Genomic DNA, 769,490 nt, shown 5'->3' on the forward strand with positions numbered 1-769,490 from the left:
CCCGGGGGGGCGCGCCCGGGGGGGGGCCCCCCCCCGGCGCCCCCCCCCCCCCGCCCCCCCCGGGGGGGGCCCCCCCCCCCGCGGGGGGGGCCGGCCCGGGCCCCCCGGCCGCCCGCCCCCGGCCCGGCCCCACCGCCCCAGTGCGGTGCGCACGCGGTGCGGGACGGGCGCCGCGGGGCCTCAGCGGGCGGCGACCGCCACGGCCAGCACCGCCCGCACCTGATGCACGATGTCCGCCCGGTTGCGCAGGAACTCCGGATCGCTGACCGTTCCGGTCGCCGGGTCGGTGTTCCCCGCTCCGAACGCCAGGACCGGCGTGTGCAGGTGCCCCACCGGCAGCCCCGCCGGGCCGAAGCGGTCCCGCAGCAGGGTCGCCCGGTAGGCGATCTCGTTGGACAGGTAGTTGCCGCCGCCCCCGGCCCGTGCACTGGACCCGGGCGTCGGCCCGTCCGCCCGGTCCACCGGGGCCGTGCCCCCCGCCGGAACCTCCGTCACGGAGGTGTTGTCCCGCACCGGGAACCGCCCGGTCTCCGCCGCGACGATCGCCGCGTACGGCAGGGTGCTCGACGTCCACTCCGGCCCCGCCGCCCCGGCGACCGGCACCTTCCCGGTACGCCCCACGTTCTCGTTGTCGGGGAACCCGCCGCGCCACGCCCCGTTGGTCCGCTCCACGTCGAACCGGCCGGGGCGGCCCTGGCTGACCGTCGTCAGGAGGTCCACCCGCCCGAGGTGGGGACGCAGCGCCCGCTCCACCTCCCCGTCCGCGAAGTCCTGCCAGCGCACCGGGAACACGGCCGCCTCCACCCGGGCCGGACCCCGTTCCGTCTGGATCACCGTGCCGTCCAGGGCGAGCGCCGCGGCTCCCGAGGGATTGCTGATCCGCACGTCGCGGTCGAGCGTGAACGGGTCGAACCCGGTGACCAGGACGCGCAACGGCCGCTCCCGCCCGCCCTCCCCGCGCCGGTCGTCGGGCCGGTCGTCGGAGTCGGAGCGGTCGGCGAACCGGATCGAGTCCTGGCCCCGGGACACCGTCTCCAACAGGTCCAGCAGCCGGGCCCGCCGATCGGCGGTCAGCCCGGCAGCCGGCTCCCAGGTGCGCAGTTCCCGCACCATCGCGAGCCGGGCCCAGTACAGCGGGCGGTCGTCGTCCCGGCTCAGGTCCCCGCCCGACGGCCCCCGGCCCTGCACCCGGTCCACGGCCCGCTCCCACAACCGCGCCCCGTGCCGCGCGACGACCCGTTGCGCCTCCCGGCACCCGTCCGCCCCGTCCAACGCCCGGGCGAACGAGGGTGCCACCGCGTCGAACCCGGAGCGCCGCAGCACCTCCCGGGGCACCGCCCGGTCGAGCCGCTGCTCCTCCGCCGTCGGAAGGGACACGGGCGCGGCACCGGGTCCGGCAGCGCCGCCGGTGCTGTTCTCCGCAGCCGGGGCGGGAGCCGCGGTGAGGCCGAGCAGCAGTGCGGTGGCGACCGTGAGCACGCGGGTGCGTATCGGTGCCGAAGCGTCCATGGGGAACCTCCGTTGCCTGTGGGGTGGACGCAGTATCCCGGGAGAGGAGTCGCCCGCGCCAGGGGCGATCCGCCCACCCCACCGGTGCCCCTGCCCTAGCGGGCCGTCACCGCCCGGTACGCGATCTCCGCCAACTCGGACTGACCGTCCTTGCTGGGGTGGAACCAGTCCCACTCGCTCAACTGCTCGTCCCCGAAGCGGTACGAGAACACCGCCCCGTCGTCGTACCGGCACCGCAGGTCCTTCGCGCAGACCTCCTTGAGCACCCGGTTGTACTCCACGACCCGCTGCTGCACGGCCGCCCGCCGGGCCACCGCCTTCGCGTCGACGGCGTCCGAGTCCTTCAACATCGACGGGCAGATCCCCAGCTTCCACACCTGCTTGCCCATGGGGTTGCTCCGGCCGGTGGACCACAACCGCTTCAGGTCCGGCACGCTCGCCACGAACACCTGCGACTTGGGCGACTGGCGCCGCAGTCCGCGCAGCGCCTGCGAGAAGTCCGCCCGGAAGTCCGCCACCGGAGTCATCGACCGCACCGACGAGCGGCACGCGTCGTTCGCCCCCGCCAGCACCGTCACCAGTTCGGGCCGGTGCGCCGCAGCCTGGTGCATCTGCTCCGGCAGATCGACCATCCGGGCGCCGGTCTTCGCGTAGTTCCAGCTCCGCTCGGCCGCCTTCGCCGGTCCCAGCAGCCGCACCGCGAGGCTGCGCACGTCCGCATCGGAACCGGTCGCCCACGAGGCTTCCGGACAGTCCGACAGCACCGAGCACGCGTCGAACGCACGGGTGATCGAGTCGCCGACCGCGGCCAACGACTGCGGACTGCGGTCCCACGCCGGCTTCTGCCGCTTCTGCTCGCCCCGTTGCGAGGCGTTCGACGGCCCGGGTTCGTTCCCGCCGATCGCGTCGCACCCGCTCATCCCCACCGCCCCCACCAGTACGGCCGCGGTGGTGGCCACGACGGTCCGCGACCGCCGACCGGCGGGTTGTGAACGGTGACTGCGCCTGCGCATTCCGGCTCCCCTCTGTCGCCTTCCACGACGTCCTGGCGGGCCCGGAGGTTGAGTCCGGGCGGAAACTAGGGCCTGGCGGAAACACCGTGACGACCCGTGACCGGGAGCGGGCGGGGCGTTCCTGCCGGGCGTCCCCGTGGGTGAAAGCGCGGGGCTCGTGGCCATGGGGACCGACAGTACGTCACACTCCCCGCCCCGCCGCACGGTAGCCTCGGCCCCGTGGTGCCCGTGACCGCCGTCCGGCGGTGACGGGGCGGGTCGGACCCGCCCCGTGGCGCCGCACGACGCGGTATCCGGTAAATTACACCACGTCACATCTGTCTGCTTTTCATGGTTTTCCATCGAATCTGAGGAAGAATCGCTCGGCACAGGAGCGGGACCGCCGGACCACGGCGACCCCTCGCCCCACCCTGGAGGTCCCGGTGACGACACGTGGAGTCCTGTACGTGCACTCCGCACCGCGCGCGCTGTGCCCGCACGTCGAATGGGCGGTCGCGGGCGTACTCGGAACGCGCGTCAACCTCGACTGGATCAGGCAGCCCGCGGCACCGGGGACGTGGCGCACCGAGTTCTCCTGGAAGGGCGGAGCGGGCACCGCCTCCCAGCTCGCCTCCGCCCTGCGCGGCTGGGACCTGATCCGCTTCGAGGTCACCGCCGAGCCCTGTGCCACCGCCGAGGGCGAACGGTACAGCTCCACCCCCGACCTCGGGATCTTCCACGCGGTCACCGGCATCCACGGCGACATCCTCATCCCCGAGGACCGGCTGCGCGCCGCCCTCGCCCGCTCCCAGCGCGACGGGACCAGCCTGGAGGCCGAGATCGCCAAGCTCCTCGGCAAGCCCTGGGACGACGAACTGGAGCCCTTCCGCTACGCCGGCGAGGGCGCCCCCGTCCGCTGGCTCCACCAGGTCGTCTGACACCGAACGGCGTGAGGGGCCCCACCGAACGGTGGGGCCCCTCACTCTGTTCACGGGCGGGACGCCTCCGGGAACCCCCGTGGACGTCCCGGGCGAACCGCCGGACTACTGGACCGAGCGGAACGCGAGGACCACGTTGTGTCCGCCGAAGCCGAACGAGTCGTTCAGCGCGGCGATCGTGCCCGCGGGCAGCGCCCGCGCCTCACCACGGACCACGTCCGCGTCGACCTCGGGGTCCAGGTTGTCGAGGTTGATCGTCGGCGGGGCGATCCGGTGGTACAGCGCCAGGATCGACGCCACCGTCTCCACACCGCCCGCGCCGCCCAGCAGATGGCCCGTCATCGACTTCGTCGCCGAGATCGCCATGTGGTCGACGTCGTCGCCGTACACCTTGCGCAACGCCTTCACCTCCGCCACGTCACCCTGCGGCGTCGACGTCGCGTGCGCGTTCACGTGCACGATCTCCGCCGGCTTCAGGTCCGTTGCGTCCATCAGATTGTGCAGCGCCTGGGCGATGCCCTTGCCCGAGGGCTCCGGCTGGGTGATGTGGTGCGCGTCCGCCGAGATGCCCTGACCGATGGCCTCCGCGTAGATCCGGGCGCCCCGGGCCTTCGCGTGCTCCGCCGACTCCAGGACGATCACGCCCGCGCCCTCGCCCATCACGAAGCCGTTGCGGGCCTCGTCGTAGGGGCGCGAGGCCCCCGCGGGGTCGTCGTTGTTCTTCGACATCGCCATCATGTTGCCGAACGCCACGATCGGCAGCGGATGGATCGCCGCCTCCGTGCCGCCCGCCACCACGACGTCCGCACGACCCGTACGGATCATCTCGATGGCGTAGCCGATGGCCTCCGCGCCCGAAGCGCACGCCGACACCGGAGTGTGCACCCCGGCCCGGGCGCCCATTTCGATCCCCACGTTCGCCGAGGGGGAGTTCGGCATCAGCATCGGCACCGTGTGCGGAGACACCCGGCGCACGCCCTTCTCCTTCAGTACGTCGTACTGGTCGAGAAGGGTCGTCACCCCGCCGATGCCCGACGCGATCACCGCGCCCAGCCGGTCCGGGTCCACCGAGGCGTCCTCACCGGCCCGCGCGGTGAACCCGGCGTCCCGCCACGCCTCCTGGGCCGCGACCAGCGCGAACTGCGCCGAACGGTCCAGCTTGCGGGCCTGGGGGCGGGGAAGCACCTCACCGGGCTCCACGGCCACCCGAGCGGCGATCCGGACCGGCAGGTCCGTCGCCCACTCCTCTTCGAGCAGCCGGACACCGGAACGGCCGTTCACCAGGCCGTCCCAGGTCGAGGCCACGTCGCCACCCAGCGGTGTGGTTGCGCCGATACCGGTGACGACCACGGTGCGATTGGTCGAGCTCACAGGAATTCTTTCTCCACGGTTACGAGGGATTCAGCGGCGCCACCGCCGGGTGGCGGCAGGCATACCGGGCCTGCGATCAGCCCTGGTGCTTCAGGATGTACTCGGTCGCGTCACCGACCGTCTTGAGGTTCTTGACGTCCTCGTCCGGGATCTTCACGTCGAACCGCTCCTCGGCGGCGACGACGACCTCGACCATGGACAGCGAGTCGACGTCGAGGTCGTCGGTGAAGGACTTGTCCAGCTGGACGTCCTCGGTGGGGATGCCGGCGATCTCGTTCACGATCTCGGCGAGACCAGCGACGATCTCTTCCTGAGTGGCGGCCATGTTGGCGCTCCTTCTTGTCACTAACAGAGGTGGGTCAGCCTCCGGACGGACCCGAAGATCCGGCACGGATGCCTAGGGGAGAGTAACGACCGTGGCGGCGTACACGAGACCCGCCCCGAATCCGATGACGAGCGCGGTGTCACCGCTCTTCGCCTCACCGGTCGCCAGGAGCCGCTCCATCGCGAGCGGAATCGAGGCTGCCGATGTGTTGCCGGTGGTCTCCACATCGCGGGCGACCGTCACGTGCTCCGGCAGTTTGAGGGTCTTCACCATCGAATCGATGATCCGCATGTTGGCCTGGTGCGGAATGAAGACGTCCAGGTCGTCCGCGGTGATCCCGGCGGCGTCCAGCGCCTGCTGGGCCACCTTCGCCATCTCGAACACGGCCCAGCGGAACACCGCTTGGCCCTCCTGCGTGATCGCGGGAAACTTCTCGACCGTGCCGTCACGGTAGTCCGTCCACGGCACCGTCTGCTTGATGGTCTCCGACTTGTCGCCCTCGGAGCCCCACACGGTCGGGCCGATCGCCGGTTCCTTCGACGGGCCCACGACCACCGCGCCCGCCCCGTCACCGAACAGGAACGCCGTCGCCCGGTCCGACAGGTCCGTCAGATCGCTCAGCCGCTCCACGCCGATCACCAGGACGTACTCGGCGCTGCCGTCGACGACCATGCCGCGGGCCAGCGTCAGCCCGTAGCCGAAGCCCGCGCAACCCGCCGAGATGTCGAACGCCGCGGCCTTGTGCGTACCGAGCCGGTCCGCGATCTCGGTGGCCACCGCCGGCGTCTGCTTGAAGTGCGACACCGTCGACACCACGACCGCGCCGATCTGCCCCGGAGTGATCCCCGCGTTCGCGATGGCCTTCCCCGAAGCCTCCAGGGACATCGCCGACACGGTCTCCTGGTCGTTGGCCCAGTGCCGGGTGGCGATCCCGGACCGCGAACGGATCCACTCGTCGGACGAGTCGATCGTCTCCAGGATCACTTCGTTCGGCACGATCCGCGTCGGACGGTAGCCGCCGACCCCGAGGATGCGCGCGTACGCGGCGCCCCTACCGGTCTTGATCTTCGCCATGCTCTCCGGACTCTCCTTGTCAGGCTCGGGCTCAGGCCGTCTGCCCGGCGTGCTCGGCGATCAGCGCACGAGCGGCGTCGAGATCGTCGGGGGTCTTCAGCGCCAGCGTCGGCACACCCGGCAGGGCCCGCTTCGCGAGTCCCGTCAGCGTCCCACCGGGGCACACCTCCACCAGCGCGGTCACGCCGCGCTCCTTGAACGTCTCCATGCACAGGTCCCAGCGCACCGGATTCGCGACCTGACCGACGAGCCGGTCCAGCACCTCGGCGCCCGACTCCACCACCCGGCCGTCCCGGTTCGACACGTACGCCACCGCGGGGTCCGCGGGCGCCAGCTCCCGGGCGGCCTCGCCCAGGACGTCCACCGCCGGGGCCATGTGCCGGGTGTGGAACGCGCCCGCCACCTTCAGCGGCACCACGCGACGCACCCCCTCCGGCTTGTCCTCGGCCAGCGCGGCGAGTTCCTCGGTCGTGCCGGCCGCGACGATCTGACCGGCCCCGTTCACGTTCGCCGGGGTCAGCCCCAGCCGCTCCAGGTGCGGCACCACGATCTCCGGGTCACCGCCGAGCAGCGCCGCCATCCCGGTGTCCGTCACCGCGGCGGCCTGGGCCATCGCCAGCCCGCGGACCCGCACCAGCCGCAGCGCGGCCACCGGGTCCAGCACGCCCGCGAACACGGCGGCGGTGATCTCGCCGACGCTGTGACCGGCGACGACGTCCGCCGTCACCCCCGGCAGGGCCGACGGGACCGGAGCGTCGGAGCCCGTGTCGAAGCCGTCACCGCTGGGGAGCGACGCCAAGGCGTCAGGGCCCGCGAGGGCCGCCGCCGACAGGATTCCGGCAGCCACCAGCAGCGGCTGCGCGACCGCCGTGTCACGGATCGCGTCCGCGTCGGCCTGCGTACCGTAGTGCAGCAGGTCGAGATCGATGGCCTTCGACCAGGCGGCCACCCGATCGGTGGCACCGGGCAGGTCGAGCCAGGGGGTCAGGAAGCCGGGCGTCTGCGCGCCTTGGCCGGGAGCGACGAGTACGAGCACACTCACACTCTCTCTTGTAGAGGGTGGAACCCGCCCGTGGGGACAGGGACGAAGAACCGAGGGGGGAATTGTAGGCCCCCAACAAGACCGGCTAAGTCGGGACATCCCCATCGGCGAGGCGTCCGAGGATCAGGGCGATTCGCAGAGTGAACGCCGACCGCACGTCAGAGGGTGACCAACCGGTGACGTCAGTCACACGTCGGAGCCGGTAGCGCACGGTGTTCGGGTGCACGAACAGCATCCGAGCCGCACCCTCCAGACTGCTCGCCTGTTCCAGATAGACACTCAGCGTTTCGAGCAACGCCGAGCCGGCCTCCTCCAACGGTCTGTAGATCTCCTCCACCAGCTGATCACGCGCTGACGGGTCCGACGCGATGGCGCGCTCCGGGAGCAGGTCGTCGGCCAGCACCGGACGCGGCGCGTCCTGCCACGCCCCGCACGCCTTCAGCCCCGCCGCTGCCGCCTGCGCGGACCGGGTGGCCGCCAGCAGGTCCGGCACGATCGGCCCCGCCACCACGGGACCCGCCGCGAACGGTCCGATCAGCGACTTCGCCACCTGCAACGGGTTGTCGCTACCGCCCGCGATCACCACCAGCCGGTCCCCGAGCACCCCCGTCAGCACCTGGAGCTTCGCGTGGCGCGCCGCCCGACGGATGGCCTCCACCGTCAGCTCGCTGTCCCCGTCCGGTGCCGTCCCCAGCACCACGCACACGTGGTCCGGGGCGTTCCAGCCCAGCGCCGCGGCCCGGCTCACCGCGCCCTCGTCGGCCTCGCCCGACAGCACCGCGTTCACCACCAGCGACTCCAGCCGGGCGTCCCACGCGCCCCGGGCCTCCGCCGCCTGGGCGTAGACCTGTGCCGTCGCGAAGGCGATCTCCCGTGCGTAGACGAGCAGCGCCTCGCGCAGCACCGACTCGTCGCCGGGCGCCGCGACCTCGTCGATCGCGGACTCCATCACTTCGATCGTCGTCCGCACCATCTCCACGGTCTGGCGCAGGGTGATCGCCCGTGTGAGTTCGCGCGGGGCCGTGCCGAACACGTCCGTCGAGATCGCCTGCGGCGCGTCGGGGTGACGGAACCACTCCGTGAACGCCGCGATGCCGGCCTGGGCGACCAGGCCGATCCAGGAACGGTTCTCCGGGGGCATCGCCCGGTACCAGGACAGCGTCTCGTCCATCCGGGCGATGGCCTGCGCGGCGAGGCTGCCGGAGGACTGTTCCAGACGTCGGAGGGTGCCCGCATGGGGGTGGGCCCGGGTGCGGCCCCGCGGGCGCCCGGCCGAGGAACTGTCCTCGGTGGGGCTGCGGCGGGCGGGGTGCTCGGCGGCGTCGGGCCAGTCGGGGTCCTCGGCGGGTCCGAGGTTCCCCGGGGCGCCGTTCCCCGGGAGGCTGTTCCCCGAGGCGCCGTTCCCCGGGGCGGCGTGGGCAAGTCCGCCGTGATCGGGGCCGTCGTGCGCAGCTCCGCCGCGGGTGGGGCCGGACGCTCCGGGCTCCGGTGTGCGTGGTCCACTCCGGCTCGCCCCGCGCGGCGAACCGGAGGCGGAATCGCGCGATGCGCCGGGGGCTGCGGGGTCGGTCTTACCGACTTCGGGTTCGGACACGGGGACAAGACTGCCTTATCAGGACGGCCGAACGTATCGCCGGGGCCGAGCAGCCGACCGAGCAGCCGATCGACCGGCCGACCCGACGGCACACCTGACGGGCGGCGGGGCGGCGGGGCGGGCCGCGGCGTGCACGTCGTGGCGCGGGCCCGGCCTTCCGGTGCCCCGCCGCGCACGGCCCCGGGTCCGTGGTCGTGCGCACCCCGCGGCCCGCACCCGTCCGTGCGTCGAGCCGCCCGGCCGTTCGGCCAGCGGTCTTCAGGGACCGCGAGCCCGCCGACCGGACGAAGGGCCCCACCCCCGCAGCGTCGCCCCGGCCGGGGCGACTACCGTGTGGAGTGTGATCAACGTGCGCCGCGCCGCTGAGCGCTATCCCGGAGGCGACCCCGCGGCGGGCATCGAGTCCCGGCACGCGTTCTCCTTCGGGCCCCACTACGACCCGGACAACCTCCGCTTCGGTGCGGTCATCGCCTGCAACGAGGAACGGCTCGCCCCCGGCGCCGGCTTCGACGAGCACCCCCACAGCCACACCGAGATCATCACCTGGGTCGTCGAGGGCGAACTGACCCACAGTGACTCCGAGGGCCACGCCTCCCTCGTCCGCGCCGGCGACGTCCAGCACCTCAGCTCCGCCAGCGGCGTGCGCCACGTCGAACGCAACGACGGTACGGACCCGCTGGTCTTCGTCCAGATGTGGCTCGCCCCCCTCACCCCGGCCGGCGAACCCCGCTACGAGATCGTCCGCGGCATCGCCGACTCCACCCCGTACGCGGTGCCCGAGGCCGCCGCCACGCTCCATGTGCGCCGCCTCGCCCCGGCCGAGCGCACGGTGGTTCCCGATGCCGCATACGTGTACGTCCACGTGGTCCGCGGTGAACTCCGGCTGTCGTCCTCCGCCGCCGAGGGGACCGCATCCGACGGTCGTCCCGGAGCCCCGGCGTCCGGCGAACTCCTCGGGCCCGGTGACGCGGCCCGGCTCACCGAGTCCGAGGGCCTGGAGCTCAGAGCGGTCACCCCCGCTGACGTCCTCGTCTGGGAGATGGCCCGCCCCTGACCCCTCGCCCGTCCCTGACCCCGGGCCGTCACCCCCGCTGTGGGCGCGGACCGGGAAGGGGGCGCTGCGGTTCGATCAGAGCTCGGCGAGCACCGCATCGGTCAGCTTGGGCCACACCTCCACGGCCCACGGTCCGAACGCCCGGTTCGTGAGCGCGACGCAGGCCGCCCCGGTGCCCCGGCCGTCCGCCCATCGCGCATCCGGGTCCACCCACAGGAACGTGCCCGCCTGTCCGAAGTGCCCGAACGTCCGCGGTGACGACGCACTACCCGTCCAATGCGGTGACTTGGCGTCCCGGACCTCGAACCCGAGCCCCCAGTCGTTCGGGTTCTGGTGCCCGTACCCCGGCAGCACCCCCTTGGTCCCCGGGTACTGCACGGTCATCGCCTCCGCCACCGTTCGCGGATCGAGCAGCCTGGGCGCCTGCACCTCCGCCGCGAACCGCACCAGGTCGTCGACCGTCGACACCCCGTCCTTCGCCGCCGAGCCGTCACCCCCCAACGTCGTGTCCACCATCCCCAACGGCTCCAGTACCGCCTGCCGTAGGTACTCCCCGAACGGCATCTCGGCTGCCTTCGCCACGTGATCGGCCAGCACCTCGAAGCCGGCGTTCGAGTAGAGCCGCCGTACCCCGGGCTCCGCCACCACCTTGTGCTCGTCGAACGCCAGCCCACTGGTGTGGGCGAGCAGGTGCCGCACCGTGGCGCCGGCCGGCCCTGCGGGCTCGTCCAGCTCCACCGCACCTTCCTCGTACGCCACGAGGACCGCGTACGCCGTCAACGGCTTGGTCACCGAGGCCAGCGCGAACCGGTGTCCGGTGGCGCCGAAGGCTCCCGCCAACGTGCCGTTCGACCGCACCACGGCTCCAGCGGCAGCCGGCACCGGCCACCCTTCCATCAACCCAAGGCTCTGCATCCTTCGAGCCTATCCACCCCGTGGACCACCCCTCTCGGCTGCCCTCGCCGGCCCTTCTCCCGACCCCCGCGGGCTCCCGTGCGCCCTCCCGTTCCGTCCGGTGCTTGCTTGGAGTGCACTCCAAGGTCCTAGCGTTGAGGGCATGACGGTGACGGACACGGTGACCCAGACCTCTCTCGCCCCCACGCCCGGGTGGATCGACTCGGACGGTTCCTCCGGCTCTTCCGGTCCCCTGGACGGCAAGGGCCCCGTCCGTTCCGCGAGTGCCGGCCTCGCGGGCGCCGCGGGAACGGACACGGCCGACCTGAACGGTGCGACGGATTCGATCGCCCCGACCACGGATGCAGGGCGCTCCTGCACGGCTGACCCCGCCCCGCACCCCCGCCCTGCCGGGCAGGACCTCTACACCATCAGCGAGGTCGCCGCCTTCACCGGCCTCTCCGCCCACACCCTGCGCTGGTACGAGCGGATCGGCCTGATGCCGCACATCGACCGCTCCCACGCCGGCCAACGTCGCTACCGCAACCAGGATCTGGACTGGCTCGACCTGGTCGGCAAGCTCCGCCTCACCGGCATGCCGGTCGCCGACATGGTCCGCTTCTCCGAACTCGTCCGCGGCGGGGACGAGACCTTCCCCGAGCGTCGACTGCTCCTGGAAGCCACCCGCCGTGAGGTCCTGGCCCGCATCGCCGAACTCCACGGCACCCTCGCCGTCCTCAATCACAAGATCGACTACTACGCCTCCGCTTCTTCCGCTTCCCCCACCTCCTCCGTCTCCGAAGGGACCTCCTCCCGATGACTCCCCTCACCACCACCCGCCTCGGCACCCACGGCCCCGCGGTCGGCGCCCAAGGGCTCGGCTGCATGGGCATGAGCTTCGCCTACGGGCCCACCGACGCCCAGGAAGCCCGGGCCACCCTGGAACGTGCCCTGGAACTCGGCGTCACCTTCTACGACACCGCGGACGTCTACGGCGACGGGGACAACGAACGCTTCCTCGCCCCCTTCCTCAAGGCCCACCGCGACGACATCTTCGTCGCCACGAAGTTCGCCCTGTCGATCAACCCCGACGACCCGACCGGGCGGCACGTCAACAACGACCCCTCCTACATTCGTGCCGCCGTCGATGCGAGCCTCCAGCGTCTCGGCACCGACTCCATCGACCTCTACTACATGCACCGCCGCAACCCGGCCGTCCCGATCGAGGAATCAGTCGGGACCATGGCCGAACTCGTCCAGGCCGGCAAGGTCAAACACCTCGGACTCAGCGAGGTCACCGGCTCGGAACTGAGGGCGGCCCACGCCGTCCACCCGATAGCCGCCCTACAGTCCGAGTGGTCCCTGTTCAGCAGGGACATCGAACAGGGCGTCGTCCCCACCGCCGCGGACCTCGGTGTCGCCCTCGTGCCCTACTCGCCCCTGGGCCGCGGTTTCCTCACGGGTTCCTTCGCGAACGCCGACAGCGACCTCAGCGCTCAGGACTTCCGCCGTCTGCAACCTCGCTTCACCGGGGCCAACGCCACCGCCAACGCCGGCCTCCTGGAGCCGATTCGCGCTGTCGCCGACGCCCATGACGTCACACCCGCACAGATCGCCCTCGCCTGGGTCCACCAGCGGGCCGATGTCCACGGCCTGCCCGTGATCCCCATTCCCGGCACCCGCTCCCGCCATCGGGTCGAGGAGAACACCGCCGCGACCCGCGTCACGCTCACCGCCGAGGAACTGTCCCTCCTGGAACCCATCGCCGCACAGGTCTCGGGCGACCGCTACGCCGACATGTCCTTCACCTCGGCCAACCGCGCGTAGCCGTTCCGCGCCTCGGTCCCGACCGCTGGAGGGCCGCGCTGCTCCGGGCTTGGCCCGGTCGGGCGTCAGACCCATCGCAGAGCGAGGACCACATCCCTGCGGGGAACGGCCCCGTCGGCGCTCCTCTGCCGGACCCACCCGCTCCGTGTCCGGTCATCAGAAGGCGTTCCGTCCGACCAGAGCTCTGCTCACGGTGCGTCGCTGTCCGCCGGAGGGCGCCCGGTGACCGTGCCGCTGCCCGTGGCGATCTCCGCGAACGCCCGCAGGGACTCCGTGTTCGGAGCGAAGTAGCCCGTGTGCCCCTTCACCTGCCCGGTGGGAACGCGCAGTGCTCCGAACGCGGGGTCAACGGGATCCCTGCCGTGGCCGAGCCCGAGGAACTCGACGTTCGGCACCCTCCTGATCCAGTCACTGTCGTCTCTCGCGGCCCAGACCCGAGCACGGGTCCGCAGGTCGGCCACGTCATCGGCCCGCAGTCCGGGCGAACCCAACACCACCAACTCCGAGGCGGCCAGTCCCGAAGCGGCCAGCCCGCACACCACCGAGCCGTAGCTGTGACAGAAGACGACGGGTCTCGGAGCGCCGTCCACGGTGGGGAGTGCGGTCACGAAGCGGTTCAGCCGGGGAGCTCCCGCGGCCGCGAGCCGTGCGGTGGCCGCGTCCGGGCCGAGACCCGTCGGGGTGGTGTAGCCGACCCAGGCGATCACCGCGATGTCGTCCCCCGCAGCCCGGCGCAGCGACCGCGCCATCCCCGAGGGTGTGCTGTACGCGTCACGGCTCCGGTCGAACGTACTCAGGTCGTTGTCGGAGCCCGGCACGATCACGGAGACGTGGCGGGCCCTGCCGAGGTCTCCGTGGACCTCCGCCACTTGTCCGCGTCCGCGCGGGTCGAATGCCAGGATCTGCCGCCCCGGAGTGAGCAGAGCGGAGTACCGGGCCGCGAGTTCCCTCGCCTGCGCTCTGCCGGCTGGTGGGACAGCCGGGTTCACGGACCGCACCCGCTGTTCCGAGCGCCCGAGGCGCAGAGCACGGGCGTTCGCCTCGTACCGCAGGGAGACCGGCGCACCGTCGAGGTTCCCCACCACGCCGGGGTGTCGTCTTGCCAGGGCTCTGGCCTTGGCCTCGCTGAGCGCAGCGAAGAACTCCCTCGCTGCGGAGGGCGGGTCCCTGACCGGGTCGGGCAGTGGCACGCCGAACACCCGGTCGGCCCGCCACGCGGTGATGCCCGGAGGCGGCCCCGTCCGGGGCGTCTCTCCCTTCTCCAGGGTCCACCCCACCGTGCCCGCCACGGCCGTGAGGACGAGCAGGGTCGCCACCAGGACCCGCCACCCACGCTCCTGGCGCAGCGCCCGCACCTGGCGCGAGGTGCGGACAGGCCGACCCGCACCAGGCTTCCCCCGTTGCATCGGAATCGCGTGTGCGATCGACCAACTCCTGTGACGTGTAGGAGACTTGACGCTCATGTCCGTTGTCCCTTCGTCCGACTGCCTGACGAGGGGAAAGGTACGAAGGGGAGAAGGGGCCACACATCACACTGCGGTGCCAAGCCTTGCCTCATACCGGGGTATGAGGCCGCCGTACCCCGGTGCGGCGCGACAGCAGGTGAGAGCGAGCTGGGCCCACTGTTGCACCGCGCTCATGTGCCGTACTACGACTCTCCGGGCGTGACGAGCCCGGACTCGTAGGCGAAGACCACGGCCTGTGCCCTGTCCCGCAGGTTCAGCTTGGCCAGCACCCGGCCGATGTGGGTCTTGACCGTTTGTTCGGCGAGCACGAGACGTCCCGCGATCTCCTGGTTGGACAGCCCCCGCGCGATCAGACCCAGCACCTCGGTCTCGCGCGGGGTCAAACCGTTCAGTGCGAGCGAGCGCTCCCTGCGGGAACTGGTCTTCCGCTCCGCGAACTCGGCGATCAACTTGCGTGTCACCGAGGGGGCGAGCAGGGCGTCGCCGCCTGCCACGATCCGCACGGCGGAGATGAGGTCGGCGGGCGGTGCGTCCTTGAGGAGGAAGCCCGAGGCCCCGGCGCGCAGTGCCTCGAAGATGTAGTCGTCCGCGTCGAAGGTCGTGAGCATGAGCACTTTGGGTCGGTGCACCACGCCGGGAGGCGGGTCCAGCAGGGCGCGGGTGGCCGTCAGACCGTCCATCTCGGGCATGCGGACGTCCATGAGGACGAGGTCCGGGTGGGCGGTGCGGCTGAGGGTGACGCCGTCCTTGCCGTTCGGGGCCTCGCCCACGACGTCGATGTCGCTCTGCGCTGCCAGGAGTGCGGCGAACCCCGCCCTGACCATGGCCTGGTCGTCGACGATGATCACGCGGATGGCCATGTGCTGCGGTGCTCCTCGGGGTTGGCAGTGGAGGTCGGCGAAGGCTCTGGCGGCGGGGCAGTGGTGCCGCGGGGCTCGGCGACGGGCAGACGAGCGGCCACGCGGAAGCCCCCGTCCGGCAGGGGGCCGACGTCGAGCGTGCCGCCCACCAACCTGACGCGTTCCGCCATGCCCGTGAGCCCGTGCCCGGTCGAGCCGAGCTCCAACGGTACGGCTCGCCGGGGTGCGGGTCGGTTCACGACGACGACGGTCAGATGGTCGCCGTCAGTGGAAATGAGCACTTCGGTGCGTGCCCCGGGCGCGTGCCGCACGACGTTGGCCAGAGCTTCCTGCACGATGCGGTACGCGGACAGCTCGACGACCGGGGAGAGCCGCGTCAGGAACTTGACGAGGGTGATCTCAGGCAGCGACAACACGACCGGAACGCCCGCCCGCACGGTCGCGTCGGCCAACTGCCGCAGTCGGTCGAGGCCGGGTTGAGGAACTCGCTCACCCGCCGCGTCCTCGCTGCGCAGAACGGACAGGAGCCGTCGCATTTCGCCCAGGGACTCGCGCGCTCCCGCCGCGATCGACTCGAACTCCCGCACCGTTTCCGGGGAAAGATCCGACAATCGGTACGCAGCGGAGTCGGCCTGCACGGTGATCACCGACATGTGGTGGGCGACCACATCGTGCAACTCGCGGGCGATCCGGGCCCGTTCCTCCAGAAGGGTGCGGTGAGAACGCTCCGCCTCGTTGATGGTCTCCTGCTCCGCGAGTCTGTGCTGCGCTTCCCGACGTTCCTTCACCAGGGCCCCGAGGAGCAGGACCCCGCCACTGAGGGCGATCGTCACGGCGCTCGTGCTGTGGCTGCCGGGGGAGTTGTACTCGGTGAGCACCGCTGTCGCGACGAGGGTCGCCAGCCAGACGGCGCCGAGCGTGCGTCGACCCTCCCGCTGGGACAGTGCGACGCAGAGGGCGAGGTAGCCGATGATGATCGTGGGCGTCCAGGGCGCCGGTCTGGACCCGGTCGAGCCGATCGCCGCCACCGCACCGGTCACGTCCGCGACCGCGATGATCCCCCAGGCACGCAGGGGCCGGGTCACGGCGAGGAGGAGGGGACCGGCCTGTGCCACCGCGAGGAGGGTGGCGAGCCCGATGCCGATGGCGTAGTGGTTCGTGAGGAGGTGGGCGGTGACCGGCAGCAGGATCGCCACCAGGGCGAGCGCGACGAGATGGGGTAACCGTCGGACCCAAGCGCGGGGCGAGTCCGCCAGTAGCGCTCGGGGGCGCTTCGGGGGAGCGGTGAGCAGGGAACCGGCGTGGCGCAGCCGGTCCATGACGAGGACGAACGACCGCTGCCCCGGTGTGGGCCCCGGCCCGTGTTCGGAGGGTTCGGGGGAGGTGGGTGTGGTGCTCATGTCCCGCTCAGCGTAGGAAAGGGTGGACGACCGTGCCGTCATACCGAGGGGCTGGAACCCCTCTCATACCGAGGTATGAGAGGGGGGAGAGGGCCAGCAGCGCGGTCAGAGCTCGGCGAGCAACTCGGCCTTCTTGGAGAGGAATTCCTCGTCGGTGATGAGACCGGCCTGGTGCAGTTCGCCGAGATGCCGGATGCGGTCGGCGATGTCAGCGGGGTCCCTGCGGCCCGACGGGGAGGGCTGGGCGGACGCCGACGCCACCGGTCCCGCCGAGCGCACGGCGGCCAGGACCGACGCGGCGAACGGCAAGGACTCGTGAACGGGTCCGTACCCGAGGCCGAACACGACCGCGGCGGGGTCCTGGTCGGCCTGCCCGGTCGGCCCGGGTTCGTCGCGGCGCAGCAGTCGTAGGTGGCCTTCGAAGAGCTCGGGGGAACGCCACTCGACGCCACTGAGGTCGGCCACCGGGAACTTCTGGTCGCCGGCCTTCCACTTGGTCGAGGAAGCGCCCGTCCACGACCAGCGGTACGAGACGGCCGTTCCGTCGAAGGCCGCCTTGCCGTCGTACGCCTTGAACGTGAGGGGTGGTGCGGGAGGGGCCACCAGGTAGCGGCCGGCGGGACGGACGGGACTGTCGCGTGAGATGAGCGGGCGCAGTTCGTCGGCGTAGTACTCGGCGAGCGTCGCACGCTCCACCGGGAGCACCAGTCGGTAGGGGTCGGAGGCCTCCTTCAATTGCCCGGCGGCCGCGTCCATCAGCGGGTCGGCCCCGGGGCGGGGCACGGCGTGCAGGACGACGGTGCCGCGTCTCCCCGGGGTCAACGTGACCGCGGTGATCGCCTCGTGGGGGACACGGCGCTCGACGAGTGCCTGGAAGAGTTTGGGCGTGCGTATCCCCCGTTCGAAGCGGATGTGCACGGAGTCGGACGCGAACTCCCAAGCGGCGTGAAATCCGGCCAGTACATCACCCATGCGGGTCATCGTATGCGGCACGGACGCCTCCGTCCCGCCTGCGACGAGCCGCAGTTGTCCCGTTCTCTACGCGCGTCAGACCTTCGCGGCCGAGGGCAGTCCACTTCTGCAACTGTCATCCCGATCGGCACAGCGCAGCCCCAGGAAGGCGCCCACGCCGATCTCCGCGAAGTTGCTCAGGCTCTCGGTTCCGGGTTCGAAGTAGCCCGTGTGACCGTCCGCGCCGCTCGCGGACAACAGCCTCGCCCCGAACGCCCGGGAGAAGGGGTCGGCGCCGTGTCCGATGCCGCCCAGTTCGAGGTGGGGCACGTCTTCGATCCAGTCGTCACCGTCGCGCGTGGCCCAGATCCGGGCGCGGGTGTCGAGGTGGGACGCCCGGTCGGCGCGCATTCCCGGGCTGCCGGCGACGGCGATGTCCGTCACGCGGGAGGGCAGGGCGGGCGCGGCGACGCCGCACAGCACGGAACCGTAGCTGTGGCAGTAGAGGGCGACTTCCGCCCTGCCGGGGAGCCCGCGCACCATAGCGTTGAGCCGGATCGCACCGCTCCTGGCCCGTATTGCCGTGGCCGCCTCGACGCCGAGCCCTTCGGGGGCGGTGTAGTCGGCCCAGGCGATCACGGCGGTGCGGGTCCCGGGCGCTGCGGCGCGTTCCGCTTCGTACAGGGCTCGGGCCATGCCCAGGGGCGTCGAGTGCGCCCGGTCGGGCCGTTCGAAGGTCATCAGGCTGGTGTCGACGCCCGGGACGATGACGGAGACGCGCTGTGCGTGGGCGAGGTCGCCGAGGACTTCCGCGATCCGCCCGGGGCCGGTCGGGTCGAAGGCGAGTACGCGGCGGTCGGGGTGCATGAAGGCCGCGTAGCGGTGCATCCGGCGTTCCGCCTGACGCTGGCCCTCGGGCGAGAGGCGGTCGTCGCGCACGCGCCGGGATTCCGCTTCCCGGGCGACGTCCAGGGCGGTGCGGTTGGCCCGGTAGCGCAGGGTGAGCGGGGCACCGTTCATGTTGCCGACCACGAGCGGGTGGCGGTCGGCCAACCGTTCGCGCTGGTCGTTGGTGAGCGAGGCGAAGAACCGGGCGAGCTGCCGCGGGGGCGTCCGGGGGTCGGGCAGTTCCCGCCCCTGGACGTGTCCGTCCTCCCAGGCAGCCAGCGCGGCCTTGAGCGGTGCGTCACCGTCGCGTCGGCTGCCGTGCGCCGTCCAGCCGGTGGTCGCCAGCATGATGAAGACGACGCCCAGGGCGACCAGGGCGCGCCAGACGTCGAGTTGGGGGGATGCATCGGAGGAAGTCACTGCGGGACACCCTAGGAGACGCTCACACCCCCCTGGGCGATGCGTGACGCAGATCACGTTTCCCCGAGCGGAATGCCGTTACGGGGTGGTGCCGTGAAGAGCGTGGATCGCCTCCCTGGCCTTGGGCGTGGGTCTCCACGTGCGGAGATCGTACGGTTCTACGGTCGTGGGGTCTGCACTCGCGTGTCGGACGCGGACTCCAGTTGACACCGTCGAGGGGCCCGTGGGCGGGACGGTGCGCTACTCGGCGTGTGCGCCGTGCCGGTCCGCCGTGGGCGCGGGAGCCGCCACGTCCGGGTAGCGCTCGGTGAGATTCCGCAGGGGAGATGTTGGTGTCCTGGCCCGCGACCCAGGAGCCGGCCCGTGATGCGCACGCCGCCGCACGCCGCGACCGCTACCCACGGACGGCAGTGGTCCTGCCCGTCGAGACCCTCGCGCGCGACGATCAGCCGTGCGATCTCCTCCTCCGTCTCGCCGAAGCGGCGTCAGCGTCTCGTCATGCGCGGGTGGCGATCCGATCATCGGCCCGAGGGGTTCGACCGCGTGGTCGCGGTTGCCCGGCGGATGCCGCACCGGCGGCTCCGGACGGCTCCGTGGCCGCTGTGACGATCACCGAGGAACGGGTCCCGCCTGCCTCATCGCCCCGGGTGCCGGGTTCGTTGCGGGCTTCGCGGCGCGGTTGACTGAGCCGGGCCAACGCGGATTGTGGCTGCGGCGCGGTCGACGTCCGGCCTCGATGGACATCCAACGTCCCACCCGTGAAGGCGTGTTCGGCCCCACGCCGGCGCGGCCGAACGCGAGGTTCCGGCCTTCGGAAAACGGCCACCAACATCTGGGACGCCCCAACAGTTCCCGAGCGGTGGGGATTTCGCCTGTCCGGGTGGCACATGCCCGGAGGGCTTCCTTCCGCTCCCCGCGACCGGCGATGGTTGCACCAAGTGATCAGTCCAACACGGGGGATGAACCACATGCGCTCCACCCTGCTCAGGTCCACCACCCTCGCGGTCGCCACGGTGGCCGTGCTCCTCGGCCCCGCTCACGCGGGCACCGCCAATGTGCCGACCGTCCGTCCCGCGAGCCCGCCGGACCGCGTGGCGACCCAGCAACGGGCCGTTCCGAGCACCCAGCCCCGAACCGCCGCAGCGACCACCGCCACGACGCTCGGCCGCTGCGGACCGGGCGAGCTGTGTCTGTGGGCGAAGAACGACTTCAAGGGCACCCGGCTCACCTACGAACTGTCCGAGATCGACATCGAGAGTTGCGTCGCGCTGCCGGCGGGGAGCAGCGCGCAGGCTCTCGCCAATCGGCTCGGACGTCCCGTCACCACCTACCAGTCCGCCGAGTGTGAAGAGATCGGAGAGTTCGACACCTACCCCGGGAACGGCACCTGGACCCCGCAGTCACCTCACCGCATCCGAGCGTTCAAGGTGTGGGAGAACTGACGGTCGGGACCGCCGGCCATCGGTACGGACGCCCGGACTCCCTACGGTCCCTGATCCCGCCCCGGACCGTAGGGCGACCGAGCTACGCCCCCCCCGTCTGGCTTCTCGTGGGCACAGGGGCACAGGGGCACAGGGGCACAGAGGCACAGGAGGCAAGGAGGGGCCCGCCCACTGGCCCGGCCTGACCCCCGCGAAAGAGCGCTAGGCGTCGCCCCCGGCCGCACCCGGGTCCGCGGCAGTCACGTCCAGCAGCTGGTACCGGTCGATCGCCTGCTTGAGGACTGGCCGGTCCACTTTGCCCTCCCGTGCCAGTTCGGTGAGCACGGCCACCACGATCGACTGCGCGTCGATGTGGAAGTAGCGCCGCGCCGCGCCCCGGGTGTCCGCGAAGCCGAATCCATCGGCTCCCAACGACTGATAGGTACCCGGCACCCAGCGCGCGATCTGGTCGGGAACGGATCGCATCCAGTCGGACACCGCGACGAACGGACCTTCGGCGCCCGACAGCTTCCGCGTCACGTACGGCACCAACTGCTCCTCCTGTGGGTGCAGCAGATTGTGCCGCTCCACCTCGACCGCTTCCCGGCGGAGTTCGTTCCAGGAGGTCGCCGACCACACATCGGCCTTGACGTCCCACTCCTCGGCCAGGATCCCCTGGGCCTCCAACGCCCAGGGCACGGCGACGCCTGACGCCATGATCTGGGCCGGGAGCGAGCCGCGGTCACCCGCCCTCAGCCGGTACACGCCCCGCAGGATGCCCTCGACATCGACGTCCTCCGGCTCGGCCGGGTGCTGGATCGGCTCGTTGTAGACGGTGAGGTAGTAGAAGACGTCCTCACCGGGCGAACCGTCCTCGGTCTCGCCGTACATCCTGCGCAGCCCGTCCCGCACGATGTGGGCGATCTCGTACGCGTAGGCCGGGTCGTAGGCCACGCAACCCGGGTTGGTGGAGGCGAGCAACTGCGAGTGACCGTCGGCGTGTTGGAGGCCCTCGCCGGTCAGCGTCGTGCGCCCGGCGGTGGCCCCCAGGACGAACCCGCGTGCCAACTGGTCGGCCATCTGCCAGAACTGGTCACCGGTGCGCTGGAAACCGAACATCGAGTAGAAGACGTACACCGGGATGAGCGGTTCGCCATGCGTGGCGTAGGCCGAACCCGCGGCGATGAGCGAGGCCGTGCAACCCGCTTCGGAGATACCGTCATGCAGCATCTGCCCCGTGGGCGACTCCTTGTACGCGAGGAGCAGGTCCCTGTCCACCGACTCGTACTGCTGACCGAGCGGATTGTAGATCTTGGCGCTCGGGAAGAAGGAGTCCATACCGAACGTGCGGTACTCGTCCGGAGCGATCAGAACGAACCGCCTCCCGATCTCCTTGTCCCGCATCAGGTCCTTGAGCAGCCGCACGAAGGCCATCGTGGTGGCGATCGACTGCTGACCGGACCCCTTCTTGCCGCTCGCGTAGGCCTTGTCGTCGGGCAGTACCAGGGGCTTCGCCCGCACCACCCGCGACGGCACGTATCCACCGAGTGCCGTGCGGCGGTCGTGCATGTACTGGATCTCTTCCGAGTCGCGGCCCGGGTGGTAGTAGGGCGGCAGACCGTCGTCGAGTTGCCGGTCGCTGATCGGCAGGTGCAGCCGGTCGCGGAATCCCTTCAGGTCGTCGACCGTGAGCTTCTTCATCTGGTGGGTCGCGTTGCGGCCCTCGAAATTGGGGCCCAGCGTCCATCCCTTGACCGTCTGCGCCAGGATCACCGTGGGCTGACCCTTGTGGGCCTTCGCCGCGGAGAAGGCGGCGAAGATCTTCCGGTGGTCGTGGCCGCCCCGGCCCAGGTGCAGGATCTGGTCGTCGGTCATGCTCGCGACCATCGCGCGCAGTCGGTGGTCGTCGCCGAAGAAGTGGTCCCGGATGTACGCCCCCGTCTCCGTGGCGTACGTCTGGAACTGCCCGTCGGGGGTGGTGTTCAACCGGTTCACCAGGATGCCGTCCCGGTCCTGGGCCAGCAGCGGGTCCCACGAGCGGTCCCAGACCAGTTTCACGACGTTCCAGCCGGCTCCCCGGAACTGGGACTCCAACTCCTGGATGATCTTGCCGTTGCCCCGGACCGGACCGTCCAGCCGCTGGAGGTTGCAGTTGATCACGAAGGTCAGGTTGTCCAGCCCCTCGCGAGCGGCGATGGACAACTGGCCCAGCGACTCCGGCTCGTCCATCTCGCCGTCACCGAGGAAGGCCCACACGTGCGAGGAGGAGGTGTCCGCGATGCCCCGGGCCTCCACGTACCTGTTCATGCGGGCCTGGAAGATCGCGCCGAGCGGGCCCAGCCCCATCGAGACCGTCGGGAACTCCCAGAAGTCCGGCATCAGCCGCGGGTGCGGATAGCTGGGCAGCCCGTCGGGGGCCTTCGACCGCTCCTGACGGAACGCATCGAGCTGGCGTTCGGAAAGTCGATCGAGGAGGAACGCCCGTGCGTAGATCCCCGGCGAAGCGTGGCCCTGGAAGAAGATCTGGTCGCCGCCGTCGCCCTCGTCCTTGCCCCGGAAGAAGTGGTTGAAGCCCACGTCGTAGAGGGAGGCGGACGAAGCGAAGGTGGCGATGTGCCCGCCGACACCGATCCCCGGGCGCTGGGCGCGCGACACCATCACCGCGGCGTTCCAGCGCGTGGCGTTGAGGACCCTGCGCTCGATCTCCTCGTTGCCCGGGAAGAACGGCTCGTCCTTGGTGGCGATGGTGTTGACGTAGTCCGTGCTGCGCATCTCGGGCACAGCCACGCGCTTCTCGCGTGCCCGTTCGATGAGGCGGAGCATCAGGTAGCGGGCCCGTTCGCGCCCCCGCTCGTCGATGGCGGCGTCGAGCGAGTCGAGCCACTCCTGGGTCTCTTCGGGATCGAAATCGGGGACCTGACTCGGAAGGCCGCCAATGATGATCGGGTTGCGATCGAATCCGGAAGCCACGCTGTTCCTTCGCTGTCCGGTGGCACGGTCGTGGGACTTGCCACTTCTGGTGGGTGCGCCGTCTCCCATCGTGTACCTCGGGGTGGGAAACGTCATTCGTACCGAGAGGTAACCGGAATCCTGACTCGGCAAATGGGGCATGCTCTTCCAAAACGTAACGATACGCCCACTGTGTGTCAGTCGATCCGGGCCGTTCGTCGGTGCCGTGTCCGTTCGGCCCTCGTGTGCCCGTATGGTTTGTCCGTGACGGACGGGCTGCGGGTGGTCGACCTCTGCCCGTTCCCTGACCCCCCGCTTCTGGAGCTTCGCCGCGCCCCTTGGTGCTTCTCGGGAATTCTTCGAGGCTCCACCTACCCGGACTCCGGTTCGCGAAGCGGGCGAATAGGGCACACTGTCGTGGTGTGTGTCACTGATTGCCGCGATTTCGTATCGGAAGTTGCGGTGACACGGTCGGGAACGTCACCGTTTCGGCGGTCTCGACGGCCGGGTACTTGCGCGATCCGCCCCGCCCGTGTGGACTACGGCCAACGCCCCGCGCTGGCGCGAGGCCATCAGGACAACATCCGAACATGATCAGGAGGCAAACGGTGAGCGCGACCGCGGACCACGCGGAGGAGCGGACGAACCCTGCCGCCAGGCTGGGGTTCCAGCCCGGGCAGGTGGTCCAGGAGATCGGCTACGACGACGATGTCGATCAGGAACTCCGCGAGGCCATTGAGGAGACCATCGGCAGCGACCTCGTCGACGAGGAGTACGACGATGTCGCCGATGTCGTAGTGCTGTGGTTCCGCGAGGACGACGGCGATCTGACGGACGCGCTGGTCGATGCCATTGGGCTGATCGACGACGGCGGCCAGGTCTGGCTGCTGACGCCCAAGACCGGCCGGGACAGCTACGTCGAACCGAGCGACATCAACGAGTCCGCGCAGACCGCGGGTCTTTCCCAGACCAAGAGCATCAGCGTGGCCAAGGACTGGACAGGGAGCCGCCTGGTCACGCCGAAGGCCGCAGCAAAGAAGCGCTGACACTGCGTTCCCGTGGGGGATCAACGCCCCACGGGAGCCCTACGCACTCCAGCGTGTGTCCCCGTCGACCCGGTCGGCGGGGACTTCGTCGCTCCCGAGGTGCTTCCGGGTCACTCCTGGGTCACTCCCGGGTCACTCACGGAGCGTGCCCGGCGGGGCTCTGCGCGTCCCCGAGAGCGCGTCGAGGCTGTTCCGAGCCCGCCCCTGTGGGGCAACACAGGAATCCCGGTCCCGCGGGCCGCGCCGCGGCATCCACGTACCCGGCCCCGTACCCGGTTGCTTCCCCCCTGAGCCCCACGGACCCTGCGGCCCCCAAGCCCGCGGACCGCGTAGTGCGCGCACTTCTCCCGGGCTCCCGCAGCCTCGGCGGCCCGGGGTCGGCCCGGCCCCGGCCCCTGCCGGCTCGCAGGAGGGACGCCGCCCCCGTTCCGACGCGGTCTCCCCTGCCACAGACCTGAGCCTTCGCGCTGCGTAGGGTGGTGACCACCACCCGAACAGCCCCGCGAAGGGAATGCGTGACCATGGCGATTGAGGTCGGTACCAAGGCCCCGGACTTCGAGCTCAGGAACCAGCACGGCGAGACCGTGCGCCTGTCCGACTTCCGCGGTGAGAAGAACGTCGTCCTGCTCTTCTACCCGTTCGCCTTCACCGGTGTGTGCACGGGCGAGCTGTGCGCGCTGCGCGACGAACTGCCGAAGTTCGTCAACGAGGACGTCCAGCTGCTCGCGGTCTCCAACGACTCCCCGTTCAGCCTGCGCGTCTTCGCCGAGCAGGAGGGCCTCGAGTACCCCCTGCTGTCCGACTTCTGGCCGCACGGTGAAGCCTCGCGCGCGTACGGCGTGTTCGACGAGGGCAAGGGTTGCGCGGTCCGCGGCACCTTCGTCATCGACAAGGAGGGCGTCGTGCGCTGGACGATCGTGAACGGCCTGCCGGACGCCCGGGACCTGAACGACTACGTGAAGGCCCTCGACACCCTGTGATTCTTCGGGACCAACCCCTGCGGAGCACGGGAACCCGTCACTAGGATCGAAACGTTGATCCGATACCAGAGCACGACGGGGCTCCCCGCCCCTAGACACCATTGGGAGGACTTGTGGGAGTCAGCCTCAGCAAGGGCGGCAACGTATCGCTGACCAAGGAGGCGCCCGGCCTCACCGCGGTCGTGATCGGGCTGGGCTGGGACGTCCGCACCACCACGGGTACGGACTTCGACCTGGACGCCAGCGCCATCCTGACCAACACGGAGGGCAAGGTCACCAGCGACCAGAACTTCGTCTTCTTCAACAACCTGAAGAGTCAGGACGGCTCGGTCGAGCACACCGGTGACAACCTCACCGGTGAGGGCGAAGGCGACGACGAGCAGATCAAGGTGAACCTGGTCGCAGTCCCCGCGGACGTGGCCCGGGTCGTCTTCCCGGTCTCCATCTACGACGCCGAGAGCCGCCAGCAGTCCTTCGGACAGGTCCGCAACGCGTTCATCCGGGTGGTGAACCAGGCGAACAACCAGGAGATCGCCCGTTACGACCTCTCCGAGGACGCCTCCACCGAGACCGCGATGGTCTTCGGCGAGCTGTACCGCAACGGCGCGGAGTGGAAGTTCCGTGCCATCGGCCAGGGCTACGCCTCGGGCCTGCGCGGCATCGCGCAGGACTTCGGCGTCAACGTCTGAGTCGGAGCACGACCGTCCGGTGCGACGCCTGCGCGGCGTCGCACCGGGTCGGGCAGGACAACAGCCCCCGGTCGGGGGCCCGGGGGGAACACGGCACGGCCGTGTGTCTGTCCGTCCCCGGGATGGCGCTGCATCACCTCGGGGAGGACGACGAACATGGGTGTCACGCTTGCCAAGGGGGGCAATGTCTCCCTATCCAAGGCCGCACCGAACCTCACACAGATCCTGGTCGGCCTCGGGTGGGACGCACGTTCCACCACGGGAGCCCCGTTCGATCTCGATGCCAGCGCGCTGCTGTGCAATGCGGGCCGCATCCTCGGCGACGAGTGGTTCGTCTTCTACAACAACCTGGCCAGCCCGGACGGCTCCGTGACGCACACCGGAGACAACCTCACGGGTGAGGGCGACGGTGACGACGAGTCCCTGGTGATCGACCTCTCCCTGGTCCCGGTGGCTTGCGAGAAGATCGTCTTTCCGGTCTCCATCCACGAGGCGGACGCCCGGGGGCAGACGTTCGGCCAGGTCAACAACGCATTCATCCGTGTCGTGAATCAGGCGGACGGTCAGGAACTCGCCCGCTACGACCTCTCGGAGGACGCCTCCACCGAAACGGCGATGATCTTCGGCGAGGTCTACCGTTACGGCAGTGAATGGAAGTTCCGTGCGGTGGGACAGGGGTACGCATCGGGTTTGAGGGGCATCGCTCTAGACTTCGGGGTCAGTGTTTCGTGAAGCTGGGCCCGGTGCGGGGGTGACCTCCTGCCGGACTCCTACCGGGGGACCCCCGTGACAGGAATGGGTAGCCAGTGATTCTCAAAACCTTCGGTTGGTCGTTCGCGGTCACCGCGCTCGGTCTGGTCGCGGCCTTGCTGTACGGGGGATGGGTCGGCTTCGGAGTCGTCGCCATACTCTCCATCCTGGAGATCTCGCTGTCCTTCGACAACGCGGTGGTCAACGCCGGAATCCTGAAGAAGATGAACGCCTTCTGGCAGCGCATCTTCCTCACCATCGGCATCCTGATCGCCGTCTTCGGTATGCGACTGGTCTTCCCGGTGGTGATCGTGGCCGTCAGTGCGGGGCTCGGCCCGATCGAGGCGGTCGATCTCGCGCTCACCGAGAAGGACCGTTACGAGGAACTCGTCACTGACGCCCATGCCTCCATCGCCGCCTTCGGTGGCATGTTCCTGCTCATGATCTTCCTCGACTTCGTCTTCGAGGAGCGGGACATCAAGTGGCTGCGCTGGATCGAGCGCCCGCTCGCCAGGCTCGGCAAGGTCGAGATGCTGTCGGTCTGCCTCGCCCTGATCGTGCTCCTGGTCAGCGCGGTCGCCCTCGCCCCGCAGGCCCACCAGCACGGCGGCACCCATGCCGACAAGACGGAGACGGTGCTGCTCTCCGGCATCGCCGGACTCATCACCTACCTCGTCGTCGGTGGTCTCTCCGGGTTCTTCGAGGGCAGGCTCGAAGAGCAGGAGGAGCGCGAACACGAGGCCGAGGAGACCGCCAAGCGCAGCGGCAAGCCCGTGGTGCTGATGGCGGGCAAGGCCGCGTTCTTCATGTTCCTGTACCTGGAGGTGCTGGACGCCTCCTTCTCCTTCGACGGGGTGATCAGCGCCTTCGCGATCACCAACGACATCGTGCTCATGGCGCTCGGCCTCGGTATCGGCGCGATGTACGTCCGTTCCCTCACGGTCTACCTGGTCCGTGAGGGCACCCTCGACGACTACGTCTACTTGGAGCACGGCGCGCACTACGCGATCGGCGCACTCGCCGCGATCCTGTTGATCACCATTCGGTACGAGGTCAACGAGGTCATCACCGGGCTCGTGGGCGTGGTCCTGATCGGCTGGTCGTTCTGGTCGTCGGTCCGTCGCAACCGTGCCCTCGCAGCGGCCGGCGGCGGGACCGAGAACTCGGACGGCAAGCCGAAGATCACCTCCAAGGCATGAGCACCGGCTGATGTGACCGGTTCGAGGGTGTGACCGGGCTCGCCACGAGGAACGCTCTCAGCGGGGCGGCCGTGGGACATGGTTCCCACGGCCGCCCCGCTCCGTACGCAAGGAAGCCCGGGCCGACACCGCCGGGCCCGGGGATATCAGGGCATTGGGGGGCTGCATGTCCTTCTGGGACAGTCTGTGGCGCGGGCGCTCGGCGGACTTCGAGTCCGGGAGCTCGGCGACCAACTCCATCGAACTCACCAAGCGGAACCCGTCGGTCTCGCTCACCAAGCAGGGGGCGGCCACCGGGAACCTGCGCGTCAACCTGTCCTGGCGGATGCGCACCTCCGACATAGGGGGCCCGGACCGTGGCGGGCTGCTGAGCAACCCGTTCAGGATGTTCAAACCCGACGCCGTCCAGGCCCACACCCAGAGCATGGTCAACGTCGACCTCGACCTCGGGTGCCTGTACGAGCTGGCGGACGGCTCCAAGGGCGTGGTCCAACCACTGGGCGGCTTCTTCGGGGACCTCAACGGCTCCCCGTACGTGAAACTGAGCGGTGACGACCGATTCGGCTCCGGCACCGGCGAGACGATCTTCATCAACCTCGACCAGCGCGAAGCGATCAAGCGGCTCCTGATCTTCGTCTACATCTACGACCAGACGCCCGCCTTCGACCGCACCCACGCCATCGTCACCCTCTACCCGAGCAGCGGCCCCCGCATCGAGATCAGCCTCGACGAGCGCGCCCCGCAGGCCCGCTCCTGTGCGGTGTTCTCGTTGGAGAACGTCAAGGACCAGCTGATCGTCCGGCGGGAGGTGAAGTTCGTGTACGGCTTCCAGGCGGAACTCGACCGGCTGTACGGCTGGGGGCTCCAATGGGGCCGCGGGTACAAGTCCAAGGCTGACCGCTGAGCCCACGCCCCCGGGCCGCACGCGTCCACCGGGGAGAGGGGGCCGAGGGCCCGGTCGTCACCGGGTCAGCGGGGCTGGAACTGCGGACCCTGGGGCGGCAGCCGGAAACCCGGGTCCGGCACCGCGGAGACCGGCTGCGGATAGCCGTAGGAGGGCTGCTGTACGCCGCCGGGCTGCCCCGACACGGGGTGCGGGTACCCGTACGCGGGCTGGGCCGCCGGGCGGCCCTCCGGCAGCGGGGGGTAGCCGTACGCGGGCTGGGTGACCGGCTCCTGCGGGGCGGGCGGGGGCACGGACGACTGGGGGGACGTCGGCAGCGGCTGCTCCGGCGCGCCGCCGTTCTCCGGGGTCGACTCGTCCACGGAGATCCCGAAGTCCGTCGCCAGTCCGACCAGACCGTTCGAATAGCCGTCGCCCACGGCCCGGAACTTCCACCCGTCGCCGCGTCGGTACAGCTCACCGCAGATCAGAGCCGTTTCGGCACCCGTCTCGGGCGTGATGTCGAAGTACGCGAGCGGTTCGTCGTCCGCGGCGCCGGCGTCGTGCACCTGGATGCGCAGGGACCGCACCCGGTGGAAGGGCACGTCGTCCGCCGACGCCACCAGGAGGACCCGGTCGACCTCGCTCGGCAGACCCCTGAGATCCGTCTGGATCGTGTCGGCGAGCCCCTCCGGCACCCGCTTCTTCCCGAGCCGCCACACCTTGCCCGAAGGGTGTCGGGGCTGGTTGTAGAAGACGAAGTCCTCGTCGGACCGGACTCGGCCGTCGGGTCCGAGGAGCAGCGCGGAGACGTCGACGTCCGGGACGTCCTGCCCGGTGGCCCACCGCAGCACGGCACGGACCGCCGCGGCTTCGAGCGGGACGTTCGACCCCTTCAGCATCGCGTGCGTCATGCGGCCATCCTGCCCTCCCGGTCGCCGCCAGGACAATGCGGGTGCCGTGCTGCACGGTGAGGTCAAGGAGCGCGACCATCGGGGCGACATGCTTCGCTTACCAGGATTTCATGGGGCATGGGAACCCTTGACACACGTTCCTACGTACTATTACCGGCCACATCGTGTCGGAACACTCCGGCAACACGGGGAGACTCATGCGTCATTTCGGGCACATAGCCCCACAGGTGCGTCAGCGCCTCTTCCACCGGGAGCCGTGCGACTTCACCGCCGACTCTCCCGCCCGTGTGCTCGCGGTTGCGCTGGGAGCCACCCTGTACAGCCCTGCCATCAGGCCCACGCTCGCGGACGACATCCGCAAACAGGCAGGTCGAGGCGTGATCTCGATGGTGATCTGTCTGGAGGACTCGATCGAGGACTCCGAGGTTCCCCAAGCCGAGGAGAACGTCGTCCGCCAATTCGTCGAGTTGGCCACCCGGCCGGTCGGTGACCTGCCCCTGCTGTTCATGCGCGTCCGCACCCCGGAACAGATACCCGACCTCGTACGGCGGCTGGGTTCCTCGGCGGCGCTCCTGTCCGGATTCGTACTGCCGAAGTTCACCGAGGAACGCGGCGTCCCGTTCCTGGAAGCACTCGCGGACACGGAGGCCGCCCACGGTCGTCGACTGTTCGCGATGCCGGTCCTGGAGTCCCCGGAACTGCTGCACCTGGAGTCCCGCCGCGAGACGCTGGACGGCATCGCCCGGACCGTCGACAAGTACCGGGACCGCGTGCTCGCCCTGCGCCTGGGCGTCACCGACTTCTGCTCCGCGTACGGTCTGCGCAGGCCCCCCGACATGACCGCCTACGACGTGCAGATCGTGGCGTCCGTGATCGCGGACGTCGTGAACCTCCTCGGGCGGTCCGACGGTACCGGCTTCACCGTGACCGGCCCCGTCTGGGAGTACTTCCGGCGCCAGGAGCGGATGTTCAAGCCCCAACTGCGCCGCAGCCCCTTCCTCGCCGGTAGCGCCGACGAACTGCGCCAGGAACTCATCGACCACGATCTCGACGGACTGCTGCGCGAGATCGAACTCGACCGCGTCAACGGGCTCCTGGGCAAGACCTGCATCCATCCGTCGCACGTGCTCCCGGTCCACGCTCTGTCCGTGGTCAGCCACGAGGAGTACAGCGACGCGCGGGACATCCTGAGGCCCGACCGCGAAGGCGGCGGAGTGATGCGCTCCGCCTACACCAACAAGATGAACGAGGTGAAGCCGCACCGCGCATGGGCCGAGCGGACCCTCCAGCGCGCCGAGGTCTTCGGCGTCGCACGTGAGGACGTCGGTTTCGTGGAGCTGCTCGCCGCCGGGCTCACCGGCTGATCGTAAGGAAGCGTGGACGACGTGGTGTGGACGGGGACGTGGGTCGCCGATCGGCTCGGGATCGAACTGGTGGGGGCCGCCCCGGACGGGGGCGCCCCCGACGTTCCCGACGGACCGGAGGCCACCGCCGACGGTGCCCGGACCGGTAGGGCCGAGAGGACCGACCGGACCGGTAGGACCGGTGCCGGAGCGGGGCAGAGCATGCAGGACGGCCGGGGGAGCGGGCGGGGCGCGCCGGTCACCCTCCACCCCGGTACGACCGCGGACACGCCCGCGACCGGGGACACCGGCGCGCCCCCGGACGGGCTCGACGGCGGGCCAGCGCTCCGCGACCTGCTGGGACTCGCGCTGCGCCGCAACCCCAAGCGGGCCCACCTGCTCGTGTCCAACGTGCTGGGCAAACACGTTCCCCAGTCGCCGGCGATCGTCCACCGGTACGGGTACGACCTGGGCCGAAGGGTCCGTGACCTCCTCGGCGAGGACCTCGCCCGCCGGGCCGTGGTCCTCGGCTACGCCGAGACCGCCACGGGGCTCGGACACTGCGTCGCCGACGGCATCGGCGTCGCCCCCTACCTGCACTCCACCCGGCGCCCCGTGCCCGGCGTCGCGGAAGCCGCGGGGTTCGAGGAAGCGCACTCCCACGCCACCAGCCACCTGCTGCTCCCGGCGGATCCCGACCTCCTCACGGGCGACGGACCCCTGGTCCTGGTGGACGACGAGTTCTCCACGGGCAACACCGTCCTCAACACCGTGCGCGCCCTCCACGCCCGCTACCCCCGCCAGCGGTACGTCATCGTCGCCCTGGTCGACATGCGCTCCCCCGGGGACCGCGGGCGGCTCGACGCGTTCGCCGGGGAGATCGGCGCGCGGGTCGACCTCGTGGCCGCGGCCTCGGGCACCGTTCGGCTGCCCGACGGGGTCCTGGAGAAGGGCCGTGCCCTCGTCGCCCAGTACGAGACCGCGCCCGGAACCGGACATCCCGGAACCGAACGCCACCGGCACCCCGATCCGGCGGAGGCGGCCGTGCCGCCCGCGTCCGTGGCCCGGGCCGAACTGCGCTGGCCCGCAGGAGTGCCCGACGGCGGTCGCCACGGCTTCACCCCCGAACACCGAGCCCGGCTGGAGGCCGCCCTTCCCGGCCTGGCCGAGGACTTGGCCACCCACCTCCCGCGTGGGAACGGCGCTCCAACGGCGAACGGCGACCCGGTCGACCGGCCCCGGGTCCTCGTGCTCGGCTTCGAAGAGCTGATGTACGCCCCGTTGCGGCTCGCCACCGCGCTGGAGGAACTCGGCTTCGCCGACGTCCGCTACTCCACCACCACGCGTTCGCCCGTGCTCCCCGTCGACGACCCCGGCTACGCGATACGCAGCAGTCTCGTCTTCCCCGCCCACGACGACCCGGGCGACGGTCCCGGCGACCGCTACGCCTACAACGTGGCCGGCGCCGGCTTCGACGCCGTCGTCCTCGTGGTCGACTCGGTGGCGGACACCCCCGCGCTGCACGCCCCCGAGGGCCTGCTCGCCCTCCTCACGCGTCACACCTCCCGGGTCGTCCTCGCCGTCGTACCGTCCTGTGTTCCGCACTCCGCGGCCCCCACTTCCGAAAGGCCCTCCTTGCTCCCCGAGCCCCTGCGCGGCCCCGCCTTCTCCTCATACGCCCCCGAAGACGTCGGCTGGCTGCTCCAGGACCTGTCCTCCGTGACGCTGGAGGCCCCCACCGAGGAACGCGAGGAAGCGATCCAGCAAGGAGGGGCCCACTACGCGGAGTCCCTACCGGTGGAGTACCAGCCGAGCCCGCAGTACCAGCAGCTCTTCCACAGCGCCCTCGACGTCTCGGCCCGCCGGATCGCCCAGGCCGTGGGCACCGTCACGGACCTGGTCCTCGCCGAGCGTTCGCCCCGCCCCGTGCTGGTCTCCCTCGCGCGTGCCGGAACCCCCGTCGGCATCCTCATGCGCCGGTGGGCCCTGCACCGCTACGGCATCGATCTGCCGCACTACTCCGTGTCCATCGTGCGGGGCCGGGGAATCGACGCGAACGCCCTGCGCTGGCTCGCGACCCACCACGACCCCACCGATGTCGTCTTCGTGGACGGCTGGACGGGCAAGGGGGCCATCACCCGCGAACTCGCCCAGGCGCTCAAGGAGTTCCAGGAGGCCACCGGAGTCCACGGCTTCCACCCCGAGATCGCCGTTCTGGCCGACCCCGGTGCCTGCGTGCGCACTTACGGCACCCGCGAGGACTTCCTGATCCCCTCGGCCTGCCTCAACTCCACGGTCTCCGGGCTGGTGTCCCGTACCGTCCTGCGCGCCGACCTCGTGGGACCGGACGACTACCACGGGGCCAAGTACTACCGCGAGTTGGCCGGTGCGGACGTCTCCCATGACTTCCTCCACCAGATCGCCACCCACTTCCCCGAGGTCGTCGACACCGTCGACGTCCAGGTGAAGGAGATGCTCACCGCCGACCGGGCACCCACCTGGGAAGGGTGGGCCGCCGTCGAACGGATCAGTGAGGAGTACGGCATCCACGACGTCAACCTCGTCAAGCCCGGGGTGGGGGAGACCACGCGGGTCCTTCTACGTCGCGTTCCCTGGAAGGTCCTCGCCCGGCAGGGCGCCGGCGCGGACCTGGAACACGTGCGCCTCCTCGCCGAACAGCGAGGCGTCCCCGTCGAGGAGGTCCACGACCTGCCCTACAGCTGCGTCGGGCTCATCCACCCGCACTACACCCGTGGCGCGACCGGCTCCGACGGCAAGGCGGTGACCTCGCTGTGAGCACCGCACCCGACCGCTCGACCACCGATGCCGACCGACGCCCGGTCCTCGTCGCCAGCGACCTGGACCGCACCCTCATCTACTCGGCCGCGGCGCTCGGCCTGCGCATGCCCGACGCCGAAGCACCCCGTCTGCTGTGCGTCGAGGTCTACGAGGGCAAGCCGCTGTCCTACCTGACCGAGACCGCCGCCGCGCTCCTGGTGGAACTGGCCCGCACCACCCACTTCGTGCCCACCACGACCCGCACCCTCGCGCAGTACCGCCGCATCCACCTGCCCGGCCCCGATGCCCGCTACGCGATCTGCGCCAACGGGGGTCAGATCCTCGTGGACGGACGCCCCGACCCGCAGTGGCAGCGGTACGTCCTCGGCAGGGTCACCGCGGAGTGCGCCCCGCTCGACGAGATCCGTGCCCATCTGCGGGACACCGCCGACCCCGCCTGGCTCCTGAAGGAGCGCGTCGCGGACGAGTTCTTCGCGTACCTGGTCGTGGAACGGGCGCTCCTGCCCACACAGTGGGTCAAGGAACTGGCCGCATGGGCCGAGGACCGCGGCTGGACGGTCTCCCTGCAGGGCCGCAAGATCTATGTCGTGCCGAAGCCGCTCACCAAGAGCGCGGCGGTACGGGAGGTGGCCCGGCGCACCGGGGCCACCCGCATCCTCGCGGCAGGGGACTCGCTGCTCGACGCCGACCTGTTGCTCGCCGCCGACCTGGCCTGGCGGCCGGGCCACGGCGAACTAGCCGACGAGAACTGGCAGGCCCCCCACCTCACAGCTCTTCCGCAGAGGGGGGTCGTTGCCGGCGAGCAGATCCTGACGAGCTTGACCCGCGCCGCTGCCCCGGACCGGGCTTGAACATCCGCACCACGATGAAGGCGACCACCGCGAGAACGGCGAGGACCAGGACGACCTTCGAGTAGGCCGACACGTAGCCCGTGACCTCCGTCCAGTTCTCGCCCAGGAGGTACCCGGCGAGGACGAAGATGGTGTTCCAGATCGCGCTACCGAGCGTCGTCAGGCCCAGGAAGATGGGCAGCGACATCCTCTCGATACCCGCGGGTATGGAGATCAGGCTGCGGAAGATCGGGATCATCCGTCCGAAGAACACGGCCTTCGTTCCGTGACGGTTGAACCACGCCTCCGTCTTCTCGATGTCCGCGACCTTCACCAGCGGAAGCTTGGCCGCTATCGCGATCATGCGGTCGCGGCCGAGCACCGCTCCGATGCCGTACAGGGCGAGTGCGCCCACGACCGAACCCGCCGTGGTCCACAACAGGGCCGCTATGAGGTTCATCTGCCCCGTGCTCGCCGCGAACCCTGCGAGCGGCAGGATCACTTCGCTGGGCAGGGGAGGGAACAGGTTCTCCAGCGCAATGGCCAGCCCGGCGCCCGGAGCCCCGAGCTCGTCCATCAGGCTGTTGATCCATTGCGGAGCGCTGCTTTCGATCATGACTCCACCGTAGAAAATGCGAGCTGAATGCACACTGAAGCCGACCACAAGCTTTTGGTGGTGCGTGCCACAGTCAAGAAGTGCGGTTTTCCGCAATGTGCGGGTGTCTTGCGGCTGGCTACTGTGAGCGACGTGAACACAGCCGTACGCGGCGGGCTCAAGCTCGTCACAGGACTTGCACTCGGCGCTTGCACGGCAGTCGTCGAGTTGGTCTTCGTCGTGCTCGCCGGACTCATCCTCCTGCCATTGCGCGCCTGGCCCCGGGGCCACCACACCGTGCTACGACCTGTGCACAGGATAGGGCGGCGGTTCGTTGCGTGGGAACGCGCGAGACTCGCGGCGTACCAGCGGACCCGGCTGCCTCCACTGTACGGGGCGCCGGACGGCGATGATCGCGCACTGCGCTACATCGCCGCCCGCTGGCCCCTCGGGCTCCTCGGTGGTGCGGTACTGGGCTGTCTGGTACTCGGCCTCGGGTACGGGGTGTTCCTGATCTTCGGTTGGATCGTGATGGAGGTGAGACACCCCGACGACGTGATGCTCAGTGTCATCGGTGGGCTCCTGTTGCTCTTCCTGGCGGTCCAGGGCGTGCTCGGGGTCACCATGCTCGAACGCAGACTCATCACGCACCTCCTCGGACCCAGCCCGGAGGAGGCACTGCGCCGCCGCATCGACGAACTCTTCGCCAGCCGGGCCGGGGTGGTCGATGCCGTGCACGACGAACGCCGCCGCATCGAACGTGATCTCCACGACGGAGTGCAGCAACGCCTCGTCGCCTTAGGGATGTTGCTGGGACGGGCGCGGCGCGGCGATGACCCCGACCGCACCAGCGTGCTGCTCCGCCAGGCGCACGAGGAGAGTCACCGTGCTCTGGTGGACCTACGGGAGGTCGCCTGGCGGGTGTACCCCGCGGCGCTGGACGAGGCGGGCCTGGAAGCGGCGCTGAGCACGGTCGTGGACCGCTCGGAGATACCGGTGCTCCTCGGCTACCACGTCATGCGTCCGCCGCCCAAGGCGGTCGCGGCGGTCGCGTACTTCGTGGTCGCGGAAGCCGTCACGAACACGGTCAAGCACGCGAAAGCGACCAAGATAGTGGTCATGATCGGGGAGGAGAAGGGCGACCGGCTGTACGTCACGATCGAGGACGACGGCCAGGGGGGCGCGGTGCCCGAGGGCGGAGGGCTGACCGGGTTGGCCCGAAGGGTCGCAGCGCTGGACGGGACGTTCGAGGTGCGGAGTCCACCCGGCGGGCCCACCAAGATCACCGTGGAGCTGCCGTGCGTCTGATGCTCGCGGAGGACTCGACGTTGCTGAGGGAGGGGCTGATCAGGCTCCTGGCGGACGAGGGGCACGAGGTCCTGGCCGCAGTGGGGGACGCCGAGGCCCTCCTGGAGGCGATCGCCAAGGAACGCCCGGACGTGGTCGTCGCTGATGTGCGGATGCCTCCGTCCCACACCGACGAAGGGCTTCGCGCTGCCCTGGAGATCCGTGAACGCTGGCCGACGGTGGGGGTGCTCGTACTGTCCCAGTACATCGAGAAGCGCTACGCCAGGGAACTGCTGTCCGGGCAGGCGGGAGGAGTGGGCTACCTCCTGAAGGACCGGGTGGTGCAAGTGGACGAGTTCCTCGATGCTTTGGCACGGGTGGCGAGGGGAGAGGCGGCCTTCGACCCGGAGGTGGTGCGTCAGCTCCTGGGCGGTAGCTCCCACGGCGATCAACTCGTCCGGCTGACCGCGCGGGAGCGGGAAGTCCTGGCGGAGATGGCGCAGGGCCACGGGAACGCCGCCATCGCCGGTCGTCTGCACATCTCGCAGAGCGCCGTCGAGAAACACATCAACGCGATCTTCGAGAAGTTGGAGCTCTCCGGGGGGTCGGGGTACTCGCGCCGGGTGCTCGCGGTGCTCCGCTACCTGGGGACATGAGCCGGGTGCGCCGTGCCCGGAGGCACGGCGCTACGCCGGGTCAGCCGCAGCGGCCCCCTCCGCAGCAGCCGCCGCCACCGCCCGAGGACGGAGGGGGCGACGGGGCGGCGGAGGTTCCGGCGACGGCGACGGTCGACAGGAGCTTCACCGTGTCGTCGTGGCCCGCCGGACAGTCGGCGGGTGCGGAGGATTCGGCCATGGGGCGACTGACTTCGAAGGTGTCGCCGCAGGTCCGGCAGCGGTACTCGTAGCGAGGCATGGAAACAGGTTAACGGCCGTGTCCAGGCCGCTCAGGCGGTGCGCGAGTGACACCTGACAGCGGGCTTCAGGGGCCGACGGCACAGGGATGGGGAGCGGAGGGAGGGGGAGAGGTTAGGTACTGGTGCCGCGGTCTTCGCGGATGCGGGACACCACCGCGGCCACCTGCTGGCGCACGGCCTCGGTCTCGGTCAGGAAGTGCCAGTAGTCGGGGTGGCGCCCCTGGAGGGTCTGGACGGCCCGTTCCAGCCGGGCAACGGACTCGTCCAGGGGGCGCGCGTGGCGAGGATCCGGGGTGTGGCGGCCAGCCATGGCGAGGCGCTGGGCATCGCGGATGGCGAAGCGGGTGCGCTCGATCTCGTCTTCGGGGCTCTTGGAGACGGCGTTCAACCGCTGGAGGCGGTTGCCCGCCGCGGAGACTGCTTCGTCCGTGGCGTTGAGCAGGGCGCGGACGGTGGAGAGAAGGGAGGTGGCATCGGGCCAGCGTTGTGCGTCACGCGCGGTCTGGGCCTCGGTGAGCTTGTCCTCGGCCCGGCGGACGTCGGCTGCGGCTTGGCCCGGCACGTGCTGGAGGTCCTGCCAGCAGGCGATGGTGAAGCGGCGGCGCAACTCGCTGAGTACCGGCTCCACCTGTTCGGCACGGGTGGTGAGGGCCTCGGCACGGGTGCGCAGGGAGACCAGTCGGCGGTCGATCTCGGCAGCACGCTCGGGGAGTCGTTCGGCGGCCACGCGCACCGCTTCGGCGTCGCGGGTGACCCGCTCGGCGCGGTGGAGGGTTTCCGGGACGCCGTGGCGTCCCGCTCCCTGGTTGAGCTTGGTCAACTCGGGAGCGAGCGCTGCGAGGCGGGCGGCGAGGTCGTCCGCCTTCAGCCCGGAGCCACGTGTGGTGTCGAGGGCGGTCGTGGCGGTCAGGAGCGCCTGCCGGGCCCGTTCGACGGCGGGTGCCAGACGGGCGAGCTGCGTCTCGGCCTTGTCGAGGAGGGGGCCGAGACCCTGGGCGAAGCGGTCCAGTTCTTCCTTGACCTTGGTGAGGGCGTCCTTGGCCTGGGTCAGTTCGGTGCGGGCCCGGGCCGCGGTGGTCGCCTCCAGATCGTCGCGGTCGAGGTCATGGGCGTCGACGGCGGCGATGTACTGGTGGCTGACGTCGTCGATGCGTCCGCTCAGGGCGGCGAAGTCGGCAACGGCACGCCGGGCGGCCGGCGAATCGTCGACCGCGGTGATGGTCTCTATGGAGATCCGCAGGTCGCGCTGGGCGGTGTCCAGTTCGTAGAACGCGGCGGCTGCGGCGTCCTTGGCGGCCTGGGCCTGGGCTCGCTGGCCCTCGGCGCGCCCGCCGAACCAGCGACGGGTGCCGCCGCCGTTGAAGGCACCGGGGAGGGCCACGGCCGCCACGGCGAACAGGGCGACGGGCAAGGTGAGGGGGAGTAGGCGGCGTGCGAGGGCGTTCCGAGCGGGGGCGTCGCTACGGCTGTCACGGGTCCGCGGGGCGACCGTGGCCCGAGCGGATGCGGCCGGTGCGCTCGGTGTGGCCGGTGCGGAGACGTGGGCCAGTGCCCCGGCTGCTGTTGCCGGTCGGTGTCCGTCCGTGCTGACCGTGCTGCCTGAGTCGCCCGGACCGGCTGAACCGACCGGATTGACCGGACTGCCCGGGCCGGCCGAGCCGTCTGGGGTGCCCGGGGAGTCCGGGGTGTCCGAAGGATGGGGGATGTAGAACGCTTGTGGTGTTGTCGGTGTGTACGGCTGTCTGGGTGTCGCCGTCACTTACCTCTCCCGTGCTGTGGTCCGCCGTGCCCGGTGCCATTGTCCCACCTGGTACGGACGAACACACGGGGCGTTCAGTTCACGTTCCGCACCGTGACGCTTCCGTTGTCGCTGTGGGCGGAGACGGAGCGGTGGCTGCGGTCGTCACGGGGGACGGACACCTTCACGCTCCCGTCATCGCTCTTCGCGGACACCTTGTACCCGGTCGCGTCGCCTTCACGGCCGGGAAGGGTGACGGAGACGGAGCCGTCGTTGCTGCGCGCGGCGACCCGGTCCGGGACGGAGGCCAGAGCCAGCCGTAGCGACCCGTTCTCGGTATGGGCCGCTACCTCGCGGGAATGCAGATCGCTCGCGCGGATGCTGCCGTCGCCGCTACGGAGGGTGAGGGGGCCACTGACGTCCTCGACCTTCACGGAGCCGTCGTCGGTGCTGATGTCCACGGGGGTCCGGAAGCCGGAGGCCCGCACCGGGCCGTCGTCGTTCTTCACGACGAGGGTCACCCCGCGGGGGACTTCGATGCGGTGCTTGACCCCACAGGTGGCGATGAAGCCGGAGCAGTCGCGACGCAGGACGAGACGGTCGTCCTCCATCCGCCAGTTGAACGTCGACTTGGAGCCGATCAGCTTCCGGGCCTTGATCCAGCGGGTCACCTCGACCTCGTCACCGTCGCCGGGTACGAGTTCGAGGCTGGAGTCGTCGGAATCGACGGTGAGCGTCTTGCCGGACAGCGCGAAGGAGCGTCGGTCGGGGGAGGAGTCGTCCTCCGGGTCACTCGCGCAACCGCTGGCGGCGAGGGCGAGGACGGTGACTCCCGTGGCGGCGAGCAGCGCCGTGCGACGTCGACGCGGGCGCCGGCGGGTGATGCGTGCGGTCATGGATATCCCCCTGGGACGAACGATCCGTAGCGGCACTCCCCGGTACCGCTGTGTGGCTCCGGTACCCGGAAGCGGTGCGCAAGTGCCTTGCGGGTCGGCGGGTCAGCGGGCCTCGCGGGCCGCCGCCGGAGCGTGATTCGACGATAGGGAGGAACGGTCCGCATGGGCATCGGGGTCCCTACCGGATCCGGGGTGGGGATAACCCCCGGCCGCTGCGGGAAATGGGTTTGTGGGGCCCGGCAGGAAGCAAGGTAGGCTGTCGACTCATCCCGGGCGCGTAGCTCAGTGGTAGAGCGCTGCCCTTACAAGGCAGATGTCGGCGGTTCGAAACCGTCCGCGCCCACCGGAATCGGTCGTGTTGGTGTGATCCCCGGCCGATCTGATCCTGTGTGATGTTCGGAACGGTCCCTGGAGAGTGCGTGGCTCCGGGGGCCGTTTTTCGTGTGCACGGAAGCCCGGACAGCGAGCGGCATGGCCGGGCTCGGCGGGCGGACGGGCGCGATGGGTGGGTCCGGTGCGCGCGGGTCCTGGTGCTGCCCTGCCGCCGCTCTAGGGCGGTGGGCCGGGCGGGGCGCCGTGGGCGTGCTTCAGGGCGGCTCGGGCGTTGACCTGGTCGGGGGCGGTGACCTCGGCCCAGTAACGGTGACAGGTGACGAAGACGGCGAGTTCGCGCTCTCGCTCGCGGAGTTTCTCCACCTGAGCCTGTTCGTCGGGGGTCCAGCCGGGGGAGGCGGGGCGTTCGACCCTGCGCCAGCTGGTCTCGTCACTGAAGCCGTCGAGGGGTTCCACCGACCAGGGGAGGCGTTTGAGCAGGTCGATGAGCTCCGCACGTACTTGGTGCAGTTCCTCCTGGCCGGCCAGGAGGTCGCTCGGGAAGTCATAGGTGGCAGCCACCCGGGAATAGTACGCCTGTTCGAATTTGTCGAGCGAGTCGTGGAGGCCCCCGGATACGGGGGTGGCGGGGGTGCGCCGTCATGCCGGTGCGGGCTTGGAGCCGTCGGGCCCGTGGAGGGACACTGGGGGCATGTGCCGCAGCATCAAGACGCTCCGTCCGCCCGTCATCCCCGAAGAGGCCACCGAGGACGAGATCCGGGCCGCCGCGCTGCAATACGTGCGGAAGGTCTCCGGCTTCAGGGCCCCGGCCGCCCACAATCGTGAGGTGTTCGACGCCGCCGTGGAGGCGGTGGCCGCGGCCACCGCGGAACTGTTGGCCGGGCTTGAGGTCAGGGGCCGGTCCGCGGGCGCGGCTCACGTTTCGGCCGCGGCCTCCTGAGGCCCTGCCCCCTTCTCCTGAGGTCCGCCCCTCCCGCTGGGGCCCGCCCCTTCCGCTGGTGCCCGGCCGGGCCCGTGCAGCCGCTTCTCGCCCGCAGTTGCCAGGCGGCCCGGGGACGCACTGCCTCGCCCCACCCCGACCGGAGGTCATCTCAGTGTTACCTGCACGGGTACTTTCCGGTGCCGCGTTGGCCGTGGTGATGCTCGCCCTGTCCGGCTGCTCTTCCGTCTGGGGCTGCACCGACACGACGGCGAAGCGCGGTGAGGCCGATGTCAGGGTGCAGGTCGAGGACACGTCCGGGCAGCCTCTCGGCGTCACCGCCGAGGTCGTCGACTGGCGCTTGGAGCCCCACCCGCAGGTGCCCTCTGAAGGTGACCAGGTCCATTTCAACTACCGTTTCGACGGTGCCGACGAGGCGTCCGGCCCCGCAGTGGACGCCTGCGCGGTCGATGGGAAGCGCGTGGCGTTGGGGTGCCAGACGATCCATTCGTCCGCGACGTGGCGCCAACCGGACGGTGCCCTCACGGGCGACGGCTGGTTCGCCGTCGAGCACCCTGAGCGGGTTGCCGGAATGCTGTTGATCCCCAATGACCAGTCCTACGGCGGACGAACCTGCGATCAGGACGCCAAGGACGGTGGCGGTACGCATCCTCCGGAACCAGCCAGCAAGGGGGACCGGCTGTAGGCGGCCGGGGCGGTTGAGGTCGCGGCACGGCTCTGCCGGCGCCCCGGAGCGCGTGCTGTTCGGTGGCCACGTTCCTCTGCGCGACCGGCGCCCCCCCGCTCCCACCCTCCACGAGCAGGCCGACGGAACGGCCGGCTCACGAGCAACTGCACGCTCCCGGGAGCGGTGTCGACGGGTGAGCCGGCCGTGGCCGCCGGATCCGGGTGTCGGAGGGAGGAGGGTTTCAGCCGGTGGTGCTCGCGACGGGGCGTCGCATCAGGTACGCCGCTGCGGCTCCTGCCCCGAAGAGCGCCAGCAGGGACACCCCGGCCGCCAGCCAGGTCGCGCCCAGCCACTGCGCCCCCACGTAGCCGAGCCCCACGCTGTAGCCGGCCCAGGCAATGCCCGCGAGTGCGGACCAGGGCAGGAAGTCGCGGTTGCGGCGCTGTGCGGCGCCGGCGCCCAGTGAGACGAGCGAACGGCCCGCCGGCGCGAACCGGGCGATCACCACCAGGGGCCCGCCGCCCCGTGCGAGCGCCGAGCCGAGCCGCGCCTGTGCGGAGGTGAGCCGACGGGAGCGGGCGATGGCCCGGTCGAACCGCGCACCACCTCGTCGGGCCAGCCGGTACGCGCAGAAGTCGCCGAGGACCGACGCGGTCGCGGCGCACAGGATCAGTGCCAGGATGTCCGGCACGTCGTGCGGGACCTGGCCGGTGGCCGCCCCGGTCCCCGCCGCGGCGGCCGTGGCCGCCGTGATCACGAGGACGCCGCTGGGCAGTATCGGTAGGAACACATCAAAAATGACGGAAATCGCCACAATGGCGTAGATCCATGGGCTCCCGGTCAATGGGCCCATACTCTCCAGCACCGAATCTCCCCCGGTCGGCATCGCGATGCCGCGATGTCGCGTGGTGCGGCAGGGGCGGCGCTTGGTGACAGCCATACAGCGTACGCGGAGGTTCGTTCCTGTGATCCACCGGGGGCTCAAATGTTCTCCACGCGGTGTTCACCCTCGGTGGGCGCAAAGATGGCTTGATGGTGCTCTTGAGGTAGGTGCGGGCGTGAGGTAGCGGGGCTCGTGCGGCGGTCGTCGCGCGGGCGGGGGACGGGCGGGCCCGCGCGGCGGTGGGGCTGGGGGGTGCCGCGCGGGCTCGAAGGTGCTGCACGAGGCGGTCCGGACCGGGGCTGGGTCCCTGTCCGGCTCCGCCGCCCCCGCACCTCCCGCCTCCCGGCGCCCGGGTCGGGGCGTCCGACCCGGGTGGTGCCGGGCTGGGCGGGGGTGAGGGGACGTCGTGCTGGGTGTCAGGTCGGGCTCGGGGCTCGGCCTCGGCTACCGGTGCCCCGACTGCCGGAGTCTCCCGGCGAACGGTGCGCGGGCTGCGGCTCGTGGCCGGTGGCCCGCGGCGTGCAGGGTCTGACCTCCGGGGTGCAGGTCAGGCGGAGGCCGCCGCGGTTTCCTGTCGGGACTGCTTCCCCTCCTCGTTCTGCGACCGCGAGGAGAGCAGTCGGTCGAGACCGAAGGCCCCCGAGCCGGTGAACACCAGCAGCAGGAACGCCCAGCAGAACATCGCCGAGGCTTCGCCGCTGTTCTGGAGCGGCCACAGGGCTTCCGGCTGGTGCACCTTGAAGTAGGCGTACGCCATGGAGCCGGAGGAGATGAACGCAGCGGCGCGGGTGCCCAGGCCGATCATGACCAGGCCGCCGCCGACGAGTTGGATGACCGCGGCGTACCAACCTGGCCAGGTGCCGGCCGAGACGGTGCCGCCGCCGTGCGCGCCGCCGAGGACGCCGAAGAGGGACGCGGCGCCGTGGCAGGCGAAGAGCAGGCCGACGACTATGCGGAACAGGCCGAGAGCGTAGGGCTGGGCGTTGTTGAGACGTCCAGTCATGGGGGGACTCCTTCGGTGTGGTGGGGACGTAACCGAGTGAAGCCACAGGTTAGGTTGACCTAATGAGTGCTTGCAAGTTCAACATTTGGCCATATGTAGTCCCTGTGCGGTCCCTGTGCGAACCCTGAGCGGCGCTGCCCGGACCGGTCGGATCCGGCTCATCCGCGGGTGGTGCGCCCGGTGTCGGCCGGCGCTCCCGCCGCCGGGGTGAGCACCGTCTCCAGCACCTCTTCCAGTCGGGCTCCGCCGTCCGCTTCCGGCCGTGCCCGGTCGAGTCGGAGCCGCGACTCCCGGCCGCGCAGGGTCAGGGTCATCAACTGGTTGCCGAACCACGGTCCGCCGCGCTTGGCCCATCTCAGCCCGCGCGCGCCGGTCTGTCCGTGACCCGCCAGGATCCGGCCGAGTGCGGTGGCGAACCGGCTCCAGCCGAAGCGGAAGGCCCAGGCGAGGTGCGTGGGGAAGGAGTTGTGGACGGGGGAGCAGGTCAGCTGGAGCACGCGGGCCGCGGGGTCGGTGCCCGGGGGCCACTCGGTCGGTTCGGCGAGGTACGCGTGGTGGACGTCGCCGGACAGGACGTACACCGCCGCGGGTGCTGACGGGCCCGAGCCCGCCTCGGCGATCAGCGAGGTCAGTCGGGCGAAGGACTCCGGGAAGGCCGCCCAGTGTTCGAGGTCGGCCCGCCGGCGCAGCTGCTCGCCGAAGCGTGCCCAACGCGCGCCCCGGTCGCCCCGGCACAGGGCCGCGTCCCACGCCTCGCCGTCGTGGACCAGTGGCGGCAGCAGCCAGGGCAGGGAGGTGCCGATCAGGAGGTGGTCGTAACTCCCGGGGGCGTCGAGGGCCTGGTCCCGCAGCCAGCGTGCCTCGTCCGGGTCGAGCATCGCGCGCCGGTCCTCGTCCAGTACGCGGGCCGCGCGGGTGTCGACCATCAGCAGCCGGACGCGTCCGAAGTCGCGGCGGTAGCTCCAGCGCACCCCGGCCGGTTCGGCGTCGGCCTGGGCGGCGAAGGCCCGTAGCGTGTCCGTGCCGTCGGGGGCCGAACGCACCCGGGCGAAGAGTTCGTCGTCGGCGAGCTCGTCCGGGGACAGGTTGCCGAGGTGTTGGTACACCCAGTACGACATCAGGCCGCTGAGGATCCGCTCGCCCCACCAGGGGGTGGATCTGATCTCGGCGAGCCAGGCGGCGCTGGTGTTCCAGTCGTCGATCACGTCGTGGTCGTCGAAGACCATGCAGGACGGGACGGTGGACAGCAGCCAGCGGACCGCGGGGTCGAGCCACGACTCGTAGTAGAGCCGGGTGTACTCCTCGTAGTCCGCCACCTGGGCGCCCGGGGGTTCGCTGAGGTCGCGACGGGTGGCGAGCCAGCGGCGGGTCGCGGGGGACACCTCGTCGGCGTACACCTGGTCGCCCAACAGCAGGAGGACGTCGGGGCGGTGCCGGTCGTCGCCGGGGTCGCGGGCCAGTCGGGCGGCCAGTGCGTCCAGTGCGTCCGGACCGATCGGGTCCGGTTCCCCGGGGGGTTGCGCGGCCCAGCGACAGGAGCCGAAGGTGATCCGCACCAGACTGCTCGGGTCGCCGGTGCCGTCGGTCGTGGGGGTCGCAGGGGTCTTGATCACCGAGGCCGGGAACCGCGTGGCCGCCGGGGGCGTGGAGGGCGGTGCGGGCCACACCCGGATGCCGTCGAGCAGCACCTCGTACTCCGTGGCGGTGCCGGGGGTCAGGCCCCGGACCGTGACCAGTGCGTAGTGGTGTCCCGCGACCTGGAAGGTCGGGGTCACGCCGGCCGAACCGTCCGCGCAGCGCACCTCGGCGGTGCACGGACGGCCCGTCTCGATCCACACGGTCGCCGACGAGTCGTCGACGTACCTCAGCAGCGGTCCCAGGCGTAGCACCGTGATGGTGATCACTCTCCTCCGTCGCCCCGTACGGTACGGAACGCCGGGGGAGGGTCGGCCGGTTCCCGTTGGCGCGGCCGTGGCCGTCGTCCTGCGGGTCCCCCGCTTGGAGCTGTGAGGGGTGTTCTCCCCAGGTGGGGGAGGGGGTCAGCAGGAGTTGAGGATGCCCTGGAGCGCGGCCTTCTCGGCGGTGTCGACGTCGAGGGCGTAGTGCTTCTTCACCTGCACCCACATCCGCGCGTACACGCAGTGGTACGACGCGCTGGGCGGCAGCCACTCGGCCGGGTCCTTGTCGCCCTTGGCCTGGTTGACGTTGTCGGTGACTGCGATCAGTTGCGGGCGGACGAGGTCGTTGGCGAAGCCCTGGCGGGCGCTGTTGGTCCAACCGTCGGCGCCGGAGCGCCACGCCTCGGACAGCGGGACCACATGGTCGATGTCGAGGTCGGAGGCGACGGTCCAGGTGGCGTCGTCGTACTCGGAGAACCAGGTGCCGGACACGGCCGCGCAACTGGCGTTCTGCACCACGTCCGTGCCGTCGCGTTCGAGGACGACCTCACGGGCGTTACAGGTGCCGGAGACGGTGCTCCAGTGGGGGAACTTGCTCCTGCTGTAGCCGGCCGAGGAGCCTTCGGGGGCCTCGTTGAGCTGGGCGAGGTAGACGCGGGCGGTGGCCGCGTTCACCGGGGTGGGCGGCTTGGCCTGGGCGGGCGGGCCGGTGAGGGCGGCGATGGCGGACAGTCCGGTCGTCAGTGCCGCGACGGCGCCGAACCGGCGGGTGCGGCGGCGGTCACCGGCCGCGGACGAGGTGGCGGACGGGGTGGCGGACGGGGTCTCGGTGGGGGACTGGCGCGTGTGGCCACGGGACATGGGGGCTCCCTGATCGTCATGGGGTGGCGGCGCCCGGCGGGCGCGGCCGTGGGTGGCGTCCGGGGGTTGCCGGAAAGCGATTGCCAGACAACAGGGTTGCGGCATGATCACGTCACATCAAGAGGAATAACGGAGGATCATGTTCCGTATGGAGGTGAAGAGTTGTGAATCCTCCCGGAACGGGCGGGGGTTCCGTGCTCCGTCGTGCGCCGTCCCGCGGCGGGGTGCGCGGGTGGTCCGCGGCCGTGCGAGGGCGCGCCCCCGGGTGCGTCGGACGGGTCGCAGCGGTGCTGCCCGGGCTGTGTGGGCCGCGTGGGGCGACCGCGCCCCGGGCGGGTCGGGCGTGCGGCGGCCCGCTGTCCGGCGGTTCCGGATGCGCGCGGATCTCCGGGTCGGTCGGGGGTCGGTCGGGGTGCGGGGTCGGCGTGCCCGGTGACGAAGGTCCCGGGGTCGGGCCCGCCGCTCTCGCGTACCATGGGGTCAGCAGAAGGGGAGTAGCTCTTCGCCGGACCGTCGACATACTGCTCAGCTCGTCTGAGCCGGCGCCCGGAGGCGGGGCCCGTACACCGGGTCCGGCCAGCGAGACCTTCGGCCAGCAGTGCTCACGCGCACATCCGTGCGCGTGTGGGGCGCTGCCGTGCCGAGGGCGTCGTCCGCAGTGACTCTCGGTGGGGCAGCCCGACCGATTGAGGAACCTTGATCAGCATCAGTGTGGTGGCGCTCGTCTTCGGCGTCGTCTTCCTGGCCGAGCTGCCGGACAAGACCGCGCTCGCGGGACTGGTCCTGGGCACGCGGTACCGGGCCTCGTACGTGTTCGCCGGGGTCGCGGCGGCCTTCGCCGTCCACGTCGCGCTCGCCGTCGCCGCGGGGAGCGTGCTCACCCTGCTCCCGGAACGGTTGCTCAGCGCCATCACGGGCGTCCTGTTCCTCGGCGGAGCGGCCGTGCTCGCGTTCAAGAAGAGCGACGGGGACGAGGAGATCCGCCAGCCCGAGGACCAGAGCTTCTGGAAGGTCTCCGGCGCCGGATTCATGCTCATCCTGGTCGCCGAGTTCGGTGACCTCACGCAGATCATGACCGCGAACCTGGCCGCCCGCTACGACGACCCGCTCTCCGTCGGACTCGGCGCCGTACTGGCGCTGTGGGCCGTGGCCGGGCTGGGGATCGTGGGCGGCAAGGCGCTGATGAAGCGGGTGCCGCTGGCGCTCATCACCCGGATCGCCGCGCTGCTGATGCTGGGCCTCGGTGTCTGGAGCCTGTACGAGGCGGTGGCGGGCTGATGGTGGCATTCACGCCGTTTGTTTTGTACCGTGTTTGAACAAAGTGGTTCCGCTCGCCTTCCCTGACCAGCGGGCGGGGCCACCTTGATCCGCTGCGCCGCCCGTGCGCCCGCCCGGCCCCGCCGGCGGCCCGGGCGGGCGTCGTCCGGGCGGTTGCCGTCCGGACCGGCCGGTTGCCGTGCGCGGGCCCGCGCCCCGCGGGGACCGGCCCTCCCGTCCACCGGGTGCACCTCCCTGAGGGCGCCCGGGGCTCACCGGGCCCCGCCCGCGCCGGTCCCACCCTGGCACGCGGGGTCCCGACCGTTCCGTGCGCCAGCGCGTTCCGTGGCGCCCGCCCTCACCCTGGAGCATGCCGATGACGGCCACACCGACGCCGGACACCGCCGTTCTGACCACCCGTGCCCTCCTCCTGGACATGGACGGCACCCTCGTGAACTCCGACGCCGTGGTCGAGCGCTGCTGGCGGCGTTGGGCCGTCCGGTACGGACTCGACCCCGATGCGGTGATGTCGGTCGTGCACGGTCGTCAGGGGTACGCCTCCATGGCCCTGCTGCTGCCCGACCGGCCCATGTCCGAGAACTACGCGGAGAACGCCCGCATGCTCGCCGAGGAGACCGCTGACCTGGACGGGGTCGTCCCGGTGCCGGGCGCCCCCGCCTTCCTCGCCGCGCTGGCCGCGCTGGCGGCGCCGTACGCGCTCGTGACCTCCGCGACCCGGGAGCTGGCGGCCGCCCGGATGGGGGCGACGGGGCTCGCCCTGCCCCGGGTCAGGGTGACCGCGGAGGACGTGGGGGCGAGCAAGCCCGATCCCGAGGGGTTCCTGAAGGGGGCGGCGGAGCTCGGGGTGCCGGCCGCCGAGTGCGTGGTCTTCGAGGACTCCGCGGCCGGGATCGCCGCGGGGCTGGCCGCGGGCATGCGCGTGGTCGGAGTGGGGCCGCGGGCGGCGGAGCACGGGGCCACCGTCCAGGTCGACGACCTCACCCGGGTCCGGGTGGACCCGGCCGCGGACGGGGCGCTCCGACTCACCCTGAACTGACGGCACTCACGCACTCTTACCTTCACGCATTCACGCATTCACGCACTCGTGCACGGACGGCCTGACCCGCTCACGGCCCGGTGAGCTGACGACCTGACGGCCCGATGACCTGACGGCGCTGTCAGGTCGTCGGGCCGTCAGTCGTCGTTGCCGCCGCTCCGGCCGCCCTCGCCGCCGCGTCCGTCGCCCCCGCCGGAGGTCTCGGACTCCAGGACGCCCCGGGTCAACGGGCCGTACGTGCCGCGCTCCTCGGAGATGCCCCGGGCGATCTGGTAACGGGTGAGGGCCTGCTCCACCTCGGAGTTGAAGACGCCGTCCCGCGAACCGGTGTAGAGACGCATCTGCCACAGCCGCTGCTGGAGGTCCTGCACCGCCGCGCCCCGGTCCCCCGCGCGCAGGGTGCCGTCGGAGCGCGGCGGTGTCGATTCGGCGGGGCGGGAGGCGGAGGTGGACGGAGCGGCGGAACCGGAGGCGGTGGCCTTCTCGCTCGGGCTCTTGGACGGGCTCGTCGTGGCCCCGGGCGCGGCCGGTTCGGTCGAGGCGGACGAACTCGCCGAGGGGGTCGTCGAGGGTGCCCGGCTCGTCGCCCTGTTCGACGGGGTCGATCCCGCCGAAGGCTTCCCGGTGGGCGCCGTGTTCGGTGCCGAGGAGCCCGGGATGGTGGTGTCGATGTCCGGCAGGGCCTTGTCGTGCTGGGGCTTGTCGTAGCTGAAGACCCCGCCGGCGACCATGCCGAGGCCGGCCGCGGCGACCGCCACCGTCGAAGCGGCGATGAGCGCGAGGCGGCGCCGGCGGGCCCGGGGGTCGGGCTCCGGGGGCTCGTGCCGGTCGCGCGGTCCCGGACGGTGCCGCCCGGGGCTGCCCGGGCCGTCGGTGGCGAGGGTCGGCCGCGGGCCGACCTCCGACTCGCCGCGGACACCGTGCGGGAAGCGCATGGTGGGGTGCTCCGGCACGCCGTGGCCGGGTCCCGGGAACTGACCGGGGGCCGGGTCAGGGGCGGACGCGGGGGCGTGGGGGGCCTGGAAGCCCGCCGCCGGTTGTTCGACCGTCCACCCGACCTCGCCGTCCGCCGGGTGCGGCTGGGGCTGCGGCTGCGCCTGCCCGTACGCCTGCCCGTGTCCCTGCCCCTGCCCCTGTACCTGCCCGTGTCCCGGCGGGGGCGGCTGTCCGTGCGCGGGTGCCTGCCCCGGCCCGTACCCCTGTCCCGGCGGGGGCGTCTGCCCCGGTACGGGTGGCTGCGGGGCCTGCGCCGGGGGTCCGGCCGCGTCGTCGTGGGGCGGCATGGGGCCGGGGAGCGCGTCCGACGGTCCCGCGGCGGGATGTCCGCCCCGCCCCGCCTCGGTGCCCCGCCCCGCGTCCCCTCCCGTGCCCGGCGTCGGGGAGGCCCCGGCCGTGGGCCCCGAGGGCGCGCCGTCGGCGCCCGCCGCCATCCGGGGCAGGGGCTGGGTGGGCGAGTCGGGCGGCGGCGGCCCCGGTCGGGGCGGAGGGCCGGGCGGGGCGCCGGGCCCGAAGGCGCCCGTGGGGGAGTCCGACTGCCCCTGAGCCAGGTAAGGGCGCACCTGGAGACGGGCGAACTGCCCGGTGTGGTCGCTGAGTTCGGTGTGCTGTTGCGGGTCCGCGGGCTGCGGCGGGCGGGTCGGGTCCGGTGGCCCGGACGGGTGGGTCGGATCGGTGCCCTGCCCGGCTCCCCGTGCCGTCGCACCGGTACGTGCCGCGCACCCGCAACCGTCGGGCGCTTGCGCACCCTGCGGCACCCCGCACCGTGGACATGTCTGTCGGTTCACCGTCTGGGTCCCCTCCCCTTGGTTGAAGGCGATTATGCAGACAACCGGGCGGCCCCGCAGGCACCGCGCCCCCCGCTCCCGACAGGCCGGACCCGGGTCCACGCACCACGATGGGAGGTGCGCAGAGCGCAGACCCGTTCAGGAGGTGTGCATGACACGTGGTGAACAGGGGCGGGACGGAACCCTTCCGCAGCGGGGTCGGGCCGCCGGTGAGGACGGGCTCGGCGGCTCGGTCATGGTCTCGATCGGAGCGCTGCTCCTCGGCATGCTGCTGGCCGCGCTCGACCAGACCATCGTGTCCACGGCGCTCCCCACGATCGTCAGCGACCTCGGCGGCCTCGACCACCTCTCGTGGGTCGTCACCGCCTACCTCCTGGCGTCGACCGCGGCGACCCCGCTGTGGGGGAAGCTCGGCGACCAGTACGGCCGCAAGAGGCTCTTCCAGACCGCCGTCGTGATCTTCCTGGTGGGCTCGGCGCTGTGCGGGGCCGCCCAGAGCATGCCGCAGCTCATCGGCTTCCGCGCGCTCCAGGGGCTGGGCGGCGGCGGACTGATGGTGCTGTCCATGGCGATCGTCGGGGACCTCGTCCCGCCCCGGGAGCGCGGTCGGTACCAGGGGCTGTTCGGCGCGGTGTTCGGCACCACGAGCGTGCTCGGACCGCTGTTGGGCGGGGTGCTCACCGAACAGCTGAGCTGGCGGTGGGTGTTCTACGTCAACCTGCCGATCGGTGCGGTCGCCCTGGTCGTGATCGCCTCCGCGCTGCGCATCCCGCATCGGGACGCCCGGCACACCATCGACTACCTCGGCACCTTCCTGATCGCCTCGGTCGCGGCCTGTCTGGTGCTGGTCGCCTCCCTCGGCGGCACCACCTGGGCCTGGGGCTCGGCGCGGACCATCGGACTGACGGTGCTCGGGGTGCTGCTGGCCGGGGCGTTCGTCCTGGTGGAACGTCGGGCCGCGGAACCCGTGCTGCCGTTGAAGCTGTTCCGGATCCGGACGTTCACGCTCGCGGCGCTGATCAGCTTCGTCGTCGGCTTCGCGATGTTCGGGGCGATGACGTACCTGCCGACGTTCCTCCAGATCGTCCGGGGCGTGTCGCCGACCATGTCGGGCGTGCACATGCTGCCGATGGTCATCGGGTTGCTGCTCGCCTCCACCGGGTCCGGACAGATCGTGAGCCGCACCGGCCGCTGGAAGGTCTTCCCCGTCGCGGGCACCGGGATCACCGCCCTGGGCCTCCTGCTGCTGCACCGCCTCGGCCCGGACACCAGCACGGCCGTGACGAGTGCGTACTTCTTCGTGTTCGGGCTGGGCCTCGGGCTGGTGATGCAGGTCCTGGTGCTGATCGTGCAGAACGCGGTCGCGTACGAGGACCTGGGCGTCGCCACGTCCGGGGCGACCTTCTTCCGGTCCATCGGGGCGTCCTTCGGCGTGGCCGTCTTCGGGTCCGTCTTCGCGGGGCGCCTCACCGACAAGTTGACCTCCGCGCTGGGCGGGCAGGCGCTGCCGCCCGGGGTGGACGCGGCCTCGCTCGCGGCCGATCCCCGGGGACTCGACCGGCTGTCGCCCGCCGTGCGGCCCGCCGTGCTCGACGCCTTCGCCTCGGCGATCACCGACGTGTTCCTGTACGCGGTGCCGGTGGCCCTCTTCGGCTTCGTCCTCGCCTGGTTCCTCCACGAGGACCGGCTGCGCGGCTCGGTGACCGTTCCCGACGGCACCGAGACACTGGCCAGCAACCCCGTGCAGCGCTCCTCGCACGACGAGTGCGCCCGGGCGCTGTCCGTCCTCGGCACCCGCGAGGGGCGACGGCGGATCTACGAGACCATCACCCGCCGGGCCGGGTACGACCTGCTCCCCGCGAGCAGTTGGCTGCTGCTGCGGATGCGCCGGCACGGGGTCGTGGAGCCGTCGATCCTCGCGGAGGGCGGCAACGTGCCCTTCGAGGTGGTCGCCGCGGCGGCCCGGCAGGTGGAGGAGCGGGGGCTCGGCGCACGGGAGGGGCTGGGGCTGACGTTGACCCGGCGGGGCCGCCGCGCCGCCGACGCGTTGGCCGCCGCGCGGGAGGAATCCCTCGCCGAACTGCTCGGGGACTGGTGGGGACCGGACCGGCCGGCCGACCTCACCGCCCTCGTCCGGACCCTGAGCGCGGAGTTGTGCGGGTCCCACGCGGAGCGCCCCACGGGCCCGCCCCGACCCGGCGCGGTCGCGGACCCCGCGCCGGGCGGCGGCCCGCCGCCCGGCACCGGCACCGGCGTGTCCGACACCGGCCCGCCGCCCGACCCGTCCGCCGGGCCGCCGACCACTCCGCCGACCGGGCCGACGCCGTGAGACGCCCGCCGGGGGGAGGGCCGGGCGACCGGTAGCATGGGGGGTCGTCATCACGTCCCCACGGGGGGAAGCCGGTGCGAATCCGGCGCTGACCCGCAACCGTGAGCCGCCCGACCGGGCGCCAGCCGGAGCACCCCGTACGTCGACGTGACCGGCTCACGCCACCGGGAACCGGTGACGGGCACCGTCGAGGAACACGGGGCCGGAGCCGCCCGGAGCCGCCCCAGCGACGCGTGCCCGTGCGCCCGACCCGCAGCGAAAGGGCACACGCCGACCATGAACATCCGCCGCATCGCCGCGGTCCTCGCCGCCACCGCGGTGCTCGGCACGGTGACCGCCCCCGTCGCCCTCGCCGACCGGGCCGCGGGCACCCCCTCGCCGTCCCCGTCCGCCAAGCTCCCGACCGGCCTGTACGGCACCACCGACCCCACCTACGACGGCGTCTGGCGGCAGTCCCTGGCGATGCTCGCCCAGGACACCGCGGAGGTCGCCCCCGCCGCCGCTGCCGTCGACTGGCTCACCGGCCAGCAGTGCGCGAACGGCGCCTTCGCCGCGTACCGGGCCGCTCCGGACGCCCCGTGCGACGCCAAGACGCCGGTCGACACCAACAGCACCGCCGCCGCCGTCCAGGCACTCGCCGCCCTCGGCGGGCAGGACGACGCGACGGGGGACGCCGTGGACTGGTTGAAGTCCGTCCAGAACGCGGACGGCGGCTGGGGCTACCTGCCCGGGGCGCCCAGCGACACCAACTCCACCGGCCTGGTCGTCGGCGCCCTCACCGCCACCGGTGCCCGCCCCGCACAGGTCCGCTCCGCGGAGGGCACCACCCCGCACGACGCGCTCCTCGCCCTGACCGTGCCCTGCACGGCCGGCGGCGGCGGCGCCTTCGCGTACCAGCCGGACAAGAAGGGCGCACTGGTCGCCAACGACGACGCCACCGCCGCCGGAGTGCTCGGCGGCCTGGACCGCACCCTCGCCCCGACCGCCGCACCCGATGCCGCCCCGCGCGACTGCGCCAAGCCCCGCACCGCAGCGGAGGCCGCCCGCGGCGGCGCCGCCCACCTCGCCGGGGTGCTCAAGGCCGACGGACACCTCAAGAGCAGCCTGCCCGGCGCCGACGACCAGCCCGACCACGGCAACACCGCGGACGCCGTGGTCGCCCTGGCCGCCGCCGGACTCGGCGACCGGGCCGCCCCCGCGGTCACCTGGCTGGAACGCAACTCCGTCGCCTGGGCGAAGCAGACCGGCCCCGCGGCCTGGGCCCAACTGGTGCTCGCCGCCCACGCCACCGGCGCCGACCCGCGCGACTTCGGCGGCACCGACCTGGTCGCCGGGCTGAACGCCACCGGCCCCGAGCCGAGCGCCGCGCGTGACGGGGCCGCGGGCAAGGACGGCGACGACGGTCCCGCCGCGGTGTGGATCATCGGCCCCGCACTCCTGCTCGGGGCGGGCATCGGCTTCCTGGTCAGCCGCCGGAAGCGGCAGCAGTGACCCCCGCACCCCCGGCCCCCGCACCTGGCGCACCCGCCCGCGCCCCCGGCCGGGTGGTGGCCGTGCTGACGGCGCTGCTCACCACCCTCGCCGTGGCCCTGCTCACCGCCGCCCCCGCGCAGGCCGCCGGATACCGCTACTGGTCCTTCTGGGACCTCACCGACGGCTCCTGGACGTACGCCACCCAGGGACCGGCGCTCGCCCGCCCCGCCGACGGGGACGTCCAGGGCTTCCGCTTCTCGGTGAGCGAGGACTCCGGCGACGCGGCGAAGCCCCGCGGCCCCCGTGACTTCGCCGGGATCTGCGGCGCGACCGCCCCGCGCGACGGCACCAAGCGGGTCGCGCTCGTCATCGACCCCGGCACCCCGGCCGACGCCCCCGGCGGCGAGACCCCGCCGGCGACCCGCACCGCGTGCGCACGGGTCGGCACCGACGCGACCAGCGCCGAGGCCCTGGCCGCCGTCGCCAAGCCGCTGCGCTACGACAGCAACGCACTGCTCTGCGCCATCGACGGCTACCCCCGCACCGGCTGCGGCGAACAGGTCTCCGCCGACCGGGCGACGACACCCGAGCGGCCCGCCGCGGACGGAGCGGGCGAAGACGGCGAGGGCGACGCGGGCGGCGGGCCGTCCGCCGGGATCTACGTCGGGGCCGCCGCCGTCGCGGCCCTGGGCGTCGCCGCCGTCTGGCGCTCCCGCCGCCGGGGCTGACGCATGTCCGAGCGCCCGTCCCCCTCCCGGTCGGCCACCGTGCCGCGGGCGACCCGCCCCGCGGCGCCGTCCGCGGACCGGTCCGGCGCGCTGCACCCGGGTGCCTGGTGGGTGTGGGCCCTGGGCCTCGGGGTCGCGGCGTCCCGCACCACCAACCCCCTGCTGCTGGGGCTGCTCGTCGCGGTCGCCGGATACGTCGTGGCGGCCCGCCGCACCGAAGCGCCGTGGGCGCGGTCGTACGGCGCGTTCGTGAAGATCGCGCTCGCGGTCCTCGGCGTCCGGCTGGTGTTCGCCGTGCTGCTCGGCTCGCCGATCCCCGGGACGCACGTCCTGGTCACCCTGCCGGAACTGCCGCTGCCCGCGTGGGCCGAGGGCGTACGGATCGGCGGGCGGGTCACCCTCGAAGGACTGGTCTTCGCCCTCTACGACGGGCTGAAGCTCGCCGCCCTCCTCATCTGCGTGGGCGCCGCGAACGCCCTGGCCAACCCGTCCCGGCTGCTGAAGTCGCTGCCGGGCGCACTGTACGAGGCCGGCGTCGCCGTCGTCGTCGCGATGACCTTCGCCCCGAACCTGATCGCCGACGTACGGAGGCTGCGGGCCGCCCGGCGACTGCGGGGCCGCCCGGACCGCGGCCCGCGCGGGCTGCTCCAGGTCGCACTGCCGGTCCTGGAGGGCGCGTTGGAACGGTCCGTCGCCCTCGCCGCCGCGATGGACGCGCGCGGCTACGGGCGCACCGCCTCCGTCCCGGCCCCGGTGCGCCGCTTGACCGCCGCGCTCACCCTGGGCGGGCTGCTCGGGGTGTGCGCCGGAACGTACGGACTGCTCGGCGCGGACGGCGCCGGGTACGCGCTGCCGCTGCTGCTCCTCGGGCTGTGCGCCGCGCTCGGCGGACTGTGGCTCGGCGGCCGTCGTTCGGTGCGCACCCGCTACCGCCCGGACGGGTGGGGCCCGCGGGCCTGGCTGGTCGCCGGGTCGGGGGTGGCCGCGGCCGCGGTGCTGATCGGCTGGGGGACGTTCGGCGGGGCCGCCGCCGAGGTGCTGCGGCCCGGGGTGGTGCCGCTGACGGCTCCCGAACTGCCGCTGTGGCCGGCCGCGGCGATCCTGCTCGGGCTGCTGCCCGCCTTCGTCGCACCGGCGCCGCCGCGGCGCACGCAACGCCCACGCCCCACGGGGTCGCCGGGGGCACAGGAGGAGGCGAAGGGTTCGTGATCCGTTTCGAGAACGTGTCCGTGCGGTACGACGGGGCCGGGCGGGACGCGCTCGCGGGCGCCGACTTCGCGGTGCCGGAAGGCGAACTCGTCCTGCTCGTCGGACCGTCCGGGGCGGGCAAGTCCACCCTGCTCGGCGCCGTCAGCGGACTCGTGCCGCACTTCACGGGCGGCACCCTGCGCGGCCGGGTCACCGTGGCGGGCCGCGACACCCGCACCCACAAGCCGCGCGAACTCGCCGACGTCGTCGGCACCGTCGGTCAGGACCCGCTCGCGCACTTCGTGACCGACACCGTCGAGGACGAACTCGCCTACGGCATGGAGTCCTTGGGCATCGCCCCGGACGTGATGCGCCGCCGGGTCGAGGAGACCCTCGACCTGCTGGGCCTCGCCGAGCTGCGGGACCGGCCGATCGCCACCCTGTCCGGCGGCCAGCGCCAGCGGGTGGCCATCGGCTCGGTCCTCACCCCGCACCCCCGGGTCCTGGTCCTCGACGAGCCGACCTCGGCGCTCGACCCGGCCGCCGCCGAGGAGGTGCTCGCCGTCCTCCAGCGGCTGGTGCACGACCTCGGGACCACCGTCCTGATGGCCGAGCACCGACTCGAACGCGTGGTGCAGTACGCGGACCAGGTGCTGTTGCTGCCCGGCCCCGGCTCCGCCCCCGACGCCCGCCCGGTGCTGGGCCCGCCGGCCGAGGTCATGGCCCACTCACCCGTCCACCCGCCGGTCGTCGCCCTCGGGCGGCTCGCCGGCTGGTCACCGCTGCCGCTGAGCGTCCGGGACGCACGGCGCCGGGCGGCGCCGCTGCGGGACCGGCTCGCCGACGCGCCCCCGCCCGCACCGCCCGCGGCTCCGGTGGCCGCCGCGCCCGTCGCCGAGGTCGTGGGACTCCGCGTGCGACGGGGCCCGGTCGAGGCGCTGCGCGGGGTCCACCTCACCCTCGGGGCGGGGGAGACCGTCGCCCTGATGGGCCGCAACGGCGCCGGGAAGTCCACCCTGCTGTCGGCGCTCGTCGGCATGGTGGAGCCCACCCGGGGCACCGTCCGGGTCGGGGGCGCCGCACCGCACCGCACCCGACCGCGCGACCTGGTCCGCCGGGTGGGACTCGTTCCCCAGGAACCCCGTGACCTGCTGTACGCCGACACGGTGGCCGCGGAGTGCGCCGCCGCCGACGGGGACGCCCAGGCCCCGCCCGGCACCTGTCGGGCGCTGGTGTCCGAGCTGCTGCCCTCGATCACCGACGACACCCATCCGCGCGACCTCTCCGAAGGACAGCGGCTCGCCCTCGCGCTCGCCGTCGTCCTGGCCGCGCGTCCGCCGCTGCTGCTCCTCGACGAACCCACCCGGGGCCTCGACTACGCGGCCAAGGCCCGGCTGGTCGGGGTGTTGCGGGGGCTCGCCGCCGACGGCCACACCATCGTGCTGGCCACCCATGACGTGGAACTGGCCGCGGAACTCGCGCACCGGGTGCTGATCCTCGCGGAGGGCGAGGTCGTCGCGGACGGCCCCGCCGCCGAGGTGGTCCTCGCCTCCCCGTCCTTCGCCCCGCAGGTCGCCAAGGTCCTGGGGAGCGGGCCGTGGCTGACCGTGGCCCAGGTGCGGGAGGCCCTGCGGTGAACCGTCCGGACGGTACGACCAGGGCGGTGCGGTTGGGGCCCCGGTCCGCCGCGGCGCTGCTGCTGGTCGGCGCGGTCGGGGTGGCCGGCTTCGGCTGGCCGTTCCTGGCGGCTCCCGCCTCCTCGGTGAACGCCCACGCCCAGGACGCGCCCTGGCTCTTCGCCGCGCTGCTGGTGCTGCTGATCGGGGTGGTCGCGGCGACGATCTCCGAGTCCGGGCTGGGCGCGAAGGCGGTGGCGATGCTCGGCGTGCTGGCCGCGACGGGCGCCGCGCTGCGCCCCCTCGGCGCGGGGACCGCAGGGCTGGAGCCCATGTTCTTCCTGATGGTGCTGAGCGGGCGGGTGCTCGGGCCCGGCTTCGGCTTCGTGCTGGGCTCGGTCACGATGTTCGCCTCGGCGCTGCTGACCGGCGGAGTCGGCCCGTGGCTGCCGTTCCAGATGCTGGCCATGGGCTGGTTCACCCTGGGTGCCGGACTGCTGCCCGGGTCCGAGCGGCTGCGCGGTGCGGGGGAGCGGCTGCTGCTGGCCGGGTACGGCTTCCTCGCGGCGTTCGCCTACGGCACGGTGATGAACCTCGCCGGCTGGCCGTTCATGGGAGAGCTGACCTCGTCCGTCGCCTTCCGGCCGGGGGACCCGGTCCCGGAGAACCTCGTCCGGTTCCTCGCCTACTGTCTGGCCACCTCGCTGGGCTGGGACCTCGGACGGGCGGTGCTCACCGCCGTGCTCACGCTGGCGCTGGGCGGCACGGTCCTGAAGGCGCTGCGGCGCGCGACCCGGCGGGCGGCCTTCGACGCCCGCCCCGCGTTCGACGCCCGCCCCGCGTCCACGGACGGGTCCGCGTCCACCGAAGGGCCCGCGTCCACGGACGGGCCCGCGGTCGCCGGAGGGCCCGCGCGCGACCCGGTTCCTGCGACGCCGGTCACATCCACCGGCCCCACCGCGTGCGGCCCCGACCGCGGTCCGTGAGCGGAACGGGGGGCGACCGGTGAGGCGTGCCACAGGGCTTCGGCCCTCCACTAGGCGGGGTCGTAGCCGGATCGCCTTGACGTGTTCGCGTCGTCAGGGGGTCTGACCTGCGGTTTGAGAGCCACGTCACAACAGGGGTCGGTCCGGCACATGCGACTCCCACTAGTAAAAGGGGTGATTGCGGGACGTTCCCGAACCTGTTTCTCTGGACCGAGTCGCAAGGCGCCACGAGCCCACCCGGGCCGCGGCGCCCTCGCATTCCTCACCCCGGCACAGCCGTGGGGACGGAACGCGGGTGACCGTCCTCGTCCCCGGCCGAAAGGTCCACTGTGTCTGTCTCGTTCGCCTCCTCCGCTTCCCTGCTCCGCCGTGTCGCGTCCCCGAAGAAGGCCCTGACCGGTGTCGCCGTCGCCGCCGCCACGACCGGAATGCTGCTCGCCGCGGCCCCGGCCCAGGCCGCCACCGCGCCGCAGGCGGCCCCGGTGACCGCCAAGGCGGCCCAGGCGACGTCGGCCAAGGCGATCGCGAAGAAGCTGATCGCGGACGACACGCAGTACGCCGCCTTCGAGAAGATCGTCACCCGTGAGTCCAACTGGGACGTCACGGCGCAGAACTCCTCCTCCGGCGCCTACGGCCTGGTCCAGGCGCTGCCCGGCTCCAAGATGTCGACCCACGGCTCGGACTGGCGCACCAACGCCGAGACCCAGATCAAGTGGGGCATCGACTACATGGAGGACCGCTACGGCAGCCCCGTCGGCGCCTGGAACTTCTGGAAGGCCAACGCCTGGTACTGAGCGGCCCCCGCTCGACCTCCGCACGACCCCCCACCGGGGCAACAGAACGGCGACACCCGACCGGGTGCCGCCGTTCCGTCGTTCCCGCTGCCGTTCCTGCTGCGCCCCCGGGTCAGCGACCCCGGTACGCGTCGTGGACGGTCACCGTCGAGACGTTGCCGTCCCGGTCGACGAGCCGGGCCCGCAGCGAGACGTCCCGGCCCGCCGCCGGGTTCCGCACGCTCACCTTCCCGTCCCGTACCTCCTGCTCGTCCCAGCTGGCGCCCCCGTCGTACGAGGCGTGCACGGTGAGGGAGCGCACCGCGGTGCCCGCGGCCGTGCCCTCCACCCGGACCGGGAACACCTGGACGCGGCCCGCGGGGACCGTCCCGTCGGGTGCCACCCGGGGGTCGAACCACGCCACCGACGCGGGCAGCCGCGTCTCGCCGGCCGGCCCGGCGGCCGAACGGAAGGTCCAGCTCGCCTCCACCCGGGACGCGTTCGTGGCGACCGTCGCGGCCCGGGTCACCGAGGTGCTCAGCCGGTACTCGGCCTCGTCCGCGGGCACCCGGAACGACTTCCAGCCGAACAGGGCGTCGTCGTTCTCCCCGACGAGCACGTCCCCCCGGTGCAGGGTCGTCCGCACCGAGGTGAGGTCGGACGAGCCCAGGTTCCGTCGGGCGTCCGAGAACAGCGGCACCGCACCGTAGATCTCGTTCCCCGCGCGGTACAGCCCGAAGCCGTCGCCCAGCCGGGGGCCGAGCACCCCGGTGTTGAACGCCTTGCGGTAGGTGCGCCCGGGGCGGTAGGTCTCCGGCGCGGGCAGGCTCTGCCAGACCTCGGAGACCGGCCCCCACTCGCCCACGGCGCCGCTGTACTGCATGTACTCCATGTCCCAGGCGACACCGGGCAGTGCGGAGACGTGCACCTCGCGTCCGCCCGGCACCCGCTGGGGGACGCGGGCGGTGGGAGCCTTGGTGCCCCCTTCCACCAGGGGCCACATGAACAGCGCGCCCTCCTTGCCGGGGACCGAGGAGCCGATCCTGGCCCGCACCGTCGCCAGCTCGGAGTGCCGGTACCGCTTCGCGTAGCCGGTGGTGAAGGCGTTCGGCCGGATGAGGTGCACGGTGTTGTACTCCTCACCGCGCCCGTTCACCCACTGCCCGCCCCACTGCTGGGTGAGCCATCCGTCGGGCACCCGCTCGCCCAGGTGCGCGGTGCGCAGGGCGGTGTAGGAAGGCAGTGCCCACACGAAGTTCCGGGTGTGCTCCCCGGAGCTCACCTTGAAGGTGGGACTCGCGCTCACCGGTGCGGCCCCGGCGTCGGGAACGGTGATGTCGACCGGGCGGGCGGTACGCGCGTCCACCGTGACCCGGGTGTCCTTGGCGAGCCGCAGTCGGGGCTGTACGAGGAGGTCCGCCCCCTTCGAGGCGTCGTTCAGATCGACGTACACCGGATTGACGAGGGCGTAGTCACCGGCCGGGACCCGGAGCCGGACGGTTCCCGAGGGGTCGTGCGGCTGCTCGTACAGCCCCTTGGCGAGCCCGGTGAGCCCGTTCAGGGAGGTGGCGTGCTCCGCGGTCGGCAGGCCGTCGCGCCCGAGGGTCTCGATCGTCAGGTCGTACGACTCGACCTCGCGGTGCACCGTGGCGACGCTCCGCACGGTCTGCCCGCCCCCGGTGGCGACGACCTCGGCGGTGTACTGCCCGTCGACGTCGCCGCCGAGCCGGGTGTCCGCGGTCAGCCCGACCGAGGCGCTACCGCCCGCCGGCACCGTGACGCGGGGCGACCCGAGCGCGAAGAAGCCCTGCGGAGCGGGCCGCCCCTGCTGGTCCTCGCCCGTCACGCTCAGGTCCAGGACGACGTCCCGGGACCCGGTGTTGCGATAGGTGACCTCCTTGGTGCGCGGAACGTCGTCGTGGTGCGGCCACTGGGCCGTCCCGAGGCCCAGGGAGACCGGGTCGGTGAAGACGGTCTGCGCCAGTGCCCGGTCGACCTGGAGCCGACCCGTGCCCTGGACGAGGGTCGGATCGCCGGTGTCCTTCGCGGAGGCGATCAGGGCGCCCTTCAATTCCCGCTGGGTCCAGTTCCGGTGACGCTGCTTCAGTAGGGCCGCCGCGCCCGCGACGTGCGGCGCCGCCATGGACGTGCCGCTCATGGCGGTGTACCCGCTCGGGTCCGCCCCGCCGTCCGTCAGGGAACTGGCCGCGGCCTTGATGTCGACGCCCGGCGCGGTGAGTTCCGGCTTGACGAGGTCGGTGCCGACGCCGGGGCCACTGCCGGAGAAGTCCGCGACCTTGTCGGCGGCGTCGACCGCACCCACCGCCAGTGCCTCCTCGGCGGTGGCCGGCGAACCCAGCCAACCGCGGCCCGCGTTCCCGGCCGCGACGGCGAACAGCACGCCCTTGGTCCGCGCCAGTGTGTTGACCTGGACTTCCATCACGTCCAGTTCGGGGGTGTCGTCGGCGCTCAGGCTCAGGTTCACGATGTCCGCGCCCTGCGCCGCGGCCCAGTCCGCGCCGGCGGCGACCCAGGACAGCAGGCCGCTCCCGCCGTCGTTCAGCACCTTGCCGTTGAGCACCGAAGCACCGGGCGCCACCCCCTTGTGGGTGCCGCCGGACCGGGCTCCGCTGCCCGCCGCCGTCGACGCCACATGGGTGCCGTGGCCGTGGTGGTCCTTGGCGTCGGCCGCGTCCGTGAGGTTCTGCTCGGCGACCACCCGCCCCGCGAGGTCAGGATGGGTGGCGTCCACTCCGGTGTCCAGCACGGCGATCTTCACCCCGGTGCCGTCGTACCCGGACTGCCAGGCGGCGGGCGCCCCGACCCGGGGGACGCTCTTGTCCAGGCTCGCCTTGGTGACCGTGTCCAGCCAGACCCGGTCGACGCCCGGCGCGGCGGCCCGGCCACCGGAACCCCGGGGGTCGGTGAGGGCGTTCCACAGCTCCGCCGCGCCGTCCCGGGAGACGGTCAGGGCGTCGGCCCCCAGGGTGGCCAGGCTCCGGGCGAGCCGGCTGCCGTCGGCGCCCCGCACCTGCGAGCGGGCGGCGTCCCGGGAGCGGGCCCCGTCCCCGTAGCGGACGATCACCTTGAGCCCGCTGCCGTGCAGGGTGCGGTAGGCCGCCTTCGCGCGTTCGGTGACGTCGAACAGTCGCCGGTCGAGCCTGCCGCTGTCGATCAGCCGACGCGCATCGGCTGGGATGACGTACGTGTGGCCGTCCCGTTCGTGGCTCTCGAAGGCGATGCGCTCACGGCCCTCGCCCCGCTCCACCGAGACGAGCGCGCCCTTCTCGTCCACCACGGCCCGGTCACCGGTGAGCAGCGGGACGGTCCGCAGCGGCCCGGTGCCCGGCTTCTTCGTTCCGGTCGTCGAGCGGTCCGGCGGTTCGGCGCCGGGCAGCGCCGACACCGGGGCGGTCAGCCCCGCCGTCAGACCCGCGACGGTCGCCAGCGCGGCCACGAGGGTTCGCGCTCTGGTGCGCTGAATCTGCATGTCTCCCCCCAGAGGGACAGAGTCGGAGAGGCAGATTCGACCAGCCGTCCGCCCGCTCCGGCCGCGCCTTCGACGCACCCGGCGCGATCGCGCCAGCCGAGCGGCGGGTTCCCCCCGAGGAGCAGGGAGGTGACTCCCGTCACCTTGCGGAGTCAGGGGCCGTCACCCCTGGTGGACCCTGCGGCCGGCCACCGCCCGGAGCGGGGCGGGCCGCCCGCCGCCCGCCCCGCTCCGGACGGGTCGCCAAGTCAGTCGTGCGGACGCCCCGTCCGTCGAGGGGCGGGCGCACGGCAGCCGTGGGTCCGCTGGATGCCGCGCCCCGGACCGCGCCCCGGACCGGGCCCCGTCGGCGGGCCGGAATCCAGGGGCAGTGAACGTTTCCCCGGCGCGGCGCGTCTAGGCTGACGTACTCGTCTGTCCGCCGCCCTCCGGGCCCAGCAGAAACGGTCATCGTGGTTCCCGAGCCGCCAGCCCTCACTACGCCCCGTACGGACTCGGCGCCGGAGCTCCCGTCACAGCAGGCGCGTGCCGGAGCCCTCCGGTCACGGACGCTGGCACCTCCCGGAGTCCCCGCGGCCCGCCCGGTCCCGGGGGAGGAGGGCACCGGACCCGGAGCCGCGGGCGGCGCACCGCACCGCCTGGTGGCCTTCGCCTGCCGCTACCGGGTACCGCTGCTCGTCACGGTCCCCACGCTGCCGCTGTACGCGCTGTGGTGGGCGTTCCTCGCGACCGGCGCCGGTGACCTCGCCGCGCAGGTGGCGTGGACGCGGTTCGCCACCGAGAACCCGGGCTCGCCGTACAACCTCTTCTGGTACGGCGGCATGCACGTGCCGAACTACAGCCTGCTGTCCCCGTACCTCATGGCGGCCGTCGGCGTGCCGGCGGTGACCGTCGCCTCCGGCATCGTCTCCACCTGGTTCGCGGCCCTGCTCGTCGAGCGCACCGGAGTCCGTCGCCCCCTGGCTCCCGCGGCCCTCCTGTCGATCGCCCTGTGGTGCGACGTCGCCTCCGGCCGCACCACCTTCGCGCTCGGCCTCGCCTTCGGGTTCGCCGCCCTGGTCGTCCTGACCGGCCCCCGCCCCGCACTGGTCCGGGCCGCGGTGCTGGCGCTGCTGTCCACCATGGCCAGCCCGGTGTCCGGGCTGTTCCTCGTCGTCGCCGGCGGTGCGTGGTTCCTGGTGCGGCGCTGGGGCCCGGCCCTGGTCCTGCTGCTGCCCCCGGCGGCGGTCGTCGGCCTGACCACCCTGCTCTTCCCGTTCAAGGGCGAACAGCCGATGTCCGCGGGCCGCATCCTGGAGCCCGCCGGGTTCGCGCTGGCAGTGGCCGTCGCCGCGCCGAAGAGCTGGCGCGTCGTCCGGCTGGGCGCCCTCATCTACGCCGTCGGCGTCGTCCTCAGCCACCTCATCTCCTCGCCGATCGGCACCAACGTGGAGCGCCTGGCCCTGCTGGCGGCGCCCGCGGTGCTGCTCGCCGCGCTGCTGGTGCCCGAGGCGGACCGGCTGCGCAGGGCCGTGCTCGCGGTGGCGCTGGTGCTGTCCTCGGTGTGGCTGACCCACAAGACCGTGGACGACCTGATCGTGTCCACCAAGGTGCCGGCCTGGGCGCAGAACACCGAGGACGTCATCGCCGAGCTGGAACGGCTCGGCGCGGACCGGACGCGGATCGAGGTCGTGCCCGCCCGCAACCACCGCGAGGCCAGCGCCTTCGCCCCGCACATGAACCTCGCCCGGGGCTGGAACCGGCAGCTCGACGTCGAGCGCGGCCGGCTCTTCTACGACGGCTCGTTCTCCGAGACCACGTACCGCGACTGGCTCGACCGGTGGGCCGTCGGGTTCGTGGTGCTGCACGACGGGAAGCCGGACGGTCCCGCGCAGGCCGAGGCCGCACTGGTCCGCTCGGAGCCCGAGTGGCTGGAACCGGTGTGGCGCGACGCGCACTGGCGCGTCTACCGGGTGCGGGACGCCGTGCCGCTGGCCTCCGCGCCGGGCACCGTCCTGGACTCCAGCAGCACGGACGTCACCGTCCGGATGGGCAGCGCCGGGTCCTCCACGGTGCGGATCGCCCACTCGCCGTGGCTGCGGGTCGACGGCGCCTGTCTGGAGCCGCACGGCGAGTACACCCGCCTCGTCGCCCCCGAGGCCGGCACGTACCGCATCGAGTCGTCCTGGGGGGCCCGCCCGAGCGGCGGGGCCTGCCCCTGACCGTCGGGCGGGGACCCCGGGGGGGGGGGGGGGGGGGCCCCCCCCCCCCCCCCCCCCCCCCCCCCCCCCCCCCCCCCCCCCCCCCCCCCCGCCCCCCCCCCCCCCCCCCCCGGCCCCCCCCCCCCCCCCCCCGGCCCCCCCCCCCCACGGCCGGTGGACGTCCGGCCGTGCGCACGGGCCGTCAGACGCCGTAGGGGGCGGGCCCGCCCGGCTGGGGCGCCGGGGCGTGCTCCTCGGCGGGCCGGGCCCCGGAGGAGTCCTCGCCCATGAGGTCGCGGGCCATCATCGTCGCGCCTGCCACCGCGCCGGGCATGAGGAACACGGCGACGAAGGGCACCAGGAAGGCGAGGGCGAGGGGGGTGCCGAAGCCCCAGACCATCGATCGGCGGGCGCGCAGCAGCCGCAGCCGGGTGCGCACGTCGACGCCGCGGCGCTGGAGGGCGACGGCGGTGAGCTCCTCGGTGAGGAAGAAGCCGGTGACCATGAAGCCGACCGCGGGGACGAGGGTCTGGCCGACGAACGGGATGAAGCCGAGGGCGAAGAGCAGCACGCCCCAGAGGGTGGCGCGGACGACGACGCGCAGGCTGTCCCGCGCGGAGATCCACAGGTCCTTCCAGAGCGGCAGCCCGGACTCGGGGGCGCTGCCGTCGGGCGAGAGGTCGCGGTCGACCCGTTCGGACAGCTCCTCGTAGAAGGGCTGTCCGACGAGCAGGGTCACGGCGGTGAAGGTGACGACGGCGAGCAGCAGCGCCAGGGCGAACAGCAGGACCGTCAGGAAGCCGCGGAACAGGCCGAGCCACGGGGAGGACCAGTCGTCGGCGAACGGGGTGGCCCACCCCACGAAGTCGCTGCCCCACACGGCGAGGCAGATCAGCGCCCCCAGGTAGAGGACGAGGGTGACGAGTCCCGGGACCAGCCCGCGCCCGAACGCCTTGCCGTGGGCAGCGACCCAGCGCTGCCCGTTCATCAGATACTTGAAACCCGCCCCTAGATCACGCATGCCGGAACGATACCCGGGGCACGGCCGACCGCCCCTCCCCGTGACGTGCTGTGACGATCATGTTGATGTGTCACGGACGGAGGGCACGGCCGGCCCGGCGGTCCGCTAGTCGAGGGTGACGATCATCTTGCCGGTGCTGTCGCCGCGCAGCACGCCGAGGAACGCGTCGAAGGCGTGCTCGATGCCCTTGACCACGGTCTCGCGGTAGCGCAGTTCACCGGAGCGCAACCAGCCGCCGACGTCCTGGACGAACTGCGGCTGGAGGTCGTAGTGGTCGCCGACCAGGAAGCCCTGGATGCGACCGCGGGTCTGGATGAGCCGGGGCAGGTTGCGGGGGCCGGGCGGGAGTTCGGTGTCGTTGTAGACCGAGATCATCCCGCAGACGGCGATGCGGCCGTCCCGGTTGAGGCTGCCGATGGCCGCTTCGAGGTGATCGCCGCCGACGTTGTCGAAGTAGACGTCGATGCCGTCGGGCGCCGCGGCCTCCAGGAGTTCGCGGACCGAGCCGCTGCGGTAGTTGAACGCGGCGTCGAAGCCGTACTCCTCGGTGAGGAGGCGGACCTTCTCGTCCGAGCCGGCGGAGCCGATGACCCGGGCGGCGCCCTTGAGCCGGGCGATCTGTCCGGCCTGGGAGCCGACGGCGCCGGCCGCGCCGGAGACGAACACGGTGTCGCCCTCCTTGAGCTCGGCGACCCGCAGCAGCCCGGCGTAGGCGGTGAGGCCGGTCATGCCGAGGACACCGAGGTAGGCGCTGAGCGGTGCGAGGTCCGGGTCGACCTTGACGGCGGCCCGGGCGTTCACCACGGCGTACTCGCGCCAGCCGAGGAAGTGCAGGACGTGGTCCCCGACGGCGACGCCCTCGTCGTTCGAGGCGATGACCTCGCCGACCGCGGCGCCCTCCATCGGACGGTCCAGTTCGAAGGCGTCGATGTACGTCCGTCCGGCGTTCATCCGACCGCGCATGTACGGGTCCACGGAGAGGTGGCGGTTGTGCACCAGCACCTGGCCGGGGCCCGGCTCGGGGGTCGCCTCCTCCCGCAGGGCGACGTCGGTCGGCTGCGGCCAGCCGTGGGGCCTGCGCACCAGGTGCCAGGCGCGGGACGTGGCGGGTACCGGGTGGGGCGCTGCGCCGGAGGTGGGGGACATGGGGTCGACTCTCCTCGCTGGGTGACCGGGCGGGCTGTACGGACCGGTCCGGCACCGACGTCACGCCGAGGCACCGAACCGGCACGTCACACCGTGAAAGATAACCGTTGGGGTGCTGACCGCCCCGGTCCGACGGGCAGGTGGCCCAGAACCGGTCAGGCGAGGGACTCGACCGCGCGGGCGAGGCTCTGGGCACCGTGGCCCTCGGTGACCTGCCGGTCGAAGAGGGGCAGCAGCGGGGCGATCAGATCGGTGGACAGGCCCTGGGCCTCGGTGGCGGCGAGGATGTTGCGCAGGCCCGTGGCGTTCATCTCCAGGCTGGACGTCTGCGTGCCGTACTCGCCCGCGTCGATCTCCTTGGCGAACTGGGGCAGGGCGTCGGCGGCGGCCTTCAACCAGGTCACCAGGTGTTCCGTCAGTGCCGCGGCCGGGATGCCCTCGGAGCGGGTGAGGGCGACGGCCTGGAAGAAGCCGGCGAACATGCCGTACATCCCGCTGAGCAGGGCCACGTCGTGGACGGCTGCGAGCGCCGGGTCCGCGCCGACGTGGGTGCCGGGGCCGAGCAGGTCCAGCGCGGCCCGGTGCGGGCCGTACGCCTCCTCGGGTCCGCTGTAGAGGATGAACGCCTCGTCGGTGCCGATGGTCTGCGGCACCGCGTACACGGCGCCGCTGAGGTAGCGGGCCCCCTGGGCGCCTGCCCAGGCGGCGAGTTCGCGGGCCGGGCCGGGGGTGCTGGTGGTCAGGTTCACCACGGTCCGGTCGGCGAGCTCGGCGGCGGCCGGGGCGAGCAGGTCGCGGGCGGTGTCGTGGTCGAGCACGGTGACGACGACCAGTTCGCTCGCCGCGACGGCCTCGGCGGGGCTCGCCGCGCGGGCCGCGCCCCGGGCCACGAGGGCGTCGGCGCGGGACGGGGTGCGGTTCCAGACGGTGGTGGGGTGGCCCGCGGCGAGGAAGGCTTCGGCGACGGCTCGTCCGAGGTTGCCGAGGCCGAGGACGGTGACGGACTGGCGGGGGGCGGCGGTGGCGGTCATGGGTTCCTCCGTGGTGTGGCGGCGGTGCGGTGTGCTCCGGCTGTGGCACTACCTTCGCCGGGGGCGCTGACGGTTCGCTGCCGGTCCGCTGTCGGTTCCACGTGGGTTCGGGTGCGCTGTCCTGCGCGGGTGCGTGGTGGTTGCTCGCGCAGTTCCCCGCGCCCCTGAGGTGCGCCCACCTCCCGTGCGTCGTCCAGCCTGGGTGCGCGGTGCGACTTGCGCAGTTCCCCGCGCCCCTGACGGGGCCCGATCCCGTGCGGGTGCGCTGGTCCCTGCGGCGGCGTCGGGAGTGCCCGTGACCCCTTCGGTACGTACACCTGGCGGTGCGCGGGCCGGGCCGGGTGCGCGGGGCGTTTCGCGCAGTTCCCCGCGCCCCTATCGGGGCCCGATCCCGTGCGGGTGCGCTGGTCCCTGCGGGTGCTTCGGGGTTGCTCGCGCCGTTCCCCGCGCCCCTGACGGGGCCCGATCCGGGGCGGGGCGTTGGCGGCGGGGAGGAGCCTCCTGCCAGGGGCGCGGGGAACTGCGCGAGGCCTCAGCGCAGCAGAGCCAGATCGGGCCCGTCAGGGGCGCGGGGAACTGCGCGGGTCGCACCGCGTACCCAGGCTGGACGATGTACGGGAGGTGGGCGCACCGGTCGGGGGGTCCTCGGGAGCCGACTGCGCCAAGCGGGCGGCGAGTTCGCGGACGTGGACGACGAGCTCGGGCGGCCCGTGCACGGTGAAGGGCACCCCGAGCAGCCCCACCCACAGGGCGAGTTCATCGAGCGAGTGGGACCCACAGGTGAGCGAACTGGTCCGCGCGTCGAGCGCGTGGACCGCCGCCGTCGTCGCGGGCATCCGCTCGGCGACCTCCTGGGCGGGCGCGTACACGGTGAGGCGGGCCCGGTACCGGTAGGGCGCGCTGGTGACGGCCCGCGAGGTGTACGCGGCGAGGTCGTCGGCGGGCGCCTCCCGCGGGACGAAGCGCGGACCGTGCGGCGGGCGGAGCTCCATCCGGTCGAGCCGGAAGGTGCGCCAGTCGGCGCGTTCGGTGTCGTAGGCGATCAGGTACCAGCGGCGGCCGGTCGACACCAGGCGGTGGGGTTCCACCAGGCGTCTGCTCGCGCTGCCGTCGTGCGCACGGTACGCGAACCGCAGGTGCTCGTGGTCGCGGCAGGCCGCCGCGATCGCGGACAGCGTGTCGGGGTCGACCGCGGGGCCACCGGCCGGCATCGGGACCGTCATGGCGCGCAGCGCGTGGACGCGGTGCCGTAGCCGTGGCGGCAGCACCCGTTCCAGCTTGGTCAGGGCCCGCAGCGCACTCTCCTCGATCCCGGTGACGCTGCTGCCCGCGGCGTTGCCCAGGCCCACCGCGACGGCCACCGCCTCCTCCTCGTCCAGCAGCAGCGGCGGCACGTCCGATCCGGCGCCGAGGCGGTACCCGGCCACCCCGGCGACGGCGTGCACGGTGTAGCCCAGCGCACGGAGCCGGTCGACGTCCCGGCGCACGGTGCGGTCGCTGACGTCCAGCCGTTCGGCCAGTTCGGAGCCTGGCCACGAACGGTGGGTCTGGAGCAGGGACAGCAGTTTCAACAGACGGGCGGAGGTCGGAAGCATGGGGTGATCCTGTCGGACGGCTAGGACCGTTCCTGACCTAGGTGGCCCCTAACGTCAGGGACATGGACGACGACTTCACCCTCCGCCCCTTCCGCATCGAGATCCCCCAGGCCGCGCTGGACGACCTGCGCGACCGTCTGCTCCGCACCCGCTGGCCGAGCGAGACCGAGGGGCAGGGCTGGGAGCGCGGCGTCCCGGTCGGGTACCTCAAGGAGTTGGCCGCCCACTGGGCCGACGGGTACGACTGGCGGGCGTGGGAGTCGCGGCTGAACGCCCACCCCCAGTTCATCACCGAGATCGACGGGCAGGACGTCCACTTCCTGCACGTCCGCTCCGAGAACGCCGATGCCCTGCCGCTGGTCCTCACCCACGGCTGGCCCGGCTCGGTGGTGGAGTTCCTGGACCTGATCGAGCCGCTGGCCCGGGACTTCCACCTGGTCATCCCGTCGATCCCCGGCTTCGGCTTCTCCGGCCCGACCCGGGAGGCCGGCTGGAACAGCCGGCGCATCGCCCGCGCCTGGGCGGAACTCATGCGCCGGCTCGGCTACGAGCGGTACGGCGCCCAGGGCGGCGACTTCGGCGGTGGCATCTCCCGTGCCCTGGGGCTGATCGCGCCGCAGAACGTGGTCGCCGTGCACGTCAACGGCGGCACGACCTATCCCAGTGCCACGGAGGACGACGTCACGCTGACCGAGCGCGAGCGGGCCCGGGTGCGGCGCATGAACGCGTTCATGGCGGAGGCGGGCGGGTACCTCGCCATCCAGTCCACCCGGCCGCAGACCCTCGCCTACGGGCTCACCGACTCGCCCGTCGGTCAACTCTCCTGGATCGTCGACAAGATCCGCGACATGACGGACCTGGCGAAGGAACTCCCCCACGAGGCCGTCGACCGCGATCTGTTGCTGACCGACGTCACGCTCTACTGGCTGACCGGCACGGCGGGTTCCTCGGCCGCGCTCTACTACGAGGACGCGCAGGTGTGGAGCGAGCCGGAGGTGTCGTCCGTGCCGACGGCGGTGGCGCTGTTCACCGTCCAGGACATCGCGCTGCGCCGGGACGAGGAGAAGGCCAACAACGTGGTGCGCTGGTCGGACTTCGAGCGCGGCGGCCACTTCGCCGCGATGGAGGCGCCCGACCTGCTGGTCGACGACGTGCGGGCGTTCTTCGCCGACTACCGCTGACCGCCCTGCGGGCGACGACGGCCGGTTGACGCCAGGCCCTAAGCTGGCCCGATGCATTTCGGAGTGCTCGGTCCGCTGGTGGTGTGGACGGCGGACGGGGTGCCGGTGGCGGTGCCCGGCGCGAAGGCCCGTACGTTGCTGGCGCGGCTGTTGGTCGATCCGGGGCGCCCCGTCTCCACGGACCGGCTGGTGGACGACCTGTGGGGCCCCGACTCCCCGCCCGAACATCCGCGCAACGCGCTCCAGGGCCAAGTGTCCCGGCTGCGTGCGGCGTTGGAGCGGGTCGAAGCGGGGGGCCGGGAGTTGCTGGTGGGTGACGCCGCCGGGTACCGGCTGCGCATCGACCCGGTGGTGGTGGACGCGGTGCGGTTCGCCGAACTGGTGCGACGGGGCCGGTCGGCGGGCGGCGCCGAGGAGCGGGTGGCGGCCTTGTCCCAGGCGCTGGGACTGTGGCGGGGCGATGCGTTCGCGGGCTACGCCGACCTGACCTTCGCCCGGGCCGCCGCCCACCGGTTGGAGGAGGACCGGCTCAGCGCGTTGGAGGACCGGCTCGCCGCCCGGGCCGAGTTGGGCGACCACCGGGGCATCATCGGGGAGGCGGAGGAACTCGTCGCCGCGCACCCGCTGCGCGAACGCCTGCGGGCGATCCAGCTCCGTGCGCTGTACGGGGCGGGCCGGCAGAGCGATGCGCTCGCCGGGTACGAGAGTCTGCGCCGCACGCTGGACGAGGAGTTGGGGCTGTCACCGGGCGCGGAGCTCAAGGCGCTGCACGGGGCGATCCTGCGGCACGACCCGACGCTGACCGCTGCGCCGCCGGACGCCGGGCCGCCGGGCGGTGCGCCCGCCGCGGCGCCGGGCGCCGAGCAGCCGGACACGGAGCGGTCGGACGCTGGAGGGTCGGACCCGGGGCGGTCGGGTACGGGGCCGTCAGGCGCGGGGCCGTCGGGCGCGCGGGTGGGCACGGTGCGCGGGAACCTGCCCGCGCCGATCGCGGCGCTGGTGGGGCGGGCCGGGGACGCCACCGAGGTGCGGCAGTGGCTCGCGCACTCGCGGCTGGTGACGCTGACCGGGCCGGGCGGGGTCGGCAAGACCCGGCTGGCCGTCGAGGTGGCGCGCGGGGTCGGTGACGCCTTCCCGGACGGGGTGTGGCTCGCCGAACTCCAGGGCGTCGCACCCCCCTCGGGCCCGGACGTGTCCGCAGCGGTGACCGCCGTCGCCGAGGCCCTGCTGACGGTGCTGCGGATACCGGAGACCTCGGACGCGGGACCGCCCCGGCCGGCCCTCGACCGACTCGGCCGCGCCCTGCGCGAGCGACGGCTGCTGCTCGTCCTCGACAACTGCGAACACCTGGTGGAGGCCGCCGCCGAGGTGGTCGCACGACTGCTGTCCGGGGCGCCCGACCTGTCCGTGCTGGCCACCAGCCAGGAGCCGCTGGGGGCGGTGGGCGAGTCGGTGCGGCCGGTGGCACCGCTGGCGGCGGTGGACGCCGAGGCGCTGTTCCTGGCCCGCGCCGCCGTCCCGCCCGGTTTCGCCGGCGACCCGGAGAACGCCCGTGCCGTCAGCGCCCTGTGCGCACGCCTCGACGGTCTGCCGCTGGCCCTGGAGTTGGCGGCCTCCCGGGTGCGCAGCCTCGGTGTGCACGGACTGTTGGCGCGGCTGGACGACCGGTTCGCGCTGCTGTCCGGCGGGCCGCGCACGGCACCCGAGCGCCAGCGCACCCTGCGGGCGGTGATCGACTGGAGCTGGGACCTGCTCTCCCCCGACGAACGGACCGTCCTGCGCCGGCTGTCCGTGGCGGCCGGGGGCTGCACGGTGGAGGCCGCCGAGGAGGTCTGCGCGGGCGACGGGATCGCCAGCGGGGACGTCCTGGACCTGTTGGCGCGGCTGGTGGACCGCTCGCTCGTGGTGCTGACGGACCACGCCGACGGGCCCGTGTACCGGCTGTTGGAGTCGGTGCGGGCGTACGGCGCCGAGCGGTTGGCGGCGGCGGGCGAGGTCGATGCGGTGCGGGAGCGGCACGGCCACCACTACGCGCGGCTCGCCCGGCGGGCCGCTCCCCTGCTGCGCGGGCCCGAGCAGCAGCGCTGGCTGGAACGGCTGGACGGGGCGGGCGCCGATCTGCGGCTGGCGGTGGACCAGGCGGTGCGCGTCGGCGCCTGGGACCGGGCGTTGCGGACGGTGAACGCCCTGGTCTGGCCCGAGGTGTTGCGGGGCCGGCCGGCGAGGGCGCGCCGGGCGGTGGACGGGGTGCTGTCGGTGGTGCCCGAGGAGGCGCCGTACGCGCGGGAGCGGGCGCGGGCGGTGGTGTGGCGCACCGGGTTGGCGTTGATGGCGGCGGTCCCGGGGGACGACGCTGCCGACGCAGTGGGCGCCGGGGGGATCGGTGCGGCGCTGGCCCCGTACCGGCAGGGTGCGGTGGACGACCCCGCGGGGTACGCCAGCGCCCTGTGGTTCCTGGGGTCCGCGCAGATGGGGGCCGGGGACGTCGACACGGGCGAGGAGTTGGTGGACCGGGCGTTGGAGGGGTTCGCCGCCCTGGCCGACGACTGGGGGACGGCGGCGGCGCTGAGCGTGCGGACCCGGCATGCGATGGCGCGCGGGGACCTCGACGCGGTGCGGCGGGACGGGGAGCGCAGTGCCCGGCTGTTCCGGGCGGTCGGTGATCCGTGGGGTTTGCTCCAGACGGTGTTCCCGTTGGCGGCGCTGGCGTCGATCAACGGGGAGTACGGGGTCGCGACCCGCTTGCAGCGGGAGGGGTTGGAGATCGCCGAGCGGCTCGGCCTGTCGGGGGAGGCCGCCAAGCGGCACACCGGGTTGGGGCGGTTGGCGCTGCTGGCGGGTGACCACCGGGAGGCGCGGGTGCACCACGAGCGGGCGCTGCGGCTGGCCCGGGAGGGGGGCTTGCGGTCGGGGGAGGCGGACGCCCGGCTCGGGCTGGGCCTCGGGGCGCGGCGGGCGGGGGCCCTGGACGAGGCGGCGGAGCACTTCGGGGCGTTGCTGTCCTGGTTCCGGGAGGTGGACTACGGGCCGGGGGTGGCGCTGGTCCTCGCCGAGCTGGGGTTCGTGGCGCAGGCGCGCGGCGATGCCCGGGCCGCGGGGGCGCTGCACCGGGAGGGGCTGGGGGTGGCCCGGGGGCTGGGGGACGCGCGGGCGGTCGCGCTCGCCCTGGAGGGTTTGGCCGGGGCGGGGTTGGTCGGCGGGGAGGGCGAGCGGGCCGCGGTGTTGTTGGGGGCGGCGGCCGCGGCGCGGGACTCCGTGGGGGCGCCGTTGCCGCCTGCCGAGCGGGGTGATGTGGACCGGATCGCGGCGGGCGCGCGGGCGGCGCTGGGCGGTGCGGTCTTCGATCTCGCCTTCGCCCGCGGGGCCGCCCTCCCGGCGGACGGGCCGTGGCCGCTGTCCGGGTGACGGCCGGGCCGGCGTCCGGGGACGGCCGGGCCGCGGAGCGTCAGGGGGCGTTGCCCAGGTCGCCGCGCAACCGCTGGGCCCGTAGGACGAGTTCGAGTTCGAACCGGCGGTCGGGGTCGTCCACGGCGTCGCCCCACAGCTCCCGGATCTGTCGGAGGCGGTACCGCACGGTCTGCGGGTGCACGCCCAGCCGGACCGCGACCTCGGGGGCCCCGCCCCGGGTCTCCAGCCAGGCGAGCAGGGTCTCCGCGAGGCGCCGTCCGTGGGTGCGTCCGCAGTCGGCGAGCGGGGCGAGCGCCCGCCGGGCGAGGTCGTCGATGAGTTCCTCGGGCTGGAGCAGGACGAGTGCCTGGGTGTGTTCGGTGCAGTGCAGCACGTCGCCGGCCGGCAGCAGCCCTCGTTCCATCAGCCGGACGGCGGCCTCGGCCCAGCGGAGGGACTTGGCCGCGTCGACCAGCGGCACCGGTGGTCCGATCGCCCCCGACCAGCCGGTCATGGCGCGGCGCAGCAGTTCGGGTCGGCCCGCCGCGTCCGGGTCGGGCACGACCATCCGGGGCCGTTCGGCCTCCATGTCGAGCAGGACGCCCTGTCCGACGGCGGGCGCCACCGCTTCCCTGGCGGGTCGCAGCAGCACTCCGGCGGCGACGTGCGTGGGGAGCGGCCAGCCGATCCGGGCGGCGCGTTCGGCGAGGGTCGCGGCGAACTCCGGTGGGCCGTAGGGGCCGTGGGCGCCCTCGGGGCCGGCCGTGGGGTGGGTGGCGCGTTCGGCGAGGAGGAGTTCCATCAGTTTGCGTTGCAGCCGGAGCCGTTCCCCGGCCTGTCGGGCGGCGGCTTCGGCGTAGCCGCGTACGGACGCCTCGACCAGTCCGTCCAGGTACTCGTACCCCGCGTCGGCGAGTTCGTACATGGCGGGCGGGGGGATGTCGACGCGTTGGCCGATCTCGGTGAGGCGACGCCAGGCCAGGCGCACCCCGAGTCGGTAGATGGCCTGGAGCGAGTCGAGGCTCCGGCCGCCGAGCCCCTCGCCGCGGCCGAAGTCCTGGAAGACCTCGGGGTGCACGCGCGGGGCCCCCTCGGCGGTCTCCAGGTGCTGGATGAAGACCTCGATGGCCCGGCGGATGCCGACGAGCGACTTGGGCTCGCCGGAGTCGTCGAGGATGACGGGCAGGTGCGGGTAGTCGCGGCGGATCTTGCCCAGGATCTCCTCCGCGAGGACGGGCACCTCGGCCATGGCGAGCGCGGCGAACTGCCGGACCTGGCTGCGGGGCACGTCGTGCCAGGCGGAGAAGGGCCCGGCAGCGGGCGGCACCGGGCGCCCGGGCCCGGTGGGCGCGCCGGGGCGGCCGGCCACGGTGGAGGTGCCGGGCGGGCTCGGGGAGCCCCGGCGGGTCGGGGGAGCGGGGGGAACGGCCACGTCAGCGCTCCTGCTGGGCCGTCTCGTAGGTCACGAGCGGGGTGTTGGGCTGCTCGGGGGTGGCGTCGAGCAGCGCCACGATGCCGAGGGCGGCGCCCCCGGCGAGTGCGGCGGCGGTCACGACGGTGAGCGTGGCGGCGAGCAGTCTGGGCATTGCTGGGTCCAGCCTCTCCGGTCGAAAGGTCGTCCCCACCCTGGAAGGTCCACACGATCCGCGTACGGGCCGCCGGGTGCGCACGGCCCGATGGCCGCGGCGTCCCGTGACGGCGTGTGCCGGCCCCGACCGGCTGGGCTCAGTGTCAACAATGCATTGACACCTAGTCAAGGGTGCGCCTACGGTTCCCGGCCCATGGCGCGCCCTCGATTTCCCCGCCGCGCGCTCACTCTCCGTCACCGGGTGACGGGGCCCTTCCGCTCGGCCCCGTCGCCCTCGAAGCACCCTTTTCGCCCTACTTCGCCGGTTTGATTCGGCGCGCGACCTCCCCGTTCCCGTCCTCGGGTCGAGCCCTCTCGATCCCTCCTGCGATCCCTTGGAGCGCCCGGATGCGACGTACCGCCTCCCCCGTTTCGCTCGTCCTGCTGGGCTCAGGCACCTTCCTGCTGGTGCTGGCCGCCCTTCTCGCCTGGTACGTGGAACCACGTGCCCAACGCACCCCGATCGACACCGATGTGACCACCGTCTTCACCGGTCGGGGCAGCTACTTCGACACCCTGAAGGTGAAGACCGTCAAGGACGAGCCGATCACCGTGACCCGCCAGGTCCGCGGTGACGTCGCCGACAGCGAAGCCAGCGGGCGGGCGATCTGGGACGTGTCCACGAGCGTGGACACGAAGGCTTCGCTGCCCGCCGCCGATCCGCGCGACGCGCTCCAGTGGACCCGGGAACGCTGGGTGACCGACCGCACGACCAACCGTCCCGTCCACTGCTGCGACGAGAGTCCCGTGTTCGAGGGCGAGGCGTACCTGAAGTTCCCGTTCGGGGTGGAGAAGCGCCCGTACCGCTGGTGGGACAGCACGCTCGGCGCGACGGTGGAGCTGGCCTACCGGGGCACCAAGCGGGTCCAGGGACACGAGGGCTACCGGTTCACGGCCCGGGTCGAGGCGGTGAAGACGGGCACCCGACAGGTGCCGGGACGGCTGGTCGGCAAGCCGGGGACGCCCCAGGTGATGGCCGAGGAGTGGTACGCCAACCACGGCATCGAACTCGTCGCCGACCGGCGCACGGGCCGCATCCTGTTCGCGGCGATCGGCCCGCGCAAGACCCTGCGGGTGCCCGGCGGGGACACCGACGAGGTGGTGCTGCTGGACAGCGAGCGCATCGCGTTCACCGAGCGCACCCAGAAGAAGCAGGTCGAACTGGCGTCGGCGGACAACCGCAAGCTGGTCCTGGTGGGGCTGACGGGTCCGCTGGTGGCCGGGGTGCTGGGCTTGTCCCTGGGGGCGGCGGGAGTGCTGCTCCTGGTGCGGGGAGGCCGACGGGACCCCGCCCCCGAATTGTCAGCTACATGACGGGATACACCGGGTAACGGGTGGTGAATTTGTCATCCCGGTGAGTAGCCGCGGCGATCCGCCGGGCGAAAACTGTCCATCCCACCCAACACCATCCGCGCACCGCTCCACACATCCGAGCACGTCCCCGCCCCGAACGGGGGCTGCTCGACCGTTCCCGAACCGTCCCGTGACACCGGCGTGACCCGCCGCAGCACCCGTCGCGTCCACGCGACGCCCACGACGCACCACCCCGTGACGCCTTCGCACCAGCCGGGCGCCTTCGCACCGTCCGCACGTCCTCGCACCACCGGCAAGCACCCACGACCCGACCGCCCCGAGCGGCACCGGGCCGTCCCGCCCCGGAGGCGGCTCCCCGCGACACCGCCCGCCCCCGGGACCCGCCGGGACCGCGCCGTTCCGTCCCCCGACGCGGTCCCGGCTCGCCGGACCACCCGCACCCGCGCTCGTGCCACCCGCGCCGCGTGCCCGCCCACGACCGCCGGTCCGCACCGGAACGTTCCCCGTACACCGACCGTCCCCACGGTTCCGCACCCCGAGACGAGTTGGAGCGCCCATGCCCCAGCACGTGCCCGCCCCGCCGCGCACGGCCGCCCCGCGGTCCGGCCAGCGGCCGGCGGCGCCGCCCGCACCGCCCGCACCGCCCCGCCGCATCGTGTTCCTCACCCGCCGCGACCTCGGCAATCCGGCCGCCGGCGGGTCCGAGCTGCTCGTCGACCAGTTGGCCGCCGGCCTCACCCGACTCGGCCACCAGGTGACCCTGGTGTGCGGCGGGCCCGCCGCCCACCGCGACTACCGGGTCGTTTCGGCGGGCGGCGACCTCGGCCACTACCTGCGCGCCCGCCGGGCCGTGAGCCGTCGGGTCGGCGACTGCGACCTGCTGGTCGAGGTGTGCAACGGCATGCCGTACCTCGCCCCGCTCTGGCACCGGGGCCCGACCCTGTGCCTGGTCAACCACGTGCACACCGATCTGTGGGACATGCGCTTCGGCGGCGGTCCGCTGGCGCCCGCCGGGCGGCTCGGCCGCGGCTTGGAACACTGGGCGCTGCGCGAGGGCCAGCGCCGCAATCTGATGGTCGCCGTCTCCGACTCCACCGCGGGCGCCCTGGTGGACATCGGGGTGGCCCGGGAGCGGATCCGGGTCGTGCACAACGGGGTCGAGCCGCCCGCCCCCCAACTCCCGCGCTCCACCACGCCGTTGTTCCTGGCCATGGGGCGACTCGTCGAGTACAAGCGGATCGATCTGCTGCTGAGGTTGTGGGAACGGGTCCGGCCGGTGACCGGCGGACGGCTCCTGATCGTCGGGGACGGCCCCGAACGCGAGCGGCTGGCCCGGCTCGCCGGGCCCGGGGTCGAGTTCACCGGGCACGTCAGCGAGGCGGAGAAGCACCGACTGCTCTGCGCCGCCTGGCTGTTGCTGCACCCCTCGGCCGTCGAGGGGTGGGGGCTGGTGGTCACCGAGGCCGCCGTGCGCTCCACGCCGACCGTCGGCTTCGACGTGCCGGGGCTGCGGGACTCCGTCGAGGACGGCGTGACCGGCGTACTGGCCCGGGGCGAGAGCGCGTTGGCCGCGGCCTGGTGCGCGCTGGCGCTCAGCGAACAGCGCCGCAGTGCGCTCGGCGCCGCCGCCCGCGACCGGGCCGCCGGCTACACCTGGGGGGCCACCGTACGGGCGTTCCGCGAGGTGGCGGTGGAGGCGGTGACCGGACGGCCCCCCGTCGACCCGGCGGCCCCGTCCGGGCGTCCGGCCTCGTCCTGGGGCGTGCCGCTGCAACGGACCGCCCGGACGGGCGACGCCGACTCCCCGCTGTCCGGGCAGAGGTGAGGGCCGGTGCGCGCAGCAGGTGACGGGGTCCGCCGCCCCGGACCGGACCCGTCGGTGGCCGTCGCAGGACCGCGCCGACCGCCGAAGGACCCCTCCGTGCGCCGGTCGGTCGCCCTCTTCCGCGCCTTCCTCCGCGAGCAGCAGGACCCCGAGGCGTGTTACACGCTGCTGGCCCGGGACGCCGCCGACCAGGTCGAGGCGTACGGCGGACCGCTCGCCGGGCGGACCGTGGTCGACGTCGGGGGCGGCGGCGGGTACTTCACCGCGGAGTTCCGGCGCCGCGGTGCGCGCGCCGCGCTGTTCGAGCCCGACCCGCGGGAACTCGGCGCGCACCCGCCGGCCGGAGCGGTCGTCGCCGACGGCTATCTGCTGCCCCTCGCGGACGGCACCGCCGACGTGTGCTTCTCCTCCAACGTCCTCGAACACGTCGACGACCCCCAGACCTTCCTGTCCGAGCTGGTCCGGGTCACCCGCCCCGGCGGGCTGATCTACGTCTCGTTCACCAACTGGCTGTCCCCGTGGGGCGGTCACGAGTGGGCGCCCTGGCACTACCTGGGCGCCCACCGGGCCCGGGCGCGCCACGAACGGCGCACCGGCCGCCCGGCCAAGCACACGCTCGGCGTGAACCTCTTCGCCGTCCACATCGGTCCGACGCTGCGCCAGGTGAGGGCGCGGACCGACGTCACCGTGGTGTCCGCCCGGTCCCGCTACTGGCCGTTCCTGGCCTCCGCGGTGACCCGGGTCCCGGGCCTGCGCGAATTCGCCACCTGGAACCTCCTCCTCATCCTCAGGCGGTGCCCATGACCACGACGGCCCCAGCGGCCCAGGCTCCCCCTCCGGTCGCCGACCGCGGGCCCGGAGCGACCGACGGCCCCTTCGAGGGGCCCCGCTCGCGCCGGTGGCTCGCGGGCTTCTGGGCGGCGGTGTTCGTCCTCTTCCTGGCCGCGGCACCGGGCCGGATGACCTTCGAGACGAAGCTCGGCGTCGCGGTCGACCCCTGGCAGTTCATCGCGGACCTCGGCCAACTCTGGAACGACCGGGGCGGCTTCGGCACCCTCGCCGACCAGTACATCGGCTACGCGTTCCCGATGCTCCCCTACTACGGCCTCGCCGACCTGGTGCAGCTGCCGGTGTGGATCGCCGAACGCCTGTGGCTGTCGATCGTGGTGACGGCGGCGTTCTGGGGTGCGCTGCGGCTCGCCGAACGGCTGCGCGTCGGCAACCGCGCGACCCGGCTGCTCGGCGCCGCGGTCTACGCGCTGTGGCCGACCTACACCATCGTGGTGGGCTCCACCTCGGCCGCCGCACTGCCCGGCGCCCTGCTGCCCTGGGTGCTGCTGCCGCTGCTCGACGAGCGCTACGCCGCCCGGGTCGCCGCCCTGCGCTCCGCGCTGCTCGTGGTGTGCATGGGCGGGGTCAACGCGGCCTCCACCCTGGCCTCGCTGCTGCCGGTCGCGCTGTACCTGCTGACCCGGCCGCGCGGGCCCCGGCAGCGGGCGCTGCTCCTGTGGTGGGTGCCCGGGGTGCTCCTGGCGACCCTGTGGTGGGTGGTGCCGCTGCTGCTGCTCGGCGTCTACGGCGAGGACTTCCTGCCGTACGTGGAGACCGCCGCGGTCACCACCGACACGATGGCCGCGACGGAGGCGCTGCGCGGCGCGGGCAACTGGGTCGCGTACCTGAACTTCGGCGAGCCGTGGCTGCCGGGCGGCTGGAGCGTCGCCGCCTCGGTGCCGGTGGTCCTCGCCTCGGCGGTGGCCGCCGCGCTGGGGCTGGCCGGCCTGGCCCGACGCGACCTGCCGGAGCGCCGCTGGCTGACGCTGACCGTGCTGACGGTCGCACTGCTGACGCTCGCCGGGTACGGCGGCAAGGCGGGCGCCCCGTTCGCCGGCGGGGTGCAGGACCTGTTGGACGGGGCGCTGGCCCCGTTCCGCAACATCTACAAGTTCCAGACCGGGCTGGCGCTCGCCCTGGTGATCGGGCTGATCCACCTGGTGGCCGTCGCGGTGCGCGAGGACGGCGCCCGGCCGGTGCGGGGCCGCCGCTGGGCGCCCGCGCTCGCCGCGGTCGTCATCGTGCCGGGGCTGGCCCTGCCGTACGCGAACGGTTCGGTGCTCCAGCCCGGCTCGTTCGAGAAGCTGCCCACGTACTGGGAGACCACGGCGAAGTGGCTGAAGGAGAACTCCCCCGACAGCCGGGCGCTGGTGGTGCCCGCCACCGCGCACGGCGTCTACACCTGGGGCTCCCCCATCGACCAGCCGCTGGACGTGCTCGCCGAGTCCCGGTGGGCGCAGCGCGACTACGTGCCGTTCGGCACGGCGGGCAACCGGCGGGCGATGGACGCCGTGGAACAGGCGCTGCTCACCGGCGGCGAGGTGCCGGGGCTCGGTGACTTCCTCAGCCGGGCGGGCCTGCACTACGTGGTGGTCCGCAACGACCTCGACCCGGACCAACTGGGCTACGTGCCCACGCCGATGGTCAAGCGCACCCTGGAGCAGTCCGGCTTCGAACGGGTCACCGGCTTCGGTCCGGTGATGACCGGCGGCCGGATCGCCGACGACACCCCGCTGGACGTGGAGGGGCTGTTCCCGCGGCAGCGCGCCGTGGAGGTCTACCAGCCGGCGGTCCACGTCCGGCGCCCCGGGCAGGCCGCGATCTATCCGGCGGCGGACACCGCGGTCGTCTCGGGCGGCCCGGAGACGCTGTTGCCGCTGTCCGGCGAACCGTCGCTGCGCAACCGTCCGACGGTGCTGACCGGCGACCGGCACCCCGGGGTCGAGGAGCCCGCGTTCCAGGTGCTCGGGGACGGGATGCGGCGCGCCGACACCCGGTTCGGCCTGGTGAACACCAACACCTCGTACACGTACACGGAGCGGGAGCGCAATCACTCGGGGAGCGTGCAGGACCCCGGGGACGCGCCGCACCAGATCCTCCCGAAGCGGGGCACCGAGCACCAGACGGTCGCCGAACTGCGGGGCGCCCGGGAGGTGACGGCGTCCTCCAGCGGCAACTGGCTGTTCCACCTGCCGCAGTACGACCCCGTGCACGCCTTCGACGGGAACCCGGACACGGCGTGGACCGTGGGCACCCCCGGGGACGCGTCCGGCGAGTGGATCCGGATCGCCTTCGACGCGCCCAAGGAGATGCCGTCCTCGTTGACGGTGACCCCGCTGCCGCAGAACGGGACGCGGGCCGCACCGATCCGGGTGCGGGTGGAGACCGAGCGGGGCAGCGAGACCAGTGCGCTCGACCCGAACGGTCGCCCGCAGGACGTCGCGTCCCCGCACGGGGAGACCGACTGGCTGCGCATCACCGTCCTGGAGTCCGAGGCCGGCCGGCCGGGGCTGACCGGCGCCGGGTTCGCGGAGATCGAGGTGCCCGACGTGCGGGTGACGCGGATGCTGCGGCTGCCCACCGATGCGCAGGACACCCCGGCGGCGGCCGAGAAGGTGGTGCTGCACCGGCTGACCGACCCGGCGGGACTCTCCCCGGCCGGCGCGGAGTCGGGACTGCACCGGACCTTCAGCACCTCCGGGAGCGGCGAGCACGGCGTGACGATGCGCGCGGTGCCGGTGCCGGGCGCGGCCCTGGACCGGCTGCGCTACCGGGCCGGCAGCGGCAGCAACCCCGACCGGGTCGTGGCCACCGCCGACTCCACGGCCAAGCTGGGCGCCCAGGTGTCCCCGCGCAACCTCACCGACGGGGACGTCACCACCGCCTGGGTCGCCGGGAACGAGCCGGTGGTCCGGCTGAGCTGGGGCCGCAAGCAGTCGGTGGACCGGCTGGTCCTGACCGCGGCGGGCGGGCTGTCCGCCCGTCCCACCCAGGTCCAGATCAGCTCGCCGGACGGTGCGACCGTCGCGAACGTCGACGACAACGGCTGGGTCCGCTTCGATCCGATCACCACCGACCGGATGGACATCACCATCACCCGGACCGCGGACGTGACCCTGCACAACCCGGTCGCCAATGCCGACCTGCAACTCCCGGCGGGGCTCGCGGAGATCACCCTCCCGACGCTGGGCGGCACCCCGTACCGCACCGCGCGGTCGCCCGGGGACACCACGTTCACGCTGAAGTGCGGTGAGGGCCCGGCGGTCGCGATCGACGGGATCATGCACGCGACCCGGGTCACCGGCACCGTGCGGGACCTGGAGGAACGGCGGCCCGTCAAGGTGACGCTGTGCCAGCGGGGCAAGGCCGACCCGGAGCTGACCCTCGGCGCCGGGTCCCACACCGTGCAAGCGGGCGACGAGGGGCCGCTTGCCCTCACCTCGGTGACGCTGACCCGCGGCGAGGTCCGGCCCACCACCACCTCGCGGGACCTGACGATCGACGACTGGCTCGGCGACCGCCGCAAGGTGACCGTCGGCTCCGGCGCCGTCTCGTACCTGACGACGTACGAGAACATCAACGACGGCTGGAAGGCCACCCTCAACGGCAAGGAGCTGAACCCGGTCCGGCTGGACGGTTGGCAGCAGGGCTTCGAGGTACCGGCGGGCGAGGGCGGCGAGGTCACCCTGACCTACGAGCCCGCGCGGACCTACGAGATCGGGCTGGTCCTCAGCGGTGCGGCCCTGCTGGCGCTGATCGGACTGGTGCTGTGGCGGCGCCGGGAGGCCGCTCCGCACGGCCCGTCGGGCGCCCCCGGCGAACCGGGCCTGCTGTTGGGCACGGTGGCGCTGACCCTGGTGGCCGTCGTGGTCGCCGGGTGGCTCGCCCTGCTCGTCCCGCTGCTCGCGGTGGTGGCGCTGCGCCGCCACGCGCTGTTGGTGCCGATCGCGTTCCTGTCGATGACGGCCGCGGGGCTGGTGGCCGCCACCGGCGCCGGTGCACCCCCGGTCGCCGGGGAGGGCGCGTACGGGTACCTCGCGCAAGTCCTGGCGCTGATCGCCCTGTTCGCCGCGCTGGTGACGGCCGACGGACGCGGCGGACGGTCCATCGGGCTGCGGCGCCACCGGGCGGTGCCCGGTACCCCGGCGGAGGCCGCCGTTCCGTCCACGGCTCCCCCGGCGCCGGCCACCGGGGCAGAAACCACCGGCCCGCCCGCCAGCACGGGAGGTGACGGCACATGACCGCCGGGGCCGGCCCGGTGGACCCGGCCCGGGTGCCCTTCTCCCACGTGGACGAGGTGTCCCGGCACTGCCTGCGGGACGCCGAGCCCGAGACCGTCCACATCGAGGTGCACCTACCGGGGCGACCCGACCCGCAGCGGCTGCGGCGGGCGTTCGACCAGGCGCTGCGGTGCCACCCCCGGGCCCTGGTCCGGGAGGCGCCCGGCCCCTGGTACCGACGGCACTACACCTGGCGGTCGACCGACGGGCCCGAGGTCGACGTGGTGACCTTCCCGGAGCCGGAGCCCGATGCGCTGGCGCGGGCCCGCGCCCGCGCTCTGGCGGCGGCTCCCCCGCTGACGGCGTCGCCGCCGCTGCGGGTGGAGGCCGTCGCCGACCCGGACCGGCCCGGCGGCACGGTGCTGTTCCTCACCGTCCACCACACGGCCCTGGACGGCCCGGCGGCCCTGCGCGTCCTCGCGACCGCCGCGGAACGGTACGGCGACGTGCCCGTCGCCGTACCGCCGGCGCCCCCGACCCGGCCCGCCGCCGGGTCGGGGGCCGCCGTGCCGGGTCCCCCGCCGTGGGCGCGGCCGGCCCGGGTGGCGCCCGGCACCCCGACGCGCCCCGCCGGGCCGGGCACCGGCAACGGGCTGCTGGTGCTGGACCTCCCGGTGCCGGACCGTCCGGCCGGGGCCCCGTACACGGTCAACGACCAACTGTTGGTGGCGACCGCGTCGACCGTCGCGCAGTGGAACCGGCTCCGGGGGCGTGCGCCGCGCCCGGTCCGGATCACCGTGCCGGTGGACGACCGCCCGCGCGGCCCCGAGATGCCCCTCGGCAACGGCACCCGGCTGGTCGACGTGCCGTTCACCGTCGCCGATCTGCACCCCGGCGCCGGTGGCGCCGACGGCTGGCCCCCCGCGGCGACGGCCGCGCTGCTGCTGCGGACCGCGGAGCGCACCCGGGCGCTGAAGGCGGCGCACCGCCCCCCGCTGGGTCGGGGCGCCACCCTGCTGACCGCGCCGGTGCTGCCGGTGACCTGGCGGGCCGTCCTCGCCCGGGGCGCCCAACGGGCCCTCGCCCCCTGGACCGCCACCACCCTGCTGAGCAACATCGGTCGGGTGCCGTACCCGCTGGACTTCGGGGACGCGGGCCGCTCCGAGGCCCTGTGGATCTCCGCCCCGGCCCGGCTACCGCGCGGTCTGACGGTCACCACCGCCTCCACGGCCGGCCGGCTCCACGTCAGCCTGCGCTGGTCGACCGCGCTGCTCGGCGAGGCGGACGGCGCACGACTGCGCGAACTGTTCGAACGGCAGCTGGACGCGACCCGGTTGCCGGCCGCGCAGGGGAACACCACGGGAGGCCCCCGATGAGCGCACCACTGACCCCGCCCGTGACCCCTCCCGCACCGGCCCCCGCGGCACGCGGGCTGCGGGACTTCTACGAGGACCCGTCCGTCCCCGTGGCCTCCGGGGACGCCCGCAGCGTACGGCAGGCCCGGATGCTCGCCGCCGCCCTCGGCCCGGCCGCCGACCGGCCGGCCGTGGTGCTGGACGTGGGCTGCGGCGACGGCAGCGCCGCCCGGGCCGCCGGCCCCCTGCTGGCCGGGCACCGGGTCATCGGCGTCGACTGGTCGCACCACGCGCTGCGCCGCGCCCGGCACCACCTGACGGACGTGGTCCGCGGCGAACTCGCCGACGGACGCCTCCCGTTGCGGTCGGGCTGCGCCGACGCCGTGCTGTTCAGCGAGGTCATCGAGCACCTGGTCGACCCGGACGCGGCCCTGGACGAACTGCGTCGGGTGCTGCGGCCCGGCGGACACCTGATGCTGTCCACCCCGAACCTGGCCGCCTGGTACAACCGGGGGCTGCTGCTGGCCGGGGTGCAACCGGTGTTCTCCGAGGTCAGCCTGCGCGGCATCCACGGCCGCCCGGGCCGGGAGGTCATCGGACACCTACGGCTGTACACGGCCCGTGCGCTGCGGGAGTTCGTCGCGGCGTCCGGCTTCGAGGTCGTCCGGCTCGCCGGGGCGCCCTTCCACGGGGTGCCGCGCCCGCTGCGCCCCCTCGACCGGCTGGCCTGCGCCGCGCCCTCCCTCTCCTCGATCCTGCTGCTGCACGCGCGGCGGGCGTAGCCGTGGGAGGGCCGACGGGGTGGGGGGTGGCCGCGGCGCTGCTGGCGAACGTGCTCTACAGCACCGGGTTCGTCCTGGAGAAGCGGGCGCTGGCCCGGATGCCCCAGGTGAGCGTGCGTCGACCCGTCCGGCTGCTGGGTCAGGTGGTGCGCAGCCCGCTGTGGCTCGGCGGCTCGCTGGCGCTGGCCGCCGGGTTCGGGGCGCAACTCGTGGTCTACCGCACGCTGCCGATCGCCGCCGCGCAGGGCGTCTTCGTCGCCGGTCTGGTGCTGCTTCTGCTGCTGTCCTCGCGGCTGCTCGGCGAGACGACCACCGCTCGGGAGCGGTACGCGATCGGGGCGGTGCTGGTGGCGCTGCTGCTGGTGGTGCTGTCGCTGCCGCCCGACGCCGACCGCGACGGCTCGGTGGGCGACGGGGCGCCGACCGCGACGGTGCTGTGGATCTGCCTCCCGACGCTCGCCGCCGGCCTCGCCCTGTACGCGGGCGCCGAGCGACGGACGCGCCGCGGCCACCGACCGCGCTCGACGGGCGTCGGGTACGGGGTGGCCGTCGGCCTGTTGTACGGGGTCAGCTCGCTCGCCATCAAGGGGCTGTCGGGCCGACTGCCGCAGTCGTCGCAGCCGTTCGACCGCCCGGGCGCCACGCTCACCGCGGTGTTCGGCTCCCCGTACCCGTATCTGCTGCTGTGCACCGGGGTGTTCGGACTGCTGATGTCGCAGGCCGCGTTGCAACGCTGCCGGGCCTCGCTGCTCGTGCCCGTGTGCACCACGGTGACCTGTGTGTACACGGCCGTACTGGGCACCCTCGCGTTCGGCGAGGCGCTGCCCGAGGACCCGGTCCGGCTGGTGCTGCGGATCGCCGGGACCCTGCTCGCCGTGTCGGTGCTGCTGGCCCTGCCGCAGCACGAGCCCCCGCCCGCGTCCCCGGCCCGTCCGGGGACCGGGACCACCCCACCAGCCGGTGCCGAGGTGCCCGGCCGCGAAGGAGCCGACCGCCCGTGAACCCTGACGACCCGCTGCTCGACCTCCTGGTCTGCCCGCTGGACAAGGGGCCGCTGCACCTGGTGCCCGCGTCCCGGGGCGAGCCGCCGACCGGGTGCGGGCTGTACAACCCGCGGCTGCGGCTGCTGTACCCGGTGCTCGACGGGGTGCCCCGGCTGTTGCCCTCCTCCGGGGCGGCGGTGTCGCCGGCCGCGCACGAACGGCTGGTGGCCGCCGTGGACACCGGCTGAACGGACGTGCGCCCCGCCGGGGGGCACGGGACCGGTGGCGGTGCGGCACGATGGGGACGTGCCCCGTCCCACACCGCCGCCCGCCGCACCGCTGGGTCCGCTGGACTTCCAGCTCGTCCTGCTGCGCAGACTCGCCGACCACCAGCCGGACCTGGTGGCGGACGCCCGGCGCGCGCTGGGCGCGTCGGTCGGGGACCAGCGGGAGGCCAACCGCCGCTGGCAGGCGCTGCTCCGCTCGCCCCGTGCGCGCGGGGCGGTCAGCCGCTACCGGTCGGTGCTCGGCCCGCCCGAGGCCCGGGTGCCCCGGCGGGTCGGGGAGCTGACCTGCGAGGCGCTGCTGTGGCCCGTCCCGCTCTGGCCGGACCTGCGGTTCGAGGTGCTCACCGGGCCGGGCGGCGCCGTCTGGAACGAGTGGCTGGTCCGGGCGCCCGGGGCGACGGTGCCCGTGCTGCGCACCGTGGACGACCTGGCGCCCTGGTCCTGCACGGTGGACGAGGTGGCCCGGGCGTTCGCCCCGGCCCGCCCCCTCCAGGGCTCCGCGCCCGCCCGCTGGGGCCTCGCCTTCACCGCACCGGACGCCACGGGGGACCGGCGCCCCCACACGGCGGAGTTCACCTGGGGGCTACTGGACCGGGTCGGTCCCGGCGGCCCGGGAGCGCCCTGAGGGGCGGTGCGGTGGACCCTCCCCCTGCAGGAGGGTCCACCATGACGGCGTGCGCAACCACCACCTGACCATCGGGCGCTTCGCCCGCCTGTGCAGACTGAGCGTCAAACAGCTGCGGCACTACGACGAGACGGGGCTGTTGGCCCCGGTCCGGGTGGACGCCGCCACCGGCTACCGCTACTACGCCCCCGAGCAGGCGCGGGCCGCCCTGACCATCGCCCTGCTGCGGGAGATGGACCTGCCGCTGGCCGTGATCGCCGAGGCGCTGTCCGCCGACGCCGGCGCCCGGGGCCGGGCCCTGCGGGCCGAACGGGACCGGCTGGCCGAGCGGATCGACCGCGACCGGGCGCGGTGGGAGCTGCTGGGACGACTGGCCGACGACGGCCTGCCCGGCTACGAGGTGCGGCTGGTCCGGGAGCCCCCGCGGCGGCTGCTCGTGGCCCGCGCGGTCGGCGCACCGGCCGAGGTGGGGACGTTGGCCGGGGCGTGCGTGGGCCGGGTCCTCACCGCGCTCGGTGCGGCGGGGGTCCGGTGGGAGCCGCCGCTGTGGGGGCTGTACCCGCTCGACCTGACGGAACGGACCCGGATCGCCGTGGGGGCACTGACCGCGGGGTCCGTGGACGTCGCGGGTCTCGAAGCCGTGGCCCTGCCGGGCGGGCCGGCGGCCCAGACCGTACACATCGGGCCCTACGCACACCTCTCCCTCGCGTACCACGCCCTGTTCGCGGCCGTCCACGAACGGGGGCTGCGTCCGAGGCCCCCGGTGCGCGAGGTGTACCTCGTCGGACCGGGAGAGGCGCCCCGGGAGGAACTGATGACCCGGCTGATCGTCCCCGTCGACCCCATCGAGCCCGCCGAGCCCGCCGCACGACAAGGACCCCACACATCCGACCAGCAGGCACGGCACGGGACGAACGGCGAGGAGCGCACGACGTGACCACGGTGGAGAACATCGACGCCCGCGGGGCGCAGCACTGCGAGACGACGGCACTCGGCGTGCTGCTGCGGCACGCGGGGCTCGATCTGTCCGAACCCATGCTGTTCGGGCTCGGCGCGGGGCTGTCCTTCGTCTACTGGGACGCCAAGGCCCTGCCGTTCCCGTTCCTGGGAGGTCGGGTCAAACCGTTCGAGCTCACCAGGAACCTGGCCGCCCGACTGGGCCTGGACCTGGTGGTCGAGGAAACCACCTCCGCGCGCAAGGCGTGGCGGAACGTCACCGAACAGCTCGACGCGGGGCGGCCCGTCGGCCTCCAGCTCGACAGCTACCACCTCGACTACTTCCGGCACCGGGTGCACTTCGGCGGCCATGTGGTGGCCGTATACGGCTACGACGAGCAGCGCGCCCAACTGGTGGACACCGACCAGCAGGGCGGGGCCGTGTCCACCCCGCTGACCGGCCTGGCCCTGGCGCGCGCCGCACGCGGGCCGATGACCGCCAGGAACCGGTCCTTCACCCTGACCGTGCCGGACGGTGCGCCCGCGCCGGACGGTCGGATCGTCCCCGCGATCCGGGCCTGCGCCGGGGCCTTCCTGAACCCGCCCATCGCCAACCTGGGCCACCGGGGCATCGAGAAGGCCGCCCTCCGGGTGCCGAAGTGGTGGGCGCGCACCGACGATCCGCGGCGGGACCTGACGCAGGCCGCCCGGCTGATGGAGAGGGCCGGCACGGGCGGCGCCCTGTTCCGCAACCTGTACCGCGACTTCCTCGCCGAGTGCGCACGGTCCGTCGACAGCGCCCGGCTGCGCACCGGTCAGGCCCTCTACGCCGAGGCCGCGGCCGGGTGGACGGAGGTGGCCGAACTGATCGCCGCGGCGGGCGAGTCGGGCGACGGGATGCGGCTCGCCCGGGCCGGGGCGGTCCTGCACGACCTCGCCCGGTTGGAGCGGGAGGCCATGGAGGCGTTGAGCCGGCTCTAGCCGGTACGGCGCGGGGGCCGGACCGGGTGGACTTGCCGCCCGGCCGGTGCGGGTCGGACGATGCCCTGGTGAACCACTCCTCGCAGTTCAGCGCCGTTCCTGACCACGGCCACCAGCACCATCCGGAGCCCGGTCCTGCCGCCCCCGGTCAGTGGCCGGAGCTGGAGGCCGCACTCGCCGTCGTCAATCGCGACCTGACGGCGACCCTGCCGGGTCAGGAAGCCCTGGTCCTGATGGTCGACCCGCCCTGGCCGCCCCCGCAGCCGGGTGGAGGGGACCGGGGGCAGGTCTACGTGGCGATGCCCGACGGCCGTTGGCACGGCAACGCGGTGAACGAGGACGATCCGGAGGAGGGCGACCCGCCGGGGCCGGACGACGCGGCGGCGGTCCTGACTGCGGTCGCGGACGCGGCCCAGTCGACCGTCATGGAGTTGCGGTGGCAGGTCTGGCCGATCTGTCCGGAACACGGGATCGGCATGCATCCGCGTCCCGCGGGCACCACGGACGACTGGTACCCGGGCGCAACGGACGCGGAGGGCGGCCCGCCGGTGTGGTGGTGCCGTGGCGGCCGGGGCACCGACTGCCACGACGTCTCCCCGGTGGGCGAGCTGGCCGCCACCCTGTCGGGACGGGAACGTCGCGCACTGCGGCGCAGCGAACGCAGACGAGGCGGCCGTCGATAGCCGCGGAGGTGCTCAGGCCACCGGGCCGGCCGCCGCGAGGAGCACCGCGGCCAGTTCGGTGAACGACTCGGGGTGGTGCTCCAGGAAGAGGAAGGGCTCGATGAGTTCGAGTTCCATCAGCCGGGGCGCCCCGTCGTCCCCGTCGACCACGTCCACCCGGGCGTACAGCAGCTCGTCGGCGAACGGCACCGCCGCCAGTGCCCCTTCGGCGAGGGCGCGTTCCTCCTGCGTGGCCCGTCGGACGCGTACCTCGGGGTGCGGATCGCGCGCCGCGTCGTGGGCGGTGCCCTCGGTCAGCACGGCGCCCTTGCGGACGGCGTGCAGGAACCGTCCGCCGGCGAACACCAGCGCCCGTTCCCCCGTGGTCTCGATGCCCCGTAGGTACGGCTGCACCATCGCGGTGAGCCCTTTCGCGTGCAGCAGGGCCAGGTGTTCCCGGGCCCGTTCCGCATCGGCGGGGGTGCCCTCGTAGCGGGCCGCGAGCCGGGCACCGGCGCCCTGGGACGGCTTGATGACGTAGGGGGTGCCGTCGGTCGGCGGACCCCCGTCCGTGCCGGGCGGCAGATAGCGGGTCGGCACCGTGGGGACACCCGCCCGTGCCAGGTCACCGAGGTACCGCTTGTCGCTGTTCCAGCGCACGACCGGCTCCGGATTGGCGAGTCGGGTGAGGCGGGCGCAGCGCGCCGCCCACTCCAGGAACTCCGGTACGCGTTGGGCGTAGTCCCAGGTGGAGCGGATCACCGCGAGGTCGAAGGCGGCCCAGTCGACGTCCGGGTCGTCCCAGGCCACTGCGGTGGCCCGGGCTCCGGCGGCCGTCAGCGCGGACAGCAGGCCCGGCAGCTCGGGGTCGGCGGGCAGCCCGGGCCGGGGGCGGTAGGTGACCAGGGCGATCCGGCGGGCACGGGGCACGCGGTGACTCCTCGGGGCGGAACGGACACGGGAGCGCAGGCTAACCCGGTGCACATCCCACGCACCACGCGTCCCCTCCGGGCACGGCCCCTCGACGACCGTCCGGGTCAGTGCTCGCCGAGGAACTCCGCCACCTGGCGTCGGACGGCCACCGGGGCGGCCGACCAGGCCGGAGCACGCGTCAACGCGCGCAACGTGACCTCCTTCACCTCCCGCGGGGCGTCCCTGCGCAGCCCGAGGTGCATCCACAGGCGGTCCAGTTCGTCGGGCAGGGACCAGTGGGCACCCGGGAAGGCCCCGGGCGCACCGGCCGGTGCCGGCGCCACGACGTGGACCTCGTCGGCGGTGGCGGCCGGCTCGATCTCGACCAGGGTCAGACCGAGACGGTCGACGGCGTCCCGGAACCGCGCCCGGTGGTCCTCGACGGTTCCGGTGCAGGGCCGTTGACCCCCGTGGAACAGGGTGAGCACCCAGCCGGAGGTGCCGACGCGGGAGAGGTCCAGGACGAGGGGCGTGCCTTCCGCGTCCGTGAAGGCGCGGTGCGCGGTGCTCGCGCTCGCCCCGGGCCCCTCGGTGCGCGGTGTCGGTTCGAGTCGGAGGCCGTCGAGCAGCCGTTCCAGGCGATCGGGAGCCAACTCGCCGTGGGCGAGCGCGCGGAGCGCGGGCCGGAGCATGACGGGGACCCTTCGGTCGGTCGTGCGGAGGTGGAGGCGGGAACCGCAGGCCAGCTCCGGGCCCGGTCCGCGCACCACGGGATTGACCTTCCCCTTCGGGCAGCCCCCAGGATCGGCAGCACCGAGGGAACGCACCGGAACGAGGGAGCACGCCGATGGACCGTCCCGACGGGGACAGCGCCGCACCCGAGGCGGCACACGAACCCACCCTGACGATCGGCGAGTTCGCACGTCGGACCCGGCTTTCGGCGAAGGCGCTGCGGCTCTACGACGGGTTGGGGCTGCTGCGTCCGGCGCGGGTGGCACCCGGGTCCCGGTACCGGATGTACGCGCCGGCCCAGGTGGAGCGGGCCCGACTGGTGGCGTGGCTGCGCCGGTTGGGCATGCCGCTGGCCCGGATCCGGGAGGTCGCACCGCTGGATCCTCCCGATGTGGCGCGGGCGGTGCGGGAGTTCTGGGCCGAGGTGGAGACACGGACCGCGGCCCGTCGCGATCTGGCGGCGTTCCTGGTGGACCAATTGACACGGACCGAAGGGGAGACCATGAGCACGAGCACCCTGGAACTGCGGTACGCGGCCGTCACCGATCGGGGCCTGGTGCGCCCGGCGAACCAGGACGCGGCCCACGCGGGGGCCCGGGTCCTGGCCGTCGCGGACGGCTACGGGCCGGGCGGCGCACCGGCGAGCGCCGCCGCCGTCGGGGCGCTGCGGCACCTCGACGCCCGGGCCCTGGCACCCGGCGACGTCCTCAACGCCCTGGCGGACGCGGTGGCGGAGGCGACCCGCGCGGTGCGGGAGGTGGCGGGCTCCACCGATGCGCCGGAGGCCACCGGCACCACCCTCACCGTCCTGCTGTGGACGGGGTCGCGGCTCGCCCTCGTCCACATCGGCGACAGCCGCGCCCACGTCCTGCGCGACGGCGAGCTGTTCCTGATCACCGAGGACCACACGGCCGTGGCGGAGCTGGTCGAGCAGGGCCGGATCACCCCGGCGGAGGCGGAGAGCCACCCCCAGCGGGCACTGCTGCTACGGGCGCTGCCCGGCGCGCCGGACGCCCCGGCGGTGCCGGACCTGCGCACGCACGACACCCGTCCCGGGGACCGCTACCTGGTCTGCTCGGACGGCCTGACCGCGCTGCTCGCACCGGAGCGGATCCGGGAACTGCTGGCGGCGGCGGCCGATCCGCAGCAGGCGGTGCACGCCCTGGTGGCCGCGGCGCACGCGGCGGGGGCGCCCGACAACATCGGTTGCGCCGTGGCCGATGTGGTGGTCGGGGCCGCGCACCCGGGCTGAGGGGGCAAGCTGGGGCGGGAGTCATCACCCGCGGGGCGCCCGCCCCGGCCATCCGGACGAGGAGTACGACTGTGACCGATCTGTTCCCGCCCCTGGCGGACCCGGGCCGTGCGGCGCGGCCCGCGCTGGCCTTCGGCGAACGCCGTCTGACGTACGGGGAACTCGGCGGTGCGGCGCGGCGGCTCGGGGAGCGGATCGCCGGCGTCGAACGGGTGGCGGTCTGGGCGACGCCCAGCGCCGAGACCGCGGTCGGTGTGGTGGGCGCGCTGCTCGCCGGGGTGCCCGCGGTGCCGTTGAACCCCCGTTCCGGGGAGAGCGAACTGGCGCACATCGTGGCGGACAGCGCCCCGCGGCGGGTGCTGGTGGCCCCGGGCACCGAACTCCCCGGGGCGCTGCGGGGCGTGGAACGGGTGGAGGTGGACGTCGAGCCGTGGGGGGAGCCGGCGGCACCGGAGCGGCCCGCCGCGGGGGGTCACCCCGACCCGGAGGCACCGGCCCTGGTCGTCTACACCTCGGGGACGACGGGCGCGCCGAAGGGTGCGGTGGTCCCGCGGCGGGCGCTCGCCACGACGCTGGACGCGTTGGCCGAGGCGTGGGCGTGGACGGGGGACGACGTCCTGGTGCACGGGCTGCCGCTGTTCCACGTGCACGGGCTGGTGCTGGGCGTGCTGGGGCCGCTGCGGCTCGGCGGGGAGGTGCGTCATCTGGGCCGGTTCACCCCCGAGGGGGTGGCCCGGGAGCTGGGCGCCGGGGCGAACGTGCTGTTCGGGGTGCCGACGATGTACCACCGACTGGCCGAGGCGCTGCCGGACGATCCGGAGTTGGTGCGGGCGCTGGCCGGGGCGCGGCTGCTGGTGTCGGGGTCGGCGGCGCTGCCGGTGCGGGACCACGAGCGGATCGCGGCGGCCACCGGGCGCCGGGTGGTGGAGCGGTACGGGATGACCGAGACGCTGATGAACACGGCGGTGCGGGTGGACGGCGAGCCGCGGGCCGGGACGGTGGGGCCGCCGCTCGGGGGCGTCGAACTGCGGCTGGTGGACGAGTCGGGCGCGCCGCTGGTGGAGCACGGCCCCGAGTGCGTCGGGGAGATCCAGGTGCGCGGGGCGAACCTGTTCAGCGGGTATCTGAACCGGCCGGACGCGACGGCCGCCGCGTTCGCCGACGGGGGGTGGTTCCGTACGGGGGACATGGCGGTCCTGGAGCCCGACGGCTACGTACGGATCGTGGGCCGCAAGGCGACCGACCTGATCAAGAGCGGCGGCTACAAGATCGGTGCCGGGGAGATCGAGAACGCGTTGCTGGAGCACCCGGGGGTGCGGGAGGTGGCGGTGACGGGCGAGCCGGACGCTGACCTCGGGGAGCGGATCGTCGCCTGGGTGGTGGCCGCCGATCCCGAAGCGCCGCCCTCGGCGGCCGCGTTGGCGGACCACGTGGCCGCGCTCCTCGCCCCGCACAAGCGTCCCCGCACGGTGCGGTACCTGGCGGTGCTGCCGCGCAACGACCTGGGGAAGGTCATGAAGCGGTCCCTGCCGCAGGATGGTTGAGCGCGCCCCGTCCCGAACGGGCGATCCGAACACTGACGCAGGTGTTCCCGCGAACAGGTGATCGTCGCTCAGGAGATTGCCGAGGGCACCGACGACCGGCGATGCTTACGGAGTGCGCACGACGGGATGCATACCGTCACTTCACTTCACGAGCGGGTCCCCCGACCCGTACCGAGCAAGGAGAAACCGTCCCATGAACTTCCTCACCGACGTCCTCGCCGGCCTCGTCCACTTCATCGGCTGGCTGGTCTGACGCTCCGGCGACGTGAACGCGGCGCCGTCTCTCCCGGTCCCACGGGGAGGCGGCGCCGCCGTGCGTTCGTCCGGTTCCGCTGACAGCGGCCCGCAGGTCATGAAGAATGCGGACCACAGCACCGGAACAGCACGGACAGGGCGACGCGCGCACCACGGGGGATGTGTGGACGAGCTGGTGGAGTTCAGGACCGACGACGGCACGACGGTGGTGGTCTCGGCGCCGCGGGAGACGGCCGGGTCCCGCCCGGTGTCACGGGGCGGCAGCGGCCCCACGCAGGCGGCCCGCACCTTCGAGGCCTCCCTGGACGGGGCGCGGGCGGCGGCCGAGTCGGCGCTACGGGTGTTCCGCGACGGCACGCTGCGACCGGACTCCGTCGAGATCGAGTTCGGGGTGCGGCTCACCGCCGAGACCGGTGCCGTGATCGTGAAGGGCGCCGCGGAAGGTCATCTGCTGGTGCGGCTGACCTGGTCGCCCGAGCGCCGTCCGGCGGGCACCGCGGACACCCCCGGTGCCGTGCCGGAGCCGACGCCCGCGGCATGACGGTGAACGCACCGCGCCCGCACCGCCCTTCGCCCACCGAAGAGCTCCTTCCGAAGGGCCCGGCGGGCACCGGTGCCGGTGCCGCTTGGCACGCCCGGGTGGACTGCGGCCGGGAGGTCGGCGCCGGCTTCCTGGTCTCCACCCGTGAGGTGCTGACCTGCGCCCATGTCGTACGGGACGCTCGGCACTCCCCGGTGGAGGTAACGTTCCCGCACGCCAGCGGGCTGGGCCCGGTCGCCGCACGGATCGTCATGGACGGCGGTTGGGCCGGCGGCGATCTGGACCCGGGCGATCTGGCGGTCCTGGAACTGGCCCACGAAGTCCCCCTGACACCGGTCGAGTTCGCCACGCCGGACGAGGGGTACGGGGAGCCGCCGCCACGGCTGCTCCTCCACGGTTTCCCCGACCGGTACGACGAGGGCACCGTCGCCGAGTACCGCATCACCGCCGCCGGTCGACTGCGCGACGAATGGGTGCAGTTGGAGGCGTGGACGGGCCACGGCCAGCCGGTCGCCCCCGGGTTCAGCGGGGCCGCCGTCGTCCTCGCCGCGACGGGCCGGGCGGTCGGCATGGTGACCTCGGCGACCGGGGAGCGCGGCGCCCGGATGCTGCCCGCCGCGGTGCTCGCCCGCTATGCGCCGCGACTCGCCGAGTTGGTGCCCACGCCCGGCTTCGGGCCGGCGGCCAAGGCGACCCTGCGGGGACTGCTGGCGGACGTGGTGCGCACCGGAGCGCCGTGCGTACCGGACCAGCTCTACGCCGAGGCGGTCGATCCGGTGACCGGGCCGCCGTTGCCGCCCGGCGGGTTCCGTTCCCTGTGGGACGTGCTGTGGTACCTGCTGTTCGAGGTGGCGGACCCGGCAGCCCCCGGCCGCTTCGCCCGCCGCCTCGCCGACCTCGTGGACGACCAGGACCTGCGGTTCGCCCTGCACCGGTGGGCCGGCACGGCACCCCGGGGCGCCGCTCCCGCCGCCCCCGCCGACCCCTCAGCGCCCGACTGGTCGCCGATCGTGGTGGAACTCGAACGCAGCGGCGCCGGCGGCGGACAGTACCTCGCCGAGGTGTCGGCCTACCGGGACGGACACCGTCGACTGGTGGGCTCCCGGACCCTCGCCAAACGCGAACTGTCCCGCTACGTCGCCGAGCGCGTCGACGCGGCGTTCCGCGAACTCCCGCACGGCGCGCCGGTGTTGATCGCTTTCGTCCTGCCGCGCCGGTCCCTGAACGAACCCGTCGCCCAGTGGCCGCGCGGCGCGGACGACCCGAGTCCGCTGGGCTGTCTGTACCCGCTGGTCGTGATGGACCGGGACCGGCGCCGACAGGGCTCCCTCCAACACGCGTTGCGCCGCAAGTGGCACCAGCTCGACGGACGGGCCGGCACCGAACTGGTGCGGGTGGAGTGCGGCAGCACCGAGGACCAGGGCCGGCTCACCGTCCGGCTGTTCGACGACGGGCACGTCATGGCGTTCACCGCACCGCCCAAGTCCCCCCGGATGCGCCAGCTGTTCACGGCCGGGCTGAACGGTTCGGTGCCGGTGATGTTGTGGCCGCGCACCGGGTGCGACGGCCGGCACGACGCCGACGGGCCGTGCACGGGCGGCACGTTCCTCGACGAGCTGCGGGCGTACCTGGCCGGGCTCCCCCCGAGCGAGATCCCGCTCCGGGTACGCGCCCTGCGCAAGGACGTCTACCTCTCCGACGACCTCGCCGGGCACTGGGCGCGGGACCTGACCCTGCTGTGGGAGGACCCGCGCTGCTTCCCCGAGCCCTCCGGCCACGCCGCCTCCCCCGTCCGCTGACCCGCACCCGCCCTTCCCTACCCGCCGAGGAGCCCGGTTCATGTCCCAGTGGCCCGTCTACACCGGTGCGTCAGCGCCGCACGACCACGTCGACGCGCTGCCCGACCCACCGCCGTGGCGCGCCTTCGACGGCGGGCCCCCGCTGGAGCCCCCCGCCGACACCGACGGCGACGGCGGGGCCGTCTCCCCGGACCGGGTCCACCGGGCCCGCACCTACCAGGCCACCGAGGAGAGCGTGGACCTCGTCAACGCCGCGCTGTACCTGCGGCGGCCGTTGCTGGTCACCGGCCCGCCCGGCAGCGGCAAGTCCTCGCTCGCCTACGCCGTCGCCCGGGAACTGCGGCTCGGCCCGGTGCTGCGCTGGAACATCACCAGTCGGTCCACCCTCCAGGACGGCCTCTACCAGTACGACCCGCTGGCCCGGCTGTACGCGGTCCGGGCGGCGGCGGTGCGCGCGACGCACGCGGCGGACCCCGTGGGCGCGGCGGCCGACGGGGCGCAGCCCGTGCCCGCCGACGGTGACGGCGGCGGCGATGACGGGGTGGAGGACCATCTGCGGCTGGGCCCGCTCGGCACCGCCCTGCTCCCCTACCGGCGCCCCCGGGCGCTGCTCATCGACGAGATCGACAAGAGCGACCTGGACCTGCCCAACGACCTGCTCAACGTGTTGGAGGAGGGCCAGTACCGGATTCCGGAGCTGGTCCGGGCGGCCCGGCACACCCCGCGCGCCGAGGTGATGGTCGACGGCGGGCGGGACCGGGTGAGCGTGGAGGACGGCACGGTCCGCTGCCGGTCGTTCCCGTTCGTGGTGCTGACCAGCAACGGCGAGCGGGAGTTCCCGCCCGCCTTCCTCCGCCGCTGCGTCTCGCTGCGGCTGCGCCGACCCGACGGCGACCGGCTCGAACGGATCGTCAGCGCGCACCTCGGCGCCCCCGACGACTACGCCCGCGGTCTCATCGCCACCTTCCTGGACCGGTCGGACGCCGGCGAACTCGCCACGGACCACCTGCTGAACGCCATCTACCTGACCGGCGCCGCGGGGCTGACGGGTCCCTCCCGCGATGCGCTCGCCGCGCGGCTGATGCCGTACCTGGAGGGGGGCCCGGAGGCCGGGGACGGTGATGGGTTCTGACCGCGCCGGGCCCGCCGGGGCTCCCGCCGTTGCCGCCGGCGGCCCGGTGGCCCGGCTCGCCGCCGTCCTCACCGCGGCCGGGAGCGGCACCGCGCCCACCGCCACCGAGCTGGCCGAACTGCTGTGGCTCGCCCACCACGCCCGTGCGCAGGGGACCCCGCCCGAGCCGGCCCCCGTGACGCCCGCCCGCCCCCGTACGCCCCTGCACCTGCCGGAACCGGACCGGCCCCCCGCGGACGCCCCGCCGGAGCCCGCCGACCGGACCCCCGACCCGGCGCCCCCGCTCCCCGGCCCGTGGCCCGCCCCCGCCGCCCCGGTCGTCCGGACGCCGCTGCGGGCCGCCGCCCCGCCGATGCTGCCCCGCCCGCTGGCGCTCCAGCGGGCCCTGAGACCGCTGGGCCGACGGGTGGACGCGCCACGGGGCCACGCCCTGGACGAGGGCGCGACCGCGGACCTGACCGCGCGGCTGGCCCCGCTCACCGACACCCCGTGGTGGTGGCTGCCGGTGCTGCGGCCCACCCGGGAACGCTGGCTGCGGCTGCACCTGGTGCACGACGCCGGCCCCACGATGCCCGTGTGGCGGCCCCTGGTCCGGGAACTGCGCACCGCGCTGGCCCGCTCGGGAGTGTTCCGGACGGTGGAGGCGTACCGGTTGGGCGCCGACGGCCGGGTCGGCGGGCCGGGCGGCGCACCGGTACCGCTCCCCGCGGACGGCCGCACGGTGACGCTGCTGGTCAGCGACTGCACGGGCCCCCCGTGGTGGGCCGGCGCGGCGGGCGCCCGCTGGTACGGGACCTTGTGGCGCTGGACGCGGCGGATGCCCGTCGCGGTGCTCCAACCGCTGCCGGAACGGCTGTGGCGGTCCACCGCGCTGTCCCCGGCGGCGGGCCTGCTGTCGGCGCCGAGGCCCGCCGCGCCGAACGCCGCGCTCGCGTTCACCCCCTACGACGGGACCACCGACGCTCCGGACCCGACGGCGCCGCCGACGACCCTGTTGCCCGTCCTGGAGGCCGCTCCCCGCTGGCTGGCCCACTGGTCGGCCCTGATCGCCGACCCGGGCGGCGGCCGGGTGCCCGGCGCCGCGGCCCGGGTGACGTACCGCGCCCGGCCGGACGCCCCCGGCGGACCCGCCCGGGATGACACGGCCGCGCTGCCGCCGGACGAACTGGTGGCCCGGTTCCGCGCCACGGCGTCGCCGGAGGCGTTCCGGCTCGCCGGCCACCTCACCCTGGGCACCCCGCGGCTGCCGGTGATGCGGCTCGTGCACGCCGCGCTGGAGCCCGACCCGCGCCCCCAGCACCTCGCCGAGGTCATCCTGAGCGGCATGCTCACCGGGGGCGGGCCGCCCGAGGAGTACGCGTTCCGGCCCGGGGTGCGGGAGGTCCTGCTCCGGTCGCTGCCCCGCTCCTCCCGGGTGCGGACCCGGGCCCTGCTGGCGCGGGTGGGCGCGCTGATCGACGAGCGCGCCGGCACCACGGCGGGGGCGTTCGGCGCGGAGGCCCTGGTGTCCGGCGGAGCCGGTACGGAGCCCGGGGCCGCCCCCCGCGAGGACCCCATCGCCACGGTGGCCCCGGAGACCCTGCGGTACGCGAGCCGGCCGCCCGCCGAAGCCGAGCCGGCACCCGGCCTGTTCCGCGGGGGCGAGGTCCTCGACGACCGCTACCGGCTGACCCGTCCCCTCCAGCCGGGCGCCTCGCTGTGGCTGGCCCACGATCAGCAGGACGAGTGGGAGGTGGTGGTCCAGCCCTGTGTGATGCCCCGGGGCCACGCGGTCACGGACTTCACCCGCGCCGCCCGTACGCTCCGGGAGCTCCAGCACCCGTGCATCGTCCGGGTCCTCGACTTCGGCGTCCACGGCAGTACCAGGTACCTCGTGATGGAGCACCTGGACGGCATCCCGCTGGGTGCGCTGGCCGCACCCAGCGGGTTCCTGCTGCCGTCCCGGCTGACCACCTCGGTGGCCCGGGGGCTCGCCGACGCCCTGACCGCGCTGGGCGAACACGGCCTCAGCCACGGGGCGATCGGGATGTACAGCGTCATGGTGATGCCGAACGGCACGCCCAAGCTGACGTCGTTCGCACTGGTCACCGAAGCGACCGCCGAGCGGCGGGCCGACGACCTGCGCCGGTTCGCGGCCCTGCTCGCCCTCCTCATGTCGCCCGACGGCGGCCCGGAGCCCCAGGCCGACTTCCTCACCCGGCTGCCGACCTCGGTACGCACCACCATGGCCGGTGCCATCGCGGCCCTGCGCGAGGGGCAGGGCGCCGAAAGCCAAGCGGTGCTCGCCTGGTTGAGCAACCTCGAACCCCGCCGCCTCACCCCGCACTCGGAACAATCGGTGCGCTACACCCTGCTGGGGAGCCCGGAGGTGAGGCGGGCGAGCACCGGTCCCTGGTTCGACCCCACCGAGTCCCCCGGGCACCCCCTCGACCTCACCGAACCCGAGCACTGGGCGATGCTGTGCATGCTGCTGCTCCGGCACGGCTGCCGGAGCAGCCACGACGAACTCGCCGCGGGGCTGTGGCGGGCCGGGCAACAGCCCCCGAACCCCCGGGGCGTCCTCGCCGGACACGCCACCGCCCTCCGCCAGGTCCTCGGCCCCGGCCGGCTCGCCGCGCTACCCGACGGGTACGCCCTGCACACCAGCACCGACTGGGCCGACGTGCACGACCTCGAACGGCTTGCGCAGGAGGCCGAGCGGCTGTGGGACGGCGGCGACGCCGACCGGGCCAACGGGGTGGTCCGCACCGCATTGACCCTGTGGAACGGGACTCCGCTGGCGGGAGTGCAGGGGCCGGCAGCCGACCTGGCCCGGGCCCGACTGACGAGCCTGTGGCTGCGGCTCCTGAAGATCCGCGCCGAGTCCGACATGCTCCAGGGCCGGGCCGCGGTCGCGGCGGACGACCTCGCCCGGGAGCTGACGGCGCACCCGCAGCACCAGGACGTCCTCCTCCGACTACGTCTGAGCGCCCTGAACCTCGCGGGCCGGACCGGCGAGGCACACGAGGCGTACCGGGCCGTGCTCGACGCCGAGCGCCACGGGACCCGGGACGCCGACCCGCAGGAGCAGCCACCGCATTAGCAGCAACCGCGCCGCCGCCCCGCACCCGGCGCGCCCCGAGCCGCCACGACCACCCGTCCGGCGGACCCCCGCCCGGCCCATCCCGTCGTGCGGCGGCCCCCGCCGCGCCCGCACGATCGAGGGGATGACCGCCGCGCGGCCCCGCCGGCCGGTCCGTGCACTCGGGAGGAACGCCGATGAACACCCAAGCCAGTCTGGACCAGTTGCGCCGGTGCCACATCGCGGTGGACCTGGGCGCCGCCCGGACCCGGGTGTTCGTGAAGGGCGTGGGGCTGGCGGTCGACCAGCCGAGCGTGGCCGCCGTCAACACCCGCACCGGCTCGCTGATCGCGGTCGGGGAGTTCGCGGAGCGGATGACGGGCCGCACCCCGGGCTACATCCGGGTGGTGCGGCCGGTCTCGGGCGGTTCCGTCGTCGACATCGAGATGGCGCAGCGGATGCTGCGGCACCTGATCGGCGAGAAGCTGCGCCGGGCGCTGCGCCGCAAACCGTGGCTGCGCGCCGCCGCCTGCACCCCGCACGAGGCCGATCCGCTGGCCCGCCGCGCCGCGGTGGAGACCCTGGTCGGGCTCGGGGCCCGCCGGGTCGAGCTGGTGGACACGCTGATCGCCGCCGCGGTGGGCTGCGGGCTGCCGGTGGAACGGGCCGAGGCAACGATGATCCTGGTGTGCGGGGCGGCCACCACCCAGGTCTCCGTGCTGTCCCTCGGGTCGATCGTCACGGCGGAACGCATGTCGGTCGGCGGGGACGCCATCGACCACGCGATCGTGCAGCACCTGCGGCACCGTCACGAGCTGATGCTGCCCTCCCAGTCGGTGCGCCCGCTGCAACTCGCCCTGTCCGGCAACGGCCTCACCCCGGACGGCCCGACCTCCACCGAGATCCACGGCCGGGACGTGGCCACCGGGCTGGCCCGCTCGGTGCGGGTGGACACGGCGGCGGTGCGGGACGCCATCCACACCCCGTTGACCGCGGTGCTCGACGGGATCGGCAAGGTGCTGCGCGACTGCCCGCCCGATCTGGTCGCCGACCTCGCGGACCGGGGCATCATGCTGGTCGGCGGCAGTGCGCTGCTCCCCGGCCTCGACCAGATGCTGCGGGACGCCACGGGCATGCCGGTGACGATCGCCGACCGGCCCGACGTGTGCGCGATCCTCGGTCTCGGGGCGATGCTGGAGGGCCGCGTCCAGCCGATGGTGCTCGATCCGTTGGCCGGCTGAGTCCCCGGCCGGCCGCAACGGTTGGCATCCTGGAGCGGTGAGCGAAGACGACCGTACGGCGGCGGACGCACCACGTCTGCCGCCGCTCCTCGATGCGGTGCTGGAGGTCGGCACCGACCTGGACCTGCGGGCCACCCTCCAGCACCTGGTGACGCGCGCCGCCGAACTGACCGGTGCCCGCTACGGTGCGCTGGGCGTGCTGGACCCGGCCGGCGGCCCCGGGCGGCCCCGGCTCAGCGAGTTGTACACCACGGGGCTGCCCGCGGGGACGCGGGACCGGGTGGGGCGGCTGCCCGACGGGCACACCGGGTTGATCGGCACGTTGATCGACGACCCCCGGCCGCTGCACATCGCCGATCTGACCGCGGACCCGCGGGCGCACGGGCTGCCGCCGGGCCATCCGCCGATGCGGTCGTTCCTCGGGGCGCCCGTGCCCGTCGGGGACGCGGTGTTCGGGAACCTGTACCTGACGGAGAAGGCGGGCGGCGCCTTCACCGACGAGGACGCCCACCTGCTGCGGGTGTTGGCGGCGCAGGCGGGCATCGCGATCGGCAACGCCCGGCTGTACGAGTCGGCCCGGCAGCGGGAGCGCTGGATCGAGGGGGCGGCGGCGGTGACGACGGCGCTCCTCTCGGGCGGCACGGCCCACGCCCTGGAGACGGTCGCGGAGCGGGCCCGGGTGCTCGCGGACGCGGCGGCCGGGGTGGTCCTGCAACAGGCCCCCGGGGGCGGTCTTGAGGCCGCGGCCGTGGCCGGGCCGCCGGGGTTCGTGGGGCGCACCGACGCGGGGAGCCTGTGGGGTGCCGTGGTCCCGCCGGACAGCCCGGTCCTGGGGCGGCTGCTGGCCGGGGAGCCGGTGTACGTGGCCGACGCGGCGAGCGATCCGCGGACCGCGTCCCCGGCGACCGCGCGTTTCGGGCCCGTGATGATGCTGCCGCTCACCTCCCGGGGGCGGCTCATCGGCACCCTGGCCCTGCCGCGGCACCGGGGCGCCCGCCCGTACACCCCGGTGGAGCGGTCGATGGCGTCCCGGTTCGCGGCGCACGCGGCCCTGGCCCTCGTCCTCGCGGACGCGCAAGCGCGTCGGGAACGCCTCGCCGTGTACGAGGACCGGGACCGGATCGCCCGCGATCTGCACGACCTGGTCGTGCAGCGGCTGTTCGCCACGGGGCTGATGGTGGAGTCCACGCGGCGCCGGGCCGAGCGCACCGACGGGTCCGCCCCGGCGGCCGGGGAGGTGCGGGAGGAGTTGGCGCGGGCGGTGGACGAACTCGACGCGACCGTCCAGGAGGTGCGCACCGCGATCATCGCCCTCCAGCAGCCCCCGACCGACGCGCCCACCACCCTGCGGGGCCGGGTGCTGCGGGAGACGGCGGGTGCCGCGGCGGTCGCCGGGTTCCCGCCGTCGGTGCGGTTCGTGGGCGCCGTCGACGCACGGGTCGGCGATCCGGTGGCGGGGCGCCTCGTGGCGGCGTTGCGTCGCGCGCTGGGTGCCGCGGCCCGCCGGGCGGGGGTGAGTCGGATAGCGGTCACGGTTGACGCGGCGGCGTGTCTGGCGGACGGACGACCGGGGGTGCGGTTGACGGTCCAGGACGACGCCCCGGCGGCCGAGAACGGCACCGGAACCGGTGGTACCGCTCTGACCTGGCACTCCCCGCTCTGATCCGGCGGGCCGGGAGCGGCGGGGGACGCACAGTGAATGAGGGAGTAATGAGGGGTCTCTCATTGCCCTCGACAAGAGGTGGGCTGTCCGGTTTTCTGTCCGTGTCGGCGTGGCCGAAGACGGCGCACACGCCCTGACGGGGAAGCAGGAACCTGACTCCATGGCACGACAGGCACGGGCGATCCAGACGCGCGAGTCCATTCTGCTGGCGGCGGCGGCCGTCTTCGACGAACGCGGGTACAGCTCAGCGACGATCACCGAGATCCTCCAGCGGGCCGGGGTCACCAAGGGCGCGCTGTACTTCCACTTCGCGTCGAAGGAGGAACTGGCCCTCGGGGTGGTCGCGGCCCAACTCGACCTCGGCGAACTGCCACCGCAGCGCACCAAGCTCCAGGAGCTGGTGGACCACGGGCTGCTGTTCGCGCATCGGCTGCTGCACGATCCGCTGACCCGGGCCAGCATGGGGCTCGCGATGGACCAGCGGCGGGACGCCGTGGAGCCCGCGCCACCCCGGGGGACCCCGTACCAGGCGTGGATCGACCGGATCGACCAGGTGCTGAAGGACGCCGAGGCGCGGGGCGAGTTGCTGCCCCATGTGGTGCCCGGTGACACGGCCGAGCTGATGGCCGGGGCCTTCACCGGCATCCAGGGCATGTCGCACGTGTTGTGCGAACGGGCGGACCTGACCCGGCGGGTCATCGTGCTGCTCCAGCACATCCTGCCGAGCATCGCCGTGCCCGCGGTGCTGCCGACGCTCGATCTGGCTCCGGACCGGGCGGAACGGCTGCTCTCCGCCCGCCACGACATCCGCCCGGAGATCGAGGAGCCGGGGGGCGCCCCGGGGGTTCCCGCCCCCCGCCGCACGGTGGCCGTGGCGGCCCGCTGAAGCGTCCCGTACGGCGGGCTCAGCGTCGTACGGCGAGGGCCTGCTGGTCGGTCAGGTCGAAGGCCCGGCGGGCCTCCTCCACCTTGGCCAGGTTCTCCTCGGACCAGGTCGTGAGCGTGGCGAACACCGGGGCGAGGCCGCGCCCGAGGTCGGTGATCTCGTACTCGACCCGGGGCGGCACCTCCGCGTGGTAGGTCCGCGTCACCAGCCCGTCGCGCTCCAACTGCCGTAGCCGTTGGGTCAGTACCTTCGGCGTGATGCCGGTGACGGTGCGCTGCAACTCCACGAAGCGCTGGCGGCCGAACTGGTGGAGCGCCCACAGGATCGGGGTCGTCCAGCGGCTGAAGAGGATGTCGACGACCGGGGAGATCGCGCAGGGTCCCCCGGTGACGGTCTCGGTCTCCGTGTCGATCTCGATCGTCATGCTGTCCTCCTGGTGAGTCACTTTCCTCTAGGTACCCACTATCCCCGAACTGTTAGCTTCGTGTCGTCCCAACGGGCAGGTCGAACAACGGACTTCAGGAGCTGATCATGATCGTCATCACCGGTGCCACGGGAAACGTCGGACGCCCCCTCGTAGCCGCGCTCGCCGAGGCGGGCGAGCGGGTCACCGCCGTCTCCCGACGCCCCGCTCCCGATGCGGGTCCGACGGGGGTCCGCACCGTCGCCGCGGACCTCGGCGACGCGGCGAGCCTGCGGCCGGCGCTGGAGGGCGCCGACGCCCTGTTCCTGATGGTGCCGCCGGACGTCCTCGGCGGCGGGGGCGGTCCCGACGAGATCGTGAAGACGGCCGTGAGCAGCGGCGTCCGCAAGGTCGTCGTCCTGTCCTCGCAGATCAACGGGACCCGGCCGCAGGCGGGTTCGCACCGGGCGCTGCGGGTGTGGGAGGAGGCCGTGCAGGGTTCGGGGCTCGACTGGACGGTGCTGCGGCCGGGGAGCTTCGCCTCCAACGCCCTGGGGTGGGCGGACTCGGTACGTGCCGAGCGCACGGTCTACGCCCCGTTCGGCGAGGTGGCCCTGCCGGTGGTGGACCCGGCCGACCTCGCGGAGGTCGCGGCCGTGGTGCTGCGCGAGGAGGGGCACGCGGGCCGCGTCCACGAGTTGACGGGTCCGGTGGCGGTGAGCCCCCGGGAGCAGGCCGCGGCGCTCGGCGCGGCGCTGGGGGTTCCCCTCACCTTCGTGGAGCTGACGCGGGCGCAGGCCCGGGCGCGGATGGTGGAGTTCCTGCCGGAGGCGGTGGCCGACGGGACCCTCGACATCCTCGGGGCGCCGTTGGCCGCGGAGCAGCGGGTGAGTCCTGCGGTGGAGGCGTTGTTGGGGCGGGCGCCGCGGTCCTTCCGTGCGTGGGCGGACCGCGCGGCCGCGGCCTTCCGCTGAGACGGTGCCCTGCGCGCCTTTGGGTACGTCTGCCTGGGCGTGCGCGGTCCCCTGCGGGTGCGTGGCGCTTGCCCGCGCAGTTCCCCGCGCCCCTCTAGGTGCGTCCCGGCTGGGGTGCGTCGTCCAGCCGAGCTGCGTCCCGCGTTCGCGCAGTTCCCCGCGCCCCTTTTCGGTGCGCCCTGGCGGGGGTGCGCTGTGCTTGTGCGGGTGTGTGGTGGTTGCTCGCGCCGTTCCCCGCGCCCCTTTGGGGCGCTCCGTGCCGCGCACCCCGAGCGGGGCGTACGGGATCAGGGGCGCGGGGAACTGCGCAACACCACAGCGCACCCCGCCGGACAACGCAGCCCAGCGTGAGCGCACCTCAGGGGCGCGGGGAACGGCGCGGACGACCACAGCGCACCCCGCTGGACAACGCAGCCCAGCCGGGAAGACGCACCCGCAGGACCGTGCCGCTCAGTCGACCTCGGCGACCGCCTCCGCGAACTGCGCCGCGTAGAGCCGAGCGTAAGCACCCCCGGTGAGCAGGAGTTCCTCGTGCGTGCCCTGCTCGACGATGGCCCCGTTCTCCATCACCAGGATGGTGTCCGCGTCCCGGATGGTGGAGAGCCGGTGGGCGATGACGAAGGACGTGCGGTCCCGCGCGAGCCGCGCCATCGCCTTCTGGATCAGGACCTCCGTACGAGTGTCCACGGAACTCGTCGCCTCGTCGAGGACGAGGATCACCGGCTCGGACAGGAACGCCCGGGCGATGGTGATGAGCTGCTTCTCCCCCGCGCTGACCCCGGCGCCCTCGTCGTCGAGCACGGTGTCGTACCCGTCGGGCAGGGTGCGGATGAACCGGTCTGCGTGCGCGGCCTTCGCTGCTTCCTCGATCTCCTCCCGGGACACCTCGCGGGAGGCCCCGTAGGCGATGTTGTCGGCGATCGTGCCGCCGAACAGCCAGGTGTCCTGGAGGACCATCCCGATCCCGGAGCGCAGTTCGTCGCGGGACATGCCGGCGATGTCGACCCCGTCGACGGTGATCCGTCCGCCGGTGACCTCGTAGAACCGCATCAGCAGGTTGACGAGGGTGGTCTTGCCGGCGCCGGTGGGACCGACGATGGCGACCGTGTGACCGGGCTCGACGGCCAGCGACAGGTCCTCGATGAGCGGCTTGTCGTCCTGGTAGCGGAAGGACACGTGCTCCAGGGCGACCCGGCCGGTGCGCTCCACGGGCCGTGCCGGCCGCTCGGGGTCGGGTTCCTGTTCGGGGGCGTCGAGCAGTTCGAAGACCCGCTCGGCGGAGGCGACCCCGGACTGCACCAGGTTCGCCATGGAGGCGACCTGGGTGAGCGGCATGGAGAACTGCCGCGAGTACTGGACGAACGCCTGGACGTCACCGATGGACAGCGAGCCGGAGGCGACCCGCAGTCCGCCGACGACGGCGACGAGCACGTAGTTCAGGTTCGACACGAAGAACAGCAGGGGCTGCATCAGACCGCTGGTGAACTGGGCCCGGAACCCGGCCTCGTACAGCGCGTCGTTCTCCTCGGCGAACCGGCGCGCGGACTCCTCCTGCCGGCCGAAGACCTTCACCAGCGCGTGACCGGTGTACATCTCCTCGACATGGGCGCTGAGGGCGCCGGTGGAGCGCCACTGGCGGACGAACTGCGGCTGGGACCGCTTGCCGACCCGGGTGGCGATCACGAACGACAGCGGCACGGTGACCAGGGCGACCAGGGCGAGCAGCGGCGAGATCAGGAACATCATGATCAGCACGCCGATGATCGTCAGCAGTGAGTTGACGAGTTGCCCGAGGCTCTGTTGCAGGGTCTGGCCGATGTTGTCGAGGTCGTTGGTGGCCCGGCTCAGCACCTCGCCGCGCTGCCGCTTGTCGAAGTACGACAGGGGCAGTCGGGACAGCTTCGCCTGGACGTCCCGGCGCATCCGGCCCACCGTGCGGTTGACGGCCCGGTTGCCGAGCCGGGTGGCGACCAGCATCAGCAGGCCGCCGATGACGAAGGTGCCCAGCGCGAAGCCGAGGACCGCGCCGACGGCCCCGAAGTCGATGCCCTCGCCGGGGGTGAAGTCCACCCCGGTCAGCATGTCGGCGACACCGCCCTCACCGCGGTCCCGCAGTCCTGCGATCGCCTCCTCCTTGCTCTGTCCGGCGGGCATCTGCTGGCCGACGACCCCGGCGAAGACCAGGTCGGTCGCGATGCCGAGGATCTTGGGGCCGAGCACCGACACGCCGACGCTGAGCAGGGCGCAGCCGATCATCACGTACATCGTGATGCGGTCGGGCCGGAACTGGCTCAGCAGGCGGGTGCCCGAGCCCTTGAAGTCCATGGAGCGATGGTCGGGTCCGGCCCCGGCCATCATCCGTCCCGCGGGCCCCGCCATCAGGCCGCCTCCGCTTCCGTGAGCTGGGAGAGCACGATCTCCCGGTAGGTCTCGTTGTCCCGCATGAGGTCCGTGTGCCGTCCGGCGCCGACCACGTGGCCCTCGTCGAGGACGAGGATGCGGTCGGCGTCGCGGATGGTGGCCACCCGCTGGGCGACGATGACGACGGTGGCCTCCGCGGTCTCCTCGGCCAGGGCGGCCCGCAGCGCGGCGTCCGTGGCGTAGTCGAGGGCGGAGAACGAGTCGTCGAAGAGGTAGATCTCCGGCCGTTGGACGAGGGTGCGGGCGATCGCCAGCCGCTGGCGTTGGCCGCCGGAGACGTTGGTGCCGCCCTGGGAGATCGGCGCGTTCAGTCCGCCCTCCAGGTGGGTCTCCACGAAGTCGCGGGCCTGGGCGACCTCCAGCGCGTGCCACAGCTCCTCGTCGGTGGCGTCGGGGTTGCCGTACCGCAGGTTGGTGGCGACGGTGCCGGCGAACAGGTACGGCTTCTGCGGCACCAGCCCGACGGTGCGGGCGAGCAGCTTCGGGTCGATGTCGCGGACGTCGACCCCGTCGACCAGCACGGCGCCCTCGGTGACGTCGAAGAGGCGGGGCACGAGCCCCAGGAGGGTGGTCTTGCCGCTGCCGGTGGAGCCGATGACGGCGGTGGTCTCGCCGGGGCGGGCCACCAGGTCGACGGCCTTGAGCACGGGTTCCTCGGCGCCCGGGTAGCGGAACCCGGCGCCGCGCAGCTCCAGATGCCCGTGGGAGCGCAGTTCCCGTACGGCGGCGGCCGGCGGCACCACGCTGGACTCGGTGCCGAGGACTTCTTGGATGCGCTCGGCGCACACCTCGGCGCGCGGCACCATCATGAACATGAAGGTGGCCATCATCACCGACATCACTATCTGCATCAGATAGGCGAGGAACGCGGTCAGCGAGCCGATCTCCATCGCGCCGCTCTCGATGCGGTGCGCCCCGAACCAGACGACGGCGACCGAGGAGACGTTCACGACGGTCATCACGATGGGGAACATCAGCGCGAGGAGCCGCCCGGTTCCCAGCGACATCTCGGTCAGTTCGTCGTTGGCGCCGCGGAAGCGCTCCTGTTCGTAGCCGTCGCGGACGAACGCGCGGATCACCCGGTTGCCGGTGATCTGCTCGCGCAGCAGCCGGTTCACGGTGTCCAGGCGCACCTGCATGGACCGGAACAGGGGCCGCAGCTTGCGGACGATCACGGTGACGCTGATGCCGAGCACCGGCACCACGGCGATCAGCACCGTCGACAGCGGGACGTCCTGGCCGAGGGCCATCACGATCCCGCCGACGCACATGATGGGCGCGGAGACCATCAGGGTGAACGCCATCAGCACGAGCATCTGGACCTGCTGGACGTCGTTCGTGGTGCGGGTGATCAGCGAGGGCGCACCGAAGTGGCCGACCTCGCGGGTGGAGAACGACTGGACCCGGTCGAACACGGCGCCCCGCACGTCCCGACCGAGCGCGGCGGCAGTGCGCGCCCCGAGGTAGACGGCCCCGATGTTGCAGACCACCTGCACCAGCGTGACGGCGATCATCAGTCCGCCGAAGCCCATGATGAAGCCGGTGTCGCCCCGGACCACCCCACGGTCGATGATGTCGGCGTTCATCGTGGGCAGGTACAGGGTCGCGCAGGTCTGGAGGAACTGGAGCGCCACCAGGACGGCGACGGGTTTTCGATACGGACCCAGATGGGTCCTCAGCAGTCGTATGAGCACGTGCGGGTCTCGCTCACTGGGGTTCTGGGGGCGGACCGACCGGCCGGCCGGCCGCTCGGGGGCACCTTCGGCACACCACCCCCCATCGTCCACCGTGCCCCGCCCGTTACCCCAGCGGATTAACCCAACAGCGGGCCAAGAACCGCCCGGGTGCCCCGCCGGCGCCCCGCCCGTGCTCGCTGGAACGGGCCGGGACCCACCGGGACCCGTGGGTGATCAGCCGGCGAACGCGCCCGGGTGGGTCTGCTCCCGCACGACCGCGTACTGCTGCCGCACGGCCTGCCCCACGGCCAGTTCCTCGCCCGGGTCGTGGACCTGGCCGGTCGCGCCGGGCCAGGTGGGCGGCGTGCGGGGGTCGAGCGTCCCGCGGGAGACGCCCAGCGCCCACGCGGCCTGCCGCGCCGCGCCGAGCGCCGCGTACTCGGCGGGCTGCGGGACGACGATCTGCGCGCCGAGCAGCGAGGGCGCGGAGGCCTGGACTGCGGGGAGGTCGGCGGCGGCGCCCAGCAGGAACACCCGGCGCACCTCCACCCCGCGTCCGCGCAGCACGTCGAGGGCGTCGGCGAGTCCGCAGAGCATGCCCTCGACGGCGGCCCGCGCCAGGTGCTCGGGCTTCATCGCCTCGCGCCGCAGCCCGGCGAGGGTTCCGGCGGTGTGCGGCAGGTGCGGGGTGCGCTCGCCCTCCAGATAGGGCAGGAGGACCAGGCCGTGCGCACCGGGCGTGGACTTCAGGGCGAGTGCGGACAGGGCGTCGAGGTCGGGCAGGCCGAGCATCTCGGCGGTGCCGCGCAGGGTGCGCACGGCGTTGAGGGTGTGCACGACCGGCAGGTGCATGCCCGTCGCGTCGGCGAGGGAGGTGATCATGCCGCTGGGGTCGGCGAGGGCCTCGCGGTGGACCGCCATCACGGAGCCGGAGGCGCCCAGCGAGACGACGGCGTCCCCCAGGCCGATGCCGAGGCCGAACGCGGCGGCCATGGTGCCGCCGGTGCCGGCGGAGATCAGCAGTCCCTCCGGAGTGGTCCCCGCGGCCTCGGCGGGCCCCAGTACGTCGGGCAGCGCCGCCTGCCGGCCGAGCGCCATTTCCATCAGGTCGGGCCGGTAGCCGCCGGTCGCCGCCGACCAGTAGCCGGTGCCGGAGGCGCCGCCCCGGTCGGTGGTGCGGCGCAGCGGGCGGCCGAGGAGCTGCCACACCAGCCAGTCGTGGGCCTGGAGGACCAGGGCGACGCGCTGGGCGGCTTCGGGTTCGTTCGCGGCGAGCCAACGGAGCTTGGCGACGGGGTTCGCCGCCTGCGGCACGCAGCCCACGGCCTGGGCCCACGCCTCGCGCCCGCCGAGCGCCTCGACCAGGTCGGCGGCGGCGATCTGGGCCCGGCGGTCGCCGCCCACCAGGGCGGGACGGATCGTCGCGCCCTGCTGGTCGAGCGGGACGAGGGCGTTCTGCTGGGCGGACACGCCGATCGCCTCGACGCCTTCGAGGACCCCGCCGGCCGCGGCCTCCCCGAGGGAGAGCAGCCAGACCTGTGGGTCGACGTCACTGGGTCGCCCGCCCTCCCCGCTCCCCCCGGGCGTCCCCTCCAGGGGATGCGGGGCGTACCCCTGCCTGATCACGGCACCCGTGTCCGTGTCACAGACCACGATGCGCGTGGAGTCGGGCGTGCTGTCCAGACCGGCGACTATCCCCATGCGGGAATTCTGCACCACGTTCGGGTGTGTGCCGTACCACAGCCCGGTACGAGCCGGGCACCCTCAGGTGTTGCTGGTGCCCCAGTCGTCGTTCTGCGCACCCTTGCCGCGCTCGCGCAGCGTCCGGACGCGTTCGGTGACGGAGTCCGGCACCCGGTCCCCGACCCGCTCGGTCACCGAGTGCAGGGCCTTGCCCGCCACCTCGCGACCCTGCTGCGCGGCGGTCTCCGCGGCGTTGCGGACCGCGGGGTTCTCCGCGAACTGTCGGACCGACTTCTTCAGCTGCTCGTACCGCTCCCGTCCAGCCCTGGTTCCCAGGACGTAGCCGAGGGCCAGCCCGGCGACGAATGTGAGCCGGTAGCGCATGGAGCCACCCTTCCCTTGCATCTCGGTGTGGAGCGCGGGAGTACCGATTGGCGGAGCACCCCCCTGCTTGCGCTAATGTATGTGTCGCAGCGAACGAGCGCTTCCTGGCGAATACCCGGACAGGCGCGTTCGATGCGAACGAGGCAATCCCCTGTAGCTCAATTGGCAGAGCAGCCGGCTGTTAACCGGCAGGTTACTGGTTCGAGTCCAGTCGGGGGAGCTCGATCCTCCGTAGCTCAATTGGCAGAGCAGCCGGCTGTTAACCGGCAGGTTACTGGTTCGAGTCCAGTCGGGGGAGCAGCCGAGAAGGACCCCCATCGGGGTCCTTTTTCATGTCCGGTGGAACCGTACGGGGACGCCGGAGGTCTCCATGGTCAGCGGAGCCGACCGTGCGGAGCAGGAGATCGTATGAGCGGCTATGCTGCGGCAGACGGCGCGTACACCTGTGCGCGACGCGCCGTAAGGGGGCGGTAGCTCAGCCGGTTAGAGCAGCGGACTCATAATCCGTCGGCCGTGGGTTCGAGTCCCACCCGCCCCACCGCAGAGTTCCTGTGCAGGAACGATTCGACGTGGGGTGCAGCGCCGGAGGAAGCCCGGTCGCCCGGACCCCCGCGAGGCCCCCACCGGCCCGCCGCGGGTCCGTGACACCAGTGATCGAGTGAGGCAGCCCCGCCCGGACCGACCCGGGCGGGGCTCTTCCGTGCGCCTGCGACGGGGGCGCGGGCGGACGGGGCTGAGGGGTCTCGACGGGCGTCGGACGCGTCCTTCAACTGGTGAACGAACACGAGCTGTTCGAGACGGTCGAGGCAGGGTTCGCAGGCGTGCACCCTCACGCGCGGGTCCGCGTCCGGCAGTCGCACGGGCACGGCACCGGCCTACTCCGGAGGTTCGGGTAGAGCGACGCCTGCCCGCCGCGCGGTCGGTGCGTGGCGGACGCCCACACCCGGCACTCGTGCACCTCCGAGCCGAAGATGCGGGCCCTGAAGCACGGTGCGCACGGCACCGCCGCCGGGATGCAGCGCCGGGTCGCTGTGGAGCCAGGTCCTCGTCTCCATTCCGGAGACTGCGCGCCGCTGGCATCGCCGTCGAGACGCGGTCAGCGCGCATGCGTCGGGAGCTGGCGACCCTGGAACGAGCGATGAAGCCGTGGCACGATGCCCGATCGGCCGGGACCCTGGCGAGGCCCTGGCGTCGGTGACGGAGGGGAACTGAGCATGGCGGAGAATCCCGTGCCGCTGAGTGACGGTGAGATCGAAGCGGCGTTGCGCGAGGTCCCCGGATGGCACCGCGAAGGCGACACGATCACCCGCGCGTACGACATTCGCTATCACGGTGGCGTTGCCATGATCGTTCATGTGGCCGATGTCGAGCGGCTGATCAGCCACCACGCGGACATCGATCTGCGCTGGGGGCACCTGCGCTTCCGGATCACGACCCATGATGCGGGACACCGCCTGACATCCGCTGACTTCGACCTCGCGGCCCGCATCGACGCCATCGCACAGGCACACGGTGCGGAGCCGCAGAGGACGTCTTCGGGCGCCTGAGCGCGGAAGACCGTGTGCAGTACGCGCACACCTTCACGACGACCGCCGGACGCCCCGAACTGCCCGCCGGCAGGGAGTTCGCAGCGCTACTGCGGTCCTGAGACGATCGGGTTGCGCAGGGTGCCCACCCCGGCAACGGTCACCGCCATCTCGTCGCCGGGCAGGACCGGGCCGACCCCCGCCGGGGTCCCGGTCGGGTGTCCCGTCCGGGCAACCAGATCACACCCCGCCTACAGCCTGCGAGTGAACGACTGCCCGCTGCACGGGAGTTCACAGGTGTCAGCGACTAGCACATCCGCCGTACGCCAAGGACATATTCGGTGAAGGTTTGAACCAAACCGCTCCGGGCTGGGTATAGCTCATAGGCGCGGGCCCTCCCCCACTGGCCCGCCCTGCCCAGGAGGTGGCTGTCCCCCATGAAGAACAGTGTCCGAAACACGGTGTTGTGCGCGGCCCTGGTGACCCTCGGTCTGGAGGTGGTGGCCGTGCACCTCCTGCTCGACCTCCCCTTGTTGGGGCTCCTGTTGGCCGACACCGTCATCGTGCTGGTCGCCGCGGTGTGGCTGTGGTCGGCCCGGGACCTGGGTCGGACCCCGCCGGCCGACCCCCGGTTCAGCGAGAGCCGATGTCAGCTCAGGGCGCTGCGCCACCAGCAGGAGCGCGAACGGTACTCCCACAGCGGCGGGCAACCGTCGCACCTGCGCTGAGGTGCGCCTGACCTCCGTCACTCGGGCGGAGGTCTGGGCGCAATCGCGTCGGGGAGCGTTCGTTTTTGGCCGTCGGACCGCGCTCCCCGTGGAATCCGTGCCCACAGCAGCCATGATCTTCGGAGCATTCGTCCCTGGTCACCGGCTGAAGGCGAGAGAACCCCGATGCCCACCGCACGCGTCAGTTCGGCCGTGATGACCCACCCGGTCCGCCGGGCCCAGGCGGAGGAGATGGTCGCCCGGCTGGGGCTGGGTTCGCTCGCCCTGGACCCCGATCCGGACGGGCCGCCGTCCGCCCTGCGCACCGCGCTGCTCGCCTGGTCCCGGGTGAGCGAGGGCGCCACCCACCAGTTCATGATCCAGGACGACGTGGCGGCTCCGGACGACATGATCGACCTGGTCGCCCACTGCGCCGACCGCTTCCCCGACGACGCCCTCGCCTTCTACACCAACTGGCACGCGCGCAACGGCGGGTTGACCCGGCTGGCCGCCCTCGCGGGCGCGGGCTGGGTGCGTGCGGTGCCGGAGGAGTTCACGCCGACGCTGGCGATCAGCCTCCCGGTGGCCGTGGCGGCGGAGTTCCGGCGGTTCGCGGAGCAGAGCGCCGACCGTCATGACGACGAGGTGATGACGGCCTTCCTCCGGCAGGGCGGTCGGCGCAGCGCCCTGCTCGCGGTGCCCACCGTCACCGAGCACACCGGCACCAGCAGCATCAACGGCCATGCCGCCCAGGGGGTGCGCCTCGCGGTGTGTCCCGCCTCCGTGGACGACGCCCGCCCGCAGTTGTACGAGGGGTGGGTGCTGGAGGAGTTGAGCTGGGTGCCGTACATGCGGTACGGCGAGGGGTACGTCCGGCTGGTCGGGCAGGAGGACGTGGTGCCGGTCCGCACCCACTACACCTGGCGGGAGGCGCTGGGGATGGCGGGGTTGATGACCGAGGACGCGGTGCAGGACCTGGTGCGGGAGCGCCGGCCCAAGGAGGAGGCGGCGGCCGTGGGGAGGGCCTTCGGGGACTCCTTCGCGGACGAGCTGTGGATCCACTGTCTGATGCTGGGCCGGCAGGCCGAGGAGGCCGCCCGGCGCCACGCCCCGCAGGGCGCGGTCCGGGGCGGCACCCCGGCCGCCGAGCGGCTGCGGCAGGCGGCGGTGTCGACGGTCGGCCCCGCGGGGCTCTCCCCCGAGCGGCGTCCCGAGGTGACCGAGGCGCACGCGGAACTGCTCACCGCGTACGCCTGGAGCGCCGTCAGGTGCGGGGAGGTCCTGTTGGATCGGACGAGCTGAGGTCGTAGGTGATCCAGACGGCGGGCTCCCAGTAGGAGGCCCGGTCCTGCTCGCGGTCGACCCGGAGGGTGCTCAGCCCCTCCGGGAAGACGTAGTCACCGCTCTCCGGGAACTCCATGCCGGTCCAGGACTCCCAGTCGGCGACGGTGCCGCTGATCATCGAGGACTCCTCCATGGAGGCGGTGATGGTGCCGCCGAGCCGCACCTGGGTGCGGATCCACGGGTCGAAGGGCTCCCCGTCGGCCCGGGTCCACGAGGCGTACCGCTCGGTGGGGACGAGCGGGTAGCGGTGCTTCCAGATCGGGCGCACCGGCACGATCAGGGAGGGCAGGCCGTCGGCGCGGGCCATCGTGATCATCTGCTGGAGCAGCACCTTGGACAGGCTCTTGCCCTGGTGTGCGGGGGCGACCTCGACGCCGAGGGCGCACAGGGCGGTGGGCTTGGTGCCCGCGTCGTGGGCGGCGAAGGCGTCCCGGATCGAGGCGTCGAGCCCGGTGCCCAGGTCCTCGGGGGTGCCGTCCCACAGTCGGGGCAGCGAGCGGCCGGCGCCGAGGATGGCGTCCGTCTCCTCGTCGTACAGCACGAACTGGTGGTCGCCGAAGTCGTCGAAGAGGCGGTTCCAGTACCCCTCGCCGATGTCTCCGTGCAGATTGTATTCGGGAATTACTCCTGCGAATTCTTCCGTGATGCGGTCCCAGAGTTCTGGGCGTTCGGTGTACAGGACGACTCTCACGACGTTCCCTTTCCTTTGCTTACTTCGCGTCCTTGACGACGTCCCAGACGACCACGATGGGAATTCCGTCCCAGGCTGCTCGTGCGGCGTCCGCGATGTAGTCCTCGTAGCCGCCGGGGGAAAGACTCCCGTTGAAGGCCGGTTCGTAGCAGGCGCGGACGGTGAGGCCGGCCGCGGTGAACGCCTCGATGTACTGGCCCGGCAGGTGCACGTGGTTGCGGACGAAGGCGAGTTCGTCGTCGCCGTGGACGAAGAGGCACTGCCCCTGGAGGGTGATGACGAAGGGGTGGAGGTCGGTGACGATCACCCGGCCGCCGGGGCGGACCACCCGGGCGAGCTCGGCGACGGCGGGGCCGAGCGCGGGCTGGTGGGTGAGGGCCAGGGTGGAGACGGCGAGGTCCACGCTGGCGTCCTCCAGCGGCAGCTGTTCCAACCGGCCGAGACGGAAGTCGACGTCCGGCGTCTTGGCCCGGGCCTGCTCCAGCATCTGGGGTGACTGGTCGACGCCGATGGTGCGGTAGCCGCGTTCGGCCAGTGCGACCGTGGTGCGGCCGGTGCCGCAGGCGGCGTCCAGGGCGGTGCCGACCGGTCCCTCGTCCAGGAGCCGGTGGACGATCGGCTCCTCGACCTGGAGGAAGGAGCTGGGGAGGGAGTCGTAGCGCTTCGCCCAGGACGCGTACCCGGTCGATTCGTCCAGTTCGCTCACCGGGGCGCCGGCGCCGGGCATCCCCTCGTCGCCGCCGGCGGCGAACTTCCTGATCTCCGCCACCCGGGCTTCGAGGAAGGCGTCGTCGGCATCGATGGCGGAGCGCAGCAGGGCCAGCCCCTCGATCCCCAGGACCAACTCTCGCACACGCAATTCTTTTGCCATTCTTTTCCTTTCCGCACAGCACGCCGTCCTTTTGATCCGCGTTACCCGGACGCCGGTTCGTGCATTCTCTGCAAGATCAACATGGCCGAAACGGGATCGAGGAAGGCTGATCCCGTCCGCTGGTTTGTTGTAGCTGGAAAGAACTCCTAACATCGAGCGTCTTCGCCGCTGGAGAACGGCGGTTGCGGCCGATGGGGAGGGGTCGAATGATCGAGGGGTACGTGGACCGGGAGAGCGTCACGTCGGGCGGGGTCCTCGGCTTACACGTCTCGACCGACGCGAAGGAGTTCCGGGTCCGCTTCTACCGGTTGGGCAGCGAGCTGACCCACCTCGGGGAGTCGGAGTCGTACCAGGGGGTGTTCCAGGCTCCGCCGCCGCACCCGGACGGGATCGAGGGTCATGCCTCGCCGGCCGTCGACTGGGAGTTGCCGCGCTACGCGTTCCGGGTGCCCCCGCAGTGGCCGCCGGGGATCTACCTCGCGCACCTGGTGGAGGGGGACGAGCGGCAGGCAGGTGAGGTGCCGCTGTTGGGTGACGGGGACATCGAGGGGTTCGCCCGGGAGTTCTTCGTGGTGCGGCCCCGCGAGCCGGGACGGTACGGCCGCATCCTGTACAAGAAGTCGACCTTCACCCGGCACGCGTACAACCGCTCGGACGGCGAGGGCGTGGCGCGGGCCTCCAGCCTCTACGACAGCCCGGTCTACCGGGAGGGGGACGCGGACGAGCCGCGCGGGCACAAGCTGAGCATGCACCGGCCGGGCGGGGTCATCGACCTGGCCCACTGGGACGCCCCCTTCATCGCCTGGCTGGAACGGTGCGGCTACGCGGTGGAGTACTGCACCGACCTCGACCTCCACGAGGACCCCGAACTGCTCGCCCCCTACGACCTGTTGTTGAGCGTCGGGCACGACGAGTACTGGAGCGCGTCGATGCGCGACCACGTGGACACGCACGTGGCCGCGGGCGGGAACGTGGCGTTCCTCAGCGCCAACACCTGCTGGTGGCGGGTGCACCTCACGGACGGGAACACCGCCTTCGTCTCGGACACCGACCACCACGTCGGGGAGGTCTACCCGCATCTGCCCGCCACCGACCTGTGGTGGGCCGGGCCGCCGGACGGGGTGGGCCGGCCGGAGAACGCCCTCACCGGGGTGAGTTTCCGCAACGGCGGCATGTGGCCCGGCGACTGGCCGGGTGACCGGCCGCTGGAGGGGTTCACCCTGCAGCACGCGGACCACTGGGTCTTCGAGGGCACCGGGTTGCGGGACGGCAGCGACGGCCGGCCCGCCGACCGGTTGGGCGGGGGCACCGCGCTGATCGGGTACGAGTGCGACGGCGCCGCCTTCACCTATGACGAGCGGGGGGTGGCGCGGGCGAGCGGGGTGGACGGCACTCCGGAGTCCTTCCTCATCCTGGGCATCTATCTGTTGGACCCCGTGAACGAGGACCTGCACCGCTTCAAGTGGGGGCACTGGAACTGCCCGGAGCGGGAGCCGGCGATCACCAGCCCCCGGGCCGCGACCATGGGCCTGTACACGACGGACGGCGGCACGGTCTTCGCCGCCGGCACCGTGGACTGGCCCGTGGTCTGCGGCCGGGAGCTGGACGCGGGCGTGGTGCGGGTGACCCGCAACGTGCTCGACCGGCTCTCGCACCGCGCTACAACAACTCGGGCAGGGAGTGCAGGGACGTGATCCGGTGGGCCCGGTCGGGCAGCGGCGGGGCCACCCCGTCGACGGCCCGGTCGGGCCGCCACAGGTGCACCGCACGGATGCCCGCGGCCAGCGGCCCCACCACGTCGGCCGCCCACATGTCCCCCACGAACAGGGCCTCTTCGGGGGTGACGCCGCAGGCGTCGAGTGCGGCCCGGTAGATCCCGGGGTGCGGTTTGCGCACCCCGACCCGGGCCGAGGTGACGCCGGCGTCCACCAGGTCGGTCAGCCCGGTCGAGGCCACCGCCCGGTCGAGGTCCCAGTACCAGTTGGAGCAGAGCCCGACCCGCAGGCCGCGCCCGCGCAGGTGCGCGAGCACGGCCGTCACATCGGGGAAGAGCTCCAGCGCCAGGCTCTTGGTGGCCCGGTCCAGCTCCACCGCCAGCGGGCCGGCCTCCGCGGCGGGCACCCCGCACTCCAGGGCGCGCCGCCGCAGCCGGTCCACCTCCCAGGCCCGATAGGTCGCTTCGTCCACCGAGTGGGTGCTGTGGTCCTCGCCGTCGGCGGGGCCGACCGACCACTGGTCGCCCCAGCGCTCGACGTACTCCCCGAGGCCGCGGCGCTCGAACACCGAGGCGTGGCTGGGCGGCATCGGCGGCACCAGCCGGACCAGGGTGCCGTAGAAGTCGAAGATCACGGCCTTGACGGCGGGCGACCCACCGGGTCGCGGGGCGGTGGTCACGGGATCAGTACCGCCCGTGCCGGCGGGGGAAGTAGTCCTGGCAGTCGCCCTCGCGCTCGATGTCCACGGTGGCACAGTGCAGTCCGCCGCCGAAGGGGCCGACCGCGCGGAACGGCACCGGGACGATCTCGAAGCCGTACGAGGCCAGCTGCTCGGAGAGGGCGACCTCCTTCTCCTCGATGCAGAGGGTGTTCTCGTCCAGGTTGAGCATGTTCCCGGCGAGCCACGGGCTGCAGAAGGACAGCTTCGGCGGGTGGTCCCAACTCGCGGGCTGCACCGCCTCGATGATCTCCCAGTCGTTGAGCCGGTAGAACTCCATCAGCTCGGGGTCGGCGAGCCGCTCCCCGCAGTGCAGCACCAGCCCGGGGCGCAGCGGGACCCAGGTGGCGTCGATGTGCAGGGGGTGGGTGTTGGTGGAGGTCACCGCGTGCACCCGGTGGTCGGGGAAGTGGCGCTTGAGCCAGTCGAAACCGCTGCGGTTGGTGACGAAGGAGAGCTGGACGAAGAGGTCCTTGCCGAAGCGGGCGATGTCGGCCGCGTCGAACAGCGGCTCCTCCTCCGTCAGCACCAGGTCGTAGTCACGGACCTTGGCGAGCTGCACCTCGGTGGGCAGGTCGTGGTACGTGTCCCAGAAGTCGGTGCGGTAACTGGCTTCGGTCAGCCGGGGCTTGGGGGCGGCCTCCCACCGCATCCGGGCGTCGGACTTGAAGAGGTCCTGGAGGATCGGCCGGTAGCAGAGGTACTCGAACCAGCGGCTGCGGTACGACATGGTGGCTTCGAGGACCTCGTTGCCGACCGTCAGCAGCAGGTCGCGCGGCGGCATGCAGCCCGACATGGTCTCCTGCTCCCAATCGGGCGTGGAGACCTTCTGGTTGAAGTCCAGCGGGGTGGGGCGATCCACCCGTATCCCCCGCCGGCGCAGCAGGTCGGCGAAGGAGTCCAACTGCTCGTTGGCCTCGGCCATCATGTCGGCCGGCATCGTGCCGTAGGTGCCGAGGGGGAAGCCGTCCTCGGGGAAGTCTCTGGCCACGGCCGGTTCCGGTGCCTGGACCACCGCGGCGTCGGCCCGGCCGACGATCACGTGGCGCAGCGGATCCCAGCCGTTCCAGGAGTTGACCCGGGTGGGTCGCAGGTCCGAATCGCCGACCGTCGTGTCGGGCTTAGTCACGGGTAACACCTCTCGATAGGGCAACGCCGGGGACACCAGGAGAAAAATGTGTCAGACGTTGCGCCACCGTCAAGGGTGCCCAAGAGGCACATCCTAGTGTTTTGCGTCAATTAACGGCTGGCCATCGGACGGTACGGCTGCTTCTCGGCCACTGCTTCCCCGTGCGAGCCGGGGGCAATCCAAAACAACAACGTTCCATAATCCACGTCTCATCCTGGCCAAAAAGCGCCCCACCGGTAGTTTGCCGGTGTGCGCTGGGTAGATAGCAGCCCGGTTCAACCAGTCCTTGAAAGGCGGAGAATCATGCCCCTACGCTTACCCCGCTTCACCTCGACTCTCGGGACCGTCGCCGTGATCGCCTCGTTGGCCGGGTGTAGCTCGGACGATTCCGCCGGAGGCGGCGGCGACCCCGACTCCCTGACCGTCTGGCTGACCATCGACGCTAGGGAGAGCTGGCCCGATCTGGTTGCCTCCACGAACAAACGATTCGCGGAGCAGTACCCGGACACCAAAGTCAAGGTGCAGTACCAGCAGTGGCCGAGCAAGAACCAGAAGATTGACGCCGCCCTCGCCGGGCGGGTAGTACCAGATGTAGTGGAGATGGGCAATAGCGAGACCACCAACTACATCATCAACGGTGCCTTCTCCCCTCTGGAGAAGAAGGATTTCGAGCATTCGGAAGACTGGCTTCCGGCGCTGGCCGACGCCTGTGAACACAAAGGGAAGACATACTGTGTGCCCTACTACGCGGGGGCCAAGGTAGGGATCTACCGGACGGATATCCTGAAGAAGGTGGGCGTCACCGAAGCTCCCACCACCTATCCCGAACTCCTCTCGGTCCTCGACAAGGTGAAGGCCGAGTTCGGCACCAAGGACAAGAACTTCTCCGCCTTCTATATGCCGGGCCGCTACCCGCACGCCGCCATGGCCTGGGTCAAGGACGCCGGGGGCGAGATGGCCGTCGAGGAGAACGGCCGCTGGCGCGGTGCGCTCTCCTCCCCCGAGTCGCGCCGGGGGCTGACCACGTGGAAGAAGCTGATCGACGACTACTACGTCGGTGACCGCTCCAAGGACAACGGCGACGAACCGGGTGTGGTGGGCCAGGGCAAGGTCGCCATGTTCTACGGCAACACCTGGGAGGCCACGGCCGCCACGGACCCGCGCAGCGGCGGCAACACCGCGCTGCGCGGCAAGTTCGCCACCTTCGCCTTCCCGGGCCCCTCCGGCGAGTTGCTGCCGCCCTACCTCGGCGGTTCCCTGCTGGCGGTGCCCGCCAAGTCCGGCAAGCAGGAGCTCGCCCGGGACTGGATCAAGCTCTTCACCGACCACAAGTCGCAGCAGCAGCTGATCAAGGCCCAGACCCTGCCGAACAACAGCGTCCAGCTGCGGGACGTGCCCGCCGACGGACCCAACGGCCCCTCCGCGCGCTCCGCCGAACGCGGTTGGGTGACCCCGTTGGCGCCCGGCTGGGTGGCGGTGGAGAAGTCCAACATCCTGCCGGCGATGCTCCAGGACATCGCCACCGGGAAGAAGTCGGTGCAGCAGGCCACCGAGGACGCCGACCGCGAGATCGACACCCTGATCAACGAGAACTGACGTCCCCCCACCGCCCCCTCGGACCCCACCCCGCTCCGTCCCCCGCCAGACCTCACCCCACTCACCCCCCGTCGGACCTCACCCCACTCCACCACCCCACTTCCCCTGACTCTCCACCCCCCCCCGCATCCCCACCCCCCACCCCACCCACTTCGACGTGTTCACCCCACCCCCACCCCACCCATCGCGTCGGTCGTGCGTGCGCAGGGCGCACCGCGGGCGATGATTCGAGGAGCCTCCGCATGGTGACCACAGACCCACCGGACTCCGTCGCCGTCTCCCCGCCCGTCCCCCCGGCACCCGCCGGGGGGACGGCCCGGCGGGCCCGGCCGCCGCTGAGTCGGCTGATCCCGTACGTCCTGATCGCCCCGACGGTGCTGGCGCTCGTCGCCGTCCTCGGCTACCCCCTGATCGAGCTGGTGCTGCTGTCCTTCCAGGACATGACCCGTCGGGAACTGTTCGCCGGCACCGAACCGCCCTGGGCGGGGCTGCGGCAGTACCGCACCATCGCCACCGACGGGTTCTTCTGGACGGTCGTCGGGCGCACCGCGCTCTTCACCACCGTCGCCACCGTCCTGACCATGGCCCTGGCCATGGGGGTGGCGCTGTTGGGCCGCCGCGTCTCCTCCTGGGTGCGGTTGCTCATGGCCGGGGTGCTGGTCGCCGTGTGGGCGATGCCGGTCATGGTGGCGGCGGCGGTCTTCCGCTGGTTGGTGGACGCCGACTACGGCGTCATGAACTGGCTGCTCGGGCTGGTGCCCGGGCTCGACTTCAGCAAGCACAACTGGTTCGAGAACCCCTGGCAGGGCTTCACCGTGGTGGTCGCCGTGGTCGTCTGGGGTTCGCTGCCCTTCGCCGCGATCACCCTCCAGGCCGCCCTGACCCAGGTCCCGCCGGAGCTGGAGGAGGCCGCCACCGTCGACGGCGCCACCCGGCCCCAGGTCCTCCGGCACATCATCTTCCCCGTGATCAAGCCGGCGTTCGTGGTGGTGACCACGCTCAACGCGATCTGGAACTTCGGGGTGTTCAACCAGATCTGGCTGATGCGCACGGGCCAGCCGGAGAAGGAGTACTACCTGCTCGGTGTGTACTCGTTCATCGAGTCGTTCGCCGTGAACCGCTACAGCACCGGAGCGGCCATCGCGGTCGTCACCGTCCTGCTGCTGCTCGTCGGGGCAGTGGTATACGTCCGTCAGCTCGTCAGGATGGGAGAGGCCGAATGACCACCGCTTCCGCTCCGCCCCGCGGTGCGCGGCGGCGCCGCTCGCTCCGGGCCAACACCCTCGGCCTGCTGTTCTGCACGGTGATGGCGTTCCCCCTGTACTGGATGCTCCTCACCGCGATCCGGCCCTCGTCCGAGATCCGCAGCAATCCGCCGCAGTTCTGGACCGCGGAGCCGACCCTCGACAACTTCCGCCGGGCCATGGCCTCGGAGACCTTCTGGTCGAGCGTGCGGGCGAGCGCACTGGTCGGGGTGGGGACCGTGGTGGTCTCGCTGCTGATCGGGGTGGCGGCGGCCTACGCGGTGGCCCGGTTCTCCTTCTTCGGGCGCCGGGCGTTCGTGGTGGTGATCCTGTCCGTGCAGATGATCCCGTTGGCCGGTCTGATCATCCCGCTCTACCTGCTGCTCAGTGACGCCGGGCTGACCGACAGCCTGGTCGGCGTGGTCCTCACCTACCTGGTGTTCATGCTGCCGTTCACCGTCTGGTTGTTGCGCGGCTTCGTCGCCGGGATCCCCGTGGAGTTGGAGGAGGCGGCCATGGTCGACGGCTGCACCCGGGCCGGGGCCTTCCGCCGGGTGACGCTGCCGTTGCTGGCGCCCGGGCTGGTGGCCACGTCCATCTACGCCCTGGTGCAGGCGTGGAACGAGTACGTCCTGGCCTACGTACTGCTGTCCAGCACCGACAAACAGACCGTCTCCATCTGGCTCGTCTCCTTCCAGACGAGCTTCGGCACCGACTACGGCGCGCTGATGGCGGGAGCCACGCTCACCGCCCTGCCCGTCGTGGTCTTCTTCATGATCGTGCAACGCCGGGTGGCGGCCGGCCTCACCGTGGGAGCCGTCAAGGGATGACCACGTGCGACCAGCACCCTCCGGCGGGGTCGTGTGCGACCCTCCGCACCGGATCGACCCGCGGCGCCCGACGCAGTGCGCCGCGCAGCGGACACGACCTACGCACCAGCAGGGGAAAGCCCGGACCACGACCGGGCTCCGGGGACGGTTCCCCCCTCCCCGGGGAAAGACCGAGGGCATGGTGCCGGCGGCGCCTGCCCTCTTGACCAGCAGGAGAACTCTGTGACGTTCGACCGTCTTGACCTGGTGTCCAAGCTCTACCAGCCGTCCGGCTGGCCACGCGTGCTGGAGGCCGCCGCGGGGAAGTCCACCACCGCGCCCCTGGTGGTGGACCTCGACCCGACGACCTTCTGCGATCTGGCCTGCCCCGAGTGCATCAGCGGCAAGTTGCTCAACCAGGGACGGTTCACCCCCGAGCGCCTCGCCGAACTGGCGCAGGAACTCATCGACATGTCCGTCCGCGGAGTGGTCCTCATCGGCGGCGGCGAACCACTGGCGCACCGGGGCACCCGTCAGGTGCTGCGGATGCTCGGTGAGGCGGGCATAGCCATCGGCGTGGTCACCAACGGCACGATGATCAAGCAGAATCTGGAGGAGTTGGCCGAGTACGCCGCCTGGGTCCGGGTCTCGATGGACGCCGGCACCATGGAGACGTACGGGAAGTTCCGGCCCGACCGCAAGGGCCGCAGCGTCTTCGACAAGGTCGTCGGGAACATGCGGCTGCTGGCCGAGGTGAAGAAGGGCGCCCTGGGCTACTCCTTCTTGGTGATGACCCGTCAGGAAGCGGACGGCACGATCGTCAGCAACCACCACGAGGTCCTGGAAGCCGCCGGACTCGCCCATGACATCGGCTGCGACTACTTCGAGACCAAGGCGATGTTCGACGACGGACACCATGTGATCCAGGTGGCCGACGACCTCCTGAAATCCGTCGACGACCAACTCGACGAGGCCGAACGGCGCTGGGCGGACGACTCCTTCCAGATCATCAACTCGTCCACCCTGACCTCGTTGCGCAACCGGGTGGGCGCGGTCCAGCCCAAGGACTACCACCGCTGCCAGGTGGCGGAGCTCCGCACCCTGATCACCCCGTCCGGGGTCTACGTCTGCTCGTACCACCGGGGCAACTCCCAGGCGAAGATCGGGGACGCGGTCACCGAGCGGCTGCCCGACATCTGGGAGAACGCGGACCGGGGGATCATCGACCCCACCCGGGACTGCCGCTTCCACTGCGCACGTCACCGCTCCAACCTCGAACTGGAGAAGATCGCGGTCGAAGCGGTGACGCCGGAGGGTCCTGACTACGACCCCTTCATCTAGGGCAGCGGGCTCGCAGCGGGCTCCGGACCCGCGGCCCGGGTGGCGATCACCCGGGCCGCGGGGTACCGCTCCCCGAGCGCCCCGCGCACGGCGGACGCGATCTTGTCGGCGTCGGCGGTGCGGCACACCCCCACCAGGGAGCCGCCGCCGCCGGCGCCGCTGAGCTTCAACCGCAGCCCCGCGGAGCCGAGGGCCAGCTCCCGCAGCTCCTCCAGGACGGGGGTGGACATCCGCTGGTGGTCGCGCATGGTGACGTGGGCGCGGTCCATGGCCCCGGCGAGACCGTCCAGGTCCCGGGCCCCGATCGCCGACCACGCCTGGGCCGCCGCCTCGTCGGCCTCCTTGCGGTACAGCGCCAACGCAGGGTCACCGGTGGCCAGTTGTTCGCGCACCACCCGGATGTGGTCACCGGTGTCCTTGCGGGTCGCCGAGTCCAGCACCAGCACGGTCCAGTCCTCGGGGAAGACGGCACGGTCCCGGATCGCGGGCAGCCCGGTGGTGCGGCCCTCCAACAGCAGCGCACCGCCCTCGATGACCGCCAGGTGGTCCATGCCGCCCCCGTTGAAGCGGGCGAACTCGAAGGCGTACGCCCACTGGGCGAGCGTGGCGTCCGGGACGCCCGGTGCCGGGACGCACAGTCGGGTGTACGCCCGCAGCAGCGCCACGATCAGGGCGGTGGACGAGGACAGCCCGCTCGCGGAGGGCGCCGCGCTGTGCACCCGTACGGCGGGCGGCCGGGGGGCGAGGCCGGGGAGCCGCTCGCGCAGGTACGCCCACACCTCCTCGGGCCAGCCCTCGGCGGGCGGCGCGGGCGGGCCGGGGACCGTCTCCACGACGGTGGTCAACTCCAGGGCGAGGCTGACGGACCGGCCGCCGAGCCAGTCCAGGTCCTCACCGGCCAGACAGGCCCGGCAGGGCACTTCGGCGCGTGCCACGCGCTCGGTGGTCACCGGCTACGGAACCTTCCCAGGGGCGTCACGGGGGTCACGCCGCCTTCTCCGCCAGCCAACCGGGCAGGGCCTCGGGCGTGGCGTTCAACCAGTTCACGTACCGCTCCACGCCGTCCGCGACGGAGATGCCGGGGCGCCAGCGCATCAGCTCGTACAGCCGCTCGGTGTCGGCGTAGCCCCCGAGGGGGTCGTCGGCGGGCCGGGGGGTGGTGATGAAACGGGAGCCCGGGAAGTGCGGGGCGATCAGCTCGCCCACGTCGCGCACCGAAGTCGGCTTGCCGCTGCCGACGTTGACGGTCGCCCCGACGACGCCGTCCTCCACCAGGGCGAGCGCGGTGGCGGTGGCGATGTCGTCCACGTGGACCAGGTCGCGGACCTGGACACCGCCGCCGTTGAGCCGCATCGGCAGCCCGAGCCGGGCGTGCATCGCCAGCCAGGCGACCATCCACGAGTGGCTACCCGGCTTCGGCACCTGGGGGTCGCCGTAGACGGAGAAGTAGCGCAGCACCGAGAAGTCGATCCCGGCGGCGCCGAGCAGCAACCGGGTCTGGTGCTCGGCCCACAGCTTGGAGTTGGCGTAGACGGACAGCGGGTGCAGCGGCTGGTCCTCGTGGAAGGTCTGCGGCCCGTCCGAAGCGGCGGTGCCGTTGCCGTACACGGCGGCCGACGAGATCAGCACCAGCCTGCGCACCCGCGCCGCCACCGCCTCCTCCAGGACGACCTCGGTGCCCTCGATGTTGGCCTTGAAGGCGATGTCGGGTCTGCGGGTGCACGCGGCCACATCGGCGTAGGCGGCGGCGTGGACGACGAGTTCGGCGCCGTCCATCGCCTTCCGGACCAACGCCCGGTCCCGTATGTCGCCCACCACCAGGCGGGTCGCGTGCCGTTCGGCACCGAACAGTGCGTGGACGGAATCCGGATAGGCGTCCATGCGGTCGAGGACGGTCACTTCCGCCCCGACCCCGCGCAGCAGGGCGGTCAGTCGGCTGCCCACCAGGCCCGCGCCTCCGGTCACCACGACTCGGGAGCCCCGCAGCTTTTCCAGTCGCGAGGACCGGAAGTCACCTGAGTCAATGGCTTCGCCATCGGTCTTCTCAGTCATACGGACTCCTTTAACGGTGATACGTATGGATGCAGCGCAGACAGCATGAACGATCATCGTTGGCCGTAACCAGGGGGCCTTTTCGGCGCTTGGGCGGCCATGGAAGACCCTTGCGTAATTTCCGAAATTCGCCAGTGCCTCCGGACGGGACGTGTGCAGCGGGACGACCGGGAGATTCGGTCGCGCCGCGGGATTCGACCGTCCGTCGGGCACCAGGAACACCAGAAACACGGAGGACCCGTGACGCGCTACCGCATCAGCGGCTCGGTGATGACCCACCCCAAGCGGCTGGCCGCCGCCGGGGCGTTGGCCCGCTCGGCGCCCCCCGGAGCGCTGCACGTGGTGACGGACCCCGATCCGGACGGCGAACCGTCGGCCCTGCGCACCGCGCTGGTGGCCTGGTCGTCCGTCGCGGAGGGGGCCACGCACCACCTCGTGCTCCAGGACGACCTGATCCTGTCCGAGGCGTTCTTCGAACGGGTCCAACAGGCGGTGGAACAGCGGCCCGATGCGGCACTCGCCCTGTTCGCGCTCTGGGACTCGCGCAACGGGGCGGCGGTCCGGCTCGCCGCGATGGCCGGGGCCCGCTGGGTGCGCGCGGTCAACGAGTACTTCCCCTGCCTGGCCGTGGTGCTGCCCCGCGCGGTGGCCGCCGACTACGTGCGGTACGGCACCTCGCGGTTGGGGGCCTGGCCCGACGACATCCTGCTGCGGCAGTTCCTGCGCAGCCGCGGGGTGCCCGCCTACGTGGCGGCGCCCAGCCTCGTCGAGCACGACGACCGGGGCAGCATTTCCGGCAACGCCTTCCGCGGCCCGCGGCGCTCGGTGTGCTTCCTGCCCGATGACCGCGGGGGCGACGAAAGCATTTCCCTGGACCGACCGCGGGTGGTCCCCTTCTTCAAGAACGGGACCGCCCAGTGCGCGGTGCGGGTGACCGGCCCGGGCCCGGAAAGATGGCTGCACCTGGAATGCAAGGACTATCTCTCCGGGCTCGGCGTGAACGTGAACAGATATAAATCAGCCAATGTCGAGTTGACTGAAGCACCGGACCCGGAAGCCGCTCGGGAAACCTGGCTGACCGCATTCACCATGGGATTCGCCCATCGCGCGGAGGGACGGGGCGACGTCCTTTCCCGGACAGCGGCCTGTGCCGAGGCGCTGGCCACCATCGGCCCCGGCGGGGTCAGTGCCCGCCAGAGCGAGGAGCGGATCGCCGCACTGCGCGCGGGCCTGGCCGAGGTCGCCACCGCCGGGGTCGCCGCGGGGCTGGACGCCGGCCGCACGGCGGGGGCCCGTCCGCTGCGCTCCGGACGGCGGGTCGCCGTGCTCGGGGCGGCCAGCCCGCTGGGCGAGCACGTGGTGCACGGACTCACCGCCCGCGGACACCGGGTGACCCTCGGCTCCCCCGCCGACACCGCGGGCACCCGGTCGGGTCGGGACGCACTCGTCGACCTGCGCCCCCTGCGGCAGACCGCGGACAGCGGGGACGCCGGGGTCCTCGTCCGGAGCGCCGACGGCCCCGCGGTCACCCTGCGGACCGGCGACCTGTACGGTCCGGGCTGCTCGCCCCGCACCCCGATCGGCCGGATGGTGTGGAACGCGCTGCGCAGCCACCCGGTCGTCCTCACCGACCCGCCCGGTCGGCCGTTGCGCCCGCTGCACACCTACGATCTGGTCGGCGCACTGTGCCGGGTGTTGGACGACCCCCCGGCGGTCGAGGTGCTGGAACTCCCCGAGGAGACGCCGGTGTCGCCGGGCGCCATGGCGGAGGCGGTCCTGAGCGCGGTGCGTCCGGTCGGCGTCGAAACGGTCACCGCCCCACCGCGCACGGCCCCCGTACCGGACGTCCGGGGTTCCGGCGCCCCCCGGCTCCAGGGGTGGAAGCCGACCGTGGACCTCCACCACGGGCTGCACACCTACATGCAGTGGCTGGCGTACGAAGGGCTCGCCCTCAGCGACACCTGACCGGCCACTCTTGTGACGGAGCGTCAACCACGCGGTGGAGACGTGTGGTTGACGCTCCCCGCAGATGCGGGACGGGTCGCGCTACTCGGGCTGGGTCACCGTCAGGGACCACCGGACGTCCTGCGTCGAGGCGTCGACGCCCACCGTGAAGGAGCCCACCACGACGCCCGGGTCCAAGGTCGCCGTGCCCACACCCGCACTGCCCACGGGACAGTCCACCGGGAACGCGGCCACTTGCACCTGGCGCACGTGCATCGTCACTGCCACGTCGCCGCCGCCCTCACAGGCCACGGTGAGCACGGTCGGTAACCGCGTCGACGCCCCGCCGGACACCACTCCCCCGTCCCCGAACCACTCGTTGACCCACACCAGACCGTCCGGCCCGGGGTGGGGCAGCAGCCACCCGGTCGCTCCGGCGGCGGGTGCCGTTGCCGCTCCCGCCACCCCGAACACGGCCAACGCGGTCGTCGTCACCAGCTTGCTCAAGCCCATCGCTCTTCCGCTCCTCCCGTTGCGTCCCCACACGGATCGCGCGGCGTGACCACGCACCGCCACGCGCACGCGAACATGCGTACCCGTCGCACGGGTCGGAAACCGCGGCCGAGCCCGCTGCGGGCTGCTCGGCGGAACGTTCGAGCCAGGGTGTCGCCGCCGGCGTCAGGAAGCTGCCGGGCCGCCCCGTTGCCAGGACCAGGCGGCGATGCCCACGCGGTTGCGCGCCCCGATCTTGCCCTGGATGTTGGCGATGTGGGTCTTGGCGGTGCCCGCGGAGATGAACAGCCGGGCACCGATCTCGGCGTTGGTCAGCCCCTCGGCCACCAGGTGCGCGATCTCCTCCTCACGGGCGGTGAGGGCGGAGGGCGACGGACCTTCCGCCGGCTGCGCGTCCTGCGCTTCCCGGAGCAGTCGGACGGTCAGTTGGGGGCTGATCAGCACGTCCCCCGCCATGGCCGCCCGTACGCCCTCGATGAGCAGCCCGGGCCCCGACCGCTTCAGCAGGAAGCCGCAGGCACCCTCGCGCAGGGCGGTGCGGACGTAGTCATCGTGGTCGAAGGTGGTGACGACGAGGACCCGCACCGGGTCCGCGACGCCGGGTCCGGCGAGGCGGCGGGTGACCTCCAGACCGTCCAGGCCCGGCATGCGGATGTCGGCGATCACCAGGTCGGGGCGGAGCTCCCGGGCCAGGGTCACGGCGGCGAGCCCGTCCGCCGCTTCTCCCACCACGGTCATGTCCGGCTGGGAGCCCAGGATCAGCCGGAAGCCGCTGCGCACGTCGTCCTGGTCGTCGGCGAGGAGGATGCGGGTGCTCACGTGGTGCCCTTCGGGTGATGCGTACGGTCCGTGTGGTCCATGTGCGGCGGTCGGTCCGCGTCGTGCGGACGGTCCGCGTCGTGCGGGCGGTCGGGGCGGTCGGGGCGGTCCGTGGTGGGGAGTTCGGCGGTCAGTCGCCAGCCGCCGCCGGTGAGCGGGCCGGCCGTGAGGGTGCCGCCGAGGGCCGTCGCGTGCTCGGTCAGGGCGGTCAGTCCGAGGCCGCCGCCGCCCCGGGACCGGGGAAGGGAGCGGCCCGGGGACGGGCGGCGCGGGCGGTCGTTGACCACCTGGAGCCGTACCGCCGCGGGGGTGCGGCTGAACCGGACGTCCACCCGGGAGGCGTCGGGCGCGTGCCGACGCACGTTCGTCAGCGCCTCGACCACGATCCGGTGGGCCGCGGCGCCCGCTTCCCGGGAGAGAGCCGCCACCACGTCCGGTTCGCACCGCAGCTGTACGTCGATGCCCTGCGCCTGCCCGAACCGGTCGACCAGAGAGGGGAGTTGATCGAGGCCGGGCGGCGGCTCGGCGGGTGCGGGGGCGTCCTCCCCGTGCAACATCGCCACCGTGCGGTCCATCGCGGCCAGCGCACTGAGTCCCGCCCGTTCGATGCGCTCCAACGCGAGGACCGCCTGACCGGGGTCGTTCGTCGCCACGAAGCGGGCCGCCTGGGCCTGGACGACGATGCCGCTGACGTCGTGCGCCACGAAGTCGTGCAGGTCCCGGGAGAGCAGCAGCCGTTGGGCGCGCCGGGCCTCGGCGACCGCGTCCCGGTGGCGCCGCGCGGCCCGGCGCGGGACGAGCCCGGTGGCGATCGCCCCCAGGGCGGGCAGCAGCCAGAACACCGCCGCGCCGGTGCGCTCCAGCACTCCGCCGTCGACCAGCGGCACGGGCCACGCGGCCACCGCGAGCGCGGCGCCCGGCAGGGCGGTCCCGGCCGCGCGCCGGGGCGACCACCGGGCCACCGCCGCGATCAGCACCAGCAACAGCCCCGACTCCGCGAGGCTCCAGGCCGCGCGGGTGGTGCCCGGGCTGACGCCGGTGGCGGGAACGCCGAAGGTCGACAGGAGCGAGAGCGCGGCGCAGAGCGCGGTGGGCCCGGCCAGCCGGGTGGGCACGGTACGGGTCCCCAGGGCGTGGACCACCGCCCCGACCAGCAGGGCGGCGGCCGCCAGCGCGGGCACCGCCACCAGCAGGTGCACGGCCGCCGCTCCCGTCATGCCCGTCAACTCCCCCACCGTCCGACGAAGATCACCAGCCTACGGCTGCGGTCGGCCGCCCGGGCTCCCCCGATCGGCAGAGACCGGGCGGCGCGGGCCGGAGCCCCTGTGCCGATCGGCGGATGGGCGGCGACGCGGTCCGCCGGCCAGGCTGTTCCCCGTAGCCACCCGGCCGGACCACCGAGCCGCATCCCCAAGGGAGTCGTCCATGCGCAGCACCGAACTCCGCACGCCCGGCGCGATCGGCGCCGCCACCGCGCTCCTCGTCGTCCTCGCGACCGCCGCCACGTCCACCGCGGCGGCACCGACCGGCCCGGACGCGCAGCCGGCCGCCGCCGCGCGGCCCCTGACGGAGGGCACGGGTGCGAGCACCGCGGCGCGGGAGTCCGCGGACCCGGCCCGCGCCGGAGGATCCGCGGCCCGTGCTGCGCGGTCCCCGCGCGCCGCGAAGTCCCCGGCCCGCGTCGAGGGGTCGGCCCGCATCCACTACGCGTACTCCCCCAAGGACACCATCCGCTTCCGGGTGCACGCCGAGGCCGCGCCCTTCACCCGGCCGCTGCCCGTGCCACGGGGCGAGCGGGGGTTGCCCACGGACGCCCGGGGGACGGTGCGGATCTCCCACCGGATCGCCTCGACGGGCTTCACCGCGTGGTCCGTGGCGGACGTGGACTGCCTGGTCACCGGTGGCCGCACGGCGACGCTCACCGCGGTCGTCCGCGAGTCGAACACGGAGGAGCGGGGCACGCGGTTCGGCATCAGCGTGCAGCAGGGCCGGGACGGGGAGCCCGACCGGCTCGGTTTCGGCTGGGGCGTGGCGAACGTCGGCGCCGAGGGCACGGGGACGTGCATGGCGCCGGCTCCCTTCGCGCCCGTGGTGCGCGGCGGCTACCGCGTCACCCACGCCGACCTGCCCCCGATGCCCGCGGCCCCGGCCCCCGCGTCCACCCCACGACCGGAGGCCCGGCGCGGCTGAGCCAGGGCCCGGGACTCGCCTGGCGCGGCACGCACCGGGCTGGACCGGGCCGTCCGGTTCGCTTCGCTGCGTTGCGTTTCGGGGCGACCGGACAGCAGCGATTCATTTATTGCACTTGCTTCGCCTATTGCGGATACTGGAATCATCGGTAGCGACGAAGGTGAAAGGTCCCCTCCGCCCCACACACGAGGAGCCGATCATGACCATGGCAGACACTCGCCCAGTCCAGCTCCCCCCGGAAAGAACGGGCGAGGCGAACGTCGCGCTGGAGCGTGTGCGCGGCTACCTCACGGAGCACAAGGACCTCGCACTGGTCCGGGTGACGGTCGAGGACGGGAGCGCAGAGCCCTTGTCGCTCCCCCGGGAAGCGGTGGAGCTGCTGGCCACCCTTCTCGCCCACCTCGGGGCCGGTCGCGGCGTCTCCATCGTTCCGCAGCACGCCGAGCTCACCACCCAGCAGGCCGCCGACCTGCTGAACGTCTCCCGTCCCTTCCTCATCGGCCTCCTCAAGGCCGGCGAGATCGAGTACCGCACGGTGGGGACGCACCGGCGCATCCTGGCCGCCTCCCTGCTCGACTACAAGCGTCAGGACGACGCCAACCGGCGCGCCGCAGCGGACGAGCTGACCCAGCTGGACGAGGAAGCGGGGCTCCTCTGAGCCATGGCTTTCGTCGCCCTCTACGATGCCAACGTGCTGTACCCGAGCACCCTTCGGGATCTGCTCATCCGCGTCGCCCAGGCAGGTCTCGTCCAGGCCAAGTGGTCGGACGCGATCCTGGACGAAGTGTTTCGCAACCTCACGGCCAAGCGCCTCGACTTACGCCCCGATCGACTCGACCGCACCAGGCACCTCATGGTCAGAGCGGTCCGTGACTGTCTGGTCAAGGGGTACGAGCCGCTGATCAACGCCGTCCAGTTACCCGACCCCGATGATCGCCACGTGCTCGCCGCCGCGATTCGCGCCAAGGCCCAGGTGATCGTCACCTTCAACCTGAAGGACTTCCCGGCCGACCGGCTCACCCCGTGGGACGTGGAGGCCGTCCACCCGGACGCGTTCATCGCCGCGCAGATCGACCTGGACTCCCGCGTCGTCTACTCCCAGGTGGAGCAGATGGCCCGGGGCCGCAAGCGCCCTCCCGCCACGACCTCCGACATCCTCGACCGCCTGGAGCGTGACGGACTCGTCGCGTCAGCGGCAGCCCTGCGCAGCATGTGAACCATCGGGTGGGCCCCGCCACGACCAACGACCGATAGATGTACATCGCCTTTCGGCCAACCCGAGTGACCGGACGGTTTGCGGGGCGGAGGTATTACGGGTGAAAGGTGGGTGAAATCTTGGGCAACTCGCTGGCGCGGGAGTGAGGTTCGGCCGTAATGCGGGGAACCGCGCCCGCCTTCCGTGCAGGTGCGGCAGAGTCGGTGATCCACGCGGGGCCGCCCGAACGGGAACGACGGGCCGCCCCGGTCCTGTCCCCCACCAGGAGGCCCGATGTCCCCCCGTTCGCGCCTGTCCCGCCCGTTGCGCCTCACGCTGACCGTCGGGCTTCCGCTGGCCCTCGTCGGCGGGGTCGCCTTCACCGCGACCGCCGACGTGGTGTCCGACGACGGGGCGGAGGTCCGCGGCGCCCCCGAAGTCGTGGGGTCCGCCGTGTTGGACAGGATTCCGCTCGCGGAGTTCAGCAACGGTCTGATCCCCGGCTCGGTCGACAACGACCGCGGTGTCCCCCTGGGCATCGGCAGCGACCTGTACCCGGCGGACCGCCCCGGCGAGTTCTGGGCGCTCACCGACCGGGGCCCCAACGGGCAGATCACCGTGGACGGGAAGAAGCGCCGGACCTTCGCCGTACCGGAGTTCAACCCGGCGATCGTCCGGGTGAAGGTCGAGGGCGAACGGGTGCGGGTGCTCGGGGCGGTGCCGATCACCACCCGCTCCGGGAAGGCGGTGACCGGGCTGCCCAACCAACTGTCGCGCGACGAGGCCCCGTTCACGTACGACGCCAAGACGCCGCTGGAGGTGAACCCGAACGGGCTGGACACCGAGGGCCTGGTGCGGGCCGCCGACGGCTCGTTCTGGGTGGTCGACGAGTACAGCCCCTCACTGGTGCACGTCTCGGCGCAGGGCAAGGTGCTCAAGCGCTACGTGCCCGAGGGGTTGAAGCTGCGGGGCGCCGACTACCCCGTGGTCGAGGCGCTGCCGTCGATCCTGCTGAACCGCAAGCAGAACCGGGGTTTCGAGGCGCTGACCGTGCTGCCCGGGGGCGATCTGGTGATCGCCGTGCAGAGCCCGCTGCTGGTGCCCGACAAGGCGTCCGGCGAGGCGTCCCGCAATCTGCGGCTGCTGCGGTTCTCGCCGGAGGAGGGCGAGGTGACGGGCGAGTACGCGTACCGGCTGGACCCCGTGAACGAGGTGGACCCGGCGGAGACGGACCCCTCGGAGCTGAAGGTGTCCGCCCTGGTCGCGACGGGCCCGCGCACCGTCCTGGTGCAGGAGCGCACGGACCGCACGGCGCGGCTGCACCGGGTGACGTTGCCGCGCGGCGAGGGCATCCTCGGTAGCCGCTGGGACGACCTGGAGACCTCCCCGAGTTACGAGCAGACCGCGGACCTGGCGGGCGCGGGGGTGCAGGTCCTCGCCAAGGAGTTGGTGGTGGACCTCGGAAAGATCCCGGGCGTGCCGGGCAAGGTCGAGGGCGCCGCCCTGGTGGGCCGCGACACCCTCGCGCTCATCAACGACAACGACTTCGGCATGTCGGACGGTCCCGACGCCTTCGACGAGAACGGTCGACTCCGGGAGAGCGGACTGAAGACCAAGATCACCCACGTCAAGTTGCCGGCGCCGCTGAAGCGCTGAGCACCGGTGCGGCGCCCCGCCTCCCCGTCGAGAGGTGGCGGGGCGCCGTGGTGAGCGGGGCGGGGACGCGGCGGGGCGTCTCAGTCCAGGTAGCCGCGGAGTTGGTCGGCGAAGGCGTGGTCGCGGAGCTTGTTGAGGGTCTTGGACTCGATCTGCCGGATGCGTTCGCGGGTGACGCCGAAGAGCCGGCCGATCTCCTCCAGGGTGCGCGGGCGGCCGTCGGCGAGGCCGTAGCGGAGTTGGACGACCTTGCGTTCGCGTTCCCCGAGGGTGGACAGCACGGCGTCGAGGTGTTCGCGCAGCAGCAGGAAGGCCGCGGACTCGACGGGGGACGCGGCGTCGCCGTCCTCGATGAGGTCGCCGAGCGCGACGTCGTCCTCCTCGCCGACCGGGGCGTGCAGCGAGACGGGTTCCTGGGCCAGCCGCAGCACCTCGCTGATCCGCTCCGGCGACAGGTCGAGTTGGGCGCCGACCTCCCCGGCGGTCGGCTCGTACCCGTACTCCTGGAGCATGCGGCGTTGGACGCGGACCACCCGGTTGATGAGTTCGACGACGTGGACCGGGACCCGGATGGTGCGGGCCTGGTCGGCGAGGGCGCGGGACATGGCCTGGCGGATCCACCAGGTGGCGTACGTGGAGAACTTGTAGCCGCGGGCGTAGTCGAACTTCTCGACGGCCCGGATCAGTCCGAGGTTGCCCTCCTGGACGAGGTCCAGCATGGTCAGGCCGCGGCCGACGTAACGCTTGGCGACGGAGACCACGAGCCGGAGGTTCGCCTCGATGAGGCGCCGTTTGGCGATCCGGCCCAGGACGACGAGCCGGTCGAGTTCGCCGGCGAGCCGCGAGTCGAGGTCGTGGGCGGTGTGCAGTTTCTCCTCGGCAAAGAGTCCGGCTTCGACGCGGCGGGCGAGTTCGACCTCGTCGGCGGCGGTCAGCAGGGGGATGCGGCCGATCTCCCGCAGGTACTGGCGGAACAGGTCGGAGGAGGTGCCGCTCGGAGCGTGCGGACCGGCCGCCGGCGCGGGGTCGGGCCGGGCGGCCCGTTCGCTCGGGGCGGTGGGTCCGGGCGGGTCATCCCGGTCGGTGGTGGCCGGGCGACAGCCGGCGGGCGCGGTCGCTTCGGGGTGCTGCGGTGCGGTGCTCTGCGCGGGCACGGGGGGCACGGGGGGCACGGGGGGCACGGGGGGCAGCGCTGGCAGGGTCCGGGCCGCGGGGGCGCGGGTGTCGGGGGGCGACTGGGCGAGGGTCTGGGTCTGGGTCTGCACGGCGGCGACCTCCAGGGGGTTCGCTGCTGAGGCGAGCGACAGGGGGAACGACGGGACCGACGGGACCGGTCGCGCCGCTCCCGCCCCGTACGCGTATGAGCGGAACCGCGGGGGTGAAGGGTCCGTCAGGGACGGACCGGCCGCGCTCCGGGGACTCAGGCACCGACCCCAGTGTGCTGTACGACACATCCCCGCCACGAGGGGCGTGCGGGGTATTTTTTGCGCCCGGTGCGTGACCGCGTGCTCACGGGTGCCGATGCGTGCGGGCCGGCGGACGGTGGCCCGCCCGGTCCGGGGTCGGCGCCCCCGGGGCGGGGCTCAGAGTGCGCCCGCGCCGTGTTGCTGGAGGGACTGGTCGTACTGCTGGAGGACCCAGAGTTCGTTCTGCACGGCGGCCAGGTGGGCCGGGTCACCGCCCGCGCCGAGGCGGGCCAGGGTGGACTGGATGTCCCGGACGCGGCGCTCCACGGCACGCCGGCGGACGGCGACGAGCTGTTCGCCGGCGTAGACCTCGTCGACGGTGCGGCGCATGATCGCCTCGACGGCCAGCTCGGTGACCATGGCGCGGACCCGGTCGTCGGGGGCGGCCTCACGGACCCGGACGAGGTACGCCTGGGAGTCCTGGACGCCCCGTTCGGCGCCGCCGGCCTCCATGACGGCCTCCCGGACGGCGGCGTAGGGCTCGGCGGTGAACTCGTCCGCGCCGTACGCGTCGAAGGCCGGTGAGACGAGTTCGGGGCGCTGGAGGGCGAGCTTCAGCAGTTCGCGTTCGGTGGCGTGGACCGCGTTGCGCAGGTTGAGGGCGGGGCCCTGGGGGCGACGGGGGGCGCTGTTCTCGTGGGCGGCGGCCGTCCGGGTCCGGTCCGGCGCGGGGCCCTGACCGCCGCGGTCGCGGGCCCAGCGGGCGATCTGCGCGACGCGCTTGACGACGAACTGGGTGTCGAGGATGCCGACGAGGCCCGCGAGCTGCACGGCGACCTCGTGCTGGGAGGCGCTGTTCTTGATCCGGGCGACCACCGGGGCGGCCTCGTCCAGGGCGGCGGCGCGGCCGGCGGGGGTGTCGAGGTCGTAGCGGGAGACGATCTGCCGCAGGGCGAACTCGAACAGCGGGGTGCGGGGCTGCACCAGGTCGGCGACCGCCTGGTCGCCCCCGGCCAGCCGCAGGTCACAGGGGTCCATCCCGTCGGGGGCGACGGCGATGTACGTCTCGGCGGCGAACTTCTGGTCGTCCTCGAAGGCGCGCAGCGCGGCCTTCTGGCCGGCCGCGTCCCCGTCGAAGGTGAAGATCACCCGGGCGGAGCCGTTGTCCATCAGCAGACGGCGCAGGATCTTGATGTGGTCGCCGCCGAACGCGGTGCCGCAGGTGGCGATGGCGGTGGTGACCCCGGCGAGGTGGCAGGCCATGACGTCGGTGTAGCCCTCGACGACGACGGCCCGGCTCGCCTTCGCGATGTCCTTCTTGGCGAGGTCGATGCCGTACAGGACCTGGGACTTCTTGTAGATCGCCGTTTCGGGGGTGTTCAGGTACTTGGGGCCGTTGTCGTCGTCGCGGAGCTTGCGGGCGCCGAAGCCCACCACTTCGCCGGAGATGTCCCGGATGGGCCACATGAGGCGGCCGCGGAACCGGTCGATGGGCCCCCGGCGGCCCTCCTGGGACAGGCCGGACAGCAGGAGTTCCTTGTCGCTGAAGCCCTTGCCGCGGAGGAAGCGGGTGAGGTGGTCCCAGCCGGCGGGGCTGTAGCCGACGCCGAAGTGCTCGGCGGCGGACTGGTCGAACCCGCGGGAGGCGAGGAACTTGCGGCCGATCTCCGCCTCGGCGTTGGCGTCCAGCTGTTCGGCGTAGAAGGTGGCGGCGATCTTGTGGGCCTCCACCAGCCGGATGCGCTCGCCGCGCTGGTTGCTGGGGTTGTAGCCGCCCTCCTCGTAGCGCAGGGTGATGCCCGCGCTCCCGGCGAGGCGCTCGACGGCCTCCGAGAAGGAGAGGTGGTCGACCTTCATCACGAACGTGATGGTGTCGCCGCCCTCTTGGCAGCCGAAGCAGTGGAAGAGGCCCTTGGACGGGCTGACCTGGAACGACGGCGACTTCTCGTCGTGGAAGGGGCACAGGCCCTTCAGGTTCCCGCCGCCGGCGCTGCGCAGCTGGAGGTACTCGGACACCACGGCGTCGATCGGGACCGCGTCCCGTACCGCCTTCACGTCCTCGTCATTGATCCTGCCGGCCACGCCGCGATTCTACGGGGGAGCACCGACACTCCCGTGCCGCGCGGTGGTGCCGGGGCGTCCGTGGAGGACTCCGGCCCCGGCCCCACCGCGCGTCGGGGATCAGCCCGCGTCCACCGGGACCAGCGATTCCAGGGGGACGGCCGGGTCGGCGAGGGCGTTCGGGTCGACCCGGACACCGGACCGGATCAGCGCCTGCACCGGTGCGGTGACGTCCCACACATTGACGTTCATGCCCGCGAGCACCTTGCCGTCGGCCAGCCAGAAGGCGATGAACTCGCGCTTCCCGGCGTCCCCGCGGATCAGCACCTGGTCGTAGGTGCCGGGCGGCGCCCAGCCGGAGTACTCCAGGCCCACGTCGTACTGGTCGGAGTAGAAGTACGGCAGCCGGTCGTACGTGACGTCCCGGCCGAGCATCGCGCGGGCCGCCGCCGGGCCGCCGTTCAGGGCGTTCGCCCAGTGTTCGACCCTGATCCGGCGGTCGAACAGCGGATGGTGCACGGAGGCGATGTCGCCGGCCGCGTGGATGTCCGGGTCGGAGGTGCGCAGGGCCAGGTCCACGGCGATGCCGCCGCCCTGGGACCGGTCCACCAGTTCCAGGCCCGCGGCCTGGGCGAGTGCGGTGCGCGGGGCCGCGCCGATCGCGGCGAGCACGTCGTGCGCCGGGTGCTCCTCGCCGTCGTCGGTCCGCACGGCCAGGACCAGGCCGTCCTCCCCGACGATCTCGGTGAGGCTCGCGCCGAAGTGGAACCGCACCCCGTGCTCGCTGTGCAGGTCGGTGAAGAGCTGACCCAGCTCCGGACCGAGCACGCCGTGCAGCGGGGTCGGCCCCCGGTGCACCACCGTGACCTCCGCCCCGTAGGAGCGGGCCGCGGCGGCGACCTCCAGGCCGATCCACCCGGCGCCCGCGATCACCAGGTGGCCGTTCTCCCGGCCGAGGTTCGTCAGCACCTGGCGCAGCCGCTCGCTGTGCGCGAGCCGGCGCAGGTGGTGGACGCCGACGAGCTGGGTCCCGGGAACGTCGAGCCGGCGCGGCTCCGCGCCCGTGGCCAGCAGCAGCTTGTCGTACGCGATGGCCGTGCCGTCGCCGAGCCGCACCGTCCGGGTGGCCCGGTCGATGAGGTCCACGGTCTGCCCGAGGTGCAGCTCGACGTCGTGCTGCGCGTACCAGGCCGGTTCGTGGACGAAGACGCTGTCCCGTTCCGCCTTGCCGAGCAGATAGCCCTTGGAGAGCGGCGGGCGTTCGTAGGGGTGGTCGCGTTCGTCGCCGATCAGGATGACCCGGCCCGAAAAGCCCTCCTCGCGCAGGGTCTCGGCGGCTTTGGCGCCGGTGAGCCCTCCACCGATGATGACGAACGTCTGATCCTCGTCGACCACGTGATGCCTCCTCGTGAGCTATCCGCCAGGGTGAGCGTCCCGCACCGGGCGGGATGCGGGAAGAGGGGGTGACCCGATCAGGCCAGTGCTCGTCACGCGCCGTGGCGGTACCGGGGATTCCGCCCGCCGTCCCTCCTCAGGTGCGTGCCCCGGGAGCCCGGCGTTCAGTCCCCCGGGCGCGCGGACCCCACCGGTCAGTGGGCCGCCCGGGCGCCGACCGGCCCCGCGTACGCCGATCACCGGCCGACGGCGGGCGACCGGGTGCGGCTGCGGTCAGTGACCGCCGGGGCCGGTCAACCGGGCGTGCAGGGCGGACGCCGAGGCGTCGGTGAGCGAGGCGATCTGGTCGACGATCACCCGCTTGCGGGCCCGGTCGTCGGGCTCCGCGTCGAACAGCGCACGGAACTGCGGGTCGAGCCCGTACGGGGCGCGCCGCGTGAGCGCCTCGGCGAGTTCGGCGACGACGACGCGCTGCTCGGCCCTGATCCGTTCCTGTTCGGCCCGCTGCATCACGTACCGGTCGGCGACGGCCTTGAGGACCGCGCACTCCAGGGCGGCTTCCCGGGGGACGACCAGCTGCGCCGCGTACCGGGTGAGTCGGGCGCCGGTGTGCCCCGGGTCCCAGCGGGCCCGGGTGGCGTGCTCCGCGGCCAGGCAGAAGCGGCCGATGAGCTGGCTGGTGGCGTCCTTGAGACCGGCCTGCGAGGACGCCGACCCGTCGTAGCCGTGCGGCCACCAGTCCTGGTCGAGCAGCCGGTCCAGGGCCGCGGCGAGTTCCGCCGGGTCGGTGTCGGCGGGGACGTAACGGCCGACCGCCACGTCGAAGACGTCCCGTCGTTCCGGTGCGGAGTGCAGCACGTTCGGGTCGATGTGCCCGGCGTGCAGTCCGTCCTCCAGGTCGTGGACCGAGTAGGCGACGTCGTCGGACCAGTCCATGACCTGCGCCTCGAAGCAGGTGCGGTCGGCGGGGGCGCCGGCGCGGACCCAGTCGAAGACCGGGCGGTCGTCCTCGTAGACCCCGAACTTCGGGGAGGCCGGGTCGGTGGGGTGGCCGCCCAGGGGCCAGGGGTACTTGGTGGCCGCGTCCAGGGCCGCGCGGGTCAGGTTCAGGCCCACGCTGACCTCGGGGGCGCCGGGCGCGTCGGGCGGCGGGGCGAAGCGCTTGGGTTCGATGCGGGTGAGCAGGCGCAGTGACTGCGCGTTGCCCTCGAAGCCGCCGCAGTCGGCCGCCACCTCGTTGAGGGCCTGTTCCCCGTTGTGGCCGAACGGGGGGTGCCCCATGTCGTGGGAGAGGCACGCCGTCTCCACCAGATCGGGGTCACAGCCCAGGGCCGCGCCGAGTTCCCGGCCGACCTGGGCGCACTCCAGGGAGTGGGTGAGCCGGGTGCGGGGGCTGGGGTCCCAGGCCGGGCCGCGGCTGCCGGGGGCGACCACCTGGGTCTTGCCCGCCAGCCGGCGCAGCGCCGCGGAGTGCAGGACACGCGCCCGGTCGCGCTGGAACGCGGTGCGGCCCGGGCGTTTGTCGGCCTCGACCGCCCACCGGGCGGTGTCGGCCGAGTCGTAGGGGACCGCATCGGGCTCGGAGCGGAAGGTACGTGCCATGCCCCCGACAGTAACCGGCCCGCCCACGCCCTACCGGGGCACTCCTGCACCACCAGCGTCGCAGGGCGCCCCGATAGGGGCGCGGGGAACTGCGCGAGCAACCACCGCGCACCGCACGGGGACCGCGCACCCCCAGCCGCACCGCGAACCTCAGCGCGCAGCGCGGACGCGGACGCGCCCCAACCAGTCACCCCGAGGTATCCGGGTGCCCCCACGGCGCAACCGTTCGGCCACCGGCGCCGCCGCGAGGTACACCCAGGCGGACACGGACGTACCGTCCGCGCGCAGCACCTCACGGACCACCCGGTCGTACAGGTTGCGCGGGTCACCCGCCCCCCAGTACTCCTCCAGACCGTCGAGGGAACCGAGCAGCGCCCGGTACCCGTCGGGACGGGCGGTGACGAGTTCGCCGAGGACTTCGGCGGGGGCAGCGGCGGGGACGGCGTACGGGTAGCCGGGACCGTCGTAGAGCGCGGCGCCCGGGAGCCGGGCCGGTTCGACCGTGCCGCCCGCCGCGACGGCGTCGCCCAGGTGCGTGGCGTGGTACCTGCCGCCGGGCCGCAGGGTGCCGTAGACGAAGAACGGCAGCACGCGGTGCTCGGCGCGGTGCGGGGGATCGGCGCGGTGCGCGTCGTCGTGGCTGGTCATGCCCGTGGGTGGTCCTCCCGCTCGCCCGCGGCCGTGGCCCGGGTGCTCCGTGGTCCGGACGTCCCGGCCTCCGAACCGATTGTCGTCGGCGACCGGGACGTCGGGGAAGGGGTCAGGTCCGGTACGGGCGCTTGTGCCGGCCCTCGCGCAGGGTCAGGGCCCACCAGGTCAGCTGGTCGAGCATGCCCTTCGCCGCGGCCACCGAGGGCGAGGGGTCCAGCAGCCGGCCCTGGTCGTCGAAGCGGGACCCGGCGTTGGCGAAGGAGACCGTGTCGCGCACGGTGACGGCGTGCAGTTCGGCGAGGACCTGGCGGAGGTGTTCGACCGCGCGGAGCCCGCCGGAGATGCCGCCGTACGAGACGAAGCCCACCGGCTTGGCGTGCCACTCCCCGTAGTGCCAGTCGATGAGGTTCTTCAGAGCGGCCGGAAACGAGTGGTTGTACTCGGGGGTGAGCACCACGAAGGCGTCGGCGTCGGCGAGCAGCGGGGAGACCTTGGCGAGTTCGGCGTTGATCCGCGGGGACGGTCTCTGGGGCAGGGAGGTGGGCAGGTCGGCGGCGGCGACGTCCACGAGGTCCGCGCTGAGTTCGGGACGCTCGGCGATCTCGGCGAGCAGCCACTCGGCGATGACCGGCCCGAACCGGCCCTCCCGGTTGCTGCCGAGGACGACGGCGACCTTGAGGGGCGCGGGGGCGGGTGGGGTCTGCGGGGTGGACGGGGCGGACGTTTCGGCCCGGGGGGCCTGCTGGCTCGTGGTCATGGGCCCAGCGTGTTCCCTCAACCAAGATTGAGGTCAACACCCGTCGGATGCGGACGGTCCGTCACTTCCTTTACCGGGCCCCGCCGTCGCCCCCTCCCCCGCCGCCGGCGCCCCACCACCCGCGGCCGTCGGCGCTCCGTCACCCGTTCACCGTCCCGCTCACCCCACCCGCAAGGGTTTCCGTCTGCGCGCCCATGACCTGCTGAAACGGCGGGCGGACCCGCGCGGGCCTCGGCCGTTCGCCGGTATCCGGGGCGATGCTCCGGGAGGCGGGGCGCCGCCCGGGGCCGTTGTCTCGTGGTGCGAGGACGTGACCGAGACAGCGGCACTTGGGTGCCGCCGGACACGCCCGGTCCGAGGAGCGATCCATGCGCACTGCCCGTCCGCTGAGCGTCGCCGCGCTCGCCGTCGCCCTGGCGGGCCTCACCGCGGTCCCCGCCGGGGCGGACGGTCCGGGGGGCGCCGCGCTCTCCCCGTCCACCGTCGTACCGGGCGAACCGGTCGCCGCGCACAGCGAGGGCTGCGGATCGCGCGGGGTCGCGGCGGGCGACGCCAGTGCGGTCGGCGCGGGCTCCTTCACGCTCGCCCCGAGCGGAACCGAGGGGCGGGCGGTCGGCCGCTTCGAGGTGCCGCCCTCCGCGCAGCCGGGCACGTACGAGATCGTCGTGCGGTGCGCGGACGGCACCCGCAGCGCGGCGGACCTGTCGGTGGTCCTCGCCGGGGCGGCGGACCTCCCCGCACATCCGCGGGGCCACGTGGACACGGGGGTCGGCGGCGCACTGGGCCCCGACCCCGTACAGACCGCGGCGGGCGTGGCGGCCCTGGCCGTCGCCGCCGCGGGCGGTACCTGGCTCCTGCATCGCCGGGCGAGAGGCGACGGGATCTGACGGACACCCTCCGCTGTCCACCGGTACCGCCCTTCGCTCCCCCTCCGGTCCCGCGGCCCCTCGCCGGGGCCGGAGGGGGCAGCGAACCGTTCTTCCCCGGCCGCACCCGTACGACCCGCACGCCCCGCACGCCCACGACCCGAGGGGGAACCCATGCGCACACGGGCCCGTTCCGCGACCGGTGCCCGGCGGCGACACGGCGACGCGGCCATAGCCGGGGTCACCGCGCTGGCCCTGTGCGCGGGCGTGTGGCTGTTGCACGACGTCGCCGTGGAGCCGCGGCCGCCGCAACCGTCCGCCGCGCAGTCGGCACGGTCCGCGCCGTCGCGGACCGGGGCCGCGGACCGGACGGACCTGGCCGGGGGCGCGCCCGCGCTGCCCCCGTCGCCGCCGGACCGCATCCGCATCCCGTCGATCGGGGTGGACGCCCCGCTGACCGGGCTCGGGCTGACCGCACGGGGCGCGCTCGACGTGCCGCCGCCCGAGCGCCCGGAACTCGCCGGCTGGTACGAGGCGGGGACCACCCCGGGCGAACGCGGGACGGCCGTGGTCGCGGGGCACGTGGACAACGCGGAGGGCCCCGCCGTGTTCTACCGGCTCGGTGCGTTGGTCCGGGGGCGGACGATCGAGGTGAACCGGCGCGACGGCTCGGTCGCCGTGTTCACGGTCAGCGCCGTGGAGGTGTACCGGGCCGACGCCTTCCCCGACGAGAAGGTGTACGGCCCGGCGCCCCGGCCCGAGCTACGGGTCATCACCTGCGGCGGCCCGTACTCGAAGCGCACCGGCTACGAGGGCAACGTCGTCGTCTTCGCCCACCTGACCGACGTCCGCTGAGTTCAGCGCCGGGCGGGGAGTTGGTGGGCGAAGCGGCGGACCGCGTCGGTGAAGGCGGCCGGGTCGTCGAAGTTCGCGAGGTGCCCGGCCCGTGGGATCAGTTCGACGCGGGCCCGCGCGCGGGCGAAGGGCGCAGCAGCGCGTCGTTCCAGCGGGTCAGCCGGTGCGCCGGCAACCGGGGGAGGAGCCCGGCGACCCATCGGTACGGCGCCGCCCACGGACCGCGGGTCGAGGCGCTGGCGCCGGCCAGGACCAGCCCGCGCAGCAGGTCGGGGCGGCGGCGCGCGAAGTCCAGCGCGACGTATCCGCCGAGTGAGTGCCCGACCACCAGCGCCGGCCCGTGGTCGAGCGGGGCGACCGCGGAGGCGATGACCTCGGTGGCCGCGGCCAGGCTCCAGGGCTGGGCGGACCGGGCGCCGTGCCCCGGCAGGTCGACGGCGACCGCCGGGAAGTCCGCGCGCAGCGCGGCGAGCTGCGGGCTCCACTGCCCCGCGCTGAAGCGCGTCCCGTGCACGAGGACGACGGGTGGTGCGTCCGCAGTGGTCATGGGCCCCGATCCGCGCTCCCCGGGGCCGACCCCACCGGCCCGCGGGCGTCAGCTCAGGTGGGAGACCTCGAAGACGGCCCGGGCCTCCTCGACGTCGAGTTGTTCGCCGATCTCCTCCAGGACGGCGGTGCCGGTGCGCAGCAGTCCGCCGGCGCGGGCGTGGCGGGCCCCGGTGTCGAGGCGGTGCCAGATCAGCGGGTTGCCGGTGAGGACCTTGGGGTCGACCTCGACCCGGTTGCCGAGGGCGTCCCGCAGGACCAGCCGGGGTTGGACGCCGTCGCCGTGCCGGGCGGAGACCAGCAGGTCGGTGGCGACCCGGCGGGTGCGGCACAGTCCGCGGACGGCCAGCCAGCCGGGTCCCGCGGTGACCAACGGCGGGTGCAGCACGGCGTAGAGCAGCAGGGAGAGGGTCGCCCACAGGGCCGCGCGCGGTGCGGAGAGGGTGGCGTTGCCGAGGTCGACCAGGCAGATCAGGCCGAGCAGGGCCAGTGCGCAACAGAGGGCGTCGCGCCGGTCGGTGGCCCAGCGGCGGTCGACGTCGACGTCCCGGGTGCCCGGTGGTCCCTGGCGGGTCGGCGGGCCGGGAACGATCGTCACCCAGGAGAGGCCCTCGGCCCCACCGTTCCCGGCCCCCCGGTCCTCGTGGTCGTCCCGGTCCCCGTCCTCGTGCCCTGCGCTGTCACGTCCCATGCTGGGCACGGTAGAACGACGGCCCGGGCGCGTCAGCGGGATTGACGGTTCGCTGACCCGACGGCCCTCAGCCTTGACGAGCCCATGACGGTATCGGGGGGTGTACGGGGCCTCAGGGACCGGGCCAGGCGACCGAGGTCAGCCGGGCGGACTCCTCCCACAGCCGGGCGGAGGCACGGTCGTCGGTGGTCCACCGGGCGCGCCGCGCGGGGGCGGGGGCGCCGCGCCAACCGATCAGACGGGGGCCGGTGAATGAGTCGGGCAGCACCCCGGGGGCGGTCGCCGCGTACAGGGTGGGCAGGGCGCCGGCCTCGGGGCCCTGGGCGAGCAGCCGGTTGCCCCAGCCGAGCACCCGTTCGGCGGCCCGGCGGCCCTCCATCCGGGCGGCGGCCGTCTGGAGGTTGGTCCGGGCGTACCCGGGGTGGACCGCGGCGGCGACGGTGTCCGCGCCGGCGGCGGTGAGCCGGCGGGCGAGTTCGTGGACGAAGAGGAGGTTGGCGGTCTTGGACCGGCTGTACGCGGTCCACGGGTGGTAGTGGCGTTCGCTGTTGAGGTCGTGGATGTCGATGTTCGCCGTGTGGTGCATGAAGCTGGAGACGGTGACGACCCGGGCGCCGGGGGTGGCGGTCAGGGCGGGCAGCAGCAGGGCGGTGAGGGCGAAGTGGCCGAGGTGGTTGATGCCGAACTGCATCTCGAAGCCGTCGGAGGTCAGCCGGTGCGGCAGGGCCATCACCCCGGCGTTGTTGATCAGCAGGTCGAGGCGGTCGTGTGCACCGCGGTGGGTGTCGGCGAACGTCCGTACGGAGTCGAGCGAGGCGAGGTCCAGGGGGGCGAACTCGACCTCGGCGGACGGGATTTCGGTGCGGATCAGATCGCGGGCGGCGGTGCCGCGCCGTTCGCTGCGACAGGCGAGGACGACCCGGGCGCCCCGGCGGGCCAGGGCGCGGGCGGCGGTGAAGCCGATCCCGCTGTTGCCCCCGGTGACCACGGCCGTCCGGCCGCTCTGGTCGGGGATGTCGTGTTCGCTCCAGCTGCTCATGCCGCCTGCTCCTCGTGACCGGGGGCGCCCGTCACCGGCGCGTCCCTCCTCCATCGTCCACCGGCCGGGCGGGTGCCGTCCACGGGGCGCCCGCCCGGGACCGGGAGCGGGGCCGCGCCGGCCGGGCGCCCCCTCATGGCGTGCCGCGCAGCAGGGAGGTCCCGAGTCCGGTGACGGTGTGCAGCACGCTGGGCCCGACCCGGACCGTCGAGATCAGTCCGGCCTGTCGCAGGATGGTGGCGTGGTGGCTGGCCGACGCCGGTGAGATCCCGGTGCGCTGCGCCAGTTCGCCGGTGGTGCAGCCGGTGCCGACGGCGGCCAGGACGGCGGAGCGGGTGCGCCCCAGGAGCCGGTCCACCGCGCGCCGCCCGCCGGCCGTGCTGCCGTCCGGGTCGGGGGCGGCGCGCACGGGCGCGGCACGGGCGGGGTGCACGAGGACCGGGGGCAGGGCGGGGTCGACGAGGGTCACCGGGCGTCTGCCGCAGAAGTACGAGGGGACGAGGATCAGACCGCGTCCGTCGAGGTGCAGGTCACGGGGGACGGGGTAGTCGGCGGTGAGCACCGGCGGTTCCCAGTGCAGGACCGGTCTCAGTCCGGCGAGCAGGCGTTCCGTCCCGCCGTCGAGGAGGTCCCGGCCGCAGCGGGCGCGGTCGGCTTCGACGGCGGCCCGTACGGCGTCCCACTGCGGTGCGACGGCGGCCTCGTGGTAGGTGCGCAGGGCGCGGCCGAGTTGGTGCAGGGCGTCGCGGTCGCCGTCGCCGAGGGGCCCGAGGTGGTGCGGCGGTGCGGTGAGCCGGCCGATGTCGCGGGTGAGCAGCTGGCGGGGGGTCGCGAGGACCTGTTGGAGGCCGTCGCGCAGGTCGTCGCCGGGCCGGCCGGCGAGGTGGGTCGGGGTGAGGAAGTCGGGGAAGTTGCCCCGCCGGGGTATGAGGGAGCCGAGCAGCGAGAACGCGGCGCGCCCCCGGTCCGGGTCGACCAACAGGCCGCGGCGGGCGGCGCCGCGCCAGGCGTCGAGTTCGGTGGGGGCCCAGCGGTCCCGCAGCCGGTGCACGCTGAGCACGGTCTCCCACAGCGGGTGCGGGCGTTCGGCGACCCGCACCCGCGCGAGGTCGTCGCACGTGAAGTGGATTCGCAGCACCCTTACCCCGTCCAGGGAACCCAGCGTTTCGGTCTGTGTCGAAAAGCCTCGCGGTACCGGTCCACGGGCCCTCAGCATGGTGCCAGCCCCGCGGGCCGGGGGAAACGGGGCGTGCCCCGTGAGCGGCGCGGACGGGTGGCGCGGTAGGAGTCCCGGGGGATGGGACTCCTGCTGCGCGTGCCGTCGCGGTCGCCGGCCGGGCTCTTCACCGCAGCGCCGGGAGGGGCGGCACCCCCGCACAGGGTGCCGCCCCGTGGTGCGCCCGGGGCCGCCGCCGGTCGGTGAGGGTGAGCGGCGGCGGCCCCGGGGGTCTCGGGACCCGGTCAGGGGTCAGCGGTGGTCGCTGCCGGGGGACTCGTCGGCGGCGCGGGCGGCCTCCAGTCGGGCGACGGGGATGCGGAACGGCGAGCAGGACACGTAGTCGAGGCCCACCTCGTGGAAGAAGTGGACGGACTCCGGGTCGCCGCCGTGTTCGCCGCAGACTCCGAGCTTGAGGTCGGGGCGGGCCGCCCGGCCGGCGCGCACGGCGTCCCGGACGAGGGCGCCGACGCCGTCCTTGTCGATGGTCTCGAACGGGGAGACCCCGAAGATGCCCTTCTCCAGGTACGCGGTGAAGAAGCTGGCCTCCACGTCGTCGCGGGAGAAGCCCCACACGGTCTGGGTGAGGTCGTTGGTGCCGAAGGAGAAGAATTCGGCGGCCTCGGCGATCTGGCCGGCGGTGAGCGCGGCCCGGGGCAGTTCGATCATGGTGCCGAGGGAGAGTTTGAGGTCCACGTTGCGGGCCCGTTCCACCTCGGCGATGACCTGTTCGGCCTCGTCGCGGACGATCTCCAGCTCCTGGACGGTGCCCACCAGCGGGATCATGATCTCGGCGCGGGGGTCGCCGCCGGCCTCCCGGCGTTCGGCGGCGGCCTCGGCGATGGCCCGCACCTGCATGGCGAACAGGCCGGGGATGACCAGGCCGAGCCGGACGCCGCGCAGGCCGAGCATCGGGTTCTGCTCGTGCAGCCGGTGGACGGCCTGGAGCAGCCTGAGGTCGTTCTCGTTGGCGTCCTGGCGGGACTCGGCGAGCGCGACCCGTACGGAGAGTTCGGTGATGTCGGGCAGGAACTCGTGCAGCGGCGGGTCGAGGAGGCGGACGGTGACCGGCAGGCCGTCCATGGCCTCGAAGAGTTCCACGAAGTCCCGCTTCTGGAGGGGCAGCAGCAGGGTCAGGGCCTCCTCGCGCTCCTGGTCGGTGTCGGCGAGGATCAGCCGCTCGACGTGGAGGCGGCGCTCGCCGAGGAACATGTGCTCGGTGCGGCACAGGCCGATGCCCTGGGCGCCGAAGCGGCGGGCGCGCAGGGCGTCCTCGGCGTTGTCGGCGTTGGCGCGCACCCGCAGCCGGCGCACCCGGTCGGCGTAGGCCATCATCCGGTGGACGGCGACGACGAGTTCGTCGGCGTCGTCGGCGCCGGCGTGCATCCGGCCCTCGAAGTACTCGACGACGGGCGAGGGCACGACGGGCACCTCACCGAGGTAGACCTTGCCGGTGGAGCCGTCGATGGAGACGAGGTCGCCCTCCTCCACCACGATCTGGCCGGGGGCGGTCATGCGTCGCCGCTTGGTGTCGACCTCCAGTTCCTCGGCGCCGCACACACAGGTCTTGCCCATGCCGCGGGCGACCACGGCGGCGTGCGAGGTCTTGCCGCCGCGGGAGGTCAGGATGCCCTCGGCGGCGATCATGCCGTCGAGGTCGTCGGGGTTGGTCTCGCGGCGGATCAGGATGACCTTCTCGCCGGACCGGGACCACTTGATGGCGGTGTACGAGTCGAAGACGGCCTTGCCGACGGCGGCGCCGGGGGAGGCGGCGATGCCGCGGGCGATCCGTTCGGTCTTGGCCTCCTCGTCGAACTTGGGGAACATCAGCTGGGCGAGCTGGGCGCCGGTGACCCGTTGCAGGGCCTCGGCCTCGTCGATGAGTCCCTGGTCGACGAGTTGGGTGGCGATCCGGAAGGCGGCGCCCGCGGTGCGCTTGCCGACCCGGGTCTGGAGCATCCACAGCCGGCCGCGTTCGATGGTGAACTCGATGTCGCAGAGGTCCTTGTAGTGGTTCTCCAGCGTCTCCATGATCTGCATCAGCTGGTCGTAGGAGTTCTTGTCGAGCTGTTCGAGGTCGGCGAGCGGCACGGTGTTGCGGATGCCGGCGACGACGTCCTCGCCCTGCGCGTTCTGGAGGTAGTCCCCGTAGACGCCCTGCTGGCCGCTGGCGGGGTCGCGGGTGAAGGCGACGCCGGTGCCGGAGTCGGGGCCGAGGTTGCCGAAGACCATGGAGCAGATGTTGACGGCGGTGCCGAGGTCGTGCGGGATGCGTTCCTGGCGGCGGTAGAGCTTGGCGCGGTCGCCGTTCCAGGAGGCGAAGACGGCCTTGACGGCGAGGTCCATCTGTTCGCGCGGGTCCTGCGGGAACTCGCGGCCGGCCTCGGTCCGCACGGTCTTCTTGAAGCGTTTGACGAGCTTCTTGAGGTCGGCGGCGTCGAGGTCGGTGTCGACCTGGACGCCCTTGGCGGCCTTGGCCTCCTCCAGCGCCTCCTCGAAGAGTTCGCCGTCGACGCCGAGGACGGTCTTGCCGAACATCTGGATCAGCCGCCGGTAGGAGTCCCAGGCGAACCGTTCGTCGCCGGACTGCTGGACGAGTCCGGTGACGGACGCGTCGGAGAGGCCGATGTTGAGGACGGTGTCCATCATCCCGGGCATGGAGAACTTGGCGCCGGAGCGCACGGAGACCAGCAGCGGGTCGTCGGGCTGGCCGAGGCGCTTGCCCATCCGCTCTTCGAGGGCGGTCAGATGAGCGGAGACCTCGTCACGCAGTGCCGTGGGTTCCTCGCCGCTGTCCAGGTAGACCTTGCAGGCGTCGGTCGTGATGGTGAACCCGGGGGGAACCGGCAGGCCCAGGTTGGTCATCTCGGCGAGGTTCGCACCCTTCCCGCCGAGCAGGTCCTTGAGGTCCTTGTTTCCCTCAGTGAAGTCGTAAACGAACTTCGTGGCCTGAGGATCTCTGTTTTCCGACACGGGTCTTGACTCCCCAAGGACTCGGTGGCTGCCCTGACGGCGAGGAACATACCCAGATCAAAGGCTTCTGGGTACGTCCACCTGCCTGTCATACGGCTGCAACCACTCGTCCGCCAGCAGATCGAAAGTGTCAGAAGAGTGAGGGGAATCCGGCCAGAGCGTTCACCTCTTGAAGTCAGCTAAACCTTCACATGACACGATCCGCTCACATGAGCGCGATGACCCACACTTGATTTCGGACACTGAAAGGGAAAGGGGTGACACTCAGTGCCACCCCTTTCGGAAGTGCATTCGCTCATCTGAGCGTCCACCCACTCAAGGGTGGCGAGAATCACGCCGCCGTTCACCCGTACGTCCCACGATCCGGACGGTGTCCGGAGCGCTCCGACCGGGGCGGCGAACGGTTACGTGGGGAGCGCGCTCAGCGTCACGGGGAGGCCGTCCCGGGGCACCGGCAGGGTGCTGAAGTCCAGCTCCCACTCGTAGTCCTCGGGCACCGACCAGGAACGGGACCGCAGCAGGCAGTGCATGACCGCCTTGGCCTGGAAGCCGGAGAAGTGACGGCCCATGCACGTGTGGATGCCGCCCCCGAAGGGGAACCAGGCGTACGGGTGGGTGATCTCGGTCTGCCGCTCGGGGGTGAAGCGCTCCGGGTCGAAGCGCTCCGGCTCGGGCCAGTGCTCCGGCATGTGGTGGTTGGTGTGGATGGTGAGGCTCACCAGGGACCCGGCCGGGATGTGGTACCCGAGGACCTCGGTGTCCCGCACCGCCACCCGCGGCAGCAGCGGCACCGGTGCGCACAGCCGCAGCGACTCCCGCATCACCAGGTCCATCGAGCGCAGCGAGTCCAGTGCGGCGGTGCCGGCCGGACCCGGGCCCAGCGCCAGGGACTCGGCCCGGCAGCGCTCCTGCCACTCGGGGTGGCGCGCCAGGTGGTACGCCATGGACATCAGGGTGATGGTCGAGGTGTCGTGCGCGGCCATCAGCATGAAGATCATGTGATTGGCGATCTCCGTATCGCTGAACCGCTCGCCCTCGTCGGACACGGCGGTGCACAGCGCCGCGAACAGGTCGTCGCCGCCGCGCGCCCGCTTCTCGGGGATGTGCTTGACGAAGAAGTCCATCAGCTGGCGGCGCGCCTTCAACCCCCGGCTCCACCGCAGCCCGGGCACCGGGATGCGGACCACGGCGAGCCCGGCGCGCACCGCTTCGGTGAAGGCCCGGTCCACCCGCCGGATCTCGCTGCTGCCGAGCGACAGCCCCACGAAGGCGTCGATGGCCATGTCGAGGGCGAGCCGCCGGAACAGCGGCAGCAGGGTGTGCTTGCCGGGCTGCCAGGAGGCCACGCCCTGCTCCGCGTTGTCGTGGACGCGGGCGAGGTAGGCCACCATCCGGTCGCGGGTGAACGCCTGCTGCATCAGCCGGCGGTGGGCCAGGTGCTCGTCGAAGTCGAGCAGCATCAGGCCCCGGTCGAAGAACGGCCCGATGAAGAAGTCCCAGGCGGGGCCGGACGCGAACGCCTTGTCCTGGTTGGTCAGGACGACCTCGGCGGCCTCGGGGCCCTGCACGGTCACCAGGGGGCGGCCCAGGAAGTTCCCCCAGGACACCGGGCCGTACCGCTCCAGCCGCTCCCGGTGGAGCCGTACCGGATCGCGCATCATGTGGAGCGCGTACCCCACGTACGGCGGTCCCGGGTCGCCCTGCACCCCAGAAAGGCCGGTGCCCTCCGGCACGGGGGCGAGTAGTCGCGGTGCACTACGAGTCATCGGAAGTCCTTCCGTTCCACACGGCGGGCCCCCCGGTCCTGCCCAAGCGCCAAAGCTCCACTGAACCCAACCTCCGCACCCCCCTGGGGGTCACGCCCGCAATCAGGTCCACCGGACAGGTGAACGCCCGGGACGGCCCCCGGGGCGGCCCGCTTTGCCGAAGCGGCAACAGGACTCGCGACGCCGCCGCGTCTGCTGCATGGTCGAGACCCGGGGCCGATACCCCGATACCCCGATACCCCGATACCCGGAAGCCGGGCCCGGGTCGTCGGCCCGCGCGCCCGGCCGGTGACCCACGGACCCGGCACCCCGCGGATCGATCGAAAGGCCGGAGGACGCATGTCGCAGCCCGCCCAGGTCACGGACCTCACCCACCGTCTGGTGCCCTCCCCCGCCGGCCGGACCCATCTGGTGGAACAGGGCGAAGGCCCCCTGGTGCTGCTGGTGCACGGGTTCCCGGAGTCCTGGTACTCCTGGCGCCACCAGCTGCCGGTGCTGGCCGCGGCCGGCCACCGCACGGTCGCCGTGGACGTCCGCGGATACGGGCGTTCGTCCCGGCCCGCGGACCCGGCGGCGTACGGGATGCTCGACCTGGTCGAGGACCAGGTGGCCGTGGTGCGGGCGCTCGGCGCGCGGACCGCGGTGATCGTCGGGCACGACTGGGGTGCGACCATCGCCGCGCACGCCGCTCTCCTCAGGCCGGACGTCTTCCGCGCGGTCGGTCTGCTCAGCGTCCCCTACGCCCCGCCCGGGGGTCCGCGGCCCGGCGAGGTCTTCGCCGGGATGGGCGGGGACGAGGAGTTGTACGTCTCCTACTTCCAGGAGCCCGGCCGGGTCGAAGCGGAGATCGAACCCGACGTCCGCGGCTGGCTCGCCGGCTTCTACGCCGCGTTCTCCGCCGGGACCATGCCCGCGCCCGACGCCCCGGACCCGCACTTCGTCGGCCGCGGCGGCACCCTGCGCGAACGGTTCCCCGTCGACCGGCTGCCCGGATGGCTCGGCGCGGACGACCTGGACGTCTACGCCGGGGAGTTCGAGCGGACCGGGCTGGTCGGCGCACTCAACCGGTACCGGAACATGGACCGGGACTGGGCGGACCTCGCCGAGTACCGCGGCCGGCCCGTCACCCAACCCTCGCTGTTCCTCGGCGGGTCACTGGACGCGTCCACGACCTGGCTGACCGAGGCGATCCGGGCGTACCCCACCACCCTGCCCGGTCTGCTCTCCTCGCACATCCTGGACGGCTGCGGCCACTGGATCCAGCAGGAGCGCCCCGCCGAGGTCAACGAGATCCTGACCGACTGGCTGGCCGCCCTGCCCACCTGAGCCCGCGCCGGAGCAGCACCGCGGCTCACACCCCCAGGGCGAGGAGCCGTTCCTCCACCCGGCCCGGTGCGTACAGCTCCTCCACCACCAGGGCGCCCGCGCCCACCAGACCGGCCCGCTGACCGAGCCGCGCGGTCACCACCTCCAGCCGGGCGGTGGCCCGCGGCAGCGCCCGCTGGTACAGCAACTCCCGCACCCCGGTCAGGAACGGCGTGCCCGCGAGGTCCCCGGCGATCATCAGGACGCCCGGGTTCAGCAGGGTGACCACCGTCGCCAGCACCTCCCCCACCGCCCGCCCGGCCTGTCGGGTCAGCCGCACCGCCTCCGGATGCCCGGCGGCGAGCAGCGCGCGCACGTCGGAACCGGACTCGGCCGCCACCCCGGCCCGGGCCAGTCGCTGCGCCACGGCCCGGCCGCTGGCGACCGCCGCGAGGCAGCCGTACGAGCCGCACCGGCACAGGGTGTCCGCGCCCTGCGGCACCCGGACGTGCCCGATGTCCCCCGCGCCGCCGTCGATCCCCCGGTACACCGCCCCGTCGACGATCACCCCGGCGCCTATCCCGGTGGAGACCTTGACCAGCACGAACGCCCCGCAGTCCGGGAAGCCCGCCCGCTGCTCCCCGTAGGCCATGAGGTTGGCGTCGTTGTCGACCAGTACCGGCACGGTGCCCGCCACGGGGCAGCTGGTCCGCCCGGCGAGCGCCCGCCGCAGCCGGCCCCGGATGTCGTACCCGTCCCAGCCGGGCATGATCGGCGGCTGGACGACCCGGCCCGTCGCGGTGTCGACGGGACCCGGTACGGCGAGCCCGATCCCGCACGCGCCCTCGGCCCCGCAGCCGGCCTCGTCCAGCAACCCGGCGAACCAGCCGCCGAGTTCGTCCAGCACCCGGCCCGGTCCTTCCGCCACGCTCAGCGGGCCGACGCGCTCGGCGAGCGGGGTGCCGTCCAGGGTCAGGACGGCGGCCCGGGCGCGTCGGGTGCCGAGGTCGGCGGCGAGGACCACGGCGTGCGAGGTGTCGAACTCCAACCGTACGGACGGCCGCCCGCCGAGCGGCGAGTCCACCGGTCCGGCCGCGCCCTCCCGCAGCCAGCCGGCCCGGAACAACCGGTCGAGCCGCTGCCCCACGGTGGCCCGGGACAACCCGGTGACCTGCTGGAGCGCACCACGGGTGGTCGCCCGTCCACTGCGCACCAACTGGAGCAGGTCCCCGGCACTCGACTGCCGTCCGCCCATGACTGACTCCCCCTTGCTTCGCCCGAACCCACGTTACATATTGAGTTGTGCGTGTTAAATAGGCGTAACTCGGCAACGCTTGCCCCACAACTGACGAGCCGCCACCCGACCGCCGACCGAGCGCCGCGCCCGTGACCGGCGGCCCGGCCGGGGCCCCGACCGGCTCGTGACCGTCCCCTGGGACCGGGAGACCATCGTGTACCGCACGACCCAGCTCACCCCGCCACCCCTCCTCCCCGCGCCCGGCGCCCTCCCGGACGCCGGGGTCGCACGCCGTGCCGCACAGGTGCTGCACCGCAACTGGACGGGCGCGTCAACCGTGCCGTCCCGCGCCCTGTACCCCCATCAGTGGTCCTGGGACTCCGCGTTCATCGCGATCGGGTTGCGCCACGTGGCACCCCGGCGGGCCCAGTGGGAGGTGGAGACGCTGCTGCGCGCCCAGTGGTCCGACGGGCGCGTCCCGCACATCGTGTTCAACCCGGCGGTACCGCCCGGCGCCTACTTCCCGGGCCCCGGGTTCTGGCGCTCGTCCACCGCGGGCCGCGCGGCGGGGGCGCCACGCACCGTGGAGACCTCCGGGCTGGTGCAACCCCCGGTGCACGCCCTGGCCGTCTGGCTCACCCACTGCGCGGACCCGGAGCTGTCCCGCTCCCGCTCGTTCCTGGCCCGGGCGTACCCGAAGCTCGCCGCCTGGCACCGCTATCTGCTCGGCCGCCGGGACGCGGGCGGCGGCGGCCTCGCCGCGGTGGTGCACCCCTGGGAACAGGGCATGGACAACAGCCCCTGCTGGGACGTCCCGCTGTCCCGGGTGACCCCCGCGCCCGAGGGCTCGTTCCGTCGCGCGGACCTCGACCACGGGGCACCCGCCGACCGGCCCACCGACCTGGACTACGGGCGGTACGTACGGCTCGCCGCCGACTACCGGGACCGCCACTACGCCGACACCCGCCCGGTGTTCGACGCCTTCGCGGTGGAAGACCCTTCCTTCAACGCGCTGTTGATCGCCTCCGAGCACGCACTCGCCCGGATCGCGGCCGAGTTGGGCCTCGGCGGCAGCGCCCGCGACGAGCGCGCGGAACGCCTCACGGCCGCCCTCGTCGCACGGCTGTGGGACCCGGAGCGGGAGCAGTTCCTCTGCCGGGACCTGGGCACCGACACCCTGGTCCCGGAGCGCGGGGTGACGGGTCTGCTGCCGCTGCTGCTGCCCGCCCTGCCCGCCCCGGTGGTCGCCGGGCTGCTGCGCACCGCCCGCGGCCCCTGCTTCGGACTGGGCGGCGCGGCGCGGCTGGTGCCCAGCTACGACCTGACCGGTGCGGCCTTCGACCCGCACCGGTACTGGCGCGGGCCGGCGTGGTTCAACGTCAACTGGCTGCTGGAGCGCGGGTTGCGGGTGCACGGGGAGCACGCCGAGGCCCGCGCGCTGCGGGCGGCGCTGGTGACGACCGCGGACGCCTCCGGCTTCGCCGAGTACGTGGACCCGCGCACCGGCCGGGCGTGCGGGGCGCGCGGCTTCTCCTGGACGGCGGCCCTCGCCCTGGACCTCGTCCGGACCGGGACCGGACCCGACAGCACCCCCGAAGGCGCCGACGGCGGCGCGAGCGACGAGACGGATGACGACGGCGCCAAGGAGGAGGCCGACGATGAGTGACCGGCATCATGTGCTGGTGCACGGCAGCGCGTTCGCGGCCGTGGGGTCCGGCGGAGACATCACCGGGGTCCACGCGGGCAGCGCCCCGGACGGACTGTTCGTCCGGGACGCCCGCCATCTGAGCCGCTGGCAGCTCACCGTGGACGGGGCGGTGCTCACCGTGCTCGCCCCGGTGGGTTCCGGCGAGACCGCCCGCTGCGTGCTGGTGCCGCGCGGGGGCCGACAGGAACCGCCGTCCTGCACGGTGCTGCGCGAACAGGCCGTGGCGGAACACGGGTTCGTGGAGTCGGTGCGGGTGGTGAGCAACCGCCCGGTGCCGACGACGGTACGGCTCGCCCTCACCGTCGACGTGGACTTCACCGACCCGTTCGAGCTGCGCCGGGACCACCGCACGTATACGAAGACGGGCGCCGTGCGCACCCGGGAGGCCACCGAGGACGGCATCGTCTTCGGCTACCGGCGCGGGGACTGGGAGTCCCGTACGGAGGTCGCCTGCGATCCGGCGCCAGACGCCGTGGAGGAGACCGGCACCGGGGCCCGCCGACTGGTGTGGGAGCTGGAGTTGGCGCCACACGGCACGACGGAACTGCTGCTGCGGGTGACCGCCCGCCCGCACGGCGCCCCGGACACCGCCCGGGTGCCCGCCTCACCGGCCGGCGTCACGGCGGAACTGCGCACCCTGCGCGAGGAGTTGGCCGCCGGCTGCACCCTGGCGGTCGACCCGGACTGGCCGGAGCTGGCGGACGCCTGCGCCCAGGGCCTCGCCGATCTGGCGGTGCTCCGGGTACGGGCGGCCGGACCGGACGGCGAGGAACTGCGCGTACCGGCCGCGGGCGTGCCCTGGTTCTCGGCGATGCTCGGCCGGGACGCCCTGCTGACCTCGCTGTTCGCCCTGCCGTACCTGCCCGCGCTGGCGGCCGCGACGCTGCCCGTGCTCGCGGCGACCCAGGCGGCCCGCAGCTCCGCGGCCCCGGGGCCGGCCGGGGACGCGCACCGGTGCGTCGGCGAGCCGGGGAAGATCGTGCACGAGGTGCGGCACGGGGAGCTGGCGCACTTCGGGCAGGTCCCGTACGGGCGCTACTACGGTTCGGTGGACGCCACCCCGCTGTTCCTGGTGCTGCTCGGCGCGTACACGGAGAGCACCGGTGACCGGACGCTCGCCCGGCGCCTGGAACGGCACGCGCGGGCCGCCGTCGGCTGGATGTTCGACCGGGGCGGGCTGGCCGAACACGGCTACCTCGTCTACCGCGCGGACGAGGGCGGGCTCGCCAACCAGAACTGGAAGGACTCCCCCGGGGCGATCTGTCGCGCCGACGGCACCCGGGCGACGGGTCCGGTGCGGGCGGCGGGCGCCCAGGGGTACGCGTACGACGCCCTGCGCAGGGCCGCCCGGCTGGCCCGCACGGTCTGGGACGACCAGGACTTCGCGGCCCGGCTGACCCGGTCGGCGGACGATCTGCGCGACCGGTTCCAGCGGGACTTCTGGATGGCGGGCCACGCCTTCCCCGCGCTCGCCCTGGACGGGGACGGCGAGCCGTTGGACGCCCTCGCCTCGGACGCGGGGCACCTGCTGTGGTCGGGGCTGCTGGACAAGGACCACGGACAGGTGGTGGGGCGGCGGCTGCTCGCCCCCGACTTCTTCTCCGGCTGGGGCGTGCGGACGCTGGCCGCCGGGCAGCCCGCGTACCACCCGCTGTCGTACCACCGGGGTTCGGTCTGGCCGCACGACAACGCGGTCATCGCCCTGGGGCTGGCCCGCTACGGGCTGCACGACGAGGCCCGCACGGTGGCCCGCGGGGTGCTGGCGGCGGCGCGGGCGGGCGGCGACCGGCTGCCGGAGGTGCTGGCGGGCTACTCCCGCGACACCCATCCGGTGCCGGTCCCGTACCCGCACGCCTGCGTCCGGGAGTCCCGGTCGGCCGCGACCCCGCTGGCGCTGCTCACGGCCGTGCGGGGCGAGGGGTAACAGGTCGGGCGCGCAGCGGATCGCGGGCGCGCCCGCCCGTCCGTCAGCCGCCGGAGGTGTCGAGTTCCGCTTCCTCGCTGACGCCCGCGCAGTCGTACGGGTCCTTCAGCCAGCCGTCCGGGAGCACCACCCGGTTGTTGCCGGAGGTGCGGCCCCGGGGACCGTCGGCGCCGAGCGGCCACTCCTGGGTGAGGTCCAGTTCGGCGAGGCCCTCTTCCAACTCGGCGAGCGAGGAGGTGACGGCGAGCCGCTTGCGCATCTCCGAACCGACCGCGAAGCCCTTCAGGTACCAGGCGACGTGCTTGCGGAAGTCGATGACGCCGCGCGCCTCGTCGCCCAGCCACTCCCCGAGCAGGGTCGCGTGCCGGACCATCACCCGGGCCACCTCGGTGAGGGAGGGGGCCGCGGGGCCGCCCGTCCCCTCGAAGGCGGCGACGAGGTCCGCGAAGAGCCAGGGGCGGCCGAGGCAGCCGCGACCGACGACGACCCCGTCGCAGCCGGTCTCGCGGACCATCCGCAGGGCGTCCTCGGCGCACCAGATGTCGCCGTTGCCGAGGACGGGGACCTCCGGCACGTGCTCCTTGAGCCGGGCGATGGCCTCCCAGTCGGCGGTGCCGCCGTAGTGCTGGGCGGCCGTCCTGCCGTGCAGGGCGATCGCGGTGACGCCCTCCTCGACGGCGATGCGTCCGGCGTCGAGGTAGGTGAGGTGGTCGTCGTCGATGCCCTTGCGCATCTTCATCGTGACCGGCAAGTCCCCGGCCCCGGTCACCGCCTCGCGCAGGATCGCCCGCAGCAGGTGGCGCTTGTACGGGAGGGCGGAGCCGCCGCCCTTGCGGGTGACCTTGGGGACGGGGCAGCCGAAGTTCAGGTCGATGTGGTCGGCCAGGCCCTCGTCCGCGATCATCCGGACCGCCTTGCCGACCGTCGCCGGGTCCACCCCGTACAGCTGGAGGGAGCGCGGCGTCTCGCTGGCGTCGAACCGGATGAGCTGCATGGTCTTCTCGTTGCGCTCGACCAGCGCCCGAGTGGTGATCATCTCGCTGACGAACAGTCCCTTGCCGCCGCTGAACTCCCGGCACAGCGTCCTGAACGGCGCGTTGGTGATGCCCGCCATGGGGGCGAGGACCACCGGCGGCGTCACGGGGTACGGGCCGATGGCGAGACCCGGCGCGGCGACGGCGGGGGCGCCGGGCGCTGCGGCGGGGGTGCGGGCGGGCGCGGGCAAGGACGCGGAAGAGGTCATCGCGGGATCAGCCATCGAGGGGGACGGGGACACGGGCATCCCCCCATTGTCGCGCACCCGCACCCCTCCCGGGTAATTAGTTAGCCGCACTATCCACCCCGCCCGCCCGGTCGCCCCTCTCCCTCCCCCGGGCTTGACCTCAACCCCGGTTCACGTCCGAGGCTGCGCCTGCGGGGTCCAGCCCGTCCGGGGAGCGCCCCGGCGCCCCCGCCCCGACACGCGGAGGCCCCATGACCGACCAGGTGACCCGGTGGATCGGGCAGCACGCCCACCCCCTCACCACACTCGACCCCGCAGCCCCGCCGACCGACCTCCTCCCCTTGGCCGACCTGGTGGGCGACGCCGCGGTGGTGGCCCTCGGCGCCTCGACCCGGCAGAGCCACGAGCTGTCCGCCCTCGCGCACCGCATCGTCCGGCTGCTGGTCGAGGAGCGGGGGTTCCGTTCGCTCGCCCTGGAGGGGGACGACGCGACGCGGGTCGGTCTCGACGCGTACGTCAGCACCGGGGCGGGGGACCCGCGGGCGCTGCTCGCCGGGGCCCGTTCCTTCTGGCGGACCGCGGAGATCCTCGACCTGGTCCACTGGATGCGCGCCTTCAACCTCCGCCACCCCGACGACCCCGTCCGGTTCGCCGGGTCCACCGTCACGGGCCCCGTCCCCGCGCTGGACGGCACGGCCGGGATCGAGTGGACGCTGGCCGCGGCGGCGATCCAGTGGCACGAACGCACGGGGGACAAGGTCGTCTACTGGGGCGGCCTCGCCCACACCGCGGCGGGCACCCCGACCTCCCCGACCGGCCACCGGAACGCAGGCGGCTACCTGCGCGAACGCTTCGGAACGGGATACGCCTCCCTCGGTCTCACCTTCCACCACGGCACGCTCCCCGCGACCGTCCCCCACCCACCGGCGCAGTACGCCGAAGCGGTCCTCGGCAGCGCCGGACCGGACGCCTACCTCCTCGATCTGCGCACCGACGCTCCCCCCGCCGTGCGCACCTGGCTCACCGCCCCGACCAGCACCCGCATGATCGGCCCCGGCTACGACCCGACCGAGGACACCGACCACCACATCACCGGCGGCGCGCTCACCGACTGGTTCGACGCCGTCCTCCACGTCCGGACGGTCACCCCGACCGGCCCCCTCTCCCCCGACGGGCCCGCCGGGCCGACGGCGTGAACCCGCCAGGACCGAGGGGGACGAGGTCCAGCAGGGCCGATGAGTTCCGGGGAGTCCTAGGGTCACTACTCAGAGAAACGGGGCCGGGCTCCGCGACGGGGCCCACCGAGCACGATCACAGGGAGCGGGACGATGACCGACCTTCAGAGCGAACTCCAGCACACCGTGGACCAGTTGGTGACGAAGGACGTCGAGCGGGGCGTCCAGGTGGCCGTCTACCGGGGCGGCGAGCTGATCGCCGAGGCCGTCGCGGGGGTCGCCGATCCGGCCACCGGGCGCGAGGTCACGCCCGGGACCCCGTTCTACAACTTCTCCATCGGCAAGGGCGCCACCGCCACGATCGCCCATCTCCTGGTGGAGAAGGGCCTGTTCGGCTACGACACGCCCGTCGCCGAGCTGTGGCCCGAGTTCGCCGCCCGCGGCAAGGAGAAGGTGACGGTCCGCCACGTCCTGACGCACACGGCGGGCGTCCCCGGCATCCCCCTGGACACCACGGTGGAGCAGCTCTGCGACTGGGACCACATGTGCGCGGCCCTCGCGGACGCCGAACTCTGGTGGGAGCCCGGGACCAAGATGGGCTACCACGCCTACACCTTCGGCTACCTGCTCGGCGAGATCACCCGCCGCACCACCGGCCGCACGATCTCCGAGGTGCTGCGCACGGAGATCACCGAGCCGCTGGGCATCGCCGACGAGCTGTACTTCGGCATGCCCGCCGCCGAGCACCACCGCCTCGCGGTGCTGGAGGACGTCCCCTCGACCTTCGACATGAGCCAGCTCCCGCCGGACACCCCGATGCTCAAGGCCGGGCCGCTGCACACCTTCCCCGACGCCGCGTTCGGCAGCCGGACCGACGTCCTCGCCGCCGACATCCCGGCCGGCGCCAAGACCAGCGCCCGGGCGATCGCCCGCATGTACGCGGCGCTGCTCGGTGAGGTCGACGGCGTGCGGCTGATCCCCGAGGCGCGGTTGCGGGAGGCCACGCAGCAGGCGGTCAGCGGTCCCGACGAGGTGTTCGGGATGCCCAGCACCTGGGCGCTCGGCTACGGCCTCGGTTCGATCGACACCGACCCCGAGCCCCGGATGACCACCTTCGGCCTCGGCGGCGTGGGCGGGAGCTTCGCCTGTGGCGACACGGTGTCCGGGGTCTCGTTCGCCGTCACCAAGAACCGGCTGGGCGCGGACTTCGCCACGGCGGCGACGATCAGCGCACTGGTGCACCGGCACACGTCCTGACGGTCCGCTCAGCCGCCCCGCGTCACCGCGGGGTCGCGGGCCCGTACGTAGACGCCCGTGCCGTGGCAGCGGCGGCACGGGCAGGGGCGGCAGGGCCCGGAGTTCGAGCCCGTCAGTACGGTGCCGGACCCCCGGCAGTGGGGGCACGCGTGCGGTTCCGTCACCGGTGGCACCGGCCGGGTACGAGGTAGGCGCCCAGGATGACGACCGCGCCCACCACGAAGAGGGACAGGGGCACCAGGGCGTCCAGGTTGCGGGCGACACCCCGCCAGAACGTGCCGCGCCGCCGGTGCCGCCTCACTGCTCGCCCGCGGCTTCCGTCTCGTGACGCGTCACCGGACCGATCACGGTGGTGAGGCGGCCCACCCGGACCCGCTGGAGCACGTCCTTCAACTGGTCCACCAGTCGCAACGCCTCCCACTCGGTGAGCATCAGCCCCGTTCCGGCGGGGACGGGGGTGTCCCCCTGCACCACCAGCAACGGGAGGAAGACCATGTCCGGGGCGTCGCCCTTGATGACCCGGTGGATCGGCTCGCCGGGCGCCCGGAGGATGGTGATGCCGATGGGGGTGGATTGCGCGGTCATGGAACGCCGTTCCCTTTCGTAGCCCTTGGTAGTCGTACGGCTACGAGTGTCCGAGGCGGCCGGTAGGGTCGGAAGTGGTCGGCCGTAGCCGGATGTTCCACTGCAACGAGGGGGTTGCGATGCCTGCACACAGGTCCGCGATGGTCGGATGCGCCTCAGCAAAGAGAATCCTCGCCGCAGAACTCGCACGCCTGCGGGCGGCGTCAGGGCAAAGCCTCGGGGCGCTGTCGGACCTGACCACGTACGACCGCGCGTATCTCCACAAGCTGGAGACCGGCAAGAGCAGCGGATCTCCCGAGGTGCTGGCCGCACTGGACGCCGTTTACGGGACCGGACAGCACTTGCAGGAGCTGTGGGAGCTGGCCAAGAACGAGGCGCACCCTGACAAGTACCAGCGGTTCATGGAGCGCGAACGGCAGGCCACAAGTCGCAAGCAGTACTCATTCAGCACCATCCCCGGGCTTCTCCAGACTGAGGGCTACATGCAGGAACTCATGGGGACGCACCTGAGTCATTCCGAAGAGGACCGGGCACGCCTCATCGCGGTCAGGCTGGGTCGCCAGGCCATGGTTCTCGGCAACCACCCCCAGCACTACCGTGCAATCCTGGACGAATCAGTCCTGCGCAGGCCCACCAAGGACGACCAGGTCTGGCAGGAGCAGTTGAGGGTGCTGATAGAGGCCACGAAGATGCCTAGCATCCGGATTCAAGTGTTGCCCTTCTCCGCCGGACTACACGGACTGTTGGGCGATTCGCTCACTCTGCTGCGGCTGCGGACGGGCAAGCTCATCGCCTATATGGAGGGAAATCGCGCCATGGATCTCGTCGAGGAACCGGATCGGGTGGAGCAGCTTGACCTCACCTACGACCTGTTGCGAGACGCCGCGCTACCTCCCGGGGAGTCCGCTCAGTTCCTCAGACACTTGCTGGAGGCCACGCCAAGTGCAAGCGATTCGCCGCACCCCGGGGGGAGAAGCCTTCAACTGGCGAAAGTCCAGTCTGAGCAATGGTGAAGGAGGAGACTGCCTCGAAGTCGGACGAGGCAACCACGCGAGCATCCCCATACGCGACAGCAAACGCCCCCACGGCCCCGTGCTCCTCGTAAGGAACGCCGCGTGGACCGCGTTCCTCGGAGCCGTACGGACCGGCGCGCCGCTGAGCAGCTGGCCGCGCGCCACGAGCGACGGACGGGGCCTCGGGTCAGGGCACGGTGATGACGATCTTGCCGCGCGCATGGCCGGTGGCGCTGAGGTCATGAGCCGCGGCGGACCCCTCCAACGGGAACACGGCGTGCAGCGGAACGGTGAGGCGGCCGTGGTCGGCGAGTTCGGCCGCCAGCGGAAGTCCGGCCCAGCCCGGTGACTGCCCGGCTTCGGAGCGGGAGAACCGCACTCCGTGCCGGTCGGCGTCGAAGTCCGCGATGGTCACCACGCGGTGCGGGTCGCCGACGATGGTCACCAGTTCGGCGAGGGAGCCCTTGCCCGCCGCGTCCAGAGCCACATCGACGCCGCGCGGGGCCAGTGGGGCGAGGCGATCGGCCAGCCCCGCCCCGTAGGTGACCGGTACGACGCCGAGTTGGTCCAGGAATCCGTGGTTGCCTTCGCTCGCCGTGCCGATCACGGTGAGTCCGCGGGCCCGGGCGAGTTGCGCGGTCATCGTACCGACGCCGCCGGCGGCACCGTCGATCAACAAGGTCATGCCGTCGGCGGCTTCCAGCGCTTCCAGCACCCGGGTGGCCGAGTCGATGTTGCCGGCGGCGCCGCCCGCTTCCTCGAAGGACCAGGACCGGGGCTTGGACGCCCACGCCTCCAGCACGGCGTACTGGGCCGCGGCGCCTCCCTGATCCAGGAAGGGGACGAGGCCGAACACGGCGTCTCCCACGGTGGTGCCGGTCACCCCTGCCCCCACCTCGTCGACGATTCCCGCGGCGTCCATGCCGGGGACGTGGGGGAAGTCCACGGTGGCGATGGACCGCAGCATCCCCGAGCGCAGGTACCAGTCGGCCGGGGTGACTCCGGTGGCACGCACCGCGATGCGGACCTGACCGGGCCCGGCGTGCGGCTCTTCGACCTCCTCCACGCGCAGGACCTCGGAACCGCCGTAGCGGTGGTATTGCACGGCAAACACGGAAGACCTCCGTACACACGGCACGTCGTTCGGCAGGAGAACTCGCAGCCACTCGCCTCTGCGGCGGCGGGCTGACCGCGGAACACCGCGGCACCACGTCACGCTAACCCCGCTCCGCGGTCGCCCCCTTCCGTTGGTGCTTAAGTGGGACACATGCCTGCCGAACTGCCTCGGAACCCGCCCCTCTCCGCCGCCGGGACCCCCGTACGCGCGCAGCGGGCCGACGCCCGGCACAACCGCGCCCGGCTCCTCCGGGCCGCCCGCGAGGCGTACGCCCTCGACGGCGCCGACGTCCCCTCCAGCGCGATCGCCCGCCGGGCGGGCGTCGGTACCGCGACCCTCTACCGGCACTTCCCGACCCGCGGCTCGCTGATCACCGCCGCGTTCTCCGAACAGCTCAGCCACTGCGTCGCAGCCCTCGACGAGGCCCTTCAGGACGACGATCCCTGGCGGGGGCTTCGCCACGTCCTCACCGAGGTGTGCACGATGCAGGCCCAGGACCGCGGGTTCAGCGCCGCGTTCCTGTCCCGGTTCCCCGACGCACCCGACGTCCGTCGTGAACGGGCCCGCGCCGAGGCGTCCCTCGCAGGACTGGTGCAGCGCGCGAAGGACGCCGGACAGCTGCGCAAGGACTTCGACCCCAGCGACGTCACCCTGCTGCTCCTGGCCAACGACGGCGTCGTGCGACGGTCCCCGGCCGCGTCCCTGGCCGCGTCCCGTCGCCTGCTCGCCTACTTCCTCCAGTCCTGCCTTCCGACGGACGGTACCCCCCTGCCCCGGCCCGCGCCGCTGCGCCTTGACGACCTCTACAAGAACCGCTGTGCGATCATGCCGTGACGGTCCTGGGGAGGGGCTGCGACGCTGGTCGGGATAGGGAGCTCGGTGTGGCCGCGGGTGGGGAGGAGCGCGGTTCGTCCGTGCCCGACGACGAGTGGGACCGGTTCCTGCGGGAGTCGGTGAACGGTACGTCGGACGACGCGCCCAAGGAGCCGTCCGCACGGGCCCGTGAGGTGACGCGGCGACTACGGGACGAACCCGCACCGCCGCAACCGTGGCGCACGTACGCGCCGGCCCGGCCGAAGCGGCGCACGGGCTGGTACGTGGCCGGGCTGCTGGCCGCGCTCGCCCTGCTGGTCGTGGCACTGGTGCCGGGGCTGAGCAGCGGATGGTTCGGCGACGAGGGGACCGTGCAGCCGCTCGCCGTGGAGTCGGAGCGTCCGAACGACCCGCCGCCGCTGGAGGACGCCCGACGCCCCACGCTGGACGAGCCGTTCAAGGGGTCGCCCGCGGCGCGCTGGGCGGACGGTGCGGCCGGGGTCACCGTGCCCGCGGCCAGGGCGACCGGCTGGATGGACAAGGCCGAGGTGGCGCGGGCCCTCGACCGGTCCCGGGAGTTCCTGAACGGGTCCAACCTGGACGCGGAGGTGTTGCGGGGCGAGCACCCGGCACGGGCCACCGCGCTGATCAACCCGGATCAGAAGGACGTGCAGGACTTCCTGAAGGCCGCGTTCCGTGCGCCGAACGAGGAGGACGACCCGCTGATGCTGTTCAGCCGGTTCGACCCGGCGCACACCCGTCCGGTCGGGGACGTCGTCAAGACCCGGGGGCGGTTGACGTACCGGGAGGGCGCGAAGGGTGCGCTCCTGGTCACCGCGGACGTCACGTACGTGTACCCGGTCGCCCCGGCGGCGGGCAGCGACGAGGTCGTGCGGACGATCGTGCGGCGCGAGCTGGTGCTGAGCTGGGACGATCCCGCGAAGGTGATCACCGAGCCGGGGACCTTCTCGCTCGTCTCGTACAAGCTCGACAGCACCAACGGCGGCTGCGGGGACTCCACCGGCTACTTCGCACCGGAGTTCGGCAGCGCGCGGCCCACCGAGGGGGCCGGCGGCCCCGAGGTCGACCCCTACGACCGCAGCACCTCGATGGACGAACACCTGCGGGCCTCCGGCGACGCGGAGTGCGGGACGGCGTCCCGTTCGTAGCGCACCCTCCGTGAACGGCCGTGCCCCGTCACCGCCCCGGCAGCACGGCCGCTCGTCACCGGCGTTCCGTCACACCGCGCTGGGAAGGATCGAGAAGACCACCCGGTGGTTGGTCTGTTCGTTGAGGCCCCACAGGCGACCCGATGACGGGGCGTAGGAGAGGTTCTGCGTCTGGGCGGGCGACCGGGTGAGCACGGTGGGGACGCCGCCCGGGAGCGACCTGAAGATGCACGAGTAGGACAGCGCGTCGCTGGTGTCGGCATCGCCCATGTAGCCGTCGGGGCACTGGCCGGCGAGGTAGTAGTGCGTGCCGTCCGTGGCGACGCCCTGGACCCGTCGGACCGACGGTGGCACCGCGTACACGGCTGTGGCCGTGGTGATGCCGAAGGTCGCCCCGCTGTCCGAGGCCAGGAGGTCGGTGGCGTCGTTCAGGGGCCAACGGGCCAGGTGGGCGGTGCGCGAGCCGGGGTTGAGGTACTGCCCGGAGACGAGGTGGTCGACGGGGCCGCTGCGGTCCAGGCTCAGGCTGCCCAGGCAGGCCTTCCCGTCGGCGCAGGTGCGGACGTTGGTCTCGGCGGGGACGGTGACGTAGCGGGCCACCATGGGCAGCGCCCACTGGTGGTAGCGGGCCGAGGAGACGCCGTTCGCGATGCCGACGCGGTCGGTCGCGGTGGACTCCATGCGCCACAGGTACTGGGTGTCGTAGACCTGCAACTCGCCGCCGTTGGCGACGTACAGCTTGTTCCCGTACCAGACCATGCCGTCCGCGTGGACGTTGGTGACCGCTTCGAAGGTGGCGCTGGCGCCCGTGTTCTTGGGCTTCACGAGCATGACGTGCCCGTAACTGCGGTCGGTTCCGGTGGACTTCAGGAAGGAGACCCGGGCGAACTGATCGCGGGTCGTCTCGCCGGTGCCGTAGTACCAGGACGCGACGTAGAGGTGGTGGCCGTCCACCGTGCCGCCGGGCTGGGCGTCGTGGGAGGCGGTCAGGCCCTGGGGGTGCCAGCCGCCGGACCAGGCGCTGGTGGCGTCGTCACCTGCGTCCCAACAGAAGCCGTCGTACAGGTAGGCCCCGTTCAGTCCGGTGCCGTGACACAGCGGCCGGCCCACGTGCTGCCGCGACAGGGCCACCGCGGCCGGCGAAGTGCGGGTCACGTTGCCCGTGGCCTCCACGGCCCGTATCGACGCTCCGTAGGTGTCCAGATCGGCCGGCGCCGGGTGGAGCTTGTACGTGTTGCGCTGCGCCGCCGGCAGCGGGTCCAGGGTGGTCGTCGACTGGGCGCCGGACGTGTTCGCGGTGGCGGGCTGGACGCCGGTGAGGGTCGCGGCGACCACGGACAGGACCAGGAGCAGCAGCAGGGTCCTCGCCCGCTGCACCACTGGGAGGCGTTCGCTGGTAGTCATGGCCCTGGACCCTAGGTGGGGGCGGCGGGGTCCACCAGGGTGCGTGCCGGGCCGTCGGGCTCCGCGGCGCCCGGTCAGTGCGGGATGCCGTCGATCAGGTCCCGGGCGCCCTGGCGCAGCAGTGCGACGGCCACGGAGGTTCCGAGCGTCGCCGGGTCGAGCCGGCCGGCCCATTCGTGGGCGTTCAGGATGGTCTTGCCGTCGGGGGTGAACACACAGGCGCGCAGGGAGAGTTCACCGGCGCGGGCGGAGGCGTAGCCGGCGATGGGGCTGTTGCAGTGGCCTTGCAGCACATGGAGGAACATGCGCTCGGCGGTGGCCTCGCGGTGGGTGCCCGGGTCGCCGAGGGCGCTGACCGTCTCGATGGTGTCCTGGTCGTCCTCCCGGCACTGGAGGGCGATGATGCCGGCGCCGATGGGCGGCATCATCGCCTCGGGCGACAGCACCTCGCTGATCACGTCGGTGCGCTCGATCCGTTCCAGTCCGGAGACGGCGAGCAGGAGTGCGTCGGCGGCGCCGTGCGCGAGTTTCTCCAACCGGAGGTTGGCGTTGCCGCGGATCGGTACGCAGTGCAAGTGGGGGTGGCTGCGGGCGAGTTGGGCGGTGCGCCGGACGGAGGAGGTGCCGACCCGGGTGCCCGGCGGGAGGGCGTCGAGGGTGAGTCCGCCGGGGTGGACCAGGGCGTCGCGGATGTCGTCGCGGGCGAGCATCGCGGCGAAGACGGTTCCGGCGGGCAGCGGGCGGTCGGCGGGCACGTCCTTGACGCAGTGCACGGCGACGTCCGCCTCGTCGTTGAGCAGGGCGGCGTCGACCTCCTTGGTGAACGCCCCCTTGCCCTCGACGGCGGCGAGGTCGCCCTGCCACTTGTCGCCGGTGGTCTTCACGGGGACCACCGTGGTGGTGACGTCCGGGTGGTGCGCGGCCAGGAGGGCACGGACCCGTTCGACCTGGGCGAGCGCCATCGGGGAGTCGCGGGTGACGATGCGGATCAGCTCGGGCGCGGACATGGGCACACCTTAGGGCCTGCCGACGATCTCCGTGACCCCCACCGGGAGGGCCGGTGCGACGGGCCCGGAACGCGTGGACCCCGGCCGCGCGGGTGCGGGGCCGGGGTCCACGGTGGTTCCTGGGCGACGGGGCTCACCCGCTACGGGGAAGGGTCCCCGTACCGGACGGGTTCACCCCCGTCGCCCGGAAGGGTTCAGCAGCCGATGAGGCGGGCGGCGAGGTAGCCCTCGATCTGGTCGAGGGAGACCCGCTCCTGCTTCATCGTGTCGCGCTCACGGACGGTGACCGCGTTGTCGTCGAGGGTGTCGAAGTCGACGGTCACGCAGAACGGGGTGCCGATCTCGTCCTGGCGACGGTAGCGGCGGCCGATGGCGCCGGCGTCGTCGAAGTCGATGTTCCAGTGCTGGCGCAGCGCGGTCGCCAGGCCCTTGGCCTTCGGCGAGAGCTCCGGGTTGCGGGACAGCGGCAGCACGGCGACCTTGACGGGCGCCAGGCGCGGGTCGAGGCGCAGCACGGTGCGCTTCTCCAGCTTGCCCTTGGCGTTGGGCGCCTCGTCCTCGACGTAGGCGTCGAGGAGGAAGGCGAGCATCGTGCGGCCGACACCGGCGGCGGGCTCGATGACGTAGGGGGTCCAGCGCTCGCCGGCCTCCTGGTCGAAGTACGAGAGGTCCTGGCCGGACGCCTTGGAGTGCGCCGAGAGGTCGTAGTCCGTGCGGTTGGCGACGCCCTCCAGCTCACCCCACTCGTTGCCGCCGAAGCGGAAGCGGTACTCGATGTCCGCGGTCCGCTTGGAGTAGTGGGAGAGCTTCTCCTGCGCGTGCTCGTACCAGCGCATGTTCTCCTCGCGCAGGCCCAGGCCGGTGTACCAGTTCCAGCGCTGCTCCATCCAGTACTCCTGCCACTTCTCGTCCTCGCCCGGCTTGACGAAGAACTCCATCTCCATCTGCTCGAACTCGCGGGTGCGGAAGATGAAGTTGCCCGGCGTGATCTCGTTGCGGAACGACTTGCCCATCTGGGCGATGCCGAACGGCGGCTTGCGCCGCGAGGTCTGCTGGACCTGGGAGAAGTTGGTGAAGATGCCCTGCGCCGTCTCGGGCCGCAGGTAGGCGACGGAGCCGCTGTCCTGGGTGGGGCCGAGGTGGGTGGCGAGCAGGCCGGAGAACTGCTTGGGCTCGGTGAACTGACCCTTGTTGCCGCAGTTGGGGCAGTTGATGTCGGCCAGACCGTTCTCGGGGAGGCGGCCGTGCTTGGCCTCGTAGCCCTCCTCCAGGTGGTCGGCGCGGTAGCGCTTGTGGCAGGAGGTGCACTCGGTGAGCGGGTCGGAGAAGGTGGCTACGTGACCCGAAGCCTCCCAGACCTCCGTGGCGAGGATCACCGAGGAGTCGATGCCGACGACGTCCTCACGGGACGTGACCATGTAGCGCCACCACTGACGCTTGATGTTCTCCTTGAGCTCGACGCCCAGCGGCCCGTAATCCCAGGCGGCGCGCTGGCCTCCGTAGATCTCGCTGCACGGGTAGACGAAGCCACGGCGCTTGCTCAGGCTGACGATGGTGTCGATCTTGTCGGCGGCCACGGTGCTCTCTTCATTACGACGGATGACGACGGGGTGACGACGGCGCGAAGCGAATGCTTCCGAGCGAATGCCCAAGGTTACGGCGCAGGCACGGGCCGGGCCAACTCCGGTCGGCCAAGTCTCGTTGGCCGGTCCACCGGTCCCCCGACGGCGTCCGCACCGGGGTCGACGTCGGGGTCGGCGTCGGGGTCCGCGCCGGCTCGGGGCGCGTCGGGTGACGGGCCGGGTGACGGGCCGCGGTCGGGGGGCTCCGGAACGGGGTCGCGTACGCCGTTCGGACGGGATGATCTCGTTCGAGTGATGTGGGCGACTAGCCGGTTTATTGACAATCGTTTCCAGTTTTGTTGAAAATGACAGTCATGAACGTACGACGCCTGATACCCGGCACCGCCGTCGCGGCCACCGCGACCGCCTTGGTCGCCCTGACCGCCCTGACCGGCTGCGGGAACGCGGGCGCGTCCGGCGACGACGGCAAGCTCGACGTCATGGCCTCGTTCTATCCGCTCGGCTACCTCGTGGACGAGATCGGCGGTGACCACGTGCGGCTCACCACCCTGACCGAGCCCGGCCAGGAGCCGCACGACCTGGAGGTCAGCGCCCGACAGCGGGCCGCCATGGAGGAGTCCGACCTCATCGTCTACCTCAAGGGGCTCCAGCCCGCCGTGGACGAGGCGGTCGGACAGTCCGAGGCCCGGACGAAGGTCGACGCGACCACGCTCACCTCCCTGGAGAAGACCGGCGCCGCCCGCTCCGAGGAGCCGGCCGACGAACACCCGGAGCACACCGAGGGCCCCGAGCACGGCGAGCCCGGCCACGAGCACCAGGACGGCGACGAAGCCCACGCCGACGAGGGCCACACCCACGAAAGCGGTGAGGCGCACGCCGACGAGGGGGGCGGGGAGGACGCGCACGCCGACGACCACGGCCACGACCACAGCCACGACGGCCCCGACCCGCACATCTGGCTGGACCCGGTGCGCTACTCGGAGGTCGCCGAGGGGGTCGGCAAGGCACTGGAGAAGGCCGACCCCGACCACGCGCCCGACTACCGCAACCGTACGGACGCGCTGGTCAAGCGGCTGGACGCACTGCACACCACGTTCCGGAGCGGTCTGAAGGACACCCGTACCGAGGTCTTCATCACCACGCACTCCGCCTTCGGCTACCTCGCCGACCGGTACGGACTGATCGAGGAGTCGATCAGCGGCCTCAACCCCGAGAGCGAGCCGAGCGGCGCCCGGATCAAGGAACTCCAGAAGGTGGCGAAGGCCGACGACGTGAACACGGTCTTCTACGAGACGCTGGTCTCCGACCGCACCGCGAAGTCCCTCGCCGCCGACACCGGGATGCGCACCGACGTCCTCGACCCGATCGAGGGCATCACCGAGAAGTCCCGGGGCGACGACTACTTCCAGGTCATGGAGGCCAACCTCGCCGCCCTGCGCACCGCACTGGGCGCCAAGTGACGCCCGGCCCCGGGAATGCCCCGGGGCCATCGGCACGCTGACCGTGCCGGACACCGAACGAGGCCGTGACGGCCGGGAAGGACGCGGACCCGTGAACCACACGGACCACACGCACGGCACGGGCGACCCCGCGCGCCCGAGCGGAGACCCGGTCATCGCCCTGCGCGGGGTGAGCGCCCACCTGGGCTCGCGCCCCGTGCTGCGCGGCATCGACCTCACCGTCGACCGGGGCCAGGTCGTCGCCCTGCTCGGCGCCAACGGCTCGGGCAAGTCGACGGCGGTCCGCACCGTCATCGGCCAGGTCCCGGTGACCGGCGGCACCGTGGAACTGTTCGGCGTCCCCCGCCACCGCTTCCGCGACTGGGCCCGCATCGGCTACGTACCCCAGCGCACCACCGCGGCCAGCGGCGTCCCGGCGACCGTCGCCGAGGTCGTCACCTCGGGGCGGCTGGCCCGCTCCCGCTTCGGGCTGCTCCGCCGGGCCGACCGGACGGCCGTGCACGACGCGCTGGAGCGGGTCGGCATGGCGGACCGGGCCAAGGACCCCGTCGACGCGCTCTCCGGCGGCCAGCACCAGCGGGTGCTGATCGCCCGCGCCCTGGCCGCCGAACCGGAGCTCCTGATCATGGACGAGCCGATGGCGGGCGTCGACCTGACCAGCCAGGAGGTACTGGCGGCGACCCTGCGGGAGCAGGTCACGGCGGGCGCCTCGGTGCTGCTGGTGCTGCACGAGCTGGGACCGCTGGAGCCCCTGATCGACCGGGCCGTCGTGCTGCGGGACGGCTGCGTCCTGCACGACGGACCGCCCCCGAAGGCCCTGGGTCAGCACGCGCTGCCCGGCCACGACCACGTCCACCCCCACGCGCCCGGCCCGGAGCCGCTGCGCACCGGTCTGTTGAGCTGAGGACGACGGCTGATGGAGATCCTCGACTACGCCTTCATGCAGCGGGCCCTGCTCGCCGCGGTACTCGTCGGCATCACGGCCCCCGCGGTCGGCATCTACCTGGTGCAGCGCCGCCAGTCCCTGATGGGCGACGGCATCGGACACGTCGCGATGACCGGGGTCGGCCTCGGCTTCCTGCTGTCCGCCTCGCCGGTGTGGATGGCGATGGCGGTCGCCGTGCTCGGCGCGGTCACCATGGAACTGATCCGCTGGTACGGCAAGACCCGCGGTGACATCGCGCTCGCCATGCTCTTCTACGGCGGCATGGCCGGCGGCGTCATGTTCATCAACCTGGCGCCGGGCGGTTCCAACGCCAACCTGAACTCCTACCTGTTCGGCTCGCTCTCGACGGTGTCCTCGGACGACGTCCTCGCGATCTGCCTGCTGGCGGCGTTCGTCGTACTGGTGACGGTCGGGCTGCGCCGACAGCTCTTCGCGGTCAGCCAGGACGAGGAGTTCGCCCGGGTGACCGGGCTGCCGGTGCGGTTCCTGAACCTGCTGACGGCCGTGACGGCCGCCGTCACCGTGACCGTCGCCATGCGGGTGGTCGGGCTGCTGCTGGTCAGCGCGCTGATGGTGGTGCCCGTCGCCGCGGCCCAGCAACTCACCCGGTCGTTCGCCGCCACCTTCGCCGTGGCCGTCGCGATCGGCGTCTCGGTGACGCTCGGCGGCACCGTCACCTCGTACTACCAGGACGTCCCGCCGGGCGCCACGATCGTGCTGCTGACGATCGGCGTGTTCATCGCACTGACCGTGCTGGCCGCGCCCCTGGCCCGCCGACGCGCCCGCAGGGCGGCCCCCGCCGACGGCGACGGCGCCCCCCTGGAGTGCGCCGTCCCGAGCTCGCACTGAACCGGGCGCCACACCCGGAAGGCAGGCCCCGGCGACGTCCGCGGGGGAACCCACACAACCCCCACACACCCGGGGAACCGACACGAGCCACCCCACCAGAACAGGGAGGAATCACCCCGCACCGACGGAGCGACGGCGTCCGCCGCCCGACCGGTGCACCGCACCGGGGGGTCAGCGCCTGGCACAATGGCCGGGCAGGAGACCAGGAGGAGGCCATCGTGACAGCCCCGGTTCGAGGCAGGTCCACCCGCCAACGCGCGGCCGTGGCGGCAGCGCTCGAAGAGGTGGACGAGTTCCGCAGTGCCCAGGACCTCCACGACATGCTCAAACACAAGGGCGACTCGGTCGGCCTGACCACGGTGTACCGCACCCTGCAATCCCTCGCCGACGCCGGTGAGGTCGACGTCCTGCGCACCTCCGACGGCGAGGCCGTCTACCGCCGCTGTTCCAGCGGCGAGCACCACCACCACCTGGTCTGTCGCGCCTGCGGCAAGGCCGTGGAGGTGGAGGGGCCGGCCGTCGAGAAGTGGGCCGAGGCCATCGCGGCGGAACACGGTTTCGTGAACGTCGCGCACACCGTGGAGATCTTCGGCACCTGCGCGGAGTGCGCGCGGACGGAGACGGAGTCGGAGTCGGAGAAAAGCTGACCCCCGCCCCGTACCGCCGTCGCGTGCCGTTCGGTGCCGCCCCGCACGGGACGGCAGGGAACGGCACGGACGGCACCGAACGGGTCAGGCGCGGTGCAGCCGCCGGTCCAGCAGCTCCCGTAGCCGGTCCACGTCCTCGGGCCGCTGCACGCCCGCCTTCGGCAGCACGGAGAAGCCGGCGCCGTTCCGGTCGCCCAGGAACAGCACGAACGAACGGCGCGTCTCCCGGTAGCGCCCGAACGAGGACCACCGGGCCCGGATCTGCGTGTGGTCGCCGGTGAACGTCAGCGACTCCTCGTCCAACACGGCGTGCAGCGGCCCCTCGTAGTCGGCCGCGCGCTGGTGCATCCGCCCGTAGGACCAGCCCTGCACGACCAGCACCAGCACGGCCACGAACACGGCCGCCACCAGCGCGAACAGCCACCAGACGGGTTCGTCACCGGCCAGCAGGGACACCGGCAGCGCACCTCCGGCGGCCCAGCAGACCGCCATCACGCCGAGCTGCGTCCGACGGGCCGACGGTATCGCCTTCGCCCGCTCGGCCAACGCCTCCTGGAAGTCCTTGGCGACCAACTCGTAGCGCAGTTCGATGCGCTCCCCGACCACCGGTGCCGTACTCCCCGTCGACTGCGTCGCCTCGTCCACGCCCCGCGTCCCTCCCCGTTCCGGTCCGTCCCTGATCCGCCCCGCGCTAGCGACCGCCCCTGAGGATCTGCTCCTCGTTCGGGATGGCCCCGCCGAACCGTCGGTCCCGGGAGGCGTACTCCATGCACGCGCGCCAAAGATCGCGGCGGTCGAAGTCGGGCCACAGTACGTCCTGGAACACCATCTCGGCATAACTGCTCTGCCAGATGAGATAGTTGGAGGTGCGCTGCTCGCCGCTGGGACGCAGGAAGAGGTCCACGTCGGGCATGTCCGGGTAGTACAGGTACTTGGCGAAGGTCTTCTCGTTCACCTTCCCCGGGTCCAGCTTGCCCGCCGCGACATCACGGGCGATGGCCTGCGCGGCGTCGGCGACCTCGGCGCGACCCCCGTAGTTCACGCAGAAGTACAGCGTCATCGCGTCGTTGTCCTTGGTCTGCTCCTGGGCGACCTGGAGCTCCTGGACGACGGACTTCCACATCTTCGGCATCCGGCCCACCCAGCGGATGCGGATGCCGAGTTCGTCCATCTCGTCACGGCGGCGACGGATGACGTCCCGGTTGAAGTTCATCAGGAAACGCACCTCGTCGGGCGAGCGCTTCCAGTTCTCGGTGGAGAAGGCGTAGAGGGAGAGGTTCTTGACCCCGATCTCCAGACAGCCCTTCAGCACGTCGAGGACGACGCCCTCACCGACCTTGTGGCCCTCCGTGCGCGGCAGCCCCCGGTCCTTCGCCCAACGGCCGTTGCCGTCCATGACCACGGCGACGTGCTTCGGCACGAGCTCGCCGGGGAGCTTCGGGGGGCGGACACCGGACGGGTGCGGCTCCGGGGTCTTGTACTCGCGGCGGGACCGGCCGAGGATTCCACGACGTGCCATGAGGGGTTGTCTCTCTCCTACCTAGGTCTTCTCTACGTAACGCAGGGAACGCAGTCCGCGCTCCAGGTGCCAGTGCAGATATGCCGACACCAGCCCGCTGCCCTCGCGGACGTGACGCGCCTCGCAGGCGTCGGCGGTGGGCCAGTCGCCGGTGAGCAGCGCCCCGAGGAGTTCCAGGGCCTGCGGCGAGGGTACGACGCTGCCGGGCACCCGACACTCCCCGCACACGCTCCCCCCGGCGGCCACCGAGAAGAAACGGTTCGGGCCGGGCAGTCCGCACTTGGCGCAGTCGCCGAAGCTGGGGGCGTACCCGTTCACGGCGAGGGAGCGCAGCAGGAACGCGTCGAGCACGAGGTGCGGCTCGTGCTCCCCGCGGGCGAGCGTCCGCAGCCCACCGACCAGCAGCAGGTACTGCTGGACGGCGGGCTCCCCCTCGTGGTCGGTGAAGCGTTCGGCGGTCTCCAACATGGCCGTGCCGGCGGTGTAGCGGGCGTAGTCGGTGACGATGTCGCCACCGTACGGCGCGATGGTCTCACTCTGGGTGCACAGCGGCAGGCTGCGGCCGATCAGCTCGCTGCCGCGGGCGAAGAACTGCACGTCGACGTGGGAGAACGGTTCGAGGCGGGCGCCGAACTTCGACTTCGTGCGCCGCACCCCCCGGGCGACGGCGCGCACCCGGCCGTGGCCACGGGTCAGAAGCGTGATGATCCGGTCGGCCTCACCGAGCTTCTGGGTCCGCAGCACCACGCCGTCGTCCCGGAACAGACTCATGGGCCCATTCTCCCGCACCCCCGTGCGCCCCGGAGCCATCGGGTCGAACGGACGTCCGGCGCGGCGGGTCAGCTCACCCGGCGTCGGATCCGGCCGAGGCCGAGCGCCGTGAGGGCCGCGCCGAGCACCAGGTAGATCGCGGTCTCCAGCAACTGGAACGTCCCGTAGCGGCTGCCGGGGTGGTAGCGGACGTCGACGTGCAGGTCGTGCCCGGCGAGGCAGACCGCCGTGTCGCCGAACGTACCGCCCGCCCCGGTCCGCGGCGGATCGTCCAGGCAGTCGTTGAACCGCGCCCCGTCGAGGTCCGCGCCGTCCGCGGTGCGCAGCGGGCTCGTCTCGGCGATCCACGCATCGGGAGCGTCCGGCAGCCGCAGCCCGCCGATGACGGGGCCGCCGCCGATGCCGCCCAGGCTCCGCGCCCCGTTGATCGTCTCGGCCGTCACCCGCAGGGTGGTGGTCTCCGGTGCCACCAGCACGGGCCGCACCACGTTGGGGAAGAAGAACTGGAAGGCGACGAAGCCGACGAGGGTCACCGCCATCGCGGGCAGGGTGCGCCGCAGCAGCAGCCCGACGAGGGTGCCGAAGGTGACGGCCAGCGCGGCGTGACCGAACGGGACGAGGTGGCGGGCCCCGAACTCCAGGGCGCCGAACCGGTTCTGGACGACCTCGTCGAAGGGCGCCGCCGCCCAGGTCAGCAGGGTCGCCAGCGCACCCGTCAGGAGCACCGCGGCCGCCCCGACGAACGCGACCTTGGTGAGCAGCCAGCGCGTCCGGGTGACGCTCTGGTTCCACACCAGCCGGTGGGTGCCGTTCTCCAGCTCCCGGGCGACCATCGGCGCGCCCCAGAACGCCCCGAGGACGGCGGGTACCAGGGCCAGCCCGGCGGCGAGGAACAGCAGGGTGTTCTCGTGGGCGCTACGGAACTGGCTCCGGGCCCGGGCGCAGTCGCCCCCGCCGCCGTCCCCGCACCGGGACCGGTACGCCTCGTAGCCGTCGCGGACGTCCACGCCCACGTACAGCAGATAGCCGGTGGCGAGGATCAGGGCGAGGGCGCCGGCCAGCGCCTGCCCGCGGAACTGCCGCCAGTGCAGCCAGATCATCGGGTGCCCTCCTGCGGTGCGGTGCCGGGGCCGGGGGTCGGGGCGGCTCTGCGGGCCGGGCCGGGGGCGGCGCCGGGGGCGGCTGCGGCCCGGGTCATGTAACCGAGGACCAACTCTTCGAGCGAGACCGGCTCGACGGCCCGGGGCAACGCCACGGCGGGGGACCCGACGCGGACGACCGCGCCGCCCCGGTCCCGCCACACCACCTCGACCCCGGCGGGCAGCGCGCCGGGTTCCCCGCGGGACGCGGGCAACCGGGCGTGCGAGGCCAACAGGGTCCGGGTGTCGCCGGCGATCTGCACCCGCGCGTCGCACAGCACGATCAGGTGGTCGCAGACCTGCTCGATGTCACCGAGCAGATGCGAGGAGAGCACGGCGCTGGCGCCCAACTCCCCGACGAACTCCATCAGGTTGCGCAGGAACCCCTGACGGGCCAGCGGGTCCAGGGCCGCCGCCGGTTCGTCGAAGATCAGCAGCTCGGGTCGTTTGGCCGCGGCGACGGTCAGCGCCAGTTGGGCCCGCTGGCCGCCCGACAGCCGCCCCGCCCGCTGTGCGGGGTCGAGCCCCACCTCGCGGATGCGCCGCTCGGCCAGCTCCCCGTCCCAGACCGGGTTGAGCCGCGCGCCGAGCCGCAGGTGTTCGGCCACCGTGAACGAGCCGTACACCGGCGTGTTCTGGGCGACGAACCCCACCCGGGCCAGGTGCGACGCGCCGGCCGCCGGACGCGATCCCAGCACGGTCAACGAACCGGAGGTCGGCTGGATCAGCCCGCAGGCCAGATGGAGCAGGGTCGACTTGCCGGCCCCGTTCGGACCGACCAGGCCGATGACCCGGCCGGAGGGGATGCTGAGGTTCACGTCGTCGAGGGCGGGCGCACGGCGACGGCCGTACGTCTTCGTCAAGCCCACGGCGTGCAGGGCCGCGGGAGCGGAGGTGGTTGGCATGCCCTCATCGTGGAATCCGCCGCCCGCCCCCGGCATCGGCCGCATGCCCGGTTCCGCCGCCCGGCGACCGTACTTCCGGCCGATGACCGGTACGTCCCACCGGCGCGGAACGACTACGTCCGAAGGGCGTGGAACGCCTGCGTCCCACCGGCGCGCGGAACGCCTACGCAGTGCCCTGGGCGATGCCGTTCTCCCAGGCCCAGGCGGCGACCTCGACCCGGTTGCGCACCCCGAGCTTGGTCTGGATGCCGGACACATGGCTCTTGACCGTGCTGAGCGAGATGAACAGCTCGGCGGCGATCTCCCGGTTGGTGCGCCCCCGGACGACGGCCCGGACCACCTCGATCTCGCGCCCGGACAGCGGGGGCGACGGCGCGCGGTCGGGTCGGGGCAGCTTCCCCACGCCGTTCAGGTGCTTCAGCAGTCGCAGCGTGACCGAGGGCGAGACCAGCGCCTCGCCCCGGTGCGCGGCGCGGACGGCCTCGACGAGCAGCGCGGGCCCGGCGTCCTTGAGGACGAACCCCACCGCGCCGCCGCGCAGCGCCCCGTACACGTACTCGTCCAGGTCGAACGTGGTCACGACGATGACCCGCAGCGGATCGGGCACCCCGGGGCCGGCCAGTGCGCGGGTGACCTCGATGCCGTCGAGCTTGGGCATCCTGATGTCCACCAGGCACACGTCGGGGCGCAGTCGCCGGGCCGCCTCGACCGCCGCGGCGCCGTCCTCGGCCTCCGCGACGACCCGGATGTCCGGCTGGTCTTCGAGGATCAGCCGCAGCCCGCGGCGGATCATCGCCTGGTCCTCGGCGAGCAGGACCGTGATCGGGGTCATCCGGGCTCCCTGGGGATCATCCGGGGCCCCTGCCGGGGACGGGCAGGGCCGCCCGCACGGACCAGCCGGCGCCTGGGCGGGGTCCGGCGTGCAGGGAGCCGCCGAGGGTCTGGACGCGTTCGCGCATGCCGATCACACCGTACCCGCCGCGGTGCGGACGGCGGCCGGAGTGCGGCGCGTCGTCGACGACCTCGACGGTGACGACCCCCGCGGCCCGGGCGACGGTGACCTCGACCGAACGGGCGTCGCGGGCGTGGCGCAGGACGTTCGTCAACGCCTCCTGGACGATGCGGTACACGGTACTGGTCACCTCCGGCGGCCAGTGGGAGGCGTCGTCGGGCACGGTGAGGCGCGTACTCGGGCCCTGCCGTCCGAAGCGCTCGATCAGCGTGCCCAGTTGTTCGGGTCCGGGTGAGGCGGGCGCACCGTCGTCGGTGTGGTCGAGGTCGACATCGGCACCGGTATCCGTATCGGCACCGGAGCCGGCATCGCGGTCGGCGTTCCGCAGCAGGCCGACGACCCGCCGCATCGCCACCATCGCCTCCGAGCCGGCGGCTTCGATCTCGGCCAGCGACCGGGCCACCTGCTCCGGGGAGCGCCGGGCGACGACCTGCGCGGCCTGGGCCTGGATCAGCATCCCCGTGAGGTGGTGGGCGACGACGTCGTGGAGCTCCCGGGCGAGCTCCAACCGCTCCCCCCGGCGCACCCGTTCGACCGCGGCCCGGGCCCGGGCGTCCTGCACGCGCAGCGCCCCGCCGACCGTGACTGCGGCCAACCAGCCCACCGCGGCGAGGACGACCACCGCCGAGGCGGGGCGGGCGGCGAACTGGCCGACGATCAGCAGCAGTCCGCCGCCCGCGACGGCCCCGGCCCGCACCGCCGGCAGGGCCCGGACGGCGGAACCGACGAGCACGGCCAGTCCGAGGGTCGTGGCGGGCCCGGGCTCGGCGGGCAGTTCGACGTCGGGCAGGAGGCCGACGAGCACGGCCCCGGCCGCCGTGAGGAGACCCGCGACCGCCGTCCGGGTCCGCTCGCGGTGGCGCACCAGGGCGAGTACGCACACCACGACCGCGACGGCGGCCCCCGGAGCCCCGTAGGCGGCGCCCCAGGTCTGCGCGAGGGCGACCCACTGGACGGCGATCGCCGCGAGGAACACGCCGCCGGTTCCGGCAGTGGCGGCGACCTTGGTCCACCGGTTCGCACGGGTCACGTGGTCGAGGCTAGCGAGCACCCGTACCCCCTACGGACGCGGCGGGTCGGGCCAGGGCACCCCGGGCGCCGGGGAGTCGGCGCGCCGGTCGTGGTCCAGGCGGCGCAGCACCGCACCCGTGCCGAGGGCGGCGACCGTCGCCACCGTGACCAGGGCCGTCACTGCGCTCCAGCCCTCGGCCCAGGTCAGCGCGCTCACCCCGAGGCCGCCCGCGGCGACCCCGGCCGCCGCTCCGGGTGGCAGGGTCCGCACGGCGGAGCCGACGAGCACGGCGAGGGCCAGGGCGGTGGTGGGCGCGGGCTCCTGCGGCAGGTCGTCGCCGACGGCCAGGGACACCGCGAGGGCCGCCGCCGTCACGGCCGTGCCCAGGGCCGCGGTGAGCGCCGGCCACCGCGCACGCAGCAGTGCGAGGGCGGACACCACCGCCGACACCGTGGAGCCGAACACCCAGGAGGCGCCGCCCCAACTGTCCATGAGCAGGTACGTCGTGGCGGCGATCCCCAGGGCGCACACCACGCCGAGTCCGAGGTCGCCCGCTGCGCCCGCCCGTCGGGTCCGCCGTTGCGCTGTGTCCATGCGACTCAGGCTAGGGAGCGGGGGCGCGCGGCGGACCGGCCGAAAGTACGGAAGTGTTGGCGGGCGGGCCGTGCTTCGGACGGGTTTGCGTACCGTCGGGCTCCTAGGATCGGGGGATGATCGCCTCCTTGCAGTGCACCGTCCTGGACTGTGCCGACCCGGCCGCGCTGGCCCGCTTCTACGGTGCGCTGCTGGGCGGCGACGTCGACCGACCCGACGCCCGCTGGTCCCTGGACGCGGACTGGTCGACCCTGCACACCCCCACCGGGCAGGTGCTGGCCTTCCAGCGGGTGGCCGACCACCGTCCGCCCACCTGGCCGCACCCGGACCGCCCCCAACAGTTCCACCTCGACCTGGAGGTGCCGGACCTCGACCGGGCCCACGACGCGGTCCTCGCACTGGGCGCCCGGTTCCTGGACGCGGGTCCGCCCGCGGGCGGTTGGCAGGTGTACGCCGATCCCGCGGGGCATCCGTTCTGCTTGGTGCGGCACGCGGGCGGGGTGCGCTAGCTGCTGTCAGGGGTCGGGTCCAGCGGGAGTTCGCAGTCCGACGAACAGGGTTCCGGGGGGCGCTCGTTGGAGTGGTCCAGGCCGAAACCCTCACGGTGGCCATCGCGGACACGCTGAGCCGCTTCGAGGACTTCCCCGGTGTGCTGGTGCGGAGCGTGGTGCTGGACCACGTCGACCTTGCCTCGAACGACATGGCGACCGCTGCCGTGGTGCCCGCTCCGCCTCCCGCAGAGGCGTCCTCGTCGACGTCGTGACGTCGACGGAAGGCCCCGTTGGGGCAGCCTCTCCCGCAACAGCCCGGACGGGAGCGTACGCGTCGCTCACCCGCCGCCCGGCGTGACGAGCCCCGACTCGTACCCGAGGATGACGAGCTGCGCACGGTCCCGTGCGCCCAACTTGCCCATGATGCGGCTGACATGGGTCTTGGCCGTGAGCGGACTCAGGCTCAGGGTGTCGGCGATCTCCTGGTTGGTGAGGCCCCGGGCGACGAGGGTGAGCACCTGGCGTTCGCGGTCGGTGAGGCCGTCGGGGCTCAGCGCGGAACGGGGGCCCGGGTCGGGGGCGCGCAGTGCACGGGCGATCAGCCGGGCCGTCGGTCCGGGCGACAGCAGCGCCTCGCCCTGGGCCACCAGGCGGATCGCGTCGAGGAGTTCGGCGGGCTTGGTGTCCTTGACGAGGAACCCGGACGCGCCCGCCCGCAGCGCGTCGATGATGTGCTCGTCCGTGTCGTAGGTGGTGAGGACCAGCACCCGCACGCCCACCAGGTCCTCGTCCGCGGCGATGAGCCGGGTCGCGGCGATCCCGTCCAGGTCCGGCATCCGGACGTCCATGACGACGAGGTCCGCCCGTGCGCTGCGGGCGAGTTCGACGGCCTCGCGCCCCGTGCCGGCCTGGCCGACGACCTCCATGTCCGGTGCCGACTCGACGAGCATGGCGAAGGCGGCCCGTACCAGCGTCTGGTCGTCGGCGAGCAGTACACGGATGGTCACGCGGTCCCCCAGGGGAAGTCGGTCGGCGTCGGGCGGCGGGTCATGCGGGGGACTCCCCCGGGCCGAGACCCTGCCACGCGCGTCCCGGTCCGTCCACGGCGACCCGGGCGGGGGCCGCGTCGAGGACCGGGGCGGGCGCGCCCTCCTGGGCCACGGGGACCAGCGGCAGGAGCGCCGTCACGGTGAAGCCGCCGCCGGGCCGCGGCCCCGCCTCCAGGGTGCCGCCGACGCTGCGGGCCCGCTCCCGCATCCCGATCAGCCCGAAGCCGGAGGCCGTGGTGGGCTCCGCGGCCGGGGACGTGGACCCGGGGTCCGGGGCGCCCGCCCCGTCGTCGGTGACGGCGACCTCCAGGGCCACCGTCGCGCCCCGTACGGCCACCGTGACCACCACGCCGGGGCCCGCGTGCCGCACCGCGTTGGTGAGCGCCTCCTGGACGATCCGGTAGGCCGCCGCGCCGACCGCCGGGGGCGGCTGGGCACCGACGCCCCGCAGGGTGAGGGTGACTTCGGCGCCGGCGCTGCGGGCGGCCTCCACGAGGTCGGGCAGCCCGCCCAGGCCGGGCAGCGGGCCGCGCGGATCGCCGGGGGCGTCGGCGCGCAGCACCTCCAGGGTGGTGCGCAGTTCCCCGCGTGCGGCCCGGCAGGTGTCGGCGATGTCGTCGAGGGCGCGGGCCACCGCCGCCCGGTCGAGCCGCTCCGGGTCGGCGGCCAGCACATGGGCGGCGACGGACGTCTGCACCCCGATGAGGGTGATCGTGTGGGCGAGCAGGTCGTGCAGGTCCCGGGCGATCCGCAGGCGTTCTTCGGCGACCCGGCGGCGGGCCTCCTCCTCGCGGGTCCGTTCGGCGCGCTCCGCCCGCTCGTGGGCGGCCCGCACGTTGCCGCGGTGGACCCGTACGTAGGCGCCGACGACGAGGATGGCGACCACCCAGCCGGAGATGCGCAGGAGTTCGACGGCCTCGTGCGGGCTGACGGCCAGCATGACGGACATGGACAGGCCCAGGGTGCCGAGGCCCACCCACACCGTGCGGCGGAAGGTGCCGGTGACGGCGACCGTGTAGAGGGCCAGGTAGGTGACGGGTCCGGGGGCCGTGTGGTCGTAGTCGAGTGCGTGGTACGGGGCGACCAGCGCGATCACGGCGAGCAGCGTCCCCAGGGGCGCCCGGGTGCGGAACACGAGGGGGACGTGGGCGGCCAGGAGCAGGCTCCACCCGAAGGCGTCGAGGGTGCCCCGGTCGCAGAAGAACGCGATGACCGCGGCGGTCACGGCGGTGACGGCGGCCAGGACGCGGTCGTCGCACAGCAGGTGCCAGCCGCGGGCGAGGCGGGCCCTGGCCCGGGAGGCCCGCCCGGTGGGGGTCCCGGCCGTCGCGACCGCGCCCCCGGTGGGAGCCGTCCCCAGCGGGGTGGCGGCGGGCGACGAGGGCTCGGGCACGGAAACGGCCGTGCGGGCCGGTGCCTGGCGGGAGTTGGGTTCCACGGGGCCATCCTGCGGCATGGGGGCGCCCCTCCGGGAGGGGGAGGGGCGCGCCGGACGGGTGCGGGGAGTTCACCGACGGGGCCGGTGGGACGGGTGCGGCAGCCGGTGGGACGGGCCGCTACGGGAACGGGGCCGCTACGGGGCGGGTACGCGTTCCTCCTCCCGCGGCAGGTGCGGCGCCGCAGCCCCGGACCCCGCACCGGGCGCGGGCTTCGCCAGCGGGCCGGGCCACCACACCCGCCGGCCGAGCGCGACACTGGCACTGGTGACCAGGTAGGTGCGCACCAGGAAGGTGTCCAGGAGGACGCCGACCGCGATGACGAAGCCGAGCTGCACGAGTTGGACCATCGGCAGGTTGATGAGCACCCCGAAGGTCGCCGCGAGGACGAGCCCGGCCGAGGCGATCACCGCACCGGTGCTGCGCAGGGCGCTGAGTGCTGCGGCGGCGGGTTCGACGCCGTCGAGGCACTCCTCCCGCATCCGGTGCATGAGGAAGATCCCGTAGTCCACGCCGAGGGCGACCAGGAACACGAACGACAGCAGGCCGAGCCCCGGATCGGCGCCGTCGAAGCCGAACAGCGGCTCGAAGACGAGGCCCCCGATGCCGAGCGAGGCCCCCCACACGGCGACGACCGCGGCCACCAGCAGCAGCGGGGCGACCAGGCTGCGCAGCAGGACGATCAGCACGATCAGGACGGAGGCGAGGACGAGCGGGACGACGACCTTGCGGTCCCGGGCGTGGGTCTCCTTGAGGTCGAGCTGTTCCGCGCTGGGGCCGCCGACGTAGGAACCGGGGAGCGCGGCGCGCAGGCCCTCGATGGTGCGGGTCTCGGCGGCCGACTCCGGCTTGGCCGAGGCGAGTACGGATATCTCGGTCCAGCCGTCCCCGTCGCGTCCGCGGTCGACGCGTTCGACGCCGGGGACCTTCCGGGCGTCGGCGAGGGTGTCGTCCGCGCGGTCGGTGGGGGTGATGACGGCGAGCGGCTGGGTGCCGCTCTCGGGGAACGCCCCGCCCAGGGTCTCCATCGCGGCGATCGACTCGGGGCGGTTGGTGAAGGTGTCCTCCTGCTTGAGGTTGCCCGGCAGGTTGAACACGCCCAGGGCGAGCGCCCCGAGCAGGACGGCGCCCCCGATGAGCACGGTGTACGGGCGACGGCCGGCGGAGCCGCCCATCTTGGCGAACACCGAGGTCCGGTCCTTCGGTCGGCTGCCGAACGCGGGGATCAGCGGCCAGAACACCCGGCGGCCGAAGAGGACCAGGAGGGCGGGCAGCAGGGTCAGCATCGCGACCAGGGCGGACAGGACGCCGAGGGTGCCGAGCGGGCCCATGCCCCGGCTGCTGTTGAGGTCGGCGGCGAGCAGGCACAGCAGTCCGGCGGCGACCGTGCCGGAGGAGGCGAGGACGGCGGGTCCGCAGCCGCGCAGGGCCGCGCGCATCGCGTCGTACGGCAGCCGGTGGCGGCGGAGTTCCTCGCGGTAGCGGGCGACGAGCAGCAGGGCGTAGTCGGTGCCCGCGCCGAAGACGAGGATCGTCATGATGCCGGCGCTCTGGCCGCTGATCGGGGTGTCGAAGACCTGGTTCAGGGCGTAGGCGCCGGAGCGGGCGAGGAGTTCCGCGGTGCCCGCGGTCAGGAGCGGGACCAGCAGCAGGAAGGGGCTGCGGTAGATGACGACGAGGAGGATCGCGACGACGGCGACGGTGGTGTAGAGCAGCGGGCCGCCGAGCGACCCGTAGACCTCCTCGGCGTCGACGTCGAGGGCGCTGGGCCCGCCGACCTCGACGCTCAGCCCGTCGCCGCCGGAGGCGGTGGCGCGGACCTCTCCGACGAACTTCGCCCGGGCCTCCTCGTCCTGGCCGGGTCCGTTGCTCGTCACCGGGTACATGAGGGTGGTGCCGTCCCGGGAGGGGACGCCCTCGGGGGTGGCGCTGAGGTCGTGGGTGCGGGCGATCTCGTCGAGCTGGCGGTCGGCGGTGGCGCGGTCGGCGTCGGTGAGGCCCTCGTCACGGTGGTAGACGAGGACCAGTTCGGTGCTCTCGCCGCCCGGCAGCCGGTCCTGGATCTTGGCGACCTGGGTGGAGTCGGCGCTGGCCGGGAGGTAGTCGACGGCCCGGTCGCGCTGGACGTCGGAGAGCTTCCCGGCGAAGGGCAGCACGAGGGCGAGGACCGCGACCCAGAGGCCGAGGACGGCCCAGGGCAGGGCTCTGCGGGACCGGGTGCGCGGTGGAGGCTGGGGTGTGGAGGTCGGTGTCGTCACGCCTTCAAGGCTTCCGCCCGTACGGCCGTGATTCCTCGGACCGTGGGCCGAAGTCCCGGTTACCGCTCCGGGTGCGGTGCGTGGCGCGTTACTTCCCGCGGAGTACTCCCGCGGGACTCCGACGCGCTCCGGCTCCGGGGGCGCGGGCCAGGAAGGGGCGCGGGTCAGGAAGGGGCGCGGGTCAGGAGGGGGCGCGGGTCAGGAGGGGGCGCGGGTCAGGAGGGGGTGGGGCGGGCGGTGCTGAGGAGCCGGGTGACGTCGTCCGGGTCGAGGGTGAGGGCGCGGCCCACGGTGGCGAGGATGTCGCGTTCGGCGGGGGTGTACGGGCCGTCGGCGAGGGCGATGCGGGCGCCCTGGAGCAACAGCGACTCGCGGCCGGCGGGCGCCAGGTGCGGGGCGAGCGGTTCCAGGGCCTCGTGCAGTTCGATGGCGAAGCCGGTGAGGCCCGGGTCGCCGTAGAGGCCCGGCAGACGCCCTGTGTCGGCGCTGACGGCCTCGACGAGGGTGACGAGCTGTTCCTCGTCGCAGTCCCGGTACCCGGCGTCCCGGAGCGCGGCGAGCGCGACGCCGACCGCGCAGGGCGCGCCGGTGCCGCCCGCGGCGAGGACGGCGAGCGCGACGGTGTGGATCGCGTCGCGCAGCATCGCGGAGAACCGCTGGGTGGTCGGGTGGTCGAGGACGTCGGTGCCGAAGTGTTCCTGACAGGTCACGCACTCGACGACGGGCGCGGTCGCCCCGCGGGGCAGCAGCGGCAGGCCGAGGACGGCGAACCGGCGGCGGCCGGTGCGGCGCTCGTAGTTGCGGTCGCAACCGCAGCCGGGGCAGAAGAACTCCCCGTCGGCGACGGTCGTCCAGGCGGTGCGCACCCCCAGCAGACGGCCTCGGCGGCCACCACGGCCGCCACGGCTGTTCCGTCCTCTGCTCGGCAGCACGTCACACCTCCGCAACATCGTGGCAACCTCGCCGTGTTGGCGTGATGTTAGCCACATCGAGCGGGTGCCGTCAGTACCCAGGATGTGAAGGTGGCCGGGAGACGCCCCGGCGCCCGCCGCCCCGTGGGGTGGCGGGCGCCGGGGACGCGCAGGTGGCGGGGGTCAGCGGGTCGCGCGGTTGACGGCGGAGACGACGGCCTTCAGCGAGGCACGTGTCGTATTCGCATCGATGCCGATGCCCCAGAGGATCTTGTCGCCGATCGCGCACTCGATGTACGAGGCGGCCTGTGCGGAGGCGCCCTCGCTCATGGTGTGCTCCTGGTAGTCCAGCAGGCGTACGTCGATGCCGATGGACTGGAGGGCGTCGAAGAAGGCGGAGATCGGGCCGTTGCCGCTGCCGCCCAGGACGGTGTCGGCGCCGTCGACGGTGGCCTCGACGGTGAGCGTGTCGATGCCGTCGGTGTCGGTGGTGGACTGGCCGGTGCGCAGCTGGACGCGGCCCCAGGCGTCGTCCGGGTTGGGCAGGTACTCGTCGCGGAAGACGTTCCAGATGTCCGTCGGGGTGACCTCGCCGCCCTCGGCGTCGGTCTTCGCCTGGATGATCTTCGAGAACTCGATCTGCATCCGTCGCGGCAGGTCCAGCTTGTGCTCGTTCTTCAGGACGTACGCGATGCCGCCCTTGCCGGACTGCGAATTGACGCGGATCACGGCCTCGTAGGAGCGGCCCACGTCCTTGGGGTCGATGGGCAGGTAGGGCACGGCCCACTCGATGTCGTCGACGGTCTTGCCGGCGGCGGCCGCCGTCGCCTCCATCGCGTCGAAGCCCTTCTTGATGGCGTCCTGGTGGGAGCCGGAGAAGGAGGTGTAGACGAGGTCGCCCACGTACGGGTGACGGGGGTGGACCTCCATCTGGTTGCAGTACTCGGCGGTGCGGCGGACCTCGTCGATGCGGGAGAAGTCGATCTGCGGGTCGACGCCCTGCGAGAACAGGTTCATGCCCAGGGTGACCAGGTCGACGTTGCCGGTACGCTCGCCCTGGCCGAACAGACAGCCCTCGATGCGGTCGGCCCCGGCCATCAGCGCCAGCTCGGCGGCGGCGACGGCGGTGCCGCGGTCGTTGTGCGGGTGCACGGACAGGCACACGTGCGCGCGCCGGGACAGCTTGCGGCTCATCCACTCGAAGCGGTCCGCGTGGGTGGAGGGGGTGGAGCGCTCGACGGTGGCGGGCAGGTTGAGGATGATCTCGCGGCCGGCCTCGGGCTGCCACACGTCCATGACCGCCTCGCAGACCTCCAGGGCGAAGTCCAGCTCGGTGTCGGTGAAGATCTCCGGGCTGTACTGGTAGCCGAAGGTGGTGCGGTCGTCCAGCAGCTTCTCCGCGTACTCCATGACCAGCCGGGTGCCGTCGACGGCGATCTGCTTGATCTGTTCCTTGGAGCCGCGGAAGACGACCCGGCGGAAGACCGGCGCGGTCGCGTTGTACAGGTGGACGGTGGCGCGCTTGGCGCCGACCAGCGACTCGACGGTCCGCTCGATCAGGTCCTCGCGGGCCTGGGTGAGGACGGAGATCGTCACGTCGTCGGGAATCGCGTCCTCCTCCTCGATGATCGACCGCACGAAGTCGAAGTCGGTCTGTCCGGAGGCGGGGAAGCCGACCTCGATCTCCTTGAAGCCCATCGCGACCAGCAGGTCGAACATCTCGCGCTTGCGGGCGGGCGACATGGGGTCGATCAGCGCCTGGTTGCCGTCGCGCAGGTCGGTGGAGAGCCAGCGGGGAGCCTGGGTGATCCGCTGGTCCGGCCACGTCCGGTCGGCGATGTCGACCTGCTCGTACGGGCGGTACTTGTGGATCGGCATCGCGGTGGCCCGCTGGAGGTGCGTCGCGTTGGTGATCGGCGTGGGACGGCCGACGGAGGACGGATCAGCAGCAGGGCGGGAAGGGCTGGACATGATGCGTAGGGCTCCTCTTGGTCCACGGGGGACGGCCGACGGCTGAGCGCAACACCGAACTCCGCGGGGAGGGGGTCGGCCTACGACTACAGGCCCTCGCCGCGGCAGCTAAGGAGAAGCAGCCCGAAACGCATGGTGCACGCAGCCTAACCGAGCCCTCCCGAGGATGGTGGCCTGTCCCAGTATGCGGGACGCGTGAGGGGTACGAGACGCATGGTTCCCGGGCCGCTTCGCACGCGCTTCACTCCTTTTCGCCAATTCCACGTCACCTGTGGTGACAACAGGGTGACCGACTGCCACATTGCCCTCATGACACCACAGCGACCGGGCCGTCGGCCCGTCTTCTGCACCGTCGTCCCGCCGCACATCCTGGACAAGCTCGCCCAGGCCGACGACGCGGCCGTGTCACGCGCCGCGACCCGCACCCTGGAACTCGACGCCGCCCAGCGCACCCGCCGCCGGATCGCCACGGTGCGCGGCCTCGCCCCCACCACGGCGGTGCCCTCCGACAAGCCGGACCGACGGGTCCACGACGCGCAGAACAGGGAGGTCCTCCCGGGCCGCAAGGTGCGGGACGAGGACGACCCGCCGACCGGCGACGCCACCGTCAACCGCGCCCACGCCGGCCTCGGCGCCACCTTCGAGCTGTACCTGAAGGCGTACGGGCGCCGCTCGATCGACGACTCCGGCCTGCCGCTGGTGGCGACCGTGCACTACGGCCAGGACTACGCGAACGCCTTCTGGAACGGCGAGCAGATGGTGTTCGGCGACGGGGACGGGGAACTGTTCCTCGACTTCACGCTCCCGGTCGACGTGATCGGCCACGAGCTCACCCACGGCGTGGTCCAGTACACGGCGAACCTGGAGTACTACGGCCAGTCGGGTGCGCTCAACGAATCGGTGTCCGACGTGTTCGGCGCCCTGATCAAGCAGTACGGGCTCGGGCAGCTCGCCAAGGACGCGGACTGGCTGATCGGCGCGGGGCTGCTCGGCCCGAACGTCGAGGGGGTGGCGCTGCGCTCGATGAAGGCGCCGGGCACCGCCTACGACGACGACGTCCTCGGCAAGGACCCGCAGCCCGCGACGATGGACGACTACGTCCGCACCAACCGGGACAACGGCGGCGTCCACATCAACTCGGGCATCCCGAACCACGCCTTCTACCTGCTCGCCACGGAGCTGGGCGGGAACGCCTGGGAGCGGGCCGGACAGATCTGGTACGACACGCTGACCGGCGGCGAGCTGGCCCCGGACGCGGACTTCTCGGAGTTCGCCCGGCTGACCCTGGCGGCGGCCCGGTCACGGTACGGCGCGGGCACCGAGCTGGAAGCCGTGACCAAGGCGTGGTCGTCGGTGGGTGTTCCGACGGGCTGACCACGGGGTAGACGAAGGGGCATGCGTATCGTCGTGCGGCGGACCGGAGGGTTCGCGGGAATCGAGCGGCGGGCCGAGGTGGACACCACCGCCCGCCCCGACGCCGAGGTGTGGCACGCCCTGGCCGAGCGGGCACTGACCGGTGCCCGCTCGGCGCCCGGCACCGGCGTCCCGGACGGTTTCAGCTACCGCATCACGGTCGACGGCCGCACGGCGTACTGCGCGGACCCCCGGCTCACCGACGCCCAGCGGGAGCTCGTGCGACGGGTCCTGAAGGAGGGCGCCTAGGCGGTGCGGCACGGGGGCGCCGAGTGGCCCGAACTGTTCGGCCCCCACGGGCACGATCCCTCAGGAATACCCCCAAAACACCCCGATCCGGGGCTCAAGAGATCAAAGACCGGCCAACGATGGGCAAGAAACTGTCCACCGTTTTCCCGTGCCTTACGTGATTCTTGGGTCAAGCGCTCCACGGGGGGGCGCTGTTAATGGGGGTACGTTTCATGACGCGAACGAAGCCATCCCGAACGACCTCGTTACGCACGCTCGCCGTCGTCGGAATCACCGCAACCGCACTGACCAGCGGTACCGCGGTGGCCGCCGGACCCTCGGTGGTCCCGGCGGGTGCACCGGCATCGGGCAGCTCGGCAGCCGCGGTGAGCGAGGAGACCGTCCGACACTTCGCGGACGTGGCCAAGGCGGTCATCGAGCGGCGCACGGCGGCGCTCCTGGACACACCGGGCACACCGGCCGCCCTGTCCGACCCGCTGGCCACCCGCACCCGCGGACCGGTGCACCTCAGCGCCGCCTCCGCACGGGCGGAGAACGCCACCGTCGGTGAACTACAGCACCTGAAGGCGGAGTTGGCCGAGGTCTCGGAGGCCTACACCGCCGCCCAGACCACGACCGCGGTCGACTCGGTCGACGTCGTCGGTGACACCGCCACGGTCCAGTTGACCGAGGACACGGCCCTCACCTACAAGAAGATCCACGGTGACGAGCCGCCCACCACCGAATTCCGGGCCGAGCACCAGTTCGTCTACGCCCTCGCCGCGGACGGCACCTGGGCGCTCACCGCGGCCGACCCGGTCAACAAGAGCGGTCCCGCCCCGATCAACCAGGTGGTGGTGACGGACCCGGCGGACCTGAACACGCCGGAGCCCGCCGACGAGCCGACCGTCGAGGACGGCACCGAGGACCCGAACGACGTCCCGGACGTGCCGCCCGGCACCGGCGAGAAGCCGGTCAGCGCCGTCGCCGCTCCGACCGCCGCCGATCTCGCGGCGGCCCGGAAGGACGCGCCGGCCAGCGGCGTCGTCACGCCGCTGGCCGGGTACGACTACGCCGCGATGGCACGGTACGCGGAGAAGTACTGGAAGAACTACAACTCGGCCTACCGCAAGTTCAACGGCAAGGGCGGTGACTGCACCAACTTCGTCAGCCAGTCGCTGCGGGCCGGCGGCTGGAAGAACAAGTCCGGTTGGTACAAGAACGCCAAGTACTGGTGGTACAACTCCGCCAACCAGACGTACTCCTGGACCAGCGTGAACCACTGGGCGACCTTCGCCAAGAAGAGCGGCCGGACGTCGATCCTGGGCAACGTCTACCAGATGGGGTACGGCGACGTGCTCCAGATGGACTTCGACCGGAAGAACGGCAAGGACCACACGATGATCACCACTCATCGTGCCAAGAACCAGCCGTACCTGACGTACCACAGCTCCGACACCTACCGCCGGTCGATGGCCAGCATCGTCAAGCAGTACCCCAAGGCCACGTACTACGCGCACAGGACGTGATGTGACCTCCGCCCACCCCCTCCGCTCCCGCCGGACGCCTCGCGTCCTGGCCGTCCTGGCGCTGGCCCTGGGGGTGACCGCCGCCGTCACCGGATGTTCTTCCGGTGACGGCGGCGGGCCGCGCGAACCCGACACCGACGCCCTGAACACCTTCCTGACCAGCTACGTCAGCGAGCTGAACGCCCGAGACGCCGAAGGGCTCGCGAAGCTGCTCGGACCGCCGCACGGCGAGCGGGACGCCCGGGCCAGGCTCACGGAGTACGGCGGGCGGGACTGGCGGGTGACCTGGAGCCACCGCAGTGAGCTGGAGGGCGTCTACCAGGTCCGGATCAAGGGCTCGGGCTGGGCGAAGAGCTCGCGGCAGCCGGTCGACGTCCGCGAAGTCCTCGTCTGGGACGAGGACCACTGGAACATGGCGCCGCTCGGCGACGGTACGACGCCCCCGGGTTCCTCCAGCACGGAGCGCCCCGCCCCGGGTGCCTCCGAGGGCCCGTGAATGCACGGCGGGACCGAGTGGGCCTCAGCGGCTGCGGGTGCCGGTCCGTCGGATCGCGACGGTGGCCGAGCGGGGGCGGGACCCCCGCCCGTCCGGCCAGGTGCTGACGGCCCCGGGGTCGTCCGCCGTCGGCGCACCCCAGGCGGAGGTGCGCTGGCCGGGGTGCTGCACGTTCACGAACAGCGTGCGGCCGTCGGCGGAGGCGGCCACGCCGGTCACCTCGGCACCACGCGGCGCGGTGAGGAACCGGCGGACCGTTCCGGTGCGGGGGTCGGCCGCCAGCAGGGCGTTGTTGCCGAGCGAACGGTAGGGCCCGTCGGGTCCGCCCAGGTGGCGGCCGGGGATGCCGGTGGAGATCCACAACTGCCCGTCGGCGTCGAACCACAGGCCCTTGGGGTGGGCGAACGCCCCTTCCGACGCCGCGTCCTGCGCACCGCCGGCGAGGAACCGTTCCCAGCGGAACTCGACCGCCGTCGGGTCGCCTTCCGCGCCGCGCCAGCGCAGGATCTCGCCGTGCGCACCGGTGCCCGGGGCGCCGGCCGCGCAGGCCGCGCCACCGCAGGCGGTGCCGCCGTCGCCGCCCACCAGGGCGAGGTAGACGTCGCCGTCACGGGGGTCGACGGCGACCCGCTCGGGCCGCGCCAGCGGGGTCGCACCGAGCGCATCGGCCGCGAGCCGGGCCCTGCGGAGCACATCGCCCTGGTCCCGCCAACCGTTCTCGGAGGTCAGCGGCCCCTGCCCGTACGTCAGCGGCAGCCAGGAACCGGTGCCGTCCGCGGCGAACCGGGCCACGTGGAGGGTGCCGTGGTCCAGGGGGTCCCGGCCGGCGGCGCGCAGCTCGCGCCAGGGCGCGGAGCCGACGAAGCGGTACGCGTACTCGCCGTCCTCGGCGTCCGTGCTGTGGACGACGATCCGTCCGGCCGCCTCGGACACCGTGGCGCTGCCGTGCGCGAAGCGCCCGAGCGCGGTCCGCTTGACCGGCTCCGCCGCGGGGTCACGGACGTCGACCTCCACGATCCACCCGTAGTGCTCGGGGTGGGAGCGCCGGTCGGCCAGGTCGAACCGGGGGTCCTCGGGGTGCCAGGGGTGTCCGAAGCCGTCGGCGCTGAACCCGTAGCGGACGTCGCCCTCGGAGCGGCGCCAGCTGCGGTCGTCGGTGCCGAAGAACGCGTTGGCGTTCTCCTCGGCGACCAGCACCGTGCCCCAGGGGGTGACGTCCACCGCGCCGGGGGCCAGCACGCCGCGGGCGGGTTCCCCGCCCGCGGCCGGGCCGGAGAGCCGGACGGGGGTGTGTGCGGTGATCCGCCGGTTGTCCCGGGAGTCCACGGTCCGCCAGGCGTCCGCCGCGGTGCGCCCCGCGGCCACGGCCACCACGGTCACGCCCTGGGCCGTCATGGCCGTGTGCGGTGCGCCCTGGGTGAGCGCGGCGTCGGCGGACTCGTGGGCCAGGACCAGCAGGCCGTGCGGACGGCCGTCGCCGCCGGGCGCGGAGGGCAGGAACGCGACTCCGTGGTGGTGGCTGCCGATCTGGTGCGCCTGCTCGGTGGCGGAGGCGATGCGTCCGGGGCGCCACGGCGGGGCGGAGCTCGTCAGGGGTTCGCCCCAGCGGGCCACGGGGTCCGCCCGGAAGCCCTCGGGGACGACGAGCGCATCGGCGTCCCCGGCCGGGACCGGGGTGAAGTCGGTCCGGACGCCCGGGCCGGCGGTCTCGGCGGGGAGCCGCCCGGTGGCCGCCGTGACGCTCGGGGCGGACGCGGCGACCAGGCCGGCCGCGACGAGGGCGCCGCCGGCGAGGACGGTCCGCCGGGAAGTGGTGGTCGAGAGGCCGGCGGACGGCTCCGGACGCTGGTCCGCCGGCGGGTTCAGGTGCTGTCCCATCAGAACTTCTCCAGGTTGAGTGCGGTCTGTAGGGCTCGGTTGGTGGCGGGTCCCCAGGACCCGTCGAGGGGGAGTCCGGCGCGGATCATCGTGTTGAGGTGGGCCTGGAGGGCCTTGACGGTCCCGGGGCCGATGGAGCCGTCGACGACGAGGCCGGCGGCCGACCAGGTGTTGAGGTGGCGTTGGAGCGCCCGCTTGGACTCCGGACCCCAGACGCCGTCCGGGGTGACGCCGATCGCGCGCTGGGTGGCGGAGACGGTGGCCGGGCCGAAGCTGCCGTCCACGACGAGGCGTTCACCGTCGGCCCACCTGCCGTAGGCGGCTTCGGTGTCCGGGCCCCAGGCGCCGTCGGCGTCCACTCCGATCTTCGTCTGGAGCCAGCGCACCCCGGCGAGGGTCAGCGGGCCGAAGGAGCCGTCCACGACGAGCGCCGGGGTGTGGCCGAGGCCGTTGACCGCGTGCTGCTGGAAGGTGACCGAGCGGATCGTGGTGACCCCGCCGGAGCTGGCGCCCCCGCCCGTGTGGGTGAGGTACGCCTTCTCCGTCGCCGGGCCCCAGTTCCCGTCGGCCGCGACACCGATCTTCGTCTGGAGCCAGCGCACCCCCGCGGAGGTGGCCGGACCGAAGGAACCGTCGACCGCGAGCGCCGGGGCGTGGCCGAGCGCGTTGACGGCGCGCTGCTGGGCCGCGACGGACCGGTAGAGGGTCACCCCGCCGCCCGTGCCGCCGCCGATGTGGGCCACGTACGCCGCCTCGGTGAGCGGGCCCCAGTTCCCGTCGGCCTCCACGCCGACCTTCCGCTGGAGCCAGCGCACGCCGGCCAGGGTCAGCGGGCCCAGGGAGCCGTCGACCACGAGCAGGGGCGTGTGACCGAGGAGGTTGACCGCGTGCTGCTGGGCGGAGGCGGAGCGGACGTGGGTGGTGCCGGCTCCGGTGCCGGGGGCGCCGCCGCCCTCGATGGGGACGTTGTCCCCGGCGAGGCCGCTGATCACCCAGTTGCGCAGGTCGGCGCCGGGGCAGGCGGTCGATCCGATGGCACCGTGGTACGTGGCCTGGAGCGTGCGGCCGGTGTGCCGGTTGGCCGCGTGGTAGAGCGCGCGGATGGCGTTCTTCGCCGCCGGGGTGGCGTCCCCGTTGCTGCCGATGAAGCAGACGCCGATGTGCGTGGTGTTGTAGCCGGTGGCGTGGGCGCCGATGTTGAGCCAGCCGCGGCCCTCGTAGATCCGGCCGAACCGGTCGACCAGGAAGTTGTAGCCGACGTCCGGCCAACCCCTGCCGTCCATGTGGTAGTTCTGGACGGCCCGTACGGACTGGGTGGGGGGACCGGCCGAGTAGTGCACCGCGAAGCCGGTGCGCTGGGAGAGCGGCACGGGGTACTCGCCCCGCGGCGGACGGGCGCCCCATCCCGCGCGCGGGACGATCGACACCGCCTGCTGCGGCGCGGGCCGCCCGGGGTCGATGGCCGAGCCCAGCTTGGCGTACGGGGTGAGGTTGCCGGGGCACTCCGTGTGGTCCCCCTCGGAGTGCGGGAGGATGTGCCCGCCGGCCCGGACCTGTGCGCTGACGTCCCCCTGGAGGTGCCCGATCAGGTTCTTGATCGAGTTCAGCATGGGCTGGGTCGGCTGGTTCCACGCCCTGATCATCCCCAGGACGGAGTAGAAGCCGGCGTTGCGGCCGACCGCGCCGACCCCGTTGACCCAGATCTCGCCCCGCTTGGTGCGGGCGGTCGGGGGCGCGTCACCGCCGTTCGCCTCGCCGCGGACCAGGCCGCGCCCCTCGTAGATCTTGCCGTGCGGGCAGACGAGGAAGTTGTAGGCGATGTCGCCATAGCCCTCGCTCATGTGCTTGTGCCAGATCTCGGCGACCCCTTCGATGCAGTCGGCCTCCGAGTTCGGCGAGAAGGAGAGGGGGCCCATGTGGTGGATGAAGACCCCGCCCTTCCAGGGCGACCACTCGCGCCCCTGGACGGGTTCCCGGGTGGCCGCGATGCGTTGCCGCACGACCTCCCCGGCCAGGTGGTGGTCCATGCCGAGTCCGTTGATCAGTTCCAGAGCCTTCAGCTGCCCGCTGTTCGTGGCGGCCGCACGCTCCGCCCACGTCGTGCGCGGCCTTATGTCGATCGCCATGTGAGCGACCCTCCTGTCAACGTGGTCCGTAGCCGCGGACAGTAAAGGTCTGGACCATTCAATGGCAAGAAATGACCGCTCACTGGACGGAGTTGACCGACACAACACGGGAGCGACCAGGGAGAACGAGACCTAGCGGACGGGCCCGACCCCTGTCCTGTCAGCCACTTGACACCCACTCGGCAGCCGGCTTGACCTGAAGCGGAGTTGAGGTCGGACGATGGAGTCCTCCCGTCGAATCCTCCGGAAGGAACATCCATGCGTGCCGTCGTGCTCCGCCAGTTCGGTCCCCCCGAGAACCTCCGGTTGGAGACCGTGCCCGACCCCGTGCCGGGCCCCGGTCAGGTCCGCATCGCCGTGCGCGCCGCGGGGGTGCACCAGATCGAGACGGCGATGCGGGAGGGGCTGCCGATCGGTCCGCCGCTCCCCGAACTCCCGGCGGTCTTCGGCGGCGAGGTGGCCGGCGTGGTGGAGTCGGCCGGACCCGGGGTGGACCCGTCCTGGGTGGGGGCCCGGGTGGTCACCGCGCACAGCACGCCGGGGGGTTACGCCGAACTGACCGTCGCCGACGTCGCGGACCTGCACCGCATCCCGGACGGGCTGGGCCACGAGGCCGCCGTCGCCATGGTCGTCACCGGCACCACCACCGTGGGCCTCCTCGATGCCGCCGCCCTCACCCGCGAGGACGTGCTCGTGGTCACTTCGGCCGCCGGCGGCATCGGGTACCTGGCCCTCCAGTTCGCCCGCCGGATCGGCACCACCGTCATCGGTGCGGCCGGCGGACCGGCGAAGACGGCGGCGGTACGGGAGTTGGGCGTCGACCTGGCCGTCGACTACGACCGGCCCGACTGGCCGGACGTCGTCCGCGGGGCGCTGGGCGATCGCGTCACCGTGGTGCTGGACGGGGTCGAGGGCGAGAAGGGCCGGGCCGCCTTCGGGCTGCTGGTGAGGGGCGGGCGGTACCTCAGCATCGGGGCTTCGTCGCGCGAGGAGTTCCGCCCGGACGAGTCGGAACTGCGCGAGCGGGGAGTGAGTTTCACCGATGCCCTGGCGCTGATGCTGGAGGGCGGCCGGGACGCGCGCACCGACCAGGCCCGTGCGCTGGCCGCCGCCGCCGACGGGACGGTGACGCCCTCGCTGCACGCCTTCCCGCTGTCGCAGGCCGGCGCGGCGCACGCGGCGATCGCGGCGCGGGCGACGACGGGCAAGGTGGTCCTCGTCCCGGACGGGGTCTGAACGCGTCGCGGCCGCGGAGCCGCGGGCGGAGGGTTCGGGGCGGGCGGGCGGAGGGGTTCGGGGGCGGGCCGGGCGGGCCGTATGCTCGGCCGGACGCCTGCCCCATCGCCCGCCCGATCGCCCGCCCCGAGGAACAGGAGTGACCGCTGTGCCGTCACCGCACGGAAGCGACGATCGCGGCCACACGCTGAACCTGTGGCGCCACGGGCTCGCAGAGGTGCCCGAGTCGATCTGGCGGCGCACTGAACTGCGGGTGCTGATCCTCGCGGAGAACGGACTCACCACCCTCCCGCCGGAGGTCGGCGGGCTGCACCGGCTGCGGACCCTGGACCTGGGCCACAACGCACTCACCTCGGTGCCCGAGGAGCTGGGTGGGCTGTCGGGGCTCACCGACTGCCTCTACCTGCACGACAACCGGCTGTCCCGACTTCCGCAGTCGCTGGGCCGGTTGACCCGACTGCGCTACCTCAACGTCGGCGAGAACCGGTTGGACGCCCTGCCCGACGCCCTCGGTTCGATGACCGGCCTCGTCGAACTGCGCGCCGAGCACAACCGACTCACCACGGTGCCCGACGCGCTCGGCCGACTGCGCGACCTGCGTGAACTCCGGCTCCGCGGGAACGCCGTCACCCATCTGCCGCCGTCGGTCGCCGAGCTCCGCTCCCTGCGCCAGCTGGACCTCCGGGAGAACGCCCTCGTCGACGTACCCGCGTGTCTGGCCGGACTTCCGCTGCTGCGGCAGTTGGACCTACGGAGCAACCGGCTCGGCGCGCTGCCGGACTGGCTCGCCCAACTGCCCTCGCTGGAACGGCTGGACCTGCGGTGGAACGGGGTCGACCCCGCGCTGCCGCTGCTGTCCCGACTGGAGCGGCAGGGGTGCACGGTCTGGACCTGAGCGGGACTCAACCGGCGCGCCACTCGGGTTCCGGGTTCCGGTGGTCGCTGGGCCGGGTGCCGCGCAGCCGTTTGAAGGCCACGCTCAGCGCGAAGGCGCCCGAGTAGCCGACCCGTCGCGCGACGACGTCCACCGTGTGGTCGGTCTCCCGCAGCAGGTCCGCGGCCAGGGCGACCCGCCAGTTCGCGAGGTAGGACATGGGCGGTTCGCCGACCAGTGCGGTGAACCGCCGGGCGAGCAGTGCCCGTGACACTCCCGCCTCGGCCGCCAGGTCCGCCACCGTCCACGGGCGGGCGGGCGCCTCGTGCAGCGACCGCAGTGCGGTGCCCACGGTCGGGTCGTCCAGGGCGCGGCACCAGGCCGGGGGGCGGGCGTCCGGGTCGTCGAACCAGCTGCGCAGCGCGGAGACCAGCATCAGGTCCAACGTCCGGTCCAGCAGCAGTTGTTGACCCGGCCGGTCCCGGGTGACCTCCTCGGCCAGGGCCGCCACCGACGGGGAGGGGCCGGCGCCGGCCGGTACCACCAGCACGGGGGGCAGGGCCCGGAGCAGTCGTTCGCTGAGCTCCCCCCTGCGCTCGAACGCCCCGCTGACCAGGACGGCGGCCTCCGCGGCCGGTGTTCCGCAGGTCCGGTCGGGCCCGGGGGCGCGTTCCACGCCCTCGGCGCCCGGGCAGTAGTCGGCGCGGGTCACCGTCAACGCCGGTGCGGTCCGGGGGTCGTCGGCCACCGTGTAGGGCACGTCGCCGCGGACGACGGCGACGTCCCCGACACCGACGGGGACCGGCTCCTGCCGGTCGGGCACGATCCAGGCCCGGCCGCGCAGCATCGCGGCGAGCGTCAGCGGGGCGCCGCTGGTGATCCGCAGCGCCCAGGGCGGTCGCACGATCGTCCGCCGGAAGACGGCGCCGCGCGCCCGTACCCCCGCCAACACCTCCGACACGACGTCCACCACCTCACTGTAGACGCACGGACATCAGCGGGAGCTTTCCTGCCATGGATCGTCCCGGTGCCGGTCGGTTGACTGGGGTCATGTCCGAACAAACAACTCTGGTCACCGGGGCGACCGGCAAGTCCGGTCGCCGTGTCGTCAGTCAACTGCGGGCCGCGGGAGTGCCGGTGCGGGCGGCGGCCCGGCACGGGGAACACCCCTTCGATTGGACCGACCGCTCCACCTGGGACCGCGCCCTGGAGGGCGTGCGGTCCGTGTACCTCGTACCGCTGGACGGGACCGCGCTCGTGCGCCCGTTCGTCGAGCGGGCGGCGCGGCACGGGGTGCGGCGGGTGGTGCTGGCCTCCGGGCGCGGCATCGACGATCCGCACTACGCGAAGGACGACAGCGGCATCCTGGAGGGCATGCTGGACGGTGAGGCCGCCGTCCGGGAGAGCGGTCTGGAGTGGACGATCAGCAGGCCGGGTTGGTTCGCGCAGAACTTCAGCGAGGGGTTCTTCGCCGACGCCGTGCGCAGCGGGGAGCTGCGGTTGCCCGCCGGTGACGGGGCCGCCAGCTTCGTCGACGCCGAGGACATCGCCGCGGTGGTGGTGGCCGCGCTGACCGGGGACGGGCACGCGGGGCAGGTCTACGAGCTGTCCGGGCCACGGGCGTTGACGCTCACCGAGGTGGCCGCCGCGATCTCCGGGGCGACCGGTCGGGAGGTCCGCTACGTACCGCTGTCCGTCGAGGAGCACGTGGCGGAACTCGTCCGGGAGGGGTGGTCGCCGGCGGACGCCGCGGGCTTCGCGGAGATCGTCGGACCGATCAGGAGGGGCACGGACGCGTATCTGTCCGACGGGGTGCAGCGCGCCCTCGGGCGTTCGCCGCGGAGCTTCGCCGCATTCGCCGACGCCACGGCCGCCGCGGGTGGTTGGCCGGGCTGACCGTCACACGGCGCGCCCGGTCCGGCACGGCCGCCCCGGCGCTCGGGCCGGCACCGCTGCCCCGGTACGCGGTGCGGCACCGCTCGTCCCGCGCTCAGTCCGTTGCCGCTCCACCGGTGCCGAGCCCGGTCGCGACGGAGGTCTCCGCCTCGTCCGGGCGGTCGCCGGCGGCGCGGACGAAGTCGAGGACCATGCCGCGCAGGACCTCGGGAGGGCCGAAGCTGCCGGCGATGTACCCGGCCCGGCCGAGTTGGGCCAGTCCGTGCATCTGGCAGAAGAGTTGGCGGACCAGGAGGTCGGGGTCACCGCCCGCGCGGAAGCGGCCCGCGGTGAGGCAGCGGCGGATGGCGTCCCGGGGCGGGCGCAGTACGTGGATGCCGAGCCTGCGGTCCTCCTCGGTGAGGGCGAACCCGGCGAACGCCGAACCGCCGAACATCACCGCGTAGACGTCCGGTTCGTCGTGCGCGAAGTCCTGGTAGGCGCGGCACAGGGCGGCCAGTTCGGCGACCGGGTCGTCGGGGTGGGCGGCCGCGGCCCGGGCGACCCGTTCGTGGAAGCGGTCGAAGCCCTCCGTCATCAGTGCGCGGACCAGTCCGGGCATCGACCCGAAGTGGGTGTAGACGGCCATCGTCGAGGTGCTGACGGCCTTGACCAGGCGCCGCACGCTGAGCGCCGCCGCACCTTCTTCGGCGAGCACCCGCGCGGCCTGGTCGAGGAGGCAGCGGCGTACGTCGAGGGGGGCCCGGCGATCGTCAGTTGACACAGCCGAACTATAACGCTGTTATGTGCATAACGGTGTTATGGGTGGAGGCGCTCACCCGGGACCGGACATCGGCCGTGCCGGGGTCCGGAACACCGGCACGTCCTGGACGACCGACGCCACACGAGGGGTTTGTCATGCTGACGCGGAGTACGCGGGCCTTCCGCAAGCACCTGACCCGGCTGCCCGAGGCCGGCGGGGAGACCAGCGGGGTCACCGAGGCACCGGGTGCCGGGTCCCCGGAACCCGCGCTGCGGATGGCGGTGGTCGGCGACTCCGTCGCCGCCGGCGTGGGCGCCCCCGTCCTGCGCGAGGCGCTGCCCGGCGAACTGGCCGCCGCACTGACGGGGATCACCGGACGGGCCGTTTCCTGGCGGGTGTCCGCCCGCTCGGGCGCCACGCTGTGCTCGCTGCGCAAGCACCTGCTGTCCGGACTCACCGACCCGATGACCCGGTGGACACCCGATCTGGTGGTGGTCATGGCGGGCACCAACGACGCGATGCGGCTACGGAGCCCCTGGGCCCTGCGGCGGGAGGCGCAGCGACTGGTCCGGGACATCCGGCTGCGGCTCGGGCCGAACGTGCCGGTGGTCTTCGCGGGGCTCCCCGACCTGCGGGGCGTCGACGTGCTGCCCCGGGCGGTCCGCGGGCCGCTGCGGCTGTACGTCGGCCTGCTGGACCGGCAGCTGCGCGTGGTGGCGCGGCGCGGGCGGCGCGTCCACCACCTGCACTCCGGCGGGATGCCCGAGTTCCCCGGGCCCTGGATGTCGTCCGACCGCTTCCACCCCTCGGCGCAGGGCTACCGGGCCTGGGCGCGGGTGCTCGCCGGGCGGCTGTCCACCCTGACCGACCCGCCGGCCGCACCGGCGCCGCCCACCGGCGGCGCCGGACCGATCAGAATCCGAGCTTGCGCAGCTGGCGCGGGTCGCGCTGCCAGTCCTTGGCGACCTTGACGTGCAGGTCGAGGAAGACGGGCGTGCCGAGCAGCGCCTCGATCTGCTTGCGGGACTTGATCCCGACCTCCTTGAGCCGCTTGCCCTGGGGGCCGATGACGATGCCCTTCTGGCTGGGCCGCTCGATGTAGACGAAGGCGTGGATGTCCAGCAGCGGCTTGTCGGCGGGGCGGTCCTCGCGGGGCAGCATCTCCTCGACGACCACGGCGATGGAGTGCGGCAGCTCGTCGCGGACCCCTTCGAGCGCCGCCTCGCGGATCAGCTCGGCCACCATGACCTGCTCGGGCTCGTCGGTGAGGTCACCCTCCGGGTACAGCAGGGGACCCTCGGGGAGCAGCGGGACCAGGAGGTCGGCGAGCAGGCCGACCTGCTGGTCCCCGACCGCCGAGACGGGCACGATCTCGGCCCACTCGAAGCCCAGCTCCTTGCCGAGCTGGTCCACGGCGATCAGCTGCTCGGCGAGGGCCTTGGAGTCGACCAGGTCGGTCTTGGTGATGATCGCGACCTTGGGGGTCCGCTTGATCGCCGCGAGCTCCTTGACGATGAAACGGTCGCCGGGGCCGAGCTTCTGGTCGGCGGGCAGGCAGAACCCGATCACGTCGACCTCGGCCCAGGTGGCGCGGACCACGTCGTTGAGCCGCTGTCCCAGGAGCGTCCGGGGCTTGTGCAGTCCGGGGGTGTCCACGAGCACGAGTTGCGCGTCGGGGCGGTGCACGATGCCCCGGACGGTGTGCCGGGTGGTCTGCGGCCGGTTGGAGGTGATCGCGATCTTCTGGCCGACGAGCGCGTTCGTGAGGGTGGACTTGCCCGCGTTGGGCCGCCCCACGAAGCAGGCGAAGCCAGACCGGTGGGTGGCCTCGGCGGGCTCGGATGACGGGGTACGGGCACTCATGACGCCCATTGTCCCCGATCGGCGGGGCGCCGCCGCACCGCACCCGTCCGGCGCAGGTCGACGGCGCCCGGCGCTCCGGGCCCGTGGGCGTCAGACGGTGACCGTGCTGCGCGGCGTCCCGTCCGGTGCGGCGAGGTGGACGGGGGTGCCGGTGCCGCCGAGGTCGCGCACCGCGGCCAGGTCCTCGTCGGGGGCGGTCAGCTCGCCGGTGACCACGGCGGCGGCCTCCAGCGAGGTGGCCCCGGAGGCGACGGCCATGGCGACGGCGGTGCGCAGGGCGCTGAGCCGCAGCGAGGGGAGGTCCACCGGCCCGGCGACGTAGGTCCGGCCGGTCTCGTCCCGTACGGCGGCCCCCTCGGCCACCCCGCCGCGCGCCCGCGCGGAGCGGGCGAGGGTCACGATCTTGCGGTCCTCGGCGCCCAGTTCACTCTCGCTCATGGGCCCCAGCTTAAGGGGCGGATCAAGGGGCCGTCCCGGGTGTCTCAGGGGCGGTCGAGCCGGAGCCGTTCGGCGCGCGGCAGACCCGCGACCACCAGGTCGTAGGAGTCCTCGACCAGTTCCCGCACCGCCGGCGCGGGCAGCAGACCGACGGTCACCGTGTTCCAGTGCCGCTTGTTCATGTGGTAGCCCGGCCGCACGGCCTCGGGGTGCTGCTCGCGCAGCCGCACCGCGTCCTCGGGGTCGCACTTCAGGTTCACGGTCAGCGGGAGCCCGTCGAGCCGGGACAGGGCGAAGAGTTTGCCCCGCACCTTGAAGACGGAGGTCTCGGGCCCGAACGGGAACTCCTCGACGGCGGCGTTGAAGGAGAGGCAGAAGGTGCGCAGTTCCTCGGGGCTCACCGGCGGGGCTCCCCGGCCGGGCCGACGGTGTCCCCGGGGCCCAGCGGCTCCACCAACACCGTCATGATCTTGTTCCGGCGGCCGGCCGCGGACTCCGCCGTCAACCGCAGGCGGCGCCCGTCCGGGAGGAGGACCGAGGCTTCGGCCCCGGCGATCGGGACCCGGCCGAGCGCCTTGGCGAGGAGCCCGCCGACCGTCTCGACGTCCTCGTCGTCGTACGCCTCCAGCCCGTACAGCTCGCCGAGGTCGCCGATGTCGAGCCGGGAGGTGACCCGGAAGCGGCCGTCGCCGAGCGGTTCCACCGGCGGCAGTTCGCGGTCGTACTCGTCGGTGATCTCCCCGACGATCTCCTCCAGGATGTCCTCGATGGTGACGATCCCGGCGGTGCCCCCGTACTCGTCGATGACGACGGCGACGTGGTTGCGGTCCTGCTGCATCTCCCGCAGCAGGTCGCCGGCGTTCTTGGTGTCGGGGACGAACGCCGCCGGCCGCATCGCCGTGGACACCAGCTCCGACTCGGCGTCCCGGCTGATGTGGGTCTTGCGGGCCAGGTCCTTGAGGTAGACGATCCCGACGACGTCGTCCTCGTTCTCCCCGGTGACGGGGATGCGGGAGAACCCGGAGCTCAGGGCGAGCGTGAGGGCCTGGCGGATGGTCTTCCACCGTTCGATGGCGACGAGGTCGGTCCGCGGCACCATGACCTCGCGGACGAGGGTGTCGCCGAGTTCGAAGACGGAGTGCACCATCCGGCGCTCGTCGTCCTCGATCAGGGACTCCTGTTCGGCGAGGTCCACCAGGGCCCGCAGTTCCGCCTCGGAGGCGAACGGCCCGCGCCGGAAGCCCTTGCCGGGGGTGAGGGCGTTGCCGAGGAGGATCAGCAGCGAGGGGATCGGCCCCATGATCCGGGCGAGCGGCACCAGGACGTACGCGGCGACGGTGGCCGTGTTCAGCGGGTGCTGACGTCCGATGGTGCGCGGGGAGACGCCCACCGCGACGTACGAGACCAGGACCATCACGCCGATCGCGAGGAGCAGCGCCTCCCAGGTCTGGTGGAACTCGTTGAGGCAGGCGTAGGTGACGAGCGCCGCCGCGGCCATCTCGCAGGCCACCCGCACCAGCAGGGCGACGTTCAGGTACCGGGTGGGGTCCGCGGTGACCTGGGCGAGCTTCGCCGCGCCGCGCCGTCCGCTGCGGGTCGCCTCCTCGGCGCGGAAGCTGGACACCCGGGCGAGGCCCGCCTCGGCGCAGGCGGCGAGCCACGCCACGACCACCAGCAGGACCGCGCCGAGGATGAGGGGAACGCTCATCGGCTCAGGCGACCGTGGGCGCCGGGGAGGGGCCGGTCAGGCCCTTCTCCTGGCGCCAGCCGTCGACGATCGCGGCCTGGAGCCCGAACATCTCGGCCTTCTCGTCGGGCTCCTCGTGGTCGTAGCCCAGCAGGTGCAGCACTCCGTGGACGGTGAGGAGTTGCAGTTCCTCGTCCATGGTGTGCCCGGTGGGGGCCTCGCGGCCCTGTCGCTCGGCGACCTCGGGGCAGAGCACGATGTCCCCGAGCAGGCCCTGCGGGGGCTCCTCGTCGTCCTTGGACGGGGGCCGCAGTTCGTCCATCGGGAAGGACATGACGTCCGTGGGCCCCGGCAGGTCCATCCACTGGATGTGCAGTTGTTCCATGGCGTCGGCGTCGACGACGATCACGGACAGTTCGGAGAGCGGGTGGATCCGCATCCTGGCCAGCGCGTAGCGCGCGATGTCGAGGACGGCGTGCTCGTCCACTGCGGTGCCGGATTCGTTGTTGACGTCGATCGCCATGGCTGTGCTGGTCTACTTCCCTCGGCCGCCCCGGCTCGGGCGGGAGCCGCGGTCGGAACCGTTCTCGGTGCCGTTCGCTCGGTCGTACTTCTCGTACGCGTCGACGATACGGCCGACCAGCTTGTGCCGGACGACATCCTGCGAGGTGAGCCGGGAGAAGTGGACGTCGTCGACCCCTTCGAGGATGTCCTGCACCTGACGCAGCCCGGACTTGGTGCCGGTCGGCAGGTCGACCTGGGTCACGTCACCGGTGATGACGATCTTCGACTCGAACCCGAGGCGGGTCAGGAACATCTTCATCTGCTCGGGGCTCGTGTTCTGCGCCTCGTCCAGGATGATGAAGGCGTCATTGAGCGTGTTGTGCGTGAGCAGGTAGTTCTCGGTGACGTAGAGCGAGTCCTCGGCGGCCACCTGGATGCAGACGGCCTCCTCGCGACCCGCCGGCTCGATCGAGTCGATGAATCGCATCGGGCGACCACCGCCGGACGCCCGGTACTTCTCGGCCTTGCGCTGGAGCCGGAAGGGTTCCACGCCCTCCGGCAGCCGGATGTCCACGACGTGGGCGTCGTGCCGGCGCCGGGTGTAGGCGACCCCACCCAGCGACTGGACGAGGGCGATGACGTCGTCCCGCAACAGGATGGACGTGGTGACGTACTGGATGCGGCAGGTGCGGTCGGCCTGCGTGACCTGGCCGCCGTCGGAGTCCAGGAGGCCCTGGAGGAGCGCGAGCCGCACCTCCGGGGTGTTCTGGAGGTAGTCGTCCGGCACCAGCTTCGTGTTCGATCCGCTCCCCCACAGGTCCAGCTTCCGGAGCACGGCCGTGACCGGGTTCTCCGTGGTGATCACGTCACCGGGAGAGGCGATCCGGTTCAGGGCGTAGTCCGGGCCGCCCCGGTGGCGAACGGAGACTCCGGGCAGTGCCGCTTCGAGCGCCGTGACGAGTTCGGGGTCCCCGGTGGCGAACGACGGGGTGGTGGAACCGGTGAGGCACCCGTCACCGAGGAGCAGGCCCAGAGCATAGGGATCCATGGGCACCGGGCGCTCCGGGAACCGGACCGGGGCGGTGAGGAGCGGCAGTTCGTAGCGGCGGGCGTGCGCCGCGCGGAGGTTGCCGATCATCTCCTTGGTCTCCAGGACCCGCCAAGGCTTGTCGCGCCGACGGTCCGAGGCCGTGCGCACGGTCCACAGGTGCTCACCGCAGCACAGGGTCCAGGAGCCGTCCTGAGCGGTCACCCGGTAGATGTCCTTCTCTCCCTGGGGGTAGACGCCCAGGACCGGGGTCGGCTCGCCGTTCGACCCCACGACGAGGTCTCCGACGCGGAGGTCCCCGATGGGGCGCCAGCCGTCGGGGGTCAGCACCTTGGTGAACACCGGCTGCGCCCTACCGCGCATGTAGGCCAGGGGCGCGACCTCGATGGTTCCGGCGGCCATCAGCCGGGGGATCGAGTCGGGGTCGAGCATGTCGTGCAGCGCGTCGTACAGGGGGCGCAGATACGGGTCGATCTTCTCGTACAGGGTGCCGGGCAGGAAGCCGAGGCGTTCGCCGGCCTCCACCGCGGGGCGGGTCAGGATGATGCGGTTGACCTGCTTGGACTGGAGGGCCTGCACGGCCTTGGCCATGGCCAGGTAGGTCTTGCCGGTGCCCGCGGGGCCGATGCCGAAGACGATGGTGTGCTTGTCGATGGCGTCGACATAGCGCTTCTGGTTGAGGGTCTTGGGGCGGATGGTGCGACCCCGGGACGAGAGGATGTTCTGGGTCAGGACCTCGGCGGGGGTCTCCTCGCCGTCGCCCTCGCCGTTCTCACTCGCCCTGAGCATGGCGATCGAGCGTTCCACCGCGTCCTCCGTCATCGGCTGCCCGGTGCGGAGCACCAGCATCATCTCGTCGAACAGGCGCTGGATCAGGGCGACTTCACTGGCGTCGCCGACAGCGCTGATCTCGTTCCCCCGGGCGTGGATGTCGACGTCCGGGAATGCCTTCTCGATCACGCGCAGCAGCGAGTCACCGGAACCGAGCACGGTGACCATCGGGTGCTTGGCCGGCACGGCGAACCGGGCGCGGGCCCGACCCTCCGTCGCTGCGTGGGCTGTGGGTGTCTGCGTCATGGGCCGGCGCTGTGGCCTGCTCGTCCTCCTCGGGCGGGACGCCTCGGGGCGAGGCGCCTCTGTTGCCCAGGGTACGACGCACCCCGTGCGGGGACCGAGCCCTTTTCCCGGTACCCGCACCGGACCGTCAGGGCGTGCTGCGGAACCCGATGGTGGGGACCGCCCGGCGCAGCGGCCAGGGCCGGGCGGTGGCGGGCAGCGGGGGTTCCAGGGCGTCGAGGAAGGCGTACCGGGCGAGGGCGGCCGGGTTCTGCGGGCCGTAGCCGCGCACCTGGCGCCACCAGGCGGCGACCTCCGTCCAGCCGGGCGCGGAGAGCGAGCCGCCGAAGTCCTGGACGGAGAGCGCGGCGGTGAGCCCCGCGAAGGCGACCCGGTCGGCGAGCGGCCAGCCGGCGAGGGTGCCGGTGACGAAGCCGGCGACGAACACGTCCCCGGCGCCGGTCGGGTCCAGCGCCTCGACCTCGATGGCGGGCACCTCTGCGGTCTCCCCGGTGCGCCCGTCGACGGCGTAGGCGCCTTCGGCACCGAGGGTGACGACCGCTACGGGCACCCGTTCGGTCAGGGCGTGGGCGGCGGCGCGGGGGCAGTCGGTGCGGGTGTAGCGCATGGCCTCCTCGGCGTTGGGCAGGAACGCCTCGCAGTGCGCGAGGTCGGGCAGCGCGTCGAGGTCCCAGCGGCCCGTGTCGTCCCAGCCGACGTCACCGAAGAGCCGGGTGCCGGTGCGGGCGGCGGCGCTGATCCAGGGGTCCCGGGTGCCGGGGGCGAGGGAGGCGACGGCGGCCCGGGCGCGGCACGCGGGGGCGGTGGTGCCCGTGGGGTCAGCGGCACCGGTGGGGTCAGCGGCGTCGGCGGCCGGGGGCGGCTCGTGGGCGTGCGACACCATGGTGCGTTCGCCCTCGTAGGCCATGGACACGGTGACCGGGGAGTGCCAGCCGGGGACCCGGCGGGAGGGGGTGAGGTCGATCCCCTCGCCCTGGGCGAGGGCGTCCCAGCAGTAGTCGCCGTAGTGGTCGTCGCCGAACGCGGCGGACAGCGAGGTGCGCAGCCCCAGTCGGGCCAGGGCGGTGGCCATGTTGGCGACGCCGCCGGGGCTGGAGCCCATGCCCCGGGCCCAGGACTCGGTGCCGCGCACGGGGGCGGAGCCGAGTCCGGTGAAGATGATGTCGAGGAAGACGGGTCCGGTGAGGTAGACGTCCCAGGGCGGGTCGTCGGGGGCGCGCAGCGCGGCGAGGGGGTCGTGCCGGGGTCGGGGGCGGGGGCGGGTCGCGTTGTCCCGGTGTTCCAGTGCGGCCTCGGCGGAGTCGGGCTCGGGGGTCGGGCCCGGGCTGCCGACCACGGCCGGGAGGGCCCCGGTGGTGCGGACGTCCTCGGCGGTGGCGGGCCGCGGTGCGGCGTTCGTACGGGGTCCCTGCGGCGGCTGTCCGGCGTGCGTGATCACGATGCGCTCCCCTGAATGGTGCGGGTCCAGGCCAGTGTGCCCGAAGGGGCGGCAGGGTCCAGGCACCTCAGCGAAACCGCGGTAAATACCCGCGAGTCCTCCACTCAAACACCCAAACACCATGATGTGACCTAGATCACATCAGCCAGGTTTCCCCGCCTCCCCCACCGGCCCCGCACGAATTGATACACATGTCCGCGCGCACCGGCCCCGCACGCCCCGGCCGACCCCCCGCGCGCCCCCTTTCCGGGCTCGCCCGCACGCCCACCGGAGCGCCCGTGCACCTGCGCCGCACCGCCCCCACCGCACCGCCGTTCGTCGCCCTGTACACCGCCGGACAGCTGACCTCGTACCTCCTCCCCACCGTCGTCGCCCGCCTCGGCGACGCCTTCGCCCTCTCGCCCGCCCGGGCGGGAGCCCTCGGCAGCGGACTCCTGCTGTGCTCGGCCGGCGCGGGGGTGCTCCTCGCCTCCCGGGCCGGCCGGTACGGGCCGCGCCGGACCGCCCGGGCGGGGCTCCTGCTGGCCCTCGCGGGGTACGGCACCGCCGCCCTCGCGGACTCCGTGGAGTACGCGGGGCTCGGCGCGCTGGCCGGAGGTCTCGGCTCGGGCACCGCCGCCGCGGTCGCCTCGGCCGGGATCGCCGGGCAGCGCGACCCCCACCGGACCTGCACGCTCGGCCTGCTGAGCCTGTCCGCGCTGGCCGCCGCCGCGTATCTGACGGTCCCGCGGCTCGGACCCGGCCACACCCCGGTGTTCGCCGTGCTCGCGCTGACCGCCGCCCTGGTGCTGCCCGCGACGGCCCGCCTCACCGATGCGCCCGGCCCCGACTCCGCGCCGGGCGCGACGGACCCGGACCCCTTGCCCTACCGCCACTCGGGGCCGGTGCTGGCGGGCGCGATGGTGTTCTGGGCGATGGCGCAGAACGCGCTGTGGGGGGTCAGCGCCCGGATCGGCGCCGAACAGGCCGGGCTGGACGAGGTCGCGATCGGCGTGGTCTTCGCGGTGGCGCTGGGGGCGGGACTGCTCGGCGTCGCCGGCGCCGGCGCACTGGGCGCGCGCCCGGGGCGGGCGCTGCCCATCGGGGTGGGCACGGCGCTGATCGCCTGCTGCATCGCCCTGGCCGCGCGGGCCGAGGGGCCGGTGGCCTTCGCGGTCGGGGAGATCGGCTGGAACGCCTGCTACCCGTTCGTCCTCGCCTACCTCACCGGGCTCGCCGCGGCCCTGGACGACCGGGGCCGGTGGGCCGTGCTGGTGGGGGCGGCGAGTTCGCTGGGCATCGCGTGCGGGCCGCTGACCGGGGGGCTGCTGGTGGAGCGGGCCGGGTTCCCGACGATGGGGCTGGTGCTCGGGGCGCTGCTGTTGCTGCTCGTCGTGCCGCTGATGGCGGTGGCGCTGCGGGTGGGCGGCCGGGCGGAGTTCGGCATGGCGCTACGGGTCCGGGCGGCCGACTTCCCGGACGCAGCGCACGCAGCGCCCACAGCGCCCGCACCGCACGGGCCGGACACCCCGGAGGCGCCGGACGCGAGCGTGTCGGTGACCCGGTGAGGGTGCGCCGGGGGCGCGGCTCCCCGCGCGAACCGCACCGGCGCGGGGCCGTTCGCTGCCCCACGCCGGACGGCGCCCGGTGCTGCGCGACCCTCACCCGCGATCGCGTGCACCGGGCACCGCCGGCGGACCCGTGGTGGGCCGGACGGGCCCTACGGCAGCCCGGTGTGCAGGGCGTTCATCAGGGTGCCGTTCGGGGTGTCACCCGACATCTCCCAGACCATCGCCCCGAGCAGGCCCTTGGCTCTGATCCACTCGGCCTTCTTCCCGATCGACCAGGCGTCGTCGAACGACCACCACTGACCGTTCGGCCCGGTGTACCCGTACGTCGAGACCGACTGTTCGTCGTGGTAGACGGTCATGTTCGGATAGTTGCTGATCAGGTTGTGGTACCCGCGGATCCCCGCCTCCTCCGGGAACTGTCCGGTCGCCGCGCCGTTCGCCGTCTGCCACTCGCCGTTGGTCCCGGCCGGTCCGCTGGCCACGTCCTTCCAGCCGCGACCGTAGAACGGGAACCCGACGGTGAGCTTGCGTGGACTGACCCCCGCGTCGAGATAGGTCTGGATCGCCTTCTCGATGCTGAAGTCGAAGGGGTACGGGTCCTGGGCGTCCTTGCGCAGGTTGGCCTGGTGGCCGGTGCGGCCCGGCTCCCAGGAGTTGTCGCTGCCCGCGCCGTGGAAGTCGTAGCCCTGGACGTTGGCGAAGTCGAGGTGCTCGAAGATCTTCGACAGGTCCCAACCCGCCTGGATCTTGGCCGGGTCGGCGGGCGTGAACGCGGTCAGCAGCCGGTGTTCGCCGCCGAGCGCGTCGAGCTGCTTGCGGAACTCGGCGATCAGTGCGGTGTTGTTGGCCTTGTCGGCGGCGCTCCAGTGGTTGCCGGGGTGCCCTTCGGCGCCCGGCCACTCCCAGTCGAGGTCGATGCCGTCGAAGATCCCGGCGCCGGTGCCGGGGCCGCCCGCGCCGTTGTAGACGGGCAGGTTGCCCTTGATCCAGACGTCGACGCAGGACCGTACGAACTTCTCCCGTGACGCCGGGGTGGCCGCCGCGTCCGCGAAGTACTTGGAGAACGTCCAGCCGCCGAGCGACACGACGAACTTCAGGTGCGGGTACTTGGCCTTCAGCTTCTTGATCTGGTTGAAGTTGCCGCGCAGCTTGCCCCAGCCGTCGTCCGCCACTCCGTCCACGGACTGGGCCGCGGACATGGGCCGTGCGTAGTCGGCGTCCGCGTCACCCGCGCCGGTGCCCTCGTTGGGGTCCTGCGGGTTGCCGGAGACGCCCTTGGTCACCCCCGCCTGGCAGGTGAAGTTGACCGGATCGATGTTCTGGAAGGCGTAGTTGACGACGTCCAGCTTGGCCGCCGCCCCGGAGGTGTCGAGGTTCTTGATGAAGAACTGGCGTCCGTAGATGCCCCATTGGCTGAAGTAGCCGACCTTGTAGTAGTTCCCCGGCCCGGCCACGTCATCGGTGGTGACGCTCAGCGCATTGGACGCCGGTGAGGAATTGTCCGCGGTGTCACGGGCCTTGACCGTGAAGGTGTAGGTGGTGGCCGGCGACAGCCCCTCCACCGTCGCGGTCGTGCCGGCCACCGTCTTGACCAGGGTGGCGCCCCGGTACACGTCGTACGCGGCGACGGCCACGTTGTCGGTGGAGGCGTTCCACGCGAGGAGCGCGGTGGACGCGGTCTTGCTCGTCAGCCGCAGGTTGCCCGGCGCGGTCGGTGGCGTCGGATCGGACGCCGGATCGACGGTGCGGAAGGTGAACGCCGGGCTGGGCGGCCCGGTGTTGCCCCGGCTGTCCTTCGCCCGGACGGTGACCGTGTAGCTCGCCGCCGGGGTCAGTCCGGTGAGGGTCGCGCTGACGCTGTCGGAGGTGGCCAGCACGGTGGTGCCGCTCACCACCTCGTACGAGGCCACCGGGTAGTCACCCGCGCTGGCGGCCGGCCAGGTCAGCGCGGCGGTGCGGGCGGTGATGGCGGTGGCCGACGGGGTTCCCGGCGCGGTGGGCGGTACGTCCGGGGTGCCGTCGCACTTGTCCCCGTTGACGGTGCACCCGGTGGGCGTGCTGACGGGGCCGTTGGCCACGAACCAGTAGCTCCACGGTTCGCTGGTGCCGCCGGCCGGGATGGTGGCGTTGTAGTACGCGTTCTTGACGGTGACCTTGCTGCCGTTGACCGTCGCGTCACCGTGGTAGTGACCGCTGACGGACACCCCGGCCGGCAGGTCGAAGGCGAGCGTCCAGCCGGTGACCGGCGCGGTGCCGGTGTTGCGGATGACGTACGTGCCCTTCCACCAGGAACCGTTGTTCTGCGTGGTGAAGCTGGCGGTGAGGGTCCCGGCCGCCTGCGCGGGGCTGGCGAGTGCGGTCATCGAGGCGAGCGGGAGGACCAGTACGGCGAGGACCGTGAGGAGTCTGCGCGGGGGCCGACGGGTGCTCGTGCGGGTTCCCGTCCGGGCGGGGGTACAGGTGCGGACGGCCGTGTGCGCGGTGGCGCGGAGGCGGGCGAGTACGCGTCTCCTTCCGGTGGCTCTCGTCGCGCCGGTGCGTCTGGTGCGTGGGGTGTCTCCGGTGGGGGTTCGTCTGCGGAACATGTGGCTCTCCCTTGTCGATGTGGGAGGAATCGGGAGCAGCTGAACGTTCGACTCGGACGGGTGCGGTGCCTGGCGGCGGTGTCGTGCCCCTGCGGGGTGGCGCTGTGCCGTTCCCCTGCGGGTACCGCTGTGGGGTGGCGCTGTGGGGTGGCGCTGGACGGGCCGGGTGCCGTGGGGGGCGCACCGCCGCTAGCGCGTGTACATGACACTTCGAAGCTACTTGGTCCGTACCACCTCGGGAACCCATCGCGACGGTACCGATTGCGCCACATGTCACGCCCGGCCGCGCGGACGGGTGGCCCCCTACTGCCGTGTCGCGTCGAGCAGATGCCGGAAGTGGGCGTTGCCGAGCACCGCGTCCTCCTCCCCCACCTGCGCCGTCCAGCTGCGACAGGTCACGTTCACGAACGCTTCGACCGCCGTGCGCTCCGCCTCGCGCCAGTGCGGGAGGCCGACCAGCCACGCCAACGCGTCCTCGGGCGCGTGCCCGTAGGTCATCAACCACGTGGCCAGGTACGCGGCGTCGACCCATGCGGGCCCGAGTGCGGGCATGGCCCAATCCACGACGTACGCGTCCCCGGACGCACCCATCAGGACGTTGTGCGGATTGGTGTCCGTGTGGAGCAGGTGCGCGCCCTGGAGCGCGTCCGCCTCGCCGGGACGCAGGTGCGCGGCGAACCGGTCCGCCAACCGCGGGAGCGCCACGCCCGGCGCGGGCAGCTCGTACATCCGGCGCGCGGTTCGGGTGAGCGCGTCCAGGTCTCCCGTCCCGGGCTCGTAGTCGACGTGCCGCCCCTCGACGTGCGCGAACGCCAGGCACCGCCACCCGTCCGACTCGAAGCGGTACCGGATGGCCGGGCCGACGCCGCGCACGAGTTCGTTGACCCGCTCCTCGTGGCGCAGCCCGTCCAACCCGGCGGGGTCGGAGGTGCGGACGCCCTTCAGGAACAGGGGGCCCTCGTCGCGGGTGCGGATCACCACCGCGAGCGAACAGTTCAGCCCTTCGCCCACGGGTGCGATCCCGGTCACTCCACCGGTTCGTCCCTCCACCACCGCCCTTAGTCCGGCGGGCAGTTGGTCCCAGTGGAAGCGTTCGGGCACGGTGCACCTCTCGTGGTGGGCAGGGGGCGCCACGGAACGGCGCCCCCTCGGTTGACGGCTCAGGTGCGCTGCGTCGCACCGCACTTACGGCAGCGAAGCTTGCCGCTCCAGCCCACCCACTGGTGGTCACATTCGCCCAGAATCCACGGATCCATCTCTGAACCTTCCTGTCGGGTGTACTGTCCGGGCCCGACGGACCGACCGGTCACGACGAGGGGCCCTCGGGGTGGGTCCCGCCGGCGGCACCTCCTGCGAACAGGCGCCGGTACGCGGGGTTGGCCGCCATGAACGCCTCGTGTTCCGGATCGACCAGGTCAAACGAGCACCTTCCCGGGTGGTCGACGAACAGACCGCACCAGTCGTCCCTACCGGACGGCACCCGCCTCTCCCCGGGACAATCTCCCAGGACGAGAACCCCGGCCGGGGCCCGCCAGTCCACCCACTGGGTCCACACCGTCTCGGGGCGTGAGCCGTACAGCAGGCGCACGACGGCGGCGTGGAGCCCCGGGTGGTCCTTCTCGACCTCACAGCGCAGATCCGTCATCACGTCGATCGACTCGTCGTCCACGGACGCCGCGGTCAGGGCGTCCAGCACCAGGGTCGGCGGCAGCGACTGGATAGCGCCGCACATCAGTGGCCGGTGCCGCCTCATGTGGTCACTCCCCCGAGGTTCGTCGGGTCGATGCCCTCGGGCGGATCCCACTGCACAGTGTCGAAGACGACCCGGTCGTACCGCCGGTGACCGGTGGCCCGCATGTGGTCCTCCGCCCATGCGTGGGCGTTGTCCGGGGTCCACTTACCCGGCCGGATCGGTGGCTCCGCCCCACACTTCGGGATCCCGGAGACACACTGGACATGGGCCCGCGCACCATGGGACTCCACCGACTTCAGGGTCCACAGGACGTAGCGAAATCGCCTGGTCAGCCCCACGTCGTGCCCTCTCGACTACGCGCGTTCACCTCGGTCAGAGCGGGCCGGAGCTGGTCCGCAACGGTGGCTCGGCGTACGTGGGCGCCGTGGACGTCCCACTCGACACCGCCCCGGGGCGGACGGAGTGAGATGCGAACCGGCTCCGCCCCCGCGTCCATGTCCATGACCACTCCGAGAGCACCCTTTCGAGTGTCGTAAGCGAGGTCACCGACTCTGAGTTCGTCACGCATCACGCCCTCCCCCTGCCCAATGTCCGCGTGAGCCGCGGCGGCGGTCTGGCGTTGCGAGTCATCGGTCATGACTGCTGTGAAGTCCCTTCCGGTCCCGTCTCGCACACTGTTCTGCGTTCGCTCTAGGCAACTGCCGCGTCACGCAGAGCGGTACCGTTGACTCATCAGCAGGGTATTAGCGCGATAAGTACTACTCCGGGCATGGGAGTTGACTCATGACGACCCGTACGCCGAACGAACGGCTGGCGCGACTACACGCAGAGGCGGGCTGGACGGCGCGCCAGTTCGCGCGGGCAGTCAACCGCGTGGGAACAGAGCGCGGCACCCCCACCAAGTACCAACAACCCTCCGTGAGCCAATGGATCGCCGGCACCAGCACGCCGAAGGAAGCCGCGCGCCCCCTCATCCTGGAAGCCCTGGCCCGGAAACTACGACGCCCGATCACCCACGCCGACGCGGGATTCCCCAATTCGGGGAATCCATCTGCGCGCGCAGGTACCGTCGACGCCCTGATCGACCTGGGTACCGCCGACATGCTTCCCGGGCGCCGTAGCGTTCTCGGTGCCGTGAGTCTGTTCTCCGTCGCGCTGACCATTCCCGGCTGGCCGGACGTCATAGGAAGAATGGAATCCGTACAGTCCGGCGCGACTACGCGCATTGGGATGTCGGATGTCGAGTTGGTCACCGAGATGACCGACCAATTGAACGCGATCTACAACAAGCGCGGCGGCCGAACCTCCCGTCCGATGGCAGCAGCGTTCTTGACCAACACCGTCGTCCCTTATCTTCGCGCAGACGCCTCCGAAGAAGTCCGCAAGTCCATGACGACTGCCGCGGCGTTCCTCTGCTATATCACCGGGTGGATGGCAGTGGACGAGGGCCTTCACGGCCTCGCCCAGACGTATTACACCAAGGCACTGGAACTGGCGGGCGCGAGCAGCGACTATCTCACCTACTGCCATGTCCTCCGAGGAATGTCGGTTCAGGCAGCAGACCTAGGACACGGACCTACCGCCACCCGGCTGGCCAATTCAGCAGCTGCCGCCGCGCCGAACAGCGGGCCACTCATGCGTGCTTTCATGGCGGGCCAACAGGCGCACAGCTTCGCCCTCGCAGGCGACCGCTCCGCCGCACTTCGCAGCATCAAAGAAACGGAAAAGGCAATGGACTCGGCCGGAAGCGGGCGAGTCCAGCTGGGAGGATACACTCCAGCCACTTTGGCGTACCACACTGCTCAGGTTCGATACTCGTTGGGAGACTTGACCGGTAGCGTGGAATCCCTCAAGTTGCACTTTCAGTTGAGGGCACCAACCGACTCACGGGTTACCGAACTGCGCTTTCAGTCCATGTTGGCCGAGCGGCAACTTGAGCTAGGGCATTTGGAACTTGCTTGCAGCACATGGAGCCAGGTGCTCTCGAAGCACCCCGACCTCCAATCGGGTGCGGTGGACAAGTTCGTAGCAGACATCAGCCGCCGCCTTCGCCCCTACCGGACCAGCGCGATCGCTCGCGAGGTGTACGAAGGATCACTGCGGAGCATCGGGTGAGCGGTACTCGCGCCGACTGACACACCGGGCCGACGGAGGCGAAGTGTCCGACTTCTCCGAGGAAACACGTACCCGTGGTGCTCGATCAGGGCTTTCGCCCGCTGAGCTGGCCGCGCGAACGCACTACGACAGGACCCATCTCTGCGCTCTGGAGGAGTTGGAGATAGGGGACCTCCGCGCGGGCGCTGTGGAGACCGCCGTCAACTACCTCACCACGCCGCCCGCGCCCATGGCGGAGAGAGCTCATGTGCTGCGGGACGCGACTTTGCAGCGCATTCGCGAAAACCGCTACCGACCCGACGAGTTGGCGGACCTCTACTCGACGGTGGGGCGTCTCTCCGGCGTGCTGGCCTACGCGCTCCTCGACCTCGGCTCACCGGCCGAGGCCATGCGGCACGCCGAGGCCACCGTCCGCTGTGCCGAGCGGGCCGGAGACCTCGACCTCGCCGCCTGGGCAGCTGGCACGCAATCACTCATCGCCCGGTTCCAAGGTGACTACCCGCTGGCCTTGCAGCACGCGCGGCGCGGGTTGCGGTGGACCGGCTCCGGGCACGGAACGGGAGAGGCGCGATTGCGGTGCGGTGAGGCGCAGTGCCTCGCCAACCTGGGCGATGCCCAGGGCGCCTACGCGTCGCTGAACCTGGCGGAACACGCACGCGAACACGTGGGCGCGGACGCCCCCGGACTGTTCGGGTTCAGCGTCGCGAAGCAGTCGTACTACACCGGGTCGTCGCTCATCTGGCTCGACGGCGACCAGGACGCCCGACGCGCCATCGTCTCCGCGACGAGCGCCATCACCGCATGGCGAGCAGCGCCACCTGAAGAACGGGCCCTGAAGGACGAACGGTTGGCCCAGGTGTACATCGCCACGGCCCATGCGCTGCTCAGGGACGTGGAGGGCGCGGCCGAGACCGTCCGGCCACTACTGTCGCTCTCCGGGGAGGAACGAATCTCGTGGATCGGCAAACGCATGGGCCGCCTCGCCGACCTGCTTTCCGATCCGCACTACCGCGGCAACCACACCGCTGCAGAGCTGATCGTCGCGATCCGGGACCTGAGCGGAGGAGCGTGACCGCTACCGCTCCACGCGTGGCCCATGGCAAGCTCGTGCCGCATGATCGACGCATTCGCGAAGGACAACCTGCACGGAAGACTGCGGCGGGACCGCAAGGCGCTGCTCTGGAAGCTCGACGGCTTGTCCGAGTACGACGCCCGCCGACCCTTGACGGTGACCGGGACCAACCTCCTCGGCCTCGTCAAACACGTGGCCACCGTCGAGGCCAGGTACTTCGGCGAGGTCTTCGACCGCCCGTCCCCGGAACCGCTGGCCCGGTGGCAGGACTCCGACGGCACCGACCTGTGGGCGACCGAGGACGAGAGCCGCGATCAGATCATCGCGTTCTACCGTCGTACGTGGGAACACTCGGACGCGACGATCGACGAACTCCCCCTCGACGCGCCCGGCCAGGTGCCGTGGTGGCCGGAGCCCCATGCCGACACGAACCTGTTCGCCGTCATGGTGCATGTCCTCGGCGAGTCCGTCCGGCACGCCGGGCACGCCGACATCCTGCGCGAGGGACTCGACGGCCGGACCGGGTTGCGCGCCGAACACGAGGGGCAGATCGACGAGGAAGCCCGGGCGGCCCACTTCGCGAGGATCGAGCAGGCCGCCAGGTCGGCACGTCGCCCGCCGTCGGGCAGCGCCGCTTCACGGTAGGGACCGGGGCCGGCCGCAGCTCCTACCCCGCAGCCCCGCGGGCCACGCGGTACCGGAGGTAGACGAACCGTGAGTTGAAGGTGCGGGTCTCGACCAGTTCGAGGTCCACCCGGCGTTCGTGGCGGGGGAAGAACGGGATGCCTCCGCCGACCAGCACCGGGTAGACCACGGCCCGGTACTCGTCGATCAGGCCCGCCTCGGCAGCCTCCGCCGCGAGCGTCGCGCCGCCGATCGCGATCTCGCCCGACCCCGGCTCGGCGCGCAACCGTTCGATCTCCTCCACCAGGCCGCCGGCGGCCAAGCGGGCGTTGCCCTGCACCGTCGACAGCGTGTGGGAGAACACCACCTTGGGGAGCGGGTTCCAGAGCGCGGTCCATTCGCGTTGCGCGTCGTCGAGCGAGGCGTCCTGGTCGGCGGTCTCCCAGTACAGCATCGTCTCGTACAGCCGTCGCCCCAGCAGATGGACGTCGACCCCGCGGATCTCGTCGATCCAGAAGCGGAAGACGTCCGGGTCGGGGGCCGACCAGTCGAAGGTGCCGTCCGGCCCGACGACGTAGCCGTCCAGGGAGACGCTCATCGAGTAGGTCACGCTGCGCATCGGAAGTCCTCCTCGGTCACGGGGGTCCGACCCTACGGCCGGGAGCCGTCACGGGACCCGTCGCGACGCGCCCCATCCCCCGGGGTCTCGCGGATCGCCCCGGGCCTCACTCCATGGTGAGGACCAGCTTGCCGAACTGGCTGCCGCCGGCCAGTTCGGCGAGCGCCTGCGCCCCCTCGGCCAGCGGGAACGCCCGGTGCACGACCGGGCGGAGACGGTGTTCGGCGACGAACGCCAGCATCGCGTGGAACTCCTCCGCGCTGCCCATCGAGGTCCCCAACACGCTGATCTGCCGGAAGAACAGTTCGCGCAGCGACAGCGTGACGTCCGCGCCCGTCGTCGCGCCCAGCGTCACGAACCTGCCGCCCGGGCGCAGCGCGGCGAGCGCGGGTGCGAACGTCGCCGATCCGATGCTGTCGACCACCAGATCGGCCGGCCGGACCAGTTCGGCGGCCCAGTCCGCGTCGCTGCGCAGGGTGTGGTCCGCGCCCGACTCCCGTGCGCGGCGGAGCTTGTCCTCGCTGCGGGAGGTGACGCTGACGGTCGCGCCCGCCGCCTTGGCCATGGCGAGGGCGATCGTCGCCACCCCGCCGCCGATGCCGGGCAGCAGCACGTGTTCGCCCGGGGCGAGGGCGCCGCGGGTGAAGAGCGCCCGGTACGCGGTGACGGCGGAGAGCGGGAGGGCGGCGGCCTCCGCCCAGTCCAGGTGTCCGGGCTTGGGGAGCACGTTGCGCGCCGGTACGAGCACGTACTGCGCGAACGTGCCCTGGGTCGGGCCGCCCAGGATGCCGGGCACCTCCGGGACCTCCACGGCGCGGTCCCAGTCCAGCGTGGGGTTGATGATCACCTCGTCGCCCACGGTGAGACCGGTGACCCCGGCTCCGGTCTCGGCGACGAGGCCCGCGCCGTCGGCCCCCAGGACCAGCGGGGCGTCGGCCGGTGTCCGGGCACCGGCGACGAAGAGGTCCCGGTGGTTGAGTCCGGCCGCCTTCAGCTCGACGAGGACGTCACCGGGGCCCGCGTGCGGCACTGCCGTCTCGTTCACGGCGACACCGGCGAGCCCGGCGGGTCCCTCGTGCGTCACGGCCTTCATGCGGTCCATCACCACTCCATCGGTCAGTTGGGTGCCCCGTTCAGTTACTTCTTCACCCTGTCACGGCACCGGTCCGCAGCCAGGTGGCGGCCCGGGTCCCCCGGAGGGCGGGGAGCGGGAACGCGCCTGGTCACGGCGGTACAACCAAGGGGCTCCCTCGTAGGTCTGGATCTTGATACCAGCACTGTTGCGCTGCCGGGCCCACCACTCGGCGGGCGCCACGAGAGGGACCGAGGCACGAATGAACCCAGCAAGACGCACCACGACGGCCGGCGCCGTGGTGTTCGCGGTGGCGGGTGGACTGCTCACCGCCGTCGTTCCGGCGGCTCCGGCCGCCGCCGCGCCGAACTGCGCGTCGCCCGTGTTCACCCGGCAGTTCTTCGCCACCACCACGTTCTCGGGTGCGCCGAAGAAGACGGACTGCGACAGCTCGGTCAACGAGAGCTGGAGCGGTTCTCCGGCGCGCGGGCTGCCCAAGGACAAGTTCGCGGTCCGTTGGACGGTGACACGTGACTTCGGGTCCGGCGGCCCCTTCTCGCTGCCCGTCGAGGCGCGCGACGGCATCCGCGTGTACGTGGACGGGGTCCGCAAGGTCGACCTCTGGCGGGACGTGTCCCGGACCGTGAAGAAGACGGTGAACGTCAGCGTGCCGAAGGGCCGGCACACCCTGCGGGTGGACTTCGTCAACTGGACGGGGACCGCGAACGTCAAGTTCGCCTACACGCCCCGCACTTCGGCGAGCGTGGACCGCGTCAAGCCGCTGGTGCCCACGGGCCCCGCGGTGGGCTACGACCGGACCCGCAGCAAGGCGCGCGTCAGCTGGGCGAAGAACAAGGAGCTGGACCTCGCCGGCTACCGGGTGTTCCGGCGGGCCGCCGGCGACCCGTTCCCCGCCCGGCCGCTCACCACCACGAGCGCCACCGCGTACACCGACACGCTGCCCAGGGCCGGCACCACGTACTACTACGAGGTCCGCGCCCACGACAAGGCGGGCAACCAGTCGGCCGGTACCGCCGATCAGAAGGTCGTCACCGTGGACGAGGTCGCGCCCGCCCCCGTCACCGGGCTGACGGGCACCGGGAGCACGGCGGGCAACCGGGTGTCCTGGAAGGCGTCCGCGTCCCGCGACACCGTGCGCTACCAGGTCCACGCCTCGCCGGTCGGGGCACCGGACCCGGACGGCCCGACGGTCGTCACCGGCACCTCGTTCCACGACGGCGGCGCGGTGCTCGGGCAGCCGACGCAGTACCGGGTGCTCGCCGTGGACGCGGCGGGGAACGTCTCGTCGGCGGCGAGCACGACGGCCGTGCGGGTCGCCCCGGCCGACGTGCCGGTCCCCGAGGAGCTGACCGGCACGCCCGAGGACGCGGCCAGCGTCGTCGCGTTCGCACTCGTGGTGGGAACCGACGGGTCGGGCGTCGGCGGCTACCGCCTCTACCAGCGGCAGGGCACCACGGACGGTTGGACGGCCGCCGCGGACATCGAGACGTACGAGCGGCGCGGGCGGCACACCGCCGCGAAGGCGGGACGGACCCAGTACTACGTGGTGGCGCTGGACGGTCAGGGCCGGGAAGGTGCGCCCTCCCGGACCGTCACCGTCAACCGGGTGGCCCCCGTGTACGGGACGGAACCGAGCCGCCCGCAGCTGACCGTGGACCGTGAGGGCAGCCCCCGCACCGGCAGCTTCGTCGTCAAGGTCAAGCCCGCCCCTGCCGACAAGGACCGCAAACTGGGCGGATACATCTGGGAGTTCTCCGGGGCCTGCGGATACTCCTCGTGGCAGCGGATCTACGGCCAGACCGGGACGATCACCTGGCAACCGACCTGGGACGGTCCCTGCATGCTGTCGGTGCGGGCCGCGGACTACTACGACACCAGGGCCGGCGCGGAGGCCGTCCGGGAGTTCATGATCCGCTGACCCGGTCGGGTGCGCTCATGTCCCCCGTGGCGGGCGTGCCGTCGGCGAGCCCGTAGCGCAGGTGCACGGTGCCCTTCGGGGTGGCGGCCGGAGGGGCGAGCAGGGTGACGTTGGTGGGCACCGCGCCGTCGGCGAACACCTTCTTGCCCACCCCGAGCACGATCGGGTGCAGCCACAGGTCGAGACGGTCGAAGAGCTTTTCACGCAGCAGGGTCTGCACGAGGTCCAGGCTGCCGACCACCTTCACGTTCTCGTGGCGGTCGCGGACCTCGCGCACCGCGCGGGCCAGGTCCGGGCCGAGCAGCTCGGACCCGGCCCACGGGAGGTCGGGCCGGCCGCGGGAGGCCACGTACTTCGGGACGGCGTTGAACAGGGCGGCGAACTCGTCGCCGTCCTGGTGCGGCCAGTAGGCGGCGAAGATGTCGTACGTCCGCCGGCCGAGCAGCAGTGCGTCGGTGCCTTCGTACGCGGCGCTGATCTGTGCCCCGGCGACCTCGTCGATCAGGGGCGCCTGCCAGCCGCCGAACGGGAACCCCTCCGGGTCCTCGTCGGGGCCGCCGGGCGCCTGCCCGACGAGGTCCAGGGTCGTGAACAGCTCGATGTGGATGAGGCCCATGGGCTACTCCCGGTGCGTCGGTGCGTTCTCCGTCAAGAGATAGACCCGCGGGCGCCCACGGGCCCCTCGCCGCGCCGGGACGCGGCCCGACGCAGCCGGGTGGAGCAGTCGTCCGTCCGGCCGGCCCCTCGGCGTGGCGGAGGGACCTCGCTCAGCGCTTCGCGGTCCACGTCGGTATCCGCCACACCGTGACCGCCCGCAGGGCCCATTCGGCGGGTCCGTAGCGGTGGGTGCGCAACCACCAGTGACTCAGCAGGAGTTGGGCCATGTAGATGAGCGGGACGACGGCGACGACCGTCAACGGGCTGAGGCGGTCGACCAGTCCGAAGCCGTAGCCGGTGAACAGGACGCCCAGGGTGGCGGATTGGAGGAGGTAGTTCGTCAGGGCGGTCTTGCCGAGCGGGGCGAGCGCCCGCTGAACCGCACCGCCCGGTCGGGTGCGGAACAGGGCGAGCCCGAGGACCACGTACGAGGCGGTGAGCAGCGGGGCGGTCAGTTGGCCCACGCCGAAGGCGAGGATCTCCCCGGCGGAACCCTGGGCGTAGACGGCGCTGGTCGCGTAGAAGACGGCACCGGCGAGGCCGATGGGGCCGCCGATCAGCAGGGTGCGGCGGAGCAGCGTGCGGTACTGCTCAGGCCGGGCGAAGAGCTGGCGGCGGCCCGCCGCGTACCCCAGGAAGAACATGGCGAGCGCGTTGGCGCCCTGGACCAGGACGAGGATCACGAAGGTTTCCGCGAGGTGGCCCGAGTGGAAGCCCGCGGTCGCCGCGGCGTCCCCGCCGAACGCGGCGAGTTTGTCGGCGGCTTCGGAGTCGGCCGGGGCGTCCGAGCCGCCGTCCGCGAGGACGGCGAGACCGAGGAGCAGCCAGCCGACGCTGATCGTGACGAGCAGGGCGAGCGCCACCTTGACCGCCCGGGCCGGTGCGGTGGAGCGGCAGGCCAGCAGGATCAGTCCGAGCAGCGAGTACAGGGCGAGGATCTCGGCGTAGTAGAGCAGGGCGCCGTGCAGCAGGCCGAGCACGAGCAGGCCGGCCTGGCGGCGCAGCATGCGGGGGCGGAACGAGGCGCCCGCCCGTTCGGCGGCGCCCATCTGGAGCGTGAAGCTGTAGCCGAAGAGGAAGGAGAACAGCAAGTAGAACTTGGTCTCGAAGAGCAGGGACATCGTGAACCGGACGGCGTGGTCGAGTCCCGAGTCGTAGGTCGGATTGCTGGTGGTGTCGGCGTAGTACGGGTCGGCGAACGCCCAGATGTTGACGATGAGGATGCCGAAGAGGGCGAAGCCCCGCAGGGCGTCCACATTGAGGAGGCGCACGGCCGTCGTTCCCGCGCCGGCGCCCGCGTCCGCCTCTGATCCCGCGCCCGGGCTCGCGTGCGTGCGCGGGTGTCGCGCTCCGGTGACGCTCGTGCCGTCGTGGACGTCCGTCATGGTGCTTCCCCCTCCGGGTGCTCCTCGCGGAGCAGTGCGGTGACCATGCGACGCAGGACCGGTGCCTGTGCGCGCGGCTGGAACTGCGGGTCGGCGGCGACCCGGGCGAACACCCCGTCGACCAGGGCGGCGAGCCAGGTGGCCGCCGCGTCCGCGGTCAGGGGGGTGCGGAGCTGTCCGGCTTCGTCGGCGGCGCGGACCAGGGCGGCGAGGCCGTCGCGGAAGGAGCGGTCGTTGGCCTTGAAGCGGGTGGCCACGTCCTCGTCCCGGTGGGCCTGGGCAGCGACCTCCAGGGCCAGGCCCGCGAAGACGGGGTCGGCGGCCAGGGCGCACACCTCCTCCAGGAAGGCGAGCAGCGCGGCGAACGGGTCGTCCGCCAGGGCCAGTTCGGCGACCGAGGCGGCGGTTTCCGCGCCGTCGCGCTCCACCAGGGCGAGCAGGACCTCGTGTTTGGACCGGAAGTAGTGGAAGAGGTTGCCGGAGCTCATGCCGACGGCCGCGCAGATGTCGGCGGTGCGGGTCGCCTCGTATCCGCGTTCGGCGAAGCAGACGGCCGCGGCGTCGAGCAGCGCCTTGCGCTTGGCGGCGCGCTGGGCCGGGTTCACGGTTCGCATGGATCGAATCTTATATTGACCGGTCACTTAATTAATACCCCCGGGGAGGCCGGCGGGAGCGTCTACGGACCGTGACGGGCGCCCCCGCTCCCGTGACTACCTTGATTGCGTGTGCTTGCCGGCCCGTCGTCCCGCACGGGACCGTGGAAGGCAACCACCCCGTCACGCCGATCACGACGCGTCCGATACCTGCTTTCACGGCCCGACCGCCGCATGCGTGTCGCGACGGCCCGTGAAGGTCCGCGAGCGCCGTCGAAAGGGGGATCTCGATGCGCACGGTCGGTGCGGGGGCGACACGCAGGGGGCCGCGCCGGACGACGGTCTCGGCTCGATCCGGTCCCCGTCGTCCCGGAGGTGGTGGCCGTTCGTGGGTGCTCCACGGCCTGCGCGGCGGAAGGGGGCGCGTACCGTGCCGTGCGGGTGGGTGCGGTCGCGAACCCTCACCGACGGGCAGGCCCTCGCCGTTGCGGCGAGGGCACTCACCGCGGTGGATGACGTGGTCGTCAACGCCGGCAAGCTCGAACGACCGCGGCACCGGGGTCCGGCCGTCGATCAGCGGTCGGACCCTGTACTTGTTCTCCGTACGGCCCTTCCAGGTAACCGCATCCGGCGGCAAAGGCCAAGGAGTGTCCGTGCACCGTTTCCGACCGGGAGCACGAAACGTGTTTCGTGCCGGGTGAGAGGGGTCATCAGCCGTGTCCGCACCAGTGGGTTCGTGCCGCACCTGTGGTGGCGTCCTGCCCCCTGCGCGTACCTCGGGGCGCCCCCGCCAGTACTGCTCCAGCACCTGCCGCTCGGCGGGACGGCGGGCCCGCGCCCGCGAGGCCGCCCTCCGGCTCCGGGACGGCGGGCCCTGTACGGCGGAGTTGGCCGGCCGGCGCTGCCCGCGACCGGCCGAGCACACGCTGGTCGTCAGCGGGACGCCGTTCCGGTTCTGCTCCGCGTGCCACTCCGTGACGGCCCAGTACCTGATGGACCAACAGGTGCCGGCCTCCGAACTCGTGACGACGCCCCGGCCCGTCTCCGCCGAGCCGCCCCGTCCGCGCACCGAGCCGCCCGCCCGGTCCGGGGCGGGGCCGTCCCGCCCGTCCCGCGTGCTGCTGATCGAGGACGACGACGCGGTCCGCGAGGCGCTGCGCATCTCGCTGAAGCGCCAGGGGTACGAGGTCCTGGCCGAGGGCACCGGCCGCGCCGGGCTGCGCAGCGCCTACTTGCAGAGCCCCGACCTGGTCCTGCTCGACGTCATGCTGCCGGACCTGGACGGGTTCGAAGTACTGCGCCGGCTGCGTGCGGTCAGTGACGTCCCGGTCATCCATCTGACGGCCCGCAGCGACCCCGTCGACGTGGTGGTCGGCCTGGAGAACGGCGCGGACGACTACATCGTCAAGCCGTGTCACGGCAGGGAGATCGGCGCCCGCATCAGACGGGTGCTGTACCGCTACCGGGCGACGGAGCGCCGGCAGGGGGACGTGTTCGACGACGGGCTGCTCCGGCTGGACTCGCCGCGGCTCCAGGCGTGGACCGCGGGCTCCCCCCTGGCCCTGTCCGGGAGCGAGTTCCGGGTGCTCGACCGGCTGGTGCGCCACGCGGGGACCGTGCAGCGCTTCGCGACGCTGCTCGAAGTGGGCTGGGGCACCGCGGACCCGGGCGCCCGCGACCGGGTCAAGTTCACCGTCTCCCGGTTGCGCGGCAAGCTCGACGCGACACCGGTGGGGGGCGATTCCCTCGTCTCGGTCCGCGGCACGGGCTACCTCTACCGCTCCCCCGCCCTGCCCGCTCCGCCGGCCGCCGGGCCCGCCTCCGCGCCCGCCGGCTACGGGCACGCCCGCACGGTGCAGGGCGCGACCCGCAAGCCGGACCGGGGGCCGGCGGGAACGGACGCCCCCGGCTGACCGGCCCCCGGCGGGACCCGAGCCGGGAGCCGGTCAACCGGGGCCGTCAACCAGGAGCCGGTCAGTCGGGGCGGGTCAGCCGGGCCGGCGTCAGATGACGCCCTGTGCCAGCATCGCGTCGGCGACCCGCTCGAAGCCCGCGATGTTCGCGCCCGTCACGTAGTCGCCGGGGGCGCCGTACCGCTCGGCGGTCTCGTGGCAGGTGGCGTGGATGTCGTTCATGATGTGCGTCAACTCATCCTCGACCCGCCGCGCCGACCAGGACGTACGGGCGTGGTTCTGCGCCATCTCCAGCGCACTGACCGCGACGCCGCCCGCATTGGCCGCCTTGCCGGGGCCGAAGGCGACGCCCGCCTGCTGGAACAGGTGGACGGCCGCGGGCGTCGTCGGCATGTTCGCGCCCTCGGAGACCGCCTTCACGCCGTTGCGGACCAGTACGGCCGCCGCGGCGTCGTCCAACTCGTTCTGGGTGGCCGAGGGCAGCGCGACGTCGGCGGGCACGTCCCAGACGCGTCCACCGGGCACGAAACGGGCCGAGGCGCCCCGGCGCGCGGCGTACGCGTCGACGCGGCCCCGCTCGACCTCCTTGATCTGCTTCAGCAGTTCCAGGTCGATGCCCTTGTCGTCGACGACGTACCCGGAGGAGTCCGAGCAGGTCACCGGGTTCGCCCCGAGGGCGTGCAGCTTCTCGATGGTGTAGATCGCGACGTTGCCGGAGCCCGAGACCACCGCGGTCTGGCCCTCCAGGTCCTCACCGCGTTCGCGCAGCATCGCCCCGGCGAACAGCACGTTGCCGTACCCGGTGGCCTCCGGGCGGATCAGCGAGCCGCCCCAGCCGCGGCCCTTGCCGGTGAGGACGCCGGCCTCCCAGCGGTTGGTGATGCGGCGGTACTGGCCGAAGAGGTACCCGATCTCGCGGCCGCCGACGCCGATGTCACCCGCCGGCACGTCGGTGTGTTCGCCGATGTGCCGGTACAGCTCCGTCATGAAGGACTGGCAGAAGCGCATGACCTCGGCGTCGCTGCGCCCGTGCGGGTCGAAGTCGCTGCCGCCCTTGCCGCCGCCGATGCCGAGGCCGGTCAGCGCGTTCTTGAAGACCTGCTCGAAGCCCAGGAACTTGACGACTCCCAGGTTGACCGAGGAGTGGAAGCGCAGCCCGCCCTTGTAGGGGCCCAGCGCGCTGTTGAACTCGACGCGGAAGCCGCGGTTGACCCGGACCCGCCCGCGGTCGTCCTGCCACGGCACCCGGAACATGATCTGCCGCTCCGGCTCGCACAGCCGCTCCACGATGCCCGCCTCGGCGTACTCGGGGCGCACCGCGAGGACCGGCGCCAGGGTCTCCAGGACCTCGTGGGCGGCCTGGTGGAACTCGGGCTGGGCGGGGTTGCGCTGTTCGATCTCGGTGAGGATGTCGCCGAGTACGTTCTGCATGTCGGATCGCGTCGTCACAGAGGGGCCTTCCTTGCGCGGCTGTCACCGGATCGGTGGGGATTGCGGCTCGCCCGGTCCGGTGCGTCCATGAGCGCTCGGCGCCGTTGCCGTGCTCGGGGCAAGGTAAGTGTGACGTGCAGGTAAACGTCTTGACCAGTACCCGGGGGTCGGGCGGCTCAGCATGTGAGACGGGCCCGGGGGCCGGGCGTCGCCTACCGCTTCGGCAGCGCCACCCTGGTCAGGTCCGCGGCGACGGTCAGCTCCCCGGTGAACCCGGCGGCGCGGGCCTCCGCCTCGAACGCGGCGGGGTCGGCGTAGCGCTGGCTGAAGTGGGTGAGGACCAGGTGCCGCACCCCTGCCGCGGCGGCGACCCGGGCGGCCTGCGCCGCGGTCAGGTGGCCGTGCTCCACCGCCAGGGACTCCTCGCTCGTGAGGAACGTCGACTCGATGACGAGCAGGTCGCACCCCTCGGCCAGGGCGTGCACCCCGTCGCACAGCCGGGTGTCCATGACGAACGCGAACCGTTGGCCGCGCCGCACCTCGCTGACCTCGTCCAGGTGGACGCCCCGCAGTTCGCCGTCCCGTTGCAGTCGGCCCACGTCCGGGCCGCCGATCCCGCGCTCGGCGAGGAGCGCGGGCAGCATCCGACGGCCGTCCGGTTCGACGAGGCGGTAGCCGAAGGACTCGACGGGGTGGGAGAGCCTCGCGGTCTCCAGACGGTACGGGCCGGGGTCCGCGAGCACGCCGTCGGCGGCGGCGGGCGCCTCGGTCAGCTGCACGGTCTCGCGGTAGGCGGTGGCGTAGCGCAGCCGGTCGAAGAAGCGTTGCCCCGAGGCCGGGTAGTGGCAGGTGACGGGGTGCGGGACCCGGTCGAGGTTGATGCGTTGGATCACCCCGGCGAGGCCGAGCGAGTGGTCGCCGTGGAAGTGCGTGACGCAGATCCGGTTGATGTCGTGCGCGGCGACCCCGGCCCGCAGCATCTGCCGCTGGGTGCCCTCGCCCGGGTCGAACAGGATGCCCTCGCCGTCCCAGCGCAGCAGGTAGCCGTTGTGGTTGCGGTGTCGCGTGGGTACTTGGCTGGCCGTGCCGAGGACGACGAGTTCACGGGCGGACACGGTTCAGCCGGGGGGCCACTGGAGGCCGCGGCCCGCCAGGACGTGCGCATGGGCGTGGAAGACGGTCTGCCCGGCGCCGGAGCCGGTGTTGAAGACGATGCGGTAGCTCTGCGTGTCGTGCGCGGCGGCGACCTGTCCGGCCTCCCGCAGCACGTCCGCGGCGACCTCGGGCGCGGCCGCGGCGAGCGAGGCCGCGTCCGGGTAGTGGACCCGCGGGATGACCAGGACGTGGGTCGGTGCCTGGGGGTTGATGTCCTGGAAGGCGACCGTGGTCTCGGTCTCCCGGACGATCGTCGCGGGCACTTCGCCGGCCACGATCTTGCAGAACAGGCAGTCGTCCTGCGGCTGTCCAGCCACGTCGGTCACGTCGCTCACGTCTCCTCACGGGTCGGGGTCGGGCGTGCGCCCCGGCGGTGCCGGGTACGGGGGCATGCTATCGGTGGCCGGCCCGCCGCCAGGGCGCCGGACCGCTACGGGAGGGGCGGCGGCGTCTTCGCGGGGTGCCGGGCGAGGGCGTCGAGGGCGATCCGGACGGCCTCGTCCAACTGCCGGTCGCGGCCTGCCGCGTGGTCCTGCGGGGCCTGGACGACCTCGACGTCCGGGTCGACGCCGTGGTTCTCGACCTCCCAGCCCTGGCCCTCCAGCCAGAAGGCGTACTTGGGTTGGGTGACGAGGGTGCCGTCGACGAGCCGGTAGCGGCTGTCGATGCCGACGACGCCGCCCCAGGTGCGGGTGCCGACGACCGGGCCGATGCCGAGGGCCTTGATCGCGGCGTTCACGATGTCGCCGTCGGAGCCGGAGAACTCGTCGGCAACGGCGACCACCGGGCCGCGCGGGGCGTCCTGCGGGTAGCTCACCGGGCGCTGACCGCGGGGCAGGTCCCAGCCGATGATCCGCCGGGCCAGCTTCTCCACGACGAGTTGCGAGGTGTGGCCGCCCCGGTTCTCGCGGACGTCCACGATCAGGCCCTCGCGGATGACCTCCAGCCGCAGGTCCCGGTGGATCTGGGCCCAGCCCGGGGCCATCATGTCCGGGACGTGGAGGTAGCCGAGGCGCCCGCCGGACCGTTCCAGGACGTGGGCGCGGCGGTCGGCGACCCAGGCGTGGTAGCGCAGCGGCCCCTCGTCGTCCAGCGGGACAACCACGACGTGCCGCGGGGCGCCGCCCGCGGCGGGGAGCACGGTGAGTTCCACGGGTTTGCCCGCGGTGCCGGCGAGCAGCGGGGCGGGGCCGGTGACCGGGTCCACCGGGTGTCCGCCGACGGCGAGGACGGCGTCTCCGCTGCGGACGGCCACCCCGGGTGCGGCGAGCGGGGAGCGGGCCCGCGGGTCGGAGGTCTCGGAGGGCAGCACCCGGTCGATGCGCCACCGTCCGTCGGGGTGCCGGGAGAGGTCGGCGCCGAGCAGGCCCTGGGCGTCGCCGTGGCCCCAGCCGCCGCCCGGCATGACGTAGGCGTGGGAGGTGCCGAGTTCGCCGTGCACCTCCCACAGCAGGTCGACCAGGTCGTCGTGGGTGGCGACCCGGTCGAGGACGGGCCGGTAGCGGTCGAGGACGGCGTCCCAGTCGACGCCGCCGAGGTCGGCCCGCCAGAAGTGGTCGCGCATCAACCGGCCGGTCTCCGCGTACATCTGGCGCCATTCGGCGGCCGGGTCGATCTGGTGGCGCACCCGGGAGAGGTCCACGGTGAGGTGGGCGTCGCCGTCCTCGTCGGAGGGGGCGCGCCGGTCGCTGGGGACGACCTTCAGCTTGCCGTCCGTCCACAGCAGGACGCGTTTGCCGTCGCCGGTGACGGCGAAGTGGTCGGCGTCGGACGCGAGGTGTTCCATCCGGCGTTGGACCAGGTCGTAGCGCTCCAGGTCGGCCTTGGGGTGCGGGTCGTCCGGGGTGGCGCGGGCCGTGCCGAGGACGCCCACCACGGGGTGGCGCAGCCACAGGACGCCGTCCTTCGCCGCGCGGAGGGTGGAGTAGCGGCCGGACTCCACGGGGAAGGGGACGATGCGGTCGGCGAGCCCTTCGAGGTCGATGCGGGTGGTGGGGGCGCCTTCGCTGTCCGGGGTCTCGTCCTTGTCGGGCGTCTCGAAGGGGCGGCCGTGGCGCTGCGGTCCGAACGGGGACGGGGTGGTGGCGGCGAGGGTGATCAGGTGCGGGCGGGAGCCGTCGACGAAGACGAGGTCGAAGACGTGCTCGTCGTAGACGGGGTCGAAGGCCCGGGCGGAGAGGAACGCGAGGTGCTTGCCGTCGGCGGTGAACGCGGGCGCGTAGTCACGGAACCGCAGCGGGGTGGCCTCGGTGACGGTCCCGTCGGCGGTGTGGGCGAGTTTCAACTGCCGCAGCGGGCCGGGGCCGGCGTGCGACCAGACCAGCCAGGCCGAGTCGGGGGAGAAGGCGAGGCCGGAGGCGTCGCCGTGCTCGCCGCGGTCGATCTCGCGGACCTCGCCGCTGGTCCGCTCCACCAGCAGGACGCGGCCGTCGTGCGCGGCGACCGCGGCGCGGGAGCCGTCGGGGGCGACGGCGAGCGCCATGACCCGGCCGAGTTCACCGGCGCCGATGCGACGGGGCGGACGCGCGGTGCCGGTGGTGGCAGGGGCGGTGGTGCCGTCGGCGGGTCCGGAGTCCGCCGGGTCTGAGCGAGCCGGGTCTGAGCGAGCCGGGTCGGAGGGGTCGGGGTGGGCCGGGCCGTCGGGCAGCAGGGCGCCGGTGGCGGGGGCGAACTCCAGTGCGTCCTCGCCCGGCGCGTCGGTGACCCAGACGACGTGTTCCTCGCCGTCCGCCCGGAAGGTGCGCGGCATCCTGGCCCGCACGCCCGGCTCGGCGGCGAGGGCGCGGGCCGGTCCCTCGCGGTGGGTCACCCAGTGGACCGAGCCGCGCACCGACACCGCGCTGCCGCGTCCGGTGTGGTCGGGGGAGGCGGCGCCGAACCAGCGTTCGGCGCTGACGGGGTGCGGCTGGAGGTCGGTGCGCTGGCCGCCGAGGCGGACGTCGAGACGGCGGGGCGCGGCGCCCGACAGGTCTTCCAGGAGCAGGAGTTCACCGGCGCTGGCGTAGACGAGGCGGGTGCCGTCGCCGGCGGCGTGCCGGGCGTAGAAGCCGTCGAGGGGGGTGTGGCGGCGCAGGTCGGTGCCGTCGGCGAGGGAAGAGTACACGGCGCCGACGCCCTCGTGGTCGGAGAGGAACGCGATCCGCTCCCCCACGCGGACGGGGTACTCGATGTTGCCGTCGAGGTCGGCGTGGAGGCGGACGAACGTGCCGTCGCCGCTGGGGTCGATCCACAACTTGCCCGCGGTGCCGCCCCGGTACCGCTTCCACCAGGCGGCTTCGCGGTTCTTCCCCGCGGAGAGGAGCACCGTCCGACCACCGGGTCCGGTCACGACGTCGCCGACGGGGCCGTGCGGCAGGGTCTCGGCGGGGCCGCCGTCGAGCGGGACGGCGCGGGCCCAACTGCGGCGGAAGCTCGCCTGGTCGTGGGCGCCGAGGACGAGGACCCGACCGTCGTCGGTCCAGCCGCGGACGGTGGTGCGGGAGCCGCCCCAGTGGGTGAGTCGGCGGGACGGGCCGCCGTCGACGGGCGCCAGATGGACTTCGGGGGCGCCGTCACGGGTGGAGGTCCAGGCGACCGTGGTGCCGTCCGGGGAGATCCGCGGATGGTTCACGGGCACGTTGTCGGCGCTTACCCGCCAGGCACGCCCACCGTCGAGTGGTGCGATCCAGACGTCGTCCTCTGCCGTGAAGGCGATCAACTCGCCGTGGACATGCGGGTACCGGAAGTACGCAGACTGAGTCACCCGATCACCCTAGGCAGCGGTGGGTTCCCAGGTCACCGGTTTCGATCACATTCAAAGGCACGGCCGGCGCGTCGCGCTTCCACACCCTCCCGCTGCCCTCCACAGGAGCGCACCCACCTCAGGAACGCAAGGAACTACGCACCCCGCAAAACAACGCACGCGCAACGGAACGCACCCAGCCCAGGGGCGCGGGGAACTGCGCAACCCCCCAACGCACCGCACAGAACAACGCACCCACGCCAGAACGCACGGGAATCAGGGGCGCGGGGAACTGCGCGAAACCCCAGCGCACCCCGCAAAAAACGCACGCGCAGCGGGACGCACCCAGCTCAGGGGCGCGAGGAACTGCGCAAAACCCCCAGCGCACCGCACAGAACAACGCACGCGCAGCGGAACGCACGCAGATCAGGGGCGCGAGGAACTGCGCGAAACGCCAGCGCACCGCGCAGAACAGCGCACGCGCAGCGGGACGTACGGGCTGAGGGGCGCGCCCCTCAGGACCAGCGCCCCGTGCGCCCCAGCACCAACGCAGCCCCCACCGTGCCAGCAGTGGAAGTCCGCAACACGCTCGGCCCCAGCCGATACGTACCCGCGCCCGCCCCGGCAAAAGCCGCCAACTCCTCGGGAGAGACACCACCTTCGGGACCGACGACGAGGACGATCTCCCCGGCGCCGGGGAGTTCAGCGCCGGCGAAGGGCGCACTGCCGTGGTGCTGGTCCTCGTGCAGGACGCCCGCGAAGTCAGCAGCGGCCAGCAGCGCAGCGACCTGCTTCGTGGTCATGACGTCCGCCACCTCGGCGAAACGCACCCGCCGGGACTGCTTGCCCGACTCCCGGGCGGTGGCCCGCCACTTGGCGAGGGCCCGCGCGCCCCGGTCGCCGCGCCACTGGGTGACGCAGCGGGCGGCGGCCCACGGGACGATCGCGTCGACGCCGGTCTCCGTCATGGTCTCCACCGCGAGTTCGCCCCGGTCCCCCTTGGGCAGGGCCTGGACGACGGTGAGCCGCGGCGCCGGGGGCGGTTCCTCGTGGGACGCGGTGACGTGCACGAGCAGTCGGTCCTTGCCCTCGGAGCCGGTGACGACGCAGTCCGCCCAACGTCCCCGCCCGTCGGTGAGGACGACGTCCTCACCGGCCCGCAGCCGCTTCACGGACACGGCGTGCCGTCCTTCGGGGCCGTCGAGGACGAAACGCCCGCCGGGGGCGTCGAGGTCGTCGAGACGGGGGACGACGAAAACGGGTGCGGTCACGAGGCCCTCCCGACGGCCAGGGTGTCGACGGCGTCCGCGGCTTCCGCCCACAGCACCTCGACCAGGTCCCCCGCGGGCATCTCCCGGGCGAGCCGGTGGCCCTGGCCCGCCCACAGGGCCATGCCCTGCGGGTCGGCGGCCTTGGCGGCGGCCTTGCGCAGCGGGCCGGTGAGGTGGTGGACCTGGGGGTACGCGGCGGGGGCGTAGCGGCCGTGCTCGCGCAGGAAGCGGTTGACCAGGCCGCGCGCGGGGCGCCCGGTGAACGCGCGGGTGATCTCGGTGCGGGTGAACAGGGGGTTGGTGAGCGCCTGTTTGTGCATCAGGTGGGCGCCGGACTCGGGGGTGGGCAGGAAGGCCGTGCCGAGTTGCGCGGCATCGGCCCCGGCGGCGAGCACGGCGGCGATCTGGGCGCCGCGCATCAGCCCCCCGGCGGCGATGACGGGGATCTCCACGTTCTCCCGGACCTGGGTGACGAGGGCGAGCAGTCCGAGTCCGGTGCCGTCGTTGTCGAGGCTGTCCCGGTGGGTGCCCTGGTGGCCGCCCGCCTCGATGCCCTGGGCGATCACCCCGTCGGCGCCGGACCAGGCGACGGTCCGCGCCTCCTCGACGGTGGTCGCGGTGACGAGGGTGAGGGTGCCCGCCTTGCGGAGGGCGGCGATGACCTCGCGGGTCGGACAGCCGAAGTGGAAGGAGACCACGGGTACGGGGTCGTCGAGGAGGATCGCGAGCTTGGCGTCGTAGCCGTCGTCCCGGCCGCTGTCGGGGTCCCCGAGCTCGGTGTCGTACCAGCCGGACTCACCGGCGAGCTGATGGCCGTAGACGTCGACGACCGCCGGGTCCGCGTACTCGGGTTGGGGCATGAAGACGTTCACGCCGAAGGGGAGGGACGTCAGGCTCCGCACCTGCTTGATCTCCTGGTACATGCCGTCGGCCGTCTTGTAACCGGCGGCGAGGAACCCCAGTCCGCCCGCTTCGGACACGGCTGCGGCCAGCTGCGGCCGGGACACCCCGCCCGCCATCGGGGCCTGCACGATCGGGCACGGAAGGAGATCGGTCAGTGCGGAGGACATGACGGCATGTTGTCACGTCCTCCACACAAGTCCGAATCCAGCCGTACATCTGGCATATTCCGGCCGTGTGTGGATACGGGTGGATCATCGACGGGAGCACACCTGTGCTGGTCAGAGCGGTGCTTGAGGGTTGCACCAGCTCGGGAGCGGCGATTGTTCGCCAATTCCCCAACACCCCTAGCGTTGGCGCACCGTTGCATGGGCGACCCCCGCCCGGACGAGAACCGGGACGGGGGTGACCCACTACGGAGGGTGGCGATGCGGTCGCCGGGACGCACCGCGTCAGCGACCGTTGAACGCGTCCTTCAACCGGGAGAACAGCCCCTGCTGACCTGGCTGGAACTGACCGATGGGGCGCTCCTCACCGCGCAGCTTCGCCAGCTCCCGCAACAACCGCTCCTGCTCGGCGTCGAGCTTGGACGGGGTCTGCACCTCGACGTGGACGATCAGGTCGCCCCGACCGCCGCCCCGCAGATGCGTCACGCCCCGACCGTGCAAGGGGATCGACTGGCCGGACTGGGTACCGGGCCGGATGTCGATCTCCTCCATGCCGTCCAGGGTCTCCAACGGCACCTTGGTGCCCAGCGAGGCCGCCGTCATCGGCAGCGTCACCGTGCAGTGCAGATCGTCGCCGCGCCGCTGGAAGACCGCGTGCGGCAGCTCGTGGATCTCGACGTACAGGTCACCGGCGGGGCCGCCGCCGGGGCCGACCTCGCCCTCGCCCGCGAGCTGGATGCGGGTGCCGTTGTCGACACCGGCCGGGATCTTCACCGTCAGGGTGCGACGGGAACGGACCCGGCCGTCGCCCGCGCACTCCGGGCACGGGGTGGGCACGACCGTGCCGAAGCCCTGGCACTGGGGACACGGACGCGAGGTCATGACCTGGCCGAGGAACGACCGGGTCATCTGCGACACCTCGCCCCGACCGCGACACATGTCACAGGTCTGGGCACTGGTGCCGGGCGCCGCGCCCTCGCCGTTGCAGGTGTTGCAGACGACGGCGGTGTCGACCTGGATGTCCTTGGTGGTCCCGAAGGCCGCCTCGTCCAGCTCCACCTCCAGCCGGATCATCGCGTCCTGACCGCGCCGGGTGCGGGATCGGGGACCGCGCTGGGACGCCGTTCCGAAGAAGGCGTCCATGATGTCGGAGAAGTTTCCGAAGCCACCGGCGCCGAAGCCGCCGGGTCCACCGCCCGCCTGGGACAGCGGATCGCCGCCGAGGTCGTAGACCTGCTTCTTCTGCGGGTCCGACAACACCTCGTAGGCGGCGTTGATCTCCTTGAACCGCTCCTGGGTCTTCGGATCGGGGTTGACGTCCGGATGCAGCTCGCGCGCGAGCCTCCGGAACGCCTTCTTGATCTCGTCCTGGGACGCGTCGCGGCGTACGCCTAGTACGGCGTAGTAGTCCGTGGCCACTTACGACTCCGCCAGGATCTGTCCGACGTAACGTGCCACTGCGCGTACTGCTCCCATCGTTCCCGGGTAGTCCATGCGGGTCGGGCCGACCACGCCGAGCTTGGCGACTGCCTCGCCGCCCGAACCGTAGCCCACCGACACGACGGACGTGGAGTTGAGCCCCTCATGGGCGTTCTCGTGACCGATCCTTACGGTCATGCCCGAATACTCCGCCTCGCCGAGGAGCTTGAGGAGGACGACCTGCTCCTCCAACGCCTCCAGGACGGGCCGGATCATGAGGGGGAAGTCATGTCCGAAGCGGGTGAGGTTGGCGGTACCGCCGATCATCAACCGCTCCTCGGTCTCCTCGACCAGCGTCTCCAGCAGAGTGGAGAGGATGGTCGAGACACTGCCCCGGTCCTCGGTGTCGAACACCTCGGGCAGGTCCTGCACCAGTTGCGGCACGTCGGCGAACCGACGACCCGCGACCCGGCTGTTGAGCCGCGCCCGCAGATCCGCGAGCGAGGTCTCGCCGAACGGAGCCGGGCAGTCCACCATCCGCTGCTCCACCCGACCGGTGTCGGTGATCAGGACGAGCATCACCCGGGCCGGGGCCAGCGACAGCAGTTCCACGTGCCGCACCGTCGAACGGGTCAGGGACGGGTACTGCACCACGGCGACCTGCCGGGTCAGCTGCGCCAGCAGCCGGACCGTGCGGCCCACGACGTCGTCGAGGTCCACCGCCCCGTCGAGGAAGTGGTGGATGGCCCGGCGTTCAGGGGCCGTCATCGGCTTGACCCCGGCCAACTTGTCCACGAACAGGCGGTACCCCTTGTCGGTGGGGATGCGCCCCGCACTGGTGTGCGGCTGGGCGATGAACCCCTCCTCCTCCAGTGCCGCCATGTCGTTACGGACCGTGGCCGGGGAGACACCCAGACGGTGCCGTTCGGTCAGCGCCTTGGAGCCGACCGGCTCCTCCGTGCCGACGTAGTCCTGGACGATGGCGCGCAACACTTCCAGCCTGCGTTCACTGAGCACCGCGCACCTCCCGTTCCTCTGGTTCCCTCTGCGCCGGCGCGGGTCCGACCCGGCTCCGCGGAACGGTTCCTGGCACTCATGACAGTCGAGTGCCAGCGTTCCCAGCCAAGTGTACGGCCGGTGGGTACGCACGTAGCAAGGCCGTGTCACGAGCCACTGCGCCGCGTCGTCCGGCCACGCGTCCCGGCCGGCCGCCCGCCGGGTCCGGGGCGGAGCCGCGCGCCCGCCGGCCATGACCTAGCGTCACGGTATGCGGACGACACGGGACATCCCCTGGGCGGCGGAGGGCTGGGAGCGGATCGGGCCCCGGACGGGACGGCGGCGGCTGCCCGGCTGGGACTGCACGGTCGGGCTGGTCGCGGGCGAACGGGCGGCCCTGCTGGTGGACGCGGGCTCCACCCTGCGGGAGGGCGCCGAGCTGCGGGAGCAGGCCGAGCGGCTGCTCGGCGGCGGGCGCGTCACGCACCTCGCGCTGACCCATCCGCACTTCGACCACGTCCTCGGCGCGCCGGCGTTCCCCGGGGCGACGGTGTACGGGGCGGCCGGCGTCGGTGCGCTGCTGGTCGCGGGGCGGGAGGAACTGCGGGACGACGCGGTGCGGTACGGGGTCGACCCCGGTGCGGCCGCGGCGGCGGCCGGGGCGCTGCGCGCGCCCGGGGTGGAGGTGTCGGGGACGCTGGCCCTGGACCTGGGGGGCGTGTCGGTCGTCCTCGCGGACGTGGGACCCGGGCACACCGGGCAGGACCTGGTCGTGGTCGTCGCCGGGGAACCGCCGGTGGTGTTCTGCGGCGATCTCGTCGAGGAGTCCGGGGAGCCGCAGGCGGGGCCCGACGCCCACCCGGCGGCGTGGCCGGGCGCATTGGACCGGGTGCTGGCGCTCGGCGGGCCGACCGGGCGGTACGTGCCGGGGCACGGGGCCGTGGTGGGGGCGGCGTTCGTCACGGCCCAGCGGGACGTGCTGCGCACGGCGGCGGGCTGAGGCGGCCCGGGGCGGGGCCGTCGCCGGGCGTTCTATCGTCGCGGGATGCGTCAGTACTCAGCGGATCTGACTCCGCCCTGGAAGAAACAGAGCGCCGCACCCGAGGTCCCCGCGGAGGCGGACCTCGTGGTGGAGGAGGTCGCGACGGGGTTCTGCGGCGCGGTGGTCCGGGTGGAGGCGGGCACCGTCACCCTGGAGGACCGGTTCGGCAAGCACCGGGTCTTCCCGATGGAACCGCGCGGGTTCCTGATCGACGGCAAGCCGGTCACCCTGGTCCGCCCCGGACGCCCGGCCCCCGACCGTCCCCAGCGCACCGCCTCCGGCTCGGTGGCCGTACCGGGGGCGCGGGCGCGGGTCGCACGCGCCGGGCGCATCTACGTCGAGGGCCGTCACGACGCCGAACTCGTCGAGAAGGTGTGGGGCGACGACCTGCGGGTGGAGGGCGTGGTCGTGGAGTACCTGGAAGGCGTGGACGACCTGCCGGCGATCGTCGCGGAGTTCGCCCCGGGCCCCGACGCCCGGCTCGGCGTCCTGGTGGACCACCTGGTGCCCGGCAGCAAGGAGTCCCGGATCGCGGCCTCGATCACGGACCCGCACACCCTGGTCGTCGGCCACCCGTTCGTCGACGTCTGGCAGGCGGTGCGGCCCGCCGCGCTCGGCATCGCCGCCTGGCCGCGGGTGCCGCGGGGACAGGACTGGAAGACGGGGGTGTGCACCGCCCTGGGCTGGCCTCCCCACACAGGCGCCGCCTGGCAACACATCCTGTCCCGGGTGCACAGCTACAAGGACCTGGAACCGGAGCTGCTCGGGCCGGTCGAGCACCTCATCGACCATGTGACCGTCGGGTTCAGCTGACCGTCCGACTGCACCGCAAACACGTGCCCCATCCAGGCAAAAAATAGACAACAAGCCTACAAAAAAGGCTAGTTGGCGCAACGCGGGACCTATACCATCGCCTGCCCGGGGAGCCCCTGCGCGCCCCGGAGGGGGAGGGGGACGTCATGACACGTCCAGGGGGAAGGGTCCGCACGGCTGCCCGGACCGGACGCGTACGACGGCCGGCCGGGGTGTGCGCCGCCCTGCTGGCGGCGGCGCTCCTGGCCGGCTGTTCCTCGGACGGGGGCCCGTCGGACGGCGGCTCCACGGGCTCCGGGGAGGTGGCGTCCTCCACCGGACCGCCGCCCACCGCACCCCGGGCGACCGCCCCGACCGCCGCTCCCCCACCGACCACCGCCACCCCCACGACCCCGGCGAGCTCGACCGCCCCGGCCGGGGACACCGTCGCGCCCCCGTCACCGCCCCCCGTCACCGCATCGACGCCGAGCGGACCGACGGGGGCCGCCGCGCTCTGGGGCCGGGAGTACCGCGGGACGGCGAAGGTGTCGGTCGACGTCCACGACCACTGCGGCGCGGGCGGGGCGCGCCGGTTGGCGGACAGCCGGACGTACTCCCTCCCCGGCACCCTCAGCCTGAGCCGGCCCCGGACCGGGGGAGGCTTCACCGAGGACAACCCGTTCTCGCTGGTCCTCGCGGTCGGGCAGCCTTCCGAGACGGGGGCGGTGTCGATGTGGTCGGCCGCGGTCAGCACCACCTCGGGCCAGGACCTCACCGGGAACCCCCGGGACCCGAACCTGCTGCTCACGTACTGGGACCTGGATTGGTCGGCCGGGCGGCTGAGCGGGCGGCTGACCGACCCCCACACGCAGGAGGCCGTGGCGCTGAACCTGGTGAACTGGCCCACCCCGCTCGCCGCCTGCCGCCCCGAACTCGGACAGCTGCCGGGCGGCCATCCGCACGCCCTCGGCGCGGGCACCACGCTCAGCGGACGGCTCGACACCGGCGGCCTGTCCCTGACCGCGCGGGGCAGCACGCAGAGCGGCAACCTCACCTTCCGCTTCGCGTTCACCGGGAGCTCCTGATGCCGGACACCGCACCGCCCGATCCGCCGGGGCAGGACGCACCCGCGGTGGGCGTCGACGCGCTCGACCGCTGGGGCGAGCGCGTCGCGCAGTGGGCGGCCCCCGAGGAGAGCGTGCTGGCCGCCCAGACCACCCGGGCCTACGCCGCCGGCGGCCGGACCCGCCGGGACCTGTTCCGCACCGGGGCGCACGCGCCGGGCGCACTCGACGGTGGCCTCGCCACCGTGCTGCCGCAGTTGCTGGACGCACTGGCGTACGCGGCGGACGCCCTGAAGACGGCCCTGGGCAGTCAGTACTTCAGCAACGGCGTCGCCGTGACCACCCTCGCCGTCGCCCTGCGGGAACGCTCCGGACGGTGCCCGCGGACCGCGGACGGCCCGCACGGTTCCGAAGGGGGCGAAGCAGGCGAGGGCGAAGCCGCCACCGCAACCACAGCCACAACCACAGCCACAACCACAGCCGCCCCGAACGCCGAGGCCGTGGCGGCGGCCCTGCGCATGTACGAGCGGCTGCGGGCGCGCCGGGTCGACGACGCGACGGCCGAGGAGCTGACCGCCGCCTTGGTCTCCCGGCTGCTGACCACCGGACGGCCGCAGGACGTGGGCGCCTTCCTCGACGCCCTGGTGGCGACGGAGGCTCCGTCGCCCGCCCCCGAGCGCCGCGGCCCGCTGCGCCGGTTCGCCGGAGCGCTGCGCCGCCGCCCCGGCAGACGGGCCGACAGACGGGCCGACGACCGCCCGGACCGGGCCGGGGACACATGACCGCCGCGCACCCGACCCGTTCGGTACGGGCCCGGTTCGGGCCGCCGCCCTGGCTGTGGCTGATCCTGCTGCTGCTCGCCGTGCAGTCGCCCGGGGCCGTCGCCGCCGCCCGGCAGGCCCAGGGCCCGTTCGCCCAGTGGCGGGACGGCCTCGGAGACGGGCTCCTGGTCGTCTCGGCCCTGACGCTGGTCCAGTCGCTGCCCCTGGTGTTCCTGTTCGCCGGCGCCCTCGCCCTGGCCCTGCCGCAGCTGAGGCGGCGGGTCGTCGAGCGGCAGTACGGGCTGATGGCGCCGGACGATCCGCTGGTGCCGCCCGCCACCGCGGCTGTCTACGCACAGGTGCAGCGCTTCCTCACCGCACGCGCACCCGGCACCGTGCTGCGGGTCAGCAACCAGCCGCGGCCCCTCGCCCGGGTCTACCCGGACCGCTGGCGGACCACCCGGGTCGGCGTCTTCCGCCCGCTGGTCCTGCTGTGGGACGCGGACCGGGAGGCGGCCGAGGCCGTCCTGCTGCACGAACTGGGGCACCTCCGCTCCGGCGAACAGCACGTCTCCGGGCTCGGCAGTCCGTTCACCGCCCTGGTGCGCAGCTGGCCCTACCTGCTGGCCGGGTTCGGCGCGCTGCCGGTGGCGCTGCTGTTCCTCTCCGGGAACGCGACCGCTCCCCTGATGCTCGCCCAGGTCGTCCTGGTCGTGCTGGCCGTGCCCAAGCTGCTGCTGGTCGTGGTCGGCGCGCTGTGGTCGTCCGAGCTGGCCGCCGACCGGTACGCGGGGCGGGGCGGCGGGTGGCCCGCCCTGCTCCGGGTGTTCGACCAGGTGGAACGGCACGCCCGGGGCCGGACGGCCCGGCTGTACCACCCGCCGGTCCGGATGCGGCGCTGGTTCGCCGCGCGGGCCGAACGGCGAAGCGGCCAGTTGCTGTTGCTCCTGCTGTGGCCGACCGCGCTGCTCGCCGAGGCCCTGCTCGACCTGCTCGGCGGCGCCCTGGCCTACCGGCTGCTCGGCGACGAGTGGGACACCTGGGGCGCCGCCGTGCGGGCCGCCCTCGCGCTCGCCCACGAACAACTCGCCGGCGGCCCCCTGTGGTGGTCGGTGCTGGCCGCCCTCGTCGGATGGCCCCTGCTCGCCCGCCGGTGGCCGCGGCTGTGGGGGTGGCGCGGACCGGAGCACGGGGTCCGTCCGCTCGGGGCGCACGCCACGGCGGCCCTGCTCCCGGCGGCGGCGCTGCTCGTCGGTCTGCTGGCCGCCCCCGGGGAGTCCGGGACCGCATCGCGCCCGCCGGAGGTCACGGCCACCCCCTCGGCCGGGCCCGGGGACCTCCCCCCGCCCTGTCCCAGTCGCTCCGCCCCGGCCGCACCGCCCCGGCCCACGGGCCTGCCGTCCTTCGGAGCCGCGGGGTCCACGGGCACCCCCACGCCCACCGCCGCTCGGACCTTCCGGACGGTGCGGGTGAGCGAGGTGGAGCCGTTGGGGGACACGCGCGCCGACTGGGCCCGGGACACGGCCGACCGGATCGCCCGCGCCCGGTGGAGCCTGGGCTCCGACGGGACGCTGACCGCGGACCTCGACGAGGTCCCGGTGCTGCGCACCACCTCCGCGGACGGGGACACCCGGGTGCTGAGCGGGGAACGGACCCGCACCACCGACACGAACGCCACCACCACCTGGGCCGAGGCCGAACTGCGCACGTCCGCCGGCCGGCCACCGGAACTCCACCTGGTCCGGGCGACGACCTCGGTCGACCACGCCGTGATCGCCTGCCGGACCTTCGACTCCACCACGACGTCGGCCGCCCGGTTCGTCCTGGAACTGGGCGGGCCCTGAGCCGGGCGGGGTGGAACGGTCAGTCCACGAGGTCCCGGACCACCCCGTCGGCGAGCAGCCGGCCGCGCAGGGTCAACACGGCCAGGCCCCGGTCGAAGGGGGCGGCTTCGAGGAGTCCGTCGGCGAGGGCGCGGCGGGCCGCCGCCAGCCCCTGCGGCCTCAGCAGGTCCAGCGGGCAGCCGTCGCGCAGGCGCAGTTCCAGCAGGACGCGCTCCACCCGACGGTCCTCCGCCGCCAGGACCTCCCGGCCGGCGCCGGGTGACCGGCCCTCGGCGAGCGCCGCCGCGTAGGCGCCCGGGTGCTTGACGTTCCACCAGCGCACCCCGCCGACGTGGCTGTGCGCGCCGGGGCCCGCGCCCCACCAGTCGGCGCCCCGCCAGTACAGCTCGTTGTGGAGGCAGCGCCCGGCCGCCGACCTGGCCCAGTTGGACACCTCGTACCAGGCGTAGCCGGCGGCGGCGAGCCGCTCCTCGGCGATCAGGTAGCGGTCGGCGTGCACGTCGTCGTCGGTCATCGGGACCTCGCCGCGCCGGATCTGCCGGGCCAGCCGGGTGCCCTCCTCCACGATCAGCGCGTACGCCGACACGTGGTCGGGTTCCGCGCCGATCGCGGCGTCCAGGGAGGCCCGCCAGTCGTCGTCGGACTCCCCCGGGGTCCCGTAGATCAGGTCCAGGTTGACGTGCTCGAAGCCGGCGGCCCGTGCCTCGGCGACACAGCGCTCGGGGCGCCCCGGGGTGTGCGTGCGGTCGAGGATCCTCAGCACGTGCGGGCGGGCGCTCTGCATGCCGAACGAGATCCGGGTGAAGCCGCCCTCGCGCAGCGCGGCCAGGTACGCCGGGTCGACCGAGTCGGGGTTGGCCTCGGTGGTGATCTCCGCGTCGGGCGCGAACCCGAACTCGTCCCGGACCGCACCGAGCATCCGCACCAGGTCGTCCGCGGCGAGCAGGGTGGGCGTGCCGCCGCCGACGAAGACGGTCCGCACCTGGCGCGGGTCGTCCCCGAGCACCTTGCGGGCGAGCCGGACCTCGTCGACGAGGGTGGCCGCGTAGTTGTCGCGGGACGCGAGCACCCCGCCGCTGCCGCGGAGCTCGGTGGCGGTGTAGGTGTTGAAGTCGCAGTACCCGCAGCGGGTGGCGCAGTAGGGGACGTGGAGATAGAACCCGAGGGGGCGGTCGGCCGCCCCGGCGAGCGCGTCGGCGGGCAGCGCCCCGCTTTCGGGCACGGCCTCGCCCTCGGGAAGTACGGAAGGCATGCTCCCATTGTCCCCCGTCGCCGCGCGTTCCCCCGCCGGGCCCTCAGACGGCCTGGAGCACGAGGATCGCGAGGTCGTCCTCCGGGGGCGCGTCACCGAAGGCGTGCACCTGTTGCCGCAGCCGCTCCGCCAGCGCGCCGGCGGAGAGCCCCGCGCACCCGGAGAGGGCCACCGCGAGCCCCTCGCCGTCGTCGAACTGGCGCCGCCCCGCCCGGCGCTCGGTGACCCCGTCGGTCACGCACAGCAGGGTGTCCCCCGGTGCCAGGTCGAAGGACTCGGCGCGGTACGTGACGTCCTCGACCACGCCCAGCAGCATCTGGGACCCGGCGACGACGCACACCTCCCCGTCGGGGCGCAGCACCAGCGGCAGCGGGTGGCCGGCGGACGCGAGGGTGCACCGGACCCCGTCCGCCGTCGGCACCAGTTCCCCGTACAGCGTGGAGAGGAACCGGGGCATGAAGCCCTCCGCCGACAGCGGGCCGCCCTCCGCCCCGGCGAGCGCCCGCGCCCCGGCCTCGGCGGCTTCCGTCGCATCGTCCAGGAGCAGCTGGTTGAGCCGGTCCAGCACCTCGCCCACCGCGTAGCCCTCGCGGGCCAGCAGACGCAGCCAGGGCCGGGCGAGTCCGACCACGACCGCCGCCTCGGGGCCCTTGCCCTGGACGTCGCCCAGCGCGAAGCACCAGCGGCCCCGCCCGGCCGGGAACACGTCGTAGAAGTCGCCGCCGGGCCCGCCGCGCTCCCGGGGTTCGTAGACCAGGGCACTGCGCATCCCGGGGATCTCCGCGACCGAGCTGGGCAGCAGTCCGCGCTGGAGGACCCGGCTGATGGTGGCCTGCCGGGCGTACTGGCGGGCCGCGCCGATCGCCAGCGCGACCCGGCGGCAGAAGTCCTCGACGAGCCCGGTCACCTCATCGGGGAACCTCAGCAGTCCGGAGCGCCCGATCAGCAGGGTGCCCAGCGGTCTACCGCCCGCGACCAGCCCGAACGCCACACAGGCCCCCGAGGGTTCGTCCGCCCCGAACGAGGCGCCGGGCCAGCTCACGGGGACCGCCCCGGAGCGCGCCGGGTCCTCGGTGGGCAGCGGCGGTTCCTTCTCCAGGACGCGGCGCAGCTCCTCGATCCGCTCCTCGCTGCCGTGCCACACCCGGGCCAGCCGGGGGCCGCCGCCTGGTGGGGTACCGGTGCCGGGTCCGGAGCCGTCGGCCTCGTCGCCGAGCCAGACCGCGCACCAGTCGGCGAGCCGGGGCACCAGCAGTTGGCCCGCGAGCGTCGCCACCAGGTCCTCGTCCAGTTGCCCGGCGAGCAGTTCGGACGCCTCGGCCAGGAAGGAGAGGGCGCCCCGGCCCACCCAGTCCGAGTCGCCGCCGGGGGTCCAGGAGCCGGCGGGGTCCGCGCCGGGGGCGCGCGCCGGAAGGCCGGGCGCCGGCCCGGAGGGCAGGGGGCCCGCCGGACCTGGGGCGTCCGCCCCGCCGGGCGCGGGCCAGCCGGGTCCGGTGGGGCGGGTGCCGTCGGGTGCCGCGCCGGCCATCACCCCGTAGCCGGCGACCGCCTCGTAGCCGGGCATGACCACCTCGTCCGGACACCCCCACGCGTCCGGCACCGCACCCGGGACGCCGGTCCCCCGCGGGTGTACGGGGATCCGGGCCCACACCGTCTTGGTGCCGGGCCGGTAGGTGACGCCCCAGGCGGTGGCGAGCCGGGCGACGAGTTGCAGCCCCCGGCCGTACTCGGGCGCGTCGCTGCTGCGGGCGGCGGGGGCGCCGTTGATGGGGCGGGCGGGGTGCTGGTCGGAGACCTCGATGACGAGGGCACCGGAGTCCGTGGCGGGACCGGGGGCGGGTCCGGGCACGGGTTCCGTTTCCGCGTGGAGCGCCGGGTCGACGTCGTCCGGGGCGCACTCCAGGGCGTACGCCGGGTGGTGCGGCTCGGACGGCTGCTCTGCGCGGTCGATGGTGGGGCGGATGGTGTCTACGGGGTCCGTGGGGTTGGTGAGGTGGGCGAACTCGATGACGGCCACCTCACCGTGGGCCTCCGCCCCGACCTCTGCGTCGTCCTCCAAAGGGTGCTGTTCCTCCCACCGGCAGAGCAGCCCCACATCCGTGCCCGCATGCACCACCGCATTGGTCACCAGCTCGCTGACCAGCAGGGACGCATCCTGCACCAGACGGTCGGATATGCGGGCCGCGGCCGGCCGCGCGCCCTGCGCGCCCTCGCGGGCCCACTCCCCGAGGACGCGTCGGGCGAAGACCCGAGCGGCCGAGGGGGCCAGCGAGTTGCCGGGCAAGGAGGTGCGCGCCACGCGTGCGCCGGCGCGCCCCCGCGCTCGTCGCGCTCCGGCACGAACTGTGTTCTCCCGGTTCTCCCGTCGCATCGGAACGGACTCCACTCCTCGACTGCTGGGAACTTCGGGCGAATGCGCCTCGGGCGACAGAGACAGAGTGACAGACTGACCGCGCCCGTACGCACCGAGTGACCGAAGTGGGTCATCCCGAACGGCGGAGTGGCCCGCACCCTTCGGGATGAGGGTTCTCACGCGCACCGGGGACGTCGCCCTACGACGAACGGCGTACCCGGATACGCGCACATGCCGGCGGCGAGCGCAACGGGCACGGACCACGACGACAGCGGCCCGCCCCCGGCCCGGTTCCGGAACGGCGGGTCGGGGAACCACGGACGACGGACGACGAGGCACGGTCACGATGAGCGGTGGGGCAGTGGACGACGACCGGGCGGGCATCCTGCTGGTCGATGACATGGAAGACAACCTGACGGCCCTGGAGGCCGTACTCGGCTCCCTCAACGCACCGCTGGTGCGCGCCCGTTCGGGCGAGGAGGCGTTGAAGGCGCTGCTGCGCCGGAGATTCGCGGTGGTGCTCCTGGACGTCCACATGCCGGGGATGGACGGCTTCGAGACGGCCGCCCAGATCAGACGGCTCGACCCGGCGAAGGACGTGCCGATCATCTTCCTGACCGGCCTGGAACCCGATGCGGGCTTCGCGTTCCGCGGTTACGCCACCGGGGCGGCGGACTACCTCACCAAGCCCTTCGACCCCTGGGTGCTGCGCGCCAAGGTGACCGTCTTCCTGGACCTGCACCGCAAGAACCGGCTGCTGGAGCGGATGCTCGCCCGGGAGGAGCGGCAGTTCGACGCGCTGGTCGACCGGCTCACGGCGATCGAGCGCCGGATGGCGCAGGCACCGCCGTGCCGGGACCACGCCGCCACCGACCTCCGCGCCGACATCAACGATCTGGGGCGGATGCTCCGGGAGATGCGGCGCGGCCGGGTCGCCCTGTGAACCGCGGGCCCACAGGGTCGCCCGTGCGGGTGAGCCGGGAGTGCACAGGGCGGGAACGAGGAGCGCGGGCGGGGCGGGGGCGGGCAGCGCGCGTGCGGCGGTCGCCGATCCGCCGTCGGCGACCGGCGCACGCGCCCGGGCTCAGGACTCCTTCGCGCCCGTGTACATCTCGTCGAGCAGATGCCCGAACTCGCGCTCCACGGCCGGGCGCTTGAGCTTCAGGCTCGGGGTCAGGTCACCGTGTTCGACGTCGAGGTCACGCGGCAGGATGCGGAACCTCTTGATGGTCTGCCAGCGCTGGAGCCCCTGGTTCAGCTCCGTCACGTAGCCGTCGACGAGGGTGACCGTCTCGGGTGCGGCGAGCACCTGCGCGTACGTCTTGCCGGCGAGGCCGTTGTCGCCGGCCCAGCCGAGGATCGCCGCCTCGTCCAGGGCGATGAGCGCGGTGCAGAAGTTGCGGGCGGCGCCGTGCACGACGATGGCGGAGACGTACGGACAGATCGCCTTGAACTGCCCTTCGACCTCCGCCGGGGCCACGTACTTGCCGCCCGAGGTCTTGATCAGGTCCTTCTTGCGGTCGGTGATCCGCAGGTAGCCGTCCTCGGACAGTTCGCCGATGTCGCCGGTGTGCAGCCAGCCGTCGCTCTCCAGGACCTCGGCGGTCCGTTCGGGCAACCCGTGGTAGCCCTCCATGACGCCCGGTCCGCGCACCAGCACCTCGCCGTCCTCGGCGATCCGCACCTCGGTGCCCGACAGCGGCTTGCCGACCGTCCCGGTGCGGTAGGCCCCGCCCGGGTTGACGAAGGACGCCGCCGACGTCTCGGTCAGGCCGTAGCCCTCCAGGATGTGCACCCCGGCGCCGGAGAAGAAGTAGCCGATCTCCGGGGACAGCGCCGCGGAGCCGGAGACGCAGGCCCGCAGCCGCCCGCCGAACGCCTCGCGCAGCTTGCCGAAGACCAGGGCGTCGGCGATCTTGTGCTGGGAGCGCAGGCCGAAGGGGACGTCGGCGCGGCCGGTGCGGCGGAAGCTCTCCTGGCTGGTCTTCGCGTACTCGCGGGAGATCCCGGCGGCCCACTGGAAGATCCGGTACTTGGCGGCGCCGCCCGCCCGGGCCTTCGCCGCGACCCCGTTGTAGACCTTCTCGAAGATCCGGGGCACGGCCGCCATGTACGTCGGCTGGACGACCGGCAGATTCTCGATGATCTTGTCGACGCGTCCGTCGACGGCGGTGACGTGGCCGACCTCTATCTGCCCGGAGATGAGCACCTTGCCGAAGACGTGGGCGAGCGGCAGCCACAGGTACTGGACGTCCTCGCCGCTGATCAGCCCGGTCGCCGCGATGGCCTTGGCCATGTACGACCAGTTGTCGTGCGGGAGCCGCACGCCCTTGGGCCGGCCGGTGGTGCCGGAGGTGTAGATCAGGGTGGCCAGCCGGTCGGCGGTGATCGCCGCGATCCGCTCCCGGACCAGGTCCGGCTGCCGCTCCAGCAGGGCGGCGCCCCGGGCCTCCAACTCGGCGAGGGTCAGCACCCAGCCCTCGGGGTCGGTGGGGTCGGGCTCGTGGCCCTCGGCGTCGATGAGGACGACGTGGGCCAACTCCGGCAACTGCGCGCGGCACTCACGGGCCTTGGCGAGTTGCTCCGCGTCCTCAGCGACGAGGACCCGACTGCCGGAGTCCGCGATGATGTACGCGGATTCCGGTGCGTTGGTCTGCGGGTAGACGGTGGTGTTGGCGGCGCCCGCACACAGGATCGCGAGGTCGGTGAGGATCCACTCCACCCGCGTCGCCGCCATCAGCGCCACGCGTTCCTCGGGCTCCACGCCCAGGTCGACCAGTCCCGCCGCGATGGCGTACACCCGTCGGGCGGCCTCCCCCCAGCTCAGGGACCGCCATGCGTCGGGTCCCGTGCCGGAGGCCGCCGGCACGGGGTACCGGTACGCCTCGGCGTCGGGTGTGCGTTCGACGCGCTCCAGGAACAGATGGGCCACCGAGGGCGGCCGGTTCTCGATCAGGCTCTGTGTGTCGCTCACGACGTCCTCCGGGCCCGCGGCAATGCGTAGTGCCTCCGACTGCGGGCGGCTCGCTGCGGCTGTGTACGTACGGCTACTGGGGGGTGGCGGCTTCCTACTTAACTCACTGGTACTTAACTCACTAGTAACTACCGGGCAGTGATCAGGTTAGAGCGCACCGATCCCGTGCGTAAGGGGTCGGATGCCCTCACTGGTCACAGTTGTCGATCGGTATGGACACGGCAAAGCGGGTGACGGGCAGACATCCCGCCCATCGAGTCCCACCCGCCGACCGGACCCCACGCGCCAACGGGGCCACGCACGACGACGGGCCCGTGGACACGGTGTCGTGTCCACGGGCCCGTCGTCGAACGAACCGCCGGCTCGCTACTTCTTGCTCTTGCCGCTGTCGTCGCTGGACAGCACGGCGATGAACGCCTCCTGCGGAACCTCCACGGAGCCGACCATCTTCATCCGCTTCTTGCCCTCCTTCTGCTTCTCCAGCAGCTTGCGCTTGCGGGAGATGTCGCCGCCGTAACACTTGGCGAGGACGTCCTTGCGGATGGCGCGGATCGTTTCGCGGGCGATGACCCGCGCCCCGATCGCGGCCTGGACGGGCACCTCGAAGCTCTGCCGCGGGATGAGCTCCCTGAGCTTCGCCACGAGCCGGACCCCGTACGCGTACGCCTGGTCCTTGTGGGTGACCGCCGAGAAGGCGTCCACCTTGTCGCCGTGCAACAGGATGTCGACCTTGACGAGCTGGGCGCTCTGCTCGCCGGTGGGCTCGTAGTCGAGGGAGGCGTAGCCGCGGGTCTTCGACTTCAGCTGGTCGAAGAAGTCGAAGACGATCTCCGCGAGCGGCAGGGTGTAGCGGATCTCGACCCGGTCCTCGGAGAGGTAGTCCATGCCGAGCATGACGCCGCGCCTGGCCTGGCACAGCTCCATGATCGAACCGATGAACTCGCTGGGTGCGAGGATCGTGGCCCGCACGACCGGCTCGTACACCTGGTCGATCTTGCCCTCGGGGAACTCGCTCGGGTTGGTGACGATGTGCTCGGTGCGGTCCTCCATGATCACCCGGTAGACCACGTTGGGCGCGGTCGCGATCAGATCGAGGCCGAACTCGCGCTCCAACCGCTCCCGGACCACGTCCAGGTGCAGCAGCCCGAGGAAGCCGACGCGGAAGCCGAAGCCGAGCGCGGCGGAGGTCTCCGGCTCGTAGACGAGCGCGGCGTCGTTGAGCTGGAGCTTGTCGAGCGCCTCACGCAGGTCCGGGTAGTCGGAGCCGTCCAGCGGGTACAGCCCCGAGAAGACCATCGGCTTCGGGTCCTTGTAGCCGCCGAGCGCTTCCACGGCGCCCTTGTGCTGGCTGGTGATGGTGTCACCGACCTTGGACTGCCGGACGTCCTTCACGCCGGTGATCAGATAGCCGACCTCACCCACGCCGAGCCCGTCGGAGGGCAGCATCTCGGGCGAGCTGACGCCGATCTCCAGCAGTTCGTGGGTCGCGCCGGTCGACATCATCTTGATCCGCTCGCGCTTGCTGAGCTGACCGTCGATCACCCTGACATAGGTGACGACGCCCCGGTACGAGTCGTAGACCGAGTCGAAGATCATGGCGCGGGCCGGCGCGTCGGCCACCCCCACGGGGTGCGTGACCTCGGCGACCACCCGGTTGAGCAGCGCGTCGACCCCGACCCCCGTCTTGGCGGAGACCCGCAGGACGTCGTCGGGCTCGCAGCCGACCAGGTTCGCCAGTTCCTCGGCGAACTTCTCCGGCTGCGCCGCGGGCAGGTCGATCTTGTTGAGCACCGGGATGATGGTGAGGTCGTTCTCCATCGCCAGGTACAGGTTGGCGAGGGTCTGCGCCTCGATGCCCTGGGCGGCGTCCACCAGGAGGACGGTGCCCTCACAGGCGGCGAGCGATCGTGACACCTCGTACGTGAAGTCCACGTGACCCGGGGTGTCGATCATGTTGAGGATGTGGGTGGTGCCCTGGTCGGGCCCCTCGGTCGGCGCCCAGGGCAGTCGAACCGCCTGGGACTTGATCGTGATGCCGCGCTCCCGCTCGATGTCCATGCGGTCGAGGTACTGGGCGCGCATCTGCCGCTGGTCGACGACTCCGGTGAGCTGGAGCATACGGTCAGCCAGCGTGGACTTGCCGTGGTCGATGTGCGCGATGATGCAGAAATTCCGGATCAGAGCCGGGGCGGTACGGCTGGGCTCTGGTACATGCTGAGTGGTCGCGGGCACGCAGGGTCCTGTCTCTTGAGGCTTCTCACGCCTCGGCTCGGATCGTCACCTAGCCTCCATCGTCCCACGGGCGGGGCACTGCGGCCGGTTTGGGCCGCCGGGAGGCCGACTGGTAACCTGGGCCGTTGTGCCTCCTGCCCTCTCAGCTGGAGACACGGCACGGAGCACCGGATCCCGGTGATCCACTCGGCACCCCGTTCCGGCCGGTCCTCCCGGTCCCGGTCCGTGGCGCCACCCCAGAACGAAATCACCGGCGCGTACGGGCTTCGACCCAACGCGCGCCTTGAACCTGTGAAGGCTCATTCGTGGCGAACATCAAGTCCCAGATCAAGCGGATCAAGACCAACGAGAAGGCTCGGCTGCGCAACAAGGCCGTCAAGTCCTCCCTGAAGACCGCGGTCCGCCGTACCCGTGAGGCCGTCGCCGCCGGCGACGTCGAGAAGGCCACCGCCGCGCAGCGCGACGCTGCGCGCAAGCTGGACAAGGCCGTCTCGAAGGGCGTCATCCACAAGAACCAGGCCGCCAACAAGAAGTCGTCCCTGGCTTCCCAGGTCGCCGCCCTCAAGGGCTGAACCGTGACGCGTGGGGTCTGACCCCACGTCCACGCACCGTGGTCAGGACCAGCACGTGAGGCGTTCGCGCCCGCGCACCGGTTCCGCCGCCACACCGACTTGACCGCCGGAGGGGACCCAGCGGGCCCTCTCTTCCGCTCCCGTCCGGCAATCCGGGCCGGCACGCGGCCTGCGTTCGCCACGCGGGTGCCGGCTCACCCGTCTTGATCCGAGGACCCCGTACCCCGCCTTCCCCAGGCGGCCGGTACGGGGTCCTCGGCGTTCCCGCTCGTCGACGTCTTCCCGCGCCGCGGCCGCAGGGTGTGGGACCTGACGGGGTCAGCCGCGTCGGGAGCGGGCCGCGCGGGCGATCGTCACGACGGCCTTCTCCAGGGCGTACTCGGGGTCGTCGCCACCGCCCTTGACCCCCGCATCGGCCTCCGCCACGGCGCGCAGTGCCACGGCCACCCCGTCCGGGGTCCAGCCGCGCATCTGCTGACGGACCCGGTCGATCTTCCAGGGGGGCATGCCCAGCTCCCGGGCGAGGTCGGCGGGGCGCCCCCCGCGCGCGGAGGACAGCTTGCCGATGGCCCGGACCCCCTGCGCGAGCGCGCTGGTGATCAGCACCGGGGCGACACCGGTCGACAGCGACCAGCGCAACGCCTCCAACGCCTCGGCGGCCCGCCCCTCGACCGCCCGGTCGGCGACCGTGAAGCTCGACGCCTCGGCGCGGCCGGTGTAGTAGCGGCCGACGACCGCCTCGTCGATGGTGCCCTCGACGTCCGCGACCAGTTGGGCCACCGCCGAGGCCAGCTCCCGCAGGTCGCTGCCGATCGAGTCCACCAGTGCTTGGCACGCCTCGGGGGTCGCGGCCCGGCCGAGCGTCCGGAACTCCCCGCGCACGAAGGACAGCCGGTCGGCGGGCTTCGTCATCTTCGGGCAGGCCACCTCGCGCGCGCCCGCCTTGCGCGCCGCGTCCAGCAGCCCCTTGCCCTTGGCGCCGCCCGCGTGCAGCAGCACGAGCGTGATCTCCTCGGCGGGCGCGCCGAGGTACGCCTTCACGTCCTTGACGGTGTCCGCGGACAGGTCCTGCGCGTTGCGTACGACGACGACCTTGCGCTCGGCGAACAGCGACGGGCTGGTCAGCTCGGCGAGGGTGCCGGGCTGGAGTTGGTCGGGGGTGAGGTCGCGGACGTCCGTGTCGGCGTCGGCGGCCCGCGCGGCGGCCACGACCTGCTGCACGGCGCGGTCGAGCAGCAGTTCCTCCTGCCCCACGGCGAGCGTGAGGGGGGCGAGCAGGTCGTCGGTTGCGGTCTTCTTGGCCATCACGCTCCAGCATCCCACGTCCCGCTGACACTCCCGGCGGTCCGGCGGTCCGGCGGTCCGGCGGTCCGGCGGTCCGGCGGTCCGGCGGTCCGGTCGCCCGGCCGGTGCTCCGCGCGGGTGCTCGGTGCGCGGGCTCCGCTCGGGTGCTCGGGGCCGGTGCTCGGGGCCGGTACCGATGTGGGTGCCCTGGCGGCCCGTTCCGGCCAGGGCAGTCGGTTTGCCGCCAACTCCGGGCGACCCGGTCACGACGCGGTCGCGTGCTGGCTACACAGGGGAGCACGGTGCGGCCGGGATCGGGGCTGCCGAGGGGGAGGACGGGTGGTGTCCGTGGTGGGGAACGACGAGCGAGGGGCCGGTGAGCGGTGAGCCCGCGCCGACCTCGCCGAGGGCCCGTGCGGCGGCCGGTCCGTCGAACCGCCGGACGGTCGGGACGTCGGCCCGCCCGACGGCGCCGGGGAACCAGCGGCGAACGCCTGGTCGTGGCCCTGTTCGCCCTCGTGGTGGTGTGGGTGATGGTGACGGGGGCGCTGCGGTGGCTGGCCGCGCACCCGCTCGTCCTCGTGTCGCTGCTGGTCGTCGGCGGCGGGGCGGCGGCGTTCTGGATCGTGCGGCGACGGGAGCGGGCCCGGTGGGAACGGGTGCGCCGGCACGGACTGCGCTACGCCCTGCCGCAGATCGACGCCCTGCACCATCGACAGTTCGAGTACGCGGTGCGGGACCTGATGCACCGGGACGGCTGCGCGGACGCCGTCCAGGTGGGGGGCGCCGGCGACAACGGCGCCGACGTGAAGGCGACCGACCCGTACGGCCGGCGGTGGGTCATCCAGTGCAAGCACCGGCGGGCGGGCCTGTCCGGGGCCGCGGTCGGCACCCCCGACCTGCACGTGCTCAACGGCACCGGCCGCCCCGTGCACCACGGCGACGTCGTTGTCCTCGTCACCAACGGTCGCTTCACCGGCAACGCCGTCGACTTCGCCCGTTCCCAGCGGCTCCACCTCGTCGACCGTTCCCTCCTCGCCCGCTGGGCCGGCGGGTCGACACCCCTGTGGGAACTGCTCGGCGCGGTGCCCCCGCCGCGCCGGCCGACCTCCCTGTCCTGACCCGGGCGGGCGCGGTCGGCCTCGCCGGGGCGACGCCGACCCAGGTCACAGGGCCGGAGCGGGGCGGGTGCCGGGGAAGAAGTCGGCGCTCTGGACGTACTCCATGGCCCGGGTGAACTCCGGGTCACCGAGGCGGCGTTCGATCTCCTGCGGGCTCGGCTCCTCCACCCGGGTCTGGATCCAGTACAGGTTGCCCAGCGGATCGCGCACCCGACCGACCCGGTCGCCGAAGAACAGGTGGGTGACCTCGGTGACCGAGGTCCCGCCGGCCTCGACCGCGCGCCGGTGCACCGCGTCCGCGTCCTCGACGTAGAGACGGAGGAAGCCGGGGGTCGGCGGCCACTCCGGCCGCGCGTCGAACATCATGACCACCGCGTCACCGATCCGCACCTCGGCGTGCTGGACGGGCCCGTCCTCGTCGGTGAGGCAGGAGAGCTCCTCCGCGTGGAAGGCCCGCGTCATGAAGTCGATGAGTTGCCGTGTGTCGCGGGAGATGATCCACGGCGTCACGGTGGTGTAGCCCTGGGGAACCGGCTTGACGGACATCTGACTGCCTCCTGGGGTGCGAGCGCCACAACGTGTTGATCACGCTAGAGCCCATCTAGGTCAGTTTTCGTCCTAAAGGTCGGTTCCGGTGCACGAACCGCACGCACCCGGTGGACACCGCCCGCGCCGGCTAGGGCTCCTCCCGCCAGCCCTCCCACTCGGCGGCGAAGTCATCCAGCCCCCGCGGGTCGAGGCGGCCCTGCGGGTCCTCCACCACCACCAGCCACTGCGCGTCCTCGGCGTCGTCCTCGCCGGCCAGCGCGTCCCTCACGAGTTGCGGTTCCTCCAGCACCCCGAACCGGTCGCGCAGCGCCTCGGCGGCTTCCTCGGCGGCGTCCCGGTCGGGCAGCACCAGTACGTGTCTCACATCGCTCACCCCGTCATTGTCCGGCACGGTCGCGGACGGGATCGTCGGCGTCCCGCGGGGCGGGGTCGGGTGGTCAGCCCTTGGGGACGATCTGGATGTCGAGCGTGATCTCGATGCTGGGTCCGACCACGGCGATCCCGCGGGCGAGCATTGTCTGCCAGGTGATCGTGAAGTCGTCGCGGTGCAGTTCGGTGACCGCCCGGCAAGCGGCCCGCGGCTCGCCCTCCATGCCGTTGCCGAGGCCCAGGTACTCCGTGTCGAGCGTCACCGTCCGCGTCACGCCGTGCAACGACAGCGCTCCCGTGACGTTCCAGCGGTTGCCGCCCCGGTGCGCGAAGCGGTCGCTGTAGAACTCCAGGGTCGGGAAGCGTTCGACGTCGAGGAAGTCCGCCGACCGCAAGTGGTCGTCGCGCATCCGGACGTTGGTGTCGATGGACGCGGCGTCGATCACCACGTGCAGCGCGGACTCCTCCATCCGTTCGCCGATCCGCAGCGCGCCCGCGAAGGTGTTGAACCGCCCGTGGATCCGGGCCATTCCGATGTGCCGTGCGGTGAACCCGATGGAGGAGTGCGCGGGTTCGACCGTCCAGTCACCGGCCACGGGCAGGGGCTGGGGCGGTGCGGGCTGGAGCAGCACGTCACCGACCGATGCGTGCGCCCCCTCGCCCACCGTCGCGCTCCCCCGGTACGGCGTGTAGCCCTCCGCGGCCACGGCCATCCGGTACTCGCCCGCCGGCACCGTCGCCACGAACTGTCCGTACGGATCGGTGCCGCCGCTCACCACCACGCGCCCGGCGGGGTCGGTGACCGTCAACTCGGCCCTTCCCACGGGCTCGTTCACCACGTCGAGCACCCGGCAGCTGAGCGCTCCGGCGGACGGGGGCACCGTCATCGCCGAGAGGGGACCGCCCCGTCGTGCGTTCCTGCGGTTCCCCAGCCAACGGCCCAGCATTCCCGATACCCCCCACGGTCGCGCAACATCGTTCGACGTTCAATCGGCACAGCATTCGACCACCTTCACTGCTTGCGAAGCAAACGCACCGCACATCGCCCGGCCCGCCGCTCCCCCGTCGCCCACTCAACCTCCCTGGCCACCAACGCACTCACCACCTCACCCTGACGCGACCCCCCGTCCACCCAGCGTTCCCATACGCAACGCTCGCAACGGTCAACCCGCTGTGACCACTCCGGCCGAACCGTCCTCCGTACCGACCACCGCCACGGAACCGTCGCGGTCGGTGCGCAAGACCCTCGCCCCGGTCGCCCGCAGCGCCGCGACCGTACGAGCCGAGGGGTGTCCGTACGGGTTGTCCGCACCGCAGGAGATCAGCGCCAGCCGCGCACCGGTGCGACCGAGCAGTTCGGGGTCCTGGAACGCCGACCCGTGGTGAGCCACCTTCAGCACGTCCACCCCGGCCGTCCGGGCACCCAACGGGCCGCTCGCCAAGGCCCGTTGACCCGGCGGTTCCAGATCCCCCAGCAACAGCATCCGCAGGCCCCCGCTGCGCACCAGCACCGTCACGCTCGCGTCATTGGGGCCGAACGGGACCCCCGGGCCCCCGGCCACCGACGGCCCGAACGGACCCGGCTCGGCGCTGTCCCCGGGACCCGGACCCTGGGGCCACAACACCTCCCACTCGACGGACCCGGTGCGCCGCCGCTCACCCGCGACGGGACTCCGCAGGGGCACCCCACCGCCCGCTGCGACCCGCCGGACCATGGCGGCCTGCGCCACCGGCTCCGCCAGCCCCGTCGTCTCGATCGCCCCCACCGCCCGGCCCCGCAACACCCCCGTGAGACCGCCCACGTGATCGGCGTGGAAGTGCGTCAGCAGCACGAGCGGAACGCGGGTGATCCCGAGGGAACGCAGACACGCGTCGATCCGCTCGGGGTCCGGCCCGGTGTCCACGACCACCCCCGTGGCGGTGCCCGCCGCCAGCACCAGCGCGTCCCCCTGACCCACGTCGCACATGACGAGCCGCCAGCCGGGCGGCGGCCAGCCGGTGACCCACCGGGTGAGCGGCACCGGGCGCACCACCGCCAGGACCAACGCCACCGTGCACAGCAGCGCCAGCCACCGGTGCCGCAGCAACCACCGTCCGACCCCCAGGGCACCGAGCGTGACCGCCACGAGGAGCAGCGCACCGCGCCAACCGCCCGGCCAGTCGACCGACCCCCCGGGCAGCGCCGCCCCGGCCCGGGCGATCCGGGCGATCCACTCCACCGGCCAGCCCGCGCACCAGGCCGACGCCCGGGCGAGCGGCATCGCCACCGGTGCCGCGACCAAGGCGCCGAGCCCCAGCACCGTGGCGGGCGCCACCGCGAACTCGGCCAACAGGTTGCACGGCACCGCGACCACGCTGACCCGCTCCGCGAGCACCACCACCACCGGCGCGCACACCACCTGGGCGGCGGCCGATGCGGCGAGCGCTTCGGCCGGGCGGCCCGGCACCCCTCGGCGGCGCAGCGCGGCGCTCCAACCGGGCGCCAGGGTCAGCAGCGCCCCCGTCGCCAGGACGGACAGCAGGAACCCGGGGCTACGGGACAACCACGGGTCGTACAGCACCAGCAGGAGCACCGCCGCGGCCAGCGCCGGGAGCAGGGACCTGCGGCGCCCGGTCACCATCGCCAACAGGGCGATGCCCCCGCACGCCGCGGCCCGCACGACGCTGGGCTCCGGCCCGCACACCACCACGAACCCGAGGCTCAGCCCGGCGGCCAGGAACGCCGTCGCCCGCAACGGGATCCCGAGCCTCGGCGCCAAGCCGCGGCGCTCCGCCGACTGCGCGGTGCCCGGCGGGCCGATCAGCAGCGCCAGCAGGATCACGAAGTTCCCCCCGCTGACCGCCAGGAGGTGCGTCAGATCGGTCGCCTCGAACGCCTCCCGCAGATCGGGTCCGACCCGCGAGGTGTCGCCCACGACCAGTCCGGGCAGCAGCGCCCGTGCGTCGGGGCGCAGCCGGGAGGTCGCCGCCCGCAAGCCACCGCGCAGGTCCCCGGCGAACTGCTGCACCGCTGACGGGCCCGCCACCGTGACCGGACCGCGGCGCCCGTCCACCCGTACGACGGCCGCGATGTCGACCCGGCCGCCGTACGGCGGCGACAGCCGTCCCTCGACCCTGAGCCGGGTGGAGGGCAGCACCGACAACCAGCGCTGCGGCGCCCGGTCCGCGTCGACCGTCACCAGGACCGGGGTGCGGGTGCTGGTCGCCGTCCCGTCCCACCGGTCCACCCGGACGACCCGCGCGTCCATCAGCACCAGTGGGGGTGGCGCACCGCCGCTCGACGCCCGTGGCCGGGCCCGTCGGGGGTCCGCTGTCACCTCCACCTCCAAGGTCGCCGCCGCGTGCCGGTCCGCGAGTTCCGGTACCGGGCCGCGCCGCAGGTCGGCCGCGTGCAGGGTCGCCGTCCCGGCCGCCGCCGCCACGCACAGCAGCAGTGCCGCCCCGGTGACCGTCGCGCCGACCCGGTCCCGGCCGGCGCTTCCGGTGGCCGCCCGTCGTCGGGCGGTCAGCAGGAGGCCTGCCGCGCCGAGCACCGCGCCCGCCGCCACGGCCACGGACCCACCCGGGGGGACGCCCAGCGCCAGTGCGGTCGTCCCCCAGACCGTGAGGGCGACGGGCACCAGGCGCAGGTCCGTGCCGGCCCCGGCTCCCGTCGCCCCGGTCGGCGGGGGTGCAGGGCCGGGTGCGGGGGCGTTCACGGCTGGACCAGGTCCTTCAGGTTCGCGAAACGGCGGTCGCCGATTCCGGTCACCTCACGGAGCTGCTCCACGTTCCGGAATCCACCGTGTGCCGCCCGGTGGTCGATGATGCGTTGGGCCAGCACGGGGCCGACGCCGGGCAGGGCGTCGAGTTGCGCGGCGGTCGCCGAACTCAGCGAGACGGGTCCGGCGGCCGGGCCACCGGCTCCGGGCGGGGCGGCCGGACGCAGGGAACCGGCCGGGCCGGCTCCGAGCGGGGCATCCGTGGGGGCACTGCTGCCGTGCGTGGCGGCGGCGCCCGGGGCCGGGGAGCGGGCGCCCACGACGACCTGTTCCCCGTCCACGAGTAACCGCGCCTGGTTGAGGCCGGTCGTGTCGGTGCCCGGCCGCACCCCGCCCGCGGCGCGCAGTGCGTCCGCGACCCGGGCGCCGAGGGGCAGCCGCAGCAGCCCGGGCCGCCGCACCTTTCCCCCGACGTCGACCACCACCTGCCGGCCGCCCCCGCCCACCCGACCGGCCTCCCCGGCAACGGCCCCTGCCCCCGTTCCTGTCCCGGTTCCGGCGGGCGTCGGAACCGGGACCGGGGCGGGCCGCTCCGGTGGTGCCGGACCGACCGCCCGGGGGATGCGCACGGGCTCCGGACGTCCGGTCCGGTAGTGGTGCACGGCCAGGCCCACCGCGAGCAGCAGCACGACCGTCAGCGCGACGAGCGCCCGCCCGTGCACGGCGCACCGGGCCCGGAGCCAGACGGGGAGGCGTTCCCGTACGAACAGCGCGACGCGCTGACCGCGTCCGGCGGCCCGCTCCCCCGGCACCGGTGGGGCGGGGGCGCCCGACGGGCCGTCGTGGGTGGCGGGTCGGGCGAGGGGGTGGGCGAGGGAGCGGGAGGGAGATCGAAGGGCCATGTGCTCGACGGTAGGTGTCCCGCCCGATCCGGGATGATCATGGTCAAAATCCGTGGAACAGCCGGTAGTTGTGGATAACTCGCTCACCCTGACGAGGGATTCCAGCGACTACCGATTGACGTTCGAGGGTGCAGCACCCCCGCGCGGATCGACCGGTGCGAGGACGCCGAGTCGGTCCTCGATCGCCTGCGCCGCGTCCAGGCACAGGTCCTCCCGGAACGCGCGCCCGACGACCTGCACTCCGGAGGGGAGCCCGTCGGCCGTCCCGGTCGGTACGGCCACCCCGGGCACGCCCACGAAACTGGTCACGGTGCACAGGCGCATCCCCGACGCGACCCGGTCCCGGCCCGCCCGGTCGCGCGACTCCAGCCCCGGCTCGACCGGTGGTTCGGTGAAGACCGGCCCGAGCAACAGCGGGTACGCGTCGAGGAACGCGGCCCAGGAGCGGCGGATGTTCGTCCAGGTGCCCAGCAGCCCCACCAACTCGTCCGCACTCGCCGGCGGCGTCTGCTCCATCGCCATCCCGAGGTAGCGGTCGCCGCCCTCGCCGAGCAGTCGGCGCACCACCGGCCAGGTCGGGGCGAACTCGGTCATCGCGATCCGGCCGTACGCCTCCAGGGCCTCGTCCAGCCGGGGCACGTCCGCCACCTCGTGCACGTCGTAGCCGGCGTCGCGGAGGGCGTCGGCCGCGGTCGCGACGGCCCGGCCGACCGTGGGGTGGACGCCGTGCCCGCCGGGGTCCGTCACGACCGCGACCCGCACCGGCCCGGGAAGCGGTTCGCCGTAGGCGGGTACCGGCACGGCCCGCGGGTCACGGGGATCGGCCCCGGCCAACACCTCGTAGGCGAGCCGGAGATCGCTCACGCTACGGGCCAACGGGCCGTCGGTGACCAGCAGCTGGGAAGCCGGCCCGGGGTCGTCCGGGCCGAGGACGCGCTGGTCGGCGGGGAACCGGCCGGTGGACGGCTTCAGCCCGGCCACGCCGCAGAACTGGGCCGGAACGCGTACCGACCCGCCGGAGTCGTTGCCGAGCCCCAGCGCCGCCATGCCGGTGGCGACGGCGACCGCGTCACCCCCGCTGGAGCCGCCCGGGGTCCGACCGGCGTCCCAGGGGTTGACCGTGTCGCCGAACAGTTCGCTGCGCGTGTGCATCCCCGCCAGGATCAGGGTGGGCACGTTGGCGTGCCCGATCGGGACGGCCCCCGCCGCGCGCAGCCGGGCCACCGGGAGCGCATCGGCCGACGCCACCAGGTCCCTGAAGCGCGGCGTCCCGAAGGTGGTCGGCACGCCTTCGACCGCGGTGGTCTCCTTCACCGTGAACGGCACGCCCGCGAGCGGGCCCAGCGTTTCGCCGGCGGCCCGCCGCCGGTCCGTCCGCGCCGCGGCCTCGCGGGCGCGCTCCGCCAGGAGTTGCGTGACCGCGTTCACCTGCGGGTTGACCTCGGCGATGCGGTCCAGGTGGCTGTCGATCAGCTCGACCGCCGAGACCTCCCCGCCGCGCACGGCCTCCGCCTGCGCGGTCGCCGACCGTTTCCACAGGGCGTCCTGCATGACGTCCCCCTCCTCGTCCAGGTACCGATGCACTTGCATCGGTACCGTACCCGCGAAAGCGATGCGCTCGCATCGAATAAAGTGAACGGTCCCGGCCGCAGCACGCGAGGAGACGAGACATGCCCAGGCAGGTGGACCACGCGGGACGACGCCGCCTCATCGCGGAGGCCGTCTGCCGGCTCGCCGACGAACGGGGGCTGGAGGGCGTGACCCTGCGCGACGTCGCCCGTCGCGCACAGGTGTCGATGGGCGCCGTCCAGCGGTGCTTCCGCACCAAGGAGGAGATGCTCGTGTTCGCCCTCGGGCACATCGGCGAGCAGGTCAACGAACGGGTGCGGGCCCGGCTGGTCAGGGGCCCCGCCCAGTCGGCCGGCACCGCCCTGGGCCATGCGGCGACCGAAGTGTCCCTGCTCCGGGAGGAGCACCGCGCCGAGGCCCGGGTCTGGCTCGCCTTCGTCGCACAGGCGGCCGTCAACGAGGCGCTCGCCAGCACCCTGAAGGCGAACTACGCCGCCTTGCAGGAGGCGTTCACCCGACTCATCGCGGAAGCCGGCGAGGACGCCACCGGCGCACCCGACAGCGACACGGACGGGAACGACGTGCGCCCCGATCCGCGGCTCGACGCCCGCACCCTGCTGGCCCTCGCGGACGGCCTCACCGCGCACGTGCTCATCGGCCACCTGACCCGTCAAGAGGCCCAGGACGTGCTGCACGCGCACCTGGCCGGTCTGTGGGAACGACCGGTCCGACCGCCCCGTTAGGCGGGGCGGTCGTTCCCACAGACCGCCGAGACCACGACCGCCAGCAGCCCGGGCCCGGTGTGCGCCCCGATCACCGCCCCGACCTCGCTGACGTGCATCTCGCCCAGTGCGGGGACGCGCCCGCGCAGCCGCTCGGCCAGCGCCGTGGCCTTCTCCTCCGCGGCGAGGTGGTGCACGGCGATGTCGGCCGGCCCGACGGCGGCCGCGCGTTCCACCGCCAACTCCTCCAGCCGGGCGATCGCCTTGGCCGCCGTACGGACCTTCTCCAACGGCTCGATCCGCCCGCCCTCCAACTGGAGCAGCGGCTTCACGGCGAGCGCGGAGCCGAAGAGGGCCTGTGCCGCACCGATCCGCCCCCCGCGGCGCAGGTAGTCGAGGGTGTCCACGTAGAAGTAGGCGGAGGTCCCCTCGGCGCGCTTCTCGGCGGCGGCCACCGCCTCGTCGACGGAGGCGCCCGCCGCGGCGGCCTCGGCGGCGGCCAGGGCGCAGAAGCCCAGCGCCATGGCGATCATTCCGGTGTCGACGACCCGGACGGGCACGGGCGCGGACCGGGCGGCGAGCACGGCGGCGTCGTACGTGCCGGACAGCTCCGAGGAGAGGTGCAGGGACACGATGCCCGAGGCTCCGGCGGCGGCGACCTCGCGGTAGGTGGCGGCGAACTCCTCCGGGCTCGGCCGGGAGGTGGTCACGGGCCGGCGCTTCTGGAGGGCCTCGGCCACGGAGCGGGCCGAGATCTCGGTGCCCTCCTCCAAGGCGCGGTCCCCGAGGACCACGGTCAGGGGCACCGCGGTGATGTCGTGCTGACGCATCGCCCGCTTCGGCAGGTAGGCCGTGGAATCGGTGACGATGGCGACATGGCGGGACATGGGCTGGAGGTTACCTGTCGGGGCGTGGGGGCGGCAGTCCGGGCCGGGCCCGCCGCCCGGGGGGTGCGGTGGGCGGTGGGTCAGGTGGTGCTTTCCGGCCGCGGCTTCTTCTCCCACGTGTACGGGGGCGGCGGGGTGCTCGGCGCGAGGGACGGCCGGGACCGCTCCTGCCCGGCGGGGCGCTCCGGTCCGGCGGACCGCTCCTGTGCGGCGGGGCGGACCGGGTCGGGGGTCGCGGTCGGTTGCTGCGGGGCGGCGGACGCCCCCGGGGACGGCTCGGTCGTCCAGTGCCGCAGGGCGCCGGCCTCCATGTCGATCTGGAGGCTCAGGGAGTCGAGGTCGTCGTGGGCGAAGCGGTGGGCCCGGTCGCGGGCGGCCCAGCGCAGGGAGTCGGCGGAGTTCACGATCTGGTCGGTGCGCTCGCGCATCTCCGGCAGCACCGCGACCAGCTTGGACCGGTCGGGCTCGCTCTCCAGCCGCTTCAGCTCGTGGTCCAGCTCGTGACCGTGCGTGCTGAGACGGTCGAAGAGGGCGAGCGACTCCTTGAGCGACTCGTCCTCGCCGACGCCCGCCTGCAGCGCGTCCTGCGTGGCGCGCATGGACGTCCGCAACTTGAGCCGCAGCTGCGCCAACTCGGCGGCCGGACCGATCTGCGTGTAGGACTTGGCCTTGAGCGTGGTGTCCTCCACCGTGCGCCGCGCCTGGTTGATCGTACGGTCCACTCCGCGCTTGGCGGCACCGACCACCTTGACCACCGCATAGGCGCCCACCGCCACCAAGAGCACGCAGAGCAGCACCACGATGGCGATCAGGGCTTCCATGACGGTCCTCTCGCGGTCCTGTACGACTCTCCACGGTAAACGCTAAACGCCGCCCGGGGGTTCCCTCTTCTCCCCGGCGCCACCCCGGGGGATTCCCTTAGGTGACGCCCCGTACGCACGAGGAGCCCCACGGGTCCCGTACGGAGCGGTCCGCCCCCGAGGAGAGTGTCCCCGGAGACGGACCGTTCACACGGGCGGGTCGGGCGGCCGTGCGACGACCGCCCGCACCGGATCACGCCGGCACGATGTTGACCAGCTTCGGCGCGCGCACGACGACCTTGCGGATGTCGGCGCCGCCCAGCGCGGCCCGCACCTTGTCGTCGGCGAGCGCGACGCGCTCCAACTCCTCGTCGGAGATCGACGGGGGCACCTCGAGACGGGCCTTGACCTTCCCCTTGACCTGGACCACGCAGGTGACGGTCTCGTCCACCAGGTAGGCGGGGTCGGCGACCGGGAAGTCCCGGTGGACGACCGAGTCGGTGTGGCCGAGCTTGCGCCACAGTTCCTCGGCGACGTGCGGGGCCAGCGGGGCCACCATGAGCACCAGGGATTCGGCCACCGGGCGGGCAACCGGGCCGGACGCCCTGGTCAGGTGGTTGTTCAGCTCGGTGATCTTGGCGATGGCGGTGTTGAAGCGCAGGCCCTCCAGGTCCTGGCGGACCCCGTCGACGGTCTTGTGCAGGGCGCGCAGGGTGTCCTCGGCGGGCGCCCCGTCCGTGACGGTGACCTCGCCCGTCGCCTCGTCCACGACGTTCCGCCACAGCCGCTGGAGCAGCCGGTACTGGCCGACGACCGCACGGGTGTCCCAGGGACGGGACACGTCCAGGGGGCCCATGGCCATCTCGTACAGGCGCAGGGTGTCGGCACCGTACTCGGCACTGATCTCGTCCGGGGTGACCGCGTTCTTCAGGGACTTGCCCATCTTGCCCAGCAGCCGGCTGACCTCCTCTCCCTGGTGGAAGAAGACGCCGTCGCGCTCCTCGACCTCGGCGGCCGGCACCGCGATGCCCCGGGCGTCCCGGTACACGTACGCCTGGATCATGCCCTGGTTGAACAGCTTGTGGAACGGCTCGGGCGCGGAGACGTGCCCGAGGTCGAACAGGACCTTCGACCAGAAGCGGGCGTACAGCAGGTGCAGCACCGCGTGTTCGGCGCCGCCGACGTACAGGTCGACGCCACCGGTGGGCATGCCCTCGCGCGGGGACATCCAGTAGCGCTCGATGTCGGGGGCGACCAGCTGCCGGTCGTCGTTCGGGTCCAGGTAGCGCAGCTCGTACCAGCAGGAACCCGCCCAGTTGGGCATGGTGTTGGTCTCGCGGCGGTACGCGCGCGGGCCGTCGCCGAGGTCCAGGGTGACGTTGACCCAGTCCGCGTTGCGGGACAGCGGGGTCTCGGGCCGGGTGTCCGCGTCGTCCGGGTCGAAGGTGCGCGGCGTGTAGTCGTCGACCTCCGGCAGTTCCAGCGGCAGCATCGACTCGGGCAGCGCATGAGCGACGCCGTCCTCGTCGTAGACGATCGGGAAGGGCTCGCCCCAGTAGCGCTGGCGGCTGAACAGCCAGTCGCGCAGCCGGAAGTTGACGGTGCCCTCGCCGATGCCCTCGCGCTCCAGCCACTCGGTGATGCGGGCCTTGGCCTCGGTGACGCCCAGACCGTCCAGGCTGATGTCCGCGCCGGTGGAGTTCACCAGCTTCGCGTCGTAGGAGGCGAAGGCGTCGTCCCAGGTGGCGGGGTCGGTGCCGCGGCCGTCGTCGGGCTCGACCACGCAGCGGATCGGCAGCTCGAAGGCGCGCGCGAAGGCGAAGTCCCGGGTGTCGTGGGCGGGCACGGCCATGATGGCGCCGGTGCCGTAGCCCATGAGCACGTAGTCGGCGATGAAGACGGGGACCTGCTCGCCGCTGACCGGGTTGGTGGCGTACGCGCCGGTGAAGACGCCGGTCTTGTCCTTGGCCTCGGCCTGGCGCTCGACGTCGGACTTGGCGGCGGCCTGCTTGCGGTAGGCGGCGACGGCCTCGCCGGGCGTGGCGTGACCACCCGTCCAGATGTCGTGGGTGCCCTCGGGCCAGGCGGCCGGGACGATCCAGTCGACCAGGTCGTGCTCGGGCGCCAGCACCATGTACGTGGCCCCGAACAGGGTGTCCTGACGGGTGGTGAAGACGGTGATGACGTCGGCGCCGGGGGCGGAGCCGGTGCCGCCCGCGACGGCGCCCGTGACGGCAGCGGGCGCGGAGCCGTCCACGGCGACGGGGAAGTCGACGCGGGCGCCCTCGGAGCGGCCGATCCAGTTGCGCTGCTGGAGCTTGATCGCCTCGGGCCAGTCCAGCCCGTCCAGATCGCTCAGCAGGCGGTCGGCGTAGGCGGTGATGCGCATGTTCCACTGGCGCAGCTTGGCCTTGAAGACCGGGTAGTTGCCGCGCTCGGAGCGCCCGTCGGCGGTGACCTCCTCGTTGGCCAGCACGGTGCCCAGGCCGGGGGCCCAGTTGACGGGCGCGTCGGAGGCGTACGCCAGGCGGTAGCCGCTCAGGACGTCGGCGCGTTCCTTGGCGTCCAGCTCGTGCCAGGCGCGGCCGTCACCGGGTACGGCCCGCTCACCGCTCTCGAACTGGGCGATCAGCTGGTCCACGGGGCGGGCCTTGCCGGCCTCCTCGTCGTACCAGGAGTTGAAGATCTGGAGGAAGATCCACTGGGTCCACTTGTAGTACGCGGGGTCGATCGTGGCGATCGAGCGGCGCTGGTCGTGGCCCAGTCCCAGGCGGCGCAGCTGGCGCTTCATGTTGTCCATGGCCGCCTCGGTGGACACCCGGGGGTGGGTGCCGGTGGCGACCGCGTGCTGCTCGGCGGGCAGGCCGAAGGCGTCGAAGCCCAGCGTGTGCAGGACGTTGTGGCCGGTCATGCGCTGGTAGCGGGCGTACACATCGGTGGCGATGTATCCCAGGGGGTGTCCCACGTGCAGTCCCGCACCCGAGGGGTACGGGAACATGTCCATGATGAACTTCTTGGGGCGCGCGACCAGGTCGGGGTCCCCGGCCAGGTCACCGCTCGGGTTGGGCGCCTCGTAGGTGCCCTCGGCCTCCCAGGTGTCCTGCCAGCGTGCCTCGATGTCGGCGGCCAGGGCCGCCGTGTAGCGGTGCGGAGCGGCTGCCTCCACGGCGCTTTCCGCGGTGGCGGGGGAAGAATTCGTCTCGCTCATGATCCCTAAAGCTCCATCGATCGTCATCTGCCTGCGGTCGGCGGCCCGTTCACGGTGCGGCCCGTTCACAGTGCGGCCCGGAAACGAAAAAACCCCTCGCACAGGAGGGGGCGCCGCGCTGATGCCGACCGGATCCGTCGTCCGTCGGGACTGATCAGCGCGGCCCGCTAAGCAGAAGGCGTACGGCACGCATGGCGTCAGGGTACCGCAGGCCCCGTGGGGGCGCCCACGGCACCGGGCCGGTGAGGTCACTCCCGGGGCGCGGCGCCGGGTGGAGCGGGGGGCGATCCGCGAGCCGCCCCGCGGGAGCCGTTGCGCACGGGCGTGGGAGACGGCTCATCCGGGCATGGGAAGCGTCTCAGGGAGCCGTCGGGGACGGACCGCAGGAATCGGACGGGCGCCGCACCGGCCCGTGAGGGCACGTTCGGCCGGAATCCGGGCCGAAGGGGACGAGGGGCCACCGGCCAGGCGGATGCGCGTGAGAGGGACGTGAAGGTTCCGTGAGCCCATCCACACCCAGAGCTTTGGCCAACGGTTACTCCGCGTATCTCCACCTACCGGGACAACCGCCGGATCAAACTCCCCTTCGGTCACAGGGCAATAACTCGAACCCCGTACGCCTCGTGTCGGAGCCGACCTAGAGTGCCGCAGCGGGACCACTTTGCCGCGCCCCTGGGAGTCGCCCCATGAACCCTCCGAACCCTCGCCCCCGCAGTCCTCTCCGTCCCCTCAGCGCCCGCCCGGCTCGCGGCCCCCGTGGGGGAGGCCGCAGGAGAAGGGCGACCAGCAGGAGGAAGGCGCCCGTCGGCCCTCCGCACTCCTGGACGAGGGGAGGTGCGACGGCGGGCCTGCTGTTGCTGGCCCCTCTCCCCGTCGTCGTCGGGGGCGAGGAGTTCCGCGGGTTCGTCGACTTCGCCGCGGGCGTGCTCTCCCTGGTCGCGCTCACCTGCTCGGTGATCTGGGGACTGGTCGCCTCCGACCGCGTCTTCCTGAACCCCCGTCAACGACTGCTCGCGCAGGCCGTCCACCGGACGACGGCGGTCGCGTCCGTCGCGTTCCTGCTGCTGCACGCCACCGTCAAGGTCGCCCTCGACCACACGACGCTCCTGGCCGCCCTGGTCCCCTTCAGCCTCGGAGCGGGCGGCACGGCCGGACTGATCGGACTCGGCTCCCTGGCCGCCCTGCTGATGATCGCCACGGCGCTCACGGGCGCCCTGCGCAGCACCTTCGCCTCGCCGGCCCCGGTGGCCGCCCGCTGGCGCGCGGTGCACGCGCTGGCGTACCCGGCCTGGTGCGCCGCCCTGCTCCACGGACTCTTCGCCGGGCGCCCCGCGGCGGGCTGGGTGACGTTCCTGTACGGCACGAGCCTGCTGGCCGTGATCACGGCGATCGGGCTGCGTGCGGCGCCCGGCGCGGTGAAGCGGAACGTCACCGACCGGGTCCTCGCCGCTCTCGGCCCCCGCCCGGACGCGCCCGAACGCCCGCCCCGCCACGACCGCGACGGATCGCCGCTGCCCGGCGGCGGTCCGGCCGCCCGGGCGTTCACCGGCGTACGGGACCCGTACGGCACGGGGCGGACCGGGGACCTTCCGGGGCCCGGCCCGGCGCTCGACCGCCACGGAGTTCCCCCGCTGCCGCTGACCGCCCCCTCGATCGGCGGCGGGGTCCACGCCACCGCCGGCTCCGGCCTCGGCATGGCCGCCGCCTACCGTGCGGTGTCGCCGCAGCCGGACGGACCGGCGCGGTGGCCGGTCCCCTCGCCCGCGCCGCCCGCCGAAGCCCCGCGGCCGGCCCGCGAACCGCTCGACGTCACGCCTCCGGTGGACGTCACGGCCCCGCTGGACGTCACGGCCCCGCGCGGTGCGCAGACGTCGGGCACACCGGGCGACCCCGTACGCCCCCTCCACCCCGCGCACCCCACACGCCCCGTGACCGAAGCGCCTCCCGGCCCCTTCCAGGCCGCCCCGCGCTCCGGCGAGCCCTGGGGCTCCCCCGCCGCGCCCCCCGCGCCCACCGCCCCCGCAGGACCCGCAGGACCCGCCGGGGGGCAGCAGTGACGGGCGGCGCGGGCCTGCCCGACGTGCCCGAGGTACGGGTCGTGGGGCTGCCCCACCTCACCTCGGGGTTCGACCTCGTGGAACGGCTCGACCTCGGGACGCACCTCAAGGTGCACGGCCCGCTCGCCCCGATCGGCGGTGAACGACTCGCCGCGCTCGCCGAGCGGATCGCCCTGCGGGGGCGCGGCGGCGCCGGGTTCCCCTTCGCGCGGAAACTGCGCGCGGTCGCCGACTCGGCGATCCGCCGGGGCGTGCGCCCCGTGGTGGTCGTCAACGGCAGCGAGGACGAGCCCGCCTGCCGCAAGGACACCGTCCTGCTCAACCGGGCCCCGCACCTCGTCCTGGACGGCGCCCTGCTCGCGGCGGAGGCCCTCGGGGCGCGCGCCCTCGTGGTCGGGGTGACCAGGGAGTCCACCCAGCGGTCCATGGAGCATGCCCTCGCCGAACGCGGGCTGTCCCAGCGCAGGGGCGCACCGCTGCGGGCCCGGGTGCAGCGCAACCCGGTGCGCATGGTGACCGGCGAGTCGTCCGCACTGATCCGCTCGGCGGACGGCGGCCCGCCGAAGCCCCCGGGGCGCAAGGTGCGCGCCTCGGAAGCCGGGGTGGGCGGGGCACCGACCCTGCTGTCCAATGCGGAAACGTTCGCGCAGCTCGCGGTGGCGGCCCGCACGGGCGCCGACCGGTACCGCGCCACGGGACTGCCCGACGAGCCGGGAACGGTCCTGCTCACCCTGTCCGGCGCGGTCGCCCGGCCGCTGGTGCTGGAGGTTCCCTCGGGCGTGCCGCTGAGCTACGTGCTCCAGCTGGCCGGTGCGCCGCCGCTGCTCCAGGGCGTGTTGACCGGTGGTTACCACGGCCGGTGGTTGGACGCCCCCACCGCGCACGAGGCGGTGGTCGCCCGGGCCGCCCTCGACGCGGTGGGCGGGGCGCTCGGGGCCGGGGCCGTGCTCCCCCTCGGCCGGGACACCTGTCCGCTCGGCGAGGCCCTGCTGGTGGCCCGCTGGCTGGCGGGCGAGAGCGCCGGGCAGTGCGGTCCCTGTCACCGGGGGCTGCCGGCCGCGGCACGGGGTCTGGAGGACGTGCTCCAGGGCGGCGGGCCGACGGCCCTGGAGGCGTTGCGGCAGGTCACCCGGGCCGTGAAACGACGGGGTGCGTGCCAGCACCCGGACGGCTCGGCCGCGTTCATCGAGTCCGCCCTCACCGCGTTCACGGACGATCTCGCCGCGCACGTGCTGGGCGGCGGCTGCGGCCGTCCGGTCCGGGCGGTGCTGCCGCTCCAGGCGGTCCGCGAGGGGGCGTCGGGGAGCGGCGGCGACGCGGGCCCCAGCGGACAGCGCCTCGCCGTCGACTGGACGCTCTGCCAGGGGCACGGGCTGTGCGCCGACATCGTGCCCGAGCTGATCCGGCTGGGACCCGACGGCTACCCGTCGACGGCCGAGGTGTCGGTGCCGCGCCACGCGCAGTCCCGGGCGGTGCGGGCGGTGCGCCGGTGTCCGGCGTTGGCGCTGCGCCTGGAGGAGGACCCGGCGGGCCCGACGGGCGCCGCGGGCCGGTCGGTGCTGCCGGTGCTCCCGGCCCGGCCGCCCGGTCGGGGCCGGCACGCCCTCGGCGGCGGACCGGACTGAGTGGTTGCGGACCGGGCTGAGCGGTTGCGGCCGGCGCGGGCCTTCGCGGGCGCGGCCCCGGCCGGGTGACGAGTGCGTCGGGCGTCTCGGGCACGTCGAGCACGTCGGACACGGGAAAGCGGAAGGTCCCGCCCGTTCGTGACGGGCGGGACCTTCCGCTTCAACTTCCTGTGGAGCTAAGGAGAATTGAACTCCTGACCTCCTGCATGCCATGCAGGCGCTCTACCAACTGAGCTATAGCCCCGTGCTGTGCGCTCCGGGTTCTCCCCGGCGGCGACGCCAACATTAACGCCCCCCGAGCCGGTTCACCAAATCGGTTTCCGACCGCCCTGATCAGGCAAGGGACGGTCGGAGCCGAGCGGGCCGGCTCAGGCCGTGGCGAAGGAGTAGAAGCGCTTCAGGGTGCAGTGCTCGTCCAGCAGACGGCCGTAGATCGGCTCGCCCTCCAGTTCCCGGTACGTCTCGATCGGGTCGCCCTTGATGATCAGCGCCCGCGCGCACTCCTCGCACCAGTACTGGTAGTCGGGGTTGACCGGCTCCATGTCACGGACGATCGGCGTGCCACCGCCGCACCAATCACACTTGCGCCTGTGTGCGCCCATCGATCAGCTCCGGGCGCGGCTGCGGGCCGCGCGCACGAAGGAGCTCCCGAGGTGTTCGCCGGACGTCCGGGCGAGGGGGGCGACACCGGGGGGCGGGCCGTCGGGACGGGTCCCGGTCGAGGGTTCCGGAAGCGCTCCGCGCCCGGGTGGCATCCCCAGGGCGAGAGGGCGGTCGTCCCCCTCGCGGATGCTCGAAGGCATCGCTTCTCCCTCCCGTCGGGCCGCGTCCCCATCCGGCCGCTTGATTCTGCCACGGACGGGCCGCCGTGGTCAGCGACGCATGCGTACCGGTCCGGACACGGCGCGCCGCGCCGCGCGCCCCGGGCGGCGCACGGACGTGCAGGCGAGCGCGCCCACGGTACGGACGCCGCGAACCGTCCGTCGCCCCAACGGGGTTCGCGCCGCCCCCCGGTCCGTGCCCGGCCCCGGCGACGACAAACGGGATCGGCCCCTCCGCGTTTCCGCGGAGGGGCCGATCCCGTTCCTGTGGAGCTAAGGAGAATTGAACTCCTGACCTCCTGCATGCCATGCAGGCGCTCTACCAACTGAGCTATAGCCCCGCGCGTTCTTCCCGCCCGGCGGGCTGAACAAGAAGAACTTTAGCCTGCGGGCGGCCGGAAAGTGAAATCCGCAGCCGGTCGCCCGAGCGGTCAGTCGTCGTCGCCCAGCACCGGCTCGGGCAGGGTGCCCGCGTTGTGCTCCAGCAGGCGCCAGCCCCGCGCACCGCGGCCGAGCACCGACCAGCAGCAGTTGGACAGGCCGCCGAGGCTCTCCCAGTGGTGGGCGTCGAGGCCGAGGAGGCGCCCGATGGTGGTGCGGATGGTGCCGCCGTGGCTGACGACGACCAGGGTGCCGCCCTCGGGGAGCTTCTCGGCGTGGTCGAGGACGACGGGCGCGGCCCGGTCGGCGACCTCGCTCTCCAGTTCCCCGCCGCCCCTGCGGACGGGCTCGCCGCGCTTCCACGCCGCGTACTCGTCGCCGTGGCGCTCGATGATCTCGTCGTGCGTGAGCCCCTGCCAGACGCCCGCGTAGGTCTCGCGCAGGTTCTCGTCGTGCGTGACCGTCAGACCGGTGAGGTTCGCCAGCTCGGTGGCCGTGGTGGCGGCGCGCTTCAGGTCCGAGGCGATGATCGCGTCGGGGTCGAGCGAGGCCAGCAGCCGGGCGGCGCGGCGCGCCTGGAGCACGCCCGTCTCGGTCAGCCCGATGTCCGTGGTGCCCTGGAAGCGGCGCTCCAGGTTCCACGCGGTCTGGCCGTGCCTCCACAGGATGATCCGGCGGGTGCTCCCGGACTCGGAGAAGGGCTTGAGGTCCGTCCGGCTGGAGGCGCTCATCGCAGTTCCCCACCCAGCTCGCGCAGCTCGCTCGCCTCGTCGGCGGCCTGCTGGCGCTGCGCGTGCTCGGCGGCCTTGCCCTTGGTCGCCTGCGCGTCGGCGGGGAGTTCGATCTCGGGGCAGTCCTTCCACAGCCGTTCCAGGGCGTAGAAGACGCGGTCCTCGCTGTGCTGCACGTGGACGACGATGTCCACGTAGTCGAGGAGGACCCAGCGGGCCTCGCGGTCGCCCTCGCGGCGGACGGGCTTGGCGCCCAGCTCCTTGGCGAGCCGCTCCTCGATCGCGTCGACGATCGACTTGACCTGGCGGTCGTTCGGCGCGGAGGCGAGCAGGAAGGCGTCCGTGATCGCCAGGACGTCGCTGACGTCGTAGGCGATGATGTCGTGGGCGAGCTTGTCGGCCGCTGCCTGGGCGGCGGCGGAGATCAGCTCAAGGGCACGGTCAGTTGCGGTCACTGCGCGGCTTTCGTTCGATGGTCGGTACCCCTCAAGCGTCTCACGGACGGCGGACCGTTAATCAAACGATTACCGTCCGTCACCGGGGCTTGACGGACCCGGTCCGTCGGGCCCGCCGCGCCGGGTCCGGACCCGGCGCGGCGGTGCGTCAGCCCTGCGGGGCCTGCGGCTCGTAGTCCTGTCCGAGGACGACCTCGATCACGGCGTTGCCCTCGACGGTGCCCTTCTTGACGGCCGATGCGGGCAGACCGAGCGTCTTGGCGACCTCGCCGGCCTCCTGCTCGCGGGCGGCGTCCCCGTAGACGACCCGGGTGGTCGGTGCGGTGCTCCCGCCCTTGCCGCCGTCGACGACGGTGTAGCCGCCGTTGACGAGGGCGACCCGGGCGGACTCGCCGGCGTCCCCGGTGCCGCTGGCGTTCCGGACCCCGACCCGTACCGCATCGCCCTCGGCGGGGGCCTTCACGGTGCCGCCGAGCAGGGGCTTGACCACCGCGGTGGTGGCCTCGGCGGCCAGCGCGCCCCCGGACTCGACGGGGAGCAGGGCGGTCTTGTAGTCGCCGCCCTTGGCCCGGTCGGAGAGCTTGGCGAGGAAGGCGCCGAGGTCCGGCGCGGTCAGCGACGGGTCGAGGATCTGGGCGAGGGACTCCACGGTGACCGTGGCGGCCTTGGTGTCCGAGGAGATCTTGCGCAGGACGCCCTGCATGACCTGCCCGAAGCGGGCGAGCTGGGCGTCCTGCGCTTCCCCGGGAGCGCGGTGGGTGGCGTAGGCGACGGCCATGGCGCCGCTGAGGGTCTGCTGTTCGCCCTTCCTGACGAACGGGGTCTGGCCCTTCTTGGCCTTCTCCGCGGGGACGTCGGCGTCCGTGTCGATGTCGATGTTGCCGACGAGTTCCACCAGGTTGCTCAGGTAGGGCGTGTCGATGCGCCAGGTGCCCTCGATGCTGGTGCCCAGGAGGGTGTCCACGGATTCGCGGGTGCCGGTGGAGCCGTCGTCGTCGACGGACTTGGCGAGGGTGGTGGAGGTGCCGTCGTCGGCGCTGACGGACAGCGTGTTGGGCAGCAGGATGGTGCTGCCCTGCTTGGTGGTGGTGTTGTCCACCAGCAGCGCGGTGGAGGTGCCGCCCTTCTTGGTGTGGTGCAGGTGGACGAGGACCACGTCGCGCTTCTGCGGCCCGCCGGCCGGGCCGGTGGCGGACGGGTCGTCGTCACCGGAGAGTCCGGGCAGCTTGCCGGCGAAGCCCAGGTAGCCGAGGGTGCCGACGACGACCAGCGCGAGGACCACGCCCAGGGCGACGACCCGCCCCCGGGCCCGGCGCTTGGCCTCCTCCCGGCGCTCGGTGCGGTTCTCGGTGAACGTGAGCCAGTCGATGACGTCCTCGGGGTCACCGTCCGGTTCCTCGACGAAGGCGAACTGCTCGGTGCGGTAGTCCCGTTGCCCTTCGGTCCCGGCGGAGCCGCCCTGACCGTCCCGCTCGTCGCCGTCGTCGCGTCCGTCACCGGTGTCACGGGCCGTCTGGGCGGGTACGGGGGCCACGGCCTCGGCGGCGTACCCCTGGTCGGGCGCCGCGGCCTGCGGCGGGACGTACGCGGTCTGCTCGGCGGTCAGGGCCGTCCCCGGGTCCGCCTGCGGCTGACCGTATGGGTCGGGGGAGGCGTACGGGTCGTGCGGGGCGTACGAGGTGACGGTGCCGTAGCCGGCCTGGTCCACGCCGGACTGGTCGTACCCCTGGGCGCTCGTGCCGTACCCGTCGTACGGGGGCTGCTGGACGGCGTACGGGTCGTACCCGTAGCCCTGGGCACCGGGGTCGACCTGGCCCTGGGGGGTGGCGTACCCCTGCGCCGGGTCGTACGCGGCGGCGGTGCCGTAGCCCTGCGGGGTGCCGTAGTCCTGAGGGGTGCCGTAGCCGTCGCCCGCGACGCCCTCGAAGTGCGGGGCCTGTTCGGTGCCGTACCCGGTGGAACCGTCCGAGGCCCCGTACGGCTGCGGGGTGCCGTACGGGGCCTCGGGCGGGACGCCGTAACCGTCGCCGTAGCCCTGTCGGGACGGGGCGGGGTCCTGGGACCTCTGTTGGTAGACGGGGCGGCCGTACTCGTCGTAGCCGGCGAGTTCGTAGCTGGCGAAGCCGTCGCCGCCCTCGGAGTGCTCGGGTCCGCCGTAGCGATCGTCTCGGCCGTTCACAGCTGTGCCTCCCGGCTCAGTCGCCGCGGTACAGGTCGCGCTTGTCGATGTAGCGCACCACGCCGTCGGGCACCAGGTACCAGACGGGGGCGCCCGCCGAGACCCTCGCACGGCAGTCGGTGGACGAGATGGCGAGGGCGGGGACCTCCACGAAGGAGACGCCGCCCTCGGGGAGTCCGGGGTCGGTGAGGGTGTGTCCGGGACGGGTGACCCCGATGAAGTGTGCCAGGGAGAACAGCTCTTCCGTGTACCGCCAGGTGAGGATCTGGGCGAGCGCGTCGGCTCCGGTGATGAAGAAGAGGTCCGCGTCGGGGTTGAGGGCCCGCAGGTCACGCAGGGTGTCCGTGGTGTACGTGGGGCCGCCGCGGTCGATGTCGATGCGGCTCACCGAGAACTGCGGGTTCTCGGCGGTGGCGATAACCGTCATCAGATAGCGGTCCTCGGCCGGCGACACCCGGGTGTCGCTCTTCTGCCAGGGCTCCCCGGTCGGCACGAACACGACCTCGTCCAGGTGGAACTGCGCGGCGACCTCACTGGCCGCCACGAGGTGCCCGTGGTGGATCGGATCAAACGTTCCGCCCATCACGCCGAGACGGCGCTTGCCGCTGTTCGTCCGGCCGGTAGGCATGTCCTGCTCTCCCATGCGTGCAGACCCTACCGGCCCGTACGGAAGGTCCGGACGGCCGGACCGGTCGAGCGGCGACGTCCGGCCGTGCGGTGGCGTCCGGCCGTGCGGTGGATCAGCGGGCCGGCGGTCGGGGCGAGCGCGCGCGGGTCAGCGGTCCCGGTTGAAACGGGTCGTGATCCAGAGCAGCAGGAGCAGGACGAAGAGCGCTCCGCCACCCACGACGAACGGGTTGATGCTCGCGTAGGGGCCGTGGTGCTCGCCGCCCGAAGCCAGGGTGACCAGCGGGGCCGCGGTGCTGTGCAGACTCATCTTCGGAGGACCTATCCGGAGGGGGAACGGGCTGGAGACGGGGTGCCTCCGAAGCCATCGTAAGCGTGGCGTAAAGCGTCGTCGCGGGAGGGCCGTGCTTACGCCGGTCCGCGTCGCCCCGGCGGACCGCCACCGGAGGTCACCGCCACGCACCCGGTGACCCGTCAGCACCCGCACCCCTAGGGTGGGCCGGGCCCGCGGGGACGCGCGGAGGGCAGCAGGACGGCCGGGAACCCGGGCGGACGGTCGCGCGTTCCCTCGATGACCACGCAGACATGGGGGCGTCATGACGGACGACAACAGCAACGGCACCGGACAGCAGCCGAACGGCCGTACGCCGGAGGGGAATCTCCCCGGGCGCACGCGCCGGCGGTTCCCGGGCATCTCCTCCCGGGCCTACGAACACCCGGCCGACCGTTCGGCCCTGGTGGCGCTGCGCAAGCTCAGCGGCTTCGACACGGTGTTCAAGGCCCTGAGCTCGCTGCTGCCCGAGCGGAGCCTGCGGCTGCTGTTCCTGTCGGACTCGGTCCGGGTCTCCGACGCCCAGTTCTCCCACCTCAACGACATGCTGCGGGACGCCTGTTACCTCCTGGACCTGGAGAAGGTCCCCTCGATGTACGTCAGTCAGAACCCCCAGCCGAACGCGATGTGCATCGGCCTGGACGAGCCGATCATCGTCGTGACCACCGGCCTGGTGGAGCTGTTGGACGAGGAGGAGATGCGGGCGGTCGTCGGCCACGAGGTCGGCCACGCCCTGTCCGGGCACGCGGTGTACCGCACGGTCCTGCTGTTCCTGACGAACCTGGCGCTGCGGGTGGCGTGGATCCCCCTGGGCAACGTCGCGATCATGGCGATCGTGACGGCGCTGCGGGAGTGGTTCCGCAAGTCCGAGCTGTCGGCGGACCGCGCCGGGCTGCTGGTCGGCCAGGACCTCCAGGCGTCGATGCGGGGCCTGATGAAGATCGCGGGCGGCAACCACCTCCACCAGATGAACGTGGACGCGTTCCTGGCGCAGGCCGAGGAGTACGAGGCAGGCGGCGACCTGCGGGACTCCGTCCTCAAGATCATCAACGTGCTGCCCCGCAGCCACCCCTTCACCACCGTCCGGGCCGCCGAGCTGAAGAAGTGGGCCGAGTCCCGGGACTACCAGCGCCTCATGGACGGCCACTACCCGCGCCGCGACGAGGACAAGGACACCTCGGTCACGGAGTCCATACGGCAGTCCGCCTCCGCGTACGCGAGTGACGTCCGCGACTCGAAGGACCCGCTGATGAAGCTGGTCACCGACCTCGCGGGCGGCGCCGGTGACCTCGGGGGTCGGGTCCGCAGCAAGTTCGGCGGCTTCGGCGCCGGCAAGGACACTTCCGCCTCCGCCGCCCAGGACGACGACGGGGAGGCGGGCTCCAGCGGCCGGACCGGCACCAGCGGCTGACGGCTCAGCCGGCGCGGGGGAGCTTCGGTTGCGCCCCCGCGGCCAGGGTGCCGCAGAGGTTGGTGACACTGCCCGTCGCGTACGGGTCGGTGCCGCGCGGCGGCGCCGGGTCGACGCTCTCGCCCGCGAGCAGCGGCTGTAGCTGGTCCGCCCAGCCCGTGCCGCAGGCCAGCGGCCCGGCCTGCGTGGCGGAGGTCACCAACTCCGCCTGGTGACGCCGTAGGTCGTCCCGGTCGAAGTGGAACGACAACTGCCGACGGACGGTGAAGAGCGAGGACTCGGCCGGCCCCCCCCGGGCGGGCCGGACCGCGTACACGAAGGTGTGGTCGCTGACGACCTCCACGGTGTCCGAGTCGACCTCGACGGCCCGCAGGGTGCCCTGCACCCGGACCCGGGGTTCCGCCAGCACCGTGCGGGCGGGGTCGAAGCGGACGAGCCAGCCGGTGGCCGCGTGCAGTCCGTCGGCCAGCGGCCGGGCGAAGCTCCGGTCGAACTGCGCCAACTGGTCGGGGTCGACCAGGACGCGCACCGGCCGCACGGCCCCGCCGGTGAGGACGTCGGGGTCGAGGGAGGACTCCACGAGGTAGTCCTTGACGGTGGTCAGGGCGGTCATGACCTGACCACTGGAGAAGTTCGCGGTGCGCCGTGCGGCCGGAAGGGTGATGCCCTCGGCCCCGATCCCGAACTGCGCGGCCGGGCTGTGCCCGTACAGGTCGGCGGGCTGGCCGCCCGGGACGGCGGCGACGGGCGCCAGCGGGAGCACCGTCATCCGCAGCGACCCGGTGCGCTGCGCGGCCGGACCGCCGTGGGGCTGGCGCACCCCCAGGTAGACGGCGGTGGCGAAGGCCGCGGCGATCACCACGACCAGCACCAGGGCCTGCCAGGAGGAGCCGCGCCGGTGCAGCGGCGGCGCCCGGCGGACGGCGGGGGTGTGGTCGGTGATGCGCTCCTCGGCCGAGAACTCCTGGAGCCGGGCAGCACGGATGAACGACTCGTCGAAGACGACGGATCGGTACTCGTCATCGCCGCCGGGGGCGCCCTCGGGTGTCCCCTGCGGTGGGTTTCCTGGCCCGCCCATACCTTCAGGGTAGGTCTGAGCACGGTCCCGTAAACGCGCTGCCGTGCGACAAGTTCCCCGGAGGCCACAGGCGGCCGGAACCCTACGGTGTCAGGGGGTGCGGGGCACCGCCGAGGCCGGCGACCGGAAGCCGTCGGGGGGTGTCGCGGGCGGGGCCGAGGGGGGTGTGGACGGCCCCTGCCCCAACTCCGTGGAGCTGGGCCGCGGGGCCGGGTCCTGACGGTTCGACGCGGCGCCGCGGTAGACGGCGGCGAAGGCCAGGGCCACCATGCCCACGCCCATGGCGAGGGCGAGCAGCCAGGCGATGGGCCGGTGCCAGCGGGCGTGGCCCATGAAGGTGTCGCTGCGCCCGTAGGACTCCTCCAGGATGTCCCGGGCGTAACGGTCGTCGGGGTCGTAGCTGCGGCCCTCGCCGAAGGCGTCGAGGTCACGGGCGTCGGGGTCGTCAGCGTCGTTGTCGGGGCGCCCGCCCCGGGTCCCGGCGGGGCGGCCCTCCGCCTCGGCACGGGCCTCGGCCGCCGTGAGCAGCCGTTCCACGGCGCTCGGTTCGCGGACCGGAGCGGCCCGGATGAAGTCCTCGTCGAACACCACGGAGGCGAACTCCTCGTCCGCACCTCCGTGGTCGCGGTCGTCGGGCTCGTCGCCGCCCGGGAGCGGCGTGCCCCCCACGTCCTCCGGCACGCCTCCAGCGTAGACCCGGGGGGACGTTTTGGGCAGACCGTACCGGTGGATACCCGCCACCCCGGGGGCCGCGCGGGGCGGCCGTCCGGGGGACGGGCGGGCGGCCGCGTCAGCCGCGGACGTGACCGTCGCCGGTGACGATGTACTTGGTGCTGGTGAGTTCCGGCAGGCCCATCGGGCCGCGGGCGTGCAGCTTCTGGGTGGAGATGCCGATCTCGGCGCCGAAGCCGAACTGTCCGCCGTCCGTGAACCGGGTGGAGGCGTTGACGGCGACGGTCGTGGAATCGACCAGCTGGGTGAACCGGCGGGCCGCCGCTTGCGAGGTGGTGACGATGGCCTCGGTGTGTCCGGACGACCAGAGCCGGATGTGCTCGACGGCCTTGTCGAGGGAGTCCACCACCGCGGCGGCGATGTCGTACGAGAGGTACTCGGTGTCCCAGTCCTCGGCGGTGGCCGCCACGACGGTGGCCTTGCTGCCGGCGGCGTGGGCCGCCACCCGCGGGTCGGCGTGCACGGTAACCCCGGCCTCGGCGAGGGCGTCGAGGGCGCGCGGCAGGAACGCCTCCGCGATGTCCTGGTGGACGAGCAGGGTCTCGGCCGCGTTGCACACGCTGGGGCGCTGCGCCTTGGAGTTGACGAGGATCTCGACCGCCATGTCGAGGTCGGCCTGGGCGTCGACGTAGACGTGGCAGTTGCCGGTGCCGGTCTCGATGACCGGGACGGTGGACTCCTCGACGACCGTGCGGATCAGCGAGGCGCCGCCGCGCGGGATGAGGACGTCGACCAGACCGCGGGCGCGCATCAGCTCGCGGACGGATTCCCGGCTCTCCCCGGGGACCAGCTGGATCGCGTCGGCGGGCAGCCCGGCGCCCCCGATCGCGTCGCGCAGCACCCGGACCAGGGCGGTGTTCGACTCGTACGCGGAGGACGAGCCGCGCAGCAGGACGGCGTTGCCGGACTTGAGGCAGAGGGCCGCGGCGTCGACGGTGACGTTGGGGCGGGCCTCGTAGATGATCCCGACGACGCCGAGCGGGACCCGGACCTGACGCAGGTCGATGCCGTTGGGCAGGGTGGAGCCGCGGACCACCTCGCCGACGGGGTCGGGCAGGGCGACGACGTCTCGGACGTCGGAGGCGATGGCCCGGACCCGCTCCGGGGTGAGCGTGAGCCGGTCGACGATCGACTCGCTGGTGCCCGCCGCGCGCGCCTTGGCGACGTCCAGGGCGTTGGCCTCGACGATCTCGCGGGAGCGGACCTCCAGCGCGTCGGCGATCGCCAGCAGGGCGTCGTCCTTGGTGGCCCGGGGCAGCGGCGCGAGGTCCGCGGCGGCGGCCTTGGCGCGGTAGGCGGCGCGTGCGACCTCGGACATGTTGTCGTAGGGCGAGGGCGCGGAGAGCGGCGGGAGCGACGTCATGCCCGCAGCGTAATGCGCCGTCCGTCGGCCGTCCGGCCGTGTCCCACACCCCGAGACGGCCGTCTCGGGGCGCGGCGGGCACGTCAGTACGGGTGCACCCCCACGGGGGTGGCCGGGGCCGGTCCGGAGCCCTCCGCGACGCGCAGGTGGTAGGTCTCGCGGTCGATCACCTCCAGGCCGACGATCTCCCACGCCGGCAGCTGTGCGGTGCGCCGGTGCTCGCCCCAGAGCCGCAGCGCGACGGCCGCCGCGTCGTGCAGGTCGCGGGCCTCCTCCCAGTACCGGATCTCGGCGTGATCGCCCGCGTACCGGCTGGTCAGCAGGAAGGGGTGGTCGTGGGCGAGCTGTTCGAGTCCGCGTCTGACCTCGCCCAACGGGGCCTCGGCCCCGGAGACGCTCAGCGTCACGTGCCACAGCCGGGGGGCGTGGCCCCTCTCCTCGACGCCGTCCCCGACGGGACCCGTCAGGGTGCGGTCCTCCCCCACGGCCTTCAGGGCGGGGGAGCCGAGGCCGGCACGCGCTGCCGCCCCCTGGCGCACTCGTCTCACGACGGCCTCCTACACGCAAGTGTCATCCGACTGGTCCCTGCAACGGTCCCCTGCAACAAAGTTGACACCCCATCGACCCGGATGGGGCACTTTTACGGAACGTCCACCTGGTGGATTCCGATCGTTCGGACGGACCTCGCCTCAGGGGCCGAGCAGCACCAGGTCGTCGCGGTGGACGACCTCGCGTTCGTACGCGGGACCCAGTTCGCGGGCCAGGTCGTGGGTGGAGCGGCCGAGGAGCAGCGGGATCTCCTTGGCGTCGAAGTTGACCAGGCCGCGGGCGACGGCCCGGCCCCGGGCGTCGCGCAGTTCGATGGGGTCGCCCGCGGTGAACTCGCCCTCGACGGCGGCGATCCCGGCCGGCAGCAGTGATTTCCGGCCTTCGACCACGGCCCGGACCGCCCCGTCGTCCAGCGTGAGGGCGCCCCGGGGGGTGGACGCGTGCTGGAGCCACAGCAGCCGGTCGGCCGAGCGGCGGCCGGTGGGGTGGAAGTGGGTGCCGGTGTCCCGTCCGGCGAGGGCGTCCGCGGCGTGCACCGCGGAGGTGAGGACCACCGGGATGCCGGCGGCGGCGGCGATGCGCGCGGCCTCGACCTTGGTGACCATGCCGCCGGTGCCGACCCCGGCGCGCCCGGCGCTGCCGAACTCGATGCCCTCGGTGTCGGCGGGCCCGCGCACCTCGGCGACGCGGGAGGTGCCCGGACGGCTGGGGTCGCCGTCGTAGAGGCCGTCGACGTCGGAGAGGAGGACGAGCAGGTCGGCCCGGACCAGATGGGCGACGAGGGCGGCCAGCCGGTCGTTGTCGCCGAACCGGATCTCGTCCGTGGCAACGGTGTCGTTCTCGTTGACCACGGGCAGCGCGCCCATGGCGAGGAGCATGTCGAGGGTGCGCGAGGCGTTGCGGTGGTGGGCGCGCCGGCTGGTGTCGACGGTGGTGAGCAGGACCTGTCCGACGCGGACGCCGTAGCGGGCGAAGGAGGCCGTGTAGCGGGCGACGAGGAGCCCCTGGCCGACGCTGGCCGCGGCCTGTTGCCGGGCCAGGTCCTTGGGGCGTCTGTGCAGTCCGAGCGGGGCGAGTCCGGCGGCGATGGCGCCGGAGGACACCAGGACGATCTCCTTCGCCCCGCCGTCGCGCACCTTGGCGAGCACGTCGACGAGGGCGTCCACGCGATCGGCGTCCAGCCCGCCCGCGGCCGTGGTCAGCGAGGACGAACCGACCTTGACGACGATCCGGTGTGCTTCCGTGACCCGCTGCCTCACGCCTGACACGCGCTTCCCCTCAGTCGCCCGATTGTCACCCGATGCGCCCGGTTCCGTCCCGGAGCCGGGCGCCGCTCCGCAATCTACGTGAGACCGGCAACGGTCGGACGGACCTGTCCGATGGCTGAAATCACGCTCCCCTCTTCACAGAAGCATCACGAAGGTCTCACCATCGACTCAGTTCCTGAAGAAACGATTCCGTAGTGTGAAAGCGGGCAGGAGGCCCGCTACCGGTCAGCAGCTTTCGACGTTAACCAGCAAGCCCGCCTGCTATGCACGTATCGTCACTCCACTCGTGCATGGATCTGGATCGTGCTGCTAGGAGAGCCCACATCTTGCGTTCCGTCCCCTCGTCTCTCGTTCGGGCGGGGAGGCTCGTCCTCCCCGCCATCCTGGTGGCGTCCTTCGCGGGTCAGGTCATCGGGGCCCTGCTCCCCGAGGTCGCGCTGCTGATAGCAGCGACCGCCACCGGACTCGCGGCCGAAGCCGCACTGCACCGCTGGCAGCGCCCGATGGCCTCCGCGCTGGCCCGTACCCGGGCCGACGTCACGGTCCGGGTCGTCCTGCGCGACCTGTTGTTGGTGGCCGGCCTGCTGGCCCACCAACAGAGCCAGGACCAGCGCATGGCGTACCTGCCGCTCGTCCTCGGGCTGTTGACCTTCTACGCCCTGCACTTCGCCTGCCACGCCACGGCGCTCCTGGTCCGTCGCTCGCGCACGCTGCCGGTGCTCACCCGCAACATCGACACCTCCGGGCTGCGGCTGACCAAGGCGGCACCCGCGCTGCTGTCCCGCCGGGCGGGCAGCCGACTGCGGCTGTTCGGGTTCCCGGCGACCGCGGGGTTGATGGCGACGGCGCTGGTGGACTCACCGACCCCCGCCGCCATCGGGGTCGGCCTGGCCGTCCTGGCCGGGGTGGTCGGACTCGTCGAACTGCTCACCCGGCTGCTGCCCGCCCGACGCCCCGCGGCGTCCGAAGAGGTGCTCGACTGGTTCGACGGCTGGCTCGCCGAGTACCGGCCCACCGTGGCCCTGTACTTCTCCGGCGGCACCTCCTCGGCGTACCAGGCCAACATGTGGCTGGACACCCTCGCCCGGCTCGACGGGCGCCCGCTGATCGTGCTGCGCGAGCGGTTCATGGTGCAGAAGATCGGTGCGACCGACCTGCCGATCGTCTGCGTGCCCAAGGTCGCCGATCTGATGCGGCTGGAACACTCCACGCTGCCGGTCATGCTGCACCCGGCGAACTCGGGCAAGACCTCGCAGGTGCTGCGCATACCGACGATCAAGCACGCCTTCGTGAACCACGGCGAGAGCGACAAGCTGTCCTCGGTCAACCCGTACTCGAAGGCGTACGACGAGGTGTGGGTGGCCGGCCCCGCGGCCCGGGACCGGTACGCGCAGGCCGAGGTGGGCGTCGAGGACAAGGACATCGTGGAGGTGGGACGCCCCCAGCTCGACGCCATCCGGCCCTACGCGGGCCACTCGGCGGGCGGCCCGCTGACCGTGCTGTACGCACCGACCTGGGAGGGCTGGGACGGCAACCCCGGCAACACCTCGGTGATCGAGGCGGGCGAGAACCTCGTCCGGGAACTCCTCGCCGACCCCGGAGTCCGGCTGCTGTACAAGCCGCACCCGATGACGGGTTCGGTCGACGCCCGGGCGGGTGCGGCCAACGCCCGCATCCAGGAGATGATCCGCGCCGCGGTGGCCGGGCAGCCGCCGGTGCCGCCGGAGCCCGCGGCGGCGGCGGAGCTGGAGCAGGCGACGGCGGAGCTGGACCTCATGGTCAGCACGAAGTTCCGCCGGGCGGCCGACGACATGGAGCGCATGCTGCTCCAGACCACCCCCGCGCCGGGCCGGGCGGCGGAGGTCGCCGCGGCCACGGCCCGGTGGGAGGAGCGGTACTGGGCCTCGCTGCCGCCGGTCGAGCACCAGATCGTGACGGGTTCCCGCCCGGCGCTGTACAGCTGCTTCGACCAGGCGGACCTGCTGATCAGCGATGTGTCGAGCGTGGTCAGCGACTACCTGGCCAGTGGGAAGCCGTATGCGGTCGCCAATACGAGCGGGCTGTCCGAGGACGTGTTCCTGGAGACCTTCCCGACCGTCGGCGCGGCCACGATCCTCACCCCGGACGGCAGCGGGGTCGCCCGGCTGCTCGACTCGGTGCGCCGCCCCGGGGCCGACCTGCTGGTCGGCGCGCGCGCCGGGCTGCGGACGCGGCTGCTGGGTCCGGCCGGGCAGCCTTCGCTCGCCCGGTTCGCCGCGGCGGTGCAGGGGCTGACCGAACGGGCCGCCCACCGGGCCCGGCTCGTCGGGACCATTCCCAGCCAGGCCCTGGCCCCCGTCCAGGAAGCCGCCGAAGACGCCCTACAGACAGCCCCCGCCGACCAGTGACACCAGGGGCGCCCCGGGCAACCGGGGCGCCCCGTCAGTGGGACCGGGCCCGTAGGGGCGCGGGGAACTGCGCGACCGGCCCCCCACGACCGCCGGCCGAACGACGAACCCGGACGGCGAGCACCCCGGACCCCGAAAGCCACCCGCTAAGGGTGCCGGTGCCGCCACCCACCCCACGCGGAAGCGATCATCTCGTCCACCCCGTGCCGAGCGGACCACCCCAACTCCTCGCGGATGCGGTCCGCCGAGGCGACGACCCGCGCCGGGTCACCGGGGCGACGCGCGGTCACCACGGGCAGCAGCTCCTCGCGCCCGGTGACCTTGAGGATGTGCTCCACCATCTCCCGCACGGAACTCCCCTCGCCCCGACCGATGTTCAGGGTGAGCGAGGTGCCGGGCTCGGCGTCCGTCAACCGGAGGGCCGCCGCCAGGTGCGCGGAGGCGATGTCCTGCACGTGGACGTAGTCGCGGACGCAGGTTCCGTCGGCGGTGGCGTAGTCGTCGCCGAAGATCCGCGGCGGCTCGTCGGCCTCCAGACGTTCGAAGACCATCGGGATCAGGTTGAAGACCCCCGCGTCGGCCAGTTCGGGTGAGGCCGCACCGGCGACGTTGAAGTAGCGCAGCGACGCCGCGCGCAGCCCGTAGGCCCGGGCAGAGGCGTTGATCAGCCATTCGCCGACGAGCTTGGTCTCCCCGTAGGGGCTCAGCGGCTTGCAGGGCGTCTCCTCGGTGACGAGCGTCACGTCCGGCATGCCGTAGACCGCGGCCGACGAGGAGAAGACGAGACGGTCGATCCCGGCGTCGCCCAGCGCGTCGAGGAGGGTCTGGAGCCCGGTGACGTTCTCCCGGTAGTAGTAGGCGGGCTCCTCGACGGACTCGCCGACCTGCTTCTTGCCCGCGATGTGCACCACACCCGTGATCGCGTGCGCACGCAGCGCCGCGTCGAGGGCCGCGCGGTCGAGGACGCTGCCGATCACCAGCGGCACCCCGTCCGGCACCCGGTCGCGGCTGCCCGTGGACAGGTCGTCGTAGACGACGACCGACTGGCCGCCCTCGATCAGGGCGCGCACGACATGCGCTCCGATGTACCCGGCTCCGCCCGTCACCAGCCAGCTCATGGACTTCCCTTCGTCGACGCCGTTGCGGGCAGAATCACCCGGCGACGCCCGAAAATCGAATCGGACATACCGCAGCCTCTCCCGGTTTTCCGGTGAAGCAGTGGATCTGATGGCTTCTGTGAGGGATCTCTCCGTGATCGGGAGGTGACGGGAAACGACCGATACCATCCACCTCGGATGCACTTTCGGCCATCACGGGGAGGGGACGGTGCGCTACGGACACCAGGGAAACATCGGTCGAATCCCTTACGATTGGTCGGCGCGGTCTCGGCGACTGGTCCCGGTGAAACCCAGCGCGGCCCGACGCTCCCGCGGACAGTTCTCGGAACAGGTTGAAGGATGCCCAGATTCACGCTCGTCGTTCCCGTGCACAAGGTTCAAGGCTACTTGGCCGAATGTCTCGACTCGATCGTCAGGCAGGACTACAGGGACTTCGAGATCGTGGCGGTCGACGACTGCTCCCCTGACGCCTCCGGGGCGATCCTCGACGACCACGCTTCGCGCGACGACCGAATACGAGTGATCCACCTCACGGAGAACGTCGGTCTGGGGCGGGCCCGCAACGCCGGGCTGGCCGAGGCGCGCGGCGACTACATCCTGTTCCTCGACAGTGACGACACCCTCGACCCGGGGTCCCTGTCCGCGATCGCGCACCGGCTCGACGCAACCGACGAGCCCGACGTCCTGGTCTATGACTACGTGCGCACGTACTGGAACGGAGAGACCCGCCCCAACCAGCGGGCCGGCGTGCTGCGCGCCGAGGGCACCGGGGCGGGCCCGCTCCAGGACCGCCCGGAGCTGCTCGACCTGCTCCAGGTCGTGTGGAACAAGGCGTACCGCAGGGACTTCGTGGAACGGCTCGGCCTCACCTTCCCCCGCGGGTACTACGAGGACGTCCCCTGGGCGTTCTGCTCGTTGATCGCCGCCGAGCGCATAGCCGTCCTGGACCGGGTGTGCGTCCGCTACCGGCAGCGCCGCGAGGGCGGGAGCATCACCGGCACGGTCAGCCGCAAGCACTTCGACGTGTTCGAGCAGTACGACCGCGTCTTCGCCTTCCTCGACGCCCGGCCGGAGCCGGACGGGTTGCGGCCCCGGCTGTTCCGGAGGATGGTCGACCACTTCCTGAACGTCCTCGACAAGCCGGGCCGGCTGCCGCGGAACGCGCGCGCGGAGTTCTTCCACCGGGCCGCCGCCGCCTACGCCGCACGCGTGCCCACCGGCTTCCGGCGTCCCGCCGGGAGCCGCGGCTACAAGTACGCGATGCTGGAGCGCGACGCGTACTCCGCGCTGGCCGGCGCCACCACGGCCGCCCGGACCCAGCGGGTCGTCCGGAGCCGGGCGCGCGCCGCGGTCAACCGGTCCAAGCGCAGCGCGATGGGCCTGTACTACCAGTCGCAGTTGCGGGCCCCGCTGGACGAGAACCTGGCGCTGTTCTCCGCGTACTGGGGCCGGTCGGTGTCCTGCAACCCGGCCGCCGTCGCCGAGGAACTCGCCCGGCTCGCCCCGCAGGTGCGCCGGGTGTGGGCGGTCCGCGCGGACGCCGTGGCCTCGGTGCCGGCCGGGGTGGAGGTCGTCCGGGTCGGCTCCCGTGCGTACTGGTCGGCGCTGGCCCGGGCCAAGTACCTGGTGAACAACGTCAACTTCACCGACGCCCTGGTCAAGCGGGACGGTCAGATCCACGTCCAGACCCATCACGGCACCCCGCTCAAGACCATGGGCCTCGACCAGCGGAAGTACCCCGCCTCCTCCCACGGCATGGACTTCAAGAAGCTGCTGGAGCGCTGTGACCGCTGGGACTACAGCCTCAGCTCGAACCGGTTCTCCACGACCGTGTGGGAGCGGGTCTACCCGTGCAGATACGTTTCCCTGGAGACCGGCTACCCGCGTAACGACGTGCTGGTGAACGGCACCGCCGAGGACGTGGCCCGGGCCCGGACCGCGCTCGGTCTCGCGGCCACCACGACGGCCTTCCTGTACATGCCGACGCACCGCGAGTACCAGGGCGAGTTCCGTTCCCGGCTCGACCTCGCCCGGCTCGCCGACGAGCTCGGCCCGGACGTGACGCTGCTGGTGCGCGGCCACTACTTCTACTCGTCGTCACCGCAGCTCGCCGACCTGCGGCGCAGCGGACGCATCGTCGACGTGTCGGGGCGCCACCCCGTCGAGGACCTCTACCTGGCGGCGGACGCCCTGATCACCGACTACTCCTCGGCGATGTTCGACTACGCCGTCCTGGACCGTCCGATCGTCGTCTTCGCCGACGACTGGGACGTCTACCGCGCGGTGCGCGGGACGTACTTCGACGTGACCGAGGAACCGCCGGGCCCCGTCGCCCGCTCCGAGGACGCACTGGTCGACCTGCTGCGCTCCGACGCGTGGCACGGCGCCGAGGCGGCCGAACTGCGGGCCGCGTTCCGCCGCAGGTTCTGCGAGTTCGACGACGGACGCGCCGCCGAGCGGGTCGTGCGCCGGGTGTTCCTCGGCGAGCAGACCCCGATCCCTCCCGTTCCGTTCGCGGAGCGTTCCCACGCTCCGCATCCCGCCCAGGTGCTCGAACTGGTCGAGCGGGCCTGACCGAAAGGAAAACCACGTCACATGGCCCCCCGGCTCAGTGTCGTCGTACCCATCTACAACGTGGAGGAGTACCTTCCGGCGTGCCTTGACTCGCTGGAGGCACAGACCCTGCGCGAGCTCGAAGTCCTCATGGTGGACGACGGTTCGCCGGACGGCTCGGCGGCCATCGCCGCCGAGTACGCGGCCCGTGACCCGCGCTTCACGCTCATCCGCAAGGAGAACGGGGGTCTCGGGGCCGCCCGCAACACCGGCATATCCCGGATGTCGCCCGCCTCGGAGTTCCTGACCTTCGTCGACAGCGACGACGTGATCCCGCCGGACGCGTACCGGCTGATGATCACCAGCCTCGACGAGAGCGGCTCCGACTTCTGCACCGGCAACGTCTTCCACCTGCGGGGCGAGAAGTCCTGGCAGGTGCCGTTGCTGAAGATGCTCTCCGGCGAGGCCCAGCAGCGCACCCACATCTCGCAGATGCCCCGGCTGGTCGCGGACCGGATCGCCTGCAACAAGGTGTTCCGCCGGACCTTCTGGGAGAAGCACGGCTTCACCTTCCCCGAGGGCATCCTGCACGAGGACATCCCGGTCGTGCTGCCGGCCCACTACCGGGCCGAGGCCGTCGACGTCATCGGCGAGCCCACGTACTTCTGGCGGCTGCGCGAGGGCGAGTCCGCGCCGTCGATCACCCAGCGCCGCAAGGAGCCGCAGGCGATCCGGGACCGGGTCACCGCGGTCACCTCGGTGAGCCAGTTCCTGGCGAAGCAGTCGGGCCCCGAGTTCGCCGTCTACAAGAAGCAGTACGACGACCGGGTGCTCCGCGACGACCTGCGGATCTTCCTGCGGGTGCTGCCGGACGCCCCGCCGGAGTTCCACGAGGCGTTCCTGGAGGCGACCAACCGCTACCTCGACACGATCGACCCGCAGACGGTCATGGGGCTGCCGACGCTGCTGCGCGTGCAGTGGCTGCTGGTCCGCAAGCACCAGATGGCCGAACTGCTGGCCCTGCTCGCCTCGCAGCGCCGCAAGGAGCCCATCGAGGTCAGCGGCACGTTCCGCAAGTACGCCAAGTTCGCCCCGCTGGAGGACGCCGGGGTGGAGCTGCCGAAGGCCGCCCTGCGCATCGACAAGGCCCTCGGTCTGAAGGCTCCGCTGCGGTCGGTGGAGTGGCACGACGGCAAGCTGGTGCTGTCCGGTGACGCCTGGATCGACAAGATCGACATCGACTCCAAGCGCGGCAGCCTGAAGGTCGTGCAGCTCAAGCACAACGGCTCGGGACGACGGATCTTCGCGCCCGCCAAGAACGTGCACCGTCCGGAGGCCACCACCGGCTCCGGTCAGAAGCGCTACAACTACGACTGGGCGGGCTGGGAGCTGAGCCTCGACCCGAGCAAGCTGCGCAAGGGCGGCAAGTGGCAGGAGGGCATCTGGCACGTCGGCATCAACGTGTACGCCTCCGGTCTGGTGCGGCGCAGCGGGGTGTGGGCGCGCGGCGGCTCGGCCGCGAACTTCCCCACGTACCAGTGGCTGGACGGCGACCACCGGCTGCTGCCCGTGGTGGAGCGCAGTGCGCTGAAGCTGCGGCTGGAGAAGGTCAAGGCGCTCATCACGGACCGCCGGCTGGTCGGCGAGACCCTGGAGATCGACGGCGAGCTGCGGGCGGGCGCCCCGTCGGCGGCCAACCTGGTGCTGCGGCTGAGCAACCCGAAGAGCGGCGAGGTCCAGGACTACCCGGCCGAGGTGCAGGTCACCTCCGCCGGTCGGGTCTTCACCGCGAGGGTGCCGCTCTCCGAGGCGGCGCTGATCCCGAACGAGACCCTGGACTCCAAGGCCCAGCCGAACCGTCGCCAGTGGAGCACCGTCCTGGTGGCCACCGACCCGGACGGCACCGAACACCGCTACAGCACCGTCATGCGGGACGGCCTGACGGACCTGCGCAGCGACATGCCCGACTCGATGGGCCCCGCGGTCGCGCACCACGAGATCGCCGTGGTGTCCGGCAACAACGGCTACCTCAAGATCATCGGTCGGATCCGCCGGGCGGTGCTCACCCGGGTCGCCGAGCGTGACGGCAAGATCGTCATGGAGGGTTACACGAGTGCACGACTGGTCGGCGCGGAGCTGTTGGTCAAGTCGCGCGGGCGGTTCGACGAGCGGACGGTGCCCGTCCAGTGGCAGCCCGACGGGCGCTTCGCGGTGGCCTTCGACCCGTCGTCGCTGGGCGGCGCGGGCAACGTGCCGCTGAAGGCCGGGCGGTGGAACGTCTTCCTGCGGCTGCCCGACCAGAGCGAGGTGCCGAAGTCGGCGTTCGTCATCGAGCGGCACGCGGCGAAGTACTTCCCGCTCAAGACCGTGATCAGCGGGCGGCGTTACTGGTTCGAGAGCCTGTGGGGCACCTACCCGCAGCTCAACTGCCGTTCCGAGCTGAGCGACATGGAGCTGGGCCCCTACCGTCAGCTCCAGATGCGCCGCGAGGTGTACGAGCCGGGTCGTGAGCAGCCGCTGCGCGAGCAGGTGTTCTTCCTCAGCTACAACGGCAAGCAGTACTCGGACAGCCCCCGGGCGATGCACGAGGAACTGCTGTCGCGGGGCAGCGACCTGAAGTACCTGTGGGCCGTGCGGGACGGGCAGGTCGTGCTGCCGCCGACCGCCGACCGGGTCCGCATGTGGGGCCGCGAGTGGTTCGAGGCGCTGGCCACCTCCCGCTACATCGTCACCAACGGGCACCTGCCCGAGTGGGTGGAGCGGCGGCCCGGCCAGGTGATCGTGCAGACCTGGCACGGCACCATGCTGAAGAAGATCGGCCACGACATCGAGACGCTGCACTTCGACCGCGAGTACCAGAACCGGCTGGCCCTGGAGGCCAACAACTGGAGCCTGCTGGTCTCGTCGAACCGGTTCAGCACCCCGATCCTCAAGCGGGCGTTCTCCTACAACGGGGAGGTCCTGGAGGCGGGTTACCCGCGCAACGACTACCTGTACTCCCCCGACCGGGACAAGATCGCCGACTCGGTCAAGGAGCGGCTGGGCCTGCCCGCCGACAAGAAGGTCGTGCTGTACGCCCCGACCTGGCGCGACGACCAGTCGCACAGCGCCGGCCAGTACAAGTTCAGACTGAAGATCGACCTGGACGACGCACGGGCCCGGCTCGGTCACGACCACGTGCTGTTGATCCGCCGCCACTCCAACATCGTGGACGCGGTGCCGGGTGCGGGCGACGGCTTCGTCTACGACGTCTCGGAGTACCCGGACATCGCGGAGCTGTACCTGGCCGCCGACATCATGATCACCGACTACTCGTCCGTGATGTTCGACTACGCGCACCTCAAGCGCCCGATGCTGTTCTTCACGTACGACCTGGAGCACTACCGGGACACGCTGCGCGGGTTCTACTTCGACTTCGAGGAGGACTCGCCCGGTCCGCTGCTGCGCACCTCGGAGGAGCTGATCGAGTCGATCCGTCGGATCGAGGAGGTCAAGGTCGACTACCAGGAGCGGTTCGACCGCTTCCACGACCTGTTCTGCGACCTGGACGACGGCTCCGCCTCGAAGCGGGTCGTGGACCGGATGCTGGAGCAGTCCCGCCAGCGGTGACGCGCCGCCGGCCCGGGGCCACCCGCCCCGGGCCGGCGACCGTCGGGCGGTGCCGGACGTGCAGACGGGGCCGGCCCGGAGGGAGATCCCTCCGGGCCGGCCCCGTGTCCGTGGCTGGTGTCCGTCAGACGGTCACCGTCTTCACCGCGAACTGCGCGGTGACGGTGAAGTACGGGCGGACCTCCGTGCGCGCCGACTCGGGCTCGGGGTGCTTGCGCAGGGCGCCGAGCAGGGGCCGCCGCCGGGGCTCGACCGCCGCCCGGGCGCGCGGGTTCGCCCGTACCGGCCGCGGGTACTTGAACACCCGGTACGGCTCCAGGACGTCCGTGACGAGCATCGCGAGGCGGGCCGCGCCGCCGTCCCCGGTCCTGAGCCGGAAGTCCCAGATCTCCTCGTCGCCCTCGTGGGCCGCGACCAGGGTGTCCAACGGCAGCGCGCACCGGAAGCGGATGCCGTCCTCGTCCACCGTCAGCGGCACCGTGAGGACGCGCTCGGCGTCCGCGCGGTTCACGCCTTCGAGGACGGCTGCGGCACCGAGGGTCCGCTCGCCCCAGAACTCGGCCTCCACGACGACGGCGTGTTCGTCCGCGGTCACGCTGAGCACCTCGGCGTGGCGCTCGCGCACCTGGCTGCGCACCTTCAGCCGGCCCAGCTCGTCCTTGTGCGGCAGCAGGACGTCCAGCCCGCCGCCGCCCGGGGTCGCACGGGTGTCGCGCCGGGAGACCAGCCGGGTGACGTCGACGTGCTCGACCGACAGCCGCTTCTCGGGGCCCTTGGCGCTGGCGACGCCCAGTTCCCAGTGGCCCTCGCCGAGGGTGCCCCGGCGCGGGATCAACGCGGCGCCGGCGACGACGGGCAGCCGGACGGGCTCCTGCCGGCCGCGCACGTCACGGCAGACCAGCTCCAGTCCCTCGGTGAGGACGTCCGCACCGGCGCCGGCGAGGGTGACGCGGACGTCGCCGCCGGAGAGGACCTCGGCGTCGGCGGTGCCGGGCAGCCTGCGGCGCAGGGCCGCGTGCTCCAGGATCGCGCCGAACCGCTCGGCGCTGGCCTCCTCGGAGAACCGTTCGGCGCCGCGCACCGCGGCCCGGCCCATGGCCGTGCGGCGGTCGTCGTCCTCGATGAGCTCGATGATGGCCTCCGCCATCGCGGCGTTGTCGCCGTTGGGGACGAGGATGCCGTCCGTGCCGGGCGTGAGGATGTTCCGCGGGCCGTGGTCGCAGTCCATGCTGACGACCGGCAGCCCCCGGGTCATCGCCTCGACGGTGACGAGGCCGAACGGCTCCCGCAGCGAGGGCAGGACGAAGATCGCGCCCTTGCCGAACTCGGCGGTGACCGGGAACGCGGGTCCCATCAGCTGGACGTGGTTGTACAGGTTCTTGTCGTGGATGCGGCGCTGGAGGGCGCCCCGGTCGGAGCCGTCGCCGTAGATCCGCAGCCGCCAGTCGGGGTGCCGCTCGACGACGGTCTCGAAGGCGTCGACCAGCCCGTGGAAGTTCTTGTGCTTCTTGAGGACCCCGGCCGTGACGACGACCTTGCTGGCACCGTCCGACAGCGGGCCGCCCGGGTCGGGCACGCAGTTCGGCAGCACGCTGATCCGGTCCCGGACGTGGGGCACGACCTTGCTGAGGCCCGCCTTCTCCTCCGGCGACAGCACCGTGACGGCGTCGAGCTTGCGGTACGCCTCGAAGAGCGGCTTGCGGACGTTCTCCGCGTAGATCCTCGGCATCGAGTGCTCCTGCGCGATCCGCAGAAAGGACCCGGGGGCCTCGGCGAGCATCGTGGTGATGCGCGGGTTGGAGCTGATGACGGCGTCCGCGTCGGTCTCGGCGAAGAACTCCAGCAGCCGCTTCTCGGCGAGCCTGCTCACCACCGGCGTCTTCTCGTTGGCCGCGTACGGGTAGCGGATCGGGAACTCGTGCGCCAGCGGGTCGTCACCGTCGTAGCGGTGCGAGTGCTCCCGAAGATCGGTCAGCGCGCGTACCTCCACCCGCTCGTCCAGCGGGAAGTACGACGCGTCGCGCACCTTGCGCAGGGCGACGATCTCCACCTCGTGGTGCCGGACGAGGGCGCTCGCCATGTTCTGGGTGGCGGTCACCACACCCCCCATGTGGCAGAGGTCGCGCACCAGAAAAACAATCTTCACTTCGTGGTCATCCCTTTCCCGTGCGGCACGGCGGTGCCACACCTCCCCCCGATGCGTACGGCACATCCGGGACGCAACCCATGTCGGTCATGTCACGAGTTGCATTGCATACCCACTGATCGGGTGACTGCCCCCCAAATGATGGCATGACGTACGGGTTGCTCTCTGACGGGTAGGACAGCCGGACCGCGCCGATGGTTGTCCGGACACGCAGAAAAGACCGTCCGGTGGGGGTCGGCCACGATCGGTGACCCCCACGGAACGGCCTCTTCCGTCCGTGAACTTGAGGCGCCGTCAGCCTGAGCCGGCGAGCGCGGGAGGCCCTAGAAGGGCTTGAACTCGTCGTAGGCCTGCTGCACGTCGTCGCGCTCCGCGTCCCGGTCCCGACGGCGCTGGGTGGCCGGCCGGGGGGCGTCGAAGCGGTGGTCCTCGCCCCGGCGGCCCAGCATCTCGGCGCCGGTCATCATCGTCGGCTCCCAGTCGAAGACGACGGCGTTGTCCTCCGGACCGATCGCCACGCCGTCGCCGGTGCGGGCGCCCGCCTTCATCAGGGCGTCCTCGACACCCAGCCGGTTCAGCCGGTCCGCGAGGTACCCCACGGCCTCGTCGTTGGTGAAGTCGGTCTGCCGCACCCAGCGCTCCGGCTTCTCGCCGCGCACCCGGTACAGGCCCTCCTCCTCCGCCGTGACGGTGAAGCCCGTGTCGTCGACCGCCTTGGGCCGGATGACGATCCGGGTGGCCTCCTCCTTGGGCTTCGCGGCCCGGGCCTTGGCCACCAGCTCGGCGAGCGCGAAGGACAGCTCCTTGAGGCCCTTGTGCGCCACCGCCGACACCTCGAAGACCTGGTAGCCCCGCGCTTCGAGGTCCGGGCGGACCAGGTCGGCGAGGTCGAGGCCGTCCGGCACGTCGATCTTGTTGAGCACGACCATCCGGGGACGGTCGCCGAGGCCGCCGTACTGCTTCAGCTCCTCCTCGATGACGTCGAGGTCGGAGACCGGGTCGCGGTCCGACTCCAGGGTCGCCGTGTCCAGCACGTGGACCAGGACGCTGCACCGCTCCACGTGCCGCAGGAACTCCAGGCCGAGGCCCTTGCCCTGGCTGGCGCCCGGGATCAGGCCCGGCACGTCCGCGATGGTGTAGACGGTCGAGCCGGCCGTCACCACGCCCAGGTTGGGCACCAGGGTGGTGAACGGGTAGTCGGCGATCTTCGGCTTGGCGGCCGACAGCACGGAGATCAGCGAGGACTTGCCCGCACTGGGGAAGCCGACGAGCGCCACGTCGGCGACCGTCTTGAGCTCCAGCACGATGTCCTGGGCGTAACCGGGCTCGCCCAGCAGCGCGAAGCCCGGCGCCTTGCGGCGGGCCGACGACAGCGCGGCGTTCCCGAGCCCGCCCCGGCCGCCCTGCGCGGCGACGTAGGTGGTGCCCTCGCCGACCAGGTCCGCCAGGACGTTGCCCGCGCGGTCCAGCACGACGGTGCCGTCCGGCACCGCGAGGACCAGGTCCTGGCCGTCCTTGCCGGAGCGGTTGCCGCCCTCGCCGGGCTTGCCGTTGGTGGCCTTGCGGTGCGGGCTGTGGTGGTAGTCGAGCAGGGTGGTGACGGACTGGTCGACCACCAGCGTCACGTCACCGCCCCGGCCGCCGTTGCCCCCGTCGGGGCCGCCCAGCGGCTTGAACTTCTCCCGGTGAACGGAGGCACAGCCGTGGCCTCCGTTACCCGCGGCGACGTGCAGTTCGACGCGGTCCACGAAGGTGGTCATGTCAGTGCCTCCAGTTACGTACGGGTGTCGTGTTTCCGCGGCGCGATCAGCGCCGCACGACAGGAACAACACGCGAAAGGCGGACCAGCTTCCCCCGTACTGATTCGTAGGGGGAAGGCGTGGCCCGCCTCCGCGATGAGAATCGCTCTACAGCAGTCCGGTCAGCCGACCGGAACGATGTTCACGACCTTGCGGCCGCGGAACGTGCCGAACTCCACGGCACCGGGCAGGAGCGCGAACAGCGTGTCGTCGCCGCCGCGGCCGACGCCGGAGCCGGGGTGGAAGTGGGTGCCGCGCTGGCGGACCAGGATCTCACCCGCGTTGACGACCTGACCGCCGAAGCGCTTCACGCCGAGCCGCTGGGCATTCGAGTCGCGACCGTTCCGGGTGGACGATGCGCCCTTCTTGTGTGCCATCTCTCCTCAGTCCCTTACTTCGCAGCCGTGGGGATCGCCGTGACCTTGATCGCCGTGTACTGCTGGCGGTGGCCCTGACGACGGCGGTAGCCGGTCTTGTTCTTGTAGCGAAGGATGTCGATCTTCGCGCCCTTGTGGTGGTCCACGACCTCGGCCGTGACCTTGATGCCGGCAAGCACCCACGGGTCGCTGGTGACGGCCTCGCCGTCAACGACGAGCAGGGTCGAGAGCTCGACCGTGTCGCCCACCTTGGCAGTGGAAATCTTGTCAACCTCTACGGTGTCGCCGACAGCAACCTTGTGCTGGCGACCACCGCTGCGCACGATGGCGTACACGCGGGTCTCACTCTCTGTAGCTCGCAACGGAACCTCTGAAGCCAGCCGCTCACACGGGCCCGGGGGCCGTGGATCCACGAGGGCGAGCGGCCTCTCCGGCCCGGCCCTGACGGTCCGAGGTGGAGGGAGGTGCTCAAAGGGATGGCGCAGGAACGCCGACGCTCTAGGTTACGGGGCCCTCCGCGGCCGGTCAAACCGGGCCCCGACCCGTGCCCGGGACACCCGGGAACGGACGCGCCGGCGGCCCGGAACCGAAGTCCCGGGCCGCCGGCGAGGTGCTCGACCGTGTGCCGACCGTGACCGTCGGTCACCCTTCAGTGGTCCTCCGGGCGGCCTTCGGTCGACGGTCGGGCGGCCGTCAGTCCTCCGTGGAGGCGGTGACGGTCGGCGCCGTCTGCTGCTCCGCCGCGGCGGTCTTCTTGGTCGCCTTCTTGGCGACGGTCTTCTTCGCGGTCGCCTTCTTGGCCGTCGTCGTCTTCTTGGCGACGGTCTTCTTGGCGGCCGTCTTCTTGGCCGGTGCCTTCTTCGCGGTGGCCTTCTTGGCGGCCGTCTTGCGCGCCGTCTTCTTCGCGGGCGGCGCGGCCTCGTCGGCGGTCGCCTCCTCGGCCAGGGCCTCCTCGTCCCGGCCGGCCGCCTCGTTGGCCTCCACGACCTCGACGGGCGCGGGAGCCTCCGCCGCGGGCACGACCACGACGGCCGCTTCCTCGGACGCGGTGGGCGCGGTGGCCTTGCGCACGGCCCGGCGCCGCGGACGGGCGGGAGCCGCGTCGGCGACCGGTTCCGGGGCCTCGACCGGCTCCGGGGCCACCGGCTCCGTCACCGGCTCGACCACCGGGACGGTGACCTCGGCGGCCTCGGCCGCCGCGCCGTCGCCCTGCGGGGAGCCCGCGGGGGCGCTGGCCTTACGGGTGGCCCGGCGCCGCGTACGGCCCTGCACAGCGGCCTCGGGGGCCTTCTCCCGAGCCACCTCGGCGACCGGCTCGGTCACCGCGGCCGGCTCCGGGGCCTGCGCCACCGGGGCCTCGGCCACGGGGGCGGCCTCGGCGGGGGCCGGGCGCTCGGCGGGGGCCTCGTCGGCGCCCCTGGGCGCACCGGCCGGAGCGGACGCACGACGGCCGCCCCGACGCCGGGAACGACCCCGGCCCGCCGCGGCCTCCGCCTCGGCGACACTGCTGTACAGCTCCTCGTCGGGCGCGAAGTCCGGTGCGCCCAGCGCGACGGGCTCGGCGACCTCGGCGGCGACCTCCGCCGCCGTCTCCTGCTCCGGCTCGGCGGCCGGGGCCTCGGCGAGCTCGTGCACGTGCTCGTCGTGGCCGTCGGCGCCACCGCCGCGGCGCTTCTTGCGCTTGCCGCCACCGCCGATGGACGTCGGCTGCTCCATGTGGACGATCACACCGCGGCCGTTGCAGTGGACGCAGGTCTCGGAGAAGGACTCCAGCAGGCCCTGGCCCACCCGCTTGCGGGTCATCTGCACCAGGCCCAGCGAGGTGACCTCGGCGACCTGGTGCTTGGTGCGGTCGCGCCCCAGGCATTCGAGCAGCCGTCGCAGCACCAGGTCCCGGTTGGACTCCAGGACCATGTCGATGAAGTCGATGACGACGATGCCGCCGAGGTCGCGCAGCCGGAGCTGACGCACGATCTCCTCGGCCGCTTCGAGGTTGTTCCTCGTCACGGTCTCTTCGAGGTTGCCGCCCTGACCGGTGAACTTGCCGGTGTTGACGTCGACCACGACCATGGCCTCGGTCTTGTCGATGACCAGCGAACCGCCCGACGGCAGGTAGACCTTGCGGTCCAGCGCCTTGATCAGCTGCTCGTCGATCCGGTACGTCGCGAAGACGTCCACCTCGGAGGTCCACCGCTGGAGCCGGTCGGCCAGGTCGGGCGCCACGTGCGACACGTAGCCGTGGATGGTCGCCCAGGCGTCGTCACCGCTGACGATGACCTTGGAGAAGTCCTCGTTGAAGATGTCGCGGACGACCCGGACCGTCATGTCCGGCTCGCCGTAGAGCAGCGTCGGGGCGTTGCCCGTCTTCGCCTTCTTCTTGATGTCCTCCCACTGCGCCTGGAGGCGTTCCACGTCGCGGCGCAGCTCGTCCTCGCTGGCGCCCTCGGCGGCGGTGCGCACGATGACGCCCGCGTCCTCGGGGACGATCTTCTTCAGGATCGTCTTCAGCCGGGCGCGCTCGGTGTCCGGGAGCTTGCGGCTGATCCCCGTCATCGAGCCCTCGGGCACGTACACGAGGTAGCGGCCCGGGAGGGAGACCTGGCTGGTGAGCCGGGCGCCCTTGTGGCCGATCGGGTCCTTGGTGACCTGGACGAGCACGGACTGTCCGGACTTGAGGGCGCTCTCGATCCGGCGCGGACCGGACATGCCGAGGGCCTCGAAGTTGACCTCGCCCGCGTACAGGACGGCGTTGCGGCCCTTGCCGATGTCGATGAAGGCGGCCTCCATCGACGGCAGGACGTTCTGCACCTTGCCCAGGTAGACGTTGCCGACGTACGACGTCGACTGCTCCTTGTTCACGTAGTGCTCGACGAGGACGTTGTCCTCCAGCACGCCGATCTGGGTGCGCTCGCCGTACTGGCGGACCACCATGACCCGCTCGACGGCTTCCCGGCGGGCCAGGAACTCGGCCTCCGTGATGATCGGGACACGACGGCGGCCCTGCTCGCGGCCCTCGCGACGGCGCTGCTTCTTCGCCTCCAGACGGGTGGAGCCCTTGATGGACTGCACCTCGTCGGACGCGGGCCGCTCCTCCTTCTTGCGGGGCTCGCGGACCTTGACGACCGTGCGCTCCGGGTCGTCGGACCCGGTGTCGGCGTTGTCCCCGGCGCGGCGCCGGCGGCGACGGCGGCGACGGCTGCTGCTGGAGCCACCGCCGTCGGCGTCATCGTCGTCGTCCGCGTCGGCGTCTGCCTCGTCGGAGTGCCGGCCCGCGCCCTCGGCACGGTCGGACTCGGCGGCGCCGTCCTCGGCCCGGTCGGTCTCGTCGGCGTCGTCCTCGGACTCGTCGGAGCCGTTGTCGTCGCCCTCGGCGTGCTCGCCACGGCGACGACGGCGGCCACCGCGACGGCGACGGCGACGGGAACCCGTCTCCTCGGTCTCCTCGACCTCGTCGGCCTCGATCTCCTCGGCGTCGACCTCGACCCCGTCGACGGGCGCCTCGGCCGCGACGGTCTCGGACGGCGCGGCGACGGCTGCGGGCTCCTGGGACTGCGGGGCGGCGGCGGGGACGGCCACCCGGCGGCGACGGCGACGGCGGGACCCCGCGGTGTCGGCGGCGTCCGCCTCCGACCGCTCGGTGCGCTCGGCGCTCGGGGCGGGGGTCGTCTCCTCGGGCTCCTCGATCTCCTCGGGCTCCTCGGGCTCCTCGACGACGTTGCGGGCCTGCGCGGCCTCGGCAGCGGCGCGCTCGGGCGTCTGGAACATCGGCTCGGCGAAGACGGGTGCCTGGAAGACGGCGACGGCCGGCCGCGCGGGCCGCTCGTCCCTGCCCCCGCGGGTGTTGTGCTGGGCGGGCTCGGAGAAGCCGACGGCGGCCCGGGTGGCACGGCGACGGGAGCGCTTGGGCGCTGCCTCCTCCACCGGAGCCGACTCGGCCGGCGGCGCTTCGGCGACCGGGGTCTCGACGGCCGGCGCCTCGGCCGCGGCCCGGGTGGCACGGCGACGCCCACGCTTGGGCGCTGCCTCCTCCGCGGGGGCTTCCTCGACGGGTGCCGCCTCGGCGGGGGTCTCGGCCGGTGCGTCCGCGGTGGTCGGTGCCTGGGCGGAGGCGGTGGCCCGGGTGGCGCGACGGCGCGCCCGCTTGGGGGCCGCCTCCTCCACCGGAGCCGACTCGGCCGGCGCCGCTTCGGCGACCGGTGCGGGCTGCTGCTCGGCGGCGGCCTCGGCCGGCGGGTGCTCGGACGTCGTGGCGGAGGCCACGGCGCGGGTCGCCCGGCGACGGGTGCGCGCGGGTGCGGCGGAAACGGCCGGTGCGGGCTGTTCCTCGTCGGCGGAGTCGTCCGGCTCCGGGACCTCGGCGTCCGCCGCGGTCCCGTCGGACGCCTGCGGGGTGCCGGCGGGCGCCGAAGCGCGGCGCACGGCGCGACGCCGCGCACGGGGCTCCGGCACGGGCTCGACGACGGGCTCCTCGGCCGGTGCCGCCTCGGCCACGGGCTCCTCGGCGGGGGTGTCGGCCGGTGCCGCGGGCTGTGTCGCGGGGGTACCGACGGGCGCGGAGGCCCGTCGGACGGCCCTGCGGCGCGTACGGGGGGCGGGCGCCTCGGCGGCGTCCTCGGTGCTGCTGTCCGCGGCGGGGGCCGCGGCGGCGGGCGTCGGGTCCTCGGTGGACGACGCCTCGGCGGACGCGCCGGCCGGGGACCCGGCGGGACGCGAGGCCGCGCGGCGCCTGCGGCGCGGCGGCAGGGTGTCGCCGGGGCCCTCGGCGCCGGCGGACGTGCGCGTGGTGGGTTCGGTGTGGGAACCCTCGGTGGATTCGATCGGTTCGAGCATGCGGGCGGTTCTCCCGTCGGCTCCCGGGCGCCGCGCCTGTTCCGGTGACGTCCGCGGCTCACGCACTGGTGTGCGGGGCCGCCGTCCGGGGCGTGGGCGCCGCACGGGAGCTTTCTGTGTCCTGTCTCGCCGGTTCCGTACGCCTTGTCGCGTACGGCCTGGCGAAAGTCTTGTGGTCGGTGCGCTGCCCGACCCAGGTGGCTCCCGGATACGAGGGCGACGCTACGACGTCCGTCCTTACGCGGGCCCTTCCGGCGCCGCTGCCGTCGCGGCGGCGGGCGTGGCGACCCCGGGAACAGAAGCCGGGGCGGCCTCGACCGCCTCGCGGTCGGGCGCGAGCGGGTCGGAAACCGTGCCGGTCTCCTCATCGAAAAGCCCCTGCGCCAGCCTGGTCACCGCTACGGGGACCGGCGGCGCCAGGTCGGCCACAGCTCGGAGACCGGACAGGACGTCGTCGGGTCGTACGGCAGGCGTCACGTGCCGAACAACCAGGCGCAGTATCGCACAGGGCCGGACGCCCGGCCCATCAGGCCGGGGCGCGTCCGTCCCGGGTGGGACCGCTGTGCCGTCCGTGTCCCCCGGTGCGGCCGGGTTCCCGGCGAGCTCCAGGTGGGCGACGGCGGCCCGGGCGTCGAAGGTGCGCATCCCGTTCTTCGTCCGGCGCTGCACCTCCACCACCTCGGCGGCCGTGAAGGCGTCGACGGCGCGGCGGGCGGCGTCGGGCGCCACTCCGTCGAGCCGCAACTCCCACACGGAACCGGTCAGCCGGTCCGCGAGGCCCGAGGTGCGGACCTCCACCGCGTCGACGATGTCGAGCCCGGTCGGGAGCGATGCGTCGAGCAGGGCCCGCAGGGTCCCGGGATCACGCGCCTCGGTGAGGGCGATCTCCAGGTACTCCGCCTCACTGCCCGTGCCGGTGGGTGCGGCATTGGCGTACGACACCTTCGGGTGGGGGGTGAACCCGGCCGAGTACGCCATGGGCACCTCGGCACGGCGCAACGCCCGCTCGAACGCGCGCTGGAAATCACGGTGGCTGGTGAACCGGAGGCGGCCGCGCTTGGTGTAACGCAATCTGATGCGCTGCACCGCGGGCGCGGGCGGGGGGCCTTCGGGCTGTCGCTTGCCCAGTGTCGTCAGTCCTTCGTGAGTGCGGTCTTACTCTTGCCTAGGGTACGTCGCGGATCGTCTCCGGGTTCAGGTGACCCGGAAGCCTGCTGGTGCGGGGCCCGTGGAGGTGCCGTGTGCGGGGGCCCCGCCGACGTGCGCGGCACGGCCGTCCGCTCGGGTCGTGAGCCGAACAGCATCCGCCGGACGTCCGCCCGGGCCTGGCGGGCGCCCTCCCGTACGGAGGCGAGGGCCTGGCGCGCGCCGTGGCCGACCTCCCGGGCGACCCGCGCGGCCGGCCGCCACAGCACGTCCCGGACCAGGTGCCCGACCGGGGTGCACACGGTGCGGTAGACCCACGTCGCGGGCGCCTTGAACAGGAGTGCGAACGCCGCACCGAGGAACCGGCCGACCGCCCGGGAGATCCGGCCGGCGATCCGCCAGGCGTGCCCCAGGGCGTCCACCACTTCCCGCCCGACCACGGCCAGGGCCCGCCCGAGCGGCACCAACAGCCAGCGCCACAGCCCCACGGCCGGGTAGTGGACCAGCAGGCGCAGCGTCCAGTAGAGGGCGTACCCCAGCCCCCTGCCCACCGGGACCAGGACCCAGGTCCACAGCCAGGACAGCGGGACGAGGACGCACACCCGCAGCAGCCACGCCAGGCCGGCGCCGACACCGCGCCCCAGCGGGGCCAGAGCGCGCGCCCAGAGCCACTGCGCCCCGTGCCCCAGCGGGGTGAACACCGCCCGGTACAGCCAGGTCAGGGGCGTCACGACCAGGGTGCGCAGCAGCCAGCCGGTCCCCCGCCAGAGCGCAGAGAGCAGCCACAGCAGGGCGCGGCACAGCGGGACGAGGACCCACTCGGCCAACCACTGCACCGGTACGACGACCAGGGTCCGGCCGAGCCACCCCAGCGCACGGCCCAGGGGGCGCAGGGCGTACCGCCACAGGAACGCGCCGGCCAGGAGCAGCGCGTCCCACAGCAGCCGCGCGGGCACCACCAGGGCGAGCACCAGGAGGCGCACCGGCAGCCGGACGGCCACGGCGAGGCACCCGGGGTCCTCGCCGTGGCCGTCCGGTCGCCGTTCGGGCCGTTCGGGCCCCGGCGTGCGCTCCTGCTCGATCAGGTCCATGTGTCCACAGACACGTGGCGCACCCGGACCGTTTCGCCGGCGGCCGACTCCGTGGCCAAGGTGTTACCCGGCCACCGGGCGGGTCCGTCACCGGGGAGCCGTCCTCGTCACCGCGGGGCGGAGGTCGCACCGCCCGGGCCCGGGGCCGCGGGGGCCGCCTCGGCCTTCGGTCCGGCATCGGCATCGGCCCGGGCCACGGCGGGGGCCTCGGGGCCGGCCGTGGGACGCATCCGTGACGCGACGACGAGCGCGAGGACGACGACCGCGGCCATGGCCAGGAAGACGTCGGAGTAGGCCGAGCCGTCCGCACCGGGGTGGAGGGGGTTGACGGCGTCACCGCCGCCCTGCTGCCGCGCGGACACCAGCACGCCGAACACGGCGGGGCCCGTACCGGCCCCGAGGAACTGGGCCCCCTGGAGGACCCCGAGGCCGACACCGGTGCGCTCGGGGGGCAGCTCGCGCGCCGCAGCGCCGATGACGGTGGTCATCACCAGCATGAAGCCGATGCTCAGCCCGAGGATCCCGACACCGGCGAAGACCACCGAGGAGCCGCCGGCGAAGGTCGAGAGGAACAGCGAGGACAGTCCGATGAGGCCGAGCCCGCAGAGCACCAGGAGCCGGGTGTCGACGCGGCCGGCGAGGCGCCCGATCCACGGGGCGAGGAGCGCGGTCACGACTCCGGCCGGGATCATGACCAGGGCGCCCTCCCCCGGGGTGAGTTCGTTGACCTCCACCAGCAGCAGCGGGACGAACACCAGACCGCCGAGGTTGACGGCCATGGCCAGGAACGCGACGAGGACGCCGGTCCGGTAGACGCGGTTCGTGAACAGCGACGGCGGAACGAACGGCTGGTCGACGCGGACGGTGCGCACCCCGAAGAGCACGAGCGCCGCGACCGCGACCGCGAGGCTGCCCCAGGAGAGGGGTTCGGTGAAGCCGGAGACCTGCGCCCGGGTCATGCCGAACAGGACCAGACCGGCTCCGAGGCCGAGGAGCAGGCCACCGGGGAGGTCGAGCCGGCCCGTGCTCCGCGGGGTCGCGTCCGGGAGCACGCGCAGGGCCGGGACGAGCAGCAGCAGCGAGACCACCAGCATGATCCAGAACAGTGCGGGCCAGCTGAGCGCTTCCCCGATGCCGCCGCCCAGCGCCGGACCCACGGCGGTGCCGACGCCGGCACCGGCGGACACGACGCCGATCCCGACGCCGCGCCGCTTGGGCGGCAGCAGGGTCGTCACGGCGATGATCGAGAGCACCGGGATCGCGGCCGCGCCCATGCCCGTCACGATCCGCCCGGCCACGAGTACGGCCAGACTCGGGGAGAGCGCGCAGATCAGGCTGCCGACGGCGTAGGTGAGGAGCGCGAAGGCGAAGAGCCGGCGCAGGCTCACCCGGTCCGAGATGCGGCCGTACAGGGGGATCCCGACCGAGAACATCAGCAGGAATCCGGTGACGACCCAGGCGAGTTCCGCCTCGGACGCCCCGAACTCGGCCCCGATCGTCGGAAGCATCAGATTGACCATGTCGCTGGCCGCGACCGTGACGAGGATCGCCGGCATCAGCACGGCCAGTAAGCCCAGTCCCGAGCCGGTCCGCTCGGTCGTTGTGGACGTGGAAGTCATACGAGGCCCTCCGGGCGGCTTTCCGCCACCATGATAGTTACAGTTAGGGCAAAAGAAAGGGCGGAGGACACCGCCTCCGCCGTCGGTCAGTCGCCGGCGCGTTGCGCGACTTCGCGTTCGCTCGCCAGCACCTGCCGGACGAGGTGGGCGATCGTCGTCCGCCCGAGCCGTTCCTTCATGGCCCGCTCCGCGTCCTGGAACTCCACCTCGAGCAGCTTCTGCATGTTCCGCCCCACCTCGCACTCGGCGCTCGGCGGATGCGGGTACCGCGAGAGGATCGGGCCCGCCTCCACGGCGGCGTACGCGTCGTGGAGCGTGATCTCACGGGCGGGCCGGGCGAGCGACCAACCGCCGTTGCGCCCCTCGGCGGACCAGACCAGACCGGCGTCCCGCAGACCGCCGAGGATCCGCCGCACCAGAACCGGATTGCTGGCCAGACTCTCCGCGATCTCCGCGGAGGTCAGCGAGCGGTCCCAGCGCCCCAGCATGGTGAGTGCGTGGATCGCGACCGCGCTCCTACTGCTGATGCCCACCGAGACCCCTTCACGACCGCCGGCCCGTCAACGTCAACCAAACTGCAACAACGCTAGTAGCAGTTTGATCCACGCGTCAACCCGGCACGCGGTCCGCTCCGGGACGACCGGCCCCCTTGCCCTCACGTGGGCCCGGCCGCGCCCACGCAGGGCGAGGAGCGAAATCCGGCCATCGCCGGAACCGGTGGCAACGCGCACGTGCAGCGCCGCACTCTCACGCACCGGGAGCGGGAAACGGGGCGGCCGCCCCCCGACGTCTCCTCGACGGCCCCGCCGAACAGCAGGGAGTCACCTTGCCCTCCACCAGACGTCGGGGCCGCGGCGCGGCGACCGCCGCCGCGACCCTCACGGCGGCGGCGCTCATAGCCGGGCTGACCGCCACCCCCTCGTTCGCCGGACCCGGCGCACCACCTGTCGGTACGGCCCGCGCCGCCGGGCTCCGCTGGGTCACCCTGATCACGGGGGACCGAGTCGGCGTGGACGCCCGGGGCGGGGTCGTCACGGTCGACCGGGCCGAGGGCCGGGGCGAGGTCCCCGTACGGAGCTGGACCGAGAAGGGCCGCACCTACGTCGTCCCGGCCGACGCCGAACGACTCGTCGCCCGGGGCACCCTCGACCGCCGCCTCTTCGACGTCACGGGGCTCAGCACCCCGGGGAGCCTGCTGGCCCACGGCAAGGGCCTCAAGGTCATCGTCGCGTACGAGGGCGCCTCGGGCCCCACCGCCCGTACCGGGGTGCGCGGCGACGCCGAGGTGCAGCGGACCCTGCCCTCGCTCAACGCGGACGCCGTGACCGTTCCGGAGCGGGACCCGGGCGCACTGTGGACCGCCCTCACCCGCACGACCGCGGGGGACGCCCGTACGACCCGGGCCGTTGCGGGCGTCGACCGCGTCTGGTTGGACGCGGTGCGCACCGCCTCCCTCGACAGGAGCACGGCACGGATCGGCGCGCCCGAGGCGTGGCGGGCCGGGTACGACGGGACGGGCGTCACCATCGCCGTCCTCGACACCGGCGTGGACGAGACCCACGCGGACCTGACGGGCAAGGTCGTCGGGGCGCACAACTTCTCGGACGCGCCCGACACCACGGACCGCAACGGGCACGGCACCCACGTCGCGTCGACCGCGGCGGGCACCGGCGCCCGCTCGGGCGGTACGCACCGGGGGGTCGCGCCGGGCGCCAAGGTGCTCAGTGCCAAGGTGCTCAACGACTTCGCCCGCGGCACCGACTCCCAGATCCTCGCCGGCATGGACTGGGCCGTGGCGCAGGGTGCGGACGTCATCAACCTGAGCCTCGGCGGCCTCGACACCCCCGACCTGGACCCGTTGGAGGCCCACGTCAACAAGCTCTCCCGGGAGAAGGGCGTCCTGTTCGCCGTCGCCGCCGGCAACAGCGGACCGGGCGCCGGCTCGATCGAGTCGCCGGGCAGCGCGGACGCCGCCCTCACCGTCGGTGCCGTGGACGACTCCGACCGGACGGCCCGCTTCTCCGCGGTCGGGCCGAGGCTCGGCGACGGCGCGGTCAAGCCGGACGTCACCGGGCCCGGCGTCGACACCACCGCCGCTTCCGCCGCCGGCAGCACCCTCGCACGGCGGTACGGGGAGAACCCGCCCGGTTACCTCTCGATCTCCGGCACCTCGATGGCCGCGCCGCACGCTGCGGGCGCCGCCGCCCTGCTCAAGCAGCGCAACCCCGACTGGTCGGGCGCACGCATCAAGTCCGTGCTCACCGCCTCCACCGAGGACGGCGGCCACGGCGTGTTCCAGCAGGGCACGGGGCGGATCGCCGTCGGCGCGGCCCTGAAGCAGTCCGTGGTCAGCGACACGTCCACCGTCGCCTTCGGCCGGCAGCAGTGGCCGCACACCGACGACCAGCCCGTCACCAAGGAGATCACCTACCGCAACCTCGGGGACCGGGAGGTCGTACTGGAGCTGACGGCCCGCGGCCTCGACCCGCAGGGCCGGCCCGCCCCGGCCGGGTTCTTCACGCTCGGCGCCGACCGGGTCACCGTGCCCGCCGGCGGCACCGCCGCCGTGCCGGTGACGGCGAACACCCGGATCGGCGGCTCCGTGGACGGCGCCTACACCGCGACCGTCGTCGCGACCGGTGGCGGACAGACCGTGCGCACCACCGCCGCCGTGGACCGCGAGGTCGAGTCGTACGACCTGACCCTCCGTCACACCGGGCCGGACGGCAATCCCAGCAGCGAGTTCTTCAGCCGCCTCGTCCAACTCTCCGGCGCGGCCGAGTTCTCCGGCACCTACGCCGAGGGCAAGGCCACCGCGACGTTCCGGCTCCCGAAGGGCAGTTACGTCCTGGACGCGGACCGTTCCACCGCGTCCGCGTCGGACTGGCTGACCCACCCCAAGCTGGAGCTGACGGAGGACACCACCGTCGAGGTCGACGCGCGGCTCGCGCGGCCCGTCCGGATGAGCATCCCGGACGCCCCGGCCCCGATGACCGACGCCCGTAGGACCCTGTCGGTCGCGGCCGGCCCGGGGTTCTACTCGACCTTCCGGTTCTTCGACTCCTTCGACGGCCTGCGCACCGCACAGCTCGGCCCCCGGCAGCCCACCGGCGTCACGCTCACCGAGTCCTTCGCCGCCCAGTGGGAGGGCGGCACGTCGGCCCAGTACAACGGCGCTGCCGGCGGGCCGGTCGAACGGCTCTCCACCGGCCACGACACGACGTTCACGGCCGCCGACCTCGCGAAGGTCTCCGCGACCGCGGGCTCCTCGGTTCCGGGCAAGAAGGCGGTGTCCACGCTGGTCAGCGGCGTGGACGACATCCACTTCACCTCCGAGGTCCCGTTCGACCTGCCCGGTACCCGGACCCACTACGGGGCCACCGCCGGGAAGGCCAACCGCTGGTCGGTGCGGGTGGCACAGCTCGGCGCCGACGGGCGTGAGGAGACCGACCACACCTCCCCGGTGCGGCACCGCCGTCCGGGCGGGAACCACCGGATGACCCTCGGCACCGCCGTCCACTCCCCGCTGATGGACGAGCGGGCCGGTGTCTTCCGTGACGAGGACGTCCTCTTCGCCACGGTGCCGCTGTTCTCCGACGGCAGGGGCAACACCGGCTGGTCCGCGTACGCCTCCGCGCGGAGCGTGCTCCACCGGGGCAGCACCGAGGTCGCGCAGAGCGCGGGTCAGCTGGACGGCATGAGCGGGTTCGAGGTCGGTGCGGACGACGCCGAGTACACCCTGACCACCTCGGTGCGGCGCGGTCCGTCCGTGTCCGCGGTCGGGACCCGCATCGACGGTTCCTGGACCTTCCGCAGTGCGCGGCCGGCGGCGGGCGAGTACACCAGGACCCTACTGTCCACGGTCCGGTTCGGTGCCCGGGTCGCCCTCGACGGCACCGTTCCCGCGGGTCGTACGGCGACCTTCCCGGTGACCGTCCAGGGGCCGGCGGCCGGCGCGGGAGCGAAGTCGCTCACCGTCTCCGTCTCCTACGACTCCGGCGCCACCTGGAAGGACGTGCCCGTGACCCGGGGGAAGATCGAGGTCAAGAACCCGGCGCGGGGGAAGTCGGTGACCCTGCGCGGTCAGGTCACCGACCGACAGGGCGGCAAGGCGAGCGTGACCGTGTACGACGCGTACCTCGGCCGGTAGCGGACGGGGGGCGCGCCGCGCTCCGGACGTTCACGCGGTCCCCGGCACCAGCCGGGGACCGCGTGCTTCATGCGCGGGCCCGCCGAGCCGGGCAGGGCAGATCGGGAGCGGCACGGTTCGGGGAACACGTGACCAGCGCGACCGAGTGGAACGCCGTGCCCTTCAGGTAGTGGCCGAGGGAGACGTCCCCTCCCCAGGTCAGCCGCTCGACGGTGACTTCCACCAGGAGCGCCAGCCTGACCTCCGACCGCTCCTCCTCAGAGGCGAAACGGGGCGCGAACTCCGCGAGTTGCCGGCCCAGCCACGCGCCGGCGCCCTGCGCTTCCTGCCAGGTCCCCCGGATCACGGAGGGCGGTTTCATCAGCCAGTGCGCCGTCTGGAGCGGCGGCACGTCGGAAGTCGGGAACACGGCCACGGCTTCCCGGTAACGGTCGACCACCTCCTTCTCGCACGTCGCGCTGGGGGCGCGGCCGGGCGGCCGGCGGACGCTCTCCTTGTCGAACGCCTTCTTCTCCCCGAGCCATGCGTAACCGTGGTGGTGCACCGCTGCTCCGTTCCGTGGTCCGTGGTCCGTGGCCCGTGGGACGACGACGGCCCCGCCGCGGTCGTCAGGGCGAGGCCGTCGGTTCGGACGTGACGTGGATCAGGCGGAGAGGTCGAAACGGGCGGGATCGATGCCCGCTGCTTCCAACTCCGCCGTGGTGAAGCGCAGCGGCTCGGCATCCGGACGCTTGCTGTCGCCCACGGCCCATGCGTCCGGGCCGATCTTCGCGAGGGTCACGCACGCCTCGCCGTCCGGATGCGTGCTGCCGCCGCACGCCTTCGAGAACTCGGCCCCCTCGATGGGGAGCACGTACAGGTCGGTCATCCTCGTGCCCTTCCTGGTTCACCGACGGCCCGGTGAGGACCGCCTCCCGCCCCCTCTCGGGCGGAAGTCTCCGTGCCCCCCATGGCCCGCGCCATCCGCTCCACCACGTCGGCCGGCAGCATCCCGAGATGGACGTAAGGACGGCCGGCGTACGTGACCGTGGGACGCACGCCGCTCCATGCGGACTCGGGCAGACCGAGCGCGGACAGCGCCGCCCGTACCTCCTCGGTGGCGTCCATGGCCCGCGTGCGTGCGTCTTTCCACGTCTGCACGTCCATCACGCCACGGCCGTTCCCCGGCGGAGGCGCTCGCGTGCGTGCCGGTGGACCACGACGGGCGGGCCGCCCGATGCCCGCTCGACGGTTCCGTGCCGGACGGGTTCGAGGGGCTTCCCCTCGCCGTGGCACACGGAACACATCTGGCCCCGGGGCGCGTGCGTCACGTGCTCGTACTCATCGGTCCTGGTCGCCATTGCGTACCCCTTCACCACTTTCCGCGTGTTCCGGAAGGCAATGGTGTCCGAAGGTGGGGCCGCTCTCTAGCCGGTTTCCTGTTCGCGCAAGAACTCGCTCCTGATCCCCGCGATCAGGTCCCGCATCTCGCCTTCAGAGACCGCACGCTCGCTGAACCGTTCGAACTTCGACACGTACGCTTCGATGTCTCGGGGATCAGTCATCACCGTTTCCGCGTGGACCAGCTCAACGGTCACCGTACGGTCGTCCTTGATGGAGAACGAGTGGCCAGGGAAGTCGACCTGAGGGGCCGATAGCGCCACGATCCTGATGTCCACGTTAGGCAGCCGAGATACCGAAATCAGTCGATCCAGCTGTCCCACCATCACCAGGGGCGGAACGATACGCCACCGAAGCACGGGTTCCGTGATGACAAATCGAAAAGTCTTTCCTGCCGAGTACAGGACGCTCTGGCGCGCCAGCCGCGCACCGACCGTTCGCGCCAACTGCGATTCCGTCAGTCGCTTCCTGGCGAAGACCGCCTGCACGTATTCGGGCGTCTGGAGCAGGCCGGGTACGAGCGAGGGCTGGAACAAGCGCAGAAGGGTCGTCTGCGCTTCGATGGCCTGCACCTGCTGCTGTTTACGGCTGTAGCCCAGACGTCGAACGAGCCGCCATGCGGTGACCTCGGTTGCGGCCTCTCTGGCGGCGGCCATGTACTCATTCTTCACCTCGCCCGAGACACCTATGGCGCTGAGGATGCAGTCGACGTCGGTGATGCTCGGAGCCGTGTTCCCGTTCTCGATCTTGGACAGTTTGGAACGGGACATGGCAGCGCCGCGGGCGACGGTCTTGGCCTCCAGTCCGGAGGTCTCCCGCAACGCCCGCAGCGCTGACCCGAGGTTGGACTTCCTCACTCGCCGTACTCGGCCCACCATTCGGCGAATGGCACTGCCTGACTCATGGCCGTATCCCGGTACGCCAAGAACCTCGCCAGTTCCCCCTGTTCGAGGAAATCGGTTCCCAGATACTTTCCCGCACCGTCGTACGTCATGGCGCCGATCGCACTCTCATCGAAGAGCCAGAAGTCGGGAGCATCCGGAATGGGGTTCTCTCGGTGAGTCGTGTCCAGAATGAAGAACTCCTCACCGGCTGTCATGTTGCGACGGTAGCCCCACGAGAGCTCGAATCGCAGATAATCCGTCAGCGGACGGGCCAGGATGTGGACGCGGTAGATTCGCTTCCCCGACTGGACCGCGCTTCCGACCGTCGTCAACCATGCGGCGGTCTTGTGCTCCTCCGGCTGCGGTTCACCCGCGAGGAAGGCACGGTAGGCGTCCACGCCCCCCGACTTGCTGTAGTCGTCCAAGGTCTCCAACCGGAACGCTTCGCGATCGAAGTCCTCAAGCCAATCGCCCAACGTCTTAGATGAGATTGTCACGAACAGCCCTTCGAATGAGCTCGACGGGAATCTCCACCAAGGCTTCTTGAGCAGGGATTTCGAGCCCGTGATCAGCGACGAGTCTTCCCTGAACGGCGAGCGTGCCTCGGTCGGTGGCGTAGATGGTGGGGCACTCACCGTCTTCACATTCACTCACCAGTGGTCGCACCTTCACGTGCCTCCCCAGTCGTCGGGTGTCGGCACCATGTTCGCGACGATCACTGAGGGAATCAAGGGGTTCTGGTTTCCGTAACGGGAAACCGGACGGACTGCCCCGGCGGAAGTCCGCCGTCGGGCCTCTGCTGGGCGAAAACGCCAACGGCCCGCCCCCACCGATGGTGTTGACGGGCCGCATCGCCTCCGCGCTGCCTACTTGTTGACCACCGACAGCGGCAGCAGCTTCTTGCCGGTCGGGCCGATCTGGATGCTGGTGTCCATCTGAGGACACACCCCGCAGTCGAAGCAGGGGGTCCAGCGGCAGTCCTCGACCTCGGTCTCGTCGAGGGAGTCCTGCCAGTCCTCCCAGAGCCAGTCCTTGTCGAGGCCCGAGTCGAGGTGGTCCCAGGGCAGGACCTCCTCGTAGGTGCGCTCCCGGGTGGTGTACCAGTCGACGTCGATGTCGAAGGCGGGCAGTTCCTTCTCGGCGCAGGCCATCCAGCGGTCGTACGAGAAGTGCTCGCGCCAGCCGTCGAACCGGCCGCCGTCCTCGTAGACGGCGCGGATCACCGTGCCGAGGCGGCGGTCGCCGCGGGACAGCAGGCCCTCGACGATGCCGGGCTTGCCGTCGTGGTAGCGGAAGCCGATGGAGCGGCCGTACTTCTTGTCGCCGCGGATCTTGTCCCGGAGCTTCTGGAGCCGGGCGTCCGTCTCCTCGGCGGAGAGCTGCGGGGCCCACTGGAACGGGGTGTGCGGCTTGGGCACGAAACCGCCGATGGACACCGTGCAGCGGATGTCGTTGGCGCCGGAGACCTCGCGGCCCTTCTGGATCACGTTCATCGCCATGTCGGCGATCTGGAGGACGTCCTCGTCGGTCTCGGTGGGCAGACCGCACATGAAGTACAGCTTCACCTGGCGCCAGCCGTTGCCGTAGGCGGTGGCGACCGTGCGGATCAGGTCCTCCTCCGAGACCATCTTGTTGATGACCTTGCGCATCCGCTCGGAGCCGCCCTCGGGGGCGAAGGTGAGACCGGAGCGGCGCCCGTTGCGGGTCAGTTCGTTCGCCAGGTCCACGTTGAAGGCGTCCACCCGGGTCGACGGGAGGGACAGGCCGATCTTGTCCTCCGTGTACCGGTCGGCGAGGCCCTTGGCGATGTCCCCGATCTCGGAGTGGTCGGCGCTGGACAGCGACAGCAGGCCGACCTCCTCGAAGCCGGTCGCCTTGAGCCCCTTCTCGACCATCTCCCCGATGCCGGTGATGCTGCGCTCGCGGACCGGGCGGGTGATCATGCCGGCCTGGCAGAAGCGACAGCCGCGGGTGCAGCCGCGGAAGATCTCCACGGACATCCGCTCGTGGACGGTCTCGGCGAGCGGTACCAGGGGCTGCTTGGGGTAGGGCCACTCGTCCAGGTCCATGACGGTGTGCTTGGACACCCGCCACGGCACCCCGGAGCGGTTGGGCACGACCCGGCCGATGCGCCCGTCGGGCAGGTACTCGACGTCGTAGAAGCGGGGTACGTACACGCCGCCGGTGCGGGCGAGCCGGAACAGCAGCTCGTCGCGACCGCCGGGCCGGCCCTCGGTCTTCCAGGCGCGGACGATGTCGGTGATCTGGAGCACGGCCTGCTCGCCGTCGCCGATCACCGCGCAGTCGATGAAGTCGGCGATCGGCTCGGGGTTGAACGCCGCGTGGCCGCCGGCGACGACGACCGGGTCGTCGAGTCCGCGGTCCTTGGCCTCCAGCGGGATGCCCGCGAGGTCCAGGGCGGTCAGCATGTTGGTGTAGCCCAGCTCCGTGGAGAAGCTCAGCCCGAACACGTCGAACGCCTTCACCGGGCGGTGCGCGTCCACCGTGAACTGCGGGACGTCGTGCTCCCGCATCAGCTCCTCCAGGTCGGGCCAGACGCTGTAGGTGCGTTCGGCGAGGACGCCCTCGCGCTCGTTCAGCACCTCGTAGAGGATCATGACGCCCTGGTTGGGCAGACCGACCTCGTAGGCGTCCGGGTACATGAGGGCCCAGCGGACATCGCAGGCGTCCCACGGCTTGACGGTGGAGTTGAGTTCCCCTCCGACGTACTGGATGGGCTTCTGGACGTGCGGGAGAAGCGCTTCCAGGCGGGGGAAGACCGACTCGACAGGCATCGTGGCGTCTCTCGTGAGCTGGCGGGGGACGCCCCGCGGGAAGAGCGGGGTGACCCTCAAGCCTAGCGCGTCCCGCGAAGCCCCCGGGTGGCTCGTTCGGCGGCCTCCCACGCGGCGGGCAGTTCGGCCTCGTAGCCGTCGGCCCGGCGTTCCTCGTGGCCGTGGATCAGTCCGTAGGTGAACGCGTTCTCGCGGGCGGCGTGGGCCTGGGTCGCGAGGTCCCGCAGGGTGGTGCGGGTCATCACGCTGTCCTGGTGCTCGCCCAGCAGGTCCTGGAGGGCCTTGCTGCCGCGGATGGCCTGCTTGGCGGGCTTGCCCAAGGTGTCCAGGGCGGCCTCGGCGGCGTAGCGGAGCCGTTTGGCCTTCTTGCGGGCCTCGTGCATCGCGAGGTCGCGTTCGGGGCCGCTGGGACGTTCGAGGGCCTCTTCGACCAGGGCGGCGAGCTTCCCGAAGTCCTTGCGGGCAGCCCGGTGGATCACGGTGGTGGCGTCCCGGGCGGCGGCGGGGAGCAGGGGCGGGTCGGCGAGCAGCGCGTCCAGGGCGTCGAGGAGGGCGAGGTAGCGCTTGCCGTTGAGGACGGTGATCAGTCGGCGGCGGGAGCCGCCGCGCCGGGCGTGCGCCCAGGTGCGCAGTCGGGTGCGGACGGGGCCGATCACGAGGTTGCGGGGCAGTTCGACGAAGTGGCCGGTGAGCCGTTCGGTGAGGACCTCGGCGTCCCGGTCGATGCCGAGTTCTCCGGCGAGCCACTTGAGTTCCGCGCCGATGGGGTCGGTGACGGCGCGGTCGAGGACCTTGGAGTAGGACCGGAAGGTGCTGCGGGCGCGGCGGGTGGCGACGCGCAGGCGGTGGACGGAGTCGTACTCGTTGCGGCGGACGGCGGGGTCGAGGGAGACGATGGCGTCCCGCTGGGCGGTGAGGTAGGCGAGGACGGGGGCCGCGGCGGTGCCCTCGTACGGGGAGCGGGGGGCGGTGGCCGGCGTGTGCCGGTCGGACGCCACCGGGGTGTGCCGTTCCGGGACGACCGGCGTGTGCCGTTCGGGGATGGCCGGCGTGTGCCGTTCCGGGACGACCGGGGTGTGTCGGTCGGACGCGACCGGCGTGTGTCGGTCGGGTACCACCGGCGTGTGTCGGTCGGGGGTGGTCTCGGTGAGGGCGCGGGACAGTTTGGAGGCGGAGGCGGAGCGGCGCAGTCCGGCCTTGCGGAGTTTCTTCTCGATCTTGTCGAGGAAGGCGGGCCGTTGGTCCGGGCCGAGTTCGACCTCGACCTCGGTCCAGCCGGTGGTGGCGTCGCCGCCGCTGAGCCGCTGCGCGCGGACCACGTCCACGCTGAGTTCGGCCAGCAGGGTGCCGTCGGCGTCGACGAGGTGGTGGACGTCGCGGGTGGAGCGCAGTCGGATCACCGGGACGAGGGGGGCGCTGCGCACCCGGGAGCGGACGAGTCCGGTGAGGGTGCGGGGCGGGGCGGCCGACAGGGGGGCGCGGATCTCGTCGCGCACGTCCTGGGCGACGGGGAGCTTCAGGTGCCAGCCGGCGTCAGCGCCGCCGGTGCGTCGGCGCAGGGTGATCGACGCGGCGGCGAGACGGTGGTCGACGGTGTCGTAGTAGACGGCGTCCAGCTCGGTGACGCCCTGGTGGACGACGGCCGAGACCCCGCCGACGGCGGTCAGGTCCGGTAGCGCCCGGTCGCTCTGGTTCGGGTCGGTGGCTTCGTACTTACGCTCGATCTCGCGCTGTATATCCGCCATGCACCGAATCTAGACGGATTTCGCCCCGTCCGGCAGACCTCGGGGCCCCCGAGCGGCCGGAAAGGGGCGGGAACGGCGGGAAATCCGTGGCCGGGTCGGGGTCGGTGCCCGGGTGGTGGCGCCGACCCCGGTGCGGTCAGGCGGACAGGGGTCGCTGGACCCGGATCGACTGGAGGAGTCCCACGGCGACCCACACGGCGAACATCGAGGACCCCCCGTAGGAGACGAAGGGCAGGGGGAGGCCGGCGACGGGCATGATGCCGAGGGTCATGCCGATGTTCTCGAAGGACTGGAAGGCGAACCAGGCGATGATCCCGGCGGCGACGATGGTGCCGTACAGCTCGGTCGTCTCGCGGGCGATGCGGCAGGCGCGCCAGAGCAGCACGCCGAGCAGGACGATGATCAGTCCGGCGCCGATGAAGCCGAGTTCCTCGCCGGCGACGGTGAAGACGAAGTCGGTCTGCTGTTCGGGGACGAACTGGCCGGTGGTCTGGGAGCCCTTGAACAGGCCCATGCCGGTGAGACCGCCGGAGCCGATGGCGATGCGGGCCTGGTTGGTGTTGTAGCCGACGCCGGCGGGGTCGAGTTCCGGGTTGGCGAAGGCCGCGAAGCGGTTGATCTGGTACTCGTCGAGGACGTTCAGCTGCCAGACGGCGACGGCTCCGAGGGCGCCGGCGCCGAGGATGCCGAAGACCCAGCGGTTGGAGGCGCCGGAGGCGAGCAGGACGCCCAGCACGATCATCGCCATCACCATGACCGACCCCAGGTCGGGCATGAGCATCACGACGGCGATGGGGATGACGGCGAGGCCGAGCGCCTGGACGACGGTGCGGTGGCCGGGGTGGAGCCGGTCGCCGGCGTCGACCCGGGCGGCGAGCAGCATCGCCATGCCCAGGATGATCGTGATCTTCACGAATTCGGAGGGCTGGAGCGAGAAGCCGCCGCCGATGACGATCCAGGCGTGGGCGCCGTTGATGGTGGCGCCGAGCGGGGTGAGGACCAGCAGCACGAGGAAGACCGAGATGCCGTAGAGGACCGGTACGGCGGTGCGCAGGGTGCGGTGGCCGAGCCAGATCGTGCCGATCATCAGGGTGATGCCGATGCCGGTGTTGAGCAGGTGGCGGAAGAGGAAGTAGTAGGGGTCGCCCTGGTTGAGCTCGGTGCGGTTGCGGGTGGAGGAGTAGACGAGGACGGCGCCGATGAGGGAGAGGGCGGCGGCGGACAGCAGTATCGGCCAGTCGAGGCGGCGCAACAGGCCGTCGCGGGCGGTGACCCGGGTGAGCCAGGACCGCTCGGGGCCGTACCCGGAGACGGAGAAGCCGTGGGAGCCGCTCATCAGTCACGCCTCCCGGTACCCGGCGCGGGGGGTCCGGCCAGTCCCTGCGAGGTGGGGGACGGCTCGGGCTGCGGCTTGTAGGGCTTGATCCTGGGGGCGTCGATGGAGCCGTCGCGCTGGATCTTCGGGAGGGTCTTCTGCGGTTGGGGCAGGAGGGCCTTCTTGCGGTCGATCTTGCCGTCGGGGCTGACGCCGTAGAGGGCGTTGTACACGTTGCGCACGGCGGGCGCGGAGGCGCCGGAGCCGGTGCCGCCCTGGGCGATGGTCATGACGATGGTGTAGTCGTCGGTGTAGGTGGCGAACCAGGAGGTCGTCTGCTTGCCGTGGACCTCGGCGGTGCCGGTCTTGGCGTGCATCGGGATCTTGTCCTGGGGCCAGCCGGTGAAGCGCCAGGCGGCGGTGCCACGGGTGGCGACGCCTTCGAGGGCTTCGTCTATCTTGCCGAGGGTCTTGCGGGACAGCGGGAGCTTGCCGTGCGCCTTGGGCTTGATCTCCGTGGCCTTCTTGCCGTCGGGGCTGATGATCGCCTTGCCGACGCTGGGGTCGTACATGGTGCCGCCGTTGGCGAGGGCGCCGTAGATGGTGGCCATCTGTATCGGCGTGACGAGGGTGTCGCCCTGGCCGATGCTGTAGTTGACGGAGTCACCGGCACGCATGAGGTTGCCTTCGAGGCAGTTCTCGTAGGAGAGCTGCTCCACGAAGTCGCCGCCCTTCTTGCCGGCCTTGCACCAGGCGTCCTTGTTGGCCTTCCAGAAGTCGCGCTTCCACTGGCGGTCGGGGATGCGGCCGGTGACCTCGTTGGGGAGGTCGATGCCGGTCTCCTTGCCGAGGCCGAACTGGTGGGCGGTCTTGTAGAACCAGTCGTTGGCCTTCTTCTTCGGCTTGGTGCCGCCGTCCCGCTTCCACTCCTCGTGGGCGAGGCGGTAGAAGACGGTGTCGCAGGAGACCTCCAGGGCCTGGCCGAGGTCGATCGATCCGTACCCCTTGGACTCGAAGTTGTTGAAGACCTGGCCGCCGATGGCGTACGAGCTGGAGCACTCGTAGCGGTCGTTGAAGCCGTAGCCGGCGTTGACGGCGGCGGCGACGGGGACCACCTTGAAGATGGAGCCGGGGGCGGCCTGGCCCTGGATGGCGCGGTTGAGCAGGGGGTAGTTGGAGGACTTGCCGGTGAGTCGGGCGTAGTCCTTGCCGGAGATGCCGCCGACCCAGGCGTTGGGGTCGTAGGTCGGGTTGGAGGCCATGGCGACGACGCGGCCGGTCTTGGACTCCATGACGACGATGGCCCCGGAGTCGGCCTTGTAGTTCATCCGGGTGTTGTCGTCGTAGACCTTGCGGGCTTCCTTGAGCGCCTTGTTCAGCTCGTACTCGGCGACGCCCTGGACCCGGGCGTCGATGCTGGTGACGACGTTGGCGCCGGGTTCGGCCTCGTCGCTCTTGGCGAGGCCCATCACGCGGCCGAGGTTGTCGACCTCGTAGCGGGTGACGCCGGCCTTGCCCCGCAACTCCTTGTCGTACTGCCGTTCGAGACCGCTGCGGCCCACCTGGTCGGAGCGGAGGTACGGCGAGTCGCTGTCCTTGGCCTTCTCGATCTCGCCGTCGGTGACCGGCGAGAGGTAACCGAGGACCTGGGCGGTGTTGGCGTTGCCGGGCGAGGCGTAGCGGCGCACGGCGGTGGGTTCGGCGGTGATGCCGGGGAAGTCCTCGGCGCGCTCGCGGATCTGGAGGGCCTGCTTCGGGGTGGCCTCGTCGGTGATGGGGATCGGCTGGTAGGGGGAGCCGTTCCAGCAGGGCTGGGGCGTCTCGGAGTCGCAGAGGCGGACCTTGTCGGTGACCTCCTTCGCGGGGACACCGAGGACCCCGGCGAGCTTGGTGAGCACGCCCTTGCCGTCGTCCTTCATCTTCATCAGGTCGGTGCGGGAGGCGGAGACCACGAGCCGGGTCTCGTTGTCGGCGATCGGTACGCCGCGGGCGTCCAGGATGGAGCCGCGCACCGCGGGCTGGACGACGCGCTGGACGCCGTTGCCGGACGCCTCCTTGGCGTACTCCTCGCCGTTGCGGACCTGGAGGTACCAGAGCCGCCCGCCGAGGGTGAGCAGCAGGGAGACGACCAGCACCTGGATGACGACGAGCCGGATCTGGACCCGGGGCGTGCGGCCGGTCTCCGGAATGTTGGTCACAGTCGCTTGGCCCCCTTGACCTTGATGCGTCCCGCGCGCGCCACCCGGGCCCGCGCCGCCTTGGCGCGCAGCCCGCCGCGCTGGCTGCCGATCCGCAGGCCGGTGCCGGAGGCCAGCCAGCCGGCCGAGACGTCGCTCTTGGCGGCGGCGTTGGTCTCGGCGAGCGGATCGTTGTCGGCGCGTCTGGCGAGCGCCATGATGAACGGCACGGTGAACGGCGCGAGCAACAGGTCGTAGAGCGCCGCGGTGAACAGCAGGCTGCCCAGGCCCACGTGGCGGGCTGCGGTGTCGCCGACGAGGGCGCCGACACCGGCGTAGAGCAGGGTGGAGCCGATGGCGGAGCCCACGACGACCAGCATCGGGCCGGCGGCGGACTGGAGGCGCCCGTTCTCCGGCTTGGCGAGCCCGGCGAGGTAGCCGATGACGCACAGCACCAGTGCGTACCGGCCCACGGCGTGGTCGGCGGGCGGCGCGAGGTCGGCGAGGAGTCCGGCGCCGAAGCCGACCAGGGCGCCGCCGACGTGCCCGTAGACCAGGGCGAGGCCGAGCACGGTGAGCAGCAGCAGGTCGGGTACGGCGCCGGGCAGTTGCAGTCGGGCGAGGACGCTCACCTGGATGACCAGGGCGGCCACCACGAGGGGGGCCGAAAGCAGCATCCGGTTGAAGCGCATGGTCGGGCTCCTACGGCACTGGGGTCTGTCCGGCCTGGCCGGGTACCTGCGCGGACGGGGTGACGGTGACGGTCACGGTCGGCGTGGGGGTGGGCTTCGGGGCGGGCGGCAGGACGGTGTCGCGCGGGTCCTTGCGGGGGGCCTCGACGACGACGCCGACGATGTCGAGCTTGGTGAACCCGACGTAGGGCTTCACGTAGACGGTGCGGGTGAGGTCGCCGCCGGACGGGTCGACGCGGACGACCTGGCCGACGGGGACGCCGGGGACGAAGGGCTTGTCGGCGGCGGAGCCGAAGGTGACGAGCCGGTCGCCCTTCTTGACCTTGGACTTGCCGTTGAGCAGGTCGACCCGGAGCGGGCCGTCGCCGCCGCCGGAGGTGAAGCCGAGTTCGTCGGTCTTCTCCATCCGGGTGCCGACGGTGAAGTCGGGGTCGTTGGCGAGCAGGACCGTGGCGGTGCCGGGGCCGACGGTGGTGACCCGGCCGACGAGTCCGTCCCCGTTGAGGACGGTCATGTCGCGCTCGATGCCGTCACGGGCGCCCGCGTCGATGGTGACGGTCCAGGAGAAGCCCTGTGCGGCTCCTATCCCGATGACCTCGGCGGCCTTGACGCCGTACTGCCCGGCTCCGGCCTTCTTGAGCAGGGAGTCGAGTTGGCGGACCCGGCTGCGGTTGCGGTCGTCGCTGCCGAGACGGGTCTTCAGGGCGGCGTTCTCGCGCTCCAGGGTGGTGATGCGGCTGTGGCGTTCGCCGGAGTCGCGGACCGCGGCGATCGCGTTGCCGATGGGGTCGACCGCGGAGGACACCCCGTTCTCGACGGGTCCCAGGACCGTTGCGGCGGCCCGGCGGGCGCCGTCCACCGGTGAGTCCTCGCCGCCCCTGATGTCCACGGTGATCAGCGCGAACGCGATGGCGATCAGCAGCACCAGGAGCAGCCGGCTCTCTCGTGTGTCCCTCACGTGCGGCGGCCGTGCCTTCCTCGTCGGAATGTGTGCTCTTGTCTCTGTACCCGTGACGGTCCCTCGACCGGCGACCGTCCCGCCGCAAGCCCCGGTCCGGACGGCCGGTGAAGGGCGGGTGACGGTCCGTCCGGCCGGTCCCGCACGGTGGTGCGACGCGCCCGGCGCCCTCCTGCCGCCCGGCGCGCGCCGGGCGGCAGGAGGGTCGGGGTCATCTGCGGGGCTGGGCGTCCAGCACCTGCTGGAGCGCCTCGAACTCCTCGACGCACTTGCCGGAGCCGAGCGCGACGGAGTCCAGCGGGTCCTCGGCGATGTGGATCGGCATGCCGGTCTCGCGGCGCAGCCGCTCGTCGAGGCCGCGCAGCAGGGCGCCGCCGCCGGTGAGGACGATGCCGCGGTCCATGACGTCGCCGGAGAGTTCCGGCGGGCACTTGTCGAGGGTGGTCTTCACCGCGTCCACGATCGCGTTCACGGGTTCCTCGATGGCCTTGCGGACCTCGGCGGCCGAGATGACCACGGTCTTCGGCAGTCCGGAGACCAGGTCGCGGCCGCGGATCTCGGTGTGCTCGTCCTGGTCGAGGTCGTACGCGGAACCGATCGTGATCTTGATCTGTTCGGCGGTGCGCTCGCCCAGCAGGAGGCTGTACTCCTTCTTGATGTGCTGGATGATCGCGTTGTCCAGCTCGTCGCCGGCGACCCGGATCGACTGGGCCGTGACGATGCCGCCGAGGGAGATCACGGCGACCTCCGTGGTGCCGCCGCCGATGTCCACGACCATGTTGCCGGTGGCCTCGTGGACGGGGAGGCCGGAGCCGATGGCCGCGGCCATGGGCTCCTCGATGATGTGCACCTGACGGGCGCCCGCCTGGGACGACGCCTCGATGACCGCACGGCGTTCGACCCCGGTGATGCCCGAGGGCACGCAGACCACGACGCGGGGGCGCGCGAGGTACCGCCGCTTGTGGATCTTGAGGATGAAGTAGCGGAGCATCCGTTCGGTGATCTCGAAGTCGGCGATCACGCCGTCCTTCAGGGGGCGCACGGCCACGATGTTGCCCGGAGTGCGCCCGATCATCTTCTTCGCTTCGGCGCCGACCGCGAGGATGCCACCGGTGTTGGTGTTGATCGCGACGACGGACGGCTCGTTGAGAACGATCCCCCGGCCCCTGACGTACACCAGCGTGTTGGCGGTCCCGAGGTCGACAGCCATGTCACGGCCGATGAACGACATGTTGTTCCCCAAGAGGATGCGTCTGGCCTTCCCGGACGAGCGGATGAGTGCTCTTCAGGTCGGCATGTGGGTGCTGTGTGGCGTGAAGGCTTCCATCGTAGTCTCGCCTGCACGGACACGGCGCGAGGGTCTTCGCCATTGTCAGCAGATGAAGTGCTGCCCCGCTATGGGGGACGTGCGGATGGGGCCCTGCGTTCCCCCGATCGGCGCGCACCTGCCCGGCGGCGGCGAGGTTTCCCGGGTGCCGCCCCCGCGCGGGGTGCGCTGATGCTCCGTCAAGGGCGCCGCCCCGGGGTCCTCCGCCGCCGGGCCGACGTGCGCGTGGCGGCCGACGTGCGCGTGCGGCCGGCCGCACGCGCAGGCGGGCCGGCCGGGTACGCGGGCCGACCGCCCGAGCAGGCGGTCCGCGGTCAGACGAGGCCGGGGAAGAAGATCTTCAGCTCCCGCTCGGCGGACTCCTCGGAGTCCGAGGCGTGGATCAGGTTCTCCCGGGTGACGGTGCCGAAGTCGCCGCGGATGGAACCGGGGGCCGCCGCGATCGGGTCGGTGGGGCCGGCCAGCGTACGGATGCCCTCGATGACCCGCTCGCCCTCGACGACCAGCGCGACCACCGAGCCGGAGGACATGAAGGCGATCAGCGGCTCGTAGAAGACCTTGCCGACGTGCTCGGCGTAGTGCTGCTCCAGGGTGGCCTGGTCGAGCGTCCGCAGCTCCAGCGCGGTGATCCGCCAGTCGGCCTTGCGTTCGATGCGACCGACGATCTCGCCCACCAGACCGCGCTTCACGGCGTCGGGCTTGAGCAGGACGAGGCTGCGCTGGGTCATGGGGTGCGGCTCCTTCGGTCACCGGGTGTGCGGGGTTCAGAGGTTACAGGCACCGCACCCCCGTTCGTCACGCAGCGTCAGGCCCTGGGGTGACCGTCCCGTCCTCGCTCAGTGCGGCCCAGTGCGCCTTGGCCTCGTCCACCTTCCGTCCGAAGTGCAGGGACGCCCACCACAGGCCGCCGAAGCAGAGCCCGAGGACGAACATCATGGGGACGTAGACACCACTGACGACCAGCGCGATCTGGAGGCCCCAGCCGAGCCGGACGCCCAGCGGCTTGCCCACGATCCCGCACAGCAGCAGGCTCACCGCCATCAGCACCCCGCACACGGTCCACACCGTGGCCGCGGTCAGATCGGGGTCCTTCATGGCGACCAACCCGGCGAAACCGATCACGAAGAACTCGGCGAGCAGGGTGGTCGAGCAGAGCATGCGCATGGTCAGCCCCTCCCGAGGAGCAGTCGGGCGTCGCCGACGGTGAAGACGGAACCGGTGATGAGCACTCCCCCGCCGGAGAACTCGCCGTCCTCCTCGGCGAGCGTGATCGCCGCCTCGATCGCGTCGTCGATCCGGGGTTCCACCTGGACCCGGTCGTCCCCGAACACCTCCACGGCGATCGCGGCGAGTTCGTCGGCGTCCATCGCGCGGTGGGTGGAGTGCTGGGTGACGACGATCTCCGTGAAGACCGGCTCGAACGCTTCGAGCAGCCCCCGCACGTCCTTGTCCGCGCTGGTGCCGACGACGCCGACGAGGCGGCTGAAACCGAACGCCTCGCCCAGCGATTCGGCCACGGCGCGGGCGCCGGCCGGGTTGTGCGCGGCGTCCAGGACCACCGTCGGCGAACGACGGACGACCTCCAGCCGGCCCGGTGAGGTGACGGCCGCGAACGCCTTGCGGACGGTGTCCACGTCGAGCCGGTTGGCGTGCTGGGAGCCGACCCCGAAGAACGCCTCGACCGCGGCGAGCGCCACGGCCGCGTTGTGCGCCTGGTACACGCCGTGCAGCGGGAGGAACACCTCCTCGTACTCGCCGCCGAGGCCGCGCAGGGTGAGGAGCTGTCCGCCGACGGCGACCTGTCGGGCCAGCACGCCGAACTCCAGGCCCTCGCGGGCCACGGTGGCGTTCACCTCGACGGCCTTCTTCAGCAGGACCTGGGCGGCGTCCACGGGCTGCTGGGCCAGGATCACCGTCGCGTCCTGCTTGATGACCCCGGACTTCTCGGCCGCGATCGCGCCGGGGGTGCCCCCGAGGCGGTCCGTGTGGTCCAGGTCGATGGGGGTGACGACGGCGACCGCGGCGTCGATGACGTTGGTGGCGTCCCAGGTGCCGCCCATGCCGACCTCGACCACGGCGACGTCGACCGGGGCGTCCGCGAAGGCCGCGTACGCCATGCCGGTCAGCACCTCGAAGAAGGAGAGCCGGAAGTCCTGCTGGGCGTCGACCATCTCGACGTACGGCTGGACGTCCCGGTACGTCTCCACGAACCGCTCGGCGGGGATCGGGGCGCCGTCCAGGCTGATCCGCTCGGTGATCGACTGGACGTGGGGCGAGCTGTACCGGCCGGTGCGCAGCTCGAAGGCGCCGAGCAGGGCCTCGATCATGCGGGCGGTGGACGTCTTGCCGTTGGTGCCCGTGATGTGGATCGAGGGGTACGAGCGCTGCGGCTCCCCCAGGACGTCCATCAGCGCGGCGATCCGGGTGACGGACGGCTCCAGCTTGGTCTCGCCCCAGCGGGACGACAGCTCCGTCTCCACCTCGCGCAGCGCCCGGTCCACCTCCGGGTCCTCGGGGCGGCGGGGGAGGTCCGCGGCGGGGTCACCGCCCTGGGTGCGCAGGGTGCGGCTCCCCGCCTCGATCACGGCGAGATCGGGGTCGCGGCCGGTCTCGGCCTCGACGATCTCGTCGAACTGGTCCAGTGCGTCCAGGGGGTCTCGGTCCGGGTCGTCCGGGGGGAACTCGCTCACGGGGCCAGTCTACGGAGCGCCGCCGACAGCGGCTCACCCCCCGCCCGGGCGGGGCGCCGACGCGCCGGAGCCCGGCACCGGTCACGAGGACCGGGCCGGGCTCCGGGCGGGGGCGTGCCCGCCGGTCAGGCGGCCGGCAGCCGCTCCAGCTGGGCCTGGATGCGGGTGATGTCCTCGTCCGCCTTGGCGAGTCGACCACGGATCTTGTCGACCACCTGGTCGGGCGCCTTGGCGAGGAACGCCTCGTTGCCGAGCTTGGCGGTGGCCTGCGCCTTCTCCTTCTCGGCGGCGGCCAGGTCCTTGGCGAGCCGCTTGCGCTCGGCGGCCACGTCGATGGTCCCGGACAGGTCGAGGGCGACCTCGACCCCGGACACCGGCAGGGTCGCCGTGGCGGCGAAGCCCTCGCCCTCGGGCTGGAGCCGCAGCAGCTGCCGGATCGCCGCCTCGTGCGGGGCGAGCGGCGTGCCCTCCAGGGTGAGCCGCGCGGGGACCCGCTGACCGGGCTGGAGGCCCTGGTCGGCACGGAACCGGCGGACCTCGGTGATCAGCTGCTGGACGGTGTCGATCTCCCGCTCGGCCGCGGGGTCCCGGAAGCCGCTGTCCTTCGGCCAGTCGGCGATCACCAGGGACTCGCCGCCGGTGAGGGTGGTCCACAGGGTCTCGGTCACGAACGGCACGATCGGGTGCAGCAGCCGCAGGGTGACGTCCAGGACCTCGCCGAGGACCCGGCCGGAGACCTTCGCCGCCTCGCCGCCGCCCATGAAGGTGGTCTTGGACAGTTCCACGTACCAGTCGAAGACCTCGTCCCACGCGAAGTGGAACAGCGCGTCGGAGAGCTTGGCGAACTGGTAGTCGTCGTAGAACGCGTCGACCTCGGCGACCGTGGCGTTCAGCCGGGACAGGATCCAGCGGTCGGCGGCCGACAGTTCCTCGGCCGGCGGCAACGGGCCCTCGACGGTGGCGCCGTTCATCAGGGCGAACCGGGTGGCGTTCCAGATCTTGTTGGCGAAGTTGCGGGAGCCCTGCACCCAGTCCTCGCCGATCGGCACGTCGACGCCCGGGTTGGCGCCGCGCGCGAGCGTGAAGCGCAGGGCGTCGGAGCCGTACTCGTCCATCCAGTCCAGCGGGTTGACCGCGTTGCCGAAGGACTTCGACATCTTCTTGCCGAACTGGTCGCGGACCATGCCGTGCAGGACGATCGTGCGGAACGGCGGGGTGCCGTCCATCGCGTACAGGCCGAACATCATCATCCGGGCGACCCAGAAGAAGAGGATGTCGTAGCCGGTGACCAGCACGGAGTTCGGGTAGAACTTCGCGAGGCTGTCGGTCCGCTCGGGCCAACCGAGCGTGGAGAACGGCCACAGGCCGGAGGAGAACCAGGTGTCGAGGACGTCGGTGTCCTGGTGCCAGCCCTCACCGGTCGGCGGCTGCTCGTCGGGGCCGACGCAGACGACCTCGCCGTTCGGGCCGTACCAGACGGGGATGCGGTGGCCCCACCAGAGCTGGCGCGAGATGCACCAGTCGTGGAGGTTGTCCACCCAGTCGAAGTACCGCTTCTCCATCTCCTGCGGGTGGATGGCCACCCGACCGTCGCGCACGGCGTCCCCGGCGGCCTTCGCCAGCGGGGCGACCTTGACCCACCACTGGAGGGAGAGCCGGGGCTCGATGGTGGTCTTGCAGCGCGAACAGTGGCCCACCGAGTGGGTGTAGGGGCGCTTCTCGGCCACGATCCGGCCGTCGGCGCGCAGTGCGGCGACGATGGCGCTACGGGCCTCCAGCCGGTCCAGGCCCTGGAACGGGCCGGGGGTGGTGATGACCGCGTGGGCGTCCATCACCGTGACCGAGGGCAGGTCGTGGCGCTGACCGATCTCGAAGTCGTTGGGGTCGTGGGCGGGGGTCACCTTGACGGCGCCGGTGCCGAACTCCGGGTCGACGTGCGCGTCCGCGACGACCGGGATGCGGCGGTCGGTGAGCGGCAGGGCGATGGTCCGCCCGACGAGGTGCCGGTACCGCTCGTCCTCGGGGTGCACGGCAACTGCGGTGTCACCGAGCATGGTCTCGGCGCGGGTGGTCGCGACGACGAGGGAGTCCTCGCCCTCGCCGTAGCGGATGGAGACGAGTTCGCCCTCGTCGTCCTGGTACTCGACCTCGATGTCGGAGATCGCGGTCAGACAGCGCGGGCACCAGTTGATGATGCGCTCGGCGCGGTAGATCAGCTCGTCGTCGAAGAGCCGCTTGAAGATCGTCTGGACGGAGCGGGACAGGCCCTCGTCCATGGTGAAGCGCTCACGGGACCAGTCGACGCCGTCGCCGAGGCGGCGCATCTGCCCGGAGATCTGCCCGCCGGACTCGTCCTTCCACTGCCACACCCGCTCGACGAACGCCTCACGGCCCAGGTCGTGGCGGGACTTGCCCTCCTTGCCCAGCTCGCGCTCCACCACGTTCTGGGTGGCGATGCCGGCGTGGTCCATGCCGGGCTGCCACAGCGTCTCGTGGCCCTGCATGCGCTTGCGGCGGGTCAGGGCGTCGATCAGCGTGTGCTCGAAGGCGTGCCCGAGGTGCAGGACCCCGGTGACGTTCGGCGGCGGGATGACGACGGTGAACGGGGGCTTGTCGCTCTTCGCGTCCGCCTCGAAGTAACCGCGCTCTACCCAGCGCTCGTACAGCTTCCCCTCTACCTCGGCCGGCGCGTACTGGGTCGGCAGTTCCGTGGAGGGGCTTGAGTGCTGCTGCGAGTTCTCGGTCACGGGCCCAGTTTAGGGGCGTCACGGTCCCGTACAGAAACCGTGCGTTTGGTAACGGTGCGGCCCCCGCCGCTGCCTTCCCCCTGGGCGTTGGGTCAGGATGTCGGGAGCACGTAAGCATCGGGGAGGAACCTTCGCATGAGCCACAACCAGCCGGGACCGTACGACGGCCAGCAGCCGCACCAGCCGCAGCAGCCGAACCCGTACGGTCAGCCGGGGCCCTACGGCCAGCCGCCGCAGCCCCCGCAGCCCGGCTACGGCAGCCCCCAGCAGGCTCCCCAGCCGGGCTACGGATACCCGCAGCAGCCCCCGCAGCCGGGGTACGGCTACCCCCAGCAGCAGCCCCCGCAGCCCGGCTACGGATACCCGGGGCAGCCCGGTCAGCCGGGGCAGCCGGGGCAGCCCGGACAGCCGGGGTACGGCTTCCCGCAGCCCCCGCAGCCCGCCGGCGGCAAGAAGAAGACGGGCCTGATCATCGGCGTGGCGGTCGCGGTGGTGGCCGCGGTCGGTCTCGGCGCGTTCCTGCTGCTGGCGAACTCCGACGGTGACTCGGGGCTCGCGGACGACGGACCGCACAAGCTGACCACGCCGGAGCGGGTGCTGAAGGACGAGTACAAGCGGCTCACCCCGGACAAGCCCGCCGAGGACGCGGCCGGCTCGGACACCGCCAAGGAACTGGCCAAGACCGGGGTCACCGAGGCCAAGGCCGTGACCGGCATATATTCCACGATCGACCTCACCCCCGGCAGCCAGCCGACCCCCGACCAGATCACCGCCTCCAAGGCCGTCACCTTCGTCGGCGTGTTCGGCAAGCTGAAGGACCCCGAGGCCGCCCTCGACGCCGCCTTCGCCAGCATGACCAAGGAGAAGTCCGAGGAACTGAAGGTGATCGGCGAGGTCAAGACGGTCACGCCGGACGGCAGCGACGGGGCGGTCTTCAAGTGCCAGCAGGCCGAGGCCAAGGACAAGACCGGGAAGATCGACACCCAGTACATGTGCATGTGGGCCGACTACAGCACCATGGCCCTGGTGATCCCCGCCGAGAGCGGCACCGGCGTCTCGTTGAACGTGTCGGCGCAGGTGACGGCCGACCTCCGCAAGGACGTGCGCGTCAAGCTGTGACGCCCGCCCCCTGCATGCGCGAGGCCCCGGACGACGGATCGTCCGGGGCCTCGCGCATGACCGTGGTGCGCGGTGTCACGCCGTCTTCTGCTCCCCGGGACCCCGGCCCCGGGCGTCCCGGGGGATCAGGGTCGGGTTGACGTTGGAGTGGACGACCTCGGCGGTGATGACCACCCGGGCGACGTCCTTGCGCGACGGCACCTCGTACATCACCGGCATCAGGACTTCCTCCATGATGGCGCGCAGCCCGCGGGCACCGGTCTGGCGGAGGATGGCCTGGTCGGCGATGGCCTCCAGGGCGCCGCGCTCGAAGTCGAGCTCCACGCCGTCCAGTTCGAACAGCCGCTGGTACTGCTTGACGAGCGCGTTGCGCGGCTCCACCAGGATCTGGAGCAGGGCCTCGCGGTCGAGGTTGTGGACCGAGGTGATGACCGGGAGCCGGCCGATGAACTCGGGGATCATCCCGAACTTCACCAGGTCCTCGGGCATGACGTCCTCGAACTGGTCCTTGGACTCCAGCTCCCGCTTGGACCGGATGGTCGCACCGAAGCCGATGCCCTTGGCGCCCGCCCGCGACTCGATGATCTTCTCCAGGCCCGCGAAGGCCCCGCCCACGATGAACAGCACGTTCGTCGTGTCGATCTGGATGAACTCCTGGTGCGGGTGCTTGCGTCCGCCCTGCGGGGGAACGGAGGCGGTGGTGCCCTCCAGGATCTTCAACAGGGCCTGCTGGACGCCCTCGCCGGAGACGTCACGCGTGATCGAGGGGTTCTCGCTCTTGCGGGCGACCTTGTCGATCTCGTCGATGTAGATGATGCCGGTCTCGGCCTTCTTGACGTCGTAGTCAGCGGCCTGGATCAGCTTCAGCAGGATGTTCTCGACGTCCTCGCCGACGTAACCCGCCTCGGTGAGCGCCGTGGCGTCCGCGATGGCGAACGGGACGTTGAGCATCCGGGCGAGCGTCTGCGCGAGCAGCGTCTTGCCGGATCCCGTGGGGCCGAGCAGCAGGATGTTGGACTTGCCCAACTCGATGATGTCGTCACGCCCTTGGGAGCCCGCGCTCTCTCCCGCCTGGACGCGTTTGTAGTGGTTGTAGACCGCCACCGACAGGGCCTTCTTCGCGGCCTCCTGGCCGACGACGTAACCCTCCAGGAACTCGTAGATCTCGCGGGGCTTGGGCAGTTCCTCCCAACGCACCTCGCTCGTCTCCGCGAGTTCCTCCTCGATGATCTCGTTACAGAGGTCGATGCACTCGTCGCAGATGTACACACCGGGACCTGCGATGAGCTTCTTGACCTGCTTCTGGCTCTTGCCACAGAACGAGCACTTGAGCAGATCGCCGCCGTCACCGATGCGTGCCACGAGGTGCTTCCCCTTCGCCTGGGAACCGCTAGCGTAAGCGGCTCCTGGTGCCTCATATTCGACGGTACCCTGCCGGGCCCCCCGTTCGGGCCCCCCTTGGCGTGGTTCACGTCGACTCACGTCAACTCGTGTGGCCCGACACGGACCCGGACCACACCAAGGGGCAGCAAATCATGCCGTGCCGGGTCAGACGACCTTCGCGTTGTTCATCTTCCGCGTCGAGATGATCTGGTCGACCAGTCCGTAGGCCAGGGCGTCCTCGGCCGTGAGGATCTTGTCGCGCTCGATGTCCTCGCGGATCTTCTCGATCGGCGTGGTGGAGTGCTTGGCGAGCATGTCCTCCAGCTGCGCCCGCATCCGCAGGATCTCGTTCGCGGCGATCTCCAGGTCGGACACCTGGCCACGGCCGGTCTCACTGTACGGCTGGTGGATCAGCACCCGCGCGTTCGGCAGGGCCATGCGCTTGCCGGGGGTGCCGGCGGCGAGCAGGATCGCCGCGGCGGAGGCCGCCTGACCCATGCACACCGTCTGGATGTCCGGCTTCACGAACTGCATGGTGTCGTAGATGGCCGTGAGCGCCGTGAACGAGCCGCCGGGGCTGTTGATGTACACGGAGATGTCACGGTCGGGGTCCATCGACTCCAGGCACAGCAGCTGCGCCATGACGTCGTTGGCGGAGGCGTCGTCGATCTGGACGCCGAGGAAGATCACCCGCTCCTCGAAGAGCTTCGCGTACGGGTCGTACTCGCGCACGCCCTGCGAGGTGCGCTCGACGAAGCGCGGGATGACGTAACGGGACTCGGCGCGGGGGCCGGTGTACTGGGCCTCGGTGCGGGCGTAGATGCCGCGGCCGGGGAAGTCGTTCATCGTACTCTCCTGAAGGGCGCTGGGGGCGCTGAGGCGGTCGGCTGGGGGCGCTGCGGGACGGTGACGGGGCCCGGACTCTCCCCGTGGGCCACCGGGCTCCCCGCCGCTCGCGTTCACGAGCGGGCGCATGGGGCCGCGGAGGCCGTACGGTGCCGGGCTTGCCGGTTCAGACCGCCCCGGTGCCTCCGCCGCCCGGCATACCGGCTGCGGTGGGCATGATGTCGTCGATCAGGCCGTACTCCTTGGCCTCGATCGGGTCGAACCAACGGTCGCGGTCCGAGTCACGGGTGATCTGCTCAACGCTCTGGCCGGTGTGGAACGAGGTCAGCTCGGCCATCCGCTTCTTGGTGTGCAGCAGCCGCTCCGCGTGGATCTTGATGTCCGACGCAGATCCCGCGAGACCGGCGGAGGGCTGGTGGATGAGGATCTCGGCGTTCGGAAGGGCGAAGCGCTTGCCCGGGGTGCCCGCGCTGAGCAGGAACTGTCCCATCGAGGCCGCCATGCCCATGGCGATGGTCACCACGTCGTTCTTGATGTACTGCATGGTGTCGTAGATCGCCATGCCCGCGGTGATCGAGCCACCCGGGCTGTTGATGTAGAGGTAGATGTCCTTGTCCGGGTCGGAGGCAAGGAGCAGCAGTTGTGCGGTGATCTTGTTCGCGATGTCGTCGTCAACCGCCTGGCCGAGGAAGATGATCCGCTCGTTGAGCAGCCGGTTGTAGACCTGGTCGCCGAGGCCACCACCGAAGGAAGGCTCGCCGGCGGCGGAGGGCATCAGATTCGTCACGTATCCACCTGCTCGTCTTGCGACGGCGCCGGGCCGTCTCACGTCTTCTGCTGGGGCACGGGACCCCGCGCTGCGCCGCGTGGCGGCGGGTCCGGGGACTCCCCTGCCCTCGTCTTCATGGACCCTAACGCTCTGGGGGCCGGGGGCCATCCCGCACGGGGAACTGTTCGCTGTCAGCGCAGGTCGTGGGCGCCGGGCCCGCGGGGTGCTGGAGCCCGTCGCGGGCCCGGTCGCGGGCCCTTCGGGCGGCCCGTGCGCCGCGGCCCTCGGGGGTCGGTCGCCGGGGTCCGGAGCGGGTGGTCCGTAGGGGTCCGGGGCGGATGGCGAAGGGGCCCGGAAGCGCTGTCACGCTTCCGGGCCCCTTCGGACCACCGCTGTACCGGGTACCCGCTGGTACCGGGCGGGTCAGGACTCCGCGGGGGCGTCCTTCTTCGCCTCGGCGACCTCGGCAGCCTCATCGGCGGCCTCGGTGACCTCAGTGGTCTCGGCGTCGGCGTCGTCTTCGTCGTCGAGGTCGACGACCTCGCCGTTGGTGTCCTTCACCGTGGCGGCCTCGACGACGACCGCGAGGGCCTTGCCGCGGGCGACCTCGCCGACCAGCATCGGGACCTGGCCGCCCTCGACGACGGCCTGCGCGAACTGGTCGGGGGACATGCCGGAGGAAGCGGCCCGCCGCATGAGGTGCTCGGTGAGCTCCTCCTGGTTGACGTTGAGCTTCTCCTTGCTGACCAGCTCGTCCAGGACGAACTGGGTCTTGATGCCCTTGACCGCGGCGGTCTTGGTCTCGTCCTCGAACTCCTCGACCGTCTTGCCCTGGATCTCCAGGTACTTGTCGAGGGTCAGGCCCATCTGGCCGAGCTGGTGGTGCTCCAGGTTGTGCTTGCGGGTGTTGACCTCGTCCTCGAGCAGCTTCTCGGGGACGGGCACCTCGACCAGTTCGAGCAGCTTCTCCAGCACGCGCTCCTGGGCCTGGGTCGCCTGGTCGTACTGCTTCATGTTCGCGAGGCGCTTGCGGCTGTCCGCACGCAGCTCGTCGAGCGTGTCGAACTCGGAGGCGAGCTGCGCGAAGTCATCGTCCAGCTCGGGGAGCTCGCGGGCGGAGACCTGGCTGACCTTGACGGTCACCTCGGCGTCCTTGCCCTCGCCCGAGCCGCCCTTCAGCTGGGAGGTGAAGGTGGCCTCGCCACCGGCCTCCAGGCCCTTGACGGCCTCGTCGATGCCGTCCAGCAGCTCACCGGAGCCGATGGTGTACGAGACGCCCTGGGCGACGCCGTCCTCCAGGACCTCGCCGTCGACCTTGGCCTCCAGGTCGAGGGTGAGGACGTCGCCGTCCTCGGCCGCGCGCTCGACCGGGGCGGTGGAGCCGAACCGGCCGCGCAGCTCCTCCACGGCCTTGTCGACGTCCTCGTCGGTGACCTCGATGGCGTCGACCTCGACCTCGATGCCCGAGTAGTCGGGGATCTCGATCGCCGGGCGGACGTCGACCTCGGCGGTGAAGTTCAGCGTCTCGCCGTCCTTCAGCTCCGTGATGTCGACCTCGGGCTGGCCGAGGACGTTGAGCTCGGCCTCGTTGACCGCCTCGGTGTAGAACTTCGGGAGCGCGTCGTTGACGGCCTCCTCCAGCACCGCACCGCGGCCGAAGCGCTGGTCGATGACCCGGGCCGGGATCTTGCCCTTACGGAAGCCCTTCACCGTGACCTGCTGGTTGATCTTCTTGTACGCCGCGTCGAGGCTGGGCTTGAGCTCCTCGAAGGGCACCTCGACAGTGAGCCGAACCCGGGTCGGGTTCAGGGTCTCCACGGCGCTCTTCACGGTTCGGTCTCCTTGTGGCTGACTTCTTGGGTGTGTACCGGGCCGCTCCGGCGGAACGGGGAGCCTCGGCAGAGTCGCGGCCCTGAGAGACGTACGTGTGCGTGTACAGAGCTGTCTCGTGAGTGGGACAGAGCTGCGTACTGAACGTGCGGACACACGGGCGCGCAGTCTGCATAGTAGCCGCAGCGGATACGCGCCCCAAAGGCGATCTTGATGATGGTCGGGGTGGCGGGATTTGAACCCACGGCCTTCCGCTCCCAAAGCGGACGCGCTACCAAGCTGCGCCACACCCCGTCGGTGCGACACGTAGGGTACATGCCCACAGCCAGCACGGGTTCCGCATTTTCCGTGGTGGCGTGCCGTGGGAAACCGGTGTGCGACGAGGGCCCGGGACCCGCTAGGATGCTGCCGTGCCGCGGTCGATGACCTGCGGCGCGACCGTGCGGGCGTAGCTCAATGGTAGAGCCCTAGTCTTCCAAACTAGCTACGCGGGTTCGATTCCCGTCGCCCGCTCCAGCGCAGTGTCCGGGGTCGGTTCGGACAGGTGATCCCCAGGGTGATCCTGTTCCGGGCCGGCCCTTTTGCGTTGCCCCCGTGAGCGCGCGCCGGGGACGACCGCGTGCCGTCACGGTGGCGCGACACGAGGCGGGTACGGACCCTACGGACACACGGACGGGTGCGGGTGCGGGTCGCTACGGTGCACGCACGGGGCGTAGTCGCCGCTCGGGCGCGCCCCGCGTACGCTCCGTGACCGGCGGCGCTCCCCCGGGCCGGGTGGGTGCGTCGGGTTCAGATGTCGATCGAGCTGATCGAGTCCCCGACCGCGTCGAGGAAGCGTTCGATGTCGTCGGCCATGCCCGTGGAGGCGAGGAAGAAGCCGAAGAGCACGGCGACGACGGCGGGTCCCGCCTTGAGCGATCCGCCTCGTATCAGCACGACGAGGATGATCGCCAACAGCAGTACCACTGATAGCGAGATGGCCACGCTGATCACACACCCTCGGTCGGTTCCACTTCGGGTGGGGGTGCGCCCTCGCACGTCCCACCAGAACCATCGTGCCACCAACGGACCCGGACCATGCGGCCCGTGACGGATCGTCGTGCACGGAAGCGAAGGGAACGTGCACGGAATCGGCGTCGACCGCGGCGGACGCCGGAGCCCGGGCGGGCCCCGCGATCACCTCCGGGTGAATTCCGCGGAGCTGCGCGAGGGCGAATTCGATCCAATGGTTTCCATGCCCACACAGCTTGTTCGCAGGAATTTCGAATGGTCGACCCCGTCACGGCGCAGCCAGCCGCCTCCGGGTATCCGCACGGGAGATCCGAACGGTGCGGGCACTCCCCCAGGTGAGGTGACCGATGGGCCATTGGGGGACATTTCACCAGCATCACCCGTGAGTGTTATGCACCCTTTAAGAGGGATTAAAAGTTACATAGTGGTCAACTTGGGCGTCCGAAGGTCGACTTCGAGGGCTTCCCGGAACGAATGCCGATGCGCTGGTGCACTTCTCCGAATACGGGGTACCCGCCGCCCATGGGCCGATTTACTCAAGATGGATCGCGAGAAACGTCAGGAGGCGTTTCACCACCTGCCGCGTCCGACGCTAGGGTTCCTCAAATGTTTCCCACTGCCCTGCCCCACGCACGTGCGGTGAGGTCGCGGATCGTCTCCCCCAGTTCCTGGTGGGAGGGCCTGTGACCAACTCACTGCGGCCGTCCGCCCGTCATCCGGCGCCGTTGCCGCCGCTCAGCGAACCGCCCGGGCCCGTCGAACCCGCGGACGGAGTGCCCACCCCCCGCACGCGGCGCTCCGACCCCCCGGCGGCGGCACCGACCCCCCCGAACCCGGGCGGCCCAGCCAAGCAGCGCGACCCCTTCTTCGACAACGCCAAGTACCTCGCCATCGTGCTGGTCGCGATGGGCCACGCCTGGGAACCGTTGACCGACCAGAGCCGCACGGCGACGGCGCTCTACCTCTTCGTGTACACCTTCCACATGCCCGCCTTCATCCTCATCTCGGGCTACTTCTCCCGGGGGTTCGACATGAGCCCCGCCCGGGTCAGGAAGCTGCTGACCACGGTGGTCGCGCCGTACATCGTCTTCGAGGTGGCCTACACCTTCTTCAAGCGGTGGGCGGACGACGACCCCGGGCACCGGCTCAGCCTGCTCGACCCCTGGTACCTGACCTGGTTCCTGATCGCCCTGTTCGCCTGGCGGATCTCCACCCCGCTGTGGAAGGTCGTGCGCTGGCCGGTCCCCGTCGCCCTCGGCATCGCCGCGCTCGCTTCGGCCTCCCCCAGCATCGGCGACGACTTCGACCTGCAACGGGTGCTCCAGTTCCTGCCCTTCTTCGTGATCGGCCTGTACGCGCGGCCCGAGCACTTCCAGTTGGTCCGGCGCCGCGAGGTGCGGCTGCTGTCGGTGCCGCTGGTCGCCGCGGCGCTGCTCGTCGCCTGGTGGGCGGCGCCCCGGATGGAGACCGGTTGGCTCTACCACAGCAACAGCGCCCAGGAGATGGGCGCGCCGTGGTGGACCGGTCCCGTGATGACCTTCGCGCTGTTCGGCTGCTCGCTGGCGCTCACCGCCTGCTTCCTGGCCTGGGTGCCGCGCCGTCACACCTGGTTCACGGTGCTCGGCGCGGGCACGCTCTGCGGCTACCTGCTGCACGGGTTCCTCGCCAAGGGCTCCCGCTTCTGGGGCTGGTACGACGCGGCCTGGCTGCACGAGCCGTACGGGCAGGTCTTCGTGACGCTGGTCGCGGGGGTCGCCATCACCCTGATGTGCACGCCGCCGGTGCGGGGTGCGCTGCGGTTCGCGCTGGAGCCCCGCTTGCGGTGGGCGATGCGGCGCGACGCCACGGACGTCGCACGCGGTCGGGCCCGCGACGCCCGTTGACCGTCAGTGGTGCGGCAGGTCCGGCGGGTCCGGGAGGTTCAGGAGGGCTCGCATCGCGGCGTACTTGCGGGTCAGTCGGTCCCGGGTGGGGCCGTCCAGGACGGCGAGCCGCGCGGGGTCGGCGTTGTGCGCCAGGTCGGCCTCCTTCACCAGGCGCGCGCCCGGCGTCCGAAGGATGCGCCGGGCGTACGTCTGCGGGGATTCGCCGGACCGTTTGGTGACGGCGAGGACGATCGCCTTGGTGCGGGGGGTGAGCGCCGCCCCCGCGAGCCACCGCTCGCTCATGACGCCGTCCTCGACGGCGTCGTGCAGCCAGGCCGCCGCGATCTGGTCCGGGGTGCCGCCCCGGGCCCGTACGCCCTCGGCGACCGCCCGCAGGTGCTCCGCGTAGGGCCGACCCGCTTTGTCCCGCTGGCCCTCGTGGGCGGTGCGGGCCAGCGACTCGACCTCCGCGAGGGTGAGGCCCGCGGTGGGCGTGGGGTGCGGGGCGTGGTGGTGGCACCGGGGTGTCTCGGTCACCGGTCGAGTGTGACCGAGACACCGCCGGCGCGGCTACGCCCGGCCCACGGAGCGGAGCACCGCCCGGGCCGGCAGGCCCGTCGCCGCCAGACCGAGGACGACGGCCGCACCCACCAGCGAGCCGTACACCGCCGGGGGTATGTACACGCCCTCGCCGGTGATGCCGCGGACCATGGGGACCAGGGTGGCCAGGGCGATGGCGCTGCCGAGGGTGACCCCCGCGACGGCGACGAGCAGCGCCTCCCAGCGGATCATGCGCAGCACCTGGCGGCGGGTGGAGCCGATGAGGCGCAGGGTGCCCAGTTCGCGGCGGCGGTCGAGCACCGTCATGACCAGGGTGTTGGCGGCGGCGACGGCCGCGAAACCACCGAGGACCGCGGCCATGGTGTGGTTGGCCCAGGCGTTCAGTTCGCGCTCCACCGAGCGGGCCGAGGTGTAGTCCCCGCCGTCGAGGACCGTACCGAGGGCGGCGAGCTGCTGCGGGGAGCCGCCCTCGACCCACAGTTCGGTGGCGAACGGATCGCTGACGTGCCGTGCGACGTCGGCGCGGACCAGGGTGACCTCCGCGAGGCCGAGTCCGTGGCCGTAGGTGGCGACGACCTCGGAGGTGGTCTTGGTGCCGTCCGGCAGGCGCAGGGAGAGCCGATCGCCGATGCCGACGCCGGCCGCGTCCGCGAGGCCCGCGTCGAGGGCCACCCGGCCGGGACCCAGGGCCAACTCGCCGGTGCGCAGCTCCAGGTCCTGCACGGCCGCGAGGGCTGGGGAGGTGCCGTCGACGGCCTGGGCGGAGGCGGTGCGCAGCGTGGCGGACTCGCCGGAGCCCGTCGGGACCAGGACCGAGGTCTTCAGCAGGCCGACGGCGGCGGTCACTCCCGGTCGGTCGGCGGCCTCGGCCACCGCGTCCGGGGCGAGGCCGCCGGAGGCGGGCCGCACGACGTGGTCGGCGGTGACGCCGGCGCTCTGTTGGCGGGCGGTGGCCCGGTCGGTGCTGGTGTGCATGAACAGCAGCGTGGAGGCGAAGGCCACGGCGAGCACGATCGGGGTGATCGCGGAGGCCAACCGGCGGGCGTTGGAGCGGGAGTTCGCGGCGGCCAGGGAGCCCGGGGCGCCGGCGCCGCGCAACGGCAGCCCGACGAGGGCGGCGCAGGCGCGGGCGACCAGCGGGCCGAGCAGCGCCACGGCGAGCATGAAGCACATCACGACGCCCAGGGCGGTGTCCGCGGCGTCCTCCCCGGACACGGACTGGGAGATGCCGGCGAGCACGAATCCGCCGATCAGTGCGGCAGTGCCGAACAGGAGGCGCACCGGGCCGGGGCGGGAGCGTTCCACGGCGGCGTCCGCGAGCGCCTGGCCGGGGCGGACCCGGGAGGGGCGGCGGGCCGCCGACCAGCCGGCGACGAGTCCGGTGAGGATCACGGCCGCGACGGCGATCGCCGGGGGCAGCCAGGAGAGCGCGAGGTCGACGGAGGCGGGGATCGCGCCCTTGTCCCGGAGTTGACCGAACCACCAGGTGGCCAGGGCGATGCCGGGGAGACAGCCGAGCACTCCGGCGAGCGGGGCGACGAGCAGGGTTTCGGTGGCGATGGCGCGGCGCACCTGGCGCGGGGTGGTGCCGATCGCGCGCAGCAGTGCGTACTCGCGGGCGCGTTGGCCGACGGAGAGGGCGACCGTGCCGGCGGCGGTGAAGACGGCGACCATCGTGGCGACTCCGCCGAAGGAGCCGCCGAGGCCCAGGAGGAGTTCCGCGGCGTCGTCGACCCGGGTCTCCTCGACGGAACCGCGGTCCTCGCCGGTGTGGACCAGGGCCTGCTTGCCGAGGGCCGTGGTGACGCGGTCCTTCAGGACGGCGGTGGACACGCCCTTCTCGGGCAGGACCGCGATCGCGTCGACCCGGTCCGGGTGGCCGGAGATCCGCACGGCCTCCCGGTCGGCGAACCACGCCGTGGGGCCGGCGCCGGGCGCGCTGACGAGGGCGGCGACGCGGAAGTCGCGGGCGCCGTCCGCGGTGTGCAGCGTGACGCGGTCGCCGACGGCGGGCGGGGTGCCGTCGGCGGTGCGCACCGGGGTGCCGGTGGTGAGGGCGACCTCGCCGGTGGCGGGGGCGCGGCCCTTCGTCGGTTCCTCGCCGGTGAAGGCGGTGGCGCCCCAGCCGTGCGCGGTGAGGGCGGCCCGGTCCGTCCGGACGGGGAAGGTCACGTCGGCGACGGCGGTGCGGGCGCCGGGCACCGCGGCGGCCTTCGCCACGAGGGAGGCGTCGAGCCGGGCCCGGTCGGGCACGGGGCCGCCGATGTCGGTGCGGCTGTCGCCGCTGCCGGTGTAGTGGTGGGCCTGCTGGTCGGCGGCGGCGACCACGGGGGCGGCGGCGTACCGGTCGGGCGGGGCGGCGGCCCGTACCCCGGACTCCAGGAGGATGCCACAGGCGCTGACGATCATCGCGGCCATGAACAGGGCGATGAAGGTGCCGGCGAAGGCCGAGGGCTTGAACCGGAGGGCGGCTCTGGCGAGTCCGTTGGTGCGCATCAGGCCACGGCTCCGGCGGGCTGGCGGTGGTGGGCGATCAGCCCGGTCAGTCGGGTGGCGATCTGCTCGGTGGACGCTCCGGTGAGTTCGTCGGTGATCGAGCCGTCCGCGAGGAACAGGACGCGGTCCGCCCAGGCGGCGGCGGCCGGGTCGTGGGTGACCATCACGACCGTCGCCCCGAGGCGGTCCACCGCGGTGCGCAGCAGGGTGAGTATCTCGGTCGCCGTGGTGGTGTCCAGGGCGCCGGTCGGTTCGTCCGCGAAGATCACGTCGGGCTCGGTGATGAGGGCCCGGGCGACGGCCACGCGCTGTTGCTGGCCGCCGGAGAGTTCCGAGGGGCGGCGGCGAGCCTTGTCGCCGAGGCCGACCCGGGCCAGCACCTCGGCGGCCCGGCGGGAGTCGGGGCGGCGGCCGGCGAGCCGCATCGGGAGGACGACGTTCTGCTCGACCGTGAGGGACGGGAGCAGGTTGAACGCCTGGAAGACGAAGCCGAGCCGGGCGCGGCGCAGTTCGGTCAGCTTGTCCTCCTTGAGCGCGGTGATGTCCGTGCCGGCGAGGCGGACCGTGCCGGTGGTGGGGCGGTCGAGGCCGGCGGCGCACTGGAGGAAGGTGGACTTCCCGGAGCCGGAGGGGCCCATGACGGCGGTGAAGCTGCCGTGCGGCAGGGCGAGGTCGATGCCGCGCAGGGCGTGGACCGGGTGGGCCCGCCTGCCGTACCGGCGGTGCACTCCGTGCAGTTCGACGGCCCAGGGGGTACCGGCTCGGTGGGGGGTGGTCCGCTTGCTGCGCAGGGCCATGACTGGGGTGCCTCTCGTCGGTGCGTGCGGGCGTTCTCCGGGGCCGCAGGTCGATGCTTCGAACGTACGGACCGTGAGGGTCCGGGCACCATGAGGTCCACCGCAAAGCTGGGGTGGGGTTCTCCCCACCCCAGCCACTGGGGTGGTCCGCGGGTGCCCCGGCGCGGGTCCGGGGAGGTCACGGGCCGGGGCCACCCGGCGGGGCCGTCAGGGCGGGCGCCGGCTCTCGTCGCGGGAGCCCACCCCCTGACCGCGGCCTCGGGCACGGGCAGCCCTCGCCGGTTCCGTGAGCGCCGGTGCGCCCTTGCAACACGAGGACCAGCCGGCCCCGGCGACGCAGGATCAGCCCTCCCGGCCGCACGGGCCCGACCGCCGTGTCGACGAGCACGGGCACGGGCGCCGGCCCGTCCCGACCGCGGGGAGGCCGACCGGCCGCGACGGGCACGGGCGGCGACCCGCCCCTGCGACACGGGGGCGCCCCACGCCGACGGCGGCGTGGAGGACGACCGCCGTCCCGGCGGCCCAGACGCCGGCCCGCCCCGACCGCACGGGAGCCTGACCGGGCATCGGCGCCACAAAGGACGACCGCCGTCTCGGCAGGCACGGACACGGCCCGCCCCAGCCGCACGGCGCCGACTCCGTACCGGCAGCGCGGACCCCGCCCCACCTCAGCCGCGCGGGCGCCGACCCGCCCCTGCGGCACGGGGACCGACCCACCCCGATCACACAGGGCCCACCCGTCTCTGCGGCATGGGGGCTGACCCTCATCTCCGCCGGCGGCGACCCTTTCCACATCAATCGTTCAGTAAACTAACTATTAACGCCTTCTTGACGCGTCTATGCGGCCCTTGGGGCCCCTTTGCGCGCAAGACACCCCTGAAACCCCCTGAAGGCCTCAACGGCCCCAAAGCCCCTTGCACGGAGGAGGAAGCCCATCGGACACGCAGACACGCTGATCGCCATGGGCGGCGCGTTCCTCGCCGCCGCCGTCCTCGCACGGCTCGGCGGGCGTATCGGACTGCCCACCATTCCGCTCTTCATCCTGGCCGGGATACTCCTCGGCCCCCACACCCCCGGCATCGTGCTCGTCGCCGACCCGCACGACCTGGAGATGCTCTCCGCCCTCGGCCTGGTCCTGCTGCTCTTCTACCTGGGCCTGGAGTTCCACCTCGACGACCTCAAGGCGGGCGGGCGCAAGATGGCGCTCGCCGGCGGCCTGTACCTCGCACTGAACGTGGGCGCGGGGCTCGGCTTCGGGTTCGCCCTGGGCTGGGGCACCTCCGAGGCGCTGGTCCTGGCCGGCGTGCTCGGGATCTCCTCGTCGGCGATCGTGACCAAGGTGCTGGTCGACACCGGACGGCTCGGGAACCCGGAGACCCGGCCGATCCTCGGCATCATCGTGGTCGAGGACATCTTCCTGGCCCTCTACCTGGCCGCCCTCCAACCCATCCTGTCCGGCGCCGACGACCTCTCGTCCGCGGCGCTGGACGCGGGCAAGGCGTTCGGGTTCCTGCTGGCGCTCGCACTCGCCGCCCGGTTCGGCACCCGGATCATCGGCCGGCTCTTCGCCACCAAGGACGACGAACTGCTCGTGATCTCCTTCCTGGGCGCCGCCGTCCTGGTGGCCGGGGTGTCCGAGTGGTTCGGGGTCGCCGACGCCATCGGCGCGTTCATGGTCGGCCTGATGCTCGGCAGCACCACCTCCGGGGAACGCATCCGTGCCCTGGTGCACCCGCTGCGGGACGCCTTCGGGGCCATCTTCTTCTTCGCGTTCGGGCTGTCCATCGACCCCGGTGACCTGCCGGTGGTCCTGTGGCCCGTGCTCGCCGCCGTCGTGTTGACGCTCGTAATGAACGTGCTGGCCGGTGTCGGCGGCGCCCGGTTGTACGGGTTCGGGCCCGGTCCGGCCGCGAACATCTCCACGACGCTGCTGGCGCGCGGGGAGTTCGCGCTGATCCTGGCGACCATGGCCGCGGGCGCCGGGCTGGACGAACGCCTGTCGCCCTTCATCGCCGGTTACGTCCTGCTGCTCGCCGTACTGGGTCCGATGGCCGCCGGGCAGTCGCACCTGCTCGCCCGGTTGCTGCCCGACCGACGGGCCACCGGGCCCGACGACCCGGGGGAACCGGCCGCCGAGCACGACCCACGGGTCCCGGCCCCCGCCGAAGCACCCCGCTAGGGACCTCGGGACCGGCAGGTCCCCCGTACGACGAAGGCCGCTGCGGCACCGGTGCCGCAGCGGCCTTCGTCGTGCCGTGTCCGGCGGAGCGACGCGCGGTCCCGCCTCAGCCGGCGGGCTGGGTGTCGCGGGAGATCAGAAGCAGCGCCCGGTCGTCGTTCACGTCCTTGGCCACCGCTTCGATGAGGTGCCAGGCGGCGCCCTGGAACCCGCCGGCCACATAGCGGTCGGCCTCGCCGGTGAGCCGGTCGATGCCCTCGTCCAGGTCGCGTTCCGAGGTCTCCACCAACCCGTCCGTGAAGAGCATCAGCACGTCGCCCTGGCGCAGGCAGCCCTTGAGCGGGTCGAACTGGGCGCCGTCGTAGACGCCGAGCAGCGGGCCTTCGGGCGCCTTCTCCTCCCAGCGGCCGGAGCCGGCGCTGAGCTGGAGGCCCGGCGGGTGACCGGCCGAGAAGAGTTCGTAGTCGCCGGACTCCAGGTCCAGCACCAGGTGGATGGAGGTCGCGAAGCCCTCGTCCCAGTCCTGGCGCAGCAGGTAGCCGTTGGCGGCCGGGAGGAAGGCGTGGGGCGGCAGGGAACCGAGGAGGCCGCCGAAGGCGCCGGAGAGCAGCAGGGCGCGGGAGCCCGCGTCCATGCCCTTGCCGGACACGTCGGTGAGGACGACCTCCAGGGTCCGGCCGCCGTTGGTGCGGGCGGCCACCACGAAGTCGCCGGAGAAGGACTGGCCGCCGGCGGGGCGCAGGGCCATCTCGCGGTGCCAGCCGCGCGGCAGCGAGGGCAGCTTGCTCTGCACCCGGATGCGTTCGCGCAGGTCGAACAGCATGGTGCCGCCGCGCCGCCAGGGCACGCCGACGCGGCTGCGGAACTGGGCGATGAGCAGTCCGGTGAACCCGCACGCGGCGACCACGAGGACCACCCCGGGCGTCACCCGGGCGGGCCCCTCGGCGTAGGGGCCGAGGCGGACCGACTCCACGATGAGCGCGGTCGCGGCGGCGGCGTACAAGGCGAGCAGGCTCGCGGGGCGAAGCAGCAGCCCGCCCGCGACGATCGGCAGCACGAGGGCGGACGGGGAGAACCACACGGAGTTGGCCAGCGTGCCCAGGGCGATCAGGGGGACGGTGCAGAGCAGGCCCACCAGGGCTATCCAGTCGGAGCCGTCGCCGCGGAAGTAGTCGACGCCCGACTTGCGCATGCCGACGCGGGCCCGGTGGAGTTGTTTCTTCAATCGGGCCGGGAACTTCTCTGCTGCCGTTCGTCGTCGTGCCATCGCAGGTGGACCCTATCCAGCGCGCCGGTGAGGGCGCACGACAGGCCCCTCCCGGCGCTCTGTCGGGATCAGCGAATCCACGGGTGAACCCCCCTGTTCCATGGGCCGCCGACCGGCCCGTGCCACCTCCGTGCGGGCCCGGCAAGACGCACGGAAATCGGTTCGCTCATCCTGCTTCGCCCTGATAGTCATGTCTACATGACGACAGAGCTGAGGGTGCTACGACCGGATGACTGGACTGTGTGGTACGCCACACTGGAGCGGGCGTTTGGCGGCGTGGCCGAGGCTCCCGAGGAACGTGCGCTGTGGCAGGAACTCACCGAGGAGAAACGTTCCCTCGGGGTGTGGGACGGCGATGCGTGCGTCGGTACGGCGGGGGCGTTCAGCTTCCGGATGACCGTACCCGGCGGCGCTCAGGTGCCCGCGGCCGGCGTCACCATGGTGAGCGTCGCCGCCACCCACCGGCGGCGCGGCGTGTTGACGTCCATGATGCGGCGACAGTTGGACGACGTACGCGCGCTCGGTGAACCCCTCGCGGTGCTGACGGCCTCCGAGCCGGAGATCTACGGCCGGTTCGGGTACGGCATCGGCACGTACCAGTTGGGCGCGACGATCGACACCCCGCGGGTGACGCTGCCGGTACCGGCGGGCGCGGAGGGGCTGCGGCTGCGCTTCGTGGCCCCCGCGGACGTGCAGGACGCGTGCGAGGCGCTGTACGCGCGGCGGGTGGCCGAGCGGCCGGGGATGATCGCCCGGGCCCCGGGCTGGGAGCGGTTGCCCCTGCTGGACCCGGAGGGCGAGCGGCACGGCGCGTCCCCCTTGCAGTGCGTCGTCGCCGAACGCGACGGCGAGTTGGTCGGTTACGCGCGCTTCCACAACAAGCCGGAGTGGAACGCCTCGGGCCCGGCCGGAGTCGTGACGCTGCGGGACATGGAGGCGGTGGAGCCGGCGGCCTACGCGCAGTTGTGGCGGTTCCTGCTCGACATCGACCTGACCTCGACCCTCCAGGTGCGCAACCGCCCGGTGGACGACGCCTGGCAGTACCTGGTGTCGGACGTGCGCCGGTGCCTGGTGACCACGCGGGACTCGCTGCACGTGCGGCTGGTGGACCTGGGCGCGGCGCTCGAAGCGCGGACGTACCGGGCGCCGGTGGACGTGGTGCTGGACGTGGCGGACGACTTCTGCCCCTGGAACGCGGGGCGCTGGCGGCTGACGGGTGACGCCAAGGGCGCGACCTGTCGGCGCACCGAGGAGCCCGCGGAGCTGCGGCTGTCGGTGCGGGAGCTGGGCGCGGCCTACCTCGGTGGGGTCGGCCTCAGGGCGCTCGCCGCGGGGGGCCGGGTCGAGGAGCTGCGGCCGGGCGCCCTGGACGAGACGGCCACGGCCTTCGGGTCCGACGTGGCCCCCTGGCTGCCCCACGGCTTCTAGCCCCTGCGTAGGGAGCCCTGCCGCAGGGCTCCCCTACGAGGGCTTCGCGGAGGTCGGTTGGCAGGTGGGGCACCAGAAGAGGTTGCGGGCGGCGAGTCCGGCGGTACGGATCTCGTCGCCGCAGAGGTGACAGGGCCGTCGGTCCCGGCGGTACACGTACACCTCCCCGCCGTGGTCGTCGACGCGCGGCGGACGGCCCATGGCCTCGGGGGTGTGTGCGGGGCGGACGGTGTCGATGCGGTTGTTGCGGACGCCCTCGCGCATCAGGTCGACGAGGTCGGCCCAGATCGCGTCCCACTCGGCCCGGTCGAGGTCCCGGCCGGTGCGGTAGGGGTCGATGCCGTGCCGGAAGAGGACCTCGGCGCGGTAGACGTTGCCGACGCCCGCCACGACCTTCTGGTCCATCAGCAGCGCGGCGACGGTGGTGCGGCTGCGGGATATCCGGGCCCAGGCCGGGGCCGGGTCGTCGTCGCGCAGCGGGTCGGGGCCGAGCCGGTCGTGGACGGCCCGCTTGTCGTCCTCGGTGATGAGGGCGCAGGTGGTGGGGCCGCGCAGGTCGGCGCAGTCGGTGGGCGTGGCGAGCCGGAGCCGGACGGTGTCCGTGGGCGGCGGCACGGGTGCCGTGGCGAAGTCGAGCTTGCCGAAGAGCCCGAGGTGGACGTGGATCCAGTCGCCGCCGGGGAACCCCAGGAACAGGTGCTTGCCGTGGGCTTCGGCGGCGGTCAGCGGGCGGCCGTCGAGGAGGGCCGCGCTCGCCGCGAACCGGCCCTGCGGACTGCTGACGCGGACCTCGCGGTCCAGGAAGCGGTCCCGGTGGTCGAGGGCGAGTCGGTGGATCGTGTGCCCTTCCGGCACGGGCGGCGCTCCTGGAGTGTGTGCGGGGCTCGTGCCCGTGGCGCGGGGCGGACTCGCACCACGGGCACCGGGACGGTTACGGCTGCGGGTGGTGGGCCGGGATCGGCGGGAGGTCGCCGGTCGTCTCGTAGGCCGAGAGCATGTCGATGCGGCGCTGGTGCCGGGCCTCGTCGGAGAACGGCGTGCTCAGGAACTTCTCGACGAACGCCGTGGCCTCGTCGGTGGTGTGCATCCGCGCACCGACCGCGATGACGTTGGCGTCGTTGTGCTCGCGCCCGAGGGCGGCGGTCTGCTCGCTCCAGGCCAGCGCGGCGCGGACGCCCTTGACCTTGTTCGCGGCGATCTGCTCGCCGTTGCCGGAGCCGCCGATGACGACGCCCAGCGAGCCCGCGTCCGCGGCGGTCCGCTCGGCGGCCCGCAGACAGAACGGCGGGTAGTCGTCCTGGGCGTCGTAGACGAGGGGTCCACAGTCGACGGGCTCGTGGCCGTTGGCCTTGAGCCACTGGACGAGGTGGTTCTTGAGTTCGTAGCCGGCATGATCCGAGCCGAGGTACACGCGCATGCGTCCGAGTGTGGCATGCCGTGAGCGGAGCGTACGCCCATGGGTCGGCGGATTGGTCCGGACCTGAGGGGCGGGCCCGGGACGCACGACGGCCCCGGTTCCCGGGGAGGAACCAGGGCCGGGGGGCGTCCGGCTCAGCGCTTGACGAGGCGCCAGGCGGTGGGCAGCGCGCCCATCGCGAGGGCGGCCTTGAGGGCGTCGCCGATCAGGAACGGCGTCAGTCCCGCGGCGACCGCACCGGACAGCGACAGCGGGGTGCTCGCGGCGAGGTAGGGCACGCCGACCGCGTAGATGATCGCGGAGCCGATCACCATGGTGCCCGCGGTGCGCAGCATCGAACGGTCGCCGCCGCGGCGGGCGAGGGCGCCGACGACGGTCGCGGCGAGCAGCATGCCGAGGACGTAACCGAAGGTGGCGCCGCCCGCGCCGGAGGTGCCCTCCGCGAACCAGGGCACGCCCGCCATGCCGACCAGGGCGTACAGGGCGAGCGAGAGGAAGCCGCGGCCGGCGCCGAGGGAGGTGCCGACCAGGAGCGCCGCGAAGGTCTGGCCGGTGACCGGGACGGGGGAACCGGGCACCGGGACGACCAGCTGCGCGGCGACGCCGGTGAGCGCGGCACCGCCCACCACCAGGGCGACGTCCCGGACCCGGGCGCGGGCCGTCGAGGAGGCGGGCAGCAGGTCGGCGAGGACCTCGCCGGGGCGAACGGTGACGGTTGCGGTGCTCAACGGGGCTCCCGGGGAGGTCGGACGGTGCAGGGGACGGGCGGTGCGGGGTCCTGGCGGTGCTGGGACACGGTGCTGTGGGGACACGGCGACGCTATCCCAGGGGCCCCGGCGCGCTCACCGTCAGCGGCCGACAAAGGGCGCTACCACGGATTGGTCACCTCCCAACAAAGCAGCTGGGCGAATCACCCGGTCAAGGTGACACTGATCACTGGGGGACTGTGGGGTACCACCAATTCCGGGACGGGGCAGGCGATCTCGCCGATGGCGCGGCTGCCCACCGGAAGGCATGTCCATGACCGTCTTGGGCACGAGTCCTCCGTGCGGCACACTGAACGCCCCCCCACATCCCCTCATGTAATGGAATACCCCCACATGGCTCGACCAGACGCCGAAGCGCGCGCGGACTCCCCCACGAAGGGTGCCGACCCGGGCTCCGGGCCCGCACCGGGCGGCACGCTCGGGCACGGCCTCAAGCAGCGGCACCTGTCGATGATCGCCCTCGGCGGGGTGATCGGCGCGGGACTCTTCGTGGGGTCGGGGGCCGGCATCGCCGCCGCCGGTCCTTCCATCGTCGTGGCGTACTCCGTGTCCGGGCTGTTGGTGATGCTCGTGATGCGGATGCTGGGCGAGATGTCGGCCGCGTACCCGTCCTCGGGCTCGTTCTCGGCGCACGCGGAGCGCGCGATCGGACCGTGGGCCGGGTTCACCGCCGGCTGGGCGTTCTGGGTGCTGCTGTGCACCGCCGTGGGACTGGAGGCCATCGGGGCGGCGGCGATCGTCTCCGAGTGGCTGCCGGGCACCCCGCAGTGGGCGTGGGTCGCCCTGTTCATGGCGGTGTTCTGCGCCTCGAACCTGGCGGCGGTGCGCAACTTCGGGGAGTTCGAGTTCTGGTTCGCCGCGTTGAAGGTCGCCGCGATCGCCCTGTTCCTGGTCCTGGGGGCGCTCGCCATCGCCGGGTTGCTGCCCGGTACCGACGCACCCGGCACCGCGCACCTGACCGGCGACGGCGGGTTCCTGCCCAACGGCAGCGAGGGACTGGTCATCGGGCTGCTCGCCTCCGTGTTCGCGTACGGCGGGCTGGAGACGGTGACGATCGCCGCGGCCGAGTCCGAGGACCCGGTGCGCGGGGTGGCGAGCGCGGTGCGCACCGCGATGTGGCGGATCGCGCTGTTCTACATCGGCTCGATGGCGGTGATCGTGACGCTGGTGCCCTGGAACGACCCGGACGTCGTCGACAAGGGCCCGTACGTGGCCACCCTCGACACCCTGGGCATCCCGGGCGCCGGCGAGATCATGAACGTGGTGGTCCTGGTGGCCCTGTTGTCGGCGATGAACGCCAATGTCTACGGGGCGTCCCGGATCGCGTACTCCCTGGTGGAGCGGGGGCAGGGGCCGAAGGTGCTGGGGCGGGTGTCGGGCGGGGTGCCGCGGGTCGCGGTGGTGGCCTCGTCCCTGTTCGGCTTCCTGTGCGTGCTGCTGAGCTACTGGCGGCCCGACGACGTGTTCAGCTGGCTGCTCAACATGATCGGCGCGGTGATCCTCGTCGTGTGGATCATCATCGCGGTGTCGCAGTTGGTCCTGCGGCGCCGCGTCGAACGGGAGGAGCCCGGGCGGCTCACCGTGCGCATGTGGGCGTACCCCGTGCTGACCTGGGTGGCGCTGGCCGCGATGGCGGGGATCTTCCTGTTGATGGCCCGCCAGCCGGACACGCGGGTGCAGTTGTACTCCACCGGGGCGATGGTGCTGGTACTGGCCGCGGCCGGGTACGCCCGGCAGCGACGGCGCGCCGGGCGGGGGTAGTCGACCCGCCCGCCCGCTCCCCGGCCAGCTCCCGGCACCGTCAAGTCCGGTGCGGAGCTGGCCACTTGGCGTTCAGTACCATGCGGTGGTGTTCCTCAACGGAAGCGGCGGTCCGCGGCGGCTGTTCGTCGTCGCCGGCGTGGGCGTCGGCCTGGCCGCGACGGTCCTGGGCTGGCACGCGACGCGTCCCGTGCACCCCGACTGCATCGTCAGCTACTCCCGACTGACCGACGGCACGGGGCGCAGCCTCCCCGAGGCGGACGGTCGGGTGCCAACGCGCGAGGAACTCGTCGATCACGCCCTCCGGGCGGCCCGGGAGTCGGGCCACTGCGCTCCGCCCCGCCCGCGCTGGCGGCACTGGCTCGACTGAACGCCGTCGACCCGGACACCCGGTGGGGCCGCTCCCCCCGCCCGACCCCGCCCGACTCCGTTCGGCTCCATCCACCCCCGACTCCGTCCGACTCCGTCCGGCTCCGTCCGGTGCGCAGGCGGTGCTTCCGGACGCCCGGTCACCGACCCCCCGGCCGGAGCCCCGTTGAACACATGGGCGCCCGTCGGAGCACCTGAGCGGGGCCGTGACCCGCGCGCCGCGGAGCACCCGGGGGGCGCACGCGTTTACGGGAAGCTGCTGGTAGCGTGCAGTTGCAAGTGATTTGCAATAAGAGGTCAGAGGGGACCCGCGATGGCCGTCTACACACTTCCCGAACTTCCGTACGACTACTCCGCACTCGCCCCGGTGATCAGCCCCGAGATCATCGAGCTGCACCACGACAAGCACCACGCCGCCTACGTGAAGGGTGCCAACGACACCCTGGAGCAGCTGGAGGCGGCGCGCGACAAGGACCAGTGGGGGTCGATCAACGGCCTCCAGAAGAACCTGGCCTTCCACCTGTCCGGCCACATCCTGCACTCCATCTACTGGCACAACATGACCGGTGACGGCGGCGGCGAGCCGCTGGACAAGGACGGCGTGGGCGGGCTGGCGGACGCGATCGCCGAGTCCTTCGGTTCGTTCGCCAACTTCAAGGCGCAGCTCACCAAGGCGTCGGCGACCACGCAGGGCTCCGGCTGGGGCGTCCTCGCCTACGAGCCGGTCAGCGGCAAGCTGATCGTGGAGCAGATCTACGACCACCAGGGCAACGTGGGCCAGGGCTCGACGCCGATCCTGGTCTTCGACGCCTGGGAGCACGCCTTCTACCTCCAGTACAAGAACCAGAAGGTCGACTTCATCGACGCCATGTGGCAGGTCGTCAACTGGCAGGACGTGGCCAAGCGCTACGCCGCCGCCAAGGAGCGCGTGGACAACCTGATCCTCGCCCCCTGACCTGACGCCCCACCCCGCACCACCGCAGTACCGACGCACCACCGCAGTACGTGCCACCCCCCGGGTTAGGGCCGCTCCCGGGGCGGCACCCCAAGGCCCTGCTCGTGATCGTCTTCTCACCGTTCACGGGGCAGGAGCAGAAACGGAAGGTCCCGCGAGGACGTGACTCGCGGGACCTTCCGGCGTTCGCAGCCGTGCAGCGGCGGGGCTCAGTCGAAGACGGGGTCCTGGGTGCGGGTGCGCTTGATCTCGTAGAAGCCGGGGACGGAGGCCACCAGCAGGGTGCCGTCCCACAGTCGGGCGGCCTCCTCGCCCTTGGGCGCGGGGGTGACCACGGGGCCGAAGAAGGCGATCTGCTCGCCGTCGGCGCCGGGCACGGCGATGACGGGGGTGCCCACGTCCTGGCCGACCTTGTCGATGCCCTCCTTGTGGGAGGCGCGCAGCTCGACGTCGTACTTCTCGGAGTCCGCGTACTCGATGAGCGACTCCGGCAGACCCGCGTCCGCGAGGGCCCCCGCGATCGCCTCGCGGGTGTTGCCCTCGTCCCGGTTGTGGAAGCGGGTGCCCAGTGCGGTGTACAGCGGGCCGACGACCTCGTCCCCGTGCAGTTGGCGGGCCGCGGTCACCACGCGGACCGGCGCCCACGCCCGTTGCAGGCCCTCGCGGTACCTCTCGGGCACCTCGTCCAACTTGTTCTCGTTGAGGACGGCGAGGCTCATCACGTGCCAGTGGACCTCGATGTCCCTGACCTTCTCGACCTCCAGGATCCAGCGGGAGGTCATCCACGCCCACGGGCAGATCGGATCGAACCAGAAGTCGACGGGGGTCTTCTGCGTCATGGGTACGTCTCTCCTCAGCGCCCGCGGGCGCGTGCCGGTGGCCATCACACTCATGTGAAGAACGCCACAGGTCACCCCGGTCATTCCCGCCCGGACGGCCGACGGGCGGCCGGTGCGGCGCGCCCGGGGGCCCATGGCAGGATCCTTTCCCGGGTAGCGAATACCGTGTACCGATTTCCGAAACATCCGACCAGCTGAAGATCCGACGATCCGCGAGTCACAAGGGAGTGCCGCCGTGCCCGGTGAGAATCTGTCCCGCGACGAGGCCCAGGAGCGCGCCGCGCTGCTGTCCGTCGACGGTTACGAGGTCGCCCTCGACCTGCGGTCCGCGATCGGAGCGGAGGACGGCGACGGCCCGCGGACGTTCCGGTCGGTCACCACGATCCGGTTCCGCTGCGCCGAGCCGGGGGCGAGCAGCTTCGCCGACCTGGTGGCGCCGGGCGTCACCGCCCTCTCGCTGAACGGCAAGGACCTCGACCCGGACACGGTCTTCGACGGGACCCGGATCGCGCTGGCGGACCTCGCCGCGGAGAACGAACTCGTGGTCGACGCCCGGTGCGCGTACAGCCGCACCGGTGAGGGCATGCACCGCTTCGTCGACCCGGAGGACGGCGAGGTCTACCTCTACACCCAGTACGAGCCCGCGGACGCGCGCCGGGTGTTCGCCAACTTCGAGCAGCCCGACCTGAAGGCCCCGTACACCTTCGAGGTGACCGCGCCCGAGGGCTGGACGGTGTGGAGCAACGGGGTCGGGGAGCTGGTCGACGGGGTCTGGCGGTTCGCGCGGACCGAGGCGATCTCCACGTACATCACGGCGGTCGTCGCCGGGCCGTACCACCACGTCACCGACCACTACCGCCGCACCTTCGCGGACGGGACGACCTTGGAGATCCCGCTCGGCGCGCTGTGCCGCAAGGGGCTCGCCAAGCACTTCGACGCCGATGACGTGTTCCTGGTGACCAAGCAGGGGCTCGACTTCTTCCACGACCACTTCGACTACCCGTACCCGTTCGGCAAGTACGACCAGGCGTTCGTCCCGGAGTACAACCTCGGGGCGATGGAGAACCCGGGGTGCGTGACCTTCCGGGAGGAGTTCATCTTCCGGGGGAAGGTGACGCGGGCCGCGTACGAGCGGCGGGCCAACGTCATCCTGCACGAGATGGCGCACATGTGGTTCGGCGACCTGGTCACCATGCGCTGGTGGGACGACCTGTGGCTCAAGGAGTCGTTCGCCGACTTCATGGGGACGTTCTCGATGGTCGGGGCCACTCGCTTCACCGACGGCTGGATCACCTTCGCCAACAACCGCAAGGCGTGGGCGTACCGCGCCGACCAGCTCCCGTCCACGCACCCGATCACGGCCGACATCCGTGACCTGGAGGACGCCAAGCTGAACTTCGACGGCATCACCTACGCCAAGGGCGCCGCGGTGCTGAAGCAGTTGGTGGCGTACGCGGGCCAGGACGCGTTCCTGGAGGGCGCGCGGCGCTACTTCAAGCGCCACGCCTACGGCAACACCCAGCTCCAGGACCTGCTGGTGGTGCTGGAGGAGACCTCGGGGCGCGACCTGGCCGCCTGGTCGCGCGCCTGGCTCCAGACCGCCGGGGTCAACACGCTCACCCCGCAGACGCTGCTGGACGCCCAGGGGCGGATCACCGAGCTGGCGATCCTCCAGGAGGCCCCGGAGGCGTACCCGACGCTGCGTCCGCACCGAATCGCCGTCGGCCTCTACGCCCGCGAGGACGCCAGTGGCGACCTGGTCCGTTACGCCCGGGCCGAGGTCGACGTGGACGGGCCGCGGACCGTGGTGACCGCGCTCGCGGGCGAGCGGGCACCGGAGCTGGTGCTCGTGAACGACGAGGACCTGACGTACTGCAAGATCCGGTTCGACGAGACCTCGCTGGTGACCCTGCGCGAGCGCCTCGGGTCGCTGACCGATCCGCTGGCGCGGGCGCTGTGCTGGTCGGCGCTGTGGAACCTGACCCGGGACGCGTTGGTGCCGGCCCGGGACTTCGTGGACCTGGTGGTGCGGTTCGCCGGGCGCGAGAGCGACATCGGGGTGCTCCAGATGCTGCACGCCTGGGCGCTGTCGGCGGTCACCCACTACGCGGCGCCCGAGTGGCGCGAGGAGGGCGGCCGCCTGCTCGCCGAGGGGGCCCTGCGGGAGCTGCGGATCGCCGAGCCGGGCAGTCAGCACCAGCTCACCTGGGCCCGGTTCCTGGCCGCCACGGCGTCCGGGGAGGCCGACCTCGGGCTGCTGACCGGGCTGCGGGAGGGCAGTGCACGGATCGACGGGCTCGACGTGGACCAGGAGCTGCGCTGGGCGTTCCTGGAGCCGCTGGCCGCGCACGGGGTGGCCGGGGCGGACGTCATCGCGGCGGAGCTGGCCCGGGACGACACGGCGTCCGGCAAGCGCCACCAGGTGCGGTGCCTGGCCGCCCGGCCGCTGGTGGAGGTCAAGGCGCGGGCGTGGGCGGACGTGATGGAGTCGGACGCGCTGTCCAACGCGCTGGTCGAGGCGACGATCTCCGGATTCACCCAGCCTTCACAGCGGGAACTGATCGCCCCTTACGCCCCGCGGTACTTCGAGGCGATCGAGCGGATCTGGGCCGTGCGCTCCATCCAGATCGGCATGGACGTGGTCCGCGGGCTGTTCCCGGCCCTCCAGGGGGACCGGGCGACGCTGGACGCGGCGGACGCGTGGCTCGCCGCGCACGAGGGGGCGGCGCCGGCACTGCGGCGCTTGGTGATCGAGTCCCGCGACGACCTCGCGCGGACGCTGCGCGGGCAGGAGTGCGACCGGCTCGCCGCCGGGTGACCGGCCGGACCGAACGGGTGGCCGTCGGGTGACCTCCGGGTGACCGCCGCCCCGGTGTGAGGCAGGAGGGACGGGGCGCGTGCGAGGGTTCGCACGCGCCCCGTTCTCTGCGCCCGGGCGGGCGGAATTCGTACGGGTGAACGCGCGCCCGCCGTAAGGGGGATCGAGGTTTCGCCCGCCGAACCACCACACGTTCGGGCGAAGTTGTCCCGGATTGTCGATGAATCCGTAACTCAGGTTAGCGACCCCGTCCGGGGTGGGCAGATTGCGGGACATGAACCACAATGCCCCACTCTCCGCTGGCACCAACCGCCCCCGCTCCACCCCGGACTTCCGCGATGCGCGGCTGCGCGTGATGAGCCTCGCCCAGCTCCGCGCGTACGGGGTGTCCGCCGCCGAAACCAGTGCACGCTGCCGGTCGGGCGGATCGTGGCAGCCGTTCCTGCCCGGTGTGTACCTGCTGCACCAAGGGCCGCCCACCAGCGAGGAGCGCCTGCACGGCGTCCTGCTGTACGCGGGACGGCCCACCGCCCGGGGCACCGTCCCCGCCCAACCGGTCGCCCCGGAACCGCACCACGCCCACGAGTACGGGGACGGGCTGCCCTTCTCGGACGGCCTCCCCTACGAGGACGAGGAGCAGTCCCCGTACCGCGACGCCATGCTCACCGGGATGGCGGCCCTGAGGCTGTACGGCTTCGCCCACGCGCCCTCGCTGCTCGCCCTCGACCGGCTCGACGTGCTGGTCCCCCGCACCCGTCGGCTCCGGTCCACCCCCCAAGTGCGGCTGGTGCGCGCCGTGGTGCTGCCGCGGCCGCACCACGTGACCGGGCTCCCGGTGGCACCGGTGCCCCGGGCGCTGGCCGACGCGGTCACCCAACTCGGCGACGCGCCCACGATCCGCGCCCTGCTCACCGAGGCCGTGCGCGACCGGCACTGCGAACCGGGCGCCGTGGTACGGGAGCTGAACCAGGCGCGACTGCTGGGGCGCCCGCACGTGGTGGACGCGGTCGACTCGTTGCTCGCCGAGGGGCGGTCGGTGGCCGAGGAACGGCTGTACCGGATGGTGAGCGCGCACGGGCTGCCCGAGCCGGTGTGGAACGTCGACCTGCGGCTGCCCGGCGGGCCGCACCTGGGCGGGGTGGACGCGTACTGGCCGGAGCACGCCGTCGCGGTGGAGTTGGACACCCGTTCCCCCCGGCCGGGCGCCCGGCACGGGGACCCGGCCCAGGAGGCCGAGTGGGCCGAGTACGCGCGCAAGCGGGACCACTTGGAGCGGCTGGGGATCACGGTCGTCCACCTCACTCCGCGCAAGCTGCGGGACAGCGCGGAGCAGCAGGCCACGGTGGTGCGCACGGCGCTGTTGAGCTCCGCCGAACGGGAGCCGGCCACCTACGTCGTCGTGTTGCCGCGCTGACCGGGCCCGCGGCTCCGGCTCCGGTCGCCACCGCCACCGCCACCGCCACCGCAGAACTCCGCCTCCTCGATCGCGCCGCCGCCCAGCCAGTCGGCGTTGAGGTTGTAGGCGAGGGCGTGCCCGCCGTCGCGGGTGCTGAGCGTGCGGGTGGACGATCCGGGGATGCCGCCCCCGTGGCCCCACAGCCACAGACCGCACCCGGTCGGGACGCTGGCGATGCCGAGCCCGTAGCGCGACCGGGAGGGCAGCCCGGTCGGAACGGTGGTGGTCATCGCGGCGAGTTGGCGGGCGGGCAGGAGGTCGCCGTGCAGCAGGGCGGCGAAGAAGCGGGTGAGGTCGGCCGAGGAGGAGATCATCTCGCCCGCCGCGTAGGCCATCGACGGATTGAGGAGGGTGACGTCATGGACCGAGGTGGCCCCCGGGTGGTCGGAGAGCCTCCCGTAGCCCCGTCCGCTCGGACCGGGCACGTGCGGGTCGGTGCCGGGGACGGAGGTGGCGCGCAGCCCGAGCGGCCGGATGATCCGGTCCCGGACCGCCTCGCCGTAGGGGCGCCCGGTGACCGCTTCGATCACCAACCCGGCGAGCACGTAGTTGGTGTTGGAGTAGCCCCAGGTGGCGCCGGGTGCGAAGGCCGCCGGGCCGCTCAGGGCGGTGCGCACCAGGGCGCGGGGGGCGAGGGTGTCGAAGCGGTGCGTGGAGAAGCCCGGGTCCTGGAAGTGCCAGCGGCGGAACTCCGGGTCGGCGGTGTAGTTGCGGACGCCGCTGGTGTGGTTGAGGAGTTGGCGGACGGTGATCTGCCGTCCGTCGTGGCCGCCGCCCCGGACCAGGTCGGGCAGCCAGCGCTCGACGGTGTCGTCGAGGTCGATGCGGCCCTCGGCCTCCAGGGCGAGGAGCACGGTGGCGACGAACGTCTTGGTGACGCTGCCGATGCGGTAGCGGTCGTCGGCGTCGCGCGGACGGCCGGTGCGCAGGTCGCCCACGCCCACCGCGGCCTGCCAGTCGCCGGCGCGGTCGCGCACCTGGGCGGTCACCCCGGGGGCGCCGTTCGCGACGGTCTCGGCCATGGCCCGTTCGGTGCGGCGGTGGTCGTCCGGGGCGCCGGACGCCCGGGCGGGTTCCGTCAGCGCGGCGGTGACGAGCACCGCCGCGGTCAGCGCTACGAGTCCGCTGCGCGCGGTGCGTGGTGTCGGTGTCGTCACCGGATCCCCTGCTCCTCCACTCGGTCACGGTCGCGGGCCGTGCGGGGGCACCGGTCGGTCGACGGTCCGGTGCGCAGCGGCTCGCGCCCGGTAAACCGGCCGAACCCGGGGAAGGTTCGCCGACTTCGGGCGGCGGGCCGCGGATCCCCCGTTGGGGAGGAGGGTACGAACGCCCGCCCGGTTCCCGTGCGTCGGGGGTGGGGTGCGCGGCGCGCAGCGCTCCGGGCGGCGGGTTCAGCGACCGACCGGCGGACGCTCCCGCCAGAGTCCGAGCGCGTGGTCGACCAACCCCACCCGCACCAGGTCGGGCACCTCGGCCAGCGGGATCCAGGCGGCGAGGTCGGTGGAGCCGTCGGTCTCGTTGCGCAGCGAACCCCCGGTCACCTCCACGCAGTAGAGCAGGCGCAGGGCGTGGAAGTCGGCGTACCGGCCGAGCGGCCGGGGGTCACGGGGGTTGCGGTGCGAGTGGACGCCGAGCAGGACGCGCGGGACGACCTCGTAGCCGGTCTCCTCGGCGACCTCGCGGATCACCGTGTCGTACGGATCCTCACCGTGGTCCATGCCGCCGCCGGGGAGGGTCCACCGACGGACGCCCTCCCGGTCGACCCAGCGGGCGAGGAGGACGCGGTCGTCATCGACGCAGACGCCGTAGGCGGCGACCCTGAGTACGTTTCCCATCCGACCCACGGTACGGGCCGCCCGCCGGACGGCCCGAACGAATCCGCCTATCACCCGCTATGCGCACCATGGCGTATGGCGGAAGTGCGCCATGAGCACGACACGGTTTCGGCAACCCTCCCCAAACGACAGGACCGTACGTAAAGCTGAGCGGTCACCCGGCCCCGGAATCCGGAACACCTCCGGACCGGCCGGCCGCGAAGACGCTCCATCCCGGGTACCCGCCCGACCCGCCCGGACGACCGTCCGGCGCGGCCGCGCAGTGCGGTGCCCGGGGCCGGACCCCATCCGCTCCTACACCTACAGGGATGAGATGACCCCCACCCCCAAGCCGGCACCCGCATCAGGTGCGAGACGCGCGGCGCGCATAGCCGTGGCCGCGGGCCTCGTGGCCGCGCTCTCCGCCGCCGGACCCATACCCTCGGCCTTCTCGGCCCCCGGCGGCGACCCGGCTCCCACGGACGCGGCCGTCAAGGCGGCGGACGCCAAGCTCGGTTCCGCCGACGCGGAACTCCTCGCCGAGGCCCAGGCCAAGGGCGACAAGAACGTCACGATGATGGTGGCCACCGTGCCCGGCGCCACCGAGCAGGTCAGGGACCAGCTCGACGCCGTCAAGGGCGGCTCGGTCGCCAAGACGCACGACAAGCTCGGCTACGTCCGGGCGACCGTCCCGACGGCGAGGGCCGAAGCGGCGATCGCGGCGGCGGTGAAGCTGTCCTCGGTGCAGGGCATCGACCTGCGCCACGAGATCAAGCTGGACGACCCGCCGGTCGGCGGCGGCGAAGCCCGCGGCAAGCGCACGGCCCCCGGCAACTACCCCGCCCCGGGCCGCGACACCCCCGCCAAGAACCCGTACAACCCGTCCTTCGAGACGGGCGCGGTCGACTTCGTGCGGCAGAACCCGACGGCGGACGGCCGCGGGATCACCATCGGCGTCATCGACTCGGGCGTGGACCTCGGCCACCCGGCGCTCCAGAAGACCACCACCGGTGAGCGCAAGATCACCGACTGGGTCACCGGCACCGACCCCATCCTCGACAGCGACGGCACCTGGCGCCGGATGGCCAACCCGGTCAGCGGCCCCACCTTCTCCTACCTGAACACGAGTTGGCGGGCGCCCGCGGGCAGCTACCAGGTCAACGCGTTCCGCGAGAGCGTCACCGCCACCGGGGACGCGCAGGGCGACCTCAACCGCGACGGCGACACCACCGACGTGTGGGGCGTGCTGTACGACCCGGCCGCCGGCACCGTCCGCGTCGACCTGAACGACAACAAGGACTTCACCGACGACGAGGCCCTGAAGCCGTACAAGGACGGCTTCCAGATCGGGTACTTCGGCACCGACGACCCGGCGACGCCGATCGCCGAGCGCGTGCCGTTCGTCGTCGAGATCCGCAAGGACGTGCCGACCGACCCGTACGGCGGCGACTGGATCGGCAAGAAGGCCGACTTCGTCAACATCGGCATCATCGAGGGCGACCACGGCACCCACGTCGCCGGCATCGCCGCGGCCAACAGCCTGTTCGGCGGCAAGATGAACGGCGCGGCGCCCGGCGCCAAGCTGGTCTCCTCGCGGGCCTGCTCCTGGGGCGGCGGCTGCACCAACATCGCGCTGACCGAGGGCATGATCGACCTCGTCACCAACCGCGGCGTGGACATCGTCAACATGTCCATCGGCGGTCTGCCGGCGCTGAACGACGGCAACAACGCGCGCGCCGCGCTGTACACCCGCCTCATCGACACCTACGGCGTGCAGCTCGTCATCGCCGCCGGCAACGACGGCCCCGGCGTGAACACCATCGGTGACCCGGGCCTCGCCGACAAGGTGCTGTCCGTCGGCGCGACCATCTCCAAGGAGACCTGGGCCGCCAACTACGGCTCCGGGGTCCGCACGTCGTACGCGATGATCCCGTTCTCCTCGCGCGGTCCGCGTGAGGACGGCGGCTTCGCGCCCGTCATCTCGGCGCCCGGCGCGGCCATCAACACCACGCAGACCTGGACGCCCGGCGGCCCGGTCGCCGAGGCCGGCTACCAGCTGCCGCCCGGCTACTCGATGCTCCAGGGCACCTCGATGGCCTCCCCGCAGGCCGCCGGCGCCTCGGCGCTGCTGCTGTCCGCGGCGAAGCAGCGCGGCATCGACCTCACCCCGGCGAAGCTGCGCACCGCGCTGACCTCCACCACCGAGGAGGTCCGCGGCGAGCAGGCGCACGCCCAGGGCACCGGCCTGATCGACGTGGTCGACGCCTGGAAGGCCGTGCGACGCGGCGCCACGGCGCACGAGTACACGGTGAAGGCCCCCGTCGACACCAACATCGACCACCAGCTGAAGACCCCGGGCTTCGGCACCGGCCTCTACGACCGTGAGAGCGGCCTGAAGAAGGGCCAGCGCAAGACGTACGACGTCACGGTCACGCGCACCACCGGCCCCGACCGCCCGGTCCGTCACGAACTGGACCTGGAGAACAACCACGAGGGCACGTTCCGGCTCCTCGGCGACGCCGCCGACGGGTACGTGACGCTGCCGCTGAACACCCCGGTCACCGTGCAGGTGCAGGCGCGCCCGCGCTCGCTCGGCGTGCACAGCGCGATCCTGGAGGTCAACGACCCCCGCACCGAGGGCACCGACCACCAGGTCATGTCGACGGTCGTGGTCGCCACGCCGATCAGCAAGCCCTCGTCGACGTTCTCGGCGTCCGGCGTCTCCACCCGCAACAGCCACCAGTCGTACTTCCTGACGGTGCCCGAGGGCGCCACCAGCCTCGAAGTGCGGATCGGCGGGCTGAAGGACAAGAGCCAGACCCGGTTCATCACGCTGCACCCGACGGGCGTGCAGATGGAGAACTCCAGCACCATCTTCTGCTACGCGAACTACGAGCACCCGCTGAACAAGTGCCGTCCGGACGTGCGCTCGTACGCCAACCCGACGCCGGGCGTCTGGGAGATCGAGGTCGAGTCGCGGCGCACCTCGCCGCTGCTGGACAACCCGTTCGAGCTGGACGTGACGGTGCTCGGCGCCGCCTTCGACCCGGCCGTGCAGAACCTGCCGGAGGCCAAGGCCGGTGTCCCGGCCCCGGTGTCCTGGCAGGTCACCAACGAGTACGCCGCGCTCCAGGGCAAGTTGAAGGGCGCTCCGCTGAGCTCCGTCAAGGCGCAGCGGCCGACCATCGCCACGGGACAGAACCAGCGGTACGAGGTCGTGGTGACGGAGGGCGCGACCAGGCTCGACGCCTCGATCGGCAACACGTCCGTCGCCCGCGCCGACCTGGACCTGTACCTGTACGACGAGGCGGGCAACCTCCTCGCGGACGACGCGGACGCCAACTCGGAGGAGGCGGTGTCGCTGCGCGACCCGGCCGCCGGGACGTACTTCGTGGAGGTCGTCGGGTACTCGGTGCCGGAAGGCCCCACCGCGTACGACTACCTCGACCTGTTCGTGGCGCCCTCGCTCGGCTCGGTCACGGTCGACGAGTCGCGGACGTACCCGCTCGGACTCGGTGACACCGTGCGGGTGCCGGCCGAGGTCGTCGCGAAGGCGCCGGCGGCCGAGGGCCGTCAGCTGCGCGGCGAGGTCCAGCTCCTCAACGAGCGCGGGACCGTCGCGGGCGTCGGCGGCGTACGGGTCGGGACGATCACCCCGTAGCCACCACCAGCGCACGACGGCGGGGCCGGCACTCTTCGGGGTGCCGGCCCCGTCGGCGTTGCGGCCCGGCCCCCTCAGCGGGGCCCGGGAGCCTCACACTCGATCTTCCGGGAGGCGGGCAGGGCCTTCACCACCATGGTCCGCAGCGTGAGCAGGTCGGCGCCCGTGGCCCAGTCGTAGGGGTGCGTCTCCCGCCCCTTGGGGAAGGTGAGCAGGGTGCGTTGGCCGACCTTGAGCTGCGGGTCCGCGTCGGCGTCCATGCGGAACGTGATCCGGGCCGGACCGCGGGCCGGCTTGTGCCAACGGGTCACCTTCACCGTGAGCTCCACCCAGGAGTCGTCCGGGTGCGGCTCCCGGCGGGTCACCTCGCCCTCCGCGATCTGCCGCATGCAGGCGACGTACCCCTCCGGGCTCATCGACTCCCGGTCCCCCTGCGCACGGCCCGGCGGCTTCGCCGACTGGGGTTCCCCCGCCGACACCGTCGGGTGCTCCGCCTCGATCGACTTCGCGTCCGCGTTCTCGGAGCCGCCGATACCGTTCGCGGTCACCCAGCTCACCCCGGTGACCAGGGCCGCCAGGAAGGCGAGGGCCGAGGCCCCGACGGCGAACCGGCGGGCGAGCCGTCGGCCGCGGGAGCGGCCGGGTGGACGCGAGGTCCCCGGAGAACCCCCGGTGCGCCCCCGGGTCCTGGGCCGCGGGCGGGGAACGCGGGCGGTGCTCGACGGGGTCGGGGCGGGGGCCTCCGTCACCGGGTCGCGCGACCAGGACGGCTCGACCGGGGCGACCGGTGCGACCGGCTCGTCGGTGAGGGCGGCGCCCAGCAGGTGCAGTTGGCGGCGGAGTTCGGCGACGTCGTCCACGGCGGCTCGGTGCGCGGCGGCCGTCTCCGGGTCGGCGGCGGCCTCCGGGGCCAGCGCCTCGTCCAGGATCGCCGACAGCAGTACGTCGTCTTGGGCTCGGGGCCCTTGCTCGGTCACCTCACACCACCTCGTCCTCGTGCAGGAGCGCGCGCAGCGCCCGTACCGCCGTGTACAGCCGGCTCTTGACCGTGCCCTCCGGGACACCGAGCCGTTCGGCGATCTCCCGCACTTGTAGGTCGGCGTAGAAGCGGAGCACGACCACCTGGCGCTGCGGGGCCGGCAGCCCGTCCAGGCCCTGCGCCACGGCGACCGACAGGACGCGGACGTCCTCACCGGCGCCGGACTCCTCGGTCCGCAGCGAGGCGAGCCGTTCCCCGACGCGTTCTTGGCGGCGCCGCGACCGGTGCCAGTCCACGGCGAGGTTCGACGCGACGACGGCCGCCCACGCGGCGACGTCACGGGGGGCCTCCTGACCCTTGGCCGCGCGTTCGAGCAGCCGCAGCCGGACCTGCTGCACCCCGTCCGGCAGGTCCGCCTGCGGTACTCCGCCGAGCGCCAGGATCGCGCGCACCCGACGTTCCAGGGCCGCGTCCAGCGGGTCCGCGGCCGGGTCGGCGGGGGACCCGACCGCCGGCGCGGCCAGTACGTCGGCCGCCGGTCGGGCGGCCGCAGCGCCGACCGACGGCCGGGACGGTCTCCCGTTCCCACGGAGCGCACCCACGTCCACCTGCTGCACGGCACCGACCGCGGTGCCCCTGTTCCTGTTCCGGTCCCGTCGCCACAGCAAGGGCGCCTCTCCCCTCCCCTCGCACCGGACCGCCCCGGAGGGGACGATCCGCGTTCCCCCCTACGACGTCGGAGGCCGACGAAACGTTCGACGCGGATTCCGCCCGTGCTCCCGTCCCACTTTTCGGAACGCGGACCAAAGGATTGGACAGGCGGGACGGGGACAGACGCATCATGGAACCGTGAGCCCGTCCTCGTACGTCAGCAGATGTGTACGTACGGGGGTGATTCACCCCATACCCCCCGTACAGCGCGGTACGGACACCGAAGTACACCCGGGCGGGCACACCACGTCCGGGCAGAGCACCCAGAAGGAGTCACCGTGAGGGTCGGAATCGTCGGAGCCACCGGTCAGGTGGGCACGGTCATGCGCAAGGTGCTCGTCGACCGGAACTTCCCGGTCAGTGAGCTGCGCCTGTTCGCCTCGGCGCGGTCCGCCGGTTCCACCATCGACTGGCAGGGCACGCCGGTGACCGTCGAGGACGCCTCCACCGCCGACTACAGCGGTCTGGACATCGTGCTGTTCTCCGCGGGCGGCGCCACCTCCCGGGCGCTCGCCGAGAAGGTCGCCGCGCAGGGCCCCGTCGTGATCGACAACTCCTCCGCCTGGCGGCGCGACCCCCAGGTCCCGCTCGTGGTCTCCGAGGTCAACCCGCACGCCGTCGCCGACCGGCCCAAGGGGATCATCGCCAACCCGAACTGCACCACCATGGCCGCCATGCCCGTGCTGCGCCCGCTGCACGAGGAGGCCGGTCTGGAGGCGCTCGTCGTCGCCACGTACCAGGCGGTGTCCGGGTCCGGACTCGCCGGGGTGGCGGAGCTGCACGGGCAGGCGCAGAAGGTCGTCGCCGAGGCGGACCGGCTCACCCACGGCGGCGACGCCGTGGACTTCCCCGAGCCCGGTGTGTACCAGCGCCCCATCGCCTTCAACGTGGTCCCGCTGGCCGGGTCCGTCGTGGACGACGGTTCGCACGAGACCGACGAGGAGCAGAAGCTGCGCCACGAGTCGCGCAAGATCCTGGAGATCCCGGAGCTGAAGGTCTCCGGGACCTGTGTCCGGGTGCCCGTCTTCACCGGGCACTCCCTCCAGGTCAACGCACGGTTCGCGCGGCCGATCAGCGTCGAGCGGGCGTACGAGCTGCTGGGCGGGGCGCCCGGCGTGGCGCTGTCGGACATCCCCACCCCGTTGGAGGCCGCCGGGCAGGACGTCTCCTACGTGGGACGGGTCCGGGCGGACGAGACCGTCGCGCACGGGCTCGCGTTCTTCGTGTCCGGGGACAACCTCCGCAAGGGTGCGGCGCTGAACGCCGTGCAGATCGCGGAGCTGGTCGCCGCGGAGCTCGGCGCGTAGCCGCAGCCCGCTCCCCCGAGTCGCCGTGACGGCCGGGTCCGCTCCGGGGAGGAGCGGGCCCGGCCGTCGTCGTTCGTCAGGAACCGGCCCGCCGGGCGCGGTGCCTGGCGGCGACCAGCAGCGCCGTGCCGACGGTCAGGGCCGCGCCGGCGGCGAGTGCGGGGCCGATGAGGTCGGTGCCGGTGCCGGCGAGCGGCGACGATGACGCCGACGGTGGGGGCGCCGCCCGTGCCGTCACGGGTGTGGTGACGACGCAGTTCCCGTCGGGGACCGCGGCGGGCCGTACCGGACAGGGCTCCCCGCGGCCGCCCGCGCCGCCACCCGGTGCGCTCCCGCCCGACGCACCGCCCGGGCCGCCCCCTGAGCCGCCCGCCGCGCCACCGCCGGGGCCGCCCGAAGCGCCGCCCGACGAGCCACCGGACGGACCTCCGGACTGGTGACCGGACGAGCCGCCGGACGGGCCGCCGGATCGTTCGCCGCTCCCGTCCGGGCCGACGCCGGGCCGCTCCCCGGGGTCGACGCCGAGCTGGGAGAGGCCGTTGACGATCCGGGTGCCGGGCGCGGTGTCCGCACCGACCGTCACCGAGTAGGTCAGCGTCTCGCTGCCGCCCGCCGCGATCGGCGTGGACCAGAGCATCCGGGAGCCGCCGACCACCACGTCTCCGGCGGTGGCCGCCGCGTCCCCGTTGAACCGGGCGTGCGCGAGCAGGTGGGACAGGTCGTCCTCGACGCCCGCCGGGTCGCCCGCCACGAAGTCCGCGTCCCCGACGTTGCGGGCGGTCACCGTGTACGTGATCGTGTCGCCGGGACGCACGGCCTCCTTGGTGTCGGCGGCCTTGGTGAAGTGGAGCTGCGGCACGGTGACGTCCGCGCACGCGGTGGCCGTGCCGACGACCGTGCCCGTCGAGGTCAGCGTCACCGTGTTGCCGTAGCCGCCGCCCCCGACCGGGCCGCACGCGACGTCCCGGGCGGTCACGTACATCGCTTCCGCGCGGGCGGTGACCGTCACCCGGTGGGTCCGGACCCCGGGACCCTCCGCGGTGGCCGCCGGGACCCGGGCGGTGCCGGTGAACAGGGCGGTGTCCGGGGTGGCCCGGTCCCCGCCGACCTCGGTCAGTCCCCCGTTGAAGCCGGGGTTCGCCGTCGCCCCGTCGACCTCCGCGGACACCGCCAGGACGCGCACGCCCCGCGGGAACGTGAGGGTGTCGTCGAGGCCGTGGACCAGCCCGCCGGCCGGGGTCCGCGACCCGTTGGTGACGGTGACGAGGTAGCCGATGTCCCAGGTGCCGTCCTCGTTGCGCTGCGGCGCGCCGTCGACGGCCTTGGTGACGGTCGGCTCGGCCGGGGCGGCACAGGAGTCGGCGGTGCGCCGGGAGCCGTCGGTGCGGATGAGCACGGCCCGGTTGGCGAAGCCGCCCGCCGCGCCGTCGACGCAGCGCCCGGGGGCGGTGCCGGCGGTGCCGTGGGCGTCCGCGGTGACGGTGACGGTCCACCGGTGCGTGGCCCCGCCGGGGAGCTCCACATCGGCGGCGACCGTGCCGGAACCCTCCCAGCCGGTGACCGCACCGGCCCCGTCCGGGACCCCGGTCACCGCTGCGTCCAGCACCTCGATGCCGGGGCCGAAGCGCAGTTCGTCCGTGAGGTCGTAGCCGACGGCCCGGCCCGGGTTGGGGTTGGTGACGTCGAGGGTGTGGACGACGGTCCAGTGGCCCGCGTCGTCCTGTTCCGTGGAGCCGACCGACCCGGTGAGCACGGGGGCGAACCCGTCGCTGGTGGTGGCGCAGGGCACCCCGTTCCCGTCGCGGCCCCCCGCCCCGTCGCAGACGGTTCCGGCGGGGCCGCCGTACGCGGTGGAGCGCAGGGTGCGGTCGCCGTCGTCGCCGACCCGCACCCGGTAGGTGAGGGTCGCCGTTTCCCCGGCCGGCAGGGCGCCCGACCAGGTCAGGACGGAGCCGGTCGGGTCGGGCAGCGCCTCGGGCGGGCCGTCGCCCACGGTCACCGAGGCGGAACCGGTCACGAACGGGGCGTCGTCGAGGACGCCGTCGAGGTGGTCCGTGAGCACGGCGGGCGCGGAGGCGGGGTAGTCGGCCGTGCCGGTGTGGGTGGCGGTGACCGTGTACGTGAGGGTGTCGCCGGAGCTCACTCCGGCGGACGGCACGCCCGACGCCTTGCTCAGGGTGAGCGCCCGCACGCCGTTGCTGTCGGTGGCGTCCGCGCGCAGCGTCTCACCGCGGTCGGCCGGGTCGGGGGCGCTCACCCGTGCGCGGTTGACGACCGGGCCCGTCGCCCCGGGCAGCACCCGGACCTTCACCCGCACGGTCGCGGTGGCCGCGGGGCCGCCCGCGGAGGGTGTGCCGTCCGGGGAGGCCGGGCCGGCGGCGCCGAGGTCGTCGAGCGCCCAGGTGACGGTGCCGCCCGGCCGGTTGCCGTAGGGGTCGGCCGGGCCCCGGTCGGTGACCGTGCCGCCGTGGCTCGCGGAGACGAACGCCAGGCCGTCCGGGAGGGCGTCCGTCAGTTGCGCGTCGGTGACGTCCTCGGCGGGCAGCAGGTTCGCGGCCTTGAGGGTGTACGCGTACGTGTCGCCCGCGGTCACCGCGGACCGGCCGTCGGTCTGCGTCACCGAGAGTCCGGCGGTGGCGGCGCCGATCCACCCGCAGCCGGTCGCGTCGTTGTGGGCGGGACTCGGGTCGTGCATCGGGCCGGTGACCGCTGCGGACACGCAGACGCGTCCGGCGGCGGTCGGGGTGACGGGGACGTCGAGGGGCACGCTCACGCCCCGGGCGAGCGGCTTCGACCCGCCCGCCCCGTCGACGGGGGTGCAGGTCAGCGTCAGGGGTCCGGCGAGCGGGGCGCTGCCCGGCTCGGCGGTGCAGCGCCAGCCGTCGGGCGTGGGGTCGGTGACGGTCAGGCCCGCCGGGACGGTGACGGTGACGGTGGCGGCGGTCTCCCGCGAGCCGCCGGCGTGGGTGACGGTGAAGGGCAGCGTTCCCGGGCGGTCCACCTGCCAGGGGAGCCGGTCCGGGAGGTCGATGCGCAGATCGGCCTCCTGGGTGGCCGCGCACACCGGGCGCGGCTCGGCGGGCAGCGTCTGGGCGCTGTCCAGCGCGACGGAGTTGCAGGCGACGGCGTCGGCCCCGGTGCCCGGGGCGACCGCTGCGACGAAGCCGAAGCGTGCGGTGCGGCCGGGGGCGAGGTCACCGGTCACGGTCGCCCGGATCGCCTTCTTGCCGGCCGGTGCGGGGCCCCAGTCGTCGGTGGTGCCCGGGGCGGACGGATGGACCTCGACGCGCCGGGGGTTGGTGGTGGCCGAGTACGCCAGTTCCAGGTGGGGCGAGACCGCGAAGACGCTGTCGACGGTCTGGCCGAAGGTGCTGCCGCGCGGGACGGAGGCGGTGCCGGCGCTGGTCCCGTGGTCCCCCGCGTGCGGGAGGACGTCGTACGCGACGACGTCGCTGAGCGTGGTGTTGCCGGTGTTCTTCAGGGTGACCCGGTACCGGATGTCGGTGGCCGTCGGCGAGACGCCCACCGGGTGGTCCGGGTCGGACAGCCAGGTGCAGCCGTCGGGGGCGCCCGGGGTGGGCAGGCAGATCTCCTTGACGGCGTCCAGCCCGTCGGCCGAGGAGACCGTGACGGTCTGCGCGGTGCCGGAGAACCACTCGTCGGTGCTGCCGTCGCCGTCGACGTCGGGGGCGTCCTGGAGCGCACCGCCGTAGCTGGCCCGGGAGCCGGTCCAGGTGTGACGGGAGTCGCCGGCCCAGGCGTGCGCGACGCTGCGGGTCCCGGGGGCGACGGCGGGGCCGGGCCGGGCGATGACGCTCAGGGTGGGCCAGGTGGTGTTCTCCCCGAACGACACGTCGTCGGGCCAGCTCGCCACGACCACCTCGCGGGGCTCGCCGCCGACCGTCCTGCTCGTGTGGTCGAAGGTCACGCCCCCGGGTACGGAACCGGCGGGGAAGGACGGGGAGTCGGGGTCGATCGTCCAGCCGGTGGGGGCGAGGAACACGTACTGGGGGGTGAGGCTCACCGCGCCCGGGACGTTCGCGGTCGCCCCGCGCACGCCGAAGGTCACGTTCTTGCCCGGGACGGCGTTGCCGCCGCCCTCGACCTGCGCGGCCGAGGGGAAGGCCGCGGTGACGGACGGGGTCTTCGGCGGGGTCGCCCGGAACCGGATCGTGCGGGACACCGGCCCGAGTCGTTCGGCGGCGAGGCCGCTGCCGGGCCACGACAGCGTCGCCGTGGCGGTGTTGGTGCGCTGCCCGCCGATCGGGGCGCTCGACTGCACGGCGTAGTGGAAGTACGTGTGGAAGGGGGTGGCCCCGGTGTCGCCGGGCCGGTTGTTGGCCGGGGCGAGCGGACCGCTGGTGGTCCTCGCCGCGGTGAACCAGGTGCCCGCCGGGGCGGTCACCGATCCGGCGGACCGTCCGGTGGTGCCGTCGTTGCGGGTCCATTCGACGGTGGCGGCGGGCGTCGTCCGCGAGGTGGTGATCCGGTTGACCCGGGCGTCCGCCTGCCCGAGCGCGTCGTCCTCGATCACGGCGACCCCGGGCACGTTCGCCTGGTTGCGGGCCGTCACGGTCCAGCGGTGCGCGTGGTCCGCGAAGGGGGCCAGGGCGGCGCCCGGCGCGCAGCCCCGGTTCCAGTCGTCCCGGCCGGTGGGCGGGCAGGTCAGCCCGGTCACGTCCGGGGGCACGTCCAGCAGGCGGACCGGTCCGCTGGAGGCGTTGTTCGTGCTGTCCTTCGCCATGTCCGCCCGGGCGAAGGGTTCATGGCAGGAGACCGGGTGCGTCATCGTCTGCGCGGCCGTTCGCGTGCTGCGGTCCGGATCGAGGTAGGTGGCGGTCACCCTCAGGGTGCTCGACACGGTCGCTTCGAAGTCGCAGCCGCCCGGGTCGGAGGTGAACCGGCCCGGCGGGTAGTGCACCGTCACCGCACGCGGGTGGTAGGGGCCGCGGTTGCTCCAGCCGCTGGTGCCGGCCCAGCCCCAGCCGCCGGCAGCGGTGGCGGCGGGCGCGTCCCTCGTGCCGAGCGACCAGGTGACCGAGTGGCTCGCAGCGTCGTAGGCGCCGCCTCCCGTGCTGGAGACGTACTCCGCCCGCGGGTCCAGTTCCTCGACGACGGTGTAACTGCCCGCGGCGGCCCACTGCGAGGAGCCGGTGACCACGGACCCGCTGGCGCGGACGAACGCGCCGGTGTTCATCAGCAGGTCCCAGGTCACCTCGGTCCCGGCGCGCACCGATCCGGGGTTCGCCTGCTGCACGGACGGCTCCGGTACCGAGTTCTGCCAGGTCACCGGGGCGGCCTCGGCCCGTGCGGGAGCGGGGGCGGTGGCGGCCTCCAGGGTGGCCGCCATCTCGATCTGGAATCCGGAGGGGTAGTACTGGGCCGGTCTGGGCGTGGTGTACGTGCCGCTCGGGTGGATCGCGTAGACGACGAGGAAGGTGCCCGACCGGCCGGCGGAGAGGTCGCCGAGGTCGATCGTCTTGCCCGTCGCGTCCGTGCCGCCGATCGTCGCGTCCGGCAGGCCCGCGGGAGCCGTCCAGTTCGCGTAGGACAGCAGCGGCTCGGTCGTCAGCCCGTTCGGGTCCGGCTGGGAAGGCGCCATCCGGACGGTGGCGTCCCGGCAGTCGGCGGCGCCGCAGGAGTAGGCGACCTTGTACGCGACCTCGTTGCCGTGCACGCCGAAGGCGGCTCGTGACTGCGGCGCCCCGGTGGTCGAGTCGACGGCCCGGACGGAGACGTCGAGCACTGCGGTTCCCGGGGTCGCGTGCGCGGACACGACGGGTACCGCGGGTATCAGAAGTCCCGCGACCGAGGCGAAGACCGCCAGTGCCGTGACGCATCCACGGCGACGCGTCCGCACCCGGGCAGTGTCATTCCGAGACGACACTCATTCCTCCTGGTTTTCCGCGCACAGCAATGCCGCCGGACATGCCGAGGCATCGAATTCAACCGTCGACGACGCATGCCGAAGGGGCGCCCAACACCTCGCCGGGCGGGGGTGCGCGCGATCACGCACAGCCCGGAACATTGCGTTCCGTAGCTGATCAACAGTCAGACAGTAACAGCCCGGATCTCACCACACCAACCAATCCGGACATATCCAGAACACCCCGCACGGCGCTCCGACGAGGGAGCAGAAGGACACCAGTTTCATGCAGCACGGACTTGGCGCGCACATCAATCGGGGTGCGATGCATGCATGTTGAATGCAGTGAATTCGCGCACGGCGTCAACATGCCTGTACGTCCACGGGAACGGGCACGGCGCCGGGTGAACGGCCGTCGCGCTAACCGGTGGTGCGCCGTCCGGTCGGGCGCAGGGCGAGCAGGGCGAGGGCGGCGGCGGCCGTCGTACCGGCGAGGAGCAGCACGCTGGCCTCGCCCAGGGTGTCGACGAACCCGCCGCCCACCGCGGCGCCCAGCGCGATCGCCGAGTTGAAGACGCCGGCGAACAGACCGGACGCGGCTTCCCGGGCCCGGGCGCCCCCGCCCCCCAGCGCCCCGACCAGCCAGCTCTGGGCCGATACCGAGACCCCTCCGTACGCGAGGCCCCACGCCACCAGCAGCGCGACGGAGAGCACGGCGTTCCCGGCCGCCGCCGCCAACAGCGGTACCGCCAGGGCCAGCACGGCCGATATCCCGAGCAGGGACCGTCGCGGTGAGCGTCCGGCGACCGTTCCGGCGACGAAGTTGCCGATGACGCCGGCGACCCCGTAGCAGAGCAGCAGGGCGCTGATCGCGCCGGCGTCGATCCCGTCGACCCGTTCCAGTACCGGCCGCACGTAGGTGTAGGCGGCGAAGTGTCCGGTCACCAGGAGGGCGACCACCAGCAGCCCGGCGCGCAGGGCCGGCAACCGCAGCAGGGCGGTCATCTCGCGGGGTCGGACGGCCGCCCCGGCGGGCAGCGGCGGGAGCAGGACGGCGTGCAGGACGGCGACGAGGACGGCGAGGGCGCCGACCGCGGCGAACCCCCACCGCCAGCCCGCGGCGTCCCCGATCAGTGCGCCCGCCGGGATGCCGAGCACGGAGGCGACGGCGATGCCGCTGAAGACGACGGCGGTGGCGCGGGCGACCGAGGGCGCGGGCACCAGTCGGTGGGCGAGTCCGGCGGCGACGGTCCACACCCCGCCGATGGCGACGCCGACGGCGACCCGGGCGGCCAGCAGCACCCCGAAGGAGGGGGCCAGCGCACAGACGAGGTTGGCGGCGGCCAACAACAACAGCAGCCCGCACAGCAGGCTCCGGCGGTCGAGGCGGCCGGCGAGCGTCGGGAACAGCGGGGCGGTGACGGCGGCGACGACGCCCGGCAGGGTGACGGCGAGCCCGGCCGTGCCCTCCAGGACGCCGAGCCCCGCGCCGAGGGGGCTCAGCAGGCCGACGGGCAGCATCTCGGTGGTGACGACGGTGAAGGTGGCGGCCGCGGTGGCGAAGACGGCGGCCCGCCCCCGGGCCGGAGTCAGGGGGCGGGCGGCGGACGGTGGTCCACTCAGGTCGGTGGTCATGTCCCCAGGCTCAGCACGCTCGGGCCCGGGAACAACGCCGCGTGCGAAGGGGACGCGTGCAGGGGTGTGCGGTGCTCAGCGGCCCGGGGACTCCGGGGGTTCCGGAGACGGGGGAGCCTCGGGGTGCTGGGGCGCGGCGGGGGCCTGAGGGGCCTGAGGGCCAGCAGGAGTTACGGGGGTCGTGGGGGCGGTGGGGGCGGCGGGGGTTGCAGGGGGGACGGGGGTCGCGGGGGTGAAGGGGGCGACCGGAACGGCGGGGCCGGCGGGGGTCTGTGCGGGGGCGGCGTCGACGGGGGCCTCGTAGCGGGCGGGCCGCCTGCGGAGCAGGATCCCTCCGAGCAGGACCACGGCCAGCGTGGCGTACACGACGATCGTGAACGGCGTGGACACCAGCGTGGTGACGTCGCCACCGGCGATGTCGAGCGCCCGGCGCAGCTGGACCTCCGCCAGCGGGCCGAGGATCGCCCCCACGATCATGGGCGAGACGGGGAAGCCGAACCGGCGCATGAGGTAACCGGCGAGTCCGAAGACGAGCAGGACCCCGACGTCGAACGCGCTGCCGTTCACGGCGTAGGTGCCGAGCAGGGCGAAGACCGTGATGCCGGCGAAGAGGTAGGGCTTCGGGATCTCCAGGATCTTCACCCAGAGGCCGATCAGCGGCAGGTTCAGACCGAGCAGGATGACGTTGGCGATCAGCAGGCTGGCGATCAGACCCCAGACCAGCGCCGACTGGGTGTCCAACAGCTGCGGACCGGGCTGGATGCCGTACTGCTGGAAGGCGACCAGGATGACGGCGGCCGTGGCGGACGTCGGGATGCCGAGGGTCAGCAGCGGCACCAGGGTGCCGGCGGCGTTGGCGTTGTTCGCGGCCTCCGGTCCGGCGACGCCCTCGATGGCGCCCTGTCCGAACTCCTTGGGACGCTTCGACAGCTTGCGTTCGAGGGTGTACGAGAGGAACGTCGGGATCTCGGAGCCGCCCGCGGGGATCACCCCGAGCGGGAAGCCGATGGAGGTGCCGCGCAGCCACGGTCGCCAGGCGCGCCGCCAGTCGTCGCGGGTCATCCAGCTCTTGCCCTTGTTCACCCGCATCACGTCGAAGCGGCTCGACGTCTGGTGCGCGGCGACGTAGAGGACCTCGCCCAGGGCGAAGAGCGCGACGATCAGCACGACGGTGTCGATCCCGTCGAGGAGGGACACCTCGCCGAAGGTCAGGCGCTGTTGACCGCTCTGGAAGTCGAGTCCGACGAGTCCGACGCCCAGTCCGAGCGTCATTGACACGAGTCCACGCAGTGGCGAACCGCCCACGAGCGCGCTGACGGTGAGGAAGGCGACCACCATGAGCGCGAAGTAGTCCTCGGCGCCGAGGTGCACCGCGACCTTGACCATCCACGGCGCGAAGAAGGCCAGCAGCAGCGTGGCGATGGTGCCGGCGATGAACGACCCGATGGCCGCCGTGGCGAGGGCGGCGGCGCCGCGCCCCCGTCGGGCCATCTTGTTGCCGTCGATCGCGGTGATGACCGAGCCGGACTCGCCGGGGGTCTTCAGCAGGATCGCCGTGGTCGATCCGCCGTACATGGCGCCGTAGTAGATGCCGGCGAACATGATGAACGCGGAGGCCGGTTCGAGCCCGTAGGTCATCGGCAGCAGCAGGGCGATGGTCAGCGCGGGGCCGATGCCCGGCAGGACGCCGATGAGCGTGCCGACGATGGTGCCGATCAGCGCGAAGAGCAGGTTCTCCGGGGTGACCGCGAGCGAGAGCCCGTGGAGGAGTCCGTCCCAACCCGACATCAGAGCACCCCTTCCAGGACGCCGGGGGCCAGCGAGATGCCGAGGGCCCGGGTGAAGACGAGGTACACCACGAGGGACAGCACGACCGCGATGCCCGCCGACTTGAGGTGGCTGCGCGCGCCCATGGCCCAGGCGGTGAGCCAGAACGCCAGCGCGGAGACGATGACGTAGCCGAGCGGTTCGACCCCGGCGATGAAGATGAGCACGGCGGCCACGCACACGGCGAGCGGTATCCACCGGGTGTTGCGGACGTCGACGTCGCCCTCTCCGGAGTCGGCCTCACCGCGCCGACCCCGGGCCACCTGAACGCCGAGCGCCAGCGAGAGGGCGATCAGCAGGACGCCGACCACCTTCGGCGTGAAGCCGGCGCCGACCCCCGATGCGGACGTCGAGGCCGCTTGCCCGAGGCCGTCGAGCAGGATGACCACCCCGATGGTCAGGAGTCCTGCGGTGATGGCCCACTCTCCCAAGGCGGCCCTGCGCTGTTCGCGGGGCCGAGTGGGGGAGGACTCGGGAGATGTCGAGCGGGTGCTCATGGGTGTGCCTTTCTCACGCCGAGGTGGGTGGGTGCCCGCCGTTCGCCGGGCACCCACCAGTAAGGAGCGGTCACTTCTTGGACAGGCCGAGCTGGTCGAGGACTTCCTTCACCCGGGTGTTCTCTTCCTTGAGCCAGGTCGCGAACTCGTCACCGGCGATGAAGTTGTCGTTCCAGGCGTGCTTCTTGAGCGCGGCCTTCCAGTTCGCCGAGCCGTGCATCGTCTTCAGCGCGTCGACGTACTTGTCCTTGGTCGCGTCGTCGAGGCCGGCGGGGGCCATCATCGAGCGCCAGTTCTGGAATTCGAGGGTCGGGCTGACGTCGAGGGCGGTCTCGGCGAACTTGACCCCCTCGACGGGCTCCAGCGAGGAGACGTAGAGGCCCTTCAGGTTGCCCTCGATCACCTGGGCGGAGAACTCGCTCAGGCCCGAGACGCCGGCCTGGACCTTGCCGCCGAGGATCGCCGTGGTCGCCTCGCCGCCGCCGCTGTAGGGGACGTAGTTCACCTCGGCGGGGTCGACGCCGTAGTACTTGGCGAGCAGACCGACGTAGATGTGGTCGGCGCTGCCGGCGGAGCCGCCCGCGATGGAGACGGACTTCGGGTTGTCCTTGATCGCCTTGAACAGGTCCTCCACGGACTTGTAGGGCGAGTCCTTCGGCGTGACGATGACCTCGTACTCGCCCATGAGGCGGGCGAGCGGGGTGAGGTTGTCGAGGGTGACGTTGGTGCCGTTGCTGATGATGCCGCTCATCATGGCGAGGCCGGAGGCTATCCAGAGGTCCTCCTTGCCCTTCTGGGGCGCGACCTGCGCGAGGGCGACGGTGCCGGAGGCCCCCGGAACGTTCTTCACTTCCGGCGACTTCGCGAGTTTGGCGGATCTCAGCGCTTCCTGGGTCGCGCGGGACGCCTGGTCCCAACCGCTGCCGGGCGCCGCGGGCGCGATGATCTCCAGGCGGTTGATCGCCTGGGCCTCTCCGTCCTTCTTGTCACCCGAGGAGTCGCTGCAGGCGCTCAGGGAAGTGACGGCGACCACGGCGATGGCGACGGCAACGCGGGTGTTCTTCATGGAGACGACCTTGTCTCTCGACTGGGAGGGTGGGCTCTCTTGAGAGACGGAATGTATACACGCCAAGGGGTGTCCACAAGAGTTCTCTTCACTTTGCGCCCCGCTCGTGACCAAGCGCCTCAGCCGTGTATACACTCCGGCTCATGCCGACCTCATCCCCCACCGCCGCAGGACGTGCGTACGCACAGCTGCGGTCGGAGATCCTCGACGGCGACCTGCCCCCCGGCGCTCCCCTCTTAGAAGTGGAACAGTCCGAGCGGCTCGGGGTCTCCCGCACACCGGTCCGCGAAGCACTGAGCAGGCTGGTCGCGGAGGGGCTCGTCGAGCCGTCCGGCAAGCGCGGCGTCGTGGTCACCCAGGTCAATGACCGCGATGTGCGCAGCCTGTTCGAGCTGCGCGCCTGCCTGGAGGCCCAGGCCGCCCAACTCGCCGCCGCCCGCGGCGAATCCGCGGTCTTCGCCGCCTTCGAGGACAGCTTCGCGCGGTGGAACGCCGTCCTGCGGGGACCCGCCGTCTCCGACGAACAGGTGAGCGACTACTTCGCGCTCATCCGGAGCTTCGACGAGGCCGTCAACCAGGCGACGGACAACTCGTTCCTCATCGACGCGATGGAGAACCTGCGGACCCACGTCGCCCGGGTGCGGCGCATGGCCGGCCACTCCCAGGCCAGGCTCGAAGCCTCCGCCGCGGAGCACGCGCTCATCGCGCGGGCCATCTCCCGCGGTGACGCCGCGCTCGCCCGCCACGCCACGCACGTCCATCTGCACAACGGCGTGGAGCACTTCCGCCAGTCCTGGCGTCCCGCCGAGCGGGACGCGTTCGAGGAGCACCACCCCACCAGCACAACGGAGAAGCCCCGATGAACAACCATTCCCTCCGGTCCCACCGCAGCGAGGAGAACCTTCCGCGCGAGGAGCAACTGGCCTGGAAGATGGCAGAAGTTGCCACCGACCCGGTCGAAGTCACCGACCCCGTGGTCGAGATGATCGTCAACCGCGTGATCGACAACGCGGCGGTGGCCGCCGCCTCGATAGGCCGCTCGGCCCCCTCCTCGGCGCGCGCCCAGGCGTTGTCGCACGCACCGAGCCGCGGCGGCGCGGGCGCCACGGTCTTCGGCCTGGGCCCCGACGTGCGCACCAGCCCCGAGTGGGCGGCGTACGCCAACGGGGTCGCCGTCCGTGAACTCGACTACCACGACACCTTCTTGGCCGCCGACTACTCCCACCCCGGCGACAACGTCCCGCCGGTCCTCGCGGTGGCCCAGCACACCGGCATGGACGGACACGCCCTGGTCCGCGGCATCGCGACCGGCTACGAGTTGCAGATCGACCTGGTGCGCGCCATCAGCCTGCACCGGCACAAGATCGACCACATCGCGCACCTCGGCCCGTCGGCCGCGGCCGGCATCGGCACCCTGCTCGGTCTGTCCACCGAGGTGGTGTACCAGGCCATCGGCCAGGCCCTGCACACCACCACCACGACCCGGCAGTCCCGCAAGGGCGAGATCTCCTCGTGGAAGGCGTACGCGCCCGGCTTCGCGGGCAAGCTCGCGGTCGAGGCGGTGGACCGGGCGATGCGCGGCGAGACCAGCCCGGCGCCGATCTACGAGGGCGAGGACGGGGTCGTCGCCTGGCTGCTCGACGGACCCGAGGGGCGCTACGAGGTGCCGCTGCCCGCTCCGGGGGAGGCCAAGGAAGCCATCCTGCTCAGTTACACGAAGGAACACTCGGCCGAGTACCAGGCCCAGGCGTGGATCGACCTGGCCCGCAAACTGCTCCGGGAACACCCCGAGGTGGCCGACCCGGCGAAGGTCGAATCCCTCGTCGTGCATACATCCCACCACACGCACTACGTCATCGGGTCGGGCGCGAACGACCCGCAGAAGTACGACCCGTACGCCTCACGCGAGACGCTGGACCACTCCCTGCCCTACATCCTCGCCGTCGCCCTGCAGGACGGGCGCTGGCACCACGAGGACTCGTACGCCCCCGAGCGGGCCGCGCGCCCCGACACGGTCGCCCTGTGGCAGAAGATCACCACCGTCGAGGACCCGGTGTGGACGGAGCGGTACCACGCGGGCGGCGACAGCCAGTCCTACGGCGGTCGCATCGTCGTGACGCTGGTCGACGGGCGCACCGTCGAGGACGAGATCGCCGTTGCGGACGCGCACCCCGCCGGTGCCCGTCCCTTCGGCCGGGAGGACTACGTCGAGAAGTTCCGCACCCTGGCGACGCCCGTCCTCGGGGAGGCCGAGGTGAAGCGGTTCCTCGACCTGGCGCTGCGGCTGCCGGAACTGGGTGCGGACGAGGTCCGCGACCTGACCTTCGTCGCCGGGGCGGGGCAGTTGCCGCCCGCCGGCCTCCCCGGAATCTTCTGAGGAGCCGTCGATGCTCTACACGAAGCGAACCGATGCGGAGGTCCGCCGGGCCTTCCGCGCACGACTGGCCTCCGGTGAACTGCTCCGGCTGCCCGGCGCCTTCAACCCCCTGTCGGCGCGGCTGATCGAACGCCGCGGATTCGACGGCGTCTACGTGTCGGGGGCGGTGCTCAGCGCGGAGCTGGGGCTCCCCGACATCGGGCTGACGACGCTCACCGAGGTCGCCGGCCGCACCCGTCAGATCACCCGGGTCACCGACCTGCCCACGCTCGCCGACGCCGACACCGGCTTCGGGGAACCGATGAACGTCGCCCGCACCGTCCAGGAACTCGAAGACGCCGGCCTCGCGGGCCTGCACATCGAGGACCAGGTGAACCCCAAGCGCTGCGGTCACCTCGACGGCAAGCAGGTCGTGGACGCGGCCAGCGCGATGCGACGGGTCAGGGCCGCCGTCGACGCCCGGCGCGACCCCGACTTCCTCATCATGGCGCGCACCGACGTACGGGCGGTCGAGGGTCTGGAGGCCACGGTCGAGCGGGCGCGTCAGCTGGTGGACGCCGGTGCGGACGCGGTCTTCCCGGAGGCGCTGCGCACCCTGGAGGAGTTCGCCCGGGTGCGCGCGGCGGTCGACGTGCCGATCCTCGCGAACATGACCGAGTTCGGCAAGAGCGAACTGTTCACCGTCGACCAGCTCAGGGACGTCGGGGTCAACATCGTGATCTGGCCCGTCTCGCTGCTGCGGCTGGCCATGGGAGCGGCGGACCGCGGTCTGCACACCCTGCTCGACCAGGGGTCGCTGACCAGCCGGCTCGACGAGATGCAGCACCGTCGCGAGCTGTACGACCTCGTGGACTACGAGGGCTACAGCCACTTCGACTCCTCCGTCTTCGACTTCCGCTTGGAAGGCGACTGACGGATCGGGGCATGCAGGGGGAACGGGCGGGCGCCGTGGAAGGGCGCCCGCCCGCTCCCCCCGTATGAGAACGCACGGACCGGGGGCGGCGCCACCCCCTACCGGGTGGCGCCCGGGAGCGGGAAGCTGCGGCGCAGCATCGCGTCGAAGGCGGCGTCGGGCAGCAGCCGGCGCGCGGTCAGCACTGTCCGGGCGACGGTGCCGATCGCGTAGCGGGCCCGGGGGCGCGCCGTGGTGGCGGCGCGGACGATGGTCCTGGTCGCCGTTTCGACGGGGACCGCGCCGCCCCGGCGGGTGAACGTCTTGTGGGCGTACATGTCGGCGAGTTCCGCGCGGAAGGTCCCGTACGGGTCGTGGTCGGCGGGGCCGTGCATGGTGGTGACGGCCGTGCCGGCGAAGTCCGTGAGGGTGGGGCCCGGCTGGACGACGACGACCTTGATCCCGAAGGGGGCGACCTCCAGGCGCAGCGAGTCGCTGAGGGCTTCCACGGCGTGTTTGGTCGCGTGGTAGAAACCTCCGCCCGGCGGGGAGAACCGTCCGCCCATGGAGGAGATGTTGACGATCCGCCCGGTGCCGGCGGCCCGCATGGCGGGCAGGACCAGTTGCACGAGGCGGACCGCTCCGAAGACGTTGGTCTCGAACTGGGCCCGGACCTCTTCGGGTCCGGCGAGCTCGACGGGGAGGTGGAGTCCGTAGGCGGCGTTGTTGACCAGGACGCCGACCGCGCCGTGCTCCTCCTCCACCCGGGTCACGGCGGCGGCCATCGACTGCTCGTCGGTGACGTCCAGCGCCAGGGTGGTGATGCCCTCGGCCGCGAGTGCGGCGAGGTCGTCGGGGCGGCGGGCGGTGGCGTAGACGGGGTGGCCCTTGCGGTGCAGGGCGAGGGCGGTCTGCCGGCCCATGCCGGAGGAGCAGCCGGTGATGAGGGCGGGGGCGAGTGCGGTCACGGTTCACGGCTTCCGGTGCAGGAGGTCCCAGACGGCGGATTCGGCGTCGGCGAGGGCCTCGGGGGGCAGATCGGTGACGGGCAGGGGGCGGATGCTCTTCAGCAGACCGCCGAACGCGCCGAGGGCGAGCGCGACGAGCACGGGGGCGGCGCCCTCGCGGATCGCGCCCGCGCGCTGGCCCCGTTCGATGAAGTCCGCGGCGAAGGCGTCGATCTCGGCGGCCACCGCACGGCTCTCGGCGTCGAGGAAGGTGTCGTGCTGCTGGTGGTCCAGGAAGGCGAAGGCCGCCGGATGGGCCCCGGCGAAGCGGACGAAGCCCCGCCAGACCTGCGCGAACTCCTCCCGGGGTGAGGCGGCGCGCTGCGCGGTGACCGCGTGCAGCTCGGCGAGCAGGCCCCCCTTGGCGTGCCGGAACACGGCGTTGCCGAGGGCCTCCTTGCTGGGGTAGTAGCGGTAGATGCTGCCGACGCCGACCTGCGCGTGCTGCGCCACGGCGGGCATCTGCGTGCCCTCGTAGGTGCGTTCGGCGAAGAGGACGAGGGCGGATTCGAGGAGTCGGGAGGCGAGGTCAGGGGAAGGACGAGGCACGGAATGAATATTCATTCCGCACAGGGTGAGTGTCAAGGCCCCGGGGCGAAGCACCCCGGGGCCCGACCGCGCGACGGCCCTACCGCTAGCCGTCCGGGGCGCCGGACTACGCGTCCGCGTCCCGACCCGTGTCCTACGTGGTCGGACGGTCGACGGTGAAGAGCAGGCAGCCGTACTCCACGGCCCTGACGTGCACCTGCACGACCGTCGGATCGGCGAACGCCTCGTCCAGCGCCTCGTCGAAACCCCGGGTGTCGTCCTCCGGGACCTCCAGGAGCCGCCCGCCGACGATCCGGCCCCCGGCGTCGTAGCGGCGCAGGGTGCGCAGCACCCCGGGGCGGGCGAAGGGGTAGCCGACGGCCCCGGCCGCCGGGCCGCCGCAGTCCTCGGTGTGGATGAAGACGGGACCCTGCTCGTCGTACGCCCCCGGGGACGCCCCGTGCGCGGCGGCCCAGCGGCGCAGCGGCGCGTACGCCACCAGGGCGATCGACTCGCCGGCGCGGCTGCGGCGCAGACAGCAGCGCAGCGGGGCGCCGCCCTCCGGATCGACGTGGCCGACGCAGGGGCGGCCCGCGTCGTCGGTGGTCCGCAGTCGGGCCAGGGCGGCCGGGTCGATGGGCCCGGGTCGGTATCGGAGCTCGGTGATCGTCATGACCCCAGCGTGCCGTGGGTACGGGCTCCTTCCCGGCGGATTTCGGACGTCGTGGCCGGCCCGGGCGGCAGCCGGATATCCCCGGGCGGGTGGTCCGAAAGCCGTGGAAGGATGACGGGAAACGTCACGAATCGTCATGCGACCTAGGAGATGACCGCGTGCCTGGCACGAATCTGACCCGTGAGGAAGCGCAGCGCCGCGCCTCCCTGCTCACCGTGGACTCGTACGGGATCGACCTCGATCTCAGCGGCGCGCAGGAGGGCGGCACCTACCGCTCGGTGACCACCGTCCGCTTCGACAGCTCCGAGGCGGGGGCCGGGACCTTCATCGACCTGGTCGCCCCCACGGTGCACGAGGTGGTCCTGAACGGCACCGCCCTCGACCCGGCGACCGTCTTCGCGGACTCGCGGATCGCGCTGCCGGGCCTGCTGGCCGGGCGCAACGAGCTGCGGGTGGTCGCGGACTGCGCATACACGAACACCGGCGAGGGCCTGCACCGCTTCGTCGACCCGGTGGACCAGCAGGCCTATCTGTACACGCAGTTCGAGGTGCCGGACGCGCGCCGGGTGTTCGCGTCGTTCGAGCAGCCGGACCTCAAGGCCACCTTCCAGTTCACCGTGAAGGCGCCCACCGGCTGGACGGTGATCTCCAACTCGCCGACCCCGGAGCCCAAGGACGACGTCTGGGCCTTCGAGCCGACGCCGCGGATCTCCACGTACATCACGGCCCTGATCGTCGGCCCGTACCACTCGGTGCACAGCGTGTACGAGAAGGACGGGCAGTCCGTGCCGCTGGGCATCTACTGCCGTCCGTCGCTGGCCGAGTTCCTGGACTCGGACGCGATCTTCGAGGTCACCCGGCAGGGCTTCGACTGGTTCCAGGAGAAGTTCGACTACGCCTACCCCTTCGCCAAGTACGACCAGCTGTTCGTGCCGGAGTTCAACGCGGGCGCGATGGAGAACGCGGGCGCGGTGACCATCCGCGACCAGTACGTGTTCCGGTCGAAGGTGACGGACGCGGCGTACGAGGTGCGCGCGGAGACGATCCTCCACGAGCTGGCGCACATGTGGTTCGGCGACCTGGTCACCATGGAGTGGTGGAACGACCTGTGGCTGAACGAGTCCTTCGCCACCTACACCTCCATCGCCTGCCAGGCGGACGCGCCCGGTTCGCGCTGGCCGCACTCGTGGACCACGTTCGCGAACTCGATGAAGACCTGGGCGTACCGCCAGGACCAGCTGCCGTCGACGCACCCGATCATGGCCGAGATCCGTGACCTGGACGACGTCCTCGTCAACTTCGACGGGATCACCTACGCCAAGGGCGCGTCCGTCCTCAAGCAGCTCGTCGCGTACGTCGGTCAGGACGAGTTCTTCAAGGGCGTGCAGCAGTACTTCAAGCAGCACGCCTTCGGCAACACGCGCCTGTCCGACCTGCTGGGCGCGCTGGAGGAGACCTCCGGACGGGACCTGAAGAACTGGTCGAAGCTGTGGCTGGAGACGGCCGGCATCAACGTCCTGCGCCCCGAGATCGAGACCGACGCGGACGGCGTCATCACCTCCTTCGCGGTCCGGCAGGAGGCGCCCGCGCTGCCCGCCGGCGCGAAGGGCGAGCCGACGCTGCGCCCGCACCGCATCGCCATCGGCCTGTACGCGCCGGACGCCGCCGGGAAGCTGGTGCGCGGCGAGCGGATCGAGCTGGACGTGGACGGCGAGCTGACCCCCGTACCGCAGCTCGTGGGCACCGCACGGCCCGCGGTGGTCCTCCTCAACGACGACGACCTGTCGTACGCGAAGGTCCGCCTGGACGAGGAGTCGCTGGCGTACGTCACCGGGCACCTGGGCGACTTCGCCGACTCGCTGCCGCGCGCCCTGTGCTGGGCCTCGGCCTGGGACATGACCCGGGACGCCGAGCTGCCGACCCGGGAGTACCTGGAGCTGGTGCTGTCCGGCATCGCCAAGGAGTCCGACATCGGCGTCGTCCAGTCGCTCCAGCGGCAGGCGAAGCTCGCCCTGGACCTGTACGCGGCGCCCGGCTGGCGGGAGGCCGGGCTCACCCGGTGGACCGAGGCGACGCTGGCGCACCTGCGGGCGGCCGAGGCCGGCAGTGACCACCAGTTGGCGTGGGCGCGGGCGTTCGCGGCGACCGCGCGCACCCCCGAGCAGCTGGACCTGCTCGACGGGCTCCTGGACGGCACCCAGACGATCGAGGGCCTCTCCGTCGACACGGAGCTGCGGTGGGCGCTGGTGCAGCGGCTCGCGGCGGTCGGCCGGTTCGACGAGACGGAGATCGCCGGCGAGTACGAGCGGGACCGCACCGCGGCGGGCGAGCGTCATGCGGCGACCGCGCGGGCCGCCCGGCCGACCGCCGAGGCGAAGGCCGAGGCGTGGGCCTCCGTGGTGGAGTCCGACGCGCTGCCGAACGCGGTGCAGGAGGCCGTGATCGGCGGGTTCGTGCAGACGGACCAGCGGGAGCTGCTGGAGCCCTACACGGCGAAGTACTTCGAGGCGATCGCCGGGGTGTGGGAGGCACGGTCCCACGAGATGGCCCAGCAGGTCGCGGTGGGTCTGTACCCGGCGCTCCAGGTCTCCGCGGGGACCGTCGAGGCGACGGACGCGTGGGTCGCGGCGGCGCGGCCCGGGGCGGGGCTGGCGCGGCTCGTGTCCGAGGCCCGCTCCGGGGTGGAGCGGGCGTTGCGTGCGCAGGCTGCGGACGGGGCGGCCGGCTGACAGCGCTCCTGTGGGGTACGGGGGTTTGGGCCCCCGTGCCCCCCTGCGGGGTCGCCCGTGTGGTGCGTTGTCCCGTGCGGGTGCGTGGGGGTTGCTCGCGCAGTTCCCCGCGCCCCCTTCGGGGCGTTCCGCTGGGGTGCGCTGTCCCGTGCGGGTGCGCTGTGGTTGGCCGCGCCGTTCCCCGCGCCCCTTTCGGGGCGTTCCGCTGGGGGTGCGTTGTCCCCGTGCGGTGCGCTGGCTGCCGGCGTCGGGGGCGACTGGACGGGCCCCGATAGGGGCGCGGGGAACCGGAGCGGAGCCGCGCCCGAACTCCCCGCTAAGCGCCCGCGACCAGCGCCCGCACGGCGCGTTCCGCCGCGGCTTCGCGGGCCTCCGGGGTCAGCGCCTGGAGCAGGGGCAGGATCACCAGGTACTTCGCGGTCTTTTCGAGCGCGGCGAAAGCGCCGGCCGCTCGGGGGTCCGCCGCCAGGGCCGCCGCCAGTTCCTCGGGCACCTCAGCCGTCGACTGGGGTGCGTACGCTGCGGCCCAACGTCCGTCCGCCTGCGCCTTGCGCACCTGCGCCAAACCCGGCTCACGCATCCGGCCGGCGGCTGCCAGCGCGGTCACCTTGTCGACGTTGACCTGCGACCACAGGCTCTTGGGGCGCCGCGGCACGTACTTCTGTAGGTAGTACGACGCGTCGAGCGACCTGCGCTGACCGGAGATCCAGCCCCAGCACAGCCCCACGTCGACCAGTTCGTCGGACGTCACGGACGCGATCCCGGAGCCCTTCTTGGCGACCTTGACCCACACGCCCTCGTGCCGCGCGTGGTGCGTCCCCAACCAGCCGTCGAACGCCTCGCCGTCCGCGAAGGTCACGACCTCGACACCATCGATCTCGTCCATCGCCCCATGCTAGGCGGGGCGGGGTCAGCCGTCCGCGTCGTGGTTCGCAGTGCACGGTCCCGGGGTGTTCACGTGGCGGGGGCAGACCCGGTGCGTGACGAAGTTCGCGCCGCTCTGGCTGCCGTACCCGATCACCACGGGAGCCGTGGTCCAGCAACCGCAGAGGCAACAGTGCGCACCGGACTCGGCGGGCGGCCCGCCGAGCAGCGCGTCACGTGTCACTACGTCTCCACCCCGGGGAGCGTCCGCGGGTCCACGTCTGGCGGCGGGTCCCACTGCACCGTCTCGAACAGCGCCCGGTCGAAACGACGATGACCCGTCTCCCGGAAATGCGACTCCGCCCACCGCAACGAACCCTCGTCCGACCGACACTCCGGCCCCGGCGGCGGAACCGCACCACACAACGGCGACCCCGACACGCACTGCACATACGCACGCGCCCCCCAGAAGTCCAACCGCCGCAACGTCCACTCGATGTGACGAAACCTCCGACTCACCGCAGCCCACCACCCTGACTGCTCCGTACGTTCGACTCCGCCAACGCCGGCCGCAACCGATCCACCACCGTCGCCACACGCACATCCTCACGACGCACGTGCCACTCCAGGCCCCCACCCGGCGGACGGAGATACACCGGACCCCACGTCACATCCATCACCACCCCCACGACACCCCGCACGGTGTCGAACACGAGGTCACCCACGTGGAGTTCACCACTGCACACGACGCGACTCCTCTCGGTAGCGTTCCAACTACTGGGAGTCCTAGGCTGAAGCAGAGGCCGGGCTACATCAACGTGGCATTCACGCAAGATGAGTTGGAGGCGAAGGTGAATCGCAAGGACTTGAACCCGGAAGCGTCACCGGAAGCGGCGTACGGGGCCCGTTTGCGCAGTGCACGTGAGGCTCGCGGCTGGAGACAGCAGGACCTGGCCGCAGCAGTCAAGTACACCAGCGGGCACGTCTCCGCGGTGGAAACTGGTCGCAAGATTCCAACCTTGCGTTTCTCGCGCAGAGCAGACGTGGCCCTGGGCCTGACAGGAACAGTCGACACGTTCGAACGCGCGTTCCGCGAGATGTACCACGGCAGCCTTCTGGAGGGGTTCCCCGAGTACGTCGGCCACGAGGGGCGAGCAGCAGAGGTCCGGCTCTTTGAATCGATGCTCGTTCCTGGGCCGCTCCAGACGCGGGAGTACGCGCAGGCATTGGAGAACAGCACCGTTCAGCGAGGAGACATCACGCCAGAACAGGCGACTGAACGGGTCGAGTTCTTGATGGAGCGGCAGTCGGCACTACACCGGACGCCGTCCCCCCTCATCTTCGCGGTCCTCGACGAGAGTTGCCTTCGTCGGTCCATCGGCGGACCCGCCGTAATGGAAGCCCAACTGGCTCGGCTGATCGAGTTCGCCAAGCAGTCGAACACTTCGCTTCAGGTATCGCCGTTCAGTATGGGTGAGCGGCAGCCGTTCAGCCGGCTGGTCCATCTCCTGACGCTGCCTGACCGGTCCCTCATGTCCTACGTCGAGTCCCAGACCCAGGGCCAGCTCGACCGAGAACTGAACTCCGTTCTCCCACTGATGAAGAACTACCATCAGCTACAAACCGAAGCGGCCTCTCAGGCGGAGTCGGTCGCCATGATCGAACGGCTAAGAAAGGGCATCTCGTGACGGCCTCAACCCACTCCTCCCCTCTCCACTGGGTCAAGTCCTCCTACAGCGGTCAGAACGGCGGTTCCTGCGTCGAGTGGGCGCCCGCACACGCGACGGCGACCGACACGGTCCCCGTCCGCGACTCCAAGAACCTCAGCGGACCCATACTCCACCTCCCCGCCCACGCCTTCACCGCCTTCGTCACCGGCGTCAAGGACGGGGAGTTCGGCACCGTCTGACCGGCCTGGTCGCCAAGGCCGGTCGGCCTGGTCGCAGCCGTCAACGCGCGGCTGCGACCGGGCCGCTCAAGCCGGGGAGGGGTACGGCAGCAAACCCCGGTCGATCCGTTCCCACGCGGACTTCAGGTCCGCGAGGAGTTCGGGGCGTACGGGGGCCTTGTCGGCCTGCTCGCGGACGTCCTCCGACAGGTCGTGGAGGCGGTCCCTGCCGTCCTTGCCGCGGTAGTACTTCCAGTCGCCGCGGCGCAGCGCCCGTTCGCCCCGGACCCGCCAGAACAGGTCACGCTCGGGCGCCTCGGCGCCGTCCAGCAGATAGCCGGCGAGGCTGACGCCGTCCAGGGGGTACGCGGGGTGGGGGCGGGCGCCGCCCACGTCCAGGAGGGTCGCCGTCCAGTCGGGCGAGTACACCGGGACCCGGCTGACCTGGCCGCCGTCGATCCGCGCGGGCCAGCGCAGGACCGACGGCACCCGGATGCCGCCCTCCTGGAGCGAGCCCTTGTTGCCGCTGAGCGGCCAGTTGTACGAGAAGCGTTCGCCGCCGTTGTCGCTGGCGAAGAACACCAGGGTGTCGTCCTCCTGCCCGGACCGCTTCAGGGCGGTGAGCACCTTGCCGACCGAGCGGTCGAGGTCCTCGACCATCTGCCGGTACTTCGCGAGCGAGCCCCCGTCCTGGTGCCGCAGCGCCCGCACGTCGCCGGACTTGATGCGGCGGACGATCTCGGCGCTGGTCCCCTCGTCGCCGTCGGCTATCCACGGCCAGTGCGGGGTGGTGAAGTTGAGGTTGAGGAGCCAGGGGGTGCGCCCGTGGTCGCGGCTGACGTACTCGACGGCCCGTTCGGTCAGGATGCGGGTGTAGTAGCGCAGGTCGCGGTACTCGGCGTCGCCCTCGTAGAGGTCGTACTCACCGCGGGAGCTGAGCTTGGAGTAGTACTCCAGCGCCCCGCCGAAGTTGCCGAAGAACTCGCCCCAACCGGAGCGGGTGGGGCTGTAGTCGGGGAGGTAGCCGCAGTGCCACTTGCCGATCAGCGCGGTCCGGTACCCGGTGTCGCGCAGCAGCGAGGCGAGGGTGGGGTGCGTGGGTTCGAGCCCCACCGACCGGTCCGCGATCGGCTCGGCGAGTCCGCCCTTCGTACGGCCCGGGTAGCGGCCGGTGTAGAGGCTGAAGCGGGTGGGCGAGCAGGTCGCGGAGCCGCTGTACGCGTCGGTGAAGCGCACGCCCTGCCGGGCGAGCCGGTCCAGGTTCGGCGTACGGATCTCCGGCGCGCCGTAGGAGGAGAGGTCGGCCCAGCCCAGGTCGTCGCCCAGGATGAACAGCACGTTGGGGCGGCGGGCACCGCGGCCGGGCCGGCCGGCGGCGCGGAACGGGCGTTCGGCGGGCGGGGTCGCGGCGCCGTCGGCGGCGGCGTCGGTGGCGGACAGTCCGAGGGCCGCGGCGGCCCCGGCGGCCGTACCGCCGAAGGCGCGTCGGGACAGCGGGGGGTCGAAGGAGGTCACAGGGGTGCTCCAGGGCAGGGGGGCGGGCGCCACGGGATGCGTGGCGCCGCGAGAGGTGGGGGAACCGGGACCGGGGTCGCCGAGGTGCGGGGAGGCGCGGTTCGGGACGTGCCGGATCAACCGGAAGCCTCAGGGCGTGGCGGGGCGCGTCAGACGCGGCGACAGATGGCGCTCGCGACACGGACCAGGTCGACGTGGCGGCGCTCCACAAGACGGACCCGCAGGTCACGCGGTGGCTGCATGCCCCCAGACCCTTCCCGATGCCCCTCCCCCTGTCAACGGCCCGCCCGCCCCTCGGACTTCCGCGGGCCCGCGGGACGGCGGACGTCCCGCTCCGCCGTCCCGGCTCGGGTCACCGGGGTGCGTCCCTCCCGTCACGCGGGGCGGACCCGGCGGGGTCCGCCCGTCCCCAGCCGCGTTCGACCGACCGACGGCAGCGATCGGGGTCGTCCCCCGCACCGGTGAACAGTGCGGTCAGCACGGGCACGCCGTGGGCGAGTGCCTGGTGCGGCAGGGGGCCCGTGGCGACGAGCGAGGCGAGTCCGTGGCCGATCGTCCAGCTCTGCGTGGCCAGTTCCAGCGGGTCGACGTCGTCACGGAAGCGGCCGGCCGTCTTGGCCCGTTCGACGGCACGGACGAGGCGGTGCAGGGTCTCGTCCGCGGCGCCGGGGTCCTCCAGGGCGAAGCCCGCGTCGAACATGACGCGGTAGAGGTCGGGGTTCTCCACGGCGTTGGACGCGTAGGCGCTGCCCAGGGCGGCGAGGTCGCGCACCGGGTCCGTGGACGTCTTGACGGCGGCGAGTTTGGCGGCCAGCCGGACGAAGCCCTCCTGCCGCAGCGCCTTCCACACGCCGTCCATGCCGCCGAAGTAGGTGTAGACGGCCATCGTGGACACGCCCGTTCCGGCGACCAAGGTGCGGAGCGTGACCGGCTGCCTCGCCCCCACCAGCTGCGCGGCCCGGTCGAGCAGCAGGGAGCGGACCGCTGGATCCTTCGTCCTCGCCATGACCCCACAATACATAGCATCGCTATGCTTTCATGGGGGCGCTGATCCCGCGGCCCCCGACGCCAAGAGGAAGGGGCCGTTCATGCCCGTGACGCTGGTCAATCCCGAGGGGTTGCCGAAGCCCGAGGTCTATCGGCAGGTGTCGGTCGCCACCGGCTCGAAGCTGGTGTTCCTCGCGGGGCAGGTCGCCCGCGACGCCGACGGCCGCCCCGTGGGCGGAGGGGACTTGGCCGCGCAGGTCGAGCAGTGCTACCTCAACGTCGCCACCGCCCTGGCCGGGGTCGGCGGTTCCTTCGACGACGTGGCGAAGTTGACGGTCTACGTCGTCGACTGGAGTCCCGAGAAGATGCCGTTGCTGGGCGAGGGGGTGGGCCGTGCAGCGGCGAAGCTCGGCATCGACCCGGTCAAACCGATCACCCTGCTGGGCGTCGCGGCGCTGGGGGAACCGGACCTGTTGGTGGAGGTCGAGGCCACCGCGGTCCTCGCGTAGCCGCACCCCCGCAGGTGACGCCCCGGGTCCCGCCGGTGGACGGGTCCACCGGCGGGACCCGGTGACCGGTGCCCTGCCGTTCGTACGCCGCCCCGCCCTCAGCGGGCGACCGGTACCCGCGCGGGGACGTCGGGCGCGGGGGCCTCGGGTGCGGGGGTGGGCAGGGGCTTGCGGGCGGGGAGGAGTTGGCCGGCGATCGTGGCGGTGAGGGCGAGGAGCATGCCGGCGACCTGGAGCGGGGTGAGCGACTCGCCCAGCGCGGCCCAGCCGATGACCGCCGCGGTCAGCGGGGACAGCGGGCCGAGGAAGGTGACCTGGGTGGCGGAGAGCAGGCCGATGCCCCGGAACCACAACCAGTACGCGAGGGCCGTGTTGGCGACGGCGAGGTACAGGTAGCCGGCGACGGCGGTGCCGTCCAGGGCGGGGGGCGCCCCCTCGACGGCGAGGGCGATCGGGGCCATCAGCAGTCCGCCGGCGGTCAGTTGCCAGCCGGTGAGCGCGAGGGGGCCGACGCCCTCGGGCCGCCCCCAGCGCTTGGTGAGTACGGTGCCCGCCGACATCGACAGGCTGGAGCCGACCGCCGCGGCGACCCCGATCAGGTCGAAGGCGCCGGCGGCCTTGAGGACCACCAGGGTCACGCCGAGCGCCGCGGCTATCCCGGTGAGCAGGGTCCGGAGGCTGGGCCGTTCGGAGAGCAGGAGCACGGCGAGTCCGGCGACGAAGAGGGGGCCGAGCGATCCGACGACCGCCGCCATCCCGCCGGGCAGCCGGTACGCGGAGAGGAACAGCAGCGGGAAGAAGGCCCCGATGTTCAGCGCGCCGAGCACCGCGGACTTCCACCACCAGGCGCCCTTGGGGAGCACCCGGGCCACCGCGAGGAGGGCGAGCCCGGCGGGCAGGGCCCGCATCAGGCTGGTGAACAGGGGGCGGTCGGGTGGCAGGAACTCCGTGGTCACGGCGTAGGTAGAGCCCCAGGAGACGGGGGCGAGCGCGGTCAGGACGATGGTGGCGGTGCGGTTCACGGCGGTCCCCCCGGGGATCGGCAGTCGGGTGTGCTGGCGTGTGCGGGCCGTCGCATCCGTCACGGCGACCGGAGCTTCCTCACGACCGAAGCTCCCTTACGAGTGATTAGCTTAGCTCTAAGCTTGTTTTAGTCAAGCATCTCCCTGGAGAGTGACTTACTCGGGAGCGACTTGTTTACAAGCAAGCGAGTGATGCGGATAATTTCCCCATGAACCAGCCCCCCACGGACCCCGGTCCGGGCCGCCCGTCCCCCGTCGGAGCCGCACCCTCGGCGACACCGGAATCGGCATCCGTACCGGATGCCGCGCCCGACGCCGTGGACGCGATCATCGATCAATGGGCCCGGGTGCGACCCGAGTTGGACACCCGGGCGATGGAGGTCTTCGGCCGGATCTACCGGCTGGCCCGCGCCATGGGCGAACGCGGGGAGAAGGCGTACGCCCGTTACGGCATCGGGCGCGGCGAGTTCGACGTCCTGGGCACCCTGCGCCGTGCGGGCGAGCCGTACACCCTCTCGCCGCGCCAGCTCTCCTCGACGCTGATGCTGACCAGCGGGGGCATGACCGGACGGCTCGACAAGTTGGAGCGGGCGGGGCTGCTGCGCCGGGCGCCCGACCCGCACGACCGGCGGGGGCTACGGGTCACCCTGACGGACGAGGGGCTGGCCCTGGTGGACCAGGCGGTCGTCGCCGGGCTCGACGTGCAGAAGGACGTCCTGTCCCCGCTGGACGAGCGGCGGGCGGCGGAACTGGCCGAGCTGTTGCGGGTGCTGCTGGCGGAGGCCGAAGGGACGGCTCAGCAGCCTCCCCGGGCGGAGTGACGACGCAGTGACACGAGTCCGTCCGGTCGGGCGGGCTGCACGAGCAGCACGAGGGCGGCGACCGCGGTCACGCGGTCGCCGCCCTCGTGGCGGACAAGGCGGGGGTCAGCCCTGCTTCGACTGCTTGGCGGGCCGGTCGGCCACGATCACCAGTGCAGTGATCGCCAGGAACAGGGCGATCGGGAGGACCACGAAGAGACCGACGGTCTCCACCACGCTCAGCCCGGAACCCGGGTCGTCGCCGTCGTCGCGGGTCAGCGCGAGCGCGGGGGACGACATCAGCAGCATCATCAGCGTCGTGCCGGAGGCCAGGGCGCCGGCGCGCAGGGCGTTCTTCTTCACGGTGCCAACGTAGCGAACGCCCGCCCGCCACGCGCGCCCGGGGTCCCGTACGCGCCGTACCGCCCGGTCAGCCACTCGGCGGGGGCACCGGCGGGGACGGCTGTGGCGCGGTGAGCACGTCGACCAGGGCGCGTAGGCGCCGGGAGGCCATCAGCTGTTCCAGGGTGACCGGGCGGCCGGCCGCGTCGGCCAGGGGCAGCCGCCAGTTGGGGTACTCGTCCCGGGTGCCGGGGAGGTTCTGCGGGCGCAGGTCGCCCACCGCGTCCGGCAGCCAGACGCCGACCATCCGGGCCGGGGTGCGCACCAGGAAGCGGTGCACCGCCCTGATCTGCTCCTCCTCGGCCGGGGCGGCTTCGGCGCCGTCCCGCAGGAGCAGGCCGAGCCGGGTGAACAGGGCCAGCCAGGCGGCGGTGTCCTGCCGGGCCCCGGCCCGTTCGTCGGCCGCCGGACGGGTCAGCAGGCCGAGCGAGTCCCGTAGGTCGACGTCGGCACCGGTGAGCCGGGCGGCGGTGGACGGCAGGTCGTGGGTGGTGGCCGTGGCCAGGCAGTCGGCCCGCCAGTCGTGGGGCGCCAGCGGCCGGCCCGCCCGCTCGCGTTCGAACCACAGCACCGAGGTGCCGAGCACGCCCCGCGCCCGCAGGGCCTCGCGGACGCCGGGCGCCACGGTGCCGAGGTCCTCGCCGATGACCGGGGCGCCCGCCCGGTCGGCCTCCAGGACCAGGACCGCGAGCATCGCCTCGGCGTCGTAGTGGACGTACGTGCCCTCGGCGGCGGGGCCGCCGGCCGGCACCCACCAGAGCCGGAACAGGCCCATCACATGGTCGATGCGCAGGGCGCCGGCGTGGCGGAACAGGGCGCGCAGCAACCGCCGGTAGGGCGCGTAGCCGGCGTCCGCGAGCCGGTCGGGGTGCCAGGGCGGCAGCCCCCAGTCCTGGCCCCGGGCGTTGAAGTCGTCCGGGGGCGCCCCGACCGACGCGCCCTCGGCGAAGTGGCCGCGCCCGGCCCAGGTGTCGGCGCCGTGCGGGTGGACGCCGACCGCGAGGTCGTGGACCAGGCCGATCGGCATGCCCGCGGCCCGCGCGGCCCGCTGTGCGGCGCCGAGTTGGAGGTCGACGAGCCAGGCGAGCCAGCGGTGGAAGTCGACCCGGTCCGCCAGGTCGCGCCGGGCGCGGGCGGTGGCCGGTGACCGCGGGTCGTCGAGTCCGTCGGGCCAGCCGCGCCAGTCGGGTCCGTGCCGTTCGGCGAGGGCGCACCAGGTGGCGTAGGCGTCCAGGGCGGTGCCCTCCCGGGCCACGAACTCCTCGTGGGCGGCGCGCCGTCCGGGCGTCAGCGGCACCGTGCGCACCAGTTCCAGGGCCCGGCGCTTGAGCGCGTCGACGGCGTCCCGGTCGATGAGCGCGCGCCCGTCCAGCACCCCGGCGCGCAGGGCCGCGGCCCGCTCCGCGAGGTCGGCGGCGCGGGCCCGGTCGGCGGGGTCCAGCCGGGCGTACTCCTCGACGTCCTCGATCCTCAGGTGGACGGGGTCGGGGAAGCGGCGCGACGAGGGCCGGTAGGGCGACGGGTCGGTGGGCGTCCCCGGCACGGCCGCGTGCAACGGGTTCACCTGGACGAAGCCGGCACCGAGCGAACGACCCGCCCAGTCGGCGAGGTCGGCGAGGTCACGGAGGTCGCCCATGCCCCAGGAACGGTCGGACAGCAGCGAGTAGAGCTGGACGAGGAAGCCGTACGTCCGGGCGCCGGGGGCGGGTGCCCGGGCGGGCGCGAGGACCAGGTGCGCGGTGGCGGCGCGCCCGTCGGGCGTGGCCACGGCGAGTCGGTGCACCCCGTGCGGGAAGCCCTCGGGCAGGGCGGGCGCGGTGCCGGGGCCGACGGTCCACTCGACGTCCGCCCGGGGCGGGGAGGTGTCGGTGGGGTCGGGGGGTTCCGGGGTCAGGCGCACCCCGGTGCCGGGCGGCAGGGCGGTCAGCTCCGCGGGGGGTCGGTCGGGCCACCACACGAGGGTGGGCGGCAGCAGCCGGGTGCGGAGTTCCGCCTCCCGGGCGGCGAGGGCGTCCGCGGTCCTGGCGGGGTCGCTCACGTCCACGCCGAGCGCGGTGAGCACCGCGCGGACGGCGTCTCGCGGCACTTCGACGGTGCGGCCGGGCGACGGGGAGTAGGTGGTGGCGACGCCGTGCAGCCCCGCGAGACGGGTGAGGGCCATCAGACCACCGAGGGGTCCTGCCCCAGCGCGGGGGCCGTGGGCTCGCTGGTCAGCGGAAGGGCACCGGTGTACGGGGGCTCGCTGGTCAGCGGGGTGGTGGCGGCGATCGGCGGTTCGCTGATCAGGGGTGCGTGTGCCGGGTGCGGGGACTCGCCCTCGGGGGCGGCCGGGGGGTGTTCGGCTGCGCCGTTGCGGGGGTGCGGGGTGAGGGCGTCGAGCAGGAGGTGGGCGGAGGCGGTCACGGTGGGGCTCCTTCGGCGGTCGGCGTCATCCAGCGCGTACCCGGTCCCGGGTGGGTCAGTCCAGATCCTGGTGCGTCGTCCCGCCCGGTGCGCGGTGCGATCCGCTGCACGTGCGCTGCGGTTTCGCGCAGTTCCCCGCGCCCCTATCGAGGTGCGTCCAGCTGCGCGTACGCGGTCCGGCTCGGGTGCGCTGTGGGTTTGCGCAGTTCCCCGCGCCCCTGATCAGGTGCGATCTGCTGCGCGTGCGCTGGTTCTGCGGGGGTGCATGGTGGTGTTGCGCAGTTCCCCGCGCCCCTATCGGGGCTCGTTCCGCGGGCCTGCGGACGACGGCCACGAGGAGCCCCCCAGGGGCGCGGGGAACAGCGCACGCCGGGGCAAACGCACCCCGACAGGGGCGCGGGGAACTGCGCAAAACCGCAGCGCACCCCGCAGAACCAGCGCACGTGCAGCGAAACGCACCTGATCAGGGGCGCGGGGAACTGCGCGAAACCGCAGCGCACCCGGGCGGGACAGCGCACGTGGAGGTGGACGCACCCCGAAGCAGCGCACCCCGCAGGACAGCGCACGCGCAGCGAACCGCACGGGGGGGGGGACCGCGCACCGGCAGGTGGACGTGGCCGATCAGGTGCGCGGGCCCCAGGACCATCGTCATGGACCCACTGTGGCCGACACCACGTCAGCACGCCGCGAAAACTGCTCCGTCCGGGCAATTACGACACTTCGGCCACAGACGTTGACACGTTCCCCCACCTGGTGGTGGGCTCCATAACGTTTTGGGCCAACGGCGGCCCAGCGCGGGCGGAAAGGTCGGGTGCCGTGGTAAAGCGCAGGACGAAGGCGGGAGCCGTCGCCGTGGCCCTGATGGCGGGAGCACTCGGTGGCGGGCCCAGCGCGATGGGCCCCACGGGCATCGGCGGCCCCACCGCCGCGGGACCGGCCGAACAGTCCGCGCCGCCGGGCGCCTCCACCGGCACCGGCACCGCCCCCGGCGGGCAGGCGACGGGACAGACCGGCAACGCGCCGGGCGCCAGCGGGGCCACCGCACGCAAGCCCGTGCCCGGGGTGTCCGGGACGTCCGCACCGGACCCGGGCGACCGGGTCAGCGAGGGCCCGGTGCCCGCGGTGTGGCCGCGCCCCCAGCACCTGCGCGCCGGCAAGGCGTCCGCCCGGATCACCGACGAAGTCGTCCTCGTCACCGGCACCGGCACCGGCACCGACGAGCGGGCGGTGAAGGCGCTGACCGCCCTGTTCGAGGAGGCGGGCGCACGGCGCGTGACCCGGCTGTCCGAGGGCGACCGGGTGCCCGCCGGCCCCGCGCTGGTGGTGCGCGCGGGAGCGGACACCGGGGGCGGCGGTCCGCTCGGCGGGCGCGGCGAAGGGGCCGCGCTGGACGGCGTGCTGCGGAAGCTCGGCGCCCCCGCCCGGGGCGACCTGCCGGCGGGCGGCTACCGGCTCGCGGTCGGCCGGGCCGACGGCCGGGACACCGTCGCGCTCGCGGGCAGCGGCGCCGACGGACTGTTCCACGCGGTGCAGACGCTGCGTCAACTCGTGGACGGGCGGCGGATCGCCGGGGCGGCCGTCCGGGACTGGCCGGGGACGGCGGTCCGCGGGATGACCGAGGGTTTCTACGGCACCCCGTGGACCCATGAGCAGCGCCTCGACCAACTGGACTTCCTCAGCCGCACCAAGCAGAACCGCTACCTGTACGCGCCCGGCGACGACCTGTACCGCCAGGCCCGTTGGCGGGAGCCCTACCCGGCCGCCCAGCGCGCCCAGTTCCGGGAACTCGCCGAGCGGGCCCGCGACGGCCATGTCACCCTCGGCTGGGCGGTCGCCCCGGGACAGGGCATGTGCCTGTCGTCGGACGCGGACGTGCGGGCGCTGACCCGGAAGCTGGACGCCATGTGGGCGCTGGGCTTCAGGGCCTTCCAACTCCAGTTCCAGGACATCAGCTACAGCGAGTGGCACTGCCGCGCGGACGCCGAGGTCTTCGGTTCGGGCCCGCAGGCCGCGGCCCGGGCGCACGCCCGGGTGGCCAGCGCGGTGGCCGCGCACCTCGCCGCCCGCCACCCAGACGCGGCGCCGCTGTCGGTGATGCCGACCGAGTTCTACCAGGACGGCGAGACGCCCTACCGGCGGGCGCTGGCGGCCGGGCTCGACGACTCCGCGTCGGTCGGGGCCCCCGTCGAGGTCGCGTGGACCGGGGTCGGGGTGGTGCCGCGGACCATCACCGGCCCGGAACTCGCCCGGGCCCGGTCCGCGTTCGGACGGCCCGTGGTCACGATGGACAACTACCCGGTCAACGACTTCGCCCGGGACCGGGTCTTCCTCGGCCCGTACCTGGGGCGGGAACCGGCTGTGGCGGGCGGTTCGGCGGCCCTGCTGGGCAATGCGATGCAGCAGCCGGTGGCGTCCCGCATCCCGCTGTTCACGGCCGCCGACTTCGCCTGGAACCCGCGCGCCTACCGTCCCGGCGACTCTTGGCGGGCCGCGATCGACGCCGTGGCGGAGGCGACGGCGAACGGGAACGCGGAGCGGACCCGGGCGGCGGTGACCGCGCTCGCCGCGCACGACGCGTCCTCGGTGCTCGGCGCCGAGGAGTCGGCGTACCTGCGTCCGCTCGTCGACGCGTTCTGGGCGTCCCGGCTGCCGGGCGGCAAGGACCGGGAGGGCGCCGAGCAGCGGTTGCGCGACGCCTTCGTCCAGCTCACCCGGGTGCCCGACGACCTCGCGGGCACCGAACTGTACGGGGAGACCAAACCCTGGGCCGACCAGCTCGCCCGGTACGGGGCCGCCGGGGTGGCGGCGCTGGACCAGCTGGCCGCCCAGGAGCGCACCGACGGCCCGGCCGCCTGGGAGCACGCGCGCGATCTCGACCTACGGCTGCGGGAGCTGAAGGCGGCCGGGGTGACGGTCGGCGAAGGGGTGCTGGAGCCGTTCCTGAAACGGGCCCGGGTCGCCTTCGACACCTGGTCGGGGGCCGCGTCGGAACCCGATCCGACCGGTACCGGCGACGGTCGGACGCTGACCTTCGCGCGGTCCCGTCCGGTCCTGGCGGTGACCGCGCTCACCGAGCCGGGCACCGTCGGCACGGTGGAGGCCCTGGTCCCCGGCGGGGGCTGGCGGCGCCTGGGCGCGTTGTCGGCGGACGGCTGGACCGAACTGTCCACCAGCGGTCTGACGGCCCGGTCGATCCGGATCAGCGGCCCCGAACCGTCCCGGGTGCGACACCTGGTCCCCTGGTACGCGGACACGCCCGCCGCCGCCTTCGCACTGGCCCGTACGGAGGCCGACACGGCGATCGGGGGCGGGGCGCAGAAGGTCACCGTGCGGCTCACCGCCCAGCGGCCCGGCGCGGTGCGCGGCAAGGTGACCGTCAAGGCGCCCGAGGGCATCCGGGTGCGCGTGCCCAAGCAGGTGCTGGTGCCGCGCGGCACCCGGCTGGACGTCCCGTTGACGCTGACGGTGCCCGAGGACACCCCGTCGGGCACGTACGACGTCCCGGTGACGTTCGGCGGCGAGACCCGGGTGCTGACGGTGCGGGCCTTCCCAGAGACCGGCGGGCCCGATCTGGCGCGCGGGGCCCGGGCGGGCTCCTCGGCCGACGAGACCCCCGACTTCCCGGCCGCCGCGGCCGTCGACGGCGACCCCGCCACCCGCTGGTCCTCCCCCGTCGAGGACGGCTCCTGGTGGTCCGTGGAGCTGGACCGCCCGGTGCGGCTGGGCGAGGTGGTCCTGCGGTGGGAGGCGCACGCCGCGCGGTACCGGGTGCAGGTGTCCTCGGACGGTCGCGCGTGGCGCACCGTGGCGACCGTCGCGGACGGGCGCGGGGGCCGGGAGTCGGTCCGAATGGACGCCCGTGACGTCCGTCACGTCCGGGTCCAGGGTGACCGGCGGGCCACCCGCTTCGGCTACTCGCTCTGGTCGGTGGAGGCGTACGCCGTGAAGCGGTGAAGCGGTGGGTGGGGGCCGGTGCCGTGGCGGGCGGCGTCAGGCGGAGACGCCGTCGATCCGGGCCAGTGCGTCATCGGCGCCGTACGGCTGGAGGTAGGGCAGCCAGCGCGGGTCCCGGTGGCCGGTGCCGATGATGCGCCAGGCCAGCCCGGTCGGCGGCGCCGGCTCGTGCCGCAGCCGCCAGCCGATCTCCACCAGGTGGCGGTCCGCCTTGACGTGGTTGCAGCGGCGGCAGGAGGCGACGACGTTGTCCCAGGCGTGCTGACCGCCCCGGCTGCGCGGGATCACGTGGTCGACGCTGGTCGCGACGCCCCCGCAGTACATGCAGCGCCCACCGTCGCGGGCGAACAGGGCACGCCGGGTCAGAGGAACGGGCCCCCTGTAGGGGACCCGGACGAAACGCTTGAGCCGCACTACACTCGGTGCTGGAACGGTGACGGTCGCGCTGTGCATGAAGGCGCCTGATTCCTCCAGGCAGACTGCCTTGTTCTCCAGGACGAGGACGAGCGCGCGGCGGAGCGGTACGACGCCGAGGGGCTCGTACGACGCGTTGAGGACCAGGACGTGCGGCACGTATGCCTCCTTGTACGCCGGCGGCGCGTGGCTCGCGCCGGGACGATCTGGTTCAGTCTCTCCTCTTGCCTGGTCGACGCGCCACCACCTCCCGGTAACGGGGCGAGGGAGTTTATTCTCACGTCGCCCCGACCACCGCCGGCACCCACCACCCGCCACCTCGTGGTACGGGGTCCCCGACCCCTGCTCCCGCCCTGGTGGGAGCGGGTCCCCGCGGCCGCCCGACGAGCCCTCCGAACGCCCCGGTGCGCGGCGATCGGAGCACTGTTCGGGCGACACTGCCCCGTTAGTGTGGTGTGTCTGCCCGATCCCGGCGGGTCGCCCCACCCCGCCGTCCCCCAGCGGGCAGGCCGCTGAGCCTGGAGGTACCTGCCGTGTTCCTGTCCGTCCTGCCGGTCACCGGCGCCGACCCGGGTCCCGTCACCCTGGAGGACGCTCACGAGTCGGCGACGAACGCCGCGAGCTGGGTCGAGCAGAACTGGTCGACGTGGCTGAGCATCGGTCTGCGCGTGCTGCTGATCCTCGTCATCGCCGTGGTGCTGCGGGTGGTGATCCGGCGGGCCATCACCAAGCTGATAGACCGGATGAACCGGACCGTGCAGGCCGTCGACGGCACCGCACTGGGCGGGCTGCTGGTCAACGTGGAGCGCCGCCGCCAGCGCTCGCAGGCGATCGGCTCGGTACTGCGCTCGGTCGCGTCCTTCCTCATCCTGGGCACGGCCGCGCTGATGGTCCTGTCCACGTTCCAGATCAACCTGGCGCCGCTGCTGGCCTCGGCCGGTGTCGCAGGCGTCGCGATCGGTTTCGGCGCGCGCAACCTGGTCACGGACTTCCTGTCCGGCGTCTTCATGATCCTGGAGGACCAGTACGGCGTCGGGGACTCGATCGACGCGGGCGTGGCCTCCGGCGAGGTCATCGAGGTGGGGCTGCGGGTGACCAAGCTGCGCGGCGACAACGGTGAGATCTGGTACGTCCGCAACGGCGAGGTGAAGCGCGTGGGCAACCTCTCGCAGGGCTGGTCCACCGCGGGCGTCGACGTGACGGTGCGGCCCAGCGAGGACCTGGACCGGGTCCGTGCGACGCTCACGGAGGTCGCCGAGCGGATGGCCAAGGACGAGCCGTGGAACGAGCAGCTGTGGGGTCCCATCGAGGTCCTCGGCCTGGACAGCGTGCTGATCGACCAGATGGTGATCCGGGTCACGGCGAAGACGATGCCCGGCAAGTCGCTCGGCATCGAGCGGGAGCTGCGGTGGCGGATCAAGCGGGCGTTCGACGCGGCGGGCATCCGGATCGTCGGGGGGTTGCCGCTCCAGCAGGCGGACGAGTCCGCGGCGGATCCGACGGCGGGGGTGTCCCCGCCGTCGGCGTACGCGAACACCGCGTCGCCGCAGTCGATGGCCGCGTCCCCCATCCCCCCCACCAACCTCACGAAGTAGGCCCCCCTGCGGGTGCGCTGCGGGTTTGCGCAGTTCCCCGCGCCCCTGATCGGGGTCCTCCGGTCGAGGGTCGACTGCGGGTCCGCATGGGTTGCTCGCGCAGTTCCCCGCGCCCCTATCGGGACCTCCGGCCGGGAGTTCGGCTGCGGGTGCGCGGGGGTTGCTCGCGCAGTTCCTCGCGCCCCTGTTGGGGCCTCGTTGCTGGACGGCGGTGGGGAGAGCCCCGATGAGGGGCGCGGGGAACTGCGCAAAACCCACGACGCACCCGCGCTGGACAGCGGACCTGCGGGGAAGCGCACCCGAAGGGGGCGCGGGGAACTGCGCGAGCAACCACAGCGCACCCGCACGGGACAGCGCACCCGCAGGAGTTCAAGGGCCAGGAACCCGCACCGGCATCACGCACGTGGTAAAGCTGCCCTGATCCGCAGAACGAACCACGACGGGCCCGTCCACCTCACGGACCTCCAACAACGCATCGGGCCCGACCCCCGCGTCCACCGCGGGCAACAGCACCCCGGGATCGAAGGAGATCCGCACCCGCCCCCCACCACACAGCGCCCGCGGCACCCGCACCCCGTCGACGGCGACCCCGTCCGGCCCCGCCGTGAGGGTCACGTACCGTTCGCCCGCCGCGACCAGCGGCCCCCGCAGCGCCGCCCGGTCGACGACCACCCGCTGCCGCACCGGCCCGAGACCGGCCAGCACCGCCCGCCAGTCGGGGAACTCCCCGGAGGCGACGCGCACCGACCGCTCCCCCTCCGGACCGAGCAACCGCACCCCTTCGGGCCCCGCCTCGACGGTGACCTCCGACAGCGGCAGCGCCCACACCGCGAGTTCCCGCGCCCGTTCCGCCTCGACCAGGAACGACCGGGGCCCGCCCCGCCCCGCGTCGGCCCGTAGCGTGCGGGCCGCGAGCCGGTACCGGTCGGTGGCGACCACCCGGACCTCCCCGTGGTCCAGTTCGACCGACAGACAGCCCAGCACGGGGTGCTCGGCCCGCACCGCACCGCTCGCCGTCGCCGTGACCACCTGCCGCAGCGCCCGGGAGAACTCCGCTCCCCCGACCCGGGCGGTCGTGGTCGGGCCGGGCAGTTCGACCAGGAGGTCCCGTACCGCGGCGCGGGCCGCGTCGGCCGCTTCGGCGGCCCGTCGGGCGTGGTCCTCCAGGACGGTGCGGGCGTCCTCGGGCGGACCGTCCAGCACCGCCAGCACATCGGCCAGCGGCACCCCGGCCGCCCGCGACCGGCGCACCCGCACCGCGCGTTCCTCCTGGTCAGGGGAGTAGTACCGGTATCCGGTGACGGGGTCCACCCGCGCGGGCCGCAGTACGCCGCAGTCGTCGTAGAAGCGCAGCGCGCTGGCGGCGAGTCCCACCCGCCGCCCGAACGCGCCGATGCCCATCAGTGCGTCCGGGTCACCGGGCGCGCCCGGGTTGCTCTGTTCGTCCATGCGTCTGAGCCTCCCCCTTCGAGCGGCTTGAGGGTCAAGCGGGGCGGGCCGGTGCGCGGACACAGATAACGAGTTGGTAGCCGCCCGTCCGCTCCATTGACGACCGCGCGCATGGGCCCCTACCTTCCCTGCAACGGATAGGAAAGTTTCCTAACAGTGCTCCGGGGACGGGAAGGGCAGGTGATTCCGCGATGACCTCGACCGACCCCACCGGTCACACCGGTCACGGCGGCCCCGTCTGGCACCCCGGCCCGGGCGGCGGCCCGAGCGCGCCGACCACCCCCGGCACCCCCCGCGTCCTCCGCACCATGAACGACCGCGCGGCGCTGGACCTGCTGTTGGCGCAGGGGCCCCTGTCCCGTACCCGGATCGGCGAGCTCACCGGGCTGTCCAAGCCCACCGCGTCCCAGCTCCTGGCCCGGCTGGAGGCCGCCGGCCTGGTCCGTGCCACCGGCACCACCGAGGGCCGCCCCGGTCCGAACGCCCAGCTCTACGCGGTGAACCCGACGGCGGCGCACGCGGCCGGGCTGGACGTCCGCCCCGAAGGCATCCGCGCGGCGGTCGCCGACGTCACCGGCCGCACCGTCGGCGAGTACGCCCTGCGCACCCCCGGCCGCCGCAGCGACCGACCGGTGGTCCAGCTGGTGACCGAGGCGGTGGACGGTGCCGCGTCCGCCGCCGGGTTGACCCGGGGCGAGGTGCACCGGCTCGTGATCGGGACGCCGGGCGCGTTCGACCCGAACACCGGGCGGCTGCGCTACGCCTCCCACCTCCCGGGCTGGCACTCCCCCACCCTGCTGGACGACCTGGCCGCGGCCCTGCCGATGCCCGTGGGCTACGAGAACGACGTGAACCTCGCGGCCGTCGCCGAACAGCGGCTCGGTGCGGCCCGCGGGCACGAGGACTTCGTGCTGCTGTGGAACGAGGACGGGCTCGGCGCGGCCCTGGTCATCGGCGGCCGACTGCACCGCGGGTGGACCGGCGGCGCGGGCGAGGTCGGGTTCCTCCCGGTGCCGGGCGCCCCGCTGATGCGTCAGGTCACGAAGACCAACAGCGGGGGCTACCAGGAGCTGGCGGGGGCCCAGGTGGTCGCCCGGCTCGCCCGCCGGCTGGGCATCGTCCCGGTGCCGCAGGGCCCCCACCCGGAAGCCGCCGCGACCCTGATCAGACGGGCGGTCGACCACCTCGCCGACCCGGGGACGTCCCGCCACCACGGCCGGATCGGCGACGCGTACCAGGACCTGCTGCGCACCTACGCGACCGGGCTGGCGACCGGGCTCGCCTCCCTGGTCTCCGTGCTGGACCCCCAACTCATCGTGCTCAGCGGCTCGGTGCTCACCGCCGGTGGTGAGGCGCTGCGCTCGCTGGTCCAGGCCGAACTGGCCGACCTGGCCGCCTCCCGGCCGAAGCTGGTCGTCGGCACGGTCGACGGACACCCCGTGCTGCGCGGCGCGCTGGAAAGCGCGCTGGCGGCCACCCGCGACGAGGTCTTCGACACCTCGCGCGCCCCCTAAGCCCCCCACGGGATCCGGCCCCCTCCGGGAGCCCGGATGCACCACGCACCACACGCACCACGCATCACCACGCACCCCCAGTCCCCCGTTCCCTACCCCCGTCCCCACCCCCAGCCCCGTCCGGTACCACCAGCACATCCCCGCACAGCACGTACGGCGCACACACCACCCGTTTGCCCCGACCCGCTCAAGGGAGACACCGTCATGCCCGGATTCCGTCGGAAGGCCGCGGCCGCCCTGGCCGCCACCACCTCGATAGCCCTGTTCGCGACGGCCTGTACGGGCGAGTCGTCGACGGGTGCCGAAGACGACGCGTCCAAGAACACGACGATCACGTTCTGGCACGGCTGGACCGCTCCCTCGGAAGTGAAGGCGATCGAGGACAACATCGCCCGCTTCGAGGACGCGCACCCGAACATCAAGGTGAAGGTCGTCGGTGCGATCAACGACGACAAGCTCAACCAGGCGCTGCGGGCGGGCGGTTCGAAGGGCCCGGACGTGGTGTCCTCGTTCACCACCGCGAACGTCGGGAAGTTCTGTTCCTCCGGCGCCTTCACGGACCTCGCGCCGTTCATCGAGAAGGACGGCATCGACCTGGAGAAGACGTTCTCCAAGGTGCTGTTGGAGTACACGCAGTTCGAGGGCAAGCGGTGCGCGCTGCCGCTGCTGTCGGACGCCTACGGCCTCTACTACAACAAGGACGAGTTCAAGAAGGCCGGGATCAAGGCGCCGCCGAAGACCTGGAGCGAGTTCCTGGAGGTCGCCAAGAAGCTCACCAAGGCCAAGGGCGACAGCTACGAGACCCTGGGCTTCATGCCGAACTACCACGGCTACGAGACGGTCGTCTCGCACTACATGTCCCAGTGGAACCACGAGTACTTCGACGCGGACGGCAAGTCCAACATCGCCAAGGACCCGGCGTTCGCGGAGATGTACACCTTCCAGAAGAAGCTGGTCGACAAACTCGGCGGCTTCGGGAAGCTGGAGAAGTACCGCACCACCTTCGGCGACGAGTGGGCCGCGGAGCACCCCTTCCACCTGGGTCAGGTCTCCATGCAGCTGGACGGCGAGTGGCGGCTCGGCATGGCCGAGGCGGCCGACGTCGACTTCGAGATCGGCGTGGCGCCGCTGCCCGTCGCGGACGACGAGGTGGACGAGTACGGCAAGGGCTACCTGTCCGGGACGATCATGGGCATCGCCCCGCAGAGCAAGAAGAAGAACGCCGCCTGGAAGCTGATGAAGTACATGACCACCGACACCGACGCGGTGGTGCAGTTCGCGAACGGGATCAAGAACGTCCCGTCGACGCTGGCGGCGCTCGACTCGCCCGACCTGAAGCTCGACCCGCGGTTCAAGACCTTCCTGGACATCGCCAAGCACCCCAAGTCGAACACCTCGCCCGGCGCGGTCGACGGCATCGGGTACCAGAACACGCTCCAGGACTTCGGCTACCGCTACGAGGCCGGCAAGGTCAAGGACCTCCAGGCCGGCCTGGAGGAGACCGCCGAGCAGATCGACACGGACCTCGCGAAGGTCGCGCGGTAACCGTGGCCACCCAGCACACGCTGCGGGCGAAGCGCCGTCGTTCGGCGCTTCGCACGTTCGCCTTCCTCTCGCCCTGGCTGATCGGGTTCGCCGTCTTCTTCGCCTACCCGCTCGTGTCGACCGTCTACTTCTCGTTCATGCAGTACGACGGCTTCGCACCGCCCACCTGGAACGGGCTCGACAACTGGTCGTACCTGTTCAACGACTTCCCGAAGTTCTGGCCCGCGATGCAGAACACCCTCTGGCTGGTGCTGGTGATGGTCACCTGCCGGGTCGCCTTCGGGCTCGGCATCGGGCTGCTGATCACCAAGATCAAGTCGGGTACCGGGGTGTTCCGGACCCTGTTCTACCTGCCCTACCTCGCGCCGCCGGTCGCGGCGACGCTGGCCTTCGTGTTCCTGCTCAACCCGGGGACCGGCCCCGTCAACTCCGTGCTGGAGTCGGTGGGCATCTCCGCGCCCAGCTGGTTCAACGACGCCGACTGGTCCAAGCCCGCGCTGACCGTGCTCGCCGTGTGGGGCATCGGCGACCTCATGGTCATCTTCATGGCCGCCCTGCTGGACGTGCCCAAGGAGCAGTACGAGGCCGCCGAACTGGACGGGGCCTCCCGCTTCCAGCGGTTCCGGTTCGTGACGGTGCCGAACATCTCCCCGATCATCCTGTTCGCGGTGGTGACCGGGGTCATCGCGGCCATGCAGTACTACACGCAGCCGATCGTCGCCGCCAAGGTGGCCTCCGGGCGGATGGGCGGCTCCGGGCAGCCCTTCGAGCCGGGCTATCCGGAAGCCTCGACGCTGACCCTGCCCCAACTCGTCTACAACGTCGGCTTCCAGCGCTTCGACTACGGCACCGCCTGTGCCGGGGCGCTCGTCCTGTTCGTCCTCGCCATGGCGTTCACCGCACTGCTGATGCGACGCCGCGGCGGCCTCATCGGGACCGGTGACTGACCCATGGCCCAGGTGACCGAGAAGACCCCGGCGCGCGCGGTACGCCCCGCGCCGGCCCCCGTCACGCCCGCCCAGCGCACCGCCCGCCGCAAGGCCCTGCTGCACTGGATCGCCGTGCACTCGCTCGGCGTGGCGGCGGCCCTGTTCTTCCTGCTGCCGTTCGCCTTCGTGCTGCTGACCTCGCTGATGAGCGACCAACAGGCGCTCACCCGCGACCTGTGGCCGCGGGACTGGAAGTTCGACAACTACCTCACCGTGTGGGACACCCCCGGCTTCCTCACCTGGTGGCGCAACACCCTGCTCTACGCGGGCCTGGGGACCGTGCTGTCGGTGGTGTCCTCGATCCCGGTGGCGTACGCGCTCGCCAAGTTCCGGTTCCGGGGCCGCAAGCTCTCGCTGATGCTGGTCATCTCGATGATGATGCTGCCGCCGCAGGTCGTCATCATCCCGATGTACCTGTTCTGGGCCAAGCAGATGGACCTGTCGGGGACGCTCTGGCCGCTGATCATCCCGATGGCCTTCGGCGACGCGTTCTCGATCTTCCTGCTGCGGCAGTTCCTGCTGACCATCCCGGACGAGTACCTGGACTCGGCCCGGGTCGACGGCTGCGGGGAACTGCGCACCCTGCTGCGGGTGGTCCTGCCGATGGCCAAACCGGGCATCGCCGCGGTCGCCCTCTTCCAGTTCTTCTACGCCTGGAACGACTACTTCGGACCGCAGATCTACGCGTCCGACAACCCCGCCGCCTGGACGCTCAGTTACGGACTGGAGTCGTTCAAGGGCGCGCACCACACCAATTGGAACCTGACCATGGCAGCTACCGTGCTGGTCATGGCACCGGTCATCCTCGTCTTCTTCTTCGCCCAGAAGGCGTTCGTCGAGGGTGTCACGCTCACTGGAGTGAAGGGCTAGTACTACTGATGAAACTGACCGTGGTCGGCGGAGGGTCGACCTACACCCCCGAGCTCATCGACGGATTCGCGCGGCTGCGGGACACCCTCCCCGTCTCCGAACTCGTCCTGGTCGACCCGGCGGCCGACCGGCTCGAACTGATCGGCGGGCTCGCCCGGCGGATCTTCGCCAAGCTGGGCCACCCGGGCACCATCACCACCACCGACGACCTGGACGCGGGCGTCGCCGACGCCGACGCGGTCCTGCTGCAACTGCGCGTCGGCGGCCAGGCCGCCCGCAACAACGACGAGACCTGGCCGCTGACCTGCGGCTGCATCGGTCAGGAGACCACCGGCGCGGGCGGCCTCGCCAAGGCACTGCGCACGGTGCCGGTGGTCCTCGACATCGCCGAACGCGTCCGGCGCACCAACCCGAACGCCTGGATCATCGACTTCACCAACCCGGTCGGCATCGTCACCCGGGCCCTGCTCAGCGCCGGCCACAAGGCCGTCGGGCTGTGCAACGTGGCGATCGGCTTCCAGCGGAGGTTCGCCGACCACCTGGGCGTCGCCCCGAGCGAGGTCCACCTCGACCACGTCGGACTCAACCACCTCACCTGGGAGACCGGGGTCCGCCTCGGCGGGCCGCAGGGCGAGGACGTGCTGCCGAAGCTCCTCGCCGAACACGGCGACACCATCGCCTCCTCGCTCAGCCTGCCCCGGTCCCTGCTCGACCGGCTCGGCGTGGTGCCCTCCTACTACCTGCGCTACTTCTACGCCCACGACGAGGTCGTCCGCGAACTGCGGACCAAGCCGTCGCGGGCCGCCGAGGTCGCCGCCATGGAGCGCGAACTCCTGGAGATGTACGGGGACCCCGCCCTGGACGAGAAGCCCGCCCTGCTCGCCAAGCGCGGCGGCGCCTTCTACTCGGAGGCCGCCGTCGACCTGGCCGCCGCACTGCTCGGCGGGGGCGGCAGCCCGTACCAGGTGGTCAACACCCTCAACCGGGGCACCCTGCCGTTCCTGCCGGACGACGCGGTGATCGAGGTGCAGGCCGAGGTCGGCCCCGACGGACCCCGTCCGCTGGCCGTGCCGAAGCTCGACCCGCTGTACGCGGGGCTGGTCGCGAACGTCACGGCGTACGAGGACCTGGCACTGGACGCCGCACTGCGCGGGGGCCGCGACCGGGTGTTCCGCACGCTGCTCGCCCATCCGCTGATCGGGCAGGTCGAGTACGCCGACAAGCTCACCGACGAACTGATCGCGCACAACCGGGAGCACCTCGCGTGGGCATGAGCGGCTCCACCCCCTCGCAGCGGCCCGGACCGCCCGCCGTGGCGGGCCGGCCGGTGCTCGCCATCGACGCGGGGAACAGCAAGACCGACGTCGCGGTGGTCCTGGCCGACGGACGGGTGGCCGGGACCGGCCGCGGCGGCGGGTTCCAACCACCGAAGGTGGGCGTCGAGGCGGCGGTCGACGCGCTCGCCGAAGCGGTGGCGCCGGCGTTCGCCGAGGCCGGCGTCACCTCGGTCGGGCACGTGTCAGCGTGCCTGGCCAACGCCGACCTGCCGGTGGAGGAGGCACAGCTCGCCGAGGCCCTGCGGCGGCGGGGCTGGAGCGCCGTCGACAGCGTCGAGGTGCGCAACGACACCTTCGCCCTGCTGCGGGCCGGGGTCGCCGAACCGCGGGGCGTGGCCGTGGTGTGCGGGGCGGGCATCAACTGCGTGGGCATGCGGCCCGACGGTCGCACCGCGCGGTTCCCCGCGATAGGGAAGATCTCCGGGGATTGGGGCGGCGGCCTCGGTCTCGCGGAGGAGGCCCTGTGGTTCGGGGCGCGGGCCGAGGACGGGCGCGGGGAGCCCACCGAGCTGGCGCACGCGCTGCCCCGGCACTTCGGACTCGACACGATGTCCGCGCTGATCGAGGCGCTGCACCTCGGGCACGTTCCCGCGGGGCGCTGCCACGAGCTGACCCCCGTGCTGTTCGCCACCGCGCAGGAGGGCGACCCCGTCGCCCGCTCCCTGGTCGACCGGCTCGCCGACGAGGTCGTGAGCATGGCGGTGGTGGCGCTGCGGCGGCTGGAACTGCTGGACGAGGAGACGCCCGTGGTGCTCGGCGGCGGCATCCTGGCCGCCCGGCACCCCCGGTTGGACTCCGGGGTGCGCGAACGGCTCGCGGAGCGGGCGCCGAAGGCCGTGCCCCAGGTGGTGACCCAGCGCCCGGTGCTGGGCTCCGCGCTGTTGGGGCTGGACCGCATCGGCGCGGACGCGGACGCGGGGCAGCGGCTGCGGAAGCACTTCTCCTAGGACGGGGTCCGGTCCCGTCCGTGCGCCGGCCCGCCCCCTGCACGGGCCGGCGCACGGACAGCTCCCGCACGGGGTGCGGCGCCGCGCCGCACCCTCAGCCGGCCGGCGGAGGCGTCCCCTCCGCACGCGCCGGGCCGGTCGCGTAGGCCAGCGGCGGCGCCACGGCCTGGGCGTCCACCCCCTCGCCCACCCAGAGCGAGATGAACAGCGCGGCGGTCGCCTCCAGGAGCCCCGCCCGGTCGAGCCCGCCGCCGGCCACCGGATCGCAGCCCACGTCCCGCACCAACGCACGCACGAGGGCCAGGGCTTGCGGATCGTCCCCGCAGACCGGAACCGCCAGCGGACGGCCGTCGAAGACGGGGGGCCGCATGCGCCACACGTCCTCGTGGCAGAGGTTGAACGCCTTGACCACCCGGGCTTCCGGCGCCGCCGCGGCCAACTGCTCCGCGGCCGAGGGCCCTTGCCCGGTCAGCAACCGGAAGCCGGGCCCGACCGGGTTGGAGCAGTCGAGCAGCACCCTGCCGGCCAGGACCCCGCGCAGTTCCCGTACCACCTCGGCCCCCGCGCCGAACGGCAGCGCCGCCAGGACCACCTCCCCGAACCCGGCCGCCGCATCGAGCCCGGTGGGGTGCGCGGCGGGGCCGATGCGCTGCGCGAGCCGCTGCGCCCGGTCCGGGTCCCGGCCGCCCACGGCCACCTCGTGCCCGGCCCGCACCCAGTGGGTGGCGAGCGCGTCCGCCATGTTGCCCGTGCCCAGTACGCCGATCCTCATCACGCGTTCCCCTCCGTGCCCCGTCCTGCGGTGCCCGTTCCGGTCGTTCACCACGACGCTAGGGGGCCCGTCGGGCACCATGTGGTGCGTGACGACCGACGCCTTCCTCGCCGACTGCCGCGCTCGCCTCGCCTTCGACCTGCTCTCCCACACCTGGAACGCCGTGGTGCTCTGGGCACTGCGGGACGGCCCGCGGCGCCCGGTCGAACTGCGGGAGCACATCGGGGGCATCAGCTCCAAGGTCCTCACCGAGACCCTGCGGCGCCTCCAGTTCAACGGGCTGGTGACGCGGCACGCGCTGCCCGGTGCGCCGCCGCGGGTCGAGTACCGGCTGACCGACCTGGGCCGCACCCTGTTGGCCCCCATCGACGCCTTCGGGGCCTGGGCCTTCGAACACGGCGACGAGGTGATGGCCGCGCAGGAGGCCGCGGAGGCCGTCACGCCGCCGGACCCGCCCCGTACCCGTACCGCCGGGTAGGGGCGCGTCGGAGCCCGTAGGGCCACTCGATCGTGTGTACGGAGCGTGCGAGAGGGAACCGAACACCCTCGGAGGGCGTATTCACCAATGGGGGGCACAAGATCCCGGCAATGCCCGTGCGCGAGGGGGCGCCTACGGTGATACTGGCCGCACCGAACGGGCAGCGCAGGGGGATGGACGGATGACCACGGGGGAGGCCGCATGACGCATCCGTCGCACCGCGGCACACAAGCACCGACCGGAGCCGTGCCCACCGGCCGCCCGTCCACCAGACCGACGCCGGGCGGGTCCGGAGCGCCGGCCGGCGTGCCCGGACAGCCCTCCGCACCCACACGGCCGCACCCCGCGCACCCCTCCCCGGAGCCGACGGCGCCCCCGGCGTCGACGGCGGCGCTGTCGCCCCGCCGGTCCGCCTGGGCGGAAGGCACGGACCGGCTCCGCGCGGCGGCGACCACCGAGCCGGGCCGGCTGCGCCTCATCGGCGCCGTCCTCGCCCTGCTGGTCATCGGGTTCGGCGCGGTGACCTCCTGGCAGGTGACGGACCGCGCCACCGCGGCCGACGACGTCCTGCACCGCAGCCAGCCCCTCGCCTCGGAAGCCGCAGCGGTCTACCGCTCGCTGGCCGACGCCAACACCGCCGCGTCCAGCGGTTTCCTCGCCGGCGGCCAGGAGCCCGCCCAGGTGATCGAACGGTACCGGCGGGACATCGACACCGCCTCCGAGAAGCTCGCCGCGGCGTCCGCCGGAGCGGAACCGGGCTCCGCGTCCGCCGCCGCCATCGCCGACCTCAACCAACTCCTGCCGCGGTACACGGGCCTGGTGGAACGCGCCCGCGCCAACAACCGGCAGGGCCTGCCGCTGGGCGGCGCCTACCTGCGGTACGCGAACGACACGATGCAGACCGAGATGCTGCCGGCCGCGGAGAAGCTCTACACCAGCGAGAACGCCCGGCTGCGCGCCGACTACGACGCCGCGACGCCCTACCCGTGGGTGGCCATCGGGGTCGGCACGCTCGCCCTGGCCGCCCTCGCCTGGGCCCAGCGCCGCAACTACCTGCGCACCAACCGGGTGTTCAACCACGGACTGCTCGCCGCGACCGCCGCCTCGACGGTCGTCCTGCTGTGGCTGGTCATAGGGCACTCGGTGGCCCGTTCCGGGCTGAACGACTCGTACGAACACGGGGTGCGCTCGCTCAACGCCCTCAACGACGCCCGCCTCGCGTCCCTGAAGGCCCGCGGCAACGAGAACCTGACCCTGGTGAGCCGCGGCGCCGAGACGGTCACGGTGAAGGACGTCCCGGTCGACAAGTACGACGCCGCGTACAACGAGCAGATGGGCCTGCTCGCGGGCACCGAGGGGCGTCCCGGTCTGCTGGCCGCGGCCCTGGACCTCGCCGACGACGCGGACGGCAGGACGCCCGTCTCGGACGCCACCGATGCCATGAAGGTCTGGCAGGAGCGGCACGGAGTGGCCCGTGACCGGGACAACGCGGGCGACTACCAGGGCGCCCTGGACAAGATCATCGGTACCGAGAAGGACAAACCGACGGGCCGGTGCGTCAGTACCGAGGACCGGCCGACCGGGGAGTGCTTCGACGCGGTCGACGCGGCCCTGGACAAGGCCCTCGCCCATGAACAGGGCGAGTTCAAGAAGGCCGTCGGGCACGCGCCGGGCAGCATGAACGCCCTGGCCCTGGGCGCCGCGGCGCTCGCGCTGCTGGCCGCCGCGTTCGCCCTGCTCGGCATCGGGCGCAGGCTGTCGGAGTACCGGTGAGAGGGGACGCGACGATGAGTACGCGACGCGTGAGCCTGCGGGGTTGGGGCGGGGTCGCCGCGATGGCGGTCGCCTGCGTCCTCACGGCCCTCTTCGTCCTGTTGCCGGTGACCCACAGCAACGGCGACGAGGCGCCGCTGGGCGGGCCGGGGGTGGCCGACGGCCTCCAGACCGCGGCCGAGGACTGCACCCCGGAGGCGTCCAGCCTGCGCGCGAGTGCCGAAACGGGGCCCGCGGTCGCCGCGATCCGCAAGCGCGGACGCCTGGTGATCGGCGTGGACCAGAACAGCTACCGCTGGGGCTACCGCGACCCGAACAAGGACGGCGGCAGCCTGGAGGGCTTCGACATCGACCTGGCGAAGGCGGTCGCGCGGGAGATCCTGCCGGGCGGCCCGGTCCAGTTCCGGGCGATCCCCACCAACCAGCGGATACCCGCACTCAAGAGCGGGCAGGTGGACATGATCGTGCGGACCATGACGATCAACTGCGAACGCTTGGAGCAGGTCGACTTCTCCACCGCCTACTTCAGGACGGGCCAGCAGGTCCTCGCCCCCCGCGACTCGACCGTCACCGGCTACAACCGCACCCTGGCGAACAAGCGGGTGTGCTCGGCCAAGGGCTCCACGGCCGAGACCGCGCTGAAGGCGAAGAGTTACGGCGCGGACGTCTCGACCACGGTGCCCAACCAACTCGACTGCCTGGTCCGACTGCAACTCGGCGAGGTGGACGCGGTGGTCACGGACAGCGCGCTGGCGGCCGGGCAGGCCGCCCAGGACCCGACGGTGCAGCTGAAGGGCAAGCCGTTCACGACCGAGTACTACGGCATCGCGATGAAGAAGGGCTCGGACGACCTGGTGCGCCGGGTCAACCAGGTCCTCGTGGAGTACCGCGCCCAGGAGTGGCAGGAGTCCTACGACAAGTGGCTCGCCGACGACCTGGGCCCCGACGTGGAGCCGCCGGCCCCGCAGTACCGCGACTGAGACGACGCACGACGGCAGGTCCGATCCGGCCCGCCGGGGCACGACCGAGAACGGTGAGGTGATCGATGGGCGGCACGGGACCCGCTGGTCCGGTGATGGACCGGGACGAGGTGGACCGTGCGCTGGCGCGGCTCGGCGCGGAGCACGAGGCCATCGAGACGTCGCTCCTCGCGCTCCAGGACCATGCGGGCCGCAGGCTGCTCGAAGGCGCCGAACTGACCGGCACCACCCGTGAGCGGTGGGCGCGGACGGACGCCTCGATCTCCGTGCTGTGGGCCTACTTCGAACGCTATGCGCAGGTGTTGCGTTCGGCCCGGGAGCTGCGGGCCCGCCGGCGCTGGTCCAGCCAGGAGGACCTGGCGCGGCTGACGGAGCTGCTGCGCGGGCCCAGCGTGACGGTCCCCGGCCCCGAGGGCGCCGAGTCCGCAGCCGCCCCCTCGCTCACCGGCCCGGCCCGGCTCAGCCGCCAGTTCACCCTGGAGGAACTGGTCTCCGTCATGAACGACCTGTACGCGAGTTCGCTGGACCTGGTGGTCTCGGCGGACGCGGTGTGGTCGGCGCTGCCCGCCCGGATCGACCTGCTGGCGGCCGAACTCCAGCGCACCCGGGGGCTCGCCCACTCGGTGGGGGTGCGCCCCGGCGAACACCCCTCGGGGGACGACCTGGAGCGCATCACCCGCGCCCTGACCCTGTTGCGGGAACAGGTGGTGTCCGATCCGCTGGCGTTCTGGAGCCCCGCACGCGGCAGTTCGGCCCCGGGCGGCGGACGCCCCGACACCGGACGCTACGACCGGGAGGCCCGGGCCCTGGAGGAGGTGCGGCGGGAGATCGACGCGGTCCTCACCGTCCGCCAGGACGCCGAGGCCCGGCTGCTGCGGCTGCGCGACGTGCTGTCCCGCGCGGACCGCACGCTGGCGGAGGCCCGTTCGGCGCGCGGGGAGGTGCTGGCCAAGATCGCGGCTTCGGAGGTCCCCGCGGTCTCGGGACCGCCGACCGCGCTCCAGGAGCAGTTGGCGGCGGCCTCGGAGTACCGTCGACACGCCCAGTGGCACCGGCTGTCGCCGCTGCTGGAGGCGTTGGAGCAGCGGGCGGAGGACGAGTTGGTGCGGGCCCGGGAGTCGCTGACCGCGGTGACGGCGCCGCTCGCGGTCCGGGCGGAGCTGCGCGGTCGGCTCGACGCGTACAAGGCGAAGGTGGCCCGGCACGGCCTGGCGGAGGATCCGTTGTTGATCGAGCGGTACGACCTGGCGCGCCGGATGTTGTGGAGCGCGCCCTGTGATCTGCGGGCGGCCGAGTCGGCGGTGCTGCGCTACCAGCGGGCCGCCGCCGAGGTACTGGTGCCGAGGGTGCCCGACCAGGGCGGCGCCGTGGACGGGAGGGGGAACCGATGACCGGCACGACGTGCCAACGGCCGGACTGCGAGGGCGCCTACGAGGACGTGGGCGGCGGCGAGCTGTACTGCGACACGTGCGGGCTGGCGCCGGTGGTCTCCGCGGGGAGCGGTCCCGGCTCCCCCGGCACGACGGGTACGAGTGCGGCGGGGTCCGGTACGGGTGCGGCGGGGTCGGGCAGCGCGTCCGGGCTCTCGGGTTCCCCGGGGTCGGCGCGCTCCGGCCGCTCCGCGCGCTCCTCCTCGTCGCGGCGTTCGGTGTCCGGGCGCCTGTCGCGGGCCCGTTCGGTGTCGGGCCGGCTGACCGAGCGCTCGGTGTCGGTGAACACCTCGGGCCGTACCGGCGGGGCGCCGAGCCGGGGCCGGCTCGGCGCGGGCCTGGTCGAGGTGCCGGGGGTGCCGCGCCCCGACCCGCAGGGCATGGTGCTGGAGGACCCGGAGGTGCCCGAGCGCAAGCGGTTCTGCTCGCGCTCGGACTGCGGTGCCCCGGTGGGCCGTTCCCGCGGTGAGCGGCCGGGGCGCACGGAGGGCTTCTGCACCAAGTGCGGGCACCCCTACTCGTTCGTCCCCAAGCTGACCGGGGGCGACGTCGTGCACGGGCAGTACGAGGTGATGGGGTGTCTGGCGCACGGCGGGCTGGGCTGGATCTACCTCGCGATCGACCGTGCGGTGGCCGACCGGTGGGTGGTGCTCAAGGGTCTGTTGGACACGGGTGACCAGGACGCGATGGCGGCGGCGATCTCGGAGCGCAGGTTCCTCGCCGAGATCGAGCACGCGAACATCGTGCGGATCTACAACTTCGTGGAGCACCTCGACCAGCGCACGGGCTCCCTCGACGGCTACATAGTGATGGAGTACGTCGGCGGCAAGTCGCTCAAGGAGATCGCCAACGAGCGGCGCACGCCCACCGGGAAGCGGGACCCGCTGCCGGTGGAGCAGGCGTGCGCGTACGGCATCGAGGCGTTGGAGGCGCTCGGTCACCTGCACAGCAGGAACCTGCTGTACTGCGACTTCAAGGTCGACAACGCGATCCAGACCGAGGACGAGCTGAAGCTCATCGACATGGGCGCGGTGCGGCGCACCGACGACGAGGAGTCGGCGATCTTCGGCACGGTCGGCTACCAGGCGCCGGAGGTCGCGGAGGTCGGCCCGTCGGTGGCGTCGGACCTGTACACAGTGGCCCGGACGCTCGCGGTGCTCACCTTCGACTTCCAGGGCTACACCAACGTGTTCGTGGACTCGTTGCCCGATCCGGAGCACATCGAGGTCTTCCGGACCTACGAGTCGTTCTACCGGTTGTTGGTGCGGGCCACCGATCCCGATCCGGCCCGGCGGTTCGCTTCGGCGCAGGAGATGGCGGAACAGCTGACGGGGGTGCTGCGGGAGGTCGTCGCGCTCCAGACGGGCCGTCCCAAGCCCGCGCTCTCCACCCTGTTCGGGCCGGAGTTGAAGGTCGTCGACGCGGAGTTGTTCGACGCGGGTGACGACGGGGGGTCGGTGCTCGGCGCCCGCCCGGTGCGCAGCGCCCGTCGGGTGCTCGGCGGTCGGCGTGCGGGTGCCGGGGCGGGCGCACCGGCCGGGCGTCCCGTGCTGCCGTCCGCGTCCGGCCCCCCGTCGGGCCCCGGTCCCGCACCGGGCACGCTCCTGGCCCCCGGACCGGCCGCGGGCCCCGTGCCGACGGCGAGCACGGGCCCCGGTGGCGCCTCGGTGGCCGGCCCGGGCGGCAGTCCCGCGGGAGGACCGGGTGGCACGTGGGCGCACACTCCGGCCGCCCTGACCGCCGGAGCGCCCGCCGCGGCGCTCACGGGCAGACTGGTGCGCCCCTTGGACGGCGTGTCGGCGGCCCTGGCACTGCCGGTGCCCCACGTCGACCCGGACGACCCCAATGCCGGCTTCCTCGCCGGTCTGATGGCGTCCTCGGCCCCCACCGAGTTGATCTCCGCACTGCACTCGGCGCCCGCCGACTCGCTGGAACTGCGGCTGCGGGAGCTACGGGCCCGGCTGGAGACGGGCGAGGCAGCGGCGGCGACCCGGATCCTGGACGCCCTGGTGCGGGACCACGCCGAGGACTGGCGGGTGATCTGGTACCAGGGGGTCGGTTCGCTCGCGGCCGGCGACCACGAGACGGCGGCGCTGTCGTTCGACGCGATGTACGACGCGTTCCCCGGCGAGCCGGCGCCCAAGCTGGCGCTCGGGGTGTGCGCGGAGGTGCTAGGCCAACTCGACAACGCCACCGAGTACTACCGGCTGGTGTGGACGACCGACCCGAGCTACGTGTCGGCCGCGTTCGGGCTGGCCCGGGTGCGGCTCGCCGCCGGGGACCGACCGGGCGCGGTACGGGTCCTGGAGTCGGTGCCGGAGTCCTCGATCCACTACACGGCGGCCCGGGTCGCGGCCGTCCGCGCCCGGCTGCGCAAGCGGCTCGCCGCGGGCCCGGACCAGCCGCTGCTGGACGATCTGACGGCCGCCGCGGGACAGGTGGAGGCGCTGGACGCCTTCGGTCTCGACGCGGTCCGCAGGGAGCGGCTGTCGACCGAGGTGCTGGGGACCGCGCTGGACTGGGTACTCTCCGGTAGCCGGGGTCCTTCCGCCGTGCCGGGCGGCTCCGGTGGCCGGACGGCGCTGCTCGGCAGTGAACTGGACGAGCGCGGGCTGCGGTTCGGCCTGGAGCGTTCGTACCGCACGCTGGCGCGGCTCGCGCGGGGCGGCGAAGAGAGGATCGAACTGGTGGAACGTGCAAACCGCTTCCGCCCCCGGACATGGGTGTGATTGATGTCGTCGCAGCAACCCCGGTCGGTCGCCGGTCCACGGTGCCCCAGGTGTGCGGAACCGCTGGAGCCGGGCGACCGGTTCTGTGGTGTGTGTGGTCATGATGTGTCGTCAGTGGGCGCCGGCGGGGGGCCCACCGGGCAGGACCACCCCACCATCGCCATGCAGAGCCCGGGACCCCCTGGTGCCCCGGCCCCGGGCGGCGCGGTCGCCGCGGTCGCGCCGGGCGCCCGGGTGCAGTGGCCCGAGGCGCCGGAGGTGAGCGGCGGCGTCCCCGCACCGGTGCACCGGGCCGGCGACATCTCGGGGCGCACCTCGGGCGGCGGTGACCTCCCCTCGTACGGCGGGCGTTCGGCGTCGGACGGTCCCGAGTTCCGTACCGACGAGCCCTACGCCCACCCCGACCCGGCCCCGGCGGGCAGCAGCGGCGACTATCCGCTGCCGGCCCCCGCCCCGAGCCCGGCGCCGGTCGCCGCCACGTCGCCCCCGTCGCCCACGTCGGCCACGTCGGCCGCAGACCCCCGCGAGGGCGTCCCCGCGGCCGGTGACCCCGCGGGTCCCGTGGCCAAGCGGTGCGTGTTCTGCGGGGTGGGCCGGGTCGCCCAGGACGACTACTGCGAACACTGCGGCAAGGCCCAGCCCCGGGAACGCGACCACATGGAGACCGCGTTGGACGCGGTCGCCGCGGTCAGTGACCGCGGGCTGCGCCACCACCGCAACGAGGACGCGTACGCGATCTCCTCGGCCGCGCTGCCCGACGGCTCGCCCGCCGTCGTCGCGATCGTCTGCGACGGGGTGTCCTCGGCCAGCCGACCCGACGAGGCGTCACTCGCCGCGTCCCGCGCGGCGAACGAGTGCGTGCTCGACCTGTTGCCGCAGGGCGTCCATCCGCAGCAGGCGATGCACCAGGCGATCGTCGCGGCGTCGGAGGCGGTCAACGCCCTGGCCGGGGAGGGCGCGCCGACCGGCGACACCGCGCACCAGAACGCACCCGCCTGCACCCTGGTCGGTGCGATCGTCGCGGATGAACTCCTGGTCATCGGCTGGGTCGGCGACAGCCGCGCCTACTGGGTGCCGGTGGACAGGTCGGCCCCCGTGGCCCGGCTCACCGAGGACGACTCCTGGGCGGCCCAGATGGTCGCCGCGGGCCTGATGAACGAGGCGGAGGCGTACGCCGACGAGCGCGCGCACGCGATCACCGGCTGGCTCGGCGCCGACTCCTACGAACTCGAACCGCACACCGTGTCGTTCAAGCCGGACCGGGCCGGGGTGGTGGTGGTGTGCACCGACGGCCTGTGGAACTACGCGGAGTCCGCGCAGAACATGGCCACGGTGCTCCCGGTGGACGCGCACCGGCACCCGCTGGAGGCGGCGCGGACCCTCGTGGGTCACGCCCTCGACGGCGGGGGCCACGACAACGTCACAGTCGCCCTGGTGCCGTTCCCCGCCCCCGAGCCGGGGGCAGGATCGGTCTGAGGCGGGCCGCCGACCGGGCCGGGGTGGGACCGGGACGGCGGAGCGAACCGGGACGCACCGAGGCGGTGTACGGCAAGGGGTGGGTCCGCGGTGCGGGCCGGCCCGAGCGTGGCGCCAGCGGGCGTACACGACCAGACGCGCCCACGTGCCGTGGGACAGCGAGGGGGAGCGGAATCCATGGCCAATTTCTCGAAGTCGCCCATACCGCAGTTCTCGGTCGACGTGTACCAGAACGAGTTCCTGCCCGAGGGCGGGCGCGAGGTCAACGCGATCGTCACGGTCACCTCGACCGGTGGCGGCACGATCGGCCCCGCGGCGTCCGCACCGCACCCGCGCGGCACCGGGGGGAACCCGGAGGCCGCGGTGGTGATCATGGTCGACTGCTCGGGGTCGATGGACTACCCGGCGACCAAGATGCGCGGCGCCCGCGAGGCGACGGCCGCGGCCGTCGACGCCCTGCGGGACGGGGTGCGGTTCGCGGTCGTCGACGGTACCCATGTCGCCCGGGAGGTGTACCCGAAGACCGGGGGCCTGGCGGTGGCGGACGAGCGGACCCGCGCCGAGGCCCGGCAGGCGTTGCGGAGCCTGTCGGCCGGCGGCGGCACCGCCATCGGCACCTGGCTGCGGCTCGCCGACGCCCTGCTCGCCACCGCCGACGTCCCGATCCGGCACGGCATCCTGCTGACCGACGGGCGCAACGAGCACGAGTCGCCCGAGGCCCTGCGGGAGGCCCTGGACGCCTGTGCGGGCCGCTTCACCTGTGACGCGCGCGGCGTGGGAACCGACTGGGAGGTCAAGGAGGTCACCGGCATCGCCTCCGCCCTGCTCGGCACCGCCGACATCGTCGCCGACCCGGCCGGGCTCGCCGCCGACTTCACGCAGATGATGGAGTCGACGATGGGCAAGGAGGTCGCGGACGTGGCGCTGCGGCTGTGGACGCCGATGGGCGCGCGGGTCGCGTTCGTGAAGCAGGTCGCCCCGAACGTCGAGGAGTTGACGGACCGTCGCACCGAGGCGGGGCCCCGGGCGGGTGACTACCCCACCGGCTCCTGGGGTGACGAGTCCCGGGACTACCACGTGTGCGTCGAGGTGGCGCCGGCGGGAATCGGCCAGGAGATGTTGGCGGCCCGGGTGTCGCTGGTCGTCCCGGAACCCGACGGGAGCGTACGGCCCCTGTCGCAGGGGTTGGTGCGTGCGGTGTGGACGGACGACATGTCGGCGTCCACGTCCATCAACCCGCAGGTCGCGCACTACACCGGCCAGGAGGAACTGGCACAAGTCATCCAACAAGGGTTGGACGCCCGCAAATCCGGCGATGTGGACGGAGCGACGGCCAAGTTGGGCCGCGCGGTCCAGCTCGCCAGCGCCTCCGGGAACGAGGACACCGCCAAGCTGCTGGCGAAGGTGGTGGACGTGGTCGATGCCGCTGCGGGTACTGTGCGACTGAAGGCGAAGGTCGCGGAGGCTGACGAGATGACTCTCGAAACCCGGTCCACCAAGACCGTCCGCGTCAAGAAGTAAGCAGGCGGTAACGGCCTCACCGCCGTAGCCCGCCCCGGCTCCCGGCCGCGGCGGACCGAGCTCCGGCCCCGTGCCGGAAGAGGAGAGGGGGAGGCGCCGACATGCCGACCTGTCCGAACGGACACCAGTCGGGTGCCGACGACTGGTGCGAGGTCTGCGGTCACCGCATGACCGGTGCCGTACCGCCGCCGCCACCGCCGCCCGCGGCCGGTTACGGTTTCCCACCGCCCGCGCCGGGCGCGCCGGGCGGCCCGCCGCCGCGCGCCGGGTCCGATCCCGTGCAGCCGGAGTACTGCCCGCAGTGCCACACCCCGCGGGAGGGCGGAGCGCCCTTCTGCGAGGAGTGCCGGTGGAACTTCATCACCAACAAGGCGACCTCGTACACGCCCCCGGCCCCGCGCCCGCCGGGCGGACTCGGCGGCCCGCCGCCAGGACGTTTTCCCGGACCCGGCGGTCCCCCCGGCCCGAGCGGCCCCCCCGGACCTCCCGGTCCCGGGGGAGCGCCCGGCCCGCACGGCCAGGGCCCCGGCCCGCACGGTCAGCACGGCCAGGGCCCCGGGCCGCTCGGCCGCGGTCCCGGCCAGCACGGTCAGGCACCGGGCCAGCACGCTCAGGCACCCGGTCCGCTCGGTCAGGGATCGGGACAGGACGCCTTCGGTTACCAGGGGTCACGCCCCTCGCAGGTGAACCGCCCCGCCGAGCCGATCCCGTCCTTCGGCGGTGGGGCTCCCGGACCGGGGGGTCCGCCGTCCCCGCCACCGGTGGGCCAGGTCCCCGGCGGACCCCCCGGACCGGGAGCCCCGGCCGCCTTCCAGCAGGGCGGCCCGCCCGCGCCGCCCGCCCACCCCGGCTTCCCGGACACCGGGCGCCCGGGCCCGCCGCCCCCGCCCGGCGGCGGTCAGGGCTTCGGCGGTGAGGGCCACGACGACTGGGTCATCTCGCCCCCCTCGGGGAGCAGCGGCCCCGGCGGCGAGCCCTTGCCGCGCACCCATGCGGGTCCCGGGGGCTTCCCGGCCTCGGACTCCTGGTCGGCCACGATCGGTCCGGACCGTGAGTACTTCCTGGCGATGATGCAGCGCTCCGGCCCCGAGGCCGTCGGGCTGAACCTCCCGGCGTACTCGCCCGAGCAGCACCGTCCGCTGATCGGCAACCAGATCACCATCGGTCGCCGCCGGCACTCCACGGGCGAGGTCCCGGACATCGACCTGTCGGTGCCCCCGGAGGACCCGGGCGTCTCGCACCAGCACGCGGTGCTGGTGCAGCAGCCGAGCGGGGCCTGGGCGATCGTCGACCAGAACTCCACCAACGGCACCACGGTCAACGGCTCCGACGAGCCGATCCAGCCGTTCGTCCCGGTGCCCCTCCAGGACGGGGACCGGGTGCACGTGGGCGCCTGGACGACGATCACCATCCACCGGGGCTGACCCCGTCGCGGTTCCGCCGGCGTCCGGCGGAACCACGGCGGGCCCGGGCGGTCAGGTGTCGGGCAGCGGCCAGGCGTACGGGCCGTCGGGCTCGTCCAGCCAGCTCCAGGTGTGCCGCCCGCGCACGCTGACGCCGTAGCGTTCGCGGGCGGGACGCCCCTCGCGCTGCCAGAGGCTGACGGCCTCGCGCGGGTCCAGCACCCCGGCCGTCAGCGCCAACAGGAACTGGAACAGCTCGCTGTGCAGCGCCCGCCGCGGCAGCCCGCCCGGGTACGGGGTCCCGGTGCGGCGCCGGGCCGCGCCCCGCAGCGGGACGAAGTACGCCGAGGTGTGCAGGAACCTGCCCTCGGCCTCCTCGGGCCCGGTCACCGTGAGCCGGATCAGTCCCGTCGCGAGCGGCGCCAGGACCAGTGCGCCGGGCGTGCACTGCGCCAGCCAGGCCCGCGGCACCGACGGGAGGGTGCAGGTCGCCATGATCCGGTCGAAGGGGGCCCGCTCGGGGCAACCCCGGGCGCCGTCGCCCGTGACCACGGTCGGGGCGTGGCCGGCGGCCCGCAAATGGGCGCGTGCGGTCTCGGTGATGTCCGGGTCAAGGTCCACGGTGGTCACCCGCTCGTCACCGACCCGGTGGGCGAGGAGCGCCGCGTTGTAGCCGGTGCCCGCGCCGATCTCCAGGACCCGGTCCTGCGGCCCGATCCGCAGTTCGGCGAGCATCCTGGCCATCAGCGAGGGCTGGCTCGACGAGGAGAGCAGTTCGCCGTCGCGCAGCAGGGTGGCCAGCGGGGCGTCGGCGTAGGCACCGCGCATCCAGCGGGTGCGGCTGGCCGGATCGGGGTCGCCGCCCCACAGCCGTTCGTGGCCGTCGCCCACCCCGATCCAGTACGAGGGCACGAAGAGGTGGCGCGGGACCTGCTCGAAGGCGGTGCGCCAGGCCGGATCGGCGTCCCAGCCGCCGCTCGCCTCGATCGCCCGGACCATGCCGGCGCGTGCCTCGGCGGCGACCTGCGCCAGGTCGCCCTCCGGTGCGCTGTGAGGGGGGTGCGGGCCCATGCCTCCACTGTGCTGCGCCGGGGCGCCGTGCGCGAGGGCGCTGTTCTTGTGCGGGTTCACCGTTCCGTGCGGGTGCGCTGTGGTTGCTCGCGCAGTTCCCCGCGCCCCCTTCGGGTGCGTCCCGGTGGGCGTGCGTTGTCCGGCGGGCGTGCGTCCCGCGTTCGCGCAGTTCCCCGCGCCCCTGATCATCCCCGCGCCCCTGGTCAGGGGCGCTGCCCCACTGAACAACGCACCCCGGCAGGGACGCACCTCAGGGGCGCGGGGAACTGCGCGAGCAACCACCACGCACCCGCACCGGGCAGCGCACCCCAGCCAGAGCAGCCCCGATCAGGGGCGCGGGGAACTGCGCGGGCAACCACCACGCACCCGCACGGGGCAGCGCACCCCAGCCGGAGCCGGGCCCCGGGCCCACCTCTCGGGTCCTAGGACCCAGGTCCTCCGCCACCCGGTCTGACACCATGGACGGTGTGAACGAGATTCGGCGCGGCACCCTTCAGGAGCAGACCTTCTACGAGCAGGTCGGCGGCGAGGAAACCTTCCGTCGGCTGGTCCACCGTTTCTACCAGGGCGTCGCCGAGGACCCCCTGCTGCGCCCCATGTACCCGGAAGAGGACCTCGGCCCCGCCGAAGAGCGGTTCGTCCTGTTCCTGATCCAGTACTGGGGCGGCCCCAAGACCTACAGCGAGCAGCGCGGGCACCCCCGCCTGCGCATGCGGCACGCCCCGTTCACGGTGGACCGGGCCGCGCACGACGCGTGGTTGCGGCACATGCGGGACGCGGTGGACGAGCTGGAGCTGTCCGAGGAGCACGAGGAGCAGCTGTGGCGGTACATGACGTACGCCGCCGCCTCGATGATCAACAGCCCGGGCTGATCCCGCCCCGATAGTCGGATTCCGCACCCCGTTTTCCGTTTCGTGCCCCCGCTGCCCCTTCCGCTCCCCCCTCCACTCTGAAAGCATCCAGGGACCTCCCGTAGAACGCGCGTGCCCCTCCGGTGGCGCGCCGGCACCCACGGGACGGGGCACCCACGGGGGCGGGACCACGTGGCGACGGGCAACGGCGGATCGCGGGGGCGGGACAAGCAGTGACAGGGTTCGTACTGGCGCGCGTCCGGGCACACCGCCTCCTGCTGGCCGCCGCACTGGTCGCCGTGGTCCTGACCACCACGGTCCTCGCGACCCTCGCCGCCTTCTCCGGCGGCATCGGCGACGCCGCGCTGCGGCACACGCTGCGCACCCGGGACACCGCCGCGACCGCGCTGACCGCCAAGGCGCCGGTCGCGCCCTCCGACCGGCGCGCCACCGAAGCCGCCGGGAAGGCGGTGCAGGACGCGGCCCGTACCGCCTTCGACGGGCTGCCGTTCACCACCCGTGCACTGGCCCGCTCCGGCCCCTACGCGCTTCCCCGGTCCCTCCAGCCGCCGGCCGCCCGCGACGGCAATCCGTACCTCACGCACTTCAGCTCGCTGGACTCCACCCAGGTCAGGATCGTGCGGGGTCGGGCGCCCGACGCCTCCCGACGCGGTGAGGTGGAGGTGGCGCTCCCGGAGACGGCCGCCGCCGAACTGGGCGTGCACCCGGGGCACCGGGAAGCGGCGCTCACCGTGACCGACCGGCTGGACGGGCCCGCGGTCCGCGTCCGGGTCGTCGGCGTCTACCGCCCGGTCGCCGCCGACGCCCCCTACTGGCAGTTGGACGGGCTGCGCGGGCGCGGCGTCCAGAAGGTGTCGTTCACCACGTACGGGCCGCTGCTCACCGACCCGGCGGTGCTGGCCACCGCGGGGCGGGTCAGCACCGGCGAGACGTCCTGGCTCGCCGTCGCCGACTTCTCCGCGATGAGCACCGGACGCATCGACGCACTGCGCGACGCGGCCCGCGAAGGCGTCGCGTCGCTGCGCGGATCGGCGGCGCTCGGCGGGAGCACCGACGTCACCACCGGGCTGCCCGGCGTCCTGGACCGGGCGGAACGCGCCACCCTGGTGTCCCGTTCCACGCTCCTCATCGTGGCCCTCCAGCTCTCCCTGCTCGCCGGGTACACCCTGCTGCTGGTGGCGCGGCTGTTGAGCGCCGAGCGCGACGGGGAGACCGGGCTGCTCCGGGCCCGCGGCGGCTCGCGCGGCCGGATCGGCACGCTCGCGGCGGTGGAGGCGCTGATGCTGGCGCTGCCCGCCGCCCTGCTGGCGCCGCTGCTCGCCGGTCCGCTGACGGAACTGCTCGCCGGACAGGGCGCGCTGGCCCGGATCGGGCTGCGGGTGGACGGGGTGGCGTCCGGCGGGGTGTGGCTGGTCGCGGGTGCCGTGGCCCTGGGCTGTGCGCTCGCGGTGACCCTGCCGGCCCTCACCTCGGACGGTGCGACCCGGGGCCGCGGCCGTGCGCTGCCCGGGCCGCTGCGGGCGGGCGCGGACGTGGCGCTGGTGGCGGTCGCGGGCATCGCGTACTGGCAGCTCGACCGGCAGACCGCCCAGTCGGGCGTGTTCGGCAAGGACGGCTCGGGGCAGCCCGGCATCGATCCGCTGCTGGTGGCGGCGCCCGCGCTGGCGCTGCTCGCCGGTACGGCGCTGACCCTGCGGCTGCTGCCGCCGGCCGCCCGGCTCGCCGAGCGTCGCGCGGCGAGCGGCCGGGGGCTGACCTCGGCGCTCGCGGGCTGGCAGCTGAGCCGTCGTCCGCTGCGGGGCGCGGGGCCCGTGCTGCTGCTGGTCCTCGCGGTGGCGATGGGGATGCTGGCGATCGGCCAGGGCTCGTCGTGGGACCGCTCGCAGGACGACCAGGCGGACTTCCGCGCGGGCGCCTCGGTCCGGGTGCAGACCGCCGGGGTCGCCGGGCTGGGGCACGCCGGACGGTACGCGGAACTGCCCGGGGTGCGGGAGGCGGTGCCCGCGCTACGGGCGACGGCGCAGCTCTCGGGGGACCGCGAGGCGACGGTCCTCGCCCTGGACACCGCCCGGGGTGCGGAGCACGTGCTGACCCGCCCCGACCTGGGCGAACTGACCGACGGTGCGGCCCCCCGGTCCGCGGGGATCACCGCGGCCCGGGACGGGACCCGACTGCCGAAGGACACCACCCGCCTCGAACTCGACGTCCGGCTGAGCGCGAAGCCCGACCCGGGCGGGGTCGCCCCGGACGACGACTCCCGGCCGCCGAAGGACGCGTCGCACGAACCGCCCCGGGTGGCCGTGCTGGTGGAGGACCGCTACGGACTGTCGTACCGGCTGCCGGCCGGGACGCTGACCGCCGACGGTCGCACCCGTACCCTCTCCGTCGACCTGCTGGGGGCCGCGGAGTCCGCCGCCGGCGAACCCGCCCGGCCGCTGACGTTCATCGGTCTGGAGCTGGACGTCCCCCAACCCGTGGGCGTGCCCGAACGGCACGTGCTCACCGTGGCCGCGCTACGGGCCGCGGACGGGGGGACCGAGGCCGCCCCGGTACGGCTCGGCTCCCCGTGGCGGGCGAAGTCCGCGGTCGCCCGCGCGGACGACGCGCTGAGCGAGCAGGCCCGCCCGACCCGCCCCGAACTGACCGGACCCGATGCGCAGGACCCCCGGATCACCGCCCGCTACGGCACCGGTTACACCCCGGGCGGCTCGTTCTGGTCCGGCGAGGACAACACCGTGACCGTCCGGATCATGGCGGACCGGAGCGTGCCCGAGGAGGTCCCGGCCATCGCCACCGACCAGTACCTGAAGGTCCTGGGCGCCCGCCCCGGGGACCGGGTCGACGTGGCGCTCGCCGGCACCAACGTCCCCGTACGGATCGAACGCAGCGTCCGGGCGCTGCCCACCACCGGCCCGGACGGTCGGGCCCCCGTCGCGACGAACGGCGAGGGCGCCGACGCCACCGGGGCGGCCACCTCCGCGGCCGACCGCGACGGCGGCGCCCTGCTGTTGGACCTGAACGCCGTCAACCGCATCCTGACGCAACGCGACGGCACCGGTGTATCGCCCACCGAGTGGTGGCTGACGACCGCGCCCGGGCAGTCCGCCGAAGCCGCGGCGGCGCTGCGCGCACGGTCCGACACCGACCCGGCCACCGTGCTCGTCCGCGACGAGATCGCCCAGGGGCTGCGCGACGACCCGCTGGGCGCCGGCCCCGGTACCGCGCTGACGGCGGTGGCGGTCGCCGCGGCGGCGCTGGCCGCCGTCGGCTTCGGCGTGAGCACCGCCGGTGCGCTGCGGGAACGCTCCACCGAGTTCGCCGTGCTGCGCGCCCTCGGGGCGCCCCGCCGCCGGCTGGCCCGACTGGTGGCGGCGGAACAGGGGGTGCTGGTGTGCCTGGCGCTCCTGGTGGGCGCCGCCCTGGGGACGGTGCTCACCCGCGCGGTGGTGCCGCTGATCCTGCTGACGCCCGATGCGACCCGGCCGGTGCCGCCGGTCCTGGTGGAACTGCCCGTCGGCCAGGTCCTCCTGCTGCTCGCGCTGGTCGCGGCGGGCCCCCTGCTGATCACGGCGGCACTGCCGCTGCGGCGCCCGGCCAACCTGGCCACCGCACTCGGAGCGGCGGTGGAACGGTGACCGGGCACGACCAGCAGGGAAACAACGGGAACAGCACGAACAGCACGAACAGCACGAAGAACGGCAGCGGAACGGGTGGACGGCCGGTGCGGCGCGAGCCGACGGACCGGCAGGTGGCGAACGGGCGGACAGTGAACGAGCGCACGGCGAACGGCCCGACCCCCGGCCGCCCGACGACACCCGGACCGACGGCGACGCCCGGACCGCCCGGACGGACGGGGTGGGGCGGCCGCAAGCGCCGCGGCACCCCGCCCAGCGCCCCCTGGGTCCGCACCCGGCTGCGCACCGCCCGGGGCGCCGCCCTGGCCCTCGCCCTGCTCGTGGCGTTCACCGCGGCACTCGCCGCCGGCCTCCCGCTCGCCGTGGACGGCCTGCGCGACGAGGGACTGCGGCACTCCGTCACCGACGCCTCCCCCGCCCGGGCCGCCATCCGGTTCAGCGCCCCGCAGCCCCACCCCAACCTGTCGACGGCGCAGCGCGAAGAGGCCCTGCGCGGCGCCGCGCTGCGCAAGGGCTACGCGGACGTGGTCGACGCGCTGCGGGCCCCGCTCGCCGCCGACGACGCGCACTCCTCGTACGGGGTGCGCACCGCCGAACCCCCGGAGACCCTGGAGGACTGGCTCCCCGAACCGCGCGGCCTGCGCCCGCGGTTCTCGCTCACCGCCCAACAGGGCCTCGACGCGCACGCCGAGGTCCGTGAGGGACGGCTCCCCCGGGCCGGGAGCACGGTCACCGCCCGGAGCCCCGGTGTGGAGGCCGTGGTGAGCAGCGAGACCGCCCGACGGTTGAAGATCAAGACGGGCGCCGTACTGCGGATGCCGGGCGTGGTGCGGGACCCCGTCGCCGTACGCATCACCGGCATCGTCGACCCCAAGGACCCGGACGGCCCCTACTGGGCGACCCAGCCCCTGCTGCGCACCCCCGCACTGGTGCAGGTCCCGTCCACCGTGCCGGACCCGCCGGTGTACTGGCTCGGCGCCCTCCTGCTCCACCCGGACGCGGCACCGGTGCTGCTCGGCGCCGAGGGGAGCCCCGAGCGGTACTGGAACATCGCGCCCGACCCCACCGACCTCGCCGGTGGCGAACTCGACCGGGTCCAGGCCGCCCTGGCCTCCACCGTCAACGGGACGGCGCTGCTGGACGCGCGTCGCGCCATCGACGTCAACACCGTCGCGGACACCGAACTCGACGAGGTCCTCACCGCGTACGGGAAGCTGCGCGACGGCGTCCTGCCGTTGGTCGCGGTCGCCGCGTCCGGCACCGGCACCGTCGCCCTGGTGGTGCTCCTGATGGCCGGCGGACTCGCGGCGGGGCGCCGCCGGGCCGAACTGACCGTGCTGCGGGCCCGCGGCGCCTCCCTGCGCGGACTCGGCGGGCGGCTGCTCGCCGAGACGGCCGTCGTCGCCGTGCCCGCCGGGGCCCTGGGCCTCGCCCTGGCCCTGCTCGCCCTGCCCGGGGGGCGGTGGCCGCTCGCAGTACTGGCCGCCGCCGCGGTGACGCTCGTGGCCTGCCTGGCGCTACCGGTGCGCGCACTCGCCGCACACCGGACGGTACGGATCGGGGTGGACCGCGAGGACCTGACGACGGCCCGCCCCTCGCGGCGGCGCACGGTCGCCGAACTGACCCTGCTGGTCCTGGCGGTGGGCGCCGTCGTGGTGCTGCGCCAGCGCGGGTCCGGGGGCGGTGGACTCGTCGCGCTCGCCCCGGTGCTGATCGGCGTGATCGCCGCCCTCGTCCTGGTCCGGCTGTATCCGCTGCCGTTGCGGCTGCTCGCCGGACCCACCCGGCGGCTGCGCGGACTGATGGGCCACCTCGCGCTGGCCCGCACGGCCCGCGGCCCGGCCTCCGCGGTGCTGCCGCTGCTCGCCCTGCTGACCGCGCTGACCACCGCCGCGTTCGGTGGCTCGGTGCTCACCGGGATCACCGAGACCCGGGACCGGGCGGCCCTGCTGAGCACTGGCGCGGACGCCCGGATCAACGCCGGCGAGCCCTTCTCGGACGGGGAGTCCCGGCGGATCCGGGAGGTCCCCGGGGTGGAGTCGGTGACCGGGGCGACCGTCGACTACGACGCCGTGGCCCTCGGCGTGCCGCCCGGCGACGCGTCCGAGCCCCCGACCGGAGCGGCGGCCGGCGGCGAGGACTCAGAAGCCCGGGTACCGCTCGCCGTGGTGGACGCCCGGGCGTACGCCGAACTGTCCGAGCGGCTCGGGGTGGGAGCGTTCCCAGCCCGCACGCTGACCGACGGGGCGAAGCGGGCACGTGCCGTACCGGCGCTCGCCTCCCCCGCGACCGCCGAACGCCTCGGCCGCGAACCGGTCACCCTGCGCGTCGACGGCGAGCGGATCACCGTCCGGGTCGCCGCCGTGCGCCCGGTGACCCCGGCGGTGCGGACCGCGGACTTCCTGGTCGTCGACGCCCGCGCCCTCGGCGCACCGCTGCGGCCCACGTCACTGCTGCTCACCGGTCAGGAACTCGACGGCGCCGCGCTGCGGAAGGCCGCTGGCCCCGACACGATCGTCCACCTGCGGGAGGCGGAACGTGCCCGGTACGCCGACTCGCCCCTCCAGACCGGCGCCGAACGCGTCTACGCGGCGGCCGTAGCGGCGGGCGCCGGGTTCGCCGCCCTCGCCCTGCTGCTCGCCCTGGCCCGCACCGCGCCGGAGCGGACCGCGCTGCTCGCCCGGCTGCGCACCATGGGGCTCACCCGCCGGGACGGACGTCGACTGCTGGTCCTGGAATCGCTGCCGCAGGCCCTGCTCGCGGCGGGCGGCGGGGTGCTCGCGGGGTGGGCGGCCGTCCGGCTGCTCGGACCCGGCACCGATCTGACGGCCGTCGCCCTGGCCTCCGTGTCCGGTTCCGGCGAACTGCCCTCCGGGGTGGCCGGGCTGCGGCCGGACCCGGTGTCCCTGCTGCTGCCGGCCCTCGCCGTGGTCGCCCTGACGGTCGGTGTCGCGGCGGTCCAGGCGTGGTGGACCGGCCGCCGTGACGCGGTCCGGGAACTACGGCTGGGGGACGAACGATGACCGCCCGCCCACCAGCACCGCTGGCCCCGCTGACTCCGCTGGCACTGCTGGCTCTGCCGGCCCTGTTCGCCCCGCTGGCCCCACTCGCCCCATCGGCCCCGCCCGGGTCCCGTACCCCATCGGCCCCACCTCGGGAGCGCACCTCATGAACACGACCCCGACCACCGAGCCCGCCAGCGGCACCGGCACCTCGCTCGCGGAGCTGGAACGGCGGGCCTCCGTTCGACGCGACCGCCCCGCGTACGGGCACGACGCGCTGATCAGCTGCGACCGGTTGGTGCGGATCTTCTCCACCGACGGCGTGGAGGTGCAGGCGCTCCAGGGGCTCGACCTCCTGGTGCGCGAGGGCGAACTGATGGCCCTCGTCGGGGCGTCGGGCAGCGGCAAGTCCACGCTGATGAACATCCTGGCCGGACTCGACGAACCGACGGCGGGCGCCGCCAGCGTCGCCGGCCGGGACCTGCTGACCATGGGGTCCGCGGAGCGCCTGGCCTACCGCCGGGAGGTCGTCGGCTTCGTCTGGCAGCAGACCTCCCGCAACCTGTTGCCGTACCTGACGGCCGCGCAGAACGTGACGCTGCCCATGCAACTGAGCGGCGGCCCGCGCGGGTTGCGGGGCCGTCGGGCCCGGGCGCAGCGGGCGGTGGAACTCCTCGACCTGCTGGAGGTCGCCGACTGCCGCGACCGGCGCCCGCACCAGATGTCCGGCGGTCAGCAGCAGCGCGCCGCCATCGCCGTGGCCCTCGCCAACGACCCGTCGGTGCTGCTCGCCGACGAGCCCACGGGGGAGCTCGACTCCCACACCGCCGAGCAGATCTTCGCCGCGTTCCGCACGGCGAACGAGCAGTTGGGCACGACGGTGGTGATCGTCACCCATGACCAGGCGGTGGCCAGCGAGGTCCGCCGGACGGTCGCCATCCGGGACGGCCGCACCTCCACCGAGGTGCTGCGCCGCACCGAGGTCGACGCGGCCACCGGCGAGGAGTCCCTGGTCGCCCGCGAGTACGCGATGCTCGACCGTGCGGGGCGGCTCCAACTGCCCGCCGAGTACACGGAGAGCCTGGGCATGCGGGACCGGGTCCTCCTCAAGCACGAGGAGGACCACATCGGGGTCTGGCCGGACGCGTAGCCTGCGGGTGCGCTACGCCGGGGTGACCGTGAGGCTGGCGGTGCCGGCCCTGCGGACGGCCACCGAGCCGAACGGCGTCCGCAGCCGCAGCCACGTTCCGCTGGTCAGCAGGGCGAGCGGGGCGTCAGCGGACGGCCCGGTCGCCGGCGGACCGGTGGTCGTTCCGGGGAGGAAACCGAGGGCCTGTGCGGCGTGCGCCGCACGGACCGGGAGGTCGCTGTCCCCGAGCGGCCGGGACCAGACCTCGCGGCCGATCCGGTCCAGCTCCGCCCGGCTGCGCCCGGTGGACTCCAGCGACTGGGTGCGGGACCGGAACTCGGCCACCGCCTGCGCCACCATCGTCCGCACCGCGTGCGCGGACGGCAGTCCCGGCTCGGGTCGCCAGCCGCCGCGCGGGGGCAGCACCCCGGCCCAGGGCGGCCCGGTCACCGCGTCCGGCACCCGGGCCGTACCCGCCCGTTCGTCGATCGACTCCAGCAGCTCCCCCGCCGACACCGTGGTGTCGAGCGCGTCCTCGACGCCGTGCCCGTACGGCTGCGCGAGCCTGGCCGTGCGGATCGCCAGCACCTCGAACGACGGGGGCCGCCCGAAGACCGCGAGCGTGCTCCCGGCCGCCTGGAGGCGGACGGCCGCCCCGCGGTCGTAGTGGAGCAGCCGGACGAGGAAGGCGGCGAGGTCCGCCGCCTCCCCGCCGTCGGCGAAGTCCACCGTTCGACTCATACCGCCAGTGCCTCCGCGTCGACGTCGGGCACCAGGTACCGCTCCAGGAACCCCCGCTCCTCGGCGGAGATCCGCCGGGGCCGCTGGGTGTCCAGGTTGAACGGGACCATGACCGTGGAGGCCCGTACGTAGGACTGCTCGGCGCCCTCGTGGTCCTTGACCTCGTAGGCGACCGTCAGCGACGAGTTGCGGATGCCGGTCACCCACGACTCGATGACCACCGGCTCGTGCCGGTGCACCAGCGGGCGGAGGTAGTCGATCTCGTGGCGGGCCACGACGGACCCGCCGGCGAACAACGGGGACCCGTCACCGGGTGCCAGCCGGAACATGAAGTCGATCCGGGCCTCCTCCAGATAGCGCAGGAAGACCACGTTGTTGACGTGCCCGAAGGCGTCCATGTCCGACCAACGCAGCGGGCAACTGTAGATGTGACGGGTCATCGCCGATCAGCCCCGGGTGAGCTTCTTGTAGGTGGCCCGGTGCGGACGTGCCGCGTCGGCGCCCAGCCGCTCGATCTTGTTCTTCTCGTACGACTCGAAGTTGCCCTCGAACCAGAACCACTTGGACTCGCCCTCGTACGCCAGGATGTGCGTGGCGACCCGGTCGAGGAACCAACGGTCGTGGGAGACGACCACGGCGCAGCCCGGGAAGTCGAGGAGCGCGTTCTCCAGCGAGGACAGCGTCTCGACGTCGAGGTCGTTGGTCGGCTCGTCGAGGAGCAGCAGGTTGCCGCCCTGCTTGAGGGTGAGGGCGAGGTTCAGCCGGTTGCGCTCACCGCCGGAGAGGATGCCCGCGGGCTTCTGCTGGTCCGGGCCCTTGAAGCCGAACGCGCTGACGTACGCCCGCGACGGCATCTCGACCTGGCCGACGTTGATGTAGTCGAGCTCGTCCGAGACGACGGCCCACAGCGTCTTCTTCGGGTCGATGTTCTCGCGGCTCTGGTCGACGTACGAGATCTTCACGGTCTCGCCGACCTTGATCGAGCCGCCGTCCGGCTCCTCCAGGCCCTGGATCATCTTGAAGAGCGTGGTCTTGCCGGCGCCGTTCGGGCCGATCACGCCGACGATGCCGTTGCGCGGGAGGGTGAAGGACAGGTCGTCGATCAGCACCTTCTCGCCGAACGCCTTGGAGAGGTTGTTGACCTCCACGACGATGCTGCCCAGTCGCGGGCCCGGCGGGATCTGGATCTCCTCGAAGTCCAGCTTCCGCATCTTGTCGGCCTCGGCCGCCATCTCCTCGTACCGGGCCAGTCGCGCCTTCGACTTGGCCTGGCGGCCCTTGGCGTTGGAGCGGACCCACTCCAGTTCTTCCTTGAGCCGCTTGGCGCGCTTGGCGTCCTTCTGGCCCTCGACCTTGAGGCGGCTCTGCTTGGCCTCCAGGTAGGTGGAGTAGTTGCCCTCGTACGGGAAGGCGCGACCGCGGTCGAGTTCGAGGATCCACTCGGCGACGTTGTCGAGGAAGTACCGGTCGTGGGTGATCGCCACGACGGTGCCCGCGTACTTGGCCAGGTGCTGCTCCAGCCAGTTCACGGACTCGGCGTCGAGGTGGTTGGTGGGCTCGTCGAGGAGCAGCAGGTCGGGCTGTTCGAGGAGGAGCTTGCACAGCGCGACGCGGCGCCGCTCACCACCGGACAGCTTGGTGACGGCCCAGTCGCCGGGCGGGCAGCCGAGGGCGTCCATGGCCTGTTCGAGCTGGGCGTCGAGGTCCCAGGCGTTGGCGTGGTCGAGCTCCTCCTGGAGCTTGCCCATCTCGTCGAGCAGCGCGTCGGAGTAGTCCGTCGCCATCTGCTCGGCGATCTCGTTGAAGCGGTCCAGCTTGCCCTTGATGCCCGAGACGCCGTCCTGCACGTTCTCCAGGACCGTCTTGGACTCGTCGAGCGGCGGCTCCTGGAGCAGGATGCCGACGGTGTAGCCGGGGGACAGGAACGCGTCGCCGTTGGACGGCTGCTCCAGGCCCGCCATGATCTTCAGTACGGTCGACTTACCGGCGCCGTTCGGGCCGACGACACCGATCTTCGCGCCGGGGAGGAAGTTCAGGGTGACGTCGTCGAGAATCACCTTGTCGCCGTGCGCCTTGCGCGCCTTGCGCATGGTGTAAATGTACTCAGCCAAGAGAAACCGTCCGGCAGCTTGATACCTGAAGTGTCAACATGTGACTCGATGCGACTCGGCATGTGACTCCGCCGTATGAGGGCAGACACACCCCATCTTGCCGTACCCGCCCTCGGCAACCGAAATCCCGACCGGGGCCCGACCGGCGCGCACGACGGCGCCCGTCCGCCGGGGAGCGCCGCGGCCCGGTCCGCCGGGTGACGCACGCCCCCGGCTCGCCGGGGGCGCGGGCTCAGCGTCGGACGAGCAGTCCTTCCACGAGACGGTCCAGGGCCGCGGCCATCTCCGCCCTGGTCGCCTCCGGGTCATCGGCGTGGGCGACCTTGAGCGCCGCTTCGTCGAGCGCGCCCAGGAGCAGGTGGGCCAGCGGGGAGACGGGCTGGTCCACCAGGTCTCCGGTCCCGATCGCCGCCGCCAGGGCCTCGGTGATCACCCCGAGCCCCTGGTCCTGACCGATCTCGCGCCAGCGCCGCCAGCCCAGCACCCCGGGGGCGTCCAGGAGGAGGATGCGCTCCGCGTCCGGCTCGGCGAAGGCGTCGAGGAAGGCGCGCGCACCCGCCCTGAGGGCTTCGACCGGATCGGAGGCGGTCGCCATGGCCTGGGTGGCGATCCGCTCGGTGACCTCGGCCTCGACCGTCTGGACCACGGTGTCGAACAGGTCGGTCTTGTCGCGGAACTGGTGGTAGAGCGCGCCCCGGGTCACCCCCGCGGCCCGGACGATCTCCTCCGTGCCGACGTCCGCGTAGCCGCGCTCGGCGAACAGCCGCCGGGCGGCGGCCACCAGCGCGGACCGGGTGGCCCGGGAGCGCTGTTCGTGCTTGCTACTGGTCGGTTGCATCTCACCCCTTGAGTTTCATACAGACTGCATGCATTCTATATCCGTAGTTCGTACAGGCTGTATGTAAATTGCCCCCGAGGAGTGCAGACATGCCGCAGATCACCCTTCCGCAGGGAACCGTCCACTACCGGTCCTCCGGCGACGGACCCCCGGTGGTCCTGCTCCACGGCTACCTCATGGACAGCAAACTGTGGGACCCGGTCGTCGACCGCCTGGCCTCCGACTTCCACTGCATCCGTCCGGACCTCCCGTTCGGCGCCCACCGGATCCCCCTCTCCCCCGACACGGAACTCGACCTGGTCGGCATCGCCCGCCTGGTCGCCGATCTGCTCGACGCGCTCGACCTGCGCGAAGTGACGCTGGTCGGGAACGACTACGGCACCGCCATCGCCCAGACCGTCGCGGCCCGTCACCCGGAACGGATCGGCCGCCTGGTGCTCACCAGCGGCGAGTGCTTCGACAACTCCCCGGCGACCTGGTTCAAGTCGCTCGTCCCGGCGGCCCGGGTGCCCGGACTGCTCACCCTCGCCTTCCGGTCGCTGCGGTCGCGCACCCTGCGCCGGCTGCCCTTCGCGTACGGACTGCTGACCGCGAACGAGCTGCCCCACGACCTGATCGACGACTGGGTCGACGCGTTCTTCAGCGACCGCGGGGTGCGGCGCGACTGCGAGAAGGTCACCCGGGGGTTCCGCCCGGCCGCCACGCTCGACACGGCGAAGCGGATCGCCTCCTTCGACCGGCCGGCCCTGATCGCGTTCGGGCGCGAGGACCGGCACTTCCCGTTCGAGCACGGCGCCCGGCTGGCGGCGCTGCTGCCCGACGCCCGGTCGGCGGCCGTTCCCGACAGCCGCACCTGGGTCATGCTCGACCAGACCGAGATGATCTCCACCCTGATCGGCGAGTTCATCCGGGCCACACCCATCGGAGCCGCCCGGCCGGACGACGCACCGGTCTGAGCGCGAGCCGGGACCTCTTCCCCCGACTCCTCCCCCGGCCCCGCGGTCACCGCCCTTCGCTCGGGTCAGCCCTGCTGACGCGAGTTGCGCGTGCGGAGCACGAGCACGGCCGCACCGCCGGCGAGCACCAGAGCCACGGCCGTCCCGGCTATCACCAGGGTGACCGGGGAACCGCCGGTGGCCGCCAGGTCGGAGGCGCTACGGGCGCCCTTGCCCGGCGCACCGGGAGCCGAGGCGGGGCTCGGCGCCGCCATGGCACGGGTGCCACGGGCCTCGCTGCTGCGGGTGCGGCAGTCGAAGATCCCGCTGATCCTCTTCTCGTAGCCGTCGGGGCCGGCCACGGTGAAGTCGTAGCTCTGGTCCTCCGCGAGCGGAACGGGCACCGTCTCGACCCGGCCCGCGGCGACCACCCTCCGCGCCCCGGACAGTTCGAACTCGAAGTCCTGGTCCCCCGCGTTGCGCACCGTGACCTCCAGGCCGCCGTGCGCACAGACCTTCTGCGCCGAGACGGCCGGCACCGGGCCGCTCTCGCCCCAGTTCACCAATGCGGTGGCGGACACCGTCGACTCGCTGGAGCCCGCGAGGACCTGGACCTGGCTGCGGCTCCCCGAGGTGAACGCCCGACCGACGGGCACCGTGGTCGAGGTCTGGATGGTCAACGCGGCCAGCCCGGCCGACGCGCCCTTCGGTATGTCCAGGAAGAGGGAGTCACCGTGCCGGGCGGTGGTGACCGGCTTGCCCTTGGCGTTGACGACCCGCATCCCGTCCACCAGGGCCAGCGTGTTCGGCGCCACCGTCACCCGCTCGGCACCGGAGCGGACCTTGACCGGGCCGATCCGCGCGCCGTCCTCCCCCGCGGAGGCCAACAGGGCCGAATGCGCCGCCGGGGTGAGGCCCAGCGACGCCCCGGGCTCGGGCAGGCTGCGCGCCTCGCGTTCCAGGTAGTCGGCGAGCCGCTCGGCCTGCGGGTCCGCGGCCGTCACCTTCGGGACGTCCCGCGCGTCCCGCTGCGCACCGTTCTTCTCGCTGCGGGCGCTCGGACGGGCGCCGGCGCCGTCGGAGTAGCGCCAGATCGCCACCTGGGTGCCGACGGCGGCGTCCTGCTCGGTCAGACCCTTGGCCCCGGCCCGCCGAGCGAGCGCGGCGAGGTCGTTGACCTGCGGGTAGGAGTTCTGGAGGATCCAACGGATCTTGCCCGCGGCGGCGTTGACGCCCAGCGAGGTGCCCGACCAGGGGGTCTCCTGGTAGCGGGCGTCCCACTGGGTCGCCATGTCGAGGTCCACCCCGTACGTCCGCAGGGTGCCGCCGCCGTCCACGGCCAACTCGAACAGGCCGGCCCGGAGCCGTCGTTCCTCGCTGCCCACCCGGACGACCGCATCACCGGACAGCTTCAATCCGCTGAGCGTCGCCGCGGCGCCCCCGTGGTCCTGCGGCTCCTCGACCGCCGCGGCCGCCCCGGCACCCGCCACCACCATGCCCGTGGTGAACAGGCCGGAGACGGCGGCCCCGACGGCGAGACGAACGGCGCCCCTCTTCAGAGGGGAGCTGGCTGCAAACACGGAATTCCCTTTCGGGTGAGGCCCATTGGTGTGGGGGGTGGTCCTCACCAGCAGAATCAGATGCTCCTTGAGCTGTTCCGGCATCCTAAGAAACGTCACGTACCGACCGCCCCACCCATACGGTCGGATAACCGTTCCGAATCGGAATCGTTATCGCCCCACACGCTTCCAACCTGGGCTTATCGACAAATCAACGGATTGTTCCGGCTCCTCGGCCACGGAGGGACGTCGAGATCCGGCCTTCCGCTCCCCACCCGGACGCCCGCCCCCGCCCGGCACGGAGGTCCGCACCCCGCCCGGAGGCACCCGCCCGGATGTGCGACCCGGACGCGCGCGGCCCACACCGATGCCCGAGCCGGGCGCGGACACCTGAACCGGCACAGATGTCCGGACCGGGCGCCGGGGGTCCGAACCGGGCGCGGGCGTCCGGGATCAGACCGCGAGCGGATCCAACTCCCCCTCCGCGGAGCCCTCGACCGCGGCCGGACCGCGCGCCCTCGCGCCCAGGTCCCAGAGGTCCCGCTCCGGCCGGGCCGGCACGCCCTGCGCACCCCCTCCCCTGACCTTCACGTCCCCGAGCGTCATGTCGTCCCCGAGCGCGACCTGCCCGGTCGTGGCGTCCCCGTCGGCCCGCGGCTGCGGGAACCCATCCGCGGCGCCCCGTTGTCGTACGACCGGTGGCACCCGTTGGAAGGCCGCCGTGCCCCGCGCGAGGTCGTGCCCGATGCTGCTCGCCTCGATGTCCGCCGCGAACCACTGCTTCCCGTCGCCCCCGTCCTCCTGGCGCACCTTCAGACGTCCCTGGACGATGACGGGTTCGCCCACGGACAGGGACGCCATCGCGTTCTCCGCCAGGGCGCGCCATGCGCACACGGTGAAGAAGTTGGTGTGCCCGTCGGCCCAGGTCTCGCTGCGCCGGTCCCAGTACCGGGCCGTCGCGGCGAGCCTGAACCGGACGACGCGGCCCGTCGCGAACTCCCTGACCACCGGTGCGGTCGCCACGTTCCCCACCACGGTCACCAGCGTCTCGTTCATCGCGTACCCCCTTGAAGCGCGCGCGGGTCGCCCCGCGCGTCCGGCGTCCGCGGTCCCCCGTGGATCCGCGGCCGGCGGCGGGGCACGACGGCTCCGGCCGCCCGTACCCCACCGACGCCCCGGACCGTGCGGTTCGCTCCCGCACGACCCGAGCCGTGACCTCAGAATCCCCCAACCCGCGCGATCCCGCTGGGCCCTGTGGGTGGCGCGGAGCCTGTGGAAAACTCGCTCACCCGTACGAGTGAGACCGTGCCGCGGGACGGCGAGCGGTACGGCGGGGCCGGCGCGTCCACCGGCGTCAGCCGGTGCTGACGGACCCCGCCGCGGACCCGCCGACCGCCGCCGTCGCGGAACCCGGACCGCCCGCCCCGCCACCCGGCCCACCGGACCCACCAGACCCACCGACCGGCCCGCCGGTCAGCCCCGTGGCCCGCAGGTACTGCTCGCGCACCTCCCGGTACCGCAGCAGTTCCGCGGCCACCGGATCGAGCACCCGGGCCCGCCCGCAGCCGGCCGCGGCCTCCCGCAACCGCCGTTCCGCCTCCGTCGCGTACCGCCGGGCGGGCCCCCGTGCGGCCATCCGGCACAACCACTCCACGCACGGACCGCCGACGATCCCGATGACCATCAACAGGACCGGCACCCCGAGGTTGGGTGCCGTGACCCTGGCGATCTGGCCCACCAGCCAGAGTGCGCCGAAGAGCTGGAGCACCGTCATGCACGCCTGGGCGAACACGGCGGCCGGCCACCAGCCCGGCCGCGGGGGCCGGCGCGGTGCCCCCGCATCGGCCGTGAGCCGGTCGAGCGCCTCCGGCAGCCCCTCGGCACCCCGTACCGCCGCCTCCCGCACGGCCAGCGCCCAGGGGCCGGGCAGCCCCGAAGCGGCCTGGTCGGCGACCGTGCGCACCGCCTGCTCGACCCGCTGGCGGGCGGTGGCCTCCTCGTCCGCGGGGGTCGGCGGCACCGGGAACCGGGACACGGGGTCGCGCCGGGCCTCGTGCCAGCGCCACAGTCGCAGCCACGGCGTTCCGCAGGCGGTGTGCGCATTGCGCCGCCAGGCCCGTTCGGCGGCCTCCCCCGCGGCGCTCGCCCCGACCGCCTCGGCGAGCCGGTCGGAGAACTCGTCGCGGGCGCGCTCGGTGAGCCCCGGCCGGCGGGCGGCGGCGTAGACCGGACGCAGTCGGGAGGCCGCCGCGTCGACGTCGGCGGCGATCCGTCGGGCCGGGGCCGCCCGCTCCCGCAGGAACTGGTCCAGGGCCTCGCGCAGTTGGTCCGTCCCCTCGCCGGTGAGCGCGGACAGGGCGAGCACCGTGGCGCCCGGTTCGTCGTGCTCGCCGAGGGCGATGCCGTCCTCGTCCAGGAGGCGCCGCAGATCGTCGAGGACCTGGTCGGCGGCGTCCGTGGGGAGCCGGTCGACCTGGTTGAGGACGACGAACATCACCTCCGCATGGCCGGCCATCGGCCGTAGGTAGCGCTCGTGGAGGATCGCGTCCGCGTACTTCTCGGGGTCCACGACCCAGATCACGGCGTCGACCAGCGCGAGGACCCGGTCGACCTGCTCGCGGTGGACCGTGGACGCCGAGTCGTGGTCCGGGAGGTCGATCAGCACCAGCCCGTCGAGCGGGGTCTCCGTCCCCGAACTCAGCACCGGCCGGCGACGCAGCCGCCCCTGGATGCCGAGTCGGTCGAGGAGCCCCGCCGCACCGTCCGTCCAGGTGCAGGCGATCGGGGACGAGGTGGTGGGGCGGCGCACCCCGGTGTCGGAGATCGTCACCCCGGCGAGCGTGTTGAACAGCGTCGACTTGCCGCTGCCCGTGGCGCCCGCGAGGGCGACGACGGTGTGCCGGTCGGAGAGTCTGCGGCGGGCCGCCGCCTCGTCCAGGACCCGCCCCGCCTCGGCCAGGGTGGACCGTTCGAGCCGGGCCCTGGACAGCCCGATCAGCTCCCGCAGGGCGTCGAGCCGACCGCGCAGTTCGGCGTCGTAGACCGGGTTCGTGGTCGGCGGGGCGGTGCGGCCCGGTCCGCCGTCCTTGCCGACCGCGGCGGCGAGTTCATCGGCCCCGGTGGTGCGCCGGGCGATCAGTCCGTCGTCCCAGACCGCGCCGCGCTCGGTGCGCGGCGGGGCGGAGGTGCGCGCCCGCGCGGTCGCCGGGCCCGGGGCGGCGGGGGAGGCGGCCGTGCGGGACGTCCCGGGCCACGGAAGGCCGCCGGCCGGGCGTTCGCGTCGTTCCCCGGTACGCGTGCCCGGGGCCGTGCCCGGGGCCGTGCCCGGGGCGGTCTCCGCCGCGCGGGCGGCACGCCCCGCCCGGACGGCGTCCGGCGCGTCGCCCGGGACGCCGTCGTCCACCGCGGCGCCGTCGGCCGGGGCGTCATCGGTCCCGGCACCGTCACCGTCGCTCCGCCCACCGCGGTCGAAGCCCTCGCGGACGCCCGCGCGCCGGTCGCCGCCCCCGGAGCGGCCCGGGGCCGGGTCATCCGTGTGCGCACTCCCCCGACCGCCCTCCCGGTCGCCCCCCTGGTCGCCCGCCGGGTCTCCGTCAGCGGGCCGGTCCGGGTGCCCCGCGCCCTCCGCGCCCTCCGTACCCTCCGCGCGATCGGTGTGGTCGGTCACGGCGGTCACCGTGGTCACCTCTCCCTCTGTTCGCTCTGCTGGCCCTGGCTTCTCGGTGCGCGCCGTTCGACGGGTCCGCCCCGTTCCCGCAGCAGCACGGACAGCGCGGCGATCAACTCGGACTGGGGTTCGGGCTGGACGTCGAGCGCGTCCAGGGGGGCGAGACGGCGCTCGCGCTCGCCGTAGAGCACCTTCTCCACGTAGTCCGTGACCAGCCGACCGCCCCGGTCCCGCAGCCGCAGCGCGCTCTGCGCCCCGATGCGTTCGGCGAGGGTCTCCCCCGCGGCCCGTCCGCGACGGCCGCCGAGCAGGGCCACGGCGAGCATGGCGGCCACCGCTTCCGGGTCGGGGGCCACGCTCTTGTCGAGGACGCGCACCTCCTCCTCGCAGTGCTCCTCCAACTCCCGACGCCAGCGCCGTACCGCCATGCCCACCCGGTGTTCGGCGCTCTCCATCCCGGGCTCACGCAAGGTCAGGACCGGCGCGCCGGAGCCGGGTTCGCCGCGCCAGCGCTCGTCGATCCGTTCGTCGGCGGCGGTGACGCAGCACAGCAGCAGGGCGCTCAGGCTCTCCACCAGGGCGTCGAGGAGTTCGTCGGGACCACAGTCCAGGGGGTAGCTGCGCCACCGTTTGAGGGCGTCCCCGGAGAGCACCGCCCCGCTCTGGAGCCGGCCCCGCACCCGGGCGTGTTCGCTCTCGTACGTCTCCTCGACCGCGGAGGTGAGCCGGACGGCGGCGGCGTGCTGGGCGGCGACGGCACCGGCCAGGGCGGGCATCCGGGCGCGCAGCGAGGCGAGGGCGCCGCCTGCCGTACGGATCAGGGTGTGCGCGCGGACCGCGGGCTCCTGGGCGCGCTGGGTGAGCCAGGCGCGCAGCGGGGCCACCGCGGTGGACGGCAGGAGCCCGCCGCCGCCGGCGGATTCGGGCAGTTCGGGGACGGTGAACCGGGGTACGTCACCGAGTCCGGCCTTGGTGAGCAGTGCGGCGTACTGGCGGGACACCTCGGAGACGACCTGGTGCGGCACCCGGTCCAGGACGCTGACCAGGGTCGCGTCGTACTCCTTGGCGGTGCGCAGCAGGTGCCAGGGAACGGCGTCGGCGTACCGGGCGGGGGTCGTGACCATGATCCAGACGTCGGCCGCGCAGATCAGCTGGGCGGCGAGGAGTCGGTTCTCGGCGACCAGGGAGTCGATGTCGGGCGCGTCGAGGAGGGCGAGGCCGCGGGGCAGTGCGCTGGCCGTCTCGATGCGGAGTTGGCGTTCGACACCCCCACGCCGGCCCCGCGCGGCGCCGGCCGCGTAGGCGGGGGTGCTGAGGTGGTCCTGCGGGGGCACCCACACCCGGGTGAGCCCGGGGAGCACCCGCAGCCCGCTGAACCAGTGGTGGTCCTCCGGGTGACAGACCAGGACCGGCACCCGGGTGGTGGGCCGCAGCACGCCGGCCTCGCTGACCTGGCGGCCGACCAGGGAGTTCACCAGGGTGGACTTGCCCGCTCCGGTGGAACCGCCGATCACGGCCAGGAGCGGCGCCTCGGGCGACTTGAGACGGGGAACCAGGTAGTCGTCGAGCTGTGCGAGCAGCTCATCGCGGTCGGCTCGCGCGCGTGGCGCCCCCGGAAGGGGGAGCGGAAAGCGTGCGGCGGCGACGCGCTCGCGCAGGGCGGAGAGAGCGTCGAGCAGTTGGGGCCGTACGTCCAAGGTCACCACATGCGAAGAATGCCCAACTTTGACAAGTTTCTGAAGCATATGGGCATCCTGCGCGCCGACCGCCCTCCGGGAAACGGCCGATCGGACAGGACGAACGGAAGACGCGAGTGGGGCGCAGGCATAACGAGTGCACAACACCCGGGGCGCAAGGCGTCAAAAGCGATGCACGATTCGCACCTGCCTGCGATTATCAGGACCGCTTCACCGAACCTCCACATCAAGGCACGGAGGCGAAGCGCCGGGTACGAGGAACCGGGAGCCCTATCCTTGTCCCCGGCAGGGTCCCCCGGACCGCCCCAACCGGGCACCAGGCCACCCGGCCACCACCCGGCCCCCGTAGCTCAGTGGATAGAGCAGGCGCCTTCTAAGCGCTTGGCCGCAGGTTCGAGTCCTGCCGGGGGCGCAAACAGCCTCTCACCTGCGGAAATAGGCGAGAGGCTTTCTCGTGGCCCGATGCACTTCGCTCACGCGGCAAGCGCCGTGCCGGATTCCCGAACCCCCGTCACGGTGACGTCACGACCGACGAACTGCGGTACGACCCGCACCCCATGACCGCGCACCCGACGACGTACGGGAACGGCTTCCCGGTCGGGCCGATCGCTCATGCGGGAACCCCCGGTCAACGGCTGAGGCGACGGAGTCCGGCAGTGTACGGACGCCGTCGCGGCGAACTCCCCTGCGCCACCGGGTCGGTCGCGTCCGGCGCGGGCGGACCGTACCGGAGGGGCGCGGTCCCCGACATCGGGGAGGGTCGGCGCCGCGTGCGGGCGTCCCCGTCGCGCAACGCGCCCGAGGGACCGCGCCCGCGGTTCGAGGGCGTCGAGCGCGTAGCCGCCGGGGACCGGCCGGGGCGCACTCGACACGCGCCCACGCAAAAGCACAGCTCCCCCCGTTAACGGTAGAAATACCGCATGGCAGGGATGAGGCGTTCGTCCGGACACTCCACGGCAGACGGGCCGGGGCCACCGGGCCGGCGGCCGGGGGTCCGCTCCCTGTGGGAGCCGCGCAGCGTGGTCGGGCAGATGTTCGCCTTCCAACTGGTGGTGGTCGTCCTGCTCACCGTGGGCGCGATCTTCCTGCTGCTGCTGATGGCCCGCCGGGAGAACGTCCAGGAAGCGGGCAGCCGCTCCCTCGCCCTCGCCGAGGGTTTCGCCGACGCCCCCGGAACGGCCGCGGCCATCGAGTCGTCGAACCCGACGGCGGTGCTCCAGCCGCGGGCGTCGAAGGCCCGCCGGGGCGCCCACGTGGACTTCGTCGTGGTGCTCGACCGCCGGGGCATCCGGCTCACGCATCCGCTGCCCGACCGGATCGGCAAGCCGAGTTCCACCCGGCTCGCCCCGCTGCTCGCGGGCAAGACCGTGATGGAGGAGCGGCGGGGTTCGCTGGGCCCCCAGATCCGCGCCTACGTGCCCGTGCGACGGGCGGACGGCACGGTGGTCGGCGCGGTCGGCGCCGGCGTCACGATCGCCCGGATCAACTCGGCCGCCGCCGACCAGTTGCCCGTCGTCCTGACCGCCGCCGGAGCCGCCGTCCTCCTCACCACCGGGGCCGCCGCCCTGCTGAGCCGCCGGCTGATGCGGCAGACCCACGGCCTGGGCCCCGCCGAGATCACCCGCATGTACGAGCACCACGACGCGGTGCTGCACTCCGTGCGGGAGGGCGTCGTCATCGTCGACCAGGACGGGCTGCTGCTGCTCGCCAACGACGAGGCGCGGCGGCTGCTGGCCCTCCCCGTCGACGCCGAGGGACGTGCGGTGGGCGAACTGGACCTCCCCGGAGCCGTGGCGGACCTCCTCGCCTCCGGGCGGGAAGCCACCGACGAGGTGCACCGGGTACAGGGGCGCACCCTCGCGGTCAGCCAACGCCCCACCCAGGTCGCCGGGGGCCCCGCGGGCCGGGTCGCCACCGTACGGGACACGACCGAGCTGCTCGCCGTCTCCGACCGGGCGGACGCCGCGCAGCGCCGCCTCGAGGTGCTGCACGACGCGGGGGTGCGGATCGGCACCACGCTGGAAGTCCCGTGCACCGCGCGGGAACTGGCGGAGACGACCGTCGGCCGGTTCGCCGACTTCGTCACCGTGGACCTGGTGGAGGCCGTCCTGCGGGGCGAGGAGATCCACGGGACGGAGCAGGAGGTGCGCCGGGTCTGCGTCGCCGGGGTGCGCGACGATCCGCCGCTCTACCCGGAGGGCAAGCTGATCCGGCTGGCCCCCTCCACCCCGCAGGCCCTGGGCTTGGCCACCGGCAGGGCCGTCCTGGAACCCCGGCTCGCCGATGCGCCGGGCTGGCAGGCGCAGGACCCGGAACGGGCCCGGCAGATCGTGGCGGAGGGCATCCACTCGCTGGTGACGGCGCCGTTGACCGCGCGCGGGGTGCTGCTGGGCATCGCCGGTTTCTGGCGTTCCGAGCGCCCCGAGCCGTTCGACGCGGACGACCGGGCCCTGGCGGAGGAGGTCGCGGCGCGGGCGGCGGTCTCCCTCGACAACGCCCGCCGCTACACCCGTGAGCACACCATGGCCGTCACCCTGCAACGCAGTCTGATGCCGCGTTACCTGCCGGTCCAGGAGGCCGTGGAGGTCGCCTACCGCTATCTGCCGGCCGAGGCGGGCGTGGGCGGCGACTGGTTCGACGTCATCCCGCTGCCCGGGGGGCGGGTCGCCCTGGTCGTCGGGGACGTGGTCGGCCACGGGCTGCACGCCGCGGCGACCATGGGGCGGCTCAGGACGGCGGTGCACAACTTCTCCGCGCTGGACCTGCCGCCCGACGACATCCTCGGCCACCTGGACGAGTTGGTCGGCCGGATGGACCAGGAGCGCGGCGCCGGTGACGACGGGCTGGACGTCACGGGGGCCACCTGTCTGTACGCCATCTACGACCCGGTCTCCGGTGACTGCGCGGTGGCCCGGGCGGGGCACCCCCCGCTGGGATTGGTGCTGCCCGACGGGCGGATGGAGTTCCCCGACGTCCCGGTGTCGCCGCCGCTGGGCGTCGGCGGCGGGCTGCCCATCGAGACCGCGGTCCTGCAACTGCCGGCGGGCTCCCGGCTGATCCTCTACACCGACGGGCTGGTCGAGAGCCGTGACCAGGACATCGACGTCGGGCTCGCCCAACTGCACGACGCCGTCGCCGGACGGCCCGCCCTCGGCCCCGAGGAGACCTGTCGCGCGGTGCTGGCCGCGCTGCCCGGGGCGCGACCCCGGGACGACATCGCCCTGCTGGTGGCGCGCACCCGACGGCTGGACCCCGAGCGCATCGCACAGTGGCGGGTGCCCTCCGACACCGCGGCCGTCGGCCCGGTGCGCAACGAGTGCGCCCGACAGTTGAGGCAGTGGGGACTGGACGAGATCGCCTTCACCACCGAGCTGATCCTCAGCGAACTCATCACCAACGCCGTCCGCTACGCCACCCAGCCCATCACGGTGCGGCTCATCCACAGCGCCTCGCTGATCTGCGAGGTCTTCGACGGTTCCAACACCTCCCCGCACCTGCGCCGGGCCTCCCTCACCGACGAGGGGGGACGGGGGCTGTTCCTGGTGGCCCAGCTCGCCGACCGCTGGGGGACCCGCTACACCGCCGACGGCAAGGTGATCTGGACCGAACAGTCCCCGCACGGTCCGACCGCCCCGCCCGGCGGCCCCGACCCCGCCGACGTGCTGCTCGACCAGTGGGACCTGTGACGGGGCGCGCCCGGCCACGCCGTTGACCGGGCGTCACCGGGGCGCTGACGTACGGCCGTGGGGGGTGCGCGGCGCCGTGGCAGGGGAGCGACATCCACGGCACCGCGCGGCTCGGTGGGCCTACTTGGCCGCCGCCCCCAACGCGGCCAGTGCCTGGGCCCAGCGGACGTACTTCAGCTCCGCGAGGTGGGCGACCGTGGTGACGCCGAACGCCTCCGCCAGCAGCTCACCGTCCCGGTCGGACACGCCCTTGAGCGCCGAGACCGGTGCGCCCAGGATCTCCGGCAACGCCTTGTCGGCCCATGCCTTGTCCAGCACCTCGTCCAGATCGACCGAAGCCATGTGTGTCCTCCCGGGCAGATCGGTGACGGGGTCCCCGTGACCCCAACTTCTACATGACTGTAGAAGTTTAGGTTCGCCGGCGCGGTGGATCGGCACCATCGACGCGGGTTGTCCGAAAACCATCCCCCCGAGGCCGATCCCTCCTATCCTCTACACGTTTGTAGAAGATGTAGCGGGACAGCGAGAGGCGTCACCATGGTGTTCAAGAGGTTGCTCGGCTCGATCGGCATCGGCGGTCCCACCGTGGACACCGCGCTCAGCCCCGGACCGGTACGGCCCGGCTCCACCCTCACCGGCGAGGTCCGACTCAAGGGCGGGGACGGCGACGTCACCGTCGACGTCACCCTGGAACTGCTCGCCCGCGTGGAAGTGGAGGCGGACGGGGGCGAGGCCCACGGTGACGTCGCCTTCGACCGGTACGCGGTCAGCGAGGACCTGCGACTGCCCGGGGGCGAAGCCCTCACCGTCCCGTTCTCGCTCACCCTGCCCTGGGAGACCCCGGTCACCGAACTGTACGGACAGCCCCTCGGGATCGTCCTCGGGGTGCGCACCGAGGTGGCGGTGGCCGGCTCCCGCGACAAGGGGGACCTCGATCCGCTGACGGTCCGTCCGCTGCCCGCGCAGGAGGCGGTCCTGGAGGCGTTCGGGCAACTCGGCTTCGGATTCGTCTCGGCCGACCTGGAGTACGGACGGATCGGCGGCACCTCACAGGCGCTGCCCTTCTACCAGGAGATCGAGATCAGCCCGGCCCCCCGGTACGCCCACGTGCTCAAGGAGGTCGAGGTGACCTTCCTCGCCGCCCCGTACGGGATGGACGTGGTGCTGGAGGCCGACCGGCGCGGTCACCACCACGGCGGCGACGCGCTGAACCGGTTCCCGGTGTCGTACGAGGACGTGGACCGCACCGACTGGAACACCGTGGTCGGGGGATGGATCGAACAACTGGTCCACGCACATGCCCCGTACCCCGGCTCCGGCGCGTCCACGCACCCGGGCAGCCACCACCAGGACCACGGCCATCACCCGGACCACGGCCACCGGTCAGGACCCGGAACGGGCGCCGTGGTCGCGGCGGGCGCGGCCGGCCTCGCGGTCGGGGTGGCGGGCGGGCTCGTCGCGGCGGAGGTCGTGGACGAGGTCGGCGACTTCTTCGAGAACGACGAGGGCGACGAGGGCGACTGAGTACGGCCCAGCAGGACTGAGGGGTACGAGGACTTCGGGGCGGCGACGGCCGAACGCCCGCCCCGCGCCCCGGGGATCACAGCGGGGTGGCCGCCTTGAGGATCAGGAAGAGCGTGACCGCGGAGTTCGCCGAGGACAGTGCGGAGGCCGTCGTCCCGGCGGCGGCGCACCACACGGCGAGTCCCACCGTGGTCGAGGGCGGCGGCCAGTTCCGTGCGGTCGGGGTGGGGCCGAGCAGCGCCGCCACCCGGCGCGGCACCGGCCCCACCGCGGCGAACCCCGGGAGCGCCGTCGCCACCGGGGCGCCGCGGGAGACCAGGGCCGCCTTGCCGATCGCCCGGGCCACCACCCGACGGCTCCCGACCGCCGTCGCCGCCTCCTCGTCCGCCCACCGCTCCGAGGTGTAGCCCACGGCCGAACGCAAGGGGCGCAGCGCCGGGTTGGCGAGCGCGGCGAGACGGACCGTACGGAGGTGGCGGTGGTGGCGCGCGGTGAGGTGGGCCCGCTCGTGGGCGAACAGGGCCCGGCGCTCCCGGGACGTCAGGACGTTCAGCAGGCCGGTGGTCACCACGATCCGGTCGCGCCCCGGGCCGCCGGGCAGCGCATGGGCGTACGGGCTGGCGTCGGGCAGCACCACGACGGGGGTGGGGCGCAGCCCGGCGAGTGCCCGGGCGGCCGTCCGACGGGTCCGGCGCTCCCGCCACAGCGCGCGCAGACAGCAGGTCAGGACCACGGCCAGGGCGGGGATCGCGCTCTTCCCGGCGACCTCGTCGTAGGGGACGGCCGCCCGCACCTCGGGGTCCGACCAGCCGTCGGGCAGCGGATTGCCGGGGAGTTGGGCGGTGCCGACCACCACCAGCAGGGCCAGGCAGAGGGTGCTGCACAGGGCGCACACCGCGGCGACGGCGGTCAGCAGCCGGGTGGCCGTACGCGGGTGCAGGTGCTGCTCGGCGAGCCGTGCGATCGGCCAGGCGGTGAACGGCAGGACGAGCGGCAGGAACACGAAGACGCCCACGTGTTCAGTCTTCCTCCTGGGCCAGCAGCGCGCGCAGGATTCGCTCGTCGTCCTCCTCCAGGGAGGTGACGAAGCTGGCGAGTACGGCTTCCCGGTCGTTCTCCGCGTCGAGCACCCGCCGCATCCGCAGGGCGGCGAGGTCCGCCTCGCTGGCGCCCGAGGTCCAGACGAAGGACCGGCCCGCGCGTTCCCGGGCGACCGCGCCCTTGGCGTGCAGCCGGGTCAGGATGGTGATCACCGTGGTGTAGGCCAGGTCCTGGCCCAGCCGTTCCTGCACCCAGGCGGTGTTCACCGGGCCGGGTGCGCCGCGCAGCGCGGCCAGGACCAGCGCTTCGAGTTCGCCCTGGGCCCGGCGGCGGGGGCGCCGCCCGGGGTCACGGCCCGGCTCGTCCTGCACGTGCGGCTCCCTTCGGGCTCGGTGTTCGCGCACGGTGCGGGGGCGGGGCGCGGAACGTTTCATCCTAGCCAGCGGCGCCGCGATTGGTGAGCGCGGCAGGGATGCGGGATGCCGGGTTTCAGGTGGATAAACGCCGCGATGGGATACCTCTGCGGGCAGGCTCCGCGCCTTGCTACACAGAGGACATGATCGAGAACAGCATTCCGCGCGCCCGCCGCACCCGCCGTCCGCTGGCCGCCTCGCTCGCCGCCGTCGCGGGGTCCCTGACCCTGCTCGTCGTCTCCCCCGCCCCCGCCGCGGCGCAGGACTCGAAGCCCGCCGGGGCACGGTCCGCCTCGGCCGCCGCCGTCGCTGCGGCGCCCGACCGGCAGGCGGGGCACCGGCCGCTCGACCGGGTCACCTCGCTGCTCGCCGAGCGGCTGCTCGTCGCCGACAAGGTGGCCGCCGCCAAGTACGGGACGTCGCTGCCCATCGAGGACGTGGTGCGCGAGCGGCAGATCCTGGACGACGTGGCCCGGCGGTCCGCCGCGCTGGGCCTCGACCCGGTGCGTACGAGTGCGGTGTTCCGGGACCAGATCGAGGCCGGCAAGAACGTGCAGCGGGCCCTGTTCGCCCGCTGGGACGCGCACCCCGAGGAGCGGCCCACCGAGCGCCCCGACCTGGCGCGGGAGGTGCGGCCGGTACTGGACCGGATCACCACGGAGCTGCTGGCCGCGCTCACCTCCGCCGGGCCGGCGCGCGCGGCGGCCTCCTGCCGGTTCGCGGTCACGGTGTCGGCGGCGGGGCAGGTGCACGTCCGGGACCTCGACCGGGTGCACGCGGTGAACCTGTTCCGCGGGGTGCGCAACGTCTGCACCGGCTGAGACGCCGGGCTCGGGGAGCGGGCCGGGGACCTCCGGCGTGGTGGCGTCGGAGGTCCCCGTTCGGGTGCGGGCGGTGTCGCGCCGGTCTAGGACACGATGTCCTTGCGCCCGAAGCCCCGGAAGGCCAGCGCGAACAGGACGACGGCGTAGGTGATCGACACGGCCGCGCCCTGGATCATGCCGCCCCACTCCAGCCGGGGCTGCACCGCGTCCGCCCAGGCGAACTGCCAGTGCGCCGGCAGGAAGTCGCGCCAGTCGCCGAGCGCGGTGACCGCGTCGAGCACGTTGCCGACGATGGTCAGCCCGACCGCGCCGCCGACCGCGCCGAGCGGGGCGTCCGTCCGGGTGGACAGCCAGAACGCGAGCCCCGCGGTGACGAGTTGCGAGACGAAGACGTACGCGATGACGATGACGAGCCGCTGGGCTGCGGTGCCCGCGTCCAGGGTGCCGCCGGTCGGGATCTCCAACGGGCCCCACCCGTAGACGACGGTGCCCACCAGGAGGCCGACGACCGGGAGCAGCACGATGGCCGCGAGGCTCATCCCGAGGGCGACGACGAGCTTCGACCACAGCAGTCGGGCCCGGGGCACGGGCGCGGCGAGCAGGTACCGCAGGGAGGACCAGCCCGCTTCGGAGGCGACGGTGTCCCCGCAGAACAGCGCGACGGGGATCACCAGCAGGAAGCCCGCCGAGACGAACAGGCAGGTGGCGGCGAAGTTGGCGCCCGAGGCGGTGGCGGTGTCCATCAGGGAGATCCGGTCGCCGGCGTCCCCCCGCTCGTCGGGGCTGCCGCCGATGGCGAACGCCACGGCGAGCACGAACGGGAGCAGCCCGAGGACGGCGCCCATGACCAGCGTCCGCCGCCGCTTGAGCTGGCGGACCAGTTCCACCCGGACCGGGAGGGTGCCGCGGGCCCGGTAGCCGGGTGCGGTCGCTCGTGCCGGGGCGGCGTCGTCGACGTGCACGACCGTGTTCCCTTCGTCGGTCGGGCGGTGCCCGGGGCCCGTGGTCAGGTCGGCGCTCACCGCTGGCCTCCGATCAGGTTCAGGAAGGCGTCCTCCAGCCTGCGGTGCGGTCCCATCGAGGTGACGGGCACCTCCAGCCGCACCAGGTCCGCGAGCAGGGTGCGGGACTCCTCGGGGCCGACCTGCGCGAGGCGGACCAGCAGCCCGCCGTCCGCACGGGTCGCCGAGGTCACCCCGGGCAGTGCGGCGATCTTGTCGACCAGCGGGTCGGACACCTCGTCCGCGAGCCCCACCTGGAGGGCGTCCCCGGAGCCGGCGATCTCGGCGACGGGGCCGGCCTGGACGAGCCGTCCGCGGTCCATCACGACGAGGTGGGTGCAGGACTGCTCGACCTCGGACAGCAGATGGCTGGAGACGATCACGGTCCGGCCGCCGGCCGCGTACCGGATCATCACCTCGCGCATCTCGCGGATCTGCGGCGGGTCGAGTCCGTTGGTGGGTTCGTCGAGGATCAGCAGATCGGGCAGGCCGAGCATCGCCTGGGCGAGCGCCAGGCGTTGCCGCATGCCCTGGGAGTAGGTGCGGACCGCGCGCCCGAGCGCGTCGCCGAGGTCGGCGATCTCCAGGGCTTCGGCGAGGTGGGCGTCGGTCGCGGGGCGTCCGGTGGCGCGCCAGTACAGCTCCAGGTTCTCCCGGCCGGTGAGGTGCGGCAGGAAACCGGCGCCCTCCACGAAGGCCCCGACGCGGGACAGCACGGGGGCGCCGGGGCGGATGGCGTGCCCGAAGACGCGCACCTCACCCTGGTCGGGCCGGATCAGGCCCATGAGCATCCGCAGGGTGGTGGTCTTGCCCGCCCCGTTGGGTCCGAGGAGCCCGAGCACCTGGCCCTTCTCGACCCGGAAGGACAGGTCGCGCACCGCGTACCGGTCGGTGGACCCGGCGTAGCGCTTGCTCAGGTCGGTGATCTGGAGCGGCACCTCGGCGAGGTCCGGGTCCGGGGCGGCGGCCGAGGCGCGGCGGCGCCCGGTGAGCAGCAGCGCCGCGGCGAGGGCGATGCCGGTCAGCGGCAGCGCCCAGACCCAGGTGGCCAGCGGTGCGGCGGTGCTGCTGACGTCGGGGGCGGTGGGTACCGCGAGGTCGCCGCGGAGGGCGACGGTGTACCGGGCGGGGGCGGTCGGTGAGGCGTACCCGAGGTCGGTGGAGGAGACGGCGAGGCGCAGGCGGTGGCCGCGCTGCACCTCGTGGTCGATGGCGGGCAGCGTCAGGGTGACGTCCTTGCTCTTGCCCTTGCCCAGGCCCTCCACGCGGACGGGGGCGACGAGCCCGGCGGGCAGCACCTGCTGTTCGCCGTCGGGGCCGACGTCGTACAGCTTGCCGAACAGCACGGCGTGGTCGCTGGTGGACGTGACCCGTATCCGTACCCGGGAGGTGCCCGTGATGCGGACGTCGTCGGTGAGGGGCTTCGAGTCGAAGCGGGCGTACTGGCCGGGGAAGTCGAGGGAGAGGCCGACGCCGAGCGCGGAGAGCTGGGACAGTCCGCCGCCACCGGCCGCGCCGAGGCCGGGCAGCCCGGAGATCGCGGGCGGGCTGGCGCCCGCGGGGTTGTCGAAGGTCTGGGGGCGGCCGGTCAGGGCGAAGGAGCGGGGGTCGCCGGTGAGGCCGGGGTAGGTGTCGCCGGTGACGCCGCGCAGCCGGGCCGCGCCGTCGGTGGAGTCGAGGCCGCCGGTGCGGGTGACGCGGAACGCGGGCCCGGTGTCGGCGTTCTCGTCGCCCTTGAGGTGGCGGTCGAACCAGCCGTTGACGCGGGCCTCGACGCGGTCGGTCTCCTGGTCGCCGCCGTCGTGCCCGCCGGGGGTCCAGTCGACGGCGACCGGTGCGCCGTTCGCCCGGATCGCGGTGGCCATGGCGTCGGCCTGGTCGAGGGTGAAGAGGGAGTCGGTCTGCCCCTGGACGAGCAGGGCGGGCGCCTCGATCCGCTCGCTCACCGCGGACGGGGAGCGCTCCTCCAGTACGGCGCGGGCCTCGGCGTCCGGTTCCCCGCGCTCGGCGACCCGCTCGTACATGCGGCACAGTTCGGGGGCGAAGCGGTCGCAGCCGCCGCCGGTGTTGACGAAGAGTCCGGCCCAGGTCTTCTTGAAGACGCCGCCGGGGAAGAGTGCGTCGGCGAGGTTCCCGTAGGTGATCCGCGGGGCGATCGCGTCGACCCGCTCGTCGTGTCCGGCGGCGAGCAGCGAGACGGCGCCGCCGTAGGAGACGCCGGACATGCCGACGCGCGGGTCGCCCTCGCCGTCGAGGCGGACCTCGGGGCGCTCGGCGAGCCAGTCGATGAGCCGGGAGACGTCGGCGACCTCGCCGTCGGGGTCGTTGAGGCCGATGCGTCCGCTGGACTCGCCGAAGCCGCGGGCGGACCAGGTGAGCACCGCGTAGCCGTCGCGGGCCAGGTCCTCGGCCTGGGCGCGGACGTCGCCCTTGTCGCCGCCGAAGCCGTGGCCGAGCAGGACGGCGGGGCGTCGGCCGTCCTCGCCGGAGGTGAAGTACGAGGTGTCGATGCGGGCGTCGCCGGTGTCCACGACGCGGTCGGCGCGGTGCACCTCGGGCGGGTCGTCGGAGGCGGTGGCCGTCCAGGTGCCCGCTGCGGCGATGAGCGCGACACCGGCCACGGCGGCGAGCGTCCGCCGGGGGCGGCGGAGCCGGGGTGGCCAGGGCGTTCGGAAGTCCATGCGGTCCACCGTAAGCTGCGGCGCCGAGCGGCCGTGCGGCCCGGGGGGTGAACCGCGGCGCCTCCCCGGGGAGTACCCGGGCGCCGCGGCTACCGCGGGTGCGGTACGCGGCGGGCCCGGGCCCCGGTGCGGCTCAGTGGTTGCGGGGGAACCCGAGGTCGACGCCGGCGGGGGCGTCGGCGGGGTCGGGCCAGCGGGTGGTGACGACCTTGCCGCGGGTGTAGAAGTGCGTCCCGTCGTTGCCGTAGACGTGGTGGTCGCCGAAGAGGGAGTCCTTCCAGCCGCCGAAGGAGTGGTAGCCGACGGGGACCGGGATCGGGACGTTCACGCCGACCATGCCGGCCTCGACCTCCAGTTGGAAGCGTCGGGCGGCTCCCCCGTCCCGGGTGAAGACGGCGGTGCCGTTGCCGTACGGCGAGGCGTTGATGAGGGCGAGCCCCTCGTCGTACGAGTCGACCCGCAGCACGCACAGCACCGGGCCGAAGATCTCGTCGCGGTAGGCGTCGGAGTCGACGGACACCCGGTCGAGCAGGGAGATGCCGATCCAGTGGCCGTCCTCGTACCCCTCGACGGTGTAGCCGGTGCCGTCGAGGACGACCTCGGCGCCCTGGGCCGCCGCGCCGGCCACGTAGGAGGCGACCTTGTCCCGGTGGGCGGCGGTGATCAGCGGGCCCATCTCGGAGGCGGGGTCGTCACCGGGGCCGATGGTGATCTTCTCGGCCCGCTCCTTGATCTTCGCCACGAGTTCGTCGCCGACGGCGCCGACGGCGACCACCGCGGAGATCGCCATGCAGCGTTCCCCGGCGGAGCCGTAGGCGGCGGAGACGGCCGCGTCGGCGGCGGCGTCCAGATCGGCGTCGGGCAGCACCAGCATGTGGTTCTTGGCGCCGCCGAGCGCCTGGACCCGCTTGCCGTGCGCGGTGGCGGTGCGGTGGATGTGGCGGGCGATGGGGGTGGAGCCGACGAAGGAGACGGCGGCGACGTCCGGGTGTTCCAGGAGGCGGTCCACGGCGACCTTGTCCCCGTGGACGACGTTGAACACCCCGTCCGGCAGTCCCGCTTCGGCGAACAGTTCGGCGAGCCGCACCGCAGCCGAGGGGTCCTTCTCGGAGGGCTTGAGGACGAAGGTGTTCCCGCAGGCGACGGCCAGCGGGAACATCCACAGCGGGACCATCGCCGGGAAGTTGAACGGGGTGATGCCGACGACGACCCCGAGCGGCTGGCGGATCGCCGCCACGTCCACGCGGCTGGCGACCTGTGTGGACAGTTCGCCCTTGAGCTGCACGGTGATCCCGCAGGCGAGGTCCACGATCTCCAGGCCGCGCGCGACCTCGCCGAGCGCGTCCTCGTGGACCTTGCCGTGCTCGGCGGTGATCAGCCGGGCGATCTCGTCGCGGTGGGCGTCGAGCAGCGCCCGGAACCGGAACAGGATCGCGGTGCGCTGGGCGAGCGAGGAGGTGCCCCAGGTGGCGAACGCCTCCCGGGCGGCGGCGACCGCCGCGTCCACCTCGTCGACGTCGGCGAACGCGACCCGGGTGGTGGCCCGTCCGGTGGCGGGGTCGGTGACCGGGCCGTAGGTGCCCGACGCGCCTTCGACGGCCTTCCCGCCGATCCAGTGGTGGACGGTCTTCGTCATGACAGATCCCTAACTCTCGCGGCGCCGGCGGTGGCGTTCCCCTGCTGGTGTCCCGTGCGGTGTGCCGTGCGGTGTGCCGTGCGGTGTGCCGTGCGGTGTGCCGTGCGGTGTGCCCTTGCGCTGTGTCGTGTGGTGTGCCGTGCGGTGTGCCCGGGTGGTCGTGGCGTGTGGTGCCGCCCGTGGTGGGCGCGGGGGTCCGTGCCGGTCACAGGGGTCGGTGGCGGGCGGCCACCGACCGTTCGTACTCCGCGCGGGCCCGGACGGCGGACGCGCGGGTCGCCGTCGCGGCCACGGGCACATCCCACCACGCCTGCGCCGGGGGCGCGCCCGACACTGTGTCGGGCGTTCGGGTCTCCGTGTAGACACATGTGGGGACGTCCGAGGCGCGGGCGGTCGCGAGCGCTTCGCGCAGCTCACCGACGGTCCTCGCGCGCAGCACCCGCATGCCGAGGCTGGCGGCGTTGGCGGCGAGGTCCACCGGCAGCGGGTCGCCGGTGAGGGAGCCGTCGGCGGCGCGCTGCCGGTAGGCGGTGCCGAAGCCCTCCCCGCCGACGGCCTCGGAGAGTCCGCCGATCGAGGCGTAGCCGTGGTTCTGGAGGATCACCAGCTTGAGGGGGACGCCCTCCTGCACGGCCGTGACGATCTCGGTGGGCATCATCAGATAGGTGCCGTCGCCGACGAGCGCCCACACGGGCCGTCCCGGGGCGGCGAGGCAGACCCCGATGGCCGCCGGGATCTCGTAGCCCATGCAGGAGTACCCGTACTCCAGGTGGTACTGGTCGCGGGACCGGGTCCGCCAGAGCTTGTGCAGGTCGCCGGGGAGCGAACCGGCCGCGTTGACGAGGACGTCCTCGCCGGTGACCAGGGCGTCGAGGACGCCGAGCACCTGGGTCTGGGTGGGGCGCGCCTCGGGATCGGGCGCGGCGTACGCGCTGTCGACGCGCGCCTCCCAGCGGGCCTTCGCGCTGGCGTACTCGGCCGCGTACGCCGGATCGGGCGCGGGTCCGCCGTGCTCGCCGAGCGCCCGGGTGAGTGCCGTCAGGCCCGCCCTCGCGTCCGCGACCAACGGCAGTCCGGCCATCTTGTGGCCGTCGTACGGCGTGATGTTGAGGTTGAGGAAGCGCACCCCGGGCGGGAAGAGGGTGCCGGACGCCGTGGTGAAGTCGGTCCAGCGGGTGCCCACCCCGATGACCAGGTCGGCGGTGCGGGCGAGTGCGTCGGCGGTGGCCGTCCCGGTGTGCCCGATGCCGCCGACGTCGGCGGGGTGGTCCCCGTCGAGCGCCCCCTTGCCGGCCTGGGTGGCGGCGACCGGCGCCCCGGTCGCCTCGGCGAAGGCGCGCAGCGCGTCCTGCGCGGCGCTGTGCCGCACCCCGCCGCCGGCGATGACCAGGGGCCGCCGGGCGGCGCGCACCGCGGCCACCGCCGCCGCGAGTTCGACGGGGTCGGGCTCCGGTCGGCGGACCGTCCACACCCGCTCGCGGAAGAACTCCACGGGCCAGTCGTACGCCTCGGCCTGCACGTCCTGCGGCAGGGCGAGGGTGACCGCCCCGGTGGCCGCCGGGTCGACCAGGACCCGCACCGCCTGGAGGGCGGCCGGGACGAGCGCTTCGGGCCGGGTGATCCGGTCGAAGTAGCGCGACACCGGCCGCAGGCAGTCGTTGACGGACACGTCGCCCGCCCACGGCACTTCGAGCTGTTGCAGGACGGGGTCGGCGGGGCGGGTCGCGAAGGTGTCGCCGGGCAGCAGCAGGACGGGCAGGTGGTTGACGGTGGCGAGCGCCGCGCCGGTGACGAGGTTGGTGGCGCCGGGCCCGATGGAGGTGGTGACGGCGTGCGTGGACAGTCGTCCGCTCTGTCGGGCGTACCCGACCGCCGCGTGCACCATCGCCTGTTCGTTGCGGCCCTGGTGGAAGGGCATGGCCCCGCCGTGTTCCAGCAGCGCCTGGCCGATCCCGGCGACGTTGCCGTGGCCGAAGACGCCCCAGGTGGCGCCGATGAGCCGGTGGCGCTGCCCGTCGCGTTCGGTGTGTTGGACGGTCAGGAAGCGGACGAGCGCCTGGGCGACGGTGAGCCTGACGGTGCCGGTCATCGGTGCCTCGTCGTGGGTGGGGTGGGGGTGGTGGGCGTCGGGGCGGGTGCGGGCGGGGGTGCCCGGTCGGGCGGTCACCGGTAGCCGTCCGCGTGGTCGGGGTGGAAGGTGATCCGCCACTCCCGTCCGGGACCGGGGCCCGCCATCACGTTCAGGTAGTACAGGTCGTGGCCGGGGGCGGCGATCGACGGGCCGTGCCACCCGTCGGGCACCAGGACCGCGTCACCGGTGCGCACCTCGGCGAGCACCCGGGCGCCGCCCTCGCGGGACGGGGACACCTGTTGGTACCCGAAGCCGGGGCGGCCGTCCGCGGAGGGTCGGCAGGCGAAGTAGTAGATCTCCTCCAACTCCGACTCCCGACCGGGCAGGTGCTCGTCGTGTTTGTGCGGCGGGTAGGAGGACCAGTTGCCGCCGGGGGTGACGACCTCGACGGCGATGAGGCGGTCGCAGACGAAGGCGTCGGCGGCGGCGAAGCCCCGCACCTGTCGTGCGGTGGTCCCGCTGCCGCGGTGTTCGAGGGGAACCTCCGGCGCGGGGCCGTAGCGGGCGGGGAGTCGACGCTCGCACTTCGCTCCTGCCAGGGCGAAGTGGCCTCCCGCACCGGAGGCGATCTGGGCGTGGGCGTCACGGGGGAGGTACGCGAAGTCGGTGACGCCTTCGAACACATCCTGTCTGCCCGTCAGTTCGATGATGCCGCCCTCGACCATGATCGTGCAGCCACCGGAGAGCGGGAGCACGATCCATTCGCTGTCGCCGGTGGCGAATCCGTGCCGTTCCCCCGGCCCGAGGGCGAGCACCCGCAGGCTCGTACGGGCCCATCCGGGGCGTCGGGGGCCGATGTCGAGTTCGTACGGGTCGTTGCCGGCGGTGCCGTCGGGGAGGTGGAGGCCGCTGTCGTTCATGGGGTGCCCCTACCCGTCGGACGGGCATCGCTCCCGCGGCCCTGCCCGCCGTTCACAGCAGGGCGACGGCCCGGTCGACCGCCGCCGTGACGTCGTCGTCCACCGGGTACAGCAGGGCCCGGCCGATCACGAGCCCCCGCACGGTCGGCAGGCGCAGCGCGGCCCGCCACCGGTCGTAGGCGGCGTCCGGGTCGTCGCCCACGTCACCCCCGAGCAGGACGGCCGGAAGGGTGGTGGTCCCCATGACCCGGGCCATGGCGTCGGGGTCCTCGGTCACCGGCACCTTCAGCCAGGTGTACGCGGAGGTGCCGCCGAGGCCGGAGGCGACGGCGAGGGACTTGGCGACCGCCGCGGGGCTCAGGTCGGTGCGCAGCGTCCCGTCCTCCCGCCGGCACAGGAACGGTTCCACGAACACCGGGAGCTGACGGCGCGCCATCGCGTCGACGGCGCGCGCGGCGGCGTGCAGGGTCCGCAGTGAGCCGGGGTCCTCGTAGTCGAGGCGCAGCAGGAGCTTGCCGGCGTCGAAACCCAGCCGGGCCAGGTCGCGGGGGCGGTGTCCGGTGAACCGGTCGTCCACTTCGAAGGCGGAGCCGGCGAGCCCGCCCCGGTTCATGGAGCCCATGACGACCTTGCCGTCGAGGGCGCCGAGCAGCAGCAGGTCGTCGAGGACGTCGGCGGTGGCGAGGACCCCGTCGACGCCGGGGCGGGACAGCGCCTCGCAGATCCGGGCGAGCAGGTCGGCGCGGTCGGCCATGGCGAGGGCGCGGTCGCCGACGGCGAGGGCGCCGCGTGCGGGGTGGTCGGCCGCGACGAGCAGCAGGCGTCCGGAGTCGCCGAGCAGGGGCCGGCGCCGGCGGCGGGCGGCGGCTTCGGCGATGGCCCCGGGGTGTCGGGCGCGGGTGCGGGCGAGGGCGCCCGGGTCGATGTGGGGGCGCTCGCCCCGGGGTGCGCGCGGGGCGCCCGCCGTCGCCCTCATCGGACCTCGCCCGCCGTCAGTGCGGCCTCGATCTCGGCGGGTACGGGCATCGCCGACGAGCACTCCAGTCGGGAGGCGACGATCGCGCCGGCGGCGTTCGCGTACCGCATGGTGCGTTCCAGGTCCCAGCCGGACAGCAGCCCGTGGCAGAGCGCCCCGCCGAACGCGTCGCCGGCACCGAGGCCGTTGAGCACGGTGACGGGCAGCGGCGGCACCTCGGCGTGCTCCCCGTCCGCGGCGAGCGCCAGCACCCCCTCGGGTCCCTGTTTGACGACGGCGAGCGCGGCGCCCGCCGCGAGCAGTGCCTCGGCCGCCGTCCGCGGGTCGCGCTCCCCGGTGGCGACCTCCACCTCGTCGAGGTTGCCGACGGCGACGGTGGCGTGCCGCAGGGCCCGTTCGTAGGAGGGGCGGGCGGTCGCCGGGTCGGTCCAGAACATCGGCCGCCAGTCGAGGTCGAAGACGGTGACGGCGGCCGGCCCGGCGGCCCGGCCGCGGTGGGCGAGGGCGGCGAGGGTCGCGGCCCGGCTCGGCTCCTCGCTGAGTCCGGTGCCCGTCATCCAGAAGACGCGGGCGTCGGCGACGGCCGCGAGGTCCAGTTCGTGCGGGTGGATCTCCAGGTCGGGGGCCTTGGGCCGCCGGTAGAAGTAGAGCGGGAAGTCGTCCGGCGGGAACACCTCGCAGAAGGTGACGGGCGTCTGGCCGCCGTCGACCGGGGTGACCCAACGGTCGTCCACCCCGAACTCGCGTAGCGCCCGGTGCAGATAGGCGCCGAAGGCGTCCGGGCCGGTGCGGGTGATGACCGCCGTGCGGCGGCCGAGTCGGGACGCCGCCACAGCGACGTTGGTCGCCGAGCCCCCGAGGAACTTGCCGAAGGTCGTCACCTCGGCGAGGGGCACGCCGGTCTGGAGCGGGTACAGGTCCACGCCGATCCGGCCCATCGTGAGGACGTCGAACCGGGTGCCGGGGTCGTCCGGGGGCCCGTCCCCGTGCGGCGGCGCGTCGCGGGGCTCCTCGCCGTGTCCGCCCTGCCCCGCCCCGTCCCGCCCGTCCTCGTCCCGCACGCCGTCGTGCTGCGGGTCGGTCACCTGCACGTCGTCCCTTCCCGGTGTACGGGCCGGTGTCGCCGCGCACCGCGCTCGCGGGCCCGGTCACACCGATGTGGTGCCCCCAGGTCTAATGCCGGTCGACGAACGCTGTCAACATGTTGTCCGGACATTCGGACCAGTCCTTGACACCCTTCTCGGGCGGACTGGAGGCTGAACCGCATGACCACAACGGCCGGCGACCCGCCCGCCCCGCTCTCCCGCATCCGCATCGGGTCGGCGCCCGACTCCTGGGGCGTCTGGTTCGCCGACGACCCGCGTCAGGTGCCGTGGCGGCGCTTCCTCGACGAGGTCGCCGCGGCCGGCTACGCGTGGATCGAACTCGGCCCGTACGGGTATCTCCCCACCGACCCGGTCACGCTCGCCGAGGAGACCGCCCGGCGCGGCCTCCAGGTCTCCGCGGGCACCGTCTTCACCGGGCTGCACCACGGGAGCGCCGTCTGGGACCGCACCTGGGAGCACGTCGCCGAGGTCGCCGCCCTGGCCCGGGCGAGCGGCGCCGGGCACCTCGTGGTCATTCCGTCGTTCTGGCGCGACGACAAGACCGGCGAGGTCCTGGAGGACAGCACCCTGACCGCCGCCCAGTGGCGGGCGCTCACCTCGCAGACCGAACGACTGGCGCGACGGGTGCGCGAACGGTTCGGGCTGCGCGTCGTCGTCCATCCGCACGCCGACACCCACGTCGACAGCGAGGAGAACGTGGCCCGGTTCCTCGACGGCACCGATCCGGACCTGGTGTCGCTCTGCCTGGACACCGGCCACTACGCCTACTGCGGCGGCGACAGCGTGCGGCTCATCGAGACCTACGGCGAGCGCATCGGGTACCTGCACCTGAAGCAGGTGGACCCGGACGTCCTCGCGGAGGTGCGCGCCGAGGACCTGCCCTTCGGTCCGGCCGTGGCCCGGGGCGTGATGTGCGAGCCGCCCTCGGGGGTACCCGCGCTCGGGCCGGTCCTGACGGCCGCCCAGCGCCTCGACGTGGAGCTGTTCGCCATCGTCGAGCAGGACATGTACCCGTGCGACCCGGACGCCCCGCTGCCGATCGCCCGACGCACCCGCGCCTTCCTGCGCTCCTGCGGGGCCTGACGCGCCCGCTCCGACGGCACCCGCACGCATACGCCCCCCTTCCCCCACCCATGTCACGGATTAACGGGAATTGCGTCACACCTCCCCCACAGCCCTCCCGCGCACCGGGGCTGCGCCGCGCGCCGGACCGAGGGTGAGTGATCACCAGCGCGCCCGGCCCCCGGCGACCCCCCGGTCACCCCCGCGGTGCGCACGGGGAGGAGCATCGTGATCGACAGGACCCTCTGGTCGTACCAGAACATCGCCGCCCACCTGCGCGTACAGCGGGACACCGTCCGCTCGTACCGCAAGCACGGGCTGATGCCGCCGCCGGACGTGGTCGAGGACGGCAGGTCCTACTGGTACGCCGACACCGTCCGCGCCTGGGCTGCGGCGCGGCCCCGCAGCCGCGGGTGAGGTGCGCGGGTCACGGGCGAGGTGCGCGCGACGGGCCGCCGACATCTCGACACCCCTTGGCTTCATACCCCCTAGGGGTATAGTGTGGTGAGTGTCGGGGAGGCCGGGGCGTCGACCCCCCTCCGACCGCCACGACCCGGGCGCACCCGCCCCGCGTCCCACCAGCGACATCCGAGGAGAACGACATGAGCGCCCAGACCCAGGACTCCGTGACCACCGTCTACCAGGTGACCGGAATGACCTGCGGCCACTGCGAGGGCTCCGTCTCCACCGAGATCTCCGCGCTCCCCGGAGTCAGCTCGGTGAAGGCGGTGGCCGCCACCGGCCAGGTCACCGTGGTGTCGGCGACCGCCCTCGACGAGGAGGCCGTCCGTGCCGCCGTCGACGAGGCCGGCTACGAGCTGGCCGGCCGCGCCTGACCGGACCCGTCGACCGGCCCCGGTCCCGACCCCACTGGTGTGGGGGCGGGGCCGGGGCCACTCACGTCATGACGGGCCCGCCGCCGGGTCGGCCGAGACCGACGCGCCGGCACCCAACACCCGGCGCCCGGACCCGCGCCGGTGACGGTGACGGTGACGGTGACGACCCGAACGAACTAGCCATGCGGTCGCCAGAAAGCCATTCGCGTCCGGGAGAACGCCTTTCCCTCGCCAAGAAGAACCGTTTCCACGCGCGGGGCGATAACGTAGCCCGCGGCACCTCCCACGGGGCCGGTCCCTGCGACCGGACGACCGCGGGGGCGACCACGGCGGTGTCTTCGGCGTCACCGGGAAGGTCGGGTTCCACGGTCACGCACCACTTGTGGCCGAAGACATTCCGGTAACTATCTCCGGGGGCCTTCACAGACCCCGCGCAACATCCTTACGCTTGAGCCCCGATCGCCATATCGGGGCTCTTGCGCAGGTAGATGGACATATGCAGGAGACATAGATCACAGCGTTCGCGACGTAACCATCGTGGATGCTGGTGAGTCTAAGAAGGCGATGTCAGAAACGTCTTGGGGGGCGTTTCGGACATTGGGGATGTCTTGGGGGACGTCTCCGAAGTGCGTTGCCGGGGCACGTGCACCGGGGAGCTTTGAGCGGCCCTCCCGTGCGTACGGGTCCCGGCAGACCGCAGGCACCCACCCCCAGCAGCAGGCGCTGCCCAATGAGCGCCCGGCCGGATCCCGTGGGGGGAATCCGCACCGGGACAAAGGAAGGCGTCCCATTCGTCGGCCCGTGGGGGGACCGGCGGTGGGGCGCCTTCCGCCTTTTCCCGCGCCCTTCGCGCGCCTCCCCCGTGTCTCCGCGCCGCCTTTCGATGCGGCGCCCCTCCCGTCCCCGCCGGGCCCGCCGGCTCCCCCGCCGGCTCCACTGACCCTCCCCCCCCGACCGGAGGGCCCCGCCCCGGCCCTCAGACGCCCCCACAGGACCTCGAAGGCCCTACGGACGCCGGGTGGGCACCGAAGCCGCCTCCACGGCGCTCGTACGGGCCCGCCACGGCTCGCACCCGACTCGACTGGGGGCTGCGGCTCCGGGTGCGACTTGGCTCCGGACACACGAAATCGGGCACCGCGTAGGCGATGCCCGATGTGATGTGGAGCCCACGGCCTCGGTCCGCGCGGGCGCACGGCCGGCGCACGGCCTCGGCACGGGCGCCGGGGAACGCCGCCCCCCGGACCGGGCGGCATCCCGTGCACCCCGTGGCGCGCACCGGCCGGACCCGGCCGGTGCCCTCAGTGCCGGTCGTCCCGGCCGAACCCTTCCCGCTCCGGCCGGACGATCACGACGTCAACCGGTCAGCGGGACTCGACCGGCACGAAGTCGCGTTCGACGACACCGGTGTAGATCTGCCGCGGACGGCCGATGCGGGAACCCGGCTCCTTGATCATCTCGTGCCACTGGGCGATCCAGCCGGGGAGCCGGCCGAGCGCGAACAGCACGGTGAACATCTCGCTCGGGAAGCCCATGGCCCGGTAGATCAGGCCGGTGTAGAAGTCGACGTTCGGGTAGAGCTTGCGCTCGACGAAGTACTCGTCGGCCAGCGCGTGCTCTTCCAGCTTCAGCGCGATGTCGAGCAGCTCGTCGGACTTGCCGAGCGCCGAGAGGACGTCGTGCGCCGCCGCCTTGATGATCTTCGCCCGGGGGTCGAAGTTCTTGTAGACGCGGTGCCCGAAGCCCATGAGCTTCACGCCGTCTTCCTTGTTCTTCACCTTGCGGATGAAGGTGTCGACGTCGCCGCCGCTCGCCTGGATGCCCTCCAGCATCTCCAGCACGCTCTGGTTGGCGCCGCCGTGCAGCGGGCCCCAGAGGGCGGAGATGCCGGCGGAGATCGAGGCGAACATGTTCGCCTGCGAGGAGCCGACCAGGCGCACGGTGGACGTCGAACAGTTCTGCTCGTGGTCCGCGTGCAGGATGAGCAGCTTGTCCAGCGCCGAGACGACGACCGGGTCCGGCTCGTACTCCTGCGCGGGGACCGAGAAGGTCATGCGCAGGAAGTTCTCGACGTACCCGAGGTCGTTGCGCGGGTAGACGAAGGGGTGGCCGATCGACTTCTTGTAGGCGTAGGCCGCGATCGTCGGCAGCTTGGCGAGCAGCCGGATCGTGGACAGGTGCCGCTGCTTCTCGTCGAACGGGTTGTGGCTGTCCTGGTAGAACGTGGACAGCGCGCTGACGACGGACGAGAGCATCGCCATCGGGTGCGCGTCCCGCGGGAAGCCGTCGAAGAACCGCTTGACGTCCTCGTGCAGCAGGGTGTGCTGCGTGATCTCGTTGCGGAAGACGGCGAGCTCGTCGACCGTCGGCAGCTCACCGTTGATCAGGAGGTACCCCACCTCCAGGAAGCTGGAGTGCTCGGCGAGCTGCTCGATGGGATAGCCGCGGTACCGCAGGATGCCCTGCTCACCGTCGAGATAGGTGATCGCCGACTTGTAGGCGGCCGTGTTCCCGTAGCCGCTGTCCAGCGTGACCAGGCCCGTCTGGGCGCGGAGCTTCCCGATGTCGAAGCCCTCATCGCCGACGGTGCTGTCGATCACCGGATAGGTGTACTCGCCGTCGCCGTACCGAAGTACTACCGCGTTGTCGCGTTTCTCGCTCACGTCTTCCCTCACCGACGTAGTGCCTCATCTTCGAGGTGCCCTGACTGTCTCTACCATCCCCCATTTGGCGCAGGAGAGTGCACTGGGGGTCGAGCTTTGGGCTAGTTGGCGGCACTCAGTGCCGCTAGCCTGCCTATCCTGCCCCCTTCGCCCCGGTTCCGAAAGCCTCGTGTGACCTTTCCGACTCGTTTGATCGATCAAACCGCCCGATGGGTCTCGGATCGGTCGGAACGCTCGGTGGAGCCGGACCCGCCGCGGAGCCGGAAGTCCAGTGCGGTGCAACGGCGCCCCGCCGACACCGTGCGCACCGCCTGACCCAGGGCCTTGCGGGAACCCACGAGGACGACGAGCTTCTTGGCGCGCGTCACAGCCGTGTAGAGCAGATTGCGTTGCAGCATCATCCACGCCCCCGTAGTGACGGGGATCACTACGGCTGGATATTCGCTGCCCTGCGAGCGGTGGATGGTCACGGCGTAGGCGTGGGCGAGTTCGTCCAGTTCGTCGAAGTCGTACGGCACCTCTTCGTCCTCGTCCGTCAGTACCGTCAGCCGCTGTTCGTCCAGGTCGAGCGCGGTGACCACGCCGACGGTGCCGTTGAAGACGCCGCTGGCGCCCTTCTCGTAGTTGTTGCGGATCTGCGTGACCTTGTCACCGACCCGGAAGACCCGGCCGCCGAACCGCTTTTCCGGCAGGTCGGGGCGGCCCGGCGTGATCGACTGCTGGAGCAACGCGTTCAGGTTGCCCGCCCCGGCGGGACCCCGGTGCATCGGGGCGAGCACCTGCACATCGCGCCGCGGGTCCAACCCGAATTTGGCGGGAATCCGTCGCGCGGCGACGTCGACGGTGAGCCGCCCGGCCTCCTCGGTGTCCTCCTCGACGAAGAGGAAGAAGTCCTTCAGCTCCTGGGTCAGGGGCGGCAGACCGGAGTTGATCCGGTGCGCGTTGGTGACCACCCCGGACTCCTGGGCCTGACGGAAGATCCTGGTCAGCCGCACCGCGGGCACCGGGCCGCCGTCCGCCAGCAGGTCCCTCAGCACCTCACCGGCGCCGACGCTGGGCAACTGGTCGACGTCCCCGACGAACAGCAGGTGCGCGCCCGGGGCCACTGCCTTGACGAGTTTGTTCGCCAACAGCAGATCCAGCATGGACGCCTCGTCCACCACCACCAGGTCGGCGTCCAGGGGCCGATCGCGGTCGTAGGAGGCGTCACCGCCGGGCCTGAGCTCCAGCAAGCGGTGCACCGTCGACGCCTCGGCGCCCGTCAGCTCCGCGAGCCGCTTGGCGGCGCGTCCCGTGGGCGCGGCCAGCACGACCTTGGCCCGCTTGGCACGGGCCAACTCCACGATGGAACGCACCGTGAAGGACTTGCCGCAGCCGGGCCCGCCGGTGAGGACGGCCACCTTGCGGGTCAGCGCCAGCCGGACGGCTTCCTCCTGCTCCGGGGCGAGTTCGACTCCGGTGCGGTCCGCGAGCCAGGCCAGCGCCTTGTCCCAGACGACGTCGCGGAACACGGGCATCCGGTCCTCTTCGGTGTGCAACAGCCTCAGCACCTGCCCGGACAAGGACAGTTCGGCTCGGTGGAACGGCACCAGGTAGACGGCGGTCACCTCGTCGCCCTCGGGTCCCGGCACCCGCTCGCGGACCACGCCCTCCTCGTCGGCGGCGAGCTGCCCCAGACAGTCGATGACCAGCCCGGTGTCGACCCCGAGCAGCTTGACCGCATCGGAGATGAGGCGTTCCTCGGGGAGGAAGCAGTGGCCCTGGTCGGTCGACTGCGACAACGCGTACTGGAGTCCCGCCTTGACCCGTTCGGGGCTGTCGTGCGGGATGCCGACCGACTGGGCGATGCGGTCCGCGGTGAGGAACCCGATCCCCCACACGTCGGCGGCCAACCGGTAGGGCTCCTCCTTGACGACGGCGATCGACCCGTCGCCGTACTTCTTGTAGATGCGCACCGCGATGGACGTGGACACCTCGACGCTCTGGAGGAACAGCATCACCTCCTTGATCGCCTTCTGTTCCTCCCAGGCCGCTGCGATCTTCTTGGTCCGCTTGGGGCCGAGACCGGGGACCTCGATCAGCCGCTTCGGCTCCTCCTCGATGATCGTCAGGGTGTCGACGCCGAAGTGCTGGGTGATGCGGTCGGCGAACACCGGTCCGATGCCCTTGACCAGACCGGAGCCCAGATAACGCCGGATGCCCTGGACGGTGGCGGGCAGGACGGTGCTGTAGTCGTCGACGTGGAACTGCTTGCCGTACTGCGGATGGGAGCCCCACCGCCCGCGCATCAACAGGGACTCGCCCACCTGCGCCCCGAGCAGCGCGCCCACCACCGTGAGCAGGTCGCCGGCGCCGCGGCCGGTGTCCACCCGCGCGACGGTGTAGCCGGTCTCCTCGTTGGCATACGTGATCCGTTCGAGGACCCCCTCGACCTCTCCAGGATTCGCCATGCCCCGACGCTACACGCGCGCGCTGACAGGCCGGTCGGGCCCGGTGGGCGGAGGCCACCCCCTCCCCCGGCGGCGCCCGGTACCCACGGAGCCGACGACAGGAGTTCGCCCTCATGCGTCCGGACACCGGTCCGTACGCGCACGACCCGGTGGTGGGGTCGGCCCATGCCGATCTGGTGGTCGGCGTGGACCGTCGCCCGGGCGCCGGGGAGACCGTGCTCGGCCCGGGGGCCGGGGCGGAGCCGGCGGACTGGATGCGCGGGCTGCTCGCGCTCGGACCGCGTTCCGTGGTGGTCACCTCGGGCGCACGGGGCGCCTTGGTGGCCGACCGCCGCGCGACGGTACGGGTGCCCGCGGTACCGGTGACGCCCGTGGACACCACGGGCGCGGGGGACGCCTTCACGGCCGCGCTGGGTGGCGGTTGGGTGTCGGCGAGACCTGGCGGAGGCCGCTGCGTACGGGGCTCGGGTGGGAGCCGTGGCGGTGACCCGGCCCGGTGCGCAGGCCGCCTTCCCGACCGCCGCCGAGCTCGAACGGGCCGGGCGGCGGTACTGAACCGCGGGGGAGCCATCGAGGGGGCCCTTGCGGACCCCCTCGGGCTATCCCCGCTTCCCCCGTTCTCCCCGTTGGAGCCCCCGGCCCGGCGGGGCCGTCCCCCTGCGGGGCTCGTGCTCAAGTAGACCCGGGGAGTGGGGGAACGGTTGCAGTGCCCGTCCATGATTCTTTTCGGCCGCTGGGCGTGAAGGGGGCCGCCGGGGGCGCGTGCGGTTCGGCGCGCAAGGCCCGCCGGCTGGCGAGCGCCGCGTGGCGGTGTCGGTGGCCGTGGTCGTGGCGGTGGCCGTCGCAGGGGCGGTGGCCGTAGCAGGGGCGGGTGGCGGTGGTCAGGGGGCGGCGTGCGTGCGGTAGCGGTCCACCGTCTCGGCCAGGAGCTCCCGACCGTCCCGCGCCCACAGGACGTCGCTGAACAACTCGACCTCCACGGGGCCCGTGTACCCGGCCTCGTCCAGACGCGTGTGCCATTCCCGCAGGTCGATCACCCCGTCCCCGAGTTGGCCGCGCCCGTTGAGGACTCCCTCGGGCAACGGGGTCACCCAATCGGCGAGTTGGAAGGCGTGCAGCCGGCCCGCCTCGGCGGCGCGCGCGACCTGTGCGGGAGCGTGGTCGTCCCACCACACGTGATAGGTGTCCACGCACACGCCCACCTGGTCGGCGGGGAACGGCTCGGCGAGGTCGAGTGCCTGCTCCAGGGTGGAGACGACGCACCGGTCCGAAGCGAACATGGGATGCAACGGTTCGATGGCGAGCCGCACCCCGTGGTCGGCGGCGTAGGGGACCAGGCTGCCCAGGGCGTCGGCGATCCGACCACGGGCGGCGCCCAGGTCGTGCCCGCCCGGCGGCAGTCCACCGCACACCAACACCAGGGTGTCCGTGCCCAGCCCGGCGGCCTCGCGGACGGCGGCCCGGTTGTCGTCCAGGGCGGCTGCCCGTTCGGCGGGGCCGGTGGCGGTGAGGAAGCCGCCCCGGCACAGGGTGCTGACGGTCAGGCCCGCGTCGTGCACCAGTCGGGCAGCGGCCCCGACCCCGAACGCGCGCACCGGGTCCCGCCACAGTCCGACCGAACTGACTCCGAACTCGACGCACGCGTCCACCAGTTCGGGCAGGGAGAGTCCCTTGACGGTCATCTGGTTGATGCTCAGCCGACCCGGGGCGCCCTCGGAGACGGCGGAACCCGTCAGCGGGCGCGGCGAGCGGCTCTCGGGCCCGGTCACTGGTCCACCCCGTGGAGCGCCAGCAGGGTCCGCATCCGCTGTGCGGCGAGGTGCGGATCGGGGAAGAGGCCGAGGTCGTCCGCGAGTTCGTAGGCACGGGCCAGATGCGGCAGGGAGCGCGCCGTCTGGAGGCCGCCGACCATGGTGAAGTGCGTCTGGTGCCCCGCCAGCCAGGCGAGGAACACCACACCGGTCTTGTAGTAGCGGGTCGGCGCCCCGAACAGGTGCCGGGCCAGGGGCACGGTCGGGTCGAGGAGCTGGCGGAACCCGTCGGTGTCGCCCGCGTCCAGTCGGCGCAGCGCCCGGGCGGCGAGGGGCGCGAGGGGATCGAGGACCCCCAGAAGGGCGTGACTGAAGTGGAGTTCGTCGCCCGCGATCAGTTCCGGGTAGTGGAAGTCGTCGCCCGTGTAACAGCGCACGCCCGCCGGTAGCCGGCGACGCAGCTCGACCTCCCGGCCCGCGTCCAGCAGGGAGACCTTGATGCCGTCGACCTTCTCCGGGTGCGCCGCGATCACGTCGAGGAAGGTGTCCGTCGCCTCGTCGAGGTCGGAGGAGCCCCAGTAGCCGTCCAGCGCGGGATCGAACATGGGGCCGAGCCAGTGCAGGACGACCGGGCGGGCCGCCTGACGTAGCAGGTCCCCGTAGACGGCACGGTAGTCATCGGGGCCGGTCGCGGAGGCGGCGAGGGCACGGGAGGCCATGAGCACCGCGCCCGCGCCGGACTCCTCCACCACGGCGAGCTGCTCCTCGTAGGCCGCACGGACCTCGGCGAGCGAGGCCGGGCCGGAGAGTTGGTCGGTGCCCGCGCCGCAGACCACCCGGCCGCCCTCGGCCCTGGCCTCGGCCGCGGAGCGCCGGATCAGTTCGGCGGCGCCCGGCCAGTCGAGGCCCATGCCCCGCTGGGCGGTGTCCATGGCCTCGGCGACCCCGAGGCCGTGTGCCCACAGATGGCGGCGGAAGGCGAGGGTGGCGTCCCAGTCGACGGCCGCCGGGCCGCCCCCGGTCCCGTTCGCGAGCGGGTCGGCGAGCGGATCAGCGACCACGTGGGCCGCGGCGAACACCACCCGCGAGGCGAACGGCTGCGCCGACGCGGGCTCCTCGGAAGACGGGTGCGCGCCCGGGACGCCCGGTGTGTGCGTACGCAGGGTTCCGTCGGTGTCGGGTAGGCGCAGGGTCACAGCGACAGCTCCGGGACCTCGATGCGGCGGCCCTCGGCGGTCGACCGCAAGCCCAGTTCGGCGAGTTGCACCCCGCGCGCACCGGCGAGGAGGTCCCACGCGTAGGGGGTGTCCAGGTAGACGTGGCGCAGGAACAGTTCCCACTGCGCCTTGAAGCCGTTGTCGAACTCCTCGTTGTCGGGCACTTCCTGCCAGTCGTCGCGGAACGCGTGGGTGACGGGCAGATCCGGGTTCCACACGGGTTTCGGGGTCACCGCCCGGTGCTGCACCCGGCAGCCGCGCAGACCGGCCACGGCCGAGCCCTCGGTGCCGTCCACCTGGAACTCCACGAGTTCGTCGCGGTGGACGCGGACCGTCCAGGAGGAGTTGATCTGTGCGACCACTCCCCCGTCGAGTTCGAAGATGCCGTACGCGGCGTCGTCGGCGGTCGCGGGGTAGGGCTCGCCCCGTTCGTCCCAACGCTGCGGGACGTGGGTGGCGGTCAGCGCCTGGACGGAGCGCACCCGCCCGAACAGTTCATGCAGCACGTACTCCCAGTGCGGGAACATGTCGAGGATGATCCCGCCGCCGTCCTCGGCCCGGTAGTTCCACGAGGGGCGCTGAGCGGGCTGCTGGTCCCCCTCGAAGACCCAGTACCCGAATTCGCCGCGCACCGACAGGATCCGGCCGAAGAAGCCGCCCTCCACCAGGCGGGCGAGTTTGCGCAGTCCGGGTAGAAAGAGCTTGTCCTGCACCACCCCGTGCTTGATGCCCGCCGCGCGGGCGAGCCGGGCGAGTTCGCGTGCCTCGTCGAGGCTGGGCGCGGTCGGCTTCTCGGTGTAGACGTGCTTGCCGGCGGCGATGGCGCGCTTCAGGGCGGGCACCCGCGCGGACGTCACCTGTGCGTCGAAGTAGATGTCGACGGAGTCGTCCGCGAGCACCGCGTCGAGGTCGGTCGAGGTGTGGTCCGGGTCGAGTCCGTGCTCCTCGGCCAGCGCTCTCAGCGCAGCGGCACGGCGGCCGACCAGCACCGGTTCGGGCCACAGGGTGTTGCCGTCGCCGAGGTCGAGCCCGCCCTGTTCGCGGATCGCCAGGATCGAGCGGACCAGGTGTTGCCGGTGCCCCATCCGGCCGGTCACGCCGTTCATCGCGATGCGTACGGTCCTGACTGCCATCGACTTCCTCCCTCGCCCGTCACGGGCTGCGTGCGATCGCTCACTGAAATGAACAGTAAGCGCTTTCTGTCCCCGTGTCACTAGTCACCGTGAGATTCCTGCCATCGCGTCCCGTTCGGGCCCGGCTCCGGTGGGGGGTTCCGCCCGCCCGCGCCCACGGGTTCTGCGGCGGACCGACGGGCGGGCCCCGACCCGGCTAAGGTCCGGATTCGGATGTGCACCGATGGGGAGCGGCCCCCACCAGACCGGGGCCGACCGCGGACGGACCGGAGGACGACTGGATGACGGCGACACTGGCTGACGTGGCAGCCCGGGCGAAGGTCTCCCCCGCCACCGTCTCGCGGGTGCTGAACGGCAACTATCCCGTTGCGGCGACCACCCGGGAGCGGGTCCTGCGGGCCGTGGAAGAGCTCGACTACGTGCTCAACGGGCCGGCCAGCGCCCTGGCCGCCGCCACCTCCGACCTCGTGGGCATCCTGGTCAACGACATCGCCGACCCGTTCTTCGGGATCATGGCCGGGGCGGTGCAGTCCGAGATCACCGGTCCGGGCGGCCGCGCGGGGGGCGAACGGCTCGCCGTGGTGTGCAACACCGGGGGGTCTCCCGAACGTGAACTCACCTACCTCACGCTGCTCCAACGGCAGCGCGCCGCCGCCGTGGTGCTGACCGGCGGCACCGTCGACAGCCCGGAACACACCGAGGCGATGAGCGCCAAGCTGCGGCGGCTCGCGGAGGCGGGCACCCGCGTGGTGCTGTGCGGACGCCCCCCGGTGCCGGGGACCGACGCGGTGGCCCTGACCTTCGACAACGTGCGGGGCGGACGGATGCTGACCGAGCACCTGCTGGCGCTCGGGCACCGCCGGATCGGGTACGTCGCCGGGCCCGCCGGCCGGACGACCACGCGGGAGCGGCTGGCGGGACACCGGGCGGGGCTCGCCGGAATCGGTCCGGGGGCCGTGCAGCACGGGGACGCCGTTGCACACGGGGGCGGGGGCGCTTACGCGGGCGCCGCCGAGTACGAGGGCACGGCGAACGGGAGCGGGGTGGGTCCGGGTGCGGTGCACGTGCTGGGCATCGCGCACTCGGCGCACCCGGCGCAGCCGGTGGGTGCCGTGGATGTTCCGGGTGGGACGGGGGGCGCTCCGGGTGCGGTGGGGGGCGGGGTCGCGGAACGCTCGGGAGGCGGGCCCGAGGTGGAGGCGCTCGTGGTGCACGGGGCGTACGACCGGCAGAGCGGATACGACGGGGCGGTGGAACTTCTGCGTCGGGACCCCGGGTTGACCGCGCTCGTGGCGGCCAACGACACCGTGGCGCTGGGTGCCTGTGCCGCGTTGCGGGACCACGGCCTGCGGATTCCCCAGGACGTGTCGGTGGCGGGCTTCGACGACCTGCCGTTCAGTGTGGACGCCGTGCCCGCCCTGACCACCGTACGACTGCCGCTGTCCGAGGCCGGGGCGCGGGCGGGGCGGATCGCCATGGGGCGGGAGGCTCCCCCGCCGGGCGGGATCGCCAAGGTGCGGGGAGAGTTGATGGTGCGCGGTTCGACCGCGGCACCTCGGCAGTGACTTAGGAATCGGGCGGGACGGGTGGGGCAGGTGTGACGCTTTACGGGGAGGGACCTCACCCGTGTGAGTGAGCCGGCGATCAGCCCTTCGCCAGTTGTCCACAGGGCGTTGTCCACAGGGGTTGCCCACCCGGCTGACCTCAGCCAACTTGGAGGCAGTCGCAAGGATTCGGAGTCGAACATGCCGAGCACGTCACCCCAGCCGTCCCGACCGTCGCCCGCCCTGCCGTCCGCCCTGCCGTCCGGTCCGTCGGCCACCCCGTCCCGGGCTCCGCACGCCCCGGCCCGCCCGTCGCGCGTCCCGCCGCCCGGCCGCGCGCCCGCCCCGGTCCCGGGTGCGCCCACCGCCCCAGCGGTTCGGACGACGGGCCCCACCCGGTTCACCCCGGCGTACTCGCAGCCGCAGCGCCCGGGTCCCGCGCCGGGATGCGGTGCCCGGGCAACGGCGGGCCCGGGGCCGCCCGCACGGTGAACGCGCTTCGCCCCGCACGGGTGCCCCACGGAGGCGGACATTTCCGGAGGGAGCGGCCGATCACCCCGCGGGTAGGGTCGTGGCCATGAGGCTGGCCTTCTCCACGCTCGGCGTGTCAGGACTCGCGATCCCCGAGGTCATCGGGCTCGCCACCACGCACGGCTACCACGGCGTCGAACTGCGCGCCCACATCGAGGAGTCCGTGCACCCGGGCCTGACCGCCGCCGAACGGTCCGGGGTCGCCTCCGCGTTCGCGGACTCGGGCGTCCAGGTCCTGGGTGTCGCCGGATACGCACGGGTGGCGGCTCCCGGAGACGACGGGCCGGTGCTGGACGAGGTACGGGAGTTGTTGGCGCTGGCGAGCGACCTCGGTGCGCCCTACGTGCGGGTGTTCCCCGGGGCGGGGTCCGGGCTGGGGCCAGCCGAGACGGCGGAATCCGAGACCACGGCGGCCCGACGGCTCGGCGTGGCCGCCGAGTGGGCCGCGGGCCTCGGGGTGCGCGTGCTCCTGGAGACCCACGACTCGCACCGGTCGGGTGCGGCGAGCGCACGCATCGTCGCGCAGGTCGATCACCCCGGGGTGGGCGTGCTGTGGGACGTGCTGCACACCTGGCTCGCCGGGGAGGAGCCGGCGGTGACTCACGCGGCGCTGCGGCCGCACCTCGGATACGTCCAGGTCAAGGACGTGGCGTCCGCCGAGGACACCACCCCGTTGGGGCTCGGTGCCGGGGTCCTGCCCCTGGGTGCGTGTCTGGAGACCCTCAGCCGGGACAGCTGGGACGGGTGGCTGTGCTGGGAGTACGAGAAGAGGTGGTACGAGGGGGCGGCTCCGCTCCCGGGTCTGTTGGGGCCGGGGCGGGAGCACTTGGCACGAATGCTCGACGGAACGGGGCGCGGCGGCTCCGCGGGACTCCGCCCTGCGAGGTTGCGTCCGGCGTAGTCCCGTCCGGTGCAGTACCGAGGGGTACTACCGGAACGGGGGCGCGGTGGGCACGGATGGAGCGGTCAGGGCAGCGGTCTCGTCGGGGTCCGGCGGCGGGTGACCGGCGGCGGCCACCCGGCCGGTGCCCGCGGGCGGGCGACTCGGCGCGAGTGAGGTCAGGGCGACCCCGGCGACCAGGAGGCCGGCGGCGCACCAGCGCAGCGGGCTGATGGACTCGTCCAAGAAGAGGGCGGCGGAGGACATCCCGAAGACGGGCACGAGGAGGGTGAAGGGCGCGACGGTGGACGCGGGGTAGCGGTGCAACAGCCAACCCCAGGCGCCGAAGCCCAGGTTGGTGCTGATCCAGGCGATGAAGACGATGGTCCCCACCCCGGCCCAGTCCAACGAGCGCAGGGCTTCGAAGCCCACCGACGGGCCTTCGAAGAGGAGGGAGAGCAGGTACAGGGGAAGCACCGGGACGAGGCTGACCCACACGATGAAGTTGAACGCGTCCGGGGGCGCGGCCTTCCGGGTGAGGACGTTCGAGACGCCCCAGCCCGCGGCGGCGGCCACCACCAGGGTGAAGCCCAGTAGCGGACCCGAGGTTCCTTCGTCCACGGCCGCGACGGCGACACCCACCAGGGCCACGGCCATGCCGAGGGTCCGGATCGGTCCGGGGCGCTCGCGCAGCACGACGGCGGCGAAGACGGCCGTGAAGACCGCTTGCACCTGGAGGACCAAGGAGGTCAGCCCGGCGGGCATGCCCTGGTGCATGCCGAGGAACACCAGCCCGAACTTCATCACGCCCAGGGCCATACCGACCGCGATGATCCACTTCCAGGCGACCTTGGGCCGTCCCACCAGGAAGATCGCGGGCACCGCGGCGACGAGGAAGCGGAGCGCGGCGAAGAGGAGCGGAGGGAACTGAGAGAGCCCGAAGTCGATGACGACGAAGTTGACGCCCCAGAGCGCGGTGACGGAGACGGCGAGGCCGATGTGCGCGAGTCGCATGCATCGAGCATCAACGGCAGCGACTGTTTAGCACTAGCGATGATTACTGCATGCTTGGATTAAGCATCGCTAAATCCAAGTGGGTGGCGTTGCCCCGTGGACGATGCGGATACCCCCGGCTCAGCGGCCGAGAACCCGTGGTCAAGGCGTCGGCGTGACGGAGTCGGCGTCATGGGGTCGGCGTCATGGAGTCAGGAGTCCAGGTGCTGGATCTACAGAGGCTGAAGGCCCTGCACGCGGTGTCCGTGCACGGAACGGTCGGAGCAGCGGCGATGTCGCTCGGTTACACGGCGTCGGCGGTGTCACAGCAGATAGCCAAGCTGGAACGGGAGACCCGCACGGTTCTCCTGGAACGGTACGGCAGGGGGGTGCGGCTGACCGAGGACGCCCACCGCCTGGTGGAGGCCGCGCGCGAACTGATGACGATCGTGGAGCGCGCCGAAACGGACCTGGAGGAGCGCAAGGGCACGCCGACGGGACAACTCGCGATCGCGGCGTTCGCCTCGGCCGCCCGCGGACTGATGCCGGGGGTACTGGCAGAGCTCGCGGTGCGTCATCCGACCTTGGACGTGCGCATGTCCGAGGTGGACCCCCATGAGTCGGTGGACCTGGTGGCGAAGGGCGTGCTGGACATGGCGGTGGCCCATGACTGGGACATCGCACCGCTGCCCGCACCACCGGGGGTGGAACAGGCTCGGATCGGGGACGACCTGTGCGATCTGCTGGTGCCGCGGGGGCACCGGTTCGCACGGCGGAAGACGGTACGACGGGAGGACTTCGACGGGGAGCGTTGGGTGTGCCAGCCACCGGGGCGGGTGTGCCACAACTGGCTGATGGGCACGTTGCGGACCGCCGGCATCGAACCTGACGTGGCCCACTACGCGGATGAGAACCCCACGCTGGTCGCCCTGGTGGAAGCGGGACTGGGCATCGCGCTGATCCCCAGGCTCGGACGGGGCCCGCTACCGGACGGCGTGGTGGCCGTGCGGCTGGATCCCGTACCCGTGCGCCACCTCTACGCGATCTGGCGTACCGGAGCAGCACGGCGCCCGGCCATCGCCGAGATGGTCCGGACCCTGCACGAGCACTGGCCCCGGGCCGCGGAGGGCACCCCGCCGATCGGTCGGTGAGGCGCACGTGCGGCGAGACGCACCTGCGGTGAGGCGGGCGGCGGTGTGGCGGGCGGCGGTGTGGCGGGCGGCGGTGACATGGGCGTGCAGCGAGGCGGGCGGGCGGACGGCTGGTGCGGCCTGCTTGAACGGCAAGATCCGGACGCGGTGCACGGGGGTGGGGCGGGGAGGGGGGAGGGGGTGCCCCTATCTGTTTGGTCAAGGTCGTGGGTCAGGATTTGCGGCATGACGACCTGGTTCCGGACGTACTACGAGGACGAAGATCTGTGGCTGTACTTCGAGGCCGATGACGAAGGCTGGGCAGCGCGACAGGTTGAGGTCCGGGGGCAGGACTCGCGACCGGTGACGGCGGCCTCCTTGGAAGAGGTGCTGCACTTGCGTGATCATGCCGATCTCGCAGCGATGGGCCGCTACGAGCGGCAGTACGGCGTTCTCGCCGAAGGCCCCATGGATGGCTGGCAGGACCAGCCGCAGACGGCCGAGATCCCCGCGGAGGAGTTCGAGTGGCTGTGGGCTGAAGCGCGTCGGGCTCTGGGAGATTCAGGCTGACCTGGCGGGTTGGGGTCGTAGAAGGTTCCGTCGCGGAGCATCGCGAAGAGGACGTCCGCCCGGCGTCAGGCGAGGCAGAGAAGGGCCTGGGCGTGCCAGTCCCGGAGGCCGGAAGCCTCATTGCGGAACCACCGAAAAGTAATGAGGGGGAGCCCCCCGAGTGGCTTGGTCAAGGTGGGTGGGGCTGGTTCAGGTGTCTGGAACGATGGGGCCGTGCATGGGGATGATCAGGTCGGCCGAGGCGTCTCCGCGGACCTCGCGGCGTTTCTACGGAACGCCGATGACGACCGTCCGGTGAAGATCGTGCCTTCCGTCTGCGGCGAGTGCGGTGGGCGCGTGTTCCTCGTGCTCGTTGACGATGTCGAGGGCGGAGCCGAGCGGGTGTGCACCGGGTGCGGCGGGCGTGCGTTCATCGCGGACAGCGCGGAGTTCTGGGGGGAGGCGGACCCCGGCGAGGCCGGCTGCCCTTGTGGGGGTGGGGAGTTCGAGACGGCAGTCGCGTTCTCGCTCGCCGCCGACGGGTCGGTCCGCTGGGTGACGGTCGGGCTGCGGTGCCAGCAGGACGGCCTCTGCGGGATCTACGTCGACTGGAAGATCGACTACGGCCCCACGGATCACCTCCTGGACCTGACCTAGCGGCGTCGAAGGTCTCATCGGCTGGCTCCCGGGGCCGACACGTCACGCCTCCCCCGAGGAAGCCCGACCGGAGGCTACCGTCTGACCATCCGATATCCGCAGTTTCGGACGATTCCTTCAACCGTCAGAGGTGGTGGAGGGGTTGACCGGTCGTTCCTCCCGACGGCCCGGGCCCGCACCCCGAGCCCCCTCGGAAGGAGCCCGCGTGCCCAACCCGCCCTGCGCCCCCGATTCCCCTCCACCCCTCCCAGCCCCTCAAGCCACACAGGCCACACAGGCCGCTCAAGCCGCTCAAGCCGCTCAAGCCGCTCAAGCCGCTGTGATCCAAGCACCCAGCACCAGCACCGCCCCCGCGTCCTGCCTCACCCGGCGGACGGTTCTCGCGGTCACCGCCACCGCCCCCGTAGCGCTCACCGCGCTCACCACCACCGCCCCGACACCCGCGCACGCGACAGCCCGCGCCACGGTCAACACCGGCCGCCCCCCTGCCGCCTCCCCCGCCTCCCCCGCCTCCGCCACCGACGCAGCGGCCACCGACTCCCCCGCGGGCCCACGGGAACGGCGCCTTCGGCGGTTGCTCTCCCGGATGACCCTGGAGGCGAAGGTAGGGCAGCTCTTCGTCATGCGGGTGTACGGGCACTCGGCGACCGCGCCCGACCCCTCGGACGTCGAAGCGAACCTGCGCGAGATCGGGGTGCGAACGGCCGCCGAGTTGGTGGCGGAGTACCACGTCGGAGGGGTCATCTACTTCTCCTGGGCCGGAAACACCCGAGGCCCCGCGCAGATCGCCGCACTGTCGAACGGCATCCAGCGCGCCGCCCTCGCGCAGGACGTCCCGGTGCCGGTGCTGATCTCGACCGACCAGGAGCACGGGATCGTGTGCCGGGTCGGAAGTCCGGCGACGCTGTTCCCCGGTGCGATGGCGATCGGGGCGGGCGGATCGGTGGCCGACGCCCGCGAGCTGGGCCGCATCGCGGGGGTCGAACTGGCCGCGTTGGGCATCCGGCAGAACTACTCCCCCGTGGCCGACGTCAACGTCGACCCGGCGAACCCGGTGATCGGCGTACGGTCCTTCGGCAGTGATCCGGAGTCGGTGGCCGAACTGGTGGCGGCCGAGGTGCGCGGGTACCAGGGTGCGGGGGTCGCCGCCACCGTCAAGCACTTCCCGGGGCACGGGGACACCCGGGTGGACAGCCACACCGGCCTACCGGTGATCGGGCACTCGCGGGCGGAGTGGGAACGGCTCGACGCGCCACCGTTCCGGGCCGCGGTGCGCGCGGGCGTCGACGCGGTGATGACGGCGCACCTCCAGTTCCCGGCGCTGGACCCGTCCGGTGAGCCGGCGACCCTGTCGCACCCCATCATGACGGGCATCCTCCGCGACGAACTGGGCTTCGACGGGGTGGTCGTCACGGACTCGCTGGCGATGGAGGGCGTGCGGCAGAAGTACGGGGACGACCGGGTTCCGGTGCTGGCGCTGCGGGCCGGAGTGGACCAGTTGTTGAACCCGCCGGACCTCAAAGCGGCGTTCGACGGGGTCCTCGCGGCGGTGCGCGACGGCGAGATCACCGAAGAGCGCTTGGACCGGTCGGTCCTCCGGGTGCTGCGGCTCAAGGAGCGGCGCGGGCTGTTCCGCTCCCCGTACGTACCGGAACGCACGGTGGGCGCCGTGGTGGGGCACCGGGCGCACCGGGCCGCCGCCGACCGGATCGCCGTTCGCGGCACGACCCTGTTGGCCGACGCGGAGCGACTGCTTCCGCTGTCCCGGCGGACCCACCGCGACCTGTTGGTGGTCGGCGCCGACCCGGTGTCGCCCTCCGGTACGACGGGACCGCCCACTGCGGTGCTGGCGGCGGCGCTCACGGAATCGGGATTCGCCGTGACGGCCCTGTCGACGGGCACGGCGCCCTCGCGGGAGCGGATCGACGCCGCGGTGGCGGCGGCCCGCGGCGCGGATGCGGTCGTGGTCACCACCTACAACGTGGCGGCCCACAGCGGTCAGCGCACGCTGGTCGCGGAGTTGGCGGCGGCGGGCGTGCCGGTGGTGGCGGTGGCGCTGCGCGATCCGTACGACGTGGCGTGGCTGCCCGGCGCGGACGCGGTGCTCGCGGTGTACTCGTGGGGCGACACCGAACTGCGGGCCGCCGCCGGGGTTCTGGCGGGGCGGGCGCGACCGGGGGGCCGGCTGCCGGTGCCGGTCCCGTACCCGGGCGAGCCGGGTCGGGTGTGGCTCCCGGTGGGTCACGGACTCTCGTACCGTTGAGGCAGGACGTCCCGCCCGGGGTGCGCGAGACCCACGGGCGGGACGGACCGTTAGCTGCCCAACCAGGGTGGCTACGGCGTGGTGTTACGGCCGGAGCGTGGGCTGCCGGAGCGTGGTGCCCTCGCGGTCGAGCCGGCGGTCGTACGGGGCGAGCGGGGTGACCTCACGGTCCGGGGCGTTCGCCGCGGCGGCGGCCTCCGGGGCGAGTCCGGCCCAACTCAGGATGCGCTCGGTCGCCTTGGCCCGCTCGTGTGCGACGAGTCCGGCGACATTGGCCCCGTGGTTGGCGCCGGGGGCGGTGAAGACGTACGAGTCCCGGGAGTCCTTGCCGAGGCGGAAGGGTTCGGCGCCCCAGGGGTCGTTCTCGCCGTAGACGTAGAGCATCCGGGTGGCATTGTCCCGCACCCAGCGGTCGACGTCCCGCATCGCGTGCTTCTCGAAGGACATCGGGATCGACCGGGGCACCAGGGCCCGGGGCGGCTGGTAGCCGTAGCGGGACAGGTCGCCGAGCCACGGCTGACGGATGTCGGGGCTGCCGAGTTGGGTGCCCGCCTGGTAGTAGTACGGCGTGTACGGCTCCAGGCCCTGGTCGGTGTAGGAGTACCAGCCGATGACCCCGTCGACGAAGGCGAAGAGTTGCTCGTCGGTGACCTGGTCGGCGTCCGGGAGCGTCAGGCAGTCCGCCTCGTTCTGGTACTGCCAGAAGCCCCACACCAGGTCGAGGACGACACCCTCGAACGCCTTGTCGAGGCTGCCGATGGTGGTGAACGTGTTGCCTTCGGTGGCGGCGAGTTCGGCGTACTTCTTCGAGAGGGGGGCGCGTCGGACGAGGGCCTCCCGCTGGAGGTCGCCGAGCGCGTCGCGGCACTCCTCGGTTCCGACGTTCGCGAGGAACCGGTCGTACCGTGCGTCCTCGCGGTTGTCGACGTCGTTGGGTGCGACGTAGGCGACGATGCCGTCCATGTCCCGCGGGTAGAACCGCTCGTAGTACGTGGCGGTCATGCCGCCCTTGGAGCCGCCGGTGGCGATCCACTTCTTCGAGTAGATCCCCTTGAGGGCCTTGAAGATGCGGTGCTGGTCGCTGGCGGCCTGCCAGATGGTCAGCTTGGACCAGTCGGCGGGTGCGGGGCGCGACGGCGAGAAGTACCGGTACTCCATGGAGACCTGGTTGCCGTCGACGATCCGGGTCGGTTCGCTGCGTCCCGGGTTGGTGGACACGTGGTAGCCGCTGGTCGAGAAGACCGTGGGGCGGTCCGTGTCCTTGTGCAACAGGGTCACGCGTTGCTGGAACGTGCCCCGCGCGGGGCGCCGGTGGTCGACCGGCTGGGTGTATTCGAGGACGAAGTACCGATAGCCGATCAGCTGTCGTTCCTCGACGATCTTCAAGCCCGCAATGGCGAGCAGCCGGTCCTTGATGTCGGCCGGCTCGGTCCGGGTCGCGGCGGTGGCCGCGCCTGCCGTGCTCAGGGTGCCTATGAGCACCACGAGCGACAGCAGCCATCTGAGCGCTCTGGTCATGCGTTCTCCCCTGGGTCTGCTGATGCCTGCGCGAACCTAGCGGAGCGGCACCGGCTGCACTAGTACCCCTGGGTGACGGGTGACCACTTCCGTTGCGTGGGGGAAGGGACGGTGCCGGGCGGGGCGGGGCGAATCGGGCGGCGGGTCGCCCTTCGAGCGTCCGTGCGGATCACCCGGTCGGCGGGCCCGTCCCGGGCGTGGCGCGCAGCGGGTCAGCAGAGGATCCATGCGCTGCGGCGGTGTTGCCCGCTGATGGAACCGGCCACCCGCACGCAGCGTTGACCCGCGTGGACGGTCACGGGGGTGCTGCGTTTGCGGAACCAGCCCCGTTTGACGACCTCTCGGCTGCCGCGGGCCTGGACGCCGACGGTCATGTGGCGCAGGTCGCCCCTGCGGTGGGCGGTGGTGACGGCGCACACCCAGCGGGAGTTCTTGTGGACGACGACCTCGCCGGGGCCCAGTTGCAGGGTGCGCACGACGCGCCCGGCGCAGGACGGGGCGGCCTCGGTGGAGGTGACGGCCGGTCCGGCGAGGACGAGCAGGGAGGCGAGGGTGAGCGCTGTGGTGAACAGCGCTCCCGTCCGGGCAAGTCGCGCGCGAAGGTCGCCGTTCTCCACGTCACCTCTCCAAACGCACCGGCATCAGGGGTCAACGTCCTGACGTAGGGACGCCGGAGACGTCCGTGCGGTTGCAGGTGGCCGGAAGTGGTCGGAGCGGTCCCTGGTCGGAGGGCGCCAGGACTGCAGGGTGGGCGCCGCACAGTGCGGCGCCCACCCGGTGCGCTGGCGTGCCCAGTCGGTGCGCTGGCGCGTTCAGTCGGCGCGGATGCCGACGGTCGCGCCGGTGGGTCCGCTCCCGTCGCCGCGGTCGGGTCGGTCCTCGCCGCCGCTCCCGGGGGTGCCCTCGTCGCCGTCCTCGTCGGCGCCCACGAAGGTGCGCCACAGTCGTGCGTACCGGCCGTCAAGGGCGAGGAGTTCGGCGTGGGTGCCGTCCTCGGCGACGCGTCCGCGGTCCATGACGACGACCCGGTCGGCGCGTGCAGCGGTGGTGAGCCGGTGGGCCACGACCAGGGTGGTGCGGCGTCCGGCGAGCCGGTCGGTGGCCTGGTTGACCTGGGCTTCGGTGGCGAGGTCGAGTGCGGCGGTGGCCTCGTCGAGCAACAGGATGTCGGGGTCGACGAGTTCGGCGCGGGCGAGGGCGATCAGCTGCCGTTGCCCGGCGGAGAGGTTGCGTCCGCGTTCGGCGACCTCGTGGAGGTAGCCGCCGTCCAGGGTGGCGATCATGTCGTGTGCGCCGACCGCCCGGGCGGCGGCCTCCACCTCGGCGTCCGCGGCGTCGGGGCGTCCGTAGGCGATGGCGTCGCGCACGGTCCCGGGGAAGAGGTACGCCTCCTGCGGGACGACGCCGAGGCGGTGGCGGTACGAGGTGAGGTCGAGGGAGCGCAGGTCGGTGCCGTCGACGGTGACGCGGCCGGCGGTGGGGTCGTAGAACCGGGCGACCAGTTTGACCAGGGTGGACTTGCCCGCGCCGGTCTCTCCGACGAACGCGACGGTCTGCCCGGCCGGGATCCGCAGGGCCACGTCGCTCAGCGCGATCGGGGCGGACGCGGTGGGAACGACGCCGGGCAGCGCCGTGACGACCCCCTCCGTGCCCCCGGTGCCCCCGGTGCCCCCGGTGTCCTTCGTGCCCTCCGTGGTGTCCGGGCCCTCGGCGTTCCCGATGCCCTCGGGGTCCTCGGAGCCGTAGGCGAAGCCCACGTCCTCGAAGGCGATCTCCCCGCGCAGGGAGCTCACTTCGAGCGGTTCCGCGGCGCGGCGGGTCGAGGTCGGTTCGCGCAGGAGCTCCTGGACGCGGCCGAGCGACACCGTCGCCTGCTGGTAGCCGTCGAAGACCTGCGAGAGCTGCTGGACGGGTGCGAAGAACAGTTCGATGTACAGCAGGTAGGCGACGAGCGCACCGGTCGTGAGGGTCGCCGCTTCCACCCGTCCGGCGCCGACGATCAGCACGGCGACGGCCGCGCCCGACGACAGGAACTGCACGAACGGGAAGTACACCGAGATCAGCCACTGGCCGCGGATGCGGGCGGCCCGGTAGTCGGCGCTGCGTGCGGCGAACCGCTTCCGGCCGTCCTCCTCGCGTCGGAACGCCTGCACGATCCGCAGTCCGGCCACGCTCTCCTGGAGCTCGGAGTTGACGACCGACACGCGTTCCCGGGCGAGTTCGTAGGCCCGCACGCTCTGCTTGCGGAAGACGTACGTGCCGATGACGAGCACGGGGAGCGTCAGGAAGACGACCAGGGCGAGCTGCACGTCGAGCACGACGAGCGCGACCATGATCCCGAAGAAGGTGACGACGGAGACGAACGCGGTGACGAGTCCGGTCTGGAGGAACGTCGACAGCGCGTCGACGTCGGTCGTCATCCGGGTCATGATCCGCCCGGTCAGCTCGCGTTCGTAGTAGTCGAGGCCGAGGCGTTGGAGCTGGGCGAAGATCTTCAGTCGGAGTGCGTACAGCATGCGTTCGCCGGTGCGGCCGGTGAGGCGGATGCCGGCGTTCTGCGCGGCCCACTGGGCGAGGACCGCGAGCAGCCCGAGCAGGGAGGCCGCCCACACCGCGCCGAGGGCGGCTTCGGTGACGCCGGAGTCGATGCCGTGCCGGATGAGGACGGGCAGCAGCAGGCCCATCCCGGCGTCGACGGCGACCAGGGCGAGGGCGATGCCGAGCGGGGCCCAGAAGCCGCGCAGCAGTCGGCGCAGTCCGTAGGAGTCCTCGGGCAGCACGGCGCGGGCCTCGTCGACGGCGGGCCGGTCGGTGGCCGGTGGCAGCGCTTCGACCTGGGCGAGCAGTTCGGGGGTCGCCGGGCTGCCGTCGAAGTCGCCGTCGCCCTTGGGGGCGCGCTCGCCGGTCCACAGGTGCGGGGTGATGCCGCGCTCGGCGTCGTACTGGGCGTCGAGTTCGGCGCGGAGCGCGGCGGCGTCCGGGTGTGCGTCGGTGAGGAGCCGGCCGGCCGGCACGTGGCCGGGTGACACGGCGCCCAGTTCGTCGGGGTCGGTGAGCAGCCGCCGGTAGAGGGGGGAGCGTGCGGTGAGTTCTTCGTGGGTGCCGAGGTCGGCCAGGCGTCCGCGGTCGAGGACGGCGATCCGGTCGGCGAGGTTCAGGGTGGAGCGGCGGTGGGCGATGAGGAGGGTGGTGCGTCCGGCCATCACCTGGCGCAGTGCCTCGTGGATCTCGTGTTCGACGCGGGCGTCCACGGCGGAGGTGGCGTCGTCGAGGACGAGCAGGCGCGGGTCGGTGAGGAGGGCGCGGGCGAGGGCGAGGCGCTGGCGCTGGCCGCCGGAGAGGGTGAGCCCCTGTTCGCCGACCTCGGTGTCGTACCCGTCGGGGAGTTCGTCGATGAACCGGTCGGCGTGGGCGGCCCGGGCGGCGGCCCGGATCTCCTCGTCGGTGGCGTCGGGCCTGCCGTAGGCGAGGTTGGCGCGGATGGTGTCGGAGAAGAGGAAGCTGTCCTCGGGGACGAGGCCGATGGCGTGGCGCAGGGAGCCGAGGGTGAGGGTGCGCACGTCGTGGCCGCCGATGAGGACGGCGCCCCGGTCGACGTCGTAGAAGCGGGGCAGGAGCTGGGCGACGGTGGACTTGCCGGAGCCGGAGGCGCCGACCACGGCGAGGGTCTCCCCGGCGCGGATCTCGAAGCTGAGTCCGTCGAGCACGGGGCGTTCGCTGTCGTAGCCGAAGGTGACGCCGTCGAACTCGACGGTGGCGGGGGCGTCGGCGGGCAGGGTGCGGGGGCCGTCGGTGAGGGTGGGTTCGGTGTCGATGAGTTCGAGGACGCGTTCGGCGCCGGCGCGGGCCTGCTGGCCGACGGTGAGGACGACGGCGAGCATCCGGACGGGGCCGACGAGCTGGGCCAGGTAGGCCGAGAACGCGACGAAGGTGCCGAGGGTGATCTGTCCCCGTACGGCCAGCCAGCCGCCGAGGGCGAGCATCGCGACCTGGCCGAGGGCGGGCACGGACTGGAGGGCGGGGGTGTAGCGGGCGTTCAGCCGGACCGTGCGCAGCCGTCCGGCGAAGAGTCGGCGGCTGACGTCGCGGACCTTGCCGGTCTCCTGGTCCTCCTGGCCGAATCCCTTGACGACGCGGACCCCGGACACCGCCCCGTCCACCACGGAGGCCACGGAGGCGGCCTGTGCCTGTGCGTACCAGGTGGCGGGGTGGAGTTTGGTGCGGCTGCGTTTGGCGATGAACCAGAGGGCGGGGCCGACGGCGACGGCGACCAGGGTGAGCGGCAGGGACAGCCACGCCATGATGGCGAGGGACATCAGGAACAGCAGGACGTTCCCGATGGTCATCGGCAGCATGAACAGCAGGCCCTGGATGAGCTGGAGGTCGCTGGTGGCGCGGCCGACGACCTGGCCGGTCGACAGTTCGTCCTGCCGTCGCCCGTCGAGGCGGGTGATGGTGTCGTACATGTCGGTGCGCAGGTCGTGCTGGACGTCCAGGGCGAGGCGTCCGCCGTAGTAGCGGCGGATGTACGTGAAGACGTAGACGAGGACCGCGGCGGCCAGCAGGAGGCCGGCCCAGACGGCCATGGAGCGGGTGCGGTCGCCGACCACGTCGTCGATGATCACCTTGGTGATCAGCGGGACGAGGGCCATGACGGCCATGCCGCCGAGGGAGGAGACGAGGGCGAGGACGACGTCCCCCGGGTGGCGCCAGGCGTAGGCGGTGAGGCGGCGTCCCCAGGAGGGCGCGGCGCCGTTCGTGGGGGCGTCCTCGGTACCGTTCCCGACCGTGTCCACGGGACCGTTCGTGTGAACGGGGCCTTGCGGGGACGGCCCTCCGTCGCGGCGCTCCTCGGGTCGGTCGCCGGGTTCGTCCCGCTCCCCCTTCTGCACTGACACCCGTTCCTCCCGATTCCGCCCGGTCCGCCGTCGTACCGGTCCACCGGAATGTGAACATCGGATGATCCGGATTTCATCCCCCCGCAACAAACGGGCGGAAGCGCGGCGGCACACGCGGACACGGAGAGCGTGCGCGCGGGTGCGGACGGCGTGCGGGTGCGCGGAGGGCGCGCGGGAACGGCGGAGGTCCCGCACCCCCCGGGTGCGGGACCGGTCAGCCGGTGCCCCGGGGTGTCACCCGACCGGAACCCCGGCAACATCCGCAACGCCCGGGGCCTCCGGAACGGCGGGGACCGCTTCCCGGGGCGTCGCGGTGGGCACGTAGCGCTGGGCCGCCGCCGTCCCCGGCGCGAGGTCCTTGTGGATGGCCCTCGCCACCGCCTGGATGGTGGCCACCCCGTAGTTCATGTTCCGGTTCCCGTGGGTGAGGACGGTCATGTAGTAGTCCCGTCCACCGCCCTGGAACGCCCCGATGCTGTGCACGCGCCACCCGTGCCGGTCCCGGGGCAGCCAGCCGTTCTTGACGTACTTCTTGGCGGACGAGGGGGCTCCGGCCGGGGTGCCCCAGCGCTGCGAGCTGACGACCTGGTTCATCAGCTTCATGAGGTACGCCCGCGAGCCGTCGCTGAGCACCGAGTTCTTCGCGGTGATCAGGGACAGCAGCCGCTGCTCGTCCTTGATGTTGACCCGGGTGAGCCCCCAGTAGCGGCCCGCACCGGGCACTGTCTTCTTCATTCCGGCGGCCGCCAGGAACTTCTTGATCTTCGTGGTGCCGAGTTGCCGCCAGAAGGTGCTGGTGGCCGCGTTGTCGGACTTGGTGATCATCGCCCTGGCGAGCGACGCCTCACGGGTGGTGAGGAGGCGGTTCGTCTTCTTGTAGTCCCACAGCAGCGCGGCCAGCACGGTGACCTTGACGATGCTGGCGGAGTCGTACGACGTGCCCCCGCGCAGTTCGCACGTGGTCTTCGTCTTGCGGTCGTACAGCCCGACCGCGACCGTGCCCGACCGGTTCTTCAGTGCCGCCGCGATATCCTTCTTCAGCTTGGCGGCGAGCCCCGCCTTGGCCGATGTGCACGTCACCGCCGGAGCGGCGGCGACGGCCGTTCCCGTGCCGACCGCCCCCGCCCCGGCGACGACCGCCGCGACGACCGTGCCCGCGACGAAGCCGCGTACCCCCCGAACCCCCATGTCCAACCCCCGTTGTCCCTCGCGTTGCCGCGTGTCCCTGCCGTTCCGGGCGTTTCGCCGCGGACGGACGGTCCGTGCGGGAAGGCGACCCCCCGCCCCCGCACGGGCCTACGTGTATGGGACACCGAAGCCGCGCCCGCGGTTGCACGTTCGGCGGAGATTCGTACGACAAACCGCTGTATGGCGGGCGGGCCCGGGGCAGCCGGTGGCGGGCAGCCAGCAGCGGGAGCCGGGGTGCGGGAGCCGGGGTGCGGGAATCACCGGCCCCCGTGGGCGCACGCGCCCGCCCCCGCGCGCAGGGGGAGTGCAACCCTCCCCCCGGTCAGGGTGTCCTTGTCAGTGCCATCTCCCCTCGTCACCCCATGAGTTCGCCGAGCGGCGGCACTCCAACGTCAACGGGAGTCGACACCCCATGCGCAAGCCCTCACACCTCACCCTCGCGATCGGCGCGGTCGTCGCGCTCACCGGCGGGCTGCTGACCCTGCCGGCCGCCACCGTGGCGGCGGCCCCCCGGACGGCGCTCCCCGACGACTTCAACGGGGACGGTTACCGCGACTACGCCTCCGCCGCCACGACCAGCCCCGGCGGCGCGGTGCGCGTCGTCCACGGCACGGCACGGGGCCCCGGCACGACCGTGCGGTTCCTCGACCAGAACAGCCCCGGCGTGCCCGGCGCCGACGAGGAGGGCGACCTCTTCGGCGGGGTCCGCAGCGCCGCCGACTTCAACCGTGACGGTTACGGCGACCTCGCCGTCTCCGCGATCGGCGAGGCCGTCAACGGCCGGGACCGGCGGGGCGCCGTGACCATCCTGTGGGGCTCCCCCGCGGGCCTGTCCGGCGGCACCTCGGTACCGTCGGCCGGCCGCCAGGCGTGGAACCAGTTCGGCAGCGACCTCGCCACCGGTGACTTCGACGGTGACGGGGACGTCGAGTTGGCGGCCGTCGAGTCCTCCGACGCGTTCGTCTTCCAGGGCGGGTACGCGCCCGGCGCCGTCGACGTGCGGCCCGTCCTGGTGGACCGGGGCCGCTTCTACGCGTCCCACCTCGTCGCGGGCGAGGTCACCGGGGACCGCGCGACCGATCTGGTCGTCCTCGGTGCGGTCCCCCGCAACAGCCGGCTGACCGGGCACGCCCGCTTCTACCGCGGCGGCGGCACGGAACTCGCCGAGGGACGGACCATCCCCCTCGACGTCGTGCAGGACCACATGGGTGAGGGCGTCGTCGCCGACTTCGACCGGGACGGGTACGGCGACCTCGCGATCGGCACGCCCGAGGCCACCGGCGCGAAGGGGTACGTCACGGTGTGGCGCGGCGGGGCGAAGGGGGCGACCACCTACCGCCGGATCACCCAGGCCACCTCCGGGGTCGCCGGCTCCCCCGAGGCGGGCGACCGTTTCGGCGCGTCCGTCGCGGCGGGCGACGTCGACCGGGACGGACACCCGGACCTCGCGATCGGGGTGCCCGGCGAGGACGTGGGCGGCACGGCGGACGCCGGCGCGGTGCACGTCCTGCGGGGCGGTGCGTCCGGGCCGTCCGGTCGCGGTGCCCAGTACGTCGACCGTGCGGCGGCCGGGGTGCCCGGCCCCCTCGCCCGGGGGGACGCGCTGGGCGGGGCGGTGCGGCTGGCCGACACCGATGGCGACGGCCACGCGGACCTGCACGTGACCGGTCGGGAGGGTTCGCTGCGGCTGCCGGGGGCCCGGTCCGGCGTCGCGCACCACGGCGTCACCGTGATCGACCGGGCCGCCGTCGAGGGCATCCTGCGGTAGCGCGGGGTCCGGCGGTCCGAGCCCGCCCCGGGGCTAGCCGTGCGTCGGGGCGAACATGCGCAGTCGCACCGGCAGCACCACCACCGAAGGACCGGGCCGCGCCAGGGACTCGGCCAGGGCGGCGCCCAGGGTGTCCGGGGTGGCGCGGGTGGCGGGCACGCCGAAGGACTCGGCGAGGGCGACGAAGTCCGGGCCGGGGAGGTCCATCGAGGGCTCCCCGGCCCGCTCGCCGAACGTGTCGGCCAGGTACGTGCGCAGGATGCCGTAGCCGCCGTCGTCCACGATGAGCCAGGTGACGTCGAGGTCGTACTGGCGGGCGGTGGCCAGTTCGGCGATCGAGTACAGGGCTCCCCCGTCGCCGGAGACGGCGAGCACCGGGTGTCCGGGGTCGGCCACCGCGGCGCCCAGCGCGGCGGGGAAGGCGTAGCCGAGGCCGCCCGCGCCCTGGGCCGAGTGCATCGTGTTGGGGCGCCGCGCGTCGAACGCGGCCCAGGCCCAGTAGCCGAGGACCGTCATGTCCCAGAAGGACGGCGCGGCATTCGGTAGCGCTGCCCGGATGGTCGCCAACAGCTCCTGTTCCCGGGTGAGTTCCTGCTCGTCGAGTCGGGCGCGGACGGCGGCGAGCACCTCGCGCACGCGGTCCGGGGCGTTGCCGGCGGGGCGGGCCCGGACGGTCTCCAGCAGGGCGCCGAGGGCGAGTCGGGCGTCCGCGTGGATGCCGAGCGCCGGGTGGTTGGACTCCAGCTTGCCGGGGTCCGCCTCGATCTGGATCAGCCGGCCGCGGGGGCGGAACGTGTGGTACTGGGAGGAGAGTTCGCCGAGTCCCGAACCGACGACGAGCAGCACGTCCGCGTCCTGGAGGAACTCGGTGACGTGCTGGTCCTCCATCCAGGACTGGAGGGACAGTTCGTGGTTCCACGGGAAGGCGCCCTTGCCGCCGTACGTGGTGACGACGGGTGCGCCGAGCCGCTCGGCGAGCGCCCTGAGCTTGCCGGAGGCGTCGGAACGGATCACTCCGCCGCCCGCGATGATCGCCGGGCGGCGGGCCCGGGACAGCAGGTCGGCGGCGACCGCGGTGAGTTCGGGGCGCGGGTAGACCTCCTCCGGGGTCGCGTCCAGGCCGGTGACCTCGGGGATCGGCGTCGGGGCGAGGAGCACGTCCTGGGGGATCTCCACCCAGACGGGGCCGTGCGGTGCGGTCAGCGCGGACTCCCAGGCCGCCGCGATCGCGGACGGGATCTGGGACTGGGTGCGGACGAGGTGCACGGACTTGACGACGTCCCGGAACGACGCCTGCTGGTCGCGGAGTTCGTGGAGGTAGCCGTGGCGTCCGCCGCCGAGGCCGGCGGCCGGGACCTGGCTGGCGATCGCGAGGACGGGCGCGGACGCGGCGGCGGCCTCCTGGAGCGCGGCCAGCGAGGTGAGCGCGCCCGGTCCGGTGGACAGCAGCAGGGGCGCCGCTTCGCCGGTGAGCCTGCCGTACGCGTCGGCCGCGAAGCCGGCGTTGTTCTCCACCCGCAGGCCCACGTACCGCAGGTCGCTGCGGCGCAGTGCGTCGAACAGGCCCAGCGCGTGTTGGCCGGGCAGGCCGAAGACGGTGGTGGCGCCGAGGCCGCTGAGGGTCTCCAGGACGAGGTCACCGCCGCGGCGGCCGGCGGGCGGGTCGAGGGCCGCCGCGGTCTGGGCGGGCGTCGGCAGCAGTTCCGGTCCGTGGTGGTCGTGCGTCACGTTCAGCCATTCCCGGGTGGTCGTGGACCGCCCCGCCGTCAGGGGCGGTGCGGTGCGGTCGTGGGTGTCGGGCGGCCGGACCGTGCGGTGGCGGTCCGGCCGCCGGCCGCCCGGGGGCTCAGCCCTCGGTGCGGGAGGCCGCGATCTGGCGGGCCATGATCGTGGTCAGTTCGTACGCGGTGTGCGAGGCGGCGACCGCGGTGATCTCGGCGTGGTCGTACGCCGGGGCGACCTCGACGACGTCCGCCGAGACGAGGTTGCAGGAGGCGAGTCCGCGCAGGATCTCCAGCAGTTCGCGGGAGGTCATGCCGCCGGCCTCGGGGGTGCCGGTGCCGGGGGCGTGGGCGGGGTCGAGGCAGTCGATGTCGATGGAGATGTACAGGGGGCGGTCGCCGACGCGCTGGCGGAGCTGGTCGGCGACCTCGTCGGCGCCGCGCCGGTAGACGTCGGCGGAGGTGACGATGCCGAAGCCCATCTTCTCGTCGTCGGTGAGGTCCTGCCGGCCGTAGAGCGGGCCGCGGATGCCGACGTGGGAGAGGGCGGAGGTGTCGAGGATGCCCTCCTCGACGGCGCGGCGGAACGGCGTGCCGTGCGTGTACTCGGCGCCGAAGTAGGTGTCCCAGGTGTCGAGGTGGGCGTCGAAGTGCAGCAGGGCCACCGGGCCGTGCTTCTTGGCGACGGAGCGCAGCAGCGGCAGGGCGATGGTGTGGTCGCCGCCGAGGGTCATCAGTCGGGCGCCGGTGCCGATGAGGTCGTCGGCGGCGGCCTCGATGGTGTCCACGGCCTCGTTGATGTCGAACGGGTTCGCCGCGATGTCGCCGGCGTCCGCGACCTGCGCCAGGGCGAACGGGGAGGCGTCCTGCGCGGGGTTGTAGGGGCGCAGCAGTCGGGACGCCTCGCGGATCGCGTTGCCGCCGAAGCGGGCGCCGGGCCGGTAGGAGACGCCGGTGTCGAAGGGGACGCCGACCACGGCGACGTCGGTGGTGGCGACCTGGTCGATGCGGGGCAGTCGGGCGAAGGTGGCGGGGCCGGCGTAGCGGGGGATGCGGGAGGAGTCGACGGGGCCGACGGGGCCGGTGGTGGGGGCGCCGTCGGCCGGGTTCTCGGTGCTGCTCATCGTCGGACTCCTCCTGAGTGCGGTGCGGGGCGGTGGTCGCCGGGGCCGGGGGTGTCCCGGGCCGGAGGTCCGCCGGACGCTCGTGGCTGTGTGGCAGGCCGGAGGTCCGGGCACCGCGGTGGCGCCCGGGGTGGGATCCGACCCCGTGTTCCAGTGTGGCGCACACCGGACGCCACCCCGGCCACGGGGACCCCGCCCGCCCGGGTGGTGGGCGGGGTGCGGGTGAGCAGGCCCTAGGGTGGCCGCGACCCCGGCGGAGGAGAGGCGGAGACCACGGTGAGCAGCGGGAACGACGGCAGTACGGGCGGCGGCAGGACGGTTTCCCCGCGGCGGGACGCGGTACGGAACCGGGACGCGCTGCTGGCGGCGGCCCGCGGGCTGTTCGCCGAGCGCGGGCTGGACGTGCCGTTCGACGACGTGGCGCGCCGGGCGGGGCTGGGCAGCGCGACGCTGTACCGGCACTTCCCGAACCGGGCGGCGCTGGTCGGCGCGGTGTACGGGGACCTGCTCGACGCGACGGCGCGGGCCGGGCGGCGGGCGCTGGACGAGTCGGACGCCTGGGCGGGGCTGGGCGCCTATGTGACCGCCGTGTACGCGGGGCTGGCCGCCGATCCGGGGGCCAATGACCTGATGACGACCTCGATCCCGGGGATCACGGCGCTCGACGCGTTGCACGAGGAGCACCGGCGCACCGTGGCCCGGCTGGTCGCGCGGGCCCAGGAGCAGGGGGCGATGCGCGGGGACGTGGCGGTGGAGGACCTGTTGCTGGCGCTGGCCGCGGTGGGGCGCACGGTTCCGGCGCTGGCGTCGTTGGACGGGGCGTGGCAGCGGCAGCTGGCGTTGCTGCTGGACGGGCTGCGGGCGCCGGCGCCCGTGCCGTTGCCCGGTCGGGCGCCCACCGGGGACGAGTTGACGGACGTGTTGCACGCGTTGGGGCCGCGGCTGGGCCGCTGAGGTCCCGGCCCGGTGGAGGCGCCGGGCCCGGAGGAGGCCCCGGGGGCCGGTGGAAGCCCCGGGGGCCGGTGGAAGCCCCGGCCCGGTGGGCGTGCGCGGCCCGGTGGGCGTGCGCGGCGCGCCGGCGGCGCCGGGCGGGTCGGCGGCGCCGGGCGGGTCGCGTGCGGGGTGCCGCACCGGACGGCGTCGGGAGCGGCTAGCATCAAGAAACGGGGACCACTCCCCACTTCCTGTGCTGCTCCGACCGCCCGGAGGGAACGACCATGCCGTCACCCGTACCGCCGGCCACCGCCCCGACCTTGCACGACCTCGCCCCCGCGGGCACCGATCCCGACCGCGACCCCGCCGCCGTCCACGCCCATCTGCGCGAACAGGGCCCCGTCCACCGGATCCACGTACCCGGCACCGGGGACGCCTGGCTGGTCGTGGGCCGGGCCGAGGCCCGGGCGGTGCTCACCGACCCGGCGTTGAGCAACGACATCCGGCACTGCGGGAGCTGGTCCGACGACGGCGGCCACGCCCTGGGCCGCAACATGCTCCAGACGGACCCGCCCGAGCACACCGCGCTACGGGCGGGTGTCGCCCGGCACTTCACCCCGGCCCGGGTCGCCGCGCTGCGACCGCGCGTCCAGGAGATCGCGGCGGAACTCGTCGCCGCCCTGCCCCGGTCGGGCGGGGTCGACCTCGTGGCCGCCTTCGCGATGCCGCTGCCGGTGACCGTCATCTGCGAACTGCTCGGGGTGCCCGCCGAGGACCGGGCGGCGGTGCGGGAGTGGTCCCGCGACCTCGTGACACCCGACTCGACCGCCGCCGCACGGAGCGCCGCCGCCGCGATGACGGCGTACTTCGACCGGATACTCGTCCACAAGCGGGAGCACCCCGGGGACGACCTGTTCAGCGCCCTGGCCGCACCGGACACCGGGGCCCCGCTCGCCCCCGAGGACCTGCTCGGCATGTGCTTCCTGCTCCTGGTCGCCGGCCACGAGACCACCGTGAACCTGATCTCCGGCGCCGTCCACGCCCTGCTGAGCCGCCCGGAGTTACTGGCCTCGGTCCGGGCCGACCCGTCGCTGCTGGCGGGGGTCGTCGAGGAGACCCTGCGGTTCCACTCCCCCGTCAGCGCCGCCGCCTTCCGGTACGCCACCGAGGACACCCGGATCGCCGACACGCCGGTCCCCCGCGGGGACGCCGTCCTGGTGTCGCTCGCCGCGGCGGGGCGGGACCCGGAGCACTGGCCGGAGCCCGAGGTGTTCGACCCGCGGCGGGCCCGGTCGGGGCATCTGGGGTTCGGCCACGGGGTGCACCACTGCCTCGGCGCACCGCTCGCCCGCGCCGAGGCGGTCGCCGCACTGACGGAACTCCTGGCCGCCCGACCCGCGCTACGGCTGGCCGTCGGACCCGACGCACTGCGCTGGCGCTCCTCCACCCTGCTACGGGGGCTGGCCGAGCTGCCCGTGCGGTTCGACTGACCCCGACGCACCCAACGACCCGCCACAACTCCACGACTCCGGCATACTTCGCCTTCATGAACGAAAAGGGAGAATCCGCTTCAGGGGGTGGGGAGAGCGTCACCACGGTGCTGATCGCCGCGGCGGCCAATCTGGGGATCGCCGTGGCCAAGGCGGTCGCGGGGGTCGTCAGCAACTCCAGCGCGATGCTGTCGGAGGCCGCGCACTCGGTCGCGGACACCGTCACGGAACTGCTCCTGCTGACCGCGCTGAAACGCGGCGAGAAGCCCGCCGACGAGGCGCACCCGGTCGGCCACGGCGCGGAACGGTACCTGTGGGCGCTGCTCGCGGCCGTCGCCACGTTCGTCGGGGGCGCCGTGTTCGCCCTGTACGACGGGGTGCACACCCTCACCCACGGCGAGGAGCCGGGCGACCCCACCGTGTCGTACCTCGTGCTCGCCGTGGCCTTCGTCCTGGAGGGCTACTCGCTGCGGACCGGCCTACGGCAGACCCGACGGGAGGCGCGCGGTCACGGCGTCCCCTTCCGGACGTATCTGCGGCACACCCCGGACACCGCGGTGAAGGCCGTCGTCCTGGAGGACACGGCGGCCCTCGTCGGGCTGCTGCTCGCCGCGGGCGGGCTGCTCGGCGGCCAGCTCACCGGCTCCGGGGTGGGGGACGGGATCGCCTCCCTGTGCATCGGGGTACTGCTGCTGTGCGTGGCGTGGGTGCTGGGCCGCTCCAACGCCGAGCTGCTGATCGGACGACCGCTGCCGGCCCCCGTACGGCGGGAGATCCGGGCGCTGCTGGTCGCCGATCCGCACGTGGACGCCGTGTTGGAGCTGACCACCCAACTGCTGGGGCCGCGCGAGGCCCTGGTGGCGGCCAAGGTCGACTTCCGGGACGTGTCGACCGCCGCGCAGGTCGAGCAGGCGTGCGAGGCGGCCGAACGACGGCTACGGGCCCGGTTCCCGGTGATCAGCCGGGTGTACCTGGACCCGACGCCCGGCCCTGCCCGGCCCGAGGAGCCGGACGGCGGGCGACCGGGCCGGTGAGCGGCGGGGTCGGTCCGCGTCTTGCCAGCCGGTCGACCGGTCAGCCGGCGGTGAGGCCCGCGGCGGCCAACAGGTACGCGGTCATCGGGTCGTAGTAGCGCGGGCTGGGGACGTGGTCGTCCAGCGGAACGGTGACCTGGAGGGTGCCCTCCGCCTCGGCGATGAACAGCGCCGGGTCGTTGCAGTCGGCGTACCCGAGGGTGTCGAACCCGCGCTGCGCGGCGCGCCCCGCCCACCCGTGGTCGGCGACGACCAGGTCAGGCGGGGTGAGGCCGGCCCGCTCCAGACCGTCGAGCACGGCGTTCATCGGCTCGGGCGAGTGGGTGTGCCACAGCGTCGCCCCGCGCTCCAACATCGCCACGTCCGCGATCTGGTAGACGACGCCCTCGTCCACGTACAGCTCGTCCGGGACGACGACGATGTCGCAGCCCGCCGTGCGCAGGGCGGTGGCGGTGGCCCGGTGGACGTCCAGCAGCCCGCCCGGGTGGCCCGTCGCGAACAGCACGCGCTCACGCCCCGCGGCGGCCTTCCGCAGTCGCGCGGCCATCCGCTCCAGTGCGTCGACGGTCAGCTGCGGGTCGATGGTGTCCTGGCCGTGGCGGTGCTGCGGGTCGTCGTTCACCCCGCACCGTTCGGCCATCACCGCGAGCACGTCCTGCTCGTCGGTCCAGCGGTCGCCGAGCTCCAGACCCAGCCAGTAGTGCCGGTCCCCGTTGGCGAGCCTGCGGTAGTGGTCGAGGTTGTTCTCACGCGACGTGGCCACGTCACCCGCGATGCGCCTACGGATCAGATGGTCGACGAGATCGGCTCGGCTGGGTGTCCCGGATATCGGCATGCCGCCCATTGTGCCGTCGCACCCCCGCCCGGTGGAGGCCGATCCACGACCCGGAACGTCCACGGCCCGCCCGTCGCCCCCGCGGGCCGCCCCGGAACGTGCGACCCGGTTTGAGACTTCCGACGGACCGACCGCTCTCCCACCGGGCTCCTCGGCACGCGAAGTCCCAAGAAGGAGTTGCATGAAACGATTGAAGGAGCGCACCGGACCTCCGTTCCCGCTGTCGAGGGCGACGGACGTTCCGCTGACGCCCGGGGCCCCACGAACCAGACGACCAGCCCGCTCCCGACGAGAGGCACCATCCGTGAAGTTCGTCCTCGAAGTGAACGTCCCCGACACCGAACCCGCCAGCACCGCGGTGCGCGAGTTGTCCCGGGTCCTGCGGTACTGGGGCGGCAACCTGCACCACTACGCCCTGGCACCCGGCACCGGCGAGACGGTGTACGACTCCGGGTACCGGGAGGTCGGCCGGTGGACGATCACGGAATCCACCGGCTCCACCGACTCCTGACCGTCCCGCCCGCTCACCCCGTGGGGGTGCGCGGAACCCTGATGACGCCCTCCTGGATGACGGTGATCGCCAACCGGCCGTCCTGGGTGTAGATGCGGGCCTGTCCGAGTCCCCGACCGCCCGATGCGGACGGGGACTCCTGGTCGTACAGCAGCCACTCGTCGGCGCGGAACGGGCGGTGGAACCACATGGCGTGGTCCAACGAGGCGCCCACCACGTCCCCGACCGCCCAACCGCCCCGCCCGTGGGCGAGCAGCACCGAGTCGAGCAGCGTCATGTCGGAGACGTACGTGGCCAGGCAGACGTGCAGCAGCGGGTCGTCGGCGAGCTTGCCGTTGGTGCGGAACCACACCTGGGAGCGCGGTTCGCGGGCCTCGCCGAGGAACGCGAACGGCGGGGCGTCGACGTACCGCAGGTCGATGGCGCGCCGCGCCTCCGCCAGCCGCCCGGGAACCCCGGGCAGCAGGACGTCCGCGTACCGTTCCAGCGTCTCGTCGGCGGTGGGCAGCGACTCCGGGTCGGGCGAGGCGGGCATGGGCGCCTGGTGGTCGAGCCCCTCCTCGTGCACCTGGAACGAGGCGGACAGGTGGAAGATCGGCTGCCCGTGCTGCACGGCCACGACCCGGCGGGTGGTGAAGGACCGCCCGTCCCGGATGCGGTCGACGGTGTAGACGATCGGCGCGCCCGGGTCGCCGGGGCGCAGGAAGTACGCGTGCAGGGAGTGCGCCGGGCGGTCGACGGGGACGGTGCGCCCGGCCGCCACCAGCGACTGGGCGGCGACCTGACCGCCGAAGACCCGCGGGACCACGGAGGGGTGGGAGCGTCCGCGGAAGATGTTCTCCTCGATCTGTTCGAGGTCGAGCAGATCGAGGAGCGACTGGAGTGCTGGGGCCATGTCGAGACCTTCTCAGAGACCCATGTCCTTCGCGATGATCATTTTCATGACCTCGCTCGTGCCGCCGTAGATCCGGTTGACGCGGTTGTCCGCGTAGAGGCGGGCGATCGGGTACTCGTTCATGAAGCCGTAGCCGCCGTGCAGCTGGAGGCAGCGGTCGATGACCCGGTGGGCGACCTCGGTGCAGAACAGCTTCGCGGACGCGGCCTCCGCGGCGGTCAGCTCACCGGCGTCGATCGCCTCCACGGCCCGGTCGACGACGGCTTCGGCGGCATCCACCTCGGCCTTGCAGGCGGCGAGTTCGAACTTGGTGTTCTGGAAGGCCGCGACCGGCTGGCCGAAGACGACGCGGTCCGCCACGTAGTCCTGCGCGAACCGTACGGCCGCCTTGGCCTGCGCGTACGCCATGACCGCGATGCCGAGGCGCTCCTTGGGGAGGTTCTGCCCGAGGTAGGCGAAGCCCTGGTGCTCCTCGCCGAGCAGGTCCTCGACGGGCACGCGGACGTCCGTGAAGGACAGCTCCGCGGTGTCGGACACCCGCAGGCCCAGCTTGTCGAGCTTGCGCCCGATCGCGTACCCCTCGGACCTGGTGTCCACCACGAACAGGGATATCCCGTGCCGACGGTCCTCGGGGGTGGCCGCGGCGGTGCGGGCGCAGACGATGACGCGGTCGGCGTGGACGCCGCCGGTGATGAACGTCTTGGCCCCGTTGAGCACGTAGTGCGTGCCGTCCTCGGAGAGCTTGGCGGTGGTCCGCATGCCGGCGAGGTCGGAGCCGGTGCCGGGCTCGGTCATCGCGATGGCGTACATGGCGCGACCGGTCGCGAAGTCCGGCAACCAGCGCTTCTTCTGGTCCTCGGTCGCGTACGCCTTGAGGTAGGGCAGACACAGCATGACGTGCACGCCGCTGCCGCCGAACGAGACGCCCGCACGGGCGCACTCCTCGGCGATGACCGCCTCGAACTTGAAGGTGGACAGCCCCGCGCCGCCGTACTCCTCGGGCACCTCGATCCCGAAGACGCCCAGCTCACCGAGCTTGTCGTAGAACGCGCGGGGCACCTGTCCGGCGGCGAACCACTCGTCGTAGACGGGGACGACCTCCGCCTCGATGAAGGCCCGGATCGTGTCCCGGAACGCCTCGTGGTCCTCGTTGTAGACGGTGCGGCGCACGGGGTCTCCTTCGGCTCCGGCGGGCCCTCGGCGGGCACGGCAACAAACTAAGCGCTTGCTCAGCCCCAGGTTACCCGCCGGTCACGTCCACCGTCCAGACCTCGGGTGGACGGTCGGGGGCGCGGTGGGACGCCGGCCTGCTCGTACGCACGTACGTACGCCCGCTGGCCCGTTGTGGGGACTTTCCCCGACCTGCTGCGACGCTGGCCGGGCATTGCCATGATGGCCGCACCAGAAGGTCGGGGAGGGAATCGTGGCGCTGAGTGGTGCGCAGGTCGAGGCACTGGCAGCGATCAAGGCGCGACAGAGCAAGCGGGGCTGGATCGCCGCCGCTGACCTGGACGTCGCCCGGAAGCACGTGGCCGCGTTGCAGGAGCAGGGCCTGATCGAGGGGGCGGACGTCGAGAACCGGCGGCTGGCGGGGTCGGTGCGGCTGACGCCGGAGGGGCATGACGTCCTGGCCTTCCGCGAAGGCCGGCGGGCGTCCAGGCACGGCACCAGCGAGCCGCCCCCACGCACCCGGGCCGTGGAACTCGCACCGGCCGAGTTCGCCGCCGTCCGTCATTTCGTGGCCATCGCCGACCGCCTCCGCAAGCCTCCCGCCGAGGGCTTCGCGGAGGCGGTCCTCACCGCGAGACACGTACCCGAGCGGTCCCGGCACGTCCTGCACCTGACGAGGGCGCAGACGAAGTCCCTCGCCTACGCCATGCACTTGGAGGGCCTGGCGCTTTCGCGGTCCGGTACCCATCGCCTCATCCATGAGTACGGGCTGCGTTACAAGCCCCTGCCGGAGTAGATCCGACGGGCCGTTCCGTGACGGTGTCGATGGCGACGCGGGCGATCAGCCGGTGGGCTGCGGGACGTCGAGCACCATGACGGTGTAGGCCGGCCCTTCCTCCCGTGGCCGCACGGGGCCGACCTCGCGGTACCCCCACTTCGCGTACGCCGACTGCGCGGGCTTCGCCTCCGGCTCGGGCCGGACGGCGAGCGTCACCCGTTCGACGGCGAGGCCGTCACGGAGCAGGGCGTGCAGCCGGCCGGCAACTCCGCTGCGCCGCCACGGCTTTCGCACGGCGAGCTCGAAGACGGCGAAGGTACGGGCACCGTCCTCCCTCGTGAAGTCCTCGTGCAGTCCCGGGACTCCGTGCCACCAGGCGGCGTCGGCCGCGAGGGGCAGACCATAGGCGAAGCCGACCACCTCGTCACCGTCCCGCGCGAGGGCCAGACGCATTCCGGGTCGCTGTACGTGAGCCTGGTAGTGCGTGACGAACAGGGCCACGTCGCCGGGCCCTTCCCGGTACGGCGGCTCGGCATACACCTCCTCGTACGCCGGCATGAAGGTGTCCAACTGGCCTACGGCGCGCTGCCCTTCGAAGAGCCCGTAGGTCACTGCGGTCGGTGTCGTGGTCATGCTGCTCCCGTTGCCCGTACGTAGTCGGTCAGGCATGCGACGGCCTGGCGTGCACAGTCGGCATCCTGCCACCGCAGCAGGTTGGTGACCTTGGAGATTTCTTTGGCCACGCGACCGGATTCGACCTCTTCGAGGGACGGAATGGTCTCTACTGCGTGAGCGGCACCTTCGTCGATCTCACCGGCCTTGACCAGGGTCGTTGCCAGGCGGATCCGGTACAGAGCCCGATTGCGACCGTACATCTGGTCCTGCCGGGCAAGGGTCTGGCGGAGGAACGGGATGGCGGCATTGTGCCGGCCGGCGTTGATGTGGAGCGATGCCTCCCAGTTGTCGAGTTCGGCGTGTCCGTGGAAGGCGGCCCACTCCGGAGCCGGCCTGCCGCGAGGGCGGTCGAGTAGGCGTCGGGACTCGGCCAGCTTCTTGCTGGCGCCGCTCGCGTCCGCGAGGAAGGACAGGGCGCCGGCCTCCCGGGCAGCCATGATCGACCGGAGCGCGGGCGAGTCGAGCCGCGCGGCCCGCTCCTGCGCGGCTCGGGCCAGGTCGACGGCTTCGCGGGGCCGATTCTCGTGGCGCGCTTGCAAGCTCATGAACCCGAACACGTAGGCCTGGAGGTGAGCGTCCTGCACCATCGTGGCCGCGGCGAGCGCCTCGCCCCAGTATCGGCGGGCGGCGTTCTGGTCCTCGGCGTCGTAGGCGAGCCAACCGCAGAACCCGGCGGTTTCACTCACCAGGAGGTGGAGTTGGCGGGCGATGGCCTCGGGGGGACGTCCTTCGTTGAGTACGCGTCGGACGCGGTGCAGATGCCGGACGGCCAGCCGGAGGACGTCGCTACCGCCGTACGCGGCGTCGAGGACGAAGAGCGAGTTCAGGCCCTCGCGGAGTTCGAGGAGATGCACGACGCCGATGGCTCCGGAAGATCCGGGTGGGGTCACGGGGCGGGTGTACGTCGGGAGGCTCGTGGATGCGGCAACGCCCGCGGCATCGGTAAGAAATGCACGTCGCTCCACTGAAGTGCCTTTCTGCGGTAAGGCCTCGACGGGTTCCACGTTGACACCTGGCGGTGGGCCGGGGAAGCCGAGTTGGCGAGGACAATCACGCTCGTGCCCGGTTCCGGCAGGTGCACGGGCAGGGCTGCGGGCGGTTGCGGAGGTTCAGCTTCAGCGTTGCCCGGCCGCGGTGGACCCGGTGGGTGCCCGGGGCCCACATGCGGCAGTCGTGGTGGTCGGTTCCGAAGATGCGGGCCTTGACGCACGGTGCGCACGGAATCGCGTCCGGGAGGCAGCGGCGGTGGAGGTGCACGGTGGTGCCGGGCCCGGACGGGGAGAAGCGGAGCTTGCTGACCTGACGTTGCCACCACCGGATGGGCTCGGTGCAGCGCGCGCAGTACGCGAGGGCGGTACGGGGGCGGGTACGGGTGCGGATCATCGGTGTCCTCGTGGGTGGTTCAGCGGGTCGTGGTGATGCCGTACGCGAGGGCGCCGAGGAGTCTGGCGAGGGTGAGGACGTACAGCACCTGTTCCGTGCGGGGGCTCACGGCGCGACCTGCCGGGCCAATGTGTCGCTGGGGTCCGTGGCAGCTTCGCGTTCCGATACCGAGGCGACCTGCGCGGACGCCGGGACGGTGCACTCCAGGTGGACGTACGCGGTGTATAGGGCACCGACCGGGGACTGACGCAGCTGCGAGTCGTACGGCTGGTCCTCGCGGATCGCCAGCAGGCACCTTACGCAGAGCATCACCACGCCCGCGTACCCACCGCGATCGTGTCCACCCCGGCCAGCGCAGCCAACGCCCGCAGCACGATCGCGAGACGCCGCTCCCCCAGGTTCTCCACCTGCCACAACGGCACCAGCCGCGGAAACCCCACCGCCACGACGAGATCCAAGAACGCACGCTCACTCGTGTCCAGAACGAGGACGGTCCGGTACTGGCCCTCGAACCGCGGCCAGTCGCAGTACGCCCGCTTCCCGGTGTCGATCACGAGCAGGTCCCGCACGTCCCCGCGGGCCAGGACGTCACCCTCCTGAAGCAGTGCGGCAACCGCCGCCTGCTCACCGGTGTCCCGGGTACGGGCCCAGGTGGCGAGGCGGTCCGTCAGCAACGACGGGGGCGCCACCCCTCCCGCGGCGGTGTCGGCGTCGGTATCGTGCGCCATGTCGACTTCCTTTCAGTCGGCCACGCCCCGGAACCGGTCGCACGGTTGCCGGGGTCCTTCACTGAACTCGGAGAATTGAGCTATGACGCCCTATACCGCTCTATAGAGCTATACAGAGCGGTCTAGAGCTACCTATGGATGCAGGGTGCGATAGGCGGCCCTACGGTCCGAGGTATGGCGGAATGGGAGTACGTGTACGTTCGCGTTGCGGACAGGATCGAGGCCGACATCCGTAGCGGTCGGCTGCCCTACGGTGCGCGTCTCCCGGGCGAGCGGGCCCTGGCGGAGGAGCACGCGATCGCGCCGATGACGGCCCGGCGCGTGGTGCGGGAGCTGCGGGAACGCGGGCTCGTGATCACCATGCCGAGCAAGGGCACGTTCGTGACGGTGACCCGGGACGGCCGGGAACAGCAGTAGCGCGCCGAGTCGCGTCGGTCCTGGACGACGTCGATCATGTGCGTCGGTCCGATCCCGTGCGACGGACGTCCGAAACCTCGCACAGGAACGCGCCCTGCCCGGTGAACCAGGCACGTTCACTGGAGGTGAGGGACAACTGGCCCTGCACCGCGACGACACCGTCGACGCCGTACTCGGCAACCAGGTCTCGCACGTGGGACCACTGGGCCCGGCCGTCGAGCGGCACCGCCAGGGAGGCATCGCACATCACGATCTCGGTGACGTCCCAGTCGCGGGCGAATACGTAGGCACGCAGGGCGGCCGTCGCGGATCGTGCGTCACAGGCGGAGTCCCGCAGGCTGAAGTAGAGCACCACGGTGGTGCGACCGGCGGCGGCGCTGTGTAGGGCGCGCCGGCGGCGGTGCTGCGCCTGCGTACGGAGGGGACTCCCGGTCACGCATGCCACGATCCCCGCGCCGTGCGTGAAGTGACAGGCCGTGCGCGTACGACTCCACGAGCTGGTCCGAGCGCAGACCCTCGTGAACGTACGACTCGACGTCCGAAGCGGCATCGAGTCGTACGGGGCGTAGGACCCGTGGTGTCGGATCAGACGATCGGACTACCGATCAGTTTCGCCACCCGCCGCAAACGGGCCGTCGATGCCCGCCCGACCTTGGACACGATCACCTGGGGAAGCGCCTGGTGTCGCGCCCACTGCGGAGCGGCGCGGACCGCAGCCTCCAACGTGTCCAGGCTGGCGTCCCACATCCGCGCATCGGCCAGGGCCAACGCCTTGTCCAGCGCGTACCGGTGTCTGGCAGCCGGCGTGAGCGGTGAGGTGTCGCTGATGGCGCTGGTGAGCGCCAACGCCTTCCCCGCCTGCCCGAGCGAAAGGTTGATGCCCACGGCCTGGGCGGTCGCGGTGACCGGGCCGAACAGCGTGCCGTGAAAGCCTCGCTCCTTCCCCATGCGGGCGCCGGTCGCGTGCGATTGCGAGAGGTAGTCGGAAGCTCGGTCCGCGTTCCCCATGCGCGAAGCAACCACAGCGGCGAAGTTGATGTGGGAGCCGTACACCGTCAGTTGCTCAGGAGTCGCCGTGGAGAACCGGGGCTCGATGTCGACCGCGGCCTTCTCCGCGAGGTGCAGGGCGTCCTGGAGCCGTGCGTCCCGGAGGTAGACCCAGGCCCGTCCAGAAGCGACGAGTGCTTGCCTCAGATCATCGCCCGCCTGCTCGGCCGCGTGTTGCGCGTGCCCGATCCCGGCGTAGGCGAGGTCCCGCACGCCCATCAGATTCGCGACGTAGGCGCAGATGCGGTACGCGTCCGCCAGCAGGCTCCAGGCCCGCGCCTGCTCACCGGCTGGTTCGGCGTGAAGTCGCGCGGCGGCGGCGCGCAGGAGCGGTGCGCTGATCGTCCCCACTTCGGGATAGCGACCCTGCCAGTAGAGGTCCCACGCCTCCCTCGTGATCCTCTCCAACTCCCCCATGGACGGCGGTTCGTCCTCCGAGCCGATGCCGGCCGCCGTGTCGTGCACCGCATGCGAGAGGTTCTTGAGCATCGCCCGGTCCTCCTGGTGCTGCGCCCGTCGTGGCGGCTGCTGCCCCAGGATCACGGCCGTATCGACGCCGAGTGCCGCAGTGATCTTCAGGAGGGTCGGGAGGGAAAGCCGTTTGTCTTGTTCCGCTGCCTGGATGGTCGCGACAGAGAGTCCGGTCATCGCGGCCAAGGTCTCCTGGGTGACCTCGGTGCCCCGCAGCGCCTTGATTCGCTCGCCTGTGCTGTAGTCAGACCACTGGTGCCTAATCATCTGGTCTCCGTTTCGTGCTCGTCACTCGAAACGCTACGCCCAAAGGGCCACCGAGCGGGACGACTTGCCCCTCCTGTCCGGTTGGGCGGCGCTCTTACGCCGAGATCGGTGCTGGTCCTCCGAGGGCCCTACGCAAGCGGACTTCCGGAATCTGGAGGTGCGTTCTGCCCCGGTGACGAACCCCCCTGACTGATCGCGGGTGGTTGACGCTTCGTCTCTGCGTTGGGGGCAGGCTCGCGAGATCACGGCGCCGAGGCTGCGCCCCGAGTTCCGCGCACATGGTTCACCCTGCAACTCGCACCCCGCTTCACGTCGATTGCCCCGATTCGAAGGTGCAACAGGGCTGCGACTGGGAAGATGAACCCGTCGAGGCTACGCCCCTGACGGCAACGGTCAAGGAACGGCAAAGCCACTCCAAAACCGCAGGTGGGTAAGGTGCTCCCCGCGCGAGCGGGGGTGGTCCGGCGCCGCGAATGGTCTGGATCTTCTGCCACTCGTGCTCCCCGCGCGAGCGGGGGTGGTCCGGCGTGGCTGCGGACCGTGGCCACACGGTCGTGGTGCTCCCCGCGTGAGCGGGGGTGGTCCGGTGCTGCGCGAGATGCTGCCGCCGCCGGAGGAGTGCTCCCCGCGCGAGCGGGGGTGGTCCGGAGTGGAGCTCCAGTGCGACGCGGTCGCCGTTGTGCTCCCCGCGCGAGCGGGGGTGGTCCGGCCGGGTGTCGGCCGCCAAGGGGTCGAGGAGCGTGCTCCCCGCGCGAGCGGGGGTGGTCCGGTGACGAGGTCGGCGTCGAGGTCGTTGACGGTGTGGTCCCCGCGCGAGCGGGGTGCCTCGCAGCCCCCGAGGCTGCACCTACGTACACGAACCGCGCACCATGCCGCAGCGGCTGACCGACCACTCGGCTCTGTCCGTTCAACTCGCCGTCGCCCGGTGACACCGATGCCGACGACTACCCCGAACCGCGCCGCCGATGCGACGCCGTCCCTGTTCTGAATCCGCACGACCGGTGGGAGAAGCGATGGAAGCGACGACGTGGGACCGGATCGGCAGGATCCGGGAGTGGCTGGACGCGGAAGGCGTCCAGAGCTCGGAGGCCGACCGGCGGCTGCTGCGCGTCCTCAAGATCGGCGAGGAGTACGGAGAGGTCGCCGAGGCGCTGCACGGTGCGCTCGGCGCGAACCCCCGGAAGGGCGCCTCGCACTCGTGGGAGGACGTACGCAAGGAACTGTGCGACGTGGCCGTGACGACGCTGGTCGCGTTGGCGACGCTCAGCCCGGACGCGGAGAAGGAGTTCGACGACCGGCTGCGGCACCTCGTCGGACGCATCTCGCCTCCGCGGGAGGCCGGCATGTCGGGGTGACGGCCGCGACCGAGCACGCTCCGGTCGTCACCTAAGTCCCCGCTGCGGCATCCGACGACGGCGCCGTACCCTCCGGGCGGAATCGTAAGTTCGCGGCGCCAAGGATGCGCCCCGGGTGCTGCGCAACGGTTCGACCCGTAGCTCGCCCCTGCTTCACGTGGATTGCCTCGACTTAGAGGTCCAGCAGAGCAACAGCTGGGAAGATGAAGTCGAGGTGATACCGCTGACGACAACGGTCAAGGAACGGCAAAGCCCCTTCAAAGCCGCAGGTCGCTAAGGGTGCTCCCCGCGCGAGCGGGGGTGGTCCGCTCGCCGTCGACCACGACGTGCACTTCCCGCCGTGCTCCCCGCGCGAGCGGGGGTGGTCCGAACAGGGCCAGCTCGTCTCCGTCGACGAGTTCGTGCTCCCCGCGCGAGCGGGGGTGGTCCGTGATGGCGGTAGAGGTGGACGACCTCGGCCGTGTGCTCCCCGCGCGAGCGGGGGTGGTCCGCCGTGGGTGCGCGACCACCCGACCGGGATCAGGTGCTCCCCGCGCGAGCGGGGGTGGTCCGCCCGTGCGGCGCGGACGCCCTCCTCATGAGGGGTGCTCCCCGCGCGAGCGGGGGTGGTCCGCAGGTGTTCGGCCCGCTGACCGGGGGTCAGCTGTGCTCCCCGCGCGAGCGGGGGTGGTCCGCAGGAGGGGTACGTCGACATCGCGTACAGCGCGTGCTCCCCGCGCGAGCGGGGGTGGTCCGCTGATGAACCTGGACGAGGTCGAGATAGACGAGTGCTCCCCGCGCGAGCGGGGGTGGTCCGGAGGACCGGGCGCTCGCGTGGCTGGAGGAGCGGTGCTCCCCGCGCGAGCGGAGGTGGTCCGGTGCGCGCGGCCGCCGACCATCTCGGTGCCGGGTGCTCCCCGCGCGAGCGGGGGTGGTCCGACCTTGGCGGAAACCGCAGCTCTGTGGTCGCAGTGCTCCCCGCGCGAGCGGGGCACCCGTTCTCACGACTGCGCGCGCGGGTGCAAACTTCACCGCAGCCGTCAACCCAGGTCAGCGCTGACGCCCGAGTCCCGCGCACCCGCCTCCGCCAGCCCCCGCGCGAGGTCCACCAACTCGGGCAGCCGCAGGACCCGATCGCCGGAGCCCGGGAGCGGGACGTGCAGGGGATCGGTCCAGCGGGCGGGGATCGCGGCCGGGCCGTAACGGGCGCCCGCGAGCCCGCCGGTGACCGCGGCCACCGTGTCCGTGTCGCCGCCGAGGTCGATCGCCGCGCGCACCGCGCCCTCGAAGGAGTCGGTGGCGCGCAGGGCCCACACCGCCGACCCCAGGCACGGCCACACCGCACCGTTGAACTCGGTGGCCCGGTCGGGGTGCCAGTCCGGGGCGAGGACCGTGGCGTACCGCTCGCAGTGGTCGGGGTGGACGAGCGCCAGGGCGTCCGGCAGCGCGTCGAGGGGGTCGGCGCCGGACAGGGCGGACCGTACGAGTTCGTGGAAGACGGCCGTGCCCTCCCAGGCGGCAGGGTCGCCGTGGGTGAGGGCGGCGAGGCGCCGGGCGGCGTCCATGGTCAACGCCCGGCCGGCCGCGGCGAAGCGGACCGCGGAGGTCGACGCCCGCATCAGCGAACCGTTCCCGGCCGCACGGTGGTTGACCCGGAAGTGGTGCGCGGCGGCCCGGTCCCAGGGCAGCCCGTTGGTCAGGACGTCCTCGGTCTGGAGGCCGATGTCCTTGGGCTCGGCCGCCGCCCAGCGCCGGAAGCGGGCGAAGACGTCCGGCAGGTCGAGGTCACCGCGCTGGAGCAGCGAATCCGCGACGAGGACGGCCATCTGCGTGTCGTCCGTGGCCTCGCCCGGCTCCCAGCCACCACCCCCGCACATCTCCCCGCCGCCCCCGGGGTCCGGGAACCGTGCGGAGAACGCGCCCGGGGGCCCGAACTCGAAGGGCGCGCCCAGCGCGTCGCCGACCGCGGACCCCACGACGGCACCGACGGCCCGCTCGACACGGCTCACGGCGCGGACACGGAGACGGACACGGGCACGGAACGGCTCAGCACGAGTCGTCCACGTAGGCGCGGGCCAGCGTGGAGGCGCGGGACATCCAGTCGGCGAGGACGGCGATCTCGTCGGGCGTGTAGTCCGCGAACAGCGAGGCGAGCCGCGCCCGGTAGGGCCCGTAGACGGCCTGGACGCGTTCCGCAGCCGCGGGTACGGCCGCGACGCGCACCCTGCGGCGGTCGTCGGGGTCCGGCTGGCGGGTCACGAACCCCCCGCGTTCGAGCCGGTTGATGATGCCGGTCACCGCGCCGGTGGTGACGTTCGCGCGGTCGGCCAGGTCGCCGGCGGTGACCGGGGCGTCGCCCGATTCCAGGACGTGGGCGAAACAGGTGAGGTCCGTGATGCTCAGGCCCAGGTTCCGGGCGAACTCCTGCTTGCCCACGATGTTCGTCGCGACGAGGTCGTCCAGCGCGCTGAGCACGTCCGCGGCGGAGGCGACGGGACGGGGCTTGCCCTCCATTGAACTTCCCTTAGTACGTAAGATAAATTTCTCACTTGCTAAGCCAGCATAGGTCGGAGGCCGAGCGGCACCGCCGTCGCGCGCCCCGGCGCACTCCGGCATGCCCGGCACGTCAGCGCACGCGAGGAGGCAGGCACATGAGCGGACACACGTACGACCACGGGCACACCGTCGCCGGTTGGGTGGGGGTCGCGATCGCCTCGGTCGGCGGCACGGCCGTCGGGGCGGGGATCATCGCCTGGCGCCCGGGGATCTGGTGGGGGCTCGCCGTCACGGCGGTGGCCGTCCTGGTCACCTGGGCGCTGCACCTCGCGGGGTGGGGCAAGCCGCCCGGCCTGCGGCCCCCCAGCCAGCGGGGGTTACGGGTACGGGACCGTGCCGCGCGCGGGGGCCATCCGAACTGTCTCGGTTGCCGATTGGCCGGACGAGCCACCGGACGAGCCACTGAGCAGGGAGCCGTCCCGGACGCCGACGCACCCACCACCGGGACGCCCACCGTCGAGGTGCCCGCCGCACGCACCCCCGAGTCCCCGGCCGATCAACCCTCTTGACGGTCAGTCACACGCATGGCACCCAACGGCCCATGCGCGGATCAGCTCAGGACCAGCAGCACGGCCAAGGCGATGAGTAGCGAGTCGACCCGGTCCAGGAGGCCGCCGGAGCCGGGGAGCCAGCTGCCGGCGTCCTTCACCCGCGCCCCCCGCTTGACCATGGATTCGAGGAGGTCGCCGGCCGGACCGCCGACCGCGACGGCGAGCGCCGTGGGCCAGCTCAACACGGACAGCACGGCGAGCACCCCGAGCCCGGCCGCGGCGCCCGCCACCGTGCCGCTCCACCGCTTGGCCGGCGACAGCGGTGACAGCAACGGCCCGCCGAGACGCCGGCCGGCGAAGTACGCCACGATGTCGGCGACCGAGACCGCGACGAACAGCGCCAGCGCATCCGCCCCGAGCGGCACCAGCGCGGCCAACACGCTCAGCCACACCAGCCCCAACAGCCCGGCGCCGAGCCGCCGCAGGCCGTGGTCCGCGTCGCCGGCCAGCAGCGGCACCGCGGCCACCGCGAGCGCCCCGACCGCGAGCGCCCTGAGTTCCTGGCCGGGCGCCAGCCAGGCGGTGAGCACCACGCCCACCACCGCCGCGGCCAGGACCGTCCGGTCCGCCCGGCCCGAGCGCATCAGGGCGCCGTACTCCAACACCGCGACCACCGCGACGAGGACGGCGACCGCCGCGGCGCCCGGGCGGCCCCACCAGAACGCGGCGGTGACCAGGGGCACTCCGACCGCCCAGGCGCACCAGCGCACCATCAGCTCACGGCGCCGGGACGCGGCCACCGCGACCCCGCCCAACGCCAGCGCCCCACCGAGGTAGGGCACCAGGGCGGACGTGGTGGTCACCGGGCGCCCCCGGCCGGAGCCACCGCGTCGGACGCCCCGGCCGATGCCACGGCACCGGGCAGCAGTGCGTCCAGCGCGGCCCGACACGCCTCCACGATGCGGGCGTTCTCCGCGGCGCCCCGGACCGCGGTGCGCACCGTGCGCCCCCGGTACGCCGACGACAGCGGTGACAGGTCACGCAGGTAGACGTCGTGGCGGCGGCACTCGTGGACGAACCGTGCGGCGCTCGGCCCGCCGTCCGGGAGGGTCACGGTGAGGAAGTTCGCCACGCCCTCATCGACCTCCGCGAACCCCGACAACCCGGTCAGATCAGTGGCGAGTCGGCGGCGCAACGCATGGGTGCGGAGCCAGCGTTCGCGGTAGTACGCCGGGTCGCGCAGCGCCGCCACCGCGGCCCACTGCGCGGGGAGGCTGACCGGCCAGGGCGGCGTCCACCTGCGGAGTTCGGCAGCCGTGACGGGGTCGGCCACCAGGTACGCGGCCCGCATCCCGGAGAGTGCGTACATCTTGGACAGGGAGGTGCAGACGACGACCCGCGGGTGCGTCGCGGCGAGGTCGGCGAGCGATTCGGCCGGGTCGACGTAACCGAGGTACGCCTCGTCGATCCACCAGCGCGTGTCGGCGGGCGCGGTGGCGATCACCGAGCGCAGTGCGGCGGCCGGGGCGTGGCGGCCGGTGGGGTTGTTGGGGTTGACCACGACCACGAGGTCGTAGCGCCCGGCGTCGACGGCGGCGGACAGTCGGGCGGGGTCGATGCGCCAGCCGTCCTCGGGGCGCAGCCGGAACCGGTCCACGTGGCAGCCGATGACCCGCTCGGTGACGTGGGCGTACTCCCCGTAGCCCGGGTCCATGAGGAGCACCCGACTGCGGGGGGTCAGCCAGCGGCCGAACGCGCGGAAGATCAGGTCGGAGGAGCCGGCGCCGACGGCGAGGGTCTCCACGGGGAGCGCGCGGGCCGCGGCGATCTCGGCGAGCAGGCCCTCGGCGCCGGTCGGCGGGGAGGTGCGGGCGACCCAGGCCGGGTCCTCGGTGAGTGCGGCGCGCACTCCGGGGGCGGGCGGGAACCAGGCGTCCAACACGTCGGCGGCGACCACCCGGTGGCGGCGGTGCAGGGTGCGGAAGTCGGTGCCGATGGCGGTGAAGGAGGCGCCGCCGTGTTCGCAACCGTCGGGGCGGGGGGCGAACGGCACGTCGAGCTGCCAGTCCACCGCGGCGGCCATCCGCTCCAGCGCCCCGCGGTGGCGGTCCGGCACGTCGCGGGTGAGTTCGGTGACGTCGCCGGTGAGGACCTCGAAGGTGACCGCGCCGCTGCGGACGGTGCGGCCGACGGTGCGCAGGCCGACGGAGCGGTACAGGGGGAGCAGGTCGGTGCGGCCCATCGCCACCACGCGGCGCCCGCCCCGGCCGGCGATCCAGCGCAGGGCCGCGTACATCAGCAGGGGGGCCGCCGCGGTGGACCGCCAGCGCGGTTCGACGGTGAGGATGCGCACCTCGAAGGGGGCGTCCTCGGTGAGCAGCGGCAGTTCGTCGCGGGTGAGGTACTTGTCGAGCGCGTACCGTCCGAGCCAGGGCGGGGTGAGGCTGACGAAGCCGATGCGGTCGGTTCCGCGGGCCGCGACCAGGTAGACGTTGTCACCGTCGAGTCCGTCGCGGAGCTGCCCGGTGGGGTCCGGTGGGTGCTGGCCGAGTTCCTGGGCGTACACCCGGTGGCGCAGTGCGTGGATCCACGCGCGGTCGTCCTCGGTGGCGGGGCGCAGTTGCAGGTCTCGGCGCATGGGCACCTCTTTCGACGCGGGGGCTCCATCGTGGGCGCGGCGGGTCGGCCGCGCTCAGGGCGGAGCGACGCAGTCGGTCTGAGTACGGGTACTCAGGCGGCCCCGACGGCCCGCGTCCCCGGGGCCGGTCGACGCCACCACTCCCCGGGACCGGTGGGCATCACGGCCCAGGGCCGGTGGCCGTCACAGCCCAGCACCGGTGGGCCTCACAGCCCGGAGCCGGTGGGCCTCACAGCCCGGGGCCGGTGGGCCTCACAGCCCGGGGTCACCGATGGGCGTCACGTCCCGCGGACGGTGGCCATCACGTCCCAGCACCGGCGGCCGTCACAGCCGGCACCGGTGACCGTCACTGCGGCGCAGCCGCGTCGAAGGCGCCGCGCGCCAAGCGGTGCAGCAGCGCGGCGGCGGCCGCCCGGGAGGGCGGGGCGTCGGGGCGGCTGAGGTGCGGCGTGGAGTTGAGCAGCCCGAACACGGCGTGCACGGCGGTCCGCGCCTCGACCTCGGTCAGCGGTGCGTACCGGGCCCGTACCGCCTCCACCCACAGTTCCACGTACTGCCGTTGGAGCTGGCGCACCAGCTTGCGGTCGCTGTCGCGCAGTCGTTCCAGCTCGCGGTCGTGCAGGACGATCAGCGGCCGGTCGTCGAGGGCGAAGTCGATGTGCCCCTCGATGAGGGAGTCCAGCAGGGCGGCCGGGTCGCCCGGGCACTCCTCGACGCGTCGTCGGCCCCCGGTGAGGAGCTGTCCGCTGATGCCGACGAGGAGTTCCGCGAGCATCGCGTCCTTGCCGGGGAAGTGCCGGTAGAGCCCGGGGCCGCTGATCCCGACGGCGGCCCCTATCTCGTCGACGCCCACGCCGTGGAACCCGCGCTCGGCGAAGAGGCGGGCCGCCTCCTTGAGGATCTGCTGGCGGCGGGTGGAGGCGTCGGTTCTCGTGACCATGAGGTCAATTCTAGACAGGGACGTTAGCGGTCGTTAACCTGAAGCCGTGGACGTTAACGCTCATTAACTCGGCGGTACGGGCAAGGGGGCTCGACACGATGCAAGAGGCACCGGTGCTGGCGACCGCGGCCGATCCCGCGGCGGAGGCGTTCCGGACCAACGAGGCGGCGCACCTGGCCCTCGGCGAGGAACTGCGCTCCCGGCTGGCGCGGGCCCGCCTCGGCGGCGGGGAGCGGGCCCGCGCCCGGCACACCGCGCGCGGCAAGCTGCTCCCCCGGGACCGGGTGGACACCCTGCTGGACCCGGGCTCCCCGTTCCTGGAGCTGGCCCCGCTGGCGGCCGAGGAGCTGTACGGCGGGGACGCCCCGGCGGCCGGGGTGATCGCCGGGATCGGCCGGGTCTCGGGCCGCGAGTGCGTGGTGGTCGCCAACGACGCCACGGTCAAGGGCGGCACCTACTACCCGATGACGGTGAAGAAGCACCTGCGCGCCCAGGAGGTCGCGCTGGAGAACCGGCTCCCCTGCCTGTACCTGGTGGACTCGGGCGGCGCGTTCCTGCCGATGCAGGACGAGGTGTTCCCGGACCGGGACCACTTCGGGCGGATCTTCTACCACCAGGCCCGGATGTCCGGTGCCGGCATCCCGCAGATCGCGGCGGTCCTCGGCTCCTGCACAGCGGGCGGCGCCTACGTGCCGGCGATGAGCGACGAGGCGGTGATCGTGCGCGGCCAGGGCACGATCTTCCTCGGCGGCCCGCCGCTGGTGAAGGCGGCGACGGGCGAGGTCGTGACGGCCGAGGAGCTGGGCGGCGGCGAGGTGCACTCCCGGGTCTCGGGGGTCACCGACCACCTCGCCGAGGACGACGCGCACGCCCTGCGGATCGTCCGCACCATCGTCTCCACGCTCCCCTCCCGCGGTGCGCCGCCCTGGACGGTGGCCCCCGTCGAGGAGCCCAAGGCCGACCCGTACGGCCTGTACGGGGTGGTGCCGGTCGATTCCCGCACCCCGTACGACGTGCGGGAGGTCATCGCGCGGGTGGTGGACGGTTCGCGGTTCGCGGAGTTCAAGGCCGAGTTCGGGCAGACCCTCGTCACCGGATTCGCCCGGGTGCACGGCCACCCGGTCGGGATCGTCGCCAACAACGGCATCCTGTTCTCCGAGTCCGCGCAGAAGGGCGCCCACTTCATCGAGCTGTGCGACCAGCGCGGCATCCCGCTGCTGTTCCTCCAGAACGTCTCCGGCTTCATGGTGGGTCGCGCCTACGAGGCCGGCGGCATCGCCAAGCACGGGGCGAAGATGGTGACGGCGGTGGCCTGCGCCCGGGTGCCCAAGCTGACGGTCGTCATCGGCGGTTCCTACGGGGCGGGCAACTACTCGATGTGCGGGCGGGCCTACTCCCCGCGCTTCCTGTGGATGTGGCCCGGCGCCAAGATCTCCGTGATGGGCGGCGAGCAGGCCGCGTCCGTGCTCGCCACCGTCAAGCGCGACCAGTCGGCGGCCCGCGGCGAGCCGTGGTCGGCCGAGGACGAGGAGGCGTTCAAGGACCCGGTCCGCGCCCAGTACGAGAGCCAGGGCAGCGCCTACTACGCGACGGCGCGCCTCTGGGACGACGGGATCATCGACCCGTTGGAGACCCGCCAGGTCCTGGGTCTGGCCCTGACCGCCTGTGCCAACGCCCCGCTGCCGGCCCGCGGCGACGGCTTCGGCGTCTTCCGGATGTGAGGGCGACATGAGCGAAACGATCCAGCCGCAGACCCTCACCGGCGGGGGGCTGTTCGACACGGTGCTCGTGGCCAACCGGGGTGAGATCGCCGTCCGGGTGATCCGCACCCTGCGCGCCCTCGGCATCCGCTCGGTCGCCGTGTTCAGCGACGCCGACGCGGACGCCCGGCACGTGCACGAGGCCGACACCGCCGTACGGATCGGCCCCGCCCCGGCCGCCGAGAGTTATCTGTCCGCCGAGCGGATCGTCGGGGCGGCCCGCCGCAGCGGCGCCCGGGCCGTGCACCCGGGGTACGGGTTCCTCGCGGAGAACGCCTCCTTCGCCCGGGCCTGCGCGGACGCCGGCTTGGTGTTCATCGGCCCGTCCGCCGGGGCGATCGCGCTGATGGGCGACAAGATCCGGGCCAAGGACACCGTGCGGGCGGCGGGCGTCCCGGTGGTGCCCGGCTCCACGGGCAGCGCACTGAGCGACGCGGAGCTGATCGCCGCCGCCCGCACGATCGGCATGCCGGTGCTGCTGAAGCCTTCGGCGGGCGGCGGCGGCAAGGGCATGCGGCTGGTCCGGGACGAGGACGCGCTGCCCGAGGAGATCGCCGCCGCCCGCCGGGAGGCGCTGGCCTCCTTCGGCGACGACACGCTGCTGGTGGAGCGCTGGATCGACCGGCCCCGCCACATCGAGATCCAGGTGCTCGCCGACGCCCACGGCAACGTCGTCCACCTCGGGGAACGCGAGTGTTCGCTCCAGCGCCGGCACCAGAAGCTCATCGAGGAGGCACCCAGCGTGCTGCTCGACCCGGCGCTGCGGGCCGCGATGGGCGAAGCCGCGGTCCGGGCCGCCCGCTCCTGCGACTACCTGGGCGCGGGCACCGTCGAGTTCATCGTGCCGGGCGCCGACCCCACGCGGTTCTCGTTCATGGAGATGAACACCCGCCTCCAGGTCGAACACCCGGTGACCGAACTGGTCGCCACGGTCGGCGGGCGGCGCGGCATCGACCTGGTGGAGTGGCAGCTACGGGTCGCCGCCGGGGAGCCGCTGCCGTTCGCCCAGCAGGACGTCACCCTCACCGGGCACGCGGTGGAGGCCCGGATCTGCGCCGAGACGGTGTCCGTGAAGGAGGGCGCGCGGGGCTTCCTGCCCTCCGGCGGGACGGTCCTCGCGCTGCGCGAGCCGCAGGGCGACGGGGTGCGCACCGACTCCGGGCTGAGCTGCGGCACCGAGGTCGGCAGCCGCTACGACCCGATGCTGTCCAAGGTCATCGCGTACGGCCCCGACCGGGCGACGGCCCTGCGTCGGCTCCGGGCGGCGCTGGCCGGGACGGTCACCCTGGGCGTGCCCACCAATGCCGGGTTCCTGCGCCGGCTGCTGGCCCACCCGGCGGTGGTCGCGGGCGCGTTGGACACCGGCCTGGTGGAACGCGAGACGGACGCGCTGGTGCCCCGCGAGGTGCCGGCGGAGGTGTACGAGGCGGCCGCCGCGGTCCGGCTCGCTGAGCTGGTGCCGCCGCCCCGCGCGGACGGCTGGCGCGACCCGTTCGACGCGCCGACCGGCTGGCGGCTCGGCGGCGAACCGGTCACCCCGGCCTTCCCGTTGCGGGTGCCGGGGCACGAACCCGTCACGCACCGCCCGCACGGCACGGCGAGCGTCACCGCCGACCGGGTCGGCGTCACCCTCGACGGGGTCCGGCACACCTTCGACCGGGCCGGGGACTGGCTCGGCCGGGACGGCGACGCCTGGCAGGTGCGCGACCACGACCCGGTCGCCGCCGCCCTGACCGGCGGGGCGCACCCGGGCGCCGACTCGCTGACCGCCCCGATGCCCGGCACGGTCACCGTGGTGAAGGTCGCCGTCGGCGACGAGGTGACGGCCGGGCAGAGCCTGCTGGTGGTCGAGGCGATGAAGATGGAGCACGTGGTGGCGGCCCCGCACGCCGGGACGGTCACCGAACTGGACGTGCGCCCCGGCGTCACCGTGGCGATGGACCAGGTGCTGGCGGTGGTCGAGCCGGCCGAAGCCCCCGCGGTCGAAGGGGAGGCGCGCCCGTGACCGCCGCCGGCCTGCCGATGGAGGTCCCGGCGCAGGACCTGCCCGCCCGGGTCCGCATCCACGAGGTGGGCCCGCGCGACGGCCTCCAGAACGAGAAGGTGACCGTGCCCACCGCGGTGAAGGCGGAGTTCGTGCACCGCCTCGCCGACGCGGGCCTCACCACCATCGAGGCCACCAGCTTCGTCCACCCGACGTGGGTGCCGCAGCTCGCCGACGCCGCGGAGCTGTACCCGCTGGTGCGCGAGCTGCACGACCGGCGGGGCGTCGCCCTGCCCGTGCTGGTGCCCAACGAACGGGGGTTGGACCGGGCGCTGGCGCTCGGCGCCCGCCGGCTCGCCGTCTTCGCCAGCGTCACCGAGTCCTTCGCCCGGGCCAATCTGAACCGCACGGTCGACGAGTCGCTGGCGATGTTCGCCCCGGTCGTCGCCCGGGCCAAGAGCGGTGCGCACGGCCCGGTCCACGTCCGCGGCTATCTGTCGATGTGCTTCGGCGACCCGTGGGAGGGCCCGGTGTCCGTCGCCCGGGTGGTGCGGGTGGGCAAGGCGCTGCTGGAGATGGGCTGCGACGAGCTCAGCCTCGGCGACACCATCGGTGTCGCCACCCCCGGCCACGTACTGGCGCTGCTCGCCGAGTTGAACGAGGAGGGGGTGCCCACCGACCGGATCGGGGTGCACTTCCACGACACCTACGGACAGGCGCTCGCGAACACCCTCGCCGCCCTCCAGCACGGGGTCACCACCGTCGACGCCTCGGCGGGCGGACTCGGCGGCTGCCCGTTCGCGCAGTCCGCCACCGGCAACCTCGCCACCGAGGACCTGGTGTGGATGCTGACCGGCCTCGGCATCGAGACCGGCGTCGACCTCGGCCGTCTCACCGCCACGAGCAGGTGGATGGCCGACCGGCTGGGACGCCCCAGCCCGTCCCGAACCGTCCGCGCCCTGACCGGGAGCCCCGCGGACCCGCCCCCCGAGGACCCCACGGGCCGCACTGACCCTGAGAGCCCCACGGGCCCCACGGACCCCAAGGAGCAGCAGTCATGACGCTCGACCACCGGCTCGCCCCGGAACACGAGGAACTGCGGCGCACCGTCGAGGAGTTCGCGCACGACGTGGTCGCTCCGAAGATCGGCGACTACTACGAGCGGCACGAGTTCCCGTACGAGATCGTGCGGGAGATGGGGCGCATGGGCCTGTTCGGGCTGCCGTTCCCGGAGGAGTACGGCGGGATGGGCGGCGACTACCTGGCGCTGGGGATCGTGCTGGAGGAGTTGGCCCGGGTCGACTCCTCGGTGGCGATCACTTTGGAGGCGGGGGTGTCGCTGGGCGCGATGCCGCTGTACCTGTTCGGGACCGAGGAGCAGAAGCGGACCTGGCTGCCCCGGCTGTGCTCGGGCGAGGTGCTGGGCGCGTTCGGGCTGACCGAGCCGGACGGCGGCTCCGACGCGGGGGCCACCCGCACCACGGCCCGGCGCGACGCCTCCACCGGCGAGTGGGTGATCAACGGCACCAAGTGCTTCATCACCAACTCCGGTACGGACATCACCGGGTTGGTCACCGTCACCGCGGTCACCGGGCGCACGGCGGACGGGCGCCCGCTGATCTCCTCGATCGTGGTGCCGTCGGGCACCCCGGGCTTCACCGTCGCCGCCCCCTACTCCAAGGTCGGTTGGAACGCCTCGGACACCCGGGAGCTGTCCTTCCAGGACGTACGGGTGCCGGCCGCGAACCTGCTGGGCGAGGAGGGCCGCGGGTACGCGCAGTTCCTCCGCGTGCTGGACGAGGGCCGCATCGCGATCGCCGCGCTGGCCACCGGGCTCGCCCAGGGGTGCGTGGACGAGTCGGTGAAGTACGCGAAGGAACGGCACGCTTTCGGCCGGAACATCGGCTCGTACCAGGCGATCCAGTTCAAGATCGCCGACATGGAGGTGAAGGCGCACACCGCCCGGTTGACCTGGCGGGACGCGGCGAGCCGACTGGTCGCCGGGGAGCCGTTCAAGAAGGAGGCCGCCTTGGCGAAGCTGTACGCGTCGACGGTCGCCGTCGACAACGCGCGGGAGGCCACCCAGGTCCACGGCGGGTACGGGTTCATGAACGAGTACCCGGTGGCCCGGATGTGGCGGGACTCCAAGATCCTGGAGATCGGCGAGGGCACCAGTGAGGTGCAGCGCATGCTGATCGCCCGTGAACTGGGGCTGGCGGGCTGAGCGGACGGGCTCCGGATCGCGCCCGGACGCCCTCCCCGGCGGCGGGTTAGGGTGGGCTAACCCGCCCCCGCGCAGCACCGATCGGAGTTGAGCACGTGCCCACCGCCGTGGCCGTAGCGTTCCGTTTCTTCCGCATGGAGGTCACCCGGGTGACCCCGCTCGGCCCGTCCCTGGTCCGGGTCACGTTCGGTGGCCCCGAGCTGACGGACATCGCGTCGGGCGGCCGGGACCAGAGCGTCTCGCTGTTCCTGCCGCAGCCGGGCGCACGGGACCCGCTGGTCCCGGTGGAGGCCGGCGAGGACTGGTGGCACGCCTGGCGCGCGCTGCCCGAGACCGAGCGGGCGGTGATGCGCACGTACACGGTGCGGGCCCAGCGCCGCACCCCGGACGGCGGCACGGAGATCGACATCGACCTCGCCCTGCACGGCGCCGGCGCGGACGCACAGGGCCCCTCCACCGCTGGACCCGCCGCCCGGTGGGCCGCGCGGGCGGTGCCGGGCGACCGGGTGCTGCTCTACGGGCCCACGGTCGAGGACAACCGGGCCGTGAAGTTCCGCCCGCCGCACGGCACCGACCTGGTCGTCCTCTGGGCGGACGAGACGGCGCTGCCCGCCGCGGGGGCGATCCTGGAGTCCCTGCCGCCGGGGGTGCGGGCCCGCGCCTGGCTGGAGGTGCGCCACCCGGACGACCGGCAGGCGCTCGCCACCGATGCGGAGATCACCTGGCTGGTGGCGGCCGAGGGCGCCCCCGACGGACTGACCGCGATCCGCTCGGCCGTCTGGCCCGGGGCCCGCGCCCCGTACGCGTGGATCGCCGGGGAGGCCGGCGCGGTGAAGGAACTGCGCCGGCACCTCGTCGGGGAACGGGGTCTGGACCGCCGGTCGGTGACCTTCACCGGGTACTGGCGGCGCGGGCTGTCCGAGGACCGGATGCGGGCGGAGGGCGCCGGAGCGGAGTGACCCGCCCCGACGCCCCCGGGGGGTCACTCTGCCGACGCGGGCCAGGAGACTTGCGGCGAGCGGTGGTAACGGATGCCCAGCACGTCCCAGCGGGGCGCCTGCGCGGCGAGCCGCTGCCGGTAGGCGTCCCAGTCGTGGGTGGACCGCGGTGACCAGCCCAGCTCGGCCAGCCCGGGCAGCCGGGGGAAGGCCATGACCTCCAACTCCGTCGAGGTCGACAGGGTCTCCGTCCACAGCGGCGCCTCGATCCCGAGCACCGCGTCCGCGGGCAGCCCGTCGAGGTACGCGCCCGGGTCCCAGTCGTAGGACCGCCGCACGTCCACCTTGCCCGCCCACTCCAGACCGAGGTAGGGGATGTCGGTGACCTCCGGGTACTGCATGTCCAGGTACGCCCGGTCGGCCGGCGAGAGCACCACCTCGGCGCCCTCCCGCGCGGCGCGCACCACCTCCTCGCGTTCGGCGTCGCCGGTCTCGTCGTAGCCCCAGTACTGGATGACCGCCCCGTCCACGGGTCGGGCGCCGGCGAGTTGGTGCCAGCCCATGACCCGCTTGCCGTAGCGGTTGACGACCTCCTGCGCCCGGTCCATGAAGGTCGCGTACTCGTCGGCGGGCGTCGCGTCGGCCTCGTCGCCGCCGATGTGGATGACCTCGCCGGGCGTCAACTCGGCCAGCTCGCGGATCACGTCGTCCACGAAGTCGTACGTGATCTCCTCCGGCACGCACAGCGAGCTGAAGCCGACCTTGGTGCCCGTGTACGGTTCGCGGGCCTCGCCGTCGCAGTTCAGCTTGGGGTACGCGGTGAGCACGGCGTTGGTGTGACCGGGCATGTCGATCTCCGGTATCACCTCCAGGTACCGGGAGGCCGCGTACCGGACCAGTTCGCGGTACTGGTCCTTGGTGTAGTAGCCGCCCTTGCCGCCGCCGACCTCGGTGGCGCCGCCCTTGGCGGCCAGGTCCGGCCAGGAGTCCACGGCGAGCCGCCAGCCCTGGTCGTCGGAAAGGTGCAGGTGCAGCGTGTTCACCTTGTACAACGCGAGTTGGTCGATGTACCGCTTCACCTCGTCGACGGTGAAGAAGTGCCGGGCCACGTCGAGCATGGCGCCCCGGTAGGCGTAGCGCGGGGCGTCCCGGACGGTGCCGCCCGGCACGGTCCAGGGGCCGGGCCGCGCGGTGCGCGCCTCGACGGCGGGCGGCAGCAGTTGGCGCAGCGTCTGGACGCCGTGGAACAGCCCGGCGGGCCGGCGCGCGGTGATCGTCACCGCCCGCTCCCCGCTCTCCAGCCGGTAGCCCTCCGTACCGAGGTCCGCCTCGTCGGCGAGCAGCAGGCGGATGCCGTCGGCGCCGGTGTCCGCGGTGACGGGCAGGGCGTAGCCGGTGGAGGGGCGCAGCACGTCGGCGAGGTAGTCGGCGACCTCGCGGGCCTTGCGGGAGCCGCCCGGCACCCTGATGGGGGTGGCGGAGGTGATCCGGTAGGGGACCTCGTGCGGGGTGACCGAGGCGGGTGCCGGGATGACCCGGCCGAGCGCGGGGACGGCGGGTGCGGACGCGGCGCCGCCTCCGTCGCCGGAGTCGGCGAAGCAGGAGACGCCCGTGGCGGCGATGAGGAGCAACGAGCCGACGAGCAGTGACGAGCGTGTGTGACGGGGGTTCACCAGCGGTCCCTTCGGGATGGTCCGGGTCGAGCGTCGTGGCCGGGCAGGGTGTGGTGAGGGTGCGGGTGTCGACCGGACCCGCCCGCACGCGTGACCCGGCCGACGGGAACCACCATCCCTCCTCGGGGGCGGATGGGAGAATCCCCGTATGGCGGAAATCATCCAGCGCGACGGAACATGGACCTTCGACGGGGGCACGCTGCGGCTCGTACCGGGCCGGGACAAGGGCGTGAGCCTGTTGCGCCGGACCCTGGGTGAACTGACCGTCCCGCTGGCGGCGGTGGCGGGCGTCTCGTTCGAACCGGGCCGCAAGTCGGGGCGGTTGAGACTGCGGCTGCGGGAGGGCGCCGACCCGCTGTTGCAGGCCGCGGGCGGTCACCTCACGGACGGGGGAGACCCGTACCAGCTGGGTGTGGACACGGACCGCGGCGGGGTGGCCGAGTACTTCGTGGACGAGGTCCGCAACGCGCTGCTGTTGGACGAGGTGCCGTCCGGGCCGACGGACGCGTACCTGTTGGCGGGCCCGGCGGTCCCCCTGTCGGTGCAGGCGGGCGACGGCACCGCGAGCTTCGACGGGGAGCACGTGCGGCTGGAGTGGAACTGGAAGACGGAGGAGGCGAAGGCCGCGGCGGGGACCCGGTCGATGCCCGTCGACACCATCCAGGCGGTGGAGTGGCAGCCGTCCGCCGGGCTGGAGAACGGTTTCATCCGGTTCATGCTGAAGAACGTCCCGGCGACCAAGGCCCCGCCGAAGTACGACCCGCACGCGGTGGTCCTGTGGGGTTTCCGCAAGGACCCGCTGATGGCGCTGATCGCCGCGGCGGTGCAGGCCCGGCTGCCGCACCCGGGGGACTCCGCGACCCGGGGGAACGCGCCCCGGGACGCCGCGGCCCCGGCGCTCGCGAAGGCCGAGCCGCCGCCCGCGCAGGGGCCGACCGAGGACGATCACGACGCGCTGCTGCGGCGGCTGCGGGAGCTGGGTGAGCTGCGGCAGGTGGGGGTGCTGACGGAGGAGGAGTTCACCTCGGCCAAGCAGGCGGTGCTCCGCCGGATGTGACCCGGCGCAGCCGGGGTGGTCCGGCGGTGTCCGTGTGATCGGCGTGGTCGGCTGCGCATGCCCCCGCGTCCCTGACCGGGAGGCGTGCGCACGGAGCGATCGGGTGGTCCTGAGCGGCAATCGGACCCTCCCCTGCCCGAAAGCGGGCAGGATTCTTGCGAAACTCCCCCGGGTCACCCAGGATCATCGGGTGCACGACGACCTGGTTGATCATCTGACGCGCAGTACGCCGCTGAGCCGCGGCGAGGCCCTGCGGGTGATCCAGGACGTCCTCGCGTACTTCGACGAGACGACGGAGGCGTACGTCCGTCGCCGCCACCGCGAACTCCAGGGTCAGGGCCTGGTGAACGCGGAGATCTTCGAACGGATCGAGGCGGACCTGAACTACCGCGCGGTCGCGCCGCCGACCCTCTCACTGAGGCAGCTGCGCCGCATCGTCTACGGCTAGCGGTGGCCCCGGCCACCGGAGCGACAGGAATATAGGGGAAAGCGTTCTATGTGCGGAATCGTCGGATACATCGGCAGGCGTGATGTGGCCCCGCTGCTCCTGGAAGGGTTGCAGCGACTGGAGTACCGGGGCTACGACTCGGCCGGTGTGGTGATCACCGGCCCGAAGGCCAGCGGCCTCAAGATGATCAAGGCCAAGGGGCGGGTCCGGGACCTGGAGGCCCGCGTCCCCAAGCGCTTCAACGGCACCACCGGCATCGCCCACACCCGCTGGGCCACCCACGGCGCCCCCTCCGACGAGAACGCCCACCCGCACCTGGACGCCTCCGGCAAGGTCGCCATCGTCCACAACGGCATCATCGACAACGCCTCCGACCTGCGCGCCAAGCTCACCGCCGAGGGCGTGGAGTTCCTCTCCGAGACCGACACCGAGGTCCTCACCCACCTCATCGCCCGCAGCGACGCCCCCACGCTGGAGGAGAAGGTCCGCACGGCCCTGCGCCTGATCGAGGGCACCTACGGCGTCGCCGTGCTGCACGCCGACTTCGCCGACCGGATCGTGGTCGCCCGCAACGGCTCCCCGGTCGTCCTCGGGATCGGCGAGAAGGAGATGTTCGTCGCCTCCGACGTGGCCGCACTGGTCACCCACACCCGTCAGATCGTCACCCTCGACGACGGCGAGATGGCGACCCTGAAGGCCGACGACTTCCGCACCTACACCACCGAGGGCACCCGCACCACGGCCTCCCCGACCACCGTGGAGTGGGAGGCCGAGTCGTACGACATGGGCGGCCACGACACGTACATGCACAAGGAGATCCACGAGCAGGTCGACGCCGTGGACCGGGTGCTGCGCGGCCGGATCGACGACCGGTTCTCCACCGTGCACCTCGGCGGGCTGAACCTCGACGCCCGCGAGGCCCGTGCGGTGCGCCGGGTGAAGATCCTTGGCTGCGGCACCTCGTACCACGCGGGCATGATCGGCGCCCAGATGATCGAGGAGCTGGCCCGCATCCCCGCCGACGCCGAGCCCGCCTCGGAGTTCCGCTACCGCAACCCGGTGGTGGACCCGGACACCCTCTACATCGCGGTCTCCCAGTCCGGTGAGACGTACGACGTGCTGGCCGCCGTCCAGGAGCTGAAGCGCAAGGGCGCCCGGGTGCTCGGCGTGGTCAACGTGGTCGGTTCGGCGATCGCCCGGGAGGCCGACGGCGGGGTGTACGTGCACGCGGGCCCCGAGGTGTGCGTGGTGTCCACCAAGTGCTTCACCAACACCACCGTCGCGTTCGCGCTGCTCGCCCTGCACCTGGGCCGCACCCGGGACCTGTCGGTGGCGGACGGCAAGCGGATGATCGAGGGGCTGCGGCGGCTGCCCGGCCAGATCTCGGAGATCCTCAAGCAGGAGGACGACATCAAGCGGCTGGCGAAGGACTTCGCCGAGGCCCGCTCGATGATGTTCATCGGCCGGGTGCGCGGCTACCCGGTGGCCCGCGAGGCGTCCCTGAAGCTCAAGGAGGTCTCCTACATCCACGCCGAGGCGTATCCCGCCTCCGAGCTGAAGCACGGCCCGCTGGCGCTGATCGAACCGGCGCTCCCGACGGTCGCGATCGTCCCCGACGACGACCTGTTGGAGAAGAACCGGGCGGCCCTGGAGGAGATCAAGGCCCGCAGCGGTCGCATCCTCGCGGTGGCCCACCAGGAGCAGGAGAAGGCCGACCGGACGATCGTGGTGCCCAAGAACGAGGACGAGCTGGACCCGATCCTCCTGGGCATCCCCCTGCAACTGCTCGCTTACCACACGGCGTTGGCCCTCGGCCGGGACATCGACAAGCCCCGCAACCTCGCGAAGTCCGTGACGGTGGAGTAGCCGTACGCGCCAGTGGCCCCCGTACGGCTGCCCTTCGACGTACGGGGACCACTCGGGTGCCGGGGGTGCCCACCTCCCCGGCTGCCGCTGCCTCAGCCGGTGGCCGTCACCCCCCGGCCGGCAGCGCGTCGCGGGAGGGCGGTCGGCCAGTGCGCGAGGGCGGCGGTGGCCGCGTACCAGGCGACGAGGCCGGCCACGGCGGCGAACCAGCCCCCGATCTCGGCGAGGGAGCCCGATTCGGCGAACTGCCCCACGGCGAGCAACAGGAGGGCGACGGCCGTCAGCCCGTAGGTACCCCGGTCCAGGAGCGGGTCACTCGGCGCACCGGCGGTCAGGCTCACCGCGACCAGCGCGAACAACAGCAGGAACAGGCCGGCCGCGTTGTGCGACACCAGCCCGTCGGCGCCGATCCCCCAGGTGAACCAGAGGGCGCCGAACGCGGCGAACGCCGTCCCGGTGAAGGTGTCGTGGTCGCGCAGGGCCAACAGGCCGGCGAGGAACAGCGTGACCCCGCCGACATAGGTGGCGAGGGTGACGGCGTCGGCCGCCGTGACGCCGTCGATGACTCCGGTGTGCCCGACGCCGAAGGCCAACAGCGTGAGGCCGAGCGCGAGATGGCCGAGGGTGGAGGTGCTGCTTCCCGCAGAGACTTGGCTGTTCACGGCGGGCTCCCTTCGCATGCAGTCGTGCTGCTTGGTGTGGGGCCGCTGGGTTGCGACCCGCGAGCGCTATGTACCCGCCGCTCGGTCACGATCCACCCCTACGCGCGAGTAGATTTGTCGACCTTCGGCGCCCGCGCGCGCCGGGCGCGCGAAACGGGGAAGTACCGCATCTCGTCTGGGGCCACGGGTAGTTGACGTTCCCTGCGCGCACCGAGCGCCCGGAGTTCCTGGAGTTGCCCTGCGGTACGGATGTCACGAACGGGGCGGAAGTGACCCCCGAAGGGCTACGGGCTACGGGCTACGGGCTACGGGATGACGACGACCGGGCGCTGTGCGCGACGGGCCAGCCGTCCGGCGACGGAGCCGAAGATCCGACCGACGATGCCGTGCGTGGAGCCCACGACGATGGCGTCGGCCTCGTACTCCCGGCCGACCTCCTCCAGTTCGTGACAGATGTCGCCACCGCGCTCCACCAGGATCCAGGGCACCTCCGCCAGGTAGTCCGCACAGGCGAGTTCGAGGCCCAGGACCTCCGTGCGGTGGTCGGGCACGTCCACGAAGACGGGGGGTTCGCACCCGGCCCAGACCGTGGTGGGCAGCCGGTTGGCCACGTGCACGATGATCAGGCCGGAGCCCGAGCGGTGGGCCATGCCGATGGCGTAGGCGAGGGCGCGTTCGCTGGAGGTGGACCCGTCGAAGCCGACGACGACTCCGTGCTTGAAGGCGGGATCGCAGGGGTGACGTGACTCTTCCGCCGCCAGCGGGTCGGCCGTCGGATCGACGACCTGACGCTTGCGGTCCGCGGGTTCGAAGGATTCGTGACCGGCCATGGGTGTCTCGGCGAAGAAGATCCTCTGAGGAGGGGCGGCTGCTTGCTGTGTTCGCTGTCTTCTCGGGGATGCGGCTGTCAAGGAGGGTCAAGTGTGCCGGGAGGGCCGGCTGGTCGATCCGGGCGGGCTGGTCGGACGGAAGGAACGGTGGTGAAGGTCCGATACCCGGAGCCGTGTCCGGGAATCATCTTCCCAACCCCCTACCCCCAAGGGTACGGCGACACTCCCCTCCTGCCCAGCGAGCCGTGCCCGCCCCGAAGAACGCGCACTCGACACCGTGCGCACCCCACGGCACGCCTCGGCGACGCACCCCGGAGCATGCACGAGCGGCCGGCCCGCTGGCAATGGTGACTGGCGGGTACAGCCGCTTCCGGTCCGGAGGGGGTGCGGTCTCGGACAGCAGTTGGTTCAATATCAGACGACCTCCACTTGACCGTTATGCGCGCTATACGCCGTATAGACGCCCAAGGCCACCATCTCCGCCCTCCCTCACACCCACCCCCACCGCCACCCCGCATCCACGGGAACGCCCGCTCCCCACCACCGCACCGCACCCACCACCGCGCCCGACGGGCGGTCCGCACGGTGACCCCGGGGCGGGTGCGGACGTTGGTCTTTGCGAACCCTTGCCCATGGCTGTGCAAACACCCCCACCACCCCTCCCCCACCACCCGGCGGGACCACCATGACCGGGACGGCACAGGGGGCGACCCCTTCGACGCGCCCACCCCCTCCCACCCCCCTCACCACCCCCACGAACCTCGCAGGAGCAACCGAAACGACGGGGGCACCCCGACCGGGCGACGGAGCGGCACCGCACGACGCACCACCGGGGCGACGCCGCCCTCCGACGGGGCCGAGCGGGGGCGTATGCCGCATGAACGTGTCGACATCGGGCACCCGCCGGGCAGCTGACCGATTCCGGCGTACACCTACGCAAGATTTCAGCCAACTTGGCCAGGGGTCGCTTTCTTTGGTCCAGACCCCTCCCACCCCCGCTCCCACCTGGAAAGAAAGGAGCGGCGGCCGGTTTCGCACCCTACGCGGACCGGCCATGCGCCGAATGCGCACTTCCCTGAGCGCTCCCGGAGTGCCACGCTTCGTGATCGAATGCTTTACGCCAAGTTGCCATGTCGACAATGCACCGGGGTGCGGAAGTGGTCACGCGGGCACCACGGGACACAGTAGATTCGATCATGACTGTCTTATGGCGGGGGACTCGTGCAGGACCGAGGGGAATTGTGCTGGAGCGACAGGCCCGACACGTTAGGGACGCCGCGACCACTGAGGGGGGCTTAGCCACATGAGCCACGACTCCACGACCGCGAGCGACACCGTTGTCCGGAAACTATCCGGGCGCCGCCGCAGGGAAATCGTCGCGGTACTGCTGTTCAGCGGCGGCCCCATCTTCGAGAGTTCGATCCCGCTCTCGGTGTTCGGCATCGACCGCCAGGACGCCGGCGTGCCCCGGTACCGCCTCCTGGTGAGCGCCGGCGAAGAAGGACCGCTGCGCACCACCGGCGGACTCGAACTCACCGCGCCCCACGGCCTGGAGGCGATCGCCCGCGCCGGGACGGTGGTCGTCCCCGCCTGGCGGTCGATCACCGCGCCGCCCCCCGAGGAGGCGCTCGACGCACTGCGCCGCGCCCACGAGGAGGGCGCCCGGATCGTCGGCCTGTGCACGGGCGCGTTCGTGCTCGCCGCGGCCGGCCTCCTCGACGGACGCCCGGCCACCACCCACTGGATGTACGCACCGACCCTCGCCAAACGGTACCCGTCGGTCCATGTGGACCCCCGGGAGCTGTTCGTCGACGACGGCGACGTCCTCACCAGCGCGGGCACGGCCGCGGGCATCGACCTGTGCCTGCACATCGTGCGGACCGACCACGGCAACGAGGCGGCGGGCGCGCTGGCCCGCAGGCTGGTCGTGCCGCCCCGGCGCAGCGGCGGCCAGGAGCGCTACCTCGACAGGTCTTTACCAGAAGAGATCGGCGCCGACCCCCTCGCGGAGGTCGTCGCCTGGGCCCTGGAGCACCTGCACGAGCAGTTCGACGTGGAGACCCTGGCGGCCCGCGCCTACATGAGTCGCCGGACCTTCGACCGACGGTTCCGTTCGCTCACGGGAAGCGCACCCCTCCAGTGGTTGATCACCCAGCGGGTCCTCCAGGCGCAGCGGCTCCTGGAGACCTCCGACTACTCGGTCGACGAGGTGGCGGGCCGTTGCGGCTTCCGCTCCCCCGTCGCGCTGCGCGGGCACTTCCGGCGTCAGCTGGGCTCCTCGCCGGCCGCGTACCGCGCGGCCTACCGGGCGCGCCGTCCGCAGGGCGAGAAGCTGCTCGACGCGGGTGCGCTGACCGGGCCGGACTCACCCGTCCCGGCCCAGGCGCGCCGGCCCGCCACGGCCGGTGCGCTGAGCCAGCACGGACACGTGTCCGCCGACCCGGGGCGGCACGCGCACAGCTCGGACATGTACGCATCAGGTCTGATGGGACGCCCGAGCCTGCCCGGTCAGCGGAGCGCGCCTTAGGGTAAGACCCATGAACGATCGCATGGTGTGGATCGACTGCGAGATGACGGGACTCTCGCTGGCGAACGACGCGCTCATCGAGGTGGCCGCACTGGTCACCGATTCCGAGCTGAACGTCCTCGGCGACGGAGTGGACATCGTGATCCGCCCGCCGGACGAGGCGCTGGAGACCATGCCCGAGGTGGTGCGGCAGATGCACACCGCCTCGGGTCTCCTCGCCGAGCTGGCGGGCGGCACCACGCTGCCCGACGCCCAGGAACGGGTCCTCGCGTACCTGCGCGAGCACGTGAAGGAACCGGGCAAGGCCCCGCTGTGCGGAAACTCGGTCGGCACCGACCGCGGTTTCCTCTCCCGGGACATGCCCGAGCTGGAGTCCTACCTCCACTACCGGATCGTGGACGTCTCCTCCGTCAAGGAGCTGGCCCGACGCTGGTATCCGAGGGCGTACTTCAACAGCCCCGACAAGAGCGGCAACCACCGGGCGCTCGCGGACATCCGCGAGTCGATCGCCGAGCTGCGCTACTACCGGGAGGCGATCTTCGTCCCCCAGCCCGGACCCGACTCGGAAACCGCTCGGACGATCGCCGCGCGTCACGTGGTGCCCGCCTCCCCGACCCCGTAGAAACACGTGCGCGAGCACCCTCCAGGACCCTGTACACTTTTTCTCGGCCGGTCGGTAAACCGCAAGGTGAACCGCCGCTCGTGGTGGGTGTAGCTCAGCTGGTAGAGCACCTGGTTGTGGTCCAGGATGTCGCGGGTTCAAGTCCCGTCACTCACCCTCAATGATCAAGGGTCGACCTGCACGGCGGGTCGGCCCTTGATCCGTTTCGAGGTTCTGGGAACACCGCGGGAACAGCAGCAGGCCGGCCGGGTCAGCGTGCGGTCAGCGCCCGCCGCGCCCCGTGGATCACGTTCTGCGCGTCGACTCCGTACACCGCGGACTCCTCCAGCGTCTTCCAGGTGCGGAGGTACAGGGCGATGTTCGCGGCGTCGTCGAGCCAGAGTTCCGCGTGCCAGTCCTCAGTGGCGACCAGCCGCTCGTCGAGGATCCAGAACCCGTTGGCGGCCGGGACGCGCAGCGACGCACCCAACGGGACGACACCGAGTTCCACGGTGTCCATGCCGATCGTCCCGGCGAGCCGGTCGAGCTGTGCGACGAGCACCTGTGGCGGGCACAGCAGAGCGCGCAGGGCTGCTTCCCACACGAGCGCGCGCAGCAGACGACCCCCCTGGTACAGCCACGTCTGTCGCTCCATTCGGGAGCGCATGGCGGCGTCGGTGTCCCGGGTGGTCCCGTGGAGGTCGGCGTACCGCAGGAACACGGCCCGCGCGTAGTCCGCGGTCTGGAGCATGCCCGGAATGACGGACTCTTCCCAGACGTGGATGAGTCGGGCCTGATCGACGGCACCGTTCCAGGTGTCCTGGACCGGGCGGTGCCCGGCGCCGAGTTGGCGGCGCCAGGACCGGATGTGGGACTCGAAGCCTTTGAGACGGGCCAGCAATTCGCCGGTCAGGTTCGGGTGCCCGGTGGCATCGGCCCAGTCGCGTAGATCATCCGGGGTGGCGGTCTGTCGACCGCCCTCCAGCTTGTAGATCTTCGAGTGCGGCCAGCCGAGCCGCTGCGCCAGCCGGGGCCCGGTGAGACGACCACCAGGGGCGGACAGGCGCAGCTCGCGCAGGCGTGTGCCGAGGGCCTCTCGCGCCTGCTGGTAGTCGGTGCTCACCGGCGCCGGTTCAGCCCTTCAGGGCGAGGCGGGCTGCGAACTGGTCGTAGGGGACGGACGCGCGCGTGGCCCTGTCCCGGACCTGGCAGTAGCGGAGCACCTCGGCGGGTTCTGTGATGACCTCCACGTCGTGGAAGGCGTCTTCGTCATCGAAGCGGAGGATCGCCACGAGGCGGGAGTCGAACAGCCAGAAGTCCTCGGCGGGCAGGTGTGCCCGCTCGGCGTCCTGGCGCCAAACGCACCTGGCGTCCTCGGTCGGTGGTTGGTCGATGACACGGACCCGGCCCACGTACTTTCCGGCGGACGTCTGGCTGGTGATGTTTCGGCACCAGTCGCTGTCGATGTCCATGGGCGCGGTGCCGGTGCCGTGGTTGACCAGCAGTTCGCGGGGGACGGCCACCGCGGCATCGCCGGGTCCGAAGTGTTGCAGTTGGGCCAGGTCGGCCGGGTCCGTGAGCGGACGGCCTTGGACGATGATCTCGTCACTGTCGACGTCCTCGTGTACGGCAGGGCATGCGCCGTTCCTGCTGTCGGTGCCGTTGAACCTGAGCTGTCGCGCCATGGCTCCCCTCCGTTGCTAGTGGGTCGCCTTCAGCATCGTCACACCGGGCACCTGGTACTACAGGGTGCCCCCCACCTCGTGAGACCACGAGGGAACAACCAGCCAGGCTGCGAGAACATTCGAGACCACGCATGGCAGTGCAGGCCGCGGCCTCCGTACGGTCCCGTCATGACCAACCCGCAGTCGACCGACATCGACCCCTTCTCGGCCGTCGTCGCCTTCGAGCCCGAGCCGGAGACGACTCCGCCCCAGCTGCTGACCGACCGGCTGGTGGAGTGGGCCGCGGAGGTGGACCACTCGATGCGGGCCGCGGTCACCGCGCTCGTCCAGGAGGACGCCGTCCTGGCCCGAGCGGATGTCCATGCCCTGCTCCTGGTCGACACGGGGATGCGGGTGTACTGCGAGTGGACCCGGTTCGAGGACCAGTACCGCAAGGCCCTGGTCCTCGACACGAGCGAGCGGGCGTTCCTCGACTTCGTCGTGGCGATCGCGTTCCCACGGCAAGTGCCCCTGTGGCCGCTGGAACATCTGGGTGAGCGGCGCCTCGCGGTCATCCTGCGGGCGCTGGCCTCATGCGGAGGGTCGGAGACGATCGCGGTGGGGGTGCGCACGTGACGGTGGGCCGTGCCCGCTGCGACCGGAGGATCCCTGGCGGGCCGGCCGTTCGACGCTCGCCGCCGGCGCTCCACCCTCCGCCGTGGGGTGCACGGTGTCCCGTCATCGCCGTCGGTCCGTCTCCCGCACGGTCGCGTTCAGGCGTTGCGGGCCGCGCTCTCCTCCTGGTGGCGGCGGAGGACCGGTGTCAGGTAGTCGACGGGCCGGCCGCCCAGTTCCCCGGCCACCTCGGTCAGCTCGGCGAGCGAGCGCACGAAGGCGATCCGGTCCAGCTCGGGTTCGCGCCCCTCGGCCCGCTCGGCGGACGCCAGTGCCTCGAAGCGGGCGCGCAGTTCCCCGGCCGACCGGGGCGGGGCGAGGTGGACCACGCCCAGGCTGCCGTTGCCGCCCCGGGTGAGCCCCCACAACCGCGGCTGCGGGGGCTCCAGCTCCACCCCGACCTCCTCGACCAGTTCCCGGGCCGCCTCCCGGGCCAGCGCCGCCTGGTCCAGCACCGCCCCCGGCGCCGGCGGCTCCACGCCGCCGCCCGGCAGCAACCACCGCCCCGGGGAAGCCGTCCAGGACGCCATCCGGCCCACCAGCAGGCTCCCGTCGTCCACCGGCTGGATGACGCTCACGAACAGCGAGGGCAGCCAGTCGGTGTTGCCGGGCACGCGGCGCAGGGCACGGTGCCGGAAGGTCAGCCGGGCCCAGGAGACGGTGAGGTCGCCGTCCTGCGGGCCTCCCCGCCGTTCCAGCGCCGCGCAGCCCGTCACGGGCCCGTCGAAGAGGTGCGGATTGGCCCGTACCGCCTCGTCCCAGATCCGGTCCCGGGCCGCCTCGTCCTCGGGGGAGGGTTTCGGCGCCTCGACCTCGGTGAGGTGGAGGCGGTGAACGTCCAGGAGTTCGGCGCCCGTTGCGGGGAGGGTGTCGGTCATCGGCCCATCGTAGGGTCCGGTCGACGGCCGCCACCTGCGACGCCACCCGACCGCACCCCATCGACCGACCCCATTGGGCCCCGCTGAGGGGCCTCGCCGACCGCCTCGCCGACGGGCCTCTGCCACCGGGTCAGGACGAGGCCCGTGCCACGAGCTCCGTGGGCAGGACCACCTGGCGCCCCGGGTCGCGACGACGGGCGCGGGGGTCCTTGGCGATCTCCTCCAGCAGCACCCCGGTCATGGTGCGGCCCATGTCCTCGATGGGCTGCCGGACGCTCGTCAGCGGGGGGTCCATGTGGCGGGCGATCGCGGAGTCGTCGAAGCCGACGAGGGCCACGTCGTCGGGGATCCGGCGTCCCCGGGCACGCAGGGCCTGGCGGGCGCCGGCCGCCATCACGTCGGACGCGGCGAACACCGCGTCCACGTCGGGCCGGCGGTCCAGCAGTTCGGCCATCGCCCGCTGCCCGCCCCGCTCGGTGAAGTCGCCGGGGGCCACCAGTTCCTCCTCCACCCGGCGGCCCGCCTCCCGCAGGGCGTCACGGTAACCGTCCACCCGGCGCCGGGCCCCGTACACATCGGGACGGCCGGTGATCGTGGCGACCGTGCGGCGCCCCCGGGCGACGAGGTGGGTGACGGCGGCCCGCGCCCCCGCGTAGTTGTCCGCGTCGACCGCCGGCAGGAGTTCCCGCCCGGACCGACGCCCGCTGATCACCGTGGGGATGTAGAGCTGCGCGAGCAGATCGGGCAGCGTGTCGTCGACGTGGACGGAGACCAGCAGCACCCCGTCCACCCGGTGCGCCGCCAGATACTGCGCGAGGCGCCGCCGCTCACGGTCGCTGCCGGCGAACACCATCAGCAACTGGAGTTCCGTATCCGCCAGTTCGGCACCGATGCCGCGCAGGATGTCGGAGAAGTACGGTTCGGCGAAGAACCGGGTCTCGGGCTCGGGAACGACCAGGGCGACCGCGTCCGTGCGGTTCGCGGCGAGCGCCCGGGCCGCCGTGTTGGGGACGTAGCCCAGTTCGGCGATGGCCGACTGGACGGTGGCCCGCGTGGTGTCGCTGACCCGTGGCGAGCCGTTGATCACCCGGGACACCGTGCCCCGGCCCACGCCCGCGCGGGCGGCGACCTCCTCCAGCGTGGGTCGTCCGCTGCCCCGTCCGCGTGCTCCGTGAACCGTCATCACCGGCAGCCTCCCGTAGTAGCTCCGCAGCCTGACCCGGCTCGGTCGCATCCCGGACGTCGGCGGTCCGCAGCAGTGCCGCACCGCGACCGGACGTCCGCACCACCGCACCGCCGTTCGGCGGGTGCCGCTCCGGAAGAGGCCAGGAATCTAGCAGCCTTCCGGCCGGCCCCCGTACGGCCGCGCACCGGTCGGACTGCCAGCGGACGCGGGCCGGACGGGAAGTTGACCGGGCCCGGGTCCGGGGCCGGGTCCGGACCCGGGCTCGGCGACTGAGCCCGGTGCGCCCCGGCCGCGTGGGGGAAGCGTCGGCCGGGGCGCAGGGTGGGGGTGGTGCCGTGGGGGGCGTGGGGGTTCCTTCTCTTCTGTGGGGGACTTTCCAGGGGAATTCTGGGGGATTTCCTTGGGGGACTTCTTGTGTGTGTGTGTGGGGGGGGGTCGGGCCGGCCGGGCGTGGAGGAAGGGGGCCCGGGCCGGCCCGGTCTGGGGGACCAGGTGGGGGGAATCCAGTGGGGGGCGTTCCGGTCAGGAACCTGGACCCTGGCGGTGGATCGAACGGCGACCGCCTTGGTGCGGGCGGAGCCGGGCTCCTCCCGGCCGGTGCGGATGGCCCGGTCCGGGAGGTCGTGCGCGGGGTGGGGGGAGGAGTCCGCGAACGAGGCGATCACCGTGCGGGTCCCGCGTGTGGGGAGCGGGACCGGGTGTGGGGGGCCGCGAGGGGCTGGGGGACCCGCTCGCAGTGGGTGTGGTGCTGCCCGTGGCCCGTCGGGACGGCTGTGGGGTGGCGCCGTCGTCGAAGGAACCGCGGGCGTGGGTGGGCTGCCGGTCCGCCGGGTCCTGGCCGCCGTTGGCGGCGAACCCGGCGGAGACGGTCCGGCCCGGGCCCGGCTCCCCGTGCCGGGAGGCGGAACTCACGGTGAAGTGCTGTCCGTTGACCGTGGAGATCGCGTCCCGTGGAGAGCGGGGCCCAGTACCCGACGGCAGGTCGGACGTGGGGGTCCGGTCCGTCTGGGGAGTGTCCGGTCCGTTCGACACCGTGCGCAGGCCGGGGTAACCACCCGGCCCCGCACTGAGCTCGGTGCGTACGGCGTCGACCGTCGCGGCCCGGGTCGCACCCCTCGCTCGACGGGCACCCGGAACGACGACGGGCGCGGCGAGGGGCGCGGCGGCCGCTTGGGGGCGGCTTCCGGTCCGACATCGCTGCGGCGTGGTCATGGGGTTCCTGTCTCGGGGGTACGGGGTGTGGCGTCCCCCTGGGGGAGGGGCGCGGTCAGCACGCTAGCGACTGGGAGTCCGGCAATTCGCCCCCCGGTGCCACATGAAGGCCCTTCTTATGCCGCTCTTAAGGACCACATGGGAGAGCGAAAAGGGAATCCCCTACGAGACCCGGTGATCCGGGGGCACGGAAGCTCGTTCCCCCGCGTCCCGGGAACGCGGGGGTGGTCCGTTCGGGACCACCGGGTGACGCCCACGGGTGCCCCTGCTCCCCGCCCGAGCGGAGGGTCCCCGTCCGGCCCGGCCCGACCGGGTCCCCGCCCGCTCCGGCCGTCCCGGAACCGGTCCCGACGCGGGCAGGGACCGGCCCGGGCGCTCCGGAACGGGGTCCGACCCGGGTACGGAGCCGAACCGGGTACCGGACAGGGCCACCCCAGGGCGGGGCCGGACCCCGAGGCGGGACCGATCCAGGTCCGGGGCCGGAACGGTTCAACCCGCGGCGCTACGGGCCCGCCCCAGGTGGGCAACAGCCCCGCCAGGGCCGGGGAACGTCCCACGCGCCCAGGAAGCCCCGGGCGACATGTGCCCGGACCCGGTACGGGAATCCGTCCCGTACCGACCGGTGGCGGCCTGCCGGACGAGTAGCTGCCCCGCCCGGTACGGGGGATCGGCCCGGCCCGCGACGGGGGCGGTCCGGCTTCGGACGGGAAGCACTCCGTCCCGCGACGGGCAACGGCCCGACCCCGGAGGCGAACCGCTCCGACCCGGACCGGGAACAGGCCCGACCCACGGCAGGACCCGCCCCCGTCCAGGACGGGAAACGATCTGCGCCGGGCGCAAGGAACAGCCCCACACGGACGCGCAGCGGTGCGGCCGAGCCCGTGGCACGAGGATCGGTCAGACCCGGCACAGGGTCAGCCCGCCCGCGGACGCGAACCACCGAGCCGGAGGCGAGAACAGCCTCGTCGCGGGCCGGAACCACCCCACCCCGGAACGGGAAACAGCCCCGGCCCGTATCAGAAACCGCCCTACCCCAGCCGGGGAACGCTCGACGTAGTGACGGACAACAGCCCAGCCCCGGACACCGGTAACGGGACGGCCCCGCGCCGAGCACGCCCCGGCCCCGGACGGAGAACAGCCCCGGCCCGGGCAGGACACACCCCAACCCCGGGCGCGAACAGCTCACCCCGGGCCGGCAAGCGGACAATCCCAGACGGGAATTGACCCAGCCCAAGCCCCGGCCCGGAGCAGCCCGGAGCGCGGAGCGGTCCCGCCCCCGGCCGGGAAACGGTCCGGCCCGGGCGGGAAACGGCCGGGCTCCGGGGGCGGAAGGGCCCGGACCGGGCGGGGTGCGGCCCAAGCCGGCCGAGCCCCGGGCGGAAGGCGGGCCGACCCCACACGGAGAACCAGCGCGAGCAAAGGCGAACCGCGCCGGTCAGGCCCTGCGCAGGGCGAACCTCCGCTTCCGCGCCTTGCCCCGGTGCGCCCGCCCCGGAACCCTCGCCCCGCCCACCTGGATCCACACGCGGATCTCCGCCCCGCCGAGTACGGAGTGCCCGATCCGCACGTCGCCGCCGGTCGCCTCGGCCATCCGGCGCACGATGTCCAACCCGAGCCCGGTGGACCCCTCCTTGCCCGACCCGGCCCCCCGGGTGATCGCCGCGGTGGGGTCGGCGATGCCGGGTCCCGCGTCGGACACCAGCACGATCACCGCGTCGTCCCCGTTGTGGACGTCCACGGCGAAAGCGGTTCCCTCCGGGGTGTGCCGGAACACGTTGCCGAGCAGCGCGTCGAGCGCGGCGACGAGGTCGGGCCGCGCCACCGGGATGCGCACCGGCCGCTCCACTCCGGCGACCCGCACCTTGCGTCCCTCGTCCTCCGCGAGCGCCGACCAGAAGTCCATCCGTTCCCGGATGACCTCGGCCACGTCGCAGCCCGCCCCGGGACCCACGGCCGCGGTCTGCGGCTTGGCCTCCCGGGCGGTGCGGATGATGGTGTCGACCTCGCGTTCGAGCTGGTGCACGGCGGCCCGGGTCTGCTCGGCGGCCGGACCGTCACCGAGGCTCGCGGCGTTCAGCCTGAGGACGGTCAGCGGGGTGCGGAGCCGGTGCGAGAGGTCGGCGGCGAGTTCGCGTTCGTTGGCGAGGAGTTGCACCACCTGGTCGGCCATCGAGTTGAAGGCGACGGCGGCGAGCCGTAGTTCCTTGGGGCCCTCCTCCGGGACGCGCGCCCCGAGTTTGCCCTCCCCGAGTTCCCCGGCCGCCCCGACGAGCCGCTGCGCGGGCTGCACCATCCGCCCGCCGAGCCGGTCGGCGACCGCAACGGAACCGATGACGAGGCCGACGCCCACCCCGGCGAGCACCAGCCACGCCATGGTGACGCCCTTGCCGACCTCCTCGTCCGGGACGAACACCTCGACCACGGCGACCCGGTTGTACTTGAGGCCCACGACGTGCAGCAGTGCCGAACCGCCCTCCACCTTCATGATGGACGTCCGGGCGTAACTGCGGGAGTTCGAGATGATCTGGTCGCTGACCCGCTGGTGTCCGACTTCGACGGACTCCCGGTCGCCCGCGGCGGGCACGTGCACGGCCATCCGCCTCTTCTCGCCGAGGTCGGTGGAGGCCACCGCGCCGGCGAGCCGGTCCTCGTCGGTGGTGATGGTGAGCATCGGCGCGAAGGCGGCGGCCTGCCGTTCCGCGTCCGAGATGGCCCGGTCCCGCGCCATCTCCTTGATCACCAGTCCGAGGGGGACGGCGAAGGCGACGACGACCATCGTGGTGACCGCGAGGCATACCTTGACGAGCGCCCATCTCATCGCGGCGGCTCCAGCTTCACACCGACCCCGCGCAGGGTGTGGAGGTAGCGCGGCCGGGCCGCCGTCTCCCCCAGTTTCCGCCTCAGCCACGACAGATGGACGTCGATGGTCTGGTCGTCACCGTAGGACTGCTGCCACACCTCGGCGAGCAGCTCCCGGCGGGCGACGACCACCCCGGGTCGTCCGGCGAGGAACGCCAAGAGGTCGAACTCCCTTCGCGTCAGGTCGAGTTGCACGCCGTCGAGTTCGGCCTGACGGCGCAGCGGGTCGATGGACAGGCCGCCCACCTGGATGACCCGACTGGGCGGCGCCTCCACCGAAGCGCTCCGGGAGCGGCGCAGCACCGCGGCCATGCGGGCGGACAGGTGTTCCACGGAGAACGGTTTCGTCAAGTAGTCGTCGGCGCCGTCGTTGAGGAGGCGGACGATCTCGTTCTCGTCGTCGCGCGCGGTCGCCACGATCACGGGGACATCGGTCAGCCCGCGCAACATCTTCAGAGCCTCCGAACCGTCGAGGTCGGGCAGACCGAGGTCCAGGATGACCAGGTCGAACGGGAAATGGGCTACTTCGCGCAGCGCCTCCAGGGCCGTTCCGACGCTACGTACCGTGTGGGACGCCTCGGTGAGATGCCGGATGAGGGCCGAGCGGACGAACTGATCGTCTTCGACCACGAGCACACGTGCCATGGGCGGCAACCGTACGCCATGTGGGTGATCGCCGGTTTGCGCGGGACGAAGGCGACCGAGGGGGCGACAGGGCGGGTTGGGGTGGGGCAAGATGGCCAACGATGCGCAGGGGACTCCTTCACTTCTCGGCTTGGACGCTCGCCACGGGTGCAGCGGTCACCTTGTCATGGTGGGGCGTCCACACCGTCATGTCCGGAACGGCCTACGCCCCACCGGTCGCCTTGCCGATCACCGGGGAGGAGGACGCGCCGTCGGCGGAGGCGAAGCTGCCCTCCGACGGACCCGTCCCGCCCCCGCCGAAGTCGACCGCGCCGGCCACCACGCCCGGGATCGGCGGCTCGACGCAGCGCCCGCAGCCGGGCCCCACCACGCAGCCCACCACTCCGTCCAAGGGGAAACCGAGCGCGCAGGGGTCCGCCAGTTCCGGGGCCCCGGAACCGATGGGGTCGGCCGAGTCGGAGTCCGACTCCAGCAACATCAAGAGCTATCCCACCAAGGGCGGACGGGTCGTCATCGACATGGCGCCCACCTCCGCGGAGCTGGTGTCGTCGACGCCCGCCCCGGGGTGGACCATGAAGGTGTGGGAGGACTCCCAGTGGATGCGAATCGACTTCTCGAAGGGTGAGGAGACGATCACGGTGATCTGTGCCTGGCACACGGGAACGGCCAAGACGGAGATCAACACCTACTGACGGAAGGCGCCGGGGGGCGGGGCCGGGGAAGCGGTGGCCGTGCCGTCGTGGACCGGGGGCGCGCCCGCGGTGAAGTCGCCCAGTGCACGTCCGTGTTCGACGCGGGCCGGGTGCGGGTCGGTGGCCGCGCGGCGGGTGAGTTCCGGGACCGACAGCAAGACGTCCGCGGCGACGAGGACCGCGTTCCCGAAGCGGCGCCCGCGGAGCACCGGGGCCTCGGCGATGAGGGCCAGTTCGGGGAAGACGGTGCCCACCGTGGCGAGTTGGGCGCGCAGATGGACGAGCGCACCGCCGTCGGCGATGTTCGCCGCGTAGTGGCCGCCGGGCGCCAGCACCCGCCGTACCTCGGTCACGAACTCGACGGTGGTGAGGTGGGCGGGGGTCCGGGCGCCGCTGAACACGTCGGAGACGACCAGGTCGGCCCACCCCTCGGGCAGCTTGCCGAGCGCTTCGCGGGCGTCGAGCGTGCGCACCCGGACCCGTGCCGGTTCCAGGGGGAGTTCGGTGCGCACCAGGTGGACGAGGGCGGCGTCCCGTTCCACGACCTGCTGGGTGGACCGGGGCCGGGTCGCGGCGACGTAGCGGGCCAGCGTGAAGGCGCCCCCGCCGAGGTGCAGCACCTTCAGGGGGCGGCCGGGCGGGGCCACCAGGTCCACGACGTGGCCGAGTCTGCGCTGGTACTCGAAGGCGAGGTGCGCGGGGTCGTCGAGGTCCACGTGTGACTGGGGGGCGCCGTCGACGAGGAGGGTCCAAGCGCGGGGGCGGTCCGGGTCGGGGAGCAGTTCGGCGCGTCCGCCGTCGACGTCCGCGAGGACCGGCTCCCGCCGTTCCCGGCGGCCCCGTTCCTTCGTCCGTCCGCGTGCCATGCGGCCATTATCGCCGGGCCGGGCCGGCGGGCGCCCGGTGGGGCCGTGGGTGACGGGTGCCGACGGTCAGCAGCAGTTGTCGGCGGCCTCGATCATCCGCGCGGCCTCGTCCAGCGCCTCGCGCAGCACTGCGGGGTCGGTCACCCGGTGGGCCGCGCCGGGCGGCAGTAGCCATCCGACGTCGGCGACCGGCGGTTCGGGCGGGACGTCCGCCGTGCAGGACGGGGCGTCCAGCGCCGGGGGCGGCGCGTCCGGGGTGGGGGCGTCCGGGGTGGGGGCGGCGGGCGGAGCGGCCCGGCCGGCGGTCCGGGTGCAGGCGCTGCCGGGCACGTCCCAGCCGTCCGCGGTGCCCGGCGGCACCAGGAAGCCGAGCATCCGGCACCGGTTGTCGTGCAGGACGGGTCCCACCGACCCGGCGGCGGCGCGGCGCAGGATGTCCACCGCTTCCAGTCCCTGTCGGGCGGGGACCGTCACCAGGTCGCAGCCGGCGACGGCGCCCCGGGCCAGCGGCAACGCCCGCTCGCCGCACGCCTGAGCGGTGACCGCGCCGGGGTGCCGGGGCAGTGGCTCGGGCGTCTCGCCCGGTGGCGCTTGCGGTGCACCGGGTGCGCTGGGTTTCCTCCCGGCCTCCAACACGGAACCCCTCCTCGGTCGCGGGTCGGTGACGGCTGGCTCCCCGTCCAGGGGGACCAACGCAGGACCCGCGTCAACAGCTACGGCGCCACGCCGCCGCAAAGCATGGCAGTTCATGGCAGAACGTGGGTGAGATATCCGGTTTGTAGCCAAACCCTGGGTGAGGGGTCCGTCACAGCCGGTACGTTCGGGCCTCGCCGGACAGGTGCGGGAACACGGCGCACGGTCAACCGGTCCGGGCCGTGACGCCCCACGGGGGTCCGGCACCAGCGTCACGAGAGGTTCCGGCCATGGCGTCGTCACCGAGGCCCTCCCAAGGAGCGTCGACCGGGCGGGTCCCCCCACCGGACCCGCCGCCCCCGCCATCACCACTCCAGGACCCGGCACGCCAAGTACCGGCGCTCCAAGTACCGGCGCCCCCGCTCCCGGCGCCCCGGGCGAACGCGGTCTTCCGTGAGTTGCGCGGGGCCAGGTCCCCCGGGGAGTTCGCGGCGGCGGTGCGTCGGGCGGCCCGGGAGATCGGGGAGCGGGTCAGCTGTGACGCCCGCTACATCGGTCGGGTGGAGGCGGGGGAGATCCGCTGCCCCAACTACGCGTACGAGCGGGTGTTCCTGCACATGTTCCCGGGTCGCACCCTCGCGGATCTGGGCTTCGCGCCCAGGTCGGCGGTCCGCGGCCGGAGCTCGCGCGGCATTCCGGCACCGCGCACGACACCCCCCGCACCCACCCCGTCCACCCTGTCCAACCCGTCCATCTCGCCCACCCCACCCACCCTGTCCTTCACCCCTGCCCCACCTGCCCTACCTATCCCACCTATCCCGCCCGTCCCGCCCGCCGGGCCGGCTGAGCCGGCTGAGCCCCGTGGGCCCGCTACCGGCCAAGGCCCCGGCTCCGGCTCCGGCACGGCCCACGGCCCCGGTGAGCCCACGGCCCCGGACGAGCCCGTACAGAGGTCCGCGCCCCGCGCGACCCGGAACCACGAGGAGAGCGACGTGCGGCGTCGCGCGTTCATGACCGGCTGCCCGGTCACGGTGGCTGCGTCACTCGGGTCACGGAGTGTGCTGGCCCCCCTGTCCCTGCCCGCCCCCACCGGGAGCGGCCCTGGACGCGCCGGAGCCGCCGAGGCCGAGGCGGTGGAGGAGGCGGTGCGCCGCATCCGGGTCCTGGACGACCGGCACGGGGCGGACGGCCTCTACCGACGGGCGGCCGTCCCGCTGCGGACCGCCTTCGAACTGCTCGACGCGGCCACCGCCCGGCAGTCGACCGCCGACCGGCTGCACGCGGGCGCCGGCGAGCTGGCCATCTCGGTGGGCTGGCTGGCGCACGACTCGGGTCGGTTCGCCGACGCCCGCTCGCACTACGCGGAGGCCCTGGCGACGGCCCGGACGTGCGGGGACGCGGGGGTGGAGGCGCACGCGTTCTGCAACTCGTCGTTCCTCGCCCGGGACGCGGGCCGCCCCCGTGAGGCGGTGCGCGCGGCCCAGGCGGCGCAGCGGGCGGCCCGGGGGCTCGGCTCGTCCCGCCTGCTGTCCCTGGTGGCGCTGCGCGAGGCGGGCGGCTGGGCCGGGCTCGGCGACCGCACCGGCTGCACCCGGGCCTTGGCGCGGGCCCAGGCGCTGTTCGAGCGGGGCGCCTCGGACGACGACCCCGAGTGGATGTCGTTCTACGGCGAGGCGGAGGTGGCGGGGCTGGAGGCCCAGTGCTGGTCGGCGCTCGGGGAGTGGTCCCGGGCGGCCCGGTACGCGGAGCGCGCGGTGGCGCTCCAGGACCCGCACTTCACCCGGAACACCGCGCTGTACACCGCGGAGCTCGCGGACGACCTCGCCCGCGCGGGGCGGCCCGGCGAGGCGGCGGCGGCCGGGCAGCGGCTGATCTCCCTGTTGGACGAGGTGCAGTCCTCGCGCATCGAGTCGATGCTGGCGACCACGGCACGGGTGCTGCTGCCGCACCGCGCGTCGACGGAGGTCGGCGGCTTCCTGGAGCGGTACGCGGCGATGCCGAGGCCCACCTGAGCCGCCCCCTCCCCCGCCGGGTGGCGGGAGGGGGGCCACCGGGTGAACGGCCAGGCAACCGGTCGGGCGGTCCGTGCGTCTTCGGTGTCCGGGATCGTCTGCCCTCGGGACGTCGATCGACACCGTAAGGTGGGCGGGCGGCCACGGCTGCTGCACGGAGTGAGGAGACCTTGGATGCCGAAGCGTGAACCGTCCGATAGCAGGACGGCGACCGGGACGGTACCGGGTCGGGCCCCCGTCCACCGGATCCGTTGGTGGACCGAACTGCCGCTGGTGCTCCTCGTCTACGGGGCGTACTCGGCGGGCCGGCTCCTCGCCCGCGGTGACGTGGGCACCGCCGTCGACCACGGGCTGGCGATACTCCGGGCCGAGAAGGCACTCTGGATGAACGCCGAGCACCCGCTCAACCGGCTGTTCACCGACCACACCTGGATCGGGGTCCCGGCCGACTTCTGGTACGCGTCCCTGCACTACGTGGTGACGCCGGCCGTGCTGATCTGGGTGTTCCGGTCCCATCGGGTCCACTACCGGGCGGCCCGCAGCTGGCTCCTGATATCCACCTTCATCGGACTCATCGGCTTCACGCTGTTCCCCACCTGTCCGCCGCGCCTGCTCGAAGCGAGCCACGGGTTCGTCGACACCATGGCCCAGTACAGCTCCTACGGCTGGTGGGGCGCGGAGGCCAGCGCCCCGCGCGGTCTGGGCGGCATGACCAACCAGTACGCGGCGATGCCGTCCCTGCACGTCGGCTGGGCCCTGTGGTGCGGGGTGCTCCTGTGGAAGTACGGACGGGGCCCGCTGCTGCGGACGGCGGCGGTCGCGTACCCGCTGATCACGGTCATCGTGGTGATGGGCACCGCCAACCACTACTTCTTCGACGCGGTCGCCGGCGCCGCGGTGATGGGCCTCGGACTGCTGCTGACCAAGCCCGCGCTGCGGTGCGCGGAGCGACTGCGCGCCCGGTACGCGGGCGTGCGCCGGGTCGCCGTCGACGCGGACCCGACGGCCGGGAGTTCCCCGATTGTCGGTGGCGAGTGCCAGACTGCCGCGGGTGAGCGAATTCCCCGACAGCGCAAGCAGTCCGCCGAAGCCGCAGAACAGGGTCCCCGTCCCTCCGACGCGGGGGACAGCACTCCGGCACCGGCTCGCTGAGCTGCGCGGCCCCGCCCCCGCCCAGGCCATGGACGCGCGTTCGCTGGCGGCCCTCGCCGTGAACCCGGGGTGCGGGCGCAGGGCGCTCCTCGACGGGGCGGGCGTGCACAAGGGGCAGGTCGCCGCGAAGCTCGGGGCGCCCGCCGTCGCCGGCCAGTCGCAGTTCGCGATCGTACGGGGGCACGCCTTCGAGGCCCGGGTCAAGGGCGACGGCGGCGCCGAACTGCTGCGGCTGGCCCACGAACGGCTGGACCCGACCGCCCCCGCGCCCGTGACCGGCGAGGCCCGGGTGCCGGTGCTGGGCACGGGGGGCGGGGCGCAGGCGCGGGTGGCGCGGACCTCGCTGGCGTTGCGCGAGGCGGCCCGGGCGCGGGGTGCGTGGACCCTGCTCGACCATCCGATGCTGGCGCTGGACGTGGCGGGGACCCCGGCGTTCCTGGAACCCGATGCGGTGGTCGTCCACCCCGACGGGCGGTGGTCCGTGGTGGAGATCAAGTCGTTCCCGATGGTCGACGGTTCGGCGGAGCCGTCGAAGGTCGGCGCGGCGGCCCGGCAGGCCGCCGTCTACCTGCTGGCGCTGGAACAGGTCGCCGCCCGGCTCGCACCGGCGCCCGAGGTCGGCCGGTTCGCGCTGCTGGTGTGCCCGAAGGACTTCTCGAACCTGCCCGCGGCGGCCGCCGTGGACCTGCGCAAACAGGTCTCGGTGACCCGCCGTCAGCTCTCCCGGCTGACCCGGGTCGAGGACATCGCCCGGCAGCTTCCGCCCGGGGCCACCTTCGACGTGGAGCAGGACCGCGAGGCGCTGCACGCGGCCGTCGAGGCGGTGCCCGCGGCGTACGCGCCCGAATGCCTGTCGGCGTGCGAGCTGGCGTTCCACTGCCGGGGTCGCGCCCGGGAGGCCGGCGCGGTGACCGCGCTCGGCCGCTCGCTGCGGGGCGAACTGGGCGGGCTCACCACCGTCGCGGACGTGCTCGCCGCGGCCTCGGGCCGGTGCGGTGACCCGTCGGACCCGGCCGTCGCGGCGTTGCGGCGGGCGTCGGCCCTGCGGGCCCAGGCGCTGGGCGCCACTGCGGCCCCGGTGGGCACCCAGGAGGCCGCCCGGTGCTGAGCACGTACGTCACCACCCCGTACGTCGTCCCGGCCGAGAAGGGGGGCGCGGCATGTCGTTGATCGGTCAGCTGGCCCGGCTGGAGGCGGTCCACAGCGGACGGGCCCAGCCGCAGGCCACCGTGCGCCACCGTCATCTGTCGCAGCGGCCCCTCGTCCTCGTCCCGCTGACCACGGCCGGTGAGGCGGGTGCTCCGCTCGCCGCCCTGGTGGGCACGGAACGCACGGCGCCGCGGGTGCTGTTCGTGGCGCAGCCCCGGGACCGCGAGCTGCGGTCCGCGTTCCTCGCCGCCCTCGCCGAGGTGGTGCTCCCGTACGTCGAGGACCACACCGGTGCGGTGGAGGCCGCCGAGCGCTCCGAGACCGACCCGGAGACCGGCAAGCGGGTCAAGGTCGAGGTGGAGCTGTGCGCGGACGCCCCGCAGATCATCGTGCCGAGCCGGGGCGGCGTGGACTTCGTCCGGCTGCTGGGCCGGTCGATGCGGTTTAGGCGGACGGTCGAGCAGGACCCCGAGGCCCCCTATCCGGCACCGCCCCGGGTGCCGTTGCTGGGCCGTTGGCTGACGCACTTCGGGGAGCGGGCCCGGGTGCCCGGGTCCTCGCTGCTGCTGGCGATGACGGACCTGCTGTCGCGGCACTGGGCGACGGGGCAGTCCTCGGTGGAGGACCAGCACCTGGGGGCGCTGCTGGCGTGGCTGGAGGCGCCCGAGGGCACCTCGGGCGAGCGGGCGGCGCTCCGGGCCGAGCTGGCCCGGGACGCCGAGGGGCAGCTGTGGCACCCGCCGGCCGGCCCGGCGACGGACCCCGCCTTCGACAACAAGCTGCTGGCGCCCGCGATCGAACGCCACGACCGGGCGCGGACCGCCCTGGCCGCGGCGGAGGACGGCATCGAGGCGGACGCCCGGCTCGGTGCGCTCACCGAGGCCGAACGGGAGTTGCGCGCCCTGTTGGTGAGCCGGACCCGGCCGACCTGGGACGCGGTGTGGCGGGGCCTGGACCTGCTGTGCACGCTGCCGGAGGGGGCGCGGGTCGAGGAGCGCTGGACCCGCGACCGCTGGTCGTTCACCGGGCACCGGGACCGGGTCCTGGCGGGCGAGCCCCCGCAGCCGCGCCGCGACGACGCGGTGACCGCCGCGAACAAACTGGCGGCCCGGGAACGCGAGCAGGCCCGGTTGGACGCCCAGGAGGCCCTGGACGACCCGCTGGTGATGGCGGGGCGCCGACTGGCCGGGGAGGCGTTCGTGGGCGAGGTGGTCGAGACGGTGCTGGAGTACAGCGACGGCAAGCGGCCGAGCCCGCGCCCGCTGGTCACGGTGCGCACCGAGGACCGGCCGCACCTCGCGGAGGGCGTCAAGGCGTTCCGCTCCCTCGGCGGCAAACCCCAGACGGCCCGGTTCGTCGGGTACGCGGAGCCGCCCGAGGCGTCCGAAGAGGGGGACGGCGCCCCGGGCCCCCTCACCCTCGTCCTGCGGATCACCGACCGGATGGGGCGCAGCAAGGAGCCCGAGCCCGGCTCCGTACCGGAGAAGGGCGACCGGCTGTGCTGGACCCTCTTCGAACACGACCAGCGCGGCGGCCCGCAGCTGCCCGAACCCGAGGCGACCCCGTGGACCCACGGCGGCCCGCCGGGCGAGGCCGTGCCCGAACGGCCCGATCCGGTGACCGGAGAGGACATCCTGTGAAGCCGACCACCGTCCCCGACGCCCTCGGCGACCCGGGTGCCGCGGCGACCCGTGCCACGGAGGCGATCCTCGGCGACACCCTGCGCGGGGCGCACCGCGGAGTCGTGGTGGACTCGCCGCCCGGCGCCGGCAAGTCCACGCTGGTGGTGCGCGCCGCCCTGGAGCTCGTCGCCGCCGGGCGTCCGCTGATGGTCGTGGCGCAGACCAACGCCCAGGTGGACGACCTGGTGCTGCGGCTCGCCGAGAAGGCGCCGGACGTGCCGGTGGGCCGGCTGCACAGCAGTGACCCCGACGCCTACGACAAGGCGCTCGACGCGCTGCCCCAGGTGCGGACCTCGACGAAGGCGGCGGAGCTCGCGGGCTTCGACGTGGTGATCTCGACGGCTGCCAAGTGGGCGCACGTCAAGGGCGTGGAGCCGTGGGGGCACGCGATCGTCGACGAGGCGTACCAGATGCGCTCGGACGGGCTGCTGGCCGTGGCGAACCTCTTCGAGCGGGCGTTGTTCGTGGGCGACCCGGGGCAGTTGGACCCGTTCGCGATCGTCGGCGCCGAGCAGTGGGCCGGGCTGTCGTACGACCCGTCGGCGAGTGCGGTGAGCACGCTGCTGGCGCACAATCCGGAGCTTCCGCAGCACCGGCTGCCGGTGTCCTGGCGGCTGCCCGCCTCGGCCGCGCCGCTGGTGTCCTCGGCGTTCTACCCGTACACGCCGTTCCGCAGCGGGACGGGGCCCGGGGACCGCACCCTCGGCTTCGGCGTCGCCTCGGACGGTTCGGGTCCCGACCGGGTCATCGACGAGGCCGCCGAAGCCGGCTGGGGGCTGCTGGAGCTGCCGCCTCGGCACACCCCGCGCACCGATCCGGAGGCGGTGCGCGCGGTGGCCGTGGTGGTGCGTCGACTGCTCGACCGGGGCGGGGCGACGGTCTCGGAGCGGGGGCCCGAGCCGGTGCCGTTGACGGCCGGGCGGATCGCGGTGGGCACCGCGCACCGCGACCAGGCCGCGGCGGTCCGGGCGGCGCTGACCGCGCTGGGGGTCAGCGGGGTCACGGTGGACACCGCCAACCGGCTCCAGGGGCGGGAGTACGACGTCACCGTGGTGCTGCACCCGCTGTCCGGCCGGCCGGACGCCACCGCGTTCCACCTGGAGACCGGTCGGCTGTGCGTGCTGGCCTCACGGCACCGGCACGCGTGCATCGTGGTCTGCCGGGGCGGGGTCACGGAACTCCTGGACGACCACCCGTCGACCGAGCCGGTGCAACTGGGCGTCACCCTGAAGTTCCCGGACGGGTGGGACGCCATGATGACGACCTGGGACCACCTGTCCCACCACCGCGTCACCTGGACCCCGACGCCCTGACCGGCCGCGCCCCGATCCCGTCACGTCCCGCGGTCTTGCGGGGCGGGGGACAATGGGAGGCGGTCCCGTTCGGAGAGGTACGAGGAGGCAGCACGATGTCGGAGTCCGAGCCCGCGTCCGCCGAACGACGGATGCGGCCCGCCCCTCTGCTCTTCGAGCCCACGACCGCTGCGGAGGACCCCGAGCACTTCTTCGAGCTGGAGTCCATCGAGGACCCCCGGCAGTTGTTGGCCCGGGCCACGGAGCTGACGCACGCGTTCCGTGCGGCCACCGACCGGTCGATGGAGTTCCAGGCGATCGCTGCGGCCCGGCTCGCCGATCCGCGTCGGTTCGACCGGCTGACCGCGGCGGCGATCGCCGAGCGGGCGGAGTGGACCGAGGAGTACGCGCTGAAGATGGTCGAGTACGGGCGGGATCTGCTGCGGGCAGCGCATCCCGATCAGTACTGATGGCGGTGCGCTGTTCGGCGCGGGTGCGCTGTGGTTGCCCGCGCAGTTCCCCGCGCCCCTATCCGGGTGCGTCCGCCGCCACGTGCGCTGTCCTGCGCGGTGCGCTGCGGTGTTGCGCAGTTCCCCGCGCCCCTTGGGTACGTAGCGCTGGACCTGCGCGGTCCTGCGCGGTGCGCTGCCGTCATCCGCGCAGTTCCCCGCGCCCCTGACGGAGCGCCTTCCGACCCGGGCTGGACGCACCGATAAGGGGCGCGGGGAACTGCGCGAAACACACCGCGCACCGCACAGAACAGCGCACCCCCAGGTGAACGCACCCGATAGGGGGCGCGGGGAACTGCGCGAATCGCGCCGCGCACCGTGCGGGGCAGCGCACCGCCAGGTGGACGTACCGGAGGGGCGCGGGGAACGGCGCGGGCAACCGCAGCGCACCGCACCGCGAACAGCCACCGAAGGGACAGCGCAACCTCGCCACGGGCCGGCCACCCCGTCCCGATTCCGCAAGGTTTCCGGTCATATGCCGGGCGGGCAAGATACTCCACCCGGAGTCTCCCTGTCCCGACTTCCGACAACTCAGGGAAACCGGTTCCTCACCCCGGGTACACATGGCTGCCATGAGCCCCCACCCCCGCACCCCCGCCCTGCTCGAACCCGACTCCCTCCACGGCGACGCCAGCGACGTCACCGCGGAGGGGGCAGCTTGGCTCGCCTCAGCAGGAACGTATCCGCAGGACACCCTCACCCGCTGGGCCGACCGGCCCGCCGCCCCGCTCGTCCTGCCCTGCGGCACGGCCTTCGACGTGGTCAACACCACCGCGCTGTTCGGACGGGCGCTCCTGGACCGCCTGTGGGGCGAGGGCCCCGGCTCCGGCCCCGTCGCGACCCACCGGGGCCGCACCCTGCTGTTCGTCGCCCCGGGCACCGCCCACCGGCTGCCCGCCCTGCTGCGCTGGGAGGAGTGGGGCGCGGGCCGCGGCACGGTCCCCCCGCTGCTGTGTCACGGAACCGGGGACGCGGTGACCGTCCCGCCGCTCGCCCCCGCCCCCACCGCTACGGCCCCCGCCGGCCCCGGATCGCGCTGGGTCGTGGCGCCGGACACCCGACGCCCCTGGCTGCCGGGCCCCGAGGTCCTGCTCTGGGCCTGCGTCCGGGCCGTGCGCAACGCCACCCGGACGGCCCCCCGGGTATCGATTTCTCCCGGCCCGGATCAGGGTGCTAAGGTCTACGACGTCAGCAGGCGCCGCTAGCTCAGTTGGTTAGAGCAGCTGACTCTTAATCAGCGGGTCCGGGGTTCGAGTCCCTGGCGGCGCACAGACAGCAGGAGCCCTTCGCAGCAGCGGAGGGCTCTTCGCACGTCCGGGGTCAGCCCGCGGAGATCCGTACCGCCCACTCCCCCGCCGACGTGCGCTCCCCCACCTCCACCCGCACCGGCAACCGCTCCCCGGTCACCGTCAGCCCCTCCCCCGCCCCGAGCGGCGCATCGGCGAGCGGCGGGTACACCGAGCGCTCCCCGCAGGCGTCCGACCCGGGGTGCCCGTCGACCACCCGGACCGGCCCCGCACCGGACGCCTTGGCACTGGCCACCCGGTACACCAGCACCCCTTCCGTGCAGGTCGACCGGTCGTTGCCGACCGCCTGCCTGGCCTCCACCGCGATCGCACTGGTGCGGCCCGTCCGGACGACGGCGAGCTTCGTCCCGTACCCCGGTCCGGTCGCCCGCACCGGAGCGGACCCCGGGAGCACCACCCGCGCCACCGGACCCGCCACCGCCCCGACCCCGTCCGACGCCCGACCGTCCGCGTCCGGGCCGATCGGGGACCCGTCACCGCTCGCCCCCGGCTCGGCCGTCGGCACCACCGAGACCGGTTCCAGGGCCAGCCGCACCTCCCCCCGCCCCTCCACGCACACCACCTGTCCGGGATCGAGCCACCCCAGCTTCCACTTGTGCCAGGCGAAGAGGTCGGGGGCCAGACCGAACTGGCTGCCCATCACGTCCCAGTCGCCGACGTGCGTGTCCCAGTCGCCCTCGCCGTCCTTCGGGCGGTGGTAGAGGTCCGGCAGGTCGAAGACGTGGCCGGTCTCGTGGGCGAGGACGTTGCGGTCCGGCGGATGGCGTTCGAAGACGGTGACGATCCGCCGCAGCTCCGCGCCGTCCACGCGCAGCGGCCGGTCGAAGTTGACGACCTTGGTGGCGTCCGAGTCGACGCCCGGCGCGTCCGGATCGGCGACGAAGTACACGAGGTCGTACGCACCGAAGTCGACGTGCGGATCGGCCGCCGTCACCGCGTCCCGCAGATAGGCGGTGCGGTGCTCGGCGTCCCAGTCCCGCTCTATGGCGTACGCGGTGGAGGGCCGCGGCATGGTGATCCAGTCCTCGCGCGGGTGCGGGCGGAGGGTGAAGCGCCCGTACGACGCCCGCCGGTAGAAGCGGTCCGTCGCCGGGAAGTAGTCGGCGGCCAACTCGCCCGGCGAGGTCAACGGCCGGGCGTCCGGGAAGGCCAGGAAGACCATCAGCGCGTCGAGGCGGCGCCCGGGTCGCGGATAGGCCGCGTTCCAGGTGTCGAGCCCCTCCGAGTGGTGCACCTCGCTGCGCTCCAGTGCACAGGATCCGGCCAACGACTCGGCCACCGCCGGTCCCGCCACCAGGGAGGTGGCCGCGAGGGCGGCCAGGGAGGTGGCCGCGGCCGTGCCGCGCGCCCAGGAGCGCCCGCGCCGGACCCCCCGGGCACCACCGGTACGGGACTGAGGGGGCACGACGACCTCCGGGGACGGCAGCGGACACCGCCCCCACCCTCATCCGAATGATCCCTTTGCGCCCTGTTTGAGGCGTCCGGTCGGGTGAGGAAGGACCGGAAGCCGGCCGGTGACGGCCGTCCGGGCGGTCACCGGACGTCAGGTCCGCCCCCGGGCGCGGGAGCGCTACGACGGCGCGAACGCCCACCCGGCGCACTCCGGTGCGCCCCGGAGTGTGGGTGGCTCGCTACCCGGAGCAACCTCTATGATCGGCCTGTTTTTCCGCGTGATTCCGGCCGAAGCAGCCTCGTCCGGGCGTTCGGCCCCGCACCGGCCGGGCAGTGTCCCGGTGTACGACCAGGCACGACGGCAACGACGCACTGCGGGAGTGAGCGGTGAGCGGAACGTCCGAAGGTCCGACGCCCACGGCGGACCTGGTCCCCCCGGCCACCACCGACGGCCCCCCCAAGCCCCCCACCCACCGCGGCGGCGGCTCCGCACCCGGCGAGCCCTACCGGGCCGCGTTCGACCGGGCGCCCCTCGCGATGGCCGCGATCGGCCCGGACGGCACCGTGATCACCGCGAACGACGCCTTCCGCGCCCTGTTCGTCCCGCCCGCCGGCCCCGACGGCAAGCCCGGTACGGGGCCCGTGGGGCGACCCGCCGCGGACCTGGTGGACCTCGGCTCCGACGCCCGGACCCGACAGGGCTACCAGGAGGTGCTGCGGGGCCAGCGGGCCCGGCTGCGGTGCAGCAGGAGGATCAAGCACCCCGACGGGCACGCCATGTGGGCGCGGATCACCGTCTCCCCGCTGCCCGACCCGGCGGGCCCCGCCGCCGCCCTGCTCTCGGTGTCCGACATCAGCGCCCGCCGGGAGCTCCAGGCCCGGCTGCGGCACCTCCAGATGCACGACCCGGTGACCCGACTGCCCAACCGGACGCTGTTCTTCGAACGGCTCTCCGGAGCGCTGGAGACCAGTTCCTTCGACGACACCGGGACCGGCCGGATCGGTCTGTGCTACCTGGACCTCGACGGGTTCAAGGCCGTGAACGACACCCTCGGGCACCGGATCGGCGACCGACTGCTCGCCGCCGTCGCCGAACGGCTGACGCGGTGCGCCGACGAGGCGGGCTCGGCACGTGCCACCACCCCGCTGGCCGCCCGGCTCGGCGGGGACGAGTTCGCCCTGCTGGTCGAGGACTCCACGGGCACCGAACAACTCGCGGACCTCGCCGGCACCCTCCTGCGGACCCTCCAGGAACCGTTCGACATCGCCGGCCAGCGGCTCTCCCTGTCCGCCTCGATCGGCGTGGTGGAGCGGCACGCCGCCGGCACCACGGCGACCGGGCTGATGCAGGCGGCCGACACCACCCTGTACTGGGCGAAGGCCGACGGCAAGGCCCGTTGGACGCTGTTCGACCCGGAGCGCAACGCCCACCGGATGACCCGGCAGGCCCTCGCCTCCTCCCTGCGCCCCGCGCTGGAACGCGAGGAGTTCGTCCTGGAGTACCAACCCCTCGTCGAACTCGGCGACGGCACGCTGCGCGGGGTCGAGGCGCTGGTGCGCTGGGAGCACCCGCAGTTCGGGACGCTGACGCCGAACCGGTTCATCGGGCTCGCCGAGGAGGACGGGTCGATCGTGCAGTTGGGCCGCTGGGTGCTGCGCACCGCCTGCCGCCAGGCCCGGCGCTGGCAGCTCGACCACCCGGGGGCCGAGCCGGTGTTCGTGAGCGTGAACGTGGCGGTGCGCCAGGTGTGGGACTCGGACCTGGTGGCGGACGTCGACGCGATCCTCGCCGAAACGGGCCTCGACGCCCGGCTGCTGCAACTCGAACTCACCGAGTCCGCGGTGATGGGGTCCGCGGGGCGACCGCTCCAGGCGCTCCAGGCGCTCAGCGACATGGGGGTGCGCATCGCGATCGACGACTTCGGCACCGGGTACTCCAACCTCGCGTACCTCAGCCGGCTGCCGGTGTCGACGCTCAAGCTGGACGGCTCCTTCGTCCGCGGTTTCCGCTACGAGGACGGGGCGCACCCCAATCCGGCGGACGAGGTGATCGTCGAGACCCTGATCCAGCTCGCGCACCGGCTCGGCCTCACGGTGACCGCGGAGTGCGTGGAGACCGCGGGGCAGGCGGAGCGGTTGCGGCGGATCGGCTGCGACACGGGGCAGGGGTGGCTGTACTCCCGCCCGGTGGCCCCGGACCGCATCCCCCCGCTCCTGGTCACCCGCCCGGTCCGTCCCCCGGACCGCGCCGCCTGAGCGCACCCGTCACGTACGCGGTCCCGTGCGGGTGCGTCCTCCGTGCCCCTGACGGGGCACCCTGCCGCGCGCACGTCCGGCGGGACGCACCCGTGTCGGACTGCGCTGGAGCCACCGCCGTACGGAACGCCCGCGATCACTGCGACGCCGGCGTCCAACGCCTTGCGGGCCGCGGTAGCCCGGACCACGTCCGCGTGGGCGACGCGGTAGCTCATCACGTGCGGGTGCGTCCCGCTCACCCGCGCAGTTCCCCGCGCCCCTGACGGGGCACCCTGCCGCGCGCACGTCCGGCGGAACGTACCCCAGGGGCGCGGGGAACTGCGCGAACGGCCACGACGCACCCGCACGGACCCACGTACGTTGTCGTGGTCAGCGCACGGCCACGGATCGGCTCCACAGTTCCTCCGCGTGCTCCGCGAACCGGTCGAACATCCCGCCCTCGCTCTGGTGGCGCAGGTGCAGCAGGGGCGAGTCATGGCCAACGAGGCGCGCCAGATGGGGCGTCACGAGCGCGTCCGAGTCCATCCGGAACACGCTCAGGCCGACGTGGTTCACCGCGTCCTCCGGAGCGCTGTAGCGCGCTTCCAGGCCCTGCACCTGCCCTATCTTGGCGAGTTCGCCCAGGGTGATGCGGACACGGGCCGACACCGTGAGGGTCGCGTCCTCGACGGCCTCACGCTGCCGGGTCACCTCCCCGTCGGGTGCTCCCAGCAGGAACCGGACCCTAACCCCGGCCTCCGCCTTGCGGCGCAGGATGTCGGCGAACGCGGGGACCTGCGTCCAGAGGAAGTAGTTCGTGTACCCGGCGAAGAACAGCTCTTGGGTCGCCCCGGCGATCAGGTCGGCCCACACGGTGGAGGGGCAGGCGGACCGGTACGGGTAACTATGGATGATCTCCCGGTCGAAGCCGGTCTTGATCTTCTCCTTGACTGCCTGCGGCCACAACATGTCTGCATCCACTCCCAGGGCTCGGGCAGTGTCTTCGCGATTGCGTGCATGCGGCCTCACTGCCTCGTCTGCGGTCAGAAGCCCGTGACGCGTACGATGGTCACCGTCACCACGCTGGGGCTCACCTCGTAACGGATGACCGCGATGCCGCCGATCGCGGCGTCCCGACGGTCCCGGCTGCCCAGGACCGTACTGGAGCCACAGCCGTACGGAGCGCGCGCGATCGCTGCGACGCCGGCGTCGAACGTCTTGCGGGCCGCGGGAGGAAGCGCGTTCCGGCCGGCCCGGGCCACGTCCGCATAGGCGATGCGGTGGCTCATTCGGCGCTCCGGTACTCGTCGTCACCGAGGTCCTCGACGAACGTGACCTGGGAGAGGTCACCGGACCGGACGCGGTCGAGCAGCGCCTCCTCGGCCGCGTCGTGCTCGGTGGGGATGTTCATCGCCCACCGGACCAGGGTGAACGGGAGCTGGTCGGCCGGAGCGTCCTCGATCTCCGCGACGAACCGGGCCCGCAGCTCCTCGGGCAGGGCCTCGCGAACCCCGCGGATCGTGGCGGGCACCCGAACCGGCCCACCCGTCATGTACGTGGTCAAGTGATCGCCCGACGCGGTCATCCGGCTGCCTCCGTAGCTGCGGGGCGTGGCTGTACCCCGGCCATCGTAGGAGCCGCGGAACGGGCTCGGGGCCCGTGGGCCCGGCGCGCGGGAGCGGGGAGCGGCGCGCCGTCCCCCGCTCGCACCGTACGGGGTCGGGTCAGGCGGGCGGCAGGCCGTAGGCGTCGGCGATCAGTTCGTAGGAGCGGAGCCGGGCCGCACCGCTGTGCGCGTTCGCGACGAGCATCAACTCGTCCGCGCCGGTGCGCCGGTGGAGCTCGTCCAGGCCCGCCCGGACCCGGTCCGGCGTGCCGTGCACCACGTCCGCGTTCCAGGTGTCGACGAACTCGCGCTCCATCGGCGTGTACGGGTGGCGCTCCGCCTCTTCCGGGGTGGGCACCAGCCCCGGACGGCCGCTGCGCAGCCGGAGCATGCTCAGCGCCGCGGTCATGACCTGGCGACGCGCCTCACGCTCCTCGTCCGCGGCGAGGACGGCGACGCCGATCAGGGCGTACGGGGCCGACAGCAGCGCCGAGGGCCGGAACGAGTCCCGGTACAGGTCCAGCGCGGGGACGGTGTTGCGGGCCGAGAAGTGGTGGGCGAAGGCGAACGGCAGCCCGAGCGAGCCGGCGAGGCGGGCACTGAAGCCGGAGGAGCCGAGCAGCCAGACCGTCGGGCGGTGCGGGGACTGCACCCCGCCGGGCGAGGTGGCCTGCACGGGGCCCGGCACGGCGTGGACGCGGGTGTAGGGGTGGCCCGGCGGGAAGTCGTCGTCGAGGAACCGGATGAGCTCGGCGGCCTGCTGGGGGAAGTCGTCGGCGCCCTCGCCCGGCCGGTCGGTGCGGCGCAGGGCCGCCGCCGTGGCGCCGTCCGTGCCCGGGGCGCGCCCGAGGCCGAGGTCGATGCGGCCCGGGGCCAGGGCCTCCAGGGTGCCGAACTGTTCGGCGATCACCAGCGGCGCGTGGTTGGGCAGCATCACGCCGCCCGAGCCCAGGCGGATGCGGCGGGTGTGCGCGGCGAGGTGGGAGAGGATCACCGCCGGGGACGAGGAGGCCACCCCGGGCATGGAGTGGTGCTCGGCGACCCAGTAGCGGTGGAAGCCGCGCCGTTCGGTGCTGCGGGCGAGTTCCACGCTGGTGCGCAGCGCTTCGGAGGCGGTGTGTCCGGCGCCGACGGTGACCAGGTCGAGCACGGACAGGGGGACGGGGGCCGTGCCGTGGCGGACGCCGATGACGCCCTCCGACCGGGCGGGGTCCCGCTCCTGCTCCTGCTGCTCCCCGGGCCCTTCGTGCGCGTGTCCGCCGCCGCTCGCCGCCACTGCCACCGTGTCGCCCTCCCGCTCCTCGGGGCCGCGTGCGGGCAGCCCTCGTCGTCGTGTCGTCGTCTCGACAGTGAAACAGAACAGGAGGGGGGCTCCGGTTGTTCCCGCCGGTTCCGTACCGATGGCCGCGCCGGTTCCGTTCCCGTGGCCGCTGCGGGTCAGACCGCGTACTTCCAGACCACCAGCATGTGCGCCCCGTACCAGGCGCCGAACACCGCTCCCGCGGACAGCACCAGGACCAGCCGGCGCCGGGGCAGCCGGCCGAGCGCTGCGGCCAGCGGCACCAGCAGGAGCAGCGCGGGCACCAGCAGCCGCAGCTTGGAGTGGTAGAAGTTCGACTGTCCCAGGGTCATCACCAGCATCGCCGTTCCGTAGACGAGGAGCGGCGGCCAGGCCCCCCGGCGCCAGGCCAGGGCGGTGAGCGCGCAGGCCGCGACGAGCAGGAACGCGGTGCTCAACGGCACCCAGCCGTCGCCCCGGGCCAGGGTGTCGGTGAGGAAGTCGACGGTGGCGGCGCCGCTGTCCCAGTGGGTGCCCCAGCCGGCTTCCTGGATGACGAACCAGCCGTCGAGTTGCCCGGTGCGCTCGGCCACCCACAGCAGGTAGGCCGGTGTCCCGGTGCAGGCCAGGACCAGCCCGGCCAGCGGGCGCCAGCCGAGGCGCCGGGTGCGCCGGACCTCGCCCAGCACGGCGACCGCCAGGGCCAGTGCCAGGGCTCCGGCGGCCGGCCGGGTCAGCCCGGCGAGCAGTCCGAGGGCGCCGGCCGCGAGCCAGTTGCCCCGGCGGGCGGCGAGCAGGGCGCCGGCCGCCAACGCCAGGAACAGCGCCTCGCTGTACGCCATGACGAGCGCCACCGCCATGGGCTGCGCCACCGCGACGAGGACGAGGGTGACGTCCGCGGTCCGCCGCCCGTACAGCGAGGTGATCAGGGCGTGTACCGCGAACAGCGCACCGAGGAAGGCCAGGTGGGCCACGAGCAGCGCCGCGGCGTCCACGTCGAGGCCGGTCGTCCGGTGCAGGGTCCGGACGAGGAGGGGGTAGAGCGGGAAGAACGCGAGGTTGTTGCCGAGCGGTTCGCCGTCCGCTCCGTAGGCGATCCCGTCGGGGTAGCCGTCGGCGGCTATCTCCGCGTAGAGCCGTCCGTCCCAGGAGAGCAACCGCTCGCGGACGCCGGCGCCGGGGGTGGCGGAGGTGAGCGTGAACAGGGCGGTGAGGTGGGCGGCGGTGGCCGCGGCGTACACGGCGAGGACGGTCCGTACGGTGCGGCGCCGTGCTTCGGTCGAGGACAGCGGGCCGGTGGTGCTCGGGGCGGTCCGGTCGTCGGAGGCGGGGTCACCGGAGGCGGGGTCGGGGGTGGACGCCGGGAGGCTGGTGCGCGGTCGGAGGGGAGACGGCAGGATGGCCCTGGGTATTCGGGGGCGGGTGTCTGCGGCCATCTTGGGGTCTCCTCGCGGGGTCGGCGTCTGCCATCCTTACGCACCCCACCGACAGCGGGGTTGACCCGGTCCCGCCGGTGAGACGCGGATCACCACCACCGGCGCGCACCGGGTCAGGGCAGCGGACTGCGCGAGGGCTCGACTCCCCCACCGACACCCGTCGACCCGCCGCCCGTCGACCCGCCGAGCCCGGTGGGTCGGGTGGGTTCTGCGGACCGGGTGGGTTCGGCTTCCGGCCGGTCGTCCTCCGGGCCGGTGGCCGGGGTGGCGCCGGTGCCGGGCGGGCTGGTCCGCGGGCGCGGGCGGGCGTCGCGATCGTCCCCGCGCGGGCCGGGGTCCAGGGATTCGGGCCCCGGCAGCAGCGACGAGGCCGGGATCGTCGGCGGGGGCGCGGGCGGTTCGGCGGCCCGGGTCAGCAGGACCGCGCCCAGGGCCGCCGTCACGGTCACCGCGCCCGCGGCGCCGGCGGCCAGCGTCCGGCGTCGGCGACTGCGGGCGAGCGCCACGATCGTCCCCGGATCGGCGGGTCGGCTGCGGGCGGCGGCGCGCTCGGCGGCGTCCTTGAGCCCGGCACCCACCCGATCGTCGTGCTCGGTCATCGTTGGTCCTCCCCGGAGGGCGAGCGAGGGACGGCGGCACCCGGGACGCGGGCGGCCCCGGGCGGCGGGTCGAGGGAGCCGGCGAGCTTCGCGCGGGCGCGGGAGAGGTGCGTCTTGACGGTGCCGGTGGCCAGTCGGGTCTCCGCCGCGATCTGTGCGACGGTCAGGTCGCAGACGTAGAAGAGGGCGGCGCACTGGCGCTGTCGGGGCGGCATGTCGCGCAGGGCCCGTTCGAGGTCGACGGTGCCCGGGTCGGGTCCGCCGCTGGTGACCGGGTCGGCCCGGCGTTCCCAGGCGTGCCGGCCGCGGACCAGGCGGCGCCAGCGGCTGACGGCGAGCCGCCAGGCGACGGCCCGCACCCAGGCGTCGGGGCCGAGGTCCCGTTCCAGCCGGCGGCGGTGCCCCCAGGCCCGGACGAACGCCTCCTGCACCACGTCCTGCGCCTCGTGGAAGTCCCCCGTCATGACGTACAGCTGTCCGGTGAGCCGGTGCACCGAGCGCCGGTAGAACTCGGCGAACTCCTCCTCGGTCAAACGTCAGCGCTCCTCGCAGGCGTACGGGTACCCGCCGACGGTACGCGGAGCGAGGGGGCGGTCAGTCGGTGGGGACCTGGACCAGGGGCTCACGGGTGAAGAGGGCGCCGAGGCCGGGGGCGTTCACCCGGCGGTCCGCGAGCCGCAGGGCCTCCCAGACGGTGACCTGGTTCGCGGTGAGCACCGGCTTGCCCAGGTCCGCCTCCAGGTCGGTGAGGTGGGCGGCGGTGCGCAGGGCGGTGCCGGGGACGAGCACGGCCGCGGCGTCCGGACGGTCGGCCGCCCGGACCAGTGCGCGCAGGGCGGCGAGGCCCTCGGGGCCGCCGCCGGGGTCGGTGGCGGGCCGGGCGGCGTCGGGATCGCCCGCCACGGACACGATCTCCGTGCCGGCCTCCTCGGCGAGGAACCGGGTGAACCGTTCGGTCAGGTCCGCTCCGTAGACGGTCGCCACCGCGACCCGGCGGGCGCCCAGCTCCCGTACCGCGTGGGCGAAGCCGAACGAGGTGCTGGAGGCGGGCAGGCCGGCGGCCCGGGCCAGGGCGCGGACCTGTTCGTGGGCGCCGGCCGCGCCGAGCGCGAAGCCCGGTCCCGCCCAGACGACCGTTTCGGCGCCGGACAGCCGCAGTTCCTCGACGACGGCCGCGAGCCGTTCCTCGGAGGGCACCGGCACCGCGTCCACGGTGAGGTCGGGCCCGTCCAGCGGCGAGCCGTCCGCCCCGGTGGCCCCGGTGGCGGTGGCGTCGGCCCGTACGGCGTGCAGCCGGACCCCGCCGCCGAGCAGTTGTTCCGCGCGCACGTAGTCGTCCGCGGCGGTCCGGCCCGGGTACAGGAATCCCAGTGAGGTCACGTGCTGTCTCCTTCGCGTGCCTGACGCCCGGCGGGCGCGTGCCCGAAGCCCCGGCGGGCGCGTGCCCGAGGCCCGGCGGGGTGCCGTGCTCGGCCGGGCGGGGGCCGGATGCGGCTCCCACCACGCGCCTGCCCGGTGGGCCCGCGGCCACCCGTCGGATCGGGGGCGGATCGCCGCGGTGCGACGCCTCCTCCCAGGATGCCCCGCCCCGGCGGGCCCGGCGCGACGGCCGCGCCGACGGACCGCGACGGACCGCGACGGACCGCGACGGCCGTGCCGGTGGGCCGCTCCGGCAGCGCGTCGGAACGGCCCGCGCCCGCCCCGTCCCGACCGACCTGCGCCCCCGGTATGACCGGCGTGCGTCCCCGGTATGACCGGCCCGGCCACCCCGTACATCCTTCTGTGTAGCGGGGATTCGTCGCCGCTCACGACGTGGACGAGCACCGCGACCGAGACGATGAACACATGTCCGAAATCCGGTACTCAGCTCCTCCGCAACCGTCTGACGCCCCGGCCCGGCCGGTCGAACCGGCGGCGGGGGCGGCACCCGCGCGACGCGCGCGCAATCCGCTGCTCGACGTCCTGCGGGGCGCGGCGATCCTGGGCACGTTGGCGACCAACGTCTGGATCTTCGCCACCCCCGGCTCCGAGGGCGGAGTGGCCTCGAACATGGGCGGCTCGTTCGCCTCGTTCGGGGACGGCGTCGAGAGCGTGGTGCGGCTGTTGGCGAACGGCAAGTTCCTGTCCCTGTTGACCGTGCTGTTCGGAGTGGGCCTCGCCATCCAGTACGCGTCGGCAGCGCGGCGCGGGCAGCCCTGGCCGGGGCGGTACCGGTGGCGGGCGCTGTTCCTGTTCGCCGAGGGGACCGTGCACTTCCTGCTGGTCTTCGCCTGGGACGTGCTGATGGGGTACGCGGTCACCGCGCTGTTGGTGGCCTGGTTGCTGGCCCGCTCGCAGAAGGTCCAGGACCGGGTGATGTGGTGGGCCCTGGGGCTGCACCTGACGCTGATGACGGTGCTGACGGTCGGCCTGTCCGCGCAGGGGGACGAGGACGTCGAGACCGGCCAGGACGTGATCGACGTGTACGCGCACGGGAGTTGGGCCGACCAGATCGGGTACCGGCTCGACAACGTGCTGGTCCTGCGGTTGGAGCCGGTGCTGTCGTTCGGGCTGCTGGTGTTCCTGTTCCTGCTGGGCGTGCGGCTGTTCCGGGCGGGCGCCTTCGGCGACGACGAGACCGGTCGCCGCATCCGGACCCGGCTGCTGCGCTGGGGCCTCGGGATCGGTCTGCCGCTGTCGGTGCTGCTGCCGGTGGCCGGCTCCGGGTTCTTCCTGCTGGACCGGTACGTCGCCGGGCCGCTGACGGCACTCGGCTACCTGGGGCTCATCGGCTGGCTCACCGACCGGGCCACCCGGGCCGGGCGGACGGGCCCGCTGCTGCACGGCCTCACCTCCGTCGGCCGGACCGCCCTGTCGGGGTACGTGCTCCAGAACGTGCTGTGCATGCTCGCCGCGTACGGGATCGGCCTCGGTCTGACGCACCGGTTCGGTGACGGCTGGTGGCCGTGGTGGCCGCTGGCGCTGTGGACGGTGGTGTGCGCGGTGCTGATGGTCGGCTCGACGCTGTGGCTGCGGCGCTTCTCGACCGGCCCCCTGGAGTCGTTCCAGCGGTGGGTGCTGCGCCGGTGACCCCCGGACCCGTACGGGAGCGGCAGCACCGCACCGGGGCGGGTACGGCGACCGGGGGTGGGTATGCCTGTCGCGGGATCGGGGGGCGTGCTCACCGGGAGGGGTGTCATGCGTCAGCTCACGGGGCTGTCGGCAGTTCACATGCTGGAGGGGTACCGGACGGGCGAGTTCAGCCCCGTCGAGGTGACGGAGGCGGTGCTGCGGCGCGCCGAGGAGATCCAGCCGGTGGTGAACGCCTTCGTCCGGATCGACGCCGACCGGGCGCTGGACGCGGCGCGGGCGTCGACCCGGCGGTGGCGGCGCGGGGAGCCGGTCGGGCTGCTGGACGGGGTGCCGGTGACCGTCAAGGACCTGCTGCCGGAGTACGGGGTGCCCACCCTGCGGGGCTCGCACGCGGTCGACCCGGCGGCGCGACTGGCCGATCCGGACGCCCCCGCGGTGGCGCGGCTGCGCGAACACGGGGCGGTGTTCACCGGGCGCACGACGACCCCGGAGTTCGGGTGGAAGGCGGTGACGGACTCCCCGCTCACCGGGATCACCCGCAACCCGTACGACCCGGGCCGGACCTCCGGGGGCTCCAGCGGCGGGAGCGCCGCGGCCCTCGCGGCGGGCGCCGGCCCGCTGTCGGTGGGGACGGACGGCGGCGGCAGCATCCGCGTCCCGGCCGCGTTCTGCGGGGTCGTCGGGCTGAAGCCGACGCACGGGGTGGTGCCCTCGTACCCGCCGAGCGCGTTCGGAACCCTGGCGCAGGTGGGCCCGATGGCCCGGGACGCGACGGACACCGCACTGCTGCTGGACGTGCTGGGCGGCGCCGACCCGCGCGACTGGGCCGCCGCGCGCCCCGCCCCCGGCGGCTTCCGCGGGCCGGCCGCCGTGGAGGGGGTGCGCGGGCTGCGGGTCGCGTTCTCGCCGACGCTCGGCGGACAGGTCGCCGTGCGCCCGGGCGTCGCCGCGGCGGTGCGGCGCGCGGTGGAGGGCCTGGCGGGGCTCGGCGCGTACGTCGAGGAGGCCGATCCGGACCTCGCCGACCCGGTGGACGCCTTCCACACCCTGTGGTTCAGCGGCACCGCACACCTGACCCGCTCGCTGAGCCCCGCACAGGTCGCCCGGCTCGACCCGGGGCTGCGCCAGGCCCGGGCGGCGGGCGCGGCGCTCTCGGCGCAGGACTACCTGGCCGCCACGGACGTCCGGGCGGAACTCGGCCGCCGGATGGGCCTGTTCCACCGGACGTACGACGTGCTGGTCACCCCCACCCTGCCGGTGACCGCCTTCCCGGCGGGGGTGGAGGTCCCCCCGGGCAGCGGGTTGCGCCGCTGGACGGGCTGGACCCCGTTCACGTACCCGTTCAACATGACCACCCAGCCCGCGGCGACCGTACCGGTGGGGCTGGACGCGGACGGGCTGCCGGTGGGGCTCCAGATCGTGGCCGCCCGGTTCGCCGACGCGACGGTGCTGCGCCTGGCGAACGCCCTGTTCGAGGCGGGTGTCGCCGGGGTTCCGGCGCCCGCGCTGCCGGGTGCTCCCGCGCACGCGCCGGAGCGGACACCGGACCTCACGGCGGGCTGACGGGACGCGCCCCGGCACTCGGATGGCTGACGGCCACCGGGTGCGGGGCGGGATCCTGCCCGCATAAGTCGCTCGGGGGCGGGTAGCCGCGCGCAATGGCTCCACGACTGCGAGACGACTCAGCGAACGGACGCGTGCCGGCCGCCGGTACCGCCGACGGCGGCGCCCGGCACGGGCCGTCCCCGATACCGGGGGCCGGCGCCGGGCCCCGACCGCGCCGGAGGTCCCTGCTCATCGGGGCGGCGGTCCTCGGCACGGCCGGGGCGCTCGGCGCCGCGGGCTGCTCCCGGGTGCCCACCGGCGACACCCTGGCCCGACTGAAGTCCCAGGGCACCGTACGGCTGGGCATCGCGGGCGAGGTGCCCTACGGGTACATCGACGAGGACGGCGAGTTCACCGGGGAGGCGGTGGAACTGGCCAAGGTCATCTTCAAACGGCTGGGGGTGGCCAAGGTCCAGCCCGTGGCCACCGACTTCGGCTCGCTCATCCCGGGCCTGAAGACCCAGCAGTTCGACGTGGTCTCGGCCGGGATGTACATCAACGAGGAGCGCTGCCAGCAGGTCATCTTCTCCGACCCCGAGTACCAGATGCTCGACTCGTTCATCGTCCGCAAGGGCAACCCGCTGGGGCTGCGCAACTACGAGGACGTGATCGGGAAGAAGGCCAGGTTCGGCACCGGCTCCGGGTACGCGCAGAGCGGCTACGCGGTCGCGGCCGGGTACGCGCAGAAGGACGTCGTGGTGCTCCAGGACGGGGTGGCCGGGCTGAACGCGGTGGAGTCCGGCCGGATCGACGTCTTCGGCGGGACCGCGCTGACCACCCGGGAGGTGACCCGCAAGAGCAGCCGGGCCGAGGCCACCGAACCGTTCGCCCCGGTGGTGGACGGGGAGGAACGCGTCGACGGGGGCGGCTTCACGTTCCGGCCCACCGACACCTCGCTGCGGGACGCCTTCAACGTCGAGATCCACCGGATGAAGGACAGCGGGGAGCTCCTGCGCATCATGCGGCCGTTCGGGTTCACCGAGGCGGAGATGACGGACCTGACCGCCGAGGAGTTGTGCTCATGACCGCCGGACTCTGGCAGCACTGGGTACTGCCCGGCATCTGGACCACCCTCCAACTGACCCTGTACAGCGCGGCCCTGGCGACCGCGGTCGCCTTCGGGATCGGCATCGCCCGCACCCACCGTCTGAAGACCGTGCGCTTCCTGGCCGGCTTCTACACGGAGGTCTTCCGGGGCACCTCGGCGCTGGTGCTGATGTTCTGGCTGTTCTTCGTGCTGCCGCAGCTCGTGGGCTGGTCGCTGGTGCCGATGTGGGCGGCGGTGCTGGCGCTGGGCCTGTCCTACGGGGCGTACGGCGCCGAGGTCGTGCGGGGCGCGCTGAACGCGGTGGCCCCGGCGCAGCGGGAGGCGGGCGTGGCGCTCAGCTTCACGCCCTGGCAGCGGATGCGGTTGATCCTGCTGCCGCAGGCGGTGCCGGAGATGCTCCCGTCGTTCTCCAACCTGCTGATCGAACTGTTGAAGGGGACGGCCCTGGTGTCGCTGCTCGGGATCGGTGACGTGTCGTTCGCCGCCTATCTGGTCCGGCTCGCCACGCAGGACAGCGCGCAGATCTACACGATCACCCTGGTGATCTACTTCGTGATCGCGTTCGTCCTCGCCCGGGGCATGAAGGCCCTGGAGCGGCGGGCCCGGGCCGGTCTCGGCAAGGCGCCCGTCGCGGCGGGCACCGGCGGAGGTGCCGCATGAGCACGTACTCCACCACCGCCGCCGCCCAGGCCGACTCCTGGGACTGGCAGGCCGTCGTCGACTTCCTGCCGCACTTCTGGGAGGGGGTGCTCGTCACGCTCCAGGTGCTGGCGCTGGGCTCGCTGATCTCGTTCAGCCTGGGCCTGGTGTGGGCGCTGGCGCTGCGCGCACCGACCCGGTTCGTGCGCTGGCCGGTCGGGATGCTGACCGAGTTCATCCGCAACACCCCGCTGTTGGTGCAGTTGTTCTTCCTGTTCTTCGTGCTCCCGGAGTGGGGCGTCCAGTTCTCCTCGCTGACCACGGGCATCGTCGCGATCGGCGTGCACTACTCGACGTACACCTCCCAGGTCTACCGGGCCGGGATCGACGCGGTGCCGGTCGGGCAGTGGGAGGCGGCCCGCGCGTTGAGCCTGTCGTACCGCAGGACGTGGACGGCCGTGATCCTGCCGCAGGCCGTGCGCAGGGTCGTCCCGGCCCTGGGCAACTACGTCATCGCGATGCTGAAGGACACCCCGCTGCTCGCCGGGATCGGGGTGCTGGAACTGCTCCAGCAGGCCCGTCTGGAGGCCGCGGACACCTTCCAGTACACCGAGGCGCTGACCGTCGTCGGGGTCGCCTTCATCCTCATCGCCTATCCGTCCTCGCTGCTGATCCGATCCCTGGAGCGCCGCCTTGTCCACTGACCCGACCCCGACCCCCACCCCGACCGGTCCGACCCCGACCGGCCCGATCCCGACCGGCCCCGAGCGGCCCGAGCCCGCGGAGGCCGGCGCCGCGGCGGTGGAGGAGCTGATCCGCTTCGAGGACGTCACCAAGCGCTTCGGGGGGACGACCGTCCTGGACCACCTCGACTTCTCGGTCGGGCGGGGCAAGCACGTGACCCTGATCGGTCCGTCCGGCTCCGGCAAGACGACGATCCTGCGGCTGCTGATGACCCTGCTCAAGCCCGACGAGGGGCGCATCCGGGTGGGCGGGCGCTATCTGACCCACGAGGAGCGCGACGGCGAGCTGGTGCCGGCCCGCGAGAAGCACGTGCGGGAGGTCCGCAAGAACATCGGGATGGTGTTCCAGCAGTTCAACCTGTTCCCGAACATGAAGGTGCTGCGGAACGTCACCGAGGCCCCGGTGACCGTGCTGGGCCTGTCCCGCGACGAGGCCGAGCAGCGCGGCCGGGAACTGCTCGACCTGGTCGGACTCGCGGACCGCTGCGACGCGTACCCCTCTCAGTTGTCGGGCGGGCAGCAGCAGCGGGTGGCCATCGCCCGGGCCCTGGCGATGCGTCCGCAGGTGCTGCTGTTGGACGAGGTGACCTCGGCGCTCGACCCGGAGTTGGTCGCGGGGGTGCTGGACGTGTTGCGGGAGGTCGCCCGGACCACCGACATCACGATGCTGTGCGTGACCCACGAGATGTCGTTCGCCCGGGACATCTCCGACCAGGTGCTGATGTTCGACGGGGGGCGCGTGATCGAGTCGGGCCCGCCGGAGAAGATCTTCAGCGATCCGGAGCTGGACCGGACCCGGGAGTTCCTGAGCGCGGTGCTCTGAGGTCCGAGCCCCTGCGGTGACGGTGGCCATGACTACCCTGACGAGGGATTCGGGGCATGACCTCGACATATGCCCCGAGGTTGTCGCTGCTGCTCGGAGGGGTGGTCCGGCCGTCAACCCCCTGTGCCCATCTCGCCAAGCACCCCTTTCCCGGGGCACGTCGAGGGCTATCGTGGAGGGTGCCCAGCAGCATGGCCCGGGACCGTCCAGGGGGACGCAGTGGCGCTTCAGCACGAGTCGACCGCGCCGTACCGCTCGGTGCAGCGCGCCCTGCGGGTGCTCGATCTCATCGCCCGACGTCCCGCCGGCGTCACCGAGGCGGAGCTGGCCCGGGCGGCCGGGCTCACCGGCCCCCGGCTGTCCGGACTGCTGCGGATGCTCCGCCGCGAGGGGTACGTCACCCAGTGCGCCGACGGCACGTACACCTCCGGCGAGGCGCTCGACCGCCTCGGTACGGGGCCGGGCGCGGGGCGGGCCCCCTTGCAGGACTCCCTGGACCGGCTGCGGGGCGACCTCGGCGCCGCGGTGTACGTCGGCCGGTACCAGGACGGTGAGATCCGCGTCCCGTACTGCGCCGACGGACCCGACACCCCGGCCGTCCACGAGTGGGTGGACTTCCGCTCGTCCGGCCACGCCAGCGCCATCGGCAAGTGCCTGGTCGGGCAGCTCGACGCGGAGGCCCGCAGCGACCACCTGTCCCGGCACCGGATGGCCCGGCTGACCTCCCGGACGATCACCCACGAGGGGCAGCTGCTGACCCGGTTCGCCGCCCAGCCCGCGACGGTGCCGGTGCTCGACCTCCAGGAGTACGCGGTCGGCACGGTGTGCGCGGCCGTTCCGCTGACGGCCGGCGCCACCGCGGGGTGCCTCGCCCTGTCGCTGCCGGTCGAGCAGACCCACCGGTTGCGGCCGGCCGCGGACGCCCTCAACCGGGCGGCGGCCTCGGTCCTGCTCGCCCTCACGCTGTGACCGCCCGGGGCCGGCGCACGGCCGGCTCTTGATCAGCGGGTCCCCGGCCCGCATCCCTGACAGCGCACCACAGCCGCTGCCGGCCCCGGGCACGCCGGGGGCCAGTCGTGTGAGCAGATCTCGTACAACTCGAAGCCGCGCTCCGTCCCCGCACGGGAGAAGCCGGCCTTGATGAGCACCCGCCCGGAAGCCAGGTTGTCCGGGTGGCACTTGGCCTTCACGACCGGCAGGTGCAGAGCCCCGAAGGCCAGGAGCAGGAGATCGGACACCGCCTCGGTTCCCAGGCCCCGACCCCAGGCGTCTGGTCTCAGGATGTAACTCAGCGAGCCCACGCCCCAGGCGGTGTTGAGCTTGGCGACACCCGTCAGGTCAGTGTCTTCTTCGACGCCGAAGACGAATTGCGCGCGAGGAGACTGCTCCGCCGCTGCCACGGCCCGCCCGACGTAGAGACGGGCTTCGGCCTCGCCCAAGGGCCCCCGGCCCAGATACCTGACCGCCTCGGGGCAGTAGATCCGCTGGAGAGCTTGCTCGTCGCCGGCCCTCAGCTCCCGTAGCCGGATCACCCTGCCACCTCCGCCAGGACGTCGCCGAGACCAGCGGCGCTCGGCCGATCCGCCGGCTCGGAGAGCAGCACGGGACGGAGCACGTCCTGAAGCTCGGGCCACGACGTAGCCCGGGCCAAGGGCAGCCTCCCCGTGGCGATGGCGTCGCGCAGCCCCTCGGGTCCGGCCGCCTGCCTGTTGATTCCGGCCGCCCGGTAATCGAGCGGCCAGGAGCCGGTCGCACAGGTCCAGAGCACCCCCGCGAGGGCGTAGACCTCGGCTGCCGGTGAAGTCTTGGCCGGCTGCGGCCCCGACGAGATCCAATCAGCCAGCTCCGGTGCCATCAGATGCACCATGGTGCCTCGGAAGGCGGACCAGGGGGTTGTTCCCACCTTCCGCGACCAGGCGAAGTCGATCAGCTTCACCCCCGTCTCGGTATGGATGCCATGGGAGGGCTGCAAGTCACCGTGCACCCAGCCGAGAGAGTGAAGGTCAGCGACGGCACGGCACAGGTCGACTGCTGCGGTCAGTGCCCCGGGGCGGCCGACGGCGTCTTCCCGTGCTACCCGGAACATCTCCCAGGTGGACCGTCCGACCAGCCAGGGAGAGACGAACCACACGACTTCACGGGTGTGGCCCACCGTCACGGTGTATCCCGGGAGCTGCTCCAAGACGGACGCCTCACGCATCGTTGCCTCCGCGGCCTCCGCGGTCCCGAGCTTGATGGCAACGGCAGCCGCGGAGCCCGTCGCTTTCCAGACGGCAGAGCCTCGTCGGTCGGTGACCTGCTTCAACTCAACCGGTCCGCAGACGGCTTCCGCTGCCTTCACTGCCTCCGGGGGACAGGAAGCGAACTCGCCCATGCGCGTACTGCCTTCCACTCGTGGGGTTTGTCCCCAAACACGTCGCGTCCATCGTCCGCCGCGGCAGCGACCGCCGCAGCGAGTCCGGGCGTGCCCTTCAGGAACTTCGGATCACGGAGACGAACGGATGCCCGCACCGGCAAGAACGAGAAGGGAGCCGGCGGAATGGTCCGACCGGAGCGGTCCGAATCCTGCGTGCCTTCGGTGAACTTGCCGAACATCAAGCCGACCGGCCCGTACAGGTTCTTGAGCGCCCAGTGCGGCCAGGTCATCAGTTCGCGGTGGTCGGCGTCGGCGGCCTGCCCCAGCAGGACGATGCTCTCGCAAGCGAGCACCCCGCCGGCGCGAGCCATCAGAAGGCGGACCCGCTCCGCGGCTTGCACTCCCGCGTAGAACAACTCGGCCTCCACGGCGGGCGCGCGGGCACCAGCAGCAATCTCGTAGACGGTCCACCCGGTCATGCCACGGGCCCGGGAAGGCTTGAGGTACGGGCAGTACTCGGCAAGTGCGCTGATGTAGTCCGTCGCGTTCACGCTGCCTGGACTGACCGCCCCTGCTTCGACGAGGCGGAGCGCCCCGGCGGTGGGCCGGAACGCTCCCTCCTTGGAGGTGGTGATCACCGGACGGTCTTCTCCGGCAACACGTCGTCCCCGTCTCCGGGGCCGGGGTTGGGGCCGCAGTCCCACTCCGCCACGATGATCCCCGTGTCTCGATACTGCGCCAGGGTTCCGGCGTTGACCGTGCCGTCAGCGTTCGTGAACCAGATCTCCGGCAGCGTTCCGTACATCTCCTCGTAGTGCCCGACCCAAGTGATCCGGCCGCGGCCGGTCCACGCCCTGTGGCTCAGTTCCCGGCCGGCGTGCGCAAGGGTGAAATCGCGGTGCGCCCCGGCGTTCTGAGCCAGCACGTGCCACGTGGCGTCAATCGCCCGGGAGAACATCTCCGGCGCGGCCCGCCCGGCGTCGAAACGCTGACCAGCGATCTTGAAGAATTTCCCCAGCTCGACCAGCTCGGGGCTGAACTCGGTGGTGACACTCATTCGATTCCTCCAACGGGTTGAGGAAGACGGGGCAGCGCCAACTGGCAGCAGCCGAGGCGTGCTTGTCGCATGAAGGCCTCTCAGTCGGAAGCTGGCGTCAGAGCTACACGAAAGGAGGACCGGCTCTACACAACCGCCCTCAGACCGGTCCCGACCAGAGCAGAATTGCGGAGTCAGTGATGCATCCGTGCCGCAGACCAGGCCATGGCCTGCCTGTACGCATGTCACACACGTTGTTGGTACACCAGGAGTGGAAGCCGATGGCGGGCAAACGGGCACGGTTGATCCAGCGACGTAAGGCAGTCGGCCATACGCAAGAGTCGCTGGCTGAGGCGCTCCGGATCGACCGCACGACAGTGGGTCGCTGGGAAGGCGGCGGTGTTGCCCCTCGGCCCTGGATGAGACCTCCGCTCGCTCGGGCGCTCAAAGTCAGCGTCGACGAGTTGGCCGTGCTGCTTCAGGCAGAGGCGGAGCCCCCACACGACGCGGCTTGTACGGCCACGTCAGAACCGATCGTCGTGAGGTCGGCTGCAGTGCGCGTGGCGGCTGATGTGGCAGCCCCTGTCTGGGTGGAAGCCGTAGCGGTGGATGCCTGCGACTCCGCCCTCTTCCTGCACTTCGCCAGTCAGTCGAATGTGGACGATCTCGTGCTGGAGCAGCTCGACGCTGACATCGGCCGGTTGGCCAAGAGTCTCGTCAGCCAACCGGTCACCACCGTTTTCAGTGAGATCACGACGCTGCGCCGCCTGGTGTTCACCCTGCTCCAAGGGCGTCAACACCCTCGCCAGACGAGTCACCTGTACCTGACCGCCGGTCGGCTCTGCGGCCTGGCCACACATGTGGCGCTCGACCTCGGCCAGTTCACTGCAGCTGCCACCCATGCCCGTACGGCTTGGCTCTGTGCCGAGTCCGCCGACCACAACGGGTTGCGGGCATGGGTGCGATCCGTCCAGTCCTTGATCGCCTATTGGCAGCAGAACTACAGCCAGGCCGTCGAACTCGCTCAATCCGGCCTCCGCCATGCAGATGCCGGCACGATCCGAGCTCGCCTCCTGAGCCTGTCAGCGCGAGCCCATGCTGCCTGCGGTAGCGGCAGCGCGGCCGTCCGGGCAGTGGAGGCAGCCCGGGACGCCCGACACGGCAGCGCCGGTCCGGCCGAACTACCCGGCGTCTTCACCTTCCCCGAGGCCAAGCAACACGCCTACGCCGGAACCGCTCTGCTGGCCATCGACGGCAAAGGGCATGTACGTCAAGCCGTCGAGGCGTCATCGCAGGCGATCGCCCTGTACCGGTGCTCGCCCGAGGAAGACCAATCCTCCGGCGACCTGCTCGCAGCCCACCTCGACCTGGCCACGGCCCATCTGGCTGCCGGGGACATCGACGGCGCCGCGGAGAAACTGTCGGTGGTCCTCACCGCCCCGCCGGAGCGGCGCACAGCCAGCATCTCGCATCGCTTGCAGACCGTCGGCCTCCGTCTCGGCGAGCCGGTGTACGCAGGTTCAGCAGTTGCCCGGGGCCTTCGTGAGAGCGTCAGAGAAGCGTGCCACCGCCCCGCCCCCGCCAAGCCCCCGGAGCCCGACCAGTGACCCTCGACGAACGGCGGAACGCCGCCGTCACCGATCCGAAGCTGCTGGCCCGCGTCGCCTACGGCGATCAGCGGCACCTGAGCGCCAGACAGTCCCTGTACCGCTGGCAGCGGCCGCGGTACGACCTGCCGGGACTCGTGCTCCAGGAGTTGGCCGGCACCACCGGCCCGGTGCTGGACGTCGGCTGCGGCAACGGAAAGTTCATCGAGCGGCTGCGCCGGGACCGGCCCGATCTCCCGGTGGTCGGCCTGGACGTCTCCCCCGGCATCCTGGCCGGGGTGCCGGGCCCGGTGGTGACTGCGGACGCATCGGCGCTGCCGTTCGCCGACGGTACGGCGGACGCCGTCCTGGCCATGCACATGATCTACCACGTGCGGGACGTCGGGGCCACGGTCACCGAGCTGGCCCGGGTCCTCGGGGCCGCAGGCGTGCTGGTGGCTTCGACCAACAGCGACCGGGACAAGAAGGAACTCGACGAGCTGTGGCGGCGGGCTGCCGGCGACGTCCTCGGCACTCGGGACGTGCCGAGGCGGGTGTCGCTCAGTTCCCGCTTTTCGTTGGAGAAGGCCCCCCGTCACCTCAGCGCGGCTTTCGGTGACGTGCGCGTGCGGGAGCTGCCCGGGGTGATGGAGATCACCGACCCGGCCCCGGTCGTGGCGCATCTGGCCTCGTACGAAGCCTGGGCCGGGGAGTCCGGCGTGCCGTTCACGGAGACGGTCGGGCGGGCGGAGGAACTGGCCGCCGATGTCATCCGGAACGAGGGCTCCTTCCGCATCACCTGCCTGGGCGGCGTTCTCGTCTGTCGAAGGTAGACCGCCCGGGGATGACGACCGCCTCCCGACCGGCGCCGAGCGGGCCGGTCGGCGCCGGTCGGTGGGCCTGGCCGGAGCACTCCCGCGGACCGGGTATTATTTTTCTCGTCAGCCGGCGCCGCTAGCTCAGTTGGTTAGAGCAGCTGACTCTTAATCAGCGGGTCCGGGGTTCGAGTCCCTGGCGGCGCACCACAGGCAGTGCCTGACCTGGGCGTTCTTCCTTCGGGAAGGACGCCCAGCGGCGTTTGGCCACCTAGTGACGGCCGGCCCGGGGGGGCAGGGCGCCCACGATCAGGTCGGTCAGTGCGGCGACCGCGTCGGCGGCGGTGGTCCGGCCCCGGTTCAGCTCGACGGCGATCGCCCCGGCCGCCCCCAGCACGCCGGTGCAGCGCAGCCGAAGGGACTCGGCCGAGAGGTCGGAGTGCGGCGCGAGGGCAGCGGCCAGCACCCTCGTGTAGTCGTCGAGCAGCTCGCACTGGGTCGCCTCCATCTCCGGGTCCCCCCGCAGCGCTGCGGAGACGGCGGTGAACTCCGGCATGTCGGTGGCGCAGGCGAAGTACGCGGCGCTCATGACGCGGGCGACCTCGTCGGCGGCGGGACCGGCAGCCCGCAAGGCCCGGGCGGTAGCGGCCCGGTGCCGTGCGTCGAGCCGCCGGTAGAGCGCGAGCAGGAGGCCGGGGCGGGTGTCGAAGTGGCCGTACACGATCGGCCGGCTCACTCCCGCCGCTTCCGCGAGGGTGGCCAGCGTCAGACCGTCGGCGCCCCGGGCGCGTACGACCGCCACGGCGGTGTCGAGCAACTGCTCCCGCCGGGCCTGCTTGGACAGTCGGGTCGTGATGGCCATGCCCCTTTCCCCCTGGTGTCTGACTCCACGCTATGTTACAAAACGTAGGCTACAAAATGTAACTTCATGGATGGGGGAGGAACCCACAGTGGGACAACCGGAATCCGTACTGGTCCTGGGCGGTTCGGGCCAGGCGGGCAGGACGACCGCCGCCCTGCTGCGCCGCTGGCACCCGGCGCTGCCGCTGACGATCGCGGCTCGTGACCTCGACCGCGCCCAGCGGGTGGCCGACGACCTCGGTGCCGCCACGGCCGTCACCGTCGACCTGTGCCGCAGCGACCTCGGCCTCCCGGCCGGACACCGCTACTCGGCGGTGGTCGCCGCACTGTGGGACGACCGCCTGAACGGACTGCACTACGCACAGCACCACGGACTGCCGTACCTCAGCATCTCCAGCGGCCTGGCGGAGATCGCACCGGAGGTGGTCGCGGGCGCCCAGCGGGCGGACGCCTCGCCGATCCTGGTGGCCAGCCACTGGTGCGCGGGCAGCATCGTCCTCGCCGCACTGGACTCGGCCCGGGAGTTCGAGCGGGTCGACAGCATCCGGATCGGCGCCCTCCTGGACGAACAGGACACCGGCGGGCCCGCGGGGACGGCGGACCTGGAGCGCTGGTCCACCGCCACCTCGGCCGGGCTGGTACGCCGCGACGGCGTCTTCAGCTGGGTCAACGGCCCCGACGCGCAGACGGACGTGACCGGTCTCGACGGCACCGCGTGGTCCGGTCAGGGCATCGCCATCCTCGACGTGCCGAGCCTCGCCCTCGCGACGGGGGCGCCGAACGTCCGCTTCGACTTCGCCCTCGGCGAATCCGCGGGCCGGCGCCGCGGCGAGCACCCCTCCGTCGAGGTCCGGATCGACCTCGACGGAACGGATGCGACGGGTGCGCCGCTCCGTAGGAGCCGGTACCTCGTCCACCCGGCCGGGCAGCGCCCCCTGACGGCAGTCGGGATCGCCCTCGGCGTCGAGCGCCTGATCGGGCTGCGCGGCGCGGCCGTTCCGCCGGGCGTCCACACGCCCGAGTCATTGCTCGATCCGGGGTACGCGGTCGAGCGGCTGGTCGAGTCGGGCGCCACCTTCGTCGACGCACCCGGCGACTGAACGCCAGGGGGTCAGCGGGGTCAGAAGTCGCCCATCGCGTCGTTCATGGAGTTCGCGACCACCATGAACACCACGCAGAACGCGACGACGACCCCGCAGAAGACCAGCTTCCCCACCGTGCCGACGACGTTCGCGGTGGGGGACGGCTCGTGCGCGGTGGCCTTCTCGGGTCGGTCCGCGCTGTAGTGGACGGGCACGACGTCGCCCTGGACGATCGTCGTGGAGAGCCCGGCCTCCTCGAACCGCACGGTGACGCCCTCGGCCGTGGTGAACTCGAAGACGAAGTGGTGGGTGGTGTACGAGCCGTTCTCGGTGCGGCGCGTGGTCGTGTAGACGCGCAGGCACTCGGCCTCGGCCACCAGCCCGCTGTTCCACGCCCGGCTGCGTTCCTGGCCGCGGCGCACGGTCATCACCCCGGCGGCCACCGCTCCGCCCGCGATGACGAGTGGCACTGCGTAGAAGAAGAAGATTTCCATGAGGTCCCCCCGTATGAGTGTCGTGCACGCCACGCGGCCACGTGTGACGTGCGCGAACAGGCTAAGCGTGGGGGGTCACGGGGGGACCCCGGGATCGTACTAACCCTGAATCAGCGTCAGAACGTGACGTCCGAGCAGGCGTAGAAGGCGTTCGGGGTGTCGTTGACCGTCCACACCGCGAGGATCACGTGGTGCCCGGACTTGCCGGAGGGCACCTGCCCGGAGTGCGAGAGGGTCCACGGCGGGCGCTGACCGTTGTACGGCACCGTCAGGAACGGGGTGGACTCCAGAGCGGACCGCGTCAGCGGAGCGTTCTCGTTCCAGCCGTTCTTGGTGATGTAGTACTTGAAGTCGGTCGTGGCGTGCGCGGCGGTGAACTGCCAGCGGAAGTTGTAGCTCTGCCCGCCGGTCAGCTTGGTGGTGGGCCAGGCGTTTCCGTTGGGCTGGTTGGGCTGGTCGAGGGCGCTGAAGCCGCCGTTCCCGGCGGAACAGATCTTGCCGTCGGCCGGACCCTTCGCCGGGAAGCCCTTCAGGCCCTCGACGCTCTGCGGCTCGTACTGGATGGAACCGCAGCCCTTGACGATGCCGCCGTTCCCGCACGCCTTCTGCCGGCTGAGGGGCTGATCGGTGTATCCGTGGCTGCTGGCACCACCGGTGGAGAGCGTCATGGCTCCGACGGTGGCGAGTCCGAGCATGGCCGCGTACATCTTTTTTCGCATGCTGCCGCTCCTGGAGAACGTGGGGGTTCTGTGAGGCGTACGCACATTTTGCGGTCTAGACCAAGACTCAGGTTATGGGCGTTAGTTGAACATGTCCATACCAAGAACGGAAGGAATCCGGTCGCAGCGACTCCGTGATCCGGCCAGGGGTCCGGCGCACGGATCGCCACCGGTCGCCCCCCGGTGACGCACCCCGACCGACTCCCGTACCCCGCCAACTGCCCCTCCACCAGGCGTTCGTGCCGGATGACGAGAGGGTGCCCCGGTACTGGCGGACGTCGATCGACCGACGGTCCGCCCGCCGGCCCGGCAGGTCGCACGCGAGGGCGCTCCCCTCGGTGACCACCCACCGGGCCCGGCCCCCCACCTGCCGCCCGGCGAGCGGCCCGGGCGTCCCGTGGTCGTAGTCGGGGACGTAGACGGGAACCCGAACGGCCCCGCCGACGACCGCGGAAGGACCCGGGTGGTCGGTTTCCCCGCGCCACCGACCGCGCCACTACTGCGGGTCGCCGCCCCGGCCGGTGTAGAACGCCACGGTCAGGTCCTTCACCAGGGCCTTGCGCTCGTAGTCGTCGAGCTCGACCAGTCCCCGCACGGTGAGCCGGGTGACGGTGTCCTCGACGGAGTCGACCACCGAGGTCAGCACCGAGTCCCGGTGCTGTGCGTCGATCGCCGCGATCCGCCGCCGCTGCATCGCCGCGGCGACCTCCGGCGCGTACTCGATCCGGGTGGGCTGCGCCGAGAACACCTCGATGCCCACCGGCAGGGCGTCCGCCGCGATCCGCCGCGTCAACGCGTCCCCCACCGCCTCGGCGTCGCGCAGGGTCGGCGCGTCCTCGTGGAACGCGTCCGCCGGCAACTGCGACAGCACCCGCGCCATCGCCGCCTCCACGCACTCGCGCAGGTACTCCTGGTGGTCCTCGACGGCCAGCGCGGCCCGTGCGGTGTCCCGGATGTGCCACACCACCAGCACCACCACCCGCAGCGCGACGCCGTGCGCGTCCACCGCCGGCATCGCCTCGCTGCGCCAGTGCCGCAGCCGCACGTCGACCCGGCGGCGCAGCAGCAGCGGGTTCACCCACACCAGACCGGTGCGCCGGACCGTGCCCCGGTACCGCCCGAAGAGGCTGAGCACCCACGCCTGGCCGACCCGACCGCGGGCGAGCCCGCCGAAGCCGAGCAGGGCGAGCGCCCCGGGCACGGCGATCACCGTCCAGTGGCCGACGCCCATCGGGCTGGCGGGTCCGGCGGCCCGGGTGCCCGAGCGGGAGGTGACGGTGTCCAGCGCCGTGCCGAGCGGTCCGGCGTCGGCCCCGTACGCGGGCAGTTCGAGCAGCCGGACGGCCTCGGTGGGCAGCGCGCCGGCCCACCACAGGCCGATGACCAGGCCCGCGCACCCGGTGAAGCCGGCGAGCACGCCGAGCCATCCGGGCAGGGCGCGCCCCAGTCGTTCCACCAGTGCGGGATCGGGCAGCGGTACGGGCCGATCGCCGTCCGCCCAGAGCGCGTCCGGCTTGGGCGCCCGTCCGGCGGCGGCGCCCTCGGCCCGGTCGGCCCGCTCCCGGCGCTGGGGGAGATCGGTCCGGGCGGCCCGGGCCGTCCGGACGGCGGCTGCGGCGCGGTCACGGTCGCGGAGGGCGCCGGCGGGGGTCGCGGGCTGCTCGCCGGTGCCGCGGCGACGGCCCACCACGGCGGGGGCCGCCGGTACGGGGGTACCGGTGGCGTCCTCGCGGAACAGCAGGTGCACGGGGATCTCGGTGGTGGCCTCGTTGTGGATCAGCCGCTGACGGGAGCCGGTTTCGTCGGACCGTGCGGGCCGCTGGGCCGGGGACGGCTGCGGGGGCTGGGGCTGGGGGGTCTTCGGCGACGGGGGGGTCACCGGGCGTGCGTCCGTCATGAGAAGAGTCGCCGCCAGGTCTCCGGGCCCGGGTATCCGTCGGCTTCCGCGCCGCGCCAGCCCTGGGCGCGCTGGAACGACTCCACGTTGCGCCGGTCGCTCTCGCTCCAGCGCGGGCCGGGACCCTGTGCGTAGTGCCTGCCGAACCCCTTCCGCTTCAGCTGCTTGCCCAGCTGGGTGACGTGCGGGTTGTTCTGGCCGGGGCGGAAGTGTCCCCGGCCGGGGAACGCGGGGCTGCGGTCCTGGCCCGGGTTCTGGACCGAGCTGCCGGGGCGTGAGCCGCCCGTGCCGCCCGTCGTCCCGGTCCCGGTTCCGGTGCCGGGGATGTCCCGGCCCTTGCCGCGCACCAGGTAGTCCCAGGTCTTCGGGCCCGGGATGCCGTCGGCGGCCGAGCCCTTCCAGCCCTGGGCCTGCTGGAACGCCCGGGTGGCCCGCAGGTCGGCGTCGCTCCAGCGCGGGCCGGGTCCGCCGCGGTAGAAGCGGGAGCCGCCGCGGTCCCTGAGCATCCGTCCCAGCTCGGTGACGTGCCGGTTGTTGGCGCCCGGCCCGAACTTGTCCGCGCCGGGGAACGCCGTGCTGCCGGGCGGGATGCTGCCGGTCGGCCCGGAGGAACCGCCGCCGGACTGCACCCCGCGGTAGCGGTAGGGGATGTAGTTGTTGGCGTTGTTCCAGTACGGGTACGGCGTCGAACGCTTGATGGCCTTCGGCGGGGTCTGCTCGTAGGCGATGTAGTGGTTGCGGGTGTAGTCGGTCCAGCCGCCGAAGATCGTGACGTGGGAGCCCGCACCGGGGTTGGACGGATTGTGGAACAGCAGCATGTCGCCCGGCTGGAGCTCGGCCTTGGTGATCCGGACGGCGAAGCCGGCGAGGCTCCCGGTCCACTGGTTGCTGCCGAGGCCCCAGGCCATCGAGACGAAGCCCGAACAGTCCTGGCGGTACCCGTCGGACCAGTACTTGGACATGCTGTACGGGACCTTGGCGTTGACCCAGGTCTTGGCCCGGTTGATGATCTCGGCCCGGGTGACGGCCGGGAAGTTCGTCGCGGCGGGCGTCGCGGCCGGCGTGGCGGTCGACCCGGGCGGGGCCGCGGGACCGTACAGCGGGCCGGCGGTGCCCTGCGGGGTCCCGGTCGACCCGTCGGCGTCCCCGCCGCCGGGGGCGTACGGGATCCCGGGTTCACCGGGGCCGTCCGCGGGGGCGGGGGTCGGCCCGGGCAGCAGTGACCCGACGCCGCCGAGGAGCGCGGAGTCGCCGGCCGGGTGCCCCGAGTCGAGCGGGCGGTACTCGGCCGCCACCGCGGTCAGCTGCGATCCGCTGAGCACCGTCCCGGCCGCCGCGGCGAGGACCACCACCTGCCGCCGAGCGCCGTGCGCCGCCGGACTGCCGCCGAGCCGGACCGGCAGACCGCGGGCCCGGGCCCGCCTCCGGTCGGCACAGCCCGGACAGTCGCAGTCGCTCGCGGGCGCCACCTCTTCGAATACGGGAGCGTCCATTCGATTCCCCTCACACACCGGAATTGACCTCCGCGCGCATCCGCACAGGGCGTCAGTTTCTCAACTGTCCGGACATATCGCACGTTGACTGCCCAAATGATGCACAGTCAGACATACAATATTTCAACCCCTTGAGGGTACGTCAGATTCCACTCGTACTCCGCGTTCGGGCAACCGGCCACACAAGGGTCAAAAGTCACCAGCGGGCAGGGTTGCTCCAGAAGGTACAAGTGTGATCAAGTGATTACGGAAACGGTGGTACGCACCGATCACACCCGGAACTCCCCGCTTCGGACCGGTCGCGCGCCCCGCTCCACCCATGGCCCCGGACGCCCCCCGTCCGGGAGCCGGGCCCGCACCCCACCCCCGGGACCGGACACCCCCCGTCCGGAACGCGCGGATCCGGCGCTGCCGGCCCCGGGGCTCCCCCGCCCCGGGGTCGCACCATCCGACGTGATCCCGGTCACGCGCGGGGCTCGGGGGCGGCACGGCCTCCGCCGCCCCCGAGCCCGAGCGGTGTTCCGGAGCACTCCGGGACATCGGGTAGAGTTGTCCAGGTCAGCACGCGCCGCTAGCTCAGTTGGTTAGAGCAGCTGACTCTTAATCAGCGGGTCCGGGGTTCGAGTCCCTGGCGGCGCACAGACACGTGAAGCCCTCCGGCGAGCCGGGGGGCTTTTCGCTGTCCGGGACCCCCGGGCGCCCGGCCGCTACGGTGACCCCCATGGCGCGCGACATCCAGGAGCGGATCAAGAAACTCATCATCGACCGGCGACTGCGTTCCGGTGCGGTGCTGCCCACGGAGCCCGAACTGATGGAGTTGCTCGGCGTCAGCCGCAACTCCGTCCGCGAGGCGCTCAAAGGACTCCAGGCCATGGGGATCGTGGAGATCCGGCACGGCTTCGGCACGTATGTCGGACCCATGTCGATGGCTCCCATGATGGAGGGGCTCGTCTTCCGTACCGTCGCCGGGCACTACCGGGGCGAGGCGAGCCTGCTCCAGCTCCTCGAAGTGCGGGCGGCGCTGGAGACCGGGCTCGTCTCCCGGCTCGCGGGGCGGCTGCCCGCGGGGGACCTCGCCGAGTTGGAGGGCCTGGCCGACCGCATGGACGCTCTCGCCGCGGAGGGGGTGTCCCTGTTCGAGACGGACCGGGCGTTCCACGCGGCGCTGTACCGGGGGCTCGGGAACCTGTTGCTCGGGGAGGTGCTCGAAGCGTTCTGGGACGCGTTCCACCGGGTGCGGACGGATCTGGTGGACGTTCCGCAGGATCCCCGGGTGACCTGTCGGCAGCACCGGGAGATCCTTGACGCGGTGCGGTCCGGGGACGTGTTGCGGGCGGAGCGGGCCATCCAGGACCACTTTGGGCACGTTCGTGATCGGTTGGCTGCGACGCTCGGTTCCGCCTGAGCGGTCCCCCAGCACGTTCACCTGACGGTGCGCTGTCCCGTGCGGGTGCGTCGTGGCTGGTCGCGCAGTTCCCCGCGCCCCCTTCGGTACGTTCACCTGGCGGTGCGCTGTCCTGCGGACGTGCGCTGCGGTTTCGCGCAGTTCCCCGCGCCCCCCATGGGGTGCGTCCAGCTCCCGTGCGGGGTCCGGCTCGGGTACGCCCGGCGTTCGCGCAGTTCCCCGCGCCCCTATCGGGGCACCTTCCGGCCCGTGTGCACAGAGGGCGCCCCGTCAGGGGCGCGGGGAACTGCGCGACCAGCCACGACGCACCCGCACGGAACCGCGCAGGCCCAGCGGAACGCCCCGATAGGGGCGCGGGGAACTGCGCGGGCAGCCACGACGCACCCGCAGGGAACAGCGCACCGCCAGGTGAACGCACCGAAGGGGGCGCGGGGAACTGCGCGGGCAAGCGCCTACGCACCCGCACGGGACCCGTGGAGCAACCACTCCTGGTGAGGGGGCGACCACTGCACCGTGGTTCGGGGGCCGCCGAAGGGCCCCCCGGTGCACAGACGGATACCAAGGGGGGCATCATGCAACCGGAAGTCCCTGTTCACTGTCTAAAGTGAGAGCGGCTGCCACTGGCGCGCCCGGCCCCGGACAGGGGAACCGGACCGGGCGGAGGAGAACGATGAAACTCACGCGCTAGACGCGCGTGTGGGGGGATGGCTCATGACGTCGCCGCCTTCAGGCGCGGGGCAGAACTTCGACCCGACCGAGACGACACAGCTACGTGTGCACCGGACGGGCGGCCTACGCCGAATAAAGAAGTCCCTGCCACGCTACGACTACGAGCACTACAGCCGCCTCGCGGGCCCCCTCACGCAGCCCGACCCCCACCAGCCCTACAAGGTGCGCTACCGCTCCCTCCTGTCCCAGGAACCGCACCGCATCCGCGCCGCGCTGATGTTGGGCGCCGCCCCGATCGTCTCCCTGATCCTGTTGTTCTGGCTGCTCCAGCCCGAGCACTGGACCGAGCGCGACCACCCCGCCTATGACTTCCTGCCCGCCCTCGACGTCGTCATGCTCGTCTCGATCGGACTGATCGAGTTCTTCCGCTGCATGAACGTGCTGTCCAACGCGCACGCCACGATCGTCGCCCGCGACCCCATCCCCGTGGTCCCTGAGACCGGCACCCGGGTCGCCTTCCTCACCTCCTTCGTGCCCGGCAAGGAGCCGTTGGAGATGGTGACGAAGACGCTGGAGGCGGCCGTGAAGATCCGTCACCGCGGACTGATGCACGTCTGGTTGCTGGACGAGGGCGACGACGCCGACGTCAAGGCCGTCTGCGAACGGCTCGGCGTGCGCCACTTCTCCCGCAAGGGCGTCGCCAAGTGGAACATGGTCAAGGGACCCCACCGGGCCAAGACCAAGCACGGCAACTACAACGCCTGGCTCGACGCGCACGGCGACGACTACGACTACTTCGCGTCCGTCGACACCGACCACATCCCGCTGCCCAACTACCTGGAGCGGATGCTGGGCTTCTTCCGGGACCCGGACGTCGGCTTCGTCATCGGCCCGCAGGTGTACGGCAACTACGACTCCTTCGTCACCAAGGCCGCCGAATCGCAGCAGTTCCTCTTCCACGCGCTGATCCAGCGCGCCGGGAACGCGTACGGCGCGCCGATGTTCGTGGGCACCTCCAACGCCGTCCGGATCAAGGCCCTGAAGCAGATCGGCGGTCTGTACGACTCGATCACCGAGGACATGGCGACCGGGTTCGAGATCCACCGGCACAAGAACCCCGCCACCGGCAACAAGTGGCGTTCCGTCTACACCCCGGACGTGCTCGCCGTCGGTGAGGGCCCCAACGCCTGGACCGACTTCTTCACCCAGCAGCTCCGTTGGTCGCGCGGCACCTACGAGACGATCCTCACGCAGTACTGGAAGGGCTTCTACTCCCTGCCCCCGGGCAAGCTCTTCAACTACACGATGATGATCATCTTCTATCCGATGTCCGCACTGAACTGGATCCTCGCGGCCCTGAGCTGCGCCCTGTTCCTCGGTCTCGGCGCCTCGGGCGTGAACATCGACCCGACGATCTGGCTGATGCTGTACGGCAACGCCTCCGCGCTCCAGATCGGCCTGTACGTCTGGAACCGTCGTCACAACGTCTCCCCGCACGAGCCCGAGGGGTCCGGCGGCGTCGCGGGCATGGTGATGTCCGCGCTGTCCGCGCCGATCTACGCCCGTTCGCTGATGGACGCGGTGCTGCGCCGCAAGAGCAAGTTCGTGGTGACGCCCAAGGGCGACTCGGCGAGCCCCGACACGCTGTTCGGGACCTTCCGCATCCACCTGTTCTTCATCGCGGTGTTCGGGGCGTCGATGGTCGCCTCCTTCTTCCTCGGCCACGCGCACCCCGCGATGATCATCTGGGCCACCTTCGCCCTGCTGATCACCGCGGCGCCGATCTTCGCCTGGCAGTGGACGATGCGCCAGGACGCGAAGAAGGCCGCGGCGAAGCCCGCCACCGAAGCGGCGTCCGCGCCCGCCGCGGGCCCGGCCCCCGCGCCCGCCGCCGTGCCCGACTGGCCGGCCGCCGCATCGGACGCTTCCGACGACCCGTCCCCCGCCGACCGCCCGCAGCGGACCGACCCGGACGGGCCGGGGGCCGGTGACGCCCCCGGGGAGTCGACGCCCCCGCGCCCGCGCGGCCGGCACTCCGCACCGGCGGGGCCGCACATCCCGCAGCAGCGTCCCACCTGGGCCTCCGGCGACGACCAGACGATGCAGATCCCCATCCCGGGACGCTCGTTCACCCAGAGCCCCCAGGGGCCCCCGGGCCCCCAGGACACCCGCGCCGAGCGCACCGTGCAGCCCCCGCCCGGGGCACCCGGGGCTCCGGGGCGGCACCGCAGGACCGGGCCCGGGTTCCACGTCCCGCCGGGCGCCTGAGTACGGGCGGCGTCCAGCCGGACGCCCCCGTCACCGTCCCCCCTGCCGTTCACCGTCCGCGATACCACTACCAGTCACATCGGGGTAAGCCGTGAAAGACCGTTCCAGCCGCCGCCGCGCCCGCCGCATCGCGATAGGCGCGGCGGTCGCGGTCGCGCTGGCCGCCATGAACGGCCCGGCGCTCTACCGGTTCGGATCCGAGAAGTACCACGAGTACACGATCAACAAGCCGGAGTACAAAGCCGCCAACGGGCAGTGGAAGATCCTCGACTTCCCCGAGGAGTACCGCCAGAACACCATCCACGCGGCCCTGTTGCGCACCGGCAAGGTCCTGATGGTCGCGGGCTCCGGGAACAACCAGGAGAACTTCGACAACCAGCAGTTCGACACCCGGCTCTGGGACCCGGAGACCAACAAGGTCAAGAAGATCGACACTCCGACGGACCTCTTCTGCTCCGGCCACACCCAGCTCGGCAACGGCAACCTGCTGATCGCCGGTGGCACCAAGCGGTACGAGAAGCTCCAGGGCGACGTGACCAAGGCCGGCGGGCTGATGGTCGTGCACAACGAGAACCCGGACAAGCCGATCACGATTCCCGCGGGCACCACCTTCACCGGCAAGACCAACGGCAAGACGTTCGTCTCCAAGGACCCGGTGGTCGTGGAACGGGCGAAGAAGGTGTTCGACAAGGGGACCGGCAGGTTCCTGCGCAACGACCCGGGGCTCGGCCGGATCTACGTCGAGGCGGCCAAGAGCGGCGCCGAGCACGAGACGGGCACCCAGGACAACTACGTGGTCGAGGGCCTGAAGGGCGCGGACGCCCGCAACACGTACGGCATGGCCGAGAAGCTCGCCCTGGACAAGAAGGACTTCCAGGGCATCAAGGACTCGTTCGAGTTCGACCCGATCGCCGAGAAGTACATCCAGGTCGACCCGATGAAGGAGGCGCGCTGGTACCCGACGCTCACCACCCTCACCGACGGCAAGGTCCTCAGCCTCTCCGGGCTGGACGAGATCGGTCAGCTCGTTCCCGGCAAGAACGAGGTGTACGACCCGAAGACCAAGGGCTGGGAGTACACGAAGGGCGTGCGCCAGTTCCCCACGTACCCGGCCGTCTCCCTGATGCAGAACGGCAAGCTCTTCTACTCCGGTTCCAACGCCGGGTACGGACCCGCCGACGTGGGCCGCGACCCGGGCGTCTGGGACCTCGCGTCGAACAAGTTCCGCAAGGTTCCCGGGCTCAGTGACCCGAAGCTGATGGAGACCTCGCAGACGGTGCTGCTGCCGCCCGCCCAGGACGAGAAGTACATGGTCATCGGCGGTGGCGGGGTCGGCGAGTCGAAGGAGTCGAGCAAGAAGACCCGACTGGTCGACCTCCTCGCCGACGAGCCCCGCTTCGAGGACGGACCCGAGTTGGAGAAGGGCACCCGCTACCCGCAGGCGTCGGTCCTCCCCGACGACACGGTCCTCATCTCCGGCGGCTCCGAGGACTACCGGGGGCGCGGCGCCTCCGACATCCTCCAGGCCCGCATCTACGACGCGAAGGACAACAGCATGGAGCGGGTCGCCGATCCGCTGGTCGGCCGCAACTACCACTCCGGGTCGGTCCTGCTCCCCGACGGCCGGCTGATGTTCTTCGGCTCGGACCCGCTCTACGACGACAAGGCCAACACCAAGCCCGGCACGTTCGAACAGCGCGTCGAGATCTACACCCCGCCCTACCTGTTCCGCGACGAGCGGCCCTCGCTGAGCGGCGGCCCCAAGACCATCAAGCTCGGCGGCTCGGCGACCTTCACCACCCGGGACAGCTCCACCGTCAAGTCGGCCCGGCTGATGCGGCCCAGCGCGTCCACGCACGTCACGGACATCGACCAGAAGTCCATCGCCCTGGACGTGAAGAAGGGCGAGGGCAGCGTCACGGTGACCGTCCCGAAGAACCGCAACCTGGTCCAGTCCGGCTGGTACATGCTGTTCGTCACCGACGACCGGGGCACCCCGAGCAAGGCCCAGTGGGTGCGGGTGCCGTAACCCGGTTCCGCGCGGCGGCCCCCGTCCCTCCGACTGCGACCCGGAGGGGCGGGGGCCGTTCTCAGTGCTTGCGGGCGGTGAGCAGCGCGAAGGACAGGAACTCCCCGCCGTCCTCGGTGAGCATGTCGATCACGGGCTGGGCGGCCGCCCGCCCCCGCGGCCGGTGCTCGATCCCCGCCCGCGTCCACAGCAACCAGTCGCGCCAGGCGTCCGGTTGCAGGCGCGCGGAGGTGACGTCCACCAGGCCGGTGGTCTCCCACTGGAAGCGCCACCACTCGGCGGTGTGCCACGCCATCGCCTCCCGGCCGACCACCTGTCTGATGTGCGACGGGACCGCCCCGAGTTCGCGGGCCTCCCGGGTCATCGCGGGTGTGGCCACCGCCAGTTGACCGCCCGGCCGCAGGAACCGCAGCAGGTAGGGCAGGTAGTGGTCCGAGGTGCCGAAGTACTCGAACGCGTCGATGCTGACGACCGCGTCGAAGCTCCCGTCCTCGAACGGCAGCGCGTGCGCCTCGGCCCGTACCGCCTCGACCGCGTCCCCCACGCCCGCCGCGTCGAACACGGCCGACGCCTCCTCGGCGGCGATCCACCAGTCGGCCGCGACGACCCGGACCCCGTACTCGCGGGCCAGGAACACCGAGGTGGCCCCCTTGCCGGAGCCCAGGTCGAGCACCCTCGCCCCCGGGCGCAGGTCCAGGTCCCCGGCCAGGTCCTCCAGCAGCCACAGCGGGTTCGGCCCCATGTCGAGGTCGAGCAGCCACGCCGGGTCGTAGCGGGACGACCGCGGATAGCGGTCCGGTCGTACGAGATCACTCAAGGCAGTCACGAGGACGAACCCAAGTCGATCACCGGTCCGCGTTCAACCCGTTTTCCGTGCGGTGGGCTCCGCGCCCCGAACCGCTGAGGGCGAGCCGACAGGCGCGTACTGGCACAAGAGCAGCTACAGCGGCAAGGACAACGACTGCGTGGAACGCGGCGCACGGGGCCCGGAGCGGCGGAGTCTGACGTACGGGGGCGCACCGCGCGGGCGGTCCGCCCCCGTACCCCGGCTCAGCCCTTCGGGCTGGTCAGGTACGCGTCGATGGCCCGCCGCGCCTCGGGCAGGTTGCTGCGGCCGTAGAGCCAGTGGCCCGCGACGTCCCACGTGACCAGCTTCCCCCTCGGGAAGGCACGCGCCATGCGCTGCGCGCCCGGCAGCGGGGTCGCGGAGTCATGGACGGCGTTGACCACGAGGACGGGCGGGAGTTCGCCCTTCGCCTTCGCGGGCTGCGGCTTCGGCGGCTCGGTCCAGCCCTGGCAGCCGAGGACGAGGTCCAGCGCCTGGCTGTTGTAGCGGACGTGCGGCGCTGCCTTGGCGACCCGCTTGAGGATGGCCCGGTAGTGGGCGTAGTCGCGGATGCGGAAGTCGTAGTCCCGGCACAGCACGAGCTGCGCCTCGACGTGGTTCCCGATGGGGATCCAGTGGACCTCGCCCTTTCCGGTGCGCAGGGCGGACAGGTCCTCGGCCAGCGACTCCGGGGTGTAGTCGCCCACGCGGAAGGTGAGTTGGTCCGCCAGTTGATCGGGGCCGATCTTCTTCCGGGTGGGACCGTTCGGGCCCGGGTCGCGGAGCGTGCCCGCGTCGGCGCGGGCGAACAGCTCGGCCGTGAGGGCCTTGACGTCCTGTCCCTTCAGCACGCAGGTCGTGTCCTTCGCGCACCAGTCCGCGAACCGCTGCAACGCGCCCTCCAGGGTGGCGCTGCCCTCCGTGAGGTAGCGCTCGGCGTCCGGCCGGTCCGGGTCCATCGCGCTGTCGAGCGCCAGGGCGCGGAGCTTGCCGGGGAACAGCCGGGCGTACCGTTCGCCGATGAGCGTGCCGTAGGAGTGGCCGAGGAAGCTGATCCGGGGTTCGCCGAGGGCCGCGCGGATCGCGTCCACGTCACGGGCCACGCTCTCGGTGTCCAGGTGGCCGGCGAGCGGTCCCGTTCGCGTCCGGCAACTGTCCGCCAGCTTGCCGTTCAGGGTGCGCAGGCGCTCGAACTCGGCGGCGCTGCGGGGGCGGATCGGGGTCGGGCTGCTGATCGTGTCGTCACAGTGGACGGGCTGGCTGCGGCCGATGCCGCGCGGGTCGAAGCTGACCATGTCGAAGCGCTTCAGCATGGCCGGCGCGTAGCCCTCGTGGGGGTCGTCCGCGTACATCACGTCCTCGACTCCGGACGTTCCGGGACCGCCCGGGTTCGACATCAGGACGCCGATCCGTCGTCCGGGGTCGGTGGCCGCGTACCGGGCGACGACGAGGTCGATCTTCGGGCCCTTGGGCTTCGACCAGTCCAACGGCACCTTGACCGTTCCGCACTGCGCGTGGGGGCTGGGGTCCGGGGACCACGGCTCGGACTTGGAGCAGACGCCCCACGTGATGGAGGACGCGGGGGCGGGGGTGCCCGAGGCTGCGGCGCCCGGGGCGGAGAGGGCGGCGGCCGAGGCGGACAGCGCGAGGAGCGTGGAGAGCGTGGGGAGGACCCGCCGCCGGGTGCGGGAAGTGGCGTTCGTGCGGTTGCTCGTACTCATGCGCGGAATGGTTCACGCCCGGCATGGTGACGACTCCATGAACAGGTGATGGGCACGTAACAGGCGCACCGGGCGCGGGCCGACCCACCGGGGGCCTCCAGCAGCTGACTCGTCCAGGTGAACCGGCGGGCGCAGCCCTCCCCTTGGCCCGTGGGTGCCGGAACACTGACCGGCCGGACGCAGTCATCGATCGGCCGACCCCGGAGGAACATCCGTGTCCCAGACTCCCGACGGACCCTCGTTCTCCGTGTACGACGGCGGCGAGGAGATCGCCCTGCCCGCGACGGTCAGAGGCATCCGGCGGGCGCTCGCGTCCGAACTGCGGCCGGAGTTCGACAGCGCCGTGGAGACCACACCCGCCCAGGACCTCTACGGAGAGCTGGCGGCCTGGGCCCTCAAGACCCGCCCCCGATCTGCTGGCCCGCCAGGAAGAGACGTTCCACAGGCTGGAGCGGGGCGACTTCACCGGGTTCACCCCGGCCGAGGAAATCCCCGAACCGGCTCTGCTGGGGGGCGCGGCAGCGGCGCGTGAACCCGCGCGGTCAGCCCTTGCCGGCCTTCGCCAGTTCCAGTGCGTACTCGGGCCACCAGTCCCCCGCCTTGGGGCCGCCCTTGCACTCGCCGTCCGACTCGCCGGGCCGCTTGACCCAGAGGAAGGCGTGGACCAGGGGGTCACCGGTCTGCGTGGTGGGGACCTCGCCGAGCGCCCGGCCCGGGGGGTTGCACCAGCGCTCGGCCGGTTCGCCCTCGGTGTAGGGGCCGTTGCCGTTGCGGCTGGTGTCCACGACGAAGGGCTTGCCGTCGACCTTCGCGGACAGTTCCTTGCCGTAGCGGACGCTGTCGGCGGTGGAGTAGAAGTTGGAGACGTTGACCGAGAAGCCGTCCGCCTTCTGCACGCCCGCGCGCTTCAGCGGCTCGAAGATCTGGTCGGACTTGCCCCAGCCGGCGTTGCCCGCGTCCACGTACACCTTGGTGTTCTTCGAGGACTTGAGCTTTTCCACCGCGCCCCACAGCAGGTGGTACCGCTCCTCGTGGAACTGCTGCGGGGTGCAGCCGTCGACCAGGTGCAGGACCGCGTCGGGCTCCAGGACGACCGTCGCCCGGCGGTCCCCGATGCCCTTGACCACCCCGTCGATCCAGGCCCGGTAGGCGTTGCCGTCCGCCGCGCCGCCGCCGGAGTACTGGCCGCAGTCGCGGTGCGGGATGTTGTAGAGGACGAGCAGCGCGTCCCGGTCGGCCGCCTCGGCCGCCTCGGTGATCCCGCGGACCTGGGCCTCCGGGTCCTCGGGGCCGACCCAGTCCGCCGTGGGCTGCGCGGCGATCCGCCGGATGAGGCCGGCCTCGTCGTCCTTGCCGTCCTTCTCGTAGGAGGCGACCTGGTCGGCGGCCTTGCCCTCGGGGTTGACCCAGTACGGGTCCTTGTCCTTCGGCTGCTGCTGGACCGGCTTCGGCTTGTCGCCGCCGGAGTCGTCGCCGGACGAGGAACACGCCACGAGCAGCAGCGTCGCCCCCACCGCGGCTATCGACGCCCTCACCTTGCCGTACATCCAGTCCCCCTTGGGTGCGCCGTCCGAGGTCCAATCCTGACATACGCGACCTGACGGGTCGCCGGGCCGCCCCGCCTCCTCGGCAGGGCCCGGTTCAGCGCTGGACGTGCGTCAGGTACGCGGACACCACGACGTTCGCGCGGTACGTGCCGCTCGCCCGGTCGAACTTCCCGCCGCAGGTGATCAGTCGGAGTTCGGCCCGGCCGTCCCGGTGCGGTCCGTACACCTGCGCCGCGTCGAAGTGGTCCCGGTCGACGATCCGGACGTCCTCGACGGTGAACCCGGCGACGGTGCCGTCCGAGCGGACCACCCGGACCGCGTCGCCGGGGACCAGGGTCCGCAGCCGGTGGAAGACGGCGGGCCCGCTGCGGCCGTCCGCGTGCCCGACGAACAGCGCCGCGCCGGCCGCCCCGGGAGCGGTGCCCGTGCCGTACCAGGCGACGGTGCCGGGTTGGTCGAGCGGCGGCGCGGCGACGGCTCCCGCCCCGTCCAGTCCGCGGGGCACCACGGGCGCCAGGACGCCCGCGAGGGGGACGTCCACCCGCTCGGGCCGGGCCGGGGCCAGCGGGCGGTGCGCGGCGGGGAGCCCCGCGCCGAGCGGTCGGCCCACGGCCGCGACGTCGCCCCGCACCGGGCCGGTGCCCCGGTCCGGGGCGGGCGGCGGTACGGAGGTGATCTCGCGGCCCCAGAGCCACAGTCCGGAGAGCAGGACCGCCCAGGCCGCGGCGATCGCGAGGCGGCCCGCGACGCGGGAGCGGGCGGTCATGAGCTCGGGTTCCGGTCGCCGTCCGGGCGGCGGGCGCGCAGTCCGCGCCCCACGACCACGAGGGCCGCGACGCAGGCGAGGACCAGGCCGACGACGGCCTGTCGCAGCCCCGGGCCGGTGCCCTCGCGGTCCTCCGCCTCGGGCCCCGGGGCTCCGCCGCCGCCCGCGCTGACCGGCGCGGTCGGCGTGGCGGCCGGCGCGTCCGGCTCCGCTCGACCGGGGCCGCCCTGTCGGCCCGGTTCGGTCACGCGCACGGCCGCGGGGACGACGTGGTCCCGGCCGGCGCAGCTGACGGTGATCCCGTACGGGCCGGGCGCCGCACCGGACCGCAGCCGCGCCTCGGCGAACAGTCCGGTGCCGCGGGGGGCCGGGGCGAGGTCGGCGGGGGCGACGAACGCGTCCGACCGGGCGCGGGCGGTGGTGCCCGGGCAACCGGTGACCGTCAGGGCGACCTCGGTGCCCGGGGGTGCCGCCGCGGGGCGTACGGCCAGGACGGCGGGTTCCTGCTCCGGGCCGGTCGCTGCCGCAGCGGCGCCGGTGCCGGTCAGGGACAGGGCCGCCAGGGCGACGACCACCCCGGTGGAACGCTGTGCGAGCGAGCGGATGCGCATCGTGAACCTCCTGGTACCCCCAGGTTCACGCGCCGACCCGGTCCCCGCCCCGCCACCCCGCCCCCACTGCTCCGTTCGAGGGACACATTCCGCCACCCACGTACGGATCAGATGCGGTCGACCAGGTCGGCGATGGAGTCGACGACCCAGGAGGGGCGGAAGGGGAACTTCTCGATCTGGTCCCGGGAGGTGAGTCCGGTGAGGACGAGGAACGTCTCCATCCCGGCCTCCAGTCCGGCGAGGACGTCCGTGTCCATCCGGTCGCCGATCATCGCGCTGGTCTCGGAGTGCGCACCGATCGCGTTCAGTCCCGTCCGCATCATCAGCGGGTTCGGCTTGCCCGCGAAGTACGGGTCCTTGCCGGTGGCCTTGGTGATCAGCGCGGCGACGGAACCGGTCGCGGGCAGCGGGCCCTCCGTGGACGGTCCGGTCTCGTCGGGGTTGGTGCAGATGAACCGGGCGCCGTCGTTGATCAGTCGGACGGCCTTGGTCATCGCCTCGAAGGAGTACGTCCGGGTCTCGCCCAGGACGACGTAGTCGGGGTCGTGGTCGGTCAACACGTAACCGATGTCGTGCAGGGCGGTGGTCAGGCCCGCCTCGCCGATGACGTACGCGGTGCCGCCGGGCCGCTGGTCCTCCAGGAACTGCGCGGTGGCGAGCGCGGAGGTCCAGATGTTCTCGACGGGCACGTCGAGGCCCATGCGGGCGAGCCGCGCGTGCAGGTCCCGCGCGGTGTAGATGGAGTTGTTCGTCAGCACGAGGAAGGGACGGTCGCCCTCCCTCAGCTTCTTGATGAACGCGTCCGCGCCGGGAATCGGCACGCCCTCATGGATCAGGACCCCGTCCATGTCGGTGAGCCACGATTCGATGGGCTTGCGCTCTGCCATGTGCCGGTCTCCTGGGAATCCGTGACTGCGGTGCTGGTGTGGCGCCGGAACGACTCTGTGCCGACGCCACCCAGATTAGTCACCACGGCCGGATACTGACCCTGCCGGTCACCGGGAAACCGCAGGTCCGCGGGTCCCGCAGCGCGCACTCAGCGGCGACCGCGCAGCTTGCCCAACAGCTGCCGGGCCTGCGCCCGGCGGCGCGGGTCGGCGGCGGCCCGCCGTACCTCGCTCACCGCCCGCTGACCCTGCGGGCTGCGCACAAAGCTCATGATCTTGCTCAACAGTCCGGCCATCTTCTTCTCCTCATCGGCTCTGTCCGCTCAACACCGGCCGCGCCCCGTCGATTCCGCGCCCCCGGGGCCACCACCTCGCACCTTCCCGCCCCCGGGGAAAACACGTCGCCTCCGACCCGGCCCGCTGACTACCCTCCCCCATCGGTCAAGTGGAGGTGACGGCCCCCGGCCGGTGTACCCGGCACCGGCCCCGGGCCGGTACAAGTGCCCTGCCGTGGCCGCGCGTCACGGTGCCGCCCGCCCCGGCGCGGCGGCGCATCCCCGTACCCGGGTGCCCCACGCACCCGCCCCACACGACGGAGGCAGACCTTGATGACCAGCCAGGCGCCCGCGCGCGCCGGACGGCGGGAGTGGGCCGGGCTCGCCGTGCTCGCCCTGCCGACGCTCCTGATCTCCATGGACGTGACCGTCCTGTACCTGGCGGTCCCCCAGCTCAGCGCCGATCTCGGTCCCTCGTCCACCGAGCTGCTGTGGATCATGGACGTGTACGGCTTCCTCATCGCGGGCGCCCTGGTGCCGATGGGGGTGGCGGGCGACCGGTACGGGCGACGGAAGCTGCTGTTGGCGGGGGCCACCCTGTTCGGCGTCGCCTCGGTGCTCGCCGCGTACGCGGACAGCCCGCAGACGTTGATCGCGGCACGGGCGCTGCTCGGGCTGGCGGGCGCGACGTTGATGCCGTCGACCCTCTCGCTCGTCCGGGTGATGTTCGTGGACCCGGCGCAGCGCGGGGTGGCGATCGCCGTGGTGATGACCAGCTTCTCCGTGGGCACGACGGTGGGCCCGCTGCTGGGCGGACTGCTGTTGGAGTTCTTCTGGTGGGGCTCGGTCTTCCTGCTCGGGGTGCCGGTGATGTTGCTGTTGCTGGTCCTGGGACCGCTGCTGCTGCCCGAGTACCGGGACCCGCAGAGCGGGCGGGTGGATCCGACGAGCGTGCTGCTGTCGATCGGCTCGATGATCGGCGTCGTCTACGCGGTCAAGGAGACCGCCGCGCACGGCTTCGCCTGGACGACCGTGTCGGCGGGCGTCGCCGGGCTCGCGCTCGGCACCTGGTTCGTCCGGCGGCAACTCGCCCTGACCGAACCGCTGCTGGACCTCGCGCTGCTGCGGGACCGGGTCATCAACACCTCGCTCGGTACGTATCTGTTGGGGATGTTCGCGATGGGCGGGACGCAGGTGTTCATCGCCCTGTACCTCCAGGAGGTGTTGGGGCTGTCGCCGCTGCTCGCCGGGGTGTGGATGGTCCCGGCGTCGCTGGGGACGGTCGCGGGTTCGATGTTGGCCCCGGTGCTCGTCCGGCGGTGGCGGCCCTCGGTGGTGATCGCCGCGGGGCTGACCCTGGCGGGCGCCGGGTTCGGGGTGCTGGGCGCGGCAGGTCCGCACGATCTGACGGTGCTGGTCCTCGGGTACCTGATGGTGGCGTTGGGCCTCAGTCCGATGATCACCCTGTGCACGGACCTGGTGATCGGTGCGGCGCCGTCCCGGCGGGCGGGGGCGGCGTCGGCGATGTCCGAGAGCAGCGGCGAACTGGGGGTGGCGCTCGGGGTCGCGCTGCTCGGCAGCCTCGGGACGGCGGTGTACCGGGCCTCGGTCGGGGACGGTCTGCCGACGGGGCTGCCGGCCGGTGCGGCGGACACCGTGCGCAGGACCCTGGGCGGGGCCGGGTCGGTCGCGGCGGACCTGCCGGGGGGCCTGGCGGAGCCCCTGTTGGCGGCCTCGCGGGAGGCGTTGACGTACGGGCTGAACGTCACCGCCGCGGTGGCCGGCGCGGTGACGGTGGCCACTGCCGTCTGGGCGGGGCTGCGGCTGCGGGGCGTCCCGGTCACCCGGGCGGCGGGGCCCCTGGACGCCGCCGCCCCCGGCGCCCCCGACCCGTCGAAGGGTCCCGACGGGTCGGACGGGTCGGACAAGACGGACGGGTCGGACGGGTCGGAGGGGCAGGCCGTGGGGCGCACGGTGTGACGGGGCGGTGTGATGCGGGCGGCGCGAGGTGGGCGGCGTGAGGTCGCGGGCGCGGGCTACCGCCGTGGCGGCCTGATGCGACGGGCCGCCAGGTAGACGGTGGTGCCGGCGAGCAGCAGGGCCGCCGCGGCGGCGACGAGGGCGGACGCCCGCTGACCGGTCATCGCCAGCTGGTGGGGGTCGGGCGCCGGGGCGTCGGAGGGATCGGCGGGCGGGGCCGTCGGGGCGTCGGACGGCCCCGGTCCGGTGGAAGCGGCGGCGGACGGGGAGGTGCGCGGGTGACCGGGGGGCGGGGGTCCGCCCGGGGTCACCCGGAAGGCGTACGGGTCCGCCGCGCCGACCCAGGCACCGTCGTCGTGGTCCCGTTGGACCAGGGCGGCGCTGGCCGTGACCCGGTCGGCGGGCGCGTCCGCGGCGAGGGCGAGCCGGACCGGAACGGCGAGCTCGCCGCGGGGGCCGATGGTGAAGCCGGGGAAGGCGTCGTCCGGCACGGCCACGTTCTCGTCGCGCTCCGTCCGTTCGATCCGCGCGGGGTGCCAGCGGGTGCCGTCGTGGAAGTCCAGCCGCACCTGGGCGGCCCGCAGCCGTCGCCGGTCGTCGGCGAGGACGACGACCGGGTACACGGAACGGAACGCGGTGGTCGTGCGGTTGGCCACGGTGAGCGTCCAGGTGGCGGGCGCACCGGGGCGGTAGTCGGCGGGCGCGTCCGTCACCTCGGCGCTCAGCGGGAACGCCCCGGGGCGGGCGGTGGCCGCGGGCAGCGGGGTGTCGGGCAGCGGCAGCCCGCGCAGCGCGGGGGCGGGCGCCGGGACCGCGCGTCCATGGGCTGTATGAGCCGCATGGACTGCGTGGGCCGCGGGAACGGCGTGTGCGGTGGGGACGAGGGCCAGGGCCGCGGCGGCGAGGAGCCGGAGGAGACGACCGGCGCGGCACGGGTACGGGGCGGGCGGGGTCATGGCGGCGGCCTCCCGGTTCGGTGGCACCTGGAGGCTTCCAGCGGGGCGCCCGGGGCGAACGGCGGGCGCCGGACACCCACCCGATCGGCGTCCGGCTGTCCCCTGAACACCGGGCCCGTCCGGGCACCGTTCGGGTGGTCGCCGCGCCACCCGCGTCCGCCGGGTCGCCCGCTCCGCTCCGAGGTGGTGTTCCGCGGTAGGCAACCCGGGCGCCGTGTCGTCCGTCCTCCGGGGCAGGGGGGCCGGGGACGCTCGGCCACCGCGCGTGACGGCATCCGTCGCGGCCGGGACCCCTTCGGCGGGCGTCGGGCCCCTTGCCCTCCCCCTGAAACCGGGGTCCGGGGTCCGGCGTCGGGCCCGGGGACCGCTCCCCTCCTGCGGTCCCCGGGTCGCCCCGGGTCCGAGGCGTCCTCGCCCGGACCACGTCCCGGTGCCCCGTAAGGCCCGCCTCCGACGTCCTCGTCCGGCTCTAAACGTCGGGAACCCGCCAACTCTGCCGGGAACGCAACCCTCGTGTCCGCCCCCGCCTCCCTCTGGGTGAAGGGAGGGGTCCCTGATCCCCCAGGGACCCCTGTGCCCTAGCTGCAAGGAGGACCACCTTGACCACCAGAGCCTGGCGTACGGGAGTCGCCACCACGGCGGCACTCGTACTAGCGGCGGGTGTACCGGAGTTGGCGTACGCCACGCAGGAGGGGGCACCGGCGAACGCCGAGCAGGCCCCACGGTCGACCGGCGGCCAGTTGCCGGACGGTTGGCGAATATCCGGTACGGGCCCGGAGCGGGAACTCGTCTGGACCGCGTCGAAGCCCGTTCCGATCGGCGACTCGCGCGTCGAGTTCCACGCCGGGGACGTCCGGCTGGGCGTGCCGGTCGCCTCGAAGGACCAGCGGACCTTCCGACTCCCCCTGGGTGCCGCACAGGTCGGTGCCGGTGACGACCTGAAGGTGCTGGCGAGCGGGCGCCGGTTGGACGAGGCGGGACAGCGGGCCGAGGCCCGTCGTCGATCTGCCGCCCCCGAACAGCGCGCCGCGAACGCACCGTTGGCGCCGGCGAACCCCGTCGACCCGGGCGTGAAGGGCCGTTACCAGACCACCAGTGGCGAGTACAGCCTCTCCTCCGTGAAGCTGCCGGACTTCCCGGCCAAGGTCGAGATGAAGGCCACCGTCGTCGGACCCAAGAACGCGACCGGCCCCCGCCCCCTCGCCCTGTTCCTGCACGGCCGCCACGCGACCTGTTACAACGCGACCGGCGAGGACAACATCGACTGGCCCTGCCCGTCCGGCTTCCAGCAGATCCCCAGCTACAAGGGCTACCTGCACGACCAGAAGCTGCTGGCATCCCAGGGCTACGTCACCGTCTCCATCTCCGCGAACGGCGTCAACGGCCAGGACAACAACGTCGAGGACGCCGGTGCGCAGGCCCGTTCGTCCCTCGTCCGTCAGCACCTGGCCCGTTGGGCGGGGTGGGCGAAGGACCCGGCCACCGCGCCCGCGGCGGTCAAGCGGCTGCCCAAGGCGAACCTGGACAAGGTCCTCCTCGTCGGGCACTCCCGCGGCGGCGAAGGCGTCAACCGCGCCGCCCTGGACACCCTGCACAAGGCACCCGCCGCCGCCGACGGCTACCGCGGACCCGTCCGCTGGAAGATCCGCGGCACCGTCCTCATCGGCCCGACCATCTTCGGCCACAACCCCGCACCCGACGTGCCCTCCCTCACCCTGCTCCCCGGCTGCGACGGAGACGTCTCCGACCTCCAGGGCCAGATCTACGCCGACGGCACCCGCGGCACCAGCCGCGGCAAGGCACTCCACAGCAGCGCCTACGTCATCGGCGCCAACCACAACTACTTCAACACCGAGTGGACGCCCGGCCAAGCCGTCGCCCCGGCGAACGACGACTGGGACGAGGGCAACGTCGACGCGGTGTGCTCGGTCGGCACCGCCGCCCGGCTGAAGCCCGCCCAGCAGCAGAAGGCCGGGTCGACGTACATCGCCGCCGCGGCGCGGCTGTTCGTGGCCGGTGACGACAAGGTCCGCCCCCTGCTCGACGGTTCGCACCGCAGTGCGCCCTCGGCGGGCCAGGCGCGCGTCCTCACCCACGCGGTCGGCGCCCACCGCAAGCCCGCGATCCTGCCCACCACCTCCACCAAGGTCACCGGCGGCAAGGTCTGCAACCAGGTCGACCGCAACGAGGCGAAGAGCTGCCTGCCCGAGGAGAGCGTGTTCCGCTCCCCGCACTTCGCCTGGTGGACGGTCCCCTCGGAGCCGGACCGGCACGCGGTGACGGCCAAGTGGTCCCGTACGGGTTCCCCCGTCAAGGTGACGCCGTCCCGGCCGTTCTCGGTGAAGGGCTCCGACGCGCTCGCGCTGCGCGTGATCGTGCCGCCCAACACCACCGGCACCAAGCTGGACGTCCGCGTCACCGACACCAACGGCCGTCGGGCCGACCTGGGCCGGGTCACGGTGGACGGACTGCCCGGCACCCGCATGACCACCTCCGGCTGGGCCCGTGAGGTCCGCGTCCCGCTGAAGGCCGCGGTGCGCGCCGGACTCGACCAGAGCAAGCTCAAGAGCCTCGAACTCGTCCCGCGCACCACCAAGGGCGAGCTGCTGCTGATGGACGCCTGGGGTTGGCGCCCCGGCACCCCGGCGCCCGACCCGGCGAAGAACATGCCGCGCATCGACCTCGGCACCCTCACCGTCAAGGAGGGCGACTCCGGTACCCGTACCGTCCGGCTGCCGGTCAGCGTCTCCGGGCAGGGCACCGGCAAGGTCCGGGTCTTCGTGGTCTCCCCCGGCCAGGGCGTCAAGCACCGCACGGTGACCGTCAAGCCGGGCAGCCAGGGCGTGGACGTCCCGTTCACGGTGAAGGGCGACAAGCTCTTCGGGGAATCCGAGTGGAACTACGTGTACGCCAAGGCGGTGCGCGGCGCGGTGGTCGGTGCGACCGACGGCTCGTTGACCGTGCAGAACGACGACCCGATGCCCGAGGTGACCGTGACGCCGGTCGCCGACGACGTGGCCGAGGGCAAGCCGCTGACCTGGCGGGTCGCCCTGTCCGCGGCCACCGAGTCGGACTTCTACCTGGCGAACCTCCGCATCCTCCCCGTCACCTCCGGCGCCGAACTGTCCACCAAGGACGTCGACCCGACCTGGTTGCTGGACCAGCTGGGCATCGAGCCGAACCCGGAGCTCGCGCTGTCCCGGGTCTACCCGGAGCCCTACCACCCGTGGCTGTGGCTCAACGTGCCGCAGGGTGAGCGGAGCGCGCTGGTGTCCGTGCCGACCCTCGCCGACACGGTGAGCGAAGGCACGGAGCACCTGCGCCTCCAGCTCGCCGTCAGCGACGAGGAGAGCGGCGACGTGCAGTACGGCCCGGAGTTCACCGGGACCGTGCGGGACACCGCCTGACCCCGGTGGACCCGGCCGCGCCGTTCGGGCGGGGCCGGGTCCACCGGCACGCGCCCGACTCCGTCGCCCCCGTCCTTGCACGGGGGCGACGGCGTTGGTTGAGTGGCCCGCATGACGACAGCCGCCAGCCGTTCCCCGCTCCGCGTCGGGCTCATCGGTTACGGAGTCGCGGGCTCCGTCTTCCACGCCCCGCTGATCGCCGCCGATGCGGGGCTGGTCCTCGACACCGTCGTCACGGGGAACCCCGAGCGCCGGGAGCAGGCCGGGAAGGCCCACCCGGGCGTGCGCACCGTCGACACGGCCGACGCGCTGTGGGAGCGGGCGGACGAGCTGGACCTCGTGGTCGTCGCCTCGCCCAACAAGACGCACGTGCCGCTGGCCACCACCGCCCTGGAAGCGGGGCTGCCGGTCGTCGTGGACAAGCCGGTCGCCGGGACCGCGGCGGAGGCCCGGGAGCTGGCGGCGCTCGCCGGGGCACGCTCACTGCTGCTGTCCGTCTTCCAGAACCGCCGCTGGGACAACGACTTCCTCACCCTGCGCCGCCTCCTCGGGACCGGTGAACTCGGGGACGTCTGGCGGTTCGAGTCCCGCTTCGAACGCTGGCGTCCGCAGCCGAAGGGCGGCTGGCGCGAATCGGGGAACCCCACCGAGATCGGCGGACTGCTGTACGACCTGGGCAGCCACGTCGTCGACCAGGCGCTCGTCCTGTTCGGCCCGGTGACGACGGTGTACGCGGAGGTCGACGTGCGCCGCCCCGGTGCCGAGGCCGACGACGACACCTTCCTCGCGCTGACCCACGCCGGCGGGGTCCGCTCGCACCTCCACGTGTCCTCCGCCACCGCGCAGCTCGGCCCCCGCTTCCGGGTCCTCGGCTCCAGCGCCGGCTACGTCAAGTACGGCCTCGACCCGCAGGAGGCCGCGCTGCGCGAGGGGGCGCGGCCCGGTCCCGGCGCCGCCTGGGGCGTGGAGCCGCAGGCGATGTGGGGGCGGGTCGGCTCCGGCGAGTCCCCGTTGACCGGTGGGGGGCGGCCCGAGCCGAGCGTGCCGGGCGACTACCCCGCGTTCTACTCGGCGGTCGCCGCGGCGGTGCGCGACGGCGCGCCCAACCCGGTGCCGCCCGAGGAGGCCGCCGCCGCCCTCGACGTCCTGGAGGCGGCCCGCCGGTCCGCCGAGCAGGGCGGCCCGGTGACCCTGTGAGGCCCCGGGCCGGGGTGCGCGGGTTCAGCCTGCGGACGCGGCGGGGGCCGGGGTCCGGTAGAGCAGGGCGCGTTCGGCCACCGTCCACGCCGCGCTGGTGACCACGTACAGGGCTGCGGCCAACGGCACCACGGCGACCGTCACCAGCGTCAGGAACCCCATCAGCGGCATGAACCGGGTCATCGCGGCCATGCCCGGCAGCGCTTCGGCGTCCGCCGCCAGCGCCGGCGCCGCGGCCAGCTGGGCCTTCGTCAGGCGGTAGCCGAGCGTCGCGACGACGGCCACCACCAGGAACAGCAGCAGGTACACGGTCCCCGCGCCGCCGAACGGGCCGCCGTGCGCCCAGGCGTCCGTCCAGCGGTCCCCGAGCGGCGCCCCGCCGAGTGCGTGGTCCAGCAGCGCATTGGCTTCGCCGCCGATCCGGGAGCTGGAGAACAGCTGGTACAGCAGGAAGAACGCGGGCACCTGGAGCAGGCTCGGCAGGCATCCGGACAGCGGCGACACCTTCTCCTTGGCGTGGAGTTCCAGAACGGCGCGCTGGAGCCGCTCCGGGTCGCGGCGGTGCCGGGCCCGCAACTTGGCGACCTGGGGCGCGAGCGCGGCCCGGGCCTTCTGACCGCGGGCCGCCGCCCGGGACAGCGGGTGGACGAGGAGCCGCACCAGGGCCGTGAACAGGACGATCGCGGCGGCGGTGGCGGCGCCGCCGAAGAGCGGGGTGAGCAGCTCGGCGAGCAGGGCGACGAGGTCGGCGAACGCCGAGAGCCCCGAGGAGAAGACGGAGAAGACGGACATGCGGGGTCCCTTCCGGGCGGTGCCGTGCGGGCGCACCGCAGCACCGGGCGCACCCGGGCGCGGGGCGGCGGGTGCGGGGCACGGCGGGGTGCGGGGCACGGGCGGAACATGACGGGTCGGTCGGATGACCAGGGCGGTCGGCCGGGTCCCGCGGGCAGGGGCCCGGCGGGAGCGGCGTGACGGCGCACTGGGTGACGGCCCGTCGGCGGCGCCGGCGGTGGGGTCCCGGGTACGGGTTCGGCGCCCGTACGGGGCGGGAGGCACCACGGCGACACCCCGGAGGGGTACCGGGCGGATGTCGGGACGTCCCGGGAGACCCGGGGCGGCTCCGCCTAGGCGGCCGTCACGACCGCGCGCCCCGGCGCCCGGGGACGGGTGCGGCCCGCCGCGTCGGGATCGCGCTGGGGCAGGAAGGCGGTGCGCCGCTCCCGGTCGCGCAGGGCGGTGCGGACCCGGGTCCGCGGCACGGCGGGCACCCGGTGGGCCGCGGTGAGGAAGCCGGCGGCGAGGGCCGTGCCGGCGGCGGCGGTCGCCGCGAGGGCGACGGCGGCGGAGAGGCTGCCGGTGTCGGCGAGGTGGAGCAGGAGCAGTTCGAAGACGGCGAACACGCCGAGGGCGGCCAGGAACCGGAACGTCGACGACCGACCCGACGACCGTCGGGCCCGTACCGCCGTGTTCCCCGTCCCGCCGTGCACGTTGCGCCCTCCCCGACCGAAGTGGTCTCCCACCCTCACCGTACAGGCCGTTATACAGGATCGTGTCCCGCGGCCGGGAGTCCCGTGGTGGGCTCCGGCTCGCCCCACCACCGTCGGTGCTCCGCAGTACGGTGTGGTGTCATGCGCCCCGACACCCCTGCCGAGCACGCCGATTCCGCCGCCCACGTTGCCGAAGCCGAGCGCCTGGAGCGCACGGCCGGGCTCTATCCCCAGGACGCCGAGCACCTGCTGTCGCAGGCCGCCGCGCACCTCGAACTCGCGGGTGAACGCGCACGCGCCAGCGCCCTGTACGACCGGTTGTTGTCCTCCGGTGCCGCCGTGCCACTGGAGAACCCCGCGCTGGTCCGTGCGCTGAAGGCCGCCAACCTGTGGGAGTACGGCCACGAGGCCGAGGCCCGCGCGATCATCGACGGCGTGCGCGCGACCGCGCCGCGCACCCCCGGCCCGTGGGTGATCGTCGCGGAGGCCCTGGAGGCGCACGACGAACTCCAGGAGGCCCACGAGACGTTCACCCGGGCGGCGACGGTGCTGATGGGCACGGCGGGCGAGGACCCCGAGCCGCCGCAGGAGGTGCGGCCGGTGCTGTTCGGACGGCACCGGGTGCGGCGGATGCTCGGCGAGGCGCACGACGCCTGGGACACCCTGGCGGACGGCCTGCACACCGGGCCGGTGCCGCTGGACGAGCTGCACGACCCGAAACGCGTGTGGTCGCTGGGGTCGGACGACCCGGCGGAGCTACGGGCCGAGATCTCCCGGCTCCGCGCCGAGCTGGGCGGCTACCGCCAGCAGCTGTCCCGTCCCTTCCCGGTGGCGGTCCTGCACTGGCCGGCCGGTGAGCTCGCCGAACTGGTCGCGGCGTACCCGTCGCTCGCCGCGGAGTACCCCTCGCACGAGGAGCACCTGGCGACGATAGAGGCCGCACTGCGCGAGCTGGCCGCCTCGGGCACCCCGAACCTCGGCATCGTCACCGCGACGGTGCCGTCCTACGAGGCGTTCGCCGCTTCCGAGGGCGCCGGCCCCGCCGAGGTGTCGCTGCTCCCCCAGTACGCCACCACCCTGGCGTCCCGGGGGCGGGCCCGGCCGTGGCCGCCGGCGGCCACGGACCCCTGTTGGTGCGCCTCGGGCCGGACCTACGGGGAGTGCCACGGGGTGCGTTGACCCCCGCTCGACGGGCGCCGGGGCCGGGGGTGCCGCCCGGTCACAGGGCCGCGGGCGCCCGTCCCCGCAGGGCGTCCAGGTCGACGGTCTCCGCCATGCGGTGGTAGCCGGCGTCGCTGGGGTGGAGGTGGTCACCGGAGTCGTAGTGGGGGTGCAGGGCCTTCGGGTGGTACGGGTCGCGCAGGGCCCGGTCGAAGTCGACGACCTCGTCGAAGACGCCGCCCGCGCGGATCTCGGCGTTCACCGCCTGCCGGACCTCTTCCAGGTCGTCGCGGTAGCCGCGGTGGCCGTGGAAGGGCATCAGGGTGGCGCCGAGGACGCGCAGCCCGCGGGCGTGGGCGCTGCGGGTCAGTTCGCGCAGACCGGCGGTGATGCGCTCCGGGTCGGTGACGTGCGGGGCGCGCAGGACGTCGTTGATGCCGAGGGCGATCACCACTGCGCGCACTCCGCTGCGGTCCAGCACGTCGCGCGGGTAGCGGGTCAGGCCCCGCGGGTTGTCGGCGGGGTCCCCGGTGCCGTCGGACAGGATGCGGTTGCCGCTGATGCCGAGGTTGGCGACGCCGTAACGGGGGCCGTCGGGGGCGGCGCGCAGCCGGTCGGCGAGCACGTCGGGCCAGCGGCGGTCGGCGTCGACGGTGGCGGTGACCCCGTCGGTGAGCGAGTCGCCGAACGCGGCCAGGGTGCCCTGGGCGCCCCCGCCGCGGACGTCCAGTGCGGTCGCGTACCGCCAAACGGGTGTCTTGCGGGTGTACGCGGCGCCGCTCACCGCGCCCGCGTGGTCGCCCCGGGCCAGGTACGAGGTCTGGCGGGCCCGCGGGTGGTACGTCACCGGGCCGGACGGGGTCGGCGCGTAGGTGGTGATCAGCACGTTCCCGTCGGCGGGCACCCGGAGCGCCACCGCGTCCGAGACCACCTGCCCGCCGGGCGGCACCCGTACGGAGGCCCGCCCCGCGAAGGTCAGCCGACGGACGGTGCCGCGCACGGCCGCCGCGGATTCGCGGTCCGCGGCCACGGCGAGCGTCGCGTGCGTCACGTGCAGCGGGGTCGTCCCGTACAGGTGGGAGAGGGTCACCCGGGCGCCGGTGCCGCCGATGCTGGTGTGCACCACGTTGCGGACGGACCAGTCGGCGAGGCCGCCGGAAGCGGTGCCCGGTTCGGCGCCGGCGGGTGCGGTGGCCCAGCTGGTGGCCCAGCGGCCGGCCGAAGCGGAGTCGGCCGACACGGAGCCGGGGCCCGCGCTCTCGGTGCGGGGCGCGGGTACGGTGCGCGCGTGGGGGCGGTCGTCGGCGGCGGTGCGCACCGTGCCGGTCCAGATGCCGCCGGAGACCAGCAGCACCAGGCCGAGCAGCACGGCCAGCAGGACGCCGGCACGGGAGCGGAAGAAGGCCCCCGGAGCCCGGTCGGGACGCTCGGTCATACGTCGCTCGCTCCTCGGACGGGGAGCCCCCCCGGGGCTCCGGTCTGATCACCTCATGATGCGCCACCCGGCCCACGCTCGGGCGGGGAGTCCGGAAATGACCCGCTTTCCGGTGGTCACCGGGAACTCGTGGGACGTTTTGGGCGTACGACGGTGAGGAGCGCCCCTCAGGGGGCGTCCCGCTGGGCCTGCGCGGTTCCGTGCGGGTGCGTCGTGGCTGGTCGCGCAGTTCCCCGCGCCCCTGACGGGGCGCGCCCCCTGTGGCACACGGGCCGGAAGGCGCCCCGATAGGGGCGCGGGGAACTGCGCGGGAGACCACGGCGCACCCGCACGGCTCGACGGCTCGGACGGATCGAGAAAAGGGACAATGGCCGACAGGGGCCGCTCGGCGGCCCCCACCGGTGGCCGACGGGCAACGCACGAGAGCGGACGGGTACGGAAGCGGATGGAGCGGATGGAAGGGTCCGAGGGGCCGAAGGCGACCGAGGGACCGGGGCGGACCAGGACGGCGGCCGGGAGCCCCCGGCCGGGACGCGGCGGGTTCACGTTCAGCGAGGCGGATGCCGAACGGCAGCGCGGCGTGCGGCGGATGAAGCTCACCGCGACGGGGCTGCTGGTGTTCGTGGCCCTGGTGTACGTGCTCGCCAAGTGGGCCCAGAGCAACGGCGCGGGCGCCTGGACGGGGTACGTGGCGGCGGCGGCCGAGGCGGGCATGGTCGGCGCGCTCGCTGACTGGTTCGCGGTGACCGCGCTGTTCCGGCACCCGCTGGGGCTGCCGATCCCCCACACGGCGATCATCCCGACCAAGAAGGACCAGCTCGGGGCGTCGCTCGGGGAGTTCGTGGGCGAGAACTTCCTCTCCCGCGAGGTGGTCCGTTCCCGACTGCGCTCGGTCGGCATCGGCAACCGGCTCGGTGCGTGGCTCGCCCAGCCGGAGCACGCCGACCGGGTGACCGCGGAGCTGGCCACCGCGCTGCGCGGGGCGCTCACCGTGCTGCGGGACTCCGATGTGCAGGCCGTCGTCGGCGAGGCCATAACGCGGCGGGCCGACGCCCAGGAGATCGCCCCCGGCATCGGGAAGGCCCTGGAGCGGATCGTCGCGGACGGCGGCCACCGGCGGGTGGTGGACCTGGTGTGCGTGCGCGCCCACGACTGGCTGGTGGAGCACGGGGACTCGGTGATGGACGCCGTGCAGGGCGGGGCGCCCGGCTGGACGCCCCGGTTCGTGGACCGCAAGGTCGGCGAGCGCGTCTACCGGGAACTGCTGCGGTTCGTCACCGAGATGCGGGACATGCCCGACCATCCGGCGCGCGAGGCCGTGGACCGTTTCCTCGCGGACTTCGCCGGCGACCTCCAGTCGGACACGGACACCCGGGCCCGGGTGGAGCGCCTGAAGCGGGAGGTCCTCGCCCGCAGCGAGGTCCAGGACCTGATCGCCTCCGCGTGGTCCTCGGTACGGGCGATGATCGTGGCCGCGGCCGAGGACGAGCGCAGCGAACTGCGGTTGCGGGTGCGCACCTCCCTGCTGTCGCTCGGCGCGCGACTGTCCACGGACGCCGGACTCCAGGGCAAGGTGGACGGCTGGATCGAGGGCGCGGCGGTGTACGTGGTGACCACGTACCGGGACGAGATCACCTCGCTGATCACGGACACCGTGGCCGGGTGGGACGCCGAGCACACCTCGAAGAAGATCGAGGCGCACATCGGGCGCGACCTCCAGTTCATCCGCATCAACGGAACGGTGGTCGGCTCGCTGGCGGGACTGCTCATCTACGCGGTCTCGCACCACCTCTGGTCCTGACCCGCGGCACCCGGCCCGTCCGCACCCGCCCCGGTGCGGACGGGTCAGTCCTTGCCCGGGGGGAGCTCCCCGCGGCGGGCCGCCCGGCGGTCGAGCTTCTCCTGCCGGCGCTCCGCCTTCAACCGCTCCTTCTCGGCGCGGGTCACCTTGCGGCGGACGCCGACCCCGCCCCAGAAGGCGAACCCGGTGACGATCACGCGGGGCGCGGCGGGATCGGTGTGCTCCTCGGGGTCGGGGTGGTCGAAACCGCCCATGATCCCGATGCCGCGCACCACGACGTCGACGCCGGGCGGCACGGTCACGTCGACCCCGCCCATCACGGCGATGCAGTTGATCACGATCTCGTTGTCCTGGAAGTCGGCGTCCCGCAGGTCGATGTCACCGCCGCCCATCAGCGCGAAGGCGTTGAACCTGCGGGGTGCCGTCCAGCGGCCCTTGCGCTCGAAGGCGCTCATGATCGCGACGCCCATCGAGGAGGTGGGCTCACCGCCGATCCGCTCCGGCCAGCGCGGGCCGGTGGCCGTACCGGGGGACTTCACCAGCGAGGTGGGCGCGGTGCCGACCTCGGGCAGGTCGCGGGTGATCGGCGCGAGTTCCCCGTAGGTGCGGGCCGCGTAGGCGGCCTCCAGCCGCTCCCCGAACTCGTCGAGGTCGAGGCGGCCCTCCGCCATCGCGTCGCGCAGTCGCTCGACGACCAGTTCCCGGTCGGCGTCCGACGCCCGTAGTTGTGCCGGGTTCAGCTCCTGGCCACGGGGCGCGGGGGCGTTCGCAGGGGAGGGCTCCCGTGCGGGGTCGGCGGCGGGTCCAGGCTCAGCGTCCGTCATGCGTTCAGCCTACGAGTTCGCCCCCGATCCCACTACGACGGGCACCCCTGGCTCACCCCTGAAGCGGTGCGCCGCGGTGGGCTAGCTGTGGACGCGGTAACCGCAGCCGCACTCCCACTTGACGAGGTGGTGGTCCTTCGCTCCGGTCATGTACCGCCCGCACTGTCTCGGGCACGCGGTGCGCACGGCGCCGCCGTCCATCTGCCGGTACGGGTTCCAGTACGGCTGCCGGCCGCCCGACGGGGGCTGTTGCTCCATGGGCGCAGACTAGGGCAGATCACCATCCGTGGGGCACACCTCACCCGGTGGGTGCGGGCGGTGCGGGGACCACGGCCGGGGTGGCCATGCCGTTGTCGGCCAGGGCGATTTCGTCCAGTTCGACGCTGCGGACGAGGACGCCGGGCAGGTCCGCGAACCGACTCAGCGCGTCGGCGACCGCCTCGGTCAGGGTCTCCGCCTCGAACGCGCACGTGAAGCGGGCGTACCCGGGTGCTTCCTCCAGGGCGATGCGCCCGTCGTGGAAGCTCGCCAGGCCCGCGAGCGTGTCGTCCTGCTCCTCGGTGAGGGCGTCCTGAAGGACCAGGTTGAAGTACCAGTTACGCACAGTTCGCATGCCTCCGCGTGAATCGGTCGATGCCGTTCGCCTCTTCCGTCGGGTTCTGCGGGGTGCAGGCCACCGTGTGCCTGACGCTGCAGGGACAGCAGATGAGGTAACCCCAGCGATGGCCTTTCCCCGTTCGGGTCACCTTCAGTCCCACCGCCTCCGCCCGCTTCAGCGCCGCCTCGACATCCTTCTTCTGATGACGGTCTCCGATTCCCATTCGGCTTTCCTACTACCAGCCCGGTCGACTACGAAGACCACCGAGGGACTCACCACCCGAACGAGCGACCGTCTACCCACCGCGGGCGGCGGTCGGCTAGCCGTCACTGTCCCTCCCGGCCCGCGTACATGCGGGCGATGACCGACTCGATGTCCGGCTCCCGGACCGACAGGTCGGCGAGCGGGTACTCGGCGGCGATCCGGGCGACCAGGGGCGCCGCGGAGCCCTCCGCCGGGAAGGCGAGCCACTGGCGGGGGCCCTCCACCTTGACCACCCGGGCCGCGGTGCCGACGTCGATCGGCCCGAGCTCGCGCTCCAGGTCCACCACGAGGGTCCGTTCGCTCTTGCCCGCCTCGTGCAGCCCGGCCAACGCGCCGTCGTACATGAGCCGTCCGTGGTCGATGACCATCACCCGGCGGCACAACTGCTCGATGTCGGTCAGGTCGTGCGTGGTGAGCAGCACGGTGGTGCCCCGCTCGGCGTTGAGGTCCCGCAGGAACTCCCGCACCCGCACCTTGGAGACGATGTCGAGGCCGATGGTCGGCTCGTCCAGGTACAGCACCTCGGGGTCGTGCAGCAGCGCCGCGGCGATGTCCCCGCGCATCCGCTGGCCGAGCGAGAGTTGCCGCACGGGCACCTCCAACAGCTCGCCGAGCCGGAGGAGTTCCACGCAGCGGTCGAGGTTCTCCTTGAAACGCGCGTCGGGCACCCGGTACATGCGGTGCGCCAGTCGGTACGAGTCGATCAGCGGGAGGTCCCACCACAGGGTGGTGCGCTGGCCGAAGACGACCCCGATGCGGCGGGCGAGCCGGGTCCGCTCCCGGGTCGGGTCGATGCCGGCGACCCGGATGCGCCCCGCGCTGGGGGTGAGGATGCCGGTGAGCATCTTGATCGTGGTGGACTTCCCGGCGCCGTTGGGGCCGATGTAGCCGACCATCTCGCCGCGCGCCACGCCGAACGACAGCGAGTCCACCGCCCGGACCTCGCTGCGCTCCCGGCGCAGGAAACCGGTGCGGCGGCGCACGTCGAAGACCTTCTCGACCCCGTCGAGCGTGATCAGCGGCGCTTCGGGCGGCCCGGCCTGGTCAGGGACGCTTCCCGTGGTCTGTGCCATGTTCCTTCCGGTTCTGTGTGGGGGCGGGGCGGGTGCGCAACCTTGGTCAGCTGCCCGTGCTGCGGTAGCCGCGCAGCCCCGCGCGCCAGGCGAGACCGGCGAGCGCACAGCTCGCCACGGCGACCAGCGGCGGGGCGAAGGCCAGCCAGCTCGGCAGGTCCAGCGGATAGGGGCGGTCCAGGAGGTACAGCGTGGGCAGCCAGTTGACGAAGGCGAGCGGGAAGACGAACGTCACCCCGCGCACCAGCTCCTGGGTGAAGATGGCCGGCGGGTACTGGAGCATGGTGACCCCGCCGTACGTGAACGCGCTCTGCACCTCGGCGGCGTCCTTCGCCGCGAACTGGAACGCCGCGCCCGCGACGAACACCGCGCCGAAGATCCCCGCCCCGCTCAGCACCATCAGCGGGACCATCAGCACCGCGAGCGGGGTCCAGTCCACGTCCACGTGCAGCAGCCCGTACCCGAGGACCAGCGCGCCCTGGGAGACCCGGCCGAGGCGGCGCAGGGCGAAACGGTCGGCGGCGACCTGGGCGAGGACCGGCGCGGGACGCACCAACAGGGTGTCGAGGGTGCCGTCCCTGACCCGCCGCCCCAGCCGGTCGACCGAACCGATCGTGAGGTCGACGAGCCCGAACGAGGTCGAGGCGGTGCCGTACAGCAGCGCGATCTCGGCGAGCGCGTAACCACCGAGCGAGTCGACCTGCGAGAACATCAGCAGGATCGCCACGAAGTCGAGGATGGTGACGGCGAAGTTGCCCAACAGGGTCAGCGCGAACGACACCCGGTAGGTCATCGTGGAGCGGATCCACATGGCGGCGATCATCCGGTAGGTGCGCAGTCCGTCCCGCAGCTTGCCCAGGGCGCCGTCACGGGTTCCGAAGTCCGGGGCGGGCAGCGGTGCGACGGCCCGGGGCGGCTCCCCGTACGGCGCGGGAAGCGTGGTGCGCGGTGGTTCAGCCACCCTGGACCACCACCCTGCGGGTCGCGACCGTCTGGAGGAGCCGGCCCACCAGCAGCAGCGCCACGGCCCACCCGGCCTGGAAGGCGAAGGCGCCCCACAGCCGCGCCCCGGAGTACTGGCCGAGCAGCACGTCGGCCGGCACCTGGATCAACGCGGACCAGGGCAGCGCCCGGGCCACCTCGCCCAGGGCGCCCGGGAAGACGGTGAGCGGCAGCAGCATCCCGGAGAAGAAGATGCCCGCGAGGAATGCGATCTGCGCCACACCCGCACCGTCCAGCAGCCAGAACGCCGTGAGCGCGACGAGGTAGCGGATCGCGAAGCTGACGATCGCTCCGAGGAGCACGGCGAGCAGGAACGCCAGCCAGCGCGAGGGCCCGTCCGGGAGGGCGAGCGGGAAGGCGAGCGCACCGACCGCCAGGGGCACGACACCCCGTCCGAGCAGCTGGAACGCGCCCCGCCCCAGGTCGGCGGCGAGCCACCACCCCTGGAAGTCGACCGGCCGGTACAGGTCGATCGCGATGTCCCCGCTGCGGATGCGTTCCATCAGCTCGTCCTCGAAGCCGCCGCCCATGGTCGCCATCACCGCGAGCAGGCCCTGGCTGACCCACACGAAGGTGAGGGCGTCGGAGACGTCGTAACCGCCGAGGCCGGGGCGCTCGTCCCAGAGGGCGATGAAGGTGTAGGCGAGAATGAACCCGAAGACGGTGTTGGTGAAGACTCCCGCTGCGGTGGCCGTGCGGTACGTCGCGTGGCGTCGGAACCCGCCGGCGACGACCCTCGCGTACAACCATCCGGTGTGCACGTACAACCCCTTCCGGTTCTGCGTCGTCTCCTGTTACGGGGCCGAAGCGCAGAACCCTAGTGGCAGGGCGTGACGCACCGCCACGGGGTTTCGGGGTTCCGGGTCCGGTTGCGTGCCGTGTCACGGGCACCCGAGCAAGGGTGCGAAAGTTGAGACCTGGGGCGCGAAGGTTTACGGGGTGCGCAACCTTGTACGAACCTTTACGGGGTGTATGTGACGTATGACCCGTACGTCCTCAGGGGGCGTCTTCCTCGGTCGTGCCGTGTACCGGCGCGCTCGGGGCAGCGGCAACGGCACCACGGCAGTACCCGCAGTAACAGAAGTATCCGGCGCACGAAGTGAATCGGGAGTTCCGCGAACCATGAGCGACGAGCCGCAACAGCACGACGAGGGCACTACGGGCCCGGAGCCCGAACGCCCCGCGGCACCGCCGACCGGCGAGGGGGAGCGGAGCTCCGGGAGCCCGTCCGGAACCGGGAAGAAGCCTTCGGACACCGGGAGCGGGGCTCCGGCCCCCGGGGGGAAGACCACGGGCACGCCGGGTGCGAGCGGGGCGCCGAAGCCTCCGCAGCGCCCGGCGAAGAGCAGCCCGGCCGGTCCGCGGCCGGCCACCAACGAGGAGCGCTCCTTCGACGCGTTCGCCCCGCGACCGCGCTCCGGCACCTCCGGCGGGAACCGCCCCGCGGGCACCGGTCCCGTGGGCTCCGGTGCGGCACGGCGGCCCGGCGGTCCGGCACCCGAGCGCAAGGCGCCCGAGTCCGCGGCACCGGGGGCCACGGCGCCCGGGGCCAAGGGCGGCGAGCCGAAGGGGCCCGCGCCCGAGGCGACCGGGCCCGGGGCACCCCTGTCCAAGAATCCGCAGTCCAAGGCCCCCCACTCCAAGGGGACCGCGCCCGGGGCGACCGGCGCCGAGGCTCCGGGAGCCGGTCCGGCGGCCAAGGGGCCCGGCCCCAAGGGCGCACCCGCGTCCGGCGGGCCGGGCCAGCGCCCCGCCGCGGAGTCCCGCACCGCGCAGGGCGCACGGGACGACCGCAGCAAGCGCGACGCACCGGGCGCCCCGGGCACCGGCAAGGCACCCGGCGGTCAAAAGGGCGCCGCCGCCGGTGCTGCCGCAGCCGCAGCCGCGGGCACAGGCTCGGGCTCGGGCTCGACGAAGCGACCCGCCGGCCAGTCCGGCCCGTCCGGTCCGTCCGGTCCGTCCGGCAAGCCCGCACCCGGCGCGTCCCCCGCATCGGGACGGACGGCCAGCGGCACCGGAGGCGCCCCCGGCGGCCCCCGCAAGGGCGCGCCCCGCGGGGCCGAGGAGACGCCGGCGGAGCGCACCACCCAGCTCGGCGCCGTCCGCCGCGGCGGCGCGGGCGGGGCAGGCGGGGCAGGCGGCGCGGGACGACCCGGTGGCCCGGGTGGCCCCGCGGCTGCCGGTGGCTCTCCCGAGGAGCGGCCGGTCGAGCGCACCACCCAGCTGCGCCTCCAGAAGCCCGGCACCCCCGCGAAGAGTGGGCAGGGCGCGGTCCCGCCGCCCCGCGGAGCGGACGGCACCGCGGTCTTCGCCGCGGCCGACGGCCCCGCCGGGGAGCCGGCCGGCCCCGACAAGAAGGCGAAGCGGAAGCGGCCCAAGCGCAAGGGCTGGCGCCGGCTCGTGCCGACCTGGCGCTTCACGCTGGCGGCCGTCCTCACGGTGCTGCTGCTGGGGATGGGCGCCTTCATCACCGGCTACATGATCGTGAAGATCCCCGCGGCGAACGCCGCGGCGACCAAGCAGAGCAACGTGTACCTGTACGCGGACGGCTCGCAGCTCGCCCGCGACGGCGAGGTCAACCGGGAGAACGTGCAGCTGTCGCAGATCCCGGAGGACGTCCGGCGCACCGTGCTCGCCGCCGAGGACCGCGACTTCTACGGCCAGTCGGCCGTCGACCCGAAGGCGATGGTCCGCGCCGGCTGGAACACCATGACCGGCAAGGGCAAGCAGTCCGGCTCGACGATCACCCAGCAGTACGTGAAGAACTACTACCTCGCGCAGGAGCAGACCTTCTCCCGCAAGGCGAAGGAGTTCTTCATCTCGATAAAGCTGGACCGCGAGCAGTCCAAGGACGAGATCCTGGAGGGCTACCTCAACACCAGCTTCTTCGGCCGCAACGCGTACGGCATCCAGTCCGCGGCGCAGGCGTACTACGGCGTCGACGTCGAGAAGCTGACCATCGAGCAGGGCGCGTACCTCGCCTCGCTGCTCAACGCCCCGAGCGCGTACGACGTGGTGGCCCACCCGCAGAACAAGCCGCAGGTGGTGTCCCGCTGGAAGTACGTCCTCAACGGCATGGTCACGGAGGGCTGGCTGTCCCAGGAAGAGCGGGACAAGATGAAGTTCCCGATGCCGCGGGAGGCCAAGGGCTCGGTCGGCATGTCCGGCCAGCGCGGCTACCTGGTGCAGGCCGTCAAGGACTACCTGTTCGAGCACGACATCATCAGCGAGGACGTGCTGAACGCCGGCGGGCACCGGATCACCACCACGCTCCAGAAGCCCAAGCAGGACGCCCTGGTCAAGGCGGTCAACGACCAGCTGATGGCCCGGGTCGACAAGAAGGCGCGCAAGGTCGACCGCAACGTGCGGGCGGGCGGCGTCTCCATCGACCCGGCGACCGGGCAGGTCGTCGCCATGTACGGCGGCATCGACTACACCAAGCAGTTCGTCAACAACGCGACCCGACGGGACTTCCAGGTCGGTTCGACGTTCAAGCCGTTCGTGTTCACGTCCGGCGTGGAGAACGACTCGGTGACCCAGGACGGTCGTCCGATCACCCCGAACACGGTCTACGACGGCACCAGCAAGCGCCCCGTGGAGGGCTGGAGCGGCGGCCCGTACGCGCCGGGCAACCAGGACTACGTCAACTACGGGCCGATCACCATCCGGGAGGCCACCGACAAGTCCGTGAACTCGGTGTACGCGCAGATGGCCGTGGACGTGGGCCCCGGCAAGGTGGAGAAGACCGCGGTCGCGCTCGGCGTGCCGAAGAAGACCCCGGACATGCACCCGTACCCGTCGATCGCGCTGGGCGCGGCACGGGCGAGCGTCCTGGACATGACGGGGGCGTACGCGACCCTCGCCAACCACGGCAAGCAGCGCGACTACACCCTGGTCGCCAAGATGACCAAGAACGGCGCGGCGATCGCCCTGCCGAAGCGGACGGCCAAGCAGGTCGTCAGCCGCCAGGCCGCGGACACCACCACCTCGCTGCTGCGCAGCGTGGTCGACAGCGGCTCGGGCATGGCGGCGCTGGCCGCCGAGCGGCCCGCCGCGGGCAAGACCGGTACCGCGGAGAACGACAAGGCGGCCTGGTTCGCGGGCTTCACCCCGGACCTCGCCACCGTGGTCGCGGTGATGGGGCAGGACCCGGTGACCGGCAAGCAGATCCCGTTGTACGGGGCCCTGGGCGAGCCGCGGATCAGCGGTGGCGGTCCGCCGGCGCAGATCTGGGCGCAGTACACCAAGGCCGCGCTCAAGGGCAGCGAGCCGCAGGACTTCACGCTGCGGCTCCAGGACGGGTCCAACAAGCGGCTCGACCTGCCGGGCGCCAGCAGCAGCAGTGACCCGGACGCCTCCACCAGCCCCGACACCGAGGAGCAGGAGACCGAGGGCCCCACGCAGGAGGAGGAGCCCGAGGACACCACGCCGAGCAACGACGCCACCCAGGACACCGGGAGGCCGACGACCCCGGGCAGCGGGGCCACCGACGGCACCACCGGGAACGGCCAGAACGGCGGTACGACGGGTGACGGCGGCACGTCCGCGGGGACCGGCGGCACCACGTCCGGCACCGGTTCGGGCGGGACCGGCGGCACGGGCTCGGGCGGCACCGGCGGCACCGGCTCAGGTGGCACCGGCGGCACCGGCTCGGGCGGCACCGGCGGGACCGGCGGTGGCGACGGCGGCGCGACGGGCCAGGTGACGGGCGGCCCCGGCCAGACCGGCACGCCCACCGGCGGCAACAGCCCGGGACTGCCCACGACCCCGTAGCGGGACGGAAGCAGACACACGAGTGGCCCCCGGGGTGGGTACCCCGGGGGCCACTCGTACGTGCGGGCGGATGCTGACCCGCGCGCGGAAGGGTCCGTCAGTGGCCGGAGGTGGCCTTCAGTCCGATGACGGCGACCAGCAGCAGCGCGATGAAGAAGATCCGCGCGGCGGTCGCCGGCTCACCCAGCACCAGCATGCCGAGGATCGCGGCACCACCGGCGCCGATGCCGACCCACACGCCGTAGGCGGTACCGATGGGGAGGGTCTTCGCGGCGTACGACAGCAGGACCATGCTCGCCACGATCCCGGCGCCCGTGAACACACTGGGCCACAGGCGGGTGAACCCCTCGGTGTACTTCATGCCGATCGCCCAGCCGACCTCCAGCACACCGGCGATGATCAGCAAAATCCATGCCATGACGGCACCTCCGTGGTTTCCATGACGGATCTACAGGGGTGCGTCGTCTTTGCGTGTCCCGGTACGGCGCGTCTCGTCGGGCTGCCCCTACCGTAGCAAAAAACGGCGAAAGGGCTGGTGACCGGGGTCACCAGCCCTCAGAACGGGGCTCCGCCGGCTACAGGTATAGCCCGGTGGAGTCCTCGGAGCCCTCGAAACGGTCGGCGGCGACGGCGTGCAGGTCGCGCTCGCGCATCAGGACGTAGGCGGTCCCGCGCACCTCGACCTCGGCCCGGTCCTCCGGGTCGTACAGCACCCGGTCGCCGGTCTCCACGCTGCGGACGTTCTGCCCGACCGCGACGACCTCGGCCCAGGCGAGCCGTCGCCCGACCGCCGCCGTCGCGGGGATCAGGATGCCGCCGCCGGAGCGCCGCTCGCCCTCGGCCGTGTCCTGCCGCACCAGCACGCGGTCGTGCAGCATCCGGATGGGCAGCTTGTCGTGCGTGGTGTTCAAGTCCTTGTTGGCGCTCACGCCCCCGAACCTACCTGTCTCGGCGACCGGTACGCCGATGGGGTGGTCCGCACGGCCCGTACGGGGGCGCACCGGCCCCGGTGCGCCCCGTTTCCCGCCGGGGGCGGCGCCCCGGCGCCCTCAGACCTTGCGCTTGCGGGAGCCCCCGAGGGCCACCAGTCCGACGAGCCCGACGACGACGACGGCGACCGGCACGATCCGCTCCAGCCGCGGGGCGCCGTCCTCGGACACCAGCTTGCCCGTGAAGCGGGAGATCACCCGGTTGGCGCCGACGTAGACGCGGCCGAGGGTGTGGTCGACGCTGGCTACCGCCTTGGCCTTGGCGTCCCCGACGATCGTCTTGGGGTGCACTCGGACGCCGATCTCGTCGAGCGTCTCGGCGAGGCGCTCGCGGCGGCGCTCGATGTCCGCCTCGATCTGCGCCGGGGTCCTGGTATCCGATGTCTCCGACACCGTGTTGCCTCCGTCGTGTCCGGCGTGGGTGTTCCCTACGGTCGACAGTCTGTCAGCTTCCCGCGCGACCCACCCCACGGCACCCCCATTACGCTCGTTTCCGTACTGCGTTCCGTACGCCGTTCCGCAAGCGCCCCGGGGACGACCGCCCCGGGCAACCCACCCTCGCGAGGAGATGCGACATGAGCGAGCGACTCCAGCCCGGCGACACCGCCCCCGCCTTCACCCTGCCCGACGCCGACGGCAAGGAGGTCTCGCTGGCCGACCGCAAGGGCCGCAAGGTCATCGTGTACTTCTACCCGGCGGCCCTCACCCCCGGCTGCACCAAGCAGGCGTGCGACTTCACCGACCGCCTCGACTTCCTCGCCGGCGAGGGGTACGACGTGATCGGCATCTCCCCGGACAAGCCGGCGAAGCTGGCCAAGTTCCGCGAGCAGGAGGACCTGCGGGTCACCTTGCTGGCCGACCCCGACAAGGCGGTGCTGGAGGCGTACGGCGCGTTCGGCGAGAAGAAGCTGTACGGCAAGACGGTCACGGGCGTCATCCGCTCCACGGTGATCGTGGACGAGGACGGCAAGGTGGAGCGGGCCCTGTACAACGTCAAGGCGACGGGGCACGTGGCCAAAATCATCAAGGACCTCGGGCTGTAACCTCCCCCGCGCTGCCCGGCGCCCGGCCCCGGCCACTACGATGGGCGCGCGGACGCGGCCGTGGTGGAACTGGCAGTCACGCTGGGTTTAGGTCCCAGTGGGGTAACACCCGTGAGGGTTCGAGTCCCTCCGGCCGCACCGAACAGGGCCCGGCCCCCGAGCGATCGGGGGCCGGGCCCTGGTGCGTGCGCTCCGCGGCCCCGTTACGGGGCGGCCGGGAGGAGTTCGCGCAGGACGGGGACGAGGGCCCGGAACGCCTTGCCGCGGTGGCTGATGGCGTTCTTCTCCGCGGGGCTCAGCTCGGCGGTCGTCCGGTCGTCCCCGTCGGGCTGGAAGATCGGGTCGTAGCCGAAGCCGTTGCTGCCCTCGGGGGCGTGGCGCAGGGTGCCGGTCAGCCGTCCTTCGACGACGCGTTCGGTGCCGTCGGGCAGCGCCAGCGCGGCGGCACAGGTGAAGTGGGCGGCGCGGTGCGGGGCGTCGATGTCGGAGAGCTGCGCGAGCAGCAGGTCCAGATTGGCCCGGTCGTCGCCGTGCCGTCCGGACCAGCGGGCGGAGAAGATGCCGGGGGCGCCGCCGAGGACGTCCACGGACAGTCCGGAGTCGTCGGCCACGGCGGGCAGGCCGGTCGCCCGGGCCAGGGCGTGCGCCTTGAGGAGGGCGTTCTCCGCGAAGGTGACGCCGGTCTCCTTGACGTCCGGGATCTCGGGGTACTGGTCGGCGCCGACCAGCTCGTGGGCGAGCGCGGCGGCGGCCAGGATCTCCTGGAGCTCGACGAGCTTGCCGGGGTTGCGGGTGGCGAGGATCAGGCGGGTCATGCCGGGATTATGCCTGGTGGCACGGGGTGGGCCCGGGGGTGCCCCGGGCCCGGCCCCCGGCTACGGGGTGCACACCTTGGTCAGTTCGCCGGCCGCGTCGGTGACGGGGCCGATGTCCGGGGTCCGGTCGCCGTTCTCGATGGCGGTGCCGACGTTGTCGACGGCCTCGCCGAGTTGGTCCACGGCCTTGCCCAGGTCGGCGTTGTCGGTGGTGTCGCCGATCTTGTCGAGGTTCTTCTCGATCGCCCGGAGCGATTCCTCGGCCTGCGTCGGGTCGTTGGCGGCGTTCTCCACGGCCTGCTGGAGGTCGGTCACGCTGTCGGCGATCGTGTCGGCGGTCTGCACGCAGTCGAGCGCCTTGTCGACGGCGCTGCACCCGACGGCGAGCGGGGTGAAGAGTACTGCCCCGGCAACGGCGAGAGCGGTGATGGTGCGGCGGCGCGCGGCCATGGGGCGGGTCCCTCCCGAGAGTCACGGCGGACGCTGCGGGGTTCCCCCCTGCGCCCGTACTACTAGAAACGCGATCCGCCGCCGCTTGGTTGCCCCGGGTGCCGGTCCACCCGATCACGCACCGCCGCCCGGCCCGGCCCTCGGGGCGCGGACCGGGCGGCGGTCAGCGGTTCACTGCTCGTCGAGCGCCTTGCGCTGGAAGGCCGACAGCTCGTCGCAGCCGCCGACGGCCAGGTCGAGCAGGACGTTCAGCTCGTCGCGGGCGAAGGGCTCGGCCTCGGCGGTGCCCTGCACCTCGACGAAGCGGCCGTCGCCGGTGCAGACGACGTTCATGTCGGTGTCCGCCTTGACGTCCTCCTCGTAGCGGAGGTCCAGCAGCGGGACGCCGCCCACGATGCCGACCGACACGGCGGAGACGGTGCCGGTGAGCGGCTGCCGGTTCGCGCGGACCAGCTTGCGGTCCTTGGCCCAGGTGACCGCGTCGGCGAGGGCCACGTAGGCGCCGGTGATCGCGGCGGTGCGGGTGCCGCCGTCGGCCTGGAGGACGTCGCAGTCCAGCACGATCGTGTTCTCGCCGAGGGCCTTGAAGTCGACGACGGCACGCAGGGAGCGGCCGATCAGCCGGGAGATCTCGTGCGTACGGCCACCGACCCGGCCCCGGACGGCCTCGCGGTCGCCACGGGTGTTCGTGGAGCGCGGGAGCATCGAGTACTCGGCGGTCACCCAGCCCTCGCCGCTGCCCTTGCGCCAGCGGGGTACGCCTTCCGTCACGGAGGCCGTACAGAACACCTTCGTGTCACCGAAGGAGATGAGGACGGAGCCCTCGGCGTGCTTGCTCCATCCGCGTTCGATCGTGATCGGGCGGAGCTGGTCGGGGGTGCGGCCGTCGATGCGTGACATGGTTCCGAGCCTATCGCCCACGGCCTTCAGGGGGGCGTGGGCGGGTGGGGGGCCTGCGGGGCCGGTGCGATGCGCTGCGCGTGCGTTGTTCTGTGCGGTGCGCTGTGGTTTCGCGCAGTTCCCCGCGCCCCTGATCGGGGGCGAACCGCTGCGCGTGCGTGGTCTGGCTCGGGTGCGTGGTCGTTTGCGCAGTTCCCCGCGCCCCCTATCGGGGTGCGGTGTTCTGTGGTCCGCAGGATGCGATCCCACCGGAACGAAATTCAGGGGCGCGGGGAACTGCGCGAATCCCCCCACACACCCGCACGGGACAGCGCACCCTCAGGTGAAGGCACCCCGATCAGGGGCGCGGGGAACTGCGCGAAACCACCACGCACCCGCACGGGACAGCGCACCCTCAGGTGGACGCAGCCCGATAGGGGCGCGGGGAACTGCGCAGAACGACCACGCACCCGCACGGGCTACCGCTCGCCCCACTCCCACATGCTGCGCACCACTGGTTCCAGAGCGCGCCCCCGGTCGGTCAGGACGTAGCGGACCCGGGGCGGCCAGCCCGGCACGCGGTGACGCTCGATGACGCCCGCACGGGTCAACTGGACCAACCGGTCCGAGAGGACCTTGTCCGAGAGCACGGGCAGAGCCGCGGACACCTCGGAGTACGTCGCCTGACCGCGACGCAGGAACTCACGGATCACCAGCGGCGTCCACCGACCGCCCAACACGGCGAGGGTGACGTCAACGGGGCACCGCGGTTCGGGACGCGGCGGAACGAGTGCGCTGTCCGGACAGTCCGCCAGCGGACCGTCCGGCTCGTGTCCAACCGTTTGGTGAGTCACGCAGGCCCCTCCTAGCGTCCGTCGAGAACACCCCGCCAACACGCCTCCAGGGGGCCTCGTGCGCATCCACCACCTCAACTGCGGTTCCCTCCGCAAGATTCCACCACTCGGCGCGGGGCTGGAGGCCGACGCCGTGCACCACGAACGCGCCGTCGTCTGCCACTGCCTGCTCATCGAGACGGACTCGGACGGGCTGGTCCTGGTGGACACCGGTCTGGGCACCGCCGACCTGCCGCACCCCGAGAGGTCGCTGGGTGCGGACTGGGTGGCCTACGCCCGACCCGAGCTGAACCCCGAGGAGAGCGCGCTGCGCCAGGTCGTCCGGCTCGGGTACGCGCCCCGGGACGTACGGCACATCGTGCTCACCCATCTGCATCGCGACCACACGGGAGGGCTGCCGGACTTCCCCCGGGCCCGGGTGCACGTCCACCCCGAGGAGTACCGGGCCGTCACCGACCCCACGGCAGCGCACCACCGGCACAGCCTCGACCGCTTCGTGCCGGCGCACCGGGCGCACCATCCGCTGCTCACGCCCGCGTCCGTGGCGGACGGTACGGAGTGGTTCGGCTTCTCCGGCGTGGCTCGGCCGCAGGGGCTGGAGTGCGAACTCCTGTTGGTGCCGCTGCCCGGTCACTCGGCGGGACACGCGGGCGTCGCCGTGCGCGACGGGGACGGCCGGTGGTTGCTGCACGCGGGGGACGCGTACCTGCACCACGGCGAGCTCGAACACACGCCGCCCCGGTCCCATCCCGTCCTCGAACCGGTCCAGGAGGGGGCGCAGACCGACGCGGCAGTTCGTCTCGCGACCCGCGACCGGCTGCGTTCCCTGCGGCGCGACCACGCGGCCGAGGTCACCGTCTTCAGCGCGCACGACCCGTGGGAACTGGCTCGGTTCCGGCACGGGCAGCGCACCGGGGGGACTACATGAGGTCTTCGATCTCGCCGGCGATGGGGTCCGCGTCCGTGCCGATGACGACCTGGACGGCGGTCCCCATCTTGACGACGCCGTGCGCCCCCGCGGCCTTCAACGCACCGTCGTCCACCTTCGAGGGATCGACGACCTCCGTGCGCAGCCGGGTGATGCAGCCCTCGACCTCCACGATGTTCTCAAGCCCGCCGAGCCCCGCGATGATCTTCTCAGCCTTGCTGGCCATGCTGCCTCCCTGGCGCCACTGATGACTGCTTTGTCACGTTAACCCACTGTTGGCCCAACTTCGCGAGCGGTGACCGTCGGCTTGACGAAGGATGACGATCACGACGCGCCACCCGACCGGGTGGCGTACGTCATCCCAGGAGGTCGCCCATGAGCGCGGACAGCGCGGCAGCACCCGCCCGCTCACGGTGGAACACCCTGTTCCAGGGGCTCCAGAAGATGGGGCGCAGCCTTCAGCTGCCCATCGCCGTCCTGCCTGCCGCGGGCATCCTCAACCGGCTCGGCCAGCCGGACGTCTTCGGCACCGAGGGGCTGGGCTGGACGGATGTCGCGACGGTGTTCGCGGCGGCGGGCGGCGCCCTGCTGGACTCCTCGCTGGGCCTGCCCCTGCTGTTCTGCATCGGCGTCGCCATCGGCATGGCGAAGAAGTCGGACGGCTCCACCGCGCTCGCCGCGGTCGCCGGTTTCCTGGTGTACTACGCGATCCTCCGTGCGTTCCCGGAGAGCTGTGCGCCGGGCGCCGACTTCGAGGGGGCGGGCACCTGGAGCGGGCTGTGCGTCGCCGAGGACGGCACCTCGGCGCAGGCCTCGTACCAGAACCCGGGGGTCTTCGGCGGCATCGTCATGGGCCTGGTCACGGCGTACGTGTGGCAGCGGTTCCACCGGACCAAGCTGGTCGACTGGCTGGGCTTCTTCAACGGGCGGCGGCTCGTCCCGATCATCATGGCGTTCATCGGGTTGCTCTTCGCCGCGCTGTGCGTCTGGGTGTGGCCGCCGATCGGTGACGCGCTCACCAGCTTCTCGGAATGGCTCGTGGACCTCGGCTCCTGGGGCTCCGGCATCTTCGGCGTGGCGAACCGGGCGCTGCTGACGGTGGGGCTGCACCAGTTCCTCAACACGTTCGTCTGGTTCCAGTTCGGCGACTACACCAAGCCGGACGGCACGGTCGTGCACGGTGACATCAACCGGTTCCTCGCCGGCGACCCGACGGCCGGGCAGTTCACCACGGGCTTCTTCCCGATCATGATGTTCGCCCTGCCGGCGGCGGCCCTCGCGATCACCCACTGCGCACGGCCCGAGCGCCGCAAGATCGTCGGCGGCTTGATGCTGTCGGTGGCGCTGACCTCGTTCGTGACCGGCATCACGGAGCCGATCGAGTACTCGTTCCTGTTCGTCGCACCGCTGCTGTACGCGATCCACGCGGTGCTCACCGGCGTCTCGATGGCGGTGAGCTGGGCGCTGGGCGTCAAGGACGGGTTCAGCTTCTCGGCCGGCCTGATCGACTACGTCATCAACTGGAGTCTCGCCACCAAACCGTGGCTGATCATCCCGATCGGGCTGGCCTTCGCCGTGGTGTACTACGCGGTCTTCCGGTTCGCCATCATCAAGTTCAACCTCCAGACCCCGGGCCGGGAGCCGGAGGAGGAGTCGGAGGCGGAGGACCGCGAGAACGTGAAGTAGGGGTGCCGGCGGGGGTGCCGTGCCCGTCGGGCGCGGCACCCCCGGTGCTCTGCTCAGACCGCGTACGTGGCGCCCGGGACGGCGAGTTCCGTGGGGCCCTCGAAGACCTCACGGGCGTCCAGCAGGTTGACCTGGGGGTCGGTCCACGGCGGGATGTGGGTGAGCAGCAGCCGCCCCACCTCCGCCCGACGGGCCACCGCCCCGGCTTCGCGCCCGTTCAGGTGCAGGTCGGGGATGTTCTCCTTGCCGGCGGTGAACGCGGCCTCGCACAGGAACAGGTCGGTGCCCGCGGCGAGTTCGTGCAGCGGCTCGCAGACCCCGGTGTCCCCCGAGTACGTGAGCGCACGGCCGCCGTGTTCGACGCGGATGCCGTACGCCTCCACGGGGTGCGCGACGCGTTCGGTGCGCACCGTGAAGGGGCCGATGTCGAAGGTGCCGGGCTTGACCGTGTGGAAGTCGAACACCTCGCTCATCGAGGAGGCCGAGGGGGTGTCCGCGTACGCGGTGGTGAGCCGGTGTTCGGTGCCCTCGGGGCCGTACACGGGGACGGGGTCGCAGCGTCCGCCTTCGTGGCGGTAGTAGCGGGCGACGAAGTACCCGCACATGTCGATGCAGTGGTCGGCGTGCAGATGGCTGAGGAAGATGGCGTCGAGGTCGTAGAGACCGCAGTGGCGCTGCAACTCGCCGAGGGCGCCGTTGCCCATGTCGAGGAGCAGCCGGAAGCCGTCGGCCTCGACGAGGTAGCTCGAACAGGCCGAGTCCACGGACGGAAACGACCCCGAGCAGCCGACGACGGTGAGCTTCATGGGAGCTGGAACCTCCGCGCTGACGGGAGACGGGCCCTGCGGGGGCCGAAGGGGTGGAGTCTGTCGAGCGTAAAGCGCGAAAGGGGTGGGCGCTCCCCCGTCACTGACCGTTGTGGGCGAACTCACCCGCGCTATCACCGATTCGGGCTCTGTCCCGTGCGGGTGCGATGCGCTGCGCGTGCGTTGTTCGGCTCGGGTGCGCGGTGGTTTCGCGCAGTTCCCCGCGCCCCTATCGGGGTGCGATCACCTGGCGGTGCGCTGTTCGGCTCGGGTGCGTTGTTGGTTTGCGCAGTTCCCCGCGCCCCCTATCGGGGTGCGATGTTCTGTGGCCCGCAGGATGCGATCCCACCGGAACGAAACTCAGGGGCGCGGGGAACTGCGCAAGACCCCCCACACACCCGCACAGGACAGCGCACCCCAGCGGCCCGCACCCCGACAGGGGCGCGGGGAACTGCGCAAAACCACCACGCACCCGCACAGGACAGCGCACCCTCAGGTGAACGCACCCGAATCAGGGGCGCGGGGAACTGCGCGAAACCCACCGCGCACCCACGCAGGACAGCGCACGCGCAGCGCAGCGCAGCCCGATCAGGGGCGCGGGGAACTGCGCAGAACGACCACGCACCCGCACGGGAACAGTGCGGCCCGGCAGGGAACCCCTGCCGGGCCGTTCGCAGAACCGCTCACGCCCAGAGCTGGCCGTGCAACCGCTCGATGGCCTCCTCCGTGGTGGCCGCCGTGTACACCCCCGTGGAAAGGTACTTCCAGCCCCCGTCGGCGACGACGAAGACGACGTCCGCGTCCTCCCCCGCCTGGAGGGCCTTGCGACCGACCCCGATGGCCGCGTGCAGCGCGGCCCCCGTGGAGACGCCCGCGAAGATGCCCTCCTGCTGGAGCAGTTCCCGGGTCCGGGTCACCGCGTCCGCGGAGCCGACGGAGAACCGGGTGGTGAGGACGGACGCGTCGTACAGCTCGGGCACGAACCCCTCGTCGAGGTTGCGCAGCCCGTAGACGAGGTCGTCGTACCGCGGCTCCGCAGCGACGATCTTGACGTCCGGCTTGTGCTCGCGCAGGTAGCGGCCGACGCCCATGAGGGTGCCGGTGGTGCCGAGGCCCGCCACGAAGTGGGTGATGGACGGCAGGTCGGCGAGGATCTCCGGCCCGGTCGTGGCGTAGTGCGCACCCGCGTTCCCGGGGTTGCCGTACTGGTAGAGCATGACCCAGTCCGGGTTCGCCGCGGAGAGTTCCTTGGCGACCCGGACGGCCGTGTTGGAGCCGCCCGCCGCGGGCGACGGAATGATCTCCGCGCCCCACATGACGAGCAGCTCCCGCCGCTCCTGCGAGGTGTTCTCGGGCATCACGCAGACGATCCGGTAGCCCTTGAGCCGGGCGGCCATCGCCAGCGAGATGCCGGTGTTGCCGGAGGTGGGTTCGAGGATCGTGCAGCCCTCGGTGAGCCTCCCCTCCTTCTCGGCCTGCTCGATCATGTGGAGCGCGGGGCGGTCCTTGATCGAGCCGGTCGGGTTGCGGTCCTCCAGCTTCGCCCAGATCCGTACGTTCTCGGCGGGCGAGAGCCGCGGTAGGCGGACGAGCGGCGTGTTGCCGACCGCGGCGAGCGGGGAGTCGTACCGCATGCCGGTCAGGCCATCCCGCCGGCGACGGCGGGCAGGATGGTGACGCTGTCGCCGTCGGTGAGCTTGGTGTTGATGCCGTCGAGGAACCGCACGTCCTCGTCGTTGAGGTACACGTTCACGAAGCGCCGCAGCTGGCCGTTGTCGACCACCCGGTCGTGGATGCCGGCGTGCCGGCTCTCCAGGTCGGCGAAGAGGGCGGCGAGGGTGTCCCCGCTGCCCTGGACGGCCTTCTCCCCGTTGGTGTAGGTGCGGAGGATGGTCGGGATGCGGACCTCAATGGCCATGGCGTGGGCTCCTGTCGGGAATCGGGCAAACGGTGTTGCGGCGTACCGAGCGGATCTCGGCGGTGGGGCGGGCGGACGGAGCGCGAGGTGGCGGGCGGACCGGGGCCGAAGCCGCCGGTCGGCGGCCTCGCGGGTGCGCCCGCCGGTGCGTCAGGGCCGCTCGGCGGCGGAGGTCAGCACGGACAGATGGCACTGTCGGACCGGCACAGGTCGACGTGCAGCCGCGCCACGAGCAGCGGCGTGCCCGGCGTCTTCTCGCTCACGTCAGAGGGAACCATGCGGTCATCGTATCGATTCCCCCCGCGGGTCCCAGAGGGTCATTCCACATCGCGGACGGAATCCGGCCGCGATGTGGACAAGAGGAGGTCGGAGCGCCGGTCAGTACGCCTCGACGACCCGGACCTCCTCCTCCGTGACCGTGCCGTCCACGATGCGGAACGAGCGGAACTGGAAGGGTCCGGCGTCGTCCTGGTCGGCGGTGGAGACGAGGACGTAGTGCGCGCCGGGTTCGTTCGCGTACGCGATGTCCGTGCGGGAGGGGCGCGCCTCGGTCGCGGTGTGCGAGTGGTAGATGATCACGGGTTCCTCGTCCCGGTCGTCCATCTCGCGGTAGAGCTTGAGCAGATCGCCCGAGTCGAACTCGTAGAAGGTGGGCGAGCGGGCGGCGTTGAGCATCGGGATGAACCGCTCGGGCCGCCCCGTGCCGGCGGGGCCGGCGACGACTCCGCACGCCTCGTCGGGGTGGTCCTCGCGCGCGTGGGCCACTATGCGGTCCCGCAGGTCCTGGGTGATGGTCAGCATGGGCCCAGGATAAGCAGCGGGCCCCTCCCGTACCGGATTGCGGTACGGGAGGGACCGGATGCTGGACACGGGGTGGGGTCCGGTCAGCGGCGGGCGTCGCTGGGGACGGCGTCCGACGAGCGTTTCTGCCGGTTGAAGGCCGCCGCGTCGGGGTTGCGCCGCTTCAGCACGAGGTACGAGACGCCGAGCAGCAGCGCCCAGACGGGGGCGCAGTAGAGGGAGATCCTGGCGTCCTCGTCGACGGCCATCATGACGATCACCATGCTGATGAAGGAGAGGGCGAACCAGCTGGTGAACGGGGCGCCGGGGGCCCGGAAGGAGGACTTCGGGAGTTCACCGCGGTCGGCGCGGGCCCGGTAGCGGATCTGGCTGACCAGGATCATGATCCAGGCCCACATGCCGGAGATGGTCGCGAACGACACCACGTAGGTGAACGCCTCGCCGGGCCACCGGTAGTTGATCCAGACGCCGACCAGCATGAGCGCCGCGGAGAACGTCGTGCCGATCAGCGGGGTGCCGCGGGAGGTGAGGCGGGTGAAGACCGCGGGGCCCTGGCTGTTGAGGGCGAGGTCGCGCAGCATGCGGCCGGTGGAGTACATGCCGGAGTTGCAGGAGGAGAGCGCGGCGGTCAGCACCACGAAGTTGACCACGGCGGCGCCGAGGGCGAAGCCCATCTCCTCGAAGGCGGCCACGAAGGGGCTGACGCCGGGCTGGAACGTGGTCCACGGCACCACCGAGAGGATCATGATCAGCGCGCCGACGTAGAAGACGGCGATCCGCCACGGCACGGTGTTGATGGCCTTGGGGAGGTTCTTCTCCGGGTCCTTGGACTCCCCCGCGGTGACGCCGACCAGCTCCACGGCGAGGAAGGCGAACATCACGATCTGGAGGGTCATCAGGGTGCCGCCGACGCCCTCGGGGAAGAAGCCGCCCTCGTTCCACAGGTGGGCGACGGTCGCGGTGTCGCCGGCGTCGGAGAAGCCGATGGTCAGGATGCCGGCGCAGATGAGGATCATGCCGATGATCGCGGTGACCTTGATCATCGAGAACCAGAACTCCAGCTCCCCGAAGAGCTTCACGGAGATCAGGTTGGCCCCGTAGAGGATCACGGTGAACACGAGCGCGGACAGCCACTGGGGGATGTCCCACCAGTACGTCATGTAGGTCGCCGCCGCGGTCACCTCGGTGATGCCGGTGACCACCCAGAACAGCCAGTACGTCCAGCCGGTCACGAAGCCGGCGAAGGGGCCGACGAACTCGCGGGCGTACTCGGCGAAGGAGCCCGACACCGGTCGGTACATGAGGAGTTCGCCGAGGGCCCGCATGATGAAGAAGATGACGAGCCCCGCGACGGCGTACGCGAGGATCAGGCTGGGCCCGGCCTTGGAGATGGCCTTGCCCGCGCCGAGGAACAGCCCGGTGCCGATCGCGCCGCCGATGGCGATCATCTGGATCTGTCGGGCGCCGAGCGCGCGTTGGTACCCCTCCCCGTGAGCGTCCGTCCGGGGGTGCGCGCCGGTGGGGGGAGTGGGGAGGTCGCCGCCGTCCTTGCCGACCTGGGTCGAGGTCATGGTGCCGTGCCTTTCGCCGGGTGAGTGGGGCCCCGTCAAGTGCGGAAGGTCTACCACGCGACCGGCGGAGATCGACTGAGGCGCGTGTGGGGCACGCCACAGGAAGAAAGGGAGGAATCCCTCCTCGTCCGGCAAACGCCGCAGGGGTGGTGACGGATTCGTTATCCGGATTTGAGCGCCCGCTGAGCGAACGCGCGCCCCGTGCGCACCACTGCACGCCCACCCCTTGCGGAGGGGGGCCACCCTTCGCGTATTGTTCTAGTTGACATAGAACTAGTGCGCATTTTCGCTGATCTGGATGGGGGATGTCATGGCACGTCCGACCCGAACCGACCGCCTCCCGCTGTGGCGCGGAGCCGCCCCGGTGGCACTGTCCGCGACCCTGGCGACCGGGGCGTTCCTGGCCGTCTTCGCCGCCGCGTACGACCGGCTGCCGACCGAACTGGCCACCCACCTGGGCCCGGACGGACGGGCCGACGACTTCACGGGGCGCGGCGCGTTCGCCGCGTCCGCCCTGCTGCTCGTCCTCGGGACGGCCGCGCTGTTCGCGGTGCTCGGGCACCGCGCCCGGGGCTCCGGGACGGCGGCCCGCCTGCTCACCGCCACCGGCACCGCCCTACCGGTCTTCGTCGGCTATCTGACGGTGGCGCTCACCCGGGCCAACACCGGGGTGAGCGACCCGCACGCGGTGCACCTCCCCGGCTGGCACGCGGCACTCGCCGCCCTGGCCGCGGTGCTCGCCGGTACCGCGGGATGGCTCCTCGCCGGGACGCACCCGGCCGCGCACCGCACCGCCGAGCGCCCGCCGCCGGCCACCGCGGACCGGCTGGCCCTCGCCCCCCGGGAGCACGTCGTGTGGACCCGTTCGGTCAACTCCCCCGGCCTGTGGACGATCGGGGCGGTCGTCGCGGTGGGCGCCCTGGCGTCGGGGAGCGTCGTGGGCTGGTGGGCGCTGCTGCCCGCGGGGGTGGTGGGCCTGCTGGTGGCGACGACGGCCCGGGTTCGGGTCACCGTCGACGCCCGGGGCCTGACCGTCGCCCCCGGCCTGCTGCCCACGCCCCGCGTCCACGTGCCGCTGGCGCAGATCACCACCGCCGGGACCCAGCACGTGAGCGCCCTGCGGGACTTCGGCGGCTGGGGGTACCGCACCCGGGCCGACCGCAGCGGGATCGTCCTGCGGTCGGGCGGCGCACTGGCCGTGGACCGGGCGTCGGGGCGTACCTTGGTGGTCACCGTGGACGACGCGACCACCGCCGCCGCGGCGCTCAACGCCCTGGCCGACCGGGCCCGCCGCACCGAGCCGAACGAAGCCTGAGATGCTGTTCCGAATCGACCCCCAGTCCCCGCTGACCCTGAGCGACCAGGTCGCCGCGTCGGTCCGCCGCGCGGTCGCGGAGGGGACGGTCACGCCCGACGAACGGCTGCCCGCCGCCCGGGAACTCGCCCGCTCGCTCGGCATCAACCTGCACACCGTGCTGCGCGGCTACCAGAAGCTGCGCGACGAGGGGCTGGTGGAGCTGCGGCGCGGGCGCGGCGCCGTCGTCACCCGCGGGGCGGACCCGGGGCGCAGCCGGCTGACCGAGCGGGTGCACGAGGTGGTGGCCGAGGCGCGGGCGACGGGCCTGTCCGACGAGGAGTTCCTCGACCTCGTCCGCCGGGCCCTGGGGGCAGGGCCGTCCGCGTAGGCCCGGGGCGGCGGACCGCACCGGACCGGACGGGACCACACCGGACCGGACCGGACCGCACCGGAGCCGCCGGATCGTCGGACGTCGGATCGCTACGGCATCAGGGTGGTGACCAGGGTTTCCTGGAGCCCTCCGAGCCAGAGGTAGGCCATCACCATCGGCTTGCGGGGGTCCTCGTCGGACAGCCGGTAGAGCAGATCGGCATCGTCCTCGTCGGAGATCTCCAGCCGCGCCGCGATCGCGAGCCGCAGGTCGTTGAGCGAGCCGAGCCAGCGGCGGCTGTCGTCCGCGGCCAACCGCAGCACGGCCCCGCCGTTGGAGTCGGTCGTGAGCCCGTCGAGGGCGCGGATCACCGCGAGGGCGTCCTCCCGCTTGCGGGCCCGCAGGTCGTTCTCGGTGAACCGACGGAACTCCGAGGAGCGCTCGGTGAGTTCCGCGGCCTCCTCCGGTTTCGTCGGGGCCTCGCCGGGACCCCCGTACGCATCGGGGAAGAGGCGGCGCAGGACCGGGTCGGCGGGCGGCTCGGTCGGGCCGTCGGCGAACAGTTCGGCGAGCGGGTCGGCCGGGGCGTCCCCGCCGGGGCCGGGCCCGACGAGTTCCAGGAGTTGGACCGCGAGCGAACGGATGATGGAGATCTCGACCTCGTCGAGCGTGACGGCCGCGCCGCCACCCGGGGTCGGTTCGAAGTGTCCTGGCATGGAGTCAGTCGCTACTTCCGGTCCTGCTGGAGCGTGGCCCACAGGCCGTAACCGTGCATGGCCTGCACATCGCGCTCCATCTCCTCGCGGCTTCCGCTGGAGACGACGGCACGGCCCTTGTGGTGGACGTCCAGCATCAGTTTCGTGGCCTTGTCCTTCGAGTACCCGAAGTACGCCTGGAAGACATAGGTCACGTAGCTCATCAGGTTGACCGGGTCGTTGTGGACCAGCGTGATCCACGGGACGTCCGGCTCCGGTACGGCGAACACCTCTTCCGCCGACTCGGTCTTCTCGATCTCTAGGGGAGCGGGAGCCGTCACACCGCCCATGCTGCCACTTGGTGCGCCCATACGCACAAACGGCCCGCCCCACGGGTGCCTCCACGAGCTTCCGCTTTGAAATCGTCAGAGTGACGAGATTGGGGGTAGCATCATCGTCATGAACACTGCGGACCTCGGGTTGCCGGTGGACGTGCCGTCGACCGCGCTCTTCACGGACCACTACGAGCTGACCATGCTCCAGGCGGCACTGGCCGCCGGCACCGCCGATCGGCGCTCCGTCTTCGAGGTCTTCACCCGACGGCTCCCCGAGGGACGCCGCTACGGAGTCGTGGCGGGCACCGGACGGGTGCTGGACGCCGTGGAGAACTTCCGCTTCGACGAGCCGGTCATCGGTTTCCTGCGCGAACGCGGGGTCGTCGACGAGCGGACCCTCGCCTGGCTCGCGGAGTACCGCTTCTCCGGTGACGTCTGGGGCTACCCCGAGGGCGAGGTGTACTTCCCCGGCTCGCCGCTGCTGCGGGTGGAGGGCTCGTTCGCGGAGTGCGTGCTCCTGGAGACGGTCATCCTGTCGATACTGAACCACGACTCGGCGATCGCCGCCGCGGCCTCCCGGATGGCCTCCGCCGCCGGGGACCGGCCGCTGATCGAGATGGGCGCCCGGCGCACCCACGAACTGGCGGCGGTCGCCTCGTCCCGGGCCGCGTACGTCGGCGGCTTCGCCACCACCTCGGACCTCGCCGCGGGCTTCCGGTACGGCATCCCGACCGTCGGCACCTCCGCGCACGCCTTCACTCTGCTGCACGACACCGAGCGGGACGCCTTCCGCGCCCAGGTCGACTCGCTGGGCGCGGGCACCACCCTGCTGGTCGACACCTACGACGTGGCCGATGCCGTGAAGGCCGCCGTGGACGTCGCCGGACCGGAGCTGGGCGCGGTCCGGATCGACTCGGGCGACCTGCTGCTCGTCGCCCACCGGGTCCGCCAGCAGCTCGACGAGCTGGGGGCCACCCGGACGAAGATCGTGGTCACCTCCGACCTGGACGAGTACGCCATCGCCTCGCTCGCGGCGGCCCCCGTCGACGCGTACGGGGTGGGCACGCAGCTGGTCACCGGCTCCGGGCACCCGACCTGTTCCATGGTCTACAAGCTGGTCGCCCGCGCCGCCTCCGGTGACCCGAAGGCCCCGCTGGTGCCGGTCGCCAAGCGCTCCACCGGCGGGAAGACCTCCATCGGCGGCCGCAAGTGGGCCGCGCGACGGCTCGACGCCCAGGGGGTCGCCGAGGCCGAGGTGATCGGCACCGGTCCGGTACCCGCCGACCTGGTCGACCGGCAGCTGCTCGTCGAGCTGATCAAGGGCGGTTCGGTGCTCGCCCGCGAGTCCCTGGACGTGGTCCGCGACCGGCACTCGGCGGCCCGTGCGGCACTGCCGCTGTCGGCGACCCAGCTGTCCCGCGGCGAGGCCGTCATTCCGACGGAGTACATATGAGCGCCACGACGGGATTCGGCCCCCACCCTTGGGGTACGTGCGACTACACAAGAACAGTGTGACGAGGGAGGTCGTGCCCTCTCCCGGTCCGGCGCCGAAGTGCCTACGCTCGGTCCGTCCGACCGCACCACCCTCCCTCACCCCGACCCGACAAGGACCCTCGACATGCGCCGCGCCCTGATCGTCGTAGACGTGCAGAACGACTTCTGCGAGGGCGGCAGCCTCGCCGTCTCCGGAGGCGCCGACGTGGCCGCCGCCATCACCGAGCTGATCGGACAGGCGCCCGCCGGCTACCGGCACGTGGTCGCGACCCGTGACCACCACATCGCGCCCGGCGACCACTTCTCGGACCAGCCCGACTACGTGGACTCCTGGCCCGTGCACTGCCTCGCCGGGACCGAGGGCGTCGGCTTCCACCCGAACTTCGCCCCCGCGGTCGCCTCCGGCGCGGTGGAGGCCGTGTTCGACAAGGGGGCGTACTCCGCCGCGTACAGCGGGTTCGAGGGCGCCGACGAGAACGGCGTCACCCTGGCGGACTGGCTGCGGGACCGGGAGGTCACCGAGGTGGACGTGGTCGGCATCGCCACGGACCACTGCGTACGCGCCACCGCCCTGGACGCGGTGCGCGAGGGGTTCCGGGCGAACGTGCTGCTGGACCTCACGGCGGGCGTCGCCGGCGAGACCACGCAGCGCGCGCTGGGTGACCTCCGCGAGGCGGGCGTCACGCTGAGCGGCGAGCCGGTCGTGGCCGCCTGACGTCCCCGGGGCGGGCCCTACGGCTCGCCCACCGGCGGCTGACGCGCCAGGAACTCCTCGAACGCCGCGAGCTGCTTCGGGTCCATGTACCCCTGCCGCCCCTGGACCGCTTGCTTCTCCAGCCACTCAAGGGACCAGGCGGCGTACAACTCGGCCACCACCACCCGACCCCGGGTGAACGTCATCCGCTCGCCGTTTCCGTGCACGTACTGCGTGTACGGGCCGTGCTGCGCCGGTCCGGGCGGACGCTCCGTCGCCCGGACCGGCGGGGGCAGGACACCGAGGTACCGCCGCGCCCAGTACTCCAACTCGGCCAACTCCCCCGCCGGGAGCAGCACGCCGACCGGCCGCCCGTCCTCGGTGAGCGTCACCCGCTCGCCGGTCTCCGCGACCCGGTCGACCAGCAGCTCGAAGTCGACTGCGGCGTACGGTAATTCACCACTGTTCATGGGCTCGACGGTACCTACCGCGGGGTCTCGGGCGCCGGAGCAGGAGGGTGCGGCAGGTGCAGGTGCAGCGGTCCCCCCGGAGCAGGGCCCGCACCGTCCGCCGGGCGTCGTGGCAGCCGTGCTCGGGCAGTTCGAAGATCCGCGCCCGGACGCACCCGGCGCACACGATGGCCCAGTCCACCGCACACCATCGGTGCAGGTGGTACGGGCCCGGGGCGTCGAGCCGTCGCACGTAGGGGTGGTGCCACCAGCGCACGGGGCCCTTGCAATCGACGCAGAGACGGGTCGTCCTCACGGGTCGTTCCTCCTTCGCTCCCCGCCGGTCACTGGGACAGCAGCGCGCGGACCGTCTTGCCGTGTGCGTCCGGCCGCCACGACAGCCGCGCGAAGCAGCGGACGAGCAGCAGCCCGCGGCCCCCTTCGTCGTCGGACCCGGTGTCCTGCTCGCCGTGGTCGGGCATCCGGGCGACCGGGTCGCTGACGTCCACCAGGAGGCGACCGTCCGCCAGCACGGCGAGCCGCAGTCGCAGCAACCGCCTGGGCACGGCCGCGTGGACGACCGCGTTCGTCGTCAGCTCGGACACCACGAGCAGGGCCGCGTCCCGGTCACCCGGCCAGTCCAGCCGGTCGAGCGCCCGTGCGGACTGCCGGCGGATCAGTCCGATGACGCGCGGGGTCATCGTGAAGCTCATCGACCATTCGCCGGTCACCGAATGGTCCACCGGCAGTGGGTACGTGCGGCCCATAACCGCCCTTCCTGACGTGAGCCGGCGAGACGGCGGCCCGGGAGTGGGTGCGCACATTCCAACGAGCAAGTGAGCTGGGCAGACAGGCAATTAGAGGGAGCTCCCGACAGCCGAAAACCGGCAATTTTCACGCAGGGCCAGATGCACCGTGGGTATACGAACAGCTACTTTGAGCACATGACGGGGAACGTCTTACTCGCCGCTCGGATGAAGGCCGAAGGCTTGAAGCAGCACGAGCTAGCCGATGCGCTGAATCAACGCATCGCATCCTTCACAGGAAGGCTCGGAACGCTTCAGGATCGTCATGTCCGCAACTGGTTGACCGGAAAAACGAAGTGGCCGCACGCGAGACAACGGCGCGCTCTCGAAGAAGAATTCGGATGTACGGCCGTCGAGCTGGGCTTCCGCAGACGCCAACCCAGGCAGGCGGCACACCGCCAAGCCTCAGTGGAGGAGTCCGTGAAACGACGCCAGTTCGCCACCTCGGCCGGAGCAATCAGCGCCGTCGCAGCCCTGCCGGGCACGGCCTCCGCTTCGACGCCTCGCATCGGCATGACCGATGTCTACCGATTCGAATCCGCCTTCAATCAGATCGTTGCTGCCGACAACGCGCGCGGCGGAGGCGTTCGACTAGAGACCCGCGCGCTCAGCTTCGCGAAGCTCGTTACCGATGTCCAGGCGAACAGCACCGCCAGCCAGCGTGTGCGCCAGCGCCTGTACTACCTCGCCGCAGCCTTCACTGGGAGTGCTCTTTGGGCCGCCATCGAGGATCAAGAGCCCGAACGGGCCAACCAACACCTCGACCGCGCGACTCGGCTGGCCGGTCTCTCTGGCAACCCCGACATCCAACTCCGAATCTGGGGTCATGCCTCGATGCTGGCCACACAGACAGGCAATTTCTCCGAGTCCCTCGCCGCATGTGAGGCTGCCAAGGCCTCGCCGTTGTGCCGCCGGGACCCGTTGTACCGCTCGCTGACGGCTGCCCGCTTGGCAAGTTCGCAAGCCCGCACGGGTGAGCGCACTCAGGCCCGCCGCAGCCTGGCGGTCGCCGCCCAAGCGTTCGAGCAAGCCGACCAGCAAACGTCTCGGGCGCCCTGGGTGGCTTTCTATGATCGCTCGGAATTGGAAGGGCTGTCCGGTCTCGCAATGTCGGATCTTGGGCGACACGATCAGGCAGAGGCGCACTTCCACCGCGCCCTCGCGCACTTGCGTCCGGGCTATGAGCGCAACCGGAAGTACTACACCTCGCATCTGGCCCTCTCTCAAATCCGTCAAGGTGACGTGGAACTGGCGTACACGACGGCGTCCTCAGTGCTCCCCGCCCACGACGAGGCTCCGCTGACCGGACGCCAACGGAAACTGCTGACGAAGTTCAGCCACGCACTAGCAACGCATGCGAAGGACACAGACATGGCTGCCTCCTGGGCGGAACGCTATGCCGACGAAAGGAACCGTTACCGGTGATCGAGTTCAAGCACCACGCAGCCGACACGCTGGCCGACGTCCGGCAGACCGTGCTCGACGTCCATGCCGAAGTGCGGCACCGGGACTTCGGACTCACCGCGCCGTTCTACGACGTGGAACGGTATGACGAGCGTTTGGCCGCGTACGCCTCCCGCCCGGGCTGGTCCGCTGTCCTGGGCTACGAGGACGGCGCCCCCGTGGGGTTCGCGTTCGGTATGCCGCTCGGGCCGGACACCCGCTGGTGGAGGTCCATGACCACTCCCCTGCCGGTCGGGTACACCGACGAGACCGGCACTCGCACCGTCGCGCTGAACGAGATCGTCGTCCGCAAGCAGTGGCGCGGCCGGGGCGTCGCGCAGCGCATCCATCAAGCGTGGTTGGAGCGGCGCACCGAGGAACGCGTGACCCTGCTGGTCAACCCGGCCGCAGGGAACGGGGCCGTGCAAGCCGTGTACGAGGCATGGGGGTACGCCAAGGTCGGCGAGCAGCAGCCGTTCGCCGACTCGCCTATCTTCGCCTCGATGACGCGGCCCGTCCGCATCCCCTGACCAGCCGAGTCCGACGGCCCGAAGTGGAGTTGAGCATGGGCACCCTCGACGTGTCGTCCTCCCACTCCACAAGCCCATCACGGTGAGGGAACCATGCGCACCACCGTGACCCTCAGCATGTTCTGTGCCGCAGCGGCACACCGTCAGAGCCTCAGTGGAGGAACCCGTGAAACGCCGCCAGTTCACCACGGCCACCGCCGTCGGAACGATCGCCGCCGTCACCGCGCTGCCTGGGCAATGACAACGCGACGTCATCGCGTGCACGTCGACGAGAGGCGGATCGTGGTCGTATCCCGGACCGTGGCCCCTGCTCGCCGCCGGTGATGCCCCTGTCCGTCGAGGTGAGGAATCCCATGCGCTCTCGCCCGCCCCCGTGGCGCGCCCGGTACCAGAAGCGGTTCGCGTCCCCGCAGACCGTGGTGGTGCAGCCCACGACCTGGTGCAATCTGGACTGTCAGTACTGCTATCTACCCTTTCGCAAGCTCAAGCATCAGATGTCGCCGGAGGTGGCCGAGGCCCTAGCGGAGTCTGTGGCCCAGTTCGACGCCAGTGGCCATCCGGTCGGCATCGTCTGGCACGGCGGGGAGCCGCTCGCCGTCGGCCAGCAGAAGTTCGCGACTTTGCTCGCACCGTTCGAGGCCCTGCGACGCGCGGGCCGGGTCCGCCACTACGTGCAGACCAACGCGACGCTCCTCACCACAGCGTGGTGCGAGCTATTGGCCGCGTACGACGTCTGCCTAGGGGTGAGCATCGACGGGCCGGCCGTCTTGAATGCCGAGCGCGTCGACCTTCGAGGTAAGCCCGCCTTCGATCGGATTCTGCGCGGCATCACGCTACTGCGGGAGCACGGCATGCCGTTCTCCGTCATATCGGTGGTCGGCGCCGTGGGCATCTCGATGCCGGAGGAGCTGCTGGAGTTCCTGGCTTCCTTGGGAGGTCACTCGGTGGGCTTCAACATCGAGGAGATCGAAGGGGTCAACACCGACCGGCAGCCGCCCACCGCAGTCCAGGCCGAGGAGTTCTGGCGCCGCATCCTCACCTGGCGCAGCGAACACCCCGACGCCCCGGCGGTCCGGGAAGTCGAACGTCTCGCTGAGTACCTCCGTCTCATCCGGTACGGCCGGAGGGCCGAGTGGGAACGACGTCGCCTCGATCCGATTCCCACCGTCTCCTGGAAGGGCGACGTGGTCCTGCTCTCCCCGGAACTCGCTGACACGACGGCGCCCGAGCACGGCGACTTCGTGGCCGGCAACGTCCTCGAACAACCCCTGGTCGAGATCCTCCGCAGCGCACACCGGCTGCGCTATGTCCGCGACTTTCTCACTGGCCTCGACCGCTGTGAGGCCGAATGCGAGTTCTTCGACTTCTGCCGCGGCGCTCAGGCCGGCAACCGCTACTTCGAGAACGGCGACCTCGCGACCACCGAGACCAACTACTGCCAAGTCTCCCGGCAGGCTCTGGTCACGGCTCTGTCGACCCTCGCAACCAAGGAGGCAGCAGCATGACGCTTCTGGCCCGACTCGCCACGTCCGACACACCCGTCGTGATGGAGTTGATTGCCACGCACGACGCCCCGACGCCGGTGATCGTTGAAGCAACGTGGGACAACAACCCCACGTGGGACAACTGGGCGAAGACCCCGGCCCCCTTCGACAACCGCCCGACCTGGGACAACTGGAGCAAGAAGTAGCCGTTCGGTGCTGTCGGCCCGTCGGGGCCGACAGCACCGGCTACCGAGTCACCTCGCTGAAAGGCCGTTGATGAACACCCGCACGATCCGCCGCACGAGCGTCACCCTTCCCTCCCTGAACGAGCCGGGCCTCTACCTGTCCAACGTCACCTCGTTGCAGGGCGGCCGAGGACGGTTGGCGGAATTCCACTACGCTGACGCCGATCTGCGCGACCTCGACCTCGCCGACACCCACCTCCTCGACGGGCGGATCACCGGCCTGAAGGCTCAGCGCACCCGGTGGGAGAAGCTGCGCATCGACTCCGTGGAGTTCACCGGCTGCGACCTGGCCTCCCTGCAGTGGACCGACAGCAAGGTCTCCCGGACCGTCTTCCGTGACTGCAAGCTCATGGGCGCCACGCTCGAAGACGTCACACTCGACAACGCAGTCTTCGAAAGCTGCAAGATCGACTACAGCACCTTCACCCGGCTCCGCGCAGCCGGCCCTGTGATCTTCTCCAAGTGCACCCTGCGCGAGACCACCTTCACCACCGCCGACCTGGGCACCGCCCTGATCGACGACTGTGACCTGCGCCTGACCGAGTTCGACGGCGGAAAGTACCGCGGCCTCGACCTTCGGGGCAACGACCTCTCCCAACTCCGCGGCCTGGCTTTCCTCAAGCAGATCGTCATCGACCAGTCCCAGAAGCTCCAGTTGGCCGAAGCCCTCACGGCGGAGTTGAACATCACCTTCGGTGAAGGCCTCGACGACAAGTAGCCCCGCACCCGCCCTGGAGAGGCGCAATCAATGTGCCCACAGTTCCTCTTCGGCACCTTCAACGACATTCGCGACCGGTGCGACATCGCACCCGTCCGACAAATCGCCAGCGAGCCTGGATACGACGACGGGGCCATCGTCCCCGACGAGAACTGGAAACCGATCAGCGCCGCCGACGTCGAGCAACATCGTGCCGATGCCTCGGTGCCGGATGGTGTCCGCATCGAGCTAGTACACCGATCACTGCCGAACCTCGATCCGAACGACCTCGCAGGCCGCCTCGAAACCGCCGCCCGTCTCGATCCCCTCAGTGGTCGGTGGCCCACCGAACTCCTGGGCTGCACGACCAGTCCTGGTAACCGGGCCACCACCACCGAAGATCCCAACACCGGTCGTCGGATCGGCCTACACGTCGACAACTTCGACCGGCTGCCGTACGCCCGGCGCCACCGGGGCCGCAGACGACTCTGCCTCAATCTCGGTCCCGGCCCGAGGTACTTCCTCATAGGCGACCACGACATCCAGCAGATCTTCCGCACGCTCTACGCCGCCCCGGCCCGGCACCACCCGCACACCGAGGACATCCGCCGGTACGTTGCCGCCGGACACAGTCTGCGCTGCCTACGCATCCGCCTCGATCCGGGCGACGGCTACATCGCCCCGACCGAGCTCCTCGCTCACGACGGCTCGACCGCCGGAGTCGACCAGCCTTCGGTCGCCGCCTTCTGGCTCGGCCGACCATCGAACGCGTCGTGACCGATCAGCAACGAACCGGGCTCAAGGCTCACAAGGCCCGAGCGTGAAGCTGGGGGAGGGCGGAAAGGGGAATGTTCGCGCGCTTTCCGTGTTCAACGTATAGCGCAGTGGGGGGCTTGCGGCAAGGCCCCGGTCGTGCCGCAGAATCGCCGACCGAAGCCGTACTCCCCGGGACCGGGACGGGTCCGGGGGCGCCCGGGTCCTTGGGTCGGGGAGCGAACGCTTAGGCTCGTTGCTGCGCGCGCCGTGGTCGCCAGCATCCCCCTGATCGGGCCCCCCGATCCGACACCGCAGATCGAAACCGAGGCCATGAACCCCCTGACCACCAGCGCATTCGACCTTCCCGACCGCCTCTCCCCCAAGGCGGACCCGGCACTGATCGACGGCGACGAACGGCACTTCACGGCCATTGCGGAGAGCCTGGAACAGTCGATCGCCGAGGTGTCCGAGCTGCTCGACCGGGAGCGCAGGGCGCCCGGCGGGGTCGGGCGGGACGCGATGGACCGGGACGCGGAGGTGCACCGGCTGACCGGGCGCCTGCACGGGCTGCGCCGCTTCGGCCTGGACCTGTGCCTGGGGCACTTCGTGTCCGCGGACAGCCCGGAGCCGGTGTACGTCGGGCGGCTCGGTCTCACCGACAGCTCGGGGCACCGGCTGCTGCTGGACTGGCGCTCGCCCGCGGCCGAGCCGTTCTTCGCGGCGACCCACGCCCGTCCGATGGGCCTGGTGAGCCGCCGCCGCTACCGGTGGACCCGGGGGCGGATCGGTGACTACTGGGACGAGGTGTTCACCGCGGACGGGCTGGAGGGGCACGCGGCGCTGGACGACCAGTCCGCGTTCATCGCCAGCCTGGGCAGCAACCGGTCGGAGCGGATGCGGGACGTGCTCGGCACCATCCAGGCCGATCAGGACGCCGTCATCCGGGCGGGGTCCCGCGGTGCGCTGGTCGTGGACGGGGGTCCGGGTACGGGGAAGACCGTGGTGGCCCTGCACCGGTCGGCCTATCTGCTCTACTCCGACCCCCGGCTCGGGCACCGTCGGGGCGGGGTGCTGTTCGTCGGCCCGCACCAGCCGTACCTGGCGTACGTCGCGGACGTCCTGCCGAGCCTCGGCGAGGAGGGCGTGCAGACCTGCACCCTGCGGGACCTGGTCGCGGAGGGGGCGGCGGCGACGGTCGAGAAGGACCCGGAGGTGGCCCGGCTGAAGTCGTCCGTGGAGCTGGTGCGGGCGATCGAGCCGGCCGTGAGGCTCTACGAGGAGCCGCCCGCCAAGGGCATGACGGTCACCAGTCACTGGTCCGAGACCTGGCTGAGCGCCGAGGACTGGGCGGCGGCGTTCGAGGCGGTGGAGCCGGGCACCCCGCACAACGAGGCGCGCGCGCAGATCCGGGAGGAGCTGCTGACGATCCTGATCGACAAGGACACCAGCGAGGCCACCCCCGAGCTGCTGCGCAGGTCACTGCTCCAGAACCGGGAGCTGCTCGGGGCGCTGAACCGGGCGTGGCCGATGATCGAGGCGAGTGACCTGGTCGGGGACCTGTGGACGGTGCCCGCCTACCTGCGCAAGTGCGCCCCGCACCTGAGCGTCGCCGAGGTGCGCCGGCTCCAGCGGGCGGACGCCCAGGCGTGGACGGTGTCCGACCTGCCGTTGCTGGACGCGGCCCGGCAGCGGCTGGGCGATCCGCGGGCGTCGGTGCGCAAGCTGCGGCGGGACGCCTCGGTGGCCGCCCAGCGGGCCCGTAGGTCCGCGGTGATCGACAGCCTGCTGGCGGCCGACGACGACGCGGAGGGGGCGGTGACCATGCTGCACGGGAGGGACCTCCAGGACAGCCTGATCGACGAGAGCGGGCTGCCCGTCGCCGATCCGGAACCCCTGGTCGGCCCGTTCGCGCACGTCGTCGTGGACGAGGCCCAGGAGCTGACCGACGCCGAGTGGCAGATGCTGTTGCTGCGCTGTCCGTCGCGGAGCTTCACCGTGGTCGGGGACCGCGCCCAGGCCCGGCAGGGGTTCGAGGAGTCGTGGGAGCAGCGGTTGGAGCGGATCGGGCTGGACCGGGTGACGGTGGCGTCGCTGAGCATCAACTACCGGACGCCGGAGGAGGTCATGGCCGAGGCGGAGCAGGTCATCCGGTCGGTGCTGCCGGACGCCAACGTGCCGACGTCCGTGCGCAGCAACGGCGTGCCCGTGGTCCACGGGTCGGTCGAGGACCTGGATGCGGTGCTGGACGCCTGGCTCGCGGAGCATCCGGACGGGGCCGGGGTGGCGTGTGTGATCGGTGACCCCTCGTTCCGGCCGCGGCCCCGGGTGCGGTCGCTGACTCCGGGGACGTCGAAGGGGCTGGAGTTCGACCTCGTCGTCCTCGTGGATCCGGAGGCGTTCGGCGAGGGCGTCGAGGGGGCCGTGGACCGCTACGTCGCGATGACCCGGGCGACGCAGCGGCTCGTCGTCCTCAGGAGTTCCTGAGCCCTCAGGAACTCCCGAGCCTGCCGCGCGGGCTCCTGAACCGGCCGCTCGGGCTCTCCACCCGGCCGCGCGGGCTCCTCAGCCGGAGTCCCGGGCCGCGGTCTCGATCAGGTCGGTCACCTCGACGGGGCGGGACGCCAGGGAGGCGTGGCTGGCGTCCAGCTCGATGATGCCGCGCGGGGACATGCGCTGGGCCATCTTCTTCTCGTTCTCCGGGTTGATCATCCGGTCCTGGGTGGAGATCTGGTACCAGGTGGGCTTGCGGCGCCAGGCGGGGTCGGTGATCGTGTCGCCGAAGGTGCTGCCCAGCGGTGCCTTCTGGGTGACGGCGAGGACGAACGCCTCGTCCTCGTCGAGGTCCTGGCAGAAGCTCTCGCGGTACTTCTCGGGCTTCACCCAGAGGTAGCCGTCGGAGTCGGGGGCGATGTTCTCGAACGCGGCGGGCGGCAGGTCCTGGCTGATCTGCCCGGGGCTCTCGCCCGCGTCGGGGGCGAAGGCGGCGATGTAGACGAGGCCGGTGACGTTCGGCAGGTCGCCCGCCTCCGTGATCACGGCGCCGCCGTACGAGTGGCCGACCAGCAGGACCGGGCCGTCGATCTGCTTGACCATCTTGCGGGTGCGTTCGGCGTCCTCGGCCAGGGAGGTCAGCGGGTTCTCGACGGCGTGCAGCCCGGTGTGGCCGCGGCGCTTCAGTTCGAGGATGACCTTGCCCCAGTGGGCGGCGCCACCCCAGAATCCGTGGACGAGGACGATCGAGGGCGTGTCAGCCATGACTGCGGGCCTTTCGGTGCGGTTCGCCAGGGCCCCCCGGTCGACCGTAGGACCGCCGGAGCGCCTCCGCCACCGGAGCGGGTGCCGCTACTCGCCCTTTACCCGGGCGGTCAGCCCGGGGTGGGTGCCCAGCGGGGGGCGGCGCAGCAGGCTGCGGATCGGGTGCCACAGTTCGGCCGAGTCGTCGGGGGCGGTGCGCCACACCAGCCCGTCGGGGTGGTGGAGGACCGCGGTGATCTCGTCGGGGGTCGGCGGTTCGACGTTGCCCCGCAGGTAGACGGAGCGCAGGCCGAGGTTGCGGAGCCGGGTGAGGGCGCGGGCCCGGTTGCCGGCGACGATCAGGACGCGGACCCGGTCCGCGGTGTCGGACAGGGCGTTCTCCGCGGTCGGGCTCGGCAGGTTCAGGGCCACGACCACGTCCCCGTTCGGAAGTCTGCAGAAGCCTCCCGCACTCATATCGTCACACCCCCGTGAGACATCGTGTCAATAAGGACCGTACAGACGCACCTAAGCACGGTCGGCCGCCACCCCGCTAGAGGGTGGCGGCCGATCATGGCTTGACCTGCGAAGACGCCTTCTACCTGGTAGATCGTCCCACCTGGACGGTGATCGTCGAGCCGTCCCGGGGCTGCTTGATGATCTTGATCCGGGTGTTGGTGTCAGTGACCTTGACGCTGGCGGTCGGGTTCGCCGCGTCCCAGTAGCTGCCCTTGCGGTCGTCGAAGACCGGGACCCCGCGGTGCGCCGCGATCTCGGCCGGGACGTCCGCGTTGTGCAGCGTGAACGCCGCCGAGCCGCGGGTGCTGAAGGTCGAGTCGAAGGACTGGATGCGGTTGCGCATCAGATTGCCGTTCGCCCACTTCAGCGGGGTCGGGCTGGCGTCCACCGGGAGGATCAGCCCCCGGCCGTGGTGCTGGCTGGTGTTGTTGTCTTTCTGGGAGGTGTCCCAGAGCCAGACCAACAGGCCCTTCTGGTACTTGTAGTGCTCCACCCAGTCCGGACGGGTGGTGGAGAAGCCGAAGTTGTACGGGCCGACCTCCAGGGTCTGGTCGTACGACACGTACTGGCGGTTCTCGGCGATGTAGTACTGCTCGTACTGGTTGGTGAAGGACTCGCCGATCCGCGAGAAGCCCTTGGTGGTCCAACCGCCCGCGTCCGTCTCCGCGTTGTCGGTGAAGACGGGCGTGCCGTCACCGGTGACCGTGAGCGCGTCACCGGTGAAGCCGAGGCCGCCGGTGCCGCCGTCGGTGGCGTACCGCAGGCGCAGGTCGATGCGCTGGCCGGCGTACGCGTCCAGGGAGTAGGCGAGCTTCTTGTGGCCGCCGGAGACGCCGCTCAGCGCGGGGCGGTCGGCGCCGTCGCGGGCGAGCGGGCCGCCGTCGGCGGTGCCGTCGAGCGCGGTCCAGTTGGCGCCGCCGTCCGTGGAGACCTCGGCGTAGAGGTAGTCGTAGTTCTCCTCGATGTCCCACCAGCCCTGGAGGGACAGCTCGGCCTTGGTGCGGCCGGTGAGGTCCACCGAGCGGGTCAGGGTGTTCTGGAGGTCGTCGCCCTGGCCGCTCCACCACTGCCGGGTGCCCTCGGCGGGCTTGGTGACGGTGGTGGTGACCGGCTTGGTCGGCAGCTGCACGATCAGCGCCTGCGGGTTCTTGGTGTTGTACGCCGAGACGCCGAGGCGGTGCGTGGACTTGGTGGCCGCGCGGGCGAGGTCGTAGTCCAGCCAGCCGAGCTGGAGCTTGTCCCAGGCGGTCATGTCGCCGGGCAGGTCACCGATGGCGTCCTTGCCCCGGCCGAGCCAGGAACCGCTGGACATCAACGACCAGAAGCCGGTGGAGTTCTCGCCGCCGCCGGAGGTGTCGTAGAGGTCCGGCAGACCGAGGTCGTGGCCGTACTCGTGGGCGAAGACGCCGAGTCCGCCGTTCTCCGGCTGCACGGTGTAGTCGCCGACCCAGATGCCGGTCTCGCCGATCTGGGTGCCGCCGGCGCGGTTGTCGCCGGGGCCGGTGCGCCCGGCGTCACTGCCGTACGCGTACCAGCGGTGCGCCCACAGGGCGTTGGGGCCCTCGGTGCCGCCGCCCGCGGACTCGTCCTCGCCCGCGTGCACCAGCTGGAAGTGGTCGATGTACCCGTCGGGCTCGTTGAAGTTGCCGTCCTGGTCGAAGTCGTACCGGTCCCAGAGGTCGTAGGCGGAGAGGTCCTGCTTGATCTGGGCGTCGGTGCGGCCGGCGGCCTTCTGGTCGCGGACCCAGGCGTTGACGCCGTCGCGGACCGCGTCCCAGACGTTGACGCAGTTGGAGGAGCCGCAGTAGTTGGAGCCGTAGCGGGCCTCGTTGTAGTCGACCTTGACCCAGTCGGAGACGTGACCCTCCACCGAGTAGCGGCCCGAGGACGCCTTCTCGTAGTAGGTCTTCAGGGACTCCTTCTTGCGGCCCTGCTCGTCGACGCCGGTGCCGAAGTAGAGGTCCTGGAAGTGGGCCCGGTTGTAGTCCGCCTGCCAGGCCGTCGAGTTGTCCTTCGCCCGGTCCGGCCGGGGGATCTTGTTGTGCGCGGGGCCGGGCGTGCCGCCGTACTTCAGTACGGGGGGCTTGGGGCCGTTCGGGCCGTCCGGGTCGTGCTGGGTGGTGCTGTCGACCTTGTCGCCGAACTCCAGCAGGATCGTGAAGATCTTGTCGGTCTTCTCCCGGCCCAGCTCCACGTACTTCTTGTCGTCGAGCTTGACGACCTTCGAGCCGCCGCGCTGCTGCACGGTCGCGTCGCCCGCGAGGACCTGCTCCAGCGCGGTCTCGCGCTGTTCGGCCCGGGCCTCGCTGAAGGGGCCCTCGAGGTCGTGGTCGACGTGGCCCTTCGCCGGGGCCGGGTCGTGCCGGTCGGCGGCCGGAGCGGGGGCCCCGGCGTCCGGAGCGGCCAGGGCCGGGCCGGAGTAGGCGGCGGTGGCCGCGGCGAACGCCACGGTCACCGCGGCGACCCTGAACGTCCTGCTTCTTCTGCTCACGTGACGGTGTCCTCCCCTGCGCCCCGCGTACCACGGCCGTTTGGGGGGTTCCCGGAGCGGGGAGGGCCGCGCGCGGTGTGCGCGTCACAAGTGCGGTCATTCGATCGGAGTTACAGAAGAAAAGACAGACCTTGACTTGAACACCTCAACGCACTATGCAGGGCGGGGGCTCCGCTATCCGGACGCGCCGTGCGCCGTCCGTTGACCACCGTCCGAGCCCAACCGGCGCGCCGAAACGTCCACTTCGTGGAATCGGTGACCCTGTGCGCCCCCCGTGCATCGGCACCGTGCGCCACGTCACGCTTACCGTTCGGGTCCGAGGGGCATGGAGGCGGTGAAGTCGCCCCGAGACGTTCCCTCGTACCCTGTACCTCGTCCCGGGGGGCCTCGCCGTTCCCTACCGACCCCCGTACCCGATAGTCCCGAGGACTGATACGCCATGCCTCGTCCGACTGCCGCACAGATCGCCTACGGAACCGCCACCGTCGTCTGCTCGACGCTCGCCATGCTGCTGCTCTCCCGGACGAGTTCGGGCATCGCCGTCGCGGTCATCGCCATCGCCGCACTCGGACTCGGCCTCCTCGTGGCCGTCACCGTTCCCCTGCCGAAGTCCCGACCGCGGGGCACACCGGTCGCCGCCCGCGCCGCGACGCCCCGCATCCCCGGACAGCGCACCGCCTCGGCGCCCGCGGCCCGGGACGCGGTCGACACCGTGGCGGGGGTGCGGCGGCTCGGTTCCGCCCGTCGACCCGCGGGCCGGCCGGGACCCACCCGGCCTTGAGGCCCGGCGGGGCGCCCGGCTCAGACGGTGCTGACCTCGACCGTCTTGGCGGCCTTGTCGTGCAGGCCCTGCTTGAACGGCTTGTCGAAGAAGCTCCACCCACCGGCGATCGCCGTCCACACGCAGGCGCAGCAGAACGCGAACGGCAGCCACAGCACCGCCGCCCGGACCAACGAGGTCTGGACGGACGGCGTCGCCCCGTTGTCGAGGTTGGCGACCCGCATCTTGAACAGTCGCTTGCCGACGGTCTGCCCGGTGCGGGAGATCAGCACCGTGTCGTACCCGATGTAGAGGATCGCCGCGAGGACGGACTGTCCGAAGGACTTGCCGTACTCCACCTCGTCCGGGTCCACGGAGTACCCGGAGACGCCGAACGCCCAGGACAGCAGCCAGACCACCACCCCGACGATGATCATGTCGATGATCCGGGCGAGGACGCGTTTGCCGCTGTCGGCCAGCGGGGGCATCCCCGCCAGCGGGTCGGCGCCGCCGTGGGACCCACCGCCGGCACCGTACGGACCGCCGCCGGGCGGGGGCGGCGGGGCGCCGTACGGGGAGCCGCTGCCCGGGGGCGGCGGTGGAGGTTCACCGCCGGGAGGCGGGGCGCCCCAGGTCGGGCCGCCACCGGAGGGGGGTGGCGGCCCGCCCGGGGGGCCACCGTCTTCGGGCCAGCCGCCCGGGGGCTGCCCGGGCGACTGGCCACCCGGCGGCGGGCCTCCGGGGGGCGGGCCTCCGGGGGGCGGGTCGTAGGGCGAACCGCCCGGGGGGACACCGCCCTCGGACGGCGGCTGCTTGCTGAACGGGTCGTCTTCCGGCTGTCCGGGCCCGGGCCGCGGCGGTTCGCTGCTCATGGCCCGAGTGGATCGCGAACCCCCCTGGCCCGCATCCGGCACGCACCCGTCCGGGCGACCGCCCGGCCCGGCGGCGCACTCCGGCGCCCCGACGCCTACCGGGCGACGAACGTACGGGCCGCCTTGTCGTGCCAGCCCTGCCGCCACGGCCGGTCGAACACCGCCCACAGCACGCCCAGGGCGCCGACCGCGAGCAGCCCGGGCACGGTGAGCACCAGGAACCGCCGCAACGCGGCCCCGAAGGACGGGGCCTCGTGCGCCCCGATGTCCTGGACCCGCAGCCCGAACAGTCGTTTGCCCGCGGTACGGCCCCACTTGGCGGTGGGCAGCACCTCGTACACGATCCCGGTGAGGAGCAGCACCGCGACGACGGCCCCGAGGTAGCCGGCGGTCGTCCCGTCCACCAACCAGACGGTGACCGTCCGGCCGGACAGCTTCGCCGCCTCGATCTTCTCGTCGACGTGGTCGGCGGCCCGGATGCCGAGCGGCACCGCGGCGGCGCCGGTCACCGCGACGAGGACCGCGGTGTCCACCAGCCGTGCCAGCAACCGTCGGCCCAGGCCCGCCGGCCGGGCCGCCGCCTGGGCCTGGGCCACGGCCAGGAACGGATCGCTGACCGGGGGCTTGAACGGGATCACGGGCCCCTCGCCGCGTCCGTCGTCCGCAGGGGTGGGCGCGGCGGGCGCGGCGGGTGCCGACTGGGCGAGGCGGTGGACCTGCTGGGCCCACGAGGGCTGCCCGGTTCCGGGCGCGGGGGCTACCTGGGCCGGGAGTTCGGGAGTGCCGTGCTGCACGGGAGCGGCCGGGGCCGGGGGGCCGGCAGCGGGAGCTGCGGGAGCCGGCAGCGCGGGAGCCGGGGGCGCAGGTGCCGGGAGCGCAGGTGCCGGGGCGGCGGGCTGCGGGGACGCGGGCGGCGCGGACGATTGGGCGGGGACGACGGGGGCGGGTGCCGGGGCCGCGGGGGTGGACTGCGGCGGGAGTCGGACGGGTCCCTGCTGGTGCGGCACCGGGCCCGGCGGGGCGGGCGCGGGGGACGTCGGGGTGCCGGGCGGGGCGTGGGTGCGCGGCGCCCGGTGGAACGTCATGGTGCCGTGGTCGCCCGGGACGCCCCGGGCGGCCTCGCCGCGGACCGGGGCGTCCGGTCCGGCGCCCTCCCGTCCCGCGGCGTCGGGGAAGTTCGGGGCGGCGGGCGCCGCCGGGGGCGCGGAGCCGGTGGCGGGCGCCGGGGGCGCGGCCGGGGCGGTGGAGGCGCGGGGGTCGGGCACCGACGGGGCGCCCCACGACACCTTGCGGTCCTGGTCGCCGCCGAAGCCCGACTGGAGGCCGGGGCTCGCGCCCCAGGAGGCGGCGGGCGCGGGGCGGTTGCCGTGCGGGGACGCCGGCGGCGCGAGCTCCGACCTGGGCGGCTCCTCCTCGTCGAAGAAGACGGGGCCGGTCTCCTCCACGGGCGGGGCGGCGGGGTTCGCCGGGGCGGCGGCCGGGCCCGGGGCGGCAGGGGCGGCGGGCGCGGTCGGCTCGGGGGTGTGCAGGAGGGCGCCGTCCGTGGGCGCGGGACGACTGGTGCCCGGTACCCACGAGGCACCGTTCCAGTACCGGACGTAGCCCGGAATGGAGGGGTCCGGATAGTAGCCCTCACGGGGCGTTTCGTCGCCGGGTGCCGGAGTTGGGGCGCTCATGTCCGTCGTCCCGTATCTGCTCGTTGGTGGGTGATGGGGGCTCCACATCTATCAGACCCGCGCCCCCGCCCGTGCGGGACCGGCGTGACACGCCCCTTCCGAGCAGGACGCACCACCCGGTGGCACGGTGGTGCGCCGGTGGAACCGGGCCCGGGTGACGGGCCATCGGGCGGGTACGCGCGACAGGACGCGACGGGTCGCCGGGAACCGCTGAAAAAACTTTCCGGAAGTCGCGTAATGCTCCCGGGCGGACGCGCTCTCCCTCGCGTGGACCTGTTCCGGGTCCGCGTACTCAGGGAGAGGAACGAAGAGATGCACACCGTGGTGGAACGCGAGTTGGAACTGAGGCTGGTCCTGTCGCCCGAGCGCAGCATTCCCGTCCCGGCCCGGCTGACCTACCGGTCGAACGACCCGTTCGCCGTGCACATCACCTTCCACATCGGTACGGAGCACCCGGTGAACTGGACGTTCGCCCGGGAGTTGCTGGTGGAGGGGGTGTTCCGGCCGTGCGGGCAGGGGGACGTACGGGTGTGGCCGACCAAGGTCGACGGGCGCAGCGTGGTCCTGGTGGCGCTGAGCTCCCCGGACGGGGACGCCCTGTTGGAGGCCCCCGCCGCCCCCGTGTCCGCATGGCTGGAGCGCACCCTGCGGGCCGTGCCGCCGGGCACGGAGACCGAACAGCTCCACATCGACGACGGTCTGGCGGCGCTGCTGGCGCCCACCCCGGACCGCGGGCAGGACGACCTGTGGCCGTGCGAGCCGCTGGCCGGCGACGAGGGTCACGACGGGGAGTGAACGCGGTGGAGGGCCGCCGCGCACCGCTGCGGTCAGAAGAGCTTGCCCGGGTTGAGGATGCCCAGCGGGTCGAAGGCGTGTTTGACGGCCCGCTGCGCCTCCATGCCCACCGGGCCCAGTTCACGGGCCAGCCACTCCTTCTTCAGGACGCCGACGCCGTGTTCGCCGGTGATGGTGCCGCCCAGTGCGAGCCCGAGGGCCATGATCTCGTCGAAGGAGGCGCGGGCCCGGCGCGTCTCCTCGGGGTCGGTGGCGTCGAAGCAGACGGTGGGGTGGGTGTTGCCGTCGCCCGCGTGGGCGCACACCCCGATCGTCAGCCCGTGCTTCTCGGCGATCCGCTCCACTCCGGTCAACAGGTCGCCGAGCCGGGTGCGCGGCACGCACACGTCGTCGATCATCGTGCTGCCCTTGACCGCCTCCAGGGCGTTGAGCGCCATCCGACGGGCCTGGAGCAGCAGTTCGGACTCGGCCCGGTCCGCGGCGGGCACCACCTCGGTGGCGCCGGCCGCCGTGCACAGGGCGCCCACCGCGGCGAGGTCGGCGGCCGGGTCAGCGGTGTCGAAGGCCGTGAGCAGCAGGGCCTCCGTGGTGTCGGGCAGGCCCATGCGGGCGAGGGAGTTGACGGCGCGGACGGTGGTGCGGTCCATGAGTTCGAGGAGCGCGGGCGTGTGGCCGGCGGCCATGATCCGGCAGACCGCGTCGCAGGCGGCGGCCGCCGAGGGGAACTCCGCGGCCAGGACGAGGCGTTCCGGCGGCTTGGGCACCAGGGCGAGGACGGCGCGGACGACGATGCCGAGGCTGCCCTCGGAGCCGACGAACAGCCGGGTCAGGTCGTAGCCGGCGACGCCCTTGGCGGTGCGCCGTCCGGTGCGCAGCAGTCGGCCGTCGGCGAGGACCACGTCCAGACCGATCACGTACTCGGCGGTGACCCCGTACTTGACGCAGCACAGGCCGCCGGCCGCGGTGCCGATGTTGCCGCCGATCGTGCACGTCTCCCAGCTGGACGGATCGGGCGGGTAGGCGAGGCCCAGCTCGCCGGCGGCCCGGTTCAGCGCGGCGTTCACCACGCCCGGTTCGACCACGGCGATCCGGTCCACGGGGCTGATCTCCAGGATGCGGTCCATCTTCACCAGGGACAGCACCAGGCAGCCGTCCACGGCGTTGGCGCCCCCCGACAGTCCGGTGCGGGCGCCCTGCGGGACGACCGGGACGCGCAGTTCCGTCGCCGTGCGCATCACGTGCTGGACCTGCTCCACGGTGCGCGGCAGCACCACGGCGGCCGGGACGCCCGCCGCGCAGAAGCTCGCCATGTCACGGGCGTAGGAGGCGGTGACGTCCGGATCGGTGTGGACCGCCCCGGCCGGCAGACCGGTGAGGAGACGGTCGACCAGGGTGGTGCTCGTGCTGCTCATCCGCCCAGCGTCGCACCCGGGGCCATCGGTGTGAACCCGGGCGTGCTGCGCGTCACCTGCGCGGACGCCGTCACCGGGCCGGGTCACAGTGAGCGCCATGAAGGCCACGACGAGCGCGATCCGGGCCCTGGAGTCGCCCGCGGAGACGGTGCCGGGGACGGCGACGGACGAACAGCCGTCGCGGGCGGCGGTGCGGTGGCGGCGGGCCGGCCGGGTGCTGCGGGCGACGCTGGTGGCGGGGCTGGTCGCCGGGGGCGCGGCGGCGCTGGTGCTGTGGCCGCAGCCGCGCGCGACGGTGCCGCCCGCGCCGGGCCCCGGGGCGCGGGCCCTCAGCGCGGTGGAGAGCGGCGGCCCGGCGACGGCGGCGGACCTCGCGGTGCTGATCGCGGACCGGGAACGGCACCTGCGGGCGCACCCCGGGGACCACGCGTCCCGGGCGGTGCTGGGCGCGGCCTACGCGGAGCGGGGCCGGCGCACCGGCGACTCCGCGGACTTCCCCCGGGCCGAGCGGGCCCTGCGCGCTGCGCTGGCGACCCGGCCCGGGGGCGATGCGGGGGCGCTGACCGGGCTGGCGGCGCTGGCGGTCGCCCGCGGTGACCTGCCGGCGGCCCGGACCTGGGGCGAACGGGCGGTACGGCTCGCGCCGAAGCGGTGGGCCTCGTACCCGCCGCTGATCGAGGCGTGCCGGGGGCTCGGTGACGACGCGGCGGCCGGGGAGGCGCTGGAGACCCTGCGGGGGCTACGGGTGCCCGAAGCCGCGGTGCGCACGGTGACCGGGCGGCTGTACCGGGAGCGGGGGTGGCGCGAGGACGCGGTGGCGAACCTGACGGACGCGGTGACCGCGGCCCGCACCCCGGCCGAGGAGGCGTGGGCGCGACAGTTGTTGGGGGAGGTCGCCTGGGACCGGGGCGAGGCGGAACCGGCACTGCGGCACTTCGACGCGGCGCTACGGGTCGACCCCGGCCGGTACGAGGCGCTCGCGGGGCGGGGGCGTGCGCTGGCGGCGCTGGGGCGCGGGGGCGAGGCGGTGCGGGCGTTGCGGGAGGCGTCCGCGCGGCGGCCCGTGCCGGAGTACGCGGTGGAGCTGGGCGAGTTGCACGAGGCGTTGGGGGCCGAGGACGCCGCCCGGGAGCAGTACCGGGTGGCCCGGGAGCGGGTGCGGGTCCGTACGGCGCACGGGGCGCGGGACCTGGTGCTGCTCGGGCGGTTGGAGGCGGACCACGGGGACGGGGCGGCGGTCGCGGCGGTGGTCGCGGAGCTGGAGGCGGAGGTGCGGCGGGGGGCGCGGCCGGCGGTGTTGGACGCGCTGGGGTGGGCGTTGTTCCGGTCCGGGGAGGCCGAGCGGGGGCTCGTACGGGTGCGCGAGGCGCAGGAGAAGGGGCCCCGGGTGCCGGTGGTGTCCTATCACCGGGGGGTGATCGAGCGGGAGTTGGGGCGCGGGGGTGCGGCTCGGCGGCACTTCGGGGACGCGGTGCGGTTGCATCCCTCGTTCTCTCCGCTTCTTGCGCCTCGGGCTCGTGCTGCGCTGGGTGCGCTCGGGGAGCTGGGTTCGGGTGGGCCCGTTGAGGTGGACGGCCCGGCCCAACCCCTGACGTCGCCGTCGGCTTCTCCGTCCCCCTGAGCCTGTGCGGTCCCGTGCGGGTGCGCGGTGCTTTTCGCGCAGTTCCCCGCGCCCCTTGATCCGGGTGCGTTCAGCTGGGGGTTCGCTGTCCTGGGCGGGTGCGCTGTGCGCTTCGCGCAGTTCCCCGCGCCCCCTATCGGGTGCGATCAGCTGCGCGTGCGCTGTCCTGGGCGGTGCGCTGTCGTTTCGCGCAGTTCCCCGCGCCCCTATCGGGGTCCGATCAGCTGAGGGTTCGCTGTCCCGTGCGGTGCGCCCCTGTCGGGGGCCGCAGGAGACGACGCGCCGTCGCCAGAGGCCCCGATCAGGGGCGCGGGGAACTGCGCAGAGCCGCCGCGTACGGCACAGGACAGCGAACCCGGGGCCGGACGTACCTGGATCAGGGGCGCGGGGAACTGCGCGAATGCCACCGCGCACCCGCACGGGGACAGCGGACGGGGACGGGGTTCACGGGGGAACCGTTACAGGTTGCCGCGGGCTTCCTGTTCGCGTTCGATCGCCTCGAACAGCGCCTTGAAGTTGCCCTTGCCGAAGCCCATGGACCCGTGCCGCTCGATGATCTCGAAGAACACCGTCGGCCGGTCCTGCACCGGCTTGGTGAAGATCTGGAGCAGGTACCCGTCCTCGTCCCGGTCCGCAAGGATCTTCAGCTCGCGCAGCGTCTCGACGGGGACCCGGGTGTCACCGACCCACTCCCCCAACGTGTCGTAGTACGAGTCGGGGGTGTCGAGGAACTGGACGCCCGCGGCCCGCATCGTCCGCACCGTCTCGACGATGTCGTTGGAGGCGAGGGCGATGTGCTGGACGCCGGCGCCCCCGTAGAACTCCAGGTACTCGTCGATCTGCGACTTCTTCTTCGCGATGGCGGGCTCGTTGATGGGGAACTTGACCTTGAGCGTGCCGTCGGCGACGACCTTGGACATGAGGGCGGAGTACTCGGTGGCGATGTCGTCGCCGACGAACTCCTTCATGTTGGTGAAGCCCATGACCTCGTTGTAGAAGGCGACCCACTCGTTCATCCGGCCGAGTTCCACGTTGCCGACGCAGTGGTCGATGGCCTGGAAGGTCCGCTTCGCGGGGGGCGCCACGATCGGCTCGGCGGCGACGAAGCCGGGCAGGTAGGGGCCCTCGTAGCCGCGCCGTTCGACCAGGGTGTGCCGGGTGCGGCCGTACGTGGCGACGGCGGCGAGGACGACGGTGCCGTTCCCGTCCCGGACCTCGTACGGCTCGGTGATGCTGCGGGCACCGTGCCGCACCGCGTACGCATGGGCGGCGCGGGCGTCGGGCACCTCGATCGCGAGGTCCACGACCCCGTCACCGTGTTCGGCGACGTGGTCGGCGAGGAAACGGCCCCACTCGGTGGCGGGTTTGATCACGGAGGTGAACACGAAGCGCGCGGAGCCGTTCTCCAGGACGTAGGAGGCGGTCTCGCGGCTGCCGTTCTCGGGGCCGGAGTAGGCCACGAGCTTCATGCCGAACGCGGTCGAGTAGTAGTGGGCGGCCTGTTTGGCGTTGCCCACGGCGAAGACGACCGCGTCCATGCCCTTCACCGGGAAGGGGTCGGCCTCGCGCGCGGTGGTGGGGGCGGGATTCAGGTGCGCAGAAGTAGCTGCCATAGCCGCAGGCTCCCGCCCTTCCACAAGGTGCGCAATAGTTTGCGTTTTTAGTGGGCATTATGACCAGGCAGAAGACCGTTCAGGGGGTCTTTCTGTACATGATGACCATGAGGGAGGCCCCGTGGCGATCGATCATCTGGACGGTCGGCTCATCGTGCTGCTGGCCCGCGAGCCACGGATCGGGGTGCTGGAGATGTCCCGACGCCTCGGGGTGGCCCGGGGCACGGTGCAGGCCAGGCTGGACCGGCTTCAGTCGAACGGAGTCATCCGGGGGTTCGGTCCCCAGGTCGATCCGGCGGCCCTCGGCTACCCGGTGACGGCGTTCGCCACCTTGGAGATCCGACAGGGTCAAGGCGCCGACGTCCGGGCCCACTTGGCGACCGTTCCGGAGGTGCTGGAACTGCACACGACGACCGGCAGCGGGGACATGCTGTGCCGGCTGGTGGCCCGCTCGAACGCCGATCTCCAGCGGGTGATCGACCGTGTGGTGGGTTTTGATGGCATCGACCGGGCCGCCACGGCGATCGTCATGGAGAACCCCGTACCGCTGCGGATCATCCCGCTGGTGGAGCAGGCGTCACAGGAAGACTGACCTGACCCCACCGGCGCGCTCCCCCGGCGGCCCCGGCGCCGGGCGAGGAGGGCGGGACGGGTGTGAACTTCTGGAGCTATCTCGGCAACCGTCACGAACAGTTGCTCGCGGACGCGTACCAGCACGCCTCGGCGGTCTTCCAGTGCATGGTGGTCGCCACCGTGCTCGGCGTGCTGATCGGGGTGTTCACCTACCGCAGCGAGTGGGCGGGCAATCTCGCGACCACCACCACGGCGACCCTGCTGACCATTCCCTCGCTGGCGATGATCGGTCTGCTGATCCCGCTGGTGGGCCTGGGGGTCGCGCCGACCGTCATCGCGCTGACCCTGTACGGGCTGCTGCCGATCGTCCGGAACGCGATCGTGGGGCTGCGCGGGGTGGACGCCACCCTGGTGGACGCGGCGAAGGGCATCGGCATGTCGCGCGGCGCCCGGTTGCTCAGGATCGAGCTCCCGTTGGCCTGGCCGCCGATCCTCACCGGCATCCGGGTCTCCACCCAGATGCTGATGGGGATCGCCGCGATCGCCGCGTACGCCTCGGGCCCGGGCCTCGGCAATGAGATCTTCCGCGGGATCGCCTCGCTGGGCAGCAAGAACGCACTGAACCAGGTGCTCGCCGGCACCCTCGGGATCGTCGTGCTCGCCCTGTTGTTCGACACCGCGTACGTCCTGCTCGGGCGGCTGACCATTCCGAGGGGGATCCGTGTCTGAGCCCGCCGCAGCGCCACCGGAGGGGGACGGGCCCGTCGTCCGGGCGACCACCGGGGCGGCCATCGAGTTGGAGAACCTGAGCAAGCGGTACCCGGGCAGCGAGGCGCCCGCCGTCGACGACGTGTCCCTGGAGATCAAGGCGGGCGAGACGGTCATCTTCGTCGGCCCCTCCGGCGGCGGGAAGACCACCCTGCTGAAGATGATCAACCGGCTGATCGAGCCCACCGGCGGTCGGATCAGGATCGCCGGCGAGGACGTCACCGACATGGACCCGGTCCGGCTGCGCCGCAAGATCGGGTACGCGATCCAGTCCTCGGGGCTGTTCCCGCACATGACCGTCGCCCAGAACATCGCCCTGGTCCCCAGGATGACCGGCTGGACGAAGTCCCGGACCAGGGACCGGGTCGAAGAGATGCTGGACCTGGTCGGGCTGGACCCCGGCGAGTTCCGGGACCGCTACCCGCGCCAGCTCTCCGGCGGTCAGCAACAGCGCGTCGGGGTGGCCCGGGCCCTCGCCGCCGACCCGCCGGTCCTGCTGATGGACGAACCGTTCGGCGCGGTCGACCCGATCACCCGCGACCACCTCCAGGACGAGCTGATCCGCCTCCAACAGGAACTGCGCAAGACGATCGTCTTCGTCACCCACGACTTCGACGAGGCGATCAAGCTGGGCGACCGGATCGTGGTGCTGCGGGAACGGTCCCAGATCGCCCAGTTCGACACCCCGGAGGCCATCCTCACCAATCCGGCCGACGACTTCGTCTCCGGGTTCGTCGGCGCGGGCGCCGCCCTCAAACGGCTCAACCTCACCCGGGTGCGGGACGTGGAGATCCGCGACTACCCGACCGTCACCGTCGACGACCCGCTGCAACGCATCTTCGACCTGCTGAAGACCGTCGGCACCAACGAGATCCTGCTCCTCGACAAGCGGGGCCGCCCCTACAAGTGGCTCCGGCGCGGCGACCTCATGCGGGCCCGCGGCTCACTGGCCCGGGCCGGCACCCTGGTGCACGACACAGTGACCCGGGACGCCACGCTGCGGGACGCCCTGGAGGCCGTCCTCACCGACAACGCGGGCCGGGTCGCGGTCACCGGGCGGCGCGGCGAGTACACCGGGGTGGTCGACATGGAGACCCTGATGAACTCGGTGCACGAACTCCTGGAGGCCGACCGGCTGGAAGCGCTGGAGCACCAACACGAACTGCTCGCCCAGCACGCCGACCGCACCCGCGCCGAGCAGGAGGGCGCCTCGGACGGGAAGCGGGCGCCGTGAACGGGCCCCCGGGCTCCCACGAGGTCAAGGGCGTCGGCTTCCAGGACACCGGCGAGGCCCCCGAAGCGGCCCGGCCGTCGACCGCCAACTCCCGGGTGCCCGCCCGGGTCACCTGGCGCAAACTGGTGGTCCTGCCGTCGGTGATCGCGATCGTGCTGCTCGCGACCTGGCTGTGGTTCCAACAGGCCAGCCTGGACTCGGTCAGCCGCAACGCCCTCGCCGGGGACGTGGTACGGCTACGGCTGTGGGAGCACATCCAGCTGACGGCGATCTCCACGTTCTTCGTGCTGATCATCGCCATCCCGCTCGGCATCCTGCTGACCCGGCGACTGCTGCGCCCGGCGGCACCGTTCGCGATCGCCCTGGCCAACGTGGGCCAGGCGACCCCGGCGATCGGACTGCTGGCCCTGCTGGTCATCTGGCTCGGTATCGGGGCGCGCACCGCCCTGGTCGGGATCATCGCCTACGCGCTGCTGCCGGTGCTGTCCAACACGATCGCCGGGCTACGGGCCAACGACCCGACGCTGCTGGAAGCCGCCCGCGGCATCGGGATGTCCCCGGTCGGGGTGCTGCGCCGGGTGGAACTGCCGCTCGCCGTCCCGCTGATCCTCGCGGGCGTGCGCACCGCGCTGGTGCTCAACGTCGGCACCGCGACCCTGGCGACCTTCGGCGGCGGCGGGGGCCTCGGCGATCTGATCACCGCCGGGATCACCAACCAGCGGATGCCGGTCCTGGTGCTCGGCTCGGTGCTGACGGTGTCGCTCGCCCTGTTCGTGGACTGGCTGGCGTCGATCGCCGAACTGCTGCTCCGCCCCCGGGGGTTGGAGGTGGGAACGTGAACGGCCGCGCCACCCGGCCCGGGGTACGGACACGGGTGCGGGCACGGGTGCGGGCACGGGTGCGCGGGGCGGTGGTCGCGCTGGCGGGCGGGGCGCTGCTGGCGGGGTGCGGGCTGACCAGCGGGTCGCCGATGGTGGACGACGTGCACCCGGGGTCGATCGGGCAGGGGCTGCCGCTGAAGGGCGCGCAGCTCACGGTGACGTCGAAGGAGTTCACCGAACAGCTGATCCTGGGCGCGATGATGGGCATCGCCTTCGAGGCGGCCGGCGCCGAGGTCCTGGACCGGACCGGCATCCAGGGCTCGATCGGCGCCCGCGAGGCCGTCAAGTCGGGTGACGCGGACGGGATGTACGAGTACACCGGCACCGCCTGGATCACCTACCAGGGCAACTCGGCGCCGATCCCGGACCCGGACGCCCAGTGGCGGGCGGTGCGCGACGCCGACCTGGACAACGGCATCACCTGGTTGGCGCCGGCCCGGCTGAACAACACGTACGCCCTGGCCACCAACCGGGCGAACGAGGCGAAGTACCGGGCGCGGACGCTGTCGGACGTGGCCGCCCTGTCGAAGTCGGACCCGAAGGCGGTGTCCCTGTGCGTGGAGAGCGAGTTCGCCTCCCGTGACGACGGGCTGGTCGGGATGGAGAAGGCGTACGGGATGGACGTCCCCCCGTCCCAGGTGATCCGGATGGACACCGGGATCATCTACACCCAGACCGCCAAGGGCGCCTGCACCTTCGGCGAGGTCTTCACCACGGACGGCCGCATCAAGGCCATGGACCTGGTGGTCATGACCGACGACAAACACTTCTTCCCCAACTACAACGTCGCCCCGGAGATCAACACCAAGGCCCTGGAGAAGCACCCGGCGATCCGGGACGTCCTCGACCCGATCACGGCCCGGCTCGACAACACGGTTGCGCGCGAGCTGAACGCCAAGGTGGACGTGGACGGCGACGACCCCCACGAGGTGGCCCTGGACTGGCTGGTCGCCGAGGGGTTCGTGAAGGAGTGAGCCAGGTTACAAAGACTTCTATGCAACGTTCTCTTTGCAAGAGGTCCTTTGCATAGCTATCTTTGTCCACATGGAACCTGTGGAACCCCCGGAGCCCGTAGCACCCCTGGACCCCGCGGAGCCGGTCGAGCCCGCGGAGGCCACGGAGCCCGCGACGGCGGCCGGCGCCGAACGCCGGATCCGCCAGCTGGACGCCCGGACCCTGCGCGGACTCGCACACCCCTTGCGCATGGCGCTGCTGACCGCCCTGCGCCGCAGCGGGCCCGCGACCGCCTCGCAACTCGCCGCGCAACTGGGCGAGTCCAGCGGGGCCACCAGCTACCACCTGCGCCAGCTCGCCGCGTACGGCTTCGTCGAGGACGCGCCCGAACAGGGCAAGGGGCGCGAGCGCTGGTGGCGCGCCGTGCACGAGGGCACCGAGTTCGGGAGCGGCCTGATGCACGACGCCGATCCGGAGACCCGGGGCGCGGTCGACGTGTTCCTGCACGAGATCGCCCACAGTCACGCCCGCGAGGTGTCGACCGCGATCGCCACCCGGGGCGACTGGTCGCAGGAGTGGTCCGACTCGACCGACCTCAGCGACTTCACGCTGCGACTGACACCCCGTCAGACGCGCGAACTGTCCCGGCGGATGCACGAACTCGTCAACGGCTACCTGGACTCGGCGGCCGAGGACGACACCGGAACCGCCGCCCGGGTCCGGGTGCACCTGCACGCCTTCCCCCAGCAGGACGTCTGAGTCCGCGCCCCGCCCCCGCTTCCGATCCCCGCACCCGGAGGGAGAACGTCATGCATCCCGAGGTCCATCTGATGATCCACCGTCAGCGCGCCGTCGAACTGCGGCAGGAGGCGGCGCCGCGCGTACGGACCGCGCCCCGGTCACGCACCGGTCGGCGCACCGGCCAGCGCACCGGTCAGCGTTTCGATCTGCGGGCCCGACTGGGCTGGATGCTGGTCGAGTGGGGACTACGGCTCGCCACCGCGCCCCGACGACTCGGTCACGGCCTCTGAGGCTCCGGCCCCGTCGTCCCGTCGCACCGGGTCAGCAGCTGGGGACCCCGTCGCCCTTCTCCAACGCCTTCAGGGAGTTCACCGCACCCTTGAGATCGGTGACCGGGACCAGGCGCAGCCCCTTCGGAAGCTCGGCACGGGCGTCCCCGCACTCCGCCTTCGGCACCAGGAAGACCGTGGCACCGTCGCGCCGGGCCGCCCGGGTCTTCAGGGAGACCCCGCCGACGGGTCCGACCTCGCCGTCCGGGGTGATCGTGCCGGTGCCGGCGATCGTCCGGCCGCCCGTGAGGTCGCCGCCGCTCCCGTCGCCCTGGAGCTTGTCGATCACGCCGAGGGCGAAGAAGAGGCCCGCGCTCGGACCCCCCACGTCGGCCAGCCGCAGCGAGACCCGCACGTCGTCGAAGTCGCCGCCCAGGTAGTTCAGGGCGGCCTCGGCCGCGGTGTCCTGGGACTTCTCCATCTCGCGGGTGTTGTGCTGCTCGATCTCCTCGGTGGAGTCCCCGGACGGGTAGACCGCCTCGCGCGGCATCACGGCCCGGTCCTCGCGGAACCAGCTGTCCCAGACGGTGCCGAACTGGACGTCGGTACCCGGGCCCGTCGCCTCGATGGTCGTCATCCGCAGCTGTCCCGAGGTCTTCCGCACCGGAGCACCCTCGATCGTGATCACGGGAGTGCCGTCGTTCTTGCCGAGGACGTCCGCCGTCAGACCCGGTTGGGCGATGACGAACGGGAGGGGTGCGAAGACCGCGGTGGCCACCAGGGCGACGACCGGAACCGCGCAGAGGAGGATGGCCTGGAGACGTGTGAGGCGTGAGAGCACCCTGCAACCTTACGGGCACCGGGCGCTCCCGCTGGTGTCCCGGGTCGCGCTCAGCGCAGGGCGTCGGCGACCTCGCGGGCCGCGTCCACCACCCGCGGCCCCACCCGCTCCGGCACCGAGTCGGACAGCATGACGACCCCGACGCTGCCCTCGACTCCGGTCACCCCCAGCAGGGGCGCCGCGGCGCCGCTGGCCCCGGCTTCGAGTTCGCCGTGCGTGAGGGCGTAACCGGGATGGTCGAGGAGGCCCTGCCGGGCGGCGAGGATGGCCCGACCCGCGGCCCCCCGGTCCAGCGGGTGCCGGAACCCCGTGCGGTAGGCGACGTGGTAGTCGGTCCAGGTGGGTTCGACCACCGCGACGGCCAGGGCCTCCGAGCCGTCGACCAGGGTCAGATGGGCGGTGGCGCCTATGTCCTCGGCGAGCGCGCGCAGGGCGGGTAGCGCGGCCTCCCGTACGAGGGGGTGCACCTGGCGGCCCAGCCGGAGCACGCCGAGGCCGACCCGGGCGCGGCCGCCGAGGTCGCGGCGGACGAGCGCGTGCTGCTCCAACGTGGCGAGCAGTCGGTACACGACGGTACGGTTCACACCGAGCTTGGTGGACAACTCCGTCACGGTCAGCCCGTGGTCGGTGTCGGCGAGCAGTTTGAGGACACGCAGTCCTCGGTCGAGCGTCTGAGAAGTCTCCGCGGTCACGACGCCCACTCCTTCGGTGATGAGGGGTCGCGGCCTCCTCCGCGGACGAGCGTCACCCGTCCCTGGGCGATGCGTGGCGGAGGCTGCCGGCAGCCAAGGCGACCCGGGGCCCACGGGCGAAGCCCACGGCACACCGGCTGCGCTCCGCGGCGGCGCTGCCACGGGGCGTGTGCGTTGCGGGGACACTAGCGAGCCGGTTCGATGAGCGGAAGTCTCCGTCCAGAATCCGGGCACGGACTCGCGAGTAGCGTCCATTTGATCCCGTTTCGCTCCACGGCTCCGCTGCTCGGTGCGCTTCCCTGCGGGGTGCGTTGTTCCTGTGCGGGTGCGCTGTTGCTTTGCGCAGTTCCCCGCGCCCCTGGGGTGGGTGCCTGCTGCGGTACGTCATTCGCTGCGGGTGCGTCGTGCTTGCCCGCGCAGTTCCCCGCGCCCCTTCGGTGCGCTTCCCTGCGGCTGCGTTGTTGCAGTGCGGGTGCGGACGGGTACGCCCCGACAGGGGCGCGGGGAACTGCGCGAACCTACAGCGCACCCGCAGAGGGACGCACCCCGGGGGCGCGGGGAACTGCGCAAGGCCGCCGCGGACCCGCGCCACCCGCACCGCCCCCCACCCGGGAGGGTCATCGCATGCGGGTGGCCCACTCCCGGACCTTGTCGACGCGCTGCCGCAGCTGCCCCGCCGTGGCCTCCGCGCTGGGGGGACCCCCACACACCCGCCGCAGCTCCGTGTGGATCACCCCGTGCGGCTTCCCGCTCTGGTGGACGTACGCACCGACCAACGTGTTGAGCTGCTTGCGCAGCTCCAGCAGCTCCTTGTGGGAGACGACCGGGCGCCGCTCCGCGGGCAGTTCCAGCAGATCGGCCTCGCTGTCCGGCTTCTTGCGGGAGTGCGCGATCTGCCGCGCCTGCCGCTTCTGGAGCAGCATCTGCACCTGGTCGGGTTCGAGGAGACCGGGGATGCCCAGGTAGTCCTGCTCCTCGTCGCTGCCGGGGTGCGCCTGCATCCCGAACTCCGCGCCGTCGAAGAGCACCCGGTCGAAGACCGCGTCGGACTCCAGCGCCTCGAAGGGCAGCGAGTCCTGCTCGCCGGTGTCCTCGTCCTGCTCCCGGTTCGCCTCGTCCATCTCCTTCTCGGACTCGGCGTAGGGGTCCTCCTCACCCTCCTTCTTCGGCTTGTCCAGGACGTGGTCGCGTTCGACCTCCATCTCGTTGGCGAAGCCGAGCAGGTCGGGGACGGTGGGCAGGAACACCGAAGCGGTCTCGCCGCGGCGCCGGGACCGCACGAAACGACCGACGGCCTGGGCGAAGAAGAGGGGCGTGGAGATGGTCGTCGCGTAGACGCCGACGGCCAGTCGAGGTACGTCGACCCCCTCGGACACCATGCGCACCGCGACCATCCAGCGGTCATCACTGTGACTGAACTCGTCGATGCGGTCCGAGGCACCCGAGTCGTCCGAGAGGACCAGGGTCGCCTTGTCGCCGGTGATCTCCCGGATCAGCTTGGCGTACGCACGGGCCGAGTCCTGGTCGGTGGCGATCACCAGCCCGCCGGCGTCCGGGATGCCCTTGCGGACCTCGACCAGCCGACGGTCGGCGGCCCGCAGCACGTTCGGCATCCAGTCGCCCCGCGGATCGAGGGCGGTGCGCCACGCCTGCGAGACCGCGTCCTTGGTCATCGGCTCGCCGAGCCGGGCGGCGATCTCGTCCCCCGCCTTGGTGCGCCACCGCATGTTGCCGCTGTACGAGAGGAAGATGACGGGCCGCACCACCCCGTCGCCGAGCGCGCTGCCGTAGCCGTACGTGTAGTCGGCGGAGGAGCGGCGGATGCCGTCGTTGCCCTCCTCGTACGTCACGAACGGGATCGGGTTGGTGTCCGAGCGGAACGGCGTCCCGGTGAGCGCGAGGCGCCGGGTCGCGGGCTCGAACGCCTCCAGGCACGCCTCGCCCCAGGACTTCGAGTCGCCCGCGTGGTGGATCTCGTCGAGGATCACCAGCGTCTTGCGCTGCTCGACCCGGTTGCGGTGCAGCATCGGCCGGACGCCGACACCCGCGTACGTCACGGCCACCCCGTGGTAGTCGCGACCCAGCGGGCCGGCGCTGTACTCGGGGTCCAGCTTGATGCCTATCCGGGCCGCCGCCTCCGCCCACTGCTTCTTCAGGTGCTCGGTCGGCGCGACCACCGTCACCTGTTGCACCACGTGGTGGTGGAGGAGCCAGGACGCGAGGGTGAGCGCGAAGGTGGTCTTGCCGGCGCCCGGGGTCGCGACGGCCAGGAAGTCGCGGGGCTGTTCCTGGACGTACTTCTCCATCGCCCCCTCTTGCCAGGCGCGCAGCTTGCTGGCGGTTCCCCACGGAGCACGGTTGGGGAAGGCGGGCGACAGGTGATGGGAGTGGGTGGCGGTGGTAGTCACGGTCTCCGGTTCGACGGTGGTCCGGTCGGCGGGCCGTCGAGCCGCCCGCACGGGTATGACAACCGGGCCACCCTATCGGTGCTCAGAACCCGGTCCGGGCGGGACGGGGTCCGCCCGGCGGGGGTGAGACGGGCCTCACACGACGCTCCGTGGGGGGCGGCCACCGAGACGTCACGGATCACCCGACCCGGTGGATACGCCCCGCTAACATCTGGTGTGTCCGGCCCCCGTGGGGTCAGTGGGGCTCCCGCACCCGTACCCGGGTGGCCACCCACACGCCCAGCGCGGCCACCGCTGCCATGGGGAGGAACACCACCACGAAGGCTCCGGTGTGGGCCTCGGAACCCCCCGTGGTCGCGGCCCCGTGCGCGGCTCCCACGGCACCGCCGCCCAGCGCCGCGAACGCCGCTCCGCCGAGCGCGAGCAGCATCACGTTCGACAGGCCGTCCGAGATCTGGAGCGCCGCGGAGTTGTTGCCGGTCTCCTGCGGCGGCGACAACTGGAGCAGCAGCACGCTGGTGGAGGAGATCACCAGCCCCATGCCGAGGCAGCCGAAACCCCAGGCGACCGCGACGATCCACACCGGCACCGAGGCGATCAGCACCGTCGGCGCCACGGCGATCGACGCGGCGACCAGCACCATGCCGAACGCCATCAGCCGGTGGCGGTGCGCGGCGGCCCGGCCCCGTGACTGCACGAAGCTGCCCAGTGCCCAGGTGGCTCCGCCGGCGGCCAGGGAGAGTCCCGCCAGCGTCGGCGACAGTCCCCGTTGGGTGACCAGCATCAGCGGCACGAACGACTCCGCCGCGATGAACGAACCCGCCGCCACTCCGCGCAGCAGCACCACGGAGGGCAGCCCCCGGGCTGCCCGGTAGGTTCCGCGCGGCAGCAGCCCCAGCACGGCCGGGACCAGCAGGGCGATGCCCAGTGCGCCCGGGAGCAGCGAGAACCAGCGCAGGTCCTGCGCCGCGTACTGCAACAGTCCGGCGCCGGCCGAGATCATGAAGGCCAGCCGGATGCGCTGTCCCTTGGGCGCGGTCGTCGCACCGACGGTGGACGGTCCGTCCTGCTCGCTCCCGGGTGCCGGGCCCGACGCACGTCGCCGTATCTGCGGCAGTGCGAGTGCCAGCGGGAGCAGCACCAGCACCGGGATGCCCAGGAACACCCAGCGCCACCCCAACTGCTCGGTGACCGCTCCGGACACCAGCGGCCCCACCACGGACGGGATGACCCAGCACGCCGCGAACGCCGCCATGATCGCCGGCCGCAACGGTTCCGGGTACGCCCGGCTCACCACCACGTACAGCGCGACGATCACCAGGCCGCCGCCCAGGCCCTGGACCGCCCGGCCCAGGATGAACAGCCACATCGTGCCGGCCGTTCCCGACAGTGCGAGCCCCACGCCGAAGGCGATGATCCCGGTGGTCAGCGGTCGGAGCGGACCCTGTCGGTCCGCCCACTGCCCGGACAGCACCATGCCGAACAGGCTGGTCGTGAAGTACCCGGAGAAGGCGAACGCGTAGAGCGAGACCCCGTCCAGTTCGCGGGCCGCCACCGGCATGGCCGTGCCCACGGCCGTCGCCTCGAACGCGATCAGCAGCACGACCGACACGATGCCGATGCTCAGGGCGCGGTACGACTTGCCGAGCACTCCGTCCGTGACGTGGGTGTCCTGCGCGGCGGTGTCCTGCGCGGCGGTGCCCGTGGCGACCGGAGTGGGTGCGGTGGCCTGCGCGGTTGCGGTGTGCGCGCTCGCGCTGTGCGTGGTGTTGCTGCTCCGCTTCCCCAGGTCGTCCGTTCCGGTTCGGTCTGCGGCTGGTTCACACTCACTGGGGTCGGTGCTCATGACAGCCAACGTAAGAGGCGAACCCCCGTTGTGGCCATTGCCGCGGAACAGGAATCCCTTCGTCCCTTGGTCCTAGGACCCGCCGGGCGGTGGAAGGGGCGGGCTCGGCGCGGACCCGACCGCGCGGCGGGGACCCGCGGGCTTCGCACGCGCCCCGTGAACGGCGGAGTGCTACCGTGGTCGGCGTACCGCACCTCATGGCGGCCTCCCCCTCGTTACTCCACGGAGGCATCGTCATGCCCACTTCTCTGAACGTGCGTACCTTTCACCGCGAGGACCGCGACCAGCTCACCGATCTGATCAACGCCCATGTGGCCGCGGTCGTCCCCGGCGCCGGCGTCTCGGTCAACACCGTCATCAGCAGCCTGGAGCGCCGACCCGACGAGTACGTCCTCGACCCCTGGGTCGCCGAGCGGGTGACCCTGGTCGTCGAGCACCGCCGTCGCATCGTCGGCGCCGCCCATCTGCTGCGATACCGCAACGACCCCGATGTCGGCGAGGACTTCCGCGACGCCGGCTCCCTCCTCTGGTCCGTTCACCTCCCGGTCGAGCCCGACGCCCCCGCGCAGGACCGTGAGTCCGTGGACGGCACGGCCGGGGACGAGGAGCAGGTGGCCGATCTGTTGTTGTCCGCGTGCCTCGCCCAGTTCACCCGCTGGCACGTCCGGGTCCGGTACGCCGACGGGCAGTTGCCCGCCCCCGGTGTCTACGGGGTCCCCGCCCCCTGGCCGCACATCAGCACGGCCCTGGAACGGGCGGGCTTCGTACACACCGGGGGCACCGAGATCCTGCTGCTCGCGCCGTTGTCCGACCTCCCCGATCCGGCGCTCGCCCCGCCGCTGCCCGGGCTCACCGTGCACCGCACCCTCGGCGCGGGGCTGGGGATCCGGCTCACGGCACGGAGCGGGGCGGACGACCTGGGGTACGTCGAACTCGACACCTCCCTCGGCCGTCCGGAACGGCATGCGCGTCCCGGCGGCATGGCCGACCTCAGCGACTTCGGCCTGCCCGACGACGCGCACCCGGAGCTGTTCCGCTGGCTCCTCGGTCAGGCCCGGGCCTGGCTGGCCCTGTGCGGGGTCGACCGTGTCCTCACCTATGCCGCACCGGACGAGACCGATGACCTCGCCCTGCTGGCCGCCGGCGGCTTCCGTGAACTGACCCGCACGGCGCGGGGCTGGGAGCACCGTCCGTCCTGAGCCGAGTTGACCGCCCCTCCCCCGCACCGGCCCGGGCCGGCCGACCCGGTCGGTGCCGGGGGGGGACCCGGTCCGATGAGGTCAGGGGTTGTGGAACTTCACCTCCGGGTTCCCGGTCGTGGGGCCGTCGAGTACCGGGCGGGCGGCGCCGCGCAGGTGCCGGTCGAAGAACGCGGCGACATAAGTGCGGGTGATGCCGATGCCCCGGGCCGCCGGATAGGGCTCACCGGGCAGACCGTAGTGCTCGGTGACCACCGGGAAGTCGGAGAAGGTGCCGTGGTGCGCCCCGGAAACGGTGAGCCACCGCTTCCAGCCGTCCAGCTTCGGCCAGGTCGCGTCCCATGACCGGTCCACACCGCCGGGGCGGTGCACCTCGTCGTCCGTACCGAGGAACATGAACGGTCGCCCGTTGAGCCCGCCCTGGGGCATCTCCTCCCAGAACGCTCCGTCCATGTTGATCCCGGCGCGCACCCGGCGGTCGCCCACCATGGCGGAGGCGGCACCCGCGCCCCCGATGGAGTGGCCGGCCATGCCGACCCGCTTCTTGTCGATCGCCCCGGAGTGGCGCCAGACCGGATCGGGGCCGGTGAGCTGGTCCAGGAGGAAGGACACGTCCTTCGCCCGGGTCTGGGTGACCAGGGTGATCGGAACGCCGTTGTTGTCGACGGCGTCACACGAAGCGCAGGTCAGCGTGCGGCCGTCCGGCATCGAGGTGCCGAAGGACTCGTAGGCGTGGTCCATGGAGGCCACGACGTAACCCCGGCTGGCCAGGTCCTCGGCGAGGCTCGTCTGGGTGTAACGACCGGCACCGTAGCCCGGCGACAGCAGGACCAGCGGGTAACGCCCCTTCGCGATGCGGGCGTTGACCTTGCTGTGCGTCCGTATCCGGCTCAGCTGCTCGGCGGGGATGGCCGCCGGAAGCGCGAAGCCGTCCCGCATCCGTCGGGTCTCCTCGGCCGTGGCGTACCGGGCCGGGCCGCCCTTGGCCGAGCGGGCGGCCGGGTAGTGCAGGGTGACCATCAGCTCCCGCCCGTCCGCGGTGGGGACCCAGGGGTCGGCGCGGGAGTGGTCCACCAGGTGCAGGACCTTGCTGCCCACGCCGTACTTTCCGGTGGGGCGCGGAAGGTGGGCGGGCTTGGCGGGGACGGACTCCGCCGCTCGGGACGCCGAGGAGGGCGCCCACAAGGAGGCTGCCGACGGGAACGCCGGCCGGTCCTGGGCGGCCGCCGTGCTCGCCAGGCCCAGTGGCACGGCGAGGGACATCGCGAGAGCGGCTGCGGTGGCCGCCCGACTCATTCGAATCATGGCCACAAGGTAGGGCCGGGGTGCCCGACGCCACATCACCCTGCGGTAGCCATTGCCCGGGCGCCACATCACACCGTGGTCCCACAGGGTGGTAGCCCCCAAGTATGGTCACCAGTCCGGCAGTTCCGACCGGCGCCCGGATCGCTGATCGCTGACCGCCCGGATCACCGACCGGAGGGCGCCAGCGTGCGCAGGACGCAGAACTCGTTCCCCTCGGGATCGGCCATGACCACCCAACTCCGACCGGGGCCCTGGTTCACGTCCCTCTCGGTGGCGCCGAGTGCCAGCAACCTGGCCACCTCGTCGGCGGTGCTGGAGTCGATCGGGCTGACGTCCAGGTGGAGCCGGTTCTTCGCGTCCTTGCCCTCGGGCACCCGGATGAACTGCACGGTGGGCGGCATCTGCCGGGCCCGCACCTCCTCGACCGTCGGCTCCCAGGAGCCGATCTCGACCTGGTGCGCGCTCCGGTCGATCACCTTGAAGTCCAGGACCGCGCACCAGAAGGCCGCGAGCCGCTCCGGATCGTGACAGTCGACGGTCAACTCCGTGAACCTGCTGGTCATATGACTCCCATGAGAGTGAGGACGAGGGCGAGGGGTCAGCCTAGGCGGGTCGATCGGCGTGCGCCTCCGGATTCTTCCCGGCCCCTGACGGGCGGAGCGGGGCGGGCGCAGCGCGACGGGCCGTCGCTCCGATTGTGAACGGCGGATTGCGGTCCCGTGGCGCGGCGACGCCACACCTTGAGCAGGAGTGCGATCCTCTCCTACGGTGAACACGTCTTCAGCACACGGCCGTGTGCCCGAGTGGTTTAGGGACTCGCCTGCAAAGCGAGTTACGTGGGTTCGATTCCCGCCACGGCCTCCATGCCTTGAGCAGGCGCAACGGATGGGCGGCACCCCTCGGGGTGCCGCCCATCCGTTGCGCCCAGCCGTGCGCCCAGCCGTGCGCCCGTCTCAGTTCCCGTCCATGAGGCTTCGCGGTGGGGTGGGAGTGTCAGTGGGTCTCGGTACGTTGATCAGCAGAGCGACGCGTCACACGGCGGGTCCGATCAACGGGAGGGAGACAGATGACGGCGTGGCTGATGTACCTGGGCAAGGACCCCAAGCGGGTCGGTGGCGGGTACGACGACAACAGCGCCACCCACTACAGCTGGGACAGCCGGGTGCCGAACGCGACCGGCGTCCAGGTCGGCGACCGGATCGTGCTGTGGGACGGCGAGACCTCGTTGGGCCTGTCGGTGATCGAGACGATCGAGACGGGAACCGGGACGAAGGACCTCAGCTCCTGCCCGAAGTGCGGGAAGGCCGACATCGCCCCGCGCAAGACGATGACGCCGACGTACCGGTGCTGGACCAGGGAGTGCAAGGCCGAGTTCGACCGGCCCGCCGTCGAGACCGTCGACGTCATCACCTACCGCGCCCGCTACGAGGCCGGCTGGCTCGACCTCCAGGGGCACCTCACCGCGCCCGAACTGCGCGCGCTGTGCGAGGAGAAGAAGTCCCAGAACGCGCTGCGCCGCCTGCGCTGGGACGAGTTCCGGGCCCGGGTCGAGTCGGGCAGGAACGCCACCCCGCTCAGCGTCATCGACCGGGCGGAGGACGTCATCGCCGGCGGTCACGCCAAGACGGTCGTCCGCGTCCGCAAGGGCCAGCCCGCGTTCCGGGCCGCCCTGCTGAACACGTTCGGCGAGGTCTGCGCCTTCACCGGCACGATGCCCGCCACGGTCTTGGAAGCCGCCCACCTCTACAGCTACGCCAAGAAGAGCGTCCACCACGCGAGCGGCGGTCTCCTGCTGCGCCGCGACGTGCACCGGCTCTTCGACCTCGGCGAGATCGCGATCGACCCGCACACCCTCACGCTGGACGTGGCCGTGACCACCCGCGCCTACCCGGTCTACGACCAGCTCCACGGCCGGCCGTTGACCGTCCCGGTCGACGCGGGCCACCGGAAGTGGCTCGCCAAGCACTGGGACATGCACCGTGGCGGCCCCGCCGCGATCCCCGCCCAGAGCAGCGGCCGGCTCGACCCGGTCACCGCCTAGGACTCGGGCGGCACCCCGAACGGGGTGTCGCCCTTCGGCCCGTGCGTCCCGGTTCGCCGGAAGTGGTGGCGCGGCCCGCGGCACCTCGCGAGAATGATCGGTCATGTCGACCAAGCGCACGCTCTGGGTGGGAGCCACCCTTCTGAGCAGTTCCCTCGCGGGTGTTGCCTCCGCGGTCATCGCCGTTCAGGAGGGCCGGCCGCTGTCCGAGAGCCTGACGATCGGGGGCGGAACCCTCGTGGCCACGAGCGCGCTGGCCGTCGCCGTCTTCACCGCGCTCGACCCGAAGGAGCCGCGGCAGGTCGCCGAGGGGCGGTTGCGGGTCCGCCAGGCGGAGCAGGGGTTGGAGGCCGCGCTCTCGCACGCCGACGTACCCGCTCCCCGCACCGCGGCGGGCGGGATCCCCGGGCCGGACGAGGACGCGGCCGGGGCCCCCGGGCCGGACGGGGCGGCGGCCGGGCGGGGGTTGGCGCTGGCGCAGCTGTGGCAGTTGACCCACAGCCGACTGGACCTCTACCACGAGATCGCCACGCAACAGGCGCGGCAGTCGTTCCGCAACGCGCAGGTGGCGATGGTGATCGGCTTCGTGCTGTTGACGGCGTTCGTCATCGTGGCGCTGAACGCGAGCACGACGGCCGGGGCGGTCGTCGCCGGCGCCCTGGGCGCGGTGTCCGCGGCGCTCTCCGGGTTCGTGAGCAGTACGTTCGTGAAGTCGCAGGAGACCGCCGCCGGGCACCTCAAGGCGTACTTCGACCAGCCCTTGGAGTTCGCGCGGTACCTGGCGGCGGAACGTCTGGTCGCGGACGCGGGCCTGACCACCGCGCAGCGGGCCGAGGTCATCACGACCCTGGTCCGGGCGATCGCGGCGGGCCCTCAGTCGGCCGACTCCCAGGCGAACGTCGCGGGGGACGTCTCGTCGTAGGGCGGGTGCAGGGGCGGGCGGCGGTCGGGGCGCCCCGCGGTCGAGGTCCAGGCGGTCTCGGGGTGGCGGGCGGTGACCGGGTCGACGGACTTCAGCACCGCGTGGACCGCGCCCGCGAGCAGGTCCCCGGACTGCGCGGTGCGCCCGCCCGGGTCCCGGGCGGCGTCCCAGTCGCGTGCGCGGTGCCCGAGCCAGTGGGTGAACGCCAGGGTGGAGACGTCCGTGTTGAGGGGGCGGGGGCCGGGGTCGGCCCAGTGCCAGGAGAGGACCGCACCGGTCGGACCGTCGACCACGACGTCCGTGTCGTGCATCAGGTGTCCGACGGGGATCAGCCTCCCCGCCCGGGCGGGGAGGTCGGCGGGTCGGCCGGTGACCGGATGCGCCCCGCGGTGGTGCTCGGCGAGGGTCCGCAGCGGGAGCCGGGCGGCGACGAAGTCGTGTTCCTCCTCGGGCAGTCCGACGTCCTTGAGGAAGCGGCGGGTCGGTTCGTGGGTGAGCGCGGCGGGCAGGTCGGCGTCCTCGCAGCGGCTGACCTCCCCGGCGCCGAACTCCTCGTCGAGCAGCCGGCCGGGCAGGTCGACCTGGAGGTGGAGACCGGGGGTCGGGACCCGGGCCAGTGGTCTGACCCATGCGGTGACCAGCCAGAAGACCGGGACGGGCGCGCCGTGCAGCTCCGCGCGGAACAGGTCGAGGAGGTGGCGGCGGGCCAGGGCCTCGGCTCCGGGTCCGTAGCGGGGGCCGCCGTGGGCGGTGGGCGGGCCGCCCGGGTCCGCCGGTTCCGTGAACTCCCGCACCGCGCGCTCGAAGCGCAGCAGCGTGGGGAGGTCGGGGGCGAGCGGGTCGCCGGGTGCCGGTCGTGGGCCCGGGCCGTCGTACGGGTGGTGCTGCCCGGCGTCGGGGCCGGGGCGGGGCGTGAGGAACAGCCGTCCGGTGGCGCCTTCGAGGGTGACCAGGGGCCCGGGGCGGTGCCCCCGCACACCGCCGGACCACGCGCCGTCAGACCGCGAACCGCCGGAGCGCGCGCCCTCGGCAGCCGGCCGTCCGTCGGACCCGGCGCCGCCGGGGCTCAGACCGCCGAGGACGAGGAGGCCGCCCCCCAGGGTGCGCGGCGGGCCGAAGCGGAACAGGTGCCCCTCCCCGGCCGGCAGTCCGGGCCCCGTGAGGTGGCGCCGGGTGGGCCCGTGGGTGAGGGAGCGCGGCAGCTCGTCCTCGGTGAACCTGATCGTCTCGGTCGTGGCCATGGAACCCCCCGTGGCGTGTCAACGAACGGTCGGCGGGGCTCCGCACCGGCTGACCGGGCGTGCTCCCCACCGACTTCGACGGTACGCGGCACCACTGACAGCGCCCCGGGCGCGGAGGGCGGGCGGGGCGGGGGCGGGTCAGGCGGTCGGGGTGGTGACCACCGCGGCCTGGGGGCGGATCGGCAGCCGGGCCACCGGGCGGCCGGTCGCCGCGCGCACCGCCGAGGCGATGGCCGCGGGGCTGGTCACCACGGGCACCGCGCTGACGGCCTTGGCCCCGAAGGGGGCGACCACGTCGCGTTCCTCGATGAGGCTGACGATGTGGATGTCCGGGGCGTCGAGGGCGGTCGGCAGGGCGTAACCGGTGAGGTCGGGGTGGCGGACGAGTCCGCGCGGGGTGCGCAGGTTCTCGGTGAGCGCGGCCCCCAGTCCCTGGGTGACACCGGCCTCGATGCGGGCCCTGAGCTGCGCCGGGTTGAGGACGCGGCCGACGTCCTGGGCGACGGCGAGTTCCACCACGCGCACCGAGCCGAGTTCCACGTCGACGTCGACGATCGCGCGGATCGCGCAGAACGCGAGGCCCACGAAGGCGTCGCCCTGGCCGTTCTCGTCCAGCGGCTCGGTGGGGTGCGGGCGGCACTGGGCGGTGGCCCACAGTTCCTTGCCTTCGAGCGCCTCGCTGACGGTGGTGGACAGCACGCCGTCGTAGGAGGTGATCTTCCCGTCGGTGATCTGGAGGAGTTCGGTGGACATGCCGAACTTGTGGGCCAGCGGCTGGAGGAGTTGGGTGCGGACCATCTTGGCCGCGCGTTCCACGGCCCCGCCGGAGACCCAGGTGTGGCGGCTGCGGCAGGCGGCTCCGGCGGACGGCTGGTCGGTGTCGACGGGGGCGATGTGCACCTCGTCGACGCCCAGGGTCTCCTGGACGATCTGGCGGGCGAGCATGCCGAAGCCCTGGCCGGTCTCGACGGCGGCGCAGATGACGGTGGCGACGCCGTCGTGGACCTTGACGGTGGCGGTGGAGACCTCGTCGGTGCCTTCCGCTCCGAGCATGTGGACCATGCCGAGCCCGTAGCCGACGCCGCGGCGGATCGCGGACGGCTCCCCGGCGCCCTCCAGTCCCCCGGGCAACAGCCACTCGTCCTCGGGGGTGTCCTTGGGCAGGGCGGGCAGCGGGAAGTCCCGTACCGCGGTGAGGAGTTCCGCGACGGGCGCGGGGCAGGTGACGGCCTGGCCGGTGGGCAGCACGTCACCGGTGGCGAGCACGTTGCGCATCCGCACCTCGGCCGGGTCGGCGCCGAGCGTGCGGGCGAGCTTGTCCATCTGCGCCTCGTACGCCGCGCACACCTGGAGGGCGCCCTCGCCGCGCACATGGCCCGAGGGCGGGTTGTTGGTGCGCACGGCCCAGCCCTCGACGAAGGCGTTGGGCACCACGTAGGGCCCGCAGGCGAACGCCACGGCGGCGGCGAGCGCTTCGGAGGAGGTGTCGGCGTAGGCGCCGGCGTCCAGGAGGACCTGGGCCTCGACCTTGACGAGCCGGCCCTCGGCGTCGGCGTGGTGGCGGTAGCGCAGCAGGGTGGGGTGGCGGTGGGAGTGGCCGAGGAAGGACTCCTCGCGCGTCGCGGTCAGCTTGACGGGGCAGCCCGTCTTCAGGGCGAGCAGCCCCAGGGGGAGTTGGAAGCCGGGGTCGTCGCGGTCGGCGGTGGCGCCGGGCACCCCGGTGACGACGATCTTGACGCGTTCGGGGTCGAGCCCGTAGCAGGCCGCCGCGAGGTCCCGGTCGCCGTGCGGGTCGGTGGAGGCGACGTACAGTTCGACGCCGCCGTCGGGGCGCGGTACCGCGAGGCCGGCCTCGGCGCCGATCGGGGCGGGGTCCTGGCGGCCGACCCGGTACACGCCCTCCACCACGACGGCGCCGGTCGCGTCGGGGTCGCCGTGGCGCAACGGGATGTGGCGGATGAGGTTGCCGTCGGGGTGCAGCGGCTCGGCGGAGAACGCCTTCTCCGGGTCGGTGACGGGTTCCTGGACCTCGTACTCGACGATGACGGCGGCGGCGGCCATCCGCGCGGTGTCGGGGTGGTCGGCGGCGACGGCGGCGATGGGCTCGCCGTGGTGGCGCACGACCTCGGAGGCGAAGACGGGGCGGTCCCGCACGCCGCGTCCGTGGACGGCGCCGGCCCCGTTGCCGGGGACGTCCTCGTGGGTGATGACGGCGCGCACGCCGGGCATCGCGCGGGCCTGCGAGGCGTCGATCGAGACGATGCGGGCGTGGGCGTGCGGCGAACGCAGCACGGCCGCCCACAGCAGCCCTTCGGCCCAGAGGTCGGCCGCGTACGGGAAGGTGCCCTCGGTCTTGGCGCGGGCGTCGGGGGACGGCAGCGAGGAACCGATGCCGTGGGGCGACGGATCGGGTCCGGGTTCGGTGCCGCCGGGGGTGGTGGCCATGGCCGTCGCCTCGTTGCTCATGCCTGGCCTCCGCCTTGGCCGTACGGACCGTAGGGGTCGTGCGCGTGGGGGTGGACGCCACCCGCGCCGGGGCCGGCCTGGTGCGGGATGCGGGGTTCGCCGGGGCCGCTGAGGTGGGGCGGCGCCTCACCGGTGTCGGCGGGGTCGGGGGTGGCGGGGGGGGCGACGGCCGCCGCGTGCGCCTCGCGCTCCTCGACGACCTCGCGGACGGCTTCCAGGACGCCGCGGTAGCCGGAGCAGCGGCAGAGGTTGCCGCACAGGGCCTGGCGGGCCTCGCGTTCGGTGGGGGCGGGGTTGCCCTCCAGCAGGTCGTGGACGGTCATCGCCATGCCGGGCACGCAGAACCCGCACTGGACGGCGCCGCACCGGGCGAGGGCCCGCTGCACGTCGGAGGGCCGGCCGTCGGCGGCGAGCCCCTCGACGGTGCGGATCTCGCTGCCGGCCGTGGTGGCGGCGGGCACCAGGCACGAGGCGACCAGGCGACCGTCGACCTGGATGTTGCAGGCTCCGCACTCGCCCTGGGAGCAGCCGTCCTTGGCGCCCGCGAGGCCGAGGCGCTCGCGCAGGACGTAGAGCAGCGATTCACCGATCCACGCCTCGGTGACGGGGCGGTCCACGCCGTTGACCCGCAGGGTGTACGAGATGAGGGGGTGTTCGTCGTGGTGGACGAGGGTTTCCTCGGCCGCGGCGGGCGCCGGTGCGGCGGGGTCGTCGTCCGCCGCTGCGTCGTGCTCGACGTGGCCGGGCGGGGCGGTCTCCGGGGGCGCCGCGGGTGCGTCGGCCGCGGTGCGTCCGACGGGGTCCGCGGCGTCGGCGGGGTCGGCCGCCGTGGAGTCCTCGCGGACGCGGCCCGGGGCGGTTGCGGCCGGGGCGTCGGCGGGGTGTTCGGGGGCGTCCTGCGCGGCCGGCACCGGTACGGGCGCGCCGGGTCCGTCCTCGGAGGCCTCGGGCGCGCCGGGCGCCGCGGGCGTCCGTGCGGCGCCGTCGGGGGCGGGCGCGGGTCCGGTGTCGCCCTCGCCCCGTACGGGGTGTCCGGCGGCCGGCGGGTGCGCTCCGGTCGGGTACCCGCCGGGGTCCTGCGGCCCGGTGGGCGCGTCCGCGGGGTGCGCGGTGTCCGTGCCGTGCGCCGGCGTGCCGTGCTGCGCAGGGCCGTGCTGCCCGGTGCCGTGCGCGGGCGTGCCGTGGTCCGCCGCGGGGGCGGTCCAGTCGGGGCCCGGGTCGGTGGCCCAGGGCGCGGGGGCGCCGCCGGGCAGGGTCGCCGGCGCGGTGGCGCCCCACTGCGAGGCCAGGGTGGAGGTGGTGAACTCACCGGACTCGTCCGGCAGGTCGCTCGCGGCCAGCGGGATGGTCCACTGCCCGGTGCCGTCCTGCGTGGGCTCGTGCCCCGGCCCGCCCGGTGCGGACCCCTCGGGGGGGACGACGTCCGGGAACGTCCACTGGGCGGTCTCCCCCGGGTCGTAGCCGGAGCGTCCGGGAGCGGTGCGCCCCGCTTCGAAGGCGTGCTCCCGGCCGGTACCGGCGGGGCCGTCGCCCGTGTCGGGGCCGTGCGGGGCGTCGGTGTGGCGCGGGGGGTGCTGCGCATGGCCGCCGGACGCGGCCGGTTCGGGCCAGCCCACCGTGCGCGCGGGCCCGGCGGCGCCCTGCGGGGCCCACGTCCCGGCGGGGGGTGCCGTGGGGTCGACGGGCTGTCCGGTGGTCGGGGAGGCCGTGATCCGCGGCGGCACGTAGCCGTGGCCGGGGGCGGCCAGCGGCGAGTGGGCGTGCAGGTCGAAGCCCTCGGGGAGCCGGACGAAGGCGGTGGCGTCGGCGCCCGCCTCGGGATCGTGCTCGCCGCGCGGGATCGGCTCCCAGCCGCCCGCGCCGCCGTGTCGGTCGGTCACGACAGTGCCCTCCCCAGTGCTCGTCGGGCCAGCACCGCGACGGTGCGCCGCAGGTGGAGTACGGCGGGCGGCAGCGGCTGCGGCGTGCCGTCCTCGGCCGGGGCGGCGTCCGGGATGCAGGCCGCGGCGACGTACTCGCCGAACGCTTCGAGGGCCTCGGGGACCAGGGTGCGGCTGCCGTCCCAGTCGATCAGCGAGGCCACCCACTGCTCGGCGTCGAGGGGGCGCAGCGGCATCGGGGCGACGGCGCCCACCGCACAGCGCACCCCGCGCCGGGCCGGGTCGAGGACCAGTGCGACGGACGCGGTGGCCCGGCCGGGGCCGGTGCGTCCGGTGGCCTTCAGGAAGATCTGCGGGGCGTGCAGCAGCGGTACGCGCACGTAGCCGATGAGTTCGCCGCCGCCGAGTCCCGCCACGCCCGCGAGCAGGTGCGAGACGGGGATCTCCCGGCGGGCGCCGCCGGGGCCGGCGACGATGACGGTGGCTTCGAGCGCCGCGAGCACCGGCAGTGCGTCCCCGGTGGGGGCACCGGTGGCGATGTTGCCGCCCAGGGTGCCCGCGTTGCGGATCTGGGGCGGGCCGGCGGCGCGGGCCGCGGCGGCGAGCGCCGGGATGAGCGCGGCGAAGTCGGGGCGGCCCATGCGGGCGTGGGTCAGGCCGGCGCCCAGCAGCGCGTGGCCGTCCTGGTACTGCCAGCCCCGGATCTCGCTGATGCGGCTGAGCCCGACGAGGGCCGCGGGCCGCAACTGACCCGAGTTGACCGAGGTCATCAGGTCCGTGCCGCCTGCGACGGGCACGGCTGCGGGCGTCGCGGCGAGGGCCGCGACCGCCTCGTCGAGTGTGCTCGGCAGCGTCACGGATCGCGCCGCCTGCGGTGCGTGCGTGGTCAAACCGGCTGCCCCTTCCCGCTGTCCCGCCTGGTCGTCCTGTGGCCGTACGGTACGTGCTCACAGGCCGGCCGTGGCAACTCTGGCACATCTTCACCGGCGCCCGACGCGGGGGTCCGCTAGGAGTTTTTCTTCCGAACTCCGGGGGAATCGTCCGTTTTCCCACGTGCTCGGCGGTGCGCACCTCTTGCCACTCTTTTGGCGGCAGTTGTGTGACATCTCCGCCGGGTCCGGGAGGCGGGGCGGGCCGCTACCGGAAGGCCGCGGAGCGCCTTCGAGGGTCCTGCGCGGGGAAGGCGGGCGGGCGCAGGCACGGGCCGCGGCGGACACACGGCGGACATCTCGTGGACATACCGCGGGGGCGGTCACCCTGGAGTGACCGCCCCCGCGGGAAACTCACACGTTCGGCGGCGGTCCGTCGATCGGACGGCCGATCAGTCCGGGCCGCTGCTGCCAGGGCGCCGGGCCGCCCGGCGGCCGGTACTGGACGCCGAGCGCGTCGAGCCGGCGGTAGTGCTCCGTCATCCGGTCCTCGAAACCGTCGAAGTCCCGCTCGGCGGAGGGCGGGAGCGCACTCCAGGCGACCTCGGCGAACGCGGCCAGGCGCGGGAACACCTGGTAGTCCACGCGCGAGGAGTTCTCCATGACCTCGGTCCACACGTTGGCCTGGGTGCCGAGCACCCGGCGGGCCTCCTCGCGGGTCAACTCCGGCGGCACCGGCTCGAACCGGTAGACGTCCTCCAGCGTGCGGACGAACCCGATCGGTACCGGCTCGTCGGGGCCGTCGTGCTGACGGTGGTCCAGGTACACCTGTTGTTCCGGGCACATGACGACGTCGTGACCGGCGCGCGCGGCGGTGATGCCGCCGCCGTAGCCGCGCCAGGAGGAAACCGCCGCGCCGGGTGCGAGTCCGCCCTCCAGGATCTCGTCCCAGCCGATGAGCCGCCGGCCGCGCTCGGAGATCCAGGTGTCGAAGTGGCGGATGAACCAGGACTGGAGCTCGTCCTCGTCCTTGAGGCCCAGTTCCCGGATGCGGGCCTGCGCCGCCGGGGACTCCTTCCACTGGTCCTTGGGGCACTCGTCGCCGCCGATGTGGATGAACGGCGAGGTCTGGGCGGGGAAGAGGTCGAGCACCTCCTCCAGGACGCCCTCGTAGAAGCGGAGGGTGTGTTCGGTGGGGGCGAGGATGTTGGGGCTGACGCCCCAGGTGTCCCAGACGGAGAGCGCGGCCGTGTCGATGACGTCCGTGTTCCCGAGCTCCGGGTAGGCGGTGATGGCCGCCTGCGAGTGGCCCGGTACGTCGATCTCCGGGATGACGCGGATGTGGCGGGCGGCGGCGTAGGCGACGATCTCGCGGATGTCGTCCTGGGTGTAGTAGCCGCCGTGCGGCTTGTCCTCCCACAGGGGGGAGGCCCGGTGGCCCCACTTGGTGCGGGAGCGCCAGGCGCCCGCCTCGGTGAGCTTCGGGTAGCGCTTGATCTCGATGCGCCAGCCCTGGTCGTCCGTGAGGTGGAAGTGGAAGACGTTCAGCTTGTGCGCAGCGAGGAGGTCCAGGTAGCGCAGTACGCCTTCCTTGGGCGTGAAGTGGCGCGAGACGTCGAGCATCATGCCCCGCCACCCGAAGCGCGGCGAGTCCTCGACGGTGACCGCGGGCAGCGTCCAGCTCCGGGCCGGGTCGAGGGGCACCCGGCGGTGGGCTTCGGCGCCGAGCAGCTGGCGCAGGGTCTGGGCGCCCCAGAACACGCCGGCCCCGCTGCCGCCCTCGATACGGACGGTGGGCGCCGCCACGCTCAGCCGGTAGCCCTCCTGCGGCAGTTCGGGGTCGATCGCCAGTGCCAGGCGGTCGATCAGGGTGCCGTCGCCGTCCCCGGCGGGCGCTCCGTCGGCGGGGGCCTCCGCCAGCAGCAGTCCGGTCGCCGCACCGAGGTACGTGCGCAGCCACCGGGCGGTGTCCTCGGTGCCCGGTCCGGTCTCCAACAGCGTGCCGGCGTGCAGCGCGAGGCGCTGGTCCCCGGCGTGCGCCAGTCGCAGCGGGGCGGGGATGAGCGCCCCGTCGTGCGCCGGAGCTCCGGTCCGTTCGGTCGCGTTCGTCACAGCGTCACCCGTCATCACGTCACCCGTCCCCACGTCAGTGGTGGATTCACTCGTGTCATCCGTTGTCCGTCCGCCCTGCACTGAGCGTCCGTCCCCTCTCCGGTCTCCGGTTCCGTGGCCGTCGGTGGTCAGTGGTGTCATCGGGCTCGTCTGCTCGTCGGTGCTCTTCGGTACTGGCCGGTGCTGGCCGGTGCTCGTCGGGTGCCTCGGGTCCGGGTCAGTCCTTGACCGCTCCCCCGAGCCCGGACACCAAACGGCGCTGCACGAGCACGAAGAAGATCAGCACCGGAATGGTCATCACTGTAGACGCCGCCATGATTCCGCCCCAGTCGTTCTCGTCCGGCTTGAAGAAGACGAGCAGGGCCATCGGCAACGTGGATTGCGAGGTGTCGCTGATGATGAAGGACTTGGCGAAGAGGAAGTCGTTCCAAGCGGAAATGAAGGAGAACACGCTCGTCGCCACGAGACCCGGGAACACCAACGGGAAGAGGATCTGCCAGAGGAATCGACTGCGGCTCGCGCCGTCGAGTGCGGCGGCCTCTTCCAGGGCCTCCGGAACGGCCTTCACGAACCCCCTGAGCATCCAGATCGCGAACGGCAGCGAGAAGGCGATGTGCGGCAGGATCAGGGCGCCCAGCGTGTTGAGCTGGCCGAGGTCCCGCATCAGGAAGAACAGCGGGATCGCGAGCCCTTCCACCGGCACCATCTGCGCGATGAGGAACATGATGAGCAGGGTGGTGCGGAATTTGAAACGGAACCTCGTCACCGCCGTGGCGGCGAGGAACGCGATGATCGCGGACACCAGGACCACGGATACCGCGACGATGAGGCTGTTGAGGAAGTAGCGACCGAAATCCTGCTGCCCGAAGAGCCGTTGGAAGGAATCCAGCGAGGGGTTCAAGGTCCAGGGCCGGGCCTCGGTCGACTCGATCTCCCCGGCCGGTTTGAAGGCCGAGAGGACCATCCAGTACAGGGGGAACGCGACCACCGCGGCGACCACCAGGGCCGTCAGTTCGGCGGCCAGTCGCCACGGTCGCTGGATCAGTCCGCCGCCCAGCCGGAGCCGACGCCCGCCGCCGCTCCCGCCGCGCTCGGACGCCCCGTCCGCCGGGGAACCGTCCGGGCGGTCCTCGGCGGGGGCGTCCACCGGGGTGTCGGGGTCGCCGTCGCGCGGGGCGTCCGCGTGGCCGCCCTCCACCGCCGTGCCGCTCACAGTTCCTCCCCCTGGCGCCGCAGCAGCCGCAGATAGACGAGCGTGACCACGAGCAGGATCAGCAGCATGACCACGCCGATGGCGGAGCCGAGGCTGTACTGCGAGGACGCGAACGCCTTTTGATACGCGTACACATTGAGGACCATGTTCTGGCCGGCGATGCCGCCGCCGTTGGTCATCACGTAGATCTGGGTGAAGACCTTGAAGTCCCAGATGATGGACTGGATGGTGACGACCACGAGGATGGGGCGCAGCATCGGCATGAGCACCGACCGCCAGATCCGCCACTGCGAGGCGCCGTCCAGCGACGCGGCCTCCAGCACCTCGGAGGGCACCGCGCGGATGCCCGCGTAGACGGTGACCATCACGAACGGGAACGAACACCAGACCACTTCGAACAGGACCAGCGCGAAGGCGCTGAGCCGGTCGTAGGTCCACGAGTGGTCGCCGAGCCCGAGGACCTTGTTGACGGGTCCGAAGTCCGGGTCGAACAGGAACACCCACACCGTGGAGCCGGTGACCGCGGGGGTCGCCCAGGCGCCGAGGGCCGCCATCATCAGGGCGAGCCGGGGCACGGCCCGGATGCGGGTGAGCAGGACCGCCAGGGCGCAGCCGATGGCGAGCGTGGAGACCACGCAGGCGGCGGCGAACAGCACGGTGGCCAGGAGCACCTGCCAGAACTGTTCGTCGCGGAAGAGCGTGGCGTAGTTGTCGAGCCCCTTGAAGGTCGTCGGTTCGCCACCGCTGACCTGGGCCTGGGTGTACTCCAGGAAGGAGATCAGACCGAGCTGGTAGATCGGGTAGACGAGGAGGCCGGCCAGGACGACCAGGGCCGGCGCGAGGTACAGCCAGGGTGTCCAGGCGGAGCGCCCGGGGCGCCGCGGCGGCCGGGCGCCGGACCTGTTCGGCCGGCGCCCCCGCCCGCGCAACGCCGCCGGGGGCTTGTCGACGGTGATGTCGTGCGTCATGGGTCAGGACTCTCGGTTCAGCCCGCGGAGGAGAAGGCGTCGTTCATCTTCTTCGCCGCGTCCTTGGAGGCGGTCGCCACGTCCTTGCGGCCGCTGACGACCTCCTGGAACATCGTCGGCAGCACCAGGGAGGCGTCGATCTGGCCCCAGGCGGGCGAGGCGGGCACGAACTTGGCGCCCGCGGCGAGGGTGTCGATGAAGGGCTTGATGAACGGCTGCTCGGCCGCGGCGTCCTTGCGGACGTCCGTGAAGGTGGGCAGGAAGCCCATCGCCTCGAAGAGTTCGCCCTGCGTCTTCTTGCCGGCGATCTCCTTGACGAGGTTCACGGCGAGGGTGCGGCGCTCGGTGCTCTTGAGGACGCCGATGTTGTTGCCGCCGGCGAAGGCGGGGGCGATCTCGCCCTCCTTGACGCCGGGCAGCGGGACCACCGCGTACTTGTCCTTGACCTTGCCGGCTTCCACCGCGGCGTGGCTGAAGTCGCCGCCGATCGCCATGCCCGCCTTGCCGGACGCGAAGGCGGTGACGGTGTCGTTGCCGCCCATGCCCGCGCACTTGGCGGCCGGACAGTTGTCGTCGCCGAACAGCGAGGTGTACGCCTTGATGCCCTTCTGGGAGGCGGCGCTGTCGAGGGCGGACTGGTACTTCCCGCCGCTCTCCGAGGCTATTTCGCCGCCGTTGGACCAGAGGAACGGCATGGCGCCGTAGGTGTACGCGCCGCCGACCGCGAGGCCGTAGAGCTCCGGCTTGGCCTTGCGGATCTTCTTCGCGGTGCTGATCAGCTCGGCCTGCGTCTTGGGGACGGCGAGGTCGAGCTCCTTGAGGATGTCGGTGCGGTAGTACAGGGCGCGCACGCCGACGAAGTAGGGGGCGCCGTAGACCTTGCCGTCGACGGTGACCGACTCGCGGGCCGTGGGGTCGGTGTCCTTGGCGTCCGCCCAGTCGCCGAACTCCTTGGTGATGTCGGCGAGCCCGCCGTCCTTCACGTAGCCGGCGGTGTCGGTGTTGCCGTACTCGACGATGTCCGGGGCGCTCTTGGGGTCGTTGAACGCGGCCTTGATCTTCTCGGCGCGGGTCTCGACGGGGATGTACTCGACCTTGACGTCGGCGCCGTCGTTGGCCTTCTTGAAGGAGTCGATGGCCCGGTTGACCACGTCCTCCTTGGGCTTGTTGTTGACCTCCTGGAACAGCCAGACGCGCAGGGTGCCGGACTTCTCGTCCTTGTCGGACGAGTTGTCCGAGCTCTGCGGGGCGCAGGCGGTCGCGGTCAGGGCGGCGACGGTCAGGGCGGCGAGGGCGGCGGACCGTCGACGCTGGCCGGCCGTCGCCCGGTTCATGAACTTCTGCGGGAGCTTCATCGAGCGGTCCTCCGAGTTCACGTTGCAATATGCGCAACGAGTGTTTCGCGGTGCACAACAAGACGGAGGCTAAGGCGGTTCCCTGGGTTCATCAAGGGTTCAGCGGACGGTCTCAACCAGTCCGTGACCGGCGGAAGCAGGGTGCGCAACGGGGTGCTGGGTTTTGTGGTGATTTGGTCCCGACAGGTCTGGACCATTGGGACGTAGCCCTCGCCGGGCCGGCGCTCTTCCCGTGCGGGTGCGATGTCCCGTGCGGGTGCGCTGCGGCTTTTGCGCAGTTCCCCGCGCCCCTTGATCGGGTGCGTCCGGCCTCGGGTTCGTTGTTCGGCGCGGGTGCGCTGTTGGTTTTGCGCAGTTCCCCGCGCCCCTATCGGGGTGCGATCACCCTGCGGTGCGCTTTGCTGTGCGGGTGCGTGGTCGGTTCGCGCAGTTCCCCGCGCCCCCTGAGCGGGTGCGTCCGGCCTCGGGTTCGTTGTTCAGTGCGGGTGCGCTGTTGGTTTTGCGCAGTTCCCCGCGCCCCTATCGGGGTGCGATCACCCTGCGGTGCGCTTTGCTGTGCGGGTGCGTGTCTGTCGGGGGACCGCGCGCGCCCGCCAGAGCGCCCCGACGGGGAATCCACCGCGTGCCCGCGCCGAACAACAGAGCCGAGGCCGGACGCACCCGCTCAGGGGCGCGGGGAACTGCGCGAAGCAACAGCGCACCGTACAGAACAGCGCACCGTCAGGTGTACGCACGGGATCAGGGGCGCGGGGAACTGCGCGAAGCAACAGCGCACCTCACGGGACAGCGCACCGTCAGGTGTACGCACCCGCACGGGACAGCGCACCGCACGGTGAAATGCGTGTGGCGGGGCCCACCTGAGGGCCCCGCCACGCGACTCGTTCCGTACCGAAGGACGGACCTACTTGCCGTCCTTGCCGTTCTTTCCGTCCTTGCCGCCGATGCCCATGGACTCGTAGATCTCCTTGCACATGGGGCACACCGGATACTTCTTCGGGTCGCGGCCCGGCACCCAGACCTTGCCGCAGAGCGCGACGACGGGAGTGCCGTCGAGCGCGCTCGCCATGATCTTGTCCTTCTGGACGTAGTGGGCGAAGCGCTCGTGATCGCCGTCACCGTGCGAAGTCTGCGGCGTCGGCTCGACGAGGGTCCCCGTACCAGTCCCGCGCTCGGGCTCGGGCTCAAGAGTGCTCATAGCTGCCAAGGGTACTGAAACCCGGGGGTATCCGGTCCCACGGGCGCCGGGGTGCGGGACCCGTCCCCGTCAGTTGAGGGACGGGTCGTCCGGATAGGTCGCCACCATCGCCAGCTCGCTGCGCTGCCGCCGCAGGACCTCCCGCCACAACCGTTCGGGCACCGGCGAGGACACGTCCCCGGGCTCCGACTCCACGACGTACCAGGCGCCCTCGCCCAGCTCCTCCTCCAACTGGCCGGGGCCCCAGCCCGCGTACCCCGCGAAGATCCGAAGCGAGCCGAGGGCGGCGGCCAACAGCTCCGGCGGGGTCCCCAGGTCGACCAGGCCGATCGCGCCGTGCACCCGGCGCCAACCGAGCGGCGCCCGCTCGGCGGAACCACCGCCGGGGATCACCGCGACGCCGAGCGCCGAGTCGAGCGAGACGGGGCCGCCCTGGAAGACGACGCCCGGCTCACCGGCCAGCGCGGCCCAGCCCTCCAGGACGTCGCCGACGCCCACCGGCGTCGGGCGGTTGAGGACCACGCCGAGCGAGCCCTCCTCGTCGTGGTCGAGGAGCAGCACCACCGCGCGGTCGAAGTTGGGGTCGGCCAGGGCGGGCGTTGCCACGAGCAGCCGCCCTGTGAGCGAGGACACCTCGGTCATGGATGACATGATCCCGCATCTTCCCCGCCCCGGGGCGTCAACTCCCGGACCGGGACGTCCGCCGTCCGCCCGCCCGCTGACGGGGTCGACCGACGGGCGCCGGAGGTCACCCCGTGTGCCCGGATGACCCCGTTTCGTGTTGTGGCGAAGTCATGACGGACCCGTGGCCGCAGCGGGCTTACAGAAGGGGGGTGCGCGGCCATTACGCTAGCTGCTCGGCCCCCTGCCCGTCTCACTCGGAACGCGAGATACATGACCGTCAACGACGATGTCCTGCTTGTCCACGGCGGAACCCCGCTGGAGGGCGAGATCCGTGTCCGCGGCGCGAAGAACCTCGTGCCCAAGGCCATGGTCGCCGCCCTGCTCGGCAGCGGTCCCAGCAGATTGCGCAACGTTCCGGACATCCGTGATGTCAGGGTCGTCCGCGGTCTGCTCCAGCTCCATGGCGTGACGGTCCGCCCCGGCGAGGAACCGGGCGAGCTGGTGCTCGACCCGACGCACGTCGAGAGCGCGAACGTCGCGGACATCGACGCCCACGCGGGTTCCTCACGCATCCCCATCCTGTTCTGCGGCCCGTTGCTGCACCGGCTGGGCCACGCGTTCATCCCCGGCCTCGGCGGCTGCGACATCGGCGGCCGTCCGATCGACTTCCACTTCGACGTGCTGCGGCAGTTCGGCGCGCGCATCGAGAAGCGCGACGACGGCCAGTACCTGGAGGCGCCGCAGCGGCTGCGCGGCACCAAGATCCGGCTGCCGTACCCGTCGGTCGGCACGACCGAGCAGGTGCTGCTGACGGCGGTGCTCGCCGAGGGCGTCACCGAGCTGTCGAACGCCGCGGTGGAGCCGGAGATCGAAGACCTGATCTGCGTGCTCCAGAAGATGGGCGCGATCATCGCCATCGACACGGACCGCACGATCCGCATCACCGGCGTGGACAAGCTCGGCGGCTACACCCACGCGGCGCTCCCGGACCGGCTGGAGGCGGCCTCCTGGGCGTCCGCCGCGCTGGCGACCGAGGGCAACATCTACGTCCGCGGGGCGCAGCAGCGCTCGATGATGACGTTCCTGAACACCTACCGTAAGGTCGGCGGCGCCTTCGAGATCGACGACGAGGGCATCCGCTTCTGGCACCCGGGCGGCACCCTGGACGCCATCGCGCTGGAGACGGACGTGGCTCCCGGGTTCCAGACCGACTGGCAGCAGCCGCTGGTGGTCGCCCTGACCCAGGCCACCGGGCTGTCGATCATCCACGAGACGGTGTACGAGTCGCGGCTCGGCTTCACCTCGGCGCTGAACCAGATGGGCGCGCACATCCAGCTGTACCGCGAGTGCCTGGGCGGCTCGCACTGCCGGTTCGGGCAGCGCAACTTCCTGCACTCCGCGGTCGTGTCGGGACCCACCCGGCTCCAGGGCGCGGACCTGGTCATCCCGGACCTGCGGGGCGGGTTCTCGTACCTGATCGCCGCGCTGGCCGCGCAGGGCACCTCCCGGGTGCACGGGATCGAGCTGATCAACCGGGGTTACGAGAACTTCATGGACAAGCTCCAGGCGCTCGGCGCGAAGGTGGAGCTGCCGGGCGGGGCCCCGCTGAGCGACTGAGCGGGCCGTACACGGTCGAGAAGGGCCCCGGACGACCGTCCGGGGCCCTTCCGGCGTCGCAGGGCGTTCCTGGCGCCTCGGTGGGCGGTACACGCGCCTGGCGGGCCCGTGGGCGCCGCCCGGGGCCGGACGGGGCTCCGAGGACCGGACGGGCGGTACGGAACGCGACGGGGCGGCACCCTGGCCCGGGTGCCGCCCCTTGTCGCCTGTGTGGGTCCCGTGCCGTCTCCGGCACGGGCACGGGCCGCCTTACTTGCCCTTGGCGGCTTCCTTCAGCTTGGACCCGGCGGAGACCTTCACGCTGTACCCGGCGGGGATGTTGATCGGCTCACCGGTCTGCGGGTTGCGGGCGGTGCGAGCGGCACGGAGGGTGCGCTCGAAGGTCAGGAAGCCGGGGATGGTGACCTTCTCGTCGCCCTTGGCGACGATCTCGCCGACCGTCTCGGCGAACGCGGCCAGCACGGCGTCGGCGTCCTTGCGGGTCACCTCGGCGCGGTCGGCCAGCGCGGCCACCAGCTCACTGCGGTTCATGTTTGTACTCCCGTGTTCATCTTGCCGTTGAGGCGTGAGATCGAAGCCGATGCTGCCAGGTTCCTCGGTCGGGCCCCTGACCCGGGTCCGTCGCCGGACCCTCGCGCCCAGAGAGGCATCCTGCCCCCACCTGCGGCGGGAACGCCAATCCGGCACCCCTGGGAGTCACACGAAAAGCGCCACCGCCGCGAAACGGTGACGCTCCGTTCGGTCCCGGAAGCGGAGCGCAGGGGGCTGTTGGGTCGGCCGGTCCCCTGCTGGCCGCAAGCCTAAGCGGGGGGTCGGCGGTCGGTTTTCGCGACGCGCCGACCCCGTGGGTTCCTCCGGGTGGCGGTCAGCCCCGCTCGGCGGCGGCGGCAGCGGCCTTGGCGGCCTGGCGGACGGCTCCGGCGACGGCCGGGGCGACCTTGTCGTTGAAGACGCTCGGGATGATGTAGTTCGGGTTCAGCTCGTCCTCGGTGACGACGCCCGCCAGCGCGGTGGCGGCGGCCAGCATCATGTCCGTGTTGACGGTGTGGGACTGCGCGTCGAGCAGACCGCGGAAGACGCCCGGGAAGACCAGCACGTTGTTGATCTGGTTGGGGAAGTCGGAGCGGCCGGTGGCGACCACGGCGGCCGTCTGACGGGCGATCGTCGGGTCGACCTCGGGGTCCGGGTTGGCCAGGGCGAAGACGATGCCGCCGTCGGCCATCGCGGCGACGTCCTCGCCGCCGAGGACGTTGGGGGCGGAGACGCCGATGAAGACGTCCGCGCCGCGCACGGCCTCCTTCAGGGTGCCGGTGAGGCCCTCGGGGTTGGTGTTGTCGGCGATCCAGCGCAGCGGCGACTCGGAGTCGGCGGACACCAGGTCCTCGCGCCCGCTGTGCACCACGCCGTGGATGTCGGCGACGACGGCGTTCTTGACCCCGGCGGCGAGCAGCAGCTTGAGGATGGCGGTGCCGGCGGCGCCGGCGCCCGACATCACCACGCGCACGTCGCCGATCGCCTTGCCGACCACCCGCAGGGCGTTGGTGAGGGCGGCGAGGACGACGATGGCGGTGCCGTGCTGGTCGTCGTGGAAGACGGGGATGTCGAGGGCCTCGCGCAGCCGTGCCTCGATCTCGAAGCAGCGGGGCGCGGAGATGTCCTCCAGGTTGATGCCCGCGAAGCCGGGGGCGATGGCCTTGACGATCTCGACGATCGCGTCGGTGTCCTGGGTGTCCAGGCACAGCGGCCAGGCGTCGATGCCGGCGAAGCGCTTGAAGAGGGCGGCCTTGCCCTCCATCACGGGCAGCGCGGCCTTGGGGCCGATGTTGCCGAGGCCGAGGACGGCGGAACCGTCGGTGACCACGGCGACGGAGTTGCGCTTGATGGTGAGCCGGCGGGCGTCCTCGGGGTTCTCGGCGATCGCCATGCAGACCCGCGCCACCCCGGGCGTGTAGACCATGGAGAGGTCGTCACGGTTGCGAATGGGGTGCTTGGACTGCATCTCGATCTTGCCGCCGAGGTGCATGAGGAACGTACGGTCGGAGACCTTGCCGAGGACGACGCCCTCGATGGTGCGCAGCTTGCCGACGATCTCCTCGGCGTGCGCGGTGGAGGTCGCGGCGATGGTGACGTCGATGCGCAGCTTCTCGTGGCCGGAGGCGGTGACGTCGAGGCCGGTCACCGAGCCCCCGGAGGACTCGACGGCGGTCGTGAGCTGCGATACCGCGGTTCCGCTGGCGGGCACCTCCAAGCGGACCGTCATCGAGTAGGAGACGCTGGGCGCCGTTGCCATGGCCGACTTCCTCTTCTTCCCTCTGTGTCGCGTGCACGTCGTCGTGTCACGTGCGCGCCGCCCGGCGGGGCCGGACAGCGCCTTCCGATGGTCGCACCTACCGTCGGGTACGCGGTAGCCGCCCCGTATTGCGAAGCTTTTGTTCACGCAGCCGGACCGTTGCTTACGGAAGTTCCCTTCCAGCATACGGAATCCGCCGGGGCCGCCGTGCGGCCCACGTCACAGCCGAGAGGCCCGCGTCACGAAGGACGCGGGCCTCTCGGTCTCGCTGGATGACACCGACCCGCCATGCTCGCCTCGCGGCAAGTGGTCGCTCGTAGCGACGAAGGTTGGGCCCGGGGGCTTGGATCGGGCCGGTGTCACGTCCACGGTAACAAAGGATCCCCGCAAGGCAATTCCCGTCGCCCGGGTCCGCCCCGCATCAGGCCGAACGGACGGTGCCGGGTCACCCGCGGGAGTGGGCCTCACTCCCTCAGCAGGTCGGGAACACCGTCCGCGTCGGGTTCGTCACGCGCTCCGGACAACACCGTGAGCTGCTGGGTCGCGCGGGTCAGGGCCACGTAGAGCACCCGCAGCCCGGCGGGCGACTCGTCGGCGATCTCCGCCGGGGACACCACGACCGTGGCGTCGTACTCCAGGCCCTTGGCCTCCAGGCTGCCGAGGGCGACGGCCCGGTCCCCCAGCCCGGCGAGCCAGCGCGCGGCCTCCGCCCGGCGGTTCATGGCGACGACGACGCCGACCGTGCCGTCCACCGCGCCGAGCAGCCGTTCGGCCTCCGCGCGCACGGCGGCCCCCAGCCCCTCGTCGCCGACGGTCGCGAACCGGGGCCGCAGGCCGGTGGAGCGCACCGCGGACGGCGAGGTCGCGCCGGGCATCGCCAGGGCCAGGACCTTCGCGGCGAGCTCCGCGATCTCGGCCGGGTTGCGGTAGTTCACGGTGAGGGTGAAGCGGCGGCGGGGACGGCTGCCCAGCGCCTCGCCTTGGGCCTCGGCCGCCTCGTCCACGTCCGACCAGGAGGACTGTGCCGGGTCGCCGACCACGGTCCAGGTCGCGTGCCGTCCGCGGCGGCCCACCAGCCGCCACTGCATGGGCGTGAGGTCCTGTGCCTCGTCCACGATGACGTGCGCGTACTCGACCCGTTCGGCGGCCAGCCGCTCGGCCCGCTCGCGCCGGGTCTCCTCGCGCACCGGCATCAGCTCCTCCAGGCCGGTGAGCTGGTCCAGCGGGTCGGCCTCGCGGCGCTGGCGGGGGCGGGCGGGGGTGCCCAGGATCGCCTGGAGCTCGTCGAGCAGCGCCACGTCGTGGACGGAGAGCGCGCTGCGGCTCAGGGAGCGGGCCACCCGGCGCGCCTCCCCCGGGTTGAGGATCCGGCGCGACCAGCGGGCGAGCCGCTTCTCGTCGCCCATCGCGGCCAGCACCCGGCGGGGGGTCAGCTCCGGCCACCAGGCGTCCAGGAAGGCGGTGAAGGAGTCCTCCGAGGTGACGTCCTCGTCGAAGGAGGAGCGCAGTTCGGCGGCGAGTTCGGGATCGGTGTGCCGGGAGGCCGAGCCGGACTGCGCCCACAGCGCGTCCAGCAGCAGCCGGCGGGCCCGCGGGCGCAGCAGGTTCACCGGGGCGGTGCCGCCGAGGGCGGCCTCGCGGATGCGGGCGAGCCGGTCGGCGTCGAGTTCCAGGCGGCGGCCGTGCGCGACCACCCGCAGCCGCTGCGTCGAGGTCTCGGCCGCGGCACCGGCCGGGGGCGTTTCCAGGGCGCCGCGGGCCGCCTTGCGCAGCACCCGGACCATCCTGGACGAGCCCTTGACCCGGGCGGTCGCCGGGGCGTCGTACACGGTGGCCTCGGCGCCGTCGACGAGGTTGCCGAGCGCCCGGATCGCGACCTGGCCCTCCTCGCCGAGCGAGGGCAGCACGCCCTCGGTGTAGGCGACCAGCAGCGGGGTCGGCGAGACGATCAGGATGCCGCCGGCGTAGCGGCGCCGGTCCTGGTAGAGCAGGTACGCGGCCCGGTGCAGCGCGACGGCCGTCTTGCCGGTGCCGGGCCCGCCCTCGACCAGGGTGACGGAGGCGGCCGGGGCGCGGATCACGAGGTCCTGTTCGGCCTGGATCGAGGCGACGATGTCCCGCATGGTGTGTCCGCGGGCCTGACCGAGCGCGGCCATCAGCGCGCCGTCCCCGATCACGGGCAGTTCGTCGCCGTCGAGGTACGCGGTCACCTCGGGGCGCATCAGGTCGTCCTCGACGCCGAGGACCTTGCGGCCCCGGGAGCGGATCACCCGGCGGCGGACGACCCGGCCGGGTTCCACGGGCGTCGAGCGGTAGAAGGGCGCGGCGGCGGGCGCCCGCCAGTCGATGACCAGCGGGCTGTAGTCCGCGTCGAGCACGCCGATCCGACCGATGTGCAGGGTCTCCGCGATGTCCGCGACCTGGCGGGCGGGGTCCTCGGGGTCGACGCCGATGACGCCGTCGGCCGGTTCGACGGAGGTGTACGCGCCGTCGGGCCCCCGCTGGCCGTCCTTGCCCTCCAGCAGGTCGATCCGACCGAACAGGAAGTCCTCGAACTCGTTGTTGAGGCGGTTGAGATGCGCTCCGGCGCGGAAGACCTGCGCATCGCGCTCGGCGAGTGCGCCGGGCGTGCCGACCTGGCTGAGCCTGGCCGCGTCCCGCATCAGGAATTCGGCGTCCTGGATCTTCTCCTCAAGGCGTCGGTAGACCTGGTCGAGATGGTCCTGTTCGACACCGATCTCGCGTTCACGGACCGAGTCGAGAGCGGCGTGCTGAGCGGCCACCGGGCCCCCTTCTGACGTGCATGGCAGCCGTCCACCGTACGCCACCGGACCCGCCGGGCGCCACGCGCCGCCGCCCTCGGGAGACGGGTCCGCCCGCCCGGCCCCGTCGTCCACCGCACCGGCCGCAGGAACCGTCCCGCCCGCCCCGTCCCGCCGGGCCCGTCCTGACCGCCGGCTCCGTGGGGGCTTTCGGCGCCCGGGACGACAAGACGCCCGGACGCTGCCCCGCGCTGCGGGGTGTGCCGGGCGTGCGTGCGCGGGGGCCGGTGTGGGGGGCCGGTGCGCGGGGGCGGCCGGGTGAGGGAACCCGGCCGGCACTGAGGAGCGGCCGTCGGAACTACGCCTCCACCTTCACCAGTTCCTTCCCGTCCAGGGTCCGCACCTCGAAGTGGCTGATGTCCTCACGAGCCATCGCGGCGCCGCCGTGCACGTACAGCGGGTTGCGTGCCTCGCGGCGCTCGGCGCCGGCGATCCCGTACCCCCAGGTGGGCACCGACCAGGTGGTCACGGTCTCGCGTTCGCCGTTCTTGCCGACGGCGATCAGGCTGCACTTCTCCGGGCCCTTGACGTTCTTCAGCTCCAGCACGGTGTGGGTGCCCCACGCCTTGTGTTCCATCCCGACGGTGGCGGTGATCTCCGTCTTGGCGTCGGTCGCCACCACCTTCTCGTCCATGTGGTGGAAGAAGGCGTCCTCCGCGGGGCTCGTCGGGCTCGTTCCGTGGCCGGCGGCGGGCGGCGCGGCGTCCTGACCGCCGGTGGCCGCGACGACGGTCAGCGGCCCTCCGACGATCAGGGCCGCCGCGGCCGCCACCAAGTACAGTCCGCGGCGCTTCTTGCGGGTGCGCCGGGCCGCGACCTCGTCGACCAGCCGCTCCGCGAGCCGGGGGCTCGGCCGCGCGGTGAGCTGCCGGGCGACCGCCGGGCTGCCGGCCGGGAGCCCGGGGGCCGCCGGCAGATCGGCGAGGGCGGCCAACATGGGTTCCATGCCGGCCAGTTCGTCCAGTTGCCCGGCGCACCACTCGCAGCCGGCGAGATGGTTCTCGAAGGCGCTCGCCTCGTGCTCGTCCAGAATCCCCAGGGCGTAGGCGCCCACCGTCTCGTGGACGTCATTCGCCTCGTTCGGTGTCATGCCGTCACCCCCCGCTCCTCCAGTGCCAACTTCATCGAGCGAAGGGCGTAGAACACCCGTGAACGCACGGTCCCGCTGGGTATGCCGAGTGTCTGGGCCGCCTCGTTGACCGTGCGGCCCTTGAAATAGGTCTCGACGAGGACCTCCCGGTGAGCGGGCGTCAGGTCGTCGAGCGCGTCCGAAAGTGTCATCAGCCACAACGCCTTGTCGATCTCGTCCTCCGCGGGGATGACCTCCAGAGGTGACGGTTCGACCTCCTGCGGCCGGGCCTGCCGGCTGCGGTGGCCGTCAATCACGATACGTCGGGCCACCGTCACCAGCCAGGGGCGTACCGAACCCGTGGCCCGGCCCAGTTGGCCGGCGTTCTTCCACGCGCGGATGAGGGTTTCCTGGACCACGTCCTCCGCCCGCTGACGGTCTCCCGCGACCAGCCGCAGCACATAGGCGAGCAGGGGGCCGGCGTGCTCCCGGTACAGCGCGCGCATCAGCTCCTCGTCCGGTGCGGACTTGGGCTGGACCAATCGATGTCGGGCCCTTGGCGGGCGTTCATCGGCCACGGCTGAATCCTTGCGCACGCCTACCTCCGGTGTCCCCGGTTCGACCGGGCGGGGCCCGACCGCTCGCTTGCACCCCGGGATACGCGCAGGGTCGGGCGACCGTTCAACGGAGCTGCGAAGTGACCGCGTGGCAACGGGAGTTGTAGCGAAGGGCGCACGGTGGGTGAGGGTCGGAACGGGGCATGTCCGGTTATGCCGGAGCGTGGCGGGCAGCGGCCCGGTCAGGCCCGGGACACCTGGGCGCGGCGCCGGTGACGGGCCACCCGGGTGCGGTTGCCGCAGCGTTCGCTGGAGCACCAGCGGCGGCGGGCGCCGCGGGAGGTGTCGAGGTAGACCCGCGAGCAGTCGTCGGCCGCGCACTCGCGCAGTCGGGCCCGCGCCTCGGGGTCGGTCAGCAGGTCGATGACGTCGCGGGCGACGAGCGCGAGGAGCGCGGCACAGCCCGGGTCGGGGTGGAGGGCGCGGGTGAGGGTGCCGTCGTCGGTGCGCACGGCGCGCGGGGTGGGGGGCGCCGATCTGGCCAGGGCGTTGATCCGGGCGAGGGCGACGGGCAGCGCGGGGTCGGCCCGGGCGCCGGTGCGGGTCGCGAGTTCCGCCCGGACCAGGACCGTCACCTGGGTGCGGAGGTCACGGAACGCGGTGAGCCAACGGGTGGTCGCGGTGTGCAGCCCGGTGCCCGGCGGGACGAGACCCGTGTCGGCGCACCAGGCGCGCAGGGCGTCGAGCGTGTCCAGCCGGTCCCCGGGGTGTGCGGTGTCCAGCAGGTCGAGGCAGGGACGGCCGGCCGGGGAGGACGGCTCGGCGGATTCGGAGGGGAGCGGGGGCATGCGCGGTCACCGGCCCTTCACGGTGCCGTGGGCCAAGCGGTCGTCCCTACAGTGCCCGTCGGGGGGCGCCCGGGGAAGACCCCGCGCGGGAGCGCGGTGGTTTCGCGCGGGGTCGCCGTGCGGCGGGCCGGGCGGGGGCTGCCGTGTCGGGGCGGTTCGCCGTGCGGTTCGCCGTGCGGCGGGCCGGGCGGGGTGCTGGGCGGGGTGCCGCCCGGGTGCGCGGCGTCCGGCGTCCGGCGTCCGGGGCCACCGTGCCGGGGACCGGGCCGTCGCCGTCGCCGTAGCCATGGCCGTCGCCGTCGCCGTCGCCGTGGCCGTGGCCGCCGCCGTGGCTGTCGCCGTGGCCGCCGTATCGGCACCCGGGCCAGGGGGCCAGGTCATGGGCGCCGGCGCCCCGGGGCGGGTGATCGCGTGACGCACCGGACCGTGGGCACCGTCCGGGCACCGGAGCGGGGTCGCCGGCCCGCGACCGACCCCGGCGGGGCCACCGCACCAGCCACCGAAGCGGAAACGACCAGGTTGCCGACCAGAGGGTGGCCCGCCGCGGTCGACTGGACCGCAGGGCGGACCGAAACCGCGGCCACGCTCGCCGGCGCCCGAGGCGAACCCGCCACGCGTCTGACGGTCCTGAGCGGGGTCTCCGTGCCAGGGGCCAGGTCACGGGCTGAGGGCCGAGACGCCCGCGCCGACGCCCCGGGGCGGGTGACCGCGCGACACGCCGGACCGTAGGCACCGTCCGGGCACCGGAGCGGAAACGACCGGGTTGCCGACCGGGTGGCCCGCCGGCGAGCGGCCGAGCGGGACGCCCGCGGCGGTCCGGGGTGCGGGCCGCCGTACGGACGGTCCCGAACGGGTCGCCGTACGGACGGTGCGCGGGCCCCGCCCCGGACCGTGTGGTCAGGCGCGGCGGCGCGGGGAGCCCCGGCGCGGCGCGGTGGTCGGCCACAGCCGGGGTCGACGCCGTGCGGCGACGTCCTCCAACCAGCCCACGGAGAGGATCATCACGGCGATCAGCGGCCAGATCAGGACCAGCATCCAGAACTGGAAGGTGGCCGTGAGCACCCGCATCGAGCCCTCCGTCATGAACGGCAGGCCGTACAGCTCGGAGATCATCGGGATGGTGGCGACGATCAGGGCGTTGTGCCACAGGTAGATCGTCACGGCCCGGTTGTTGAACAGCGTGACGAGTTTGTCCCAGCGGGCGAAGCGGCCGGGCAACTGCTGCCAGGAGGGCGCGTAGACCAGCAGGATCGCCACCGCGCCGAACGACCAGGTGGCCTGGGCGAGCGGGATCTCGTTGAGGTCCATGCCGAACTTCGTCTGGTGGCCCGCGGCCCACCACAGGCCGAACGCCATGATGAACGCGGCGACCGAGATGGTGACGTAGCGCGGGAGCCGCCGCAGCACGCCCTCCTCGTGGGCGAAGCCGAGGGCCCAGCAGCCCGCGTAGACGGCGAAGCCCTCGATCGCGTAACCGGTCGAACCGGGGATCTCGACGAGGTCGGTGCCGACCACGGCGGTCAGCCCCAGGGGGGCGAGCATCGTGACCCAGGGGACCCGGCGGAACGCCCACAACAACAGCGGCGAGGCGACGACCAGCCACAGGTACGTGCGCAGGTACCACAGGGGCCCGGCGGCGTACATGGCCCACTCCGGGTCCAGCAGCCCGCCCTCGTGCCCGACGCTGAGCGGGTAGACGGGCGAACCGACGGGCAGCAGGTAGTTGAGGAGCTTGATCCAGCCCCAGTTGCCGGTCTGGTTGGGGTCGTTGCCCGGGTCCCAGCCGGCGAGGAACATCAACGGCACGACCGCCGCGCCGAACAGCCACAGCGGGGGCAGCAGCCGGCGGACCCGGCTCTTGATCACGCCCCAGGCGGGGCGCTTGAGGGAGCGGGCCATCAGGGCGCCGGCGAGCGCGAACATCACGCCCATGGAGGGGAAGACGATCGTCAGCCAGGCCCAGCCGTAGATGTGGTAGACGACCACGCGGACCAGGGCGAAGGTGCGCAGCAGGTCGAGGTACCGGTCACGGCCCGCGGCCCGCTTGGTGGACGGCTGCGGCGACTCCGGTGCCGGGGCCGGCGCGGCCGGGGCGGACTGGTGGGTGTCCCAGCCGGCGGTGACCCAGTCGGGCGTGCCGGCCCCGGGGCCCGGCCCGGGCCCCTGCGGTGGGTGCGTCATGCCACCGGCCTCCGGTCGCGCGCGCCGTCCGGCCGGGGCGCGCCGCCCGGGGCGGCGCCGACGACACCGGTGCGGCGCAGCTTCTGCCAGCGCAGTCGGCCGCCGGTCAGGGCGGTGATCCAGGACTGGAGCAGCACCACGTACATCAGTTGCCGGTACAGGATCTGTTGCAGCGGCAGCGAGATCAGGTGGACCATCTTCTCCCGGTCGAGCCGGAAGGCGTACGCGGCGCAGGCGGCCTGGATGGCGAGGACGCCCAGCCAGGCGACGACCGTCTTGCCGGTGGGCCCGAAGACGAGCCCGTACAGCAGGAACACGTCGATCAGCGGGGCGAGCAGCGGGCCGAGGACCATGAACAGGGAGACCAGCGGGAGTCCGACCCGGCCGAAGCGGCCGGAGGGGCCGCGCTCCACCAGGGCGCGCCGGTGCTTCCAGATGGCCTGCATGGTGCCGTACGACCAGCGGTAGCGCTGGGACCACAGCTGTTGCACCGACTCGGGTGCCTCGGTCCAGGCCCGGGCCCGCTCCGCGTAGACGACGTGCCAGCCGTCGCGGTGCATGGCCATGGTGATGTCGGTGTCCTCGGCGAGCGTGTCGTCGCTCATGCCGCCGACGCGTTCCAGCGCGGAGCGGCGGAACGCGCCGACCGCTCCGGGGATGGTCGGCATGCAGCGCAGCAGGTCGTACATGCGGCGGTCGAGGTTGAAGCCCATCACGTACTCGATGTGCTGCCAGGCGCCGATGAGGGAGTCCCGGTTGCCGACCTTGGCGTTGCCCGCGACGGCGCCCACCTTGGGGTCGCCGAAGGGCTGGACGAGTTCACGGACGGTGGACGGCTCGAAGACGGTGTCGCCGTCCATCATCACGATGAGGTCGAAGCGGGCGTTGGCGATGCCGCGGTTGAGGGCGGCGGGCTTGCCCGCGTTGAGTTGTCGCACCACGCGCACGTTGGGCAGCCGCATGTCCTCGACGATGCGGGCGGTGCCGTCGGAGGAACCGTCGTCGATCACCAGGATCTCGATCGGGTGGTCGCTGTCCATCAGGGACCGGACGGTGTTCTCGATGCACTTGGCCTCGTTGTACGCGGGCACCAGCACCGACACCGGTTCGGTGATCGTCGGACCCCAACGGAAGTTCCGGCGGCGGACCTTGCGGGCGTGCAGGAACGACAGCAGGAGCATCAGCCCGAAGCGGGTGATGACGAGGAACCCGATCACGGCGAGGCCGCCGGCGAGGATGCCGGTGAGGTGCTCGGCGGCCTGGACCAGGAAGATCCACGCCTTGCCCTTCCACAGGTCGAGACCGCTGACCGAGGTGTGCGCGCTCGGCATGTCGAGGGCTTCGGTGAGGTTGGTGAACTCGTAGCCCTTGGCCTTGAGGTCGGGCACCATCCGGTCGAGCGCGGCGACGGTCTGCGAGCGGTCGCCGCCGGAGTCGTGCATCAGGACGATGGCGCCCTTGCCCGGCTTGGGCACGGACCGGCGGATGATCTCGTCGACGCCGGGCCGCTTCCAGTCCTGGCTGTCGGTGTTGTTGACGACGGTCAGGTAGCCGTGCCCGCCGATGTACTTGGTGACCGGCCAGTTGCGGTTGTCGAAGGCGTGCGCGAACGACGAGTACGGGGGCCGGAACAGGGAGGTGCGGATGTCCGCGGCGCCGGCGAGGGCCAGCTGGTTCTGGGAGAGCTCCCAGTCGATGCGGCTGGTGGACTGGAGCGACAGGTCGGGGTGGTTGAAGGTGTGCAGCCCCACCTCGTGGCCCTCGTCGACCATCCGCTTGACCAGGCCCGGGTGGCGGGAGGCCATCGTCCCGGTCACGAAGAACACGCCGCGCGCGTCGTGCTTCTTCAGCGTGTCGAGGACCTTCGGGGTCCACTCGGGGTCGGGGCCGTCGTCGAAGGTGAGGACGATCCGGTCGTCCGGCACGCCGACGGTGTTGAGCTTGCCGCCCCGCACGTCGATCACCGGCTTGCCCTTGCGGATCGCGTCGGGGACCTGGTCGTTGTGGGTCGACGGGGCGATCCGGTGGTCCGCGAGGATCTCGCTGTGCACATAGCCGCGCAGCATGAGCATGGCCATCAGCGCCGCCAGGACCAGGCTGGGCAGCAGATAGCGCAGGGGAAGGCGGCGGCGCCGGGGAGAGGCCCGGCGACCGCGCTTGCGGGACTTCATGACCGAGCGTCCTCCGGGGCCGCGAGGGGCTGTCCGTCCTCGTCGTCATCAGGCGACTCTTCCGGTTCGCCGCTCGGTGAGGCCGGGGCGGACGCCGAGGCGGTGGGCGGGGCGGTGCCGTCGCCGGGACGGTCGGTCGCGTCCGGTTCGCGGACGCCACCGGTGATCGGCGGGCGGCTGATCCCGATCTCGGGGCGCACGGGCGCGCCGCTGCGGGTGCCCGTGGGCTCGGGGTCGGGGGCGTCTGCGGACGCCTCGGGGGTGGCGGTGCCGGGATCGGCGGCCGGTGCCTGCGTACGGCCGCCGGCGGACGGGCCGGGGTCGGCGGCGGGTGCCACGGATTCCGCGGTCGCCGAGGCGGAGGCGCTGGACGGCGCCGAGGCCGGGGCGGAGGGCTCGGCGGAGGCGGAGGGGTCCGGGGAGGTGTCGACCTTCCCGGCGGGCTCGGCCTGGGTGTCGGGCATGGGCAGCCAGGGGGCGCTCGAATTGCCGGAGACGACCGTCGCCACGATGACGCACGCGTAGACCGCGCAGCCGATGACGACGGCCATGCCTATCCTGCGGTACAGCCGGCTGCGCCGACCCGTCTCGTCCACGAACACCGGACCGTCCGGGGCCGCCGCCGCGTGGCGGGCCCGGGCGGTGGACTCGGATATGAGCTCCCCCAGCTCCTTGCCGACGCCGTCCATCTGGACCGTGACCTCGTTCGGATCATGCGTCTGCCCAGGTTGGGTGTGTTCTCGCCAATTTTCCATGCGCGCGCGCATCCCCCCACACGACCTTCGTGAGCGCGCCGGCGACGTCGAGCACACGTCGCTTCACCAGGCCCCCACCCGGTCCGAGCGCCCCCACTACCACGATTGCTCAGGCGACGAATGTAGCGCACGTGAGCGAAGGTGGAGGTTCCGAGCCAGAACGTGGACAACGCGGACCCCCGCTGCGAGCTGTCCGGAAACCGCTCTCGCACGGCACCGGGCGAACCGGGGACACCTGTTCGGGGCGCCCGACCATGGGTGCCCGGTCGGGGGGTGGCAGAGGAGCGCCCCTCCCGCTACCGACGGGTAGACCGGGGAAAAACAGAAGGGCCCCCGACCTGTTCTCACAGGTCGGGGGCCTTCTGGGGATGTGGAGATGGCGGGAATCGAACCCGCGTCCAACGGTGCAGAACCAGGGCTTCTCCGTGTGCAGTTCGCTACGATTTTCTCGGCCCCGGAGATCACGCGAACAAGTCTCCGACGGGCTCAGTCACTGTGAGATTTCCTCCTAGGCCCCGTGACCGAGTCTAGGAGTTTAGTTCCCTAGCTGATGCCAGGATCCGGGTCGGGAACACCCCCGGGCTGACACTTCACGCGTCGCTACTTAGGCAGCGAGGGCGAAGGAATCGCGCTTGGTTTCGGCGATTATTGGTTGCGACATATGGTTTACGAGATCATTGCCGCTTCCTCGACACGCTTCCCCTGCTTCGACAGCCGCTGTCGAAACCGATCATCCCCATGTGTTTTTTTCAAGGTCCACACCCCGCTCGCTCTCGCTTTGGGGTGCGATCACCATCGTACGGGAACAGCACCGCGCGGGGCCAGCGCATTCCCGCGGCGGGGTCGCCCGACGGCGTACGGGCCCGGCTCGGCCCAGCTCGGCCCGATGTACGGGCCCGGCCTCAGGCGCGCTGACGTCGGCGGGCCGCCGAGATCGCCCGGTCCGTCTCCCGGCGGTCCTGCTGCTCCCGTAGCGTCTGCCGCTTGTCGTACTCCTTCTTGCCGCGCGCCAACGCGATCTCGACCTTCGCCCGGCCGTCCTTGAAGTACAGGGCCAGCGGCACGATGGTGTGCCCGGTCTCCTGGGACTTGGCGACCAGCTTGTCGATCTCCGCGCGGTGCAGCAGCAGCTTGCGCTTGCGCTTGGCCGAGTGGTTCGTCCAGGTGCCCTGGTGGTACTCCGGTACGTGCACGTTGTGCAGCCACGCCTCGCCGTCGTCGAGCTGCACGAAGCCGTCGACCAGGGAGGCCCGCCCCTGGCGCAGCGACTTCACCTCGGTGCCCGTGAGGACCAGCCCGGCCTCGAAGGTGTCGAGCAGGAGGTAGTCGTGTCGCGCCTTCTTGTTCTGCGCGATCAGCTTGCGCCCTTTTTCCTTAGCCATAGTGCCGCCATTTTCGCACCACACGGGGGGTAGTCGGCCAGCGTATTTGTGGGGACCGCGCCGCGGTGGTCCCGGCGCACTACGGCTGGTCGCCCAGTCCGCTCAGGACGGTCTCGGCCTGCCGCTCCACGGGGTCGGGCCCGTCGCCCCCGGGACCCCGGTCGGTCGGGCCGGGCGCGGCGAGGTCGGCGGGAGGCGGCGGCGCCCCGGGCGCGGCGGCGTCGGCCTCCAGGTCCGGGGTGATGCCCTCGCCGTCGAGCGCGCGCCCCGAGGGGGTGCGGTAGTGCCCGACGGTGAGCTCGGCGACCGAACCGTCCGGCAGCGCACTGGGCAACTGGACCGAGCCCTTGCCGAAGGTCCGCGAGCCCACGACCACCGCACGTCCGCGGTCCTGGAGGGCGCCGGTCAGCAGTTCCGCCGCGCTCATCGTGCCCCCGTCGACCAGGGCGACCACCGGGTGCGCGGTGTCACCGCCGGGCCGTGCGTGCACGGCGTGCTGTTCACCCCGCACGTCGTAGGTGGCGACGAGTCCCCCGTCCAGGAACGCGGACGCCGCCTCGGCCGCCTCACTGACCAGCCCGCCGGAGTTGCCGCGCAGGTCGAGCAGGATGCCGGCGCCGGGCGGGGCGGCGCGCACCGCCGAGCGCACCTCCGCGCCGGAGCCCTGGGTGAACGCGGCGACCTTGATCAGCACCCGGGGGTCGAGGTCCGTGCCGCGACGCTCCACGGTCACCGGATCGGTGGTGAGGACCGCCCTGCGCAGGGTCTCGGTCCAGGTCCGCCCGCCGCGCTGGAGCCGCAGCCGCACCTCGGTGCCCGCGGCGGCCGGGCCGCCGTCCGCCGCGGGGGCGTCGCCGCGGAGCAGACCGATGACCTCGGTCACGGGGCGCCCGTCCACGCGCGTGCCGTCGATCTGCCGGACCAGGTCGCCCTCGCGCACCCCGGCCCGTCCGGCGGGGCCTTCGGGCCGCACCCGGGTCACCTCGATCAGTCCGCCCCCGGCGCGCCGCGCCCACAGCCCGACGCCGGTGTACTCGCCGTCCAGGGCCCGGGCGAACTCCGCGTACTCGCCCTCGGAGTAGACCGCGCCCCAGCGGTCCCCGCTCCGGCTGACCGCGCGTTCGGCGGCCTCCAGCGGGGACTTGCCGTCCAGCATGGCCGAGACGGCGGCGTCGGCGACTTCATCGGGCGCGACGGGCCGGTCGGGCGCGGGACCGGTGGGAACGCCCCGGGTCACCGGTCGGGCGGCGCTCTCCGCGGCGGGGCCGGTCCAAGAGCCGGCGGCGGCACCGGTGATGAGGACGCTGGTGAACACCAAGGTCAGAGCCGCCCCGCGGCGGACGCGGCGGGGATCCGAGAACAGGTCCGGGCCTGACATGCCGGTGAGTCTAGGACAACGTCGGGCACCGCACGGCGGGTTGGCCGGGCGGCGCCCGGGGCGAATCTCACACCGCGGGGTGCGGCCCGCCCATGGACGTGAGCCCGCGCCCGTGGCAGGGCGCGGCACGCACCCGCCGCTCGTTCCCCGCCGGGCGCGCCCCCGGCGGGGAGGCGGCCGTCAGACCTTCAGGTACTTGCGCAGCGCGACGAACGCCGCGAGCGCCGGCATCAGCACGCTGATCGCGAGGATCAACGGCAGCGTCTTCAGGACCGCGTCCCAGCCGATGAAGTTGATCAGGGTGAGCTTGTCGGCCAGCGCCAGCCCGTTGTCGATCATGAAGTAGCGGCCGGCCAGCAGGAATCCGCAGGCCACCCCACCGCCGATGAGACCGGCGACGGCGGCCTCCATGATGAACGGCGCCTGGATGTAGAAGCCGGAGGCACCGACGAGCCGCATGATGCCCGTCTCGCGCCGCCGGCTGAACGCCGACACGCGGACGGTGTTGACGATCAGCATCAGCGCCACCACCAGCATCAGCGCCATCACGGCGAGGGCCGCCTTGCGCATGCCGTCGAGGAGTTCGAAGAGGCTGTCCAGCGTCTCCTTCTGGTCCTCGACCGACTGGACGCCGTCCCGTCCGGAGATCGCGGTCGCCACGACCTGGTACTTCTCCGGGTCCTTCAGCTTGACCCGGTACGACTCCTGCATCTGGTCCGGGGTGAGCGACGCGGCCAGCGGGGAGTCCCCGAACTGCTCCTTGTAGTGCTTGTACGCCTCGTCGCTCGACTCGTAGAGGACCTTGTCGACGACCGACATCTTCTCCAGGTCGGCCTTGATCCGTTCCTTCTGCGCGCTGGTCACCGCGCCCTTGGCGCACGCGGGGTCGGACTCCGCGTCGTTCTTGTTGCACAGGTAGATCGAGACGTTGACCTTGTCGTACCAGTAGCCCTTCATGGAGCTGACCTGGTCCTGCATGAGCAGGGAGCCGCCGAACAGGGCGAGCGAGAGGGCCACCGAGACGACGACCGCGAAGGTCATCGTCAGATTGCGACGGAGACCGACGCCGATCTCCGACAGGACGAACTGGGCGCGCATCGCGTGCTTTCTGCCTTTCGGTACGTGATGTGTGTCGCGTACGTCGCGTACGTCGGGTCAGTGCTGGTAGCCGTAGACGCCGCGCGCCTGGTCGCGGACGAGACGGCCCTTCTCCAGCTCGATGACGCGCTTGCGCATCTGGTCCACGATGTTCTGGTCGTGGGTCGCCATCACGACGGTCGTCCCCGTGCGGTTGATCCGGTCCAACAACTTCATGATGCCGACCGAGGTCTGCGGGTCGAGGTTGCCGGTCGGCTCGTCCGCGATCAGCAACTTCGGCCGGTTGACGAACGCCCGGGCGATCGCGACGCGCTGCTGCTCACCGCCGGAGAGTTCGCCGGGCATCCGGTCCTGCTTCTCGCCGAGGCCGACGAGGTCCAACACCTGGGGCACCGACTTGCGGATCTCGCCCCGGGAACGGCCGATGACCTCCTGGGCGAAGGCCACGTTCTCGCCGACGGTCTTGTTCGGCAGCAACCGGAAGTCCTGGAAGACCGTGCCGAGCTGGCGGCGCATGTGCGGCACCTTCCAGTTGGACAGCCGGGCCAGGTCCTTGCCGAGGACGTGCACCTGGCCGTGGCTCGCCCGTTCCTCGCGCAGGATCAGCCGCAGGAAGGTGGACTTTCCGGAACCGGACGATCCCACGAGGAACACGAACTCACCACGCTCGACCTCCAGGGAGACGTCCCTAAGGGCCGGGCGGTTCTGCTTGGGGTAGCTCTTGGACACGTTGTCGAATCGGATCACGGGTGCACCACGGGTAGCCGGAGGTAGGTGTCCGTGACCATACGCGACTGCGGGGTACGAGCGCAGTCGGCGCCGCCCGTTCGCTCGCCCTTGCACGGGTTTGTCTGCACGGGTCCGTCGCTGATCGGGCCGGTCGACGACCACCCGTGCGAAGCCCGTTCCCGGCGGTGCCGGGCACCGCGGGGACACCGGGATGCGGGCGCCCGGGTCGGGCCGCGCCGAAATCCGCGGAAGCTGGCACAGTGGTAGGGGGAACGCTCGCGTTTCCCTGAGCGTTGCGCGGAGAGAAGGTCGTTGCGGCAGGCTCCGCCGCGCGGGAGGAGGAAGGGCATGACCTACGACCGATTGGTGTGCGCGAACTGCGCTGCCCCAGTCAGTGAGGGACGCTGCCCGGTCTGCCGTGCCAACCGGGAGCGCCTCCAGCAGAACGGCGGTCCCTGGTCCGGCATGAACCCCGCGGCCCTGATCGGCCTGCTGGCCGTGCTGGTGCTGGCGCTGGCCCTGCTGGCACGCCAGTCCATGTGACCCGACCCCGTCGGGTCGGCGCCCGATACGTACGGAGAGGGCCCGGAGCGTCGCTCCGGGCCCTCTCTGCGTCCTCGCGTGCCACCCGGCACCCCGGTCCGGACGGACCCGTGGGGTGGCTCAGGCGGGTGGCTCAGGCGGGGGTGGATCAGGCGGTGCGGCTGCCCGTCGCCAGTCGGGGCAGCAGTCGGAAGCCGATGCCGCCGGCGATCATCGTCGCGGCGCCGACCAGCAGGAACGTGGTCTCCATGGCGCCGGTCTCGGCCAGTTCGTCCTTGGCCTTGCCCTGCTCGGCCGGCTGGGAGCCGGTGTCGGTCAGGCTGTCCTTGCCCTGACCCTGCGGGAGCGGAGCGGAACCGCTGTCGGGGCTGGTGCCCTCGCCGCCGGTGCTGCCGCCGGTACCGCCGGTGCTGCCGCCGTCACCGCCGGTACCACCGTCGTCGTCGCCGCCGGTGCTACCGCTGGTGCCGGTGGTGCCACTGCCGGTGGTGCCGGTGCCCCCGGTGGCGGCACCACCGGCACTGGAACCGGAGCCGCCGTCAGTACCGCCGGAGTTCGCCCCGCCGCTGGTGGGGCCGCCCGTACCCGTGCTGCCGGTCGTACCCGTGCTGCCGGTCGTACCGGTGGAGCCGGTCGTCCCCGTGGTACCGGTGGTACCGGTCGTGCCAGTGGTTCCGGTGGTGCCGGTCGTCCCGGTGGTCCCGGTGGTCCCCGTCGTGCCAGTGGTCCCCGTGGTACCGGTCGTGCCGGTGGTCCCGGTGGTCCCCGTCGTGCCAGTGGTCCCCGTGGTACCGGTCGTGCCGGTGGTCCCCGTGGTACCGGTCGTGCCAGTGGTACCGGTCGTGCCGGTCGTGCCGTTGGTGGTGGAGCCGCCGTCCGTGGCGCCGCCGTCCGTGGCGCCACCGTCGGTCTCGCCGCCCGTGGCACCGTTCGTGGTGCCGCCCTCCGTGCCGGAGCCGCCGGTCGTGGGCGCCGTCGGGATGCCGGTGGGCTCGTCGCCCGGGGCGTCGGTGGTGACTACGCCGTTGCTGTTGAGCGCCTGGGCTGCGCCCGCCGCGGTCAGGGACGCCCCCGCCGCGATCAGCGCGCCGGCCGCGATCCGTGCGACACGGACCCGCGTCTTCTTGGTCATCTGGTTGCTACCCCCAGTAGCTCATCGTCAATGGAGCAGCGCCGGGGTCGCGGACACCAGGGGGAAGTACCGCACGTCGCTCTCGCGCGCCGCGCACCATCGCCCCGTTCACGCGCGCCCCAGAGATGCGCATGCCGCGCTCACCCTTCCCACTTTCGGTAAACGCGTCAAGGCCATTGCGCGCACGATGCCCGAAATAAGGGCAGTTGGGGGTGGCACGTTTATCCGACGGTGACGCAGAACACCGGTCTTCGCCACAACTGCCGCCCCGGAAATGGCAGTCGGGCCGGAACCACGGGCCTCCCGCCGGGTTCCGCCCGAGTACCGGTGGCACCTCCGAAAATCATCCGGAAGAGGTTCGCGGAACGACGGTCGGGGTTGTCATGTCGACATGTACGCAAGCCGTCATAGGGCTGCGATTACTTCTCCTGCTGCTTGCGCCAGCGAATTCCGGCTTCCAGGAATCCGTCGATCTCGCCGTCCAGCACCGCCTGCGGGTTGCCGACCTCGTGTTCCGTGCGGAGGTCCTTGACCATCTGGTACGGGTGCAGGACGTAGGAGCGCATCTGGTTGCCCCAGGAGTTGCCGCCGTCGCCCTTGAGGGCGTCCATCTTGGCCTGCTCCTCCTGGCGGCGGCGTTCGAGCAGCTTCGCCTGGAGGACGTTCATCGCGGTCGCCTTGTTCTGGATCTGCGAGCGCTCGTTCTGGCAGGAGACGACGATGCCGGTCGGCAGGTGCGTGATCCGGACCGCGGAGTCGGTGGTGTTGACGCCCTGACCACCGGGGCCCGAGGAGCGGTACACGTCGATGCGCAGCTCGGACTCGTCGATCTCGACGTGGTCCGACTGCTCGACCACGGGCAGCACCTCGACGCCCGCGAACGAGGTCTGGCGGCGGCCCTGGTTGTCGAAGGGCGAGATCCGCACCAGGCGGTGGGTGCCCTGCTCGACGGAGAGCGTGCCGTACGCGTACGGGGCCTGCACGGCGAAGGTGGTGGACTTGATGCCCGCCTCCTCCGCGTAGGAGGTCTCGTACACCTCGGCCTTGTAGCCGTGGCGCTCGGCCCACCGCAGGTACATGCGCTGGAGCTGCTCGGCGAAGTCCGCGGCGTCGACGCCACCGGCTTCGGCACGGATGTTGACCAGGGCCTCGCGGGAGTCGTACTCGCCGGAGAGGAGGGTGCGGACCTCCATCTCGTCCAGCGCCTTGCGGACGTTGGTCAGCTCGCCCTCGGCCTCGGTGCGGGTGTCCGCGTCGTCCTCGGCCTCGGCCAGCTCGAACAGGACGGCGAGGTCGTCGATCCGGCCGCGCAGCGTCTCCGCCTTGCGGACCTCCGCCTGGAGGTGCGAGAGCTTGCTGGTGATCTTCTGTGCCGCGTCCGGGTCGTCCCAGAGGGAGGGGGCCGCGGCCTGGTCCTCCAGCGCAGCGATGTCCGCCCTCATCGTGTCGAGGTCCAGGACGGCCTCGATCGACTCCATGGTCGAGGAGAGGGACTTGAGCTCTTCGGATACATCGACGACTGCCACGGCTCCAGCGTAACCGCTCTCGGCCGCTGGGCCCGCGTCCCTTCGGTACGGTCCCCTGCGGGGTGCGCTGTCCCGTGCGGGTGCGTGGTGGTTGCCCGCGCCGTTCCCCGCGCCCCCCGGCGTGCGCCTGCCTGCTGGTGCGGTTCCCTGCGGGTTGCGGGGGCGCCTCCCGGACGTACGTCGTCCCGTGCGGGTACGTGGTGGTTACTCGCGCCGTTCCCCGCGCCCCTGGCGGGGCGCACCTGATGTCCGGTGCCCCGATAGGGGCGCGGGGAACTGCGCAAACCCGCCGCGCACCCGCACCGGGCCCCGTACCCGCAGGGAAGCGCCCCGATAGGGGCGCGGGGAACTGCGCAAGACCACCGCGCACCCGCGCCGGGTCCCGTACCCGCGGGGAAGCGCACCGTAGGGGCGCGGGGAACTGCGCGAGTAATCGCCGCGCACCCGCACGGGAACAACGCACCGCGCAGCGGACCTGGGCGGAGGGCGTTACGGGGAGGTGGACGTGCCGGGGGGGCGGGAGGGGTCTTCGTCGGTGACCGCGTACGCCGCGACCCCGGCGACCGCGACGAGCACCGCGGCGACCACCCCGAGCGCGACCCTCCGCCGCCGAGCAACGACGGCCCGGTTCCGCGCGGACCCGGGCCTGGGCGCCCCCGCCGCCCGCGGCGCCCGCGCCGTCCCGTGCGCACCCCCGTCCAGCTCGTCCTGCTCGGGCACCCGCATGCTGGTGTGCGTGTCCCGGTTGGAGTCGGGCGCGGGCCCGGACACCAGGGGCACGGCTCCCCGTCGCACCGGCGGCTCCCCCTCCGGACCACCGGGCTCCGCCGGCTCCTCGGGCAGGGGCGCCTCCTGCTCGCCGGCCTCCGGCTCGTCCACGTCGAGCGGCGGCATGCCCGCGAGCAGGGGCAACTGCTCCCGGAGCCGTCCGCACAGCTCGGAGGCGCGCAGCCGGGAGGCGGGAGCCTTGGCCAGGCACTGGACGATCAGCTGCCACAGTTCGTCGGGGATGCCGGGCAGCGGCACGACGCGTTCGGTGACGTGCCGGCGCAGCACCGCACCGGGGTGCCCGCCGCCGAAGGGGGTGAAGCCGGCGAGGAGCTCGTACAGCACCGTGGCGAGGGCGTAGATGTCGACGGCGGCGCGCGGCGGCAGGCCCTCCACGATCTCGGGGGCGAGGTAGTCCGGCGTACCGATGATCTTCGTGGCCTTGGCGCGGCGGGGCGTGTCGATGAGTTTGGCCACACCGAAGTCGGTGAGCAGCGCCCGGTGACTGCCGCCGGGCCCGAGCGGGCCCTGCATGTCGAGCAGGACGTTCTCGGGCTTGACGTCACGGTGGACGACCCCGGCCGCGTGCGCCGCGGCGAGCCCGTCGGCGACGTCCGCGACGATCGCCACGGCCGCCTCGGGGGCGAGCCTGCGGTCCCGGTCGAGCCGGGAGCGCAGGTCGGTGCCGCGGACCAGGTCCATGACGAGCGCGAGGTCGTTGCCGTCCACGACGAGGTCACGGACGGCGACCACGTTGGGGTGGTGGAGGCCGAGCAGGGCGGTGCGCTCCTGGACGAAGCGGCCCACCAGCTCCTGATCGGCCGCGAGGTCCTCCCGCAGCAGTTTGATGGCGACGGGCCCTTGCGGACCTTCGCCCAGCCACACCGTGCCGGCGCTGCCGCGGCCCAGGATCTGGTTCGCGCTGTACCGGCTGCCGATCTTCCGTGCCAAGACTGCTCCTACGGACGCGTGTTGGCGACAAAGCTACGCGGCCGGGTCGGCGACCCCCACACCGCCGGGGCGAATCGCCCCCTGGGTGTCGACAAATCTCCTACCCGACCGCCTCCGGACGGGGCTCAGGCGCCGCTGCCCCCGCCTCCGAGGTCGCCGAGCCAACCGGCGACGTCGCCGGCCCAGCCGGTGACCTGACCCGCCCAGTCGCTCAGCTGCGCCCAGTAGCCCTTGCTGGTGCCGATCCACTCCTGGAGGGGGCTCAGCTCCCAGACCAGCCAGCCCGCCACGAACAGGATCAAGAAGGTGAACAGGCAGCCCTTGAGGCAGCCGAGCCCGGGGATGCGCATCGGATTGGCGCTGCGCTGCCGGGGCTCGCGCGGCGGACGCGGCTCGCGGGGGGCGGGCTCGCGCGGCGGGGCGTAGTGCTGGGGCTGCCGCTCGGGCACCGGCGCGGGTGCGTACCGCTGCGGCTGCTGCTGCGGGGGCGGCGCGTACTGCTGCGGCGGCGGGGCCTGGTGCTGCGGGGCCTGGTGCTGCGGCGCGTACCGCTGTTGGGGCTGCTGCTGGGGCGGCTGTTGCGGGGGCTGCTGCGGGCGCGGGGCGACCTGGCGCTGGGGGCGCCGGCGCAGCGGGTCCTCGTTCGGGTCGAGGTGGTGGATCTGCGTCTGCTCGTTGCGGTCGCGGGCGGCCCGCAGCTGGTTCTGCCAGGGGTGCGGGTCGTCGGGACCGCCCGGGGAGTGGCCGGGGACCGGCGGCAGCACGGCGGTGGGGTCGGCGGCGCCCTGCGGCGCGGTGTGCGGCAGGACCGCCGTCGGATCGGCCGCGCCGGGAGCGCCGCCCGGGACGGGCGGGAGGTAGCTGGTCGCCGCGTTCGGGTCGTGCGCGCCGAACGGGACGGCGCCCGGGGCTCCGGTGTGCGGCAGCACGGCCGTCGGATCGGCCGCGCCGGGCACCTCGGGGACGGCGGTGGGCGCCGGGTCGGGGGCGAGCAGGGCGCCCACCCCTTCGGCTGCGGCGATCTGCGCGGAGTTCGCGTGCACGCCGATGCCCTGGGCGACGGTGCGCAGCGCGCGGGCGAGGTTCTCGGCGCTGGGCCGCTGCTCGGGGCTCTTGCTGAGGCAGCGCTCTATCACCGTCCACAGCGGCTCGGGCACGTGGGACGGGCGGCGCGGCTCGGCGCTCAGGTGCTGGTGCAGCACTTCGAGGGCGGAGCCGCCGGAGAACGGGGGACGGCCGGTGACCAGCTCGTACAGCAGGATGCCGGCGCCGTAGATGTCGACGGCGCTGGTCTGCGGGCGGCCCTCCGCCGACTCGGGGGCGACGTACGCCGGGGTGCCGACGAACTCGTGGGTGCGGGTCAGGCCCGGCGAGTCGGCGAGTCGGGCGATGCCGAAGTCCGTGAGCAGCGGGTGCATCTCGCCGTTGTCCTGTCGCAGCAGGACGTTCGCGGGCTTGAGGTCGCGGTGGACGACGCCGTCCGCGTGGCTGGCGGCGAGCGCATCGGCGATCTGCGCGGTCAGCAGGGCGCCCGCGACCGGTGAGAACGGACCGTTCTCGCGCAGGTAGCGGTGCAGGTCGGGGCCCTCGACCAGGTCCATCACCAGGGCGAGCAGATCGCCCTCGACCACGAGGTCCCGCACCCGGACGATGTTGGGGTGGGTGAGTCGGAGCAGCACCGAGCGCTCGCGCAGGAACCGCATCACGATGTCGGAGTCGTTGGCCAGCTCCTCCTTGAGGACCTTGATGGCCACGGTCTCGCCGGGTTGACCGGGCACGGCCGCCTCGGCGCCCGCCGTCTCGCGCTGCTGCGCCCGCCAGACGGTGCCCGTGGCGCCCCGTCCGAGCGGTTCCTCCAGGAGGTACTTGCTTCCTACCGGCCGCACGTGATGCGCTCCCTGCTCGCTCGGGGCTTCCTCAGCCTTGCTCTGGGTCGGTCTCGTCGGTACTCGTCGCGTTCTCGTCGCACTGTGGTCGGGTGGCGGTCGGTCGTGATCGCGATGTGTTCGGGTCTAATCGGGTCGAGTCGGGTCGTACGGGTGCCGGGCTCGGGGCGGATCGGCTCCGCCCGGTGCCGGCCGGGTCGACCTGGTCGACCGGGTGTCGACCGGACCGCTTCGGACTACCCGCGCCCGCCCCGTGCCATTCGGACCGGTCCGCCCGCCCGGGGACCGGGGACCGCTGTTCCCGCCGCCCGCGCCCGGCTCCGTGCGGGGCCGTGGCGGGTGCCGGGGCACCGAATGTTCCGCCCCACTCTAGTGCCGCCCGCCGTACCCGCCCGGTTTCCCGACCCCCGGGTTCGTCCCGCCGTAAGACGTCCGCCCGGGCCCGGTGGTTGCCGACGACGGTCCCGAGTGGGGGACGACCGGAAGACAAAGGGAACGCAAGGGACCACGGACGGCACCGAACAGGCACTTTTACGCGCAGAGCAAGCCAATCAAGATCACGAACCGATGGCGGCCGGGCGTGTTGTCGGTGGCAGGTGCGAGGATGCCCCCGTATTCGGTCTACGTGCCCGGAGTGCGGTGGGGGGAATCACAGCACGCCCCCGGACGATCCGTGCTGGGCGCATCCGCAGAAGGGACCGCTGACGGCGATGCAGATCCGGTTGACCGTCCTCGGGCCGCGCCCCGAAGCTCCGGGGCGCGCGACGGCGCGGGACGTCCTGGTCACCGCGCCCGGGGGCACCCCGCTGGCCGCGGTGGTCTCCGGGCTCGCCTCGGCCGTGGCGGGCGGCGAGGGGCCGACCGCCGTGTACGCGGGCGCGGACCGCCTCGACCCGCAGCGCGCCGTGCTCGGTGAGCCGCCGCTCGTCGACGGGGCGGTGCTCTCGCTCGGCGCCCCCACGGACCCCGGCCCCGACCCCACCGGCGCGGTCACCCAGCTCCAGGTCGTGGGCGGACCCGACGCGGGCGGAGTGCACCTGCTGCACGGCGGCCCCGTCCGGATCGGGCGCTCCGCCGACGCGGAGGTCCCGCTCGACGACCCGGACGTCTCCCGGCTGCACTGTGCGGTGACGCTCACCGAGGACGGCCGGGTCACCGTCGCGGACCTCGGTTCCACCAACGGCACCCGGCTGTACGGCGCCGCAATCGGGAAGCGGCCCGTCCCGTTGGAGCCGGGGGCCCTGTTGCGGCTCGGCGAGTCCACGCTCCGGCTGGCCGACCCCCGGGAACTGCCCGGCCCGGTGCCCACCGACCCGGACGGCGAGGGCTTCGTCCGGGTGGGCGTCGACGCTCCGGAGCCAACCGGGTCCGACCCCGTACCGCCGCGGACCCCACGGACCGCGATCCCGACGGCGAACGGGACCACCGGGCACGCGTACGGGTCCGCCGACTGGGTCGCCCCGGGCGCGGCGCCCCACCACGCGCCCGGCGCGGGGGCGCAGGACACGCACGCCGGGAACCACGGCGTCCTGGGCACACCGGGCTCCGCGGACGAACGGGCCGCCGTCCACGAACGGGTCTCCGCGGACGGTCGGGGCTCCGCATACGAACGGGCCGACGAGGACGTGCACGGCACCGGGTCGACCCGCGCGGGAGCCCGCCGCCGGGGCGGGCTGACCGCCTGGGCGCGCAGGCTCCGGGGCGAACGCGGCCCGGACCACGACCACGCTCACGACGACCCCCGGCCCGAGCCCGTCGGGACGGACGGCCCGCACGCACCGGACGAGCACACCGGGTACGCGGAGGGCCCCTTCACCGCCGACCCCGCGGCCGCCCCCGAACTGTGGCCCGACCCCGCCGCGCTGCTGCTCACCGCGCTCGGTCCCGGCCCCCGGCTGTGGGAACGCGGCCACGACCACCCCGAAGCGCTGACGGTACGGCTCGGCACCACGGACCGGCCCGCTCCGGGCGGCCCGGGCGTGCTGGCGGGCGTCCCGGTGACGGTCGGTCTGCGCGAGGCCGGCGCCCTGGGCCTCGCGGGGCCCCGCCCCCGGCTGGTCGGGGTCGCCCGGTCGGTGGTGGCGCAGCTCGCCGCCCTGCACGCACCGGAGTCGCTGGAGATCGTGCTGCTCAGTGCGGACCGCACCCGTCCGGTCGCCGAACGGGTCGCCGAGTGGGGCTGGCTCGGCTGGCTCCCGCACACCCGCCCCGGCCGCGGCCAGGACTGCCGACTGCTCCTCGCCTACGACACGGACCAGGCCGCCGCGCGGACCGCGGAACTCGACCGGGTGCTCGCGGAACACGGCGACGGTCCGACCGGGGACCCCGACGCCCGTGCGGCGGCGGACGGAACGCTCACCGTGCTCGTCGTGGACGGCGATCCGGGAACCCCGGCCCTGCGGGACGCGGTGGCGCGGCTCTGCGCGTTCGGGCCCGCGGCCGGCGTCCACGTGGTGTGCCTGGCGGAGAGCGCCGCGCTTCCGAGCAGCGCCGACGCGGCGACCGCCGGCACCGGCATCCACGAGGGGTACGGGGCGGCCTGCGCGGTCCTGCCCCCGCTCCGGGAGTGCGGGGCCGTCGCCCTGCTCGGCGGGGACGTGGCGACCGAGGTCCGACTGGTGCGCATCGCCGGCGGGGCCGTCGCCGGCGAGGGCACCGAAGCCGCGGTGGACGCGGTGTCGGGGGCGTGGGCCGAACGGTTCGCGCGGGCCCTGGCGCCGCTGCGCGCGGAGGGCGGCGTCCGGACCTCGCGGGCCGCGGTGCCCCTGCCCAGGACCGCGCGGCTCCTCGACGAGCTGGGCCTCGCCCGGGCCACCCCCGCGTCGCTGCTCGCCCGCTGGGCTGACGCGTTCGACGACCCGCAGGCGGCGGGCGGGCGGGCCCGGGTGGTGCTCGGCGCGGGGCCCCGCGGGCCCGTGGGCGTCGACCTCGTCCGGGAGGGCACCCACCTGCTGGTGGAGGGCCCGGCGGGCAGCGGGCGCACCGAACTGCTGCGGGCCGTCACCGCGTCGCTCGCGGCGGCCGAGCGGCCCGACCGGCTCTCGGTGATCCTGGTCGACGGCCGGGACACCACCGGGGGACCCGGTGCGCAGCCCGCGGGCGCCGGGGGCGGGCTCACCGTGTGCGGGGAGCTGCCGCACGTCACCACGCACCTGGCGGCCAACGACCCCGTACGCATGCGGGAGTTCGCCCAGGCACTCAGTGCGGAACTCAAGCGGCGGGCCGAACTGCTCGGGCTCCTCGACTTCGGACGGTGGCACGGCAGCGAGCAGCCGGCCGGGCGGGTCGTCGCCCAGCGGGGCCCCTCCTTCGGCTCCCGGGTCTCCGGCGCGCGTCCCGCCGCGGACGGTGCGGGGGACCTCGATCCGCCGCCCAGTTCCACCCTGCGCCTGCGGCCCGCCGGGGCCCGGACCGCGCCCGCGCCGGCGCTGCCGCGCCTGGTGGTGGTCGTCGACGACCTCGACGCCCTGCTCTCGCCCGCGCTGGGTTCCACGGGGCGTCCGTCGGCCGGGTCCGTGGTGCGGGCGCTGGAGGCGGTCGCCCGGGAGGGCGAACGCCTGGGCGTGCACCTGGTGGCGGGCGCGGTGGGCGGGGCGCGGGTCGACGCGAGCGAGGTGGCTCGGCGGGCCGGGGCCCGGGTCTCGCTGGACGCGGTGCGGGGCGGGCCCGAGGAGCCCGGTCCCGGGCGGGGGACCCTGCGGGGCGGGGACGGGCGGGTCACCGAGTTCCAGGGGGGACGGGTCACCGGGCGTATACCGCGGACGGCGACGCTGCGGCCCACCGTCGTGGTGGTGGAGTGGGAGCGGATGGGGGATCCGCCCGCTCGGCGGTCGGTACGGGAGTTGGGGAACGGGCCGACGGATCTGGCCTTGCTGGCCAGTGCGGTGGAGCGGGCCGCTCGGTCCGTCTCGGCGATGACGGTTCCGTCCTTGCTCTAGGCATGACGGGGCCTGTCCGCCGGTCCCCTGCGGGGTGCGTTGTTCCGTGCGGGTGCGCGGTGGTTGCCCGCGCCGTTCCCCGCGCCCCTGACGGGGCGCTCCTGGCGGGTGCGTTGCTACCTGCGGGTCCCGGGTGGCGCCTCCCGGAGGTACGCCGTCCCGCGCGGGTGCGCGGTGGTTGCCCGCGCCGTTCCCCGCGCCCCTGACGGGGCGCTCCTGGCGGGCGGGCAGCACGGAACAACGGACCTGCTCATGGACGCGCCCGATCAGGGGCGCGGGGAACTGCGCAAACCAACAGCGCACCCGCACGTGGACGCACCTGAAAGGGGCGCGGGGAACTGCGCGAACCCACCGCGCACCCGCACCGGAGCAGCGCACCCGCAGGGGAACGCACCGAAAGGGGCGCGGGGAACTGCGCGGGTGACCACCGCGCACCCGCAGGGAACCGTACGCGCACCCCGCACCCCGCGGACTTCGCGGACTTCGCGGGAAGTCACGAGGGCGTCACGATCGGTGAGTTGGGACGCCGACCACCCTTGTCGGAACAAACCACCCGGGCGTACACCAGACCCCACGGGACAACGTCCGCACGCGCGACGAGCACGTCAAGTCAAGAGGACGGGGCAGTGATGCGCAGCACGAGTCGACGAGGGATCAGGACGACCGGGGGCCGCACGACCCGGCTCACCGCCGTGGCCGTGGTCGGAGCCCTGGCACTGGGGTTGACCGCATGTGGCGACGACGGCGACGGCAAGGGGGGCGGCGCCAGCACCGCTCCGGACGGGGCGACCCTGAAGCTGCCGAAGCTCGACGGCGAGAAGCTGGAGGTCGCGGCCGTGTGGACGGGACCGGAGCAGGAGAACTTCAAGAAGGTGCTGGCCGAGTTCGAGGAGCGGACCGGCGCCGAGGTGACGTTCGTACCGGCGCAGGACCCGATCATCAACTTCCTGGGTTCGAAGATCGCCGGCGGCGCCCCGCCGGACGTGGCGATGCTCCCCCAGGTCGGCGCGGTGAAGCAGGCCGTGGACAACAAGTGGGCGAAGCCGGTGGGCGCCGCGGCGAAGGAGCAGTTGGCGAAGAACTTCGCCCGGGGCTGGCGGGACCTCGCAGCGGTGGACGGCGAGCAGTACGGCGTGTACTTCAAGGCGGCCAACAAGTCGCTGGTCTGGTACAACACCATCGTCTTCGAGAACGCGGGCGCGAAGGAGCCGAAGACCTGGGCCCAGTTCCTGGAGACCGTGCGGACGGTGTACGACTCCGGGGTGACCCCGGTGTCGGTCGGCGGCGCGGACGGCTGGGTGCTCACCGACTGGTTCGAGAACGTGTACCTGTCGCAGGCGGGTCCGGAGAAGTACGACCGGCTCGCGAAGCACGAGATCAAGTGGACGGACCCGTCCGTGAAGGAGGCCCTGACCACCCTGGCGCAGTTGTTCGGCGAGGAGGACTACCTCGCGGGCGGCGCGGACGGGGCGCTCCAGACGGAGTTCCCGCGGTCGGTGGAGCAGACGTTCACGGGCGGCGACCAGCCGAAGGCGGGCATGGTCTTCGAGGGCGACTTCGTGGGCGTCAACATCGCCCAGGCGAAGGCAGAGGTCGGCAAGGACGCGAAGGTGTTCCCGTTCCCGGCGGTCGGCGCCGAAGCGCCGGTGGTCAGCGGGGGTGACGCCGCGGTCCTGCTGAAGGAGTCGGAGGCGGGCCAGGCGCTGTTGACGTTCCTCGCGTCCCCGGACGCGGCGGAGGTCTGGGCGAAGGAGGGCGGTTTCCTGTCGCCGAACAAGAACCTCGACCCGTCGACGTACCCGAACGAGGTGCAGCGCAACATCGCGAAGGCGCTGGTCGGCGCGGGGGACGACTTCCGGTTCGACCTGTCGGACCAGGCGCCGCAGGCGTTCGGCGGCACCCCCGGCAAGGGCATGTGGAAGGACCTCCAGGACTTCCTGAAGAACCCGAAGGACGTGGCCGGGGCCCAGCGGAAGCTGGAGGCCAACGCGGCCAAGGCGTACAAGGGTTGATCCGGCGATGACGTCGGTTACGACGGGCGGCTCCGGCGCCGGGCCGGTGCCCGCCCGGCGCCCGCGGCGCGGCAGCGTGACGGGGACCCGCACGACGGTGGCGGCGCTGTTCCTGCTGCCCGCCGCGGTGCTGCTCGGCGCGCTCGTGGTCTACCCGATCGGGTATTCGCTGGTCCGCAGTTTCGTCAGCGACACCGGTGGCGGTTTCGCCGGGTTCGACAACTACCGGGAGCTGTTCACGGACGACGGCATCCGGACGGCGTTCCGCAACAACGTGGTCTGGATCGTGCTCGCGCCGACGGTCGCCACGGCGCTGGGCCTGGTCTTCGCGGTGCTCACCGAACGGGTGCGCTGGAGCACGGCGTTCAAGCTGGTCATCTTCATGCCGATGGCGATCTCGATGCTGGCGGCGGGCATCATCTTCCGGCTGGTGTACGACCAGGACCCGGACCGGGGGGTCGCCAACGCGGTGTGGGTGGGGGTGCACGACACGTTCGCCGAGTCGTCGGCGTTCCCGAAGGCGCACCCGGGCCGGGATTCGCCGCTCGGCGAGGCCGGCGGCGGGGCGTTCGTCACCGGGGAGCCGGTGCGGGCCGGTGTGCCGGTGGTCCTGCCGTTGGTGGGGGTGGCGCCGGACCGGATGCCGGACGGTGCCGAGCAGGCGCGGGCCGCCGAGGCCGATCCGGGGAAGGTCACCGGAACGACCTGGCAGGACTTCACCCGGGGCAAGGGGGTGGGCACCCTCGCCGGGGTCGACGCCGGGGAGTTCGGCTACCCGGGGATGCGGATCGAGGCGGTGAAGGACGGTGAGGTGGTCGCCCGGACGCGGGCGGCGGCCGACGGGACGTTCACCCTGCCGCAGGCCGCGGACGGCGCCCTCCTGCGGTTGCCGGCCGCCAACTTCGCGGAGCCGTACCGCGGGGTGGACTGGCTGGGACCGGGGTTGGTGACCCCGGCGATCATCGTGTCGTACGTCTGGATGTGGGCGGGCTTCGCGATGGTGCTGATCGCGGCGGGGCTGGCGAGCGTGCCCCGGGAGCTGTTGGAGGCGGCCCGGGTCGACGGGGCGACGGAGTGGCAGGTGTTCCGTCGGATCACGGTGCCGCTGCTGGCTCCGGTGCTGGCGGTCGTCCTGGTGACCTTGATGATCAATGTGTTGAAGATCTTCGACCTGGTCTACATCATCGCCCCCGGTTCCTCGCAGGACGATGCGAACGTCCTGGCGCTCCAGCTGTACCGGTCGGCGTTCAGCGACGGCAGACCCGGGGTGTCGAGCGCGATCTCGGTGCTGTTGTTGTTGCTGGTGGTCCCGGTGGTGGTCTTCAACATCCGGCGGCTGCGGCGGGAGGGCGGGCGATGAGCACGCACGGTACGACGGCCGCCCCGGCGGCGCGGAAGCGGACCCCGGTGGCGACCCGGCTGGCGCGGGCCGCGAGCGGCGGGCTGGTACGGGTGTTCCTGCTGGTGGTGGCGGTGTTCTGGCTGGTGCCCACGGCGGGTCTGCTGCTGTCCTCGCTGCGCGAACCGGAGGACCTCGCGGAGAGCGGGTGGTGGACGGTCCTCACCGAGCCGGCGCAGCTGACCGTCGACAGCTACTCCCGGCTGCTCGACAACGCCTCGATCACCGAGTCCCTGTGGAACACGGTGCTGATCGCCGTGCCCACGACGGTGCTGGTCGTGGTGATCGGGTCGCTGGCCGGGTACGCCTTCGCCTGGTTGGAGTTCCCGGGGCGGGACTGGTGGTTCCTCGGGGTGGTCGGGCTGTTGGTGGTGCCGGTGCAGGTGGCGCTGTTGCCGATCGCCCGGCTGTTCGGGGACGTCGGGCTGTTCGGTTCGGTCGCCGGGGTGGTGCTGTTCCACGTGGGGTTCGGGCTGCCGTTCGCGGTGTTCCTGCTGCGGAACTTCTTCGCGGAGATCCCGCGGGAGCTGCTGGAGGCGGCGCGCCTGGACGGTGCCGGTGAGCTGCGGCTGTTCACCCGGGTGGTGATGCCGCTCGGCGGACCCGCGATCGCGAGCCTCGGGATCTTCCAGTTCCTGTGGGTGTGGAACGACATGCTGGTCGCGCTGATCTTCACGGACGCCTCCAACCAGCCGATCACGGTCGCGCTCCAGACCCAGGTGCGGCAGTTCGGCAACAACGTCGACGTCCTGGCGCCCGGGGCGTTCATCTCGATGGTGATCCCGCTGGCCGTCTTCTTCGCCTTCCAGCGGCAGTTCGTCTCGGGGGTGATGGCGGGGGCGGTGAAGTAGCGGTCCGTCGGGGGCCCGGGACGGCGGTCGGTCGCTGGACCGGCCCACCCGGGTCCGGCCCGGCCGTCACTCGTTGGGGTGGTCGGCGGCGCGGAGGGGGCGAGGAGCGGGGCGGACGGCGGCCCGTCCCGTTTGCTGGCGGTGTCACGCCTTCTCCGTCGCCCCGGCAACGCGGGAGCCCGCCGCCCCCGTCCAGGCGTACGGGGGACACCGGCAGGGGCTCCGGGACCCGACCGCTCCCGGAGCCCCCGTCGGGACACGGCGACGACCGCCCACCACGAGCACGGGGTCCAGCGCACCATGAGCACCGAACTGAAGGCTCCCCGGCGCACCGGGGGCGCGACCGCCCTGGGGTCCCGTCGACTGCGGCCGACGCCGTACCTGGTGGGGGGCTGTCTGTTCTGGCTGGTGGTGTCGCTCGCCCACGGGCGGCTGCCGATGTGCTGTGACGTCGGGCAGCACGCGGCCGTCGTGGAGCGCCTCACCGACGACCTGTGGCGCCCGCGGCACCCGATGGTCGACCTGCCGGGGGACGGCAGCCCGTACTTCACCCCGTACGCGGTGGCGCAGGCGCTGGTCGCCAAGGGGACCGGGCTCGCCGGCTGGGCGGTGGTGAAGCTGTCCGGGCCGGTCAACCTGCTGGTGCTGCTCACCGGGTTGGGGCGGCTGACCCGGGCGGTGGGCGGGCCGGACACCCGGCGGTGGGCGCCGGTGGTCGCGCTGGGGACGGTCACCCTGCTGTGGGGCACCGAACGCCTGTGGTGGTCCGGGTTCTTCGGGCTGATGTCGATGACGGGCAACCTGTCGTACCCGTCGACGTTCGCCACCGGGCTGACGTTCTGGGCCTGGGCGTGGACCGCCGCGCTGGTCCGCTCCCCGGCGCGCGGGCCGTGGGCGCACGCCGGCCTGGGCGCGCTGCTCGGGCTGATCGTGCTGGTGCACCCGATCACCGCGGTGGCGGCGGCGCTCGGGGTGGTGGCGTTCGCGGTGCCGCCGTACGGGCGGCGCTGGATGGAGCGGGGGGCGTGGGGGCGCGGCGGGTTCGCCCGGCCGTGGGCGCTGCTGGTGCTGGTGGCGGGCGCGGTGGCGGCGGCCTGGCCGTACTTCTCGGTGTTCTCGTTGCTGGGCGGTACGGGCCCGGACGCGATCCACGCCCTGCTGTACGAGGACGTGCGGGCCCGGTTCTGGCTGGTCGCCCTGGGGCTGCCGGCGCTGTGGGCGCGTTGGCGGCGCGATCGGCGGGACCCGTTGGTGGTGCTGTTCGGGCTGGCCCTGCTGGTGGTCGCGTACGGGTGGTTCTCCGGGCACTTCACGTACGGGCGGCTGGGGGCGGCGGCCGTGCTGGCGCCGCAGTTGGCGCTGGCGGTGGAACTCGCCGCGCCCCGGCCCTGGTCGGGGCGGCGGCGGGCGCTGGGGGCGGCGACCGCGGCGGGGGCGCTGGCGGGGTTCTTGACGGTGCACGCGGGGGCGGTGGTGCCGGGGGCGCTGGACCCGGTCGGGTTCCCGCAGCCGCCGCGCTGGCCCTCGTACGGATGGGTGGCGGCCCGGGTGGAGCGCGGTGCGGTGGTCCTCACCGACGGGTACCGGCCGACCCGGTCGCTGCCCGGGTACGGGGTAAACGTGGTGGCGCCCGCGTGGCCCGATCCGGCGTTGGACGAACGGGAGCGCAGCCGCCGGCGCTCGACGGTGCACACGTATCTGGCGCCGACCTCCTCGCCCGCGCGGCGGGAGGCGATCGCCCGGCGGTACCGGGTGCGGTGGTTGCTGCTCTCCCCCGAGCAGCGGGTGCCGCCGGAGGCGGTGGTGGTCGACTGGAACCCGCGCACGGGAGAGGTGCTGGCGCGGGTGCGGTGAGGCGTGCGCCCGGCGCGCCCGTACGCCCGTAGGCCCGTACACCTGTGCGCCTGTGCGCCCTGCGGGCCCCGGGGTGGGGCCGGGGTGGGGCGAGCGGGCGACTCATGGGCGTATTGCCGTGAAATCACCCTTTTCCGGGCATACGCTCCGGCTGATGACCCATCAGATCACCCCCGACGACTCCCCCGCCCCCGCCGCGCACCCGCTCACGCCCCCACTCTCAGGCGCGCGGGGACGCCGCACGCCCCTGGCGTACGCCGCCGGCTGGCTCGCCACCCGGACGGTGATGCTGCTGGTGCTGGTGAACAGCGGGGCGGACCTCCTCGGCTCCGGCGGCATCCCCCGGGAGGTGCACGGGCTCTACGCCCGCTGGGCCGGCCAGCTGTCCGCGGGGACCTTCCCGGTGGGCGACCCGCTGTGGCAGTACCCGCCCGGCGCCGGACCGGTACTGCTGGCGCCCCACCTGGTGCCGTGGCTGAGCTACTTCGAGGCGTTCGTCGCCCTGACCCTCCTCGCCGACGCGCTGGTGACCGCGGCCCTGGTGCGCGCCGGCGCCCGCCCCGGGCGCTCCCCGGACGGCGCCCGGCTGTGGCTGTTCGGACTGCCGCTGCTGCTGCACCTCCCGCTCGCCCGCTACGACGTGCAGGTCACCGCGTTCGCCGTGGTCGGCCTGCTCGCCCTGGCCCGCTCCCCGCGCACGGCCGGGGCCTGCGCCGCGCTGGGGGCCGCCGTGAAGGGGTGGCCGGTGCTGACGCTGCTGGGCACGCCCCCGGGCCCGGACACCCGACGGGCGTGGACGACCGCCGCCGCCACCGGCGGAGCGCTGCTCGTCCTGCTCGCCGTCACCTTCCGCAACCCGCTGGGCTTCCTGCACGAACAGGGCGCCCGCGGCGTGCAGATCGAATCCCTCGGCGGCACCCTGCTGGGCTTCGCCCGGCAGGCCGGCTGGCCGGGCACGGTGCGCTACCGCTACGGCGCGATGGAGTTCGTCGGCCCGTACGTGGACGCGGTGTCCACGGCCTCGCTGGCGCTCACCGCCGCGGCGGCGCTGCTGCTCCTGGTGTGGCGGCTGCGGGCCCGCCACTGGACGCCGGCCACCGGGTTCGACGCCGCCCTGTGCGCGGTGCTGCTCTTCACGGTGACCAGCCGGGTGATCAGCCCCCAGTACCTGGTGTGGCTGCTGGGGCTCGCCGCCGTCTGCCTCACCTCCCGCCGCACCGGCCAGCGCCCCGTGGCGGCCCTGGTCCTCGCCGCCACCGCGCTCAGCACGGTGATCTACCCGGTCCTCTACGCGGAGGTGACCCACTCGACCTGGACGGGCTGCACCCTGCTGCTCCTGCGCAACGGGCTGCTCGTCGCCGCGACCGCCCTGTCCTTCGCCCGACTGTGGCGCGGCACGGGCACCGCAGCGGCGGACGCGCACGCGAAGGGGGCCGCATGGATCTCCGGAACCCGCAGCACGCCCAGGTGAGCGTGGTCGTGATCGGTCACGACGACGCCCCGCACGTCACCGGCGCGGTGCGCTCCGCACTCGCCCAGGGGCCCGTCGTCCGCGAGGTCCTCGCCGTCGACGACGGGTCCACCGACGGCAGCCCCGACCTGCTGGACGCCCTCGCCGCCCGGGAACCGCGCCTGCGGGTGCTGCGCCGCGCCGACAACAGCGGCGGCTGCGGCACCCCCCGCAACGACGGGCTCGCCGCCGCCTCGGCCCCGTACGCCCTGTTCCTCGACAGCGACGACCTGCTGCCGCCCCGGGCCGCCGCCCTGCTGCTCGCCGCCGCCCGGGAGCAGCGCGCCGAGGTCGCCGCCGGCCTGTGCGTGCGCCGGGAACTCCCGCACGGCCCCGACCGGCCCTGGCAGCCCCGTCTCTACGCCCCGCCCGCCGCGCCCGCCGTCCTGGGCCACCCGTCCGAGCGGCCGGAGCTGACCCGGGACACCCTCTGCGTCAACAAGCTGTACCGCACGGACTTCCTCCGGGAGCACGACGTGCGTTTCCCCGAAGGGCGCTTCCCCTACGAGGACTTCGTCTTCACCGCCCGGGTCCTCGCCGCCGGCCCGCGGCTCGCCCTGATCCCCGACCCGGTGTACGTCTGGCAGGTGCGACGGGACGCGGACCGGCTGTCGATCTCCCTGGACCGCGCGGGCATCGACAACTGGCGGGACCGCATCGACGCCCACCGGACCGCCGTGGACGTGCTGCTCACGGCCGGCGAGCACGCCCTCGCCCGGGCCAGTCGGGCCGCCTTCCTCGACCTGGGCCTGCGCATGTACGCCCGGGAGTTGGACCGGCGCACCCCCGAGTACCGACGTCAGTGGTGGGCGCACACCCGCTCCTACCTGGGCACCTTCGACCCCGACGAGCTGGACCCGGTGGACCGCCCCGGCCGCCTCCTCGCCCGGGTCCTGCTCGCCGCACCCCAGCCGCAGGACCTCCCCCGACTGCGCGAACTCGCGTCCCGGCCCGCCAGGTTGCTGCCGCCGCACGTCCGGGACCCGGACGACACCCCCGTCTGGTCGCACGAGCTGCCCGTCCCGCTCGACCGGCTCGCCGCCCGCCCGCTGCGCACCCTGCCGCTGACCGTCTCGGCACGACTGCGCCCACGGCTGCGGGGCACCACGCTGCGGCTGCGGCTGCACGAGTTCTACGGACGGGTGGCGCAGGCCGGACCCGTGCGGGTGGAGGCCGAGTTCGTGGAGCGGCGCACCGGCCGGGTGGGCGCCCGGTGCCCCGCGCGGTTCCGCACCGGTGCGGAGGACGTCCCGCCGGACGACCGCACCTGGACCGCGGACGCCACCGTGCCCCTGCGCCGGCTGGGCGCCGGCACCTGGGACCTGAGGGTCCTGCTGCGGTTCGCCGACGGCACCGAACGACGGACGAGCACCCGGGCGACGGACGGCCCGGGACTGCTGCGCCGCCGGGCCCTGCCCAGCGCGGGCCGCGGCATCCGACTCGTCCAGCCGTACGCCACCCACTCCGGGTCGCTGGCGCTACGGATCGCCCTCGGTCCGCGCGGTGCGTTCGGGGTACTCCGGCGCCGGCTGGTCCGGCTGTCGGGGGCGCGCCGACGGCCCTGAAACACGCACCGGAACGTCACCCCGTTCACACGTTCCCCTGTCGTACCACCCAAAGGTGTCTCTTGCGCACGCTATTGACGCGAAGTCAGAATATGGGGAAACCAGCAATTCGATGCGCCGCAGCTCAGCGCGGCGGCGGCGTGCTCTGACAGACTGCGCCCCGTACGGAGATACGGCGTTCGCCCTTCCGTACGACCACTCCATTCCCCCGCACACTTCAGCGCGCGTCGAGCCCGCGCGCACCGACCACAGGACAGGGTGAACGAGCCGACCATGACCTGGCTGATCACCGGCGGTGCCGGATACATCGGGGCGCACGTCGTCCGCGCCATGCGCGCGGCGGGCGAGCGGACCGTGGTCTACGACGATCTGTCCGCCGGGAACGCCCAACGCGTGCCCGACGGCGTGCCGTTGGTGGTGGGATCGACGCTGGATCCGAAGCTCGTCGCCCGGGCGATCAGCGGCCACTCCGTCACCGGCGTGGTGCACCTCGCGGCCCGCAAGCGGGTCGCCGAGTCCGTCGAACAGCCGCTGCGCTACTACCACGACAACGTGGAGGGCCTACGGATCCTGTTGGAGGCGGTGGCCGAGGCCGGCGTGACCTCGTTCGTCTTCTCCTCGTCGGCCGCCGTGTACGGGGCGCCCGCCGCCGACCTCATCACCGAGGACACCCCCTGCGCACCGGTGAGCCCCTACGGCGAGACCAAGCTCGCCGGGGAGTGGCTGGTGCGGGCCGCGGGCCGGGCGCACGGCATCGCCACGGCGTCCCTGCGCCACTTCGACGTGGCGGGCGCCGCCTCCCCCGAACTCGCCGACACCGCGGCGGCCGGACTCGTGCCCCTGGTGATGGGCCGGCTGACCGACGGGCTGCGGCCCCAGCTCTTCGGTGGCGACCGCCCCACCCACGACGGCAGTTGCGTGCGGGACTACGTCCATGTGGCGGACCTCGCCCGGGCGCACGTCGCCACGGCGCAGCGGCTCGCCGCGGCCGGCCCGGGCGGAGCCGAACTGACCCTCAACATCGGCCGGGGACACGGCGTTTCGGTGCGGGAGATGATCGCGGCGGTCACCGGGGCCGCGGGGCGCGACCTCGCACCGGAAGTGCTGCCCCGGCGGGCCGGCGACCCCGCCCGGTTGGTGGCCGACGTGGACCGTGCGGCCCAGGTGCTCGACTGGCGCCCCCGACACGGGCTGCACGACATCGTCACCTCGGCCTGGCAGGGCTGGCTGCGCGAGCACCCGGAGGCGGCCCCCGCACTGACCTTGAGGTGAGTACCCCACCAAATAGTCGGTACTTGTGGCGGCCGGGGGCCGCGACGACGCTGGTGGGGACGCCGTCCGGGCGGTGAACGCCGCCGGTCGGACCCGGTGTCCACGGCTGCGTGGACACCGCGGCCACCCCTGCGCATTGGAGCGGAACATGCCCCCGAAGCACCCCGTCACCGTCATCGGACTCGGACTGATGGGGCGGGCCCTCGCCTCGGCCCTGCTGGCCGCCGGACACCCGACGACGGTGTGGAACCGCAGCCCGTACAAGGCCGCGCCGCTGGTGGCCGAGGGCGCGACGCACGCCGGATCGGTCACCGAGGCGGTGGCGGCGGGCGAGCTGGTGATCACCTGTCTGACCGGCTTCGAGGACACCCGCGAGGCCCTGGCCCCGGCCGCTGAAGCCCTGGCCGGGCGCTCCTTGGTCACCCTGAACAGCGGCACCCCGGGCGGGGCCCGGGAGACCGCCGCCTGGGCCACCGCGCACGGAGCGCGGTTCCTCGCCGGGGCGGTCAAGGACGTGCCCTCCGCCGTGGGGGCGGCCGGCACCCTGCTGTACTACGGCGGCGACCGGGAGGTCTTCGACGCGTACCGGAGCACGCTGGAGGTGTTCGGCGGGGACACCGTGCACCTCGGGGACGACGTCGACCTCGCGGCGCTCTACGAGATGGCGGTCGGGGCGATCCTGCTGCCCGCGCTCGTCGGGTTCTTCCAGGGCGCGGCCGCCGTGCAGTCCCGCGGGCTGAGCGCCGAGTCCACGGTCCGCTTCGCCGGCAAGTGGCTGGACATGATCAAGGGCCTGCTGCCCGGCTACGCGCAGGAGATCGACCGCGGCGACTACGGCGACCCGCAGTCCACCGTGAACGTCTTCCTCGCCGGGGCCGCGTACGAGGCGGAGTTCGGCGCCGAGGCGCAGGTGGACACGGAGTGGGTCGGGCCGCTGAACGACCTGGTGCGCCGGGCCGTCGAAGCCGGGCACGGCGAGCACAGCGTCTCGGCGCTGACCGAGGTGCTGCGCAAGCCGACCCCCAGCGCCTGACCGGGCCCGACCGGCCCCGGCCCCGGCTCCCGCTCCCGGCTCCGGTCAGCGCAGCAGTGGAGCCAGCCGCCCGGCGACCGGACGGGTGATGCGCGCGGTGACGCCCGTGGGGGCCCAACGGATCTGGAGCCGTCCCGCGCCCCGGGGTTCCGGTTCGACGGTGACCAGGTGCGGGGCCAGCCCGTGCCGGTACTCGACCCGGGCCCGCAGCGTCGGGAAGCCGAGCGGTGCCAGCAGCAGTCCCGTGTTGCGCAGCCCGCGTTGGGTGAGGACGAGCACGGGGTGCCGCACACCGGCGAAGCCGTGCAGGGGGACGGGGGCCGCCGCGAGGTCGAGACGGACCCGGCCCTCGAACACCCCGGGCCGTACCGGGTCGATCCGGAAGGGCACTTCGAGCCGTCCCCCGCCGGGCGCGACGGCGAGCACCGCGGCCTGCGGCCCGACCGCCAACCGCAACCCCGGGTCGTAGGTGCGCACCACCAGGTCCACCGCGGCGCCGGGCGCCCGGGTGACGGACAGGATCTCGTGCCTGAGCAGCGCACTGGGGAACGGGCTGGTGTCCACCCGCTGGTCGGCGAGGTCCAACTCCCGGCGCCCCGCCGAGGACCCGGGCACCCGGTCCCCCCAGTACAGCCGTCCGCCGGGGCCCGCGGTCACCGTGCGGGGCGCCACGCCCTGGCCCAGGCCCCGCGCGGCCACCCGGGCGTCGGCGAGCCGTCCGTCCCGCACCAGTTGGAGGACCACCCGCTCGGCCCGCGGCAGTCGTGCGTACGCCGTGCGGGCGAGGGTCGCGAGGTAGGGGTTCACCAGGTCGGCGAAGGCGGCCAGCCAGGCGTCGTCGCGGTACGGCAGGTCACCCGCGTACATCCGGAAGTCGTGCTTGAGGAACTTGTGGTCCTTCTCGGGGCGCAGCCCGGCGTGCCCCGACTCCACCAGGAACGCGTCGATGAGGCGCTGGACGTGGACGCGGTCGCGCACGTTGGCGAGCAGGTGGCGCTGGTTGGAGATGGAGGCGTCGGCGTCGGCCGCGTACGGGGCGATGTACCAGCGGTAGACGGGGTCGGTCAGGACGGTGAACTCCCTGGCCAGGCAGTACGCCTGGGCGGAGAAGAGCTGGTCCTCGTAGTGGATGCCCTCGGGGAACCGCAGTCGGTGCCGGTCGAGGAAGTCCCTGCGGTACATCTTGCTGGTCGCCAGGTGTTCGAACAGCAGCCGGGGCTCGGACTCGATGCCGGTGACGGTGCGCCGCTCGGCCACCAGGTGCGGCATCCAGGTGGAGGTCCGCCCGGTGTCGGTGCGCACCCGTTCCACCGCGCCCAGCACGAAGTCCACCGGCCGCTCCCGGTGCGCGGCGAGCATCAGTTCCACGGCCCGGGGCGGCAGTTCGTCGTCGCTGTCGAGGAACATCAGGTACGGGGCGCGGGCGATGTCCAGGGCCCGGTTGCGGGGGGCGCTGCATCCGCCGCTGTTCACCGGCAGCCGTAGGACGGTGATCCGGTCGTCGGTCGCGGCGAGCCGGCGGGCCACCTTCGGGGTGTCGTCGGTGGAGTGGTCGTCGCTGATGACGATCTCGATCGCCCGGTGGGTCTGGCGGCGCAGCGACTCCACCGCGCGCGGCAGCCGGTCCGCGTCGTCGTGGACGATGACGGTGACGGTGACGTCGGGCTCACCGGGCGCGGTGGCGGCGTGCACGACGTGCGGAGACGGAACGGCAGGCGGGGGCGGAGCGGCCGGCGGGGGCGGGGGGACGTCCGGCGGGTTCATGTCGCGTCGGCCTCCTGGGGAGTGGGGACGGCGGGCCGTTCGTCGACCGGCACCACGGGCGGCAGGTCCTCCTCCGCGGTCCCGAGGAAGACCCGGCGCACGACCCGTTCGGCGGCCCGGCCGTCGTCGAACTCGCAGAACCGGCGCCGGAACGCCGCCCGGGTCTTCGCCGCCGCCGCGTCCTGCCAGGCGCCGGAGCGGATGACCTCCGTCAGTTCGTCCTGGGTCCGGGCGACCTGGCCGGGCGCGCCGGCGGGCAGGTCGAAGTACACGCCGCGGGTCCTGGCGTACGTCTCCCAGTCGTCGGCGTAGACGACCACGGGCCGGTCGAGGTTGGCGTAGTCGAACATCAGGGACGAGTAGTCGGTGATGAGCCCGTCGGCGGCGAGTTGCAGGTCCTCCACCGGGTCGTAGCCGGACACGTCGATGACCCGGCCGTCGCGCCGCAGCCCCGCGAGCGGGCCGGGGGCGGCGGCGCCCCCGTAGAAGTAGTGGCCGCGCACCAGGATCACGGTGTCCTCGCCGAGGTGTGCGGCGAGTTCCGCGAGGTCGAGCCGGGGCGTCCAGGCGGCCTCGTAGTCCCGGTGGGTGGGGGCGTACAGGAACACGGTCCGGCCGCGGGGGACGCCGAGGCGCTCCCGGACCGCCCGGATGCGGGCGGGGGTGGCGCGGTGCAGTGCGTCGTTGCGGGGGTAGCCGTGGTCCAGCGACACGTAGCGCGAGGGGTAGGCGCGTTCCCACGTCTCGGTGGAGTGGGCGTTCGCGGAGACGCTGAAGTCCCATTTGTCGACGCGGTCGAGCAGGGCCCGGAAGTTGAGGCCCTGGGCGGCGGCCGGGTAGTCCTGCTGGTCCAGGCCCATCCGCTTGAGCGGGGTGCCGTGATGGGTCTGGAGGTGGAGGGCGTCGGGGCGTTTGACCACCGCACCGGGGAAGTTGACGTTGTTGACGAGGTACCGGGCGCGGGCCATGACCTCCCAGTACCGCGGGGTGCCGGGCACGACGTGGCGGGTGCCGGGCGGCAGCAGCGGGACCTGGGCCGCGGCGACCACCCACACCTGCCGGACGTCCGGGGCGAGTTCGGCGAGCTTCGCGGCGACGGCGGCCGGGTTGCAGGCGACGCCCCGGTCCCAGTACGCGGAGAAGACCGCGAGGTCCTGCTCGACGGGCCGGTCCAGGGCCTGCCGGTAACGGTGGTCCCGGAGCTTGGCCGCGACCTTGCGGCCCCGGCGCACCAGCTGGCCCCGGACCTCGCGACGCTTGTGGTTGACGCCCTGCACGAGGCGGTACGCGTGGTGGGCGTCCCGCTCCAGCAGTCGGTACCGGATGCCGTCGAGCCCTTCGGGGGCCGGGTGTCCGGGCGGGCGCCAGCGGGTGGCGGCCCGGGCCGCGCGGTGGAAGAACGCGCGGGCCACCGGCCCCGGAGCGTCACCGCGGGCGATGGTCCGCAGCCAGGCGTGCACCATCACGTCGTACAGGGCCGCCCGGACCTCGCGGGGTGCGTCGAGTTCGGCGAGCAGTTGCTGCACGGCCTCGTACCGGGCCACCTCCGCGTACGCCCCGGCGGGCGTGGGGGGCGGCAGGCTCGCGGGGCGCAGTCGACGGTCGTCCACGACCACCTGGTCCAGGGCGGTGATCCGCCGGGCGTGGACGAGGGCCGCGTACGCGAGGTACGCGTCGTCCGCGAAGGGCTCGTAGGACGCGGAGGGCCCGTGGGACGCGGGGGACGCGGGGGATGCCGGGGACTCGGGGGATGCGGGGGCGTGCCACTCCGGGTGGGCGCGCCAGAAGGCGGTGCGCAGGACGCGGGCACCCAGCAGCGGGGTGACCGTGAGCAGGGCGGGGCAGTCGGCCAGGGTGCGGGGGACCCGGCCGGCGCGGGCGAGGAGGGTGCCGTCGGGGGACGGGATGCCCGGGGTGCGCCAGGTGGAGCGGACGTGGTCGAGGAGCAGCACGTCCACCTCGGGCGGCTGCTCGGCGGTCAGCTCGGCCACGGTGCGCGGGGCGCCCGCCGGGACGCGGTCCTTCGCCGGGACGAGGTGCAGCCAGGGCGCGGTGGCCCGGGCGGCGCCGGCGGACCGGGCCACGGCGTCCGGGGTGCCGTCGGCCAACGGCACCGGGACGAGCCGGGGGTCCTGTGTGGCGAACCGTTCCGCCAGGCGGTGCGCGGCGGGGGTGGTGGTCGCGACGATCACCTCCACCGGGGCGGCCGGGCCGGACACGATGGCGTCGAGGCAGTCGTGGAGGTGTCCCTGCACGTTCGCGCCGTGCACCACCACGCTCAGCCGGGGCGGTCCGTCCGCCGCCCGCGCCGCGGGATCGGGGGGCGGGCCCTTGCGTGCACCGTCATCCGTGGCCACGGCGTCTCCTCAGCGTTCGCACGTCCTGTCTCCCCTGCACTCGGGCTCCCTTCCGTACCGTTCGACTCCGTACGGCCCTGTTCGACCGGGGCGGGGCCGTGGGTGCGCGGCGTGCCCTCACGGCCCCACCCGGTACAAACGCTCGCCGCCGGGGCCCACCGCGGCCTCCCGCAGTCCGTCCGCCGGCCACCGGGGCCCGCCCAACACCCACCGCACCCGGTAGTCGGCCAGGATGCGCGCCCGCTCCCCGGGCCCGGTCCCCGGCGCGTAGTACCGCTCGACCGCGGCCCCGCGCTGCGCCGCGTCGGGCAGCAGCACGTCCGGATAGCCGGGGGCCACGGTGTACGGCCCGTGCGCCGGGATCTGCCGGGCGGGGTAGGTGCGGGCCATCACCACGTCCCCGTACCGGACCCAGGGGGTGATCCACCGGTACCCGTGCCACGGCTCGCGCGCCTTGGCGGCCACCGCGGCCGGCAGCCGCTCGGGCGGCACCACGTAGCCGAGCGTCCCGGACTGGGCCCAGGCCCCGAAGCCCAGCGCCACCACCAGCGCCACCGCGTACCCCCGGCGCCAGCTGCGCCGACCGGCCCCGAACACCTCGACGGCCGCGGCGAGTTGCGCGGGGATCAGCACCGCGGGCAGGGCGCGGCCCCAGGCGTGGTGCCCGCTCACCCCGCCCAGGACGACGACCAGCAGCCCGAGGGCGAAGAAGAGGACGAGCGGATCGCGCCGGTCCCGTCCCCAGCGCGCGGCCAGGGCGAGCACGCCGAGCGCCGCCAGCCCGAACCGGGCGACCAGGTCCCCGTACAACGACCGGTGGATCGCGTCGAGTCCCGAGGTGCCGAGCAGGGTGAGGACGTCGTAGTAGGGCCACGCCACGACCAGGGCGGCGCCCAGGAGTCCCCCGCCGAGGAGCCGCACCCCCACCGCGCGGTCGGGCCGGGGCCGCGCGCCGAGCACCACGGCCAGCGCCCCGATCCCGGCCACCACCCCGGTGAACTGGTGCACCAGGGCGATCGTCCCCACCAGCAGCCCCAGCCACAGGAACACCGGCCAGGACGCCCGCCGGGCGAGCGCCCGCCACAGCCACGCCCACAGGTGGAAGGCGAGGCCCAGGGCGAGGGTGCTCGGGTAGGAGACGGTCAGCGCCAGCGACCCGAGACCGGTGAACCCGCTCCAGGCGAAGACCTCGGTGCCCCAGAGCAGGGTCAGACAGAGCACCGCCACCGGCACGGCCGCGATCCGGTCGGTGAGGACCCGGGCGAACCGCCACACCCCGCTGAGCAGCGTGCCGAGTCCCACGGCCGCCGCCACCCGCAGCGCCCCGAAGGTGGACAGCCCGCCGAGTTCGGCGCCCGCCGCGAGCAGCACGGTCCACGGCGAGTAGTACGGGCTCGGCGTGTCCTCGGCGACCAGGGGGTTCCCGGGGTGCAGCAGGTCGTGGCGGAGGCGTTCCAGGGTCGCCGCGTGCATCCCGAGGTCCCCGACCCACGGCAGCCGGGCGCTCACCAGGGCCAGCAGCACGACCAGCAGCGCGGCGGCGGACCAGGCGGCGCGCGGGGCGAGTGCGGCGACGGCGCTGCGCGCGGGGGGATCGGCCGCGGGGCCGCGCGCCCCCGGGTCGGGCGGCTCGGTGCGCGCCCGGGCCAGGGTCATCGTCCGCTGCGGGCCGCGCGCTCGGCCGCGCGCTCGGCGGGGCGACGGCTGCCGGGGAGGGTGTCGGGGGCGAGGGGGCGGGCGCGGTGCGGGGACCGTGCGGTGCGGGTGCGTCGGGCGCCCCGGTCGGGACCTTGGGTCCGGTGCGCCTGGTGGGTGTGGTGGGCCTGATGCGTCTGATGTGGCTGGTGCGCCTGGTCGTGACGGTCGGGCTGGTCGTGCGGGTCGTGCGGGTCGTGCGGGAACACCCAGGTCCGGTAGACGAGGAAGCGGAACGCGGAGGCCAGCCCGATCGACAGGGCCTTGGCGGCGTTCGACGCGAGCGGCCCGGTCAGCTGGGCCCCGTGGTAGGCGGCCGAGAACAACAGGCTCTCCAGCAGCACGCCGAGTCCGCTGAAGGCGAAGAAGAGGACCACCTGTCGCTGGGTGCGGGCCGCCCGGTCGCGGTAGGCGAAGAAGCGGAAGCCCAGGTAGTTGCTGGCCATCGCGGCGCAACTGGCGAGGACCGTGGCGGTCATCGGGCCGGTGCCGTGCGCATGCAGCAGCAGGTTGAAGACGACGAAGTTGACGGCCACTCCGGACCCGCCGACGATCCCGAACTTCACGATCTCCAGGGCGAGTCGACCGAGCCGCCCCCGTGCGGGCGCGGAGCGGTCCGGCGAGTGCGGTGATCGTGGCGGACGTTGCGCGTGCTGCGGGCCCGGCGGGCTGTCGGAGACATGGACGGTCACGGAACGGCACCCCTCGGTCTGACAATCAGGTCCACCATAGACCCAATAGTCGCTATTGCCCGTATTTACGGACTTTCCGGTGCCGTGTGACGCCCCCTGACGGGGTCCAGCCAAGGTGAGCCCGAAAGGGGCAGTGGGATGATCTTGAGGTGAAGCAGCCCGCCCCCTGATCTCAGAACGTCCTCCTTCCCACTGCCGGGACCGCCAGAATCTTGGTCATGACGAATGACGACAGCCAAGAGCCAGTCGTGTGAGCCGTATGGTCCCTGGGATCGACGGCCCGGTGACGTTCCATCACGGCCCGGTGGATCGGGAGAGCGCGACGCAACCCTTCGAGGTCGTGCGGTTCACGGGCGCGGAGGAGAGCGACATCCTCCATGCAGCTGGCTGGTGGCCAGACAAGGGGCCATTTCCCCGCGCTGGCGGACCGCGGCGAGCCATTGAATGGTGTGCATCGTGAAGTGGCAGGTCACGATGCACACCACTCATAGGGACACCCCCCGAGGGCTCGTCGGTGTCGGGCGGTCAGGGGCAGAGGGACGCCTTCACCGCGGCGACGACGACGGCTCCCTGCTCGGGGGGTGAGGGTGACGCTGCCGCCGCTGAAGCGCTGCGCGGCGTTGTTGGCGAGGGTGGTGTCGTCCTTTCCGGCCTTGATCTCCTGGCAGACGCCGAGGGCCTTGCCGATGGCCTTGGCCTGGTCGGCGGCGAGGGCGGGGTCGACGGCCTTCAGGGCGGCGGTCAGCCCTGCGGTCTGGGCGACGTTGGGCGACGGGACGCTGCCGACGGCCGGTGCGCTGGATGCCGGGGAGGCGGCGCTGCTGGCCGGGGCCGCGCTGGTGGTGGCGGGTGCGGGCGCGACGGGGGCGCTGCGGCTGCCGTCGTCGTCGCAGGCGGTCAGGGTGAGGAGTGCGGGTGCGGCGGCGGTCAGGCCGACTGTGAGAAGTCGGAGTCTCATGACTGACACGGCGTCAGCAGCGAGGGTGCGGCGGTGCCGTTGTCGCTGGACCGTGGCCATGGCGCGGCCGGGACGGGGAGTCGGCGGTCGGCGCGCACGGGCGGAGCGTCTGTGCGCGCATGCTCCGCCGACGCCACGGCCCTGCGCCCCACCGGCAGGAGCCCTCCCCCCACTCCCCTCCCCGCACGTGCCCCTCGGAAAAGTCCAGCAGCGGCCCGGAGGGGCGGGCGTCCAGCCGGTGCGCCGCGGTCGACGGACTGCCCGGCACCGGCCCCTGGGTCACTCGGCCGGTGCGCGGGCCGAAGGGCCCGGTCGCTCAGGTTCCGCCGGGTTTGCCCGTCGAGACCAGCAGGAGGACGGACGAGCCCGGTGCCACCGGTTCTGCGCCGCCCCGGGGCTGACTGCTGATCACCTGCCCGGCGGGAGCGTTCCAGTCCGTGTGCCGCATGATCGTGCAGCTCAGTCCGAGTCCGCGCAGCAGGCTTCCGGCCTGTTCGACCGGCATGCCGGCCAGGTCCGGCAGCGCGATGCCCGCTCCCGCGGTCTGCTCCTGCTCCTGTGTCGGAGTCGCATCGGCGCTTCCGCTCTTGGGGGTGCCGGTGGCGAGCGGGGTGCACGCCCCGTTCGCCGGTGGGGACAGGGACGGGGAGGCGCCGGGCGCGGGCGACACGGGCTTCAGCGCGAAGAACCCCACCGTGGCGCACGCCAGCACGCAGCACGCCGCAGCGGTGCCGAGGAGCGCCCGGCGGGTGCGGCTGCGGCTGACGGCCCGCTCGATCGCGGCCGCGTCGACGACCGGCGCCGTCGGCCCGTCGGCGAAGGAGGCCACCGCGGCACGCAGCTCGGCTTCGAGGCCCGGCTCGAACGGGGCCGGTCCGGACGACGTGTTCCTCACTTCGTACCTCCGAAAGCGGCCGACGGCGTGTGCGGCGCCTGGGCGCCCGATACGGAATCGCGCAGCTTGGCCAGGCCGCGGGCGAGCTGGGACCTCACCGCACTCGAAGAGATGTCCAGGACGTCGGCGACCTGCCGGGCGTCCAGATCGTGCAGGTAGTACAGGACCACCACGCTGCGCATGCCCATCGGCAGCCCGAGCAGTGCCTCGATCAGTTCCGCGCGCAGATCCACCTGCCCGAACCGGTCCCGGGGGTCGGCCGTCTCGGGCACCTCCGACAGCCCGGGGCGCTCGCCCCGGCGCGACAGCCGCCGCCAGCGGTCGTTGGCCAGGTTGACCAGCACTTTGCGCACGTACGCCTCCGGCGAGTCCGCCACCGCGACCTTCCGCCACTGTCGGCACGCCCGCTCCAGCGTCTCCTGCACCAGATCCTCGGCCACGTGCACGTCACCGGTCAGCGCATACGCGGTGCGGAACAACGCTCCCGACCGCTGTGCGACGAACTCCGTGAATCCGATGCCCGGACCGCTCCTGCGAAACCTCACCCGCCGACCTCCTCTCCTCGTCCCGATCACTGCCCCCATGACGGCGGAACGGGGCCGGGTGCTGCACCGAGCCGCCGGCAGTGACGTGAATCACAGCCGGGACGGAAGGGGGTCCCAGGACCTCACGCCGCTGCCGCCCGGGGTGCGGGCGGGGCCCGGCGAAGCGGAGGGCCGCCGGGCGGGCGGCCCGCAGTCGGCCGAGAAGAACGGGGGCGCCTCTTGCCAGATATTACGTTCGCCGACGTCGGCGACGCGCTCGGCACCAGCCGACAGGCCGCCGAGCAGCGCTTCGGTCATGTCCGCCACGGCAAGAAGGTGGCCGCGGTGATCTCGCGGCGCGTACGGCGAAGTCGGCGACGCCGGGCAGTACGCGAGCGACCGGGGGACCTGGCCCATTGGCAAGAGGGTCCGTGCTGAGGCCCGGTACGCGATCGTGGCCGTGGACGGCCTCGTGCGCCGCGTCTACGAACTCGACCCGGACGGCTGGAGCGAGGTCGAGTCCAGCAAGTGGGAGTTCACCGCTGTCGGAAACCGCGAGCTGACGAAGGACGAGATCGACGCCGCGTACGAGGCCGGGAACCTGCCGTTGCGGCCTGAAGACGACTGCCCCACCCGCGCGGGCGGCACCTCACCGCGCACCAACGAGGCCGTGTCCGCGTAGAGGCCCATCCGCTCCGGCTGATCATGGCCGACGTCCAGTCCGGGGTCCGTGCGCCCGAGCCCGAGCGCGACCAGGTACGGCGGCTGATCGGCATCGCCGCCGAGGACTCCGGCCAGCCGGAGCTCGCTGACAGGCCCGTGCCCCGCTGGATGGGTGTTGGACCGACCCTGCTCAACCGAGCGACCCCGTAGCAGCGCGCCGAAGGGCGGTCCCGGCGCAACCGCTGAGGCCGCCCTTCGGCGCTGACTCGCGGCCGGAAGAGTTTCGGTCGAAACTCTTGGCTCGGGCGTTCGACGGCGAGAGTCGTTCCTGGGGCATCCACGCACCGGCGGGCCAGATCCGGGCGAGGATCTCGAACTCGTTGAAGTCCCTGTACTTGCCGGTGGGGCGGCTGCGGGCCGGGCCGGACCGTCCTCCGTCCCCGCCCGGCACCCGGTCGCAGTCGGCGGACAGCGCGGCCAGACGCCGCTGTTCCTCGGCTTCGGCCCGGCGGCGTGCCTCTTCGGCCTCGCGGGCCTGGCGCTAGACGTAGGCGTCTGCTTCGGCGATGTCCTTCGGGGTCGCCCAGACCCATGACCAGCCCGGCCGGGTGGACCAGTCGTCGTGGGCGGGGCAGGTCACCCGGTGCGCGACGAGTTCGCCGGTGAGCACAGCACGCACGAAGTCCGTCAGCCGTGCCGGTGTCCGGCTCTCTGCGGCGGGGGTCCAGCTGCTGATCAGGTACGTCCAGTGGCCCGCGCGTACGGGCCGGGTGGGGCCGGTTTGTGCTTCGGCCTGGAGGGTGGGGACGGCGCCCAGCCAGGCGCGGGAGCCGGTGGTGACCCACGCGGCCGGCACACCGGCCTCGGTCATGCGGGCGGTGCGCTCGGTCAGGCCGCGGGGGCCGTCGATGCCGATCGTGGACAGCTGGGCCTCGAAGGCGTACCGGCGGCCGGTCGCCCCACTCGCACTCGGGGCAGGTCAGCGGCGCACGCGGGCGGGCCCGGTGGATCTGCTCCCAGGTGATGCGACCCTCGCAGCCGAGGCCGTCCAGGGTGAGGTCCAGGGTGCCGCGCTCCGGGGGATCTCCAGCCCGGCCTCCGTCAGCTTCTCCAGCGCGATGTTGATCAGGTCCGCCGGGGTTGTTCTTCGACGCCGCCTCGATCCGCATCGTCTCCTCGGCCAGCGCCCGGGCGCCCGGCCCGTCGTAGCGCATCCCGCACCGCTGGCGGACCATGCTCCGCTGGCTCTTGGCCGTCCGCTCCGACCCGTACACCGGCAGATCGTCTCACTGCCCCTTCTGGGCTCATCTTGGCTGGACCCCCTGACGACCCGACGGGACGGTCCCCGCGCGGCGCACCAGGACCAGGGAGGACACGCGGAAGGGGTGCCCCCGCATCTCGATCAGATGCGGGGGCACCCCTTCAGGTACCGCGAACCGCGCGGAACCGCGGACCCGGCCCGGCCGAGCCGGTCAGATGTGCGTGCGCAGCAACGTCCGCATGGTGCGCATCGCCACCGACAGGTTCGCCAGGTCGAAGTCCTCCGACCCCTGGATCTCCTCCAGCGTGGAGCGGGCCCGCCCGAGGATCGCCGTGTTCTTCTCCTCCCACGCCGTGAACCGCTGCTCCGGCGAGGAGGCCCCGTTGCCCACCGCGAGGACGTCCGCGGTGAGCGCCGCGTGCGCCGCGTACAGGTCCTCGCGGATGGAGGCCCGGGCCATCGACTGCCAGCGGTCCGCCCGCGGCAACTCGATGATGCGGTCCATGAGCTGGGTGATCCGCAACCGGTCCGCGAGGTCGTAGTACACCTCGGCGACCGCCATCGGGTCCTTGTCCGTGCGGTCCGCGACCGCGACGATGTCCAGCGTCGGGAACGCCGAGGAGAAGCCGGCGACCCGGGTCGCCAGTTCCTGGGGCACCCCGGCCCCGGTCAGCTCCTCGCGGATGCGCTCGTACCACTCCAGGTCGGCGCCGCGCAGCAGCGCGGGCAGCTCCGCCCACACCCGGGCGACCCCGTCACGGAAGAACTCGATGGTCCCGGCCAGCTCCAACGGCTGGTGACGGTTGTTCAGCAGCCAGCGCGTACCCCGCTCGACCAGCCGGCGCGAGTGCAGCCGGATGCGGGTGAGGACGTCCGCCGCGACCTGGTTGTCCAGCGCCTCGACCGCGTCCCACACGGCGTTCAGCCCGAAGATCTCCCGCGCGGCGAGCTGCGCCCGCACGATCTCCTCCAGCGACGCCCCGGTCTCCTCGCGCAGCCGGTGCAGGAACGTCGAACCGCCCGAGTTCACCGTGTCGTTGACCAGGAGGGTGGTGATGATCTCCCGGCGCAGCGCGTGCGACCCGATCTGCTCCGGGAACCGCTCGCGCAGCGCCGCCGGGAAGTAGGCGTGCAGCAGCCGCTGGAGGTACGGGTCGTCGGGCAGCCCGGTGCGGATCAGCTCGTCGGCGGCCGTGATCTTGGTGTAGGCGAGGAGCACCGCCAGCTCGGGCTGGGTCAGGCCGCGGCCCTGGTTCAGCCGCTCGCGGATCTGCCGGTCGCTGGGCAGGAACTCCAGCCCCCGGTCCAGTTCGCCGTCCTTGGTGAGGCGGCGCATGAACCGCTGGTGCGCGTGGAGCAGCGAAGCGGACTGGGCCTCGGCGTTGGCGAGCGCGACGTTCTGCGCGTAGTTGTTGCGCAGCACCAGGCCGCCGACCTCGTCGGTCATCTCCGCGAGCAGCTTGTTGCGCTGCTTGAGGGTGAGGTCGCCGTCCGTGACCACCGCATTGAGCAGGATCTTGATGTTCACCTCGTGGTCGGAGGTGTCGACGCCCGCACTGTTGTCGATGGCGTCGGTGTTGATCCGGCCGCCGCTCTCCGCGAACTCGATCCGGCCCAGCTGGGTGAACCCGAGGTTGCCGCCCTCGCCGACCACCTTGGCCCGCAGGTCGGCGCCGTTGACGCGGATCGCGTCGTTCGCCTTGTCCCCGACCTCGGCGTGGGTCTCGGCGGAGGACTTCACGTACGTCCCGATGCCGCCGTTCCACAGCAGGTCCACGGGGGCGTGCAGGACGGCCCGCATCAGGTCGGCGGGCGTCATCTTCGCGATGCCCGGGTCGATGCCGAGGGCCTCGCGGATGTGGCTGTTGAGCTGGATGGCCTTGGCGCTGCGCGGGAAGACCCCGCCACCGGCGGAGAGCAGGGCCTTGTCGTAGTCGGCCCACGAGGAGCGCGGCAGTTCGAACAGGCGACGGCGCTCCGCGTAGGAGACGGCCGCGTCGGGGTTCGGGTCGATGAAGACGTGCCGGTGGTCGAAGGCGGCGACCAGTCGGATGTGCTCCGACAGCAGCATGCCGTTGCCGAAGACGTCACCCGACATGTCACCGACGCCGACGGCCGTGAAGTCCTGGGTCTGGGTGTCGTGGCCCAGCTCCCGGAAGTGCCGCTTGACGGACTCCCAGGCGCCGCGCGCGGTGATGCCCATGCCCTTGTGGTCGTAGCCGGCGCTGCCGCCGGAGGCGAAGGCGTCCCCGAGCCAGAACCGGTACTCCTCGGCGACGCCGTTCGCGATGTCGGAGAACGTCGCCGTGCCCTTGTCGGCGGCGACCACCAGGTACGTGTCGTCCTCGTCGTGCCGGACGACGCCCGACGGCGGCACGACCTCGCCGGAGACCATGTTGTCGGTGATGTCGAGCAGCGCCGAGATGAACGTCTTGTACGAGGCGACGCCCTCCGCGAGCCAGGCGTCCCGGTCCACCGCCGGATCGGGCAGCTGCTTGGCGACGAACCCGCCCTTCGCGCCGACCGGCACGATCACCGTGTTCTTCACCATCTGTGCCTTGACCAGGCCGAGGATCTCGGTACGGAAGTCCTCGCGCCGGTCGGACCAGCGCAGCCCGCCGCGCGCGACCTTGCCGAACCGCAGGTGCACGCCCTCCACCCGCGGCGAGTACACCCAGATCTCGTACGCCGGTCGCGGCGCGGGGAGGTCCGGGATGGCCTGCGGGTCGAACTTCATCGACACGTAGGCGTGGTGCCCGCCGCCGGGGACGTGCTGGAAGAAGTTGGTGCGCAGGGTCGCCTTGATGACGGTGAGGAAGGAGCGCAGGATGCGGTCCTCGTCCAGGGAGGCGACCTGGTCGAGGGCGCCGTCCAGTTCCTCCAGCAGGCCGTCCGTCAGCTCGGTGCCGGCGCGCTGGCGCTCGGGCGACATCCGCGCCTCGAACAGCGACACCAGCAGCCGGGTGGTGTGGACGTTGTTGCGGAGGGTGTCCTCCATGTAGTCCTGGCTGAACGTGGAGCCCGCCTGCCGCAGGTACTTCGCGTACGCGCGCAGCACCGTCGCCTCGCGCCAGGTCAGTCCGGCGCCCAGGACCAGTGCGTTGAAGCCGTCGTTCTCGGCGGCGCCCGTCCAGGTCGCGGCGAACGCCTCCTGGAACCGTTCGCGGCCGTCCTCGCCGAGGTAGTCGCCGTTGCCGCCGCTGACGGCCTTCGGCAGCCGGAGCCCGAAGTCGTAGATCCAGGCGGTGGTGCGGTCGGCGCAGCGCAGCTCGTAGGGGCGCTCGTCGATGACCTCCACGCCGAGCCGGTTGAGCACCGGCAGCACCGCCGACAGCGAGACCGGCTCGCCCGTGCGGTAGATCTTGAAGCGGCGCTCCTCGGGGGCGCTGCCCACCGGCTCGTACAGGCTGAGCGAGAAGTCGTCCGCGGAGCGCTTGAGGACGTCCACGTGCGCGAGGTCCGCGACGGCGGCCCGCGGCGAGTGGTCGGCCTTGTAGCCCTCGGGGAACGCGTTGCCGTAGGTGCGCAGCAGCTCGGCGGCCCGCTCCTCGCCGCACTCGGCGTTCAGCGCCTCGGCGAAGCCGTCCGCCCAGGACCGGGCGGCGTCCACGAGCCGCGCCTCGATGCGGTCCTTGTCGGCGTCGCTGAGCCGCGGCAGCTCCGTGCCGGGCGCGACCCGGACCACGAAGTGCAGCCGGGACAGGATCGACTCGGTGTTCCAGGCGGTGAAGTCGACGCTGGCCCCCGACAGCTCCTCCTTGAGGATGTCGATGATCCGCAGCCGCACCCCGGTGGTGTACCGGTCGCGCGGCAGGTAGACCAGCGCGGAGTAGTAGCGCCCGTACTCGTCCTTGCGCAGGTAGAGCCGGAGCCGGCGGCGCTCCTGGAGGTAGAGGACGCTGGTCGCGATCGCCCGCAGTTCGTCGGCCGGGGTCTGGAACAGCTCGTCGCGCGGGTAGGTCTCCAGGATCTGGAGCAGGTCGCGGCCGTCGTGGCTGTTGGGCGAGAAGCCCGCGCCCTGGAGGACCTCCTCCACCTTGCGCCGCACCACGGGCACCCGCCGCACCGACTCGGTGTACGCGGCGGACGAGAACAGCCCGAGGAACCGGCGCTCCCCGATGACGTTGCCGTCGGCGTCGAACTTCTTGACGCCCACGTAGTCGAGGTACGAGGGCCGGTGGACCGTGGAGCGGCTGTTGGCCTTGGTCAGCACCAGCAGCTTGTGCTCGCGGGCCTTGGCGCGGGCGTCGGCGGGCAGCCGGTTGAACGAGGGGCTGACCGGGTGGTGGTCCTCGCCGTCGTGCTGCGGGTCGGAGCGCAGGATGCCGAGCCCGGTGCCGGGCACGGGAGCGAGCGAGTCGTCGTCCCGGAGGTCGTACTCGCGGTACCCGAGGAAGGTGAAGTGGTCCGCGGCCAGCCAGCGCAGCAGCTCGCGGGCCTCGTCGACCTCCTGGTCGCGCAGGTCGTCGGCGGTCGGCTCGGACGGCAGCTCGTCCGCGATGCGCAGCGCCGCGTCGCGCATCTTCTCCCAGTCCTCGACGGCCTCGCGGGCGTCGGACAGGACCCGGAGCAGGTCGGTGGTGATCTGCTTGAGGTCGGCGCGGTCGGTCTCGCGGTCGATCTCCACATGGATCCACGACTCGATCAGCGCGTCGTGCGGCAGACCCTTGCGGCTGCCGTTGGTCCGCCGGCCGGGCAGGATCTCCAGCAGCTTGCCGGTGACGTCACGGCGCACCACGACCTGCGGGTGGATCACCACGTGGATGCCGCGGCCCTGCCGGGACAGCTCGTTGGTGACGGAGTCCACCAGGAACGGCATGTCGTCGGTGACGACCTCCACCACGGAGTGGCTGCTCGTCCAGCCGTTCTCCTCGACGGTGGGGGTGTGCACCCGGACGCTCGCCGTGCCCTGCGGACGGCTCTCGGCGAGCCGGTAGTGCGAGTAGGCGGCGCCGAAGACGTCGACCGGGTCGCGGTCCGCCAGGTCCTCGGGGGCGGTGTGCAGGTAGTAGCGCTGGAGGAACGCGAGCAGAGTCTCCCGGTCCGGGGCTCCCTCCCCCGCGGTCCCGGTCGGCAGCGTGCTCCCGACCGGACTGTTCTCAGCTACCCGGGCCGCCCGTGCGAGCAACTCGGCCTTGGCTTCGTCCAGCTTGGTCTGCATGGTCCTCTGGCTCCTGTCGCGCGCCGTTGCGTGACGTAGAAAAGGGTGAAGCGACGGAACGCCACGACACGGGGTGTCCGGTCAAGGGTGACGTTATGCCGCGCCGCGCGATCCTCGGGGTGGATTCAGCCAGATCAGCCGGGTCGGCCGGGACCGGGCCACCAGCCCGTGCGCGAAGACCAGCGACGGCCCGGGCACGGAAGTCGTCCGCGTGCACCGGGCGAAGGGCAGGGGCTTCGGCGCCCCCGCGGGATATCGCGCTGATCACGGGTCCCAGGCTATCCCGCCGCACCGGGGAGCCGTCATGAGCCGTATGTGTACAAAACCAGCAGGCAAACTTTGACACTCCGCACACCTCCATCCGCAACGGACGTGGTGCATGGCGCGGACGGGACGGGAGGGACGAAGGAGCTACGCCAGGCGTGTCCCCGTGCGCGTCCCGGCGTTTCCCCTGGTGTCCTCCCGGCAAGGGTTCCCCGCGGCGAACGCCGCGCACGGGAGCGGGAACCGGCCGGGACGGCCCGATCGTGCTGTGACCCCAGGATGGAGTGAGGACCGCGATGGCAGCGAAGATCCTGATCGTGACCGGTGACGCGGCGGAGTCGCTGGAGGTGTTGTACCCGTACCAGCGACTGCGCGAGGAGGGGTACGAGGTCCACATCGCCGCCCCGACCCGCAAGAAGCTCCAGTTCGTGGTGCACGACTTCGAGCCCGGCTTCGACACGTACACCGAGAAGCCCGGCTACACCTGGCCGGCGGACCTCGCGTTCGCCGAGGTGGACCCGGGCGAGTACCTGGCGCTGGTGATCCCGGGCGGCCGGGCGCCCGAGTACCTGCGCGGCGACGGTGAGCTGCGCAAGATCCTCAAGGCGTTCTTCGACGCGGACAAGCCGGTCGCCCAGATCTGCCACGGGCCGCTGCTCACCGCGGCGATCGGCTCGCTGCGGGGGCGCCGGGTCACTGCGTATCCGGCGTTGGAGCCGGACATGGCGGTCAACGGGGCGGAGTTCCAGGATGCGGAGGCCGTGGTGGACGGGGTCCTGGTGTCCTCCCGGGCGTGGCCGGACCACCCGGCGTGGATGCGAGAGTTCCTGAGGGTCCTCAGGAACGTCCAGTAGCCCTTACCCCTGCGGGTGCGCCGTCCCCTGCGGGTGCGCCGTGGCCGTTCGCGCAGTTCCCCGCGCCCCTATCGGGGCACTGTCCCGTGCGGGTGCGACGCTCCGTGCGGGTGCGCCGTGGCCGTTCGCGCAGTTCCCCGCGCCCCTGAGGGGCGCCCCGCTGCGGGTGCGCTGTCGCCTGCGGGTGTCGCCGCAGGGGGACGCCGGCGTGGGGTGCCCCGATCAGGGGCGCGGGGAACTGCGCAACACACACAGCGCACCCCCGCAGAAGCGCTACAGCATGCGCTCAGCGACCGCCACCGCCTCGGTGAGCGAATCCACCACCGGCACCCCCATCGCCTCCAACCGCACCCGACTATGCGCACCGCCGGTGTAGAGCACCGCCTCAGCCCCCGCCGCCCGCGCAGCCACCGCATCGTCCGCCGCGTCCCCGATCACCACCACCCGGGACGCCGGCACCTCCCCGAGCGCCGCCAGGTGCCGCGTCATCGCCTCGGACTTGGACACGCCGGACGGTCCCACCCTGCCGTCGACCCGGGTGAACCACGCGTCGATCCCGAAGCCCTGCACCAGCGGAACCAGCTCCGCGTGCCCGTACATGCTGAGCAGCGACTGGCTGCGCCCGGCGGCCCGCCACCCGGACAGCAGTTCCTCGGCCCCCTCGGTCAGCGCACAGCCGGCCATGTGCCCGGCGTAGTGGCGCTGGAACGCCTCGTCCATGGTGAGCCACTCGCTCTGCGTGGGCACGCGTCCCATCAGGCGCTCGTAGAAACGGGGGATCGGCACGCAGTACAGCTCCCGGTACTGCTCCACGGTGATCGGGCCAAGACCGAACTGTGCGAACGCGGCGTTGCTCGCCGCCACCACGGCCTCGATGTCGTGGAACAGCGTGCCGTTCCAGTCCCAGACGATGTGCGCTGACTGTTTCCCCATGCCGGCCAACGTACCCGCCGCCACTGACACGGGCGGGGTCGGGCGGCTGCGGCTACGGAGGTCAGTCCTCGACCAGGCCGGGGATCTCCTGCGTCGCGTACCAGAGCAGCTCGTGGTCCTCGGCCCCGTCGACCACGAACCGCGCGTCGTCGTCGCCCAGGTCCGCCGCACCGAGGGCGGACGCCGCCGCGGACACGTCCGCACGGGCCTCGTCGGAGTCGACGTGCACGGCGGCGGCCTTCGCCAGCGCGACGGGCCGCGCGATCCGCACCTCGCCCAGCGCCCCCGGGTCGAGCCCGCGGTCGGGGTCGGCCACGGCGGCCTGGTCGGGCACGTCCAGCGCGACGACGACCCGTCGCCGCGGGCACCCCGGGTCGACGGCGAGCAGCCGCAGGGAGGCCGCGGCGGCCCGGTTCAGCGCCGCGTACTCCAGTTCCTCGATGTCGTCGGAGACGTACCACTCGCGCAGCGCGGGGGTGACGGCGTACGCGGTGAGCGGTCCGGGTCCCAGTTCCCCCGCGGCGTGCGCCTCGGCGAGTCCGGGGAGGGTCAGGGGGACGTACACGCGCATGACGGGCCGCTTTCTGGGGCGGGGCTCCCTCGGAGGGCTCCCGGAAGGCTGATCCACGGGGGACCGGTTGACCCAGGATACGTGCGGACGTCCCCGATCGGACCGGCCGCCGCCCCACTCCGTCGCCCCACCCCGCCGCCGGCACGCCGTCGGCCCCCCGCCCCCGCCGGGGCAGCGGCACCCCCCGTCACCCTGATAGGTGAATTCCGTCGCCCCGGGGCCCGCGCCCCGCGCTCGTTGCGCTCCCGGCCCGGCCGCGGACAAGATCCACGGCCACGAGCTACTGCCGAGTAGCCCCCGTGGGGGCCGACGATCGGGGTTCCACCGTGCACAAGGTCATGACCCGGGCGGCGCACCACCCGGCGACGGAACCCCTCCCCGCCGGCACCGTCCGCCCCGCGCCCCGCAACCGATCCCGGCCACCGGGCCGCCGGGACGCCCGCCGCCCGACGACCGCACCGCCCCCGGGCACGGACGCCGCGCCGCCCCGCCCCACCGACCTCTTCGCCGACCGGCTCCTGGCCGTCCTCACCGGCCGCCGCCCGGTCCACTCGATGCTCCGGCACACCGCCGGCGCCGCCTACGACGAACTCGCCCGGCTCGCCGAACACGGTGCCCTGCGCGAGACCGGCCCCGCCCCGGTGATCCGCGACGTCGGCTACTGCGTGCCCCGCCCCGGAGCCGTCGAGGCGTTCGCCCGGATCGCCACCGGGGAACGGCTCAGCGCCATGGCGTTCCGGCTGGAACGCACACCCGACCGGCGCTGGCGCTGCACCGCCGTAGACCTCGGACCCCGATGACCCCGCGCGCACCGCACGCACCGCACGCACCGCACGCACCGCACGCACGGCACTCGCTCGGCACGCACGACGGGCCGGCCCCCACCGGGGACCGGCCCGTCACCGCGCTCCCGCCGCAGCGGGAGCGCTCCACACGCCTACTTCTTGCGGCGTCGCCCACCGCGCTGCTGCTTGCGGCGCTCCGCCCGCGTCAGACCGTCGGACTCCGAACGGACCTGCTCGTCGTCACCCGTGCGGAAGTCACCCTCCACGACACCGCCCTCACCGTCGACGGTCGGCGCCGAGAAGTGCAGCCGGTCCGGCCGCTGCGGAGCGTCCAGCCCCTTGGCGCGGATCTCCGGGCGGCCCCCGGCCGGCACCGCGTCCCGCTTCTCCAACGAGGGCCCCGCGTCCTGCACCGGAACCTCCTCGACCTGCTGCTCCACCTGGACCTCCAGGTTGAACAGGTAGCCGACGGACTCCTCCTTGATGCCGTCCATCATGGCCGTGAACATGTCGAAGCCCTCGCGCTGGTACTCGACCAGGGGGTCCTTCTGCGCCATCGCGCGCAGACCGATGCCCTCCTGGAGGTAGTCCATCTCGTAGAGGTGCTCACGCCACTTGCGGTCCAGGACCGACAGCACGACGCGTCGCTCCAGCTCCCGCATGATCTCCGAACCGAGCTGCTCCTCCCGCGCCCGGTACTGGGCGAGGACGTCGTCCTTGATGGACTCGGAGATGAACTCGGCGGTCAGCCCGGCCCGGTCGCCCGCCGTGTCCTCCAGCTCCTCCACGGTGACCTTCACCGGGTACAGCTGCTTGAAGGCGCCCCACAGCCGGTCGAGGTCCCAGTCCTCGGCGAAGCCCTCGGCGGTCTCCGCCGCGATGTACGCGTCGATCGTGTCGTCCATGAAGTGCTGGATCTGCTCCTGCAGGTCCTCGCCCTCCAGGACGCGGCGGCGCTCGCCGTAGATGACCTCGCGCTGCCGGTTGAGGACCTCGTCGTACTTGAGGACGTTCTTGCGGGTCTCGAAGTTCTGCGTCTCGACCTGCGACTGGGCGGACGCGATCGCGCGCGTCACCATCTTGTTCTCGATCGGCACGTCGTCCGGGACGTTCGCCATCGCCATCACGCGCTCGACCATCTGCGCCTTGAACAGCCGCATCAGGTCATCGCCGAGGGAGAGGTAGAAACGCGACTCGCCCGGGTCGCCCTGACGGCCGCTACGACCGCGCAGCTGGTTGTCGATGCGGCGCGACTCGTGGCGCTCGGTGCCCAGCACGTAGAGCCCGCCGAGGTCCTTGACCTCCTCGAACTCCTCCTTCACCGCCTGCTCCGCACGCTCCAGGGCGGCCGGCAGCGCAGCCGCCCACTCCTCCACGTGCTCCACCGGGTCCAGACCGTGCTGGCGCAGCTCCGCCTCGGCGAGGTCGTCCGGGTTGCCGCCGAGCTTGATGTCCGTACCGCGGCCGGCCATGTTCGTGGCGACCGTGACGGCACCCCTACGGCCCGCCTGGGCGACGATCGTCGCTTCCCGGTCGTGCTGCTTGGCGTTCAACACCTCGTGCTGCACGCCCCGCTTGGAGAGCTGCTGCGACAGGTACTCGGACTTCTCCACGGAGGTCGTGCCGACCAGGATCGGCTGACCCTTCTCGTGCTTCTCCACGATGTCGTCCACCACGGCCGCGAACTTCGCGACCTCCGTGCGGTAGATCAGGTCCGACTGGTCCATGCGGACCATCGGCTTGTTCGTGGGGATCGGGACGACACCCAGCTTGTAGATCTGGTGGAACTCGGCGGCCTCGGTCATCGCCGTACCGGTCATCCCGGACAACTTGCCGTAGAGGCGGAAGAAGTTCTGGAGGGTGATCGTGGCGAGGGTCTGGTTCTCGTCCTTGATGTCCACCCCTTCCTTCGCCTCGATCGCCTGGTGCATGCCCTCGTTGTAGCGGCGGCCCGCGAGGATACGACCCGTGTGCTCGTCGACGATCATGACCTCGCCGTCGATGACGACGTAGTCCTTGTCCTTCTTGAACAGTTCCTTCGCCTTGATGGCGTTGTTCAAGTAGCCGACGAGCGGGGTGTTCACCGACTCGTAGAGGTTGTCGATGCCGAGCCAGTCCTCGACCTTCGCCACTCCGGGCTCGTGGATCGCGACCGTGCGCTTCTTCTCGTCGACCTCGTAGTCGCCGGTCTCCTCGATGCCCTTCAGCGTGTTGCCCGGCTCACCGCGCTTGAGGCGCTTCACCAGCTTCGCGAAGTCGCTGTACCACTTGGTCGCCTGGTCGGCGGGGCCCGAAATGATCAGCGGGGTGCGCGCCTCGTCGACGAGGATCGAGTCGACCTCGTCGACCACGGCGAAGTTGTGGCCGCGCTGCACCAGCTCGTCCTGCGACCACGCCATGTTGTCGCGCAGGTAGTCGAAGCCGAACTCGTTGTTCGTGCCGTACGTGATGTCGCACTGGTACTGCTCGCGGCGCTGCGACGGCGTCATGTTCGCCAGGATGCAGCCCACGGACAGGCCCAGGAACTTGTGGACGCGGCCCATCATCTCCGAGTCGCGCTCGGCCAGGTAGTCGTTCACCGTGATCAGGTGGACGCCCTTGCCGGACAGCGCGTTCAGGTACGTGGGCAGCGTGCCCACCAGGGTCTTGCCCTCACCGGTCTTCATCTCGGCGACGTAACCGAGGTGCAACGCGGCGCCGCCCATGAGCTGGACGTCGTAGTGCCGCTGGCCCAGGACGCGCTTGGCCGCCTCACGCACCGTGGCGAACGCCTCGGGGAGCAGGTCGTCCAGCGACTCGCCGTCCTGGTACCGCTCCTTGTACTCGTCGGTGAGGGCCCGCAGCTCGGCGTCGGAGAGGGCGACGAAGTCCTCTTCGATGGAGTTGACCTGGTCCGCGATGCGGTGCAGCTTGCGCAGGATCTTGCCTTCGCCTGCACGCATGATCTTCTGGAGGACGGACACGGGGGTAGATCTCCTTGCCGGTCGGGCCTGGCACGGTCGGATTCCGTTGAGCAACGGCCATCGTATGCGAGGACCGCACCGCACCGGGAGGTCCGTCTCCACGACAGCCACCAGGACAACGGAGCAGCACCTCGGAAGGTGCCGCGACCCGGCACGAATTGTGATCGGATGCTCACATCCGCCCCGACAAATCACCTGGCACCCGGCGCCCCCGCCTGGGCATCATCAGGTGATGGAACCCGTCACCCTGACCACCGGACGCCTGCTGCTGCGCCCGTTCGCCCCCGCCGACACGGACGAGACCTTCGCCGCCTGCCAGGACCCCGACATCCAGCGGTGGACCACCGTCCCGTCGCCCTACGCCCCCGAGGACGCCGCCGTCTACGTCCAGCGCATCGCGCCGGGCGCCTGGCGGGACGGCACGGAGTACGGCTTCGCCGTCCGGCTGCGCACCGAGGACGGCGCGGGCGCGCTGGTCAGCGCCGCCAGCCTGCACCACCCGCAGGGCGACCACTGGCAGATCGGCTACTGGACGGCCGCCGAACACCGCGGCCGGGGCTACACCGCGGAAGCCGTGCTCGCCCTCGCCCGCTGGAGCTTCCGGGAGCTCGGGTGCACCCGCCTGGAATGGCGCGCCGAGGTCGGCAACACCGGGTCACGGGCCGTCGCGGAGCGCGTCGGGTTCACCGTGGAGGGCACGCTGCGGGCGGCCCTGCTGAACAAGGGCGTCGCGCGGGACTGCTGGGTGGGCTCGCTGCTCCCCCACGACCTGGGGCTGCCGAGCCGCCACGTCTACCTTCCGGCGCGGTCGGCCCCGGACGTGACCCCTGCGGCCTGACGTGTCCCGCGGCCTGACGTGTCTCGCGGTCTGACGTGTCCCGCGGTCTGACGTGTCCTGCGGCGTGACGTGTCCCGCGGTCTGACGTGTCCTGCGATCTGACGTGTCCCGCGGCGTGAACGGGGGCGGGTCGGCCGACCCGGGTGCGCCGTACCGGAATGGTCGGCCGGGGCGAGCGTCGGGGTGCTGGCGGGTCCGGCCGGGGTGCGCAACTGCCGTGCGGTCGGGGCCGATGCCCGCACCGGGCCGCCGCCACTGTCAGCGGCGCCGTCTATCGTTCGACGTATGACCGCCCTGCCGCGTCCCGCCGCCGAACTCTCCGCCGACGAGGCCCGCCGCATCGCCCTGCGCGCCCAGGGGTTCCTCGGCGCCCCCGACCGACGGGCGGGCGTCCGGGGCGTGCTGCGCCACCTCGGCGCCGTCCAACTCGACACCATCTCGGTCCTGGCCCGCTCCCACGAACTCGTGCCGTACGCGCGCCTGGGCGCCGTGGGCCGCCCAGTGGTCGACCGCGCGTACTGGACGCCCGGGGCCGACGGCGCCCCCCACGCCTTCGAGTACTGGTCGCACGCCGCCTGCATCCTCCCCATCGAGGAGTGGCCGCACTTCGCGTTCCGCCGCCGTGCCTACCGCGACCGCCCGCAGTGGTTCCACGACCTCCCGGACGGCGCCTACGAGCAGGTCATCAAACAGCTCCGCACCGAGGGCCCCCTCACGGCGACGGAGTTGGGCGGCGCGAAGAACGGCGGGGAGTGGTGGGACTGGTCGGCCTCCAAGGTCGCCGTGGAACGGGCCCTGATACACGGCGAGGTGGTGTGCACCGAACGACGCGGCTGGAAGCGCGTCTACGACCTCGCCGAACGCGCCGTCCCGAGCAGCCTGCTGCACGACGGGCTGGACGACCGCGAGTGCCTGCGCCGGCTGGTGCGACTCGCCGGACAGTCCCTGGGGGTCGGCACCCGCGCCGACCTCGCCGACTACCACCGGCTCAAGGGCGAGCAGGTCGACTCGGTGCTCGCCGACTCCGGACTCGTCCCGGTGACGGTCGCCGGCTGGGACCGCCCCGCCTGGGCCGACCCGGCCGCGCTGGAGACCGCCCCCCGCGGACGCCACCGCACGACGCTGCTGTCCCCGTTCGACTCGCTGATCTGGGAACGCGCCCGGACGGAACGGATCTTCGGCTTCACCCACCGCCTTGAGGCGTACGTGCCGAAGCCCAAGCGGGTCCACGGCTACTTCGCGATGCCGTTGCTCTCCGGTGGACGGCTCCTCGGCCGGGTCGACCCGGCCCGTGACGGGCGCACCCTCGTCGCCAAGCAGGTGTCCCTGGACACGCCCAAGGCCGTCGCGCCCATGGCGCAGGCCCTGCGGGAGGCCGCGGAGTGGGTCGGCTGCGAGGACGTGCGCGTGGAGCGCGTCGACCGGCCGGAGTTGGCCGCCGCGCTGACGGCCGCGCTGCGCTGACCCGCCGCCGTACGGGCCCGGGGCCCGGGGGGGCGCACGGCGCGCTAGCGGATCTCCAGGATCTTCTCGCGCATCGCGTAGACCACGGCCTCCATCCGGGAGTGGAGCTGGAGCTTCTCCAGGATGTTGCGCACGTGGTTCTTCACCGTGTTCTCGCTGATGAAGAGCTCCTTGGCGATGTCCCGGTTGTTCATGCCGGTGGCCACCAGCTTCAGCACCTCCAACTCGCGGTCGGTGAGTCGGGGCGCGGGCACCAACCTGCGCTCGTCCGTGCGCTGGATCATCGACTTGAACTCGGTGAGCAGCTTGGAGGCCATCGAAGGACTGATCTGCGACTGGCCGTCGGCCACCGCGCGGATCGCCGTCGCCACCTCGTCCGTGGAGATCTCCTTGAGCAGGTAGCCCGTCGCCCCGGCCTTGATCGCGTCGTAGAGGTCGGCCTCCTCGTCGCTGATCGTCAACATGATGATCTTCGCGCTGGGGGCCACCTCCTTGATGGAGGTGCACGCCTCGATGCCGCCCCGCTTGGGCATCCGCACGTCCATCAGCACGATGTCCGGCAGCAGGTCAGCAGCCTTGTCCACCGCCTCGGCCCCGTCGCCCGCCTCGCCGACGACCTGGATGTCCTCCTCGGCGTGCAGCACGATCTCCAGCCCTCTGCGGAACAGCGCGTGGTCGTCGACCACCAGCACCCGGATGGGCTCCTTGCGGGTGCCATCGGCCGGGCCCATGCCGACGACGCCGTGGGCGTCCTCGTCGCGCATCGGTCCGAAGCTGTCCGCCATCGTTCCTCCCCCTGAAGGCCATCGGCCCCGCTGGGCGCCGCCCGACTGGTGCGCCGCCAACCCGGGGCGGCAGCAACCCGGTTGACGTAGCGGACATGATTTCATGCCCGGACGGCCTTGCGGCGACAGTGACGTCCGACGACCCGTAGCACGGGGGTGCCCCCGGGGGCGCACAGGCTCCCCGGGGGCACGCCGTCGAGTCGTGGTGGGCCGGTGTCAGCCGCCGAGCGCGCCGCCCGCGCCCGCCGATTCGATGTGCGTGACCATCGTGTCCGTCGAGAGGTGGATGACACCGTAGTCGTAGGCGTGCCGTCGGTAAACGACACTGGGCTCCTTCGTCTCGGAGTCGACGAAGAGGTAGAAGTCGTGCCCGACCAGCTCCATCTCGTAGAGCGCCTGGTCGAGGCTCATCGGGGCCGCCACATGGGTCTTCTCACGGACGACGAGGGGGCCGTCGCCCTTGACCTCCAGCGAGCCGATCTTCCGGACGGGCACCCCGCCGCCTTCGGGCTCCTCGTCCCGGGCGATGGTGCCGTCCCCGTTGAGATGCGCGGCGTCGGGGACCACGTCGGCGACCTCGGCCGCGGGGATGCGGCCGTTGCCGCGGCGGGTGCGCCGCTTGTCGTGCTGCTTGCGCAGCCTCGCATCGAGCTTGTCCGTCGCCAGGTCGAGTGCCGCGTACGGGTCGCTGGCCGCCGCCTCCGCCCGGATCACCGGGCCGCGGGTGCGGAGCGTGATCTCCACCCGGTCGGACCGATCGGCCTGCCGGGGGTTGGGCTCCTTGGACACCTCGACGTCGAGGCTGATCACCTTGCCGTCGAGCTTCTGGATCTTCTCCAGCTTCAGCTTCTCGGCCACGTGCTTCCGGAACCGCTCGGGCACCTCGGTCTTGCGGCCCTTGACGACGATGTCCACGCAGAACTCCGTTCCCGGATGGCCCCACCCGTTCGGCGGGGCGTCTCCCTCTTGCACCAGGCCCCGGTGATTCCCGAGGCCACGGACTCGGTGACCTTCACCTCCTCCTCCCCCGAGGACAAGATCTCCACCCACCGTCCCTGGAAGATTCTGAAAACCACAGAACCCCAGAACACAGGCACGGCATTCCGATATACGAGGTCCGGCGTCTGCCTTTCCCTCACAACCGAACATATCTCGCTCGGACGGATGGCGTCACCCTCTCTGTCGCCACACCTCCGTTCCTGCGAATTGAACCTCTCACTACCTGCAACGAAGCACCTTCCCGGTCAGTTCCGATTCATTTCGAAAGAATCCGGAGGGGCGGCCACGACGACGGCAGTCAGGTCTTTTACCCCGCCCGCGCCCGATAATGCACGAGCGGCTTCCGTCAATGACGCGCCGGTCGTCATCACATCGTCCACGATCACCACCCGCCCACTTTCCGAGAACAATGCGTCACCTCCCGTGACCACGTACAGGGCGCCGTCCAGGTTCGCCCGGCGCTCCCGCGTGCTGAGGCCCACCTGGTCCACCACGCCGCGCCGTTGCCGCAGCACGGGCACCACCTGCGCGACCCGGCCCGCCCGCCGCAGCGCCCCGGCCGCCGCCAAAGCGATGCGGCGCGTCGGATCGTGTCCCCGGGCGCGGGTCGCGGCGCGCGAGGAGGGTACGGGGACCAGGTGGATCGTCCGGGGGGCTCCCCCCACCCCCTCCCCTCCCCCCACCGCCCCCGCCAGCGCCTCGCCCAGTGGCCTCGCCAGGCCGAGGGCGCCGCGCTCCTTGTGCGCGAGCACCAACTCGCGCACCGGCCCTTCGTACGGCGCCGCCGCGTGCACCACCGGCAGCCCGGACGGCTCGGGCCGTGGACGCACCCGCTGCGGCGCCCCTCCGGTCAGCCGGACCCGGCACCGTGCGCACAGTGCCGTTCGGGGGGTGCCGCAGCCGCCGCACCCGGTCGGCAGTACCAAGTCGGTGAAGTCCTGCCAGCAGCGCCGCATGACTCCACTGTGCCAAGGGTGGGGGGAGTCGGCCACCCCTGTGGACAAGGGCCTGTGGATAACCCGGTCCGACTGCTCTGACCAGCGGATACCCACAGTGAGTCGAAGCCGCGACCCGCATCGGCGGGCAACGGTGCCGTACCGCCGGGCGGGACCCCACGGGCCACGCACCCCGCGCGCCCGCCCTCCTGCCCACCGGATCACCCGATCGGGGTCGCCCCACGCACGGGGCGCAGGGGATGCAGGGGACGCGCAGGGCGCAGGGGACGCACGGGGTCCAGGGGACGCACGAGCAGCAGGTATCCCCCGGTCACGCCGAAACGGGTCACGGCGCCAACGGTCATGGCGCCGGCGGCTCACCGAGCGCACCCGGTGCCGCCGCGCGACGGCCGCCACCCGGGCGACCACACCACCCGGGCCACCGGGCCGTCACGCGCGCACGGCCGGCCGGCCGGACCCACCGGACAGGAACCCGGACAGGGACGGGCGAGGGCGGAGTCACCCCGGGTAGACGGGCGAGCTCCCGGTCTTCAGCACCGTGCGCCAGGGCTCCCCGGGGGGCAGCCGCACGATCCCGTCGTCGGAGTGGGCGAGCAGCGGCAGCCGGTCGTCGTCGCTCGCGGCGATCTCCTGGACGCCGGTGAGCCCGGGCAGCGCCCCGCTCGCCGGGGTGGAACCGTCCGTGTGCACGTACCGGATCTGCTGCACACCACCGCTCTCCCGGCCGACCACGACCAGTCGGCTGCCGCCCGCCCAGGACATGGCCGTGACCTCCTCCAACTGGGGTGCCACCGCCCGTGGTTCCAGCACGGCGACCTCGGCGGCCCCGGGCTCGCCGCCCCCGGCACTCCCGTCGCCGCGGCCCGCCGCCGCACCGTCGTACCGGTCCCGGTCGACCCGGCCGATCCGTAGCGTCCGTTGGCCGTTCTGCTCCACGAGCAGCGCGATGCGCACCCCGTCGGCGGCGACCCGCACCGCTTCGATCCGGCTGCCCTCCATGCCCGGTATCCGGACGGTGACCGGTGCGCCCGCGCCCTGGTGCAGCAGGTAGAGCCGCGGGTTGCGCGGGTCCTTGTCGGCGACCCACAGATCACCGCGGCCGTCCCAACTCGGGGTGGTGAAACCGTCCTTCTCCGCCTTGGCCCTGCTGCGCAGCACGGGTTCGCCGAGCGAGGCCGCGGCGGCGAGCGCCCCGACGTAGAGCTCGCGGCCGTCCAGCGAGACCCCGGCGGCCCGCTCCTCGTCGCGCGACACGGCGGCCGTGCTGAGCGGCTCCTGTTCGGTGCCGAGCGGTCCCGGTACGGGTTCGGGGTCGGCGCTGGTGCTGACGCCCGGGAGGCGGACCAGCCGCTTCTTGACGTCGAGGAAGTACTGGTAGTCGGGGCGGCCGGCGGTGCGGTGCGGTGCGACGGTCTCGGCGCGGTCCGCGGTGAGGCGGCACAGCGGCGAACCGTCGGAGCGCTGGATCTCCACCTCTTCGATGCCGTTCGCGGCCCAGTCCTGGAGGGTGAAGATCAGTTGGGCGGCCATCTTGGTGCACTGCGGCTGTCCGACCCCGTTCGCGGCGGGTTCCAGCGGCACCTTGAGCGTGTTGTGGCTGTCGGGTGCCAGCGACTTGGTGCCGCTCTTGAGGCGCATGCGGCTCGGGAACTCCGAGCGGACGACCGGCGCCAGCCACTGGGTGGGCCCGTCCAGCAACAGCCGTACGGTCTGGGTGACCGGGTCCACGCGCTGGCGGACGTACACCGGGTCGGCGACGACGCGTTCCTGTCCCGGTCCCGGGGAGCCGTCGTCGGCGAAGTAGTACTTGTTGACGGGCCGGTAGATGCGCAGGAAGTCGGACTCGCCGAGGACGACACCGCGGGGCGGCCGGTCGATGCGCCACTGGTTCCCGGAGGCGCTGTCCTTGGTGAGGTGGACGGGCTGGCTGTACGTGCCGTCCGCGGGGCGGTACGCCTGCTGGGCGTCGATGGTGGCGACCCGGGTGCCGGTGAGGGTGTAGACCTGGGTGCCCTTGTTGCCCGGGCGTTCGGGGGTGGTGTGGGGGCCGTCGGCGAGCACCGACGTCGCCGTCTCGGGGCGCCACTCCTCGGACGCTTCCTTGGTGAGGTACTTGCGGGCCATCTCGAACTGCGGGTCGTCGCTGGTCAGGGACTCCAGGAAGCCCTGGACGATCTCCGCGGGTTCGGCGTTGTCGCGGGGCGGCATCGCGAAGACCCTGACCTGCGACTCGGGCAGTTGGGAGGCTTCGACGCCGCGCAGGTCGCCGTGGTCGGGCATGGAGGCGCACCCGGCGAGCAGGGCGCCGCAGCAGGCCAGGACGGTGCCGCGCCATCGGGTCCGGGCCCCTCGTGCGCCGCGACCTCGCCGTGGTCCGGGCTCAGCCACGGGCCCCCTCCCCGTTCGCCGTGTTGTCCGCGCTCACCGCACCGGCCGCACCGGCGGCGCTGGTCGCACCGGCTACGTCGTCCGCGTCGTCCAGTGCCGTGCCGTCCAGTGCCGTGCCGTCCAGCGCCGTGTCGTCCAGCGCCGTGCCGGCCGTCGCTCCGCCGTGCGCCGTTCGTGCGCGCCCACCCCCGGGCGCGGCCCCGTTCCGGGAGGTCCCGCCTCCCAGCTTCTTGTACTGAACGGCCTCGTTCCGAGGGGACTCGTTCCGAGCGGTCTCGTTCGGGACGGTGTCGCCGCGTGGCGGGTCGGTCGGGCGGGGGACGACCCGGGCGCCGTTGCTGGGGAGGGCCGCCGGGTCCACGGCCGGGCCGCAGCGCGGCGGCGGGGACGGCATGCCCGATATCCCGGCGACCCCGGATATCCCGGAGACCCCGGGCCGTTCGACGCCGGTGCCCGATCCGGTGGCGCCCTGCGCCGGTACGGTCGTCAGCATGCCCGCGGTCGGCCGGCCGCCGGTCGGGGCGCCGCCGGTCGTCGCCGCTGCGGTCGGTCCCGCGTCCCGGTTGCGTCGTGAGTCCCGGTTGCGTCGTGAGTCCTCGGGTTCCAGCGGTATCGGGGAGCCGCGCAGCGCCTCGTCGGCGGTGCGGGGCAGGGTCAACCGGAACTGGGAGCCGCCGCCGGGCTCGCCCCACGCCTGGAGCCAGCCGCCGTGCAGCCGTGCGTCCTCCAGGGCGATCGACAGGCCGAGGCCGGTTCCGCCGGTGGTGCGCGCCCGGGCCGGGTCGGCGCGCCAGAAGCGGCTGAAGACGCGGGTGGCCTCGCCGGGCTTGAGTCCGACGCCGTAGTCGCGCACGGCGACGGCGACCGCGCCGCCCGCGGTGGCGAGCCGGACCACGACGTCGCGGCCCTCGCCGTGTTCGACGGCGTTGACGACGAGGTTGCGCAGGACCCGCTCGACGCGTCGGGCGTCGGCCTCCGCGACGACGGGCTGTTGGTCGCCGACGACCCGTACCCGGGTGCCCTTGCGCTCGGCGAGGGGTTCGGCGCCGCCGACGACCCGGCGGACGACCTCGCGCAGATCTATCGGCTCGGCCTCCAGGGCCGCGGCGCCCGCGTCGAACCGGCTGATCTCCAGCAGGTCGGCGAGCAGTGCCTCGAACCGGTCGAGCTGGTCGGCGAGGAGTTCCGCGGAGCGGGCGGTGACGGGGTCGAAGTCCTCGCGGGCCTCGTGGATGACGTCGGCGGCCATCCGCACGGTGGTGAGGGGGGTGCGCAGTTCGTGGGAGACGTCGGACACGAACCGGCGCTGCATGCGGGAGAGCTCTTCCAGCTGCTGGATCTTGAGTTGGAGGTTCTGCGCCATCTTGTTGAACGCTTCGCCCAGGCGGGCGATGTCGTCCTCGCCGGTGACCTTCATGCGTTCCTGGAGGTGCCCGGCGGAGAGCCGTTCGGCGATGCCCGCGGCCATGCGGACGGGGGTGACGACCTGCCGCACGACGAGCCAGGCGATGGCGCCGAGGAGGACGACGACGAAGAGCCCGGCGGTGGCGAGGGTGCCCTTGACCAGGCTGAGGGACTTCTCCTCCTGGGTCAGCGGGAAGAGGTAGTACAGCTCGTAGCGGTCGGTCTGCGGGCTGCTGAGCTGCTTGCCGATGGCGAGGCCCGGCTGGGAGGGGCGGCCATCGTTGTAGACGATGCGGGTGTAGCTCTGCGAGGCGCCGGTGTGGTTGTCGACGCGTTCGCGCAGGGTCGCGGGGACGCTGGCTGCCGCGTCGACGTTGCCGGAGCCGCGGGGGGCGCGGGCGCTGCCGGTGCCCGTTCCGGTGCCGGTGCCGGTGCCGGCGTCGTCGTCGAGCGGCGAGAGGGTGACGACGTTGAAGGCGCCCTGTCCGCTGCTGGACAGCTGTTGGACGAGGTCGTTGAGCCAGATCGCGGCGTTCTGTCCGGGCGGCCCGTCCGGGGCGCCGCCCTCGGGGGCGGCCTCGCCGGCGGACCTGGCGCGGGAGTCGGCGTCCTGGAACCCGCCGGTGGCCTGGCTCTGGGAGGCCGTGGACTTGGCTTCGAGGAGGCCGTTGCGGACCTGGCCGATGACGACGAAGCCGAGCAGCAGCACGACGCCGAGGGACATCAGCAGGGTCGTCACGACGACCTTGAGTTGGATGTTGCGGCGCCACAGCCGCAGGGCGGGCAGCAGCGGGCGGCGCACCCAGCGGGCGAAGAGCCTCAGGACGGGGCTGCCCTGGACGCCTCCCTGGAGCAGGAGTCCGCTGTCGAGGAGCTGCCGGAGCCGGGCGCGCGGGGTGTTCCGGGCGACAGGCCGGGCGGCCCCGGCACCCGGAACACCGGGTGCCGGGGCCGAGACGGTGCTGTCGTCCCCGGGCATGTCAGCTGGGTCCGGCCTTGTAGCCGACGCCGCGCACGGTCACCACGATCTCGGGGCGCTCGGGGTCCTGCTCGACCTTGGAGCGCAGCCGCTGCACGTGGACGTTGACGAGTCGGGTGTCCGCGGCGTGCCGGTAGCCCCAGACCTGCTCCAGCAGGACCTCACGGGTGAACACCTGCCACGGCTTGCGGGCGAGCGCGACCAGCAGGTCGAACTCCAGCGGGGTCAGGGCGATGGACTGGCCGTCCCGCTTCACCGAGTGACCGGCGACGTCGATGACGAGGTCCCCGATGGCCAGCTGTTCCGGTGCGGGTTCTTCCGAGCGCCGCAGTCGGGCCCGGATCCGGGCGACGAGCTCCTTCGGCTTGAAGGGCTTGATGATGTAGTCGTCGGCGCCGGACTCCAGGCCCACGACGACGTCGACCGTGTCGCTCTTTGCTGTGAGCATGACGATCGGTACTCCGGATTCCGCCCTGATCAGACGGCACACCTCGATGCCGTCGCGGCCGGGCAGCATCAGATCGAGGAGGACCAGATCCGGCTTGGCCTCCCGGAAGGCGGCCAGCGCCTTGTCGCCGTCTGCGACGAACGACGGTTCAAAACCTTCACCACGCAGCACGATGCCGAGCATCTCGGCCAGTGCTGTGTCGTCGTCGACGACAAGGACTCGTCCCTTCATAAACGACATCATCCCATTAGCTCATCGTTACCTGGCGTGACCTGACACACAGACCGGCGCGTGCCGGTGCTGTGACGGTGGGCGACGAGGCGCCCACCTGCGCGGTGACCGGCCGGACGGCCGGTCACCGACTCTCCACGGCGGGCGGACCGTGGAGGGACGACGGGCCCCGGACCGTAACCCCGGCACCCCGTCGTCCGTCGTTCGTTCGCGGTTCACCCCCGCCGTCCGGTGCGGCGCCCGGATCTCGGGCACCGTACGGGACGAACCGCCGCTCCCGCTCCGGGAACAGCCCCGTACGGCGTGCCGGGGCGGCTCCTGGTGGTGCGGGGGGCACCGCTCGGGGAACGGCGCCCACGGGCACCGTACGAACGCCGTGAGCGGATAGCTCCCCATCGCGTCCGTCGCCGAACCGTCGGCCGGAGGGCCGGCTCGCGCCGCCGCGGACGTCCCCGTTCCGCGGCCCGTGCTGATCGGCCATCCGCCCCGTCCGTCCCTTCCCCGTCCGACAGTGAAGGTCTACCGGTCACGGGGCGTCCGGTCCACCCGGTCCGCCCGGCGGCCCGTCGTGGCACGATGGCTGCTTCACCGCCCCCGCACCCGCGGACCGCGACGAACAAGGAGCGACGATGAACGACACTCCGGGCTGGGCCTCGCCCGGATCCGCCTCCTCCGACGGCGACGACCGCGGCGCCGGGCGCCCCGGCGAGCCCGCGGACGGTCCGACGGACGCAGCGGGTCCTGCCTCGAAGTGGTCGAAGGAGCAGCCGCCCGCCGGCGACTGGTCCGCTCCGGGTACCGGCCAGGGCGGTCCGACCCAGCCCCCGCCGCCACAGGGTCAGCAGCCCGGCGCCCCCGGCTGGGGCGGCCAGGGCCCCGCGGGCCCGGGCTGGGGCGGCCCCGGACCGGGCGGCGGCCCCGGCTGGGGAGCGCCGGGTCAGCCAGGTCCCGGTTGGGGCTGGCAGGGGCGCCCGCACTTCGCGAAGCCCGGGGTGATCCCGCTGCGCCCGCTCGGCGTCGGCGAACTCCTCGACGGCACCGTCTCCACCATGCGCACCTACTGGCGCACCGTCCTCGGCATCGCGCTGACCGTCTCCGTGGTCACCCAGGTCGTGGCCGTCCTGGCTCAGGGGTACCTCCTCAACGAGATAGACACGACCGCCCTGGACGACTCCAGCGCCTCCGTCGAGGAGGTCGGCGAGGCCCTGGTGGGCGTCTTCGCCAGCCTGGGCGCGATACTCGTGATCACCCTGCTCGGCACGATCTTCGCCACCGCCCTGCTGACGATGGTCACCAGCCGCGCGGTGCTCGGCAAGCCGGTGTCCACCGCCGAAGCGTGGGCGGACGCCCGGCCCCAGCTGCCCCGCCTCTTCGGGCTGACGCTGCTGTTGCTGGTGATCCCCGTCGGCATCGTCGGCATCGGCGTGACACCCGGCATCCTCGTCTCCGTCAACGGCGGCAACGGCGTGCTGCTCGCCGTCCTCGGCGGTCTCGCCGCACTCGTCGTCGCCATCTGGATGATGATCCGCCTGTCGCTCGCCTCGCCCGCCCTCATGTTGGAGAAGCAGGGCCTCGGCAAGTCGATGGGCCGCTCCTTGAAGCTGGTGCAGGGCGCCTGGTGGCGGATCTTCGGCATCACCCTCCTCGCGGGCGTCCTCGCGAACATCCTCGCCTCGATCATCGCCATCCCGTTCACCGTCATCGCCGCGATCGTCGACGGCGGCGGCGCGTCCGGGCTCCTCAGCACCAGCGGCGGCAGCTGGACGTTCCTCATCATCAGCGGGGTGGGCGCGGTCGTCGCGTCCACGTTGACGTTCCCCGTCACCGCCGGCATCACCGTGCTCCTCTACATCGACCAGCGCATCCGTCGCGAGGGCCTCGACCTCGAACTGGCCCGCGCGGCGGGCGTACCCGACCAGGGCACCGCCACCGGCGGCCCGGCCCCGGGGCACTGACGCCCGTGGGCGCGACGGGGGGAACGCTCACCACCACGCCACCGGTGGGGGCACGGCGGGGCCTGCTCGCCGGCGACGACGCACCACCGCTGACGATCCCGCGCGACCCGGCGCGGGAAGCCGCCGAGGACGAACTGTCCAGGCCCGTGTACCAGGAACACGCCCCGAGCCTGTTCCAACGGGCCCTGGACGCGTTCCTCGACTGGATCGACGACCTGTTCGGCGCCGCTGCCGGGGCCACCCCCGGCGGCGCCGCCGGACTGGTCGTCCTGCTGCTCTTCGTCGTCGCGCTCGTCGCCGCCCTGTGGTGGCGCCTGGGCTCCCCCACCCGTACGCCCGTCACCTCGGCGCCCCTCTTCGGCGAGGTGCCGCGCAGCGCCGCCGAACACCGGGCCGCCGCCGAGGCCCACGCGGCCCGCGGCGACTGGAACCCGGCCCTCCAGGAACGGATGCGCGCCGTGGTCCGGTCCCTGGAGGAACGGGCCCTGCTCGACGCCCGGCCCGGTCGCACCGCCGACGAGGCCGCCGCCGAAGCGGGCCGCCCGCTGCCCGCCCACGCCGACCGGCTACGGGACGCCGCCCGCGCCTTCGACGACGTGACGTACGGCGCGCGCACCACCGACGGCGCCGGGTACGCACGGCTCGCGGAACTCGACACCGAACTCCAGCGCACCCGACCCGTCCTCACGGGCGCGGCCACCGCCGGCCACCCCGCCGGCCCCGACGCCGACCGGACCCGAGGGGGCGCCGCATGACCCCGACCACGCCCCCGACCGCGCCGACCGACCCGACCGACCCGCCTGCTGCCCCGGCCGGCCCGTCCACCTCGGCCTCCCTGACCGTCCGCCAGGTGTGGACGGGCTCCCGCGGACTGCTGATCGGCCTGGCGGTCCTCCTCGTCGCCGCCGTCACCATCGCCCTGGTGCGCTCCGGCGCCCAACGCGGACAGCTCGACCCCCGCTCCGCCGAACCCCTCGGCAGCCTCGCCGTCGCCGAACTCCTCGCCGACCGTGGCGTCGACACCCGGGTCGTCACCACCACCGACGAGGCGGTCGCCGCCACCGGCCCCGACACCACCCTGCTGGTGGCCGGCCCCGACCTGCTCGGCGAAGTCCAGCAGCAGCGCCTGCGCACCGCCACCGAACGCTCCGGCGGACGCACCGTCCTGGTCGCCCCCGGCCCCTCCGCCGGCACCCTCGCACCCGGCGTCACCGTCGACGTCTCCCCCAGCATCGACCGGACCCTCGACCCGCAGTGCGCCCTGCCCGCCGCCGATCGCGCGGGCAACGCCGACACCGGCGGCCACCGCTACCGCGTCACCGCCCCCGACGCCCGCACCTGCTACCCCAGCGACGGCCTGCCCACCCTGGTCAGCCTCCCGAACACCGCACCGGACGACCGGACGACGCAACCCCCCAACGGCACCGACGGCACCGACGGGACGACCGGCGCACGCAGCGCGGACACCGTCGTCATCGGCGCCCCGGACCTCCTCCACAACGACCGGCTCGACGAACACGGCAACGCCTCCCTCGCCCTGCAACTCCTCGGCTCCCGACCCCACCTGGTCTGGTACCTCCCCACGCTCTCCGACGACGCCCTCGGGGCCGGTGACCGCAGCTTCACCGACCTCGTCCCGTCCGGCTGGCGCTGGGCCACCCTCCAACTGGGCATCGCCATGGCCCTCGTCGCCCTCTGGCGGGCACGCCGACTCGGCCCCCTCGTCCCCGAACGCCTCCCCGTCGCGATCCGGGCCTCCGAAACCGCCGAAGGCCGCGCCCGTCTCTACCGCAAGGCCAACGCCCGCGACCGCGCCTCGGCCGCCCTCCGGTCCGCCACCCGCAGCCGCCTCGCACCCCTCCTCGGCGTCCCGCCCACCCTCGCGCACACCCCCGCATCCCTGCTCCCCGCGCTGTCCGCCCGGACCGACCGCACCGGAGCCACCGCACCCGACCTGCACACCCTGCTCTTCGGGCCGCCCCCGGGCGACGACGCGGCCCTCCTCACCCTCGCCGACCAACTCGACGCCCTCGAAAGAGAGGTACGCACTTCATGATGGACCCGACCACTGACAACGCCGGTACCACCGGAGATCCCCGCGACGCCCGCGCCTCCCTGGAGGCCCTGCGCACCGAGATCGCCAAGGCCGTGGTCGGTCAGGACTCCGCCGTCACCGGCCTGGTCGTCGCCCTCCTGTGCCGCGGCCACGTCCTCCTCGAAGGCGTCCCCGGCGTCGCCAAGACCCTCCTCGTCAGGGCCCTCGCCGCATCCCTGGAACTCGACACCAAACGCGTCCAGTTCACCCCCGACCTGATGCCGAGCGACATCACCGGCTCCCTCGTCTACGACGCCCGCAGCACCGAGTTCTCCTTCCAGCCCGGCCCCGTCTTCACGAACCTCCTCCTCGCCGACGAGATCAACCGCACCCCGCCGAAGACCCAGTCGGCCCTCCTCGAAGCCATGGAGGAACGCCAGGTCACCGTCGACGGCACCCCGCGCGCCCTCCCGGACCCGTTCCTCGTCGCAGCGACCCAGAACCCCGTCGAGTACGAAGGCACCTACCCCCTGCCCGAGGCCCAACTGGACCGCTTCCTGCTGAAACTGACGGTCCCGCTGCCCGAACGGCAGGACGAGATCGACGTCCTGCGCCGCCACGCCGCCGGCTTCAACCCGCGCGACCTGCACGCCGCCGGCGTACGCCCCGTCGCCGACGCCGCCGCGCTGGAAACCGCCCGTGACGCCGTCGCCAAGACCTCCGTCTCCCCGGAGATCGCGGCCTACGTCGTCGACATCTGCCGCGCCACCCGCGACTCGCCGTCCCTGACCCTCGGGGCCTCCCCCCGCGGCGCCACCGCCCTCCTGTCGACGGCCCGCGCCTGGGCCTGGCTCACCGGCCGCGACTACGTCACCCCCGACGACGTGAAGGCCCTGGCCCTGCCCACCCTGCGGCACCGGGTGCAGTTGCGTCCCGAAGCGGAGATGGAGGGCGTGACCGCGGACTCCGTCATCACCTCGATCCTCGCCCACGTCCCCGTACCCCGCTGAACCGAGGACCCATGGCCTTCACCGGACGCGCCGCCCTGCTGGCGGCCCTCGGCACCCTGCCCGTCGGCCTCTGGGACCCGAGCTGGACGGGCGTCCTCGCCGTCAACACCCCCCTGGCGCTCGCCTGCGCCTGCGACTTCGCGCTCGCCGCCCCCGTGCGCCGCCTGGGGCTGACGCGCTCCGGGGACACCTCCGTGCGCCTCGGCGACCCCGCGGAGGTCACTCTGACCGTCACCAACCCCGGCGGACGCCCGCTGCGCGCCCGGCTCCGCGACGCCTGGCCCCCGAGCACCTGGCGACCGGGCACCGAAACCGACGCGTCCCGGCACCGGCTCACCGTGCCGCCCGGCGAACGCCGCCGCGTCACCACCCGGTTGCTCCCCACCCGCCGCGGTGACCGCCGGGCCGACCGCGTCACCATCCGCTCCTACGGCCCCCTCGGCCTGTTCGCCCGCCAGGGCTCCCACGAGGTGCCCTGGACGGTACGGGTGCTGCCGCCGTTCCACAGCCGCAAGCACCTGCCGTCCAAACTGGCCCGACTCCGCGAACTGGACGGCCGCACCAGTGTGCTGACCCGCGGTGAGGGCACCGAGTTCGACAGCCTCCGCGAGTACGTGCCCGGTGACGACACCCGCTCCATCGACTGGCGGGCGACCGCACAGAACTCCTCCGTCGCCGTCCGTACCTGGCGTCCCGAACGCGACCGCCACATCCTGCTGGTCCTCGACACCGGACGCACCTCGGCGGGCCGCGTGGGCGACGCCCCCCGCCTGGACGCCTCCATGGACGCGGCACTGCTCCTCGCCGCCCTCGCGTCCCGCGCGGGTGACCGCGTCGACCTGCTCGCCCACGACCGCCGGGTGCGCGCCCTCGTGCAGGGCAAGACCGGCGGGAAGCTGCTGCCGGCCCTGGTGAACGCCATGGCCACCCTGGAGCCGGAACTCGTCGAGACGGACGCACGGGGCCTGACCGCGACCGCGTTGCGCTGCGCACCGCGACGCTCGCTGATCGTGCTGCTGACGGGCCTGGACGCGGCACCGATCGAGGAGGGCCTGCTCCCGCTCCTCCCCCAACTCACCCGACGGCACACCGTCGTGCTGGCCGCCGTGGCGGACCCGCACATCGCGGCCATGGCGAAGGCCCGGGGGACGGTCGACGCGGTGTACGAGGCGGCTGCGGCGGCGCAGGCCCAGGAGGAACGGCGACGGACGGCCGAACGCCTGGGCCGTCACGGTGTGACCGTCGTCGACGCGACCCCCGACGCCCTGGCCCCCGCGCTGGCGGACGCCTATCTGGCCCTGAAGGCAGCCGGCCGCCTCTGAGCTTGGAGGTCGCTCAGTCGAGGCAGAACTCGTTGCCCTCGACGTCCTGCATCAGGATGCACGAATCGGTGCCGTCGTACAGGAGTTGCAGGCGCACCGCACCGAGCGGGAGCAGTCGCGCGCACTCGGCTTCGAGCGCGGCGAGGCGTTCCTCGCCCACGAGCCCGGTGCCGACCCGCACATCGAGGTGCACCCGGTTCTTGACGACCTTGCCCTCGGGAACACGCTGGAAGAAGAGCCGCGGCCCCACACCCGAGGGATCACCACAGGCGAACCACTCACCCTGATCGTCAGGAAACTGGGAACGGTTGAAGTCGCCCCATGTGGCGAACCCCGTCGGCGGCACTACGACGTACCCCAGTACCTCGCACCAGAAGCGGGCGACGCGTTCGGGGTCCGCGCAGTCGAAGGTGACCTGGAACTGTTTGATGGCTGACACAGGCGCACCCTAACAGGGGGCCCTCCAACAGGGCCCGGAAGGCCCGGAACGCAAAAAGAGCTGCGGGCCCCGGAGGAATCAACCTCCAGAGCCCACAGCTCTCTTATTCACAATTTGTTCGGCGGCGTCCTACTCTCCCACAGGGTCCCCCCTGCAGTACCATCGGCGCTGTGAGGCTTAGCTTCCGGGTTCGGAATGTAACCGGG

626 protein-coding genes, 15 tRNA genes, 1 rRNA gene, 1 other RNA gene, 6 pseudogenes, 2 CRISPR repeat arrays and 2 riboswitches are annotated in these 769,490 nt (G+C 72.9%); of the genes and pseudogenes, 276 read left to right on the forward strand and 373 right to left on the reverse strand.

Annotated elements, in window-relative coordinates; translation table 11 throughout:
- Positions 1-180: 180 nt before the first annotated feature.
- A complete protein-coding gene (locus ACFYOU_RS05400) occupies positions 181-1,509 on the reverse strand; it encodes a pyroglutamyl peptidase (RefSeq protein WP_391303790.1) in 1,329 nt (442 codons plus the stop codon).
- Positions 1,510-1,604: 95 nt separating this feature from the next.
- Entirely contained in the window at positions 1,605-2,522 is a 918-nt protein-coding gene (locus ACFYOU_RS05405; protein ID WP_391303791.1) for an SGNH/GDSL hydrolase family protein, read from the reverse strand.
- Positions 2,523-2,944: 422 nt separating this feature from the next.
- Here ACFYOU_RS05405 and ACFYOU_RS05410 point away from each other — a divergent pair, with 422 nt between their 5' ends.
- Positions 2,945-3,439, forward strand: coding sequence for a DUF3145 domain-containing protein (locus ACFYOU_RS05410; RefSeq protein ID WP_389762774.1), 495 nt, complete (start codon positions 2,945-2,947; stop codon positions 3,437-3,439).
- Positions 3,440-3,544: 105 nt separating this feature from the next.
- Here the strand turns inward: ACFYOU_RS05410 and fabF are convergent, their stop codons facing one another.
- The 5 genes from fabF to fasR all read right to left on the reverse strand — a co-directional run bounded on the left by fabF (position 3,545) and on the right by fasR (position 8,467).
- The gene (gene fabF, locus ACFYOU_RS05415; RefSeq protein WP_389762773.1) at positions 3,545-4,810 is read right to left on the reverse strand and encodes a beta-ketoacyl-ACP synthase II; all 1,266 of its coding nucleotides are present in this window, start codon (positions 4,808-4,810) and stop codon (positions 3,545-3,547) included.
- 76 nt (positions 4,811-4,886) lie between these two features.
- Entirely contained in the window at positions 4,887-5,135 is a 249-nt protein-coding gene (locus tag ACFYOU_RS05420; RefSeq protein ID WP_210875806.1) for an acyl carrier protein, read from the reverse strand.
- A 72-nt stretch (positions 5,136-5,207) separates the two neighbouring features.
- Positions 5,208-6,209 (reverse strand): ketoacyl-ACP synthase III, encoded by a 1,002-nt coding sequence (locus ACFYOU_RS05425; RefSeq protein ID WP_385487899.1) that lies wholly within the window; start codon positions 6,207-6,209, stop codon positions 5,208-5,210.
- A 31-nt stretch (positions 6,210-6,240) separates the two neighbouring features.
- The gene (locus ACFYOU_RS05430) at positions 6,241-7,245 is read right to left on the reverse strand and encodes an acyltransferase domain-containing protein (RefSeq protein WP_391304204.1); all 1,005 of its coding nucleotides are present in this window, start codon (positions 7,243-7,245) and stop codon (positions 6,241-6,243) included.
- A 91-nt stretch (positions 7,246-7,336) separates the two neighbouring features.
- On the reverse strand, positions 7,337-8,467 hold the full coding sequence (fasR, locus tag ACFYOU_RS05435) for a fatty acid biosynthesis transcriptional regulator FasR (protein ID WP_387004969.1): 1,131 nt from the start codon (positions 8,465-8,467) through the stop codon (positions 7,337-7,339).
- A gap of 721 nt (positions 8,468-9,188) precedes the next feature.
- On the opposite strand from fasR, the gene ACFYOU_RS05440 reads away from it, so the two are divergent.
- On the forward strand, positions 9,189-9,899 hold the full coding sequence (locus ACFYOU_RS05440; protein WP_391304205.1) for a pirin family protein: 711 nt from the start codon (positions 9,189-9,191) through the stop codon (positions 9,897-9,899).
- Between the two features lie 75 nt (positions 9,900-9,974).
- Here the strand turns inward: ACFYOU_RS05440 and ACFYOU_RS05445 are convergent, their stop codons facing one another.
- Entirely contained in the window at positions 9,975-10,814 is an 840-nt protein-coding gene (locus ACFYOU_RS05445; protein WP_391303792.1) for a serine hydrolase, read from the reverse strand.
- 304 nt (positions 10,815-11,118) lie between these two features.
- Between ACFYOU_RS05445 and ACFYOU_RS05450 the strand changes: the two genes are divergently transcribed.
- Positions 11,119-11,613 (forward strand): MerR family DNA-binding transcriptional regulator, encoded by a 495-nt coding sequence (locus tag ACFYOU_RS05450; protein ID WP_391304206.1) that lies wholly within the window; start codon positions 11,119-11,121, stop codon positions 11,611-11,613.
- Positions 11,610-12,620, forward strand: a complete 1,011-nt coding sequence (locus ACFYOU_RS05455; protein ID WP_391303793.1) for an aldo/keto reductase — start codon at positions 11,610-11,612, stop codon at positions 12,618-12,620. Before ACFYOU_RS05450 ends, ACFYOU_RS05455 begins: the two co-directional genes overlap by 4 nt.
- A 188-nt stretch (positions 12,621-12,808) precedes the next feature.
- Here ACFYOU_RS05455 and ACFYOU_RS05460 read toward each other — a convergent pair whose 3' ends face one another.
- The 5 genes from ACFYOU_RS05460 to ACFYOU_RS05480 form a co-directional block, all read right to left on the reverse strand.
- Positions 12,809-14,026, reverse strand: a complete 1,218-nt coding sequence (locus ACFYOU_RS05460) for an alpha/beta hydrolase (protein WP_391303794.1) — start codon at positions 14,024-14,026, stop codon at positions 12,809-12,811.
- Positions 14,027-14,268: 242 nt separating this feature from the next.
- Entirely contained in the window at positions 14,269-14,946 is a 678-nt protein-coding gene (locus ACFYOU_RS05465; protein ID WP_389762766.1) for a response regulator, read from the reverse strand.
- On the reverse strand, positions 14,931-16,346 hold the full coding sequence (locus ACFYOU_RS05470) for a histidine kinase (RefSeq protein ID WP_391303795.1): 1,416 nt from the start codon (positions 16,344-16,346) through the stop codon (positions 14,931-14,933). The genes ACFYOU_RS05465 and ACFYOU_RS05470 overlap by 16 nt, the downstream gene beginning before the upstream one ends.
- Before the next feature lie 105 nt (positions 16,347-16,451).
- Positions 16,452-17,318 (reverse strand): DUF4429 domain-containing protein, encoded by an 867-nt coding sequence (locus tag ACFYOU_RS05475; protein ID WP_391303796.1) that lies wholly within the window; start codon positions 17,316-17,318, stop codon positions 16,452-16,454.
- A 75-nt stretch (positions 17,319-17,393) separates the two neighbouring features.
- Positions 17,394-18,605 (reverse strand): alpha/beta hydrolase, encoded by a 1,212-nt coding sequence (locus ACFYOU_RS05480; protein WP_391303797.1) that lies wholly within the window; start codon positions 18,603-18,605, stop codon positions 17,394-17,396.
- 968 nt (positions 18,606-19,573) lie between these two features.
- Between ACFYOU_RS05480 and ACFYOU_RS05485 the strand changes: the two genes are divergently transcribed.
- On the forward strand, positions 19,574-20,047 hold the full coding sequence (locus tag ACFYOU_RS05485; RefSeq protein ID WP_391303798.1) for a peptidase inhibitor family I36 protein: 474 nt from the start codon (positions 19,574-19,576) through the stop codon (positions 20,045-20,047).
- Between the two features lie 201 nt (positions 20,048-20,248).
- On the opposite strand, the gene aceE is transcribed toward ACFYOU_RS05485, so the two are convergent.
- Positions 20,249-22,996 (reverse strand): pyruvate dehydrogenase (acetyl-transferring), homodimeric type, encoded by a 2,748-nt coding sequence (gene aceE, locus ACFYOU_RS05490; protein ID WP_391303799.1) that lies wholly within the window; start codon positions 22,994-22,996, stop codon positions 20,249-20,251.
- Positions 22,997-23,583: 587 nt separating this feature from the next.
- On the opposite strand from aceE, the gene ACFYOU_RS05495 reads away from it, so the two are divergent.
- The 6 genes from ACFYOU_RS05495 (at position 23,584) to ACFYOU_RS05520 (ending at position 28,543) form a co-directional block, all read left to right on the forward strand.
- Positions 23,584-24,021 (forward strand): DUF3052 domain-containing protein, encoded by a 438-nt coding sequence (locus ACFYOU_RS05495; protein ID WP_385488027.1) that lies wholly within the window; start codon positions 23,584-23,586, stop codon positions 24,019-24,021.
- Positions 24,022-24,542: 521 nt separating this feature from the next.
- Positions 24,543-25,001, forward strand: coding sequence for a peroxiredoxin (locus tag ACFYOU_RS05500; RefSeq protein WP_389762754.1), 459 nt, complete (start codon positions 24,543-24,545; stop codon positions 24,999-25,001).
- A gap of 113 nt (positions 25,002-25,114) precedes the next feature.
- Complete coding sequence (locus ACFYOU_RS05505) at positions 25,115-25,690, forward strand: TerD family protein (protein ID WP_385487919.1); 576 nt, start codon at positions 25,115-25,117, stop codon at positions 25,688-25,690.
- A gap of 156 nt (positions 25,691-25,846) precedes the next feature.
- Positions 25,847-26,422, forward strand: coding sequence for a TerD family protein (locus ACFYOU_RS05510; protein ID WP_387004770.1), 576 nt, complete (start codon positions 25,847-25,849; stop codon positions 26,420-26,422).
- Between the two features lie 74 nt (positions 26,423-26,496).
- Entirely contained in the window at positions 26,497-27,639 is a 1,143-nt protein-coding gene (locus tag ACFYOU_RS05515; RefSeq protein ID WP_391303800.1) for a DUF475 domain-containing protein, read from the forward strand.
- A gap of 166 nt (positions 27,640-27,805) precedes the next feature.
- Positions 27,806-28,543 carry a Tellurium resistance gene (locus tag ACFYOU_RS05520; protein WP_389762750.1) on the forward strand — a complete coding sequence of 246 codons (738 nt, stop codon included), beginning with the start codon at positions 27,806-27,808 and terminating at the stop codon, positions 28,541-28,543.
- 65 nt (positions 28,544-28,608) lie between these two features.
- Here ACFYOU_RS05520 and ACFYOU_RS05525 read toward each other — a convergent pair whose 3' ends face one another.
- Positions 28,609-29,436, reverse strand: coding sequence for a TerD family protein (locus ACFYOU_RS05525; protein WP_391303801.1), 828 nt, complete (start codon positions 29,434-29,436; stop codon positions 28,609-28,611).
- Between the two features lie 197 nt (positions 29,437-29,633).
- Here ACFYOU_RS05525 and ACFYOU_RS05530 point away from each other — a divergent pair, with 197 nt between their 5' ends.
- The 3 genes from ACFYOU_RS05530 (at position 29,634) to ACFYOU_RS05540 (ending at position 34,429) form a co-directional block, all read left to right on the forward strand.
- Positions 29,634-30,800 (forward strand): HpcH/HpaI aldolase/citrate lyase family protein, encoded by a 1,167-nt coding sequence (locus ACFYOU_RS05530; RefSeq protein ID WP_389762746.1) that lies wholly within the window; start codon positions 29,634-29,636, stop codon positions 30,798-30,800.
- A 12-nt stretch (positions 30,801-30,812) separates the two neighbouring features.
- On the forward strand, positions 30,813-33,575 hold the full coding sequence (locus tag ACFYOU_RS05535; protein ID WP_391303802.1) for a phosphoribosyltransferase domain-containing protein: 2,763 nt from the start codon (positions 30,813-30,815) through the stop codon (positions 33,573-33,575).
- 107 nt (positions 33,576-33,682) lie between these two features.
- A complete protein-coding gene (locus ACFYOU_RS05540; protein ID WP_391304207.1) occupies positions 33,683-34,429 on the forward strand; it encodes an HAD family hydrolase in 747 nt (248 codons plus the stop codon).
- On the opposite strand, the gene ACFYOU_RS05545 is transcribed toward ACFYOU_RS05540, so the two are convergent.
- Positions 34,344-35,024 carry a DedA family protein gene (locus tag ACFYOU_RS05545; protein WP_385487935.1) on the reverse strand — a complete coding sequence of 227 codons (681 nt, stop codon included), beginning with the start codon at positions 35,022-35,024 and terminating at the stop codon, positions 34,344-34,346. The genes ACFYOU_RS05540 and ACFYOU_RS05545 overlap by 86 nt on opposite strands.
- 132 nt (positions 35,025-35,156) lie before the next feature.
- On the opposite strand from ACFYOU_RS05545, the gene ACFYOU_RS05550 reads away from it, so the two are divergent.
- Complete coding sequence (locus tag ACFYOU_RS05550) at positions 35,157-36,311, forward strand: histidine kinase (protein WP_391303803.1); 1,155 nt, start codon at positions 35,157-35,159, stop codon at positions 36,309-36,311.
- The gene (locus ACFYOU_RS05555; RefSeq protein WP_389763162.1) at positions 36,311-36,946 is read left to right on the forward strand and encodes a response regulator; all 636 of its coding nucleotides are present in this window, start codon (positions 36,311-36,313) and stop codon (positions 36,944-36,946) included. The genes ACFYOU_RS05550 and ACFYOU_RS05555 overlap by 1 nt, the downstream gene beginning before the upstream one ends.
- A 40-nt stretch (positions 36,947-36,986) precedes the next feature.
- On the opposite strand, the gene ACFYOU_RS05560 is transcribed toward ACFYOU_RS05555, so the two are convergent.
- The 3 genes from ACFYOU_RS05560 to ACFYOU_RS05570 form a co-directional block, all read right to left on the reverse strand.
- Positions 36,987-37,205 carry a zinc ribbon domain-containing protein gene (locus ACFYOU_RS05560; protein ID WP_387004788.1) on the reverse strand — a complete coding sequence of 73 codons (219 nt, stop codon included), beginning with the start codon at positions 37,203-37,205 and terminating at the stop codon, positions 36,987-36,989.
- A gap of 113 nt (positions 37,206-37,318) precedes the next feature.
- The gene (locus ACFYOU_RS05565) at positions 37,319-38,755 is read right to left on the reverse strand and encodes a hypothetical protein (protein ID WP_391304208.1); all 1,437 of its coding nucleotides are present in this window, start codon (positions 38,753-38,755) and stop codon (positions 37,319-37,321) included.
- Between the two features lie 284 nt (positions 38,756-39,039).
- A complete protein-coding gene (locus ACFYOU_RS05570; protein WP_391303804.1) occupies positions 39,040-39,840 on the reverse strand; it encodes a DUF4097 family beta strand repeat-containing protein in 801 nt (266 codons plus the stop codon).
- A gap of 271 nt (positions 39,841-40,111) precedes the next feature.
- On the opposite strand from ACFYOU_RS05570, the gene ACFYOU_RS05575 reads away from it, so the two are divergent.
- Positions 40,112-40,183, forward strand: a tRNA-Val gene (locus ACFYOU_RS05575).
- A gap of 206 nt (positions 40,184-40,389) precedes the next feature.
- Here the strand turns inward: ACFYOU_RS05575 and ACFYOU_RS05580 are convergent.
- Positions 40,390-40,734: a hypothetical protein gene (locus tag ACFYOU_RS05580; protein ID WP_391303805.1), complete on the reverse strand. Its 345-nt coding sequence runs from the start codon at positions 40,732-40,734 to the stop codon at positions 40,390-40,392.
- Between the two features lie 130 nt (positions 40,735-40,864).
- Between ACFYOU_RS05580 and ACFYOU_RS05585 the strand changes: the two genes are divergently transcribed.
- Both ACFYOU_RS05585 and ACFYOU_RS05590 read left to right on the forward strand, forming a co-directional pair.
- Positions 40,865-41,113, forward strand: coding sequence for a DUF2277 family protein (locus ACFYOU_RS05585; RefSeq protein WP_391303806.1), 249 nt, complete (start codon positions 40,865-40,867; stop codon positions 41,111-41,113).
- A 154-nt stretch (positions 41,114-41,267) separates the two neighbouring features.
- Entirely contained in the window at positions 41,268-41,798 is a 531-nt protein-coding gene (locus ACFYOU_RS05590; RefSeq protein WP_391303807.1) for a hypothetical protein, read from the forward strand.
- 223 nt (positions 41,799-42,021) lie between these two features.
- Here ACFYOU_RS05590 and ACFYOU_RS05595 read toward each other — a convergent pair whose 3' ends face one another.
- The 4 genes from ACFYOU_RS05595 to ACFYOU_RS05610 form a co-directional block, all read right to left on the reverse strand.
- Complete coding sequence (locus tag ACFYOU_RS05595; RefSeq protein ID WP_391304209.1) at positions 42,022-42,645, reverse strand: VTT domain-containing protein; 624 nt, start codon at positions 42,643-42,645, stop codon at positions 42,022-42,024.
- A gap of 565 nt (positions 42,646-43,210) precedes the next feature.
- Entirely contained in the window at positions 43,211-43,666 is a 456-nt protein-coding gene (locus tag ACFYOU_RS05600) for a DoxX family protein (protein WP_389762728.1), read from the reverse strand.
- A 158-nt stretch (positions 43,667-43,824) separates the two neighbouring features.
- Positions 43,825-45,561, reverse strand: coding sequence for an alkaline phosphatase D family protein (locus ACFYOU_RS05605; RefSeq protein ID WP_391304210.1), 1,737 nt, complete (start codon positions 45,559-45,561; stop codon positions 43,825-43,827).
- A gap of 144 nt (positions 45,562-45,705) precedes the next feature.
- Positions 45,706-46,425: a DUF1524 domain-containing protein gene (locus ACFYOU_RS05610; RefSeq protein ID WP_391303808.1), complete on the reverse strand. Its 720-nt coding sequence runs from the start codon at positions 46,423-46,425 to the stop codon at positions 45,706-45,708.
- Between the two features lie 696 nt (positions 46,426-47,121).
- Between ACFYOU_RS05610 and ACFYOU_RS05615 the strand changes: the two genes are divergently transcribed.
- Complete coding sequence (locus ACFYOU_RS05615; RefSeq protein WP_385487960.1) at positions 47,122-47,703, forward strand: TMEM165/GDT1 family protein; 582 nt, start codon at positions 47,122-47,124, stop codon at positions 47,701-47,703.
- Positions 47,704-48,052: 349 nt separating this feature from the next.
- A complete protein-coding gene (locus tag ACFYOU_RS05620; protein WP_391303809.1) occupies positions 48,053-48,739 on the forward strand; it encodes an HAD-IA family hydrolase in 687 nt (228 codons plus the stop codon).
- Between the two features lie 137 nt (positions 48,740-48,876).
- On the opposite strand, the gene ACFYOU_RS05625 is transcribed toward ACFYOU_RS05620, so the two are convergent.
- Positions 48,877-50,022: a peptidoglycan-binding protein gene (locus tag ACFYOU_RS05625; protein WP_391303810.1), complete on the reverse strand. Its 1,146-nt coding sequence runs from the start codon at positions 50,020-50,022 to the stop codon at positions 48,877-48,879.
- A 652-nt stretch (positions 50,023-50,674) separates the two neighbouring features.
- Between ACFYOU_RS05625 and ACFYOU_RS05630 the strand changes: the two genes are divergently transcribed.
- The 7 genes from ACFYOU_RS05630 (at position 50,675) to ACFYOU_RS05660 (ending at position 59,637) form a co-directional block, all read left to right on the forward strand.
- Positions 50,675-52,852: a DHA2 family efflux MFS transporter permease subunit gene (locus ACFYOU_RS05630; RefSeq protein WP_391303811.1), complete on the forward strand. Its 2,178-nt coding sequence runs from the start codon at positions 50,675-50,677 to the stop codon at positions 52,850-52,852.
- Between the two features lie 64 nt (positions 52,853-52,916).
- Positions 52,917-52,988: riboswitch (cobalamin riboswitch) on the forward strand.
- A gap of 140 nt (positions 52,989-53,128) precedes the next feature.
- Positions 53,129-54,343 (forward strand): prenyltransferase/squalene oxidase repeat-containing protein, encoded by a 1,215-nt coding sequence (locus ACFYOU_RS05635; RefSeq protein ID WP_391303812.1) that lies wholly within the window; start codon positions 53,129-53,131, stop codon positions 54,341-54,343.
- On the forward strand, positions 54,340-55,053 hold the full coding sequence (locus ACFYOU_RS05640) for an SCO2322 family protein (RefSeq protein WP_391303813.1): 714 nt from the start codon (positions 54,340-54,342) through the stop codon (positions 55,051-55,053). Before ACFYOU_RS05635 ends, ACFYOU_RS05640 begins: the two co-directional genes overlap by 4 nt.
- A 3-nt stretch (positions 55,054-55,056) precedes the next feature.
- A complete protein-coding gene (locus ACFYOU_RS05645; protein WP_391303814.1) occupies positions 55,057-56,262 on the forward strand; it encodes a CbiQ family ECF transporter T component in 1,206 nt (401 codons plus the stop codon).
- A complete protein-coding gene (locus ACFYOU_RS05650; protein ID WP_391303815.1) occupies positions 56,259-57,878 on the forward strand; it encodes an ATP-binding cassette domain-containing protein in 1,620 nt (539 codons plus the stop codon). The genes ACFYOU_RS05645 and ACFYOU_RS05650 overlap by 4 nt, the downstream gene beginning before the upstream one ends.
- On the forward strand, positions 57,875-58,843 hold the full coding sequence (locus ACFYOU_RS05655; protein ID WP_391303816.1) for an ECF transporter S component: 969 nt from the start codon (positions 57,875-57,877) through the stop codon (positions 58,841-58,843). The genes ACFYOU_RS05650 and ACFYOU_RS05655 overlap by 4 nt, the downstream gene beginning before the upstream one ends.
- A 329-nt stretch (positions 58,844-59,172) precedes the next feature.
- Entirely contained in the window at positions 59,173-59,637 is a 465-nt protein-coding gene (locus ACFYOU_RS05660; protein ID WP_389762710.1) for a transglycosylase SLT domain-containing protein, read from the forward strand.
- A gap of 112 nt (positions 59,638-59,749) precedes the next feature.
- On the opposite strand, the gene ACFYOU_RS05665 is transcribed toward ACFYOU_RS05660, so the two are convergent.
- Positions 59,750-63,106: a S8 family serine peptidase gene (locus tag ACFYOU_RS05665; protein WP_391303817.1), complete on the reverse strand. Its 3,357-nt coding sequence runs from the start codon at positions 63,104-63,106 to the stop codon at positions 59,750-59,752.
- A 638-nt stretch (positions 63,107-63,744) separates the two neighbouring features.
- Between ACFYOU_RS05665 and ACFYOU_RS05670 the strand changes: the two genes are divergently transcribed.
- The gene (locus ACFYOU_RS05670; RefSeq protein WP_391304211.1) at positions 63,745-65,307 is read left to right on the forward strand and encodes a hypothetical protein; all 1,563 of its coding nucleotides are present in this window, start codon (positions 63,745-63,747) and stop codon (positions 65,305-65,307) included.
- A gap of 181 nt (positions 65,308-65,488) precedes the next feature.
- Here ACFYOU_RS05670 and ACFYOU_RS05675 read toward each other — a convergent pair whose 3' ends face one another.
- The 4 genes from ACFYOU_RS05675 to ACFYOU_RS05690 all read right to left on the reverse strand — a co-directional run bounded on the left by ACFYOU_RS05675 (position 65,489) and on the right by ACFYOU_RS05690 (position 70,079).
- Positions 65,489-66,307 (reverse strand): EI24 domain-containing protein, encoded by an 819-nt coding sequence (locus tag ACFYOU_RS05675; RefSeq protein ID WP_389762780.1) that lies wholly within the window; start codon positions 66,305-66,307, stop codon positions 65,489-65,491.
- 105 nt (positions 66,308-66,412) lie between these two features.
- The gene (locus tag ACFYOU_RS05680; RefSeq protein ID WP_389762782.1) at positions 66,413-67,453 is read right to left on the reverse strand and encodes an NADP-dependent oxidoreductase; all 1,041 of its coding nucleotides are present in this window, start codon (positions 67,451-67,453) and stop codon (positions 66,413-66,415) included.
- A 155-nt stretch (positions 67,454-67,608) separates the two neighbouring features.
- Positions 67,609-68,484 (reverse strand): NAD(P)-binding domain-containing protein, encoded by an 876-nt coding sequence (locus ACFYOU_RS05685; RefSeq protein WP_391303818.1) that lies wholly within the window; start codon positions 68,482-68,484, stop codon positions 67,609-67,611.
- Between the two features lie 560 nt (positions 68,485-69,044).
- Positions 69,045-70,079 (reverse strand): WYL domain-containing protein, encoded by a 1,035-nt coding sequence (locus tag ACFYOU_RS05690; RefSeq protein WP_391303819.1) that lies wholly within the window; start codon positions 70,077-70,079, stop codon positions 69,045-69,047.
- A gap of 62 nt (positions 70,080-70,141) precedes the next feature.
- Between ACFYOU_RS05690 and ACFYOU_RS05695 the strand changes: the two genes are divergently transcribed.
- Together ACFYOU_RS05695 and ACFYOU_RS05700 are read left to right on the forward strand one after the other, a co-directional pair.
- Positions 70,142-71,260, forward strand: coding sequence for an alpha/beta fold hydrolase (locus ACFYOU_RS05695; protein WP_391303820.1), 1,119 nt, complete (start codon positions 70,142-70,144; stop codon positions 71,258-71,260).
- A gap of 51 nt (positions 71,261-71,311) precedes the next feature.
- Positions 71,312-74,665, forward strand: coding sequence for a BTAD domain-containing putative transcriptional regulator (locus ACFYOU_RS05700; RefSeq protein WP_391303821.1), 3,354 nt, complete (start codon positions 71,312-71,314; stop codon positions 74,663-74,665).
- A gap of 40 nt (positions 74,666-74,705) precedes the next feature.
- Here the strand turns inward: ACFYOU_RS05700 and ACFYOU_RS05705 are convergent, their stop codons facing one another.
- Together ACFYOU_RS05705 and ACFYOU_RS05710 are read right to left on the reverse strand one after the other, a co-directional pair.
- Complete coding sequence (locus ACFYOU_RS05705) at positions 74,706-76,016, reverse strand: helix-turn-helix domain-containing protein (RefSeq protein WP_391304212.1); 1,311 nt, start codon at positions 76,014-76,016, stop codon at positions 74,706-74,708.
- Positions 76,017-76,080: 64 nt separating this feature from the next.
- Positions 76,081-76,233, reverse strand: a complete 153-nt coding sequence (locus tag ACFYOU_RS05710; RefSeq protein WP_385487877.1) for a hypothetical protein — start codon at positions 76,231-76,233, stop codon at positions 76,081-76,083.
- A 389-nt stretch (positions 76,234-76,622) separates the two neighbouring features.
- On the opposite strand from ACFYOU_RS05710, the gene ACFYOU_RS05715 reads away from it, so the two are divergent.
- The 12 genes from ACFYOU_RS05715 to ACFYOU_RS05770 all read left to right on the forward strand — a co-directional run bounded on the left by ACFYOU_RS05715 (position 76,623) and on the right by ACFYOU_RS05770 (position 91,096).
- Entirely contained in the window at positions 76,623-77,588 is a 966-nt protein-coding gene (locus tag ACFYOU_RS05715; protein WP_391303822.1) for a porin PorA family protein, read from the forward strand.
- Between the two features lie 556 nt (positions 77,589-78,144).
- A complete protein-coding gene (locus ACFYOU_RS05720; protein WP_391303823.1) occupies positions 78,145-79,413 on the forward strand; it encodes a glycosyltransferase in 1,269 nt (422 codons plus the stop codon).
- A gap of 54 nt (positions 79,414-79,467) precedes the next feature.
- The gene (locus ACFYOU_RS05725) at positions 79,468-80,217 is read left to right on the forward strand and encodes a methyltransferase domain-containing protein (RefSeq protein ID WP_391304213.1); all 750 of its coding nucleotides are present in this window, start codon (positions 79,468-79,470) and stop codon (positions 80,215-80,217) included.
- Positions 80,214-84,485 (forward strand): alpha-(1->3)-arabinofuranosyltransferase family protein, encoded by a 4,272-nt coding sequence (locus tag ACFYOU_RS05730; protein ID WP_391303824.1) that lies wholly within the window; start codon positions 80,214-80,216, stop codon positions 84,483-84,485. Before ACFYOU_RS05725 ends, ACFYOU_RS05730 begins: the two co-directional genes overlap by 4 nt.
- Entirely contained in the window at positions 84,482-85,840 is a 1,359-nt protein-coding gene (locus ACFYOU_RS05735) for a condensation protein (RefSeq protein ID WP_391303825.1), read from the forward strand. The genes ACFYOU_RS05730 and ACFYOU_RS05735 overlap by 4 nt, the downstream gene beginning before the upstream one ends.
- Positions 85,837-86,601, forward strand: coding sequence for a methyltransferase domain-containing protein (locus ACFYOU_RS05740; RefSeq protein WP_391303826.1), 765 nt, complete (start codon positions 85,837-85,839; stop codon positions 86,599-86,601). The genes ACFYOU_RS05735 and ACFYOU_RS05740 overlap by 4 nt, the downstream gene beginning before the upstream one ends.
- Positions 86,602-86,627: 26 nt before the next feature.
- Positions 86,628-87,602, forward strand: coding sequence for a hypothetical protein (locus tag ACFYOU_RS05745; protein ID WP_391303827.1), 975 nt, complete (start codon positions 86,628-86,630; stop codon positions 87,600-87,602).
- Complete coding sequence (locus ACFYOU_RS05750; RefSeq protein ID WP_391303828.1) at positions 87,599-87,832, forward strand: Trm112 family protein; 234 nt, start codon at positions 87,599-87,601, stop codon at positions 87,830-87,832. The genes ACFYOU_RS05745 and ACFYOU_RS05750 overlap by 4 nt, the downstream gene beginning before the upstream one ends.
- 58 nt (positions 87,833-87,890) lie before the next feature.
- Positions 87,891-88,496: a hypothetical protein gene (locus tag ACFYOU_RS05755; RefSeq protein ID WP_391303829.1), complete on the forward strand. Its 606-nt coding sequence runs from the start codon at positions 87,891-87,893 to the stop codon at positions 88,494-88,496.
- Between the two features lie 49 nt (positions 88,497-88,545).
- Positions 88,546-89,433: a GyrI-like domain-containing protein gene (locus ACFYOU_RS05760; RefSeq protein WP_391303830.1), complete on the forward strand. Its 888-nt coding sequence runs from the start codon at positions 88,546-88,548 to the stop codon at positions 89,431-89,433.
- Positions 89,430-90,413 (forward strand): DUF4872 domain-containing protein, encoded by a 984-nt coding sequence (locus ACFYOU_RS05765; protein ID WP_391303831.1) that lies wholly within the window; start codon positions 89,430-89,432, stop codon positions 90,411-90,413. The genes ACFYOU_RS05760 and ACFYOU_RS05765 overlap by 4 nt, the downstream gene beginning before the upstream one ends.
- A 68-nt stretch (positions 90,414-90,481) precedes the next feature.
- Complete coding sequence (locus tag ACFYOU_RS05770; protein ID WP_391303832.1) at positions 90,482-91,096, forward strand: hypothetical protein; 615 nt, start codon at positions 90,482-90,484, stop codon at positions 91,094-91,096.
- Positions 91,097-91,108: 12 nt separating this feature from the next.
- Here the strand turns inward: ACFYOU_RS05770 and ACFYOU_RS05775 are convergent, their stop codons facing one another.
- Both ACFYOU_RS05775 and ACFYOU_RS05780 read right to left on the reverse strand, forming a co-directional pair.
- A complete protein-coding gene (locus ACFYOU_RS05775) occupies positions 91,109-92,005 on the reverse strand; it encodes a RimK family alpha-L-glutamate ligase (RefSeq protein ID WP_391303833.1) in 897 nt (298 codons plus the stop codon).
- 107 nt (positions 92,006-92,112) lie between these two features.
- A complete protein-coding gene (locus ACFYOU_RS05780; protein WP_391303834.1) occupies positions 92,113-92,679 on the reverse strand; it encodes a hypothetical protein in 567 nt (188 codons plus the stop codon).
- A gap of 155 nt (positions 92,680-92,834) precedes the next feature.
- Here ACFYOU_RS05780 and ACFYOU_RS05785 point away from each other — a divergent pair, with 155 nt between their 5' ends.
- From ACFYOU_RS05785 to ACFYOU_RS05825, 9 genes are all read left to right on the forward strand, one after another.
- Positions 92,835-93,971 (forward strand): MerR family transcriptional regulator, encoded by a 1,137-nt coding sequence (locus tag ACFYOU_RS05785; protein ID WP_391303835.1) that lies wholly within the window; start codon positions 92,835-92,837, stop codon positions 93,969-93,971.
- Positions 93,972-94,042: 71 nt separating this feature from the next.
- Complete coding sequence (locus ACFYOU_RS05790) at positions 94,043-95,515, forward strand: AMP-binding protein (RefSeq protein ID WP_391303836.1); 1,473 nt, start codon at positions 94,043-94,045, stop codon at positions 95,513-95,515.
- Positions 95,516-95,933: 418 nt separating this feature from the next.
- Positions 95,934-96,311 (forward strand): CU044_2847 family protein, encoded by a 378-nt coding sequence (locus ACFYOU_RS05795; RefSeq protein WP_389762827.1) that lies wholly within the window; start codon positions 95,934-95,936, stop codon positions 96,309-96,311.
- Positions 96,308-98,110: a trypsin-like peptidase domain-containing protein gene (locus ACFYOU_RS05800; RefSeq protein WP_391303837.1), complete on the forward strand. Its 1,803-nt coding sequence runs from the start codon at positions 96,308-96,310 to the stop codon at positions 98,108-98,110. The genes ACFYOU_RS05795 and ACFYOU_RS05800 overlap by 4 nt, the downstream gene beginning before the upstream one ends.
- Before the next feature lie 40 nt (positions 98,111-98,150).
- Complete coding sequence (locus ACFYOU_RS05805) at positions 98,151-99,242, forward strand: AAA family ATPase (protein ID WP_391303838.1); 1,092 nt, start codon at positions 98,151-98,153, stop codon at positions 99,240-99,242.
- Positions 99,232-102,324: an SAV_2336 N-terminal domain-related protein gene (locus ACFYOU_RS05810; protein WP_391303839.1), complete on the forward strand. Its 3,093-nt coding sequence runs from the start codon at positions 99,232-99,234 to the stop codon at positions 102,322-102,324. The genes ACFYOU_RS05805 and ACFYOU_RS05810 overlap by 11 nt, the downstream gene beginning before the upstream one ends.
- Before the next feature lie 176 nt (positions 102,325-102,500).
- Complete coding sequence (locus tag ACFYOU_RS05815; protein WP_389762834.1) at positions 102,501-103,544, forward strand: rod shape-determining protein; 1,044 nt, start codon at positions 102,501-102,503, stop codon at positions 103,542-103,544.
- Between the two features lie 37 nt (positions 103,545-103,581).
- The gene (locus ACFYOU_RS05820) at positions 103,582-105,207 is read left to right on the forward strand and encodes a GAF domain-containing protein (RefSeq protein ID WP_391303840.1); all 1,626 of its coding nucleotides are present in this window, start codon (positions 103,582-103,584) and stop codon (positions 105,205-105,207) included.
- A gap of 160 nt (positions 105,208-105,367) precedes the next feature.
- Positions 105,368-106,093, forward strand: a complete 726-nt coding sequence (locus tag ACFYOU_RS05825; protein ID WP_391303841.1) for a ScbR family autoregulator-binding transcription factor — start codon at positions 105,368-105,370, stop codon at positions 106,091-106,093.
- Between the two features lie 19 nt (positions 106,094-106,112).
- Here the strand turns inward: ACFYOU_RS05825 and ACFYOU_RS05830 are convergent, their stop codons facing one another.
- Positions 106,113-106,517 carry a winged helix-turn-helix transcriptional regulator gene (locus ACFYOU_RS05830; RefSeq protein ID WP_391303842.1) on the reverse strand — a complete coding sequence of 135 codons (405 nt, stop codon included), beginning with the start codon at positions 106,515-106,517 and terminating at the stop codon, positions 106,113-106,115.
- A 107-nt stretch (positions 106,518-106,624) separates the two neighbouring features.
- Here ACFYOU_RS05830 and ACFYOU_RS05835 point away from each other — a divergent pair, with 107 nt between their 5' ends.
- Positions 106,625-107,470, forward strand: a complete 846-nt coding sequence (locus ACFYOU_RS05835; protein ID WP_391303843.1) for an NAD(P)H-binding protein — start codon at positions 106,625-106,627, stop codon at positions 107,468-107,470.
- Positions 107,471-107,920: 450 nt separating this feature from the next.
- Here the strand turns inward: ACFYOU_RS05835 and ACFYOU_RS05840 are convergent, their stop codons facing one another.
- From ACFYOU_RS05840 to ACFYOU_RS05855, 4 genes are all read right to left on the reverse strand, one after another.
- Entirely contained in the window at positions 107,921-109,849 is a 1,929-nt protein-coding gene (locus ACFYOU_RS05840; protein WP_389762844.1) for an ABC transporter ATP-binding protein, read from the reverse strand.
- The gene (locus ACFYOU_RS05845; RefSeq protein WP_389762846.1) at positions 109,849-111,585 is read right to left on the reverse strand and encodes an ABC transporter ATP-binding protein; all 1,737 of its coding nucleotides are present in this window, start codon (positions 111,583-111,585) and stop codon (positions 109,849-109,851) included. Before ACFYOU_RS05845 ends, ACFYOU_RS05840 begins: the two co-directional genes overlap by 1 nt.
- 216 nt (positions 111,586-111,801) lie before the next feature.
- Positions 111,802-113,268 (reverse strand): FGGY family carbohydrate kinase, encoded by a 1,467-nt coding sequence (locus tag ACFYOU_RS05850; RefSeq protein ID WP_391303844.1) that lies wholly within the window; start codon positions 113,266-113,268, stop codon positions 111,802-111,804.
- Positions 113,269-113,331: 63 nt separating this feature from the next.
- Entirely contained in the window at positions 113,332-113,634 is a 303-nt protein-coding gene (locus tag ACFYOU_RS05855; RefSeq protein WP_385487825.1) for a YtxH domain-containing protein, read from the reverse strand.
- Positions 113,635-113,781: 147 nt separating this feature from the next.
- Here ACFYOU_RS05855 and ACFYOU_RS05860 point away from each other — a divergent pair.
- From ACFYOU_RS05860 to ACFYOU_RS05875, 4 genes are all read left to right on the forward strand, one after another.
- Positions 113,782-113,854: transfer RNA gene (locus tag ACFYOU_RS05860), tRNA-Asn, on the forward strand.
- Positions 113,855-113,859: 5 nt separating this feature from the next.
- Positions 113,860-113,932: transfer RNA gene (locus tag ACFYOU_RS05865), tRNA-Asn, on the forward strand.
- 166 nt (positions 113,933-114,098) lie between these two features.
- Positions 114,099-114,172: transfer RNA gene (locus ACFYOU_RS05870), tRNA-Ile, on the forward strand.
- 676 nt (positions 114,173-114,848) lie between these two features.
- Positions 114,849-115,181: a 4a-hydroxytetrahydrobiopterin dehydratase gene (locus ACFYOU_RS05875; RefSeq protein ID WP_391303845.1), complete on the forward strand. Its 333-nt coding sequence runs from the start codon at positions 114,849-114,851 to the stop codon at positions 115,179-115,181.
- 86 nt (positions 115,182-115,267) lie between these two features.
- On the opposite strand, the pseudogene ACFYOU_RS05880 reads toward ACFYOU_RS05875, so the two are convergent.
- Positions 115,268-115,375: pseudogene (locus ACFYOU_RS05880) on the reverse strand (2-hydroxyhepta-2,4-diene-1,7-dioate isomerase); the annotation flags it as partial.
- A 222-nt stretch (positions 115,376-115,597) separates the two neighbouring features.
- Between ACFYOU_RS05880 and ACFYOU_RS05885 the strand changes: the two are divergent.
- Positions 115,598-115,888 carry a hypothetical protein gene (locus ACFYOU_RS05885; protein WP_391303846.1) on the forward strand — a complete coding sequence of 97 codons (291 nt, stop codon included), beginning with the start codon at positions 115,598-115,600 and terminating at the stop codon, positions 115,886-115,888.
- 165 nt (positions 115,889-116,053) lie between these two features.
- On the forward strand, positions 116,054-117,169 hold the full coding sequence (locus tag ACFYOU_RS05890; protein ID WP_389762864.1) for a hypothetical protein: 1,116 nt from the start codon (positions 116,054-116,056) through the stop codon (positions 117,167-117,169).
- Here the strand turns inward: ACFYOU_RS05890 and ACFYOU_RS05895 are convergent.
- Together ACFYOU_RS05895 and ACFYOU_RS05900 are read right to left on the reverse strand one after the other, a co-directional pair.
- The gene (locus ACFYOU_RS05895) at positions 117,132-117,902 is read right to left on the reverse strand and encodes an N-acetyltransferase (protein WP_391303847.1); all 771 of its coding nucleotides are present in this window, start codon (positions 117,900-117,902) and stop codon (positions 117,132-117,134) included. The genes ACFYOU_RS05890 and ACFYOU_RS05895 overlap by 38 nt on opposite strands.
- 19 nt (positions 117,903-117,921) lie before the next feature.
- A complete protein-coding gene (locus tag ACFYOU_RS05900; RefSeq protein ID WP_391303848.1) occupies positions 117,922-118,755 on the reverse strand; it encodes a methyltransferase domain-containing protein in 834 nt (277 codons plus the stop codon).
- Between the two features lie 224 nt (positions 118,756-118,979).
- Between ACFYOU_RS05900 and ACFYOU_RS05905 the strand changes: the two genes are divergently transcribed.
- Positions 118,980-120,467: a N,N-dimethylformamidase beta subunit family domain-containing protein gene (locus ACFYOU_RS05905; RefSeq protein ID WP_391303849.1), complete on the forward strand. Its 1,488-nt coding sequence runs from the start codon at positions 118,980-118,982 to the stop codon at positions 120,465-120,467.
- On the opposite strand, the gene ACFYOU_RS05910 is transcribed toward ACFYOU_RS05905, so the two are convergent.
- Together ACFYOU_RS05910 and ACFYOU_RS05915 are read right to left on the reverse strand one after the other, a co-directional pair.
- Complete coding sequence (locus ACFYOU_RS05910) at positions 120,433-121,167, reverse strand: HAD-IA family hydrolase (protein WP_391303850.1); 735 nt, start codon at positions 121,165-121,167, stop codon at positions 120,433-120,435. The two genes, ACFYOU_RS05905 and ACFYOU_RS05910, sit on opposite strands and share 35 nt — an antisense overlap.
- 4 nt (positions 121,168-121,171) lie before the next feature.
- Positions 121,172-122,335 (reverse strand): serine/threonine protein kinase, encoded by a 1,164-nt coding sequence (locus ACFYOU_RS05915; RefSeq protein WP_391303851.1) that lies wholly within the window; start codon positions 122,333-122,335, stop codon positions 121,172-121,174.
- 303 nt (positions 122,336-122,638) lie between these two features.
- Between ACFYOU_RS05915 and ACFYOU_RS05920 the strand changes: the two genes are divergently transcribed.
- The 4 genes from ACFYOU_RS05920 (at position 122,639) to ACFYOU_RS05935 (ending at position 127,325) form a co-directional block, all read left to right on the forward strand.
- On the forward strand, positions 122,639-123,931 hold the full coding sequence (locus tag ACFYOU_RS05920; protein WP_391303852.1) for an extracellular solute-binding protein: 1,293 nt from the start codon (positions 122,639-122,641) through the stop codon (positions 123,929-123,931).
- A gap of 242 nt (positions 123,932-124,173) precedes the next feature.
- A complete protein-coding gene (locus tag ACFYOU_RS05925; protein ID WP_391303853.1) occupies positions 124,174-125,154 on the forward strand; it encodes an ABC transporter permease subunit in 981 nt (326 codons plus the stop codon).
- Positions 125,151-126,005, forward strand: coding sequence for a carbohydrate ABC transporter permease (locus ACFYOU_RS05930; RefSeq protein WP_389762879.1), 855 nt, complete (start codon positions 125,151-125,153; stop codon positions 126,003-126,005). The genes ACFYOU_RS05925 and ACFYOU_RS05930 overlap by 4 nt, the downstream gene beginning before the upstream one ends.
- A gap of 222 nt (positions 126,006-126,227) precedes the next feature.
- Positions 126,228-127,325: a radical SAM protein gene (locus ACFYOU_RS05935; protein WP_389762881.1), complete on the forward strand. Its 1,098-nt coding sequence runs from the start codon at positions 126,228-126,230 to the stop codon at positions 127,323-127,325.
- Here the strand turns inward: ACFYOU_RS05935 and ACFYOU_RS05940 are convergent.
- Together ACFYOU_RS05940 and ACFYOU_RS05945 are read right to left on the reverse strand one after the other, a co-directional pair.
- Entirely contained in the window at positions 127,322-128,275 is a 954-nt protein-coding gene (locus ACFYOU_RS05940) for a galactokinase (RefSeq protein WP_391303854.1), read from the reverse strand. The genes ACFYOU_RS05935 and ACFYOU_RS05940 overlap by 4 nt on opposite strands.
- Positions 128,276-128,309: 34 nt before the next feature.
- On the reverse strand, positions 128,310-129,377 hold the full coding sequence (locus ACFYOU_RS05945; protein WP_389762885.1) for an NAD-dependent epimerase/dehydratase family protein: 1,068 nt from the start codon (positions 129,375-129,377) through the stop codon (positions 128,310-128,312).
- Positions 129,378-129,617: 240 nt separating this feature from the next.
- Here ACFYOU_RS05945 and ACFYOU_RS05950 point away from each other — a divergent pair, with 240 nt between their 5' ends.
- A complete protein-coding gene (locus tag ACFYOU_RS05950) occupies positions 129,618-131,342 on the forward strand; it encodes a hypothetical protein (protein ID WP_391303855.1) in 1,725 nt (574 codons plus the stop codon).
- An 81-nt stretch (positions 131,343-131,423) separates the two neighbouring features.
- Here ACFYOU_RS05950 and ACFYOU_RS05955 read toward each other — a convergent pair whose 3' ends face one another.
- The 3 genes from ACFYOU_RS05955 to ACFYOU_RS05965 form a co-directional block, all read right to left on the reverse strand.
- Entirely contained in the window at positions 131,424-131,834 is a 411-nt protein-coding gene (locus tag ACFYOU_RS05955) for a hypothetical protein (RefSeq protein WP_391303856.1), read from the reverse strand.
- Positions 131,835-131,999: 165 nt separating this feature from the next.
- Positions 132,000-132,653, reverse strand: a complete 654-nt coding sequence (locus ACFYOU_RS05960; protein WP_391303857.1) for a response regulator — start codon at positions 132,651-132,653, stop codon at positions 132,000-132,002.
- On the reverse strand, positions 132,650-133,870 hold the full coding sequence (locus ACFYOU_RS05965) for a histidine kinase (protein WP_391303858.1): 1,221 nt from the start codon (positions 133,868-133,870) through the stop codon (positions 132,650-132,652). Before ACFYOU_RS05965 ends, ACFYOU_RS05960 begins: the two co-directional genes overlap by 4 nt.
- Before the next feature lie 208 nt (positions 133,871-134,078).
- Between ACFYOU_RS05965 and ACFYOU_RS05970 the strand changes: the two genes are divergently transcribed.
- The 4 genes from ACFYOU_RS05970 (at position 134,079) to ACFYOU_RS05985 (ending at position 137,694) form a co-directional block, all read left to right on the forward strand.
- Positions 134,079-134,843: a hypothetical protein gene (locus ACFYOU_RS05970; RefSeq protein ID WP_391303859.1), complete on the forward strand. Its 765-nt coding sequence runs from the start codon at positions 134,079-134,081 to the stop codon at positions 134,841-134,843.
- A gap of 199 nt (positions 134,844-135,042) precedes the next feature.
- Positions 135,043-135,501: a helix-turn-helix domain-containing protein gene (locus tag ACFYOU_RS05975; protein WP_391303860.1), complete on the forward strand. Its 459-nt coding sequence runs from the start codon at positions 135,043-135,045 to the stop codon at positions 135,499-135,501.
- Between the two features lie 3 nt (positions 135,502-135,504).
- Positions 135,505-136,059: a PIN domain-containing protein gene (locus ACFYOU_RS05980; RefSeq protein ID WP_391303861.1), complete on the forward strand. Its 555-nt coding sequence runs from the start codon at positions 135,505-135,507 to the stop codon at positions 136,057-136,059.
- A 273-nt stretch (positions 136,060-136,332) separates the two neighbouring features.
- Positions 136,333-137,694: an esterase-like activity of phytase family protein gene (locus ACFYOU_RS05985; RefSeq protein ID WP_391303862.1), complete on the forward strand. Its 1,362-nt coding sequence runs from the start codon at positions 136,333-136,335 to the stop codon at positions 137,692-137,694.
- Between the two features lie 80 nt (positions 137,695-137,774).
- Here ACFYOU_RS05985 and ACFYOU_RS05990 read toward each other — a convergent pair whose 3' ends face one another.
- The 6 genes from ACFYOU_RS05990 to ACFYOU_RS06015 form a co-directional block, all read right to left on the reverse strand.
- A complete protein-coding gene (locus tag ACFYOU_RS05990) occupies positions 137,775-138,959 on the reverse strand; it encodes a sigma-70 family RNA polymerase sigma factor (RefSeq protein ID WP_391303863.1) in 1,185 nt (394 codons plus the stop codon).
- Positions 138,960-139,277: 318 nt separating this feature from the next.
- The gene (dnaG, locus tag ACFYOU_RS05995) at positions 139,278-141,182 is read right to left on the reverse strand and encodes a DNA primase (RefSeq protein ID WP_391303864.1); all 1,905 of its coding nucleotides are present in this window, start codon (positions 141,180-141,182) and stop codon (positions 139,278-139,280) included.
- 99 nt (positions 141,183-141,281) lie between these two features.
- The gene (locus ACFYOU_RS06000) at positions 141,282-142,556 is read right to left on the reverse strand and encodes an NAD(P)/FAD-dependent oxidoreductase (protein WP_389762905.1); all 1,275 of its coding nucleotides are present in this window, start codon (positions 142,554-142,556) and stop codon (positions 141,282-141,284) included.
- A 273-nt stretch (positions 142,557-142,829) separates the two neighbouring features.
- Positions 142,830-144,158 (reverse strand): deoxyguanosinetriphosphate triphosphohydrolase, encoded by a 1,329-nt coding sequence (locus ACFYOU_RS06005; RefSeq protein WP_391303865.1) that lies wholly within the window; start codon positions 144,156-144,158, stop codon positions 142,830-142,832.
- 150 nt (positions 144,159-144,308) lie between these two features.
- Positions 144,309-144,806: a gamma-glutamylcyclotransferase gene (locus ACFYOU_RS06010; RefSeq protein ID WP_391303866.1), complete on the reverse strand. Its 498-nt coding sequence runs from the start codon at positions 144,804-144,806 to the stop codon at positions 144,309-144,311.
- 112 nt (positions 144,807-144,918) lie between these two features.
- Positions 144,919-145,566, reverse strand: a complete 648-nt coding sequence (locus ACFYOU_RS06015; protein ID WP_391303867.1) for an NAD(P)H-dependent oxidoreductase — start codon at positions 145,564-145,566, stop codon at positions 144,919-144,921.
- A gap of 368 nt (positions 145,567-145,934) precedes the next feature.
- Here ACFYOU_RS06015 and ACFYOU_RS06020 point away from each other — a divergent pair, with 368 nt between their 5' ends.
- Both ACFYOU_RS06020 and ACFYOU_RS06025 read left to right on the forward strand, forming a co-directional pair.
- On the forward strand, positions 145,935-146,453 hold the full coding sequence (locus ACFYOU_RS06020; protein WP_389762911.1) for a hypothetical protein: 519 nt from the start codon (positions 145,935-145,937) through the stop codon (positions 146,451-146,453).
- Between the two features lie 153 nt (positions 146,454-146,606).
- The gene (locus ACFYOU_RS06025) at positions 146,607-147,287 is read left to right on the forward strand and encodes a class F sortase (RefSeq protein ID WP_391303868.1); all 681 of its coding nucleotides are present in this window, start codon (positions 146,607-146,609) and stop codon (positions 147,285-147,287) included.
- Positions 147,288-147,289: 2 nt separating this feature from the next.
- Here ACFYOU_RS06025 and ACFYOU_RS06030 read toward each other — a convergent pair.
- The 6 genes and pseudogenes from ACFYOU_RS06030 to ACFYOU_RS06055 form a co-directional block, all read right to left on the reverse strand.
- A pseudogene (locus tag ACFYOU_RS06030) lies at positions 147,290-147,834 on the reverse strand (alpha/beta fold hydrolase).
- 48 nt (positions 147,835-147,882) lie between these two features.
- The gene (locus ACFYOU_RS06035; RefSeq protein ID WP_389762918.1) at positions 147,883-148,524 is read right to left on the reverse strand and encodes a hypothetical protein; all 642 of its coding nucleotides are present in this window, start codon (positions 148,522-148,524) and stop codon (positions 147,883-147,885) included.
- Between the two features lie 112 nt (positions 148,525-148,636).
- Positions 148,637-149,563, reverse strand: coding sequence for an oxidoreductase (locus ACFYOU_RS06040; RefSeq protein WP_391303869.1), 927 nt, complete (start codon positions 149,561-149,563; stop codon positions 148,637-148,639).
- Positions 149,564-149,696: 133 nt separating this feature from the next.
- Complete coding sequence (locus ACFYOU_RS06045) at positions 149,697-150,701, reverse strand: helix-turn-helix domain-containing protein (RefSeq protein ID WP_391303870.1); 1,005 nt, start codon at positions 150,699-150,701, stop codon at positions 149,697-149,699.
- 330 nt (positions 150,702-151,031) lie between these two features.
- Entirely contained in the window at positions 151,032-153,752 is a 2,721-nt protein-coding gene (gene ppdK, locus ACFYOU_RS06050; RefSeq protein WP_391303871.1) for a pyruvate, phosphate dikinase, read from the reverse strand.
- Between the two features lie 404 nt (positions 153,753-154,156).
- Positions 154,157-155,518, reverse strand: a complete 1,362-nt coding sequence (locus tag ACFYOU_RS06055) for a cytochrome P450 (protein ID WP_387010423.1) — start codon at positions 155,516-155,518, stop codon at positions 154,157-154,159.
- Positions 155,519-155,857: 339 nt separating this feature from the next.
- On the opposite strand from ACFYOU_RS06055, the gene ACFYOU_RS06060 reads away from it, so the two are divergent.
- Positions 155,858-156,844 (forward strand): alpha/beta fold hydrolase, encoded by a 987-nt coding sequence (locus tag ACFYOU_RS06060; RefSeq protein WP_391303872.1) that lies wholly within the window; start codon positions 155,858-155,860, stop codon positions 156,842-156,844.
- Positions 156,845-156,869: 25 nt separating this feature from the next.
- Here ACFYOU_RS06060 and ACFYOU_RS06065 read toward each other — a convergent pair whose 3' ends face one another.
- Positions 156,870-158,078: an ROK family protein gene (locus ACFYOU_RS06065; protein ID WP_391303873.1), complete on the reverse strand. Its 1,209-nt coding sequence runs from the start codon at positions 158,076-158,078 to the stop codon at positions 156,870-156,872.
- A 196-nt stretch (positions 158,079-158,274) separates the two neighbouring features.
- Between ACFYOU_RS06065 and ACFYOU_RS06070 the strand changes: the two genes are divergently transcribed.
- On the forward strand, positions 158,275-159,726 hold the full coding sequence (locus ACFYOU_RS06070) for a hypothetical protein (RefSeq protein WP_391303874.1): 1,452 nt from the start codon (positions 158,275-158,277) through the stop codon (positions 159,724-159,726).
- A complete protein-coding gene (locus ACFYOU_RS06075; RefSeq protein WP_391303875.1) occupies positions 159,719-161,692 on the forward strand; it encodes a glycogen debranching N-terminal domain-containing protein in 1,974 nt (657 codons plus the stop codon). The genes ACFYOU_RS06070 and ACFYOU_RS06075 overlap by 8 nt, the downstream gene beginning before the upstream one ends.
- Before the next feature lie 43 nt (positions 161,693-161,735).
- Here ACFYOU_RS06075 and dusB read toward each other — a convergent pair whose 3' ends face one another.
- Positions 161,736-162,935: a tRNA dihydrouridine synthase DusB gene (dusB, locus tag ACFYOU_RS06080; RefSeq protein WP_391303876.1), complete on the reverse strand. Its 1,200-nt coding sequence runs from the start codon at positions 162,933-162,935 to the stop codon at positions 161,736-161,738.
- A gap of 230 nt (positions 162,936-163,165) precedes the next feature.
- Here dusB and ACFYOU_RS06085 point away from each other — a divergent pair, with 230 nt between their 5' ends.
- Positions 163,166-164,110, forward strand: coding sequence for an erythromycin esterase family protein (locus ACFYOU_RS06085; RefSeq protein ID WP_391303877.1), 945 nt, complete (start codon positions 163,166-163,168; stop codon positions 164,108-164,110).
- A gap of 132 nt (positions 164,111-164,242) precedes the next feature.
- A complete protein-coding gene (locus ACFYOU_RS06090) occupies positions 164,243-165,346 on the forward strand; it encodes a serine hydrolase domain-containing protein (RefSeq protein WP_385487744.1) in 1,104 nt (367 codons plus the stop codon).
- Positions 165,347-165,506: 160 nt separating this feature from the next.
- Here ACFYOU_RS06090 and ACFYOU_RS06095 read toward each other — a convergent pair whose 3' ends face one another.
- Together ACFYOU_RS06095 and ACFYOU_RS06100 are read right to left on the reverse strand one after the other, a co-directional pair.
- Positions 165,507-165,647, reverse strand: a complete 141-nt coding sequence (locus ACFYOU_RS06095) for a hypothetical protein (protein WP_387010433.1) — start codon at positions 165,645-165,647, stop codon at positions 165,507-165,509.
- Positions 165,644-165,931: a hypothetical protein gene (locus tag ACFYOU_RS06100; protein WP_389762939.1), complete on the reverse strand. Its 288-nt coding sequence runs from the start codon at positions 165,929-165,931 to the stop codon at positions 165,644-165,646. The genes ACFYOU_RS06095 and ACFYOU_RS06100 overlap by 4 nt, the downstream gene beginning before the upstream one ends.
- A gap of 119 nt (positions 165,932-166,050) precedes the next feature.
- Here ACFYOU_RS06100 and ACFYOU_RS06105 point away from each other — a divergent pair, with 119 nt between their 5' ends.
- Together ACFYOU_RS06105 and ACFYOU_RS06110 are read left to right on the forward strand one after the other, a co-directional pair.
- Positions 166,051-166,944, forward strand: coding sequence for a Scr1 family TA system antitoxin-like transcriptional regulator (locus ACFYOU_RS06105; protein ID WP_391303878.1), 894 nt, complete (start codon positions 166,051-166,053; stop codon positions 166,942-166,944).
- Positions 166,931-167,014, forward strand: a pseudogene (locus ACFYOU_RS06110) (DUF397 domain-containing protein); the annotation flags it as partial. The gene ACFYOU_RS06105 and the pseudogene ACFYOU_RS06110, both read left to right, overlap by 14 nt.
- A 117-nt stretch (positions 167,015-167,131) precedes the next feature.
- Here the strand turns inward: ACFYOU_RS06110 and ACFYOU_RS06115 are convergent.
- Positions 167,132-168,058: an NADP-dependent oxidoreductase gene (locus ACFYOU_RS06115; protein ID WP_389762946.1), complete on the reverse strand. Its 927-nt coding sequence runs from the start codon at positions 168,056-168,058 to the stop codon at positions 167,132-167,134.
- A gap of 153 nt (positions 168,059-168,211) precedes the next feature.
- Here ACFYOU_RS06115 and ACFYOU_RS06120 point away from each other — a divergent pair, with 153 nt between their 5' ends.
- Positions 168,212-168,895, forward strand: a complete 684-nt coding sequence (locus ACFYOU_RS06120) for a TetR/AcrR family transcriptional regulator (protein ID WP_389762948.1) — start codon at positions 168,212-168,214, stop codon at positions 168,893-168,895.
- 47 nt (positions 168,896-168,942) lie between these two features.
- On the forward strand, positions 168,943-170,043 hold the full coding sequence (locus ACFYOU_RS06125) for a hypothetical protein (RefSeq protein WP_391303879.1): 1,101 nt from the start codon (positions 168,943-168,945) through the stop codon (positions 170,041-170,043).
- A gap of 69 nt (positions 170,044-170,112) precedes the next feature.
- Here the strand turns inward: ACFYOU_RS06125 and ACFYOU_RS06130 are convergent, their stop codons facing one another.
- The 3 genes from ACFYOU_RS06130 to ACFYOU_RS06140 all read right to left on the reverse strand — a co-directional run bounded on the left by ACFYOU_RS06130 (position 170,113) and on the right by ACFYOU_RS06140 (position 174,031).
- A complete protein-coding gene (locus ACFYOU_RS06130; protein ID WP_391303880.1) occupies positions 170,113-171,447 on the reverse strand; it encodes a hypothetical protein in 1,335 nt (444 codons plus the stop codon).
- A 74-nt stretch (positions 171,448-171,521) separates the two neighbouring features.
- Complete coding sequence (gene hemC / locus ACFYOU_RS06135) at positions 171,522-172,460, reverse strand: hydroxymethylbilane synthase (RefSeq protein ID WP_391303881.1); 939 nt, start codon at positions 172,458-172,460, stop codon at positions 171,522-171,524.
- A gap of 188 nt (positions 172,461-172,648) precedes the next feature.
- Positions 172,649-174,031: a glycine--tRNA ligase gene (locus ACFYOU_RS06140; protein WP_387010441.1), complete on the reverse strand. Its 1,383-nt coding sequence runs from the start codon at positions 174,029-174,031 to the stop codon at positions 172,649-172,651.
- A 359-nt stretch (positions 174,032-174,390) separates the two neighbouring features.
- Here ACFYOU_RS06140 and ACFYOU_RS06145 point away from each other — a divergent pair, with 359 nt between their 5' ends.
- The 4 genes from ACFYOU_RS06145 to ACFYOU_RS06160 all read left to right on the forward strand — a co-directional run bounded on the left by ACFYOU_RS06145 (position 174,391) and on the right by ACFYOU_RS06160 (position 177,939).
- Complete coding sequence (locus tag ACFYOU_RS06145) at positions 174,391-175,497, forward strand: metal ABC transporter solute-binding protein, Zn/Mn family (RefSeq protein ID WP_391303882.1); 1,107 nt, start codon at positions 174,391-174,393, stop codon at positions 175,495-175,497.
- Positions 175,498-175,588: 91 nt separating this feature from the next.
- Positions 175,589-176,401 (forward strand): metal ABC transporter ATP-binding protein, encoded by an 813-nt coding sequence (locus ACFYOU_RS06150; RefSeq protein ID WP_389762958.1) that lies wholly within the window; start codon positions 175,589-175,591, stop codon positions 176,399-176,401.
- Between the two features lie 12 nt (positions 176,402-176,413).
- A complete protein-coding gene (locus ACFYOU_RS06155) occupies positions 176,414-177,292 on the forward strand; it encodes an iron chelate uptake ABC transporter family permease subunit (RefSeq protein WP_391303883.1) in 879 nt (292 codons plus the stop codon).
- A gap of 215 nt (positions 177,293-177,507) precedes the next feature.
- The gene (locus tag ACFYOU_RS06160) at positions 177,508-177,939 is read left to right on the forward strand and encodes a transcriptional repressor (protein WP_391304214.1); all 432 of its coding nucleotides are present in this window, start codon (positions 177,508-177,510) and stop codon (positions 177,937-177,939) included.
- An 84-nt stretch (positions 177,940-178,023) separates the two neighbouring features.
- On the opposite strand, the gene ACFYOU_RS06165 is transcribed toward ACFYOU_RS06160, so the two are convergent.
- The 8 genes from ACFYOU_RS06165 to ACFYOU_RS06200 form a co-directional block, all read right to left on the reverse strand.
- Entirely contained in the window at positions 178,024-178,584 is a 561-nt protein-coding gene (locus ACFYOU_RS06165; protein ID WP_391303884.1) for a YcxB family protein, read from the reverse strand.
- Positions 178,585-178,630: 46 nt separating this feature from the next.
- A complete protein-coding gene (locus ACFYOU_RS06170) occupies positions 178,631-179,458 on the reverse strand; it encodes an isoprenyl transferase (protein ID WP_389762964.1) in 828 nt (275 codons plus the stop codon).
- Between the two features lie 21 nt (positions 179,459-179,479).
- On the reverse strand, positions 179,480-180,229 hold the full coding sequence (gene recO, locus ACFYOU_RS06175) for a DNA repair protein RecO (RefSeq protein ID WP_385487703.1): 750 nt from the start codon (positions 180,227-180,229) through the stop codon (positions 179,480-179,482).
- Between the two features lie 68 nt (positions 180,230-180,297).
- Positions 180,298-181,329: an ABC transporter permease subunit gene (locus ACFYOU_RS06180; protein ID WP_391303885.1), complete on the reverse strand. Its 1,032-nt coding sequence runs from the start codon at positions 181,327-181,329 to the stop codon at positions 180,298-180,300.
- Positions 181,326-182,273, reverse strand: coding sequence for an ATP-binding cassette domain-containing protein (locus ACFYOU_RS06185; RefSeq protein WP_391303886.1), 948 nt, complete (start codon positions 182,271-182,273; stop codon positions 181,326-181,328). Before ACFYOU_RS06185 ends, ACFYOU_RS06180 begins: the two co-directional genes overlap by 4 nt.
- Before the next feature lie 163 nt (positions 182,274-182,436).
- On the reverse strand, positions 182,437-183,105 hold the full coding sequence (locus ACFYOU_RS06190; RefSeq protein WP_391303887.1) for a response regulator: 669 nt from the start codon (positions 183,103-183,105) through the stop codon (positions 182,437-182,439).
- A 16-nt stretch (positions 183,106-183,121) separates the two neighbouring features.
- A complete protein-coding gene (locus ACFYOU_RS06195) occupies positions 183,122-184,315 on the reverse strand; it encodes a histidine kinase (protein WP_391303888.1) in 1,194 nt (397 codons plus the stop codon).
- A 30-nt stretch (positions 184,316-184,345) separates the two neighbouring features.
- Entirely contained in the window at positions 184,346-184,891 is a 546-nt protein-coding gene (locus tag ACFYOU_RS06200; RefSeq protein ID WP_391303889.1) for a metal transporter, read from the reverse strand.
- 116 nt (positions 184,892-185,007) lie between these two features.
- Between ACFYOU_RS06200 and ACFYOU_RS06205 the strand changes: the two genes are divergently transcribed.
- Both ACFYOU_RS06205 and ACFYOU_RS06210 read left to right on the forward strand, forming a co-directional pair.
- The gene (locus tag ACFYOU_RS06205; RefSeq protein WP_391303890.1) at positions 185,008-185,400 is read left to right on the forward strand and encodes a VOC family protein; all 393 of its coding nucleotides are present in this window, start codon (positions 185,008-185,010) and stop codon (positions 185,398-185,400) included.
- 74 nt (positions 185,401-185,474) lie between these two features.
- Positions 185,475-185,654: pseudogene (locus ACFYOU_RS06210) on the forward strand (hypothetical protein); the annotation flags it as partial.
- A gap of 66 nt (positions 185,655-185,720) precedes the next feature.
- Here ACFYOU_RS06210 and ACFYOU_RS06215 read toward each other — a convergent pair.
- The 5 genes from ACFYOU_RS06215 to leuA form a co-directional block, all read right to left on the reverse strand.
- Complete coding sequence (locus ACFYOU_RS06215) at positions 185,721-186,389, reverse strand: response regulator (protein ID WP_391303891.1); 669 nt, start codon at positions 186,387-186,389, stop codon at positions 185,721-185,723.
- Positions 186,390-186,429: 40 nt separating this feature from the next.
- Positions 186,430-187,869 (reverse strand): histidine kinase, encoded by a 1,440-nt coding sequence (locus ACFYOU_RS06220; RefSeq protein ID WP_391303892.1) that lies wholly within the window; start codon positions 187,867-187,869, stop codon positions 186,430-186,432.
- 135 nt (positions 187,870-188,004) lie between these two features.
- Positions 188,005-190,125 carry an MMPL family transporter gene (locus ACFYOU_RS06225; RefSeq protein ID WP_391303893.1) on the reverse strand — a complete coding sequence of 707 codons (2,121 nt, stop codon included), beginning with the start codon at positions 190,123-190,125 and terminating at the stop codon, positions 188,005-188,007.
- A gap of 215 nt (positions 190,126-190,340) precedes the next feature.
- A complete protein-coding gene (locus ACFYOU_RS06230; RefSeq protein WP_391303894.1) occupies positions 190,341-191,057 on the reverse strand; it encodes a TerB family tellurite resistance protein in 717 nt (238 codons plus the stop codon).
- Between the two features lie 162 nt (positions 191,058-191,219).
- Complete coding sequence (leuA, locus tag ACFYOU_RS06235) at positions 191,220-193,007, reverse strand: 2-isopropylmalate synthase (protein ID WP_391303895.1); 1,788 nt, start codon at positions 193,005-193,007, stop codon at positions 191,220-191,222.
- A 309-nt stretch (positions 193,008-193,316) separates the two neighbouring features.
- Between leuA and ACFYOU_RS06240 the strand changes: the two genes are divergently transcribed.
- The 4 genes from ACFYOU_RS06240 (at position 193,317) to ACFYOU_RS06255 (ending at position 196,673) form a co-directional block, all read left to right on the forward strand.
- On the forward strand, positions 193,317-194,381 hold the full coding sequence (locus ACFYOU_RS06240; RefSeq protein WP_385487677.1) for a M4 family metallopeptidase: 1,065 nt from the start codon (positions 193,317-193,319) through the stop codon (positions 194,379-194,381).
- 21 nt (positions 194,382-194,402) lie between these two features.
- Positions 194,403-194,669 (forward strand): protealysin inhibitor emfourin, encoded by a 267-nt coding sequence (locus ACFYOU_RS06245; protein WP_385487675.1) that lies wholly within the window; start codon positions 194,403-194,405, stop codon positions 194,667-194,669.
- 365 nt (positions 194,670-195,034) lie between these two features.
- A complete protein-coding gene (locus tag ACFYOU_RS06250; RefSeq protein WP_391303896.1) occupies positions 195,035-196,177 on the forward strand; it encodes an amidase domain-containing protein in 1,143 nt (380 codons plus the stop codon).
- A gap of 1 nt (position 196,178) precedes the next feature.
- Positions 196,179-196,673: a hypothetical protein gene (locus ACFYOU_RS06255; RefSeq protein ID WP_391303897.1), complete on the forward strand. Its 495-nt coding sequence runs from the start codon at positions 196,179-196,181 to the stop codon at positions 196,671-196,673.
- A gap of 24 nt (positions 196,674-196,697) precedes the next feature.
- Here the strand turns inward: ACFYOU_RS06255 and ACFYOU_RS06260 are convergent, their stop codons facing one another.
- Together ACFYOU_RS06260 and ACFYOU_RS06265 are read right to left on the reverse strand one after the other, a co-directional pair.
- The gene (locus tag ACFYOU_RS06260) at positions 196,698-198,551 is read right to left on the reverse strand and encodes an alkaline phosphatase PhoX (protein ID WP_391303898.1); all 1,854 of its coding nucleotides are present in this window, start codon (positions 198,549-198,551) and stop codon (positions 196,698-196,700) included.
- Positions 198,551-200,677 carry a peptidoglycan-binding protein gene (locus ACFYOU_RS06265; protein ID WP_391303899.1) on the reverse strand — a complete coding sequence of 709 codons (2,127 nt, stop codon included), beginning with the start codon at positions 200,675-200,677 and terminating at the stop codon, positions 198,551-198,553. Before ACFYOU_RS06265 ends, ACFYOU_RS06260 begins: the two co-directional genes overlap by 1 nt.
- A 258-nt stretch (positions 200,678-200,935) precedes the next feature.
- Between ACFYOU_RS06265 and ACFYOU_RS06270 the strand changes: the two genes are divergently transcribed.
- Together ACFYOU_RS06270 and ACFYOU_RS06275 are read left to right on the forward strand one after the other, a co-directional pair.
- Positions 200,936-201,913 (forward strand): zinc-binding dehydrogenase, encoded by a 978-nt coding sequence (locus ACFYOU_RS06270; RefSeq protein WP_391303900.1) that lies wholly within the window; start codon positions 200,936-200,938, stop codon positions 201,911-201,913.
- A 139-nt stretch (positions 201,914-202,052) separates the two neighbouring features.
- On the forward strand, positions 202,053-202,808 hold the full coding sequence (locus ACFYOU_RS06275) for a leucine-rich repeat domain-containing protein (RefSeq protein ID WP_391303901.1): 756 nt from the start codon (positions 202,053-202,055) through the stop codon (positions 202,806-202,808).
- Positions 202,809-202,815: 7 nt separating this feature from the next.
- Here ACFYOU_RS06275 and ACFYOU_RS06280 read toward each other — a convergent pair whose 3' ends face one another.
- Positions 202,816-203,757 carry a cupin domain-containing protein gene (locus ACFYOU_RS06280; protein ID WP_391303902.1) on the reverse strand — a complete coding sequence of 314 codons (942 nt, stop codon included), beginning with the start codon at positions 203,755-203,757 and terminating at the stop codon, positions 202,816-202,818.
- An 80-nt stretch (positions 203,758-203,837) separates the two neighbouring features.
- Here ACFYOU_RS06280 and ACFYOU_RS06285 point away from each other — a divergent pair, with 80 nt between their 5' ends.
- Positions 203,838-204,683 (forward strand): NAD(P)H-binding protein, encoded by an 846-nt coding sequence (locus tag ACFYOU_RS06285; protein ID WP_391303903.1) that lies wholly within the window; start codon positions 203,838-203,840, stop codon positions 204,681-204,683.
- Positions 204,684-204,777: 94 nt separating this feature from the next.
- On the opposite strand, the gene ACFYOU_RS06290 is transcribed toward ACFYOU_RS06285, so the two are convergent.
- Positions 204,778-205,446: a TetR/AcrR family transcriptional regulator gene (locus tag ACFYOU_RS06290; RefSeq protein WP_389763003.1), complete on the reverse strand. Its 669-nt coding sequence runs from the start codon at positions 205,444-205,446 to the stop codon at positions 204,778-204,780.
- A gap of 134 nt (positions 205,447-205,580) precedes the next feature.
- Here ACFYOU_RS06290 and ACFYOU_RS06295 point away from each other — a divergent pair, with 134 nt between their 5' ends.
- The gene (locus ACFYOU_RS06295; RefSeq protein ID WP_389763005.1) at positions 205,581-206,396 is read left to right on the forward strand and encodes an SGNH/GDSL hydrolase family protein; all 816 of its coding nucleotides are present in this window, start codon (positions 205,581-205,583) and stop codon (positions 206,394-206,396) included.
- On the opposite strand, the gene era is transcribed toward ACFYOU_RS06295, so the two are convergent.
- From era to ACFYOU_RS06330, 7 genes are all read right to left on the reverse strand, one after another.
- Positions 206,338-207,288: a GTPase Era gene (gene era, locus ACFYOU_RS06300; RefSeq protein WP_389763007.1), complete on the reverse strand. Its 951-nt coding sequence runs from the start codon at positions 207,286-207,288 to the stop codon at positions 206,338-206,340. The genes ACFYOU_RS06295 and era overlap by 59 nt on opposite strands.
- A 90-nt stretch (positions 207,289-207,378) precedes the next feature.
- Positions 207,379-207,726: a cytidine deaminase gene (locus tag ACFYOU_RS06305; RefSeq protein ID WP_387008624.1), complete on the reverse strand. Its 348-nt coding sequence runs from the start codon at positions 207,724-207,726 to the stop codon at positions 207,379-207,381.
- Between the two features lie 44 nt (positions 207,727-207,770).
- Positions 207,771-208,127 (reverse strand): MmcQ/YjbR family DNA-binding protein, encoded by a 357-nt coding sequence (locus ACFYOU_RS06310; protein ID WP_389763008.1) that lies wholly within the window; start codon positions 208,125-208,127, stop codon positions 207,771-207,773.
- A complete protein-coding gene (locus ACFYOU_RS06315) occupies positions 208,124-209,434 on the reverse strand; it encodes a CNNM domain-containing protein (RefSeq protein ID WP_391303904.1) in 1,311 nt (436 codons plus the stop codon). The genes ACFYOU_RS06310 and ACFYOU_RS06315 overlap by 4 nt, the downstream gene beginning before the upstream one ends.
- A gap of 4 nt (positions 209,435-209,438) precedes the next feature.
- Complete coding sequence (gene ybeY, locus ACFYOU_RS06320) at positions 209,439-209,936, reverse strand: rRNA maturation RNase YbeY (RefSeq protein ID WP_387008619.1); 498 nt, start codon at positions 209,934-209,936, stop codon at positions 209,439-209,441.
- Positions 209,937-209,948: 12 nt separating this feature from the next.
- Entirely contained in the window at positions 209,949-212,042 is a 2,094-nt protein-coding gene (locus ACFYOU_RS06325) for a PhoH family protein (RefSeq protein WP_391303905.1), read from the reverse strand.
- Positions 212,043-212,169: 127 nt separating this feature from the next.
- Positions 212,170-213,327, reverse strand: a complete 1,158-nt coding sequence (locus ACFYOU_RS06330; RefSeq protein ID WP_391304215.1) for a PfkB family carbohydrate kinase — start codon at positions 213,325-213,327, stop codon at positions 212,170-212,172.
- A gap of 344 nt (positions 213,328-213,671) precedes the next feature.
- On the opposite strand from ACFYOU_RS06330, the gene ACFYOU_RS06335 reads away from it, so the two are divergent.
- Positions 213,672-215,027 carry an MFS transporter gene (locus ACFYOU_RS06335; RefSeq protein WP_391303906.1) on the forward strand — a complete coding sequence of 452 codons (1,356 nt, stop codon included), beginning with the start codon at positions 213,672-213,674 and terminating at the stop codon, positions 215,025-215,027.
- 152 nt (positions 215,028-215,179) lie between these two features.
- Here ACFYOU_RS06335 and ACFYOU_RS06340 read toward each other — a convergent pair whose 3' ends face one another.
- The 3 genes from ACFYOU_RS06340 to ACFYOU_RS06350 form a co-directional block, all read right to left on the reverse strand.
- On the reverse strand, positions 215,180-217,393 hold the full coding sequence (locus ACFYOU_RS06340; protein WP_391304216.1) for a glycosyl hydrolase family 18 protein: 2,214 nt from the start codon (positions 217,391-217,393) through the stop codon (positions 215,180-215,182).
- Positions 217,394-217,918: 525 nt separating this feature from the next.
- Positions 217,919-218,716, reverse strand: a complete 798-nt coding sequence (locus ACFYOU_RS06345; RefSeq protein ID WP_391303907.1) for a phosphotransferase — start codon at positions 218,714-218,716, stop codon at positions 217,919-217,921.
- A 205-nt stretch (positions 218,717-218,921) separates the two neighbouring features.
- Positions 218,922-219,368: a hypothetical protein gene (locus tag ACFYOU_RS06350; protein ID WP_391303908.1), complete on the reverse strand. Its 447-nt coding sequence runs from the start codon at positions 219,366-219,368 to the stop codon at positions 218,922-218,924.
- Between the two features lie 723 nt (positions 219,369-220,091).
- Between ACFYOU_RS06350 and ACFYOU_RS06355 the strand changes: the two genes are divergently transcribed.
- The 3 genes from ACFYOU_RS06355 (at position 220,092) to ACFYOU_RS06365 (ending at position 223,140) form a co-directional block, all read left to right on the forward strand.
- On the forward strand, positions 220,092-221,423 hold the full coding sequence (locus ACFYOU_RS06355; RefSeq protein WP_391303909.1) for a tol-pal system YbgF family protein: 1,332 nt from the start codon (positions 220,092-220,094) through the stop codon (positions 221,421-221,423).
- A 157-nt stretch (positions 221,424-221,580) separates the two neighbouring features.
- The gene (locus tag ACFYOU_RS06360) at positions 221,581-222,495 is read left to right on the forward strand and encodes a hypothetical protein (protein WP_391303910.1); all 915 of its coding nucleotides are present in this window, start codon (positions 221,581-221,583) and stop codon (positions 222,493-222,495) included.
- A gap of 42 nt (positions 222,496-222,537) precedes the next feature.
- The gene (locus ACFYOU_RS06365; protein WP_391303911.1) at positions 222,538-223,140 is read left to right on the forward strand and encodes a DUF664 domain-containing protein; all 603 of its coding nucleotides are present in this window, start codon (positions 222,538-222,540) and stop codon (positions 223,138-223,140) included.
- 22 nt (positions 223,141-223,162) lie between these two features.
- Here the strand turns inward: ACFYOU_RS06365 and ACFYOU_RS06370 are convergent, their stop codons facing one another.
- Together ACFYOU_RS06370 and ACFYOU_RS06375 are read right to left on the reverse strand one after the other, a co-directional pair.
- The gene (locus ACFYOU_RS06370) at positions 223,163-223,738 is read right to left on the reverse strand and encodes a dihydrofolate reductase family protein (RefSeq protein ID WP_389763023.1); all 576 of its coding nucleotides are present in this window, start codon (positions 223,736-223,738) and stop codon (positions 223,163-223,165) included.
- A gap of 106 nt (positions 223,739-223,844) precedes the next feature.
- Positions 223,845-224,840 carry a zinc-binding dehydrogenase gene (locus ACFYOU_RS06375; RefSeq protein WP_391303912.1) on the reverse strand — a complete coding sequence of 332 codons (996 nt, stop codon included), beginning with the start codon at positions 224,838-224,840 and terminating at the stop codon, positions 223,845-223,847.
- A 232-nt stretch (positions 224,841-225,072) separates the two neighbouring features.
- On the opposite strand from ACFYOU_RS06375, the gene ACFYOU_RS06380 reads away from it, so the two are divergent.
- On the forward strand, positions 225,073-226,749 hold the full coding sequence (locus tag ACFYOU_RS06380) for a PA14 domain-containing protein (protein WP_391303913.1): 1,677 nt from the start codon (positions 225,073-225,075) through the stop codon (positions 226,747-226,749).
- On the opposite strand, the gene ACFYOU_RS06385 is transcribed toward ACFYOU_RS06380, so the two are convergent.
- The 3 genes from ACFYOU_RS06385 to ACFYOU_RS06395 all read right to left on the reverse strand — a co-directional run bounded on the left by ACFYOU_RS06385 (position 226,736) and on the right by ACFYOU_RS06395 (position 229,405).
- Entirely contained in the window at positions 226,736-227,365 is a 630-nt protein-coding gene (locus ACFYOU_RS06385; protein ID WP_389763026.1) for a dihydrofolate reductase family protein, read from the reverse strand. The two genes, ACFYOU_RS06380 and ACFYOU_RS06385, sit on opposite strands and share 14 nt — an antisense overlap.
- 151 nt (positions 227,366-227,516) lie before the next feature.
- The gene (locus tag ACFYOU_RS06390) at positions 227,517-228,791 is read right to left on the reverse strand and encodes a DUF418 domain-containing protein (RefSeq protein WP_391303914.1); all 1,275 of its coding nucleotides are present in this window, start codon (positions 228,789-228,791) and stop codon (positions 227,517-227,519) included.
- Positions 228,788-229,405, reverse strand: coding sequence for a TetR family transcriptional regulator (locus tag ACFYOU_RS06395; protein ID WP_391303915.1), 618 nt, complete (start codon positions 229,403-229,405; stop codon positions 228,788-228,790). The genes ACFYOU_RS06390 and ACFYOU_RS06395 overlap by 4 nt, the downstream gene beginning before the upstream one ends.
- 695 nt (positions 229,406-230,100) lie before the next feature.
- Here ACFYOU_RS06395 and ACFYOU_RS06400 point away from each other — a divergent pair.
- Positions 230,101-231,297 (forward strand): response regulator, encoded by a 1,197-nt coding sequence (locus ACFYOU_RS06400; protein ID WP_391303916.1) that lies wholly within the window; start codon positions 230,101-230,103, stop codon positions 231,295-231,297.
- 90 nt (positions 231,298-231,387) lie between these two features.
- On the opposite strand, the gene gdhA is transcribed toward ACFYOU_RS06400, so the two are convergent.
- The 8 genes from gdhA to hrcA form a co-directional block, all read right to left on the reverse strand.
- Complete coding sequence (gdhA, locus tag ACFYOU_RS06405; protein WP_391303917.1) at positions 231,388-232,746, reverse strand: NADP-specific glutamate dehydrogenase; 1,359 nt, start codon at positions 232,744-232,746, stop codon at positions 231,388-231,390.
- Between the two features lie 194 nt (positions 232,747-232,940).
- Positions 232,941-233,843 (reverse strand): ribonuclease Z, encoded by a 903-nt coding sequence (locus tag ACFYOU_RS06410; RefSeq protein WP_391303918.1) that lies wholly within the window; start codon positions 233,841-233,843, stop codon positions 232,941-232,943.
- A 3-nt stretch (positions 233,844-233,846) separates the two neighbouring features.
- A complete protein-coding gene (locus tag ACFYOU_RS06415) occupies positions 233,847-234,200 on the reverse strand; it encodes a histidine triad nucleotide-binding protein (protein WP_389763189.1) in 354 nt (117 codons plus the stop codon).
- A gap of 113 nt (positions 234,201-234,313) precedes the next feature.
- Positions 234,314-237,625: a S41 family peptidase gene (locus ACFYOU_RS06420; protein ID WP_391303919.1), complete on the reverse strand. Its 3,312-nt coding sequence runs from the start codon at positions 237,623-237,625 to the stop codon at positions 234,314-234,316.
- A 494-nt stretch (positions 237,626-238,119) separates the two neighbouring features.
- The gene (locus ACFYOU_RS06425) at positions 238,120-238,875 is read right to left on the reverse strand and encodes a 16S rRNA (uracil(1498)-N(3))-methyltransferase (RefSeq protein ID WP_391303920.1); all 756 of its coding nucleotides are present in this window, start codon (positions 238,873-238,875) and stop codon (positions 238,120-238,122) included.
- Positions 238,872-239,945 carry a nitronate monooxygenase gene (locus ACFYOU_RS06430; protein WP_391303921.1) on the reverse strand — a complete coding sequence of 358 codons (1,074 nt, stop codon included), beginning with the start codon at positions 239,943-239,945 and terminating at the stop codon, positions 238,872-238,874. Before ACFYOU_RS06430 ends, ACFYOU_RS06425 begins: the two co-directional genes overlap by 4 nt.
- A gap of 282 nt (positions 239,946-240,227) precedes the next feature.
- A complete protein-coding gene (gene dnaJ, locus ACFYOU_RS06435; RefSeq protein WP_385487599.1) occupies positions 240,228-241,361 on the reverse strand; it encodes a molecular chaperone DnaJ in 1,134 nt (377 codons plus the stop codon).
- Entirely contained in the window at positions 241,362-242,378 is a 1,017-nt protein-coding gene (hrcA, locus tag ACFYOU_RS06440) for a heat-inducible transcriptional repressor HrcA (RefSeq protein WP_391303922.1), read from the reverse strand. It lies immediately after the preceding gene.
- A gap of 250 nt (positions 242,379-242,628) precedes the next feature.
- On the opposite strand from hrcA, the gene ACFYOU_RS06445 reads away from it, so the two are divergent.
- The 5 genes from ACFYOU_RS06445 to ACFYOU_RS06465 all read left to right on the forward strand — a co-directional run bounded on the left by ACFYOU_RS06445 (position 242,629) and on the right by ACFYOU_RS06465 (position 247,860).
- Positions 242,629-243,357, forward strand: a complete 729-nt coding sequence (locus tag ACFYOU_RS06445; protein WP_391303923.1) for an MBL fold metallo-hydrolase — start codon at positions 242,629-242,631, stop codon at positions 243,355-243,357.
- A gap of 45 nt (positions 243,358-243,402) precedes the next feature.
- Positions 243,403-244,212 carry a DUF3097 family protein gene (locus tag ACFYOU_RS06450; RefSeq protein ID WP_391303924.1) on the forward strand — a complete coding sequence of 270 codons (810 nt, stop codon included), beginning with the start codon at positions 243,403-243,405 and terminating at the stop codon, positions 244,210-244,212.
- Between the two features lie 146 nt (positions 244,213-244,358).
- Complete coding sequence (locus ACFYOU_RS06455; protein WP_391303925.1) at positions 244,359-245,276, forward strand: hypothetical protein; 918 nt, start codon at positions 244,359-244,361, stop codon at positions 245,274-245,276.
- Entirely contained in the window at positions 245,276-246,037 is a 762-nt protein-coding gene (locus ACFYOU_RS06460) for a hypothetical protein (protein WP_391303926.1), read from the forward strand. Before ACFYOU_RS06455 ends, ACFYOU_RS06460 begins: the two co-directional genes overlap by 1 nt.
- Positions 246,034-247,860, forward strand: coding sequence for a hypothetical protein (locus tag ACFYOU_RS06465; RefSeq protein WP_391303927.1), 1,827 nt, complete (start codon positions 246,034-246,036; stop codon positions 247,858-247,860). Before ACFYOU_RS06460 ends, ACFYOU_RS06465 begins: the two co-directional genes overlap by 4 nt.
- Before the next feature lie 19 nt (positions 247,861-247,879).
- Here the strand turns inward: ACFYOU_RS06465 and hemW are convergent, their stop codons facing one another.
- Together hemW and ACFYOU_RS06475 are read right to left on the reverse strand one after the other, a co-directional pair.
- Positions 247,880-249,112, reverse strand: a complete 1,233-nt coding sequence (hemW, locus tag ACFYOU_RS06470; protein WP_391303928.1) for a radical SAM family heme chaperone HemW — start codon at positions 249,110-249,112, stop codon at positions 247,880-247,882.
- 43 nt (positions 249,113-249,155) lie between these two features.
- Positions 249,156-251,411, reverse strand: a complete 2,256-nt coding sequence (locus tag ACFYOU_RS06475) for a SpoIIE family protein phosphatase (protein ID WP_391303929.1) — start codon at positions 251,409-251,411, stop codon at positions 249,156-249,158.
- Between the two features lie 400 nt (positions 251,412-251,811).
- On the opposite strand from ACFYOU_RS06475, the gene ACFYOU_RS06480 reads away from it, so the two are divergent.
- Positions 251,812-252,408 (forward strand): two-component system response regulator, encoded by a 597-nt coding sequence (locus ACFYOU_RS06480; protein WP_387008555.1) that lies wholly within the window; start codon positions 251,812-251,814, stop codon positions 252,406-252,408.
- A 141-nt stretch (positions 252,409-252,549) separates the two neighbouring features.
- Here ACFYOU_RS06480 and ACFYOU_RS06485 read toward each other — a convergent pair whose 3' ends face one another.
- The gene (locus ACFYOU_RS06485) at positions 252,550-254,439 is read right to left on the reverse strand and encodes an AMP-binding protein (RefSeq protein WP_391303930.1); all 1,890 of its coding nucleotides are present in this window, start codon (positions 254,437-254,439) and stop codon (positions 252,550-252,552) included.
- Positions 254,440-254,805: 366 nt separating this feature from the next.
- Positions 254,806-256,671, reverse strand: a complete 1,866-nt coding sequence (gene lepA / locus ACFYOU_RS06490) for a translation elongation factor 4 (protein ID WP_389763062.1) — start codon at positions 256,669-256,671, stop codon at positions 254,806-254,808.
- Positions 256,672-256,976: 305 nt separating this feature from the next.
- Between lepA and rpsT the strand changes: the two genes are divergently transcribed.
- Positions 256,977-257,243, forward strand: a complete 267-nt coding sequence (gene rpsT / locus ACFYOU_RS06495; RefSeq protein WP_387011084.1) for a 30S ribosomal protein S20 — start codon at positions 256,977-256,979, stop codon at positions 257,241-257,243.
- A 318-nt stretch (positions 257,244-257,561) separates the two neighbouring features.
- On the opposite strand, the gene holA is transcribed toward rpsT, so the two are convergent.
- Positions 257,562-258,548, reverse strand: coding sequence for a DNA polymerase III subunit delta (holA, locus tag ACFYOU_RS06500; protein ID WP_385487575.1), 987 nt, complete (start codon positions 258,546-258,548; stop codon positions 257,562-257,564).
- Between the two features lie 479 nt (positions 258,549-259,027).
- Here holA and ACFYOU_RS06505 point away from each other — a divergent pair, with 479 nt between their 5' ends.
- Entirely contained in the window at positions 259,028-259,648 is a 621-nt protein-coding gene (locus tag ACFYOU_RS06505; RefSeq protein WP_389763066.1) for a restriction endonuclease, read from the forward strand.
- A gap of 45 nt (positions 259,649-259,693) precedes the next feature.
- On the opposite strand, the gene ACFYOU_RS06510 is transcribed toward ACFYOU_RS06505, so the two are convergent.
- The 6 genes from ACFYOU_RS06510 to ACFYOU_RS06535 all read right to left on the reverse strand — a co-directional run bounded on the left by ACFYOU_RS06510 (position 259,694) and on the right by ACFYOU_RS06535 (position 266,720).
- The gene (locus ACFYOU_RS06510; RefSeq protein ID WP_391303931.1) at positions 259,694-260,194 is read right to left on the reverse strand and encodes a VOC family protein; all 501 of its coding nucleotides are present in this window, start codon (positions 260,192-260,194) and stop codon (positions 259,694-259,696) included.
- A 130-nt stretch (positions 260,195-260,324) separates the two neighbouring features.
- Positions 260,325-260,570, reverse strand: a complete 246-nt coding sequence (locus tag ACFYOU_RS06515) for a hypothetical protein (RefSeq protein WP_385487569.1) — start codon at positions 260,568-260,570, stop codon at positions 260,325-260,327.
- A gap of 64 nt (positions 260,571-260,634) precedes the next feature.
- The gene (locus ACFYOU_RS06520) at positions 260,635-261,513 is read right to left on the reverse strand and encodes a YceI family protein (RefSeq protein ID WP_389763070.1); all 879 of its coding nucleotides are present in this window, start codon (positions 261,511-261,513) and stop codon (positions 260,635-260,637) included.
- Positions 261,514-261,729: 216 nt separating this feature from the next.
- A complete protein-coding gene (locus ACFYOU_RS06525) occupies positions 261,730-264,264 on the reverse strand; it encodes a ComEC/Rec2 family competence protein (RefSeq protein ID WP_391303932.1) in 2,535 nt (844 codons plus the stop codon).
- Positions 264,261-265,169 carry a helix-hairpin-helix domain-containing protein gene (locus ACFYOU_RS06530; protein ID WP_391303933.1) on the reverse strand — a complete coding sequence of 303 codons (909 nt, stop codon included), beginning with the start codon at positions 265,167-265,169 and terminating at the stop codon, positions 264,261-264,263. Before ACFYOU_RS06530 ends, ACFYOU_RS06525 begins: the two co-directional genes overlap by 4 nt.
- Before the next feature lie 108 nt (positions 265,170-265,277).
- On the reverse strand, positions 265,278-266,720 hold the full coding sequence (locus ACFYOU_RS06535) for an amidase (RefSeq protein ID WP_391304217.1): 1,443 nt from the start codon (positions 266,718-266,720) through the stop codon (positions 265,278-265,280).
- Positions 266,721-266,839: 119 nt separating this feature from the next.
- On the opposite strand from ACFYOU_RS06535, the gene ACFYOU_RS06540 reads away from it, so the two are divergent.
- Positions 266,840-267,481: a TetR family transcriptional regulator C-terminal domain-containing protein gene (locus ACFYOU_RS06540; RefSeq protein WP_391303934.1), complete on the forward strand. Its 642-nt coding sequence runs from the start codon at positions 266,840-266,842 to the stop codon at positions 267,479-267,481.
- Here ACFYOU_RS06540 and ACFYOU_RS06545 read toward each other — a convergent pair.
- The 3 genes from ACFYOU_RS06545 to leuS form a co-directional block, all read right to left on the reverse strand.
- Positions 267,478-268,347: a DegV family protein gene (locus ACFYOU_RS06545; protein WP_391303935.1), complete on the reverse strand. Its 870-nt coding sequence runs from the start codon at positions 268,345-268,347 to the stop codon at positions 267,478-267,480. The two genes, ACFYOU_RS06540 and ACFYOU_RS06545, sit on opposite strands and share 4 nt — an antisense overlap.
- Before the next feature lie 80 nt (positions 268,348-268,427).
- The gene (locus tag ACFYOU_RS06550; protein WP_389763080.1) at positions 268,428-269,168 is read right to left on the reverse strand and encodes a hypothetical protein; all 741 of its coding nucleotides are present in this window, start codon (positions 269,166-269,168) and stop codon (positions 268,428-268,430) included.
- Between the two features lie 232 nt (positions 269,169-269,400).
- A complete protein-coding gene (leuS, locus tag ACFYOU_RS06555; RefSeq protein ID WP_391303936.1) occupies positions 269,401-272,355 on the reverse strand; it encodes a leucine--tRNA ligase in 2,955 nt (984 codons plus the stop codon).
- Between the two features lie 854 nt (positions 272,356-273,209).
- On the opposite strand from leuS, the gene ACFYOU_RS06560 reads away from it, so the two are divergent.
- Positions 273,210-274,412, forward strand: coding sequence for a cytochrome b/b6 domain-containing protein (locus ACFYOU_RS06560; RefSeq protein WP_391303937.1), 1,203 nt, complete (start codon positions 273,210-273,212; stop codon positions 274,410-274,412).
- Positions 274,409-276,037: an NADH-ubiquinone oxidoreductase-F iron-sulfur binding region domain-containing protein gene (locus ACFYOU_RS06565; RefSeq protein WP_391303938.1), complete on the forward strand. Its 1,629-nt coding sequence runs from the start codon at positions 274,409-274,411 to the stop codon at positions 276,035-276,037. The genes ACFYOU_RS06560 and ACFYOU_RS06565 overlap by 4 nt, the downstream gene beginning before the upstream one ends.
- Before the next feature lie 171 nt (positions 276,038-276,208).
- Here ACFYOU_RS06565 and ACFYOU_RS06570 read toward each other — a convergent pair.
- From ACFYOU_RS06570 to ACFYOU_RS06605, 8 genes are all read right to left on the reverse strand, one after another.
- A tRNA-Ala gene (locus tag ACFYOU_RS06570) sits at positions 276,209-276,281 on the reverse strand.
- 124 nt (positions 276,282-276,405) lie between these two features.
- Positions 276,406-276,639 (reverse strand): hypothetical protein, encoded by a 234-nt coding sequence (locus tag ACFYOU_RS06575; protein ID WP_255951692.1) that lies wholly within the window; start codon positions 276,637-276,639, stop codon positions 276,406-276,408.
- 487 nt (positions 276,640-277,126) lie between these two features.
- Positions 277,127-277,199, reverse strand: a tRNA-Ala gene (locus tag ACFYOU_RS06580).
- A gap of 90 nt (positions 277,200-277,289) precedes the next feature.
- The gene (locus ACFYOU_RS06585; protein ID WP_389763087.1) at positions 277,290-277,970 is read right to left on the reverse strand and encodes a histidine phosphatase family protein; all 681 of its coding nucleotides are present in this window, start codon (positions 277,968-277,970) and stop codon (positions 277,290-277,292) included.
- Positions 277,967-278,425 carry a ribosome silencing factor gene (gene rsfS, locus ACFYOU_RS06590; protein WP_391303939.1) on the reverse strand — a complete coding sequence of 153 codons (459 nt, stop codon included), beginning with the start codon at positions 278,423-278,425 and terminating at the stop codon, positions 277,967-277,969. The genes ACFYOU_RS06585 and rsfS overlap by 4 nt, the downstream gene beginning before the upstream one ends.
- A gap of 148 nt (positions 278,426-278,573) precedes the next feature.
- The gene (locus ACFYOU_RS06595; RefSeq protein ID WP_391303940.1) at positions 278,574-280,604 is read right to left on the reverse strand and encodes a LytR C-terminal domain-containing protein; all 2,031 of its coding nucleotides are present in this window, start codon (positions 280,602-280,604) and stop codon (positions 278,574-278,576) included.
- A gap of 16 nt (positions 280,605-280,620) precedes the next feature.
- Positions 280,621-281,247 (reverse strand): nicotinate-nucleotide adenylyltransferase, encoded by a 627-nt coding sequence (nadD, locus tag ACFYOU_RS06600; RefSeq protein WP_385487542.1) that lies wholly within the window; start codon positions 281,245-281,247, stop codon positions 280,621-280,623.
- 132 nt (positions 281,248-281,379) lie between these two features.
- Positions 281,380-281,541 carry a hypothetical protein gene (locus ACFYOU_RS06605; protein WP_385487540.1) on the reverse strand — a complete coding sequence of 54 codons (162 nt, stop codon included), beginning with the start codon at positions 281,539-281,541 and terminating at the stop codon, positions 281,380-281,382.
- Positions 281,542-281,827: 286 nt separating this feature from the next.
- On the opposite strand from ACFYOU_RS06605, the gene ACFYOU_RS06610 reads away from it, so the two are divergent.
- A complete protein-coding gene (locus tag ACFYOU_RS06610) occupies positions 281,828-282,973 on the forward strand; it encodes a M48 family metalloprotease (protein ID WP_391303941.1) in 1,146 nt (381 codons plus the stop codon).
- A 4-nt stretch (positions 282,974-282,977) separates the two neighbouring features.
- Here the strand turns inward: ACFYOU_RS06610 and ACFYOU_RS06615 are convergent, their stop codons facing one another.
- The 5 genes from ACFYOU_RS06615 to proB all read right to left on the reverse strand — a co-directional run bounded on the left by ACFYOU_RS06615 (position 282,978) and on the right by proB (position 287,963).
- On the reverse strand, positions 282,978-284,051 hold the full coding sequence (locus ACFYOU_RS06615; protein WP_391303942.1) for a hypothetical protein: 1,074 nt from the start codon (positions 284,049-284,051) through the stop codon (positions 282,978-282,980).
- Between the two features lie 90 nt (positions 284,052-284,141).
- A complete protein-coding gene (locus ACFYOU_RS06620; RefSeq protein WP_391303943.1) occupies positions 284,142-284,732 on the reverse strand; it encodes a hypothetical protein in 591 nt (196 codons plus the stop codon).
- Between the two features lie 109 nt (positions 284,733-284,841).
- Positions 284,842-286,146, reverse strand: coding sequence for a glutamate-5-semialdehyde dehydrogenase (locus tag ACFYOU_RS06625; RefSeq protein ID WP_391303944.1), 1,305 nt, complete (start codon positions 286,144-286,146; stop codon positions 284,842-284,844).
- 83 nt (positions 286,147-286,229) lie between these two features.
- Positions 286,230-286,694: a hypothetical protein gene (locus ACFYOU_RS06630; protein ID WP_389763101.1), complete on the reverse strand. Its 465-nt coding sequence runs from the start codon at positions 286,692-286,694 to the stop codon at positions 286,230-286,232.
- A 141-nt stretch (positions 286,695-286,835) separates the two neighbouring features.
- Entirely contained in the window at positions 286,836-287,963 is a 1,128-nt protein-coding gene (gene proB, locus ACFYOU_RS06635) for a glutamate 5-kinase (RefSeq protein ID WP_391303945.1), read from the reverse strand.
- Between the two features lie 326 nt (positions 287,964-288,289).
- Here proB and ACFYOU_RS06640 point away from each other — a divergent pair, with 326 nt between their 5' ends.
- Positions 288,290-290,350, forward strand: coding sequence for a hypothetical protein (locus tag ACFYOU_RS06640; RefSeq protein WP_391303946.1), 2,061 nt, complete (start codon positions 288,290-288,292; stop codon positions 290,348-290,350).
- A 146-nt stretch (positions 290,351-290,496) separates the two neighbouring features.
- Here ACFYOU_RS06640 and galE (ACFYOU_RS06645) read toward each other — a convergent pair whose 3' ends face one another.
- Entirely contained in the window at positions 290,497-291,468 is a 972-nt protein-coding gene (gene galE, locus ACFYOU_RS06645; RefSeq protein WP_391303947.1) for a UDP-glucose 4-epimerase GalE, read from the reverse strand.
- Between the two features lie 339 nt (positions 291,469-291,807).
- Here galE (ACFYOU_RS06645) and ACFYOU_RS06650 point away from each other — a divergent pair, with 339 nt between their 5' ends.
- On the forward strand, positions 291,808-294,042 hold the full coding sequence (locus ACFYOU_RS06650) for a CDP-glycerol glycerophosphotransferase family protein (RefSeq protein WP_391303948.1): 2,235 nt from the start codon (positions 291,808-291,810) through the stop codon (positions 294,040-294,042).
- 21 nt (positions 294,043-294,063) lie between these two features.
- Complete coding sequence (locus ACFYOU_RS06655) at positions 294,064-297,630, forward strand: CDP-glycerol glycerophosphotransferase family protein (protein ID WP_389763111.1); 3,567 nt, start codon at positions 294,064-294,066, stop codon at positions 297,628-297,630.
- Between the two features lie 124 nt (positions 297,631-297,754).
- On the opposite strand, the gene ACFYOU_RS06660 is transcribed toward ACFYOU_RS06655, so the two are convergent.
- The 9 genes from ACFYOU_RS06660 to ACFYOU_RS06700 all read right to left on the reverse strand — a co-directional run bounded on the left by ACFYOU_RS06660 (position 297,755) and on the right by ACFYOU_RS06700 (position 311,171).
- Positions 297,755-299,776, reverse strand: a complete 2,022-nt coding sequence (locus ACFYOU_RS06660) for a glycosyltransferase (protein ID WP_391303949.1) — start codon at positions 299,774-299,776, stop codon at positions 297,755-297,757.
- A 323-nt stretch (positions 299,777-300,099) separates the two neighbouring features.
- Entirely contained in the window at positions 300,100-301,536 is a 1,437-nt protein-coding gene (gene obgE / locus ACFYOU_RS06665; RefSeq protein ID WP_389763115.1) for a GTPase ObgE, read from the reverse strand.
- 161 nt (positions 301,537-301,697) lie between these two features.
- Complete coding sequence (rpmA, locus tag ACFYOU_RS06670) at positions 301,698-301,952, reverse strand: 50S ribosomal protein L27 (RefSeq protein WP_385487516.1); 255 nt, start codon at positions 301,950-301,952, stop codon at positions 301,698-301,700.
- A 14-nt stretch (positions 301,953-301,966) separates the two neighbouring features.
- Positions 301,967-302,287, reverse strand: coding sequence for a 50S ribosomal protein L21 (gene rplU / locus ACFYOU_RS06675; protein WP_385487514.1), 321 nt, complete (start codon positions 302,285-302,287; stop codon positions 301,967-301,969).
- A gap of 358 nt (positions 302,288-302,645) precedes the next feature.
- Entirely contained in the window at positions 302,646-306,782 is a 4,137-nt protein-coding gene (locus ACFYOU_RS06680) for an Rne/Rng family ribonuclease (RefSeq protein ID WP_391303950.1), read from the reverse strand.
- Positions 306,783-307,019: 237 nt separating this feature from the next.
- Positions 307,020-307,868, reverse strand: a complete 849-nt coding sequence (locus tag ACFYOU_RS06685) for a TIGR03936 family radical SAM-associated protein (protein ID WP_389763120.1) — start codon at positions 307,866-307,868, stop codon at positions 307,020-307,022.
- 47 nt (positions 307,869-307,915) lie between these two features.
- Positions 307,916-309,019 carry a hypothetical protein gene (locus ACFYOU_RS06690; RefSeq protein ID WP_391303951.1) on the reverse strand — a complete coding sequence of 368 codons (1,104 nt, stop codon included), beginning with the start codon at positions 309,017-309,019 and terminating at the stop codon, positions 307,916-307,918.
- A 107-nt stretch (positions 309,020-309,126) separates the two neighbouring features.
- Positions 309,127-310,638: an MFS transporter gene (locus ACFYOU_RS06695; protein ID WP_391303952.1), complete on the reverse strand. Its 1,512-nt coding sequence runs from the start codon at positions 310,636-310,638 to the stop codon at positions 309,127-309,129.
- Positions 310,639-310,724: 86 nt separating this feature from the next.
- A complete protein-coding gene (locus ACFYOU_RS06700) occupies positions 310,725-311,171 on the reverse strand; it encodes an Rrf2 family transcriptional regulator (protein WP_391303953.1) in 447 nt (148 codons plus the stop codon).
- 293 nt (positions 311,172-311,464) lie between these two features.
- Between ACFYOU_RS06700 and ACFYOU_RS06705 the strand changes: the two genes are divergently transcribed.
- Positions 311,465-314,788, forward strand: a complete 3,324-nt coding sequence (locus ACFYOU_RS06705) for a S8 family serine peptidase (protein WP_391303954.1) — start codon at positions 311,465-311,467, stop codon at positions 314,786-314,788.
- A 67-nt stretch (positions 314,789-314,855) separates the two neighbouring features.
- Here ACFYOU_RS06705 and ACFYOU_RS06710 read toward each other — a convergent pair whose 3' ends face one another.
- The 17 genes from ACFYOU_RS06710 to ACFYOU_RS06790 form a co-directional block, all read right to left on the reverse strand.
- A complete protein-coding gene (locus tag ACFYOU_RS06710) occupies positions 314,856-315,332 on the reverse strand; it encodes a hypothetical protein (RefSeq protein WP_391303955.1) in 477 nt (158 codons plus the stop codon).
- 99 nt (positions 315,333-315,431) lie between these two features.
- A complete protein-coding gene (locus ACFYOU_RS06715; RefSeq protein ID WP_385487498.1) occupies positions 315,432-315,656 on the reverse strand; it encodes a DUF397 domain-containing protein in 225 nt (74 codons plus the stop codon).
- Positions 315,657-315,933: 277 nt separating this feature from the next.
- Positions 315,934-316,128 (reverse strand): hypothetical protein, encoded by a 195-nt coding sequence (locus tag ACFYOU_RS06720; RefSeq protein ID WP_391303956.1) that lies wholly within the window; start codon positions 316,126-316,128, stop codon positions 315,934-315,936.
- Between the two features lie 66 nt (positions 316,129-316,194).
- Positions 316,195-317,025 carry a Scr1 family TA system antitoxin-like transcriptional regulator gene (locus tag ACFYOU_RS06725; protein ID WP_391303957.1) on the reverse strand — a complete coding sequence of 277 codons (831 nt, stop codon included), beginning with the start codon at positions 317,023-317,025 and terminating at the stop codon, positions 316,195-316,197.
- Positions 317,022-317,549, reverse strand: a complete 528-nt coding sequence (locus ACFYOU_RS06730; RefSeq protein WP_391303958.1) for a DUF6879 family protein — start codon at positions 317,547-317,549, stop codon at positions 317,022-317,024. The genes ACFYOU_RS06725 and ACFYOU_RS06730 overlap by 4 nt, the downstream gene beginning before the upstream one ends.
- Entirely contained in the window at positions 317,533-317,724 is a 192-nt protein-coding gene (locus ACFYOU_RS06735; protein ID WP_391303959.1) for a hypothetical protein, read from the reverse strand. Before ACFYOU_RS06735 ends, ACFYOU_RS06730 begins: the two co-directional genes overlap by 17 nt.
- A 194-nt stretch (positions 317,725-317,918) precedes the next feature.
- On the reverse strand, positions 317,919-319,847 hold the full coding sequence (locus tag ACFYOU_RS06740; RefSeq protein ID WP_391303960.1) for a TIGR03960 family B12-binding radical SAM protein: 1,929 nt from the start codon (positions 319,845-319,847) through the stop codon (positions 317,919-317,921).
- Between the two features lie 62 nt (positions 319,848-319,909).
- Positions 319,910-321,592: a CHAD domain-containing protein gene (locus tag ACFYOU_RS06745; RefSeq protein WP_391303961.1), complete on the reverse strand. Its 1,683-nt coding sequence runs from the start codon at positions 321,590-321,592 to the stop codon at positions 319,910-319,912.
- A gap of 136 nt (positions 321,593-321,728) precedes the next feature.
- Entirely contained in the window at positions 321,729-322,928 is a 1,200-nt protein-coding gene (gene rodA, locus ACFYOU_RS06750; protein ID WP_391303962.1) for a rod shape-determining protein RodA, read from the reverse strand.
- Positions 322,928-325,105, reverse strand: coding sequence for a penicillin-binding protein 2 (gene mrdA / locus ACFYOU_RS06755; protein WP_389763141.1), 2,178 nt, complete (start codon positions 325,103-325,105; stop codon positions 322,928-322,930). The genes rodA and mrdA overlap by 1 nt, the downstream gene beginning before the upstream one ends.
- On the reverse strand, positions 325,102-325,776 hold the full coding sequence (gene mreD, locus ACFYOU_RS06760) for a rod shape-determining protein MreD (protein WP_389763143.1): 675 nt from the start codon (positions 325,774-325,776) through the stop codon (positions 325,102-325,104). The genes mrdA and mreD overlap by 4 nt, the downstream gene beginning before the upstream one ends.
- Positions 325,777-325,786: 10 nt before the next feature.
- Positions 325,787-326,734, reverse strand: a complete 948-nt coding sequence (mreC, locus tag ACFYOU_RS06765; RefSeq protein ID WP_389763144.1) for a rod shape-determining protein MreC — start codon at positions 326,732-326,734, stop codon at positions 325,787-325,789.
- Between the two features lie 211 nt (positions 326,735-326,945).
- Positions 326,946-327,965, reverse strand: coding sequence for a rod shape-determining protein (locus tag ACFYOU_RS06770; RefSeq protein WP_385487478.1), 1,020 nt, complete (start codon positions 327,963-327,965; stop codon positions 326,946-326,948).
- Positions 327,966-328,375: 410 nt separating this feature from the next.
- Positions 328,376-328,789, reverse strand: a complete 414-nt coding sequence (gene ndk, locus ACFYOU_RS06775) for a nucleoside-diphosphate kinase (protein WP_391303963.1) — start codon at positions 328,787-328,789, stop codon at positions 328,376-328,378.
- 67 nt (positions 328,790-328,856) lie between these two features.
- Positions 328,857-329,225: a DUF4233 domain-containing protein gene (locus tag ACFYOU_RS06780; RefSeq protein WP_389763145.1), complete on the reverse strand. Its 369-nt coding sequence runs from the start codon at positions 329,223-329,225 to the stop codon at positions 328,857-328,859.
- A gap of 2 nt (positions 329,226-329,227) precedes the next feature.
- Entirely contained in the window at positions 329,228-330,751 is a 1,524-nt protein-coding gene (locus tag ACFYOU_RS06785; RefSeq protein WP_391303964.1) for a glutamate ligase domain-containing protein, read from the reverse strand.
- Between the two features lie 125 nt (positions 330,752-330,876).
- Positions 330,877-333,498, reverse strand: a complete 2,622-nt coding sequence (locus ACFYOU_RS06790; RefSeq protein ID WP_391303965.1) for a valine--tRNA ligase — start codon at positions 333,496-333,498, stop codon at positions 330,877-330,879.
- A gap of 135 nt (positions 333,499-333,633) precedes the next feature.
- Here ACFYOU_RS06790 and ACFYOU_RS06795 point away from each other — a divergent pair, with 135 nt between their 5' ends.
- Positions 333,634-334,617, forward strand: coding sequence for a hypothetical protein (locus ACFYOU_RS06795; RefSeq protein WP_391303966.1), 984 nt, complete (start codon positions 333,634-333,636; stop codon positions 334,615-334,617).
- Between the two features lie 75 nt (positions 334,618-334,692).
- On the opposite strand, the gene clpX is transcribed toward ACFYOU_RS06795, so the two are convergent.
- The 5 genes from clpX to ACFYOU_RS06820 all read right to left on the reverse strand — a co-directional run bounded on the left by clpX (position 334,693) and on the right by ACFYOU_RS06820 (position 339,739).
- Complete coding sequence (gene clpX, locus ACFYOU_RS06800) at positions 334,693-335,979, reverse strand: ATP-dependent Clp protease ATP-binding subunit ClpX (protein ID WP_389763154.1); 1,287 nt, start codon at positions 335,977-335,979, stop codon at positions 334,693-334,695.
- Positions 335,980-336,165: 186 nt separating this feature from the next.
- Positions 336,166-336,846 carry an ATP-dependent Clp protease proteolytic subunit gene (locus tag ACFYOU_RS06805; protein WP_391303967.1) on the reverse strand — a complete coding sequence of 227 codons (681 nt, stop codon included), beginning with the start codon at positions 336,844-336,846 and terminating at the stop codon, positions 336,166-336,168.
- A gap of 166 nt (positions 336,847-337,012) precedes the next feature.
- The gene (locus ACFYOU_RS06810) at positions 337,013-337,621 is read right to left on the reverse strand and encodes an ATP-dependent Clp protease proteolytic subunit (RefSeq protein ID WP_385487988.1); all 609 of its coding nucleotides are present in this window, start codon (positions 337,619-337,621) and stop codon (positions 337,013-337,015) included.
- Between the two features lie 417 nt (positions 337,622-338,038).
- Positions 338,039-339,445, reverse strand: coding sequence for a trigger factor (gene tig, locus ACFYOU_RS06815; RefSeq protein WP_391303968.1), 1,407 nt, complete (start codon positions 339,443-339,445; stop codon positions 338,039-338,041).
- 217 nt (positions 339,446-339,662) lie between these two features.
- Positions 339,663-339,739 (reverse strand) — tRNA-Pro (locus ACFYOU_RS06820).
- 148 nt (positions 339,740-339,887) lie between these two features.
- Between ACFYOU_RS06820 and ACFYOU_RS06825 the strand changes: the two genes are divergently transcribed.
- Positions 339,888-339,961, forward strand: a tRNA-Gly gene (locus ACFYOU_RS06825).
- A 273-nt stretch (positions 339,962-340,234) separates the two neighbouring features.
- Here ACFYOU_RS06825 and ACFYOU_RS06830 read toward each other — a convergent pair.
- The gene (locus tag ACFYOU_RS06830; RefSeq protein ID WP_385487460.1) at positions 340,235-340,429 is read right to left on the reverse strand and encodes a hypothetical protein; all 195 of its coding nucleotides are present in this window, start codon (positions 340,427-340,429) and stop codon (positions 340,235-340,237) included.
- Positions 340,430-341,139: 710 nt separating this feature from the next.
- Here ACFYOU_RS06830 and ACFYOU_RS06835 point away from each other — a divergent pair.
- Complete coding sequence (locus ACFYOU_RS06835; protein ID WP_391303969.1) at positions 341,140-342,339, forward strand: acyltransferase family protein; 1,200 nt, start codon at positions 341,140-341,142, stop codon at positions 342,337-342,339.
- Between the two features lie 3 nt (positions 342,340-342,342).
- On the opposite strand, the gene ACFYOU_RS06840 is transcribed toward ACFYOU_RS06835, so the two are convergent.
- From ACFYOU_RS06840 to ACFYOU_RS06850, 3 genes are read right to left on the reverse strand one after another with little or no spacing between them, the layout of a single operon-like run.
- Positions 342,343-342,858: an HD domain-containing protein gene (locus ACFYOU_RS06840; RefSeq protein ID WP_391303970.1), complete on the reverse strand. Its 516-nt coding sequence runs from the start codon at positions 342,856-342,858 to the stop codon at positions 342,343-342,345.
- A gap of 33 nt (positions 342,859-342,891) precedes the next feature.
- Positions 342,892-345,378: an FtsX-like permease family protein gene (locus tag ACFYOU_RS06845; protein WP_391303971.1), complete on the reverse strand. Its 2,487-nt coding sequence runs from the start codon at positions 345,376-345,378 to the stop codon at positions 342,892-342,894.
- The gene (locus ACFYOU_RS06850; protein WP_391303972.1) at positions 345,378-346,175 is read right to left on the reverse strand and encodes an ATP-binding cassette domain-containing protein; all 798 of its coding nucleotides are present in this window, start codon (positions 346,173-346,175) and stop codon (positions 345,378-345,380) included. Before ACFYOU_RS06850 ends, ACFYOU_RS06845 begins: the two co-directional genes overlap by 1 nt.
- 961 nt (positions 346,176-347,136) lie before the next feature.
- Between ACFYOU_RS06850 and ACFYOU_RS06855 the strand changes: the two genes are divergently transcribed.
- A complete protein-coding gene (locus tag ACFYOU_RS06855; RefSeq protein ID WP_391303973.1) occupies positions 347,137-348,354 on the forward strand; it encodes a cation:proton antiporter in 1,218 nt (405 codons plus the stop codon).
- A 106-nt stretch (positions 348,355-348,460) separates the two neighbouring features.
- Here ACFYOU_RS06855 and ACFYOU_RS06860 read toward each other — a convergent pair whose 3' ends face one another.
- Positions 348,461-349,621 carry a PP2C family protein-serine/threonine phosphatase gene (locus ACFYOU_RS06860; RefSeq protein WP_389772081.1) on the reverse strand — a complete coding sequence of 387 codons (1,161 nt, stop codon included), beginning with the start codon at positions 349,619-349,621 and terminating at the stop codon, positions 348,461-348,463.
- 198 nt (positions 349,622-349,819) lie between these two features.
- Here ACFYOU_RS06860 and ACFYOU_RS06865 point away from each other — a divergent pair, with 198 nt between their 5' ends.
- Entirely contained in the window at positions 349,820-351,049 is a 1,230-nt protein-coding gene (locus ACFYOU_RS06865) for a GNAT family N-acetyltransferase (RefSeq protein WP_391303974.1), read from the forward strand.
- A gap of 33 nt (positions 351,050-351,082) precedes the next feature.
- On the opposite strand, the gene ACFYOU_RS06870 is transcribed toward ACFYOU_RS06865, so the two are convergent.
- The 3 genes from ACFYOU_RS06870 to ACFYOU_RS06880 all read right to left on the reverse strand — a co-directional run bounded on the left by ACFYOU_RS06870 (position 351,083) and on the right by ACFYOU_RS06880 (position 353,194).
- Positions 351,083-351,904: an Fpg/Nei family DNA glycosylase gene (locus ACFYOU_RS06870; protein ID WP_389772086.1), complete on the reverse strand. Its 822-nt coding sequence runs from the start codon at positions 351,902-351,904 to the stop codon at positions 351,083-351,085.
- A gap of 76 nt (positions 351,905-351,980) precedes the next feature.
- Positions 351,981-352,466 (reverse strand): ribose-5-phosphate isomerase, encoded by a 486-nt coding sequence (locus ACFYOU_RS06875; protein ID WP_391303975.1) that lies wholly within the window; start codon positions 352,464-352,466, stop codon positions 351,981-351,983.
- Between the two features lie 134 nt (positions 352,467-352,600).
- Positions 352,601-353,194 (reverse strand): biotin transporter BioY, encoded by a 594-nt coding sequence (locus tag ACFYOU_RS06880; RefSeq protein ID WP_385487392.1) that lies wholly within the window; start codon positions 353,192-353,194, stop codon positions 352,601-352,603.
- 372 nt (positions 353,195-353,566) lie between these two features.
- Between ACFYOU_RS06880 and ACFYOU_RS06885 the strand changes: the two genes are divergently transcribed.
- From ACFYOU_RS06885 to ACFYOU_RS06895, 3 genes are all read left to right on the forward strand, one after another.
- A complete protein-coding gene (locus ACFYOU_RS06885) occupies positions 353,567-354,994 on the forward strand; it encodes an amino acid permease (RefSeq protein WP_391303976.1) in 1,428 nt (475 codons plus the stop codon).
- Positions 354,995-355,082: 88 nt separating this feature from the next.
- The gene (locus ACFYOU_RS06890; RefSeq protein ID WP_391303977.1) at positions 355,083-355,364 is read left to right on the forward strand and encodes a hypothetical protein; all 282 of its coding nucleotides are present in this window, start codon (positions 355,083-355,085) and stop codon (positions 355,362-355,364) included.
- A 312-nt stretch (positions 355,365-355,676) separates the two neighbouring features.
- On the forward strand, positions 355,677-356,318 hold the full coding sequence (locus ACFYOU_RS06895; RefSeq protein ID WP_385487386.1) for a superoxide dismutase: 642 nt from the start codon (positions 355,677-355,679) through the stop codon (positions 356,316-356,318).
- A 209-nt stretch (positions 356,319-356,527) separates the two neighbouring features.
- Here the strand turns inward: ACFYOU_RS06895 and ACFYOU_RS06900 are convergent, their stop codons facing one another.
- Entirely contained in the window at positions 356,528-357,157 is a 630-nt protein-coding gene (locus tag ACFYOU_RS06900; RefSeq protein ID WP_387002964.1) for a DsbA family protein, read from the reverse strand.
- 235 nt (positions 357,158-357,392) lie between these two features.
- Between ACFYOU_RS06900 and pepN (ACFYOU_RS06905) the strand changes: the two genes are divergently transcribed.
- Together pepN (ACFYOU_RS06905) and ACFYOU_RS06910 are read left to right on the forward strand one after the other, a co-directional pair.
- Positions 357,393-359,975: an aminopeptidase N gene (pepN, locus tag ACFYOU_RS06905; protein WP_391303978.1), complete on the forward strand. Its 2,583-nt coding sequence runs from the start codon at positions 357,393-357,395 to the stop codon at positions 359,973-359,975.
- A gap of 274 nt (positions 359,976-360,249) precedes the next feature.
- Complete coding sequence (locus tag ACFYOU_RS06910; protein WP_391303979.1) at positions 360,250-361,389, forward strand: hypothetical protein; 1,140 nt, start codon at positions 360,250-360,252, stop codon at positions 361,387-361,389.
- On the opposite strand, the gene ACFYOU_RS06915 is transcribed toward ACFYOU_RS06910, so the two are convergent.
- On the reverse strand, positions 361,365-362,588 hold the full coding sequence (locus ACFYOU_RS06915; RefSeq protein ID WP_391303980.1) for a serine hydrolase: 1,224 nt from the start codon (positions 362,586-362,588) through the stop codon (positions 361,365-361,367). The two genes, ACFYOU_RS06910 and ACFYOU_RS06915, sit on opposite strands and share 25 nt — an antisense overlap.
- Before the next feature lie 234 nt (positions 362,589-362,822).
- Positions 362,823-363,266: an NUDIX hydrolase gene (locus ACFYOU_RS06920; protein WP_389772110.1), complete on the reverse strand. Its 444-nt coding sequence runs from the start codon at positions 363,264-363,266 to the stop codon at positions 362,823-362,825.
- A 313-nt stretch (positions 363,267-363,579) separates the two neighbouring features.
- On the opposite strand from ACFYOU_RS06920, the gene ACFYOU_RS06925 reads away from it, so the two are divergent.
- On the forward strand, positions 363,580-366,906 hold the full coding sequence (locus ACFYOU_RS06925) for a S8 family serine peptidase (RefSeq protein WP_391303981.1): 3,327 nt from the start codon (positions 363,580-363,582) through the stop codon (positions 366,904-366,906).
- Positions 366,907-366,980: 74 nt separating this feature from the next.
- On the opposite strand, the gene ACFYOU_RS06930 is transcribed toward ACFYOU_RS06925, so the two are convergent.
- Together ACFYOU_RS06930 and ACFYOU_RS06935 are read right to left on the reverse strand one after the other, a co-directional pair.
- Entirely contained in the window at positions 366,981-367,883 is a 903-nt protein-coding gene (locus ACFYOU_RS06930) for a hypothetical protein (RefSeq protein ID WP_391303982.1), read from the reverse strand.
- A gap of 1 nt (position 367,884) precedes the next feature.
- Complete coding sequence (locus ACFYOU_RS06935; protein ID WP_387003062.1) at positions 367,885-368,409, reverse strand: RNA polymerase sigma factor; 525 nt, start codon at positions 368,407-368,409, stop codon at positions 367,885-367,887.
- A 465-nt stretch (positions 368,410-368,874) separates the two neighbouring features.
- On the opposite strand from ACFYOU_RS06935, the gene ACFYOU_RS06940 reads away from it, so the two are divergent.
- The gene (locus tag ACFYOU_RS06940; protein ID WP_391303983.1) at positions 368,875-369,903 is read left to right on the forward strand and encodes an aspartate-semialdehyde dehydrogenase; all 1,029 of its coding nucleotides are present in this window, start codon (positions 368,875-368,877) and stop codon (positions 369,901-369,903) included.
- A 76-nt stretch (positions 369,904-369,979) separates the two neighbouring features.
- Here ACFYOU_RS06940 and ACFYOU_RS06945 read toward each other — a convergent pair whose 3' ends face one another.
- The 5 genes from ACFYOU_RS06945 to ACFYOU_RS06965 form a co-directional block, all read right to left on the reverse strand.
- Positions 369,980-375,679: a hypothetical protein gene (locus tag ACFYOU_RS06945; protein ID WP_391303984.1), complete on the reverse strand. Its 5,700-nt coding sequence runs from the start codon at positions 375,677-375,679 to the stop codon at positions 369,980-369,982.
- A 510-nt stretch (positions 375,680-376,189) separates the two neighbouring features.
- Positions 376,190-377,404 (reverse strand): MFS transporter, encoded by a 1,215-nt coding sequence (locus tag ACFYOU_RS06950; protein WP_391303985.1) that lies wholly within the window; start codon positions 377,402-377,404, stop codon positions 376,190-376,192.
- A gap of 75 nt (positions 377,405-377,479) precedes the next feature.
- Positions 377,480-379,192 carry a tripartite tricarboxylate transporter permease gene (locus ACFYOU_RS06955; RefSeq protein WP_391303986.1) on the reverse strand — a complete coding sequence of 571 codons (1,713 nt, stop codon included), beginning with the start codon at positions 379,190-379,192 and terminating at the stop codon, positions 377,480-377,482.
- A complete protein-coding gene (locus tag ACFYOU_RS06960; RefSeq protein ID WP_391303987.1) occupies positions 379,192-379,728 on the reverse strand; it encodes a tripartite tricarboxylate transporter TctB family protein in 537 nt (178 codons plus the stop codon). The genes ACFYOU_RS06955 and ACFYOU_RS06960 overlap by 1 nt, the downstream gene beginning before the upstream one ends.
- Positions 379,729-379,798: 70 nt before the next feature.
- A complete protein-coding gene (locus tag ACFYOU_RS06965; RefSeq protein WP_391303988.1) occupies positions 379,799-380,794 on the reverse strand; it encodes a tripartite tricarboxylate transporter substrate-binding protein in 996 nt (331 codons plus the stop codon).
- Between the two features lie 143 nt (positions 380,795-380,937).
- Between ACFYOU_RS06965 and ACFYOU_RS06970 the strand changes: the two genes are divergently transcribed.
- The 3 genes from ACFYOU_RS06970 to prpB are packed head-to-tail and all read left to right on the forward strand — an operon-like array spanning position 380,938 to position 384,084.
- A complete protein-coding gene (locus ACFYOU_RS06970) occupies positions 380,938-381,657 on the forward strand; it encodes a GntR family transcriptional regulator (protein ID WP_387002938.1) in 720 nt (239 codons plus the stop codon).
- Positions 381,654-383,171 carry an MmgE/PrpD family protein gene (locus tag ACFYOU_RS06975; RefSeq protein ID WP_389772132.1) on the forward strand — a complete coding sequence of 506 codons (1,518 nt, stop codon included), beginning with the start codon at positions 381,654-381,656 and terminating at the stop codon, positions 383,169-383,171. Before ACFYOU_RS06970 ends, ACFYOU_RS06975 begins: the two co-directional genes overlap by 4 nt.
- 10 nt (positions 383,172-383,181) lie before the next feature.
- Positions 383,182-384,084, forward strand: coding sequence for a methylisocitrate lyase (gene prpB / locus ACFYOU_RS06980; RefSeq protein ID WP_391303989.1), 903 nt, complete (start codon positions 383,182-383,184; stop codon positions 384,082-384,084).
- A gap of 98 nt (positions 384,085-384,182) precedes the next feature.
- Here prpB and ACFYOU_RS06985 read toward each other — a convergent pair whose 3' ends face one another.
- The 3 genes from ACFYOU_RS06985 to ACFYOU_RS06995 all read right to left on the reverse strand — a co-directional run bounded on the left by ACFYOU_RS06985 (position 384,183) and on the right by ACFYOU_RS06995 (position 386,271).
- Positions 384,183-385,031, reverse strand: a complete 849-nt coding sequence (locus tag ACFYOU_RS06985) for an SDR family NAD(P)-dependent oxidoreductase (RefSeq protein ID WP_391303990.1) — start codon at positions 385,029-385,031, stop codon at positions 384,183-384,185.
- Between the two features lie 3 nt (positions 385,032-385,034).
- The gene (locus tag ACFYOU_RS06990) at positions 385,035-385,619 is read right to left on the reverse strand and encodes a TetR family transcriptional regulator (RefSeq protein ID WP_391303991.1); all 585 of its coding nucleotides are present in this window, start codon (positions 385,617-385,619) and stop codon (positions 385,035-385,037) included.
- 133 nt (positions 385,620-385,752) lie between these two features.
- Entirely contained in the window at positions 385,753-386,271 is a 519-nt protein-coding gene (locus tag ACFYOU_RS06995; protein ID WP_391303992.1) for a DUF1203 domain-containing protein, read from the reverse strand.
- Positions 386,272-386,429: 158 nt separating this feature from the next.
- On the opposite strand from ACFYOU_RS06995, the gene pepN (ACFYOU_RS07000) reads away from it, so the two are divergent.
- Positions 386,430-389,000, forward strand: coding sequence for an aminopeptidase N (gene pepN, locus ACFYOU_RS07000; protein WP_391303993.1), 2,571 nt, complete (start codon positions 386,430-386,432; stop codon positions 388,998-389,000).
- A gap of 316 nt (positions 389,001-389,316) precedes the next feature.
- Here pepN (ACFYOU_RS07000) and ACFYOU_RS07005 read toward each other — a convergent pair whose 3' ends face one another.
- Complete coding sequence (locus ACFYOU_RS07005) at positions 389,317-389,886, reverse strand: YdeI/OmpD-associated family protein (protein WP_391303994.1); 570 nt, start codon at positions 389,884-389,886, stop codon at positions 389,317-389,319.
- A 24-nt stretch (positions 389,887-389,910) separates the two neighbouring features.
- Positions 389,911-390,108 carry a hypothetical protein gene (locus ACFYOU_RS07010; RefSeq protein WP_391303995.1) on the reverse strand — a complete coding sequence of 66 codons (198 nt, stop codon included), beginning with the start codon at positions 390,106-390,108 and terminating at the stop codon, positions 389,911-389,913.
- Between the two features lie 607 nt (positions 390,109-390,715).
- Between ACFYOU_RS07010 and ACFYOU_RS07015 the strand changes: the two genes are divergently transcribed.
- Both ACFYOU_RS07015 and ACFYOU_RS07020 read left to right on the forward strand, forming a co-directional pair.
- Positions 390,716-391,552, forward strand: coding sequence for a Scr1 family TA system antitoxin-like transcriptional regulator (locus ACFYOU_RS07015; RefSeq protein WP_391303996.1), 837 nt, complete (start codon positions 390,716-390,718; stop codon positions 391,550-391,552).
- A complete protein-coding gene (locus ACFYOU_RS07020; protein ID WP_391303997.1) occupies positions 391,549-391,773 on the forward strand; it encodes a DUF397 domain-containing protein in 225 nt (74 codons plus the stop codon). Before ACFYOU_RS07015 ends, ACFYOU_RS07020 begins: the two co-directional genes overlap by 4 nt.
- Positions 391,774-391,839: 66 nt before the next feature.
- Here the strand turns inward: ACFYOU_RS07020 and ACFYOU_RS07025 are convergent, their stop codons facing one another.
- From ACFYOU_RS07025 to ACFYOU_RS07035, 3 genes are all read right to left on the reverse strand, one after another.
- Positions 391,840-393,267, reverse strand: coding sequence for a sulfatase-like hydrolase/transferase (locus tag ACFYOU_RS07025; protein ID WP_391303998.1), 1,428 nt, complete (start codon positions 393,265-393,267; stop codon positions 391,840-391,842).
- A gap of 149 nt (positions 393,268-393,416) precedes the next feature.
- Positions 393,417-393,509 carry a putative leader peptide gene (locus ACFYOU_RS07030; protein ID WP_385487318.1) on the reverse strand — a complete coding sequence of 31 codons (93 nt, stop codon included), beginning with the start codon at positions 393,507-393,509 and terminating at the stop codon, positions 393,417-393,419.
- Positions 393,510-393,619: 110 nt separating this feature from the next.
- The gene (locus ACFYOU_RS07035) at positions 393,620-394,273 is read right to left on the reverse strand and encodes a WHG domain-containing protein (protein ID WP_391303999.1); all 654 of its coding nucleotides are present in this window, start codon (positions 394,271-394,273) and stop codon (positions 393,620-393,622) included.
- An 82-nt stretch (positions 394,274-394,355) separates the two neighbouring features.
- Between ACFYOU_RS07035 and ACFYOU_RS07040 the strand changes: the two genes are divergently transcribed.
- Positions 394,356-394,763, forward strand: a complete 408-nt coding sequence (locus tag ACFYOU_RS07040) for a RidA family protein (protein WP_389772169.1) — start codon at positions 394,356-394,358, stop codon at positions 394,761-394,763.
- Between the two features lie 98 nt (positions 394,764-394,861).
- On the opposite strand, the gene ACFYOU_RS07045 is transcribed toward ACFYOU_RS07040, so the two are convergent.
- Positions 394,862-395,785, reverse strand: coding sequence for an EamA family transporter (locus ACFYOU_RS07045; protein ID WP_391304000.1), 924 nt, complete (start codon positions 395,783-395,785; stop codon positions 394,862-394,864).
- Positions 395,786-395,994: 209 nt separating this feature from the next.
- Between ACFYOU_RS07045 and ACFYOU_RS07050 the strand changes: the two genes are divergently transcribed.
- Positions 395,995-396,606, forward strand: coding sequence for a MarR family transcriptional regulator (locus tag ACFYOU_RS07050; RefSeq protein WP_391304001.1), 612 nt, complete (start codon positions 395,995-395,997; stop codon positions 396,604-396,606).
- Between the two features lie 105 nt (positions 396,607-396,711).
- On the opposite strand, the gene ACFYOU_RS07055 is transcribed toward ACFYOU_RS07050, so the two are convergent.
- The 3 genes from ACFYOU_RS07055 to ACFYOU_RS07065 all read right to left on the reverse strand — a co-directional run bounded on the left by ACFYOU_RS07055 (position 396,712) and on the right by ACFYOU_RS07065 (position 399,390).
- Positions 396,712-396,897, reverse strand: coding sequence for a hypothetical protein (locus ACFYOU_RS07055; protein WP_391304218.1), 186 nt, complete (start codon positions 396,895-396,897; stop codon positions 396,712-396,714).
- Positions 396,898-397,015: 118 nt separating this feature from the next.
- A complete protein-coding gene (malQ, locus tag ACFYOU_RS07060; RefSeq protein WP_391304002.1) occupies positions 397,016-399,148 on the reverse strand; it encodes a 4-alpha-glucanotransferase in 2,133 nt (710 codons plus the stop codon).
- Positions 399,148-399,390, reverse strand: a complete 243-nt coding sequence (locus ACFYOU_RS07065) for a hypothetical protein (protein WP_391304003.1) — start codon at positions 399,388-399,390, stop codon at positions 399,148-399,150. Before ACFYOU_RS07065 ends, malQ begins: the two co-directional genes overlap by 1 nt.
- An 816-nt stretch (positions 399,391-400,206) precedes the next feature.
- Here ACFYOU_RS07065 and ACFYOU_RS07070 point away from each other — a divergent pair.
- Positions 400,207-403,344, forward strand: a complete 3,138-nt coding sequence (locus ACFYOU_RS07070) for a beta-N-acetylglucosaminidase domain-containing protein (RefSeq protein WP_391304004.1) — start codon at positions 400,207-400,209, stop codon at positions 403,342-403,344.
- Between the two features lie 36 nt (positions 403,345-403,380).
- Here the strand turns inward: ACFYOU_RS07070 and ACFYOU_RS07075 are convergent, their stop codons facing one another.
- The gene (locus ACFYOU_RS07075; RefSeq protein ID WP_385487306.1) at positions 403,381-403,917 is read right to left on the reverse strand and encodes an HNH endonuclease; all 537 of its coding nucleotides are present in this window, start codon (positions 403,915-403,917) and stop codon (positions 403,381-403,383) included.
- A 374-nt stretch (positions 403,918-404,291) separates the two neighbouring features.
- Between ACFYOU_RS07075 and ACFYOU_RS07080 the strand changes: the two genes are divergently transcribed.
- Entirely contained in the window at positions 404,292-405,353 is a 1,062-nt protein-coding gene (locus tag ACFYOU_RS07080) for a mechanosensitive ion channel family protein (RefSeq protein ID WP_389772186.1), read from the forward strand.
- Positions 405,354-405,722: 369 nt separating this feature from the next.
- Here the strand turns inward: ACFYOU_RS07080 and ACFYOU_RS07085 are convergent, their stop codons facing one another.
- Positions 405,723-406,802 (reverse strand): MerR family transcriptional regulator, encoded by a 1,080-nt coding sequence (locus ACFYOU_RS07085; protein ID WP_391304005.1) that lies wholly within the window; start codon positions 406,800-406,802, stop codon positions 405,723-405,725.
- Between the two features lie 308 nt (positions 406,803-407,110).
- Here ACFYOU_RS07085 and ACFYOU_RS07090 point away from each other — a divergent pair, with 308 nt between their 5' ends.
- The 6 genes from ACFYOU_RS07090 (at position 407,111) to ACFYOU_RS07115 (ending at position 414,004) form a co-directional block, all read left to right on the forward strand.
- Positions 407,111-408,316, forward strand: a complete 1,206-nt coding sequence (locus ACFYOU_RS07090; protein WP_391304219.1) for an ROK family protein — start codon at positions 407,111-407,113, stop codon at positions 408,314-408,316.
- 204 nt (positions 408,317-408,520) lie between these two features.
- The gene (locus ACFYOU_RS07095; RefSeq protein WP_391304006.1) at positions 408,521-409,861 is read left to right on the forward strand and encodes an extracellular solute-binding protein; all 1,341 of its coding nucleotides are present in this window, start codon (positions 408,521-408,523) and stop codon (positions 409,859-409,861) included.
- 2 nt (positions 409,862-409,863) lie between these two features.
- On the forward strand, positions 409,864-410,808 hold the full coding sequence (locus tag ACFYOU_RS07100) for a carbohydrate ABC transporter permease (RefSeq protein WP_385487298.1): 945 nt from the start codon (positions 409,864-409,866) through the stop codon (positions 410,806-410,808).
- A gap of 3 nt (positions 410,809-410,811) precedes the next feature.
- Positions 410,812-411,720, forward strand: a complete 909-nt coding sequence (locus ACFYOU_RS07105; RefSeq protein ID WP_389772195.1) for a carbohydrate ABC transporter permease — start codon at positions 410,812-410,814, stop codon at positions 411,718-411,720.
- A gap of 8 nt (positions 411,721-411,728) precedes the next feature.
- Positions 411,729-412,994 carry a 6-phospho-beta-glucosidase gene (locus ACFYOU_RS07110; protein ID WP_389772197.1) on the forward strand — a complete coding sequence of 422 codons (1,266 nt, stop codon included), beginning with the start codon at positions 411,729-411,731 and terminating at the stop codon, positions 412,992-412,994.
- Positions 412,991-414,004 carry an N-acetylglucosamine kinase gene (locus ACFYOU_RS07115; protein ID WP_389772199.1) on the forward strand — a complete coding sequence of 338 codons (1,014 nt, stop codon included), beginning with the start codon at positions 412,991-412,993 and terminating at the stop codon, positions 414,002-414,004. Before ACFYOU_RS07110 ends, ACFYOU_RS07115 begins: the two co-directional genes overlap by 4 nt.
- Positions 414,005-414,098: 94 nt before the next feature.
- Here ACFYOU_RS07115 and ACFYOU_RS07120 read toward each other — a convergent pair whose 3' ends face one another.
- Entirely contained in the window at positions 414,099-414,776 is a 678-nt protein-coding gene (locus ACFYOU_RS07120; RefSeq protein ID WP_391304007.1) for an NAD(P)-binding domain-containing protein, read from the reverse strand.
- Positions 414,777-414,864: 88 nt separating this feature from the next.
- Between ACFYOU_RS07120 and ACFYOU_RS07125 the strand changes: the two genes are divergently transcribed.
- From ACFYOU_RS07125 to ACFYOU_RS07160, 8 genes are all read left to right on the forward strand, one after another.
- Positions 414,865-415,254: a winged helix-turn-helix transcriptional regulator gene (locus tag ACFYOU_RS07125; protein WP_391304008.1), complete on the forward strand. Its 390-nt coding sequence runs from the start codon at positions 414,865-414,867 to the stop codon at positions 415,252-415,254.
- Between the two features lie 201 nt (positions 415,255-415,455).
- Positions 415,456-417,027, forward strand: coding sequence for a hypothetical protein (locus ACFYOU_RS07130; protein ID WP_391304009.1), 1,572 nt, complete (start codon positions 415,456-415,458; stop codon positions 417,025-417,027).
- Between the two features lie 14 nt (positions 417,028-417,041).
- Positions 417,042-418,007 (forward strand): transporter substrate-binding domain-containing protein, encoded by a 966-nt coding sequence (locus ACFYOU_RS07135; RefSeq protein ID WP_391304010.1) that lies wholly within the window; start codon positions 417,042-417,044, stop codon positions 418,005-418,007.
- A 65-nt stretch (positions 418,008-418,072) separates the two neighbouring features.
- Complete coding sequence (locus ACFYOU_RS07140; RefSeq protein WP_391304011.1) at positions 418,073-419,398, forward strand: hypothetical protein; 1,326 nt, start codon at positions 418,073-418,075, stop codon at positions 419,396-419,398.
- A complete protein-coding gene (locus ACFYOU_RS07145; RefSeq protein WP_391304012.1) occupies positions 419,395-422,166 on the forward strand; it encodes a tetratricopeptide repeat protein in 2,772 nt (923 codons plus the stop codon). Before ACFYOU_RS07140 ends, ACFYOU_RS07145 begins: the two co-directional genes overlap by 4 nt.
- A gap of 3 nt (positions 422,167-422,169) precedes the next feature.
- Positions 422,170-423,642, forward strand: a complete 1,473-nt coding sequence (locus tag ACFYOU_RS07150) for a protein phosphatase 2C domain-containing protein (protein WP_391304013.1) — start codon at positions 422,170-422,172, stop codon at positions 423,640-423,642.
- 177 nt (positions 423,643-423,819) lie between these two features.
- Complete coding sequence (locus ACFYOU_RS07155; RefSeq protein ID WP_391304014.1) at positions 423,820-425,163, forward strand: VWA domain-containing protein; 1,344 nt, start codon at positions 423,820-423,822, stop codon at positions 425,161-425,163.
- A gap of 101 nt (positions 425,164-425,264) precedes the next feature.
- Positions 425,265-426,587, forward strand: a complete 1,323-nt coding sequence (locus tag ACFYOU_RS07160; RefSeq protein WP_391304015.1) for an FHA domain-containing protein — start codon at positions 425,265-425,267, stop codon at positions 426,585-426,587.
- A gap of 51 nt (positions 426,588-426,638) precedes the next feature.
- On the opposite strand, the gene ACFYOU_RS07165 is transcribed toward ACFYOU_RS07160, so the two are convergent.
- Positions 426,639-427,637, reverse strand: a complete 999-nt coding sequence (locus ACFYOU_RS07165; protein WP_391304016.1) for a methyltransferase domain-containing protein — start codon at positions 427,635-427,637, stop codon at positions 426,639-426,641.
- Positions 427,638-428,095: 458 nt separating this feature from the next.
- On the opposite strand from ACFYOU_RS07165, the gene ACFYOU_RS07170 reads away from it, so the two are divergent.
- The 4 genes from ACFYOU_RS07170 to ACFYOU_RS07185 all read left to right on the forward strand — a co-directional run bounded on the left by ACFYOU_RS07170 (position 428,096) and on the right by ACFYOU_RS07185 (position 436,296).
- Positions 428,096-428,509 (forward strand): globin, encoded by a 414-nt coding sequence (locus tag ACFYOU_RS07170; protein ID WP_385487272.1) that lies wholly within the window; start codon positions 428,096-428,098, stop codon positions 428,507-428,509.
- Between the two features lie 212 nt (positions 428,510-428,721).
- On the forward strand, positions 428,722-432,144 hold the full coding sequence (locus ACFYOU_RS07175) for an FtsX-like permease family protein (RefSeq protein WP_391304017.1): 3,423 nt from the start codon (positions 428,722-428,724) through the stop codon (positions 432,142-432,144).
- Entirely contained in the window at positions 432,141-435,167 is a 3,027-nt protein-coding gene (locus ACFYOU_RS07180; RefSeq protein WP_391304018.1) for an FtsX-like permease family protein, read from the forward strand. Before ACFYOU_RS07175 ends, ACFYOU_RS07180 begins: the two co-directional genes overlap by 4 nt.
- 145 nt (positions 435,168-435,312) lie before the next feature.
- A complete protein-coding gene (locus ACFYOU_RS07185) occupies positions 435,313-436,296 on the forward strand; it encodes an ATP-binding cassette domain-containing protein (protein WP_391304019.1) in 984 nt (327 codons plus the stop codon).
- A 12-nt stretch (positions 436,297-436,308) separates the two neighbouring features.
- Here the strand turns inward: ACFYOU_RS07185 and ACFYOU_RS07190 are convergent, their stop codons facing one another.
- The 4 genes from ACFYOU_RS07190 to ACFYOU_RS07205 all read right to left on the reverse strand — a co-directional run bounded on the left by ACFYOU_RS07190 (position 436,309) and on the right by ACFYOU_RS07205 (position 439,965).
- On the reverse strand, positions 436,309-437,016 hold the full coding sequence (locus ACFYOU_RS07190; protein WP_389762658.1) for a hypothetical protein: 708 nt from the start codon (positions 437,014-437,016) through the stop codon (positions 436,309-436,311).
- Positions 437,013-437,456, reverse strand: a complete 444-nt coding sequence (locus tag ACFYOU_RS07195; protein WP_385487262.1) for an acyl-CoA thioesterase — start codon at positions 437,454-437,456, stop codon at positions 437,013-437,015. Before ACFYOU_RS07195 ends, ACFYOU_RS07190 begins: the two co-directional genes overlap by 4 nt.
- Before the next feature lie 6 nt (positions 437,457-437,462).
- On the reverse strand, positions 437,463-439,127 hold the full coding sequence (ettA, locus tag ACFYOU_RS07200) for an energy-dependent translational throttle protein EttA (RefSeq protein ID WP_391304020.1): 1,665 nt from the start codon (positions 439,125-439,127) through the stop codon (positions 437,463-437,465).
- Positions 439,128-439,359: 232 nt separating this feature from the next.
- The gene (locus ACFYOU_RS07205) at positions 439,360-439,965 is read right to left on the reverse strand and encodes a TetR family transcriptional regulator (protein ID WP_391304021.1); all 606 of its coding nucleotides are present in this window, start codon (positions 439,963-439,965) and stop codon (positions 439,360-439,362) included.
- An 89-nt stretch (positions 439,966-440,054) separates the two neighbouring features.
- On the opposite strand from ACFYOU_RS07205, the gene ACFYOU_RS07210 reads away from it, so the two are divergent.
- Positions 440,055-440,921: an alpha/beta fold hydrolase gene (locus ACFYOU_RS07210; protein WP_391304022.1), complete on the forward strand. Its 867-nt coding sequence runs from the start codon at positions 440,055-440,057 to the stop codon at positions 440,919-440,921.
- A 65-nt stretch (positions 440,922-440,986) separates the two neighbouring features.
- Here the strand turns inward: ACFYOU_RS07210 and ACFYOU_RS07215 are convergent, their stop codons facing one another.
- The 4 genes from ACFYOU_RS07215 to ACFYOU_RS07230 form a co-directional block, all read right to left on the reverse strand.
- Positions 440,987-442,480 carry a TQXA domain-containing protein gene (locus tag ACFYOU_RS07215; protein ID WP_391304023.1) on the reverse strand — a complete coding sequence of 498 codons (1,494 nt, stop codon included), beginning with the start codon at positions 442,478-442,480 and terminating at the stop codon, positions 440,987-440,989.
- A 432-nt stretch (positions 442,481-442,912) separates the two neighbouring features.
- Positions 442,913-443,515 (reverse strand): single-stranded DNA-binding protein, encoded by a 603-nt coding sequence (locus ACFYOU_RS07220; protein ID WP_391304024.1) that lies wholly within the window; start codon positions 443,513-443,515, stop codon positions 442,913-442,915.
- A 298-nt stretch (positions 443,516-443,813) separates the two neighbouring features.
- The gene (locus tag ACFYOU_RS07225) at positions 443,814-446,144 is read right to left on the reverse strand and encodes a GTP-binding protein (protein ID WP_391304025.1); all 2,331 of its coding nucleotides are present in this window, start codon (positions 446,142-446,144) and stop codon (positions 443,814-443,816) included.
- Complete coding sequence (locus ACFYOU_RS07230) at positions 446,141-447,832, reverse strand: dynamin family protein (protein WP_389762703.1); 1,692 nt, start codon at positions 447,830-447,832, stop codon at positions 446,141-446,143. Before ACFYOU_RS07230 ends, ACFYOU_RS07225 begins: the two co-directional genes overlap by 4 nt.
- Positions 447,833-448,162: 330 nt before the next feature.
- On the opposite strand from ACFYOU_RS07230, the gene ACFYOU_RS07235 reads away from it, so the two are divergent.
- Together ACFYOU_RS07235 and ACFYOU_RS07240 are read left to right on the forward strand one after the other, a co-directional pair.
- Positions 448,163-448,235: transfer RNA gene (locus ACFYOU_RS07235), tRNA-Arg, on the forward strand.
- Between the two features lie 508 nt (positions 448,236-448,743).
- On the forward strand, positions 448,744-451,509 hold the full coding sequence (locus ACFYOU_RS07240) for a SpoIIE family protein phosphatase (protein ID WP_391304026.1): 2,766 nt from the start codon (positions 448,744-448,746) through the stop codon (positions 451,507-451,509).
- 120 nt (positions 451,510-451,629) lie between these two features.
- Here the strand turns inward: ACFYOU_RS07240 and ACFYOU_RS07245 are convergent, their stop codons facing one another.
- Entirely contained in the window at positions 451,630-451,851 is a 222-nt protein-coding gene (locus ACFYOU_RS07245) for a hypothetical protein (RefSeq protein WP_391304027.1), read from the reverse strand.
- A gap of 195 nt (positions 451,852-452,046) precedes the next feature.
- On the opposite strand from ACFYOU_RS07245, the gene ACFYOU_RS07250 reads away from it, so the two are divergent.
- Positions 452,047-453,033, forward strand: a complete 987-nt coding sequence (locus ACFYOU_RS07250; protein WP_391304028.1) for a sporulation protein — start codon at positions 452,047-452,049, stop codon at positions 453,031-453,033.
- A gap of 76 nt (positions 453,034-453,109) precedes the next feature.
- Here the strand turns inward: ACFYOU_RS07250 and ACFYOU_RS07255 are convergent, their stop codons facing one another.
- Together ACFYOU_RS07255 and ACFYOU_RS07260 are read right to left on the reverse strand one after the other, a co-directional pair.
- On the reverse strand, positions 453,110-454,048 hold the full coding sequence (locus ACFYOU_RS07255) for a M48 family metalloprotease (protein ID WP_391304029.1): 939 nt from the start codon (positions 454,046-454,048) through the stop codon (positions 453,110-453,112).
- A 4-nt stretch (positions 454,049-454,052) separates the two neighbouring features.
- A complete protein-coding gene (locus tag ACFYOU_RS07260) occupies positions 454,053-454,445 on the reverse strand; it encodes a BlaI/MecI/CopY family transcriptional regulator (protein ID WP_389762623.1) in 393 nt (130 codons plus the stop codon).
- Positions 454,446-454,630: 185 nt separating this feature from the next.
- On the opposite strand from ACFYOU_RS07260, the gene aroQ reads away from it, so the two are divergent.
- The gene (gene aroQ / locus ACFYOU_RS07265; protein WP_391304030.1) at positions 454,631-455,308 is read left to right on the forward strand and encodes a gamma subclass chorismate mutase AroQ; all 678 of its coding nucleotides are present in this window, start codon (positions 454,631-454,633) and stop codon (positions 455,306-455,308) included.
- An 86-nt stretch (positions 455,309-455,394) separates the two neighbouring features.
- On the opposite strand, the gene ACFYOU_RS07270 is transcribed toward aroQ, so the two are convergent.
- The 7 genes from ACFYOU_RS07270 to iolC all read right to left on the reverse strand — a co-directional run bounded on the left by ACFYOU_RS07270 (position 455,395) and on the right by iolC (position 465,534).
- On the reverse strand, positions 455,395-456,273 hold the full coding sequence (locus tag ACFYOU_RS07270; protein ID WP_391304220.1) for an ABC transporter permease: 879 nt from the start codon (positions 456,271-456,273) through the stop codon (positions 455,395-455,397).
- A 56-nt stretch (positions 456,274-456,329) separates the two neighbouring features.
- Complete coding sequence (locus ACFYOU_RS07275) at positions 456,330-458,993, reverse strand: alpha/beta fold hydrolase (protein ID WP_391304031.1); 2,664 nt, start codon at positions 458,991-458,993, stop codon at positions 456,330-456,332.
- A 133-nt stretch (positions 458,994-459,126) separates the two neighbouring features.
- Positions 459,127-460,629 (reverse strand): CoA-acylating methylmalonate-semialdehyde dehydrogenase, encoded by a 1,503-nt coding sequence (mmsA, locus tag ACFYOU_RS07280; protein WP_391304032.1) that lies wholly within the window; start codon positions 460,627-460,629, stop codon positions 459,127-459,129.
- Positions 460,630-460,834: 205 nt separating this feature from the next.
- Complete coding sequence (iolD, locus tag ACFYOU_RS07285; protein WP_391304221.1) at positions 460,835-462,718, reverse strand: 3D-(3,5/4)-trihydroxycyclohexane-1,2-dione acylhydrolase (decyclizing); 1,884 nt, start codon at positions 462,716-462,718, stop codon at positions 460,835-460,837.
- 74 nt (positions 462,719-462,792) lie between these two features.
- Positions 462,793-463,620, reverse strand: coding sequence for a 5-deoxy-glucuronate isomerase (iolB, locus tag ACFYOU_RS07290; protein ID WP_391304033.1), 828 nt, complete (start codon positions 463,618-463,620; stop codon positions 462,793-462,795).
- Between the two features lie 52 nt (positions 463,621-463,672).
- Positions 463,673-464,596 (reverse strand): deoxyribose-phosphate aldolase, encoded by a 924-nt coding sequence (locus tag ACFYOU_RS07295; protein ID WP_391304034.1) that lies wholly within the window; start codon positions 464,594-464,596, stop codon positions 463,673-463,675.
- Entirely contained in the window at positions 464,593-465,534 is a 942-nt protein-coding gene (iolC, locus tag ACFYOU_RS07300; protein ID WP_391304222.1) for a 5-dehydro-2-deoxygluconokinase, read from the reverse strand. Before iolC ends, ACFYOU_RS07295 begins: the two co-directional genes overlap by 4 nt.
- Positions 465,535-465,861: 327 nt before the next feature.
- Between iolC and ACFYOU_RS07305 the strand changes: the two genes are divergently transcribed.
- The 3 genes from ACFYOU_RS07305 (at position 465,862) to ACFYOU_RS07315 (ending at position 467,600) form a co-directional block, all read left to right on the forward strand.
- On the forward strand, positions 465,862-466,785 hold the full coding sequence (locus ACFYOU_RS07305; protein WP_391304035.1) for a TIM barrel protein: 924 nt from the start codon (positions 465,862-465,864) through the stop codon (positions 466,783-466,785).
- 207 nt (positions 466,786-466,992) lie between these two features.
- Positions 466,993-467,181, forward strand: coding sequence for a helix-turn-helix transcriptional regulator (locus ACFYOU_RS07310; RefSeq protein WP_389762606.1), 189 nt, complete (start codon positions 466,993-466,995; stop codon positions 467,179-467,181).
- Between the two features lie 185 nt (positions 467,182-467,366).
- Positions 467,367-467,600, forward strand: coding sequence for a cation transporter (locus ACFYOU_RS07315; RefSeq protein WP_391304036.1), 234 nt, complete (start codon positions 467,367-467,369; stop codon positions 467,598-467,600).
- Between the two features lie 1,361 nt (positions 467,601-468,961).
- On the opposite strand, the gene ACFYOU_RS07320 is transcribed toward ACFYOU_RS07315, so the two are convergent.
- Positions 468,962-470,260 (reverse strand): citrate synthase, encoded by a 1,299-nt coding sequence (locus tag ACFYOU_RS07320; protein WP_387002452.1) that lies wholly within the window; start codon positions 470,258-470,260, stop codon positions 468,962-468,964.
- Between the two features lie 197 nt (positions 470,261-470,457).
- Entirely contained in the window at positions 470,458-472,710 is a 2,253-nt protein-coding gene (locus ACFYOU_RS07325) for an ATP-dependent RecD-like DNA helicase (protein ID WP_391304037.1), read from the reverse strand.
- A 215-nt stretch (positions 472,711-472,925) separates the two neighbouring features.
- Between ACFYOU_RS07325 and ACFYOU_RS07330 the strand changes: the two are divergent.
- A pseudogene (locus ACFYOU_RS07330) lies at positions 472,926-473,265 on the forward strand (PfkB family carbohydrate kinase); the annotation flags it as partial.
- A 326-nt stretch (positions 473,266-473,591) separates the two neighbouring features.
- Here ACFYOU_RS07330 and ACFYOU_RS07335 read toward each other — a convergent pair.
- From ACFYOU_RS07335 to ACFYOU_RS07345, 3 genes are all read right to left on the reverse strand, one after another.
- Complete coding sequence (locus ACFYOU_RS07335) at positions 473,592-474,392, reverse strand: TIM barrel protein (protein WP_391304223.1); 801 nt, start codon at positions 474,390-474,392, stop codon at positions 473,592-473,594.
- 83 nt (positions 474,393-474,475) lie between these two features.
- Positions 474,476-475,657, reverse strand: coding sequence for a DUF993 family protein (locus ACFYOU_RS07340; RefSeq protein WP_391304038.1), 1,182 nt, complete (start codon positions 475,655-475,657; stop codon positions 474,476-474,478).
- The gene (locus ACFYOU_RS07345; protein ID WP_389762599.1) at positions 475,654-476,811 is read right to left on the reverse strand and encodes a Gfo/Idh/MocA family protein; all 1,158 of its coding nucleotides are present in this window, start codon (positions 476,809-476,811) and stop codon (positions 475,654-475,656) included. The genes ACFYOU_RS07340 and ACFYOU_RS07345 overlap by 4 nt, the downstream gene beginning before the upstream one ends.
- Positions 476,812-477,092: 281 nt before the next feature.
- Between ACFYOU_RS07345 and ACFYOU_RS07350 the strand changes: the two genes are divergently transcribed.
- Positions 477,093-478,376, forward strand: coding sequence for a substrate-binding domain-containing protein (locus ACFYOU_RS07350; protein ID WP_391304039.1), 1,284 nt, complete (start codon positions 477,093-477,095; stop codon positions 478,374-478,376).
- 556 nt (positions 478,377-478,932) lie between these two features.
- Positions 478,933-479,787, forward strand: coding sequence for a TIM barrel protein (locus ACFYOU_RS07355; RefSeq protein WP_391304040.1), 855 nt, complete (start codon positions 478,933-478,935; stop codon positions 479,785-479,787).
- A gap of 27 nt (positions 479,788-479,814) precedes the next feature.
- Here ACFYOU_RS07355 and ACFYOU_RS07360 read toward each other — a convergent pair whose 3' ends face one another.
- A complete protein-coding gene (locus ACFYOU_RS07360; RefSeq protein ID WP_391304041.1) occupies positions 479,815-480,780 on the reverse strand; it encodes an EamA family transporter in 966 nt (321 codons plus the stop codon).
- A 203-nt stretch (positions 480,781-480,983) separates the two neighbouring features.
- Here ACFYOU_RS07360 and ACFYOU_RS07365 point away from each other — a divergent pair, with 203 nt between their 5' ends.
- From ACFYOU_RS07365 to ACFYOU_RS07380, 4 genes are all read left to right on the forward strand, one after another.
- Complete coding sequence (locus ACFYOU_RS07365; protein WP_389762592.1) at positions 480,984-481,910, forward strand: LysR substrate-binding domain-containing protein; 927 nt, start codon at positions 480,984-480,986, stop codon at positions 481,908-481,910.
- A 225-nt stretch (positions 481,911-482,135) separates the two neighbouring features.
- A complete protein-coding gene (locus tag ACFYOU_RS07370) occupies positions 482,136-482,459 on the forward strand; it encodes a hypothetical protein (RefSeq protein WP_389762590.1) in 324 nt (107 codons plus the stop codon).
- A 213-nt stretch (positions 482,460-482,672) separates the two neighbouring features.
- Entirely contained in the window at positions 482,673-483,095 is a 423-nt protein-coding gene (locus ACFYOU_RS07375) for a hypothetical protein (protein WP_391304042.1), read from the forward strand.
- A 319-nt stretch (positions 483,096-483,414) separates the two neighbouring features.
- The gene (locus ACFYOU_RS07380; RefSeq protein ID WP_391304043.1) at positions 483,415-485,358 is read left to right on the forward strand and encodes a glycoside hydrolase family 3 N-terminal domain-containing protein; all 1,944 of its coding nucleotides are present in this window, start codon (positions 483,415-483,417) and stop codon (positions 485,356-485,358) included.
- An 84-nt stretch (positions 485,359-485,442) separates the two neighbouring features.
- On the opposite strand, the gene ACFYOU_RS07385 is transcribed toward ACFYOU_RS07380, so the two are convergent.
- The 4 genes from ACFYOU_RS07385 to ACFYOU_RS07400 all read right to left on the reverse strand — a co-directional run bounded on the left by ACFYOU_RS07385 (position 485,443) and on the right by ACFYOU_RS07400 (position 492,962).
- Entirely contained in the window at positions 485,443-486,876 is a 1,434-nt protein-coding gene (locus ACFYOU_RS07385; RefSeq protein WP_391304044.1) for a S28 family serine protease, read from the reverse strand.
- A gap of 212 nt (positions 486,877-487,088) precedes the next feature.
- Positions 487,089-487,493, reverse strand: a complete 405-nt coding sequence (locus ACFYOU_RS07390) for a hypothetical protein (RefSeq protein ID WP_391304045.1) — start codon at positions 487,491-487,493, stop codon at positions 487,089-487,091.
- Between the two features lie 195 nt (positions 487,494-487,688).
- Positions 487,689-491,672, reverse strand: a complete 3,984-nt coding sequence (locus ACFYOU_RS07395) for an ABC transporter transmembrane domain-containing protein (RefSeq protein ID WP_391304046.1) — start codon at positions 491,670-491,672, stop codon at positions 487,689-487,691.
- Between the two features lie 336 nt (positions 491,673-492,008).
- Positions 492,009-492,962, reverse strand: coding sequence for a serine hydrolase (locus tag ACFYOU_RS07400; RefSeq protein ID WP_391304047.1), 954 nt, complete (start codon positions 492,960-492,962; stop codon positions 492,009-492,011).
- 412 nt (positions 492,963-493,374) lie between these two features.
- Between ACFYOU_RS07400 and ACFYOU_RS07405 the strand changes: the two genes are divergently transcribed.
- A complete protein-coding gene (locus ACFYOU_RS07405) occupies positions 493,375-494,730 on the forward strand; it encodes an FG-GAP-like repeat-containing protein (RefSeq protein WP_391304048.1) in 1,356 nt (451 codons plus the stop codon).
- 33 nt (positions 494,731-494,763) lie between these two features.
- On the opposite strand, the gene ACFYOU_RS07410 is transcribed toward ACFYOU_RS07405, so the two are convergent.
- Entirely contained in the window at positions 494,764-496,458 is a 1,695-nt protein-coding gene (locus ACFYOU_RS07410) for a thiamine pyrophosphate-dependent enzyme (protein WP_391304049.1), read from the reverse strand.
- Between the two features lie 118 nt (positions 496,459-496,576).
- Positions 496,577-497,575, reverse strand: coding sequence for an agmatinase (speB, locus tag ACFYOU_RS07415; RefSeq protein ID WP_391304050.1), 999 nt, complete (start codon positions 497,573-497,575; stop codon positions 496,577-496,579).
- A 276-nt stretch (positions 497,576-497,851) separates the two neighbouring features.
- Between speB and ACFYOU_RS07420 the strand changes: the two genes are divergently transcribed.
- The 3 genes from ACFYOU_RS07420 to ACFYOU_RS07430 all read left to right on the forward strand — a co-directional run bounded on the left by ACFYOU_RS07420 (position 497,852) and on the right by ACFYOU_RS07430 (position 501,032).
- Positions 497,852-498,529 (forward strand): TetR family transcriptional regulator, encoded by a 678-nt coding sequence (locus ACFYOU_RS07420; protein ID WP_391304051.1) that lies wholly within the window; start codon positions 497,852-497,854, stop codon positions 498,527-498,529.
- Between the two features lie 263 nt (positions 498,530-498,792).
- A complete protein-coding gene (locus ACFYOU_RS07425; protein ID WP_391304052.1) occupies positions 498,793-499,998 on the forward strand; it encodes a cytochrome P450 in 1,206 nt (401 codons plus the stop codon).
- Positions 499,999-500,054: 56 nt separating this feature from the next.
- Positions 500,055-501,032, forward strand: a complete 978-nt coding sequence (locus ACFYOU_RS07430; RefSeq protein WP_391304053.1) for a cation diffusion facilitator family transporter — start codon at positions 500,055-500,057, stop codon at positions 501,030-501,032.
- A 40-nt stretch (positions 501,033-501,072) separates the two neighbouring features.
- Here ACFYOU_RS07430 and ACFYOU_RS07435 read toward each other — a convergent pair whose 3' ends face one another.
- Positions 501,073-501,867, reverse strand: a complete 795-nt coding sequence (locus ACFYOU_RS07435; RefSeq protein WP_391304054.1) for a phosphatase — start codon at positions 501,865-501,867, stop codon at positions 501,073-501,075.
- A gap of 304 nt (positions 501,868-502,171) precedes the next feature.
- Here ACFYOU_RS07435 and ACFYOU_RS07440 point away from each other — a divergent pair, with 304 nt between their 5' ends.
- The gene (locus ACFYOU_RS07440) at positions 502,172-502,378 is read left to right on the forward strand and encodes a hypothetical protein (protein ID WP_389762565.1); all 207 of its coding nucleotides are present in this window, start codon (positions 502,172-502,174) and stop codon (positions 502,376-502,378) included.
- 13 nt (positions 502,379-502,391) lie between these two features.
- Here the strand turns inward: ACFYOU_RS07440 and tesB are convergent, their stop codons facing one another.
- Both tesB and ACFYOU_RS07450 read right to left on the reverse strand, forming a co-directional pair.
- Positions 502,392-503,273: an acyl-CoA thioesterase II gene (gene tesB, locus ACFYOU_RS07445; RefSeq protein ID WP_391304055.1), complete on the reverse strand. Its 882-nt coding sequence runs from the start codon at positions 503,271-503,273 to the stop codon at positions 502,392-502,394.
- 12 nt (positions 503,274-503,285) lie between these two features.
- Positions 503,286-504,443 (reverse strand): acyl-CoA dehydrogenase family protein, encoded by a 1,158-nt coding sequence (locus ACFYOU_RS07450; RefSeq protein ID WP_391304056.1) that lies wholly within the window; start codon positions 504,441-504,443, stop codon positions 503,286-503,288.
- Between the two features lie 253 nt (positions 504,444-504,696).
- On the opposite strand from ACFYOU_RS07450, the gene ACFYOU_RS07455 reads away from it, so the two are divergent.
- Positions 504,697-505,239: a hypothetical protein gene (locus tag ACFYOU_RS07455; RefSeq protein ID WP_391304057.1), complete on the forward strand. Its 543-nt coding sequence runs from the start codon at positions 504,697-504,699 to the stop codon at positions 505,237-505,239.
- Positions 505,240-505,284: 45 nt separating this feature from the next.
- On the opposite strand, the gene ACFYOU_RS07460 is transcribed toward ACFYOU_RS07455, so the two are convergent.
- The 4 genes from ACFYOU_RS07460 to ACFYOU_RS07475 all read right to left on the reverse strand — a co-directional run bounded on the left by ACFYOU_RS07460 (position 505,285) and on the right by ACFYOU_RS07475 (position 508,007).
- Positions 505,285-505,854, reverse strand: a complete 570-nt coding sequence (locus ACFYOU_RS07460; protein ID WP_391304058.1) for a GNAT family N-acetyltransferase — start codon at positions 505,852-505,854, stop codon at positions 505,285-505,287.
- Positions 505,851-506,900 carry a hypothetical protein gene (locus tag ACFYOU_RS07465; RefSeq protein WP_391304059.1) on the reverse strand — a complete coding sequence of 350 codons (1,050 nt, stop codon included), beginning with the start codon at positions 506,898-506,900 and terminating at the stop codon, positions 505,851-505,853. The genes ACFYOU_RS07460 and ACFYOU_RS07465 overlap by 4 nt, the downstream gene beginning before the upstream one ends.
- 46 nt (positions 506,901-506,946) lie before the next feature.
- A complete protein-coding gene (locus tag ACFYOU_RS07470) occupies positions 506,947-507,279 on the reverse strand; it encodes a hypothetical protein (RefSeq protein WP_391304060.1) in 333 nt (110 codons plus the stop codon).
- A gap of 308 nt (positions 507,280-507,587) precedes the next feature.
- Positions 507,588-508,007 (reverse strand): hypothetical protein, encoded by a 420-nt coding sequence (locus ACFYOU_RS07475; protein WP_391304061.1) that lies wholly within the window; start codon positions 508,005-508,007, stop codon positions 507,588-507,590.
- Positions 508,008-508,181: 174 nt separating this feature from the next.
- Here ACFYOU_RS07475 and ACFYOU_RS07480 point away from each other — a divergent pair, with 174 nt between their 5' ends.
- Positions 508,182-508,424 (forward strand): GntR family transcriptional regulator, encoded by a 243-nt coding sequence (locus ACFYOU_RS07480; RefSeq protein ID WP_391304062.1) that lies wholly within the window; start codon positions 508,182-508,184, stop codon positions 508,422-508,424.
- A 34-nt stretch (positions 508,425-508,458) separates the two neighbouring features.
- On the opposite strand, the gene ACFYOU_RS07485 is transcribed toward ACFYOU_RS07480, so the two are convergent.
- The gene (locus ACFYOU_RS07485) at positions 508,459-508,860 is read right to left on the reverse strand and encodes a hypothetical protein (protein WP_391304063.1); all 402 of its coding nucleotides are present in this window, start codon (positions 508,858-508,860) and stop codon (positions 508,459-508,461) included.
- 149 nt (positions 508,861-509,009) lie between these two features.
- Entirely contained in the window at positions 509,010-510,209 is a 1,200-nt protein-coding gene (locus ACFYOU_RS07490) for a helix-turn-helix domain-containing protein (protein ID WP_391304064.1), read from the reverse strand.
- 435 nt (positions 510,210-510,644) lie between these two features.
- A CRISPR array of direct repeats spans positions 510,645-511,040; the repeat unit is 30 nt; unit sequence GTGCTCCCCGCGCGAGCGGGGGTGGTCCGG.
- 182 nt (positions 511,041-511,222) lie between these two features.
- Here ACFYOU_RS07490 and ACFYOU_RS07495 point away from each other — a divergent pair.
- Positions 511,223-511,564 (forward strand): MazG-like family protein, encoded by a 342-nt coding sequence (locus ACFYOU_RS07495; protein WP_391304065.1) that lies wholly within the window; start codon positions 511,223-511,225, stop codon positions 511,562-511,564.
- Positions 511,565-511,843: 279 nt separating this feature from the next.
- A CRISPR array of direct repeats spans positions 511,844-512,543; the repeat unit is 29 nt; unit sequence GTGCTCCCCGCGCGAGCGGGGGTGGTCCG.
- Positions 512,544-512,583: 40 nt separating this feature from the next.
- Here the strand turns inward: ACFYOU_RS07495 and ACFYOU_RS07500 are convergent.
- On the reverse strand, positions 512,584-513,552 hold the full coding sequence (locus ACFYOU_RS07500; protein ID WP_391304066.1) for an ADP-ribosylglycohydrolase family protein: 969 nt from the start codon (positions 513,550-513,552) through the stop codon (positions 512,584-512,586).
- A 37-nt stretch (positions 513,553-513,589) separates the two neighbouring features.
- Positions 513,590-514,057: a MarR family transcriptional regulator gene (locus ACFYOU_RS07505; RefSeq protein ID WP_391304067.1), complete on the reverse strand. Its 468-nt coding sequence runs from the start codon at positions 514,055-514,057 to the stop codon at positions 513,590-513,592.
- 137 nt (positions 514,058-514,194) lie between these two features.
- Between ACFYOU_RS07505 and ACFYOU_RS07510 the strand changes: the two genes are divergently transcribed.
- Positions 514,195-514,608 (forward strand): HGxxPAAW family protein, encoded by a 414-nt coding sequence (locus ACFYOU_RS07510; RefSeq protein ID WP_391304068.1) that lies wholly within the window; start codon positions 514,195-514,197, stop codon positions 514,606-514,608.
- A 41-nt stretch (positions 514,609-514,649) separates the two neighbouring features.
- On the opposite strand, the gene ACFYOU_RS07515 is transcribed toward ACFYOU_RS07510, so the two are convergent.
- From ACFYOU_RS07515 to ACFYOU_RS07525, 3 genes are all read right to left on the reverse strand, one after another.
- Positions 514,650-515,453 (reverse strand): phosphatidate cytidylyltransferase, encoded by an 804-nt coding sequence (locus tag ACFYOU_RS07515; RefSeq protein ID WP_391304069.1) that lies wholly within the window; start codon positions 515,451-515,453, stop codon positions 514,650-514,652.
- Positions 515,450-517,228: an aminotransferase class I/II-fold pyridoxal phosphate-dependent enzyme gene (locus ACFYOU_RS07520; RefSeq protein ID WP_391304070.1), complete on the reverse strand. Its 1,779-nt coding sequence runs from the start codon at positions 517,226-517,228 to the stop codon at positions 515,450-515,452. Before ACFYOU_RS07520 ends, ACFYOU_RS07515 begins: the two co-directional genes overlap by 4 nt.
- Before the next feature lie 346 nt (positions 517,229-517,574).
- On the reverse strand, positions 517,575-518,168 hold the full coding sequence (locus tag ACFYOU_RS07525; protein WP_389762528.1) for a TetR/AcrR family transcriptional regulator: 594 nt from the start codon (positions 518,166-518,168) through the stop codon (positions 517,575-517,577).
- A gap of 98 nt (positions 518,169-518,266) precedes the next feature.
- Between ACFYOU_RS07525 and ACFYOU_RS07530 the strand changes: the two genes are divergently transcribed.
- The 5 genes from ACFYOU_RS07530 to ACFYOU_RS07550 all read left to right on the forward strand — a co-directional run bounded on the left by ACFYOU_RS07530 (position 518,267) and on the right by ACFYOU_RS07550 (position 525,095).
- On the forward strand, positions 518,267-519,889 hold the full coding sequence (locus ACFYOU_RS07530; RefSeq protein ID WP_391304071.1) for a carboxyl transferase domain-containing protein: 1,623 nt from the start codon (positions 518,267-518,269) through the stop codon (positions 519,887-519,889).
- A gap of 7 nt (positions 519,890-519,896) precedes the next feature.
- Complete coding sequence (locus ACFYOU_RS07535) at positions 519,897-521,933, forward strand: biotin carboxylase N-terminal domain-containing protein (RefSeq protein WP_391304072.1); 2,037 nt, start codon at positions 519,897-519,899, stop codon at positions 521,931-521,933.
- 17 nt (positions 521,934-521,950) lie between these two features.
- Complete coding sequence (locus tag ACFYOU_RS07540; RefSeq protein WP_391304224.1) at positions 521,951-522,973, forward strand: hydroxymethylglutaryl-CoA lyase; 1,023 nt, start codon at positions 521,951-521,953, stop codon at positions 522,971-522,973.
- The gene (locus ACFYOU_RS07545) at positions 522,970-524,136 is read left to right on the forward strand and encodes an acyl-CoA dehydrogenase family protein (protein ID WP_389762522.1); all 1,167 of its coding nucleotides are present in this window, start codon (positions 522,970-522,972) and stop codon (positions 524,134-524,136) included. Before ACFYOU_RS07540 ends, ACFYOU_RS07545 begins: the two co-directional genes overlap by 4 nt.
- Positions 524,137-524,231: 95 nt before the next feature.
- Entirely contained in the window at positions 524,232-525,095 is an 864-nt protein-coding gene (locus ACFYOU_RS07550) for a siderophore-interacting protein (RefSeq protein ID WP_391304073.1), read from the forward strand.
- Between the two features lie 23 nt (positions 525,096-525,118).
- On the opposite strand, the gene ACFYOU_RS07555 is transcribed toward ACFYOU_RS07550, so the two are convergent.
- Positions 525,119-526,747 (reverse strand): family 20 glycosylhydrolase, encoded by a 1,629-nt coding sequence (locus ACFYOU_RS07555; protein ID WP_391304074.1) that lies wholly within the window; start codon positions 526,745-526,747, stop codon positions 525,119-525,121.
- Positions 526,748-526,895: 148 nt separating this feature from the next.
- On the opposite strand from ACFYOU_RS07555, the gene ACFYOU_RS07560 reads away from it, so the two are divergent.
- The 3 genes from ACFYOU_RS07560 to glmS all read left to right on the forward strand — a co-directional run bounded on the left by ACFYOU_RS07560 (position 526,896) and on the right by glmS (position 530,118).
- On the forward strand, positions 526,896-527,804 hold the full coding sequence (locus ACFYOU_RS07560; protein WP_391304075.1) for a DUF4429 domain-containing protein: 909 nt from the start codon (positions 526,896-526,898) through the stop codon (positions 527,802-527,804).
- Between the two features lie 190 nt (positions 527,805-527,994).
- On the forward strand, positions 527,995-528,252 hold the full coding sequence (locus ACFYOU_RS07565) for a hypothetical protein (protein ID WP_385487141.1): 258 nt from the start codon (positions 527,995-527,997) through the stop codon (positions 528,250-528,252).
- Positions 528,253-528,300: 48 nt separating this feature from the next.
- Entirely contained in the window at positions 528,301-530,118 is a 1,818-nt protein-coding gene (gene glmS / locus ACFYOU_RS07570; protein WP_391304076.1) for a glutamine--fructose-6-phosphate transaminase (isomerizing), read from the forward strand.
- A gap of 92 nt (positions 530,119-530,210) precedes the next feature.
- Here glmS and ACFYOU_RS07575 read toward each other — a convergent pair whose 3' ends face one another.
- On the reverse strand, positions 530,211-530,780 hold the full coding sequence (locus ACFYOU_RS07575) for a GPR1/FUN34/YaaH family transporter (protein ID WP_389762514.1): 570 nt from the start codon (positions 530,778-530,780) through the stop codon (positions 530,211-530,213).
- Positions 530,781-531,085: 305 nt separating this feature from the next.
- A complete protein-coding gene (locus ACFYOU_RS07580; protein WP_385487135.1) occupies positions 531,086-531,610 on the reverse strand; it encodes a universal stress protein in 525 nt (174 codons plus the stop codon).
- A gap of 1,303 nt (positions 531,611-532,913) precedes the next feature.
- Here ACFYOU_RS07580 and ACFYOU_RS07585 point away from each other — a divergent pair.
- From ACFYOU_RS07585 to ACFYOU_RS07595, 3 genes are all read left to right on the forward strand, one after another.
- Positions 532,914-534,137, forward strand: coding sequence for a helix-turn-helix domain-containing protein (locus ACFYOU_RS07585; RefSeq protein ID WP_389762511.1), 1,224 nt, complete (start codon positions 532,914-532,916; stop codon positions 534,135-534,137).
- 10 nt (positions 534,138-534,147) lie between these two features.
- The gene (gene orn / locus ACFYOU_RS07590) at positions 534,148-534,759 is read left to right on the forward strand and encodes an oligoribonuclease (protein ID WP_385487131.1); all 612 of its coding nucleotides are present in this window, start codon (positions 534,148-534,150) and stop codon (positions 534,757-534,759) included.
- Between the two features lie 83 nt (positions 534,760-534,842).
- Positions 534,843-534,915, forward strand: a tRNA-His gene (locus ACFYOU_RS07595).
- Positions 534,916-535,009: 94 nt separating this feature from the next.
- Here the strand turns inward: ACFYOU_RS07595 and ACFYOU_RS07600 are convergent.
- A complete protein-coding gene (locus tag ACFYOU_RS07600; RefSeq protein WP_391304077.1) occupies positions 535,010-535,861 on the reverse strand; it encodes a Scr1 family TA system antitoxin-like transcriptional regulator in 852 nt (283 codons plus the stop codon).
- 10 nt (positions 535,862-535,871) lie between these two features.
- Positions 535,872-536,423 carry a DUF6879 family protein gene (locus ACFYOU_RS07605; protein WP_391304078.1) on the reverse strand — a complete coding sequence of 184 codons (552 nt, stop codon included), beginning with the start codon at positions 536,421-536,423 and terminating at the stop codon, positions 535,872-535,874.
- Between the two features lie 168 nt (positions 536,424-536,591).
- On the opposite strand from ACFYOU_RS07605, the gene ACFYOU_RS07610 reads away from it, so the two are divergent.
- Positions 536,592-537,038, forward strand: coding sequence for a hypothetical protein (locus ACFYOU_RS07610; protein WP_391304079.1), 447 nt, complete (start codon positions 536,592-536,594; stop codon positions 537,036-537,038).
- 137 nt (positions 537,039-537,175) lie between these two features.
- Here ACFYOU_RS07610 and ACFYOU_RS07615 read toward each other — a convergent pair whose 3' ends face one another.
- From ACFYOU_RS07615 to ACFYOU_RS07630, 4 genes are all read right to left on the reverse strand, one after another.
- The gene (locus ACFYOU_RS07615) at positions 537,176-537,955 is read right to left on the reverse strand and encodes an NUDIX domain-containing protein (RefSeq protein WP_391304080.1); all 780 of its coding nucleotides are present in this window, start codon (positions 537,953-537,955) and stop codon (positions 537,176-537,178) included.
- A 130-nt stretch (positions 537,956-538,085) separates the two neighbouring features.
- Positions 538,086-539,138, reverse strand: a complete 1,053-nt coding sequence (locus ACFYOU_RS07620) for a substrate-binding domain-containing protein (RefSeq protein WP_391304081.1) — start codon at positions 539,136-539,138, stop codon at positions 538,086-538,088.
- 2,650 nt (positions 539,139-541,788) lie between these two features.
- The gene (locus ACFYOU_RS07625; protein WP_391304082.1) at positions 541,789-543,171 is read right to left on the reverse strand and encodes an ATP-binding protein; all 1,383 of its coding nucleotides are present in this window, start codon (positions 543,169-543,171) and stop codon (positions 541,789-541,791) included.
- Positions 543,168-543,857 (reverse strand): response regulator transcription factor, encoded by a 690-nt coding sequence (locus tag ACFYOU_RS07630; RefSeq protein WP_385487117.1) that lies wholly within the window; start codon positions 543,855-543,857, stop codon positions 543,168-543,170. Before ACFYOU_RS07630 ends, ACFYOU_RS07625 begins: the two co-directional genes overlap by 4 nt.
- 188 nt (positions 543,858-544,045) lie before the next feature.
- Between ACFYOU_RS07630 and ACFYOU_RS07635 the strand changes: the two genes are divergently transcribed.
- Complete coding sequence (locus ACFYOU_RS07635; RefSeq protein ID WP_389762501.1) at positions 544,046-544,549, forward strand: hypothetical protein; 504 nt, start codon at positions 544,046-544,048, stop codon at positions 544,547-544,549.
- On the opposite strand, the gene ACFYOU_RS07640 is transcribed toward ACFYOU_RS07635, so the two are convergent.
- Positions 544,543-545,415 (reverse strand): fused MFS/spermidine synthase, encoded by an 873-nt coding sequence (locus ACFYOU_RS07640; protein ID WP_391304083.1) that lies wholly within the window; start codon positions 545,413-545,415, stop codon positions 544,543-544,545. The two genes, ACFYOU_RS07635 and ACFYOU_RS07640, sit on opposite strands and share 7 nt — an antisense overlap.
- A 66-nt stretch (positions 545,416-545,481) precedes the next feature.
- Positions 545,482-546,048 (reverse strand): hypothetical protein, encoded by a 567-nt coding sequence (locus ACFYOU_RS07645; RefSeq protein WP_391304225.1) that lies wholly within the window; start codon positions 546,046-546,048, stop codon positions 545,482-545,484.
- A gap of 458 nt (positions 546,049-546,506) precedes the next feature.
- Here ACFYOU_RS07645 and ACFYOU_RS07650 point away from each other — a divergent pair, with 458 nt between their 5' ends.
- The 8 genes from ACFYOU_RS07650 (at position 546,507) to ACFYOU_RS07685 (ending at position 555,113) form a co-directional block, all read left to right on the forward strand.
- Positions 546,507-548,060, forward strand: coding sequence for a tetratricopeptide repeat protein (locus ACFYOU_RS07650; protein WP_391304084.1), 1,554 nt, complete (start codon positions 546,507-546,509; stop codon positions 548,058-548,060).
- 174 nt (positions 548,061-548,234) lie between these two features.
- Positions 548,235-549,212, forward strand: coding sequence for a phosphatase PAP2 family protein (locus ACFYOU_RS07655; protein ID WP_391304085.1), 978 nt, complete (start codon positions 548,235-548,237; stop codon positions 549,210-549,212).
- Between the two features lie 28 nt (positions 549,213-549,240).
- Positions 549,241-550,320, forward strand: coding sequence for a hypothetical protein (locus tag ACFYOU_RS07660; protein ID WP_391304086.1), 1,080 nt, complete (start codon positions 549,241-549,243; stop codon positions 550,318-550,320).
- Positions 550,321-550,372: 52 nt separating this feature from the next.
- Positions 550,373-552,001 (forward strand): hypothetical protein, encoded by a 1,629-nt coding sequence (locus tag ACFYOU_RS07665; protein WP_391304087.1) that lies wholly within the window; start codon positions 550,373-550,375, stop codon positions 551,999-552,001.
- On the forward strand, positions 551,998-553,356 hold the full coding sequence (locus ACFYOU_RS07670; protein ID WP_391304088.1) for an AAA domain-containing protein: 1,359 nt from the start codon (positions 551,998-552,000) through the stop codon (positions 553,354-553,356). The genes ACFYOU_RS07665 and ACFYOU_RS07670 overlap by 4 nt, the downstream gene beginning before the upstream one ends.
- A gap of 95 nt (positions 553,357-553,451) precedes the next feature.
- The gene (locus tag ACFYOU_RS07675; protein ID WP_389762485.1) at positions 553,452-553,805 is read left to right on the forward strand and encodes a hypothetical protein; all 354 of its coding nucleotides are present in this window, start codon (positions 553,452-553,454) and stop codon (positions 553,803-553,805) included.
- Between the two features lie 611 nt (positions 553,806-554,416).
- Positions 554,417-555,049 (forward strand): hypothetical protein, encoded by a 633-nt coding sequence (locus ACFYOU_RS07680; RefSeq protein ID WP_391304089.1) that lies wholly within the window; start codon positions 554,417-554,419, stop codon positions 555,047-555,049.
- Positions 555,040-555,113: transfer RNA gene (locus tag ACFYOU_RS07685), tRNA-Lys, on the forward strand. Before ACFYOU_RS07680 ends, ACFYOU_RS07685 begins: the two co-directional genes overlap by 10 nt.
- 51 nt (positions 555,114-555,164) lie before the next feature.
- On the opposite strand, the gene ACFYOU_RS07690 is transcribed toward ACFYOU_RS07685, so the two are convergent.
- Positions 555,165-556,556: a M6 family metalloprotease domain-containing protein gene (locus ACFYOU_RS07690; protein WP_391304090.1), complete on the reverse strand. Its 1,392-nt coding sequence runs from the start codon at positions 556,554-556,556 to the stop codon at positions 555,165-555,167.
- 374 nt (positions 556,557-556,930) lie between these two features.
- Between ACFYOU_RS07690 and ACFYOU_RS07695 the strand changes: the two genes are divergently transcribed.
- The gene (locus tag ACFYOU_RS07695; protein WP_389762480.1) at positions 556,931-558,799 is read left to right on the forward strand and encodes a putative bifunctional diguanylate cyclase/phosphodiesterase; all 1,869 of its coding nucleotides are present in this window, start codon (positions 556,931-556,933) and stop codon (positions 558,797-558,799) included.
- A 369-nt stretch (positions 558,800-559,168) separates the two neighbouring features.
- Here the strand turns inward: ACFYOU_RS07695 and ACFYOU_RS07700 are convergent, their stop codons facing one another.
- The 8 genes from ACFYOU_RS07700 to ACFYOU_RS07735 form a co-directional block, all read right to left on the reverse strand.
- Positions 559,169-559,747 (reverse strand): XRE family transcriptional regulator, encoded by a 579-nt coding sequence (locus tag ACFYOU_RS07700; protein ID WP_391304091.1) that lies wholly within the window; start codon positions 559,745-559,747, stop codon positions 559,169-559,171.
- Positions 559,748-559,821: 74 nt separating this feature from the next.
- Positions 559,822-560,067 (reverse strand): hypothetical protein, encoded by a 246-nt coding sequence (locus tag ACFYOU_RS07705; RefSeq protein ID WP_391304092.1) that lies wholly within the window; start codon positions 560,065-560,067, stop codon positions 559,822-559,824.
- Positions 560,064-560,363, reverse strand: coding sequence for a hypothetical protein (locus ACFYOU_RS07710; RefSeq protein WP_391304093.1), 300 nt, complete (start codon positions 560,361-560,363; stop codon positions 560,064-560,066). Before ACFYOU_RS07710 ends, ACFYOU_RS07705 begins: the two co-directional genes overlap by 4 nt.
- 139 nt (positions 560,364-560,502) lie before the next feature.
- The gene (locus tag ACFYOU_RS07715; protein WP_391304226.1) at positions 560,503-561,573 is read right to left on the reverse strand and encodes an MsnO8 family LLM class oxidoreductase; all 1,071 of its coding nucleotides are present in this window, start codon (positions 561,571-561,573) and stop codon (positions 560,503-560,505) included.
- Between the two features lie 248 nt (positions 561,574-561,821).
- The gene (locus ACFYOU_RS07720) at positions 561,822-563,099 is read right to left on the reverse strand and encodes a hypothetical protein (RefSeq protein WP_391304094.1); all 1,278 of its coding nucleotides are present in this window, start codon (positions 563,097-563,099) and stop codon (positions 561,822-561,824) included.
- A gap of 113 nt (positions 563,100-563,212) precedes the next feature.
- Positions 563,213-563,698: a hypothetical protein gene (locus tag ACFYOU_RS07725; protein WP_391304095.1), complete on the reverse strand. Its 486-nt coding sequence runs from the start codon at positions 563,696-563,698 to the stop codon at positions 563,213-563,215.
- Positions 563,695-564,231, reverse strand: a complete 537-nt coding sequence (locus tag ACFYOU_RS07730) for a sigma factor-like helix-turn-helix DNA-binding protein (RefSeq protein WP_391304096.1) — start codon at positions 564,229-564,231, stop codon at positions 563,695-563,697. Before ACFYOU_RS07730 ends, ACFYOU_RS07725 begins: the two co-directional genes overlap by 4 nt.
- A gap of 61 nt (positions 564,232-564,292) precedes the next feature.
- Positions 564,293-565,078, reverse strand: coding sequence for a decarboxylase (locus ACFYOU_RS07735; RefSeq protein WP_391304097.1), 786 nt, complete (start codon positions 565,076-565,078; stop codon positions 564,293-564,295).
- Positions 565,079-565,543: 465 nt separating this feature from the next.
- Between ACFYOU_RS07735 and ACFYOU_RS07740 the strand changes: the two genes are divergently transcribed.
- The 7 genes from ACFYOU_RS07740 (at position 565,544) to ACFYOU_RS07770 (ending at position 572,597) form a co-directional block, all read left to right on the forward strand.
- Positions 565,544-566,767, forward strand: a complete 1,224-nt coding sequence (locus ACFYOU_RS07740) for a DUF418 domain-containing protein (protein WP_391304098.1) — start codon at positions 565,544-565,546, stop codon at positions 566,765-566,767.
- A 108-nt stretch (positions 566,768-566,875) separates the two neighbouring features.
- On the forward strand, positions 566,876-568,333 hold the full coding sequence (locus tag ACFYOU_RS07745; protein WP_391304099.1) for an amidase: 1,458 nt from the start codon (positions 566,876-566,878) through the stop codon (positions 568,331-568,333).
- Between the two features lie 95 nt (positions 568,334-568,428).
- Positions 568,429-569,400 (forward strand): ectoine/hydroxyectoine ABC transporter substrate-binding protein EhuB, encoded by a 972-nt coding sequence (gene ehuB, locus ACFYOU_RS07750; protein ID WP_391304100.1) that lies wholly within the window; start codon positions 568,429-568,431, stop codon positions 569,398-569,400.
- Positions 569,397-570,083: an ectoine/hydroxyectoine ABC transporter permease subunit EhuC gene (ehuC, locus tag ACFYOU_RS07755; protein WP_391304101.1), complete on the forward strand. Its 687-nt coding sequence runs from the start codon at positions 569,397-569,399 to the stop codon at positions 570,081-570,083. The genes ehuB and ehuC overlap by 4 nt, the downstream gene beginning before the upstream one ends.
- Entirely contained in the window at positions 570,080-570,766 is a 687-nt protein-coding gene (gene ehuD, locus ACFYOU_RS07760; protein ID WP_391304102.1) for an ectoine/hydroxyectoine ABC transporter permease subunit EhuD, read from the forward strand. Before ehuC ends, ehuD begins: the two co-directional genes overlap by 4 nt.
- 46 nt (positions 570,767-570,812) lie before the next feature.
- A complete protein-coding gene (ehuA, locus tag ACFYOU_RS07765; protein ID WP_391304227.1) occupies positions 570,813-571,628 on the forward strand; it encodes an ectoine/hydroxyectoine ABC transporter ATP-binding protein EhuA in 816 nt (271 codons plus the stop codon).
- Between the two features lie 219 nt (positions 571,629-571,847).
- Positions 571,848-572,597 carry an IclR family transcriptional regulator C-terminal domain-containing protein gene (locus ACFYOU_RS07770; RefSeq protein ID WP_391304103.1) on the forward strand — a complete coding sequence of 250 codons (750 nt, stop codon included), beginning with the start codon at positions 571,848-571,850 and terminating at the stop codon, positions 572,595-572,597.
- Between the two features lie 32 nt (positions 572,598-572,629).
- Here ACFYOU_RS07770 and ACFYOU_RS07775 read toward each other — a convergent pair whose 3' ends face one another.
- Genes ACFYOU_RS07775 through ACFYOU_RS07790 form a run of 4 tightly spaced genes read right to left on the reverse strand, consistent with a single transcriptional unit; the run spans position 572,630 to position 575,041 of the window.
- Entirely contained in the window at positions 572,630-573,160 is a 531-nt protein-coding gene (locus ACFYOU_RS07775; RefSeq protein WP_391304104.1) for a GNAT family N-acetyltransferase, read from the reverse strand.
- The gene (locus ACFYOU_RS07780; RefSeq protein WP_391304105.1) at positions 573,157-574,002 is read right to left on the reverse strand and encodes a hypothetical protein; all 846 of its coding nucleotides are present in this window, start codon (positions 574,000-574,002) and stop codon (positions 573,157-573,159) included. The genes ACFYOU_RS07775 and ACFYOU_RS07780 overlap by 4 nt, the downstream gene beginning before the upstream one ends.
- Positions 573,966-574,622 carry a hypothetical protein gene (locus ACFYOU_RS07785; protein WP_391304106.1) on the reverse strand — a complete coding sequence of 219 codons (657 nt, stop codon included), beginning with the start codon at positions 574,620-574,622 and terminating at the stop codon, positions 573,966-573,968. Before ACFYOU_RS07785 ends, ACFYOU_RS07780 begins: the two co-directional genes overlap by 37 nt.
- The gene (locus tag ACFYOU_RS07790; protein ID WP_391304107.1) at positions 574,619-575,041 is read right to left on the reverse strand and encodes a hypothetical protein; all 423 of its coding nucleotides are present in this window, start codon (positions 575,039-575,041) and stop codon (positions 574,619-574,621) included. Before ACFYOU_RS07790 ends, ACFYOU_RS07785 begins: the two co-directional genes overlap by 4 nt.
- Positions 575,042-575,301: 260 nt before the next feature.
- Here ACFYOU_RS07790 and ACFYOU_RS07795 point away from each other — a divergent pair.
- The 4 genes and pseudogenes from ACFYOU_RS07795 to ACFYOU_RS07810 all read left to right on the forward strand — a co-directional run.
- Positions 575,302-575,481 (forward strand): annotated as a pseudogene (locus ACFYOU_RS07795) (helix-turn-helix transcriptional regulator); the annotation flags it as partial.
- 129 nt (positions 575,482-575,610) lie between these two features.
- Positions 575,611-576,627 (forward strand): XRE family transcriptional regulator, encoded by a 1,017-nt coding sequence (locus ACFYOU_RS07800; protein WP_391304238.1) that lies wholly within the window; start codon positions 575,611-575,613, stop codon positions 576,625-576,627.
- Positions 576,624-577,439 carry a methyltransferase domain-containing protein gene (locus tag ACFYOU_RS07805; protein WP_391304108.1) on the forward strand — a complete coding sequence of 272 codons (816 nt, stop codon included), beginning with the start codon at positions 576,624-576,626 and terminating at the stop codon, positions 577,437-577,439. Before ACFYOU_RS07800 ends, ACFYOU_RS07805 begins: the two co-directional genes overlap by 4 nt.
- Before the next feature lie 115 nt (positions 577,440-577,554).
- Positions 577,555-577,631 (forward strand) — tRNA-Lys (locus ACFYOU_RS07810).
- Positions 577,632-577,692: 61 nt separating this feature from the next.
- Here ACFYOU_RS07810 and ACFYOU_RS07815 read toward each other — a convergent pair.
- The gene (locus ACFYOU_RS07815; RefSeq protein ID WP_391304109.1) at positions 577,693-578,283 is read right to left on the reverse strand and encodes a TetR family transcriptional regulator; all 591 of its coding nucleotides are present in this window, start codon (positions 578,281-578,283) and stop codon (positions 577,693-577,695) included.
- An 88-nt stretch (positions 578,284-578,371) separates the two neighbouring features.
- Between ACFYOU_RS07815 and ACFYOU_RS07820 the strand changes: the two genes are divergently transcribed.
- Positions 578,372-579,382, forward strand: coding sequence for a saccharopine dehydrogenase (locus tag ACFYOU_RS07820; RefSeq protein ID WP_391304110.1), 1,011 nt, complete (start codon positions 578,372-578,374; stop codon positions 579,380-579,382).
- 20 nt (positions 579,383-579,402) lie between these two features.
- On the opposite strand, the gene ACFYOU_RS07825 is transcribed toward ACFYOU_RS07820, so the two are convergent.
- From ACFYOU_RS07825 to ACFYOU_RS07840, 4 genes are all read right to left on the reverse strand, one after another.
- Positions 579,403-579,858 carry a DUF3592 domain-containing protein gene (locus tag ACFYOU_RS07825; RefSeq protein WP_391304111.1) on the reverse strand — a complete coding sequence of 152 codons (456 nt, stop codon included), beginning with the start codon at positions 579,856-579,858 and terminating at the stop codon, positions 579,403-579,405.
- 116 nt (positions 579,859-579,974) lie between these two features.
- Positions 579,975-580,577: a lytic polysaccharide monooxygenase gene (locus ACFYOU_RS07830; protein ID WP_389762447.1), complete on the reverse strand. Its 603-nt coding sequence runs from the start codon at positions 580,575-580,577 to the stop codon at positions 579,975-579,977.
- A gap of 496 nt (positions 580,578-581,073) precedes the next feature.
- Positions 581,074-582,474: an SPFH domain-containing protein gene (locus ACFYOU_RS07835; protein WP_391304112.1), complete on the reverse strand. Its 1,401-nt coding sequence runs from the start codon at positions 582,472-582,474 to the stop codon at positions 581,074-581,076.
- Entirely contained in the window at positions 582,471-583,967 is a 1,497-nt protein-coding gene (locus ACFYOU_RS07840; RefSeq protein ID WP_389762445.1) for a peptidoglycan-binding protein, read from the reverse strand. The genes ACFYOU_RS07835 and ACFYOU_RS07840 overlap by 4 nt, the downstream gene beginning before the upstream one ends.
- Positions 583,968-584,532: 565 nt before the next feature.
- Between ACFYOU_RS07840 and ACFYOU_RS07845 the strand changes: the two genes are divergently transcribed.
- The 4 genes from ACFYOU_RS07845 to ACFYOU_RS07860 all read left to right on the forward strand — a co-directional run bounded on the left by ACFYOU_RS07845 (position 584,533) and on the right by ACFYOU_RS07860 (position 590,338).
- Positions 584,533-584,606 (forward strand) — tRNA-Lys (locus tag ACFYOU_RS07845).
- Between the two features lie 82 nt (positions 584,607-584,688).
- Positions 584,689-585,372, forward strand: coding sequence for a FadR/GntR family transcriptional regulator (locus ACFYOU_RS07850; RefSeq protein WP_389762443.1), 684 nt, complete (start codon positions 584,689-584,691; stop codon positions 585,370-585,372).
- Between the two features lie 711 nt (positions 585,373-586,083).
- Positions 586,084-588,309 (forward strand): glycosyltransferase family 2 protein, encoded by a 2,226-nt coding sequence (locus ACFYOU_RS07855; RefSeq protein WP_391304113.1) that lies wholly within the window; start codon positions 586,084-586,086, stop codon positions 588,307-588,309.
- A gap of 91 nt (positions 588,310-588,400) precedes the next feature.
- Positions 588,401-590,338, forward strand: coding sequence for a galactose oxidase-like domain-containing protein (locus tag ACFYOU_RS07860; protein WP_391304114.1), 1,938 nt, complete (start codon positions 588,401-588,403; stop codon positions 590,336-590,338).
- A 61-nt stretch (positions 590,339-590,399) separates the two neighbouring features.
- Here the strand turns inward: ACFYOU_RS07860 and ACFYOU_RS07865 are convergent, their stop codons facing one another.
- Entirely contained in the window at positions 590,400-591,164 is a 765-nt protein-coding gene (locus ACFYOU_RS07865) for a methyltransferase domain-containing protein (protein ID WP_391304115.1), read from the reverse strand.
- A 224-nt stretch (positions 591,165-591,388) separates the two neighbouring features.
- Entirely contained in the window at positions 591,389-592,885 is a 1,497-nt protein-coding gene (locus ACFYOU_RS07870) for an alpha/beta fold hydrolase (protein ID WP_391304116.1), read from the reverse strand.
- 214 nt (positions 592,886-593,099) lie between these two features.
- Between ACFYOU_RS07870 and ACFYOU_RS07875 the strand changes: the two genes are divergently transcribed.
- On the forward strand, positions 593,100-593,417 hold the full coding sequence (locus ACFYOU_RS07875; RefSeq protein WP_391304117.1) for a hypothetical protein: 318 nt from the start codon (positions 593,100-593,102) through the stop codon (positions 593,415-593,417).
- A 10-nt stretch (positions 593,418-593,427) separates the two neighbouring features.
- Here ACFYOU_RS07875 and ACFYOU_RS07880 read toward each other — a convergent pair whose 3' ends face one another.
- From ACFYOU_RS07880 to ACFYOU_RS07900, 5 genes are all read right to left on the reverse strand, one after another.
- Positions 593,428-594,432, reverse strand: a complete 1,005-nt coding sequence (locus tag ACFYOU_RS07880) for a glycoside hydrolase family 6 protein (RefSeq protein ID WP_389762426.1) — start codon at positions 594,430-594,432, stop codon at positions 593,428-593,430.
- Positions 594,433-594,526: 94 nt separating this feature from the next.
- Complete coding sequence (locus ACFYOU_RS07885) at positions 594,527-595,198, reverse strand: class F sortase (protein WP_391304118.1); 672 nt, start codon at positions 595,196-595,198, stop codon at positions 594,527-594,529.
- Positions 595,195-595,809: a hypothetical protein gene (locus tag ACFYOU_RS07890; protein WP_391304119.1), complete on the reverse strand. Its 615-nt coding sequence runs from the start codon at positions 595,807-595,809 to the stop codon at positions 595,195-595,197. The genes ACFYOU_RS07885 and ACFYOU_RS07890 overlap by 4 nt, the downstream gene beginning before the upstream one ends.
- Before the next feature lie 107 nt (positions 595,810-595,916).
- On the reverse strand, positions 595,917-596,696 hold the full coding sequence (locus tag ACFYOU_RS07895) for an HAD-IIA family hydrolase (protein WP_391304120.1): 780 nt from the start codon (positions 596,694-596,696) through the stop codon (positions 595,917-595,919).
- A 149-nt stretch (positions 596,697-596,845) separates the two neighbouring features.
- Positions 596,846-596,992 carry a hypothetical protein gene (locus ACFYOU_RS07900; protein WP_391304121.1) on the reverse strand — a complete coding sequence of 49 codons (147 nt, stop codon included), beginning with the start codon at positions 596,990-596,992 and terminating at the stop codon, positions 596,846-596,848.
- Positions 596,993-597,304: 312 nt separating this feature from the next.
- On the opposite strand from ACFYOU_RS07900, the gene ACFYOU_RS07905 reads away from it, so the two are divergent.
- The gene (locus ACFYOU_RS07905) at positions 597,305-598,951 is read left to right on the forward strand and encodes an MFS transporter (RefSeq protein WP_391304122.1); all 1,647 of its coding nucleotides are present in this window, start codon (positions 597,305-597,307) and stop codon (positions 598,949-598,951) included.
- Between the two features lie 56 nt (positions 598,952-599,007).
- Here the strand turns inward: ACFYOU_RS07905 and ACFYOU_RS07910 are convergent, their stop codons facing one another.
- Positions 599,008-599,907, reverse strand: coding sequence for a hypothetical protein (locus ACFYOU_RS07910; RefSeq protein ID WP_391304123.1), 900 nt, complete (start codon positions 599,905-599,907; stop codon positions 599,008-599,010).
- Positions 599,908-600,506: 599 nt separating this feature from the next.
- Here ACFYOU_RS07910 and ACFYOU_RS07915 point away from each other — a divergent pair.
- Both ACFYOU_RS07915 and ACFYOU_RS07920 read left to right on the forward strand, forming a co-directional pair.
- Positions 600,507-603,314, forward strand: a complete 2,808-nt coding sequence (locus ACFYOU_RS07915; protein WP_391304124.1) for a hypothetical protein — start codon at positions 600,507-600,509, stop codon at positions 603,312-603,314.
- 111 nt (positions 603,315-603,425) lie between these two features.
- The gene (locus tag ACFYOU_RS07920) at positions 603,426-604,511 is read left to right on the forward strand and encodes a Gfo/Idh/MocA family oxidoreductase (RefSeq protein ID WP_389762414.1); all 1,086 of its coding nucleotides are present in this window, start codon (positions 603,426-603,428) and stop codon (positions 604,509-604,511) included.
- Between the two features lie 24 nt (positions 604,512-604,535).
- Here the strand turns inward: ACFYOU_RS07920 and ACFYOU_RS07925 are convergent, their stop codons facing one another.
- Together ACFYOU_RS07925 and ACFYOU_RS07930 are read right to left on the reverse strand one after the other, a co-directional pair.
- Entirely contained in the window at positions 604,536-605,303 is a 768-nt protein-coding gene (locus ACFYOU_RS07925; protein ID WP_391304125.1) for a membrane protein insertase YidC, read from the reverse strand.
- A gap of 332 nt (positions 605,304-605,635) precedes the next feature.
- The gene (locus tag ACFYOU_RS07930; RefSeq protein ID WP_385487420.1) at positions 605,636-605,926 is read right to left on the reverse strand and encodes a DUF6412 domain-containing protein; all 291 of its coding nucleotides are present in this window, start codon (positions 605,924-605,926) and stop codon (positions 605,636-605,638) included.
- Positions 605,927-606,139: 213 nt separating this feature from the next.
- Between ACFYOU_RS07930 and ACFYOU_RS07935 the strand changes: the two genes are divergently transcribed.
- Positions 606,140-607,177 carry an SEC-C metal-binding domain-containing protein gene (locus ACFYOU_RS07935; protein WP_391304126.1) on the forward strand — a complete coding sequence of 346 codons (1,038 nt, stop codon included), beginning with the start codon at positions 606,140-606,142 and terminating at the stop codon, positions 607,175-607,177.
- 40 nt (positions 607,178-607,217) lie between these two features.
- On the opposite strand, the gene ACFYOU_RS07940 is transcribed toward ACFYOU_RS07935, so the two are convergent.
- On the reverse strand, positions 607,218-608,594 hold the full coding sequence (locus tag ACFYOU_RS07940) for a GDSL-type esterase/lipase family protein (RefSeq protein WP_391304127.1): 1,377 nt from the start codon (positions 608,592-608,594) through the stop codon (positions 607,218-607,220).
- Between the two features lie 445 nt (positions 608,595-609,039).
- On the opposite strand from ACFYOU_RS07940, the gene ACFYOU_RS07945 reads away from it, so the two are divergent.
- On the forward strand, positions 609,040-610,395 hold the full coding sequence (locus ACFYOU_RS07945; protein WP_391304128.1) for a DUF445 family protein: 1,356 nt from the start codon (positions 609,040-609,042) through the stop codon (positions 610,393-610,395).
- A gap of 44 nt (positions 610,396-610,439) precedes the next feature.
- Here the strand turns inward: ACFYOU_RS07945 and ACFYOU_RS07950 are convergent, their stop codons facing one another.
- The 7 genes from ACFYOU_RS07950 to ACFYOU_RS07980 all read right to left on the reverse strand — a co-directional run bounded on the left by ACFYOU_RS07950 (position 610,440) and on the right by ACFYOU_RS07980 (position 614,923).
- A complete protein-coding gene (locus ACFYOU_RS07950; RefSeq protein WP_389762404.1) occupies positions 610,440-611,219 on the reverse strand; it encodes a DUF1707 domain-containing protein in 780 nt (259 codons plus the stop codon).
- Positions 611,220-611,300: 81 nt separating this feature from the next.
- The gene (locus ACFYOU_RS07955) at positions 611,301-611,477 is read right to left on the reverse strand and encodes a hypothetical protein (protein WP_389762403.1); all 177 of its coding nucleotides are present in this window, start codon (positions 611,475-611,477) and stop codon (positions 611,301-611,303) included.
- 40 nt (positions 611,478-611,517) lie between these two features.
- Entirely contained in the window at positions 611,518-611,832 is a 315-nt protein-coding gene (locus ACFYOU_RS07960) for a hypothetical protein (protein WP_391304129.1), read from the reverse strand.
- A complete protein-coding gene (locus ACFYOU_RS07965; protein WP_391304130.1) occupies positions 611,816-612,040 on the reverse strand; it encodes a hypothetical protein in 225 nt (74 codons plus the stop codon). The genes ACFYOU_RS07960 and ACFYOU_RS07965 overlap by 17 nt, the downstream gene beginning before the upstream one ends.
- A 103-nt stretch (positions 612,041-612,143) precedes the next feature.
- Positions 612,144-613,154 carry an ATP-binding cassette domain-containing protein gene (locus ACFYOU_RS07970; protein WP_389762399.1) on the reverse strand — a complete coding sequence of 337 codons (1,011 nt, stop codon included), beginning with the start codon at positions 613,152-613,154 and terminating at the stop codon, positions 612,144-612,146.
- Positions 613,155-613,200: 46 nt separating this feature from the next.
- Positions 613,201-614,049 carry an ABC-2 family transporter protein gene (locus ACFYOU_RS07975; protein ID WP_391304228.1) on the reverse strand — a complete coding sequence of 283 codons (849 nt, stop codon included), beginning with the start codon at positions 614,047-614,049 and terminating at the stop codon, positions 613,201-613,203.
- A gap of 58 nt (positions 614,050-614,107) precedes the next feature.
- Complete coding sequence (locus ACFYOU_RS07980; RefSeq protein WP_389762397.1) at positions 614,108-614,923, reverse strand: ABC transporter permease; 816 nt, start codon at positions 614,921-614,923, stop codon at positions 614,108-614,110.
- A 355-nt stretch (positions 614,924-615,278) separates the two neighbouring features.
- Here ACFYOU_RS07980 and ACFYOU_RS07985 point away from each other — a divergent pair, with 355 nt between their 5' ends.
- A complete protein-coding gene (locus tag ACFYOU_RS07985; protein WP_391304131.1) occupies positions 615,279-618,929 on the forward strand; it encodes a transglycosylase domain-containing protein in 3,651 nt (1,216 codons plus the stop codon).
- Between the two features lie 97 nt (positions 618,930-619,026).
- Here ACFYOU_RS07985 and sugE read toward each other — a convergent pair whose 3' ends face one another.
- From sugE to ACFYOU_RS08000, 3 genes are all read right to left on the reverse strand, one after another.
- Positions 619,027-619,347: a quaternary ammonium compound efflux SMR transporter SugE gene (gene sugE / locus ACFYOU_RS07990; RefSeq protein ID WP_385486988.1), complete on the reverse strand. Its 321-nt coding sequence runs from the start codon at positions 619,345-619,347 to the stop codon at positions 619,027-619,029.
- Between the two features lie 37 nt (positions 619,348-619,384).
- Positions 619,385-619,449, reverse strand: a riboswitch (guanidine-III (ykkC-III) riboswitch).
- A gap of 55 nt (positions 619,450-619,504) precedes the next feature.
- Complete coding sequence (locus tag ACFYOU_RS07995; protein WP_385487416.1) at positions 619,505-619,807, reverse strand: GroES family chaperonin; 303 nt, start codon at positions 619,805-619,807, stop codon at positions 619,505-619,507.
- A 171-nt stretch (positions 619,808-619,978) separates the two neighbouring features.
- Complete coding sequence (locus ACFYOU_RS08000) at positions 619,979-620,311, reverse strand: DUF3618 domain-containing protein (protein WP_391304132.1); 333 nt, start codon at positions 620,309-620,311, stop codon at positions 619,979-619,981.
- A gap of 182 nt (positions 620,312-620,493) precedes the next feature.
- Here ACFYOU_RS08000 and bcp point away from each other — a divergent pair, with 182 nt between their 5' ends.
- Positions 620,494-620,961: a thioredoxin-dependent thiol peroxidase gene (gene bcp / locus ACFYOU_RS08005; protein WP_385486984.1), complete on the forward strand. Its 468-nt coding sequence runs from the start codon at positions 620,494-620,496 to the stop codon at positions 620,959-620,961.
- 54 nt (positions 620,962-621,015) lie between these two features.
- A tRNA-Leu gene (locus ACFYOU_RS08010) sits at positions 621,016-621,099 on the forward strand.
- Positions 621,100-621,164: 65 nt separating this feature from the next.
- On the opposite strand, the gene rdgB is transcribed toward ACFYOU_RS08010, so the two are convergent.
- The 4 genes from rdgB to ACFYOU_RS08030 all read right to left on the reverse strand — a co-directional run bounded on the left by rdgB (position 621,165) and on the right by ACFYOU_RS08030 (position 623,959).
- The gene (gene rdgB, locus ACFYOU_RS08015; RefSeq protein WP_385757452.1) at positions 621,165-621,776 is read right to left on the reverse strand and encodes an RdgB/HAM1 family non-canonical purine NTP pyrophosphatase; all 612 of its coding nucleotides are present in this window, start codon (positions 621,774-621,776) and stop codon (positions 621,165-621,167) included.
- 60 nt (positions 621,777-621,836) lie between these two features.
- Positions 621,837-622,226, reverse strand: coding sequence for a hypothetical protein (locus tag ACFYOU_RS08020; protein WP_389762391.1), 390 nt, complete (start codon positions 622,224-622,226; stop codon positions 621,837-621,839).
- Between the two features lie 171 nt (positions 622,227-622,397).
- Positions 622,398-623,126 carry a ribonuclease PH gene (gene rph, locus ACFYOU_RS08025; protein WP_391304133.1) on the reverse strand — a complete coding sequence of 243 codons (729 nt, stop codon included), beginning with the start codon at positions 623,124-623,126 and terminating at the stop codon, positions 622,398-622,400.
- A 458-nt stretch (positions 623,127-623,584) separates the two neighbouring features.
- Complete coding sequence (locus ACFYOU_RS08030) at positions 623,585-623,959, reverse strand: winged helix-turn-helix transcriptional regulator (protein WP_391304134.1); 375 nt, start codon at positions 623,957-623,959, stop codon at positions 623,585-623,587.
- A gap of 58 nt (positions 623,960-624,017) precedes the next feature.
- Between ACFYOU_RS08030 and ACFYOU_RS08035 the strand changes: the two genes are divergently transcribed.
- Complete coding sequence (locus ACFYOU_RS08035; RefSeq protein ID WP_391304135.1) at positions 624,018-624,887, forward strand: MBL fold metallo-hydrolase; 870 nt, start codon at positions 624,018-624,020, stop codon at positions 624,885-624,887.
- Here the strand turns inward: ACFYOU_RS08035 and ACFYOU_RS08040 are convergent.
- On the reverse strand, positions 624,880-625,113 hold the full coding sequence (locus ACFYOU_RS08040; protein ID WP_389762382.1) for a glucose PTS transporter subunit EIIB: 234 nt from the start codon (positions 625,111-625,113) through the stop codon (positions 624,880-624,882). The two genes, ACFYOU_RS08035 and ACFYOU_RS08040, sit on opposite strands and share 8 nt — an antisense overlap.
- A gap of 149 nt (positions 625,114-625,262) precedes the next feature.
- Between ACFYOU_RS08040 and ACFYOU_RS08045 the strand changes: the two genes are divergently transcribed.
- Complete coding sequence (locus ACFYOU_RS08045; RefSeq protein ID WP_387010154.1) at positions 625,263-626,573, forward strand: PTS transporter subunit EIIC; 1,311 nt, start codon at positions 625,263-625,265, stop codon at positions 626,571-626,573.
- A gap of 53 nt (positions 626,574-626,626) precedes the next feature.
- On the opposite strand, the gene ACFYOU_RS08050 is transcribed toward ACFYOU_RS08045, so the two are convergent.
- The 6 genes from ACFYOU_RS08050 to ACFYOU_RS08075 all read right to left on the reverse strand — a co-directional run bounded on the left by ACFYOU_RS08050 (position 626,627) and on the right by ACFYOU_RS08075 (position 631,669).
- Entirely contained in the window at positions 626,627-627,379 is a 753-nt protein-coding gene (locus ACFYOU_RS08050; protein ID WP_391304136.1) for an MBL fold metallo-hydrolase, read from the reverse strand.
- 683 nt (positions 627,380-628,062) lie between these two features.
- On the reverse strand, positions 628,063-629,013 hold the full coding sequence (locus ACFYOU_RS08055; RefSeq protein WP_391304137.1) for a cysteine synthase: 951 nt from the start codon (positions 629,011-629,013) through the stop codon (positions 628,063-628,065).
- Between the two features lie 5 nt (positions 629,014-629,018).
- A complete protein-coding gene (locus tag ACFYOU_RS08060; protein ID WP_385486964.1) occupies positions 629,019-629,297 on the reverse strand; it encodes a MoaD/ThiS family protein in 279 nt (92 codons plus the stop codon).
- A gap of 173 nt (positions 629,298-629,470) precedes the next feature.
- Positions 629,471-629,575 (reverse strand): putative leader peptide, encoded by a 105-nt coding sequence (locus tag ACFYOU_RS08065; protein WP_385486962.1) that lies wholly within the window; start codon positions 629,573-629,575, stop codon positions 629,471-629,473.
- 100 nt (positions 629,576-629,675) lie between these two features.
- On the reverse strand, positions 629,676-630,098 hold the full coding sequence (locus ACFYOU_RS08070; protein ID WP_389762375.1) for a Mov34/MPN/PAD-1 family protein: 423 nt from the start codon (positions 630,096-630,098) through the stop codon (positions 629,676-629,678).
- 83 nt (positions 630,099-630,181) lie between these two features.
- On the reverse strand, positions 630,182-631,669 hold the full coding sequence (locus tag ACFYOU_RS08075; protein WP_391304138.1) for an amino acid permease: 1,488 nt from the start codon (positions 631,667-631,669) through the stop codon (positions 630,182-630,184).
- A gap of 310 nt (positions 631,670-631,979) precedes the next feature.
- Between ACFYOU_RS08075 and ACFYOU_RS08080 the strand changes: the two genes are divergently transcribed.
- Both ACFYOU_RS08080 and ACFYOU_RS08085 read left to right on the forward strand, forming a co-directional pair.
- Complete coding sequence (locus tag ACFYOU_RS08080; protein WP_391304139.1) at positions 631,980-632,984, forward strand: DUF1648 domain-containing protein; 1,005 nt, start codon at positions 631,980-631,982, stop codon at positions 632,982-632,984.
- Between the two features lies 1 nt (position 632,985).
- Entirely contained in the window at positions 632,986-633,354 is a 369-nt protein-coding gene (locus ACFYOU_RS08085; protein WP_391304140.1) for a GntR family transcriptional regulator, read from the forward strand.
- 92 nt (positions 633,355-633,446) lie between these two features.
- Here ACFYOU_RS08085 and ACFYOU_RS08090 read toward each other — a convergent pair whose 3' ends face one another.
- Together ACFYOU_RS08090 and clpS are read right to left on the reverse strand one after the other, a co-directional pair.
- Entirely contained in the window at positions 633,447-634,052 is a 606-nt protein-coding gene (locus ACFYOU_RS08090) for a DUF2017 domain-containing protein (RefSeq protein ID WP_389762367.1), read from the reverse strand.
- 11 nt (positions 634,053-634,063) lie between these two features.
- The gene (gene clpS, locus ACFYOU_RS08095) at positions 634,064-634,381 is read right to left on the reverse strand and encodes an ATP-dependent Clp protease adapter ClpS (protein ID WP_387010142.1); all 318 of its coding nucleotides are present in this window, start codon (positions 634,379-634,381) and stop codon (positions 634,064-634,066) included.
- Between the two features lie 109 nt (positions 634,382-634,490).
- On the opposite strand from clpS, the gene ACFYOU_RS08100 reads away from it, so the two are divergent.
- Together ACFYOU_RS08100 and ACFYOU_RS08105 are read left to right on the forward strand one after the other, a co-directional pair.
- Positions 634,491-635,819, forward strand: coding sequence for a nicotinate phosphoribosyltransferase (locus tag ACFYOU_RS08100; RefSeq protein WP_391304141.1), 1,329 nt, complete (start codon positions 634,491-634,493; stop codon positions 635,817-635,819).
- Positions 635,820-635,984: 165 nt separating this feature from the next.
- Positions 635,985-636,575, forward strand: a complete 591-nt coding sequence (locus tag ACFYOU_RS08105) for an isochorismatase family protein (RefSeq protein ID WP_391304142.1) — start codon at positions 635,985-635,987, stop codon at positions 636,573-636,575.
- Between the two features lie 17 nt (positions 636,576-636,592).
- Here ACFYOU_RS08105 and ACFYOU_RS08110 read toward each other — a convergent pair whose 3' ends face one another.
- Positions 636,593-637,024, reverse strand: coding sequence for a type II toxin-antitoxin system prevent-host-death family antitoxin (locus tag ACFYOU_RS08110; RefSeq protein ID WP_391304143.1), 432 nt, complete (start codon positions 637,022-637,024; stop codon positions 636,593-636,595).
- A gap of 323 nt (positions 637,025-637,347) precedes the next feature.
- Positions 637,348-637,746 (reverse strand): ATP-binding protein, encoded by a 399-nt coding sequence (locus ACFYOU_RS08115; protein WP_391304144.1) that lies wholly within the window; start codon positions 637,744-637,746, stop codon positions 637,348-637,350.
- Between the two features lie 201 nt (positions 637,747-637,947).
- Between ACFYOU_RS08115 and ACFYOU_RS08120 the strand changes: the two genes are divergently transcribed.
- The 7 genes from ACFYOU_RS08120 (at position 637,948) to helR (ending at position 645,448) form a co-directional block, all read left to right on the forward strand.
- Positions 637,948-639,234 (forward strand): hypothetical protein, encoded by a 1,287-nt coding sequence (locus ACFYOU_RS08120; protein ID WP_391304145.1) that lies wholly within the window; start codon positions 637,948-637,950, stop codon positions 639,232-639,234.
- Positions 639,231-639,782, forward strand: coding sequence for a GNAT family N-acetyltransferase (locus tag ACFYOU_RS08125; protein ID WP_391304146.1), 552 nt, complete (start codon positions 639,231-639,233; stop codon positions 639,780-639,782). Before ACFYOU_RS08120 ends, ACFYOU_RS08125 begins: the two co-directional genes overlap by 4 nt.
- A gap of 353 nt (positions 639,783-640,135) precedes the next feature.
- Positions 640,136-641,287: a cyclophane-forming radical SAM peptide maturase AmcB gene (gene amcB / locus ACFYOU_RS08130; RefSeq protein ID WP_391304147.1), complete on the forward strand. Its 1,152-nt coding sequence runs from the start codon at positions 640,136-640,138 to the stop codon at positions 641,285-641,287.
- Positions 641,284-641,472 (forward strand): multiple cyclophane-containing RiPP AmcA, encoded by a 189-nt coding sequence (gene amcA / locus ACFYOU_RS08135; RefSeq protein WP_389762346.1) that lies wholly within the window; start codon positions 641,284-641,286, stop codon positions 641,470-641,472. The genes amcB and amcA overlap by 4 nt, the downstream gene beginning before the upstream one ends.
- A 70-nt stretch (positions 641,473-641,542) precedes the next feature.
- The gene (locus ACFYOU_RS08140; RefSeq protein WP_391304148.1) at positions 641,543-642,229 is read left to right on the forward strand and encodes a pentapeptide repeat-containing protein; all 687 of its coding nucleotides are present in this window, start codon (positions 641,543-641,545) and stop codon (positions 642,227-642,229) included.
- Positions 642,230-642,259: 30 nt separating this feature from the next.
- Complete coding sequence (locus ACFYOU_RS08145) at positions 642,260-642,985, forward strand: hypothetical protein (RefSeq protein ID WP_391304149.1); 726 nt, start codon at positions 642,260-642,262, stop codon at positions 642,983-642,985.
- A 309-nt stretch (positions 642,986-643,294) separates the two neighbouring features.
- Positions 643,295-645,448, forward strand: a complete 2,154-nt coding sequence (helR, locus tag ACFYOU_RS08150; protein ID WP_391304150.1) for an RNA polymerase recycling motor ATPase HelR — start codon at positions 643,295-643,297, stop codon at positions 645,446-645,448.
- A 78-nt stretch (positions 645,449-645,526) separates the two neighbouring features.
- Here helR and ACFYOU_RS08155 read toward each other — a convergent pair whose 3' ends face one another.
- From ACFYOU_RS08155 to ACFYOU_RS08165, 3 genes are all read right to left on the reverse strand, one after another.
- On the reverse strand, positions 645,527-646,219 hold the full coding sequence (locus tag ACFYOU_RS08155; RefSeq protein WP_385486930.1) for an alpha/beta hydrolase: 693 nt from the start codon (positions 646,217-646,219) through the stop codon (positions 645,527-645,529).
- A gap of 87 nt (positions 646,220-646,306) precedes the next feature.
- Positions 646,307-646,675, reverse strand: a complete 369-nt coding sequence (locus ACFYOU_RS08160; protein WP_389762339.1) for a hypothetical protein — start codon at positions 646,673-646,675, stop codon at positions 646,307-646,309.
- 121 nt (positions 646,676-646,796) lie between these two features.
- A complete protein-coding gene (locus ACFYOU_RS08165) occupies positions 646,797-649,124 on the reverse strand; it encodes an immune inhibitor A domain-containing protein (protein WP_391304229.1) in 2,328 nt (775 codons plus the stop codon).
- Positions 649,125-649,647: 523 nt separating this feature from the next.
- Here ACFYOU_RS08165 and ACFYOU_RS08170 point away from each other — a divergent pair.
- Entirely contained in the window at positions 649,648-649,989 is a 342-nt protein-coding gene (locus ACFYOU_RS08170; RefSeq protein ID WP_389762337.1) for a hypothetical protein, read from the forward strand.
- 20 nt (positions 649,990-650,009) lie between these two features.
- Here the strand turns inward: ACFYOU_RS08170 and ACFYOU_RS08175 are convergent, their stop codons facing one another.
- Positions 650,010-650,840: an RDD family protein gene (locus ACFYOU_RS08175; RefSeq protein WP_391304151.1), complete on the reverse strand. Its 831-nt coding sequence runs from the start codon at positions 650,838-650,840 to the stop codon at positions 650,010-650,012.
- Between the two features lie 95 nt (positions 650,841-650,935).
- Complete coding sequence (locus ACFYOU_RS08180; RefSeq protein ID WP_391304152.1) at positions 650,936-652,516, reverse strand: RDD family protein; 1,581 nt, start codon at positions 652,514-652,516, stop codon at positions 650,936-650,938.
- 312 nt (positions 652,517-652,828) lie between these two features.
- Between ACFYOU_RS08180 and ACFYOU_RS08185 the strand changes: the two genes are divergently transcribed.
- The gene (locus ACFYOU_RS08185; RefSeq protein WP_385486920.1) at positions 652,829-653,311 is read left to right on the forward strand and encodes an SsgA family sporulation/cell division regulator; all 483 of its coding nucleotides are present in this window, start codon (positions 652,829-652,831) and stop codon (positions 653,309-653,311) included.
- A gap of 32 nt (positions 653,312-653,343) precedes the next feature.
- On the opposite strand, the gene ACFYOU_RS08190 is transcribed toward ACFYOU_RS08185, so the two are convergent.
- Complete coding sequence (locus tag ACFYOU_RS08190) at positions 653,344-654,723, reverse strand: FAD-linked oxidase C-terminal domain-containing protein (protein WP_391304153.1); 1,380 nt, start codon at positions 654,721-654,723, stop codon at positions 653,344-653,346.
- A 97-nt stretch (positions 654,724-654,820) separates the two neighbouring features.
- Here ACFYOU_RS08190 and ACFYOU_RS08195 point away from each other — a divergent pair, with 97 nt between their 5' ends.
- Positions 654,821-656,344, forward strand: a complete 1,524-nt coding sequence (locus ACFYOU_RS08195) for a tetratricopeptide repeat protein (RefSeq protein WP_391304154.1) — start codon at positions 654,821-654,823, stop codon at positions 656,342-656,344.
- Between the two features lie 458 nt (positions 656,345-656,802).
- Here ACFYOU_RS08195 and hppD read toward each other — a convergent pair whose 3' ends face one another.
- Positions 656,803-657,957 carry a 4-hydroxyphenylpyruvate dioxygenase gene (hppD, locus tag ACFYOU_RS08200; protein ID WP_389762328.1) on the reverse strand — a complete coding sequence of 385 codons (1,155 nt, stop codon included), beginning with the start codon at positions 657,955-657,957 and terminating at the stop codon, positions 656,803-656,805.
- Positions 657,958-658,078: 121 nt separating this feature from the next.
- Between hppD and ACFYOU_RS08205 the strand changes: the two genes are divergently transcribed.
- The 7 genes from ACFYOU_RS08205 (at position 658,079) to ACFYOU_RS08235 (ending at position 663,398) form a co-directional block, all read left to right on the forward strand.
- The gene (locus ACFYOU_RS08205) at positions 658,079-658,549 is read left to right on the forward strand and encodes an Lrp/AsnC family transcriptional regulator (protein WP_389762326.1); all 471 of its coding nucleotides are present in this window, start codon (positions 658,079-658,081) and stop codon (positions 658,547-658,549) included.
- A gap of 62 nt (positions 658,550-658,611) precedes the next feature.
- The gene (locus ACFYOU_RS08210; protein ID WP_385486910.1) at positions 658,612-659,259 is read left to right on the forward strand and encodes an ABC transporter permease; all 648 of its coding nucleotides are present in this window, start codon (positions 658,612-658,614) and stop codon (positions 659,257-659,259) included.
- The gene (locus ACFYOU_RS08215) at positions 659,252-660,532 is read left to right on the forward strand and encodes a betaine/proline/choline family ABC transporter ATP-binding protein (protein ID WP_387010096.1); all 1,281 of its coding nucleotides are present in this window, start codon (positions 659,252-659,254) and stop codon (positions 660,530-660,532) included. Before ACFYOU_RS08210 ends, ACFYOU_RS08215 begins: the two co-directional genes overlap by 8 nt.
- Positions 660,529-661,371 carry an ABC transporter permease gene (locus tag ACFYOU_RS08220; protein WP_389762322.1) on the forward strand — a complete coding sequence of 281 codons (843 nt, stop codon included), beginning with the start codon at positions 660,529-660,531 and terminating at the stop codon, positions 661,369-661,371. The genes ACFYOU_RS08215 and ACFYOU_RS08220 overlap by 4 nt, the downstream gene beginning before the upstream one ends.
- Before the next feature lie 59 nt (positions 661,372-661,430).
- The gene (locus ACFYOU_RS08225; RefSeq protein WP_391304230.1) at positions 661,431-662,387 is read left to right on the forward strand and encodes a glycine betaine ABC transporter substrate-binding protein; all 957 of its coding nucleotides are present in this window, start codon (positions 661,431-661,433) and stop codon (positions 662,385-662,387) included.
- Between the two features lie 70 nt (positions 662,388-662,457).
- Positions 662,458-663,126, forward strand: a complete 669-nt coding sequence (locus tag ACFYOU_RS08230) for a helix-turn-helix domain-containing protein (RefSeq protein WP_391304155.1) — start codon at positions 662,458-662,460, stop codon at positions 663,124-663,126.
- A 50-nt stretch (positions 663,127-663,176) separates the two neighbouring features.
- Positions 663,177-663,398, forward strand: a complete 222-nt coding sequence (locus tag ACFYOU_RS08235) for a hypothetical protein (protein ID WP_391304156.1) — start codon at positions 663,177-663,179, stop codon at positions 663,396-663,398.
- Between the two features lie 31 nt (positions 663,399-663,429).
- Here the strand turns inward: ACFYOU_RS08235 and ACFYOU_RS08240 are convergent, their stop codons facing one another.
- The 4 genes from ACFYOU_RS08240 to ACFYOU_RS08255 all read right to left on the reverse strand — a co-directional run bounded on the left by ACFYOU_RS08240 (position 663,430) and on the right by ACFYOU_RS08255 (position 669,164).
- Positions 663,430-664,218 (reverse strand): S16 family serine protease, encoded by a 789-nt coding sequence (locus ACFYOU_RS08240; protein ID WP_391304157.1) that lies wholly within the window; start codon positions 664,216-664,218, stop codon positions 663,430-663,432.
- A gap of 50 nt (positions 664,219-664,268) precedes the next feature.
- Positions 664,269-664,910 (reverse strand): IclR family transcriptional regulator, encoded by a 642-nt coding sequence (locus tag ACFYOU_RS08245; RefSeq protein ID WP_385486897.1) that lies wholly within the window; start codon positions 664,908-664,910, stop codon positions 664,269-664,271.
- Between the two features lie 617 nt (positions 664,911-665,527).
- Positions 665,528-667,318 (reverse strand): DEAD/DEAH box helicase, encoded by a 1,791-nt coding sequence (locus tag ACFYOU_RS08250; protein ID WP_389762316.1) that lies wholly within the window; start codon positions 667,316-667,318, stop codon positions 665,528-665,530.
- A gap of 235 nt (positions 667,319-667,553) precedes the next feature.
- Entirely contained in the window at positions 667,554-669,164 is a 1,611-nt protein-coding gene (locus ACFYOU_RS08255; RefSeq protein WP_391304158.1) for an MFS transporter, read from the reverse strand.
- Positions 669,165-669,400: 236 nt separating this feature from the next.
- On the opposite strand from ACFYOU_RS08255, the gene ACFYOU_RS08260 reads away from it, so the two are divergent.
- The gene (locus ACFYOU_RS08260; RefSeq protein ID WP_391304159.1) at positions 669,401-670,363 is read left to right on the forward strand and encodes an N-acetyltransferase; all 963 of its coding nucleotides are present in this window, start codon (positions 669,401-669,403) and stop codon (positions 670,361-670,363) included.
- Positions 670,364-670,444: 81 nt separating this feature from the next.
- Here the strand turns inward: ACFYOU_RS08260 and ACFYOU_RS08265 are convergent, their stop codons facing one another.
- A complete protein-coding gene (locus ACFYOU_RS08265) occupies positions 670,445-671,668 on the reverse strand; it encodes an alpha/beta hydrolase family protein (RefSeq protein WP_391304160.1) in 1,224 nt (407 codons plus the stop codon).
- A gap of 164 nt (positions 671,669-671,832) precedes the next feature.
- On the reverse strand, positions 671,833-672,231 hold the full coding sequence (locus ACFYOU_RS08270; protein ID WP_391304161.1) for a VOC family protein: 399 nt from the start codon (positions 672,229-672,231) through the stop codon (positions 671,833-671,835).
- Positions 672,232-672,457: 226 nt separating this feature from the next.
- On the opposite strand from ACFYOU_RS08270, the gene ACFYOU_RS08275 reads away from it, so the two are divergent.
- From ACFYOU_RS08275 to ACFYOU_RS08285, 3 genes are all read left to right on the forward strand, one after another.
- Positions 672,458-672,532: transfer RNA gene (locus ACFYOU_RS08275), tRNA-Cys, on the forward strand.
- Between the two features lie 202 nt (positions 672,533-672,734).
- Entirely contained in the window at positions 672,735-673,709 is a 975-nt protein-coding gene (locus ACFYOU_RS08280; protein WP_391304162.1) for an HNH endonuclease, read from the forward strand.
- Between the two features lie 103 nt (positions 673,710-673,812).
- Positions 673,813-674,631, forward strand: coding sequence for a hypothetical protein (locus ACFYOU_RS08285; protein ID WP_391304163.1), 819 nt, complete (start codon positions 673,813-673,815; stop codon positions 674,629-674,631).
- Here ACFYOU_RS08285 and ACFYOU_RS08290 read toward each other — a convergent pair.
- From ACFYOU_RS08290 to ACFYOU_RS08335, 10 genes are all read right to left on the reverse strand, one after another.
- Positions 674,583-675,872 (reverse strand): SUKH-4 family immunity protein, encoded by a 1,290-nt coding sequence (locus tag ACFYOU_RS08290; RefSeq protein WP_391304164.1) that lies wholly within the window; start codon positions 675,870-675,872, stop codon positions 674,583-674,585. The genes ACFYOU_RS08285 and ACFYOU_RS08290 overlap by 49 nt on opposite strands.
- A gap of 138 nt (positions 675,873-676,010) precedes the next feature.
- Positions 676,011-678,338, reverse strand: coding sequence for a molybdopterin cofactor-binding domain-containing protein (locus ACFYOU_RS08295; RefSeq protein ID WP_391304165.1), 2,328 nt, complete (start codon positions 678,336-678,338; stop codon positions 676,011-676,013).
- The gene (locus ACFYOU_RS08300) at positions 678,335-680,218 is read right to left on the reverse strand and encodes a 2Fe-2S iron-sulfur cluster-binding protein (protein WP_391304166.1); all 1,884 of its coding nucleotides are present in this window, start codon (positions 680,216-680,218) and stop codon (positions 678,335-678,337) included. The genes ACFYOU_RS08295 and ACFYOU_RS08300 overlap by 4 nt, the downstream gene beginning before the upstream one ends.
- Complete coding sequence (locus ACFYOU_RS08305) at positions 680,215-681,108, reverse strand: FAD binding domain-containing protein (protein WP_389762298.1); 894 nt, start codon at positions 681,106-681,108, stop codon at positions 680,215-680,217. The genes ACFYOU_RS08300 and ACFYOU_RS08305 overlap by 4 nt, the downstream gene beginning before the upstream one ends.
- A gap of 393 nt (positions 681,109-681,501) precedes the next feature.
- On the reverse strand, positions 681,502-683,214 hold the full coding sequence (locus tag ACFYOU_RS08310; RefSeq protein ID WP_391304167.1) for a family 20 glycosylhydrolase: 1,713 nt from the start codon (positions 683,212-683,214) through the stop codon (positions 681,502-681,504).
- Positions 683,215-683,416: 202 nt separating this feature from the next.
- Positions 683,417-684,256, reverse strand: coding sequence for a carbohydrate ABC transporter permease (locus ACFYOU_RS08315; protein WP_387007708.1), 840 nt, complete (start codon positions 684,254-684,256; stop codon positions 683,417-683,419).
- 152 nt (positions 684,257-684,408) lie between these two features.
- Positions 684,409-685,380, reverse strand: a complete 972-nt coding sequence (locus tag ACFYOU_RS08320; protein ID WP_391304168.1) for an ABC transporter permease subunit — start codon at positions 685,378-685,380, stop codon at positions 684,409-684,411.
- A gap of 17 nt (positions 685,381-685,397) precedes the next feature.
- The gene (locus ACFYOU_RS08325) at positions 685,398-686,714 is read right to left on the reverse strand and encodes an extracellular solute-binding protein (RefSeq protein WP_391304231.1); all 1,317 of its coding nucleotides are present in this window, start codon (positions 686,712-686,714) and stop codon (positions 685,398-685,400) included.
- A gap of 922 nt (positions 686,715-687,636) precedes the next feature.
- Positions 687,637-687,930, reverse strand: a complete 294-nt coding sequence (locus tag ACFYOU_RS08330) for a DUF3039 domain-containing protein (protein WP_387007633.1) — start codon at positions 687,928-687,930, stop codon at positions 687,637-687,639.
- A gap of 69 nt (positions 687,931-687,999) precedes the next feature.
- Positions 688,000-688,572: a YqgE/AlgH family protein gene (locus ACFYOU_RS08335; RefSeq protein ID WP_389762293.1), complete on the reverse strand. Its 573-nt coding sequence runs from the start codon at positions 688,570-688,572 to the stop codon at positions 688,000-688,002.
- Between the two features lie 252 nt (positions 688,573-688,824).
- Here ACFYOU_RS08335 and murA point away from each other — a divergent pair, with 252 nt between their 5' ends.
- A complete protein-coding gene (gene murA, locus ACFYOU_RS08340) occupies positions 688,825-690,171 on the forward strand; it encodes a UDP-N-acetylglucosamine 1-carboxyvinyltransferase (RefSeq protein WP_389762291.1) in 1,347 nt (448 codons plus the stop codon).
- 249 nt (positions 690,172-690,420) lie between these two features.
- On the opposite strand, the gene ACFYOU_RS08345 is transcribed toward murA, so the two are convergent.
- The 14 genes from ACFYOU_RS08345 to ftsE form a co-directional block, all read right to left on the reverse strand.
- Positions 690,421-690,702 carry an HU family DNA-binding protein gene (locus ACFYOU_RS08345; protein WP_385486861.1) on the reverse strand — a complete coding sequence of 94 codons (282 nt, stop codon included), beginning with the start codon at positions 690,700-690,702 and terminating at the stop codon, positions 690,421-690,423.
- A 334-nt stretch (positions 690,703-691,036) separates the two neighbouring features.
- On the reverse strand, positions 691,037-692,461 hold the full coding sequence (locus ACFYOU_RS08350) for an NAD-dependent malic enzyme (RefSeq protein ID WP_389762288.1): 1,425 nt from the start codon (positions 692,459-692,461) through the stop codon (positions 691,037-691,039).
- A 464-nt stretch (positions 692,462-692,925) separates the two neighbouring features.
- Entirely contained in the window at positions 692,926-695,271 is a 2,346-nt protein-coding gene (locus ACFYOU_RS08355) for a UvrD-helicase domain-containing protein (protein ID WP_391304232.1), read from the reverse strand.
- 310 nt (positions 695,272-695,581) lie between these two features.
- Complete coding sequence (locus tag ACFYOU_RS08360; RefSeq protein WP_391304169.1) at positions 695,582-696,373, reverse strand: zf-HC2 domain-containing protein; 792 nt, start codon at positions 696,371-696,373, stop codon at positions 695,582-695,584.
- Positions 696,370-696,948, reverse strand: a complete 579-nt coding sequence (locus tag ACFYOU_RS08365) for a sigma-70 family RNA polymerase sigma factor (RefSeq protein ID WP_389762285.1) — start codon at positions 696,946-696,948, stop codon at positions 696,370-696,372. The genes ACFYOU_RS08360 and ACFYOU_RS08365 overlap by 4 nt, the downstream gene beginning before the upstream one ends.
- Positions 696,949-697,151: 203 nt before the next feature.
- Entirely contained in the window at positions 697,152-697,757 is a 606-nt protein-coding gene (locus ACFYOU_RS08370) for a CGNR zinc finger domain-containing protein (protein ID WP_389762283.1), read from the reverse strand.
- An 897-nt stretch (positions 697,758-698,654) separates the two neighbouring features.
- Positions 698,655-699,938 (reverse strand): acyltransferase family protein, encoded by a 1,284-nt coding sequence (locus ACFYOU_RS08375; RefSeq protein ID WP_391304170.1) that lies wholly within the window; start codon positions 699,936-699,938, stop codon positions 698,655-698,657.
- On the reverse strand, positions 699,935-702,109 hold the full coding sequence (locus ACFYOU_RS08380; protein WP_391304171.1) for a glycosyltransferase: 2,175 nt from the start codon (positions 702,107-702,109) through the stop codon (positions 699,935-699,937). Before ACFYOU_RS08380 ends, ACFYOU_RS08375 begins: the two co-directional genes overlap by 4 nt.
- A complete protein-coding gene (locus tag ACFYOU_RS08385; protein ID WP_391304172.1) occupies positions 702,106-702,864 on the reverse strand; it encodes a hypothetical protein in 759 nt (252 codons plus the stop codon). Before ACFYOU_RS08385 ends, ACFYOU_RS08380 begins: the two co-directional genes overlap by 4 nt.
- Positions 702,865-703,232: 368 nt before the next feature.
- Positions 703,233-703,602: a transfer-messenger RNA gene (gene ssrA / locus ACFYOU_RS08390) on the reverse strand.
- A 164-nt stretch (positions 703,603-703,766) separates the two neighbouring features.
- On the reverse strand, positions 703,767-704,246 hold the full coding sequence (gene smpB / locus ACFYOU_RS08395) for an SsrA-binding protein SmpB (protein ID WP_387007649.1): 480 nt from the start codon (positions 704,244-704,246) through the stop codon (positions 703,767-703,769).
- Positions 704,247-704,325: 79 nt separating this feature from the next.
- On the reverse strand, positions 704,326-705,624 hold the full coding sequence (locus ACFYOU_RS08400; RefSeq protein WP_391304173.1) for a S41 family peptidase: 1,299 nt from the start codon (positions 705,622-705,624) through the stop codon (positions 704,326-704,328).
- A 180-nt stretch (positions 705,625-705,804) separates the two neighbouring features.
- Entirely contained in the window at positions 705,805-706,722 is a 918-nt protein-coding gene (gene ftsX, locus ACFYOU_RS08405; protein WP_385486841.1) for a permease-like cell division protein FtsX, read from the reverse strand.
- A 57-nt stretch (positions 706,723-706,779) separates the two neighbouring features.
- Positions 706,780-707,469 carry a cell division ATP-binding protein FtsE gene (gene ftsE, locus ACFYOU_RS08410; protein WP_385486839.1) on the reverse strand — a complete coding sequence of 230 codons (690 nt, stop codon included), beginning with the start codon at positions 707,467-707,469 and terminating at the stop codon, positions 706,780-706,782.
- A 330-nt stretch (positions 707,470-707,799) separates the two neighbouring features.
- On the opposite strand from ftsE, the gene ACFYOU_RS08415 reads away from it, so the two are divergent.
- Positions 707,800-707,994, forward strand: coding sequence for a hypothetical protein (locus tag ACFYOU_RS08415; protein ID WP_389762273.1), 195 nt, complete (start codon positions 707,800-707,802; stop codon positions 707,992-707,994).
- A 148-nt stretch (positions 707,995-708,142) separates the two neighbouring features.
- Here ACFYOU_RS08415 and ACFYOU_RS08420 read toward each other — a convergent pair whose 3' ends face one another.
- From ACFYOU_RS08420 to ACFYOU_RS08435, 4 genes are all read right to left on the reverse strand, one after another.
- Positions 708,143-709,126 (reverse strand): hypothetical protein, encoded by a 984-nt coding sequence (locus tag ACFYOU_RS08420; RefSeq protein ID WP_391304174.1) that lies wholly within the window; start codon positions 709,124-709,126, stop codon positions 708,143-708,145.
- A gap of 419 nt (positions 709,127-709,545) precedes the next feature.
- On the reverse strand, positions 709,546-710,652 hold the full coding sequence (gene prfB / locus ACFYOU_RS08425) for a peptide chain release factor 2 (protein ID WP_389762268.1): 1,107 nt from the start codon (positions 710,650-710,652) through the stop codon (positions 709,546-709,548).
- Between the two features lie 489 nt (positions 710,653-711,141).
- Entirely contained in the window at positions 711,142-712,371 is a 1,230-nt protein-coding gene (locus ACFYOU_RS08430; protein ID WP_391304175.1) for a protein kinase, read from the reverse strand.
- Between the two features lie 125 nt (positions 712,372-712,496).
- Positions 712,497-714,257, reverse strand: coding sequence for a protein kinase (locus ACFYOU_RS08435; protein ID WP_391304176.1), 1,761 nt, complete (start codon positions 714,255-714,257; stop codon positions 712,497-712,499).
- 710 nt (positions 714,258-714,967) lie between these two features.
- Between ACFYOU_RS08435 and ACFYOU_RS08440 the strand changes: the two genes are divergently transcribed.
- The 9 genes from ACFYOU_RS08440 (at position 714,968) to ACFYOU_RS08480 (ending at position 729,691) form a co-directional block, all read left to right on the forward strand.
- Positions 714,968-718,195 (forward strand): FHA domain-containing protein, encoded by a 3,228-nt coding sequence (locus ACFYOU_RS08440; protein WP_391304177.1) that lies wholly within the window; start codon positions 714,968-714,970, stop codon positions 718,193-718,195.
- 629 nt (positions 718,196-718,824) lie between these two features.
- Positions 718,825-720,207 carry an extracellular solute-binding protein gene (locus ACFYOU_RS08445; RefSeq protein WP_391304178.1) on the forward strand — a complete coding sequence of 461 codons (1,383 nt, stop codon included), beginning with the start codon at positions 718,825-718,827 and terminating at the stop codon, positions 720,205-720,207.
- 76 nt (positions 720,208-720,283) lie between these two features.
- Positions 720,284-721,567, forward strand: coding sequence for an ABC transporter permease subunit (locus tag ACFYOU_RS08450; RefSeq protein ID WP_391304233.1), 1,284 nt, complete (start codon positions 720,284-720,286; stop codon positions 721,565-721,567).
- The gene (locus tag ACFYOU_RS08455; protein WP_387007671.1) at positions 721,564-722,457 is read left to right on the forward strand and encodes a carbohydrate ABC transporter permease; all 894 of its coding nucleotides are present in this window, start codon (positions 721,564-721,566) and stop codon (positions 722,455-722,457) included. The genes ACFYOU_RS08450 and ACFYOU_RS08455 overlap by 4 nt, the downstream gene beginning before the upstream one ends.
- Before the next feature lie 300 nt (positions 722,458-722,757).
- Positions 722,758-724,311, forward strand: a complete 1,554-nt coding sequence (locus tag ACFYOU_RS08460; protein ID WP_391304179.1) for a hypothetical protein — start codon at positions 722,758-722,760, stop codon at positions 724,309-724,311.
- Positions 724,312-724,465: 154 nt separating this feature from the next.
- Positions 724,466-725,782, forward strand: a complete 1,317-nt coding sequence (locus ACFYOU_RS08465) for a glycosyltransferase 87 family protein (protein WP_391304180.1) — start codon at positions 724,466-724,468, stop codon at positions 725,780-725,782.
- Positions 725,749-727,386 (forward strand): glycosyltransferase, encoded by a 1,638-nt coding sequence (locus tag ACFYOU_RS08470; protein WP_391304181.1) that lies wholly within the window; start codon positions 725,749-725,751, stop codon positions 727,384-727,386. Before ACFYOU_RS08465 ends, ACFYOU_RS08470 begins: the two co-directional genes overlap by 34 nt.
- A gap of 273 nt (positions 727,387-727,659) precedes the next feature.
- Positions 727,660-728,658 carry a UDP-glucose 4-epimerase GalE gene (gene galE, locus ACFYOU_RS08475; protein WP_391304234.1) on the forward strand — a complete coding sequence of 333 codons (999 nt, stop codon included), beginning with the start codon at positions 727,660-727,662 and terminating at the stop codon, positions 728,656-728,658.
- A gap of 148 nt (positions 728,659-728,806) precedes the next feature.
- Positions 728,807-729,691: an NAD(P)-binding domain-containing protein gene (locus tag ACFYOU_RS08480; protein WP_391304182.1), complete on the forward strand. Its 885-nt coding sequence runs from the start codon at positions 728,807-728,809 to the stop codon at positions 729,689-729,691.
- A gap of 45 nt (positions 729,692-729,736) precedes the next feature.
- Here ACFYOU_RS08480 and ACFYOU_RS08485 read toward each other — a convergent pair whose 3' ends face one another.
- The 8 genes from ACFYOU_RS08485 to ACFYOU_RS08520 all read right to left on the reverse strand — a co-directional run bounded on the left by ACFYOU_RS08485 (position 729,737) and on the right by ACFYOU_RS08520 (position 738,903).
- A complete protein-coding gene (locus tag ACFYOU_RS08485) occupies positions 729,737-731,455 on the reverse strand; it encodes a glycosyltransferase (protein WP_391304183.1) in 1,719 nt (572 codons plus the stop codon).
- Positions 731,452-733,731, reverse strand: a complete 2,280-nt coding sequence (locus ACFYOU_RS08490) for a CDP-glycerol glycerophosphotransferase family protein (protein ID WP_391304235.1) — start codon at positions 733,729-733,731, stop codon at positions 731,452-731,454. Before ACFYOU_RS08490 ends, ACFYOU_RS08485 begins: the two co-directional genes overlap by 4 nt.
- Positions 733,732-733,929: 198 nt before the next feature.
- A complete protein-coding gene (locus ACFYOU_RS08495; RefSeq protein ID WP_391304184.1) occupies positions 733,930-735,468 on the reverse strand; it encodes a hypothetical protein in 1,539 nt (512 codons plus the stop codon).
- Positions 735,465-736,199, reverse strand: a complete 735-nt coding sequence (locus ACFYOU_RS08500; RefSeq protein ID WP_391304185.1) for a GtrA family protein — start codon at positions 736,197-736,199, stop codon at positions 735,465-735,467. The genes ACFYOU_RS08495 and ACFYOU_RS08500 overlap by 4 nt, the downstream gene beginning before the upstream one ends.
- A gap of 469 nt (positions 736,200-736,668) precedes the next feature.
- Entirely contained in the window at positions 736,669-737,157 is a 489-nt protein-coding gene (locus ACFYOU_RS08505; RefSeq protein WP_391304186.1) for a hypothetical protein, read from the reverse strand.
- Positions 737,158-737,473: 316 nt separating this feature from the next.
- A complete protein-coding gene (locus ACFYOU_RS08510) occupies positions 737,474-738,052 on the reverse strand; it encodes a PASTA domain-containing protein (RefSeq protein ID WP_391304187.1) in 579 nt (192 codons plus the stop codon).
- Complete coding sequence (locus tag ACFYOU_RS08515; protein WP_391304236.1) at positions 738,049-738,570, reverse strand: SigE family RNA polymerase sigma factor; 522 nt, start codon at positions 738,568-738,570, stop codon at positions 738,049-738,051. Before ACFYOU_RS08515 ends, ACFYOU_RS08510 begins: the two co-directional genes overlap by 4 nt.
- A 117-nt stretch (positions 738,571-738,687) precedes the next feature.
- Positions 738,688-738,903, reverse strand: coding sequence for a hypothetical protein (locus tag ACFYOU_RS08520; RefSeq protein ID WP_391304188.1), 216 nt, complete (start codon positions 738,901-738,903; stop codon positions 738,688-738,690).
- A 133-nt stretch (positions 738,904-739,036) separates the two neighbouring features.
- Here ACFYOU_RS08520 and ACFYOU_RS08525 point away from each other — a divergent pair, with 133 nt between their 5' ends.
- A complete protein-coding gene (locus tag ACFYOU_RS08525) occupies positions 739,037-739,258 on the forward strand; it encodes a hypothetical protein (RefSeq protein WP_391304189.1) in 222 nt (73 codons plus the stop codon).
- A gap of 23 nt (positions 739,259-739,281) precedes the next feature.
- Positions 739,282-739,449, forward strand: coding sequence for a hypothetical protein (locus ACFYOU_RS08530; protein ID WP_391304190.1), 168 nt, complete (start codon positions 739,282-739,284; stop codon positions 739,447-739,449).
- 331 nt (positions 739,450-739,780) lie between these two features.
- On the opposite strand, the gene ACFYOU_RS08535 is transcribed toward ACFYOU_RS08530, so the two are convergent.
- Together ACFYOU_RS08535 and ACFYOU_RS08540 are read right to left on the reverse strand one after the other, a co-directional pair.
- Entirely contained in the window at positions 739,781-740,110 is a 330-nt protein-coding gene (locus ACFYOU_RS08535) for a hypothetical protein (RefSeq protein ID WP_391304191.1), read from the reverse strand.
- Positions 740,111-740,711: 601 nt separating this feature from the next.
- Entirely contained in the window at positions 740,712-745,661 is a 4,950-nt protein-coding gene (locus ACFYOU_RS08540; protein ID WP_391304192.1) for an NAD-glutamate dehydrogenase domain-containing protein, read from the reverse strand.
- A 560-nt stretch (positions 745,662-746,221) separates the two neighbouring features.
- Here ACFYOU_RS08540 and ACFYOU_RS08545 point away from each other — a divergent pair.
- On the forward strand, positions 746,222-746,779 hold the full coding sequence (locus tag ACFYOU_RS08545; protein WP_385486799.1) for a DJ-1/PfpI family protein: 558 nt from the start codon (positions 746,222-746,224) through the stop codon (positions 746,777-746,779).
- A 273-nt stretch (positions 746,780-747,052) separates the two neighbouring features.
- Here the strand turns inward: ACFYOU_RS08545 and ACFYOU_RS08550 are convergent, their stop codons facing one another.
- Complete coding sequence (locus ACFYOU_RS08550) at positions 747,053-747,712, reverse strand: HAD family hydrolase (RefSeq protein WP_389762239.1); 660 nt, start codon at positions 747,710-747,712, stop codon at positions 747,053-747,055.
- A gap of 61 nt (positions 747,713-747,773) precedes the next feature.
- Positions 747,774-748,283, reverse strand: coding sequence for a DUF6912 family protein (locus tag ACFYOU_RS08555; RefSeq protein ID WP_391304193.1), 510 nt, complete (start codon positions 748,281-748,283; stop codon positions 747,774-747,776).
- Positions 748,284-748,582: 299 nt separating this feature from the next.
- Here ACFYOU_RS08555 and ACFYOU_RS08560 point away from each other — a divergent pair, with 299 nt between their 5' ends.
- Positions 748,583-749,083: an Rv3235 family protein gene (locus ACFYOU_RS08560; protein ID WP_391304194.1), complete on the forward strand. Its 501-nt coding sequence runs from the start codon at positions 748,583-748,585 to the stop codon at positions 749,081-749,083.
- 137 nt (positions 749,084-749,220) lie between these two features.
- Here ACFYOU_RS08560 and secA read toward each other — a convergent pair whose 3' ends face one another.
- Positions 749,221-752,031, reverse strand: a complete 2,811-nt coding sequence (secA, locus tag ACFYOU_RS08565; RefSeq protein ID WP_389762233.1) for a preprotein translocase subunit SecA — start codon at positions 752,029-752,031, stop codon at positions 749,221-749,223.
- 232 nt (positions 752,032-752,263) lie between these two features.
- On the opposite strand from secA, the gene ACFYOU_RS08570 reads away from it, so the two are divergent.
- Both ACFYOU_RS08570 and ACFYOU_RS08575 read left to right on the forward strand, forming a co-directional pair.
- Positions 752,264-752,869, forward strand: coding sequence for a GNAT family N-acetyltransferase (locus tag ACFYOU_RS08570; RefSeq protein ID WP_391304195.1), 606 nt, complete (start codon positions 752,264-752,266; stop codon positions 752,867-752,869).
- Positions 752,870-753,154: 285 nt separating this feature from the next.
- Entirely contained in the window at positions 753,155-754,333 is a 1,179-nt protein-coding gene (locus tag ACFYOU_RS08575; RefSeq protein WP_391304196.1) for a DNA glycosylase AlkZ-like family protein, read from the forward strand.
- A gap of 44 nt (positions 754,334-754,377) precedes the next feature.
- On the opposite strand, the gene ACFYOU_RS08580 is transcribed toward ACFYOU_RS08575, so the two are convergent.
- The 6 genes from ACFYOU_RS08580 to mtrA all read right to left on the reverse strand — a co-directional run bounded on the left by ACFYOU_RS08580 (position 754,378) and on the right by mtrA (position 762,535).
- Complete coding sequence (locus ACFYOU_RS08580; RefSeq protein ID WP_385486785.1) at positions 754,378-755,118, reverse strand: response regulator; 741 nt, start codon at positions 755,116-755,118, stop codon at positions 754,378-754,380.
- Positions 755,119-755,334: 216 nt separating this feature from the next.
- Complete coding sequence (hpf, locus tag ACFYOU_RS08585) at positions 755,335-756,033, reverse strand: ribosome hibernation-promoting factor, HPF/YfiA family (RefSeq protein ID WP_389762226.1); 699 nt, start codon at positions 756,031-756,033, stop codon at positions 755,335-755,337.
- 329 nt (positions 756,034-756,362) lie between these two features.
- A complete protein-coding gene (locus ACFYOU_RS08590; RefSeq protein WP_389762224.1) occupies positions 756,363-757,073 on the reverse strand; it encodes a ComF family protein in 711 nt (236 codons plus the stop codon).
- 498 nt (positions 757,074-757,571) lie between these two features.
- Positions 757,572-759,353: an LpqB family beta-propeller domain-containing protein gene (locus tag ACFYOU_RS08595; RefSeq protein ID WP_391304237.1), complete on the reverse strand. Its 1,782-nt coding sequence runs from the start codon at positions 759,351-759,353 to the stop codon at positions 757,572-757,574.
- A 100-nt stretch (positions 759,354-759,453) separates the two neighbouring features.
- Positions 759,454-761,844 carry an MtrAB system histidine kinase MtrB gene (mtrB, locus tag ACFYOU_RS08600; protein WP_391304197.1) on the reverse strand — a complete coding sequence of 797 codons (2,391 nt, stop codon included), beginning with the start codon at positions 761,842-761,844 and terminating at the stop codon, positions 759,454-759,456.
- A gap of 1 nt (position 761,845) precedes the next feature.
- Positions 761,846-762,535 (reverse strand): two-component system response regulator MtrA, encoded by a 690-nt coding sequence (gene mtrA, locus ACFYOU_RS08605; protein WP_385486775.1) that lies wholly within the window; start codon positions 762,533-762,535, stop codon positions 761,846-761,848.
- Positions 762,536-763,152: 617 nt separating this feature from the next.
- On the opposite strand from mtrA, the gene ACFYOU_RS08610 reads away from it, so the two are divergent.
- Genes ACFYOU_RS08610 through ACFYOU_RS08630 form a run of 5 tightly spaced genes read left to right on the forward strand, consistent with a single transcriptional unit; the run spans position 763,153 to position 768,845 of the window.
- Complete coding sequence (locus tag ACFYOU_RS08610) at positions 763,153-764,478, forward strand: hypothetical protein (protein ID WP_391304198.1); 1,326 nt, start codon at positions 763,153-763,155, stop codon at positions 764,476-764,478.
- Between the two features lie 5 nt (positions 764,479-764,483).
- Positions 764,484-765,233: a DUF4129 domain-containing protein gene (locus ACFYOU_RS08615; RefSeq protein ID WP_391304199.1), complete on the forward strand. Its 750-nt coding sequence runs from the start codon at positions 764,484-764,486 to the stop codon at positions 765,231-765,233.
- A complete protein-coding gene (locus tag ACFYOU_RS08620) occupies positions 765,230-766,534 on the forward strand; it encodes a DUF4350 domain-containing protein (protein WP_391304200.1) in 1,305 nt (434 codons plus the stop codon). The genes ACFYOU_RS08615 and ACFYOU_RS08620 overlap by 4 nt, the downstream gene beginning before the upstream one ends.
- Positions 766,534-767,523: an AAA family ATPase gene (locus tag ACFYOU_RS08625; protein WP_391304201.1), complete on the forward strand. Its 990-nt coding sequence runs from the start codon at positions 766,534-766,536 to the stop codon at positions 767,521-767,523. The genes ACFYOU_RS08620 and ACFYOU_RS08625 overlap by 1 nt, the downstream gene beginning before the upstream one ends.
- A gap of 11 nt (positions 767,524-767,534) precedes the next feature.
- Complete coding sequence (locus ACFYOU_RS08630; protein ID WP_391304202.1) at positions 767,535-768,845, forward strand: DUF58 domain-containing protein; 1,311 nt, start codon at positions 767,535-767,537, stop codon at positions 768,843-768,845.
- 13 nt (positions 768,846-768,858) lie between these two features.
- Here ACFYOU_RS08630 and ACFYOU_RS08635 read toward each other — a convergent pair whose 3' ends face one another.
- Both ACFYOU_RS08635 and rrf read right to left on the reverse strand, forming a co-directional pair.
- Positions 768,859-769,284, reverse strand: a complete 426-nt coding sequence (locus tag ACFYOU_RS08635) for a VOC family protein (RefSeq protein WP_391304203.1) — start codon at positions 769,282-769,284, stop codon at positions 768,859-768,861.
- Between the two features lie 116 nt (positions 769,285-769,400).
- Positions 769,401-769,490, reverse strand: a 5S ribosomal RNA gene (gene rrf / locus ACFYOU_RS08640); the annotation flags it as partial.

The sequence above is a fragment of the Streptomyces sp. NPDC005955 genome, assembly GCF_042871255.1.
GTDB lineage: Bacteria > Actinomycetota > Actinomycetes > Streptomycetales > Streptomycetaceae > Streptomyces.

Bases quoted from the DNA above. Each gene is read 5' to 3' on its own strand.
- ACFYOU_RS08335 (WP_389762293.1), bottom strand. From the start codon at position 688,572: ATGACCGAGGTGTCCTCGCTCACAGGGCGGCTGCTCGTGGCAACGCCC.
- ACFYOU_RS08505 (WP_391304186.1), bottom strand. From the start codon at position 737,157: ATGAGACTCCGACTTCTCACAGTCGGCCTGACCGCCGCCGCACCCGCA.
- ACFYOU_RS05840 (WP_389762844.1), bottom strand. From the start codon at position 109,849: ATGGCGGGGCCCGCGGGACGGATGATGGCCGGGGCCGGACCCGACCAT.
- ACFYOU_RS06370 (WP_389763023.1), bottom strand. From the start codon at position 223,738: ATGCGCAGCGTGACCTACTCGATGAGCGTCTCCCTGGACGGCTACGTC.
- ACFYOU_RS06130 (WP_391303880.1), bottom strand. From the start codon at position 171,447: ATGACTACCAGCGAACGCCTCCCAGTGGTGCAGCGGGCGAGGACCCTG.
- ACFYOU_RS06910 (WP_391303979.1), top strand. From the start codon at position 360,250: ATGAACCACAATGCCCCACTCTCCGCTGGCACCAACCGCCCCCGCTCC.
- ACFYOU_RS07855 (WP_391304113.1), top strand. From the start codon at position 586,084: ATGACGTCGCCGCCTTCAGGCGCGGGGCAGAACTTCGACCCGACCGAG.
- ACFYOU_RS07030 (WP_385487318.1), bottom strand. From the start codon at position 393,509: ATGCAGCCACCGCGTGACCTGCGGGTCCGTCTTGTGGAGCGCCGCCAC.
- ACFYOU_RS05665 (WP_391303817.1), bottom strand. From the start codon at position 63,106: ATGCAGATTCAGCGCACCAGAGCGCGAACCCTCGTGGCCGCGCTGGCG.
- ACFYOU_RS06295 (WP_389763005.1), top strand. From the start codon at position 205,581: ATGCTGACGCGGAGTACGCGGGCCTTCCGCAAGCACCTGACCCGGCTG.
- ACFYOU_RS07495 (WP_391304065.1), top strand. From the start codon at position 511,223: ATGGAAGCGACGACGTGGGACCGGATCGGCAGGATCCGGGAGTGGCTG.
- ACFYOU_RS07825 (WP_391304111.1), bottom strand. From the start codon at position 579,858: ATGGAAATCTTCTTCTTCTACGCAGTGCCACTCGTCATCGCGGGCGGA.
- ACFYOU_RS06545 (WP_391303935.1), bottom strand. From the start codon at position 268,347: ATGTCCCGCCATGTCGCCATCGTCACCGATTCCACGGCCTACCTGCCG.
- ACFYOU_RS08285 (WP_391304163.1), top strand. From the start codon at position 673,813: ATGTCGACCAAGCGCACGCTCTGGGTGGGAGCCACCCTTCTGAGCAGT.
- ACFYOU_RS07095 (WP_391304006.1), top strand. From the start codon at position 408,521: ATGCCCGGATTCCGTCGGAAGGCCGCGGCCGCCCTGGCCGCCACCACC.
- ACFYOU_RS06480 (WP_387008555.1), top strand. From the start codon at position 251,812: ATGAGCGGTGGGGCAGTGGACGACGACCGGGCGGGCATCCTGCTGGTC.
- ACFYOU_RS07630 (WP_385487117.1), bottom strand. From the start codon at position 543,857: ATGGCACGTGTGCTCGTGGTCGAAGACGATCAGTTCGTCCGCTCGGCC.
- ACFYOU_RS08460 (WP_391304179.1), top strand. From the start codon at position 722,758: ATGAGCACCGAACTGAAGGCTCCCCGGCGCACCGGGGGCGCGACCGCC.
- ACFYOU_RS06955 (WP_391303986.1), bottom strand. From the start codon at position 379,192: ATGTCGGGTTGGGACGGACTCCTCCACGGGCTCTCGCTCGCGGTCACC.
- ACFYOU_RS08290 (WP_391304164.1), bottom strand. From the start codon at position 675,872: ATGGCCACGACCGAGACGATCAGGTTCACCGAGGACGAGCTGCCGCGC.
- era (WP_389763007.1), bottom strand. From the start codon at position 207,288: ATGAGTGCCCGTACCCCGTCATCCGAGCCCGCCGAGGCCACCCACCGG.
- ACFYOU_RS07355 (WP_391304040.1), top strand. From the start codon at position 478,933: ATGAGGCTGGCCTTCTCCACGCTCGGCGTGTCAGGACTCGCGATCCCC.
- ACFYOU_RS05520 (WP_389762750.1), top strand. From the start codon at position 27,806: ATGTCCTTCTGGGACAGTCTGTGGCGCGGGCGCTCGGCGGACTTCGAG.
- ACFYOU_RS06655 (WP_389763111.1), top strand. From the start codon at position 294,064: ATGGCCCCCCGGCTCAGTGTCGTCGTACCCATCTACAACGTGGAGGAG.
- ACFYOU_RS08120 (WP_391304145.1), top strand. From the start codon at position 637,948: ATGACGGGGAACGTCTTACTCGCCGCTCGGATGAAGGCCGAAGGCTTG.
- ACFYOU_RS05405 (WP_391303791.1), bottom strand. From the start codon at position 2,522: ATGCGCAGGCGCAGTCACCGTTCACAACCCGCCGGTCGGCGGTCGCGG.
- ACFYOU_RS06355 (WP_391303909.1), top strand. From the start codon at position 220,092: ATGACGACCCGTACGCCGAACGAACGGCTGGCGCGACTACACGCAGAG.
- ACFYOU_RS06265 (WP_391303899.1), bottom strand. From the start codon at position 200,677: ATGGCGATCGACATAAGGCCGCGCACGACGTGGGCGGAGCGTGCGGCC.
- hppD (WP_389762328.1), bottom strand. From the start codon at position 657,957: ATGGCAGCTACTTCTGCGCACCTGAATCCCGCCCCCACCACCGCGCGC.
- ACFYOU_RS06925 (WP_391303981.1), top strand. From the start codon at position 363,580: ATGACCCCCACCCCCAAGCCGGCACCCGCATCAGGTGCGAGACGCGCG.
- ACFYOU_RS06850 (WP_391303972.1), bottom strand. From the start codon at position 346,175: ATGGCCCTGCGCAGCAAGCGGACCACCCCCCACCGAGCCGGTACCCCC.
- ACFYOU_RS06720 (WP_391303956.1), bottom strand. From the start codon at position 316,128: ATGGCGACCAGGACCGATGAGTACGAGCACGTGACGCACGCGCCCCGG.
- ACFYOU_RS06865 (WP_391303974.1), top strand. From the start codon at position 349,820: ATGACGACAGAGCTGAGGGTGCTACGACCGGATGACTGGACTGTGTGG.
- ACFYOU_RS06055 (WP_387010423.1), bottom strand. From the start codon at position 155,518: ATGACTCGTAGTGCACCGCGACTACTCGCCCCCGTGCCGGAGGGCACC.
- ACFYOU_RS05555 (WP_389763162.1), top strand. From the start codon at position 36,311: ATGCTCGCGGAGGACTCGACGTTGCTGAGGGAGGGGCTGATCAGGCTC.
- ACFYOU_RS07680 (WP_391304089.1), top strand. From the start codon at position 554,417: ATGAGCCCCCACCCCCGCACCCCCGCCCTGCTCGAACCCGACTCCCTC.
- ACFYOU_RS05585 (WP_391303806.1), top strand. From the start codon at position 40,865: ATGTGCCGCAGCATCAAGACGCTCCGTCCGCCCGTCATCCCCGAAGAG.
- ACFYOU_RS08180 (WP_391304152.1), bottom strand. From the start codon at position 652,516: ATGAGCGCCCCAACTCCGGCACCCGGCGACGAAACGCCCCGTGAGGGC.
- ACFYOU_RS05830 (WP_391303842.1), bottom strand. From the start codon at position 106,517: ATGACGATCGAGATCGACACGGAGACCGAGACCGTCACCGGGGGACCC.
- ACFYOU_RS06875 (WP_391303975.1), bottom strand. From the start codon at position 352,466: ATGCGCGTGTACCTCGGCTCGGATCATGCCGGCTACGAACTCAAGAAC.
- ACFYOU_RS08190 (WP_391304153.1), bottom strand. From the start codon at position 654,723: ATGAGCAGCACGAGCACCACCCTGGTCGACCGTCTCCTCACCGGTCTG.
- ACFYOU_RS08375 (WP_391304170.1), bottom strand. From the start codon at position 699,938: ATGACGCACCCACCGCAGGGGCCCGGGCCGGGCCCCGGGGCCGGCACG.
- ACFYOU_RS05465 (WP_389762766.1), bottom strand. From the start codon at position 14,946: ATGGCCATCCGCGTGATCATCGTCGACGACCAGGCCATGGTCAGGGCG.
- ACFYOU_RS07605 (WP_391304078.1), bottom strand. From the start codon at position 536,423: ATGGCGCGACAGCTCAGGTTCAACGGCACCGACAGCAGGAACGGCGCA.
- ACFYOU_RS07150 (WP_391304013.1), top strand. From the start codon at position 422,170: ATGTCGTCGCAGCAACCCCGGTCGGTCGCCGGTCCACGGTGCCCCAGG.
- ACFYOU_RS06455 (WP_391303925.1), top strand. From the start codon at position 244,359: ATGACACGTCCAGGGGGAAGGGTCCGCACGGCTGCCCGGACCGGACGC.
- ACFYOU_RS07620 (WP_391304081.1), bottom strand. From the start codon at position 539,138: ATGACGGTTCACGGAGCACGCGGACGGGGCAGCGGACGACCCACGCTG.
- ACFYOU_RS05975 (WP_391303860.1), top strand. From the start codon at position 135,043: ATGACCATGGCAGACACTCGCCCAGTCCAGCTCCCCCCGGAAAGAACG.
- iolC (WP_391304222.1), bottom strand. From the start codon at position 465,534: ATGGGCCGGATCGGCGTGGACCTGTACCCGCTCCAGACCGGCGTGCCC.
- ACFYOU_RS08060 (WP_385486964.1), bottom strand. From the start codon at position 629,297: ATGGCCATTGAGGTCCGCATCCCGACCATCCTCCGCACCTACACCAAC.
- galE (WP_391303947.1), bottom strand. From the start codon at position 291,468: ATGAGCTGGCTGGTGACGGGCGGAGCCGGGTACATCGGAGCGCATGTC.
- ACFYOU_RS08485 (WP_391304183.1), bottom strand. From the start codon at position 731,455: ATGAACCCGCCGGACGTCCCCCCGCCCCCGCCGGCCGCTCCGCCCCCG.
- helR (WP_391304150.1), top strand. From the start codon at position 643,295: ATGAACCCCCTGACCACCAGCGCATTCGACCTTCCCGACCGCCTCTCC.
- ACFYOU_RS07525 (WP_389762528.1), bottom strand. From the start codon at position 518,168: ATGGTCACGAGAACCGACGCCTCCACCCGCCGCCAGCAGATCCTCAAG.
- ACFYOU_RS05475 (WP_391303796.1), bottom strand. From the start codon at position 17,318: ATGGGTGATGTACTGGCCGGATTTCACGCCGCTTGGGAGTTCGCGTCC.
- amcA (WP_389762346.1), top strand. From the start codon at position 641,284: ATGACGCTTCTGGCCCGACTCGCCACGTCCGACACACCCGTCGTGATG.
- ACFYOU_RS05455 (WP_391303793.1), top strand. From the start codon at position 11,610: ATGACTCCCCTCACCACCACCCGCCTCGGCACCCACGGCCCCGCGGTC.
- ftsX (WP_385486841.1), bottom strand. From the start codon at position 706,722: ATGCGCGCCCAGTTCGTCCTGTCGGAGATCGGCGTCGGTCTCCGTCGC.
- ACFYOU_RS07935 (WP_391304126.1), top strand. From the start codon at position 606,140: ATGCGCCCCGACACCCCTGCCGAGCACGCCGATTCCGCCGCCCACGTT.
- ACFYOU_RS05425 (WP_385487899.1), bottom strand. From the start codon at position 6,209: ATGGCGAAGATCAAGACCGGTAGGGGCGCCGCGTACGCGCGCATCCTC.
- ACFYOU_RS06530 (WP_391303933.1), bottom strand. From the start codon at position 265,169: ATGGCCCTTCGATCTCCCTCCCGCTCCCTCGCCCACCCCCTCGCCCGA.
- holA (WP_385487575.1), bottom strand. From the start codon at position 258,548: ATGGCCAAGAAGACCGCAACCGACGACCTGCTCGCCCCCCTCACGCTC.
- ACFYOU_RS08385 (WP_391304172.1), bottom strand. From the start codon at position 702,864: ATGGAAAATTGGCGAGAACACACCCAACCTGGGCAGACGCATGATCCG.
- ACFYOU_RS06185 (WP_391303886.1), bottom strand. From the start codon at position 182,273: ATGCCAACCACCTCCGCTCCCGCGGCCCTGCACGCCGTGGGCTTGACG.
- ACFYOU_RS05970 (WP_391303859.1), top strand. From the start codon at position 134,079: ATGCGCAGCACCGAACTCCGCACGCCCGGCGCGATCGGCGCCGCCACC.
- ACFYOU_RS08550 (WP_389762239.1), bottom strand. From the start codon at position 747,712: ATGGGGAAACAGTCAGCGCACATCGTCTGGGACTGGAACGGCACGCTG.
- ACFYOU_RS07135 (WP_391304010.1), top strand. From the start codon at position 417,042: ATGAGTACGCGACGCGTGAGCCTGCGGGGTTGGGGCGGGGTCGCCGCG.
- ACFYOU_RS05805 (WP_391303838.1), top strand. From the start codon at position 98,151: ATGTCCCAGTGGCCCGTCTACACCGGTGCGTCAGCGCCGCACGACCAC.
- ACFYOU_RS06950 (WP_391303985.1), bottom strand. From the start codon at position 377,404: ATGACCACCGACCTGAGTGGACCACCGTCCGCCGCCCGCCCCCTGACT.
- ACFYOU_RS06615 (WP_391303942.1), bottom strand. From the start codon at position 284,051: ATGGGCGGGCCAGGAAACCCACCGCAGGGGACACCCGAGGGCGCCCCC.
- ACFYOU_RS08280 (WP_391304162.1), top strand. From the start codon at position 672,735: ATGACGGCGTGGCTGATGTACCTGGGCAAGGACCCCAAGCGGGTCGGT.
- ACFYOU_RS05470 (WP_391303795.1), bottom strand. From the start codon at position 16,346: ATGAGCACCACACCCACCTCCCCCGAACCCTCCGAACACGGGCCGGGG.
- ndk (WP_391303963.1), bottom strand. From the start codon at position 328,789: ATGACCCAGCGCAGCCTCGTCCTGCTCAAGCCCGACGCCGTGAAGCGC.
- ACFYOU_RS08480 (WP_391304182.1), top strand. From the start codon at position 728,807: ATGCCCCCGAAGCACCCCGTCACCGTCATCGGACTCGGACTGATGGGG.
- ACFYOU_RS06965 (WP_391303988.1), bottom strand. From the start codon at position 380,794: ATGAAGAACACCCGCGTTGCCGTCGCCATCGCCGTGGTCGCCGTCACT.
- ACFYOU_RS06340 (WP_391304216.1), bottom strand. From the start codon at position 217,393: ATGACCGCACTCGCCAGCCCCGCGCAGGCGGCCGGGACCCTCACCGCC.
- ACFYOU_RS05420 (WP_210875806.1), bottom strand. From the start codon at position 5,135: ATGGCCGCCACTCAGGAAGAGATCGTCGCTGGTCTCGCCGAGATCGTG.
- ACFYOU_RS06245 (WP_385487675.1), top strand. From the start codon at position 194,403: ATGCGTATCGTCGTGCGGCGGACCGGAGGGTTCGCGGGAATCGAGCGG.
- ACFYOU_RS07745 (WP_391304099.1), top strand. From the start codon at position 566,876: ATGCGTCAGCTCACGGGGCTGTCGGCAGTTCACATGCTGGAGGGGTAC.
- ACFYOU_RS08345 (WP_385486861.1), bottom strand. From the start codon at position 690,702: ATGAACCGCAGTGAGCTGGTGGCCGCGCTGGCCGACCGCGCCGAGGTG.
- ACFYOU_RS07170 (WP_385487272.1), top strand. From the start codon at position 428,096: ATGGACGGTGTGAACGAGATTCGGCGCGGCACCCTTCAGGAGCAGACC.
- ACFYOU_RS05530 (WP_389762746.1), top strand. From the start codon at position 29,634: ATGCGTCATTTCGGGCACATAGCCCCACAGGTGCGTCAGCGCCTCTTC.
- leuA (WP_391303895.1), bottom strand. From the start codon at position 193,007: ATGTCCAGCCCTTCCCGCCCTGCTGCTGATCCGTCCTCCGTCGGCCGT.
- ACFYOU_RS07985 (WP_391304131.1), top strand. From the start codon at position 615,279: ATGAGCGACGAGCCGCAACAGCACGACGAGGGCACTACGGGCCCGGAG.
- ACFYOU_RS07960 (WP_391304129.1), bottom strand. From the start codon at position 611,832: ATGCGAACTGTGCGTAACTGGTACTTCAACCTGGTCCTTCAGGACGCC.
- ACFYOU_RS06895 (WP_385487386.1), top strand. From the start codon at position 355,677: ATGGCCGTCTACACACTTCCCGAACTTCCGTACGACTACTCCGCACTC.
- ACFYOU_RS05485 (WP_391303798.1), top strand. From the start codon at position 19,574: ATGCGCTCCACCCTGCTCAGGTCCACCACCCTCGCGGTCGCCACGGTG.
- ehuD (WP_391304102.1), top strand. From the start codon at position 570,080: ATGAGCACGTACTCCACCACCGCCGCCGCCCAGGCCGACTCCTGGGAC.
- ACFYOU_RS06745 (WP_391303961.1), bottom strand. From the start codon at position 321,592: ATGGCGGATATACAGCGCGAGATCGAGCGTAAGTACGAAGCCACCGAC.
- ACFYOU_RS06770 (WP_385487478.1), bottom strand. From the start codon at position 327,965: ATGTCGTTCATCGGCCGTGACATGGCTGTCGACCTCGGGACCGCCAAC.
- ACFYOU_RS08195 (WP_391304154.1), top strand. From the start codon at position 654,821: ATGAAGGCCACGACGAGCGCGATCCGGGCCCTGGAGTCGCCCGCGGAG.
- ACFYOU_RS05635 (WP_391303812.1), top strand. From the start codon at position 53,129: ATGAACATCCGCCGCATCGCCGCGGTCCTCGCCGCCACCGCGGTGCTC.
- ACFYOU_RS06375 (WP_391303912.1), bottom strand. From the start codon at position 224,840: ATGGACCGCATGAAGGCCGTGACGCACGAGGGACCCGCCGGGCTCGCC.
- ACFYOU_RS06365 (WP_391303911.1), top strand. From the start codon at position 222,538: ATGATCGACGCATTCGCGAAGGACAACCTGCACGGAAGACTGCGGCGG.
- ACFYOU_RS08080 (WP_391304139.1), top strand. From the start codon at position 631,980: ATGGCACGTCCGACCCGAACCGACCGCCTCCCGCTGTGGCGCGGAGCC.
- ACFYOU_RS06970 (WP_387002938.1), top strand. From the start codon at position 380,938: ATGCCGACCTCATCCCCCACCGCCGCAGGACGTGCGTACGCACAGCTG.
- ACFYOU_RS06025 (WP_391303868.1), top strand. From the start codon at position 146,607: ATGCGCACACGGGCCCGTTCCGCGACCGGTGCCCGGCGGCGACACGGC.
- ACFYOU_RS06845 (WP_391303971.1), bottom strand. From the start codon at position 345,378: ATGCGCACCAACGGACTCGCCAGAGCCGCCCTCCGGTTCAAGCCCTCG.
- ACFYOU_RS07490 (WP_391304064.1), bottom strand. From the start codon at position 510,209: ATGATTAGGCACCAGTGGTCTGACTACAGCACAGGCGAGCGAATCAAG.
- bcp (WP_385486984.1), top strand. From the start codon at position 620,494: ATGAGCGAGCGACTCCAGCCCGGCGACACCGCCCCCGCCTTCACCCTG.
- ACFYOU_RS06325 (WP_391303905.1), bottom strand. From the start codon at position 212,042: ATGACGCAGACACCCACAGCCCACGCAGCGACGGAGGGTCGGGCCCGC.
- ACFYOU_RS05715 (WP_391303822.1), top strand. From the start codon at position 76,623: ATGCGACGTACCGCCTCCCCCGTTTCGCTCGTCCTGCTGGGCTCAGGC.
- tesB (WP_391304055.1), bottom strand. From the start codon at position 503,273: ATGGCCCCAGCACTCCAGTCGCTCCTCGATCTGCTCGACCTCGAACAG.
- ACFYOU_RS07540 (WP_391304224.1), top strand. From the start codon at position 521,951: ATGGAGGTCCCGGCGCAGGACCTGCCCGCCCGGGTCCGCATCCACGAG.
- ACFYOU_RS05815 (WP_389762834.1), top strand. From the start codon at position 102,501: ATGAACACCCAAGCCAGTCTGGACCAGTTGCGCCGGTGCCACATCGCG.
- ACFYOU_RS05685 (WP_391303818.1), bottom strand. From the start codon at position 68,484: ATGACCGCCACCGCCGCCCCCCGCCAGTCCGTCACCGTCCTCGGCCTC.
- ACFYOU_RS06780 (WP_389763145.1), bottom strand. From the start codon at position 329,225: ATGCGCATGCTCTGCTCGACCACCCTGCTCGCCGAGTTCTTCGTGATC.
- ACFYOU_RS07240 (WP_391304026.1), top strand. From the start codon at position 448,744: ATGGCAGGGATGAGGCGTTCGTCCGGACACTCCACGGCAGACGGGCCG.
- ACFYOU_RS07720 (WP_391304094.1), bottom strand. From the start codon at position 563,099: ATGGCCGCAGACACCCGCCCCCGAATACCCAGGGCCATCCTGCCGTCT.
- ACFYOU_RS07610 (WP_391304079.1), top strand. From the start codon at position 536,592: ATGACCAACCCGCAGTCGACCGACATCGACCCCTTCTCGGCCGTCGTC.
- ACFYOU_RS06680 (WP_391303950.1), bottom strand. From the start codon at position 306,782: ATGCTCGAACCGATCGAATCCACCGAGGGTTCCCACACCGAACCCACC.
- ACFYOU_RS07660 (WP_391304086.1), top strand. From the start codon at position 549,241: ATGGACGCGCGTTCGCTGGCGGCCCTCGCCGTGAACCCGGGGTGCGGG.
- ACFYOU_RS07090 (WP_391304219.1), top strand. From the start codon at position 407,111: ATGAACGACCGCGCGGCGCTGGACCTGCTGTTGGCGCAGGGGCCCCTG.
- ACFYOU_RS05945 (WP_389762885.1), bottom strand. From the start codon at position 129,377: ATGACTGAGAAGACCGATGGCGAAGCCATTGACTCAGGTGACTTCCGG.
- ACFYOU_RS06695 (WP_391303952.1), bottom strand. From the start codon at position 310,638: ATGACTTCCACGTCCACAACGACCGAGCGGACCGGCTCGGGACTGGGC.
- ACFYOU_RS05835 (WP_391303843.1), top strand. From the start codon at position 106,625: ATGATCGTCATCACCGGTGCCACGGGAAACGTCGGACGCCCCCTCGTA.
- ACFYOU_RS08580 (WP_385486785.1), bottom strand. From the start codon at position 755,118: ATGGCGGACAGCTTCGGACCGATGCGCGACGAGGACGCCCACGGCGTC.
- ACFYOU_RS05780 (WP_391303834.1), bottom strand. From the start codon at position 92,679: ATGCTCCGGCCCGCGCTCCGCGCGCTCGCCCACGGCGAGTTGGCTCCC.
- ACFYOU_RS08140 (WP_391304148.1), top strand. From the start codon at position 641,543: ATGAACACCCGCACGATCCGCCGCACGAGCGTCACCCTTCCCTCCCTG.
- ACFYOU_RS05985 (WP_391303862.1), top strand. From the start codon at position 136,333: ATGTCCCCCCGTTCGCGCCTGTCCCGCCCGTTGCGCCTCACGCTGACC.
- ACFYOU_RS07120 (WP_391304007.1), bottom strand. From the start codon at position 414,776: ATGAGGATCGGCGTACTGGGCACGGGCAACATGGCGGACGCGCTCGCC.
- ACFYOU_RS06805 (WP_391303967.1), bottom strand. From the start codon at position 336,846: ATGAACGACTTCCCCGGCCGCGGCATCTACGCCCGCACCGAGGCCCAG.
- ACFYOU_RS07835 (WP_391304112.1), bottom strand. From the start codon at position 582,474: ATGACGGACGCACGCCCGGTGACCCCCCCGTCGCCGAAGACCCCCCAG.
- ACFYOU_RS07165 (WP_391304016.1), bottom strand. From the start codon at position 427,637: ATGGGCCCGCACCCCCCTCACAGCGCACCGGAGGGCGACCTGGCGCAG.
- ACFYOU_RS07035 (WP_391303999.1), bottom strand. From the start codon at position 394,273: ATGGCGAGGACGAAGGATCCAGCGGTCCGCTCCCTGCTGCTCGACCGG.
- ACFYOU_RS07385 (WP_391304044.1), bottom strand. From the start codon at position 486,876: ATGACCAGAGCGCTCAGATGGCTGCTGTCGCTCGTGGTGCTCATAGGC.
- ACFYOU_RS07560 (WP_391304075.1), top strand. From the start codon at position 526,896: ATGGCGGAAATCATCCAGCGCGACGGAACATGGACCTTCGACGGGGGC.
- ACFYOU_RS06995 (WP_391303992.1), bottom strand. From the start codon at position 386,271: ATGACGATCACCGAGCTCCGATACCGACCCGGGCCCATCGACCCGGCC.
- ACFYOU_RS08260 (WP_391304159.1), top strand. From the start codon at position 669,401: ATGCCCACTTCTCTGAACGTGCGTACCTTTCACCGCGAGGACCGCGAC.
- ACFYOU_RS06350 (WP_391303908.1), bottom strand. From the start codon at position 219,368: ATGAGGCGGCACCGGCCACTGATGTGCGGCGCTATCCAGTCGCTGCCG.
- ACFYOU_RS05400 (WP_391303790.1), bottom strand. From the start codon at position 1,509: ATGGACGCTTCGGCACCGATACGCACCCGCGTGCTCACGGTCGCCACC.
- ACFYOU_RS08185 (WP_385486920.1), top strand. From the start codon at position 652,829: ATGCACACCGTGGTGGAACGCGAGTTGGAACTGAGGCTGGTCCTGTCG.
- ACFYOU_RS08270 (WP_391304161.1), bottom strand. From the start codon at position 672,231: ATGACCAGCAGGTTCACGGAGTTGACCGTCGACTGTCACGATCCGGAG.
- ACFYOU_RS05955 (WP_391303856.1), bottom strand. From the start codon at position 131,834: ATGGGCTTGAGCAAGCTGGTGACGACGACCGCGTTGGCCGTGTTCGGG.
- ACFYOU_RS08325 (WP_391304231.1), bottom strand. From the start codon at position 686,714: ATGAACCGGGCGACGGCCGGCCAGCGTCGACGGTCCGCCGCCCTCGCC.
- ACFYOU_RS07400 (WP_391304047.1), bottom strand. From the start codon at position 492,962: ATGGGGGTTCGGGGGGTACGCGGCTTCGTCGCGGGCACGGTCGTCGCG.
- ACFYOU_RS06105 (WP_391303878.1), top strand. From the start codon at position 166,051: ATGCCTGCACACAGGTCCGCGATGGTCGGATGCGCCTCAGCAAAGAGA.
- ACFYOU_RS07725 (WP_391304095.1), bottom strand. From the start codon at position 563,698: ATGACCGAGCACGACGATCGGGTGGGTGCCGGGCTCAAGGACGCCGCC.
- ACFYOU_RS07545 (WP_389762522.1), top strand. From the start codon at position 522,970: ATGACGCTCGACCACCGGCTCGCCCCGGAACACGAGGAACTGCGGCGC.
- ACFYOU_RS05825 (WP_391303841.1), top strand. From the start codon at position 105,368: ATGGCACGACAGGCACGGGCGATCCAGACGCGCGAGTCCATTCTGCTG.
- ACFYOU_RS08160 (WP_389762339.1), bottom strand. From the start codon at position 646,675: ATGAGTGCGGGAGGCTTCTGCAGACTTCCGAACGGGGACGTGGTCGTG.
- ACFYOU_RS06445 (WP_391303923.1), top strand. From the start codon at position 242,629: ATGCGGACGACACGGGACATCCCCTGGGCGGCGGAGGGCTGGGAGCGG.
- ACFYOU_RS05620 (WP_391303809.1), top strand. From the start codon at position 48,053: ATGCCGATGACGGCCACACCGACGCCGGACACCGCCGTTCTGACCACC.
- ACFYOU_RS08590 (WP_389762224.1), bottom strand. From the start codon at position 757,073: ATGCGGCGCTGCTGGCAGGACTTCACCGACTTGGTACTGCCGACCGGG.
- ACFYOU_RS07335 (WP_391304223.1), bottom strand. From the start codon at position 474,392: ATGACCGTCAAGGGACTCTCCCTGCCCGAACTGGTGGACGCGTGCGTC.
- recO (WP_385487703.1), bottom strand. From the start codon at position 180,229: ATGAGTCTGTTCCGGGACGACGGCGTGGTGCTGCGGACCCAGAAGCTC.
- ACFYOU_RS06285 (WP_391303903.1), top strand. From the start codon at position 203,838: ATGTCCGAACAAACAACTCTGGTCACCGGGGCGACCGGCAAGTCCGGT.
- ACFYOU_RS08090 (WP_389762367.1), bottom strand. From the start codon at position 634,052: ATGCCAGGACACTTCGAACCGACCCCGGGTGGCGGCGCGGCCGTCACG.
- ACFYOU_RS07790 (WP_391304107.1), bottom strand. From the start codon at position 575,041: ATGAGTGTCACCACCGAGTTCAGCCCCGAGCTGGTCGAGCTGGGGAAA.
- ACFYOU_RS05600 (WP_389762728.1), bottom strand. From the start codon at position 43,666: ATGACTGGACGTCTCAACAACGCCCAGCCCTACGCTCTCGGCCTGTTC.
- ACFYOU_RS07615 (WP_391304080.1), bottom strand. From the start codon at position 537,955: ATGACCGACACCCTCCCCGCAACGGGCGCCGAACTCCTGGACGTTCAC.
- ACFYOU_RS06795 (WP_391303966.1), top strand. From the start codon at position 333,634: ATGAGCCACAACCAGCCGGGACCGTACGACGGCCAGCAGCCGCACCAG.
- ACFYOU_RS07655 (WP_391304085.1), top strand. From the start codon at position 548,235: ATGCCGAAGCGTGAACCGTCCGATAGCAGGACGGCGACCGGGACGGTA.
- ACFYOU_RS06810 (WP_385487988.1), bottom strand. From the start codon at position 337,621: ATGCCCTCCGCCGCCGGCGAGCCTTCCTTCGGTGGTGGCCTCGGCGAC.
- ACFYOU_RS08620 (WP_391304200.1), top strand. From the start codon at position 765,230: ATGACCCCGACCACGCCCCCGACCGCGCCGACCGACCCGACCGACCCG.
- ACFYOU_RS08445 (WP_391304178.1), top strand. From the start codon at position 718,825: ATGCGCAGCACGAGTCGACGAGGGATCAGGACGACCGGGGGCCGCACG.
- ACFYOU_RS05875 (WP_391303845.1), top strand. From the start codon at position 114,849: ATGGCGGAGAATCCCGTGCCGCTGAGTGACGGTGAGATCGAAGCGGCG.
- ACFYOU_RS06610 (WP_391303941.1), top strand. From the start codon at position 281,828: ATGACGGACGACAACAGCAACGGCACCGGACAGCAGCCGAACGGCCGT.
- ACFYOU_RS07815 (WP_391304109.1), bottom strand. From the start codon at position 578,283: ATGGCCATCACGACCCGACTGTCCAAGCAGGCCCGGCGGGAGCAGTTG.
- ACFYOU_RS07405 (WP_391304048.1), top strand. From the start codon at position 493,375: ATGCGCAAGCCCTCACACCTCACCCTCGCGATCGGCGCGGTCGTCGCG.
- ACFYOU_RS08495 (WP_391304184.1), bottom strand. From the start codon at position 735,468: ATGACCCTGGCCCGGGCGCGCACCGAGCCGCCCGACCCGGGGGCGCGC.
- ACFYOU_RS07585 (WP_389762511.1), top strand. From the start codon at position 532,914: ATGAGCCACGACTCCACGACCGCGAGCGACACCGTTGTCCGGAAACTA.
- ACFYOU_RS08370 (WP_389762283.1), bottom strand. From the start codon at position 697,757: ATGCCCCCGCTCCCCTCCGAATCCGCCGAGCCGTCCTCCCCGGCCGGC.
- ACFYOU_RS08455 (WP_387007671.1), top strand. From the start codon at position 721,564: ATGAGCACGCACGGTACGACGGCCGCCCCGGCGGCGCGGAAGCGGACC.
- ACFYOU_RS07675 (WP_389762485.1), top strand. From the start codon at position 553,452: ATGTCGGAGTCCGAGCCCGCGTCCGCCGAACGACGGATGCGGCCCGCC.
- ACFYOU_RS07110 (WP_389772197.1), top strand. From the start codon at position 411,729: ATGAAACTGACCGTGGTCGGCGGAGGGTCGACCTACACCCCCGAGCTC.
- ACFYOU_RS06015 (WP_391303867.1), bottom strand. From the start codon at position 145,566: ATGACCACGAGCCAGCAGGCCCCCCGGGCCGAAACGTCCGCCCCGTCC.
- ACFYOU_RS08050 (WP_391304136.1), bottom strand. From the start codon at position 627,379: ATGAAGCTCACCGTCGTCGGCTGCTCGGGGTCGTTTCCGTCCGTGGAC.
- orn (WP_385487131.1), top strand. From the start codon at position 534,148: ATGAACGATCGCATGGTGTGGATCGACTGCGAGATGACGGGACTCTCG.
- ACFYOU_RS08045 (WP_387010154.1), top strand. From the start codon at position 625,263: ATGAGCGCGGACAGCGCGGCAGCACCCGCCCGCTCACGGTGGAACACC.
- ACFYOU_RS05625 (WP_391303810.1), bottom strand. From the start codon at position 50,022: ATGCCGCCCCACGACGACGCGGCCGGACCCCCGGCGCAGGCCCCGCAG.
- ACFYOU_RS05730 (WP_391303824.1), top strand. From the start codon at position 80,214: ATGACCACGACGGCCCCAGCGGCCCAGGCTCCCCCTCCGGTCGCCGAC.
- ACFYOU_RS07940 (WP_391304127.1), bottom strand. From the start codon at position 608,594: ATGACCGAGCGTCCCGACCGGGCTCCGGGGGCCTTCTTCCGCTCCCGT.
- ACFYOU_RS07050 (WP_391304001.1), top strand. From the start codon at position 395,995: ATGAACCAGCCCCCCACGGACCCCGGTCCGGGCCGCCCGTCCCCCGTC.
- ACFYOU_RS05695 (WP_391303820.1), top strand. From the start codon at position 70,142: ATGGACGACGACTTCACCCTCCGCCCCTTCCGCATCGAGATCCCCCAG.
- ACFYOU_RS06060 (WP_391303872.1), top strand. From the start codon at position 155,858: ATGTCGCAGCCCGCCCAGGTCACGGACCTCACCCACCGTCTGGTGCCC.
- ACFYOU_RS07700 (WP_391304091.1), bottom strand. From the start codon at position 559,747: ATGTTGTGGCCGCAGGCAGTCAAGGAGAAGATCAAGACCGGCTTCGAC.
- ACFYOU_RS05850 (WP_391303844.1), bottom strand. From the start codon at position 113,268: ATGGGGATAGTCGCCGGTCTGGACAGCACGCCCGACTCCACGCGCATC.
- ACFYOU_RS07185 (WP_391304019.1), top strand. From the start codon at position 435,313: ATGAACACGACCCCGACCACCGAGCCCGCCAGCGGCACCGGCACCTCG.
- ACFYOU_RS07625 (WP_391304082.1), bottom strand. From the start codon at position 543,171: ATGAGATGGGCGCTCGTCAAGGTATGCCTCGCGGTCACCACGATGGTC.
- ACFYOU_RS06010 (WP_391303866.1), bottom strand. From the start codon at position 144,806: ATGACCAGCCACGACGACGCGCACCGCGCCGATCCCCCGCACCGCGCC.
- ACFYOU_RS07145 (WP_391304012.1), top strand. From the start codon at position 419,395: ATGACCGGCACGACGTGCCAACGGCCGGACTGCGAGGGCGCCTACGAG.
- ACFYOU_RS06550 (WP_389763080.1), bottom strand. From the start codon at position 269,168: ATGGAAGCCCTGATCGCCATCGTGGTGCTGCTCTGCGTGCTCTTGGTG.
- ACFYOU_RS07710 (WP_391304093.1), bottom strand. From the start codon at position 560,363: ATGACCGCGTCGGGCGATCACTTGACCACGTACATGACGGGTGGGCCG.
- ACFYOU_RS06065 (WP_391303873.1), bottom strand. From the start codon at position 158,078: ATGGGCGGACGGCAGTCGAGTGCCGGGGACCTGCTCCAGTTGGTGCGC.
- ACFYOU_RS05785 (WP_391303835.1), top strand. From the start codon at position 92,835: ATGGACCGTCCCGACGGGGACAGCGCCGCACCCGAGGCGGCACACGAA.
- ACFYOU_RS06960 (WP_391303987.1), bottom strand. From the start codon at position 379,728: ATGAGCACCCGCTCGACATCTCCCGAGTCCTCCCCCACTCGGCCCCGC.
- ACFYOU_RS08610 (WP_391304198.1), top strand. From the start codon at position 763,153: ATGAACGACACTCCGGGCTGGGCCTCGCCCGGATCCGCCTCCTCCGAC.
- ACFYOU_RS08110 (WP_391304143.1), bottom strand. From the start codon at position 637,024: ATGAACAGTGGTGAATTACCGTACGCCGCAGTCGACTTCGAGCTGCTG.
- ACFYOU_RS08020 (WP_389762391.1), bottom strand. From the start codon at position 622,226: ATGGCCGCGCGCCGCCGCACCATCACCGCTCTCGCCGTTGCCGGGGCA.
- ACFYOU_RS07970 (WP_389762399.1), bottom strand. From the start codon at position 613,154: ATGGCACAGACCACGGGAAGCGTCCCTGACCAGGCCGGGCCGCCCGAA.
- ACFYOU_RS06145 (WP_391303882.1), top strand. From the start codon at position 174,391: ATGAACGTACGACGCCTGATACCCGGCACCGCCGTCGCGGCCACCGCG.
- ACFYOU_RS05720 (WP_391303823.1), top strand. From the start codon at position 78,145: ATGCCCCAGCACGTGCCCGCCCCGCCGCGCACGGCCGCCCCGCGGTCC.
- ACFYOU_RS05710 (WP_385487877.1), bottom strand. From the start codon at position 76,233: ATGCCCAGACTGCTCGCCGCCACGCTCACCGTCGTGACCGCCGCCGCA.
- ACFYOU_RS07635 (WP_389762501.1), top strand. From the start codon at position 544,046: ATGTCCGGAACGGCCTACGCCCCACCGGTCGCCTTGCCGATCACCGGG.
- ACFYOU_RS08230 (WP_391304155.1), top strand. From the start codon at position 662,458: ATGGAACCTGTGGAACCCCCGGAGCCCGTAGCACCCCTGGACCCCGCG.
- ACFYOU_RS08380 (WP_391304171.1), bottom strand. From the start codon at position 702,109: ATGAAGTCCCGCAAGCGCGGTCGCCGGGCCTCTCCCCGGCGCCGCCGC.
- ACFYOU_RS06075 (WP_391303875.1), top strand. From the start codon at position 159,719: ATGAGTGACCGGCATCATGTGCTGGTGCACGGCAGCGCGTTCGCGGCC.
- ACFYOU_RS06605 (WP_385487540.1), bottom strand. From the start codon at position 281,541: ATGAGTCTGCACAGCACCGCGGCCCCGCTGGTCACCCTGGCTTCGGGC.
- ACFYOU_RS05460 (WP_391303794.1), bottom strand. From the start codon at position 14,026: ATGCAACGGGGGAAGCCTGGTGCGGGTCGGCCTGTCCGCACCTCGCGC.
- ACFYOU_RS08065 (WP_385486962.1), bottom strand. From the start codon at position 629,575: ATGGTTCCCTCTGACGTGAGCGAGAAGACGCCGGGCACGCCGCTGCTC.
- ACFYOU_RS08085 (WP_391304140.1), top strand. From the start codon at position 632,986: ATGCTGTTCCGAATCGACCCCCAGTCCCCGCTGACCCTGAGCGACCAG.
- ACFYOU_RS06305 (WP_387008624.1), bottom strand. From the start codon at position 207,726: ATGAGCGAGAGTGAACTGGGCGCCGAGGACCGCAAGATCGTGACCCTC.
- ACFYOU_RS07370 (WP_389762590.1), top strand. From the start codon at position 482,136: ATGACGACCTGGTTCCGGACGTACTACGAGGACGAAGATCTGTGGCTG.
- ACFYOU_RS07325 (WP_391304037.1), bottom strand. From the start codon at position 472,710: ATGGCGAATCCTGGAGAGGTCGAGGGGGTCCTCGAACGGATCACGTAT.
- ACFYOU_RS06380 (WP_391303913.1), top strand. From the start codon at position 225,073: ATGAACCCAGCAAGACGCACCACGACGGCCGGCGCCGTGGTGTTCGCG.
- ACFYOU_RS07190 (WP_389762658.1), bottom strand. From the start codon at position 437,016: ATGAGTCGAACGGTGGACTTCGCCGACGGCGGGGAGGCGGCGGACCTC.
- ACFYOU_RS06085 (WP_391303877.1), top strand. From the start codon at position 163,166: ATGACCGACCAGGTGACCCGGTGGATCGGGCAGCACGCCCACCCCCTC.
- ACFYOU_RS05980 (WP_391303861.1), top strand. From the start codon at position 135,505: ATGGCTTTCGTCGCCCTCTACGATGCCAACGTGCTGTACCCGAGCACC.
- ACFYOU_RS08320 (WP_391304168.1), bottom strand. From the start codon at position 685,380: ATGACGCACGACATCACCGTCGACAAGCCCCCGGCGGCGTTGCGCGGG.
- ACFYOU_RS07530 (WP_391304071.1), top strand. From the start codon at position 518,267: ATGCAAGAGGCACCGGTGCTGGCGACCGCGGCCGATCCCGCGGCGGAG.
- ACFYOU_RS05500 (WP_389762754.1), top strand. From the start codon at position 24,543: ATGGCGATTGAGGTCGGTACCAAGGCCCCGGACTTCGAGCTCAGGAAC.
- ACFYOU_RS07580 (WP_385487135.1), bottom strand. From the start codon at position 531,610: ATGGCCGGTCACGAATCCTTCGAACCCGCGGACCGCAAGCGTCAGGTC.
- ACFYOU_RS06260 (WP_391303898.1), bottom strand. From the start codon at position 198,551: ATGGGACAGCACCTGAACCCGCCGGCGGACCAGCGTCCGGAGCCGTCC.
- sugE (WP_385486988.1), bottom strand. From the start codon at position 619,347: ATGGCATGGATTTTGCTGATCATCGCCGGTGTGCTGGAGGTCGGCTGG.
- ACFYOU_RS07295 (WP_391304034.1), bottom strand. From the start codon at position 464,596: ATGAGGGCGACGGCGGGCGCCCCGCGCGCACCCCGGGGCGAGCGCCCC.
- ACFYOU_RS07195 (WP_385487262.1), bottom strand. From the start codon at position 437,456: ATGACCCGTCACATCTACAGTTGCCCGCTGCGTTGGTCGGACATGGAC.
- ACFYOU_RS08465 (WP_391304180.1), top strand. From the start codon at position 724,466: ATGACCCATCAGATCACCCCCGACGACTCCCCCGCCCCCGCCGCGCAC.
- ACFYOU_RS05610 (WP_391303808.1), bottom strand. From the start codon at position 46,425: ATGTCCCGTGGCCACACGCGCCAGTCCCCCACCGAGACCCCGTCCGCC.
- ACFYOU_RS08265 (WP_391304160.1), bottom strand. From the start codon at position 671,668: ATGATTCGAATGAGTCGGGCGGCCACCGCAGCCGCTCTCGCGATGTCC.
- rph (WP_391304133.1), bottom strand. From the start codon at position 623,126: ATGTCACGCATCGACGGCCGCACCCCCGACCAGCTCCGCCCGATCACG.
- ACFYOU_RS07205 (WP_391304021.1), bottom strand. From the start codon at position 439,965: ATGCAACCGACCAGTAGCAAGCACGAACAGCGCTCCCGGGCCACCCGG.
- ACFYOU_RS08040 (WP_389762382.1), bottom strand. From the start codon at position 625,113: ATGGCCAGCAAGGCTGAGAAGATCATCGCGGGGCTCGGCGGGCTTGAG.
- ehuC (WP_391304101.1), top strand. From the start codon at position 569,397: ATGACCGCCGGACTCTGGCAGCACTGGGTACTGCCCGGCATCTGGACC.
- ACFYOU_RS07105 (WP_389772195.1), top strand. From the start codon at position 410,812: ATGGCCCAGGTGACCGAGAAGACCCCGGCGCGCGCGGTACGCCCCGCG.
- ACFYOU_RS07900 (WP_391304121.1), bottom strand. From the start codon at position 596,992: ATGGCCGGACTGTTGAGCAAGATCATGAGCTTTGTGCGCAGCCCGCAG.
- ACFYOU_RS06385 (WP_389763026.1), bottom strand. From the start codon at position 227,365: ATGGGCCTCATCCACATCGAGCTGTTCACGACCCTGGACCTCGTCGGG.
- ACFYOU_RS06460 (WP_391303926.1), top strand. From the start codon at position 245,276: ATGCCGGACACCGCACCGCCCGATCCGCCGGGGCAGGACGCACCCGCG.
- ACFYOU_RS07085 (WP_391304005.1), bottom strand. From the start codon at position 406,802: ATGGACGAACAGAGCAACCCGGGCGCGCCCGGTGACCCGGACGCACTG.
- ACFYOU_RS07780 (WP_391304105.1), bottom strand. From the start codon at position 574,002: ATGGGCGAGTTCGCTTCCTGTCCCCCGGAGGCAGTGAAGGCAGCGGAA.
- ACFYOU_RS07040 (WP_389772169.1), top strand. From the start codon at position 394,356: ATGCCCGTGACGCTGGTCAATCCCGAGGGGTTGCCGAAGCCCGAGGTC.
- ACFYOU_RS08075 (WP_391304138.1), bottom strand. From the start codon at position 631,669: ATGACCTCGACCCAGGTCGGCAAGGACGGCGGCGACCTCCCCACTCCC.
- ACFYOU_RS05930 (WP_389762879.1), top strand. From the start codon at position 125,151: ATGACCACCGCTTCCGCTCCGCCCCGCGGTGCGCGGCGGCGCCGCTCG.
- ACFYOU_RS05885 (WP_391303846.1), top strand. From the start codon at position 115,598: ATGAAGAACAGTGTCCGAAACACGGTGTTGTGCGCGGCCCTGGTGACC.
- ACFYOU_RS08235 (WP_391304156.1), top strand. From the start codon at position 663,177: ATGCATCCCGAGGTCCATCTGATGATCCACCGTCAGCGCGCCGTCGAA.
- ACFYOU_RS06120 (WP_389762948.1), top strand. From the start codon at position 168,212: ATGCCTGCCGAACTGCCTCGGAACCCGCCCCTCTCCGCCGCCGGGACC.
- ACFYOU_RS07880 (WP_389762426.1), bottom strand. From the start codon at position 594,432: ATGTACGGCAAGGTGAGGGCGTCGATAGCCGCGGTGGGGGCGACGCTG.
- ACFYOU_RS05920 (WP_391303852.1), top strand. From the start codon at position 122,639: ATGCCCCTACGCTTACCCCGCTTCACCTCGACTCTCGGGACCGTCGCC.
- hemW (WP_391303928.1), bottom strand. From the start codon at position 249,112: ATGCCTTCCGTACTTCCCGAGGGCGAGGCCGTGCCCGAAAGCGGGGCG.
- ACFYOU_RS07220 (WP_391304024.1), bottom strand. From the start codon at position 443,515: ATGAACGAGACGCTGGTGACCGTGGTGGGGAACGTGGCGACCGCACCG.
- ACFYOU_RS06155 (WP_391303883.1), top strand. From the start codon at position 176,414: ATGGAGATCCTCGACTACGCCTTCATGCAGCGGGCCCTGCTCGCCGCG.
- ACFYOU_RS06740 (WP_391303960.1), bottom strand. From the start codon at position 319,847: ATGCCTGTCGAGTCGGTCTTCCCCCGCCTGGAAGCGCTTCTCCCGCAC.
- ACFYOU_RS05540 (WP_391304207.1), top strand. From the start codon at position 33,683: ATGCCCGACGCCGAAGCACCCCGTCTGCTGTGCGTCGAGGTCTACGAG.
- ACFYOU_RS05810 (WP_391303839.1), top strand. From the start codon at position 99,232: ATGGGTTCTGACCGCGCCGGGCCCGCCGGGGCTCCCGCCGTTGCCGCC.
- ACFYOU_RS07425 (WP_391304052.1), top strand. From the start codon at position 498,793: ATGCCGTCACCCGTACCGCCGGCCACCGCCCCGACCTTGCACGACCTC.
- ACFYOU_RS08070 (WP_389762375.1), bottom strand. From the start codon at position 630,098: ATGCTGACCATCACCCAGGACCTGCGGGACCGCATAGTGGCCCACGCG.
- ACFYOU_RS06205 (WP_391303890.1), top strand. From the start codon at position 185,008: ATGATCGCCTCCTTGCAGTGCACCGTCCTGGACTGTGCCGACCCGGCC.
- ACFYOU_RS06390 (WP_391303914.1), bottom strand. From the start codon at position 228,791: ATGACGGACGTCCACGACGGCACGAGCGTCACCGGAGCGCGACACCCG.
- ACFYOU_RS08295 (WP_391304165.1), bottom strand. From the start codon at position 678,338: ATGAGCAACGAGGCGACGGCCATGGCCACCACCCCCGGCGGCACCGAA.
- ACFYOU_RS06005 (WP_391303865.1), bottom strand. From the start codon at position 144,158: ATGGCACGTACCTTCCGCTCCGAGCCCGATGCGGTCCCCTACGACTCG.
- smpB (WP_387007649.1), bottom strand. From the start codon at position 704,246: ATGGCTAAGGAAAAAGGGCGCAAGCTGATCGCGCAGAACAAGAAGGCG.
- ACFYOU_RS07505 (WP_391304067.1), bottom strand. From the start codon at position 514,057: ATGGAGGGCAAGCCCCGTCCCGTCGCCTCCGCCGCGGACGTGCTCAGC.
- ACFYOU_RS08310 (WP_391304167.1), bottom strand. From the start codon at position 683,214: ATGACGGGTGACGCTGTGACGAACGCGACCGAACGGACCGGAGCTCCG.
- ACFYOU_RS07470 (WP_391304060.1), bottom strand. From the start codon at position 507,279: ATGATCCGCACCCGTACCCGCCCCCGTACCGCCCTCGCGTACTGCGCG.
- ACFYOU_RS07250 (WP_391304028.1), top strand. From the start codon at position 452,047: ATGGTGTTCAAGAGGTTGCTCGGCTCGATCGGCATCGGCGGTCCCACC.
- ACFYOU_RS07245 (WP_391304027.1), bottom strand. From the start codon at position 451,851: ATGGCTTCGGTCGATCTGGACGAGGTGCTGGACAAGGCATGGGCCGAC.
- ACFYOU_RS06430 (WP_391303921.1), bottom strand. From the start codon at position 239,945: ATGTCCTCCGCACTGACCGATCTCCTTCCGTGCCCGATCGTGCAGGCC.
- ACFYOU_RS05510 (WP_387004770.1), top strand. From the start codon at position 25,847: ATGGGTGTCACGCTTGCCAAGGGGGGCAATGTCTCCCTATCCAAGGCC.
- ACFYOU_RS07955 (WP_389762403.1), bottom strand. From the start codon at position 611,477: ATGGAGCAACAGCCCCCGTCGGGCGGCCGGCAGCCGTACTGGAACCCG.
- ACFYOU_RS06020 (WP_389762911.1), top strand. From the start codon at position 145,935: ATGCGCACTGCCCGTCCGCTGAGCGTCGCCGCGCTCGCCGTCGCCCTG.
- ACFYOU_RS07995 (WP_385487416.1), bottom strand. From the start codon at position 619,807: ATGCTGCACGACCGCGTGCTGGTGCGGCAGGACACGGCCGAGGGCGAG.
- ACFYOU_RS08545 (WP_385486799.1), top strand. From the start codon at position 746,222: ATGGCAGCGAAGATCCTGATCGTGACCGGTGACGCGGCGGAGTCGCTG.
- iolB (WP_391304033.1), bottom strand. From the start codon at position 463,620: ATGAACGACAGCGGCCTCCACCTCCCCGACGGCACCGCCGGCAACGAC.
- ACFYOU_RS05700 (WP_391303821.1), top strand. From the start codon at position 71,312: ATGCATTTCGGAGTGCTCGGTCCGCTGGTGGTGTGGACGGCGGACGGG.
- ybeY (WP_387008619.1), bottom strand. From the start codon at position 209,936: ATGGCGATCGACGTCAACAACGAATCCGGCACCGCAGTGGACGAGCAC.
- ACFYOU_RS05525 (WP_391303801.1), bottom strand. From the start codon at position 29,436: ATGACGCACGCGATGCTGAAGGGGTCGAACGTCCCGCTCGAAGCCGCG.
- ACFYOU_RS05630 (WP_391303811.1), top strand. From the start codon at position 50,675: ATGACACGTGGTGAACAGGGGCGGGACGGAACCCTTCCGCAGCGGGGT.
- ACFYOU_RS06690 (WP_391303951.1), bottom strand. From the start codon at position 309,019: ATGGACCTGATCGAGCAGGAGCGCACGCCGGGGCCCGAACGGCCCGAA.
- ACFYOU_RS06040 (WP_391303869.1), bottom strand. From the start codon at position 149,563: ATGAGCAGCTGGAGCGAACACGACATCCCCGACCAGAGCGGCCGGACG.
- ACFYOU_RS06315 (WP_391303904.1), bottom strand. From the start codon at position 209,434: ATGAGCGTTCCCCTCATCCTCGGCGCGGTCCTGCTGGTGGTCGTGGCG.
- ACFYOU_RS06335 (WP_391303906.1), top strand. From the start codon at position 213,672: ATGTCCGCGCGCACCGGCCCCGCACGCCCCGGCCGACCCCCCGCGCGC.
- ACFYOU_RS05545 (WP_385487935.1), bottom strand. From the start codon at position 35,024: ATGATCGAAAGCAGCGCTCCGCAATGGATCAACAGCCTGATGGACGAG.
- ACFYOU_RS06170 (WP_389762964.1), bottom strand. From the start codon at position 179,458: ATGGCACGTCGTGGAATCCTCGGCCGGTCCCGCCGCGAGTACAAGACC.
- ACFYOU_RS07830 (WP_389762447.1), bottom strand. From the start codon at position 580,577: ATGCGAAAAAAGATGTACGCGGCCATGCTCGGACTCGCCACCGTCGGA.
- rdgB (WP_385757452.1), bottom strand. From the start codon at position 621,776: ATGACCCGCCTGATCCTCGCCACCCGCAACCCCGGCAAGCTCGTCGAG.
- ACFYOU_RS08175 (WP_391304151.1), bottom strand. From the start codon at position 650,840: ATGAGCAGCGAACCGCCGCGGCCCGGGCCCGGACAGCCGGAAGACGAC.
- ACFYOU_RS07435 (WP_391304054.1), bottom strand. From the start codon at position 501,867: ATGCCGATATCCGGGACACCCAGCCGAGCCGATCTCGTCGACCATCTG.
- ACFYOU_RS07055 (WP_391304218.1), bottom strand. From the start codon at position 396,897: ATGATGCTGCTGATGTCGTCCCCCGCGCTCGCGCTGACCCGCGACGAC.
- ACFYOU_RS05560 (WP_387004788.1), bottom strand. From the start codon at position 37,205: ATGCCTCGCTACGAGTACCGCTGCCGGACCTGCGGCGACACCTTCGAA.
- galE (WP_391304234.1), top strand. From the start codon at position 727,660: ATGACCTGGCTGATCACCGGCGGTGCCGGATACATCGGGGCGCACGTC.
- ACFYOU_RS05645 (WP_391303814.1), top strand. From the start codon at position 55,057: ATGTCCGAGCGCCCGTCCCCCTCCCGGTCGGCCACCGTGCCGCGGGCG.
- ACFYOU_RS08535 (WP_391304191.1), bottom strand. From the start codon at position 740,110: ATGACCGAGGCCGGTGTGCCGGCCGCGTGGGTCACCACCGGCTCCCGC.
- ACFYOU_RS07115 (WP_389772199.1), top strand. From the start codon at position 412,991: ATGAGCGGCTCCACCCCCTCGCAGCGGCCCGGACCGCCCGCCGTGGCG.
- ACFYOU_RS07305 (WP_391304035.1), top strand. From the start codon at position 465,862: ATGACCACAACGGCCGGCGACCCGCCCGCCCCGCTCTCCCGCATCCGC.
- ACFYOU_RS05735 (WP_391303825.1), top strand. From the start codon at position 84,482: ATGACCGCCGGGGCCGGCCCGGTGGACCCGGCCCGGGTGCCCTTCTCC.
- rodA (WP_391303962.1), bottom strand. From the start codon at position 322,928: ATGAGCGGCTCCCACGGCTTCTCCGTCTCCGGGTACGGCCCCGAGCGG.
- ACFYOU_RS07740 (WP_391304098.1), top strand. From the start codon at position 565,544: ATGTCCGAAATCCGGTACTCAGCTCCTCCGCAACCGTCTGACGCCCCG.
- ACFYOU_RS06920 (WP_389772110.1), bottom strand. From the start codon at position 363,266: ATGGGAAACGTACTCAGGGTCGCCGCCTACGGCGTCTGCGTCGATGAC.
- dusB (WP_391303876.1), bottom strand. From the start codon at position 162,935: ATGACCTCTTCCGCGTCCTTGCCCGCGCCCGCCCGCACCCCCGCCGCA.
- ACFYOU_RS06200 (WP_391303889.1), bottom strand. From the start codon at position 184,891: ATGGACACAGCGCAACGGCGGACCCGACGGGCGGGCGCAGCGGGCGAC.
- ACFYOU_RS06855 (WP_391303973.1), top strand. From the start codon at position 347,137: ATGGGCGGCGCGTTCCTCGCCGCCGCCGTCCTCGCACGGCTCGGCGGG.
- ACFYOU_RS06885 (WP_391303976.1), top strand. From the start codon at position 353,567: ATGGCTCGACCAGACGCCGAAGCGCGCGCGGACTCCCCCACGAAGGGT.
- ACFYOU_RS05740 (WP_391303826.1), top strand. From the start codon at position 85,837: ATGAGCGCACCACTGACCCCGCCCGTGACCCCTCCCGCACCGGCCCCC.
- speB (WP_391304050.1), bottom strand. From the start codon at position 497,575: ATGAGCAGCACCGAGAACCCGGCCGACGGCGCCCCCACCACCGGCCCC.
- ACFYOU_RS06100 (WP_389762939.1), bottom strand. From the start codon at position 165,931: ATGACCGCGCAATCCACCCCCATCGGCATCACCATCCTCCGGGCGCCC.
- ACFYOU_RS07925 (WP_391304125.1), bottom strand. From the start codon at position 605,303: ATGTCCGTCTTCTCCGTCTTCTCCTCGGGGCTCTCGGCGTTCGCCGAC.
- ACFYOU_RS05890 (WP_389762864.1), top strand. From the start codon at position 116,054: ATGCCCACCGCACGCGTCAGTTCGGCCGTGATGACCCACCCGGTCCGC.
- ACFYOU_RS06575 (WP_255951692.1), bottom strand. From the start codon at position 276,639: ATGGGCGCACACAGGCGCAAGTGTGATTGGTGCGGCGGTGGCACGCCG.
- prpB (WP_391303989.1), top strand. From the start codon at position 383,182: ATGCTCTACACGAAGCGAACCGATGCGGAGGTCCGCCGGGCCTTCCGC.
- ACFYOU_RS06035 (WP_389762918.1), bottom strand. From the start codon at position 148,524: ATGGGACGTGACAGCGCAGGGCACGAGGACGGGGACCGGGACGACCAC.
- ACFYOU_RS08625 (WP_391304201.1), top strand. From the start codon at position 766,534: ATGGACCCGACCACTGACAACGCCGGTACCACCGGAGATCCCCGCGAC.
- ACFYOU_RS08155 (WP_385486930.1), bottom strand. From the start codon at position 646,219: ATGGCTGACACGCCCTCGATCGTCCTCGTCCACGGATTCTGGGGTGGC.
- ACFYOU_RS07475 (WP_391304061.1), bottom strand. From the start codon at position 508,007: ATGGCGCACGATACCGACGCCGACACCGCCGCGGGAGGGGTGGCGCCC.
- rpmA (WP_385487516.1), bottom strand. From the start codon at position 301,952: ATGGCACACAAGAAGGGCGCATCGTCCACCCGGAACGGTCGCGACTCG.
- amcB (WP_391304147.1), top strand. From the start codon at position 640,136: ATGCGCTCTCGCCCGCCCCCGTGGCGCGCCCGGTACCAGAAGCGGTTC.
- ACFYOU_RS07665 (WP_391304087.1), top strand. From the start codon at position 550,373: ATGTCGTTGATCGGTCAGCTGGCCCGGCTGGAGGCGGTCCACAGCGGA.
- ehuB (WP_391304100.1), top strand. From the start codon at position 568,429: ATGGCTCCACGACTGCGAGACGACTCAGCGAACGGACGCGTGCCGGCC.
- ACFYOU_RS06465 (WP_391303927.1), top strand. From the start codon at position 246,034: ATGACCGCCGCGCACCCGACCCGTTCGGTACGGGCCCGGTTCGGGCCG.
- ACFYOU_RS07850 (WP_389762443.1), top strand. From the start codon at position 584,689: ATGGCGCGCGACATCCAGGAGCGGATCAAGAAACTCATCATCGACCGG.
- ACFYOU_RS08415 (WP_389762273.1), top strand. From the start codon at position 707,800: ATGACCTACGACCGATTGGTGTGCGCGAACTGCGCTGCCCCAGTCAGT.
- ACFYOU_RS08440 (WP_391304177.1), top strand. From the start codon at position 714,968: ATGCAGATCCGGTTGACCGTCCTCGGGCCGCGCCCCGAAGCTCCGGGG.
- ACFYOU_RS07345 (WP_389762599.1), bottom strand. From the start codon at position 476,811: ATGGCAGTCAGGACCGTACGCATCGCGATGAACGGCGTGACCGGCCGG.
- ACFYOU_RS06520 (WP_389763070.1), bottom strand. From the start codon at position 261,513: ATGCTGGGCCGTTGGCTGGGGAACCGCAGGAACGCACGACGGGGCGGT.
- ACFYOU_RS07535 (WP_391304072.1), top strand. From the start codon at position 519,897: ATGAGCGAAACGATCCAGCCGCAGACCCTCACCGGCGGGGGGCTGTTC.
- ACFYOU_RS05690 (WP_391303819.1), bottom strand. From the start codon at position 70,079: ATGCTTCCGACCTCCGCCCGTCTGTTGAAACTGCTGTCCCTGCTCCAG.
- ACFYOU_RS06625 (WP_391303944.1), bottom strand. From the start codon at position 286,146: ATGACGTCGCTCCCGCCGCTCTCCGCGCCCTCGCCCTACGACAACATG.
- ACFYOU_RS05570 (WP_391303804.1), bottom strand. From the start codon at position 39,840: ATGACCGCACGCATCACCCGCCGGCGCCCGCGTCGACGTCGCACGGCG.
- ACFYOU_RS07360 (WP_391304041.1), bottom strand. From the start codon at position 480,780: ATGCGACTCGCGCACATCGGCCTCGCCGTCTCCGTCACCGCGCTCTGG.
- clpS (WP_387010142.1), bottom strand. From the start codon at position 634,381: ATGGGCGGTGTGACGGCTCCCGCTCCCCTAGAGATCGAGAAGACCGAG.
- ACFYOU_RS08575 (WP_391304196.1), top strand. From the start codon at position 753,155: ATGACCGCCCTGCCGCGTCCCGCCGCCGAACTCTCCGCCGACGAGGCC.
- ACFYOU_RS07705 (WP_391304092.1), bottom strand. From the start codon at position 560,067: ATGAGCCACCGCATCGCCTATGCGGACGTGGCCCGGGCCGGCCGGAAC.
- ACFYOU_RS06240 (WP_385487677.1), top strand. From the start codon at position 193,317: ATGACACCACAGCGACCGGGCCGTCGGCCCGTCTTCTGCACCGTCGTC.
- ACFYOU_RS06540 (WP_391303934.1), top strand. From the start codon at position 266,840: ATGCCCAGGCAGGTGGACCACGCGGGACGACGCCGCCTCATCGCGGAG.
- ACFYOU_RS08595 (WP_391304237.1), bottom strand. From the start codon at position 759,353: ATGCCCGACCACGGCGACCTGCGCGGCGTCGAAGCCTCCCAACTGCCC.
- ACFYOU_RS08255 (WP_391304158.1), bottom strand. From the start codon at position 669,164: ATGAGCACCGACCCCAGTGAGTGTGAACCAGCCGCAGACCGAACCGGA.
- ACFYOU_RS07950 (WP_389762404.1), bottom strand. From the start codon at position 611,219: ATGACGGACGCTGAGCCTGGACCCGCCGCCGACCCCGCACGGGAGCCC.
- ACFYOU_RS08330 (WP_387007633.1), bottom strand. From the start codon at position 687,930: ATGAGCACTCTTGAGCCCGAGCCCGAGCGCGGGACTGGTACGGGGACC.
- ACFYOU_RS07275 (WP_391304031.1), bottom strand. From the start codon at position 458,993: ATGGACTTCCGAACGCCCTGGCCACCCCGGCTCCGCCGCCCCCGGCGG.
- ACFYOU_RS07315 (WP_391304036.1), top strand. From the start codon at position 467,367: ATGAGCGCCCAGACCCAGGACTCCGTGACCACCGTCTACCAGGTGACC.
- ACFYOU_RS08400 (WP_391304173.1), bottom strand. From the start codon at position 705,624: ATGTCAGGCCCGGACCTGTTCTCGGATCCCCGCCGCGTCCGCCGCGGG.
- ACFYOU_RS08100 (WP_391304141.1), top strand. From the start codon at position 634,491: ATGAACACTGCGGACCTCGGGTTGCCGGTGGACGTGCCGTCGACCGCG.
- ACFYOU_RS07155 (WP_391304014.1), top strand. From the start codon at position 423,820: ATGGCCAATTTCTCGAAGTCGCCCATACCGCAGTTCTCGGTCGACGTG.
- ACFYOU_RS07920 (WP_389762414.1), top strand. From the start codon at position 603,426: ATGACGACAGCCGCCAGCCGTTCCCCGCTCCGCGTCGGGCTCATCGGT.
- ACFYOU_RS06510 (WP_391303931.1), bottom strand. From the start codon at position 260,194: ATGTCCGTCAAGCCGGTTCCCCAGGGCTACACCACCGTGACGCCGTGG.
- ACFYOU_RS08570 (WP_391304195.1), top strand. From the start codon at position 752,264: ATGGAACCCGTCACCCTGACCACCGGACGCCTGCTGCTGCGCCCGTTC.
- ACFYOU_RS08420 (WP_391304174.1), bottom strand. From the start codon at position 709,126: ATGACCAAGAAGACGCGGGTCCGTGTCGCACGGATCGCGGCCGGCGCG.
- ACFYOU_RS08105 (WP_391304142.1), top strand. From the start codon at position 635,985: ATGCGCCGCGCCCTGATCGTCGTAGACGTGCAGAACGACTTCTGCGAG.
- ACFYOU_RS07350 (WP_391304039.1), top strand. From the start codon at position 477,093: ATGACGGCGACACTGGCTGACGTGGCAGCCCGGGCGAAGGTCTCCCCC.
- ACFYOU_RS06715 (WP_385487498.1), bottom strand. From the start codon at position 315,656: ATGACCGACCTGTACGTGCTCCCCATCGAGGGGGCCGAGTTCTCGAAG.
- ACFYOU_RS05800 (WP_391303837.1), top strand. From the start codon at position 96,308: ATGACGGTGAACGCACCGCGCCCGCACCGCCCTTCGCCCACCGAAGAG.
- ACFYOU_RS08145 (WP_391304149.1), top strand. From the start codon at position 642,260: ATGTGCCCACAGTTCCTCTTCGGCACCTTCAACGACATTCGCGACCGG.
- leuS (WP_391303936.1), bottom strand. From the start codon at position 272,355: ATGAGCGAGACGAATTCTTCCCCCGCCACCGCGGAAAGCGCCGTGGAG.
- ACFYOU_RS07890 (WP_391304119.1), bottom strand. From the start codon at position 595,809: ATGCGCATCCGCTCGCTCGCACAGCGTTCCACCGGGGTGGTCGTCGCC.
- ACFYOU_RS07160 (WP_391304015.1), top strand. From the start codon at position 425,265: ATGCCGACCTGTCCGAACGGACACCAGTCGGGTGCCGACGACTGGTGC.
- ACFYOU_RS06585 (WP_389763087.1), bottom strand. From the start codon at position 277,970: ATGAGCGCCTCCAGCCGGACGGACCTCAAGCCCTTCTCCGAGTCCGGG.
- ACFYOU_RS06180 (WP_391303885.1), bottom strand. From the start codon at position 181,329: ATGATCTGGCTGCACTGGCGGCAGTTCCGCGGGCAGGCGCTGGCCGGC.
- nadD (WP_385487542.1), bottom strand. From the start codon at position 281,247: ATGGGAGAGCAGGACATGCCTACCGGCCGGACGAACAGCGGCAAGCGC.
- ACFYOU_RS06450 (WP_391303924.1), top strand. From the start codon at position 243,403: ATGCGTCAGTACTCAGCGGATCTGACTCCGCCCTGGAAGAAACAGAGC.
- iolD (WP_391304221.1), bottom strand. From the start codon at position 462,718: ATGACCGGCACCGTCAGGCTCACCGTCGCCCAGGCGCTCGTCCGCTTC.
- ACFYOU_RS07905 (WP_391304122.1), top strand. From the start codon at position 597,305: ATGACCAGCCAGGCGCCCGCGCGCGCCGGACGGCGGGAGTGGGCCGGG.
- ACFYOU_RS05965 (WP_391303858.1), bottom strand. From the start codon at position 133,870: ATGACGGGAGCGGCGGCCGTGCACCTGCTGGTGGCGGTGCCCGCGCTG.
- ACFYOU_RS07005 (WP_391303994.1), bottom strand. From the start codon at position 389,886: ATGGACGAGATCGATGGTGTCGAGGTCGTGACCTTCGCGGACGGCGAG.
- ACFYOU_RS08630 (WP_391304202.1), top strand. From the start codon at position 767,535: ATGGCCTTCACCGGACGCGCCGCCCTGCTGGCGGCCCTCGGCACCCTG.
- ACFYOU_RS07840 (WP_389762445.1), bottom strand. From the start codon at position 583,967: ATGGACGCTCCCGTATTCGAAGAGGTGGCGCCCGCGAGCGACTGCGAC.
- ACFYOU_RS05905 (WP_391303849.1), top strand. From the start codon at position 118,980: ATGATCGAGGGGTACGTGGACCGGGAGAGCGTCACGTCGGGCGGGGTC.
- ACFYOU_RS08470 (WP_391304181.1), top strand. From the start codon at position 725,749: ATGGATCTCCGGAACCCGCAGCACGCCCAGGTGAGCGTGGTCGTGATC.
- ACFYOU_RS06270 (WP_391303900.1), top strand. From the start codon at position 200,936: ATGCGTGCCGTCGTGCTCCGCCAGTTCGGTCCCCCCGAGAACCTCCGG.
- ACFYOU_RS06395 (WP_391303915.1), bottom strand. From the start codon at position 229,405: ATGCGAACCGTGAACCCGGCCCAGCGCGCCGCCAAGCGCAAGGCGCTG.
- ACFYOU_RS07130 (WP_391304009.1), top strand. From the start codon at position 415,456: ATGACGCATCCGTCGCACCGCGGCACACAAGCACCGACCGGAGCCGTG.
- ACFYOU_RS06190 (WP_391303887.1), bottom strand. From the start codon at position 183,105: ATGACCCCGATCACGGTCCTGCTCGCCGAGGACCAGGCGATGATCCGC.
- ACFYOU_RS05680 (WP_389762782.1), bottom strand. From the start codon at position 67,453: ATGTCCCCCACCTCCGGCGCAGCGCCCCACCCGGTACCCGCCACGTCC.
- malQ (WP_391304002.1), bottom strand. From the start codon at position 399,148: ATGGCCCTCACCCGTCTCGCGGGGCTGCACGGCGTCGCCACCACCTAC.
- ACFYOU_RS05855 (WP_385487825.1), bottom strand. From the start codon at position 113,634: ATGCGCTACCGGCTCACATTCGTCGCCGGGCTGGCCCTCGGCTACGTC.
- ACFYOU_RS07895 (WP_391304120.1), bottom strand. From the start codon at position 596,696: ATGGCAGAGCGCAAGCCCATCGAATCGTGGCTCACCGACATGGACGGG.
- ACFYOU_RS07520 (WP_391304070.1), bottom strand. From the start codon at position 517,228: ATGCGCCGAGACCTGCAACTGCGCCCCGCCACCGAGGACGACCGCGCG.
- obgE (WP_389763115.1), bottom strand. From the start codon at position 301,536: ATGACCACCTTCGTGGACCGCGTCGAACTGCACGTCGCCGCGGGTAAC.
- ACFYOU_RS07945 (WP_391304128.1), top strand. From the start codon at position 609,040: ATGGAGCGGATGGAAGGGTCCGAGGGGCCGAAGGCGACCGAGGGACCG.
- ACFYOU_RS05925 (WP_391303853.1), top strand. From the start codon at position 124,174: ATGGTGACCACAGACCCACCGGACTCCGTCGCCGTCTCCCCGCCCGTC.
- ACFYOU_RS07640 (WP_391304083.1), bottom strand. From the start codon at position 545,415: ATGGCACGCGGACGGACGAAGGAACGGGGCCGCCGGGAACGGCGGGAG.
- ACFYOU_RS07460 (WP_391304058.1), bottom strand. From the start codon at position 505,854: ATGACCACGACACCGACCGCAGTGACCTACGGGCTCTTCGAAGGGCAG.
- ACFYOU_RS08360 (WP_391304169.1), bottom strand. From the start codon at position 696,373: ATGACACCGAACGAGGCGAATGACGTCCACGAGACGGTGGGCGCCTAC.
- ACFYOU_RS06900 (WP_387002964.1), bottom strand. From the start codon at position 357,157: ATGACGCAGAAGACCCCCGTCGACTTCTGGTTCGATCCGATCTGCCCG.
- ACFYOU_RS07885 (WP_391304118.1), bottom strand. From the start codon at position 595,198: ATGACCGCCCGCTCCCGCGTCGCGGGCCGCCTCGCGATCGCCGCGGCC.
- murA (WP_389762291.1), top strand. From the start codon at position 688,825: ATGACCGTCAACGACGATGTCCTGCTTGTCCACGGCGGAACCCCGCTG.
- ACFYOU_RS08350 (WP_389762288.1), bottom strand. From the start codon at position 692,461: ATGGCAACGGCGCCCAGCGTCTCCTACTCGATGACGGTCCGCTTGGAG.
- ACFYOU_RS06650 (WP_391303948.1), top strand. From the start codon at position 291,808: ATGCCCAGATTCACGCTCGTCGTTCCCGTGCACAAGGTTCAAGGCTAC.
- glmS (WP_391304076.1), top strand. From the start codon at position 528,301: ATGTGCGGAATCGTCGGATACATCGGCAGGCGTGATGTGGCCCCGCTG.
- aroQ (WP_391304030.1), top strand. From the start codon at position 454,631: ATGATCGAGAACAGCATTCCGCGCGCCCGCCGCACCCGCCGTCCGCTG.
- ACFYOU_RS06535 (WP_391304217.1), bottom strand. From the start codon at position 266,720: ATGCAGGACGCCCTGTGGAAACGGTCGGCGACCGCGCAGGCGGAGGCC.
- ACFYOU_RS07510 (WP_391304068.1), top strand. From the start codon at position 514,195: ATGAGCGGACACACGTACGACCACGGGCACACCGTCGCCGGTTGGGTG.
- ACFYOU_RS07910 (WP_391304123.1), bottom strand. From the start codon at position 599,907: ATGACCCCGCCCGCCCCGTACCCGTGCCGCGCCGGTCGTCTCCTCCGG.
- mmsA (WP_391304032.1), bottom strand. From the start codon at position 460,629: ATGACGAAGACCGTCCACCACTGGATCGGCGGGAAGGCCGTCGAAGGC.
- ACFYOU_RS07480 (WP_391304062.1), top strand. From the start codon at position 508,182: ATGGCGGAATGGGAGTACGTGTACGTTCGCGTTGCGGACAGGATCGAG.
- ACFYOU_RS07870 (WP_391304116.1), bottom strand. From the start codon at position 592,885: ATGAGTACGAGCAACCGCACGAACGCCACTTCCCGCACCCGGCGGCGG.
- ACFYOU_RS07140 (WP_391304011.1), top strand. From the start codon at position 418,073: ATGGGCGGCACGGGACCCGCTGGTCCGGTGATGGACCGGGACGAGGTG.
- ACFYOU_RS07965 (WP_391304130.1), bottom strand. From the start codon at position 612,040: ATGGGAATCGGAGACCGTCATCAGAAGAAGGATGTCGAGGCGGCGCTG.
- ACFYOU_RS08555 (WP_391304193.1), bottom strand. From the start codon at position 748,283: ATGCGCGTGTACGTCCCCCTGACCCTCCCCGGACTCGCCGAGGCGCAC.
- ACFYOU_RS08540 (WP_391304192.1), bottom strand. From the start codon at position 745,661: ATGCAGACCAAGCTGGACGAAGCCAAGGCCGAGTTGCTCGCACGGGCG.
- mreD (WP_389763143.1), bottom strand. From the start codon at position 325,776: ATGCGCTTCAACCGGATGCTGCTTTCGGCCCCCCTCGTGGTGGCCGCC.
- ACFYOU_RS07430 (WP_391304053.1), top strand. From the start codon at position 500,055: ATGAACGAAAAGGGAGAATCCGCTTCAGGGGGTGGGGAGAGCGTCACC.
- ACFYOU_RS08530 (WP_391304190.1), top strand. From the start codon at position 739,282: ATGGCCGACGTCCAGTCCGGGGTCCGTGCGCCCGAGCCCGAGCGCGAC.
- ACFYOU_RS05675 (WP_389762780.1), bottom strand. From the start codon at position 66,307: ATGCGTGATCTAGGGGCGGGTTTCAAGTATCTGATGAACGGGCAGCGC.
- ACFYOU_RS06090 (WP_385487744.1), top strand. From the start codon at position 164,243: ATGACCGACCTTCAGAGCGAACTCCAGCACACCGTGGACCAGTTGGTG.
- mtrB (WP_391304197.1), bottom strand. From the start codon at position 761,844: ATGCCCGGGGACGACAGCACCGTCTCGGCCCCGGCACCCGGTGTTCCG.
- ACFYOU_RS06860 (WP_389772081.1), bottom strand. From the start codon at position 349,621: ATGGCACGACGACGAACGGCAGCAGAGAAGTTCCCGGCCCGATTGAAG.
- ACFYOU_RS05445 (WP_391303792.1), bottom strand. From the start codon at position 10,814: ATGCAGAGCCTTGGGTTGATGGAAGGGTGGCCGGTGCCGGCTGCCGCT.
- ACFYOU_RS08055 (WP_391304137.1), bottom strand. From the start codon at position 629,013: ATGCGGTACGACTCCCCGCTCGCCGCGGTCGGCAACACGCCGCTCGTC.
- mtrA (WP_385486775.1), bottom strand. From the start codon at position 762,535: ATGATGTCGTTTATGAAGGGACGAGTCCTTGTCGTCGACGACGACACA.
- ACFYOU_RS07210 (WP_391304022.1), top strand. From the start codon at position 440,055: ATGCCGCAGATCACCCTTCCGCAGGGAACCGTCCACTACCGGTCCTCC.
- ACFYOU_RS08170 (WP_389762337.1), top strand. From the start codon at position 649,648: ATGCCTCGTCCGACTGCCGCACAGATCGCCTACGGAACCGCCACCGTC.
- ACFYOU_RS06975 (WP_389772132.1), top strand. From the start codon at position 381,654: ATGAACAACCATTCCCTCCGGTCCCACCGCAGCGAGGAGAACCTTCCG.